At 65.2% G+C, this 922,746-nt stretch carries 811 protein-coding genes, 2 tRNA genes, 15 pseudogenes and 5 riboswitches (2 of these 833 running past the window's edge); of the genes and pseudogenes, 341 read left to right on the forward strand and 487 right to left on the reverse strand.

The annotated features are described in order from the left end of the window. The 3 genes from ACTXG5_RS17980 to ACTXG5_RS17990 form a co-directional block, all read left to right on the forward strand. Positions 1-1,575: the 3' portion of a GAF domain-containing protein gene (locus ACTXG5_RS17980; protein WP_445164482.1), read on the forward strand. It extends 75 nt beyond the left edge of the window; the window shows 1,575 of its 1,650 coding nt (coding positions 76-1,650); its start codon lies beyond the left edge, outside the window; it ends in the stop codon at positions 1,573-1,575. A gap of 98 nt (positions 1,576-1,673) precedes the next feature. Next, positions 1,674-2,018, forward strand: coding sequence for a ferredoxin (gene fdxA, locus ACTXG5_RS17985; RefSeq protein ID WP_445160080.1), 345 nt, complete (start codon positions 1,674-1,676; stop codon positions 2,016-2,018). A gap of 85 nt (positions 2,019-2,103) precedes the next feature. Beyond that, positions 2,104-2,886 carry an SDR family oxidoreductase gene (locus tag ACTXG5_RS17990; protein WP_445160081.1) on the forward strand — a complete coding sequence of 261 codons (783 nt, stop codon included), beginning with the start codon at positions 2,104-2,106 and terminating at the stop codon, positions 2,884-2,886. Here the strand turns inward: ACTXG5_RS17990 and ACTXG5_RS17995 are convergent. From ACTXG5_RS17995 to ACTXG5_RS18025, 7 genes are all read right to left on the reverse strand, one after another. Continuing rightward, the gene (locus tag ACTXG5_RS17995) at positions 2,879-5,791 is read right to left on the reverse strand and encodes an MMPL/RND family transporter (protein ID WP_445160082.1); all 2,913 of its coding nucleotides are present in this window, start codon (positions 5,789-5,791) and stop codon (positions 2,879-2,881) included. The two genes, ACTXG5_RS17990 and ACTXG5_RS17995, sit on opposite strands and share 8 nt — an antisense overlap. Continuing rightward, positions 5,788-6,204: an MmpS family transport accessory protein gene (locus ACTXG5_RS18000; RefSeq protein ID WP_445160083.1), complete on the reverse strand. Its 417-nt coding sequence runs from the start codon at positions 6,202-6,204 to the stop codon at positions 5,788-5,790. The genes ACTXG5_RS17995 and ACTXG5_RS18000 overlap by 4 nt, the downstream gene beginning before the upstream one ends. Positions 6,205-6,509: 305 nt before the next feature. Beyond that, positions 6,510-7,118 carry a TetR family transcriptional regulator gene (locus ACTXG5_RS18005; RefSeq protein ID WP_445160084.1) on the reverse strand — a complete coding sequence of 203 codons (609 nt, stop codon included), beginning with the start codon at positions 7,116-7,118 and terminating at the stop codon, positions 6,510-6,512. Between the two features lie 146 nt (positions 7,119-7,264). Next, entirely contained in the window at positions 7,265-8,206 is a 942-nt protein-coding gene (locus ACTXG5_RS18010) for an alpha/beta hydrolase (protein WP_445160085.1), read from the reverse strand. 73 nt (positions 8,207-8,279) lie between these two features. Further along, positions 8,280-8,903 (reverse strand): hypothetical protein, encoded by a 624-nt coding sequence (locus ACTXG5_RS18015; RefSeq protein ID WP_445160086.1) that lies wholly within the window; start codon positions 8,901-8,903, stop codon positions 8,280-8,282. Further along, the gene (locus ACTXG5_RS18020; protein ID WP_445160087.1) at positions 8,900-9,502 is read right to left on the reverse strand and encodes a methylated-DNA--[protein]-cysteine S-methyltransferase; all 603 of its coding nucleotides are present in this window, start codon (positions 9,500-9,502) and stop codon (positions 8,900-8,902) included. The genes ACTXG5_RS18015 and ACTXG5_RS18020 overlap by 4 nt, the downstream gene beginning before the upstream one ends. Continuing rightward, positions 9,489-10,004, reverse strand: a complete 516-nt coding sequence (locus ACTXG5_RS18025; protein ID WP_445160088.1) for an RNA polymerase sigma factor — start codon at positions 10,002-10,004, stop codon at positions 9,489-9,491. Before ACTXG5_RS18025 ends, ACTXG5_RS18020 begins: the two co-directional genes overlap by 14 nt. A 134-nt stretch (positions 10,005-10,138) precedes the next feature. Between ACTXG5_RS18025 and ACTXG5_RS18030 the strand changes: the two genes are divergently transcribed. From ACTXG5_RS18030 to ACTXG5_RS18040, 3 genes are read left to right on the forward strand one after another with little or no spacing between them, the layout of a single operon-like run. Further along, complete coding sequence (locus ACTXG5_RS18030; RefSeq protein ID WP_445160089.1) at positions 10,139-10,651, forward strand: methylated-DNA--[protein]-cysteine S-methyltransferase; 513 nt, start codon at positions 10,139-10,141, stop codon at positions 10,649-10,651. Beyond that, the gene (locus ACTXG5_RS18035) at positions 10,651-11,364 is read left to right on the forward strand and encodes a 2OG-Fe(II) oxygenase (RefSeq protein ID WP_445160090.1); all 714 of its coding nucleotides are present in this window, start codon (positions 10,651-10,653) and stop codon (positions 11,362-11,364) included. The genes ACTXG5_RS18030 and ACTXG5_RS18035 overlap by 1 nt, the downstream gene beginning before the upstream one ends. A gap of 35 nt (positions 11,365-11,399) precedes the next feature. Continuing rightward, positions 11,400-12,065, forward strand: coding sequence for a nitroreductase family protein (locus ACTXG5_RS18040; protein WP_445160091.1), 666 nt, complete (start codon positions 11,400-11,402; stop codon positions 12,063-12,065). Positions 12,066-12,090: 25 nt separating this feature from the next. Here the strand turns inward: ACTXG5_RS18040 and ACTXG5_RS18045 are convergent, their stop codons facing one another. Beyond that, entirely contained in the window at positions 12,091-12,378 is a 288-nt protein-coding gene (locus tag ACTXG5_RS18045) for a cupin domain-containing protein (protein ID WP_445160092.1), read from the reverse strand. A 417-nt stretch (positions 12,379-12,795) separates the two neighbouring features. Between ACTXG5_RS18045 and ACTXG5_RS18050 the strand changes: the two genes are divergently transcribed. Next, positions 12,796-13,338 carry a carboxymuconolactone decarboxylase family protein gene (locus tag ACTXG5_RS18050; protein ID WP_445160093.1) on the forward strand — a complete coding sequence of 181 codons (543 nt, stop codon included), beginning with the start codon at positions 12,796-12,798 and terminating at the stop codon, positions 13,336-13,338. A gap of 5 nt (positions 13,339-13,343) precedes the next feature. Here the strand turns inward: ACTXG5_RS18050 and ACTXG5_RS18055 are convergent, their stop codons facing one another. Continuing rightward, a complete protein-coding gene (locus tag ACTXG5_RS18055; RefSeq protein ID WP_445164483.1) occupies positions 13,344-14,900 on the reverse strand; it encodes a GMC family oxidoreductase in 1,557 nt (518 codons plus the stop codon). Between the two features lie 110 nt (positions 14,901-15,010). Here ACTXG5_RS18055 and ACTXG5_RS18060 point away from each other — a divergent pair, with 110 nt between their 5' ends. Then, on the forward strand, positions 15,011-15,856 hold the full coding sequence (locus ACTXG5_RS18060; RefSeq protein WP_445160094.1) for an MmyB family transcriptional regulator: 846 nt from the start codon (positions 15,011-15,013) through the stop codon (positions 15,854-15,856). Between the two features lie 82 nt (positions 15,857-15,938). Here ACTXG5_RS18060 and ACTXG5_RS18065 read toward each other — a convergent pair whose 3' ends face one another. Beyond that, positions 15,939-16,973, reverse strand: coding sequence for a CobW family GTP-binding protein (locus ACTXG5_RS18065; RefSeq protein WP_445160095.1), 1,035 nt, complete (start codon positions 16,971-16,973; stop codon positions 15,939-15,941). Positions 16,974-17,768: 795 nt separating this feature from the next. Here ACTXG5_RS18065 and ACTXG5_RS18070 point away from each other — a divergent pair. After that, a pseudogene (locus ACTXG5_RS18070) lies at positions 17,769-18,023 on the forward strand (site-specific integrase); the annotation flags it as partial. Between the two features lie 264 nt (positions 18,024-18,287). Here the strand turns inward: ACTXG5_RS18070 and ACTXG5_RS18075 are convergent. The 4 genes and pseudogenes from ACTXG5_RS18075 to ACTXG5_RS18090 all read right to left on the reverse strand — a co-directional run. Further along, positions 18,288-26,720, reverse strand: coding sequence for a WXG100-like domain-containing protein (locus ACTXG5_RS18075; RefSeq protein ID WP_445160096.1), 8,433 nt, complete (start codon positions 26,718-26,720; stop codon positions 18,288-18,290). Positions 26,721-27,136: 416 nt separating this feature from the next. Beyond that, positions 27,137-28,828 carry a hypothetical protein gene (locus ACTXG5_RS18080; RefSeq protein WP_445160097.1) on the reverse strand — a complete coding sequence of 564 codons (1,692 nt, stop codon included), beginning with the start codon at positions 28,826-28,828 and terminating at the stop codon, positions 27,137-27,139. Positions 28,829-28,846: 18 nt separating this feature from the next. Beyond that, on the reverse strand, positions 28,847-29,134 hold the full coding sequence (locus ACTXG5_RS18085) for a hypothetical protein (RefSeq protein ID WP_445160098.1): 288 nt from the start codon (positions 29,132-29,134) through the stop codon (positions 28,847-28,849). A gap of 204 nt (positions 29,135-29,338) precedes the next feature. Further along, positions 29,339-29,964, reverse strand: a pseudogene (locus ACTXG5_RS18090) (DDE-type integrase/transposase/recombinase); the annotation flags it as partial. A 145-nt stretch (positions 29,965-30,109) separates the two neighbouring features. Between ACTXG5_RS18090 and ACTXG5_RS18095 the strand changes: the two are divergent. Further along, positions 30,110-30,502, forward strand: coding sequence for a helix-turn-helix domain-containing protein (locus ACTXG5_RS18095; protein ID WP_445160099.1), 393 nt, complete (start codon positions 30,110-30,112; stop codon positions 30,500-30,502). Positions 30,503-30,515: 13 nt separating this feature from the next. Here the strand turns inward: ACTXG5_RS18095 and ACTXG5_RS18100 are convergent. From ACTXG5_RS18100 to ACTXG5_RS18110, 3 genes and pseudogenes are all read right to left on the reverse strand, one after another. After that, a pseudogene (locus tag ACTXG5_RS18100) lies at positions 30,516-30,683 on the reverse strand (type II toxin-antitoxin system RelE family toxin); the annotation flags it as partial. Position 30,684: 1 nt separating this feature from the next. Then, positions 30,685-31,032, reverse strand: a complete 348-nt coding sequence (locus ACTXG5_RS18105) for a type II toxin-antitoxin system Phd/YefM family antitoxin (protein WP_445164484.1) — start codon at positions 31,030-31,032, stop codon at positions 30,685-30,687. Next, entirely contained in the window at positions 31,032-32,144 is a 1,113-nt protein-coding gene (locus ACTXG5_RS18110) for an oxygenase MpaB family protein (protein WP_445160100.1), read from the reverse strand. The genes ACTXG5_RS18105 and ACTXG5_RS18110 overlap by 1 nt, the downstream gene beginning before the upstream one ends. An 820-nt stretch (positions 32,145-32,964) precedes the next feature. On the opposite strand from ACTXG5_RS18110, the gene ACTXG5_RS18115 reads away from it, so the two are divergent. Further along, the gene (locus ACTXG5_RS18115) at positions 32,965-33,900 is read left to right on the forward strand and encodes an AraC-like ligand-binding domain-containing protein (protein WP_445164485.1); all 936 of its coding nucleotides are present in this window, start codon (positions 32,965-32,967) and stop codon (positions 33,898-33,900) included. Between the two features lie 227 nt (positions 33,901-34,127). On the opposite strand, the gene styD is transcribed toward ACTXG5_RS18115, so the two are convergent. The 3 genes from styD to ACTXG5_RS18130 all read right to left on the reverse strand — a co-directional run bounded on the left by styD (position 34,128) and on the right by ACTXG5_RS18130 (position 39,355). Next, positions 34,128-35,615: a phenylacetaldehyde dehydrogenase StyD gene (gene styD / locus ACTXG5_RS18120; protein WP_445160101.1), complete on the reverse strand. Its 1,488-nt coding sequence runs from the start codon at positions 35,613-35,615 to the stop codon at positions 34,128-34,130. A 78-nt stretch (positions 35,616-35,693) separates the two neighbouring features. Continuing rightward, positions 35,694-37,661, reverse strand: a complete 1,968-nt coding sequence (asnB, locus tag ACTXG5_RS18125) for an asparagine synthase (glutamine-hydrolyzing) (RefSeq protein WP_445160102.1) — start codon at positions 37,659-37,661, stop codon at positions 35,694-35,696. Positions 37,662-37,774: 113 nt separating this feature from the next. Next, the gene (locus ACTXG5_RS18130) at positions 37,775-39,355 is read right to left on the reverse strand and encodes a GMC family oxidoreductase (protein WP_445160103.1); all 1,581 of its coding nucleotides are present in this window, start codon (positions 39,353-39,355) and stop codon (positions 37,775-37,777) included. 648 nt (positions 39,356-40,003) lie between these two features. Between ACTXG5_RS18130 and ACTXG5_RS18135 the strand changes: the two genes are divergently transcribed. Continuing rightward, positions 40,004-40,273, forward strand: a complete 270-nt coding sequence (locus ACTXG5_RS18135; RefSeq protein WP_445160104.1) for a hypothetical protein — start codon at positions 40,004-40,006, stop codon at positions 40,271-40,273. Here ACTXG5_RS18135 and ACTXG5_RS18140 read toward each other — a convergent pair. Beyond that, positions 40,270-40,515 carry a hypothetical protein gene (locus ACTXG5_RS18140; protein ID WP_445160105.1) on the reverse strand — a complete coding sequence of 82 codons (246 nt, stop codon included), beginning with the start codon at positions 40,513-40,515 and terminating at the stop codon, positions 40,270-40,272. The two genes, ACTXG5_RS18135 and ACTXG5_RS18140, sit on opposite strands and share 4 nt — an antisense overlap. 376 nt (positions 40,516-40,891) lie before the next feature. On the opposite strand from ACTXG5_RS18140, the gene ACTXG5_RS18145 reads away from it, so the two are divergent. From ACTXG5_RS18145 to ACTXG5_RS18155, 3 genes are all read left to right on the forward strand, one after another. Next, positions 40,892-42,580 carry a GMC family oxidoreductase gene (locus tag ACTXG5_RS18145; protein WP_445160106.1) on the forward strand — a complete coding sequence of 563 codons (1,689 nt, stop codon included), beginning with the start codon at positions 40,892-40,894 and terminating at the stop codon, positions 42,578-42,580. Positions 42,581-42,711: 131 nt separating this feature from the next. After that, complete coding sequence (locus tag ACTXG5_RS18150) at positions 42,712-43,167, forward strand: DUF1942 domain-containing protein (RefSeq protein WP_445160107.1); 456 nt, start codon at positions 42,712-42,714, stop codon at positions 43,165-43,167. A gap of 180 nt (positions 43,168-43,347) precedes the next feature. Next, positions 43,348-44,175 (forward strand): DUF1906 domain-containing protein, encoded by an 828-nt coding sequence (locus ACTXG5_RS18155; RefSeq protein ID WP_445160108.1) that lies wholly within the window; start codon positions 43,348-43,350, stop codon positions 44,173-44,175. A gap of 27 nt (positions 44,176-44,202) precedes the next feature. Here the strand turns inward: ACTXG5_RS18155 and ACTXG5_RS18160 are convergent, their stop codons facing one another. The 5 genes from ACTXG5_RS18160 to ACTXG5_RS18180 all read right to left on the reverse strand — a co-directional run bounded on the left by ACTXG5_RS18160 (position 44,203) and on the right by ACTXG5_RS18180 (position 49,974). Further along, entirely contained in the window at positions 44,203-44,814 is a 612-nt protein-coding gene (locus ACTXG5_RS18160; RefSeq protein WP_445160109.1) for an LGFP repeat-containing protein, read from the reverse strand. A gap of 112 nt (positions 44,815-44,926) precedes the next feature. Next, positions 44,927-47,206, reverse strand: coding sequence for a putative bifunctional diguanylate cyclase/phosphodiesterase (locus tag ACTXG5_RS18165; RefSeq protein ID WP_445160110.1), 2,280 nt, complete (start codon positions 47,204-47,206; stop codon positions 44,927-44,929). Positions 47,207-47,536: 330 nt separating this feature from the next. Further along, complete coding sequence (locus ACTXG5_RS18170; protein ID WP_445160111.1) at positions 47,537-47,857, reverse strand: hypothetical protein; 321 nt, start codon at positions 47,855-47,857, stop codon at positions 47,537-47,539. A gap of 164 nt (positions 47,858-48,021) precedes the next feature. Beyond that, positions 48,022-48,444 (reverse strand): hypothetical protein, encoded by a 423-nt coding sequence (locus ACTXG5_RS18175; protein WP_445160112.1) that lies wholly within the window; start codon positions 48,442-48,444, stop codon positions 48,022-48,024. Between the two features lie 1,032 nt (positions 48,445-49,476). Next, on the reverse strand, positions 49,477-49,974 hold the full coding sequence (locus ACTXG5_RS18180) for a nitroreductase/quinone reductase family protein (RefSeq protein WP_445160113.1): 498 nt from the start codon (positions 49,972-49,974) through the stop codon (positions 49,477-49,479). A 37-nt stretch (positions 49,975-50,011) separates the two neighbouring features. Here ACTXG5_RS18180 and ACTXG5_RS18185 point away from each other — a divergent pair, with 37 nt between their 5' ends. Next, positions 50,012-50,152: a hypothetical protein gene (locus ACTXG5_RS18185; protein WP_445160114.1), complete on the forward strand. Its 141-nt coding sequence runs from the start codon at positions 50,012-50,014 to the stop codon at positions 50,150-50,152. On the opposite strand, the gene ACTXG5_RS18190 is transcribed toward ACTXG5_RS18185, so the two are convergent. Then, positions 50,149-50,934: a helix-turn-helix transcriptional regulator gene (locus ACTXG5_RS18190; protein WP_445160115.1), complete on the reverse strand. Its 786-nt coding sequence runs from the start codon at positions 50,932-50,934 to the stop codon at positions 50,149-50,151. The genes ACTXG5_RS18185 and ACTXG5_RS18190 overlap by 4 nt on opposite strands. 285 nt (positions 50,935-51,219) lie before the next feature. On the opposite strand from ACTXG5_RS18190, the gene ACTXG5_RS18195 reads away from it, so the two are divergent. Continuing rightward, positions 51,220-52,902 (forward strand): ATP-binding protein, encoded by a 1,683-nt coding sequence (locus ACTXG5_RS18195; RefSeq protein ID WP_445160116.1) that lies wholly within the window; start codon positions 51,220-51,222, stop codon positions 52,900-52,902. Further along, positions 52,884-53,567, forward strand: coding sequence for a response regulator (locus ACTXG5_RS18200; RefSeq protein ID WP_445160117.1), 684 nt, complete (start codon positions 52,884-52,886; stop codon positions 53,565-53,567). Before ACTXG5_RS18195 ends, ACTXG5_RS18200 begins: the two co-directional genes overlap by 19 nt. On the opposite strand, the gene ACTXG5_RS18205 is transcribed toward ACTXG5_RS18200, so the two are convergent. The 5 genes from ACTXG5_RS18205 to ACTXG5_RS18225 all read right to left on the reverse strand — a co-directional run bounded on the left by ACTXG5_RS18205 (position 53,564) and on the right by ACTXG5_RS18225 (position 60,768). Next, the gene (locus ACTXG5_RS18205) at positions 53,564-56,485 is read right to left on the reverse strand and encodes an MMPL/RND family transporter (protein ID WP_445160118.1); all 2,922 of its coding nucleotides are present in this window, start codon (positions 56,483-56,485) and stop codon (positions 53,564-53,566) included. The two genes, ACTXG5_RS18200 and ACTXG5_RS18205, sit on opposite strands and share 4 nt — an antisense overlap. 73 nt (positions 56,486-56,558) lie before the next feature. Further along, the gene (locus ACTXG5_RS18210; RefSeq protein ID WP_445160119.1) at positions 56,559-57,926 is read right to left on the reverse strand and encodes a hypothetical protein; all 1,368 of its coding nucleotides are present in this window, start codon (positions 57,924-57,926) and stop codon (positions 56,559-56,561) included. Between the two features lie 19 nt (positions 57,927-57,945). After that, positions 57,946-59,394, reverse strand: a complete 1,449-nt coding sequence (locus ACTXG5_RS18215; protein ID WP_445160120.1) for a condensation domain-containing protein — start codon at positions 59,392-59,394, stop codon at positions 57,946-57,948. A gap of 459 nt (positions 59,395-59,853) precedes the next feature. Next, positions 59,854-60,252 carry a DoxX family protein gene (locus tag ACTXG5_RS18220; protein ID WP_445160121.1) on the reverse strand — a complete coding sequence of 133 codons (399 nt, stop codon included), beginning with the start codon at positions 60,250-60,252 and terminating at the stop codon, positions 59,854-59,856. 63 nt (positions 60,253-60,315) lie between these two features. Then, positions 60,316-60,768, reverse strand: coding sequence for a PaaI family thioesterase (locus ACTXG5_RS18225; protein WP_445160122.1), 453 nt, complete (start codon positions 60,766-60,768; stop codon positions 60,316-60,318). A 176-nt stretch (positions 60,769-60,944) separates the two neighbouring features. On the opposite strand from ACTXG5_RS18225, the gene ACTXG5_RS18230 reads away from it, so the two are divergent. From ACTXG5_RS18230 to ACTXG5_RS18260, 7 genes and pseudogenes are all read left to right on the forward strand, one after another. Continuing rightward, positions 60,945-62,318, forward strand: a complete 1,374-nt coding sequence (locus tag ACTXG5_RS18230) for an MBL fold metallo-hydrolase (RefSeq protein WP_445160123.1) — start codon at positions 60,945-60,947, stop codon at positions 62,316-62,318. 40 nt (positions 62,319-62,358) lie between these two features. Next, positions 62,359-63,561, forward strand: coding sequence for an FAD-dependent oxidoreductase (locus tag ACTXG5_RS18235; RefSeq protein WP_445160124.1), 1,203 nt, complete (start codon positions 62,359-62,361; stop codon positions 63,559-63,561). A gap of 235 nt (positions 63,562-63,796) precedes the next feature. Next, positions 63,797-65,217: pseudogene (locus ACTXG5_RS18240) on the forward strand (amidase). Further along, positions 65,193-66,707, forward strand: coding sequence for a wax ester/triacylglycerol synthase family O-acyltransferase (locus ACTXG5_RS18245; RefSeq protein ID WP_445160125.1), 1,515 nt, complete (start codon positions 65,193-65,195; stop codon positions 66,705-66,707). Before ACTXG5_RS18240 ends, ACTXG5_RS18245 begins: the two are co-directional and overlap by 25 nt. A 49-nt stretch (positions 66,708-66,756) precedes the next feature. After that, the gene (locus ACTXG5_RS18250; protein WP_445160126.1) at positions 66,757-67,323 is read left to right on the forward strand and encodes an FKBP-type peptidyl-prolyl cis-trans isomerase; all 567 of its coding nucleotides are present in this window, start codon (positions 66,757-66,759) and stop codon (positions 67,321-67,323) included. 460 nt (positions 67,324-67,783) lie between these two features. Next, the gene (locus ACTXG5_RS18255) at positions 67,784-69,013 is read left to right on the forward strand and encodes a cytochrome P450 (RefSeq protein ID WP_445164486.1); all 1,230 of its coding nucleotides are present in this window, start codon (positions 67,784-67,786) and stop codon (positions 69,011-69,013) included. Between the two features lie 135 nt (positions 69,014-69,148). Beyond that, positions 69,149-69,709 (forward strand): chorismate mutase, encoded by a 561-nt coding sequence (locus tag ACTXG5_RS18260; protein WP_445160127.1) that lies wholly within the window; start codon positions 69,149-69,151, stop codon positions 69,707-69,709. A gap of 186 nt (positions 69,710-69,895) precedes the next feature. Here ACTXG5_RS18260 and ACTXG5_RS18265 read toward each other — a convergent pair whose 3' ends face one another. Beyond that, a complete protein-coding gene (locus ACTXG5_RS18265) occupies positions 69,896-70,591 on the reverse strand; it encodes a hypothetical protein (RefSeq protein ID WP_445160128.1) in 696 nt (231 codons plus the stop codon). A 277-nt stretch (positions 70,592-70,868) separates the two neighbouring features. Between ACTXG5_RS18265 and ACTXG5_RS18270 the strand changes: the two genes are divergently transcribed. Continuing rightward, entirely contained in the window at positions 70,869-71,738 is an 870-nt protein-coding gene (locus tag ACTXG5_RS18270) for an alpha/beta fold hydrolase (RefSeq protein WP_445160129.1), read from the forward strand. A gap of 16 nt (positions 71,739-71,754) precedes the next feature. Here ACTXG5_RS18270 and ACTXG5_RS18275 read toward each other — a convergent pair whose 3' ends face one another. Then, complete coding sequence (locus ACTXG5_RS18275) at positions 71,755-72,609, reverse strand: transglutaminase-like domain-containing protein (protein WP_445160130.1); 855 nt, start codon at positions 72,607-72,609, stop codon at positions 71,755-71,757. A 251-nt stretch (positions 72,610-72,860) separates the two neighbouring features. Here ACTXG5_RS18275 and ACTXG5_RS18280 point away from each other — a divergent pair, with 251 nt between their 5' ends. The 3 genes from ACTXG5_RS18280 to ACTXG5_RS18290 all read left to right on the forward strand — a co-directional run bounded on the left by ACTXG5_RS18280 (position 72,861) and on the right by ACTXG5_RS18290 (position 75,468). Then, on the forward strand, positions 72,861-73,916 hold the full coding sequence (locus ACTXG5_RS18280; RefSeq protein ID WP_445160131.1) for an MBL fold metallo-hydrolase: 1,056 nt from the start codon (positions 72,861-72,863) through the stop codon (positions 73,914-73,916). 286 nt (positions 73,917-74,202) lie between these two features. After that, positions 74,203-74,475, forward strand: coding sequence for a carboxymuconolactone decarboxylase family protein (locus tag ACTXG5_RS18285; protein ID WP_445160132.1), 273 nt, complete (start codon positions 74,203-74,205; stop codon positions 74,473-74,475). A 39-nt stretch (positions 74,476-74,514) separates the two neighbouring features. Beyond that, positions 74,515-75,468: a GGDEF domain-containing protein gene (locus ACTXG5_RS18290; RefSeq protein ID WP_445160133.1), complete on the forward strand. Its 954-nt coding sequence runs from the start codon at positions 74,515-74,517 to the stop codon at positions 75,466-75,468. Here the strand turns inward: ACTXG5_RS18290 and ACTXG5_RS18295 are convergent. After that, positions 75,465-75,905 (reverse strand): limonene-1,2-epoxide hydrolase family protein, encoded by a 441-nt coding sequence (locus ACTXG5_RS18295; protein ID WP_445160134.1) that lies wholly within the window; start codon positions 75,903-75,905, stop codon positions 75,465-75,467. The two genes, ACTXG5_RS18290 and ACTXG5_RS18295, sit on opposite strands and share 4 nt — an antisense overlap. Before the next feature lie 232 nt (positions 75,906-76,137). Here ACTXG5_RS18295 and ACTXG5_RS18300 point away from each other — a divergent pair, with 232 nt between their 5' ends. Beyond that, positions 76,138-77,772 (forward strand): L-lactate permease, encoded by a 1,635-nt coding sequence (locus ACTXG5_RS18300; RefSeq protein ID WP_445160135.1) that lies wholly within the window; start codon positions 76,138-76,140, stop codon positions 77,770-77,772. Positions 77,773-77,787: 15 nt separating this feature from the next. On the opposite strand, the gene zwf (ACTXG5_RS18305) is transcribed toward ACTXG5_RS18300, so the two are convergent. Both zwf (ACTXG5_RS18305) and ACTXG5_RS18310 read right to left on the reverse strand, forming a co-directional pair. Further along, positions 77,788-79,287: a glucose-6-phosphate dehydrogenase gene (gene zwf, locus ACTXG5_RS18305; protein WP_445160136.1), complete on the reverse strand. Its 1,500-nt coding sequence runs from the start codon at positions 79,285-79,287 to the stop codon at positions 77,788-77,790. 113 nt (positions 79,288-79,400) lie between these two features. Continuing rightward, positions 79,401-80,255, reverse strand: a complete 855-nt coding sequence (locus tag ACTXG5_RS18310) for an LLM class F420-dependent oxidoreductase (protein WP_445160137.1) — start codon at positions 80,253-80,255, stop codon at positions 79,401-79,403. 195 nt (positions 80,256-80,450) lie between these two features. Here ACTXG5_RS18310 and ACTXG5_RS18315 point away from each other — a divergent pair, with 195 nt between their 5' ends. Then, positions 80,451-81,092, forward strand: a complete 642-nt coding sequence (locus tag ACTXG5_RS18315) for a cutinase family protein (RefSeq protein WP_445160138.1) — start codon at positions 80,451-80,453, stop codon at positions 81,090-81,092. A gap of 80 nt (positions 81,093-81,172) precedes the next feature. Next, positions 81,173-82,351 carry a glycosyltransferase gene (locus ACTXG5_RS18320; RefSeq protein WP_445160139.1) on the forward strand — a complete coding sequence of 393 codons (1,179 nt, stop codon included), beginning with the start codon at positions 81,173-81,175 and terminating at the stop codon, positions 82,349-82,351. Here ACTXG5_RS18320 and ACTXG5_RS18325 read toward each other — a convergent pair. Both ACTXG5_RS18325 and ACTXG5_RS18330 read right to left on the reverse strand, forming a co-directional pair. Beyond that, positions 82,335-83,075 (reverse strand): hypothetical protein, encoded by a 741-nt coding sequence (locus ACTXG5_RS18325; protein WP_445160140.1) that lies wholly within the window; start codon positions 83,073-83,075, stop codon positions 82,335-82,337. The two genes, ACTXG5_RS18320 and ACTXG5_RS18325, sit on opposite strands and share 17 nt — an antisense overlap. A gap of 30 nt (positions 83,076-83,105) precedes the next feature. After that, positions 83,106-84,035 (reverse strand): DMT family transporter, encoded by a 930-nt coding sequence (locus tag ACTXG5_RS18330; protein ID WP_445160141.1) that lies wholly within the window; start codon positions 84,033-84,035, stop codon positions 83,106-83,108. Between the two features lie 115 nt (positions 84,036-84,150). Here ACTXG5_RS18330 and ACTXG5_RS18335 point away from each other — a divergent pair, with 115 nt between their 5' ends. Next, complete coding sequence (locus ACTXG5_RS18335) at positions 84,151-84,699, forward strand: thioredoxin family protein (protein ID WP_445160142.1); 549 nt, start codon at positions 84,151-84,153, stop codon at positions 84,697-84,699. Between the two features lie 249 nt (positions 84,700-84,948). Next, the gene (locus tag ACTXG5_RS18340; RefSeq protein WP_445160143.1) at positions 84,949-85,689 is read left to right on the forward strand and encodes a cutinase family protein; all 741 of its coding nucleotides are present in this window, start codon (positions 84,949-84,951) and stop codon (positions 85,687-85,689) included. Here the strand turns inward: ACTXG5_RS18340 and ACTXG5_RS18345 are convergent. After that, a complete protein-coding gene (locus ACTXG5_RS18345; protein ID WP_445160144.1) occupies positions 85,686-86,495 on the reverse strand; it encodes an MOSC domain-containing protein in 810 nt (269 codons plus the stop codon). The genes ACTXG5_RS18340 and ACTXG5_RS18345 overlap by 4 nt on opposite strands. 43 nt (positions 86,496-86,538) lie before the next feature. After that, positions 86,539-86,952, reverse strand: coding sequence for a PPOX class F420-dependent oxidoreductase (locus ACTXG5_RS18350; RefSeq protein WP_445160145.1), 414 nt, complete (start codon positions 86,950-86,952; stop codon positions 86,539-86,541). 52 nt (positions 86,953-87,004) lie between these two features. On the opposite strand from ACTXG5_RS18350, the gene ACTXG5_RS18355 reads away from it, so the two are divergent. From ACTXG5_RS18355 to ACTXG5_RS18380, 6 genes are all read left to right on the forward strand, one after another. Then, positions 87,005-88,048, forward strand: a complete 1,044-nt coding sequence (locus ACTXG5_RS18355) for a class I SAM-dependent methyltransferase (protein WP_445160146.1) — start codon at positions 87,005-87,007, stop codon at positions 88,046-88,048. 27 nt (positions 88,049-88,075) lie between these two features. Further along, positions 88,076-88,624 (forward strand): tat pathway signal sequence, encoded by a 549-nt coding sequence (locus ACTXG5_RS18360; protein ID WP_445160147.1) that lies wholly within the window; start codon positions 88,076-88,078, stop codon positions 88,622-88,624. A gap of 136 nt (positions 88,625-88,760) precedes the next feature. Then, positions 88,761-90,038, forward strand: coding sequence for a L,D-transpeptidase (locus ACTXG5_RS18365; protein ID WP_445160148.1), 1,278 nt, complete (start codon positions 88,761-88,763; stop codon positions 90,036-90,038). Positions 90,039-90,110: 72 nt separating this feature from the next. Then, on the forward strand, positions 90,111-90,551 hold the full coding sequence (locus tag ACTXG5_RS18370; protein WP_445160149.1) for a Fur family transcriptional regulator: 441 nt from the start codon (positions 90,111-90,113) through the stop codon (positions 90,549-90,551). A 49-nt stretch (positions 90,552-90,600) separates the two neighbouring features. Further along, complete coding sequence (gene katG, locus ACTXG5_RS18375; RefSeq protein WP_445160150.1) at positions 90,601-92,805, forward strand: catalase/peroxidase HPI; 2,205 nt, start codon at positions 90,601-90,603, stop codon at positions 92,803-92,805. A 197-nt stretch (positions 92,806-93,002) separates the two neighbouring features. Then, positions 93,003-93,899: an alpha/beta fold hydrolase gene (locus tag ACTXG5_RS18380; RefSeq protein WP_445160151.1), complete on the forward strand. Its 897-nt coding sequence runs from the start codon at positions 93,003-93,005 to the stop codon at positions 93,897-93,899. Here the strand turns inward: ACTXG5_RS18380 and ACTXG5_RS18385 are convergent. From ACTXG5_RS18385 to ACTXG5_RS18405, 5 genes and pseudogenes are all read right to left on the reverse strand, one after another. Then, positions 93,889-94,683, reverse strand: coding sequence for a DUF1906 domain-containing protein (locus tag ACTXG5_RS18385; RefSeq protein ID WP_445160152.1), 795 nt, complete (start codon positions 94,681-94,683; stop codon positions 93,889-93,891). The two genes, ACTXG5_RS18380 and ACTXG5_RS18385, sit on opposite strands and share 11 nt — an antisense overlap. Before the next feature lie 38 nt (positions 94,684-94,721). Beyond that, positions 94,722-95,513, reverse strand: coding sequence for an alpha/beta hydrolase (locus tag ACTXG5_RS18390; protein WP_445160153.1), 792 nt, complete (start codon positions 95,511-95,513; stop codon positions 94,722-94,724). Between the two features lie 80 nt (positions 95,514-95,593). Then, entirely contained in the window at positions 95,594-97,147 is a 1,554-nt protein-coding gene (locus tag ACTXG5_RS18395) for a GMC family oxidoreductase (RefSeq protein ID WP_445160154.1), read from the reverse strand. 148 nt (positions 97,148-97,295) lie between these two features. Next, positions 97,296-97,643: pseudogene (locus tag ACTXG5_RS18400) on the reverse strand (SRPBCC family protein). Position 97,644: 1 nt separating this feature from the next. Beyond that, positions 97,645-98,466 carry an SDR family NAD(P)-dependent oxidoreductase gene (locus ACTXG5_RS18405; RefSeq protein ID WP_445160155.1) on the reverse strand — a complete coding sequence of 274 codons (822 nt, stop codon included), beginning with the start codon at positions 98,464-98,466 and terminating at the stop codon, positions 97,645-97,647. 61 nt (positions 98,467-98,527) lie between these two features. Here ACTXG5_RS18405 and ACTXG5_RS18410 point away from each other — a divergent pair, with 61 nt between their 5' ends. From ACTXG5_RS18410 to ACTXG5_RS18425, 4 genes are all read left to right on the forward strand, one after another. Continuing rightward, entirely contained in the window at positions 98,528-99,151 is a 624-nt protein-coding gene (locus tag ACTXG5_RS18410; protein WP_445160156.1) for a TetR/AcrR family transcriptional regulator, read from the forward strand. Positions 99,152-99,478: 327 nt separating this feature from the next. Beyond that, positions 99,479-100,735, forward strand: coding sequence for a glycosyltransferase family 4 protein (locus ACTXG5_RS18415; RefSeq protein WP_445160157.1), 1,257 nt, complete (start codon positions 99,479-99,481; stop codon positions 100,733-100,735). Beyond that, positions 100,729-101,487 carry a class I SAM-dependent methyltransferase gene (locus tag ACTXG5_RS18420; RefSeq protein ID WP_445160158.1) on the forward strand — a complete coding sequence of 253 codons (759 nt, stop codon included), beginning with the start codon at positions 100,729-100,731 and terminating at the stop codon, positions 101,485-101,487. The genes ACTXG5_RS18415 and ACTXG5_RS18420 overlap by 7 nt, the downstream gene beginning before the upstream one ends. Further along, the gene (locus ACTXG5_RS18425) at positions 101,474-102,550 is read left to right on the forward strand and encodes a prenyltransferase (protein ID WP_445160159.1); all 1,077 of its coding nucleotides are present in this window, start codon (positions 101,474-101,476) and stop codon (positions 102,548-102,550) included. Before ACTXG5_RS18420 ends, ACTXG5_RS18425 begins: the two co-directional genes overlap by 14 nt. Here the strand turns inward: ACTXG5_RS18425 and ACTXG5_RS18430 are convergent. Further along, the gene (locus tag ACTXG5_RS18430; protein ID WP_445160160.1) at positions 102,531-103,214 is read right to left on the reverse strand and encodes a class I SAM-dependent methyltransferase; all 684 of its coding nucleotides are present in this window, start codon (positions 103,212-103,214) and stop codon (positions 102,531-102,533) included. The genes ACTXG5_RS18425 and ACTXG5_RS18430 overlap by 20 nt on opposite strands. 61 nt (positions 103,215-103,275) lie before the next feature. Between ACTXG5_RS18430 and ACTXG5_RS18435 the strand changes: the two genes are divergently transcribed. Continuing rightward, positions 103,276-103,962, forward strand: a complete 687-nt coding sequence (locus ACTXG5_RS18435) for a cutinase family protein (protein ID WP_445160161.1) — start codon at positions 103,276-103,278, stop codon at positions 103,960-103,962. Here the strand turns inward: ACTXG5_RS18435 and ACTXG5_RS18440 are convergent, their stop codons facing one another. Both ACTXG5_RS18440 and ACTXG5_RS18445 read right to left on the reverse strand, forming a co-directional pair. Next, positions 103,963-104,757 carry a glycerophosphodiester phosphodiesterase family protein gene (locus tag ACTXG5_RS18440; protein ID WP_445160162.1) on the reverse strand — a complete coding sequence of 265 codons (795 nt, stop codon included), beginning with the start codon at positions 104,755-104,757 and terminating at the stop codon, positions 103,963-103,965. A gap of 87 nt (positions 104,758-104,844) precedes the next feature. Further along, positions 104,845-105,084, reverse strand: a complete 240-nt coding sequence (locus ACTXG5_RS18445; RefSeq protein ID WP_445160163.1) for a hypothetical protein — start codon at positions 105,082-105,084, stop codon at positions 104,845-104,847. A gap of 1,111 nt (positions 105,085-106,195) precedes the next feature. On the opposite strand from ACTXG5_RS18445, the gene ACTXG5_RS18450 reads away from it, so the two are divergent. Then, positions 106,196-107,044, forward strand: a complete 849-nt coding sequence (locus ACTXG5_RS18450) for a glycoside hydrolase family 16 protein (RefSeq protein ID WP_445160164.1) — start codon at positions 106,196-106,198, stop codon at positions 107,042-107,044. Positions 107,045-107,051: 7 nt separating this feature from the next. On the opposite strand, the gene ACTXG5_RS18455 is transcribed toward ACTXG5_RS18450, so the two are convergent. Further along, positions 107,052-107,711, reverse strand: coding sequence for a hypothetical protein (locus ACTXG5_RS18455; RefSeq protein ID WP_445160165.1), 660 nt, complete (start codon positions 107,709-107,711; stop codon positions 107,052-107,054). A gap of 50 nt (positions 107,712-107,761) precedes the next feature. Beyond that, complete coding sequence (locus ACTXG5_RS18460) at positions 107,762-108,601, reverse strand: class I SAM-dependent methyltransferase (protein WP_445160166.1); 840 nt, start codon at positions 108,599-108,601, stop codon at positions 107,762-107,764. 71 nt (positions 108,602-108,672) lie between these two features. Between ACTXG5_RS18460 and ACTXG5_RS18465 the strand changes: the two genes are divergently transcribed. Continuing rightward, positions 108,673-109,686, forward strand: coding sequence for an NADP-dependent oxidoreductase (locus tag ACTXG5_RS18465; protein WP_445160167.1), 1,014 nt, complete (start codon positions 108,673-108,675; stop codon positions 109,684-109,686). On the opposite strand, the gene ACTXG5_RS18470 is transcribed toward ACTXG5_RS18465, so the two are convergent. Beyond that, positions 109,683-110,051: a hypothetical protein gene (locus tag ACTXG5_RS18470; RefSeq protein WP_445160168.1), complete on the reverse strand. Its 369-nt coding sequence runs from the start codon at positions 110,049-110,051 to the stop codon at positions 109,683-109,685. The genes ACTXG5_RS18465 and ACTXG5_RS18470 overlap by 4 nt on opposite strands. 129 nt (positions 110,052-110,180) lie before the next feature. Here ACTXG5_RS18470 and ACTXG5_RS18475 point away from each other — a divergent pair, with 129 nt between their 5' ends. Together ACTXG5_RS18475 and ACTXG5_RS18480 are read left to right on the forward strand one after the other, a co-directional pair. Further along, a complete protein-coding gene (locus ACTXG5_RS18475; RefSeq protein ID WP_445160169.1) occupies positions 110,181-111,647 on the forward strand; it encodes an amino acid permease in 1,467 nt (488 codons plus the stop codon). Between the two features lie 122 nt (positions 111,648-111,769). After that, a complete protein-coding gene (locus ACTXG5_RS18480; protein WP_313861026.1) occupies positions 111,770-112,024 on the forward strand; it encodes a hypothetical protein in 255 nt (84 codons plus the stop codon). A gap of 57 nt (positions 112,025-112,081) precedes the next feature. On the opposite strand, the gene ACTXG5_RS18485 is transcribed toward ACTXG5_RS18480, so the two are convergent. Continuing rightward, positions 112,082-113,536, reverse strand: a complete 1,455-nt coding sequence (locus ACTXG5_RS18485) for an aldehyde dehydrogenase family protein (RefSeq protein ID WP_445160170.1) — start codon at positions 113,534-113,536, stop codon at positions 112,082-112,084. Between the two features lie 205 nt (positions 113,537-113,741). On the opposite strand from ACTXG5_RS18485, the gene ACTXG5_RS18490 reads away from it, so the two are divergent. After that, complete coding sequence (locus ACTXG5_RS18490; protein WP_445160171.1) at positions 113,742-115,025, forward strand: hydroxyacid-oxoacid transhydrogenase; 1,284 nt, start codon at positions 113,742-113,744, stop codon at positions 115,023-115,025. A gap of 4 nt (positions 115,026-115,029) precedes the next feature. Here ACTXG5_RS18490 and ACTXG5_RS18495 read toward each other — a convergent pair whose 3' ends face one another. Next, positions 115,030-115,932 carry an NAD-dependent epimerase/dehydratase family protein gene (locus ACTXG5_RS18495; protein ID WP_445160172.1) on the reverse strand — a complete coding sequence of 301 codons (903 nt, stop codon included), beginning with the start codon at positions 115,930-115,932 and terminating at the stop codon, positions 115,030-115,032. A gap of 60 nt (positions 115,933-115,992) precedes the next feature. Between ACTXG5_RS18495 and ACTXG5_RS18500 the strand changes: the two genes are divergently transcribed. Both ACTXG5_RS18500 and ACTXG5_RS18505 read left to right on the forward strand, forming a co-directional pair. Then, a complete protein-coding gene (locus tag ACTXG5_RS18500) occupies positions 115,993-116,997 on the forward strand; it encodes a cation diffusion facilitator family transporter (RefSeq protein WP_445160173.1) in 1,005 nt (334 codons plus the stop codon). Positions 116,998-117,044: 47 nt separating this feature from the next. Continuing rightward, positions 117,045-117,866 (forward strand): alpha/beta fold hydrolase, encoded by an 822-nt coding sequence (locus ACTXG5_RS18505; protein ID WP_445160174.1) that lies wholly within the window; start codon positions 117,045-117,047, stop codon positions 117,864-117,866. Between the two features lie 30 nt (positions 117,867-117,896). On the opposite strand, the gene ACTXG5_RS18510 is transcribed toward ACTXG5_RS18505, so the two are convergent. After that, entirely contained in the window at positions 117,897-119,081 is a 1,185-nt protein-coding gene (locus ACTXG5_RS18510; RefSeq protein WP_445160175.1) for an acyl-CoA dehydrogenase family protein, read from the reverse strand. A gap of 121 nt (positions 119,082-119,202) precedes the next feature. Further along, positions 119,203-120,942 carry a CocE/NonD family hydrolase gene (locus ACTXG5_RS18515; protein WP_445160176.1) on the reverse strand — a complete coding sequence of 580 codons (1,740 nt, stop codon included), beginning with the start codon at positions 120,940-120,942 and terminating at the stop codon, positions 119,203-119,205. Between the two features lie 134 nt (positions 120,943-121,076). On the opposite strand from ACTXG5_RS18515, the gene ACTXG5_RS18520 reads away from it, so the two are divergent. Genes ACTXG5_RS18520 through ACTXG5_RS18530 form a run of 3 tightly spaced genes read left to right on the forward strand, consistent with a single transcriptional unit; the run spans position 121,077 to position 123,054 of the window. Continuing rightward, on the forward strand, positions 121,077-121,718 hold the full coding sequence (locus ACTXG5_RS18520; protein WP_445160177.1) for a TetR/AcrR family transcriptional regulator: 642 nt from the start codon (positions 121,077-121,079) through the stop codon (positions 121,716-121,718). Then, complete coding sequence (locus ACTXG5_RS18525) at positions 121,718-122,098, forward strand: NYN domain-containing protein (protein ID WP_445160178.1); 381 nt, start codon at positions 121,718-121,720, stop codon at positions 122,096-122,098. Before ACTXG5_RS18520 ends, ACTXG5_RS18525 begins: the two co-directional genes overlap by 1 nt. After that, entirely contained in the window at positions 122,095-123,054 is a 960-nt protein-coding gene (locus ACTXG5_RS18530) for an NAD(P)H-dependent flavin oxidoreductase (RefSeq protein ID WP_445160179.1), read from the forward strand. Before ACTXG5_RS18525 ends, ACTXG5_RS18530 begins: the two co-directional genes overlap by 4 nt. On the opposite strand, the gene ACTXG5_RS18535 is transcribed toward ACTXG5_RS18530, so the two are convergent. Beyond that, on the reverse strand, positions 123,051-123,359 hold the full coding sequence (locus ACTXG5_RS18535; RefSeq protein WP_445160180.1) for a DUF4333 domain-containing protein: 309 nt from the start codon (positions 123,357-123,359) through the stop codon (positions 123,051-123,053). The genes ACTXG5_RS18530 and ACTXG5_RS18535 overlap by 4 nt on opposite strands. A 174-nt stretch (positions 123,360-123,533) precedes the next feature. On the opposite strand from ACTXG5_RS18535, the gene ACTXG5_RS18540 reads away from it, so the two are divergent. Next, a complete protein-coding gene (locus ACTXG5_RS18540) occupies positions 123,534-124,025 on the forward strand; it encodes a hypothetical protein (RefSeq protein ID WP_445160181.1) in 492 nt (163 codons plus the stop codon). 24 nt (positions 124,026-124,049) lie between these two features. Here the strand turns inward: ACTXG5_RS18540 and ACTXG5_RS18545 are convergent, their stop codons facing one another. From ACTXG5_RS18545 to ACTXG5_RS18600, 12 genes are all read right to left on the reverse strand, one after another. After that, the gene (locus tag ACTXG5_RS18545; protein WP_445160182.1) at positions 124,050-124,709 is read right to left on the reverse strand and encodes a CAP domain-containing protein; all 660 of its coding nucleotides are present in this window, start codon (positions 124,707-124,709) and stop codon (positions 124,050-124,052) included. A gap of 26 nt (positions 124,710-124,735) precedes the next feature. Beyond that, complete coding sequence (locus tag ACTXG5_RS18550; protein ID WP_445160183.1) at positions 124,736-125,098, reverse strand: DUF732 domain-containing protein; 363 nt, start codon at positions 125,096-125,098, stop codon at positions 124,736-124,738. Between the two features lie 34 nt (positions 125,099-125,132). Next, positions 125,133-125,615 carry a hypothetical protein gene (locus tag ACTXG5_RS18555; protein WP_445164487.1) on the reverse strand — a complete coding sequence of 161 codons (483 nt, stop codon included), beginning with the start codon at positions 125,613-125,615 and terminating at the stop codon, positions 125,133-125,135. A 98-nt stretch (positions 125,616-125,713) separates the two neighbouring features. Then, a complete protein-coding gene (locus tag ACTXG5_RS18560; RefSeq protein ID WP_445164488.1) occupies positions 125,714-126,301 on the reverse strand; it encodes a mammalian cell entry protein in 588 nt (195 codons plus the stop codon). 44 nt (positions 126,302-126,345) lie between these two features. Beyond that, positions 126,346-127,812 (reverse strand): MCE family protein, encoded by a 1,467-nt coding sequence (locus tag ACTXG5_RS18565; protein WP_445160184.1) that lies wholly within the window; start codon positions 127,810-127,812, stop codon positions 126,346-126,348. Continuing rightward, positions 127,813-128,934 carry a virulence factor Mce family protein gene (locus tag ACTXG5_RS18570; RefSeq protein WP_445164489.1) on the reverse strand — a complete coding sequence of 374 codons (1,122 nt, stop codon included), beginning with the start codon at positions 128,932-128,934 and terminating at the stop codon, positions 127,813-127,815. It lies immediately after the preceding gene. A 38-nt stretch (positions 128,935-128,972) separates the two neighbouring features. Then, positions 128,973-130,265, reverse strand: a complete 1,293-nt coding sequence (locus ACTXG5_RS18575; RefSeq protein ID WP_445160185.1) for a virulence factor Mce family protein — start codon at positions 130,263-130,265, stop codon at positions 128,973-128,975. Then, a complete protein-coding gene (locus ACTXG5_RS18580; protein WP_445160186.1) occupies positions 130,262-131,533 on the reverse strand; it encodes a virulence factor Mce family protein in 1,272 nt (423 codons plus the stop codon). The genes ACTXG5_RS18575 and ACTXG5_RS18580 overlap by 4 nt, the downstream gene beginning before the upstream one ends. Then, positions 131,530-132,558, reverse strand: coding sequence for a virulence factor Mce family protein (locus ACTXG5_RS18585; RefSeq protein ID WP_445160187.1), 1,029 nt, complete (start codon positions 132,556-132,558; stop codon positions 131,530-131,532). The genes ACTXG5_RS18580 and ACTXG5_RS18585 overlap by 4 nt, the downstream gene beginning before the upstream one ends. Beyond that, entirely contained in the window at positions 132,555-133,934 is a 1,380-nt protein-coding gene (locus tag ACTXG5_RS18590; protein WP_445160188.1) for an MCE family protein, read from the reverse strand. Before ACTXG5_RS18590 ends, ACTXG5_RS18585 begins: the two co-directional genes overlap by 4 nt. 2 nt (positions 133,935-133,936) lie before the next feature. Next, complete coding sequence (locus tag ACTXG5_RS18595; protein ID WP_445160189.1) at positions 133,937-134,788, reverse strand: ABC transporter permease; 852 nt, start codon at positions 134,786-134,788, stop codon at positions 133,937-133,939. Positions 134,789-134,797: 9 nt separating this feature from the next. Next, positions 134,798-135,571: an MlaE family ABC transporter permease gene (locus ACTXG5_RS18600; RefSeq protein ID WP_445164490.1), complete on the reverse strand. Its 774-nt coding sequence runs from the start codon at positions 135,569-135,571 to the stop codon at positions 134,798-134,800. A 281-nt stretch (positions 135,572-135,852) separates the two neighbouring features. Here ACTXG5_RS18600 and ACTXG5_RS18605 point away from each other — a divergent pair, with 281 nt between their 5' ends. Both ACTXG5_RS18605 and ACTXG5_RS18610 read left to right on the forward strand, forming a co-directional pair. Then, positions 135,853-136,245 (forward strand): limonene-1,2-epoxide hydrolase family protein, encoded by a 393-nt coding sequence (locus ACTXG5_RS18605; protein ID WP_445160190.1) that lies wholly within the window; start codon positions 135,853-135,855, stop codon positions 136,243-136,245. Positions 136,246-136,309: 64 nt separating this feature from the next. Then, positions 136,310-137,503 (forward strand): TetR/AcrR family transcriptional regulator, encoded by a 1,194-nt coding sequence (locus ACTXG5_RS18610; protein WP_445164491.1) that lies wholly within the window; start codon positions 136,310-136,312, stop codon positions 137,501-137,503. Positions 137,504-137,537: 34 nt separating this feature from the next. On the opposite strand, the gene ACTXG5_RS18615 is transcribed toward ACTXG5_RS18610, so the two are convergent. From ACTXG5_RS18615 to ACTXG5_RS18635, 5 genes are read right to left on the reverse strand one after another with little or no spacing between them, the layout of a single operon-like run. Continuing rightward, positions 137,538-138,308, reverse strand: coding sequence for an SDR family oxidoreductase (locus ACTXG5_RS18615; protein ID WP_445160191.1), 771 nt, complete (start codon positions 138,306-138,308; stop codon positions 137,538-137,540). Further along, entirely contained in the window at positions 138,305-139,375 is a 1,071-nt protein-coding gene (locus ACTXG5_RS18620) for a 3,4-dihydroxy-2-butanone-4-phosphate synthase (RefSeq protein ID WP_445160192.1), read from the reverse strand. The genes ACTXG5_RS18615 and ACTXG5_RS18620 overlap by 4 nt, the downstream gene beginning before the upstream one ends. Before the next feature lie 19 nt (positions 139,376-139,394). Next, entirely contained in the window at positions 139,395-140,462 is a 1,068-nt protein-coding gene (locus ACTXG5_RS18625; protein WP_445160193.1) for an alpha/beta fold hydrolase, read from the reverse strand. Positions 140,463-140,474: 12 nt separating this feature from the next. Beyond that, complete coding sequence (locus ACTXG5_RS18630; RefSeq protein WP_445160194.1) at positions 140,475-142,994, reverse strand: FAD-binding oxidoreductase; 2,520 nt, start codon at positions 142,992-142,994, stop codon at positions 140,475-140,477. A 31-nt stretch (positions 142,995-143,025) separates the two neighbouring features. Beyond that, positions 143,026-144,135, reverse strand: coding sequence for an LLM class flavin-dependent oxidoreductase (locus tag ACTXG5_RS18635; RefSeq protein ID WP_445160195.1), 1,110 nt, complete (start codon positions 144,133-144,135; stop codon positions 143,026-143,028). A gap of 213 nt (positions 144,136-144,348) precedes the next feature. On the opposite strand from ACTXG5_RS18635, the gene ACTXG5_RS18640 reads away from it, so the two are divergent. From ACTXG5_RS18640 to ACTXG5_RS18655, 4 genes are read left to right on the forward strand one after another with little or no spacing between them, the layout of a single operon-like run. Continuing rightward, on the forward strand, positions 144,349-145,290 hold the full coding sequence (locus tag ACTXG5_RS18640; protein ID WP_445160196.1) for an enoyl-CoA hydratase: 942 nt from the start codon (positions 144,349-144,351) through the stop codon (positions 145,288-145,290). Between the two features lie 15 nt (positions 145,291-145,305). Then, positions 145,306-146,538: an acyl-CoA dehydrogenase gene (locus ACTXG5_RS18645; protein ID WP_445160197.1), complete on the forward strand. Its 1,233-nt coding sequence runs from the start codon at positions 145,306-145,308 to the stop codon at positions 146,536-146,538. Between the two features lie 8 nt (positions 146,539-146,546). Beyond that, on the forward strand, positions 146,547-147,644 hold the full coding sequence (locus tag ACTXG5_RS18650; RefSeq protein ID WP_445160198.1) for an acyl-CoA dehydrogenase family protein: 1,098 nt from the start codon (positions 146,547-146,549) through the stop codon (positions 147,642-147,644). Positions 147,645-147,692: 48 nt separating this feature from the next. Continuing rightward, the gene (locus ACTXG5_RS18655; RefSeq protein WP_445160199.1) at positions 147,693-149,342 is read left to right on the forward strand and encodes an AMP-binding protein; all 1,650 of its coding nucleotides are present in this window, start codon (positions 147,693-147,695) and stop codon (positions 149,340-149,342) included. Positions 149,343-149,350: 8 nt separating this feature from the next. Here the strand turns inward: ACTXG5_RS18655 and tpx are convergent, their stop codons facing one another. Further along, the gene (tpx, locus tag ACTXG5_RS18660; RefSeq protein ID WP_445160200.1) at positions 149,351-149,845 is read right to left on the reverse strand and encodes a thiol peroxidase; all 495 of its coding nucleotides are present in this window, start codon (positions 149,843-149,845) and stop codon (positions 149,351-149,353) included. 109 nt (positions 149,846-149,954) lie between these two features. Between tpx and ACTXG5_RS18665 the strand changes: the two genes are divergently transcribed. Together ACTXG5_RS18665 and ACTXG5_RS18670 are read left to right on the forward strand one after the other, a co-directional pair. Continuing rightward, positions 149,955-150,905, forward strand: a complete 951-nt coding sequence (locus tag ACTXG5_RS18665; RefSeq protein ID WP_445160201.1) for a GlxA family transcriptional regulator — start codon at positions 149,955-149,957, stop codon at positions 150,903-150,905. Between the two features lie 32 nt (positions 150,906-150,937). Then, positions 150,938-151,681, forward strand: coding sequence for a DJ-1/PfpI family protein (locus tag ACTXG5_RS18670; RefSeq protein WP_445160202.1), 744 nt, complete (start codon positions 150,938-150,940; stop codon positions 151,679-151,681). On the opposite strand, the gene ACTXG5_RS18675 is transcribed toward ACTXG5_RS18670, so the two are convergent. After that, the gene (locus tag ACTXG5_RS18675) at positions 151,678-152,157 is read right to left on the reverse strand and encodes a nuclear transport factor 2 family protein (protein ID WP_445160203.1); all 480 of its coding nucleotides are present in this window, start codon (positions 152,155-152,157) and stop codon (positions 151,678-151,680) included. The two genes, ACTXG5_RS18670 and ACTXG5_RS18675, sit on opposite strands and share 4 nt — an antisense overlap. 59 nt (positions 152,158-152,216) lie before the next feature. Between ACTXG5_RS18675 and ACTXG5_RS18680 the strand changes: the two genes are divergently transcribed. Continuing rightward, on the forward strand, positions 152,217-152,984 hold the full coding sequence (locus tag ACTXG5_RS18680; protein WP_445160204.1) for an SDR family oxidoreductase: 768 nt from the start codon (positions 152,217-152,219) through the stop codon (positions 152,982-152,984). Positions 152,985-152,997: 13 nt separating this feature from the next. On the opposite strand, the gene ACTXG5_RS18685 is transcribed toward ACTXG5_RS18680, so the two are convergent. Genes ACTXG5_RS18685 through ACTXG5_RS18695 form a run of 3 tightly spaced genes read right to left on the reverse strand, consistent with a single transcriptional unit; the run spans position 152,998 to position 156,340 of the window. Beyond that, the gene (locus ACTXG5_RS18685; RefSeq protein WP_445160205.1) at positions 152,998-153,759 is read right to left on the reverse strand and encodes a YqjF family protein; all 762 of its coding nucleotides are present in this window, start codon (positions 153,757-153,759) and stop codon (positions 152,998-153,000) included. A 28-nt stretch (positions 153,760-153,787) separates the two neighbouring features. Next, positions 153,788-154,444 (reverse strand): hypothetical protein, encoded by a 657-nt coding sequence (locus tag ACTXG5_RS18690; RefSeq protein WP_445160206.1) that lies wholly within the window; start codon positions 154,442-154,444, stop codon positions 153,788-153,790. A 39-nt stretch (positions 154,445-154,483) separates the two neighbouring features. Beyond that, positions 154,484-156,340 carry a fatty acyl-AMP ligase gene (locus ACTXG5_RS18695; protein ID WP_445160207.1) on the reverse strand — a complete coding sequence of 619 codons (1,857 nt, stop codon included), beginning with the start codon at positions 156,338-156,340 and terminating at the stop codon, positions 154,484-154,486. Positions 156,341-156,435: 95 nt separating this feature from the next. Here ACTXG5_RS18695 and ACTXG5_RS18700 point away from each other — a divergent pair, with 95 nt between their 5' ends. The 3 genes from ACTXG5_RS18700 (at position 156,436) to ACTXG5_RS18710 (ending at position 159,900) form a co-directional block, all read left to right on the forward strand. Continuing rightward, entirely contained in the window at positions 156,436-156,813 is a 378-nt protein-coding gene (locus ACTXG5_RS18700; RefSeq protein WP_445160208.1) for a hypothetical protein, read from the forward strand. A gap of 92 nt (positions 156,814-156,905) precedes the next feature. Then, the gene (locus ACTXG5_RS18705) at positions 156,906-158,312 is read left to right on the forward strand and encodes a TIGR00366 family protein (protein ID WP_445160209.1); all 1,407 of its coding nucleotides are present in this window, start codon (positions 156,906-156,908) and stop codon (positions 158,310-158,312) included. 13 nt (positions 158,313-158,325) lie between these two features. Continuing rightward, on the forward strand, positions 158,326-159,900 hold the full coding sequence (locus ACTXG5_RS18710) for an allophanate hydrolase (protein WP_445160210.1): 1,575 nt from the start codon (positions 158,326-158,328) through the stop codon (positions 159,898-159,900). A 51-nt stretch (positions 159,901-159,951) separates the two neighbouring features. Here the strand turns inward: ACTXG5_RS18710 and ACTXG5_RS18715 are convergent, their stop codons facing one another. Continuing rightward, a complete protein-coding gene (locus tag ACTXG5_RS18715; RefSeq protein WP_445160211.1) occupies positions 159,952-160,653 on the reverse strand; it encodes a peroxiredoxin-like family protein in 702 nt (233 codons plus the stop codon). 85 nt (positions 160,654-160,738) lie between these two features. Beyond that, entirely contained in the window at positions 160,739-161,857 is a 1,119-nt protein-coding gene (locus ACTXG5_RS18720; protein ID WP_445160212.1) for a serine hydrolase domain-containing protein, read from the reverse strand. 82 nt (positions 161,858-161,939) lie between these two features. Between ACTXG5_RS18720 and ACTXG5_RS18725 the strand changes: the two genes are divergently transcribed. Further along, a complete protein-coding gene (locus ACTXG5_RS18725; protein ID WP_445160213.1) occupies positions 161,940-162,407 on the forward strand; it encodes an SRPBCC family protein in 468 nt (155 codons plus the stop codon). A 33-nt stretch (positions 162,408-162,440) separates the two neighbouring features. Here ACTXG5_RS18725 and ACTXG5_RS18730 read toward each other — a convergent pair whose 3' ends face one another. Further along, a complete protein-coding gene (locus ACTXG5_RS18730) occupies positions 162,441-162,821 on the reverse strand; it encodes a hypothetical protein (RefSeq protein WP_445160214.1) in 381 nt (126 codons plus the stop codon). Between the two features lie 125 nt (positions 162,822-162,946). On the opposite strand from ACTXG5_RS18730, the gene ACTXG5_RS18735 reads away from it, so the two are divergent. Then, positions 162,947-164,506 carry an FAD-dependent monooxygenase gene (locus tag ACTXG5_RS18735; protein WP_445160215.1) on the forward strand — a complete coding sequence of 520 codons (1,560 nt, stop codon included), beginning with the start codon at positions 162,947-162,949 and terminating at the stop codon, positions 164,504-164,506. A gap of 4 nt (positions 164,507-164,510) precedes the next feature. Here ACTXG5_RS18735 and ACTXG5_RS18740 read toward each other — a convergent pair whose 3' ends face one another. From ACTXG5_RS18740 to aceA, 4 genes are all read right to left on the reverse strand, one after another. Further along, positions 164,511-165,674: an LLM class flavin-dependent oxidoreductase gene (locus tag ACTXG5_RS18740; RefSeq protein WP_445160216.1), complete on the reverse strand. Its 1,164-nt coding sequence runs from the start codon at positions 165,672-165,674 to the stop codon at positions 164,511-164,513. A gap of 212 nt (positions 165,675-165,886) precedes the next feature. Beyond that, positions 165,887-166,279, reverse strand: a complete 393-nt coding sequence (locus tag ACTXG5_RS18745) for a hypothetical protein (RefSeq protein WP_445160217.1) — start codon at positions 166,277-166,279, stop codon at positions 165,887-165,889. A 179-nt stretch (positions 166,280-166,458) separates the two neighbouring features. Beyond that, on the reverse strand, positions 166,459-166,680 hold the full coding sequence (locus ACTXG5_RS18750) for a hypothetical protein (protein ID WP_445160218.1): 222 nt from the start codon (positions 166,678-166,680) through the stop codon (positions 166,459-166,461). Positions 166,681-166,969: 289 nt separating this feature from the next. Beyond that, positions 166,970-169,270: an isocitrate lyase ICL2 gene (gene aceA, locus ACTXG5_RS18755; protein WP_445160219.1), complete on the reverse strand. Its 2,301-nt coding sequence runs from the start codon at positions 169,268-169,270 to the stop codon at positions 166,970-166,972. 69 nt (positions 169,271-169,339) lie between these two features. On the opposite strand from aceA, the gene ACTXG5_RS18760 reads away from it, so the two are divergent. Both ACTXG5_RS18760 and ACTXG5_RS18765 read left to right on the forward strand, forming a co-directional pair. Beyond that, positions 169,340-169,519: a hypothetical protein gene (locus ACTXG5_RS18760; RefSeq protein ID WP_445160220.1), complete on the forward strand. Its 180-nt coding sequence runs from the start codon at positions 169,340-169,342 to the stop codon at positions 169,517-169,519. Positions 169,520-169,665: 146 nt separating this feature from the next. Then, on the forward strand, positions 169,666-170,040 hold the full coding sequence (locus ACTXG5_RS18765; protein ID WP_445160221.1) for a hypothetical protein: 375 nt from the start codon (positions 169,666-169,668) through the stop codon (positions 170,038-170,040). On the opposite strand, the gene ACTXG5_RS18770 is transcribed toward ACTXG5_RS18765, so the two are convergent. After that, positions 170,037-170,759, reverse strand: coding sequence for an MBL fold metallo-hydrolase (locus ACTXG5_RS18770; RefSeq protein WP_445160222.1), 723 nt, complete (start codon positions 170,757-170,759; stop codon positions 170,037-170,039). The genes ACTXG5_RS18765 and ACTXG5_RS18770 overlap by 4 nt on opposite strands. Positions 170,760-170,814: 55 nt before the next feature. Between ACTXG5_RS18770 and ACTXG5_RS18775 the strand changes: the two genes are divergently transcribed. From ACTXG5_RS18775 to ACTXG5_RS18790, 4 genes are read left to right on the forward strand one after another with little or no spacing between them, the layout of a single operon-like run. Continuing rightward, positions 170,815-171,129, forward strand: coding sequence for an ArsR/SmtB family transcription factor (locus tag ACTXG5_RS18775; protein WP_445160223.1), 315 nt, complete (start codon positions 170,815-170,817; stop codon positions 171,127-171,129). Next, positions 171,126-171,536, forward strand: coding sequence for an SRPBCC family protein (locus ACTXG5_RS18780; RefSeq protein ID WP_445160224.1), 411 nt, complete (start codon positions 171,126-171,128; stop codon positions 171,534-171,536). Before ACTXG5_RS18775 ends, ACTXG5_RS18780 begins: the two co-directional genes overlap by 4 nt. Before the next feature lie 42 nt (positions 171,537-171,578). Next, positions 171,579-172,583, forward strand: a complete 1,005-nt coding sequence (locus ACTXG5_RS18785) for a synaptic vesicle VAT-1 family membrane protein (protein WP_445160225.1) — start codon at positions 171,579-171,581, stop codon at positions 172,581-172,583. 11 nt (positions 172,584-172,594) lie between these two features. Further along, the gene (locus ACTXG5_RS18790; protein WP_445160226.1) at positions 172,595-173,140 is read left to right on the forward strand and encodes a YbhB/YbcL family Raf kinase inhibitor-like protein; all 546 of its coding nucleotides are present in this window, start codon (positions 172,595-172,597) and stop codon (positions 173,138-173,140) included. Between the two features lie 4 nt (positions 173,141-173,144). Here ACTXG5_RS18790 and ACTXG5_RS18795 read toward each other — a convergent pair whose 3' ends face one another. Then, a complete protein-coding gene (locus tag ACTXG5_RS18795; RefSeq protein ID WP_445160227.1) occupies positions 173,145-174,707 on the reverse strand; it encodes a phytoene desaturase family protein in 1,563 nt (520 codons plus the stop codon). A gap of 112 nt (positions 174,708-174,819) precedes the next feature. Between ACTXG5_RS18795 and ACTXG5_RS18800 the strand changes: the two genes are divergently transcribed. After that, the gene (locus ACTXG5_RS18800; protein ID WP_445160228.1) at positions 174,820-175,431 is read left to right on the forward strand and encodes a TetR/AcrR family transcriptional regulator; all 612 of its coding nucleotides are present in this window, start codon (positions 174,820-174,822) and stop codon (positions 175,429-175,431) included. Here the strand turns inward: ACTXG5_RS18800 and ACTXG5_RS18805 are convergent. Then, positions 175,428-175,979 (reverse strand): TetR/AcrR family transcriptional regulator, encoded by a 552-nt coding sequence (locus ACTXG5_RS18805; RefSeq protein WP_445160229.1) that lies wholly within the window; start codon positions 175,977-175,979, stop codon positions 175,428-175,430. The genes ACTXG5_RS18800 and ACTXG5_RS18805 overlap by 4 nt on opposite strands. Positions 175,980-176,123: 144 nt before the next feature. On the opposite strand from ACTXG5_RS18805, the gene ACTXG5_RS18810 reads away from it, so the two are divergent. Beyond that, positions 176,124-176,984: an alpha/beta fold hydrolase gene (locus ACTXG5_RS18810; RefSeq protein ID WP_445160230.1), complete on the forward strand. Its 861-nt coding sequence runs from the start codon at positions 176,124-176,126 to the stop codon at positions 176,982-176,984. Between the two features lie 14 nt (positions 176,985-176,998). Here the strand turns inward: ACTXG5_RS18810 and ACTXG5_RS18815 are convergent, their stop codons facing one another. Further along, positions 176,999-177,874 (reverse strand): LysR family transcriptional regulator, encoded by an 876-nt coding sequence (locus tag ACTXG5_RS18815; protein WP_445160231.1) that lies wholly within the window; start codon positions 177,872-177,874, stop codon positions 176,999-177,001. A 104-nt stretch (positions 177,875-177,978) separates the two neighbouring features. On the opposite strand from ACTXG5_RS18815, the gene ACTXG5_RS18820 reads away from it, so the two are divergent. Continuing rightward, on the forward strand, positions 177,979-178,371 hold the full coding sequence (locus ACTXG5_RS18820; protein ID WP_445160232.1) for a tautomerase family protein: 393 nt from the start codon (positions 177,979-177,981) through the stop codon (positions 178,369-178,371). Further along, positions 178,368-179,342 carry an NAD(P)H-dependent flavin oxidoreductase gene (locus ACTXG5_RS18825; RefSeq protein WP_445160233.1) on the forward strand — a complete coding sequence of 325 codons (975 nt, stop codon included), beginning with the start codon at positions 178,368-178,370 and terminating at the stop codon, positions 179,340-179,342. Before ACTXG5_RS18820 ends, ACTXG5_RS18825 begins: the two co-directional genes overlap by 4 nt. A gap of 3 nt (positions 179,343-179,345) precedes the next feature. Here the strand turns inward: ACTXG5_RS18825 and ACTXG5_RS18830 are convergent, their stop codons facing one another. Genes ACTXG5_RS18830 through ACTXG5_RS18840 form a run of 3 tightly spaced genes read right to left on the reverse strand, consistent with a single transcriptional unit; the run spans position 179,346 to position 182,226 of the window. Continuing rightward, positions 179,346-180,059, reverse strand: a complete 714-nt coding sequence (locus ACTXG5_RS18830) for a hypothetical protein (RefSeq protein WP_445160234.1) — start codon at positions 180,057-180,059, stop codon at positions 179,346-179,348. 14 nt (positions 180,060-180,073) lie between these two features. Continuing rightward, positions 180,074-181,531, reverse strand: a complete 1,458-nt coding sequence (locus ACTXG5_RS18835; RefSeq protein ID WP_445160235.1) for a class I adenylate-forming enzyme family protein — start codon at positions 181,529-181,531, stop codon at positions 180,074-180,076. 5 nt (positions 181,532-181,536) lie between these two features. Continuing rightward, positions 181,537-182,226 (reverse strand): hypothetical protein, encoded by a 690-nt coding sequence (locus ACTXG5_RS18840; protein WP_445164492.1) that lies wholly within the window; start codon positions 182,224-182,226, stop codon positions 181,537-181,539. A gap of 191 nt (positions 182,227-182,417) precedes the next feature. Between ACTXG5_RS18840 and ACTXG5_RS18845 the strand changes: the two genes are divergently transcribed. The 5 genes from ACTXG5_RS18845 to ACTXG5_RS18865 all read left to right on the forward strand — a co-directional run bounded on the left by ACTXG5_RS18845 (position 182,418) and on the right by ACTXG5_RS18865 (position 185,771). Then, on the forward strand, positions 182,418-182,900 hold the full coding sequence (locus ACTXG5_RS18845) for a carboxymuconolactone decarboxylase family protein (protein WP_445160236.1): 483 nt from the start codon (positions 182,418-182,420) through the stop codon (positions 182,898-182,900). A gap of 21 nt (positions 182,901-182,921) precedes the next feature. Then, entirely contained in the window at positions 182,922-183,551 is a 630-nt protein-coding gene (locus tag ACTXG5_RS18850; protein ID WP_445160237.1) for a nitroreductase family protein, read from the forward strand. Then, entirely contained in the window at positions 183,551-184,045 is a 495-nt protein-coding gene (locus ACTXG5_RS18855) for an SRPBCC family protein (RefSeq protein WP_445160238.1), read from the forward strand. The genes ACTXG5_RS18850 and ACTXG5_RS18855 overlap by 1 nt, the downstream gene beginning before the upstream one ends. A gap of 82 nt (positions 184,046-184,127) precedes the next feature. Further along, positions 184,128-184,745, forward strand: coding sequence for a hypothetical protein (locus ACTXG5_RS18860; protein ID WP_445160239.1), 618 nt, complete (start codon positions 184,128-184,130; stop codon positions 184,743-184,745). 60 nt (positions 184,746-184,805) lie between these two features. Further along, positions 184,806-185,771, forward strand: a complete 966-nt coding sequence (locus tag ACTXG5_RS18865; RefSeq protein ID WP_445160240.1) for an FAD-dependent oxidoreductase — start codon at positions 184,806-184,808, stop codon at positions 185,769-185,771. Here the strand turns inward: ACTXG5_RS18865 and ACTXG5_RS18870 are convergent. Then, positions 185,755-186,177 carry an anti-sigma factor antagonist gene (locus ACTXG5_RS18870; RefSeq protein WP_445160241.1) on the reverse strand — a complete coding sequence of 141 codons (423 nt, stop codon included), beginning with the start codon at positions 186,175-186,177 and terminating at the stop codon, positions 185,755-185,757. The two genes, ACTXG5_RS18865 and ACTXG5_RS18870, sit on opposite strands and share 17 nt — an antisense overlap. 255 nt (positions 186,178-186,432) lie before the next feature. Between ACTXG5_RS18870 and ACTXG5_RS18875 the strand changes: the two genes are divergently transcribed. Continuing rightward, on the forward strand, positions 186,433-187,215 hold the full coding sequence (locus ACTXG5_RS18875; RefSeq protein WP_445160242.1) for an enoyl-CoA hydratase/isomerase family protein: 783 nt from the start codon (positions 186,433-186,435) through the stop codon (positions 187,213-187,215). Positions 187,216-187,219: 4 nt separating this feature from the next. Here ACTXG5_RS18875 and ACTXG5_RS18880 read toward each other — a convergent pair whose 3' ends face one another. Together ACTXG5_RS18880 and ACTXG5_RS18885 are read right to left on the reverse strand one after the other, a co-directional pair. Next, the gene (locus ACTXG5_RS18880; RefSeq protein WP_445160243.1) at positions 187,220-187,621 is read right to left on the reverse strand and encodes a phage holin family protein; all 402 of its coding nucleotides are present in this window, start codon (positions 187,619-187,621) and stop codon (positions 187,220-187,222) included. A gap of 35 nt (positions 187,622-187,656) precedes the next feature. Then, complete coding sequence (locus ACTXG5_RS18885; RefSeq protein ID WP_445160244.1) at positions 187,657-188,724, reverse strand: amidohydrolase family protein; 1,068 nt, start codon at positions 188,722-188,724, stop codon at positions 187,657-187,659. Between the two features lie 142 nt (positions 188,725-188,866). Here ACTXG5_RS18885 and ACTXG5_RS18890 point away from each other — a divergent pair, with 142 nt between their 5' ends. Further along, positions 188,867-190,078 carry an MFS transporter gene (locus tag ACTXG5_RS18890; protein WP_445164493.1) on the forward strand — a complete coding sequence of 404 codons (1,212 nt, stop codon included), beginning with the start codon at positions 188,867-188,869 and terminating at the stop codon, positions 190,076-190,078. Position 190,079: 1 nt separating this feature from the next. Here the strand turns inward: ACTXG5_RS18890 and ACTXG5_RS18895 are convergent, their stop codons facing one another. Both ACTXG5_RS18895 and ACTXG5_RS18900 read right to left on the reverse strand, forming a co-directional pair. Next, positions 190,080-191,354 (reverse strand): competence/damage-inducible protein A, encoded by a 1,275-nt coding sequence (locus ACTXG5_RS18895; RefSeq protein ID WP_445160245.1) that lies wholly within the window; start codon positions 191,352-191,354, stop codon positions 190,080-190,082. Between the two features lie 31 nt (positions 191,355-191,385). Next, complete coding sequence (locus ACTXG5_RS18900) at positions 191,386-191,691, reverse strand: MTH1187 family thiamine-binding protein (RefSeq protein WP_445160246.1); 306 nt, start codon at positions 191,689-191,691, stop codon at positions 191,386-191,388. Between the two features lie 38 nt (positions 191,692-191,729). On the opposite strand from ACTXG5_RS18900, the gene dtd reads away from it, so the two are divergent. The 3 genes from dtd (at position 191,730) to ACTXG5_RS18915 (ending at position 193,966) form a co-directional block, all read left to right on the forward strand. After that, a complete protein-coding gene (dtd, locus tag ACTXG5_RS18905; RefSeq protein ID WP_445160247.1) occupies positions 191,730-192,161 on the forward strand; it encodes a D-aminoacyl-tRNA deacylase in 432 nt (143 codons plus the stop codon). 66 nt (positions 192,162-192,227) lie between these two features. After that, complete coding sequence (locus tag ACTXG5_RS18910) at positions 192,228-193,151, forward strand: class I SAM-dependent methyltransferase (protein ID WP_445160248.1); 924 nt, start codon at positions 192,228-192,230, stop codon at positions 193,149-193,151. Between the two features lie 23 nt (positions 193,152-193,174). Next, positions 193,175-193,966 carry an HAD-IB family hydrolase gene (locus ACTXG5_RS18915; protein ID WP_445164494.1) on the forward strand — a complete coding sequence of 264 codons (792 nt, stop codon included), beginning with the start codon at positions 193,175-193,177 and terminating at the stop codon, positions 193,964-193,966. Here the strand turns inward: ACTXG5_RS18915 and ACTXG5_RS18920 are convergent. The 3 genes from ACTXG5_RS18920 to ACTXG5_RS18930 form a co-directional block, all read right to left on the reverse strand. Then, on the reverse strand, positions 193,963-194,988 hold the full coding sequence (locus ACTXG5_RS18920; RefSeq protein ID WP_445160249.1) for an alcohol dehydrogenase catalytic domain-containing protein: 1,026 nt from the start codon (positions 194,986-194,988) through the stop codon (positions 193,963-193,965). The genes ACTXG5_RS18915 and ACTXG5_RS18920 overlap by 4 nt on opposite strands. A gap of 10 nt (positions 194,989-194,998) precedes the next feature. Continuing rightward, positions 194,999-196,930: a flavin-containing monooxygenase gene (locus ACTXG5_RS18925; protein WP_445160250.1), complete on the reverse strand. Its 1,932-nt coding sequence runs from the start codon at positions 196,928-196,930 to the stop codon at positions 194,999-195,001. Between the two features lie 93 nt (positions 196,931-197,023). Continuing rightward, on the reverse strand, positions 197,024-198,379 hold the full coding sequence (locus ACTXG5_RS18930) for an HNH endonuclease signature motif containing protein (RefSeq protein ID WP_445160251.1): 1,356 nt from the start codon (positions 198,377-198,379) through the stop codon (positions 197,024-197,026). 350 nt (positions 198,380-198,729) lie between these two features. Between ACTXG5_RS18930 and ACTXG5_RS18935 the strand changes: the two genes are divergently transcribed. The 3 genes from ACTXG5_RS18935 to ACTXG5_RS18945 all read left to right on the forward strand — a co-directional run bounded on the left by ACTXG5_RS18935 (position 198,730) and on the right by ACTXG5_RS18945 (position 201,090). Next, on the forward strand, positions 198,730-199,233 hold the full coding sequence (locus tag ACTXG5_RS18935) for a nitroreductase/quinone reductase family protein (protein ID WP_445160252.1): 504 nt from the start codon (positions 198,730-198,732) through the stop codon (positions 199,231-199,233). 158 nt (positions 199,234-199,391) lie between these two features. Beyond that, complete coding sequence (locus tag ACTXG5_RS18940; protein WP_445160253.1) at positions 199,392-199,856, forward strand: hypothetical protein; 465 nt, start codon at positions 199,392-199,394, stop codon at positions 199,854-199,856. Between the two features lie 103 nt (positions 199,857-199,959). Next, positions 199,960-201,090, forward strand: coding sequence for a nitronate monooxygenase (locus ACTXG5_RS18945; RefSeq protein ID WP_445160254.1), 1,131 nt, complete (start codon positions 199,960-199,962; stop codon positions 201,088-201,090). 17 nt (positions 201,091-201,107) lie between these two features. On the opposite strand, the gene ACTXG5_RS18950 is transcribed toward ACTXG5_RS18945, so the two are convergent. Genes ACTXG5_RS18950 through ACTXG5_RS18960 form a run of 3 tightly spaced genes read right to left on the reverse strand, consistent with a single transcriptional unit; the run spans position 201,108 to position 202,080 of the window. Then, positions 201,108-201,332 (reverse strand): Rv1893 family protein, encoded by a 225-nt coding sequence (locus tag ACTXG5_RS18950; protein WP_445160255.1) that lies wholly within the window; start codon positions 201,330-201,332, stop codon positions 201,108-201,110. A 44-nt stretch (positions 201,333-201,376) separates the two neighbouring features. Further along, entirely contained in the window at positions 201,377-201,667 is a 291-nt protein-coding gene (locus ACTXG5_RS18955) for a hypothetical protein (RefSeq protein WP_445160256.1), read from the reverse strand. Between the two features lie 5 nt (positions 201,668-201,672). Beyond that, positions 201,673-202,080, reverse strand: a complete 408-nt coding sequence (locus ACTXG5_RS18960) for a hypothetical protein (RefSeq protein WP_445160257.1) — start codon at positions 202,078-202,080, stop codon at positions 201,673-201,675. 323 nt (positions 202,081-202,403) lie between these two features. On the opposite strand from ACTXG5_RS18960, the gene ACTXG5_RS18965 reads away from it, so the two are divergent. From ACTXG5_RS18965 to ACTXG5_RS18980, 4 genes are all read left to right on the forward strand, one after another. Further along, positions 202,404-203,690: a cytochrome P450 gene (locus tag ACTXG5_RS18965; RefSeq protein WP_445160258.1), complete on the forward strand. Its 1,287-nt coding sequence runs from the start codon at positions 202,404-202,406 to the stop codon at positions 203,688-203,690. A gap of 27 nt (positions 203,691-203,717) precedes the next feature. Then, positions 203,718-204,731 carry an alcohol dehydrogenase catalytic domain-containing protein gene (locus ACTXG5_RS18970; RefSeq protein WP_445160259.1) on the forward strand — a complete coding sequence of 338 codons (1,014 nt, stop codon included), beginning with the start codon at positions 203,718-203,720 and terminating at the stop codon, positions 204,729-204,731. A 22-nt stretch (positions 204,732-204,753) separates the two neighbouring features. Next, positions 204,754-205,293: a YceI family protein gene (locus ACTXG5_RS18975; RefSeq protein ID WP_445164495.1), complete on the forward strand. Its 540-nt coding sequence runs from the start codon at positions 204,754-204,756 to the stop codon at positions 205,291-205,293. A gap of 100 nt (positions 205,294-205,393) precedes the next feature. Further along, entirely contained in the window at positions 205,394-206,323 is a 930-nt protein-coding gene (locus tag ACTXG5_RS18980) for an SAM-dependent methyltransferase (protein ID WP_445160260.1), read from the forward strand. A gap of 29 nt (positions 206,324-206,352) precedes the next feature. Here ACTXG5_RS18980 and ACTXG5_RS18985 read toward each other — a convergent pair whose 3' ends face one another. Continuing rightward, a complete protein-coding gene (locus ACTXG5_RS18985; protein ID WP_445164496.1) occupies positions 206,353-207,477 on the reverse strand; it encodes a DUF7159 family protein in 1,125 nt (374 codons plus the stop codon). Positions 207,478-208,120: 643 nt separating this feature from the next. On the opposite strand from ACTXG5_RS18985, the gene ACTXG5_RS18990 reads away from it, so the two are divergent. The 7 genes and pseudogenes from ACTXG5_RS18990 (at position 208,121) to ACTXG5_RS19020 (ending at position 213,477) form a co-directional block, all read left to right on the forward strand. Continuing rightward, on the forward strand, positions 208,121-209,110 hold the full coding sequence (locus ACTXG5_RS18990; protein ID WP_445160261.1) for an esterase family protein: 990 nt from the start codon (positions 208,121-208,123) through the stop codon (positions 209,108-209,110). Between the two features lie 14 nt (positions 209,111-209,124). Further along, positions 209,125-209,721 carry a chorismate mutase gene (locus ACTXG5_RS18995; protein ID WP_445160262.1) on the forward strand — a complete coding sequence of 199 codons (597 nt, stop codon included), beginning with the start codon at positions 209,125-209,127 and terminating at the stop codon, positions 209,719-209,721. A gap of 127 nt (positions 209,722-209,848) precedes the next feature. Next, positions 209,849-210,259 carry a resuscitation-promoting factor RpfC gene (gene rpfC, locus ACTXG5_RS19000; RefSeq protein ID WP_445160263.1) on the forward strand — a complete coding sequence of 137 codons (411 nt, stop codon included), beginning with the start codon at positions 209,849-209,851 and terminating at the stop codon, positions 210,257-210,259. A gap of 36 nt (positions 210,260-210,295) precedes the next feature. Continuing rightward, positions 210,296-210,768: pseudogene (locus tag ACTXG5_RS19005) on the forward strand (SRPBCC family protein). A gap of 14 nt (positions 210,769-210,782) precedes the next feature. Further along, complete coding sequence (locus ACTXG5_RS19010) at positions 210,783-211,640, forward strand: SDR family oxidoreductase (protein WP_445160264.1); 858 nt, start codon at positions 210,783-210,785, stop codon at positions 211,638-211,640. 13 nt (positions 211,641-211,653) lie between these two features. Next, positions 211,654-212,067, forward strand: a complete 414-nt coding sequence (locus tag ACTXG5_RS19015) for a lipoprotein LpqH (RefSeq protein WP_445160265.1) — start codon at positions 211,654-211,656, stop codon at positions 212,065-212,067. A gap of 78 nt (positions 212,068-212,145) precedes the next feature. Then, positions 212,146-213,477 (forward strand): cytochrome P450, encoded by a 1,332-nt coding sequence (locus ACTXG5_RS19020; protein ID WP_445160266.1) that lies wholly within the window; start codon positions 212,146-212,148, stop codon positions 213,475-213,477. Here the strand turns inward: ACTXG5_RS19020 and ACTXG5_RS19025 are convergent, their stop codons facing one another. Beyond that, the gene (locus tag ACTXG5_RS19025) at positions 213,478-214,395 is read right to left on the reverse strand and encodes a dienelactone hydrolase family protein (RefSeq protein WP_445160267.1); all 918 of its coding nucleotides are present in this window, start codon (positions 214,393-214,395) and stop codon (positions 213,478-213,480) included. Positions 214,396-214,476: 81 nt separating this feature from the next. On the opposite strand from ACTXG5_RS19025, the gene ACTXG5_RS19030 reads away from it, so the two are divergent. Continuing rightward, positions 214,477-214,920, forward strand: a complete 444-nt coding sequence (locus tag ACTXG5_RS19030; RefSeq protein ID WP_445164497.1) for a limonene-1,2-epoxide hydrolase family protein — start codon at positions 214,477-214,479, stop codon at positions 214,918-214,920. Positions 214,921-215,438: 518 nt separating this feature from the next. On the opposite strand, the gene ACTXG5_RS19035 is transcribed toward ACTXG5_RS19030, so the two are convergent. From ACTXG5_RS19035 to bfr, 10 genes are all read right to left on the reverse strand, one after another. Beyond that, entirely contained in the window at positions 215,439-215,585 is a 147-nt protein-coding gene (locus tag ACTXG5_RS19035; protein ID WP_445160268.1) for a hypothetical protein, read from the reverse strand. Positions 215,586-217,839: 2,254 nt separating this feature from the next. Next, complete coding sequence (locus ACTXG5_RS19040; RefSeq protein ID WP_445160269.1) at positions 217,840-219,774, reverse strand: adenylate/guanylate cyclase domain-containing protein; 1,935 nt, start codon at positions 219,772-219,774, stop codon at positions 217,840-217,842. Positions 219,775-220,018: 244 nt separating this feature from the next. Then, entirely contained in the window at positions 220,019-220,456 is a 438-nt protein-coding gene (locus ACTXG5_RS19045; RefSeq protein WP_445160270.1) for an SRPBCC family protein, read from the reverse strand. Next, positions 220,456-221,289, reverse strand: a complete 834-nt coding sequence (locus ACTXG5_RS19050; protein WP_445160271.1) for a lysophospholipid acyltransferase family protein — start codon at positions 221,287-221,289, stop codon at positions 220,456-220,458. Before ACTXG5_RS19050 ends, ACTXG5_RS19045 begins: the two co-directional genes overlap by 1 nt. 98 nt (positions 221,290-221,387) lie before the next feature. Continuing rightward, positions 221,388-221,771, reverse strand: a complete 384-nt coding sequence (locus ACTXG5_RS19055; RefSeq protein ID WP_445160272.1) for an ArsI/CadI family heavy metal resistance metalloenzyme — start codon at positions 221,769-221,771, stop codon at positions 221,388-221,390. Positions 221,772-221,833: 62 nt separating this feature from the next. Further along, complete coding sequence (locus ACTXG5_RS19060) at positions 221,834-222,952, reverse strand: amidohydrolase family protein (protein ID WP_445160273.1); 1,119 nt, start codon at positions 222,950-222,952, stop codon at positions 221,834-221,836. A 2-nt stretch (positions 222,953-222,954) separates the two neighbouring features. Continuing rightward, the gene (locus ACTXG5_RS19065) at positions 222,955-224,307 is read right to left on the reverse strand and encodes a glutamine synthetase family protein (RefSeq protein ID WP_445160274.1); all 1,353 of its coding nucleotides are present in this window, start codon (positions 224,305-224,307) and stop codon (positions 222,955-222,957) included. 30 nt (positions 224,308-224,337) lie between these two features. Further along, a complete protein-coding gene (locus ACTXG5_RS19070; RefSeq protein WP_445160275.1) occupies positions 224,338-224,832 on the reverse strand; it encodes a carboxymuconolactone decarboxylase family protein in 495 nt (164 codons plus the stop codon). A gap of 41 nt (positions 224,833-224,873) precedes the next feature. Next, complete coding sequence (locus ACTXG5_RS19075; RefSeq protein ID WP_445160276.1) at positions 224,874-226,937, reverse strand: MDR family MFS transporter; 2,064 nt, start codon at positions 226,935-226,937, stop codon at positions 224,874-224,876. A gap of 126 nt (positions 226,938-227,063) precedes the next feature. Then, complete coding sequence (bfr, locus tag ACTXG5_RS19080; protein ID WP_445160277.1) at positions 227,064-227,552, reverse strand: bacterioferritin; 489 nt, start codon at positions 227,550-227,552, stop codon at positions 227,064-227,066. 248 nt (positions 227,553-227,800) lie between these two features. Here bfr and ACTXG5_RS19085 point away from each other — a divergent pair, with 248 nt between their 5' ends. Continuing rightward, positions 227,801-228,013, forward strand: a complete 213-nt coding sequence (locus ACTXG5_RS19085) for a (2Fe-2S)-binding protein (protein ID WP_445160278.1) — start codon at positions 227,801-227,803, stop codon at positions 228,011-228,013. Positions 228,014-228,064: 51 nt separating this feature from the next. Here ACTXG5_RS19085 and ACTXG5_RS19090 read toward each other — a convergent pair whose 3' ends face one another. The 4 genes from ACTXG5_RS19090 to ACTXG5_RS19105 are packed head-to-tail and all read right to left on the reverse strand — an operon-like array spanning position 228,065 to position 230,988. After that, positions 228,065-228,823 (reverse strand): enoyl-CoA hydratase/isomerase family protein, encoded by a 759-nt coding sequence (locus tag ACTXG5_RS19090; protein ID WP_445160279.1) that lies wholly within the window; start codon positions 228,821-228,823, stop codon positions 228,065-228,067. 36 nt (positions 228,824-228,859) lie between these two features. Continuing rightward, positions 228,860-229,303 carry a TIGR03618 family F420-dependent PPOX class oxidoreductase gene (locus ACTXG5_RS19095; protein ID WP_445160280.1) on the reverse strand — a complete coding sequence of 148 codons (444 nt, stop codon included), beginning with the start codon at positions 229,301-229,303 and terminating at the stop codon, positions 228,860-228,862. A 9-nt stretch (positions 229,304-229,312) separates the two neighbouring features. After that, complete coding sequence (locus tag ACTXG5_RS19100) at positions 229,313-230,014, reverse strand: EthD domain-containing protein (protein WP_445160281.1); 702 nt, start codon at positions 230,012-230,014, stop codon at positions 229,313-229,315. 38 nt (positions 230,015-230,052) lie between these two features. Further along, positions 230,053-230,988 carry a LysR substrate-binding domain-containing protein gene (locus tag ACTXG5_RS19105; RefSeq protein WP_445160282.1) on the reverse strand — a complete coding sequence of 312 codons (936 nt, stop codon included), beginning with the start codon at positions 230,986-230,988 and terminating at the stop codon, positions 230,053-230,055. 102 nt (positions 230,989-231,090) lie between these two features. Here ACTXG5_RS19105 and ACTXG5_RS19110 point away from each other — a divergent pair, with 102 nt between their 5' ends. The 3 genes from ACTXG5_RS19110 to ACTXG5_RS19120 are packed head-to-tail and all read left to right on the forward strand — an operon-like array spanning position 231,091 to position 233,577. Further along, positions 231,091-231,678 carry a peroxiredoxin gene (locus ACTXG5_RS19110; protein WP_445160283.1) on the forward strand — a complete coding sequence of 196 codons (588 nt, stop codon included), beginning with the start codon at positions 231,091-231,093 and terminating at the stop codon, positions 231,676-231,678. Positions 231,679-231,716: 38 nt separating this feature from the next. Next, positions 231,717-232,253: an alkyl hydroperoxide reductase gene (locus tag ACTXG5_RS19115; RefSeq protein ID WP_445160284.1), complete on the forward strand. Its 537-nt coding sequence runs from the start codon at positions 231,717-231,719 to the stop codon at positions 232,251-232,253. Positions 232,254-232,263: 10 nt separating this feature from the next. Then, positions 232,264-233,577 carry an alpha-amylase family glycosyl hydrolase gene (locus tag ACTXG5_RS19120; RefSeq protein WP_445160285.1) on the forward strand — a complete coding sequence of 438 codons (1,314 nt, stop codon included), beginning with the start codon at positions 232,264-232,266 and terminating at the stop codon, positions 233,575-233,577. On the opposite strand, the gene ACTXG5_RS19125 is transcribed toward ACTXG5_RS19120, so the two are convergent. Beyond that, on the reverse strand, positions 233,574-234,008 hold the full coding sequence (locus ACTXG5_RS19125) for a DUF1810 domain-containing protein (protein WP_445160286.1): 435 nt from the start codon (positions 234,006-234,008) through the stop codon (positions 233,574-233,576). The genes ACTXG5_RS19120 and ACTXG5_RS19125 overlap by 4 nt on opposite strands. A gap of 18 nt (positions 234,009-234,026) precedes the next feature. On the opposite strand from ACTXG5_RS19125, the gene ACTXG5_RS19130 reads away from it, so the two are divergent. The 7 genes from ACTXG5_RS19130 (at position 234,027) to ACTXG5_RS19160 (ending at position 241,515) form a co-directional block, all read left to right on the forward strand. Continuing rightward, positions 234,027-235,262, forward strand: coding sequence for an alpha-hydroxy acid oxidase (locus ACTXG5_RS19130; protein ID WP_445160287.1), 1,236 nt, complete (start codon positions 234,027-234,029; stop codon positions 235,260-235,262). Positions 235,263-235,363: 101 nt separating this feature from the next. After that, positions 235,364-236,188, forward strand: a complete 825-nt coding sequence (locus ACTXG5_RS19135) for an alpha/beta fold hydrolase (RefSeq protein ID WP_445160288.1) — start codon at positions 235,364-235,366, stop codon at positions 236,186-236,188. A 65-nt stretch (positions 236,189-236,253) separates the two neighbouring features. Beyond that, a complete protein-coding gene (locus ACTXG5_RS19140) occupies positions 236,254-236,802 on the forward strand; it encodes a CGNR zinc finger domain-containing protein (RefSeq protein WP_445160289.1) in 549 nt (182 codons plus the stop codon). 93 nt (positions 236,803-236,895) lie between these two features. Further along, positions 236,896-239,220, forward strand: coding sequence for an endopeptidase La (lon, locus tag ACTXG5_RS19145; protein WP_445160290.1), 2,325 nt, complete (start codon positions 236,896-236,898; stop codon positions 239,218-239,220). 201 nt (positions 239,221-239,421) lie between these two features. Beyond that, on the forward strand, positions 239,422-239,811 hold the full coding sequence (locus ACTXG5_RS19150) for a nitroreductase family deazaflavin-dependent oxidoreductase (protein ID WP_445160291.1): 390 nt from the start codon (positions 239,422-239,424) through the stop codon (positions 239,809-239,811). Positions 239,812-239,850: 39 nt separating this feature from the next. After that, positions 239,851-240,183 carry a TfoX/Sxy family protein gene (locus ACTXG5_RS19155; protein ID WP_445160292.1) on the forward strand — a complete coding sequence of 111 codons (333 nt, stop codon included), beginning with the start codon at positions 239,851-239,853 and terminating at the stop codon, positions 240,181-240,183. A 99-nt stretch (positions 240,184-240,282) separates the two neighbouring features. Then, the gene (locus tag ACTXG5_RS19160; RefSeq protein ID WP_445160293.1) at positions 240,283-241,515 is read left to right on the forward strand and encodes an NAD(P)/FAD-dependent oxidoreductase; all 1,233 of its coding nucleotides are present in this window, start codon (positions 240,283-240,285) and stop codon (positions 241,513-241,515) included. On the opposite strand, the gene ACTXG5_RS19165 is transcribed toward ACTXG5_RS19160, so the two are convergent. From ACTXG5_RS19165 to ACTXG5_RS19180, 4 genes are all read right to left on the reverse strand, one after another. Then, positions 241,489-243,612 carry an NAD-dependent epimerase/dehydratase family protein gene (locus ACTXG5_RS19165; protein ID WP_445160294.1) on the reverse strand — a complete coding sequence of 708 codons (2,124 nt, stop codon included), beginning with the start codon at positions 243,610-243,612 and terminating at the stop codon, positions 241,489-241,491. The genes ACTXG5_RS19160 and ACTXG5_RS19165 overlap by 27 nt on opposite strands. A gap of 108 nt (positions 243,613-243,720) precedes the next feature. After that, positions 243,721-245,202 (reverse strand): acetyl-CoA acetyltransferase, encoded by a 1,482-nt coding sequence (locus ACTXG5_RS19170; protein WP_445160295.1) that lies wholly within the window; start codon positions 245,200-245,202, stop codon positions 243,721-243,723. Between the two features lie 34 nt (positions 245,203-245,236). Then, complete coding sequence (locus tag ACTXG5_RS19175) at positions 245,237-247,636, reverse strand: CoA transferase (RefSeq protein ID WP_445160296.1); 2,400 nt, start codon at positions 247,634-247,636, stop codon at positions 245,237-245,239. Positions 247,637-247,688: 52 nt separating this feature from the next. After that, positions 247,689-248,222, reverse strand: a complete 534-nt coding sequence (locus tag ACTXG5_RS19180; protein WP_445160297.1) for a GNAT family N-acetyltransferase — start codon at positions 248,220-248,222, stop codon at positions 247,689-247,691. A gap of 105 nt (positions 248,223-248,327) precedes the next feature. Here ACTXG5_RS19180 and ACTXG5_RS19185 point away from each other — a divergent pair, with 105 nt between their 5' ends. The 3 genes from ACTXG5_RS19185 to ACTXG5_RS19195 are packed head-to-tail and all read left to right on the forward strand — an operon-like array spanning position 248,328 to position 252,423. After that, positions 248,328-249,176: an SDR family oxidoreductase gene (locus ACTXG5_RS19185; RefSeq protein ID WP_445160298.1), complete on the forward strand. Its 849-nt coding sequence runs from the start codon at positions 248,328-248,330 to the stop codon at positions 249,174-249,176. A 46-nt stretch (positions 249,177-249,222) separates the two neighbouring features. After that, positions 249,223-251,601 carry a phosphoketolase family protein gene (locus ACTXG5_RS19190; protein ID WP_445160299.1) on the forward strand — a complete coding sequence of 793 codons (2,379 nt, stop codon included), beginning with the start codon at positions 249,223-249,225 and terminating at the stop codon, positions 251,599-251,601. 54 nt (positions 251,602-251,655) lie between these two features. Next, the gene (locus tag ACTXG5_RS19195) at positions 251,656-252,423 is read left to right on the forward strand and encodes a lysostaphin resistance A-like protein (RefSeq protein WP_445160300.1); all 768 of its coding nucleotides are present in this window, start codon (positions 251,656-251,658) and stop codon (positions 252,421-252,423) included. Between the two features lie 6 nt (positions 252,424-252,429). Here ACTXG5_RS19195 and ACTXG5_RS19200 read toward each other — a convergent pair whose 3' ends face one another. From ACTXG5_RS19200 to ACTXG5_RS19225, 6 genes are all read right to left on the reverse strand, one after another. After that, positions 252,430-253,458, reverse strand: a complete 1,029-nt coding sequence (locus tag ACTXG5_RS19200) for a zinc-binding alcohol dehydrogenase family protein (protein ID WP_445160301.1) — start codon at positions 253,456-253,458, stop codon at positions 252,430-252,432. Between the two features lie 56 nt (positions 253,459-253,514). Further along, the gene (locus ACTXG5_RS19205) at positions 253,515-253,793 is read right to left on the reverse strand and encodes a GlsB/YeaQ/YmgE family stress response membrane protein (RefSeq protein WP_445160302.1); all 279 of its coding nucleotides are present in this window, start codon (positions 253,791-253,793) and stop codon (positions 253,515-253,517) included. Positions 253,794-253,925: 132 nt separating this feature from the next. Then, entirely contained in the window at positions 253,926-254,225 is a 300-nt protein-coding gene (locus tag ACTXG5_RS19210) for a GlsB/YeaQ/YmgE family stress response membrane protein (RefSeq protein ID WP_445160303.1), read from the reverse strand. A 5-nt stretch (positions 254,226-254,230) separates the two neighbouring features. After that, positions 254,231-255,241 carry an alanine and proline-rich secreted protein Apa gene (locus ACTXG5_RS19215; RefSeq protein WP_445160304.1) on the reverse strand — a complete coding sequence of 337 codons (1,011 nt, stop codon included), beginning with the start codon at positions 255,239-255,241 and terminating at the stop codon, positions 254,231-254,233. Between the two features lie 108 nt (positions 255,242-255,349). Next, positions 255,350-256,471 (reverse strand): sulfate/molybdate ABC transporter ATP-binding protein, encoded by a 1,122-nt coding sequence (locus ACTXG5_RS19220; protein WP_445160305.1) that lies wholly within the window; start codon positions 256,469-256,471, stop codon positions 255,350-255,352. A 5-nt stretch (positions 256,472-256,476) separates the two neighbouring features. Continuing rightward, positions 256,477-257,274: an ABC transporter permease gene (locus tag ACTXG5_RS19225; protein WP_445164498.1), complete on the reverse strand. Its 798-nt coding sequence runs from the start codon at positions 257,272-257,274 to the stop codon at positions 256,477-256,479. A 250-nt stretch (positions 257,275-257,524) separates the two neighbouring features. Here ACTXG5_RS19225 and ACTXG5_RS19230 point away from each other — a divergent pair, with 250 nt between their 5' ends. After that, entirely contained in the window at positions 257,525-258,313 is a 789-nt protein-coding gene (locus tag ACTXG5_RS19230; RefSeq protein ID WP_445160306.1) for a class I SAM-dependent methyltransferase, read from the forward strand. On the opposite strand, the gene modA is transcribed toward ACTXG5_RS19230, so the two are convergent. Continuing rightward, entirely contained in the window at positions 258,310-259,095 is a 786-nt protein-coding gene (modA, locus tag ACTXG5_RS19235; protein ID WP_445160307.1) for a molybdate ABC transporter substrate-binding protein, read from the reverse strand. The genes ACTXG5_RS19230 and modA overlap by 4 nt on opposite strands. A 190-nt stretch (positions 259,096-259,285) precedes the next feature. Here modA and ACTXG5_RS19240 point away from each other — a divergent pair, with 190 nt between their 5' ends. Further along, a complete protein-coding gene (locus ACTXG5_RS19240) occupies positions 259,286-259,963 on the forward strand; it encodes an SDR family oxidoreductase (protein WP_445160308.1) in 678 nt (225 codons plus the stop codon). A gap of 253 nt (positions 259,964-260,216) precedes the next feature. After that, complete coding sequence (locus ACTXG5_RS19245; protein WP_445160309.1) at positions 260,217-261,605, forward strand: NAD(P)/FAD-dependent oxidoreductase; 1,389 nt, start codon at positions 260,217-260,219, stop codon at positions 261,603-261,605. Here the strand turns inward: ACTXG5_RS19245 and ACTXG5_RS19250 are convergent. Together ACTXG5_RS19250 and ureG are read right to left on the reverse strand one after the other, a co-directional pair. After that, positions 261,602-262,249, reverse strand: a complete 648-nt coding sequence (locus tag ACTXG5_RS19250; protein ID WP_445160310.1) for an urease accessory protein UreD — start codon at positions 262,247-262,249, stop codon at positions 261,602-261,604. The genes ACTXG5_RS19245 and ACTXG5_RS19250 overlap by 4 nt on opposite strands. Before the next feature lie 10 nt (positions 262,250-262,259). Continuing rightward, entirely contained in the window at positions 262,260-262,931 is a 672-nt protein-coding gene (ureG, locus tag ACTXG5_RS19255) for an urease accessory protein UreG (protein WP_445160311.1), read from the reverse strand. A gap of 185 nt (positions 262,932-263,116) precedes the next feature. Then, positions 263,117-263,179: riboswitch (guanidine-III (ykkC-III) riboswitch) on the forward strand. Between the two features lie 110 nt (positions 263,180-263,289). Between ureG and ACTXG5_RS19260 the strand changes: the two genes are divergently transcribed. From ACTXG5_RS19260 to ACTXG5_RS19275, 4 genes are all read left to right on the forward strand, one after another. Further along, a complete protein-coding gene (locus tag ACTXG5_RS19260) occupies positions 263,290-264,453 on the forward strand; it encodes an agmatinase family protein (RefSeq protein ID WP_445160312.1) in 1,164 nt (387 codons plus the stop codon). A gap of 723 nt (positions 264,454-265,176) precedes the next feature. Continuing rightward, a complete protein-coding gene (locus ACTXG5_RS19265) occupies positions 265,177-266,547 on the forward strand; it encodes a PPE family protein (RefSeq protein ID WP_445160313.1) in 1,371 nt (456 codons plus the stop codon). Further along, positions 266,544-267,944, forward strand: a complete 1,401-nt coding sequence (locus ACTXG5_RS19270) for a PPE family protein (protein WP_445160314.1) — start codon at positions 266,544-266,546, stop codon at positions 267,942-267,944. The genes ACTXG5_RS19265 and ACTXG5_RS19270 overlap by 4 nt, the downstream gene beginning before the upstream one ends. Before the next feature lie 196 nt (positions 267,945-268,140). Next, positions 268,141-269,628 carry an APC family permease gene (locus ACTXG5_RS19275; protein WP_445160315.1) on the forward strand — a complete coding sequence of 496 codons (1,488 nt, stop codon included), beginning with the start codon at positions 268,141-268,143 and terminating at the stop codon, positions 269,626-269,628. 31 nt (positions 269,629-269,659) lie between these two features. Here ACTXG5_RS19275 and ACTXG5_RS19280 read toward each other — a convergent pair whose 3' ends face one another. From ACTXG5_RS19280 to ACTXG5_RS19300, 5 genes are read right to left on the reverse strand one after another with little or no spacing between them, the layout of a single operon-like run. Beyond that, positions 269,660-270,295, reverse strand: a complete 636-nt coding sequence (locus tag ACTXG5_RS19280; protein WP_445160316.1) for an urease accessory protein UreF — start codon at positions 270,293-270,295, stop codon at positions 269,660-269,662. A gap of 5 nt (positions 270,296-270,300) precedes the next feature. Next, positions 270,301-272,034 carry an urease subunit alpha gene (locus ACTXG5_RS19285; RefSeq protein WP_445160317.1) on the reverse strand — a complete coding sequence of 578 codons (1,734 nt, stop codon included), beginning with the start codon at positions 272,032-272,034 and terminating at the stop codon, positions 270,301-270,303. Next, positions 272,034-272,345 (reverse strand): urease subunit beta, encoded by a 312-nt coding sequence (locus tag ACTXG5_RS19290; RefSeq protein WP_445160318.1) that lies wholly within the window; start codon positions 272,343-272,345, stop codon positions 272,034-272,036. Before ACTXG5_RS19290 ends, ACTXG5_RS19285 begins: the two co-directional genes overlap by 1 nt. Then, entirely contained in the window at positions 272,342-272,644 is a 303-nt protein-coding gene (locus ACTXG5_RS19295) for an urease subunit gamma (RefSeq protein ID WP_445160319.1), read from the reverse strand. Before ACTXG5_RS19295 ends, ACTXG5_RS19290 begins: the two co-directional genes overlap by 4 nt. 46 nt (positions 272,645-272,690) lie before the next feature. Further along, on the reverse strand, positions 272,691-273,113 hold the full coding sequence (locus tag ACTXG5_RS19300) for a PaaI family thioesterase (RefSeq protein WP_445160320.1): 423 nt from the start codon (positions 273,111-273,113) through the stop codon (positions 272,691-272,693). A gap of 330 nt (positions 273,114-273,443) precedes the next feature. On the opposite strand from ACTXG5_RS19300, the gene ACTXG5_RS19305 reads away from it, so the two are divergent. The 11 genes from ACTXG5_RS19305 (at position 273,444) to ACTXG5_RS19355 (ending at position 287,953) form a co-directional block, all read left to right on the forward strand. Further along, positions 273,444-273,860 (forward strand): BlaI/MecI/CopY family transcriptional regulator, encoded by a 417-nt coding sequence (locus ACTXG5_RS19305; RefSeq protein ID WP_445160321.1) that lies wholly within the window; start codon positions 273,444-273,446, stop codon positions 273,858-273,860. 14 nt (positions 273,861-273,874) lie between these two features. Further along, complete coding sequence (locus ACTXG5_RS19310) at positions 273,875-274,825, forward strand: M56 family metallopeptidase (RefSeq protein WP_445160322.1); 951 nt, start codon at positions 273,875-273,877, stop codon at positions 274,823-274,825. 100 nt (positions 274,826-274,925) lie between these two features. Continuing rightward, on the forward strand, positions 274,926-276,395 hold the full coding sequence (gene gndA, locus ACTXG5_RS19315) for an NADP-dependent phosphogluconate dehydrogenase (protein ID WP_445160323.1): 1,470 nt from the start codon (positions 274,926-274,928) through the stop codon (positions 276,393-276,395). A gap of 49 nt (positions 276,396-276,444) precedes the next feature. Then, on the forward strand, positions 276,445-277,881 hold the full coding sequence (locus ACTXG5_RS19320; protein WP_445160324.1) for a GuaB1 family IMP dehydrogenase-related protein: 1,437 nt from the start codon (positions 276,445-276,447) through the stop codon (positions 277,879-277,881). A 219-nt stretch (positions 277,882-278,100) separates the two neighbouring features. Then, positions 278,101-279,471 (forward strand): hemolysin family protein, encoded by a 1,371-nt coding sequence (locus ACTXG5_RS19325; RefSeq protein ID WP_445160325.1) that lies wholly within the window; start codon positions 278,101-278,103, stop codon positions 279,469-279,471. Next, positions 279,468-280,508 carry a hemolysin family protein gene (locus tag ACTXG5_RS19330; protein WP_445160326.1) on the forward strand — a complete coding sequence of 347 codons (1,041 nt, stop codon included), beginning with the start codon at positions 279,468-279,470 and terminating at the stop codon, positions 280,506-280,508. The genes ACTXG5_RS19325 and ACTXG5_RS19330 overlap by 4 nt, the downstream gene beginning before the upstream one ends. A 285-nt stretch (positions 280,509-280,793) precedes the next feature. Beyond that, positions 280,794-282,980, forward strand: a complete 2,187-nt coding sequence (locus tag ACTXG5_RS19335; RefSeq protein ID WP_445160327.1) for a malate synthase G — start codon at positions 280,794-280,796, stop codon at positions 282,978-282,980. A gap of 99 nt (positions 282,981-283,079) precedes the next feature. Then, positions 283,080-285,095: a substrate-binding domain-containing protein gene (locus ACTXG5_RS19340; protein WP_445160328.1), complete on the forward strand. Its 2,016-nt coding sequence runs from the start codon at positions 283,080-283,082 to the stop codon at positions 285,093-285,095. A gap of 49 nt (positions 285,096-285,144) precedes the next feature. Beyond that, complete coding sequence (locus ACTXG5_RS19345; RefSeq protein ID WP_445160329.1) at positions 285,145-285,519, forward strand: hypothetical protein; 375 nt, start codon at positions 285,145-285,147, stop codon at positions 285,517-285,519. A 174-nt stretch (positions 285,520-285,693) separates the two neighbouring features. Then, complete coding sequence (locus ACTXG5_RS19350) at positions 285,694-286,407, forward strand: SDR family oxidoreductase (RefSeq protein ID WP_445160330.1); 714 nt, start codon at positions 285,694-285,696, stop codon at positions 286,405-286,407. After that, positions 286,400-287,953, forward strand: coding sequence for a flavin-containing monooxygenase (locus tag ACTXG5_RS19355; RefSeq protein WP_445160331.1), 1,554 nt, complete (start codon positions 286,400-286,402; stop codon positions 287,951-287,953). Before ACTXG5_RS19350 ends, ACTXG5_RS19355 begins: the two co-directional genes overlap by 8 nt. Here ACTXG5_RS19355 and ACTXG5_RS19360 read toward each other — a convergent pair. The 13 genes from ACTXG5_RS19360 to ACTXG5_RS19420 form a co-directional block, all read right to left on the reverse strand. Next, the gene (locus tag ACTXG5_RS19360) at positions 287,950-289,224 is read right to left on the reverse strand and encodes a DUF222 domain-containing protein (protein ID WP_445160332.1); all 1,275 of its coding nucleotides are present in this window, start codon (positions 289,222-289,224) and stop codon (positions 287,950-287,952) included. The genes ACTXG5_RS19355 and ACTXG5_RS19360 overlap by 4 nt on opposite strands. A gap of 51 nt (positions 289,225-289,275) precedes the next feature. Continuing rightward, positions 289,276-292,125: an aminomethyl-transferring glycine dehydrogenase gene (gene gcvP / locus ACTXG5_RS19365; protein WP_445164499.1), complete on the reverse strand. Its 2,850-nt coding sequence runs from the start codon at positions 292,123-292,125 to the stop codon at positions 289,276-289,278. 40 nt (positions 292,126-292,165) lie between these two features. Continuing rightward, positions 292,166-292,289, reverse strand: a riboswitch (glycine riboswitch). Then, positions 292,290-292,387, reverse strand: a riboswitch (glycine riboswitch). A 92-nt stretch (positions 292,388-292,479) separates the two neighbouring features. Further along, positions 292,480-293,103, reverse strand: coding sequence for a MerR family transcriptional regulator (locus ACTXG5_RS19370; RefSeq protein ID WP_445160333.1), 624 nt, complete (start codon positions 293,101-293,103; stop codon positions 292,480-292,482). Between the two features lie 306 nt (positions 293,104-293,409). Next, positions 293,410-293,904: a bifunctional nuclease family protein gene (locus ACTXG5_RS19375; protein ID WP_036469133.1), complete on the reverse strand. Its 495-nt coding sequence runs from the start codon at positions 293,902-293,904 to the stop codon at positions 293,410-293,412. A gap of 117 nt (positions 293,905-294,021) precedes the next feature. Further along, complete coding sequence (gene ftsR / locus ACTXG5_RS19380; RefSeq protein ID WP_445160334.1) at positions 294,022-294,768, reverse strand: transcriptional regulator FtsR; 747 nt, start codon at positions 294,766-294,768, stop codon at positions 294,022-294,024. Further along, positions 294,768-295,229, reverse strand: a complete 462-nt coding sequence (garA, locus tag ACTXG5_RS19385; protein ID WP_276073105.1) for a glycogen accumulation regulator GarA — start codon at positions 295,227-295,229, stop codon at positions 294,768-294,770. Before garA ends, ftsR begins: the two co-directional genes overlap by 1 nt. Before the next feature lie 280 nt (positions 295,230-295,509). Continuing rightward, positions 295,510-295,908, reverse strand: coding sequence for a glycine cleavage system protein GcvH (gcvH, locus tag ACTXG5_RS19390; protein ID WP_445160335.1), 399 nt, complete (start codon positions 295,906-295,908; stop codon positions 295,510-295,512). Between the two features lie 37 nt (positions 295,909-295,945). Beyond that, the gene (locus tag ACTXG5_RS19395) at positions 295,946-296,827 is read right to left on the reverse strand and encodes a DUF881 domain-containing protein (protein ID WP_445160336.1); all 882 of its coding nucleotides are present in this window, start codon (positions 296,825-296,827) and stop codon (positions 295,946-295,948) included. Between the two features lie 68 nt (positions 296,828-296,895). After that, positions 296,896-297,228 carry a small basic family protein gene (locus ACTXG5_RS19400; RefSeq protein ID WP_007170008.1) on the reverse strand — a complete coding sequence of 111 codons (333 nt, stop codon included), beginning with the start codon at positions 297,226-297,228 and terminating at the stop codon, positions 296,896-296,898. A 58-nt stretch (positions 297,229-297,286) separates the two neighbouring features. Then, positions 297,287-298,210 carry a DUF881 domain-containing protein gene (locus ACTXG5_RS19405; protein WP_445160337.1) on the reverse strand — a complete coding sequence of 308 codons (924 nt, stop codon included), beginning with the start codon at positions 298,208-298,210 and terminating at the stop codon, positions 297,287-297,289. After that, a complete protein-coding gene (locus ACTXG5_RS19410) occupies positions 298,203-298,829 on the reverse strand; it encodes a CDP-alcohol phosphatidyltransferase family protein (protein ID WP_445160338.1) in 627 nt (208 codons plus the stop codon). The genes ACTXG5_RS19405 and ACTXG5_RS19410 overlap by 8 nt, the downstream gene beginning before the upstream one ends. Before the next feature lie 52 nt (positions 298,830-298,881). Further along, positions 298,882-301,212, reverse strand: coding sequence for an accessory Sec system translocase SecA2 (gene secA2, locus ACTXG5_RS19415; protein WP_445160339.1), 2,331 nt, complete (start codon positions 301,210-301,212; stop codon positions 298,882-298,884). A 49-nt stretch (positions 301,213-301,261) separates the two neighbouring features. Further along, complete coding sequence (locus ACTXG5_RS19420) at positions 301,262-302,905, reverse strand: acetolactate synthase (protein ID WP_445160340.1); 1,644 nt, start codon at positions 302,903-302,905, stop codon at positions 301,262-301,264. A 94-nt stretch (positions 302,906-302,999) separates the two neighbouring features. On the opposite strand from ACTXG5_RS19420, the gene ACTXG5_RS19425 reads away from it, so the two are divergent. Then, the gene (locus ACTXG5_RS19425; protein ID WP_445160341.1) at positions 303,000-304,919 is read left to right on the forward strand and encodes an ABC transporter ATP-binding protein/permease; all 1,920 of its coding nucleotides are present in this window, start codon (positions 303,000-303,002) and stop codon (positions 304,917-304,919) included. A gap of 43 nt (positions 304,920-304,962) precedes the next feature. On the opposite strand, the gene ACTXG5_RS19430 is transcribed toward ACTXG5_RS19425, so the two are convergent. The 3 genes from ACTXG5_RS19430 to ACTXG5_RS19440 form a co-directional block, all read right to left on the reverse strand. Beyond that, positions 304,963-306,426: an FAD-binding protein gene (locus tag ACTXG5_RS19430; RefSeq protein WP_445160342.1), complete on the reverse strand. Its 1,464-nt coding sequence runs from the start codon at positions 306,424-306,426 to the stop codon at positions 304,963-304,965. Next, positions 306,423-306,923, reverse strand: coding sequence for a VOC family protein (locus tag ACTXG5_RS19435; RefSeq protein WP_445160343.1), 501 nt, complete (start codon positions 306,921-306,923; stop codon positions 306,423-306,425). The genes ACTXG5_RS19430 and ACTXG5_RS19435 overlap by 4 nt, the downstream gene beginning before the upstream one ends. 137 nt (positions 306,924-307,060) lie before the next feature. Continuing rightward, complete coding sequence (locus ACTXG5_RS19440; protein ID WP_445160344.1) at positions 307,061-307,744, reverse strand: TetR/AcrR family transcriptional regulator; 684 nt, start codon at positions 307,742-307,744, stop codon at positions 307,061-307,063. Between the two features lie 121 nt (positions 307,745-307,865). On the opposite strand from ACTXG5_RS19440, the gene ACTXG5_RS19445 reads away from it, so the two are divergent. Continuing rightward, positions 307,866-308,318 (forward strand): nitroreductase/quinone reductase family protein, encoded by a 453-nt coding sequence (locus ACTXG5_RS19445; RefSeq protein ID WP_445160345.1) that lies wholly within the window; start codon positions 307,866-307,868, stop codon positions 308,316-308,318. A 6-nt stretch (positions 308,319-308,324) separates the two neighbouring features. On the opposite strand, the gene ACTXG5_RS19450 is transcribed toward ACTXG5_RS19445, so the two are convergent. Then, positions 308,325-309,005, reverse strand: coding sequence for an Rv1815 family serine proteinase (locus ACTXG5_RS19450; RefSeq protein ID WP_445160346.1), 681 nt, complete (start codon positions 309,003-309,005; stop codon positions 308,325-308,327). Between the two features lie 104 nt (positions 309,006-309,109). Further along, entirely contained in the window at positions 309,110-310,054 is a 945-nt protein-coding gene (locus ACTXG5_RS19455; RefSeq protein ID WP_445160347.1) for a sterol desaturase family protein, read from the reverse strand. Between the two features lie 91 nt (positions 310,055-310,145). Here ACTXG5_RS19455 and ACTXG5_RS19460 point away from each other — a divergent pair, with 91 nt between their 5' ends. After that, on the forward strand, positions 310,146-311,372 hold the full coding sequence (locus ACTXG5_RS19460) for an NAD(P)/FAD-dependent oxidoreductase (RefSeq protein ID WP_445164500.1): 1,227 nt from the start codon (positions 310,146-310,148) through the stop codon (positions 311,370-311,372). Positions 311,373-311,383: 11 nt separating this feature from the next. Here ACTXG5_RS19460 and ACTXG5_RS19465 read toward each other — a convergent pair whose 3' ends face one another. From ACTXG5_RS19465 to ACTXG5_RS19575, 23 genes are all read right to left on the reverse strand, one after another. After that, the gene (locus tag ACTXG5_RS19465; protein ID WP_445160348.1) at positions 311,384-312,097 is read right to left on the reverse strand and encodes an MgtC/SapB family protein; all 714 of its coding nucleotides are present in this window, start codon (positions 312,095-312,097) and stop codon (positions 311,384-311,386) included. 130 nt (positions 312,098-312,227) lie between these two features. Continuing rightward, entirely contained in the window at positions 312,228-312,560 is a 333-nt protein-coding gene (locus ACTXG5_RS19470; RefSeq protein ID WP_445160349.1) for a DUF732 domain-containing protein, read from the reverse strand. Between the two features lie 17 nt (positions 312,561-312,577). Next, positions 312,578-312,901, reverse strand: coding sequence for a DUF732 domain-containing protein (locus ACTXG5_RS19475; RefSeq protein ID WP_445160350.1), 324 nt, complete (start codon positions 312,899-312,901; stop codon positions 312,578-312,580). Between the two features lie 81 nt (positions 312,902-312,982). Next, positions 312,983-314,377, reverse strand: coding sequence for a PPE family protein (locus ACTXG5_RS19480; protein ID WP_445160351.1), 1,395 nt, complete (start codon positions 314,375-314,377; stop codon positions 312,983-312,985). Between the two features lie 72 nt (positions 314,378-314,449). Then, positions 314,450-315,697 carry a PPE family protein gene (locus ACTXG5_RS19485; RefSeq protein WP_445160352.1) on the reverse strand — a complete coding sequence of 416 codons (1,248 nt, stop codon included), beginning with the start codon at positions 315,695-315,697 and terminating at the stop codon, positions 314,450-314,452. 597 nt (positions 315,698-316,294) lie between these two features. Continuing rightward, positions 316,295-316,582 (reverse strand): type VII secretion protein EsxI, encoded by a 288-nt coding sequence (locus tag ACTXG5_RS19490; protein WP_445160353.1) that lies wholly within the window; start codon positions 316,580-316,582, stop codon positions 316,295-316,297. A 237-nt stretch (positions 316,583-316,819) separates the two neighbouring features. After that, positions 316,820-317,158: a DUF732 domain-containing protein gene (locus ACTXG5_RS19495; RefSeq protein WP_445160354.1), complete on the reverse strand. Its 339-nt coding sequence runs from the start codon at positions 317,156-317,158 to the stop codon at positions 316,820-316,822. Positions 317,159-317,164: 6 nt separating this feature from the next. Next, on the reverse strand, positions 317,165-318,343 hold the full coding sequence (locus ACTXG5_RS19500; RefSeq protein ID WP_445160355.1) for a PPE family protein: 1,179 nt from the start codon (positions 318,341-318,343) through the stop codon (positions 317,165-317,167). Between the two features lie 21 nt (positions 318,344-318,364). Further along, positions 318,365-319,570 carry a PPE family protein gene (locus ACTXG5_RS19505; RefSeq protein ID WP_445160356.1) on the reverse strand — a complete coding sequence of 402 codons (1,206 nt, stop codon included), beginning with the start codon at positions 319,568-319,570 and terminating at the stop codon, positions 318,365-318,367. Positions 319,571-319,925: 355 nt separating this feature from the next. Then, positions 319,926-320,101, reverse strand: a riboswitch (M-box (ykoK) riboswitch). Positions 320,102-320,228: 127 nt separating this feature from the next. After that, positions 320,229-322,064, reverse strand: coding sequence for a type VII secretion AAA-ATPase EccA (gene eccA / locus ACTXG5_RS19510; protein ID WP_445160357.1), 1,836 nt, complete (start codon positions 322,062-322,064; stop codon positions 320,229-320,231). Then, entirely contained in the window at positions 322,061-323,257 is a 1,197-nt protein-coding gene (eccE, locus tag ACTXG5_RS19515) for a type VII secretion protein EccE (protein ID WP_445160358.1), read from the reverse strand. Before eccE ends, eccA begins: the two co-directional genes overlap by 4 nt. A gap of 19 nt (positions 323,258-323,276) precedes the next feature. Continuing rightward, the gene (locus ACTXG5_RS19520) at positions 323,277-325,202 is read right to left on the reverse strand and encodes a S8 family serine peptidase (RefSeq protein ID WP_445160359.1); all 1,926 of its coding nucleotides are present in this window, start codon (positions 325,200-325,202) and stop codon (positions 323,277-323,279) included. Further along, entirely contained in the window at positions 325,180-326,691 is a 1,512-nt protein-coding gene (gene eccD, locus ACTXG5_RS19525; RefSeq protein ID WP_445160360.1) for a type VII secretion integral membrane protein EccD, read from the reverse strand. The genes ACTXG5_RS19520 and eccD overlap by 23 nt, the downstream gene beginning before the upstream one ends. A 259-nt stretch (positions 326,692-326,950) precedes the next feature. Next, on the reverse strand, positions 326,951-327,853 hold the full coding sequence (locus tag ACTXG5_RS19530; protein ID WP_445160361.1) for an ESX secretion-associated protein EspG: 903 nt from the start codon (positions 327,851-327,853) through the stop codon (positions 326,951-326,953). Between the two features lie 90 nt (positions 327,854-327,943). After that, positions 327,944-328,228: a WXG100 family type VII secretion target gene (locus ACTXG5_RS19535; protein WP_445160362.1), complete on the reverse strand. Its 285-nt coding sequence runs from the start codon at positions 328,226-328,228 to the stop codon at positions 327,944-327,946. A 50-nt stretch (positions 328,229-328,278) separates the two neighbouring features. After that, positions 328,279-328,575: a WXG100 family type VII secretion target gene (locus ACTXG5_RS19540; RefSeq protein ID WP_445160363.1), complete on the reverse strand. Its 297-nt coding sequence runs from the start codon at positions 328,573-328,575 to the stop codon at positions 328,279-328,281. A gap of 205 nt (positions 328,576-328,780) precedes the next feature. Then, a complete protein-coding gene (locus ACTXG5_RS19545) occupies positions 328,781-329,080 on the reverse strand; it encodes a PE family protein (protein WP_445160364.1) in 300 nt (99 codons plus the stop codon). Positions 329,081-329,564: 484 nt separating this feature from the next. Next, complete coding sequence (locus ACTXG5_RS19550) at positions 329,565-330,788, reverse strand: PPE family protein (protein ID WP_445160365.1); 1,224 nt, start codon at positions 330,786-330,788, stop codon at positions 329,565-329,567. A gap of 471 nt (positions 330,789-331,259) precedes the next feature. Beyond that, positions 331,260-332,498, reverse strand: coding sequence for a PPE family protein (locus ACTXG5_RS19555; protein ID WP_445164501.1), 1,239 nt, complete (start codon positions 332,496-332,498; stop codon positions 331,260-331,262). A 479-nt stretch (positions 332,499-332,977) separates the two neighbouring features. Further along, positions 332,978-334,198 (reverse strand): PPE family protein, encoded by a 1,221-nt coding sequence (locus ACTXG5_RS19560; RefSeq protein ID WP_445160366.1) that lies wholly within the window; start codon positions 334,196-334,198, stop codon positions 332,978-332,980. Positions 334,199-334,208: 10 nt separating this feature from the next. Beyond that, complete coding sequence (locus tag ACTXG5_RS19565; protein WP_445160367.1) at positions 334,209-334,508, reverse strand: PE family protein; 300 nt, start codon at positions 334,506-334,508, stop codon at positions 334,209-334,211. A 173-nt stretch (positions 334,509-334,681) separates the two neighbouring features. Continuing rightward, positions 334,682-335,920 (reverse strand): PPE family protein, encoded by a 1,239-nt coding sequence (locus ACTXG5_RS19570; protein WP_445160368.1) that lies wholly within the window; start codon positions 335,918-335,920, stop codon positions 334,682-334,684. Positions 335,921-336,400: 480 nt separating this feature from the next. Next, positions 336,401-336,595 carry a ferredoxin gene (locus ACTXG5_RS19575; protein ID WP_445160369.1) on the reverse strand — a complete coding sequence of 65 codons (195 nt, stop codon included), beginning with the start codon at positions 336,593-336,595 and terminating at the stop codon, positions 336,401-336,403. A gap of 169 nt (positions 336,596-336,764) precedes the next feature. Between ACTXG5_RS19575 and ACTXG5_RS19580 the strand changes: the two genes are divergently transcribed. Next, positions 336,765-337,937 (forward strand): cytochrome P450, encoded by a 1,173-nt coding sequence (locus ACTXG5_RS19580; RefSeq protein WP_445160370.1) that lies wholly within the window; start codon positions 336,765-336,767, stop codon positions 337,935-337,937. 42 nt (positions 337,938-337,979) lie between these two features. On the opposite strand, the gene eccCa is transcribed toward ACTXG5_RS19580, so the two are convergent. Next, positions 337,980-342,146, reverse strand: coding sequence for a type VII secretion protein EccCa (gene eccCa / locus ACTXG5_RS19585; protein ID WP_445160371.1), 4,167 nt, complete (start codon positions 342,144-342,146; stop codon positions 337,980-337,982). Continuing rightward, the gene (eccB, locus tag ACTXG5_RS19590) at positions 342,143-343,663 is read right to left on the reverse strand and encodes a type VII secretion protein EccB (RefSeq protein ID WP_445160372.1); all 1,521 of its coding nucleotides are present in this window, start codon (positions 343,661-343,663) and stop codon (positions 342,143-342,145) included. Before eccB ends, eccCa begins: the two co-directional genes overlap by 4 nt. Before the next feature lie 423 nt (positions 343,664-344,086). On the opposite strand from eccB, the gene malQ reads away from it, so the two are divergent. From malQ to ACTXG5_RS19605, 3 genes are all read left to right on the forward strand, one after another. Further along, positions 344,087-346,228 carry a 4-alpha-glucanotransferase gene (gene malQ, locus ACTXG5_RS19595; RefSeq protein ID WP_445160373.1) on the forward strand — a complete coding sequence of 714 codons (2,142 nt, stop codon included), beginning with the start codon at positions 344,087-344,089 and terminating at the stop codon, positions 346,226-346,228. 64 nt (positions 346,229-346,292) lie between these two features. After that, on the forward strand, positions 346,293-346,763 hold the full coding sequence (locus ACTXG5_RS19600) for a nuclear transport factor 2 family protein (RefSeq protein ID WP_445160374.1): 471 nt from the start codon (positions 346,293-346,295) through the stop codon (positions 346,761-346,763). Between the two features lie 133 nt (positions 346,764-346,896). After that, positions 346,897-347,187 (forward strand): LapA family protein, encoded by a 291-nt coding sequence (locus ACTXG5_RS19605; RefSeq protein WP_445160375.1) that lies wholly within the window; start codon positions 346,897-346,899, stop codon positions 347,185-347,187. A 22-nt stretch (positions 347,188-347,209) separates the two neighbouring features. Here ACTXG5_RS19605 and ACTXG5_RS19610 read toward each other — a convergent pair whose 3' ends face one another. Both ACTXG5_RS19610 and ACTXG5_RS19615 read right to left on the reverse strand, forming a co-directional pair. After that, positions 347,210-347,638: a type II toxin-antitoxin system Rv0910 family toxin gene (locus ACTXG5_RS19610; protein WP_445164502.1), complete on the reverse strand. Its 429-nt coding sequence runs from the start codon at positions 347,636-347,638 to the stop codon at positions 347,210-347,212. 124 nt (positions 347,639-347,762) lie between these two features. After that, on the reverse strand, positions 347,763-348,320 hold the full coding sequence (locus ACTXG5_RS19615; RefSeq protein ID WP_445160376.1) for a hypothetical protein: 558 nt from the start codon (positions 348,318-348,320) through the stop codon (positions 347,763-347,765). A gap of 217 nt (positions 348,321-348,537) precedes the next feature. Here ACTXG5_RS19615 and ACTXG5_RS19620 point away from each other — a divergent pair, with 217 nt between their 5' ends. Continuing rightward, a complete protein-coding gene (locus ACTXG5_RS19620) occupies positions 348,538-350,355 on the forward strand; it encodes a DUF4407 domain-containing protein (protein WP_445160377.1) in 1,818 nt (605 codons plus the stop codon). A gap of 9 nt (positions 350,356-350,364) precedes the next feature. Here ACTXG5_RS19620 and ACTXG5_RS19625 read toward each other — a convergent pair whose 3' ends face one another. Continuing rightward, a complete protein-coding gene (locus tag ACTXG5_RS19625; RefSeq protein WP_445160378.1) occupies positions 350,365-351,579 on the reverse strand; it encodes a cytochrome P450 in 1,215 nt (404 codons plus the stop codon). A gap of 193 nt (positions 351,580-351,772) precedes the next feature. Between ACTXG5_RS19625 and ACTXG5_RS19630 the strand changes: the two genes are divergently transcribed. Further along, positions 351,773-352,327: a TetR/AcrR family transcriptional regulator gene (locus tag ACTXG5_RS19630; RefSeq protein WP_445160379.1), complete on the forward strand. Its 555-nt coding sequence runs from the start codon at positions 351,773-351,775 to the stop codon at positions 352,325-352,327. 6 nt (positions 352,328-352,333) lie between these two features. On the opposite strand, the gene ACTXG5_RS19635 is transcribed toward ACTXG5_RS19630, so the two are convergent. Together ACTXG5_RS19635 and ACTXG5_RS19640 are read right to left on the reverse strand one after the other, a co-directional pair. Then, positions 352,334-353,155: a DAPG hydrolase family protein gene (locus ACTXG5_RS19635; RefSeq protein WP_445160380.1), complete on the reverse strand. Its 822-nt coding sequence runs from the start codon at positions 353,153-353,155 to the stop codon at positions 352,334-352,336. Then, the gene (locus ACTXG5_RS19640; RefSeq protein ID WP_445160381.1) at positions 353,155-354,495 is read right to left on the reverse strand and encodes an FAD-binding oxidoreductase; all 1,341 of its coding nucleotides are present in this window, start codon (positions 354,493-354,495) and stop codon (positions 353,155-353,157) included. Before ACTXG5_RS19640 ends, ACTXG5_RS19635 begins: the two co-directional genes overlap by 1 nt. Positions 354,496-354,561: 66 nt before the next feature. On the opposite strand from ACTXG5_RS19640, the gene ACTXG5_RS19645 reads away from it, so the two are divergent. Continuing rightward, positions 354,562-355,308, forward strand: coding sequence for an IclR family transcriptional regulator (locus tag ACTXG5_RS19645; RefSeq protein WP_445160382.1), 747 nt, complete (start codon positions 354,562-354,564; stop codon positions 355,306-355,308). A 237-nt stretch (positions 355,309-355,545) separates the two neighbouring features. On the opposite strand, the gene ACTXG5_RS19650 is transcribed toward ACTXG5_RS19645, so the two are convergent. Both ACTXG5_RS19650 and ACTXG5_RS19655 read right to left on the reverse strand, forming a co-directional pair. Continuing rightward, a complete protein-coding gene (locus ACTXG5_RS19650; RefSeq protein WP_445160383.1) occupies positions 355,546-355,833 on the reverse strand; it encodes an ANTAR domain-containing protein in 288 nt (95 codons plus the stop codon). A 311-nt stretch (positions 355,834-356,144) separates the two neighbouring features. Further along, complete coding sequence (locus tag ACTXG5_RS19655) at positions 356,145-357,377, reverse strand: CaiB/BaiF CoA transferase family protein (protein ID WP_445160384.1); 1,233 nt, start codon at positions 357,375-357,377, stop codon at positions 356,145-356,147. 315 nt (positions 357,378-357,692) lie between these two features. On the opposite strand from ACTXG5_RS19655, the gene ACTXG5_RS19660 reads away from it, so the two are divergent. Genes ACTXG5_RS19660 through ACTXG5_RS19695 form a run of 8 tightly spaced genes read left to right on the forward strand, consistent with a single transcriptional unit; the run spans position 357,693 to position 366,413 of the window. Beyond that, complete coding sequence (locus ACTXG5_RS19660; RefSeq protein ID WP_445160385.1) at positions 357,693-358,556, forward strand: mycofactocin-coupled SDR family oxidoreductase; 864 nt, start codon at positions 357,693-357,695, stop codon at positions 358,554-358,556. Between the two features lie 43 nt (positions 358,557-358,599). After that, the gene (locus ACTXG5_RS19665) at positions 358,600-359,598 is read left to right on the forward strand and encodes a thiamine pyrophosphate-dependent dehydrogenase E1 component subunit alpha (protein ID WP_445160386.1); all 999 of its coding nucleotides are present in this window, start codon (positions 358,600-358,602) and stop codon (positions 359,596-359,598) included. 27 nt (positions 359,599-359,625) lie between these two features. After that, positions 359,626-360,624, forward strand: coding sequence for an alpha-ketoacid dehydrogenase subunit beta (locus tag ACTXG5_RS19670; RefSeq protein ID WP_445164503.1), 999 nt, complete (start codon positions 359,626-359,628; stop codon positions 360,622-360,624). Next, positions 360,617-360,853, forward strand: a complete 237-nt coding sequence (locus ACTXG5_RS19675) for a lipoyl domain-containing protein (protein WP_445160387.1) — start codon at positions 360,617-360,619, stop codon at positions 360,851-360,853. The genes ACTXG5_RS19670 and ACTXG5_RS19675 overlap by 8 nt, the downstream gene beginning before the upstream one ends. A 17-nt stretch (positions 360,854-360,870) precedes the next feature. Then, positions 360,871-361,743, forward strand: a complete 873-nt coding sequence (locus ACTXG5_RS19680) for an enoyl-CoA hydratase-related protein (RefSeq protein ID WP_445160388.1) — start codon at positions 360,871-360,873, stop codon at positions 361,741-361,743. An 8-nt stretch (positions 361,744-361,751) separates the two neighbouring features. Next, positions 361,752-363,293: an acyl-CoA synthetase gene (locus ACTXG5_RS19685; protein ID WP_445160389.1), complete on the forward strand. Its 1,542-nt coding sequence runs from the start codon at positions 361,752-361,754 to the stop codon at positions 363,291-363,293. A gap of 22 nt (positions 363,294-363,315) precedes the next feature. Then, the gene (locus ACTXG5_RS19690; protein WP_445160390.1) at positions 363,316-364,716 is read left to right on the forward strand and encodes an aromatic ring-hydroxylating oxygenase subunit alpha; all 1,401 of its coding nucleotides are present in this window, start codon (positions 363,316-363,318) and stop codon (positions 364,714-364,716) included. After that, the gene (locus ACTXG5_RS19695; protein WP_445160391.1) at positions 364,713-366,413 is read left to right on the forward strand and encodes an FAD-binding protein; all 1,701 of its coding nucleotides are present in this window, start codon (positions 364,713-364,715) and stop codon (positions 366,411-366,413) included. Before ACTXG5_RS19690 ends, ACTXG5_RS19695 begins: the two co-directional genes overlap by 4 nt. A gap of 58 nt (positions 366,414-366,471) precedes the next feature. Here the strand turns inward: ACTXG5_RS19695 and ACTXG5_RS19700 are convergent, their stop codons facing one another. Beyond that, positions 366,472-367,323: an enoyl-CoA hydratase-related protein gene (locus ACTXG5_RS19700; protein WP_445160392.1), complete on the reverse strand. Its 852-nt coding sequence runs from the start codon at positions 367,321-367,323 to the stop codon at positions 366,472-366,474. 127 nt (positions 367,324-367,450) lie between these two features. Here ACTXG5_RS19700 and ACTXG5_RS19705 point away from each other — a divergent pair, with 127 nt between their 5' ends. The 4 genes from ACTXG5_RS19705 (at position 367,451) to ACTXG5_RS19720 (ending at position 371,116) form a co-directional block, all read left to right on the forward strand. Beyond that, positions 367,451-368,302, forward strand: a complete 852-nt coding sequence (locus ACTXG5_RS19705; RefSeq protein ID WP_445160393.1) for an SH3-like domain-containing protein — start codon at positions 367,451-367,453, stop codon at positions 368,300-368,302. Next, positions 368,299-369,015, forward strand: coding sequence for a thiocyanate hydrolase subunit gamma (scnC, locus tag ACTXG5_RS19710; RefSeq protein ID WP_445160394.1), 717 nt, complete (start codon positions 368,299-368,301; stop codon positions 369,013-369,015). The genes ACTXG5_RS19705 and scnC overlap by 4 nt, the downstream gene beginning before the upstream one ends. A 114-nt stretch (positions 369,016-369,129) precedes the next feature. Beyond that, positions 369,130-369,411 carry a thiocyanate hydrolase gene (locus tag ACTXG5_RS19715; RefSeq protein WP_445164504.1) on the forward strand — a complete coding sequence of 94 codons (282 nt, stop codon included), beginning with the start codon at positions 369,130-369,132 and terminating at the stop codon, positions 369,409-369,411. A gap of 304 nt (positions 369,412-369,715) precedes the next feature. Beyond that, on the forward strand, positions 369,716-371,116 hold the full coding sequence (locus ACTXG5_RS19720; protein WP_445160395.1) for a DEAD/DEAH box helicase: 1,401 nt from the start codon (positions 369,716-369,718) through the stop codon (positions 371,114-371,116). Between the two features lie 11 nt (positions 371,117-371,127). Here ACTXG5_RS19720 and ACTXG5_RS19725 read toward each other — a convergent pair whose 3' ends face one another. Beyond that, a complete protein-coding gene (locus ACTXG5_RS19725; RefSeq protein ID WP_445160396.1) occupies positions 371,128-371,673 on the reverse strand; it encodes a class I SAM-dependent methyltransferase in 546 nt (181 codons plus the stop codon). A 201-nt stretch (positions 371,674-371,874) separates the two neighbouring features. Between ACTXG5_RS19725 and ACTXG5_RS19730 the strand changes: the two genes are divergently transcribed. Beyond that, entirely contained in the window at positions 371,875-372,474 is a 600-nt protein-coding gene (locus tag ACTXG5_RS19730) for a TetR/AcrR family transcriptional regulator (RefSeq protein ID WP_445160397.1), read from the forward strand. 71 nt (positions 372,475-372,545) lie between these two features. Then, positions 372,546-374,219, forward strand: coding sequence for an acyl-CoA synthetase (locus ACTXG5_RS19735; RefSeq protein ID WP_445160398.1), 1,674 nt, complete (start codon positions 372,546-372,548; stop codon positions 374,217-374,219). Between the two features lie 7 nt (positions 374,220-374,226). Here the strand turns inward: ACTXG5_RS19735 and ACTXG5_RS19740 are convergent, their stop codons facing one another. Then, positions 374,227-375,993, reverse strand: a complete 1,767-nt coding sequence (locus ACTXG5_RS19740) for an N-acyl-D-amino-acid deacylase family protein (RefSeq protein ID WP_445160399.1) — start codon at positions 375,991-375,993, stop codon at positions 374,227-374,229. 180 nt (positions 375,994-376,173) lie between these two features. Between ACTXG5_RS19740 and ACTXG5_RS19745 the strand changes: the two genes are divergently transcribed. Further along, positions 376,174-376,842, forward strand: a complete 669-nt coding sequence (locus ACTXG5_RS19745) for a TetR/AcrR family transcriptional regulator (protein ID WP_445160400.1) — start codon at positions 376,174-376,176, stop codon at positions 376,840-376,842. A gap of 10 nt (positions 376,843-376,852) precedes the next feature. Next, the gene (locus ACTXG5_RS19750) at positions 376,853-377,344 is read left to right on the forward strand and encodes a hypothetical protein (RefSeq protein WP_445160401.1); all 492 of its coding nucleotides are present in this window, start codon (positions 376,853-376,855) and stop codon (positions 377,342-377,344) included. 48 nt (positions 377,345-377,392) lie between these two features. On the opposite strand, the gene ACTXG5_RS19755 is transcribed toward ACTXG5_RS19750, so the two are convergent. The 4 genes from ACTXG5_RS19755 to ACTXG5_RS19770 form a co-directional block, all read right to left on the reverse strand. Further along, entirely contained in the window at positions 377,393-379,144 is a 1,752-nt protein-coding gene (locus ACTXG5_RS19755) for an N-acyl-D-amino-acid deacylase family protein (RefSeq protein ID WP_445160402.1), read from the reverse strand. Between the two features lie 169 nt (positions 379,145-379,313). Further along, complete coding sequence (locus tag ACTXG5_RS19760) at positions 379,314-379,691, reverse strand: DUF5073 family protein (protein ID WP_445160403.1); 378 nt, start codon at positions 379,689-379,691, stop codon at positions 379,314-379,316. Further along, positions 379,691-380,476: a heavy metal-binding domain-containing protein gene (locus tag ACTXG5_RS19765; RefSeq protein ID WP_445164505.1), complete on the reverse strand. Its 786-nt coding sequence runs from the start codon at positions 380,474-380,476 to the stop codon at positions 379,691-379,693. The genes ACTXG5_RS19760 and ACTXG5_RS19765 overlap by 1 nt, the downstream gene beginning before the upstream one ends. Before the next feature lie 142 nt (positions 380,477-380,618). Further along, positions 380,619-382,019, reverse strand: coding sequence for a WS/DGAT/MGAT family O-acyltransferase (locus ACTXG5_RS19770; protein ID WP_445160404.1), 1,401 nt, complete (start codon positions 382,017-382,019; stop codon positions 380,619-380,621). 333 nt (positions 382,020-382,352) lie between these two features. On the opposite strand from ACTXG5_RS19770, the gene ACTXG5_RS19775 reads away from it, so the two are divergent. Both ACTXG5_RS19775 and ACTXG5_RS19780 read left to right on the forward strand, forming a co-directional pair. Next, positions 382,353-383,051, forward strand: coding sequence for an ABC transporter ATP-binding protein (locus ACTXG5_RS19775; RefSeq protein WP_445164506.1), 699 nt, complete (start codon positions 382,353-382,355; stop codon positions 383,049-383,051). Between the two features lie 101 nt (positions 383,052-383,152). Next, positions 383,153-385,564, forward strand: coding sequence for an FtsX-like permease family protein (locus ACTXG5_RS19780; RefSeq protein WP_445160405.1), 2,412 nt, complete (start codon positions 383,153-383,155; stop codon positions 385,562-385,564). Between the two features lie 3 nt (positions 385,565-385,567). Here ACTXG5_RS19780 and ACTXG5_RS19785 read toward each other — a convergent pair whose 3' ends face one another. The 3 genes from ACTXG5_RS19785 to ACTXG5_RS19795 are packed head-to-tail and all read right to left on the reverse strand — an operon-like array spanning position 385,568 to position 387,998. After that, positions 385,568-386,173, reverse strand: a complete 606-nt coding sequence (locus ACTXG5_RS19785) for a class I SAM-dependent methyltransferase (RefSeq protein WP_445160406.1) — start codon at positions 386,171-386,173, stop codon at positions 385,568-385,570. A gap of 14 nt (positions 386,174-386,187) precedes the next feature. Continuing rightward, positions 386,188-386,817: a DUF4389 domain-containing protein gene (locus tag ACTXG5_RS19790; RefSeq protein WP_445160407.1), complete on the reverse strand. Its 630-nt coding sequence runs from the start codon at positions 386,815-386,817 to the stop codon at positions 386,188-386,190. Next, positions 386,814-387,998 carry an FAD-dependent oxidoreductase gene (locus tag ACTXG5_RS19795; protein WP_445160408.1) on the reverse strand — a complete coding sequence of 395 codons (1,185 nt, stop codon included), beginning with the start codon at positions 387,996-387,998 and terminating at the stop codon, positions 386,814-386,816. Before ACTXG5_RS19795 ends, ACTXG5_RS19790 begins: the two co-directional genes overlap by 4 nt. A 54-nt stretch (positions 387,999-388,052) precedes the next feature. On the opposite strand from ACTXG5_RS19795, the gene ACTXG5_RS19800 reads away from it, so the two are divergent. Continuing rightward, complete coding sequence (locus tag ACTXG5_RS19800; protein ID WP_445160409.1) at positions 388,053-388,976, forward strand: antibiotic biosynthesis monooxygenase; 924 nt, start codon at positions 388,053-388,055, stop codon at positions 388,974-388,976. On the opposite strand, the gene ACTXG5_RS19805 is transcribed toward ACTXG5_RS19800, so the two are convergent. Continuing rightward, a complete protein-coding gene (locus ACTXG5_RS19805; RefSeq protein ID WP_445160410.1) occupies positions 388,973-389,854 on the reverse strand; it encodes an SDR family NAD(P)-dependent oxidoreductase in 882 nt (293 codons plus the stop codon). The two genes, ACTXG5_RS19800 and ACTXG5_RS19805, sit on opposite strands and share 4 nt — an antisense overlap. A 507-nt stretch (positions 389,855-390,361) precedes the next feature. On the opposite strand from ACTXG5_RS19805, the gene ACTXG5_RS19810 reads away from it, so the two are divergent. From ACTXG5_RS19810 to ACTXG5_RS19855, 10 genes are all read left to right on the forward strand, one after another. Continuing rightward, a complete protein-coding gene (locus tag ACTXG5_RS19810) occupies positions 390,362-391,171 on the forward strand; it encodes a SigB/SigF/SigG family RNA polymerase sigma factor (protein WP_445164507.1) in 810 nt (269 codons plus the stop codon). Between the two features lie 123 nt (positions 391,172-391,294). Beyond that, entirely contained in the window at positions 391,295-391,894 is a 600-nt protein-coding gene (locus ACTXG5_RS19815) for a hypothetical protein (RefSeq protein ID WP_445164508.1), read from the forward strand. A 74-nt stretch (positions 391,895-391,968) separates the two neighbouring features. Then, positions 391,969-392,541 (forward strand): hypothetical protein, encoded by a 573-nt coding sequence (locus ACTXG5_RS19820; RefSeq protein WP_445160411.1) that lies wholly within the window; start codon positions 391,969-391,971, stop codon positions 392,539-392,541. 54 nt (positions 392,542-392,595) lie between these two features. Further along, the gene (locus ACTXG5_RS19825; protein ID WP_445160412.1) at positions 392,596-393,273 is read left to right on the forward strand and encodes a TetR family transcriptional regulator; all 678 of its coding nucleotides are present in this window, start codon (positions 392,596-392,598) and stop codon (positions 393,271-393,273) included. A 23-nt stretch (positions 393,274-393,296) separates the two neighbouring features. Beyond that, positions 393,297-394,526, forward strand: coding sequence for a cytochrome P450 (locus tag ACTXG5_RS19830; protein ID WP_445160413.1), 1,230 nt, complete (start codon positions 393,297-393,299; stop codon positions 394,524-394,526). Then, positions 394,520-395,467 (forward strand): SDR family oxidoreductase, encoded by a 948-nt coding sequence (locus ACTXG5_RS19835; RefSeq protein ID WP_445160414.1) that lies wholly within the window; start codon positions 394,520-394,522, stop codon positions 395,465-395,467. The genes ACTXG5_RS19830 and ACTXG5_RS19835 overlap by 7 nt, the downstream gene beginning before the upstream one ends. Positions 395,468-395,504: 37 nt before the next feature. Then, on the forward strand, positions 395,505-399,014 hold the full coding sequence (car, locus tag ACTXG5_RS19840; RefSeq protein WP_445160415.1) for a carboxylic acid reductase: 3,510 nt from the start codon (positions 395,505-395,507) through the stop codon (positions 399,012-399,014). A gap of 19 nt (positions 399,015-399,033) precedes the next feature. Further along, complete coding sequence (locus ACTXG5_RS19845; protein WP_445160416.1) at positions 399,034-400,200, forward strand: amidohydrolase family protein; 1,167 nt, start codon at positions 399,034-399,036, stop codon at positions 400,198-400,200. A 13-nt stretch (positions 400,201-400,213) separates the two neighbouring features. Continuing rightward, on the forward strand, positions 400,214-401,449 hold the full coding sequence (locus tag ACTXG5_RS19850; RefSeq protein WP_445160417.1) for a M24 family metallopeptidase: 1,236 nt from the start codon (positions 400,214-400,216) through the stop codon (positions 401,447-401,449). After that, positions 401,439-402,569, forward strand: coding sequence for a M24 family metallopeptidase (locus ACTXG5_RS19855; RefSeq protein WP_445160418.1), 1,131 nt, complete (start codon positions 401,439-401,441; stop codon positions 402,567-402,569). Before ACTXG5_RS19850 ends, ACTXG5_RS19855 begins: the two co-directional genes overlap by 11 nt. Here ACTXG5_RS19855 and ACTXG5_RS19860 read toward each other — a convergent pair. The 7 genes from ACTXG5_RS19860 to ACTXG5_RS19890 all read right to left on the reverse strand — a co-directional run bounded on the left by ACTXG5_RS19860 (position 402,566) and on the right by ACTXG5_RS19890 (position 410,996). Then, complete coding sequence (locus ACTXG5_RS19860; RefSeq protein ID WP_445160419.1) at positions 402,566-403,873, reverse strand: hypothetical protein; 1,308 nt, start codon at positions 403,871-403,873, stop codon at positions 402,566-402,568. The two genes, ACTXG5_RS19855 and ACTXG5_RS19860, sit on opposite strands and share 4 nt — an antisense overlap. A 3-nt stretch (positions 403,874-403,876) precedes the next feature. Further along, on the reverse strand, positions 403,877-404,641 hold the full coding sequence (locus tag ACTXG5_RS19865) for an SDR family NAD(P)-dependent oxidoreductase (protein WP_445160420.1): 765 nt from the start codon (positions 404,639-404,641) through the stop codon (positions 403,877-403,879). After that, positions 404,638-406,989 carry a CaiB/BaiF CoA transferase family protein gene (locus ACTXG5_RS19870; protein ID WP_445160421.1) on the reverse strand — a complete coding sequence of 784 codons (2,352 nt, stop codon included), beginning with the start codon at positions 406,987-406,989 and terminating at the stop codon, positions 404,638-404,640. The genes ACTXG5_RS19865 and ACTXG5_RS19870 overlap by 4 nt, the downstream gene beginning before the upstream one ends. 19 nt (positions 406,990-407,008) lie before the next feature. Continuing rightward, positions 407,009-407,980, reverse strand: coding sequence for an enoyl-CoA hydratase/isomerase family protein (locus ACTXG5_RS19875; RefSeq protein ID WP_445160422.1), 972 nt, complete (start codon positions 407,978-407,980; stop codon positions 407,009-407,011). A gap of 39 nt (positions 407,981-408,019) precedes the next feature. Next, entirely contained in the window at positions 408,020-408,856 is an 837-nt protein-coding gene (locus ACTXG5_RS19880; RefSeq protein ID WP_445160423.1) for a mycofactocin-coupled SDR family oxidoreductase, read from the reverse strand. Continuing rightward, positions 408,856-410,058 (reverse strand): cytochrome P450, encoded by a 1,203-nt coding sequence (locus tag ACTXG5_RS19885; RefSeq protein ID WP_445160424.1) that lies wholly within the window; start codon positions 410,056-410,058, stop codon positions 408,856-408,858. The genes ACTXG5_RS19880 and ACTXG5_RS19885 overlap by 1 nt, the downstream gene beginning before the upstream one ends. 248 nt (positions 410,059-410,306) lie before the next feature. Next, complete coding sequence (locus ACTXG5_RS19890; RefSeq protein WP_445160425.1) at positions 410,307-410,996, reverse strand: TetR/AcrR family transcriptional regulator; 690 nt, start codon at positions 410,994-410,996, stop codon at positions 410,307-410,309. 139 nt (positions 410,997-411,135) lie between these two features. Here ACTXG5_RS19890 and ACTXG5_RS19895 point away from each other — a divergent pair, with 139 nt between their 5' ends. Together ACTXG5_RS19895 and ACTXG5_RS19900 are read left to right on the forward strand one after the other, a co-directional pair. After that, complete coding sequence (locus ACTXG5_RS19895) at positions 411,136-411,729, forward strand: SecDF P1 head subdomain-containing protein (RefSeq protein ID WP_445160426.1); 594 nt, start codon at positions 411,136-411,138, stop codon at positions 411,727-411,729. After that, complete coding sequence (locus ACTXG5_RS19900) at positions 411,726-412,544, forward strand: sugar phosphate isomerase/epimerase family protein (RefSeq protein WP_445160427.1); 819 nt, start codon at positions 411,726-411,728, stop codon at positions 412,542-412,544. Before ACTXG5_RS19895 ends, ACTXG5_RS19900 begins: the two co-directional genes overlap by 4 nt. A gap of 3 nt (positions 412,545-412,547) precedes the next feature. On the opposite strand, the gene ACTXG5_RS19905 is transcribed toward ACTXG5_RS19900, so the two are convergent. The 3 genes from ACTXG5_RS19905 to ACTXG5_RS19915 are packed head-to-tail and all read right to left on the reverse strand — an operon-like array spanning position 412,548 to position 416,469. Beyond that, a complete protein-coding gene (locus ACTXG5_RS19905; protein ID WP_445160428.1) occupies positions 412,548-413,546 on the reverse strand; it encodes a Gfo/Idh/MocA family protein in 999 nt (332 codons plus the stop codon). A gap of 52 nt (positions 413,547-413,598) precedes the next feature. Then, positions 413,599-414,822, reverse strand: coding sequence for an FAD-dependent oxidoreductase (locus tag ACTXG5_RS19910; RefSeq protein ID WP_445160429.1), 1,224 nt, complete (start codon positions 414,820-414,822; stop codon positions 413,599-413,601). Between the two features lie 33 nt (positions 414,823-414,855). Further along, positions 414,856-416,469 carry an arylsulfatase gene (locus tag ACTXG5_RS19915; protein ID WP_445160430.1) on the reverse strand — a complete coding sequence of 538 codons (1,614 nt, stop codon included), beginning with the start codon at positions 416,467-416,469 and terminating at the stop codon, positions 414,856-414,858. Positions 416,470-416,575: 106 nt separating this feature from the next. On the opposite strand from ACTXG5_RS19915, the gene ACTXG5_RS19920 reads away from it, so the two are divergent. After that, positions 416,576-417,595: an NAD(P)H-dependent flavin oxidoreductase gene (locus ACTXG5_RS19920; RefSeq protein ID WP_445160431.1), complete on the forward strand. Its 1,020-nt coding sequence runs from the start codon at positions 416,576-416,578 to the stop codon at positions 417,593-417,595. Positions 417,596-417,963: 368 nt separating this feature from the next. Here the strand turns inward: ACTXG5_RS19920 and ACTXG5_RS19925 are convergent, their stop codons facing one another. After that, a complete protein-coding gene (locus tag ACTXG5_RS19925) occupies positions 417,964-418,800 on the reverse strand; it encodes a class I SAM-dependent methyltransferase (RefSeq protein WP_445160432.1) in 837 nt (278 codons plus the stop codon). A gap of 203 nt (positions 418,801-419,003) precedes the next feature. Here ACTXG5_RS19925 and ACTXG5_RS19930 point away from each other — a divergent pair, with 203 nt between their 5' ends. After that, positions 419,004-419,384, forward strand: coding sequence for a hypothetical protein (locus ACTXG5_RS19930; RefSeq protein WP_445160433.1), 381 nt, complete (start codon positions 419,004-419,006; stop codon positions 419,382-419,384). A 19-nt stretch (positions 419,385-419,403) separates the two neighbouring features. On the opposite strand, the gene ACTXG5_RS19935 is transcribed toward ACTXG5_RS19930, so the two are convergent. The 4 genes from ACTXG5_RS19935 to ACTXG5_RS19950 form a co-directional block, all read right to left on the reverse strand. After that, positions 419,404-420,672, reverse strand: coding sequence for an amidohydrolase family protein (locus ACTXG5_RS19935; protein ID WP_445160434.1), 1,269 nt, complete (start codon positions 420,670-420,672; stop codon positions 419,404-419,406). A 69-nt stretch (positions 420,673-420,741) separates the two neighbouring features. Continuing rightward, the gene (locus tag ACTXG5_RS19940; RefSeq protein ID WP_445160435.1) at positions 420,742-421,515 is read right to left on the reverse strand and encodes a class II aldolase/adducin family protein; all 774 of its coding nucleotides are present in this window, start codon (positions 421,513-421,515) and stop codon (positions 420,742-420,744) included. Next, positions 421,502-423,124: a class I adenylate-forming enzyme family protein gene (locus tag ACTXG5_RS19945; protein WP_445160436.1), complete on the reverse strand. Its 1,623-nt coding sequence runs from the start codon at positions 423,122-423,124 to the stop codon at positions 421,502-421,504. Before ACTXG5_RS19945 ends, ACTXG5_RS19940 begins: the two co-directional genes overlap by 14 nt. A gap of 50 nt (positions 423,125-423,174) precedes the next feature. Then, positions 423,175-423,492 carry a hypothetical protein gene (locus ACTXG5_RS19950; protein ID WP_445160437.1) on the reverse strand — a complete coding sequence of 106 codons (318 nt, stop codon included), beginning with the start codon at positions 423,490-423,492 and terminating at the stop codon, positions 423,175-423,177. A 124-nt stretch (positions 423,493-423,616) separates the two neighbouring features. Between ACTXG5_RS19950 and ACTXG5_RS19955 the strand changes: the two genes are divergently transcribed. From ACTXG5_RS19955 to ACTXG5_RS19965, 3 genes are all read left to right on the forward strand, one after another. After that, positions 423,617-424,168: a hypothetical protein gene (locus tag ACTXG5_RS19955; RefSeq protein WP_445160438.1), complete on the forward strand. Its 552-nt coding sequence runs from the start codon at positions 423,617-423,619 to the stop codon at positions 424,166-424,168. A gap of 100 nt (positions 424,169-424,268) precedes the next feature. Continuing rightward, on the forward strand, positions 424,269-424,586 hold the full coding sequence (locus tag ACTXG5_RS19960) for a hypothetical protein (protein WP_445160439.1): 318 nt from the start codon (positions 424,269-424,271) through the stop codon (positions 424,584-424,586). Between the two features lie 62 nt (positions 424,587-424,648). Then, complete coding sequence (locus ACTXG5_RS19965; RefSeq protein WP_445160440.1) at positions 424,649-425,521, forward strand: alpha/beta fold hydrolase; 873 nt, start codon at positions 424,649-424,651, stop codon at positions 425,519-425,521. Here ACTXG5_RS19965 and ACTXG5_RS19970 read toward each other — a convergent pair. Further along, positions 425,518-426,258: an SDR family oxidoreductase gene (locus tag ACTXG5_RS19970; protein WP_445160441.1), complete on the reverse strand. Its 741-nt coding sequence runs from the start codon at positions 426,256-426,258 to the stop codon at positions 425,518-425,520. The genes ACTXG5_RS19965 and ACTXG5_RS19970 overlap by 4 nt on opposite strands. A 17-nt stretch (positions 426,259-426,275) precedes the next feature. Here ACTXG5_RS19970 and ACTXG5_RS19975 point away from each other — a divergent pair, with 17 nt between their 5' ends. Beyond that, positions 426,276-427,127 (forward strand): DMT family transporter, encoded by an 852-nt coding sequence (locus ACTXG5_RS19975; protein ID WP_445160442.1) that lies wholly within the window; start codon positions 426,276-426,278, stop codon positions 427,125-427,127. 2 nt (positions 427,128-427,129) lie between these two features. Here the strand turns inward: ACTXG5_RS19975 and fadD1 are convergent, their stop codons facing one another. The 9 genes from fadD1 to ACTXG5_RS20020 all read right to left on the reverse strand — a co-directional run bounded on the left by fadD1 (position 427,130) and on the right by ACTXG5_RS20020 (position 436,294). Then, positions 427,130-428,755 carry a fatty-acid--CoA ligase FadD1 gene (gene fadD1 / locus ACTXG5_RS19980; RefSeq protein WP_445160443.1) on the reverse strand — a complete coding sequence of 542 codons (1,626 nt, stop codon included), beginning with the start codon at positions 428,753-428,755 and terminating at the stop codon, positions 427,130-427,132. 4 nt (positions 428,756-428,759) lie between these two features. Further along, entirely contained in the window at positions 428,760-430,367 is a 1,608-nt protein-coding gene (locus ACTXG5_RS19985; RefSeq protein ID WP_445160444.1) for a flavin-containing monooxygenase, read from the reverse strand. Continuing rightward, the gene (locus ACTXG5_RS19990) at positions 430,364-431,314 is read right to left on the reverse strand and encodes an alpha/beta hydrolase fold domain-containing protein (protein WP_445164509.1); all 951 of its coding nucleotides are present in this window, start codon (positions 431,312-431,314) and stop codon (positions 430,364-430,366) included. The genes ACTXG5_RS19985 and ACTXG5_RS19990 overlap by 4 nt, the downstream gene beginning before the upstream one ends. A 20-nt stretch (positions 431,315-431,334) precedes the next feature. Further along, on the reverse strand, positions 431,335-431,745 hold the full coding sequence (locus ACTXG5_RS19995) for a Zn-ribbon domain-containing OB-fold protein (protein ID WP_445160445.1): 411 nt from the start codon (positions 431,743-431,745) through the stop codon (positions 431,335-431,337). Then, a complete protein-coding gene (locus ACTXG5_RS20000; protein ID WP_445160446.1) occupies positions 431,745-432,947 on the reverse strand; it encodes a thiolase family protein in 1,203 nt (400 codons plus the stop codon). The genes ACTXG5_RS19995 and ACTXG5_RS20000 overlap by 1 nt, the downstream gene beginning before the upstream one ends. Continuing rightward, entirely contained in the window at positions 432,944-433,399 is a 456-nt protein-coding gene (locus tag ACTXG5_RS20005) for a MaoC family dehydratase (RefSeq protein WP_445160447.1), read from the reverse strand. Before ACTXG5_RS20005 ends, ACTXG5_RS20000 begins: the two co-directional genes overlap by 4 nt. Positions 433,400-433,485: 86 nt before the next feature. Then, positions 433,486-433,986: a MaoC family dehydratase gene (locus ACTXG5_RS20010; protein ID WP_445160448.1), complete on the reverse strand. Its 501-nt coding sequence runs from the start codon at positions 433,984-433,986 to the stop codon at positions 433,486-433,488. Beyond that, a complete protein-coding gene (locus ACTXG5_RS20015; protein WP_445160449.1) occupies positions 433,979-435,112 on the reverse strand; it encodes an acyl-CoA dehydrogenase family protein in 1,134 nt (377 codons plus the stop codon). Before ACTXG5_RS20015 ends, ACTXG5_RS20010 begins: the two co-directional genes overlap by 8 nt. A gap of 3 nt (positions 435,113-435,115) precedes the next feature. After that, positions 435,116-436,294 carry an acyl-CoA dehydrogenase family protein gene (locus tag ACTXG5_RS20020; protein ID WP_445160450.1) on the reverse strand — a complete coding sequence of 393 codons (1,179 nt, stop codon included), beginning with the start codon at positions 436,292-436,294 and terminating at the stop codon, positions 435,116-435,118. A gap of 191 nt (positions 436,295-436,485) precedes the next feature. Between ACTXG5_RS20020 and ACTXG5_RS20025 the strand changes: the two genes are divergently transcribed. The 3 genes from ACTXG5_RS20025 (at position 436,486) to ACTXG5_RS20035 (ending at position 438,222) form a co-directional block, all read left to right on the forward strand. Then, positions 436,486-437,106 carry a TetR/AcrR family transcriptional regulator gene (locus ACTXG5_RS20025; protein WP_445160451.1) on the forward strand — a complete coding sequence of 207 codons (621 nt, stop codon included), beginning with the start codon at positions 436,486-436,488 and terminating at the stop codon, positions 437,104-437,106. Then, positions 437,103-437,927 carry a hypothetical protein gene (locus ACTXG5_RS20030; RefSeq protein ID WP_445160452.1) on the forward strand — a complete coding sequence of 275 codons (825 nt, stop codon included), beginning with the start codon at positions 437,103-437,105 and terminating at the stop codon, positions 437,925-437,927. Before ACTXG5_RS20025 ends, ACTXG5_RS20030 begins: the two co-directional genes overlap by 4 nt. A 130-nt stretch (positions 437,928-438,057) precedes the next feature. Next, entirely contained in the window at positions 438,058-438,222 is a 165-nt protein-coding gene (locus ACTXG5_RS20035) for a hypothetical protein (protein ID WP_445160453.1), read from the forward strand. 10 nt (positions 438,223-438,232) lie between these two features. Here ACTXG5_RS20035 and ACTXG5_RS20040 read toward each other — a convergent pair whose 3' ends face one another. Beyond that, the gene (locus ACTXG5_RS20040) at positions 438,233-440,992 is read right to left on the reverse strand and encodes an FHA domain-containing protein (protein ID WP_445160454.1); all 2,760 of its coding nucleotides are present in this window, start codon (positions 440,990-440,992) and stop codon (positions 438,233-438,235) included. Positions 440,993-441,227: 235 nt separating this feature from the next. On the opposite strand from ACTXG5_RS20040, the gene ACTXG5_RS20045 reads away from it, so the two are divergent. Then, entirely contained in the window at positions 441,228-442,073 is an 846-nt protein-coding gene (locus ACTXG5_RS20045) for an SDR family NAD(P)-dependent oxidoreductase (RefSeq protein WP_445160455.1), read from the forward strand. A 4-nt stretch (positions 442,074-442,077) separates the two neighbouring features. Here ACTXG5_RS20045 and ACTXG5_RS20050 read toward each other — a convergent pair whose 3' ends face one another. The 3 genes from ACTXG5_RS20050 to ACTXG5_RS20060 all read right to left on the reverse strand — a co-directional run bounded on the left by ACTXG5_RS20050 (position 442,078) and on the right by ACTXG5_RS20060 (position 445,453). Continuing rightward, positions 442,078-442,581 carry an isoprenylcysteine carboxyl methyltransferase family protein gene (locus ACTXG5_RS20050; RefSeq protein ID WP_445160456.1) on the reverse strand — a complete coding sequence of 168 codons (504 nt, stop codon included), beginning with the start codon at positions 442,579-442,581 and terminating at the stop codon, positions 442,078-442,080. A gap of 144 nt (positions 442,582-442,725) precedes the next feature. Beyond that, positions 442,726-444,975: a molybdopterin-dependent oxidoreductase gene (locus ACTXG5_RS20055; protein ID WP_445160457.1), complete on the reverse strand. Its 2,250-nt coding sequence runs from the start codon at positions 444,973-444,975 to the stop codon at positions 442,726-442,728. 52 nt (positions 444,976-445,027) lie between these two features. Then, complete coding sequence (locus tag ACTXG5_RS20060; RefSeq protein WP_445164510.1) at positions 445,028-445,453, reverse strand: TIGR03618 family F420-dependent PPOX class oxidoreductase; 426 nt, start codon at positions 445,451-445,453, stop codon at positions 445,028-445,030. 187 nt (positions 445,454-445,640) lie between these two features. On the opposite strand from ACTXG5_RS20060, the gene ACTXG5_RS20065 reads away from it, so the two are divergent. From ACTXG5_RS20065 to ACTXG5_RS20075, 3 genes are all read left to right on the forward strand, one after another. Continuing rightward, positions 445,641-445,823: a hypothetical protein gene (locus ACTXG5_RS20065; protein ID WP_445160458.1), complete on the forward strand. Its 183-nt coding sequence runs from the start codon at positions 445,641-445,643 to the stop codon at positions 445,821-445,823. Positions 445,824-445,902: 79 nt separating this feature from the next. Then, the gene (locus ACTXG5_RS20070) at positions 445,903-446,352 is read left to right on the forward strand and encodes a nuclear transport factor 2 family protein (RefSeq protein ID WP_445164511.1); all 450 of its coding nucleotides are present in this window, start codon (positions 445,903-445,905) and stop codon (positions 446,350-446,352) included. 252 nt (positions 446,353-446,604) lie between these two features. Beyond that, entirely contained in the window at positions 446,605-447,477 is an 873-nt protein-coding gene (locus ACTXG5_RS20075; RefSeq protein ID WP_445160459.1) for an alpha/beta fold hydrolase, read from the forward strand. On the opposite strand, the gene ACTXG5_RS20080 is transcribed toward ACTXG5_RS20075, so the two are convergent. Genes ACTXG5_RS20080 through ACTXG5_RS20095 form a run of 4 tightly spaced genes read right to left on the reverse strand, consistent with a single transcriptional unit; the run spans position 447,478 to position 451,205 of the window. Then, a complete protein-coding gene (locus ACTXG5_RS20080) occupies positions 447,478-447,954 on the reverse strand; it encodes a nuclear transport factor 2 family protein (RefSeq protein WP_445160460.1) in 477 nt (158 codons plus the stop codon). It abuts the gene before it with no gap. A 10-nt stretch (positions 447,955-447,964) separates the two neighbouring features. Continuing rightward, positions 447,965-448,798 (reverse strand): mycofactocin-coupled SDR family oxidoreductase, encoded by an 834-nt coding sequence (locus ACTXG5_RS20085; protein WP_445160461.1) that lies wholly within the window; start codon positions 448,796-448,798, stop codon positions 447,965-447,967. After that, on the reverse strand, positions 448,795-449,598 hold the full coding sequence (locus ACTXG5_RS20090; protein WP_445160462.1) for a mycofactocin-coupled SDR family oxidoreductase: 804 nt from the start codon (positions 449,596-449,598) through the stop codon (positions 448,795-448,797). The genes ACTXG5_RS20085 and ACTXG5_RS20090 overlap by 4 nt, the downstream gene beginning before the upstream one ends. Next, positions 449,595-451,205 carry a flavin-containing monooxygenase gene (locus tag ACTXG5_RS20095; RefSeq protein WP_445160463.1) on the reverse strand — a complete coding sequence of 537 codons (1,611 nt, stop codon included), beginning with the start codon at positions 451,203-451,205 and terminating at the stop codon, positions 449,595-449,597. Before ACTXG5_RS20095 ends, ACTXG5_RS20090 begins: the two co-directional genes overlap by 4 nt. A gap of 177 nt (positions 451,206-451,382) precedes the next feature. On the opposite strand from ACTXG5_RS20095, the gene ACTXG5_RS20100 reads away from it, so the two are divergent. The 5 genes from ACTXG5_RS20100 to ACTXG5_RS20120 all read left to right on the forward strand — a co-directional run bounded on the left by ACTXG5_RS20100 (position 451,383) and on the right by ACTXG5_RS20120 (position 456,841). Further along, positions 451,383-452,567, forward strand: coding sequence for an acyl-CoA dehydrogenase family protein (locus ACTXG5_RS20100; RefSeq protein WP_445160464.1), 1,185 nt, complete (start codon positions 451,383-451,385; stop codon positions 452,565-452,567). Positions 452,568-452,583: 16 nt separating this feature from the next. Beyond that, entirely contained in the window at positions 452,584-453,492 is a 909-nt protein-coding gene (gene bphC / locus ACTXG5_RS20105; protein WP_445160465.1) for a biphenyl-2,3-diol 1,2-dioxygenase, read from the forward strand. After that, positions 453,489-454,955 (forward strand): FAD-dependent oxidoreductase, encoded by a 1,467-nt coding sequence (locus tag ACTXG5_RS20110; protein ID WP_445160466.1) that lies wholly within the window; start codon positions 453,489-453,491, stop codon positions 454,953-454,955. Before bphC ends, ACTXG5_RS20110 begins: the two co-directional genes overlap by 4 nt. Before the next feature lie 174 nt (positions 454,956-455,129). After that, positions 455,130-456,002 carry an IclR family transcriptional regulator gene (locus ACTXG5_RS20115; protein ID WP_445160467.1) on the forward strand — a complete coding sequence of 291 codons (873 nt, stop codon included), beginning with the start codon at positions 455,130-455,132 and terminating at the stop codon, positions 456,000-456,002. Continuing rightward, a complete protein-coding gene (locus ACTXG5_RS20120) occupies positions 455,999-456,841 on the forward strand; it encodes an SDR family NAD(P)-dependent oxidoreductase (RefSeq protein WP_445160468.1) in 843 nt (280 codons plus the stop codon). Before ACTXG5_RS20115 ends, ACTXG5_RS20120 begins: the two co-directional genes overlap by 4 nt. On the opposite strand, the gene ACTXG5_RS20125 is transcribed toward ACTXG5_RS20120, so the two are convergent. From ACTXG5_RS20125 to ACTXG5_RS20135, 3 genes are all read right to left on the reverse strand, one after another. Next, positions 456,750-458,336 (reverse strand): GMC family oxidoreductase, encoded by a 1,587-nt coding sequence (locus ACTXG5_RS20125; RefSeq protein ID WP_445160469.1) that lies wholly within the window; start codon positions 458,334-458,336, stop codon positions 456,750-456,752. The genes ACTXG5_RS20120 and ACTXG5_RS20125 overlap by 92 nt on opposite strands. A 144-nt stretch (positions 458,337-458,480) precedes the next feature. Further along, positions 458,481-458,765 carry a ferredoxin gene (locus ACTXG5_RS20130; protein ID WP_445160470.1) on the reverse strand — a complete coding sequence of 95 codons (285 nt, stop codon included), beginning with the start codon at positions 458,763-458,765 and terminating at the stop codon, positions 458,481-458,483. Beyond that, complete coding sequence (locus ACTXG5_RS20135) at positions 458,765-459,907, reverse strand: Rieske 2Fe-2S domain-containing protein (RefSeq protein ID WP_445164512.1); 1,143 nt, start codon at positions 459,905-459,907, stop codon at positions 458,765-458,767. The genes ACTXG5_RS20130 and ACTXG5_RS20135 overlap by 1 nt, the downstream gene beginning before the upstream one ends. A 102-nt stretch (positions 459,908-460,009) precedes the next feature. On the opposite strand from ACTXG5_RS20135, the gene ACTXG5_RS20140 reads away from it, so the two are divergent. Continuing rightward, complete coding sequence (locus tag ACTXG5_RS20140; protein WP_445160471.1) at positions 460,010-461,713, forward strand: 3-ketosteroid-delta-1-dehydrogenase; 1,704 nt, start codon at positions 460,010-460,012, stop codon at positions 461,711-461,713. On the opposite strand, the gene ACTXG5_RS20145 is transcribed toward ACTXG5_RS20140, so the two are convergent. Then, positions 461,710-462,321 carry a helix-turn-helix transcriptional regulator gene (locus ACTXG5_RS20145; protein ID WP_445164513.1) on the reverse strand — a complete coding sequence of 204 codons (612 nt, stop codon included), beginning with the start codon at positions 462,319-462,321 and terminating at the stop codon, positions 461,710-461,712. The two genes, ACTXG5_RS20140 and ACTXG5_RS20145, sit on opposite strands and share 4 nt — an antisense overlap. Positions 462,322-462,533: 212 nt before the next feature. On the opposite strand from ACTXG5_RS20145, the gene ACTXG5_RS20150 reads away from it, so the two are divergent. The 4 genes from ACTXG5_RS20150 (at position 462,534) to ACTXG5_RS20165 (ending at position 469,386) form a co-directional block, all read left to right on the forward strand. Continuing rightward, complete coding sequence (locus ACTXG5_RS20150) at positions 462,534-463,454, forward strand: TIGR03619 family F420-dependent LLM class oxidoreductase (protein WP_445160472.1); 921 nt, start codon at positions 462,534-462,536, stop codon at positions 463,452-463,454. 255 nt (positions 463,455-463,709) lie between these two features. Continuing rightward, positions 463,710-464,780 (forward strand): alkene reductase, encoded by a 1,071-nt coding sequence (locus tag ACTXG5_RS20155; RefSeq protein WP_445164514.1) that lies wholly within the window; start codon positions 463,710-463,712, stop codon positions 464,778-464,780. A 132-nt stretch (positions 464,781-464,912) separates the two neighbouring features. After that, positions 464,913-468,422 (forward strand): carboxylic acid reductase, encoded by a 3,510-nt coding sequence (gene car / locus ACTXG5_RS20160; RefSeq protein ID WP_445164515.1) that lies wholly within the window; start codon positions 464,913-464,915, stop codon positions 468,420-468,422. 28 nt (positions 468,423-468,450) lie between these two features. Continuing rightward, positions 468,451-469,386 (forward strand): TIGR03564 family F420-dependent LLM class oxidoreductase, encoded by a 936-nt coding sequence (locus tag ACTXG5_RS20165; protein ID WP_445160473.1) that lies wholly within the window; start codon positions 468,451-468,453, stop codon positions 469,384-469,386. On the opposite strand, the gene ACTXG5_RS20170 is transcribed toward ACTXG5_RS20165, so the two are convergent. From ACTXG5_RS20170 to ACTXG5_RS20180, 3 genes are all read right to left on the reverse strand, one after another. Further along, on the reverse strand, positions 469,379-470,230 hold the full coding sequence (locus ACTXG5_RS20170) for a hypothetical protein (RefSeq protein WP_445160474.1): 852 nt from the start codon (positions 470,228-470,230) through the stop codon (positions 469,379-469,381). The two genes, ACTXG5_RS20165 and ACTXG5_RS20170, sit on opposite strands and share 8 nt — an antisense overlap. A gap of 67 nt (positions 470,231-470,297) precedes the next feature. Continuing rightward, positions 470,298-470,750 carry a DUF1003 domain-containing protein gene (locus tag ACTXG5_RS20175; protein ID WP_445160475.1) on the reverse strand — a complete coding sequence of 151 codons (453 nt, stop codon included), beginning with the start codon at positions 470,748-470,750 and terminating at the stop codon, positions 470,298-470,300. A 209-nt stretch (positions 470,751-470,959) separates the two neighbouring features. Next, complete coding sequence (locus ACTXG5_RS20180) at positions 470,960-471,652, reverse strand: C39 family peptidase (RefSeq protein ID WP_445160476.1); 693 nt, start codon at positions 471,650-471,652, stop codon at positions 470,960-470,962. A gap of 230 nt (positions 471,653-471,882) precedes the next feature. On the opposite strand from ACTXG5_RS20180, the gene ACTXG5_RS20185 reads away from it, so the two are divergent. The 4 genes from ACTXG5_RS20185 (at position 471,883) to ACTXG5_RS20200 (ending at position 475,549) form a co-directional block, all read left to right on the forward strand. Then, complete coding sequence (locus ACTXG5_RS20185; RefSeq protein WP_445160477.1) at positions 471,883-473,010, forward strand: FAD-dependent oxidoreductase; 1,128 nt, start codon at positions 471,883-471,885, stop codon at positions 473,008-473,010. Positions 473,011-473,092: 82 nt separating this feature from the next. Beyond that, positions 473,093-474,208 (forward strand): zinc-binding metallopeptidase family protein, encoded by a 1,116-nt coding sequence (locus ACTXG5_RS20190; protein ID WP_445160478.1) that lies wholly within the window; start codon positions 473,093-473,095, stop codon positions 474,206-474,208. 148 nt (positions 474,209-474,356) lie between these two features. Further along, a complete protein-coding gene (locus tag ACTXG5_RS20195) occupies positions 474,357-474,797 on the forward strand; it encodes a flavin reductase family protein (RefSeq protein ID WP_445164516.1) in 441 nt (146 codons plus the stop codon). A gap of 32 nt (positions 474,798-474,829) precedes the next feature. Further along, positions 474,830-475,549, forward strand: a complete 720-nt coding sequence (locus ACTXG5_RS20200) for a pyrimidine reductase family protein (protein ID WP_445160479.1) — start codon at positions 474,830-474,832, stop codon at positions 475,547-475,549. 27 nt (positions 475,550-475,576) lie between these two features. On the opposite strand, the gene ACTXG5_RS20205 is transcribed toward ACTXG5_RS20200, so the two are convergent. After that, positions 475,577-476,062: a polyketide cyclase gene (locus ACTXG5_RS20205; RefSeq protein WP_445160480.1), complete on the reverse strand. Its 486-nt coding sequence runs from the start codon at positions 476,060-476,062 to the stop codon at positions 475,577-475,579. Between the two features lie 357 nt (positions 476,063-476,419). Between ACTXG5_RS20205 and ACTXG5_RS20210 the strand changes: the two genes are divergently transcribed. From ACTXG5_RS20210 to ACTXG5_RS20220, 3 genes are all read left to right on the forward strand, one after another. Further along, the gene (locus tag ACTXG5_RS20210) at positions 476,420-476,761 is read left to right on the forward strand and encodes a hypothetical protein (protein ID WP_445160481.1); all 342 of its coding nucleotides are present in this window, start codon (positions 476,420-476,422) and stop codon (positions 476,759-476,761) included. 179 nt (positions 476,762-476,940) lie between these two features. After that, positions 476,941-478,755: a protein kinase domain-containing protein gene (locus ACTXG5_RS20215; RefSeq protein WP_445160482.1), complete on the forward strand. Its 1,815-nt coding sequence runs from the start codon at positions 476,941-476,943 to the stop codon at positions 478,753-478,755. Positions 478,756-478,982: 227 nt separating this feature from the next. Next, positions 478,983-480,539 (forward strand): serine/threonine-protein kinase, encoded by a 1,557-nt coding sequence (locus ACTXG5_RS20220; protein ID WP_445160483.1) that lies wholly within the window; start codon positions 478,983-478,985, stop codon positions 480,537-480,539. Here the strand turns inward: ACTXG5_RS20220 and ACTXG5_RS20225 are convergent, their stop codons facing one another. From ACTXG5_RS20225 to ACTXG5_RS20250, 6 genes are all read right to left on the reverse strand, one after another. Then, positions 480,540-481,697, reverse strand: coding sequence for a hypothetical protein (locus ACTXG5_RS20225; protein ID WP_445160484.1), 1,158 nt, complete (start codon positions 481,695-481,697; stop codon positions 480,540-480,542). It abuts the gene before it with no gap. 207 nt (positions 481,698-481,904) lie between these two features. Then, positions 481,905-484,082 carry a glutamine synthetase III family protein gene (locus ACTXG5_RS20230; RefSeq protein WP_445160485.1) on the reverse strand — a complete coding sequence of 726 codons (2,178 nt, stop codon included), beginning with the start codon at positions 484,080-484,082 and terminating at the stop codon, positions 481,905-481,907. A gap of 241 nt (positions 484,083-484,323) precedes the next feature. Then, positions 484,324-485,019, reverse strand: coding sequence for a rhomboid-like protein (locus ACTXG5_RS20235; RefSeq protein ID WP_445160486.1), 696 nt, complete (start codon positions 485,017-485,019; stop codon positions 484,324-484,326). 98 nt (positions 485,020-485,117) lie between these two features. Next, the gene (cysW, locus tag ACTXG5_RS20240) at positions 485,118-485,936 is read right to left on the reverse strand and encodes a sulfate ABC transporter permease subunit CysW (RefSeq protein ID WP_445160487.1); all 819 of its coding nucleotides are present in this window, start codon (positions 485,934-485,936) and stop codon (positions 485,118-485,120) included. Beyond that, positions 485,933-486,826, reverse strand: coding sequence for an ABC transporter permease (locus tag ACTXG5_RS20245; protein ID WP_445160488.1), 894 nt, complete (start codon positions 486,824-486,826; stop codon positions 485,933-485,935). The genes cysW and ACTXG5_RS20245 overlap by 4 nt, the downstream gene beginning before the upstream one ends. Continuing rightward, positions 486,823-487,902: a sulfate ABC transporter substrate-binding protein gene (locus ACTXG5_RS20250; RefSeq protein WP_445160489.1), complete on the reverse strand. Its 1,080-nt coding sequence runs from the start codon at positions 487,900-487,902 to the stop codon at positions 486,823-486,825. Before ACTXG5_RS20250 ends, ACTXG5_RS20245 begins: the two co-directional genes overlap by 4 nt. A gap of 757 nt (positions 487,903-488,659) precedes the next feature. Here ACTXG5_RS20250 and ACTXG5_RS20255 point away from each other — a divergent pair. Further along, positions 488,660-489,325 carry a C39 family peptidase gene (locus tag ACTXG5_RS20255; RefSeq protein WP_445160490.1) on the forward strand — a complete coding sequence of 222 codons (666 nt, stop codon included), beginning with the start codon at positions 488,660-488,662 and terminating at the stop codon, positions 489,323-489,325. Between the two features lie 454 nt (positions 489,326-489,779). On the opposite strand, the gene ACTXG5_RS20260 is transcribed toward ACTXG5_RS20255, so the two are convergent. Then, complete coding sequence (locus tag ACTXG5_RS20260) at positions 489,780-490,547, reverse strand: class I SAM-dependent methyltransferase (RefSeq protein WP_445160491.1); 768 nt, start codon at positions 490,545-490,547, stop codon at positions 489,780-489,782. 192 nt (positions 490,548-490,739) lie between these two features. Here ACTXG5_RS20260 and ACTXG5_RS20265 point away from each other — a divergent pair, with 192 nt between their 5' ends. Beyond that, entirely contained in the window at positions 490,740-491,435 is a 696-nt protein-coding gene (locus ACTXG5_RS20265) for a DUF899 domain-containing protein (protein WP_445160492.1), read from the forward strand. On the opposite strand, the gene ACTXG5_RS20270 is transcribed toward ACTXG5_RS20265, so the two are convergent. The 9 genes from ACTXG5_RS20270 to ACTXG5_RS20310 all read right to left on the reverse strand — a co-directional run bounded on the left by ACTXG5_RS20270 (position 491,432) and on the right by ACTXG5_RS20310 (position 500,983). Continuing rightward, the gene (locus tag ACTXG5_RS20270) at positions 491,432-492,454 is read right to left on the reverse strand and encodes an epoxyqueuosine reductase (RefSeq protein WP_445160493.1); all 1,023 of its coding nucleotides are present in this window, start codon (positions 492,452-492,454) and stop codon (positions 491,432-491,434) included. The two genes, ACTXG5_RS20265 and ACTXG5_RS20270, sit on opposite strands and share 4 nt — an antisense overlap. A 21-nt stretch (positions 492,455-492,475) precedes the next feature. Continuing rightward, positions 492,476-494,152: a tetratricopeptide repeat protein gene (locus ACTXG5_RS20275; RefSeq protein WP_445160494.1), complete on the reverse strand. Its 1,677-nt coding sequence runs from the start codon at positions 494,150-494,152 to the stop codon at positions 492,476-492,478. 15 nt (positions 494,153-494,167) lie between these two features. Beyond that, a complete protein-coding gene (locus ACTXG5_RS20280; protein WP_445160495.1) occupies positions 494,168-495,643 on the reverse strand; it encodes an MFS transporter in 1,476 nt (491 codons plus the stop codon). Between the two features lie 33 nt (positions 495,644-495,676). Continuing rightward, positions 495,677-495,907 (reverse strand): hypothetical protein, encoded by a 231-nt coding sequence (locus tag ACTXG5_RS20285; RefSeq protein ID WP_445160496.1) that lies wholly within the window; start codon positions 495,905-495,907, stop codon positions 495,677-495,679. A 74-nt stretch (positions 495,908-495,981) separates the two neighbouring features. Continuing rightward, positions 495,982-496,884 carry an alpha/beta fold hydrolase gene (locus tag ACTXG5_RS20290; RefSeq protein ID WP_445160497.1) on the reverse strand — a complete coding sequence of 301 codons (903 nt, stop codon included), beginning with the start codon at positions 496,882-496,884 and terminating at the stop codon, positions 495,982-495,984. A 45-nt stretch (positions 496,885-496,929) separates the two neighbouring features. Further along, positions 496,930-497,670, reverse strand: coding sequence for an SDR family NAD(P)-dependent oxidoreductase (locus ACTXG5_RS20295; RefSeq protein ID WP_445160498.1), 741 nt, complete (start codon positions 497,668-497,670; stop codon positions 496,930-496,932). Positions 497,671-497,684: 14 nt separating this feature from the next. After that, positions 497,685-497,969: a hypothetical protein gene (locus tag ACTXG5_RS20300; RefSeq protein ID WP_445160499.1), complete on the reverse strand. Its 285-nt coding sequence runs from the start codon at positions 497,967-497,969 to the stop codon at positions 497,685-497,687. A gap of 105 nt (positions 497,970-498,074) precedes the next feature. Beyond that, entirely contained in the window at positions 498,075-498,401 is a 327-nt protein-coding gene (locus ACTXG5_RS20305) for an STAS domain-containing protein (RefSeq protein WP_445160500.1), read from the reverse strand. Continuing rightward, the gene (locus ACTXG5_RS20310; RefSeq protein ID WP_445160501.1) at positions 498,401-500,983 is read right to left on the reverse strand and encodes a SpoIIE family protein phosphatase; all 2,583 of its coding nucleotides are present in this window, start codon (positions 500,981-500,983) and stop codon (positions 498,401-498,403) included. Before ACTXG5_RS20310 ends, ACTXG5_RS20305 begins: the two co-directional genes overlap by 1 nt. Positions 500,984-501,150: 167 nt before the next feature. Here ACTXG5_RS20310 and ACTXG5_RS20315 point away from each other — a divergent pair, with 167 nt between their 5' ends. After that, complete coding sequence (locus tag ACTXG5_RS20315) at positions 501,151-501,675, forward strand: restriction endonuclease (protein ID WP_445160502.1); 525 nt, start codon at positions 501,151-501,153, stop codon at positions 501,673-501,675. 12 nt (positions 501,676-501,687) lie between these two features. Here ACTXG5_RS20315 and ACTXG5_RS20320 read toward each other — a convergent pair whose 3' ends face one another. Continuing rightward, positions 501,688-503,028, reverse strand: a complete 1,341-nt coding sequence (locus ACTXG5_RS20320) for a PPE family protein, SVP subgroup (protein WP_445160503.1) — start codon at positions 503,026-503,028, stop codon at positions 501,688-501,690. 295 nt (positions 503,029-503,323) lie between these two features. On the opposite strand from ACTXG5_RS20320, the gene ACTXG5_RS20325 reads away from it, so the two are divergent. Beyond that, the gene (locus ACTXG5_RS20325; protein ID WP_445164517.1) at positions 503,324-503,974 is read left to right on the forward strand and encodes a biliverdin-producing heme oxygenase; all 651 of its coding nucleotides are present in this window, start codon (positions 503,324-503,326) and stop codon (positions 503,972-503,974) included. A gap of 23 nt (positions 503,975-503,997) precedes the next feature. On the opposite strand, the gene ACTXG5_RS20330 is transcribed toward ACTXG5_RS20325, so the two are convergent. The 8 genes and pseudogenes from ACTXG5_RS20330 to ACTXG5_RS20365 form a co-directional block, all read right to left on the reverse strand. Then, positions 503,998-506,295 carry a SpoIIE family protein phosphatase gene (locus tag ACTXG5_RS20330; protein WP_445160504.1) on the reverse strand — a complete coding sequence of 766 codons (2,298 nt, stop codon included), beginning with the start codon at positions 506,293-506,295 and terminating at the stop codon, positions 503,998-504,000. An 86-nt stretch (positions 506,296-506,381) separates the two neighbouring features. Then, positions 506,382-507,695, reverse strand: a complete 1,314-nt coding sequence (locus ACTXG5_RS20335; RefSeq protein ID WP_445160505.1) for a cytochrome P450 — start codon at positions 507,693-507,695, stop codon at positions 506,382-506,384. A gap of 81 nt (positions 507,696-507,776) precedes the next feature. Then, positions 507,777-508,178 (reverse strand): group I truncated hemoglobin, encoded by a 402-nt coding sequence (locus ACTXG5_RS20340; protein WP_445164518.1) that lies wholly within the window; start codon positions 508,176-508,178, stop codon positions 507,777-507,779. 90 nt (positions 508,179-508,268) lie between these two features. Next, positions 508,269-508,619: a hypothetical protein gene (locus tag ACTXG5_RS20345; RefSeq protein WP_445160506.1), complete on the reverse strand. Its 351-nt coding sequence runs from the start codon at positions 508,617-508,619 to the stop codon at positions 508,269-508,271. A gap of 359 nt (positions 508,620-508,978) precedes the next feature. After that, positions 508,979-510,223, reverse strand: coding sequence for a glycosyltransferase (locus ACTXG5_RS20350; RefSeq protein WP_445160507.1), 1,245 nt, complete (start codon positions 510,221-510,223; stop codon positions 508,979-508,981). 524 nt (positions 510,224-510,747) lie between these two features. Continuing rightward, complete coding sequence (locus tag ACTXG5_RS20355) at positions 510,748-511,737, reverse strand: cyclase family protein (protein ID WP_445160508.1); 990 nt, start codon at positions 511,735-511,737, stop codon at positions 510,748-510,750. A 58-nt stretch (positions 511,738-511,795) separates the two neighbouring features. Further along, a pseudogene (mhpB, locus tag ACTXG5_RS20360) lies at positions 511,796-511,896 on the reverse strand (3-carboxyethylcatechol 2,3-dioxygenase); the annotation flags it as partial. A gap of 4 nt (positions 511,897-511,900) precedes the next feature. After that, on the reverse strand, positions 511,901-513,259 hold the full coding sequence (locus tag ACTXG5_RS20365; RefSeq protein ID WP_445160509.1) for an adenylate/guanylate cyclase domain-containing protein: 1,359 nt from the start codon (positions 513,257-513,259) through the stop codon (positions 511,901-511,903). Between the two features lie 111 nt (positions 513,260-513,370). On the opposite strand from ACTXG5_RS20365, the gene ACTXG5_RS20370 reads away from it, so the two are divergent. The 3 genes from ACTXG5_RS20370 to ACTXG5_RS20380 all read left to right on the forward strand — a co-directional run bounded on the left by ACTXG5_RS20370 (position 513,371) and on the right by ACTXG5_RS20380 (position 516,559). After that, on the forward strand, positions 513,371-515,098 hold the full coding sequence (locus ACTXG5_RS20370) for a linalool dehydratase/isomerase domain-containing protein (protein WP_445160510.1): 1,728 nt from the start codon (positions 513,371-513,373) through the stop codon (positions 515,096-515,098). Then, positions 515,099-515,599 carry an SCO family protein gene (locus ACTXG5_RS20375; RefSeq protein ID WP_445160511.1) on the forward strand — a complete coding sequence of 167 codons (501 nt, stop codon included), beginning with the start codon at positions 515,099-515,101 and terminating at the stop codon, positions 515,597-515,599. A gap of 555 nt (positions 515,600-516,154) precedes the next feature. Further along, a complete protein-coding gene (locus ACTXG5_RS20380; protein ID WP_445160512.1) occupies positions 516,155-516,559 on the forward strand; it encodes a DUF732 domain-containing protein in 405 nt (134 codons plus the stop codon). A 131-nt stretch (positions 516,560-516,690) separates the two neighbouring features. Here the strand turns inward: ACTXG5_RS20380 and ACTXG5_RS20385 are convergent, their stop codons facing one another. The 3 genes from ACTXG5_RS20385 to ACTXG5_RS20395 all read right to left on the reverse strand — a co-directional run bounded on the left by ACTXG5_RS20385 (position 516,691) and on the right by ACTXG5_RS20395 (position 518,359). Beyond that, positions 516,691-517,527, reverse strand: a complete 837-nt coding sequence (locus ACTXG5_RS20385; protein WP_445160513.1) for a transporter substrate-binding domain-containing protein — start codon at positions 517,525-517,527, stop codon at positions 516,691-516,693. Positions 517,528-517,723: 196 nt separating this feature from the next. Next, positions 517,724-518,209 (reverse strand): pyridoxamine 5'-phosphate oxidase family protein, encoded by a 486-nt coding sequence (locus ACTXG5_RS20390; protein WP_445164519.1) that lies wholly within the window; start codon positions 518,207-518,209, stop codon positions 517,724-517,726. A 76-nt stretch (positions 518,210-518,285) separates the two neighbouring features. Further along, a tRNA-Pro gene (locus ACTXG5_RS20395) sits at positions 518,286-518,359 on the reverse strand. A gap of 132 nt (positions 518,360-518,491) precedes the next feature. Here ACTXG5_RS20395 and ACTXG5_RS20400 point away from each other — a divergent pair. Beyond that, on the forward strand, positions 518,492-518,992 hold the full coding sequence (locus ACTXG5_RS20400) for a polyketide cyclase (protein ID WP_445160514.1): 501 nt from the start codon (positions 518,492-518,494) through the stop codon (positions 518,990-518,992). On the opposite strand, the gene ACTXG5_RS20405 is transcribed toward ACTXG5_RS20400, so the two are convergent. The 9 genes from ACTXG5_RS20405 to ACTXG5_RS20445 form a co-directional block, all read right to left on the reverse strand. Beyond that, positions 518,989-519,741 (reverse strand): IclR family transcriptional regulator, encoded by a 753-nt coding sequence (locus tag ACTXG5_RS20405; RefSeq protein WP_445160515.1) that lies wholly within the window; start codon positions 519,739-519,741, stop codon positions 518,989-518,991. The two genes, ACTXG5_RS20400 and ACTXG5_RS20405, sit on opposite strands and share 4 nt — an antisense overlap. Before the next feature lies 1 nt (position 519,742). Beyond that, positions 519,743-520,567 carry a cyclase family protein gene (locus tag ACTXG5_RS20410; RefSeq protein WP_445160516.1) on the reverse strand — a complete coding sequence of 275 codons (825 nt, stop codon included), beginning with the start codon at positions 520,565-520,567 and terminating at the stop codon, positions 519,743-519,745. 16 nt (positions 520,568-520,583) lie between these two features. Beyond that, on the reverse strand, positions 520,584-521,360 hold the full coding sequence (locus ACTXG5_RS20415) for an SDR family NAD(P)-dependent oxidoreductase (RefSeq protein WP_445160517.1): 777 nt from the start codon (positions 521,358-521,360) through the stop codon (positions 520,584-520,586). Between the two features lie 257 nt (positions 521,361-521,617). Further along, positions 521,618-523,018, reverse strand: coding sequence for a ribosome biogenesis GTPase Der (gene der / locus ACTXG5_RS20420; RefSeq protein WP_445160518.1), 1,401 nt, complete (start codon positions 523,016-523,018; stop codon positions 521,618-521,620). Next, on the reverse strand, positions 523,015-523,701 hold the full coding sequence (gene cmk / locus ACTXG5_RS20425) for a (d)CMP kinase (protein WP_445160519.1): 687 nt from the start codon (positions 523,699-523,701) through the stop codon (positions 523,015-523,017). The genes der and cmk overlap by 4 nt, the downstream gene beginning before the upstream one ends. After that, the gene (locus ACTXG5_RS20430) at positions 523,698-524,459 is read right to left on the reverse strand and encodes a pseudouridine synthase (RefSeq protein ID WP_445160520.1); all 762 of its coding nucleotides are present in this window, start codon (positions 524,457-524,459) and stop codon (positions 523,698-523,700) included. The genes cmk and ACTXG5_RS20430 overlap by 4 nt, the downstream gene beginning before the upstream one ends. Then, positions 524,459-525,142, reverse strand: coding sequence for an SMC-Scp complex subunit ScpB (scpB, locus tag ACTXG5_RS20435; RefSeq protein ID WP_445160521.1), 684 nt, complete (start codon positions 525,140-525,142; stop codon positions 524,459-524,461). The genes ACTXG5_RS20430 and scpB overlap by 1 nt, the downstream gene beginning before the upstream one ends. 34 nt (positions 525,143-525,176) lie before the next feature. Further along, positions 525,177-525,998: a segregation/condensation protein A gene (locus ACTXG5_RS20440; protein ID WP_445160522.1), complete on the reverse strand. Its 822-nt coding sequence runs from the start codon at positions 525,996-525,998 to the stop codon at positions 525,177-525,179. Continuing rightward, on the reverse strand, positions 525,995-526,861 hold the full coding sequence (locus ACTXG5_RS20445; protein WP_445160523.1) for a ParA family protein: 867 nt from the start codon (positions 526,859-526,861) through the stop codon (positions 525,995-525,997). The genes ACTXG5_RS20440 and ACTXG5_RS20445 overlap by 4 nt, the downstream gene beginning before the upstream one ends. Positions 526,862-527,054: 193 nt before the next feature. Between ACTXG5_RS20445 and ACTXG5_RS20450 the strand changes: the two genes are divergently transcribed. Further along, the gene (locus ACTXG5_RS20450; protein ID WP_445160524.1) at positions 527,055-527,807 is read left to right on the forward strand and encodes an O-methyltransferase; all 753 of its coding nucleotides are present in this window, start codon (positions 527,055-527,057) and stop codon (positions 527,805-527,807) included. 9 nt (positions 527,808-527,816) lie between these two features. Here ACTXG5_RS20450 and xerD read toward each other — a convergent pair whose 3' ends face one another. From xerD to ACTXG5_RS20520, 14 genes are all read right to left on the reverse strand, one after another. Beyond that, positions 527,817-528,758 (reverse strand): site-specific tyrosine recombinase XerD, encoded by a 942-nt coding sequence (gene xerD / locus ACTXG5_RS20455; protein ID WP_445160525.1) that lies wholly within the window; start codon positions 528,756-528,758, stop codon positions 527,817-527,819. Further along, positions 528,755-529,378, reverse strand: coding sequence for an NUDIX domain-containing protein (locus ACTXG5_RS20460; RefSeq protein ID WP_445160526.1), 624 nt, complete (start codon positions 529,376-529,378; stop codon positions 528,755-528,757). The genes xerD and ACTXG5_RS20460 overlap by 4 nt, the downstream gene beginning before the upstream one ends. Next, positions 529,371-531,122 (reverse strand): CTP synthase, encoded by a 1,752-nt coding sequence (locus ACTXG5_RS20465; protein WP_445160527.1) that lies wholly within the window; start codon positions 531,120-531,122, stop codon positions 529,371-529,373. Before ACTXG5_RS20465 ends, ACTXG5_RS20460 begins: the two co-directional genes overlap by 8 nt. Before the next feature lie 138 nt (positions 531,123-531,260). Then, complete coding sequence (locus tag ACTXG5_RS20470; protein ID WP_445160528.1) at positions 531,261-532,205, reverse strand: copper transporter; 945 nt, start codon at positions 532,203-532,205, stop codon at positions 531,261-531,263. A 28-nt stretch (positions 532,206-532,233) separates the two neighbouring features. Next, positions 532,234-533,415, reverse strand: a complete 1,182-nt coding sequence (steA, locus tag ACTXG5_RS20475) for a putative cytokinetic ring protein SteA (protein WP_445160529.1) — start codon at positions 533,413-533,415, stop codon at positions 532,234-532,236. A gap of 124 nt (positions 533,416-533,539) precedes the next feature. Then, on the reverse strand, positions 533,540-535,285 hold the full coding sequence (recN, locus tag ACTXG5_RS20480) for a DNA repair protein RecN (RefSeq protein WP_445160530.1): 1,746 nt from the start codon (positions 535,283-535,285) through the stop codon (positions 533,540-533,542). A 13-nt stretch (positions 535,286-535,298) separates the two neighbouring features. Continuing rightward, positions 535,299-536,222 (reverse strand): NAD kinase, encoded by a 924-nt coding sequence (locus ACTXG5_RS20485; RefSeq protein WP_445160531.1) that lies wholly within the window; start codon positions 536,220-536,222, stop codon positions 535,299-535,301. Beyond that, positions 536,219-537,028, reverse strand: coding sequence for a TlyA family RNA methyltransferase (locus ACTXG5_RS20490; protein WP_445160532.1), 810 nt, complete (start codon positions 537,026-537,028; stop codon positions 536,219-536,221). The genes ACTXG5_RS20485 and ACTXG5_RS20490 overlap by 4 nt, the downstream gene beginning before the upstream one ends. A gap of 8 nt (positions 537,029-537,036) precedes the next feature. Next, positions 537,037-537,222 carry a hypothetical protein gene (locus tag ACTXG5_RS20495; RefSeq protein ID WP_445160533.1) on the reverse strand — a complete coding sequence of 62 codons (186 nt, stop codon included), beginning with the start codon at positions 537,220-537,222 and terminating at the stop codon, positions 537,037-537,039. A gap of 23 nt (positions 537,223-537,245) precedes the next feature. Beyond that, positions 537,246-538,283, reverse strand: a complete 1,038-nt coding sequence (locus tag ACTXG5_RS20500) for an HAD-IIA family hydrolase (protein WP_445160534.1) — start codon at positions 538,281-538,283, stop codon at positions 537,246-537,248. 18 nt (positions 538,284-538,301) lie between these two features. Continuing rightward, entirely contained in the window at positions 538,302-539,057 is a 756-nt protein-coding gene (locus ACTXG5_RS20505) for a hypothetical protein (protein ID WP_445160535.1), read from the reverse strand. A 67-nt stretch (positions 539,058-539,124) separates the two neighbouring features. Further along, positions 539,125-539,499, reverse strand: coding sequence for a DUF732 domain-containing protein (locus ACTXG5_RS20510; RefSeq protein WP_445164520.1), 375 nt, complete (start codon positions 539,497-539,499; stop codon positions 539,125-539,127). Between the two features lie 396 nt (positions 539,500-539,895). Beyond that, the gene (tyrS, locus tag ACTXG5_RS20515) at positions 539,896-541,164 is read right to left on the reverse strand and encodes a tyrosine--tRNA ligase (RefSeq protein ID WP_445160536.1); all 1,269 of its coding nucleotides are present in this window, start codon (positions 541,162-541,164) and stop codon (positions 539,896-539,898) included. A gap of 11 nt (positions 541,165-541,175) precedes the next feature. Next, positions 541,176-541,787, reverse strand: coding sequence for a DNA-3-methyladenine glycosylase (locus ACTXG5_RS20520; RefSeq protein ID WP_445160537.1), 612 nt, complete (start codon positions 541,785-541,787; stop codon positions 541,176-541,178). A 68-nt stretch (positions 541,788-541,855) separates the two neighbouring features. Here ACTXG5_RS20520 and ACTXG5_RS20525 point away from each other — a divergent pair, with 68 nt between their 5' ends. The 4 genes from ACTXG5_RS20525 to ACTXG5_RS20540 all read left to right on the forward strand — a co-directional run bounded on the left by ACTXG5_RS20525 (position 541,856) and on the right by ACTXG5_RS20540 (position 545,405). After that, entirely contained in the window at positions 541,856-543,124 is a 1,269-nt protein-coding gene (locus ACTXG5_RS20525; RefSeq protein ID WP_445160538.1) for an ammonium transporter, read from the forward strand. 127 nt (positions 543,125-543,251) lie between these two features. Then, positions 543,252-544,028 (forward strand): ABC transporter ATP-binding protein, encoded by a 777-nt coding sequence (locus ACTXG5_RS20530; RefSeq protein WP_445160539.1) that lies wholly within the window; start codon positions 543,252-543,254, stop codon positions 544,026-544,028. Next, complete coding sequence (locus ACTXG5_RS20535) at positions 544,025-544,780, forward strand: ABC transporter permease (RefSeq protein ID WP_445160540.1); 756 nt, start codon at positions 544,025-544,027, stop codon at positions 544,778-544,780. The genes ACTXG5_RS20530 and ACTXG5_RS20535 overlap by 4 nt, the downstream gene beginning before the upstream one ends. A 1-nt stretch (position 544,781) precedes the next feature. Further along, positions 544,782-545,405, forward strand: coding sequence for a TetR/AcrR family transcriptional regulator (locus ACTXG5_RS20540; RefSeq protein ID WP_445160541.1), 624 nt, complete (start codon positions 544,782-544,784; stop codon positions 545,403-545,405). On the opposite strand, the gene ACTXG5_RS20545 is transcribed toward ACTXG5_RS20540, so the two are convergent. From ACTXG5_RS20545 to ACTXG5_RS20560, 4 genes are all read right to left on the reverse strand, one after another. Then, a complete protein-coding gene (locus ACTXG5_RS20545; RefSeq protein WP_445160542.1) occupies positions 545,371-545,586 on the reverse strand; it encodes a Trm112 family protein in 216 nt (71 codons plus the stop codon). The genes ACTXG5_RS20540 and ACTXG5_RS20545 overlap by 35 nt on opposite strands. Continuing rightward, the gene (locus ACTXG5_RS20550) at positions 545,579-548,545 is read right to left on the reverse strand and encodes an acyl-CoA synthetase (RefSeq protein ID WP_445164521.1); all 2,967 of its coding nucleotides are present in this window, start codon (positions 548,543-548,545) and stop codon (positions 545,579-545,581) included. The genes ACTXG5_RS20545 and ACTXG5_RS20550 overlap by 8 nt, the downstream gene beginning before the upstream one ends. A 196-nt stretch (positions 548,546-548,741) precedes the next feature. Further along, positions 548,742-549,188: an SRPBCC family protein gene (locus tag ACTXG5_RS20555; protein ID WP_445160543.1), complete on the reverse strand. Its 447-nt coding sequence runs from the start codon at positions 549,186-549,188 to the stop codon at positions 548,742-548,744. Positions 549,189-549,266: 78 nt separating this feature from the next. After that, positions 549,267-549,728, reverse strand: a complete 462-nt coding sequence (locus tag ACTXG5_RS20560; RefSeq protein WP_445160544.1) for a DUF2834 domain-containing protein — start codon at positions 549,726-549,728, stop codon at positions 549,267-549,269. A gap of 736 nt (positions 549,729-550,464) precedes the next feature. On the opposite strand from ACTXG5_RS20560, the pseudogene ACTXG5_RS20565 reads away from it, so the two are divergent. After that, positions 550,465-550,683: pseudogene (locus ACTXG5_RS20565) on the forward strand (adenylate/guanylate cyclase domain-containing protein); the annotation flags it as partial. 165 nt (positions 550,684-550,848) lie between these two features. Beyond that, complete coding sequence (locus ACTXG5_RS20570; RefSeq protein WP_445160545.1) at positions 550,849-552,165, forward strand: adenylate/guanylate cyclase domain-containing protein; 1,317 nt, start codon at positions 550,849-550,851, stop codon at positions 552,163-552,165. A 90-nt stretch (positions 552,166-552,255) separates the two neighbouring features. Here the strand turns inward: ACTXG5_RS20570 and ACTXG5_RS20575 are convergent, their stop codons facing one another. Then, on the reverse strand, positions 552,256-552,672 hold the full coding sequence (locus ACTXG5_RS20575; protein ID WP_445160546.1) for a DUF2834 domain-containing protein: 417 nt from the start codon (positions 552,670-552,672) through the stop codon (positions 552,256-552,258). Positions 552,673-553,557: 885 nt separating this feature from the next. Here ACTXG5_RS20575 and ACTXG5_RS20580 point away from each other — a divergent pair. Together ACTXG5_RS20580 and ACTXG5_RS20585 are read left to right on the forward strand one after the other, a co-directional pair. Next, positions 553,558-555,324: an ABC-F family ATP-binding cassette domain-containing protein gene (locus ACTXG5_RS20580; protein WP_445160547.1), complete on the forward strand. Its 1,767-nt coding sequence runs from the start codon at positions 553,558-553,560 to the stop codon at positions 555,322-555,324. A gap of 29 nt (positions 555,325-555,353) precedes the next feature. After that, positions 555,354-556,646: a cytochrome P450 gene (locus tag ACTXG5_RS20585; RefSeq protein WP_445164522.1), complete on the forward strand. Its 1,293-nt coding sequence runs from the start codon at positions 555,354-555,356 to the stop codon at positions 556,644-556,646. On the opposite strand, the gene ACTXG5_RS20590 is transcribed toward ACTXG5_RS20585, so the two are convergent. From ACTXG5_RS20590 to ACTXG5_RS20670, 17 genes are all read right to left on the reverse strand, one after another. Then, complete coding sequence (locus tag ACTXG5_RS20590) at positions 556,629-557,699, reverse strand: type III polyketide synthase (protein WP_445160548.1); 1,071 nt, start codon at positions 557,697-557,699, stop codon at positions 556,629-556,631. The two genes, ACTXG5_RS20585 and ACTXG5_RS20590, sit on opposite strands and share 18 nt — an antisense overlap. A gap of 146 nt (positions 557,700-557,845) precedes the next feature. After that, positions 557,846-560,920, reverse strand: a complete 3,075-nt coding sequence (locus tag ACTXG5_RS20595) for a type I polyketide synthase (RefSeq protein WP_445160549.1) — start codon at positions 560,918-560,920, stop codon at positions 557,846-557,848. Further along, entirely contained in the window at positions 560,920-567,297 is a 6,378-nt protein-coding gene (locus tag ACTXG5_RS20600; RefSeq protein WP_445160550.1) for an SDR family NAD(P)-dependent oxidoreductase, read from the reverse strand. The genes ACTXG5_RS20595 and ACTXG5_RS20600 overlap by 1 nt, the downstream gene beginning before the upstream one ends. 17 nt (positions 567,298-567,314) lie before the next feature. After that, positions 567,315-573,728, reverse strand: a complete 6,414-nt coding sequence (locus ACTXG5_RS20605) for an SDR family NAD(P)-dependent oxidoreductase (RefSeq protein ID WP_445160551.1) — start codon at positions 573,726-573,728, stop codon at positions 567,315-567,317. 135 nt (positions 573,729-573,863) lie between these two features. Further along, entirely contained in the window at positions 573,864-574,925 is a 1,062-nt protein-coding gene (locus ACTXG5_RS20610) for a type III polyketide synthase (RefSeq protein WP_445160552.1), read from the reverse strand. A gap of 162 nt (positions 574,926-575,087) precedes the next feature. Next, positions 575,088-576,500, reverse strand: coding sequence for an argininosuccinate lyase (gene argH / locus ACTXG5_RS20615; protein WP_445160553.1), 1,413 nt, complete (start codon positions 576,498-576,500; stop codon positions 575,088-575,090). Beyond that, positions 576,497-577,717 carry an argininosuccinate synthase gene (locus ACTXG5_RS20620; RefSeq protein ID WP_445160554.1) on the reverse strand — a complete coding sequence of 407 codons (1,221 nt, stop codon included), beginning with the start codon at positions 577,715-577,717 and terminating at the stop codon, positions 576,497-576,499. Before ACTXG5_RS20620 ends, argH begins: the two co-directional genes overlap by 4 nt. A 22-nt stretch (positions 577,718-577,739) precedes the next feature. Then, positions 577,740-578,234, reverse strand: coding sequence for an arginine repressor (locus ACTXG5_RS20625; protein ID WP_445160555.1), 495 nt, complete (start codon positions 578,232-578,234; stop codon positions 577,740-577,742). Next, on the reverse strand, positions 578,231-579,157 hold the full coding sequence (gene argF, locus ACTXG5_RS20630; protein WP_445160556.1) for an ornithine carbamoyltransferase: 927 nt from the start codon (positions 579,155-579,157) through the stop codon (positions 578,231-578,233). Before argF ends, ACTXG5_RS20625 begins: the two co-directional genes overlap by 4 nt. Next, positions 579,150-580,343, reverse strand: a complete 1,194-nt coding sequence (locus ACTXG5_RS20635; protein WP_445160557.1) for an acetylornithine transaminase — start codon at positions 580,341-580,343, stop codon at positions 579,150-579,152. Before ACTXG5_RS20635 ends, argF begins: the two co-directional genes overlap by 8 nt. After that, complete coding sequence (gene argB, locus ACTXG5_RS20640; protein ID WP_445160558.1) at positions 580,340-581,230, reverse strand: acetylglutamate kinase; 891 nt, start codon at positions 581,228-581,230, stop codon at positions 580,340-580,342. The genes ACTXG5_RS20635 and argB overlap by 4 nt, the downstream gene beginning before the upstream one ends. Next, positions 581,227-582,441: a bifunctional glutamate N-acetyltransferase/amino-acid acetyltransferase ArgJ gene (gene argJ, locus ACTXG5_RS20645; protein WP_445160559.1), complete on the reverse strand. Its 1,215-nt coding sequence runs from the start codon at positions 582,439-582,441 to the stop codon at positions 581,227-581,229. The genes argB and argJ overlap by 4 nt, the downstream gene beginning before the upstream one ends. Beyond that, complete coding sequence (argC, locus tag ACTXG5_RS20650; protein WP_445160560.1) at positions 582,438-583,481, reverse strand: N-acetyl-gamma-glutamyl-phosphate reductase; 1,044 nt, start codon at positions 583,479-583,481, stop codon at positions 582,438-582,440. The genes argJ and argC overlap by 4 nt, the downstream gene beginning before the upstream one ends. A 65-nt stretch (positions 583,482-583,546) precedes the next feature. Continuing rightward, positions 583,547-586,033 (reverse strand): phenylalanine--tRNA ligase subunit beta, encoded by a 2,487-nt coding sequence (gene pheT, locus ACTXG5_RS20655; RefSeq protein ID WP_445160561.1) that lies wholly within the window; start codon positions 586,031-586,033, stop codon positions 583,547-583,549. Further along, entirely contained in the window at positions 586,033-587,076 is a 1,044-nt protein-coding gene (gene pheS, locus ACTXG5_RS20660; protein ID WP_445160562.1) for a phenylalanine--tRNA ligase subunit alpha, read from the reverse strand. Before pheS ends, pheT begins: the two co-directional genes overlap by 1 nt. 160 nt (positions 587,077-587,236) lie before the next feature. Then, complete coding sequence (locus ACTXG5_RS20665; protein WP_445160563.1) at positions 587,237-588,058, reverse strand: rhomboid-like protein; 822 nt, start codon at positions 588,056-588,058, stop codon at positions 587,237-587,239. 57 nt (positions 588,059-588,115) lie between these two features. After that, positions 588,116-589,024: an adenylate/guanylate cyclase domain-containing protein gene (locus ACTXG5_RS20670; RefSeq protein ID WP_445160564.1), complete on the reverse strand. Its 909-nt coding sequence runs from the start codon at positions 589,022-589,024 to the stop codon at positions 588,116-588,118. A gap of 204 nt (positions 589,025-589,228) precedes the next feature. On the opposite strand from ACTXG5_RS20670, the gene ACTXG5_RS20675 reads away from it, so the two are divergent. Continuing rightward, positions 589,229-590,248: an oxygenase MpaB family protein gene (locus ACTXG5_RS20675; RefSeq protein WP_445160565.1), complete on the forward strand. Its 1,020-nt coding sequence runs from the start codon at positions 589,229-589,231 to the stop codon at positions 590,246-590,248. A 6-nt stretch (positions 590,249-590,254) separates the two neighbouring features. On the opposite strand, the gene ACTXG5_RS20680 is transcribed toward ACTXG5_RS20675, so the two are convergent. The 4 genes from ACTXG5_RS20680 to infC form a co-directional block, all read right to left on the reverse strand. Next, a complete protein-coding gene (locus ACTXG5_RS20680; RefSeq protein WP_445160566.1) occupies positions 590,255-591,046 on the reverse strand; it encodes a TrmH family RNA methyltransferase in 792 nt (263 codons plus the stop codon). A 5-nt stretch (positions 591,047-591,051) separates the two neighbouring features. Next, positions 591,052-591,441 (reverse strand): 50S ribosomal protein L20, encoded by a 390-nt coding sequence (rplT, locus tag ACTXG5_RS20685; RefSeq protein WP_445160567.1) that lies wholly within the window; start codon positions 591,439-591,441, stop codon positions 591,052-591,054. Between the two features lie 90 nt (positions 591,442-591,531). Further along, on the reverse strand, positions 591,532-591,726 hold the full coding sequence (gene rpmI, locus ACTXG5_RS20690) for a 50S ribosomal protein L35 (RefSeq protein ID WP_445160568.1): 195 nt from the start codon (positions 591,724-591,726) through the stop codon (positions 591,532-591,534). A 41-nt stretch (positions 591,727-591,767) separates the two neighbouring features. Next, entirely contained in the window at positions 591,768-592,376 is a 609-nt protein-coding gene (gene infC, locus ACTXG5_RS20695; RefSeq protein WP_445164523.1) for a translation initiation factor IF-3, read from the reverse strand. Positions 592,377-592,821: 445 nt separating this feature from the next. Between infC and lysX the strand changes: the two genes are divergently transcribed. The 7 genes from lysX (at position 592,822) to ACTXG5_RS20730 (ending at position 601,663) form a co-directional block, all read left to right on the forward strand. After that, a complete protein-coding gene (lysX, locus tag ACTXG5_RS20700; RefSeq protein ID WP_445160569.1) occupies positions 592,822-596,169 on the forward strand; it encodes a bifunctional lysylphosphatidylglycerol synthetase/lysine--tRNA ligase LysX in 3,348 nt (1,115 codons plus the stop codon). Between the two features lie 77 nt (positions 596,170-596,246). Further along, the gene (locus ACTXG5_RS20705; RefSeq protein ID WP_445160570.1) at positions 596,247-597,737 is read left to right on the forward strand and encodes an alpha/beta hydrolase; all 1,491 of its coding nucleotides are present in this window, start codon (positions 596,247-596,249) and stop codon (positions 597,735-597,737) included. A gap of 6 nt (positions 597,738-597,743) precedes the next feature. Continuing rightward, entirely contained in the window at positions 597,744-598,181 is a 438-nt protein-coding gene (locus ACTXG5_RS20710; protein ID WP_445160571.1) for a DUF6653 family protein, read from the forward strand. 10 nt (positions 598,182-598,191) lie between these two features. After that, complete coding sequence (locus ACTXG5_RS20715; protein WP_445160572.1) at positions 598,192-598,440, forward strand: hypothetical protein; 249 nt, start codon at positions 598,192-598,194, stop codon at positions 598,438-598,440. 29 nt (positions 598,441-598,469) lie between these two features. Next, on the forward strand, positions 598,470-600,170 hold the full coding sequence (locus tag ACTXG5_RS20720; RefSeq protein WP_445160573.1) for a serine/threonine-protein kinase PknH/PknJ: 1,701 nt from the start codon (positions 598,470-598,472) through the stop codon (positions 600,168-600,170). An 88-nt stretch (positions 600,171-600,258) separates the two neighbouring features. After that, on the forward strand, positions 600,259-601,062 hold the full coding sequence (locus ACTXG5_RS20725) for a transglutaminase-like domain-containing protein (protein ID WP_445160574.1): 804 nt from the start codon (positions 600,259-600,261) through the stop codon (positions 601,060-601,062). A gap of 121 nt (positions 601,063-601,183) precedes the next feature. Further along, positions 601,184-601,663 (forward strand): DUF5994 family protein, encoded by a 480-nt coding sequence (locus tag ACTXG5_RS20730; protein ID WP_445160575.1) that lies wholly within the window; start codon positions 601,184-601,186, stop codon positions 601,661-601,663. A 58-nt stretch (positions 601,664-601,721) separates the two neighbouring features. Here the strand turns inward: ACTXG5_RS20730 and ACTXG5_RS20735 are convergent, their stop codons facing one another. Beyond that, the gene (locus ACTXG5_RS20735; RefSeq protein ID WP_445160576.1) at positions 601,722-602,312 is read right to left on the reverse strand and encodes a DUF5994 family protein; all 591 of its coding nucleotides are present in this window, start codon (positions 602,310-602,312) and stop codon (positions 601,722-601,724) included. A 494-nt stretch (positions 602,313-602,806) separates the two neighbouring features. On the opposite strand from ACTXG5_RS20735, the gene ACTXG5_RS20740 reads away from it, so the two are divergent. Continuing rightward, on the forward strand, positions 602,807-603,268 hold the full coding sequence (locus tag ACTXG5_RS20740; RefSeq protein WP_445160577.1) for a DUF5994 family protein: 462 nt from the start codon (positions 602,807-602,809) through the stop codon (positions 603,266-603,268). 497 nt (positions 603,269-603,765) lie between these two features. Continuing rightward, positions 603,766-603,969: a cold-shock protein gene (locus ACTXG5_RS20745; RefSeq protein WP_445160578.1), complete on the forward strand. Its 204-nt coding sequence runs from the start codon at positions 603,766-603,768 to the stop codon at positions 603,967-603,969. A 4-nt stretch (positions 603,970-603,973) separates the two neighbouring features. Here the strand turns inward: ACTXG5_RS20745 and ACTXG5_RS20750 are convergent, their stop codons facing one another. After that, a complete protein-coding gene (locus tag ACTXG5_RS20750) occupies positions 603,974-605,260 on the reverse strand; it encodes a fatty acid desaturase family protein (RefSeq protein ID WP_445160579.1) in 1,287 nt (428 codons plus the stop codon). Positions 605,261-605,573: 313 nt separating this feature from the next. Then, the gene (locus ACTXG5_RS20755; RefSeq protein ID WP_445160580.1) at positions 605,574-605,747 is read right to left on the reverse strand and encodes a DUF6131 family protein; all 174 of its coding nucleotides are present in this window, start codon (positions 605,745-605,747) and stop codon (positions 605,574-605,576) included. Between the two features lie 121 nt (positions 605,748-605,868). Here ACTXG5_RS20755 and ACTXG5_RS20760 point away from each other — a divergent pair, with 121 nt between their 5' ends. Beyond that, positions 605,869-606,744, forward strand: coding sequence for an NYN domain-containing protein (locus ACTXG5_RS20760; protein WP_445160581.1), 876 nt, complete (start codon positions 605,869-605,871; stop codon positions 606,742-606,744). Positions 606,745-606,890: 146 nt separating this feature from the next. Further along, positions 606,891-607,112 carry a hypothetical protein gene (locus tag ACTXG5_RS20765; protein WP_445160582.1) on the forward strand — a complete coding sequence of 74 codons (222 nt, stop codon included), beginning with the start codon at positions 606,891-606,893 and terminating at the stop codon, positions 607,110-607,112. 56 nt (positions 607,113-607,168) lie between these two features. Here the strand turns inward: ACTXG5_RS20765 and ACTXG5_RS20770 are convergent, their stop codons facing one another. After that, positions 607,169-608,380: a fatty acid desaturase family protein gene (locus tag ACTXG5_RS20770; protein WP_445160583.1), complete on the reverse strand. Its 1,212-nt coding sequence runs from the start codon at positions 608,378-608,380 to the stop codon at positions 607,169-607,171. Positions 608,381-608,804: 424 nt separating this feature from the next. Between ACTXG5_RS20770 and ACTXG5_RS20775 the strand changes: the two genes are divergently transcribed. Further along, the gene (locus ACTXG5_RS20775) at positions 608,805-610,256 is read left to right on the forward strand and encodes a WS/DGAT/MGAT family O-acyltransferase (RefSeq protein ID WP_445160584.1); all 1,452 of its coding nucleotides are present in this window, start codon (positions 608,805-608,807) and stop codon (positions 610,254-610,256) included. Here the strand turns inward: ACTXG5_RS20775 and uvrA are convergent. Beyond that, positions 610,253-613,180 (reverse strand): excinuclease ABC subunit UvrA, encoded by a 2,928-nt coding sequence (gene uvrA / locus ACTXG5_RS20780; RefSeq protein ID WP_445160585.1) that lies wholly within the window; start codon positions 613,178-613,180, stop codon positions 610,253-610,255. The genes ACTXG5_RS20775 and uvrA overlap by 4 nt on opposite strands. Positions 613,181-613,313: 133 nt before the next feature. On the opposite strand from uvrA, the gene ACTXG5_RS20785 reads away from it, so the two are divergent. Then, positions 613,314-614,000, forward strand: coding sequence for an MBL fold metallo-hydrolase (locus ACTXG5_RS20785; protein ID WP_445160586.1), 687 nt, complete (start codon positions 613,314-613,316; stop codon positions 613,998-614,000). A gap of 212 nt (positions 614,001-614,212) precedes the next feature. Here ACTXG5_RS20785 and ACTXG5_RS20790 read toward each other — a convergent pair whose 3' ends face one another. Continuing rightward, the gene (locus ACTXG5_RS20790; protein WP_445160587.1) at positions 614,213-614,656 is read right to left on the reverse strand and encodes a universal stress protein; all 444 of its coding nucleotides are present in this window, start codon (positions 614,654-614,656) and stop codon (positions 614,213-614,215) included. A gap of 317 nt (positions 614,657-614,973) precedes the next feature. Between ACTXG5_RS20790 and ACTXG5_RS20795 the strand changes: the two genes are divergently transcribed. Both ACTXG5_RS20795 and ACTXG5_RS20800 read left to right on the forward strand, forming a co-directional pair. Next, entirely contained in the window at positions 614,974-616,542 is a 1,569-nt protein-coding gene (locus ACTXG5_RS20795; RefSeq protein WP_445160588.1) for a glycosyltransferase family 39 protein, read from the forward strand. Between the two features lie 42 nt (positions 616,543-616,584). Beyond that, the gene (locus tag ACTXG5_RS20800) at positions 616,585-617,304 is read left to right on the forward strand and encodes an MgtC/SapB family protein (protein WP_445160589.1); all 720 of its coding nucleotides are present in this window, start codon (positions 616,585-616,587) and stop codon (positions 617,302-617,304) included. Position 617,305: 1 nt separating this feature from the next. Here the strand turns inward: ACTXG5_RS20800 and ACTXG5_RS20805 are convergent, their stop codons facing one another. The 4 genes from ACTXG5_RS20805 to ACTXG5_RS20820 form a co-directional block, all read right to left on the reverse strand. Next, positions 617,306-618,709, reverse strand: a complete 1,404-nt coding sequence (locus tag ACTXG5_RS20805; RefSeq protein WP_445160590.1) for an MFS transporter — start codon at positions 618,707-618,709, stop codon at positions 617,306-617,308. Positions 618,710-618,760: 51 nt separating this feature from the next. Next, positions 618,761-620,176 carry an MFS transporter gene (locus tag ACTXG5_RS20810; protein ID WP_445160591.1) on the reverse strand — a complete coding sequence of 472 codons (1,416 nt, stop codon included), beginning with the start codon at positions 620,174-620,176 and terminating at the stop codon, positions 618,761-618,763. Between the two features lie 36 nt (positions 620,177-620,212). Next, positions 620,213-622,381, reverse strand: coding sequence for an excinuclease ABC subunit UvrB (gene uvrB / locus ACTXG5_RS20815; RefSeq protein ID WP_445160592.1), 2,169 nt, complete (start codon positions 622,379-622,381; stop codon positions 620,213-620,215). A gap of 71 nt (positions 622,382-622,452) precedes the next feature. Beyond that, positions 622,453-624,525 (reverse strand): serine/threonine-protein kinase, encoded by a 2,073-nt coding sequence (locus tag ACTXG5_RS20820; RefSeq protein WP_445160593.1) that lies wholly within the window; start codon positions 624,523-624,525, stop codon positions 622,453-622,455. Positions 624,526-624,824: 299 nt separating this feature from the next. Between ACTXG5_RS20820 and ACTXG5_RS20825 the strand changes: the two genes are divergently transcribed. The 6 genes from ACTXG5_RS20825 (at position 624,825) to ACTXG5_RS20850 (ending at position 631,085) form a co-directional block, all read left to right on the forward strand. Then, positions 624,825-627,560, forward strand: coding sequence for an FHA domain-containing protein (locus ACTXG5_RS20825; RefSeq protein WP_445160594.1), 2,736 nt, complete (start codon positions 624,825-624,827; stop codon positions 627,558-627,560). Between the two features lie 93 nt (positions 627,561-627,653). Continuing rightward, positions 627,654-628,091, forward strand: coding sequence for a DUF402 domain-containing protein (locus ACTXG5_RS20830; RefSeq protein ID WP_445160595.1), 438 nt, complete (start codon positions 627,654-627,656; stop codon positions 628,089-628,091). A 42-nt stretch (positions 628,092-628,133) separates the two neighbouring features. Then, the gene (locus ACTXG5_RS20835; protein ID WP_445160596.1) at positions 628,134-628,709 is read left to right on the forward strand and encodes a DNA polymerase ligase N-terminal domain-containing protein; all 576 of its coding nucleotides are present in this window, start codon (positions 628,134-628,136) and stop codon (positions 628,707-628,709) included. Then, positions 628,706-629,704, forward strand: coding sequence for a non-homologous end-joining DNA ligase (ligD, locus tag ACTXG5_RS20840; RefSeq protein WP_445160597.1), 999 nt, complete (start codon positions 628,706-628,708; stop codon positions 629,702-629,704). Before ACTXG5_RS20835 ends, ligD (ACTXG5_RS20840) begins: the two co-directional genes overlap by 4 nt. Further along, positions 629,704-630,600 carry a non-homologous end-joining DNA ligase gene (gene ligD / locus ACTXG5_RS20845; RefSeq protein WP_445160598.1) on the forward strand — a complete coding sequence of 299 codons (897 nt, stop codon included), beginning with the start codon at positions 629,704-629,706 and terminating at the stop codon, positions 630,598-630,600. Before ligD (ACTXG5_RS20840) ends, ligD (ACTXG5_RS20845) begins: the two co-directional genes overlap by 1 nt. 68 nt (positions 630,601-630,668) lie before the next feature. Next, entirely contained in the window at positions 630,669-631,085 is a 417-nt protein-coding gene (locus ACTXG5_RS20850) for a hypothetical protein (RefSeq protein WP_445160599.1), read from the forward strand. Between the two features lie 9 nt (positions 631,086-631,094). Here the strand turns inward: ACTXG5_RS20850 and coaE are convergent, their stop codons facing one another. The 3 genes from coaE to polA all read right to left on the reverse strand — a co-directional run bounded on the left by coaE (position 631,095) and on the right by polA (position 636,684). Then, positions 631,095-632,309 carry a dephospho-CoA kinase gene (gene coaE, locus ACTXG5_RS20855; RefSeq protein ID WP_445160600.1) on the reverse strand — a complete coding sequence of 405 codons (1,215 nt, stop codon included), beginning with the start codon at positions 632,307-632,309 and terminating at the stop codon, positions 631,095-631,097. An 11-nt stretch (positions 632,310-632,320) separates the two neighbouring features. Continuing rightward, the gene (gene rpsA / locus ACTXG5_RS20860) at positions 632,321-633,766 is read right to left on the reverse strand and encodes a 30S ribosomal protein S1 (RefSeq protein WP_445160601.1); all 1,446 of its coding nucleotides are present in this window, start codon (positions 633,764-633,766) and stop codon (positions 632,321-632,323) included. Positions 633,767-634,023: 257 nt separating this feature from the next. Next, positions 634,024-636,684 (reverse strand): DNA polymerase I, encoded by a 2,661-nt coding sequence (polA, locus tag ACTXG5_RS20865; protein WP_445164524.1) that lies wholly within the window; start codon positions 636,682-636,684, stop codon positions 634,024-634,026. Between the two features lie 158 nt (positions 636,685-636,842). Here polA and ACTXG5_RS20870 point away from each other — a divergent pair, with 158 nt between their 5' ends. Next, a complete protein-coding gene (locus ACTXG5_RS20870; protein ID WP_445160602.1) occupies positions 636,843-637,283 on the forward strand; it encodes a Zn-ribbon domain-containing OB-fold protein in 441 nt (146 codons plus the stop codon). Then, positions 637,283-638,485, forward strand: coding sequence for a lipid-transfer protein (locus ACTXG5_RS20875; RefSeq protein ID WP_445160603.1), 1,203 nt, complete (start codon positions 637,283-637,285; stop codon positions 638,483-638,485). The genes ACTXG5_RS20870 and ACTXG5_RS20875 overlap by 1 nt, the downstream gene beginning before the upstream one ends. A gap of 127 nt (positions 638,486-638,612) precedes the next feature. Here the strand turns inward: ACTXG5_RS20875 and ACTXG5_RS20880 are convergent, their stop codons facing one another. Next, on the reverse strand, positions 638,613-639,239 hold the full coding sequence (locus tag ACTXG5_RS20880) for an ANTAR domain-containing response regulator (RefSeq protein WP_445164525.1): 627 nt from the start codon (positions 639,237-639,239) through the stop codon (positions 638,613-638,615). Positions 639,240-639,364: 125 nt separating this feature from the next. Between ACTXG5_RS20880 and ACTXG5_RS20885 the strand changes: the two genes are divergently transcribed. The 7 genes and pseudogenes from ACTXG5_RS20885 to cydC all read left to right on the forward strand — a co-directional run bounded on the left by ACTXG5_RS20885 (position 639,365) and on the right by cydC (position 647,959). Further along, positions 639,365-639,441 (forward strand) — tRNA-Leu (locus tag ACTXG5_RS20885). A 542-nt stretch (positions 639,442-639,983) separates the two neighbouring features. Next, complete coding sequence (locus ACTXG5_RS20890) at positions 639,984-641,318, forward strand: adenylate/guanylate cyclase domain-containing protein (RefSeq protein ID WP_445164526.1); 1,335 nt, start codon at positions 639,984-639,986, stop codon at positions 641,316-641,318. Between the two features lie 58 nt (positions 641,319-641,376). Beyond that, positions 641,377-641,958: an HdeD family acid-resistance protein gene (locus tag ACTXG5_RS20895; protein ID WP_445160604.1), complete on the forward strand. Its 582-nt coding sequence runs from the start codon at positions 641,377-641,379 to the stop codon at positions 641,956-641,958. 45 nt (positions 641,959-642,003) lie between these two features. Further along, the gene (locus ACTXG5_RS20900) at positions 642,004-643,458 is read left to right on the forward strand and encodes a cytochrome ubiquinol oxidase subunit I (RefSeq protein WP_445160605.1); all 1,455 of its coding nucleotides are present in this window, start codon (positions 642,004-642,006) and stop codon (positions 643,456-643,458) included. Between the two features lie 30 nt (positions 643,459-643,488). Beyond that, on the forward strand, positions 643,489-644,538 hold the full coding sequence (gene cydB / locus ACTXG5_RS20905) for a cytochrome d ubiquinol oxidase subunit II (RefSeq protein WP_445160606.1): 1,050 nt from the start codon (positions 643,489-643,491) through the stop codon (positions 644,536-644,538). Between the two features lie 56 nt (positions 644,539-644,594). After that, positions 644,595-646,208 carry a thiol reductant ABC exporter subunit CydD gene (cydD, locus tag ACTXG5_RS20910; protein ID WP_445160607.1) on the forward strand — a complete coding sequence of 538 codons (1,614 nt, stop codon included), beginning with the start codon at positions 644,595-644,597 and terminating at the stop codon, positions 646,206-646,208. Positions 646,209-646,230: 22 nt separating this feature from the next. After that, positions 646,231-647,959 (forward strand): annotated as a pseudogene (gene cydC, locus ACTXG5_RS20915) (thiol reductant ABC exporter subunit CydC). Here cydC and ACTXG5_RS20920 read toward each other — a convergent pair. The 11 genes from ACTXG5_RS20920 to ACTXG5_RS20970 all read right to left on the reverse strand — a co-directional run bounded on the left by ACTXG5_RS20920 (position 647,893) and on the right by ACTXG5_RS20970 (position 659,603). Continuing rightward, complete coding sequence (locus ACTXG5_RS20920; RefSeq protein ID WP_445160608.1) at positions 647,893-649,290, reverse strand: bifunctional lysylphosphatidylglycerol flippase/synthetase MprF; 1,398 nt, start codon at positions 649,288-649,290, stop codon at positions 647,893-647,895. The pseudogene cydC and the gene ACTXG5_RS20920 overlap by 67 nt on opposite strands. 144 nt (positions 649,291-649,434) lie before the next feature. Then, the gene (locus tag ACTXG5_RS20925) at positions 649,435-650,334 is read right to left on the reverse strand and encodes an acyl-CoA thioesterase II (RefSeq protein WP_445160609.1); all 900 of its coding nucleotides are present in this window, start codon (positions 650,332-650,334) and stop codon (positions 649,435-649,437) included. A 16-nt stretch (positions 650,335-650,350) separates the two neighbouring features. Beyond that, positions 650,351-651,769 carry a pyruvate kinase gene (gene pyk, locus ACTXG5_RS20930; protein ID WP_445160610.1) on the reverse strand — a complete coding sequence of 473 codons (1,419 nt, stop codon included), beginning with the start codon at positions 651,767-651,769 and terminating at the stop codon, positions 650,351-650,353. Between the two features lie 104 nt (positions 651,770-651,873). After that, positions 651,874-652,317, reverse strand: a complete 444-nt coding sequence (locus ACTXG5_RS20935; protein WP_445160611.1) for a DUF2752 domain-containing protein — start codon at positions 652,315-652,317, stop codon at positions 651,874-651,876. Then, on the reverse strand, positions 652,307-652,693 hold the full coding sequence (locus ACTXG5_RS20940; protein ID WP_445160612.1) for a TM2 domain-containing protein: 387 nt from the start codon (positions 652,691-652,693) through the stop codon (positions 652,307-652,309). Before ACTXG5_RS20940 ends, ACTXG5_RS20935 begins: the two co-directional genes overlap by 11 nt. 63 nt (positions 652,694-652,756) lie before the next feature. Then, on the reverse strand, positions 652,757-654,340 hold the full coding sequence (locus tag ACTXG5_RS20945; protein ID WP_445160613.1) for a prolipoprotein diacylglyceryl transferase: 1,584 nt from the start codon (positions 654,338-654,340) through the stop codon (positions 652,757-652,759). After that, the gene (gene trpA / locus ACTXG5_RS20950; RefSeq protein WP_445160614.1) at positions 654,337-655,143 is read right to left on the reverse strand and encodes a tryptophan synthase subunit alpha; all 807 of its coding nucleotides are present in this window, start codon (positions 655,141-655,143) and stop codon (positions 654,337-654,339) included. The genes ACTXG5_RS20945 and trpA overlap by 4 nt, the downstream gene beginning before the upstream one ends. Continuing rightward, on the reverse strand, positions 655,140-656,405 hold the full coding sequence (trpB, locus tag ACTXG5_RS20955; protein ID WP_445160615.1) for a tryptophan synthase subunit beta: 1,266 nt from the start codon (positions 656,403-656,405) through the stop codon (positions 655,140-655,142). The genes trpA and trpB overlap by 4 nt, the downstream gene beginning before the upstream one ends. A gap of 76 nt (positions 656,406-656,481) precedes the next feature. Then, on the reverse strand, positions 656,482-657,300 hold the full coding sequence (gene trpC / locus ACTXG5_RS20960; RefSeq protein WP_445160616.1) for an indole-3-glycerol phosphate synthase TrpC: 819 nt from the start codon (positions 657,298-657,300) through the stop codon (positions 656,482-656,484). Positions 657,301-657,403: 103 nt separating this feature from the next. Continuing rightward, the gene (locus tag ACTXG5_RS20965) at positions 657,404-658,072 is read right to left on the reverse strand and encodes a TIGR02234 family membrane protein (RefSeq protein ID WP_445160617.1); all 669 of its coding nucleotides are present in this window, start codon (positions 658,070-658,072) and stop codon (positions 657,404-657,406) included. Next, positions 658,065-659,603, reverse strand: a complete 1,539-nt coding sequence (locus tag ACTXG5_RS20970; protein WP_445160618.1) for an anthranilate synthase component I — start codon at positions 659,601-659,603, stop codon at positions 658,065-658,067. Before ACTXG5_RS20970 ends, ACTXG5_RS20965 begins: the two co-directional genes overlap by 8 nt. Before the next feature lie 51 nt (positions 659,604-659,654). On the opposite strand from ACTXG5_RS20970, the gene ACTXG5_RS20975 reads away from it, so the two are divergent. Beyond that, positions 659,655-660,119, forward strand: a complete 465-nt coding sequence (locus ACTXG5_RS20975; protein ID WP_445160619.1) for a peroxiredoxin — start codon at positions 659,655-659,657, stop codon at positions 660,117-660,119. Positions 660,120-660,129: 10 nt separating this feature from the next. Here ACTXG5_RS20975 and ACTXG5_RS20980 read toward each other — a convergent pair whose 3' ends face one another. The 5 genes from ACTXG5_RS20980 to ACTXG5_RS21000 form a co-directional block, all read right to left on the reverse strand. Next, a complete protein-coding gene (locus ACTXG5_RS20980; protein ID WP_445160620.1) occupies positions 660,130-661,149 on the reverse strand; it encodes an alpha/beta hydrolase in 1,020 nt (339 codons plus the stop codon). 90 nt (positions 661,150-661,239) lie between these two features. Then, positions 661,240-662,823 carry a GMC family oxidoreductase gene (locus tag ACTXG5_RS20985; protein ID WP_445160621.1) on the reverse strand — a complete coding sequence of 528 codons (1,584 nt, stop codon included), beginning with the start codon at positions 662,821-662,823 and terminating at the stop codon, positions 661,240-661,242. A gap of 4 nt (positions 662,824-662,827) precedes the next feature. Next, entirely contained in the window at positions 662,828-663,382 is a 555-nt protein-coding gene (locus ACTXG5_RS20990) for a hypothetical protein (protein ID WP_445160622.1), read from the reverse strand. Positions 663,383-663,484: 102 nt separating this feature from the next. Further along, on the reverse strand, positions 663,485-664,423 hold the full coding sequence (locus ACTXG5_RS20995) for a helix-turn-helix domain-containing protein (protein ID WP_445160623.1): 939 nt from the start codon (positions 664,421-664,423) through the stop codon (positions 663,485-663,487). 62 nt (positions 664,424-664,485) lie between these two features. After that, entirely contained in the window at positions 664,486-665,577 is a 1,092-nt protein-coding gene (locus ACTXG5_RS21000) for a calcium:proton antiporter (protein WP_445160624.1), read from the reverse strand. A 96-nt stretch (positions 665,578-665,673) separates the two neighbouring features. Between ACTXG5_RS21000 and ACTXG5_RS21005 the strand changes: the two genes are divergently transcribed. Further along, positions 665,674-667,185: a serine/threonine-protein kinase gene (locus tag ACTXG5_RS21005; protein WP_445160625.1), complete on the forward strand. Its 1,512-nt coding sequence runs from the start codon at positions 665,674-665,676 to the stop codon at positions 667,183-667,185. Here the strand turns inward: ACTXG5_RS21005 and hisI are convergent. Genes hisI through hisD form a run of 8 tightly spaced genes read right to left on the reverse strand, consistent with a single transcriptional unit; the run spans position 667,182 to position 673,617 of the window. Beyond that, positions 667,182-667,529, reverse strand: coding sequence for a phosphoribosyl-AMP cyclohydrolase (gene hisI, locus ACTXG5_RS21010; protein WP_445160626.1), 348 nt, complete (start codon positions 667,527-667,529; stop codon positions 667,182-667,184). The two genes, ACTXG5_RS21005 and hisI, sit on opposite strands and share 4 nt — an antisense overlap. Further along, positions 667,526-668,311 carry an imidazole glycerol phosphate synthase subunit HisF gene (gene hisF, locus ACTXG5_RS21015; RefSeq protein WP_445160627.1) on the reverse strand — a complete coding sequence of 262 codons (786 nt, stop codon included), beginning with the start codon at positions 668,309-668,311 and terminating at the stop codon, positions 667,526-667,528. The genes hisI and hisF overlap by 4 nt, the downstream gene beginning before the upstream one ends. A gap of 1 nt (position 668,312) precedes the next feature. Next, entirely contained in the window at positions 668,313-669,113 is an 801-nt protein-coding gene (locus tag ACTXG5_RS21020; protein ID WP_445160628.1) for an inositol monophosphatase family protein, read from the reverse strand. 4 nt (positions 669,114-669,117) lie between these two features. Next, positions 669,118-669,864 (reverse strand): bifunctional 1-(5-phosphoribosyl)-5-((5-phosphoribosylamino)methylideneamino)imidazole-4-carboxamide isomerase/phosphoribosylanthranilate isomerase PriA, encoded by a 747-nt coding sequence (gene priA, locus ACTXG5_RS21025; protein ID WP_445160629.1) that lies wholly within the window; start codon positions 669,862-669,864, stop codon positions 669,118-669,120. After that, a complete protein-coding gene (hisH, locus tag ACTXG5_RS21030; protein ID WP_445160630.1) occupies positions 669,865-670,485 on the reverse strand; it encodes an imidazole glycerol phosphate synthase subunit HisH in 621 nt (206 codons plus the stop codon). After that, positions 670,482-671,114, reverse strand: coding sequence for an imidazoleglycerol-phosphate dehydratase HisB (gene hisB / locus ACTXG5_RS21035; RefSeq protein WP_445160631.1), 633 nt, complete (start codon positions 671,112-671,114; stop codon positions 670,482-670,484). The genes hisH and hisB overlap by 4 nt, the downstream gene beginning before the upstream one ends. Continuing rightward, positions 671,111-672,304 carry a histidinol-phosphate transaminase gene (locus tag ACTXG5_RS21040; protein ID WP_445160632.1) on the reverse strand — a complete coding sequence of 398 codons (1,194 nt, stop codon included), beginning with the start codon at positions 672,302-672,304 and terminating at the stop codon, positions 671,111-671,113. Before ACTXG5_RS21040 ends, hisB begins: the two co-directional genes overlap by 4 nt. After that, positions 672,301-673,617 carry a histidinol dehydrogenase gene (hisD, locus tag ACTXG5_RS21045; RefSeq protein ID WP_445164527.1) on the reverse strand — a complete coding sequence of 439 codons (1,317 nt, stop codon included), beginning with the start codon at positions 673,615-673,617 and terminating at the stop codon, positions 672,301-672,303. Before hisD ends, ACTXG5_RS21040 begins: the two co-directional genes overlap by 4 nt. A gap of 116 nt (positions 673,618-673,733) precedes the next feature. On the opposite strand from hisD, the gene ACTXG5_RS21050 reads away from it, so the two are divergent. Further along, entirely contained in the window at positions 673,734-674,150 is a 417-nt protein-coding gene (locus tag ACTXG5_RS21050) for a nitroreductase family deazaflavin-dependent oxidoreductase (protein WP_445160633.1), read from the forward strand. 132 nt (positions 674,151-674,282) lie between these two features. On the opposite strand, the gene ACTXG5_RS21055 is transcribed toward ACTXG5_RS21050, so the two are convergent. Next, on the reverse strand, positions 674,283-675,311 hold the full coding sequence (locus tag ACTXG5_RS21055) for a zinc-dependent alcohol dehydrogenase (protein WP_445160634.1): 1,029 nt from the start codon (positions 675,309-675,311) through the stop codon (positions 674,283-674,285). A 41-nt stretch (positions 675,312-675,352) separates the two neighbouring features. Between ACTXG5_RS21055 and ACTXG5_RS21060 the strand changes: the two genes are divergently transcribed. Beyond that, entirely contained in the window at positions 675,353-675,919 is a 567-nt protein-coding gene (locus ACTXG5_RS21060) for a TetR/AcrR family transcriptional regulator (RefSeq protein ID WP_445160635.1), read from the forward strand. Between the two features lie 2 nt (positions 675,920-675,921). On the opposite strand, the gene nadC is transcribed toward ACTXG5_RS21060, so the two are convergent. Genes nadC through nadA form a run of 3 tightly spaced genes read right to left on the reverse strand, consistent with a single transcriptional unit; the run spans position 675,922 to position 679,387 of the window. Beyond that, on the reverse strand, positions 675,922-676,776 hold the full coding sequence (gene nadC / locus ACTXG5_RS21065; protein ID WP_445160636.1) for a carboxylating nicotinate-nucleotide diphosphorylase: 855 nt from the start codon (positions 676,774-676,776) through the stop codon (positions 675,922-675,924). Continuing rightward, positions 676,773-678,338, reverse strand: coding sequence for an L-aspartate oxidase (locus ACTXG5_RS21070; RefSeq protein WP_445160637.1), 1,566 nt, complete (start codon positions 678,336-678,338; stop codon positions 676,773-676,775). Before ACTXG5_RS21070 ends, nadC begins: the two co-directional genes overlap by 4 nt. Next, a complete protein-coding gene (gene nadA, locus ACTXG5_RS21075) occupies positions 678,338-679,387 on the reverse strand; it encodes a quinolinate synthase NadA (RefSeq protein ID WP_445160638.1) in 1,050 nt (349 codons plus the stop codon). The genes ACTXG5_RS21070 and nadA overlap by 1 nt, the downstream gene beginning before the upstream one ends. A gap of 57 nt (positions 679,388-679,444) precedes the next feature. Between nadA and ACTXG5_RS21080 the strand changes: the two genes are divergently transcribed. Then, a complete protein-coding gene (locus tag ACTXG5_RS21080) occupies positions 679,445-680,167 on the forward strand; it encodes an NUDIX hydrolase (protein WP_445160639.1) in 723 nt (240 codons plus the stop codon). Between the two features lie 111 nt (positions 680,168-680,278). Next, positions 680,279-681,619: a lipase family protein gene (locus ACTXG5_RS21085; RefSeq protein ID WP_445160640.1), complete on the forward strand. Its 1,341-nt coding sequence runs from the start codon at positions 680,279-680,281 to the stop codon at positions 681,617-681,619. A 5-nt stretch (positions 681,620-681,624) separates the two neighbouring features. On the opposite strand, the gene ACTXG5_RS21090 is transcribed toward ACTXG5_RS21085, so the two are convergent. The 3 genes from ACTXG5_RS21090 to bioB are packed head-to-tail and all read right to left on the reverse strand — an operon-like array spanning position 681,625 to position 683,558. Continuing rightward, positions 681,625-682,266: a DUF2567 domain-containing protein gene (locus ACTXG5_RS21090; protein WP_445160641.1), complete on the reverse strand. Its 642-nt coding sequence runs from the start codon at positions 682,264-682,266 to the stop codon at positions 681,625-681,627. Continuing rightward, positions 682,263-682,490 carry a biotin synthase auxiliary protein BsaP gene (bsaP, locus tag ACTXG5_RS21095; RefSeq protein WP_445160642.1) on the reverse strand — a complete coding sequence of 76 codons (228 nt, stop codon included), beginning with the start codon at positions 682,488-682,490 and terminating at the stop codon, positions 682,263-682,265. The genes ACTXG5_RS21090 and bsaP overlap by 4 nt, the downstream gene beginning before the upstream one ends. A gap of 30 nt (positions 682,491-682,520) precedes the next feature. Next, positions 682,521-683,558, reverse strand: coding sequence for a biotin synthase BioB (bioB, locus tag ACTXG5_RS21100; protein ID WP_445160643.1), 1,038 nt, complete (start codon positions 683,556-683,558; stop codon positions 682,521-682,523). A 174-nt stretch (positions 683,559-683,732) separates the two neighbouring features. On the opposite strand from bioB, the gene ACTXG5_RS21105 reads away from it, so the two are divergent. The 5 genes from ACTXG5_RS21105 to ACTXG5_RS21125 all read left to right on the forward strand — a co-directional run bounded on the left by ACTXG5_RS21105 (position 683,733) and on the right by ACTXG5_RS21125 (position 688,501). Next, positions 683,733-683,912: a hypothetical protein gene (locus tag ACTXG5_RS21105; protein WP_445160644.1), complete on the forward strand. Its 180-nt coding sequence runs from the start codon at positions 683,733-683,735 to the stop codon at positions 683,910-683,912. A gap of 105 nt (positions 683,913-684,017) precedes the next feature. After that, positions 684,018-685,850, forward strand: a complete 1,833-nt coding sequence (locus ACTXG5_RS21110; protein WP_445160645.1) for a hypothetical protein — start codon at positions 684,018-684,020, stop codon at positions 685,848-685,850. Positions 685,851-685,853: 3 nt separating this feature from the next. Further along, positions 685,854-686,216, forward strand: coding sequence for a hypothetical protein (locus tag ACTXG5_RS21115; RefSeq protein WP_445160646.1), 363 nt, complete (start codon positions 685,854-685,856; stop codon positions 686,214-686,216). After that, entirely contained in the window at positions 686,213-687,565 is a 1,353-nt protein-coding gene (locus ACTXG5_RS21120) for a hypothetical protein (protein ID WP_445160647.1), read from the forward strand. Before ACTXG5_RS21115 ends, ACTXG5_RS21120 begins: the two co-directional genes overlap by 4 nt. An 87-nt stretch (positions 687,566-687,652) precedes the next feature. Continuing rightward, a complete protein-coding gene (locus ACTXG5_RS21125; RefSeq protein WP_445160648.1) occupies positions 687,653-688,501 on the forward strand; it encodes an aldo/keto reductase in 849 nt (282 codons plus the stop codon). Between the two features lie 4 nt (positions 688,502-688,505). On the opposite strand, the gene ACTXG5_RS21130 is transcribed toward ACTXG5_RS21125, so the two are convergent. The 4 genes from ACTXG5_RS21130 to ACTXG5_RS21145 are packed head-to-tail and all read right to left on the reverse strand — an operon-like array spanning position 688,506 to position 692,151. Further along, positions 688,506-689,015 (reverse strand): 2'-5' RNA ligase family protein, encoded by a 510-nt coding sequence (locus ACTXG5_RS21130; RefSeq protein WP_445160649.1) that lies wholly within the window; start codon positions 689,013-689,015, stop codon positions 688,506-688,508. Then, positions 689,015-689,695 (reverse strand): dethiobiotin synthase, encoded by a 681-nt coding sequence (bioD, locus tag ACTXG5_RS21135; protein WP_445160650.1) that lies wholly within the window; start codon positions 689,693-689,695, stop codon positions 689,015-689,017. Before bioD ends, ACTXG5_RS21130 begins: the two co-directional genes overlap by 1 nt. After that, complete coding sequence (locus ACTXG5_RS21140) at positions 689,692-690,840, reverse strand: 8-amino-7-oxononanoate synthase (protein ID WP_445160651.1); 1,149 nt, start codon at positions 690,838-690,840, stop codon at positions 689,692-689,694. The genes bioD and ACTXG5_RS21140 overlap by 4 nt, the downstream gene beginning before the upstream one ends. Before the next feature lie 6 nt (positions 690,841-690,846). Then, complete coding sequence (locus tag ACTXG5_RS21145) at positions 690,847-692,151, reverse strand: adenosylmethionine--8-amino-7-oxononanoate transaminase (RefSeq protein ID WP_445160652.1); 1,305 nt, start codon at positions 692,149-692,151, stop codon at positions 690,847-690,849. Positions 692,152-692,213: 62 nt separating this feature from the next. Here ACTXG5_RS21145 and ACTXG5_RS21150 point away from each other — a divergent pair, with 62 nt between their 5' ends. From ACTXG5_RS21150 to treZ, 6 genes are all read left to right on the forward strand, one after another. After that, positions 692,214-692,708 (forward strand): hypothetical protein, encoded by a 495-nt coding sequence (locus ACTXG5_RS21150; RefSeq protein WP_445160653.1) that lies wholly within the window; start codon positions 692,214-692,216, stop codon positions 692,706-692,708. 344 nt (positions 692,709-693,052) lie between these two features. After that, positions 693,053-693,871 carry an NlpC/P60 family peptidoglycan-binding protein RipD gene (gene ripD, locus ACTXG5_RS21155; protein WP_445160654.1) on the forward strand — a complete coding sequence of 273 codons (819 nt, stop codon included), beginning with the start codon at positions 693,053-693,055 and terminating at the stop codon, positions 693,869-693,871. Positions 693,872-693,973: 102 nt separating this feature from the next. Beyond that, positions 693,974-696,151, forward strand: coding sequence for an acyltransferase family protein (locus tag ACTXG5_RS21160; RefSeq protein WP_445160655.1), 2,178 nt, complete (start codon positions 693,974-693,976; stop codon positions 696,149-696,151). 97 nt (positions 696,152-696,248) lie between these two features. Then, entirely contained in the window at positions 696,249-698,408 is a 2,160-nt protein-coding gene (gene glgX / locus ACTXG5_RS21165) for a glycogen debranching protein GlgX (RefSeq protein WP_445164528.1), read from the forward strand. A gap of 3 nt (positions 698,409-698,411) precedes the next feature. Further along, positions 698,412-700,712, forward strand: coding sequence for a malto-oligosyltrehalose synthase (treY, locus tag ACTXG5_RS21170; protein WP_445160656.1), 2,301 nt, complete (start codon positions 698,412-698,414; stop codon positions 700,710-700,712). Beyond that, the gene (gene treZ, locus ACTXG5_RS21175; RefSeq protein ID WP_445160657.1) at positions 700,705-702,435 is read left to right on the forward strand and encodes a malto-oligosyltrehalose trehalohydrolase; all 1,731 of its coding nucleotides are present in this window, start codon (positions 700,705-700,707) and stop codon (positions 702,433-702,435) included. The genes treY and treZ overlap by 8 nt, the downstream gene beginning before the upstream one ends. A 7-nt stretch (positions 702,436-702,442) precedes the next feature. Here the strand turns inward: treZ and ACTXG5_RS21180 are convergent, their stop codons facing one another. Further along, complete coding sequence (locus ACTXG5_RS21180; RefSeq protein ID WP_445160658.1) at positions 702,443-703,033, reverse strand: TetR/AcrR family transcriptional regulator; 591 nt, start codon at positions 703,031-703,033, stop codon at positions 702,443-702,445. Positions 703,034-703,279: 246 nt separating this feature from the next. Between ACTXG5_RS21180 and ACTXG5_RS21185 the strand changes: the two are divergent. From ACTXG5_RS21185 to ACTXG5_RS21200, 4 genes and pseudogenes are all read left to right on the forward strand, one after another. Further along, a pseudogene (locus ACTXG5_RS21185) lies at positions 703,280-704,811 on the forward strand (class I adenylate-forming enzyme family protein). 56 nt (positions 704,812-704,867) lie between these two features. Continuing rightward, positions 704,868-705,659 (forward strand): alpha/beta hydrolase, encoded by a 792-nt coding sequence (locus ACTXG5_RS21190; RefSeq protein WP_445160659.1) that lies wholly within the window; start codon positions 704,868-704,870, stop codon positions 705,657-705,659. A gap of 108 nt (positions 705,660-705,767) precedes the next feature. Continuing rightward, the gene (locus ACTXG5_RS21195) at positions 705,768-706,424 is read left to right on the forward strand and encodes a class I SAM-dependent methyltransferase (RefSeq protein ID WP_445160660.1); all 657 of its coding nucleotides are present in this window, start codon (positions 705,768-705,770) and stop codon (positions 706,422-706,424) included. A gap of 54 nt (positions 706,425-706,478) precedes the next feature. Continuing rightward, complete coding sequence (locus tag ACTXG5_RS21200) at positions 706,479-707,708, forward strand: serine hydrolase domain-containing protein (RefSeq protein WP_445160661.1); 1,230 nt, start codon at positions 706,479-706,481, stop codon at positions 707,706-707,708. 1 nt (position 707,709) lies between these two features. Here ACTXG5_RS21200 and ACTXG5_RS21205 read toward each other — a convergent pair whose 3' ends face one another. After that, positions 707,710-709,032 (reverse strand): aminotransferase class I/II-fold pyridoxal phosphate-dependent enzyme, encoded by a 1,323-nt coding sequence (locus ACTXG5_RS21205; RefSeq protein WP_445160662.1) that lies wholly within the window; start codon positions 709,030-709,032, stop codon positions 707,710-707,712. Between the two features lie 40 nt (positions 709,033-709,072). Between ACTXG5_RS21205 and ACTXG5_RS21210 the strand changes: the two genes are divergently transcribed. Next, complete coding sequence (locus ACTXG5_RS21210; RefSeq protein ID WP_445164529.1) at positions 709,073-709,735, forward strand: pyridoxamine 5'-phosphate oxidase family protein; 663 nt, start codon at positions 709,073-709,075, stop codon at positions 709,733-709,735. Between the two features lie 8 nt (positions 709,736-709,743). Here the strand turns inward: ACTXG5_RS21210 and ilvA are convergent, their stop codons facing one another. The 3 genes from ilvA to ACTXG5_RS21225 form a co-directional block, all read right to left on the reverse strand. Further along, on the reverse strand, positions 709,744-711,042 hold the full coding sequence (gene ilvA, locus ACTXG5_RS21215) for a threonine ammonia-lyase (protein WP_445160663.1): 1,299 nt from the start codon (positions 711,040-711,042) through the stop codon (positions 709,744-709,746). 43 nt (positions 711,043-711,085) lie between these two features. Further along, positions 711,086-711,523: a nitroreductase family deazaflavin-dependent oxidoreductase gene (locus ACTXG5_RS21220; RefSeq protein WP_445160664.1), complete on the reverse strand. Its 438-nt coding sequence runs from the start codon at positions 711,521-711,523 to the stop codon at positions 711,086-711,088. An 80-nt stretch (positions 711,524-711,603) separates the two neighbouring features. Further along, a complete protein-coding gene (locus ACTXG5_RS21225; protein ID WP_445160665.1) occupies positions 711,604-713,496 on the reverse strand; it encodes a lysophospholipid acyltransferase in 1,893 nt (630 codons plus the stop codon). 195 nt (positions 713,497-713,691) lie between these two features. Between ACTXG5_RS21225 and ACTXG5_RS21230 the strand changes: the two genes are divergently transcribed. Then, positions 713,692-714,537 carry a class I SAM-dependent methyltransferase gene (locus tag ACTXG5_RS21230; protein WP_445160666.1) on the forward strand — a complete coding sequence of 282 codons (846 nt, stop codon included), beginning with the start codon at positions 713,692-713,694 and terminating at the stop codon, positions 714,535-714,537. Here ACTXG5_RS21230 and ACTXG5_RS21235 read toward each other — a convergent pair. Next, positions 714,534-714,938 (reverse strand): MerR family transcriptional regulator, encoded by a 405-nt coding sequence (locus ACTXG5_RS21235; protein ID WP_445160667.1) that lies wholly within the window; start codon positions 714,936-714,938, stop codon positions 714,534-714,536. The genes ACTXG5_RS21230 and ACTXG5_RS21235 overlap by 4 nt on opposite strands. Positions 714,939-714,997: 59 nt before the next feature. On the opposite strand from ACTXG5_RS21235, the gene ACTXG5_RS21240 reads away from it, so the two are divergent. Continuing rightward, complete coding sequence (locus ACTXG5_RS21240) at positions 714,998-715,441, forward strand: PPOX class F420-dependent oxidoreductase (RefSeq protein ID WP_445160668.1); 444 nt, start codon at positions 714,998-715,000, stop codon at positions 715,439-715,441. Positions 715,442-715,545: 104 nt separating this feature from the next. Here ACTXG5_RS21240 and dnaE read toward each other — a convergent pair whose 3' ends face one another. From dnaE to ACTXG5_RS21260, 4 genes are all read right to left on the reverse strand, one after another. Then, the gene (gene dnaE / locus ACTXG5_RS21245) at positions 715,546-719,079 is read right to left on the reverse strand and encodes a DNA polymerase III subunit alpha (RefSeq protein ID WP_445160669.1); all 3,534 of its coding nucleotides are present in this window, start codon (positions 719,077-719,079) and stop codon (positions 715,546-715,548) included. 66 nt (positions 719,080-719,145) lie between these two features. Then, positions 719,146-719,577: a type II toxin-antitoxin system Rv0910 family toxin gene (locus ACTXG5_RS21250; protein ID WP_445160670.1), complete on the reverse strand. Its 432-nt coding sequence runs from the start codon at positions 719,575-719,577 to the stop codon at positions 719,146-719,148. Between the two features lie 146 nt (positions 719,578-719,723). Next, entirely contained in the window at positions 719,724-720,527 is an 804-nt protein-coding gene (locus tag ACTXG5_RS21255) for an SDR family NAD(P)-dependent oxidoreductase (RefSeq protein ID WP_445160671.1), read from the reverse strand. Between the two features lie 4 nt (positions 720,528-720,531). Next, on the reverse strand, positions 720,532-721,548 hold the full coding sequence (locus ACTXG5_RS21260; protein WP_445160672.1) for an SDR family NAD(P)-dependent oxidoreductase: 1,017 nt from the start codon (positions 721,546-721,548) through the stop codon (positions 720,532-720,534). 222 nt (positions 721,549-721,770) lie between these two features. On the opposite strand from ACTXG5_RS21260, the gene ACTXG5_RS21265 reads away from it, so the two are divergent. The 4 genes from ACTXG5_RS21265 to ACTXG5_RS21280 all read left to right on the forward strand — a co-directional run bounded on the left by ACTXG5_RS21265 (position 721,771) and on the right by ACTXG5_RS21280 (position 724,463). Beyond that, positions 721,771-722,181, forward strand: coding sequence for a group I truncated hemoglobin (locus ACTXG5_RS21265; RefSeq protein ID WP_445160673.1), 411 nt, complete (start codon positions 721,771-721,773; stop codon positions 722,179-722,181). A 74-nt stretch (positions 722,182-722,255) separates the two neighbouring features. Beyond that, a complete protein-coding gene (locus ACTXG5_RS21270) occupies positions 722,256-722,888 on the forward strand; it encodes an MliC family protein (RefSeq protein WP_445160674.1) in 633 nt (210 codons plus the stop codon). A gap of 48 nt (positions 722,889-722,936) precedes the next feature. After that, positions 722,937-723,701, forward strand: coding sequence for a class I SAM-dependent methyltransferase (locus ACTXG5_RS21275; RefSeq protein WP_445160675.1), 765 nt, complete (start codon positions 722,937-722,939; stop codon positions 723,699-723,701). A 6-nt stretch (positions 723,702-723,707) separates the two neighbouring features. Continuing rightward, complete coding sequence (locus ACTXG5_RS21280) at positions 723,708-724,463, forward strand: methyltransferase domain-containing protein (protein ID WP_445160676.1); 756 nt, start codon at positions 723,708-723,710, stop codon at positions 724,461-724,463. Positions 724,464-724,476: 13 nt separating this feature from the next. On the opposite strand, the gene ACTXG5_RS21285 is transcribed toward ACTXG5_RS21280, so the two are convergent. Together ACTXG5_RS21285 and lspA are read right to left on the reverse strand one after the other, a co-directional pair. Then, the gene (locus ACTXG5_RS21285; RefSeq protein ID WP_445160677.1) at positions 724,477-725,403 is read right to left on the reverse strand and encodes an RluA family pseudouridine synthase; all 927 of its coding nucleotides are present in this window, start codon (positions 725,401-725,403) and stop codon (positions 724,477-724,479) included. Further along, entirely contained in the window at positions 725,400-726,038 is a 639-nt protein-coding gene (gene lspA / locus ACTXG5_RS21290; RefSeq protein WP_445160678.1) for a signal peptidase II, read from the reverse strand. Before lspA ends, ACTXG5_RS21285 begins: the two co-directional genes overlap by 4 nt. A gap of 71 nt (positions 726,039-726,109) precedes the next feature. On the opposite strand from lspA, the gene ACTXG5_RS21295 reads away from it, so the two are divergent. After that, on the forward strand, positions 726,110-727,039 hold the full coding sequence (locus ACTXG5_RS21295; protein WP_445160679.1) for an asparaginase: 930 nt from the start codon (positions 726,110-726,112) through the stop codon (positions 727,037-727,039). Here ACTXG5_RS21295 and ACTXG5_RS21300 read toward each other — a convergent pair. Then, complete coding sequence (locus ACTXG5_RS21300) at positions 727,004-728,428, reverse strand: DNA polymerase IV (protein ID WP_445160680.1); 1,425 nt, start codon at positions 728,426-728,428, stop codon at positions 727,004-727,006. The two genes, ACTXG5_RS21295 and ACTXG5_RS21300, sit on opposite strands and share 36 nt — an antisense overlap. A 40-nt stretch (positions 728,429-728,468) precedes the next feature. On the opposite strand from ACTXG5_RS21300, the gene ACTXG5_RS21305 reads away from it, so the two are divergent. After that, entirely contained in the window at positions 728,469-729,041 is a 573-nt protein-coding gene (locus tag ACTXG5_RS21305; RefSeq protein ID WP_445160681.1) for a class I SAM-dependent methyltransferase, read from the forward strand. On the opposite strand, the pseudogene ACTXG5_RS21310 reads toward ACTXG5_RS21305, so the two are convergent. Beyond that, positions 729,038-729,238, reverse strand: a pseudogene (locus ACTXG5_RS21310) (NAD-dependent epimerase/dehydratase family protein); the annotation flags it as partial. The gene ACTXG5_RS21305 and the pseudogene ACTXG5_RS21310 sit on opposite strands and share 4 nt — an antisense overlap. Continuing rightward, a pseudogene (locus ACTXG5_RS21315) lies at positions 729,233-729,571 on the reverse strand (glycosyltransferase family 2 protein); the annotation flags it as partial. The pseudogenes ACTXG5_RS21310 and ACTXG5_RS21315, both read right to left, overlap by 6 nt. Positions 729,572-729,740: 169 nt before the next feature. Here ACTXG5_RS21315 and ACTXG5_RS21320 point away from each other — a divergent pair. Further along, the gene (locus ACTXG5_RS21320; protein WP_445160682.1) at positions 729,741-730,547 is read left to right on the forward strand and encodes a class I SAM-dependent methyltransferase; all 807 of its coding nucleotides are present in this window, start codon (positions 729,741-729,743) and stop codon (positions 730,545-730,547) included. Positions 730,548-730,618: 71 nt separating this feature from the next. Here the strand turns inward: ACTXG5_RS21320 and ileS are convergent, their stop codons facing one another. From ileS to ACTXG5_RS21355, 7 genes are all read right to left on the reverse strand, one after another. Beyond that, the gene (ileS, locus tag ACTXG5_RS21325) at positions 730,619-733,762 is read right to left on the reverse strand and encodes an isoleucine--tRNA ligase (protein ID WP_445160683.1); all 3,144 of its coding nucleotides are present in this window, start codon (positions 733,760-733,762) and stop codon (positions 730,619-730,621) included. Positions 733,763-734,040: 278 nt separating this feature from the next. Further along, positions 734,041-734,280 (reverse strand): Rv1535 family protein, encoded by a 240-nt coding sequence (locus tag ACTXG5_RS21330; RefSeq protein WP_445160684.1) that lies wholly within the window; start codon positions 734,278-734,280, stop codon positions 734,041-734,043. A gap of 287 nt (positions 734,281-734,567) precedes the next feature. Further along, positions 734,568-734,737: riboswitch (M-box (ykoK) riboswitch) on the reverse strand. A gap of 284 nt (positions 734,738-735,021) precedes the next feature. Continuing rightward, positions 735,022-736,146: a nitronate monooxygenase gene (locus ACTXG5_RS21335; RefSeq protein ID WP_445160685.1), complete on the reverse strand. Its 1,125-nt coding sequence runs from the start codon at positions 736,144-736,146 to the stop codon at positions 735,022-735,024. 39 nt (positions 736,147-736,185) lie between these two features. Further along, entirely contained in the window at positions 736,186-736,761 is a 576-nt protein-coding gene (locus ACTXG5_RS21340) for a carboxymuconolactone decarboxylase family protein (protein WP_445160686.1), read from the reverse strand. A gap of 60 nt (positions 736,762-736,821) precedes the next feature. Further along, complete coding sequence (locus ACTXG5_RS21345; protein ID WP_445160687.1) at positions 736,822-744,486, reverse strand: amino acid adenylation domain-containing protein; 7,665 nt, start codon at positions 744,484-744,486, stop codon at positions 736,822-736,824. Next, positions 744,486-754,766, reverse strand: a complete 10,281-nt coding sequence (locus ACTXG5_RS21350) for an amino acid adenylation domain-containing protein (RefSeq protein ID WP_445160688.1) — start codon at positions 754,764-754,766, stop codon at positions 744,486-744,488. Before ACTXG5_RS21350 ends, ACTXG5_RS21345 begins: the two co-directional genes overlap by 1 nt. 44 nt (positions 754,767-754,810) lie before the next feature. Further along, positions 754,811-755,041 (reverse strand): MbtH family protein, encoded by a 231-nt coding sequence (locus tag ACTXG5_RS21355; RefSeq protein WP_445160689.1) that lies wholly within the window; start codon positions 755,039-755,041, stop codon positions 754,811-754,813. Positions 755,042-756,082: 1,041 nt separating this feature from the next. On the opposite strand from ACTXG5_RS21355, the gene ACTXG5_RS21360 reads away from it, so the two are divergent. From ACTXG5_RS21360 to ACTXG5_RS21385, 6 genes are all read left to right on the forward strand, one after another. Then, complete coding sequence (locus ACTXG5_RS21360) at positions 756,083-756,502, forward strand: MmpS family protein (RefSeq protein WP_445164530.1); 420 nt, start codon at positions 756,083-756,085, stop codon at positions 756,500-756,502. Then, on the forward strand, positions 756,499-759,393 hold the full coding sequence (locus tag ACTXG5_RS21365; protein WP_445160690.1) for an MMPL/RND family transporter: 2,895 nt from the start codon (positions 756,499-756,501) through the stop codon (positions 759,391-759,393). Before ACTXG5_RS21360 ends, ACTXG5_RS21365 begins: the two co-directional genes overlap by 4 nt. Positions 759,394-759,400: 7 nt before the next feature. Next, on the forward strand, positions 759,401-762,337 hold the full coding sequence (locus ACTXG5_RS21370) for an MMPL/RND family transporter (protein ID WP_445160691.1): 2,937 nt from the start codon (positions 759,401-759,403) through the stop codon (positions 762,335-762,337). Positions 762,338-762,506: 169 nt separating this feature from the next. Then, positions 762,507-763,454, forward strand: a complete 948-nt coding sequence (locus tag ACTXG5_RS21375) for an ATP-binding cassette domain-containing protein (protein WP_445160692.1) — start codon at positions 762,507-762,509, stop codon at positions 763,452-763,454. Further along, on the forward strand, positions 763,451-764,194 hold the full coding sequence (locus tag ACTXG5_RS21380; protein WP_445160693.1) for an ABC transporter permease: 744 nt from the start codon (positions 763,451-763,453) through the stop codon (positions 764,192-764,194). The genes ACTXG5_RS21375 and ACTXG5_RS21380 overlap by 4 nt, the downstream gene beginning before the upstream one ends. Next, positions 764,191-764,985, forward strand: a complete 795-nt coding sequence (locus ACTXG5_RS21385; RefSeq protein WP_445160694.1) for an ABC transporter permease — start codon at positions 764,191-764,193, stop codon at positions 764,983-764,985. Before ACTXG5_RS21380 ends, ACTXG5_RS21385 begins: the two co-directional genes overlap by 4 nt. Positions 764,986-764,994: 9 nt before the next feature. Here the strand turns inward: ACTXG5_RS21385 and ACTXG5_RS21390 are convergent, their stop codons facing one another. The 5 genes from ACTXG5_RS21390 to ACTXG5_RS21410 all read right to left on the reverse strand — a co-directional run bounded on the left by ACTXG5_RS21390 (position 764,995) and on the right by ACTXG5_RS21410 (position 769,957). Further along, positions 764,995-765,789 (reverse strand): glycosyltransferase family 2 protein, encoded by a 795-nt coding sequence (locus tag ACTXG5_RS21390; protein ID WP_445160695.1) that lies wholly within the window; start codon positions 765,787-765,789, stop codon positions 764,995-764,997. 61 nt (positions 765,790-765,850) lie between these two features. After that, the gene (locus ACTXG5_RS21395) at positions 765,851-766,582 is read right to left on the reverse strand and encodes an FkbM family methyltransferase (RefSeq protein WP_445160696.1); all 732 of its coding nucleotides are present in this window, start codon (positions 766,580-766,582) and stop codon (positions 765,851-765,853) included. A 99-nt stretch (positions 766,583-766,681) separates the two neighbouring features. Beyond that, positions 766,682-767,623, reverse strand: a complete 942-nt coding sequence (locus ACTXG5_RS21400) for a GDP-L-fucose synthase family protein (protein WP_445160697.1) — start codon at positions 767,621-767,623, stop codon at positions 766,682-766,684. 7 nt (positions 767,624-767,630) lie between these two features. After that, the gene (locus ACTXG5_RS21405; protein ID WP_445160698.1) at positions 767,631-768,620 is read right to left on the reverse strand and encodes an NAD-dependent epimerase/dehydratase family protein; all 990 of its coding nucleotides are present in this window, start codon (positions 768,618-768,620) and stop codon (positions 767,631-767,633) included. After that, a complete protein-coding gene (locus ACTXG5_RS21410) occupies positions 768,620-769,957 on the reverse strand; it encodes a nucleotide sugar dehydrogenase (protein ID WP_445160699.1) in 1,338 nt (445 codons plus the stop codon). The genes ACTXG5_RS21405 and ACTXG5_RS21410 overlap by 1 nt, the downstream gene beginning before the upstream one ends. A gap of 224 nt (positions 769,958-770,181) precedes the next feature. On the opposite strand from ACTXG5_RS21410, the gene ACTXG5_RS21415 reads away from it, so the two are divergent. Then, complete coding sequence (locus ACTXG5_RS21415) at positions 770,182-771,675, forward strand: glycosyltransferase family 87 protein (RefSeq protein WP_445160700.1); 1,494 nt, start codon at positions 770,182-770,184, stop codon at positions 771,673-771,675. 20 nt (positions 771,676-771,695) lie between these two features. Here the strand turns inward: ACTXG5_RS21415 and ACTXG5_RS21420 are convergent, their stop codons facing one another. Together ACTXG5_RS21420 and ACTXG5_RS21425 are read right to left on the reverse strand one after the other, a co-directional pair. Next, positions 771,696-772,202, reverse strand: coding sequence for a GtrA family protein (locus tag ACTXG5_RS21420; protein ID WP_445160701.1), 507 nt, complete (start codon positions 772,200-772,202; stop codon positions 771,696-771,698). Between the two features lie 70 nt (positions 772,203-772,272). Beyond that, positions 772,273-773,163, reverse strand: coding sequence for a class I SAM-dependent methyltransferase (locus ACTXG5_RS21425; protein ID WP_445164531.1), 891 nt, complete (start codon positions 773,161-773,163; stop codon positions 772,273-772,275). Positions 773,164-773,502: 339 nt separating this feature from the next. Here ACTXG5_RS21425 and ACTXG5_RS21430 point away from each other — a divergent pair, with 339 nt between their 5' ends. Continuing rightward, positions 773,503-774,390 (forward strand): glycosyltransferase family 2 protein, encoded by an 888-nt coding sequence (locus tag ACTXG5_RS21430; protein WP_445160702.1) that lies wholly within the window; start codon positions 773,503-773,505, stop codon positions 774,388-774,390. A 36-nt stretch (positions 774,391-774,426) separates the two neighbouring features. Next, positions 774,427-775,257, forward strand: coding sequence for an NAD-dependent epimerase/dehydratase family protein (locus ACTXG5_RS21435; protein WP_445160703.1), 831 nt, complete (start codon positions 774,427-774,429; stop codon positions 775,255-775,257). A gap of 70 nt (positions 775,258-775,327) precedes the next feature. On the opposite strand, the gene ACTXG5_RS21440 is transcribed toward ACTXG5_RS21435, so the two are convergent. Genes ACTXG5_RS21440 through rfbF form a run of 4 tightly spaced genes read right to left on the reverse strand, consistent with a single transcriptional unit; the run spans position 775,328 to position 778,945 of the window. Further along, the gene (locus ACTXG5_RS21440; protein WP_445160704.1) at positions 775,328-776,551 is read right to left on the reverse strand and encodes a class I SAM-dependent methyltransferase; all 1,224 of its coding nucleotides are present in this window, start codon (positions 776,549-776,551) and stop codon (positions 775,328-775,330) included. Beyond that, positions 776,548-777,099, reverse strand: a complete 552-nt coding sequence (locus tag ACTXG5_RS21445) for a dTDP-4-dehydrorhamnose 3,5-epimerase family protein (protein ID WP_445160705.1) — start codon at positions 777,097-777,099, stop codon at positions 776,548-776,550. Before ACTXG5_RS21445 ends, ACTXG5_RS21440 begins: the two co-directional genes overlap by 4 nt. Further along, positions 777,096-778,184 (reverse strand): CDP-glucose 4,6-dehydratase, encoded by a 1,089-nt coding sequence (gene rfbG, locus ACTXG5_RS21450; protein WP_445160706.1) that lies wholly within the window; start codon positions 778,182-778,184, stop codon positions 777,096-777,098. Before rfbG ends, ACTXG5_RS21445 begins: the two co-directional genes overlap by 4 nt. Continuing rightward, on the reverse strand, positions 778,172-778,945 hold the full coding sequence (rfbF, locus tag ACTXG5_RS21455; RefSeq protein ID WP_445160707.1) for a glucose-1-phosphate cytidylyltransferase: 774 nt from the start codon (positions 778,943-778,945) through the stop codon (positions 778,172-778,174). The genes rfbG and rfbF overlap by 13 nt, the downstream gene beginning before the upstream one ends. A gap of 445 nt (positions 778,946-779,390) precedes the next feature. Between rfbF and ACTXG5_RS21460 the strand changes: the two genes are divergently transcribed. Together ACTXG5_RS21460 and ACTXG5_RS21465 are read left to right on the forward strand one after the other, a co-directional pair. Continuing rightward, complete coding sequence (locus ACTXG5_RS21460) at positions 779,391-780,392, forward strand: glycosyltransferase (protein WP_445160708.1); 1,002 nt, start codon at positions 779,391-779,393, stop codon at positions 780,390-780,392. 3 nt (positions 780,393-780,395) lie between these two features. Continuing rightward, positions 780,396-781,313: an NAD-dependent epimerase/dehydratase family protein gene (locus ACTXG5_RS21465; RefSeq protein ID WP_445160709.1), complete on the forward strand. Its 918-nt coding sequence runs from the start codon at positions 780,396-780,398 to the stop codon at positions 781,311-781,313. Between the two features lie 35 nt (positions 781,314-781,348). Here the strand turns inward: ACTXG5_RS21465 and ACTXG5_RS21470 are convergent, their stop codons facing one another. Beyond that, positions 781,349-783,463 (reverse strand): acyltransferase family protein, encoded by a 2,115-nt coding sequence (locus tag ACTXG5_RS21470; protein ID WP_445160710.1) that lies wholly within the window; start codon positions 783,461-783,463, stop codon positions 781,349-781,351. 340 nt (positions 783,464-783,803) lie between these two features. On the opposite strand from ACTXG5_RS21470, the gene ACTXG5_RS21475 reads away from it, so the two are divergent. Next, positions 783,804-785,072, forward strand: a complete 1,269-nt coding sequence (locus ACTXG5_RS21475) for a glycosyltransferase (protein WP_445160711.1) — start codon at positions 783,804-783,806, stop codon at positions 785,070-785,072. 5 nt (positions 785,073-785,077) lie between these two features. On the opposite strand, the gene ACTXG5_RS21480 is transcribed toward ACTXG5_RS21475, so the two are convergent. The 12 genes and pseudogenes from ACTXG5_RS21480 to mutA form a co-directional block, all read right to left on the reverse strand. Next, positions 785,078-785,866, reverse strand: coding sequence for a TylF/MycF/NovP-related O-methyltransferase (locus ACTXG5_RS21480; protein ID WP_445160712.1), 789 nt, complete (start codon positions 785,864-785,866; stop codon positions 785,078-785,080). A gap of 184 nt (positions 785,867-786,050) precedes the next feature. Beyond that, complete coding sequence (locus ACTXG5_RS21485; RefSeq protein WP_445160713.1) at positions 786,051-786,857, reverse strand: TylF/MycF/NovP-related O-methyltransferase; 807 nt, start codon at positions 786,855-786,857, stop codon at positions 786,051-786,053. Positions 786,858-787,051: 194 nt separating this feature from the next. Beyond that, positions 787,052-788,329 (reverse strand): glycosyltransferase, encoded by a 1,278-nt coding sequence (locus ACTXG5_RS21490; RefSeq protein WP_445160714.1) that lies wholly within the window; start codon positions 788,327-788,329, stop codon positions 787,052-787,054. 303 nt (positions 788,330-788,632) lie between these two features. Beyond that, a complete protein-coding gene (locus ACTXG5_RS21495; protein WP_445160715.1) occupies positions 788,633-789,901 on the reverse strand; it encodes a glycosyltransferase in 1,269 nt (422 codons plus the stop codon). Positions 789,902-789,932: 31 nt separating this feature from the next. Beyond that, entirely contained in the window at positions 789,933-790,739 is an 807-nt protein-coding gene (locus ACTXG5_RS21500) for a TylF/MycF/NovP-related O-methyltransferase (RefSeq protein ID WP_445160716.1), read from the reverse strand. A gap of 248 nt (positions 790,740-790,987) precedes the next feature. Next, positions 790,988-792,088, reverse strand: a complete 1,101-nt coding sequence (locus tag ACTXG5_RS21505) for a class I SAM-dependent methyltransferase (protein WP_445160717.1) — start codon at positions 792,086-792,088, stop codon at positions 790,988-790,990. 219 nt (positions 792,089-792,307) lie between these two features. Then, entirely contained in the window at positions 792,308-793,405 is a 1,098-nt protein-coding gene (locus tag ACTXG5_RS21510) for an NAD-dependent epimerase/dehydratase family protein (protein ID WP_445160718.1), read from the reverse strand. 112 nt (positions 793,406-793,517) lie between these two features. Continuing rightward, a complete protein-coding gene (locus tag ACTXG5_RS21515) occupies positions 793,518-794,516 on the reverse strand; it encodes a sulfotransferase family protein (RefSeq protein ID WP_445160719.1) in 999 nt (332 codons plus the stop codon). A gap of 227 nt (positions 794,517-794,743) precedes the next feature. After that, complete coding sequence (locus ACTXG5_RS21520) at positions 794,744-796,030, reverse strand: serine hydrolase domain-containing protein (protein WP_445160720.1); 1,287 nt, start codon at positions 796,028-796,030, stop codon at positions 794,744-794,746. Between the two features lie 53 nt (positions 796,031-796,083). Further along, positions 796,084-797,066, reverse strand: a pseudogene (meaB, locus tag ACTXG5_RS21525) (methylmalonyl Co-A mutase-associated GTPase MeaB). 103 nt (positions 797,067-797,169) lie between these two features. Further along, on the reverse strand, positions 797,170-799,422 hold the full coding sequence (gene scpA / locus ACTXG5_RS21530) for a methylmalonyl-CoA mutase (protein WP_445160721.1): 2,253 nt from the start codon (positions 799,420-799,422) through the stop codon (positions 797,170-797,172). A gap of 4 nt (positions 799,423-799,426) precedes the next feature. Next, positions 799,427-801,298 (reverse strand): methylmalonyl-CoA mutase small subunit, encoded by a 1,872-nt coding sequence (mutA, locus tag ACTXG5_RS21535; protein ID WP_445160722.1) that lies wholly within the window; start codon positions 801,296-801,298, stop codon positions 799,427-799,429. Between the two features lie 191 nt (positions 801,299-801,489). Between mutA and ACTXG5_RS21540 the strand changes: the two genes are divergently transcribed. Genes ACTXG5_RS21540 through ACTXG5_RS21550 form a run of 3 tightly spaced genes read left to right on the forward strand, consistent with a single transcriptional unit; the run spans position 801,490 to position 803,682 of the window. Then, positions 801,490-802,248 carry a TVP38/TMEM64 family protein gene (locus tag ACTXG5_RS21540; RefSeq protein WP_445160723.1) on the forward strand — a complete coding sequence of 253 codons (759 nt, stop codon included), beginning with the start codon at positions 801,490-801,492 and terminating at the stop codon, positions 802,246-802,248. A 49-nt stretch (positions 802,249-802,297) separates the two neighbouring features. Continuing rightward, a complete protein-coding gene (locus tag ACTXG5_RS21545; protein WP_445160724.1) occupies positions 802,298-803,299 on the forward strand; it encodes a S1 family peptidase in 1,002 nt (333 codons plus the stop codon). Between the two features lie 50 nt (positions 803,300-803,349). Then, positions 803,350-803,682 carry a hypothetical protein gene (locus tag ACTXG5_RS21550; RefSeq protein ID WP_445160725.1) on the forward strand — a complete coding sequence of 111 codons (333 nt, stop codon included), beginning with the start codon at positions 803,350-803,352 and terminating at the stop codon, positions 803,680-803,682. Between the two features lie 2 nt (positions 803,683-803,684). Here the strand turns inward: ACTXG5_RS21550 and ACTXG5_RS21555 are convergent, their stop codons facing one another. The 3 genes from ACTXG5_RS21555 to ACTXG5_RS21565 are packed head-to-tail and all read right to left on the reverse strand — an operon-like array spanning position 803,685 to position 805,661. Further along, entirely contained in the window at positions 803,685-804,041 is a 357-nt protein-coding gene (locus ACTXG5_RS21555) for a DoxX family protein (protein ID WP_445160726.1), read from the reverse strand. 9 nt (positions 804,042-804,050) lie between these two features. Further along, on the reverse strand, positions 804,051-805,193 hold the full coding sequence (locus ACTXG5_RS21560) for an SPFH domain-containing protein (RefSeq protein ID WP_445160727.1): 1,143 nt from the start codon (positions 805,191-805,193) through the stop codon (positions 804,051-804,053). A gap of 36 nt (positions 805,194-805,229) precedes the next feature. Beyond that, positions 805,230-805,661, reverse strand: coding sequence for an NfeD family protein (locus tag ACTXG5_RS21565; RefSeq protein ID WP_445160728.1), 432 nt, complete (start codon positions 805,659-805,661; stop codon positions 805,230-805,232). A 57-nt stretch (positions 805,662-805,718) separates the two neighbouring features. Here ACTXG5_RS21565 and ACTXG5_RS21570 point away from each other — a divergent pair, with 57 nt between their 5' ends. Beyond that, a complete protein-coding gene (locus ACTXG5_RS21570) occupies positions 805,719-806,693 on the forward strand; it encodes a hypothetical protein (RefSeq protein ID WP_445160729.1) in 975 nt (324 codons plus the stop codon). Here the strand turns inward: ACTXG5_RS21570 and ACTXG5_RS21575 are convergent. From ACTXG5_RS21575 to fabG1, 3 genes are read right to left on the reverse strand one after another with little or no spacing between them, the layout of a single operon-like run. Beyond that, positions 806,690-807,715 carry a ferrochelatase gene (locus ACTXG5_RS21575; RefSeq protein WP_445160730.1) on the reverse strand — a complete coding sequence of 342 codons (1,026 nt, stop codon included), beginning with the start codon at positions 807,713-807,715 and terminating at the stop codon, positions 806,690-806,692. The genes ACTXG5_RS21570 and ACTXG5_RS21575 overlap by 4 nt on opposite strands. Before the next feature lie 6 nt (positions 807,716-807,721). Continuing rightward, a complete protein-coding gene (gene inhA / locus ACTXG5_RS21580) occupies positions 807,722-808,528 on the reverse strand; it encodes an NADH-dependent enoyl-ACP reductase InhA (RefSeq protein ID WP_445160731.1) in 807 nt (268 codons plus the stop codon). A 35-nt stretch (positions 808,529-808,563) separates the two neighbouring features. Then, entirely contained in the window at positions 808,564-809,319 is a 756-nt protein-coding gene (gene fabG1, locus ACTXG5_RS21585) for a 3-oxoacyl-ACP reductase FabG1 (protein WP_445160732.1), read from the reverse strand. 148 nt (positions 809,320-809,467) lie between these two features. On the opposite strand from fabG1, the gene ACTXG5_RS21590 reads away from it, so the two are divergent. Next, positions 809,468-810,310 (forward strand): hypothetical protein, encoded by an 843-nt coding sequence (locus tag ACTXG5_RS21590; RefSeq protein ID WP_445164532.1) that lies wholly within the window; start codon positions 809,468-809,470, stop codon positions 810,308-810,310. A gap of 146 nt (positions 810,311-810,456) precedes the next feature. Here the strand turns inward: ACTXG5_RS21590 and ACTXG5_RS21595 are convergent, their stop codons facing one another. From ACTXG5_RS21595 to ACTXG5_RS21620, 6 genes are all read right to left on the reverse strand, one after another. After that, positions 810,457-811,464, reverse strand: a complete 1,008-nt coding sequence (locus ACTXG5_RS21595) for a VWA domain-containing protein (RefSeq protein WP_445160733.1) — start codon at positions 811,462-811,464, stop codon at positions 810,457-810,459. A gap of 34 nt (positions 811,465-811,498) precedes the next feature. Next, complete coding sequence (locus ACTXG5_RS21600; RefSeq protein ID WP_445160734.1) at positions 811,499-812,452, reverse strand: DUF58 domain-containing protein; 954 nt, start codon at positions 812,450-812,452, stop codon at positions 811,499-811,501. Next, entirely contained in the window at positions 812,449-813,579 is a 1,131-nt protein-coding gene (gene moxR1, locus ACTXG5_RS21605; protein WP_445160735.1) for a chaperone MoxR1, read from the reverse strand. Before moxR1 ends, ACTXG5_RS21600 begins: the two co-directional genes overlap by 4 nt. Positions 813,580-813,754: 175 nt before the next feature. Then, positions 813,755-814,480, reverse strand: a complete 726-nt coding sequence (gene ripB / locus ACTXG5_RS21610) for an NlpC/P60 family peptidoglycan endopeptidase RipB (RefSeq protein WP_445160736.1) — start codon at positions 814,478-814,480, stop codon at positions 813,755-813,757. A 9-nt stretch (positions 814,481-814,489) separates the two neighbouring features. After that, a complete protein-coding gene (ripA, locus tag ACTXG5_RS21615) occupies positions 814,490-815,920 on the reverse strand; it encodes an NlpC/P60 family peptidoglycan endopeptidase RipA (RefSeq protein WP_445160737.1) in 1,431 nt (476 codons plus the stop codon). Between the two features lie 241 nt (positions 815,921-816,161). Then, complete coding sequence (locus ACTXG5_RS21620; protein WP_445164533.1) at positions 816,162-816,698, reverse strand: Rv1476 family membrane protein; 537 nt, start codon at positions 816,696-816,698, stop codon at positions 816,162-816,164. Positions 816,699-816,945: 247 nt separating this feature from the next. Between ACTXG5_RS21620 and ACTXG5_RS21625 the strand changes: the two genes are divergently transcribed. Together ACTXG5_RS21625 and ACTXG5_RS21630 are read left to right on the forward strand one after the other, a co-directional pair. Further along, positions 816,946-819,765, forward strand: a complete 2,820-nt coding sequence (locus ACTXG5_RS21625; RefSeq protein WP_445160738.1) for an aconitate hydratase — start codon at positions 816,946-816,948, stop codon at positions 819,763-819,765. 67 nt (positions 819,766-819,832) lie between these two features. Then, positions 819,833-820,411: a TetR/AcrR family transcriptional regulator gene (locus ACTXG5_RS21630; protein ID WP_445160739.1), complete on the forward strand. Its 579-nt coding sequence runs from the start codon at positions 819,833-819,835 to the stop codon at positions 820,409-820,411. A gap of 21 nt (positions 820,412-820,432) precedes the next feature. Here ACTXG5_RS21630 and ACTXG5_RS21635 read toward each other — a convergent pair whose 3' ends face one another. The 4 genes from ACTXG5_RS21635 to trxA all read right to left on the reverse strand — a co-directional run bounded on the left by ACTXG5_RS21635 (position 820,433) and on the right by trxA (position 823,602). Then, complete coding sequence (locus ACTXG5_RS21635) at positions 820,433-820,621, reverse strand: helix-turn-helix domain-containing protein (RefSeq protein WP_445160740.1); 189 nt, start codon at positions 820,619-820,621, stop codon at positions 820,433-820,435. A 104-nt stretch (positions 820,622-820,725) separates the two neighbouring features. Continuing rightward, complete coding sequence (locus ACTXG5_RS21640) at positions 820,726-822,354, reverse strand: ABC-F family ATP-binding cassette domain-containing protein (RefSeq protein WP_445160741.1); 1,629 nt, start codon at positions 822,352-822,354, stop codon at positions 820,726-820,728. A gap of 29 nt (positions 822,355-822,383) precedes the next feature. Beyond that, positions 822,384-823,193: an enoyl-CoA hydratase gene (locus ACTXG5_RS21645; protein WP_445160742.1), complete on the reverse strand. Its 810-nt coding sequence runs from the start codon at positions 823,191-823,193 to the stop codon at positions 822,384-822,386. A 49-nt stretch (positions 823,194-823,242) separates the two neighbouring features. After that, positions 823,243-823,602, reverse strand: coding sequence for a thioredoxin (trxA, locus tag ACTXG5_RS21650; RefSeq protein ID WP_445160743.1), 360 nt, complete (start codon positions 823,600-823,602; stop codon positions 823,243-823,245). A gap of 203 nt (positions 823,603-823,805) precedes the next feature. Between trxA and ACTXG5_RS21655 the strand changes: the two genes are divergently transcribed. Continuing rightward, the gene (locus tag ACTXG5_RS21655; protein ID WP_445160744.1) at positions 823,806-825,635 is read left to right on the forward strand and encodes an acyl-CoA dehydrogenase; all 1,830 of its coding nucleotides are present in this window, start codon (positions 823,806-823,808) and stop codon (positions 825,633-825,635) included. A 100-nt stretch (positions 825,636-825,735) separates the two neighbouring features. Here the strand turns inward: ACTXG5_RS21655 and ACTXG5_RS21660 are convergent, their stop codons facing one another. Next, positions 825,736-825,960: a hypothetical protein gene (locus tag ACTXG5_RS21660; protein ID WP_445160745.1), complete on the reverse strand. Its 225-nt coding sequence runs from the start codon at positions 825,958-825,960 to the stop codon at positions 825,736-825,738. A 22-nt stretch (positions 825,961-825,982) separates the two neighbouring features. On the opposite strand from ACTXG5_RS21660, the gene ACTXG5_RS21665 reads away from it, so the two are divergent. Next, positions 825,983-826,498 carry a DUF5666 domain-containing protein gene (locus ACTXG5_RS21665; protein WP_445160746.1) on the forward strand — a complete coding sequence of 172 codons (516 nt, stop codon included), beginning with the start codon at positions 825,983-825,985 and terminating at the stop codon, positions 826,496-826,498. An 18-nt stretch (positions 826,499-826,516) separates the two neighbouring features. On the opposite strand, the gene ACTXG5_RS21670 is transcribed toward ACTXG5_RS21665, so the two are convergent. The 7 genes and pseudogenes from ACTXG5_RS21670 to ACTXG5_RS21700 form a co-directional block, all read right to left on the reverse strand. Continuing rightward, a complete protein-coding gene (locus tag ACTXG5_RS21670) occupies positions 826,517-826,864 on the reverse strand; it encodes a metal-sulfur cluster assembly factor (protein WP_445160747.1) in 348 nt (115 codons plus the stop codon). Next, positions 826,839-827,328 (reverse strand): annotated as a pseudogene (gene sufU / locus ACTXG5_RS21675) (Fe-S cluster assembly sulfur transfer protein SufU). Before sufU ends, ACTXG5_RS21670 begins: the two are co-directional and overlap by 26 nt. Next, on the reverse strand, positions 827,325-828,572 hold the full coding sequence (locus tag ACTXG5_RS21680) for a cysteine desulfurase (RefSeq protein WP_445164534.1): 1,248 nt from the start codon (positions 828,570-828,572) through the stop codon (positions 827,325-827,327). Before ACTXG5_RS21680 ends, sufU begins: the two are co-directional and overlap by 4 nt. A gap of 16 nt (positions 828,573-828,588) precedes the next feature. Continuing rightward, on the reverse strand, positions 828,589-829,386 hold the full coding sequence (gene sufC, locus ACTXG5_RS21685; protein WP_445160748.1) for a Fe-S cluster assembly ATPase SufC: 798 nt from the start codon (positions 829,384-829,386) through the stop codon (positions 828,589-828,591). Further along, the gene (gene sufD / locus ACTXG5_RS21690) at positions 829,386-830,564 is read right to left on the reverse strand and encodes a Fe-S cluster assembly protein SufD (protein WP_445160749.1); all 1,179 of its coding nucleotides are present in this window, start codon (positions 830,562-830,564) and stop codon (positions 829,386-829,388) included. The genes sufC and sufD overlap by 1 nt, the downstream gene beginning before the upstream one ends. Further along, positions 830,565-832,019: a Fe-S cluster assembly protein SufB gene (gene sufB / locus ACTXG5_RS21695; RefSeq protein ID WP_445160750.1), complete on the reverse strand. Its 1,455-nt coding sequence runs from the start codon at positions 832,017-832,019 to the stop codon at positions 830,565-830,567. A 57-nt stretch (positions 832,020-832,076) separates the two neighbouring features. Next, positions 832,077-832,853 (reverse strand): helix-turn-helix transcriptional regulator, encoded by a 777-nt coding sequence (locus tag ACTXG5_RS21700; protein WP_445160751.1) that lies wholly within the window; start codon positions 832,851-832,853, stop codon positions 832,077-832,079. 82 nt (positions 832,854-832,935) lie between these two features. Between ACTXG5_RS21700 and mptB the strand changes: the two genes are divergently transcribed. From mptB to ACTXG5_RS21720, 4 genes are read left to right on the forward strand one after another with little or no spacing between them, the layout of a single operon-like run. Next, entirely contained in the window at positions 832,936-834,648 is a 1,713-nt protein-coding gene (gene mptB / locus ACTXG5_RS21705) for a polyprenol phosphomannose-dependent alpha 1,6 mannosyltransferase MptB (protein WP_445160752.1), read from the forward strand. Further along, positions 834,645-835,595 (forward strand): ABC transporter ATP-binding protein, encoded by a 951-nt coding sequence (locus tag ACTXG5_RS21710; protein WP_445160753.1) that lies wholly within the window; start codon positions 834,645-834,647, stop codon positions 835,593-835,595. The genes mptB and ACTXG5_RS21710 overlap by 4 nt, the downstream gene beginning before the upstream one ends. After that, the gene (locus ACTXG5_RS21715; protein ID WP_445160754.1) at positions 835,592-836,377 is read left to right on the forward strand and encodes an ABC transporter permease; all 786 of its coding nucleotides are present in this window, start codon (positions 835,592-835,594) and stop codon (positions 836,375-836,377) included. The genes ACTXG5_RS21710 and ACTXG5_RS21715 overlap by 4 nt, the downstream gene beginning before the upstream one ends. 29 nt (positions 836,378-836,406) lie before the next feature. Beyond that, positions 836,407-837,381 (forward strand): COX15/CtaA family protein, encoded by a 975-nt coding sequence (locus tag ACTXG5_RS21720; RefSeq protein ID WP_445160755.1) that lies wholly within the window; start codon positions 836,407-836,409, stop codon positions 837,379-837,381. On the opposite strand, the gene ACTXG5_RS21725 is transcribed toward ACTXG5_RS21720, so the two are convergent. After that, on the reverse strand, positions 837,331-838,149 hold the full coding sequence (locus tag ACTXG5_RS21725) for a hypothetical protein (protein WP_445160756.1): 819 nt from the start codon (positions 838,147-838,149) through the stop codon (positions 837,331-837,333). The genes ACTXG5_RS21720 and ACTXG5_RS21725 overlap by 51 nt on opposite strands. A 19-nt stretch (positions 838,150-838,168) precedes the next feature. Between ACTXG5_RS21725 and ACTXG5_RS21730 the strand changes: the two genes are divergently transcribed. Beyond that, positions 838,169-839,146, forward strand: coding sequence for a quinone oxidoreductase family protein (locus ACTXG5_RS21730; RefSeq protein WP_445160757.1), 978 nt, complete (start codon positions 838,169-838,171; stop codon positions 839,144-839,146). Between the two features lie 290 nt (positions 839,147-839,436). Here ACTXG5_RS21730 and ACTXG5_RS21735 read toward each other — a convergent pair whose 3' ends face one another. Then, positions 839,437-840,360: a heme o synthase gene (locus tag ACTXG5_RS21735; RefSeq protein WP_445160758.1), complete on the reverse strand. Its 924-nt coding sequence runs from the start codon at positions 840,358-840,360 to the stop codon at positions 839,437-839,439. Between the two features lie 267 nt (positions 840,361-840,627). On the opposite strand from ACTXG5_RS21735, the gene tkt reads away from it, so the two are divergent. From tkt to ACTXG5_RS21770, 7 genes are all read left to right on the forward strand, one after another. Next, complete coding sequence (gene tkt / locus ACTXG5_RS21740) at positions 840,628-842,718, forward strand: transketolase (RefSeq protein WP_445160759.1); 2,091 nt, start codon at positions 840,628-840,630, stop codon at positions 842,716-842,718. Positions 842,719-842,732: 14 nt separating this feature from the next. Beyond that, positions 842,733-843,851, forward strand: coding sequence for a transaldolase (gene tal / locus ACTXG5_RS21745; protein ID WP_445160760.1), 1,119 nt, complete (start codon positions 842,733-842,735; stop codon positions 843,849-843,851). Next, the gene (gene zwf, locus ACTXG5_RS21750) at positions 843,848-845,392 is read left to right on the forward strand and encodes a glucose-6-phosphate dehydrogenase (RefSeq protein ID WP_445160761.1); all 1,545 of its coding nucleotides are present in this window, start codon (positions 843,848-843,850) and stop codon (positions 845,390-845,392) included. Before tal ends, zwf (ACTXG5_RS21750) begins: the two co-directional genes overlap by 4 nt. Further along, the gene (gene opcA / locus ACTXG5_RS21755) at positions 845,389-846,300 is read left to right on the forward strand and encodes a glucose-6-phosphate dehydrogenase assembly protein OpcA (RefSeq protein WP_445160762.1); all 912 of its coding nucleotides are present in this window, start codon (positions 845,389-845,391) and stop codon (positions 846,298-846,300) included. Before zwf (ACTXG5_RS21750) ends, opcA begins: the two co-directional genes overlap by 4 nt. After that, positions 846,297-847,058, forward strand: coding sequence for a 6-phosphogluconolactonase (gene pgl / locus ACTXG5_RS21760; protein ID WP_445160763.1), 762 nt, complete (start codon positions 846,297-846,299; stop codon positions 847,056-847,058). Before opcA ends, pgl begins: the two co-directional genes overlap by 4 nt. 175 nt (positions 847,059-847,233) lie before the next feature. Then, positions 847,234-847,632 (forward strand): ATPase, encoded by a 399-nt coding sequence (locus ACTXG5_RS21765; RefSeq protein WP_445164535.1) that lies wholly within the window; start codon positions 847,234-847,236, stop codon positions 847,630-847,632. Between the two features lie 2 nt (positions 847,633-847,634). Further along, a complete protein-coding gene (locus tag ACTXG5_RS21770) occupies positions 847,635-848,933 on the forward strand; it encodes a cytochrome P450 (RefSeq protein ID WP_445160764.1) in 1,299 nt (432 codons plus the stop codon). Here the strand turns inward: ACTXG5_RS21770 and ppc are convergent. The 6 genes from ppc to ACTXG5_RS21800 all read right to left on the reverse strand — a co-directional run bounded on the left by ppc (position 848,917) and on the right by ACTXG5_RS21800 (position 855,808). Further along, the gene (ppc, locus tag ACTXG5_RS21775; RefSeq protein ID WP_445160765.1) at positions 848,917-851,730 is read right to left on the reverse strand and encodes a phosphoenolpyruvate carboxylase; all 2,814 of its coding nucleotides are present in this window, start codon (positions 851,728-851,730) and stop codon (positions 848,917-848,919) included. The two genes, ACTXG5_RS21770 and ppc, sit on opposite strands and share 17 nt — an antisense overlap. A 53-nt stretch (positions 851,731-851,783) precedes the next feature. Beyond that, positions 851,784-852,017: a preprotein translocase subunit SecG gene (gene secG, locus ACTXG5_RS21780; RefSeq protein WP_313860705.1), complete on the reverse strand. Its 234-nt coding sequence runs from the start codon at positions 852,015-852,017 to the stop codon at positions 851,784-851,786. A 30-nt stretch (positions 852,018-852,047) separates the two neighbouring features. Next, positions 852,048-852,833, reverse strand: coding sequence for a triose-phosphate isomerase (tpiA, locus tag ACTXG5_RS21785; RefSeq protein ID WP_445160766.1), 786 nt, complete (start codon positions 852,831-852,833; stop codon positions 852,048-852,050). Continuing rightward, complete coding sequence (locus tag ACTXG5_RS21790) at positions 852,830-854,089, reverse strand: phosphoglycerate kinase (protein ID WP_445160767.1); 1,260 nt, start codon at positions 854,087-854,089, stop codon at positions 852,830-852,832. The genes tpiA and ACTXG5_RS21790 overlap by 4 nt, the downstream gene beginning before the upstream one ends. Positions 854,090-854,091: 2 nt before the next feature. Then, complete coding sequence (gene gap, locus ACTXG5_RS21795) at positions 854,092-855,111, reverse strand: type I glyceraldehyde-3-phosphate dehydrogenase (protein ID WP_445160768.1); 1,020 nt, start codon at positions 855,109-855,111, stop codon at positions 854,092-854,094. A 217-nt stretch (positions 855,112-855,328) separates the two neighbouring features. Next, positions 855,329-855,808, reverse strand: coding sequence for a hypothetical protein (locus ACTXG5_RS21800; protein ID WP_445160769.1), 480 nt, complete (start codon positions 855,806-855,808; stop codon positions 855,329-855,331). A gap of 345 nt (positions 855,809-856,153) precedes the next feature. Between ACTXG5_RS21800 and ACTXG5_RS21805 the strand changes: the two genes are divergently transcribed. Genes ACTXG5_RS21805 through ACTXG5_RS21815 form a run of 3 tightly spaced genes read left to right on the forward strand, consistent with a single transcriptional unit; the run spans position 856,154 to position 859,857 of the window. Beyond that, positions 856,154-856,960 carry a lysophospholipid acyltransferase family protein gene (locus ACTXG5_RS21805; RefSeq protein ID WP_445160770.1) on the forward strand — a complete coding sequence of 269 codons (807 nt, stop codon included), beginning with the start codon at positions 856,154-856,156 and terminating at the stop codon, positions 856,958-856,960. A 3-nt stretch (positions 856,961-856,963) separates the two neighbouring features. Next, positions 856,964-858,592, forward strand: a complete 1,629-nt coding sequence (gene fadD12 / locus ACTXG5_RS21810) for an acyl-CoA ligase FadD12 (RefSeq protein ID WP_445160771.1) — start codon at positions 856,964-856,966, stop codon at positions 858,590-858,592. Further along, the gene (locus ACTXG5_RS21815) at positions 858,592-859,857 is read left to right on the forward strand and encodes an alpha/beta hydrolase (protein ID WP_445160772.1); all 1,266 of its coding nucleotides are present in this window, start codon (positions 858,592-858,594) and stop codon (positions 859,855-859,857) included. The genes fadD12 and ACTXG5_RS21815 overlap by 1 nt, the downstream gene beginning before the upstream one ends. A gap of 4 nt (positions 859,858-859,861) precedes the next feature. Here the strand turns inward: ACTXG5_RS21815 and ACTXG5_RS21820 are convergent, their stop codons facing one another. The 5 genes from ACTXG5_RS21820 to uvrC form a co-directional block, all read right to left on the reverse strand. Continuing rightward, positions 859,862-861,250: a WS/DGAT/MGAT family O-acyltransferase gene (locus ACTXG5_RS21820; protein ID WP_445160773.1), complete on the reverse strand. Its 1,389-nt coding sequence runs from the start codon at positions 861,248-861,250 to the stop codon at positions 859,862-859,864. A 94-nt stretch (positions 861,251-861,344) separates the two neighbouring features. Then, positions 861,345-862,322, reverse strand: a complete 978-nt coding sequence (gene whiA / locus ACTXG5_RS21825; protein WP_445164536.1) for a DNA-binding protein WhiA — start codon at positions 862,320-862,322, stop codon at positions 861,345-861,347. Beyond that, positions 862,319-863,395, reverse strand: coding sequence for a uridine diphosphate-N-acetylglucosamine-binding protein YvcK (gene yvcK / locus ACTXG5_RS21830; protein ID WP_445160774.1), 1,077 nt, complete (start codon positions 863,393-863,395; stop codon positions 862,319-862,321). Before yvcK ends, whiA begins: the two co-directional genes overlap by 4 nt. After that, positions 863,392-864,339 carry an RNase adapter RapZ gene (rapZ, locus tag ACTXG5_RS21835; RefSeq protein ID WP_445160775.1) on the reverse strand — a complete coding sequence of 316 codons (948 nt, stop codon included), beginning with the start codon at positions 864,337-864,339 and terminating at the stop codon, positions 863,392-863,394. Before rapZ ends, yvcK begins: the two co-directional genes overlap by 4 nt. Further along, positions 864,336-866,291: an excinuclease ABC subunit UvrC gene (gene uvrC / locus ACTXG5_RS21840; RefSeq protein ID WP_445160776.1), complete on the reverse strand. Its 1,956-nt coding sequence runs from the start codon at positions 866,289-866,291 to the stop codon at positions 864,336-864,338. The genes rapZ and uvrC overlap by 4 nt, the downstream gene beginning before the upstream one ends. A gap of 175 nt (positions 866,292-866,466) precedes the next feature. Here uvrC and ACTXG5_RS21845 point away from each other — a divergent pair, with 175 nt between their 5' ends. Next, positions 866,467-866,805, forward strand: a complete 339-nt coding sequence (locus ACTXG5_RS21845; protein ID WP_445160777.1) for a hemophore-related protein — start codon at positions 866,467-866,469, stop codon at positions 866,803-866,805. A gap of 8 nt (positions 866,806-866,813) precedes the next feature. Here the strand turns inward: ACTXG5_RS21845 and ACTXG5_RS21850 are convergent, their stop codons facing one another. The 5 genes from ACTXG5_RS21850 to ACTXG5_RS21870 all read right to left on the reverse strand — a co-directional run bounded on the left by ACTXG5_RS21850 (position 866,814) and on the right by ACTXG5_RS21870 (position 870,471). Then, a complete protein-coding gene (locus ACTXG5_RS21850; RefSeq protein WP_445160778.1) occupies positions 866,814-867,497 on the reverse strand; it encodes a hypothetical protein in 684 nt (227 codons plus the stop codon). A 36-nt stretch (positions 867,498-867,533) separates the two neighbouring features. Further along, positions 867,534-867,995: a PH domain-containing protein gene (locus tag ACTXG5_RS21855; RefSeq protein WP_445164537.1), complete on the reverse strand. Its 462-nt coding sequence runs from the start codon at positions 867,993-867,995 to the stop codon at positions 867,534-867,536. A gap of 5 nt (positions 867,996-868,000) precedes the next feature. After that, entirely contained in the window at positions 868,001-868,480 is a 480-nt protein-coding gene (ribH, locus tag ACTXG5_RS21860) for a 6,7-dimethyl-8-ribityllumazine synthase (protein WP_445160779.1), read from the reverse strand. Continuing rightward, entirely contained in the window at positions 868,477-869,754 is a 1,278-nt protein-coding gene (locus tag ACTXG5_RS21865; RefSeq protein ID WP_445160780.1) for a bifunctional 3,4-dihydroxy-2-butanone-4-phosphate synthase/GTP cyclohydrolase II, read from the reverse strand. The genes ribH and ACTXG5_RS21865 overlap by 4 nt, the downstream gene beginning before the upstream one ends. A gap of 354 nt (positions 869,755-870,108) precedes the next feature. Then, complete coding sequence (locus tag ACTXG5_RS21870) at positions 870,109-870,471, reverse strand: hypothetical protein (RefSeq protein ID WP_445160781.1); 363 nt, start codon at positions 870,469-870,471, stop codon at positions 870,109-870,111. Positions 870,472-871,277: 806 nt separating this feature from the next. Between ACTXG5_RS21870 and ACTXG5_RS21875 the strand changes: the two genes are divergently transcribed. From ACTXG5_RS21875 to ACTXG5_RS21890, 4 genes are all read left to right on the forward strand, one after another. Next, complete coding sequence (locus ACTXG5_RS21875) at positions 871,278-872,282, forward strand: methyltransferase (protein WP_445160782.1); 1,005 nt, start codon at positions 871,278-871,280, stop codon at positions 872,280-872,282. A 229-nt stretch (positions 872,283-872,511) separates the two neighbouring features. Beyond that, on the forward strand, positions 872,512-874,449 hold the full coding sequence (locus ACTXG5_RS21880; protein ID WP_445164538.1) for a TIM barrel protein: 1,938 nt from the start codon (positions 872,512-872,514) through the stop codon (positions 874,447-874,449). A gap of 251 nt (positions 874,450-874,700) precedes the next feature. Continuing rightward, positions 874,701-880,538, forward strand: a complete 5,838-nt coding sequence (locus tag ACTXG5_RS21885; protein WP_445160783.1) for a type I polyketide synthase — start codon at positions 874,701-874,703, stop codon at positions 880,536-880,538. 130 nt (positions 880,539-880,668) lie between these two features. After that, positions 880,669-881,124, forward strand: a complete 456-nt coding sequence (locus ACTXG5_RS21890) for a lipocalin-like domain-containing protein (protein ID WP_445160784.1) — start codon at positions 880,669-880,671, stop codon at positions 881,122-881,124. Between the two features lie 82 nt (positions 881,125-881,206). On the opposite strand, the gene ACTXG5_RS21895 is transcribed toward ACTXG5_RS21890, so the two are convergent. After that, on the reverse strand, positions 881,207-881,482 hold the full coding sequence (locus tag ACTXG5_RS21895) for a hypothetical protein (RefSeq protein ID WP_445160785.1): 276 nt from the start codon (positions 881,480-881,482) through the stop codon (positions 881,207-881,209). Positions 881,483-881,783: 301 nt separating this feature from the next. Between ACTXG5_RS21895 and ACTXG5_RS21900 the strand changes: the two genes are divergently transcribed. Together ACTXG5_RS21900 and ACTXG5_RS21905 are read left to right on the forward strand one after the other, a co-directional pair. After that, the gene (locus ACTXG5_RS21900; RefSeq protein ID WP_445160786.1) at positions 881,784-882,170 is read left to right on the forward strand and encodes a hypothetical protein; all 387 of its coding nucleotides are present in this window, start codon (positions 881,784-881,786) and stop codon (positions 882,168-882,170) included. A 176-nt stretch (positions 882,171-882,346) separates the two neighbouring features. Beyond that, the gene (locus ACTXG5_RS21905) at positions 882,347-883,021 is read left to right on the forward strand and encodes a hypothetical protein (RefSeq protein ID WP_445160787.1); all 675 of its coding nucleotides are present in this window, start codon (positions 882,347-882,349) and stop codon (positions 883,019-883,021) included. A gap of 63 nt (positions 883,022-883,084) precedes the next feature. Here the strand turns inward: ACTXG5_RS21905 and ACTXG5_RS21910 are convergent, their stop codons facing one another. Then, positions 883,085-884,704 (reverse strand): AAA family ATPase, encoded by a 1,620-nt coding sequence (locus ACTXG5_RS21910; RefSeq protein ID WP_445160788.1) that lies wholly within the window; start codon positions 884,702-884,704, stop codon positions 883,085-883,087. Positions 884,705-884,986: 282 nt separating this feature from the next. Between ACTXG5_RS21910 and ACTXG5_RS21915 the strand changes: the two genes are divergently transcribed. Together ACTXG5_RS21915 and ACTXG5_RS21920 are read left to right on the forward strand one after the other, a co-directional pair. After that, positions 884,987-885,433, forward strand: a complete 447-nt coding sequence (locus tag ACTXG5_RS21915) for a hypothetical protein (protein WP_445160789.1) — start codon at positions 884,987-884,989, stop codon at positions 885,431-885,433. Positions 885,434-885,578: 145 nt separating this feature from the next. Continuing rightward, on the forward strand, positions 885,579-886,001 hold the full coding sequence (locus ACTXG5_RS21920) for a hypothetical protein (protein ID WP_445160790.1): 423 nt from the start codon (positions 885,579-885,581) through the stop codon (positions 885,999-886,001). An 85-nt stretch (positions 886,002-886,086) separates the two neighbouring features. Here ACTXG5_RS21920 and ACTXG5_RS21925 read toward each other — a convergent pair whose 3' ends face one another. The 10 genes from ACTXG5_RS21925 to ACTXG5_RS21970 form a co-directional block, all read right to left on the reverse strand. Then, entirely contained in the window at positions 886,087-886,248 is a 162-nt protein-coding gene (locus ACTXG5_RS21925) for a hypothetical protein (protein ID WP_445160791.1), read from the reverse strand. Further along, on the reverse strand, positions 886,245-886,412 hold the full coding sequence (locus ACTXG5_RS21930) for a hypothetical protein (RefSeq protein WP_445160792.1): 168 nt from the start codon (positions 886,410-886,412) through the stop codon (positions 886,245-886,247). The genes ACTXG5_RS21925 and ACTXG5_RS21930 overlap by 4 nt, the downstream gene beginning before the upstream one ends. Before the next feature lie 2 nt (positions 886,413-886,414). Continuing rightward, positions 886,415-887,629, reverse strand: coding sequence for a phage major capsid family protein (locus ACTXG5_RS21935; RefSeq protein WP_445160793.1), 1,215 nt, complete (start codon positions 887,627-887,629; stop codon positions 886,415-886,417). A gap of 272 nt (positions 887,630-887,901) precedes the next feature. Further along, on the reverse strand, positions 887,902-888,360 hold the full coding sequence (locus tag ACTXG5_RS21940; protein WP_445160794.1) for a hypothetical protein: 459 nt from the start codon (positions 888,358-888,360) through the stop codon (positions 887,902-887,904). Continuing rightward, on the reverse strand, positions 888,360-888,656 hold the full coding sequence (locus ACTXG5_RS21945; RefSeq protein WP_445160795.1) for a hypothetical protein: 297 nt from the start codon (positions 888,654-888,656) through the stop codon (positions 888,360-888,362). Before ACTXG5_RS21945 ends, ACTXG5_RS21940 begins: the two co-directional genes overlap by 1 nt. Positions 888,657-888,775: 119 nt before the next feature. After that, positions 888,776-888,973 (reverse strand): hypothetical protein, encoded by a 198-nt coding sequence (locus ACTXG5_RS21950; RefSeq protein WP_445160796.1) that lies wholly within the window; start codon positions 888,971-888,973, stop codon positions 888,776-888,778. 331 nt (positions 888,974-889,304) lie between these two features. Next, entirely contained in the window at positions 889,305-889,655 is a 351-nt protein-coding gene (locus ACTXG5_RS21955) for a hypothetical protein (protein ID WP_445160797.1), read from the reverse strand. 183 nt (positions 889,656-889,838) lie between these two features. Further along, positions 889,839-890,159: a hypothetical protein gene (locus tag ACTXG5_RS21960; RefSeq protein WP_445160798.1), complete on the reverse strand. Its 321-nt coding sequence runs from the start codon at positions 890,157-890,159 to the stop codon at positions 889,839-889,841. A 184-nt stretch (positions 890,160-890,343) separates the two neighbouring features. Continuing rightward, positions 890,344-891,249: a tyrosine-type recombinase/integrase gene (locus ACTXG5_RS21965; RefSeq protein WP_445160799.1), complete on the reverse strand. Its 906-nt coding sequence runs from the start codon at positions 891,247-891,249 to the stop codon at positions 890,344-890,346. Positions 891,250-891,343: 94 nt separating this feature from the next. Further along, positions 891,344-891,946: a riboflavin synthase gene (locus ACTXG5_RS21970; protein ID WP_445160800.1), complete on the reverse strand. Its 603-nt coding sequence runs from the start codon at positions 891,944-891,946 to the stop codon at positions 891,344-891,346. Between the two features lie 131 nt (positions 891,947-892,077). Between ACTXG5_RS21970 and ACTXG5_RS21975 the strand changes: the two genes are divergently transcribed. Together ACTXG5_RS21975 and ACTXG5_RS21980 are read left to right on the forward strand one after the other, a co-directional pair. Beyond that, positions 892,078-892,782 (forward strand): LppX_LprAFG lipoprotein, encoded by a 705-nt coding sequence (locus ACTXG5_RS21975; RefSeq protein WP_445160801.1) that lies wholly within the window; start codon positions 892,078-892,080, stop codon positions 892,780-892,782. Positions 892,783-892,787: 5 nt separating this feature from the next. Then, on the forward strand, positions 892,788-894,335 hold the full coding sequence (locus ACTXG5_RS21980; RefSeq protein ID WP_445164539.1) for an MFS transporter: 1,548 nt from the start codon (positions 892,788-892,790) through the stop codon (positions 894,333-894,335). Here ACTXG5_RS21980 and ribD read toward each other — a convergent pair. From ribD to fmt, 4 genes are all read right to left on the reverse strand, one after another. Continuing rightward, positions 894,332-895,321, reverse strand: a complete 990-nt coding sequence (ribD, locus tag ACTXG5_RS21985) for a bifunctional diaminohydroxyphosphoribosylaminopyrimidine deaminase/5-amino-6-(5-phosphoribosylamino)uracil reductase RibD (protein ID WP_445164540.1) — start codon at positions 895,319-895,321, stop codon at positions 894,332-894,334. The genes ACTXG5_RS21980 and ribD overlap by 4 nt on opposite strands. A gap of 35 nt (positions 895,322-895,356) precedes the next feature. Then, entirely contained in the window at positions 895,357-896,046 is a 690-nt protein-coding gene (rpe, locus tag ACTXG5_RS21990; RefSeq protein WP_445160802.1) for a ribulose-phosphate 3-epimerase, read from the reverse strand. Positions 896,047-896,132: 86 nt separating this feature from the next. After that, complete coding sequence (locus ACTXG5_RS21995; RefSeq protein ID WP_445160803.1) at positions 896,133-897,521, reverse strand: RsmB/NOP family class I SAM-dependent RNA methyltransferase; 1,389 nt, start codon at positions 897,519-897,521, stop codon at positions 896,133-896,135. Beyond that, the gene (fmt, locus tag ACTXG5_RS22000) at positions 897,518-898,450 is read right to left on the reverse strand and encodes a methionyl-tRNA formyltransferase (protein WP_445160804.1); all 933 of its coding nucleotides are present in this window, start codon (positions 898,448-898,450) and stop codon (positions 897,518-897,520) included. Before fmt ends, ACTXG5_RS21995 begins: the two co-directional genes overlap by 4 nt. 154 nt (positions 898,451-898,604) lie before the next feature. Here fmt and ACTXG5_RS22005 point away from each other — a divergent pair, with 154 nt between their 5' ends. Next, positions 898,605-899,429 (forward strand): class I SAM-dependent methyltransferase, encoded by an 825-nt coding sequence (locus ACTXG5_RS22005; RefSeq protein ID WP_445160805.1) that lies wholly within the window; start codon positions 898,605-898,607, stop codon positions 899,427-899,429. Positions 899,430-899,432: 3 nt separating this feature from the next. Here ACTXG5_RS22005 and ACTXG5_RS22010 read toward each other — a convergent pair whose 3' ends face one another. Continuing rightward, entirely contained in the window at positions 899,433-899,915 is a 483-nt protein-coding gene (locus ACTXG5_RS22010; RefSeq protein WP_445160806.1) for a MarR family winged helix-turn-helix transcriptional regulator, read from the reverse strand. 440 nt (positions 899,916-900,355) lie between these two features. Here ACTXG5_RS22010 and ACTXG5_RS22015 point away from each other — a divergent pair, with 440 nt between their 5' ends. Continuing rightward, the gene (locus ACTXG5_RS22015) at positions 900,356-901,012 is read left to right on the forward strand and encodes a hypothetical protein (protein ID WP_445160807.1); all 657 of its coding nucleotides are present in this window, start codon (positions 900,356-900,358) and stop codon (positions 901,010-901,012) included. A 44-nt stretch (positions 901,013-901,056) separates the two neighbouring features. On the opposite strand, the gene ACTXG5_RS22020 is transcribed toward ACTXG5_RS22015, so the two are convergent. Together ACTXG5_RS22020 and ACTXG5_RS22025 are read right to left on the reverse strand one after the other, a co-directional pair. Then, positions 901,057-903,057, reverse strand: coding sequence for a primosomal protein N' (locus tag ACTXG5_RS22020; protein ID WP_445160808.1), 2,001 nt, complete (start codon positions 903,055-903,057; stop codon positions 901,057-901,059). Between the two features lie 80 nt (positions 903,058-903,137). Beyond that, positions 903,138-903,887, reverse strand: coding sequence for a lysoplasmalogenase (locus ACTXG5_RS22025; protein WP_445160809.1), 750 nt, complete (start codon positions 903,885-903,887; stop codon positions 903,138-903,140). On the opposite strand from ACTXG5_RS22025, the gene ACTXG5_RS22030 reads away from it, so the two are divergent. From ACTXG5_RS22030 to ACTXG5_RS22045, 4 genes are read left to right on the forward strand one after another with little or no spacing between them, the layout of a single operon-like run. Next, entirely contained in the window at positions 903,886-904,845 is a 960-nt protein-coding gene (locus ACTXG5_RS22030; RefSeq protein WP_445160810.1) for an alpha/beta hydrolase, read from the forward strand. The two genes, ACTXG5_RS22025 and ACTXG5_RS22030, sit on opposite strands and share 2 nt — an antisense overlap. Before the next feature lie 22 nt (positions 904,846-904,867). Next, positions 904,868-905,833, forward strand: a complete 966-nt coding sequence (locus ACTXG5_RS22035; RefSeq protein ID WP_445160811.1) for an alpha/beta hydrolase — start codon at positions 904,868-904,870, stop codon at positions 905,831-905,833. 11 nt (positions 905,834-905,844) lie between these two features. Then, the gene (locus tag ACTXG5_RS22040; protein ID WP_445160812.1) at positions 905,845-907,341 is read left to right on the forward strand and encodes a flavin-containing monooxygenase; all 1,497 of its coding nucleotides are present in this window, start codon (positions 905,845-905,847) and stop codon (positions 907,339-907,341) included. A gap of 23 nt (positions 907,342-907,364) precedes the next feature. Continuing rightward, the gene (locus ACTXG5_RS22045) at positions 907,365-907,958 is read left to right on the forward strand and encodes a pyridoxamine 5'-phosphate oxidase family protein (RefSeq protein WP_445160813.1); all 594 of its coding nucleotides are present in this window, start codon (positions 907,365-907,367) and stop codon (positions 907,956-907,958) included. Here the strand turns inward: ACTXG5_RS22045 and metK are convergent. From metK to ACTXG5_RS22110, 13 genes and pseudogenes are all read right to left on the reverse strand, one after another. Next, positions 907,955-909,166, reverse strand: coding sequence for a methionine adenosyltransferase (gene metK, locus ACTXG5_RS22050; protein WP_445160814.1), 1,212 nt, complete (start codon positions 909,164-909,166; stop codon positions 907,955-907,957). The genes ACTXG5_RS22045 and metK overlap by 4 nt on opposite strands. Positions 909,167-909,260: 94 nt before the next feature. After that, a complete protein-coding gene (gene coaBC / locus ACTXG5_RS22055) occupies positions 909,261-910,511 on the reverse strand; it encodes a bifunctional phosphopantothenoylcysteine decarboxylase/phosphopantothenate--cysteine ligase CoaBC (protein ID WP_445160815.1) in 1,251 nt (416 codons plus the stop codon). A 65-nt stretch (positions 910,512-910,576) separates the two neighbouring features. Further along, positions 910,577-910,900: a DNA-directed RNA polymerase subunit omega gene (gene rpoZ, locus ACTXG5_RS22060; protein WP_313864163.1), complete on the reverse strand. Its 324-nt coding sequence runs from the start codon at positions 910,898-910,900 to the stop codon at positions 910,577-910,579. A gap of 77 nt (positions 910,901-910,977) precedes the next feature. Next, positions 910,978-911,538, reverse strand: a complete 561-nt coding sequence (gene gmk, locus ACTXG5_RS22065) for a guanylate kinase (RefSeq protein ID WP_445164541.1) — start codon at positions 911,536-911,538, stop codon at positions 910,978-910,980. Between the two features lie 124 nt (positions 911,539-911,662). Beyond that, positions 911,663-911,980, reverse strand: a complete 318-nt coding sequence (gene mihF, locus ACTXG5_RS22070) for an integration host factor, actinobacterial type (RefSeq protein WP_445160816.1) — start codon at positions 911,978-911,980, stop codon at positions 911,663-911,665. A 454-nt stretch (positions 911,981-912,434) separates the two neighbouring features. Next, on the reverse strand, positions 912,435-913,262 hold the full coding sequence (gene pyrF / locus ACTXG5_RS22075) for an orotidine-5'-phosphate decarboxylase (protein ID WP_445160817.1): 828 nt from the start codon (positions 913,260-913,262) through the stop codon (positions 912,435-912,437). Continuing rightward, a complete protein-coding gene (carB, locus tag ACTXG5_RS22080) occupies positions 913,259-916,624 on the reverse strand; it encodes a carbamoyl-phosphate synthase large subunit (protein ID WP_445160818.1) in 3,366 nt (1,121 codons plus the stop codon). The genes pyrF and carB overlap by 4 nt, the downstream gene beginning before the upstream one ends. Beyond that, complete coding sequence (carA, locus tag ACTXG5_RS22085; RefSeq protein WP_445160819.1) at positions 916,624-917,757, reverse strand: glutamine-hydrolyzing carbamoyl-phosphate synthase small subunit; 1,134 nt, start codon at positions 917,755-917,757, stop codon at positions 916,624-916,626. The genes carB and carA overlap by 1 nt, the downstream gene beginning before the upstream one ends. Continuing rightward, positions 917,754-918,251, reverse strand: coding sequence for a PH-like domain-containing protein (locus ACTXG5_RS22090; protein WP_445160820.1), 498 nt, complete (start codon positions 918,249-918,251; stop codon positions 917,754-917,756). The genes carA and ACTXG5_RS22090 overlap by 4 nt, the downstream gene beginning before the upstream one ends. Next, positions 918,248-919,552: a dihydroorotase gene (locus ACTXG5_RS22095; RefSeq protein ID WP_445160821.1), complete on the reverse strand. Its 1,305-nt coding sequence runs from the start codon at positions 919,550-919,552 to the stop codon at positions 918,248-918,250. The genes ACTXG5_RS22090 and ACTXG5_RS22095 overlap by 4 nt, the downstream gene beginning before the upstream one ends. Beyond that, entirely contained in the window at positions 919,549-920,514 is a 966-nt protein-coding gene (locus ACTXG5_RS22100) for an aspartate carbamoyltransferase catalytic subunit (protein WP_445160822.1), read from the reverse strand. Before ACTXG5_RS22100 ends, ACTXG5_RS22095 begins: the two co-directional genes overlap by 4 nt. Next, a complete protein-coding gene (gene pyrR / locus ACTXG5_RS22105; RefSeq protein ID WP_445160823.1) occupies positions 920,511-921,086 on the reverse strand; it encodes a bifunctional pyr operon transcriptional regulator/uracil phosphoribosyltransferase PyrR in 576 nt (191 codons plus the stop codon). The genes ACTXG5_RS22100 and pyrR overlap by 4 nt, the downstream gene beginning before the upstream one ends. A 147-nt stretch (positions 921,087-921,233) precedes the next feature. Next, positions 921,234-921,684: pseudogene (locus tag ACTXG5_RS22110) on the reverse strand (cellulose binding domain-containing protein). A gap of 388 nt (positions 921,685-922,072) precedes the next feature. On the opposite strand from ACTXG5_RS22110, the gene ACTXG5_RS22115 reads away from it, so the two are divergent. Further along, a protein-coding gene (locus ACTXG5_RS22115) for an MBL fold metallo-hydrolase (RefSeq protein ID WP_445160824.1) crosses the window boundary here: on the forward strand, positions 922,073-922,746 show its 5' portion. The gene runs 628 nt beyond the window's last position; 674 of the gene's 1,302 nt are visible here — the first part of the coding sequence; it begins with the start codon at positions 922,073-922,075; its stop codon lies off the right edge, out of view.

The following is a 922,746-nucleotide window of genomic DNA, read 5'->3' on the forward strand; positions in this document are numbered from 1 at the left end:
GGTTCGGATCTTGACCTCGATGCGACGCTGCGCCGGATCGTCATGTCGGCCAGGGATTTAACCTCCGCTCCCTATGGCGCGTTGGCGATACGCGATCCCGATGGAGCGTTGATCTCCTTTATCCACGATGGAATCGACTCCGAGACGGTGCAACAAATCGGCCCGTTGCCCGTAGGCAAGGGAATTCTCAGCGTGTCGCTGCTGGACACGCCCGCTTTACGTCTGGACGATCTGACCGCCCGCCCGGTCGCGGTCGGATTTCCCGAACATCACCCGCCGATGCGCGCTTTTCTCGCGGTGCCGATCACCATTCGGGGAACGGTGTTCGGCAATCTGTATCTGACCCACGACGAACCAACGCGGGTCTTCTCCGACTCCGATGAAGTCGCCGCCCGGGCTTTGGCGTTTGCGGCCGCGGTCGCGATCGACAATGCGCAAGTATTCGAGCGCGAACGGACGTCGGTCAAATGGATGGATGCCAGCCGCGAGATCACCACCGCCCTGCTTTCCAGCGTCGACTCGCGAACGACGCCACTGCATTTGATCGCCGAACGTGCGTGTGCCCTCACCGAAGCCGAACAGGCGATCGTGCTCGTCCCGGTGGACGCCGACCTTCCGGCAGACGAAATCGACACGCTGGTCGTCTCTGCCGCGGTCGGGCTCAACGCTTCCGAGGTCATCGGTCAACGGGTTCCGGTGGACGGTTCCACCAGCGGTGGTGTATTCCGCTCGGGCACGCCGCTGGTCACCGAATCGATGAGTTATCCGATTCAGGCGTTCACCGACGTCGGACAACGTTCGGCGATTGTGATGCCGTTGCGGGCCCGCGACGAAGTTGCCGGCGTGATCGCGGTCGCTCGCAACGCAGACCGACCACCCTTCGACAACAGCTACCTCGGCTTGGTCAGTGATTTCGCCACTCACGCTGCGCTGGCGCTCATGCTCGCCGAAGGCCGCGAGCACGCGCGCCAGCTGACGATTGTGGCCGAGCGGGAGCGCATCGCGCACGACCTGCATGACCATGTCATCCAAAGGTTGTTCGCCGCAGGCATGGATCTCCAGGGCACCGTCGCGCGGGTGCGCTCACCCGAGATCTCCGACCGGCTCAATCGCACACTCGACGACCTGCAAACCATCATCGAGGAGATCCGCACCACCATCTTCCAGCTGAAATCTCCGCTGGGGAGCGACGGCGGTTTTCGGAATCAGATTCAACGGGTCGTCGCCGACCTGACCGGAAATCGTGACATCGTCACCACGGTTCGCATGCACGGGCCGATGACGGCCGTCGGCGGCGAACTCGCCGAGCATGCCGAAGCGGTCACCGCCGAGGCCGTGAGCAATGCCATTCGTCACTCCGGGGCAACACGGCTGACCGTCGATGTCAGCGTTGCCGACATGCTGACCGTCGACATCGCCGACAACGGTTGTGGCATTCCCGCCGACAACCCGCGCCACAGCGGATTGGCCAATTTGTCCTACCGAGCTGAACAGGTTGGTGGCGCCTGCGAGGTCACTGCTGCGGACGGGGGAGGTACCAGAGTCCGCTGGACCGCTCCGCTGGCCGATCGCTGACAGAGGTCAAATACCATTGCGCAGCAGGGACTTTGGTCCCGCGCGCCGAGGTCTTTCGACCGGCGCGACGTTGGCCCGTCATGCGTAGCGTCATTGTTATGACCTATGTGATCGGCAAGGGATGCGTCGATGTGATGGAGAAGTCCTGCGTTCAGGAATGCCCGGTTGACTGCATTTACGAGGGCGCCCGAACGATGTACATCAACCCCGATGAGTGTGTGGACTGTGGCGCTTGCAGGTCGGCTTGTCACGTCGGTGCGATTTATTGGGAGGGCGATCTTCCCGAGGACGAGCAAGCGCACCTGGCCGACAACACCGCATTTTTCGCGCTACCGCTTCCAGGCCGCTCCGGTCCGCTGGGTTCCCCGGGCGGCGCCACCGAATTGGGACGAGTCGGTGTCGACACCCCGTTGATCGCGACGATGCCATCGGCCGACGCCTGAACGCTCTGGTCATACGTCCCACCGCATATGTATGGTGATCGCCAGCGTCTACGCCTGGCGCACCGACATGACAGGAGAATATGCGGTGGCAGAACGATTGGCCGGCAAGGTCGCGCTGATTAGCGGGGGTGCGCGGGGGATGGGCGCCTCGCACGTGCGGATGCTGGTGGCCGAGGGAGCCAAGGTCGTGTTCGGCGACATCCTCGACGACGAAGGAAAAGCCGTCGCGGCCGAGGTCGGCGACGCGAGTCGCTATCTGCACCTCGACGTGACCAAGCCCGAGGATTGGGACGCGGCGGTAGCCACCGCCCTCAGTGAGTTCGGCAGCATCGACGTGCTGGTGAACAACGCGGGCATCATCAACATCGGCACCTTGGAGGACTACGCGCTCTCCGAATGGCACCGGATCCTCGACATCAATTTGACGGGCGTGTTTCTCGGCATCCGCGCGGTGGTGAAACCGATGAAGGAAGCCGGACGCGGCTCGATCATCAACATCTCGTCGATCGAAGGCATGGCCGGCACCATCGCCTGTCACGGTTACACCGCAACCAAATTCGCTGTCCGCGGGCTGACGAAGTCGGCCGCGATGGAACTGGGTCCCAGCGGAATCCGGGTGAACTCAATCCATCCCGGTCTGATTAAGACGCCGATGACCGATTGGGTTCCCGACGACATCTTCCAGACCGCGCTGGGCCGCGCCGCCGAACCCAAGGAGGTCTCCAGCCTCGTGGTCTATCTGGCCAGCGACGAGTCCAGTTATTCCACCGGGTCGGAATTCGTCGTCGACGGCGGCACCACCGCGGGTTTGGGGCACAAGGACTTTTCTGCGGTCGAAACCGATGAGCAGCCAGAGTGGGTCACGTAGCGGCGGTTACCGATTCGGGTTCCTTGGCGGTCTTCTCACTTGGACTGGGCCACGGCGACGGGACTGGGCGTTGCCGCACGCGTTGCGGCCACCAGAACCACTTGCCCAGCAGTGCGGCAATGGATGGTGTCATCAGCGATCGGACGATCAGTGTGTCGAAGAGCAGGCCTAGGCCGATGGTGGTGCCGACCTGGCCGATGACCGTCAGGTCGCTGACCGCCATGGTCATCATCGTGAACGCGAAGACGAGTCCCGCTGAGGTGACTACCGAACCGGTGCCGCCCATGGATCGGATGATGCCGGTGTTCAAGCCGGCGTGGATCTCCTCCTTGAACCGCGCGACCAGGAGCAGGTTGTAGTCGGCGCCGACGGCGAGCAGGATGATGACCGACATCGCGAGCACCATCCAGTGCAGCTCAATGCCGATGAGGTGTTGCCAGATCAGCACCGAAAGTCCGAAGGACGCGCCCAGCGAGATTAAGACGGTTCCCACGATCACCGCCGAGGCCACCACGCCCCGGGTAATAATCAGCATGATGATGAAAATCAGGCACAGCGAGGCGATTCCGGCGATCAACAGGTCGTAGGTGTTGCCGTCACTGAGGTCTTTATAGATTGCCGCGGTGCCCGCGAGGTAGATCTTCGAGCCCTCCATCGGCGTGCCCTTAAGCCCCTCGTAGGCGGCCTTCTTGATGGCGCTGATGTGCGAAATGCCTTCCTGCGACATCGGATCGCCGTCATGGCTGATGATGAAGCGCACGGCATGGCCGTCGGGGGAGATGAAATTCTTCATCCCCTTCTTGAACTCGGCGTTGTTGAACGTCTCCGGGGGCAGGTAGAACGAGTCGTCGTTCTTGGACGCGTCGAATGCCTTACCCATCGCATTCGAGTTCTTCTGCGCCTCGTTCTGCTGATCCTGCAGACCTTTTTGGGTCGAATACATGGTCAGCATCGTGGTTTTCATGGCCTTCATGTTCTCGACCATGCTGGGCATCAGCGCCGTCAACTGCGGCATCACCGTGTCGAGGTGATCCATGATGGGTAGCAGGCTCTGAATGTCATCGGTCATCGTGTCGATGCCGTCGAGGCCGTCGAAAACCGAGCGAAGCGACCAGCACACCGGGATGTCGAAGCAGTGCTTTTCCCAGTAGAGGTAGCTGCGCAGGGGCCGGTAGAAATCCTCGAAATCGGCCATGTGGTCCCGTAATTCGGCGATGTCGATGGTCATGGAATGCATCTTTGCGACCATCTGATGCATATCGTCGGTCATCTGCTGGGTCAGGCTCTGCATCTTGACCATGCTGTCGATCGTCGTCTGCATCATGTCGGCCTGGTGCAGCATGTCGGCCATCTGGTCTTCTTGGTACTTCTGGTTCATCTGCTGGGTGACGCCCTGCATGCTGATTTGAAAGGGGATTGAGGTGTGCTCAATCGGAGTGCCCTCGGGCCGAGTGATGGCCTGCACGCGGGCGATCCCCGGCACCCGGAAGATTGTCTTGGCGATCTTGTCGATGACCAGGAAGTCCGCGGAGTTCCGCAGGTCGTGATCGCTTTCGATCATCAGCACTTCGGGATTCATCCGCGCCTGCGAGAAGTGCCGATCCGCGGCCGCGTAGCCCTCATTCGCGGGTAAATCGGTGGGCAGATAGTTGCGGTCGTTGTAGTTGGTGCGGTATCCGGGCAGCGTCAGCAAGCCGACAAGTGCCACCCCGATCGTCATGACCAGGATTGGGCCCGGCCACCGCACTACGACGGCGCCGACCTTGCGCCACCCGCGAATACGTTGCGTTCGCCTGGGTTCGAGTGTCTTGCCGAAACGCGTCGCTATCGAGATGACCGCGGGGCCGAGCGTCAATGCTGCCGCCACCACGACCACCATGCCGATGGCCAACGGGATACCCAGTGTCTGGAAATACGGCAGGTTGGTGAAGTGCAGGCAGAAGGTCGCGCCGGCAATGGTCAATCCAGAGCCCAGCACCACATGTGCGGTGCCCCCGAACATGTCGTAATAGGCGTCTTCTCGGGAGTGGCCGATAGACCGGGCTTCCTGATATCGGCCTATCAAAAAGATCGCATAGTCAGTTGCGGCCGCGATCGCCAACGTGACCAACAAGTTCGTAGCGAACGTCGAAAGCCCAATGATGTTGTAGTAGCCCAGGAATGCGACCATGCCGCGGGCGGCTGACAGCTCAAACACCACCATCACCAGCGTCAGCAACAACGTGACGATCGACCGATAGACCAACAGCAGCATCGCGATGATCACGGTGAAGGTGCACATGGTGATGACTTGCACACTGCGGTCACCTGCCATGTGCTGATCGGCTGACAGCGCCGCAGGCCCGGTGACGTAGGCCTTTATCCCATTGGGCGTGGGCACACTTTTGACGATGCTTTGGACGGACTCAACCGATTCGTTGGCCAAGGCTTCGCCCTGGTTACCGGCGAGGTAGACCTGCACATAGGCGGCCTTGCCGTCGTTGCTCTGTGCGCCCGCCCCAGTCAGTGGGTCGCTCCACATATCCTGAACATGCTCAACGTGTTTGGTGTCGGCGTCGAGCTTCTTGACGACCTGGTCGTAGTAGGCATGCGCATCGGCGCCCAGCGGATTTTGACCCTCCAGCACGATCATTACCGAGCTGTTGGACTTGTACTCGTTGAACACCGAACCCATACGCTTGGTCGCGACCACCGATTGCGCATCGTCGGGGGCCATCGACACCGAGCGCATTTTCCCCACCTCGTCCAGGTCGGGAACGAGGATGCTGAGCACCGCGATGAGCGCGATCCAGCCCAGGATGATGGGTATGGCGAATTTTCGGATGAAGCGCGGAATCGACGGCCGTTCTTTGTCTTCGGCGATCGGGATGGTGTCGGTCCGGGTGTCGTTAAAGGTTGTGCTCATGCGGATTTCACCAAGCAGAATGTCAGGGCGTGCACGCCGTTGGTTATTTTCTCGTCCTTGACTTCGTCATCGATGGTGATGCGGCAACCGAGGTAGTCGCCGTCGCTTTGTGCCGAAAGATTCGGAAAGACCGAGGGGGCGGTCGTGCTGAGGACCAACGTCCACGGCAGCGGCGCACCGTCGATCCGCTTCGGGTCGGCGGACAGATCCAAGTAGTTCACGTTGGCGTGGGGTGCCGAGCCGAAGACTTCGTATTTAACGACCTTGGGCTTGAACGGCTTGGAATCCTCCAGCCGTGGGCTGGTCATGACGCCGGTGTCGTTAGCGCCGAAAAACGACTTGACCCGGACCACGGCAAAGGCGCCGACCACCACGACTGCCACGATCAACAGCGGCAGCCATGCGTTGCGCAAAATCTTTGAACGCTGCAACTTACGTGATTCCCTTCCTCACCACGGAACCGTGATGTGGCCAGCGTCCGCGTGACCCTCAGACGAGCTCAGCTGCGCGCGAGTGATGTAGCTCAGCAATGGATTGCGGCGATTGCTGTGATACCCGCATGCCTTGTCAAGCGCGGGGACAGCCGCCCAAGCGCTCCGGCGGCCGTTCCCGGTACTGACCTCGCATTGCTGAAGCGCTCCCGAACACCGCCACCAGCGCATAGTACATGATGTGCATATCTTGCACAGTATGCAACATTAGCTCGCAGTGTTTCAGATCACTTCGTGAAGATCCCGTTGACCAGCGCGGCAGCGCGCTCGACGTAGGGCATCGGCGTGTCGTCGGGATCCTTTGACTCGCCGCTTGCCCACCTCTCGATGCCCGAGCGCACCGCCGTCAACGCCAGCGCGGAGATCAACTCAGCCATCTCATCGTCGGGCTGCATCGCCTGGCGGCGGACGATGATGTCGGTCAACTGCAGCTGAAACCGCTCCAGGTCGGCGAGGAACGCTGCTAAGACCGCGGGGGATGTTTTGGCAAGCTCCAGCATGTGGGCCGCCTGTTCGCGCTGCGGCGGCACGTCACGGAGATGGTGCGCCGCCAAGGTGATCAACTCCGCCAGCACGACCGAGTAGGGGGCGGGTCCGGCGGCGACGAAATCTGCTACCAGCTCCGGGGGTATGTCCGAGGGGCCATAAGCGATCGCCGATTCCTTGTTCGAGAAGTAATTGAAGAACGTTCGCGTCGAGATTCCCGCTTCGGAACAGATTTCCTCGATGGTTACCTTGTCGAAGCCGCGTTCGAGAGCCAGGCGCACCGCGGCATTGCGGATGTCCGCGCTGGTCTGCCGCCGCCGGCGCTCGCGCAGTCCCATCTGCTCGGTCATGACCCCCATAGTTGCACGTTCTGCACACTTTGCAGTCGAATGGACCGGTTGGATTACTAGGCCGGTCATTCCCAAATGGTGGTTGTCAAAGGTTGAATTCCGGAAAACCACACGTACACAAAGTAATTCATCGATAAGAGACGCAATTAGCGCAGGTGGTCATCCGCCGGCGCGGCCAGGGCAGCCCATAGCTGGTCGCGCTGGCTGGCGAGGAATTTCACCGAGATCGGCGCCTTGTCCGCGAGGTGGTCGAACGCGTGGAACGCGCCAGGGGCGATTTCCTCGTGAACGGGCACGCCCGCCTCGCGCAGGCGTCGCCCGTACTCCAGGCACTCCTGGTAGTAGAGGTCCAACGTCCCGACACCGATCCAGGTCGGTGGCAGCCCGGACAAATCTTGCCGACGCCCAGGCGCGGCCTCGACGGGGTCTGCTCCGTTCAGGTACCACTTCCAGGCCAGCTGATTGTCGTTTTCGGTCCACATGATGCGCTTGACGCCGTCGCCGTTTGCGCCAGTGCGATCGTCGAGCATGGGGTACACCAGCATTTGATAGGCGAGCCTGACCTCTTTGCGATCGTGGGCTCGTTGCGCCACCGCTGCCGCGAAATGTCCACCGGCACTTGCCCCTCCGACGGCGATTCGATCCGGGTCAACCCATGGTTGGCGGGCCAGCCAGAGCAGCGCTGCATAACAGTCTTCGAGCGGCGTCGGGTAGGGGTGCTCGGGCGCTAGGCGGTGCTCGACGGCTGCCACCGCGACGCCGGTCAGATGGGACAGCTTGCGGCAGAACTTGTCGTCTTGGACGGCGGTCCCCATGATGGTGCCGCCTCCATGGATCCACAGCATCGCGGGTGCCCGGTCGGGCAGGCCGGCTGGACGATGCATGCGGACCTTGACGTGTTCGTTGACCGCGATCACCGGTACATTGCGCAGCCGTCCGGCGTTGCCGAAAAGCCGCATGGCGGCCCGCTGGGCCTTATAGCCGCGATGCAGCGCATAGCCCCTGGGTAGAAAGCGGGCCACGTTACGTAGATCGGGATCCAGCGCATGTCGCGAGGTGAAGGCATTCTCGGCGAATTTGCGTGCCATCGTTGTTCTCTGTTCCCTTACGCCGACAGGCCAGTTTGACCATACATAGCGGAAACGTCGTCGATACGACGGGTTATCGGGCAGCGCCATCAATCTGAACGGGGTATCCGGCGCGCAGTATCTCCACGATGGACGGTGGGGTAAGCACGGTCGCCGCGCCGGCACCAGGACGTGACAGCTTGTCCCGGTAGATGTTGTCGTGTTGATCCCAGACCGCGAGATGGTCACCGGCGACGATGGCCGGCCCGAGCTCGGTGGCGACGAACACACCATCGGGAAGACGGTCCCAGGGATGGTGATAGCCAGTCCCGCCGATCCGCTCGCGATGTAGCTGCGCGTCCATGTCTTTGGCGTAAACCCTTGTACTGCAGTGAGTTGCGATCCAGAGGTCCCGGAAAGTGGTGTAAGCGCGGTGCCGGCACTCACCGCACGGGCGGTGTCCAGCGGCAAATGCGACGGCCTCGTCGAGGAAGAACAGCGGCGTATAGCGGTTGGGCTCCCACTGCGCCACCCGGCGGCCCCGGAAGGACAGCACACAGGTGATCCAGGTTTTGTGCTGATGGTTGCGAACGATGTCGCGACTGCCGCGACCGTGGTGCAGACGGCCGCGGTTGCCCATCCAGGCACCGCGGCCCCCAACGGCGACGATCTCGCCCAGCGGTGAGACGCGGTTGCGTGCCGGCCCTTGCGTCGTCATCCCTGCCGCTCGAGGTCGAGCAGCACGCGCTTGGCGACCGGTCCGCCGCGGTAGGCGCCGACGGTGCCATCGGATCGGATCACCCGATGACACGGCACGACGACAGGGATCGGGTTGGTCGCGCAGGCGGTACCGACAGCGCGTACCGCCTTGGGGGAGCCGGCCAGTTGCGCCAGCGCCGCATAGCTGGCCGTGGCGCCGTAGCTGATGTCGGTATTGAGGTGTTCCAGCACCGTGCGCCGAAACCCGTGCGACAGCGTCCAGTCCAGCGCAACCTCGAAGCTGTGCCGGCGGCCCGCAAAGTATTCGTCGAGCTGTCGCGCGATCGGATCCAGCCGCATCGGCGCCTCGAGCACCCGCGGGCTGATGCGTTGGGAGAGAGTCAGCAGCACGCCCTCGTGGCCCTCATTCGCGAAAGCCACCCGAACCAGTCCGCGCGGGGTGGCAGCCAGCAGGAGTGGACCGACGGCGGAATCCACTGTGCGATAGGCGATGTCGAGTAGATCGCCGGCCTGAGCGTCATGTTCCAAACGGGCGTGCAGGCGCCGCAGATGATCCGGGTCGACGGGGTAGTGGTTGGCGAGGTCAGTCGAGGTCATCATCATTCCTTGCAGTGTCGATAAGGGGATAGGTGCGCCGCAGCGTGGCGATGCCGTCAGCTGCGGCCCGGCGGGCAGCGGCGACGCTGCTGTCGAGGATCATCGCGATCTCGGAGTAGGGCAGGCCCGCAAGATAGTGGTAGGCCACGGCCTGACGCTGTTTCGGTGGCAGCGCGCCCACGGCCGCATCCAGGTCGAGATCGTGGCCGTCGGCTCGTTCCCTGGCGGGGGAGTCGGGGGTATCGGCGACCGGGACGGCGTGCCGTGACGCCGCCCGAGTGATGTCGATGGCTTTACGGTGCGCGATCGTGACGAGCCACGCCTCGACATTGGCGTCGGCCGGCAATTGCGTATAGGCCTTCATGGCCGCCAGGAAGGTGTCCGACCAAGCATCATCGGCGTCGGTGTGGCCGACCACGGCGCGCACCACTCGCAACACCGTGGCGCCGTACTGTGCCACGACCGCCTCAAACGGCGGCTTGACGTGCTGGTCGACACTCACCTGGCGTTCCTCCGCGGAAAATAACAACTCTTACTGTGAAGACGTCGGCGCATCGTGGAATGTGAGAAAACAATTCGAGCCCCATCTCACGCTTCTGGTCCGGTCATCGTCTACAAGTAAAGGGAGGTTGAACGATGACAGCACGACACACGGTGATCGATAGCCCGCTGGGTGAGCTGACACTAACCGCCGACGGCGACGCTCTGACGGGCGTGTACTTCCGGCATCATTGGCACCCGCCCACCGTGGACATTCTCGGCCAACAGTTTGAGCCGGCTGCCGACGAACTGTTTCGGCGCACCGGCGAGCAACTGGGTGAGTACCTCGCCGGAGAGCGCACCCAATTCGATCTTCCGATCGCATTGGTGGGCGACCCGCGCCGGCGCCGAATCTGGGACCTGCTTGCCGGCATCGGCTATGGCCAGACAAAGACATACGGTGAGCTGGCCGCCGAACTGGCGGACGGCACCACGGCCTACGAGGTAGGCCAGGCCGTCGGGCGCAATCCACTCAGCATCGTCGTTCCGTGCCATCGCGTCGTCGGAAAGGACGGCACGCTAACGGGTTACGCGGGCGGCCTAAAACGCAAACGGTTCTTGTTGGAGCTCGAGGAGCCGGCACCCGCAGTGGCTGGCAAACTGTTCTGATGCCATCGACCTGGCGTAAGCGCGTCGATGCCGCGGACTGGGAAGCGGTCACCGCCGACATGAACGATGTCGGCGGTGCCCTGCTCCCACAGCTGATCACCCCCGGCGAGTGTGCTTCGGTGATCGCTCTTTACGCAGACGACCGTTTATTTCGTGCCGTCGTCGACATGGGCCGCCACCGGTACGGGAAAGGCGAGTACCGCTACTTCAAAGCGCCCTACCCGCCTCCGATCGAAGACCTGAAACAGGCGCTCTACCCGCGGCTCTTGCCGATCGCCCGTGACTGGTGGGCCAAGCTGGGCCGCGATGCTCCGTGGCCCGACACTCTGGACGAATGGCTGGACATGTGCCATCGCGCCGACCAAACCAAGCCCACCGCACTGATGCTCAAATACGGGCCGGGTGACTGGAACGCCCTGCACCGAGACCTGTACGGGGACCTCATCTTTCCGCTTCAGGTCGTCATCAACCTGAACGAACCGGGGGTCGCGCACACCGGGGGCGAATTCCTGCTCGTCGAGCAACGGGCCCGGGCTCAGTCCCGGGGGACAGCGACGACGCTGCCACAAGGACACGGTTACGTCTTCACCACCCGAGAACGGCCGATCCGATCGACCCGGGGGTGGTCGGCGGCCCCGGTACGCCACGGAGTGTCCGAGGTCCGCTCTGGCCGCCGCATCACGCTGGGATTGATCTTCCACGACGCCGCCTGAACACCGCCATCGCCGGTTGGGGCACCATGGTGGGCATGGAGTTGTACGACGTCATGCGATCGACACCGGCAGTGCGCGAATTCACCGACGACCCCCTTCCCGACGACGTTCTCGGGCGGATCCTCGATCACGCCCGTTTCGCACCGACCGGAGGTAACCGGCAGGGCGTGCGCGTTATCGTGCTCCGCGATCAGGAGACCCGGTCGGCGTTGGCGGATCTCGGGCTTCCTGCTGCCCGCCGCTATACGGCGCAGCTCGCCAATGGCGAGTCGCCATGGAATCCGTTGCAGCCGACCAGCGTAGACGCATCCGCGATCGAGGCGGCGCAGCCACCTCCGCAGATGTCGGCTCCGATTCGTGAGGCACCGGTCGTGTTGGTGATCTGTCTGGACCTCGCCGTCGTCGCTGCTACCGATCAGGATCTCGATCGCATCGCAGTGGTACCCGGGGCATCGGTGCACCCGTTCGTGTGGAACGTATTGCTGGCCGCCCGCGACGAAGGCTACGGCGGGGTGTTGACCACGATGCTGGTGGCGGAGGAGCGGCGCGCCAAAGAACTACTCGCCATCCCCGACACGTACGCCATCGCCGCGCTGGTGCCGCTCGGCAAACCCGTGCGCCAAGTGACGAAGCTGCGGCGACGCCCGGTGCACGAGTTCGCCACGTCGGAGCGGTTCGACGGGGCGCCCTTTACCGGCTAACCGGTTGCTCCGTTGCGTGCGGTTATCAGGCGAACGGGCAACCGGGGTTTGCGGCATCCTCGGCCAGTGGCTTTCCTGCCGGCTTGATGTACATGACTTCGAAAATCAGCGGCGTGGTGCCGAGGTTGCGGCCGAGATGGACGTGTTCGGGCCCAGCGGGTTCGGTGACGGGATCACCCGGGTTGTATACGCCGTCAACCGAGCAGTTGGCGGAGTAATGGGTGAGGGTGCCCTGCTTGATCGCTCCGATCAAGATGCCGTCGTGCCAGTGCCAGCCGGTGCTGCCGCCGGGGTCGATAGTGATGTCGCGCACGACGAAGTCTCGTCCTTCTTGTGTGGATTGGGTCAGTTGATCCGAATTAATTCCGGTCCCGGGCGTCGCAGCGCTGCGCACGGGTGGTGTAACGAGCAAAGGTAAAAGCAGAAGTGAGAGAACCCCTATGGGCCGTGGGCGCATCGATTTGATCCTCACCCTCAAGCTGTGCGCGCCAATCAATAGCGAAGCCTCTCAGCAACTTTCACAAACGTCGGCGGCAGCAGTCGTGCCCCATAATCAGAGCAACGGAATTTCATGGTGTCCAATGAATGTTTTTGATCCGATTCATCTAGTTTTCAGATGACGATGATTGCCACTCGCCGCCGGCGGCGCGATACTGCAGGGTACCCCAGACATGTGCACATAGGAGACGGTGAATTGACACGAATCGCGCCATCCACAGCCTTTGCGGCGGTGCCGACTGAAGATCTCGGTCAAGGGGATCGGATCAACCTCGGTGTTGCCGGCATCATTGGTCGCTTGCCCGCAGTGGCCGAGGCACTTGGTTCCCTGACCGCGACGCTGCGGGCGAACGGGACCTTGTCGCCCCGGCTTCTCGAATTGGTGCGGCTGCGCATCGCATTTTTCAACCAATGCCGAAGCTGCATCGCGGTTCGCTACCAAAGCGCCATCGACGACGGTCTTGACGAGGGTGCGGTGTGCTCGCTGGAACGACCGGCCGACGCGGATAATCTCTCGGAGGCCGAGCGATCGGCCTTGAGGTTCGCCGAGCTGTTCGCGACCAACCATCTCGCCATTGACGATGCCGTGTACGACGAGTTGCGCGCGCACTTCAGCGAGGACCAGTCGGTGGAACTCGGCCTGCACTGCGCCATCGCGCTGGGTTTCGGACGACTGTCAGCGACGTGGGATGTCAGCGATGATCTCCCCGAATCGAACGGCTCATCCGAGCGCTTGGCGCCGTGGAACTCCGCGTCCGTGGTTGCGACGGGCTAGGCGCATCAAAGTCGGTGCACATCGCTGAGGATGGCCGCGGCACGTTCGCCGATGATGACGCACGGTGCCATCGTGTTACCGGTGGTGATCCGGGGCATGATGGAGCCATCCGCAATGCGCAGGCGTTGAACGCCGTGAACGGCGAGCTTGTTGTCAACGACAGACATACTGTCGTGGCCCATTTTTGCGCTGCAGGTCTGATGCCAGTAACTTGACGCGGCATCGCGGATAAAGCCTTGCAGGTCTGGGCCTTTGAGATTGCCGGGCATCACTTCACGTTTAGCGAACTTGCGCAGCGGGGCGGCATTACCAATCTCGCGGCACAGCTTCACCGCGGCGATCGCGGCCGTCATATCGTCGGGGTGCGACAGCATGTTGGCTTCGATGCGCAGCGGGTCGCCTGGGTTGGGGCCTGTTATGCGAACTCGGCCACGGCTTTTCGGCCGCACTACACCGGCAATCAATGCCCAGCCAGACGTCGGAAGCCCGAACTTGGCCGCGTTTTCGGCGCTCGACAAGGGAACTTCGACCTGACACGTCTGTAGGTCCGGCGTGTCCAGACTGGGATCGCTCTTCCAGAAATAGGTTGCCTCCCCGGCATTGTTCCGCGGCTCGAGTGGCTGGTCGTACTCCCAGACACAGTCGAAGCGCGGATGGTCCTGATAGTTGCGGCCTACTCCGGGCAGGTGCTCTACCACCGGGATGCCTAGCGGACGCAGCTCGTCGGCATCGCCAATGCCGGATTGCATCAATACCTTTGGAGTATTGATCGCCCCCAGCGACAGCACCACCTCCGAGCTCACACCTACCCGGAGAACCCTGCCGTCCCGGACCAACTCCACCCCCGTCACGCGGGTCTCTTCCAACAGCAACCGAGTGACGAGCGCGCCCGTGAGAACCGTCAGGTTTGTCCGGTCCGTGAGGGGACGGACGTAGGCAGAGAACACCGACTGGCGTTGGCCAGCGCGGGCGCGCAGGTCAACGATCGACGCGCCAGCCTCTCCCTCCATCATCCGACCGTTATTGCTCTCGAAGGTCGGGATCCCGACCGAGCGAGCAGCCTCAACCATTCCGGGAGCAATCGGATTGGGATCGGGGGCAGGTTCGACGTAGACCGGACCACCCGTCCCGCGGTAGTCGGGGTCGGGTGCCCCATGCCAATCCTCGATCCGTCGGTAGATATCGAGGACCGCCGCATAGCCCCAGTCTTTGTCGTTGGCTTCGGTGGCGAAGAAATCCCAATCGCTTTTGTGACCTCGCGCCCACGCCATGACATTGATGCTCGAACCGCCGCCCAACACTTTGCCCATCGACAACGGGAACGACCGGCCGTTGATGTGCGGACTCGGCTCGGACACAAATTGCCAATCCCGCTCACTACCGAGATTTCTCGGCCATTGGTCCGCACGGATGACGGCGTCCACATCATCGTGGCCGCCGGCCTCCAAGAGCAGCACGCTGACGTCTGGGTTTTGCGCAAGCCGGCCGGCCACCACCGATCCCGATGACCCCGAACCACACACGATGAAGTCGTACTCACTGTTGAGTTCCCCCTGGCTCATTGCACTCATAGGTCGAGCGTGCGGTGTGCCGTGGAGGACTGCCAGGCATCGGTGAACGGGGGATTGGCAGTCCTAGGTAGGCAACTCCCCCTCAGGAGGACAATGGTGCAATGGACTACGACTCGATGGCCGACTTTCTATCGGCCCGTCGGCGGGCGCTGACACCACAGGACGTCGGGCTTCCCGGGGGCCCAAGGCGCAGGGTGCGAGGTCTACGCCGCGAAGAGGTCGCACACCTGAGTCACATGTCGGTGGACTACTACACGCGACTGGAACAGAGCCGGGCGTCTGCGCCGTCGGGGCAGATGCTGGCGGCACTGGCGCGCGCGCTACACCTCGACCCGGAAGAACGCGACCACCTGTACCGGCTCGCCGGCGCGGGTCCCACTCCCGACCGCATCGACACGTCCGGCGTCGTCCGGCCCGCGCTGATCAACCTGCTCGACCAACTCGACGACTCCGCCGCTTTCATCTGTTCTGACCTACTGGTCATGTTGGCGCAGAACCGGCTGTCGGTGCTGTTAATGGGTAACCACATCCGCGGCGCACGAATTGAGGACAGTGTGATCTGGCGCTGGTTCACCGAACCGGAATACCGCACATTGTTCTCACGAGAAGATCGCGAGTATCAGGGTGGTCTTCATGTCGCGGATCTGCGGGCGACGTCGTCGCGGCGCCGAGGAGACCCCGACGTGGAGGCGCTCGTCAACGGATTATCGTGCCGCAGCGAGGAATTCCGGCGATTATGGAAGCGCCACGAAGTTGGCCGGCCTCTCAAGGAGGTTCGCAAAACCATCGTGCATCCGCAGCTGGGCCCGGTGCCGGTCGACGTCGAGATTCTTTCCACCGCCGACGAGGGCCAGCGGCTGGTTGTCCTCAATGCGCGAGCGGGCACGGACTCCCGTCGCAAGTTCGAGTTGCTCGGCAAGCTCGGGGATCAGGCAATCGGGGCTTGATGCCCTTCTCGCCCGCCCATCGAAGGCAAAACGTCACCGTGACGAAATATGTTGGGGCGCCGGGCTTTTAGATGTTCAGCAATTAGAGGCTGTGTCGGCGGTATCGTCGGAGGCGGTGAACATTGGCGAGAGTCACCGAGCCGGTGTGCGGACACAACGCGGTATTGAGTCGGTCGCGCACGGCATCGATGTCAAGGCCTATCCCGATCGCGACCAGACAGTTGGGTGACGCCCCGGGCGGTGCGTTTGCAATGTGAACCGCCGTACCGACCAGATTGACGGCGAAGGTGGGCGCGGCTTTTCCGTATCTCATGACCACGGCCCCTTTGAGCCGGTACACCCCTGCGGGAGGGTTCTCGAGCAAGTCGATCAGTGCGCCAGGGTCGACTTCGCCAACGCTCGTCACCGTGACGGAGTCAGCGTGCCGGTTGTCATGGTCGTGAGCGTGAACCATCGGGTCGGTCGTGGCCTCCACGAGCAGCTCGCGCAATGAGGGCTGGCCCGGTTCCTCGCGCGTACCCCCGACGTCGTAAAGAAGACCGGGGTCGATTTGCCCGCCGATCGCTCCGACGACGGTCACACGTGGGTTACGTTCTCGCACGCGGCGTTCCACTCGCTCGATGGTCGCGGCGCGATCGCCGCGGGGGAGTTGGTCAAGTTTGTTGACGACGACGAGAGAGGCTGCACGGTAGCGGGCAGGCGGCGTATGGCCGATGTCGACTGTGTCGAAGTGGGTCGCGGCATCGATGACATCGACGAGTCCGCCGAATCGCACGCCGGCGACCCTGCTGAAGCCAATCATCCGGGCGACGGCAACCGGTTCGGCCAGACCGCTGGCCTCGACGATGACGGCATCCAGATTGAGCCGCGGATCGGTGAGCCGGGTCAACGCCTCGTCAATCCCGCCGTCGTCGGGCAGGCAGCAAATGCAGCCGCCGGCGATGGAGGCAGGCTCGTCGACTTGTCCCGTCACCAGCATGGCGTCGACATTGAGTTCACCGAAGTCATTGATAATGACCCCGATCCGGGCTCCCGGGCCACGAAGCACGTGATTAAGGAGACTCGTCTTGCCGGCACCGAGATAGCCGGTCAAGCCAATCACAGGTATCGCCTGCACACGCATCCTTTCGTTCTGCCGGCTCCCAGAGATCCGGACAGAGCGGTAACCGGAAGCAAGGCTGATCGGGGCGGCAACCTAATGCTAACGATTTTCAATAAGCCTGCAATGACGGCGGCCTGTAAAACCCCAAAAGCCCTGTCGCCCCCCTCAATTCGTCACAGTGACGTATTGAGGGTGATGTCGCGGACGGGGGCAATACGCACGCCGGCCGCCGACTGCGGCGTCGATCCAGAGGGGCTCGGCCCAATGCGCCACCCGGCTCTAGGCGGCCTGCCGAATCGCTGCAGTCTGGCGGTCGGTCTATTCAGCGCCGGGGGGCGTGGCATCCGCGGAGTGGTCCTGATGAATCGACCTCGGGAGCGGATGCGAGCGATGTTCCAGGCCAACACGGTAGATGGCTTATGCCGATAAGCGACATTATGTCAGCCACGGGCTGAATTGCGTTGTTCCCCAAAGTAATTAATACGCCGATAACTGCTCCGCCTTAGAGGCTCGCCAGAGTTCCATCATAGGCATGGGCGACGCCGACCCAGCGGTGGTCGGCGGTCGATATCAACGTTGCGGCCGCAGACGGGGGCGGCTACCTTCGGTAAACTGCAGCGCCATCAAAGCGGCTGCCTGCGAGAGGCCCTGATGCGGCCCCCTACAGCCGATAGCCATACGTGCTGCAACAAGCGCTGCGGATTTGATGGACCTACCAGCGCGGATGTGATATTGATTCATTGGATGATTCATTGATGCATCGGATGAGACAAGCTGGGACGCTGGATTGCCCGTCGTAAGAGCGGTCGCGTGTTCCTCGTCGGCTCGGTCCCTCTGCTGCATCCGGAGGTCCAGACCGTCGAGGAAATGCTGGAGGGTTGGCGCAACCAGCAACTGTGTCGCAATCTGGCACCCAACACGATCGACGCCCGGATCGCGACGGTTCGCCGGTTTGTCGAGTACACCAACGAGTTCCCATGGTCGTGGACGCCGGCAATCGTCGAGGAATTCTTCGCCGACCTGCGGGGCATCAAAGGGCGACGCCAGTCCACGGTGCGCGGCTATTAGAACACGCTGCGATTGTTCTGTTCGTTCGGCCAGCACCTGCGGCCAGTCGGTATCGTGGACAGTGGTCGTAGCGTTGATTCCAGCAGACGATCAGACTGTGCCACGTGGTCGGCTTCTTCCAGGCCCTGTTGGTCACCGCGTGGTAGCTTGTGTGCCGCCTCGAGCAGGAATATTCTTAATCCTGGGCGTGGGATTCCGCTGGTTGTACTGATCCACTGATCTGCGAGTACCGCCACGTAGCCGGGCACCCACCCACCAGCGCTACTCCTGTCCTCGTCCTCGTCCGGGGGCGGGGGGGCCTCCACGACTGTATCGAGGGCGGCGACCCCGAACCTCATTCGTGAGCGGGTAGTGGTACTGGCCGGGTTGGAGTTGCACATTGTGCAGTTGCACGCCGTCGCTGCGATAGATCGTGACGCGCGAGGTCTCGGTAAGGTCATGAAACACCACGAAGACCGTGGACCCCCCCTCCCGGCGACCTAAATTGAACCGGTATTTGTGGCCGCGGGTGAACGGGAAGGCACCGTTGTTGTTGGTTCTGCGGCGGTCGGCGGTGGTGGCGGTGTGCTGGTGGGGGTCGAGCATGATCAGGCGTGTGACCGACTGCCCCCTAGGGGGGGTTATGGTGAGTTCGATGAGGGGGTAGGGGGCGCGGGTATCGAGGATCCTGGGCGTCACCTCGGCCCCATCATCGAACTCACTCCATTCGGGGATGGTGAGGTGGTAGGTGTGGCCCTCCCAGGCGAGGTCGAGGACACCACCATGACCGATTACCTGGGGGTCGAGGACAGCCGCGACGGGGTCCCCCACAGCAGCGGGGGTGAATTCTCCGTGCCCGCGGTAGTACCTGTCTATCCCCTCGAGGAGGGCGAACTCGTCGATTGGTGTTCCGTCGTCAAGGGACGAAATGGTTACGGTCGAGGTGGGCACGTCAGGCTCGTGGACGACGACCCGCACCTCAGTTGCGGCGGGGACCGGGGCCCGGGCGCCTGCGCCCAGGCCAACAATGATGTGTCGGTTGACAGTGCCTCTACCGATCGTGAATCTGATTTCCCCATCACCGGTCACCTTGCTTCGAACGTGTTCGGCGTCTGGGGCGGTGGGGGGGCTGGGGTTGGGTGGGGTTGGGTCGCGGTGTGGGTTGAGGTGTTGGTGGTAGAGGCGGTTGAATTCTGCGCGGACGTCGGGGTGGGTGAGTCCGCGGATTATTTGGTCGGCTTGGTCGTGAAGGTCGGCCCATTGGTGGCGGGTCGCTATCAGGGTTCGGACGTAGCCCACATAGTTTTCGGAGAGCTGGGCAAAGTCGGGGTGGGCGGCGTGGACGGTGGCGGTCAGCGTTTGGCGCTGCTCGGGGCTGAGCAGCCGGGCGGGGGGGGAATGATTGAGCATCGCGCTGATCCACGGGGCCCGGTCATCGGGGGCGGCCCATCGTTGCGGGTTATCCAGCCGGTCTTGGGCATGCAGGATCGCCGAACGATACACCCCCTGGTCATGGTCGTGGAGTACACGGGTGATCACGATCTCATCCTCGTCGGCCATGATCGGGGGGGCAGAAAAACGCAGCCGTTGCAGGATCAGATCCGCACGCTCGGTGACACGCTCGGTGATACCGGTGTCGGTGTGGTCGGCTAGTTGGGCATCAGCGCGTCTGATTGCACTGTCGGTGGTGGGTTGTTGTCTAAGCGCCCGCAACCGGGTATTGACCGACTCGAGCACCGCGCGCCGATCAAGGCCCGCGATCACCGTGGCCGGTTCGACACCCCATTGCTCGATGGTGGGCAATCCCTGATACACCTGCCAGATCAGCCCGACCTCCGCGGGGGCGGCGCGCCGGTCGGCCAACCCGGCTTGAACCCCCGCGATCAGCTCTTGGGCCTGGGGCCAGGACAACACCCGCTGCTGGGCTAGTTGGGTGGCCACAAACCGGGCCGCTTCGGGCGCCGGATGCCAACGCTGCAGCCTGCTCAAGCTGTCATAAGCACGTGTCACCGCGACCGGGGCCACCTCGTGGCCCCGGTGGGAAGCCACCGCGCCCATCAAATCCTGCCAGTCCTGGGGCTCGGGCATCGGCGGGTCTGCACCCAGGCGGTGAAGGATCAGACCCGCACGGTCGGTGATACTGGTGGCCGCGTGGTGGTCGACTAATTGGTCATAGACACCTCTGATCGCACCATCGGTGATGGGCTGTTGTCCTCGCGCCTGCAACCGGGTATTGACCTCTTCGAGCACCGCGCGCCGATCAAGGGCCGCGATCACCGTGGCCGGCTCCACACCCCATTGCTCGAGGGTGGGCAATCCCTGATACACCTGCCCGATCAGCTCGACCTGCGCCGGGGCGACCCGCTGCTCGGCCAACCCGGCTTGAACCCCCGCGATCAGCTCCTGGACCTGCTGCTGGGACAACACCGGCTCGCGGGCTAGTTGGGTGGCCACAAACCGGGCCGCCTCGGGCACCGGATGCCAACGCTGCAACCTGCTCAAGGCGCCATAAGCACGTGTCACCGCGACCAGCCCCACCTCGTGGCCCCAGTGCGAAGCCACCGCGCCCACCAAATCCCGCCAGTCCTGCTCCTCGAGCAGCGGCGGGTCAACACTCAACCTCTGCCCGACCATCTGCGCCATCCACGCCAACCCCGCACCGTCGGCATCAAAAACCGGTAGGTCAAAAGACACCTCGCCCAACACCCGCCCGATCACGCCGTTGCTGACCACCGGCCCCTCACCCCACCCCGCCAGGGCATTAACCCTGCCGAGCAGCTGCTGGCGGTCCTGGTCCCCAAGACCCGCCCACCACCACGCGCTCGGTGACACCGGCCCCGACCCAGAACGCCTCGACCCCGCAGCCCACAGGTCCTGCGAACCCGCCGGCCCCCGCGGCGGCATGCGTGGCGGCATTCCCGGGCTCGCTGTTACCGCCGGTGCCAGCAGCGCATCAACCACCCGGTCTCCCGGGTGTGCTGGCTGCTCACTGACCGCCACCACCACCCGCCCCGGGTCACTCAAATCCAGCTGAAGCAGCCGCCCCTGCTCATCAACCACCAACCGCACCGGCCCCCTCAAGGCGCGCGGCAACCCCCCACCGCGCCCCAGCGGTAGTTCTGCCTTCACCCCCACCGCGAACTCGGTGAACGACGCCCCCCGGCCGGGCTGTGTCTCCACCAACACCCACCGGTCATCGCCACCGCGCGCCACCAACACCAAATGCATCGAACCCGAAGGCGGCTGCACCCACACCGGGGTCAGCGCCTTTGCACCCAACCCGGCCAGCCCCTGCACCGACCCCGCCCGACCAAACCCGCCCCCCAACCGTGCCGCCACCCGATCCACCGGCCGCGCATCCGTATCCACCGACCTCACCACCGACACCCCCAACCTCGACAACACCTCATCCACCCGCACCACACACTCCCCAGGCCCGCCCACCCACGCACCCAACCCCCCCACCGCCTCCACCAACCGCGAATCCACCCCCACCGGCACCAACCCCCGCACCCCCGCGCCACCACCCCCTGTCGGGTGCCCCGCGAGCAACCCACCAACACCGGCTCGCGATCCACGCGCCAATACCGATACGGGATCTGCCCCCCCCACCTCGCCGCCCAGCTGCCTGTCAAGGCCCGCGCCCGCAACCTCGGGGCCGCGCGAAACCGGGGCCTTGACCTGCTCAACAGTGCTACCCCCCCGCTCCACCACCGCCGATGCCGCCAGCGCGGCCCAGTCACCAACCACACTCAACGACGACCGCCGCCGTGGGGAAAGGCCGCTTCGACCGGCGGAGTGACCCGATGAGGCAACCGATGTGTGGCCGCCAGATGGTGTGGGTGCCGATTGCCCAGAGCTTTCGTCAATAGGCGCCGGACGGTCGTGTGTTCCGACACCAGTGATTACCTCGTCGACTAGCGGCGCGTCGGTGAGAAGATCCGCTACCGGTGAAGCCACCGTGCGCGTGGCACTCCTATCTGCTAGCTCGTTCAGCCTCCTGTCGTCGTGAACGGTCCGATGGTTCCCGTGGTCCCCGATTTCCTCGGCCGTCAGCAAACGCGCCCCCTCAGGCATGGGAATCCCGCCGGTCAGCGGCAACATGGCCAAGGCGCTGCCCTCGGCCGGGGCAGCAGCCAAGGTGCCGCGCTTGGGATCCAAGAAACTCACCCCGTGCTCATCGACCACGGCGACATAGACATAGTTCGGGTCACTGCCGGGCCCGCGCACCGCCATCAATGCCATCGCACCCGGCCCGGCAACCGAAAGCGCACCAGCCACCGTGCCGAAATCGGTGACCAGCGAAACCTGGTGCTCGTCATCGCCCAACCCCAACGACTGGCGATGGAAATTCACCAGGTCAATCCCAGGTAAGCGATCGGTGTGAGGTGCTTCGAAAGACCACCCTTCACGCACGGAAATCACGAACGCGAACGCACTGGTCACACAGTTGGTCATCGCGTCCGCAGAGCTGCGCTCCGAGTTCACGGCGGCCAGCGACGGGTAACGCTGCGCCACCGACTCCGGGGTATGCCCGCTCGGCAGCAGCGACCCGAGCGAGTCCTCCAGCGCCTCACCAAACCGACTGCCCGCCAGGTAAAACTTCCCAGCAACGCTTCGTGCTAACCGATTCAGCGGTGTCCGGACGGCCGGCTCAACCGCGTCTCGCACAATGCCTCGTAACTGTCGGTACTGGGTTGCGATGTGATCCGGTGCGATAAACCGCGCTCCGACGGTGCGCAACTCCAACAGCAACAGTCCAGGCTCGCCAGCCCCGCGGCCCTCGCGATCCAGATCGCCGAAATACGTACGCACGTCAAAAGCCTCGAGCTGATTGACCGTCATCGGGGGCTCATGCAAGAGCATCGTGTCCATGTAATTCCCCACTGACAGAGTGTCGGGCGCCTCATCTACCGCAACTGCGGGGCGCACCGCCGCCAACGGCCGCGCCGTGTCACCCGCGACAGGTCCGTGGTTGTACTGGGCTAAGTAACGCGAGCTGAAATCTGGCACCCGAGACAGAAACCGATGCTCGAACACCGCGCGGATCGCGTCCGCATTGTCATTCAGGAAACTCTGGGCCCGCTCGGACAGCTCTCGGCGGACGATAGCCAGGCTCTGCCGCAACGCGACGGTGCTGAAAAACTTGCCGCTAGAGCCCTCAGCAGTAGTAGCCATCGCCAGACCTGCAGCGTGCACGTAGGTCAGCCACATCGCGCCGCGCAGGTCGCGCCGCTCAGCAGAGGTGGGCGCCTCGGCTGAGCGAGCCCGGCCACTGCCAGACCGGTCAGCGAACATCTCATCCACGGTGTCGGCGAACACTTTGCCGTCGCGGTGAAACTGTTGCTGTTGCGGATGTCCGATGTGGGGAGTGATGTCGTGCATGAACTGCGCAACCGCGCTAAGGGGCATGCCCTTGGTGTGGTGAACATGGATCGCCGCCGAGCGCCCCGTTGTGACCGGAACAAACTCGATGTCCGCGGCATTCTCGTGCAACGTCCAGCCCTCGTCGGCCGGAAAAATCTCGGCGAGCTGGTGGCTCGCACCGGTTTCGCCGCGGCCAACTGATCGTGCCATAGCGTCGAGCCGGCTCATCGCCTTCGTCAGGGCGCCGAACGCCGAAGTGTTGTTGGTCGCTGGATCGCCACGCAACTCGGGCAACGGCCGCTCGATCACAAGCTCCAAGATGTGGTTCAGCACCGTTCTGTCGACATCGCGGCCCACTCGGCTCCTTCGGCCCCACATCGCCGCACTGCCATCTCGCATCACGTCAAACTGAGCACTGTCGCGCACTACCTTGAGCCCGTGGCGGGAATTCGTGGCCAGATATGGCAAATACTCCTCGAGACTGGACACTGCCACGCCACGGGGTTCGGGGATGATCAGGTAACCGCCGTGATATTCGAGTTCCATCCCGCCTCGGCCGTAGCGAGGATCGCCGATCGGGTCGGTGAGTGCGTCTACCACTGGGGATGATTGCGCTTGGAGGGTCATGTCGTGGCCGTCGCCGTCAAGAATGACTGCCGAAGCCTGGCTCAGACTCAGGTCCCGGGGGGGCTCGACGAGCACCCGGTCCCCCGGGAAGCGATGCAGGTCGAAATAGGCGATTTGCTGATCGGCGAAACGATGCGCGCCCAACGCGTGTCCGATGGCGTTCGGGTGTTGGACAAGAATCAGCGCGGTGGCGCGCCCGGTCTCGGCGGCCGCCTCATGCAGCCGTTGGTCTACTTCTTCCCAGGATGTGACCGGCGCCGGCTCGGCGCCCCCGATGAGTCGGCTGATCGGTTTACCGTCTAGCACCGAGTCGTCTAGCGTCCGCCGGGTGGCCGGAAGCGCCGCGAGCCGGTCAGGATACAGCGCCCGCATCGCCTCATCGAGCAGCACAGTACACGCGGCGGGGTCATCGCGGGGATCGTCGGCACTAGGGACGACACGCTTTGGCCCAGCGATCCTTTCGACAACCTCGGTCAGGTCGTGCACGGTGCGTATCTCGGTCGGCGGCTCATGTAATGACGGTCGGGCCCCCGGGTCACCCAACCCACCACCGGACTGCCTGCCATGGCCAATATCGCCGATCCGATCGTGCGCCTTGGGCACCTCCGACGCAGACTCGGAGTGTTCGGTTGCCCCGGGCCCAAGTCCCGCGCCGTTCGATTCATCCCGTTCGACAGAGACTCTCATCGCCGATGGGGCCGGTTCGTCGGCGTGCTGCACCGGGTGGTCGGGCGTCGCCAGATCACCTGCCCGGGGCACATCGTGTCCTACCTCGGAGGTGACAGCCTCGTTGGATCCTATTGTCGCGGTGGGTTTGTCGTCTATCGACGAGACGGGGGTCCGAGGACGGCCATCGACGGGTGAAGCCGGGTCCTGCTCCGACAACGACAGCGGCTTATCAGCGTCAGCGGCAAGCCCATCGTGGTGTTGCTCTTCTTGGTGGTGGGCTAGACCATCGGTACCCGAGCGGGATCCGGATGGCTTAGGGGGCTGCGCGGCCACGCTATGCGCGGTCCGCGCAATCGCAGGCGGGTTCCCTGGCCAGCCACCAGCTGCCAGGGAAGTGCCCCCCGAAGGGGGGTTGCCGCCTTGTGCCCGGACCGGGCCAGATGCGGCCCCGGTGGTGTCAGTGGCCGACGGGCTCGCTGCGGATCTGTGTTCGGGCGCGCTTGCGGTGATCGACGCAGTCGGGGCCCGGGTCGCACTGGCAACCTCAGAGGGTGAGCCGCGCACGGGTGAACCCTGATTGCCGGCCAAAGCGTGCTCATTGGCCACTGTGGTCGATAACGGTGTGGTCGCCGCACCCCGATCCTCTTGCCCAGCCTGCGCCGCCCGGGCGCGCTGGCCTTGCCCGTTGCCGCTACCAGGATCGGACTCGGCGCGTTGCTGCGCATCGCCAGATGTCCCAGACTCATTGCCTGAGAACACATTTGCGTTCTGCGAGGTCGGCGCATCACTGGTGGCCGACGATGCCGCCGCGGCATCACTTCCTAAACCCTGCTCACCGCGGCCGGCAGCAGGCGTCGATGAGGCAGCCGATGTGTGGTCGCCAGAGGGTGTCGGTGCCGATGGAGTATGGCTTTCCTGGGCGGGCGGCCCAGAGCCGTTCGCGCCGTTCTGCGATGCAGCGGCCGGACTCGCTGAATCACCCTGCAGTCCGCGGCTATGCGCCGCCAAGACATCACCGGACTCAGGGGGCAGTGCCAAGGAGTCGGACCCGACCAGGGTCTTGATACTCGCATCATCATCATCATCGTCGTGGTGAGGACCCTGGGCGGTTTGACCGTCGTGTCCGCCGCCGGTGCCACCTGCTGGATGCGGATGCTCCGACCCGCCGTGGATACCGCCAGAGACCGCACCCCCGCCAGCACCACCAAAGACGTCCTCGGCGTTGAGACCACCCCCGGTGGCGCCCGCGCCGGCGACGTTACCGACCGCGCCGACCCCGAAATGGGTGAGCACACCTTTGACGGCTTTAACCCCGATCGTCGAGGGATCACCCATCGTTTTAGACCCCAAACCATGCAACACAGCACCGGCCGCCCCCCCAACGACCGCCCCAATACTGATCTGACCGACCTGTTTCCAGTCGATCCCCTCGCGCACCCCCTCATGAATCTGGTAACCCTCGATGGCCAGATCCTGAACCACCCCGATCACCGCACCCACCGCCGCACCCACCGCGGCGTCTTTCACCACCTGACGCACCCCCGCGATAGTGGCCGCCTCGGTGAGCGCAGCCACGATGCGTTTGATCAACTGCGACACCAACTGGCGCACCACCGCCACCGTGATCGCCTCAATCGGCGGAATCCAGGCCAACGACGCACCCGAAGTCCACCCCACCGACGACAACGCATAACCGATCTCGGCCGCAGCGATCCCCAACGTCGACACAATCTGCAACTTGGTGTACTGAACCTGCATGCCCATATTGGTGGCCAACACACCCAACGCCGACGCCGCACCAGCCATCGTCTGCACCGAGGAATCACCGGAAAGCAACGACGCAAACTGCGCAGCCACCGCATCCGCGGTCTGACCCGACAACGCCGACGCCGACACCGACGCCGCCTGCTCCAACTCAGCCACCAACGCCAAAATCTGTTCAGCCGCCGCCTTCCACGCAGCGCCCAACACAAACAACTCCCCCTCGCTGCCCTCCGGAAACTCCTCCCCCGCCAAATACCCCACCCACAACAAATCGTGAGGAATCACCACATCCTGCACAACGCCCCCCACCCACCCGCACAACCCACCCGCGGATCACTCAACAACCCGCCACTACACCAAGGGATCAGGCGCCTTGTCCGGCGGCACCGAGCCCCCAGGGGTACCAGAACCCGATGACCCGCTGGAGACCGCCCCCAACGCAGCACTGACACCCTGCCCCACCGGCTCAGACAACTGCTCGACAGCTTGGATCAACGCGCTAATACCCGATCCAGACGAAGCCCCACCCGCTTCCGGCACAACACTCGCCAAACCATTCCCGACCGCCGAACCCGGCTGAGCCGGAACCGGAGCCACCTCGCCGGTCGGAGTGCACGCGGATGTAGACAGGGACATCGCACCGGACGAGGCACCCTTGATGGGACGGGGGGCGGGCCGCAAGACGGCCACAGACCGAAGCGATGTCACCGGCCGACCTCTGTTCGCGGTTCGGCCCCGGCCCGGCGAGGGTTGCTCGCCACCGGCGGTATGGGCATCTGCGGTGCCGGTGGCGCCGGGGGCCGCTGCACAGGCTCGGCCTCTTCGGGGCCGTCATCGCCGATTACGGGGACGACGGCGTCGACCTCACCAAGGACGAGTTCACCATTCTTCTTGCCACGCAGTGCTTTACTCGCCTTGTGCTCTTTGCCACCTGGCCCGCGCTGCCCGCCGCCACCGCCACCTGGCGGCGATCCGCCAGCAGAACCGCCAGCACCCAGTGGAGTACCCGCACGCGCCAAGGCAGAGCCTGGGACATCGGTTCCCTTGGTCGCGGCGGCGACCGGCGCACCGGCGGGAGACAATGTTTCGCGTCCTTGAGACCCGATACCGGCTCCGGCGCCCCCTGCCCCGCGGCCAGCACCTGCTCCCGGTTTGGCGAGCGCGTCGAGGCCTTTGGGGGCTGTACCTGGCATGCCCGCCCCTGGCGTCGCACCTTTTTGTGCTGCGCCCAACGCCTGTTGGAGCGGTTCTTCGAGCCCTTGAGCGGCTTGCCCTAGCCCGCTCAAACCCGAGCCGTTGGAACCGGCGGAGCCGCTCGAGGGATTAGAGACGCCGCTCAAAGGGTTGCCCGGATCGCCGGAGCTGCTGAACGGATCGGTACCCCCGGCGCCATCGGGCGCTGGAGAACTACCTAAGCCCGCAACTGGATTGCCGGAACCATCGGATGCACCGCCCGGTCCACTGAAAGGGTCGGTGATTCCAGTGGTGTTCGGCAGCGGGAAATCACCGGAGCCCGGCGGTGGTGGTGCGCCGTTCAGGTCAGGCGGTGGTGGTGCGCCGTTCAGGTCAGGCGGTGGCGGTGCGCCGTTCAGGTCAGGCGGTGGCGGGTCAGCCGGTGGTGGCGAGGGGTCAGGCGGTGGCGGGTCGGGCGGTGGCGGATCGGGCGGTGGTGGTGAGGGGTCAGCTGGTGGTGGCGGCGGCGCGGGGTCGTTTGTCGAAGTAGAGAAGCCGGGATTATTGCTGGCGATACTCGAGATATTCGGCGCGTAGACGGTATTCATCACGTCTTGCGCGAATGAATCGTAGGCTTGATTGATTTCATCAACTTCGTTCGGCCATCGAGATATCGACTTGCTATAAGCGTCTTTATTATTATCTAAATACCATTGTGTCTGGAAAACGGTATGTGAAAATGCATTGATCAACAGGGCCAATGCGTTGATGCCGGAAGAGAGGTTCGCTACATCCGGTAGAGCATTGGTGATATTGGTTACCGCGGCATCGTGTGTTTTTCCCACCCAGTCTTTCTTGGCCTCTTGCTGGGCAAGTTGTTCGCGGAACGTTTGTGACGCCTCAACAATGTTGCTGGCAACCTGCTGCAACGTGTTGCCGTTGCCGTTGTCCACGGTGGCCGATGCGTTATAGAAGGTCTCCCACATGTTTAGAAAGGAAACGCCCCCGAAGTCTTCAATAGCGACGCTGGCAGGATTCGTCGTGACTCCGGTGATACTCTGTATTTCATTTTGCGCGACGGTAAGCGCCGTGACATCACTATTCGAATACGCTTCCAACGCCCCCCAATTCGCTCCGGGAGTATTCTGGGCATCGACACCCGAATTGATGAGATCATCAATCTGCTCGGCTGTGAGGGCCGGAGAACTTTTATGATGGGACACGGCTACACCGACCCACTACTATCCGGACTGGATGAGGCGAGTGCAGGCCGCCTTCACCGTTGTCGAGAATTGATCGAGATAAGACAGATACTGGTTGATCGATTGTTGGATACCGTCGACACCGGAAATGTCGAGCTCTAGGTTCATTTTTGTCTGATTCGCCGACGCCAGCGTGCTTGGGTTGCCTGCGGCCGCGTCCAGCATCGCCGCCGAATCCGCCGAGCCCGCAGTCGAAATCGCCTCCGCAGCAGCAGCATTGGCGGCCGCGAAAACCTCTAACGCTTCAGGAACGACGGATAAAACCATTACGCACCTTTCCCTGGCTGAGCAGCGCCCAAAACATCCCGTCACCCTAAAGCGTCATCGCCAGGGGTACGAGACCGTCGTAACCGCCGATACCCCCCATGGTGGCGGCGCCTAGTTGACCACGCTACGACGCCTTACCTATCAGCCGTGAGCCACAGCCTCACACCGGACTCGCGCCTATCGCACTACGGTTTTCGGGCGGTCACAGCGCGCGGGTAGCCACGCATCGACGAAGGCCGAACCGTTGTCGACATAGATTGAGGCGGGAACGCCGCGGGCGGCCAACGCCGGCTTCAACGCCGCCGCCAGGCGGACGGTGTCTTCGGCGAACCCGAACCGGTGCCCGACCACCAACCGGGAATGGTCGTCGAGGAACGCGAAGAGGTAGGTTTTGCGGTCCCCGACCCGAGGGCCGTGCAGGGCATCGCCGACCCACAGTTCATTAGGGTCGGCGGCTTCGAACCGGCCGAACACCTCACCTGCCTGCCGGCGGCCGGGCCCATCAACTCACAGCGGTGAAAGTGGCGTAGCAGGGTCGATTCCGAGGGCGTCCACCCGGTCGCGGTGCGCAGAATCCGGGCCACCTGGGCGGTGGTGCGGACCGGGTTCTCCTGTTTCAGCGAGGCCGCCAGCTCCAACACCTGCTCGTCGGTGCGGGTGGCCAACCGCCGCGGCTCAGGCACCTACGCCTCGAACCCGCCGGTCCGGTAGCGGCGGATCCAACGATCCAGCGTCGCCCGCGCCACCTGCACCTGGACGCCGAACGGATCGCTATGGCGGCGGTCGGCGATGTCGCGGACCAGCCTGCCCCGCTGCTTGGTCGATGACCCTGCCCGAAACCGTTGCCGGGCAGGTGCCTTGGTGAGGATCACCGATCACAGCGGGTCGCGTTGACGTGTACGGGTCCAGGACATCTTTGACCCTTCGTCATCGGGACATAGTTGACCGCCAAGCTGTGCCTGCCACTGTTTCGCGGTGCCCAACCCAGAGCTCCCTGAGTCCGATTCCGATATTGCAGCGCGCGTCACTGTTGAGATCCGACTGCGCGCTGTCACTGAAGTCAATGACGGCGCACCCGTCGGTGAGGTCGCCGAACGCTACGGCGTCTCGCGACAGACGGTCGCGGCGTGGCGCAAACGCTATGAGGCCGGTGGCCTGGATGCGCTAGCCGACCATTCCCGCCGCCCGCATTCCAGCCCCGGCCGCATCGCTCCCGAGGTGGAAGCGTTGATCTGCGAAATGCGCCGACACCACCGACGCTGGGGCGCCCGACGAATTGCCTACGAAATGAAGCGCGAAATCGGCCAACCAAGCGCCGTCGCGATCCACCACCCACCGCGTTCTGGTGCGCAACGGATTGGTGAATAACCAAGAGTTGATGGCCAGCCAGCTTGCGCCCGAGCGGCTTGCCGACGCGGCGGGGTTCGCGGGCCAGGTCGCCGAAGGCGAATTCGATGACTGCGGCCAGGATCCGCGGCGGCAACTTGTCGAGGTCGCGTTTGCCGGTGGCCGTGAAACGAGTCGTGTAAACGCAGTCGGTTTCCGTCACCTCAGCGTCGCCGCCGGGGGACCTGATATTCGGCTCGAATCTCGTCCTGGCTATAGGTCCGGCCGGCCGTGACATCGGCCTCGGATTGTCGCACCGACTCGACCAGGCCTGGCTGGGACAGCCAGTGCAAGGTCTCCTGAATGGATTCCCATTCGTCGACGCCGATCAGCACCGCCGCCGGCGCGCCGTTCTTGGTGATCGTGATCTGATCGCGACTCTCGCGAACCGCATCGACGTACTCGTTGATCTTGGCCTTGACATCGGTGACCTTAGCGAAATGGCCTGACCTCCCGCCCCGACACCGACCACACAGTGCGGACCGGGCGAAACCGGCGGCCCAGCAACTTATTAGCTGGGAGCAAGCACCCCATTCGTCTCATCTGCTGTCGGTGTATTTTCTCGCGCGGCGCGGCGGGCGCGGTTTTCCCGGAGTGCTTGCTGTGCGGACTCCAGGGTGATTTTGCGTGGATCGACCCCTTCCCGCTTAAAGCCGCTCACCGCAATCGGCAAGTAGAGAAACTTCAGCGGGAGAAGACGCTCGAGAACTACGTAGAACCGCCGATACATACGCATAAAGCGGCGCGACATCTCCTCGTCCTCGGGGGTCCACTCTAAATTGAACAGCTCCCGCACATGGGGCGGAAAACTATTGACAACGACTTGCCGCCGCGCCGCCCACCAGGGCCAGACAAATTTTTTCATGACTAGAGGCCACCACCGCGGCGCCGGGCGGCGCTCCATAAATTGTTCCAGCATGACCTGAGTTACCTGTGAGTTCACCAAATGATTACGCTCGATGTTTTCCAGATAGCGCTCGAAATCGTCGTAGGTATCCGGCTGTGGACTATCGTCCACTCCCCACATGCTGTACCACTCTTTGGATTCCTCAAATATCTGCTCCTTCATCGCCCGTGGCATGGACCCGCCGAAATACAGCTGCTCGGTTATTATTATCAATAGATGATAAAAGAAGGTGACGTGAGCAAAATAGAAGGTTTCCGCATTCAAAGAATGATACGTGCCGGCCCGCAGTGTGCCTTTGACGGACTTGTGCATATTCCGAGTCTTCAGTCCGTATTTCTTCGCATCTTCCGGAGCGTCGTACACCGCGCCATAAATGTACTCACGAGATCTCTGACGTCGTATTTTATATATCTTAGAGCGTGCACGGAAGGAACTGTCACCAGTGAAAAGAACAGAATTCGTGGTCGCTTTCGCCATTTGCGGCCACGCCCCCGCAATGGTACCCACTACTCCGCCGCCGAAAAATATCACGTCAAGACGCCCCCAATACTTCCATATCAGGGAATCAGCAGGAATCGGATGCTGAAATAGATCTTTCCGTGACACACTGTTATCGCCGGTAAATTCTGTCACCCTAACTTCGTCCGGAATCACGAGCTCTGGATCAAATGTTGTCTGCATGATTTTCTTAAGTGCCTTAATACCCCGGGCCGCCATGTCAAACTCCTTGCGTTGCCGATTCCCGTTACTTGGTTAACCTCAGTACCCGGCCGTTCACACCCCCAGCCTCGGGTAGCTGATCGACTGTCTTGATCACCTAACCACCGCTATGTCGACGGTGTCTTGGGTTTCCAGGCTGCGTCGTTCCTTGACGGCTGGCTGCCTTCCTGGTTGCCAGCTCGCCGGTAACTACACGCTCGACATCCGAGAGTGGGTCCTCCCTGCGCGGCAGGGAATGTCAGCTCATCGGCTGTAGGGCTGGTATGCCCACATACCCGGCTTGGCTGACCAACCGCCACTTCAAGTCCAAGGACGCCCTGCTCAATGACGGTCAATGTATTATTTGTTATGTCCCGAGACAGGGAGCTGCCCGCACGCCATTCTGTCGTTGTTGCCATCCGGCGTGCGAGTTGGAGCGAATGTTTGACTACAACGCACACCAGCCCGCCTATGCCGGGACGCTCGTCGTCGCTGCCACGGCGGCCGCGGCGAGAATCCATTGGGCCAACCGCGCCCGGCGGTGACACGCCACCGACCCGCCGCGGGTTACAGGTACGCGCGGAACAGCGGCTTTGATGCTCACCTCGCGGGCAGGCCGTGCATCCTGTGAATTTACCGTGTTGTGCCCTGGGCGATTCCGCGCATGCTGGCACCATCTCGACGTCGGTCGGCTCAATCGACTATTGGCAGAGTTGCCGGCACGCTCTGCAATTTCGTTGGTCTCAGTCGGGCGCGAGCCGGCCCGCTCGAGGTGGGGTTCTCCCTCGTGACGGAGAATGAGGTTGCGCGGATTGTCGACCCGGACGAACAGCACGAAATCAACGGGCGCCGCTTCGGTGTGGAACCGTTCGAGCGGTGGCGTGAAGAAATCGGCGCAGCCTTTGTGCCACTCGACGCATTCTCGAACGCCTCTGACGGTGTTAGCCGTTTCACCGGCGCGTTGAAGTCCGGCGCTGTGGGAGCTTTGCCGATGAACGAAGTCTCCGGGCGTCAAGTCGATGTCCACCGCACCCGCAGGACGATTCGAGACAGCGACCCGGGCGTGGTCAAGGTGGGTCTGCAACTTCGGGGCCGCGGGGTGGTGGTTCAGCAAGAACGTGAAGCGACGTTGTTCCCCGGCGACTTCGCTCTGTACGACACCAGCGTGCCCTTCACACTGCATTTCGACGGTGAATTCACAACGTTCGTCGTGACGATACCCCGCGCCTCGCTGAAGATCCCCTCGAAGAGCCTGGCCGCGGTGACCGCGGTTAGTATCCCTGCCGACAAGGGCGCGGGTTCACTGGTGTCACCGTTTCTACAGGGACTCTGGCGGGGTCTGATCGCAGGATCGCCCACCAGCGCGCGCTTCGAGGACGCGGTCATCGATCTCGTCAGTGGCGCACTCGACGAGGAGACATCGCGTGCGCTGGGCCCATCGGGAGTTGGGATAGTCCGCTGCGCGAAGTACTTCATCGATGCCCACCTCGCCGATCCGGCTCTTGACACCTCAATGGTCGCGGCGGCACACCATATTTCGCCTCGCTATCTGCAGAAGCTGTTCGAGGCGGAGGGTCTCACCGTGGCCGGATGGATCCGAACGAGACGGCTCCAGCGCTGCCATAGAGACCTCCAGGACCCTTTGTTGGCGTCGGTGGGAATCGGCCTCATCTGCGCACGCCACGGATTCGCCGACGCGAACCACTTTTCACGGCTCTTCAAACAAGCCTACGGCGTCTCGCCGCGCTCGTTGCGTGAACGCCTTCACCTTTGACTCGTAGGGTGTGCCGTCGTTGACTTCAGTTACAGCGCGCAGTCGGATCTCGACAGTGACACGCGCTGCAACGTCGGAATCTGACTCAGGGAGCTCTGGGGTAGGCATCGCGAAACCGTTGCAGGCATGGGTTTCCCGTCAACCGACCGACTCTTGAACCGTGGCACGTTGCGTAGGGGTTCCGGTCATCATCGTCATCAGCAGCTCATGGCCCTGCCGCTGTCCGGCTACAGAATGATCGTGATGACCTTCTCTTCAGTATCGGCCTCGATGCCTGCCCAGCCGAGTTCGCGGCCGGTTCCGCTGGTCTTCATGCCACCCCAGGGAAGCGCAGGATCGATTGCCGCCCAGCCGTTTACCCACACAGCGCCAGCTCGAACCTGCGCAGCCAAGTGGTGCGCGTGGGACACATCGCGAGTCCAGATACTCGCAGCCAGTCCGTACACGGTGCCGTTTGAGAGCGCGATGGCTTCCTCGGTGGTGTCGAAGGGCATGACCGCTCCGACTGGACCGAAGATCTCTTCCTGGGCAATCTTCGCGTCGGGTTCGACGTCGGCGAAGATGGTCGGCTCGATGAAGAAGCCAGCCATATCGGGACGCCGGCCGCCGGCGGCGACACGGGCTCCCCCGTCGCGGGCCGCCTCAATGTAACCGAGGATCGAGTCACGCTGCCTGCAGTTGATCTGCGCACCCATTGTGGTGGCCGGGTCGAAGGGGTCGCCCAGAACCTGCGCCTCGGCTGCCGCCGAAAGCCTTTCGACCACCTGCGAATACAGTGATCTGTGCACGAGCACGCGGGTGCCCGCGGCACAGATTTGCCCCTGGTTGAAGAACAGGCCCATTGCCGTGCCCTTGACCGCGGCGTCGAGATCGGCGTCGGCCAGGATGATCTGTGGTGATTTACCGCCCAGCTCCAAGGTTGTGCGTTTGAACGTGTTGGCGGCGCGTTTGGCGATGATCCGCCCGACGCGGGGGCTCCCGGTGAAACTGATCTTGTCGATGTCGGGGTGGTCGACGATCGCGTCACCGGTGACCGCACCAAGCCCGGGCAGCACACTGACGACCCCGGCGGGGACGCCGGCCTCCTCGATGAGCCGGGCCAGGTGCAGAATTGACAACGGCGCGTCTTCGGGCGGCTTGACCACCACGGTGTTACCTGCCGCCAGGGCCGGGGCGATCTTCCATCCCGCGATCATCAGAGGTGTGTTCCACGGAATGATCGCGCCGATGACACCGACCGGTTCACGCACGGTGTAGGAATGCGTGGGTTTCCCGAAGTAGCCGGCGGTCGGAATGGTTGCGCCGCCGATCTTGTCGGCCCAGCCCGCGAAGTGACGGAATGTGGCTGCCGCGTTGGGGATGTCGAGCATCTTCGGTTGACTGATCGGCTTGCTCACGTCCAGAGCCTCGAGGCGCGCCAGCAGTTCACCGTCGCGCTCGATCAAATCGGCGATCCGGTTGAGCAGCTTGCCGCGAGCAACACCCGGTGTGGCGCCCCACTCGCCGCACAGCTGCGATCGGGCGGCGCGCACTGCGGCATCGACATCGGCGGCGGTCGCGGCCGCGACGACAGCCAACGGTTCTTCGGTGGTGGGGTTGAGATCGATGAAGGTATCCCCGTCTGAGCTGTCTCGCCACTTTCCGGCGATATAGAGCTGGGTTGCGGTGTTCTCTGGCAGGACGGCCGCGGCGGAGACCTCGTTGCGTGTTCTCATGAACTTGTGCCCTTTCGTTATTTTTTGAATCCAAGGCCAGTCGAGAGGCAGCCACGCTAAACGTGAGCCCGGGGCGGGTCACGCCATGGAGAACAGCTCCTGCATCACAATCACACTCGCCACCCTCTGCAGACCGCCTTCCACAGCGATGCGTTGATCGTCCGGGCATTGAAGCAGGCCATCGAGCACCGTTGAGACTTTCTTCATGTCGTAGATCGGCTGGTCCTTCGCCGCTTGCGACGCGAACGTGTCCCGGTAGAAGCCGAGCATCGGGTCATTCGAGTTCCGGGTCGGCGGCGTCGTGAACGGATGCTTCTGCCGGTCGTACACCTCGGGAATCAACACATCCTTCGCAGCCTCCCGCAGCACATGCTTTTCCCGAATTCCCTTGACCTTCATGCTCACCGGGACCCGCGCCGCTGCCTCGGCGACGTGGTGATCGAGGAACGGCACCCGTCCCTCGATGGAGTGCGCCATCTCCATCCGATCGGCGAGATAGTTCAAGACGAAGTTCGGCAACACCGTCTTGGCATTGACGTAGAGCATCTGGTTGAGCCGGTCGCGGCCCGCGACACGTTGTGCCACCGGCAAGCGGTCCAGCGCAGACACCAGCGGCTGAAACTGCCTAACGGATACCGGGACATCATCGCGGAACAACGGGGCCAAGATATTCGCCGGGGCCGCAGTGAAGTTGAGCGTTGCGGGCAGCCACCCGAGCCTGCGCTGCACTGCCTGCATCTCCGGGCTGTCGACCTGTTCCGGCATCAACAACGCGCGAGTCGCCGCGTTGGCGCCGAGCATCTCGTCGAAGAGCACCGATTTCTCGGCAGCGCTCAACGTCGCATTGTCATTGAGCGCGTCGACCCGGAAGAACGCATAGCCTCCCAGCATTTCGTCGGCGCCTTCGCCGGTGAACACCACTTTGATGCCGGCCGCTCGCACGGCACGGCTGAGCAGATACTTGGCAACGCCGTGGCCGTTGAACATCTGCGTTTCGGCATGCCACACCGCATCCTTGAACGCGTCGGCGATATCCCGCCCCGTGATCGGAATGGGGTGGAAGGTCGCGCCGACGTGTTTGGCCTGAGCTTCAGCGATGCTGGCTTCGTCATACAGCGCGTTGTCAAAGGTGAGCGTGAACGCGCGGATCGGCCGGTCCATCTCCTGCTGCGCGAGCCCGAGGACGGCGCACGAGTCGGTGCCACCACTCAGATAGCACGCGACCTCGACATCGGCGACCAGTCGTTGCCGCACGGAATCGCGCAGAGCCTCGCGGAATTCGTCGACGACGTCGGCCTCGCTTCGTGTGTCCGCCCGCATCTGCTCAGCAGTCGGGATCTCCCAATCCCAATATGGATAGATGCGAACATCGCCATCCCTGGCGATCGCATAGCAACCTGGCGGCACCGTACTGATTCCGGCGAACTCGGTTTTCTCGTGAGATCTGCCGGTGCCTCCGGTGGCGCCCTCCAGATCCCATGCGGCCGGCACACCCAGCGCCAACAGTGCCTTGATCTCCGATGCGAAGAACACGTCGCCGTTCACCACTGCGTAGTAGAGCGGCTTGACCCCGAAGCGGTCGCGGATCGCGATCATCTCCTGTTGGCGTTCATCGGCGATGATCACCGCGAACTCACCCCGCAGTTTCGTGGCGGCCTGCATCCCGCGCTCCTGATAGAGGTGCACCGCGATTTCGCTGTCGCTGTCGGTGGAGAAACGATAGCCGCTTGCTCGCAGACGCTCGCGAAGCTCGCGGTAACCGTAGAATTCGCCGTTCACCACGACATGAACCGCGCCATCCGGGCTGGCCATGGGCTGGCTGCCGTTCCTCAGACCGATGATCGACAACCGCGTGTGTCCGAGCGTCCATTGCCCGTCCCGTGACGTCCAGGTGCCGGTGCCGTCCGGCCCGCGGTGTTCCAACAGCTTGAGCGCTGTATTCCGTCGTTCGGTTGACAGGCCGTTCCTCGTCATCGTGGCGAATATTCCGCACATGCGTTCTGTCCTCCAGTGTGTCGGCGCCCCACTTGAGGGCACTACAGACATTCTTCGTCATCATCGCGACCATTCTCCCGAATACTGTTGCGGTGACTGCGTTTTCGTTCCGGACCCAGGATCTGGCCCACCGCCAAGCGCCGCCGGCCGCCACTGGTCCGCGATCAAGACAGGATCAGGTCAGCGGCCTTCTCACCGATCAGCACGGTGGGTGCATGGGTGTGGCCACGGATGATGGTCGGCATCACCGAAGCGTCCGCGACTCGCAGCCGCTCGACGCCGCGCACCCTCAGCTGCGGGTCCACCACGCTTGCGTCGTCATTTCCCATCCGGCATGTCCCCACCGGGTGATAGAGGGTGTGCGACAGCGAGTTCAATCCACGTTCAAGTGTCTCGTCGTCCAAGGTTTCGGCGAACAACGGCCTGGCGATCTTCCCGATGACACCGCGCAGGGCCGGTGACGCAGCAATGGTCGCCGTCATCCGCAGACCCGCCATCAGGGCCGCGCGGTCGGCGCCGTCGTCATCGGTGAGATAGCGCGGGTCGATGATCGGCTTGGCCCTCGGATCGGAAGAACGCAACGTGATGGTGCCGCGGCTGCGCGGTTTCAGCAGGATCGGGCCCATCACGACGGCGTGGCGATCGTAGGGGTCGCCGATGCCCTCATCGAAATACGGTGTGGGCGCGAAGATCAACTCGAGGTCGGGCAGCTCGAGATCGGGGCGGCTCTTCACGATGCCGTACGCCTCCCCCAAGTTCGAAGTGAGCATGCCGCGCCGCCGCAGCAGGTAGTTGAGCAGCTCGATCGGCTTCTCGGCGTCGAACAGGGTGTTGTCGGGGACGTCGAACCCCAGAAGCACGGCGAGATGGTCGATCAGGTTGCGGCCCACGTCGGGGGCATGCTGTATCAGATCCACCCCGTGCTCGGCGAGGTGGTCATGATCACCGATGCCCGACAGCATCAACAGTTGCGGGCTGTTGACGGCACCCCCACACAGCACCACCTCACGACGTGCGCGGACGACGCGGCGCGCACCGCCGTGCTCGAATTCCACGCCGACCGCCCGGTTTCCGTCGAACACCACCTTGGCCACGGCCGCTTCGGTGAGCACCGTCAGGTTGTCCCGCTTGAGCGCGGGCTTGAGGTATGCGTCGGCGGTGCTCCACCTGGCGCCCCGGCGCTGGTTGACGCGTGTCTCGCAAAAGCCTTCAGGGGCAGCCTGATCCGGTGGGTTGATCCGATGGCCGCACTCCTGCACGGCGGTCAGCCACGCTGCGGTGGACGGCCGCGGACTGCGCTGACGGGAGATGGTCAGCGGGCCGTTCTCGATGCGGTCGAAGTAGTGCACGATGTTCGCATAGCCCCACTGCTCGCCCGCGTGCTCGGCCCATTCGTCGTAGTCGGCGGCGAAGCCGCGCACCCACATCATCGCGTTCATCGACGACGAGCCGCCGAGCATCTTGCCTCGGGGCCAATAGATCTCGCGGCCGTCCAGTTCCTTCTGCGGCTCGGTCTGGTAATCCCAGTCCATCTCGCTGCGCATCAGCTTGGCGAACCCGGCCGGGATGTGGATGAACTTGTCCTTGTCCCTGGGTCCGGCTTCCAGCGCCACCACCTGGACGGAGGGTTGCGCACTGAGCCGGTTGGCCACCACGGCTCCGGCAGAGCCCGTTCCCACGACAACGTAGTCGGCCTCCACAGCGGCGCTGAACTTTGAGAACTCTCGAGATTCATTGCTTGTCATGGGGTTACCTTTCGGTTCTGCACCGGCGGTAGGGATCGGTGTCGAAAATTGCAGTGCTAGAGGGTGTCAGCGCCCCACCTGAGGGCACTACCTGTCTCCACGAGGAATAACGACGAAACCGTGTCCGGCGACGTGTCGATAAACGAACTGTTTCTGGATATTTGCGTACCGTGATATGCGGGCGCCCCAGGACTCGCGGGACGATCAACGCGACGGCAGCAACAAACCCGGCGTACACCGCGGCCGAACATGGCGTCTGCCCCGCTCGGGAGTGCGGCCGCTGTCAGAGCGACGAATGCGTCGTAGGACCAGTAAAACTCGCCACGCGCCTGGTACGGCGTGGTCCACTTGCCGGGATGTGTGAATTCTCAGTTACATGGATCGAGTCAAATCACCTGTTGCATGCGTTTGCAAGTACCTCGGGGCGTATGCCTTGATCGGTGATGACGGTGGCGATCCCGAGTTCCACTTGCTGCCCCCGGCCGCGCTAGTACCAAATACCTGCATGGAAGATCTCTTCTGATCGCTTCCCGCTCATGTCATCGAGTCAATGCCGCATTGCGTTGCATGTCCAAGACCTGCTCCACATTGCGCGATGCAAATCAGGCATCGTGCCTGCCCCGCGCGCCGAGGCGCTCGAGGACCACAGTGAGCTCATCACTGATTCGGCATCGCAGGGTCGTGGACCTCGGCCCTGCGACTGGTCGGATACTTCGACTCTCCCAGCGCCTCGACACCACCTACGCCGCACTCGTCGACGGTCACATCGACGAACTGAACGGCTGGATCACCGCGTGGGCACCCTCGACGTCTACCCAGGAAGTCAAAGCCCTTGCTACGCACGGCATCTACAGCCAGGTAGGCAGGTCGACTACTAAGCCCGGCGGCGCTCGCCGTCCGTGCCGTATCCGCTCCTAACCCATTGTCAAGATCGCGCCCGCGGCGACGCCAATCACCGTTACAAGGGCCACCAAAATCACCGCGACCGCCGTTCGCACGATCTCTTCTTCCATGAGTCGCCAGTGCGGCCTCGATTCGACGAGAACGGTGTCCCCTCGACGTGCAACTGCGTTCATTTTTGCGACCGCCAAAAGGAGATCGTCATGCCCGTCGGCCGCGTCTTTGTCGACTGGGTGGTGCGCGGCGATTGCGGTGGTCATATCAGCCCCCAGGCTTGCGGACGCCGATAGGCGTTATTGGGTGGGTAGGTCGGAACTGCGGCCTTCTGGTATGTCCAAAGATACGAGTGCGAGATCACGATTGCGGTAACGATGCTTAACGGTCACGGCACACAATCGTGCTCCCGTACTGCGCGGCGAGCCGTGTGAGCCGCCGTTGAGCTGCCATCATGACGGAAGACCTTCTCGCTTCACCACGCTGGAGAAATTTGCTCGTAGAAGATTTTTCATGTGCCACAACAATTTTCAGAAGTCGAAGACAACGCGCATGTTCAAGGCCAATCATTCCTCGACGAGATGTGGTGGTCATCGCGCACACTAGGACTCGCATCCGACGCTATGGAGGACCGATACCGGAATGAGCCCGGTCGCCGAATTCGACATCGTCATCGTGGGAGCAGGCAGCGCAGGCTGCCTGCTCGCCAATCGGCTCAGCGCCAACCCTGATCGCCGTGTCCTCTTGATAGAGGCCGGCGGCAAAGACGACTGGTTCTGGATCAAGGTGCCGGTGGGCTATCTGTACACAATCGCCAACGCGCGCACCGACTGGTGCTTCACGACCGAGGCCGACCCCGGCCTGGCCGGGCGCAGCATTCACTACGCGCGGGGCCGTGTCATCGGAGGCTGCTCGTCGATCAATGCCATGATCCACATGCGCGGACAGGCGAGCGACTACGACCTGTGGGCGCAGGCCACCGGTGACGAGCGATGGCGTTGGGGTGGCCCGAACAGTCCAGGCGAGACGCTGGCGATCTACAAAAAGTTGGAGGACTACTTCGGCGGCGCCGACGACTGGCACGGCGCCGGTGGCGAGATCGCTGTCGAGCGGCCACGTGTGCGCTGGAAGATCTTGGACGCCTGGCAGGCCGCCGCTGCCGAGGTGGGCATCTCCCCGATCGATGAATTCAACCGGGGCGTCAACGCCGGCTCTGCGTACTTTCATGTCAACCAGCGGCGTGGCCGTCGCTGGTCGATGGCCGATGCCTTCCTGCATCCCATCGCCCATCGGCCGAACCTCACCGTCTACACGCAGACCCAGGCCTTGCGGCTCCTGATGGACGACCAGGTCCCGGAGGATCAGCGTCGCGGGGCCTGGACGACAGCCCAGCGCCGCGTCATTGGCCTGCGGCTTCTCAGAGGCGGCCAAATCATCGACGTCCGAGCCCGCCACGAGGTGATCTTGAGCGCCGGAGCTATTGGCTCGCCGCATCTGATGCAGGTCTCGGGCCTCGGCCCAGCCGGCCTGCTTGCCCAACATCAAGTGCCGGTGGCCGTCGATCTGCCAGGCGTGGGCGAAAACCTCCAGGACCACCTGCAGATCCGCACCATCTATCGGATCCAGGGCGCCCCGACCGTCAATACGCTGTACCGGAACTGGATCAGCCGTGCGGGCATGGGACTTCAGTGCCTGCTGTTGCGATCGGGGCCCATGACGATGCCGCCTTCCACGCTAGGGGCTTTCGCCAAGAGCGACCCCGCGCTGGAAAGTGCCGATCTGGAGTGGCATGTGCAGCCCTTGTCGTTGCCGAAGTTCGGCGAACCCCTGCACCCCTTCGGGGCGATCACTCCTTCGGTCTGCAATCTCCGACCCAGCTCGCGAGGCCATGTGCGCATGGCCAGTGCAGATCCCCTGACCTACCCGAAGATCTTCTGCAATTACCTGTCCACTGACGCCGATCGTCAAATCGCCGTGCGGGGCCTCCGGATGACCCGGCAGATCATGGCGGCGCCGGCTCTGGCCCGCTACCGCCCGCAGGAGTTGTTACCCGGTCCGCAACTGGCGAGCGATGACGAGCTGCAGAAGGCGGCCGGTGAACTCGGTACGACTATTTTCCATCCAGTTGGTACCTGCGCGATGGGAGCCTTTGACGCCCACGGGCGACCACGTTCGGCCGCCACGGTGGTCGACACCGACTGCCGCGTGTATCGCGTCGCCGGACTTCGAGTGGTCGATGCGTCGACTATGCCCACCATCATTTCGGGCAACACGAACGCGCCGGTCATGCTCATCGCAGAGCGCGCAGCGCGGGCGATTGTGGAAGCCTAAGCTGCTCCCCCGCTCGCGCGACGCGCGTGCGTCCAGCCGGTGAAACATTGTTTGAAGGGCCGGGCTTTGGATAAACCTCACCTGTGAATCAGCTGCCCTCGACAGCTGACATCTCGCGAAGGGAGCCCAACGTGGCGTTCTCACACATTGCATCGAAGACATCGGCAGTAACGGCCGTATTGGCGGCGGCCGGAATTGTCGCGGCGACACCGGCATTCGCCGATCCGCAATTGCTGGCATTCGGCCAGATGGCAGAGATTTCCAGTATGGGCGGCACCATCGACTACACCGTGAGTAGCCTGCAGCCCAGCGGCCACAACGACGGAGTGTGGTACTCCGACGTGACGGCCAAAGGAGTGAGCGGTAACGCAACTCCGAACATTGGCGACTTCAACGCTCGGGCGGTCAACAGCTCGACGTTCGCGGTGATGAAGGGCAACCAGACCGACGGCCTTCCCGAGGGACCGCTCCCCTTGGGCACCCCGATAACGGGGCGGCTTTACTTCAACGTTCGCAATGGCACGAACCCTGACAGCGTTGTGTACCGGGACGCCGGAGGCACCGACAAGGTCGTCTGGAAGAGCTAGCAACTCGACTAGGCACCCGGGCGTCATCCTTCGGGTCGATCGTCGACGCCGAGTCGTTTCGCACGCGGCGTCCGAGGTCATAGCCGAACGGTCACCCTTTCGTATCCGTTTGGGAACGCAACGGCGTTTCGGCTAGCGCAGCCCTATCGGTAACACCAGTCACATCGTTAACATCGCGCGATGCACGGTTTACCCCCGCTGACCAGCGATGTGCGACCGCGAACAGTTTCTCGGCGCGACGCGCTGCGCTACGCAACAGCGTTGGCCGGTTTGGGTGTCGGATCATTGGCCTGCGGCATGCCTAGGGCGGCCGCCGCCGCTCCTCCCCAACTGATCGACTTCGCCGCGCGCCAGATTCCTGCGCAGCAGATTCGAGCTGCCGGCTATAGCGGGGTGGTCAACTACGTTTCGGAGTCGCGTCCTGGCTCATCGTTTGGCGCCAAGCCGATCACTCGGCCCTACGCCGACTCATTGCAGGCCGCAGGCCTGGTGATCGTCAGTAACTACCAATACGGCAAACCAGGTGGGTCGGCACCGTCGGACTTCACGCGGGGCTACGCCGGCGGCATCGCGGACGCGCGCACCGCCTGGCAGCTGCACACCGCCGCGGGCGGCAGCCAGGGTGCACCGATCTTCTTCACCATCGACGAGGACATCAATCGCGACACCTGGAATCGCACCGCGCTGCCGTGGTTTCGCGGAATCAACTCGGTTCTTGGGGTTCAACGCACGGGGGTCTACGGAGGCGTCAGGGTGTGTCAGTGGGCCGCGGCCGATGGCGTTATTGGGTCTTCGAGCACACCTGGCCGCCGCTGGCTCTGGCAAACTCGAGCCTGGTCCGGTAGTCAGGTCCACCCCGCCGCTGTTCTCTACCAGCGAGTCGTGAGCACCTCGTCCAATCCCGGGCCGAAGGTCGGCGGACTCGAAGTCGACGTCAACGACGTCCTGGCTTCCGATTGCGGCCAGTGGAACCTCCATGGGAGCCATCCAAGTGGCGATGTGCGGTAGTGGCGAGATCGCTGCCCGCACTTCGAGCTAGAGCCCGGATGGCACGACCTTGTCGTTTACCGTCACAACGACCTGGCCGGTCGTCGGGTTGAACTCGATCTTGCCGTGCTCGAAGGTCGACACCTGCAGGTCGCCGACGGCGTTCACATCGCTGATGGGTAAGCCCAGCGGACCGGCCGAACCGTTATTGCCGGTGACCGCGGGCGCGCCGTCGGGGCCGCGTGGGATGTTCCAGGCTTCCCGGATCTTCCCAAGGATGATGTATGCGGGCGTGCCGGCCTCGCCGTTCTTGGCGGTGATCGCGCCACCCTGGAACTGCTGGAAAACCACGCCGCTGTCCCGTGTCCCCGCGTTGCGGTCACCCGTCAGTGGCTTGCCGAGAGCCTGCCGCTGATCCTCGGTTGCTGACGAGTACTTCGCAGCGATCGGACCTGTCAACGTCACCTCGACGTCGCCCACCCCCACGAGCTTCACCTCCGCGGGCTGCGCTGGACTTCTTGACGTGGTGCTGACGTTCACCGCGACCTGAGGCGGTGCCGACGCGTCGACGCTCTTGCCGCCATTGCTGCAGCCCGCAGCGATCAGCGCGACGGCGGCCAGGCCGACGACTGCCGCGTGGCGGTTTGCGATCGTTCTCATGGGCTACCCCCGGGTGTCCTGGCGCGTGGTCTTCGTAGCTCCGAACGAACCTACAAGGCGGTAATAGACGGCGAGCCAGAGCACCTGCTCAGCCGCTCCCTCGTCTGGATGCTTACCTGCCGGTAGCAGATACGGCGATATCGGTAAGCCCTGCCGCCGCACCGAATAGATAGCCTTGTGCGAATCCGCAGCCAGCCATGAATACCGTGTCCGCCTGCTCGGCGGTTTCGATCCCTTCGGCGATCACCTTGAGCCCCAGCGCTTTGCATAAGCCGATGACCGACCGGTACAGGGTGAGGTTTCGTCCCGGCTCGACGCCCGCCGCGAGGCCACGGTCGAGCTTGACGATCTGCACGGGCAGTTCGTGCAAATAGGTCAGCGAGTTGTAACCCGTGCCGAAATCGTCCAGCGCCACGGCGATACCTAGTTCGTTCAACCGTCTGATGGCGGCCGCTCCCTCGGCGAGATCGACGATGGGGACCGTCTCGGTGATCTCCAGGATGAGTCGATGTGGCGACAGCTCGTGCCGCGCAAGCGTACGGCTCACGACGCGTTCGAAATCAACGCTACCCAGCCGCGCGGCACCGATGTTGACGTGAAGGTCCAGATCAAGGCCCGCCGCTTGGATCTGCGCACAGGCCTGATCGAGCACCAGCGAATCGAGTTGTGCCCCCATGCCGTTCGCTTCAGCCAGCGAGACGAAGGTTTGAGGGGGAATTTTTATCCCGCTGGGTGACGTCCACCGAGCAAGTGCTTCGACCGCGACCGGCGTGCCGTCAGGGAGCGCCACCACGGGCTGATATTTGAGCTGAAAGCCCTGCGGAACAGCGCCATTCGCTTGCCGCAGGGCTGTCGTAAAATCCTCCGACACACTGAATGCCGGGCGGTACACCACGGCGGTGTCTTTGCCCAGCCGCTTGCCGGTGTACATCGAGATGTCGGCTTGTCTGAGCAGATCGTCGGAGGTCGGCGGAACGCCGTCGGAACCGGGACTGACCAGGCCCATGCTGGCACGCACCCGCACCGAAGTCCCATGCACCGAGAACGGACTTCGAAGAGCCACTCGGAGCTGGTCGGCGACCATCTCCGGTGCGTCAACAGCGCCGGCAGTGAGGATGGCGAACTCGTCTCCCCCGATGCGGGCTAGCGTGTCGGCGACACCGAGGCAACTCTGTAGGCGCGCGCTGATCGCGCACAGCAACTCGTCGCCGGCCGCATGCCCAAAACGGTCGTTGACCTCTTTGAAGTCGTCGATATCGACAAAGATCAAGACGAACGGGCCGCCGCGGATGGCTTCGTCGAGCCGTTGGGCCAACAGCAATCGATTGGGTAGGCCGGTCAGTGCATCGTGGTGAGCCTGAAAGGCAAGCCGGCGCTTGGCGTCAACAATCTGTTCGGTCAGCATCCGCTGTACCCGCATAGCCACCACGTAGCGGGTCGCGACGAGCAACGCCATCGCCAAGTAGGTGCTGGCGAAGAGTGTGTCGATCCGCTGTCCGACCAGCACTTGAAACGTGAGCAGAGTCGTGCTGCCCATGAAGCCCACATAAGGGAGCGTCAGCTGTGCCCAGTTGGTTGGCTGTTCGTTGTCGTCGTCGGGAGGGCGGGGCCGTGGAGGTAGGACGAGCAGGCTCCACGCGATCAACAGCGGAGCCATGACGAATCCGATGCCGACCCATAGATCCAGCGTCGTCACACCGACGCTGCCAAGGTAGGCGAGCAGCCTGTCCGAGGAGGTGAGGGTGATCACCGCGGCCGCAAGCAGCATGTAGTTGGTCCGGCCTGGCCGGTACGGCGGATACCACATCGCAAGGAGAACCGCGCCCACCACCGTGACGAGCTCGATGGCGGCGATCCCATAAACGACCGCGGTATTAGTCGACCGCGGCAGGGCGGCGCCGCCCATGGCGCCCGCGCGGGCGACGTACACCAGGTGGCAAAACGCCAGCGAGCTCACCAGTCCGTCGAGAACGGTCGTGACGACCGAGGGCCCTACTCGCGGCCGGGGGCGGACGTCGTGCTCACGGCCAGCGCGCACCAGCAGGACCATCGCCACGCCGAACAAGAGGCCGGCAACAAAGTAGGCGACGACGGCAGGTGTCGGCGCGGTTCCGCCGGGGTGGGCGGCGCCGCCCAGCCGCGAGCCACACTCGGCGGTCAGAAAGATTGCTATCGCCGCCAGAAGGGATACTCGCCACCACCGTGATGGGCCGGCCACCCGGCCCACAACGACCAGCCCAACCAGTAATGCGCCAACACACAACGTTGCTTCGAGGACAAACTGCCCGCGTTGCGCCACCGCCACTCCCCACGGGGCGAGCGCGTTGAATGCTGCCGCGATGACGACGACGGCAGATAGCCCAAAATGCAGGCGGTGACTCTGAAGCGACAACGCGCCCCCTCCGGCCCGCGACGTTGAAGCTAAATATCTTCGCAGACTAGTTTGACGACTGTAACCCTTATCGCGAAATTAGCAATACTTCGCCGTTCGGCTACTGCTAATCCATAACTCTCCAACGCACGTCAGACGAAACAGTTATAGCGCTGACCCGCAATATCTTTCGACATGCGGTCCTCGGCCGAACTCCTTGACGCACCTACATGTCTGTCGCGTTTCTTTTAGTGAAGCGCCGACTCGTTCGTCGTCTCCATGGGAAGTACACAACAACCGGGTGCTACCGATCCCAATAAATTAAGGGCGTCCCCGCGTTCCGGTCGCGAACTAGCCCGCCGGCGGCACCGCCGGCGGACGACATACGTTGGCGGCTGGATCCCACCACGAGCCGTTGTCGCATGCCAACGGTTGCGGCCCGACACCGAGTGGCCGACACACATTGGCCGTCGGGTCCCACCACTGGCCTTGCTCACATGCCAGCGGTTGTGGCCCGACACCGAGCGGCCGGCAGACCTTGCCCGTCGGGTCCCACCACTCCCCGTTCGCGCAATCGGCCGAGCTCACTGCCGGCGTCGCGATCGTCACGGTTGCCATCGAGGCCAACGCCATCATGACGACGGCAACAACATGGCGCACGAACATTCTCACTAGGGACCTCCCCTCGTGGTGTATGCATCATCGAACCGGGCGCGGGCACACAGGTCAAGCCCGTCCTGCGCGATCGAACTAAGGACCGGGGCCGTGTTAGTACCGGCGTGATCAAGCCCAACGTGTCTCTTAGCCTCAGCAAAACGATGCGCGGCCATCTGCTGTTAGTCTGCGTCCCTTGCCGCTTGCAGGGCCGTCTTTACGGCGGCAAGCCGCTTTTGGATCTCTTCTGCCGACGGCAGACCCTCGTTCAGCCAACGCTCGGCATCGCGGAGGGTGTCGGCCAAGCTGTCCTTCAGTAGCGACTGAACGGCGTTCCGCGTCAATCGATCCCGGACTTCGGGCGTGCCCGCGTAGGACATCGCCTGTGCCAGCGCGAAAAGCGGCTCTAAGACGATGAAGATGGCCGGACTGGTCAGAGGCGGAGGATCCGATATCGCGGCGTGCTGCCATGCGGTGCAAGCGTTCTCGCAAAAGTCAATCGCCCTAGCGCCATCTATCCCGCCGAGGGATGAGACGAACTCGTGTAGCCGGTCAACCCAGAACCGAACCCATTCTGAGTTTTCCTGCTCTTCAACTTCTTCCACATTCGACTTCTCTCACTGATTGCTGTCCGGTAGAGGGCTGGGCGCCCGGAAGTTCCCGCGTCGCCAACACAGCGGGACCAACGACCGGATCGGTGAAACAAATCCCTCAGAAAGATTCGGCGCAACACCAATCTGGCTTCCTCGCGAGGACGTGGCGAAGAACCGAGGGGTGCACGATCGTTTTGGCAATCCCTTTGAAATCAAACGGCTTCCATTGGTGACCCCAGTTCCAGGCGGGTTCCGCCGACCGAAGCGCGCACTTTCGGATCCCCGTACCGATTACGCGATCGCGTCGTCTAATCACGTCATAAGTAACCTCGCGAGTTGTTCGTCGAGTTTGTGCATCGCAACGCGCTGAAGGACCATAACGATCAACAGGGCGCCCCTGCTGCCGAACACTTTTGACGCAGCGGCGACCATAAACCCACCTGTGGACGTTCCAAGGTGTTCTCATCCTCGTGTACGCGAACGACGGGTGATTCTGCGCCGATGAATTCCTCAACAGCCGTGGTTAATTCGGTACATTGATTCTTCCTGAGTCGAGACGATCAGCGCTTGCACATATGCGTAAATCAGTTGCGTTTGCGCGTATTACCAGCGGCTTGGATGCCAGGAGCGAGGTGCTGTTCGGGCATCGGCTGGCGGACGTACTCAGGGCGATGACGGGGGTACGAAGTTGCCGGTGCTGGGCTGAACTTCGTTAGCCGATACAGCTCTTGACGTCGTTGTGCTCCTTGCACAAGGATGTCCGGCTGTTACACCTCAGCCATGCTGTCGCCGACGATGTGGGCAGCATGAAGATGTTCGCGCCAACTGTGCCTGAGCTGAAGTCGTCGACCCAACTTGCGCCCGCAGTGCCAGGCGTTTTTTGGGGACGCACAACTTCGTGGTGCCGGAGGCCGCGAAGGCCAACCCCATCCCAATGCTGACAACCCACGAAACCACATCCACTTCCACGTTCGTCGTGGTCGTGGCGTTCATTACCGGTCAAGGTGACGTTCAGGGTGCTGGCATGACAGGTTGGTGTCGCGGTTAGTCGGCCGGGCGAAAGGCGATCACGGGGAACGGTCGAGTTCCTGTCGTTCGCTGGTAGCGGTCGTATGGCGAGGGGGCGGCGGTGGCGAGCTGGAAGAGCCGGTCGCGTTCCCGACCGACCAGTTCCTCGGCGCAAAAGCGCCCGCCAAAGTTGCGTCCCAACAACGTGACCTCGGGGTTTGCCTTGACGTTGTGATACCACGCAGGCCTATTGGGCGCGCCGAAGTTCGACGCGATGACAATGACCCGGTTCGCATCGGTGAAGTACGCAAGTGTTGAGGTGCGGATAACGCCGGACTTGGCGCCAGTGTGGGTCAACAGCAACGCGGGAAACGGTGTGACGGATGACAGCCGTCCGCCGGTGAGCCGAATCAGAGGCGGGTCGATGCGCGACCCTATTTGGCGGACGACCGCGACGCCAAGCGCAGTAGTCGCGACATACGTGACCACACGGTGGCCGAACGAGCTACCCGGGTTAACTACCGGAAGCGTCATACATCTCCCCTATGTTGAGCCGCTGCCGGTTGGCAAAGTGCATTCGGCTTTGGTGGTCGGTGTGCGGGCGGTGAAAGACGACGCGGGCGAGGCGGCGTTGTGGCGCCTCGAATATTGCGGCGCCCAAGCGCAGGTATCCAGGATGTGTGATTCCTGGTCGCACGACACCCAGGTTTAGCTACCACCCAAGCGCCGCAGACCGGCTTCGGACGCAGAGCCCGGTTCGGCCCAGAAGGCGACCAGCACATGACCGGTCGTGGGCAACACCATCTGCTGATAGTTGAGATCGAGGGGCCCCACCTGCGGATGGTTCGCCAGCATCACCCCAGCAGCGTCCTGATTGACGTCGTGCCGGGCCCACAGCTGACGGAACCGCGGGCTTTGCTCTATCAACTCGTCGACCAGGCTGATCAGAGCGGGATCGGGACGTTGACCGTACATGGCGCGAACCAACCGGACAGCCCAGGCGGTCAGCCTCTCCCAGTTGCGGTAGAAGTCTCGCAACTCCGGCGAGAGAAACAACCCCCGCACGACGTTAGAGCCGACCCCCAAATGAGGTGACAGCGCCTCGGCAAGCCTATTTGCGGCAACCACAGTCAGGCCCGAGTCAAACACGTGCGCGGCTGCCAGCGGCCAGCCATCGATCAGAGCGCCGATGCCGGGATGCGGCGGCTGCAATGGTTCAAAGCGACCCGCACCGGACTGATGGCGCATCAGGTTTCGCATGTATGCCACGGCGTCGTCATCCAGTCGCAGAGCAACGCCGATTGCATTGAGCACCTGGTCCGACGGATTGTCTTCTCGGCCTTGCTCAAGCCGCAGGTAATAGTCGGTGCTGATGTTGGCGAGTACAGCGACCTCCTCCCTGCGCAGCCCGGCGACTCTACGGCGCCCGCCTGCGGGTAGACCAACGTCTGCGGGCTGAACCAGACTCCGACGGGCGCGCAGAAACTGCGCCAAGGCAGCTACCTGGGCCAAAGCAACTAACCCGCAAACGTTTCACACATCAGCATTGACTCTCCTACCCATGCAAACTCTCGACCGCGGATTTCGTTTCCTTGGGCCCGTCGCGGTTTTCTCACCCTAGACGGCGTCGACCGCTCGGTTGCTGAAGCGCACTCAACGATGAGGGCGGCGACCGCCAACGGGCCGGTATGCGTCCGTTAAACGCCTTATTCACCGTCGCCGGCCCCGACGACTTTGGACTTTCGCGCATTTTGCTCACGCAAGCGGTAGGGTTTTTCCATGGCCGCCAAAGGCCGCATCGACCTGCGACTCGGCACCCAGGTGCTGCTGGTGCAGCTCGTCATCGTGACGCTGGCATTGATCGTTGCGTTTGGGTTGTTCGCCGCTTACAACCGGCACCGATTGACTGTCCAATACGTCGTCCACGCGTTGGATATCGCCCGTGTGGTGGCCTCCGCGCCGACCGTACTCAACAACATTTCTCAATACGATGCGGCGTCGCCGACCCCCACCCCGGGATTCGTTGACGAACTGGCGACCGGCCCGATCCAAGGCATCGCGTCGCGGGTTCAGCAGCGCACACATGTGCTGTTCGTGGTGGTCGCCAACACCCACAGGATTAGGCTGGCGGCGCCCGAGCGGGACATGTTGGGTCACGAGGTGGCCGGCGACTACACGCAGGCGTTTGCCGGTCACGAGCAGACCGCGCAAGAATCGACGGTTCTCGGCGTGGTGATAGTCGCGAGAGTTCCCGTGCAGCAGCCGGATGGTCGGGTGCTGGGCATCGTCTCGGTCGGCATCTCCACCAAGGCATTCGACGACGAGTTCTCGACCAATCTGCGTGTGCTGGCCGCGATGGGAGGGGTTCTGCTGCTGATCGGTGTCGCCGGCTCGGTGATGCTGGCCAGGCGTTGGCGAGGACTGACACTGGGTTTGCGGCCGGCGGAGATTATCGAGCTGGTGCGCACCCAGGCGGCGGTGCTGGAAGGCATCGGCGAGGGCGTGCTAGCGGCCGACACCTCCTGGAATACCACCTTCGTCAACGACGAGGCGTGCCGGCTTCTCGAGATTGGTAACGAAATAGGTGGGCACGTTGACGAGATCGGTTTGACCCCAAGAGTTCTCGACGTCTTCAAAGCGGCCAATTCGGCGCCCACGCTGGCCAATGTCGGGGAACGCATTGTGGTGGTCTCCGCACGGCCGGTAGTGCGCGAAGGGCGCGAGCTGGGAACTGTGTTGGTGGTGCGGGACAGAACCGATGTTGAATCGCTAACCCGCCAACTCGACGCGGTGCAGCTGATGAGCACCGTGCTGCGCGCACAGCGCCATGAGTTCGCCAACCGTCTGCACCTGCTGAACGGGCTGTTGCACGGCGGTCACATCGACGAGGGGTTGCAGTATCTGGAAGAGCTCCTCGGGTCAGGCCCGTTGGGATCCGCGCTACCGGGCATCGACTCCATCCGTGACGCCTACCTGCAGGCATTTTTGGCGGCCAAGGGTGCGGCGGCGCGCGAAGCCGGTGTGACGTTGAAGATCGGTGAGAACACCTGGGTCTCTGGCCGGCTCGTGCTGCCAGTCGACGTCACCACCGTGGTGGGCAACCTACTGGACAACGCCATCGACGCCGCTCGGTTGAGCGACAGCGCGACGAGAGAGGTGGAAGTTGAGCTGTTGCAAGATGGTTCGACGCTGCATGTCACGGTGGTCGACAGCGGGGACGGCGTCGCGCCCGAGTTTGTCGATGATCTCTTCACCGAGGGCACGACGACCAAACCGGACTCTGGCATACCGGGCGGCCGGGGTATTGGGCTCGCGTTGTCGCGTCAGATCAGCCGCTCCCTCGGTGGCGATCTCTGGCTGGCCAGCCCCGGCAATATGGGGTCGCAGCTGCACGGCGCGGAGTTCATCGCCCGGCTGCCGGGCGTGATGGTTGAGGAGGAGCAATGGGTGACACAGACCTGACGGTGCTAGTAGTCGATGACGACTTCCGTGTCGCCAATATGCACGCTGAGGTCGTCAAAACGCTTGCCGGCTTCACGGTGATCGCGACCGTCAACACGCTCGAGGCCGCGCGCAAGGCCGACGCCGTCGACCTTGCGTTGGTCGACGTCTACCTGCCCGACGGGTCCGGAATCGACTTCGTCCGCGAATTGCACGGCGACAGCATGGTATTGACAGCAGCCACCGAGGCGGTCACGATCCGGGCAGCCATGTCGGCAGGGGCGCTGAGCTACCTCGTCAAGCCGTTCTCGACCACAGAGCTCGCCGCGCGGCTATCCGGCTATGCGCGATATCGCAGAATCCTGGCCAGCCCCAATCTGAGCTCCAGCGACGTGGACGCGGCACTGGATGCGCTGCGCCCTAGGATCGCTCCCCCACAGTCGGCCACAATAGCCTCCTCCTCCACCAAGCAGCTTGTGCTGCAAGCCTTGCGAGGATCGGAGAAGCCGATGTCGGCGGCGGAAGTTTCTGCGACGATCGGGATATCAAGGGCAACCGCCCAGCGGTATCTGGCAACGTTAGCCACTGCCGGCGACGTCACCGTGGGCCTGCGTTACGGCACCACGGGACGACCCGAGCAGGAATTCGTAGCGACCGACAAGCGAAGAATGCGTCTACCGCGCTAGCGGTTCGGGTTGGCGATCGCCTTGGCAGGCCACCAGTTCGCCCGCCCGAGCATTGCCGCAAGGGCCGGCACCGTGATCGTGCGCACCACGAACGTGTCGACCAGCAGCCCTACGCCGATGATGACCCCGGTTTGCACCATGGACGACAGGCTGCCGAATAAGAGGCCGAACATCGAAGCGGCGAAAATGATTCCAGCCGAGGTGATGACACCGCCCGTCGAACGAACGGCACGGATGACGCCGCTGCGGACACCAGAGGCCGACTCCTCGCGAATCCGCGTGATCAACAGCAAGTTGTAGTCCGCTCCGACGGCGACCAGCACGATGAACGCCATTGCCGGCACGTTCCAATAGATGGCCTGATGGAGCACGAACTGGAAGAAGACGACCCCAACGCCCAAGGCCGACAGGTAGGAGAGCACCACGGAGGCAATGAGGTACAGCGGTGCAACGATCGCACGGAGCAGTGCGACGAGGGTGAGGAAGACAACCAGAAGCGTCACGACCACGATCAGCCGAACATCGTCGTTGTAGTAGCTGCGCATCGCGCTGTACATCGCGGTGGTGCCGACCACCGAGATCGACGCATCCGAGAGTGCGGTGTTGGGCTGCGCGCCGCGGGCAGTATTGAGGATCGATGCCACCTGGTCCATCGCGGCTGTGCTGAACGGGTCGAATTTCGTTTCGACAGTAAAGCGCGCCGAATGTCCGTCGGTTGACAGGAACATCTTCGCCGCGTTTTTGAAGTCATCCGAGGTGATCACCTTGGGTGGGATGTACATGCCCGCCATGGAGTTTCGCGAGGCGTCGCGATTCATCGACAGCAGCAGATCGGCCGCCTGGTTCATTCCGACACCCATCTTCTTGGTCTGGTCGACGAGGGCCCGGACCCCCTGGTCCAGCCGCTGGCTCCCGTTGGCGAGCGCGTCGGCACCTTCCTGCAGGCGCGCCAACCGTTGGGGCACATTGGCGTTGCCTGCGGCCGCCAACAGGGTGCTCAGCCGCTGCATCGTCGACTGAAGTCTTTGCACCACAAGGACTATCTGCGCAGTAAACGTACCGGTTTGTACCTGGGCTAGTTGTTGCAGCTGGGCGCGGCCGGCGGTGCAGGCAGGGTTGGCGTCGCACTGCGGACTGGCGTTCAAAGCGTCGAGCATGGGGCCGGCCGCGTCGACGGCGCCGGCGCCCAGCGCCGAGGCGGACCCGGCATTCACCAGTCCACGCATCGTGTCCAAGAAGTGGGCCGCCGCGGCCAGCTGTTGCTGCACCTGGTTCAAGGTTGTGCCGAGCTGCATCGTGGACCCACTGGCACTGCGGGTTTGGTCGCGAACCTGGACGAGACTTGCCGCAAGTTTGTCGGCACCGGCGGTCAGAGCGTCGAGGTCGTTACCCCTGCCGGAGACCTGTGTCGAGACGTCTTCCAGGTTGGTGCCGACCTGCCCGGCTTGATAGCTGAGTTTGATCTGATCGAGCGGTTGCCCGTTGGGTCGGGTGACGCCACGCACCGCCCCGATATCGGGCAGCTGGGAAACGCGTTGGGCCATTTGCTCCAAGTCGGCCAAAGCTTGTGGGGTGCGCAGGTCCCGCGGTGAGCGCACGTAGATGTATTGCTGCAGAAGCGCACTGGTCGCGAAGTGACGTTCCATCGTCGCGAAGCCGACGTTGCTCTGCGCTGATTGCGGCAATTGCATGCGGTCGTTGAAGGTGGGAGACAGGAAGGCGGTGCAACAGGCCAGCGCGATCAACACCGCCAGACTGATCAGTAGATGAATTTTGGGTCGGCGAACGATTTGGGTACCTGACCTCTGCCATAGCCGGCCGGTGAGCGCGCTGCGGGGCGTCACCCAACCGCGCCGCCCCGCGAGCACGAGTATGGCAGGCAACAACGTGATGGCGGCAAGAAAAGCGATCCCGATCGAAATGGCAAGCGCCGGGCCGACTGTCGTGAACGCGGGTAGCCGGGTGAAGACCATGCCAAGAAAGGTGATGGCCACGGTGGCCGCCGAGCCAGCGATGACCTTGCCGATCGAGCTCAATGCCTTCTGCACCGCCAGGTCCGAGTCCGTCCCCGACCGGATGTACTCGTGGTAGCGGCTGATCAAGAAGACGGCGTAATCGGTGCCGGCGCCGACGATCATCGCGGTCATCAATGCGATCGTTGGCGCGGATACCCCCAACCCGAGCTGACTCAGCATGGACACCATGCCCTGGGCCGACGCCACCGAGATTCCGATGGTGATCAAAGGCAGTAACACGGTGACCGGTCGTCGGTAGATCACCGAAAGGATCGTGAGCACCAATACACCGGTGGCAATTTCGATCAAGTGCATGTCGTGAGCGGTGACGATCGACATGTCTCCGATGATGGCGGCCTGTCCGGTCACCTCCGCGGTCAACGAGGAGCCCACAGTGGAGCGTTTGGCGACGTCTGTGATCCGCTGATAGGCCTGCGAGGACTCCGGGGAGCCCGCGGGTGCCTTGAGATCTACCGCCAGGTAGAACGCCTTGCTGTCAGCACTGACCATCGAGGGACGCAGTGCCGGGGTGGTGACGATGTCCTGCACGCCGGCCACATCGTGGGTGTCGGCGCGCAGGGTGGCGGCCAGCTTGCCATAGACCGCCTCATCGGCGGGTTGCAGGCCGTTGTTATCGGTGAGCACGACGATCAGGATGTTCTGTGCGGATTCACCGAAATCTTTGGCCATCTGGTCGGCCGCCACCATGTCTTTGGCCGGGAGTGCCTGCATTTTCTGGCTTTCCACCACCTTCGTCAACGGTGGGAAGGCCACCGCCAGCACGCCGACCGCTGCGAGCCAGGCGGCGATGACGAGCCACGGGGCACGGGCGACAAGCCGACCCAGCATCGAAAACGCATCGATGCGCGCCGGGATCCTCGAGATAATGGATTGTGTGATCATGGCCAACCTTCATTCGTATGCGTGGGCGGTCAATCGGGTCGGCCAATCGGGTCGGCCGCATTGGGGCAGGCCCTTACGGGCGTCTATCGGGTGCGCCCACTGATTCAGGGTGTCGCCAGTTCGTTGTGCAGGTGAGCGAGAAGTCGCCGAGGGTATGCGAAATAATCTGTTGCAGTGCGCTATTCGAGTTGTCCTGCTGATGTGCCACGACCGAGACGAAAATTTGCCCGTGCGTTCTTCCGGAGAGCAAATTGAGCAGTCCGCCGGTATGGTGCATCGTCGCCTTGGTCATGCTGGGGTACCGCATCTTCATGGCGAACCAGTCGGCGTCCGTGCCATCTGGCCGGTTGGCGGCCGGGCTGACGGCACCTAGGTTGGATGAGCCGGTGGCCGCACTACCGACGGCCAGCCTTATCATTCGCCTTACCAGCCACTTTGGTAGCAGCGGAACGATCGGCAATAGTGCGAACCGTTCGTCGGGGACCTCCTGGCGGTGGATCAACGCTTGTTTGGTTGCAGCCCGGATCTCGCGGAGGTCCGTCGCCGCAGGCGTCGGGTCGACGGTGATATCGATACCTGTGATCGCGTTGGCGCGGGTATCGCCGGGCGCACGATCGTTAACGGGTATCGCCAGGATGGCCGAGCCGTCTGCTGCCACCCGCCCCATTCGCTGAGCGAGGCGGGCCGCCAATCCCGCGAGCAACGTGTTGCTTGTCCCCCGGAGTACCTGTGCGCGCGCGTCCCATTCCGCGGCGTCGATGAAAATCGTTGCCGTTGGCAGAGTCACGGGTTCATCAGGTCCGGTGAAGGGCAAGCGCGGCCCGCTGGGTGGCGGGGTACCAGATCCGTCACTCCGTCGGTGACGCCTATGCGTTCGCGCCGCGGCAATGACGGCGCGACCGATACCGGGGATGTCCCGCGTGGTTTGGCGCGCGTCCTCGCGAAGTGCCCGCCATCGTGGGCGCGATAGCGCGGCGGGCCAGGTGATCACGTCGTCGCGACCGACTGCCGCGTCGGCCAAGGACTCCGAGAGCCCGACGCCGTCAGTGAGGCAATGGGAGATGACGAAGCTGATCCCCATGCCGCCGTCGGTGAACGGGAGAACGGCGAGGTGCCATTCGGGTCCGTGTTCGGAATCCAGGGGCGTGCTGGCCTGGTCGTCCAGCCAGACGTCGAATTCTTGACGGGGACGGGCGTACTCGACGATCTCGATGTCGGATGAGCGGTGGGGCGAGACCCACCGATGCCGGCCGAAGGGCATTGGTGACCGCTCGATGCGGCGGCCCAGCCGTCCTCGCTGAAGATGGTGGTGGAATCGCCGCAAACCTTCAATGTCGATGGCGCGGTTGTAGACCCAGACGCACTGCAGCAGGTTGATGGTTCCAGTGGCTTGCTCGCCGAGAAAGTGGGTCTGGTCTACCAGGTCGATTACGTTGCTCATTTTGGTAAGTCCCTTCGTATTACAGGCTGACGACAGGCACGCCGTGCGCTGAGTTCGCGTGGTCTGCGACCGCGTCCGTCCACTCCGAGGCGTTCTTGACGACGCGCGTGAACGCCTGCGTCAAGGCTGCGATGTAGCGGTGTACCGACTCACGCGCGGTCGGGTTATCCGGGAACGAGATGGTCGCGGTTGTTTTTCCGGCGTGCCGGTTGATCCACATGTTGATCCCGCCGTGCGACAAACTGTCGCCGTAGGCGCCGAAGTTCGTTTCTTCCCACAATGCGGCGACCGGTATCTTGCGGAAATCGAGGAAAGACACCATCATTGCCGGGCGCGTGGGCAGTTTGAGAGCCAGTTGATCCGGTGTCGCCAACTCCAGGACACGTTCAAACGGCACGCCCGCAAGGTGTTTGGCGGCGTTAAACGACTTCTGAGCTGCCGGTGCCGACTCGAAAAACGAGCTGGCACCGGTCGGCACGTTGACTGGTATCAGGCTGGCGAACCACCCGACACTCATCGTGTCGACGCCAGGGGTCCGCGTGTCGTAGGGCGTGAATCCGTGATAGGTCTCGGCGCCCGTAAATTCGTTTTCGGCCAGGGCTGCGCAGGCGAGCACTCCCCCGCTGAACCGGGCGCCGGCCGCACGGCAGACGGTGTCGAAAGAGTCCGTCTGGGCCGCGTCCAACAAGTCGACAGTCAGAAAGTCGCCTTTGTTGTCGGCCCACGTGTCGCCGAGCGGCAACGGGAAGCTCGGCCAATCACCGTTGTTGTCGTGCGCGAATTTGATCCACCCCTTGATCTGCGGCGACGACAGGGTCAGGCCGGCCAACTGCTCGCGTTGCCGCGCGGTGTAGTCGCAGTAACTGCCAACTTGGGGCAGCGTGGTGGGTGTGGCGCCCCGCAGACTCTGGTACATGAGGTGCACGTCGAGGAAAATCAGGCCGGCGGATATGCCGTCGATGTGGAGATGGTCGACGCTGGCGTAGAACGTGAAATATTCAGCGTGCTGCATAACGCCGAATGTGAAGCAGTCCCACTCGAGTGTCTCTGGCGTCGTCGTCAACGCGTGTGTACGTATTTGCGCGGCGCTCATATTTCCGAACTCCACAGGGACAAAATCGATGACTTCTGGATCGTCGATGGCGCGCCGGACAATATCGTTATTCTCGAACTCGAACCAGCTGTGGTAAGTGTCGTGACGACGGACATGCGCATTGATCGCGGCCGTCATTGCCGGGATGTCACACACGCCCGGAATATCCCATGCCACGATCATCAGACGGGGCAGCTGCCTGCCCATCGCCTTGGCGTAGTAAGCGACGCGCACGTGTTGAGCCTGCTGATAATTGGCAGGTAGGTCATCGTGCCGTGCCGTCCGAGCCGCTTCACGTGCCGCGGGTGAGGCCATCCACGTGGTTACCGGACCACCGGGTGGTTGCCATCCGTTGATGCTGCCCAGTGCGACCATCTTTCCCCTCCTTGTTTTTTGCAATGTCGACGTTTCTTTCGCCGCAGGTGAACGGTGGAGCCGGGCTTTACGTGAATAAGTTTCGCGCAAGCGTGCATTCGTTGTTGCGGCGATCGTGCGCCCTAACCGGATATTTGCTTGAAACCGAACTTACGACGCCACCTATGCCTGTGTCGCGGTTGTAGTCGATAGTCGATGTAAGCGACGATTTCAGGGTTTTGCGCATTGTGCTCACCCGCGCCGCGCAGTGAACCGAAGCGCACAACAGATGACGCGCTGTGTGGCCGCCCATCTGGCAGTTCAGCGCGACGTCGTGCCGCTGCAGATGTATCCAGTACCGCGAAAACGAATACCACCCTTACGGGTTAAGTCCGCTGCCGCATGTTGCACCTCAACGCATCTCGTCGCGTAGGGAGGCGCACTTCTCGGTTAGCGGTGGGCAGGCACATCGCCTTCGTACTAGTACCGAGGTCGGCCCCAGATCGCTGCAGCCGTCAAAGTCAGCAGCGCCAAGTTCAATACAATCATTCCCGGTTCACGCCGACGCGCATGTACCACTGCCGCGCCTAGCGTTACAAGAATCAAGCCTGCTGTCCCAACCGTTATCGCCAACCGGGACGGAATATCCAGCACCACGGGCAGGATGATTGCCAGACCGCCCGTGATCTCCGTTAAGCCCACGAATATCACTGTGCCCGAGCTGAAGTCGTCGACCCAACTCTCGCCCCGTAGTGCCAGTCGTTTTTTGGAGACGACCAACTTCATGGCGCCGGAGACTGCGAAGGCCAGGCCCATCGCAATGCTGAGAATCCATAAAGCCACATCCACTTCCACGTTCATGGCGGTTGTGCCGTTCATTACCGGGTCAAAGTCGCGTTTAGGGTGCCGGTGTGCTTGGAGGCGCAAATGGACGCATAAGAATCAATGAGATCGCCAGCGTTTCCAGACCGCATGGCCTGTGGCGCGGGTCTTGTCGTTGTAACGCAGCTCGGCATCGCAAACAATTTCGGCTTCGGTGGATTTGGTGACGAAGGCGTGCAGCTCGACCGCACTGTCTAGGGGGCTGGGGCGCAGATACCGAACGTCTATGCCGGCTGTCACGAAGGGGAGCAAGGCGCCCGGCGGGGCATCCCATCCCTGCACTGAGGCCTCATTCAGGACGCCAGCGGCAGTGTGGCAGTCAAGCAGGGTGGCGATGATGCCGCCATTAAGAAAACCTAATCCGTTGTCGTGCTGGGGCCACGGCACAAAGGTCGCGGTGACGTACCCGTTTCCGAGGTAGCTCTTGAGATGCAGCCCGAGAGGGTTGGCCGGTCCACAACCGAAGCAGGTCATGGCCGGAAAGAGCCGGTCCTGAACAGATATCGCGTCCACAGACGATCAGTGTGCGCGATATGGCCCCGTGATCGTGTGCTTACGGACGCACAAAACCAGACGCGATGCGCACAGTTCCTGCGTGAATGAACGATCCGAGCGGTTCGCGTGTTGTGGTGTCTAGATGGAACTTCGTATTCACGCAGTTACCTGGCAGCTCTACGCAGGGGGTTGCTGTGCACGTTGAAGTGATCTCCACCGAGGATCTCGGGGACCGCAGCTACCTGGTCCACGACGGGACCTCCGCAGTGGTCGTCGACCCACAACGCGATATCGACCGGGTCGAGAAGCTTCTTGCCGACCTTGGGGTGCGCTGCGCGATGGTCGTCGAGACCCACATCCACAACGACTACGTGACCGGCGGGTACGAGCTGTCGATGCGCAACGGGTGCCCCTACGTGCTGAACGCGGCGGATGACGTGTCTTTCGCCCGCCTCGCGGTCAGCGACGGCGACGAACTGACCGCCGGTGCCATGACCATCCGGGTAGTCGCCACCACGGGCCACACAGACACACATCTGTCCTACGTGATCTCCGAGGCAGATCAGACTCCTGCGGTCTTCACCGGCGGCTCATTGCTGTACGGCAGCGTCGGGCGGACCGACCTCGTCGACGTCGACCGCACCGAAGAACTCGCACGCGCGCAATATCATTCGGCACGGCGTCTTGCTGCAGAACTTCCCGACACAACCCCCGTCTACCCCACCCACGGGTTCGGCAGCTTCTGCTCCGCGGGGTCGGCCACGGGCGGTGACGGCGGCACCATTGCTGAGGAGAAGCGCCGCAATGATGCGCTGATCACCCAGGACGAGGACGCTTTCGTCGAAAACCTGATCTCGAACCTGACCGCTTACCCGGCGTACTACGCCCACATGGGCGGCCTCAACCGCGGTGGGCCCGCCGCGCCAGACTTGTCCCCCCCGAAACGGCTGCAGGCCGAGCAACTCCGCCGTCGCATCGACGCTGGCGAGTGGATCGTTGACCTGCGCGACCGCACCGCCTACGCCTCCTCTCACGTCCACGGCAGCGTGGGAATTGCTCTCGGACAACAATTCTCGACCTACGTCGGGTGGCTGATGCCCTGGGGGACTCCACTGACGTTGATCGGCGAGTCCGACGAGCAGGTCGCCGACGCCCAACGGATGCTGATCCGGATCGGCGTCGACGAACTCCAGGGCAGCGCCACCGGATCCAGCCAGGAGCTGAGCGCAGGCGCACCCACGTCGTCCTACCCACGGCACAGTTTCGCCGAGCTACCGGACATCCTCGTGGCCGCCGACGCCGCCACCGACGACGATGCCGTGCTGCTCGACGTTCGCCGCGACGACGAGTACGCCGCAAACTTCATCCCCGGCGCAGCACACATTCCCATGCATCAGCTACTCAACAAGCTCGACACGCTGCCCCCCGGGCAGCTGTGGGTGCACTGCGCCAGCGGCTATCGCGCCTCGATCGCCGCCAGCCTGCTCGACCGCGCCGGACGTGACGTCGTGTTCATCGACGATTCCTTCGACAACGCTGTCAAGGCGGGCCTAACCAGTCAGTCGTAATCGTCCCCACAACAGTTTTCGGCCTGAGGAGGTCTGTTCAATGACCAATACCATCAGCCACCAGGTCGCCGTGATCGGCGGCGGCAACGGCGGCATCTCAGTGGCCGCGCGGCTGCGGCGGGCCGGCCTGACCGACGTCGCGATCATCGAGCCCAGCCAGACCCACTACTACCAACCTCTCTGGACACTCGTCGGCGGTGGATGCGCACCCGCCACGGAGAGCAAGCGGACCGAGGCATCGGTCATGCCGCAAGGAGTCGCCTGGATCAAGGACCGCGCCGAGCAGATCGACCCCGACGCCCAAACTGTCACGACCGAATCCGGCACCCATGTGCATTACGACCACTTGGTGGTTTGTCCCGGCATTCAACTCGACTGGTCGGCGATCCCCGGGATGGCCGAATCCCTTGACACACCTGCGGCGTCGAGCAATTACCGCTACGACCTCGCACCCAAGACGTGGGAACTGATCAAGAAGATGCGGTCGGGCACGGCGATCTTCACGATGCCCGCGGGCCCGATCAAGTGTGCTGGGGCACCGCAGAAAATCGCCTACCTGGCCGCCAACTACTGGCGCCAGCAAGGTGTCCTCGACGCCATCCGCGTCATCCTGGTCCTGCCCACTCCAGGAATGTTCGCAGTGAAGCCGTTCGCCGACGAACTCGAACGTGTCGTCGCCCACTACGGCATCGAGGTCCGCAAGAACAGCGAGGTCACCACTGTCAACCCCGACTCACGCACGGTGACCATCTCCGACAACTCCCCGAACACCACCCAGGAAGTCGGCTACGACCTGCTGCATGTGGTGCCGCGCCAGTCCGCACCGGACTGGATCAAGACCAGCCCGATCGCCGACCCCGACAGCCCCGGTGGCTACGTCCAGATCGACAAGAACACCATGCGCCACACTCGATTCGACAACATCTTCGCCATCGGCGACGCCGGCTCCTCCCCCAACTCCAAGACCGGCGCCGCCATCCGCAAGCAAGCCCCCGTGGTCGCAGCGAACCTGCAGGCCAGCCTCGCGGGAAAACCACTACCGGCCAGCTACGGCGGCTACGCCTCCTGCCCACTGACCACAGCCCGCAATAAGGTGCTGCTCGCCGAATTCGACTACACCATGAAACCCGCGCCGTCGATACCGTTCATCGACACCACCCACGAACGACGCGACATGTGGTACCTCAAGCGTCACGGCCTACCCGCGATGTACTGGAACCTCATCCTCAAAGGCCGGGCATAGGGGCCTGGGCCCGAGCGCCTCGGTTGCCCGTCACGACATGACCTGGCGTTGCTCCCCTACGGACGATTGACAACACCGGTAGCCAGCTGGCGAACCGCCGGTCTAGCTGTAATTCCCTGTGCTGAGGCTGATCTCACATCAGCGATTTGCAACGGGGCGAGTAATAGTGACCACACGGTCGTTTTGAAATTGGAGATGGTCCACGTTTCTTTCGACATCGATTGGAAGTCGTCAATTGAATACTGTGCATGCTTTCCGCGACGATGCCCTCGGCGACCTCGACGCGGTCGGTCTCGTTGCCGCAATCCAGGCCCGTCGCGTCTCAGTACCCGAGGTTGTGGACGCCGCCATCGCGCGTACTGAAGCGGTGAATCCGGCACTCAACGGCCTGGCGTATGAGGCCTTCGACCGCGCGCGGGCAAGCGCCAATGCGGCCCGCGGCTGCGGGGGCTTCTTCGGCGGGGTGCCCACTTTCATCAAGGACTGCGAAGCCGTGGCGGGGATGCCGTCCATGGCGGGCACCGACGCGTGGAAACCCCAACCTGCTGCGGCAGACGGCGAATTCGTCCGTGCGTTCATGGCGACGGGAATGGTGCCGCTCGGGTTGACGCGCATGTCGGAGTTCGGGTTCAACCCACAGCCGAGCATCCGCGGCTGGGCCCGGTCCGCAATCCCTGGAATCCGGACTACACGGCGGGTGGTTCATCGTCGGGTGCTGCGGCGTTCGTCGCGGCCGGAGTGGTGCCGATCGCGCACGGCAACGACGCCGGTGGGTCGATACGAATCCCGGCCGCGTGCAACGGATTGGTCGGTCTGAAGCCATCGCGGGGTCGATTACCGCTGGACAAGCACATGCGCCGGTTGCCGATCGGTTTGATCGAAAACGGGATATTGACCCGGTCGGTCCGCGACACCGCGGCGTTCTATCGTGAGGCCGAGCGACTCCATCACAACCAGAAGTTGCCGGCCATCGGTGATGTCAGCGCTCCAGGTACGGCCCGACTCCGAATTGCCGTGTGCACGGAACCGGTTGTGGGCACCTGTAGTTCTGGGGTTTGCGAGGGGACGCTGAAGGCCGCGGCCCTGCTCGAGGAACTCGGGCATCGCGTCGAACGACTCGATGCGCCAATGTTGCCGTCGTCCTTTGCCGATGATTTCCTGTCGTTCTGGTCTTACTGTGCGTATTTCGTGATGGCTCAGGTACGGGGAAGTCGTTACATGGGCGGCCCTGCCGTCGACTGCGGCAAGCTCGACAACTTGACGCTGGGTCTGGCTCGGCGCGGTGGACGCAAGCTTTACCGGATGCCGGTGGTGGTCGATCGGTTGGCCCGTATGCGGCGAGTTACCGCTGAGCTCTTCCGTAGCTACGACGCCGTGCTGACACCGACACTGAGCCAGGAGACCCCCCGGATTGGGCACCTCGACCCGACCGCGGACTGCCAGCAGATCATCGACCGACTCACCGAGTGGGTGGCATTCACGCCGCAATGCAATGTCACGGGGGAGCCGGCGATCTCGCTGCCCCTGGCCGAATCTGAAAACGGTATGCCGGTGGGAATGATGCTGGCCGCCGACATTGGGCAGGAGGCTCGGTTGCTGGAACTGGCTTACGAACTTGAGGAGGTACGACCGTGGCGCCGAATTCAGTCCGCCTAACTTCGCAGAGCCCGGGCGGCTTGCGCGCGGAATTGGCGGCAGTCGATCACCTGATGCTTCGGGGTGACGCCAACCCGCGGTTCCGTTCGGGGTTCATATCGGTGGAAATCCTTGACACCACGCCGGATTGGGAACGATTCCGGACTCGCGCCGAAGATGTGTCCCGCCGGGTGCTGCGGCTGCGGCAGAAGGTGGTCGAGCCGTTCCTGCCGACGGCCGCACCGCGCTGGGTGATCGATCCCGACTTCAACATCGACTTCCACGTGCGACGAGTACGCGCCCCGGAACCCGGCACCTTGCGCGAGGTGTTCGACCTGGCCGAGGTGATGCTGCAGACGAGATTGGAACTTGCTCGGCCGTTGTGGACCGCCACCCTCGTTGAGGGTCTGGCCGACGGTAGGGCCGCAGCGCTGTTACACCTCAGCCATGCTATCGCCGACGGTGTGGGCAGCATGAAGATGTTCACGCCCATCTACGACTCGGAGCGGCATCCGGTTGCGGAACCACCACCCCCGCAACCGATCCCACAAGATCTGTCTGCCAACGAATTGATGTGGGAAGGAATCAACCAATTGCCGGGTGCGCTGGCCACCGGCGTCCGGGGCGTTGTGTCGACGTTCGGCCGGGTCGTTCGTGATCCTTCTTCGACCGTGACGAGGGTCCTCGGCTATGCCCGCTCGAGTGCGCGAATGCTCCAGCCTGCCACCGAGCCTTCGCCCTTGCTGCGCAGGCGGGGCGTTGCCACCCGCAGCGAAGCCCTCGACATAAAGCTCTGCGACCTGCACGAGGCGGCCAAAGCTTATGGCGGGTCGATCAACGACGTCTACCTCGCTGGCCTGTGCGCCGTGTTGGGGCGTTACCACACGGCGCTCGGCGCGCCGATCACCGAACTGCCCATGGTGGTGCCGGTGAACCTGCGCACCGAAGCCGACCCCGCCGGGGGCAACAAGTTCGCCACCGTCAGCCTGGCGGCTCCGGTGGGAACAGCCGACCCGGTGGAGCGAATACAAAAAATCCGCGCACAGATGACCCAACGCCGCGAGGAGCCCGCCAAAGGCGTAATCGGCGCGGTCGCGCCGTTATTGACCATGCTGCCCACACCGGTGTTGGTGCAGATGATGCTCCGGTCAGCCGCCGCCTCCGACGTGCTAGCCACCAATGTGGCGGCGTACCCGCAGGACACCTACCTTTGTGGCGCAAAGGTACTGCGGCAGTACGCCCTTGGTCCGTTGAACGGCACCGCGATGGAAGTGATGCTGCTGTCCAGGGGCGGGACCTGCACCATTACCGCCCGCTATGACCGGGCTGCCGTGCAGCACCAAACATTGTTCGCCGAGTGCATGCTGGACGGGTTCAATGAGATCCTCGCTTTCTCAGGTGAAGCCAAACCGAACGCCGTCCCGGCATCTTTCGCCGTGCGGGTCCCGAGCTCCCCGTCTCGGTTGGTCATGACTCATGACCGCCTTCGAGGACTGCCGGCAGGGCAGTGATTGTCCAAGTAGCGGGCCCGCGACGCCCGAAAAGCGACGTGGCTGTAGCGTGACGCCCGTGAAGTCGTCCCTGCTGTATTCCCCCATCGCACTCGCGGCCTGTGTCGCGGCACTCGTTCTGACGCTCGATGGATCGGGCAAGGCCAACGCGGCCGGCTCCTGTCCAACCGCAGCACCGCAGAGCGGCGGGACGCCGGAATGGACGCTGGCCGGCACCACCGGCAGCGTCGCGGTCACCGGATCCACGGATACGACAGCTCCGCGCGTGACTGTGACGGCCCCGTTCAGCGTGACCCAGACCCAAGTGCATACGCTGCACGCCGGAGATGGACCGGTGGTCTCACCCACCGCCAAGGTTTCCGTCTGCTACATGGGGGTCAATGGACGTGATGGGTCCGTGTTCGACAGCAGCTACGAACGGGGTGCGCCGGTCGACTTCCCGCTCAACGGAGTTGTGCCGGGCTTCCAGAAGGCCATCGCGGGGCAAAACGTCGGATCCACCGTCGCCGTCGCCATGACCTCCGCGGATGGCTACCCCAACGGTCAGCCCAGCGCCGGAATCCGGCCGGGCGACTCGCTCATCTTCGCGATCAAGATCCTCAGCGCCTCAGGCTAAGCAGAGACGCCCGTACGCCGTAAAGCATTGTCGCTCAGTCGCATATACGTCGAACGCATCGGCGGGCATGACGCCGGCCATCTAGATGTATTTGTCGTGATGGCGATTGACCCATCGGTGCACTGAAATATCCGACGTACGAACCAGTTTCGTCTATCTGCACCCCGCTATCGGGCGACGATACCAACTCTGCTAGTCGACGCCACCGATTGCCTGTGCAGTCCAGCAAATTTCATGCCCTCGCGCGGGGACGCGAGACCTCGACTTCGCGAAACCTGTTCCGGCCTAAGACGTATGCGGAATTTGACGCGATGATATTCGTAATATCGATAGCACTCGGCATGCCGCAGTGCCGTGCGACGACTACCCTGGGGCAGATCGGTTCGCCATCCTTGGCACGAGACACATACTTCGATCACGGCTCATAGAAGACGGAATGCCAACGGAATCAAGGAGACTCATGCGTGCGCAGACCATCGACGAAGCCGCCAAGGTTTTGGCTGATCCGATGGCCTACACCGACGAGATGAAATTGCATGCGGCCCTGGCTCATCTTCGGACACACGCGCCGGTCTCGTGGGTCGAGGTGCCGAATTACCGCCCATTCTGGGCCGTCACCAAGCACGCCGATGTCGTCGAGATCGAACGCGACGACATGCTGTTCACAAATCGGCCGCGCCCGTTCTTGGTCACCGCCGAAGCGGACAAGCTGCAGGTAACACGGACCCTCCTTCGTATGGACGGCGAGGAACACCGAGGGAAGCGTGCGATCGGCGCAAACTGGTTTCGTCCCAGAGCGATGCGGCAACTCAAGGTTCGCATCGACGAATTAGCCAAAATCTATGTCGACAAGATGATGGCCGCGGGCAACCAATGCGACTTCGTCCAGGAAGTCGCGGTCAACTACCCCCTACACGTGATCCTCTCACTGCTGGGGTTGCCCGAATCGGACTTTCCTCGCATGCTCAGATTCAGCCAAGAATTCATCGGTCAAAACGACCCAGAGTTCCAGCGCGGCAACACAGCCGAAGACGGACGCCAAGTACTGCTCGACTTCTTCGACTACTTCGATGCACTCGCCAAGTCGCGCCGCCAACACCCGACCGAGGATCTCGCATCGGAAATCGCCAATGCCCGCGCCGACGGCCAGCCGCTGTCGGATCTCGAAACCGCTTCTTACTATCTCGTCATCGCTACCGCCGGTCACGACACGACTAGCGCAACGATCTCCGGTGGTCTGCGTGCACTGATCGAACGCCCCGGCCAACTGCAGCGGTTGTGTGACAACCCGGGGTTGATGCCGCTCGCGACCGAAGAGATGATCCGGTGGGTCACGCCGGCCAAGGAGTTCATGCGTACAGCAGCCCGAGACACCACTGTGCGCGGAATCCCTATCGCTGCGGGCGAATCAGTTCTGATGTCCTATGTATCCGCCAACCGCGACGAGGATGTCTTCGTGGATCCGTTTCGGTTCGACGTCGGCCGAGACCCTAACAAACACTTGTCTTTCGGCTACGGCGTGCACTTCTGTATGGGTGCCGCGCTGGCCCGAATGGAGATCACAAGCTTCTTTAACGAGCTGCTGCCTCGCTTGAAATCCATTGAGCTGGCTGGTAAACCAGAACTCACAGCCACCACGTTCACGGGAGGTCTCAAGCACCTACCAATCCGGTTTCAGCTTGCTCAATAGCTGCCCGCAAGCTGAGCGGACATCATGAACCAAGTCAATGTCATTGCGACGGACGTCACACCATCAGGCACATCGTCCAACAATTCGTTGGCGACGCGCATGTCGCGGACTACCCACCTTGATAGGTCCCCGGAGATGATTATTCGCGCTAAGCCAGCAGGTATAAGCAGATTCCCCGCACAGCCATCGCACGGCGATAGCACCGGCCGACTGTTCCTTTTGGTGGACGCAGCCGCGCAGCGACTGCAGACCGCCGACCCGGTCGCCGCCGCGAAATACACCGCCGCCGGGGTTATCGACGATCCGCAAAGAGAACAGGAGGTGATCAACGGCGTGATGTCGGCCGCGGTCACCAAGAAGGTTGACGCCGAATACGTGAGAGTTATCTTCGACAATCAAATGGATGCCACCAAGGCCATCGAATACACACGTTTCGCCGATTGGAAACTCAACCCCGCCTCGGCACCCACCACTGCACCCGACTTGTCGGCGTTGCGTGCAACCATCGATCGGTTAGATGCGATCATTGTCGAAGAAATTGCGGCGCAATGGGATTTGCTCAACACCTCCAGCTGCAGCATGAACTTGGACAACGCCAGAACCGCGGTGATCGCTGCGCGGCAACTCGACGATCTCTATCAACGGGCACTGATCTACGCCACACATTCGTACTGCCAGGCCCAGCAGGGCATCTGATCCACTTCGAAGTCGAAAGGAATCCAGATCCCGCGCTGAGCCGCCCCAGGGCGCCCCGGTTGACTTCCCCCTCAACGGAGTTGGCTACCCCACGGTCAGCCCAGCGCCGGAACCCGGCCGGGCGACTGTGAATTGGTACTTCATGCGGCGAATGCTGTTGCGCGAGTTGCGATATGCCCTATTCGACTACCGCGGGAAAAGATATGCAATTAGGCTAAGAAAGAGTGCTGCGATCCCTGAAATTCCAGCCACGGCGGTCCAAGTGTCCCTGCGGGGGCGGCGGGCGAGGATGACTAATTTGGAAAATCCGTGGGTGGCGCGTGTGGATCGTACAAACAGATACGAACATAACGCGATTAACAGGAACCCTATCCGAAGTGCCCAGGGCGCCATGGAATGTCGACCCCCGTGAAAGAAGAATCCGGCGGCAAAAAACGTACATGCCCCGCCCAACAGTGCAATCGGCAGCGAACGAAGCCAGTTGGCCGCACGATAGGTTAGCGAGCTGCGGTCGGGCAAGCTGGCCCAGTACTGAACTATAGAAGATTGGCGCTGAAGCGATATCTTTCCGACGGCCTCGAGTATGTGGCGGTAGTAACGGCTCAGCCAAATGGTCAAGGTCGAACCGTCGTTGTAGTGAAATTTTGCAAGCACGGATTTGACGTCTTCGGCGTCTTCAATCGGCTCGATCTCGTTGAGGTCGGTCGTTGAAGCCTGGCTACTGTCGGACCAACCCATCGTCATGAGTATGCAATTTGCGTCCTGCGCAGCCATCTCTAGCATGTGTTTCAGCTCGGACGGAAGTATCGACCCGCGTGTTAACTCCACTTCCAACGGCTTAGCTTGTTTGTTCAATCCTGTGCCTTCCCCGATGGTGAACATCTGCCCAACTGCTTGGCGGTTCAGGTCCTTGCCGCGGTAGCCCCCTGCGGAGCGCCAATGATGACGGCAAACGGCTCAGTGACTGCTGCTCATCTTGGTTGCCAAGGCGGAATTTCCACCACGACGCGTCATCTATGAGGTAAAAGGTTGCGGCTCCTAGAAGTTCAGGCACTAGCGACCACAGGCTGATATTGACTCCTGAAAAGCAAGGTTGTCACGAATGCCGTAAAGCTGTGTCGCGCAGCCACATACACCCTGACTGCATAGGGTCGTAGTTGTGGACGTACGGCTCATGCAACTAACCGACGGGCGCAAGCTGGCCTGGGCAGAGCTGGGCGACCCGGCGGGCTACCCGGTTTTCGCGTTCCACGGCACACCCGGCTCCCACCGCCAGACCCTCCTCGACCCGGCAGCCGCGCTCGCGGCAGGCGTCCGAGTGATCGCTCCGGACCGGCCGGGATGCGGGGCCAGCACCTGGCAACGGCAGCGCACGTTCGAAGGATGGGCGAACGACGTAGCCGAACTGGCCGACCACCTGGGCATCGAACGCTTCGCGGTGTTCGGCATCTCCGGCGGTGGGCCTCATGCGGCGGCCTGCGCCCGCTTCCTGCCCGACCGGGTCAGTGCCGCCGCGCTCGTCAGCGGTGTCGGTTCCCTTGCCGAGCCCGGTTCGGAAGCAGGAATGATGCCGGCCAACAGATTGTTCGGCCGGCTCGCGCGGAAGGCGCCCGCGGCCAACAACGTGCTCTTCGGGCTCATCTTTCTTTTTGGGCGCCGGGCCCCTGAGCGGGTCTTGCCGTTGCTGGTGAACAGCATGCCCGCCGTCGACGCCGGCCTACTCTCGCGGCCCGAGGTGCGGAGCTCATTCTTGAGCATGCTTGCCGACGCATCCCCTACCGCGGGCCGGGCGGCGGCGCAGGATTTCCGACTCTTCGCTCGCGCCTGGGGTTTCCGGCTCGAGGACATTACGGTGCCGGTGCAGGTGTGGCAGGGCGACGTCGATGTGAACGTCCCCGTGGCCCATGCCGAGCGCCAGGCGGCAGCGATCCCGGGCGCCATTCTGCACATCGCGCCGGGTGAGGGCCACCTGATGGCCGTCGCCCATTTCGACGAGATCCTGCGGGAGCTGCTGAGTTCGAGGAGCTGACCGCAAGGTGACTGTGCTACCGCAGGCTGACGAGGTCTTCGACCGAGTCTTTGGGTAACTCACCGTCGGCCACGGCCGTGACCGTCATGTATTGCAATGTGATGGCGCCGTGGTGGTTGTCCAGGAACGCGGTGTCGGCAGCATCGCGGCCGGTGGCAATCCGCACCATCGACTGGCGCGGCGCGAGGCACGTGGCATCGACGACCCGCCATGCACCGTCGACGAACGCCTCGGCTACCGCGTGGAAATCCATTGGCTGGCACCCCGGCGCGTACACCGCCACCAAGCGGGCCGGGACATTGAGCGCGCGCAGCAGTGCGATAACGAGATGCGCATAGTCGCGGCACACTCCCGCGCCGGCGAGCAACGTGTCGGTGGCGCCATCGATCGGATCGCTGGATCCCGGGACGTAGTTCAGCCGCGTTCCAACCCACGACGAGACCTTTTCGAGCAGGGCGACTGAGGTGGCGTACTGCTGGAATTCGGTGGCGGCAAACCCGAGGAACTTGTCGGATTCCGCGTATCGGCTCGGGCGCAGGTAGTTGATCAGGTCGATATCACTCACCGGTGGGGTCTCTGCTTGGCCGACGACCGTCGCCGAGTACGACGCCGTAATTGTTCCCCTGTCGGCCTGCACGACATGAATCCGCGTCTGATGCTGACCAACGAGTTCGCGCGGTTCAAGCGGCTTGCCGTTCAGTTTGATTACCAGTGACTCGTCGACGTTGATGCCGGGCTGACGACTGACCGCGATCTGGAAATCCAGCGTCGTCGGCTCAGTAACTTCGACTTCGATTTCTGCGCCGACGCTACGGGCCGTCGCAGTGGCGCTGGTTCCGATGGCCGCGGCGCGGCGTCTCCATCCAGGCATACGGAAGCCCTCTCTTTTCAGCAGTTGAAATCCCGCTCGCTGCTTGGCAGGGCCTTCTTGTGCGCACTTCCCCGACAGCCTAGACGCGGTATCGCTTCGCGGCAGCGGTTCCTCCGGCCCCGCAGGCGCGTCACCAGCAATATCTCGGGCCCCGGAAATAATCCCGGCGCGAGAATCGACGCAGGGAAGCCGCGGGACCAAACAGGTCAACAGTTGACTGCACAGCTCCCCTGGTGCCTAGGCTGTCGTGTATGTGTGGCGGCGGTGGTGACGGAAACGATCTTCGCGGGGCGGCGCCGCGCATCCTCGAGGGCGCCGCGGTCGACCCGATCACGCTCGAGCCAGTCGACGAGTTGGTCATCACGACACTGGTGGACAACAGCTACGACGGCTTGCTGACCGACATGGGCCCTGCGCAGCGAATGCCCATGACTCGCACGCCGGCGGTGGAAGCGGCCCACTTCGACGGCGGTACCACCGTTCCCGGAATGCTTGCCGAGCACGGATTCTCGGCGCTGGTCACCGTGCGGCGGGGCAATCGGTCACACACCCTGCTGTTCGATACCGGCATCTCACCCGAGGGGATGGCGACCAATATGGAGCGCCTGGGTGTCGATGTCGCAGACATCGAGGCCGTGGTCCTCAGCCACGGCCACTTCGACCATGCCGGTGGCTTTGCCGGGCTGTCCCGCCTGCGAGGCCGCACTGGGCTGCCGTTGACCGTGCACCCACTCGTATGGAGTCGGCGCAGGGTTGCACTGCCGGGGCGGCCGGGGTGGGAACTTCCCACGCTTAGCCGGTCCTCGCTGGAGGGCGAAGGCTTCGAGGTGATCGAGCGTCGCCAGCCCTCAATCCTGCTTGACGGGAGCGTCCTGATCACCGGCGAGATCGACCGCACGACCGATTTCGAGACGGGGATGAAATTCCACGAGGTGTGGCGCGACGGCCACTGGGAGCCGGATCCGAAGATCCTCGACGATCAGGCGCTCGTCGTTCACGTGCGCGGGCTCGGTCTTGTCGTGCTGACCGGGTGCGGCCACGGCGGGGCGATCAACATCGCGCGGCACGCGATGCGGCTCACGGGTGTCGATCGGTTGCATGGCATGCTCGGCGGCTTTCACCTGACCGGTCCGGGCTTCGAGGAGATCGTCGAACCCACCGTCGATGCGCTCGTCGAGTTGTCTCCCGGGCTCGTTGTCCCGGCGCACTGCACGGGATGGCGCGCTCAGATTCGGTTCGCCACAACCCTGCCGGACGCTTTCGTGCCCAACGCCGTTGGTACGTCGTTCGTGGTCGCCGCTGCCTGAACCTCGGGCGGCGATGGCATGCTAAGTGCCACAATGGGTTTCGGTTGTCGCAGTGATAGCGCGGGCGTACGGTTTCCCCATGACAAATACATTCAAGGCGTGCATAGCGTTATCGGCCGCGGCGCTGATCATCGGTGGGGGTTTGTCCGCTGAGGCAATGCCGCGTAGTCGTGCAGATGGGTGCGGCGACCTCGCCCCAGCCCGCGTGTCGCCAACTGGCTGCGCCGATCCCGCGCCGTCTCCCCAGGCAGCTGCGCCGTCAGACAGTCCGCCCTGGCTTGCGGCAGTGGAACAGCGCGACCCGCAGTTCGCCGGCTCGTATCAAGGGATGCGCGAGCGGATCCTCAAAGACGGCGCGATTCCAGCGAAATACAAGCTGCTGATGGGGATGATCACTGACACGATCGCCGCACATCCTGACGGTGTCAGGTCGCTCGCCGATAACGCGCGCGCCGCGGGTGCCTCAGAGGCCGAGATCACCGAAGCGGTCGAGGTGGGATACCTCTACGGCGGCACCGCCGCGCTGGTAATGGGCGTCAACGCGTTCCCGAACGGCTGATCGCGAGAAACGCATCCCCCGCGCGCCTATTCTGAGCACGTGCCGTGGCGTGCCGACCCCCAGCCGTCAAAGAGGCGGTTGCATGCGATTGGTCTGACGGCGAATCTTGTCCTGCTCGCCCTCTACGCCGTGGCCGGCGCGCATATGGACAAAGCCGGGGCCAAGCCTCGGCTGTACTGGGTGCTCGGCGGGGCAGCACTGCTGGCCGGTGGCATCGCGCTCGTCGGGCGAGTCCGCGGTTGGCAAGAACGGCGTGGCCTGCTCGTCGTATGGCCGGTGCTATCGCTCATCGTCACTGTTGTCGTGGGCGCCATCGACCCGTCCGCCACTCGGGATTTTCCTGGCACGATCACGATCACGTTCGCTTACGTAGGCCTGGCTTGTGGGCGCTGGCGCTCGCTGGCGATGGTGCCACTCGGCGTTGCGGCATTCGTGGTGGGCGGCAGTAAGGTGCTCCCGGGCGCGTTGACCACGGTGGTGTTGGCAGCGGCCATGTGGGTTATCGTCGCGGAGGTCCCGGCCTGGCTCATCGCCCAGCTCGAGGAGCAGAGTGCGCTGCTGCGCAAGATGGCACAGACCGATGCCCTCACCCAACTGCTCGACCGAAGCACACTCGGACCACGGCTTTCGATACACGCCAACGCGTCGGCCGTGGTGCTGATCGACCTCGATAATTTCAAGGGCTACAACGACGCTCACGGCCACGAGGCCGGCGACGCACTCTTGGTCGCCTTCGCCGATGCGATCCGCTGGTCAGTTCGGAAGGAGGACATGGCCTTCCGTATCGGCGGCGACGAGTTCCTGCTCATGCTGGTCGAGGCCGATCGAGCCCACGCCGAGCAAGTCCTCGATCGGCTCCGCGATCGCTGGGCGGAGGCAGGCAATCCCGTGGGCTTCAGCGCCGGGATTGCTTCCGGAGAGCAGGATGTCATGCGCCTCGCGGACGAGCACATGTACGCCAACAAGCGTTCCCGCGACTTGCGCGCCGACTAGGCGAGCGCGTCGAACATGTGGGCCGGTTCTATACCGAGTTGCCGGGCAACGTGACTGGTGTCCCAGTACTCGCGCCAGTGAGTGATCGCGCCGTCGCGAACCTCGAAGATTGCTGTGACATTGAAGGAGACGGCGACATCATTCATGGTGTTGACGTCAACACGCTCGACCACCACGGTGTCACCATCCGACACAACTGTGCGGATCTCGCTCCCCTCGACCATTCCCGTTGAGAGGCTGTTGTGCTTCTCCAGCTCGGCGCGCGCCGCGTCGCGTCCGACGACTACCGGTGAGAGCGGGACATGGAGTTGCCAAACGAAGTCATCCGCCATTAGCGCGATCGCCGCGTCGATGTCGATGTGCTGCCCGTAAAAGGCATCGATAAAGGCGAGCACGAGCTGCTCGGTTTCATTCTTTGCCGCAACACCTTGGGGCATGCTCTCTTCCTTTGCTAGTCACCGGTCTCCAGCTGCCTGTAGGGAAGCTGGACGTGACTCTACGCCTAAATAAACTGATTGATTTAATCGTTTTCTAAATCTTCTTGCGGACATCCGTGGTTGTCAGCCGCCAGATCCGGGTCAGAGATACCGCGCCGTACGTGTAAATCAAAGGCGGACAACCGAATGCGACGCCAGTCACATTCGCCCCCAGATGCAAAGGGCGCCCTATATGTACCGTCAGATCCTTGATCCCGTGGCTCACTCGCTGGCTTGGAGCTCGCTGGTGGCGGCCTTGCCGCTGGCGATGCTCTTTGTGATGCTTGGCGTCTTGCGGTTGCGGGCCTGGGTGGCTTCCCTGCTATCGCTGGGCGTGGCAGTCGCCATCGCAGTTGCCGTGTATGGCATGCCGATTGGCCAGACGCTGCTGGCGGGCGGCGAGGGCGCTGTCTTCGGATTCTTCCCGATTCTCTGGATCGTGATCAACGCGATCTGGGTTTACCAGATGACAGTGCAGACAGGGCATTTCGATGTGCTGCGGCGCAGTTTCGCAAGTGTCAGCGACGATCACCGCATCCAAGCGATCATCATCGCGTTCTCGTTCGGCGCGCTGCTCGAAGCCTTAGCCGGATTCGGCGCACCCGTGGCGGTTACCTCGGTGATGCTGCTCGCCCTGGGTTTCAAACCGCTCAAGGCCGCGGTCCTGGCGCTGGTCGCCAATACCGCACCGGTCGCCTACGGGGCGATGGCCACACCGATCATCACGCTCGGCAAGGTATCCGGATTGTCGAGCGACGCGCTCGGCGCGATGGTCGGGCGGCAAACCCCCATCATGGCCCTCTTCGTACCGCTGGTGCTGGTGTTCATCGCCGACGGCCGGCGCGGACTCCGCGAGACCTGGCCCGCGGCCCTGGTGGCCGGCGGGGTTTTCGGCCTCGGCCAATACGCCACCTCGAACTTTCTATCAGTGCCGCTGGCCGACGTGGTCGCCTCGCTGCTGTCCGCCGGTGCTGTGGTCTTACTGCTGCGCGTCCGGCGGCCGCAAAACGCACCGCGCACCGCGGTAGTTGCGGGCGGCGCCGCCGACACCCTGTCTCCCGAATTCGCGGCGAACCTCGCTCGTCCCGACTCACGTGTCGAGGTGGCCCGCGCTTACGCGCCCTACGGGATCATCATCGCGATCTTCGTGCTCTGCCAGATCCCGGTGGTCAAGAAATTTCTGGACAACGCCACCTACACCATCCATTGGCCGGGACTGCACCTGTACACCGCCAAGGGCAGCCCGTCGGCGCTTCCGATGTTCACCTTCAACCTGCTGAACACGCCGGGCACTCAGATGCTCCTGGCGGGCGTCGTCGCGATGGTCGTGCTGCGCCTGTCGGTGCCGGGAGCGGTCAAGGCCTACGGGGCGACGCTGTATCAGCTCCGCTGGGCGATTCTCACCGTAATGGCAGTGCTGGCACTGGCTTTCGTGATGAACGCCTCGGGACAGACCATCACCCTCGGCACGTGGATGGCCGGGGCGGGGGGCGCTTTCGCGCTGCTCTCCCCCATTCTGGGCTGGATCGGTGTGGCGGTCACCGGTTCCGACACATCGTCGAACTCCCTGTTCGGTGCCCTGCAGGTGACTGCTGCGGCCAAGGCGGGACTCTCCCCGTTGCTCATGGCCGCGGGCAACAGCTCCGGTGGTGTGCTTGGCAAGATGATCTCGCCGCAGAACCTCGCCATCGCCGCGGCGGCGGTCGACCTGCACGGAAAAGAGGGCGACATTTTCCGTCGGGCGATCTTGTGGAGCGTGGTGTTCCTGGCGTTTATCTGCCTGCTGTCGGGACTGCAATCCTCGGTGCTGTCCTGGATGGTTTTCTGATCTTGCTTGGCGCGACTACTTGCTCTTTTCGCGCCATCCTCGTTCGAACGGCAACCGCCACGCATTGGGGGCGATCAATTGGTGGATGGCGTTGGGTCCCCAGGTGCCGGCCGGGTACACCTTGGCCGGCGGCGGGTCGGCGAGCAGGTCTGCCGAACGCTCCCATAATGATTCGATGCCCTCGGCGGTGGTGAACAGCGTGTGGTCGCCGCGCATTGCATCGAGAATGAGCCGCTCGTAGGCCTCCAGCGTCTGGTCCGCGGTGTCGATCTCCCGTGACGAGAATTGCATCGACAACTTGTCGAGCTTCATCCCGGGACCGGGCCGCTTGCCGTAGAAGGACAGCGACACCTTCGAATTGTCAGCGAGGTCGAAGGTGAGGTGGTCCGGGCCCTGCGTCCCTACCCCCGACCCGGGCGGGAACATGCTGCGCGGAGCCTCTTTGAAGGCGATCGAGATGATCCGGATTCCTTCGGCCATCTTCTTGCCGGTGCGCAGATAGATCGGCACGCCGGCCCAACGCCAGTTGTCGATGCCGACCTTGAGAGCGATGAACGTCTCAGTGTCGGAATCTCTTGCCACACCGGCTTCTTCGCGGTAGCCGTTGTACTGGCCGCGCACCACGTCCGAACACTTGACCGGAAGCATCGAGCGGAACACCTTGTTCTTCTCTTCGCTGATGGCATACGGCTCGAGGGCCGTCGGTGGCTCCATCACCACGAACGCCATCACCTGCAACAGGTGGGTCACCACCATGTCCTTGTAGGCACCGGTGCTTTCGTAGAAGTTGGCCCGCTGGTCCAAGCCGAGGGTTTCGGGAATGTCGATCTGGATGTGGTCGATGAAGTTTCGGTTCCAGATCGGCTCGAAGAGACCGTTGGCGAAGCGGAACGCCAGGATGTTCTGGGCCGCCTCCTTGCCCAAGAAGTGGTCGATACGGAAAATCTGGGCTTCGTCGAATGTTTCATGCAGGAAGTCATTGAGGGCCACCGCGCTGGCCAAGTCGGTGCCAAACGGCTTTTCCATCACCACTCGTGACCGCTCGACGAGATTCGCATCGCGAAGGGTGGTGATGACGGCGCGCGCCGCCTTCGGCGGGACCGACAGGTAATGCAGTCGCCGCACGTTCGGTCCCAGGTTGTTCTCGGCTTCGGCGACCGCGGCGGCGAGTGCCTCGGGTCCGGCGCCCTGCGGGACGTAGGTCACGATTTTCGCGAAGTCGGCCCACTGCTCAGGGGTGAATTTGTGGGTGCCGTACGAGTCGATGGCATTCTTGGCGACTTCCCGGAACTCGTCGTCACTCAGGTCTTCCAGCGATGTCGCGACGACCTGGATATCGGGAGCCAGCTCGGACTGATCCAAATAGGCCAGACCGGATATCAGTTTGCGTTTGGCCAGATCCCCCGTCGCGCCGAACAGCACGATGACATGGGGATCGAGCGGGGCGTAGTCGTGGCGGCGTGGACGTGAGTCGGGCGCCGGATAAGAGATCGTCTGCGGTTTCTTCTCGGCCACTCCGGTGATACTTCCACTGTCGCGCCGTATCCGCAGCGTCGGGGCCGTATCGGTTCTCTTCTGAAAATTCGATGTTCACCTGCGCCGGGTACTCGCCGGCACGGCGGACTGGTCTACCTACCGCGCCAGGCGAGCATCGTCTCGAGCTCGGAAAAGTCATACCCGTTGGCGTCGGGGTGGATTTCGGTGGTGAACAGGGTGACGCCCTCGTCGACGAAGGCGTCAGCCGTCTTGGCATCGGTCCACGCCGTCGCGCGTTCGATGCCGGCTTCGTCGCGTCCGGCATCCGTAGCGAGCCGCTTGAGGAGGTCGTTCTTGCGCCGAAATTCGGTAATTGGTTCAAAGCTGTGCCAGATGTGGGCGTGCCGTGCCGCGGCGGGAATGGTGCGCCGCTCTCCGCCTCCCAGGATGAGGATCGGAACCTGACGCACCGGGCCGGGAGTCAAATGATTGAGCCGATAATCGATGCGTTCCAGGCCTTCGTCGAAGTGATCCATCCTCGATCTCACGGTGCCGTATTCATATCCGTAGACGATGAAGTCCTTCGGATACCAGCCGGCTCCGAGGCCGAGAATCAAACGTCCGCCGCTGATGTGATCAACAGTGCGCGCCATATCGGCAATCAGATCCGGGTTGCGATACGGCATGCCGCTGACGAGCAGTCCGATCTCGGCTCGAGTGGTGATCTCGCCCCATGACGCAAGGGCGGTCCAGGCTTCGAAGTTGTTGACCTCGGGCTGTTCATCCTGGAGCTGCGGAGCCCGGTCGACAATGTCGAGGAACGGCTTGTGAAAGTGGTCGTAGCCAAAGATGGCGTCAGCCCCGAGCTCTTCGGCGTCCAGCACCGCTTGACGCCACGTCCGGTAGTCCGGTGTCCCGCCCGGCCAGAGCTGAACGCCTATCCGCACCGGACTCGACCGGCCCGCGGACACCGCAGCGGCCTCCGCCCCGCTCGTTGACTCGGTCACGTTTCGTTGCCCTTTCCGAACCCCCAGGACGGATCTCTACCGCGTCGCCGGGTTACCTACGCTCAAACTGAGCGAATATGCAGTTCCTTCCCGCTGGCAAGTACTGATTCTGATAGATGCCGTCTTCGCTAGCTCGCATCCGGGTAAAGCGAGCCGCCGGTACGGCCGTTTTGGTCGGTATGTCAGCATTTGGGAATGAGTGCACTCAGGCTGGTTCGTATCGTTGGCGTCGCGGCAGTGACGATGGGGGCGCTGGTTAGCGCGCCATTCTCCCCCACCGCGTCGGCAGATCCCTGCACCGACGTCGAAGTGGTGTTCGCTCGCGGTACCCATCAGGATCCCGGCCTGGGCAATATCGGCCAAGCATTCGTGGACTCGCTTACGTCGAAGGTTGGCGGGAAGTCCGTCGGCGTGTACGCGGTCAACTACCCGGCCAACGACGACTACCACAACAGCGCGCCGGCCGGGTCCAACGACGCGAGCGCTCACATCCAGGGCACCGTCGCCAACTGCCCCAACACCAAGATCGTGCTGGGCGGGTACTCCCAGGGCTCGACAGTGATCGATCTGGCCACTCAGGCGATGCCGGCTCCGGTGGCCGGCCACGTCGCCGCTGTCGCCCTGTTTGGGGAGCCGACCAGTCAATTCTCGAGCGCGCTGTGGGGCGGCCAGCCGCTGCCGACAATCAACCCGGTGTACAGCGGCAAGACGCTCAGCTTGTGCGCTCCCGACGATCCCATCTGCTCGTCGGGTGGGAACATCATGGCCCATGTCTCCTATATTCAGGACGGGATGACGGACCAAGCCGCGGGCTACGTGGCCGACCGGCTCCGCTAACGGCGCCGCCGCGCGTGGATCGCCACTGACAGACCAGATCTGTTGCACGGACAAGCAGCACTGCGAGTGAGGTTCCGCCGATGAAATGTGTGCTGGCCGGCTACGGAAGTCGCGGCGACGTAGAGCCCCTGGCCGCCGTCGGCCGCGAGCTGATGCGACGTGGCCACGACGTACAGATGGCGGTCGCGCCGAACATGGTGGCCTTCGTCGAATCCGCGGGGCTTCCCGGGGTCGCGTACGGCCCCGACTCGCGCGACCAGATGGACTATGCAGCGGCTTTCCTCGGCAAGATCCAGAACCCGGTCACGATGTGGGCCGAGATCGCTCAGCATGTCAACCAGGTCAAGGCGGACAAGAGCGCGGTGCTGACAGCTCTGGCGGACGGGGCCGACCTGCTGGTGGCGGCCTTTAACGAGCTGGGCCTGGCCGCCAATGTCGCGGAGTACTACGACATTCCGCTCGGTACGCTGCATTACTTTCCGGCACGGATTTTGGCGTCTGGCGCATTTGGTCCGCAAATCACCAAGGAGACCGACGACGCTCAACGCCAGGCGCTCGGCCTGCCGGAGGCCGCCGGCGATTCGACCCGACCGACGGTAGAGATCCAGACCTACGACGAGATCTGCTTGCCGGGATCCGTGGCCGAATGGGTGGACTCGGATGCTTCGCCTCGCTTCGTCGGCGCGCTGACGCTCGGATTGCCAAGCGATGCCGACGACGAGGTGTTGTCCTGGATCGCCGCCGGCACACCACCGATCTACTTCGGTTTTGGCAGTACGCCGCTTGCATCGCCGGTCGAGACCCTCGCGGTGATCAGCGCGGCCTGCGCGCGGCTGGGCGAGCGGGCATTGATTTGCACCGGCCCCAATGGTGTCACCGACATTCCGGACGCCGACCACGTGAAGATAGTGGCCGAAGTGAACCATGCCGCCGTTTTGCCGGTTTGCCGCGCCGTCGTCCATCATGGGGGCGCCGGCGCTACGGCCGCAGGCATCCGAGCCGGAATCCCCACGCTGATCCTGTGGTTCTGGCTTGATCAGCCGGTCTGGGCAGCCGGGGTCACACAGCTGAAAGTTGGCTCTGGACGGGCCTTTATGGAAAGCACCCTTGACTCAGTGGTCGCAGACCTGAGCGGCATTCTCACTCCGGAATGCGCGGCTCGGGCCCGTGAGGTTTCCGCCTCGATGACCAAGGCTGCCGAAAGCGTCACGCGCGCTGCCGATTTCCTGGAAGAGGCCGCGCTCAAGCAGCCGCGATGACTGCGAACCTCACACTGAGACCGTGCCCGACTGCGTCCAGGTCGAGCGGGTAACCGTGCTGCTGCTCGAGCCGGCGCGCTACGTCGTCGGCATCGACGTCGACATGTACCGACCAAGCAGTGCCGCTGGAGCGTTCCCCGGCGACGGCGAGGCGCCAGCCGGCCGGTGAGTGGTAGGCACGCGCGCGAGTGGGCAGAACGCCGTGTGGTCTCAGCGTGTTGCGCACCTCCGCACGGCTGAGCGCGGGGAAGAACGTGCTGCCGTCGCCCATGCGGGGCTCGACAATCACAGCGAAATAACGCTTTTCGTCACGCAAGTAGGTAGCGAAGTCCACGACGGCGAGGTCGCCGTCAAGCAGCGTGGTGACGCCGTCTGCGCAGAGATCGGTGCGCAGTACGCGGGCGGGATTCGGTTGGGCATCGAGGATCAGCGTGAAGCGAACCTCACCGCTGTTCGGGATGACATCGACGCTGACCGCGGCGGCCCGTTGGCCATGCGCGCCGGCAGTCGCGGCATCCGCGTCGATCAGCCAGGTACGCGACGGTGCGGTGGCGCCATCGTCGTCGTAGTAGAACGCGGCGAATCGCCGATCGGCCTGGGCTCCGCGCCGATAACTCACCAGCCGCTGCGGCCGCATGCCGGGCATGGCCAGCCCCGCGACCTGGTCGGGTTCAATGTCGCGCGCCCAGAACCACGAGCGGGGTTTGGAACGAATGACGGCCATCTCGGGACATTAGCCCAGCGCTGGCGCCGCCTACTTGCAGACCACGCCGTTTTCGTTAGCAGACAGTGCGCCAACGTGTTTCGCGGCCGCAATGGCCGACTCGGGCGCCTGATCGCGGCCCAGCGCGATAGTGGATGCCACCATTGCGACGACGGCGACGAGCAGGCCCAGCACTGCTGAGCCCCGCACCGCGAGGTGCTCACCGAGCACGACAACGCCGAGCACCACCGCGACGACGGGTTCACCCACCAGCATGATCGGTACCGATGCCTGCAATGCACCGGCGTGAAAGGCGGAGCTCTGCACCATGGTTACCGCGACCGCCAGCACGACCAGCAAGTACGGAGCGGGGACGGTGAGAAGCCCGTGCCATCCGCCGACGGCGAAGCGGTGCGTGCAGATCTTCGTCAAGACGGCGACCATGCCGAGCAGAACCGCCACCGCAACCGCCAGCAGCATGGCGCGCGGGCGGCCGAAGGCGCGCCTGGCCGCGATGAGGCAAGCGATGACCAGCGGCGCCGTGAGTACCAGAGCCAGAGTCCACGACGGTATCGGCGGACGGTTATGGCCCTCGCGGGGCTGACCGACGAGTACGAAGGCCCCCAGTGCGGCGGTCAACACGATCGCCCAACTCCACTCGGCCCGGGTGATGTGCTGATGGCACAGCCTGGCGCTCATCGGCAACGCAAACAGCAGCGACGAAACCAGCAGCGGCTGCACTAGCAGCAGAGATCCGTTAGCCAGCGCCAGCGCCTGAAACACGTAACCGGCGACGGCCGCGAGCATCCCGGCCCACCACAACGGTTGGCGAACCACGTCGGTCACCGTCGCCCCAGACAGGTCGTCAGCAGCCGGAACGCCTTGAGCGACGCGTTGCCGAACGACGATGCCGACCGCTGCCCAGAACGCCGCGAGCAGCCCTAAGAAGATCGCGACGGCGTGCGAAATCACCCACCCCATGGTTCGGACTGATACCCCGGATTGCAGCGCGGCTAACTCTGGCCCTACCCGAAGCCGCCTTCCGCACCCGTGATCGGCGGTCGTGCCCGGGGCGCTGCGGACTAGTCTTGCGGGCATGGCTATCGAGTCAACGATGCTCGCCCTCGGCACGCCCGCGCCGCCATTCACGTTGCCCGACCCGGCAACCGGCGCGTTGGTCAGCCTCGACGACCTCACCGGTCCCGCCCTGGTCATCACCTTCATCTGTAACCACTGCCCGTATGTCCAGCATGTCGCGGCCGGGCTGGCCGCGCTGGGCCGCGACCTCGGCGATCAAGGTGTCGCAATGGTGGCGATCTCCAGCAATGACGTCGCCACCTACCCGCAGGACGGCCCCGACCAGATGGTCGTCGAGGCCCGCCGCCATGGTTGGACATTCCCGTACCTGTACGACGAGACGCAAGACATCGCCCGCTCCTTCTCCGCGGCGTGCACGCCGGACACGTTTGTGTTCGACGGCGAGCGCCGACTCGCCTATCGCGGCCAGCTCGATGACTCGCGCCCTAAAAACGACCTGCCGGTGACGGCGGCTGACGTTCGGACGGCCGTCGACGCCGTGCTGTCCGGGCGGCCGGTCGACCCCAACCAGCGGCCGTCAATAGGGTGCGGCATCAAATGGCGCTGAGCCGCATCACCGCGACGGCACGCGATGGGGTCCGGCCGCTCTGATAGGCGCAGGCTCTCAGTGTTGTCTCAGTGTGAAATCGACTGTGGGAGTGTACGTCTCACGATCCAGCGTGACCCCAAGGCCGGTGCGTTGATCCGCTGCTAGTCAGGGTTGGTCGCGGTCGATTCGTGGCGGGCGCGTTCACTACGAAACGCGTGTGGAATATCACTCGTTTGGTGACGGGCTTGGGTGGGCACCTAATTGGGCATGATCGCCGGTTACCTCATTCGTGTTGTTGGTCCCGCGGCAGTAGCTGCCTTGGGCCTTGGTACTTCTCTCTTGGTCTCGCCGACGGCGTCGGCCGAGCCGTGCCCGGACGCTCAAGTGGTGTTCGCCCGCGGCACGGGTGAGGATCCGGGGGTCGGACCGACCGGACAAGCGTTCATCGACAACCTGCGCGGGCGCGAGGTCGGAAAGTCCGTCGATGTCTATGCGGTCAACTACCCCGCCAGCAATGACTGGGAAACCGGGCTCGACGGGATCCGCGACGCCAGTAGCCACGTCATCTCGATGGCCGGCAGCTGCCCCAAGACCAAGATGGTGCTCAGCGGCTTCTCCCAAGGCGCTGCCGTGATGGGCTTTGTCACCTCGGCCGCGGTGCCCGATGGCGTGGACCCCGCGACCGTGCCCAAACCCCTGGCACCCGAGATCGCCGACCACGTCGCCGCGGTCGTGCTCTTCGGCATGCCCAACGTGCGGGCGATGAACTTCCTGGGCCAGCCGCCGGTGGTCATCGGGCCGACGTATCAGGCCAAGACCATCAAAGTCTGCGCCACCGACGACCCGGTCTGCTCGGACGGCATGAACTTCTCCGCCCACAACACCTACGCCGACGACGGCAGCTGGATCGACAAAGGCGCATCCTTCGCCGCCAACCAGATCAACGCAGGCCCCGTCGGACCGGCCTCAGTCGTTCGCTCCCCCAACGGGGGCAGCTTCGGCAACTAGTCGACGGGGTCGAGGGTGACCCGGTCACCAACGCGGATAACGCCTTCCGTCGTTGTCCCGAGGTAGAGCCCCGCGCAGGCTGCGACTCCGCAACTGCCTGCTTCTCGACGATTCTCGGCGGCGGGTGTGCGTAGCGCCTGCGGAGACCTCGGCAGCGGCCCGTGCTCTAGCGTCGGCACCACGCACCGTGGCGTAAGTTCCAGGCCGCGGAGCCGCACCCCGCCGATGGCAAATTCCCTGCCGACCCAATCGTTTTCGGCATAAGGGGGATAACCGGCCGGCGTCGCGATCACGAGATTCGGTCGGTAGCGCAGGGCCTCGACGCTGATGTGCTCCAGGGTGGCCGTGGTGATCGCATGCAGTGGAGCGTCGTCGGTAAACGAATCTCCCGGTGTCCCCAGGCCAATCTCGAGGATGCGGCCGGCGACCTCGGCGTCCAACCCGAGCTCGAGCAGCTTGTCCGGGTCCGGGCGCTCCACCGTCGCGCCATCCGGTCGCTTGCTGACCAGTCGGACCGCGCGTCCCAGCAGCCGCGAGAGCAGCTCGTTGACACCCGGATCATCGGCCGCGACCTTCGTACCGTCGGGCAGCCCAATGCTTACCCGCCCGGTCTCTCCGTTGGCGGTGCACTTGAGTAGCCCACGCCACAAGCGCGCCTGTTTGGCACTGGCCACATGCCCGGTTGCGGTGTCGATAAGTGCCAGCCGCCGGTCTCCTTCGGCCCCGCGTTCGTCGACGAACAAGCTCTCGACGGCTTCCCCGAGCATCGATTTCACCGGATAACGGCGCAAACTCTCGACCCGCATATGAACATCCCCATCACGCGACAGTGCACAACCCGTTGCCCGATTATCCTCCACCAGATGAGCCCGAGAGCGTGATACGCAGGACGAACCGTGGCTTACGGCCGCGGGCGGCAATGGTTTCGATGAGTGTCACGACCCGAAACTCAAAGCCGTATTTGCGCTTGACGAGCGACTCGACGCGCGCGACCTCCACCGGGTCGGTGATCACCTCGGCAGTCCCCTCAACGACTGGCTGACCGGCCGGCACTTTCCCGGTCCGCCCGCAGGCCGTGAGCGTGACGCGGGGATCACGTCGGACCCGTTTGACCTTCCACGCATCGGCCGGTGTCCACACCGATAGCCGCACACCGTCGCCGACGATCCACATCGGCGCGGCGACTCCATCCCCGTTGCGTTTGAAGGTCGTCAAAGACACGAACTTCTCGTCACCCAACTGTGCGGTCGTGTCGTCGCTCATGGTTATCCCGCCCCCTCGTGCGGTCACTGGCGAGGTCGTGTACAAGAGTCTGATGGAGGATCCGGCCCGCAGATCTTTCGATCCGTCGATGCTGCGCGAAGCGATGACCCGGCGATTGCTTCGACGATCGATGGCCGAGGGTCAGATCCACCTGCCGGCTGTTCCGAGCATGCTCGACGAGTACGTCACGATGTGCGAAACGATCTTTGCCAGCTTGGGCATACGTTACACAGCCGAAGAAACCGCTCAGCTCAAAGCGGTGCTGCAAGGTGAATTGGCGAAAGCCTTTAAGTCGTCATCACGTTCGAACATCATCATCTCGTTCAATTCACCGTTCGGCACGATGCTGAATTACCGCGTCAAACCTCAATGGGCGACGATCGGGGCCGATTACGACAATTGGGTTACCACCCGCGAGGGCTCACTGTTCGGCACCGAACCCGACGCGCGGGTGTGGGCGCTCGCCAACGAAGCCGTAGACCCGAGCACTTATCGGGTACTCGACGTCGGCGCGGGCACGGGCCGAAATGCCCTCGCCCTGGCCCGGCGTGGTCACCCGGTCGACGCGGTCGAGCTCGCCGCGAAGTTCGCCGACATCATGCGTGCGGAAGCCGAACGGAATTCAGTCGACATCCACGTCATCCAGAGCGATGTCTTTGTGGCCATGGAAGGTGTTCGCGGGGACTATCAGCTGGTCGTATTTTCCGAAGTGGTGCCCGACTTCCGGACCACGCGTGAGCTGCGCGGCATGTTCGAACTCGCCTCGCAGTGTTTGGCTTTCGGTGGTTACCTGGTGTTCAACACCTTCCTGGCGCGCGAGGGCTATACCCCCGACGCCGCCGCCCGGGAACTCGGGCAGCAATGCAACACCACGATCTTCACTCGCGACGAGGTCACCGAGGCGGCGGCCGGGTTACCGCTCGAACTCATCGCCGACGATTCGGCCTACGAGTACGAAAAAGCCCACTTGCCCGAAGGTGCGTGGCCACCCACGGCCTGGTTCGACGGATGGGCCAGTGGCCTCGACGTGTTCGACGTCGAACGAGACGAATCGCCGATCGAGTTGCGCTGGCTCGTCTACCGGAAGGAGGGTTGAGTCAGGCGACTATTGGGGAGGCATGTGATGGGCGATGTGGAATCGAACCGGCGATCGCTGCTGATGGCAGCACCGCTGTTGTGGGCCGCGATCGCGGCAGGTGACAAGGCTGGCAACACCGACGACATCAAACTGGCTCCGCCGCCCGAAACGGGCCCGGATCCGCGGGAAACCTTTATCCAGCCATACGACCAAATCGACTTCCAGTCGTGGGGCAACCTGCCTCCACACAGTGGCGAAATGGCCAAGCTGTATGGCGATTTCAACAAGCCGGGGCCGTATCTGGTGCTGATGAAATGGAACCCGGGGTGGTTCAGCGCACCCCACACCTATGCGACAGACCGGATTCAGGTCGTGGTATTTGGCACCTGGTTTGTCAACAGCGGCAACGGCTTTCAGCCGCAGGATGCCGTTCCGGTGGGACCCGGAGGCTATGTGAAGCGCACCGCGCGCACCCCGCACTACGACGGTGTCCTGGCGAATCAGCCCGACCCGGCGATCATCGCCGTCTTCGGCGTTGGGCCCGTCGACCAGCAGCTCGTCGACCCTTCCCAGCCGTCATGGCGGCAGGTGTGACCACCGCGTTACGCGAACCGTGATCCAGTGGTTTCAGAATTTCCACCTCGGGCTACTTGATACCGACCATCGTTTTCGCGCGGGTTCAGCTTCGAGCCGGCAAGTGAGAGAACCCCAAAGGATCCGCTGATTCAAGATGAAATCCAAGAACAGCGCTGAGTTCGCGCGCCGCTGGCTTCGCCGGCCGCGCCGGTTTCTGCTAGGCGTGTTGGTCCTGGTCGGAGTCTGCGCCACGATCCAGATTGTGTCCTCGGAGCGCTGCCCCGATGGCAACTGTTCCACTGGTTCTTCGAAAGCTGCTGGGGCACCGAAGATTACGGTCAAACCGGGTACCAATGCACACGACGTCGACCCGGTCTCGCCGGTGGAGGTCAAGGCCGATACCGGGACGCTCACCGATGTGCGCATGGTCAATGACGGCGGCAAATCCGTCCCGGGCGTCCTGACCCCGGACAACACCGTCTGGAAGCCCACCACTCCCCTCGGCTACGGACGTACCTACACGTTGGACGTCAGCAGCCGTGGCCCTAACGGCATTGTGTCGACTCAAGTTTCGTCCTTCTCCACACTGCAGCCGTCGAACCAGACCAAAGTCTCGTTCACCACCACCTCGGAGGCCACGCTGCGAGAGGGCGGCACCTATGGAGTCGGAACGGTGGTTGTCGCGCACTTCGACGAAAGGATCGCCGACCGAGCCGCCGCCGAGCGGCAGCTGAAAGTGACTACGAACCCCGCAGTGCAAGGCTCATGGTTCTGGGTCGACGGGCAGAACGTCCACTGGCGACCGGAGCACTATTACGCACCCGGCACGACTGTCAGCGCCGAAGCCAAGATCTACGGAATTTCCCTGGGCGACGGCCTGTTCGGGCAAGACGACAGTCGAGTGTCTTTCCACATCGGTGATGCTCACGTGTCGATCGCCGACGATGCCACCAAGGTGGTGAGCGTTTTCAACAACGGAGCCTTGGTCCGTACCATGCCGACCTCCATGGGAATGGGTGGCACCGAGACGGTCGGTGCGCAGACCATATCGTTGTGGACTCCTCCCGGGGTCTACACAGTGCTCGACAAGGGCAATCCCGTGGTGATGGACTCCTCGACATTTGGGCTGCCCAAGAACTCTCGCCTCGGATATCGCGAGACCATCAACTACGCGACCCGAATCAGCATTGACGGCATTTATCTGCACCAGCTCGACACGACGGTGTGGGCCCAGGGACACACCGACACCTCGCACGGATGCTTGAATCTCAACGGCGACAACGCGAAATGGTTCTACGACTTCTCCGTGCCGGGTGACGTGGTCGAGATCCGCAACAGCGGCGGACCGCCGCTGAAACTGACTCAAAACGGCGACTGGACGCTCAGCTGGGATCAGTGGCGCGGCGGCAGCGCCGTGAAGCCGGCCTCGTGACGCCAAATCTTTACGGCGTGTTGGTTCGATAAAGTCTTGACTGATTCCAGATAAGTGGGCCATATTGGCCTTGTGTCGTCAACGTCGGACTACGCGGAGCGGTTGCGTGTGGCCGATCTGCGCGTGACCCGGCCCAGGATTGCCGTCCTGGAGGCAGTACACGCCCATCCACATGCCGACACCGAGACGATCTTTTCCTCGGTGCGGAACGGTCTCCCCGATGTCTCCCGCCAGGCGGTATACGACGTGCTTAACGCGCTGACGGCGGTGGGCCTGGTCCGACGTATCCAGCCATTGGGGCTGGTCGCGCGCTACGAGTCCCGCGTCGGCGACAACCACCATCACGTCGTATGCCGGACCTGCGGTGTCATTGCCGATGTCGACTGCGCGGTCGGCGACGCCCCGTGCCTCACCCCGTCGGACGACAACCACGCTCTCGACGGCTTCGTCCTCGATGAAGCTGAAGTCATCTACTGGGGCATATGCCCCGACTGTTCGACCGCAGATTCCTGATCACAGCCCGTGATCACAGCCCGATCATCCACCACCCGAAAGGAATGTTGTGTCATCAGATACATCCCACAAGAGCGAGAGTGAGAACCCGGCAATCGCGGCGCCCCAGCCGAAGTCGGATGCTCCCCTGACCAACCAGGATTGGTGGCCCAACCAGATCGACGTATCACGGCTGCACCCGCAGGTGGCGCAGGCCAACCCGCTGGGCGAGGACTTCGATTACGCCGAGGAATTCTCCAAGCTCGATGTCGAGGCTCTCAAGGCTGACCTGGTCTCGGTGCTGACCACCTCCCAGGACTGGTGGCCCGCTGACTACGGCCACTACGGGGGCTTCTTCATCCGGATGAGCTGGCACGCCGCCGGCACCTACCGGATCTTTGACGGCCGCGGCGGTGGGGGTCAGGGGATGCAGCGCTTCGCCCCGCTGAACAGCTGGCCGGACAACGCCAGCCTGGACAAGGCGCGCAGGCTGTTGTGGCCGGTCAAGAAGAAGCACGGTAACAAGATCTCCTGGGCGGACCTGCTGCTCCTCGCCGGCAACGTGGCGCTCGAGTCGATGGGCTTCAAGACCTTCGGCTTCGCCTTCGGTCGTCCCGACGTCTGGGAGCCCGTAGAGATTATCTTCGGCGAAGAGGGCGAATGGTTGGGCACCGACAAGCGCTACTCCGGCAAGCGCGATCTCGCGGAACCCTACGGTGCCACCACCATGGGTCTGATCTATGTGAATCCCGAAGGCCCCGAAGGCAAGCCGGATCCTGTCGCTGCAGCGGTGGATATCCGTGAGACGTTCGGCCGGATGGCGATGAACGACGAAGAGACCGCCGCGCTCATCGTCGGTGGCCACAGCTTCGGCAAGACCCACGGCGCCGGTGACGCCGACCTGGTCGGCCCCGAGCCGGAGGCCGCCCCGATCGAGCAACAGGGGCTGGGCTGGAAGAGCTCCTACGGCACGGGCTCGGGCAAGGACGCCATCACCAGCGGCCTTGAGGTCGTCTGGACGCCCACCCCGACCAAGTGGGACAACACCTTCCTAGAGACGCTGTACGGCTACGAGTGGGAGCTGACCAAGAGCCCGGCTGGAGCCTGGCAGTTCACGGCGAAGGACGGCGCCGGCGCGGGCACCATTCCCGACCCGTTCGGCGGGCCGGGTCGTGCGCCGACGATGCTGGTCACCGACATTTCGTTGCGGGAGGACCCGATCTACCGCGAGATCACCCAGCGCTGGCTGAACAACCCCGATGAGCTGGCCGACGCCTTCGCCAAGGCGTGGTACAAGCTGCTGCATCGCGATATGGGACCGGTCTCGCGCTTCCTCGGGCCCTGGATTCCGGAGCCACAGCTGTGGCAGGACCCAGTTCCGGCCGTCGACCACCCGCTGGTCAACGACAAGGATGTCGCGGCCCTGAAGAAGAAGGTGCTCGAGTCCGGCCTGACCGTTCCGCAGCTGGTCAAGACCGCCTGGGCGGCTGCGAGCAGCTACCGCAACACCGACAAGCGCGGTGGCGCGAACGGGGCGCGGATTCGCCTTGAGCCGCAGAAGAATTGGGAGGTCAACGAGCCCTCCGAGTTGGACAAGGTGTTGCCCGCGCTCGAGAAGATCCAGCAGGACTTCAACGCGTCGGCTTCGGGTGGCAAGAAGATCTCGCTGGCCGATGTGATCGTGCTGGCCGGTTCCGCGGCGGTCGAGAAGGCGGCCAAGGAAGCCGGATACGACATCTCGGTGCACTTCGCACCCGGCCGGACCGACGCCTCGCAGGAGAACACCGACGTGGAGGCGGCTGCGGTGCTCGAACCGCGGGCCGATGGGTTCCGCAACTACGCCCGGCCGGGCGAGAAGGCCCCGTTGGAGCAACTCCTGCTGGAACGGGCCTACCAGCTCGGCGTGACCGGTCCGGAGCTGACGGTGCTCGTCGGCGGCCTGCGTGCCCTGGGTGCCAACCACGGCAGCAGCAAACACGGCGTGTTCACCGACACGCCGGGTTCGTTGACTAACGACTTCTTCGTCAACCTGCTCGACATGGGCACACAGTGGAAGCCGTCGGAGACCGCGGAGAACGTGTACGAGGGCCGCGACCGGGCGTCGGGAACTCTCAAGTGGACCGCAACCGCGAACGACCTCGTGTTCGGGTCGAACTCGGTGCTGCGCGCTCTGGTTGAGGTTTACGCGCAGGACGACAACGCGGGGAAGTTCGTGGAGGACTTCGTCGCGGCGTGGGTCAAGGTCATGAACAACGATCGGTACGACTTGAACTGACATCGGCCTGATCATCAGCACCAGACGACACCCCGCGGGCAGCCGGCTCGCGGGGTGTCGTTCATTTTCGGCCCGGGAAGTTGAGCGGTGAGGCCCACCACATTATTACCAGCGAGTAACCTACGAAGGCGTAAGTTGCGTACCCTCGGTAAGAGCCGATGCGTTCAACTACCAGGGCTTGGGTAAACGGTTTGATCATGAGCGAATTGACGTACCTCGACCTGCACGGCGACCGGATCGCCTACCGGGAAGCCGGCCAGGGCCATGCCCTGTTGCTGATCCACGGGATGGCGGGCAGCTCGGCCACCTGGCGCGCGATCATCCCGCAGTTGTCCAAGAAATACCGCGTCATCGCGCCCGATCTGCTCGGTCACGGCATGTCGGCAAAGCCGCGCGGCGACTACTCACTGGGAGCATTCGCGGTCTTCCTGCGCGATCTGCTCGACGAACTCGGCGTGGCCCGCGCCACTGTGGTCGGGCAGTCGCTCGGCGGTGGCATCGCGATGCAGTTCACCCACCAGCACCGGGACTACTGCGAGCGGCTGGTCCTGATCGGCAGCGGTGGCCTCGGCCCGGACCTCAGTCCGGTGTTACGGATGCTGTCTGCGCCCGGCGCCGAGCTCGTGCTGCCCATCGTCGCACCGCAACCAGTGCTGAACCTGGGCAACAAGCTGGGTTCGTGGCTGCGCTCGGCCGGGATCCAGGCGCCGCGGGCCGGCGAGATGTGGTACGCGTATTCGTCGCTGTCGGATGCGCGGACTCGCCAGGCATTCTTGCGAACGTTGCGCTCAGTGGTGGACTACCGCGGTCAGGCCGTCAGCGCACTCAACAAGCTTCATGTCGCGGCTGGTCTGCCTACGCTGCTGATCTGGGGCGATCAGGACCGGATCATTCCGGTGGCGCACGCTTATGCCGCCCATGATGCGCTCGACGGCAGTCGCCTCGAGGTGCTCGAGGGTATCGGGCACTTCCCCCATGCCGAAGCACCGGTGGCCGTGGCGGAGATCCTGGAGGACTTCATCACCTCAACGGCACCCCAGCCGGCATCCGACTCAGTGCGCCTGGGTTCGCCCTTGCGCCAGATCAGCGACTGAGATCCCACTGTCCGTAGTCGGCGGCGAGCACGTCGTCAATATCCACGTTGATGCCGCCCAGCAGCGGGCTGGGGTTCGACGGGCTGTTGACGATCGCTTGGTACAGCACCGCCATGGGCTCGCGCTGACCGTGTGACCATGACCTCGTTTGCCAGGCCCAGCGGTGCCCCGCGCTGGTGGAGTTGCCGATCACCCCGTCCCTGATCGCCCACCCGCACGCGTTGTAGTGGCCGTACATGCCGGTGCGGCCCACGCCGAGTACCGAGTTGATTCCCCGAAACCAGTCGACGGCAAGGGTGTTCCAGGTGTTCTGGTCGATGTCGTCGTCGACGCTGAAGAAGATCGGAGCCGAGTTCGGCCCGCCTGCCGCGGCATGCAGCTGCAGAGCTGTTTGAGCATCCGCCACACCGCCGTCGTGTCCGCGGGTGAGATCCGACGGGGTAGCAGGCCATCCGGGCTTGCCGTACTGGAAGTTGCTGACGATCTGTAGGCCCGCCGCACGCAAGGCGTCCGCGTAGTCGCGGGTGATGGGCTTCGCCTCGAAGTGCGCTCCCGGCCGCTCCGCCGAGACGTAGTTGATCACCCCGGCATAGCCCGCTGCCTTGATCTCATCCGGCGCGATCCGCTTTTCCGCGAAATCGATCAGCCTGATGTTGTCGGCGGCGGCCCTGGGCGCATCGAACGTCGCGGCCAGGCTCAGGAGCGCCGGCGCGAAGGCATATTTGAGGACTTCGCGCCGCGGAACACCCCGCTGCCCATCGCGCGGTACAGCAAAATCGGGCACCGCGCGATGGTAGCAAGAGCGCTAGTACGGGCTGATGTCTACAGTCCGCGCTCGGTCAGCCACGACACGATATGTTCGGCGACCGTTTCCCATCCCGGCTCCAGCATCATCTCGTGTCCCATGTTCGGGAAGATACTTGGTTCTGTGCGGTAGGCCTTGGCCGTTGCGCGCACATCGGAGTCGCGATAAATCGCGTCCCGCTCTCCGCCCAGCACCAATAGCGGTGTGTCAATGCGCTCGGTGTTGACGAGTTCGCGCGCCACCATGTCGAACAGGATCGCTCGCGTGCTGTCCGGTGTAAGCCGCGCGGCGCCCTCGCTAATCAAGGAGTCGGGCGTCTCGGCGCTGAAGAACAGCTCGCGCGCGCCTGCCACCGTCCCCCCGTACATGTCGGTAGGGCGGCCGCTGAGAGCGAACTTCGAACACTGCCACGGGTGTCGACGCAATATGCGCAGCATCGACCGCAGATGCCCGCGCGGCGGTGCGGATGCGAGCAGCACCCCAGCCGGTGCGTCGTTGCTTTCGAGATACTTCTGCACGATGAAGCCGCCCATCGAATGCCCGATCGGGATCGGTTGTGGTACAAGCATATTGGCGATCGAGGAAACATCGGCGACGAAGTCCGAAATCGAGCACAAACGCAACGGTTTGTCCACTGGGCTACCGCCGTGGCCGCGATAACTGGGCGCTACGACACGAAACCCGCGTTCGGCGAAGAAGTCCAGAAAGTGCGCATCCCAGCACCATGCGCCTTGGAAGCCGCCGTGCACAAAGAGCAACGGATGTCGGTGTCCTCGGCTGGGTTTGCCCTTGTCTATTACTTCCAACATAAGATCCAATTCCTATCGAGGCGTTGAGGTTTCGTCGCTATGATTCGTAGCCGTGGGCTGCGGATTGATCCACCCTGCCGTCAGAACCGATGCTCAGCCTTGAGGAACTGTGCGGCGCGCTCGCCGATCACCACGCAGGGCGCCATGGTGTTACCGGTGGTGATACGCGGCATGATCGATGCGTCCGCGACGCGCAGATTCTCGACGCCGTAGACCTTGAGGTGTCCATCGACCACCGACATCGAGTCGCGGCCCATCTTCGCCGTCCCTACTTCGTGCCAGTAGGTGGTTACCGCATTGCGCAAGTAGGTTTCCAGTTCGTCGCCCGTCAGGTCGCCGGGCATGACCTCGCGCTTCACGAACGAACGAAGCTCCGCGGAATTGCCGATTTCCCTGAGGGTTTCGATGCAGGCAATTGCAGTCTTGACATCGTGCGGATCCGACAACGCGTTTGCTTCGATCCGAATCGGATCGGTGGGACCCGGTCCCGACAACCGCAACCGCCCGCGGCTTTTCGGATGCGTGGGTGAGCCGAATAGGATCCAGCAGTCTTGTGGCAGGCCGTATTTCGCGATGTTCTCTGGCGTGGCCATCGGGAATGCGCCCAGGCAGGCGAACAGATCCGGCCCATCGAGGTCCCCGAGACCGGAGTCCCAGAACAATGCCGCCGGCGCCTGGGTGCTGCTTTGCACGTCCTCGGGAAACTCCCATACGCAGCTGACCCCGTAGTGGTCTTGAAAGTTGCGGCCGACCCCGGGCAGGTGCTGCCGCACCGTGACCCCGGCGCGGCGTAGTTCGTCGGTGTCGCCGACGCCGGACTGCATCAGCACCTTGGGTGTGTGAATCGCCCCCAGCGACAGCACCACTTCGGTGTCGGCCGTCACGTGATGGACCGCGCCGTCGTGGATTACCTCGACGCCGGTGGCCCGATTGTCCTGGAATATCACCCGCGTCACCAGGGCATGCGGCACCACGGTCAGGTTCGCCTTGTCCAGATGCGGCGCCGTGTAGGTGCGGAATACCGATAGGCGTTCTCCGCCGCGCGAACGCATGTCGGTGATGGCGGCGCCGCGCATCTCTTCCATCAGCCGACCGTTGGGACTCTGATAAGTCGGAATTCCCAACGTCCTGGCCGCATCCACGGCCGTCGCGGCGAGTGGATGGACGTCGGGCGTCGGCTGCACGAACACCGGCCCTCCCCTGCCCCGATGATTCGGCTCGCCCACGCCGTGCCAGTCCTCGATCTGCCGGTACAAGTCCAGAACGGGCTCGTAACCCCAGGCTGGCTGTCCGGATTCGGCGGCGAAGAGATCCCAGTCGCTGCGATGCCCGCGGGCCCAGATCATCACGTTGATGCTCGACCCGCCGCCCAGCACCTTGCCCATCGAGAACCCGATCGAGCGTCCGTGCAGCCTCGGGTCGGCTTCGGACACGAAACCCCAGTCCCGTTCACTGCCCAGGTTGGCCGGCCACTGGCTCGCCTCGGTCACGCTGGGAACCTCGTCGCTGCCGCCGGCCTCCAGCAGCAGGACGGACAGGTCGGGGTTTTCCGCCAACCGTCCAGCGATGACTGAGCCCGACGACCCGGCCCCACAGACTATGACGTCGTAGCGTGGCTCTAATGCAGCCGTCACGATGGCTCCTTCTCGTCGCTGGGTATAGCGCTTGATAGCTAGCCACGTGCAGGCGATCCTTTTGGTTCACCCATTCTTGCGAATTCCCGCGTGACTGATAGCAATTCGGAGTCCATGACGGGAAGGTTGTCCGGTGTGACGCAGGTTACTATTCGCGCTCAGCGGCTTTCACAAGACGGTTTACCAGGAATCCGACCACGCCGCGCAGAAAAATCCGCATAATTTGGGACGTTCCGCGCAGACCTTCGGTGAAGGATCCAGTCCAACGAATGTCGGTTCCCCCTGCGGGTTAGGCGTCAACAGCATCTCGGCTCGATAATCCCGCGCCGACACCGGCGGGTGCCGGATGGCCCTGCTGCTCCCAACTCGATTGGACGATAAGCGGTTTCGCCCATTGAGACCAACGGGCACCGTCGGTCTCAAGGCGAAACAGGGTGGCTGCCGGTGCGCTTGTGGCTCGGTTGATCTCGAAGCGGAACATTTTGTCTTCTGACATGTCATCGACTCCCGGCCGTCGCCGCGTCGGCGGGCCGCAGCAGCCGCCCACTGATCAAGGATGAGAGCCAACCGGGTGGGAGTCGTCCGCCGGTGGCCATGACCCGATTGCGCCACCCGGGAACGACCACAGCCCGGCCTTTGTCCATACCGCGTAGCCCCGCGGCCACCACCGGTTCGGGCGCGGCCAGGCGCCGATAGATCGCGGTGTGTGAGACGTCCGATCCAAGAGCGTCGACGAATCCAGTGCGGGTGGCCCCCGGGCACAACGCGGTGACGGTGACACCCGTCCCGCGAGTCTCTGCCCACAACGCCTGGCTGAGCGAAAGCACAAACGCCTTCGACGCGCCGTAGGTGGCCTGATACGGGCCCGGCTGAAACGCAATCGTGGAGGCGACGTTCACGATGCCGCCGCGACCGCGGGCCAGCATTCCGGGAAGCACCGCGTGGGTGAGACGGACCAGCGCGTCGACGTTGACCGCCACCAGCTCGTGCTCGCGGCCGGCGTCTAGTTCCGAAAACCGTCCGTAGGTGCCGAATCCGGCATTGTTGACCAGCACCTCGACCGCGCGTCCCTCGAGACGAGCCGCGAGTGCGTCCACGCCGGACCCGGTGCCGAGGTCGCCGACGACCAGCTCGACCTCAATCCCGGGGACAGTTTGGCGAACCTGCCGCGCCACCGCGTCGAGCCGGGCCTCGTCACGTCCGGCCAGCAGCAATGACAAGCCCCGCTTGGCCAGCAGTTCGGCGAAAATCGCGCCGAAGCCAGAGCTGGCACCCGTGATCACTGCCCAGCCGGTTCGGTCGTCTCGTTGAGATGACATTCCGCTCCTTTCGAAGATGTGAATGCTATTAACTTAGATCACGCATGTTAATGTCGTCAACATGCCCGGAAAGAAGCCATCCGCACCGGCTGAAACGCGCCGTGACAGCTACCACCACGGCGATCTCAAACGGGCTCTGACCAGCGCCGCGCTATCGCTGGTGGCCGAGCGGGGACCCAAAGGCTTCACCTTGACCGAAGCGGCACGACGGGCAGGCGTCAGCGCCGCGGCGCCATACCGCCACTTCAGCGACAAGGCCCACCTGCTCGCCACGGTCGCCGAGCAGGGATTTCTCGACCTCCACACCGCCTTGACCGCCGGTGCCGATGCCGCATCAGAGCCGACGGAGAAGTTGGTTGAAATCGGTCGCGCTTATGTGCGCTGGGCGGTCGGCCATCCGGACCAGTACCGAGTGATGTTCGGTGCGGATACCGACAAAACCCAGCACCCGAGCCTGGCCGTCGCTGCAGGTCAAGCCTTCGGCGTCCTGCTTGATGCGATAGCCGGGTGTCAGGCCGCGGGACTGGTGCGCGGCCAACAACCGCGCGAGGCGGCCGGCCCGCTCTGGTCGCTCGTGCACGGCGTCGCGTCCCTGGCCATCGAGGGCGAGCTGCGAAATGTCGGGATCGACCAGGACCCCGAAGGCATGATCGTGGATGCGTTGTCCGACCTGTTCGATCGTTGAACCCGTGCGCTGGCGTCGTCCTCGGCGCGCAACTCAGCAAACAAATGCTCTCCCGCAACGATCCATCGTCAGCCCGTTGGCTCACAACATGTTCCGTCTCTCGATCGCCTACCCGCGACCCGGAACAGTTATCCAGCCGACCTCGTTGACCAACGAATATGGCCGAAACCTACTATTGAAGGGCGCCGATGCCGCGTTGCGTCGATTAGCTGATCGAACTATAGTCTGGACACATGTCCAGTTTGCAGTCACGGAGTTCGAGAGCCCGTTGATCGCAATGGATTCGGCGCCCTTCAGCGTTCGTTAACCAGCAAAGAAGAGTTGAGTATGCGTATTGCCTTGCTGTCCTACCGTAGTAAGACCCATTGCGGCGGGCAGGGCGTCTACATACGACATCTCAGCCACGGTCTGGTGGAACTCGGTCACGATGTCGAAGTGTTTTCCGGCCAGCCGTATCCGGAACTGCTCGATCCTCGGGTGCGATTGACCAAGGTGCCGAGTCTGGACCTCTACCGTGAGCCCGACCCGTTCCGGGTGCCGCGCCCGAGCGAGATCCGCGACTCGATCGACCTGTTGGAGCTCCTGACCGTGTGGACCGCAGGTTTTCCCGAACCGCGGACCTTTACGATGCGTGTCGCCCGGCTGCTGGCCGAACGTGCCGGCGAATTCGACGTCGTCCATGACAATCAGAGCCTGGGCACCGGACTGCTGACCATCGCCGGCTCGGGGATGCCGGTCGTGGCTACCGTGCACCATCCCATCACCCGTGACCGGGTGCTCGATGTTGCCGCCGCACGTTGGTGGCGAAAACCGTTGGTGCACCGCTGGTATGGATTTTCCACCATGCAGGAACAGGTGGCACGCCAAATCCCGGACCTGTTGACGGTCTCGTCGTCGTCGGCTGCCGACATCGTCTCCGACTTTGGTGTGTCCGCGGATCAACTCCATGTTGTGCCGTTGGGCGTGAACACCGAGCTGTTCAAACCAGGCTCGGGTCCACGGCAGCCGGGCCGCGTCATCGCGATCGCCAGCGCCGACACCCCGCTGAAGGGCGTCAGTACCTTGTTGCACGCGGTCGCCAAGGCTCGCGTGAACCGCGATCTCGAGTTGCGACTCGTCGCCAAAGTGGAACCCAATGGCCCCACTCACAAACTCATCGCCGAACTGGGCATCTCCGACATCGTCCACATCACGAGTGGACTTTCCGATGCCGAGCTGGCCGCCTTGTTCGCCTCGGCCGAGGTTGCCTGCATTCCGTCGCTCTACGAAGGGTTTTCGCTGCCCGCCGTGGAAGCGATGTCCAGCGGTACTCCGATCGTCGCCAGCCGGGTGGGCGCACTGCCCGAAGTCCTCGGGACCGATGGCGCCTGCGCCGAGCTGGTGCCGCCGGCCGACGTCGACGCGCTGACTCGCGCTTTGGGCGAGCTCCTCGATTCGCCGGAAAAGCGCCGCAGCCTCGGGAAGGCGGGCAGGACACGCGCAGTCAACGTGTTCAGCTGGGAAGCCGTCGCCGCGCAAACCGTGCGGATCTATGAGCGGGCGATCGCCCGAACAACCGCCGCCCAAGGCGAACCGCAATGCTGACAGTCGATTTCGATCGGCTCGGCATCGGACCGTCCACCAAGGTTATCGACGTGGGTTGCGGAGCGGGCCGGCATGCGTTCGAGGCGTACCGCCGCGGCGCCGACGTCATCGCATTCGACCGCGACGAGGACGAATTGCGGTCTGTGGAAACTATTCTGCGCGCGATGGCCGAAAACGGCGAGGCGCCTGCTGCCGCATCAGCGGAAGCGGTCGTCGGTGATGCGTTGAGCTTGCCGTACGCGGACGAGACATTCGACTGTGTCATCGCATCCGAAATCCTGGAGCACATCACGCAAGACGACGCCGCAATCGCAGAGCTGATCCGGATTCTCAAAGTCGGTGGGACACTTGCGGTCACCGTGCCGCGATGGCTGCCTGAACAAGTGTGCTGGCTGCTGTCCGACGAATACCACGCCAACCTGGGCGGCCACATCCGCATCTACCGGGCCAGCGAACTTCGGGACAAGATCGCCGGCACCGGCCTGGAATTGACGCATGCCCATCATGCGCACGCACTGCATTCGCCATTCTGGTGGTTGAAATGTGCTGTTGGCGTCGCCAATACGGATCATCCGGCGGTGACCGCCTACCACAAACTCCTGGTTTGGGATCTTATGCAGCGGCCGACGCTCACCCGGATTACGGAGTCAGTGCTCAATCCTTTCGTCGGCAAGAGCGTGGCGATGTATTTCACCAAACCGCACACGGTAGAAGCCGAAGCGACTCTGGGGTATTCACTTGCGTCGATTTAACCCGCCTGCGGTTCCGGGTGTCTTCAGCCCGGAGCAATGCCGCCAGACAGCCCTGTCCATCGCCGCCGCGCAGGAATCATCCGGCGCGATCCCTTGGTTCGAGGGTGGCCACACCGACCCGTGGGATCACGTGGAATCCGCTATGGCGCTTACCGCGGCCGGACTGCTGGAGCCGGCCCGGGCCGCGTATGAGTGGAGCCGACGCAATCAGCGGTCCGACGGCTCCTGGCCGCTCCAATTTCGTGCGGGGACAATCGAAGACGTCAACAGTGATAGCAATTTCTGCGCCTACATCGCCACGGGTGTCTGGCATTATGTGTTGGTCACCGGTGACGAATCATTCGCTGCCTCGATGTGGCCGGTGGTGCACAAGGCCATCGATTTCGTCATCGATCTGCAGGTCGGCTACGGCGAGATCTGCTGGGCCCGAAGCGAAACCGGGCCGGTGCGCGAGGCCCTGCTAACCGGTTGCGCCAGTGTGTATCACAGCATTCGGTGTGCATTGGCGTTGGCCGCCGTCATGGGCGATCCGCAACCGGAGTGGGAGCTGGCCCTGGGCCGACTGGGCCACGCGCTCACCTCGCATCCGGACGCGTTCACCGAAAAGGACCGCTACTCGATGGATTGGTACTACCCCATCCTCGGGGGTGCGTTGCGGGGTCCGGACGCCGAAGCGCGCATCAAGCAGCGCTGGGACAACTTCGTCGTCGAAGGCCTGGGCATTCGCTGCGTGGACGATCGACCGTGGGTGACCGGCGCCGAAACCTGCGAGCTGGTCCTGGCGCTCGAGGCGATGGGGCAACATTCCGTCGCACATTCGCAGTTTGCCGCGATGCAGCACCTGCGCGAACATGACGGTTCGTATTGGACGGGTTTGGTGTTCGCCGACGGGAAACGGTGGCCCGAAGAGCGCACGACGTGGACGGGCGCAGCAGTGATTCTGGCGGCAGACGCGCTTTCGGACACCACCGGGGGCGCCGGGATCTTCCGCGGCCACGACCTGCCGCTGGGTCTGCAGAGCGACTTCGATTGCGAGTGTGTCGTTACCGGTCCTGGCCGATGACGTCGATCGCCTCGCCGACCTGACCGCCGGTGCGCTCGAGCAGCCGTAGCGACCCCAACGCGGAGATCTCCCGGAACTGACCTGAATCGATGGCACGGCAATAGATCAAATACGGCGGTCGGCCACCGTCGGCCGGATCGGGGAATACGTCATGGATGACGAGTGCCCCGCCGATATTCACCCACTTCGCCCATCCGTTGAAGTCCTCGGTGGCCGCCGCTTCGGAATGTCCGCCATCGATGAACAAGAACTGCAGCGGCGACCGCCATCCCCGGGCCACGATCGGTGACTTGCCCACGATTGTCACCACGTGGTCATCCAGACCGGCGGCGTCGAGCGTGCGGCGAAACGTCGGCAGCGTGTCGAACAGCCCGGTGACCGCGTCGACCAACGAGGCGTCGTGGTATTCCCAGCCGGCCTGGTGTTCCTCCGAGCCGTGGTGATGGTCGATCGTGTAGAGCACGCCATCCGTTTGTTGCGCCGCCGCACCGAGCAGCAAAGTGGACTTGCCGCAATAGGTGCCGATCTCGACACCGACGCCGCCGTCGAGATACCGCAGCGCGGCATCGTACAGAGCGCGCCCCTCGTCGTCCGGCATGAAACCCTGCACTTGTTCGGCCAGCGCGAACAAGCGATCGGGTGCACTCGCGTCGGTGTGGCTCATTAGCTGAACCTATCGTTAGCCCTGCCCAGCGGCGACGGCGCAATGGCTCTAACATCTTGCTGTGCGCTCTTTACTCGTTCGGAAATTGATTGTTCTCCTCGCGGCGGTCCCGATCGCGACGGTGCTGACGTTGACTACCGCAGTGCTGCCCACCGGCACGCCGGGGGCCCCGGGGTTGGCGGCGGCCAGCTGTCCCCAGGTTCAGGTGATCTTTGCTCGCGGCCGATATGAATCGCCGGGGCCGGGCGTACTGGGCAACGCGTTCGAAAACGCGCTCGCATCCAGGGTCAACAAGAACATCAATAACTACGCGGTGAAGTACCCGGCCGACACCGAGGTCGACATCGGCGCCAACGACATGAGCCACCACATCCAGGACACGGCCAACAACTGCCCGGACACCCGAATCGTCCTGGGCGGCTACTCGCTCGGCGCGGCGGTCACCGACGTGGTGCTCGCCGCACCTATCGGCGCGTTCGGTTTCGACAGCCCCCTGCCGCCGGGCATGGATCAGCACATCGCCGCCGTCGCGTTATTCGGCAACGGGAGTGCCTGGGCGGGTCCGATCACGAATTTCAGCCCTGTCTACAACGACCGGACCATCGAGTTGTGCCACGGCGCCGATCCAATCTGTAGCCCGGCCGACCCGAACACGTGGAAGGAAAACTGGCCTCAGCACCTGGCCAGCGCCTACATCGACGCGGGCATGGCCAACCAGGCCGCCGACTTCGTTGCGGGCAAGCTGTAACTAGAGCGGCGACCACTCGTGACGGGCGATGAGCACGTCACGAAGTAGGTCGGCGCGATCGGTGATGATGCCGTCGACCCCGATGTCGAGAAGTGCCCGCATCGCCACCGGGTCGTCGACCGTCCAGGCGTGAACCTGACGCCCCGAGGCATGAACAGCCCGGACCAGTGCCGGCGTGATCACCGGTACGCGACCCAACCGCGGCGGCAGTTGTAAGCAGTCACTGTCGTGCACCATCCGCCAGGCGTACGCCCGGCCGGCCGGTGTTTTCGCCGCTGCGAGCGCCAGGAACGCGGCCGTGCCCGCCGAACTGGCGACCCGTTTGGACAGCAGTCGCAACGCGCGACGGCGACGCCGGTCGGAGAATGACGTGACCAGCACCCGGTTGTGCGCGCTCAACCGCTCAATGACATCGACGGTCGGTTCGACGGCGGACGCGGCTTTGATATCGATATTCACCCGCATGGTCGGCAGTGCGACCAAAAGCTCTTCGAGCGTCGGGAGGGACTCCCCCGCGCCTAGTTCCGCCGTGCGGACATCCCGCCAAGAAAGCCGATCGATCGCGCCCGGCAATCCCGACTGGGCCGGCAGCCCGCGGTCGTGCAGGATCACGGCCACCCCGTCGCGGGTCGCACGAACGTCCGTCTCGATGTAGCGAAATCCGAGCTTGGCCGCCGCGTGGAATGCGCCCATGCTGTTCATGGGAAACCTGAACGACGTGAACCCCCTGTGCGCCATGGCAATCCGTCCGGTGACGCGGAGATACTCAAGGGTAGTCGCGCCGCTATCACTCATGGGGTCGACCACCGATCCGTCGTTGCGCTCATTGCCAGCTCTCGCAAAGGCTACGGCGCACCACCCGCGCGCTGGGCGGGCCCTATCTCACGCTTCGTAGGTGACTTGGTACCAATGCCGGACCGGCGTATGGCTTTTGTCGGCTTGACCCGTGTCCGTCGCACTCACCACGTTGACGTCGGTCACGTCAGGATTGTGGGCCTCGATATAGCGCTCCAGCTCGTGCACAAGCGCGCTGTGCGGCTGATCTGGGTTGGCTAGGGCCTTTGCTCGGCGTGTTTGCGGCACACCGAGAATTATGCCGACGTGTTCTTCGATGTGCAGCATTCGCTATTACCTTGTCCCGCAGGCCGGTTGGTGACCCTTCGCCGCGCCCGTAGGGCGACGTAGCCCAGTACCAGTCCGGCTCCGATCTCGGCAGCTGCCGGGCAGAAAAGTGCGCAGCACGTGCGCGTGGGTGAACAGTGCGGCACTGCCGAAACCCACAATCAACGCGAATTCGGAAGCCCGTCGGGGTCCTCGCAGCACCATCGCCACAACCACGAAAATCCCCTGGATCATCCCGCCGACCATGATTGATGGCGGAGATGCCGACATCCCCCGTCGAAGGTGATCGATGCGGTGCAGTCCGAATGCAGTTGCGAAGACGATCATTGCCGCAGTCATGGAACGGTGCGCCAGCAGCGGACCCGAGTTGTTGGACATCTGCTTCCCCCAACCTCATCTACTACGAAGAGTAGTAGATGAGGTTGGGGATGTAAATCGGCTGAGCCGAAATGAACGCAGAAGGGTTGGATCAGGTGTCCACCAGGGAACCGCTCAGCAAACATCATTCGACGCGGTGGGACGTGTGGGCAAAACGACTAATTGGGGATGCTTCGAAAGTGCCCGGCTGCGGCTAAAACACAGGTTATCGATCAGTTATAGCGCTGCGGCGCAGCCCGATTCGCAGACCATCGAATCCGATAAATGCTTATGCAGGTGTGTCGTTGCTGGAGTAAACCTTGAAGTGCCGGCTACCAGCGGCGACCGCGTGACCTACCTCGGGAGCGCCCCGCCGAAACCGAGATGACGGGTGACGACTCATCGATTCGCTGCGCTCTCGCTCACGCCGCTGCGCTGCAATCCAAGCCGGATGTGACTGAAGGAAAATAACTGTCGCCCCTGATGCATTCGCCATGATTGTCATCTCCCCTCATAGCAACCGACTCAGCCGCAAAATTCCACACGTGTTATCTGTTCGTGTCCAGGATGCCCAGCCAAACCTGAGACCAAACCACGCGTGATCATGAGAATTGGCCGTGAATTTATCCAAAACCCGAGCTAGTACCGTGCCGCCGTCCGTTTCGGGCCGGCTGCGTTCCAAATGTTAACGACGGCCACTGACACAATTTCCGTTTCGACCCCGTACGACCCGGGCTGCTATCGTCGCTTGCTTATGCCAGAGATGGACCGTCGCCGCATGATGCTGACGACAGGGATTGGCGTGCTGGCGGCTGCGCTTCCCCTCCCTGACGCCCAGGCTTACCCATCCCGACCGGTTTCGCCGGCGGGGCGGACGCCACTGCCCGGTGCGCCCAGCGGCCAGGCCGGAAGCTACATATTCTCCGACGAGTTCGATGGTCCGGCCGGTTCGGCCCCCGACCCGTCGAAGTGGACGGTGGCGAGGGCTCGTGAGGTGATCAAGGATCCGACGTATTGGGAGCTGCCCGAGCACATCGGGCAGTACCGCGACGATCGCCGCAACGTGTTCGTCGACGGCAATTCCAACCTCGTCCTGCGCGCCGCGAAAGACGGTCCCACCTATTCCAGCGGCAAGGTGCAAAGCAATTGGCGCGGCGGCGTCGGCCACACCTGGGAAACCCGGGTCAAGCTGAACTGCCTGACCCCCGGCGCGTGGCCGGCCTATTGGCTGGGCAATGACGATCAGGGCGAAATCGACGTCATGGAGTGGTACGGCAACGGCAGCTGGCCGGCTGCCACCACCGTCCACGCGAAAGCCAACGGCGGCGAGTGGAAGACCCACAACATCGCTGCCGACAGCGCCTGGCACACCTGGCGATGCCAGTGGGACGAGGCCGGCATCAGGTTCTGGAAGGACTACGTCGACGGCGCGGCACCCTACTTCGACGTGCCGGCGAGCTCCCTGCCGGATTGGCCGTTCAACGGCCCCGGCTACACGGTGTATCCCGTGTTCAACCTCGCGGTAGCGGGTTCGGGTGGCGGCGATCCCGGGGCGGGCAGCTATCCGGCGGACATGCTGGTCGACTGGATACGTGTCTGGTAGTAGGGCGTCAGCCTGGTATTCGATCCCCGGCGAACCACGCGCTCACTACCGCGTGGGTCTGAGGTGGCGGAAAGTGGGGGTTCGCCGCGCCCAGTTGACCGACTTTAACCGTCCACACGGGCCCAGTGCGGTCGTCGATGCAGGTCTGCGCGTCTGGGCGGCACAGCACCGCGGAGTTGGGGGTGCCGTTGCTGCACCCGTAGCCGCCGACGTAGCCGTCGTCGCGGCCGCCCCAGGCCCCGCCGTTGCGCAGCAAGCAGCGGGTGCCGTCGTCGAGAAGGAGCGCATACGGTTCTGGTGAATCCGGAGGCTGCACGGGTGGGAGCTGACCGCTGAAAGCGACCCGGTGCAGACGCTGGTCCCACGGATCATCCACGCACAGCAGCGATCCCGGCGTCGACGGCCAGCAGGTGGCGGCGCCCGCGACGCTCGGCGAGCACGCGTAAACGTTGTCGGCCACCGCCGCGGGTGACGCTACGCAATCGTTCACCACGGCGACGTTGCCTTCGGGCGGGGTCTCGTGAAAGCCATTGACGGCCTGCCCCTGGGACCCGACGGCCACCGTGGTGATCTGCTGAGTAGGCGGAGGATCGGCACTCGCCGATCCGGCGAACCCGAACATTGCCATCACAGCGACCGGCACCACAGCAACTCGCGACGCATCCACCGGGCTAACAATCCTCCACGCGGGCCCCGTTTGAAGGGCTCTTGCGCACATCAATGCGTCAGGAGGGCGACCGCGGTCGTGGGCTTGCTACCCGGATGACGCAAATCCGATCGAGGCAGCCAGGCCAGTGGGCGCATCCACAGTGGCAAGCGGTGGAAGCGGTGGGCGGCCTCGAACACCGATTCCGCTTCGACGGCGCGCCAGCCGAGGTCTTCGAAGAAGGCCAGCCCGTTCTCGGGTGCGAACTTGAACGGCGCGTTTTCCGAAATCCCGGCGATGTTCTTGTTGATCTGCTTCTTCAGGCCGGGAAAGGCGAAGTCGAGCATCCACCAGGCGACCTCGGGTCGCTTGATCGCATCCGAAAGCGCGGCGATGTCGGCGGTCTCGAGGTACATCGACAGACCCTCGGTGAGCACGAAGGCCTTCGTCGCGCAGTCCAGTGCGTCGTTGAAGAAGACGTCTCGGGCGTGCGGGTCGGCGAGATCAACGGCGGTGCGGGTCAGCCGGCATCGCGGGGTCTGGTCGGCCAGCAGCTGAGTCTTTTCCGCGAGCAGCTTGGGTAGATCGGCCTCGATCCACCTCAATTCGGACGGGAGGTCTAAGCGATAAGGCCGGGTATCCAGGCCGGCAGCCAGATTGAGCACGCGGTCGCAGCCATTAGCGAGTGCGTCGGCGATGGCATCGTCGATGATCTTGGTGCGCGCTACCAGCCACCAACCGCTGCGATTAGTCCATGGCACGTTTGCGACGATCGCGCGACCCTGTGCACCGGCCAGACGCTCGGCGAGCGGGTCGCGAAACAACGCATCGGGACGTGCCGACTCGGTAGCCCGATACAACGCGGGCCACCGGGCGGTATCGGAAACATGGGTAATGGTGTGCTCCGCCATAGGTTGCGTTATAGCGCATTGGGCGACGCCCCGAGACCGGATTCTGTGTCTGCTCGGCGTAGCGTGCGCTCATGCCTGATCGAAACCGCCGCTTCCTGTTGCGTGAGCGCCCCACCGGACGCATCGGCCCTGACACTTTCGAGCTCAGTGAGAATGCGGTGCCCGAGATTAACGATGGCGAGGCGCTCGTGCGCGTCGACTGGATCTCGCTCGATCCGACCAACCGGACCTGGATCAATGACACGCCGACCTACCTGCCGCCGGTGGGTATCGGCGAGGTCATGCGGGCGGGCGGGCTCGGCGAGGTCGTCGAATCGAAGAATCCCCATTATTCGGTCGGACAGCTCGTGCAGGGCCTCGTTGGTTGGCAGGAGTACGTGGTCGCCTCGGACGCGACGCCGTTGTTCCCGGTCGACGTCGCCGGGGGTGTCTCCCCCAGCGCCTACCTGGGCGCACTCGGGACCACCGGGCTCACGGGGTGGCTCGGTATCCGTGACATCGGCAAGCCACAGCCGGGTGAGACCGTTGTCGTCTCGGCCGCGGCGGGTGCGGTGGGCTCGATCGCCGGCCAGCTCGCCAAAGCCGATGGCGCACGAGTTGTCGGGATCGCCGGTGGACCGGACAAATGCCGACTGCTCACCGAGCAACTCGGCTTCGACGCGGCCGTCGACTATCGCGCCGACGACTGGGCCGCCCAGCTGAGGGCGGCGACGCCCAACGGCATCGACGTCGACTTCGAGAACGTCGGCGGCGTCATCATGGATGCGGTCTTCGCGCGCCTCAACATTCGCGCGCGCGTCGCACTGTGCGGCCTGATTTCCGGGTACAACTCGGCGGAGCCGCCGACCGGGCCACGCGCATTCGGGAACCTGCTGATCCAGCGCGCGACAGTGCAGGGCTTCATCGTTCTCGACCACCTGGGCCGCGCACCCGAGGCTGTGCGCGAGATCGCCGCCCTGATCGCCGCGGGCAAGCTCACGCCGCTCGAGACCGTAGTCGAGGGCTTTGAACAGCTGCCGAAAGCGATCAACATGCTCTTTGACGGCAAAAACGTGGGCAAGCTGGTCGTGAAGACGTCGAACTAGAGCGTCGCGACGACAAGAACTTTCGAGAGGTCTCCGGGGTCGACTCGCACTGGTACCTCTCCACCCACCTTGATGTGCGGGGCGGTCGAGAGCTCAAGTGAAATGCGCCGAGTGGTGCGGTAGGCGTCTCGGTCGGGCAGCTGCACGTCCAGCTCCAGCATGTGCCAGGAGCCCAGCAGTGTCGTCGTGACGTTTTCGTGGATGGCCACGATCGTTGCGATACCCCGCAGGCCTTCGCGCATCAGCCGTTCCCGGTCGGCAGTGAGCGCGTTGAGTTCGGCGACGGCGTCGATCGCGTGTTGTTTGTCGGATCGCGTGACCCGCTGGCCCGCGCTGGCTTTCTTTGCTCGCTCGAACCAGCCCATGGGGCCGAGCGTACGTTGATTGACAATCGGCGTGGTCAGGCATGGAACGCAAAGATAGAATATCGTGTTTGGCTACAGCAGCAGTTAGCTGTGGCTGCCAACAGTTCGGAACCCACGAGGATGTGACACATGAGCGAGGACGTCCCCGATCCCAATCCTGCTGTCTCGCAGCTCCACCGGGGCCTATCCAACCGTCACCTTCAGTTGATCGCGCTCGGAGGCGCGATCGGGACCGGTCTCTTCATGGGTGCCGGGCGAACGATCTCCCGTGCGGGCCCCTCGGTAGTGCTGGTGTACGCAATCATCGGGTTCTTCTTGTTTTTCGTGCTGCGCGCGATGGGCGAACTGCTGTTGTCGAACCTGAACTACAAGTCCTTCGTCGACTTCGCGGCCGACCTATTGGGGCCCGCGGCAGGCTTTTTCGTCGGGTGGTCGTACTGGTTCGCGTGGATCGTCACGGGTATTGCAGAACTCGTTGCGATCTCGGGCTACGTGCAGTTCTGGTGGCCCGGCTTGCCGGCATGGCTTCCGGCGCTGGCCGCGTGTGCGCTGATCCTCCTGTTCAACTTGTTCAGCGTCCGCAATTTCGGGGAGATCGAATTCTGGTTCGCCTTGATCAAGGTCGCCGCGATCCTGGGCTTGATTGCCGTCGGCGCGTTCCTTGTGGCCACCAATTTCGTTTCGCCGCAAGGCTATCGCGCAACGATCGAAAACCTCTGGAACAACGGCGGGTTCTTCGCCAGGGGTTTCATGGGCATGGTCGGGGGGTTCCAGATCGCGTTCTTCGCGTTCGTGGGCGTGGAACTGGTCGGTACCGCGGCGGCGGAGACGGCGAACCCACGCCGCACCCTTCCTCGTGCGATCAATGCCGTACCGGTGCGGGTGGCGATTTTCTACATCGGTGCGCTGCTGGTGATCCTGACCGTCGTCCCGTGGCGGCGGCTCGCCAGCGATGAGTCCCCGTTCGTCATGATGTTCTCGCTGGCGGGCCTTGCCGGTGCGGCGTCGTTCGTCAACTTCGTCGTGACCACCGCGGCCGCCTCCTCAGCCAACTCCGGGATGTACTCCACGGGCCGCATGCTTTACGGTCTGGCCGACGAAGGTAGCGCTCCAGCGATTTTCCGCCGGCTGAACCGCGGCGGCGTGCCCGCACCCGCACTGTTTCTCACGGCCGCACTCCTGCTGACCGCCATCCCCCTGCTGCACGTCGGCGGTTCGGTGATGGGTGCTTTTACGCTCGTGACGACTATCGCGTCGCTGTTGTTCATGTTCGTCTGGACGATGATCATCGTCAGTTACCTCGTCTATCGCCGCCGGCACGCACAACGCCATGCGGATTCGACCTTCAAGCTGCCCGGTGGCCGGGTGATGTGCTGGGCCGTCTTCGCGTTCTTCGCGTTCGTCACATGGACGCTCGGTACCGAACGCGACACCGCGATCGCTTTGGCGTGGTTCCCGCTCTGGTTCGTGGTCCTCGCGGCCGGATGGCTGATCGTCCGCAGCCGCCCCGGCCACGCCGAGCGGTATCGCCGGTTCCTGGCCGAAATGAAACACCCGGTCGGCGAGAAGGCCGCGACGACCGCACCGGCATCCTGAATTCCGGTTCGCTGACCGGCAGGTAACTCATACGTTCTTGGGATCGGTAGCCGGCCCGGCCGTCTGTACTCATCACAACGACGCCGCCAACGAGGCGCGTCTTGAGAAAAGGAAGAACAGACATGAACATCCTGCCCCCCGGCATCGAAGAACAAATCAACCGCGTTGACCGGCAGCGGAGCCTCTACATCGGGATCAGTACCGGCCTGCTTGCGCTCTGGAGCTTCTTCCGGCTGATCTGGACGCTCTACATCGGAATGACGTTCGGCTGGTTCCTGGGGTCGATGGCATTCTCATTGGTGTTGTGGGGCGTGGTCGGTACCGTCGCGGGGCTCACTGCCTACGGTTTCCTGACCCGCTATTCCAAAGGATCTTGACACTGAGCCACGAAAAGCTCCGAACCCGTTGGAGTTCGGAGCTTTTCGCTGTGGCGTCTAGAGCTGGATCCAGGCCGACTTCGTCTTCATGTACATCTCGAGGCCCTCTTTGCCGAACTCGTGCCCCCAGCCGGATTGCTTGTGGCCGCCGAACGGTACGTCGTGGTCGAAGACCAACTGGCAATTGACCTGCACGCTGCCCGCTTGCAGCCGCTTGAGCATCCGGTGGGCCCGGCCGACATTCTGCGTCCAGGCGGTGGCCGCCAAGCCGTAGGTGGTGTCGTTGGCCAAGGCCACCGCCTCGTCCTCGTCGTCGAACGGCAGGATGGTGACCACGGGTCCGAAGATCTCCTGCTGGTACAGCCGCATGCTCGTGTCGACGTTGGTGAGCACCGTCGGGTGGACGAAGTAGCCCTTGCGATCCAGCCGGTAACCGCCGGTGACCACCTCGACGCCGTCGCTCTTGCCCTCGTCGATGAAGCCCATGACGCGGGTCAGCTGCTTCTGGCTGATCAGTGGGCCGCTGACGCAACCTTCCTCGCTGGGAGCGCCGAGCTTGAACGTGTTCGCCATCATCGAGATGCCTTCCACGACCTGGTCGTACACGCCGCGCTGGGCGAAGATCCGCGACCCGCACACACAGCCCTGGCCGGAATGCACGAAGATGCCCAGCGATGCCATTAGGAGGGCTTTGTCCATGTCGGCGTCGTCGAAGATCAGTACCGGCGACTTCCCGCCGAGTTCGAGGGTTACCTTCTTCAGGTTGCCGGCCGACGCCCGCACGATCTCCTTGCCGATTTCGGTCGACCCGGTGAAGGCGACCTTCTCGACGTCTGGATGCGCGGTGATCGCCGCACCCGCGGTGTGGCCGTAGCCGGTCAGCAGGTTGACGACACCCTCGGGCACCCCGGCCTCGTGCACCAGCCGGTCGAGCAGCACGGCCGAAAGTGGTGTCTCCTCAGCGGGTTTGACGAGCATGCTGCAGCCTGCGGCCAGCGCCGGTGCGAGCTTGGCGCTGGCGTTGAAGATCGGGCCGTTCCACGGGAAGATCAGGCCGACAACGCCGTAGGGCTCTTTCAACGTGTAGGCGTGCATGTCGACGAAGTTGTCCGTCGCGATGCCGTCGGTCTTCACGTCGTACGCGACGCCGTTGATCTTCGAACACCACCCGGCGTAGTAGCGGAAGAACTCCGAAACGGTGGACATCTGCAGCGTTGCCTGCATCAGCGGCATGCCGGTGTTGAGCGAATCGAGCTGGGCGAATTCTTCGGCGTGCTCATCGATCAGATCCGCGATCCGCCAGATGACCTTGGCCCGCTCGCGACCCGGCAGCTGCGACCAGACGCCGGCCTCGAAGGAGGCCTTTGCCCGGGCGGCCGCCTCATCGACCGCCTCTTGCCCGCAGTCGGTGAATTCGGTGATCGTTTCTTCCGTCGCGGGGTTGATGATCGGAATGACATCACCCGAGCCGGGGCGCTTAGTGATCTCGTCCAATACTGTCTGCAGCGTCATCTGGTCCCTTACCGATCAACTTTGATCGAGCGCGGCGCTCCCGTGCCCGTGAATGCTGAGCACCTGCTTAGCATTGTGCGCGTATTGCGGTCAAGGAGCGCGCCGCCGAGTGTCGAGTTGTTGGGGACTTTTTCGGGGAGCCGCCCTAACAAGTCGACGTCGAGCGAGATTTGATAGAGGGATGGCGTGCTGTGATTTTCCTGCTGTGGCCGAGGGTTGCGATGGCGCCTTCACCGTCGACTCCTCACGGATAACGTTCGGACGGGGCTGTCTCGCGGAGTTGGGTGAGCGGGCCGCCGCGCTGGGGATGCGGCGGGTGGCGCTGTTCTCCGATCCGACCGTGGCCGAACTGGCTGTCTTCGCCACGGCGCGCGACTCGCTGGTCGCGGCCGGTATTGACGTGGTCACCTACACCGACGTGCGCGTCGAGCCGACGGACGCGTCTTTCGCCCAAGCGGCGCGCTTCGCCCAGGAGGTGAACCCCGATGGCTACGTCTCGTTGGGTGGCGGGTCGGTCATCGATACGTGCAAGGCCGCCAATCTCTACGCGACCTATCCGGCGGACTTCCTGACCTACGTCAATGCGCCCATCGGCGAAGGCAAACCAGTACCCGGACCGCTCAAGCCGCATATCGCTTGTCCCACGACCGCCGGCACCGGCAGCGAGGTCACCGGAATCGCGATCTTCGACCTGCTTTCGCTGACGGTAAAGACCGGAATCGCGTCAAACGTACTGCGGCCCACCGAAGCGCTTGTCGACCCCGACGGCACCGCGAGCCTGCCGAGCGGGGTTGTCGCCGCGGCGGGCCTGGACGTGCTGTCGCACGCGCTGGAGTCCTACACCGCGCGCCCCTACGTTCACCGGCCCGCTCCCCCGCGGCCCAGCCTGCGGCCGATGAGTCAGGGTGCCAACCCGTGGAGCGACCTGGGCTGCAGCGAGGCGCTGCGCGTGCTGGGCCGGAACTTGGAGCCGGCGGTGCGCGATGCCTCCGACAGCGAAGCGCGCGAGCAGATGATGTGGGCCGCGACGCTTGCCGGGATTGCGTTTGGCAACGCGGGTGTTCACGCGCCGCACGGCATGGCCTATGCGGTTGCGGGGCTGGTGCGTGACTTCCACCCCCCGGGCTATCCGTCCGATGAGCCGCTGGTGCCGCATGGCATGTCCGTTATCGTCAACGCGCCCGCGGTATTCCGATTCACCGCACCGGCCAGCCCGCAGCGACACACCGAGGCGGCCCGGCTGCTCGGCGCCGATACGCGAGACGCCGGTCCCGACGACGCGGGCGAAGTGCTCGCGACGGAAATTATCCGCATCATGCGTGCGGTGGGCATGCCCAACGGGCTGAGCGGGGTGGGCTATACCGACCACGACATCGCGGCCCTCACCGAAGGGGCTTACCCGCAGCAGCGTCTTTTGCAGAATGCTCCGCGAGAGATGAGCAAGCCGGTGCTGGCCGATTTGTTCGGCCACGCGATGCGCTACTGGTAGCCGGTTACGCGCTTACCAGCTCGGGGTGGAACTTGGTCGCCATGCGGCGCATGCCGTCGCGCCAGTCGACCGTCGCGGCGCCGACGAGCTCGCGCATCAGGGCTGCGTCGGTGGGATTACCGCGCAGCGCCTGCTCGCTCTCCTCGAACACCGGCTCCTTGCCGACCAGTGACCCGAGATAGGTGCACCACTCCTGCAGGCTGACGGTCTGCTCGCCGCACCAGTTGAGCGTGGTGGCCGGCACCGAGGCCACCTCGAACAGCTTCGGGATGGTGGCGATGATGTCGTCCTCGTGGATCGGGGTGTAGCGGGCCGGGCCGCCGGACGGGACGGGAATCGGGATGCCGCCCAGCATCATCTCCATGTGATAGAACGGCCACCCGCCGTTGTCGCCGTAGGGAACGTTGAGGCGGGCGATGGTCGTGGGTACGCCCAGGGCGCGCGCCATCGTCCGGGCGACGACCTCGCCGGCGATTTTGGAGATGGAATAGGTGGGAAACAGCGGCTTGTGGTTGTCGCCCAACGCGGCGTCCTCGGTCCGGACTTCGTCGCCCGGCGGGTCGTAGACGGCCCCAGATGAGCAGTGCACGAACGCTTTTGCGTCGCGGCAATGCGCCATCAGGAGTCCGACGGATTCGGCGTTGGCCGCCAGATCCTTGTCCCAGTGGCCGCTCTTGGCGACGGCGAGATTGAGGACGTAGTCGAAGTCGGTTGGGAGATCGGCGAAGTCGCCGGCGGCCAGGTTGACCGTCTGGCACCGCACGCCCGCCTTCTCGAGGTCCTCTCGAACTGTGGCATTGGTGAACCGGGCGATGCCCCACACTTCGTTGTCAGCTGCCAGCGCCTTGGCGACGGGGGTGGCAACTTGTCCGGTCGGACCGGTGATCAGGATCTTTGAGCCGCGCATCCGCTGATGGTAAGCGACGCTCGAGTAGCCGTCGCCAGTGGCAAGGTTTACTATCTGCGTATGCATGCAGATACATGCACGACACGCGTCCGTGCCCACACCCACGACCATCCGCGCGGATTACGCGCGGCGATCACAGAGGTCTTCGCGCCGCATTCCCACGATGCCGCGGACAGCATCGACGATGCCCTGGAATCCAGCGCCGCCGGAATCCGAGCGGTCAAGGTCAGCCTGGCGGTCCTGGGGTTGACCGCGGTCGCCCAGATCGTCGTCGTGATCGTCTCGGGCTCCGTGGCGTTAGCCGCCGATACCATCCACAACTTCTCCGACGCCCTGACCGCGGTGCCGTTGTGGATTGCGTTCGCGTTGGCCAACAAGGCGGCCACGCGCCGGTATACCTACGGCTTCGGCCGCGTCGAGGACTTGGCCGGCCTGTTCGTGGTCGCGATGATCGCGCTGTCGGCGATCATCGCCGGATACGAGGCCGTCATGCGACTGATCCACCCCGAGCCGATCGACAACGTCGGTTGGGTTGCCGCGGCCGGTCTGATCGGCTTCATCGGCAACGAATGGGTGGCGCTTTATCGCATTAGGATCGGTCGCCGCGTCGGCTCGGCAGCCCTGGTCGCCGACGGGGTGCACGCTCGCACCGACGGATTCACGTCCTTGGCGGTGCTGTTCTCGGCCGGCGGTGTCGCGCTTGGGTTTCCACTGGCCGACCCCATCATCGGCCTGGTCATCACGGTGGCGATTCTGGCCGTGCTGCGATCCGCGGTGCGCGACGTGTTCCGCCGTTTGCTCGACGGAGTGGATCCGGCGCTGGTCGACACCGCGGAACAGACCTTGGCGGCCCGGCCCGGGGTGCGGGCCGTGCGCAGTGTGCGAATGCGATGGATCGGCCATCGTCTGCACGCCGACGCCGAACTCGACGTCGACCCCACGCTCAATCTCGCCCAGGCGCACCGCATTGCGCACGACGCCGAACACCAACTCACCCATGCCGTCCCCAAACTCAGCACCGCGTTGATCCACGCCTACCCCGCGGAGCACGACGCCACGGCGTGATCAAGGGCTCGCCGCACCGCGACGATCGGCGTAACGTCCAGCAAGTCATGGCTGATTCGGTGCATTTCGTCGACGCGAACGGGCTCAGATTCGCCTATCTCGAGGAGGGATCCGGGCCGCTCGTGCTGATGCTGCACGGGTTTCCCGACACCGCGCATTCCTGGGACGAGCTGCGGCCGCGAATCGCCGCCAAGGGCTACCGCGCGGTGAGTCCGTACATGCGGGGCTATGACCCCAGCGGGATCCCGGATCGCGACCCGGACCAAGAGACGTTGGCGCGCGATCCGCTGGCGTTGATCGAAGCGCTCGGGGCGCGCGACGCCATCGTGATCGGCCACGATTGGGGAGCTTCGGCTGCCTACGGGGCGGCCGCACTCGGCCCGGACCTCGTGACAAAGCTATTCGTCATTGGCATTCCGCACCCGGCGGCGCTCAAGCCGACGCTGCGGAAGGTGTGGGGCGTCCGCCATTTCGCGGCATACAAGCTGCCGGGCGCGGCGAAGCGCTTCGCGCGCAATGACTTCGCTGCGCTTCCCGCCATCTGCCGGCGATGGTCCCCGGCATGGAATCCCGACCCGGCGGAGTTCGACGCCGTGCGCGCGAGCTTCGCGAATCCGGCAAGCCTGGATGCGGCGTTCGGCTACTACCGCAAGCTCTCCCCGATACCGAGCGCATCGCTGAAGACGCGGATCACGGTGCCAACGGTCGTCTTTGCCGGACTGGATGATCCAATTGCCGAGCCGTCGGACTATCGGGGCGCCGCCCGGATGTTCGAGGGTGAGTACATCGTCGAGGAGGTCCCCGGCGGTCATTTCATGCACCGAGAACATCCCGAAGGCTTCGCCCATCGGCTGTTGACACACCTGTGATCGGATGCCCGGTCGCTGTGCGACGGCGGTTTACAGCCCTGGCTGATCTTCGATGATGCCCAGCCATATTTGTGCGGCGTCGATGGCCACCTTCTCGCTGATAAAGGCGTGCTGGGTTCCGGTGTAGATGTCGCGAAAGGCGCGCTCGAGGCGGGTGCCCTCGCGGATCGCGCTGGTCCCCGCGACCAGGTGAGCCCATTCGGCGCAGCCCCGGGCCGTGTCGGTGGCATAGACGGCGGCTACCCGCATATCCGCGCGCAAGGCTGGAGTGAGATCTTCGCCGGCCGCCACGGCGGCCTCGGCGATGGTGAAGGCGTCGAGCACCAGCAGACGCGCGGCGCGCCAGGCCGCGCGATGGTGTGCGAGTCCCTTTTGGAAAGTCGGGCGACTGGCCAATGACGCCATGTCGCTCATCCGGAATTTGGTGGCGGCCAGCTCTTGAACGTCGTCGAGCATGCTCTTGGCCACGCCCAACGCCCACGATGCGTGACCGGCGGCGGTCACGGGCATCAGCCCCATCCGGGTGGCCGGCGACGTCCCGCGATGTGGCTGGCGGGTGAACAGCTCGAAGGTACGACTCTGCGGGACAAACAGGTCGGTGACGCTGTAGTCGTAGGAGCCAGTTCCCTTCAGTCCCTGGACATGCCACCCGTCGTTGAAGCTGATCTGGTCCCGCGGCAGCACGGCCACCTGCATCTCGGGCAGGCCTTCGCTGATCCAGCGAATCTCGCCGTCGTCCAGCGGCAGAAATCCAGCCGCCACGTATTCGGAGTGGCCGATGCCGGAACCGAAGCTCCACGATCCATTCAGCGAGTAACCACCGTCGACGGCTGCCCCCTGGCCGTTGGGAAAGAACTGGCCACCCATGGTCACGCGGTTGTCGTGTGCGGTGAACACCTCGGCGAAACCTTCGTCGGGCAGATAGGCTGCCGCGGCGAACGACGAGGGCAGGTTAGCGATGCCGACCCATCCGAATGAACCATCCTGCCAAGCCATTTCGATCCACGTCTCGATCATCTCGGTGAAGGAAGGCTCGACACCGCCGGCCGCCACGGGGTTGAACGACGACATCAGTCCGCTGGCCCACATCTCATCCACGATCGGTGCGGACAGCGTGCGGATCCGTTCGGACTCCGCGGCTTGCGCCAGCACGAGGTCCCGCATGCCGCGAGCCAGCGAGATCACCCGGTCGCTCGTATCGGCTAACGACGTCATCGGCGTTTCCCATCATCGATCTGTTGCGACAGCATCAGCGAGGACACTGATACCGGTGACCGTACCAATCAGTCCGACGCGCTGAGCACCCGTATCGCGGGCGTTAGCAGTAGTCCCACCGTTAGGCGGTCTTGATGGGGAGTTGCAGATACGACGCGTGATCCCCGCCGGTGTGAATGACGTGCCTTCCGCTGTTTTCCGGGAGGTAGTCGCGCGTCGCGGGCATGATCGGCCCCAGTGCGTTCTGCGCGCTGATGACCAGCCGAAGCTGTTCGCCCGGGTAGAACACCAGACCGATTGGGAACAGGTCGATTTCGACGTCGACGATCTCACCCGGGCTCAGCTTCTCGATTCGATCAAAGCTGTGGGCCGGAACGGCGTCGGTCGTCAACGCCTCGTCCAGGTGTCGAGCGGACACGCGTAAGCGCCCGTTAGAGCCCTTGTAGCGCAACACGGACGCGCCCCGCTCGGTGAGATCCTGCATCAGCGCGCCGTGATTGGGCACGTTGAACTGCTGCAGCGGCGTGCCGTTGCGGTCCAGCTTCTGCACGAGGATGAACAGGTCCATGTCGTCGGCGCCGTCGGCCTCGACCCACAGTCGCGCCTTCGGGTAGCCGACCATCGTCGTTTCTTGGCCGAAGCGGATCGCGAAGGAGACCAAGGCCGGGTTCGATTCGGCGTCGTATTCCACTGTCGCGGCCTCTGCGGGTGGCTCTGCGTTCAGCGAGCGCGAGCGGCCGTCAAGATACTGCTTTGTGTAGGTGACACCTGGCGGGGGAAATTCGTTCGCGACCTGATCGACGCGGTCACCGCCTTCGAGGTCAAGCACGCTGTACCGGACGCGGGGCGTCTGCTCCCAACCGTTGTTCTCGCCCTTCAGGTAGTGATCGAAGAACCGGCGTAGATCTTCGACGCTCGCCTCGTCGTAGTAGTCGGGCCATTCCTGTGTGTTGTGGATGCGTAGCCACTTGGCGTCGGACGCGATCCTGCGCCATGCGCGGAACGTGCCTGCGGTATGCAGCGTGTTCGAGTAGCTCGCGACGATATACGCCGGCACGGTGACCTGGTCGAACCGCGCTATCTTGTCTTCCCACAGGACATGCGTCAGCGGGTAACGCTGCGCCTCGGCCAGGATGTCCGCGCGGCGGTTCTTGCCGGCGTAGCTGTTCTTCTGGAGTCGCTCGGCGAAGCCGATGTCGGGCATGCCGCCGCGCATGACGAGATCGCGATAGACGTCGCTGAGTCCCTCCCACGGGTTGATCGCCACCAGGTGTGGTGGCTGTTCGGCGGCGGTAAACCATTGGGAGATCGCGAGATACGAGGTTCCGCTCATTGCGACTTTGCCGTTGCACCAGTCCTGGACGGCCAGCCACTCGATTAGGTCGTGGCAGTCCTTGCCTTCCTGGCGCCCGAACATCGCGCTGTCACCTTCGGATTGGCCGATACCCCGGGGATCGGGGTTGCAGATCGCGTAGCCCCGCGCGCACCAGTACGCCGGATCGGGTCCCTCGAACTTCTGCAGCCCGGAGAGGGCAGCGACGTCGATGCCGAGCATGACGAACAGGGCGGTAGGCGCCGGGGCGTTGCCCTGGCTCTTGCCGTAAGGGCTCCAGGCGACGATGACGGGCACCCGCTCGGTTCCGGCGGGGCGCAGCACATCGACGTAGATGGTTACACCGTCACGCAACGTGACGGCGACGTCCTTTTCGAGAACGATGTCGGTCGGCAGCGATCGGAATCTTGGGTCGATCTGGAAGCCCGCCGACAGCGTTCGGATGCCCGGCTCGAACGTGCTCAGCAGACCGTATGCATTGCCCGCTTCATAGTCCGACGCCTCAAATACCTTTTCTGCCTGGCTCATTGCCGTCTCCCCTTGTTTTCTGTCGGTGAGTCGAGACGAACGCCGGCCTGATCGCGTTGAAGGCGGCGCAAGACCTCACCGCACTAATATAAACACGTGTTGATATAATTTGTCGAGAGCAGTAGGTTGGGGACATGACCGCGAACAGCAGGCGGGACTCGGTGGCGCGCCGGGGCCGTCGGCCGGGAACGAGTACGACCCGGCAGGCCATCCTCGACGCCGCCCGAGCCCGGTTCGCCAGCGACGGATTCACCGCGACGACGATCAGGCGGGTTGCGGCCGATGCCGGGGTGGATGCGTCGCTGGTAATTCAGTTTTTCCGGTCGAAGGACGAGCTGTTCGCCGCGGTCATGTCGATCTCACCGGATGCGTTGGCGCGCTTCAGCACCGCGTTCGAAGGACCCGACGAACACCTCGGCGAACGAGTGGTCCGCGCCTACCTCGATGCGTGGGAGGGGACGGATTCGGAGCCGCTCATGGCGATGCTCCGAGGTGCCATTGCCAACGAACAGGCGAGCGCGCAGCTGCGCGAGTTCATCCAGGCCCGACTGCTCGATGGCGTCAAGTCGCGTGCAGTCCGCGACGACGCGGCGGTCCGGGCCGGGCTTGCGTCCTCAATGCTGGTCGGGATCGTGGTGGGACGGCGCATCGTCGCCGTCCCGACGATTGCGAACGTGGGCCGGGAGACGCTGGTCGCGATCGTCGCGCCGGCGATTCAGAGCCTGCTGACATCGGGATTACCGCTTGCCGACCACACGGGAAAGGGCACCGGCTGATGCGGTGGATCGTCGACGGTATGAACGTCATCGGCTGTCGCCCGGACGGTTGGTGGAAGGATCGCGACGGTGCCATGGTCGCTTTGGTAGACAGGTTGGACAGATGGGCCTCAGCGCAAGGAGACACGGTGACAGTGGTATTTGAGCGGCCGCCGTCGACCGCCCTCACGTCGACGGTGATCGAGATCGCGCACGCGCCCAAAGCGGCCGCGAACTCGGCGGACGATGAGATCGTCCGACTGGTTCAAGCCGACACGAGACCGGACGCGATCCGGGTCGTGACGTCCGACCGGGCACTGACCAACCGGGTGCAGAGCCTGGGTGCATCCGTGTATCGGTCGGAAAGCTTCCGCGACCTCGTCGACCCCCGCGACCGATGACTGACGGTCGCGGGGACCCCGCACCCAATCGGGTTTGCGAACTCGCGCAGATCGATATCCCGATCATCCAGGCGCCGATGACCTACATCGCCGGCGCTCAGCTCGCCGCCGCGGTGTCCAACGCGGGCGCGTTGGGGATCATCGAGACCACTTCCGATCAGGGGCGGGCCGACCTGCAACGAGTTCGCGATCTCACCAGCGGTTCGGTGGGCGCGAATATCGCACTGCTGTTCAACCGTGACCCGACGGTCATAGACCTGCTCGTCGCCAACGGGATTCGCTTCGTGACCACCTCGGCCGGGAGCCCCTCGCTGTTCACCGATCGGCTCCACGATGCCGGGATCACCGTGTTTCACGTAGTGGGCACCCTGGCCGCGGCGAAAAAGGCCGTCGACGCCGGAGTGGACGGGCTGGTGGTCGAAGGGGTGGAGGGCGGCGGCTTCAAGAACCGATTCGGGGCGTCGACCATCGTGCTACTGCCGTTGGTGGCCGCGCACGTCGACGTCCCGATCGTGGCGGCGGGAGGCATCTGCGACGCCCGATCGATGGCCGCCGCATTTGTGCTCGGCGCCGAAGCGGTCCAGATGGGCACCCGGTTGCTGGCCTCGGCCGATTCCCCGGTGCACGGCAACCTCAAACAAGCGGTCGTGGAAGCCGACGAAACCGCGACCGTGCTCCTCCCCCTCGACGGCAAGCGAATGATGCGTGTCATCCGGACTCCGGCCGCCGAAAAGCTGGATAAGTCAGCCTCTTTCGAGGAGGGCGGCGCCGCGCTGCAGCGCGTTCAGCGGCTCTACTTCGAGGGCGACATGGACGCCAGCGTCGCCAACACCGGTCAGGTCGCCGGCCGGATCGACGACATCGCACCCGCGGCCGAGATCATCAAACAAATGTGGACCGGCTGCCGCGAGGTGCTCGCCGCGACCGCGGATCGGCTCCGGCCCGGGCAGACCTAGCTTGGATGGCTGTTGACGGCGAAATCGACTTCGCTGCCGTTGACCTTGGTGATCTTCATGTTTGCGGTGTACTCCTTGCCCTCCGGGCCGGTGAAGTGACAGTCGAACTGCACGTCGACTTTGGCCTCCACGCCGGAGGGACAGTGCACATCGGTGGGATGAAAACCGGTCTGCTTGGCGACGACGTCGACCACCGACTGCGCTGCCCCATCGGGTTTGACGGTTGACTTGCTGCCGCAGCCGGCCGACAGGACGGTCATCACGAGGATCGCGGCCGTCGCCGCAACCTGGGCGATACGCATCATTGCGTGGTCACTCCTTGGGTGTCTGCCGAGCCCGAGGCTAACGCGACGGGAATCGACAGGCTAACACGCATCAGCACCGACGCCACAGATCAGAAGCGGCGAAAGTCCGGCACTGCAAACGAATGCCGGCATTGTCGGGCAACCCGGCGCCGTAACGGGCTACAGTGACCGCCGATGGCACTTAGACATCTCGCCTGGGCCGCCGTGGTCGTCACTACCGTCGTCGCCGCACCGGCGGCCGGCGCCGATTGGGCGCAGCCGGTCCCGCTCAACGGCGCCTACGACACCTTCCTCGATCATTCGAAGCAGACGTTCAATGGCCAACCGCGACCGTCAGAACCGTCGATACAACCCGCAAACTTCACCACCGCCTGCGACGCCTCGGGCTGCGTCGCGCATTGGTTGCTCGTCGGCCAGCTCACCGACAACCCCACCGCGCCGGTCCTTTTCGACTACCAGTGGGTCAACGACAGGTGGGTATCAAGCTCGGACTACCCGTTCCACTGCGACGACGGCAGCACAGTTGACACGCGGCGGTCCGACTCTCTGATGCCCAACGGCGACGGAAGTTTCCATGGCGAGCGGACTTTCACCGTCGGCGCACCCGGATGCCCCGGAGATGGCCCGGGGATCTACTGGCTGCCGTTTACGCTGACGCCCACCTGAGCCGGTTGCCCTATTCGGCACCCACTACTGCGGCGGTATTGCGGGTGGCGGATACACGCCTCGCAGGATCCACGGGAACCAGTTGAGGCCGTACTCGATCTCGTCGCTGGCGTCGTAATCGGGGCTGGGATCGATGGGAACGTTCTCCTGCAGGGCCACCGCAGGCGGCGGCCCGGTGTGCGGACCCTTCGGTACTGGCGCTTGCTCGGATTGGCCGTAAACGGCCACCACGACGGTGCGATCCCGGACGCTCTCCGACCACACCCCGATTTGGCTATTGGCGCAGTTGGACATGATCGCGAAATACCCCGGGTTGTAATACCACTGATTGATCAACTCGATGCCGCTGATCGCCATGGCGGGATTGATCGCGACCGTCTCGGCTACCCTCCCGCGGAAGCCGGCGGCATTGGCGCGGTCTTCCGCGGTGGACCCATCAGAACCGGTGTCGTCGTTGAGGTTCCGGTTGTTCAACACATCGAGGGTGTGCCATTGGGCGGCCCGTTGTAACTGAGGGTTGATCTTGACATCGTTGCTGCAGCCGGCTTGGTGCTGAACCGTGAAGACGTTGGCGACCACGCTGTCATTGAGCCGCTTGTTGTCGGCATGCGCGGCGGGCGTACCCACCAGGATGCCGGCCCCTATTACCAAGACAGCCGACGGGGTAAACAGCCGATACCGCATAGTGTTGTTCCTTTCCATCAGCTCCGTCAGCCGCCGGTCGCGGACGGCGGCCGGTAGTGCGCGGCGGAATTTCGCAACTGCCAGATCAGTGCGGGGCACAACTCGTTAACCGCCTGACTGATCAGGTACGAGGCCTGGTATTCGTCGGGGGTGTTGAAGTCGGCCTTCACATCGCCCATGACCTGTGCGTAGCTGCTGCCCGCAGATACCTTGTCGCAGATGCCATGTCCGTAGCTCAAAGCGGCGTCAGTGTTGGCGAAGTGGTAGCCGGGACGCACGGTTACATTGAGGAGATAGGCCACTACATCGGCGTGCGCACGTGGCGTCACGGCCGTCGCGAGTAACAGCCCGCCCGCCAAAATGACAGCTGCGAGCGGCTTTTCGGGCATGTGCTGAGAGGAGCGGCGCCACATCGTCGTCAGCTCAGACCGGGTCGAATTGCGAGATCAGCCAACGTCCGTCGACCTTGTCGAGGGTGACGCGAACGCTGGACACCGAGTTGGTCGGTGCGCCTTGGCCGACGATGATGGTCTGGTTGACGAACAGCAGGACGATGGCGTGGTTGGTGGAAGCCGATACCGACGCCGCGCCCGGGACGGTGGCCACGGCCGAGATCTGCTTCTGTTGTGCTCCGGGGATTACCACCTCGTGGGTCAGTTGGGTGTAGGCGTTCAGGAACGTACCGGTCAGCCTGACCCGCGCGGTCTCAAGATCCTTCTGGACGGTGTCGGGTCGGTACGACAGCAGCGCGATCGCGCTGTCAGTAGCGGCTTGCATGGATTCCGCGCGGGCAACCGTTGCGTCGCGGACGGAGGCGTCCCGCCATTTCATCAGGCCCGCAGCAGATGCCAGCGACAACGCCAGTCCGGGCAGTAGTCCGTAGGCGATCACCCGCGACCAGCGGATGCGGCGCCACGCTCGTGCCGAGTTCTGAGCGGAAGCTTGCGTGCCGTCCTCCGCTGCCGCTTCTATACCCTCGCCCACTGGTGGCGACTCGAGCCCGTTCATTGGACAAATCCGACGTTGGAGATCTTGACCTGATCGCCGGCCTGGTGGACGGTGATCCGCATTCGCCATACCCGCGGAACCGGGTCGGTCTCACCAGCATTCGAGGTTTGCACCGACACTGCCACCAACGCCTGGGCGGTGTCGGCGGTCTGCGACTCGAGGCCCGCCTCGGTGATGGTGCCGACTGTGGTGGCCTTGGCCTGCTGGAGCACTTCGATGAATGGCTGTGACCGCTTGGAGAAGTCGTTGTAGAACTCGCCAGTCGCGCTGTCGAGGATGCGACGCACGTCAGCATCGGCATGCTGCCAGTCGATGGTCGTCAGGTTCAGCGCGCCCTGCCTGGCCACTTGCAGCAAGTGACTTCGCTGGGCTTGCGCCTGTTGGGTCTGGTGGGCACGAAATCCCAACCAGCACAGAAGCATCGCCAATGCAATGACCATCACCAGGCCGACAATCATCGCGCGCCGTAGCGATTTGTCGGCGGCAGGTGCCTGGGGTTCGGCAACACCGTCCTCGTGTTCGGCTTCGGCGAGGTCGACCGCGTCTTCCTCTAGAGCCGGCTCGGAATCAGTAGTTACCGACATACCGTCCTCCATCGACATCGTGCTGGTGAGTTTTGTCATCGTCGTCAGCTCCCTGGTGGCAGCAACATCGTCTGCCATGTCTTGTCTTTCGGCGCGGTTCGAGCCAGGTCCGATCGCGTGTATTGATGGCCGTCGGGCCCGGTATAGGTGCCGGTGGATGGGTCGTACTGGGCGGCGGCGATGGGTGGCGGCACCGGCCCAGGCCCCGGGGGACCCATCACAGTCGGCGGCGAGCCGGGCGGCAGCTGCGGGATGTCCTGGCCGGACAACGTGGCGTTGGGGTCGCCTTTCCAGTTGTAGCCGTCGTTGAGCGGCACGTACTGTTCGCTGCTCTCGCACAACTTCACGGTGGGTGCGCGCTTGGCGGGCACGGTCTCACACGCGATGTTCCGGGCGCCGCGGACGTTGAGCTGCGAATCCTGCGGAACCCTGCAGTACAGATCGCCGGCCGGGCGCCCCGGGTAGTCCTCGGAGGTGGGAACGCGCTGCTGTTGGGCCGGCAGGAACCCCGTAGTGCACGGTGGCGGCAAATTGAGGTTGAGGTTGAAGCTCAGATACTGACCCCGATATGCCTGCTTGGTGTTCAGGTTGGCAAGGATGCCGGCCTGCTCGGCGCTGATGGCCATCGGGAATACCACCAACAGCTGTTCGATGTCGTTCTGGTAAGTGAGCGCGACCTGACCGACGCTGACGAGGTTGGCCAACAGGAGCGGCAAAGTGGGTTGCACGCGCTCGATCAGTTGACGCATCTCCCCCAACGCGGGACCGCCCTGGTCGATGACGTGAGCGACAGTTGCGTCGTGCGTTTGCAATTCAGCTGTGAGCGTCGCCAGGTGTGATGCCCACTCCGCGATCGCGTCCGACGTGCGGCTCTGCGAATCGAGTACCGGTTGCGCTTGGTCGATCAGCGCCACCAGCGGGTCAAGATTCTTGCGGGCATCCGCCGCTAGGTCCGACGTCCCCATGATCAGCCGGGACAGTTCCGGACCAAGCCCGCCTACCGCGATGTACGACTCGTCGATAACGGTCTTCAAGTTGTCGTGAGGTATTGCTCCCAAAGCGGTATTCGCGGCGCTCAGAAGGGCGTTGATGTCGGGCGGCACCGAGGTATCGGCCAGCGGAATCACGTCGCCGTCCTTCAGCGGTGCCGAGGTGGCGTTGCGGGGCAACAACTCGACAAACGATTCGCCGATTGCGGTGTGGCTGTGCACCTCGGCTTTGAGGTCCGACGGAATATCGATGCCGGACTTCAACGACAGCACTGCTTGGACGCCGGTGTTGGTCAGCCGCACCGATTCCACCCGGCCCACTTCGAAGCCGCGATAGGTGACGTTGCCCGTGTCATACAGCCCGCCGGCTTCCGCCAGCTCCATCTTCACCGTGTAGCGGCCGACGCCGAACAGCATCGTCGGCAGCTTGACGAAATGCAGGAAAGTGACGGTCAGCACGGCCACCGCAATCACGCAGAAGATGGCCAGCTGAATGATGATACGTCGCGGTAGATGCAGCATCTAGGGCCCCTGGTCCCAGCGGTATGCGGTCGTCAGCGGATTGCCGGGGGTGCCCCGATAGCCTGCGGTGCACGGGCTGGGGAACTGGCCGATGGTGCGACCCCATTGCAGCTCGAGCTGGGTCAGATGGCACTCCCACCGGGTGCCGGTCAAGAGGCCCTGGTCGAGTCGACTGAGCGTGAGGTCGACGATCGCGGTCAGGTTCGCGTAGTCGCCGCGCTGGAAATTCTGGAATGTCTCGTTCGGAAACGGGAAGGTGGCCAGCAGGGACAGCGATCGGGTCAGACTGGGCCCCGCGTTGGCAAGCGACTCCAGCACCGGCCCGACTTGCTGTAGTTCCTTGACCAGGTTCGCTTTTGTTTTGTTGACCGAATCGACGGTCAGGGCACTGAATTTGCTCAACTGATCCGCCGCTTCAACGAGCTTGTCCCGCTCGTCGTTGAGCACCGCGAGGGCGTCGGGGACCGTCGCCAAGGCCCGATCCAGGACGGGTTGCTGGGCGGCGAACTTGCCGACCAGGCGGTTCACGCTGTCGGTGGCCGCGATGATGTCACCGGACTGGTCGTTGAGGGATGCGGAGAATTTGTCCAGCTGCCCGATCAGGCTGCGCACGTCGTGCTCCCGGCCGCGAAACGCGGTGCTTAACGCCTCGGTGATATCTTGAATCTGGCCTAGCCCACCGCCGTTGAGCACCAACGACAGCGCCGCCAACGTCTGCTCGGTGCTCGGGTAGGCACCCCCGCGCGCCAGCGAAATGACTGAGCCGCTGCGCAATTGTCCTTGCGGCGCTTCGCCTTTCGGAGCGCTCAGCTCGATGTGGTAGGAGCCCAGCAGGCTGGTCGTGCCGATTTTCGCGGTGGCGTTAGCGGGCAGGCTGACGTCACCATTGAGCTGCATGGTCACCAACGCGTGCCAGCCCTGACGTTCGATTTTCGTCACGTGGCCCACCGTCACGTCGGCGACGCGGACCCGTGAGTTCGGCTGAATATTGTTGACATCCGGCATCTGCGCCTGGACCACGTACGACCCCGGCCCGTCGCCCTGGGTACCGGGGAGTGGCAGCGAATTCAGGCCGCGCCAACCACATCCAGATAATCCGGCCATGACCACGACCACGATCATCAACAGACCCGTTGCCGAGCGGCGCAAGTCGACGATTCTCACGAGCCACCTCCCGGCGGCATCATCATTCCGCGTAGGCCGGCGGCGGGCTCGGTCGTCACCGTCTCGCTCACCGGCGCACCCGGAGCCGGCTGCGGCAGGTTCGTGGCCGGCGGAACGTAGTCGGGGCGCATCGAATCCTCGCTGTAGGTAACCTCGTTGGGCCTGGCCTGCGCCCCGACGAAGAGGTTCTCCCCAAACGGCGGGTAGTTGTATTGGCGGTTCTTCACAATCGGCGCCATGTACTGCGCGCAGAGTTTCGCCGCTTGTTCGCCTCCCAACCGGGAGGCCGCCTGAATTGCGCCGCACAGGAAGGCGATTGGATTCGCCATGTTGTTGCCGGCCAGCGCGCCGGTCAGCGCACCGTTGGCCGGCTCAAAGATATTGTTGAAGTTCTGCAACACCGTCGGGCTGATGTGCAGTGTCTGCTTGATGTCGTCGAGGCTGTCGACCAGCACCTTGCTGATCGACGTGAGCTTGTCCGATGTCGTACCTATGGCTTCGCGGTTCTCGGCGGCGAAGCTCTGCACGTCGGCCACGACCGCGTTCAGGTCCTCGGCCGCTTGAGCGACTTTGGTGGGGTCATCGGTCAGCACCGACGAAACCGCGGCCAAGTTGTGGTTCAGTTGCTCGAGCAGATCTGCGCTGTCGTGCAGCGCCGTCACCAGAGTCGACAGATTTTTCAGCGTGGAGAAGATGTCTTTGCTATGGTCGCCGAGCGCCGAAACCGCCTGCGACAGTTTGATAATGGTGTCGCGGATGGTCGGGCCTTGCCCGCGCAGGTTGTCGGCGGTGGTATTGATGAGTGCCCCCAGCGTGCTCACGCCGCCCGGCTGGGTGGGCTTCAACAACTCGGTCAACCGCTGAAGTTGGGCGCGTAGGTCATCCCACTCGACCGGCACCACGGTGCGGTCCTGGCCGATGACCGCGCCGTCAGCCATCAGGGGACCGCCCGTGTAGGGCGGCGTCAGCTGGATAGCCCGGCCCGTGACCAATTGCGGCGACAGGATCGCGGCGTTGGCGTTGGCGGGGACTTTGTACTTGCGGTCGAACGAGAACGAGATCTTGGACCGCAGCGGCTGCGGTTCGATGTTGAGTATCTTGCCCACCGGTACACCGCGGATGCGCACATCGTCACCGGCGAACACGCCGTTGCTGTTGTCGAAGTAGGCAACCACGACGGTGCGGGCGGCTTCGCCTGCGGTTCGCATCGCGACGATCACCCCCGCGACGAGCACCAAGATGAGGGTGGTCGCCAACACGGAGCGGGCACGCCGCGGCCTTTTCGTCACGGGGTTCCGCCGGGCTGCTGCGCGGGCGGCCCGGGCGGTGGGCCGCCGGCCGGTGGGGCCGCGGGTGGCTCGCGGTAGGGGTAGCAGCCGGGACCGGGCAATGGCACGCCCGGCAAACCGCACGGATGGTCGCCGGGATTGCCGGTGATCGCGTCGGGCAGATTCAACCGCGGCTCGCCGGCCTGGCCGGTCCGCGGATACGGGACGGGCAACGCTGGAGTTCCGGGTTGGCCGGTTGGCGGGTCCGTCAGCTGTGACGGAAGCAAGGTGGCCGGGTCCAACCCCAAGTCGGAGAATGCGGCACTGATGAACGGTTGCACGAACTGTCCCGGCAGCAGATTCACCACGTACGCCTTGAAAAAGGGGCCGGACGAAAGCGACTCGCCGAGCGACATCACGTAGGAGTTGATCAGCGGGATGGCCTTGCGCACCCGGTCCTTGCGATTTTCGACGATTGCCAGCACTCCGTTGAGCTTGTCCAGCGCCGGCCGGAGTTGCTCTCGGTTCTCGGCGATAAAGCCCTGTAATTGCCCCGACACCGCCGAGATATTCGTCCAGATCTGTTCCAGAGCAGCGCTTTGCGTCCGCAGCTGTGCCAACAGCGCGTTGGTGTCGCGCACCAGGCTGACGATCTGGTCGGTGCGCTTGGCCAGCACTCCCGTGGCTTTGGCCGCGTTATCCAGCAGGCCACGCAGTTGGGTGTCGCGCTCATCGAGTGTTTGGGCGAGGCGGGCCACCCCTTTAAGCGCGCTCCTGAAATCCGCCGGCGTATCGGCGAAGGTCTGAGCCATTGTGTCCAGCGATTCGGACAGCCGGTTGGTGTTCAGTCCGCTGATCGTGGTGGCCAAATCGCCCAAGGCGTCGGGTAACTGGTAGGGCGACATCGTCCGCTCGATCGGGATCGGCCCGTCGAGCCGGCCGTCGCCACGGGGTAAGACGTCGAGGAACTTGCTGCCCAATAGACCCTTGGTTTTGATCGCCACCTCGGTGCGGTTTCCGAGCCGAATGTTGTTGTCGACCTTGAACTTGACCAGCACGCCGGGCCCGTCGAGTTCGATGCTGGACACTTTTCCCACCGGGTAACCAGAGATTTCTACGGTGTTGTCCGTTCGCAGCCCGCCTGCGTCGGCGAAATAGGCGGAAACACTCTTGCCCTGATCGAGAAATGGCAGCTTCTGGTATTGCAGCGCGGCCAGCACGACTCCGGCGATTGACACGATGCCGACTGCGCCGACGATCAGCCCGTTGCGTTCAGCGAAAGATTTCATTTCGGCGCACACCGTCCGGTGGCCTGACCGGCCACCTTGATGTACACCGGCTGGCCGCCCTTGCCGTTGACCTTGAGCACGACATCGCAGAGGTAGAAGGCGAAGAAGTCGCCATACATGCCCTGACGGACCAGTGCCTGGTATTTGTCCGGCAGCGTGTTGAGCAGATTGTCGAGGTAGTCGTGGTCGGCGAGTGCGACGTCTGCGACCCGATCGGTCTCGTGCACCACCTTCGAAAACGGCGCACGGGCCTGCGACAGGAGATCGGTGATCGAGGCGGTAGCCGCGTTCGTATAGGCCACCGCGTTGGAGATGTCAGTCTTGCGTTCTGCGAGCCCGTGCACCAACTGCGATAGCGCCGTTACCGCCTTGTCCAACCGATCACTTTGGCCCCCAAGCGAACCCAACACCACGTTGAGGTTGTTGACCACCTGTCCGATGAGCTGATCTCGGTCCGCCAACGTGTTGGTCACGGCCGCGGCCTGGTCCAGAAATGACGCGATGGTGGGGCCCTGTCCCTGAAACGTCTGCAGCAACTGTTCGCTCAGCGCATTTACCTGCTCGGGGTTCAGCGCACGAAACAGTGGTTTGAAACCGCCGATCAGGGAATCCAGATCGAGTGCCGGTTTAGTGCGCGCCAGCGGAATCGTTTGGCCCGCACTGAGTATCGCCGGGCCGCCGGCTCCTTCTTCCAGCGCCAGGTAACGGTCGCCGAACAGGTTGTCGTATCGGATCACGGCCTGGGTTCCCTGCGTGAGGGTGACCGAGTTGTCGGCGGTGAACTCAACCCGCACCGTCGCGTCCGGGTTGATGGAGATCTTCTCGACCTCGCCGACTTCAACGCCGGCGATGCGGACCAGCTTGCCCTGCTTGAGGTTGGACACATTGGAGAACTCGGCGTAGTACGTCTTGCCGGCACCGAAACGCACCTCCCCGAAGACGGCAACCAGCAAGCAAGCGGTCAGCAGGCAAACCGACAGGAAGATGCCCAGGCGCACTACGACACCTCTGAGGTTCTCCGTCACGGCTGCTCTCCCGGCGTCGAACCCGTTTCCGGTTGGGGCGCTCTCATTTCCGACGGCGGAGGCGGCACCCCAGGCCACAACGGCACTCCGCCCGGTCCATATAGCGCCGCGCCGTACGGCGGGCCACCAGGGTTCGGCCCGACGGCCGGGCCGGGAATGCATTGGCGGATCGAGGGCGGCTTGGGCGCAGCGCGGGTCACCGGGAAATAGTCGGCCCAGCACGGATGCCCGAGGCCGGGGTTGGGCCGAATATCGATTCCGGTCCCCCACCCGGTGTTGGTGACAAGCTCGCGGACCGGGAAGTTCTTGGTGGCATCCGGGAGCGATCCACACCCCGGCCTGCCGCCGGGGCCGCCCCTGGCGGCGACAAGGGGCAGGTTGTCGGGATAGGCATAAGGGTCGTTGCCCAACAACAGTGCGACGTCGAGTTGCAGCGTCCGGCCATCGGCACCACCCCACGCCGCATAGCCGCCGTTGTCGAGATACCACTTGGTGCCCTGCAGGAAGCAGGTGTATTCGGGATTGTATTTGTGCAGCAGGTTAGTGGTCGGCTCGAGGATGTTCACCGATGCAACGAGATTGTCCCGGCTGTAACCGAGCAAGTTGGCTCCGGAATTCGATACGCCAATTATATTGAGCAGCAAGGAGTCCAGTTCATTTGAATGACTCACGATGGTCGCGCTGGTCGTGCTTGCGGCGTTCAGGATCGTCAGGATGTCCTGGGCGGCAGCACTATAGGTGTCGCTGAAGTTCCTGAGCGATCGCCAGTCCTGGCGGATGGTTTCGCTGCGTGCGTTGAGTGCCTGCAGCACCTGGTTGAGGTCGGTGGTGGCTTTACCTATCCGTTCTCCTTGCCCGCGTACGGCATCGGCCACCGAGGTCAGCACCGCGTTCAGTTTGAGCGGGTCGATCATGTTGAGTAGGTCGACGACGTTCTCGAACACGGTGTTGATCTCCGTGCTGACATTCTTCGAATGCAACACCGCTCCGGCGGACAGTCGCGCACGACTCGGGTTCTGCGGTATCACCAGGTCAACGAACTTGGCGCCGAATGCGGTAGTGGCGCTGATCTGCGCCTCGACATTGGCGGGGATATAAGGGATTTGGTCGGGCTCGATCTCGAGTTTGAGGCTGCTCCCATTCTTGTCGCCGCCGATCTGGTTGACCCGGCCGACCTGCACACCGCGCATCATGACCTTGGCGCCGGTGTCCATCACCAGCCCGGAGCGGTCCGCGCTCAGCGTCACTGGGACGTAGGACCGCAGCGTGCCGTTGAAGGACATCGCCGTGACGAGCACGACCACACCGATCGCCGCGAACAGGATCAGCGTCCACCATGCGTCGTGCAGACGGTGTCTACCTGGCCCGCGACTCATGCCTAGCTCGCCAGGTGGAAGTTCGGGGACTGGCCATAGATGGCGAGCGTCATGACGACGATCGCGATCGATGCGAGGACCATCGAGGCGCGCACAGCCCGGCCAACGGCTTCGCCGACCCCGGCGGGCCCGCCGTGTGCGGTGTACCCGTAATAGGTGCACACCAGCATGATCATCAGAGCGACCACGACGACTTCAAACGACGACCACAGCACATCGGTCGGGCGCAAGAACGTGTTGAAGTAGTGGTCGTACACGCCGGACCCCTGCCCGTAGACGGCTGTGGTGCCAAGGCGAGCAGCCAAATACGCCGTCATGAGCCCCACACAAAACAGCGGGATCGCAACGGCCACTCCCGCCAGTACTCGCGTGCTCGCGAGGTAGCTCACGCTGCGGATACCGATCACCTCGAGCGCGTCGATCTCCTCGTTGATCCGCATCGCCCCCAGCTGGGCGGTGGCGCCGGCACCGACGGTGGCGGCCAGCGCGACCATGACAGTCCCCGGCTGAATCTCCCGGGTGTTGAAGAAGGCAGACGCGAAACCGGTCAAGGCTTCCACGCCCACGGAGGCGAACTGGTTGTAGCCCTGCACCGCCACGATCGCGCCAGTGGTCATCGCCAAGAACCCGACGATGACGACCGTTCCGCCGATCACCGCGAGAGTCCCGACGCCCAAACCCATTTGGGCGATCACCCGCAGCAGTTCGCCGCGGTAGTTCATGACCGCATCAGGAATGCCCGCGACGGTGCTGGCGTAGAACCGTACCTGTGATCCCATCCGAGTCCATTCGCCCACAATGGCTTTCGCTATGCGCTGCACTCGCGTAGGGCTGCTCGGAACACTGACCGTCATCGGTTCACCTCACGACACCATGAATGGCATACCGACGGCGGTGACGATGATGTTGATGAGGAACAAGACGATAAAGGCAAACACCACGGTCTCGTTCACCGCCCGTCCGACGCCGGCCGGGCCACCTCCGACCGACATGCCCTTGTAGCAGGCGATCAGCCCCGCCATCAGCCCGAATAGCGTCGCCTTGATCATCGAAATGATGACGTCGATCGTGTGGGTAAGGGTGGTGAGACCGGCTACCCACGCGCCCGCCGAGACGTGCATGAGAAATACGGAGCAGAAGAACGCGCCGATTAGGCCTGTCGCGGTCACCACCGAACTGAGGGCCAGGGAGACCGTCGTCGCCGCCAGCACCCGGGGAACCGCCAGCGCTTGGATCGGGTTGATGCCCATGACCCGCAGCGCGTCGAGTTCTTCACGAATGGTGCGCGCACCCAGATCGGCACACATGGCGGTGGCGCCGGCGCCCGCGACGACCAACACCGTGACGATCGGGGCGCTTTGGTCCACCGTGAAGATTGCGCATCCGGTGCCGGAAAAATCTGCGGCACCGATATCGGTGAGCAGGACATTGAAGAGGAACCCCGAAATCACCGCCCACGGGATCGTCATCAACACCCCCGGCAGTGTCGATACCCGCGCCACGAACCAGCACTGAAATAGATATTCACGCCACGCGAACGGTGGCCTGAACATGGACACGAACGTGTCCAGTGTCATCGCGAAGAAGTCGCCCATCGCGCGGACCGGCTTTGCCGCTTGGTCGACCACCATCACCATCGCGGGGGGCACCGCCTGGACTCGATGCGGTGTCGTCGGGTGGAGTTGCTCACGTTATCCCCCGGACAAGGTCGAAGTGGGCGAGTGACATCCGCGAGGGTACGCGGCACGCCGCCCTCATGTCCATAGCCAATACGCACATTTGTCTCTGACAGATTCGTAAATAACGAAGCAAATAGCTACTTATGTGTGATGATGTATCTTGATAGTACTGTTCGGACACCGAACGGATGTCCGCGTCCGCGACTGTGCTGCGGCGACATTTGACGAGGAGTAATTCGGTGACCGACACCAAGGAAGCCAGCGAGAAGCTCGTCCGGGACTTCCTCGGGTCCTGGGAGGCGCGCAACTTGGAAAGCATCTGCAGCGGCTTCGCCGATGACGCGGTCTACCACAACGTGCCGGTCAAGCCGATCGAGGGCATCGTCGCCATACGCGCGGTTTTCCATGCGTTTCTGGATGCGTTCTCCGATGCCAAACTTGACATCCTCACGCTGGCCGCCGAGCCCGGCGTGGTGCTCGCCGAACGCATCGACTACTTCACGATGAACGGCGGCCGGAAAGTCGTGCTCCCGGTGACCGGCGTGTTCGAGGTCGAGAACGGCAAGATCGCCCGCTTCAGCGACTACTTTGACCTCGCGGACTTCGAGGGGCAGAGCGGGATGAAGCTGTAGCCGATGCTTCTGGCAGGATTTGTCATTCCGGTGCGCACGAAGGGGGTTCGAGTCGATGGCGACCATGAAGATCCCGGCGCAACCCGTTAGGCGCCGCCCGAAGGACCGAAAGCAGCAGATTCTGGAACAGGCCGTTGGGCTCTTCATCGACCGTGGCTTCCATTCGGTCAAGTTGGAGGACATCGCCGAAGCCGCGGGAGTCACCGCGCGTGCGTTGTATCGCCACTACGACAGCAAGCAGGCGTTGCTCGCCGAGGCGATCCGCACCGGACAGGATCAGTATCAAAGTGCGCGTCGTCTGACCGATGGCGAGGCGGAGCAGACTCCGCGGCCACTGAACGTCGATCTACCGGATCTGATCGCAGCGGCCATCGCGTCTCGCGCCTTAACGGTGCTATGGCAGCGCGAATCCCGTTACTTGAATGAGGGCGACCGAGCGGAGGTCCGGCGCCGTATCAACGCGATCGTCTCCGGCATGCGCGACAACGTCGTCCTGGAGGTGCCCGGTCTGAGTCCGCAGCACTCGGAGCTGCGGGCGTGGGCGGTGTCCAGCACGCTGACCAGCCTGGGAAGGCACAGTCTCACGCTTGGAGCCGATGAACTCAAAGACCGCCTGTACCAAGCGTGCATGGCCGCAGCGAGGACAACTCCGGTTTGCGAGTTGCCGCCTCTCGACGCTGTGCGCGACGAGGAAGGTGTGCTGTTCTCCCGCTACGAGACCCTGCTGGCCGCGGGTGCGCGACTGTTCCGTGCTCAGGGTTATCCGGCCGTCAGCACCAGCGAAATCGGCAAAGGGGCCGGAATCGCGGGCCCCGGGTTGTATCGCTCCTTCTCGTCCAAGCAGGCCATCCTGGATGCACTCATCCGCCGTCTCGATGAGTGGTGGAGCCTCGAGTGCATCCGCGCCATACGTACGAATTCCGAAGCGGCGCAACGCCTGCACGGGCTGGTCGAGGGCCATGTCCGGATCAGCCTGGATGCTCCGGACCTGGTTGCCGTGTCCGTCACCGAACTGTCACACGCTTCAGACGAAGTGCGCGACGGTTACCTGAGAAACCAGGCCGACCGCGAGGCCGTGTGGATCGAGCTCATCCGCAAGGTGGTGCCCGCGACTTCCGTCGCCGAGGCTCGCCTGCTCGTTGCGGCGGCGATCAGCTTCATTGAAGACGTCGCTCGCACATGGCATCTCACGCGCTACGCCGGAGTTGCCGACGAAATCACCGCGATCGCGCTGTCCATTCTGACCAGCCGATCCTGATCCGTTCGCGCGAGATTGCGCCCGTCACGGCGCGTCACCACAGCGCGGCGATAGTGCCGCCGTCGGCGATCTGTGTGGTCCCGGTGATCATCGACGCGTCGTCGGACAGCAGGAAAGCCACGATGCTGGCCATCTCCTCCGGTGCGGCCATGCGGCCCTGCAAGCGGGCGATCATCGAGCGTGCGCCGCCTGGTCCGAGTGCCTCGTCGAACATCGTCATCGCGGTCTGCTGCATCGGGGTGTCGACGAATGCCGGTAGGAGCGCGTTGGCGCGGATGTTGGACGAACGCAATTCCGCCGCGGTGATGCGGGTCAGGTGGCTGATGCCGGCCTTGGACATGCCGTATGCCCCAGTGCCGCCGACGGCGATATGGCCGGCGAGCGACGACATATTCACGATCGCTCCCCCGCCCCGCTCGATCATCCTGGGTGCCGCATGTTTGGTACACAGCCACGCGCCCCGCAGGTTGATCGCGATGACCCGGTCGAAGTCCTCGACACGAGTGTCGAGGATCGACGCCATATGAACCACACCGGCATTGGCGACGAGTCTGTCCACGCCGCCGAACGACGTGGCGCAGGCGTCGACCATGCCGATGATCTGTTCCTCGTCGCTGACGTCGACCTGATAACCGATTGCGCCAGAACCGATTTTCCGTGCGGCCGCATCGGCCGCAGCGCCGTCGATGTCCGCGCACAGCACGCTGCAGCCCTCGGCGGCGAGTCGCTCCGCAACCGCCAGACCGATCCCGGCACCGGCGCCGGTGACGATCGCGGCCTTACCGGCGAGGTCTGGATGGTTCAACCCGCAACCGCCAGCGCTTGAGCACCTATGCCGTGCTCGCGAATTGCCCCGAACATCACAAGGCCAAAGCCTGGCATGTCATCGGAGAGTTTGAGGGCATACACCCCGAGATCACGCAGGATCCACGCCACGGTTTCCGACACTTGGCCGGACACGTCATGCCGGGCGAAGAGGCCACAGGCCCGTGGCTGTCCGGATGGACGCAGATAGACAACCATGCCGCTGCCCTGAGCCGACATCCTTGCCAGCGCGCTATTGAGTTCGGCGCCGCATCGGCACGCTTTTGACCCGAACACGTCCCCCGTCAGGCACTCGACGTGGACGTGAAGCGGCACAGGCACTCCGGCACCGGCCGAGCCGATGATCATCGCCAGATGCTCACCGCCATCGTGTACATCGCGGAAGCCGATGACGCGCGAATCGCCGGCCCAGGTGGGCAGGACGGTTTCGGTCAGCCGGACCGCCTGGGGTTCGGTCCGGCGCCGATACGCGACAAGCTCCTCGATCGAGACGAGGGCCAGCCCGTGTTCGACGGCGAATTCGGTCAGCTCAGCGCCGCGGGCCATCAGCGCGGGATTGCGCCGCGAGACGATCTCGCACAGCGCGGCCGCCCGCCGCCGCCCGGCAAGGCTCGCGAGGTCGACGGCCGCCTCGGCGGCCCCAGGCCGCCCAAGCACCCCGTCACTTCCGGCCTGCAGCGGGACCACGTGTCCCGGACGATGGAAATCCGAAGCCTCAGATGCGGCGGATGCCAGTGCGGCAGTGGTCCGAGCGCGATCTCGTGCCGAGATTCCGGTGCCCGTCCCGCGAACGTCGACCGACACACACAACGCCGTATCCCGGTGACACATGGGCGGGAGATTCAGCCGCTCGCATTCGGCACCCGGCAGCGCGACCCGCACATACCCGGAGGTATGGCGAACCATGAAAGCGAGCAGCCGTGGAGTTGCGGTGTCGGCCGCAAAGACAAGATAGCCGTCACTGTCCGAATCGCCTGTGACGACAACGGCTTGGCCCGCCGCCATCGCGGCAACAGCGCGTAATACCCGCACATCGGTGGTCTTCATCGACACTCCACCTAACCCACTAATGCAGTCCGGCAAGGAAATCGAGCAGGAAGCGGTTGGTCTCCTCGGGTGCTTCCTGCTGGATCCAGTGGCCGACGTCGGCGATCATATGGGTGCCGCGGTAGTCCGTCATGACCTCACCCGCGCGTTCGACCGCCTCGGCTCCCCAGGTGGTGCCGACGTCGTACTGCCCGCCGATGAACATCGCCGGTGGGGTGAGCGGCTTGCCTTCCTGATCGGCGAGGTCGTGCCAGTCGTTGTCGATGTTGTGATAGAAGCTCAACGGGCCGCCAAAGCCGGAACGCTCGAATTCGGCTGCGTAGAAGTCGACATCGGCGTCGGTGAACCAGGCTGGCATCGTCTCGGGGTAGACGAACGCGTCTTTGAGTCGGGCGCCTTCGGCCATGCAGAGCGGGCCGGCGCGGATCACGTCGATCGGATCCATGGAGGCCAGGTCGACGCCAGCATCGACGGCCACTTTGGTGGCCGCGATCATTCCCTCACCGGAGACCGTGTAGGTCAGCCCGAGCAGCCACCCGCGCACGTCCTCCTCGATCTCGGCGATGATGCCATCCTGCGCGGAGAAGTAGTCCTGGTACCAGATGCGGCCTTCGCCCGCGAGTTCGACGTGATAGTCGTTGGGACGATGCTCGCCGAAAGGACTGCCGGGCAGGCCGATTACGCCGCGGCCGGCGAATGGAACGCTGATGCCCACCACTCCGGCGCACCTCTCCGGGTGGAGCCAGGCGAAGGTCCAGGCGACCGGCGCGCCCCAGTCGTGACCGATCACGATAGCTTTTCCGGAGGCCTGTTCCTCGCTGTAGGCGTCGATGACCCCGACGACGTCGCCGACCAATTCCTTGATGCGATAAGCCGATTGCACGCGGTACTTCGACGATCGCCCGTAGCCGCGCTGGTCGATGGCCACCACGCGGTAGCCCGCGGCGGCGAGCGCGGGAATCTGATTTCGCCACGAGTACCAGGACTCCGGGAAGCCGTGCAGCAGCACTACCAACGGTCCCTCGCCGTCCTCGACGGCATGGATGCGGGTGCCCCGGCAGTTCAAGATCCGATGAACCTGCGACATCTTCGCCTTCCTTTATTTGCTAACGGCCACAAGCCGGTCCGCGAGGTCGGCGGTGGGTACTTCACGATTTTCGTAGTTGCGGGCTATCAGAGTCTTCTGTCCAGACATCCTGGTTCGCGCCCACTTGCCCAGAACGCGCCCCGCGAACTTGGGCATCATCAGCGCCGACGGCGGCTTGACCAGGTGGACGACCGCAAGAAATTCGCGATAGGTGTCCAGGTCGTCGTGCACCAGCTCCATCACCCGGTCCATGTACCAGGTGAGCGCACGGAAGTAGACGGGACGCTTCTTGTCGACATCCTGCATCCAGTCGAAGCGCAGGTTCTGCTCGCGGATCACAAACCAGGCCGTGCCGGCCATCTTCGAGATCTTGCGGTAGTACCGGCGCGGCAGCTCCCGGTGTCCCGGACCGTACTTGGCCAGTAGCAGTTGCATTTCCCGAACTTCCTTGAGTGCCAGGCTCATACCCAGCCCGGAAACCGGGTCTGCGCTGGTGTAGGCATCGCCCACAGCCACCAGCGCGCGTGGCAGGTTACGTTTCTTCTCGTAGTGCAGCCAGAGCATGTTCGGATACCGGAAGTTGTAGATCGGAGAGGCGGGCTCGAGCCCGTCGATGTTCTCCCCTACCACCGGTGACGGCATCAGATCAGCGAACTCGCGGAACTCCCGCGCGGTCCGCGGCGGCGAATAACAGTTGTACGCCACCAGTGACGTGGACAGCAGGGTGCGCGAGCTATCCACGTAGTACTGCGCGGCGTAGGTGTCCTCGAAGGGGCGGTACGCGTAGCAGATCACCATGACCTTGTCCTGCCACTGCCGTTCCGGCGGAACCCGGTGTTGCATGGTGGAGTAAAAGCAGTTGATGATGTCCTGCTCGACTTCGGGAGCGCCAATACCGATGCGGTCCAACAACTCCGGCACGTACGTGTTCTTGCCCGATGCGTCCACGACAAACTCGGCCGGCACCAGCTCGAGTGCACTGCCGTCACCGTCCTCCACCGCGACGCCGATGATGGCGTTGTTGTCTCGGTCGAAGATCAGGTCGGTGACCTCGGATTCGTACCGGAAGTCGATGCGCGGTTCGTCATCCAATCGACGCCGCACACACCATTCGAGCAGCGGCCGCCCGGCGCAGATGATCTCGATGTCGCTCGTGCCGGGCTTCTTCCAGGTGCCGCCCAGGCGAATTCGGTACTGGGCCGCCATGTCGACCTTGAACGCGCCCTCACGCACCATGTCGTCGACGATGCCCGGAAAGAAGCGCTCCAACTCGATCTGCCCGGCGGTCAGCAAGTGGTGCAGGTGCCAGCCTTGTGCCGCACCCGGCCTGCCCTCACGACGACGATGCGGATCGTCCTTCTCGAGCACGATGACCCGGTCGAACGTCTCGGTGAGCACCTTGGCCGCGGCGATGCCCGCGATGCTGCCGCCGATCACCACCGCGGTACCGCGGCCACGGCGGCTCACCTCGGCGAGGTCGATAGCGGCGTAGTCGAGGCGAAGCGGGTTACGCCGTCGCGCCGCCCCACTGGGCACGAACTTCTCGTAGTACAGCCCGACACGATGGAAGCCGTTGTTGTCCAGCCAGGTTCGGGTGGATTCGACCATCGGGCCCGGACCGCACAGGTAAACGTCGGCGTCGCCGCCGGCCAGCATCCGCTCGTCGAGCAAGTCTGTGACGAGCCCGGTCTGGCCATCCCACTTGGTGTCCGGACGCACGACGGTGACATGCAACTCCAGGGCTGCAATACGGCGCCTCAGGGCCGTGAGTTCCTCGAGCTTGCACAGATCTTCCGCCGAGGTCGCCCCGTAAAGCAGGTAGACCGGGTGAGCGGTATCGGCGTCGAGGCTTTCGGCCATCGCCAGGATCGCGGACAGACCCGTGCCCCCCGCGACCAGGATCACCGGGCGTACGACCGGGCGCAGGTAGAAGCTGCCCTTGCTGCACCGCAGCGCAATATGGTCACCCGGCTTCGCCCCGTCGCGAAGGTAATTCGACATCACCCCGTCCGGCAGCAGCCGGATGATGAACTCCAGTTCACTGCGACCGTCGGATGGGTGCGCGTAGGAGTAGTTGCGCCAGGTGTCGGTGCCGGGCACCCGCAACTGGGCGAATTGGCCGGCTTTGTAATTCAGCGCCCCTGCCATGGCCGAGACGTCAATCCGCAGGATGGCGGTGCTGGGTGATACCAGGTCGACCCCGGTCACCACACCGTCGCCGGTGATCAGCAGTGCTGCGTTGTCATCGGCCGGATACTGCAGTTCGATTTGGCAGTCAGACTCCGCGTATGTCTGACAGGTCAGGATCTTTCGCGCCGCTCGCTCCACATCGGACAGACCCTCGGTGCGTCCCATCTCGTACTGCCCCGCGGTACAGGTGGCCACACACGTGCCACATATCCCGCTTTGGCATTCGTTGACGATGGCCACGCCGTGTTCCTCGGCGGCATCCAGAACCGACTGGTCCGGCCGTACCGGCATCGTCTTGTGGGTTCCGTCCGAGTAGCCGACGGTGACCTGACGATCCGCCATGTGTGGTGCCCCTTCCGAGGAGTCCGGACCGCTAGACGATCGCCGCGACGGGTTTCTTGGCGATGCGGGCGTTGAGTCTGGGCATGACTTCTTCTGCCAGCAGCCGCATCGACTCCTTCCATGGCCCTGGGTTGTCGCTGTAGTCGAATCCGAGAACCAGCAGATGACCGAATCCGCCGACCTGGTCGTAGGTGGCCTCGAGTTTGTCGACCACCGTCTCGACCGAGCCGACGACAAAGGTGTTCTCGGCGAGGTATTCCGCCGTCACGTCGTCGTCGGGCACCGATGGGTTGTGCTTGTAGAACTTGGTCATGCCGAACATGCGGAATGTCGGCAGCACGTATTCACGCATGGCGCGCCCCATCGTGCCGTCGACGGCATACCTGAAAGCTTGCTCGTCGGTTTCGGCCACAAATACCTCACGTACCAGGCGCCAATCTCGGCGATTCGGGGTCCGACCGCTGCGCTCGGCGCCTTCCAGTACCGCGTCCCAGTGGGTGGCGACGTATTCGGCGTTGAGATCAAGACTCATCGGCAGGTAGCCGCGCTCGCCGGCCAGCTTGAGCGTCTCGGAACCGGCGCTGAATCCGGTCACGCCGATGGGCGGGTGGGGTTTCTGGAATGGCTTGATGTGGCGCCTCATCAGGCCTTCGAACATCGGCGCAATTCCGTTGGCGTTCCAGTACTTTCCGCGATGTTCCCAGGGTTCGTCTTCGGTCCAGATGCGCAACATGATTTCCAGCGCTTCACGAGTCATCTCGCGATGCTCGCCGTTCTTTCCATCCACGTCGTACAGTGCCCAGTCGCCGGGGATTCCACTGGCTCCGACGCCCAGCATGAATCGGCCCTGAGCAAGGTGATCGAAATAGGCCACCCGATGGGCTAATTCGACCGGGTGGTGGTAGGGCAGCAGATGCGCGCCGGGCGCGAGCTTAATGGTCTTCGTCCGCAACAGCGCCTGCGCCAGCAGCAGATCGGGGGCGCAGATCGGCTCCCAGGGCACGGTGAAATGTTCGCCGACCCACGCTTCGACGTACCCGAGTTGATCGGCCAGCTCGATGATGTCGAGGTCCCATTGGGTGGCGTCGTAGAGCGAGCGCTCCGGTGGATGGGCCGGCATGAGGAATATTCCGATCTCCATGGGTCAACCCTTCGGTGTTTCTCGTGAGCGTAGAGCCTGCTGCTGTAGGTATACCACAGTACTAGCAAGATACTTCGCTGCACACAAGAGCCAATTTGCTTGGTAATTTACCGGGAAGGGGTTCGTATCGGCGCGTATCGGCTATGGACATCGTGACGGAATGCCGCGTAACCTCGCACAGGTCACCCGTTCAGCGCGCAGTAAGGAGCGGCCATGTTTGTCACCGGACTCCATCCGGTCGATCGCCGGGAGGGTTCCGTGCCGCAATTCGACTTCATCGGATACGAGACGCTCGACGACGGTCGGATCGCGGCAATCACTCTGGATCGCCCGAAACAACGCAATGCGCAGACGCGCGGAATGCTGGTCGAGTTGGGTGCTGCCTTCGAACTTGCCGAGGCTGACGACGCAGTCAGGGTGGTGATCCTGCGGGCGGCGGGTCCCGCCTTCTCCGCGGGCCACGACCTCGGGTCCGCTGACGATGTCCGTGAACGCTCATCGGGCCCGGACCAACATCCCACCTATCAATGCAACGGAGGGACGTTTGGCGGGGTGGAGTCGCGCAATCGTCAGGAGTGGCATTACTACTTCGAAAATACGAAGCGGTGGCGGAATCTCCGCAAGATCACCATCGCCCAGGTCCACGGCACGGTCCTGTCGGCGGGCCTGATGCTCGCCTGGTGCTGCGACCTGATCGTCGCAAGTGAGGACACCGTCTTCGCCGACGTTGTAGGCACCCGGCTCGGCATGTGTGGGGTCGAATATTTCGGCCATCCGTGGGAGTTTGGCCCGCGCAAAGCAAAGGAGCTTCTGCTCACCGGCGACTGCATCGGCGCCGACGAAGCGCACTCGCTAGGGATGGTCAGCAAGGTGTTTCCCGCGGACGAATTAAGTGCCAGCACAATCGAATTCGCCCGTCGAATCGCCAAGGTTCCCACGGTGGCCGCGCTGCTCATCAAGGAGTCGGTGAACCAAACCGTCGATGCCATGGGCTTCACCACAGCACTGGACGGCTGCTTCAAGATCCATCAGCTCAATCACGCCCACTGGGGTGAAGTCACCGGTGGGAAGCTGTCCTACGGAACGGTCGAGTACGGACTTGACGACTGGCGCGCCGCGCCGGAGATCCTGCCCGCGACGAAACAACATCCCTAAGTCCGGACGCCATCAGTGGACATCACCTACCCGCCCGAAGCGGAAGCATTCCGCTACCGGATACGCGCATTCCTGGCCGAACACCTCCCGGCCGGCTGGTCGGGCCCCGCAGCATTGCCGCCGGCCGAGCGGGAAGCGTTCGAGTCGCGGTGGCGGCGGGCTCTTTCGGCCCATGGCCTGGTTGCCGTGTGCTGGCCTACGGAATACGGCGGGGGCGGTCTCTCCGCCATCGAACAGGTAGTGCTGGCCGAGGAGTTCACCCGGGCCGGCGCGCCCGCGCGGGCTGAAAACGACCTGCTGGGGATCGATTTATTGGGCAATACGCTGATCGCCCTGGGGTCCGAGGCGCAGAAGAAGCATTTCCTGCCACGCATCCTTAACGGTGCAGATCGTTGGTGCCAGGGATTCTCGGAGCCCGAGGCCGGCTCCGATCTGGCGTCGGCGCGAACCAGGGCTGTGCTCGACGGCGATGAGTGGGTGATCAACGGGCAGAAGATCTGGACGTCGGCCGGTCCCACCGCCAATTGGATCTTCGTTCTGGTGCGCACCAATCCCCATGTGCCCAAGCACAAGGGTCTGTCTTTCTTGCTGGTGCCGATGGACCAACCCGGCGTCGAGGTCCGTCCGATCGTCAACGCGGCCGGACACTCGTCGTTCAGCGAGGTCTTTTTCACCGACGCCCGCACCGGATCGGCCAACGTCGTGGGCGGGGTGGGCAACGGATGGCCGACCGCGATGGCGCTGCTGGGTTTTGAACGCGGTTCACAAGTCACCACCGCGGCCATCGAATTCGGTCGCGACTTCGAGCGGCTGTGCGAACTCGCCCGCGAACGCGGAATGAATACCGACCCACATATCCGAGATGGGTTGGCGTGGTGCTTTTCCCGGATACAGATTATGCGGTACCGGGGCTACCGCGGCCTCACCTTGTCGCTGAACGGGCGGCTGCCAGGCGCGGAGGCCGCGATCACCAAAGTCATCTGGAGCGAGTACTTCCGGCGCTATACCGAACTCGCCGCCGAAATCTTGGCACTGGATGCGCTTGGTCCGTCGGGACCGGGGAACGGAGGTGCGCGCCTGGTCCCGGAAGCGGGCACGCCGAACTCTCCTGCCTGCTGGATGGACGAGCTGCTCTACGCCCGGGCAGCCACGATCTACGCCGGCAGTTCGCAAATCCAACGCAATGTGATCGGCGAGCAACTACTCGGGCTCCCCAAGGAACCACGCTGGGAAGCTCGGCAAGGGTGAAACTCTGAATGGATTTCCGTTACAGCACCGAACAGGACGACTTCTGCGCATCGCTGCGCGGCTTCCTTCGCGACCATGCTGGTGGTGCACGCATCAGAGAAGTCGCCGCCGACGGCTACGACAGCAGACTCTGGCGACGGCTGTGCACCGAGCTGGAGCTGCCCGCACTGCACACGCCACCGGAATATGGCGGAGTAGGCGCCACTCTCGTCGAGACGGCGATCGCATTCAGCGAGCTGGGCCGGACGTTGGCCCCGGTCCCTTTCGCGGCGACGACGTTCGCGATCGAAGCGATTCTCCGGCTCGGCGATGACGAGCAACGCAAAAGCCTGTTGCCTGGCCTGCTTTCCGGCGAGCAGATCGGAGCGTTTGCGGCCACCGGTTACCAGGTGACCGACGCGTCCACGGCAACGGTCCGGGCGCAGCGGCGCGACGGTCGGGTCGTGCTCACCGGCGAGTGCACGCCGGTGTTGCACGGCCGCTTCGCCGATCTCTTCGTGGTGCCGGTCTCGATCGACGGCGCCGCGGTGAGCCTGCACGTCGTGACCGCGGACTCTCCCGGGGTCACCGTCGTCCCGCTGCCCTCATTCGACCTCACCCGTCCGGTCGCCACGCTGCAGCTGGCGCAGGCCCCGGCCGACGCCTTGGCGGCGGGCTCCCCCGACGACATCCAACGGGTACTGGACGTGGCGCGGATGCTGCTGGCCGCCGAGATGCTCGGCGGCGCGGAGGCCTGTCTCGAGCTGACAGTCGAATATGCTTGCAGTCGACAGCAATTCGGTCGCGCCATCGGGTCATTCCAGGCGGTCAAACACGCCTGCGCCGAGATGCTCATCGAGATCGATGCGACTCGCGCAGCGGTGATGTTCGCCGCGATGAGTGCCGCCAGCGGCAAGGAGCTGCACGTCGCAGCTCCGTTGGTCAAGGCCCAGGCCGCAGATACTTATGTGTTGTGCGCCGGCACCGCCATCCAAGTCCACGGCGGCATCGCCTTTACCTGGGAGCACAATCTGCATTTGTACTTCCGCCGGGCCAAGACCGCCGAGGCGCTGTTCGGCAGCAGCGCCCGCCACCGGGCGCTGCTCGCCAACCGTGCGGGCCTGTAGGAATCCGTGCCCAACGGCTACATTTAGGTCGTCGACCGCAGGAAAGACATGATCATCTCGGGTGCAGAGAATATCGACGGCGCCGTCGATTCCTACGACGCGGGTCCCGTCGATACGCCGTTGCTGAATGAGACGATCGGGGCGAACTTCGAGCGCACCACGCTGGCATACCCGGACATCGAGGCGCTTGTTGATGTGGCCGGCGGCCGACGGTGGACGTACTCCGAACTCAACACCGAGATCGACTGTGTCGCGCGCGCATTGATGGCCATCGGCATCCAGCGCGGGGGCAGGGTCGGAATTTGGTCACCCAACTGCCCGGAATGGACCATCCTGCAGTACGCCACGGCCAAGATCGGCGCGGTCCTCGTCTCGGTCAATCCCGCGTATCGCACTCACGAGTTATCGCACGTGCTGCGCGATTCGGACACCGAGCTGCTGGTGTCGGCGACGACCTTCAAGACCTCCGACTATCGCCGAATGATCCAGGAAGTACGTCCCGAGGTCCCCGGATTGGTCGATGTCGTGTTCCTGGGCACCAGTGACTGGGAGCGACTGCGGCAGCGCGCCGATGAGGTAACCGCTGACGAATTGCGTTGCCGGCTGGCCACACTGAATCCGTCAGACCCGATCAACATCCAATACACCTCGGGCACAACGGGTTCCCCAAAGGGGGCCGTTCTGTCGCACCGGAACATCCTCAACAACGGGTTCTTCGTCACCGAATGCATCGCGCTTCGACCCGGGGACCGCCTGTGTATCCCCGTGCCCTTCTACCACTGTTTCGGCATGGTGATGGGCAATTTGGGCTGCACCACCCACGCCGCCACCATGGTGATTCCGGCGGCCGGTTTCGATCCCGCCGCGACGCTGGAAGCCATCGAAAAGGAGCGCTGCACCGGCCTCTACGGTGTGCCCACGATGTTCATCGCGATACTCGGTCATCCCGACCTGGCCGGCCGCGACGTGTCGTCATTGCGGACCGGGATCATGGCAGGCGCCTCCTGTCCGGTGGAGGTGATGGGGCGGTGCGTCGACGAACTGAACATGTCGCAGCTGTCCATTGCCTATGGCATGACCGAGACTTCCCCGGTGTCCTGCCAGACCAGGATCGACGACGACCTAGCGCACCGAACCGCCACAGTGGGCCGGGCACATCCGCACGTCGAGATCAAAGTCATCGACACCGGCAGTGGCACGATCGTCACGCGAGGCCAGCCGGGCGAACTATGCACCCGCGGCTACTCGGTGATGCTGGGTTACTGGCACGCTGACGACAAAACCCGTGAGGTCATCGATCACGACGGCTGGATGCACACCGGTGACCTCGCGGTGATGCAAGACGACGGGTATTGCGCGATCGTCGGACGCATCAAGGACGTCGTCATCCGCGGCGGTGAGAATCTGTATCCCCGAGAGATCGAGGATTTCCTGCATACCCATCCCGACATCGATGACGTGCAGGTTATCGGTGTTCCCGACACCAAGTACGGCGAAGAGGTCTGCGCCTGGATCAAAATGCGGCCAGACCGTCGGCCCTTGGACGCCGAAGCCGTCGGGGCCTTCTGCGCCGGGAAACTCGCCCACTACAAGATTCCCCGTTACGTCCACATCGTCGACGAGTTCCCGATGACCGTCACCGGAAAGGTGCGCAAAGTCGAGATGCGGGCCGAAGCGGTCCGACTGCTGGGGTTATGACCCGAAGCTCAGCCCAGCGCTGCCAGCGCTGCGTCGTAATCGGGCTCCTCGGCGATCTCGGGCACCAGTTGCGCGTAGGCAACGTTGCCGTCGGCGCCGATGACCACGACGGCGCGGCCAAGCAGCCCGGCCATTGGGCCGTCGGTGATCGTGATGCCGTAGTCCTCTCCGAAGCTGTCACGGAATGCCGACGCCGTGGTGACGTTCTCGATCCCCTCCGCGCCGCAGAATCGCTTCTGCGCGAACGGCAGATCCTTCGACACGTTCACCACGGTCGCACCGCCTCCGGCGGCACGCTCGTTGAATTTCCGCACGCTCGTCGCGCACACCGGCGTGTCGACGGACGGAAAGATGTTCAGCAGCACGGACTTACCGCTGAACTGGTCGCTGGTGACGGCGCTCAGATCGGCGCCGGTCAAATTGAAGGCTGGGGCTTTTGATCCGACGGTGGGAAGCTCGCCGACGGTGTTGATCGCATTTCCCCGCAGGGTTATCTGTGCCATGAGCACAGTCTGCCAAGCCCGGTTGAGCGGCCTGGGGTCAGGTCCGGATGTCCTAATTCGTGGGGTACCCGGCCTAGACGACACGCTCCGTCCGGCGAACACTGAGTTCATGGTTCGCAAGGTCGTTATCGTCGGCTTTCCGGGCGTGCAGGCGCTCGATGTGGTCGGGCCGCATGACGTCTTCACCGGCGCATCGCTGCTGACCAACGGCGGCTACGACGTCGTCGTGGCCTCAGTCGACGGCGCGCCGATCAGCACCGCGACCGGTCTCGCGTTCGTGAGCGCCCCGCTCCCAGACCCCGACGATCAGATCGACACCGTCGTGTTGCCCGGCGGCGGTGGCGTCGATGCCGCCCGGTCCGACGCGGAGCTGATGACCTGGATCAAAGCCGCCGCGGGCAGCGCCCGCCGCATCGTCACTGTCTGCACGGGCGCGTTCCTGGCTGCCGAGGCGGGCCTGCTGGACGGCCACCGCGCGACCACGCACTGGGCCTTCGCGGAGCGCCTCGCCACTGAGTTCCCCGCCATCGACGTCGATCCCGACCCGATCTTCATCCGCAGTTCCGACACGGTATGGACGGCCGCGGGTGTCACCGCGGGGATCGACCTCGCACTGTCGCTGGTCGAGGACGACCACGGAACCGAGATCGCGCAGACAGTCGCCCGCTGGATGGTGCTGTATTTGCGCCGCCCTGGAGGGCAGACCCAATTCGCGGCGCCGGTGTGGATGCCGCGAGCCAAACGCACCTGCATCCGCGAGGTACAGGAGGCGATCGAGGCCGAACCGGGCGCCCCGCACAGCATCGGTGATCTGGCCCGCCGGGCGACGATGAGCCCGCGCCATTTCACCCGCGTGTTCAGCGACGAGGTCGGCGAGGCGCCCGGCCACTATGTCGAACGTGTCCGCACCGAAGCCGCGCGCCGTCAGTTGGAGGAGACTGACGACACTGTTGTCTCGATCGCGACTCGCTGCGGGTTCGGTACCGCGGAAACCATGCGGCGCAACTTCATTCGCCGCATCGGCGTCTCTCCAGATCATTACCGCAAGGCCTTCGCTTGATTATTGAGGCCCCAGCAGAAAGGACCGCACCGATGACTCAAATCGCGTTTGTGACCTACCCCGGATTCACCGCGCTGGACATGATCGGCCCCTACGAGGTGCTGCGTAACTTGCCGGACGCCGAGGTGCGATTCGTCTGGCATGAAACCGGTCCGATCACCGCGGACTCCGGTGTGTTGGTCATCGGCGCCACGCATTCGCTCGCCGAAACTCCTTCGCCCGACGTCATTCTGGTGCCGGGCGGTCCGTCGACTCCGGTGCACGCACGTGATGAGGTGTTGCTGGATTGGCTGCGCGGGGCGCATCGAACCGCTGGCTGGACGGCGTCGGTGTGCTCGGGCTCGGTGATCCTGGCCGCGGCCGGCCTGCTCGAGGGCCGGCGGGCGACGTCGCACTGGCTGGCGATACCCCTGCTGAAGGGATTCGGCGCCATTCCGGTCACCGACGAGCGCGTCGTGCGCCAGGACAACGTCGTCACCAGTGCGGGGGTGTCCGCGGGACTTGACCTCGCGTTCTGGCTGGCCGGTGAGATCGGCGGCGAAGGCCGCGCCAAGGCGATCCAGCTCGCGCTCGAATACGACCCGCAACCACCGTTCGACTCGGGCCACATGTCGAAGGCGTCGGCGACCACGAAAGCCGCCGCCACCGCGCTGCTATCGAGGGACAGCGCCAAGCCGGCCAACCTCAAGGCGACGACGATGATCGCCTGGGAGCAGGCGCTCTCGGCGGTTCGGTCACGTCGACGGAAACGACAGCCGAACCTTTCGTCGGCCTAGCTGGGGTTGGGCTGCAGGATCTCGTTGGACGCCAGCTGACCGCCGGCCTGCAGCCACGCACCCACCACACCCGGCGCATCACGGTTCGGGTTGTAGATGTCTTCCTCGCTGGAGAACAGGCCGTTACCGGCGTAGACCAGGCGAGTCCAATTCGGGAACCAGAACGGCTCCCCGTTCGGGTCGGTCGGGTGGTCGAGCAGATTCTTGATCATGATGACGACGGCGTCGTTGTCGTCGTCGTAGGCAGTCCAGTCGCTGGGGAAGCGCATGTGGGGAAACGGAGCCATCACGGCGACGATCCAGTCCCGCACCGCCTCGCGTCCGTGAAAGACGCCGTAGTGATGTTCGATGTAGACAACGTCCTCGGTGAATAAATCTGCAAAAGGCCGCCAGTCGCCCGATGCGCTGCACCCTTCCGCCACGGTTGTGTAGTTCGCGACGGCTTTTTCAATTTCGGCCCTGCTGAAGTTGCCCATAGCAGGACACACTAGAACGTGTTCCGGTTTTCCGCGGCTCGTCTTGGTAGGGATATCGCATGAGCGTTTTGGACTTGTTTGATTTGCACGGCAGGACGGCTCTGGTGACCGGGGCATCCAGCGGCATCGGCAAAAAAGTGGCCGGGGCATACCTGCAAGCAGGCGCGCAAGTGGCCATCGCGGCGCGGCACTTCGAGGTTTTGGAAAAGGTCGCCGCTGAACTCGCCTCGACGGGCGGCACGGTCATGCCGATCGGTTGTGACGTGACCCAACCCGATCAGGTGAGCCGGATGGTGAACCACGTGACCGCGGAGTTGGGTGGCATCGACATCGCGGTCTGCAACGCCGGCATCATCAATCTGAAAGCGATGCTGGAAATGTCGCCGGAGGAATTCCAGGCCATGCAGGACACGAATGTGACCGGCGTATTCCTCACCGCGCAGGCAGCCGCGCGGGCAATGGTCGGCCAAGGCCGCGGCGGGGCCATCATCAACACCGCCTCGATGTCCGGCCACATCATCAACGTCCCGCAACAGGCGGGCCACTACTGCACCTCGAAGGCCGCGGTCATCCAGTTGACCAAGGCGCTGGCTGTGGAGCTCGCGCCGCACAACATCCGGGTGAACAGCGTCAGCCCGGGCTACATCCTCACCGAACTCGTCGAACCGATGGCGGAGTACCACCGGCTGTGGGAGCCGAAAATTCCGCTCGGGCGCATCGGCCGGCCGGAGGAACTCACCGGCCTATACCTATATCTGGCCAGCGACGCGTCCAGCTACATGACCGGTTCCGACGTCGTCATCGACGGCGGCTACACCTGCCCGTGAGATCTCGGCCGCGTCAGTGCACCGGGCACGGGCGACCAAAGCGGGTTCGCACACCCGGCGAAAAGAGGGCGCGCAGTCGGTCGCCGGCGGGCCGCACGGCACTGGCGTCGACCAGTTCGTCGCTCAGCTCGAGTATTTCCGCCCCGTGCAACGGCCACGGTCCGTGCTCGTTCGGCACCCACCAGGTCCGGCCACCCTGATGAGTGTGTGCCCCCCAGCGGGCGGTGAGCCAGACCTCCAGCGGTGTCGGTTTCACCACGTCGCCGACGGCGATGGTCAGCCGGCTACACAGGCCGCGGCGCGGCCACCGGCGCACGCTCTGATACGTGATGTGCTCGCCATCTCGCGCCATCCGCATCTTCGCCCAGGTGTAGGGGACACCGAGGCCGATCCGGGTGACGGGCACGACGGCCAGGCGAGCCGTTTCCAGCGACCGGAAGAGGACGCCGTGCCGGCCGGCGTCGTCGATCGAGTACAGCCGGACGTTGGTCTCCAGGAAACGGCCGAAATACGGAAGCGGCAGCGCGGTAACAACTTTGGTGCTCGTCATGGCGAACGGGACCAACGCCACGTAGGTCATCCCGTCGGCGAAAACGTCGGGACGCGTCCCGGGTGGGTACATGTCCGCGACGCTGTCGGGTTGTACCGGCCAGTGGACGAACGTCAGATCACTCCAGCGCTGCTCGAAGGTGACCGGGCCCGGCAGAGGTGGCGGCGTGACGGGGAACCCCGCGAGGGCCCCATCGGGTTGAGCCGGCTGGCCGGGTGTGGTCATCTCGTCATCGTGACACGCCTAAGCGGACCTATCCCTCAATCTCACCGGAGATCCCACGTTCGATGCCGGCCTGTGTGGTGGCGGGAAACACGATGAGGCCGTCGAGTTCTTTACGGGCCAAGTCATAGGCATTCTGGCGTTCCCGGGGCGTGGCAGCGGAGTCCGACGCGGTCCTCAACAGCCTCTGGGCGCGAGCAATCCGCTGCTGTTCGTCGCGGGAGAAGTCGTTGCGCCGTCTGCGTATCGCCTCCGCCTCGGCGATGTTGAATGCGGTCACGTAGTCCTCCACGGCGACTTGGTATTTCGCGGCGGCTTCCCGGTCATCGAGGAGATCTTCGGCTTTGACCGGCCGCAACAAGTCTGCCCGGAGTTTGGATTTGTGAAAGGCGACGGTGAGCGGATCGCGCAAATCGGTCATCAGCGGGAAGTCGAGTAGCTTGGCGAAGTCGAGCTCGTACTCCAGCCATCGGGTGTCGGTCCGGGTGTGTTCCTCGAGGATCCGTCGCGCCGATCGCCATTGGGCGGCTTGACTGCTAGCGGTGGGTTCGGGCGGCGCGGCCGCCGGCTCGATCGTTTCCTGGGCTCGGCGCTTATGGGCACCGAACGCGCGTACCGCGCCGATGGCCAGGCCTACCAGCGGGAGCAGCAGAATCAGGAACTCCACCAGCCGGATGAGCAGACCCATAGGGCCAGAATGCCACCCCGAATTCGTTTGACCGAGTTGCTAGTGCGCGCCCAGCTCACCGCTGAGGTATGCAGCACGGCAGGCCAGGCGGGCCAGCTTGCCGCTGGTGGTGCGCGGAATAGCGCCGGCCGGCAGCAAGAGCACGTCGGAAGCGGTGAGACCATGCCGGTGTGAAACCGCGGCCTTGATCGCCTCGACCGCCGGCTGCGGATCGTCGCGGCTGGTGCCGGCCGCGCGTTCGGCAACGATCACCAGGCTGGCATCGGAGGTGTCGCACTCCCGCAACCCGTTGTCCGGCACCGAGAATGCCGTCACATATCCGCGTCGCACCATCCGCGAGGCCTCGGCGACGGTGGACTCGATGTCCTGCGGATAGTGGTTGCGCCCGCCGATGATCACCAGATCCGCGATTCGGCCGGTGATGTACAGCTCGCCCTCCAGATACACGCCCAAGTCGCCGGTCCGTAGCCACGACCCTTCGGCCGCCGAGCCCTCGGCGTGGCTGTCCTCTCCCAAGCGCGACCCCAGCTGCGCGTGAAATGCCTGTTCGGTTTCTTCGGGGCGTCCCCAGTAGCCGCGGCCCACGTTGTCGCCCTGCAACCAGACTTCGCCCACCGCGCCGTCGGGTAGCTCGGCAGCCGTATCCGGGTTGACGATCACTGCCCGCAGGCTGCGAGCGATCTGGCCGCATGACACCTGCGCCACGGCATTGGGGGCATCCGCGCCGACCCGCTCCGCGCGACCTACGCCCAGCTGCTCTCGGTCGAGGTAAATGACCGTCGCTTCGGCGCTGGGTTCGATCGTCGCGATCATCAGCGTCGCCTCCGCAATGCCGTACGAGGGCTTGAACGCCGTCCGCGGTAACCCGTAAGGCGCGAACGCTTTGTTGAACGTCGCGATCGCCTCGATATTGACCGGTTCGGATCCGATGATCAGCACGACATTGCTGAGGTCGATATCGTCGCCCGCGGCGGGCAGGCCGCGCTGTGCTGTCCACTCGTAGGCGAAGTTGGGCGCGGCGGTAACCACGTTGCCTTCGCGCGACCCCGCGGCCAACGCCTGAATCCACCGCTGTGGCCGGCGCACGAACGCGGTGGGCGACATCAGGGTGGAATGCCCGCCGTACACCGCGGGAAAGCCGATCATCGACAGCCCCATGTCGTGGTAGAGGGGCAGCCAGCTCACGCCGTGGGTGTTCCGGTTCAGCAGGTCGATCGACAGAATCATCTGGACCAGGTTGGTGCCGACTGCCCGGTGCGTGATCTCGACGCCGACCGGAGGGCGGGTCGAACCCGAGGTGTACTGCAAGTGGGAAACCTGGTCGATGTCCACCTCCACCGGGACGAACGACTCCCCCGCCGAGTCAGGGATCTCATCGATGACGACGACCCGCGGCTTTCTCAGTTGCGTGCCGTTGATCAGAAAGCTCTCCACCGCGTCCTTCGCCGCCGCGGTGGTGAGAACCACGGTCGGCTCGGAATCGTGCAGCGCTGTCTGCAGACGCTCGGCGTGACCCGGTAGTTCGGGCGCGAACAACGGCACCGCGATGGTTCCCGCCTTGATCGCGGCGTAGAAGCCGGCAACGTAGTCGATACCTTGGGGCGCGAGGATCGCCACCCGGTCACCGTCGCCCGCGAACTGCTGGACATTGGCAGCGACGGCTTGCAATCGGACCCCCAACTGGGCCCAGGTCACTTCGAGAGCCTGTCCTTCGGAGCGGGCGTAGTCCAGGTAGCGATACGCCACGGAATCACCGACGTTTGCGACGTTGCGCTCGATCAGAGAGATCAGGGTCGTGCCCGGCGGCAGCGAAATGTTGCCGTCGGCGTCCAGACAATCCTCTATTCGTAGCAGGCCTTTTGGAGCTACGGAGTCCTGTCGGGAACCAGAATCCATGTCCGCATTCTAGGTGCGCCGCGATACGGTCCTTCGGTGCGAGCCATCGGCTAGAGTCCGAGCCGACATCGCCGCAGGGGCGTAGAGGAGCAACCGTGGACTCTCCCGACCACCGCCCCGTGACCCGCGACGACGCACTGACCCGGGTGCTCGCCTACCGCGAGCGGGGTCGGGCCAGAGCGATGCCGGTTCGGGTGGGCGTTGCCGTCCTGGGCGGCGTGCTGCTCATCGCTTCCATTCCGCTGACTGTGTTGCTCCCTGAGTTCGGCATCCCGGCGCTGCTGGTCGCATTTCGCCTGCTGGCGGTCGAAGCCGACTGGGCTGCGCGCGCCTACGCCTGGACCGACTGGCGCTTCGCCCAGATGCACCACTGGTTTACCCGCCAGTCCCGCCTTGTTCGCGCCGTCATCGTGGCCGGCTTGATTCTGCTGGCCGTGGCAATCATCGTTGTCTTTGTCTACGAGTTCATTTAAAGACACCTGCGCGAAACCAATCCAGGTTACCTATGGGTTTCCTCGATTCAACGGGATCACAACGCGGGCGCAGCGTCGCGGTAAGGCGGGCAATGACGACCAAACAAAGCGGGCACGTCGAACGTCGCGGCGTCATGCAGCGCTTCACCATGCTGTGCGTCCGGTACGTCGAACGTTTGATGCCAGACCCGTTTTTGTTCGCGATCATCCTCACCCTCGTCGTGGTCGCCCTCGCTGCGCTGCTCGTCCGGGGTGCGACGCCCGCCGGCGTTCTCAAAGCGTGGTACGGCGGCGTATGGGGATCGCAGAACATCTTCACCTTCGCATTCCAGATGGTGCTCATTCTGGTGACCGGTTACACACTGGCCGAGGCGCCCGTCTTGAAACGGGCCATCATCCGGGTCGCGAGTAAGCCGACGAACCAGGTTCAGGGAGCGTTGCTGTGCTTCGGCGTCAGCACCGTCTTCTCGTTGTTGAACTGGGGCCTGGGTCTGGTGGCCGGTGCGCTGGTCGCGCGCCAGGTCGCAAAACGGCTTACCGGTGTGCATTTCGGCTATCTCGTCGCCACCGGGTTTATGGGCTATCTCGTCTGGACGCAGGGCCTGTCGTCATCGATTGCGCTCGCCAACACCGATACCACCAGTCCCATCAACGTGATTCACAAGATGACCGGAACGATCGTGCCGCTGAGGTTCACGATCTTCCAGCCGTACAACTGGATCGCCGTCATCGTCGTGGTGGCTCTGCTCGCCGTCACGATCTGGCGGATGGCGCCCAGCGAGAGTCTCGAGCCCGATCCCGCGGTGTTCGACGAGGAACCCGAACCGGATGTGCCGGAGGGCCCGCGGACATTCGCCGAGCGGCTGGAGAATCTGTGGATCCTCAATGTCCTTGTCTTCGCCGCGGGCATAACGTATTTCGTGCTGAGCGGGTTTGCGCTGAACATCTCGTCGATGATCATGTTGTTCACCGTCACCAGCGCGTTGCTGCACGGCACGCCGATTCGCTTCATCCGCGCGTTTTCTGGGGCGGCGAAGGTGTCCGGCCCATTACTACTGCAATATCCCTTGTACGGCGGTATCGCCGGTCTGTTGGGTTACCTGCCGGCGGGGTCAGGCCGAGCGCTGCAGACGGTTCTCGCCGAGGCGCTGGTGCGGGGCGCAGATCAGTTCACGCTGCCGTTCCTGACGTTCGTCGGCTCGGTCCTCATCTCACTGTTCGTACCGTCCGGTGGCGGGCACTGGGCGGTGCAGGGTCCGATCGCGGTCGGCTCAGCGCTGGCCATCGGCCAACACTCGCCGGCTTACCTTGGGCTGATCTCGATGTCGGTCGCGGTCGGTGAGGGCGTCGCGAATATGGTTCAGCCGTTTTGGTTATTGCCGGTGCTCGCGATCGCGAAGCTCAATGTGCGCCAGGTGATGGGCTTTACGGTGATCGCGTTCCTGATCGGTTTCGCGGTGTCCGGCGCTGCGGTGCTCATTGCGCCCCACGTGTTGTGAGGCCGTCCGCCAAATGATCATCGACACGCAGCTGTCGCCCACCGCACGCGTGACCGCGGCGTATCTGAAAATCGTGCAAGCCGACCGGCCTGAAGTCTGGATCACGTTGCGCGATCAGGCCGACGTGCTCGGCGACGCCGCGGCGGTCGAACAACGAGTCGCCGCGGGAGAGCGCTTGCCCCTGGCAGGGCTGTTAGTCGCCGTCAAGGACAACATCGACGTCGCGGGCCTACCGACCACCGCGGGGTGCCGTGAGTTTGCCTACCAGCCGGCAACCACTGCGGTCGCGATCGAGCGACTCCGCGATGCGGGGGCCGTCGTCCTCGGCAAAACGAACCTCGACCAATTCGGCTGTGGTTCGACCGGTACCCGTAGTCCCTATGGCGCCGTGCGCAATTCGCGCCATCCACATCTGGTCGCCGGAGGGTCCAGTTCCGGTTCGGCCGTCGCCGTCGCGCTGGGCATCGCCGACATCGGCATCGGCACCGACACGGCGGGATCGGTTCGGCTCCCCGCCGCACTCAACGGTCTCGTCGGCATCAAACCCACTCTCGGGATCATCCCCACCCACGGGGTCGTCCCGGCCTGCGCCAGCTACGACGCCGTCGGCGTGCTGGCCGCGGACCTCAACCTGGCCGCCGCAGCAGTCGCGGTGATGGCCGGCCCGGACTCCCGCGACCCCCGCAGCCGCTCCTGGCCCGCCGACGTTCGCCTGGCGGCGCCCACCGCGCCACGGCTGGCGATCCCGGCAGCCGAAAACCTCACCGCGCTGAGCCCCGGCTACCGCGACGCCTTCGAGCAGTCGATGCGTGTCGCCACCGACGCCGGGCTGAGCGTCGAACCGATCGACATCTCCGTCCTGCTGGACGCGGCCTTGCTGCTCTATGACGGCGCACTCGTCGCCGAAAGATACGCGGCAGTCGGTGAATTCCTTGACAGCGCACCGGCAAGCGCCGATCCCGTGGTGGCGTCGATCATCACCGCGGCCCGCGCGGTCACTGGCCCCGCCTTCGCCGCCGACCTGGACGCTTTGACACGCGCACGGGCCGATACCGCTTGCCTGCTCGAGGGTTTCGATGCCTTGCTGCTGCCCACCACCACCGAACATCCCACGTTGAGCGAGATACGAACCGACCCCGTGGCGACCAACCGCCGGATGGGCACCTACACCAACTTCTGCAATCTGCTCGACATGGCCGCGGTCGCCGTTCCCGTCGCCCCGACGCCGGCGGGCACTCCGTTCGGAGTGACGATCGTCGTCCCGGCATTCCACGACCAGATCGCCGCCGACATCGGCGCACGATTAACCGGCACCTCCTCCACGCTGTTGACCCGAGCCGGCGTCGACCTGGCGGTATTCGGTGTCTATTTACGCGGACAACCGGAGCACTGGCGGCTCGAACAACTCGGCGCCCGGTTCGTCGACACGTTGACGACGACCGAGGCCTGCCCGGGCGAGTTGTTCCGGATCTCCGAAGCCGGCCTGGGACGCTTCCTGGCGACGCTGCCCGCGGCCATGGCCTTAACCAACATCGAACTCGACGACGGCCGCACCGTGATCGGTATGACCGCCACCGACATCACCTGATCCCCTGCGAAAAGCTCTGGCGGCTAACGCCGGACGCCCGGCTGATCAGGCTCAGGCCAGGTTGCGGAGGGCCCGTATGACGTCGGCTGGATCGGCCCGGTACATGTAGTTCGGGTTGGCGTACGCGAAGCCGATGATCGCGTCGGTGTCCACGACGAACGTCGCGGGAATGGGCAAGACTTGCTCACCCGGCCCGTTGAACTTCTCGATCGGGTGTCCCAGCCGCACATAGTCTTCTTGTAGATATCCGGGCAACTTCCAGACCAGCCCGTAGCTGCCGGCCACCGCCAGTCCGGCATCGGTGAGAACGTCGTAGCTGAGGTCTAATCGCTGCGTCGTGGAGAGTGACATGTCCGGTGTCATGCCCGAAACAGCGATCAAAGTTGCGCCGAGTGCCGCGATGTCGGGCAACGCCTGCTGCAGGCCACGCAGCTCGAGATTGCAGAACGGGCACCAGATGCCCCGGTAAAAAGACAGGACCACAGGGCCTCGGCCGAGTCGTTCGGCAAGGGAGACCATGCGGCCCAGGGCGTCGGGCAGCGTGAAATCCGGCGCCTGGGTGCCGACCGTGGCGACCTGGTCCACCAGCCCTGAGGCCGCCAGTTCGGCGTTGACCTTATCCATGTCGTCGGCGATATCCGGGGGCACGACCGCATCACGTATGTCTCGCCAGCGGCCCAGTTCGTCGGTCAGATCAAAGGATCCAGGCGGCAGTCGCTGCACCCAATCGGGCTCGTCGTGATCGCTCGGCATGGATCCGAGCTTATTGAGACGACCAACCGTGTCGTTGGCTGAAGTGTGGGCAGTCGTTGTCTGACAGTGCACACTTCAATGCGAGCTACATCCAGAGTCTGGCTATCGAGTCGGCCAGGGCTTCCGGATCCTGCTCATCGGTATTGCAGCTGATCGCCACGGACGTCGTTCGGTCCTTGCTGACCCGAAACGCCGTGACGAATCCGCCCCAATCGCCGTCGTGATCGAGTGTTCCGTTGGCGAGCACAAAGATTCCCGCCCCGTACCTGTCACCGCCGCCCGAATCGGTAAGTACTGCCCCACTCAGTTGGGCGTCGAGCAATGTGGAGCCGCCCACCCGGCCGGTTCGGTAATTGTCGGCCCAAGAGACCAGTTGGGTGGGCGTGGTCTGGATGCCGCCGTCACCGACCTGTTCCCAGCCCGATGTGATGGCGTGGTAATCGTCGCTGTCCGATTCATACGCGACGGCGATGCCCCGAATGTGTCCGGTTGGATCCAAGGCCATGTCCAGGCCGAGCGGATGGAAGATCTGTTCGGCCAGGAACTGCGGCAAGGGTTTTCCCGATACCCGGCGGACGATCTCGCCGAGCAGCAGGTAGTTGGAATTCGAGTACTCGAATTGGGAACCGGGCGCGAACTTCGGCCTCGGCATGGCGGCCACCGCTCGTAGTGCCTGATCCTCGGTCGTGCGGTCAGCGAACTGAAACCCTTGCGCCTCGAGCAGTCCGACATAGTCGGGGATGCCGCTCGTCTGGTGCATCAGTTGTCCGACATTGACGGTGCCGGCCCACGGCGGCAGCTCGGGCAGGCGCTGGGACAGCGGGTCGTTGAGCGTCAGCTTGCCGGCATCGACCAACAACAGCAGCGCCGTGGCAGTGAACTGCTTGGATACCGACGCGATATCGAACACCGTGTCTGTGGTGATCGCACTGCCGGTCGACAGGTCGGCCAGGCCGCGGACCCCCGTCCAGGCGACCGTTCCCTTGACGCCCACCGCCGCCGAGCATCCGGGAGATTCGGAATCGATGGCGTCATTCAGCACTTTCTGGCTGGCCGCCTTGGCGGCTGCATTGTCCGCAGTGACCCCGGAGGTGGTAGTGAGCGCGGTGTGCTGACCACCGTCGCCGCAGGCGCTGAACAACACTGCGGCCGCGAGAAGTAGCGACGGCCGTCTCGCGTTCACCAGAACAGACCGTCTCGCCATGCCCTGAATGATGCGCTTCGGCTGACTAGCTGTCAGCACCGCAGGACCGGGTCGATGGGCGTTGGCGGTAGGGTACGCGGCTATGTCAGGTCGCAAGTTTTCGTTCGAGATCAACCGGACTAGCAGCGCGCCTGCCGCAACGGTATTCCGGCTTCTGGCCGACGGCGGTAACTGGTCGAGCTGGGCCAAGCCGATAGTCCTTCAGTCGAGTTGGGCGCGACAAGGCGATCCGGCACCGGGCGGGGTCGGGGCGGTTCGGCAGATCGGGGTGTGGCCGGTCCTGGCGCAGGAGGAGATCGTCGAATACGAGCAGGATCGCCGGCAGGTGTACAAGGTGCTTCGGCCCGCGTCCGCGGCGAAGGACTACGTCGCCGAGGTGGTCTTGACCCCGAATGCGGCGGGCGGCACCGACATCCGCTGGTCGGGCTCGTTCATCGAGGGAGTTCGCGGGACCGGGCCGGTGATGCGGGCCGCGCTGGGTGGGGCGGTCAAGCTTCTGGCGGATCGACTGGTGAAGACGGCCGACCGCGAATCGAGCGTGTCACGGTAGCGCTGATCGATGGCGCGTGACGGCCGCAAGCGGCTAGGGGTTGTTGGCCTGTTGCTCGGTTTGCTGACCCTGTAGCTCGTCTTGGAGGGCCTGTTGCTCGGCCGCTTCGTTTTGTTGTTCGGCCTCCTGCTCGGACTGTTGCATCTGCTGCTGCGCCAGCTGCTGCTGTAGTTGAGCCTGGTCGTCGTTGTCATCGGCGGCGAAGCCTCCGCCGGCGAGGTTGGCTGGGCCCTGGGGCAGCGGCGACTCGATGGCCGTGTCCGTCAGGTGCACCTGGCCCAATGGGGCCGCCGCGGTGTCGGGACGCGCCGCGTCGACAAACGCCAGCATCGCGATGGTCGCGACCCCGGCGAAGATGAGTTGCATGATCCGTAATCGCCGACGATGCGGGACGGAGAGAGCGGTGGAGGTCATGCTTCCGGTATGCGTCCCGTCACTAGCTCTCAGCTGGGACGCGGCTAGCGCTGAATTATGAAAACACGCGCTGTCAGTTGAGCTGGCGTTTGTCGGGCCCGTCTCCAACTATTAAGTTTGGCTAAGTGATCGATGTCGTCATTGCGGGTGGTGGTCCCAACGGGCTGATGCTGGCCGGCGAGCTGGGATTGAACGGGATCCGGCCCGTGGTGCTGGACCCCATGCCCGGCCCTAATTCCCAACGGCGGGCCAACGGCGTTATCGGCCAAGGGGTTCGGATCCTGGACCATCGCGGCCTCTACGGCACACTTGCGGGAACGGCGGAGCCGCCACGGCTGAACCCGCGCCCGATGTTTGCGGCTTTCCCGTTGGATCTCGCGCTGACGACGGACTCGCAGGTGTTCCTGCTGCCCGTTCAGCAACCCAAGCTTGTTCAGGTGCTTGCGGACCGGGCTGTCGAATACGACGTGGATATTCGTTGGGGTCACGCGCTCACCGGTTTCGACCAGGACCCGGACGGCGTCACGGTGCATGTCGCGGGGCCAAGTGGCGCCTATCAGCTGCGGGCCAAATACCTCGTCGGCGCCGACGGCGGCAGCAGCCCGACGCGCAAGCTGGCCGGCATCGAATTCCCGGGGATGTCGTCGAACGACGCGGTAGTCCGGCTCGGATTCGATGTGCTGCCGCCGGACGAATGGGTCGATTCGGTCAGCGGCGGGCTGGACATCCCCGGGTTTGGCCGAGTCCGACCGCTGCAGTTCAATCGGGCCGAGAGGGGCGTCTTCGCGTGCGGTGCGCTCGGGGGTCGGGCGGCGGTCCTGATCTTCGAACTGGACAGCTCGCCGCGCGATGAACGCCGCGAAGACGGCGCCGAACCGCCCATGAGCCTCGCCGAACTGGAGGCCAGCGCCAAACGTGTGCTCGGCGCCGACGTCCCGCTGCGGCCCGTATCGCCGGACGCGCCACTCGATCTGCGTCGATTCTCCGGGATCAATTCGAGGATCGCGTCGCAGTATCAGGCGGGTCGGGTGATTCTGGTTGGCGATGCCGCACACGTCCACTCCCCGATGGGTGGACCGGGACTCAACCTGGGTCTACAGGACGCGGTGAACCTTGGCTGGAAGCTCGCGGCGGTCCTGCGCGGACGCGTTGAGCCCGCCTTGCTTGCCACCTATGAAGCCGAGCGCCGACCCGCGGCCGAGCGGGTCATCATGCACAGCCGGGCGCAATTGGCGCTGGTCCGTCCCGGGCCGGAGGTCACCGCGCTGCGGCAGCTATTTTCCGAGCTGCTCACCGATTCCGATATCGCCCGTCGCCTCAACAACCTGATATCCGGGGCCGAAAACCGGTACATCGCCGAGCCCGACGCGCATCCGCTGACTGGGCACTGGGTGCCCGACTTCGGCGTGAGGAACGGCGGCGAACCGAGACGCGTGGCAGAGCTGGCGCGCACCGGCCGACCGCTACTTCTCGATCTCACCGAATCCGGCAGCCTGGCCGCTGCGGTTGCCGATGCCGCGGATGAGCTCACCGTCGCGGCCGGACATCCGGTGGGCGACGTGCCGGCGACCGCGGTACTGGTGCGCCCCGACGGATACGTGGCCTGGGCGTCGTCAGCTGCCGCACCCGACGAGCAGGACTTGGGCGAACTGCGCCGAATGCTGGCTCAGTGGTTCGGATTGTGAGCCGCTACTTCGAGGCGACTTCGTCCTGGTACTTCTTGGTCATGTACTCGACGGCCTGATTCTGCGTTTGCGCGAGACCTTCCCGCGCATCGCTGGCCCGCGCGGCCGCATCCAGCGTCGGCTGTGCCTGGCCCTGGAAGTGCGGCATCACTTCGGCGGCGAACAACTCGGCGGAGCGTTTGGTCGCCGCCGGGTTGGCCCACTCGTGACCCATCTGCAGCATGCAGCCGAACCCGCCGGATTGGTCCCACATCCGCTGCACCTGTGCCCTGGCACGCTCGGGTGAGCCGATCACACCTGCGCCGTTCTCGTTGATGACGTCGATCATCTCGTCGATCTGCTCACCCGGCATGGTCATCTGCGGGAACGCGGCCACCTTCTGGAAGTAGCGGAACCATGACTCGAGGCCGAATTTCACATCCTCGCGCGCCTGCTTGTCGGTTTCGGCGATATGGAACGGCCCGACCAGGCTCCAATTCTTGCGATCGACCTGGGTGCCAAACGCCGCGGCACGTTCTTCGACGATGTCCCAGTGGTATTGCAGGGCGTTGAAGCCCTCGATGGTCAGGGTCGCACCGATGGACAGCAGGCCGATGCCGTGCTTGCCGGCCAGCCGTGCACCCGTCGGCGACGCGACCGCGGCCACCGCCAGCGGCACACCGCCATCGGAGTACGGGGCGAGCTGCAGCTGGGCATTGTGCAGGTCGTGCGTGGGGGTCTTGGCGCTCACGGTCTCCCCCGCCAGCAGCCGGACCACGATGTCGAGGTTGGTCTCCAACAGCTCACGGGTGTCGGTCGGCGTCAGGCCGATCATCGACGAGTCACTGGGCAGCGAACCGGGACCCACCCCACCGATGATGCGACCGTGGGTGAGGTGATCCAGCATCATCAACCGGTCGGCGACCCACAGCGGGTTGTGGTACGAGAGCGAGATGACGCCCGTGCCAAAGCGAAGCCACTTCGTCCGCTCTGCCGCCGCGGCGATGAAGATCTCCGGCGACGCGATGATTTCGCTTCCGGCCGAGTGGTGTTCGCCGATCCACGCCTCGTCGAAGCCGAGAGCGTCGAGGTGCTGGACGAACTCGAGATCGCGTTGCAACGCCAGCGTCGGGTTGGTGCCCGCGCGGTGGAATGGGGCGATGAAATATCCGAACCTGAGCTTCGCCATTGAAGGTCCCCTTGCAGTCGCGTTGCGGACAACCATAACTCACGCTGATGAGCCCCAGGCGGATCAGTGGACTCTGACGTCGCTGATTGTCGCAACCGCGGCGGGGCCAAAAAGTGCTCAGCCGATGGGGCCAGATCGACATGACCCCATCGGCGATGAGCAAGCCTTACTCGTGCACGGTTTTATGGCACGTCAGTAAGGCAAGGGTGCGTTCAGTTGCCGCCGCAGATGTTGCCGATGCAGCCACCGCCGCCACCGGGTCCGCCACCGCCGCCACCGACGCCGGGGATGCTGCCGCTACCGCCGCCGGGTCCGCCACCGCCAGTGGGGCCGCCGGGGACACTGCCGCCACCGCCGCCGGGTCCGCCACCGCCAGTGGGGCCGCCGGGAACGCTGCCGCCGCCGCCACCCGGCCCGCCAGTACCGCTTGGGCCACCGGTATCTGGAGCTGTGGACGGCGCGACGCTGGACGAAGTAGCGGGCGTGGTGGTGGTCGTTGTTGTACTGCTGGGTGCTTTATTGCCGCCTCCGCCGCAGCCAACCGCCAAAACGAGCATGGCCGCACCGCCGAAAACCGCAACCGCCGATCGAGCTTCCGATCTCATCAGACTCCCCACTCTCTCGCGACTCTCCTGCAAACCTCTTTCCTCCGTACCCGCTTGGGCGCCTTGCAAACCGCACTCAACGCGACGGCGGCACCATTCGAATCGCGGCCGGACATGCCGATGGCCCATCTCGCGGTGGAGATGGGCCATCGATGAGCAGGCCGAATGCGGTCGGTGCCCTAGCAGTCGAGTCCCGAGACGCAGCCGGTGAGGATGGCCTGGTGAACAGCGCTGTGGGCTGACGCGTTCGGGGCCGCGGGCGCGACGCTCGACGAAGCGTGAGCCGCCGGGGCCGGCGCTGGGGCGACTGGGCTGGCGCCGAGGCCACCGAAGCCGACGGCGAAAGCGAGCGCGGCGGCCCCGCTGAAGGTCGTGATCGTCATCTTGGTCTGAGATTTCATCGTGGTGTCCTCTCGGTTGCGGTTGTTCCTTCAAGTGCGAAGTTTGCTGATGGCTTAATCATACGCATGTGCAACTGTTTGAGGAAGCAAAAATAGCCCGTGTGATGACTTGCACGTTTAAAGCGGATGGCGGTTCCGCCCTGATCAGCTGGCATGACGGCCCGATTGAGGCCTGGATCAGGGCAGCAAGCAGCCACTGGCAATGGTCGTGCGCCGTGGCGCTAACGACTTCGAGGTACTGAAATATGAAGGCCACCAAGCGATTTCGAGAACTCGCTGGCGGGCGCGGCTAGTCTTCCTTGGTGATCAACTTCCGCAGCGCTACCCGATCAGGCTTGAGTAGCTCCGCGATGCGCGGCTTGTTCACCTCGGCGACGATGATCTCGCCGACCTCCGGATAGACCTCGCTGAAGATGCCGTGCGACTTCATCTTCTCGGTCTGATAGAGGTTGTCCTCGGTCGGCGTCACGTAGTACACCGCGTCCGCCTTGAAGCGATTCACCAGCCAGAGGTGAATCAGGGTCATCAGCCGCTTCTGGCGCATCTTCTCGGCGAAGGTGTTCTGGTCGCGGACCTGCAGAATGCTGCGGCCGTGCCGATCCTTGATCGGATCGACGATCACGTTGGCCAACTGCTCGTCACCGCTGCCGTAGATCCCGAGTTCGAGGACGTCCGAGCCGGCGCGGCGCGGCCGTAGGGTCACGCGCAGCTTCTCACCCAACTGGTAGTGCTCGCTCCACAGCGTCAGCCATTCCTCCAGCAGCTTCTTCGGTACCTCGGTCTGCGCGAGATGCTGATGCTGGGTCGAGCCCTTGCCCATCGACTTGGTCGTCGCGGTACGGCCCGAGGAGGCGGCCAGGGCGGCATCGCTACGGGGGCCGCCGACCAGGGTCTGCGGTGTCCGGTAGGGCGACTCGACCAGACGCATCTTGCGCTGCAAACGAGCCAGCGCGAGCATGCCGTCCTGTCTGAGGTTGGTGGCGAACTCCTCGGCGGCGACACCATCGATCTGGTGTCCGCCGTAGGTGATGAAGTTGAAGACGAAGCCCATCTTGCCCAGCTCTATGGGGAACTGCTTCATTTCGTCGTCGGTCATGCCGGTGGTGTCCCAGTTGAACGACGGCGAAAGGTTATAGGCCAGCATCTGGTCGGGGAACTCGGCATGGATCGCCTCGGCGAACTCCCGGGCGTCGGCGAGATCCGCGGTCTTCGTCTCCATCCAGAGGATGTCGGCGAACGGCGCGGCCGCCAGCGACTTGGCGATCGCATACGGGATGCCGCCGCGAATCTGGTAGTAGCCCTCCGGGGTCTTCGAGAGTTCGCAATCCCACGGCGGGTCGACGCCCAACTCCCTGGCCTTCTCCCGGGTGGCATACAGCGAGGCGCGCGCGGCGAACTGCCGCCACTCATCGGGGCTCATGCTGGGCGACTCGTCTTCGCTCTCGCCGAACGCCAGCACTTCGGCCACCGCCTCGCCGTAGGTCATCAGCCCGGCGTCGTCCTCCCAGGCGGACACGAACCGCGACTCGACCTGGTCGAAGAGGTCGTCGATGGATTTCTGGCCGTCTTCGCGCCAGGCGTTGACGGCGTCGGAGACCACACCGAAGATGCCTTGGCGCTCGAGCCAGCCGTTGGCCAGGGCGTACTCGCCTTCGGCAAGAGCGTAAAGGAGATGGCCGTTGAGCTCTTTGACGCCCAATTCGTAGAAACGTCGCACCAGCGCCAGGAAGCAGGCCTTGTACGAAGGGATGGTGAGGTTGGTGACGCCCAGCAGGAACGGCTGATCGCGCTCGTCGGCGCGGCTGTCGATCAGGTTGGCCGCCTCGGCATCGGTGCGCGCGACGATGATGCCGGGGACTCTCATGACGTCGAGCTGGAAGCGCGCGGCATTGAGGCGCTTGATCTGTTCGTCCGACGGCACCAGAACCTTGCCGCCTTGGTGACCACACTTCTTGGTGCCCGGGCGCTGATCTTCGATGTGGTACCCCGGCACGCCGACCTCGACGAAGCGCCGGATCAGATTGCGCACGTGCGGATCGCCACCGTGACCGGTGTCGGCGTCGGCGATGATGAACGGCCGGAAGTCGTACTCCCGGGCCGTGGCGCGCTGCTGCTCAGTCATGTGCAGGCGCTGGTACTGCTGGTTGCGGTCGGCGGTCAGCAGCGCCCGGACCAGTACCGCGGCGTCGTCGGGCACCTGGCTCAGCGGATAGCTGGCCAGGTCGGGTCCCGGGTCCTCGGTGGTCGACCCCTTGGCCGAAGTTGCCCAACCGCCGAGGTAGATGCCCTCGATGCCCATCCGCTTCATGCTCACCGCCTGCCCGGGCGAGTACGGACCGAAGGTGGTGATGCTCTTCTTGGCCGCGAAGAGATCGCGCAGGTGAGGGTAGAAAGCCGTCGCCGCGTCACGTGCGACGGTGTAGTCGGTGGGGATCGTGCCGCGCTGCTCCACTACCTGGCGGGCTGTGTAGAGGCGAATGATCCCGGCAAAGCGCGGGTCGTCGAAGTACCGCTGCGTGGCGTCGGTTTGCTTCTCGAAGTCCTGTTCGAACGGTGCGGGGACTTCAGTGTCCGCGTCGATGATGGCCATGGCCTTACGCTCCTCTGTCAGCACGATTCCGCTGACCGTGAGTCTATCCCCGGATCCGGTGGTTCAATCATGGGTCAACCGAGTGATTACCCGGCCGGGCCAAAGCTGTTGTCACACGCCGAACTCCGGGCTTCCCAGATCACCGGAGCGACCGTGCAGGCCCACCGTGGCGTCGAGGGCGCCAAGGTCGTTGCCCCGGGCGCCGTGTCGACGTCGACTCCGCGGAACCCGGACCTACGCCATCCTTAAAGGATTGCAGTGCAATGCTTTTCGCTTGAATCATCGCCGGGGTGCCGATTTCGAACGGCCTTCGAGGCACCGGCCAGCAAACTGAATCAACGGATAAATGGGGAGAAAACCGCACCGGCCAGCAAACTCCAGGTATCGTCGGTGCCATGCTGACGGAGTTGCGCTATGAGCGTTGGTTTCTGCCCTTGTCCGTGCCGCTGGGACTCGGGCCGAAAAAGAGCGAGGTGCGGATCGCGGACGGGACACTCCACGTGAAGATGGGGTGGGGTTTTGAGGCCCAGATTCCGATCGCGTCAATCACCCGTGCCGAAGCGACCGAGGAGCGCGCGTTCACCGCCGGTGTGCACTACTCGAGTGGTCGATGGCTGGTCAACGGTTCGAGCAAAGGACTGGTGACCTTGACGATAGAGCCGCCGGTAAAGGCGAAAGCCGCATTCAGGACGGTGATGCTGCGCTCGTTGGTGGTCAGCGTGACCGATCCCGAAGCCCTGATCGCCGCGTGCACAGGCGCGACCGGCTAGCCGGGCGCTGAGCCCAAACGTCGTTCCAGCCAGGCCCGCTGCCGGCGGATGAACGCAGCGTCGACGACCCTTCCGTGACCCGGGACGTAGATCGCACCGGGTCCACCGATCGCCAGCACCCGGTCAAGCGTTGCCGGCCAGGCCGCCACATCGGAATCGGCGTCGATCGACGGGTCGGCGGACTCTTCGACGAGATCGCCGGTGAACACCACCACGCGGTCACCGTCGTGGCCGAGCCCGGGCACAACCACGACCAAATCCGACGTGGTGTGGCCGCGGCCGAGGTGAGCGATGGTCACCTCGCGGTCGCCGAGATCGACAACGGCGTCGTAGATCCCGCGCTGCGGCCCCCGCAAGGCCGCGATCGCCCGGTCGATCTCGTCGGCGTCCGCACCGAAACTCAGCGCGTCGTCGCGAATCTGATCACGGGCCGACCACAGGTAGTCGACAACCTCCGGCGCACAGTAGATGTCGGCTCCGGCGAACAGCGAGGAACCCAGGACATGGTCGAAATGCTTGTGCGTCAACACAATATGCGTGACCGGGTTCCCGGCAAGCTGCCGAACGTCGTCGTCGATTGCGGCCGCCTCGGTCAGCGTGGTACCGGTGTCGACGAGGAGCGCTCCAGTACGGCCGCAGACCAGCCCGATGGTGACGTCGCAGAACGGAAGCCGGCAGCGATGCACGCTGGGGGTCAACTGTTCCCAGACGAATCGCACAGAGAGCAAGGTAGCGGGTTGACGTGTCGGGAATTCCCGACATATAGTGCGTGACGTGGCGACCGCGGATCGCGTTTTTCTCGCCTTAGCGAACCCGGTGCGACGGGAGCTGTTGGAGATTCTGACTCGACAGCAACTGTCCGCAGGGGAACTCAGCGACCGGTTCGAACTCAGTCGCCCCGCCGTCGCAGAGCATCTCAAGGTGCTGCGCGACGCCGGGCTGGTCGCCGACGAGCCGCAAGGCCGCCGTCGCATCTACCGCCTCACCGCGGAACCCCTCGCCGAGCTCGGTCAGTGGTTGCACCCGTTCGAGAAGTTCTGGCGCGGACGGCTGGCCGCGCTCGCCGACGCGGCAGAGGAGCTGGAATGAACCAGACATCATCACCTGCGACGATCACGGTCGACCAATTCGTGGCCGCACCGCCGGAAACGGTATGGCGGTTGCTGACTGAACCCGAGCTGGTGCGGCTGTGGTGGGCCGAGGGTCAGGTGGCCGCGGTCGTCGGCCACCAATTCGTCCTCGACATGCCCGGCTATGGCAAGCAGCCCTGCAAGGTGCTCGAGGTCGATCCACCGCATCGCTTCGTCTACACCTTCACGCCGGCATGGACCCTGAGCTGGCGTCTTGAGGCCGAAGGCGCTGGTACTCGGGTGTTCTTGGAGCACAGCGGCTTTGACCTCGATGACGTGCGGATGGCCGATGCTTTCGATCGCATGGGGCCCGGATGGCGCGACGTCGTTCTCCCCCGCCTTGCTCAGGCCGCCGAACAGGTATAACCCCCGTCCGCAGGATTGCGGCGAACCAGAGGAGAGATCGCGATGCGCGCAGTAGTCATCACCAAACACGGGGATCCATCGGTCTTGCAGGTGCAGCAGCGCCCGGACCCACCCGCGCCTGGCCCGGGCCAGCTGCAGGTCGCGGTCCGTGCCGCGGGGGTGAATTTCGCCGATCACCTCGCCCGCGTCGGCCTGTATCCCGACGCGCCGAAACTTCCCGCGGTGGTGGGCTACGAAGTCGCCGGGACCGTGACAGCCGTCGGCGACGGCGTGGATCCCAACCGCGTCGGCGAACGGGTATTGGCCGGAACGCGATTCGGTGGCTACGCCGAAATCGTCAACGTCGCCGCCAGCGATTCCGTGGTGCTCCCCGACGCGCTGAGCTTCGAACAGGGCGCCGCGGTACCGGTCAACTACGCGACCGCGTGGGCGGCGTTGCACGGCTACGGTTCGCTGCGCCGCGGCGAGCGGGTGTTGATCCACGCCGCGGCCGGCGGCGTTGGCACCGCGGCCATCCAGTTCGCCAAGGCCGCCGGAGCCGAAGTGCACGGCACCGCGTCGCCGGCCAAACACCACAAGCTCACCGAGCTCGGCGTGGACCGTGCGATCGACTACCGCCGCGACGGGTGGTGGAAGGGCCTCGACCCTTACGACCTGGTCCTCGACGCCCTCGGCGGAACCTCGCTGCGACGGTCGTACGAGTTGCTGCGCCCCGGCGGAAGGCTTGTGGGATACGGGGTTTCGTCGCTGCAGCAGGGCGAGAAGCGCTCCTTGCGCCGGGTGGCTCCGCAGGTGTTGTCGATGCTGCGGGGTTTCAACCTGATGGATCAGCTCTCGGAGTCAAAGGCCGTCATCGGCCTGAACATGCTGCGGTTGTGGGACGACCGCGGCACGCTAGAGCCCTGGATCACCCCGTTGGCCGAGGGGCTGCACAACGGCATGATCTCCCCCATCGTGCATGCGGCCGTGCCGTTCGCCGAGGCGCCCGAGGCGCACCGGATCCTGGCAGCTCGGGAGAACATCGGGAAGGTCGTTCTGGTTCCATGAAGCTCAGGGCTATGGATGTGAGACTTCGGCGGACGACATTAGCCATCGGCGGTCTGGCGTTGGTGCTGACACTGGCCGGCTACGGCGGCACCGGTAGCAGTCGGGCCGCGCCCGCCGGTGGGCCACTGACGATCAGCAGTCCGGCGTTCGCCAACGGTGCGCCGATACCGGTGCACTACACCTGCAAAGGGGCCAATGTCGCGCCGCCATTGACGTGGTCGGCGCCGTTAGGGGCCGCACTCGTCGTCGACGATCCGGATGCCGTCAACGGCATCCACATCCACTGGGTCGTCACCGGAATCCCGTTCGGATCCGGTAGCACCGCAGACGGTCAGACTCCCGGTGGTGGGACCACCCTGCCGAACACGTCGGGCCAGGCGGCGTACCAGGGTCCCTGTCCCCCAGCGGGCACCGGCACCTATCACTATCGGTTTACGCTCTACCAGCTTCCCAACGACTACCTGCTGCCCGGCGGCCTGGCCGGCGGGCAAGCGGCGCAGACCATTGCCGGCGCGGCCACCGCGCAGGCGCAGCTGACCGGAACATTCGGCGGCTGATCGGCTATCGGTCGTCCAGAATTTGGTAGGCCGCGTTGTACCCGGGAGTGAACGTAATACCCGGGCCGCCATGACATCCCGCGCCGCCCAGGTGCAGGCCATCGATCGGAATCGGCATGTCCAGAAAGCCTTTCGGTCCGGGCCGGTTGGGCCCCATCAAATCCGGGTGCAGCAGACCGTGGCAGAAGTCGCCGGCGGGTGCGCCGAACATCGTGTTCATATGGTACGGCGCGAACGTGATATGGCGGATCACGATGTCTTTGAAGTTCGGTGCGAATTTGCTGATCTTGTCGATAACACGTTGTGCCATCTCGTTTTTCAGATGCCCATGCTGGTCACGGTCGGCTTCGACCGGGAAGGCGTAGGCGAACGCGCTCGCTGCATGCTTGCCGGGCGGCGCCATGGCGGGGTCGTGCACCGACGGGATCTGCATGCCCATCGACGGGTTGTCCGGAACGAGGCCCTGCCGGCAGATCTCCCATTGCCGCTGTTGCTCTTCCGGTGACCCGAAGATGCCGACCGACTGTTGCATGCCCTCCTCGTTGAGGAACTCATAAGGTGGCGCGAATTCGGGCAGCCCGTCCAGCGCGAAATGAAGCTGGACGAACGAGGCGCGGTGGTCACGCCCCGAGACGCGGGAGAGCAGTTCCGCGGGAACGTGTTCGGGCGCAATGAGCTCGGTGAGAGTGACGTCGGGCGATAAATTGGACACCACGATTGGCGCCGCGATCGTGGAACCGTCCCGCAATCGCACGCCGGTGACCTTCCCGTTCTCGACGAGAATTTCCTCGGCCTTGGTGCGGAAGCGGATCTCGCCGCCATGAGAGACGAAAAGCTCGTGCAGATGTTCGGTGAGTGCGCCGATGCCGCCCTTGAGCTTGGTCATCATCGCGGTGCTGTCGTCGGGTACCGCAAGCGCGAACGCCAAACACGCGGCGCTTCCCGGAGTGTAGGGGCCACGGTAGGTGGAGTTGACGGCTAGGAACGCGAGCATTCCGCGCATGACCGCGTGTTTGTCGTCGGGCAGGTAGCGGTCGATCACGTCCATCGCCGACCCGAACAGCATTTCGTGAATCGCTCGGCGTTCGGCGTCGTTGGTTGCGCAGGCGTACATCTCGTCGAGCGTCTTGGGTGGCCGGCGCACGTCGAAACGCCCGAGCGCCCGCGCGGGTGCCTGGCTCCAGCCGATCAGCTCGGCCATGCCCATGACGGCCTCGATGCCGTGCTTCTCGCCCAAGTGGGTCATCAGCTGCATCGGGTCGCGATAGAAGACCATCGGCTCTTCACCGTTTTCGCCGATGTTGACCGACATCACGTCGGGCTCGATCGCGGGCAGCGTGTCGAGTCCGAGGTCCTTGGTGAGTTGGCTTGCCATCGGGAACTGCACCGAGCCCGCGATCTCATAGCGGAAGCCGTCGATCAATTCGACCGTGGCCGCCATCCCCCCCGCGTAAGTATTGGCTTCCAGGCACACGGTTCGTAGGCCGGCGCGCTGCAGGATCGCCGCGGCGGTCAGCCCGTTGTGCCCGGCGCCCACCACGATTGCGTCGTATTCCGTCTTGCTCATAGTCCTGGCCCTGCCCTCCGTCGGTGATCTGCGCGTGACAAGAATATGTCAGTACTGACATAATGGGAAGATGTCAGTTCTGACGCAAACGGTGAGATACGATCGGCCTGCCATGACTGTGCTAGCCGGTAAGCCGGCCAACCGCCACGAACTGCGCCGACGATCGACGCACGAGGCGCTGCGCCAAGCCGCGTTAAAGAGCTTCGCCCGCAAGGGGTTTACCAACGTGACTGTCACGGAGCTGGCGCGCGAAGCCGGTGTCACCGAACGCACCTTCTTTCGGCATTTCCCGACCAAGGAGTCGGTGCTGTTCCAGGACTACGACACACAGTTGGAATGGCTGGCCGAGGCCCTCGCCCAACGACCGGCCTCCGAATCGCTCTTCGATGCGGTACTGGCGAGCGTCGCGGCCTTCCCGCACGATCTCGAAGTGGTCCGCCAGGCCGCCACTGCCCGCACCGAGTTGATCAGTGCGCAACGCATCGCCGGCCATTTGCGGGTGGTGCAATCCTCGTTCGCCGCGGTGCTGACCGATTTCATCACCAACCGGAATTCGGACGCGCCGAACATCGAGCTGGGTGCCGAGGTTGCGGGTTCTGCCCTGGCCGCGGCTCTCGTTGTGGCAGTCGAGCATTGGGGCCGCAACGGCTGTACCGACGACCTCGGCGAGCTGGTGGCCGCCAGTCTGGATTTGGTCCGCTCCGGTTTGGCGCCGCTGGCCTAATCCGCCGTGGGAGTTCGCGTCGCGAGCCGAAGCAAGCCTGCGCGCAACTCGTCATCGGATTGCCGGGCATCGAGTTCGACGAGGGCGATTTCGGCGACCGCCGCGACCAGCAGCGCCGCGACCGGTTCCGCTGACGCCCATCCGAGCGCCTCCAGGTCGGGCAGTATCAAGGTGGCCGAGCCGTGATTGCGTGCGGCGACCAGGTCGTTCAGCCCGGCTTCGGTGCGGGACTGGACGAGCAATGCCTTGGTGGCCGGCTCGGCCAAGCATCCGTCGAGGTAGGCGTTCATTCCTGCCGCGAGCCGGTCGCGTCCGGGTGGCAGATCGGCCATCGCGGTCTCGATCGACTCGGTCAGTTGGTCGTGGAATCGGGCGTGCAATGCCCGCACGTATTCGGTTCGGCTGGGCCAGTGCTGGTAGAAGCTGCCCTTCGCCATGCCGGCCTCGGCAACGATCGCGTTCACCGAGATCCTGGCCAAGTCGGCGGTTCCCAACAGGCGCTGCCCCGCGTCCAGCAGCGCATTACGTCCGGGCTCAGGCGGTCTCACCGCAATCCCGCCTTGCGTTGGGTGGCAAATGCCGCTTCGGGAGGCGGGGCTGGTGGCATCTCGATTCCCTCCTTGTCACGACGTTCCTATCGAGGTACCGTACGCGATGACCGACCAGTCGGTCAACATGCGAGAGGAACTCCGATGCCGATCATCCAAACCAGGGCAGGCCGGGTCGCGTATAGCGAAAGCGGTAGTGGTCCAACGGTTTTACTGCTGCACGCAACGTTGCATGACCGCCGCGACTTCGACCCGATCCTCGAGGCGCTGGGCCGCCGCTACCACACCATCGCGGTGGACTGGCCCGGCCACGGCGACTCGGATCCTGTCGACTCCGCCCTCGAGCCCAGTGCCCCGCTCTTCGCCGACGTACTCGAGGACGTCGTCGATGGTCTGGGCTTGACGAGGACTGTGCTGATCGGAAATTCGGTCGGCGGGTTTGCCGCCGCACGGTTGGCGATCAATCGGCCTGAATGCGTCGCGGGACTGGTCCTGGTCAACGCGGGCGGGTTCATTCCGTTGAGCCGGCTGACTCGCACCTTCTGCCGGCTTGTCGGGTCGCCGGCGTTTGTCCGGCTGGGCGGTCCCCTGTTCATCCGGGGCTACATGAAGGCCAAGACGGACAGCGACCGGCGGATCGTCGCGCGGGCAATCGCCGCGACCAGAACGCCCGAGGGCATCCGGACCGAAACAGGGCTCTGGCGAAGTTTCGCGACACCCGAGCATGATCTGCGACGCCGTGCCGCGGAACTGACCGCGCCGACGCTCATCGTGTGGGGCAAGAACGACATCGCGATACCGCTGCGCGCCGGGCGCGCGACCCATGACGCCATCGGGGGTTCGCGCTTCGAGATCCTGAACACCGGGCACGTGGTTTTCTCATCGGATCCGGCGGGCTTTCTGGCGATCGCCGAGCCGTTCCTGGAATCGGTCACTGGTCGGGTGTGTACCGTCGGCGACGACACGCCGTCAGATCGCACCGTGGACACACACCGAAAACCCTGATTGCACAATTGATTTCAGGTTCCGGATGCTGTTGCGCTTGCCACCGCGGCCTCGACGAAGCGACGCAGTTCGGCACTGCGAGCGCGCGGCAGAAAAGCCAGGGCGACCGGGCTCTGGGGTGCTCCGCGCAGGGCGATGAACCGCACGCCGGGGTGAATGTTGCGCCTGACGGCGACGTCCGGGATGACGCCGATACCGCGGTCGGCGGCGACGGATTCGATCCATTCGTCGAAATTCGATGTCTCCACGATTGTCTTCGGGCCCTCGCCGGCCGGCCAGGACCACGGTCCGGTGGTGCCGCTGGCGACGTTGACGACCAGCGGCCAGCGTGGCACCTCGGCCCAGTCCAACTCCGGCCTCCCCGCCAGGCGTGAGTGAACAGAACACACCGCCACCCGGGACTCGTTGAACAGGTGGACAACCCGCACGGCGGTCGAGGTCACCTGCCCGCGCACCACGGCGATATTGACCCTTCCCTGCTGCACGGCGGCCAGCGCGTCGTCGGTGCGGATCAAGCTGACCGTCGTTCCGGTGGCCCGCTCGAATCGCGCCACGGTGTCTTGCGCCCACGGGTCGGGCAACAACCAACTGAACCCGAGGCGAATACTCGCCTGAGTCCGCACGGCGTCCACGCCGCGTTCGAGTTCGGCGAGGACCCGCTCGACGTGGTCGAAGAATGTCCGTCCGGCGTGAGTCATCTCCACATGCCGCGAGCTGCGATCCAGGAGGGTGACGCCAAGCGCGTCTTCCAACTGCCGAACAGTGCGGCTCAGCGCGGGTTGGGTGATCGTGAGTTCCTCGGCGGCGTGGGTGAAGGACTGCAGTCGCGCCACCGCTTCGAACGCGCGCAGGTGCCGCAACTCGACTCGGCCGGTGTCCAGCACGCCCATGTCTGAGAAGCATAGATGCTTTACGACAGGCATTTCACAGCCGCTTCCCGTGGTCCTAACGTCGTAACCGAGGCGCACCGCGCCCGCAGGCCAGAGGAGAAACAATGCCGCTTTTGTACGTCGACCTCATCGAGGGCCGCACGCCGCCGGAGGTACGGACGCTGCTGGACGCCATCCATGACGCCGTGGTCGAAGCGTTCGGGGTGCCGCTGCGCGACCGCTATCAGGTGGTGCACACCCATCCCACCCACGAAGTCGTGGCCTGGGATACCGGTCTCGGCATCGACCGCTCGGCACGGCTGGTGGTAGTCCACGTGGTGAGTAGGCGCCGTGCCCGCGCAATGAAGGAACGGTTCTACGAGCTGCTGGCGTCGAATCTGTCCGAACGGTGCGGACTTGACCCGGCCGATCTGATCGTGTCGATCACCGAAAACGTGGACGAAGACTGGTCTTTCGGCCACGGTCGGGCGCAGTTCCTCACCGGAGAGCTCCAGTGAACACCGCGCTGGCCACCCGCCTCACCGCGTTCTTCGGCATCGAGCATCCGATCCTGCTCGCGCCGATGGACGTGGTTTCCGGGGGCCGACTCGCCGCGGCGGTGACATCGTCCGGTGGCCTGGGACTGATCGGTGGAGGTTACGGCGACGCGGAATGGCTGCAACGCGAATTCGATTTGGCCGAGGGGACAAGGGTCGGGTGCGGATTCATCACCTGGAGTGCGGCCCGAAAGCCCGAACTACTCGAGCAGGCCCTCGAGCGGCAGCCGGCCACAATCATGTTGTCGTTCGGCGATCTTCATCCGTTCGCCGACCGCATCCGCGCGGCGGGGGTTCCGCTTACCGCTCAGGTGCAGAACCTCGACCACACGCGCCAGGCCCTTGACGCCGGCGTGGATGTCATCGTGGCGCAAGGCGGCGAGGCAGGCGGGCACGGAATGGCTCTGCGGTCTACTTTCACGCTGGTGCCCCAAGTGGTCGACCTCGTCGCCGAGCGCTCCCCCGAAACGCTGGTGGTGGCCGCCGGCGGTGTCGCCGATGGCCGCGGGCTCGCGGCGGCGCTCGCGCTCGGTGCTGACGGTGTGCTTGTGGGAAGCAGGTTTGTTGCTTCGGCGGAGGCACTGGTATCGCCGCGAGCTCAGCAGCGAGTCATCGAGGCGAATGGCGACGACACCATCCGCACGCAAGTCTATGACCTTGTGCGGCAAGCGGATTGGCCGCCGGAATATAACGGTCGGGTGCTGAGAAATTTGTTGATCGACACGTGGCATGGCAACGAGCACGAACTCGTGACGCGGCTACCGGAGGTCGTGGGCTCTTTCGAGAAGGCCGTCGCGGCGGAGGACTTTAACAGCGTCACCCTGCCGATCGGCGAGGCGATAGGACTGGTTCGCGATATTCGCCCGGCCGCCGACATCGTGCGCGACATGGCGCGCGATGCCGCGCGGATCCTGGGCCGGGCACTTGCCTGACGCTCAGTACAGGGGCGACCAGTCCGACGTCCGCAGCAGCCGGCTCTCCCATTGATCGCGATACTTGAGGGCCTCGACCATGTAGCTGCCCGGCCCCCGGTGCTCGGGCGGCACTTCTTTGGTCAGCAGGTGGACGAGTGCCGCGTAGTTGTTGGAGTCGTCAATCTTTTGCCACAGCATGGCTTCTCGTCGTCGATAGCTTCCGTGCGCGACCTGGAAACAGGCCTGGATGTCGAGGATCCGCATCCGCGCCGGCGCCTGGGACAGCGGCCGATAGTAGATCTCGTCCCAGGAGCGGATGTAGTCGTCGAGTGCTGCGTAGGGCCAGCCGGTGTCTTCCATGAAGAGGCTCAGCGGGTGCGTTGCAGCGTCGGTGGGCACGGTCGCCAGGTCAACCGACTGCAGCGGGGACCAGGCCACCGGCAGCATGAGCTTGCCGGTCACCTCGTGGCGCAGGTTATCGAGTTCGCGCATCCACGGCCGCAGATCCCCCTGCTGGGTGCGTTGCGCCAGGCTTTCCCAGGACGCGCCGTCGGCGACGCCCGTGATCGTGACGACGGTGTAGGACCGTCCGGAGCCGTGCGCTTGGTTGGCGTACCAGAGCAGCCGAGCGTTGTCGTCGTTGGCCAGCGTGGGCATCCAGCCGTCGCGGTAGGCGGCCTCGAATTCGTCATGGCGCGCACCCACCACGTTGTGGGTCTCGTGCAGAAACAACACCTGGACTCCTGAACTCAGCCGTTTTCGGCGATCAGCGTGGCGAGCTGCTCGCGGTTGACCTTGCCGGTCGCGTTGTAGGGGATGTGATCGACGATCGCCAATCGTTCGGGCGCCTTGAAGTAGGCGATCAACTCGCGACAATGTGCTCGCAACTCGTCGAGTGTCACTGGGGCACAAGCCACCACGGCCGCGCCGACCCGCTGCCCCAACTCGTCGTCGGCGATCCCGGCGACCGCGACGTCACTGACTGCCGGATGTGAACGCAATGCTTCCTCGACCTCGATCGGCCCGAACTTCTCTCCCCCGCGATTGATTGTGTCCTTCAGTCGGCCGCTCGGGAAGATGTAGCCATCGCCATCTTGGCGGGCCAGGTCACCGGTGTGCAGCCAGCCTTCGGTGACGTTCTGGGAGGTGTTCACCCACAACTCGCCGACCGTTCCGGCCTCGACGTCGTGGCCCGTCTCGGGGTCCACGACTCGCACTTCCACTCCCGGCAGTGGCCGGCCGACGGAGCCGGCGCGTGCCGGATCGCGGTGATCGTCGGGCAGCAAAGTCGTGTACGCGCCCAGTGTTTCGGTCTGGCCGAATACGTTGGCCAATCCCACGCGCGGCAGCGCGGCCATGGCCCTGCGCACCAGACTCAGCGGCGCGGCCGCTGCCCCGTACGCAATGGCGACCAGAGACGACAGATCAGTACTGGCGAAGTCGGGATGGTCAAGGATCCGCTGCAGCATCGTCGGGACCATGAACGTCGTGGTGACCCGGTGCTCTGACACCAGGCGCAGCCATTCGCCGGCGTCGAACCGCTGCTGTACCACCGCGGTATCACCTGAGTACAAGCTGCCGAGCATGCCCAGCGCGCCGCCGACATGAAACAACGGGACGGTCAGCATGGACACCGTCGGTTTCGCCTCCGCCCGGAAACGCCGCGACATTCCCTTGATGCGCCGGGTGAGCTGCTGGGAGCTGATGCTGACGGTCTTCGGGAGTCCGGTTGTCCCGCTGGTGAAAAGGATCAACGCGTCCCGGTCGTCGGCAGTGTCGGGATCCGGATCGATGGTGTCGTCGGCGGGCGACTCCGAATGGCCCGCGAGGTCAGCGAGCGTTAGTACCGTGGCGACGCCCGCTTCCCGGACCCCATCGACGTACGGCTCCCCCGCCACAGCTACGTCGGCGCAGCCGGCATTCTTGAGCAGTCCTTGCAACTCCGGCGGCGTCAGCGCGGGGTTCATCAGCGCCGGCGCGGCGCCGATACGCGCCGCCCCGAGCAATGCCGCGACCGATAGCAGGCTTCCGCCGTCGACGACCGCGACGCGCTGCCCGGGTGTGACGCCATGGGCGGCCAGGCCTGCCGCGCACTGCCGTACTACCGTCGCCAGCTCGCCGTAACTGACGGTGCGCCCGCCGGCGATGAGCGCAGCCCGGCCGGGATCGGTGGTGGCGGCGGCGTCATGGATCGTCCCGGTGTTCATGCGGCTTAGTACAGGGGTGACCACTCGGAGGTACGCAGCAGCCGACTGGTCCACTGATCGCGCAGGTCCAAGGCCTCGTACATCCAGGTGCCCGGAGCGCGGTACTCGGCGGGAATATGGCTGCGGAGCAGGTCGAGCAGTGCGTCCGGCCGGCTGATGCGCTGCATCAGGATCACCTCACGACGCACATGGCTGCCGAGGGCGGGCTGGAATGCGGCGTGCATCGTCAGCATCGAGGATGGCCCCTCGAGACTCCTGGCGTACACCTCACCGCAGCGGACGATGTATTCCTCGAACTTGTCCTCGTAGGGCCACATGGTGTCTTCCATGTAGAGGGTCATCTCGTGCTCGCGCCCGTCGACGGGCACCTCGTCGAACTGCAACTGCCCAAGCGGTGACCAGGGCAGCGGCATCAGCAGCTTTGCGTCGACCTCGTGGCGGAGCTCATCGACGCCACGCATCCACTCCTGAAGGTCGCCCTTCTGCACGCGCAGGGTGAGCCGCTCCCACGCCGCTCCGTCGCGAACGGCCGTGACGGTGACAACGGTGTAGGCGGGGCCGCTGCCGTGCGCCTGGTTGGCGTACCACAGCAGCCGAGCGTCGTCGTCGCGCGCGAGTATGGGCATCCAGCCGTCGCGAAACGCGGCCTCGAAGTCGTCTTCCGCGCGGCCGCGCACCTTGTGTAGCTCGTGCATGAACAGCACGGAGGAACCTCCATTCGCGGCGCTGGGCTGAACGCCGCTCCACGGACGGTAGCCCCGGGGATGTGACGCGTCCAGACCGGGTTTGTCATATGCCCAATTACACCCGTTGGTGAGCTGGACAGTCGACTTGAGAATCTGGTTTGCTCCAGTCGGTACCGTCCTTACCGGGCAGGAGTTCTCCCATGGCAAGGCTCAACGTGCCGGAGGGCCCAGGTGGCGAAGCCGCCATGATCTGGACGCTGCGGCCGCAGCTCGGCGGCATGGTCGAACGCATGATCCGCGGCGCCTATCAGCAGAGCATCCTGCCGGCCGACGAGCGTGAGCTGGCCAGAATGCGGATCGCGCAGATCAACGACTGCGTTGCCTGCTCGGGTTTTCGCGCCCAGTCGGTGCTGGATGCCGGTGTGGCCCCCGAGCTGTACGACAACGTCGCCGCGTATGCGAGCTACCCCGGTTACACGCCGCGCCAGCGCCTCGCCATTGAGTACGCCGAGCGCTTCGCCAACGATCACGCGTCCATGGATGACGCGTTCTTCCAACGACTTCAAGAGGCATTCTCCGACGAGGAGATTCTCGATCTCACGCTGTGCGTTGCGGTGTTTCTGGGCCTGGGGCGTTCCCTGACCGTGCTGGGCGTCGACCAGTCCTGCGCGATCGACATCTAACCAAGCAACCGGAAGGAACGAATGGACATCGCGACCGTCGATGAACTGCTGAGCACCACACGGGCGGTGCGCAAACGCCTTGATCTGGAACGGCCGGTCGGCCGCGAGGTGATCCTCGAATGCATCCAGCTGGCGATGCAGGCGCCGACGGCCAGCAACACGCAGGACTGGCGGTGGTTGGTGATCACCGACGCCGGCAAGCGGGCCGCGATCGCCGACATCTACCGCGGCATCGGGGCCCAATACCTGGCGCAGGCGGCGGATAACGCGACGGATCCGCAGACCCGGCGGGTGTACCAGAGCGCGGCGAGCCTGACCGACACGCTGGCCCGCGTTCCGGTGCACGTGATTCCGTGCCTCGAGCAACGCATCGACACCGCGGAACCGGGCATCGCCGCGGCGGCTTGGGCGTCGATCATCCCGGCAGGCTGGAGCTTTTTGCTGGCACTGCGCTCGCGTGGACTGGGATCGGTGTGGACGACGATGCATCTGTTCAAGGAGCAAGAGGTCGCCGAGTTGCTCGGCATTCCCCCCACGGTCATGCAGGCCGCGCTATTCCCCGTCGCCTACACGATCGGCACCGACTTCCGGCCGGCTGCGCGGCCGCCCGCGGCCAGCATCACGTTCTGGGACGGCTGGGGAGACAGCTGATGCAGTCCTACACCGTGCGATTCCACGTCGATGCACCGCCGAGAAAGGTCTGGCGAGTGCTGCATCCGCCGGCGCCACCGAACGCGCCGCGCCCGCGGGTGCTCAAGTGGCCTACCGGGAGCATGGAAATCCTGAACGAGGGCAACGAGGCCGGCGAGGGTCTGGTCCGCACCTGCATCTACCCGGTGCCCAAATACCTGCTGTCCGGCGGCCGGGCGCGTTCGTGGGAGACCGTGACCGAGGCAGAGCTCAACAAGCTGTCGCGCTATGTGGCCGTCGGTGCGCCGCTGTGGTCGCGCGCCGAGGGATATCACCAGCTCGAAGAGCAGCCCGACGGCACCACCGTGCTGACCTTTCACGAGACGTATCACGCCTACAACCCGGTGCTGCGTATCTTCCTCGAACGCCCGGTACACGCGAGGATTTCGCGGGACAACCTCGACACGTATGAGCACGCGCTCAGCTACGCCGGCCAGGTGCGGCGGCTGACTTAGCCGATCTTCGGCGTCGTATCGCGTCCCGTCCGATGCGGCAGGGATGTGAAATCGCGCGTCTGCGCCGGTACGCTGCTGTTCTATGGGGTTCAAGGCAGCAGCGCCCAATGTGGCACGGTTCGTCGCCGCGGGGCTGATCTTCGGGGCCTGGGCGGTGTCGGGAGCGGTAGCCGGCGCGGATCCAGAGCCGACGCCGTCTCCCGCGCCGTCAGCTGCACCCACCTCCGCACCCGCGTCCGCGCCGGCATCCACGCCCGCGCCCACGTCGGTCCCTGCCTCCGCCCCGGCGTCCGCACCTGCGGCCACGCCCGCGCCCGCGGGGTCGCCGGCGCCCCCGCCTGGATCCGGGCCGAAGACGAGCATCGACAAAGACGGCCTATATGCGGTGGGTACCGACATCGTGCCCGGCATCTACAGCAGCGGCGGCCCCGTCGGCAACGGCACCTGCTACTGGAAGCGGACGTCCAACCCCGACGGCGCCCTGATCGATAACTCACTGACCAAAAAGCCGCAGGTGGTCCGGATCGACCCGACGGACAAAGCCTTCAAGACGGACGGCTGCCAGCCCTGGCAGCTGACCCCGGACGCCACTCCGCCCGCTGACGTCCCCGGGCCGATCGCCGGCGCCCAACTGCAAGGCACCATGGGCATTCTCAACGGGCTGCTCGCGCCCAACGGACAGCGAGTACCCGGTACCTGATCCGGTAGGACCCGGCCAGCCGCAGCCCCGCGACCGTTCCGTTTTGGCTAGCGTGGCGTCGTGGCCAGTGCGCAGCAGATTGTCGTCGTCGGTGCCGGAGTCAGCGGACTGACGTCGGCAGTGCGCCTGGCCGAAGCGGGGTGGCCGGTCCGGGTGTGGACTGCCGTAATGCCGAAGCAGACGACCTCGGTCGTGGCCGGTGCGGTATGGGCCCCGCCGCGGCCGGCCGAACGTGCCACCAAAACACTGGCGTGGACGCAATATTCGCTTGGCGTGTTCCGCGAGCTGGCCGCCGACCCCGACACCGGCGTGCAGATGGCGCCGGCGCTGAGCGTCGGCGAACTAACCGCGACCGAGGCGATGTCGTCCGCGGCGCAGCTGATCCCCGACCTGCGCCCGGCTGAGCCGGCCGACCTGCCGGAGGGCTTTCGGGTCGGGTTTCGCGGCACTGTGCCGATGATCGACATGCCGCACTACCTCGACTACCTGACTCAGCGACTTGCCGCGGCCGGTTGCGAGATCGAGGAACATCCCGTGCAGTCGCTGGCCGAAGCCGCCGACGCGGCACCGGTCGTGGTCAACTGTTCCGGTCTGGGTGCCCGAGCCCTGGTCGGCGACGACACGGTACGGCCGTTGTTCGGCCAGCATGTTGTCCTCGCCAATCCTGGTCTGCAACAACTATTTCTAGAGATCAGCACTGGCCCGGAATGGGTCTGCTACTTTCCGCACCCGCAGCGCGTGGTCTGCGGCGGTATCAGCATCCCGGATCGCTGGGACACCACTGCTGAACCTGACATCACCGACCGCATCGTGGCGCGCTGCCGCCGGATCGAGCCAAGGCTTGCCGGGGCCGAGGTGATCGAGACGATTACCGGGCTGCGTCCTGACCGCCCCTCGGTGCGACTGGAAGCCGAGCCACTCGGACGGGCGCGCTGCATCCACAACTACGGCCACGGTGGCAATGGCGTGACCCTGTCCTGGGGTTGCGCGCGCGATGTGGTGCGTCTGGTCAGCCCTGATCGCTGACCGGCGATAGCGCCGTCTCCACCGTCGCGTAGGTCGGCAGCAGCGGACGGAGTCCGCATGCGGTGATAGTTCGGGCTACGACGGGCTCGTGAGTGACCAGCCGCAGAGCCACGCCGCGATTGCGGCACTGCTCCGCCTCGTGCGCCAAAGCGGCATAACCGCACGACCCCATGAAGTCGAGGTCGCTGACGTCGATGACGAACGGGCCGGGCGCGACGGTTTCGGCAGCGCCTCGGCTCAGCACGTCCTTCCAGGTGCGCTCGTTACTGGCATCGATGTCACCACCGACGTGAACGACGACCGAGGAACCGGTGCGCTCGGTGACCGCGTTGAGACCGCTTGGCGCATAACCAACGAACGAATGTCCGTTGTTAGGCCGGGAGATTCCAATTGCGGCAGTGTCCATCTTCGCGACATCCCGTCGTCGTAGGCTGTATCGGGCGACGCCGTCCTTTTCCCGAGAAGGTCGGCAGGGGTTGTCGTCAAACCGACGGCGGTCGGTTTCCACGTCGTTGCTAAGCGTATGTGCAATTGAGATTTGCCGACGTGAAATTGCGCAAATCGATCCGTTTCCCCACCACCTGGTCGCGGTCGAAGGTCACTGAAACCCTTACTATTTCAGTAACGGTAGGAACGACGGACTGAAACGGTGGGACACCCGGTGAGCATCGATTACACGCTGCACGCCCACATTGCCACCATTACGATCAACCGCCCCGAAACGCGCAACTCGCTGGATATGGAACACTTCCGCGATCTGGCCCATGCATGGGCCGAATTCCGTGACGACGACGGCGCTTGGGTCGCCGTCGTCACCGGCGTCGGACGGGATTTTTGCACCGGAGCAGATCTGAAGAAATTCATTCCGGAACTGACCGGTGACCTTCCCAAACCGGATGGGTGGGACGCGCTTGACGCTATCCACGCCGTGTTGCATCGCTTCGCGGTGTACAAACCGATCATCGCCGCGGTGAATGGCACCTGCGTCGCGGGCGGCTTTGAGATGTTGGGCTGCACCGACATCCGCGTGGCGGTGCCCGAAGCGCGATTCGCGGTGATGGAGCCCAAGCGCGGGCTTTTCGCCGGCGGAGGCAGCACGGTGCGGCTGCCGCGCCAGATTCCTTACGCCCTGGCGATGGAGCTCTTACTGACTGCCGACATGGTGGACGCGCAGCGAGCCCTGGTCATGGGCCTGCTCAACCAGGTGGTCCCGGCGGAGCGCCTGATGGATACCGCCTATGACTACGCCGAGCGCATCGCGGCCAACGCACCGCTCGCGGTCTTTGCGACCAAACAGTCTGCGGTCGAAGGGCTGACGCTCGACCTCGAGTCGGCCTACGACAACGAGACCCGGCACAGCGACCGGGTTTTCGCGACCGAGGACGCCAAGGAAGGACCCCGCGCCTTCGCCGAGAAGCGAGCACCGCGGTGGCAGGCGCGCTGAGGTCTCAACGGCGAGTGCGGCGGCCGACGTCGCCGATCACCAGGGACAGCAGCCAGCTCACAATCGACAGCAGGATCGCTGCCCAGACCGCCGTCCACCAGAAGTGGTCGATCTGCAATCCCCAGTGCGTGGTGTGTTCGGTGATCCGTGCGGTGAGCCAGAGCATCAACGCGTTGACGACGACATGAAATAAGCCAAGGGTCACGATGTACAGCGGGATCGACAGAAACTGAACGACCGGCTTGATGAACGCGTTCACCAGACCGAAGACCACGGCCACGACGAAGATGATGCCGATCCTCTCCAACGGCGACTTGCCGCCGACGAAGCTCAGCCCGTGAACGAAGTGCGTAACGATCCACATGGCAAAACCAGTCAATGTGGCGCGAAGCAGAAATGGGCCCATGCCGGAAGATCCTGCCATGCCAATGGCAGGCAGATTCAGTTCAGGGCGTAGAAGCGCTGAGCATTCAAGCCGCTGATTTTTTCGCGTGCTTTTTCGCTGATGTCGGTGCGGGTCCGCAGATGTTTGGTGCTTTCCGGCCATTCGCCGTCCCAATGCGGGTAGTCGCTGGCGAACATGATGAAGTCGTCGCCGAGCACGTCGATCACCCCGGGCAGGATCGGCTCCTCCGGCTCGCACGTCACGAAGATGTTGCCCGCCTTCAGGTATTCGTGGGGATCGCGGCGCCAGCCGCGCTCGACCCAATCGCCGCGCTTCTCGTAGTGCTCGTGCAGGCGATCCATGAAGAACGGCACCCACCCGGCGCCCGCTTCGAGGAAGGCGACCTTCAGCCGGGGATGCCGCTCGAAGACGCCGCCGGAGACCAGCGCGGTCATCGCCGTCATCTGATCGAACGGAAAGCTGATGCAGTGCACCTGGATGTAGTTCGTGAAGCGGTCCACCCCGATCTTGGGCAGATGGATGCCGGGCGCGCCGTGAATGCCCAGTGGCATCTCCAATTCGACGGCGGTGGCGTAGAACTCGTCGAGGTCGGGGTGATCGAGATTGCGGGTCTTCAGCGCCGGCGGGACGAGAGTGGCGAGCAGCCCGAGGTCCTTGGCCTCGCGCATGATGTCGATGGCTGCCTGCCCGTGCTCGATCGGCGTCACGGCCACGCCGCGCAACCGGCCGCCCGACGACGCGCAGTAATCCGCGATCCACTCGTTGTAGAGCCGCGCGAATCCCGCTGCGAAGTCAGGATCTTCGAGGCTGGGCGCGCATAGCCCGAGACTCGGATAGAGGACCATCGTGTCGATGTGATCGCGATCGGCATCTTGGACCACACCCTGCGGCGACGAGCAGTGGATGTCGGGCGCTTTGCTGATGCCGTGCTCGGGTGGACAGCCCGCGCCCGGGCCTTCGTCCTCCGGGTAATAACGACCCTCGATCATCAACCGCAGCCGCCGGTCGGTGCTGGGTTTCACGTGATCCGGCCAGCGCTTGATCGCCTCGATCGCCAGTGACGGGTTCTCGGCAACGTGCCCATCGGCATCGATGATCCGCATATTGGAAACTTACGCCCGCCGATTGGATGGACAACGCGGATTGGCTGGACAAAGGGTCGCGATATGAGTCTGAGTGCGCCACGATGCTCACGTGACAACTCAACGGCTTAACGCTGATCAGCGAAACTCGTTCATCGCGGCGATGTTGGGCTGGACGATGGACGCCTTCGATTACTTCATCGTGGTGTTCGTCTACGCCGATATCGCCAAGACTTTCCACATCAGCAAGGCCGAGGTCGCGTTCGTCACGACCGCCACCTTGGCCATGCGCCCGGTGGGCGCCTTGCTGTTTGGGCTCTGGGCCGACCGGGTCGGTCGGCGGCTCCCGCTGATGGTGGACGTGATCTTCTACTCCATCGTCGGCTTCCTGTGCGCATTCGCGCCCAACTTCACCGTGCTGATGATTCTGCGGATGCTGTACGGCCTCGGAATGGGCGGCGAGTGGGGGCTGGGTGCCGCGCTCGCGATGGAAAAAGTCCCCGTCGAGCGGCGCGGCTTTTTCTCCGGGCTACTACAGGAGGGCTACGCACTCGGCTATCTGCTGGCCAGTGTGGGATCGCTGGTGGTGATGGATTGGCTGGGGCTGTCGTGGCGTTGGTTGTTCGCGCTGTCGATCGTCCCGGCGCTGATCAGCCTGATCATCCGCTACCGGGTGCAGGAATCCGAGGTGTGGGAAGCCGCCCAGGACCGGATGAAGGTCACCAACACCAAAATCCGTGACGTGCTGCGTAACGGCGCTGTCGTCCGCCGGTTCTTCTACCTGGTTGCCTTGATGACGGCGTTCAACTGGATGAGCCACGGTACCCAGGACGTTTACCCGACTTTCCTGGGCGCGACGACCAACCACGGTGCGGGGCTGTCTAGCGTGACGGTCAAGTGGATTGTGGTGGTCTACAACATCGGCGCCATCATGGGGGGGCTGTTCTTCGGCACGCTGTCTCAGCGGTTCAGTCGCCGCTACACCGTGGTTTTCTGTGCGGTGTTGGGCCTGCCGATCGTGCCGCTGTTCGCCTTCTCGCGTACTGCGGCGATGTTGTGTCTCGGTTCGTTTTTGATGCAGGTTTGCGTGCAGGGCGCCTGGGGTGTGATCCCGGCGCATCTGACCGAGATGTCGCCGGACGCCATCCGTGGTCTCTACCCCGGGGTGACCTATCAGCTCGGTAATCTGCTGGCCGCGTTCAACCTGCCCATCCAGGAGCGTCTGGCCGAGACGCACGGCTACCCGTTCGCACTGACCGTGACGATCGTGCCGGTGTTGCTCGCGGTCACGATATTGACGCTGATCGGCAAGGATGCGACCGGAATCCGGTTTGGCACCGCCGAAACCGCTTTCCTACCAAGAGGAGCGACGTGACCTAGACGGCTTCCGGGCCGCCGAGCGCGCGCCGCAACATGTGCATGGCCACCGTCGTCGAGCGCTCGCGGATGTCGGAGCGGCTCCCGGGGAGCCGCAGGGTGCGGGTATCCGTCGAGCCGTTGGCGAGCTTCACGGTGAAACAGACCGTTCCTACCGGCTTTTCCGGCGTTCCCCCACCGGGGCCGGCGATCCCGGTGATGGCGACGGCGGTGTCGGCGCCGAAGCGCTGCAGCGCGCCCGCCGCCATCGCCTCCGCGACGGGTTCGGACACCGCGCCGTGTTTTTCGATCAGGGCGGGGTCGACGCCGAGCAGCTCCGCCTTGGCCTCGTCGGAGTAGCTCACCACGCCGCCCATCACGTAATCGGACGAACCGGGCCGGTCGGTCAGCCGCGCGGCCACCAGCCCGGCAGTGCAGGACTCCGCGGTGGCGATCCGACGTCCGGACAGTAACCGTGCGACCACATCGTCCACCTGCGAGCCGTCTTCGGAGTACAGCTGCTGCCCGTGCCGGTCACGCAGTAGCTGTGTCAGCTGTGCGTACACGTCGGCGGCGTCCGGCTCGTAGCGGGTGACCATTTCGATCTCGCCCCGCCGCAGGCAGGTGGTGATCTCCAGCGACTCAAATCCGGCGACGGATTTCTCGGCATCACGCAGCGTTTCGGCCAGTCCCGACTCGGGCAGTCCGAACATCCGGATGGTGTCCTGGCGGTAGATCGTCCGGCCGGCGATCGCCTGCTGGGCCGCGGGAGTCTCGATAGCCTTATGCCACATTGGCTGAAGCTCGCGTGGCGGTCCCGGCAGCACGATCACCGTCGGCTTTCCGGGCACGACGACGCCCGGTGCGGTTCCTACCGGGTCGAGCACCTGCGAACCGACGGGAACCATGGCCTGCTTGCGGTTGGCGGCGCGCACCGCGTCGAAGCTTTCCGAATCGAAGTGCGCCATCAGCTTTTTGAGAATGTTGGCGATCTTGCCTTCGACTTCTTCGTCGAGCGCCAGATCGCGCTCACAGAAGCGCGCCACCACCTCGACGGTCATGTCGTCGGCCGTCGGACCCAGGCCGCCGCTGGTGGCGATCAGGTCCACGCCCTGGTCGGCCATGAAGCGTAGCTGTGCCTCGATGTCGGCCGGGCGATCGCCGCAGATCGTGATGTGCGCGAGTTCCACGCCGAGTTCGAGCAGCCGGTCGGCGATCCACGGGCCGTTTCGGTCTTGGACGCGTCCGGTGAGGACTTCGGTTCCGGTGACGACGATGCCTGCGCGTGCGCTCACCGGCACGAGCCTACGCACCCGCGCTGCCGCGCTAACCGTCGGCGAGGTAGCGCTCGACCGTCGCGACTTTCTGCGTCATCGCGTCCTGCACGCCGACTCGCCAGTCGGCCTTGATCACCGTGCTGACTCTGGGTGCACGAGCGGCCACGGCCTCGACGGCACGCTGCACGACCGCCATCACTTCCTCCCAGGTTTCGCCCTCGATCACGGTGAACATCGAATCCGTCTTGTTGGGCAGGCCGGAATCGCGCACCACGCGAACCGCTTCGGCGACGATCTCGCCAACGCCCTCGCCCACGCCGAGCGGGGTGACGGAAAACGCTACTAGGACAGACACCTGACGAGCGTACCTATCCGGCCTGGCAGCATCGAGCCATGCGGGTTCTGGTGCAACGGGTCTCGTCAGCTGCGGTGTCGATCGATGGCCAAGTGGTGGGTGCCATCCGGCCCGAAGGCCAGGGGCTGCTGGCGTTTGTCGGCGTCACCCACAGCGACGATCTCGACAAAGCACGCCGCCTTGCCGAAAAGCTCTGGAAACTACGTATTCTCGCCGACGAACGTTCCGCGGCAGATATCGATGCGCCGATCTTGGTGGTCAGTCAGTTCACGCTGTACGCCGACACCGCGAAGGGACGCCGGCCGTCCTGGAACGCAGCCGCTCCCGCCGCGCTCGCCGAGCCGTTGGTCGCGGCGTTCGCGGAGGCATTGCGCGGGCTGGGCGCCCATGTCGAGACCGGCGTGTTCGGGGCGAATATGCAGGTCGAACTGGTAAACGACGGACCGGTGACGGTGTTTCTCGAGCTGTGAGGATGTTCCCGCAGGTACCTTGGATAGGTCGGTGCGTTTTGACCGATCCGAATGGGAGGGGCGACCGTGAGCACTGCGCCGGAATCCGGGCCTGAATTTGGGTCGCTCCGTTCCGACGACGACGACTGGGACATCGTCAGCAGTGTCGGCTATACCGCGCTCCTGGTGGCGGGATGGCGCGCGCTGCACGCCCTGAGCCCGCAACCGCTGGTCGCCGACGAATACGCGAAGGTTTTCATCGAGGCTTCGCAGGACCCGTATTTGGCCGGTGTACTTGCCAATCCGGGGAGCACCGAAGGCGAGACGGCCTTTCCGCGTCTCTACGGTGTGCAAACGCGATTCTTCGATGACTTTTTCGGCGCCGCCGGTGACGCAGGTATACCGCAAGCGGTGATCGTCGCCGCCGGATTGGACTCCCGGGCGTATCGCCTCGAATGGCCGCAGGGAACAACTGTTTTCGAAATCGACCAACCGAAGGTCCTGGAGTTCAAGGCACGCGTGCTGGGCGAGCATGGCGCTACGCCCAAAGCAGAGCGGATCGAGGTCGCCGCCGATTTACGCACCGACTGGTCCAGGCCCCTGGAAGCGGCTGGCTTCGACACCGAAAGGCCCAGCGCCTGGTCGGTGGAGGGGATATTGCCCTACCTGACCGATGAGGCCCAAAACACGCTCTTCACCCGGATCAGCGGACTCAGTGCACCCGGCAGCCGGATCGCCATCGGCGCACTGGGATCGCGGCTGGACCATGAGCAGCTCGAAGCGTTGGAAACCAACCACCCCGGCGTCAACATGTCCGGCGACGTGGACTTCTCGGCGCTGACCTACGAGCCCAAGACCGATCCAGCCGAATGGCTGGCCGCACACGGATGGACCGTTGAGCCCGTTCGCAACACCCTTGAGTTGCAGGCCGGCTACGGCATGACGCCGCCGGACGTCGACGTGAAGATCGACAGTTTCATGCATTCGCAGTACATAACGGCAACCCGGTAACGGACGGAGTCGACGTGGTGACGATGACGATGCTCTCCCCCGCCGATGCCATTGCCGAAATCGCCGCCAGCTCACCAGGACCGCGAGTCGGTGCATTCTTCGATCTCGACGGTACGTTGGTCGACGGCTTCACCGCTGCGGTTCACGTCAGCGATCGAATCCGCCGCCGGCAAGTCGGGATCGGTGAGCTCCTCGGCGTGTTCGACGCCGCACTGCGATTCCGATTCGGCCGCCTTGAGTTCGAGCACCTCATCGTCCGGGCCGCGGGTTATCTGCGGGGCGAATCGCTGATCGACCTCGACGAGCTGGGCGAGCGGTTGTTCACCGAACGTGTTGCCTCACGCCTGTATTCGCACATGCGTGAAATCGTGCAGGCGCATCAGGAACGCGGGCATACCGTCGTGATGAGTTCTTCGGCGCTCTCGATTCAGGCGCTGCCGGTCGCCCGCTTTCTCGGCATTTCCAACGTCCAGTGCAATCGGTTCGAGCTCGACGAGCACGGATGCCTGACGGGCGGCATCGTCAAACCGATCGTGTGGGGCACGACGAAAGCGGCTGCGGTGCAACAGTTCTGTGCCGACAACGATGTCGCGGTGCAACGTAGCTACTTCTACGCCGATGGCGATGAGGATGCGGCGTCAATGTCGGTTGTCGGCTATCCCCGACCGGTGAACCCTCGCTCGGGACTGGCCGCCGCGGCCGCAGCGCACGGATGGCCGGTGATGTGCCTCGCGTCGGTGCGGCGCCGGCCGATGCGGACCCTGCGCTATCTGGCGAACCATGTTCGCCGCGAGGCACACCGCGACGCGGACTAAGGCTTCAGCAGAATTTTCACGTCGTCGCCAGACCGTGACTCCGCGGTCGCGTACGCCTTGGCCGCTTCGTCCAGCGGCATTGAGGTGGTGAAGATACCGTCGACGTCGAGCTGGCCGGACTGAAGCAGCGGGATCAACTCCGGCCAGGTGCGCTGCACCGGCGCCGTAGTCATCCGCAGCGTAGTGCTGCGAATCAGGCAGCCCAGGGCGTTGAGCGGGAACGGATTCACGTCGTGCACACCGACAACCGAGACGGTCCCGCCCGGCCGCACCGCGTTCAGAGCATCGGTCAGGGATGCGTCCGTGGCGACGGCGTCGATCACCGCGTCGGCGCCGCGGCCTCCCGTCGCGGCGAGGATCGCCTCGACCGCCGGTGCCTTGATCGGTGTGGCTCCCCACTGGGCGGCACGCTCCAAGCGGCCGTCGACCCGATCGACAGCGAAAACCGTTGCAGCGCCTTGGAAAAGCGCGCTGCGCAGTGAGCATAAGCCGACCGCGCCCAGACCCATCACCGCCACGGTGCCGCCGAACGGAATGTCGGCGCGCTGCGCCGCCGCCCAGCCGGTGGCAAGGTTGTCGGTAAGGAGCAGGGCCTGTTCGGTGCTGATCCCCTCCGGCATCTTCAGTAGCTGGAAATCAGCCGCGGGCACGGCGAGCAGATCGGCTTGTGCACCACCGAGCAGGCCGCCGCCGAAGATCTGAAAGCCGGAGTAGCACATGACCGGGTCGCGGGTGGCACACCCCGGGCAGGCGCCGCAGCCGGTTACCGATGACACCATGACCTGATCCCCGGCCTTGACGGTGCGCACGTCGGGTCCGACATCCACGACGGTGCCGACCGCTTCGTGGCCCAGCGCGATCGGGTCGGGCATCGGAAAATCGGCCTCGTAAAAATGCAGGTCGGATCCGCAGATGCCGGCAGCGGTGACTTCGACGATCGCTCCGTCGGGGCCGGGAAGCACGGGATCGGGCCGGGTGTCGACCCGGATGTTGCGGGGTCCATCGACGACTACCGTGCGCATAGTGGGGTGCTCACTTTCCTTGTCGCACAATAAATTGTGACCAGTCAGGCTCGCGCACCGCGGCCCAGTACTCGTTGAGGCGCCACGGGCTGACGGTGTGGATCTCCCCGTCGGCGTTCTTGAAATAAGAGTGTTTGACTGCGGGATGTGACCACACCATTTTCTTGATCTCGGTCTGGGTCCGCTGATGCCAGTCGGTGGCGGCTTCGGCCCTGGGCTCCATCGAGTGCACGTCTGTTTCGGCCAGGCGCTGCAGGCACTGGTCGATGTAGCGCATCTGGAGTTCGGACTGGAAGATCAGGCTGCCTCCGTGAGCGAGGTGTGTGCCGGGCCCGTAGACAATGAAGAAGTTGGGGAATTCCGGAACCGTGATGCCCAGGTATGCGTACGGGCGGCTCCCCCACTTCTCGTGCAGGTTGATTCCGTTGCGGCCGACCACTTTTAGTGGCCACAACACATCGGTGTGCCGAAACCCCGTGGCGTAGACGATGACATCGGCCTCGTGTGTCACGCCGTCGTCGGTGACGAGCCCGCCGGGGGTGATCTTTTGGATCGGTGTACGGACCAGTTCGACGTTGTCCCGCTGCAGTGTTTGCAACCAGCTGCCGTTGTCCTGCAGGGTCCGTTTTCCACAGGCGGGATAGTCGGGCATCACCTTGGCCAACAGCTCGTTATCGCCGCCGACCTGGCTGGTGATCCACTGGGAGAACATCATTTGGGCGGCGGCGTTGATGTCGCTGACGGCCGTGTCCTGATCGGCATAGTTTGGATCGGCCTCCGCCGCGTCGAGACCCTTGTCCGAGCCGGGCCACAGCACGAGAAACCGGTACCACCTGCCGTAGAAGGGCAGGTTGCGCATCGCCCAGCGCACACCGTCACCGACGTCGTCGTGATACATCGCATTCGGGAACATCCACTGGGCGGTCCGCTGGAACACCGTGAGGTGCTCGACGTCCTCGGCAACGGCTGGTGCGATCTGGAAGCCACTGGCGCCGGCGCCGATCAGTGCGACCCGCTTGCCGGTGACGTCGACCGAGTGATCCCACGCGGCGGAGTGAAACGACGGCCCCGCGAAGCTTTCGGCACCGTCGAATTCGGGGATCTGCGGCCTATTGAGTTGGCCGACCGCGGTGATGAGGGCTCGCGCGCGAAGCGTGCTGGTCTCGCCGTCGGCGTCGCGCAGCGAAACGCTCCACATTCCTTCGTCGTCGTTCCATTCGGCGGCGAGAACCTCGGTGTTCCAACGGATGTGCTCGGCCAAGTCGTGCTTGTTCATCACCCGGGTGAAATAGTCTTGCAGCTCGTCCTGCTCGGCGAAGAAGTGAGTCCAGTCGTTGTTGGGTTCGAAGCTGTAGCAATAGAAATGGTTTGCCACATCCACGCGGGCCCCGGGATAGCTGTTCTCCCACCATGTTCCGCCGGGGCCGGCGTTCTTCTCCACGATCGTGAACGGGATGTTTGCTTGTTTGAGCCGAACGCCGGCCAGGAGGCCGGACTCTCCGCAACCGACGACCAGGACCGGCAGGTCGGCCGCACGCTCGGCCGGTATCGCCGCGGGACGGCGTGGGTCGATCCCGCGGAGGTCGAGTTCTTCTGACACCAGCGCCAGGTAGTCGTCGGGAACGTGCTCGCAGGCTGTCCAGTCCATCATTTCTCTGATGAGCTCAGGGGTTAGCGGCTCCGGCTCGGGGCAGCCGCGGTCGCGATACTCGGTGATCACGGTCAGCGCCTCGGCGCGGGCTCGGGTCTTGTCGTCCTCCGACATGAACCCCTGCACCTCGTTGAGGAAGATGCCCATCTGCTTGAAGTCGCGAATGAATCGCGGGTCGCCGGTGATGTGCACGAGCGACAGCAGCAGGGTGGGGATGCTGACATCCTGCAGAGCAGCCGCGATCTCCGGGTTTGACGTGGTGAAAGGGCGGCCGGAATAGGGGCTGCGCATCGAGCCGATCCTTTCGGTGCATGAGGGGTCCGATTACGCTACTCACCGTTTCGTAATTGGCAGCACTACGGTACCCGCTGCCGACGGAGCGGATCAAGGGTCGTCATCGCATAGCAACGTCTCGGGGTGGTGGAAGGTATTGATGCGTGGTTGGCCGCGATCGAGATGGGGCGGTGGGATCCATTCGGTGTCGCCATTGGCGCGTTTTCGGGTATGCCAGCCGCCGGGTTTGATGAGTCGATGGTGGGACCCGCAGACGAACGTGAGGTTGTCCATGTCGGTGGTCTGGCAGGCGGCGTAGTCGTCGACGTGGTGGACTTCGCAGAGGTAGCCGGGTACGTCGCAGCCGGGTGCTGAGCAGCCACGGTCTCTGGCGTGCAGGACAATTCGTTGGCCGACAGACGCCAATCTCTTGGCGTGATAGAGGCCCATCGCGTGGCCCTTGTCGAAGATCGCCAGGTAGTGGTGGGCGTGGCGGGCCATGCGGACGACGTCGCTCATGGGCAGCAGGGTGCCGCCGCCGGTGAGCGCCTTGCCGGCACCGCCTTCCAATTCCTTGAGGGTGGTGGTGACGACGATTGTTGCCGGTAACCCGTTGTGCTGGCCCAGTTCTCCACTCGCCAGCACGGCGCGTAGCGCGGCCTGCAGTCCGTCATGGTTGCGTTGGCTTGCCGAGCGGGAGTCACGTTGGATCGCCTCCTCCCCTGGCGTTCCGTCGACGACCGGGGTGGGGTCGTCGGGATTGCACATACCTGGAGCGGCCAATTTCGCCTGCACGGCCTCGAAAGTGGCGCGCGCTTCCGGCGTCAGCCATCCGCTGAGCCGTGACATCCCATCGACGTCCTGCATGCCTAACGTCACTCCACGTCGTCGTGCGCGATCTATGTCGGTGAAGTTCCCGTCCGGGTTGAGGCAATAGGCGAGTCGGTCCGCCAGTTTGCGTACCTGTTCAGGGCGAAATTGGGTGGCTTGCTGGGCCAGCTGTCGTTCGGCGCATCCTTGGGTCTCCACGTCGACCCAGTGCGGCAACTGATCGAAAAACTGCCGAATTGCCGCGACCTGGCCGGCCCCGATCGCGCCTTCCCGCTGCGCGGCGGCGGTCGCCGGTAACCGTGGCTCCAACCGCTCGCCGGTCAGCGCGCAGCGTGGGCCCAGGTCGGCGGCCTCAGCCACCCGTCGAGCTGACTCAGCGCGGCTGATGTGCAAGCGGTCGGACAAGGCGTGCGTGAGTTTTCCGCCCAGTTCGTCCGGCATGGCTTGCTGGACCAGCTGATTGATCAGCTGGTGACCAGGAACTTGGACTCGGCGCGTCTCGTGTTCGAGTATCTCCAACAGCCCCAAGCGTTCCGGGTTGGTCAGCGAATCATAGGAATGCCGTTGGATACGAGACACCACGGCGCGCAATTGGTCGTAGTCTCCCTGGATCTCCTCACGGCTCATCAACGTCATGTCCGACGGTCACCGCCGTCGATTGCGCGCCGACCTGGGCGCGCGAATGGGCTCGTCAGTTCATATCGAAGCGAATCGAGCCGGCCCATCAGAAACGCGTAGCGTTCCAGGCTGGCGAGCAGCTCTGGGGTCGTCAGCGAGCCAAGGGGCGCCGCGAGGAAACCAGCAATTGCCGCGTCGAGCTCGTCAAAGGCCGCATCTATACGACCGGAAGAACATATCGAACGCATGTTCGAATCATACGACTGCCTACCGACAGAACGCCGCTACCGAAACCACTGGAACAGAAGTGGCGCAAGTGGTTTCACGGGCGGAGCGCGCGAATTCCAAAGAGGTGGGATCCTTGGGCAATGCCGCAGGACAGACCTAACCAGGTATACGAGCTGTACCTTCGCGCCACGCGGCAACTGGGTCACTATCGCTGGTTCTCGGTGTTCATGAAGCATGTCGGCTCGCGCCTGGACCGGGCGCTGATCCATGCGAGCCGGGGCCGACTGTCGATTAGCGGTCCTGCGATGCCGACAATGCTGCTCACGACGATGGGCAGAAAGAGCGGCAAAGAGCGAACGGTGCCGCTGTACTACCTCCGCGACGGTAAGAATCTGGTGGCCGTGTGCGAGGACTTCGGCCTTGAAACTGCGTCGAGTTGGCCGAAAAACCTGCTTGCCGACCCAACGGCGAGAGTCGAGATTGACGGTGTCGTCGCCAGCTATCTATCGCGGCCCGCCACGGCGGAAGAAGCAGACCGAAACATGCCCACGTTCGTCGAGATGTGGCCGGCGCATGACACCTATGTCAAGCGGAGTGGCACACGACAGGTATTCATCTTCGAGCCGGTGAGTTCGTCGCGTTGACCTTGTTCCATCAGTTGTCACAGGCCGGTGGCTCGCCGATTCGCCCGCCGCAGGTCTGTGACTATTCGGCCCGCTGGGAAACAATAGGGCGACTCGTCGTCTCGGCGGTCGACCGCGGTGGTCGACGATGCCAAGGGGCGAAGCGGAGGTGGACGAACATGGCTCCCCTACTCACGGCCTGCAGCGGGTTCCTCTTCGCCGTCTTGTGGATGGATTTGATGTTCGACGTCCAAGTCTTCCGGTACCGATCCGCCGGTGAGGAATTGCCCGAACCCGTACTCGTTTCGATCACGGGGTACTACCACCGCGCGACGACGGCAGCGCGACCGATGAGCCGGTTGATAGCTCTGGTGATGTTGATTTTGTTGGCCGCGTTAGGGTTTCAGGCAACTCGAGGCCAGGATCAGGGCTGGCTGCTGGTGATATCTGCCGGGCTTGCCGGTATCCCGACGATGGTGGCGCTGACCCAAACGGTCCCCGACGCGATTCGGCTCGGACGTCGCAGCGATAGCGTGTCCGAACAGAGTCACCTGGCGCGGTCGGTCTGCCGCGATCATCTCGTCTGTATCGGCTGCATGTTTGCTTTCTTGGTGCTGTGGGTGGCCCGCACCCTGGCGATCTGACGCGTCGTAGTTGGCAGAGGCAAATCAGGGGGCCCTGGCCACGTCATGGGTGCGGGTATTAAACTAGAACACGTTCCAATTCTGCGAGCGTCCAGGAGTTGTAATGCACACCCCTATTTGCGACGAACTCGGTATCGAGTTCCCGATCTTCGCCTTCACCCACTGCCGCGATGTTGTCGTGGCGGTGAGCAAGGCCGGGGGATTCGGCGTCCTCGGCGCCGTCGGCTTCACGCCCGAGCAGCTGGAAATCGAGCTCAAGTGGATCGACGAGAACATCGGTGACCACCCCTACGGTGTCGACATCGTCATTCCGAACAAGTACGAGGGCATGGACTCACACCAGTCGGCCGAAGATCTGGCCGAGACGCTGCGCAAGATGGTGCCGCAGGACCATCTGGACTTCGGAAAGAAGATCCTGGCCGATCACGGTGTCCCGATCGACGATAGCGACGGCGATACCCTGCAGCTGCTCGGCTGGACCGAGGCGACCGCCACGCCCCAGGTCGAGGTGGCCCTCAAACACCCCAAGGTGAAGATGATCGCCAACGCGCTCGGCACCCCGCCGGCCGAGATGATCAAGCACATCCATGACGCCGGACTCAAGGTGGCCGCGTTGTGCGGGTCCCCCTCACAGGCGCGCAAGCACGCCGACGCGGGCGTCGACATCATCATCGCCCAGGGCGGCGAGGCCGGCGGGCACTGCGGCGAGGTCGGCTCGATCGTGCTGTGGCCGCAGGTCGTCAAGGAGGTCGCGCCGAAGCCGGTGCTGGCCGCGGGCGGTATCGGCAGCGGCGAGCAGATCGCCGCGGCCTTGGCCCTGGGCACCCAGGGTGCGTGGACCGGCTCGCAGTGGCTGATGGTCGAGGAATCCTCGAACACCCCGGTGCAGCAGGCGGCCTACGTCAAGGCCGGCAGCCGCGACACCGTGCGCAGCCGCTCGTTCACCGGTAAGCCGGCCCGGATGCTGCGCAACGACTGGACCGAGGCATGGGAGGCGCCGGACAACCCGAAGCCGCTCGGCATGCCGTTGCAGTACATGGTTTCCGGGATGGCGGTGCGGGCCACGAACAGGTACCCCAACGAGTCCGTTGACGTGGCGTTCAACCCGGTCGGTCAGGTCGTCGGGCAGTTCAACAAGGTGGAGAAGACGTCGACCGTCATCGAGCGCTGGGTGCAGGAGTACCTGGATGCCACGAACAGGCTCGACGAACTCAACGAGGCCGCTACCGTCTGACGGCGACTGCTCGTCGGCTAGTCCTCGTCTACGTCGTACTTGCCGCTGGTAAAGACTTCTTTGGTTCTTTCGACGGCATGTGTCGCGATGTCGATCGAATTCTCGACGATGCCGCTGACACCGCCCTTGAGGTCGCCTCGGATGATGTCGCCGGCGTTTTCGACGATGTCTGAAGCTTTTTCGACGGCATTGGTCGCGATGTCCTTGACCGCGTCCACGGCGTCCCTGGGGTTGACAGCCACCGGAGTCTCCTATCGTTGCGGATCTTTGATCCGACTCTAGAGGGTCAGTAGTTCACCAGGGTGCGCCAATAGTCTTCGGGGATCTCGGCGCCGGTGCGCAATACGCGCGCCAGCCCAACGGCCATCGCCATGCCGAGCAAACCCAGCCACAGGCCGGCCAGTCCGATAACCCCCCAGAGCACGGCGGTAACTGTGGGCCACGGCGATAGCACCGCCAGCACCGGAGCGAAGAAGAAGCCGGTCCCGATGTACCAGGCCGAGCCGGCGCGGTCAGACGTCAGCACGAAGCGCAGCCAGCGAGGAATCGGATACTGGGCCGGCTGACGTTCTGCCATGGTCGTTATTCCGAAGGCGGGAAGAACCCCGCTCCGGTGAACCAGCCTTCTTGCCACCCTTGGGCCCCCAGGCAGAGCATCGGAAGTCCGCGGTCTGACTGTGCCGCCGCTTGCGAGCCCGGGCATTTCGCACCTGCCTGCTGAACTCCGTACAGCGCAGGCGAGATCACCCAGTAGCCGGTGGTGGCCGCCGGGAATTGGTTGGGCGGCGGGAAGTGACAGGCCTCGGCCTGGCCGCTGGGGCCTCGCCCGAAGATGTTGTGCTCGTAGTTGTCGCAGGGCGCGCCCAGCGTCGCGTAATAGTTCATGCCGGGAACGTCGCCTTCCCAATGGCCTGGATCGGCGGCGGCGCACGGCGCCATGCTGATCGCGGAACCCGTTATCGCAATGGCGCTGAATACTTCGCGGATCATCTTCCACCCCGTTCGTGCGTCGCCGGTGACCTGCACCAAAGCATAACGATTGTGGTGCAGGCCACAAAGCCCAGGCGATCGAGCCCGTTGGACGACCCGCTGGGGACTCATGGAGTCGCTCACGACGCGCGAATGGCTCATGCCTTCGGTTGGTCGGCGTCGCTTTTGCCTGTGGACGGGCGACACGCCCGAAACTCGCTGACAGTGAACATGTTGCAATTTGGTTGGTAGATGTTGCGTCAATCCTTCCCAACAGTGGTGTTGCAGTGGTTTATTTGGCACAAGCAATGCGACTAGAAGACTTCGTATCGAGGAGCTGGGCCTTGTCAACTAACGAGACGACCACCAAGGCGATCCCGGATCTGCCCGCCGGGTTCGATTTCACCGATCCAGACATCCACGCCGAGCGGCTGCCCGTCGAGGAACTGGCCGAGCTGCGTCGGACCGCGCCGATCTGGTGGAACGAGCAGCCCGCCGGTTCCGGAGGATTCGATGACGACGGCTACTGGGTGGTGTCCAAGCACAAGGACGTCAAGGAGGTTTCGCGGCGCAGTGACGTGTTCTCCAGCCTGGAGAACACCGCCCTGCCCCGCTATCGCGAGGGCACGGTCCGCGAGCAGCGCGAGACCGGCAAGTACGTGTTGCTCAACATGGACGCCCCGCAACACACCCATCTGCGAAAAATCATCTCCCGTGGCTTCACCCCGCGGGCGGTCGAGCGGTTGCGCGACGACCTCAACGAGCGCGCCCGTCAGATCGTCGCGACCGCCGCCGCTGCGGGTTCCGGCGACTTCGTCGAACAGGTGTCGTGCGAACTACCGCTGCAGGCCATCGCCGGGTTGATGGGTGTGCCCCAGGAAGACCGCATGAAACTGTTCCACTGGTCCAACCAGATGGTGGGCGACATGGATCCTGAGTTCGCCCGCAACGACGCCATGGGCGCCTCGGTCGAACTCATCACCTACGCGATGCAGATGGCCGCCGACCGGGCGCAAAACCCCGGGGACGACATCGTCACCAAGCTGATCGAGGCCGACGTCGACGGGCACAAGCTCTCCGACGACGAATTCGGCTTCTTCGTCATCCTGCTCGCAGTCGCGGGCAACGAGACCACCCGCAACTCGATCACCCAAGGCATGATGGCCTTCACCGACTTCCCGGAGCAATGGGAGCTGTACAAGCGGGATCGTCCCGTCACCACGGCCGACGAGATCGTCCGGTGGGCCACCCCGGTCACGTCGTTCCAGCGGACCGCGCTGGAGGACTACGAGTTGTCCGGCGTGCAGATCAAAAAGGGCCAGCGGGTCGTAATGGTCTATCGGTCAGCCAATTTCGACGAGGAAGTCTTCGAGGACCCGTTCGCCTTCAACATCCTGCGTGATCCCAACCCGCATGTGGGATTCGGTGGCACCGGCGCGCATTACTGCATCGGCGCCAACTTGGCGCGGATGACGATCGACCTGATGTTCAACGCCATCGCCGACGCCATGCCCGGTCTGGAATCGATCAGCAAGCCCGAGCGGCTGCGGTCGGGCTGGCTCAACGGAATCAAGCACTGGCAGGTCGACTATCACACCAACGGGTCTGGGCAATGCCCTGTCGCGCATTGAGATACGGATTCGACCGGGGGTAGGCCGATGCCGACGCATCAAGCAGTCCAGATACAGTCGCCGGGCGGGTCTTTGGAGTTGGCCGAGGTCGAAACGAAGCCGCCGGGTCGTGACGAGGTACGGCTGACGGTTTCCGCGTGCGGCATATGCGGCACTGACCGCGCATTCGCCTCCGGTGGCTTCCCGAACATGACGTGGCCGCTGACCCTGGGGCACGAAATCGCCGGAACCATCGCTGAACTCGGCGAGGGTGTCGAAGGCTTCGCGGTCGGGGATCGGGTCGCGGTCGGCTGGTTCGGTGGAAACTGCAATCGCTGCGACCAATGCCGCAAAGGCGCCTTCATCCACTGCCTGAACGGCAAGGTGCCCAGCTATCAGTACCCCGGTGGGTACGCGCAGTCGGTGACGGTACCGAGCAATGCGTTGGCCCGCATACCGTCGGAGCTCTCCGATGTCGAGGCCGCCCCGTTGGGCTGCGCCGGCGTCACGACCTACAACGCGCTGCGCCACACCAAGGCGTTGCCCGGCGACCGGGTCGCGGTCATCGGCATCGGCGGGCTCGGCCATCTCGGCGTGCAGTTCGCCCGGGCGATGGGTTTCGAGACTATTGCGATCGCTCGCGGCGCGGCCAAAGAAGAAGATGCCCGGAAGCTGGGCGCTCATCACTACATCGACTCCACGGCCGGTGACGTCGCCAAAGCGCTGCAGGCCCTGGGCAGCGCAACGGTCGTCCTGGGCACCGCCGCGAACTCCGCGGCGATGGCTCAAACCGTCGATGGGTTGCTCCCCCAAGGTGAACTGGTCACCATCGGGGCTACCACCGACCCGCTGCCGATCAGTCCCCTACAGCTGATCATTCCGGGGAAAAGCATCGTTGGCCATCCGTCAGGAACTGCGAAAGACGTCGAAGACACAATGCATTTCGCCGTGCTGTCGGGTGTGCGGACGTGGATCGAGGAGCTGCCACTAGCGCAGGCCGCCGAGGGCTACGCGGCCATGGAGCAAGGGCGAGCGCATTACCGCACCGTTTTGACCATGTGAATACAGTCGGTCTGTGACCGACTTGTGGACTCTCGATCCTGCTGATGGCGAACTGCGTCTGCGTACCGGCGTCAAGGGCCGGGCCGCGCGGATGGGTCATCGCCTCAGCATCGCGATGACACGCTGGCAGGCAACCGTGCGATGGGCCGGCGCCGACCCCGTCGCCGCGGAGCTTGCGGTCGAGGCGGACTCGTTCAAGGTGGTGAGCGGCCAGGGTGGCCTCAAGGGGCTCTCCGGTCCCGAGAAAGCCCTGGTGCGCTCGAACGCGTTGAGCTCGTTGGACGCCGGCCGCTTCTCGGAGATCCGCTTCACCGCCGACGCCATCGAGCGGACCGAAAAGGGCTTCCGGCTTACCGGCACGCTGCAGATTCGCGGGAAGCAGAAGCAGCACGTAATTGACTTGCACACAGAGGATCTCGGCGATTCCTGGCGAATGTCGGCCGAATCCACGGTTCGCCAGTCCGATTTCGGCATCAAGCCATACTCGCTGCTGATGGGTTCGGTGCAGGTCGCCGACGACGTGACGTTGTCTTTCACCGCGGTTCACGCCAAGGACGATTGAACGCCACTGGCGGTACTCGTCAGCGCGTGTATCCTCGGTGGTGATTCATTACTACTGCTAAGTATCTAGTGCGTGCCTTGCCGTGCCGAAAGGGGTCGAAATGCCTCGTACAGATAACGATTCGTGGGACCTGGCGACCAGCGTCGGAGCAACCGCAACGATGGTGGCCGCCGCCCGGGCGGTTGCCACGAAGGCCGACAAGCCACTGATCGACGATCCCTTCGCCGAGCCCCTGGTGCGGGCCGTGGGAATCGAATTCCTCGCTCGATGGGCCAACGGGGATATCGACGCGGCCGACATCGACGGTGCTGACGATGCGTGGGGTTTGCAGCGGATGGCCGACCTGATGAGTGTGCGGACGCCGTACTTCGATGCGTTTTTCCGGGATGCGATGGACGCGGGTATCCGTCAGGCCGTCATCCTGGCATCGGGACTGGATGCGCGCGCCTACCGGTTGTCGTGGCCGGCCGGGGCCACGGTGTTCGAGATCGACCAGCCCGAAGTGATCCAATTCAAGAACTCCACGCTCGCCGATCTGGATGCACAGCCGACGACGGAGCTGCGCGTTGTACCGATCGATCTACGCCACGATTGGCCAACGGCGTTGCGGGAAAAGGGCTTTGACGCTTCCCAGCCCAGCGCATGGATCGCTGAGGGGTTGCTTGCGTTCCTGCCGCCGGACGCTCAGGATCGCTTGCTGGACAACATCACCAGCCTCACTGCACCGGGAAGTCGTTTGGCTGCTGAGATTTTCGGAAGCCAGCCGGATGAAAACGGAGAGCAGGCGCCGGACATGGTTGGGGTTGCCGGCGAGCGCTGGCGCGAGCACGGGTTCGATGTGGAACTTGCCGACTTGCGCTACGACGTCGAGCGCAACGACGTTGCCGCATATTTGGATCGTCGGGGCTGGCAGACGGAAACCAGGACGCTGAACGAATTGTTCGCCGACAACGGCCTACCCGAAATACCGCAAACCGCAGGCAATCCCGCCGCCAACGCCTATTACTGCACAGCGATCCGGCAGCCCTAAGCCCGGCCGCTGCCGCGGGGGTTTGAACCTTAAGGCTGCGTCGGTGTGCTGGGCGTCGCCGGTTCGCCGGTGTCGCCGGGTATGTGTTCGAGCACTCTCGTCAAGTACGGTTGCGGGCCATTCGGGTCGGGTTGCTGCGCGGCGGGAGTGCCTTGCTCCTCCGGTGCGCCCGACTTCGAAACCGGTTCACCGGCGGGGGCCGACCGCGGCACGGATGCCTCGGCCGTTGGCGCCGGTGCGACAGCGGGTGCGACGGCCGCGGCGACTTCTGGTGTCGGTCCGTGCACCACGTGCTTGCTCGATGCGTGCCCCGCGTCCGGAGCGAGCTGGATACCGACGGCCATCGCGAGCGACGAGACGAAAGTGATCGCACCGGCGGCCAGCGCGGTCACGGCCCCCGCGTAGGACAGCTGCCCGGGCCGTGGCGGTGCGGCGGGTGTGGGTTCGCTGGCGTGCGCGACCAGTGCCTCGTCGGTGAACTCGGTGCTTCGAGCGGCCGCGAGCGCCGCGCCGCGTGCGACCGTCACCTGTGCCATGGTCTGCGCGAAAACCGGTACCGGTAACGCCTTTTCGAGCTGCCACGAGAATCCGTTGATGTCGCTGTCAGCGCCGACGACAACCACGGCGCCCGGGCGCCACCCGGTCCGGTCAAACATGCCGGTCAGCCACGACCGCAGCCCGTCGAACCCGCCGCTGATGTGCTTGACGACCGTTTGCGTCTCGCCGTCGTGGGTGTCGACCATGACAACGGTCGCCCGCTCGTGTTCGAGAACGCAGACCGCCGTCTGCTCGTACCCGATGACGGGGGCGATTGCCCGGGCCAGGGTCTCGACGGCCTCGAGCAACCGAACCGGCACTACATTGTCGAAGCCGGCGTCGGTCAATGCCTCGAGCAGGAGTGCGGCTTGGGCGGCCGCCTCGTCGTTCCACGTCACTCCGATGACACGCAGATGGTGATCGCTCGCATCGGCGTGCGCGTCCACCCGCAATACCTCTTGTGCGACCTGCTCTGCGGTACTCACGGCACGCACGCCCTGCTCGGCGTTCAGTGCCGACTCCTGATGGTCCAGGATGGTGCCGTCTGCGCCGTGCCCCTCAGCGAGGACCCACCCGAAGGTGGTCGGCGTCAGTGATAGCCCTAGTACCGTGTCCAAAATTTGCACCTCAATCATCCCCGGTCTCCGACGGGCCCTGCGAAACCATCGCGCACCCTAAAGTCTGCTGGTGCGGTGATTCGTGAGGGCCGGAACGGACCGGGTTAGCGTTCGGTCTCCATCGGCTTGCTTCGAGAGAGCCTACGCGGTCGTGGCGGGTTCGGCTGCACCGATATCAGATCCGGGGAAAACCCGCGCGGACCCGCTACTGACACCGGAATCGAACTAATCGTCGAACCCGTCAGGGACGCCGGCCCTGCCTCGCCGGCGGTGGTCCGCCGCCGTACCGCGCGTCAATTCGGGTAGTCGTTCGGCTGATTGGTCGTCGCCGTAGGGCGTGTCGAAATCCGTCGACATCGTGATTAGACGCGCTTTGTAGCTCACGTTGTCGCATGCCGCTCCCCTGTTGCCCGGTTCTTGGCGAAAGGCTCGCTGCCTGGCGTTTTGCCCGGAAAATCGCCAAAAAAGGGGGTGTTGAAGCGGGCGCTGGCTTTGCCGACCACCTAGCGAAAGTGATTTATTTTCGGCAGTCGCCGATACAAAACTGGGATGACAACGCGCCCCAATCGACATTTGACCTATTCACACGGTAAATTCTCCGAGGGCACCACGCGACTACGTACGACCGATAAGGGGCGCAGGTATGACAGACGTGAGCAAGAAGATCCGGGCCTGGGGGCGCCGGCTTTTAGTCGGTGCGGCAGCGGCGGTGACCCTGCCTGGCCTGATCGGTCTTGCCGACGGTGCGGCGACCGCGAATGCGTTCTCGCGGCCTGGCCTGCCCGTCGAATACCTGCAGGTTCCGTCGGCGGGGATGGGTCGCAATATCAAGATCCAATTCCAGAGCGGCGGATCCGGCTCTCCCGCGGTGTACCTGCTCGACGGGCTGCGGGCTCAGGACGACTACAACGGCTGGGACATCAACACCCCCGCGTTCGAGTGGTACTACAAGTCGGGCCTGTCGATCGTCATGCCCGTCGGTGGCCAGTCGAGCTTCTACACCGACTGGTACCGCCCGGCGTGCGGGAAGGCCGGCTGCTCGACCTACAAATGGGAGACGTTCCTGACCAGCGAGCTGCCCGGGTACCTGGCGTCGGAGAAGGGCGTCAAGGCGAACGGTAGCGCCGCGGTCGGGATCTCTATGGCGGGTGCATCGTCAATGAACCTGGCGATCTACCACCCCGCTCAGTTCGTCTACGCCGGTTCGCTGTCCGGCTACCTCAGCCCGTCCACCGGGCAGAGCTGGATAGGTCTGGCGATGGGCGATGCCGGCGGCTATAAGAAGGAAGACATGTGGGGGCCAGATAGCGACCCCGCGTGGCAACGCAACGACCCCCTGGTCAACGTCGGCCAACTCGTTGCCAATAACACCCGGCTCTGGGTGTACTGCGGCAACGGGACTCCGAACGAACTGGGCGGTGGCAATTTGCCGGCTACGTTCCTTGAGAGCAACTTCATGATCGGCGTCAACAAGAAGTTCCAAGACGCCTACAACGCAGCGGGCGGCCACAACGCCGTGTTCAACTTCCCCAACTACGGAACCCACAGCTGGGAGTACTGGGGAGCTCAGCTCAACGCGATGAAGGGTGACCTGCAGAGCAGCTTGGGTGCTTCCCCGGGCGGCGGCGGATAACCTCTTAATACCGGATGTCGCTACTGCGCTTGACGACCAACGTCAGGCGCAGTAGCGCGTTAAGGGCCTTTCTGACTGCGGCGTTGACGCTCCCCGCCGCCACGCTGTTGGCAACACACGCACGAGCCGACACCAGTGCACTGACCGAGTTGGTCGATGCCGCCGCGCAACGGCTGCAAATCGCCGAGCCGGTCGCCGCGTTTAAATGGAATTCACATGGCGCCATTGAGGATCCGGGCCGCGTGCACGACGAACTCGCCAACGTGAGCGCCGACGCCGCAGGCGAACACATCGACCCGGACTACGTCACCCGGGTATTCGGCGACCAGATCAACGCCACCGAAGCGATCGAGTACAGCCGCTTCGCGGATTGGAAGCTGCACCCGTCGAGCGCGCCCGCCGGCTCACCCGACCTGTCGGCGTCACGGTCGACGATCGACGGCCTCAACCAAACGATGCTGACTCAGCTCGTTGCCCGCTGGGACCTGCTGCATTCGCCGGCGTGCGCCCCACAGCTGGACGCCGCGAGGACCGCCGCTATACGTGCTCACCAGCTCGAAAGCCTCTACCAGCAGGCCCTGTCGTTGGCCACTCAGTCGTATTGCGCTTAATTACTCGGATCCGGCCGGCCGTATCCTGACGTGCCGATTTTCATTCCCCTAGAAATGCCATAAATTTCTTATCTCGCGAATCAATCAAATCGGTAACGCTTCATGCACACATGCCGAATTGCTTGACATGAGAAACTTGGGGAAGCCTCTCGTGAAGGCCGCCGTCATCGGCGGGTTCATTGCCGCCTCCCTGGGTCCGTCGACTGGTGAGGCGGGCGCCGACCCCACTCCCAACTGGGACGCAATCGCGCAGTGCGAGTCCGGCGGCAACTGGCACGCCAACACCGGGAACGGCGTATATGGCGGGTTGCAGTTCAAGCCGGCCACCTGGGCCCAGTACGGCGGCGTCGGCAATCCGGCGGCAGCCTCCAGGGAGCAGCAAATCGCCGTTGCCAACCGTCTTTTCGCGGACCAGGGCGTGGAGCCCTGGCCGAAGTGCGGCGCTCAGTCGGGCCTCCCCATCGGCTGGTACTCGCACCCGGCACAGGGCATCAAGGAGCTCATCAACGGGCTGATTCGGGCAGCCATGCCACACTGATATCAACCCCATCTGCGTCTATCCCCGGGCGCAAGCATGTGTTTGGATCGGGCCATGGAAGGTTCGGCAACAGTTCATATGGCGGCATCCGCGGACAAGATCTGGGATCTGATCGCGGACGTCCGTAACACCGGGAGGTTCTCGCCCGAAGTAATGGAGGCGCAGTGGCTGGGCGGCGTGAATGGCCCGGCCTCGGCGCCAAATTCCGCGGTCACGTCAAGCGAAACGAGATCGGGCCGGTTTATTGGACGACGTGCGAAGTGACGGCGTGCGAGCCCGGCCGTGAATTCGGTTTCTCGGTTCTCCTCGGCGACCGGGCGGTGAACAACTGGCACTACCGCTTGGCACCTTCGGCCGCCGGCACGGATGTCACCGAGTCATTCCGGCTCAACCCGGCACCGTGGCTCGGCGTCTACTGGTTGTTTGGCGGCTTTCTGCGCAAGCGCCGCAACGTCCGTGATATGACCAAGACGCTGAACCGCATCAAAGATGTGGTCGAGGCGGGCTGACCAGGAAGGCTTGCATGCCAGGCTCCGGAAACAGGGATGTCAAATCGGTCTTCATCACTGGTGCGGGCAGTGGGATGGGCCGTGAAGGAGTCAGGCTCTTCCACGCCAACGGCTGGCGGGTCGGTGCCGTGGACCGCGACGCTGATGGTCTGACGGCCCTCGGCCAGGAGCTCGGCGACGAACGACTGTGGACTCGCACCGTCGACGTGACGGTCAAGGCGGACCTGGATGGCGCCCTGGCCGACTTTTGTGCCGGCAATGCCGACGGCGCGCTGGACATGATGTGGAACAACGCCGGCATCGGCGAATCCGGCTGGTTCGAGGATGTGCCTTATGACGCCACGATGCGCGTCGTCGAGGTGAATTTCAAAGCCGTGCTGACCGGCGCCTACGGGTCACTCCCCTACCTCAAGCGGACTCCCGGCAGTCTGATGTTCTCGACGTCGTCGTCATCGGCTACCTACGGAATGCCGCGCATCGCCGTCTATTCGTCGACCAAGCATGCGGTCAAGGGACTGACCGAGGCGCTGAGCGTGGAATGGCAGCGCCATGGTGTGCGGGTTGCCGACGTCCTCCCCGGTCTGATCGACACCGCCATCCTGACCACGACACGCAACCACTCCGACGATGGCGGCGCGCCGATGACCGCTGACGAGCTGCGCGCCCGCGCACCCAAGAGGGGGATGCTCCGGCTGATGCCGGCGACCAGCGTCGCCGAAGCTGCGTGGCAGGCCTACCACAACCCGAAGCGGTTGCATTGGTACGTGCCCAAGAGCATTCGCTTGATCGACCTGCTCAAGGGCCTGAGCCCGGAATTTGTCCGAGGCCGCATCGCCAAATCGTTGCCCGGGCTGATGCCCAAGCGGCCGTAAAGGAGCTGAAGTGATGCAGTACAGGTTGGTCGCGGCCGCGTTTGTCCTGGTCGCCAGTGCGGCGGGCTGCGCGGAGCCCCAGACGACGCCGCGCGCCGCCGCGCATCTGACCATCGACGGGTCCAGCCATGCGGCACGTCCTCCCGCGTGTAGCCAGGTTCAGTCCTACCGGACCATCGATATCCGCGACCGTGACGGCCAGGTTGAAGCGGTGGTGTTGCTCAGCGCTTCTCGGGCCATCCCCCAATGGGTGAAGATCCGCAACGTCGACGGGTTCACCGGAAGCTTCTGGCAAGGCGGGGTGGGCGATGCACACGTCGACGTGACCAACAGTGCGTACACGATCACCGGCAGCGCCTACGGCATCAACAGCAGCGATCCCAACAAGGTCATCACGACGGACTTCAAGATCACCGCGGAGTGCTGAAACTCCCCGGGTCACCGCGGGCGGTCTCGGCCGCACCGGATCTACGCTTTCCCAAACCACCTGTTGGACGGAGGGGCTGTGAAGGAGCGGTTGCACTGGCTGGCGATGCACGGGTTCATTCGGGGCGTCATGGCGATCGGACTCCGCAGCGGTGACATTCAGGCCAGGCTGATCGCCGACCCGGCGGTGGCGGCCGACCCGGTGCCGTTCTGCGACGAACTGCACGCACTCGGCCCAATGGTGAAGACCCGCATCGGCTATTTGGCTATCGACCACGCCGTAACCCACAGCCTGCTGCGATCCGACGATTTCCGGGTGCTGGTGTTGGGATCAAATCTGCCGGCCCCGGTGCGGTGGCTGGAGCGCCGCGCTCGCGACGATCTTCTGCATCCGCTGCGCGAACCGTCGTTGCTGGCCGTCGAGCCGCCGGATCACACGCGCTACCGCAAGACGGTGTCGGCGGTGTTCACGTCGCGGGCGGTCGCCGCGCTGCGTGATCGCGTGGAGGAGACCGCGGCCAACCTGTTGGACGAGCTGGCCAACGAGTCCGGTGTGGTGGACATCGTCGGACGGTATTGCTCGCAACTTCCGGTCGCCATCATCAGCGAGATCTTGGGTGTGCCCGAACGGGACCGGCCGCGCGTCCTGCAGTTCGGTGAGTTGGCCGCCCCGAGTCTGGACTTCGGATTGCCGTGGCGCCAATACCGCAGGGTGCAGCAAGGGATCGCCGGATTCAACTTCTGGCTCGTCGATCACCTGCAGCAATTGCGGCGCACGCCTGGCGACGATTTGATGAGCCAGATGATTCAGACAGCTGAAAGCGGTTCTGCCGAAACGCAGCTCAACGAAAACGAACTGATCGCGATTGCCGCGTTGGTGTTGGCCGCTGGGTTCGAGACCACGGTGAACCTGTTGGGCAACGGAATTCGCATGTTGCTGGACGCGCCCGAGCATCTCGAAACGTTGCGCGAGCGTCCTGAGCTGTGGCCCAACGCCGTTGAAGAGATCCTGCGGTTGGATTCGCCGGTGCAACTCACCGTCCGCAAGGCCCTCAATGACGTCGAGCTCGCGGGCAGTCTGATCAAAGGCGGAGACGTGGTGCTGCTTTACCTGGCCGCCGCCAACCGGGATCCGTCCGTGTTCCCCGATCCGCATCGCTTCGACATCGAACGCCCCAATGCGGGAAAGCATCTCGCATTCTCCGGGGGCCGGCACTTCTGCCTGGGCGCTGCCCTAGCCCGCGCCGAAGGCGAAGTTGGACTGCGGGCCTTCTTCGACCGGTTCCCCGACGCGCGGGCAGCTGGTGCCGGGACCAGGCGGGACACCCGGGTGCTGCGGGGCTGGTCGACCCTGCCGGTAGCGCTGGGGCGGGCGCGATCGATGGCTCCGGTCGCTTCGCCCGCAGGCTGATCATTGCCGAGTGAGATAGCGGTCGAACCAGACCAACAGCCGCTGCCAGGCATCGGCCGCAGCCGCGGCGTTGTAGCGGGGGCCGGTGTCGTTGAAGAAGGCATGGTCGGCGTTGGGTTCCACAACCAAGTCGTTGACCAGCCCGGACCGGTCGAGAGCGGCTTTGGCCGTCGCTTGCGAGCCGGTGACCCTGGTGTCCAGGGCGCCGTAGATGCCCAGCACCGCTGCCTTGGACCCGGTGAAGTCGGGGTTGGGAGGTAACGGTCCGTAGAACGGGACCGCGGCCGAGACTCCCAGCGCGCCGGCGTCCAGCAGTTGCCACACCAGTCCCCCGCCGAAGCAGAAGCCGACGACTCCGACCTTCTGCCCCGGCGCGCGAAGCTTTAGTTCCGCGACGCCGGAGTTCATGTAATGGGTGAACTGTTCCGGCGCGATGGCGCTGAGCGCCGCGGTGGCCTCCGCCGGATCCCGGAACGCCGCGGTTCCGCCATTCTCGGACAACAGGTCTATGGCGAGCGCCGAATATCCGGCCCCGGCCAATCGACCGGCGACCGATCGTACCCAGTCGTTCAGTCCCTTGTTCTCATGAATGACCAGCACGGCGCCCTTGGGATTGGCCGCCTGCGCAAATGCCCCTTGCAGCTGACCCGCTGACCCAGCCCACGAGATCGGCGAAGTCGGCAATGCGTTCGCCATGCCGGGCGGTTGTGCTGGGCCAGTTGATGTTTCGGGGGGTGACGAGGGTTTGGGAGCTTCGGACTGGTCTTGCTGCCTGGAGCAGGCGGCGAGGAGCGCGGTCGCTGCCGCGGTACCCAAGCCGAGCAGCGATAGCCGCCGCATGGCTTCGCGTCTGGTCAGCAGGCCGTCGACGTGGTCGGTGGCGATCTCGTCGGCGATGTAGCGCTGGAGCGGATTCACCTTCGCGAGTATCCGCTCGAGACGGCGTGGTTGACACCCGTGCGGCGAGCGAGTTTATTTGCCGCTATGACAGAAGTTTCTATGATCGCGGTCGGGGATGTCGTAGTCGGGCTGTGGCGGGCGCTTTCCCGGCGGGATTGGGATGCGGTCAAGACGTCCCTGGCCGAGGATTGCCTGTACGTCGACATGCCGGTCCCCGCGATGGCGGCGCGTGGTCCCGAAGACATCGTCAAACGACTCAAGATGGGGCTCGATGCGCTGGCGGGCTACGAAAACCACGACGGTCTGCTGCTGTCCGACGGCACCGATGTGATGTACGAGCATTCCGAAACGTGGACTTTCACGTCGGGTGAACAGGGTGTCCTGAGATTCGTCACGGTACATAAAGTCGTCGACGGAAAGATCACGGTCTGGAAGGACTACTGGGACATGAACAGTCTGCTCAGCTTCGCACCTCCGAACCATTTCGAGGCATTGGCATCCGGCGATACCTCATGGATTTTCGATGCTTCAGGATTGATCTAGGCCCCTTTTTTGTTGCTCGTAGTCTTGCTAAGCGCCTACACGAGACCATCGGTCTAGAGATCTGGTGCGTTAGTTACCCGTGAGTATCTAGTATGTGCCTCAGATCTCGGTTAATATCGGCACCGACCGAATCGGGTCTGAATGCGGTGGTGGGCGCCTTCATGCCAGCTATTTGTTGTTCGGAGTCGGGAGCGGTCTCTTTTTGTGCCTCCTGACGCCGCACCCCGGTTCATTTGAGCCGGGCGATACCTGGACGAACGGAGTGCGATATGTCGCGCGTAACCAACAAAATCGGGGTTGCCATGATCCTGGGCTTCACCGCTATGACGGCTTCGGGATGCTCGCCGATTTTTTCGCTTTTATCTTTTTGATGCCTTGACGCGTGCGGATGTTTTCGACGCTTCGGGTCTGATCTGAAACATCGTTCCTTCGCGCGCGGACGCGTACGGCGCATTGTGTGTCCGGCTCGGAGCGTCGTCGGTGAGTGCGGCCGGTACTCGCCAACGGCGCCCGCGCCTTCACTTGCGCAAAGTGATGCCTGGACGAAGGGAGTACGGATGCCGCGCATAACCAGCAAAGTCAAATTTGGCCTTGCCGGCATGGCGGCTTAAAGATGCTGACCGACATTCGCCCTGTTCGCTTGTTAAAGCCTTGGCAATCAGCATGCCCGCCTAGGCTTTTCGTGCGCCAGCGGACGGCGTACCGGGGGCAGGCTTTGTCGGTGGCCCGAGGTCGCGCACGCCGGCAGCATCAGTCGGCAAAGCGACACGGAGACATTACTGGTGAGAAACCGGGCACGTCTAGCAAATCTTGGGTTAGTATCTGCACCGGCCGAATCGGGTCTGAATGCGGTGGTGGGCGCCTTCATGCCGGCTATTTGTTGTTCGGAGTCGGGAGCGGCCATTTCTTGCGCCTCCTGACGCCATCGACCCGGCTCCAATCTGAGTCGGGCACAAATCGGGACGAATGGAGTGCGTTATGTCGGGCATCACCAAAAAGATCACTGTCGCTGTAATCCTTGGAGTCACCGCTCTGACGGCGTCGGGATGCACGCCGGTCTTATCGCTCATCACCGTAACTATGTAAGTCCGCGTGGCTTGTCGCACTGTGTGCCGGGCACGCTACGGGTAAACGCCAGTTGAGCTGTTTGCACCGTCCGGAGCCCCCGACCATGACATGACGCCCTCGGGTAGGCATCATGTTTGTCCGCGCAGTGCGGGTTCTCATCAACGCAGTGCTGTAGAGCAGGCTGATCGCCTGTTGGGTTAGCGAGTGCGCTTGATGTGCGGAGTAACGCGCTAGGCCGGCATTTTCGCCGTGTCATGCGCGGTGTTTGTCGTGGGTCCGGGCCGCGAGTTGTTTGCGGCCCGGACACCGCGGACTGCACGCCGCCCCATTTCTCAACGGACGTGGTTTATCTGCCACCATCATTACTGATGATGGTGGCAGGAGCAGGTCAATGGGCTCGGACTACGCGGTGGACGATGGCGGCGCTTCTGTGAGGTGTGCCGGCATCCCGTCTTCGTCGTGTTCGCATGGACTTCCTCGCGGACGCCTCAATCACATCGCGACGGGGAGGACGACCTGATGCCGCGTTTCGAAACTGAAATGGAAGTCTGCCCTGACTGCCGACGGACAACCGAGGCCACGGTCGAGTACATCCGCGACAGCGACGGCAACGTTATCAAGAGGCTGGTGCGCGACATCAACTGCCGATACGCCGACTGCCCGGGTAGCGAAGTACCCCCACACTGGGGCTAGGCAATGTAGTGGCTGGCCACGTGCAGGGCTCGAGATTCTGCAGTCGCGAACACGAGCCGGGCACCTAACGCGTCAGAATCTGTCCGGCTTTCTGCCACTCCAGATCCGCATCCCCTTGCGCGCCAACTGATCTTGATGTTGGTTCGATTGAGAATCGCTGTGCGCCAATGTCTTTCGCGAGAACATACCGCTACCCCGGAGCAGGGGCCGGAACCGTACCGGCAGAACGAAAATCCGGAAAAAATCTTGCGATGATTTTCGCGAAAACCCTCGTGATCAAGGTCTTTGGCGTCGTATTGTACGTGTGTCTCGGGCAAACAGATCGGCACTCTATTACAGATTGTCCTCAGACGAACGGGGGTAATACCATGTCACGTCTCAGCAGTAAAATTGTCGTCGCCTTGATCCTCGGATTCACCGCGCTTACAGCATCGGGGTGCACGATCCCTCTCACCATCGATCCCGGCGGGTCGGGCTTGGTCTTTATGTAAGGAACTCAGCAGTCGTGGGGTGAGTCCGCGATAGTCCCTGTGCGAGCAGGGATTATCGCGGATCTCCGCTCTATCGCCTGGCTGAAGCGGGGCCAGTGTGTTGACGTTGCGGCGCTGGCGGTCGTCCGTATTTGACCGCCGAAACCAATGTGCTGCCAGGGTGATTGGGCTAGTCGGCCGTTGGCGGGCGGATGCGTATTCGTCTCCGCGCACGTCAGCGCCACTGTTCGCGACGGTTCCAGCGATGTCGCGACACTCCCCGAGGCCCAACCGCCGGTGGCCTAGTGCTGCTGCAGCACAACAGCTTACGGGTGACTGAGCTCAGTCAGGTGGTCGTTATCACGGTGAGCAGGTAAATGGATCGCAATTGATAGTGACCGGGAATGTGCACCCCGACGCTGTCGCGGCGGTGAAGGTGAGAATCAAGGCGACCATGATTTTGCTCGTGCGACGTGACATGCAACTGCCCCCGTTCGTGTCTGAACGATCTGTTGCCGAATATATGAATTTGTGCCCACCCGAGTTACCCGAGAACGTTTAGTGTACGCCGCCAAGCCCGCTGGACCAAAGGATTTTGTTGTGGTTCCCCAGTAGGGCAACGCGTTTCGCGCCAATAGGTCCGTTTGGTCCGTTAGACAAAGGCGCAGCAAAACGTGAGAAGCCATTGCTATGACGCTAACTCGTGCAGCACACAAAGCCGGACCGGGTCGCGCTTGCCCTTGACCTTCACCCAGCCGTGTCTGCTTACCCGGGCGGTCGCGCCAAGCGTCGCCGAGGTGCTGGGACCAAGTACCACCTGTCCCGGCTCGGCCAAGTTCTGCAGGCGGGCGGCCAGATTCATCGTGTCGCCGATCGCGGTGAAGCTGCGCATCTGCTCGGCGCCGACATTGCCCACCAGCGCTGGCCCAGTGTTGATCCCAACCCGAAACCGCGGCCAGTCGTCGTGTCCGGACGCCGCCTCGTCGACGACGGCCTGCAGTGCGAGTCCGGTTCGGGCGGCCCGCAAGGCGTGATCGGCCTGGCGTGCCGGTGCGCCCCAGATCGCCATCACCGCGTCGCCGACGAACTGCAGGACGGTACCGCCCGCGTCGAGAATGACCGGAACAACCGCGCCGTAGTAGGTATTCAGCATGGTGACCACCTGATCCGGAGAAGTGGCTTCCGCGAACGGGGTAAAGCCGTGCAAGTCAGCCATCAACACCGTTACCTCGGTGATCGCGCCGCCCAGCCCGGCCTGATCGGGGTCGGCCAGGAGCGCGGTGACGACCGCCGGCGACATGTAGCTGCGGAACAGGCCGTCGAGGTGGTGGTAGAGCCGGGCGTTCTCCAATGCGATCGAGGACTGCGTAGCGAAGGAACGCAGCAGCGCGACGTCGGCATCGGCGAAAACGCCGTCCGGTCGATATGCCTCGATCACTCCGGCGACCTGTCCCTTGACCATCAGGGGTAACTCCAGCGCGCCGTCTTCGGCCGCGTCGTCGGAAAAGCTGAGCTCACCATCACTCACGATGCCCAATCGAAATTGGTCGCCGGGGAAGGCGTCGGCCATCGCAGCCATGACCCGATTCAGCAGCGTGTCCTCGTCCTGGATGACGCTGGACTCCTGGCCGACTGCGATCAGGGCCCCCAGCTTGCGCACCCGCTCGCGCTCGGTGCCGATCGCCTCGGCGCCACGCCGCAGGACGGCGACCTGCTGTTCGGATAGCTCGAACCGATCGGCAAGCCGGGCGGCGACGGCGCCGGGCGCCACCTGCTCACCACGCTCACGGCGCTGCAGCATGTCGACCATCTCCTCCAGCGCGGTCGCGTAGTCGTGGCGCAGATCGGCGATGGTCTGATGGGTAGCCAGTGAATCGAAGAGGCCTCTGACCGTGCCTTCCCGGCGGAATTGGACCCGCGCGCTGTAGGCGATGAAACAGAAGGCCATCGTCATAAGCAGGTGCCACAGCCACCACGAGGCGTGCCAGCTCATTCCAAGCGCTAACGCCACCGACGCCTCGGCCAGCAGCACGAAGGCGGTGAGCACCGACATGATGACCACCGCGGGGCGTCGCCGATAGATCGGAAAGTAGGCAAGTGCCGCCGCCGCGAACAGCGCGCAGCCGAACATCGCCCCCACCTGCTCCGTACCTTCCAGCAGCGCTTGATCCGGCAGTCGGTCGAGCATGCCGCAAAGGATCAACACCGCAGTGGCCGCCATCAGGAGCGAAACCAGCGCCGACAGGTGCCGGCGCAACGACCAGAGACGGGCGCTTCTAGCCGGCGTGAAGGTAATCGACGAGGCCAGCGCGATCGCCCCGGCCAACACGAGGCCCATCCGCGTCGGCAACATGAACTCCGCATCGGAGGTGTCCATCAGAACGCCCGGCGTGAATAGCGCGTGCACCCCGAAAAAGCCGGCGGTTGTCGTAAACACGAGTGACACCAACCAGAGACGGGCATCGTCGCGCGCCCGCGCCTCGCGGCCGATCAGGGTGCCCAACACCACACTGACCAGTGCCGCCGATAGCACCAACACGAAGTGCGCCAGCCGGTTGTCCCATTCCAGGTCGACTTTGGGCTTGTCGAGCAGTAGCCACAACGCCAGCATCGGAAGGGTCATGTGCATAAGCCAATTTGCTGTGCGCACCCGGGATCCCGGGCGTGCAGTGGCACGCATCGAAGAAGCCACCCCCCTCGGCGCAACACACAATGACGAGCCGCCAGCGTGCTAGTTGTATTTCAGCAAACGGCCGGGTGCAAAGGGAAATTCTGGTTCACTGGCAACGGTTTTGACAACGCGTGATGTTGTTGGCGCGAGCGGAAATGCGCAGCTATGACGACTTCGGTTGTGAGGCAACGGAAGTTCAGTGGGACTCAACGAGTTGCTTGAGACACTTCAATGTTCCAGACAGCGTACGGCCGACCTGACGTACCGCGATCCGATCGGCGAGGTAGCCCAGGATCCCGCCCGGGGCCTGATACGACAGCCGGAACGTCACCCTTGTTTGGCCTCGCCCAGCATCCCGCAGCCGGATCCGGCCACGCAGTGTGACGCCGGTGATGCCCACCCAAGCCAGGTCGCTGGATTCGCCGAATTCGACCACCTCGATCAGGCCGCCAACCGGTACCGAGCCGATTTTCCAATGGACGGTGTAGCGCGCGCCGACGCCGGCAGCCTGATCGTTAGCCGATTCCCAACGCTCCAGGTTCGTCATGAACTTCGGGTAGCAGTCCGGATCGCTCACTATTTTCCAGACGGCCTCACGGTCGGCCTGGATGACGCATCGGCGTTCGACGCGCATCAGCCGATCACCGGAAAGCGACGTTTGGCGGCGAGGCGGTCGACGGCGGCCTGCAGGCTGGCCATGACTTTGTCATGTACCGCCTCGTCGTCGCCGTCGACGTGGATCGGTTCCTGCACCTCGATCGCGATTTTGGTAGGCAGCGGAATGTGGCCCGCCAGATCACCGATGTTCAAACCCCAGGGCAGCGCCAGCGATATCGGAATGCTTTTGAGCCGCAGCAACTTATCCGCCATCAGTAACTTGGCCAGCCATTGGCCGCGGTTGAGGAATAGCGCACTCTCCTGGCCTCCGACACTGGCGACCGGGACGATCGGGACGCCGGCTTCCCGCGCCAGCCGCACGTAACCCATGCGCCCGTCGAAGTCGACCTTGTGGCGCTCCCACGACGGGCGGAAAACTTCGTAGTCGCCGCCGGGATAGACCAACAGCGCCGCACCGGAGTCCAATGCGAGCCGGGCATTTTCAGGGTTAGCCGCGACGGTGCCGAATTTGCGCAGCCAGCCCAGCGGTGGTGCTGAAACGACGAGGTTATGCGCCAACTGGTAGAACGGCCGCTCGACGCCGAAGTACGAACAAAACGCAAGCGTGAATACGAAGGTGTCAGGGGGCACGTTGCCACCGCTGTGGTTACCGACCAGCAGTACCGGACCCTCGGTGGGGATCCGGTCCAAACCTTGCACGTCTGCCCTGAAGTACAGCGACGCCAGCAGCCAGGTGCCCGGAAGTTGGTCGCGGATGTAGTCGGGATCCCGCTGGTCGAAGTCGGCTTTGGGAACTCTGGACACGACCTGTCTGCGGGTCCAGTCAATGGCCTCCCCGACGAGCCCCATGTCCGTGTCCTGTCGTTAGCGCTTCCCGGAGCCGACTACCCGGATTACGGCGCTTTCACACAATCTTCGTTGTCGCCGCGGCGGTCGGCGTTACAAGGCTAAGTGGCGCAGCACGTTTGGTCAGGGTGCTCGGTTTGGGTCCCAAAGGTGACGGAATCGGCCAGGACCGTGTAGATCTCCCATTTCTCACCGCCGGGTCCGGTAACCCACACTTTGTCCTGCGTCGCGAAGCAGCAGGTGGTACCGATCTCCTCTTCGGTGAACATGCCCTCCCCTGTGAGTCGACCGATCTCTTGATGCACCATCTCGCTGGATTCGACCTCCACACCGAGATGGTTGATGGTGCAGCCGTGGCAGGGGTTTTCCAGCAGGACGAGTTTGACTGGCGGCTCGGTGATCGCGAAGTTGGCGTAGCCGGGTTTGACCTTCGCGGGCTGGGCGGCCACGCCTAATGCCGGACAACAGGCTGACTGATTCGACATTCTTCTATATAAGAATCTATCGAATCAAGCCGCAATGGTTGAGTCGTCCCTCGGTTTCGGCGCTACGTCGTGTCAAGGCGATACAGCGCAGTGGCGTTCTCGTGGGCAACAAGATCGACCACCCGGGTCGCATCGGCCTCGCTCCACTCGCCGTCGCCCACAAATCCACCCAGCACTCGGTGAATACCCTTGCGCCACAACGCAGCGCCTAAATAGTGCAATTCGGCCGGCCCGTAGCCGTCCGACGAATACAGAATCTTGCGGAAAGGTGCCATCTCCAGCAACCGGGCGATGAAGGCCGGTGCCCGAGCGCCCAGGTAGTTGATGCTCAGTCCGCCGTCGAGATAGACGTTGTTGAACGCCTGCGCCAGATAGCCCGCTTCGCGCTCGTAGGGATAGCAGTGCAGCAAGACGATCGGGGTGTCGCCGGATTGACGCAGAAAGTCGAGCAGATACAACGGATTGGCTTTGTGGAGATCGCAGTCGCGGTCACCGAAGCCGACGTGGAATTGGAGCGGCTTGCCGAGCCGCAGACCCTGGTGCAAACCGAAACGCAACAGCACTCGATCCTGCAACCGGATCCCGCCGCGATCCCGCCACCGGCCGGCTGCCTCGGCGACTTCCGCCGCCTGCGGCTCGGTCAGGTCGCCGTCGAAACCGCCGCGGTAGGCCAGGATGGACTTGGTCCCGACGGCGCCGGCCGCACGCTCGTGCAGGATCGCTGCGAATGCCGATGCGTAGTCGCCCGGCGCTTGTGCGGCCTGTTCGGCCACCTGCTCGAGGCGAACGACCTCGTGCGCACGGTTGCCGGACAGCGCGCTGAGCTCGGAAACATCGGCTGTGCCGTCGGCACCGATTCCGGTGTCCACCAGCCAGTCGCTCACTCCGGCGGAGGGCAGAAACAGGCGGGCCAACTCGCTCTCGGTGAATTCGCTACGACGCTCCCAATAGGTCTGTGGGTCAACGTGTTTAGGTAAGTCCAGAATGGGGCCGCAGTGGGCGCGGACGGCGAAGCCGAGCTGTGAGTCGAAACCCGAGTCCGCGAGCGGCTGGGTGTTGGCCTCGTTGAGGGCGTTCTCGAACCGTTGCCGGTCCCCCGGCTGTAACCAGCATCCGTGGACGTGATGATCGATCAACGCCACTTCGCCGATGTGGTGCGCGAGAGCCGAGGAGTCAGCCACCGCTAAAGGCTCCACGCCATCCGGAATTTATCCGCCAGTTGCCCGGGGTCGAGGTCGCCGTAGCGCTCCTGTTCCAGGCGGCGGACCGCGATCACCATGTCCACCGCGGGATCGCCCAGGACGTTTCGCAACGACTCCGAATTGTCCAGTGCGGCAAGCATATCGGTCTGGGATTGGGCAAGGCTTCCGATGTCGGCGCGGTCACGTTCGGAATCGGAGAGTTTGGCCGGGTCTACTGTCGTCTCCGGCGGTAACGGCGCGTTGCGCCGGATTCCGTCGAGCGCCAGCCCGAGGATTGCCGCCGACGCGAGGTAAGGGTTCGCCGACGGATCGACGATTTTCACCTCGACGTTGCCCCCGTAGGTACTGCCGGGGCCACCCTTGACGAATCGGACTGCGGCTTCGCGGTTTTCGATGCCCCAGCAGGCGTAAGCCCCCGCCCAATTACCCGGCTGCATACGCAACCCGGACACGATCGACCCGCACAGCACGCCCTGCGCCTCCGCCAGCCCGCGGAGCACCCCCGCTACCGCACTCTCCCCTGCGGGCGTCATGCCGCCGGCGCCTGGCCCGCCGGAGAACAGCGGCCCTTCCGGCCGTGTCAACGAGAAGTGCTGGTGTGCGCCGGATCCGACGCTGCCGGCAAAGGGCGCCGGCGACAGGCTGATGCGCAGCCCGTGGCGTCGGGCAATGCGGCCGATGATGATCCGGGTCAGGACCAATTGGTCGGCTGCGGCGACCGGCGGCAGCGGTGACAACGAGATCTCGAACTGGTTGGCCCCGTACTCGGGATGGAGTTGCTCGATCCCCACGCCGGAGCCGGCCGCTGTTGCGATGACATCGCGGACGAACGCCTCGTGCTCGAGCACACCGGCGAGGCCGTACTGCGCCCACAGTGTCGAAGGCAGCCGGCCGCCGTCCGGATCGACGAGGACGAACTCGATTTCATGGCCGACCGCCGCCTCGAAGCCGGCGGCACTGAGTGAGGCCTCGATTCGGCGCAGCGTTCCCCGACTACACACGGAAACCGGTGTGCCGTCCTGCTCGAAGAATCCGGCGGGAGCCCAGGCAAACCCGTCGCCGATGGGGCGCAACGCTGTCAGGTCGATGCGCAGGCGTTGATCGCCGATCACGCCGATGTCGTCGGTAAAGGCGATGCCGGTCTGGTCGATGGCGAACGCATGCCACGAGGGGCTGGCACCCAGGCCGGGATCGGCAAAGGTGTTGGTGTGCCGGACCGGCACAGTCTTGGCTTGGGTGAGCCCTGCGGGGTTTACCACGGTGCCGATGACGGTGTCGACGCCCTCGGCCTCGAGTTGGGCGACGGCCGCGGCCGCGAGAGGCGTGGCTGTCATCGCAGCCCTATCGGCGGGTCCCGTAGGTGGCTATGCGCGGCTGGGCAGCGTCAGCTGGCAAGTCTGGCCGATGTCGAGGGTCCGCAGCGTGCGTCCCATACCGACCCACAGTGCGCACGACAGGGCGAGGTCCGCGATCAGCTCTTCGGAGAAGTGCTCGTTGCACCGGGTCCAGAAGTCCTCGTCGTCGCGCAACTTGGTGTGTTCGGTACCGAAGCGGTGCGCGAATTCAGCCGCCAGGCGCTCCTGCTCGCTGTACCCCGGCCAGGTGCGCCATTCCTCGGCGTGCGCGTAGAGCTCCTCGTCGACACCTGCCGCCGCACCGTCGGCATCGCGGGCGTTGAGGCACACCACGCACTCGTTGTCGTGGGCGATCACCGCGCGGGCCAGTTCGCGGGTGCGCAGGGGCAGCCGGTTCTTGGTGTAGACGGCCTGGCTGAAGTTGGCGATTGCGATGCCGAGGTCTGGGGACTTCGTCGCCCAGCCGTAGACATCGTCATCAGCGAATGTTCCGATTCGGCTCATGGCGTGATGGTACCTCCGCCCTGCGGATTTCCGGCAAACACCTACCGGTGTCCGCCGGTCCCGGCCGGCAGCCGGGCCGTGGCAGGAGCGTCGTCGTGCCAATCGCGTTGTGTCAGAACCCGATGCGCGACGTGCTGCAGCGCGTCTTCCACTGCCTGTCGGTCCGGCCGGCCCTGGTAGCTAGGTGAACGGCCCAGCCTGTCGACGATCCAGGCGAGCAGCAACGAGTAGACGTAATCGACCTGCTGCGCTCCGGCCGGGGTCAGCCACATTTGGTCGCCGTCGCGCTGCACGAAGGCGGCGGCGACCAGCCGGCCGAAGTTGGGTTCGAGGACCTCGAACGGTATCCGCATGGAGTTGCCGATATCGCTGAGACGAGCCGTCCCGTACATCTGCCCGAAGCGGTAGATCCGCATCACGCCCCACAGTCCGGCCACGTCGAGGAGACAGTCTGGCCGCATCGCGATGCTGCGCAGCCGCACACCCGGGTCGCCGCGCACCATGCGCGCAATCGCGTTCTCCAGTAATCGTTCTGGAGTGTCGGTGGTCGGCATTCCGAAGCCGTCGCCGACATCGACCGCGCTGTTATGGATGTCGCGTAGCGGGATCTCACGCAGGAACAACGCGACGACGAACCCGAGCAGGGCGACCGGCGCCGCCCAGAAGAACACCTCGCTCAGTGACTCGGAATAAGCCTGCACGATCGGTGCAACCACGTTGTGGGGCTGTTTGTGCAGGGCCCCCGGCGAACTCACCGCATCGGGACTTGCGCCGCTGACCGCCAGCGCCGGACCCATCCTGCTTTTGAGGAAGTTCGAAAACAGCGAACCGAATATCGCGGCACCGAAAGAACTCCCGATGGTGCGGAAGAATGTGACACCCGAGGTGGCAACACCGAGATCCTCGAAGTTCGAGGTGTTCTGCACGATCAGAACCAGCACCTGCATGGACAAACCGATGCCGGCGCCCAGGACGACCAGGTAGATGGACTGAACGAGGGCGGAGGTGGACGGATCCATTCGCGACATCAGCACGAACGCGGTTGCCATCAAGGCGGTGCCCACGACCGGAAAGATCTTGTAGCGGCCGGTCCGGCCGACCAGGGTGCCGCTGCCGGTCGAGGTGATCAGCATCCCGACCACCATCGGCAGGGTGCGCAGTCCCGACGTCGTCGCGGAGACGCCGTTGACGTATTGCATGTAGGTCGGCAGAAACGTCATTGCCCCCAACATCGCGAAACCGACCACGAAGGACAACACACAGCAGACCGTGAACACCGGACTGGCGAACAGTCGAGTCGGCAGGATCGGCTGCGGCACACGGCTTTCGACCCACACGAACGCAACGAGCGCTGCCGCGGCGCCGGCGAACAGCCCGATGATCATCGGCGACCCCCACGCGTAGAGGGTGCCGCCCCAGCTCGTCGCCAGGGTCAGGCCGGTGGCGCCCAGGCCGACCAACACGATGCCCGCGTAGTCGATGACGGGCTTGGTGGATGAGGCCAGCGCCGGAATGGCAGCAGCGGCAACGAAGATCACCAGCACCGAGATCGGCACATTCACCCAGAACGCCCACCGCCAGGTCAGGTAGTCGGTGAAGTAGCCGCCCAGCAACGGGCCGACGACCGTCGTGACACCGAAGACCGCGCCCAGGATGCCCTGATAGCGGCCGCGTTCGCGGAGCGGGACGACCTCACCGATCAATGCGCTGGCCGTGACGGTGATTCCGCCGCCACCGATTCCCTGCAGGGCCCGCGCTCCCACCAGCATGCCCATCGACTGGGCCAGCCCGCAGGACACCGACCCGATGACAAAGAACACGATGGCGGCCTGAAATACGCGCTTGCGGCCGAACAGGTCACCGAGCTTGCCGACCAGCGCGGTGACGATTGTCGACGCCAGCAGATAGCTGGTGACGACCCAGGATTGATGACCGGCGTCACCCAGGTCCGCGACAATGGTCGGCAGCGCGGTCGCGACGATGGTCTGGTCCAGAGCCGCGAGCAGCATCCCGAGCACGATCGCCACGAAGATGAGGTTGCGGCGCTGCGGGCTGATCAGCTCGCCGCTGGGAGCGGAGTCCGCGGCGGGATTGGCTCGGGTCACCGCACTGGATGCTGCTCTCGGGCTCGTCATGCCTGCCTTCCCGTCGGCGTCCGATGCTAACGGGTGCCCAGGGCTAACGCCGGCAATCTCGCCGCGACGCGACCGCGGGTTCGATCAGCTCTGGAACTACGCGATCGAGCCCGGCGGCCGGGAAACGCACTGCGCCAAGTACAGCTCTTCGCCGAGCTTGTCCATCAGCTGCAGCTGGGTCTCCAGATAGTCGACGTGGTTTTCCTCGTCGGCGACGATCTTCTCCAGCAAGAAGGCGCTCGTACTGTCTTCTTTCGCCCGGCACATGATGACGCCGGGCTTGAGCCGGCTCAGCACCTCGTACTCGATCGTCAGATCCGCCTCGAATTGCTCGCGCAGCGTCTGGCCGATCCGCAACGAAAACAGGCGCTGGTAGTTCGGCAGGCCGTCCAGCAGCAAGATTCGGTCGGTGATGGCCTCGGCGTGGCGCATCTCATCGAAGGACTCCGCGCGGGTGTGCTCAGCTACCTCGGTGAAGCCCCAGTTCTCCTGCATTTTCGAGTGCAGAAAGTACTGGTTTATCGCGGTGAGCTCACTGGTCAGTTGCTCGTTGAGCAGACGTAAAACGTCTGGATCCCCTTGCATGATCACTCCTCCGGTGACTAGGGCTGTCAGGTCTGAGCGCGGCAGGTGGGCTGGGCTGGGCTGAAGCACACCATGCCGCCCGTACCAGCACTTTGCCACTGAAATTTCGAATCTTCCAGCAAGGTATGGCTGCGCTCACTAGCCGGAATCGGCGTCGGCGCGTAGTTAGGTTCTGCTAACCTACTTAGGTTAGACTTCCTTAACATGAGGCCTGTTCGGGCGGCCGCCCGAGTATGTGAGGTGTGCTGATGTACGTATGCCTGTGCGTCGGCGTCACTAATCACACCGTGCTCGAATGCGTTGCCGATGGTGCCTCCACCTCCAAAGAGGTGGCCGCGGCGTGTGGCGCCGGTGGTGACTGCGGGCGGTGCCGACGCACGCTGCGGGCGATCATCGCCGCGTCATCGAAGGCCGCGTCATCGCCGGTGGAAACCGCGCTCGAACCCGCGCCGTCGCACTAGCGGCTCAAGGCACACACCCGCGTCTCGTCAATTCCTCTTTCGCTCAGTGCTTCAATTTTGCTTTCGCTCCGCGAAAGAGGCCAAGGCCGCGGCGTTGGCCTGGGCGCCCATCAACGCGGCGAAGTGGGCGTTTTCCCGCGCGGTCGCGGCAGCGATCTCCGGACGGACCGGTTCGGTCATCGTGTGTTTGACCGCCATCAAGCTCGAAACCGGCCGGGAGGCAAGGACTTCGGCATACCGACGGGTTTCGGGCAGCAGCTCGTCTGGATCGCAGACTCGCCAGACCAGGCCCATCCGCAAGGCCTCCTGCGCGTCAACCCATTCCGAGGACATCAACAACCATGCGGCGTTCTGCCGCCCCACCAACTGCGGCAGCAGATATGACGAGGCCGCTTCGGGAGCCACGCCGAGGCTGGTGAACGGACATTTCAGCCGCGCCGTCGTCGACATGAACGCCAGATCGGCGTAACCGAGGATGGTGGCGCCGATTCCCACCCCGACACCGTTCACCGCGCAAATCAACGGTTTGGGAAACGCGCTCAGCGCATCGATCATGCCGGGGAATCCGTGTTTGCCCGGCGTGAAGTCGGGGTCGGTGATGCGCGCCTGCATCTCGGCGAGGTCGGTGCCGGCGCTGAAGCCGCGCCCGGTGCCCGTCAGCACCACGACCGCAACCTCGGAGTCCTCGGCCGCGGCCAACAGCGCCTCGGCGGTGGCGTCGTAGAGCGCTTCGTTGAAAGCGTTGAGCGCCTCGGGCCGGTTCAGCGTAAGAGTGCGTACCCGATTGGTGTCATCGATCAGCAGCGTCACGGCTGCAGCCTAACTCGCGCCGATGCTGGCCAGAGCTCACCCGTTGCTATAGACGCGGGTTGGTGCGATCAGCACCACGGCGCGCCGTTCGGAGGCCATCACCCGGTCGTACTCGTCCCAGTCGTCGTGCGTTCCACCGGCGGCGGTGAAGACCTCCCGCAGCAGGAGCCGCAACTGGTCGGCGTCGGCGACCCAAGGCTGCGAGTCGTCGGGGCCGGCCAGTTCTGCGCGTCCCTCGACGGTCGCCCACTGCCAGCCGTTGCGGAACGTGACGGCTAATTGCGGGCGCGCCCGAAGGTTGGCGAGTTTGACTTTCCCGTAGGTGGTGAAGCCGAGGACCGATTCACCGGTTTCCGGATGCGCTAAAAGGCCGACGTTGACCAGCGACGCCTGCACGGTCTCGTCGGCGCGAACGGTGGAGATCACCGCCAGGCCGCTTTCGGTCGCCGCCAGTGCCACAGCGTCTTTAAGTGTCGTCATGTGCGGTCCTCACGTCCCAAAGGCTGTCTTGAACACGTAGCGGCTGGTGGGCACCGTGTCGATGTTCTCGTTAGCGCCGAATGCGGTCGTACTGGCGACCATCCGGCCTAGCCGGTGCTGCAGGTCTCCATCGTCGGCGGCCCCGAAGAACGCTTTGATATCGGTGATCGCCTCCGTGGGGAACAACTCCTCGACGATGCCCGCGATTCCCGGTGCGTCGGGAGTCAGCGCCCGTACCACCCAGTTCTGGGTATAGCCGAACGTCGACTGCGTCTCGATTGCCACCGAGGTGTGGTCGCGTTGCCAGCGGTTGAGCCAGGTCGGCTGGTCCAGCTCCGGAGGCCGGCGGAGCAGTGCGAGATTAGCTAAACCCGTTGTGCGAGAGCCGGGCTCGCCGACCGGCGCGGCCAGTGGGACGGACTCCGTCACCAGGTAGGCGGCGAGCTGTTCACATTCGGCCTGCAGCAATGCCAGCGCCGCCGTCATCTGTTCTCCGTAGCACTGCTGAGTCCACATGCTCACGACCGCTCCGACGGGCGGGTCCAAGATCGTCAGCGTCATCAGCGAGTGCCGCACCGCGCTGTCACGGACATTGATAGCCAACCCGGGCAGACCCAGGCCTAACAGCGCGTCCGCGACCGGGCCTCGCTGGCGGGCACACCAATCGTCGTCCGAGTCGGCGCGCATGAGCACCGCGATCACCTTTTCCATAGGCTGAACCTACAGTCGGCGTCGGCCCGAGAGTGGCGCTATTTGACCAGGCGAACCTGCTGTTCACTGCCTATCGACTCGCCGATGATGCCGGCGAGGCGCCGATAGGATTCGTCGCGGCCGCTCGAGGAGCGGAAAACCAGGCCGATTCGTCGGCCCGGGCGTGGGGCCGCAAACTGCGCGAGCCCCAGCCGGCTTCGCGCGGCCTCAACGGGCGCCGCGCTCTGCGGGATCAGGGTTACCCCCAGCCCTCCGGTCACGCATTGCACCGCCGTCGCCAGCGAGGCGGCTCGGGTGTCGGCAAGTTCGGCCCGCACCCCCGCCTTCTGGCAGACATCCAAGGCCTGATCGCGCAGACAGTGGCCCTCGTCCAGCAACAGCAGCGGCAAGTCCGCCAACGCCGATGCCGGCACCCGGCGCTTGCCGGACAGCGGGTGCCCGGGCGGTACGGCGAGTAAGAAATCCTCTTCGTAGATCGGAACCTCGGTGATTCCGCCGGTGTCGGCCGGCAGCGCGATCAGGGCCGCGTCCAATGCCCCGCCGCGCAGTGCCGACAGCAGCCGTTCGGTTTGGTCTTCGATCACCCGCAGGGTCAGCGCGGGAAGGCGATTGGCGAGTCCGGCCAGCACGGCGGGCAGGACGTAGGGCGCCACCGTGGGGATCATGCCCAGCCGCAGCGTGCCCTGCAGCGGATCCGATGTTCCGGCGTTGGCGGCGGTGAACGCGTCCGCCGCTTCGACCACGGTTTGGGCCAGCGGCAGCAGTTGCATACCTTCGCGCGTCACGCGGACCCGCCGGGTCGAGCGTTCGACGAGGTGGGTGCCCAGGCCTGCTTCCAGGGCGGACAGTGACTGCGAGAGCGTCGATTGGCTTACGCCGAGAGCCGTTGCCGCACCGCCGAAATGATGCTTCTCGGCTACCGCGGTGAACGCCCGCAGGCCGGCGAGGGTCGGCTGAAAACTCTTATCGGTCATGGCTATAAGTATAGTGCGATATATCACCTTTACTTCAGACGCCGCTACCGGCACCATAGTGAAGGACACCTAAACTTGACTAATTCCAGATAAGGAGCACACATGTCCTTGCTTACGATCGGCGATCAGTTCCCCGCCTACGAGCTCACCGGGCTGATCGGCGGCGACCTGTCGAAGGTCGACGCTCAGCAACCCGAGGACTACTTCAAGAGCTTCTCCAGCGACGACTACGCGGGCAAGTGGCGGATCGTGTTCTTCTGGCCGAAGGACTTCACCTTCGTGTGCCCGACCGAGATCGCCGCGTTCGGCAAGCTGAACGACGAGTTCGAAGATCGCGACACGCAGGTGCTCGGCGTCTCGGTCGACAGCGAATTCGTGCACTTCCAGTGGCGCGCCCAGCACGACGACCTCAAGAAGCTGCCGTTCCCGATGCTCTCGGACATCAAGCGTGAACTCGCCTTGGCCACCGGAGTCCTCAACGATGACGGCGTCGCTGACCGGGTTACCTTCATCGTGGACCCCAACAACGAGATCCAATTCGTCTCAGCGACCGCGGGATCCGTGGGGCGTAACGTGGACGAGGTGCTGCGGGTCCTGGACGCTCTGCAATCCGACGAGCTGTGTGCCTGCAACTGGCGCAAGGGCGACCCGACTCTGGATGCCGGCGAACTGCTCAAGGCTTCGGCGTAATCGAGGCCCTGAGTCAGGGGCTTGGAATTGGAGGCGAAATGACCGTAGAGAATCTCAAGGACGCGCTGCCGGAGTACGCGAAGGACCTCAAGCTCAACCTGGGGTCGATCACCCGGACTACCGTGCTGAACGACGAACAGTTGTGGGGGACGCTGCTGGCCAGTGCCGCAGCAACGCGAAACACCCAGGTGCTGGCCGAGATTGGCGCCGAGGCGGCAGACAACCTGTCTGCCGAGGCGTATCAGGCGGCGCTGGGGGCCGCGTCCATCATGGGCATGAACAACGTGTTCTACCGCGGCCGCGGGTTCCTCGAGGGCAAGTACGACGACCTACGCGCCGGATTGCGGATGAACATCATCGGCAATCCGGGCGTGGACAAGGCGAATTTCGAGCTGTGGTCGTTCGCGGTGTCGTCGATCAACGGATGCTCGCACTGTGTTGTCGCTCACGAGCACACACTGCGTGAGGCCGGTGTAGACCGCGAGGTGATCTTGGAAGCGCTGAAGGCCGCAGCCATCGTTTCCGGTGTGGCACAGGCGATCACCACAGCAGAGACACTGGCGAGCGTCGGCTGATCGTCGCTTCGTGACCGCATCCTGGGTAGCGCACGCGATCTGGTGGCAGGTCTATCCCTTGGGTTTCGTGGGAGCCTTCCCCGTGCCCGAGGGATCGGCGCAGCCGGATCCGGGCGAACACCGGTTGCGGCGTATTGCTCAGTGGTTCGATCACGCCATCGAGCTGGGGGCATCCGGAATTGCGCTAGGGCCGATCTTCGCCTCGCGCACACACGGTTACGACACCACGGACCATTACCGGATCGACCCCCGGCTCGGTGACGACGACGATTTCGACTATCTGATCGCCGAGGCACACGGGCGCGGCCTGCGGGTGCTGCTCGACGGCGTGTTCAACCACGTCGGTGTGGACTTCCCGCGATACCGCGAAGCGATGCACGACGACGCGGCGGCGCGCTGGTTTCACGGGCGTCCCGGGCGATTTCACACCTTCGAGGGGCACTCCGAACTCATTACCCTCAACCACGACAACCCGGACGTCGTCGACTATGTCGTCGATGTGATGGCGCACTGGTTGCAACGAGGCGCGGACGGCTGGCGGTTGGACGCGGCTTACACCGTGCCGCAACGATTCTGGGCGGCGACGTTACCGAAGGTGCGCGAGCAGCATCCGGACGCCTGGATCGTCGGTGAACTCATCCACGGTGACTATGCGGCAATCGTCGAGGAGGCCACGTTCGACTCGGCCACGCAGTACGAGCTGTGGAAGGCGATCTGGAGCAGCCTCAACGACGCCAACTTGTTCGAGCTGGACTGGGCCTTACAGCGGCATAACGCATTTCTGGACAGCTTCGCGCCGCTGACATTCATCGGCAATCACGACGTCACGCGCATCGCCAGCCGCCTGGTTAACCCTGATCATCTGCCCCATGCGCTGGTGCTGCTGTTGACGATCGGCGGTGTGCCCAGCATCTATGCCGGCGACGAGTTCGGATTTCGCGCTGTCAAGGAGGAACGGTACGGCGGCGATGACGCGGTGCGCCCGGAGTTCGCCTCTCCCCCATTGCAGTTAGACGCCTCCGGCGCCGAGGTGTGGCGACTGCACCAGTTCCTCGTTGGGCTGCGCCGCCGCCACCCCTGGCTACATGCGGCCACGACCACGTCGCTGCGGCTGGCCAATCAGCACTACGTCTATGAGACGCGCAGCGGCGATGACGCGCTGGTGGTTGCGCTCAACATCGACGACGAGCCAATGCGGCTGGTGCTGGCGGAGCTGGGCACCGGGCGCGCCGAGGTGGTTGCCGGATCCGCGGCCCCGCCGCCCGACGTCGCCGACGAGGTGGTCGTCGAGGCGCACGGCTGGCGAATCCTGCGGCCCGTTTAGTCGCGCAGCCGGGCCAGCGTCAGCGGGTCCTGCTGGCCCCGGTAGTAGGTGTCGAGCAGCGCCAGGAAATCCTGGCGGTCGTCGGTCGCGAGGGCGAACAGCGTCATCGAGGAGCAGAGCTTGAGATCGTCGGGTGAACCGAAGATCTCCGCGATCGACCGGCCTTGCACCTTGTTGACCAGCTGCGTGCACTCGTGCAGTCGCGGCCCCAGCAGCTCGTGCCCCAGATAGGCACGGGCCTCCTGCAGCGACGAGATGCCGTAACGGACCGCCGTCGGGCTGCCGCCCAGGCCGCGCAACTGCGGGAAGACGAACCACATCCAGTGACCGCGTTTTCGTCCGTCCCGCAACTCCTCGACGACGGCGGGGTAGACCGGAGCTTGGGCGACAACGAAACGTGTCAGTTCGAAGGGGTCGGCTGCCGAGTCCATATGACTACGGTGACATACATGGCCGTCAAACGACGCATGCCCAAAGCCCGTGAGCTGGCGCCGCTGATGCAGTTCAAGCGGCCGCAGTTCGACGCCACCAAGCGCCGTCTCGATGCCGCGATGACCATTGACGATCTGCGGCGCATCGCCAAGCGCCGCACCCCGAAGGCGGCGTTCGACTACACCGACGGCGCGGCCGAGGACGAGTTGTCGATCCAGCGTGCCCGACAGGCATTCCGCGACATCGAGTTTCACCCGACGATCCTGCGCGATGTCAGCAATGTGACCGCGGGCTGGAATGTGCTTGGTGAGCCGGTCGTCTTGCCGTTCGGGATCGCGCCGACCGGATTCACCCGGTTGATGCAGACCGAAGGTGAGATCGCCGGCGCCGCGGCGGCGGCCAAAGCCGGCATCCCGTTCTCGCTCTCCACGCTCGGCACCTGCGCGATCGAAGACCTGGTGACTGCTGTCCCGCAGGGCAGGAAATGGTTTCAGCTGTACATGTGGAAGGACCGCGAGCGATCGATGGCGCTGGTCAAGCGCGCCGCCGCCGCGGGTTTCGACACCCTGCTGGCCACTGTCGACGTTCCGGTCGCCGGCGCACGCTTCCGCGACAACCGCAACGGGATGACGATCCCGCCGTCGTTGACGCTGCGCACCGTGCTCGATGCGGTGCCGCACCCGAAATGGTGGTTCGACCTGTTGACCACCGAGCCGCTGGCATTCGCGTCGCTGGACCGCTGGCCGGGTACCGTCGCCGAGTACTTGAGCACGATGTTCGACCCCAGCCTGACCTTCGACGACCTGGCCTGGATCAAGGACCAATGGCCCGGCAAGCTCGTGGTCAAGGGCATCCAGACACTCGACGATGCGCGTGCTGTGGTCGAGCGCGGCGTCGACGGCATCGTGTTGTCCAATCATGGCGGCCGCCAATTGGATCGGGCCCCGGTGCCCTTCCATCTGTTGCCAGTGGTGGCGCGCGAGCTGGGCAAGGACACCGAGATCGTGGTGGACACCGGGATCATGTCGGGCGCCGACGTCGTGGCAGCTATTGCGCTGGGGGCGCGATGCACGCTGGTGGGGCGGGCCTATCTCTACGGGCTGATGGCCGGCGGCGAGGCGGGTGTCACCCGCGCCATCGAAATCCTGGAGAGCGGGGTGCTCCGTACGATGCAGTTGCTGGGTGTGACCTGTCTCGAGGAGCTTTCGCCCGCCCATGTGACGCAGCTGCGACGGCTGGTCCCGGTCGAGTAGGCGGCGGCGGGGAATCGCCACGGTGGGGAACGGGTTGCATTGCTTTAGCCAAGCGGCGCTTTAGACCCCGGGCCTGGTCGGCGTGGAAATGAGGAGTGGCAGTGAGTGCTCTGGTTCGTCCCCAATTCACCACGATCGACGGGCTCTCGGTGCGTTTCGCTGAGGGCGGACAAGGCGATCAGGATGCGATTCTGTTGAGCCCGTGGCCGGAGAGCGTGTATGCGTTCGAACCCAGCTGGGAGCAGTTGGCGGCGCACGCGCACCTGGTGGCGGTTGACCCGCCCGGATTCGGAAAGTCGGACTACCGCGAATCCCTGATGAACCCGAAGGCAATGGGTGACTTCATCATTCGCATCGCCGACACCTTCGGACTGGATAATCCGCATGTCGTCGGCCCCGACATCGGTACCTCGTCGTCGTTGTTCGCCGCGGCCGCGCAGCCGGGCCGGTTCCGCACCGTTGTCGTCGGCAGCGGCGGTGCCGCAGTGCCGATCCAGGTGACCGGCGTCTTGAAGGACTGGGTCGAGGCCACCGACCTGGAGCCCTACCGACAGTTCGGCGGGCGCAACATCGTCGAGATCGCGCTGAGCACCATTGCGGGGTACAGCCCGTCGGAAGAGATTCGCGAGGACTACCTGTCCGGCTACGAGGGTGACCGCTTCGCCGACACGATCCCGTACGCCCAGAGCTACCGCGAATACCTGCCTCAACTCGCCGAGCTGCTCCCCCAGATCCAGACACCCGTTCGCATCGTCGCCGGGGCCGACGACCAGGTGGTGCCGCCGGTCAACGCGGAGTTTCTCGGGCAGCACCTCCCGCACAGTCGCGTCGACCTGATTCCGGGCGCGGGCCACTTCTGTTGGGAGGAAAAGCCCGCCGAATACGCCGCGCTCGTCACGGGATGGTGGGCCCAAGCCGGCCGCTGAATGCCTTTACCGGCCGTGACCTCCCTTCGGTTGCGGGCACGGTTGAAACCTGCCAAGGTGGTTACGTGAAATTCGCGTTCGTGTGTGGCCGGGCCTGCCTCAACTTCGCGGGCACGATGAAACACCGCATCAGCGCACCCGAGGAGCGATTGACCAACCCCGCGGCGCTGTCGGAATGGGCCGTTCTGGCGGGGCTGGTGGATGCCGACATCGAGGTCACCGACGATGATCTGGTCACCGCGATTGAAGTGCGCGAAGCGATCTACCGGACTGCCATCGCCCGACTGGACGACCAGCTGCCACGGCCGGCCGACGTCGACCTGCTGAACGAGCAGGCATCGCATCCTCCGCTGGCACCGCGCTTGCTCCCGACCGGCGCTACGAGCCGCGAGGGCACCGCGGCGCAACTGATCGCCACCCTGGCCGCGGATCTGCTCGACCTGCTGGCCGGCCCCGACATCGCCAACGTCAAACGGTGCGCCCACCCGAACTGCTCACTGCTCTACGTCGATTCCTCGCGAGCCAAGAGCCGCCATTGGTGCGGGATGGCCACCTGCGGCAACAAGGTCAAGGTCCAGGCCTTCCGGGCCCGCCAGCGCGCGTCGGCTCATTGATCTAGTTCACACTCGGCACTCGCCCGAGTTCCGTCGGGAACAAAAGACATCCGGCAAAGGTTGAGCGCATCAGACTAAACCTTTGGAGAAGAGATGTCTGAAGCAAAATCGGTGCCGGTGTTGTTCGTTACCGACACTGTCGTGTTGCCCGGAATGGTTGTCCCGATCGCGTTGGACGACGCCGCGCGAGCCGCTATCGACGCCGCTCAAGCCAGTGAGTCCGGAGAGTTGCTGATTGCCCCGCGGCTCGAGGACCGCTACCCGTCGCACGGCGTGATTGCAAAGATCCTGCAGGTCGGACGCATGCCAGGTGGCGGCGGCACCGCCGCTGTGGTGCGAGGTGAACGCCGGGCGCAGATCGGCGCGGGAGCCAGCGGACCCGGAGCCGCGCTGTGGGTCGAGGTGACCGAGGTCCCCGGGGCCCAGCCGACTGACGAGGTCAAGGCGCTGTCAGCGGAGTACAAGAAGCTGCTGCTGGCCATGCTGCAACGGCGCGAGGCTTGGCAGATCATCGACTATGTCAACAGCCTTACCGATCCGTCGGCGCTGGCCGACACCTCCGGGTATGCGTCGTATCTGACCGATGTGGAGAAGCGGCAGCTGCTCGAGACCACCGACGTCGCCGAGCGGCTGCGCGTGCTGATCGACTGGACCAGCGACCACCTGGCCGAAGTCGAGGTCAACGACAAGATCGCCGAAGACGTGCGCGACGGCATGGAAAAGACGCAGAAGGAGTTCCTGCTGCGCCAGCAGCTCGCCGCCATCCGCAAGGAACTGGGCGAGGGCGAACCCGACGGGTCCGATGACTACCGGGCCCGGGTGGAGGCCGCCGAGTTGCCCGAGAAGGTGCGTGAGGCCGCGCTGCGCGAGGTTGCCAAGCTGGAACGCGCCAGCGACCAAAGCCCGGAAAGCGGCTGGATTCGCACCTGGCTGGACACCGTGCTGGACCTGCCGTGGAACGTGCGCACCGAGGACTCGACGGATCTGGCGGCGGCGCGGGCCGTCCTGGACGCCGACCACCACGGGCTGGACGACGTGAAAGACCGCATCGTCGAGTATCTGGCGGTGCGTACCCGGCGCGCCCAGCGCGGGCTGCAGGTCGTCGGCGGCCGTGGCTCGGGCGCGGTGATGGTGCTGGCCGGTCCTCCCGGCGTCGGCAAGACATCGCTGGGCGAGAGCGTGGCCCGGGCGTTGGGTCGCAAGTTCGTGCGTGTCGCATTGGGCGGTGTGCGCGACGAGGCCGAGATCCGTGGGCACCGGCGCACCTACGTGGGCGCGCTGCCGGGTCGGATCGTGCGTGCGATCGGTGAAGCGGGATCGATGAATCCCGTTGTGCTGCTGGATGAAATCGACAAAGTCGGTTCCGACTATCGTGGCGACCCCAGTGCCGCGCTGCTGGAGGTGCTGGACCCGGCGCAGAACCACACGTTCCGCGACCACTATCTGGACCTGGATCTGGACCTCTCCGATGTCGTTTTCTTGGCCACCGCCAACGTGATCGAGAACATCCCGTCGGCGCTGCTGGATCGCATGGAACTGGTGCAGATCGACGGCTACACCGAAGACGACAAGGTCGCCATCGCGCGTGATTACCTGCTGCCGAGGCAACGGGAACGCGCGGCGCTGAGCGACGACGAGGTCACCGTGACCGACGCTGCGCTGCGCAAGATCGCCGCGGACTACACCCGCGAGCCGGGTGTGCGGCAGTTCGAGCGGCTGCTGGCCAAGGCGATGCGCAAGGTGACGACGAGGCTCGCCGCGGATCCGGCTCCGAAAGTCGTGGACGAACCGGACCTGGTCGAATACCTTGGCCGGCCACGGTTTACGCCCGAATCGGCGGAACGCACCGCGGTGCCCGGCGTGGCCACCGGCCTGGCCGTCACCGGACTGGGCGGCGATGTGCTCTACATCGAAGCCGGGGCCACCGATGGCGAGTCCGGGTTGCAACTGACCGGTCAGCTGGGTGACGTGATGAAGGAGTCCGCGCAGATCGCGCTGTCTTACGTCCGCTCACATGCTGCCGAGTTGGGCGTCGACCCCAAATCGCTGGACCGGCGCATCCACGTGCACGTGCCCGCAGGCGCGGTGCCCAAGGATGGCCCGTCGGCCGGTGTCACGATGGTCACCGCGCTGGTGTCGATGGCCACCGGGCGGCAGGTCCGTTCCGACGTCGGCATGACCGGCGAGGTCACGCTGAACGGGCGGGTGTTGCCGATCGGCGGGGTCAAGCAGAAGCTGCTGGCCGCCCAACGGGCCGGTTTGTCGACGGTCTTCATCCCCCAGCGCAACGAGCCGGATCTGGACGACGTGCCGGCCGAAGTTCTCGAGGCGCTGACCGTCATACCGATGACCGACGTCGCGGAGATCGTGGCGCAGGCGCTGGAAAGCACCGCGCAGGCCACCACGGTCGCTGCCTGATACAAACTTGGCCGGGATCGCGTAGCACAATCAGCTCGCGTCCCGGCCAAGGCCGTTGAAGCGCGGAAGCCCACTTGGCCCGCGTCGAGCTCGCCGAGGCGCTCACCGCGCTGACCCGGACGCTGGGCTGCCCACGCCGCTGCGCCGATGCTCCGTGGAAACCGGTAGCCGGGATCGTGGCGATGCTGCAGAATCGGGAAGATGAGCGAACTTGGCGATCTGAAACGGCAAGTAGTGCACCGCGTCCAGCGACTGGTGGTCAATCCGGTGGGTCGGCAATTGCCGGTGACCATGCTCGAAACGACTGGCCGCAAGAGCGGGCAGCCACGACACACCCCGGTCGGCGGACGCCTGGTGGACAACCAGTTCTGGATGGTCTCCGAACACGGCGACCACTCGGACTACGTCCGCAACATCAAGGCCAACCCTGGAGTTCGAGTGCGCCTCGGCGGTCAGTGGCGCAACGGTACCGCTCACCTGCTGCCCGACGATGACCCGCGGCAGCGGCTGGGCAACCTCCCGCGGCTCAACAGCAGGATGGTGCGCATCATGGGCAGCGAGCTGCTGACGATCCGGGTGGACCTGGACTGAGCTGGCCACGGTGTCGGTGCGGACGATTAGCGTCAACGCATGGCATACGACCTCGACCTCGCTAACCGCATCCGCGAGTTGCTGGCACAGCAGCGCGGTGTCGACGAGAAGTCGATGTTCGGCGGGCTCGCGTTCCTCATTGGCGGGCACCTGGCGGTAGCGGCCAGCGGCAAGGGCGGATTGATGGTGCGGGTGCCGCCGCAAGACACCGCTAAGCTGCTGGATCGCCCCCATGTGAGCCCGATGGTGATGGCCGGCCGCGAAACCCGGGGCTGGCTGCGTGTCGGCGCCGAGGGCGTGAAAACCAAACGCCAGCTTGAGAGTTGGATCGCCCGCGGCGTCGGGTACGCGAGCAGCCTGCCGCCGAAGTAAGCGAAGGCACGCGGTTGGCAAATGCGCCCTGCCCGCAGGGTCCGTTGAGTTAGCCCGGCGCGAGTAGGGTGGGAATGCGACACGAACGGAGCAGCGATCATGGCCAGCTCGACTACATTCGTCATCGTCGGGGGCGGACTTGCCGGAGCCAAAGCGGCAGAAGCTCTGCGCGACAATGACTTTGACGGAGACATCATTCTATTCGCCGCCGAGTCATATCTGCCCTACGAGCGACCCCCGCTCTCCAAGGAGTATCTGGCCGGGAAGAAGTCGCTGACCGACTTCACCGTGCAGAACTCCGACTGGTACCTCGACCACAACGTCGACGTGAGACTGGGGTCGCCGGTATCGCGCGTGGACACCGGCGCGCACACCGTCGGACTTCGCGACGGCACTACAGCGCACTACGACAAGCTGCTGCTGGCGACCGGGTCGGCGTCGCGGCGACCGCCGATCCCCGGCTCCGATGCCGACGGAGTTCACTACCTGCGCAGTTACGACGAGGCCGAACTACTGAATTCTGTTCTGACCGAGGGGTCTTCGCTGGCGGTCGTGGGCGCCGGGTGGATCGGGCTGGAGGTGACGGCCGCCGCTCGGCAGCGTGGCGTCGAGGTCACCGTCGTCGAGGCCGCCAAACAACCACTGGTTGCCGCGCTGGGCGAAACGGTCGGTGAAGTGTTTGCCAACCTGCATCGCGACCACGGGGTGGATTTACGGCTGGAAGCACAGGTCGCGGAGATCTCCACGGCAGAAGGGACGGCCACCGGGCTGCGGATGCGTGACGGCTCGACGGTCGCCGCCGACGCGGTATTGGTGGCCGTCGGCGCTAAGCCGAACATCGAAATCGCCGAGCAGGCCGGGCTGTCGATGGGCGAAGGCGGCGTGCTCGTCGATGCATCGCTGCGCACCAGCGATCCCGACATCTTCGCGGTCGGTGATATCGCCGCCGCCGAGCACCCGTTGTACGGCACTCGGATCCGCACCGAACACTGGGCCAACGCCCTCAAGCAGCCCGCGGTGGCCGCGGCCGGAATGCTCGGCAAGCCAGGCGAATACGCGGAGCTGCCCTATTTCTTCACCGACCAGTACGACCTCGGAATGGAGTACGTCGGGTACGCGCCGAGCTTCGAGCGAGTGGTCTTTCGTGGCGATGTCGCCGGACGCGAATTCGTCGCGTTCTGGCTCGATGGCGACAACCGGGTGCTGGCCGGGATGAACGTCAACATCTGGGATGTACTCGACGACGTCAAAGCCCTGATCCGGTCCAAGTCTGCCGTCGACCCCGACACACTGGCCGACCCGCGGTCACCCCTCGCCGATCTCCTGGGCTGACGTCAGGTCCACGGGCACCCAGTCCTGGTCGATCACTGCGGGTGGGCGCTGCGCCTGCAAGCGTTCCCGTTCGGCGCGGCGGCGTTTGATCCGCAGCCGGGCATCGGCCGGAATGGTGACCAGTTCATCGCAAGTCAGGTAATACACGTCATCGACAACGTCGATCAGTTCGGCCGCGACGCAGCGAGATCCAAGCTCGCGCAATGTCATTCGAAGCTCATGGGTAAACCGGATGGTGGTGTCGTGGGCAAGCTCGCGTGAAATGCGGACGTTGGTGGCGATTCGCTGGACCAGTGTCGCCGCGGGCTCCGGCTCGGTCGGCTTGGCGGCCGTCTCAGCGGCTGCGGCCAGCAGCATCGCCGGGTCGTCGCTGTAGACCCGACTGACGAGCTCGGCCTCCCCCGGTCCACGATGCCCGATCCGGCCGATAGCGGCATCCAGCAGGCCGGCGGTGGGCGGAGACAATGCTCGGATGCTGGCGATGTTGCCGTCTTGGGCCATCGCGCGCAGCGGCGGGTCAGCACGCAAAGCGGCTGACAGCTCAGCTATCTCGTCGGCGATGTGGCCGCTTTCGATGATCACGTCCATCCCGGACACGCGGGAGCCCGCCGCGGTGTGCTCCAGCGCTGCTGCGGTGACGCCGGAGTCGATCAACCACAGCGCCGTGAGGATCCAGCCCTGGTGAATGCGGTCCCGCAGCAACCGGACTCGGACCCCGAGGCCCGCGTCGGACAACAGGCTCAGCTGCGCGGCGTCGCAATGTTCGACATTCGCGGCGGCGCTGTAGGCCCGCGTATCGGCCTTGAGATGACGCATCAGAGCCAGCGATCGTGTCGTGGCGACGGCCTTGGCGACCGATCCGAGCGCTCCGCCGGCCAGCCGGGGCTGACCAAACGGCAGCACATCCCCGACCTGCGGCTGGTCGACCAAAGCGCGTTGCACCAGGGCCTTGTCATCCCAGCCGAGCAGCTGGTTGGCGGCGACGACGTTGGCCGATACCCCGACATAGGGCCGGTGACCGAAGACCGCGATGGCCCTGCTCGCCCATTCGTCATCCACCACGCCGCCCAGCGTCAGCGCCTGACCCATCACCCGGCCGGCGGTGCGCAGCCCGCTGAACTGGACATCCAGGGTTATCGGCGTCAAGGGCCCGGGCAGCGCCTCGGCGAGGCCGTTGGTGGCGAAGACCGGGAACCGTGGATCGATGCGGTCGTCGAACTCGCCCTCCACGCCCTCGGGAGCGGCGCTGCGCAGCTCGTTGGACAGCGCGGGGCGCGGGACAACCTCCACCGGAAGTGCCATCTGGACCCCGTGACTGGCCGCCCCGGCGGCACCGATCCTGCGGCCGACGAGTCCGCGCGCGGTGTCGGCGACCGCATCAAACGCCGGCCAGCCGAATTCGAACAGCCAATCCTCTTGTGCGGCAACGATATCCATGGATGGAATCAGCTGTGACCAGCCACGGACCCGATGAATCCGAGACCGCGGGTCAACGGATCGCAGCAGCCGCCACGCGGTCACCACGTTGGTGGTGTCCGGGGTGGCGAGATCCACTACACCGGTGCGGTCGGTGTTGAGCGCCAGTACCAGGAAGCGCACCAGGTCGTCGAGGTGCAGCACCCTCATCGGCTGCGCCGAAACCTTGGTACGCAGCAGGGTGGCCACGGTGCGGCACACCATCCAGTCGAGTTGGCGGCCCACGGGCGGCGCGATCCGGATGATCAGACTCGGTCCCAGACTCGTGGACACCAGGTCCTCGGCCGGTTCGTACACCTCCGGCGCGCCGGCGGCGTGGGACACGAACAGCAAGCGGGCACCGGCGCGGGCAGCGGCATGGGTGACATAGGCCACCCCGTTGATGCCCGCACTACCCGGTGCTGTGGGTTCGACTGGGGCCAGGTGGATCACGGCGTCGGCCTCATCGGCCAGTTCTTGCAGAACGGGGTCGCTCAGCGGCGCGCAAACAGACTGAACCGCTGGGTCCAGACGGGCGTCGGGGTGCTCAGAAATCCCGGTGACTGTGTGCCCGGCAGCAATCAACTGCCGTGCAACCAACCGCCCGAGCGTGCCGGTGGCGTCGGTAACCAGGATGTGCACCTGGGCTCACCTCCCCCAACGTCCCCTTCGACAATAGGCACGCCACTAGACTTACGCGACCGTTACCGGTGAACGGCGTTCTGGCCTGGAGTTTTATTCCCGGCCGGCCTACTGCAGCGTCGCGCTGCCATCCGCGGTGACGGCAACCTTGGCGCCACCGATATCTTCACGAACAGTTGCCTGGGCCGAGTCCGGGTCGGCGATCACCGCCAGTGTCCGCGACCCGTCTTGGGTGCGCACAGCAACGAAAACCTTCTCCGGCTGGCCGTCGCGGTCGAACGGCGTTGTCCACGCTTCTACGGCGCCAATGCCTTCCCATTGGACCAACCTGTTCCGGGTTGGCTCGCGCTGTACCGCGGGTTGCGTGTTCTCCCAACGGAATTCGCGCGGTGGTTCGCTACTGTAGACCCCGAAGCTGTGCTTGGTCAGGTAGCCGCCATTGGCGGTGATCAGCGCCCGTCCGGGATTGGCCACCAGCAGTTCGGCCACGGTGGCAATCGAGTGCAGGACGTAGTTGCTCCACGGGCCGCCGGCGAACGTCAGCCCACCGGTGACCGTCAGCGGGCGGGCGGGGTCGTCGATGCTCAACCCCAATTCGGTCGCGGCTACCTGAACGGCGGACGGAAAGCACGAGTAGAGGTCGACGTAGTCGATGTCGTCAATGCCCAGGCCGGCGAGCTCCAGCGCCCGTGCACCGGCGATCCGGATGGCCGGCGAGCGGTGAAGTTCGTCACGCTCGGCAATCGAGGGCGTGTCGTAGGCGTCCGTGCCGGCGTGCGGGTAGACCCACTGCTCGGCGGGGACTTGCAGGCGCTTGGCCTGCTCGACGGACGTCAGGATCAGCGCGGCGCCCTGATCGACCATGTTGTTGGAGTTCATCAGCTTCGGATACGGCCAGCTGATCATCCGGTTCTGCGGGCTGGGCGTCGAGATCTCCGCCGCGGTTGTGGGTTTGCGGATCCAGGCATGTGGATTGCCGACCGCGACGGCGTTGAAACGCGCCCACAGCTCGCCGATGCGCTTGCCGTGGTCCTCGACTGACTCGCCGTTCGCGATGCGAAGCGCCTGTTCGAACAGCGGGTAGATGTAGGCCGGCCGGTCCAGCTTGATCCTGATCTCGGCGTCACCGGCCATCGGCACGTCCTCGCCGCTGACCTGTGCCATCGGCACGGATTCATCCTGAGCCGTCCACTCGAGCCTGCCGCCCTTGGCCTTGAGTCCTCGTCTGGTGCGCCAGGTTTCGGCTCCGGTAAGCAGCACCACGCCGGCGCGGCCCTGCTGGACGTCCAGGCAGGCCTGGTTGAGCAGTGACTGCGGGACATTGCCGCCGATCGGGCTGTACAGCGTCGTGAATTTCTGTGCGCCGATCCGCTCGCCGACCAACAGCCCGGCGTCGCGGTAGGTCGCCGACAGGACGTTGACCACCCGGATGGAGTCCACGGCCTCGAGAGCCCGGGCATCGGCGGCTTGCCGGGCGGCGGCGACCATCAGGTCGACGGGTTCCACCGAACGTGTTTCCGGGTCGATCTCGTCACGGTGGTTGACCTGGCCGTAGCCGATCAGCACCGGTGTCCTGGGGTCGACGGGCATAGGACGAACCTATCTTGGCGACGTTGGGCGGAAGTTAGGCCCTGGTGGCGGGTGCGAACAGCACTTGATCGGTGATCAGCTGGTCGATCTCCTGCTCGCTGATCTGAAGCAGTTTCCGGCAGAGGTCGCGGGTGTCCTGACCGGGCAGGGGTGCGGGGCGTTGCGGAGCCGGTGGGATGTGCCGGAATGGCGCCGGGCCGGTCTCGGCCGGCATCAGCCGCTCGACTAGGGGATGCACCATGTCGCTGAACAGTTTTCGCTCGCCCAGCTGTGGGTCCTCAAGGATGTCCGGCGGACGGTTCATCGGGCCCGCCGGAATTCCGGCCGCCTGCAGCGCTTCGGCGGCGCGCGCCGGCGTATGCGTGCGGGTCCAGGCCGAGACCAGCTCCACCAACTCCCGCCGATGGGCCACCCTCGACGCCCCGACCGCGAAGCGCGGATCGTCAGCCAATTGTTGCTGTTCGAAAACCGCCGCAGCACAACGCCATTCACTGTCCGACTGGATCGAGATGGCACACCACTCGTCATCGCCGGCGCACGGGTAGACCGCGTGCACGCTGGTGTCATCACCGACTTCGGCGATACCGGCCCGCGATGCGGCCTGGGTGACGTACAGGGTGTCTAGCTGATTGACGACGACCTCGGCCTGCGAGATGTGCACGTGAGCCGGGTCGCCGGTCCGATCGCGGCGAATCAGCGCGGCCAGGGCCGCGATTGCGGTGACCCGCCCCACCACGTGGTCGGGGAATACCGTCGTCGCGTCGTAGAACGCATGCCGGGCACCGGCGGCGCGAGCTTCCTCGGACGCTTCCTCGGATGTCCACAGCCGAGTCACGCCGGTGGTGGCGCGGACCAACGGGCCGTAGCCCATGCGCCTGCTCCACGGTCCCCGGTTTCCGAATGCGCTGCTGCCAGCGAGCACGATCCGGGGGTTGAGCTCGCGCAATGTGTCGAAGGAAAACCCAAGCGAGGTAAGGGTTCCCGGTTTGAAATTGGCAAACACAGCGTCGGCCTCGGCGACCAGTCGCCGGAATATCTCCTTGCCCTGCTCGCTGCGCAGGTCCAACCCCAGTCCGAGGTGATTGCGGTGCGTCCAGGCGAACGACTCGCTCATCACGTCGCCGACGCGCGACTGCCGCAGCCCGTCAGGGTAGTCGGCGCTTTCGACCTTGATGACCTCGGCGCCCATGTCCCCGAAGAGCCGACTCAGTTCGCCACCGGCGACGATCACACCCAAATCGAGGATCCGCAGGCCCTGGAACGGATAGCCTCCCGCTTGGCCCGACGGTGCGGTCGTCACCGGGTCGGCCAGCCAGCGCGGCTCGTCGGCTCCGGCGGCCGGGGCGGGGGTCCGGAACCCGGAGCGTTCGTCGTCGACAACGAAGTATCCGGTGGGCACGTCCGTGCGCACCCCGGGGACGAGTTCGGTGTTGGTGATCGCACCCACGGCCTGGAAATGCTCGGAAGCCAGGATCCGCGACGGCGTCAGCACCGCCGAGATCGGCACCCCGTGCGCCTGGCCCTCGGCAACCAGCTCCTTCATGGTCTTGTCGGCGAACAACACGTCGACCAGCACGCCGATCTGCGGCCACGCGGCGAATCGGGGACCGAGCCCGTCGTACTTGGGGTCTTGGAATTCCGCCGGCTCCCCCAGCCAGCGGCGCAGGCCGCGCCACTGCCGCGGCGCCATGACGCAGAGCCGGACATAGCCGTCCTGGCACGGACAGATCGGGTAGGGGTCCTGGTTGCGCGGGCGGCCCCGCCACCCGCTGCTGCGCTGTCCGGCGCTGGCCTGCCCGTGCGCGCCGAAGGCCGGGTCGAGTGCCATCACGACGGCGTCGAACCGGGAGAAATCGATGTAATCGCCTGTGCCGCAACGCAGCCTGTCGTAGTAAGCGACGAGCGCAGCCCAGGTCGCCTGCACGGCGGCGGTTGCCGAGGCGATACCGTCCGGAGGCAACACCGGGGTGCCCGTCGTGGGGCCGGAGCGCGACAGCGAGCCCGACATCGCGAACAGCACGGGATCGGTCGCCCGCCACGACGAGCGCGGACCCGTCGCGCCGAAGTCGCTGATCGACAACACGACCAGGTGCGGGAAGCGATCGGCCAGCTCGGCACCCGAGGTCCCGAACGCCTCGGCCTGACTCGCCGGGCCGGCATCGACCACGATGTCGGCTCCCTCGACGAGCTCGAAGAACGTGCGGCGGTCGTCGTCGAGCGGGTTCAGCACCACGCTTCGCTTGTTGGCGTTGTGCACGGCGAAGGGGATGCTGGCGCCGGCCAGCGTCGGCCGGTCGTCGCGAGCCGGGCTGCCGCCCGGGGGCTCCACTTTGACGACGTCTGCGCCCAGGTCGGCGAGCAGGCGGGTCACCGTGTCGGTGACACCGCCGGACAAGTCGAGGACACGCACCCCAGCGAGCAACCTGTCGGCCATTGGCTCACCGTACCGGCCCGCCGCTGCCGGGTGTCGCTCGGTGGCCAAAAGCCTAGTCGCCCAAGCTGGTTCGAGTCTGCTCGAGCGTTCGTCGATAACGCACTTCGTCCACGGGCACGTCGCCGTACGTCGAGGTGCGGCGCGTTCCGTCGAACGTCCACCCGTCGCGCTCGTAGAACCGCCGGGCACCGACATTGCCGTCCAGTACCCACAGCGCGGCCGCGGTGACGCCCACTCGGCGCAGCCGATTTCGGGCAGCGGTCATCAGCAGACGACCAACGCCCGTGCGCAGATACGACGGATCGACGTAGATCGCCATCACCTCACCGAAGTTCGACAGGTCGTCGTCGCGGCACAGGCCGGTGGTGACCAGGCCGCACACCGTCGAACCGTCGACCGCAACCTGGGTGGACGGCAGCTGAAAACCCATGCGGCCAAAGGTGTATCTGGCCGCCCAGGCTGCCGGTTCGAGGCTGTCGAGGTATTTCTGGGCGATGAGTCCCCGGTACGCCGACTGCCAAGACCGAACGTGTACCCGGGCCACGTCATGCGCGTCGGCCGGGACGGCTCTGCGCACGCTGGTCACCCTTGCAGTATCGACTCCGCGACATCGACTCCGCGACGCACTCGCACGGCCTGGCACCCGGGGTTGTCATTTGCGCCGCCGGAAGTCGGGTGCTGTGCTTAGCAGATGGCAGACACCGCATCCATCGGCCTGAAAGTCCAGGGCAAGGTCATCGTGATCACCGGCGGCGCACGGGGAATCGGCCTGGCCACCGCGACCGCACTGCATAACCTGGGCGCCAAGGTCGCCATCGGCGACGTCGACGAGGTCAGGGTCAAGGAGTCCGGCGCCGCGCTCGGCCTTGACGTCTACGGGAAACTCGATGTCACCGACCCGCACTCGTTCGCGGAGTTCCTCGACGAAGTCGAGCGGCAACTCGGTCCGATCGACGTGCTGGTCAACAACGCCGGCATCATGCCCGTCGGCCGGGTCATCGACGAACCGGACGCCGTCACCCGGCGCATTCTGGATATCAACGTCTACGGCGTGATCCTGGGCAGCAAGCTGGCGGTGCAGCGCATGGTCCCCCGCGGCCAGGGACACGTCATCAACGTCGCCTCGCTGGCCGGTGAGGTCTATGCCATCGGGCTGGCGAGTTATGGTGCCAGCAAGCACGCGGTGATCGGTTTCACCGACGCTGCCAGGCTGGAGTACCGCTCCGCGGGGGTGAAGTTCTCCCTGGTGTTACCGACGTTCGTGAACACCGAACTTGTCGCGGGCACCGCGGGAATGAAGGGATTTAAAAACGCGGAGCCGGCCGATATCGCGGCCGCGATCGTCGGGCTCGTCGCCCACCCGAAGACGCGGGTGCGGGTCACCAAGGCGGCCGGGGCGCTGATCGCGTCGCAGAAGTTCCTGCCGCGCGTGGTCTCCGAGGGTCTGAACCGCGTCATGGGCGGTGAGCAGGTCTTCACCGATGACATCGACGTCGACAAGCGCAAGGCCTACGAAGCCCGCGCTCGCGGCGAGGAGTGACTTTCGCTCCTAGCGGCACCGCGCGGCGGCGCGGACAATCGGGCACGTGAGCCTGGAAACCCCGACCACCGCGCCCGAAGAACTCTCCGACGACGAACTGGCCCTGATCGACAAGTATTGGCGCGCCGCCAATTACCTATCGGTCGGCCAGATCTATCTGCTGGACAACCCACTGCTTACGGAACCGCTGGCGGCCGAGCACGTCAAACCCCGGCTGCTGGGGCATTGGGGCACCACACCCGGGCTCAACCTCGTCTACGCCCACCTGAACCGGATCATCCGCAACCGCGACGCCAGCGTCATCTACGTGACCGGGCCCGGCCATGGCGGTCCGGGTCTGGTGGCCAACGCCTACCTGGAAGGCACCTACACCGAGGTGTACACCGGTATCGGCGAGGACGCCGAAGGACTGCGCAGGCTGTTCCGTCAGTTCTCCTTCCCCGGCGGCATACCCAGCCACGTCGCCGCCCAGACCCCGGGGTCTATCCACGAAGGTGGCGAACTGGGCTACGCGCTGGTGCACGCCTTCGGTGCGGCGTTCGACAACCCGGATCTGGTGGTCGCGTGCGTGATTGGCGACGGCGAAGCCGAAACCGGGCCGCTGGCGGCCAGCTGGCACTCGAACAAATTCCTCAACCCGGCCATCGACGGGGCGGTGCTGCCGATCCTGCACCTCAACGGCTACAAGATCGCCAACCCGACCGTGCTGGCCCGCATCCCGCATGCCGAACTCGAATCGCTGTTGCGCGGCTACGGATACCGGCCGATCACGGTCGCCGGCGATGATCCGTCCGTCGTGCACCGGGAGTTGGCCGCCGCCTTCGATGAGGCTTTCGACGACATCGCGAGCATCCAGCGCGCGGCGCGCAACGGCGAACAGACCGACCGCCCCGTATGGCCGATGATCGTGCTGCGCACCCCGAAAGGCTGGACCGGGCCCAAGGTGGTCGACGGCAAACACGTCGAGGGCACCTGGCGCGCACACCAAGTGCCGCTCTCCGAGACGCACGACAACCCCGCACACCGCGCGCAGCTGGAAGAGTGGCTGCGCAGCTATCGGCCCGATGAGCTGTTCGACTCCCGCGGCGCGCTGCGCCCGGAACTGCGCCAGCTGGCACCAACGGGCCAGCGGCGGATGAGCGCCAACCCGCATGCGAACGGCGGCCTGCTGCTGCGCGAGCTGGATCTGCCGGACTTCCGCGACTACGCGGTGCCGGTGCCGAAGCCGGCCGCATCAACCCACGAGGCCACCCGGGTGCTGGGAACGTTCCTGCGCGACGTCATCACTCGCAACCCGGACCGCTTCCGGTTGATGGGTCCCGACGAAACCGCGTCCAACCGGCTGTCCCCCGTGTTCGAGGCGACGGGCAAGGTCTGGCTCTCGCGGACCGAGCCCGATGACGACCACCTGGCCGCCGACGGCCGGGTGATGGAGGTGCTCTCCGAGCACCTGTGCCAGGGCTGGCTGGAGGGCTATCTGCTGACCGGACGGCACGGCCTGTTCAACTGCTACGAGGCGTTCGTGCACATCGTCGACTCGATGCTCAACCAGCACGCGAAATGGCTGTCTACCAGCCGCGAACTGCCCTGGCGGCAGCCGATCGCGTCGTTGAACTACCTGCTGAGCTCGCATGTGTGGCGCCAGGACCACAACGGCGCGTCCCATCAGGACCCCGGGTTCATCGACCTGGTCGCCAACAAGCGCGCCGAGATCGTGCGGGTCTACCTGCCGCCGGACGGCAACACGCTGCTGTCGGTGTCCGACCACTGCCTGCGCAGTCGCGACTACATCAACGTGATTGTCGCCGGCAAACAACCCGCGCTGGCCTACCTCGACATGGACGACGCGATCGCGCACTGCACCCGCGGCCTGGGGATCTGGGAGTGGGCCAGCACCGCGACCGGCGAACCCGACGTGGTGCTGGGGTGCGCCGGTGACGTCCCCACACTGGAGACGCTGGCTGCCGCCGACATCCTGCGTCGCGAACTGCCTGACCTCGCGGTGCGGGTGGTCAACGTTGTCGACCTGATGCGGCTGCAGCCGGAGTCTGAGCACCCCCACGGGTTGCCCGACAGGGAGTTCGATGCGCTGTTCACCCGCGACAAACCGGTCATCTTCGCCTATCACGGCTATCCCTGGCTGATCCACCGGCTCAGCTATCGCCGCGCCAATCACGCGAACATCCACGTGCGCGGGTTCAAGGAGCGGGGCACCACGACGACACCGTTCGACATGGTGATGCTCAACGACCTCGACCGCTTCCACCTGGTGATGGATGTCATCGACCGGGTCGACGGGTTAGCCGGCCGCGCCGCGCTGCTTCGGCAGCGGATGGCCGACGCGCGGCTGGCCGCCCGGCGCTACACCCGCGAGCACGGGGAGGACGACCCCCAGATCGCGCACTGGACGTGGGAGTCGATCTGACCTGGGAGTCGATCTGACCTGGGCGGCAACAGCGCGCAGGTAAACTCGGCGGCAATGTCTGAATACGCCGCCTTCGATGCCGTTGACCTCCACCCGGTGGTGTCACAGCTGTCGGCGCTGCACCGGCTGCGGCTGTACTTCGACATCGCCCTGGTCGTCGCGGTGCTGGTGCTGACGAACCTGATCGCGCACTTCACCACGCCGTGGGCGAGTGTGGCCGCAGTCCCGGCCGCCGCCGCCGGGCTGGTGCTGTTGATGCGCTACACCGGGCTGGACTGGGGCGACCTGGGCCTGGGCCGCGAGCACTGGCGCTCCGGCGTGGGCTACGCCGTGGCTGCCGTGGCCGTGGTGGGGTCGGTGATCACGGTCGGCGTGCTATTGCCGATGACGCGGCCGATGTTCCTGAACAACCACTACGCGACCGTTTCCGGTGCGCTGATTGCCTCGATGGTCATCATTCCGCTGCAAACCGTGATTCCCGAGGAGCTGGCCTTCCGGGGTGTCCTGCACGGCACGCTGCATCGGGCCTGGGGATTTCGCGGGGTGGCACTGGGTGGCTCGTTGCTGTTCGGTCTGTGGCACGTCGCCACGTCGCTCGGGCTGACCAGCAACAACGTCGGCTTCACCCGGCTGTTCGGCGGCGGGATCGTCGGGATGGTGGCCGGAGTGACCCTGGCCGTGCTGGCGACGGGGTCCGCGGGGTTCGTCTTCAGCTGGTTGCGCAGGCGCAGCGGCAGCCTGATCGCGCCGATCGCGCTGCACTGGTCATTGAACGGGTTGGGCGCGTTGGCCGCTGCCGTCGTCTGGCACCTGTCCGCCTGAGCTTGGTTACACCAGCAGTACTGCGGCCCCGGCGATGCGACCGGCGCTGAGATCGGCCAGCGCCGCAGCGGCTTGTCCCAGCGGGTATTCCGGGGTGGTCACCTCGATGTGATGGTGTCCCGCGAAGTCCAGAAACGCCCGCGCATCGGCCCGGGTGTTCGACGTGACCGACCGAATCTGGCGCTCCTGGAACAGGTGACGCTGATAGTTCAGGGCGGGGATATCCGACAGATGAATCCCGGCGATCGCCAAGGTGCCACCGCGGTCCAACGCCTCGCACGCGGGCAGCACCAGCTCGCCGACCGGGGCGAACAGGATCGCGGAATCCAGCGGCACCGGCGGTGGATCGGCGGCGCCCTGAGCCGACGCGACGCCAAGCTGCAACGCCAGCTCGCGCGCCCGCTCGCCGCGGGTCATCACGTGCACCTCGGCGCCTTGCGCCAACGCGACCTGCGCGGTGATGTGAGCGCTGCCGCCGAAGCCGTAGATGCCCAGCCGGCCACCGGCCGGTAGCTCGGCGCGCAGCAGTGAGCGGTATCCGATGATGCCGGCGCACAACAATGGCGCCAGCTCGCTGTCGCTGTAACCGCTCGGCAGATGATGTGCGAAAGCCGCAGGGACCGTGGCGAATTCGGCGTATCCGCCATCGGCATCCCAGCCCGTGTACCGGGACTGTGGACATAGGTTCTCATCGCCGCGGCGGCAGTATCTGCACACACCGCAGGTGTGGCGCAGCCAGGCGATGCCCACCCGGTCCCCCACCTCGAACCGGTCACCGGCGTCGGCGCCCATCTCGACGATCTCCCCCACGACTTCGTGGCCGGGAGTGACCCGCTCGCGGTGCACCGGCAGGTCGCCCTCGGTGACGTGCAGGTCGGTGCGGCACACGCCGCAGGCGCGCACGGCCACCAGCAATTCCGAGGGCGCGGGTCGCGGCACTTCGGTGGTGACACGCTCCAGCGGGTCGGTGTCCATCGGGCCGGGCCGACGCACTCGCCACGCGCTCATCGTCGTGGTGGTCGCCTCCGGGGCCATCACCCAATCATGCCGCTACGCGTCGCCGATCGGCATGGCGTAGCGGTGCTGCACGCCTACAGAGTCTTCGTGCGCGAGGTGGCGACTTTGTAGATCCACAACAGGATGACCGCGCCCACCAGTGCGCCCAGGAACGAGTGCTGGATGGGCGGGTGAATGTCGAATTGGTGCGGGGGGAAAACGATGCTCCCCAGGGTGCCGCCAACATAGGCCCCGACGATGCCGAGCAAGGCAGTTGCGACCCAACCCATCGGCTGCTTGCCTGGCACGAGGAGACGCGCAACCAAGCCGACGATCAGACCAAGAACGATTAGCCAAATGATGTGTAAGACCACGACCGGCTCCTTCGACTGTTAACTGGCGAGCGGACCTGGTGGGTATACCCCATACCGGCCAAATCAACCGTCTCAGGGATTCGCGACTTCCCTTGTCGTCGTGGGGCTTAACGCGTCACGCGCTGAGCCGGACTAGGTCTTTCGCACCATGCCGACGATCCAGAGCAGGATTACCGACCCCAATAGTGCGGTGAGGAAGGTAAAGATCCAGCCGCCGGACGCGGTGTCGAAAGCGAAGCTCAATAAGAAGCCGCCGATCAACGCACCGACGATGCCGATCGCGATGTTCATCAAGATGCCGGATCCGGAACCTTTGACAAGCTTGCCGGCGGCCCACCCCGCCAGACCGCCGATGATGATGTAACCAATTACGCCGACGCTCGTCAGCGTGGTTGATCGGGCCAGGTACTCGGTAGCTGCCATGACGCCCATGCTGGTCAGGCCGTGGACGTCTGCTGAGGCGCGGGGCTCGGAGTGGGAGTGACTTCACTCGCGGGTGCTTGGCCTGGTGCCGGGGCCGGCGCGGGAACTCCCGGGGCTGGCACGCCCGGAGCTGGTCCCGGGGCCGCCCCCGTAGCCGGCGCGCCCGGCGCGGTGAACGGCAGGATCGACTCGGCCAGCGCTTTCGCCCCGACCTTGTCTACCGGGTTGTTGCCGGTCCCGAGCCACACCACAAACCAGCGCTGGGGCGGCCCGGTGCTGGTCGCCCCGGGCGCGCTGACAACACCAGTCCAGATCTGCCCGTTCGGCTTACTCGGATCGCTGAACTTGACCTCATAGAACGACGAACTTCCGGTAATCCCGTTGGCGCCGGTGAGCGGGGCGGATTCCTGGTTGATCCGCGTGCCCGGATACGGCATGAAGAACTCACCCATGTCCGAGCCCAGCCGGACCGCGGCCTTGCCGTCGTTGGCTTCTGCGCTGGCGTAAAGCTTTTGGTCCAGTCGTCCCATCACGATGCGGGTGTCGTTCGCAACCGGCGCCGGCTGACCGGGCGACGGCGGCGGTCCGGTCATCTTGCTGAGCAACTCCGAGCCATAGTCGAGGTGCGAAGCGTCCGACTCCGCCCAGCCGCCGGGAAGGGTGAAGCTAAATCCGCCGACGGCGTTGCTGATCCGGGTGGCGTTCGGGTCGACGGGCGGGGGCGGTGCAGGTGCGTTCGGGTCGACGGGCGGGGGCGGCGGCGGTCCCGCGTTCGGGTCGCCCGGCGCGGGTTGCCCAGCGGGCGCCGGGACCCCCGGCGGCGCAGGCGTGGTCGCGGGTGCCTGGACTGGGGCCGGGGCCGGCGCGGTCGTCGTCGTTGCCGGGACCGGCGTCGGGACCTCGGGATCGGCGTTCGCGGTGAACGGCAACGCGATGGTGACGGCGGTGGCACTGGTCACCGTGGCGATCGCCAGCGTCGCCCACAGACCTTTGCGACGTGTCGAGTTTGAGTCCACCTGATCCATGGCGACGAACCTACCGTGTTACCGCTGTGACGCAAGGGTGCCTTGCTGAGGATGCGAGGCGGTTTTCCGGTTGTTGCCGGAGTGCAACCTTCGGTGAGTCTGCGCAGTTCACCGCGGGTGGGTGTGCGACACGGCCGGATACAGCGCCACTTCGAGAGCTTTGACCGAAAACCAGACCCGGTCTCCGGGTGCCAGTTGCAGCTCGGCGGCGGCGTCGACGGTGATCTCCGCCGCCAGCCCCGGGGCGCCGCCGGGCTGCTCCTGGCCGCGGACCATGACCGCGGATCCGCGGATGTCGAGCTCTGCCACGGTGAGGTCAACACAGTTGCGGGGGCTGCCGTGCGGCCGGTCTCGATACACGGACACCGCCGTCGGCGAGAACACCGCGATCGCGTCCTGCCCGTTAGACAGCGCGGAACCCAGCTGCTGGGCGGGGGTCCCGTACCAGTGCGCACCGGAGCGGGCGTGCAGTGCGCCGCCTGGGCCGATGGTCCCGTTGACCAGGTTGACACCCGCGATACGGGCCCCGAAATGACTGCGGGGCGCGGTCAGCACCGCGGGCACGGGTCCGACTTCGGAGATCTTCCCCGACTCGAGGACCAGGACCCGATCGGCCAGCGTGAACACGTCCAGCAGGTCGTGGGTGATCAGGATTACCGCGCAACCACTGCGGGCGACCACGGTGCGTAACACCGCACGGATGGCCGCGGCCGCCCCGACGTCCAGACCGTTCAGCGGCTCGTCGAGCAGCAGCACATCGGGTTCGGCGGCCAACGCCCGCGCTATCGCCACCCGCTGGGCTTGTCCGCCGGACAGCTGCCGCGGTTTCCGGTCGGCGAACTGTTCGGCATCCACCTCGCGCAGCCAGCGCAGCGCCGTCTGCTTCTCCTTGGCGCGCGCGGAGCGGAAAATCCCCCGACGGCTGTGCGGTCCGAACGCCACGTTGGCGGCCACGCTCATGTGCGGGAACAACAACGGATCCTGCAGCAACAGCCCCACCCGCCGGTCGTGTGTCGCCACGTCCACCCCGGCCGCCGTGTCGGTCAACACCCGATCCCCCAACCGCACCACCCCCTCGTCGGGGCGAACCAACCCGGCGATGACGTGCAGGGCGGTCGACTTACCCGCGCCGTTGGGTCCGAGCACCGCGAGCACTTCGCCGGCAGACACCGAGAACTCAACATCCAGCTGCCGGTCGGCCACGACCGCGTGAAGCTGCAACTCGCTCACGGCCGCTACCTCGCGTCTGTTCCGGTCAGCCGGCGCGCGCCCAAGCCGAGTACCACCAGCGCGGCCACCGCGACAAGCAGGATCGACAGCGCCACAGCGGCGTTCGCGTCGGTCACCCGTTGCAGATAGATCTCCAACGGCAGGGTGCGGGTGACGCCTTGACGCGAACCCGCAAACGTCAGGGTCGCGCCGAACTCCCCCAGCGAGCGGGCGAACGCCAGGACCGCGCCGGACATCAGGCCCGGCAGCAGCAGCGGCAGGGTGACCCGCCACCACACCGTGCTGGGCCGCGCCCCGAGCGTGGCCGCAACCACCTCATAATCGGATCCCGCAGTGCGGGCGGCACCCTCGAGGGAAATCACCAGAAACGGCAACGAGACAAAGGTCTGCGCCAGCACCACGGCCGTCGTGCTGAAGGCGATGCTGATCCCGGCTGCTTCCAAGTACTGCCCGATCAGTCCGAGCCGGCCGAACGCGTAGAGCAATGCAATGCCCCCCACTACCGGCGGCAGCACCAGCGGCAGCAGGATCAGCGGCCGCAGCAGCAGGACCAGTCGCGCGGTGCTACGGGCCAGCACCAGTGCCATCGGTACGCCCAGCAACACGCACAGCACGGTGCTCGCGGCGGCGGTCTTCAGGCTCAGCAACAGGGCCGTCTTCGACGATGAGCTGGTGATCAGCGACCAGAAATTCGGCCAATCAACCTTGACCGCGATCGCCAGCAGCGGCAACACCACGAAGAGAGCCCCCACGGCGGCGGGGACAAACACCCAGCGGGGCAGGTCATTACGACGCTCGCTAATACGTACACCTCTCACTGACTGACGGCATTCACCCTGAAAACCGCCAGGTGCGCGGGGCGCGGACTCGGACTCCTGAAGACGTTAGCCCGGAAACGGGGAGTCAATGAAGCGTGCGGCTGTTGCATTGGTCGCGGCCGTGACGACCTCTTGTACGCCGACGGCGGTGGCGGTTGCGGCAGCAACGTCACTCGGCGCGGGCCTACCTGAGCAAAACGGCACATCAGCAAATATAAGTTGGTAGAAGTGGGGCATGATCCCAGAGGACCTCGCGCAGGCCGGCCTGTTCTTTGGACACAATCTGCAGTCGCCGACCGACGCGCCGACCACGCAAAATGCGCCGGGTGAGCTGGAGCGCTGGTTCGACGGACACACAGATGGCGACGGCGTCTGGAAGTGGCGGCACTACTTCGACATCTATGAACGCCACTTTCGTAAGTTCGTCGGCCGTGAGGTCCACATGCTGGAGATCGGGATCTACAGCGGCGGCAGCCTCGAGATGTGGCGCGAGTACTTCGGCGACGGCCTACACCTCTACGGCGTCGACATCGCACCTGAGGTCGTCGCCTACCAATCCGACGAGGTGAAGATACTCGTCGGCGATCAGGGCGACCCGAACTTCTGGGCGCGAGCGATGGCCGACATCCCGAAGCTCGACATTGTGATCGATGACGGCGGCCACCAGCCGCACCAGCAGCGCGTCACCCTTGAATCCCTGCTGCCGTTGCTCTCACCTGGCGGAGTGTTCCTGTGCGAGGACATCCACCACCCCCGCAACGAGTTCTGGAACTACGTGAACGGCCTGGAGCGCAACCTTCACCATTGGGAGGTCCAGGCGGTCGGACCGGGCCGCGAGGCGACGATCGGGCCGAGCAACTTCCAGCGGCTGATCTCATCGGTGCACCAGTATCCGTACGTGGTCGTGCTGGAGCGCCGCGACGAGCCGCTCGCCACGCTGCAGTCGGAGCGCCATGGGACCAATTGGCAGCCTTTCAGCAGCGCTGCGCACGGCGTCGGCACCGACCGGCCGGCGCGCCACTAGGGCTTTGCGAAGCCCGACTGAGCCAGGATCTTCTGGCCCGCATCGGACGTCACCAGGGTCACGAACTTTTGCGCCGTCGTCGCCTGCGGCGCCTTCTTCAAGACCCCGATCGGATAGACGTTGACCGCGCCGGCGGCCTCGGGGAAGTTGACCGTCGCGACTTTGTCCTTGGCGCTCTTTGCGTCCGTGACGTAGACCAGCGCGGCGTCGGCCTGCCCGGTGGTGACCTTGTTGAGGACATCGGTCACGCTGGGTTCCTCACTGACCGGGTTGAGGTGCACTCCGGTGTTGTTCTCGATGCGCTGGGTTGCCGCTCCGCATGGCACCGGCTGCTGGCAGGTCACCACGCTGATTCCCGGCTTGGCCAGGTCGGCGAAGGAACCGATTTTTTTCGGATTGCCCGGCGCGGTGACGATGACCAGCGTGTTGGCCGCGAAGTTCGTCGGGTCCCCGGCCAGCAGTCCGGCTTTGACGACGGTGTCCATCTGCGCGGTGTCCGCCGACGCGAAGACGTCGGCGGTCGCGCCCTGGGTCAACTGGGTGGCGAGTTCGGAGGAACCCGCGAACTCGAATTCGACACCGCTACCGGGATTGTCGGTCTTGAACTGCTGACTGATCTGGGTGAACGCGGGCTTGAGCGAAGCCGCGGCAAACACCACGATCGAGCCGGTGGGCGCCGGTGACTGCCCGGCTGACGGCGACGGCGTTTTCGAACTACACGCCATCAAGCCCGCGACGAGAACCGTCGATACCAAACCGGCCAGCACCCCGATCCGACGCATGATCAGACCCTAGCTTGCGGAAGGTTAAGGGGTGACGGCCAAAGAGTTACCGAAAATTGTCTGCGCGTCGGGGCGTCCTTAGTTTCCCCTTAGAGCTACTGTCCAGTAACATCGACGGATATCGGTGCCTTAACACGCTGAGATTCCAGGCGTCGGCGGGTTTGGGTTCGACGTTGAACACGAGGAGGTCATGGCAGTGGAGGTGCTGGTCACCGGCGGCGACACGGAGCTCGGCCGCACAGTTGCCGAGGGTTTTCGCGATGACGGTCACAAGGTGACCCTCGTCGGTTCACGCCGCAGCGATCTCGAGGTCAACGCCAAAGAACTGGACGTCGACGCGATCGTCTGCGACACGACCGACCCGGCCAGCCTCGAGGAGGCTCGCGGGTTGTTCCCCCATCACCTGGACACCATCGTCAACGTGCCGGCGCCGTGCTGGGATGCCGGCGACCCACGTACCTATTCGATTTCCGACACCGCCACCGCGTGGCGCACCGCGCTCGACGCGACGGTGCTGTCGGCGGTGCTGACGGTGCAAGCAGTTGGCGACAATCTGCGCTCCGGTGGTTCCATCGTCAGCGTCGTGCCGGAAAATCCGCCCGCGGGCAGCGTCGACGCCGCAATCAAAGCGACACTGTCGAATTGGATTGCCGGGCAGGCAAGCGTTTTCGGCACTCGCGGGATCACCGTCAATGTCGTGGCAAGTGGGCGCAGCGCCCAGGCCGGCTACGACGGTCTGTCACGCACGCCGCTTTCCGTCGCGGCGGAGGTCGGTCGGTTGGCGTTGTTCCTCACCACCCCGGCGGCCCGCCACATCACCGGCCAGACCCTGCACGTCAGTCACGGCGCACTCGCTCAATTCGCCTGAGCGTCGGTCGCTTTAGTCGCCGCTCGCGGCGGTAGGCGGCGTGGCTATTCGGCTTGGTGGCCACTGCTCGGTATGTAACCGGGGTCGCATCGGGCGTTGTACATGATGCGAATCACGTTGGTGTGACCAGGCGTAATGGGCCGGTGTGGTTGATTACACAGGCTTACTAGTGGGTTTCGGAGCAGTCGGTTGACTAGCGTTATAGCTAACTGCTAGCGCACGATATGAAGCCCCATCAGGAGCATCGGAAGCAATGAGCCCCCACCCAGAAGCTACAGCTGAACCCCAGCGACGGCACCGCGTCGTGATCATCGGATCGGGATTCGGCGGACTCAATGCGGCAAAGAAACTCAAACGGGCCGACGTCGACATCAAGTTGATCGCACGCACCACGCATCACTTGTTCCAGCCGTTGCTGTACCAAGTCGCCACCGGGATCATCTCCGAGGGCGAGATCGCGCCGCCGACCCGGGTTGTCCTGCGCAATCAGCGCAACGTCCAGGTCCTGCTCGGCAACGTCACCCATGTCGATCTGGCCAACCAGTGCGTTGTCTCGGAGTTGCTTGGCCACAGCTACGACACTCCGTACGACAGCCTGATCGTCGCCGCCGGCGCCGGCCAGTCCTACTTCGGCAACGACCACTTCGCCGAATTCGCACCCGGTATGAAGTCGATCGATGACGCGCTCGAACTGCGCGGCCGCATCTTGAGCGCTTTCGAGCAGGCCGAGCGCTCAAGCGACCCCGAGCGCCGCAGGAAGCTACTGACGTTCACCGTCGTCGGGGCGGGCCCCACCGGTGTCGAAATGGCCGGGCAGATCGCCGAATTGGCTGAGTACACCTTGAAAGGTGCTTTCCGGCACATTGATTCGACCAAGGCGCGGGTCATTCTGCTCGACGCCGCTCCAGCGGTCTTGCCGCCGATGGGCGAAAAGCTGGGCGAGCGGGCAAAAGCGCGGCTAGAGAAGATGGGTGTCGAGATCCAACTCGGCGCCATGGTCACCGACGTAGACCGCAACGGCATCACCGTCAAGGACTCCGACGGCACCGTCCGGCGCATCGAATCCGCCTGCAAGGTCTGGTCTGCCGGCGTGCAGGCCAGCCGGTTGGGTCGCGACATCGCCGAGCAGTCGCCCGCCGAGCTTGACCGGGCCGGGCGGGTCAAGGTGCTTCCCGACTTGTCTGTCCCCGGCTACCCGAACGTGTTCGTCGTCGGTGACATGGCCGCCGTCGAGGGCGTGCCGGGAGTTGCGCAAGGCGCTATCCAGGGCGCCAAGTACGTCGCCAACGCGATCAAGGCCGAACTCGACGGGGCAGACCCAACACAGCGTGAGCCGTTCCAGTACTTCGACAAGGGCTCGATGGCCACGGTGTCGCGGTTTTCCGCGGTGGCCAAGGTCGGTCCGCTGGAGTTCAGCGGCTTTATCGCCTGGCTGATGTGGCTGGTGCTGCACCTTGTCTATCTGATCGGCTTCAAGACAAAGATCACCACGCTGCTCTCGTGGACGGTGACGTTCCTGAGCACACGGCGTGGACAGCTGACGATCACCGACCAGCAGGCCTTCGCGCGAACACGGCTCGAACAGCTGGCCGAACTGGCTGCCGAGGCCCGCGAGTCGACCACGACCCGGGCCGCCAGTTAGCCGAGCAGCCGGTCCGCCTGCCACGTGCTGAGCGTCCCGCCACCTGCCAATGTCAGCACGGTGGATGCGTTGGGCATCGAGCTGCTGATGAAGTCTGTTGCCGGATAGCATAATTCGTTGATAGTTGCCCGCGGGGCGGCGATGCTGTCGTCGGCCACCGACCCGGCGCCTAATTCCACCCGGTGCCGCAACAGCGGGCGATCGTCGAGGTCGGCCCGCAGCGATCCCGACCAGAACCCTTCGCGCTCATTGCATCTGCCGATCTGCACCCGTTCACGGAAGCGGACGCTGCCGTCGCCGCGCAGGAACAACACCACCGTCGACACATGTCGCGCATCGGCGGCGACGACCGTCGGTTCGAGATCGACGTCGAGACTGCCGCTCACCTCGATGTCCCAACTTGCCTGCGATGTCAGGGTTTTTGGCCCGGGCAAGGCCACGGTCGCCGCGGCGCTGCGCAGCTTCAAGACGGCACCGGCCTCGACGATGACCCGGACATCGATGGTGTCGCCGCCCAGCGGGGTCGCCGCCGCCGACACCAGGTGCACGGTATCGGTTGCGGTGCAGCGGGCCTGGATACCGCCGCTGCACTGGATGCGGGGTAACCGGTCACTGGACGCGACCAACAGGACCTTTGACAGCATCGGTGCGCCGTCAGCCGGTAACGGCCAACTGAGCGTGCACCCACGCCAGCACCTCGGTCGCGGTCGGATCCTTGGTTAAGGACTGCAGCACCGTCGGGCGGCCGTCGCGCACCGCGTCGGCGTCGCGGGCCATCACATCCAGGTCGGCGCCTACCAGCGGCGCGAGGTCAGTCTTGTTGACTACCAACAGATCCGAGTAGGTAACACCTGGTCCGCCCTTGCGCGGCACCTTATCTCCGCCGGCCACGTCGATGACGAAAATCTGGACGTCCACCAGGCCCGAAGAGAAGGTCGCGGTGAGGTTGTCGCCGCCGGATTCGACCAAGATCAGGTCCAGCGCTTCGTGGGCGGCGATCAAGTCGTCGATCGCGTCGAGATTTGCGGTGATGTCGTCACGGATCGCGGTATGCGGGCAGCCCCCGGTCTGCACGGCCGCGATCCGGTCGTTTGGCAGCACTGCGTGTTTGCGCAAAAAGTCAGCGTCCTCGGTGGTGTAGATGTCGTTGGTCAGCACCGCCAGCGAAAGCTCTTCACGCAGTTGCCGGCACAACGCGGCGACCAGCGCGGTCTTGCCGGAGCCGACCGGTCCGCCGATGCCGATGCGCAGCGGCTCCGCCGGCTGCCTGACGCGCCTTGGCCGATCGACTTGTGGATGCGGATGGCTGTGCGAATGTGTTGGCATGTCATGTCTTCCGGGAGACGAATGCGAGTTGTTCGCGTTCGGCGCGTTGTTAGGCAGGTATCGACCCCATGATGTCCAGTCGGCCAGGTAAGCGGGCGGCTGCTGGGGTGGTTGCCAGGAAAGTCACAGCGGTCTGACGGCTATCACGGACTTGAGTCCGAGGTCGAGCAGGTACGTTGAACCGTGGCGCGCCGAGACGGCCGCCCGGACGAGTTCGCCGTACCCGGAAAGCGACAAGACGGTGACCGCGGGATGCCTAGCGCGCCGGTCAGCCGAAAACGGTCTTTGAACAGTTCGTCCGTTTGGTCCTGGTCGTCGGGGCATCCTCCACCGCGAGTTACTCGACGAGAGGAAAACGATGATAAATCCGTTCGCAGGCAACGCCGATATTCCCAACCGCGAAGGGGCGTGGGCACAGCAGGCCGAAGCCGAGCTGTCGAACCGGCGCCACCTCGAAGAGATCGAACGCTGTCTCTCCCACGGGCTGGAAGCGGCTCCCACCATCAACGACCGCACGTTGTCCACGTTCTCGCGCGGCGAGCTGCCGCACTTCGCCGGGGAGCGCGGAACGTTTCTGAAGTGCCCGTTCCTGGAAGACGTGCACGATGTGGGCGACGCCGAGGTGGCCGTCTTCGGCGCACCGCTCGACGCGGGGACTACCTACCGACCGGGAACGCGGTTCGGGCCGATGGGAATTCGCCGCTCCACCAACCTGTTTGGCACCTATTGCTACGAACTGGGGGTCGACCTCCGGGAGCAGCTCAACATCGTCGACATCGGCGACGTGGTGACCATTCCCGCCAATATCGAGAAGTCGTTCGACCAGATCAGCACGGCCATGTCCCATGTGGTCTCGCAGGGAGTCTTCCCGGTGATCCTGGGTGGCGACCACTCCATCGGGTTCCCGACCGTGCGCGGACTGGCGCCGCATATGGACGGCAACATCGGCATCATCCACTTCGACCGTCACGTCGATACCCAGGAAACCGATCTCGACGAGCGGATGCACACCACGCCGTGGTTCCACGCCACAAACATCAAGAACGCGCCGGCCACCAACCTGGTGCAGATCGGAATCGGCGGGTGGCAAGCGCCGCGCGCGGGAGTTCAGGTAGGTCGCCAGCGCGGAAGTACCGTGATCACCGTCGGGGACGTCGAACGCGTCGGGATCGAAAAGATCGCCGAAACGGCGCTGGAAATCGCATGGAAAGACGCCAAGGCGGTGTACCTGTCGTTCGACATCGACGTGATCGACGCCGGATTCGTACCCGGCACCGGCTGGCCCGAGCCGGGCGGTCTGCTGCCGCGCGAAGCGCTCAACCTCATTCGGCTGATCTCCGAACCCGGACTCAACGGGATCGAGGTGGTGGAGTGCTCACCGCCTTACGACTGGGCAGAGCAGACCGCGCTGCTGAGCAGTCGGGTCATCCTGGACAGCTTGGCGGTCATGGTGCGGGCGGGCAAACTCGGCAAGAAACCAGCCGCGCTGAAGCGCGAAGCCTGGGGACCGTACGCCGACTAGTCCCCGCTTGCGTATGAATGTCCTCCGCAGGATCCACGAAGGCAGCAGCTTTGTAGGTGCTGCCGGGCCGAAACCAGGATGATCGAATTGCCTGTCCTCGATTAACCCCGGCCACTTCGGGCCCGCGGCTTCAGAGGCCTCGGGATACGCGCCAGTGAGCAAATAGCTCAGTGGTTATATAGCAAATTATTGTGCGAGACTTTTGATTGCGCTGATTCCCGCTACTCGCTGCGCATGCACAGCGAGTAGCGGGACGGCGAGCCGGCCGGGTGCATGCGCGGCTGGCGACGTGTCCTGCTGTTGGCGGCGCGCCCACGCGGAGATATATCTCGAAGATCAGAGGCATATCTCCAGGCGCGCTCTCCAGGGGGCAGGTGTGCGGTTGCGCGAGTCGGCCTCGGCGGGGATGCCTAGCGACGTGCGCTGGCGATGGGACGTCGTACCAGCTGGATTCAGCCCATTTTCGCGACGTGGAAGTACTTCCCAGCTAATTCCCAGTGGTTAACCATGGTTAATCCAGATATATCCCTGAATATTGCTATTTGTGCGACAGCGACGACGTGAGAGCGCAGTTCTATACACGCGCGCGGCGACGTTAATGGGGCGACATCGCACCATTCGCGCGCTGGCCATCGCGCGCGAACCCGAGCGTCAAGCCATCACTCGCTTCGGGCCCGATGCGTTTGATTTGGCGTCTGGACGGCGCGTTACGGGGGTTTCGTAGTGGATTATGCGGCGCTCCCGCCCGAGGTCAACTCCGGGCGGATGTATGCGGGCGCGGGGGTCGGGCCCCTGGTGGCGGCCGGTGCGGCCTGGGATGCGTTGGCGGCCGAGTTGAGCTCTGCGGCAACGTCGTATCGGACGGTGATGTCGGAGCTCACAGCTGGGCCGTGGGTGGGGCCGTCGTCGGGAGTGATGGCGGCCGCGGTGGCCCCGTATGTGTCGTGGATGAATACCACTGCGGCACAGGCTGAGCAGACCGCCGGCCAGCTCGGGTCGGCGGTTGCCGCCTATGAGGCGGCGTTTGCCGCGACGGTGCCGCCGCCGGAGATCGAGGTGAACCGGGCGTTGTTGGCATCGCTGGTGTCCACCAACGCTTTTGGGCAGAACACTCCGGCGATCGCGGCCACCGAGGCGCAGTACTCCGAGATGTGGGCCCAGGACGCCGAGGCGATGTATGGCTACGCCGGCGCCTCGGCAACGGCAACGAGGTTGACCGCCTTCAACGCTGCGCCGCAGACCACCAACCCGTCCGGGACGCAGATGCAAGCCGCCTCCGTCAACCAAGCCGCGGTGTCCTCGGCCGGGCCGAGCGCCCAATCAGCACTGTCGAATGTGCCGAACGCGCTGCAGAGCCTTTCGACCGGGTCGATTGCCACCCCTTCGGACCTCGACCCAGGGCTGGGCGGCCTGCTCGACGCCCCCAGCGGCGGCCCCACAGGTCTCAACTTGTTCACCCAGAATGTCGGTAACTGGGCCCTTGTCATCAGTGGCCCCTTGTTCACTGCTTCGGGAATCACGCCCCTGTTGGGTGGGCTATACGGGCTCGCGTTGCCGACGGCGGCGGCGGTGGCCGGTGACGTGACCCCGGCGGACGCCGGGCTGGGCAACCTGGTGGATTCGCATGGGCCGGGCGCGAGCCCGGTCTCGGCCGGACTGGGCAAGTCGGCCGCGGTCGGTGAGTTGTCGGTGCCGCAGTCCTGGGGTACCTCCCCGGCAGTCCGGCTGGCCGCCAGCGCAGCGCCCCTAGCGCCCGCCGGGCTGGGCGGCGTGCCTGTGGCACCGGCCGCCGGGCCCGGAGGGTTCTTCGGCGGCATTCCCCCGATCGGCAGCCTGGTCAATGCCCCCAGGGGCGAGCAGACCCCTGCTCGCTCCGGCTCGGACAAGAAAGTCATCCCGACAATGCCCGGAGAGTCGGGCACTGCCATGCCCACTGGAAGCCAGCCCGCGCGGCCGCAACCGGCCCGCCGGCATGTCGCCAGCGCGTTGAGCGAAAGCGAACGCGAGGAGCTCGAAAAGCTGCGCAAGGATATCGCCGATGTGGCGACGGAGCGCGATGCGGCGGCGCGCCTGATCAAGGAGGCGATGCTGTGACCGCCCCGATGGACTTTGCGGGGATGCCCCCCGAGGTCAACTCCGCACGGATGTACGCGGGCGCTGGGGCGGGGTCGTTGGCGACAGCCGCGGCAGCCTGGGAGAAACTGGCCACCGAATTGAGTTCGACGGCAGCGTCCTACCGGGCGGTGGTGTCTGAACTGACGGGTCAGCCGTGGGTGGGTCCGTCGTCGGGGGCGATGGCCGTCGCGGTGGCGCCGTATGTGTCGTGGATGAATAGCACTGCGGCACAAGCACAGCAGACCGCCGCCCAGCTGGGGTTCGCGGTGGCCGCTTACGAAGCGGCGTTCGCCGCCACCGTGCCGCCGCCGGAGATCGAGGTGAACCGGGCGTTATTGGCATCGCTGTTGTCCACCAACACTTTTGGCCAGAACACTCCGGCGATCGCGGCCACCGAGGCCCAGTACTCAGAGATGTGGGCCCGGGACGCCGCGGCGATGCTCGGCTATGCCGGCGCGTCGTCGGCGGCAACCAGGTTGACCGCCTTCAACGCTGCGCCGCAGACCAGCAATTCGAGCGGAACCTCAAGCCAGAACGGCGCAGTAGCCAAGGCTGCGCTTTCGGGGACCAACCAGAGCGTCCAATCAACGCTCTCCGGGGTGCCCAACCTGCTGCAGAAAGCGGCATCCGGATCGCCTTCCGGAACCTCCGGAACGTCTGGAGCGTCTTCGGGATCGGGTTCGCTGCTGGACTTGTTCAACAACTTCAGCGCAAACACCATCGGCTACCAAATCCTTTCCGAGGGCTTGAACTTCGACGCGTCCGGCTCGCTGCTGACCCTCGCGCCGCCCGTCGCCGCGGCCTGGAATCCGTTGGTCAGTTCGCTGTCGGCACCGGCGGCCGCGGCGTCTTCGGTGTCGGGTTCCGGTTCAACCCTGGCGAATTCGTGTGGAGGCTCGGCGGGTCTGGGCAACGCCGGGGCGTCGGCGGGCTTGGGCCAGGCGGCTTCGGTCGGCGAGTTGTCAGTGCCGCAGTCGTGGGGCAACTCCCCCGCGATCCGGTTGGCCGCCACCCAACTGCCCGGCGCAGGGCTGGACGGTCTGCCGCAGACCGGACCGATCGGGCCGGGTTTCTACGGTGGCATGCCACCGATGGGGCCGGTCGCCAGTGTGGTCAATGCCCCGCGCGGCGAGCAGGGCCGTCTCCGAGCCGGCGCACGCCACAAGGTGATTCCCGCGGCGGCGGCGGAATCGGGCATGCACGGTGACCCCGCGGCGCGCTGGGTCGAGCCAACGGCGCCCGCGGAGGACGACGGCGCGGTCAGTGAGCGCGACGAGCTCAACCAGCTCCGCAGGGCGATGGCCGATGTCACCAGACAGCGCGATGTCCTCAAGCGCACGGCGGCGACCTTGATTAAGGAGGCAACGCAGAAGTAGCGACTGCTGTCACTCGATCGCTGACCGAGTGACGGGACTTCAAAAGGAACAGCTCGTTTGGCATATCGACGATGGGAAGTCAGGGCAGATGTTCTTCACAAAACCGGCCACGCGGTCTGCGAAAAGTTGGGATGGCGATGTGGCTTATGACTCGAAACACATTGCAGCCCCGGAGGATATAGAGTTCGCTACGTCATTGCCGGATGCCGCCGGCAGCTCGGCGGGTGCCGCGCCCGACGACGAGGACCAGGTACAGCTCAAGGCCCTCGGATTCCAGTCGGACTTCAAGCGAGACATGAGCCCCTGGGCGAACTTCTCGTTGGGATTCACCTACCTGTCACCGGTGGTCGGCATCTACACGGTGTTCGCGTTCGCATTGTCAGCCGCCGGCCCGCCGATGATTTGGAGCCTGCTGATCGCCGGCGTCGGGCAGATGCTGGTCGCGTTGGTGTTCAGCGAGGTGGTGGCGCAGTTCCCGGTGGCCGGCGGTGTCTATCCCTGGGCGCGGCGGTTGTGGGGACGCAAATGGGCATGGATGACCGGATGGGTCTACATGTTCACGCTGCTGGCTCTGCTGGCCGACGCCGCCTATGGTGCGGGCCCGTATGTGGCTGACGTGTTCGGCTTCTCGCGGTCCCCGCACGCCACGGTTCTGTGTGCGCTCGTCATGTTGGCGCTCGCCACGGCCATTAATCTCACCGGCACCAAGATGCTTGGCTACTTCGCCATCTTCGGCTTCAGCGCCGAACTGATCGGCGCTCTGGTGGTGGGCATCTGGCTGCTGTGCACCCAACGCCACCACGGGCTCGGGGTGCTCTTCCACAGCTTCGGAGCGCAAGGAAACCACAGCTACACGTACGCCTTCCTGGCCGCCAGCCTGATCGCTCTCTACCAATTCTTCGGTTTCGAGGCGTGTGGTGACGTCGCCGAGGAGGTCCGCAATCCCGGCGTGCAAATCCCCAAGGCGATGCGCCGCACGATCTACGTCGGCGGCTCGGCAGCCACCTTCGTCTGCCTGAGCCTGATCCTGTCGGTCACCGACTTCGGCGCGGTGATCAGCGGCAAGGACGCCGATCCGATCGACACCATCCTGAAATCGGCCTTCGGCGGCGTCGGCGCCAAGGTCGTCCTCTGCATCGTGTTGATCTCGTTCGTGTCGTGTGCGCTGAGCCTGCAGGCGGCCGCCAGCCGGCTGATCTACTCCTACGGCCGTGACGACATGATCATCGGCTCGAAGTTGCTTGCTCGCTTCGATCACAAACGCCACGTGCCGCCTTACTCGCTGCTCATCGCGGTCATCATCCCGGCGCTGCTGATCATCGGATCGCTCATCTCCAGCGACGCACTCACCAAGCTCGTCAGCTTCGGTTCGGTCGGCGTCTACATCGCGTTCCAAATGGTGGTGCTTGCCGCCCTACGGGCGAGGATCAAAGGCTGGGTGCCGACCGGGAAGTACCGGCTTGGCCGGTGGGGAGTGCCGGTCAACATCGGCGCGCTGATCTACGGCGTTGCGGCGATCGTCAATCTGGCCTGGCCGCGCGAGCCCTACCAGCCCTGGTACGACGACTACATCATTCTGCTGATGTCGGTGACGGTTGTCGGCCTCGGCATCCTGTACTTGGTCTTGACCCGAGCCCACACAAAGAGCACCTCGGCGCACGCTGACGCTATCCCCGCGCGGTGATGCCACCAAAACACCTGCGGAGCAGTGACTTTCAGGACACGAATAGCGGTCGCTCGCGTTCGGCGTGGCGCTGGGCCAGCGTATCGAGCAAGGGATCAGACAAGTCGGCCAGTCCGACGGACGCTTGCGCGGCGGTGCGCTCGCACAAATCCGCCAGCCGAAACGTCAGCGCCGCCACGTCGGCCGGATCCAACGCCAGCAGCCGCTGGGCCGCGGTCGCCGAGCCCGTCATCGTGGTGTAGACGATCGCCAGCGCGCTCTGGTCGGGAGTGAGACCGCTCACGGCGCCGACCCGTCCGGCCGCCACGGCGAGGTGCGGCTGCGAACCGAGATCGCCCCAGCCGGCGTCCGGCCAGACCCGTCGTGCCAGCCTCGCCAACCCGCGGCCCTGGCCGCGCGACGCCTGCCGAGCCGCCGGCGCCGGTGTGCGGGCATCGGTCTCCTGATCGGCCTGCTCGGGGCCGAGGTCGCCGCGATGAACCGCCGCCGCGATCGACGCGGTGACCAACCCATTGCTACGAATTCTGCGGTGCAAGAACGCTTCGAGCGTCTCCACATTGATCACCAGGCCGCTGGTGACGGCTTCCTCCACGCCGCCGGAATGCACGTGGGCGCCAGCCGGCAGTCGTGAATCGGCCAGGGTGAGCAGCGTCGCCAGTGCAGACATGTGACTCAGAACAGGAAATAGCGTTGCGCCATGGGCAATTCGGCCGCCGGTTGCTCCTGCCAGACCTCGCCGTCGATCCGCACGGTGAAAGTGTCCGGGTCCACTTCGATATCGGGCAGCGCGTCGTTGAGCGGCAAAGCCGTCTTTCCGACGCCGGTGGTATTCCGCACGGCGACCAACCGCCGGTTAACCGCCAGCTTGTCGGCCAGGCCGGCCTCGATCGCCTGCGGCGCAACGAAGTGCACCGACGTGGCCGCCGCCGCTGCCGGCGCGGCACCGAACATCGGACGCGGCAGCACTGGTTGGGGCGTCGGGATTGACGCATTCGCATCGCCCATCGCCGCCCAGGCGATCATGCCGCCCTTGATCACTACGTGCGGGCGGACCCCGAAGAACTCCGGCTCCCACAGCACCAGGTCGGCCAGCTTGCCCGGTTCCACCGAGCCGATCTCGTGGTCGAGCCCATGCGCGATCGCCGGGCAGATGGTGTATTTGGCGATGTAGCGCCGCACCCGCATGTTGTCGGCCCCTTGAGAACCAGAGCCGTCGCCGGGCAGCGCTCCGCGCCGGCGCTTCATCACGTGCGCGGTCTGCCACGTGCGCAGTACCACTTCCCCGATGCGGCCCATCGCCTGCGAGTCGCTGCCGATCATCGAGATCGCGCCGAGGTCGTGCAGCAGGTCTTCGGCCGCCATGGTCGACGGCCGAATCCGGCTCTCGGCGAAGGCCAAATCCTCGGGCACCTGGGGGTTGAGGTGGTGGCAGACCATCAACATGTCCAGATGCTCGTCGAGGGTGTTCACCGTGTGCGGGCGAGTCGGGTTGGTGGAACTGGGCAGCACATTGGGCTGGCCGGCGACCCGGATGATGTCGGGAGCGTGGCCGCCGCCGGCGCCTTCGGTGTGATAGGTGTGGATCGAGCGGCCGGCAATTGCGGCCAGCGTGTCTTCGACGAAGCCCATCTCGTTGAGTGTGTCGGTGTGTAACGCCACCTGTACCCCGGCGGCGTCCGCGACGGTCAGGCACGCGTCGATCGCCGCGGGTGTGGAACCCCAGTCCTCGTGCAGCTTGAAACCCGCAGCGCCGCCCCGCAATTGTTCCCAGAGCGCCTCACCATTGACGGTGTTCCCCTTGCCCAGCAGCGCAAAATTCACCGGCCAACCGTCAAGCGCCTCGAGCATCCGGGCCAGGTGCCATGAGCCCGGGGTCACCGTGGTGGCCTTACTGCCCTCGGCGGGGCCGGTGCCGCCACCGATGATTGTTGTGATGCCGGACCCGAGTGCCTCGGCCATGAGCTGCGGGCAGATCAGGTGCACATGGCAGTCGATGGCCCCCGCGGTCACGATGAGGCCGTTGCCTCCGATGACTTCGGTGCTGGGTCCGACCACCAGATCTGGGTGCACACCCGCCATCGTGTCGGGGTTGCCGGCCTTGCCGAGGGCGACGATCCGGCCATCGCGAATACCGATGTCGGCCTTGATAATTCCCCAATGATCGATGATCACCGCGCCGGTAATCACGGTGTCGGGTGCGCCCTCGGCGCGGGAGGCGCGCCCCTGGCCCATCGACTCACGCAGTACCTTGCCGCCGCCGAACACCGCCTCGTCGCCCGCCAGTCCTGGTCCCCCGCTGCGATCTTCGGTGATTCCGGCGAGTAAATCTGTGTCCGCCAGCCTGATTCGATCACCGGTGGTCGGTCCGTACAGCTGGGTGTAGTGCTCCCGAGACAGGTATGCCATCAGATGTCCAGTCGTCCAGGTGGATTCAGAGTCAGGCCATGAACCTCGCGGCGCCCGCGCAATGGCACCAGCTGAACATTTTGGGGCACACCGGGTTCGAACCGCACAGCGGTGGCCGCGGGTATATCCAGTCGGTAGCCGTGGGCCGCGGCGCGGTCGAACGACAGCGCCGCGTTGGCTTGTGGGAGGTGGACGTGGCTACCGACTTGTACCGGTCGGTCACCGGTGTTGACAATCTGCATGTCGAGACGTGGGACGCTCGCGTTGATCTCGATATCGCCGCTGCCGTAAAGGATTTCGCCGGGAATCATGAGATCGGGTGATGTACGGTGACCAGCTTCGTGCCGTCCGGGAACGTCGCTTCGACCTGCACGTCGCCGAGCATTTCCGGCACCCCCTCCATCACGTCATCGCGGCCGAGTACGTCGCAGCCGCTGGCCATCAACTGCGCGACGGTGTGGCCGTCGCGTGCGCCTTCAAGAATGTGGTCACTGATGATCGCGACCGCCTCCGGATGGTTCAGCCGCAAGCCCCGGGCACGTCGTCGACGAGCCAATTCGGCGGCGTAGGACAGCAGCAATCGCTCCTGCTCGTGCGGCGTCAGGCGCATGTTTTGATCCTGCCATGCCGTCCTGGGGAAACCCTGTGGCGCCTGCTCAGCCCTCGCGGGGCTCGAGGTTCTGCAGCCGCACCTGTCCTCGCGCCACGACTTGATCGTGGTCGTCGGTGATCGTGACCAACCACAACTGCTGGCGGCGGCCGCGATGAATCGGCTCAGCGGCGCCGAACACCGTTCCCGAGCTGATGGAACGCAAAAAGTCTGTGTTGTTGTTCACGCCGACGACATTGCCGCCGCCGCGGGTGGCGAGCCAGGCAAAGGCGGACGCGCTGGCGATGGTCTCCACCATCGAGCAGTAGACACCCCCGTGCACCAGGCCCATCGGCTGCAACAGTTTGGGCGTGACCTCGAGCTGGGCGCGGGCGCCGTCGGGGCTGAGCTCGGTGAATCGCAGGCCCAGCTCGGTATCGAATGGTGCGGTGAAGTTCGGCGGGATCACCTCGTCCGGCGATGTTGACACGTTCTGTTGTCTACACCATCGTCAGTCCGCCGATCGCGGCTGGCCGCCGACCGGTGACAAAGAACAGGCGAGCCCCGTGCACTAAGGCACGGGGCTCGCCGATCGAGTAGACCGGGGGTCGCTGCAGCCCTCAGGACACTCCGGCGGTCTGTTGCGCTCGACCTCCATGAGTATGGCAAGGCTGCCCTAACTTTGCAAGGGGTAGTCTCGAACCACGCCGGCCGGGCGCACGTGTACTTGTGACCGGACAGCGAACCGGCCGGCTGTCGGTACGACGGTCGGTAGTAAGCCGGAGTACGCTGGTTTCGACACTCGGGAGATGAACGAACTATGGCCAAGCTGACACGGCTGGGTGACCTAGAACGCGCAGTGATGGACCATCTGTGGTCCACGCCCGAACCGCAAACGGTCCGCCAGGTCCACGAAGATTTGGCCGCGCGCCGCGAGCTCGCTTACACGACGGTGATGACCGTGCTGCAGCGGCTGGCTAAGAAGAATCTGGTGTCCCAGATCCGTGACGACCGGGCGCACCGCTACGCACCCGTGCATGGCCGCGATGAGCTGGTCGCCGGACTGATGGTGGATGCGCTGTCCCAGGCCGAGGACTCCGGGAGCAGACAGGCCGCGCTGGTGCACTTTGTCGAGCGTGTTGGGGCTGACGAGGCTGAAGCGCTGCGGCGCGCGCTCGCCGACCTGGAAGCAAATCAACGCAATACGCGATCGGCTGGCGCTAAACCGGAGAACTGAGGGACACTAGGCATGTGTCCGCGATGGCCTTTACTCTCCTCGCGGTGCTGCTGATTGGCCCCGCGCCAGCCCTGTTAGCGCGAGCGTCCTGGCCACTGCGCGCCCCGCGTGCGGCGATGGTGTTATGGCAAGCCATCGCCCTCGCCGCCGTGCTCTCGGCCTTCAGCGCCGGGATCGCAATCGCCACCCGGCTGCTGATGCCCGGCCCCGATGGCCATCCCACGGCCAGCATCATCGGTGCGGCCGGCCGACTCGGTTGGCCGTTATGGACGGCCTATATCGCCGCTTTGGCGCTCACCGTGCTGGTGGGTGTGCGATTGGTGGTCGCGGTCTTGCGAGTGGCGATCGCCAATCGGCGTCGGCGGGCGCATCACCGGATGGTGGTCGATCTCGTCGGGGTCGGACACGACGCCGCGCTTACCCACCCGTGCTCCCGCACCCGTGACCTGCGCGTCCTGGACGTGGCCGAACCGCTTGCCTATTGCCTGCCCGGCGTCCGCAGCCGGGTCGTGGTCAGCGAGGGAACGCTGAACAATCTCACCAACGACGAAGTCGCGGCGATCCTGACCCATGAGCGGGCTCATCTGCGCGCCCGCCACGACCTGGTTCTGGAAGCGTTCACCGCGGTGCACGCCGCCTTCCCGCGGCTCGTCCGCAGCTCCAATGCGCTGGGCGCGGTGCAGTTGCTGGTCGAGCTGCTCGCCGACGACGCCGCGGTGCGTGCGGCCGGGCGCACTCCCCTGGCCCGCGCGCTGGTCGCGTGCGCCTCGGGGCGGGCTCCGTCTGGCGCGCTGGCCGCGGGTGGTCCCAGCACGGTGGTGCGGGTCCGCCGGTTGTCGGGACGAGGCAACAGCCCGATGCTTTCCGCGGCCGCGTACTTGGCCGCGGCAGCCATTCTGGTGGTGCCCACCGTCGCGCTGGCGGTGCCGTGGCTCACCGAGCTCAAGCGGCTGTTCAACCTCTAGCGCGGCGCCCGGCGAATCCCTTTGGCAGACCGGAACTCCGCTGTGCCACAGTGTGACGGAAACCGTGTAGCAAAAGTTCTCCAACCTGAGAGGCGAAGACATGAGTTCGTCGGATACCCAGTCGAATTCCAAGACCGGTACGGCGCAGATCGGCGTTACCGGCCTGGCCGTCATGGGCTCGAACCTCGCCCGCAACTTCGCCAGTCACGGCTACACGGTGGCGCTGCACAACCGCTCGATCGCCAAGACCGACGCGCTGCTCAAGGAGCACGGCGACGAAGGCAAGTTCGTCCGGTCGGAGACCATCGAGGAATTCCTCGACGCGCTGGAGAAGCCACGCCGGGTGATCATCATGGTCAAGGCCGGTGACCCCACCGACGCCGTCATCAACGAGCTCGCCGACGCCATGGAAGACGGCGACATCATCATCGACGGTGGCAACGCCCTCTACACCGACACCATCCGCCGCGAGAAGGCCATCAGCGCGCGGGGACTGCATTTCGTCGGCGCCGGCATCTCCGGTGGCGAGGAGGGCGCGCTGAAGGGGCCGTCGATCATGCCGGGCGGCCCGGCCGAGTCGTACAAATCACTGGGCCCGCTGCTCGAGGAGATCTCCGCGCACGTCGATGGCGTGCCGTGCTGCACCCACATCGGTCCCGACGGCGCCGGCCACTTCGTGAAGATGGTGCACAACGGCATCGAGTACTCCGACATGCAGTTGATCGGCGAGGCCTACCAGCTGCTGCGCGACGGACTCGGCAAGACCGCACCCGAGATCGCCGACGTTTTCGCCGAATGGAACAAGGGCGACCTGGACAGCTTCCTCATCGAGATCACCGCAGAGGTGTTGCGCCAGACCGATGCCAAGACCGGTAAGCCCCTGGTCGACCTCATCCTCGACGAAGCTGAGCAGAAGGGCACCGGCCGCTGGACGGTGAAGTCGGCCCTGGACCTCGGTGTGCCGGTCACTGGTATCGCCGAGGCGGTGTTCGCCCGCGCCCTGTCGGGCTCGGTGGCCCAGCGGAAGGCCACCACTGGTCTGGCATCGGGTGAGCTGGGCGACCGGCCGTCCGACGCTGCGCAGTTCATCGATGACGTCAGCAAGGCGCTCTACGCGTCGAAGATCATCGCCTACGCCCAGGGCTTCAACCAGATCCAGGCCGGCAGCGCCGAATACGACTGGGGTATCACGCCGGGCGACATGGCGACGATCTGGCGTGGCGGCTGCATCATCCGGGCCAAGTTCCTCAACCGGATCAAGGAGGCGTTCGACGAGGACGCGGACCTGCCGACCCTGATCGTCGCGCCTTACTTCCGCAGCGCCATCGAAGCCGCTATCGACAGCTGGCGCCGGGTGGTGGTGACCGCCACGCAGTTGGGCATACCGATCCCCGGCTTCGCCTCGGCGCTGTCCTACTACGACGCCCTGCGCACCGAACGGCTGCCTGCGGCGCTGACCCAGGGCCTGCGGGACTTCTTCGGCGCCCACACTTACGGGCGAATCGACCAGGACCCAGACAAACGCTTCCACACGCTGTGGAGCGGGGACCGTACCGAAGTGCCGGCCTAGCGGGCACTTTAAGGTGAGCTAGGGAGCGGTAAAGGGTGGGGCGACAGCGATGAAGTTTCTGAACGGACACCAGCCCGGCTACGACCTGACCTATAACGACGTGTTCATCGTGCCGAACCGGTCCGATGTCGCGTCGCGGTTCGACGTCGATCTGTCCACCAGCGACGGCTCCGGCACCACCATTCCGGTGGTCGTCGCCAACATGACGGCGGTGGCTGGACGACGGATGGCCGAGACGATCGCGCGGCGCGGGGGCATCGTGATGCTGCCGCAGGATCTCCCGATCACCGCGGTGCAGCAGACGGTGGAGTTCGTCAAAAGCCGGGACCTGGTGCTCGACACCCCGGTGACGCTGGCCCCCGACGATTCGGTGTCGGACGCGATCGCGCTGATCCACAAGCGGGCGCACGGTGCGGCGGTGGTGGTCTTCGAGGGCCGTCCGATCGGTCTGGTCACCGAGGCGTCCTGCATCGGCGTGGACCGTTTCGCCAGGGTTCGCGACGTAGCTGTGACCGATTTCGTGAGCGCTCCGCTGGGCACCGAGCCGCGCAAGATTTTCGACCTGCTCGAGCATGCGCCGATCGAGGTCGCGGTGGTCACCGCCGCGGACGGCAAGCTCGCCGGCGTACTGACCCGCACCGGGGCGCTGCGCGCTGATCTTTACATCCCGACCACCGACACCGGGGGTCGGCTGCGTATCGGCGCGGCGATCGGCATCAGCGGCGATGTGGGTGCCAGAGCTCGTTCGCTGGCCGAGGTCGGCGTCGACGTGCTCGTGATCGATACCGCGCACGGGCATCAAGTCCGGATGCTGGAAGCGATCAAGACGGTGGCGTCGCTGGAGTTGGGTCTGCCGCTGGCGGCGGGCAACGTGGTGTCGGCGGAGGGTACTCGCGACCTGTTGGGCGCCGGGGCCAGCATCGTCAAGGTCGGCGTCGGGCCCGGCGCGATGTGCACCACCCGGATGATGACCGGTGTCGGCCGCCCGCAGTTCTCCGCCGTACTCGAATGTGCCGCTGCTGCAAGGAATCTCGGCGGACATGTGTGGGCTGACGGCGGGATCCGCCATCCGCGGGACGTCGCGCTGGCGTTGGCCGCCGGGGCATCGAACGTCATGATCGGCTCATGGTTCGCCGGCACCTACGAGTCACCCGGTGACCTGATGCGGGACCGCGAAGACCAGCCGTACAAGGAGAGCTACGGCATGGCGTCCAAGCGGGCCGTGGTCGCCCGCAGCGGCGCGGACAGCGCGTTCGATCGCGCCCGCAAGGCGTTGTTCGAGGAAGGCATTTCGACGTCGCGGATGGGGCTGGACCCCGCCCGCGGCGGCGTCGAGGACCTGCTGGACCACATCACGTCGGGCCTGCGCAGCACCTGCACCTACGTCGGTGCCTCGACCCTGGCGGAGTTGCACGAGCAAGCGGTCATCGGTGTGCAATCGGCTGCGGGCTTCGCCGAGGGCCACCCGCTGCCCTCGGGATGGTGACGTCGGCGCGCGGAAAGCACGTCGCACCCGATCCGGCCAGATGTCTTCGCTACCATGTGAATTTCGAGATCTTCTCGGCCCGCAGCAACGCGCTGCGCGGCATCAAGCGAAAGGGATGACGTGCCGCAGGCACCCGTCGAGCCCGTCGGATTCCGGGCAACGCGGCTACCCCCGGCTCGACTGTCGTCTCCTAGCCCATCGCGATAGCCGGGCCCGCCATTGAACGTCACCGCCACCGTCGTCAGCGTGCTCGCCGTTGCGGTGCTCATCTTCGGCAACGCGATATTCGTCGCGGCGGAATTCTCGCTGACCGCGCTGGACCGCAACACCGTTGACGCCAACGCCCGCAAGGGTGGCCGGCGTGACCGCTACATCCAGCGCGCCCAGAACCGGCTGTCGTTCCAGCTGTCGGGTGCCCAGCTGGGCATTTCGATCACCACGCTGGTGACCGGCTACCTGACCGAACCGATGGTGGCCGACCTGCCGCACCCATGGCTGGACGCTCTCGGCGTGCCGGACCCGTTGGCCGACGCGATCACCGCGTTCATGGTGATGGTGATCGTGACGTCGGTGTCGATGGTGTTCGGCGAGCTGGTCCCGAAGTACCTGGCAGTGGCGCGGCCGCTGTCGACCGGGCGCGCCGTTGCCGGTTTTCAGCTGATGTTCTCGCTCCTGTTCACCCCCATCATCCGGCTGACCAACGGAGCGGCGAACTGGATCGTGCGGAAGCTGGGCATCGAGCCCGCCGAAGAGCTCCGGTCGGCCCGCTCACCGCAGGAATTGGTATCGCTGGTGCGCAGCTCGGCGCGCAGCGGGGCCTTGGACCCCGCCACCGCCGCGTTGGTACGACGATCGCTGCAGTTCGGCGCCCGGACCGCGGAGGAGCTGATGACGCCGAGGTCAAAGATCGTGGCGCTGCAAACCGACGACACCGTCAGGGATCTGATTGCCGCGGCCGCCGAATCCGGATTCTCCCGCTTTCCCCTCGTCGATGGAGACCTCGACGAGACCCTCGGCATCGTGCACGTCAAGCAGGTATTCAAGGTTCCGCGGGCGGATCGCCCGCACACGCTGCTGACCACGCTCGTGCAGCACGTGCCGGTGGTGCCGTCGACCCTGGACGGCGACGCGGTGATGGCGGAGATCCGTGCCAACCCGCTGCAGACCGCGATGGTGGTGGACGAATACGGCGGCACCGCGGGCATCGTGACCGTCGAGGACCTGATCGAAGAGATCGTCGGCGATGTTCGCGATGAACACGACGACGCCACACCCGACGTGGTGGCGTCGGGCAACGGATGGCGGGTGTCGGGCTTGCTGCGCATCGACGAGGTGGCTGCCGCCACCGGGTATCGGGCTCCCGAAGGGCCATACGAGACGATCGGCGGCCTGGTGCTGCGCGAGCTGGGCCATATTCCGGCGGTGGGTGAAACCGTCGAACTCACCGCGCTCGACGGGGATGGCCTGTTGGACAGCGCAATACGCTGGCAGGCCGCGGTGGTTCGGATGGACGGCCGGCGGATCGATGTGCTGGAGCTGACCGAATTGAGCACTCGTAGCGAAACACCCGTGGAGCACGGCCAGCGATGAACGACACGCTCGGAGTGCTGCTGGCGATCCTGCTGATCGCGATGAACGCCTTCTTCGTCGGCGCGGAATTCTCGCTGATCTCGGCCCGTCGCGACCGCCTCGAAGCGCTGGCCGAGCAGGGGAAGAAAAGAGCGGTCACCGTGATCCGCGCCGGTGAGCAGCTGGCGTCCATGCTTGCCGGCTCGCAATTGGGCGTCACGATAGCCTCGCTGCTGCTCGGCCGGATCGGTGAGTCGGCGGTCGCCAGCCTGTTGCAGTCGGCGTTCGGGCTGACCAGCATGCCCACGGCGCTGCTGCACACGCTGTCGTTCGTGATCGCGCTCGCGGTGGTGGTGACGCTGCACGTGCTGCTGGGCGAGATGGTGCCGAAGAACATCGCGCTGGCCGGGCCGGAGCGCACAGCGATGCTGCTGGTGCCCCCCTACCTGGCCTACGTGCGGGTCGCTCGGCCATTCATCGTGTTCTACAACAAATGCGCCAACGCGATCCTGCGCGTCTTGGGTGTGGAACCCAAAGACGAGCTCGACATCACGGTTTCACCGACCGAACTGAGCGCGATGATCGCCGAATCGGTCTCCGAAGGCCTGCTGGACCCCGAAGAGCACACCCGGCTGACCCGGGCGCTGCAGATCGGCAGCCGGGTGGTCGGCGATGTCGCCGTGTCGCTTGCCGACATCCGGGCGGTACCGGTGGCGGCGGCGGGTTCCGGGCCGACAATCGGCGCTGTCGAGAGTGCGTTGGCCGAGACCGGCTACTCCCGCTTTCCCATCGCGGCCGTCGACGGAAGGTTCATCGGCTACCTGCATATCAAGGACATGCTGACGCTCGGCGACGAGCCGCAGACCGTCATCGATCTCTCGTTGGTGCGCCCGCTGCCGCGGGTGGCCACGTCATTGCCGCTGGCCGATGCCCTTTCGCGGATGCGGCGCACCAACAGCCACCTGGCGCTGGTGACCGACGGCCGCGACGTCGTTGCCATGGTGGCGATGGAGGACCTGGTGGAGGATCTGGTCGGCAGCATGCGCGATGCACAGTGAGACCGGCCGCCGGAAAGGGCGCCGGCCAGCCCGTATGATTGAACGGCGCCGAAGCAAGACGGGGCGAGGCGCCCGCGTGTTGCCGCAACACGCGCGTTGCCCGAAAGTGCTCCCCGGGGACGCGCCGAGAAGCCCGCGGTGAAGCCCATCAAGAGCCCCGTGACCTGCTGTTGCGGGTTGAACGAATAGGATCGGGCGGGCTGTTGGCCGGTAGGCTGATGGCGTAGCTAGTTGGGGCCAGTCGGAGGCCGAGTGGGACCAATGAGGCAATTATGGAGGAGAAAAATGACTGACCGCGTGTCGGCGGGGAACTTGCGCGTCGCCCGAGTGCTCTATGACTTCGTGAACAACGAGGCCCTGCCCGGCACCGATATCGACCCGGACAGCTTCTGGGCGGGTGTCGACAAGGTCGTCACCGACCTCACCCCGCAGAACCAGAATTTGCTGAACACTCGCGACGAGCTGCAGGCGCAGATCGACAAGTGGCACCGGCACCGCGTCATCGAACCGATCGACGCCGACGCCTACCGGCAGTTCCTCACCGACATCGGGTATCTGCTGCCCGAACCCGAAGACTTCACGATCACCACTTCCGGCGTGGACGACGAGATTACGACGACCGCGGGCCCGCAGCTGGTGGTGCCGGTGCTCAATGCCCGGTTCGCGCTGAACGCGGCCAACGCCCGCTGGGGCTCCCTGTACGACGCGTTGTATGGCACCGACGTCATCCCGGAAACCGATGGTGCCGATAAAGGCAGCAGTTACAACAGGATTCGCGGCGACAAGGTGATCGCCTACGCGCGCAAGTTCCTCGACCAGGCGGCGCCACTGGCATCGGGCTCGTGGGCAGACGTGACGGGCTTGAGCATCGCCGACGGCCAGCTGCAGATCGCACTCGGGGCGGAGTCCACCGAGTTGGCCAGCCCGGAGAAATTCGCGGGGTACAGCGGCGAGCTCGGCTCCCCCAACTGGTCGGTGCTGCTGGTCAACCACGGGCTGCACATCGAGATCCTGATCGACCCGCAAGCGCCGATCGGCAAGACCGACCCGGCCGGCATCAAGGACGTGGTCCTGGAATCCGCGATCACCACGATCATGGACTTCGAGGACTCGGTGGCCGCCGTCGACGCCGACGACAAGGTGCTGGGCTACCGCAACTGGCTCGGCCTGAACAGGGGCGACCTGTCCGAAGAGGTCAGCAAGGACGGCAAGAGCTTCTCCCGCGTTCTCAACGCGGACCGCACCTACACCACGCCCGACGGCGCCGAGCTGACCCTGCCGGGGCGCAGCCTGATGTTCGTCCGCAATGTCGGGCACCTGATGACCAACGACGCGATCGTTGATGCTGAGGGCAACGAGGTGTTCGAGGGCATCATGGACGCGCTGTTCACCGGGCTGACCGCCATCCACGGGCTGAAGGAAAATGACGCCAACGGGCCGCTGACCAATAGCCGCACGGGTTCCATCTACATCGTGAAGCCGAAGATGCACGGCCCCGCCGAGGCCGCCTTCACCTGCGAGCTGTTCAGCCGCGTCGAGGACGTGCTGGGGTTGCCGCAGGGCACCATGAAGGTCGGCATCATGGACGAGGAACGGCGCACCACCGTCAACCTCAAGGCGTGTATCAAGGCCGCCGCCGACCGGGTCGTGTTCATCAACACCGGTTTCCTGGACCGCACCGGCGACGAGATCCACACCTCGATGGAGGCCGGTCCGATGATCCGCAAGGGTGCGATGAAGAACACCGCCTGGATCAAGGCGTACGAGGATGCCAACGTCGACATCGGGCTGGCCGCGGGTTTCTCCGGCAAGGCCCAGATCGGCAAGGGCATGTGGGCGATGACCGAGCTGATGGCCGACATGGTCGAGCAGAAGATCGGCCAGCCGAAGGCGGGCGCCACCACCGCGTGGGTGCCTTCCCCGACGGCGGCCACCCTGCACGCGATGCACTACCACCAGGTGGATGTCTTTGCCGTGCAGAAGGAGCTCGAGGGCAAGAAGCGCACGACCATCGACGAGTTGCTGACCATCCCGCTGGCCAAGGAGCTGGCCTGGGCTCCCGAGGAGATCCGCGAGGAGGTCGACAACAACTGCCAGTCCATCCTGGGCTACGTGGTGCGCTGGATCGACGCCGGCGTCGGTTGCTCGAAGGTGCCCGACATCCACAACGTCGCCCTGATGGAGGATCGGGCCACGCTGCGGATCTCTAGCCAATTGCTGGCGAATTGGCTGCGCCACGGCATCATCACCGAGGAGGACGTTCGGGCCGGCCTGGAGCGGATGGCCCCGGTGGTGGATCAGCAGAATGCCGGCGACGCGTCGTACCACGCGATGGCGCCCAACTTCGACGACAGCATCGCGTTTTTGGCCGCCGAAGAACTGATCCTGTCCGGCACGCAGCAGCCCAGTGGCTACACCGAGCCGATCCTGCATCGGCGGCGGCGCGAACTCAAGGCTCGCGCCGGTGCCTGATAGGGGCCCAAACTGCGGCATTGCTTCTGATGACTAGACGCGGCGCCGATTTCAGCACGGGCAAGATGACGGGTCGACGGGAAGGCGGCGGGCGCCGGTATGGGTAGGCACAGCAGGCCCGACCGCGGGAAGTCGCCCGACGAGCCTTCCGACGACGCCGCCGACGAGGGGCATGACGCCGACGCGCACTTCGCGGATGACGACGAGCACCACGCGGACGTCGACGACGGTTTCGCGGATGAGGACTTGCCCGCCGGCGAGGACCGCTACGCCGGTGTCGGCGGCGATGAGGAATATCCCGAATTTCCGCCCCGGCCACAGAGCTCTGCGCCGCCGGAACCACGGCCGGGCCTCTTCCAGTCCGGCCACCGGGTCCTCGGCGATTGGCGGGGCGGTCACCGCAGCGCAGGCGGGCGACGAGGGGTCAGCATCGGCGTGATCGTGGCCCTGGTCGCGGTCGTGGTGGTGGTCGGGACCGTCATCGTGTGGAGTTTCTTCGGCGACGCGCTGTCCCATCGCTCGCACACGGCCGCCGCACGCTGTGTGGGCGGCAAGGAGATCGTCGCCGTCGTCGTCGATCCGTCGATCGCCGACCAGGTGCAGCGGTTCGCGGAAAGCTACAACTCGACGGCAGGCCCCGTCGGTGACCACTGCATGGTGGTGAACGTCAAAGGAGCCGGCTCCGATGCCGTCATCGGCGGCTTCATCGGCAAGTGGCCGGCGGAATTGGGTTCTCAGCCGGCCTTGTGGATCCCGGGCAGTTCGGTGTCGGCCGCGCGGCTGACTGCGGCCGCAGGCCAGAAGACGATCAGCGACAGCCGTTCGCTGGTGACGTCGCCGGTGCTGCTCGCGGTTCGGCCCGAACTTCAGCCGGCGCTCTCCAACCAGAGCTGGAGCGCACTACCCGGCTTGCAAACCAATCCGAACGCATTGGCGGGATCGAAGTTGCCGGCGTGGGGTTCGCTGCGGCTGGCCTTGCCGACCAGCGGCAACAGCGACGCCTCCTATTTGGCGGGTGAAGCGGTGGCGGCCGCGTCGGTGCCCCCCGGCGCACCGGCCACCCAGGGCACGGCCGCGCTGCGCTCATTGACCAGCGCACAACCCAAACTGGCCGACAATTCGCTGACCGAGGCAATGAACACACTGCTGAAACCCGGTGACGTGGCGACGGCGCCGGTGCATGCGGTGATCACCACAGAGCAGCAGGTCTTCCAGCGCGGCCAGTCGCTGTCAGACGCAAAGAGCACGCTGGCCTCCTGGTTGCCATCCGGGCCGGCGCCGGTCGCCGACTACCCCACCGTGCTGCTCAGTGGCTCGTGGCTGACGCCGGAACAGAGCTCGGCGGCGAGCGAGTTTGCCCACTTCATGCGTAAGCCCGAGCAACTGGCGAAACTGGCCAAAGCCGGGTTCCGCGTCAACGGCGTCAATCCGCCGAGCAGCCCGGTGACGAGTTTCGCCGCCCTGCCCGCCACGCTGTCGGTGGGTGACGACGCCATGCGCGCCACGCTGGCCGACGCGATGGCCGCACCGTCCAGCGGACTGGCCGCCACGATCATGCTGGACCAGTCGATGCCCGGTGATGAAGGTGGAAAATCCCGGCTGGCCAACGTGATCGCGGCGCTGCAAGACAGGATCAAAGCACTGCCGCCGACGGCGATCTTGGGGTTGTGGACTTTCGACGGTCACGAGGGCCGCTCGGAGGTCCCGATCGGCCCGCTGGCCGACCCCGTCAACGGCCAGCCTCGCCCGGCAGCGCTGGCGGCCGCGCTGGACAAGCAATATTCGTCGGGCGGCGGTGCGGTGTCGTTCACCACGCTGCGCCTGATCTATCAGGATATGCAGACCAATTACCGTGCTGGACAGTCGAATTCGATACTACTGATCACGGCGGGGCCGCACACGGACCAATCCCTCGACGGGCCGGGGCTGCAGAATTTCATCCGCACGAGCGCCGACCCGGCTAGACCGGTCGCCGTCAACGTCATCGATTTTGCCGCTGATCCGGACCGGGCCACCTGGGAAGCGGTCGCGCAGCTCAGCGGCGGCAGCTACCAGAACCTGTCGACGTCGGCCTCCCCCGACCTCGCCACCGCAATCAGCACATTTTTGGGCTGAAGCAGCGAGTCTGCCAGACACTGCAGCGCCGGATGCCCAGGTTGGCCCATTGACGCTGCACTTCCAACACATGACCCTGGAGCGCAGCGGCCATGTGCGCGTTGCCTTTTGGGCGCAACCGGGATCGTCGTCGAACGCGGATTGCGGCAGCTATCCGGGCCATAAGCGCAACGATATCGGGGGTGCGAGGCACCCCGGAAAATTTCGGCCTGGATCAACACTGGCGGTCAGCCGAGAATCGACGCATGGACGCGAACGCAACTACGCGCAGCGATGGCAATATGCAGCTGCGCAAGGGAATCAGCGTGAAATGACAACGTCGAAAGTCATCTTCGATCCGTTTGCTGGGGACGTTTTTAGCGACTGTATGACACGTATCGTCGGATCTGTGGCGGAAGAATCCGTCTATCGTGACGCGCAATAAGACAACTCGATCTCCTTGATTCGCAGACTGCGGCTTTGGCTGAGGCTGCTCTTCGGCCGCGTCGTCGACATAGCCAGATGACCCCTGGATCACCGCGGCAGTGGCGCTTCCGGTCGACGCGGGATTCAGCGCGAAATAGTGGAAAGCGCAGACATATTGGTGTAGGGAGATGAAATGACGAAGCGCACGGCGCTGGTGACCGGCGCCAACGGAGGTATCGGGTCGGCAATCTGTGATCGGTTGCGTGCCGCCGGGGTGGCGGTGCGCACGATGGACGTGACGGGTCCGGCCGACGTGGTCATGGACTTGTCCGCCGGCCCGATTCCGGCAGAGGCGGTGCGGGACATCGACGTATGTGTTTCCGCAGCGGGCATCGTCGGCACCTTCGCCCCGGCGCATTCGATGTCGGCGGAGAAGTGGTCACGCGATATCGACGTCAATCTCACCGGATCCTTTCGCGTCATCCAGGCTTGTCTACCGGGGATGCGGGAGCGGCGCTTCGGGCGCATCATCGCGATCTCGAGCATGGCGGCTCAGCTCGGGTCCACCGGGAAGGTTGCCTACGCCGCCGCGAAAGCCGGCTTGTACGGGATGGTGCGAACCATCGCCATCGAGAACTGCTCGCGCGGTATCACCGCGAATTGCGTTCTGCCCGGGATGATCGCCACCCCACCGGTGCTGGCACTGCCCGAAGCCGATCAAGAACGCATCAGGGCCGCAGTGCCCAGCGGCCGCTTCGGCCGTCCGGAAGAAGTCGCCGATCTGGTCACGTTCCTCGCGCGCGACACATCCGGCTACATCACCGCGCAGGAGATCGGCATCGACGGCGGGCTGCAGCTGGATTCGCTCTTCGTCGGTCCCACCCGGCCCGGACCCGCCGATGGCTAATGCCACCAGCCGCCGGGTGGCTTCTGCGGCCACGATGCAGGAGGCCGGTCCCGCGAGGTTCGACGTGGTGGTCATTGGTGCCGGCATCAGCGGACTATGCGTCGCCCATCATCTGCAGCGTGCCGGCTTTTCGTACCGCCTTCTCGAGCAGGCACACGGCATCGGCGGGACCTGGCGCGACAACACCTATCCCGGATGTGGGTGCGATATCCCCGCCCCGCTGTACTCCTTCTCGTTCGCCCAGCGGTCGAACTGGACGCGGTTGTTCGCAAACCAGCCAGAGATTTTGGAGTATCTGCACGAGGTCGCCGCACGGTGCGGCGTCACAGAGCACATCGATTTTGCCACCAGGGTGATTTCGGCGCGCTGGCAGGAATCACGGCAATGCTGGGCGGTCCAGACCTCGTCGGGCACTGTGCTGGAATGCCGCTTTCTGGTCTCGGCCAAAGGGTTGCTTCAACGCCCCCGCTATCCCGACATCGCCGGGCGCACGACCTTCGCCGGCGCCGCATTCCATTCGGCCGAATGGGACCACTCCGTCGAGCTGCGCGGCAAGAGGGTGGCGGTGATCGGCACCGGGGCCAGCGCAATCCAATTCGTGCCCCGCATCGCACCGGATGTCGAGCATCTCACTGTCTTTCAGCGCAGCCCGGGCTGGGTTGTGCCGAAAGCGGATCGAAGGTTCTCGCCTCGTCAACAGCAGTTGCGCAGATTCGGGCCCTACCGCTGGTACACCAGGACGCGGCTGTTCTGGATCCATGAGCAACGTGTCAAAGGCTTCATCGATACCTCGGCCGGGATGCCCGACGCCGAGCGCTTAGCGCGAACGCTGTTGCAGCGCAAGGTGGCTGATCCGCGGTTGCGGGCCGCTCTTACACCCGATTACGTAATCGGCTGTAAGCGTCTGCTGATATCGAATGATTACTTCCCGGCCCTCAGCCGTGACAATGTCTCACTGGTGACGTCCCCGATCGCCGAGATGACAGCCGGCCAGGTGATCACCGACGACGGGCGGCCGCACGGTGCTGACGTCGTCATATACGCGAGCGGGTTCGACACCCAATCCGCGCTGTCCGACGTCGAGATCGTGGGACACGACGCGGAGAGGCTGTCCGATCGCTGGCAGCAGGGGGCCTCGGCGTACTTGGGAACAACCGTGTCGGGGTTTCCCAATTACTTCGTCATGCTCGGCCCCAACTCGGCGCTCGGCCACAACTCGCAGATCTTCATGATCGAAGCCCAGACGCGATACATCCTGAGTTGTCTGAAGACCGCTCGGCGCCGCAAGCTCGGCGCCCTGGTAGTTCGGCCGTCGGTCGAGCAGACGTTCAACGACTGGCTGCAGGGACGTCTCGCGCATTCGGTGTGGCAGGCGGGGGGATGCCGCAGTTGGTACCAGCATCCCGCCACCGGCAAGAACACCGCGCTCTGGCCTTCCTCGGCAATTGAGTTCTGGCACAGGACACATCGCATGCGGTTATCGGACTATCACACGAGGCGCCGAATCGATTGCGGCCCGGCCCTGCCGCCACCGTTGGCACCCTAAGCGGCATGTTTGGCCAGTGCGATACCGACTCGCACTTCGATGTCGCTGACTGTGATGGTGGGTGCCCGCGGCGGGGCCGCTGACCGGTAGGTGTGGCTCGTTGGTGTGGTGAATTCTGCTGTGTGAATGTGGGTTCCGTCGATTCCGGTGGCGACCCGCCACCCGTCGGTCTCCTTGGTGTAGTTGCACCCCTCGCACAAGCCGAGACCGTTGGCCGCGCTGGTAGCTCCGCCGTCAGCCCACGGCTGCGCATGGTCGCGGTGTCGGATCGGCGCGTCGCAGTAAGGCGTCCGGCATCGTTGATCACGCAGCTCGATGAAGGCGGCCAGACCGCGGGGAAAAAGCCGCGCCCGCGATTCCATCGCCACCAGCGCTCCGGCGCGAGGATGCGCATAGAGCCGACGCAGCGTCGCCCGGGACCGCCGGTCGGCAATGGCGCGCGACACCATCGCGCGGGCGACCGCCGCTGGAACGGGACCGTAGCCATAGACATCGGCCGGCGCGCTATCACCGCCTAGCAGCGTTTCATCCGAGAGGACCAGATTGACCGCTATCGGAGTGGGGACCGCCGCGTCGCGCCCGGTGACGCGCTCGACGAGGGTGTCCGCCATCGCCTGTCCGCGTGAGCGTCCGTCGCAGCGCACGTCGGCCTCGCGGCGCAGTGCCGCATACACCGAAACTCCTTGGGCTACCGGCAATAACGCGGTCAGATACGTCATGGTGTCGGGCGCCGGCCGAATAGTGACCGTGCGTTCGTTCTCGGCCTTGGCCGCTCGTTCGACGACAGCATGTGGGTCCAGCCGATAGGCGATCGCCTTGGCGGCGGCGGCCACTCGCGCATCGCCCATTCCGTTCAGGCTGGCCCGCTCGGCGCACAACTCGGCATCCAACGTGCGGCGGTCCTCGACGTCCAGGCAGGCGCTCTCGCGCACGATCAGGGTGGCTCGCCACTCCGAGAGTGCCCCGCATTCCAGCGCCGCCAGCGTATGAGGCATCTCGTGCACAAGGGCTTTCGCGAAGCCAAGATGCCGACCGCCCCGGGCGGGCGAGTCCCGTCGCGCCAGCGCGACCTCGCTGGCAACACCGCGCCCGCGCTGCGCAGCAGGCACACCGGCGGCTGCTTCGCCGGCTCTACGCGACGCGTCCAGGGCGGCTGCGGCTCGAACCTGGCCCGCCGCCGCGGCGGACTTGATCCGCTCCAGCTCGGCGATGCGCTCGATCAGTGCTGATTCGCCGACGGACGGATCGACCTCCACCAATGCCTCGAACATGTGTTCGATACTATACGGCTCCACCGACAGGGGTGCCGGGCACGGCTTCGCTCAGGCGTAAGCCTGCACGGGCGGGCACGAACACATGAGGTTGCGGTCCCCGTAGGCGCCGTCGATACGACGCACCGGCGGCCACACCTTGGGCCGGAAGGCCTTGCCGAGCGGATAGGCGGCCTCTTCCCGCGTGTACGGGTGATCCCAGTCGGCGACCAGCAGGCACTCGGCGGTGTGCGGTGCCCCCCGCAGCGGATTGTCGTCGGCGGGCCACTCCCCTGAGCCGACGCGATCGATCTCAGCGCGGATCGCGATCATGGCCTCGCAAAATGCATCGATCTCGTTCAGGTTCTCGCTTTCGGTGGGCTCCACCATTAGCGTGCCGGCCACCGGGAAGCTCATGGTTGGCGCATGAAAGCCATAGTCCGCCAGGCGTTTTGCGACATCGTCGACGGTCACGCCGGTCGATTTGGTAATACCGCGCAGGTCCAGGATGCACTCGTGGGCGACCATGCCGTTTTTGCCGGTGTACAGCACGGGGAAATACTCGTCGAGCCGGCGGGCGATGTAGTTGGCCGAGGCGATCGCGGTGAGCGATGCCGCCCGCAGCCCGTCGGCGCCCATCATCCTGATGTAGGCCCAGCTGATCGGCAGGATCGAGGCCGATCCGTAGGGCGCCGACGACACCGGATGACCCTCGGGTAGCTCGGGAGCGTACGGGTGACCCGGTAGGAACGGCGCCAGATGCGAACGTGCGGCGACCGGACCCACGCCCGGGCCGCCGCCACCGTGCGGGATGCAGAACGTCTTGTGCAGGTTCAGGTGGCTCACGTCGCCGCCGAACTTGCCCGGCCGGGCCAGTCCCACCAGGGCGTTGAGGTTGGCGCCGTCGACGTACACCTGGCCGCCGGCGTCGTGCACGGCTGCGCAGATTTCGGCGATGTCCTGTTCGTACACGCCGTGCGTAGACGGATAGGTGATCATCAGCGTCGACAGTCGATCGGCATGCTCGCCGACCTTGGCGCGCAGATCATCGAGATCGACATCGCCGTTGTCGTGACAGCCGACCACGACCACCCGCATCCCGGCCAGGGCGGCCGATGCCGCGTTGGTGCCGTGCGCGCTGGACGGGATCAGGCAGATGTCGCGGTTCGGTTCGCCGCGGCTGGCGTGATAGTCGTGGATCGCCAACAGGCCGGCGTACTCGCCTTGTGAGCCGGCGTTCGGTTGCAGCGACACCGCGTCATAGCCGGTGATCTGGACCAGCCAGGTCTCCAGATCGCTGATCAGACGACGCAGCCCCGGGGTGTCAGCCGCCGGAGCGAACGGGTGCAGCCGGGAGAACTCAGGCCAGGTGATCGACTCCATCTCGGCGGCGGCGTTGAGCTTCATCGTGCACGAGCCGAGCGGAATCATGCTGCGGTCCAAGGCGATATCCTTGTCCGCCAGCGTGCGCAGGTAGCGCATCATCGCCGTCTCGGTGTGGTGCTGCGTGAAGGCGGGATGGGCCAGGAACTCCGATGTGCGCGTGGCGATATCGGTGGGGACCGGTTCGCCGGCCGACACTCCGAAGGCGTCCAGAACCAGGGCCACGTGGGCGTCGGTGGTGACTTCGTCGCAGGTCACCGAGACGTGGTCGGCGTCGACACGCCACAGGTTGACGCCCCTGGCCTTCGCTTTGGCCAGCACCTCGTCCGCACACCCCGGCACCTGCGCCAACACAGTGTCGAAGTAGGTGTCGTGCACCAGAGCATCGCCCAGCGCGGTGGCGATGGCTTGGGCATGACGATGTACCCGGCGGGCGATGGCGCTGAGCCCTTCGGCGCCGTGATAGCTGGCGTACATCGCGGCCATCACCGCCAGCAGCACCTGCGCGGTGCAGATGTTGCTGGTCGCCTTGTCGCGGCGGATGTGCTGCTCGCGGGTCTGTAAGGCCAAGCGATAGGCCGGTGCACCGTCGCTGTCGAGCGAGACGCCGACCAGCCGGCCCGGCAGCTGACGGGCGTGCATCGCGTGCACCGCCAGGTATCCGGCGTGGGGACCGCCGAAGCCCATTGGCACACCGAACCTTTGGGTGGTGCCGAACGCGACGTCGGCGCCGATCTCGCCAGGCGGGGTGATCAACGTGCACGCCAACAGGTCGGCGCCGATGGCGATCAGTGCACCCCGTTCGTGGGCTTCGGCCGCCAGTGTGGACCAATCCGTGATCCGTCCGCCGGCTCCGGGCAACTGGGCGATGACGCCGAAGAAGTCACCGTCCGGGAGGCCGTTACGGAGATCGGCGGTGACGATTTCGATGCCCAACGGCTGGGCACGGGTGGCCAGCACGGCGGCGGTCTGAGCGAACACGTCGGTGTCGACCGCCAGTCGGTTCGCCGTGCCGCGTGCCGCACGGTGCATCAGCGTCATGGCCTCGGCGGCGGCGGTGCCCTCGTCGAGCATCGACGCGTTGGCGATCTCGAGCCCGGTCAGGTCGGTGACCATGGTCTGGAAGTTCAGCAGCGCTTCCAGCCGGCCCTGGCTGATTTCGGGCTGGTAGGGCGTATAGGCGGTGTACCAGGCGGGGTTCTCCATGATGTTGCGCAACAACACCGGCGGGGTGAGCGTGTCGTAGTAGCCCTGTCCGATCATCGACACCGACACGGTGTTGGTATCGGCCAGCGCACGTAGCTCGTCTAGCGCCTCCGCCTCGCTCGCGGCCCGGGGCAATGCGTCCAAACCCGGTGCGGCACCGCTCTCGGTGAGCTTGTCGATAATGTCCACCGGCAGCGCTTTGGACGCTAGCTGGTCGAGCGAGGCGATCCCGATGACATCGAGCATGGCCGCGATGGCCTGGCTGTCCGGCCCGATGTGCCGGTCGGCGAAGCTTTTGGATTGATCGAATTCCCCCACTGCGACTCCTGACATGGGCGAGAACGGCAACATCGCCAGCAAGCTGGCGTTGCGGTCCTCCCCCTCTGTCGTCAACCCATTCGGGCGCCTGAGAGATTCGACAACCCGATCCCCCGCGTTGCCTTTCCCCATGGGCGGGTGAGCGAATAAATTCGGCTCACCGCTTTCCAGAGACATCGGGACCCCGAGCGGTCCGGGTGCCTGAGAGATTGACGGAGAGGTGTTGCTCCTTCGGCGTCCGTGGCTGGCGGCCACGGAACTCTCCCGCGCGGGGGCGATGCACAGCTGAGTTTACCCGTGGTTTACCCGCGAGGGATGCAGATGGAGAAAAGGAGCTCGTGCGTGTTCCCGTCGGGGAATGCGCGGCGGCTAGCCGATCTTGCGGTCGCGATGCTTGCGCCGGGAGGCCAGTTCGTCCTCCGGTGCCGCAATCGACTCACCGCCGTCAGCGCGCTCACCAGGGAAGTCGGCGATAACGCCGGTCAGCTCCCGCATCGCGCCGGACACGGCGATGCCGAACACGCCCTGTCCGCCCTGCAGTAAGTCGACGACTTCTTCGGCCGACGTGCACTCGTAGACGGTGGTGCCGTCCGAGAACAAGGTGATGTTGGCCAGATCCTCGACGCCGCGCTGGCGCAGATGGTCGACCGCGACCCGGATGTTGTGCAGAGAAATACCGGTGTCCAGCAGCCGCTTGACGATTTTGAGGACCAGGATGTCCTTGAAGGAGTAAAGCCGCTGGCTGCCGGAGCCCGCCGCACTGCGAATCGATGGCACCACCAACGACGTGCGTGCCCAGTAGTCCAGCTGGCGGTAGGTGATTCCCGCGATCTGGCAGGCACTCGGCCCGCGGTAGCCGACCAGCTCGTCAGGCACCGAATCGTCAGGAAATAGCCCGGGTTGTACGGGTCCGCTGGCCACGGTGACGCTCGGGTCACCATTGGTCGCGGGGTCCGCAAGGTCCAGCTGTTCTTGACGTGGCTGGTCGCTCACAGGTGGTTCCTCTCGCCGATCGCGCTCTTGTCACTAGCTGCGTCCACTGGCTGTCGTCGCAGCCACGTTGGCTTAGGCCCGAGTGCTTGAGAGCTTACGCTGTTCGATCGCTGCCGTACCTTATCTCGTGATCAAAGTATGGCCGCCGTAAGGGCAACGGGGCCGCTATCGCTTAGGCGTGTCGACATCACAGTGTCAGATGAGACGGATCCGTGATGTCGACGTCCAGCGCATCGCCCGCGCCGACGAACCCCTGACCCGCCGTTTCGTCGTGTGTATCGTCGGCAGGCCGCTGGGATTCCCGGTTTAGGTGGCCTTGAAGTCGTCGGGCGAAACACTGTCGAGAAACTCCTTGAATTTCTCCACCTCGTCCTCCCGAACAGCGGTGTTGGACTCCTCGTCGCTCTCGTCGGGGATCAGCAGACCGGCCTGGGCGAGAACGGCCTCCTCGACATAGATCGGCACGCCGACTCGCAGCGCGATCGCCACCGAGTCCGAGGGGCGCGCCGACACGGTGATGTTGCGGTCAAAGACAAGGTCGGCGTAGAAAGTGCCTTCCTGTAAATCGACGATCCGCACCTCTTTTAGTGAATGTCCAAGTGCGGCAATGAGATCCCGGATCAGATCATGCGTCAGTGGGCGGGGCGGCTCGACGCCTTGTTGTTCGAGCGCAATGGCGGCTGCTTCGGACTGCCCGATCCAAATCGGCAGGTAGCGGTCGCCGTTGGCTTCGCGTAACAACAGCACCGGCTGGTTCTGCGGCTGTTCCACGCGAATGCCGACAACACGAACTTCACCCATTAGTGTCTGCCCTCCGCACATGCCGCCGTGTCCGACTTTCACTCGGAGCGACGACCCGGTGAAACACCATTTCTCTCCATGCCGCCGAGCACCAAGCTGTTGAACGAAGTCTAGTCCTCAGCGTCGCAGAACGTCGCGAACGGCGGACTTGATCAACGACGTGTGCAAAGTGATCGCCAGTGCGGCAACCTCACGCGCCAGGTCGTCGGCGCGATCGCGGGCACCGGCTTTGCCGGCTTTGACTACCGGCCCGGCGATTTGGGCGATCAGATCGGACTGCCGGTCGGCGGCCGAGCGGAAGGCACGCAGATGACGGGCCTCGACGCCGTAGTCGGACAGCGCTCGCGCACACTGCAAGATCACGATGGTGTGCTCGTCGAAAAATCCGCCCGGGCCGGTGGTGATCACCCCGGCCCTGACCAGTGCGGTAAGCAGGTCATCGTCCACGCCCGAGCGTTCGAGGAGGTCCTCTCGGCTCAGCCGGACGCGGGTGGGTGCCACCGCGGCCGTATCGGAATCGGTGTCGGGGGCGGCATCGCCATCCCCCACCGAAACCAATCGCGGTACGCCGTAAGGCGATCCGAACGGTGGCAGCTCACCGTCGGGCTGGGCGTCCAGCTGGGATCGGATCACCTTCAGCGGTAGGTAGTGATCGCGCTGCGCAGTGAGAATGAAGCGCAGTCGCGCGCAGTCGTACGCAGTGAATCTGCGGTATCCCGACGCGGCGCGCTGCGGCGTCACCAGTCCCTCAGCCTCCAAGAAGCGAATCTTGGAAATTGTGACATCGGGGAAATCCGGCCTCAATAGATCCAGGACCGCCCCAATCGACATCCCGGCCAGGGCCGGGCTATCGGGTGCGCTCACTAGCCTCCAGATCCTCCATCGTCGTCACCTTTGGGCCCCGTCAGGAACACCAAGCGGAACTTGCCGATCTGCACTTCGTCACCGTTTGCCAACACCGCCGAATCCACCGGCTCGCGATTGACGTAGGTTCCGTTCAGGCTACCCACATCGACCACGTGGAATTCGTTGTTTTCCAACCTGAATTCAGCGTGGCGGCGGCTCACCGTGACGTCATCGAGGAAGATGTCGCTGTCGGGATGCCGGCCTGCCGAGGTGATGGCCTGGTCGAGTAGGAACCGCGATCCAGCATTGGGCCCGCGTTTGACGACTAGCAACGCCGAGCCCGCCGGAAGTCCTTCAACCCCGGACACCGTGCTCTCGGAGCCCGATTGCGCGGGTGCGTCCAGTTCGTTGAGGAAGTCGGCGCGGAAAACCGAAGTTGTCTCCACGGTGACTTCATCAGAAGTCTGGTCGTTGTCCATGTCCGTCACGCGCTGCTCCTCACTGGCCGCTGTGGCGTTGTCTGACCGGGCCGCTCGGCCGGCTTCCCACTAGGTTCGTAACCCCTGTAATGCCGATTACTTGCCTTCTCATGCTGTTGTCTTGACCGTACCGCGCGGTGGTTCGGAATGGGCTAGCCACCGGCAGGATCGCAAGCCGATCGTCCGGCCAGCCCCCTCACCCCAGCGCGGCCCCACCGCGGGCCGTGTCATGGCCCAATGCCGAAGCCGCGCGCAGGGCTGGCAGGGACATTAGCAACCGTCATTCGGTCAGTGTGCCGCGGTAGGCCTCGGCGTCAAGCAGCGCGGAAATGGCGGATTCCAACTCCGAGCCATCCGAGACCTGGATATCGAGCAGCCAGCCGGCACCGTAGGGATCGGAGTTGACCAGTTGCGGGCTGCCTTCCAGATCGCCGTTGACTGCAGTCACTTTGCCGGAAACCGGTGCGTACAAGTCGGACACGGATTTCGTCGATTCCACCTCGCCGAAAGCTTCGCCCGCGGTCAACTCGGCGCCCTCGTCGGGCAGTTGGACGAAAACAACGTCGCCCAGTGCCGACTGCGCGAAGTCGGTGATTCCGATCCGCACGGTGTCGTCACCGCTCCGGCGAACCCACTCGTGTTCGGCGGTGTAGTGCAGATCGGGCGGGATATCGCTCACGGTAATCCTGTTCTGGTCGGCTGCTGTTCGGGCTAGTTCACTTCACGGGCTGAGCGTATTGGTGCGGTTTTGGTTGTCGCAAGGTGGTCACGTCCAGACGGTCGCCCTGCTGCACAGACATGCGTCCGCCGACGCGCTTGATGCTGTCCTCTGCGCCACCCGGGATGTTCATGGCCGCAGCCAGCGTGGGTGGATCGCCAATCGCCAGAATCGAATACGGCGGCGACAGCGTCCTGTTGTCGATGGTCAACGAACCGGGTGTGCCGACCACCCAGGTGTCGACGCCGACCCGCACGGACTGGTGTGCACCGTTGACCTCGATCGCCTCGGCTCCTGCGGCCCGCAGCTCATTGATCACGTCGAGCAGTACCTCCGGTGACACCCCGGGGCCGGGGTCGTCGATGGTGACGGTGACACCGGGCCCGGTCGCGCCCACGGCGCCGACCAGGATGGACAGCGCGGCCAGTCTCGCCTGCGCGCTTTTGATCGCGGCCTGGTCGGTGTTGCCGGACGCCTGCAACGAATTCAGGGTGTTCTGCAGTTCGTTGACTTCGGTGTTCAGCGTGGCCTCGCGCTGGCGCAACGAATCCAGCAGCACCAGCAGATCCGCGGGGCGCGCCGTGTCCAGGGAGTCACCCGAGCGGGTCTGGCGGACCTGGGTGACGATGGCGATGCCCAGGACCAGACACAGCAGGAACGCCAGCGCTCCGAACACCAGCCGGGACCGACCGCTGCGCAGCATTCCGGACAACCCGGTCCGGCCTACCGCTCCGATCTCGGGGCGCGGACTGTGCGCGGGCAACTCGTGCCGGCCATGCTGCGCAGCGTCGCCGGAGTCGGGGTCAGCTGTGGAAGCATCCTGTTGGGTTGGCGTGTCACGACTTTCGTCGGCCGCGCCATTCGGCTCGTCCTGGCTCACGCTGACCTCATCTGGGTCATGGCGCCGCTCCTCCTCATCACTTCGCTCTGCATCGTCGCCGGCGCGCGTCATGCCCCGAAGAGCCGGCGCCGCAGCGCGGCGGCGTTGCCGAAGATACGGATACCCAACACGACGATGATCGCTGTGGACAACTGCGTGCCGACGCCCAACTGGTCCCCGACATAGACGATCAGCGCCGCCACAAAGACGTTGAACACGAACGAAATCACGAACACCTTGGGGTCGAAGATCCGTTCGAGATAGGCGCGCAGCCCGCCGAAGACAGCGTCGAGCGCGGCGACCACCGCGATGGGCAGATACGGCTGCACGACCTCGGGCACCGCGGGGTGGAAAACCAAGCCCAGCACGATGCCGATCGCAAGCGCCGCGATACCGATCATGCGCAGGTTCCCGTCCGCATTCCCCCCAGGGGGAGCTGTCTTACGAAGACTTTTCTCACTAGGGCCCAATCTGTTTGGCGAACTTGACTTCCCGGATCGATCCGGCCGGCAGCGAAAGCCCGTCGGAGACATTCACCGCGATGCCGACACCGTAGGAGGCCTCCAGCAGCCTAAGACGCTGCAGTCCGGGGCTGTTCTCGAAGACGTCGCGCATTCCGTGCGGCGGGCCGACCGCGAGGATCGTGTAAGGACTGCTGGTGGGGTTGTTGTCGACCAGGATCGCTCCCCCGGCTTGACGGATCGTCACGTTCGGCCCGACCCGCACTCCACCGACCGAGATGGCCTCGGCGCCGCTGGCCCACAACGAGTTGACCACGAGCTGCAGATCGCGGTCGAGGATGATTTGCCGGCTCCCGCTCACCCGTTGCTTGGACACATCGGAAAGATTCGGGCTGGCACCGGGATCGGTCACCTGCACGGTCAGACCGGGGCCGATGATCGCTGTGCTGGCGGCGGCCAGGCTGAGTCCGTCCAGCCGAGTCAGCAGCCGCTGACCCTCTGTGTCGTCCGCCAGCGCGAGCCGCTGTACGTCGTCGACCCGGCTCGACAGCGTGCTGCGCTGCTGGGCCAATTTGGTGGCAGCGTCTTCCGTCGCCCGCACACTTCGCGCCAACAGCTGCTGGGCCGTGTGCACACCGGGTTCGACCGAACGGGCTTGCGCGACCGCAGCGGCGAACACCGTGGCGACCAGCATCGCCGCCAGCGCCTGCCAAAGCCAGCCGAAAACGCGTGCCCGCCCGGTGTGGGGTGTGGCCTCGCTAGCGCGTCGTTCGGCCGCCGCGGCGTAGCCGGGATCCAGATGCTCCGACAGCAGCGCGCGCAGCAGGGACGGCACCGGGATGAGTGTTGGCCGCGCCGCGGCGTGTGCGCTGCGCCCGGCGTTGGGGTCATAGCCGCCGAGCGAGCGGTCCGGTTCAGCCATGCTCACCCGCCTCGGGAGTGTTCGGCCGGGTTGCCTGCTGTGCGACCTTGGGCATCCGGCGCATCACCAGGACCATCTGCACGGCATACAGGACGAATGACCACAGGTAGGCGTACATACCCCAGATCAGAAAACCCCAACCGCAGGCGCCTATCACCCTGCTCCACAACGCGTCCGACGTGCCCAGCAAAACGAGCGGAAAGCCGGACATCAAGGCAAACGTCGCGGCTTTGCCGATGTAGGTCACCGGCAGCGCCGACAATCCGCGACTGCGCAGCAGGGGCAGCGTGGCGGCCAGCAGCCCGTCGCGCGCCAGCAGCGTGATGACGAACCACCACGGCACGATTCCGCTCAGCGCCAGCACGATGGGCACCGTCACCATGTAGAGGCGATCGACCGCGGGATCCAGCAGGACGCCCAACCGCGACGACTGGTCCAGCGTGCGGGCGATCTTGCCGTCGGCCCAGTCGGAGGCGCCACTGAACATCAGGATCGCCACCGCCCACCCGTTGGCGTGCGCGAACATCAGGACGTAGATGAATACCGGAATGAGCAGCAGGCGGATGGCGCTCAGCAGGTTGGGTACTGTCAGCACCCGGTCTGGCGGATCCGGCTCCATGAGCCGTGACCTTAGCTCGGCGACGATGCGGTCCGCATCGCGGACCAGTCGGTTAGCGGAACACTCCGGGCAGGCTCAGGGTGGACAACGTGTCATCGGACAGCGGGTTGTCGTTGACCATGTATGTCCACGTCGACGTCGGTCGTGCCAGCTTGGACAGATCGAGGCCCGGCTCCTCTTCGAGGACGTTCGCCGTTTCGAACGTCTGCTGAGCGGCTTCGATCGCGTCCGCGGCCAGCGACGCGAACGCGTCGACCGCCATCCGGTGGAATTCGTCCAGCGGATTCTGCCGGCCCAGCGCGCGCAGATGGATGCTTTCCCGGATGTCGGCCAGGTAGGCCAGATGATCGGCCCAGCCGCGATCGAGGTGATACAGCATGATCTGCCGGCAGATCGTCTCGAGCCGTTCTTCAGAGATTCCCTCGGTCTCGGCCAGCTCCTCGTAGCGCTTCGGCGCCAGATCGGCGAGCTCCTCACGCGCAGCTGCGGTGCATAGCAACGTGTTTCGGCGATCCACGATGATGGCGCGCTGCTGGGCGATCAGCTGGTTGTAGCGCCAGGTGTTCGCGTGCACGTCCAGCAGCCGGCCCTCCGCGACGCGCTGCGCGTGATCGAGCAATGCGCTGGTCTTGGGGCTGACGATCTTGCCGTCCTCGTCGGTCTGCTCGGGCAGCTTGTTGCGATCCAGGTTGGCCGCGACGACGTCGTCCTCCCAACTCGAGAAAAACACCGACGAGCCCGGGTCGCCCTGGCGTCCGGCGCGCCCCCGCAGCTGGTTGTCCAGCCGCTCGGTGTGATGGCGGCCGGTGCCGACCACGTGCAGCCCGCCCAGCTCGGCGACCCTGTCGTGGTCGGCTTCGTCGGATCCGCCGAGGCGGATATCGGTGCCCCGCCCGGCCATTTGGGTGGACACCGTGACCACGCCGTACTTGCCGGCCTCGGCGATGACCTCGGCTTCCTCGGCGTCGTTCTTGGCATTGAGCAGGACCGCCGGCACGCCGCGGCGCACCAGCCGCTCGTGCAGCTCCTCGGATTCGGCCACATCGCGGGTGCCGACCAGCACCGGCTGTCCCGTCTCGTGCACGTCGGCGATGTGGTCGACGATCGCGTCGTTCTTGGCCGCGGCGGTGATGTAGACCCGGTCAGACTCGTCTTCACGAATGTTGGGAGTGTTCGGCGGAATTGGTGAAACACCCAGCTTGTAGAACTGGCGCAGTTGCTCACCGGCGGCCAGCGCGGTGCCCGTCATTCCACACACGGTCGTGTAGCGGTTGATCAGCGCCTGCACCGTGATGGTGTCGAGCACCTCACCCGTCTCGGTGGTCTCGATGCCTTCCTTCGCCTCGACAGCGGCCTGCAGACCGTCCGGCCAGCGCTGCAGCTGCGCGATGCGGCCACGGGAGGAGTTGATCAGGTGCACGGCATCGTCGCGGACGATGTAATGCACGTCGCGGTGCAACAGCACGTGGGCGTGCAGTGCGACGTTGATCTCGGTGAGCGTGGTGACGACGTGTTCCTCGGAATACAGATCGATGCCGCCGAGCGTCTTCTCGACTTTGCGGGCGCCGACCTCGGTGAGGTGCACGTTGCGGCTGTCGGAGTCGGTGTCGTAGTCGACGTCGGCGGTGAGCTCGCCAACCAGTTCGATGATCTCCAGCCGCGGCGTCTCCCGGTGCGTGGTGCCGGCCAGCACCAGTGGCACCAGCGCCTCGTCGACAAGCACGGAGTCGGCCTCATCGATAAGGGCCACATCGGGATTGGGCGATACCAGGTCGTCGACGTCGGTTACCAGCTGATCGCGCAACACGTCGAAGCCGATTTCGTTCACCGACGCGTAGGTGACGTCGCAGTCGTAAGCCGCGCGCCGCTCCTTGCTCGTGGATTCCCCGGTGATCCAGCCGACCGTCAGTCCCATGGCCTCCAGCAGCGGGCCCATCCATTCCGCGTCGCGGCGGGCCAAATAATCGTTGATGGTGACCACGTGCACGTGGCGGCCGGCGATCGCGTACCCGGCGGCCGCGATCGCGCCGGCCAGTGTTTTGCCCTCACCCGTCGCCATTTCGATCACATCGCCGTCGAGCATGCGTAGCGCGCCCAACAACTGAACGTCGAACGGCCGCAAGTCCGTTGACCGCTCACCCGCTTCCCGGGCGATCGCCAGGAACTGCGAGATGTCCTCGGAGTCAGCGAGACCGTCGAGGTTGAGCAGTCCGGCCGCCTTGCGCAGCTTCTCGTCTTTGAGGCCGGCGGCCTTCTCGTCGTATTCGGACGCGTCGCTGACCTGCGAGAGGGAGCGAGTGCGGTCCTTTTCCGTACTGGCGCCGAGCAGTCGCCAAAATCTGCTGCTCAGGCGGCCCGGTTGAGTGCGGGTGGTGTTTGGCACAGGTCAACGGTACGCGGTGAGCAGCGTTGCTCCGGTCAGGCCCGACCCGTCAGGCGAGGTTCGATCGCCGGGGATAGGCGATGCTCGGGTCGGTGAGCACATTGACGACGGCGGGCAGGCCGCTGGCGAAGGCCCGCTCCAGCGCGGGCCGCAGCTCGACCGGCGCGGACACCAGCTCGCCGTGGCCGCCGAGGGCGCGTACCACCTCGTCGTAGCGGGTCCCCGGACGCAACTCCGCGACCACTGAATAGCCGTAGATCGCCTCCATCGGATGCTTTTCGAGGCCCCAGATTCCGTTGTTGCCGATCACCGACACGACCGGCACTTGGTGCCGCACCAGGGTGTCCCATTCCATACCGCTGAAGCCGAATGCGCCGTCGCCTTGCAGCAGGACGACTTGACGCTCCGGGTGGGCCAGCTTGGCCGCCAGGGCGTAGCCGGGGCCTGAGCCAAGACAGCCGAAGGGCCCGCTGTCGAGCCAGCAGCCCGGCTGATAGCTGTCGATCACCCGGCCCGCGTAGGAACCGAAGTCGCCGGCGTCGATTACCACGATGGCGTCGCGGTCCAGCATGGGCGCGAGTTCGGCGTACACCCGCATCGGGTGCAGAGGGATCCGGTTGTCACCGAGATCGGCTGTTTCCTGATCGCGTGCGGCGGTCTCGGCCGTGCGCAGCGCGGCGATCCAGTCTCGATGGTCGGCTCCGCTGGGACCGGACAGCGCCGAGAGAATGGCCGTGAGGTCGCCGTAGAGGCCGGCGGCGACCGGCCGGGGATGCTCCCGCTCGGGCTCGGCCCGATCGGCCACGACGAGCTGCGTTTGCGGCCCGAACACCTTGCCGAAACCGAGCCGAAAATCCATCGGCACCCCGACGACGAGGGCCACATCCGCCTCGCCCAGCGCTTTTGCCCGTGCCCGCGAGAACGCCAACGGGTGATCGGCGGGCACAACGCCGCGGGCCATCCCGTTCATCAGCACCGGGATCCCCCGCTCCTCGGCAAGCCGCAGCAGCGCCACCTCGGCGTGTCCCCACCAGACGTTGGTGCCGGCCATGATCACCGGCCGCTGCGCGGCGGCCAGCAGGCCGGCGGCACGGTCCATTGCGTCGCCGTCGGGCGTGGGGGCCGGTGGCGGCTCGCTGAGCACGCCGGGACGGCCGTCATCTTCGGACACGGCGAACACGTGATCCATCGGAAAGTCGACGAATCCGACACCCGACGGGGCGCCGACCGCGGCCCGCAATGCCTCGTCGACCAGCCGGCCCGCGTCCTCAGCGGACTGCGCGGTGGCCGCGAAGCGAGCCAGCGGCGCCACGAACGGCACGTGGTCGATCTCCTGCAGCGATCCCATGCCCCAGCGCTGCGCGGGCGCCCGTCCACCGAGCACCACCAGTGGTGACTGGTTTTGCTGCGCGGCCGCCATCGCGCTCATTCCGTTCGTGACACCCGGGCCCGCGGTGAGGGCGGCCACGCCCGGCACCCTGGTCACCTTCGACCAGCCCTCGGCGGCGAACGCCGCCGTCTGCTCGTGACGGGTGTCGATGAGTCGAATGCCCTCGTCGCGGCAGCCATCGTAGATGGAAAACAGATGGCCGCCCGACAACGTGAACAGGGTGTCGACACCGCTGGCCCGCAGGCGCCGGGCGATCAGGCGGCCGGCATGGACGATCTGGCTGGACGGAGCGTCGATGCTCATCGTGGCAGCCTATCCGCCGGTCTCGGGTACCTTCGCGGGGAAGCATTCGCCAAGAGGCTCCTCAAGATGCCTCGATAGCAAGGAGACGTCGACTTTGGGTCCCACGCTATTCAAGCCATCCATCGACTGGTCCTCGGCACTTGTGGACTCCTTGCAATGGGTCGCCATTGCCTGGGCGGTAGGCGCGGTATGTCTCATCGTCGTGCTGGCCGTATTTAGGTATTTCACGCCCTGGGGCCGGCAGTTCTGGCGGATCACCCGCGGCTACTTTGTCGGCCCGGACAGGGTCAAGGTATGGCTGATGCTTGGTGTGCTGTTGCTGTCGGTGCTCCTTGCGGTGCGGCTCACCGTGCTGCTCAGCTACCAGGGCAACGACTTGTACACGGCGGTGCAGAAGGCAGTCCAGGGCATGGCCGCGGGCGACGAGGCTGTCAGACAGTCTGGTATCCATGGCTTTTGGATGTCCCTCGCGATTTTCAGCGTGCTGGCCACCCTCTACGTCATCCGATTCATGCTCGACATTTATCTGACCCAGCGCTTCATCATCGCCTGGCGCATCTGGCTGACCGCCCACCTCACCGATGACTGGCTGGACGGCAAGGCCTATTACCGGGATCTGTTCATCGACAACACCATTGACAACCCCGACCAGCGTATCCAGCAGGACGTCGACATCTTCACCGCCAATGCCGGCGGGACCCCGAACAGCCCGTCCAACGGCACGGGAAGCACGTTGTTGTTCGGGGCCGTCAACGCGGTCGCCTCGGTGATCTCCTTCGCGGCGATCCTGTGGAATCTGTCCGGGGACCTGACCCTCTTCGGCGTTACGTTGCCGCGGGCCATGTTCTGGACCGTTCTGGTGTATGTGGTTATCGCGACGGCGGTCGCGATATGGCTGGGACGTCCGCTGATCTGGCTGAGCTTCAACAACGAGAAGCTCAACGCCGCGTTTCGTTATGGCTTGGTCCGGCTGCGCGACGCCGCGGAAGCCGTCGGTTTCTATCGCGGTGAGCGCGTGGAGCGGGCGCAACTCTGGCGTCGTTTCACCCCGATCATCGACAACTACCGCAAGTTCGTCCGCCGGAGCATCATCTTCAACGGCTGGAACTGGTCGGTGTCGCAGGCGATTGTCCCCTTGCCGTGGATTATCCAGGCTCCGCGGCTATTCGCCGGCAAGATCGACTTCGGTGACGTGGGCCAGACCGCAACGGCATTCGGCAATATCAGCGACTCGCTGTCGTTCTTCCGGAACAACTACGACGCGTTCGCCTCGTTCCGGGCGGCGATCATCCGGTTGCACGGGCTGGTGGACGCCAACGCCCAGGGCCGCGCGCTGCCGGCAGTGCTGGTCAAACCGAGCCAAGAGTCGGTGGTCGAGCTGGCCGGTATCGAGGTCCGCACGCCGGCCGGAGATCCGCTGATCGACGCGCTCGACGTGGAGCTCCACAGCGGCGACTCGCTGGTGATCACCGGGCGTTCCGGCGTCGGCAAGACAACACTGCTGCGCAGTCTGGCCGAATTGTGGCCCTACGCGTCAGGGACGTTGTGTCGTCCGGAGGGTGACAACGCGACGATGTTCTTGTCGCAGTTGCCGTATGTGCCGCTGGGCAACCTGCGTGGCGTGGTGTGCTACCCGAATTCGCCGGACGGCGTCGCCGACGAGGAGCTGCACGACGTGCTGAACAAGGTCGCACTGGCCCCGCTGATCGAACGACTCGACGAAGAACAGGATTGGGCCAAGGTGCTCTCTCCGGGTGAGCAGCAGCGCGTCGCCTTCGCCCGCATTCTGCTGACCAAGCCCCGGGCCGTCTTCCTCGACGAGTCCACCTCCGCGCTCGACGAGGGCCTGGAATTCGCGCTCTACCAGTTGCTGCGTTCCGAACTGCCGGAGTGCGTCGTGGTCAGTGTCAGCCATCGCCAGACCGTCGAACAGCACCACGAACAACAGCTGCAGCTGCTCGGCGGCGGTCAATGGCAGCTCGGGCCGGTCGGCCCGGAACCCGCGAAGGTTTAGCCGAGCTGGGCCGCGTGCGTTCCGGTGCTGTGTCTTAACGCGCCTACGCGCCCCCGGCCCCTTGGGCCGCGTGCGTTCCGGTGCGGCGGCCGAAGAACGAGCCCTCACCCAGCTGGGTGCCGCTGGCATAGCCCTTGCCGTCCTGGGCGATGTTGGACGCGCAAGCGCCGACTGCGTAGAGGCCGGGTATGACGGTGCTGTCTTCGCGCAGCACCTGACCGTCCAGGGAGGTGGCCAGCCCGCCGACGGTGAAGCCGGCATACATCGCCTTGCCCAGTGACATGTCGAACGCGCCCCACGGGCCTTTGTCTTGCGCCGCAAGGAATTCCGGCTGCTTGTGAAAGTCGGGATCCTCGCCGCGGGCGGCGTAGGTGTTGTAGCGGTCCAGCGTCGCGACCAGGTTGCCCTGCGGGATGCCAAGTGCGGCTTCCATTTCGGCGACGGTTTCCCAGCCGTCGATGAGCGGCACCAACGGCATCGTCGGGTGCTCCAAATGTGCCTCGTCGACGATCAAGAACGCCGCGCTGTCCGGCTGATCCATGATGAACCCGGACGTCCGGGAGTGGTAGCAGTCCTCGGTGACGAACCGCTGCCCGAGCTTGTTCACGATGATCCCGGTCAGCAGGATCGACGGCGGGTACGGCGGAGCGGTGATGAAGATCTGGTCCATGTGCTGGGTCGCGCCGCCGGCCGATACGCCCATCCGGATGCCGAGGCCGTCGTCGTAGGTATTGCCGAGCACGAACGGCTTCTCGGCCAGTTTCGGTGTGTACTTGGCTACCATCTCCGGGTTCATCACGAATCCCCCGGCGGCAATGATGACCGACTTTGCTTTGATCGCCCCGGATTCGGAGAACTGCTTCCACCTCACACCGGTCACCGCGCCCGAATCATCCACAATCAGCTCGGTGGCGCCCGTCTCGTAACGGATTTGCACGCCCAGGCTTGCCGCCCGCTTGAGCAGCAGGTCGATCACCATGCTGGCACCGCCGGTGTCGCCGGGCACCGGCACCTTGTGGCCGCGCGGTGCAGGCACGGCCTTCTCCAGGAACGGCCACACCTTCTCGTTGCCGGTGAACATCAATCCCTCGGTGTTGGGCTGAATCACCGCTTTGCCCGGGAAGTAGCTGCGCTCGAACTGGAAACCCAGATCCTCGAGCCAATTGAAATGCTCGACGCTGCCCTCGCAGTACGCGCGAATCTTGGTGGGGTCGGGCTCCCGAGATACCGCGACCAGGTACTTGTACATCTCCTCGGCAGAGTCGTCATGACCGGTGGCCTGCTGGACCGCGGTCCCACCACCCAGGTAGAAGTGGCCGCCGGCCAGCGAGGTTGTTCCGCCTGCCACTGCGGCGCGTTCCAGGACCAGCACCCGCGCGCCGGCGGCAGCCGCACTCACCGCCGCGCATCCACCGCCGATCCCGAAACCGATCACGAGCACGTCGACGTCGTCCGACCACGACGTCACCGTGTCTGCGTTGACCGTTGCTGGTATCTCGGTGCTCACCGCTGCTCCTGTTTGATGTAGTCGTAAAACGCCTGCATCTCCGGCGAGACGTAAGCGATCTCCACAAACGGCACGCCCGCCTGTGGTGCTGACACGTAAGCGAATTGGATTCCGCCGGGCATTACACCCTGCTGCACCACCGGGGCGCCGTGGTTAGCGGCGTCGGCCAGCGCCGCATCGAATTGTTCGGGGCTGTCGGCCTCCATGCAGATGTGGTGCAAACCCGGCCCAGAGTCACGCAAAAATTCACTATAGATGTTCTCCCCGCTGACCGGTTCGATGAGCTCCAGCTGCATGTCGCCGAGATAGCTCAGTGAGATGCTGGCGACGAAATCGGCCGGCTTGCCACGGTAGCTGCAGCTGTCCGGAGCAAAGTGCACCTCGGGTATTCGGACCCACTTCCGGGCGCCTAACAGGCCGGTGAGAGCCGTTTCGGTGGCGGGCAGATCCTGGGTAACCCATGCGATCTGTGTCGGTGATTGAACAGTAAGCGTCATCGTCTGGCAGGATAGCCCAGTCTGCTGGCCCCCAGAAAGGCCCAAAAAGTCTTTGCCGTAATCCGGTGCTTGGCGCCGGGAATCATTGGGTGAACACGTTCTAGTTCGGCCTCCTCGGCCCGCGCCGCCGACCGGGGTCAATGTTGGGTCAGCATGTCCACCAGCAGCCGAAGCTGGGTGTCGAAGACCGCCTCCGGATCCGTCAGCGTGTCGGCACCGTACTGTCCGAACACCTCGAGGCTGATCGCGCCCAGCACCCCTGCCCAGAACAAAAAGCACTTGGCGATGACGGAATCGTCGCCGGGAAAGCCGAATTCTTGCCGAATCCGGTCAAAGTCTGACGACATCGGTTGCGGGACAACAGTATTGGTTAGCCTGATATCGCCGGTCGTAATCCCCGCCGCGATGGCGTCGAAAATGGCCCCCACCACACGGGTGCCGACTCCGACGGTGCGCTCCGGAGGTGCGTGATATCCCGGGACTGGGCTGCCGTACAGCAGGGCCCACTGCGCGGGACGTTCTACGGCCCACCTCCGCACTGCCCGCGCGATCGCGACGACGTCGTCACTCCAGTACTCGCCGACGGTGTCGCGGGCCCGGTCCACCGTCTCGGCCAGGTCGGAGTAGGCGTCGATAAGCAGCAAGGTCAGCAATTCGTCGCGGCTGGACACGTACCGGTACACCGCCGAGGAGACCATGCCCAGGTCGCGCGCGATCGCGCGTAGCGACAGCCCGGCTGCGCCGCGATCGACTAGCTGGCTGCGCCCCAGCTCGACGATGCGTGTCGCGATCTGCTCCCGTGACTCCTGGCGTTTGCCCACGTCGCCAGTTTGACACAACCGAGATCACCGCTCTTGCATTTCGGTGAGTGTTGTGGCAACGTCATCCGCCTAGAGAGCACTGCTCTCAGTAGTTCTTAGAGGCCGGCCGAGAGGATCCACGATGTCCACCCGCTACGAAGAACCCAACCGGGCCGCGCGAGCCGGCAACGCCGTCATCCGGTGGCTCGCCGAGCTGGGGGTCAGCATCGCCGGTACCCGGGCGCTGCGCGTCCGCGGGCGCAAGACGGGAAAGCTGCGCGCGGTGGTGATCAACCTGCTGACCATTGACGGCGTGGACTACCTGGTCTCGCCGCGAGGGAACACCCAGTGGGCGCGCAATGTCAGGGCAGCCGGCGTCGTCGACATGGGGCCGCGCTGGCGGCGGCGCAGCGTCCAGGCCACCGAGGTCGAGGATGCGGCCAAACCCGAATTGCTGAAGCGCTACCTGGACCGGTGGTACTGGCAGGTCAAGGGCTACGTCGCCGGGCTGACGCCGGAATCCAGTGCTGATCAGTTCCGTACTGCCGCCCCATCGATACCGGTGTTCGCGCTCCGCGCGGGCGGTTCGGACTGAGTCGCCCTAGTCGGGGTTGACCTGCCCTGCCATGTCCTGGTGGACCTGCTCGGAGGTGGTCCGCCACGACACCGCGGCGGGAAAGTCGCCCCACATGCTGTTGAAGATCCCGACGAGCTGTCCGGGACCCCCAGGGGGCGCCAGGTACACCGGTCCACCCGAGTCACCCGGATGGCTCTGGACGCCGTGGGACATCGTGAACCAGCCATTGTTCACGCTTTCGACGGTCCCGCAGGTCTCACCGGTGGCCACACCGAAGTGACACACCGCCTGCCCGGGCGTCAGCGCTACGTTCGGGCTCGATACCAGCTGACGTCCCCCCGGCAAAATATTGTTCAACGAAATATTGCCGTCCAGCGCGATGACCTCGTAGTCGCTGATCGCCTGGTCAACGGCCACCGTCGAGCCGCTGGGCGTGTCGTCCCGGAAGGTCGCGAGATGGCCGATGACGTTGCGGTTCTGGTCGGTGACGATATTCCCGGTACTGCGGCAGTGCCCCGCGGTGTAGGCGACTCGCTGGGCCGCATCGACGTAGCCCAGCGTGCACATCCGGTTGTCCTGCAGGATTTCCATGCCAGGGAACACCGCTACCGGGTCTGCATGGGCCGTGGCAGCGGGCAAGCCGGGGCCAAACGCCAGGGCAGCAACCACTGCGGCCACTACCCGAAGTGCCATGCGATACACCATGGACGGACTCCGTTCCGTCAAGGCCGGAGCGTGCACCGACCACAAGTTGAGATTACGTCGTTACTGTTTCGACATCGAGCTATTCGCGCTAGCAGGTGCCAGCGTTACATCGACGTCGCCATCCGAACGGAGTCGTCGGTCTGGCCCGCCGGGCGCGGAGTCCAGCCCGGGGGTCCGAATACATAGCGCAACCGGTCACGAAGCCGGCTCGCCGACCGCCAGTCGCGGGCGATCGCGACGTATTCGCGGGTCTGCAGGTTCCAGATGTTGAAGGTGTCCACTTGCTTGGTGAGGCCGTAATTCGGACGGAACAGCTCGGCCTGGAAACTGCGGAACAGGCGGTCCCAGATGATGAAGATGCCGCCGTAGTTCTTGTCGAGGTACACCTTGTCCATGCCGTGATGCACTCGGTGGTGCGACGGGGTGTTGAAGATGAATTCGATCGGTCGCGGGAGCTTGTCGATACGCTCGGTGTGCACCCAGAACTGGTAGATCAAGTTCAGCGAAAAGGCGAAGAACACCATCCAGGGTGGAATCCCTAACAGCGGCAACGGAATCCACATCAAGATCTCACCGCTGTTGTTCCACTTCTGGCGCAGCGCGGTCGCAAAGTTGAAATATTGGCTGGAGTGGTGGGCCTGGTGCGTGGCCCAGATCAGCCGCACCCGGTGCGCGATGCGGTGGTAGGCGTAATAGAGCAGATCGACGCCGACGATCGCGATGACCCACGTGTACCACTGGTCCACCCGCAGGTGCCACGGCGCCAGGTAGGCGTAAATCGCGGCATACCCCAGCAGTGCGAGGGTCTTCCAGCCGGCGGTGGTGGCAACCGAAACCAGGCCCATCGAGATGCTTGCCACGGAATCGCGGGTCAGGTAGGCGCCCGACGCGGGTCGGGAATTCTCGGCAGCGGCCGCCTCGAGGCGTTCCAGCTTGCGCGCCGCGGTCCACTCGAGAATCAGCAGCAGCACGAAAAAGGGAATGGCAAACAGCACCGGATCCCGCATTGGCGGAGGTAGTACGGCTAAGAACCCAGTGACGGCACCCACACAGATAGGTTAAGGCCTGCGGCGCGACGTTCGTCAGGCCGATCTGTTCCTCGGGCCGCTGGACGGTCCAGACTGATGGCTGATGACAGCGATGAATCGCACGACGGGCGACCACGGTCGATCGGCTGTGCTGCTGGTCGGCTCCGGCTTCGCGGGGTTATGGGCGGCGCTGGGAGCCGCCCGCCGACTCGACGAGCTCGCGGTGCCGGCGGGAACGGTCGATATCACCGTGCTGAGCGCCACGCCATTCCACGACATCCGGGTCCGCAACTACGAAGCCGATTTGAGTGCCTGCCGCATCCCGTTGGCCGACCTGCTCGACCCCGTCGGCGTGGCGCACATCGCCGCCGAGGTGACCGCCATCGACGCCGACGCCGGCACCGCCGCCACCGCGGACGGTGTGACCTATGGCTACGACCGACTGGTGCTGGCGTCCGGCAGCCGGGTGCTCAGACCCGACCTCCCGGGGCTGCGCGAGTTCGGTTATGACGTTGACACCTACGACGGTGCCATCGCGCTAGAGCGGCATCTGCAAGGGCTCGCCGACGATATCCCGACCGCCGCGGCCGCGACGGTCGTCGTGGTCGGTGCCGGGCTGACCGGCATCGAGACGGCCTGCGAGCTGCCGAACCGGTTGCGCGCGTTGTTCTCTCGAAGCAGCTTCACTCCCCGGGTGGTCTTGGTCGACCACAATCCGGTGGTCGGCTCCGATATGGGCCCCTGGGCGCGACCGGTGATCGAACAGGCGTTGTCGGACAACGGGATTCAGACCAGGACGGGAGTAAGTGTGGTCGCGGTCAGCCAAAGCGCGGTGTCGCTGTCCTCGGGCGAGGAGCTGGAGACGGCCACGGTGGTGTGGTGTGCCGGCATGCGGGCGAGCCCGCTCACCGAGCAGCTGCCGGTGGCCCGCGACCGGCTGGGTCGGGTACCCGTCGATGATTACCTTCGGGTGATCGGAGTCGAGTCGATATTCGCCGCGGGCGACGTGGCTGCTGCCCGCATGGATGACGAGCATCTGTCGGTGATGTCATGTCAGCATGGGCGGCCGATGGGTCGTTATGCCGGCTACAACGTGATCAGTGACCTGCTCAACGAGCCGATGCTGGGCCTTCGAATCCCTTGGTATGTAACAGTTCTCGATCTTGGTCCGACCGGCGCCGTCTATACCGAAGGGTGGGATCGCGTGGTGGTCTCAACGGGTGAGCAAGCCAAGATCACCAAACAGACCATCAATTCCCGGCGGATCTATCCCCCACTGACCCGGGTCCGGACCGATCTACTGGCCGCGGCCGCGCCCGAGCTACAGGCCCGCCCGTAGCCGGGCCGCGGTCAGTCTGACGGCGCTTCGTCGGCGGCGTACCACTGCACCGCGCGAACCCCGGGTTGCAGGGACAGCTCGGCCACCAACCGCTCCAGCTTGGGCGGTGTGTGGCCGTCCACGAGCACATGTGCGGTCAAGGTGATCTCGTCGTCGCCGGACTGGTGCCCGGTGTGGATGCCGCGCAGCGTGATGTCGTTGCTGCTGGCGTGCTGGACCAGCTGGGCGCGGGCGTACTTCTCGGATTTCGGGCGACAGACCGCCTGCACCAGGAACGGTTGTCTGCCTTCGTCTTCCTCGGAGTCGTTGTCGTGGTCGATCACCCGCCCCAGTGGGCGTCCCACTACATGGATGGCGATGACGCTGACGGTGGCGATCAAGGTAAACACCAGGTGCCCGGAGGCGGCCAGAACACCAATCGCCGCGGAGCACCACAGCGTGGCCGCAGTATTGAGGCCCCGGACGTTCACGCCCTCGCGCAGGATCACCCCACCGCCGAGGAACCCGATGCCGGACACCACATAGGACGCGACTCTGGTGGGGCTGCTGTCCTCGGTGGCAGCCGCGTACAGCACGAACAACGTCGCGCCCGCGGCGACCAGCGCGTTCGTGCGTAGACCGGCCCGGCGCGCTCGCCATTGCCGCTCGATGCCGACCAGGGCGCCGCAGCCCACCCCGACGCCCAGCCGGAGCGCGAAATCGGCGACGCTGAGTGTCTGCGTCACAACCCGCTCCTTCCCCCGACGGCCTGGCCAGCCAACCAGGTCTACATGAACGGCAGATGGATGCCAGCCAGACCGGTTGCAGGGTGGCCACTCCCGCGAAACCTCTGCGTAGCCGGATGGTTGACCGCGGCTACTGCGCTGAGGCTGGATTCTTGCCCAGTAGTTGCGGGCAGTAGTACTTCGCCGAAATCCCCACGAACAGGGTTGCGTGATCCGTAGTCAATCCGGGGTTGTTCCGCTGCAGGTCGTGGAGGAGCGCCGGGCCGGATTTGCCTGCCTCGATCAACCCGCAGACCGATTTGCCGAAGGCGATTGCCTGGCCCGAGTCGGTGTAGGTGATACCCGCGTCGCGCACGGTCGCGAGGAAGCCCACGTCGTCGGGACCCACATCGGGATCGCCATAGGCGGGCGCGGCCAGGGCGATCATTATGGAGACGCCGAGCGGCGCCAGCAACGGTCGCATTGGAGCAGCCGACTCGATCAGGCCTTGGAGAGTTGATGCGGGCAGTAGAACTTCGCTGAGATCGCGGCGAAGTCCGATGCCATCTCCATGCTCATTCCGGGGTTGTGGTTTTTCACGTCGTGGACTAGCTCCAGGCCGGACTCGCCGTTGTTCAACAACGAGCACACCGCCCTGCCGGCCGCGACCGCCGATCCTTCGCTGGCAAAGCTGAACCCGGCTTGGTGCAGCGCGGCGACGAAGCCGGCATCGTCACCGTCCGGTTCCGGAATGGGATCGGCATACGCCGGCGCGGCGAGGCCGATCGTGGCGGCCATGCCGAGCAACGCCAGTAGCCGTTTCATAACCCATCACTCTCCCGTCGCGAGACCATTTTCAGTTCGTCGGATAGCCAAATATGCTGGGCGCCAATATCTTTAGAGTCATCACAAGCCCAGTTGCGCTTCCTCGGACGGGATGACCTTTGACTTAGCCTTTTTCAGGTGCACCGCGTGGATACCGGGCTTCTTGGCGAGCTGCTCGAGCAGCGTATCGAGACCTTCTTGATCGACGTTGTGGTGCTGCACGGTTTCGGGCTTCTCCGATATCTGTGCGACCAGACGCTTCAGGTGCTCCGGTGAGTTCTTGTCCTTGAGGTCTTTGATCGGGGTCATGCGGTTGCGGATGCCGGCCCGCACCACGGTGGGACCTCCGGCGCCGAGGGCGCTTCCCAGCATCCCCGCCATCCCCATCGAACTGAACAGGCTTCCCTCGACGAGCGCTGCCGCGGGAATGGCCTCGGGCCCGGCGGCAGTCAAGGCGGCGGCGACCGTCCGGATCGCCGGGGTGGCCGAGGCCCAACTCGGCGGGACGGTCAACGATCCGACCAGGGTGCCGCGCGCGAAACCGGCCGTCGGGCTGATCGCGTCGAACAGGGTGCCCCGGGTGAAGCCCAACGCACCAAGGCCGGCCCCCAGCGCGTCTTTCGGTATCGCACCGTAGGCCAGCGGTGGGGCGAACTTGAGCCATTGGGACACCGGGAAGTTGATCAGCAGCCCGATGTCGTTGAACTGCGTGGTCAGGCCAATGGGAACCTTGAGCGCGTTGTAAAAGGCCGTGTAGAAGTTCGCCCCGCCGGGAACGGTGTTCAGCAGGTTGGTCCAGAAGTTCTGGTAGTCCGTGGCGAGCTGTGCGAGCCACCCCAGCGCCCCGGGGGGCGTGGTGGCGGCAGCCGCCGCTGTGGTGGCAGCGTTGCCGGCCGCGGTGCTGGTGGACCCGCTGACCGCGGCCGCCTGCATCTGCGGGGCCGCGTCGTTGGTGGTCTTCGGCGCCGGGCTGAACTCCGTCAAGTTGTTGGAGGTCGTCGCCGAGGACGCGAAATAGCTGTCCATCGCCTCGGCGTCTTGGGCCCACATTTCGCTGTATTGGGTCTCGGTCGTCGCGATGGCCGCGGTGTTCTGCCCGAGGAGATTGGTCGCCATCAGCTGCGCCAGCAAGGCGCGGTTGGCGGCGATCACCGGCGGCGGCACGTGCGCGGCAAATGCCGTTTCGTACGCGCCGGCCGCCTGAGTTGCTTGGGCAGCGGTTTGCGCGGCCTGTGCGGCGGTTTGCTGCATCCAGGCCACATAGGGTGCGGCTGCCGCTGCCATCGCAAGCGACGACGGGCCCGCCCAGGGCCCCGTGGTCAGATTCGAGAGCACCGACGAATAGGAGGTCGCGATGGACTGCAATTCGGTGGCCAGGTTCTCCCAGGCTGTTGCCGCGGTGACCAGCGACTCCGCTCCGGGACCGGTGTACATCCGGGCCGAATTGAACTCTGGCGGAAAGGCTCCGTAAAACATCTGTAACCCCCTACCTCGCGCCGAGCGCTTGGATGGACAGTGCCGGGTTGCTGTGCGTCGTGTTCATTGCGGTCAGTCCTCCAGAGCCGGGATCACGATGATGGTGGCGGCGGCGGGGTCGGCCTCCGCGACGATGCCGCCCAATGTGGCCGCCGTCGCGGCACTGCCGCTCACCGTGTGGGTACTGGTAGCGGCGACGGCGCGGCCGGCCAGACTGGACAGGCCCATCTGGCTGAACATGCCTTCCTCGCCGATCAATGAGGCAGCCGGGGCGGCCGCGAAGTTGGTCGGCAGCACCTGGGCGACCGTTCTGATCGCCGGGGCGGCGTCGGTCCATCCCTGTGGCACCGACATGCTTCCAACCAGGGCCGCCCTCCCCATGGACCCGGTGGCCGGCCCGCCACTGACCGCGGAGCTCAGCATGGGATGGACCGCGCTTGGGACTCTGGTCAGCGGCTCCAACGCCCCCTTGATGAATTTCGGCCCGGCCAAATAAGCCTGGGCGCTCTGCCCGTTCTGGCCCCAGGCGTACGCCTGCCCAAAGGACAGGAACGGACCGCCGGGGATGGTGGCCCAGGACTGGGGGGAGAACACCCCGGTGATGGCCGACCAAATGGTGTTCCAGTTGGTCACGACGGGCGGCACCGTCAATCCCGCCGACGGGTCAGCCGCCGCTGCCGCGGTCGTTACCAGGGGTTGGATCGCATTCGAAGAAAGCTGTGCGGCGGTTTTGGTGCCCGACGTGGTGCTCGACTGAGCCACCGCGGCCGCTTGCGTCTGCGAGTTTGAGTCGTTGGTGGTCTGTGGCGGTTCCGTGAACGGCGAGAGCTGCGACGCGGTCAACGACGAACCGGCATAGGCATACATTGCGGCGGCATCTTGGGCCCACATCTCCATGTAGTGAGCCTCGGTGGCCGCGATTGCCGGGGTGTTTTGGCCCAGGAGGTTGGTGGCGACCAATGTCGCGAGCTGGGAGCGATTGGCGGCGATGATCGGCGGTGGCACCGTGGCCGCAAAGGCCGCCTCATAGGCGCCGGCGGCGAGCTTGGCCTGGGTGGCAGCCAGCTCGGCCTGAACGCCCGTTGCACTCATCCACTGCACATAGGGCGCAGCCGCGGCGGCCATCGCGATCGAGGACGGACCGGTCCACGGCCCAACGGCCAGGCTTTCTATCGTCGAGCCATACGACGCCGCCGCGGAGTGCAGCTCGGCAGCTAATTCGTCCCAGGCTGTCGCGGCGGCAAGTATCGGCCCTGCTCCCGCACCGACATACATTCGACCGGAGTTGATCTCCGGTGTTAACGCCCCGAAGTCCAACATTTCTTACCTCCGCTCCCTCATTTGGCCGCCATGGTAGGCGCGGTTTCGCATCCCTCGCCGCAAACGCGCCGCAGCTCTAATGGAATCCATTGAATCCTCAGATTCGGCACGTGTTGAACACAACAGCCTTACACTCTCCCCATCTAAGATTCTCAGGATCTGCTTCCGTTCCTGATTCACAATCCCGGCCTCAATATAGCGATCATTGTGAGCGAAAATTAGTCATGACACGTTCCCGCCGGGTAATCGGAGTGTAAAAAAGAAATGTCATTGCGTTGCCTGCTTGTGTGAGGGCGGTTGGCGTTCAACAGCTAACGCAGTACTCAGCAAACTACCAGTATAGCGCCCAATTGTGCAGCAACAGCTACGGATCGCACGGCAACCCCTGCTTGCTGAAATGCGCTGAATACAGCGGACAAGCGACGTCATCCGCGAACTTATTAACCGCTATTGGAAGCTATTGTTTCCTGCCCTGATCGCGAACCCTCCGGCCTCCTGTCTCTCTGACACCGAATCATGTGATTCTGGGAATGCTGAATTACCAAAATGGCGCACTTTCGCATTGAATTTGTGCGTGCTCTCACGCGTGTCCTGGCTTTAGGACCAGCGAGAACTGACGGCGCTATCACCTTTTGCCATGTTGCTGTCGGCCGTTTGAATCTTTTGGAGGTGGGGGCATTGCGTTTGTTCATATGTCGCCCCGAAATTCCGACCGGGCTGGGCGATGAACTCCTTCCACGCCGTTGACCCGGCACCGCCCCAGAAGTCCGCTGCGGCAAGCACATCGCCGACGCTGGACTGGCGCTCAACGTCGAGCGAGGCGGCCCGCGCGCGGATCAGCGCGCCATGGGCGTCGACATCGCCGAATTGACAGTCAATGGTCATACCGGGCTCCCCTAAATTTCACTCAACGTAAACATGCATAGCTGCCACGTGGCTTATTGACTTCTGGGGGTTCGCTGTGAGGCGAGAGGACCCAAGGTAAGTGCCGTCGTCTTTATGGAAGGTGCTGCCCAGCGGGCCGCATTGCCACGGTTGGCGACAGCATGGCTGGGCGGGCGGCCTGACCATCGCGGCGTCGTCGCACCTACAGGTGGTCAGCGACGCGGCACTCGTGGTTAGTTACCCGCCCCCGGGGGGCGGGGCGGTGCCGCCGCTGTCGACTGAGAGTCGTTCGGGGCAGTACACGGTGGCGGCGGCGTTGGCGAATTTGGCGGCGCTGGTCATCGTGAATGAGGGGTTGAGATCGCGGATGTCTCGGACGATGTCGAGCTGTGAGGTCCCCGAATTGGCCAAGTCGCACACCTTTTGGCCCGCTTTGATGGCTTTGTCCGGATTCTGATAGCTGATGCCGGCCTTGGTGAGCGCGGACAGAAAGGCGTCGTCATCGGGGTCGGCGTGAGCCGGTGCGGCCAGGCCGATCAAGGCGATGACGCTGGCCAGCAACGGTAAGACTTTCATCTGTGGTTATCCCGCGGCGGGTGGGCGTCCGATGACGCGGGGCCGGAACCCGTAGATCGGTTCAGCGAACTCATCCTCATGCGCGCCGGGCATGCCCGCCAGGGGCACCCCGGGCATGCCCACTCCCCCGGCCTGTTCCATCACCATCGGGGTGGCGGCACCAAAGCTGTGATACGCCCCCGCCCCGACCTGAGTCGTGGCCGCAACCGTGCTGACCGTTGCCCCGGTGCCGGCCCAGGTCGGCGGCACCGACAAGGCCCCCACCAGACTCGCCTGTCCCACTGCCGCCGTCGCCGCCGCGCCGGGCAGGGCCGTGGTCGCGGACGCAAAAGACGCGCCACTCCCCAGACCGGCGGCCAGGTCCTCCAACCCCGACGTGCTTGCGCCCCCCGCACTCAGGCTATTGAGCGCCACCTGCGAATCGACGAACGTCGTCGGGTTCAGAATTCCGTTGGTGGTGAAGCCGTTAGACAGGCCGGAGACGCTGTTGTTGTTGAGGAAGGCTCCCAGCAGATTCGGGTTTGAATTGCTCAGAGTATTCAAAAACCCGGAAATTCCGGTGGTGGATGAACCCGAGCCGGGCTCAAATGGGTTGTCCCCGGCCGCGGCGGCCACGGCGTCGCTGGTGGCGTCGAGCTGCTGGACCGTTCCGTCGGTGGTGGTGTCGGACTGCGGTTCGCTGAACGGGGTCATCTCGGTCGCCGCGCGCGAGGCGGTGGTGTAGCCGGTCATCGCGGAGGCATCTTGAGCCCACATCTCGCCGTATTGGGCATCGGTGGCCGCGATCGCCCCGGTGTTCTGGCCAAAGACGTTGCTGGATACCAGGTTCGCCAGCAAAGTGCGGTTGGCCGCGACAACCGGCGGGGGCACCGTCGCAGCAAACGCCGCCTCATACGCCGCCGCGGCCGTGGTCGCTTGCGCGCCGGCCTGCTCGGCTGCCACCGCGGTGGTGTTGAGCCACTCCAGATAGGGTGCGACCGCCGCCGCCATCTTCGCCGACGACGGGCCCAGCCAGCCCTCACTGACCAGCGAGGTGATCACCGATTCGTAATTGATTGCTGCCGAACGCATTTCAGCAGCCATCGCATTCCATGCGGCTGCCGCAGCCAACAGCGATCCCGATCCAGCACCGGCATACATCTTGGCCGAGTTGATTTCCGGTGATAACGCCCCAAAATTCAGCATGACATCTTCTCCTGAATTCTCTTATCCGGCGGCCGGGGGACGCGGCATGACCACGGGGCGAAACCCGTACCGTGGGATCGCGCGGCGCAGCCGGCGGCCGTTACCGCCCAGCGGACCCGCCACACCGCCCGGCCCGCCCGCCGCCGGCGCCCCCGATGTCCCGATGTCACTGAGACCACTCACCGGCGCCGCCGCTTGACCGCCGGTGATATTGGCTGCCGACGCCCAGCTCTGGGGCACCGACATCGACCCCACCAGATGTGCGTTGCCCACCCCAGCCACCCCAGCCGATGCCCCGCCCAGGCCCGCTGACGGGACGGTATTGGACGCCAGGGCGGCCATCCCGCCGCCCTCCGCGTTCATGGCGAAGTCACCTAGACCCGACAATGTCGTCGCGCGCGTCCCCATCGCGCCCACCGCCGTTCCAATAATGGACTGCGGGTTGAACGGGCCGCCCGCGATTGTTCCGTTGAGGATCGAGTTGCTGAAGAAGTTACTTTGCAAGAAGTTTCCCAGCGCGGTGTTGTTCGACCCGTCCAGGAAGCCCGTCAGGTAGTCAGTGATCGGTCCCTGGGGTGCGGCAGCGGGATCAACGTCCAGGGCGGAGAAGTCGTTACTCGACAACAACGATTGCGTATTCCCGGCCGCCGTGTTGGCTGCTTGATTGACGGCTTCGTTTTGTCCGGCCGCCGCATCGGGGGTGGTGTTCGTCCGCGGCGAGGTGAACGGCGTGATTTGTGCCGCCGAGTTCGAAGCGGTGGCGTAGCCGCTCATCGCTGCCGCGTCCTGGGCCCACATCTCGGCGTATTCGGCTTCGGTGGCCGCGATCGCCGGCGTGTTCTGCCCGAAGATGTTGGAGGCCACCAGGTTCGCCAGCAGGGTGCGGTTGGCCGCGACGACCGGCGGGGGCACCGTCATCGCATACGCGGCCTCAAAAGCGGACGCGGCCGCGTTGGCTTGTACGCCGGTCTGCTCGGCCTGGGCAGCAGTGGTGTTCAGCCATGTCAGATAGGGCTCGGCAGCGGCCAACATCGACGTCGACGATGGGCCGAACCAGCCTGCGCTGAGCAGCTGCTTAACCACCGAATCGTAAGCGGTTGCCGCGGAACGCATTTCGGCGGCCAGCGTGTTCCAAGCGGCGGCGGCAGCCAGCAGCGGCCCCGATCCGGGGCCGGAATACATTCTGACCGAGTTGACATCCGGCGGTAACGCCGCAAAATCCAGCATGATTCCCCCTCGGCGCCTAACGGGTGGCGACTACGTTGGCTGCCTCAGTGGCCGCATACGGACCGGAATTGGTCAGTGCGTTGACAAAGGTCATCGGAGTTCTCCTCAGGAATAAGGATGAGCCGGAGGCGCGACCCTAGCTAGGACATACACCGATTGCGCAACGTGGGTAGGCGACTCGGTGCAAGCCGATAGGCAGAAGCGACGCCGTGGTCGGCTCGAACGAAATGTCATCGATCGAGAATAGGGTTTATCACCGGGACTAATTTCGTTCTCACCTCCTCGAGGCCTGGGCACACCGAGATGCCTTCATTGTGCACGAAGGAGTTGAGGACGCCCGGCGAATTCGCCGGATCCGGCACCCCTCTCGTCAGAGCTTTGGCACCATACTGCGTATCCGGCTGCCCCAAGCCAGAAGCCACTTGGGCTCAACCCTTAAGCCGGGAAGAGCTGTCCTGACCCTGGGCGTCTTTCGACGTTTGGGGTCAGTGGCCTGTATCCGTATGGAAGCCTCACCTAACGAGGTGCTGCACAGGCCATCGTGGCATTCGAAGCAGAGTGAGTCAAGTTAGCTGCGAGGCGGTTGCAAGAATTCATTGTGCCGCTACGCGGATGCCATTCGGGGATTCTGCGTGCCACCGCGCGTAGCCGCGCACCACTACTCCGGCTTCTTCTCGGCGACTGCCGCGCTGAGCCCCTCGAGAAGATCTTCGCCGCTGAGCTCCTTGAACCGGAGCATTTGAAGCTCGCTGAATTCGGTGGTGTCGCTGGCCAGCACCGCGTCGAGATCTTCGTCGTCGAGACGGAAACTCCGGTGGTCGCGGGCCTTCTCCACCACATTTCGGACGAAGCCGGCATTGCCGAGCGTGTCGATACCGCGAATCAGATCCCCGTCTTCCGAGTAGCTTTCATCGAGGTAGAACTTGGTGTAGGACGGCAATAAGGCCTCGGCGGATTCCTCGGTGATGACGTCTTCGTTATCCTGGCCCATCAACCGGGTCAGCGCGACCAACTCGCCGGGCGTGTAGCTGAAGAACTCGATCACAGTCGAAAAGCGCCGTCGCAGACCCTGATTCACCTCGAGCATCTTGTCCATCGCCTTGGCGTACCCGGCGCCGAACACCACCAGCTCGTCGCGGTGATTCTCCATGTAGAGCAGCATCGTGTTGATGATCGCGTTGCCGTAGGGGTCACCTTGCTGGTAGCCCTTCTCGTGCAGGGTGTGCATCTCATCGAAGAAAACCGCGCCACCCAGTGCGCCCTCGAGCACCTCCTCGGTGTTCTTCTCGGCATCTGCCATGTATCGGCCCAACAGCTTGGTGCGACTGGTCTCGACCACCAGTGGTTTGCGCAAGACGGTCAACCCGCACAGCTGCTTGGCAAAAGCGCGTGCCACCGAGGTCTTTCCGGTGCCGGGCGGTCCGAACAATAAGGTGTGGCGCGATGTCACCGGCACCGGCAGGCCCATTTTGGCGCGCGCCAAGTTCACCTTCGTCGTCGACCTGATGAGTTTGATTTCCCGCTTCGCCCGCTCCATGCCCAGCATGGCGTTGAGCTCGGCGTCCCCCTCGGCCAGGTACTTGGCCGCCTCCTCGGCGTGCCGAGCGGCCTCGTTTTCTTCCCGGGTCGGGGCACTGTCCGCGTCCCACGGATCGGTGCGGGCCTCGATCGTTTCCGGGTCGGTCAGGATCAGCCGATAGTTGGGGTTGTCCAGCGCTTCGCGGGCCGGGGTGAACTTGGGGTCCCGCGAATACACCCGGCGCAGCAACTCGACGGCCTCGTCCTCGCGACCGAGGTGCCGCAAGCACAGGCCTTGGGTGTACATGGCGACATTGGCCGCGCCCGGCACCCGATCTGCCTCAACGGCATCTCGGCCGCGCCGTATCGCGTCCTCGAAGACACCGAGCGACGCTAGCGCCGTGGTTGCCATCGCGGCGCCGGCGACCTTCAACTCGGGGTTGCGCCAGGTCTTTCCCTCGGGAAATTGGGCGAGCACATCCGGCCATCGTCCGGTGCGGAAGTACAGAATGCCTCGCACGTAAGCGATTAACTCTTCATCGATGGGGTGGCGGGGTTCGACCCGATCGAGCACCGTGACGGCTTCCTCGTAGCGCTTGGCCTCGGCGAGCACCGCGGCGTAGGCGCATCCGAGCGACTCCACGCTGATGACCGCCAGTCGCAGAAACAACCCGTCGGAGACGTCGGGATGAAACTGCAATTCGGTGACACCGAGTCGACGCAATTCCCACCCGAACGTGCTGATCGCCGCCCAGGCTCCGGAAACCACCTCGATGCTCTGCTGGTCACCTGCCAGCAGCCGCGCCAGCCACGCGTCGCACATCGCCGGGTCGCGCGTGGTGGCCGTGGTGAACATCCGCAGTGCCACCTGCGGGTTGTGGCTCGGCTGCAGTCCATTGACGGAGATTCCCGACGCCAATAGACCAGCAACCATTGCGTTACGGGCGTCCTCCGCGTTCGATTGCGGGCGGCTCATTGACCTGTGAGCGAGCGCTCAGCGCCCTCCCGCACCTGGCCTACCTGAAGCACTAAATCATCGTCCTCGAGCAGCCCCCGGGCGGGCACGACCAGCAACGCGCGAGTCGTCGGAGCGGGCAGGCTGGCGCGTACCGCGGCTAACTGGCGGCCGGTAAGCCGATTGAGTCCTGACGACACTCCCCTGGGCAACCGGCTATCGCTGTGATACCGAACCCAGCCCGCCACTTCGGGTTGGCCGTCATCGGAGGTGAGCTGGATGGTCAGCACGGTCGCCTCGGCGTCGGGCAGCCACAGCTCCTCCAGCGTCTCGCTGGTGATGTCCGACGGCGTCAACCAGAAGCTGGTCGCGAAGCCGTTGAAGTGCTTGAGGTAGCGCCATCCGGGCCGGCTCCAGGTCGGTTCCAGATCTGCCAGCACGGCGCTGTCGACCTCGGCGATCTCCTCGGAGGTCAACGGCCGGGCCACGCACCCCGGTGCTTCGATATCTTGGACCAGCCGCTCGGTCGCCGCGACCAGCGTGGAAGCCAGCGAATCACGGGCCGCCACCGCGGCGACGTTGGACTGCGGGTTCATCCGCAGCACCAGCCAGGTGCGGCGCACGTACGAGGCGGGCTGCTCACTGACCAGCCCCCACTCTTCGGGACCCAGCTTGTCGAGCTTGGACAACTCGGCGGCATTGCCGCCGCGGCGCATTTGCACCGAAACGATGTCGATGCCGTCGAGATGGACATCGAACTGCCGTAGCCCGCCAGCAACCGACCGCACGAGCACGCTGGGCGGCGTCGCACTCCGCGGGCGGTGGCGCGTTGCCGGGTCGTCATCGCCGTCGAGCGCAATCACGGTGACCAGGCGGCCGTCGTACTCGCGTACCCCGACCTTGTCGCGTCCGAACCGGCGCTGGTAGTCAAGCGCGGGTGTGCAGCCCGCGGCCAGCGTGGTGCCCGGGTCGGCGGACCAATCCCACAGCCACCCGGCCAAACCTGAACTCACGGTCAGGCCGTGATGGGTGACCAGCGACAGCAGCGTGATGATCGCCGAGATACCGACGCCCACCCACCACGCGATGCGGTAGTGGCCCTGCCACGAGTCGGGGCAATGACTGGCGATCAACAGGATCGCGATCACGACCAAGAAAACCACCGTGACTCGCGCCCACGACAAGGACAACCCGAACCTGCGCTGAGCCTTCATTGCTTTTGCTGCTCCGCCCTCATTGTTGCTGCTTGCGGCGCTTCATCAACGTCGCGATACCAAATACTGCGCCGCCGATCATCAGCGCTCCGGCCAACCCCCCGGCTGCCACCCACACCGGCACCATGTCGCGGTGCGGGGGCGCTTTGGGCACGTTCAACGGTATCGACAGTTGCTGCGGCGGTTTCAGTGGCCCGTCGGGAACATCCCAGGTCAATGCGGCAACCGGGTCGACGACTCCGTAACCGAGCTGGTTATCCACACCGCGGGCCGGCGCCCTGGCGGTGCGCTCCAACCGGTTGATCACCTGGTATGCCGATAGCTGGGGGTACCGGGCGCGGACGAGTGCCGCCACGCCGGACACGATCGCGGCCGAGAAGCTGGTGCCGCTCGGAACCAGCAGCGAGTTGTCCGGTCCGTCGATCGCGTTGATCAGGCCGTCGTCCCGGGGCGAGAGCCCGATGACATCGCTGCCGGGCGCCGCGATCCCCACCCAGGGGCCGGCGACGCTCGACGGTCCCTGTCCCTGACTGCCTTGGGTCTGCGGGTGACCTTCGGCGTCCACTGCACCGACGGTCAAGACGTAGTCGCTGAACCAGGAGGGGGTCACCACTGTGGTGACGGCGTTCCAGTCGCGCGGGTCTTTGGGTTTCAACGGGTCGAAGATCGGGTTCTGCTTGCAGTCCCGTTTGCTGGTGTCGCCGGCGGCAGCCACGATGACCGCGTTCCTCTCGACCGCCGCGTAGCGGACGGCCGCGCCGAGTGCGCGCTGGTCGATGATGTTGCGCGCACTCATGCAGGTCACGTCGGAGATGTTGATCACCGAGGCGCCCATGTTGGCGGCGTGCACGATTGCGCGTGCCATCGTTTCGACGCCAGTGATCTTTGCCGAGGTCTGCGGGTCCTCATCGCCGGTATAGGCGTCCTTGAGGCCGAAGGCCTGGCTGGACTGGCGAATCGAAATGATGTCGACATCGGGGGCAATGCCGCTGTAGGCGTCGGGCGCCGACGGTGGCGCAGGTGGTGGTGGTGGCGGCGGGGGCGGGGGCGGTGCGGGCGTCGGTGTCGGCGCCAGCGGGCGCGGATTACCGGCAGGAGCCGCCTGCCCGCCACCGGAGTAGCTGGGGATCGTCACCGTGCCGCCGCCGCGATTAGCGGCTCCCGGGGCCGCCGGCGGACCCGGCGGTGCTCCCTGCGGAGCCTGCGACGGTGGGGCTGGGGCGGGTGCGCCCGGCGCGGGTGCGCCCGGCGCGGGTGCGCCGGGCGACGGTGAGGCTGGCGCGGGCTCCGCCGGCGGCGGTGGCTGCGGTGCCCATGGTGGCGGCGGCGGGCCCTCGGATGACGGCGAAGCGGGCACCATCGTCACCGTTTGTGGCAACGGCGACAGCGTCACCGTCTGCGGCGGCGGAGCTTTCGGCGGCGCTTCAGTGGTGGGAATGGTTACCGGCTTGCGTGGTCCCGCCGCCGGCGGCGGCGGCGCACCGTTTGCCGGTGCCGCGCCAATCATCGACGCCACGATGGTGCCGTGCGCGTCGCAGTCCGACAATCCGTCGCCGCCCATGATGTAGTCGCCGCCGGGAATCAGATGCTGAAACCGGGGGTGCGGACTCACACCGGTGTCGATGACGGCCACCTTGATCCCGGAGCCGCGGCCGAACTGCCATGCCTCCTGCAGGTTCAGCATGTCCATGTACTTGGGTTGCAGCTTGAAATCGGTGCCGGGCAGCACCCCGACCTCGGTGCAGTACGAGTTCTGCTTCATCGGCGCCGGCGGTCCGGGCGGACTGTCGGGCGGTACCGCCCCCGGATCAATCGTCGGCGGCGATATGGCGTACGCGGGCGGTAAGCCGGCTAGTGCCCCCGAAGTGAGCAAGAGTGCGGCCATCGCCGCACGGGACGCGCGCTCACGCCACACCTTGCCGTTACCGGTACCGGATTGCTGCATAAACATTCATCAACCACAACGCCAGCGGGAAGATCGGCATCAGGCAGACGTATTCAATCCATTCCACGAACTTGCGGAACAGCGGGCTGTAGATGCTGTTTGGCACGACCGCCGCAGACATCAGGCCCGCCGCGGGCAGCAGCACCAGGATCCCCACGCAGACAGACATCGAGACCGGCGACTGCAACTCCAGCGCGTACCGCACCACGACCGTCGCGATGATCAACACGGAAGTCCCGGCCAGGGTGATCGCCTGCCAGCGGTCCACGTACGAGCGGCCGCGCAGCATCAGGAAGCCAGCGCTGAAGCCGGCCAGCAGGAGCGGCAGCCAACGTTGCCCGGTGTGCGGATCCGACAGTCCGGCCAGCGAGACCACCATCAAAACGCCGAGCCCGGTCAGCAGGCCGGTCAAGAATGACCGGGCACGTTCGGCTTGCAGCAACACATCGCGCACCGAAGCGGGCCCTTCCAGGACCGGCGGGCCACCGCCATTGCGGACCACGGTGGTGGGCAGGTCGGGTCGAGCTTCGAAAACCCAGCGGCTGGTGGCAGACGGGAAGACCGGCAACCGGATGCCGGACAGTCGGCGGGACAGGGCCGGTGCGCTCTGGTAACCGATGACACTGACCAACACGACGGTCGTCAGCATTGTCACCGCGCTGGTCAGCGCAACCATCCGCGCCAGGGCCGCGACCATTGCCACCCCACTGACGGTGATGATCGCGGTATACAACGCCAGCCGGCGCCCGGTGAACCGGAGGGCCAGTATCGCGGACACGGTGAGGACACCGAAGCCCAGCACCGCGTGCGGCGACCCGACCCCGCCGGGCGGCGCACCGGCCGCGGCGACCGCCAACGGCCCGAGGCTGCTCACCAGCATGATGTCGGCGACGCGTCGATCGCTCTGGGTTTGAGCGCGCATCAGCAGCATCATGGAAACGCCCAGCACGATCGCGGTGATGACCGCGGCGTAGATGCTTGTCAGCCACGAGTTGTGGTGCCAGCGCCACCAACCCAGCAACAACGATGCGAGCACCACGCCGCCGGCCACCATCGAGGCGCCGACCTGCACCGCAACGAGCGGATCGATCGCGGCGAACCGTTTGCTGAGGTTCTGCGACACTGCGGTGGAGATGTGCTCGATGACCTGCGAACGCTTCTCGGTGTCGGCGACGAACCGAATCCACAAGCGGTCGCCGTCGAAGACATCCTGTTCGGTCAGCGACTGGGCGGCCCGCAAGGGCGAGCCGTCGACCAGGCACAGCGCCCACTTGCCGCGTCCCGTCGCCTCCAGCGGAGTCTCGCCGAGCTCACGCAGTCGGCTGTTGACCACCTTCAGCAGCGGGTCGGTCATCACCGAGACCGGGGCGTTGGCGTCCAGCAGAACGCCGATCTGGACACCCTCGCCGGCCATGATGCCGACTACGACTGCCCGCGGCTGTGAGATTCCCTCAAGATCAGCTTGTAGCGCGTCAGCTACCGCAGTCATCGGGCTGCACCCCCTGTCGTGGTGAATGTGTGACTCCGGGTCGCCAGTCGCGCGGAGGGCTCTGTCGATCTACTCACCGAGGTGCCGGTGAGTAGCAGTTCGACGTTTTCCAATTCCATTTGGTCCGCCTCGCGATTCGTGATTCCGGTGACACTTACTTTCATATTTGCTGGTGATTATTAGAGCAGTATGACGCTTTCGCGGCCTGGCCGCACGTTGAGTTTAAAACTGTTACAAGCCTTAACATTTCGTATTCTCGTCACACCCTGCTGTGGGTCTTCCACTCGCCGTAAGGCAGCGTGTCCAGCACGGTCTTGACGCCCACTTGCACCAGCTGGGGGGTCGCCGGACAGATGGCCAGCCAGGCCTCCCCCGAACCCGCGGTGCGCGCCTGCTGGTAAAGCGCAATACGCCCGCCCGAACCGTCCTTTAAAGACAGCACCGAAGCACTTGGCCCCTTCGCGTCGTCCCGGTACTGGCGCGCATACACAGCAACTTCAGCCGCCGGATCCGAAAGCGCCTGTCCCAGCGCGGCTACCGTGGCGGCGCTGATACCCATTCGTCGTAGATCTCCTCCGGAGAACACGTTGAACCCAGACTCTTGCCACGACTTCGTGGCTTCCAGCATGTCGTCCAGCGGCACGTTGACCGCGTTGATGGCCGCGGGCTCGGCGTGGTGAATCGACTCCAGCCCGTCGAGCACGAGCGCTGCGATCGACGCGCTGTCCGCGACTGCGACGTCGTCGACGGTGATGTCGGCACCAACCCGAACCGCGGACACCCAATGCTGGCCGCGTCGGGCCAACACCACCCGAAACTCGTTGTCCGGGATGTCGCGCGAACCCGGGGGCTGGTTGTCGTCATCGACGATGCCGTACATGAGCTTGCCTCGCGACAGCAAGGCGATGATCTCTAGGTCAGGCGCGGAGAGCACCCGCATCCGCTCCGCTACTTCTTCGTTGACGTCGTTGCCGACGACGATGCCCTGTTCGCGCATCACCGTCATGCCGGGGTGGTCGTTCAGCCAGTCACTGCTGTCGGTAGATACGTATGGCCGGCACCTCAGCTCCGGAGCGACGTGTCGAATGTCCAGTAACGCCTGGAGCATCCAGAAGCCGTCGACGTTCACGGTGATGTCGGTGCGAGTGGTCTGCTGGTCCATCAGTACCTCAGAAAGTCGTCGTGCACGATAACCGCAGGACGCGGCAGCACACCGAGAGATGGTGTGCTGCCGCGCCTGAGGTTTTGGGTGTCAGGCCCAGCTGGACCCAACGGCGCTGTCCGTGCTGGCCATGTTGTTGCCGGCACTTTGCACCTTCTGCCCGTGCTGGTTGGCCTGCTCGTAGATCACCTGGAAGTTCCGACCCAACTGGGTGATGAACTCCTGGCAAGCCACCGAACCGGCGCCGCCCCAAAAGTCACCGGCAGCAAGCACATCGCGGACGATGGCCTGGTGCTCGGACTCCAGCGAAGCGGCCTGAGCGCGGATCAGCGCGCCGTGGGCGTCAACATCTCCGAACTGGTAATTAATGCTCATAGCGTTCTTCTCCTAATGTCTGAAAGGTTACGCAGCCGCGGCTTTTGCGGCTAGTGGCTGAGGATCTGCTGCGACGCCTGCTCTTGCGTCTCGTAGTTGTTGGCGTCGCGGATCAAACCGTCGCGCACGCTGTGCAGCATGTTGACAATGTTGTTGAACGCCTGGTTCATCTGACCCATGGTGTCGTACGAGGTGGCCTGGGCCTGACCGCTCCAGCCAGCCCCGGCGATGTTCATCGAGGACGACCACATCTTGCGAGCCTCGTCCGACACCGTCTGGGCGTGCATCTCAAAGCGGCCCGCCATCGACCGCATTGCGTGCGGGTCAGTCATAAAACGTGTTGCCATGTTGCCTTTCTCCTTTGATCAGTTGTTAATCGAGATTTTGTTGTGATGGACAGTGATGGTTGGGCCGGTGACGAGCGTTAACGCACCTGCCGAACCGAATACCTAAGGATGGTCTCCCCTTCCCCCCTTGACCGGCTACCCGAGGGCGGCTGGCCTAGAGCCCACTTCGGTGTGGGACGTCCTTAGCCTCTGATGACCAAACCGGTCAGCCGGCGGCGATTGCGTTAGCGGCCTCAGTCGCGGCGTAAGAGCCGGAGCTGGTCGACAGCGTGTTCACAAACGCCTCGTGGATCGCTGTGGCCTGTGCGCTGACCGCCTGGTACATCTGCGCATGCGCGGCGAACTGCGCCGCGGTGAGCGCCGACACCTCGTCGGCAGCGGCCGGCACCACCCCGGTCGTCGGAGCCGCCGCAGCCGCGTTTTGGGCGCTAAGAGCAGACCCGATACCCTGCAGGGTCCCGGCTGCCGCGGCCAAACTGTCCGGATGTGCCGTCACGAACGACATATTGTTCCTCCTCCATAATCCCCAAACTCTCTGCATGAGAGTAGATGACCGTGTTGCGTAAAGCCTGATCCGTGGCCCGCCCGTTTGCAATTGTTCACGAGCTGGTACGGCGAATTCACTTTTAGTAACGACAGGGTAACAGCGTAAGGGCCCGTTTGGGGGCCCTGAGCAGCGAAATCACAGCACTGGCACAGTCTGACCTCCCTGGTTGTCGAATGCCTGCCGGCAAGCGCGTTGCCGGGGTCTGAGGTGGTCGCGGGCGCGATAAAAATCCCGTGGCCGATAACTGCCGCCGGCCCCCGCAACGTGGCAAACGATCTCTGGTCGTCCGCGACGCGTCCGCGCAGACTTGCTTCCCAGCACTTCAGAGCGCATAAATGCGCGCACAGGCAACACCCTCGCGACTGCCGACCAGCAACTGCTGGTGCCTCGGTCACGGCTCAGGGAGAACACTCTGCCGCCGCTCGCGTCTGTCCAGGGGTGGTTATCCGGCGAAGGGTGGGCGGGCCATGACGGTGGGTTTGAAGCCGTAGCGGGGGCCTGAGGCGCCGAATCCTCCTTGGCCGCCCATGCCGGCTAGTGGCATGCCGCCGAGCAGGTTGCCTTGTCCGGCGGCTTCGGGGACCGCGCTGATGGCGCTGACGGGTACGGCTGCGGCATGGCTGATCGCTGGTGCGGCTCCGGACCACATGGCTGGTACCGAGAGTTTGCCGACCGAGGCGGCGTTGCCCAGACCGGCTGCCACCGCCGGCGCCCCTGCGCCGCCGCCGAGCATGCCGCCCAGACCGGACAGGCCCTTGGGAGCCGCGGACGCCGCGCTGGCGACCGCACCCCCGAGTTGCCCGGTACTTTTGGCGATCTGCACACCGCTGTTACCCATACCCACGCTGAAGTAGGGCAGACCCTCGGTGTTGTAGGCGAAACCCGCAAATGGGCTCAGCCCGTTAATAAATGAGGCGAAGCTGGTGGGCAGACTGCTCTGACCGGTCAGCAGGAACCACATCTCGCTGAACGGATCGGTGGTGGGCGTGGCGGCGGCGGCTGCCGCCGGGGTGGCCGCGGCCGCCAGCGTCTTGGGTGTCTGCTGGATCGCGCTGGCCGTCGTGCTCGAGGCGTTGCCCGCCGCGGTGCCCGACGCCGAGTTCACCGCCGCGCCCTGCTTGGCCCCGGCGTCCTGGGTGGACACCTCGGGAGCCGACTTAAACGGCGTCACCTTGGTCGCGTTGGACGACTGCGCCGCGTAGTTGTACAGCGTGCTGGCATCTTGGGCCCACATCTGCCCGTACTGCGACTCGAGCTGAGCGATCACATTGGTGTACTGGCCCAACACATTGGCCTGCAGCGCCTGCAGCAGCAAGGCCCGGTTCTGGGCAATCAACGGCGGGGGCACCACCGAGGCAAACGCGGTCTCAAACGCCGCCGAGGCCGCATCCGACTGTGAAGCCGCCTCTTCAGCCTGCGCCGCGGTGGTCTTCATCCAGGTCACATACGGGGTCAACGCCTGGGCCGCCTTCGTCGAGGCCGCCCCCAGCCACTCCTCACTGGACAACTGAGTAATCACATTCTCATAGCCCAACGCCGCCGAATTCAGCTCCGCGGCAAGCGAACGCCACGCCGAAGCCGCCGTCGTCAACGACGTCGAACCCGCACCGGCATACATCCGCGCGGAATTCAACTCTGGAGACAACGCCCCAAAATCAACCGACATATCTCTGCCTCCTGGATGCTGGCCGGACTGCGTAATGGTGTGAATTGCTCGCAGTTAGCGTAGTGAATCTCAAACGAGTTTCGGCTTTGAAAGACGCTAGTTGGCTCATGCCTGCACCGGCTGCTGACGCCATTACCTTCGCATGGCCATGGGGCCCTGGCCTGTGGCGCCGCGGAATTGAGCCGCCGTGGGCGAAGCGGTCCGTGACCGAAGGTGCGTGCACCCGCCGACCTGCCAAAACAACCGTTCCCCGGGGTGCCATCACCGGCCGACCTCCAGAAGAGAGGATGCCGGCTGCGTCGGCATGGCGAGATTGCAATCATCGGCCCGGGGATAAAATCCGGACGCGGATAAACGCTGGCCCGAGGATGCAGATATCGCCCTTGCTGTGCGCGCGAGCCAGCCTCGGAATAGACGGGGATAAGCGGCCTTGGGCGCCGCGCGATCTAGCGATTCGATGTTGAACACGAGTTATCCTGCGGATGGTGGTCGGACGAGGACGTTGCGTTTGAATCCGTATTTGTGGGTGAAGCCGGTGGCGCCGCGTCGTCCTAGGGCGCCGGGTGGCATGCCTTGCATGATGCCGTTGTTGGTGGGTCCGGCGGCGGTGGCGTAGTTGACGGTGGTCGCTTGCAGGGCTTGTTCTTCGAGTGCTGCGGGTGCCACGCCGCCCCAGCTGGAGGGCACCGACAATCCGCCGACCTTGATGGAGGAGGCGAGGTGGGCGGCGGCGACGCCGCCGGGGTGCCCGCCGCCGAGGGCGGCCAGGCCGGCGAACTGCGGGGTGGGGAACCACGCGCCTTGGGCACCGGCGGTGGAACCGAGGCCGAACGTCGTCTGCTGCTGGATCGAGAAACCGAAGCTGCCCTGCCCCACCCCGAAGTAGGGAAAGCCGGTGAGGTTCTTCAAAAGCACGGTGTAAACGGCTGGGGTGAGGCCGTTGGGGTTGGTCGGGGTGGGGAGGGTGAAGAAGCTCTCCAAGAACTGCACCCACCAGGGCTGGTCGGCGGCGGCGGCGGGATCGGCTGCCGCGGCCGCTGCCGAGACTTGTTGCACCGCTTGCGGAGTGGCCGCACTGGTGGCCAGCTGCGTGGTGGAGCTTGCCGCGCTCTGCGCGGAGTTGCCCGCCGGCTGAGCCGCCGCCTGGGACACCGCGGCGGCCTGATCGGTCGCGGCATCCGGAGTGGTGGTGTTGGGCGGTGACTCAAACGGGGCCACCTCGGTGGCCACCGCCGAAGAGGCGGTGTAGCCATACATCGCCGCGGCGTCTTGGGCCCACATCTCCATGTACTGGGCCTCGGTCACCGCGATCGCCGGGGTGTTTTGCCCGAAGAAGTTGGTCGCGATCAGATTCAGCAACAACACCCGATTGGCCGCGATCACCGGCGGAGGCACCGTCATCATGAACGCCGCCTCAAACGCCGCCGCAGCCGCCCGGGCCTGCATCGCGGTCTGCTCGGTCTGCGCCGCCATCGTGCCCAACCAGCTCACATACGGCAGCGCCGCGGCCAGCATCTGCTGGGACGTCGGCCCAATCCAGGGCCCATTGGTCAGCTCAGAAATCACCGAGCTATAGCCACTGGTCGCCGTGGCCAACTCCGCTGCCAACCCATCCCAACCCGCAGCCGCAGCCATCATCGGGCCCGACCCCGGACCCATATACATACGACCGGAATTGATCTCGGGCGATAACGCACCGTAGTCCATGATCTACGAAGCGCCTGGCTCGAACGGCATGTGTTCCTCGCAAGTGGAATTAGTCGACGGGCTTGGACCGAAGTTGCTCGGTTGTGAGGCTATGGTGCCGTGATCCCCCACTGCCGCACCGTGACTCGACGGATCCGCAAAAGCCGCCACGACGCCTAGGTCTATCCGACAGGAGTGCAAGACGCCGTCAGCGGTTCACGGTGTCGCGAATTCGCACCATCACCTGCAGTTATGCGGGAGCGGCGCCGCCGCACGGGGGCTGTCGGTCGCGACTGTTTTCGGTGCCTAGCGGGGATCGAAATTCCGGCGCCGGATAAAAATCCGCTCGCGGATAAAACCTGCGTGACGTCCCTGTGCAATGGTGTGTCACCGGCGGCGAAGCGAGTTCAACCAGAGGCCGTTCTCACCAATTCAGGGACAAGCAAAATGCACGCATGACGGCCACGTGGCCGCCATGCGTGCACTTGGAGTGAATCGGGTGGTTATCCGGCGAAGGGTGGGCGGGCCATGACGGTGGGTTTGAAGCCGTAGCGGGGGCCTGAGGCGCCGAATCCTCCTTGGCCGCCCATGCCGGCTAGTGGCATGCCGCCGAGCAGGTTGCCTTGTCCGGCGGCTTCGGGGACCGCGCTGATGGCGCTGACGGGTACGGCTGCGGCATGGCTGATCGCTGGTGCGGCTCCGGACCACATGGCTGGTACCGAGAGTTTGCCGACCGAGGCGGCGTTGCCCAGACCGGCTGCCACCGCCGGCGCCCCTGCGCCGCCGCCGAGCATGCCGCCCAGACCGGACAGGCCCTTGGGAGCCGCGGACGCCGCGCTGGCGACCGCACCCCCGAGTTGCCCGGTACTTTTGGCGATCTGCACACCGCTGTTACCCATACCCACGCTGAAGTAGGGCAGACCCTCGGTGTTGTAGGCGAAACCCGCAAATGGGCTCAGCCCGTTAATAAATGAGGCGAAGCTGGTGGGCAGACTGCTCTGACCGGTCAGCAGGAACCACATCTCGCTGAACGGATCGGTGGTGGGCGTGGCGGCGGCGGCTGCCGCCGGGGTGGCCGCGGCCGCCAGCGTCTTGGGTGTCTGCTGGATCGCGCTGGCCGTCGTGCTCGAGGCGTTGCCCGCCGCGGTGCCCGACGCCGAGTTCACCGCCGCGCCCTGCTTGGCCCCGGCGTCCTGGGTGGACACCTCGGGAGCCGACTTAAACGGCGTCACCTTGGTCGCGTTGGACGACTGCGCCGCGTAGTTGTACAGCGTGCTGGCATCTTGGGCCCACATCTGCCCGTACTGCGACTCGAGCTGAGCGATCACATTGGTGTACTGGCCCAACACATTGGCCTGCAGCGCCTGCAGCAGCAAGGCCCGGTTCTGGGCAATCAACGGCGGGGGCACCACCGAGGCAAACGCGGTCTCAAACGCCGCCGAGGCCGCATCCGACTGTGAAGCCGCCTCTTCAGCCTGCGCCGCGGTGGTCTTCATCCAGGTCACATACGGGGTCAACGCCTGGGCCGCCTTCGTCGAGGCCGCCCCCAGCCACTCCTCACTGGACAACTGAGTAATCACATTCTCATAGCCCAACGCCGCCGAATTCAGCTCCGCGGCAAGCGAACGCCACGCCGAAGCCGCCGTCGTCAACGACGTCGAACCCGCACCGGCATACATCCGCGCGGAATTCAACTCTGGAGACAACGCCCCAAAATCAACCATCGTGATCCCCTTAGCCCGCCGCGGCCGCGTTGGCCGCCTCGGTCAGCTCGTACGAACCTGAGCTCACGTGCAGCGTGTTGACGAACTGCTCGTGAATGGCGGTGGCCTGAGCGCTGACCGCCTGATACATGTGGGCATGTGCGGCGAACTGGGCCGCCGTTAGCGCCGACACCTCGTCGGCGGCAGCTGGCACCACGCCCGTCGTGGGGGCCGCGGCGGCAGCATTCTGGGCGCTTAGGGCGGAACCGATTCCCTGCAACGTACCCGCCGCCGACGCCAACGATCCTGCATGCGCTGTCACAAACGACACGTGATTCCCTCCTCAATAACCGTCCGGCGCGCGCACCGGCGGGCTTTGTTGATGATGACGTTAGTTCGATCGCAGGCGGCGGTCCTGCCACGCAGCGAACTGTTCAGACCCGGACAACTGGTGTTCATCTGGCAGACACTTCTCTTCGTCGAGATTTGAATTCTTCATGGTGGTTATCCTGCGGATGGTGGTCGGACGAGGACGTTGCGTTTGAAGCCGTATTTGTGGGTGAAGCCGGTGGCGCCGCGTCGTCCTAGGGCGCCGGGTGGCATGCCTTGCATGATGCCGTTGTTGGTGGGTCCGGCGGCGGTGGCGTAGTTGACGGTGGTGGCCTGCAGGGCTTGTTCTTCGAGTGCTGCGGGTGCCACGCCGCCCCAGCTGGAGGGCACCGACAATCCGCCGACCTTGATGGAGGAGGCGAGGTGGGCGGCGGCGACGCCGCCGGGGTGCCCGCCGCCGAGGGCGGCCAGGCCGGCGAACTGCGGGGTGGGGAACCACGCGCCTTGGGCACCGGCGGTGGAACCGAGGCCGAACGTCGTCTGCTGCTGGATCGAGTAACCGAAGCTGCCCTGCCCCACCCCGAAGTAGAAAAAACCTGTGAGGTTCTTCAAAAGCACGGTGTAAACGGCTGGGGTGAGCCCGTTGGGGTTGGTCGGGGTGGGGAGGGTGAAGAAGCTCTCCAAGAACTGCACCCACCAGGGCTGGTCGGCGACGGCAGCAGGATCGGCTGCCGCCGCCGCTGCCGAGACTTGTTGCACCGCTTGCGGAGTGGCCGCACTGGTGGCCAGCTGCGTGGTGGAGCTTGCCGCGCTCTGCGCGGAGTTGCCCGCCGGCTGAGCCGCCGCCTGGGACACCGCGGCGGCCTGATCGGTCGCGGCATCCGGAGTGGTGGTGTTGGGCGGTGACTCAAACGGGGCCACGACGGTGGCCACCGCCGAAGAGGCGGTGTAGCCATACATCGCCGCGGCGTCTTGGGCCCACATCTCCATGTACTGGGCCTCGGTCACCGCGATCGCCGGGGTGTTTTGCCCGAAGAAGTTGGTCGCGATCAGATTCAGCAACAACACCCGATTGGCCGCGATCACCGGCGGAGGCACCGTCATCATGAACGCCGCCTCAAACGCCGCCGCAGCCGCCCGGGCCTGCATCGCGGTCTGCTCGGTCTGCGCCGCCATCGTGCCCAACCAGCTCACATACGGCAGCGCCGCGGCCAGCATCTGCTGGGACGTCGGCCCAATCCAGGGCCCATTGGTCAGCTCAGAAATCACCGAGCTATAGCCACTGGTCGCCGTGGCCAACTCCGCTGCCAACCCATCCCAACCCGCAGCCGCAGCCATCATCGGGCCCGACCCCGGACCCATATACATACGACCGGAATTGATCTCGGGCGATAACGCACCGTAGTCGAACACCGCGTCCTCCTCAATTGGCCGCGATTGCGGTGGCAATCTCGGCTATCGCGTAAGAACCTTTAAGAACTATTGGTGGCCGCCTCAGCATTGCTAGCCTCGGACCGCTGACCCTTTCGGAGTCACGCGCATCCGTCGGTCAGCAAACCTAGCTGGTAGGCAACCGAATGGCTTCTGATGCATCCGTTCGCTACCTTCGGAAAGGTGTGTTACCACCATGTTTCCCGAGTGACTGGTCTGGAGCGACATGCCCATCCTGCTTCGATTACCCCCGCTGTCAGCAACCGAGCGACAGCTCACTTGGCCTGAACTGCCGCTCGAGAAAGACATTAATGGCTTGCCAGCGTCACGCCGACCGGAGATGCCAACTATTCACGCCAAGCCAACCATTGTTCACTCCCGGCCAACTGGAGTTCATTTCCCGAGCGCGGTTGTTCACCTTCGGTTGGCTTACCGCTGTCGGCTCGGCCGCCGCCGGCGCAGTCAGTCCTCTTCGATGACCAGGGCCATTTCCGGGCAGGAGGCCACACCGTCGCGGATCAACTCCGCATCCTCGAGTGGCACTTCGTGTTCTTCGAGGATCGAATAGCCCGACTCGTCGATCGGGAACAGGTCTGGGTCGACGGCGTAACACTGGGCGTGGCCCACGCATTTCGACTTTTCGAGACGAACCCTCACCAGGTCTCCTCCTCCGACGGCTCCGAGAGCATGCGAATCGGTCGCTAAAATCAAAGTCTAGAAGACTGCTCGCCGGTCAGAGCTCGCCATCCGGATGGCACGGCCGTCAAAACACATGGGATATTGGTGTGCCACCAAACAGACTGATAGACAAGCGGAGACAGAGCGCATGAGCATCCTTGGCGAATACCAGCCAGGCGAGTTCTATCTGCCGCGGCTCGACTTCTACTCGCTACCGATGGCCACCGACCGGGCCGATGGATGGAAGACATTGCGCGATGCCGGGCCGGTGGTGTTCATGAACGGCTGCTACCACTTGACGCGCCGCGAGGACGTGCTGGCTGCGCTGCGCAATCCCAAGGTCTTCTCCTCACGGCTGGCGCTTCAGCCCCCTGGCTACCTGCCCGTGGTGCCTCTGGCGTTCGATCCACCGGAGCACACTCGCTACCGCAAGTTCCTGCAACCGTATTTCAGCCCCCATGCGCTGAGTAAGTCGCGGCCGGTGCTGGAGCGCCACGCCGCTGAGATGATCGCCGCATTTGCCGGCCGCGGCGAGTGCGACGCGGTAGCGGATTTCGCGAATTTGTACCCTTTTCAGGTGTTCCTGGACCTCTATGGTCTGCCGCTTGAGGATCGCGACCGTTTGATCGACTGGAAGAACGCGCTTAACACGGACAAGCCCGTCCTCGGCCAGGCCGAGATGGACAAGGCGCAGGCGCTGTTTGAGTACCTCACCGACGCCATCCAACAGCGTCGGCGAAGCCCCGGCACGGACATGTTGTCGAAGGTGATGACCGGCGACGGCGAGTTCACCGATCTCGAGCTGCTGGGTATGAGCCATCTGTTGATCCTGGCCGGCCTGGACACCGTGACCGCTGCGATCGGGTTCTCGCTATTCGAATTGGCACGCAGGCCCGAACTGCGTGCAAAACTTCGCGACAATCCCAGGGACACCAGGGTTTTCATCGAGGAGATCGTCCGGCTGGAGCCGTCGGCGCCGGTAGCCCCCCGGGTGACCACCGAATACGTCGAAGTCGGCGGCATGACACTCCCCCCGGGCTCTCAGGTGCGGTTGTGCATGGCCGCGATCAACCGTGACGGTAGCGACAAGGTGTCCACCGATGATTTGGTTCTGGACGGAAAAGTACATCGGCACTGGGGATTTGGCGGCGGCCCGCATCGCTGCCTGGGTTCTCATTTGGCACGCATCGAGCTGACGGTGATCGTCGGAGAATGGCTCAAGCAAATCCCCGACTTCGAACTACCCCCGGACTACACCCCGGAGATTAGCTTCCCGTCAAAGACGTTCGCGCTCAAGGAATTACCGCTGAACTGGAGTTGATCGCGGGGATACCGGACCGACTCCAGCTCAGCGGCTGCTGTCTTACTTGCGCACGTCGGTTGCGGCCACCTGCACGAACACGCCGGTGTCTTCGGCCATCAGCAGGCCTCGGCCGCGGGGCAGCGGGCCGCCCTTCATCTTGCCGCGGATGAAGCCCTCGTCGGGGTCGGCGTCCATCACCAGCAATGGTGCATTCGCCTGAGCCAGCGCCCGCAGAATCGGGTCGCTGCCCGCCGAAGACCAACCGCCGAACGTGCGGGTGACGAGGACGTGCAGGCCGACGTCGGCGGCCCGGGTCACCCACGGAGCAATCTGGTGCAGCGGCGAATCGAAGCCGGGCGGCAGCTGCTGGATGTCGTCGACGATCAGGAAGATCTCCGGACCGCTCCACCACGACCGCGACAGCAGCTCTTGCGCGGAGAGACCGGGCGGAGGCTGGCGAGCGGCCAGAACCGCCGCCAATTCACCCACCAGCGCCTGCACGCCGTCGAGGTTGTAGGCGAACTTCTCCACGTATTCGGTGCCCAGGGCGGTCAGCAGCTGACGGCGCGGGTCGACCAGCCATACCTGCGCCGAGGGCTGCCCCGCCGACGGCGTCGGTGCGCTGGTGGATCCGGGGGCATACAGCCGACCGATTTCGGACATGATCGTGGCCAGCGTCGTGGTACGCCCGCACTCGCGTCGGCCCGTCACCATCAAGTGCGCGTTCTCGGCGAAGTTCAGGTAGACCGGCGCCAGGTCCAATTCTGAAATGGCCCAGGCGATTCCGCCGACACCAACTCCTTGGCGATGGTCCCGGGTGGACAGCTCCCGCACTTGCTCAACGCCGAACCGTGCCGGCAGACGGCGCACCGGCGGCGCTTGGCCGCTCGCGAGCCGGCTGACGGCCGCGACCACGCTGTCGGACTCGTAGATGTTGTCGGGGGTGTTGGCCAGCGCGGGACGGGCCACCAACGTGTGCAGGCCCGCCTGCGGGTCGCTGTCGAGTCGGACGTAGTTGACGGCGACCATGCCACGCCCGGGCTTGACCGGGACATCCTTGGCGAAGCGGGACCGCACCAGCTTGGCGTCTTCGACCGCGGCCAGGCGCAACTCGATCCGGGAACCGAACCCACTACGCACCGGCGGCCGCAGCTCCGATTCACGATCGGCGGTGACCACCACGTGCACCCCGAACGAGGGGCCCTGGTTGATGATCACGTTCACCTGCTCGATCAGGACCTCGTTTTCCTCGGCCAGCGCCCGGTAGTTGTCGATCACCAGGTAGACATCGCCGAACCCGTCGTTGGGCACTGGGCCGGCCTCGCCGCCGAACTTGCGGCGCCGGAATACGTCCATCGAGGCGATTCCGTATTCGAGGAAGCTGCGCTTACGGTCGCGCACCAGCGCCAGCAGTTCGGCTACTGTCCGGCGAACACCGTAAGGATCCGTCGGACCGGCTACCTCACCCACGTGCGGGAGACGCGCGATCGTGGTCAACGCGGTACCGCTGTAGGCCAGGCAGTAGAACTGGATCTGCTCGGGAGTGTGGGTCAGCGCCGCCGAGCAGATCAGCGACTGCAGTGCCGTCGTTTTGCCCGCACCGCCGGCGCCCAGGATCAACACGTTGGCTCCGGGCCCGGAGGTGTCGACCGTCCACGGCGGCTGGTCGTGCTTGAAGGGACGGTCGATGATCCCGATCGGGAACACCAGGTCCCTGGCCGAGCCGTAGTCCTGGTTCCACTGATGGCCGAGGAACCGGTTGACCAACTCATCGATCGCGACCGGCCGCGTCAGGGGTGGTTGCCACAAGCGGTACGGCTCGAAATCGATCTTGCGCAGCTGATCGATGATCACCGTGCCGACTTTCGGCGTCCTGATGCTTTCTTCTTCCTCTTCTTCGTCTTCCGCCTCGAGCACCTCACCGTTGCCGAGAATGGCTGACGGATCGATGTCCGGCCCACCGACACTGACCTCAAGCGGGGTGAACGAGTTGGTGAACAGCTGCGGGCGGATGTAATCGATGCTGTGCACCAACGCCGGCGCCAGGTCGCCGTCAACGCTGATTCCGCGGGAGAAGTAGTCCCTCCAGAGGAACTCGGCCTGGAACCGGACGATGTCTTCGAGGCTTCTACGGAAGTACCCGAGACCGGCTTGGGCGGGCAGGTTCACGGCGTTCGGCACACCTGCGGCCTGCGCCGCACCTGCGGTACGCGCTTTCAGCACCAACCGGTAACCCATGTTCTCCATGAGCTTTTCGGCGCGGCTTTCGATGGTCTGCGAGGCCATCATCAGGTGGATCCAGTAGGCGCGGCCCTGCCGGCCGATCGAGTCGAGGACGTCGACCGCGGTCGGCATGATGCGGAACCATTCGTAGAACTCGTCAATAACCACCACGAGCATCGGCAGCGGCGCCATGTCCTGGCCGCGGGCACGCATCCTGGTACGTACGGAGTTGTATTCCTTGGCGTCATCGACACCGGCGTTGTCGCATACCGCCTTGCGGCGGGCAATTTCGCCCCACAGCGCATCCAGGAAGCGCTCCATCAGCGCCTGGTCCTCTTCCAGGTCGGTGATGATCCGCGAGACGTGCGGGACCCCGGCGAAGGGCTTGACCGCTGACCCACCCTTGAGGTCGGCCAAGACGAACTGCAGCTCGTCGGGCGGGTGACTGAGCATCAGCGACTCAATCACGGTGCGCACCAGCGTTGACTTACCGGAACCTGTCGTTCCCGACATGACTCCGTGCGGGCCGTCGCCGCCTTCATCCAGCGACTTCATGTCCAGGAACAGCAGCTCGCCGTTGTCGGAGCGGTTGCCGAACGGTATCCGCAACCGCGAGCGCCCCATCGTGTCGGTGCGGGCACCCCACAGCGCTTCGAAGTCGATCTCGGAAGGGTCGTCAACCCCGTAATAGGCCAAGATGTCCCGGGCGCCGATGTGGGTCACCCGCTGGCCGATCTCCTCGTAGGCCTCCGCGAGGCGCCAGTGCGCCAGCTTCTGCCCGAACTCCTCGGCCTCGGCGGCGCTGAGCTGGTCGGTGAGAGCGAAGAACCAAGGCTTGTCGTCGATCACCATCCAGGTGTCGCGGTCACGAGGCAGTGCGTCGATCACGCCCTTGTCGTCGAACCGCAACGTCCGCTCCGGGACCGAGGTCCACATCGAAGAACCGGTCAGGTCGAAGAACGTCACGCCGTCGACACCTTCGGCGCTGATCACGTACTCCCATTGGGGATCGACGACATCGGCGACGATCACCGTGTGTGGTGTCGGCGTCTGGGCCGACGAACTGGCGTGGCGAGGTGTGAACGACCCACGGCCGGCGAACAACTCGGCTTGCTCGGCGGCGAACTCGCGCACCGAGCTGTAGACCATCCGTGCGCTACCCGCCGCGTCCTGGCGCCGGGAATCACCGAAGTGCGGCAGCCACTTGACCCAATCCCATTCGTCCAAGTCCGAACTGACCACAACCATCTGCACGTGGTCGGGGCCATGGGAGAACGCCAGCTGGCAGACGATCGCTCGCATCAATGCCAGTACCTGCGGGCGCTCTCCGATCAGCGCATACCAAGGTTCCACGAGTAGGGAAACCATCTTGGGCAGGTTGTACACGACGCTCTGATAGCGACCGAATTCCTGAAGCGCCTTACCAGTCACAGGCTCCAGCTCGATGTCGGTCGGCATGTTCTGGGGCTCACCCCAGGTCACCTCGGGACGGGTCATGCCCACGCCGACTCGGACGACGCCGAAGTTGAGGTCTTTACCGTCGGGTTTGCGTTCCCACATCCGAGAGGACCCGACGGCTGCGGTCAGCGTGTCGGGTGCCGGGTGGTACCACCGGTAGTTGGCGTCCATGCTGTCGGCCGACTCGTGGGCGGTCTCGCGCAGCATGTCCAGCATCAACATGAACTGGGCGCGCATCGAGTCGAGTTTCGGACGGCTCATCTGCTGCTGGCCGCCGCCCATCCGGCCGCCGAACATCATCATCGCGACGCCACCGATCATGAAGATCGGGAAGATCGAGCCGGCCCCACCGAACACGTGCGAACCGCTGGCGAAGGTCATCGCGACCATGCCGATCAGCAGGCCGACCACCAGGACGCCGACCACGACCATCCACCAGGGTTTGCCCTCCGGCGGCGGGATGCTCAGCGGGGTCGGCAGGACGATGTTTTCCGGCTTGATTACCGGAGGCTTTTCCGGTGTTGGCCGGGCAAATCCACGCTTCACTTCGGTACCACCAACTCTGCAGGGGACGTATCCATCGGAAGGGTGTCGTGCTGCACTAACGCATCAGCCCGCGACAACGTCGGACCCTGCGGTAGGAGCCGGAGCGCCACCCACGGCGCCAGGCTCGGTGCGGATTGCAAACCCAACGCCTCACGCACTTCGCGGGTGTCGTCCACTCCGAATCGGGCGCCCGCATCCGTCAACCACCACAGCGATTCGGTGGTCTTGGCACTGGGATCGTTGCCGGTGACTGCCACGAAGTTCGCAAAGTTAGGGCCGAAGTAGACCTGGTCGGCTTCGCGGCCACTCGTGTCCGACTTCACCAGCGTCACAACCTTTTTCATCTCGGATTGCGAGACGGGGATGGTCGGCCCCGAGACGACCTGGACGCGGGCCCGGGTCTCACCGTTGGTCTTTTCCCACCACCAGCAGGTCGCCGGGTTCTCCCGAAGGTCGGTGACATTCAACGGGTTATCCGGATACGACGACAGATCCAGCTTGTTGACCACCGGCATTTTTGCCAACGCCGCAGGTTCCACGGTCACCGGCTTGCTGTTGCTCGCGTTTCCGGCGTTCTGCATGATCTGGGCCACCAACGGCGGCAGCGTCTGCACACCGTCGGACAGCACCAGCGAATATTGTTGCGGCCCGCTGATTTGTGGTGTGACGAGGATCGTTCCCACCGGGCCGGGAGCGCCGGGGAACGTCGCCGGAGTTCCAGAGTTCTGCACCTCTGGCACCGTCAGTTCCGGCCCCACCGGCAACGCGTCGAACAAGGCGCGGCTCATCGGCTTTGCCATGCTGATTTGTTCCGGCGTCAACCCAAGCGGCAACAATACGGAGCGGTTCGCCGCGTCGATGCGCGAGCGGCGTCCCTCCCGGATGACCCACGTGTCCCCGCTGTAGCTCAAGACCACGGCGTCCGAGCCGTTCAGCACCCGTCGGCGGTTACTGAGGTCAGGCGTGCCGTCGATCACCGTCACGGTCACGCCCGACGGCGATCCCACACCGGTCGAGTTGGCCACGGTGTCGCACACCAGCCACGACGACGAGGACGGAGTCTTTGACCCGAAGTTTGATGGCGCACCGGGGATGCCCACCATCGGGCCGCGCGGCAGGTTGGCGATTTGGCTGTAGCGGACCAGGTGCGGGTTGTCCGGGCGCCCCGTGATCAACCGCGCGGACGCCAGGTTCAGCGCCGGATACAGCTTGTCGCCGACCCGGACGTAAAGCGCTCCGGAGTCGCGGTCGGCAATGATCGGCGAATCCCCTACCTGGCCGGCCGGGCTGATAAAGGAGTACAGCAGCGCGCCCAGGCAGATCACCAGCGCGGCAGAAACCGACGCCACAATGGCCAGGGTCTGGCGCCGTCCCGGCTCTACCTCCATCCGGACCCGCCAGCGGGTCAGCGCCATCGAGGTTCGGCGAGCAAGGAACTGATAGCCGGTCACCTGCGTGCGCGTCGATAGCCCGAGGCCATACCCCGAGCCGCGCTGCCCGCGACTCTCTTCCGCCACTAATTCACCATCCGGTCTGCTAGAACGCCTGGACACCGTCCAGCACGCGAATCACACTGATAACCGTAAGGCACCCGCAATAACCTCGCTACGTAGCGCCATTCGGCGTTCATTTCCAGGCCTTGTTCCGTCCATCGACCCGGCAGGCACCACGTCGCCGAGATGGCTAACGCGACCGCTGGCAAACACCACTGAACTGGCATTTCGCCATGCCCTGCTGGATCCCCCGGCCGAAATCTTTGGTATCTCAAGAAGGGATGGTAGCCGCGCACGGCCAACCCGTCCTGTCGAGCGTGTGGCCTCCTCGACAACTTCGCTGACCTGCTTAGCAACGACACGGCGCATAACTGACCAGCAAAACCGGCGGCGGTGCTGCCCCGGGCCGCGTCGTGCCGGGCGGCATTTGGCAGCAAGATGGGCGGCATGACTGAGCTCGCGCCCTCGTTGGTCGAACTTGCCGGCCGATTCGGCATTGCCACGTGGTACGAGGACTGGACCGGCCGCCAGGTGCAGGTATCGGAGGGCACGCTGGTCGCGGTGCTCGCGGCTCTGGGCGTCGCGGCCAGCACCGAACAGGACCGCAATGAGGCCCTGACCAACCACCTGCGCACGCATTGGGCACGTCAATTGCCGGCCACCATCGTCGCGCGCACCGGCGCCCCGACGCGGTTCTGGGTGCACGTCACCCACGGTGATCCCGCCGAGGTGTTGTTGCGGCTCGAGGACGGCACGGTGCACGGCGGCGTGCGACAGGTCGACAACTTCACGCCGCCGTTCAATCTGGATGGGCGATGGGTCGGCGAGGCCAGCTTCGTCCTGCCCGCCGACCTGCCGTTGGGTTACCACCGCGTGCATTTGCGATCGAGGGACACCGAAACCAGCGCCGCGCTCATCGTGACGCCCGACTGGCTCGGGCTGCCGGAGCAACTTGGCGCGCGTCGGGCATGGGGCCTGGCCGCACAGCTCTACAGCGTGCGGTCCGAACAGTCGTGGGGCGTTGGCGACCTCGCCGACCTGACCGATCTGGCGGTGTGGTCCGCATCCCGGCACGGCGCTGACTACCTGTTGGTCAATCCGCTACACGCGGCCACCCCAACGATCCCGATGGAGCCGTCGCCGTATCTTCCGACGTCGCGGCGCTTCTTCAACCCGCTTTATCTTCGCGTTGAGTCCATCCCCGAATTCGCCGACCTCACTAAGCGTGGCCGGCTGCGCCGGTTGCGGTCCGATGTCCAACAGCAAGCCAGCCGGCTCGATGCGATCGACCGTGACAGTGCGTGGACGGCGAAGCGGGAGGCGCTCAAGCTGCTCTACCGAGCACCTCGGTCGGCAGGCCGGGAGCTGGCTTACGCCGCGTTCCGCGAGCGCGAAGGTCGCTCGCTCGACGAGTTCGCCATCTGGTGCGCGTTAGCCGAGAAATACGGCGGCGACTGGCACAGCTGGCCGAGTTTCCTGCAGCATCCCTCCGCTATCGGTGTGGCTCGATTCGCCGAAAAGCATGCGGACGCAGTTGATTTCCATCGCTGGCTGCAATGGCAAATCGACGAGCAACTCGCCGCGGCACAGTCGCAGGCGCTGCGGGCCGGAATGTCGTTGGGCATCATGCATGACCTGGCGGTCGGTGTGCATCCGAACGGGGCCGACGCCTGGGCCCTGCAGGATGTGCTGGCGCTGGGCGTGACCGCGGGCGCGCCGCCCGACGAGTTCAATCAGCTCGGTCAAGACTGGTCGCAGCCGCCGTGGCGGCCGGACCGGCTTGATGAGCAGGAGTACCGGCCGTTCCGCGCGCTGATCCGGTCGGTGTTGCGCCACGCCGGAGGCGTTCGTATCGACCACATCATCGGGTTATTTCGGCTGTGGTGGATCCCTGAGGGCGCACCGCCCACCGAAGGCACCTATGTGCGCTACGACCACGAGGCGATGATCGGCATCGTCGCGCTGGAAGCGCACCGGGCCGGCGCGCTGGTTGTCGGCGAGGATCTCGGCACCGTCGAACCGTGGGTCCGTGACTACCTCTTACTAAGGGGCCTGCTGGGAACCTCGATTCTCTGGTTTGAGCTGGACCGGGATGGAAATGGTGGTCCGCTGCCCGCCGAGCGCTGGCGCGAGTACTGCCTGTCGTCGGTCACCACCCACGACCTGCCGCCGACCGCCGGCTATCTGGCCGGCGACCATGTCCGGCTGCGCGAGTCGCTGGGATTGCTGACCCGGCCGGTCGCCGAAGAGCTCGCGTCCGACCGGTCCGAGTTGGCGGCTTGGATGGCCGAGCTGCGCCGGGTCGGGCTGCTCGGCGAGCGCGACGACGATCCCGAACAGATTGTGCTTGCCCTATACCGCTACCTGGGCCGTACACCGTCGCGGCTGTTGGGAGTGGCGCTGACCGACGCGGTCGGTGATCGGCGAACCCAGAATCAGCCCGGCACCACCGACGAATATCCCAACTGGCGGGTTCCGCTGACCGGCCCCGACGGCCGGCCGGTGATGCTCGAGGACATCTTCACCGATCGTCGGGCCGCCGCCCTGGCGGAGGCGGTGTGCGCCGCGCTGGCGCCTCCGACTATCTAACTGAGCGCCTGTTAGCTTCAGGTGCCATGAAGTCTTCTGTCTTTGCCCCGGTCCCCCGACTGCCGTGACTTTCTCAGCGAACGACCGAGCCGCGCTCAGCGACGTGGTACACCGATATGCTGCCGGGGTCGATGATCGCCAATTCGATTCCGTAACAGCACTGTTCACCGCAGGTGCCGAGCTGAGAGTGCCCGAGCCGCCGGCCGCCCTGCAGCCGATTCATGCGCATCGCGGTCAGCAGGCCATCGCGACGGCGGTCGCTGCGGTCGCTTCGGTGGCGCGCACCGAGCACGCGATCGTCGGTGAGGTGTACGACGAGGGGCCGCGTCCGGGCACGGCGCGGGGACGGATTGCGTGCGTCGCCCATCACTGGACTCAGCGCGCCGATGAGGTGCTCGATGTGGTCTGGCATTTGCGCTATGACGACGAGTACGAGTCAACGGACGCGGGCTGGCGGATCAGTCGCCGAGCGCTGACCATCAATGCCATCGAAACGCGGCCGGCACGCCGATTGTTGCCGCCCGATCCGGGCTGATCGCACTCCGCCGGAGTCGCTGCACACGTCGCGGACCCGCGTCGAAGTCGTTTGGCCAGGCGGTGTTTCGGGTAGCTAACCAGAAGGTTCTTGCCTGACGCGGGCGAACGCAATGACAGCCACGGAGGTGCTGATGAGGCACGACAGCCGCAACCCGGTCGACGATGGCCGGGCCGGTCGACGGTATGCGGATGGACCCCCGCAGGATTCGGTGCACGCACCCGGACTCGTCGTGATCGGGGCCGCTGTGCTCGCGCTGGTGGTGTGTGTCGCCAATTTTGCGCTTGGCCAGGTCGGCGCGGGCGTCGTCGCGGCGATCATCGGATTGATGGCCCTCGGGGCGGGCCTGGACTGGCTTGCCATGGACCGCAGGAGGATCCGCCAGGCCGAACGGGAGTGGTTTCTCAGCCACCCGACCAGGTGATCTCTGGGTGATCTCCGGGCGCCTATTGCATCGCGGCGAGGTTCTCCACCGACGTGCGCACATCGGAGCGCAGCACTCTGGCCACGATCTTGCCGACCGGCCCACTGAGTACGCCTCCATTGAGGTCGGCGGTGAGATCAAATGTTGAGCCCGGCTGTTTGTCGGTCACTGACATCGCCACGGTAATCCGAATTCCACCCCGACCGCGGCCTTGCAGCTCAATCGATTTGGGTTCGTCATAGCGGGTCACTGTCCAGTGAACGACGTTGCGAAATCCCTTCACTCTGATGCACGAAGAGACTTTGGTGCCCTGCTCAATCGTTGACGGCATCTCGCCGCGCCAACCACCAAAAATCGTCATCCACTCGCCAAATCGACTCAGATCGGAAGCCAGCTTCCAGGCAGCACCCGGATCCAAGTCCGATGACGTCGAAACGTTCACTTGCGCCAAGGTTTGTCGCTCCTTCGCAACACATTGAGTCTGAGCCGTTTGCACCACATACCCGCGCCTGGGGAGCTGATAAACGCTCCCGCGGTGTGACGTGCTTGGCCAGGACGGGCAAACGTGGACGTGATTAAGGCCAGGCCTCGTTCAATTTCTCTGCGACGTCGATGATTTGCGCGGCTTGGGATTGGGGTGCATCGATTTCGTCGGCGACATATTGGGCGATGAACCGACGGATCTCACCGTCGACGCCCCCCAGAATGCGCACTATTTCGCCGCGGAACGACTTTGACGACACATTGACGGTGATATCGGAGGGCCGCGGTTTCGCGACGTCGACAATCAGCAGCAGCGGCTCGGCGGCGCGTGCGGTCGCGCGCAATGCGATGTCTCCGGAGACCACGAACCGTTGTTTATCGAGGCGCAAATCCAGCAGCAGATCGATCGACAGTGGAATGTGAATGATGAAGGTGATGCTGTCACCCAACCGTCGCGTGACGCGAGGGTCTTGGATCTTGACGTTCGCGCTGACCTTGGCAATCCCGCCCGGCCCCTGAGCAATCGGCTCCATCGCGAATTCGCTACCCGCGATGTCCGCGAGCGCGGCGGCGACACGCTCGGGGGTCACGGCGTCCTCGAAGAATCTGCGTCCGAACTCTTCGTAGGTGACATAGTCGAGGTTTTGCATAGGCTTATACCGTCTCACGCCACTTGCCGGAAACTTCGCTGATCTGTCCGCGTCGCAGGAATTTCGCGTCAGATACACCTTGCTGAGACCCGGCGAGCGCGACAGTGCTGTCCGCCCCCATTGCGTCGAGTTGTGAACAACACCACACGCCGGCCCTTCGATTCGGTGTGTCGGCCCGTGGCCTGGGAGGCTGGACGACGGGAGGTATTGGAGTCTTATGGGCGCCCACGACATGATCGAGCCGCGCTCAGCCGTCTCCCGGGTCGAGGGGGTGCTCACCTGGCTTGGCGGCGGACCCTGGCGCGAGTTAGGTGAGCGTTACGAGCGGTCCACCCACGCCGTGGCTGGCGCGGTGGTGCTGCTCGGAGCCGTGTCGGCCTGGCTTGTCGCGGCATTGGTAGCGAGCGCGTCGACACGCTGGCCGCTGTTTGCCATCGTCACGCTGTCGCTTGTCCTCGGTCTACTGGTCGGGGCGGTGGCTCGCGGCATCGCGAGCGGCCCCGATCGCGGCTGGCCCGGTATCGCGGGACGCGCGGTTGTAGCGGTGGCAGTCGGCGTTGCCGTCGGCGAACTCGCTGCGCTCGTCGTGTTTTCCCGCTCGATCGATCACCGTCTCGACGACCGGGCGCTGCGTAGCGCCGACGCGGCGCCGGCCGTCGCGCAGGCGTCGGTAGCGCTACAACGGACACGCAATGCGCGCAGCGGGCTCGACGACGCCATCGCACAGGCCCGCAACCGGCAGGACAACGCCCTGGTCATCGCGCGGTGCGAATACCACCCGAGCCCGGCGTGCCCACAGACTCGCATCACCGGCGTGCCCGGCGCCGGGCCCGAAACCCGAACGGCTAACCAGCTTCTCGCTGATGCGCAGCTTGATCTCGACAACGCGCTGGCGGCTCGCGACCGCCAGGCCCCCGAATTGGACGCCACGGTTTCCCGCGACGAACGTGCCCTCTCCGAGGCGCGCCAGCGCGTGCTCGCGGACGCCGAGCCGGGCGGTTTCGGGGCCCGCTGGATCGCGATGAACGAGCTCACGTTGGCCGACGTCGGGGCGTTGATGTTGCGCCTGCTGACGATCGCATTTTTCGTGCTGGTCTATTTGCTGCCCCTCATCCTGCGGATGTGGCGCGGCGAGACCACCCACGATCGCCATGCGGTGGCGCGCGCGGAGCGGGACCGCGCCGAGCTCGACGCGGACACCGCGATCGCGATCAAACGGGCCGAAATTCGCCGCGAGGCCGAAATATTATGGGCTGAACACCAACTGACTCAGGCCCGCCTGACTATCGACGCGCAAACCGAGATCGACCGCGAGCAGCAACGCCGTCGAGTCACGGAAGCCATCGAGGGTCCGCAGCCCGCGTCGTCGCAGCGAACCTTCGAGCCAGTGGAGGAAGAGATGTACCTGCCGATCGCGGCCGAAGCGGAGGCCGCTAGCCGAGCTATCGCCGAATTACCCGCTGGTGCAGCGGATTCCCGCACCGAGGCACCGCCGAGGGTGGAAAACCTCCCGGCACAGGTCCAGCCGGGTGGCGAGGTAGAACCGCGGGACGAGCGCGCCACGCCATTGATCCCGTCGCTTCCCGACGCGACTAGGGCAGCCGCTCGCTGGATTCGCCCACTGGTGCCGCCGATCATCGCGCGGGTGATCGACAACACCACCGCTCCACTGCGCACCGCGCGCCAAGTGTTCGAAGAGGTCGAGGAGATCACGTTCTCGCTCAAGCGCACTCGCAAGGTGACGGTTCACTCCGAGAGCTCTGACCCGGGCGAGAAGTCGCCGAACCCGTCCACGACCGGTGAGGCGCCCTCGCGCGCCGAAGCGATCCCCGTATCGCGCGAGCACCACGGCAACCGGACTCAGCAGCTAGACAGCCGCGACGAGCGCTCCTCGTTGCGGCGATCGGCCAAAGACGTGGAGGGCCTGTCGCTGGCGTCGGCGGAGAGCGACCGCACGCGTGAGTTGACGGAGCGCGAGGGCCCGCGTGAACTGCGTTCCCTCGAAGGCCCCCGCCAGCTTCCGCCCGGGAAATAATCTCCCCGGTTATCTGACGGATAGCTCCAATCGTTCGAGACGACGCACCAGGAGGCTGGGCAGCCACCGTCCGACGTCGGCTTGTTCGATCGTCGAGGTGCGATCGAGCAGCAGACGCAACACGATCGCGGCTTCCAAGCGAGCCAACGAGGCACCGACACAGAAATGCGCTCCCTTTCCAAAACTAATGTGCCCCTTGACTTCAGCGCGGTCGAGCAAGAACTCGCCGGGTCTCTCGAAATGGGCTGGGTCGCGGTTGGCCGCCCCCCACAGCAGTAGCAGGTGCGAGTCGGCAGGCAAGTCAACGCCAGCCAGCGTGGTGCCGTTTCGCACGTGTCGGTAATGACCCCGGAACGGCGGCTCGTAGCGCAACGTCTCCTCGATGAATGCCGTTAGCAGATCGGGGTTTTCACGCACCTGCTGCTGGATATCGGGACGGTTCGCCAGTATCCATGCCGCACTGCCCAGCAACGATGCCGTGGACTCTCCCCCGGCGGCGAACAGGATCACCATCATCACCTGGGCGGTAACGGTGTCCACTTCGCCAGAGACGCACGCACGAGCAAGCTCGCCCAGGAGATTGTCTTGCGGATCGGCTGCGGCGATGTCGAATTGCTCCTTGATATAATCGCTGAGCTCCATGACGGCGATACCCGCGGCGGCGAGGTGTTCTTCGCTGACCAGTCCTTCGAGCAGTTGGGTGGCCGCGGCCCCCCATGTCACCAGCTGTGCGGTGTCGGCGTCGGGCACCCCGATCAGCTCGCCCACCACCATCATCGGCAGGCGGTTGGCCATCGCGTCCATCCATTCGATGTGCCCGTCGCGCAGTGCCTCGTCCCACAACCGGACCGCGGTGTCAGCGGCGAATTGCTCGATGGCGCGAATCCGCCTGGCCGACAATTGGCGCACCAACAGTTTCCGGTGCACCGCGTGGGCAGGATCGTCGGCGGTGGCAAGTACGTGGGTCGGCCCGCCGAGCGGGTCCATCCCGAACGCCTTGAGGGAACCCTCGGCGGTGTAGGTCATCGTGGCGGTGAGGTTCGCCGAAAAGTCCTCGGGTCGGCCGATGACGTCATTGACAGCATCCCAACCGCATACGGCATAGAACTCGGACTCACCGATTCGGTGCACCGCGCCGGCAGCGCGCATGCGCTCGTAAAGGGGGTAGGGATCTTGCAGAGATGCGCTACTGAAAAACGTGGCCGGGTCGGCTATTGCTGTCACGTCCTCAGCCTGGGAGCTGGATATCCCCACGTCAACAGTAGTGCGGGAAGTTGAGGGCCGGCCCTCGACGATGCTGCCGCCGGCTGTCTCAAGGGGGATCTCGGACCTGCGCCGATGCTGAGATAACCAGCTAGTATCGTCTTAACTTGAGATAAAGCTGGCGTAGCTTCTCGCGCCGAAGAGTGGGTGATTCGTGTCCCGTGACGATTGGCTGGTCGGTGGTGATCGCCACCAAATCGCCGTCGACCGCATCTATGCCGCCGCCGCCGAGATAATCACCCGCGACGGGCCCGATGCCTTCGACATCGACACGTTGGCCGAGCGGGTCCACTGTTCCCGGGCCACCATCTACCGCTACGCCGGTGGGAAGGCGAAGATCCGCGATGCGGTCATTGCCCGCGGCGCGGCGCGCATCATTGAAATAGTCCGCCAGACCGTCGACAGCATGAGCGGACCGGAGCGAGTCGTCACCGCGATCACCGTGGCGCTCAAGTTGATTCGGGCCGATCCGTTGGGTCAGCTGATGATCAACTCAGTGCGCGCCGACGAGGTCGTCGCGCTCACCGGATCGCCGTTACTGGCCGGCTTCGCCACGGATCTCACCGGACTCACCGACCGCGACCCGCGGGCCGCGCATTGGGTGGTGCGCGTTGTGCTGTCGTTGATGTATTGGCCCGTCGGCGACGACCGAGCCGAACGCGACTTGGTGGAGCGCTTTGTTGCGCCCGCGTTCACCCACTCGGGCTGACAGCCGCTATTCGTCGCCGAACGCGGCGTAAAGCTCAGGCAGGAAGCCCGCCAGGTGATTCATCTCCTGTGCACAGTGCGCCAGCAAGTTGCGGGCGTTGGTTTCCGCGTTGCCAAGTATCCGTGCCGCGATCGGGCGCACCGCACGTGATGCCACGCCGGGCGCGTTGCGTACCGCGATATACGGCCCGCCCATCCAAAATCGGGACCGCATCTCAGAGCCGCCGTGCGTTGACCGGACGTGGTGGATGAACCACCCGACGTCCACCGGGCCGTCACTGGCGCCCAGCCGGGCACAGATCGCCACCGCATCCGCACTGTCGGGCGGACAGCCCATTTCCGCCGGTGCGACGAATTGGATTGCGCCATTGAGCATTGTTGAGCCGATGTACTCGCTGATCAACGACCAGCGGCCGATGTAACGCTGGGCGCGTGGGCGACCGGCATCGTCGTTGTCCTGCTCTCCGTCTTTCCAAGCGGCGGACAGATGCGCCCGTGGATGCCACAGCTTGTAACGGCGGGTGTCACTGCCGTGCCAGCCGAACCACCAGGACCACATCGCCGGCGTGACCCCGGGCATGTCGGTGCGTACCGACACTTGATAGCTACCGTCGTCGAGAACTCCGTAGCCGTTCTCGGTCTGCTGGTACCCCTCGTCGGCGACGCTCGCGGCGTCGCCGAACGCCGACAATGCCATCCCACCTTGCGGGCCATGCTGCAGCGCCTCGACGACATGTGCTGGGAGCGCAGCCATTTCGGGATTGAAGAATTTGCCGAATGGCGTGTTCGCATCGTCGTCGCGGTAGCCCAGGTAAAGTTCGCTGGCCATCAGAGTCGCCCCATCCAACTATTGAACAGACCATCTGGGTCATAGGCGGTGCGTGTCTTGTCGAGGCGGACCATGGCCTCGTCACTGGCGAACCGGGCCGGACGCTGGCCGAGGTTTTCGTCGGCCAGCTGAATGCCGGTGGCCAGATGCGACATCGCGGCCATGTTGGATTGCGCCCAGTCGCCGTACTTCGCGTCGTCGGATTCGTTCTTCCAGGCGCCGTAGAGCGCCAGGTAGACCTCGTCCTCAATGCTGTAGGCCATGTCCGGGCGTTTCGGCGACGGTCCCCAGTTCAGCCACAGGAAGTGCGACGGGTGGTCGGGAATCGTTTCGATGATGTTGCGGATGCCCGGCAACAGGTCCTCCGCGGAAGCCCCCGTCCACATGTTGTCCGCGGCGTAGCGGTAGTCGGAGAGGTAGTTGCTCATCACGGCGGTGTACCAGGTGGGCATATCGGTTGGCATGTAAGGAATCTTGACCAGCGCCTTGTCGATAACCGGCACGGTTCCGAAAATGGCCAGTGCTTCTTCGGCTTCTTTTTCGGTGTCGGCGAAGGCCGGCGACGCGAAGGTGATGGCCGGGGTCTCGAGGTTCATGCTCGGAACGCTTCGGCTTGCGACGATTTGCATTTCGACGCGACGGTCCACTTCGGCGCTGACGTTGCGCGCCCAGGTGTAGATCTCGTCGGCGAGTTCGATCGGGTAGACGTAGACGCTGGTGCCGCAAGCGCCCGGGCGCTTGTGCAGCTTGAGATAGAACGAGGTGACCACGCCGAAGAAGCCCGGCCCGGCGCCGCGCGCCGCCCAGTACAGATCGCTGTGATTGTCCGCGTCACAGTGGATTTGCTCGCCCTCCGCGGTGATCACGTCCAGGCCGATGACGTTCTCACACGCCAGGCCCCAGACTCGGCTATTCCAGCCGTACCCGCCCTGTAGCAGGTAGCCGCCGACGCAGACGCCCTTACAGTGCCCGGCGGGAAAGAAGAGATTCTGGGCTTCCAGCTCACTCATGAGGATGCTGCCGCCCTTACCCGGACCGACGACGGCGATGCCCTTTTCGGCATCGATGGTCGCGTGGTCGATCCGGCTGACGTCGAGCAGCAAAGCGCCATCGCGGAGGTGGTTGGCCGCCCAGCTATGGCCGCCCGAACGGATATTGACCTTGTGGTCGTGGGACTTGGCGTACCGCAACGAGCTGACGATGTCGTCGGTATCGGCGGCCGCAACGATCACGTCTGGGTAGCGCTCCGGCACGCGCTGGTTCCATACGGTGCCGCGACGGGCGGCTTCATACCCGTCGTCGCCGCGAAAGAAGTGCCGCCCTGCAGGTAGCGCACTCATCTGGAGCTCCTTTGATCCACTCTCCGGTCCTTGGTAATCCGCATTGCGGAACACTATAGTGGAAGAGTGCCGTCCACGGAACCCACTCCACCAACGAATCGCGACGAAGGCATCCAGGTGCTGCGTCGTGCGACCGCCGCTTTGGATGAGATCGCAGCCGAGCCGGGACAACTCCGGCTGGTCGACCTCGGTGAGCGGCTTGGACTGGCCAAATCGACGGCTCGCCGCCTACTGGTCGGCCTGGTTGAGGTCGGATTGGCCAGTGTCGACCCGCAAGGTCATTTCTCCCTGGGTGAGCGCCTGCTGGGATTCGGCAGCGCCGCCGGCACGCACGTCTCGGCGATCTTCCGGCCCACCATCGAACGAGTCGCCCGTGCAACCGACGGTGAAACGGTCGATCTGTCCGTGCTGCGTGGCCAGCGGATGTGGTTCGTCGACCAGATCGAATCGTCGCACCGGCTCCGGGCGGTCTCGGCGGTTGGCGTCCGATTCCCGCTGGAGGTGACCGCGAACGGCAAGGCGGCGCTGGCGGCGCTGGATGATGCCGAGGCAGAGGTGGTGATCTCCCGGTTCAGTTCCGGGGTCGCCGCCCGGTTGCGCCGCGAGACCGCTGAGATCCGGCGGACTGGGCTTGCTTTCGACCGGGGGGAACATACCCCCGGAATTTCGGCGGCCGCCATCGCGCGACGGACTGTGGGCGACAACGTCGTCGCCATCTCCGTGCCGGCGCCTACCGAGCGTTTCCTCGAAAAGGAGCAGCGCATCATCGCAGCATTGCGCACGGCGGCCGACTCACCGGCCTGGACGCGTTGACGCGTGTGCCGCTAGGGCCGGCTCGGGGCCTGGAAAACCAGGGTCACTGGATCAGGTTTATCGCCTGGTCGATCGTTTTCCGACGGCGTCGCAAGCCTCGTGCCCGGGCCGGCCACTGCAGTTCGAGCGGGAAAACGTCGTGCTCCAAAGGCTTTTGGTCAATTGGTTGTTGACGTGGGTTGGCACGGCCGTGGTACCCCCCAGGGACCCCGGCCGCGCCAAGTTCTTGCTCACTTGTCAACAGCTCAGCGCTGCCGCCCCGGTAAACAGTTGACCCCACTCGTGGCGCGCTGCTGACTGCGCCTCTATGAAGCTGGATGTCCTCTCCCCCTCGCCTGCGAGATGCACAAGCGCCCATGCCATCGCGAATACCGGAACCCGGTGACGCACTGCCGCGCTGTGTAATTCGTCGAAAGCCATCTCCGAACGGCACCGGCGGAGTCCGATAATGATCCCCCGTGCGGTGTCGAGAATGCGGCTGGAGTTCGGGCCACACGAAGTTTGTGCGGGAACCCAGTTCACCATGTTGTGCATACCTCCTGTTGCGCCATGACAAAAATCCGCTACCCCACATAGCGAACAAGAACCCGTGCGAGAATCCATAACTCGTGACTGTGGTTCTCAAAGGCGCACTGTGCCATGATTTGTGGAGCGGCAAGGTTATGCCATACCGCCGTGCACATCGATACGTGCTTGTGACCGTGTCGATACCAAATCCGACGCCAATCACCGCGAGGTGTAACGCCGCTCTCATTAATGCAGACAGATAGGGGGCCGGGTTACGTAACTGCCAGTCGCAGGCGGCTTTTGGCGGGCGCACTCGTCAATGCGCTGCCTCACAGGATGGAGTTGAGGTCTTTCGCTTTCGCGATGTCGTCCCACTCAACGCCGAGTTCGAGCAAAATTTCCTCGGTGTGCTGACCGTGTTCTGGAGCACGCGCGGGAAGCGGTGGAGTTTCGTTGAATTGAACCGGCGCAGCAACGATTCGGTATTTCTCACCATGATCGTCAATATTTGTCACCACGTAGCCATTGGGTTCCACCTGCGGATCATTGAGGGTCTCCCGCGGCGTCGCCAGTGCCCCCCACACCCCAGGTTCGTGTTCGAGCACCTTCTGCCAGTGCGCGAGATCATGGCCGGCAAACGCATTCGCCACGATCTCGGTCGCCGCGGCCGCGTTCGCGATCAGGTTGCTCGAGGGTACGAATCGCTCATCGGTGGCTAACTCCGAAAGACCCATCCGCTCGCAGAATCCCGCCCAGAATCTGTCGGGTTGCAAGAAGACCAGCTGGATCCACCTGCCGTCTTTGGTTTTGTATCGGTTCACCAGCGGGTTGATGGACAATCCAGGTGGTGCACCTGGAATGCCATCGATGTCAAAGAAATCCGCTGCCGAAATCGACGGTGCGATGGACCACATTGCTTGCGCCAGCAGCGAGGAATCCACGATGGTCGGCTCACCGGTCCGTTCCCGGTGGAACAACGCTGCGCACACGCCACCGGCAAGCGTTGCGCCACCCTGCAGGTCACCAAAACCGGGGCCCTGAACGGCGGGCGTATCGGTCCCGAAAGGCGTAAGTGTGTAGGCAACCCCGCCACGGGCCAGATATGTGGCGGCATCGAACCCGCCGCGATCCCGATCCGGACCGCGGACCCCCAGGCCGGTGCCGCGCGCAATGATGACCTTCGGGTTGAACGCGCGAATGTCGTCGACGGTTAGTCGGGCCCGCTCCAGTGCGCCGGGCAGCCAATTGGTCAGGAACACATCGGCAGTGGCCACGAGGCGGCCGAACAGCTCGCGGCCCATATCGGATTTGACGTCGATCGCGATGCTGCGTTTGCCGCGGTTGCCCAATTCGAGGATGAAGTCGGCGTCGGGACGGGCCGCCTGGCGGGTGAATCCGCCCACGACCAAGGCTCGCCCCGGGTCACCGAACGCGACGCCCTCCACTTTGATGACGTCGGCGCCCCAGTCCGCCAGGGCGGCTCCGGCTGACGGCACGTATGTCCACGACGCCAGTTCGACAATCCGCACGCCCTGAAGGACTCCACCGTGCACGTCTGACATCGCCAACCCCCTCGGTCCCGGACCTGTCCTTGCTATTTTAGATATTCTAGTTACTCTAAGGGATATTGATAGCCCGGCTACAGCCACGCGCAGTTTTCGTGGAAGAGATGCGATGGAGCCGATCGTTGGTCAGATCCCAATCCCCGATGCGGTAAACGTGTTGCGCACCAGAGCTTGCGGCAGCCGGCCGATTCATCCCCGCGTCATCGGCGCGTTCGCCGGCATGGGAATCCACCGTGGTAACGAGCGGCTTTGGACCCCAACTTGGGTCTCTCTAACGGGCAGGGTTATCGGCACCGGGACGAAGGACGGGCGATGGGCAGGGTAGCGGGCAAGGTAGCCGTGATCAGCGGCGCCGCGCGGGGTCAGGGGCGGTCGCATGCGCGGATGCTGGCCGCCGAGGGTGCCGACATCATTGCGGTGGATTTGTGCGCGGACATCGCCACCAATGAGTATCCGCTGGCACGGCCGGAGGATCTGGACGAGACGGCGCGGCTGGTCGAGAAGGAGGGGCAGCGCGCTTTCACCGCAATCGCCGACGTGCGCGACCGGATGGCCCTGTCCACAGCGATCGACGAGGGCGTCGCCGAACTCGGACACCTCGACATCGTGATCGCCAATGCCGGCATCTGCCCGCTCACCGCGGGCCTGCCGCCGCAGGCCTTCGCCGATGCAGTGGATGTGGACCTGCTCGGCGTGCTCAATCTGGTCCACGCCAGCCTCAAGCATCTGCAGGCGGGAGCGTCGATCATCGTGATCGGTTCCAACGCGGCATTCATGTCGTCGATGAACACCTCCGGTATCGATGGCGGCACGGGCGGAGCCGGATATGCCTTCGCGAAACTCGCTGCCGCGCACTATGTCAACGACTTCGCCCGGGCGCTGGCTTCGTTCTCCATCCGGATGAATGCGGTGCACCCGACCAACGTCAACACCGATATGTTGCACAGCGCGCCGATGTACCGGGCCTTCCGGCCCGACCTGAAGAACCCGACTCGTGAGGACGCCGAGCCGGTTTTCCCGTTAGTCCAGGCGATGCCGATCCCCTACGTCGAACCCGAGGACATCAGCGAGGCGGTGCTGTTTCTCGCCTCCGACGCCGCACGCTATATCACCGGGCAGCAGTTGCGCGTCGACGGCGGCGGCTTCCTCAAGGTCAAGCCATGGTCAGGCGCGTGACGGCATTGGCACCAATCGGACCGCACCACAACGGAACTACGCAATGACCGACGCGGGATCCCGAGACATACCCAAGGACGTTCAAAGGCGTCTCTACGCGCTGATGATGCTGATGAAGGCGGCCGACGACCGGCTCTCCAAGGGCATCGGCACCGGTGAGTTCATGTGCGTGTACTGGCCGTCGCGCGGTCAGGAAGCGATCGCCGCCGCGATGGGTGTCGCGCTGCGGCCCGACGACCAGCTGGTGACCACCTACCGCGGACTGCACGATCTCATCGGAAAGGGAGTCCCGCTCGAGGAGATCTACGGCGAGATGATGGGACGCACCGTCGGCGCCAGCCGTGGCAAAGGCGGCACCATGCACATCGCTAAACCCGAAGTCGGCGTGATGCTTTCGACCGGCATTGTCGGGGCCGGACCGCCGGTGGCCGTGGGACTAGCGATGGCCGCCAAGCGCAAGGGGCTCGATCGTGTCACCGTGGTCAGCTTCGGCGATGGCGCCACCAACACCGGCTCCTTCCACGAAGCGGCCAACATGGCCGCACTCTGGGATCTGCCCATGGTGTTCGTTTGTCAGAACAACCAGTACGCCGAAATGACGCCGACGCGCGACACGATGAAGCTCGCGCAGGTAGCCGACCGCGCTGCCGGATACGGCATGCCAGGTGTCCGGGTCGACGGCAACGACCCGTTAGCAGTGAAAGCCGTGCTCGACGATGCGCTGCAGCGGGCACGCGGGGGCGCCGGCCCCACCTTCGTCGAGTGCGTGACATTCCGCTTCCGCGGCCACTATTTCGGCGATCGGATGCCCTACATCCCCAAGGAACAGCTGGAAGCGGCGATGGCTGCCGACCCGGTACCGCGCTTTCGCCGGCAGCTTGCCGACGCCGGCATCTGCGGTGAGGAGGAACTCGCTCGCATCGACGACGAGGCGCTGGTCACGGTGGAATCCGCCCTGCAGACGGTGATGAACGCGGATTCCCCGTCGGCGGCCGAGCTCGACCAGGACGTGTATGCAACTCCGATCAAATTCCCGGTCTGAGGATTCTTGATGGAACAAAGAGAGGCGATGGACGAGAAAGAGATGACGATGCGCGAGGCGCTGAACCTCGCGCTGGATCAGGCGCTGCAGGCCGACGACCGAGTGTTTTTGCTCGGTGAGGATATCGCCGATCCCGGTGCCTCCGGACCGACAGCCGGATTGTCGACCAAGTACGGCCACGACAGGGTCCTCGACACTCCGATATCGGAAGCCGCGATCGTCGGTGCGGCGATCGGCGCCGCGATCGACGGGCTGCTGCCGGTGGCCGAGATCATGATCATGGACTTCATCGGCATCGCCGCCGACCAGCTCATCAACAACGCCGCCAAGCTGCGGTTCATGACCGCTGGACGGACAACGGCGCCGATCACGATCCGTACCCAGGTTTATGCCGGGCTGGCCACCGGTGCCACGCATTCGCAGAGCCTGGAAGCGTGGTTCATGCATATCCCCGGGATGAAGGTGATCGTGCCGTCCACCCCGCGTGACGGCAAAGGACTACTGACAACCGCGATCTTCGACGAAGACCCTTGCTTGTTCATCGAGACCATTCGGTTACAAGGCAAGAAGGGGCCCGTCCCTGTCGATCCCGGATTCTCAATTCCCTTCGGCCAGGCCGACATCAAGCGGCCAGGCAGCGATGTGAGCCTGATCAGTTACGGCCGCAGCGTGCACGATGCGCTCGCCGCCGCGGTCACACTGGCCGAGCAGGGTGTGAGCGCCGAGGTGGTCGACCTGCGCACACTGGTGCCTCTGGACGTGGAGATGATCGTCGAGTCCGTCCGGCGCACCCGCAGGGCCGTCATCGTCCACGATGCGGTGCAATTCGCCGGACCAGGTGCCGAGATCGCCGCAATCCTGCAGCACGAATTGTTCGGCGAGCTGGCCGCACCCGTCGAACGGGTCGCCGCCAGGTTCGTCCCCAACCCGGCGGCCGCGGCGCTCGAGGCGCAGATGTACCCGTCGCCGGCGCGCATCGTCGATGCTGCGCAGCGCACCCTCAAGAAGACGAATGCGCATGGCTGACTTCATTATTCGCATCCCGCGTGTGTCGGTCGCGGTCTCGGAGGCCGAACTCACCAGGCTGCTGGTCGACGCGGGTGAGCGCGTCGAGGCGGGCACGCCGATCTACGTGATCGCCACCGAGAAAGTGGAACAGGAAATCGAAGCGGGAGCATCCGGCACCGTGCAGTGGACGGGCCAGGTCGGGACCACCTACGACATCGGCGCAGAAATCGGCGTCATCACTTCATAGAGGAAGGGCACGAACAGATGGATTTCAACGAGACTCGCGAGCGGATCATCTATCAGAAAGACGGGCCGATCGCGAAGATCACGCTGAACTGGCCGGAGAAGGCCAACGCTCAGGACCAGAAGCTGGCCGAAGAAGTCGACGCCGCGTTGCTGGATGCTGACCGCGATTACGACATCAAGGTTTTGGTCCTGCGGGCCAACGGCAAGGGCTTCTGCTCGGGACATGCCATCGGCGACAACTCCACCGACTATCCCGCGTTCGTGGAGAACTCCTTGGTTCAGGGTCACCCGTGGAAGGCGCAGTCCGACCTGTTCGTCAAGCCGACGCTGAACCTCTGGGAGTTCTCCAAACCCACCATCGCGCAGGTCCACGGCTACTGCGTAGGCGGCGGTACGCACATGGGCCTGACCACCGACATCGTCATCGCCTCCGAGGACGCCTACTTCTCCTACCCGCCCCTGCAGGGGTTCGGCATGCCATCCGGTGAATGTTCGATCGAGCCTTGGGTATTCATGAACTGGCGCCGCGCCGCCTACTACCTGTTCACCGCCGAGGTGATCGACGCCAAGAAGGCGCTGGAGGTAGGGCTCGTCAACGAGGTGGTCAAGCGGGAGGACCTGGACGCCCGCGTGGACGCGATCGCCCGCCACATCGCCCAGGCACCGCTGACGACGCTCATGCTCACGAAGGCCAATCTGAAGCGGGCGTGGGAACTGATGGGCATGCGGGTGCACTGGCAGACCTCCAACGATCTGGTCGCGCTCGCGTCGATGAGCAAAGATGTGCAGCAGCTGATCGGTCAGGTTCTTCAGGGCAAGATCAAGCCCCAGGAGATGGCCAATCGCCAGGCCGCGGCCGCCGCGTCCACCGACGGCGCAGCCGGCGCGTAAGACCGCTGTTGAACATCGCCGATCACGCGGTCGCTGCCGCACAGTCGCCGGCACTGGTTACCGACGGCGGCACGATCTCGTTCGGCGAACTGTATGCCCGCAGCCAACAGGTCGCGGCGGCGCTGCACGGTGCGGGACTGCGCCGCGGCGACGGCGTCGCCCTGGTGCTGTCGAACCGGCCGGAGTTCTTCGAAATCACCTGGGGCTGCCAGCTTTCCGGGCTCTACTACACCGCAGTCAACACTCATTTCACTCCCGACGAGGTGGCCTACGTCATTGGCGACTCCGACGCCAAGGCGGTGTTCGTCGACGCTTCGATGGCCGACATCGCCGCCCACGTGCGCAATGTCAACACGGCAGTCGAGGTCCACATAGTTGTCGGCGGCGCCGGGCCCACGTTGCCCGGCTGGTGCCGATATGACGAGGTGCTGGCAGCGGCGGGTGCCGCCCCGCCATTGTCGGACGGATCCGAGATGCTCTACTCGTCGGGCACCACGGGACGGCCCAAGGCCGTCCGCCGACCGCTGCCGGCCGACGGCAACGGCTCCTGGGCGCAGTCCGTCCTGGAGATGGCGTTAACCCATCGTTACGGCATGAGCCCGTCGAGCGCGTACCTCTCCCCCGCGCCGCTCTATCACGCGGCCGGGGTGAACTACACCATGGCGGTCAGCCGGGTGGGCGCCGCATCGATCATCATGGAAAAGTTCGACGCCGAAGCTGTCCTGCGGCTGATCGAGACCCACCACATCACGCATGCCCAGTTTGTTCCGACGATGTTCGTGCGGATGCTCAAACTGCCCGAGGCAGTGCGCCGCAAGTACGACGTGTCCAGCCTGCGCTGCGTGATCCACGCGGCCGCTCCCTGCCCGGTGGACGTCAAGCACGCGATGATGGAGTGGTTCGGGCCGATCATTCACGAATACTACGGAGGCACAGAGGGATTCGCGGGGACCCTGATCGGCCCCGAGGAGTGGCTTGCCCACCCCGGCTCGGTGGGCGTACCGATGGCGCCGGTGCACGTGGTCGGCGACGATGGACAAGAGCTTCCCATTGGCCAGCCTGGAGAGCTTTACTTCGAAGGTGGACCCGATTTCGAGTACTTCAAGGATCCGGCCAAGACCGCGTCGGTGTACAACGAACGCGGGTGGCGGTCTTTGGGGGATATGGGGTACGTCGACGAGGACGGCTACATGTACCTGACCGATCGGTCGACGTTCATGATCGTCTCCGGCGGGGTGAACATCTACCCCCAGGAGGCGGAGAACCTGCTGATCATGCATCCTCAACTGGTCGACGCGGCGGTCTTCGGCGTTCCCAACGACGAATTCGGCGAAGAGGTCAAGGCCGTGGTGCAACCGGTCGAAGGCGTCATCCCGGGGCCCGAATTCGAGGCCGAGCTCATTGCGTATTGCCGAGCCCACCTGGCCGGCTACAAGTGTCCGCGCACAGTCGAATTCGACCCGGAATTGCCGCGCGACCCGAACGGAAAGCTCTATAAGAGACGCATTCGTGAGCGTTACTGGCTGGGGCGCGCCTCACGGATCGTGTGACGCTGACACAAGGGATGACGAGATGGCTGTAGAGACGGGCGGGGTACGAACCTCGGCTAAGGCAGCGGCGAACTGGACGGCGTTGCCGGTGCCGTGGGCGGTCGAGAGCGCCGATCGAATTCCCAAGCAGCGCTACTACGACCCCGACTTCTACGCGCTTGAGGCCGAGATGTTGTGGCCGCGGGTGTGGCAGATGGCCTGCCGGCTCGAGGAGATACCCAAGCCGGGCGACTACGTGGAGTACGAGATCCTCGACGAGTCGATCATCGTGGTGCGGGTCGACAGCGAAAATGTGCGGGCCTATCACAACGCGTGCCGCCATCGCGGGGTAAAGCTGGTGGAAGGCAATGGGAATCGGCGTACTTTCGTCTGCCCATTCCATGGCTGGTGCTGGGGCCTCGACGGGCGCAATACCTTTGTGCTGCGGCCCGAGGCCTTCGCCGAGGAGAACATGCGCCCCGATGACCTCGAACTTGTTTCGGTCAGAAGTGAGCTGTGGGGTGGATGCGCATGGATCAACCTCGACGACGGCGCCCCCTCGTTGCGGGACTGCTTCGAGCCGTTCGCGACGATCTACGACGCCTGGAAAGTCGAATCGATGCGCGTCGAGTGGTGGCAATCGTGCCGGCTTCCGGTGAATTGGAAGCTGGCGACGGCCGCCTTCATGGAGGGCTACCACGTGCCACAGACGCACCCGCAGCTGCTGCCTTCGAGCATGCCCAAGACCTCGAGCCCACCGGGGCAGCCGCCCGGGCTGACCCAGGCCAACCTGTACTTCATGCGGACACTTGGCGAAGGCATGGCCGGCATGACGCATGAGAATGACATCCGCATCGCCGAGGGCCTGCAGAATATGGAGCTGCCGGCCGATCCGGCCGCGGCGATGGCCGCTTGGCGCAGCACGCTGAATGACGCGGTGGTCGACTGGCATCGGGCCCGCGGCTGCGACATGCCCGACCTCAACGACTTGGCGCGGCGCGGCATCGTCGAGGCCATCAATTTCGCATTCCCGCACTATTTTCTGCTGCCCCAGTACAGCAGCGCCTCGTCGTACCGGATCCGCCCGCTCGGTCCCGAGGAGACGTTGTTCGAGATCTGGTCACTCACCCGCATCCCACCGGACCAGGTCACCGGCAAGCCGACACCACCGGAACCGATGGCGCCCGACGACCCGCGCTGGCCGCCGATCCCCGCCCAAGATTTCTCCAACCTGCCGCGACAGCAAAAAGGACTGCACTCCAAGGGGTTTGAATACATGCGATTGTCGGACCAGATCGAAGGACTGATCTCGAACTTCGAACGAGTCGTCGACGGATTCCTTGCCGGCTTGCCTTACGAGGCGCTGGTTCCCGCGATTCAGAAGACGAACACCACCATCGACGTGCCGGTCGCCGACTTGGGATTCACCCCGGAGGGACGATGACCACCCAGTGGGACCGCTCGGTGGACCTGCTCATTGCGGGCAGCGGCGGCGGCGGCATGGTGGCGGGGCTGGCCGCGCTGGACTGTGGGCTCGAGCCACTGATCGTCGAAAAGCAAGCTCTCGTCGGCGGATCGACCGGGCTTTCCGGCGGTATCGTCTGGCTGCCGAACAACCCGTTGATGCGCGCCGATGGCATCGCCGACTCGCATGAAGACGGTTTGGCCTATTTGGACGACGTGGTCGGCGATATCGGTGCGGCGTCCTCGCCCGCGCGACGGGAGATGTTCCTCTCCGCAGGCTACGAGATGATCAATTTCCTGATGCGCAAAGGTGTTCGGTTGATCCGCTGCGCCGGTTGGAGCGACTACTACCCGAATCACAAGGGCGGCAACGAGTCCGGCCGAGCCGTCGAGGGAATTCCCTTCGACGCGGCCGAGTTGGGGAGCTGGCACGACAAGGTGCAGCCGCCGCTGGCCAAGAACTACGGGTACGTGGTGCTTACCAACGAGCTGCGTTCGGTTCAGTATTTCAACCGTTCACCCCGCGCATTCGCGGTGGCGACAAAGGTGTTCGCGCGCACCGCGGCGGCGCGAGCCCGCCGGAGCCAGATCCTCACGAACGGCTCCTCGCTGATCGCTCAGATGCTCAAGGTGATGATCGATCTCGGTGGAAGTCAGCCGCCGCTGTGGACGAATAGCGCGATGCAAGATCTCATCGTCGAGGACGGCCGCGTCGTCGGCGCGCGCGTCAGTCGTGACGGCGTCCCGCTGAACGTGGAGGCACGTAAGGGAGTCCTGTTGGCCGCCGGTGGCTTCGGCCACAACAAGGAGATGCGCCGCCGGTACAGCGGTGATCAGCCCAACGAAGGCCAGTGGTCGATCGCTAACGCGGGTGATACCGGCGAAGTGCTCGAGACCGCGATGCGGCTGGGCGCGAAAACTGATCTCCTCGACGAAGCATGGTGGCTGCCTTCGGTTTTCATCGCCAACGGGGGTGCCGTGGCCGCATCCCTGGGCTCGGGACGACAGCGTCCCGGCGCCATCTACGTCGATTCGACCGGCCGGCGGTTCTGCAACGAGTCGAACTCCTACGTCGAGGTCGGCAAGGCGATGTACGCGAACAAAGCGGTGCCCTGCTGGATGATTTTCGACGACGGATACGTACGCAGATACGTCACCAGCGCTAATCCGCTGAAGCGCGGTCAGCACCTGCCTGCCGAGCTGATCGAGAACGGTGCGGTCAAACGAGGCGACACCATCGCCGACCTGGCCCGCCAAATCGACCTGCCCGCCGACGAGCTGATGCGCACTATCGAACGGTTCAACCGGTTCGCCGCCAAGGGCCTGGATCCCGACTTCGGGCGGGGCCAGTCGGCCTACAACGACTGCCTCGGCGATCCGGGCTACCGGCCGAATGCCGCCATCGGACCGCTGGATCGCGCTCCGTATTACGCGACCAGGGTCTTGCCGGCTGACGTCGGAACCTGCGGAGGCGTGATCACCAACGAGCACGCCCAAGTGCTCGACCAGCAGGACCGGGTGATCGACGGCCTCTACGCGACCGGGAACACCACCGCGACGGTGATGGGGCGTACGTATCCGGGCGCCGGCGCGAGCATCGCCAGCTCGATGGTCTTCGGCTACGTCGCCGCACGGCACGCTGCCGGCCGAAAAATCGCCGGCGAGATGAGCCGCTAAAACATTTCCGCCGAGTGTGCGGCCAGCTTCACGTTCGGCACCGAGTTTGCGGCCAGCTTCACACTGGGGCGGCGCCTGGCGTTTCGTCACGGTCGACGAATTCGCGCGGCTTCATTCCTGACTGCATGAGCTCGGCTCGGCGCGCCTGCACATCGGATGCGGCACCGACCATGTTGGTCAGGATGTGGCTGACCTGAAGGTGCACCCGCATACCCATCAATTCCCAAGCACGCTTGACGTTGTTCTTCACCGCCATCAGCGTGGTCAACGGGATTTGGGCGATCTTGCGTGCCATCTCCTCGACGGTGTCCTCGAGGTCGTCGCGCGGCACCACTTTGTTGAGCAGTCCCCAGTCGAGGGCTTGTTGGGCCGACAGCGTTGGCGCCAGCAACAACCAATCCATGGTGCGATGCCAGTTCATCAACAACCACGGCTCAATCATGGTGTGGCCGCCGGGTTCTCCGAGGCTTTGGGCAAGCGGCATCTGGAAATACGCGTCGTCGGAGGCCACGCAGAAGTCGGTCAACAAGCCGAGATAGATTCCGCCGCCCATGCAGTACCCGTGGATCTGGGAGATCGTCGGCTTGGGGAACTCCCACAAGTACAGCGTTGGCCACAGGAAGAGGTCGGCAGTGCCCTTGTAGAGGTCCTCAAAGGTATTTCCGAAGTCTGGGTAGGGATTTTCGTCGGGACCCCAGCGGGCAACGTGGCCGCCGCAGAAGCCCTTGCCGTTGGCCTTGATGATCACGACCTTGATCTCGTTGTCGCGGTCGGCCTCGTGCAGGCAGTTGTCGACTTCGGTGACGAGGACGGAATCCTTGGTGTTGGCCTTGTCGACCCGATTCAGAATGATCCGCGCGATCGGCGGTTCGCGCTCGTAGATGATCGCTTCGAGGACGCGACGCTCCATCATCGGGACCTTACCCTCCCCGCACTCCAACTAGCGGTTGCATGATCTCGACGCGAGGAGTGAGCTGTACTGGGTGCGCACCGGGCTGCGCCACGGCCGACATCCGGACAAACGAACGGAAGCTCTCATGGCGACTCCTTTGGACCGGGCAACCCAGCTGGACCTGGTGGCCAGGCTCAAGTCCTCCTACCCCGAGCTTCCGGACGCGCCCACCCCGGATCTCATTGATCACGACCGGTTCACCGCCTACACCAAGACCCCACACGATGTCGGTGGCGAGCCGGACGCCCCGATCGCATGGGAGAACAAGCAGTACGAGATCTGGGAAGAGAACACCTACATCATGTGTGAGGTGCTCGGTTGGCGCGGAATCTGGTTGTCCGAGGAACGACGCCGGATGGGCAATGTGGACCTGGGCCGCGCCATCTATCTGGGTCTGCCGTACTACGTGCGGTGGTTGCTCGCGGTCGTGCGAGTCCTCGTGGAGAAACACCACATCGGGCTGAGCGAGCTGGCCGAGCGAATGGTTGAGGTGAAGGCCCGGTATGAAGGCGGGCTGCAGGGTAAGCCGTTGGAAGCCAAGCCCAAATTCGAAGGCGACCCCGCAGAGGTCAAACGCAACGAACACCACATCCGCGCCGTCGGTAAAGGCGACCCGCAAATTTTTGCCGGGCAGGCCGGTGAACCGAAATTTCGGGTCGGCGACGAAGTCGTGGTGAAGGACCTGCCCATCCTGCTGTACACCCGCACCCAGGAATACGTGCGGGGCGCGAAAGGTGAGATCGCCGTCGTCACGTACGAAAGCCCCGCGGCCGAGGACGAGTCCTGGGCCGGGCCCGATCAAAAACCCGAGTGGTTCTACATCGTTCGGTTCAATCTGTCCGAGCTCTGGCACGGCTACACCGGTCCCACCAATGACACGCTGCAAACCGAGATCCCCGAGCGGTGGCTCGGAGCGGCGGAAGGGACGTCAGCATGACCAACCATGATCACGACCACGACCACGACCACGACCGCACCGCGGCGCCCATGGTGGATGAGATCACCGACTTCGAAGTCCTCGAGATTGCCCTTCGCGAATTGTGCATCGAGAAGGGGATTTTCAGTGCGGCCGAACACCGCCGGATGACCGAATACGCCGAACAGATCGGGCCGACTCCGGCCGCCCACCTGGTGGCTCGGGCCTGGCTCAACCCCGAGTTCAAGGAGCTGGTCGTTTCGGATCCGCTCACCGCCAGTAAGGAAGTCGGGGTCGACTGGTTGCACCCCACGGGTTTCGGCACGCCCAGTGACTTCACGGCCTTTCACGTGCTGGTGGACACGCCGACGTTGCATCACGTGATCGTGTGCACGCTGTGCTCGTGCTATCCGCGCCCGATTCTGGGCAATTCGCCCGAGTGGTACCGGACGCCCAACTTCCGTCGCCGTATCGTGCGCTGGCCGCGCCAAGTGCTCGCCGAGTTCGGACTGTACCTACCCGAAGAGGTCGAGATTCGGGTGGAGGACTCGAATCAGAAGCACCGGTTCATGGTGATGCCCATCCGCCCCGAAGGAACCGATGACTGGACCGAGGACCAGCTAGCCGAAATCCTCACCCGCGATTGCCTGATCGGTGTGGCGTTGCCCAAGGCCGGCGTAACCACGAACGCGATCACCGAAACCCGACCGGCCAACCATCCTGTCGGCGACTGATTCGGAGGCGAACAGGTGAGCACTTCCGAAAGCGTGGACTCGGCCCTGGAGGCCGAAGCTTCCTCGATTACGCCTTTGGCGAAAATCGTTGAGCGAAACCAGGTCTGGAGCCGGATGGCGGCCAAGTACGGAGTCGACAACCCGGTGCCGCCGTGGCAGACCAGCCTGGACGGGATGTGCGACGCCCTCGATCAAAGCGTTTGCGGCCCAGAGGTACTCGGCTTCGTCGACCGGCGCAACGAAGAGGACACCCTGTCGGAGACGGTGTATTCCGAGCTGCCCTACCCGGAAATCCGGTTGGTTGCACTGGCGCATTCGCTCTTAGCGCGTGGTGTGATCGACGAGGCCGAACTCGAAGAGCGCATGGCAGCCGTACGGGCCAGGCTGGAAGCCTGATCAAACTCAGCGACGGACATCACAGTCGGCTTTTTCGTCGCTGTCCACCGGGTGCGCTATGCTGGCATCAACGTTGGCCTCACAGCTAGATGTCAACTACGTCGTGGAACGCTTCTTCATCCCACCTGGTGCCGCCCCGAAATTCGGGCTTACCCACCACGTTCAGATGATCCGTGCATCCGCACTAGCTTGTCTCGCGGCGATCGATTTTGCCCTCCGGCAATCTCGCCAACTTGTGCTGAGAACCGCGCGCGACAACTACGTTGCCGGTCCGGCATGACCGATGCCTGAAAGGCACCGAACAGTGACTACCGACAAAACTTTTGCCGATCTCGGCGTGCGCAGACCAATCGTCAGTGCGCTCGCCGCTCGCGGCATTACCGATCCATTTCCTATTCAGGTTGCGACCCTGCCCGATACGCTGGCCGGCCGCGACGTACTCGGCCGCGGGAAAACGGGCAGCGGAAAGACCCTTGCCTTCTCGATCCCGCTGGTCACCCGGCTCTCCGAAGGCAGCCGCCGCCGGTCACAACCATCGGGTTTGGTGCTCGCGCCCACCCGTGAGCTGGCGAGTCAGATCACCGCGACGCTTGAGCCGCTGGCCGCAGCCTGCGGTCTGCGGGTCACCACGATCTTCGGCGGCGTTTCACAACACCGTCAGGTGGTGGCACTTAAATCCGGCGTCGACATCGTGGTGGCCTGCCCGGGCCGGCTCGAGGATCTGATGAAGCAGCGGCTGATCAGCCTCGCGGCGGTCGAGATCACCGTGATCGACGAAGCCGATCACATGGCCGATCTCGGCTTTCTGCCCGGCGTCACCCGGATCCTGGCCGCGACCCCGAATGGCGGCCAGCGGCTGATGTTTTCGGCGACCCTGGACAACGGCGTCGACAAGCTCGTCACGCGGTTCCTGCAGAACGAGGTTCTGCACTCCGTCGATGGGGTCGACTCGCCGGTATCCGAAATGACCCATCACATATTCCATGTCGCCAATGCCGACGCCAAGAAGGAACTTGTGCACCGACTCGCTTCCGGCACCGGGCGCCGAATTCTCTTCATGCGCACCAAGCACCAAGCCCGCAAACTCGCCAAACAGCTCACCGAATCTGGAGTTCCGTCAGTCGACTTGCACGGCAACCTGTCTCAGCCTGCCCGCGAGCGCAATCTGGCGATGTTTGCCTCGGGCGGTGCCCGGGTGCTGGTGGCAACCGACATCGCCGCGCGGGGCGTGCACGTCGACGAGGTCGAACTCGTCGTGCACATCGACCCGCCCGCCGAGCACAAGTCCTATCTGCACCGCTCCGGGCGCACGGCGCGGGCGGGAAGCGCCGGTGACGTCGTCACCGTCGTCCTGCCCGAGCAGCGCCACGACACTCAGGCGTTGATGCGCAAGGCCGGCATCAAGGTCGCTCCTCAACAGGTGACCGCGACGTCGGACGCGGTGCAAGCGCTCGTCGGTGAGATCGCGCCCTACCAGGCGCCCGCACCCGCCAGTGTTCCCTCGCAGTCGCCACGGCAGCATCGACCGAAGGCCGGCGGGCAACGGCGTCGTCCGAACACCAGTCGGTCACCGAAAAGTAATCCGGCCCCGACCGATTCGGCGATCTCGTACCGCAGCAACACACCTAACCACCGCAGCGCCACACCGACGCGGCAGGTCGAACATCGACGCCGCTCGAGCCGCGCGCAAGGCGCGCAAGGGTAGTTGCGCAGGGCTCAAGCCCGCGCCAGCAGCCACGCTTGGCCCTGGCCTTCACCGGCGGCAATGACGTCCAGTTCGGCGAAGGCCACGGCGAGCTCGCCGGGTGTTGCGCGAAACGGACCCGGTTCGGCGCCGACTTCGCTGAGCGCCGCCGTCGCCAGCAGCCCGCCCGGAGCCAAGCGCTCGATGAACGCTTGGTCGAGGCGGGGGTCGCGGAACTTGTGGCAAAGGATGACATCGACCGGAGGCCCGGCCGGTAAGCCGTCGTCGAGATCCACGACGTCAAAACGGCAGCGTTCGTCGATGCCACTGTGCCGGGCCAGCTCCCGTGCCTGGCCGATGGCGACCGCGGAGACGTCCAATCCGACGACCTGCAGGCCTCGCTGGGCCAACCAGACCGTGGCGAGTCCGCGGCCGCAGGCGATGTCGAGAGCCCTGCCGGTGGTCGGGAAAGCGTCCGCATAGTCGGCAAAGATGCCTGGCGGGCCCACCGGAGCGCCGGATGCCGGTTCCTTGCTCGTATACCGCTCGTCCCAACGGCGCCGGTCCTCCCAGGTCACAGCCGTCACCTTACGACTCGCGCAGTACGAGAAACCAATGCTCAACAGTTCTGGACAGGTGTCTGCATTTTAGGCAAGGTGCCTACCCTCCTACGTCCACCTGGCCAGACGAGTGAGATGCCATCGCTGCTGTACCGGGACATTTAGTCGCTTAGCGTCGGTGTTGTTGGCCGCGCGCATCCCGTTTCCTACACTGGACGGGTGTCTAGAGAAGTGGCTCCTCCGGCCGGGGCGGCGGCCGGTGCCGGGGGTGCCCGCCGGTCGGATCGTCGGCCCGGACAAACGATCCGCAAGGTCCTCGACGCCGGGCTGGAGGAGCTGCGTGAATCGTCGTACGCCAACCTGACGATGCGTGCCGTTGCCGCCCGCGCCGGAGTGTCGCCGGCCAGCGCCTACACGTACTTTCCGTCGAAAAGCGCCTTGGTGGCCGCGGTCTATCTGCATTTCCTGCGCGCCCTGCCGCTGCACACCGATGTCAACGACACCACCAAGACCCGGGTGAGCGCCACGCTGCGGGACATGGCGGTGGCGGTGGCCGACGAGCCCGAGTTGAGCGCCGCCTGTGGCGCAGCATTGATGGCCGACGATCCGGCGGTCCAACCGCTGCGAGAACAGATCGGCGAAGAAGTGTCGAAGCGGATTGCGGCCGCGCTGGGGCCGGGGTGGCCGCGCGCCGTGAAATCCACCCTGCAGATCACCTTCGCCGGCGCGCTGATGACAGCGCGCTTTGTCGATTACGAGGAGATCGCCGGGCAACTCGACCAGGCGGTTAACCTCATTTTGGGGGCCTCGGTTGCCTGATTTGCCGAATGCACAAGCGAATTGCCTCATTCAACGTCGCCGACCCAGCGCGCCGAACCTCGAGGAGAGTCGTGGGCGATAGCGGATTCAACCTGTCGACGGTGTTTTCCACTCTGGCACGGGCACTTCCCCAGCACCGTGCCCTGTTCTGGCGGGATCGGGAATGGACGTACGCCGACATGGACGCGCGGGTAGACGGCGTCGCGCACTACTTGGCGTCGCTGGAGCTGCGGTGTCATACCGAACGGGATCGCTTGCAGGGCCACGAATCTGGCCAGGATCACATCGGTTTGTACCTGCGCAACGGTAACCAATATCTGGAGTCGATGATCGGCGCCTACCGGGCGCGGGTCGCACCCTTCAATGTCAACTACCGCTACGTGGATGCCGAGCTCGTCTATTTGCTTGCCAACGCGCAAGCCCGGGCGCTGGTGTATCACGCCGAATTCGCGCCTCGCGTCGCGTCGATTCGCGATCAACTCCCCCAACTGGAATTTCTCATTCAGGTGTCAGACGATTCCGGCCAGCCGCTGTTGCCCGGCGCTGTCGACTATGAATCGATCGTCGAGACACCGCCCCCGGCCGCCGGAATGCCCACTCCGCGCGGTGACGACCTGTACATGCTCTACACCGGTGGCACCACCGGAATGCCCAAGGGTGTGCTGTGGCGCCAGAACGACGTGTTCGTGTCCGCAATGGGCGGGCGCCCTTTCGGCTCCGATGAGGCGATGGCCTCCTACGACGAACTGGCCGAGCGCGCGTCTGCGGCGCCCGGTCTCGCATCGGTGCTGCTGATCCCGCCCCTGATGCACGGCGCCGCGCAGTGGGGTGCATTCCAGATCATGACGATGGGCGGTTGGGTGACGTTTCCCGACGATGTCCATAGCATTCGGGCCGACCAGATTCTGCGGTTGGTCGAACGCGAACGGGTCATGAATATCCCGGTCGTCGGCGACGCGATCGCCCGCCCACTCATCGATGAGATCGAGCGCGGTGACTACGACCTATCTGGACTGGTGTCGGTGAGCAATGGCGGCGCCGCATTGACTCCCAGTGTCCGCCGGCGCTTTGTCGCTGCGCTGCCGAATCTCCTGGTGATCGATAGCGCCGGAGCGTCGGAAACGGGTCTGCAGATGAGTGCGCTGTCGACACAGTCGGCGCCGACTGCCGTGCCCACGTTTACCCCGGGCTCGGAAACCGGTGTGGTGGCAGTCGATTTCAGCCGACAGCTCTGCGCTGGTGATGGCGAAGGTTGGCTGGCCCGGCGCAACTTCATTCCGCTTGGCTACCTCGGCGATGCGGAGAAGACTGCGCGCACCTTCCCCGTCGTCGACGGGGTGCGCTGGTCGGTTCCCGGGGACCGGGCCCGGCTTCTCGCCGACGGCCGTATCGAGCTGCTGGGCCGCGACTCCGTCACGATCAACTCCGGCGGTGAAAAGATCTTCGCCGAAGAAGTGGAGGCCGCGATGGCCGAGCACCCCGGCATCTACGACGTGGTCGTCACCGGCCGTCCTTCGGAGCGCTGGGGCAACGAGGTGGTCGCGATTGTTCAACTGGTCGAGGGCAGGGATCCCCGCGATGAGGAGCTGCTGGAGACGTGTCAGCAACACATCGCCCGCTACAAACTGCCGAAGGCGATCATCCGCACGGCCAAAGTCCAACGCTCGCCGGCCGGCAAGGCCGACTATCGCTGGGCCAAGCAGGTCGCTGCCGAAAGCCTCTCCACCACAACGGGATCGGAGTAGCCGAACGCTAGACCGCAGGCGTGAGGGTCCGGGACGGGTCGCCCGCACGCAGGAACTGGCCGAACCGCTGCTTGCCCAGCACCGGCGACACCTCGCCCGCACCGAACACGAGTTGCCCCGACACCAACACGCTGGTGACGGTGTCGTCGTTGCGGTTCACCATCCGCGATAGCCCGCCGTAGGACTCGATCGGGTGCTCGGCATAGGCATCGAGGGACTCGTCGAGCTTCTCGGGGTCGATCACGACAATGTCCGCGCGGTCGCCCTCGCGCAGTGTGCCCGCATCGATCCCGTACCAGGCTCCGAGTTCGCCGGTGAGCCGGTGGATCGCACGCTCGATCGTCAGGAACGGTGTGCCCTGTTTCTGGGCGTCGTGCACATGCCGCAGCAACCGCAGACCGGAGTTGTAGAACGCCATGTTGCGCAGGTGTGCGCCCGCGTCGGAGAACCCCATCTGAACATTGGGGCTCTGCGCCAGCTTTTTCAGCAATTCTGGCCGGTGGTTGGAGATCGTCGTGTGCCAGCGCAGCTCTTCGCCGTGCTCCAGCACCAGATCGAGGAACGCGTCGACCGGATGTACGCCGCCGCGGTCCACACCCACTTGCCCGAAGGACTTGCCGACCACCGACGCGTCTGGGCATGCCACGATCTCAGCGTCGAAGAAGTCGCGGTGCCACACCCTCGGCCCGTATTTCTGGTCGTAGTCCTTGCGGAATTGGCGCCGATACTCTTCGTCGCGCATGAGCTCGTTGCGGGCGATCTCGTCCTGCAGGTGCAGGGCGGCAGCGCCGGCGCCGAACTCTTCGAAGATCACCAACGAAATTCCGTCGGCGTACACCTCGAATGGCACCGGAAGATGCTGCCAGCGGAAGTCACCTCCGAGGGCGTTGACGATTCGCGCGAGGCCCTCCATGAGATAGATGACCGGCGGCAACGACTTGACATCGGCGGCCGAGAGCAGACTGGTCTTCAGTCGGCGCCGCCCCACCCCGAGCGAGGACGCCAGCTGGGAAACGATGGAGAACGGGTTCTTGATGTCGGGGCCCGACTGCAGGATCTTGTTGCGCCGCCGCAGGATAGCGTTCAGGCGGCGCAGTTCGCGCGACGAGGCATAGGTCGACGGCAGCGTGCGCGACCTGCAGATCTCGCCGTCGAGTTTGTCGAACAGCAGTTGCTGCGAGGACATACCGACGAAGCCCTCGTCGAGGGCCTCCTCCAGCATCGACTCCATCCGCGCGAGTTCGGTCGCCGACGGGCGAACGTCCTTGCGGGTTGCCCGGTCCAGTCCCATCGTCGCGGCCCGCATGTCGGAGTGACCGATGAAAGCCGCAATGTTGGGGCCCAGGTTGAGCTCCTCGAGGGCGGCCACATATTCCTTCGGACTGTTCCATGAGCGTGCTTCGTCGAGCTGCTCGATGACATAGCGCCGCGGAATGGCCTCGACACGCCCGAAGATGTCGCCCGCGTCGACGTTGTCCAGGTACACCGTGGACAGCGAACAGGAGCCCAGCATCACGGTCGTCACGCCATGCCGCAGCGATTCGGAAAGCGCTGGCTCACAGAGTGTTTCGATGTCGTAGTGGGTGTGGATGTCGATGATCCCGGGGATCACCCATTGGCCCGTCGCGTCGATGACGTCGGCGCCCGTGGTGTCCAGCGGTCCAGCGGCGATTGTGGCGACGCGGCCGTCGAGCACGCCGATGTTTCGAACAGCCGAAGGCGCCCCGGTTCCGTCGAACCAGCGTCCATTCATGATGACGGTGTCGTACCGCATGTTTCGGGCCTCCTGATTTGCAGTGATCATACACACTTCGGATAGTGTCTCGCCGTGGATCGATGAGGGTCAGAGCGCCGGATTCCCGGTCAGTCATGCGCAGCAGCAACGATCGTCTAGCCTGCGACGATATGATCTAGCCGTGACGATCACCGACTACGCGTTTGCCGCTCGCTGAGTATGCGCAGCCACGGCTGGGCGGGGAACACGCCCGCCTCCGATGAGGAGGCGATCGAGCGAATCCTGGATGCGGCGGACAAGATCATCGATGAGCGCGGATCGGCCATGCGGATCGCCGATGTCGCGCGGGCTTTGGGTGTGACCCGGCAGACCGTGTACCGCTATTTCCCCGGAACCCAGGCATTGCTGGTGGCAAGCGCGATGCGGTCAGCCGATGGCTTCCTTGATCATCTGGCGGCTCACCTCAAAGGGATCACCGACCCCGTTGTGGCAGTGACGGAAAGTTTCGCGTTCGCCGTCGAGCAGCTGGCGTCCGACAATCAGCTCGAATTGGTGCTCAACCGGCGCAACCGCAGCGGTCAAACGATCTCCATCGTGTCGGACACCGCTCTGGCCTTCGGGCGATCAATGCTGCACCGCTTCGATATCGATTGGGAGCAACACGGTTTCGACGATGCGGGCCTGGACGAGCTGAACGAATTCACCCTCCGGCTGCTGCACTCATTCCTGGCCGACCCCGGCCGACCCGCGCGCAGCGGCGCGGATCTTCGGCGTTACCTGATCCGGTGGATCGGACCCGCGATTGCCTACCCGCAAGTCGCCCAGGCAATGGGCGCGCTGCGGGCGCCCGAGCCGCGAGCGCGGCGGCGGTCCTCGGCGGCGTCCTGATGAAGAAGGAGTGGACGTAGTGGGAGTCGGACAAATCGCTTTGGACAGCGCACCTGTATTCGGTGGCGCAATGCTCGCGCTCGCGGCCGGGCAATTCAGAGGCCCCGACTATCGGGGGCTGATCCAGCAGGACATGGCCCTGCTGGAGAAGCTCCCGCCGGAGGAGACGCGAAGACGCGACGCACTGCAGCGCTCGATCGATGCTCGCATCGACGACCTGATTGACGGGGCAGACCGAAGTCGCGCGCTACGTAGGGCCGCGATGTCCTACCAGGGCAACTGGCGGGATCTGGTGGTGCTGCTCTGCGCCGTGCTCTTCACGATCGTCTGGTGGAACGTCAACCACAGCCGAGGCAACTGGCTGGTGATGTTCGTCCTGCTGATTTTGGTGTGCATAGTGACTGCCGCCTACGCATTCCGCGGCGTGCTGCACGCGGGTAGTTCGTTTCTGCACAGACGGCACGCCGGCGAGCACCCAGGAGATGGTCCTGCACCAAAGTAGCTGCGCCACAGCGATATATCGAACAGCCGGACCGGCAGCGTCAGTCGTCTAACCCACCGAAGCGGGACGCCGCCCTCGGACCAGACCGCCGGGCATGGCCTCGGTCAATTCGCCGTCGGCGACGACGGTTTCGCCCAGCACCATCGTCTCGACGTAGCCGTCCGCGCGCTGAATCAATCGCCCCGCGTCGCCAGGCAGATCCTCCACCCGCTCCGGGTAGTGCAGCCCGAGCCGATCCAAGTCGAGGAGATTGATATCGGCGCGTCGGCCCGGAGCCAGCACCCCGCGATCACCGAGCCCGTAGAAGCCGGCCGGGTCGCCGGTCAGGCGGTGCACGGCATACTCCAGCGACAGTCCGGGCCCCCGGGTTCGCTTCCCCACCCAGTGCGACAGGAGATACGTCGTCATGCTGGCGTCGCAGATGATGCCGCAGTGCGCCCCGCCGTCACCGAGCCCCTGCAGGCTCACCGGATCCGACATCATGTCGTAGAGGTGGTCGTAGTTGTTGCCGGCGTAGTTGAGCAACGGCAACAGCAAGAATTCACGCCCGCCGGCGCCGAGCAGCACGTCGTAGGTGACCTCCCACGGGTCGCGACCCTCGCGTTCGGCGATGGCGGCGATGCTGTCCTCGCGCGCCGGTTCGTAGTCGAGCGCCTCGCCCAGCGGGTAGAGCCGCTTGAAGGTGTGCATGTTGAGTTGGTCAGCGCTGGGCTGGGCCGACGGCTCGGGTGTTTCGGCCAGGATCTGCGCCCGGATGTCTGGATCGCGGAGCCGTTCGACGCGCTGCGCGAGTGGCATTTCCATCAGTGCGCGATAGGTAGGCCGGTGTCGGAACGGATTCATCCGCGATTGGTGGCCCATCAGCATCCCGAAGGCGCGGCTGGCCACTTGCGGCCTGATGGATGCACCGGCTGCGTTGGCTTTGTGCACCGCGGTGAACCAGTTCCGCCAGTCGTGCGGATCCTGTTCGTTGACCATCGCCAAGAACGTCAGCGGTATCCGATGCTGCTGACCGAGGCGGGTGATCCACTCGATCTCGGCATCGATCGAGTGGCGCTCGTCTCCCCCCATCGCGCCACCCACACCGGCCGGAACCACCTGCAGCACACCGGAACCCACCTCCGCCATCACGCCCATCAGCGCGGCGAGTTCGTCCTCCTCGGAGTAGGTTCCCGGTACCGGTTCACCCGATGCACTGCGATGCCCGGCCGTGCGCCCGAACGACATGCCCAACGCACCTGCCCGCAGGCCGTCGGCGACGATCCGGCCCATCGCCTCGAGGTCCGCACCAGTCGCGGTGTCGTGTGCACGGTCCCCCATGACGAAACCACGCACCGCCGCATGCGGAATCTGAGCACCCACATCGACCGCGCGCGGCATCCGCTCGAGAGCATCCAGGTACTCGCCGAATGACTCCCACTCCCACGTGATGCCTTCGGTTAACGCAGAACCCGGAATATCCTCGACGCCCTCCATCAGGTCGACGAGCCAGTCGTGCCGGTCGGGACGCACGGGCGCGAACCCGATCCCGCAGTTGCCCATGATCGCGGTGGTGACGCCGTGCCAGCACGACGGGGTCAGATGCGGATCCCAGGTGGCCTGGGCGTCGAAGTGCGTGTGCACGTCGACGAATCCGGGTGTCACAGTGAGGCCGTTGGCGTCGACGACGCGCCGGGCACTGCCCTGGACGCGGCCGACTTCTGCGATGACGCCGTCGATGACCGCGATGTCGGCGGTAGACGCCGGCGCCCCGGTACCGTCCACTACCGTTCCGCCCCGAATGATCAGGTCGTAGGTCATGCCAGCCATCCTTGCCGGCCCGGGTCGGTGGGGCAGGTGACCATCAGGCGTTCGTAGGGAGTCATCAGCTTGGTATTAGCGTAATGATAGCGATGTTAGCGCGGCGATCGAGGCCTGGTTCCGAGCAGGGAAATATCGAAACACTTTGGGCCGCTGGTTGACCCGAGTGTCAGAACTGGGGTGCTGCCTCGAGGACCTCAACGGCGGCGTCGATGTTGGGAATGATCGTCGGCCCATAGCTACTCACCACCTGCTGCAACGAGCGGGCGATATGCGGACCGACGGCGCCGGCAGCAAGAGCGTCCTCGGCCAAGACGATGCCATTGACCACATGGGCGGCGCTCAGGCGGCCATCGACGGTGAGCTCGTAGCGCCAGTCACCGATCTGGACCCGCTCCGGCTGTGACCGGAAAAAACCGCGCCGTGCCGGGGTGAGAATCACGCCCGGAACCCCGCAGAACACCCTGACGACTTGTCCGACTCCCCCGGGGCCGGCCAGGGCTGCTCCGATCGCACGGCTGGCCCGCTCATGGTCGAAACCCGTCATCAATCACTCATCGGAAGCACGAACGACGGTGTGATGGTTTGTGGCTCCCCGGTGCGGCGCACGGCGGTGCCCGCCACGTAGAACTCGACGGTGTGATGTCCCCATGCATAGTTCGAGATGGCGAAATGTACACCCACGACGCCGTTTCCACCGTCTCGTTCGGCCTCGCTCTGCATGCGTGACATGGCCAGTTCCCGAGCTTGGTAGCTGCCCTGCGTCCATTGCGGCATCTCGGCGTTGCGTCCCACCTGGCTGAGCGTTCGCATAAAACCTTGGACGGCAACGTGGAATACGCAGTTGCCCATGACGAATGCGACCGGGGCGAACCCGGAGCGCAGCAGGGTGGTCAGATCCTGGCCGGACAGGTGGCTGGTGAATGCCTGCCCGCTGGGACGCCGAAATGCCCCCGGCTTCTCGGTGTATCGCACGGCGGTTCCGACGGCGATGAACTCGAGGTGCTCACCCTCGCCTTGATGACGCCAATCGAGCCGGACACCGACGACTCCGTCCGCACCCAGCGAATCGGCCTCGGCTTGCATGCGCGACATCGCGTTCCAACGCGCGCGGTAGGTCGCGTCCGTCAGCACGGGCAGCTCCGATTGCTGCTTGATCCCGGTGAACTGGTATCCCACGTGATAGACCGAAACGCCCATCACCAGCTCGATCGGCTCAAATCCGGCCCCATGCAGCAGCGCGAATTCATTGATCGAAAGATCGGACGTGAATATCTTCCCGGCGTGCGAGAGACGTTCGCTGGCGACGGGGTCGAGCGGGTTCGGTTGCATTGTCAAAGACCCTCCTGCGGTTCGCAGACAGCGTAGGCCGCAGGGCCTCCGCACACACGCATAACATGCGACATTGTCGATCGGTCGGCGGCAACGGTCCCCCGCCGACCGGCGACGAACCGCGGCCTACGCGTTCGCGTGGTCACCCATCCGGCGGGTAGCTGTCGGTCGCCTTGGTGTCGCTGCATTCCAGCAGTTCTTTGAGCGCATCGGGAAACTCGTCGGCCATGGACCACAGGTCGGGCAACAGGTCAGGACAGCCGATGAGGCCGATCCCGAGTTCGCCGTTGAGCGACATCACGGTGATGTTGAGTCCGGCGTCGCCGATGAGCGGCCCGAGCGGGTACATCGTGTTGACTCGGCAACCCAGGAAATACAACTGATGGCGGGGGCCCGGCACGTTCGAGAGGATCAGGTTGTACGCGCTGCGATTGATCGGAATGCGCGGCAGCAGCCGCATCGCCGCGCCGAACATCGTCGGTCCGCCGAACTGAGTCCAGTCGTGCAGCAGGGTGGGGCCCATCGCGGCGGTGTGGTCTTTCGCGGCGCTATTCCCCGCGGCGATGGCGCGGATACGTTCGGCGGGGTCGCTGATTTGGCTTTCCACCCGGCAGAACATCCAGGTGGTCTGGTTGCGCCCGGGACGGTCGGATTTACCGTGCACCGACACCGGCACGGTGGCCACCAGTGGCTGTTCGGGCTCACCGCGCTCCAGCAAAAATCGCCGCAATACCCCGGCGCACAACGCCACCACCACGTCGTTGACGGTCACCCCGAAACGGTCCTTGACCCGTTTGACGTCGCGCATATCCAGCTGGCTGTAGGCGATATTGCGGTACCGCGTGACCGCGCCGTTGAACGGGGACGAGGGGGCCGAAAACGGCGCCGCCATGGTGCGGCCCTCACGTGCGCGCAGCACCGTCCGCGCCACTGTCAAAAGTGTCGCCGGCACGACGGTCGCCAGCCGCAACGGACGACGGGCAAATCCCAGCAGACCGCTCACCGCGATCTGCACTGGGTTACCGCCACCCGCACCACCGACAGCCCGCGGTGCCGGCGCGTCGGGCCGCGGGCTGCACAGGTGGGCCAGCAGGTTGGCGCCCGCGACACCGTCGACCAGGGCGTGGTGCACCTTGAGCATTACCACTATCGCGTCACTGTTCGTGGCGCCCTGCAGGACCCACATCTCCCAGAGCGGTCGATCACGGTCGAGCGGCAGCCCGGCGATGTAACCACAGATCTCGGCCAGCTCGCGGCGCCCCCCGGGCGCCGGCACACCGACGTGTTGCAGATGGTGTTCCAGTTGGAATTTCTCGTCGTCCACCCAGACCGGGTGGTCCACGTTCAGCTGGTTATCGGCGAGCTTCATCCGGAATTCCGGCACGGCGGCCGCGCTCTTTGCCAACGCGGTGCGAAAACGGCCGTAGCTGTAGCCCCCCGGCGCCGTCGAGGTGTCCAACTCCAACATGCAGCACACGTTCAACGGTTGTGTCGGCGTCTCCAAATAGAGGAAAAACGCATCAAGCCCACTCAGTCGTTCCACAGCCGCCGCCCGCCCGACTAGTGACTTTGTAAACCCCCCGGCGTCTAGGAGTTTAGGTAGCAGACCATTAGCGGGCTACCCCCCGAGTCGGGTCAGTCGGTTAAATTTTGAAGACATACCGCCACGGTATTGACCGATTGGCCGATCTTTACCGGTCCCTGGGACCGTCGGCCCTCGCCTGGCTGAACCCATCACGGTTCGGTCTCGTTATATCCGGTACCAGCGCCTTGGGCGCCGTGCGGGTAGCGGCAGACGCGCGCTGATCACATGCGGACTCGCAGGAGGATCATGTTCAAACGAGTCGACACTTGCGCGGGCCCCAAGCACAAACTGCTGACCATCGAACTGCGTGATGTGGTGCGCGAATACAGCATCGGCGGACAAACCGTGCGCGCGCTCGATGAGATCAGCCTGCGGCTCGAGGGCGGGCAGTTCGTATCGATGGTCGGGCCTTCCGGTGCGGGCAAGAGCACCTTGTTGCATTTGCTCGGCGCGTTGGACTCCCCTGATTCCGGATCCATCGAGTTCGACGGCGACGAGATCGGCCGGCTGAATGACGCACAGCAATCGCAGTTTCGCCATCATCGCGTCGGTTTCATCTTCCAGTTCTTCAACCTCTTGCCGACCCTGTCCGCGTGGGAGAACGTCGCGGTCCCGAAGCTGCTTGATGGCGTCCGGTTGGGTAAGGCCAAACCAGATGCGATTCGGCTGCTGGAACGGGTCGGGCTTGGAAACCGGACGCAGCACCGGCCAGCAGAACTGTCGGGCGGCCAGATGCAGCGGGTCGCCGTGGCGCGCGCACTGATGATGGACCCGCCGTTGATCCTGGCCGACGAACCGACCGGGAACCTCGATTCCACCACGGGCGCTTCGATATTGACGCTGCTCGGCGACGTCGCACACGAAGCCGGCCGGGGCCGGCTGGTGGTGATGGTGACCCACAACCCGGAGGCCGCAGAGGCAACCGATCGGGTAATCATGCTGCAGGACGGGCGAATCGTCTCCAACGAACGATCGGCGGTCCTGGTGTGAAACCGGGTTCCGCGATCAGTGCCACCGCGAGCCGGCTACGCGTATTCAGTCTGCGTGAACTTGCAGTGCACAGTCGACGCACGATTGCGTCGATCGCGGTAATGGCCGTCTCCGCAATGTATTTGGTTGCGGTATTCGGCATTTTCGGGTCGATCACCGGCTCGGTCAATCGGCTCAGCGATGGCATCGCCGGCATCGCCTCGCTGGAGGTGTCGGGCATTACCGACGCGGGATTTCCCGACACGATCACCCCCGACGTCGCCGCGGTTCCCGGGGTGGCGACCGCCGCGCCGATGATCCGGACGTCCGTATCCACATCGTCGGGGCCGGTTTTGCTGTTCGGTGCCGACGACCGCCTTGCGGCGTTGGGCGGCGCGCTGAAAGACGCCCTGAAAAATGGTGCGGCGGAACAATTGGCGAATCCGAACGGCCCCGCGAACGGGGTCCGCGTCGGACCGGGAATCGGTCATGCCAAAGGAGAGACGTTCCAGCTTGGCTCGGGCTCGGTCACGGTGACCGAGGTGCTCGCCGGCAAAGAGGTTGCCGCCCTCAACGGCGGACACTACGTTCTAGCGCCACTTGCGTTGGCGCAGAACATCACCGGAAGACAAGGTCAGCTCGATTCGATTCTGATCACGATCAAGCCCGGTGCTGATCTGGGCCAGATCCGCTCCGCAGTCACTGCAGCGGTGAACGGCCGCGCCATCGTCGCCGACCCGAGCATGCGGGCCACCCGCGCCGGCGACGGTGTCAAGCTGATGAATTACATGGCGCTGATGGGTGCGATGGTGGCGTTGATGGTCGGCGCGTTCTTGATCTACACCACGATGACGATGGCGATCAGCCAGCGCCGACCGGTCATCTCGCTGCTACGCGCGATCGGTGGCCGGCGCGCCACGATCGTCCGCGACATGCTCGCGGAGGCGGCAATTCTCGGGGTGATCGGCGGCGCCATCGGATCGGCCATCGGAATACTGATGGGCCGCATCGCGATCGGCCGGTTACCTGCGGCCCTGACGCAAGGCCTTGAAGCCCGCATCGAGTATTGCCTGCCCGGCTACGCGATACCGGCCGCCATCGTGACGACCGCGCTCACCAGCGTGGTGGCCTCGGCGATGGCCGCGCGGCAGGTATACAAGGTCGCACCCATCGAGGCATTGGCACCCGTAGGTGTGTCAGCGGCCGACCGGGTGCCACGGTGGCTCCGGGTCGCGTGCGGCGTTGGAGCGGTCATGGTCTTCGCGGTGTCGATCGCGGTCGTCATCAGCCAGCGAGGTGTCTTGGCCTTTATCGCGATGTCGGCCGTGTTCTCTGCGGAACTGGCGCTTGGCTTCGCGCTCACCATGCCCATCGTCAAAGCCGCGGCCACAACCGCGCGAATCTTCGGCACCGTTGGCGCCCTGGCGGCGGCGACCATCGAACGCGCGCCGCGACGGGTATGGGCGACGGTCATGACGGTGGTCATCGCGGTCATCACGACCGTGACGATCACCGGCACGAATACCGACATGATTCGCTCCGCGCGAGGCATCTTCGCGCCGGTGGCCGACGTCCCGGTGTGGGTCAGTGCCAGTCCCCCCGATACCTATCCCACTGATGCTCTGCCGCAAGACCTTTCCGAAAAGCTGGCCACCGTGCCGGGCGTCGCGCATGTGACCGAAGGCGCGTTCGGGTTCGCTGAGGTCGGGGGTACGCGAGTGATGCTCGACGGTTTCGCCGACGGAACCGCCGATCCGCTGTACCGGGCGCTTGACGCGCAGGTGCGCGACCAAGTGTTGACCGGTCGCGGGATCGTGCTCTCGCAGAATCTGGGCAAGACTCTGCACGTCCGGGTCGGTGACCAACTACGCATGCAAACCCCACACGGCGTGCAGCAGTCGACGGTGCTGGCCCTGGTTCCGTATTTCTCGACGGTCATCGGCACGGTCGGGATGAGTCTGGATCAAATGCGGGCGTGGTTCGACCGCCCGGTGGCAACCACCCTGCAGATCGCTGCGGCCCCGGGTGTGGACCCGCGTCGGCTGCTGACCGATATCCGCGGGGCGGTGCCCGCACCGAACTACGTCTATGACGGCCGCGCCGAGCTGGCGGGCCTCGAAGCGCCGATGCATCAGAGCCAGTTCATCGCCAACGCCGTCTGGATCATTGTCGTACTGGTGGCCGGGGTCGCACTACTCAACACCTTGACGCTCTCCGTGCTTGAACGACGCCGCGAAATCGGTGTGCTGCGCGCGATGGGCTCCAGTCGTCGGTTCACCCTGCGCATGGTGCTGGCCGAAGCGGCCGGAATCGGGGTTGTGGGCGGTGTTTTGGGGTTGGTGCTCGGGTGCGTGGACCAGTGGTTGTTCAGTCTCGTCAGCGGCGACATGATGAATTTCCACGTCACCTTCCGGCCGAGTTGGATGGCGCTTGCCTTCACCCTCGGCGCACTGGCAATCAGCCTGCTCGGCTCGGTGCCGCCCGCACGCCGCGCAGCGCGACTGAACATCATCGAAGCGGTCGGCGTCGAGTAAGAGCTATTCCACGAGTGTGGCGAACCCCTGCAGATGGGGTTTGCACGGAAACGGCACGGGCGTGCGCGCAAGCCTGCGCAGCCCCCTGGTATCGAATCCGGCGGCGGCGATGGAATCGACGGTTCGCCGGTTCGGTTCACACCCCCCGGCCAACCAAGACCACGGCTTGGCGATCAGATCCTGGAACCGGCCTGTTGCGCCCTCTCCGCGCACGTGCTCGAGGACAACCAGCCTGCCGCCCGGCGCCAGGACCCGCCGGATCTCCCCCAGCGTCACGGCGACATCGTCGACCGAGCACAACACCAGCCCGATATGGACCGAGTCGAAACTGTTGTCGCCGAACGGTATCGACTCGCCTGTCCCCTCCACGATGTCGACGCTGATGCCGTGGCGAAGCGCGAGACGAGACGCCATCTGCCGGAATGCGGCCACGGGCTCCACCGCGGAAATTGACGTCACGGCGGGCGGCACGAACTTCAAGTCGGTTCCCGGTCCGAGACCCACCATCAGCAGCCGGCCCGTCGCGTGCGCGAGCGCGTCTCGGCGATACCGGTTGTAGAAAAGGCGATCGAAGACCGGCTGGCCGAGCCGATATATGTAGGCAAACAACGGATTTCCGGGCGTTAGCTGCTACCTAAGTCCAGGCGGAATGGCGGATATTCGTCACACATCAACGATACATACACCGCCACCCGGTAGCGCCATCGCACGATCCCCAGCAGGAGATCGAACATCCCCTGCGGGATCGTCCCGGTGCACAACAACGCCACCGCAGCGATCACGGTGAGCACCTGCAGCAGCGGCTCCAACGCCCAGCACAGCAGTATCTGCGGGAGCGCCAACAACCACGACTTCACGAGTACAGCCCAATTCGTCAGGTGCTGGGGATATTCGACGTGGAGGTCGCCCGGATAGTCGGGGCGGGCCGCCAGCGTAAACGGCGGGTACTTGTCCGTGCTGTTCATCGGAAACCGGTAGTTCATCACTCGCCACGACCAGCGCAGCACGCCGACATTGAAGTCGAAGATCGGGCGTGGATACCGTCCGGTGAACAGGATCGCGACGCCGGCCACCACCGTCAGGAATGGATACACCAGATAGAGAAGTATCAGGATCGGGTAGTGCGGCACGGCCAGCACGCACCACTTAACCAGCCATAGCCAACGCGACGGCGCATCGAAATCGCCCCGTACCCGTACGGTATCGGCCGGCGCGTGAGCCGGTTGGACTTCGACAACTCTGGGTTCGGTCACCGTGGGTAGGACGCAATAGGAGTTCCCGCCGCGAGATCGCGATCGATCTGCGCGGCGATCCGGGGGTGGCTGGTCAGCCGCACGAATTTCGTCAATGTCCAGGTGTGCAACCGATCTGACATCAACGCCGCCGGTCTCAACACGGACTCGCCATGGGCAACCTGCAGCGCCGCTACCCGGGACACGGCGCTCACTTGGCGTCGGCGGGTCTTCTCATACTTGCGCAGCGCCCGCGAAAGTTCAGCGCTGCTGGCGCTGGAGCCAAGACTTGAAATCGCCTTACATAACACCATCGTGTCGAGCAAGGCCTGGTTGGTCCCCTGCGCGAGAGTGGGCGGCATCGTGTGTGCGGCGTCGCCGAGCAAGGTCACGGCCCCGGCGGGCAACGTGGCGGCGACCGGATGCCGGAAATGCGGGTACGGAGACTGGGCCAGATCCTCGTCGGTCAATTTCGCGAGTACCAGGTCGACCGAATCGGACCAGCCGGCGAAGTTGGATCGGATCACGTCGATGGGGCGCTGTGGGCGAACGAAATCGTGGGACCACGGCAAGTCGAACCACCACTGCACGTGGGCGCCGCCGGCCGGCCACATGCCGGTGTTTCCGTGCTCGCCGATGACGATGTAAGCGATCTCCCTGTCGACGATCTCGGGAAGGCTGACGAGACCCTGCCAGCTGCACCAGCCTGTCGGCTCGGCAGCCGGCGCGCCGACCACATCTCGGATCACCGAATGCAGACCGTCGGCACCGATCAACAGGTCGCCTTCGACCACGCTGCCGTCTTCGAACACGACCGCCACGCCGTCAGGCATCGTGATGACCCGGGCCGCGCGGGCGTTGCAGCGGATGCGATCGGCCGGAAAGTCTGCCAGCAGCCGTTCCAGCAGAACCCTGCGTGGGACCATCCGAACGGGTGCGCCCAACCGCTTGGTCATCGTGGTCACGTCCACCGTGGCGATCCGGTGACCCTTCGACGTCAGTACCCGCACGCTGGACAGCAGTTGACCGGCATCCTCCATGTCGACGCCCAGCTGGCGCAGAACCGTCTCGCCGTTGGACCAGATGGTCACGGCGCCGCCCCCTGCCCGCGTATCCGGGCGCTGGTCGAAGACGGTGACGTCGTGTCCGTCCCGCAGCAATCCACGGGCAACCGAAATACCGCTCACTCCGGCACCGATCACCAGGACCCGAAGCTGCCGCCTCGAGCGCCCCCGCGGGGGTGGTAAACAGCTGATATGACTGGCGCCAGCGCGATCACGCTTTTCCATCCGCCCTCCGATTTTGGGCGATTTGGCCACTGGGTGGCCAGCTACCTTGCTTCGGCTCGTCACTCTCCTGGACACGTAGGCGCGCGCGAATCGGTTCAAGGAAACCGGCCGCTCGATTGGGGCGTCGAAGTCGCCTTCAGCAATTCCGAGTTACTTGATGCCTGGTTGGACGGCGCCGAGCGCCGTGCCGTACTCTGCGAGGGCGAATCGCAGGGCTGGTGGCGGTGCTCTTCCGATCTGATCCTGACGCGGGGCGAGGCACCCGCCGCCAACGTCGGCATCTTCCTGCACAGCGTGACGCCCGGCAAAGAAGCTGAATTCATCGCCGCCCAAAGTGAACTGACGCGCAGCAGTTCCGCTTTTCCCGGATATGAAGGCACCGCGGTGTTTCCCGCCGATTCCGCCGGGCAGTGGACGTCGGTGCTCCGATTCCGCAGCGCGGATCAGCTGGCCGAGTGGATGCGCTCGCGAGAACGACAGGAAGCGCTGCCCCGCCTGCGCGGCGAATTGACACGCGACTTCGCCCAGCTGGCACGCAGCGCACCGTTCGGATCCACGATTCGAGTTGCCGACGGGCAGACCAGGATCACGCCGGCATGGAAGACGGCGATGCTGGTACTGCTTGGCCTCTACCCGACCGTGATGGTGCTTTCCAAGTCGCTCTCCCCGGCCCTGGGCAATCTTGGAGTCAGCCAGTCGCTGTCGGTATTCGCCGGCAACGTCGTCAGCATCGTTGCGCTGCAATGGGTCCTGGTCCCGGCCGTTTCACGGCCCTTTCGACGTTGGCTCGACCCAATCGATGGCGCGTCAACCCGGATCAGCGTGGCCGGAGCGGGGGCGATTGTGGTCGGCTACGCCGCGCTCATCGGGCTCTTCGTGCTCGTGAATTAGCCCCGCGGGCCGATCATCTGGTGCAGGTCCTCGATCGACCAAGGTGCGGCGTCATGATGGTCGCGATACCCCAACACCGACGGGGTTGGCCGATCGAACCGGCCGACGAATCCGCCCGCGGCAACCAGGATCTGACCCGTGACGTCCCGCGCCAGGTCGCTGGCGAGATAGGCATAGAGCGGCGCCACAAACGCGGCCGGAGCGCTATCGAGCGAGGCCCGCATGGTCATGTCGTCCAGCAATCCGCGCCGGTGCAGGTCCTCGATGTGCTGTTCGTAGTCGGCTCCGGTGGACAGCCGCGTCCTCGCGCCCGGACACACCACATTGGCCCGGACACCTTTGGCTTTGAGTTCTGCGGCGATGGCCACCGTGAGCCCATTGACGGCGCCCTTGCCCGCGGGGTAGCCGGTGCCGCCGTAGTCACCGAGAAACGCGACGGAGCTGGTGTTGATGATGGTCCCGTGCCCCTGCGCGACCATGGCGCGTGCCGCAAGCCGGCAGGTGTGAAACACCGTGCCAACATGCGCGCTCATCAGCCGATTGAATTCGTCGGGCGAGATATCCAGGATTGACGAGCCGGGCGGCTCGGCGATCCCGGCACAGTTGATCAGGATGTCTAGACGGCCGAACGTGTCGCGGCAGGTATCGAACAGCGACGCGGCAATGGTCTCGTCGTCCGCGGCCCCAACCGCTGCAGTTGCCTGCCCGCCCGACGCGCTGATCGCCGCGACGGTCTCCGCCACGGCATCAGCGTCACGGCCGTTGACCACCACGCCGGCGCCGAGGCTGCACAGCAGTTCGGCGACCGCGCGTCCGATACCTCGGCTTCCCCCAGACACCACCGCACCGCGCCCGGCCAGCAGGTCTCGACCGCTCATCGGCGCCGCTCGGCGCTGGTCGCAGACATTCGCCGAACAGTACCGAGTCGGCATCGCAATGAGAACGGGCGTTCGCTTTCGCCGGGTGCCACCGATTCTGACGACGCCGCGTGTTTGCTGTTGACCAGCGGTTTCGGAGTCGACGGCGACGGTTGGGGCTCCGATGAGGTAGCTCGTCGGTGTGTGAACGCAAACCATCCCCGCAGCGGGGCAATGCAGCGTAGTATCAGAGCCAGTCCATTCTGGACATGTCGCCGTTTAGCGAAAAGCGGTTAGCCAGCCGCACCTGCTTCGGGATTTGGCTCCGCCGATTAGCACCTTCGGTAGCCCTCCGTTCGGGCACGCGTGCGCTGTGTGAACAACCGATTCGTCTCGACAGATCGGGTGCGGTGGAGTGCCTGGCGCACGCCTCGCTGCACGCATCTTCAAAGGAAGTGCCGCAATGCAAATTGGTTCGTGCACCGATGTTTTCGCAACATGCCTCTTCGCGGAGAGGCGGCGAGCCAGATGACCGACGTCCTTGCTGCGCCCCGGCCCACTCGGCCGGCGAGGAAGCGCAACGACGATTCCTATGACGACGTCATCGAGATGTTCCTGGCGCTGAGGACCATGCCGGTCGATTCACACGAATACCACCGTCAGCGCGAATGCATCGTGAAGCGTTGTCTGCCCCTGGCCGACCACGTGGCTCGCCACTTCGGCCGGCGCGGCGAAAGCCTCGATGACTTAACCCAGGTCGCACGCCTGGGACTGATGAACGCCATCAATCGGTTCGACCCCGACAAAGGGCCGAGTTTCATCGGGTTCGCGATTCCCACCATGATGGGCGAGGTTCGGCGCCATTTCCGCGACTACAGCTGGGGCATGCGGGTGCCACGCCGGTTGCGGGAACTACACGTCCAAATCAGCAGGGCGACAGCAGATCTCGCTCAAAAGCTGGGGCGGGCACCAACCGCCCGCGAGCTGTCGGTGGAGTTGGGAGTGGCTCACGATGAGATCGTCGAATGCCTCGTCGCGGGCGATGCCTATCAGCTCGACTCCCTGGACGCACCGAGGGGCTCCGACGAATCGGGCAAGCCTCGCCTCGTCGCCGACTCGGTGGGTGGCGTCGACCCTCAGATCGACCACATCACCGACCGTGAAGCGGTGCGCTGCTTGATAGCCGGGCTCCCGGAGCGGGAACGCGAGGTACTGCATATGCGCTTCTTCGAATCGATGACGCAAAGCCAGATCGCGGATCGAATCGGGGTGTCGCAGATGCAGGTGTCGCGCATTCTCGCCAGTACCCTGACATCCCTGCGTGACCAGCTGGAATAGCCCGCGTATCGGTGCCGGGACGGCCTGGCGACACGCGCACTGTACTGTGCGTTTGGGGTGAAATCGACTCCCTCACCAGATCCAGCCTGGAAGGAGCACGATGCGATGAGGATTTCCCGACCGATGGTCGCAGGGGTAGCCGCAGCAACGGCGTTGGCGTTGTCGGTGGCCGGCTGTGGCGGCAATAAAGCACCATCGCCGACCAAGTCGGGATCGGCGACCTCTTCGACGAGCACCTCAGCGCCCTCGGCTTCTTCCGCACCCGTACAGCCGAACGACTACACCGGGTGGTTGATCCAGGCGACCGATATCGACGCGCCGGTGCCCTTCACGGGCACACCGCCGACGAACAACCCGAACGGCCAGCCCGGCGCGGCGACGACGTTCAACACCCAAGACAACACCCACATCATCAAAGACACCATCCAGGTGCTGCCGGACCCCGGCGCTGCGACAACCGCGTTGAACGCAGCGAAATCGGGACAGGGTAACGCAATCAAGCATCCGAACACAGAGGCGACTAAGGTCGGCACGGATGGAACGGTGGTGTCCGGTAACTCACCAGACAACTCCAAGGGCATCGCGGTATTGCTGTTCACCGAAGGCAATGCCTTTGTCACACTGGAATTCGACGGCCCGCCCGACACGCTTCCACCGCCGGACTTCATCAACGACATTGGCCAAAAGCAAGATGCCGCCGTCAAGAAGGGTCTCGGCGGCTGAGCCAGGGTCATCGTCCGTCGCACGACGCTCAAAACGGCAGGGCCAATTCTCCGACGCGGGTAGCCGCCGCAGCGATGGCTGTGACGCTGGCCGGTGTGCTGATCGGCTGCGGCAGCGGTACTAAGTCCCCGCCCACAACCTCGCGATCAGTCACCTCGGTCGCGACCAGCCACAGCTCCGCGGCTGCGCCGGCACCGCAGTCCGACTACACCGGGTTGTTGATCAAGGCGAGTGACATCAACGCGCCCGAAAACTTCACCGCGACACCGCCAATCATGAACCCGAACGGTCAGCCGGGGGTTACCACCACATTCAGCAACCAAGACCACACGCACGTAATCGTCGACAGCATCCACGTCTTACCGGACGCTGCCGCTGCCGTCGGTGCGCTGGAATCAGCGAAGGCGACAACGGATGGTTATGTCCACGGTGTTCCCGAGCCGATCGCTGTGGGAGCCGGTGGCACAACGATTTCGGGCCCCTCGCCGGATGGCTCCAAGGGCGTCACCGTGCTCATGTTCACGCAGGACAAGGCCTTCGTCGAGCTCGAATTCGACGGGCCGCCCAATGCGCTGGTGCCACCGGACTTCGTGACCGACGTCGGCCAAAAGCAAAATGCGGCCATCGAGAAAGGGCTCGCCGGGTAACGGCGGGCCCAAGGGCCGCTGTTAAATAAATTGCTTGATTTAATACGCTGAGCAGTGTTCACTGAGGCGGTGAAAGCCGAGCCGACTGTGCGCTCCCACAGGTCGACGGGCACGCGAGAAGCGATCTTGTCGGCTGCTGAGTGGTTGTTTGCCGAGCGCGGAATGTATGCGGTGTCCAATCGGCAGATCAGCGAAGCGGCCGGACAAGGCAACAACGCCGCGGCTTGCTATCACTTCGGTACGCGCACCGAATTGCTGCGCGCGATCGAAAGCAAGCACCGCGAACCCATCGATGAACTCCGTGCGCAGATGTTGCACGACATCGGCGATTCGACCGAGCTGCGGGACTGGGTGGGTACCTTGGTGCGCCCACTGACCGATCATCTGGCCGCCCTGGGCAACCCGAGCTGGTACGCGCGTTTCGCCGCTCAGGCGATGGCCGACCCTACGTACCGCCACGTCGTCACCAGGGATGCGCTGGCGTCGCCCTTGCTGGCACAGACGGTTGACGGCATCAACTGCTGCCTCCCCGATCTGCCCAAGCGGGTGCGTTCCGAACGCGGCGTGATGGCCCGCAACCTGCTGATGCATACCTGCGCCGAGCACGAAGGCGCACTGGCCGAGCACGGGCCGCGATCACGGTCCAGTTGGCCGGTCGCCGGTGAAGGACTGATCGACGCGATTGTCGGGCTGTGGCGCGCTCCGGTCCACGTGAGTGCAGCGGGCGAGTAACTACCCGAACAGCGAGGAGCACGATGACCGACATCTCCACCGATGCAGCCACCGATATACCGGACTTCCCGATGACGCGGGCCGCGGGATGCCCGTTCGCTCCACCCCCGGAATCGTTGGCGCTCAACGACACCAAGCAGCTCAGCAGGGTGCGGATCTGGGACGGCAGCACACCGTGGTTGATCCACGGCTACGACGCGATACGGGCGCTGTTCACCGATTCGCGCACCAGCGTCGACGACCGGTTGCCGGGATATCCGCACTGGAACGCGGGAATGCTGGCGACCGTGCACAAACGGCCACGCTCGGTGTTCACCTCGGATGCCGAGGAGCACACCCGCTACCGCCGGATGTTGTCAAAACCCTTCACCTTCAAGCGCGTCGAAGCGCTGCGCCCGGCAGTGCAGAAAATCGCCGACGAGCGCATCGATGCGCTGCTGGCCGGTCCCAAGCCGGGCGACATCGTCAGCACTTTGGCGCTGCCCATCCCAACGCTGGTCATCAGTGAAATGTTGGGCGTGCCTTATGAGGACGCGGATTTCTTTCAGGAACAGGCGCACCGGGGCACGGGTCGCTACGCGACCGAAGAGGACACCGTTCAGGGCGCCGCGACGTTGGCGAAATACATTGCCAACATGATTCGCGCCAAGATGCCAAGTCCCTCCGAGGATTTGGTGTCCGACCTGGCTGAGCGGGTCAACGCCGAAGAGATCAGCGTGCGCGAGGCCACCCAACTGGCCCTCGGCGTGCTGATCGCCGGTCACGAGACCACCGCGAACATGATCAGTCTGAGCATCGCGGCCCTGCTGGAACATCCCGACCAGCTGGCGTTCCTGCGTGACGTCGAGGATCCCAAAGCCGTCGCCGCCGCGGTGGAGGAACTGATGCGCTACCTGAGCATCATCCAAACCGGCCAACGCCGGATCGCCGTTGAGGACATCGAAGTCAGCGGCGAGACCATCCGAGCCGGCGACGGCATCATTCTCGACGTCGCGCCGGCGAACTGGGATGCCCGGCAATTCCCCGACCCCGAGCGGCTGGAGCTGCGCCGTGACAACGGCGCGCACGTCGGGTTCGGCTACGGACGTCACCAATGCGTGGGTCAGCAGTTGGCCCGCATGGAGTTACAGATCGCGCTGCCAACGTTGTTTCGCCGCGTCCCGACGCTGCGGCTGGCGGTGCCGGTCGAGGAGCTTCCGTTCAAACACGACACGTTGGCTTACGGCGTCTACGAGCTTCCCGTGACATGGTGAAGCCGGATCTCACGCTGGCCGTGCCGGATCTGTCCGGCAAGCTCGCGGTCGTCACCGGGGCCAACAGTGGTCTGGGATTCGGTCTGGCGAAGCGACTGGCCGCCGCGGACGCCGACGTCGTGATGGCGATCCGCAGCAAAGCCAAGGGTGAGGCCGCGATCGCCGAGATCCGCCGCGAGGTTCCCGCCGCCAAGCTCAGCATCAAACAGTTGGATCTGGCGTCACTGGAAAGTGTTGCGGCACTGGGCGAAGAACTAGCGGCGCAGGGCCGGCCGATCGACGTCTTGATCAACAACGCCGGCGTGATGACCCCGCCGCAGCGACAGGAAACCAGCGACGGCTTCGAGTTGCAGTTCGGCGCTAACCACCTGGGCCACTTTGCGCTCACCGCGCACCTGCTGCCGCTGCTGCGCGCGGCGAAGTCGGCCCGCGTCATGACCGTGAGCAGCATCTCCGCGACACAGCGCGGCCTCGATTTCGACGACGCCAACGCCCGGCAACGCTACAAGTCCATGCGCTCCTACGGCATCGCCAAGTTGGCGCAGCTGATGTTCGCGGTCGAACTGAACCGGCGCAGCAGCCGCGGTGGCTGGGGCGTCATGTCCAACGCCGCGCACCCGGGACTGAGCAAAACCAACCTGCTCAGCGGGGCGTCCTATGGCCGGGACAAACCGACACTGCAGGCGCGGCTGACCAAACTGACCTGGCGGCTGCTGCCGTTCATCTGGCTCGACATCGACGAGGGCATCAAACCGGCCCTCTACGCGGCGGTTTCGCCGGACGCCGAGGGTGGCCGCTACTACGGACCGCGAGGTTTCTACGAAACCGCCGGGGGCGGTGTCACATTCGCCGGCGTCCCGCTGCCCGCGCGCAGTGAAACCGAGATGACGCGGCTGTGGCAGCTCTCCGAAGTGCTCACCGGCGTCACGTATCCGGACTGACAGGCGTATGGGTTCTGAAACATGGAAGTGGTGAAGTATGGCGTTCGTCGGCCGTAGTGACGTAAAGGATCCTGGCGCCCAGCAGGACCAGTGGGAACGGTTGGCACGCAGGCGAGAGCGGCTGTACGCCGACGATGCGCAATTCGGTGCCACCCGGCCCGATGAGCAAATCGCCGCCGCGGCGCGCGCACCCGGGCTGCGGATCGCCGAGATCATGGCAACCGTGCTGCGGCGCTACGCCGACCGGCCGGCCCTGGGCCAGCGTGTCCGGGAAGTGGTTACCGATCCCGCGACCGGGCGCGCGACGCTGAACTTTCTCCCGCGCTTTGAGACCGTCAGCTACGCGGATCTGTGGGCTCGCGTCCAAGCGGTGGCCGGTGATTGGCATCATCACGAGCAGCATCCGGTCCGGACCGGGGACTTCGTGTGTGTGCTGGGGTTCGCCAGCATCGACTACACCGCCCTCGAATGCGCCTGCATTCACCTCGGCGCGGTGGTGGTGCCGCTGCAGACCAGCGCACCGGCGGCCCAGCACGCGCCAATCCTTGACGAGACCCAGCCACGAATCTTCGCTGTGGGAATCGACAACCTCGAGATTGCCGTCGAGGCAGCTCTCACCGGCACCGCGCCACAGCGTCTCATCGTGTTCGACTATGAATCGCGCGACGACGACCAGCGCACCAGCTATGAGGCGGCGCGCGCCCGCCTGGCCGCCGCGGGCAGCGCATTGGTTCTCGAAGCGATCGATGACATTGTGGCGCATGGCCTCTCGCTGCCATCCCCGCCGCTGCACGTCGCACCGGACGACGACGATCCGCTCGCGTGGGTGTTTTACACGTCCGGCAGCACCGGCACACCCAAGGGCGCGATGTTCACCGAGAGTCTGTGTATCGGCACCTGGCTCGCGCAGTCCGATCAGCCCGTCATCACGTTGAGCTACATGCCGATGAGTCACCTCATCGGATACGGCTACGTGATCTTGACCTTGGCCAACGGTGGGACAAGCTATTTCGCCGCCAGAAGCGACCTGTCGACCCTGTTCGACGACCTGGCGATGGTGCGACCCACGTCATTGAGCCTGGTGCCGCGGGTCTGCGAGATGTTCTATCACCACTATCAGCGCGAGCTGGATCGGCGCGCCTTGGTCGGGGCCGCGTCCGACGAGACGGCCGAGGAACTCACCACCGCGATCCGTGAACAGATTCTGGGCGGTCGCGTGCTGGCCGTGGGCTGTGGTTCGGCCGCCTTGTCCCCGGAGATCAAGGAGTTCATGGAAATCGTGCTGGACCAGCATCTGCTGATCGGCTATTCGTCCACCGAAATCGCGGGTGGGATGATCGTGGCCGACGAGCATGTGCTGCGGCCGCCGGTGATCGATTACAAGCTTCTCGACGTTCCCGAACTCGGTTACTTCAACACCGATAAGCCTTATCCCCGTGGGGAATTAGCGGTCAAGTCGGCTCGCTTCATGGCGGGCTACTACAACCGTCCCGATCTCACGGCCACGATGTTCGATGAGGACGGCTACTACAAGACCGGCGACATCATGGCCGAGGTCGGGGCGGACCGGTTGCGCTATGTGGACCGCCGCAACAATGTCATCAAGCTCGCGCAGGGTGAGTTCGTCGCCGTCTCACGGCTGGAGGCGCTGTACTCGACCAGCCCGTTGATTCATCAAATCTATGTCTACGGCAACAGCGAACGTTCCTTCCTGCTTGCCGTGATCGTGCCCACCGAAGACGGTGCCGGCACGTCCATGATCGCCGACTCGCTACGGCACATCGCGCGCGACAACCAACTCAACGGCTATGAAATCCCCCGCGATTTCCTGATCGAGACGGAGCCGTTCAGCCTGGCCAACGGGCTGCTGTCCGGTGTCGGGAAATACCTGCGGCCCAAGCTCAAAGCCCGATACGGCGAGCGCCTGGAGCAGCTCTACGCGACCATGGCCGACGATCAACTCCAGCAGCTGCGCGCTTTGCGCACCGGTGGCGCCGACCAGCCGGTGCTGGCGACCGTCGGTAAGGCCGTGCAGGCCACCCTGGGCGTGCCGGCGCCCGACGTTTCCCCGGAGGCCAGGTTCATCGATCTGGGCGGCGATTCGCTGTCCGCCCTGACCTTTTCGACACTGCTGGCCGACATCTACGGCGTCGACGTTCCCGTGGGTGTGGTGGTGGACCCGACCGGGGATCTGCTGCGCATCGCCGACCACATTGAACGCCACCGGAATTCCGACGCTCAGCGACCCAGCTACGCATCCGTGCACGGCACGGCTGGCCACGAGGTGCGTGCCGGGGACCTGCGCCTGGACAAGTTCATCGACGATGACGTCCTGAAAACGGCGATGTTGTTGCCCGCCCCCATCAATGCGATCCGCACCGTCCTGCTCACCGGCTCGACCGGGTTCCTGGGGCGTTTCCTCGGCCTGGAATGGCTGCAACAGCTTGCCGATTCGGGTGGCACCCTGGTGTGCCTGACGCGAGGCGCCGACGCCGCACACGCGCGCGGGCGCATCGAGGCGGCCTTGGATTCCGACGCCACGCTGCTCGAGCGGTTCCGGACCCTGGCCGACGGCCATCTCGAGGTCGTGGCCGGCGACATCGGGGAGCCCAATTTCGGGCTCGACAACACCGCCTGGCAGCGCCTGGCCGAAACGGTGGATCTGATCGTGCACCCGGCGGCCCACGTCAACCACGTGCTGCCCTACCAGCAGTTGTTCGGTCCCAACGTCCGGGGTACCGCGGAAGTGATCCGGCTGGCGATCACCGCCAAACTCAAACCGATCCACTACATCTCCACGATGGGCGTCAGCGCCGTCGCCCATCAGCTGGTGGACGAAGACTCCGACATCCGCCGCTCGGTCCCCGCTTGCGTCGTCGATGCCGGCTACGCCAACGGTTACGGGATCAGCAAGTGGGCCGGGGAGGTGTTGATGCGCGAGGCGCACGACCTGTGTGGAGTGCCGGTAGCGGTCTTCCGGCCGGGCATGATCCTCGCCGACGGCCGCTACGCGGGACAGCTCAACGTGCCGGACATCTTCACTCGCCTGCTGTTCAGTCTGGTGGCCACCGGTGTCGCTCCCCTGTCGTTCTACCGCGCCGGTGACCACAGCGGTCGCCCGCACTACGAGGGCCTGCCCGTCGACTTCCTTGCCGCAGCGATCGCCGCGATCGGAACGCGGCACGGCAGCAGCTTCGACACGTACAACACCACCAACCCGCATGATGACGGCATCTCGATGGACACGTTCGTCGACTGGATCATCACTGCCGGTTATCCGGTCGAAAAGATCGACGACTACCCGAGTTGGCTGACCCGGTTCGAAACTGCGATGCGCGCGTTGCCGGAACGGCAGCGCGCCCAGTCGGTTCTTGCCGTCCTGGACGTCTACCGTGAACCCATGCTCGCTATCGCCGGCTCTCCGGTGCCCGGCGCGCGATTCCGGTCCGCGGTCGAACACTCGGGTCGCACCATTCCCCACGTGTCGCAGCAGTTGATCGCCAAGTACCTCGCCGACCTGGAACGGATCGGTGTGCTCACCAGGTGATGCCAACGAAGGGACGATGATGTCCAGCCCAGCCCACACCCTGTACCCCGAAGGCGTGATCGGCGCACCCAAGCACCGCCGCGGTCACGCGGCGGAAGTCAACACCGGACTGCCCCCCGGCACCGAGGTGTTCTCCGCCGACAACCACATCTCGGTGGCCGACGACATCTTCTACGAACGCTTTCCCGATGACCTCAAAGATCAGGCTCCGCGGATCTGGTACGAGGATGGCGCGTATTTGCTCGGCCGCCCGGGACAGTCAATGGTGGTCGGCGATTTCAGCGCCGTGCTCATGCAATACGACGACCTGGCCGGGGCGGCCACCAACAACGTCGAAGCCCGGCTTCGTGAGCTTGCCGAAGACGGCGTCGACAAGGAACTGGCCTTCCCCAACGCGGTGCTTGCACTGTTCCACTATCCCGACAAAGACCTGCGCGAGCGCATCTTCCGCATCTACAACGAGCACATCGCCGAGGTTCAGGAACGCTCCGACGGCCATTGCTACGGAGTCGGATTGATCAACTGGTGGGATCCCCGGGGCGCTCGTCGCACCCTCGAGGAACTGAAGTCGTTGGGGCTCAAAACATTTCTGATGCCGATTAGCCCCGGCACCGACGACAACGGCCAGCCCATCGATTACTCCAGCACGGCGATGAGCGCAGTGTGGGACGAGATCGAAGAGGCCGGTCTGCCCATCACACACCATATCGGTGAGAGTCAGCCCAAGTTCCCCAGCGAGGTCAACAGCGTCGCGGTGGCCATGATGGTCAACATCGACTCATTTCGAGAGATGTTTTCCAAGTACATCTTCGGCGGAATCCTCGACCGGCATCGACGACTTCGCATGGGTTGGTTCGAGGGCGGAATCGCCTGGGTGCCACCGGCGCTGCAAGACGCGGAGCACGTCCTGGCTTCCTACCAACATATGCTCAGACACCAGCCCGAGCATGAAATCCGCTACTACTGGGACACGCACATGTGCGCCTCGTTCATGGTCGACGGCGTGGGCCTGCGACAGATCGACGAGATCGGAATCGACAGGGTGATGTGGTCATCCGACTACCCGCATAACGAAAGTACCTTCGGCTATTCCGAGCGGTCGCTGGCCGCCGTGGTCGACGCCGTCGGTCCGGAGGACGCCGTCCGGGTGGTCGGGGGCAATATCAAGAAATTTTTGGGAATCTAGAAGGCATGCGCCCATGACGAATTCAGTGTCTGCCCGCGGCTCGCTCATCGACATACCCGACGAGCCGGACTGGGCCCGCATGCGCACGGAAACCGGAGCGCGGCTGCGTTCGGCGATGGCCGAGCACGGCGTCGACGCGCTGATCCTGCTGATGAACGGCTACGTCGGATACGCGACGGGGGTCAGCTGGCCGCTGTTGGACGCGGGTCTGTCGCACGTGGAGCGCCCGGTCGCGGTCGTGCTCGCCGATGACGTGCATCCGCACCTGTTCATGCCGTTCCGCAGCGGAGCGTCCGCGGAGTCACCGGTGCCCGACGACCATCTACACGGCCCCGCCTACCTCGAATTCGACCACGGTGTAGAGGATTTCGCGCGGAAGCTGGTCGAGCTCGTCGCGCCGGGAGCGAGTATCGCCGTCGACGAGCTCACCGGGGCAATGCGGCGGGCGGCGCCCACGCTTTTCCCCGCGGGCCCGCCGACGGACGCGGCGATCGTTCTTGGCGCCGCGCAGTTGGTGAAGACCCGCGACGAGCTGTCCTGTCTGCGCAGGGTGGCCCGCATCACCGAAGAAGCGATCGTCGACGTGCAGAAAGCACTGGTGCCGGGGGTACGGCAGATCGATCTTTCGGCCGCGTTCGTGCGTCGTGCGTTCGAGCTCGGGGCCACCACCAACATGCTGGAAGCCATCTGGCAGGTGATGCCGAGTTCGCGGGAAGCCGGAGTATGGACGACGCATGGCGATCTCGCGCTGCCGCTACTCCCCACTGAACGTGAGCTGGCCGCCGGCGACGTGCTGTGGACCGACATCAGCATCACCTACCACGGATACTGTTCGGATTTCGGCCGCACCTGGATCGTCGGCGCGAAACCGACGCCACGGCAACAGGATCAATTCCTGCAGTGGCGCGCCGTCCTGGACGCTGTGCTCGCGGTGACGAAAGCAGGTGTGACCTCAGGTGATTTGGCGCGCGTGGCGATCGCAGCCAACGGCGGCCGCAAGCCGTGGCTGCCGCACTTCTATCTGGGCCACGGCATCGGCACCTACCCCGCCGAAGCGCCGATGATCGGTACCGATCTCGGCGAGGAGTTCGACGACAATTTTGTGTTGCCCCCCGGAACGGTTCTGGTTCTGGAACCTGTGATGTGGGAGGACGGCACGGGAGGCTACCGCAGTGAGGAGATCGTGGTGATCACCGAAGACGGCTTCGCGCCGATTACCGACTACCCCTATTCCCCTTATGGCGACTGAAATCCTGCCCGACGCGCCCGCACTACGGTCCGGACGCCGGGACCGGGCGCTGGCCCAAATGGACGAACACGGCCTCGACATCCTGGTGCTGGGCCGGCAAGCCAACATTCGCTACGTCACCGGCGCGCCGCAGCTATGGATAGCCGGGACACGACCATTCGGTCCGATGTGTGTGGTCGTGCGCGCCACCGGAGACATCTACCTCAACAGCACCGACGACGAGGGGGTCCCGGAGGAGATCGGCCACGACCATCTGTACGGGCTGGCCTGGAACCCGATGACGCTCATCGACGTGCTCAAGAAGGTCGACGGTGCCGAATCTGCGCTGCGAGTCGGAACCGACGCGATCACACCGACTTTCGCCGCGCTGATGCCCGAGGCGTTCCCCAATGCCGAACTCGTCGATGCCGAGCCGGCGATGCGCGCGGCGCGGCGCGTCAAGACACCAGACGAAATCGCGGCGATGGACCAAGCGCTGCATATCGCCCAGCACGGACTCGCGACTGCCCTGGGCAAGTTGGCCCCGGGAGTGTCGGAGCGGACGCTGGCCGGGGTGATGATGGAATCGATGGCGGCGGGCGGGGTCAGCACGCCGGCCACTCAGGACGCCGCGTGGGTGACGTCGCGGGAACACCCCTGGCGCCGCGCCCACCCACCCGCCGAGGTCCGGCCGGGCGACCTAGTCGCATTCGCCGCCGGGGCCTTGGCGAATGGCTATGTGATCGAGGTGGGCCGAACCTGGCCGGCCGGCGATACCGTCGACGAAGCGGCACGCAAGCTCTTCGGGCGTTCGAACACGCTGTACGACAAGATGCTTGCTGCTTGTCGCCCCGGCGCGTCCACCCGCGATCTGCTCGTCGCGTATGACGCGGCCGGCGAGCCGATACCGCCGATGCCGATTGCGCATGGGCTGGGGCTGGGTTTCGATCCGCCCGTCGTATCCGAAACGCTCCTGGCCGCAGGCGAACACGACCAGCTCGAGGCCGGGATGGTCTTGGCGATTACCGGCTACGTATGGCGGCACGGCATCGGCGCGGTGTTCCGCCGCGACACCGTCCACATCACCGACGATGGTGTCGATGTGCTGACCACCAGCCCGCCTTGGGTCGACGGGAGCTAGGCGACACGTCCTTCCTCGGCCAGGGCGGCGTCGAGTAAATCACCGATGCAATGCCGCTCCCAGGCGGTCAGCAGGTTCGACAGCATCTGCAGCGGCGCACGCACGCTTTCGTCGTCCCTGATTCGCGGATCCTTGCGGCTGCTCGGTATGGTGTCAAATCTCTTGTGGATCAACGCGGGAACGTCCAACAGCCACGCAACCCCCATCACCGCCGCATAGAGCAACGTGTGCCGGCGCAGCCGGACTGGATCGAGATGCGGGCCGCCGTGACGCTGGACCTCGGTGACGAACAGCTGCAGCAATTCGTCGAGATGGACGTCCCACAGCTCGGTTTCGGTACCGGACATGGCTCCCCAGATCGCCATGCCCATATTCATCTGGCCGACGCATCCCCAGTCCATCAGACCGCAACGCAGACTGTCGTCGCCATCTCGCCAAAACCACGCGTTGTCGATGTTGGCGTTCCAATGGCACAGCGCGACAAAGTCGGCGTCGTTGCCCAGTTGGCGGGTGATCGTGTGCTCGTGGTGCGCGAAGCGGGGCACGTCGGCGCGCAGGCGCGCCAGGAATTCGGCTGAGCCCACATGGTCGGGCAGTAGCCCGGGATGGGTTTCGGCGAACTCGGCCAGTTGGTTCACCCGTCGTTCCAGTTTGTCCACGGACAGCGGTGCCCGCTCACCCACCGTCGCGGCCTGCACGTCCAGCGGAAAGTGCGCGGTCTCCCGCGCCGGAAGCCGCCCCGACCGATGGGTGCCGGCAAGCCGGGCCAGCGCGGTGAGCAGCGCGCGGTAATGCGCTAGGGGTTCGGGCATTTCGTAGTCGAGGCACTTGTGATATTGCCGTTCGATTCCGTTGTCGCCGAATCGGATTCGTTCCGTGATCAGTATTCCGGTGCCGCTGCGCCGGTGATAGTCGCCGAACAGCGCGCTGGGCACCGCGATGGGAAATCCGGGTACCCGCGACAGCGAGGCGAATCGCACCTCGGGCTCCATCTGCGTCTTGCCGCGATCGCGCGTCGGGTTGTCGAGATCGCGGGAGAACTTGACGAACAAATCGGTGTGCAAACCCGGTGTAGGCGCATCGTATTCGATCGACAGCGCCACCTTGCGTCCCGTGCTGCCGCCGTGAATCTCGGCGAAGTCGGTAATCGCGGCGACGGCGTTGCCGTTCGTGAGGACGCCGGAGACCCGAAACGCGTCGGTCAGAAACCGGGCCCCGCCGTCGCGCAGCGAGACGGGGTCAGCGGGGAATGACAACCCGGACTGATCACCGGTGACCCAGCAGTGATTCTCGGGGTGCGTCACGGATCACCAGGTTTGTTCGGCTGCGCGCACCAGCATGTGGTTGACCGCCACCCGGCGGTCGCGGGTCACCATGAACAGGACCGCATCGGCGATGTCTTCGGGCCGCAGTTTGACCATGCCCGCGGTCTGGCGTTCGAACGCCTCCCGCGACGATTCGGCCAGATGGGAGAAGAGTTCGGTATCGACGGTTCCGGGGCCCACCACTCCGACCCGGACCCGCTTGCCGAGTACCTCTTGGCGGAGCCCCTCGCTGAATGCGTTCACCCCGAATTTGGTCAGCGAATACACCGCGGTGTTGGGTCGGGCCACCCACCCGGCGGTGGAACTGACGGTGACTAGGTCGGCCACGCCACGCCCCGAGTCGGCGGCCGCCTCGATCAGGTGCGGCAACGCCGCCCGGGTGGCATAGAGGACCCCCTGCACGTTGACCGCCACCATCTGATCCCAGTCCCCCAGCGACGCCTGGTCCGCGGGCCCCGACTGCATGAGCCCGGCGTTGTTCACCAGGATGTCGAGGCGCCCCAACTCCGCAACGGTGCGCTGCACGGCGGACGCCACCTGCTCGGCGTCGGTCACGTCGGCGGCCACGACCAGCGCAGTGCCTCCGGCGGATTCAATCTCGGCTTTCAGGTCGGCCAGTCGCTCGGCCCGGCGGGCCAGCAGGGCGACGGAGCTGCCCTGCGCGGCTAGCGCCTTCGCCGTTGCCGCGCCGATGCCGCTGCTGGCCCCGGTGACCAGCGCCGCGGTTTTCGACAGAATTTGCGTCATGCTTCGCCTCTCGTTCCGAGGACTTCGTGGACAACATAATCGGTGTCCTCGCCCAAGTCGGGTGCGCCCCGTTCAACGCGCGCCGGCCCACGTGTCATCCGCCATGACGGCCCCAATATCGGACGCTGGCCTTCGCGGTGATCGGAGACGAAGCGATACAGCTCGCGGTCCCACAGTTGTTGATCGCCGATCACATCGATCGCGGTGGCGCTCTTGGTGGCCGGCACTCCCGCTAAGCGCAGACGATGGGCGAGATCTTCGGCATCGTGGCTCCCGGTCAGCCGCGCCAGATCGGCGTCGAGCGCTTCGCCGTGTTGGCGTCGGTCTTCCAATGCGGCGTAGCGGGGATCGTCGGCCAGCGCGGGGGCGTCGAGCACGTCACATAACCGGTGCCATTCGGGCTCGTCTGCGACGGCCACGCTGATCCAAGAGCCATCCGTGCAGGGATAACAGCCGTGCGGGCACATGTCGGGGTGGTTGTTGCCAGCGGGCCCGAGACGTCGCCCGGTAAGGCTCTGTTCGAGCAGGCAGTCCCCGATCATCGAGGAAAGGGTTTCAACGGCCGATATGTCGACGAATTGCCCTGCGCCACAGAGCTCGCGGTGCAGCAGTGCCACCACGGCAGCGTATGCCGCCGCCGCCCCGACCGTGGAATCCCCGTAGCGCATGCTGGTCCCGAGCGGGGGCCCACCCGGATAGCCGACCAGCGGAGCAAGCCCGGCCAGCGCGGCGAAGCAGGGTGCGTAGCCGGTCTGGTGACCGAGTGGCCCGTCGTTGCCCCACATTTTGATCGACACCGAGATGATGTCCGGCTTGATCTCGGTGAGCTGCTGATACCCCAAGCCTTGGCGTTCCATCGCTCCGGGGCGCAGGTTGTTGATGACGATGTCACTGCGGGCGATCAGCGCCCGCAGTTGCGCCATGCCCTCGGCCGACTTGATATCGATGTCGACGCTCAAGATCTCGGGATTGATGCTCAGAAAGAACGGCGCGTGGTTGATATCGGTGCCGCCGTAGGCGCGCATCTCCTCGGGCAGGGCCGCCGTCTCGACCTTGATCACCTCGGCGCCCAAGAGCGCCAGCAGCTTGCCGGCGTACGGACCTGCCCACACCTTGGTGAGCTCCACGACACGGACCCCTTGCAGGGGGCCACCGCGCGGGTTCTTCGGCGGCTTCAGCTGTGCCGACTTCACCGCCGGCGGCGCGTGCGCAGTATCGAGCCGGTCCAGGACCGCCGTGGTGTGCTGACCGAGCGCGGGTGCGGCCGAAGTGATTTCAGCCGGCGATGCGCTGAGCGTATACGGCACCGTGGGATAGGCCGCCTCGCCCAACATGGGGTGGTTGACGGCCTGAAAGAAACCGCGGTGGCGATACTGCGGCGCGTGGTGCAGGTCCGCGGCGTCATTGACCGGAACCAAGGGCACGCCCAGGCGCTGAGCTTCGTCGGCGGCCGTCTCCTTGGCCAGGTCGCGGACCCACGTCGCGAAACCCCGCTGAAACGCCGTCACTTTTTCCGGAGTGACGGAGAACTCCAGCCAGTCGTCGTCGAAGTCGTCGAGCCAAACCGGGCGACCCATCAGTTTCTTGACGGCGAGCCAGTGGGCGCGGCTGGTCATGTACAAGTAGACGAAGCCATCGGCGCACGCGAAAAACGATGCCGGGCCCTGCTGGTCGTAATCGTCGCGGGTACCCACGGCGGGGACTTCACCGGTGATCAAGCGCCCCAGAATGCAATCGGCGCGGGAGACCAGCACGGCATGCTGGGAAACGTCGATGAACTCACCGCGGCCGGTGTGCAGACGCCCGAACAACGCGGCCGCAATGCACAGCGCGGCCTCCAGCCCTGCTTCGTAGTCGGCCATGAACCGGCCCGGCCCCTGCAGTGGCGGCTTGCTGGGGTCCGGATGGCTGGGGGTGTGATATCCCCAGCCGCTGGCGTGGAATACGTTGATGCTCTTCGCATTCGCGTATTCGGCCGCGGCGCCCTGGCCAAACGGGGTGACCGAGCAAAACACCACACTCGCGTGCTGCTGCGCCCAGCTCGTCGCGCCGTCATCGATGACCGCATCGGCGGAGTCGATGAGCTTGTGCAGGCACTCGACATCGGCCGCCGAGGTGGTGTCGAGAACGACGGACTCCTTGTTCGTGTTGAGGTACGCGAACAGGACACTGCCTTCACACCCGGCCCCGTCGCCGAGGACGGGCGCCATAGCCCGAGTTGGGCTACCGCGCCCCGCCGCCTCGACCTTGATCACCTCGGCGCCGAAGTCGGCCAGCAGCTTTCCGCAGTACTCCCCTGCGACCGACTCCGACAGCTCAACGACCCTGAAACCTTTCAGCGCCGACATGCGAGCTCTCCCAAAACGGTCAGGGCTTCGCGCGTCCTGAGCGGCTCAGGCGCCACTCCGGCGGGAAGTTCATGTCGTTGTCTTTCACCACGTTGTTGAGACCCTTGTTGAAAGTGCCCTCGGTGAGGTCGACGTCGTTCTCCTGGTCGTTCTGGATCATCGGCAGCATGCCCTCGACCATGCCGACAAGAAGGCTGCCGAAGTACTCACCCTTGTGCTGCTTATAGAGTTCCAGAAACGTCTTCTGCACCGCGACCGTGTCGGTCGGACGGGACTTCGAACAGGCCATCGCGTACTTCAGGGTCTCCGCTTCCAGGTCTTCGCGGGCCACGACGCTGTTGAGGAAGCCACAGTCGTACATCTCTTTCGCGCTGAACGGCCGCCCGGTGAACAGCATTTCGGAGAACTTGCGCAGGCCCATGGTCTCGGCCCACCACCACAGCCGCGGCCCCCAGCCGACATATCGGAACGCCGGATGTCCGAACAGGGCGTCATCGGACGAGATCACCAGGTCGGCGTCGCCGGCCTGGTAGAAGTGCCAGCCGTAGCAGTAGCCCTTGGCCTCGATGATGCTGACCTTGCGAAGCTCCTGCAGGGGACGGTTTCCCGCGCGGGCCTTGGCGTAGAAGTCGGTCACCGTGGATAGGTAGCGGTAGGAGCCACCGGGCGGGTACTTCACATCGTCATCGTTGATCCCGAGCTCGTGCAGCAGCGGCATGCCGGGGTTCTCGATCATGCCCCGTTGTTCGGGCAAGTCGCCGCCGCTGCCGAAATCTTGCCCCTCGCCCCGGATTACGACGACCTTGACATCATCGTCGACGTTGCACTTGTGGATCAGGTCGGCATAGAGCTGTCGCATCCCCAAACTGGTGGCGTTCTGCGCGTCTGGGCGATCGAAGGTGATGTAAGCGATTCGGTTCTTCTTGTCCTTCTCGAACCTGATGTACTGCGCGGCTTCTTCTTTCATCTTTTCGTAATCGTAGTCAGGCATGACTTCTCTCCACTTCGTTGTGCTTAATAGAGTTAGTGATTATTTGAGCAAGCTGCCCGCGTCGACGGGAAGAGAAACGCCAGTGACATAACGAGATTCGTCCGAGGCGAGGAATAGGACCGCGTTGCTGATATCGGCGGGCTCCACCCAGGGCACCGGCATGGTGTGCATCATCTGTGAGATCGGGGCGAAGTCGTCCGGCCCGGGGTCGGGCAGATCCGGCCGGAAGAGCCGGTACGTCTGGTCATTCATCAGCATGGTGGTGCTGACCTGGGTGGGCAGCACGGTGTTGACGCGGACCATCTGCGGGCCTAATTCGATGGCGAAGGCACGCATGAGGCCGATGACGCCGTGCTTGGCGGCGATGTAGTGGCCGGTGTTCGGGTAAGCCTTATGGCCGCCGACGGAGCTGGTGAGCACGATCGACCCACCACGGCCTCCCGAAAGGATATGCGGGACACCCGCTTTGACGGTGTGCCAGACGCCGCTGAGGTTGATGTCGATCATATCCTGCCAGATGTTCTCCGCAATCTTGTGCAGCTTCCGGCCGTCGGTACCCACACCCGCGTTCGCGACGATGATGTCGAGCCGGCCGAGTTGTTCCACACCGCTGTCGACGGCGGCTTTGAGCGCCTCGTAGTCGCGAACATCGACTTGCGCGGTGACGATGCGACGATCGAGGTTCTTGACCAGGTCGGCGGTCTCCGCGAGATCCTCAGGGGTCGCGTGCGGGTAGCTCAGGTTGTCGATCGGCCCGCAGATGTCGATCGCGATGATGTCGGCGCCCTCCTGCGCCAAGCGCACCGCATGACTGCGGCCCTGCCCACGAGCGGCGCCACTGACGAAGGCGACTTTGCCCTCGACCCGGCCCGTCATCAGGACACCAGCGTCGGGAGGGTTTCCCAGCCACGCACCGACGACGTCGGGCTAAGCGTGGCGTTCGCCAGATCGGGCTCCCACTCGGGGAAGCGCTTGAGGATTTCTTCCAGGGCGACCCGGCCTTCCAGCCGAGCCAGCGCCGAGCCGAGGCAGAAGTGGGCGCCGACGCTGAAGGTGAGGTGCGGCCGGGCGGCGCGATGGATGTTGAATTCGCCCGCATCGGGACCGAACTGACGCTCGTCCCGGCAGGCGGCCCCGATCAGCATCATCATCACGCTGCCTTCCGGCACCGTCTGGTCATAGAGGCTGACGTCGCGAGTCACATAGCGCGCCATGTGCGGCGCGGGCGGCTCGAAGCGCAGCAACTCCTCGATCGCCGCAGGGATGAGCGAGGGATTTTCGACCAGTTCGCGACGCTGGTCGGGATGCTCCGCGAGAACCTTGCCCGCCCAACCGATCAGCCGCGTTGTCGTTTCGTTGCCCGCGCCGGCCACGACGTTGAGGTAGACGAGAATCTCCTGGCGAGTGAGCCGGCGGGTGGTGCCGGTCTCGTCGACGAATTCGACGTTGAGCAACTCGGTCATGATGTCGTCGGACGGATTGTCGGCACGCCAGTCGATGTAGGCCTCGAACTGCTCGCCCACCGACAAGCCATGCTCGGCGGCACTCATCGGTTTGCCGGGCTCGGTGCGTAGCTGGGCGTTGCCCCGATCGCGGATGTACTCCTGATCTGCTTCGGGAATGCCGAGCAGCGCGCTGATGACCTTCATGGGCATGATCGCGCCCAGGTCGGTGACGAAGTCAAATCGGCCGGAGCCCACCAACGGGTCCAGCGATTGCGCGCAGAACTGGCGGATCATCGGCTCCAGCGCGGAGATCTTGCGGGGGGTGAACATCCGGGACAGTAGCTTGCGGTGCACATCGTGGATCGGCGGGTCCTCAAAGATCAGCAAGCCTGACGGGATCTCGAGGTTGGCCTTGATCAGCTCCATGATCACGCCGCGGGCAGAGCTGTACGTGCCGTGATCGACGATGCCCTTGTTGACGTCGGCGAACCGGCTTAACGCGTAAAAATCGTATTCGGAGTTGTAGTAGAGCGGCGCCTCGTCACGCAGGCGCGCAAACATCGGATACGGGTCGGCGATGAGCTCGACATCGTATGGATCGAAACTGACGTGGCTCTCGGTGCTCGCCGTCACGAAATCCCTCCTAGCGCTGCGAATTCCGGCTGGTGACATCGTCTGCACAAGTCCTGGGACGGCAACTGCGTCAGCACCGGATCCGGTTCGGGCAATTTGTACACTCCGCTTAAATGGTCGCTCTGAAAAGTGCACGGACTCGGCCGACAATGGGCTTGCCGACGGTCCGTGAGCGTCGGCTTTCTCTATTCTCGTAGAGAACCATATAGTGCATGCTCTGGCAAGCCCCAACGTCGCGGAATCCGCCGCTAGCCCGTGTCGAGTCGGCGTGGCTCATTGCCATCGGTGAGCCGCCCCTTCTGCGGACTCTTGAGGATGCCGGCAGCGATAGCCGACAGGATCGAGTCGAGCTGCTCTGCGCTGTCGACAATCCGGTCGCCATGGGCGGAACGCATCAGCAGACCGTTGATGAACGTCAGCGTGACGTTGCTCAGATCCTCGACCACGGCCGACTCCAATTCAGCTCCGTGCGGCATGAGTTGGACGAGGATCTCGCGGTGCAGCTTGGTGAACGCGTCGGTGGCTTGCTGCAGAATCGCGGCCATCGCGGGATCCCGCGCGGCTTGCATCGTCAGTTCGTACCGGGCCTTCGTCCAGGACAACTGTGGCTCGGTTGCGGCTTGAATTACCACCTGCGACAACAGCGACGGAGTGGGGTTGTCTCCCCGACTACCGGCACTGTCGGCGATGGACTGCAACCGTTCCAGATCGAGCTCAGCCAGCCGCTCGGCGACCGCACGCAACAGTGCGGAGCGCGTCCGGAAATAGAAGGACGTGGTGCCGTCGGGAACAGCGGCCTTGCGGTCCACCTTGAGATGACTCAATCCCTTGGCCCCGTCCGCGGCCAACAGTTCGATCGCCGCATCGCACAGGTCGCGGCGGCGCTCCGCGGGATTGGGCTTTCGTCTTTTCGCTGACACAGATGTGTATCGAGCCATGAACGCAGGCTTTCGTGGCAAGGAACTAAAGTGAATATTCGCTGACTTGCAGCACGACCCTACTCTATGTTCGTAGTGTCCGTAAAGCGATCGGTTGCTCGCGTCGCTCACCCGACGGTGTCATCACGAAAGGGATGCGGTGGCGTTCCACGGTTCAACGATCTCCACGGCGACCGCCCGGCTGACCAGCGTTATCGTGCTCGGCGCGGTGGCATGCGGTTGCCACGCGACTCAGCGCCCGGCCGCACCCGCCGCCTCGACCGGCACCACGACGTCGGCAACCCCATCCGTGGCACCGGTGATGCGAATTCAGCCGTTGGCGGTTCGTCCGGTCGAGAAGTCGCAGCCGACTACACCCGACAAGTGCCCCGCGACGAATCCGGATGCCCCGGCCCCGCCGGCCAACGTCCTCGTCACCTGCGATCTCGCCCGGACCACGCGATATACCTTGGGCCCGGAGACGATGCGGCTCGACCTGACACACGTGGACCCACCCAAGGCGCTCACATCGGATTTCTACGAGGTGAATCTGACCATGGAGACGGCATCTGCGACGGCGTGGGCGTCGTACACCGCGGCACATCTACACGCCCACATCGCGTTCATTCGCGACGATCTCGTCCTGGAAGCACCGATGATCCAGGAACAGGTCACGTCCGGGCAGATCGCGATGACGACCCAAACGGCTCAAGCCGCCGCCCAGTTGGCCCAATTGGCAGGCCGCCCGGCATGACCGACCTTGCCATCGGCTTCCTCAACGGATTTGGACTTTCGCCAGTGGAGTTCGTCGATCTTGCCGCGGACCTAGGCTGCCGCTACATGTCGGCGGTTGTGCAGGGCGCGCCATTGCTGCCGCTCGGCTACGCGCCCTTTTCCCTCAAGGACGATGCCGCGCTGCGCAGGGACGTGCTCGCCGCGATGCAGCACCGGGGCGTAGCCGCCTCTTTGGGCGACGGGTTCCTGGTGCTGCCGAACACCGAAATCAGCGCATTCGGTGTGGATCTCGATGTGCTGGCCGAGCTCGGCGTACCCCGAATCAACGTCGTCAGCCTCGACCCCGATCTGAATCGGACGTTCGACCAGTTCGCCGCACTGACCGAACTGGCCGGCCAGCGCAGCATCGAGACCGTCGTCGAACTGGTACCGGGACTGACCGTGGGTGATTTGTCCACCGCACTGGCCGCACGAGAACACGTCGGGCGATCCGACTTCCGATTGTTGATCGACACCATGCATTTGGTGCGTTCCGGATCCAGCGCCGCGGAACTCGCGGCTGTTGACCCCGAATACATCGGCTACGCCCAACTCAACGACACGACGCTGCAGCCACGGTTGGACAACTACATGGAGGAAGCCATGTTCGAGCGCATGGTGCCCGGCGAAGGAGAACTACCGCTCGCCGACATCCTGTCCGTGCTACCCCACGACATTGTGCTCGAAATCGAAGTACCAAGGCGGTCACTGGCGTTGGCCGGGGTCAGCCCGATTGATCGGGTGCGCCCATGTGTCGAGGCGGCGCGCCGTTTGTTAACTGAACGTGGGCAATAACTTTCAGCTCGGTACGCGTAGCGGCAGCCCCGCGGCACGATAGATCGCATCGATGACGGTCATGTTCTCGATCGCGTCCTGCGGATTTGTCTTCACCGGCGCGCCTCGCAGCACCGCGTCGGCGAATGCGTCGAGCTGGTAGGCGTAGGTAGCACGGCGCGGAAATCGCTCCACGCGGTTGTCGTCGGCCGTCCGGACCGAGAGACGATGGAACATCTGGGGCATTACCGGATTGAGCACGTTGAGCTGGCCGCGGTCGCCGACCACTTTGGCGCTGATGTCGAAGAGCCGCCGCGACCACATCGAGCAGCGCACCCGGCCGGTGTGCCCGCCGGCAAAGCGCAACTCGGCCGTCATGGCCCGGTCGACCCGGGGACCGTGCAATTTCGCCTGTGCCGAAACGACTTCCGGGGTTGAACCCCCGAACGTGCGGGCCATGTTCACCGCATAGCACCCTGCGTCCATCGTCGCACCGCCGGCCAGCGAATAGTCGTACCGGATGTCGGAGAACTTCGGCAGCGGGAAGCATAAGGTGGTTTCCACCCGCTGGAGCTTGCCCAACTCCCCCGAGGCGATGATCTCCTCAACCCGCAATGCCAGCGGATGGTAGCGATAGTGGAAGGCCTCCATCACCACTCGGTCCGACGTCGCCGCCAGCTCGGCGATCTCGCGGGCCTCGGCGGCGTTGGCGGTGAATGGCTTTTCGCACAGCATGTGTTTGCCGGCGGCCAATGCGGCTCGGGTCCACTTGCCGTGCAAGCCGTTTGGCAGGGGGTTGTAGATCGCATCGATATCCGGGTCGGCGATCAGCAAGGCGTAGTCGTCGTACACCCGGGCGATGTGGTGCTTGGCGGCGAAGGTTTGCGCACGCGAGCCGTCGCGGGCGGCCACCGCGGCGACCACCACGTCGGCGTTGTCCTTGGCGGGGTTGATCAGTGCCATGGGTGCGATCCGGGCGGCACCCAGGATGCCGATGCGCAGTGGGGTTTCGTGTCCAGACACGAAACCGACGCTAGCACTCGGTCTAATCCAGTACGGCCATCGCGCCTGCGGCCTAGTTGCCGGGCGCTCGACGGGCGAATGCCGGGGCGCGCTCGGGCCTGACCCCGACACCGATGAAGTATGCGGGCACGAAGGACAACCAGGGCAGCCGCTGCATCACTCCGAAGAAGGCCGCCGGTGGAGTGGGGTCAGCCCCGCGAAATAGCGGCCCGAGTCCCCGCTGCAGGAACCGTTGCACCCCTTGGGTCACCGCGGTGGGAAACAACCGGCGACGCCGCACCGCCGCCAGGTCCCGATCTGTGAGCCGGTGCTGCCGCAGCGGCTCGGCCAAGATAGTCGCGGCGGCCACGGCATCTTGGATCGCCAGATTGATGCCGACGCCGCCCAGCGGGGACATCGCGTGCGCGGCATCTCCAATGCACAGCAGGCCATCGGTGTGCCAGCGGCGCAGCCGGTCCACCCGGACATCGAGGTGCTTGATCTCGTCCATGGACGTCAGCGTCGCGACCGCGGCGGCGGATTCCGGCACTAGTGCGCTGACGTCGCGGCGAAACGCTTCGATGCCTTTCGCGCGCAGTTCCGCGTCAGTCCCCTTCGCCCCGATGTAGGCGATCTGGTTATAGCCCTCACGCGGGATCACCCCAAGGGCCTTGCCGGGACCCACCCGCGGCAAAAACGAGAACTCCTGATCGCCGTCGCGCGGCAACCTGAACCACCACACGTCGAAGTTCACCGGGTATTCGCGACTCTGCAAACCCGCCGCGCGCCGCGCCGTCGACCACCGGCCGTCGCATCCGATGGTCAACTCGGCCTTCAACTCCCCTGGCCCCTCGGCGCCTTGGTAGCGCACACCGGTGATCCGGCCGCCCTCTCGCAGCAGTCCGGTGGCCTCGGTGTTCATCCGCAACGTGAACGTCGGTTCCTCGTGGGCGGCGTCGGCGAGCAGGTTGAGCAGATCCCACTGCGGCACCATCGCCACAAAGGGATGGGGTTGGCGCAACCTCCCGAAGTCGACATAGGTCACCGACCGGCCGTCCGATTCAAATTTCGCGCTGTGAACCTCGCTGTGCGGCAAGGCCGCGAAGCGGTCCCACAGGCCCAGCTCGTCAAGCAAGCGCATCGTGGTCGGATGCACGGTGTCACCGCGAAAGTCCCGGAGAAAGTCGCCATGCTTTTCCAGCAGCGTGACCTCGACACCTGCCCGAGCCAACAGCAGCGCGAGGACCATCCCGGCCGGGCCGCCACCGATCACCGCGCAGGTTGTTGTCTCCGCCATCGTTGCTCCGAAATCTATTGCGGCATAATGCGATTAATTGAGCATTTGTGGGTCGGCGTCGTAGACCGAGACGGGCTCGGTGAGCACCCCGTTTTCCGCGACGTAGCGATCCCACAACGCGAGAAGTTCGGCCAGCTTGTCGGGATGCGACGCTGCCAGGTCGTGGATCTCGCCCCGGTCGCCGGAAAGGTCGTAGAGCTGCCAAGCGCCCGGGCCGTAGGGCGGGGGCAGGTAGAGGGCCTTCCAGTCGCCTTGGCGGATCGCGCGACGGCCGAACAATTCCCAACCGGTGCCGCTCTCGCCCGGGTGCACCGCGTCGGCATCTCCGGACAAGTACGGCACCAGCGAGCGGCCGAGCATCGGTGCGACGTCGCGGTCACGATAGGAGGTACCGGGATGTTCGACGCTGGCAAGGTCCAGCACGGTCGGAGTGATGTCCATGACGGTCGCGAACGCCGTGCCGATCTCGTCTTGGCGCGTGAATCCCGGCCAGGTGACGAAGCCGACCACCCGAATCCCGCCCTCTGTGGTGAACGCCTTGTGTAGGCGCGACGGCGCCGTCGCGGCTTGTGCCCAGCGGGGGCCATACCAAATGAAGGAGGTGGGCCGACCCAGGTTGTCCAGGCTGTTGTCGCAGTTCTTTTGGATCTGCGCGACGATTTGGGGGCCGCGCAGTGGCATCGCCTCGACGATTGCACCCTCGGCGCCGTTGTCGGACATGAACATCACGACGGTGTTGTCCAGCTCGCCGGTCTCGGCCAAGTAGTCGATCACCCGGCCGATGTTCCAGTCCATGCGATCCACCATCCCGGCGTAGACCTCCATGGAGCGGGCCGAAATCGCGCGCTCCTCGTCGGTCATATCGGCCCACTCCGGTGCGCCGTCGGCCACGACCGGGTGTGGCTCGACATCCGGTGCGCACAGGCCGAGGCGTTTGAGCGCCGCCAACCGTTCTTCGCGCAACGCGGCCGGGCCGGCGTCGTAACGACCACGGTATTTCGCGACCGATTCGTCGGGCGCCTGCAGCGGCCAGTGCGGGGCCTGAAACGGCAGATACGCAAAGAACGGCCGGTCGTCATCTTCGGCGCGGTCGCGGAAGTAGCTCAGCAAGGTGTCGGTGTAGGAATCCGAGGAGTAGAAGTCTTCGCCCACCGTGACGAACTGGTCGTCCTCGGTGTAAAGCGTTGGCACCGGCGAGAACCCGCGGCCCGCGGCGCCACCGTAGTGGCTGGCTCCGGCAGGCAGCAACGCAAACGAGCGCTCGAATCCTCGGGCCCACGGCGACCTTTCAATCGTGTGGCCCAGATGCCATTTGCCCGACATCAGCGTCAGGTAACCCGCGTCGCGCAACAGCTCGGGCAGTGCGACGACCCGGTCGTTGAGATAACCCTCATAGCCGGGTGCACCCTGGAATCCGGGGATCGCGACCTCCAGCATGGTGCCGATACCGGCGACGTGGTGGTCGGTTCCGGTCAACAGCATCGCCCGGGTGGGCGAGCAGGCCGGCGCCGAATGAAAATCGGTGAGCCGGATGCCCGCGTGGGCGAGCCGGTCAAGGTTGGGCGTTTCGATCTCGCTGCCGAACGCACCGATATCGGAAAATCCGAGATCGTCGGCCAGGATCACCAAGAAGTTGGGGCGCTTCACGGTGAAGCATCCTGTCAGGTCCGGCGCCCGAATGGAATGTCCGAGAAATGACTTAGGCTCGATTCGGCGAAACAACGAGCCCGCACACCTGCGAAGGGGCACCGAGATGTTGGCACAGTTCGAGATGTCCATCCCCCTGATTGCCGCTCCGATGTCGGGCGGCCCGACCACGCCGGCAATGGTGTCGGCCGCAACCCGGGCGGGCGGCCTGGGCATGCTCGCGGCCGGCTACAAGACCGTGGAAGCCGTCGAAGCCGAGCTCAAGACCGTTCGTGCCAAGGGAATTCCGTTCGGCATCAACTTGTTTGCCCCTAATCCGCTGCCGATTGACCCCGAAAGCTACCGGGCTTACGCCGCGATCATTCAGCAGGAGGCCGACCAGTTCGGCCTTACCCTGCCTGCTGATCCCATCGAGGACACCGACAGGTTCGACGAGAAGATCGCGCTGTTGCTCGACGACCCGGTCCCGATGGTGTCGTTCACCTTCGGCATTCCACCGCGCAGCGTGATTGCCGCGCTGCAGCAGGCCAATACCGTAGTGGTCCAAACGGTGACAACGCCCGACGAGGCGGCACAAGCGCATGACGCCGGTGTCGACATGCTGGCTCTGCAGGCAGCGGTCGCCGGTGGGCATTCCGGCACGCTCTCGCCGCAGCGACCGTTGCAACCGGTTCCGATCGTCGACCTCGTCAAACAGGTGACGGCCACGGTGCCGCTGCCGGTGCTGGCCGCCGGTGGGCTGGCCACACCCGGCGCGGTGGCCGACGTTATCCGCGCCGGCGCCGCGGCAGCCATTGTCGGCACTGTTCTGCTGCGCGCCACCGAAAGCGGCGCGTCAGCAACTCACCAGGCGGCCCTGACCGATCCCGCTCGGATCGAGACCGTGCTGACACACGCCTTCACCGGACGCCCAGCCCGCGGACTGCGCAACTCGTTTATCGACAACCACGAGGGTCAGGCACCGTTCGGTTATCCCGCCCTTCACCATCTGACCAGCCCGCTGCGCAAAGCCGCTGCGGCGGCAGGGAAACCGGACTATGTCCACCTGTGGGCAGGAACGGGATACCGACACGCCACCGCGGAGTCCACCGCGGTCATTCTGCAGCGACTTGCTGCTGAACTGTGACCAGTCACCGGCCAGCTGATGAGCTCAGTTGCTCAGGTACAAGTACCAAAGGCCATCCGAATGCTGGACACAGGAGAAATGAGTCCAGGTGCCAGGGTGGTCGACCTCGACGTGCGGCCCGTCTGCCATACAACCCGCCTGAGTCGCATAGTTACCCTCAACCAGAATCTCGTCGGCGTTACTCGTTCCCACCCCGGTGGTCATTAGCCCAGCAAACGCCAGGGCGCTAGCGGCAATAATCTTCCTCATCAGGCACCTCCAGTTCACATCCGCCCTTGAGGCCGACATCCCAGCGGGTTGCTGGTAACTCGACGCTAGTCGAGCCACACTCGATCACGCAGAGCAAAAGAGAAATATTTGCGCCGAACTCAGTACTTGAAGCGGTTGAGCACGTCGTACGGGCCGAACGGCGTGGCATTGAACACCCGGTAAATCCATCGCACGATGGTGGTGTCGATCTTCTCGTAGCCGGTGAGTGCCGACGTCTGCTTGAGCAACCGCAGCTTCGGATTCCACGTTTCCAGGTCGCGCGCGTTGCCGATGCCCCACTTGATAATGCCTCTGGTGAAGATTTTCGACAGGAGCGGTGCGGCCGAAGAGAGCGTGTCGAACTGCAGTTCTCCGCAGTCGAACCGGTCCGTCAGTCGTGCCAACAGCTGGCGGACGTCCCCTTCTTCCAGATACATCAGCAGGCCCTCGGCGACGACAAGAGTCGGGTGGCCGGTGGGAATCTGCTCGAGCCACTGCGGATCGGACACCGAACAGCCGATCATCTGGTAGCGCTCGGTGTCGTCGTACAACTGGCGGCGAAGCTCGATGACACTCGGCTGGTCGAGGTCAAACCACCGCACCGACGGCGGTACATCGAGGCGGAAGGCGCGGCCATCGAGGCCACAGCCCAGGTGCAAGACCACCGCGTCGGGATGCTGTCGAAGATAGTCAGCGCACCAGTCGTCGAGCTGTTTCGCGCGCAACGCGACGAGATACTGGTTGGACGCCGGCAACGAGTTCCGATGTATTCGTTTGAAGTCGTAGTCGATCCGGTCGACGGCCTCCGCGGCGGCATGGTCACCCAGAATCGGATGCCGAGACCGGCTTTCGTAAGCACGCAAGTACAACGTCACGAGGTTCGTCCACTCCACCGAGCCCCACCGGACCGAACTGAAGTCAACCTTGCCGCTCGCCACTGTCCCCACCTCCGTCATCGCGGTATCTCACCCACACAGGGAAGCGCATCCGATGCCAGGATGGCCACCCCCGAACTACTCGGTGGGACAAACGCGCTGGTCACGACCGGTGCAGGCGCCCAAAACCAACTGTGCCCATCCGAGCGACCCTGTGCTCCGAACAACTGTCGAGCAAGGGTTGTGGCGGGTGACACCGCTAGGTTCAAGAAAGGGGCCTCTCGATGCGACAGGTGACATTCAAAATGGTTGCTGCTGGCGATGGTTCGCCACCAACCTCAACCGGATACTGCTATTACCTGATGGCCCATGCCGTCGCGACGGTTCTACTGCTGATCACCCTGGTTGCCGCGGTATGGCAATTCATGGACTGGGTCGTGACGCCGTCGTGTCTGGAAGCCAGTTCAGTGTCGTCGGCGGCCTCGGTTACCACGACGCCGGTTGCATCGGGGATCACGAAGGCCGCGGAGATCCGCAACAGCCTTGGTCAGCCCGGCGCCTCCCACAGCACGTGGACGGAGCGGCCCGCGTCGTACCGCAACGCGGCGCGGACCGAGACACTGGCCGATTCCGCTGACTGCCACTGCCCGAAGACCGGCAAGTGACCTGTCGCGGGCAATGTCGTCAGAACGCGTCGGGATTCTGCTGGACCGCTACCGGCACCGGATGCTGGTACAAGCGCGAAGCGTTCTCCCACGTGAACTTGCGGATCGCGTCCGGCGGCAGGTCACCGATCTCGTCGTGGATCGTTTGTTGACTGTGCGGCCACGTCGAGTCGCAGTGCGGATAATCGGCTTCAAGCATGATGTTGTCCATACCGATTCGGTCACGCTGCACGAACGACGACTTGTCCTCCACAGCGCAGAACCAGAAGTTCCGGGTGAAAACCTCAGCGGGAGTGAGCTTCTCCCCCAGCGCCTGCCAAGTGCCGTACATCGCGTGATAGCTGAGCATGTGGTCGAGGCGATCCAGTAAGCCTGCCACCCAGCCGATTCCGCCTTCGGATAAACAGATCTTGAGATCCGGGAATCTGCTGGGCAAGCCGGAGTACAACCAGTCGACGGCTGCCGAAATCGCGTAGGCGAAGAACAGCACACCCTGGACGTCGGGTGGCGCATCCTCGGTGGTCGATGGCGACGAACCCGAAGATCCGATATGCAGATTCACCACCGTTGCCGTTTCGGCACACGCCGCCATGATCGGATCCCAGTGGCCCGAATGAATACTCGGCAACCCGAGCATCGCGGGGTTCTCGCTGAACGTCACGGCGTGGAAGCCGCGCTCGGCGTTCTCGTAGATCATCTTGGCGCCCAGTTCGGGATCCAGCAGCCAGGGCAACTGGCAGGGAATGATCCGTTCGGGATACGACCCCGCCCACACCTCGAGGTGCCAGTCGTTCCAGGCGCGGACCGAGGCCAGCGCCAGATCGCGATCCTTGGTTACCTGCTGCAATCGCTGGCCGGCGAATCCCGGCAGGAATGAAGGGAAATTGAGTGACGCGTATATCCCATTGAGATCCATGTCTTTGACGCGGTCATGGATATCCCATGCACCCCTGCGCATTTCGTCGAACCGGACAGGTTCGAAGCCGTACTCCGAAACGGGTCGCCCGACCACGGCATTGAACCCGACATTGGGCAGCTCCTGATTGTCATAGACCCAGGTCTGTCCGCCGCTGTCGGTGTCCACGACGCGCGGCGCCCGGTCGGCGAACTTTCGCGGCAGGCGGCCGGTGAATGTATCCGGTGGTTCCACGATGTGATCGTCGGCCGAGATCACCGTGTAGCGGCGCGGCGCCCGGGGCGGGTCCGGCAGGAACGTCACGGAGCGATCCTCACCCGTTTTCGCGATGGTGAAATTCAGATTCGCGGCCAGCTCGTCAATCGCTTTCACTGGTCAACCTCCTTGCGGGGCAGGGTGTGCGGTGTGCGGTCAGGGCTTCGAGTGTGCGCAGGCGGCGGCTCAGGTGAGCACATCGGGATCCGCTTTGATGGTCATCCGTGCCGCCCCTGCCCAGTACACGTCGGCGGCCCGCTCGATCAGCGATCGCTGCATGCCCGCCATGTCCGACCAGTTCATCGCGACCGGATCCTTACCGGTGAGCATGACGTCGTAGGCCAGCTTGCATACCCGTTCGATCGAAGCCGCCCGGTACACCGCCTCGGCCAGGTTGTGACCGGTTGCAATGACGCCGTGGTTGGCCAGAATCGTCAGGTTGGCGCCTCCGATGCGCGCCGCGAGATCGGCTGCATGGGCCGGGCTGTCGATCTCGCCGTCGTAGGCGCCGACGAGGCACAGGTCATCCAGAAACAGCGAGCCGGTCTGATGCACGAGTTCCGGCAGCCGGCCTAACGCGGCGAGCACGCAGACGTAGTACGGATGATTGTGAATGACCACCCGGGCATCTTCACGGGCTCGGTGCAACTCGGTATGAATGTGGATCGCCGGGGTGACATCCCAACGACCGCGGACCACCCGAGCTTCGCTGTCGACCAGGCAGATATCGGATGCGGTGAGTTCGGCCCACCACAGGCCCCACGGATTGACCAACATGTCGCTTTGTCCGTCGAACTGCCAGGTGATGTGTCCGGCCATATTCTCGGCGAAGCCGATGCCGGCCAGATGGCGGAAGGCCACGGCGAGCGCCTGCTCGTTGGACAGCTCGACGCCGATCGGGGGCACCACCGACGGCGCCCACACCTCCAGGCCACCTCGTCGTGGGTTAGGTGTGTTCATGCTCGGTCTCCATCCTTGCTCGAATATCTTGGCGGAGCTCGCCTTTGGCGACCTTTCCGCCGGATGACCGGGGTATTTCGTCGACAACGATCAGGCGTTCGGGCAACAGCTCCTTGGAAACCCCCAGTGCCAGTAAGTGCTCGACGAGCTCGGGCAGGTCGACGGTCGCAGAGTCGGCGAGTTCGGTGTAGAGACAGACCCTTTCCCCGAATACCGGATCCGGCATCGCCACGGCGGCCGCCAGCGCAATCGCCGGATGGGTCATGACGGCATCCTCGACCTGCGATGCGCTGATGTTCTTGCCACCGCGCAGGATGAAGTCGGACGTTCGGCCGGTGACCGTGAGGTAGCCGTCGGTGTCGAGCTCACAGATATCGCCCATCAGCATCCACCCATCGCGGGTGAACAGCTTGTCGTGGTCGGTACCCCCGAGGTAGCCGAGGCTGGTCGCCGGGCCCCGGCACGCCGGCTGGCCCCGCCCAGTCGCGGTGACATCTTGATCCCCGTCGAAGAGCCGGACCGCCATTTCGGGAACGATCCGGCCGCCGGTGCGCAGTCGACGTTCCAGAGAGTCATCCAAGTTTGTCGCGCTGAGCAAGCCGGTTTCATTCGAGCCATAGAATTGCAGGATCTTTGCGCCGGTCAGCTCTTCGAATTCGGCAGCGGGCCGATACGGCAACGCCTCGCCCCCGGTGAACACGACACGCAGCGAGCTCAGGTCGTAATCCCGGGATGCGCGGTCGGCTATAAGCATCGTCAATTGCGTACTGACACAGCATAATACGGTTACCTTGTGCCGGGCTATCGCCTCACACGCCGCCCTGGTGGTGAAGCGGTCCAGGATCACCGAGCTGGCGCCGAGATAGATCGGGGTGGTGTGGCTGGTCCATATTCCGAAGCCGAAGGGCGTGGGGATGACGGGCAAAAACACATCGTCGGATGTCAGCAACCCGTTGGCAACGGCTTTCTGGTGGAAGTAGTGCCAACGGTTCTGAGTGTGCACCACACACTTGGGCATGCCCGTGGTCCCAGAGGTGGAGTTGATGAGGAAGACGTCGTCAGCGCCGAGTTGAGATGCGCCTGCCACCGCCGGGCTCTGCACGTCGACATCCAAGCGCGGCAGACCCGCATCCTGACCCAGGAGCAGCAAGGACACCGACGATTCGGCCGCGGCCCGGGCCGCGGCATCGGTGTGCCGGTGATCGCTGATCAGGATCTTCGGGTCCGCATTGCGCAGTAGTGCGCTCACCTCGCGGGTGCCGGCGCGGGCGCCAATGCCGACGACGACGGCACCACAGCGTTCGATCCCGACGAACAGGACGTGGATCGCGGTGGCGTCGCCGTGCCACACCGCAACTCGATCGCCCCGCGCGACACCGAGACCGGCCAGCTGGCCGGCTAAATCGGTTGCTGCAGTGTCGAATTCACGCCAGGTCAAGGATATGCCGGGCTCGTCGGAATAAGCGCGACGGTCCGGTGACTGTTCGGCGTTGTGCCGCACCGCGTCCGACAGTGTCGAGTCAGCCCACCAGCCGGCCGCACGAAACCGGGCCGAGTCCTCGTCGGTGAATGCCGGCGAGCCCAGGGTGTCCAGCCCACCGGCGCTCATTACCAAATCATAGGAAGATTCGGCTGGCCGGCTACAACTGACCTATCCGGCTAGGGATTCTGAGGTGCGGGAGCAGGATGTTGCGGATCGTGCGGCAGGCTCGGCTGGCGGTGCGGAGGCGGAGGTGGGTTGGGGCGAATGGGCCCACAGTTCAGGCCCAGGATGCAGCCACCACCCCCGACGGGTTTGACCGGCAAGGCGCCGCCGCCGCTGGTATCGCCTGGTGACGGAGGCGTAGGGACCACATTGGAGGACGGGACCGCGGCGCTGGCCAGCGGCTTGCCATCATCGCCAACACCGCCGAGCGCCACGGCAAGCACGGCCGCACCGCCGCACCACGCGGCTATCCTGCCCTTGCGATTCCCCATGACGCCCGATTCTAGTGACTCGGAGCAGGATGTGCATAAACGCAACGCGGCATGACGCTGCGGCGCCGGCCCTATTATTACCCGAGACAAGGATCGCGCCGGCCCGGGCAGCCTAGGAGTGGTGATGGAAACCAGGCAATATGCCGGGGTTTGGTGGGGACGGCTGCAAGGCAAACGGGTCTGGCCGGGACTGCTGAGTGGCGCAGCGGCGGGCGCCGCGGGCACCACAGCATTGAACGTCATCACCTACCTCGACATCGCGGTGCGGGGCCGGCCGACCAGCAGCACGCCCGAACGGACCGTCGAGGCCATGGCGAGGCTGTTCGGCCTCACGGTTCCCGGCGGCGGTGACGTGCTCGCCAACCGACTCTCGGGCCTTGGCGCGCTCACCGGCTACGCCGCGGGCATTGGGATGGGCGTCATTCTCGGATTGGCCTATGCCCTGGGCTGGCGGCCCGGATTACTGGTCGCCACGCTGGTCGCATCGGCCATCGCGCTAGTTGGCACCAACGGGCCGATGACCGTCCTCGGAGTGACCGATCCACTCACCTGGAGCCTCGTCGACTGGATCAGCGACCTGATTCCGCATCTCGGCTACGGGATCGTCACCGCCCTGGTGTTGCACTACCTCGCTCCGCTCTGCGGGTCGCCCGGCGAGACGCGTAGCTCGGGATAGCACTCGCGGCCGAGCGATATTGGGATCGGTAGCCACGCATCCGGTTCCACTTGCTTGACACGGCTGCCGCCGGCAGCGCACCGCAAGAAGGAAACCACGCATGAAAACCAAGGCCGCCGTGCTGCTGTCGGGCGCGATCGTCGCTCTGGTGCTCGTCTCGCGCTATTTCGCGTTGAGCCGCGCCGGCATGCCCTTGGGGTGGTTGCTCTATTTCGGGCTGCCCATCACGGCGGTCGGCGTGCTGTTCGCACTGCGGCTGATCAACCTCGGCGCGGGCTGGCGCACCACGGCCGACAATTCAAAGCCCGGGATGTTGGTGTCGGAGCGGCTGCGGCAACTCGAGGAGTTGCATACCCGAGGAGCGATCTCCGACACGGAGTACAGCGCGCAGCGCTGGCAGATCATCTCGACCATGTGATGCCTAGGGGCGCCGACCGCCCACCTGGAAGGTTTATGCGCGCTGCGGCGTTGACTACACGTATGAGCACCGCGGAGCTACTCGAACAGTATCGATCATCGGGGCGCACCTTCAGCGCCGACGGGATCTCGTCGTTCGTCCTGGACGAGGGTCCGCGGGATGCACCCGCGGTGGTTTGCGTGCACGGGGTTCCGGCATCGGCTTACCTCTATCGCAAAGTGGTTCCGGAATTGGCCGCCAGAGGATTGCGCGGCATCGCGATCGACCTGCCGGGGCTCGGCTTCGCCGAACGACCGGTTGATGCGGATTACACGTGGACCGGACTTGGCCGTTGGCTGCTCTCGGCGATCAACGAGTTGCAACTCGAGCGCTTCCACCTGTTGCTTCATGACATCGGCGGACCCATCGGCTTCGAGGTGGCCAGCGCGGCACCCGAGCGGGTGCTGTCCATGACGTTGCTGAACACCATCATCGAAGTGCAGTCATTCCACCGGCCCTGGCCGATGGAGCCGTTCGCGCATCGGGGCCTCGGCGAAGCGTGGCTGGCGTCCCTGCACGTGCCGGGCGCATTCCTGTCGCTCATGCGACTGGTCGCCGTGAGCCGCCGTGTTCCGGCCGCCGAAATCGCGTGTTGGCTGCCGCTGCTGTTCGGCGACGACGGCGGGCGGGCTTTTCTGAAGATCATGCGCGGCTTCGAGCTGACCGCCGCCAAGGAGCACCTTTACCTCGACGCTGTCCGGCAAGGGCCCTACCCGGTGCAAATCGTTTGGGGCGAGCGCGACACGATGCTGCCGTGGCGGCGTGAAGGCGTGACGGCCCAACGTGCCGCCGGTGTGCAGGAGTCAATCAAGCTGCCCGCCAAGCACTTTCTCCAAGAAGATTGCCCGCAAGAGATCGCGGAGGCGGTGTATCGCTTCACGCAGCGCAGCCGCTAGACCTGAACCGTGGGACGGATGGTGATGTCTCCGATCTCCACCTCGTCGGGCTGTTCGACCGCGAACGCGACGGCTCGTGCGACCGCGTCGGGCGGAATGCCGAAGTCGCTCATGGTGCGCCGGATCTGCTCGCGCAAGGCCACATCGTCGATAGAGCTGTCCAGTTCGGTATCGACGAAGCCCGGGGATATCGACGTGGTCCGCACCACGCCGTCGGTGGACTCCTGGCGCAGACCTTCCATGACGGTGCGGACCGCGTTCTTGGTCGCCGCATAGACCGCCATGGTGGGGACGATCTTCAGCCCCGCCGTGGATACCGTCGTCACAAAGTGACCTCGGCCCTGCCGGCGAAACACCGGTAGCGCCGCGGCGAATCCATGCAGCACCCCGCGCAGGTTGACGTCGATCATTGCCGACCAGCCGTCGACGTCCAGATCGGAGATCGGGCCGATCTTGCTGATTCCGGCGTTGCTTACCAGCACGTCGAGGCGATCGAACTGATCGACGGCGGTGCTGACGAGTCCCTCGAGGTCGGCGCGAACGGCGACGTCGGTCCGGCAGGTGACGGCCTGTCCCCCGCGCTCTCGTATCGCCTGCGCGATCTCATCGAGGCGCTCGACGCGACGCGCACCCAGGACCACCCTCGCGCCGCGTTCAGCGAGCAGACGCGCCGTCGCCTCGCCGATCCCGCTGCTGGCCCCCGTGATGGCCACAACTTTGCCTTCGATACCCGTCATCATCGTATTGTCAGTCTGTGCTCATCGGATTCCTACTCGCGCTGGGTTGTTCGGTGTGTTACGGCACCGCTTCGGTACTGCAGGCCGTCGCGGCGCGCTCGGTGGAAACCGGCGGCAAGTCCGGTGTCGATGCAATGCTGCTGTTGCGTGCCGTCCGGCAGTGGCGTTATCTCGTGGGCATCGGCCTGGACGGCGTCGGCTTCGTGCTGCAAGTGATGGCCCTGCGGATGGTGCCGATCTACGTCGTCGCCGCGGCGCTGGCCGCCTCGATCGCCGTCACGGGCATCGTGTCCGCGTGGGTGCTCTCCGCGCGGCTTTCCTCGGCCGAGTGGACGGCCGTGGGTGTGGTCTGTGCAAGCCTCGCCGCGCTCGCGTGTGCTGCCGGGCCGGCGCACTTTCGCCATGCCCCAGCCGGACTCGGCTGGGCGCTGCTCGGTGTGGTCGCCGTCCTCTTCGTCGCCGGAGCCGCCGCCGGCCGGCTACGCGACCGTGAGCGTGGACTCGCGCTGGGCCTGGCCGCCGGGAGCGGCTTTGGCGTGGTCGAGATCGGTGTGCGCATGCTCGACGAGGTCGATCCCACCAAAGCGGTTTTTTACACCAACCCCGCTTTGTACGCGGCGGCCGGCGGCGGCGCCGCGGGCTTTCTGTTGTTCACCTCCGCGTTGCAGCGGGGGTCGGTGACCACCACGGTGGCCGCCATGGTCGTCGGTGAAACCATCGCTCCCGCACTCGTCGGCGTGCTGTGGCTGGGCGACACCGCTCGGCCCGGCTGGGGCTGGTTGGTGGTCGTGGGATTCGCCGTGGCGGTGGCCGGCACGCTGTTTCTGGCCCGATTCGGCGAGGCGCCCAGCCCGGCCGAGTCCGGTTGAGCTTACGAGGTTGCAGGGTCCGCAACCGGTTGTGCCGCAGCCGAGGTGGCTCGGTCGTCGACGCTATATGTTGTGCCGCGCGGCGCTCGTGACAGCAGCACGCCACCCTGGGCGCTGATCCCGGCGGCGATCAGCTCGCGCTTGAGGATCTTGTTGGTGGCCGTCGCCGGAAGGTCATCGTTGATACGCACATAACGTGGCCACGCCTTCGGTGACAAGTCGTGTTGTGCGGCCAGAAACTCCTCGAGATCCGTTGGCTGCAAACCCATCCCGTGACGAAGCACAAGCGCCGCCATCACCTGGTCGCCGACCCGCTCGTCCGGCACGGCATACACCGCGACCTGACTGACCTGCGGCAGCCGTTCCAGAATCCGCTCGATCGGTGCCGCCGCCAGGTTTTCGCCATCCACCCGCATCCAATCGGCGGTGCGGCCGGCAAGGTAAATCCAGCCCTCGGCGTCGCGGTAGGCCAAATCACCTGCCCAGTACATGCCGTGTCGCATCCGCTCGGAGGTCGCGGCCGGATCGTTGTAGTAGCCGACGAACGGCCCCGCCCCCTGCGTGTTGACCAGTTCGCCGACGGCCTCGTCGAAGTTTGTCAGCGCGCCGTGTTCGTCGAACTGCGCGACCGCGCACTCCGTCACGGTTGTCGGGTTGTAGATGCTGACCCCCGGATAGGGCCTACCGATCGAGCCGGCCGGCGTGCCGTCTTCTCGCACCACGATCACCGCGAACTCGCTGGATCCGAAGCTGTCGACCACCCGGCACCCGAAACGCCGTGCGAATTCCTTGATATCGCGATCCGTTGCCTCGTTGCCGAACGCCATCCGCAGCGTCGTGTCGGCGTCGTCGGGCCGTTCGGGTGTGGAGAGGATCAGGGCAAGCGGCTTGCCGACATAGTTCAGGTACGTCACTCGGTAGCGGCGCACGTCATCGAGGAAGCGAGCCGGCGAAAACTTGGCAGGGACCATCACCGCGCCGCTGCCGACAGCAACGGCCCAGCCGGCGGCAACGCCGTTGGAATGAAACAGCGGCATCGCCAGATAGCAGACATCGGCCGCGGTGACGTCGTATTGAAAGATCAGGCTGGCGCCGCACATGACGGCCATGCCGTGCGCGAACCGTACGGCCTTGGGATTACCGCTGGTGCCCGAGGTGAAGATCATCATGAACGTGTCGGTGGCAGTGACCTCGCGGTGCGGAGTCAGCGGTGGCGCCGCGGCGACTACCTCGGCGTAGCGCGTCCCGTCAACGTCGAGAACGTGAATTCCGTTGAGATCCAAGCCCTCGAAGAGAGGTTTGTGGTCGTCGTCGATCAGCAGGATTTGGCTGTCGGAGCGCTGGATGTCGGAGAGCAGAGCGGCTCCGCGGCGGGTCGTGTTGAGGCCGCACAGCACATAGCCGCCCAGCGCGGCGGCCGCCATCGCGCGCAGCATTGCCGGTGAATTGCCCAGCGCGGCACCGACGTGCAGGGGCCGGGCCGGATCGGCGAGCGTGATCAGCGCCGCCGCCTCGGACTCGGCTTCGGCGAGATGCTCGCGCCAGGTCCAGCTCCGGTCGCCGTGAGCAACCGCTGGGGTGTCATCGTGCCTGCGTTGCCGTAAGAGCTGCTGAACCGTCTCCGGCACTGTCTCACTTCCTCTTTGATCTCGTCGTCAACACCAGCCCGGAGTAATCGTTATGGGCCACCTCGTCGCAGTGGCGCCGGTAGGTGCCGAACCCACCGATGTAGGGCATGAAGGTCCGCGTCTTGCCTTCGATGTTGGCGCCCAGGTACCACGACGATGCCGCCTTGGGGAACAGTGTCCGTTCGGCTGCTTGGGCCACGTGCTCGGTCCAGGCGAGGGCGGCATCGTGGCGTGGCTCAACCTCGCTCAACCCCCGTTGTTGCGCGGCCCGCACCAGGTCGACCACCCAGTCGACCTGAACCTCGGCATGCAGGACCATGTTGGCCAGCACTGAGGGACTGCCCGGCCCGCTGATCGTGAACAGGTTCGGCAGACCCGGCACCATCAGACCGAGAAACGTCACCGGGCCGTCGGCCCAGATGTCACGCAACCGCTCTCCCCCGGGCCCACTCGGGTCGATCCGGGTCAATGCCCCGGTCATCGCGTCGAAGCCGGTGGCGAAGATCAGCACATCGCAGGGATACGTCGCCTCGTTGGTCCGTACGCCGTCGGCGGTGATGCCTTCGATGGGCTCGCGGCGCAGGTTGACCAGCCGCACATTGTCACGGTTGAAGGTGGCGTAGTAACCATCGTCGGTGCAGATCCGTTTGGTTCCGATCGGGTGATCGACCGGGATGAGATCCGTTGCGGCAACGGAATCGGTGACGATTTCCCGGATCCGCTCCTCGGCGAATTGCCTCGCGACGTCGTTGGCGGCCAGGTCGCTGGTCTGGTCGGGGAAGGTCTTGGCGAACAGGACACCGCCTTCGCGCCAGCGCTGCCAGAGCGCTTTGGCCTGCTCCTCGGGTTCGGTGTCGACGGCATTCTTGTGGTAGGTGCCATGCGGTGTGCCCGCCGGCGCGTAGGCGGAAACCCGGCGACGCTCGGGGTACTGCTCCTGGATCTGGCGCTGCTCCTCAGCCGACCACGGGCGGTTGGGCATCGGGATGGTGTAATTCGCGGATCGCTGGAATACCACCAGCTTTTCGGCTTGCGCGGCGACGATCGGAGCCACCTGGATCCCGGACGATCCCGTGCCGATGAGGCCTACCCGCTTGCCGCGCAGATCGGGATCCTCCCGCGGCCAGGCGGCCGTGAAATACACCTCGCCCGAGAAGTCCTCAACACCGGGGATATTGGGCCGGTTGACCGCCGAAAGGCAGCCGGTTGCGCACAGCAGAAACTGTGCCTCGTAGCTTTCCCCGGTCGCAGTGTCGACATGCCAGCGACCGTGGTCGAAGGTGGCACCGACGACGTCGAGGCCGAATCGGTAGTGGCGGCGCAGATCGAAACGGTCGGCGACGTGCCGCAGATAAGCGAGGATCTCCGGTTGGGCGGCAAAGCGTTCGCTCCAGCGCCAGCTCTGCTGCAACGCGTAGTCGAAAGCGTAGGAATAGTCCACACTTTCGACGTCGCACCGCGCACCCGGATAGCGGTTCCAGTACCAGGTGCCGCCCACATCGGGGGCCGCCTCGATCGCAGTCACCGACAATCCCGATGACGCGATTCGGTGTACCGCGTAGAGGCCGGCGAAACCGGCGCCGATCACGATGACGTCGCTTACTTCGGTCATGTCGAGACCCTCGTCGTATGCAGTAGTCGGCGCAGGTCGGCGCAGACCAGATGCTGTGCCGATGCCGCCGGAGGAAAGGATTGAATCGTCATGAAACCGTGGAACAATCCGGGGAAATCACGGTGCACGACCGGCACTCCCGCGCTGCGCAACCGGCGTGCGTAGTCGCATCCCTCACTGTGCAGGGGATCCAGCCCGGCGGTGACGACCACTGCCGGCGCCAAGCCCACATGAGAGTCCGCGCGGGCCGGAGCCACCAGGGCGGGCGGGTCGAAAACCCGCTCAACACCGAGGTATTGACGCCAATACCACTGCATTGCGGCGCGGGTGTTGAAGTATCCGGCGCCGTAACGGTGGTAGCTCTCGGTTTCGAACGAGGGATCGATCGCCGGGTAGATCAGCAGCTGCGCGGCAGGTTGAGTGACTCCCCGGTCACGGCAAAGGATCGCAGTGACCGCGGCCAAATTCCCGCCGGCACTGTCGCCGGCGACCGCGGTGCGCCGGGGGTCGATACCCAGCTCGTCCGCGTGCTCGACCACCCAGCAGAACACCGTGAACGCGTCGAGCGCGGCCGCGGGCGCGGGATGTTCGGGCGCGAGGCGATAGTCGACCGACACCACGACGGCTTGGCTGCCGCGGGCCAGTGCCCGGCAGAATCCATCGTGAGATTCGATGTCGCAGAAGACGAATCCGCCCCCGTGGCAGAACACGATCGCGGCACGGTCGCCGGAGGGCTCGCCGTGCGGGCAGTAGATCCGCACGCCGATGGCACCGTCGGGGCCCGGAACGATGCGGTCGGTGGCGCTGCGGACGTCGTCGGAGTTGTCGACCGGCATGCGCCGCTCGGCGACCGCGGCACGGGCTTGCGGGCCGGTCAGGTTCTCGACGCGCGGGAACCCGGCGTTCAATTGGTCGAGCATCGCCTGCACGCCGTCGTTCATATGCACCTCCGACCGCACCGGTGAGGTCATGCGGGCCGGTATTTCAGCAGCGTGATTCCGGGTTCGGGCAGATCGTAGAACACCGGCTGAACCCGCATACCGATCCGGATGTCGCTCGGATCGATGTCGACCAATTCGGTGCTGATCCGCGGACCGGCATCCCACTGCACCACCGCGAGCAGCTGCGGGACCGCGTCAGCCCAGGGTGGGCCGGTGGGCCTACGGGAGACGGTGAAGGTGTACAGCATTCCCGCACCATCGATTTCACGCCATTCCAGGTCGTCGACCAGGGTGCCGGGAGCGAGGATGCGCGGATAGAAGACGTAGCGCTGCAGCGAGGGCGAATACTGCACCAGGATTCTGTGCTGGGCCAGGCCATCCCAAAACCGACGCGAGACGGGTGTGGGCTCGGGAACCGGGCGGGCTGCTGCGGTCATCAGTCCCCCCGCATGATCAGTGCGACCTGCTCGCTCATGATGCCGCCGTTGCCGGTGACGAACGCGGTGTGGCAGTCCGGCACTTGGGCATCGCCGGCTCGTCCCATGACCTGCCGCGCCCCGTCGACCACGTGATGCATGCCGCCGGCCATGCCGGCCTGACCGAAGGACAGCTGGCCGCCGGCAGTGTTCAGCGGGAAGTCCCCGCGGTGGGTCAAATCGTGCTCGGCAATCCATGACATGCCTTGGCCTTTGGCGCAGAAGCCGGCGTCTTCCAGGCTCATCAGCACCGTGATCGTGTAGCAGTCGTAGATCGAAGCGATATCGACATCGGACCGGTTCAGCCCGGACATGGCAAATGCCTTGTCGGCGGCGCGCGCGATCGGGGTGTGCAACAGGTCGTCGGCGTAGGTCGGGGTTTTGAAGGCGATGTGTTCGCCGAAGCCTTTGATCCAGACCGGGCGATGGCGGCTGCGGCGGGCGAGGTCGGCGTTGGCGAGCAAGACACCGACACCCCCGTGCACGCGCATCACCGTCTCGAGCATGTGGATCGGATCGGCGATCATCGGGCTGGCCAGCACGTCGTCGACGGTGATCGGGGTGCCGTGGAAAACCGCGCCCGGATGCGCGCACGCGTTGGTGCGCTGGTCGACCGCAATCTTGGCGACCGCGGCGGGGTCGTAGCCGAATTCGGCGGCGTAGCGCTGAGCGATCTGCGCGTACGGCGCGTTCTGCCCCAGGTTGCCGTAGGGGATTTCGAACTCGGCCTGCGGCGACCCGTAGTTATTTGACGACGCCCCAAACCAATTCGGGGCAGCGGCCGGGCGTTGTTCCGATTGTGGTACCGATGCAGATCCGGGCACCACGGCGAGCACCGCCTCACAGATGCCGAGCTCGATGGCGGCGGCACCCCGCCATATCATTCCGGCGGACGTGGCCCCGCCGAGGTCCACGCGCTCGCCGAAATCCAACGCCAGGCCGAGGTATTCGCACAGTGTCGCCGGCGCGAACATGGCCGATTCGGCCACGCCGTGGGTGAGCAGGCCGTTGATGTGCGCGGGATCGACGCCGGCGTCCTCGACGGCCAGTTTCGCGAGCAGCGCGTACTGGTCCAGGGTGAACAGCGCAGGCCCGGTCGGGCGGCGCTGCGCCGGCAACTCCGCAATGCCGATGATGGCCGCTTCGCCACGCAATCCTGTCACGACGGCGTTCCGCTGATGTTTTTTCGTAGGGGCAGCTCGACCGTTGCGGTTCCGGGCATTAGCACGGTGTCGTCGCGGCGGCCGGTGATCTCCAGATCCACCAGTGCGGCGCCGTCAGTCAGGCGCTTGCCGGTGACCACGCCGCCGAAGGTCAGCGGCTCACCCGGCAATGCCGTCGCGCGGTTCTGCACCGAGAAAGACACCAGACGGCCGCGCCCACCGATCCAGTCGCCGATTGCCCGGGCCAGCAGTGCCGCCTGGAGTGGCCCGTGCACCAGCACATTGTCGTAGCCTTCGACGCCGCGCGCCCAGTCCTTGTCGTAGTGAATGCGGTGACCGTTGTAGGTCGCGGCGCTGAAGAAGAACAGCTGGGTTTCGTCGGCGGTGACGGTCAGTGCGGGAATCTGCTCGCCCACGCCGATATCGTCGTAGAACACCTGCTCAGTGCTCATGGCGCCACTCCTCTCCCCCGCAAGCGGGCGGTGCCCCCACATCGCTCTTTTGCTCTGCATCGTCGCCGGCGCGAATCATGGCATTCCTAGGGTCGCGCGATCATCGAGGTCGAGGCTTCGGCGACCAGGTCGCGGTGTTGGTTCCGGTACACCGTGTGCCAGGTGACCAGCACGAAGCTGCCTGAGCGGCCTTGTTTCTCCACGATCGATTCGATGGTGCGAACCATTTCGATCTCGTCGCGGTGATAGGCCGGCAGGTGAAAGGTAAAGCTCTCGCCGCCGGCCATCCGTTTGGGTGCACGGGGAAACGCGAGACTGCCCGAAGCTGCGCCCGAAGATCCATCGGGCCGCAGCGCGTCAAGGTGCGCGACGCCGAGCACCGCGTACTGCAGAAACAGCGGAGGGCAGATGATGTCGTGAAAGCCGTTGGCGCGAGCGTAATCCGGGTCGAAATACAACGGATTATGGTCACCCACCGCCGACGCCCACCGCTGCCAATCGCGCTGGTTCACCTCGCCGGTCGCGGTCGCGGCGACGGTACCCACTCGCGACGCCGAGTCGGCGTCGATCAGGGTGTCTTCACCCACTGGCGGTCCCTTGTCTCGGGGTGTTTTCCAAGGTTTCCTCCAGCCAAGTTGCGGCGACATCTGCCCCGCCGCCGAGAGTTGAACCGAGCCTTGCCCGTTCGGTCCACAAATGCAGATCGGTTTCGGTCACGTAACCGATCCCGCCGTGCAGTTGATGGGCATCCAGCGTGACGAGCCGGGCCGCCGTGGCGGCATGCATGCGGGCGATGGCCGTTTGTCTGGTCCCCGTCTGTCCGCGCGCGATCCAAAAGACCGCGGAGTGCGCGGCCAATCGGGCCGCGGCCAAGGCGATGTGCATGTTGGCGATCAAATGCTGTGCCGCCTGGAAGGAGGCGATCGGGCGGCCGAACTGGTGGCGCAGCTTGGTGTACTCGACGGTGCGATCCAGCACCGCCTGTCCGACTCCGACCAAGTCGAGTGATCCCAGTGCCACCGCCGCATTGGCCAAGCGGCGCACCCGGGTCATACCGGGTTCATCGAGCGGGGCTTCGGCGCCGACGGTGACATCGTCGAGCCGCACCGCGAACGCCCGGTGCCCGCCTGCCATGGCGAGCGGCTCCATGGTCACCCCGGCCGCGCGGGCGTCAACGGCAAAAACCAGCGTGCGTTCGCGCGCCGCGGCCGATACCACGATGACGTCCGCGATATCGGCGTCAGCGACATAGTCCGCAACTCCGTTGAGCCGCCAGCGGGTCGAGACAGGATCGGCGCGCAGCACAGCCGAGACGTCGGCGGCGTCACGGGCGTTCCACAACGCCGTGGTGCCGCGAATGTGCCCGCTTGCCAGCAGCGGCAGCCACGCGGTCTTGACGTCCGGCGAGCCGAGCTGCTCGATTGCCAATGCCGCCGCAATGGTGCTGTGCACCGCCGTCGGACACAGCCCACGACCTGCCTCGGTGTAGAAAACAGCGAGATCATCGAGCGAGCCGCCCGAGCCCCCATATTCCTCGGCGATCGCGAGTCCGAACACGCCGGCGTCGGCCAATGCCTTCCACAGCGTCGGGGTACTTCGATCGGCGCCGGGTTCACCGAGCCCCCGAACCAGACTCACCGGGCATTCCGCCGACAGCAGCGCGCGCAACGATGCGGCGAATTCGCGTTGCTCAGCAGTCGGCAACGCTTTCATACGTCACCGCCCATAGGGGGGCATTCCATGGCCACGCTGACCGATGACGTCACGCAGCACCTCGTTGGTGCCGCCACCGAACCGCATCAATGGAGCAGCCCGGTACAGCCGTTCGAATTTGCCTGCCAGCGGCGCGGTTTCGCTCCGATGCGCCAGCAAGCCGTCCGGGCCGAGCAGAGCGAGTGCCAGATCGGCGATGCGCTGCCGCAGCTCACTGGTGAAGACCTTCTCGACGCTGACCTCCACGGTCGGGATCACGCCACTGTCCAGGATCGAGGCGGCCTCATAACCCATCAACGTCGCGACCTCTACGTCGGCTTCGGCCTGTACCAGGCGACGGCGAAGGGCCGCGTCGTCAGCCGGCACCGACCCATCGCGTCGTGGGCAGCGGGCAAGTTCCCGTAACTCGTCCACCGCGCGACGCAGATCGCCCGCATTGGTCAGCGCACCGCGTTCCAGGTCGAGCGCGCCGGTGATGTAGGTCCAGCCGCGGTTGATCTCACCCACCACATTCGTGACGGGGACCCGCACGTCATCGAAATGCACCTCATTGGTGCGGTAGCCAGACCACGCGTAGAGCGGGCGAATCTGGATCCCCGGACTGTCGACCGGCACGATGATGACCGAAATCCCGCGATGGCGCACACCATTCGGATCGGTGCGCACACAGAGCCACTCGTGGGTGGCACGTTGCGCCCCGCTGTTCCAGATCTTGCTGCCGTTGATCACCCAGTACTCGCCGTCGCGTGTCGCACGGGTCCGCAGGCTGGCTAAGTCCGTTCCCGCTTCGGCCTCGGAATAGCCGACGGCGCAGATCATTTCGCCTTTGGCGATCAGCGGCAGCCATTCGGTCTTGTTCTGCTCGGTGCCGTGTCGCATGATCATCGGCGCCACCGAGGTGACCGTGAGGTCGGGTCCGGGCACGCCCCAATACTCAAACTCGCTCATCAGCAGGTGCTGATATACCGCGCCGAGACCGAGGCCGCCGTACTCACGCGGCCAGTTCAGCCCGAACCAGCCCTTCGCACCGATCTTGCGGCGAAATCGTGTCACCTCGCCGTCGGGGAATTCGAGATCATGCTCGGCCAGCTCGGCTCGTAATTCTGGGGTGACGTTCTCCCGAAGGAATTCGCGAACCTCCGTCAGCCACGCGCGTTGCGCGACGTCGAGTTCGAAATCCATTCCGGCCCCTTTGCCCTTCCAGCCGCGCCAGCGTAACGCCACTGCGAGATCTCGCCCGCAATGTCGCCCTGACGTTACGCCCGGCCCCGGTCGCGCTTGGCGCACCCCGTGGACAGCTCTGAATCGAGTTGCTCAGCTTCATTGACACCCGTCATTGACGAACGCCAGTGAGATTGGATAGGGTGGCGGGTATGCCATCGACGACGCCGGCCGCCGAGGCTGTGCCGGTCGTGAATGTTCGAGAGGCGCAGCGAATCCAAACGCGCGCACGTCTTTTCGACGCCGCGGTGGCCGAGATGGGGCGGTCTGGATTGGCGGGTACCGACGTCGCCGCGATCGCCGCGGCCACCGGTGTCGCGCGGGGCACATTCTATTTCCACTTCCCGACCAAAGAGCACGTGCTGGTCGAGCTGGAGCGAGCCGAAGAAGCCAAAATTGTGGCAAACCTCGTCAAGGCAAGCGGGCCAACTGATCTGATGTCGATGCTCACGCTGCTGGTTCGTGAGGTGCTCGCCGCCGAGGAACGGCTAGGCCCCGTCGTCTTCAGGGACATGCTCGGGTTGCACTTCTCCGCAACGCGCCCCATCGAGGACGAGACCGCCGAACATCCACTCGCCGAATTCGTGATCGCCGCAATCGGTGCAGCGAAGGCTGCGCGGCGGGTGTCCCGGGATGTTGACGCGGGCGAGCTCGGCGTGATCTTCATGACCGGCCTGTTCGCCTTGTTAGCCACCAGCGGAGCGTCCAAATCACGCGCCGCACTGTTGGACCGATACGTGAGAACCATCGTTCAGGGAATGGAGACGCCGTGACCGGCACAGGCATTGACGGCTACCGGGTCTACCTAGCTCATCGCGACGGCGACGCCGATCTGCTGCATCGCCGGCTCGCCAACCGTGAAGACTTCTTCACCTGGTTGGAGGCCGACCCGGTGCGCTCTGCTCGTCGAATCGATAGACAGGTGTTTCTGCGGAACCTGCGCCGCCGCCGCCCCGAGCCAGGGCTGTCCCGCGAGATGCTGTTCCTCCTGGCCACGGCCAAGCTGAACCAGGCGGAGCGGTTCGGAGTGGACTTGGGCGACACCTACGGGCGCATCGGCGGCGAAGACGAGCCACCGGAGCGCATCTACCTTGCTCTTGAGGAGCACTATCACACCCGTCTGTTGGCCTACGTGCTCGACATATTCGGTCTGCCGTTCCAGGTGGTCGTGCCGCCGTTCGTGATGCGCCAATTCGTCAAGATGGAAGTGTTTCTCCCCGAGCGATTCGGATTCCCGTTCGTTGGCGCCGCAGAAATGGCGGGCTGCATCATGTTCGACGAGCTACGCCGTGTCGGCGTTGAATTGTTCGCCGAGGAGCCAGACGTCGCCGCGCGCATCGAGCGCCTCTACGCCGAGATCCTGACGGACGAGCTAGGCCACGTCGGCTATTGCGCAGCGCGCTGCAACGGTGCCGAAAGAGCGGTAATGCGTTGGCTTTACCCGCTTTTCGGGCGTCTGTTTGCCCGCCAGACCGCCGAGATCAGCCTTCTTACCGATCCCGAAAGGTTGCACGCTCGTCTGGACGCACCGTTCGATGTCGAGGGGCTCACCGCCGGCGTTCCGAACGAAACATTTGTTGCCGCGCGCCCCTGACCCGCTCCCCCGAGATACCCCCTCTGTAAATACGCTGTCAAACTCCCGTTAAATACCAGCCGCCCCATCGCAGAATTGCGGCCCGGCTGGGATGATCTTGAAATCGGGTAACGAAGATTCGGGAGACGTCATGCCCACTATTGAGACGCGCCTCCGCCAGGAGTTACGCAACTATGCCGTCGAATTACGTCAGCTGGCGTACACCCTGCCCCAGGGGGTGGGCGAGCATGATCTTCTTCAACTATCAGACCGGATGCGCGACGCCGCCGAGCAGGTGGTCCGCAAGGGGGCCTAGCGACGGGTGATCAACGGCCGCCCTTGAGGCGAATCTTCCAGCGCACGAACAGAAGATACGCAGCGCTGATTGCGAACAGCATGCCCATGTCGAACCACCAGGTGGCGGCATTGTGGTGCCAGTGTGAATCCTTCGGGACTTGGGGCCCAGGCTCCAATTTGATCAGGTCGATGGTGGAGGCAGAGGCCGCGAACCCCCACCTCGCCGGTGTGGCCCAGGACATCTGGTCGAGCCCGAGGCGCGCGGTGACGGGAATCATGCCGCCGGAGAACACGAGTTGCGACATGACCGCCACCACCAGCAGCGGCATGATCTGGTCGTTGGATTTGGCGAGGGACGACAACGCCAACCCGAGCATCGCCGAGGCGACGGTGGTCGCAGCGACATCGACGAACAGCTCAAGGCCGGGCTTGCCCAATGCCACGGCGCCCTGCGTCGGGCCGCCCTTGCCCAGGAGCGCGATAACGGTCACGATCGCCGACTGAACGATCGCGAACACGGTGTAGACACAGACCTTCGCCAACAAGTACGCCGAAGTGGACAGCCCAACGGCTTGTTCGCGCAGGAAGATGGCGCGCTCCCCGATCAGGTCGCGGATCGTTAGCGCGGTGCCCATGAAGACCGCGCCGACATTGAGCAGCACCAGGATCTGTCCAGGTTCGGTGGGCGCGTTGCCCATCGGGTTCGGAATGCCGAAACCGACGTCGCCGGGCACCGACATCGACAGCGAACCCATGATGAACGGCAACAGTGCCAAGAAAGCGAAATAGCCGCGGTCGGACACGATCAACCGGATCTGTCGTCTCGCGATGGTGGAGAACTGCCGGAACAGACTCGTGTGCGACGGATCGCCGATCTCGGCGGGCTTCTCCGCCGGTGGTGGTGGTGGCGGCGGGCCCGTCTGGGCCAGGTACCGGGCCTTGGCCGCGTCGGGGTCTCCGGCGACCGAGCTGAAGATATCGGCCCAGTTCGTCGTCCCCATGGCGAGGCCGATCTGGCTGGGCGGCCCGGAGAATGCGGTCTTGCCGCCGGGGGCCAGCAGCAGAACCTGATCGCATACGTCCAGGTACGTCAGCGAGTGGGTGACGACGAGCACCACGCGACCGGCATCGGCCAACTGCCGCAGCATGGTCATGACCTGCCGGTCCAGCGCGGGGTCCAGGCCGGATGTCGGCTCGTCGAGGATCAGCAGCGACGGCCCGGTCAGCAGCTCCAGCGCCACCGACGCGCGCTTGCGCTGGCCGCCGGACAGCTTGTCCACCCGCGTCTGCAGGTGCTGGGTCATCTCGAGTTCCTCGAGCACCCGGGCAACCACCTGCTCGCGGTCATCCTTCGTGGTGTCCGGTGGCAGCCGCAGTTCGGCCGCATACCCCAGCGCCTGGCTCACCGTCAGCTGACCATGCACCACGTCGTCCTGCGGCACCATGCCGATCCTGCTGCGCAGCGACGCGTACTCGGCGTGCACGTTGTGGCCCTCGAACGCCACCGAGCCGGTGCTTGGGTGCGTGTAGCCGGCCACCAACCTGGCGAAGGTCGACTTGCCGGCACCCGACGGACCGATCACCGCGGTCAGCGTTCCGGGACTCGCGCCCAACGAGATGTCGTCCAAGAGGGTCTTGTTGTTTTCGATCGTCCACGTCACCCCGCGCACATCCAGGCCGCCGAGGCGGGTCTGGGCCGCGGTATCGGCGTCCCGACGGGCCAGCCCGCCGCCCGAGAACACCAGGTCGATGTTGCCGATCGTGACGACGTCGCCGTCGTTCAGCAGCGCGGAGTCGACGCGGGCACCGTTGACGAAAGTGCCGTTGATGCTGCGGTTGTCATGAATTTCCGTGCCACCCGGCGTCGGAATCAGGGTCGCGTGGTGGCGCGACGCCAGCACCTCGGGAATGACGATGTCGTTGTCGTTGGCCCGGCCGATTTTGATTGCGCCCGGTGTCTCCGCTTCCGCCTTGCCCGGCCGCAGGATCTTCATCATCGATGTCGCGAGGTTCGATGCGTCGCCGCCGACCCGGCCCGTCATGGCGGTCGGGGGGTCGGCCGCCGGGGCCGGGGAAACCTGCACGGGTTGGGGCCGGTAGATGTGCGGCGGCGATATCGGTGCGCTGGGCGGTCCCGCCGGGTGTGTACCGGTCGGGTGATGAGGCTGCGACCCCGTCGGAGGGCTCGGTTGCGCGCCCGTCGGACTGCTCGGTTGCGCGCCTGTCGGATGGCTCGGCTGCGACCCGGTCGGATACGTCGGCAGTGGCCCCGACGGTGGGCCGGACTGCGGCCCTGACGGTGGATACGACGGCATCGGCCGCGACGGGCTGGCCGGCGGCTGCTGTTGCTGACCCGGCCACCCCGGGCTGGTCGGTGGACGTCCCTGGGCCGGCCGTGGATCGTGTGGCGCGGTAAGCGGGTTGGCAATCGGCATGGACTGCGTCAACGGCGGGGTCCCGGCTGAACCCTGATGGCGACCGACCTCGAAGGTCACCGCCGGCCCGTCCGGGTTGCCGATATTCACCCGCTGGCCGTCCTGGATGTCGGTGGCCGGTACCCGACGGTTGTTGACGTACAGACCATTGAGGCTGCCGTTGTCGATGGCGACCCACCGGCCCTGATCGAAGCGCAATATCAGGTGGATCCGGGATATCAGCGGGTGCGCGACGCGGACGTCGGCCCGCAAGTCACGCCCGATGACCACATCGTTGCCGGGTGCGAAGGTCCGCTCGGATCCCTCGTACCGCACGGTCAGCGCGGGTAGGGCTGCTCGGGTCACGAGCCCCACTGTATCGGCGTCCGAGCGGATCGGGGCAAGGGTTGCCGATACGGGTTACCGGCTGTGTCGCATTGGGGGGGCCCGTGGCACGCCGAGGATTCAACCGGTTTCGATCGCACCGCCGCAGCCAACCCGCCGCCCATGCGCGAGCGCGCCGGCGCGTTCTAGATCTGCAGTGCAATCGATTTCGTGATCTGCCGGCCTCGGTGCCAATCAGTCTCAGCGAGTGCTCGAAGATGTGAGCATGGAACAGTCAACTCACCCTGGCCCGTTGCTGGCCGACCGGGTCGCGGTGGTAACCGGCGCCGGCGGCGGTATCGGCGCGGCAACCGCGCGGCTGTTCGCCCAACACGGCGCCGAGGTAGCCGTCGTCGATATCGATGTCGAGCTTGCTCAACGGACCGCCGACCTGATCACGACATCGGGCGGGTCTGCCCTGCCGCTCGTCACCGACGTGCGCGACGCCGATCAGGTCACCGCCCTCGCACGATCGGTGCTGGATCGGTGCGGGCGGATAGACGTGTTGGTCAACAATGTCGGCCACTGGCTGCGCCACCCGGGCGATTTCGTCGACACCGACCCGCAGTTGTGGGATGAGCTCTACCGGATCAATCTGCACCACGTCTTTCTGGTCACTCACGCGTTCCTGCCGGCGATGATCGCCCAGCACAGCGGCTCGATCGTGAACGTCTCCTCCCTCGAAGGGTTGCGCGGATACCCCGAGGATCCGGTCTACGCCGCGTTCAAGGCGGCCGTCATCCACTTCACCCGCAGCCTGGCGGTCCAGGTGGGCCGGGATGGTGTGCGGGTCAACGCGATCGGCCCCGACGTGACCGAGTCACTGCAGGTGCCCTACTCGCAGTGGCTCTCCGACGAGGAGCAGAAACAGTGGCCGCAGTGGGTTCCGGCCGGACGGATGGGACTGCCCGAGGACCAGGCCCGCGTAATCCTGTTTTTGGCCTCGGAGCTGTCGGCGTTCGTCACCGGCCACACGATCCCGACCGATGGCGGCACCGGCGCGGCGGGCGGATGGTTTCGCTCTTCCCGGCGGCCCGACCGGGAGTGGACGAACCGGCCTCTCGCGCCCTGACCGCTCAGACGTAGGCCAATGCGGCATTCTCCAGCCGGATCCGCTGGTTGAGCACCAGCGCGTTGGCAAGGGTGAACACGATCGCCGTCAGCCACGCCGAGTGGACCAGCGGCAGCGCCGCCACCTCCGCTACTACCGCGATGTAATCGGGGTGACGTACCCATCGATACGGGCCGCGCCGAACCAGCGGCGCACCCGGGATCACGATGAGCCGTGGATTCCAGTGTTTGCCCAGGACGGCAATGCAGCGCCAGCGGACAGCGACGCTGAGCACCACGACGGCAACCATCGGCCAGCCCAGCCACGGGACGAATGGGCGTCCCAGGGACCAGACTTCCACCAGACACGACATCAGCAGCAACGCATGAACGCTGACCATCGCCGGAAAGTGGTCGAGACCGAATTCCTTGCCCCCTCGGGCAATTGACCACGCGGCGTTTCGGTGTGCGACGACGAGTCCGACCAGGCGTTCAACGGCGATGGCGACGATGAACAGGTAGTAGTACACGGCTTCTCCCCTTCACCACTGCAGCAGGACGACGAGACGTGATGTTGCAGTTATGCCTATCCCTACGAGGGCGGGCCCAGGACGGTTCAGCAAACATGGTGAAGATGAACTAGAGCACAGGTCGTTGAGTCTTGATCTTGCCGGTCAGCTGCTGGCCACACCGGGCCGGAATCGAGCGCGATCCTCGATAATCGTCACCGGAATCCCGTTGAGGGCTCCGTTGCCGGATGGCTCGTCGATAAATGTCGGTAGGGACAGCGCATTGGTGTTGGCGCCTGGTGAGCCGTTAGCCACCGACATGCGAGTGCCCGGCTTGCCATGTCCCCAGCCGTGCGGCATCGACACCACGCCGGGTTTGATCGCGTCGGTGATCTCGACGGGCACTTTGATCTCGCCGGCCTCCGATTTCACGGTGACGACGTCATTGTCGGAGACGCCACAGCGCATCGCGTCGTCGGGATGGATCAGCAACGTGCACCGGTCCTTGCCCTTCATCAACGCGGGCACGTTGTGCAGCCAGGTGTTGTTCGACCGCAGGTGTCGACGGCTGACCAGGACCAGCGGCTCGGCGGGTCGCTCCAGCCGCGCGGCCAGTCGCGGCAAGTCATCGAGCAGGTACTGCGGAGCGAGCCGGATCTTCTTGTCCGGGGTACCCAGGATGTCTGGCAGCTGCGGCACCATCGGCCCGAAGTCGATGCCGTTCGGGTTGGCCTTGAGCAAGTCCAACGTGAGCCCGCCGAGGTTCTTGCCGTACTGATCCCCGAACGGGCCGGTTCTCAGCGTGAGGTCCAGCATCCGCTCGGGGCCGCCTGTCAAACCGGCATCGTCGTACAGCTTGCGGATCTCGGCGCCGTCGACGCCTCGGGTGAAGGCCAGATAATCGAAAAAGCCATCGTCGATCGCGGCGACGTCGACATCCTCGGCCGGTGTGCCGGTGCACAAGCCGGTCAGTCGAATCAGGATCTCCCATTCGTGCGGGCGGTCGCCCGGATCGAAGACCGGCGCGGAATAGTTCGCGATGCTGCGGATCGCGAACAGCAGGATCAGATCGTCGTGGTGCGGCTGCTCCAGCGGTGACAGCCCAGGCAGGATCACATCGGCATGACGCGTCGTCTCGTTGAGCCAAAGGTCAACGGAGATCATCGCTTCCAGCATCGGCAGCACTTCGTCGAGCTTGTCGCCGCCAGGTGTGGACAACACCGGGTTGCCCGCAATGGTGATCAGCGCCTTGAGCTGTCCGTCGCCGGGTGTGGCGATTTCTTCGGTCATGCACGACACCGGGGCCTGGCCGAGGACTTCCTTGGCGCCGCGCACCCGGGTGTGCCAGCGGCCGAATTCGGGGAGGCCACCCTCCAGGCCGGGCAGCGGCTGCGTAGTGATCGACCAGGCCGCCGGCTTGGGGAACATTGCGCCGCCGGGAGTGTCGAAATGGCCGGTCAAAATGTTGATCACATCGACCAGCCAGCTGGCCAGGCTGCCAAATTCTTGGTTACACAGGCCAATTCGGCCGTACACCACCGATTTCTCGGCGCCGGCGAGTTCACGTGCCAAACGCCGGATGCGGTCTTCGTCAATGCCGGTAACGGAACTGACCCGCTCCGGCGGCCAGTCCGCGGCAACCCGGCGCATCGTGTCGACGCCGTCAACGTGTGGCCCGGGGTTGACTAAGCCCTCATCAAAGAGTGTGTGGGCGACCGCCAACAGCAGTGCCGCATCGGTGCCGGGGACGATCGGCAGCCACTCGTCGGCGTGGGCCGCGGTCTGTGTGCGCACCGGGTCGATCACGATCACCTTGCCGCGTTTACGAATTCCGTTGATCAGGCCCATCACGTCGGGCGCGGCCAGCAGCGAGCCCTGGGACGCGGCAGGGTTGGCGCCCATGATGACCATTAGGTCGGTGCGCTCGATGTCGGGCACGGGGAAGTTCCACCACAGGCCATACATCAGGTGCGACGACAGGTTCTTGGGCCATTGGTCGACTGTCCCCGGCGAATATGTGACCGGCATCCCGGACATGCCCATCAACACACCGGCGTACCGGGCCAGTGAAAACGAGTGCGCCAGCGGGTTGCCGGTGTAGGCGGTGACCGCGCCAATTCCGTATTTGTCGATCACCGGCGTCAGCAACTCGGTGCACCGGCGAAACGCCCTGTCCCAGCTGACCTCCTGCCAGGCCCCGTCGACCTTGATCATCGGGCTGCGAATGCGGTCCGGGTCATGGTGCACGGCGCCCAGCGAGACGCCCTTCGGGCAGAGATGACCGCGGCTCCACACGTCGTCGCGGTTGCCACGAATGCCGGTAACCGCGCCGGCTGCGACATGAATCTCCAAGCCGCACATGGCTTCACACAGTGGACAGGTCCGCAGGTGCTTGCCATCGTCACCGGGCTTCATCCACCCACTGTATTGCGCTACTCCGGGTAGCGGAAGTGGCAATACGTTGAGGTCAGGCTACCCAGGGCCCCATGCCGCCGACCTTATCGATGTGGATGCGGGTGAGGAATCCCGGCGGCGCGTTGTCCGGCGGGAAATTCATGTTCGGGTCCCCCAAGACCGGGTTGAGCTCCTTCAGTAGCTCGGGGGCACCGCCCTCGACGATCCGTGCGGTCCCGGCGATGGAGAGGTAGGGCCGCATTCCTTGGCCCGCCTGGTCCAGCGCCGCGATCGTGACGGCGACCCGGGGATCGTTGCGAACGTTGCGGACCTTTTTGTGTACGCCCAGATGGGCGCTGACGAGCTCGTCCCCGTCCGGCGTCGACTGCAAAGCGACCCAGACCAAGCTCACCTGGGGGCTGCCGTCGGGATTGATGGTGACGAGGGTGGCATCCGCACCCTTGCCGATGAGATGTCGTGCGGCGTCGTTGAGCTCCATGCGTTGTTCTACCATGTCGCGCCGCCATTCATTCCCGGCTCGGGACGTCGGCGCGCGTAACCGCAGGCACTATTCCTTGAGAGAGATTTGAATCTGACAAGTTGCCTATACATCGACGACGCATCCGCCCTAGCGTCAAAGAACAACCTAATGTCTGCCCCAGGAGCTGAGAGCGATAGGCGCGGCCATGACCGATCACCAGCCCCCGACGAACATCGAGTACCTCCGCCACGAGGTGCTCGCTCGGATAGACGCGCACCCGCTCGATGATTGGTCCCCGGCTCTGCTGCGGGCCATGATCGCGGTCTTCGACCTGAACGGCGTCACGCCCAAGCCCCTGCAGGGCTTCCGGCCTCGCATCGTCAAGTAAAGGCGCACGTGCGTTCTCACGACCCTGACTAGGGTGCTAGCGGTACGCGGTACCTGCGGTCGGGCGAGGAGTCATGACGATGGAGATGTGGGAGCTGGTGGCCCGTGAGCAGATCCGTGACACTCTCGCCCGATACAACTGGTCGGGTGACGCCGGCCGGCTCGAGGCGCTAGCCGAGACATTCTGCGTAGACGGCGTTCTCGAGATTCGCGGTGCCGAACCGCTGCGCGGCCGATCCGAGATCACGGCATTCCTCGGCGGTGTCACCGGGAAGATCGCGGTCGACGCAGACATCAAGCCGGTGGTTCGGCACAACGTCGCCAACATCCTGTTCACCGCGCTGACACCCGACGAAGCACGGGTCTCCTGCTACTTCACCGTCGTCACCCATATCGGGCTCGACCACTTCGGCCGTTATCGCGACACCTTGGTGCCCGACAGTGACACCTGGCTGATCAAGCACCGCAAAGTGTCGACCGATTGGGCAGCCGCCGATTCCGCGATGGCCCGGCCCTCCCCAAGCACCTGAGTCCTTGGCGCACAGTCATTCTCGCGCGAACCGGGACACCCCGGATCGTCGAGCGTGCAACCTGGGCTTCGAGGGTGCAACCAGGGCGAAGAATCGGCGAATTTCCCGCCCTGAGCGCACACTCAACGCCGTCAGTGCACATTCGACGCCGTAGTCGCGGCGCAGTCGCTTTCCTGTGCCACGCGCCGGCCCGGCTGCCGATCAGCGGAACACCGCTCACGCGCCGCACGGCGACATGGCAGGGTGACATCCGTGGCAAATACTCCTCCAGCGACCGTCGAGCACGACCTGCGTGAAATCGACACCCCGAAGGGCGCTTTGCGCTACTACGACAGCGGGCCCGATTCCGGTCCGGTGCTGCTGTTCCTGCACGGCTCCGGCCCCGGTGTCACCGGCTGGCGTAACTTCCGCGGAATCCTGCCCACGTTCGCCGAGCGCTTCCGCTGCCTGATCCTGGAATTCCCCGGTTTCGGGGTCACCGACGACTTCGGCGGCCACCCGATGGTCAGCGCGTTCGGCGCCGTCCCGCCTTTCCTGGATGCACTCGGAGTCGAAAAGGCACACATCGTCGGCAACTCGATGGGTGGCGGCGTCGGCATCAACTTCGCCATCCAGAATCCCGATCGCATCGACCGACTGGTGACCATCGGCGGCATCGGCACCAACATCTTCACGCCCAGTCCCAGTGAGGGGATCCGGCTGCTGCAGGAGTTCGTCGAAGACCCGACTCGGCAACGGCTCGTCGACTGGCTCAAGTCGATGGTGTACGACCAATCGTTGATCACCGACGAGCTCATCGAGGAACGCTGGCAGCTGGCCACCGACCCCGTCACGCTGGCCGCCGCGCGCCGGATGTACGGCAAGGCGGCGTTCGCGGCGATGAACTCCGCGATGAGCGCCTCGGACCGGCCTTTCCCCTGGGCGGTCATGCACAAGGTGGCCGCACCCACGCTGCTGACGTGGGGCCGCGACGATCGGGTGAGCCCGCCCGACATGGCACTGATCCCGATGCGCACCATCCCCAACGCGGAACTGCATATCTTCCCCAACTCCGGGCACTGGGCGATGATCGAAGCCAAGGCGGCGTTCGAAAGCACGGTGCTGGGATTCCTGTCCCGCACGTAGTTAGGGAGCTCCCGCAAGGCCTTTCGTCAGCAACGCGTGCGCATCGGGATTGCCGTCGAGCACTCGGCTGGTGCGGATGCTGATCTGCCACTGGTCGTCGATGCGCCGCAGCGCGAAATGGTGCGCGGTGGCACGCCATACCCGATAACCGTCGCCGTCGCGGACGAGCACCAGAGATTCGCACACCACCACCGCCTCATCGCCGGTGACGGTGACGACGCATGGCCCGAGGAAATGACAGCAGCCCTTGGCCACCAACTTCTGGTGGGCCTGCGAGCTGATCATCGCGTGCACGTCGGCCCGGCCCTCCATCCGCCAGCCGTCGACGTCATAGATGCCGTCAGTCGCCCACAGGCGCGCGGTGGCCTCCGGATCACCGGCGTCGACCGCGGGGCCGTAGGACGCGATCAACTGCCTGATGTCGCGGTCGTCCTCGAGCCGGCGCAGCCGGGCCGCCAAAGCCGCAAGCTCCGTCACAGTCGTCTCCTCATCGCTGGGTGGCACCCGCGTCGACGGGCAGGATTATCGCGGTGATGTAACGCGCCTCGTCGGAGGCCAGGAACAGCGTGGCGTTGGCGACATCCACCGGGTCGATCCACGGCACCGCAAGCATATTCATCGCCTCCGCCGCCTCGGCGAATTCCGTACGCGTGGGCGGCCGGCCCAGGTCGGGCCGGAATGCACTACTGACAGCGTCGTTGTGGATCATCGGCGTGTCGACATTGGTCGGGTGCACGCAGTTGACCCGAACATTGTGCGGCGCAAGCTCATTGGCCAGGCTACGCATCAGGCCGACGACGCCGTGCTTGGCGGCCGTGTAATGGGCGATCCCGACCAGCCCACGAAGTCCGGCAATGGAGTTCGTCAGCACCATCGCGCCGGCACCGCGCGCGATCAGGTGCGGTGCACCGGCGCGACATGTGTGCCATACCCCGGTGAGGTTGACGTCCAGCATGGTGCGCCAGGTGTTTTCGTTCAGGTCGACCGCCAATCCGCGGGAGGTGATTCCGGCCGTGGTGCACACCACGTCCAAGCCGCCGAACCGCTCGACACCGCGGTCGGTCGCGGCTTGCACACCGGCGAGGTCGCGCACGTCGACGATTTCGGTGTGCACCCGCGCGCCGGTGGCGGCTACCAATGCGGCCGTCTGCTCGAGGTCCGCCGGCGTGCTGTGCGGGATCACCACGGTCTCGACGGGGCCACACACGTCCAGCGCCACGATGTCGGCGCCCTCCTGGGCGAACCGCACCGCCTGTGCGCAACCGATTCCCCGGGCCGCGCCGGTGATCAGGGCAACCTTGCCTTCGAGTCGTCCGGTCATGTCGTCTTCTGCGTCAGGCCGGCGTCGACCACGAGCTGGGTACCGGTGATGTACCGGCCCTCGGCCGAGGCCAGGAACACGACGGCGTTGGCCACGTCGACGGGCTCCACCCACGGGACCGGCAGCAGGTTGCGGGCCTGGAGGACCGCGGCCGCGTCGGCCGCCGTCGGGTTGGCCAGGTCGGGCCGCAGCTTCCGGTACATCTGCTCGTTGAGCACCATGGGTGTCGCGACCGGCCCCGGATGCACGGTATTGACCCGAATACCGCGCGGTCCCAGCTCGTTGGCGAGCGTGCGCGCCAATCCGACCACCGCGTGCTTGCTGGCCGTGTAGTGAGCGGTGTTGGCGGTGCCGCGCAGGCCGTTGGTGGAGCTGATCAGGACGACGGATCCACCGTCGGCACCGATGTGCGGCACGCTGGCTCTGACGGTGTGCCACACCCCGGTGAGGTTGATATCCAGCGTGCGCTGCCACACCCGCGGGTCGAGTTCCCATGACGGGCCGCCCGGAACGTGGATACCGGCATTGGCGATCACGACGTCCAGCCGCCCCAACTCGGCGACACCGCCGTCGATCGCGGATGTCACGGCCGCCAGATCGCTCACGTCCGCGAAACCCGTGACGCAGCGGCGGCCCCGGCTTTCGACTTCCCTTGCGGTATCGGCCAACTCGTCGGCAAGCGCCGCGACATCCAGGGCGATCACATCGGCGCCCTCGTCGGCGAAGCGCTGACAGTGCACCCGCCCGGTCCCCTTTGCGGCGCCGGTGACCACGACGACCTTGTCGAGTAATCCCGTCATCGCTTGATCAAATCGAAGCCCTGGTAGCCGGCGTCGGCGACCTCCGCACAGATGTCGTTGTAGGTGGCGAACCCGCCGACGAACAGCAGGAAGCCCCTTGGCTTTCCGGGCACGTTCGCGCCCATGTACCACGAGTTCGCCTTCGTGAACAACGTCGTCTCGGCACGCCGGGCGCATTCGGCGCCCCAGCCATCCACACTGTCCACGGTCGCTTCGATGGCGGCATAACCCTGGCTGTCGAGGTGGGCGATGGCCTGGGAGACCCAATTCACCTGCGCCTCGGCGTGCAACACCATGTTCGCCAGCACCGCAGGTGCGCCCGGGCCCGAGATCAAGAACATATTGGGGAATCCGTCGACGCTCAATCCCAGATAGGTGCGCGGTCCGTGCGCCCAGTCCTCGCGCAACATCGCACCGCCGCGCCCAACGATGTCGATACTACCCAGCGCCCCCGTCATCGCATCGAAACCCGTTGCCAGGACGATCATGTCAAGGCCGTAGTGCGTATCGGCGGTGTGGATGCCCGCGGCGTTCACCGATTCGATCGGTGTGTCGCGCACGCTGACCAACGACACATTGGGCCGGTTGAACGTCTGAAAGTAGTTGCTGTCGGTGCAGATTCGCTTGGTCCCAATCGGATGGTCGGTGGGGATCAGCAGGTCGGCGACCGTCGCATCGTCGATGACCGCCCGAACCTTCTCCTCGTAGAACTTGCGCGCCTCTTCGTTGGCTTCCAGGTCGGTCATCTGGTCCGGGAACGTCTTCGAGAACAGCACGCCGCCCAGCTGCCATCGTCTTTCGAACGCCGTACGCCGCTCCTGCGACGTGAATTCCATGGTCGGCTTGGCCGCGGCGATGTGCGGGGAGCCGCCCCCGCTGCGCCACGACAACCGGCGCCGCTGCGGGTAGCCGGCCTTGATCTCATCGAGCTCTTCGCCGGATAACGGTGCGTTGCCCGCGGGCACGCTGTAGTTGGGGGTGCGCTGGAAGACGTACAAGTGCGCGGCCTGCTCGGCGATGATCGGAATCGATTGGATGCCGGAGGATCCGGTGCCGATGACCGCGACCCGCTTGCCGGCGAAGTCGACGGGATCATGCGGCCAGTGCGCGGTGTGGTACGTCTCGCCCGCGAAGGTATCCAGGCCGGCGAAATTCGGGGTCATCGCGGCCGACAACGGGCCCGTTGCCATCACACAGAACCGCGCCGACAGCACCGAACCGGTGTCCGTGGTGACCGTCCAGCGCAGCGTCGTCTCGTCGAGCACGGCGGAGTCCACGCGGGTCTCGAAGACGACGTCACGCCGCAGGTCGAGTTTGTCGGCGACCCAGTTGAGGTAGTGGAGGATCTCGGTTTGGGTGGCGTACTTCTCTGTCCAGCTCCACTCCTGCTGGAGTTCGTCGGAGAACGAGTAGCAGTAGTCAACGCTCTCGACATCGCAGCGTGCACCCGGATAGCGGTTGTAGTACCAGGTGCCCCCCAGCTCGGGTGCGGCCTCGAGCACTCGCACCGAGAGCCCTTGCGCGCGCAGCGTATGCAAGGCATATAAGCCGGCGAACCCGGCGCCCACCACGACGACGTCGAGACGCTGATCGGCGGCATCATTCACAAGAACCCACGGTATTGGCCCGTTCGTCGCGGGGTATGCGCCGTCCCGGTCACCGGACGCCCACTCCGGCCGGGCAGGTTCTGACCCGTATTTTCGCCCGCTCACCGGGATCACCGGCGAGTCGAGACCCGGACTGCGGTAGACCATTACTAAGCCCACACACGTAAGGACAACGATATGAGCCAGCGGGTACTCGACCAGGTCGTGGCGATGGCCGATCAGTTGCGCGACCAGGCCGCGGAAGCCGAGAGAATCGGCCGGCTCACCGACGACACCGTCAAGCTGATGAAGGGTGCCGGTCTCATTCGGCTACTGCAGACCAAGCAGTATCAGGGCTTCGAGGTTCACCCGCGCGAGTTCGCCGAGACCACGATGGCCACGGCGGCCCTGGATCCGGCCGCCGGCTGGATCGTCGGCGTGGTGGGCGTACACCCCTACCAGCTGGCCTACGCCGACCCGAAGGTCTCCGCCGAGATCTGGGCCGACGATGTCGACACGTGGATGGCATCCCCCTACGCGCCACAGGGCGTCGCCAAGCCCGTCGACGGCGGCTACCTCTTCACCGGACGCTGGCAGTTCAGCTCGGGCACCGATCACTGCGACTGGATCATCTTGGGCGCGATGCTCGGTGACAGCAAGGGCATCCCGCTGATGCCGCCCCAGATGTTGCACATGATTTTGCCGCGCAAGGATTACGAGATCGTCGACGACTCGTGGAATGTGGTGGGGCTGCGTGGAACCGGCTCCAAGGACATCGTCGTCAAGGACGCGTTCGTCCCGAGCTATCGGACGATGGACGCGACGAAGGTGATGGACGGCACCGCCCAGCGCGAGGCCGGCATGACCGAGCCGCTGTATCTGATGCCGTGGTCGACGATGTTCCCGCTGGGCATCTCGTCGGCGACCATCGGCATCGCCGAGGGAGCGCTGGCCGCGCATCTGGACTACCAGCGAGAGCGCGTCGGCGCCACCGGTACGGCTATCAAGGACGACCCTTACGTCATGCACGCGATCGGCGAGGCAGCCGCCGACATCAATGCCGCCCGCCAGGAGCTGCTGGCCAACGCCGACCGCGTCTACGACATGGTCGCCGCCGGCAAGGAGGTGTCCTTCGCCGACCGCGCGGCCGGGCGCCGCACGCAAGTCCGCGCGGTATGGCGCGCGGTGTCGGCGGTCGACGAGATCTTCGCCCGCTCCGGCGGCAACGCGGCCCGAATGGACAAGCCGCTGCAACGCTATTGGCGTGACATGCACGTCGGCCAACTGCACGCCATCCATGTCCCCGGTACCACCTATCACGCGTCGGCGCTCAGCTCGCTGGGCATTGATCCGCCCGAGGGTCCGCTGCGGGCCCTGATCTGAGCAGGAGATGCACGAAGTGAGCGATCTGAAAAGCCTGGGCTACATCACCATCTCGACCAACGACGTCGACCGCTGGCGCCGCTTCGCCTTCGGCGTCCTGGGTTTCGCCGAAGGCAAGGGCCCCGACGAGTCCGCGCTCTATCTCCGGATGGACGAGCGCGCGGCGCGGCTGATCGTGGTGCCGGGTGAGACCGATCGGGTGCTCACCATCGGCTGGGAGGTGCGCGACCACCCTGGGCTGCAGCGGATCAAAGCGGCCCTCGACGGCGCCGGGGTGCCGTTCAAGCAACTGTCGGTCGACGAGGCCGAGGCCCGCCGGGTCGAAGAGGTGATCACCTTCGACGACCCGGCCGGCACCACGGTCGAGGTATTCCACGGTGCGGTGCTCGATCACAGCCCGGTCGTCACCCCGTTCGGCGCGAGGTTCGTCACCGGGGATCAGGGCCTGGGCCATGTCGTGGTGCCCGCGATGGATCCCAACGGGCTGTTCGACTTCTACACCGACGTCCTGGGTTTCCGCTCCCGCGGCGCGTTCCGGGTGCCGTTGCCGAAAGAGTTTGGCCCGGTGCGGGTTCGCTTCCTCGGGATCAACGAACGCCACCACAGCCTGGCGATCGTGCCGGCCGCACACATGCGCGACCCGCGCCTGGTCCACATCATGGTCGAGGCGGACACCCTCGATGCGGTGGGTCAGGCGCTGGACCGGGTCAACGCCGAGGGCTTCCAGTTGTCGTCCACGCTCGGGCGCCACACCAACGACAAGATGATCTCCTTCTACGTCCGGGCACCCGGCGATTGGGACATCGAGTTCGGCACCGAAGGCGCGCGAGTAGACGAAAACTATTACACGGCAGAGGAAATCACAGCCGACAGCTACTGGGGACACCAGTGGGTCGGCGAAATGCCCGCGGCAATGCGGCTATGACGCCCGACACCGACGTCACGCCGGTCGCGGCTTCCTCGATCACGTCGTGGGATCACGAGGCCGATGTCGTCATCGCCGGTTACGGCGTCGCGGGTGCGGCGGCCGCGGTCGAAGCGACCCGCTGCGGCGCCGACGTCTTGGTGCTGGAACGCACCGGTTCCTGGGGCGGCGCGGCGGCGATGGCCGGTGGGTTCATCTACCTCGGCGGTGGCACACCACTGCAAACCGCCTGTGGTTTCACCGATTCCGTCGACAACATGGCGGCGTTCCTCAACGTGGCGATGGGGCCGGGCGCCGACGAAAACCGGATCGCCGATTACTGCGCGGGCAGCGTCGCCCACTTCGAGTGGCTGGTCGGGTGCGGGGTGCCGTTCAAGGCGGAGTTCTTTTCCGAGCCCGGCTGGGAGCCGATGGGCGATCAGGGGCTGATGTACAGCGGCGGCGAGAATTCGTACCCGTTCAACACCATCGCCTCCCCCGCCCCGCGCGGCCATGTCCCGCAGATGCAGAACAAAAAGCAGGGCGAAGCCAGTGCGGGTTACATGCTGATGAAACCTCTCGTCGAAACCGCAACCGCGGCAGGCGCACGCGCGCTCTACGACGTGCGGGTGCAGCGGCTGGTCGTGGAATCCGACGGCAGGGTGGTCGGCATTCGCGCCCGCCAGTACGGCGCCGAGATGACGATCCGCGCGCGCACCGGGGTCGTGCTCGCGACGGGAAGCTTCGCCTATAACGACGCGATGGTGGCGCGCTATGCGCCGCGGATCGCCGGGCGCCCGGCCGCGTCGATCGAGCAGCACGACGGGCAGGCGATCCGGATGGCGCAGGCGCTGGGCGCCGATCTGGCCCACATGGACGCCACCGAGGTCGCGATCTTCATCGACCCTCAGCAGCTGGTGCGCGGGATCCTGGTCAACGGCCGTGGTCAGCGCTACGTCGCCGAGGACACCTACCCCGGCCGCATCGGGCAGCTCACGCTCTATCACCAGGACAACACCGCCTACCTGATCATCGACAACGACGCCAACGAGGAAGCGAACGCGTCCTGGTCGCCCAAATTCATGCTGCGACCGGCGACCTGGGTGGCCGACAATGTCGCCGATTTGGAGCGCGACATCGGCTTGGCACCCGGTTCGCTGCAGGCGACCGTGGCGGCCTTCAACGACGGCGCCGCGCGCGGTGAGGATCCGCTGCTGCACAAGAAGCCGGAGTGGATCAAACCGATCGGCACTCCGGTGGGCGCGATCGACCTGCGCGAGAACACTGGCGGCTTCACCTTGGGCGGGCTGGCCACCACATTGGATGCCGAGGTGCTGCACGTGAGCGGCGAACCGATCCCGGGGCTCTTCGCCGCGGGCCGGTCGACCGCCGGGCTGGCCGCCTGGGGTTATGCCAGCGGCGTCTCACTCGGAGACGGCAGCTTCTACGGCCGCCGCGCCGGACGGTCGGCAACCAAGGGCTGATCCGCTCTTTTTCGCGAACCTAACCCCACTGCGAATTTCAGGGTGATATTTCGCGGTGGGGTTAGACTCGCGGCTCTTTGTCGGCTGGTGTGTGACAGCGGCCACAGTCATGTGGTAGAACATATTCCTAATAGGAATATGTCAGCCAGATACGCCCAGCCCCATGGAGGACCGATGTCAGGGACCGTGCGCTCCGTCGCGACCGCCGAACCAAGCACTCCCACGGCCGTCATCGACCGCATCTCGCTGGTCCTCGACGCATTCGAAGGGCCCGGACGGCTGACGCTGGCCCAGATCGTCCGGCGCACCGGCCTGCCGCGTTCCTCGGCACACCGGATGCTCGAGCGCCTGGTGCAGCTGCGCTGGTTGCGCCGCAGCGGGCGTGACTACGAGCTCGGCATGCGACTGGTCGAGCTCGGGTCACTGGCCGTGCATCAGGACCGCCTGGTGCGTGCGGCCGGCCCGCTGCTGGGCGAATTACACCGCGCCACCGGACTCGTCGCACACCTCGCGGTACTGGACGGGCCCGACGTCGTCTATCTCGACAAGATCGGTGACCGGATGGTCGACTCGATCCCCACCCGGGTCGGCAGTCGGCAACCCGCGCATTGCACCGCGGTGGGCAAGGCGATCCTGGCCTATGGCGACGAGGCCGCCCAAGTGGATCTGCAGGTTCGCAAGACCAGGTACTCGATTTCGACGGGCTCCCAACTGGCCGCGGAATTGGCCAAGGTGCGCGCTCATGGGGTGGCGTTCGAGCGCGAGGAGTCGTTGCTCGGATTCGGTTGTGTCGCAGCACCGATCGGAAGCCCGGGTGAGGCCCAGGAAGTCCTCGCCGCGGTATCGGTGTGCGGCCCGATGAATCGCATGATGTTTGATCAGCGACTGACCGCACCGGTGCGCATGACGGCGATGGCCATCTGGCGCAACCTCGAGGACGGGCCGCGGCGGGTTGCGCCGACCCTGCAGCCGCTGCGGCCGCTGCTCCCCCAGCGTCTTCCCCAGCCTCATCGCCCCGAGCCGCGGCCCGCGTTGCAGTACGCGTGAATCCGTTCCGCGGCGGCGTCGCAGTCATCACCGGAGCCGGCGCGGGTATCGGCGCGGGCCTGGCCCGCCACGCGGCCGCGCTGGGAATGACGGTGGTACTGGCCGACGTCGACGCCGATGCCGTCGCGGCCCTTCGCGAAGAGCTTTGCGCGGCAGGAGGATCGGCGGTCGACGTGCTGTGCGACGTCCGCGACCCGGCCGCGGTCCATGAACTCGCCGAGCGCACCTACCGCGACGTCGGCGCGGTGCGGCTACTGGTGAACAACGCCGGCGTCGAACAGTTCGGTTATCTGTGGGATACGCCCGTGGCTAACTGGCAGCGGGTGGTCGACGTCAACATCAGCGGAGTGTTCCACGGCGTGCGCGCGTTTCTGCCGAAGATGATGGCCGCCGGTGAGCAGGCCTGGGTGTGGAATCTGTCGTCGGTCGGCGCAGTGCTGGCAATTCCGTTGCAGGCGCCCTACATCATGAGCAAGCACGCGGTGCTGGCGTTGACCGAGTGCCTCTACCTCGATGTGCAATCGGCCGGGCACGGCGACCACATTCACGTACAGGCGGTGCTGCCGGGTGCGGTGAAATCCAACATCTTCGCCTCGGCGGGCGGCGTCGATCCCGACGGGGACGGCGACATCGCCGTCGCCGAGGCGCAGCGCGCGGCCATGCTGGCCGTCAAGGCGGCGGCCATGGATCCGGAGGCGGCCGCGGCGGCGATTTTCGAGCAGGCCGCCGACGGACGGTTCTACCTGCTCACCGAACCGGAGTCGGTTGGGTCGGCAATGGCGGAGCGGGCGAATATTCTTGCGACACAGCGTCCTCCAGCGCCCCGCCCGAAACGATAAGCTCGGCTGCGCGTTCGGCAATCCCCAGCACCGTGGCATTCGTCGGCGCCGATACCACCGAGGGCATCACCGACGCATCGACAACCCGCAGGCCGTCAACTCCGCGCACACGCAATGCCGGGTCCACCACCGCAAGCTCATCGGTACCGATCCGGCACGTGCCGACCAGGTGGAAGAAGGTATCCGTGGCACGCCGCAGGAACGCGCGGCAATCCTCATCGCTGCGCACTTCGGCACCGGGACGAAGTTCAGTACCGCGCCACGGTGTCAACGCAGCGCCGTGCGCGATTTCGCGCGCCAACCGTAACGCCACGACCATCCGATCGATATCGGTCCGTTCACGCAGAAATGCGGGGTCGATCAACGGCGAATCCCCGGGGTCTGGGCCACCCAGGCGGACCGTCCCCCGGCTCATCGGACGCACCACCGAAAACGCCACGGAGAAGCCCGGACTCGCCCCCTGCCAACGCGGTTCGATGGCCGCTTCGGCGAACAGCATGAGCACATCAGGTTCAGCGTGTTCGTCGCTGCGGGTTAGCAGAAGAGGACGGCGGAAGGGGGTTTCCTCCGGGGTCCGCATAGCGCTGTAGGACACCCACGCGATGGGATGATCGTGCAGATTTTCACCGACGCCGGGAAGGTCGGCAACTACTGGCACACCGTGATTGCGCAGTTGTGCGGCGGGGCCGATCCCCGACAACATGAGCAGCTTTGGCGAGCCGATCGCCCCCGCGCACACGATGACCTCGCGTTCTGCATAAATGTCCTGGCTCTGGCCGTCTTTCGAGTACCGGGCGCCGCGACAACGCGAACCGTCCATCACCAGATGCCGCACGTAGGCATCGGTCACGACGGTGAGGTTGGGATCCGATTGCACGCGCCCTAGGTAGGCATCGGCCGCGCTCTGCCGCTTGTTGGCGACGACATTGTGTTCCACCCACGAAACACCCTCTGCCTCTTTCCCGTTAGGGTCGGCACTTTCCGGGTGCCCGGCATCGACCGCAGCTTGATACACGGCTCGTGCGAGGGAATTCGTCGCCGGAAGTTCCCCTAACCGCATGGGACCCGCGAGCCCCCGGAATTCGGGGTCCCGTCCGTCGGCGCGCTCACTACGTTTGAGGTAGGGCAGCATCGTCTGGTAGTTCCAGCCGATGGCGCCTTGTTTTTCCCAGGCGTCGTAGCTCGAAGCATGCCCTCGTAGGTGGACAAGGCCGTTGATGCTGCTGGATCCGCCCAATACCTTCCCACGCGGGCAGCCGAGAACCGCGCCGTCGAGCCCGGCTTGGGGAGTGGTGGTGAACGCCCAATCCACCGGGGAGCCCCACAATCCCATCGCGTCGAGAGGGTTCCCGCTGTGCATAACTTCCGGTCCGGCGCCGGGTCCGGCTTCCAGTAGCGCAACGCGCATCCCCGTGCGCTCGACCAGGCGGGATGCGACCACGCATCCCGCCGATCCGCCACCGATCACGAGATAGTCGACGATGTTGTCAGTCATGAGATCCTTCACTGCAAGAGGAATTCCGCCAAGCGGTCGGTATCCATTAATCCGATGCTAGGCAGGCGCAGTCGAGGTCACGGGCCGCGTCGCGCACCCTTCAAGCCGAATCGCGCAACTGGGACGCAATTGACGAGACGACGCCTAATCGTCGACGACAGACAGCTCGCCAAGCCGCACCGCGTCGAGGATCGACTCGCGCAGGGCCGAGCACACCAGGAACACCGCCCGGCCGGCGTGCGCCGACATCTTCTGGGCTTCGGCGCGCTCAGCGCACTGGTCTGTCGCGTCAGCGTTCCACTGCACACTGGTTTGGTTCCAGGTGCTCTTGCGGACCAGCACCCGTGCGCCGCAGCTGCGGCATGCCACGGGCTGCATGGGCATCTCGTCGAGCCGATTGTCCGTCCGGACGGACGAATCGAGTGCCATCACACCGAGCCTGCCGCGGCCGCCTGGGCCGCTATGTTCGCTTCGACCTCTTTCATCCACGCCTCGTAGGGGCGGGTGGTGTCCAGCTCGAACTCGAAGCGGTCCACCATATCCGGCTCGACGTCGGCGGTGTCGACGTAGAACTGCTGGTACCAACGCCGCAGTTGATAGACCGGGCCGTCTTCCTCGACCAGGAGCGGGTTGTCGATGCGTGTCTTGTGTCGCCAGATCTCGACGTCCTGCTCAAAGCCCAGTTTGACGTAGTCGCCGAGTTGTATGGCGGTTTGCATGGCGTCGTCGCCGGGCAGCGCTTCCGACTTCTTCACCATGATGCCGTATTGCAGCACAAAGGAATTCGAGTCGATCGGGTAGTGGCAGTTGATCAGGACCGATTGGGCGTCACCGTTTTCGTAGTGGTAGGTCAGGTCGTCGATCATGAAGGACGGCCCGTAGTACGACGCCACCGAGGTGTTGCCCAGCATCCGTGCGCCTTCGGTGCCACCCATGTCGGCGCGGCCCTCGCCGTTCATGTACTGCGTCGCGACGTGTCCCTCGAAGATGTTCTTGAAGTAGGTCGGCAATGCGCCGTGGATGTAGAAGAAGTGCGCCATATCCACGACGTTGTCGATGATTTCGCGGCAGTTGCTGGTTCCCACAACCGTGGTGTACCAGTGCCAGTCGGTCCATTCGTCGCTGCTCGCTCCCTCGATGCGCGGGATCGTGACCTCGGGCGGTGGTGGTTTGCGCTCGGGGTCGTTCCACACGAACAACATGCCGTCCTGTTCCAGCGTGGTCCAGGTTGCCGTGCGGGCCAGCCGCGGTGCGCGTCGGGCGTACGGCACCTGCTTGCATCGGCCATCACCGCCCCAGCGCCAGTCGTGGAACGGGCACGCGATCTCGTCGCCCTTCACCTCGCCCTGGGACAGGTCACCGCCCATGTGCCGGCAGTAGCCGTCGAGGACGTTGATCTTGCCGTCCCCGCTTCGGAAGACGACAAGCTTCTGACCGAAGGCGTTGATCGCGTGCGGCTTGCCGTCACCGAAATCTCTGATCAGGCCCAGGCAATGCCAGCCGCGGGCAAACCGCGTCGGGGCGGACTGGGCTTCAATGAGCCGAACTTCGTCGGTGTCCTGCGACGTCATACGCATGATTTAACTCCTGGGCACGCGCCTGTGGGGGTTGTCTGTTCCATTCATCAGGACGACTATTCCTGCGCCTCGCCGCCGCGGCATACCGTTCTCGCCGTGATACCGCACAGCGCGACGATCCCGGCCGGGCATCCGGTGGCCGACACCAGCGTGGACTTGCTGGTCGTGGGCTCGGGCACCGGGATGGCCGCGGCGCTGGCCGCCCATGAACTCGGGCTGTCGGTGCTGGTCGTGGAGAAGGCGTCGCACGTGGGCGGCTCGACCGCCCGCTCCGGCGGCGCCCTCTGGCTGCCCGCGAGCCCGGTTCTGCGCGGCGCCGGCGCCGGAGACACCGAGGAGCGCGCCGCTACCTACCTCGAGTCGGTGGTCGCGGGCTCGGCGCCCCGGCCGCGCGCGACGGGATTCTTGACGCACGTGTCCGCGACGGTCGAGATGCTGCGCCGAACGACTCCCCTGCGGTTTTTTTGGGCCCGCGACTATTCCGATTACCACCCTGAGCAGCCCGGTGGCAGCGCGGCCGGGCGCACCTGCGAATGTCATCCGTTCGACACGTCGATTCTCGGCGCCTACCGCACCCGGCTGGAACCGGGCTTGATGGAAGCACCCGTCCCGATCCCCACGACCGGCGCCGACTACCGCTGGATGAATTTGGTGGCTCGGGTGCCGCGCAAGGGAATTCCGACGTTCGGCAAGCGACTGGCGCAGGGAGTCGGCGGCCGGGTGCTGGGCCGGCGTTACGCCGCGGGCGGGCAGGGCCTGGCGGCCGGTCTGTTCGCGGGTGTGCTGCGCGCCGGTATCCCGGTGTGGACGGACACGTCCTTGCTACGCCTGGACGGCGACGCCGACCGCGTCCGCGGCGCGGTTGTGCAACATCGCGGCCGGGAGGTGACGATTACCGCGCGGCGCGGCGTCGTGTTGGCCACCGGCGGTTTCGATCACAGCATGGACATGCGGTGGAAATTTCAGTCCGAGTCGCTGGGCGTCAACCTGAGCCTCGGTGCGAAGGCCAATACCGGCGACGGCATCCGCGCCGGGCAAGAACTCGGCGGCGGCATCGATCTGATGGATCAGGCGTGGTGGTTCCCGGCCGTCGCGCCGCTTCCCGGCGGGGCGCCCGCCGTGATGCTGGCCGAACGATCGCTGCCGGGCAGCCTCATCGTCGACCAGCACGGGCGCCGATTCACCAACGAGTCGGCGGACTACATGTCCTTCGGCCAGCGGGTGCTCGAGCTGGAGCGGTCGGGCAGCCCGATCGAAATGATGTGGATCATCTTCGACCAGCAATACCGCAACAGCTATGTCTTTGGCGCTCAACTGTTCCCGCGCATGCGCATCCCGCAGACCTGGTACGACGCGGGTATTGCGGTGCGCAGCGATGCCTTTGCCGAACTGGGCTCCCGGATCGGCGTCCCGGTGCCCGAGTTCACCGCGACGATCACTCGGTTCAACCAAAACGCCTCCGCCGGTGATGATCCCGACTTCGGTCGGGGCCGCAGTGCCTATGACCGCTATTACGGCGACCCGACGGTATCGCCTAACCCGAACCTGCGCGCGTTGACCCGGGGCCCGTTCTACGCCGTGAAAATGGTGCTCAGCGACCTGGGCACCTGCGGCGGATTGACAGCCGACCACCGAGCGCGGGTGCTACGCGAGGACGGTGCCGTGATCAACGGGCTGTACGCGATCGGCAATACCGCGGCCAACGCATTCGGCACGACGTATCCGGGTGCGGGCGCGACGATTGCGCAGGGCCTCGTGTACGGCTACATCGCGGCCCGGGACGCGGCCGGCGCCGACTAGTCGGCTTCGCGCTTGGCCTCGACCTGCTTTTCGACCTCGCGCCAGTATCCCGGCGTGGTACGCGGTTTGCCGTACCCGCCCTTGGGCGCCGTTTGCAGTATGGCGTCGGCCCCATCGATGTCTTTCATCAACTCCAGCGCGAACTCGCGCTCGGCGGCGTAGTACTTGGCCGCCCAGCGCAGCGCGAGCACGGAGTACGCCCAGGCGGGTTCGGCTTCGGCCCCCTCGGCGTCCTCGAGGGCCTTGCGATGCCTGGCTTCGGCGTATGCCACATGCTCCTGGAGCAATTCCTTCAGGCGCGCGGGGTTGCTCAGATGCCCGAACGTAATTCGCAGCAGCACGCTGTGCTTGAGCACCGGCGGATCCACGGGTGCGTGATTGGTCCACTCGGTGACCGCGTCCATGCCCGCCGGGGTGATTTTGTACAGCCGGCGGCTGCGGGTGCCCTCGTCGCGCTCGACACGCGAGGTGACCAGACCCAGAACTTCCAGCTTCTTCAGCTCGGTGTAGATCTGGCTGAACGACGGGCTCCAGTAATAGAGGTCAACGCTCCAGTCGATCCACTTTTTCAGGTCGTAACCGGAGACTTCCTCCTCATAAGACATCATCCCCAGCAGCGCCCAGCTGGTGCCCGCAAGCACCGCCTTTGTCAGCTTTCCGCTGCTCTCTGCCACGTCGCCAGGTTAACAACGCCGGACACCCGCTTGGGTGGTACTGACCGCTGGCCGGGACATCGCATTGGGCGATTTAGGGTGACGACGGATCCCGAATGGGCTTTGATCTCCTTGTTGGCCACTGCTGCTCGGGAAGGAGTTATCGCGTGAAATTCGTCTTTCCTCTTCCGCACATGCTCCGCCTCAAAGCCACCATGCAGTCCTGGGAGCCGGCCGTCACCGGAGCTGACCAGACCCGCATGGTGAAATGCGCCGACCGCTGGGGCTACGACGTGATCGCCGTCCCCGAGCATCTCGTCATTCCTGCCGAGCATGTCGAACTGTCCGGGCCGCACTATCTGCACTCGACGGTCGCCCAAGCCCATATCGCCGGTGCCACCGAACGCATCGCCATCAATTCCTGTGTCACCATCTTGCCGCTGCAACATCCGATCGTCCTGGCCAAGGCGTTGGCCACCGCCGACTGGATGAGTGGAGGCCGAATGATGGTCACCTTCGGAGTCGGTTGGCTGGCACGGGAGTTCGAACTACTCGGGGTGCCCTTCCGCGAGCGGGGCCGCATCGCCGACGAATACTTAGCGGCGATCATCGAATTGTGGACCAGCGACACACCGCAATTCGACGGCCGCTACGTGTCGTTCGACAACATCGCGTTCGAGCCGAAACCCGTTCAGAAACCCCACCTCCCGATCTGGATCGGCGGCGATGCCGACGCGGCACTGCGCAGAGCGGCCAAACACGCATCCGGGTGGTGGCCGTTTCTGACGCCTCCCGAGCAAATCGCCGGAAGACTGGACTACATCAAGTCCCAGCCCTGCTTTGACGGCCGGCCCTTCGAGGTGATGCACGGCATGGGCACCAATCGCGTCGGCGAGGGACACGTTATCCGCAAGGGTCTAGGCGACCGGCCGGGCATGAGCGCGCAGGCGATCATCGACCGTTTGAACTGGCTGAGCCAGCAGGGCGTGACGGTCAGCGCCGTCCCCATTCCCGCTGTGAGCGGCGTCGACCAATACCTCGATTACGCGCAATGGGTGATCGAAGAGATCAAGCCGAACGTGTCGTAGCTGCCACCGGCGACTTTCCGTCGCTGTGCAAGTCGCAGCCTCTTACTCAAGAGGACACGTGTCCTAGCCGTGGCGGTATGACAACGACACCATGGAGTTGTCCGCACGGTCAACGGGTAGCTCGGACGTCCGTGTCGTGGCGGGCAACTCCCCGGACGAAGGGTGCGGACGCTCGTGGCTCGAAGATTCGCTGTTGCCGGCCGAACCCAACGTCTCTGTGCGTCGCACGCGGCCGAATCGGTTGCGCCGCCGCGGTTGCTGTCGCCCGGCCATCGGTTACTGGCCCCCATCCAACTGGGCGCGTTGTACGCACCGAACCGAATTCTGATGGCGCCCATGACGCGCACCCGGGCAGCAGACGACGGAGTGCCCACCCAGCTGATGGCTGACTACTACGCACAACGGGCGAATTCAGGGCTGATCATCACCGAAGGCGCATTCCCGTCGGCGCGTGGGCAGGCATACCCCCTTCAGCCAGGTTTGCACACCGACGCGCAGCAGGCCGGGTGGGCGCGGGTCACGGAAGCCGTCCACGCGGCCGGCGGCCGAATCGTGGTGCAGCTCATGCACTCTGGCCGTATCTCGCATCCCGATGTCCTCGGCGGCCAACAGCCCGTGGGCCCGTCGGCGGTGAGGGCATTCGGCTCGGCGCACACCGCCGACGGCAAGAAGACCTTCGTTGTTCCGCACGAGCTCACCGTCCGCGAAATAGGCTCTGTAATTTCTGATTTCGTCGCCTCAGCGCGCCGCGCACTCGCTGCCGGCGCTGACGGCGTGGAGATCGATGCCGCCAACGGATACCTGTTGAGTCAATTCTTGAGCTACGACGCGAATTACCGGCGCGACGCCTACGGGGGGTCTGCGCACGATCGCGCTCGACTGCCGAGTGAAATCATCAGCGAGGTCGCGGACGCGATCGGCCCCGGCCGACTGGGGCTGCGCATCTCTCCGAGCAATCCGGAGAACGACATTCATGAACCGGATCTCGAGGCGCACCTGATTCTCGCCAAAATTGCCCGCGACCTGGAATTGGCGTACCTGCACGTGCGGGTCGCGCCCGAACGACCCATCTTTTCGTGGTTACGTCGACGATGGCCCGACCGCTTGCTGCTCAACCGCGGGTTCCAGACGACGACCACCCGTGAGCAAGCCGTCGATGTCGTCACGACCGGCACCGCGGACGCCGTGACCATTGGCCGTGCGTATCTGGCGAATCCCGATCTGGTGCGGCGATGGACCTACGGCGCCGAGCTCAATGCGCCGCGACTGGAATACCTCCACACGGGTGGCGCGTTGGGGTATACGGACTATCCACGTTTGCCGTGACGAGTAAGCAAGGTCACACTCACTGGGCGCAACCCCCTCGTGGTCCGGGCGGTGTTCTGGTTCGAAGTACAGATAACGACGGAAGGACACGCCATGACGAGCGGATCACTGCACGACACCCAACTGGCCGAGATGGGCGATGACGGAGACGAGCGGCTGGCCCGGCGGGTCGCCGAACTGTTCGACAACGATCCCCAATTCCGTGCGGCAGCTCCCCTTCCCGAGGTGATCGAGGCGGCCTGCAGGCCGGGCCTGCGGCTCACCGAGGTCTTCGAGACAATCGTCGAGGGCTACGCCGATCGTCCAGCGCTTGGACAGCGCGCTCGCGAATTAGTCACCAACGCCGATGGCCGTACTTCGGTACAACTGCTGCCGCGTTTCGAGACCATCAGTTACCGCGAAGTGTGGGACCGAGTGCGCGCGATCGCCAGCGCCTGGAGCCACGACCCCGAGAACCCCGTCACCGCGGGGGATGTCGTGGCGACGGTCGGATTCTCCAGCGCCGATTACCTGGTCGTCGACCTGGTGTGCGCCTACCTCGGATTGGTCACCGTGCCGCTGCAGCACAACGCTCCGGTGTCGAGACTGCGCCCGATCATCGAGGAATGCGAACCCAAGATCGTCGCGGTCAGCGCGGAGTACCTCGACCTGGCGGTGGAATCCGTGCTGACCAGTGCGTCGCTGCGGCAGCTGATGGTGTTCGACTACCAACCCGCGGCCGACGAGCAGCGGGAGAACTTCGATCAGGCCCGCATCCGCTTGCAGGGGACGGGCGCCCCGGTGGTCGTCACCACGGTCGACGACGTCGTCGAACGCGGCCGCCAACAGCCGGCCGGACCGGCCTACACCGAGGGCAGCGACAAGCGCCTGGCGATGATCATGTACACCTCCGGCAGCACCGGGACGCCCAAGGGCGCCATGTACACCGAGCAAACGATCGCCAAGGTGTGGACGTCGGGGTTCTTCCTCGCGCCCGGACTACCGGTACTCAGCGCGAATTTCATGCCGCTAAACCACCTCGGCGGCCGCCTGCCACTGGCGTCGGCATTCATCGCCGGCGGTACCAACTACTTCGTCCCCGAGTCCGATCTGTCCACGCTGTTCGAAGACTGGGCACTGGTACGGCCCACCGAACTCGCCGTGGTTCCCCGCGTGGTGGAGATGCTGTACCAGCACTACCGCAACGCGGTCGACCGCGGGATCGCCGAGGGGGCAGATCCCGCCACCGCGGAGCAGGACGCGGCGACCGAGCTGCGCGAGCAGGTGCTGGGCGGCCGGGTACTGGGCGGTTTCGTCGGCAGCGCGCCGTTGGCCGCAGAGATGAAGGTATTCCTGGATTGGGTGCTGGGCGCGCACATCATTGACGGCTACGGTCTGACCGAAACCGGAACCCTGACCCGCGACGGCGTGATCAGCCGCAAGCGCGTCATCGACTACAAGCTGGTCGACGTGCCCGAACTCGGTTACTTCCTCACCGACCGGCCCTATCCGCGTGGGGAATTGCTCGTCAAGACCGACATGATGACTCCGGGCTACTACAAGCGACCCGAAATCACCGCCCAGGTCTTCGACGAGGACGGTTACTACCGGACCGGCGACGTGATGGCCGAGATCGAGCCCGACCACGTGGTCTACGTCGACCGCCGCAACAACGTTCTCAAGCTTGCCCAGGGCGAGTTCGTCGCTGTGACGAACCTCGAGTCCATCTACGCCGGGGCGCCACTGGTCGGACAGATCTTCGTGTACGGCAACAGCGAACGACCGAGCCTGCTGGCCGTCATCGTGCCCACCCCCGCAGCGCTGGCCGAATATGGCAATAGCCCAGCGCTGAAAACTGCGCTGCACCAGTCACTTCAGCAGACCGCCGCCGCCGCGCAGCTGCAGTCCTACGAGCTGCCCGTGGACTTCATCCTGGAAACCAAACCTTTCACCGACGAAAACGGATTGCTGTCCGGCCTGGGTAAACAGCTGCGCCCCCGGCTCAAGGAGCACTACGGCGAACGACTCGAGCAGCTGTACTCCGAAATCGCGGCCGCACAGGTCGACGAGATCCGGGTGCTGCGTGAGACCGCGGCCGAGCGACCGGTGGTGGAAACACTGTCCGGGGCCTGCCGTGCCCTGCTGGGCACCTCGGACGCTAGCCCCGAAGCCCATTTCACCGACCTCGGCGGAGATTCGTTGTCCGCGTTGACCTTCTCCCACCTGCTCGAGGAGATCTTCCACGTCGAGGTTCCCGTCGGGGTGATCACCAGCCCGGCCAACAACATCGGGAAGATCGCCGACTACATCGAAACCCAGCGTGGTACCGGCACCCAGCGGCCGACCTTCAACACCGTTCACGGCCAAGGCGCAACCGCTATTTCGGCCGGCGACTTGACGCTGGACAAGTTCATCGACCCCCAAACATTGTCCACCGCGACGTCATTGCCGCACACTACCGGCGCACCGCATACCGTGCTGTTGACCGGTGCGAACGGATGGCTGGGGCGATTCCTGGCCTTGGAGTGGCTGGAGCGCCTCTCCGAGCGGGGTGGCAAGCTGATCACGATCGTGCGCGGCAGCGACGCCGACGAGGCCAGGACACGATTCGAAAAGGCCTTCGACAGCGGCGATCCCGACCTGCTGAGCCGGTTCCGCGAGCTCGCCGCGATGCATCTCGAGGTGCTGCCCGGCGACATCGCCGACCAGGATCTGGGGCTGGACCCCGCAACCTGGCAACGGCTGGCCGACACCGTCGACCTGATCGTGCATCCGGCCGCGCTGGTCAACCATGTGCTGCCCTACGACCAGCTGTTCGGGCCCAATGTCGTTGGGACGGCCGAGCTTATCCGCCTGGCGATTACTACCCGTATCAAACCCGTCACCTACTTATCCACTGTCGCTGTGGCGATGACGGTGCCGCCGGGACAGTTCCAGGAGGATGGGGACATCCGCCGGGTCAGCCCCCACCGCCCGATCAACGACGAATACGCGAACGGCTACGCCAACAGCAAGTGGGCCGGCGAGGTGCTGCTCAGGGAGGCCAACGAACTGTGCGGCCTGCCGGTGGCGGTGTTCCGCTCCGACATGATCCTCGCGCACACCCGATACCGTGGGCAGCTCAACGTGCCCGATATATTTACCCGGCTGATCTTCAGCCTGCTGGTGACGGGCATTGCCCCGCAATCGTTTTACCAAGGCGACGGGGTCGGCAGCCGGGCGCGTGCACACTATGACGGTCTGCCGGTCGACTTCATCGCTGAGGCGATCACCACGATCGGAGCCAGGGTCACCGACGACTACCGTTCTTTCGACGTGATGAACCCTTACGACGACGGTGTCTCGCTGGATGTGTTCGTGGACTGGCTGATTCGGGGCGGTAACAAAATCCAGCGCATCGCCGACTACGACGAATGGCTGGCCCGGTTCCAGACCGCGCTGACCGGTTTGCCTGAGCGGCAACGCCAGCAATCGGTCCTGCCACTGCTGCACGCGTTCCGCAAGCCGGAAAAGCCACGCCGGGGCGCGGCCGCTCCGACCGACGTGTTCCGCGCAGCGGTGCGCGCGGAGAAGGTCGGACCCGACCAGGACATCCCGCACATCTCGGCGGAGTTGATCGACAAGTACGCCGAAGATTTACGCGAGCTGTCTTTGCTCGGCTGAGTGCAAACGTCAAAGAGAGGATGGTGCGGTGGACGTCACGATTTTTACTCTGCTCGGCGACGGCGACGGACCATCGGTGGTGGACGCGTACATCGAGCAGGTATCCCGGTTAGCCGCGGAGGGCTTCACGCGTGTGTGGTCGGCCCAAATGCCCTGGGAGCCAGACCTGCTGAGCGTGCAGGCGCTCGCGCTGCGCGCGGTACCGGATATTGAGTTGGGTACCGCGGTGCTACCCATTCAGGTCGCGCATCCGATGCTGACCGCGCAGCGTGCTTTGACCCTCAACGCGATATCCGGCGGGAGGTTCAAACTCGGACTTGGTGTGAACCATCCGAGCTTCAGCGAGGACTTGTGGGGAATTCCCTGGGAGAAGCCGGTGCGCCGGATGAGCGAGTACCTCGACGGACTGCTACCGCTACTCGCCGGTGAAGAAGCTGATGCCACCGGTCAAATGGTCACAACGCGCGGCTCACTGCGAATTTCCGGTGTGGCTGCCCCCCAGGTCTACATCGCCGCGCTGGGCCCGCAAATGCTCCGCCTGGCCGGTCGCCGCACGGCAGGAACAATCACCTGGATGACCGGGCCCAAGACATTGGCCAACCACATCGGACCGGTCCTGCGCGATGCAGCGGCCGCAGCCGGGCGCCCCGAGGGCGCTGTCAAGGTATTGGCCGGCCTGCCTGTCTGTGTCACCGACGACGCGGACGGCGCCAGGACTCAGGCAGCCGAAAGCTTTGCGCTCTACAACACATTGCCCTCGTACCGCGCGATGCTGGACCGCGAAGGGTACAGCAACGCCGAGGAGACCGCGCTCATCGGCGACGAAGCCACCGTTCTCGACCGCATCGACGAAGTACGTGCCGCGGGTGTCGACGAATTCCTCGCGTCTCCGTTCGGCGACGAAGAAAGCCATACCCGAACCCGGGCACTATTGCGCAAGGTTGCTCAAGTGAGCGTCACCTGATCCGCAGACCGCGTTTGTGCACCCAGAGCACCGCCGCGACACTTCCGGCCACCCACACCAACACCGCGATGCCCAGGTGCACAAAGCTTTTCGTGTCGCGGCCGAACACCGGCCAGACCAACTTGGGTATTTGCGTCCATAACACCTGATGCTCCACCCCGTTCATCGGGTCGGCGAGGTAGTACACCGCGTAGGGCAGCGTCAGCGCGACCATCCAGCCGCGGGTGCGGCGACGGTCGCCACGCTGCCGCCACCGCCGGATCAGCGGCTCGACGCTGACCGGATGCAACACCGAGAACAGGTTGCCCACCCCGAGCCAGGACACGATCGGCACCGCGACCGTGGGGATCGTGACGGCCAGGCGCTCCGGGGTTTCCAGCCAAAGCGTCAACACCACCGAGGTCGCCAAGGTCGGCAGCCCGACGATCACGAGCAGCGCCAGATTCTTGATCAACAGCACCCGCCAGAACGGCACCCCGTCGGACACGGCCTGAAGGACGCGATAGTGATCGGCGCCGAGCAGGTTGGTGGTGGTGACATCGGCAAGGATCCACGACGAGAAGTACGTGCCCACCAGGACCACCCAGTCCTGGTGGCGGCCGAGCGTCAGCGGCTGCACCGCCAACCACCCCACGGCGAAGATCAGATTGGCCAGTACGCCCATCAGCCAGGTCCGTGGCGGGGTGAATGCCCAGCGGATTTCGGCCACCACGGCCGGCCACAGGCCCCGCCGCAAATCCTTGGCCGCACGTTTGGCCGCGGTGGGACGAGGTGCCGATGCCCGCGCCACGGTACGCAAGACGGCACGCACATGTGGCCGCATCGTCTCCTGCAACTCGACCATCTACTCCCCCACGCGAGCGGCGGCTGGTCCGACCACCGTCTCTGCCAATGCTTTACGCATCCTGTGATTAAACGGGGCGCTCAGGCGAAATCAACCGCCTGTGCAATTCCGTGGTGAGCACGTGAATCTGGCGGGTCAGGTCGGTGTTCGTCTTCAGCTCCACCTCCTGGGTCTCAAAGTCATGGTCGGCTCTGGTCTGCTGGAAGGCCGCCTGGCGGTTCTGGCCGATCATCACGAACGTCGACAGGAAGATCGCTTCGAGTGACACGATCAGGGTCAGCGTCGGCCATGGACTGCGTTCCAGCAACAGCATCCACACACCGAACAAGGCCGCGTGCAGCCAGACGAAATTCATCGACCCGGCAAATGAAGTGATCCGGTCGGCCAACCGCAACTGAAAGCTGTCGCTGCGCCTTTTGGCCTCATCCAGTACGGCCGGGTGATGAAGCTGTCCGCTGCGCAGCAGCCGGCGAGGGATTAATTGTGGGTTGTGTCGATGGCCTTCGGCTTGTGTCGTCATGGCGAGCCGTTCCTTTCTGCCACGGTGATACGCGCGTTCCCGTCCTCGGACCGCTCCGGCGGGCTGAGGGGGCCGCTGGCTAATGTTAATGGCCCAGCATCTTCGTGAGCCAGTACCCAATCCCACGAGGCATTTGAGCCGAGCGGTTCTGCCCGATGGCTCTGAAACACCAACGGCCACCACGAATTTCAGCTAGCAGGTTGTTGACCTCAGCTGGCCGGCATCGTGACGACGATCGATTCCTCACCCGTGCGCCAGGCATTCGTGAAGGTGGTGATGCTGACCTGCTCGTCAGGATGGTCGGCGCCGGGGTCGTTCAGGTGAACGACCTTTTTGTTCGTGTCGATCCCGGTGACGACTAGGTAATGATCGGCCTTCGTGCGCTGGTCGCTGGTGTTCCAGATGACGGCGGAGTTGACCCAGGCAATGGCCTTGCGCCCGACGCGGAGGTACTGCTGCAGCGCTGGCAAACCGGTCGTTTCCGGGTGCGCCGTCCAATACATAGCGGATTTGACTCCGTAATGGTCGAGCAGCACGACCAGGTCCGCCATTTCGACGCCGCCATTGCCGTCGGCGTGGCTCGGGTCGGTCGAAGACGCGTAAATCGGCCCCGGGTTGGTGCCCGACGAGGTGTTCTGTGCCAGCGTGATCATCTGCTGTTCCGTCGGCTCGTTTCCGGTGATCTCACCGACCACGTCGGCCACCGACATCAGGCCGCAGTTGTCCTCGAGCGACTGCTGCCGCCAATACTTGGCCACCGCAGCCGGGTCGCCGTATACGACCGCGCTGGGGGCCGCCGACGACGTCGATCCCGTCGTCGAGTGGCACCCCGATACCAGGGGCACGCTGGCCACGCCGATCAAAGCGACCACTGCCGCGGTAGCGATTCGGGAGCTGAACATGGTGGCGATCGGCCTAGTGAACCACCAATTCGCATGGCGCGCCTGGGTTCCCCGCAACCTCTACCGCTGCCCCTGAGCCACCGGTAGAACGTGTTACAGTTTTGCGACCGCGGCCGAGGACCTCGGCAGTTGGGCGTTGCGTGTGAGGAGGCCCGCATGGATTCCACCGCCGGCAGCTGCGTGCCTCTTCCGTCACGGAAACGCCCTGCAGCACAAGTGAATTCAGCGTAATGGCGACGGGCAAGCGCGTCGTCGTCGCGGGGCTGGGAGACGTTGGTCTGTTAGCCGCGATCCGGCTGGCCCGACACGCCGACGTCGTTGGAATCTCGGTCAAGCCCGCGCTGGTGAGCGGCCAGGAACTCGGCGTCCGGCTGTCCCGCCCCGGCGATTGGGCGCGCGACTACTGGATCCCGTTCGACCGGTTCCGCGGTTTGGACCGGGTGCGCACGATTCAGGCCACGCTGACCGGAGTGGACTTGGCTGCCCGAACCGTATTCGCCCGGGGCAGCGATGGCGCGACCATCGCTGAGGAGTTCGACGCGCTGGTGATCTCGACCGGGGTCACGAACGGCTTCTGGCGTCAGCCGACCCTGCAATCGGCCGCCGAGATCGGCGCCGACCTGCATGCCGCACACACCCGCCTGGCGACCGCCAACTCGGTGATCGTCGTCGGCGGCGGCGCGGCAGCGGTCAGCAGCGCCGTCAATATCGCAACCACGTGGCCGGACAAGCGTATTGATCTGTACTTCCCCGGAGAGGCCGCTTTAGGCGGGTATCACCCCCGGATCTGGAAGCGAATCCGTGGCCGACTCACCGAACTGGGCGTGGGCCTGCACCCGGGGCACCGCGCGGTGACCTCGAACGGCTCGGCGGGCGAGCAGATCACCAGTGCACCCGTCAGCTGGAGCACCGGGCAATCGCAGGCCAGCGCGGACGCCGTGCTCTGGGCGGTCGGCCAGGTGCAACCCAACACCGACTGGTTGCCACCCGAACTGCTCGACGAACACGGCTTTGTCCGCGTGACGCCCGAGCTGGAGGTGCCCGGCCATCGCGGTGTCTTCGCCGTCGGCGACATCGCGGCGAGCGACCCTCTTCGGAGCTCGGCGCGTAATCGCGGGGATTCGCTGGTGGCCCACAACATCCGTGCCGAATTCACTGGCCAACGACTGCGCACCTATCGAACACCGGGACGGCGATGGGGCTCGCTGGTGGGTATCCAGGCCAACGGGCTGGAGGTTTTCCTGCCCACCGGCCAAGCGTTCCGGCTCCCCGCGTGGTCGGTGCACCGGCTAGTGATGCCGTGGGTCGTGCGCTGGGGCATGTATCGCGGGGTGCGAGAAAACGACCCGCTTCGGTAATCGCCTGTGCGCGTGAAAGTCTGACCACGACTGGTCAGCAGATCAGGCGCTATTCGACCTTGTTGTATGCCACGATGATCGCGTGCGTGCGTTCCCCTGCCCGGTGTGCCGCGGGTTTGTAGCGTTCGAATCGCATCGTTGCCCGAACTGCCAAGCCGCGTTGGGATTTCACGCGCCGACGATGACGATGGTGGCGACGGCGTCGAATGCCGCGGTCATCGACGGCTGTCGCTGGATCGCGTGCACCAAGGCCCTCGATCTCGGCTGCAACTGGCTGGTGCCCGAAGAACACCCAGACCAGGCAAGCCGGGGACGCTGCTTGCCCGATTCGCTGATCCGGCGCGAACCGGCCGCCGATGACACCATCGCCGTGGAGAAGCTGGTATCCACGACGGTTGACCTGCGCAGACTCATCTATCAGCTGCTGGACATCGGTCTTCCGGTGGACCCATTCTGGCGGACGGAAGGCCGACTAGCCTTCGACTTGTTGTCCAGCTACAGCACCGGACAGAAGATCGTGATCGGTCATGCCGGTGGGGTGATCACCATCGATCTGACGGAATCGCTGGACGCCCACCGCGAGTCACTGCGCGTGCGTCTCGGCGAGCCCTACCGCACGATGCTGGGACATTTCCGGCACGAGGTCGGTCACTACTACCAGAACCTTTTGGTGGAGACCGGCCCCGGAGTGCGCCATCTCGACGAGTGCCGGGAGCTCTTCGGCGACGAACGGGCCGACTACCAAGCCGAAATCGCCCGTCACTACCAATTCGGGGCGCCGGAGCACTGGGACGAGTCGTTCATCTCGGAGTACGCGACGATGCATCCGTGGGAGGACTTCGCGGAATGCTTTGCCCACTATCTGCACATCACCGACACCATCAACACCGTTGGCGAGGCCGGTTTGATTCTGGTCGCCGATCGTGCGCACGTCGCCGTTCCTCGCGACATCGTTCCGCTCGCCTCCTACGCCGACGCCCCCATCGAGCAGCTGCTCTACGACTGGAAGTGGTTGGCACTGTTTTTCAACCGCATCAACACCTCGATGGGTAAACAGCCGCTCTACCCCTTTGAGATCCCGCCCCCGGTGATCCGCAAACTGGGCTTCGTACACAAGGTGATTCGGCAGACCGCGCTCGCCAACGACGCGGAATCGTCGAGTCCCGCCCCAACCGTCCGCTCGCCCGCAGACGGTTAGCGCGGTCCGGGCCCGGCCGTCTTGCTCCGGTCGCTACGGCGATTTCCGGTCGATGTGATTCCAACGTGGGCTGAATGGGAATAGAGAGCGGGTGGGCGAGCCCGGGATTGACGCATTCGAGAAATTGGTGGCGCTGCTCAACTATCCGATGTTCGTCGTGACCACGCAGGCCAACGGCACCACTGCCGGCTGCCTGGTGGGCTTCGCCTGCCAGGTCAGCATCCGTCCGCCGCGTTTCCTGGTAGGCCTGTCCATCCAAAATCACACCTTCCGGGTGGCCACGGACGCCACGCATCTGGCAGTACATGTGTTCGATATCGAGCACATCGACCTGGTCGAACTGTTCGGTAGTCAGACCGGCGACCAGACCAACAAGTTCGACCGCTGCCGGTGGCACCGCGGCCCGGCGCAGTTACCCATCCTCGACGATGCGGCCGCCTGGTTCGTCGGCAAGATCCTCGATCGTTTCTCCCTCGGTGATCACGTGGGACACCTGCTGCAACCGCTGGATGGCGATCCGCCGGACGCGCTGGAGCAGTGGGTGTCTTTTGGCGATGTCCGCTCACTGGAGCCGGGCCACGAGGCATGAGCGCATCCGAGCACCGTCCTCAAGCGGACACGGTGAACGATTCACCCCGTGTCGGCACGGTCAGCGACGTCACCGAACTCGCGTCGTTCTATGCCGACCCCCCCGACGGGGTGCGCGTCAATATGATCTTCAGCGCCGACGGCGCCGCCGCGTTCGGCGGTCGCGCCGGTCCGTTGTCGAGCCAGATCGATCAACAGCTGCTGAAGATCCTGCGCGGGTTCGCCGATGTGGTTCTGGTCGGCGCCGCCACCGCCCGTGCCGAGAACTATGGCCCGGTGCAGCTCAGCGAGACACAACAAGCCCAACGGCATCGGCAAGGAAAGACCAAGCCGCCCCCCATCGCGGTCATCAGCCGGACCTGCGAACTCCCGAGCAGACTCGTCGGCGACCCCAGCCAGCCGCCGCTATTGGTGACCTGCGCGGATTCCGCGGCGCGGCACGACGGCACCAGCGATCAACGATGCGGCGTCTTGGTGGCCGGCGAGGACTCCGTGGATGTCGCGCTGGCCGTCGCACTGCTGCGCACGCACGGTCTGACCCGGGTCCTCTGCGAGGGCGGACCCACACTGCTCGACGAACTGGTGGACGCCGACATCGTCGTGGAGGTCTGCGTCACGCTGGCCCCCAAGCTCGCGGCGAGCCAGCCGGTGGGTCACCGACGGCAGCCGTCACGATTGGCCCTGCCGGCCGCGTTGCGGCTCCAGCACGCATTGGTCTGCGACGACTACCTGTTCTTGAAGTACCGCCGCTGACCACGAACTGTCGAGCCGCCCGGTCGGTTAACCCCGCGGGTAACCCCGGCGGACAGTGCGGTCGAGAATGCCCAGCGTCGCGCGCAGGGCGCCCTCGGACAGCACCGGGAAAATCCCGGCGTCCCGCCACTTCGGGTCGATCGTGGACCAGTCGTAGAACGAGGTGACCACGGTGGTCGCGGCGTCGTCGGCCGGCTCGAGCTGGAAGCCGTAGATGTGCCCAATCTGTGGGCGAAGCTGGCCGAGAACCGTCCACGAGATGAGGCGATCCGGTTCGTACTCTTTGATTTCGACGGTGACGTCGTACCTGCCGAGTTGCGGGTAGTCGTTGAGCGCTTCGCGGTCCATGTGGACCACGAAGCTGTCGCCGACCGCCCCCACCGGATCGCCGTCGGCGTCTTGGAGCATCCCCGTCGAGTCGATCGCCACGTGGCCCTGCGGGTCGCACAGCAGCCCGAAGATCTCTGGCGCCGATGCCGGGATCGTGCGTTGTGTTTCGATGCGTTCGGCCATGCGTCCTCCCAGCCAACGTTGATGGGTTGCCGGTCACTCTACGACGCTCGCCCCGGCTCATGTCCGAAACCGGAAGCCCCGCAACGGTTAAATCGCCGTCCCGGATAACCCGCGCTGTCCTGCTCCGATGGCGCCAAACACGGTGCTGTGCCACGGTGGGTTTATGAGGCGGTGCAATTCCCGAGCGGATGGCTGGGCCCATCCCCTGCCCCGGCAATCCGCAGGCGAATCCGAGGCAAGCGCCGGGTTTCGGTGGGGTGACAGAACACCAAACGGTCGTCGAATTGCCTGTGTGGCATCACCTTCAATCCCCCGCGGCCTACTTTCCCCCGCTTTCAGAAGAGGACCATCGCCCCGGTGAACAATTCAGACGACGATGACGGTTATCGCAACATAGCGGTGAACGGATTGCGGCCCAACGAGCTTCGCTGGGCGCTGAACCACGATTCCGTGCACGGGATTGCGTACGCATTCAAAAATCCCGTCGCAGTCGCCGACTCGAGCGACGATCCCGACGACGATCGACAGACGTACCTGGTACGGATCAAACGCGACGACTTGGCCACTGCGCTGGGAAATATCAACGAATGGATCGTCAAGAATCCCGGTAAGACCGGGATTCACGCTTACGGCTTCCTCAGGGCGCTGTCGCGGGAGGGGCTCACCGAACGGCGCGCAGGTGACGAGGAACGCCGTTAACGAAATTGATTGACGGCTGGTCAGGTGCGTGTTTTCGGCTGCAATAAGCGGCCGCGCGCATTGCCACCGCTATCGACGTCTTATGCCCGGGTTGTTGAATTAGCTGGCATTCTGTCTATTCACCATGCCCCCGGCTGGCCCAAACTACTAGCCTTATGCCTGGCACAGAGGAGTCGTCGATGGGTGACAACGCGGGTTCGCGGGAGGGCTCGCAGTTCGGGCCCTATCTGCTGCGGCGGCTGGTGGGTCGCGGCGGGATGGGCGACGTCTATGAGGCCGAGGACACGGTACGCGAACGGACCGTCGCGCTGAAGCTGATGTCGCAGACGCTGTCCAACGATCCGGTCTTCCGCACCCGTATGCAGCGTGAGGCGCGCACCGCCGGGCGACTGCAGGAACCTCACGTCGTGCCGATTCACGACTTCGGCGAGATCGACGGGCAACTTTATGTGGACATGCGCCTGATCGACGGCCTGGACGCCGCCACCATTCTCAGCCGTTATGGACCGCTGACTCCGCCCCGGGCGGTCGCGATCGTGCGCCAGATTGGCTCCGCGCTCGACGCCGCGCACGCCGCCGGTGTGACGCACCGCGACGTCAAACCGGAGAACATCCTGGTCAGCGCGGATGACTTCGCCTACCTGGTCGACTTCGGGATCGCCAGCGCCACCTCCGACGAAAAGCTGACACAGCTCGGCACCACCGTGGGCACCTTCAAGTACATGGCCCCGGAGCGGTTCAGCGACTCCGACGTCACCTACCGCGCCGACATCTATGCGCTGGCCTGCGTCCTGTACGAGTGCTTGACCGGATCCCCGCCGTACCAGGGTGATCAGGTCAGCGTGATGAGCGCGCACCTGCACCAGGCGATCCCGCGGCCCAGCGCGGCGCGGCCGGGCATACCGACCGCCTTCGACGGGGTGATCGCACGCGGGATGGCCAAGGATCCGCTGGACCGCTACCCCACCTGCGGCGATCTGTCCGCGGCCGCGTACGCCGCCCTGGCCACACCCGATCAGGACCGGGCGACCGACATTTTGCAGCGCAGTCAGGCCGCCGAACTACCGGCGGCGTTCGCGGGTCAGCCGCCCATCGGCTTCGCGCCCTCGCCTCCTGCCATGGCGAGCCAGACCCCGCCACAGGTTCCGGGTTGGCCCGCGTCGGCTACCGCGTCGCCGTATCCTCCGAGCGGCCCCATCCCACAGCCAACGGGATGGCCCGGCGCTCCCGGCTGGGGCACGGGCGATGCCGCCGGCACGGGGACGCCGTCGTGGGGCCAACCGCCGCCCCGGCGAGCGCGTAACGCCTGGCTCTGGGTTGGTCTTGCCGCTTTCATCGTTGTCGCGCTAGTGGGCGTGGTCCTCGTTGTCGCCCAACCGTGGCGGTCGTCGGGCCCGTCCGCGTCGCAGCCACCCGCGCCGGCCTCAGACGCGATCGAGCTCCGCGTCCTCGATGACGGCGTCTTCGTCGGAAGCTCGGCGGCGCCGATAACGATCGACATTTTCAACGAGCCCATCTGCCCGCCGTGCGGCAGCTTCATCCGGTCGAATGCGGGCGACATCGAAACCGCGGTGAACAACAAGAAACTCGCGGTGCGCTATCACCTGCTGAACTTCCTCGACGACAAGTCGCACAGCAAGAATTACTCGACTCGCGCGGTGGCGGCGACGTATTGCGTCGCGGCCCAGAACGATCCGAAGGTCTACACCGCCTTCTACTCGGGCCTGTTCGCCAGCGACTTCCAGCCGCAAGAGGGCGCCCCAGAAGATCGAGCCGATGGCGAGTTAGCCCAACTGGCTAAGACCCTCGGCGTCGACGCCAGCGCGATCAACTGCATCAAATCGGGCGAAGACGTCGCCACCGCCAAGGCAAAGGCCGAGGCCGCCGATGCGACGCTGGCCGGGTTCAACGCCACTGGCACACCGTTCGTCTGGGACGGCAGCAAGTCCCTGAACTACCAGGACGCGACCTGGCTTACCAAGCTTCTCGGGTAACCCCGGATCACGTGTGTCAGGGGCGGACCGCAAACCCCGATGCTGCAGTGCGCTCGAAAACGCTGTGGCATAACTTATCTCGCCGAGTCTCAACGGCTCGCCGCGAAAACACCGACCCCGCGCGGGTAGCACGATCGCGCATGCGACACCGCGATGTTGTAGTTTTCGAGCGGTGACATTGGTCGGGCCTACCGTCATGAATGCCAGGCCGTGAATAGGAGTCAGCGATGACCGGCGCGCAGGACTCGCGGTTGGGGACGATGTTCGGGCCCTACTACCTCAAACGGCTGCTGGGCCGCGGCGGGATGGGCGAGGTCTACGAAGCCGAGCACACCGTCAAAGAGTGGACGGTGGCGCTCAAACTGATGTCGCCCACCTTTAGCCAAGACCCGGTGTTTCGCAAGCGGATGGAACGCGAGGCCCGCATCACCGGCCGGTTGCTGGAACCTCACGTCGTCCCGATCCACGACTACGGCGAAATCGACGGGCAACTGTATCTGGAGATGCGCCTCATCGAGGGCATCGACTTGGGCAGCCTGCTCGTGCGGGACGGGGCGCTGCCCGCGGCGCGGGCGGTGGCCATCATCCATCAGGTTGCCTCGGCGCTGGATGCCGCCCACGCCGCCGGGGTGACGCACCGCGACGTCAAGCCGCAGAACATCCTGATCACCGGCAACGACTTCGCCTATCTGGTCGACTTCGGAATCGCCAGTGCGAAAACCGACGAGAAACTCACCCAACTGGGCACCGCGGTGGGCACCTGGAAATACATGGCCCCCGAACGCTTTTCGAATGACGAGGTGACACCCCGCGCCGACGTGTACGCGTTGGCCTGCGTGCTGTACGAATGCTTGACCGGGGCGCCGCCCTATCCCGCCGACAGCGCCGGCGTGCTGGTCACCGCCCACATGATGGAACCCATCCCCCGTCCCAGCGCACAAGGGGTCGGGGTGGACGAGGCATTCGATGACGTGATCGCGGGCGGCATGGCCAAGACTCCGATCGAGCGTTACCCGACCGCGGGTGACCTTGCCGAAGCCGCACACGACGCGCTTTCCAGACCAGAGCGCGACCGTGCCCAGACCATCCTGCGCCGCACGGAAACCGCGGCACGGCCACACGACACGCAGCCGGACAGCCCACCGCCGCCGCAAGAGCCCGCCACCGAAGGATCGGATGAACCGGGAACGCCGCGGACACGCAACCGCTGGCTGATCCTGGGCGCGGCCGCCGTTGTTCTCGTCGCCGCCGCAGCAACGGTTGGTATCTGGCTGACGATGAAGCCCTCCGGCCAACAACATTCAAAGACAGGCGCGGGGAAAACCGCACCGGCATCCACCGATGCTCCCAGCAATGACCAAGCCCGACTGCTGAGACTGCTCCCGTCCGGCTACCCTGCCGGCGTGTGTACACCGGCCACTCCCGCGTCGGACAGCATATGGGTAAACGCGGTGGCGATGGTGACCTGCGGCCCGAACACTCAGCCCGGCGGCCCCAGTCATGCCACCTACGGACTGTTCCCGACTCCCGACAGCCTGAAGAAGGCTTTCACCGATGACGTCGCCAACGTTGGTCTGGTGAAATGTCGTGGGGAGTCACGGTCACCCGCCAACTGGCACTACGACCAAGGTCCCAACGAGACGGCCGGCATGCTCGCGTGCGGAACATACGACAACCACCCGAATGTGATCTGGACTTACGACCAAAAGCTCATGCTCAGCGACGTCTCCGGAGACCCGGCCAGCATCGAAGACCTCCACGCGTGGTGGGACACGTACAGCTAGTCACTCAGCCAGCGGCGGCACCGCGACAAACTCAGTCGGGTTCGGCGACACCATCGCCGAGAGCCTTTTGAGACAAACGGATGGATCAACGTCTTCGAGGTTGATCCCGGCGAAGGTCGCGGCGTCGACGCGCAGGCTGATCAAGCATGGCCGGATCGGGTGACCACTGCTCGGATCCAGCGTATTGACGACGCCATTGAAGATCACCACCTCGAATTGGTGCTCGCCGCCGAGTTCGAAGACGGTCGCCAGAGATAACAACGTGAGTTGTGCAATAGTGCTGGCGTACAACGCTTTTACTTGCCCGGCCGGTCGCGCCGTTTCGACAACCGTCGCGCGGGTTTTGACGTACCGGTAGGCCTTGGCCTTCGGCACGACATCCACCGTGGGCAGTTCATACTCAACGACCAACTGGCGCGCAACGGGAAAATACTCAACGGCGGCCTTGGGGGCGATACCGCGCGGCAATGGCATCGCCGTCAGGACCGATTCGACGTGTGCCGTCAAATCCGCCGGAGTGCCAGTGCGATCGCTATCGGACGGAGCAGACGTCGACGCATCCGGCAGGTGCCGCAATCCCGCTCGAAGCAGATCGGTCAGCGCGGCTACCTGGGATTCGATTTTGACGTTCTGCCGGTCTACCTGGACGGCCACGCCGTCAAGGTTGTAGATTTCGCTTTCCAGGACAACGTCTTTGGGCCATCGGCTCAGTTGCCATTCGCGTTGGCGCGTGATCTCTTCGACCCTGGCTCTCGCTTCAGCGGCCTTCACCGCTGCATACAGCGCCCTGGTTGTCTCGAGTTCTTTCAATCGCTGCTGCTCGCGCACGGGGTGCCGGCGGCGGGCCAACTGGTACTGGTAGCGAGCCTCCGCCAGCTGCCGCTGGGCATCGGGCAGCCGATCGTAGGCGGGGGGCTGCACGAAGTCCGCGAGCCGGGGCAGGGGCTCGGCGATCTCCAAGTAGCGAATCCGCATCTCGCAGATTTCGGGGTCCTGGCGGGCTTTGTTGACGGTGTAGTGCGTCTCGAGCATTCGGCAAGCAGATTCCCAGTTCTGCACGTCTGTCAGCGTTCGCTGCGAAGAGCGCCACAGGTTCCAGAGCGCGTGGTATGCCTCCAGCTCCGCGGCCCGTCGCGGGCCGTCGTCAAATGGCCTCATGCTCTCCCCTGACCGGGCGATCTCCGTCCCTTCAAAACTTAACGCGTCAGGTGCGGTATGTGCAGCGTGGCGCTTTCGCGCGCACCCTGTCGACCGTGTCAGGGCGACGGGAGTCGCCAGGCGTGGGGATCTCGGGATTATCAAGCTCCGCGGGCGCGGCAGACCCCCACGCCCGACGACGGACTCAGTGGATTCCGACGAGGTCCGTCACAGGATGTAGAGCATCTCCTGGTAGGTGGGCAGCGGCCACAGGTCGTCGGCTACAACGCTTTCCAAGGTGTCGGCGGCGGAACGCACCGCTTCCATCGCCGGCAGCAGCGCCTCTTGGCCATGGGTGGCTTCGTCGAGTGCCGACTCCGCTGAATGATCCGACAGGGCCGACTTCAGCGTGGCCAGGCCCGCCGCCAGATCAGCGATTGGCGTCGAAACCGCTTCCAATACAGCCGTGTTCGCCTCCACGCCGGCCTTCTTCAAAGCGGCGACGTTCTGCGCGAGCTCGGTCTGGTAGCGGATCGCGGCGGGCAGGATGACCGTCGTCCCGAGCTCCAATGCCAGCTTGGCCTCGACCGCAACGGTCAAGGCGTACTGCTCGAGGCGCACCTCGTAGCGGCTGTGCAGCTCGCGCTCGCTGAACACCGCGTACTTCTCGAAGAGTTCGATCGCCTCTGGCTTGATCAGCTCGCCAACGGCGTCCAGCGTGGTCTTGAGGTTCGGCAGGCCGCGCTCGGCCGCCTCGATCTGCCACTTCTCTGAGTAGCCGTCGCCGTTGTACACCACGTCCCCGTGTTCCGTGATGACCTCGGTGAGCAATGTCTGCACCGCCTTGTCGAAGTCCTCACCGTCGGCGACGGCCTGCTCCAGGACGCTGGCCATGTAGTCCAACGAGTCCGCCATGATCGTGTTGAGCACGATCAACGGCACCGCAACCGTCTGCCCGGAGCCGGGAGCACGGAATTCGAACCGGTTGCCGGTGAACGCGAAGGGGCTGGTCCGGTTGCGGTCGCCCGCGTCCGTCGGCAGGTGTGGCAGGGTGTCGACACCAATAATCATGGTGCCCTTGCCCTTCGACGACGTGGCCTCACCCTTGGCGATCTGCTCGAACACGTCGGCGAGCTGTTCACCCAGGAAGATCGAGATGATCGCGGGCGGTGCCTCGTTGGCACCCAGGCGGTGGTCGTTGGTCGCCGACGCGACCGACACCCGAAGCAGCCCGGAGAACTTGTGTACAGCGCGGATCACCGCGGCGCAGAACACCAGGAACTGAGCGTTCTCGTGCGGGGTGTCGCCCGGGACGAGCAGCGAACCCAGCTCGGAGTTGCCCATCGAGAAGTTGACGTGCTTGCCCGACCCGTTGACGCCGGCGAAGGGCTTCTCGTGGAAGAGGCATTCCATGCCGTGCTTCTTAGCGATCGTCTTGAAGATCGTCATCGTCAGCTGCTGGTGGTCAGAGGCGATGTTGGCCCGTTCGAACATCGGCGCCAGCTCGAACTGGCCGGGGGCCACCTCGTTGTGCCGGGTCTTGGCGGGAATGCCGAGTTTGAACAGCTCGCGCTCGGTGTCCATCATGAAGCCGAGGACACGCTCGGGCACCGCACCGAAGTAGTGGTCGTCGAACTCTTGCCCTTTGGGCGGCTTGGCGCCGAACAAGGTGCGGCCGGCGTTGACCAGGTCCGGTCGCGCCAGGAAGAAGTGCCGGTCGATGAGGAAATACTCTTGCTCCGGGCCGCAGAACGAGACCACCTTATTGAGGTCCTTGTGACCGAACAGCGTCAGAATTCGCTCGGCGTGGATGCCCATGGCTTGCTGGCTGCGCAGCAACGGCGTCTTGAAGTCCAGGGCCTCCCCGGTCATCGAAACGAAGACCGTGGGAATGCACAGCGTGTTGCCGTTCGGGTTCTCCAGGACGTAAGCCGGGCTGGTGGCGTCCCAGCCGGTGTAGCCGCGCGCCTCGAAGGTGCTGCGCAACCCGCCGGACGGGAAGCTGGAGGCGTCGGGCTCGCCCTGGATGAGGGTCTTACCGGCGAACTCGGCGAGCGTGGTCCCGTCGCCGACGGGGTCCAGGAAGCTGTCGTGCTTCTCGGCGGTCAGGCCGGTCATCGGATAGAACACGTGGGCGTAGTGGGTAGCGCCCTTCTCCAGTGCCCAGTCCTTCATGGCGACTGCGACGGCGTCGGCGACCGCGGGGTCAAGCTTGGCGCCATTCTCGAGGGTCGCCACCACGGACTTGTACACCGCCTTGGGCAGCCGCGCCTGCATTTCGGCCTTCGTGAAGACGTTGGAGCCGAAGATCTCGCCGGGGGCCTCACCGGCTACGAAGCTGATGGCCGGGGGGACGTATGCCTCGACGTCGTTGATCGCCTGCAGGCGCGCTGCGTTTCCGCTCAATGGAGTTCCTATCGCTGAGGGGGGCCACGACCTTCGCTCGCAGAAGGTGGACCGCCCCACAGTAGGAACCTTCGATGGCAAACTTGTTACGCACGCGTCAACGCTGCGCTTCACCGGTTTCGAATAGGAGACGACGTGTCGGCGTGTGCCGACACCAGCACCAAGGACGATCCGGCATCGGCGACGCGGGCAAGAGGGCACGGTCGCCACCGGGTGAGTCGGGCCGAACGCCTACCCGGCATCATCGGTGTCGTCGGATGGCTCCTACGAGTGTTGCCGGGTTCAGTGGCCGGCCGGGGCGGTTTCGCGTCGCCGGGTAGAAGCAGAGCCCGACGAGGATCGCACTGAAGTGGCCGATCGCGGTGAAGTTCAACACAGTGTGGTTCATCGTGATCAGTGGGATGCCGAAGACGAGCAGCAATACACCAAGATAGCCCCAGCGCCACGGCACCGCGATGTGATACGTCAGTACGGCGGCCACGCCGACCAAGAAGTAGCTCACCCCGATGTCGCGTGCATTCACCAAGCGCTCGGGCGCTTGGTATTCCTCGATCGCAAAGAACACGATTCCTTCGCTGACAAAGGTGGCGAGGACATGGGCGCTCAAACCCACGGTGAGCCAACGCAGCTCACCAAGCCAGCGTTCTGCGGGCGCAAGAAACAAGGTGAAGAGCACCAGATACGGCGCCAGATTTTTGCCGTCGATCCACAACAGGCTGGACACCAGGGCATCGAGCGGGTCCATGCCCAAGTGGTAGATATTCGTCGAATGCCGTAGCAGCAGCCAATGCCGCTGCGGCCCAGTGAGTTCGTCTTGGACGATTGTCGTTATCAGCAGCACGAACAGCCAGCTATAGGTGAGCCACGCGGTCTTGATGAAGCGCTGAACCACCACAGCTATGGTTGGCAGTCGTGAGCGCATCGATGCATCAGCCATAATGCCGACCATTGCATGATTTCCGTTGTAGCCAACGACAATCAGAGTTGTCAGCGCATCCTTACGGGCGCGCCAGGACCCCCGTCGCGTCCCCCCGGTCAGGCCGGGGCGTTCGCCCGTTTCCGGCGAATGAGCAGAATCGTCTTGACGATCAGAAACACCACCGCAACGCCCATCATCAGCGTGGACAGGGCATAGGCGCCGTACTCGGCTCCGCGGTTGTAGCGATCGTTGACCAGCAACGTCAGCGTCTGCGACTCCCCCGGCAGGTTGGACGACACCATGATGACCCCACCGAACTCGCCGAGCGTGCGCGCGGTGGTCAGCACGGTGCCGTAAATCAGGCCCCACCGGATGGACGGCAGGGTGATCCGCCAAAACGTCTGCCACGGACCCGAACCCAGCGTGGCCGCCGCCTGTTCCTGGTCGGTCCCCACCTCCAGCAGCACCGGCTGGACCTCACGCACGACAAACGGCAAGGTGACGAAGATGCTGCAGAGGATGAGGCCCGGCACGCCGAAGATGATCTTGATCCCGAGGTCGTTCTCGACGAAGCCCAGCGCGCCCGCCGAGCCCCACAGCAGGATCAGCGCGACACCGACGATGATGGGCGACACCGCAAAAGGCAGATCGACGATCGCCTGCAGCACGGCTCTACCGCGGAACCGGTTGCGCGCCAGCAACAATGACGTGAGCCCACCGAACACTACGTTCAGTGGCACCACAATGGCGACCACCAGCAGCGACAGGTTCAGCGCCGAGATCGCCGCCGGCGTGGTGATCCAGGCGACGAACTGGCTAAGCCCGGGCCGGAATGTCCGCCACAGGATGATCGACACCGGGGCGATCAGCATCACGCCGATGTAGGCCAACGTCACGTACCGGGTGAGGTAGCGGATCCAGGACGACGACGTCACGCGGCCTTCTCCTCTCGTTTGGCCGCGCGTCCACCCACGATCCGCAACAAAACCAGCACGGTAAACGAGATCGACAACAACACAATGGATATCGCGGCCGCGCCGGTACGGTCGTCATTCTCGATCAAGGACCGGATCCACTGCGACGTGACTTCGGTCTTGCCCGGGACGGCGCCACCGATTGTCACCACCGAACCGAACTCGGCGATGCACCGCGAGAAGGCCAATCCGGCGCCGGTGAACAACGAGGGCGCCAGCGACGGCAGCACGATCGTCGTGAAGACCTTGGGGCCACTGGCACCCAACGATGCCGCCGCCTCTTCGACGCCCCGATCGATTTCCAGCAGCACCGGCTGCACGGCACGGACCACCAGCGGCAGCGTGACGAACGCCAGCGCCATGCCAACCCCGGGAGGCGTGTGCTGCAGATGAATGTGCACCGGGCTGTTCTTGCCGTACAGCGCCAGCATCACCAGACTGGTCACGATCGTCGGGAGCGCAAAAGGCAGGTCGATCACCGCATCGATCAGCCCTCTCCCGACGAAATTGTCCCGCACCAGGACCCAGGCGGTCGCCAGCCCGAACACCACATCGGCGACGGTCACCACGGCGGAGATGACAAACGTCACCCGGAACGACTCCACCGCGGCGTGGGAGGTGACCGCCAACCAGAAGGCCTGCCAGCCGCCGCCACTGGCCTGCCAGGCGATGGCGGCCAACGGCAACAGCACAATCACCGAGAGCCACAGCGCCGTCACCCCGACTCGAAGTGACGTGAAACCCGAGCCCCGGCCCGCGCGGGATCCTTCCGGCGGCTCCGGAAGCCGGCTACCCGGCTGGGCCAGCTCGGGCCGCAGCGCCTCCGGATTGGGGATGACTGCGGCGGTCATCCGGTCGCCTGCATGTAGACCTTGGTGATGCTGCCGGTGTTCTTGTCGAACAGTTGCGGATCGGCGGTGCTCCAGCCACCGAGGTCATCGATCGTCCACAGTTTTACCGGCACCGGATACTGGTCCCGGAAATTGCTGGCGACGGCCGGATCGATCGGCCGAAATCCGGATTGAGCCCACAATCTTTGCGCCGCGGCGGTGTACTGGAAGTTCTTGAAGGCCGTCGCGACATCCAGGTGTTCGCTGGTGCTCACCACCGCCACCGGATTCTCGATCTTGAAGGTTTGAGCCGGGATGAGGTGTTCGACGGGTCTACCTTGCCGCTCAGCGGCGATGGCCTCGTTCTCATAACTGATCAACACGTCGCCGCTGCCTTCGGAGAAGACCGCGGTAGCAATCCGCCCGGATCCCGGACGCAACTTGACGTGTTCGTGCACCAATTTGCTGATGAAATCGATACCCGCCTGACTATCCGCGCCGCCACGGCTTTTGGCGGCATACGGGGCGAGCAGATTCCACTTCGCCGAGCCTGAACTGAGCGGGCTCGGCGTAATCACCTCGACACCGGGACGAAGCAGATCGTCCCAATCCCTGATGTTCTTCGGATTGCCCTGGCGGACAACCAATGTCACCACTGATCCGAATGGGCTGCCCCGGCCGGCTCCTTTGTCCCAATCCGCGGAGACTTTTCCGGCTTTTACCAAGCGGGTGATGTCCGGCTCGACCGAGAAGTTCACGATATCGGCCGGCTTTCCCTCGACGACGCCGCGTGACTGGTCGGCCGACGCGGCGTAGGAGCCGATCACCTGCACACCCTTGCCTTCTTCGGAGGCGTTGAATGCCGGAATCACCTTGCTCCACCCGGGTTCTGGAACCGAATACGCGACCAGGGTGATCTTGGTGTTCGCGTTGCTCAGCCCGCCGCCGCCTATCGCGTCGCTGGCACCGCCCGCACACCCGGCAACAACAGCGGCGGCCAGGGTGAGTGCGACCAGGTGGCGCCAGCGCACTGCGATACCGATGTCGTTAACCAATAGCCGGCCTTCCGGTACGGGAGTTGGGTACGTCGTTCCCATTGCTGCGGAAGGGCATTAAGACTTCGAAGAATTCGCCAACTCGAGACCAGACCGCGCACGGGCAGAACAGTCAGCGACAACAGCGCACGACGACAAAGCCTGCCAAACAACCGGCTGCCGCGTGCATGGCGCGAAGCGTAGCAAAGCGCAGGCGCCTGCGCGTCTGCGTCGCAACGCCGCTATCACCGTCGCGATGGGAGTGACGAGAACCAGCGTCATATGTGACCGAGCACCGATTTACGCGGGTGTGCCGTCGACGCAGTGCGCCCGGCCCATCAGCTCGGAGCCGGCACCGAGCGGGCCTCCCAGCAACCTGGTCGTGCGGCCGGCGTCAGAGCTCCGCCGGGATGGCCCTTCGCCGGCGGGCGCGTGGTGAAAGCCGCAGCGTGCTGGGGTCTTATCGACACACGGCGCGGCTCGCCCGCTGTGGATTGTTGGCTGCGGCGCTGCGACCCGAAAGCCACCATCGGCGCGGCCGGTCGGAATGCGATGGGCCGACGTGTCACACCGACCGGGGTGATCGCTCGCGCATCCGGTCGGCCCGCTGTGCGAGCGGCGCTGAAAAAGTCACGGTGATGCAAAGAGCCGGACACCGGTCGGTACCTGGGCAAGCAAACCCGTCTCACGACGGCAACATTTCAGCGCGTTCGTCCGCAATTTTCGCCGGCTTACCGTTTAATGCTCCGGAGAGGGCACCTTGTGACCCTTTTCTCATTACAGCGGCGCGCCGCCACCGCGGCTCGAGAAAAGGATGCCCATGGCCCGCACCCTGACGACCAAAGTCGCCGCGGCCGTGCACGTCGTCGCTGTGTTATGCGCAACCGCCGCTACGGCATCGGTCAGCTTGGCGGCTGCCGTCCACGCCGCCCCGGGTCCTCCTGTTCCGGACGCCGACCACAAGGCCGGGATGTACGGCGATCCCGCGGCCGCCGCGCCCTATTGGCGCCAACAACACGCCTCGGACTGCGGCGAGATGGCGGTGGCCGATGTAGTCGGCGAGATCACCGGACGCCAGCCGACCGAGCGACAGATCACTTCCGTAGCCGAAAATACTTCTGGCGCAACGGGTTCCGGGCCGATATGGAAGCCGCCGGGTAACACCGACATCAGAGACCTGCCATTGCTGCTCTGGCACTACTGGATCAGGGCCGACAATGTCCAGACCAATACCAATGCGCTGGAACAGGATCTGGCGGAAAGCCGCAAAGTGATCGTCCTACTCAATGCCGAGACCATCTGGAACCGGCCCGGCAATCGAGACTCCGCGAATCACTTCGTGGTTGTCACCGGCATCGACACCAGAGCCGGCGTGGTGCATCTCAACGACAGCGGCATCAAGAGTGGCCGCGACGAACAGGTTCCGATCGCCACGTTCGAACGGGCGTGGGCGCCCAACTACAACTCGGCGGTCGTGACGAAGTGACGGCAAGCCGGCTTCAGGGCAGCCTTTTCGTCGAGACCGACTCGATGACGGCAGATCCGCGCTGACCACTGGCCAGGCTGCAGGACTCAGCCAACTCAGGCCCATACGTTGCTGCACCGCACTCGCATTCCCAGCAGACATGCTGGCCGCAGGAACACGGAACGGTTGCGACGATCATGTGTCCCGGCAGCAGCCAGTGACCACGCGCACAGCGTCGGGGTGGTCTGTCCAGCCATTGTGTGCGGGGGCGATGTGCCAGCTCGTCGACGTGAACACTCACGCGGATCACCCTCCCATTGGGGCGGTCGCCAAATCCAGGGCGATGTGTGAATCGTTATCGTCTAGTTGACCGTGTCGTTGCTTGCGAAATCGTGGTTTCTGGCGTATCCGACGGAGGGAGTGTCGCTGGCATCACAGCCAGATGCAGTCAGCGACTTCATCGACGAGGCAGCAGTCAGTTCTTCGCGAGGGTGAACTGGTTGACGTCGATTTGGCCGGTGCGGAACGCATTGGCGCGGCCGGTCAGGTAGTGCAGGTAGCGCTCGTAGGCTTCTTCCGATTGCACCTCGATGGCTTCTTCCTTGCGCGCCTCGAGTGCCTCGGTCCACAGGTCGAGGGTCCGGACGTAATGCGGCTGCAGCCGCTCGCGCAGGGTCAGGCTGAAACCCGCGTCTGCGGCGTCCTGCTCCATCATGTCGGTGCACGGCAACCCGGTGATCGTGTGCAGGAACATGACGCCGTCGTCGGGCAGGACGGTATAGGCCATGTCGAAGAAATCGTCGTAGCGATCGTGACTGAAGTGCTCAAACCCCCCGATGGAGACGATCCGGTCGACGGGCTCGGCGAACTCTTCCCAGTCCTGCACCAACACCCACTTGCTCCGCGGAGTGTCCATCTCGTCGAACCATTTCTGCACGTAGGCAGCTTGATTGCACGATGCCGTCAAGCCGACGACGTTGACGTCGTACTTCTCAATCGCCCGGCGCATGGTGGTGCCCCAGCCGCAGGCAATATCGAGCAGCGTCATACCGGGCTGCAGGTCCAGCTCGCTGAGCGCCAGATCGATCTTGGCGACCTGGGCCTCTTCCAGCGTCATGTCGTCCCGCTCGAAATAGGCGCAACTATAGGTTTGGGTGCGATCGAGGAATAGGCGAAAGAAGTCGTCGCATAAGTCGTAATGGTCCTGCACACCCGCGAAATGCGAAACGAGCCTCTGAGCCATGGTTGCGTGCCTTCCCGGACCCAGGGTCCCCCCGTACGACTGTCAAGTCTGGACATAGATACCCCCGTACATGCAGGGCAAACAAATTCAAAGCGAGTTCCCAGGTTTCAACGGCGCTCCGTGGCGCCGATGAATTTCGGCTGCACCGCCGGTCATACCTGTGAGTCGACATCGATAGCAAAGGTGAATCCCATGTCCTTGAAGCGCAAAGACGCCCTGCCGCCAATCGTCGATCAGCAGACCTGGGGCACCGCGCTCGCTGAACTACGCAGGCGCGAGAAGGCCGCGACGCGCGAACTGGATGCGATCGCCGCCCAGCGGCGTCGTCTGCCGATGCTCGAGTTGTCCGACTACACCCTCGTCGGGGCCGACGGGCCCATCCGCCTCGTCGACGTGTTCGGCGGCCGATCGCAGCTCATCACCTACCACCACATGTGGGCGGACGGCGCCCAGTGGCAGTGCGGCGGATGCACGGGTTTCACGTCGCAGTTCACCCGGTTGGAGTTCCTCGACAACTACGACGCCCGCTTCGTCATCGTCACCAACGGACCGATCGAGGAGGCGCTGGCCTACAAGCAGAAGGTGGGCAATCGGATGCAGTGGTATTCGTCGTCGCAGAGCCCGTTCGGCGCCGACATGGACGCGCCCGTAGGCGGGGGCTTCGCGGTCAACGTGTTTCTGCGCGACGGTGACACGGTGTATCGCACCTGGCACACGAATGGGCGGGGCACCGAGCAACTCAGCCACTCGTTCGCGCTTATCGACATATTGCCGTGGGGCCGGCAAGAGGAATGGCTCGATTCGCCCGAGGGCTGGCCGTCGCGGCCCACCTACTCCGGCTGGCTGGACTCCCCCGACATCGCCCGCGCTTACGGAACAGAGGCCTAGCGCCCGCCGTCGACGACTTTCACCGGCTTGTGTGGAAAGCGCCGTTCGGCGTATTCCTTGGCCTTGGAATTCGGCAGCACATAGAGGTTTTCCTTCTTGTCCTGCAACGGTTTTAGTACCAGGTCCATGAAGCCTTTGCGGTTGTCCAGATAGGGCTCGATCACGTCCTCGCCCGCCGGGCACACGGCCAGGCAGTAGGCCGCCTTGTAATTCGGCTTGAACGATAGGCTCTGCCACATCGACGCGTTCTCCGAATCGGTTACCCGCGAACGAAAATCGGCCGCGTCGGAGCTATCCGCGACGGTCTGAACCCAATCGGTGAATCCGCCCATGAACTCGCGATAGTTGTGCGTCGAACACGCCAGCCAATCGAAGCTGCCGTCCTTGCCGATCGCGCCGACCGGGCACGCCGCGACGCACAGCTTGCATTCCAGGCACGGACTGTAGTCCAACGGCTCGCCGTAGCTGCTGATCGGCGCGTCGACCACTATCGTGCCCAGCAGGATGAAATTGCCGAACTTCGGGTGAATCACGTTGCGGTGAATACCCATTGCGCCGTGACCCGCGGCAACGGCGACGGGTTTGTGCGCCACCACCCAGATCCGGCCGGGATAGTTGTCCATCTCCATCGGAAAGGTCGCCGACGGGTTCAGCGCCCGGTAACCGGCATCTTGGAGACGACGCACGATGCGATAGGCCGCCTCGTTGAGCAGCTCGCCGCTGCGGTGAAACTCTTGGTTGGCCACGCTGCGCGCCGTCGAGCGGATGTTGTCGCGGTTCATCTTGGCCACGAGCGAGATGTAGCTCTTCGCGCCCGGTAACGCGGCCTCGACGTGCTCGACCTCCGAGGCCAGCTCGGGGTTATCGACACTGGCGAATCCCACGTCGTCCACGCCGGCCTCTAAGCACATCTCGCGCAGCCAATCAGCGTCGAGCACACCGGGTTTCAGCGTCTGGCGCGATCGCACCTTTCGCACGGTGGGATGCTCCGCCAGCCGGGCCGGAAGTTTCTCGGTCATGCTGAGTATAGTACACGATACTTAGAGTGTGGCGGGCCCCAGGCGGCAGGCGCACGACGCGGTGATCGCGACATCGGCGTGCGCGCCCGCCAGCGTCAATTGCTGCCCGATGATCGTCGCCTCCGCGGTGCGGCCGAGACGCCGCAAGCACTCGTGATACCCGTGCAGGCTCCACATATTGTTGGGATGTTGGCAGCATCGCCGCACCGTGGGGTCAAGCCCGAGATCGGCAGCGTAGACGGCGGCCGCCTCCGCCACCTGGCCCTGCTCTAGCAGCAACGCACCATAGGCGTGGCGGGTAGGTTGCATCCACCCCCATGGCTCGTCGTAGGGAAGGTCGTCGTCGAGTTGTACCGCGCGCCGAAGATGGCTGAACGCCAGATCGAATTGCCCCTGCCGGTAAGCGATCTCGCCGTCTAGCATCGCGCCGGCCACCGCCAGGATGTCGCGACTGGTGTTGTTGAACAGATACCGTGACGCGGGAATGCGGCCGTACGCCGCGGTGAAGGCGTCACGCTCGGCGCGTGCTTGCGCCAGTTGGCCTTTAGCGGCGTAGGCCATGCCGCGGCCGTAGTGGACCGTCGCCACGGTGGTGCAGTACAGATCCCGATCCGCAGGCAATGACTCGGCGATCAGGTCTTCCCAACGGCCGAAGCGGATAAAGACGTGCACCCGAAGCGGAACGAAGGCCTCCAGCCAGTCGGCCATCGGCGGTGATTCGATGGACAGCACCTCGGGTGTGAGCTGCTCGGCAAGTTCGTCGGCGGCCTGAAGCGCGATACGGGATTGGCCGGAAAACATCGCCGCATACACGACGAAGTGCAAGTCGTGTGCTCGGTAAGCCGAATAAAAGTTCAGCGGCCCTTCGTATTCGAGAAACCGGCGATCCGCGCGCACCGCCGCCAGGTTCGACACCACAGCGGTGCGATAGTCACCGCACAGCACATCAATATGGGTTGGCATGTGTTGCAGGTGGCCCGCGTCGGGCGCCAGCCCGCGCAGCAGATCGGCCGCCGGTAGCGCCTCCTCGGGATGCGCGGATAGCTCCATCGTGTGCAGGTAGATGTGCAGTATGCCCGGGTGGGACCGGCCGGCCGGCGTCTGCAGCGCCGTCTCCAGAATTCGCTTGGCCTCGACCACCCGAGAACCTGGGGCCGGCTCCCCCGTGTGGGTGTCCCACAATGCCCAGGCCGTCAGATTGACCAACCCGTCCGCGGTCAGGGCCGCAACGTCGATATCGTCTGGGTAAGCCGACGCCAATGCCACCATCGCTGCGGCGTACGAGGCGTTACCGGTGGCCAGTGCCGCGGTGTCGGTCGCGTCGTCCGTCGGAAAACGCGCGGCCAGCGCCTCGATCAGACCGCGCTCAAGAGCCGTCGCGCGGCCGCTGGTGGCCAGCCGTAGCTCGTCGCGCGCCCGAGCCAGCGACGCGTCCAGCTCGACCGCGTCGAATGCGTCCCAGGCTTTGTTGTAGTTGGGGCCCACCGAATAGGCGATGCCCCACCGGGCGATGGCCAGATCAGGGTCTAGGCCAAGCGCTTTCTCGAAGCATTGCACCGCCTCTTCGTGATTGAACGCGTAAGCCCACACCATGCCCCGGTCGAACCACAGCTGCGCCTGAGCCGACGGTGTGTCGACGGCCCGGTGGTAGGAGCCGAGGTCGTAGTACGGCTCGACGTCGCCGCGCGGGACCGCCACGTCGCCGACGATAACCTATGCGGGCGAATCGTCCGGGCTCTCCGCGTCGGCCACCGTCAAGGGCAATGCCAGATCTTCCAGGGGTCGTTGCTCGGCCGCGATCCCGAGCCACAGCTCGACCAGGCCCGCGACCGCCATCACGATCGCCCCGATCAGAAACGACCACAGCACCTGACCTCGATCCCCCGAATTGATCAACTCGCCGAACAAGATCGGGCCGGTGATGCCACCGATCGCGGTGCCCACCGCGTAGAAGAATGCGATGGCCAGCGCCCTGGTCTCCATCGGGAAGATCTCGCTGACGGTCAAGTACGCCGCACTTGCACCCGCCGAGGCCAGGAAGAACGCCGCTGACAGCACGACGATGAACGTCCAGACACCGCCGGTCTGGTTCACGAACACCACCCCGAGGACAACCGCGATCACCGCGGAGCCGATGTAGGTCCCGCTGATCATCGGTTTGCGGCCGATCGTGTCGAAGAAGCGTCCGAGCACCAAGGGGCCGAAGAAATTGCTCAACGCCCACAGAATGAAGAACACCGGCACTCTCCCGGAAGAGACGCCGTAGAACCCGCTCAACAGCGTGCCCAGATTGAACGTCACGCCGTTGTACAGGAAGGCCTGACCGATGAACAACGCGAGCCCAAGGACCGCGCGCTTCGGATAAAGCTTGAAAGCCACCCGGGCGATCTCCAGGAATGAAATCGTTTGGCGCTGACGAATTCTCAGCGGCTTGCCTTCCGGCTCGGGCAGCGGTTGGCCGGTTTCTCGCTGCACGTCTTGTTCGATCTCGCCGACGATCTGCTCGGCTTCCTCGTCGCGCCCGTGAATGAACAACCACCGTGGGCTTTCCGGAATGTTGCGCCGGACGAGGAGGACAAAGATGCCGAAGATGGCACCGATCCCGAAGGCCAGCCGCCATCCGATGTTCGGCGGGAAGTTCGACGTGTCCAGAAGGACCAGCGCGCCCGCGGCTCCAGCGGCCGAACCCAGCCAGTATGTGCCGTTGATGATCAGGTCGACGCGACCGCGCACCCGTGCCGGAATCAACTCGTCGATCGCGGAATTGATGGCGGCGTATTCGCCCCCGATGCCGGCGCCGGTGAAAAACCGCGCGACGAAGAAATACCAAGGCGCGAAGGCGAATGCGGTCGCGACGGTGGCGACAAGGTAGACCGCCAGAGTCAGGATGAACAGATTGCGCCGCCCGAAACGGTCCGTCAGGTGACCGAAGAACAATGCGCCCAGGCACGCCCCCGTGATGTAGATCGCCGCCGCATAGCCGATCTGCGCGGGGTTGAGCTCGATGCCACTGCTCTTTTCGGTGAGCCGCGCCGATACGTTGCCGACCATCGTGACCTCGAGCCCGTCGAGGACCCACACACCGCCCAGGCCCACAACCACGCGCCAGTGAAACCGCGACCACGGCAGCCGGTCCAGTCGCGCGGGTACCTGCGTCGTGATGGTTCTGGTTTGGGCGCCTGGGCTCATGCGGGCGGACCCTACCAGCCGGCAAGTCTGGCTCTAGGAACCCAGCTCGGACGATGAGTGCACGCCGGTCGCGACGCGCGGAAATTCGGGTCGCAGCGACGTTTGCGGCTCGTGTTCGATGCGCGCCCATTGGTGAGACGAGAAGTACCACGTCCACTTGCCCGTGGCGGGGCCGATCTTGAGCACGGCGCCATCGGTGTCGAAATGGAGTTCGTCCCCGTAGGTAATTTCCGTGCCATCAGCCCAGGTCACTGTGAAAGCCATGGGGGCACGCTACTCGGCAAACATATCCACGACTTGTACAAAGGCCGACAATTTATGCGCGGCCGGCCCGCAGCTCAGCCGTCGGTGTGGCGGTCGATGTGGGCCAGGAAATGCGTGAGCACCGCGTCGGGCGCCTCGAGCTGCGGCCAGTGTCCGATGTCGTCGGCGAGCATCACGATATCGGCTTCAGGAATCACCTCGGCGTAGCGGCGAGCCATGTGGGCGCCGGAATTCGGGTCGATTGGGCCGTCGATCAATCGCATCGGCACCTTGGTTTGCCGCATGGCGCGCACCCACCGATTTCGGTGGATGTAGCGGTCATTGATGAAGCGGCCGACCTTATGCAGGACCCGGCGGCCGTCGTGGTAATCCAAAATTTGATTGAACACGTCCATCATGTGTCGCGTGGGCTTGGTATTCGGTCCGAACATCTCGCGCAGCGTCGGTTCTAGCAGGCGACGGGACAGCGGGCGGTCCTGCACTCGACTTATGATGTCGCCCAATGGGGTTTGAGACATCAGCTTCTGCGCCGTCCGCGGCGTGTAGGACTCGATGAACATGCCTCCGTTGAGCCAGGTGATCGAGTCGATGCGCAGCGCGCCGTAGGCCTGCTGGGCGAACTCGTGGCGGGCCAACAGTTCCTGGCCCACGGAGTCGCCGATGTCGTGAGCCAGGATGTGCGCGGCGCGGACGTCCAGATGCGCAAGCAGCGCTTCGTGCATGTCCGCGTGGTCGTGCACCGAGTAGTTGTAGGTCACGGGTTTATCGGAAAATCCCATGCCCATCATGTCCGGTGCGATGACCGTGAACCGTTGGATCAGCGTCGGCCAGATCGGAGCCCAGTCAAAGGAATTGAACGGATAGCCGTGAATCAGCAGCAGCGGCGGTCCGCTGCCCTCCATGCGGTAGAAGATGTCGAAGCCGAGGTAGTCGAAGCACTCGCCGGAATCCAGCCAGCGTTTCAATTCAGCGTCCATGACGACACTCATCCGTCGGGCCCAAGACTGGTGCAACGTGGGTCACTAGCCGGCGCCCTTGCCGTTGTCGACGCGGTAGACGGCGCCATGGATGGCGGCCGCGGCGTCGCTGGCAAGGAACGCGACCACATTCGCGACATCGAGGGGCTGCATCATGCCGCGCGGCGAGGCCGTGCGCATGATCAGGTCGTAGTTCGGATCCTCTGGCGCAGTGAACTGTTCGAGTTGCGGGGTAAGCATGCCGCCGGGACATACCGCGTTGACGCGCAAACGGTCCGCGGTGTATTCCACCGCCAACGCACGAGTCAGCCCGATCAACCCGTGCTTGGCCGCGCAATAGCCGGCCGAGTAAGCCTGGCCTTCAACGCCGGCAATCGAGCTGACGTTGACGATGTTGCCGCCTCGTTCCAGCAGATGCGGCAGCGCGGCCCGGCACAGGTAGAACGGACCGTTGAGGTGGACACCGAGATCTTGGGTCCAGTCGGCGTCGGTCATCGACTCCGTGCGGCGCATCTGGTGCTTGCCGGCGACGTTGACCAGGATGTCTAGTCCGCCGAACTCCCGCACGCACTGCTCGACCGTATCGTTGCAGGCTTGCGCCGAAGCTATGTCCACCGATGCGTAGGAACCGTGTTCCACGTCGGCGAATACCTCGGCCAAGCGTGCGGTATCCCGGGCTATCCCGAAAACCGTTGCGCCCTGCCGGGAAAGCAGCTTGGCCGTTTCAGCGCCCAGACCCGACGACGCCCCGGTCACCAGTGCGACCTTGCCTTGCAGTGCTGTCATGACAGTCCCTGTCCTCAGTAGGACCGCATACGCGCAACGCCAACCCGCAGAAGATCAAGTGGCGCAACGGTTCTGAGTCCCGATATGCTCGCCGCGTCGCGGAGCAGGCGCTCGGCCTGGAAGCTCTGCCGGAGGCGGCGTACGGTCACCAACACGAGCAAGCTAATCACAAGCCTGCCCAGCGCGATCCGGCTCGTTCGCTTCTGCCAGGTTGGCCGCGACGAGCTTGCGCGCCGGCCGACGTAGTAGCCGAACCAAGTCGCCGTCGCCAGCGCGCACATCACCGCAAACACCGCCATGCTGATCAGCGTCCTTCGCCGCCGTCTCGGAAAGGTCACGCGCGGGATACACCTCGGCCAACACCACGGGCCGAAGTTGCCCTGAAGCAGATTGTCGCGGTCGCGTCAGCGTTGCGCTGTCGGCGGCGCAGCTTCGACGGAGACCAGTTCGGACAGGCCGCTGACGTTGAGGCTGGTCATCAGCAGGCGGTGGGCGATGACGCGGATGTGGTCGGCGCGGGTGAATAAGGCATTGATGGCGGCGCTATCCAGATACTCCACCCCGCTGAGGTCGACCGTGAGCGTTTCGTCGCTGCCCGCCGCCTCGGCCGTGGCGGTGCTGAGGGCCTGGTCGAACGCGTCGATGTTGCTCAGGTCGATTTCGCCCACCGCGATCAGCACGAGTTTCCCATCGTCGGAGCGCACGGTATCGAGGGTGAGTAACGCGGCCATCATGTGATCCTCACGGATAGCTGAACTGTGGTTCCGGCGGCATCGGGATTGATCGTGACATCGTGCATCAGACCTCGCATGAGGGTGATACCGCGACCGCGATGTGGATTGGCAGCCGGTTGCGGAGGTTTCCACGAGCCGGTATCGGTGATGGTCAATTGAACCTCGTCGACGAGTGCGGTCGCATCCAGGACAATCGTGCCACCCGGTCCGTGGCGGTGACCATGCTCAATGGCGTTGGCGACGGCTTCGCCGGCGGCGATGAGCACATTCACGGTCTGATCCGGGCTCAGCCGGGCCCGGGTCAACCAGCTGCGCAAGGCCTTACGGGTCGGGGCGAGGTGGCTGGCGTCGGCGGGAAACGTCAGTTCCAGCGGTGCGGGATGGCGGTAAAGCAGAAGGGCGACATCGTCCTGATAGCCGCCGCTTGGCGCGAGCCGAGACATGATCTGGTCCGCCAAATCGCCTAGCGAGGAGGCGAGACCGTCCTGAACCAGGGCCGCGGCGCGGGAGATGCCGTCGTCCAGTGGCTGGCGACGACGTTCGACCAGGCCGTCGGTGTACAGCACCAGGGTCGAGCGGGCCGGCACCGTCACACGCGCCTCGGGGCGGGACCGGTGCGGCCGTACTCCCAATGCAATGGTGTGGCCATCCTCGAGCAGCTGGGTGGTGCCGTCGGAGTGGACCAGGATGGGTGGCGGGTGCCCGGCGCTCGAGTAGACGAGCTCACCGGTTTCGGGGTTGAGCACGGCGCAGACGGCGGTGGTGCATTGGGCGCCGGGCAACCGCGAGGCGAAGCGGTCCAACCCCTCGAGGGCGGCCGCGGGACTGTGATTGTCGAGCAGCAATGCGCGACACGCGCTGCGCACCTGTCCCATCACGGTTGCCGCGACGAGGCCATGACCCACACAGTCGCCGACGGTCAACGCGATGCGCCCGTCGTCCAGGTCGACGACGTCGTACCAGTCACCACCGACTTGCAGGGGTCGGGTGGCGGCCTGATAGCGCACCGCGAAGCCGTGCGGCAGATCGGAAGGGCCGAGAATCGCATGCTGCAGCGCTAGCGCGGTCTCGCGCTGCTGGTCAACCTGATGCACTCGTTGCAGGCCCGGGCCGAGTCGGCCGGCCAGCACAGTCAGCAGGGTCTGGTCCTCGAGGGTGAACGGCCGTTGTTCGGCCAGATCGATCCAGATGACGAGCACGCCCTCGGGGTGCTGCAGCGCGATGGCGGCCGTTCCGGGCTCGGAGGTATTGGGGGTGAGTAAGTCACCGTCGCGCAATGCGCTGAGCATCTGCTGGGTTTGCGCCGGGAGGTCGACCCACCGCGCGGGCTCGCCGACCGATACCAGTTCCGGTGTGCGCGAAGCGATTTCGGAAGCAGGGCCCGGGGTGAGGCTACGGGCGGGGAACGTGACGGCCAGAACGCGGCGGGCCCGCCAAAGTCGACGCAGTTCCTCAGCCACGGCAAGCACTGCGTCATCGACATTGTCCGCTTGCGCAAGCTCCTGGTTGAGCGCGTGTTCTCGGCCCGCCGCCAGCGCCAAGGCGATAGCAGCATGCTGCGCGAAGTCACTGACCAGCCCGAGGTAATCGTTGCCGAAGGGCGGCTGCTGCGGGGCGCGTGCGACAGCGATCACACCAAGCACCGCGTCGTCGACGATCAACGGCATGACAATGGCCGGGCGTTCACCGACATCGGTGAACCCCTCGATCGGATACTCGAAGGAATCGGTAATCAGGGGTAGGCCGCGCCGTGCCACACCACCCGTGGTGGAGCCGTCCATCGGAACTTGCCGACCGATCACCTGCGAGGCGTACCGACCCGCGGTGGCGGCCACGACCAGGGCGTCGACCTCATCCTGGGGTAACTCGGGCTCCCTGGGAACAAGCAAGATGGCCTGCTCAGCACCAGCCAATTCCAGCGCCCGATTCACGATGAGCTGTAGCGGCCCTGTTTGTGGGTCCCCGGAGAGCAGCGCACTCGTGATCTCGCGACTGGCGTTGGTCCATCTCGCCGATTCACGCTCCCGTTCGAAGAGCCGCGCATTGTCGATGGCGGCCGCCGCTGCCGTCGCTAACGCGCGCACGGCGCTCTCGTGGGAATCGGTGAACACTCGGCCGGGCCGGTCGTCGGCGAGGTAGAGGCTCCCAAAGTCAGCTGCCCGCACGGTGATCGGTATCCCGAGAAGCGCCCGCAACGGCGGACCGTGCGCGGAGGGCCCGATGGCCTGCGGATGAACGCTCAAATCATCGATGCGGATACCCTCACCGACCGGCAGAGCGCCCAGCCGCCGCGCCGTGTCGTCGTCGATTCCGGCGTGGATGAACGAAGCCAGGCTGCCATCAGATGCGCGGATACCCAACGCTCCATACGGGGCACCGGTCAGCTCCATCGCCCCATTGACGATCCGATGCAATGTCACATCCAGATCCAGATCGGAGCCGATCTCGACGATGACGCGCACCAGTTGTGCCATCTGATCGCGAGCTGCCGCCAGCTCGTCAAGCTGTTCCTGAACTTTGCCCACCCGCTCACGCTGACCCTGCCCGGTGAACGCGGATTCTCCCGGATCGTCGACCATAGACACCAACGTAGTGCGTGACGTGCGGGCCTCTTGGGGCGGAGCGTTATTTGCTCGTGCTTGACGCCGCATGTCGTCACCCGTCTCTATCATCGCCTCATGGACAAGGTGTCGCGGGAAAGCTTTGCCGCCACGGGGTTCTCGGGCTTGCGAGAACTACTCGCGACATGAAGGCGGCCTACGTTTTTCTCCCGGTCTACTTCGGGTTGTTTCTCGGCTTCTTCGCGCACAGCGTCGGGTGGGGTCTGGCCGGAGGTCTTTGTGGCCTGCTGTTCGCCGTTTTGGTCGCACGGCCGGCTCCGCGGCGAGTGCGGATCAATGCCCGCATGAGGGAAATAGATGCCATGGACGGGGTGGAATTCGAAGACTACGTCGCCGCACGCCTGCAACGGGCAGGCTGGCAGGTCAGCTTCACTCCGGCCGTCGGTGACTACGGAGTTGACCTGATCGCCCAAAAGGACGGCCAGAATGTGGCGATTCAATGCAAACGGCACGGTAAGGCGGTTGGCATCGCTGCGGTCCAGCAGGTGGTTTCGGGTGCGCTCCATCACGGATGCGCGCGCAGTATCGTGGTCAGCAATCAGGAGTTTACTTCTGCTGCAAAGCAATTGGCTTTCACTCACCGCTGTCAGCTGATTGGGCGCAAGGCGTTGCAGAGCTGGGTACCCGCGCCTGCGCGAAGGGCGATCTAGCACACCCAGGTGTCAGCGTGAGGGATCGCTGAGCAGGCGTTGCTTTTGTTCGCCGAATTCCTTGTCGGTCAATACACCATTGTCACGGAGTCGACCGAGTTTGCTTAGCAAATCGGTGACTTCGCGTAGATCGGCGGTGGCTCCGCCTCCTCGACCGCCCGAATTCTCTACGTGATGGTGCGGAGCCCTGCCGGCAGGCACCAAAATGCCGGGCGCATCGCTCTTGCCTGCCGGTCGGCGGGCTCGGGAATCGGCCGCGCCACGTCCGGACAACGACATCAATGGCGCGCCGCCAAAGACGGGCATTCTGCTGAATAGACCAGGACTTGAGCCATTCGTTGGGACAGGAGTCGTGATAGGTGACGCTTGGGCGACCAGCCGCACCTCCGGGGCTGCCGATGCCCAGCCCTCGGGTACCGACACGCCCCCCAGCGAGGACGCTCGGCCCAGCCCCGCCGACACCGTTGCCGCCCGCTCGGGAAGGCGTGACGTCGGAGCCGCCCCCTCCCGGGGTCCCGGCTGCCCGGGAACCGATACGGTCTCGGCCCCGCCGACTTTGTGTTCCGCGTCAGAAATGAACCCCGCAGCACCCGACAGCCCGATCAGCCCGAGGCCATTCCCGAGAAAGCCAGAGCCGAGCGACGCCAGGTCGTAAGGATTCGAGAACTCCGAGAAGGCTGATAGTCCTGAGGACGACGAGGTGAGCGTTTGCAGCGCATTGGGCACCGCGGACATCACCTTGCCGCTCGACAAAGCGGTTTGCACGTTTCCGGCCGAAGTGCCCGCAGCCTGGGCTGTTGCAGCGCTCTGAGCGCTGAGACCCTCCTGATTGGTGGTCTGCTCCGGCGGCGCAAACGGTGTCACCGCCGAGGCCGCTTGCGACTCGCCGGCATAGCTGTACATCGCCGCGACGTCCTGGGCCCACATTTCGCCGTAGGCGACTTCAATGGCCGCGATCGCCGCGGTGTTCTGGCCCAGGAGATTGGTCGCGATGAGTGACGTCAACTCGGCACGGTTGGACGCGACCACCGGAGGAGGCACCGTCATCGCGTATGCGGACTCATACGCCGCGACGGCGGCTTTGGCCTGGGTGCTCGACTGCGTGGCCTGCGCAGCGGTGGTGTTCAGCCACTCCACCTGCGGTGCGGCCGCGGCCGCCATCGACGCAGCTGCCGGGCCCTGCCACGGTTCACTGGTCAGACCCGAGATCACGGATTCCAGGTTGGCCGCCGTGGTGTACAGCTCGTTAGCCAGTTCATCCCATGCCGCCGCGGCGGCCATCATCGTGCCCGCTCCCGGGCCGGCGTACATGCGCCCGGAATTGACCTCCGGCGGCAGTACCGCGAAATGCATGTAGTTTCTCCTGAAGTCGTCTAGGCATCGGTCATGCTGCTTCGGCTTCAGGTTCCCCTTGGTACCACGCAATCCTGGAAACTTCGACAAAGTGTCGTCGTGCGGAGCACCTGTGATTGATGACGTTTCGTCAATTCGCTTGCTGTCGATGGTTTTTCCCATTCGCAATTCAAAAGCTGTTATGTTCCGCACAATCCGTCGGGCGTTTTCGCTACCATCCATAGACGATGGATTTGAGGGCTACGCCTTGGAGCAGCAACTTTGCTCACTAAGAAGTGGCCAGGAGAGCAGGGCAATGTCCGCGAGGGTGGCAAAGACCGACCAACCGCTCTCCGTAGCGCTCAAGGAGGGCTCGGCCGTAGAGCACGCCCGCGCAGAGCAGTCGCCGTTCGTGACCGAGTTGCTCGCAGGACGGGTCAACGATCGGGGTTACGCCGATTATCTGCTGCGGCTGCGTGTGGTTTATGGCGCGCTGGAGGACGCCGTTCGCGCCCGTCGCCACGATCCATTGGTGGCCGCCGTGTACGACCCGGTGCTGGAGCGTCTATCCGCGATCGATGCCGACCTCAGCTACTGGAAACCCCACGGCGGCAGCCAGATCCAGTCACCCGCCGCCGAGGCCTACAGCGATCGCATTGCTGAGGCCTCATGGGGTGGAGCGCTGGTGGCCCACCACTACACGCGCTATCTCGGCGACCTCTCCGGCGGCCAAGCCATCGGCAAGATTCTTGACCGCACGTTTGCTCTCAAGGGTGCTGGGCTGGCAATGTACCGATTTGCGCTGCGCCCCAAGGCTTTCAAAGATCGGTACCGGGCTCGACTCGACGCGCTGTGCCTCGATTCCGATGCGGTTCGTTGTGCAGTCGACGAAGTGAAGGTCGCGTTCGGCCTCAACCAAGCCATGTTCGACGAACTGTCGCACAACCTACCGGCCTATCAGGCCTAGCGGACGACCGTCGGCGCGAAAGCTCAAGGGCGCGAGAGGGCGACGACGGTGACGTCGTCGTCGATGTTGCCCGTGGCCATCGCCGTCCAGATCCCCGACGCCGGCGCTTCGCCTGCGCGGCCGAGGGTCTCGGCCAACCTGTCGAGTCCCTCATCGATCACCTCGCCGCGACGTTCCACCAGACCGTCGGAGTACATCACCAATCCGTGGCCGGGCTCGACGGCGAATTCGCTCGGTGCGTACGTCAGACCACGAATGCCGATCGGTGGAGAGAGCTCGATCGGCGCAAAGACGGCCTTCGAGACGGAGTTTGCCGCGGAGTTCGTCAGGTATGGGATCAGGTGGCCGGCACAGGCGGCCTCCACCAGCCCGGAGCCGAGGTCGACCCGTGCGGCGATGACCGTGGCAAACGCGCCGGGCAGCATGTGCACGCAGAACTCGTTGAGCTGGTTGAGCGCCTCGGCCGGTACGGCGCCGGCGAACAGTTGCGCACGCAGGGCGTTGCGCATCTGTGCCATCGTGCCGGCGGCGGTGATGCCGTGTCCTGCGACGTCGCCGATCAGCACAATCAACCGGCCGTCGCGCAGTTCGAACGCGTCATACCAGTCGCCGCCGACGTTATCGCCCGCGGCCGGCTCGTAGTGCGCCGACAGCTGCCAACTTTCGAGCGTCGGGATCGATTCGGGCAGCAGGCTGCGCTGCAGCGTCTCGGCCACCCGCAGCGCACCCCGCGTGCGGCGGTATAGCGACTCGACCAGGTGCCGTCGCAGCGCCTCGGCAGCGTCAGTCTCGCCCGGCGTCCACGGCTCGCTGCGTTGGTGGACGGTTTCGCGCCACCGGTCGAACGACTTGCGGGGGCTGAGCCGGATCTCGTCGCCCTGGCTGACCGCGATCGCCTTGTTGTGCGGGTCACCGCCCCAGTCCACCGACCGCAGCACCTCGCGCCGAAACCACACGGCGTGCTGCCCGTCGGGCAGGTTGATCACGAGCGCGCCAGCGGCCAACTGCGGATCGAGATCCAGCTCGGGTAGCTCATGAGACAAGCACTCGCTGCTGGCGATCTCGTCGTCGGCGCCGCGCGCCCAGTCGATTACCGCGGCCACGACGTCGGGCGGCGGAACTGACCCGCGTACCTGCCGGTCGCCTTGAATGTCCACGATGACGCCGTCGGCGGGGACCAGCTCGAGCAGGTTGGGTGCTCCGAGCAGCGCCGTGGCAAGTGGTTCGCTGTCGTTCAGCGTGGCGGCGGTGAGCTTGGCCAGCACCGCGTACGCGGCCAGCCGGTTGTGCAATTGGTCGTCCTCGAATTGGTCGACCAGCCGCAGCGACAGGGTCGAGCCGAGGAACTCGGCCGCCGCCCTGCTGGCGAACGGCGGCAGGTGTGGACCGGCGTAGTGGTGGCAGGCGATGAGCCCCCACAGCCGCCCGTACCTCAGTAACGAGATCGACATCGACGCATGCACGCCCATGTTCTGCAGGTACTCGACGTGGATGGGCGAGACGCTGCGCAGCGTCGCGTGCGTGAGATCCAGCGGCGTACCGCTCGCCGGGTCGATCGTCGGCACCAGCGGTACGGGCGTGTAGTCGACGTCGGAGATGAGCCGCAGCCAGCTCTTCTCGTACACCGCCCGCGCCTGCGCCGGAATGTCGGTGGACGGGTAATGCAGGCCGAGGAACGGGTTGAGGTCCTCGTGCTTGGACTCGGCGACTACCTCGCCGTTGTAGTCCTCGTCGTAGCGGTACACCATCACGCGGTCGAAGCCGGTGAGGTCGCGGACCGCACGCGCGGCGGTGTCGTACAGCTCGGTAAGCGTGGTGGCCCGGTTCAGCTCCTCCACCGAGCCACGCACCGCCTGGTAGGTGTTCGGGAAGGAGAACGGCCGCTCGCCGTAGGCGATCTCGAACTCAACCAAGAGCACACCGCCCGACCCACGGTGCAGGATGGCGTCGAATTCCCGTGGCTCGCCGGCGACGTCAATCACACACCCGAGCGGGTTGCGTTGGCGGAGATTACCGAAGGTCGACGCCGCCTGCTCGACCCGGGCGGCCTGTTCGGCACCGATCAGCGCCGACAGGTGCCGACCCAGGACGGCCTCGACCGGGCGACCGAGCAGATCGGCGACGTTGGCGCTGACCTGCCGCACCTCGAAGTCGGGCTCGCGCACCACCGCGAGCACACCGCGCGGCTGAATGCTGCCCGGGATATGGATCGGCTCGCGGGCGCAGTTGTCGAGGTCGATGGGTGTGCCCACCGGAACGAGACCGTCGATCTGTTGGCCCTCCCCTGCGAGTCGGGGGTTGTGCTCTTTGTCGTCGGTCACGCCATCAGCTCTGTTCACTCCGTGACGCGCGGCACGCTCGATATCTCCTCGAGCACGTCAATCTCCTGCGAGACATCCTTCTCGTACTAGGAAGCGATGACCGCGGCGGGTCGCAGGCGCACTGGTAAATGCTTCAGTCCATGCAGCGCCATGCTGTCATTCATGGTCGGCTCTCCAGCCAAAGTCAATCGGGGAAAACGCCCAAACAGCGACTGCAGGCCGATGTGCAATTCCATGCGTGCCAAGGCCGCCCCTAGACAGACGTGAATGCCGGTGCCGAAGCTGAGGTGTTCGCGGGCGTTGACGCGGGTGGTATCGAATACGTCGGGGCGTTCGAAGACCGCCGGATCACGGTTGGCTCCGCCCAGCAGAAGCAAGATGGCCTGGCCCTCGTGAACGGTGCCACCCTGTATGTCGAATGTCTCGGTGGCAATCCTGATTCCCCACTGAATGGCTGTTTCGTAGCGCAACATCTCCTCGACCGCGTTGGGCCAGCCCTCGGGATTTATCTGGAGGCGGTCCAACTGATCGGGATGCCGAATGAGTGTCACGACAGCCTTGCCGAAGACGTGGGTCGTCGTAATAAACCCCGCGCCGAGCAGCAGCGCCGCGAACATCCGGACCTCGGTGTCGGACAAGTCACCGTCCTGCAAGACCGCCGCCAGGATGCTGCTGTCGGCGCTGCGATGACGCAGCCGCTCGACATGCATCGCCAGGTACCGCTCGAACTCGGTCAAGGCCCCCATGGATACCTGAAAGTCCCGCCAGGATGGCGCCGCGCTGGCGATGAGCCTGGTTCCGGGCTCACCGAACCCATACAGATATGAAGTCTCCTCACTGGGTATGCCGAGCATTCCAGCGATGACTTCGATGGGAATTCGAGCGGTGTAGTCGCTGATCAAGTCACATTCGGCGGCGCCGTCCAGGCCATCCAATAGATCGTCGGCGACCTTTTGAATCCGGTCACGAAGTCCCTCGAGTGCACGCGGAGTAAATGCCCGCGACACCAGGCGACGCAACCGCGCGTGCTCGGGCAGATCGGTGACCAGCATCGACGGCGGCTCAGTAGCATTCAGCACGTTCGGATCGGTCTTGGCGAGGATCCACCGCGTGAGACGAAACGGTGACCTATCCCGCGGTTTGAGAGTCCGGAACCGGTCGTCTCGCAACACTTCTCGGACGATCCGCGCGTCGGCGGTCACCAAGCCACCACCCGGGAACGAAGACATGCGTCCGCGCAGGCGTACCTCTTCGACAAGTTGATACATGTTCTCGGTCTGGTGGGTATCGATCATCAGCTGGGCCAACGGATCTCCACGACGTGCCAGCAGTTTCAGGGTCGCGCGGGAAATTCCGTACCCCGCCAGCCAATGCACCCGGCGCTTGATAGCTGCGTTCATGTGGTCGCCTCTGACAATCGAATATGTCGAGGGTACTCGCCGATGACGCCGAACAGCTGCGAAAAATGCACGCCGAAACGGTCATTTCGGAGGCGCTTTTGTCGCACCGCCTGACGTTATCTCGGGGCCGAGCGGCGCAATGGCAGCGATGATCTGCGTCACCGTGTACGGGGGAACCCCGGCGTCGTCCAGCGCGGCGACCAAATGCTGTGCAACGAGGTCGAAATGGTGCATGGCGATTCCTCGTCCTTGATGCACCTGCTTCATCGGTGCGCCAGTGTAGGACTCCGGCCCGCCCAGCGCCGCCGCAAAGAACTCTGTTTGTTTGCCCCTGAGGCGGCCCATATTCGTTCCGGTGGAGAAACCTGACAGCTCATCGTCGGCAAGTACGCGATCGTAGAAGTCTTCGACCACGCCCTCGATAGCCTCGTATCCGCCAATTCGACTGTAGATGCTTGCTACGTCCTGATTGATGCCGTCAATACTTTAAGCCGGCCCGACGAAACGCCATGACGTAGTCGCTTTGACGTGAAAGGTGCTTCCTCCCAACGTGCTTCGGGAGTCACCGTCCAGTCAGAGCTGGTCCAGCATCGGCAACAGCAACAGCAACGGCGCTGCAAGCTCAACGTTGAAAACCGTGGGTAGACAGCCGGCCATCGAGGAGTGAAAAAAGGAACTACCCATGAGCAGGTCGGTGACCGTAGCGGCCACACCGACGATCACAGCAAGACTGACGATGATCGAAGCGCGTACGACCTTCTGTGACGGGCCGGCATGGTCAAGAAGGAAGTAACCGGCGATGCCCGCGATCAGGCCGATCAGCCCGTTCGTGACGCTCCAATCCCAGAAACCCAAGCCATGGATCTGCACGACAGCTGCGCGCAAAACTGTCGGCGGATCGTGAGAGAACGCGGCAACCGTCACGAAACTGATGACCGTGGATGCCAAACCGGCCCAAACCCCTCGGTTCGATCTTCTGAACAACCCACCCATTCGCAGTCGATGTCGCGCAACACGATACCGAGGCGACCGATAGTCCACTGAAACCCCATGGCCGACACCGAATTTAGTCACTAACCCGGTTCTAACCAACATCCAGGTCGGCCAACGCACGACGCGCCTGCGACGGAGCAATAGTGTTAGACAATATATGAGCCTCTCGGGCGCTCACCTGAATATTGCAGCCTGCATTCGGCTTTGGTTAGACCCATGCTGGCAAACTCTGCGCGCCACCTGAAGGACGTGCGGTCTCCTTGGTGGAAGGTCTTGGCTCCGACGGCGAGCTATACCGGTATACGGTCGAGCAAGCCGCTGTAGATGGCAATAATCTTCTCGGTTTGAAGGGATTGCCGTGGAATGTCGCGATGACCGGAAACGATATCGCTCATCTTCTTGAGCTTGTCCCGATCCTCGATGACCGTTCGAATAGCCGCAGCGATCGCGCCAGGAGAAGGATCGGCGGTGAGAAGTCCGCCACCGTCTGGAACTGTTTCGCTCAGGTCGGGATCGCAGTAAATCGTGGGCAATGACATCGCCGCCGCTTCCAGCAGCACCAGTCCCTGAGTGTCGAAACCGTATGACGTGAACAGAAGCGCACCGCTTGACCTCATGGCTTTGAGGCATTCTTCGTGATCGACGCGACCACGTAGCCGGATCCGTCGGGAGAGGCCGGCAGATTCGATGGTCTTTCGCAGGGACGCCTCCAAAACACCTTGACCATAGATGTCGAGCCTGCAGTGATCCACTTGCGAGACGGCCTCGATTGCCGCGAGGACGCGCTTTTCTGGTGAAAGGCGGCCACACCAGATGAGTCGAAGCGGCTCGCCCTGGGACGGTCGGACAATCTCGGCGGCCATGGCACGATCGATGGCATTGTCGTCAATGCCGTTGGAAATAACCGATATTGGACGGTTGACCCCTCGTTCAGCCAGCGACTTGGCGAAGTGTCTCGTGGGTATAATCCCGTGATCTACAGCTTGTGCGTGTGCCACCATGAAACCCCAAGCCAGGCGTGCGGCTGCGCTTTCTTCCATGGCCTTAAAGGAGAATTCAGTTGCGAAATAAGGCTTTTGCATTCGGCTGACCACCTTGGCGAGCAGAAGCCCGGCGGGGGTGGCCTGTTCGAAGTACGCGTCGTAGCGGGTGTGTTTGGTCTGAACAACCGGAATACCGTGCCGGCGCGCGGCTTCCATGCCTGCTATCGCTACCCCTAAGTCACCTTGGGTATGCACGATGTCGATGGGCTCCCGCACTGCGAACGCCTCATCGATCAGCACGCGGTTCGTCCGGGACGGCCATACGAGTACGTAGTCGTCGTATTTGCTCAAAATTTGGGTAAGTCGAGCGATGACGGGCACCGGCTTCAGCTCGACTACGCACGGATCGGGATCAGGAGTCTTCGCGAGCGGTGCGGTGAACACCGTGACCTGATGCCCAAGCTGCTCAAGGGCCCGACGCTGAGTATCCACCGATATCTGCGCTCCGCCGAAGGTCGCAGGATGAAGATCCGTGAAGAGAGCGACGTGCATCTAAGACCCTTCAGAAAGTTGGAGTGGTCGTCGGTCATCGGTATCCGTCCACGACGCACGACCTCACGGGCCTGGTCTTCCGCTGTAGACACAGTTAGGCCCCGCAATAGCGGGGTTTGCGTGCAACGCCGGGACGGCACCAAAGTGTACATGGTGATGGAACCTGAATTTTTAGACAAGGATGGTCGGGCTGACGGGATTTGAACGTGCGACCACTTGGCTCCCAGTCGGATATGGGCTGAATTTAGTTGTCGCCCAATGCCTCTCAAATCTGCTTGGGCTGCCGGGTGGGCCTATCAGTCGGGAAAAGGCCCGCGCGGCGCGATGACTGGGCGCCGGCGCGTCGGTGACGACCGTGGAGTGTATGGCGACTAGCGCCCTGGTGCTTTCGTGACAGCGCGAAAAGACATGCTGACCAGGCCGCTTCCGTACCTCTGGCTTCGCCGGTGAACACCACCAGAGGTCAAGATCCTCGCCGCGCCGACGGTTGTTGTGCTGCCGATCATGATCACCCCGCCGGATGCCTACTTTATTGCTATCGGATTCACCGGAGATCCCACGGCGCCAACCACTCTCAGCGGCGGCGCGATGAGCTGGAATTCGTACACCCCATCGGCCGCACAGTCGGCCGCCAACGCCGTGAGATCCCAATACTCGCCGAACATCAATCCCATGTCCCGCAGGCACAGCATGTGCATCGGCAGGAACGCTCCCTCGACGCCGGACACCGGGTCCTCGACCATCACGTTATCGGCGGCCACCGCCGCGATGTCGTGGTCGTGTAGCCACGAGGCGCACCGCCAGTCCAGCCCCGACCCCGGTTCACCGCCGTCACCGGTCTCAGCGAACCTCCCCCACCAGCCGGTCCGGACCAGAACGATATCCCCTCGTCCGACCGTCACGCCCTGTGCCTTGGCGACCGCGTCCAATTCCTCTGGCGTGATCGGGTTGCCGTGCTCGAGAAAGGTTTCCGCGCCGCGATGGCCAACGACATCGAGCAGCACGCCGCGCGAAGTGATGCCCTTTCCGTCGACCTTGTCGATACCGCAGTGATAGGCACCGAGGCTGGTTACCGAATTCGCCGGGAAGCCGTTATACAGCTGGTCCTCGTAATAAACATGGGACAGCGCATCCCACTGCGATGCCGCCTGCAGCGGCATGATGATCATGTCGTCGTTGATACGGACCAGGCTGTCCTCGAAATATCCGCCCAGTTCCTGCGCCAGCAGGTTCTGGGGCCAGCTAGGCGCATATTCCATCAACGTGGACGCATCGCCGCCGTCCACGGTCATCACGTGCACCGGATTCTGCCGGAACTTAAACGCCCCCTGCGGCCCCGACGCACCGAAGTCGACGCCGAGCGCGAAAATCTTCCCGTGGTTGACCAGGCTCGCGGCTTCGTGGACTTTCTCCGCAGTGATGAAGTTCAGTGTTCCGAGCTCGTCCGCGTCCCCCCAGCGTCCCCAATTTCGGACATCGTCGGCGACACGGCGGAAATCGGTCAGGCTGGCCATGTTCAACTCCTCAGTGAGTCGTGAGCGGCTTCGCCACCGCGGTCCGACGAGTCTGTCACTGTTCGGGACTCATCGGGCGGCCGTGCACGATGCGTTCCACGCGGCCGGTGGCGCGGTCGCCACGGCGGGAACGGGCGGATCATGCGAGAGCCCACCCGAGCGGTCACCCTCCGGCACCGTTGTCGTTGTCGCACACGGCCAGGACGGGCCAGCGGCCGGGTACACCCCTGAGTTGGTGGCTGCCGCGGTCCGCGAACGCGAATCGGGAGCCGAGCACCAGCGGTGGGATCACACCGGAGACAAGCACCTCGCCAGGTGCCGCGAGCGCCATGATGCGCGCGGCGATATGCACCGCGATGCCGTGGATGTCAGCGTCGGCCATCTCCACTTCCCCGGTGTGCAGCCCGGCGCGGATGGTAAGGCCGAGGTCTTCCACCGCGTCCCGGATCGCGCGCGCACAGTTGATCGCGCGTGCCGGCCCATCGAAGGTGGCGAGTGCCCCGTCGCCGGTGAACTTCACGACCGTCCCGCGCGCGCCGACGACATGCCGCTCGACAACCCGGTTGTGGGCGGCAAGCGCCGCCCTCCAGGCGTCGTCGCCCAGTTGGGAAGCGCGTTCGGTCGATCCGACGATGTCGGTGAACAACACCGTGGAGAGCACGCGATTCGACGGGGTGGCGCTACGACCACCGGTGAGGAACGACTCGATCTCGTCGAGCACGCGGTCGGAATCGCCGGCGAACCACACGCTGTCGTCGCCGTTAAGCTCCACCAGTCGCGCATTTTCGATCCGTTCGGCGAGATCCTGCACATGTTCGCGACGCACGTGACGGTCACCGCGCCGCCGCAACAGCAGGGTCGGCGCCTGGATACTTTCGAGCGCGGGCCGGACATCGGTGTGCAGGAATAGGTCGAACACCGACTTGAAATACCCGGGACCACCGGCCAGCCGCTCGCCGCGCGCCCACCAACGTCGCTTTGCGCTGTCGTCAGACCAACTCGGCACCAACAGGTCGACGACCCCGCCCGTTCCCACGGTGTGCTCGAAGCTCTCGACGTACTGCGCGAGCGCTGGCTCGGGCATCCCGAAGGGGTGATCGGGGGCTCGAACAAAGCATGCAAAAGGGCTGAAAAGTACGAGTGAGTGCACGCGGTGGGGATGGCTCGCGGTCAGCACCATGGCGGGGAGCGACGACTCGGCCATCGCGAACACCGACGCGCGCTCGCTCCCGACGGCGTCGAGCACCGCGACAAGTCCATCAGTCCAGGACTGCATCGCGGGACGGTCGTTGATCGGCACCGCGTCGGAGCTCCCCATGCCGAGGAGGTCGGTCAAGATCAGCCGGCTGAACGACGCCAGCCTCTCAAGGTGGCGCGCGACAGTCGGCTCGTCCCACAGCAGATCGATCGGGAACGTCGGGTTGGGAACGAAAAGGAGGTCCGGCCCGCTATCACCGACGACCTGGTAGGCCAGGTAGTTGTCGCCGTCCCGCGCATAGAGCGTCTCGGGGGTCCCCACCATGGCACGAGCCTTTCATGACGGTCGACAACCGGGTAGAGAGGCACTGCAGGGCGGGCAACGGGCCACCGTCATTGTGGGCCAGTTGCGCGATGGGTGGCTGCGCTCCGTCGAATGCACGACAAGCCCGGATCGGGAACGTGGCGACAATCTCCACCAAACGCACGGTATGGGACACATAGCGCGCATCTACGTGCCGTCGGCACAACCCCGCCGACGCGCTGCCTAGCTTGGGCACTATGGAGCTTCAGGTCGATCAGCGCGTTCCCGCGCGCAAGCCCCGTACGCGTAAAGCAGGTCGCGGTGGCCGCTGAATCCACGCTCAGCGTTGAGCAGGCGGATCATCTGCGCCACTTGATCAACCTCTCGCTGCAGCCGGCCAATGACTGGTCGCTGATGGGCGCCCGCGTCAGCGGCCAAGACGACTTCGCCAGCCTGCGCTATCAACTCGCTTACATGATCTACACCGCGGCGCTGACCCATCGCCACCGGTTGCCTGCCGCGCCGGGACTTTTTGAGCCGCTGATCCGGCGCCTGATGGACAAGCTACTTGAACCCGAAGTCTGGCTGTACTGGAAGGACACCAGCCGCGGCCATGCCTCATACAACGAACACCTGTCCCATGAGTACATCGAGCAGTGGGACCCGGTAGTTCGTGACAACATCATGTACAGCGCCTATGTGCAGTCCGGTGCGTTGTTACACGACTACCTTTTCGCCAGCGACTATTACGCGCGACCGGGCTCGCTGACCTTCCACCACTGGACCCCGCTGTGGGGGGGCGATCCCAAACATTTTGAATACGAACGTGATTCGCTTACTGAGCAAATCTATTGGCAGATGGTCAAAAATGGATTCCTCGGAGTAGCTTGCGAGCCGAACTGCATCTTCCAGATCTGCAACCAACCCGCGATCCTTGGGTTCCGCCTGCACGATCTCATCCACGGCGGTGACCGCGCCACCGAGGTGATCGCAAACTATGAAAAGGCGTGGAAGGACTTCGGCCGCCTTGATGAAAACGGGCACTACAACGTCCTGATCACCGAGGACAGCCACGCGGTGATACCCAACGCCCAACGGTCAGCATGGTCAGACGCATGGCTGGGCACGCTGATGAGCATGTGGAACAAGGACTTCGTGCGTGACAACTACAGCAGCCAGATCAGCGATTACATCATCGACGCGGGTGACGGGATGCTGTCGGTGCGCCCTACACCGAAGATTTCCATGGGCGCACCGGCCGATAGCGACTGGTGCGACTTCGGTTGGGTGACTGCCTGGGCAGCCGAAATGGGCGATATCCCAACGCGCGATGGCCTTTTGGCCTACGCCGACCGCTACATGAAGCCCACCCGCCGAGACGGCGGCCTCTACTACCCTCGCAACGATCGCCAGCACGATGACGACGGCCACTACATCGAAGTCGATCCGATGGTCGGAAACGTACTGCTGGCGATGGCCCGGCTCAACGTTCCCGACGGGTTCTGCAAGCTGTTTAACTCCCCATGGCCCCCAGACCATTTCGAGTTGCCGGCACTGACGGCCGTGGCACCCGACGTCGACGTGCGGGAGGCCCATGTCACCGACGGCCGGTTGATTACCCAGCTGCAGCGCCGCAGCGCAGCGTCTGGCGGCAGCGGGGAGGTGCGCATCGGCCGGGTACTGGGCCGTGGCCGACGGGTAGTTTACGTCGACGGCATCCCGAGTGCTCGCGTTGAAGGAGGCCAATTGATAGCGCTCGAGCACTGCGATGCGCTGCAGGTCCACGACGCTGAGGGTGAAATCTCCTTCACCATGCAGGATTTCGACTGCCACCGCCTTGATGTGTCCCCGGAGATCTAGTTGAACGCTCCGATCTGTGGACGCTTCAGCCTCTTCGATCACCACGGCCAACCGGTGACCGAAAGCTCCTATCGCGGGAGCTGGATGCTGGTGTTATTTGGCTTCACCCACTGCCAATTGGTCTGCCCCCGGGCGCTGGCCAAATACAGCGTGGTTATCGACTGCCTCGAGCCGACCGACGCGGCTCAGGTCAAGCCGCTCTACGTCACCGTCGATCCCGAACGCGACAGCCCCGAGGTGATGAGGAATTTCCTGCAGCGCAGCTACCCTCGGTTCACCGGACTTACCGGATCGGCGACGGCCATCGAAGCGGCCAAAGATGCGTTCAGCGTCTTCACCCGCCGACGCCCCGATGCCGCGGACCCGGACGGCTACGCGGTCGTGCACAGCGCGATGGCCTTCTTGTTGAATCCGCGCGGGGAATACGCAGCCCATTTCTCGGACGCCGCCGCCACCGAAACGATCCTCAACCGCCTGCGCGAGATTCTCGCCGAGGCCTAGGCCCTGTCCTCACCTGCTAGAGCACGTCACTGCCTCACGGTGCCAGCTGGACGTGACCCCGTGGCGGAGGCGGGCTGGAGGGAGGGGGCGGAGGCGCCTCCGGTGCAGGTGCGGGTCCCTGCGGTTGAGGTGCGGGTCTTTCCACCTGTCGTGGGGGCGACAGCGGCTGTTCTGCTCGAGGCGGCGGTGCCGCGACAGACGGCACGATTGGCTTTGCGGTCGGTGCCGGGATCTCTGGCGGCGGATCGGGCGTGAGCTCCCCCACGGGGGCTGGCCTGATCAGTGCGGTAAGCACCGTGCCGTGTTCGCCAGATATCGAGTGCGTCACCGGCAACTGTGCGGGAGCGAGCACGCTCGAGGCGGTGCTTATCAAGGCGGCGATCAGTGCATACTCGGCATGCATTCGCCGCCGTCGCGCCACGCCCCTAATCTGCGGGTTTGCGCGAAAGCTAAGTGGCGATTCACGGTTACTACCAGTTACGATTCCCATCATTGCAGGCGCCAGGCGCCTCCATTGTTACCGCCCGGTGTCGATTCAATGAGATGGCGAGTCAGGTGACACGGAAGAAACGGGACCCTGCCGTGCGTACCCGCATCACCAGCTTCGTCGCAGACGCTCTGGTTAGCGCCTCGGTGGTGCTGACCGCAGCAACGATTTGCGCCGGCGCAGCAAGCGCCGACCCCCAGGAGGACCAGTTTGTGGCGTTGCTCGCGCAGCTACAGATTCCCGTCGTCGATAACGTCCCGGGTCTCGTCTACCGAGCCCATGAACTCTGTGGCCAACTCGATCGCGGCGCCTCGTTTCAGGCCGTAGTGGACGACGTGACGAACACGACGTATCAAGACAATCCGTCCTTACGCCTCAGTCCCGATCGCGTTACACGCACCGCGGTCAGATTCATCACCGCATCGGTGACCGTCTACTGCCCAAGCCATCAAGGCCAGCTTCCGCCTCCGTAACGCTGGGCCCCAATCGTGGTGCGGCGTCAATCGCTTTCATCGAACCGATGACGCCGCCTTCCAACGGTTTTCGCCTTAGATTTTTTGGCCGGGCGTAAAACGACCGCGACCAGTCCGGCGCCGCAGCTGGGTCACGGCCCCACCTGTTGACCGAGCCAATTCTGACTGATGGCCGCGAATGTGCCGTCGTTGTTTGCGATGTTGAGCCACTCGTTTAACCAGCTCCGTAACGCCTCGTCACTTTGCCGAACCAGATATGCCTTTTGCTCGAAGGTGAAGGGATGATCGATGCTTTCCCCGCACAGTTGGGCATCCTGCCTTGTCTGCCAGCGTATTTCGCTCGCGTCGGTGATCATGACGTCTGCTTGACCGGCAGTGAGTTGTGTGAAAATCGTATTGTTGTCGGGGTAGTTCGCCACAGTCGCGCGATGAATGCGTGCCTTGACGAAGTCGGCGTTGGTGCCGCCCGGATTCACGACAACACGAACGCCGGGTTGATCGATCGCTGCCAACGTCTGGTACTTCGAACCGTCCGTGCAGCGGACGACAGCAGCCTTACCATCGCGTAGGTACGGGTTGCTGTAGAGCCCCTGCCTCGCGCGGTCCAGCGTGATGCTTATCCCGCCCATCGCTATGTCGCACTTGGCGTCCAGATCGCTCATCATGGTTGCCCAAGTCGTCTGTACGAGGTCCAGCTTGACGTTTAGCCGTTGGGCGAGGTTGTGGGCCATGTCGATGTCCATGCCACTCCACTGCCCATGCGGATCAAGATAAGTGAATGGACGGTAGTCCCCTGTGCTGCAGACCCGCACTAACCCGTTCTTGGTGATCTGGCCGAGGTCACCCATAGTCGATGCAGGCGACCCGCACGACGCACCAAACACCATGACGGTCGCCGTGCAGCTGATAAAACGCCAGAACTGTGTTGCAATGAGCCACCCGCTTTTTGCCGGGCGCGGACCAAACATGGTTTCTCGCTTTCGAATACCCGCAACTGAGCCCAGGTTACCCTGGGCTTGTCAGGTAGTCGAATTCCAATGTTGCACTGCCGCAAAGTCTTCGAGAGTCGAGATCTGCGACTGAATCCGCGCGGGACATACGTAGCCCACTTCTCGGACGCCGCCACTACCGAAACGATCCTTGACCGCCTGGGCGAGATCCTCGCTAACCATCGCTGACTAGGTTCGCGAGGAAAACGGGTAACCGTCCAGCGCCAAAGTCATAAAACCGCGCCCAGTGCGGCTCGATCGAGACACGCACCATCTGCTTATACGTCGACCGCACGTTGCTTTCGAACTCGGCAAGTTGAGGTTCGTCCATTGACCTTCTCGCCGCCGCCAGGTACTCATCGGTGACGCCGTCGACGGTTTCCAGTGTGGCGAGGCCACGTACCAAGAGAGCCTTAGCCTCTTCTGGCGTGGAGCCGGTGTCGATCGTCAATGCGACTTCCGGGCGCGATGAAAGCGCCCGGGCTTTCGGGGAGGTCGGTGCCGTGGAGACAACGATGCGTTCGCCGGTCCAGTAGAACCCGACGGGGATGACTCGCGGGAAGCCATCGTGTCCGTTGTAGGCGAGCCGGGCCATGGAACCGGAGAGCAGCTTCTGGGCGTCGGGGTGGCCAAGCTCGCGAGCCAGCTCCTGCGTGTTCATCACACCCGTAGTCCTACTCGGCCCGGCTCAAGCTGGACACGTGCGGAGCCGGGTGGGGTACGACGGCCTCAGAACGTCGGGCTGACAGGATTTGAACCTGCGACCACTTGACCCCCAGTCAAGTGCGCTACCAAACTGCGCCACAGCCCGCGCGCCAGTGAGTCCACCGACAGCAGGTCGAAAGCCTACCGCAGACGCGTTGGCACTCCTCCATTACCCAGTTGACCTGCGCGTCGTGGATGTCGCTAATGAGTTTCTCGGCCCGCGGTAGTCAGTACAGGCATGAGTCAAGAAACCATGGTTGTGAAGACAGTCATCAACGCACCGGCGGAAACCGTGTTCGACGTGCTGGCAGATCCGTCGACCCACGAGGCGATCGACGGCACCGGTTGGGTGCGACAGCCCGTCGACGACAAGCCACTGACCGAAACCGGCCAGATCTTTCGGATGAAGATGTACAACAGCGGTCACCCCGACAAGCACTATGAGATGACGAACCGGGTCGAGGTGTTCGACCGACCGCGTGCCATCGCATGGCAGCCTGGCGCGGAACCCCGGCATATCCCCGGCCGCCAAGGTGCCGATGACGCCCCCGTCGAGTACGGCGGGTGGACCTGGCGCTACGACCTCGAATCGGGGCATGCAGGCCAGACGGCGGTCACGCTGACTTACGACTGGTCGCAGGTGCCGACAGATCGACGCGACATCGGGTTTCCACCCTTCCCGCAAGAGCACCTGGACAACTCGCTGAAACATCTTGCCGATCTCGCCGAGCGGGTTTAGATGTGGACCCTTTCGACCCAGGCCATGAGCGCCTGGGCGAGCTCGGATTCGCGGCGGTAGAACCGTTGTGCAGGAACGGGAACGCTGACCGCGATCATCGCGTCGCTGACGCCCTTGAGCACCGCGCCCACCGCGCAGATACCTTCGCTCTGCTCTTCGCGGTCATAGGCGATGCCCTCGGCCCTGACGCGCTCGAGCTCCTTGCGCAACGCCGCCGGCGTCGTGATGGTGTTCACGGTCAGCCGCGCCAGTCGCTTCGGCACGGCCCGGGCCTGCTCCTCGGGCGGCAGGTTGGCCAGCAGCGCCTTGCCGTTGGCGCAGCAGTGCAGCGGAAACGATTCGCCCACCGCGCTGATGGCCCGCAGGCGGTGCGGCGAGACGACCTGGTCGATAAAGGTCGCGCGATCCCCGTCCAGGATCGAGAGGTCGACGGTCTCCTCCAGCTCGCGGGACAGTTCCTCCATGAACGGGTGCACATCGATCACGACGCTGCTCCGCACGGTGTTGGCCATGCGAGCGATCTCGGGGCCCAACCGATACCGGCCCCGCGCCGCGCGGGAGGCCACCAAGCCTTCGTCGTCCAACGCATTGAGGATCCGGCTCACCGTCGAGCGCGCCATGCCCAGTCGCTCGCCGATCTCGGCCTGGTTCAGCCCGCCGGGATGCGCCTGCAGCAACCGCAGCATCTCGGCCGCGCGGGCGATGACCTGAATTCCGGTGCCGCGGGCCTCCTCTGAGTCGACGCTCACGTCAAGCCCCAGTCTCGAGGCGGTACGTGCCGGCGGGGTCGATGATCGCCACCAGCCGCACGATACAGCCGTCGCCGCCAACCCAGCGCCACGGGAACGCCGCAAAGGTGACCCGCGTGCCGGTGACCTTGTCCAAGTCGCCGCCCACATTCTCGAATCCGTAGATGCCCTTGGACAGAATCGAGCGGTGGCACGGCTCCCACTCCGGGAAATCGTCGAGCACCTTGCGGCCGGTCTGCTCCTCGTATTCCTTGACCGCCCAGGGCAATAGCCCACCCGTGTGCTCGGCGGGGCCGTGCGGACCGATCGACGTGGCTAGCGGATGGTCGAGCGCTTGCGTGTCCGTGCCAACGGCTTTGACACCCTTGGCGGCAAACCACTCCCCGGCTTCCTTGTAGAAGCCCGGCGAATAGGCGTAGTACTCGGCGCTGTCGGAGTAAGTGTGGTGCCAGCCGGTATTGACGATGACGATGTCGCCGGGCCGGATCTGCGGCGTGGCGTTCTCCAGATCTTCGGCGGTGACGACTTCCCACTTCTTCTTCGGGATCGAGACGACTACCCCGGTGCCGAAGAACGCGCTGAGCGGGATCTCGTGCAGAAACGGCGTGCCTTCGACTACGTGTGCCGGCGCATCGATGTGGGTACCGGAATGCATTACGGTAGTGATCTTTTGAGTGAGGACGCGGCTTCTCGCCATGTTGTGCAATCGTTCGATCTTGACGTCCTCGAAGTACGGCCATGCCGGCACGCCGTGACCCCATGGATGGGACAAGTCGAAGAACTCCAGCTTTGACTCGGCCTCACCGAGAGGCCAGGTGAAACTCATGACGGTTCCTTTCGGGTCAACATGCGGTGTAGCCGCCGTCCAGATACATCACCTGACCGGTGTAGAAGCTCGACGCGTCGCTGAGCAGATAGATCAGCGCGCCGACAAAATCTTCCGGTTCGGCGAAGCGGTGCAACGGGATTCGGGCGAACATCGCCTCGCGTGTTTCGCGCCCCTTCTCGTCGTCGGCGTACATCCATTCGGTTAGATCGGACCGGAAAACCGTTGGAGCTAGGGCGTTTACCCGAATACTCTCTGGACCCCACTCGGCTGCTAACGACTTGGCCAGCAGGTCGGTTGCCGCCTTCGACGGGCAGTACGCGCTGTAGCCGGCGGGATGACCGAGGCTGCCCCGCACTGACGAGACCAGCACGATGCTGCCTCCCCCGCCCTGCCGCAACAGCACCCGTCCAGCCGCCTGGCACACCAGCCACGCGCCTCGCGAGTTCGCTCGCATCACGTTGTCGAAGTCTTCGACGGCCATCTCGGTGATGGGCTGGACGTGGTTCATGCCCGAGGCGACCAGGACTCCATCGAGCCGGCCGTGCTTGGCGACGGCCGCTTCGACCATCGCCTGGGCATCGGCCGGGGTGTCGGGGCGGCGGGCAACCAGTGCGGCGTTTTCAATGCCGGCCTCGACAACCAGCTCGGTCAGGCGCTCGGAGTTGCCGCCGGTCAGCGTCAGCCGGGCGCCCGCTTCGGACAGGGCCCGGGTGGCGGCGCTGCCTAACGAACCGGTCGCGCCGGTGATCAGGAGCGACTTGCCCTGCACACTGAACCGCTCCGCGCCCACCTATCCTCCGCTAATCCCGCAATACGGGCGTTACATCCCGTTATATAGGAGGCTATGGCGGATGCGCGGAGAATGTCAACGTGGGGCGTGCGCGCTGGGCGTTGAGAGTGTGTTCAGGGCGTTGAGCGTGCACGCAGGGCGGGAAAACCGCGGGATCTCCGCCCACGCCGCACACGCAGAGCCGTGGACGCACACTCGACGTCGAGCTGGGTGGAGCAGCGAGTGGCGGGCGGGGAAGTTGAAGGGGGCGCTAGAAGTCAGCGCCGCTTCGGCCCGCGCTTTTCGCGCATCCGCACGTTAATCCGGATCGGGCTGCCGTCGAATCCGAACGTCTCGCGCAGCCGCCGCTCCAGGAAGCGCCGGTAGCCGGCCTCGAGAAAACCGGTAGTGAACAGCACGAACGTCGGCGGCCGGGCGGTGGCCTGGGTGGCGAACAGAATGCGTGGCTGCTTACCACCGCGCACCGGCGGCGGCGTGGCCGCGACGATCTCCTTGACCCAGGTGTTCAACGGGCCGGTCGGAATCCGGGCGTCCCACGACGCCAGCGCGGTCTCCATCGCCGGCACCAACTTCTGCACCGCCCGCCCCGTCTTGGCGGAGATGTTGACTCGTTCCGCCCACTGCAGCTGCACCAGCTCGCGGTCGATCTCGCGGTCCAGCAAGTCGCGGCGGTCCTCGTCGACCAGATCCCACTTGTTGAAGGCCAGCACCAGCGCACGCCCGGCCTCGATGACCATGGCCAGCACCCGCTGGTCCTGCTCGGTCAGCGGCTGCGACGCGTCGATCAGCACGATCACCACCTCGGCGGAATCGATGGCCGAGTGGGTGCGCACCGAGGCGTAGAACTCGTGACCGCTGGCCTGCCCGACCTTGCGGCGCAAGCCCGCGGTGTCGACGAAACGCCAAACCTTGCCGCCCAATTCGATGAGCGAGTCCACCGGGTCCACCGTGGTTCCAGCCACGTCGTGCACGACGGAACGCAGGTCGCCGGCCAGCTTGTTGAGCAATGAACTCTTGCCCACGTTGGGCTTGCCGACCAGGGCCACCCGACGGGGACCGCCGGCCACCGGCACCGCTTCGGACACCTCGGGCAACGCGGCCAGCACCTCGTCGAGCAGATCGGCCACGCCGCGGCCGTGTATCGCGCTGACCGCATGCGGCTCACCGAGTCCCAGCGACCACAGTGCCGCCGCGTCCGATTCAACCTTGTCGCTATCAACCTTGTTGGCGGCCAGGAAAACTGGTTTGCCGGAGCGCAGCAGAATGCGGGCGGCGGCCTCGTCGGCGGTGGTGGCCCCGACGGTGGCGTCGACGACCAGGACGACCGCGTCGGCGGTACGCATCGCCACCGATGCCTGCTCGGCCACCAGCTGCTGCAGGCCCTTGGCGTCGGGCTCCCATCCCCCGGTGTCCTGAACGACGAACCGGCGTCCGGTCCACAGCGCGTCGTAGAAGACCCGGTCGCGGGTCACCCCGGGAACGTCCTGCACCACCGCTTCGCGTCGCCCCAGGATCCGGTTGACCAGTGTCGACTTGCCGACGTTGGGCCGGCCGACAATCGCCACCACCGGCGCGGGACCGGGCTCGTCGACGTCCACCGAGTCGGAAGCGATGTGCTCCCAATCGCTTTCGTCGGACCAGGTACCGTCCTCAGTCACCGCACTGCCTCGCTTCGCTGTTTGACCAACTCCAGCAGGTGATCGATCACCTGCGCCTCGGTCATGTCGCTGGTGTCGACGGTCACCGCGTCCGATGCCGGCCGCAGCGGCGACAGCGCCCGGGTGGAATCCAGGTGGTCGCGGCGGCGCACGTCGGCCAGCACTCCGTCGTAGTCGCCGGTCAGGCCCGCGGCGACGTTCTGGTCGTTGCGGCGCCGGGCGCGGGTTTCGGCCGACGCGGTCAAGAAGATCTTCACCGGTGCGTCGGGCAACACCACGGTCCCGATGTCACGGCCCTCGACAACGATATTGCCCGGCCCTTGCGCCATTTCACGCTGTAGTGCGACAAGCCGGGTGCGCACGGCGGCAACCGAAGATACCGCCGACACCGCACCGGTGACCTGGTCGCCGCGGATCTCGGCCGAGACATCCTCTCCAGCAAGGAAATAGCGGTCACCGCCGGGGTGGTAATCCACCGACATCTGCACCGTCTCGGCGATGCGAGCGACCGCTTCCGCGTGGGTCGGGTCGATACCGGCGCGCAAGACCGCCAGCGTCACCGTCCGGTACATGCCCCCGGTGTCCAGGTAGCGCGCTTCCAGCGCTTGTGCCAATTTCTTTGATACCGAGGACTTCCCGGTTCCGGCGGGGCCGTCGATCGTCACAACAACGCCAGCGCTCACAGACCCACCGCTTTGTACAGTTGCCCGATCTCGTCATGGCGCAACGCCCGGATGGTGCCCGGCCGCTGTTCGCCCAGCGATACCGCACCGATGTCGGTGCGTACCAGCGCCTCAACGGGGAAGCCGACCGCTTCCAGGATTCGGCGCACAATCCGATTGCGGCCTTCATGTAACGTCAAGCGCACCAACGTCTTACCGGGTATGGCGTCCACCAACGCGAAACCGTCTACGTGCACCGGGCCGTCTTCCAACTCGATACCCGCCCGCAGTTTCTTGCCCACCCCGTGCGGCACCTTTCCGCTGACCGTCGCCAGATACGTCTTGGGCACCTCGTGGGAGGGGTGCATCAGCCGGTGTGCCAGCTCGCCGTCGTTGGTCAGCAGGATCAAACCTTCGGTGTCGGCGTCCAGCCTCCCGACATGAAATAGGTTCTTGTTGCCGCGCACTTTTCGCTCGATCAGATCCCCGATGCAGGGCCGCCCGCGATCGTCGGACATGGTCGAGTGCATCCCCCGCGGCTTGTTCAGCGCCAAATACACCAGCGATTCGTCGACAACGATCCTGGCGCCGTCCACGCGGATTACCGAGGCGCCGGGGTCAACCCGGGTGCCCAACTCGGTCACCACTCGCCCGTCCACCTCGATGCGGCCGTCGAGGATCAACTTCTCTGCGGCCCGGCGCGACGCAACTCCGGCCTGGGACAACACTTTTTGCAAGCGGACGCCCGGGGTCTCCCCGGGATCGTGGGTATCGGCCATCAATCCTGGTCCACATCGAAGGACAGCGACTGTTCGGGCCCCTGGCCGCCCGAAAGCTTGATGAATCGTGGCTCGCTGTCCAGGGATTCGGTCAGGTCCTCGATCGAGTCCACGTCGGGAAGCAGCGGCGCGATATCGGGAAGATCGGTCAGCGACGTCAACCCCAAGCGCTCCAAAAACATCTCCGTGGTGCCGAAGGCGACGGCGCCGCTGTCCTCGTCGACGCCGGCCTCGGTGATCAGGCCGCGCGCCAGCAGGGTGCGGATGACGGCATCCACGTTGACGCCGCGCACCGCGCTCACCCGCGCACGGGTGACCGGCTGGCGGTAGGCCACCACGGCCAGGGTCTCCAGTGCGGCCCGGGTGAGTTTGGATCGGGCGCCGTCCAGCAGCAGCTTCTCCACATACGGCGCGAACCGGGCGCGGGTGTACATCCGCCATCCGTCACCGGTTTTCCGCAAGTCGATGCCGCTGCCGCGTTCGGCGAGTTCCTCGGACATCACCTGCAGCTTGGCGGCGATCCGGTAAACGGGCTGCTGTGTGGCCGTGGCCAGCGCCTCGTCGGTGACCGGGGTGTCGACCACCAGCAACAGCGCCTCCAGCACGGAGCCGAGTTCCTCGGCGTCCAGCGGCGCGACCTCGGCGATTTCGATGCCCAGGTCGACGTCCGGCGATTCGGTCATGGTTGGTCTCGCACTTCCCGCGCTACTCAGGCCTTCACTCGGCTTCCACCAGGGCTTCGGTGGTCGGACGCTCCCCGGTCCACGAAATTTGGAGCACGCCAAGCGGCTCTGACTGGTCGAATGCTACCGCCCGGGACCGATACAGATCGAGCAGCGCCAGGAAGCGTCCGACGATCTCCATCGGGATCTCGCAGTCGGCGACCAGCTCGGAGAACGTGGCCCATTGGCCGCTGCCCCGTGCTTCCAGCATCCCCAGCAGTTTCTGAGCCTGCTCCGGAACCGAGACGTTGAGGTCGTGCAGGTGGCCGAGGGCCACCGTCGGCACCGGCCGCGGCGTGAAAGCGATCGCGGCGATCTGGGCGAAGCGCTCGGCGTCGACACCGATCATCACTTCGGGGAGCAGTTCGGTGAACGGGTCCTCGAGCGACACCGCGCGGGGGTAGCTGCGCAATGCGGTGGCTTCGAGCTCGGCGAACATCTCCGCGACGTGCTTGTACGCGCGGTACTGCAGGAGCCGGGCGAACAGCAGGTCGCGCACCTCCAGCAGCGCCAGGTCTTCGTTGTCGTCGACCTGGCCGGCGGGCAACAGCCGGGCAGCCTTGAGATCCAGCAGGGTCGCGGCGACCACCAGGAACGCGGTGGTCTCCTCCAGATCCAGCAGGCGGCCGATCTCGCGGGTATAGGCGATGAAGTCATCGGTGACCTGGTGCAGCGCCACCTCGGTCACGTCGAGACGGTGCGCAAAGATCAGCTGCAACAGCAGGTCGAACGGCCCCTCGAAATTGGTTAGGCGGACTTGAAAACCACCCGAGGAGCCGTTCTGCTGTGGCGCCTCACCATTCGTTGTGTCGTTCACGCGCCGAATCGGTCGATGAACTCGCGGGCCAGGGCTCGATAGGCGATCGCGCCCGTCGACTTCGGCGCCCAGGTGGTGATGGGTTCGCCCGCCACGCTGGTCTCCGGGAAACGCACGGTGCGGGTGATCACGGTGTCGAACACCAGGTCACCGAACCGCTCCACGACGCGGGCCATCACCTCGCGGGCGTTGACGGTGCGCGGGTCGTACCGCGTCAGCAGGATGCCGCTGATTTCCAGCTTCGGGTTGAGCCGGTCGCGCACCTTGTCGACGGTGTCGGTGAGCAGCGCCAGGCCCCGCAATGAGAAGTACTCGCATTCGGTGGGGATGACCACGCCGTCGGCGCAGGCCAGTCCGTTGACGGTGAGCAGACCCAGCGACGGCTGGCAGTCGATCAGGACATAGTCGTAGCGGTCCAGCACCGGATGCAGCGCCCGGCCCAGGGTCTGTTCCCGGCCCACCTCGTTGACCAGCTGAATCTCGGCCGCTGACAGGTCGATATTGCTGGGCACCAGGTCCAGATACTTCTGCCGGGTGGACATCAACACGTCCTCGATCGAGATCCGCGGCTCCACCAGCACGTTGTGAATGGTCTGTTCCAGCTCGTAGTGCGGGACGCCGAGGCCCGCGGACAACGCGCCCTGCGGATCCATATCCACCAGCAGCACCCGCCTGCCGTACTCGGCGAGCGCGGCGCCCAAGTTGATCGTCGACGTGGTTTTCCCGACACCACCCTTCTGGTTGCACATCGCCACAACCTTGGCCGGGCCGTGTGCAGTGCGCGGCTGCGGCTCCGGGATCGCCCGGGGCGGGCGCCCAGTAAGGCCGATCTCGACGGCGCCGCCCGGGTGCTCGGTAGTCATGCCCGGGGTGTTCGGGAGGTGAACATCGATCGAAAGTGTAGCCGGTTCGCGTCCGTAAACCGGGCGACCCGCAGGCAAGATAACCAGGTAATACGTGCGGAGAGCGCTGGTAGCCCCCGCGGAAGCGCTAAGAGTTAACTTCAGTCACACCAGCAACATTCGACCCACGCTGACGGGACTATCGTGGGTGCCTATGGACCTCAAGCGACGCATACCGCTGCTGCGGTGGTCGGTCTGGCGGATGGCCGCCGGAAATCGCAACATCACCAGGACGGGCCAGATCGGCGACGGACGCGAAGCGGCCGCGGTCGAGTACGTCCTGCAGCACGCCCGGGCCGGCGACATCGACGACGTCTTGGCCACCATCGACAAGTTCGCCTACGAGAAGTCGATGCTGATCAATGTCGGCGACGAAAAGGGGCTGCTGCTCGACGCGGCCGTTCAGCGCGCCAATCCCGCGGTCGCGCTGGAGCTGGGTACCTACTGCGGCTACGGCGCGCTGCGGATCGCCAGGGCGGCCCCGAACGCCAAGGTGTATTCCGTCGAACTCGCCGAGGCCAACGCCGCCAACGCCCGGCAGATCTGGGCGCATGCCGGTGTCGCTGACCGCGTGACGTGCGTCGTCGGCACCATCAGCGACGGCGGGCGCACGCTCGACACGCTCGCCTCTGCGCACGGATTTACCTCTGGCGCACTCGATTTCGTCTTCCTTGACCACGACAAGGATGCCTACCTGGACGATTTGTTGAGCATCCTCGACCGGGGCTGGCTGCATGCGGGCTCGATCGCGGTCGCCGACAACGTCCGGGTGCCGGGAGCACCGAAGTACCGCGAGTACATGCGCCAGCAGCAGGGCAAGAAGTGGAACACCGTCGAACACAAGGCACACCTCGAATACCAGACACTGGTGCCCGACCTGGTGCTGGAGTCCGACTACCTCGGCTGACCCGTCGCGCTACTGCGCGCGGGGGTGGGCACCGGCCCACACTTCGCGCAGCGCGTGCACGGTGACCAGCGTGTAGATCTGTGTGGTCGTCACCGAGGCATGGCCGAGCAACTCCTGCACGACGCGCACATCGGCCCCGCCCTCCAGTAGGTGGGTGGCAAACGAGTGCCGCAGCATGTGCGGCGACACCCCCGAGGAGATCTCGGCGCGCTCGGCGGCGTCCTGCAACACCTGCCATGCGCTTTGCCTCGACAGCTGTCCGCCGCGGGCGTTGAGGAAGATCGCCGCCGTTCCGCGGCCCCGGCGGGCCAGCTCCGGGCGTCCGCGCACCAAATAGGCGTCCAGCGCCTGCACCGCCGGACGTCCGATCGGGACGAGCCGCTGCTTGCCGCCCTTGCCACGCAGCAGTACCGACCTGGCCTGGGTATCGATGTCGTCGACATCGAGGCCGACGGCTTCGGAGATGCGTGATCCGGTGGAGTACAACAGTTCCAGCAGCGCCCGGTTGCGCAGCGTCAGCGGACCATCCGACGGGCTCTCCCCGCCCGCGCCTTCCAGCAGTGCCAGCACCTCGTCGATGGTCAGGCTTTTGGGGAGCCGGCGCCCCGGCGTCGGCGGCCGCACCGCGCGCGCCACGTCCAATTCGGCCAGACCCTCGGCGGCGGCGAACCGGTGCAGCCCGCGCACCGCGATCAGTGCCCGCGCCGCCGAGACCGCCGACAAGCCCACGTTCCCCGAATCGGGATCGCCGCGCCGCAGTGCCACCAGGAACTCGCTGACGTCATGTTCACCAACCTTGGCCAGATCGTGAATCCCGCGGTCCGACAAGTGCTTCGAATAGCGACGCAGATCGCGCCGATAGGAGCTGAGCGTGTTGGCCGCTACACCCCGCTCGATGGTCAGGTGGTCGAAATAGCCCTGCAGTTGTGTCTCGAGCGCCAGCGTCGTCATTGCGCGGCCTTGCGCGCGGCGAACGCCGACGGCTTGTCCTGCCACGGGCTGTCCACCGGGCGCGGCTGCGCAACTCCGTTGGCCACTGCATGCGCGGCCAGAATCCCCGCAACGGCAATCGAATTGAGCACGTCGCCACTGAAGACTAGGCGAACCGCCTCATCGATGGGCACCCAGCGCATCGTCATGTCGGCTTCTTCATCATGGGCCTCGGGACGACCCACCTCGTTCAGCCCGGTAGCCAGGTAAACGCGCACCGACTCGTCGCTGTAGCCAGGCGCGGTATCGAGATCGACGAGCACCTCCCAGGTGCCGGCTTGCAGGCCGACCTCCTCTTCGAGCTCCCGGGCAGCGGTGCGGTGCGCTGCCTCACCGCCGATGTCCAGCAGCCCCGCCGGCAGCTCCCACAGCCGCCGACCGAGCGCGTGGCGGTATTGGTAGACCAACGGGATCTTGGCGTCGTCATCTATTGCCACCACGGCCACCGCGCCGAAATGCTCAAGTACCTCCCGGGCGGCCAGGTTCCCGCCGGGCATCCGCACCTGATCGCGGCGCAATGCGAAAATCTTTCCGGTGTACAGCGTTTCGGATGACGCCGCCTCGAAGACGTGATCAGCCACGGGTGGCGTGTTCAGGTAACGACCGTTCGGCGCTGTCTCGATGCTGGTTGCCGTTGGACGAGTGCTCGGGCATTTCCACCGGAAGCAGTTCGCCCTCTTTGTAGTCGATGGCGGCGCCGACGAACGCCACGAACAGGGGGTGCGGCCGAGTGGGTCGGCTCTTCAGTTCGGGGTGGGCCTGGGTACCGACGATGAACGGGTGGATATTCGACGGGTATTCGACGAACTCCACCAGGTGGCCGTCGGGCGAGGTCCCGGAGAACCGCAGCCCGCTTTCGGCGATCCGGTCGCGGTAAGCGTTGTTGACCTCATAGCGGTGCCGGTGCCGTTCGGACACCTCGGTAGTCCCATATGCCTGGGCCACAATCGAATCCGGCTCGAGCACCGCGGGGTAGGCCCCCAACCGCATGGTGCCGCCGAGGTCGGCTTCGCCGGCGACGATGTGTTCCTGATCGGCCATGGTGGAGATGACGGGATCCGGTGTGGCCGGCTCGAATTCGGCCGAGTTGGCTTCGGTCAGACCGACCGAGCGCGCGGCTTCGATCACGATGCACTGCAGCCCCAGGCAGAGCCCCAGTACCGGCAACCCGCGGGCCCGGGCATGCTGGATGGCGCCGATCTTGCCCTCGATGCCACGGATGCCGAACCCGCCGGGGATCAGCACGCCGTGCACGTCGGCCAGGGCCGACGTGGCGCCGGCGGCGCTCTCGCAGTCGTCGGAGGGTACCCACACCATCTCTACCTTGGCGCGGTGTCGAAACCCGCCGGCGCGCAACGCCTCGGTCACCGAGAGGTAAGCATCGGACAGATCAACATACTTGCCCACCAACGCAATTCGCACGGTTTCCTGCGGCTCGTGAACCCTGCGCAACAGGTCGTCCCATTCGGTCCAGTCGACGTCGCGGAATGGCAGGTTGAGCCGGCGCACCACGTACGCGTCGAGCTCCTCGCGGTGCAGCACCTTGGGGATGTCATAGATCGACTTCGCGTCCGGGGTGGAGATGACGCCGTCGATCTCGACGTCACACATCAGCGCGATCTTGTTCTTCAGCGCTTCGGGGACTTCCCGGTCGCAGCGCAGGATCAGCGCATCCGGGGTGATACCGATGCTGCGCAGCGCCGCCACCGAGTGCTGGGTCGGTTTGGTCTTGAGTTCGCCGGACGGAGCCAGGTACGGCACCAGCGACACGTGCAGGAAGAAGACGTTCTCTCGGCCCAGGTCGTGCCGGACCTGGCGGGCCGCCTCGAGGAAGGGCTGCGATTCGATGTCGCCGACCGTCCCGCCGATCTCGGTGATGACGACGTCCGGGCGATGGCCGCCGGAGTCGGGTTGGGCCATCGCCCGGATGCGGCTCTTGATCTCGTCGGTGATGTGCGGGATCACCTGGACGGTGTCGCCGAGGTATTCGCCACGTCGCTCTTTGGCGATGACGGTTGAATACACCTGCCCGGTAGTGACATTCGCTGAGCCGGACAAGTCCCGATCGAGGAACCGCTCGTAGTGACCGACGTCGAGGTCGGTCTCGGCGCCGTCCTCGGTAACGAAGACCTCGCCGTGCTGGAACGGGTTCATCGTGCCGGGATCGACGTTCAGATAGGGATCGAGCTTCTGCATCGTGACATGCAAGCCACGCGCGGTCAGAAGCTGGCCGAGGCTACTGGCAGTGAGACCCTTGCCGAGCGAGGAGGCGACTCCACCGCTGACGAAGAGGTGCTTGGTGGTGGACTGCGGATGCCTACGCACTTAAGCGACCTCCGTGAAGACGGGCAGGGCGTCGTTATTGTCTAGCTTTGCTCAGCTGGGCCTGCCGACCCACGGAAATCAACCCTAACACCCGCGACCCCACGCCGCGGCTAACACGCCCGGCAACCAGACGACCGGCTACTGCGGCACGGTGATTGACGTGGCCCCGTGACCGGTGCCGTACTGCCCGACATGGCCGCCATTGAGCAGGTCATGCAGGCCAAGGATCGCGGTGATTCGCCCGGGTGCGGCGTCGACGTCATCGACGGTACTGATCGCGGAGTTCATGGCGGCATCGGCGCGGGCGACCGCGACCGCGGCACCACCGGTCGAAGATCCGTCGCGCCCGGCCAGCAGCGTGCCGGAGCCGTGTGGTGCCAGCGCGGCGGAGAAGCGGGCCACGCTGACCCCCTGGTTGCCGGCATCTTGGGGTAACGCGCCGCCGGTGACGATCAGGGCGGCGTTTGCCGCTCCCGGGTGATCGCTGGGCTGATAGGTGACGAATCCAGTGTCGCGCAGCGCCGCCAGCACGGTGTCCCGTTGACCGTCGTCGACGGGTGGGATCGCGGGGTTGGCGTTGATCAGCAGGGCGATGCCCAACAGGTCGCCGGCCTGCGATCCTTGGTCGACGAGTTTGGTGCTCAGCTGCTGGCCGGCGGGCAGCACGGACGAGTTCACCACGGTCCGCAATTTCTCTGCGGAGTTGGCGTCGACGAACTCTTGCGTCAGTGACACCGTTCCGGTGAGGGTCCCGCCGGCCTGGCCGACAAGTTTCGAGACCGCCGCGACGTCGTCGTCCTTTGCGTCCGGGGTGCGGAAGACGACGACCGATTTGCCACCCAGCGCGTCGTGCACGATCCGGCCGACCAGCTGGGTATCGAAATTGTTTGCCGCGCTCAGCTTTTCGTTCAGCACGTTCTTCTGGTCGTTGAGCCCGTTGATTTGCGTGTAGAGGTCGCGCTTCTCGTCACGCAGGCTGGACAGCAGGGTGTCGGACAAGAAGCCGGAGCCGAGCACCACGCCGAGGGCCAACGCGATAAAGACCGCGGCCAGCGAGAAGGCATGTTGGCGTAAAGAGATCATGAGCGCACGTCCTTAAGAACCGCGAATATTAGGCGATCAAGTGCTGGATCCAGAGGGTGAAGTGATTCCAGTAGTCGGTGGCCCAGTGCAGCACCACACCGTCGGTGCGCGACACCCACAGCGCGACGATGACGGCGATCAGCATCGTCAGCGCCAGCAGCGCGATGGCGCCGCCCGAGATGTGGTTGCGGTACAGGGTGGCGACCGCCTTGGCGTCGACCACCTTCTCCCCTACCCGGAGCCGGGTCAGGAACGTCGACGGGTTGCTCTGGGTGCGCGTCCGGTCGAAGAAGGTCTCGATGTTGGCGGTGTGACCGGCCGTCACGAGCAGCGCCGCGCCGTGATGGTCGGCCAGCAGCAGAGCCAGATCGACGGCCGAACCCGCGGCCGGGAATGTCATCGCCCCGACGCCGAGGTCCTGAATTCGTTCCAGGCCGGGCGCGTGACCGTCGGCGTCGGCCGGCAGCACCACGTGCGCGCCACACTTGAGGGCGTCGGTGCTGATCTGCTCGGGGTCGCCGACGATGAGCTGCGGACGGTAGCCGGCCTTACGCAGAGTGTCCGCGCCGCTGCCCACGCCGATGAGCACCGGCTGATACTCCTTCATGAACGGCTTGAGCGAGCGTAGATCGTCGGCGGCGCTGGGCTCGTCGGCGACGATCACCACATGCCGGCGGCGCATGTCGATGTCGACGTCGGGAATGCCGATGCCGTCGATCAACAGCGGGCTTTCACTTTTGATGAACTCAATTGTGTTGCCGGCGAACGCCTCCAGGTGGGCGGCCAGACCGCTCTTGGCCTCGCGCATCAGGTCGGCGATGTCATGGTCGGTGCGCTCGGTGCCGCGGATCAGCCGCCGTTCGCCTGCGTACACCCCGCCTTCATGCAGGCGAATCTTGGAGCCGTCCTTGATCTTCTTGAAGATGTCCGGCCCGGTCTCGTCGATCAGGGTCACACCGTTGTTGACCAAGACCTCCGGGCCCATGTTGGGATAGCGGCCGGAGACCGACGGCGAGGCGTTGACGACCGCGGCGATGTCGGCTTCCACCAGCGCCTCGGCGGTGATGCGATCGAGGTCCAAGACGTCGAGCACGACGATGTCACCGGGGCAGACTCTCCGCAGCAGGCGGTCGATGTTCCGGTCCACCCGAGCGGTGCCGGTCAAGCCCGGACGGGAAGCATTACGAGTAAGCAGCCCTGACATCTTCATGGGGGGATTCTGTCCGTCATGCGCGACTCGGGGGTGGAGGCGCGCCGTAACATCAGCCCCAGAAGTTATCTAGAGTCACATCTGTCACAGGCCGATTCCGATCTGGTCTCGAACGTCCCGACGGCTAGATCTCGTCGTTCTGGGCTCCGTCGAGCAGTTCCCGGGCGTGAGCGCGGCCGCTGTCGGATTCACCCAGCCCGGCCAGCATCCGGGCCAGCTCGGCGACCCGCTCGTCGTCCATCACGCGCCGCACCACACTGGTCCCCCGCGGCCCGGCCGCATGCACCACCAGGTGCACGTCGGCGTACGCCGCGACCTGTGGCAAGTGGGTGACCACGATGACCTGGTGGCTACGCGCCAACCGGGCCAACCGCCGCCCGATCTGGACGGCGGCGCGGCCGCCGACGCCGGCGTCGACCTCGTCGAAGACCATCGTGGTACCCGCCGCCGACGCGGCCAGCACCACCTCCAGAGCCAACATCACCCGGGACAGTTCGCCACCGGACGCGCTCTTGGCCAACGGCAGCACCGTCATGCCGCGGTGCGCAGCGAAGCCGAACTCGACCAGGTCGACGCCATCGCTGCCGGCCCGGGCCAGCTCACCGGAGGGCAGCGCGAGGGCAGCGGGATCATCCTTGTCCGCGGCGACATCGGTGCCCACCTCGATCGTGAATTCGGCATCAGCCATCGCGAGCCCGGATAGCTCCGCGGTCACCTCCTTCGCCAGCCGCTTCGCCGCCTTGCGACGACACTTGCTGAGATCGACTGCGGCTTCGGATAATTCACCTGCAAGCTGGTCAGCCCGGCGTTCCAGCGCCGCAAGCCCTTCCTCCGAGACGTCGAGCGCAGCGAGCCGGTTGCGCGATTCGGCGGCCCAGGCCAGCACCCCGTCGACATCCGCGGCGTACTTGCGGGTCAGCGTCCGCAGCTGGGCCTGCCGGGCCAGCTTGGACTCCAGTGCGCTGGCATCGACGGGCAACTCTTCCAGGTACCCGCCGAGTTCCTGGCCCGCATCGACGACCACGGTCAGCGCCTCGCCGATCTGCCCGGCCAACGCCTGCAGCTTGGCATCATCGGTGGATTCCAATGCGGCCCTTGCCCGCCCCAGGTTGTCGGCGGCGCTGCCGCCCGACACGTCGTCGGTCGACAGCGCTGCGCGGGCTGCGGCCGCGGCTTCGCGCAGCGTGTCCAGCTCGGAGAGCCGCACGATCTCGGCGACCAGAACATCGTCCTCACCGGGTTGCGGTTCCACGGCATCGATCTCGTCGAGCGCGAAGGTCAGCCGGTCGGCCTCCAAAGCCAGTTCCCGCATTCGGTTCCGGCGGTCGAAGAGGTCACGGCGCGCCGACACCCAGGCGTCGCGCAGTTTGCGGTAGCGCTCGAGCGCGGGGCCGGCCTTGGCGAACCGGTCCAGCGCACCGCGTTGCTCCTCGGGCCGCATGAGCCGCAGCTGATCGTTCTGCCCGTGCAGGGTCAGCAGCTCGGTCGTGAAGTCGCCCAACGATTTCGCGGGTACGCTGCGGCCGCCGAGATAAGCTCGGGACGGTCCGTCACGGCTGACCGAACGCAGCGCGATCACGCTGCCATCCTCGTCGCGCTCCCCGCCCGACGCGTCCAGCATCTCGTCCAACGCAGCGATAGCTGCATCGCCGAGATCTGTTGTGGTGAAACGACCTTCAACGACCGCACGCTCGGCGCCCGACCGCACCCGGTTGGCGTCGGCGCGGCCACCACCAAGCAGGTGCAGCCCCGTCACCACCATGGTCTTGCCGGTACCGGTCTCGCCGGTCAGCACCGTCAGGCCGCGGTCGAACTCCCCGACCGCAGCGCTGATCGCACCTAATGACTCGATGCGGATTTCAGTCAGCACCGCTGCAGCGCCCCTACTTTCCGCGCCAACCGGTCACGGGCAACCGGAACTTCCGCACCAAGCGGTCGGTGAAAGGTGCGCTGTCCAGGCGTGCCCATTTCACCGCTGTGCCGCAACGTTTCACCTCGATCCGTCCGCCGGCCGGTAACAGCATTTCGCGGCGGCCGTCGCAGAACACCAGGGCGTCGTTGCCACTTGCCTCGATCTCGATCGCGATGACGGCGTCCGGGCTGGTGACCATCGGCCGGCCGAAGAGTGCGTGAGCGTTGTTGGGCACCACCAGGATTGCCTCGAGATCCGGCCACAGCACCGGGCCGCCCGCGGAGAACGCGTAGGCGGTCGATCCGGTCGGCGTCGACACCAACACCCCGTCACACCCGAAGGTCGACACCGGTCGTCCTTCGATTTCGACGACCACTCCCAGCACACCCAACCGCGGGCCCTTTTCCAGGCTGGCTTCGTTGAGCGCCCAGCCCTGATCGATGATGCGTCCACGGTGGCGCACCGCGACATCGAGCGTGAGACGCTCCTCCACGCGGTAGTTCTGCGCGATCACATGATCCAGCACCCTGTCGATGGCCTCCGCTTCGGCCTCGGCCAGAAAGCCGATGCGGCCCAGGTTGACGCCCAGCACCGGAATACCTGCGTTGCGGGCAAGTTCTGCCGCCCGTAAGAACGTGCCGTCGCCGCCGAGCACCAGTACTAGTTCGCAGCCTTCCGCGGCGTCGGAATCGGCATCGACGACCTGGATTTCGACGCCCATCTCCCGTACGTCGTCGGGAGACAGCTGTAGCGATCCCCTGTCGACCGCCTCGGCGGACAGCACGCGAAGTGCAATACCTTTGTCGCCCAACACTTTCTGGACGCGTCGCGCAGTCTCGGCGGCATCCTCGCGTCCGGTGTGCACGACCAGCAAGATGGTGCGCTCGGCCGTCATTGCGGGCCCTCGCCTACCGCGCGCCGGACCGCGTCGACCAGCCCATCGGACGAGAGCCGCCGATCGGTTTCGGCGCGCAGCCACAGGAAGTATTCGACATTGCCCGACGGTCCCGGTAGCGGACTGGCCGTGACATCGACGGTGTGCCAGCCCAACTCTCCGGCACGTGTCGCGACGGCCAGCACCGAATCGGCGCGCAACCCGGGGTCGTGCACAACCCCGCCGGCACCGACTTGGCCCTTCCCCACTTCAAACTGCGGCTTCACCATGGGAACGATATCCGCGCCGGGGCACGCGCAACCAGCCAGCGCGGGCAATACGGTTGACAGCGAGATAAACGACAGGTCAGCCACGACGAGGTCGACGCGCCCACCGATCGCCTCGGGTGACAGCTCGCGCGCGTTGGTCCGCTCGACGACGATCACCCGCGGGTCGGAGCGCAACGACCAGGCCAGCTGGCCGTAGCCCACGTCGGCCGCCACGACTTCGGCGGCCCCGCGATCCAACAGGACTTCGGTGAAGCCGCCGGTCGACGCACCGGCGTCCAGGCAGCGCCGGCCCGCGACCGGGATCCCAAAAGCGTCCAGTGCACCGATGAGTTTGTGCGCCCCGCGCGACACCCACCGACGCTCGTCATCGTCGGCGACGGTCAGGGCCGCGCTGACGGCGACGGCGGTGGCGGCCTTGACCGCGGGCATGCCGTCGATGCTGACCTTCCCGGCGCCGATCAACTCGGCGGCCTGCTGACGAGATCGCGCGAGGCCGCGCCGCACCAGCTCGGCGTCAACGCGGGCGCGTCGTGCCATGCCCGCACTCAGCCCTTCTCCGCCGACTCCAGCGCAGCCAGCAGCACGTCATGTGCCTCGGAAAGCTTGCGTGCTATCTCTTCGAGCTCGGCGAGTGACGGCCCGTTTTCCCGGCTTTCCGGGTCAGCCGGGTCGGGCAGCTGCGCTACCAGGGCGTCGATGTCGGCGCGTATCTGATCAGGATCGATATTCATTGCGGTTCTACGGTAGTCAACCGCTAGTCCCCGTGCACCAGAGACCAGCGCTCGAGCGCGTCGCGGGCCCGGTCGTCGGTGGCCCGGACGCGCACCGGCTGCCCCTGGAAATCGGAGCACTGGGCACCCCACACCGCGCTGGCGACGGCGCGCACGATCGACAGCCCGTCCCCGTCCCCGGCCCCGCCCTGTTCAAAGGCGCCGTTGGCCCCGACCGTGACGAAACCATCTCCGACCTCGACCGCCCAGTCGGCCTGCGGTCCGACCGCGAGCAGATTGCTCTCCTGGAGCAACGCGCGGAGGTCGTGGCCGATATAGGTGGGCCGCTGCGCGGGTTCGGCGTACACCGCGTCTCGCGCGGTGCTCACCCCGGTCAGCACCATCAGGCTGGGGAACTTGGCCGCATTGGCGCCCTCGATGTCGGTGTCCAACCGGTCGCCGATCACCAACGGCACGCGATAGTCGCCGCGCGCGACCGCATCGTTGAGCAGCGTCGGGGCGGGTTTCCCGGCCACCTTGGGTTCGGCGCCGGTCGCGGCCCGCAGCGCGGCCACCAGGGATCCGTTGCCGGGCAGCAGGCCCCGCTCGGTGGGCAGCGTGGGATCGACGTTGGCCGCCACCCACAATGCGCCGGCGCGGATGGCCAACGCGGCCTCGGCAAGATCGGGCCAGCCGATGGTCATCGAGAGGCCTTGGACGACGGCGACGGGGTTGTCGTCGTAACTGCGCACCGGACGCAGTCCGACGGCGGCGATTTCGTTGGCCAGCGAGTCGGTGCCCACGATCAGCACGGGCGAATCCGGCGGCAGCTCATCGGAAAGCAGGTGGGCGGCACTTTGCGCGCTGGTGACGACGTCGTCGGCGTCGGCGGTGAAGCCCAGGTCACGCAGGTGCGCCGCTACTTCGTCGGCGCTGCGGGAGGCGTTGTTGGTGACGAACAGCTTGCGGCTGTGCACCTCGTCCAGCGTCTGCACCGCGCCGTCGGTGGGACGATGGCCGCGAAACACCGTCCCGTCCAGGTCGATCAGCAGGCAATCGTATTCCTGCGCAATGGATTTCACTTAATCGATCCCACCAATTCAGCCCAGCTCGCCGGCCCGGTCTTCGGCGTCGGTGACGCCTTCGACATCGGCGGCCGCGGAGCGCAAGAACCATTGCAGCGCTTCGGCGTCACGCCCGAGCGCCAGCAAGGTGTCGGCGTAGGCGTAGAACAACCGGGCGGCCGTCGAACCGGTGCGGCTCGGGTCCAGTTGCGGCGTGGACAACACAGTCAGCGCCTGGTCGAGCTGCCCGAGATCGGAACGGGCGCCGGCGACCACGATGCGCAGTTCGTCGGCGCCGTCTCCGCTGAGTTGGGCCGCCTCCTCGCCGCGTGCCAGTTCGATCGCCCGCTCCGGACGGCCAAGGCCGCGTTCGCAATCCGCGATCAGCGCAAGCAACGAGGACTTGCTGCCCATCCTGCGGGCGGCGCGTAATTCGGCCAGTGCCTGCGCCCAATCGCCCGAGCGGTAGGCGGCGATTCCGACGGCTTCGCGAATCGCCGCGATTCTGCTGGACTTGGCCCGCGCGGCACGGGCGTGGTTCAGGGCGGCTTCCGGGTCTTCGTCCATCAGCTCACCCGCGGCGACCAGGTGGCGCGCCACCGCGTCGGCGGTAATGCGGTCCAAGGTGCTCAGTTCGCCGCGAATTTCGGGTGCCAGCTGTTTGGCGTCCACCCCGGGCGGTATCGCGGGCCCGTTGTCCGCTCCGCGGTCACGGTCGCCGCCGCTATTGCCGCGCGGCTGGGCCGGGCGCGGCCGTCGTTCGCCGTTGTGACGCTGTCTGTCGTCGGCCACTCGTGTCGTTCACCTCGATTGTTCCCGTCCTCCTGAAGAGGATACGGGCACCCAGATGGGGGTCTCGCTACGCCTTGAACCGGTCCGGTATCAACGGCGCGATCATCGAGGGACAGAAGGCCCCGATCGCCAGGATTGTGAATATGCCCGCATTCTTCTCGGTCATTCCGTTGCCGGTGGCCATGTCCGAGACGACCGAGTCGAACGACCCACCCGGCTGGACCAGCATCGGGCAGACCTGCTGGCCCTCGGCCAGCGTCGTTGCCGGTTGGGTGACGGCAATGCCGGCATTGGTCAGGGCCGACAGGAAGGCATTGCCCGCCATGTCGGCGCGGATCGGGGGCGCCATCGTCGCGGCAGCGGCAACCAAACTCGCGGTCAACGCCACAAACCCGAGGGCCTTCGCCTGTCCGCCGACCTGCAAGGTCCGCTGGTACACCATTGATTGCGCCGTCATCTCTCGCTTCTCGTCGATCGTTCGGTGCAACTGCGCAAAATCACTGTGACTACAGTGGCCAACCAGTGTCACGTTTAGGGCACGGCAAGGTAAAGGTTTGCCCACCACCGCGTTTTGCGGGAACTCCTTGACAGCTTCGGGTGGAATATGCCCCGGCGCAAGCACTTCAACGCTGGCCGTGCCGCCTCACCAGGCTGCGCTGTCCCCCGAACGGGGGACACGAGATATCCACCCCCAATTCCACCGTTCGTGGGATAGCGACAAGCCGCAAACCAGCGAAAAATGGTTGTTACGCGGGGATCTCGTCGCTCCTTCCAACGAGACTTACCCTTCTCGAACTTCGGCTTCCCCTGTCGAAAGACGAGATCCCCGCTTAGACCTTTATCCACTCACCTTTTCGATGCCGGCGATGTTGCGCTTACCGCGACGCAAAACCAGCCACCGCCCGTAGAGGAAATCCGAGGCCTGCGGCGCCCATTCGTCGCTGTCGACCCGAACGTTGTTGACCGACACGCCGCCTTCGCCGATCGTGCGTCGCGCGGCGCCCTTGCTGGCCGACAGACCGCTGGCCACCAACAGGTCGATAATCCCGTTCGGGCCACCGGGTTTGAGCTCGGCGACCGACGTCTCCCGCAACGCGGCCGACAGCGTCGCCTCGTCGAGGCGGTCCAGCTCGCCTTGACCGAAGAGCGCCCGGCTCGCGTGCTCGACGGCCGCGGTGGCTTCCTCGCCGTGCACCAGGACCGTGAGTTCGGTCGCGAGACGGCGTTGGGCGGCACGTTGTTGCGGACGATCGGCGGTGGCCTGTTCCAGCTCGGCCAGCTCGTCGGCAGACAAGAAGGTGAACCACCGCAGGTAGCGGATCACGTCGGCGTCGGCGGTGTTGACGAAGTACTGGAACCAGGCATAGGGGCTGGTCAGCTGCGGGTCCAGCCACAGGTTGCCGCCGCCGGTCGATTTGCCGAACTTGGTACCGTCGGCGGCGGTCACCAACGGGACCGTGAGTGCATGCACCGTCGCGCCCAGCTTCTGGCGGACCAGGCGAACCCCGGCGATGATGTTGCCCCACTGATCCGAGCCGCCGATCTGCAGCGCGCAGCCGTGGCGCTGGTGCAGCTCGACGTAGTCGTTGGCCTGCAGCAGCATGTAGCTGAACTCCGTGTAGGAGATCCCGTCGCCTTCCAGCCGCCGCCGGATGGTGTCGCGATCCAGCATCACGTTGACCGAGAAGTGCTTGCCGAGATCCCGCAGGAACTCGATCGCCGACATCTGGCCCGTCCAGTCGAGGTTGTTGGCGACGATCGCGCCCGTGAGCGAGTCATCGAAGTCGACGAAGCGTTCCAGCTGGCCGCGAATGCGCTCGGTCCATTCGGCGACCGTGTCGGCCTCGTGGAGGCTGCGCTCGCCGACCTCACGCGGATCCCCGATCATGCCGGTAGCGCCGCCCGCGAGCACGATGGGACGGTGGCCGGCCCGCTGAAAGCGCCGCAGCGCCAGCAGCGGCACCAGATGCCCCGCATGCAAGCTCGGCGCGGTGGGGTCGAAGCCGGCGTACACCGTCACCGGTCCGCGTTGCACTTCGGCGGCCAGGGCGTCGAGGTCGGTGGACTGCGCGATCAGCCCACGCCAGCCCAGCTCGTCGAGGATCATGGGGTAAAAGGCTAGTCGCTGGCGCCCGGGGCAGGTGCCCGCGGACTTCGCCGATACGCCGAGACTTCCGGTCGACCGGCAAGCCACAGTCGCCACGGCCGGTCGGCGGCCTGGCTGACCCCAACGCGTGGACCCGCCACCGCGCCATTCACCGCATTCAGCGTCAGCCTCACCGCGCCGTCAGGCTCGAACAGGTCAATCCCGTTGTCGGACATCGTAATTCCCAACGCCGAGCACAGGTTCCCGGGACCACGCGCCAGCGCGATGCCGCGGACCGCCTCGCCGCGCCGGGCCTGGGCGACGTCGGCGCCGTCCTCGATTATGGCGGCGCGCAGCAGGACCGCGGCGGCCGTGCCGTCGGGTCCGCACGAGACATTGGCGCACACGTGGATCCCGTGGCTGCGGTAGGTGTACAGGCGCCCCGGGGGCCCGAACATCACGCCGTTGCGGCCGCTGCGACCCCGGTAGGAGTGCGCCGCCGCGTCCGGCCAGGGGCCGTCGGGAACCCCTCCGTAGGCCTCGACCTCGACGACGATCCCGGTCACGCCCCGTCCGGTGAGGGTGGCGCCCAGCAACCGATGCGCGGCCTCGACCGGATCGACTGAGAGCTGCCCTGCAGACACCCAGCGAACCTACCGGGACCACGAACATGGCAATATCCCGGTTGCCGCGTGGCAAAGGAGCCCAAAAAATGCATGCGATCGACCCCGCCGCCACCGCGTGGCTGCTGGCCAGTACCGCGCTGGTCCTGTTGATGACCCCCGGCCTGGCGATCTTCTATGGCGGCATGGTCCGCACCACCGGGGTGCTCAACATGATCATGATGAGCTTCATCTCGATCCCGCTCGTCACCGTGGCGTGGCTGCTGATCGGCTACACCCTCGCGTTCTCCGAAGGCGGGACGGGCGGGTTCATCGGCGGCCTCAGCCACATCGGCATGCTCGGCATCAACCCCGACACCACGCACGGCACCGTTCCCGAACTGCTCTATGCCACCTTCCAATTGACGTTCGCGATCATCACCGCCGCCCTGGTCAGCGGCGCGATCGCCGACCGCGCCAAGTTCGCCGCCTGGATGGTGTTCGTCCCGGTATGGACGATCGCCGTGTATTCGGTTGTCGCGCACTGGGTGTGGGGTCCCGACGGTTGGCTGGCCAAGATGGGCGTGCTCGACTACGCGGGCGGCCTCGTCGTCGAGATTGTCTCCGGCTCCTCGGCGCTGGCTCTGGCGCTGGTGCTCGGACCCCGCATCGGCTTCAAGAAAGACGCGATGCGGCCGCACAACCTGCCGTTGGTCTTGCTCGGGGTCGGCCTGCTGTGGTTCGGCTGGTTCGGGTTCAACGCCGGTTCCGCCTTGGCCGCCAACGGAACTGCCGCGGCTATCTTCCTCAACACGCTCGTCGCGGGCTGCCTCGGCATGCTCGGCTGGCTCGCGGTCGAACAGACCCGCGACGGCAGGCCCACGACGTTCGGTGCGGCATCCGGCGTGGTCGCGGGCCTCGTCGCGATCACCCCGTCGTGCGGCACCGTCAATACGCTCGGGGCGGCGATCGTCGGCCTCGCGGCCGGTATCGTGTGCTCGTTCGCGATCAGCGCGAAATTCCGCTTCAACTATGACGATTCGCTCGATGTGGTCGGTGTGCACTTCGTCGGGGGCGTTGTCGGCGTGTCCTTGATCGGGCTGCTGGCGACGGCGGTCATGACGTCGGGTCCGCAAGGCCTCTTCTACGGGGGCGGCTTCACCCAACTGGGCAAACAGGCGCTCGCGATTGTGGTCGTCGCCCTCTACGCGTTCACGGTGTCCTTCGTTCTCGCGAAGGTGATCGATCGAGTGATGGGCTTCCGGCTCAGCGCGGAGGACGAGACCACCGGTGTCGACTTCACCCAACACGCCGAAACGGCCTACGCCGAAGGCGTCCAGGGGCATCTGCCGCTGCGCCGCCCCGGCACCCAAAGCTGACTAACCGCGAGACTGCGCCTACCGACGCATTTGACGAGTAAACGCGTCGCCAGGTGCAGTCTCGCGACGCCCTTGACTGTTCGGCGCCGCCCTTGACAGCTGCACCCTAACGGCGGATATTCATCACATGATGATTTCATCTCGCGATGAATTAATTCCCGACAGCGCCGAGCCGGCCGTCGACATCAAGCACCTGCGGGTTATCCGCGGTAAGCGCCCCGCCCTGCACGACTTCTCGGTGCAGATGGCCAGGGGCAGCATCACCGGCCTGCTCGGCCCGTCGGGGTGCGGCAAGACCACGCTGATTCGGTGCATCGTCGGAACACAGATCGTGACGTCGGGCACGGTCGTCGTGCTCGGCAAGCCGGCCGGGTGCGCCGAGCTGCGCCACCGCGTCGGTTACCTGCCGCAAGACCCGACCATTTACAACGACCTGCGGATCGTCGACAACGTTCGCTACTTCGCGGCCCTCTACGGCTTCGACAGCCAGGCCGCCGATGCCGCGATCGAGCGCGTCGGGCTGACCGATCACCGGACCGCGTTCTGCGCCAACCTCTCCGGCGGCCAGCGCACCAGGGTTTCGCTGGCATGCGCGTTGGTCTGCCAGCCCGATCTGCTGGTTCTCGACGAGCCCACCGTCGGGCTAGACCCCGTGTTGCGTGCGGACCTTTGGGAGCAGTTCACCGATCTCGCCCGCGCCGGAACCACCTTGCTGGTCTCCAGTCATGTGATGGACGAAGCCGACCACTGCGGCGATCTGTTGCTGATGCGCGATGGGAACCTGGTCGCCCACACCACGCCGACCCAACTACGAGAGGACACCGGATGCACGTCACTGGAGGACGCGTTTCTGTCCATCATCAAGCGCAACATCATGCAGGACGCCGGCCCCAAGGCAGGATGAGCCTCAAGGGGTACATCGCAACCACCACGCGGATTCTGCGCCAGCTGGTCGCCGATCACCGCAGTGTCGCGATGATCCTCGCGGTACCGGTCCTGGTTATCACGTTGATGTACTTCATGTTTCACAATGCGCGGCATCTCCCCGGCACGCCGTCACCGTTCAACAATGCCTGCCTGATCCTACTCGGCCTTTTCCCGCTGTTCGTGATGTTCATCATCACGGCGATCACCATGCAGCGCGAACGTGCGTCGGGGACATTGGAGCGGATTCTGACCACTCCCCTGCGCCGGCTCGACCTGCTGGTCGCCTACGGCACCGCCTTCTCGATCGCCGCCGCGGCGCAAGCGACGGTGGCGTGCACCGTGGCGTTCTGGTTCCTCGGCTTCGACACCGCGGGCAGCTGGGTTTGGGTGTTCGTGATCGCGATCGTCAACGCGGTGCTGGGTGTCGGCCTCGGCCTGCTGTGTAGTGCCTTCGCCCGCACCGAGTTTCAGGCCGTGCAGTTCATCCCGCTGGTGATGGTGCCGCAATTGCTGCTGGCCGGCATCATCGTCCCGCGAGTACTGATGCCAGACTGGCTGCAATGGATCAGCAATGTCATGCCGGCCAGCTACGCGCTGGAAGCTCTGCAGCAGGTGAATTCGCATACCGAACTGACCGGTGTCGCGATGCGCGACATCGTCGTCGTGGCGGGTTCCGCGTTCACGGCGCTGTGCCTGGCGGCGGCGACACTGCGGCGCCGGACGTCATGACGTGACGGCCGCCAACACCGGGCGCCGGCGGCCCGGGCGGCCGACCGGAAGCTCCGACACCCGGGATCGTATCCTGTCCTGTGCACGAGAACTGTTTGCACGCAATGGGATTGACCGCACATCGATACGGGCCGTGGCCGCGGGAGCGGGAGTCGACGCCGCGCTGGTGCATCACTACTTCGGCACCAAGAAGCAGCTGTTCGCCGCCGCGATCCACATGCCGATCGATCCCATGACGGTGCTGGTACCGATGCGGGAGGTGCCAATCGAAGAGCTCGGCTTCAAGCTGCCGTCGGTGCTGCTACCCATCTGGGATTCCGAACTGGGTGCGGGTTTGATCGCGACACTGCGATCACTGCTCGCCGGCCCCGACGTGAGCTTGGCGCGTTCCTTCCTGCAGGAGATCGTCACCGCCGAAGTGGCTCCACGCGTTGACAATCCACCGGGAACGGGGATGATCCGCGCTCAGTTCTTTGCGTCGCAGTTAATGGGCGTGGTCATGGCTCGCTACATCGTGCAGGTCGAGCCGTTCGCGTCGCTGCCGTCCGAGCAGATCGTGGCGACCATCGGGCCGAACCTGCAGCGCTATCTCACCGGGGATCTGCCGGACGGCCTTTCGCCGTGAGGCGGGTGTGCTCGTCCTCGTCAACGTCGCGCGCCTCGTCGATCAGCAGCACCGGGATGCCGTCCTCGATTCGGTAAGCGCGACGCAGTCGCGGGTTGTAAAGCAGCTCGTCATCCACGAGCAGCAGCGGACCCCGGTCTTCGGGGCAGACCAGGATGCTCAGCAGTGAATCGTCAAGCATCGGTGTCTCGATGCTTGCCGCTCAGCTCGGACCGCACCCCCGGCGTCAGCCGGCGGTACTGATTGCTGCCCGTGTCCAAATGCCATGACTGCCGTCCGGATTTGGGAATCCCGGCGGCCCGCAGCGCACTGACGGTCGGTCGGTACGTCGCGCTCAACGTCAACTCCGACACCACGTGGACCATGTCGGGCCCGAGACCGATGGGCATGTTGGCGAAAGCCTCGGTCAAGTCGGCGGCCGTGATGGTTGCGCCGGGCCGCAGTGTCACCGCGGACACCGCCACCTCCTGATCGCCAACGGGCACGTTATAGGTCACCGCGAGGTCGACGCCGTTGATCAGGCCCAGTGCGTCGGTCACCGGCTCCGAATAGACCAACCCGCGCGCGGTGTGGACCACCGATCCGCGCCGGCCCATCAACCAGAAGTCGCCATCCTCGTCGCGGCGGAACAGGTACTCCGTGGAGATCCAGGTGTCGCCAGGTGCGAACACCCCACGTTTGACCGACGCGGTGGGATCGATCGGCCCGTTGGACTGAGCCAGCAGCACCCCGACCTGGTTCACGTCGGCGACCTCCACGAAGCCCCGCTCGTCTTCCAGGATCAGGTCCTGTTCGGTGTCATAGGCACCGAGCTCGACACGTCCGGCGCCGGGCAGCGGCCGGCCCTTGCTGCCGATCTTGACGCCGGCCACGTTCGCCAGCACCGCTTGTCCGTCGGTGGTGGCGAAGAACTCGACGACGTGAGCGGGCGCGAACGCATCGACGACGCGCCCCCACAGCCCGGTCGGCATACCCGAGCCGATGAACAGCCGCACCGGATGATTGCCGTGCAGGACAAATGCCGGATCGTCGACGACGTCACGCAGCATCGCCCAGGTGTAGGACACCACGGTGACGCCGTACTGCCGTATCTCCTGTGCGAACCGGTCCGGACGCAGGCCGCGCGACAGCGCGATGCGGGTGCCGCCGACGACCGCCCCACCGAGGGCGACCAGCAGCGCGGACTCGTGGTGCAGCGGCGTCAAGCAATAGACGGTGTCTCGGCGGTCGAGGGCGGCCGTCGAGGCGGTTCCGAAGGCTGACACCGCCCACCGGTAATTGGTGATCTGCTTGGCGACCAGCTCGCCGCCGACCGCGCTGAACGCGATGAATGCCAGGTCGCGGGCCAACCCCGGGTTGGGCCGGTACCAGGCGGGCAGCTCGACGGCGTCCGGGTCGATCTGCTCCATGTCGATGACGCTGCCGTCTTCGGGCAGCTTTAGGTCGCGTCCCTCACCGCCGCCCAGCACCAGGACCTGCCCCGACCATTCGCGTGCCGCATCCAGGTTGGTGGGGTCGGTCAGAATCTCGGTGACGCGTCCGAGCCGAACCGAGGCGGCCAGATCGGTCTCCGGGTGCATCACCACGGCAACCGCGCCGAGCCGGGACAACGCGGCGATCGCGACCAGGGCGCTGGGCCGCGTCTCCATCAGGACACCCACGCGGTCGCCCTGCCGCACCCCGACGGCGATCAGGCCGCGAACGACGTTATTGATGCGCCGGTCGACGGCCTCATAGGTGTGTACGCGCCCGTCGAACAGCAGGAATTCGCCCAGCGGGGCATTGTGCGCCTGTTCGCCGATGATGCGGCCCAGCGAGATCCGGGTGTGGTCGTTGATCTGTCCCAATCGGGCCAGCCGGGGCAGCGTGCGCGCGGTCTCCACGGCCAGGGTCCGCATGGATTTGTTGGCCGCCACCACCGCGCCGGCGGCTCCGCGCGCCAGCTCGATTGCCGCCTCGGAGACCTCTCCTATGCCATGGGTGAGCCGTGAGCTCAGCGCAACGCCGCTGTCGGTGTGCTCGGCCGGCTGGTCTGCCATCAGGTCGATTGCGGCCGGCTTGTCACCACCGGTGGCGAGCCACTCCACCCAGGCGGCGACAGTGGGCCAACCCTGCTGTGCGGCTTTGGATCCGACGACCAGACCGAAATGGCCTGTCCTGATTCGGGATTCGTAGACCTCGGCGTTGGGCGCCGCCCGCCGGATGCCGCGCACGGACGCCGGCTGGCCGATGTCGTCCACCTCGCCGATAAACGCCAGCACCGGGCAGCTGATGTCGGTGAGCGTGACCATCTGCCCGTTGACGGCGAAACCGCCGGTCATCATCCGATTGTGGGCAATGAACTGCTTGAGCAGCTCGGAGATCGCCGGACCGGACCAGGCGATCCACCCCTCGCGCTCGAGGAACCTGCGCTGCTGTTCGCGGGGCAGCAACGCCTCTCGGTCGTGCAGCTGACGCACGAAGTCGACCCGTGCTTTGGCGGTCTTGAGCGGGTCGAGCATCTGAAAACCGGCGCGCGCCATCCAGCCCGGGATGGCCAGCCGGCTGAAGACGTGATCGGCCATGAAGTTGGCGACGGGTGGGCCAAAGTTTGCCGGGATGCCCATCGGCAAGGCGGCTAAGGTGTCCACCGGCGAACCGAAGGTCACGATGCTGGCGAGGGCCTTCGAACGCCGGTAGGCGGCGACCTGATAGCACCACATCCCGCCCTGCGAATACCCGACCAGGTGCACGTCGCTGCCGGTGGCGTCCTTCATGGTGTCGATGGCCTGGCTGAGTGCGACGATGTGGTCGGCCAGGTTGCGGCGCATGCCGCCCTCGACCTTGTCGGGCGAGCCGAAGTCGATGACCCAGCAATCCAGCCCGTGGGCGTGCAGGATCCCCACCGCGCCGTCCTCACGAGTGACGTCCCACATGTCGGCCGACATCATCATCGGGTGCACCAGCAGCACCGGCGGACCGACCGGCGTCTTCCCTCGACGGCTATCGGGCGGAAAGTACCGCCGCAGCTTGTACATCGGGACGCTCTCGACAATCTGCGACGGCGACGCCACGGTTCCGGTCTCCAGGCCTCCCAGCCGCAAGACCTCCAGGCCGTTCTGCGCCGTCGCGACCAGCCGTTCCACCGGTCGCGTGATCATCGACAAGTTCAGATCCACCGCTGCTCCCCACTCTCTCGACAGCTTGGACATCATGGCATACCGGCGCGCTCAGCGGTTCTGGTCAGGGTGTTTGCCCGCGCAGTGGTGCAGCCGGCTCAAAAGGGTGGCGGCTCGTCGTTGCCCGCACCCGGTGGGGCAGGTCTCGAATTGCGCGAAGAACACTTCGGCTGGCACCTCACTTAGTGCGTGTTGTGCCCTCTGCTTCGTGCGCCAGCGCCGCCGCCAGGCGTGTATACGAGGACTTCAGTGATTTCTCGATGCCGGGGATGCGCGATGATGCGCACGTCACCGTCCAGATGATGCGGCACCCGTCCGGGCCCTCGTCGATCCGAATATCACCCCGATAATCCTTGAGCGGCAAATACCACGGAAACGATGCGGCATAAGCCTGGTGATGTGGTCGCGTGCCGTCGACGATCCGGTCGCGGATAACCATCAGCCCGAACCGCATCCGCCTAACACCACCCTTTTCCGTGTCAGGCTCTCCGCGCCGCTCCCAGGATGCGGCCGACACCGTTGGCATGAACTCCGACCAACGCTCGACATCCATCAGTAGGTCATATATCGCTGCAGGCTTCGCACTCGACAGTTGTTCGACTCGGCACGACAGAGATCCAGTCATGCTGCGAAAGCTACAACCTCCGAGAGGACCTCGTCTTGGTGTCGTAACGATTGGCTGAAGACTCGCTGGAGCCGCGAGTCAGCCCAGGTCGACCCAGATAGTCAAGCCTGCGAGACCGGTGGCGAGCACCGCCAGCAGGACTGCATCGATCGCGTGGAGGCGTGGGGAATCCGATGCGCCGATCCGCATCTCGCGAGCGATGAGGAACAGTGGAAACGTCACGCTTACGGCGATGAAGAACCCGCCGAGAATGTAGAGCCAGACGAATCGCACGCCGTGCTTCCTGGCTTCGATCACCATGAGGACGGCGGCGGATAGGGCGAACATCAGTATGTCTGCGGTGATATTTCGTGCCGAGGCGGTGACCTTGGCGTCGTGCCAGAAGTTGGCGAAGAAGTCTGCGGGGCCGCTGTGTGTGTACGCGACCGTCTGGCTCCACGTGGCGATCAGTGCGGCCACCGCGATCACCGCGTATACGGCGCACAGCACTTTGCCGGACGTGGGTATCGATCCCGGCTGAACCTGGTCGGTTGTTGTCATGAACACACGTTAGGGGCGTACGAGGAGAATCGGCCGAATCTTGAGGCACACGGACGGCAAAAAACCCAGGCAGTGATACCTGGGTGCCGGTGGCCGGGTCAGTCGTTGTGCCTCAAGCGCTTCGCTTGCCGTCGATTCCCACGGCGGCCTAACTAAGGTTGCGTGGGACGGGGCGCAACCGCTTTTCCGGCCATGCAATCTTGAAGGTCCTGAGTACCCGGGGCGAAGTCGAAGCCGCAGTTGCACTCATGAACTTGCTGCGGTTTGGGAAGCGAATTGCAAAAGTCGGTGTCAGCGGAGGCCGATGGTGCGGTCCACATAACACCAGCGGCCAAGGCTGCCGCTGCAGCACCGACCGTGGCCATCAATACTCTCGCCTTCATGTTGGGATTCCTCTTCTCTGGAAGACGACGGCACGCTGTCGCTGTTGGTTAGAGCGGGGACAGCATCTGAAGCACTACGCTAACCCGCGCCGCCAGATTTTTCTCTCTAGCTCGGTCAGGGTGCGAAGCCTTGGTGCCCAACGGCAGTGGCGCTCGGATTGCCGCTCCCACTGAAGTTCGTAGACCTACCGGCGATGAGCCTGTTTCGCTCATGGCGGCCAGAATCCCATCTGCCCGACGCGGCGCCAATCGCTGCTGGGTCCGCCAAAGACAGTTCAGGGGACTGCTTGTGAGCAGCGCAAATGCTGCCCGATGCGCACCCCTCGACCCGCTGCTCGGCTTACACTTCCGCAATGTTCTCGGAGACTCGCTACGCGATGAACGGGGATTTGCGTGTCGCCTATCGCGCATCGGGTAAGGGTGAGCGCGACATTGTCTTCGTCCCCAACTGGTTCACGAACTACGAAGTCCTTCCGGAGCTGCCGTCAACTCAGGGCTGGTTCGAGGCGATGACCTCGCTTGGTCGGCTGATCCTTTTTAATCAGCCCGGCTCCGGAGCATCCGATCCAGTCGAGAATGTGACGCGCGGTGAGCGCGCGTTGACGCGTAGGCCCGACGTTCGCTGACGCGACGCGTCTTGAGCAAGAGATGGCAGCGTATTGCCTAACTCCATTTCAGTTCCAATTTGGCCGTAAGACGCCGTCAGCCTGACCCACTCCTCGGCTTACACTTCCGCAATGTTCTCGGAGACGCGCTATGCGCTGAACGGGGACTTGCGCGTCGCCTATCGCGCCTCGCGCGAGGGCGCACGCGACATCGTGGTCGTCCCGAACTGGTTCACAAACTGCGAGGTTCTTCCCGAACTACCGTCCATTCAAGGCTGGCTCGAGGCGATGACCTCGCTTGGCCGACTCATCTTCTTCGACCAGCCAGGCACCGGGGCGTCAGATCCCGTCACGCCGGACGCCATGCCGAACATGGAGCAGTGGGCTGACAGCATCACCGCGGTCCTCGACGACCTCGGCAGTAGCGAAGCAGTCCTGGTCAGTATGAGCGGCACGCTCGCGCCTGCGGCGCTTTTTGCAGCGACATATCCGTCGCGGACGACTGCGCTGGTCGTTCTGGAGGGCTACGCCGACCGGCTCGCCGATCGCACCGAGGGACCCACACCCGAGGAAGTTTTTGCCGCCATGGCTGCGATGTACGGCACTGGCGAGTACCAGCATGTAATGAGTCCGGACATGCCGTGGAACGAGGAGATCCGGGCATCCTGGGCCCGTCTTGAACGGCTGTCGGCCAGCCCGCGCGCAGTCGCCCTCATGTTTCCTCTGGTGATCGAATTGGACGTCCGCGCAGTGCTTCCGACTGTCCGCGTGCCGACGTTGGTAGTCCACCATGCCGACGATCCGCTCGTCCCGCCGGCGTTGGGCAAGTACGTCGCTGATCACATCTCGTGCGCGAAGTACGTCGAGCTGCCGGGCCGCAACATTCACCACTTCGTTGAACCCTGGCGTTCGTCGTTTCAGGAGATTGCCGAGTTCCTCACCGGCCATCAGGCGGACGTGGCCGACGATCGGGTGCTCGCCACGGTGTTGTTCACCGACATCGTGGACTCGACGCGGCGCGCGGCGGAGATAGGCGACCGCGACTGGCGCGCGTTGCTCGATGCCCACGACGCTATCGTCCGGTCGCAGCTGTCGCGGTTTCGGGGCCGTGAGGTGAACACGACCGGCGACGGGTTTCTCGCGACGTTCGACGGTCCCCAGCGAGCCATCCGCTGTGCGATGGCCATCCGCGACACGGTGCGGACGCTCGGCATCGAGGTCCGCGCTGGGTTGCACACCGGCGAATGTGAGGTCCGCGGCCATGACGTGGGCGGGATCGCCGTGCACATTGGCGCGCGGGTCAACGCACTCGCAGGGCCTAACGAAGTGCTCGTATCCAGCACCCTGCGCGACCTCGTCATCGGGTCGGGGCTCATGTTCGAAGACCGTGGCGCTCAAGCGCTCAAGGGCGTACCGGGCGAATGGCGGCTGTTCGCCGTCGTGAGCTAACCCACCGATGAGCCCACGCAGCGTGTTCCGAAGCTGCTGGCAGCGATTGCGCGAAGAACACTCAAGCCGCACCCACGCCTATCGAGATCGTTAGGCCCAGATCGTTAGGCCAGCCACGGCAATGGCAATCATGGCGAGCATGATCGTGTCGACCGTCCCGACGCGTGGCGTCTCGGAGTCGCCCATGCGCAATTCGCGGGCGATCAGGAACAGCGGGAAGGCCACGCTCACTGCAGCGAAGAACCCGGCTATATACAGCCACACCCATCTCACGTGATACTTCCGGCCTTCGATTATGGTCAAGACCGCTACGGAAAAGCTCAGCATCAAGGCTTCGACCGTGATGACCCGAGAGGCCGAGTTGACCTTGGCGTCGCGCCAAAACGTGACTATCTGGCTCCAAGTCGCGATGAGCGCGGCGACAGCGATAGCGGCGTAGACGACGCAGAGGACTTTGCGCGAGGTCGGCAGGGATGACGTTGGGTCGGCTTGGTCGGCTGTTGTCACGACCTCACGCTAGAGCGACCGAACCGGCGGTGGCACGGAACTGGGGAAGAAACCGCCACCGGGGTAGCCCCTTCGGCGGCCTCGAAATATCTACTGCGGTGCTGGTAGCGACTAGCTAAAGTACACTCCACGGACTTCTCGGGTGTTGGGCCGTGCTACAGCTTTTGAGAGCATCTCGCTCCCACCCCACGTGTACTTCTGGTTCAACCCGGGGTGGTATCAGCCGCTGATCATGGTGTTCCTGAACACATGAAAGGGAAACCGCACCATGGCTTCTGCGTCGCCTCGGGCGGCGGTGCATCAGGTCCATCCCAAGTATTGGGCCCGACGTTTCCGTGCCCGTAGTAGACGCTCCACCACGTGTGGCAGACATTCCTGTCCCAGTTAGCCCCCGCACCCGAAAAAGGGCATCCCGGACCGGGGCCTTGGGGATGTCCTTCTTTCTGTCCGGGGCAGCATGTCCACGGCCCAAAGTACGGCTCGGCCTGCGCGGTGGGGGCTCCCACGCCCAAAAGGGCTGCGGCGATACCACCCGACAGCAGCGTTCCACCGAGCATCCTCTTCACGGTTCGATAGTGCGACACGGTCTCGCTCCCTTCCTTGAAGATGCTGACGATCAGTATCGGCACGCACTGAATCCGTCGCATAGGTATTTGTCTACGCGAACCATTTAGATACGGGCCGGGTTGCTACCGATCCCAACAAACCGACCGAGTTTGTTCCGGCGGCGAGACGTCATACCGCTGCTTTGCGGCCGGTGTAGACCGTCGTCAGTACCGGGTGTGTCCGGCACAGACACTTCAAGTTCGACGTGGGTAGCTCCCCGTCGTCGTACGGGATGGTGTGGTCGAGATCGCAAGCGCCGACCTTGCTAGCGTCGGCCCAGTGGCACACCTGATCGGAGCCGAGGCCGTTCACCTCGAATACCCCACGCAGGTCGTGTTCGATTCGATCTCGCTCGGGGTCAACGACGGCGCGCGCACCGGCATCGTCGGGCGCAACGGCGACGGCAAGTCCAGCCTGCTGCGTCTGCTGACCGGTCAATTGCGGCCCGATTCCGGCCGGGTCACCCAGCGCAGCGGATTGCGGGTCAGCGCGCTGAGCCAGGCCGACACCCTGGACCCCGAGCGCACCGTCGGCTGGACACTGGTCGGCGACCAGGCCGATCATCAGTGGGCCGGCGACCCGCGTATCCGTGACGTGGTCGGCGGTCTGGTGTCCGATATCGATTGGGATGCAACGGTTTCCACGCTCAGCGGTGGGCAACGCCGACGAGTGCAACTGGCCGAACTGCTGATCGGCGAGTGGGACGTGATCGCTCTCGACGAGCCCACCAACCACCTCGACATCGAGGGCATCACCTGGCTGGCCGGCCACCTGCAGCAGCGCTGGGCACGCAACACCGGCGGGCTGCTGGTGGTGACGCACGACCGCTGGTTTCTCGACGAAGTCGCCACCACGACGTGGGAGGTGCACGACGGAATCGTCGAACCCTTCGACGGCGGGTACGCCGCGTACGTCCTGCAGCGCGTCGAGCGGGACCGGCAGGCCGCCGCGTCCGAGGCCAAGCGGCAGAACTTGATGCGCAAGGAGCTGGCCTGGCTGCGCCGGGGCCCGCCCGCGCGGACCTCCAAGCCGAAGTTCCGGATCGATGCTGCCAACCAGCTGATCGCCGACGTGCCGCCGCTGCGCAACGCCGTCGAGTTGGCCAAGCTGGCCACCGCCCGGCTCGGCAAGGACGTGATCGACCTGCTCGATGTGTCGGTTTCGTTCGACGGTCGCCCCGTGCTGCGCGACGTCGAGTGGCGGATCGGCCCGGGTGAACGGAGCGGCATCGTCGGCGCCAACGGCGCGGGCAAGTCGACGCTGCTGGGTTTGATCGCCGGTACCGTCACGCCGGACACCGGGCGGGTCAAACGCGGCAAGACCGTTCAGTTGGCGGTGCTCGATCAGCAGGGCGATCGGTTAGCCGACGTCGCCGACGACCGGATCGCTGACGTGTTGGGCCGGCTGCCCGGTGGGTACGAAGTCGAAGGCCGCGAGGTCACCCCCGCCCAGTTGCTGGAGCGACTCGGTTTCACCGAGCTCTCCGCACGGGTCGGCGAACTCTCCGGCGGGCAGCGGCGGCGGTTGCAGCTGATGCTCACCCTGCTGTCCGAGCCGAACGTGCTGCTGCTCGACGAGCCCACCAACGATGTCGACACCGACATGCTGACCGCCACCGAGGATTTGCTCGACTCCTGGCCGGGCACCTTGATCGTCGTCTCACACGACCGCTATCTCCTCGAACGCATCACCGATCAGCAGTACGCGATTCTCGACGGCCGGTTGCGCCACCTGCCGGGCGGCGTGGACGAATACCTGCGACTGGCTGCCCATTCCGCGGGTGCCCCGGAAGCGGCGCGGGCGACCCCCAAGCCCGAGGCGATGTCGGGCGCGCAACGTCGCGCCGCCGAGAAGGAACTGACCTCGGTCGACCGCCAGCTCGCCCGGCTGGCCGATCGCATTGCGGCCAAACACGTCGAACTCGCCAACCATGACCAGTCCGATCACGTCGCCATCACCCGGCTGACAGCCGAACTACGCGCCCTGGAAGACGAGGTCGGCGCGCTGGAGAGTCGCTGGCTGGAGCTCTCGGAAGCGGTGGAGTGATTCCCATGAATAAGCAACCGCGCCGACCGGTGTCCTATCTGCCCGGCGAAGCGCTGCTCGCCCTGTACCGGCGGCGGGGCGCGGTGATCAATTCCGGTATCGGCCGGCACGGCTACACCTATCTGCTGGGTCCCGAGGCGAACAAGTTCGTGTTTGCCAATGCCGACGCCTTCAGCTGGGCACAGACATTCGAGAGCCTGGCAATCGTCGACGGCCCCACCGCCCTGATCGTCAGCGACGGGGACGACCATCGCCGCCGCCGCAGTGTCGTCGCCCCGGGGCTGCGCCACCGGCAGATCCAGGACTACGTGCAGACCATGGCGTCCAATATCGACGCCGTCATCGATGGCTGGCGGCCCGGTCAGCGGCTGGACATCTACCGGCAGTGCCGCTCCGCGGTCCGGCGCAGCACCGCCGAGAGCCTGTTCGGCCCGCGCTTGGCGATGCACTCCGACTTCCTCGGCGAGCAACTCCAACCCTTGCTGGACCTGACCCACCAGCTGCCCCAAATGGTGGCGCTACACCAGCGCCTCCACTCCCCCGGGTGGCGACGGGCGATGGCCGCCCGCAAGCGCCTCAACGACTTCATCGATGCCCAGGTCGCCGATGCGCGCACTGCGCCCAGACCCGACGACCACATGATGACCATGTTGATCAACGGTCGCGGCGAAGAGGGATACGCGTTGAGCAACAACGAGATTCGCGATTCGATCATTTCGCTGATCACCGCCGGTTACGAGACCACGAGCGGCGCACTGGCCTGGGCGATCTACACGCTGCTTACCCTGCCGCGAGCATGGGACAACGCCGACGACGAAGTTCGCCGTGTACTCGGCGACCGGCCGCCGCACACCTGGTCCGGGACCAACCTCGATGCGCTCACCTACCTCAACGGCGTCGTCCACGAGACGCTTCGGCTGTATTCACCCGGCGTAATCTCGGCCCGCAGAGTGATGCGCGACCTCTGGTTCGACGGGCACCGGATCCGCGCCGGCCGGTTGCTGATCTTCAGCGCGTACGTCACCCACCGGCTGCCCGAGCTGTGGCCGGATCCGACCGACTTCCGACCGGCGCGCTGGGATCCGGGATCACCGGATTACCGCAAACCCGCACCGCATGAGTTCATCCCGTTCAGCGGCGGGTTGCACCGGTGCATCGGTGCAGTGATGGCCACGACCGAGATGACCGTCATGCTTGCCCGGCTGATCGCCAGAACGAAGCTGCGATTGCCCGCCCAGCGCATCCGCGCCGCCAACCTCGCAGCGCTGAGTCCCAAGCCGGGCCTGATCGTCGAGATTGCCGACTCAGTGCCAGCGCAGTAGCACGAGCTCGGACGAGAATCCCGGACCCATCGCGATGATCAGACCGGGGCTGCCGCTGTGCGGCGGCTTGGCGATGGTGTCGCGCAGGACGTGCAGCACCGAGGCAGACGAGAGGTTGGCGATCTCGCCGAGCGAGCGCCAGGTCAGCTCGAGCGCCTCGGGCGGCAGGTCGAGGCTCTTGCCGATCGCATCGATGACCTTGGGGCCGCCCGGATGGCTCACCCATGCTTCGATGTCGCCCCTGGTCAAGCTGTGTCCGCTGAGGAACTGATCGACGTCGTCGGCCAGGTTCTGCTCGATCACCGTGGCGAGCTCTGGGGAGAATATGGGCTGAAGACCGGCGGAACTGACGTTCCACGCCATCATGTTCAGCGATTCCGGGTAGAGGCGGCTGCGCGAATCGACGATGTCGGGCCCGCCGGCGCGCACCTGCCGGTCTTGTTCGGCGCGACGATCACCGACGGCGACCACCGCGGCCGCCCCATCACCGAACATCGCGGTCCCGACCAGCCCCGACACGGTCGGTTTGACCGTGGGGAACGTCAGCGAGCAGAGCTCGACCGACACCGTTACCGCGACGCCGTCGGGCGCGCCCCGCAGATAGTTGTGCAGCGTGGCCACCCCCGCCGCACCGGCCGCACAGCCCAGGCCGAACAGCGGCATCCGGCGCACATCCGGGCGCAGGCCAACCCGGCCGGCGATGCGGGCATCCAGCGACGGCACCGCGATGCCGGTGACGGTCGTGGTGACGATCATGTCGATGTCTTTGGGCAGCAGTCCGGCCTCGTCAAGGGCGCCCAGCAGCGCTTCACAGCCAAGGTCAACGGCGTTTTCGATGAAAATCTCGTTCGTCTCGCTGAAGTCGGTCAGCGACGCGTATTGCTCGAGGGGCAGGACCAGGTGGCGGCTGTTGACCTTCGCGCCGGCGTACAGACGCCGGACGATCTCCTCGTGCTCCTTTAATGCCGGGAACTCGACGAATTGGTCGGTGATCTCGCTCTGGCTGTAACGGTGCGGTGGCAATGCACCGAACACACCTGCGATGACGCTCATACCCAGCCTCTGCTCAAAACGATTGCACCCGTTACACGAAAGTTTATGCGGTCTGGTTCAGGCCCGCAAAGTTACGACTATTCAACATGTGTCGTATACGAGGGCGCCGGGAGAACACGGAATCATCTCCGCCAGCGTGGATTTCGTCATTCCGCATCATCCGCTTTGTCGGACTCCAACGCCATAGCGATCAATGCGTCGGTGCTTAACGAGTCGATGATGTCATTACTGACGTCGGGATCGGCGAGCGAGATTTCGGACTCGCCGGCCAGCAGCAATAATTTGTCGAGCAATCCGGTTCGTCGAAGTTCGCGCAGCGGGATTTTCCGCAGCGAAGCCCAAATCTTCTCGTCGTCGGAATTTTCGCGATCGTCGTGAAGCAACTGCTGACGCAGGTGATCGGCCAGCGCCGACGGAGTGGGAAAATCGAAGATCAGAGTGCGCGACAAGGCCAACCCGGTGGCAGCTTTGAGGCGGTTGCGAAGTTCGACGCCGGTGAGTGATTCAAACCCGATGTCTTGAAAAGCGCGCCCGACATCGATGTCACGACTGCTCGAGTGCCCCAACACGGTCGCGGAATGCCCGCACACCAATTCCACCAGCCGCCGATGCTGATCCTCGGGGGCCAGTGTTTGCAGCTGCTCAGCCAGGTCGGCGGCCCGACTCACTGGAGCCGGCGCATCTCCGCCCAGACCGAGCCAAAACCGCTGCCGGGCAAAGCCATACGTCGGCAGCTCGACTCGGCGGGCACCGAGGCCGCTAAGAATCGACGGCCAATCGACCGCCGCGCCGTGCGCAAATAATTGCCCGGCCGCGGTCAGCAGCGCGTCGATTTCGGGTTGGTCCTTGGACAACGTCGCCACCGCGGCGGCGTGCTCGGTGCTCAGCGACTGCTCCACCGCCGCAGTCAGGCCGGCGGCGGGACCCACCTCGACGAATACGCCGGCCCCCAGGGACTCCGCCAACCGCACGCCGTCGACAAAACGCACCGGCCGGCGCACGTGCTCAACCCAATACTGTGCCGAGCCGTAGTCAGCACCGGCGAGCTGTCCAGTCACGTTGGACACCAAGCCAATCCGCGGCTCGCCGGCCTTGATGTCGGCGAGCAGGCGGGCGAACTCCCCAATCATGGGCTCGACCAACACAGAATGAAACGCGTGCGACACCGCCAACCGATGCAGCCGCTTCCCCTGCTGAGCCAGCCGATCCGCGAGGGCGCCGACCGGGGCCTCGGCACCGGAAAGCACCACGGAATTTTGCGCATTGACCGCCGCAATGGCGACACCGTCGGTGAGCAACGGAGTCACCTCGTCCTCGCCGGCGGCGACCGCGATCATCACCCCGCCGGCCGGCAGCTCCGCCATCAAACGGCCCCGGGCCGCCACCAGACGCGCGGCATCGTCAAGCGTCAGCACACCCGCGACGTGGGCCGCGCTGATCTCACCCACCGAATGGCCCATCACAAGATCCGGTTCGATTCCCCAAGCTTGCAACAACGCCGCCAATGCCACCTCGACGACGAACAGCGCCGGCTGGGCAAACTCGGTGTTGGCCAGCAGCTCTGGATCAGGACCCCAGATCACGTCGCGCAAAGCCGAACGCAGATAAGCGTCCATCGCATCGATGGCTTCATCGAAAACCCGCGCGAACACCGGAAACCGGTCGTACAGCTGCTGCCCCATTCCCAACCACTGGGAGCCTTGGCCCGGAAACACGAACACCGTCTTGCCGGTTGGTCTGGCCCGGCCGGCCACCGCACCCGGGTCGCCGGCGGCCAATCGCGCCAAACCCGTTGTGAGGACTCCGCGATCGCTTCCCACCAGTACCGCCCGATGTTCAAAGATCGACCGCGTGGTGGCCAACGACCACGCCACGTCCGGCACCGTCAGATCCTCATCGGCGGCCAGGTGGGCCGCCAACCGTGCGGCCTGGCTGGTCAAGGCCTGCTCCGAACGCGCGGTCAGCACCCATGCCACCGCGCCGTCCGGTTGAGGTTCGGTCCCAGCACCGTCCGGCTGCGAGGGCGCCCCCTCGAGGATCACATGGACGTTCGTCCCGCCCATTCCGAACGACGACACCCCGGCCCGCCGCGGCCGGCCGGCTGCCGGCCACGTCGTCAGAGCGGTGTTGACCTGCAGTCCATGGCTTTTCAGGTCATTGCCGGGGGCCGCGCTGTCGTAGTTCAGGCTGGGCGGGATCAGGCTGTTTTCGATCGCCAGCACGGCCTTGAGTAGGCCCGCGATTCCCGCGGCACTTCCGGTGTGGCCGATGTTGGTTTTGACCGATCCCACGCGTACCGGATGCTGTCGGCGCTCGGCGAATATCTCGCCCAGTGCCTTCGCCTCGACCGGGTCGCCGACTTCGGTTCCGGTTCCGTGTGCCTCAACGTAGTCGATGTCGTCCCCGCCGAGACCGGCGCACGCGAGCGCACGGCGGATGACGTCGGCTTGTCCCGAAACCGAGGGCACGGTCTGTCCGGCGGAACTGTGCCCGGCATTGCCGACCGCACTCCCCCGGATGACGGCGCGGATTCTGTTCCCGTCTTGGAGGGCGGCAGTGAGCGGCTTCAACAGCACCATGCCGGCACCCTCGGCCCGCACGTAGCCATCCGCGCGTCCATCGAATGCGTAGGTATGGCCCGATGTCGACAGTGCGCCGAATTCCTGTTCGAGCATTGCGGTTTCGTCTGCGAGATTGAGGTGGATCCCGCCGGCTACCGCCAGCGACGCCTCGCCCGCGCGCAGGCTTTCGCAGGCAAGGTGAACCGCGACCAGTGACGACGATTGACCGGAATCGATAATCATGCTGGAGCCGTGCAACCCGAGGGCGTAAGAGATCCTGTTGGCGATCATCGCGCGACTGACACCGCCGAACGAGTGATGATCGAGCTTGTCCGCGCCATCGCGAAGCGTCAGGACGGCGTAGTCATCGGTCATTGCCCCGAGGTAAATCGACACCTGTTCGCCGTGCAGGGTTTCCGGCACCAGGAATGCGTCTTCGAAGAGTTCCCAGGCCAATTCGAGCGCCAGCCGCTGACGCGGGTCCATCGCGCATGCCTCGCGGGGCGATAGGTTGAAAAAGTCCGCATCGAACTCGTCGATACTGCCCGGTAATTGGGTTACTTCCAGTCCGTCACGCACGAGATGCCAGAAGTCACGGGGGGTGGCGGCGCCAGGCAACCTACAGGCAAGGCCGATGATTGCTACGTCGGTCGGTGACATCAGGGGCCGAGATCGTCATCGAGGATGGCGAACAGTTCGCGTTCGGTGGCAGTGGTGATGTCGTCCTCATCGAGAGCGTGCGCGTCGATGGACGTCAGCAGCGGTGGGGTTTCGAGCTCGCTCACGATGGCTTGGATGCGGGCAGCCAGGCCGGTTTTGTCGTCCTGCGTCCACCCGGGCTGGTTGACCAGTGTTTGCAGTTCGCGGGCGATGTCGTTGAAGCGAGCCAACTGGTCGGGCTCACCGGCGGGCGCACCGGTCACCACGGAACTGAGCTGTTCGTCGACGTGTTCGGCCAGCGCTTCCGGGGTGGGAAAGTCGAAGATCAGGCTAGGCGAAAGGGTAAGCCCGGTAGCGGTTTTGAGGCGGTTACGCAGCTCCACTGCGGTCAGCGAGTCGAACCCGAGGTCTTGGAATGGCAGCTGAGCCTCGATATCAGCGGCGGACCTGCCCAACACAGTTGCCGCGTTGGTGCAGACCAGTTCGACTAGCTGATGGTGACGCTGCTCGGGACTCAGCCCCTGCAGCCGGGTGGCCAACCCCGACGTCGACACCGCTGCGCCGGTATCACTGATGAGTCGCCGGCCCGGCCGCGCGACCAGGTCACGAAGCACCGGCGGCACCGCACCGCTCGCGCCCAGCCCCGATGCGTCGATGCGGGCGGCCACCAGCAGCGGGCGATCGGCCAGCATGGCCTCGTCGAAAAGCTGGAGCGCGTGGGGGGTCGACAGCGGTGCCAGCCCGCCTCGGCTCATGCGGGCTTTGTCGCGCTCGCTGAGGTGTTGAGTCATGCCGCTGGCCTGTTCCCACAGCCCCCAGGCCACCGATAACCCCGCCAAACCCTGGGCACGCCGATAGGCGGCCAAGCCGTCGAGAAGACTGTTCGCCGCCGCATAGTTGCCCTGACCCGGGGAACCCACGATCCCGGCCATCGACGAAAACAGCACGAACGCCGACAAATCCACGTCGCGGGTGAGATCGTGCAGATTCCAGGCACCATCGACCTTGGCCCGCAACACCGTATCGACCCGATCCGGCGTCAACGACGCGATCAACCCGTCATCAATCACCCCGGCAGCATGGAACACGCCCTTGAGCGGGTACTGCGCCGGCAACTGGGCGAGCAGCCCCGCCACCGCCTCCCGATCGGCCACATCGCAGGCCACCACCGACACCTCGGCACCGGCGCCTTTGAGCTGGTCCACCAGATCCGCCACACCCTCGGCATCGGAGCCGCTGCGGCTGACCAACACCACATGGGCCACCCCGTAACGAGCCACCAAATGCCTGGCCACCGCTGCCCCGGCCATCCCGGTGCCGCCGGTGATCACCACGCTGGCCCCGGCCAGGCCACCACCCGAACTCGCCAGCACCGGATCGTCCGGACCATCGGGCAAAGTGAGCACCACCTTGCCGATCTGACGGGCCTGACTGACGAACCGATACGCCGCCGACGCACACCGCACATCAAACGCCTTGACCGGCAACGGCTTCAACACGCCGGTTCCGAACAGTCCGAGCAACTCCGACCACATGGATGCGATGTGGTCCGGGCCGGCTTCCATGAGATCGAATGCCCGATACATCACGCCCGGGTGTTGTTGGGCCACCGTCTCCGGGTCGCGAAGGTCGGTCTTGCCCATCTCGATGAAGCGCCCGCCACCGACCAACAACCGCAACGACGCGTCGAGGAACTCCCCAGCCAGCGAATTGAGCACCACATCGACCCCGGCCCCGCCGGTGGTCGCCAGGAACTTCCCCTCGAAATCCACAGTCCGGGTGTCGCCGATGTGGTCGTCATCAAAACCCATCGCCCGCAACGTGTCCCACTTACCACGGCTGGCAGTGACGAATACCTCGGCACCCCAATGCCGAGCCAACTGCACCGCCGCCATCCCCACCCCACCGGTGGCGGCATGCACCAAGACCTTCTCCCCGGCTTTGACACCGGCCAACACCGACAACCCGTACATGGCGGTCAGAAACACCACCGGCACACTGGCGGCCTGTGCCATGGACCATCCGGTGGGCACCGCGGTTACCAACCGCGCATCCACCACCGCCTCAGAGCCCACCACCCCCACCAAACCCATCACGGGATCACCAACGGCCAGGCCGGTCACCTCGGGGCCTACTTCGAGCACCACTCCAGCGCCCTCAGCTCCGAGTTCGCCGCCGCCGGGATACATCCCCAACGCCACCAGCACATCCCGGAAGTTCACCCCGACCGCGGCCACCGCCACCCGCACCTGCCCGGCACCCAGCTCCGCCGGCCCGGCCGGGGCGACCACCACGTCTTCTAATGTGCCGCCGCCGCCCGCGGCCAATCGCCATCCGCCGGCGGGCAACTCCAGCACGGCTCCGGCTCCGACCGCAGCCAGTCGCGCCGCATGTGCGACCCCGGAACGCACCACCAATTGCGGTTCACCACAGGCGATGACCTCGCCAACATCTAATGATCCGTCGGAATCGACCAACACCACCCGACCCGGCTGCTCGGCCTGCGCCGAACGCACCAACCCCCAGACCGCCGCACCCGCGAGATCCGTGACATCCTCGCCGGCCAACCCCACCGCACCATGCGTCAGCACAACCAGCACTCCCGAGCCGTCACCGGCCAGCCACGACTGCATCACGCCTAAGGCTTCATGAGCTGCCGCGTACACCGATCCCACCGCGTCACCGGTTCCGAAACTCGGCTCCCACATCGTGACGTCCTCCGCGGCAACAGCGTTGGGTTCCAACGACACCGGGGACCAGGCGACTTCGTACAGTCCGCCGCCGCCGCCGGCGGCCGCTGCCAATGCCGCCGATAGCGCACCGATGGAGATCGGGCGAACGACCAACTCCCGCACCGACAAAACCGGAAGGCCCGTCCCGTCGGCCAAGTCCACTGAGACGGCCCCGGTGCCGACCGGCGCTATCCGGACCCGGACTCGTGATGCCCCGGCAGCATGCAGGCAGACTCCTTGCCAGGAGAACGGCAGCATCGTCGAATCGCCGCCCTCGGCAATCCCCCAGGCATGCAACGCGGCATCCAGCACGACGGGATGAATCCCAAAGCCGCCCATTGGCACGCCCTCGCCGGCGCTCACTTCGGCGAAGACCTCTTGCCCGCGCCGCCACAGGGTTTGCAGACCGCGGAATGCGGGCCCGTACTCGTAGCCCCGGGCCGCCAGCACCTCGTACACGTCGCCGGCATCGACCACGGAGGCCCCTACCGGCGGCCACACCGACAGGTCCGCGGCGGGCTCGGGCTGCGTGGGACTCAACGCGCCCTGCGCGTGCAGCACCCACACCGAATCCGGCGCCGCACCACGCGAATACACCCATACGGCCCGGGAACCCGACTCACCCGCGGCGTCGACGACGACTTGCACGCGGGCGGCGCCGCCCGGCGGTAACACCAACGGCGCCAACAACGTCAGCTCATCCACCACAGAACAGCCGACCTCGTCGCCGGCCCGCAAGGCCAACTCCACGAACCCGGCACCGGGGAATAACACCACCGCGTCGACGACGTGGTCCGCCAGCCACGGCGATCCGCCCACCGACAACGAGCCCGTCAGCACCACGCCACCCGAGTCGGGCCGCTCCACCACCGCGCCCAGCAATGGGTGCGCGGCCCGGGCCAGACCGACACCGCTCACGTTTCCCGATCCCACCGCTCCGAGAGGTAGCCAGAACCGCTGCCGGACGAAGCCATAAGTCGGTAAGTCGACCCGGCGCCCGTCTCCCACCGCCGCGGGCCAATTCACTCCGACGCCGATGGTGAACAAATGCCCGAGCGCCATCAGCGTCGACTCGGCCTCGGGCCGATCTTTGGCCAGCGTGATTACCGATGTCGCCTGCTCGGTGGTCAACGACTGCTCGACAGCAGCGGTCAGACCGCGCCCCGGACCGACTTCGACGAAAGCCTTGGCGCCCAACGATTCGGCGGCCCGGATCCCGTCGGCGAAACGTACCGGCTGGCGCACGTGCTCGACCCAGTATTGCGGCGACCCGTACCCGGGACCGGCCAATTGTCCAGTCAGGTTGGACACCAACCCTATTCGCGGGGGCGATGGCGAAACTCCGGTCACCAGCTGGGTGAACTCCTCGAGCATCGGCTCCATGAGCGAGGAATGAAACGCGTGCGACACCGCCAGCCGGTGCACCCGGCGGCCCCGCTGTGCCAGCTCGTCGACCACCGCGGTGACCGCGGCGTCAGTACCCGAAATCACCACGGCGTGTGGGGCATTGACCGCCGCGAGATTCACCTCCGCGGTCAGCAACGGCGTGACTTCGGCTTCGCCGGTAGCTATGGCGACCATCGCGCCCCCGGGCGGCAACGCCGCCATCAACCGGCCCCGCCCCGCAACCACTTTGGCCGCATCCGAGAGCGACAGCACGCCCGCTACGTAGGCGGCGGTGATCTCGCCCACGGAATGACCCGTCACCACGTCGGGCAGCACACCACAGTGCTGGAGCAACGCTGCCAACGCCACCTCGGTCGCGAACAGCGCCGGCTGCGCGAACTCCGTACTTTGCAGCAGGTCGGCATCAGTGCCCCACATCACCTGCCGTAGCGGCAACCGCAGCTGCGGATCCAACGCCGCTGCCGCCTCGTCGAACGCCCGCGCGAACTCCGGGAAACGGCCGTAGAGCTGCTGGCCCATCCCCAGCCACTGGGAGCCCTGACCGGGAAAGACGAACACCGTCTTACCCGCCGAGCGGACCCGCCCGGCCACCACACCCGCGCTCTGGTCACCGCCGGCCAACTCGATCAACCCCGCTACCAAGCGGTCCCGGTCCGCGCCGACCACTGCGGCCCGGTGGTCGAAGACCGCCCGCGTCGTCACCAGGGACCACGCCACATCCACCGGACTCAGATCCGTGTCGCCGGACACGTGCGCAAGCAACCGCTTGGCCTGGTTGGCCAGCGCCTGTTCCGAGCGAGCCGACAACACCCACGCGGTCTCCCCCGAATGAGGCTCATTCACAATATTTTCGGCGTCCGGTACCGGCGGCTGCTCGATGATCACGTGTGCATTGGTCCCGCTGATCCCGAACGACGACACCGCAGCTCGGCGCGGCCCATCGCCGCTCGGCCAGGCCCGGGATTCCGTCAAGAGCGATACCGCACCCGCCGACCAATCCACGTGCGGGGTGGGCACATCCACGTGCAATGTCTGCGGCAGCACCCCGTGCTGGATCGCCTGGATCATCTTGATGACTCCGGCGACGCCCGCGGCGGCCGAGGTGTGGCCGATGTTGGATTTGATCGATCCCAACCACAGCGGTCGATCCGCCGGCCGATCCTGGCCATAGGTCGCCAGCAGCGCTTGCGCCTCAATCGGATCCCCCAGCACGGTGCCGGTGCCATGCCCTTCGACGACATCGACATCTGCTGCCATCAGCCCCGCGCTGGCCAGTGCCGTGCGGATGACACGTTGCTGGGACGGCCCGTTCGGGGCGGTCAATCCGTTGGAGGCGCCATCCTGATTGACCGCGGTACCGCGCACCAGCGCCAAGACCGGGTGTCCCGCTCGTCGCGCGTCGGCCAGGCGCTCCACCACCAGGACTCCGGCGCCTTCCGACCATGCGGTGCCGTCGGCGGCACCGGCATAGACCTTGCACCGGCCATCGGCGGCCAGCGCCCGCTGACGGCTGAATTCGACAAATGCGGCGGGTGTGGCCATGACCGTGACACCCCCGACCAGGGCCAGGTCGCATTCGCCCGACCGCAGCGACTGTGCCGCCAAATGCAGCGCCACCAACGACGACGAGCACGCGGTATCCACCGACACCGCCGGGCCTTCCAAGCCCAGCACGTACGACACCCGGCCCGAGGCCACGCTCAACGTCGATCCGGTGAGCCCATAGCCCTCCAGCTCGCCTTCCACTTGGCCCCCGTAACCGGCATGAATCACACCGGCGAACACCCCCGTGTCCGAACCGCGCAACCCCAACGGATCAATGCCGGTGCGCTCCAAGGCTTCCCACGACAACTCCAGCATCAGCCGCTGCTGTGGATCCATCGCCAGGGCCTCGCTGGGGCCGACGCCGAAAAACCCGGCATCGAAATCGCCCGCGTTGGCCAGGAATGATCCCTGGCGTACGTACATTTTCCCCGGGGCATCGGGGTCGGCGTCGAACAACCCCGCCACGTCCCAGCCCCGATCCGCGGGAAAATCCGACACGGCGTCGCGGCCGTCAATCACCATCTCCCACATGGCCTCCGGGGAATCCACTCCGCCCGGATACCGGCACGCCATTCCCACCACCGCGATCGGCTCGGACAGCTTGCTCTCCAGCTCCGCCACACGTCGCCGCGTGCGCCGCAGATCTGCGGTGAGCCGCTTCAGGTAGTCAAGATGTTTGTCGGTGTCCGACACTGGCGCTCCTTGGCGTCTTACGAGCCGAGTTCTTCGTCGAGGATCGCGAAGAGTTGGCTTTCGGTGGCAGTGTGGATGTCCTCGTCATCGGCTTCCTGCTGGTCGTATGGATCCAGCTGGGCGCTGAGCGTGGTCAGCAGGGTCTGGATGCGAGTGGTGAGGTGCGGTTTGTCATCGGGCCGCCAATCCGGTTGGTTCAGCAGCGTTTGCAGTTCCCGGGTGATGTCGTTGAAGCGGGCCATCAGGTTGGGCTGCTCGGCCGGAGTCGTGGGGAGCACCAGTCGGGTGTCGAGGTGCTCCGCCAGGACGATCGGCGTCGGGTAGTCGAAGATCAGCGTCGGCGAAAGGGTGAGTCCGGTCGCGGTTTTGAGCCGGTTACGCAGTTCGACGGCGGTCAGTGAGTCGAAGCCGAGGTCTTGAAAGACGCTTCCGGCGTTAATGTCTCCGGCATTGGGGCGGCCCAGTACGGTGGCGGCGTTGCGGCACACCAGGTCCACCAGTTCGCTGTGTCGCTGCTCGGCGGAGAGGCCCTGCAGGCGAGCGACGAGGCCGGTCATCGAGGCGGAGGTGGTGTCGGTCTCATCGATGACGCGTCGGATGGGGCGGGTGACCAGCTGACTCAGCAGCGGGGGCAGCGAGGCACCGTTATCGGCCAGTGCACCGGGGTCGATGCGGGCGGCCACCATCATGGGGCGCTCGGCCAGCATCGCGGTATCGAACAGGCGCAGTGCCTGCTCAGTTGCCATGGGTGCCAACCCAATTCGGCTCATACGGGCTTTGTCGCGCTCGTCGAGGTGTTGGGTCATGCCGCTGGCCTGTTCCCACAGCCCCCAGGCCACCGACAACCCGGCAAGGCCCTGGGCACGCCGATGGGTGGCCAACTCGTCAAGGAAGCTGTTTGCCGCCGCATAGTTTCCCTGGCCCGCGGAACCGACGATTCCGGCCATCGACGAAAACATCACGAACGCTGACAAGTCCACGTCGCGGGTGAGCTCGTGCAGATTCCACGCGCCGTCGACCTTGGCCCGCAACACCGTATCCACCCGCTGGGGGGTCAATGATGCGATCAACCCGTCATCGAGCACCCCGGCGGCGTGGAACACGCCCTTGAGCGGGTACTGCGCCGGCAACTGGGCAAGCAGGCCCGCCACCGCATCGCGATCGGCGACGTCGCAGGCCACCACCGACACCTGGGCTCCGGCGTCTTCGAGCCGCTCGACCAGATCCGCCACCCCTTCGCCCCCGGCGCCGCTGCGGCTGGCCAACACCACATGGGCAGCCCCATAGCGAGCCACCAGATGGGCGGCCACCGCCGACCCGGCCATCCCGGTGCCGCCGGTGATCAGCACACTGCCGCCGGCCAGGCCGCCGCCGGAACCCGCGAGCACCGCATTGCCGGGACCATCGGGGATGGTGAGGACCACCTTGCCGGTGTGGCGGGCCTGGCTGACGAACCGATACGCCGCCGAGGCGCAGCGCACGTCAAACGTCTTGACGGGCAGCGGCTTCAACACGCCTGCGTCGAACATCGCCATCAGGTCGGAGAGCATCGTCGCGGTGAGATCCGGGCCGGCCTCGATCAGGTCGAACGCCCGGTATGTCACGCCGTGGTGTTGCTGGGCCACCGTCTCAGGGTCGCGAAGGTCGGTCTTGCCCATCTCGATGAAGCGCCCGCCACCGACTAACAACCGCAACGACGCGTCGAGGAACTCCCCAGCCAGCGAATTGAGCACCACATCGACTCCCGCGCCGCCGGTCGACGCCAGGAACTTCCCCTCGAAATCCACGGTCCGGGTGTCGCCGATGTGGTCGTCATCAAAGCCCATCGCCCGCAACGTGTCCCACTTGCCGCGACTGGCGGTGGCGAACACCTCGGCACCCCAATGCCGAGCCAACTGCACCGCCGCCATCCCCACCCCGCCGGTGGCGGCGTGCACCAAGACCTTCTCCCCGGCTTTGACGCCGGCCAACACCGGTAGTCCGTACAGGGCGGTCAAGAACACCACCGGCACACTGGCGGCTTGCGCCAACGACCATCCGGGCGGCACCGCGGACACCAGCCGCGCATCGACGACGGCCTCAGATCCGACGACCCCTAACAAGCCCATCACCGGATCGCCCACGGAAAGCCGCTGGACTTCGGGACCGACCTCGACGATCACGCCGGCGCCGTCGACGCCCAGCTCGCCGCCGCCGGGATACATCCCCAACGCCACCAGCACATCCCGGAAGTTCACCCCGACCGCGGCCACCGCCACCCGTACTTGCCCGGCGGCCAGCTCCGCGCGGGGAAGCGTGCGCACCACCAGATCCTCCAGGGTGCCGCCGCCGCCAACGGTCATCCGCCACTGCCCTGCCGGTAACGCCGACACCGACCGCGCCGGGGTCAGCCGCGCCGCGTGCGCGATGCCCGAACGCACCACCAATTGCGGTTCACCGCAGGCGATGACGTCCCCGATGTCCACGGATCCGTCGGAATCGACCAGCAACACCCGGCCCGGCTGCTCGGCCTGCGCCGAACGCACCAACCCCCAGACCGCCGCACCCGCCAGATCCGTGACATCCTCACCAGCCAACCCCACCGCACCATGCGTCAGCACAACCAGCAGCCGCGAATCGTCACCGGCCAGCCACGACTGCAACACATTCAACGCTTCATGAGCTGCCGCGTACACCGATCCCACCGCGTCACCGGTTGCGAAACTCGGCTCCCACACCGTCACGCCGTCGTCGCCAACAGCGTTGGGCTCCAACGACACCGGAGACCACATCACCTCGAGCAGCCCGCCGCCCGCCGGCGGGGCGGCTGCCGCCGCGGTGAGTTGCGCGGCCGAGACGGGACGAACCACCAGCTCGCGCACCGACAGAATCGGCAGGCCGGCGTCGTCGGCCAAGTCCACCGAGACCGCACTCACACCGACCGGCGCTATCCGGACGCGGGCCCGCGAGGCCCCGGCAGCATGCAGACAGACTCCTTGCCAGGAGAACGGCAGCATCGTCTCGGACTGGTCACCGACCACTCCCATCGCATGCAGCGCGGCGTCCACGAGCACCGGATGAATTCCGAAGCCGCCGACCTTGACTCCGGCGACCTCGGGTATGGCGACTTCGGCGAAGACTTCGTTGCCGAGGCGCCACATCGCGTGCAGACCCTGAAACGCCGGACCGTATTCGTATCCGCGTCGGGTCAGCTGCTGGTACGCGTCGGACACATCCACCGCTACTGCTCCCGCGGGCGGCCATACCGACAAGTCCGCGGCCGGATTGCCCGAAGGCGTGCTGCTCAATACGCCCTCGGCATGCAGTGACCATTCCGAATCGGACTGCGCGCCACGCGAATACACTGATACGGACCGCTGACCCGAACTGCCCGCGGCACCCACGACGACCTGCACCTGGACGCCGTCGGCGGCAGGCAACAGCAGCGGCGCTGACAGCGTCAGCTCGTCGACGACGGCACAGCCGACCTCATCGCCGGCCCGCAAAGCCAACTCCACGAACCCGGCCCCCGGGAACAACACCACCCCGGAGACCGCGTGATCGGTCAGCCACGGTTGGGCCGCCAGCGACAGCCGGCCGGTCAGTACCACGGCACCGGAATCGGGCCGCTGCACCACGGCGCCCAGCAAGCCGTGCTCGGCTCCGGCTAAACCCACGCCACCCAGGTCACTGCCGCCAATGCCTAACGGCGGCAGCCAGAATCGCCGCCCCGCAAACGCATACGTCGGCAACTCGACGTGGCATCCGCCGGCGAACACCGAACGCCAATCCACCACCACACCCGCGGCGTGAGCCTGGCCGGCGGACAACCAGAACCTGTCCAGCCCGCCATCGTCGCGGCCCAGCGACGGAATGACGATGGCATCGGCGAGGTTGCGGTCGGCGACAGTGTCTTCGATGCCGGCGATCAACACCGGATGCGGACTGGACTCGATGAACACCCGGTACCCGGCGTCGCTCGCGGTGCGCACCGCCTGTTCGAATTGCACAGTCTGGCGGATGCTGCGGTACCAGTAGTCGGCGTTCAAACCAGCGGTGTCGATGGGTTCGCCGGTGACGGTTGAGAAGAAGGTCACCGAGGAGGAACGTGGCTCGATGCCGGTCAGCGCCTGGGCAAGCGGCTCGCGAATCGCATCGACGTGCGCCGAATGCGAGGCGTAGTCGACATCGATCCTGCGGGCCCGCACGTCGGCGCCCTCACAGCGCTGCATCAGCTCGTCTAGGGCGTCGACGTCTCCGGAGACGACGATGGCCGAAACACCGTTGACCGCAGCGATATTCAGGCGGTCGCCCGACGGCGCCAACAGCTCGCGTGCCTGCGGCAGACTGCACGCCAGCGAGACCATTCCCCCGGCCCCCGACAACCGCACCAACAGCCGACTGCGCAGCGCCACCACCCGAGCGGCATCCTCCAGCGAGAGCGCACCGGCAACACAGGCCGCGGCGATCTCGCCCTGCGAGTGGCCGATGACCGCATCGGGATGCACGCCCACCGAGCGCCACAATTCGGCCAGCGACACCATCATCGCCCAGAGGACGGGTTGCACCACATCCACCCGATCGAGCCCCGGGGCGCCCGGCGCTCCTCGGATCACATCGATCAGAGACCACTCCACGTGCTCACCAAGCGCCTTTTCGCAGCGGTTCAGCTGCTCGGCGAATACCTTCGAGCTGTCGAGTAATTCGGCTCCCATACCGATCCATTGCGAGCCTTGGCCGGGAAACACGAACACCGTCTTGCCGACGGTCTGCGCACGCCCGGCCACCACGTTCGCCCCCGGCTCACCGGCGGCCAACCCGGCCAGCCCCGCCATCAGCTCGTCGCGAGCCCCGACGACCACGGCCCGATGCTCAAACACCGAGCGCGTCGCCACCAGCGACCATCCCACATCGGTCGCACCAAGGTGCTGATCAGCCTCGACGTGTGCCAACAACCGCTGGGCTTGACCCGCCAGCGCCTCGGCGGAACGGGCGGACAGTATCCACGGGACCACCGGCATGTCGCTATCCGCAGTAGCCCCAACGCTTTCCGCCGGCGGAGCTTGCTCGAGGATCACGTGCGCATTCGTCCCGCTGATCCCGAACGACGACACGCCCGCCCGGCGCGGCCGATCCCGCAGCGGCCACGGCTGCGAATCGGTCAGCAACGACACCGCTCCGGCCGACCAATCCACGTGCGGCGTAGGCACATCCACGTGCAGCGTCTTGGGCATCACGCCGTGGCTCATCGCCTGCACCAGCTTGATCACACCGGCGACTCCCGCTGCGGCCGACGTGTGGCCCATGTTGGACTTGATCGACCCCAACCACAGCGGCTGATCGGCCGGCCGATCCTGCCCGTAGGTCGCCAAGATCGCTTGGGCCTCAATGGGATCGCCCAACGTGGTGCCGGTGCCGTGGCCCTCCACCAGATCCACGTCCGCCGTACCCAGCCGCGCACTCTCCAGCGCCGCCCGGATGACCCGCTGCTGCGCCGGGCCGTTGGGGGTCGCTAACCCGTTGGAGGCGCCGTCCTGATTGACCGCGGAGCCCCGCACCACCGCCAACACCCGATGGCCCAACCGCCGCGCATCGGCCAGCCGCTCCAGCACCAGCGCTCCGACGCCCTCGGAGAAACCGGTGCCGTCGGCGGCACCGGCGTAGGCCTTGCATCGACCGTCGGCGGACAGCGCCCGCTGCCGGCTGAACTCCACGAACATCGCCGGGGTGGCCATCACCGTCACGCCGCCGACCAGCGCCACATCGCACTCGCCCGACCGCAGCGACCGCGCGGCCAGATGCAACGCCACCAGCGACGACGAGCACGCGGTATCCACCGACACCGCCGGGCCCTCCAGTCCCAGGGAATACGCGACCCGCCCCGACGCGACACTCAGCGTCGAACCGCGCAGCCCGTATCTCTCCAGGTCCCCGGGCACCCGTCCCTGGCCCCCGTACGAACCGTGGAACACCCCGACAAACACACCCGTCGCCGAACCCCGCAACGTGACCGGGTCAATCCCGGCCCGCTCCAACGCCTCCCACGACACCTCTAGCAACAAGCGCTGCTGAGGATCCATCGCGAGCGCCTCGCTCGGCGCGATCCCGAAGAATGCTGCGTCGAAATCGGCGACATCCGCGAGGAATCCGCCGCTGCGGGTGTACGACTTGCCGGTCGCATCGGGATCGGGATCGAACAGCCCGGCTACATCCCAGCCGCGGTCGGACGGGAAATCCGACACGACATCGCGTCCCTCAACCACCATCTCCCACAAGGCCTCCGGGGAGTCCACTCCACCCGGATAGCGGCACGCCATCCCCACCAAGGCCACCGGCTCGGTCGCTTCCTTGGTTAGCAAAGCCAGGTATTCGCGGTTCTCCCGCTTGAGCCGCTCGTTCTCCTTGAGCGACGTGCGGAGGGCCCTGACCAGCTCTTCAGGAGTGGTATTCATCGAACCCGACCTTCCGTGCTGCCCAACCCAACGGGCGAAGCCGCGCCATCGCGCCTAAATGCAAGATATCTGCACCCGAGAAACTCGAACTCAACAGTTCGATTGCCTACGAGAAGGAGAGTCCGCACGCCCGCATCAGTGCCAGCGCAGCAATACGAGTTCCGAACAGAAGCCAGGTCCCATCGCGATCATCAGACCGGGGCTTCCGCTGGGAGGCGGTTTGGCGAGGGTGTCGCGCAGCACGTGCAGCACCGACGCCGACGAGAGGTTGCCGATCTCGCCGAGCGAACGCCACGTCAGTTCCAGGGCCTCCGGCGGCAGGTCAAGCGCCGCGTTGATCGCCTCGATGACCTTGGGACCACCCGGGTGGCTCACAAAGGCGCCGACGTCCGTCGTGGTCAACCCATGCGCCCCCAGAAACTGGGTGACATCGGCTTCGATGTATTGCTCCACGATCGCCGCGACATCCTTCGACAGCACGAGTTCGAACCCGGTGGTGCCGACGTCGTAGCCCATGGTGCGCAGCGAATCGGGGTAGAGATGGCTGCGCGAATCGAGGATTTCCGGGCCGCTCGCACCGATTTGTTCGGCGCGACGCTCGCCGACTGCTACCACCGCACCGGCGCCGTCAGCAAACAGCGCGCTGCCGACCATACCCGCCAGCGAGGGCTTGTACCCGGGGTAGGTAAGGGAGCAAAGCTCGATCGAGATCAGGGCCGCGACGCCGTCCGGAGTCCCGCGCAGATGGTCGTGCAGCCGGGCCACGCCTGCTGCACCGGCCACGCAGCCCAGGCCGAACAGCGGCACCCGCCGCACGTCGTCGCGCAGGCCGAGCCGCCCGGCGATCCGGGCGTCCACCGACGGGGTCGCCAAGCCGGTGACCGTCGTCGTCATCAGCACGTCGAGGTCGCGTGGTTGCAAACCCGCCTCGTCCAGGGCACCTAACAGCGCCTCGCAGCCCAGGTCAACGGCATTGTCGATGTAGACCTGGTTCGCGACGCCGAAGTCGGTCAGCGTGGGATAGCGCTCCAGGGGCATGACCAGGTGGCGGCTGTTGACTTTGGCGCTGGTGTGCAACTGCCGAACGATGTCTTCGTAGCCCTCGAATTCCGGGATGCTGACGAAAAAGTCAGTGAGTTCTCGCTGCGAATAGCGATACGGCGGCAACGCACCGGACACTCCTGCGATGACGCTCATAGTCCCACCCCTTGGTGACGAACATGCAGGTCGAACGGTTCAACCTTTTGCCTCCGAGCTAGGAGTTTAATCCGCTTACGCGGGCCGTGCCGCAATATGCCGATGACCTCAGAGAATCACCGCAGCGAACCGCGAGTTGCGCGGCGCGAATCATCCTTCGAATTACCCGCTAAGCCGCGACCGCAACTCCGCAGAGCTGTCCAGGACGCCACGCAATTGGACAGCGACTTGGCTGGGCGCGGTCCCCCCGCGGGCGTCGCGCGACGACACCGAACCCTCGATGGTCAGCACCTCACGGACCTGGGCCGTCAGCTCGGGGCTGATGGCGGCCAGCTCGTCGTCGGTCAGCTCCTCGAGCCCGACACCGCGGCCCTCGGCGACCTGCACGGCCGCACCGGCGGCCTCGTGCGCCGATCGGAACGGGACACCTTGGCGGACGAGCCATTCCGCGATGTCGGTGGCCAGGGTGTAGCCGGCCGGGGCCAGCGCCGCCATCCGCTCGACGTGGAACGTCAGGCTGCCCACCAGTCCGGCCATCGCCGGCAACAGCAGCTCCAGCTGGGCCACCGAATCGAACACCGGTTCCTTGTCTTCCTGCAGGTCACGGTTGTAGGCCAGCGGCTGGGCCTTCAGCGTCGCGAGCAACCCGGCCAGGTTTCCGATCAGCCGACCCGACTTGCCGCGGGCCAGCTCGGCGATGTCGGGGTTCTTCTTCTGCGGCATGATCGAGCTGCCGGTCGACCACGAATCATGCAGGGTGACGTAGCCGAACTCCGTCGAGCTCCACAGGATGATGTCCTCGGCCAGCCGGGACAGGTCGACGCCGATCATGGCGAAGACGAACGCCGCCTCGGCAGCAAAGTCCCGGGCGGCGGTCGCGTCGATCGAATTGGTGGCGGCCGCCGCAAAACCGAGGTCCGCGGCGATCGCGTCGGGGTCCAGGCCCAACGATGAGCCGGCCAGCGCTCCCGATCCGTACGGCGACACCGCCGCACGTTTGTCGAAGTCCACGATGCGGTCCACGTCGCGCAGCAAGGGATGAGCGTGCGCGAGCAGATGGTGGGCCAGCAGGATCGGCTGGGCGGACTGCATATGGGTTTTGCCGGGCATGATCGCCGTCGGGTGGGCGCCGGCCTGGGCGGTCAGCGCGCCGACGAGGTCCAGCGCGCCGGCGGCGACCCGTCGCACGGCGTCGCGAAGCCACATCCGGAACAGCGTGGCCACCTGGTCGTTGCGCGACCGGCCGGCCCGCAGCCGGCCACCCAAATCGGGCCCGACCCGGTCGATCAGTCCACGCTCCAGCGCGCCGTGCACGTCCTCGTCGGTCACCAGCGGGCCGAAGCTGCCGTCGGCGATGTCTTCGGCGAGGCTGTCCAGCCCGACGAGCAGCCCGTCGCGCTGTTCTTCGGTGAGCAACCCGGCCCGGAACAGCACGATGGTGTGCGCCCGCGATGCGATGACGTCGTAGGGAGCGAGCACCCAGTCGAAGTGAGTGGACTTGCTCAGTGCCGCCAGCGCCTCGGACGGCCCGTCGGCGAACCGACCGCCCCACAGCGATCCCTCGCGAGTGCTCACGTTTCGTCCGGGCCCTCTTCCGAGGCCAGGTCCCGGCGGGCGGCCAGCTTCGACGACAACCCGTGCACGTAGACGAAGCCCTTCGACATGGACTGGTCGAAGGTGTCGCCCTCGTCGTAGGTGGCCAGATTGAAGTCGTAGAGCGACTCGGCGCTGCGGCGGCCGTTCACCGCAATGTGGCCGCCGTGCAACACCATCCGGATCTCCCCGGACACGTGCTCCTGTGTCTTGGCGACGAAGGTCTCTAACGCGACCTTCAGCGGCGAGTACCAGAGCCCGTCGTACACCAATTCACCCCAGCGCTGGTCGGTCTGCCGCTTGAACCGGGCCAGCTCGCGCTCCAGCGTGACGTGTTCAAGTTCGGTGTGGGCGGTGATGAGCACCATCGCGCCGGGAGCCTCGTAAATCTCGCGGCTCTTGATGCCCACCAGCCGGTCCTCGACGACGTCGAGGCGCCCGACGCCCTGCGCCCCGGCGCGACGGTTGAGTTCCTCGATGGCTTGCAGCATCGTCACCGGCTTGTCGTCAATCGACACCGGAACGCCGCGTTCGAAACCGACGATCACCTCGTCGGGTGTGCTCCAGTTGAGGGTGGGGTCTTCGGTGTAGTCGTAGACGTCCTTGGTCGGCGCATTCCACAGGTGTTCCAGGAAGCCGGTTTCCACCGCGCGGCCCCACACGTTCTGGTCGATGGAGAACGGCGAGCGTTTGGTGACGTTGATCGGGATCGCGTTCTCCTCGGCGAACGCGATCGCCTTCTCCCTCGTCCACGCATAATCGCGGACCGGGGCTAGCACCTCCAAATCCGGTGCCAGCGAAGCGAATCCGACTTCGAACCGGACTTGGTCGTTGCCCTTGCCGGTACAGCCGTGCGCGACGATGCCGCCGCCGTGCTCGCGAGCGGCGGCGACCAGGTGTTTGACGATCAGCGGCCGGCTGATGGCCGATACCAGCGGGTAGCGGTCCATGTACAGCGCGTTGTTCAGGACGGTGGGCAGGCAGTATTCCTCGGCGAACTCGTCGCGGGCATCGACGACGACGGCCTCGACCGCACCGCAGTCCAGGGCCCGCTGGCGGATGACTTCCATGTCTTCGCCGCCCTGGCCGAGGTCGATCGCCACCGCCACGACCTCACGGCCGGTCTCCTTGCCTATCCAGCTGATGGCCACCGAGGTGTCCAGACCGCCGGAATACGCCAGGATGACGCGTTCTGACATGAATCAATCTCCAATCCGCAATCTATTTAAGGTTTTCCAGAGTGCTGGCCAGCTCGGCGCCGGTCATCGGCTCCCGAGCGGCCACGAAGAGGGTGTCGTCCCCGGCGATGGTGCCGACGACGTACGGTAACGCCGCACGATCGATTGCGCTGGCTAAATAGTCAGCTGCACCCGGCGGAGTTCGCAGCACGGCGAGGTTCGCACTGGCGTCGGTGGACACCAGCAGCTCGCTCAGCAGCCGCGACAGGCGTGCGGTGCCCCCGGAGACGCCGCGCACCGGGCTGCCGTCCTCGGGGACGACGTAGACCCCGACGCCGCCGTCGGCACCGCGCAGCTTCACCGCGCCGAGCTCTTCCAGGTCGCGCGACAGCGTGGCCTGGGTGACGTCGATGCCCTCGTCGGCCAGTAGGCCAGCGAGTTCGGTTTGGCTGCGTACCGGGGCCGACGACAGGATTGCCACGATGCGGGCCTGCCGGCTGACGCGGGTGGTTTCGGCGGTGGCCTTGGTGCGGGTCATCGGGACCGCTCCAGCAGCCACACCAGCAGCCCTTTCTGGGCGTGCAGCCGGTTTTCGGCCTCGTCCCAGACCACGCTGGCCGGCCCGTCCATCACCTCGTCGGTGATCTCGTCGCCACGGTGGGCCGGAAGGCAGTGCAGCACAATGGCTTCCGAGTCAGCCAGCCCGAGCAGCTGCGCGTTGATCTGAAACGGCCGAAACGGCTTGACCCGGTCCAGCCCGTCGGATTCTTGTCCCATCGACGTCCAGGTATCGGTCACCAAGACATCGGCGCTCGCGGCCGCCGCGTCCGCGTCGGTGGTCACGGTGACCGAGGCGCCGGTTTCCGCGGCGCGCCGCTCGGCGGCGGCCACCACGGCCGGGTCCGGCGCGAAGCCGTCCGGGGCGGCGACCGTGACGTGGATGCCGGCGGTGACCGCACCGAGCATCAGGGAATGCGCCATGTTGTTGGCGCCGTCGCCGAAGTAGGACAAGGCCAAACCGCGCAGCGATCCCTTGTGTTCGGCGATGGTCTGTAGATCGGCCAGCACCTGGCAGGGATGGAACGTGTCGGACAGCGCATTGACCACCGGCACCGTCGCGGTCGAGGCCATGGCGTCGAGCCGGTCTTGTCCGAAGGTCCGCCAGACGATGGCGTCGACGTACCGGGACAGCACCTGCGCGGTGTCCTGCAGCGTCTCGTCGCGGCCCAGCTGGGTGGTGCCGCTGTCGACGACGACGGGATGCCCGCCCAGCTGGGCGATGCCCACCTCGAACGAGAACCGGGTGCGGGTGGAGTTCTTGTCGAACAGGACCGCGACGCCGCGCGGGCCTTCCAGGGGACGACGGCTGAACGGGTTCTTCTTCAGCTCGGCGGCCAGCGCGAGGACCTCGGCCTGTTCGTCCGGGGACAGATCGTCGTCGCGCAGGAAATGCTTAGGCATGTGCGCCCCCGGCCGTGTCGAGGATGCCGGGCAGCGCGGTGATGAAGCTGTCGATCTGAGCCTCGGTGACCACCAGCGGCGGCGCCAACCGGATGACGTCGGCCCCGGTGGCGTTGACCAGGAATCCGCAATCGCGCGCGGCGGCCTCGACGTCCTTGGCACGCGGCGCGGTCAGCACCACCCCGCACAGCAGTCCACGGCCCCGGGTGTGGTCGATCAGCGGGTGGCCGAGCGCTTCGATGCCTTGGCGCAGCGACTTGCCCAACACCTCGGCGTGCCGGATCAGGTCCTCGTCGACCAGTACCCGCAACACCGCGCGGGCGGCCGCGGTGCACACCGGGTTACCGCCAAAGGTGCTGCCGTGCAGGCCGGGTGTCAACAGTTCGGCCGCAGGCCCGAGGGCCAGCACCGCACCGATCGGCAGTCCGCCGCCGAGCCCCTTGGCCAGGGTCACCACGTCGGGGGTGATGCCGTCGTGCTGGTGCGCGAAAAAGGCTCCGGTGCGGCCGATTCCGGTCTGCACCTCGTCGAGGACCAGCAGGGCGCCGTGCCGTGCAGTGATGTCGCGAGCCGCCGCCAGGTAGCCCGCCGGCGGGACCACGACGCCGCTCTCCCCCATGATCGGTTCCAGGAATACCGCCGCGGTGTCGTTGTCGACGGCGGCGGCCAGCGCGTCGGCGTCGCCGTACGGCACGTGTTTGACGTCACCCGGCAACGGCTCGAACGGCGCCTGCTTGGCCGGCTGGCCGGTCAGTGCCAGCGAGCCCATCGTGCGCCCGTGGAAACCCTCCTGCGCGGCAACCAGTTTCGTGCGGCCGGTGAGCCGGGACAGCTTGAACGCCATCTCGTTGGCTTCGGTACCCGAGTTGCAGAAGAAGACCCGGGTCGGGGTGTCGGTGCCCAGCAGGGCAACCAATTCCTCGGCCAGCGCGACACCGGGCTCGGTGGCATACAGGTTGGAGGTGTGTCCCAGCGTCGACATCTGTTGTGTGACGGCCTCGATCACCGCCGGGTGGCGATGGCCGAGAACGTTGACCGCGATGCCACCGAGCAGGTCGAGATAGCTCTTGCCGTCCACATCGGTGACCACGGCGCCGTCACCACTGGCCAGGGCCACCGCCGGGGTGCCGTAGTTGTTCATCATCACGGCTTCCCACCGCTTGCGCATGGTGTCGGTGTGGGTCATGCCGGCACCACCTTGGTGCCGGTGCCCGCGTCGGTGAACAGCTCCACCAGCACGCAGTGTTTGACCCTGCCGTCGATGACGTGGGCGCTGGGCACCCCCGCGGTGACGGCTCGCAGACACGCTTCTACCTTGGGGATCATGCCCGCCTCCAAAGTGGGTAGCAGTTGCGCCAATGTGGCAGTATCGATTTCGCTGACCAGCGAACCGCGGTCCGGCCAGCTGGTGTACAGGCCCTCGACATCGGTGAGCATCAACAGTTTTTCGGCGCCCAGCGCCTCGGCCAACGCGGCCGCGGCGGTGTCGGCGTTGATGTTGTGGACCACGCCTTCGGCGTCTGGCGCGAGCGTCGACACCACCGGAATACGGCGCGCCGCAATCAGATCCAACACCGCGGCGGTGTTGACCTTGTCGACGTCGCCGACCAGGCCGATGTCGGTGGCCACGCCGTCGACGGTGACGCTGCGCCGCACCGCGGTGAAAAGCTGGGCATCCTCGCCGGTGATGCCGACGGCATAGGGCCCGTACGCGTTGATCAGGTTGACCAGTTCGCGGCCCACCTGTCCGAACAGCACCATCCGCGCAACGTCGAGCACTTCCGGTGTGGTGACGCGAAATCCGCCCTTGAAGTCACCCTTGTCGATGCCGAGCCGGCGCAGCATGGCGGTGATCTGCGGTCCGCCGCCATGCACGACGACGGGGTGGATTCCGCAGTTGCGCAGAAACGCCATGTCCGCGGCGAACGCCTGGCGCAGCGTCTCGTCGGTCATCGCGTTGCCGCCGTATTTGACCACGACGATCTTGCCGTGCAGCTGCTTGAGCCAGGGCAGTGCTTCGGCCAGCACCTGGGCCTTGACCTGGGTGGGTAATTCGTCGGTATTGATCGTCATGAGCTGTAGGCCGAATTTTCTTCGACGTAGGCGTGTGACAGATCCGTGGTCCGGATGGTGCCCTGGCCGTCGCCGAGGCCGAGATCGACGATGACGTCGATGTCGGTCCCAGACAGATCCACCTCACGCGAGCCCGGAGCCCCGGCCCCGTCGGCGCAGACCACAGAACCGTTGAACGACACGGTGATTCGATCGGGATCGATGACGACCCCCGGCGCCAGGCCGACCGCCGCCACCACCCGGCCCCAGTTGGGATCCGATCCGAACATCGCGGTCTTGACCAGGCTGTCGCGGGCGATCGCCCGGGCGGCCAGCACCGCGTCGGCCTCGGAGGCGGCCCCGGTCACTGTCACGGTGACGCGCTTGGTCACTCCCTCGGCGTCGGCTTGCAGTTGAAGACACAGATCGTCACAGACCCGCTGCACGGCGTCGTCGAGATCGGCCTGGGACGGGGCGATCCCACTGGCACCTGACGCCAACAACAGCACGGTGTCGTTGGTGGAACAGCAGCCGTCGATGTCGAGTCGATCGAAGGTGCGGCCGGATGCGCGGCGCAGCGCCTGGTCGAGGGCCGCCGAGTCGGCGACCGCGTCGGTGGTCAGCACAGAAAGCATGGTGGCCAGCGACGGCGCCATCATGCCCGCGCCCTTGGCCATGCCGCCGACCGTCCAGTTGTTCTTATGGTGCAGCGCAACCTGTTTGGGCACCGTGTCAGTGGTCATGATGGCCTGGGCGGCCTCGTCGCCGCCGCTCAGCCCGCCATGCATTTCGTGCACGATATGCGCGACGCCGCCCAGCACCTTGTCCATTGGCAGCCGGTCGCCGATTATCCCGGTGGAGCAGACAGCGACCTCGATGGCCCCGGTCTCAGTTCCCCAGTCCGACAACGCGGCCGCGACCGCCTCCGCGGTGGCGTGAGTGTCCTGGAAGCCGGCCGGCCCGGTGCACGCATTGGCGCCGCCGGAGTTGAGAATCACCGCGCGCAGCGCGCCGGTGGTGAGCACCTGCTGGGTCCACAGCACCGGCGCGGCCTTGACCTGGTTGCGGGTGAACACCGCGGCGGCCGCGTAGTCGGGTCCTTCGTTGAAGACCAGAGCGAGGTCAGGAGCTCCGGATTTTTTGATTCCGGCGGCAATTCCTGCCGCGCGGAAGCCTTCGGGCGCGGTGACGCCCTGGGTGCGTACCAGCCGCACCGCCTCGCGCTGGGTCATGGCGCCACCCCGACCACCGAAAGACCCTCTGTCTCCGGCCAACCCAAGGCCAGATTCATCGACTGCACCGCGGCTCCGCCGGTGCCCTTGACTAAGTTGTCGATCGCCGCGATCGCGACGAACGTCTCGGCGGCCTCGTCCACCGCGACCGCGACCTGCGCCGCGTTGCTGCCGATGACTGAGCCGGTGCGGGGCAGCTGACCATCAGGCATCAGGTAGATGAAAGGTTCGGCGTCGTAAGCCTTTTCATATGCCGCCCGCAGCTGCGACAGCGGCGCCTGGGTACGCGCAGTGCAGGTGGCCAGGATGCCCCGGGAAGTCGGGATAAGCACCGGCGTGAAGGACACCGTGACATCGCGATTGGTGACGGCCCGCAGCCCCTGGGCGATTTCTGGGGTGTGCCGATGCGCCCCGGCGATGTTGTAGGCCCGCGCCGATCCGATGACTTCGGAGCCGAGCAGGTCGGTTTTGGCCGCGCGACCGGCCCCGGAGGTGCCGCTGACGGCGACCACGGTGACGGCGGGTTCGACGAGGTCCTCGGCCACCGCGGGCAGCAATGCCAGCAGCGCCGCGGTCGGATAGCAGCCCGGCACCGCGATGCGCCGCGCGCCACGCAGCCGCTCCCGTGCCCCGGGCAACTCCGGCAGGCCGTAGGGCCAGCTGCCGGCATGCGGGGACCCGTAGTAGTGCTCCCACGCCGACGCGTCGGTCAGCCGGAAGTCCGCGCCGCAGTCGATGATCAGGGTGTCGGGGCCGAGCTGCTCGGCCAGTGCTGCCGAATGCCCGTGTGGCAAGCCCAGGAACACGACGTCATGCCCGCTCAGCACGTCAAGCTCGGTGGGCTCGACCACTCGCTGGGCCAGCGGAATCAAGTGCGGATGATGCTCGGCGAGCGTGCTGCCGGCGCTGGCCGCCGCGGTCAGCGCCCCAATGGTGAGCCGGCCGTCGGCGTAGGCCGGATGCCCGAGCAGCAACCGCAGGATCTCTCCGCCCGCATAGCCGCTGGCACCGGCAATCGCCACCTTTATCGCGTCGGCCATTCCGGCAATTCTGCATGATTATGCAGTCGTTTGCAAATCCATGCTTAGAGCCCGATGAGCGGGTTTCAGGCGCGCAGTACGGCGCCCACCACCTCGGCGGCGCGGCGCACGGCGGCATCGCGGGCCGCACTGGCGTCGTCTTCGGTCAGCGTGCGATCCGGCGCGCGGAACCGCAGCGCAAACGTCAGCGACTTGCGGTTCGCGCCGACCTGCGGACCGGTGAACACGTCGAACAACTGCATGTCTTCCAGCAGCTCGCCGGCGCCCGCGCGCACGGCGTCGGCCACGGCCTGGGCCGGAATGTCCGCGGACACCACCAGGCTGAGATCCTGGAAGACGGCCGGGAACGGCGACACCCTGGGCGCCGGCAACAGCTCGGTAAGGGGAAGAGCATCGAGGTTGAGTTCCAGGGCACAGGTCGCCTTCGGCAGGCCGGAACGCTCGATGACGGCCGGATGCAGCTGACCCGCGTGACCGATGAGAGTGTCCCCGACGAGGACCTCGGCGCACCGGCCCGGATGCCACGGCAGGTACTGGGCCGCCCGGAGCGTGACGTCAATTCCACTGGCGCGAGCGATGATTCGCACGGCCTCCAGTGCATCGGCGGCGTCGACTCTGCGGCCGGGACCCCAGGGGCCCCGTGGTTCACGCAGCCCGACCAACACCACGGCGACATGCTGCGGCTGCGTAGGCAGTGACGCGTCGAGCGTGGCGATCTCGGCGTCGGTCGGCCGGCGGTCGACGGGTATGAGCTCGACGCGCTGGGTCTGCTCGGTCGGCTGCACCACCTGGGCGATGGCATACAGCGCCGCATCGACCAGGCCTCGGGATACGTTGCGCCCCAATGCTTCCAGCAATCCCGGCAGCAGCGTGGTGGCCAGCTCCGGGCGATCGGCGTCCAGCGGGTTGAGCACCCGTGTCGTCGAGCGACGCGGGTCGTCGGCCGGCAGACCCCAGAGATCGAACACGCCGGCGGGCAAAAACGGGGTCGGCAGGATCTCGACGTACCCCGACTGCGCGAGGGATTTGCCGATCGCACGCCGGCGTTTCTGCACCGCCGTCAGTCCCCGGCCCGCGGGTGCCGACGGCAGCACCGACGGGATGACCTCCAGCCCCTCTAGCCGCAGCACCTCCTCGACAAGGTCGGCGGGCTGCAACAAATCGGGCCGCCAGCTCGGCGGTGTCACCGTCAGCAGGTCGCCGTTTTCGGCTACCGCAGCACCGATTTGGGCGAGGCGCCGGGCGGTGGTGCCCGGGGCGTAGGCCACTCCGGCGAAACGGTCCGGCAGGTCGACGGCCATCGAGATCGGCGGTAGTGACCAGTCGTCCCGCGGCGGATCTCCTCGCCAATCAGTCAGGGTCCCCGATACCGCTCCCCCGGCGATGTCGGCCAGCAGCGCGGCACATCGGTCCAGCGCGGCCACCGAAATGGCCGGGTCGACGCCGCGCTCGTACCGACGGGCGGCCTCACTGGGTAGGTGCAGCCGCCGCTGAGTGCGCGACACGGCGGCCGGGTCCCACACCGCCGACTCCAGCAGCACGTCGGTGGAATCGGCACGCACTTCGGTGCTTGCCGCACCCATCACGCCGCCGATCGCGGTCGTCGCGACGTCATCGACGATCAGAACATCCGCCGGATCGAGTTTGCGCTCAACGTCATCGAGCGTGACGACCGTCTCGCCGGGCCGGGCGAACCGCACCGTGAAGTCACCGGAGATGCGGTTGCGGTCGTGGGCGTGCATCGGATGGCCTAGTTCCAGCATCACGTAATTGGTCACGTCCACGGCCGGGGAGGTCGCGCGGATGCCGGAGAGCAGCAGCCGGCGCTGCAGCCACCAGGGCGACACCGCGGCGGGATCGATTCCGGTGACCGGGCGCAGCGCGAACCGGCGGACGCCGGTTTCCGCCTGCACCGTCAGCGGCCATGCTTCTCCGTCGGCCGGCAACGGCTTCACCTCCGCCGGGTCGACGAAGTCCAAGTCGTAGGCGCAGGCGATCTCGCGGGCCAGGCCGCGCACCGACATGCCGTAACCACGGTCGGGGGTGATGGCCACGTTGAAGACCACATCGTCTAGTCCGAGCACTTCGGCGCCGCTGGCGCCCGGTTCGGCCGTTCCCGGTGGCAGCACCAGAATCCCGGAATGCTCGGCCCCCAAGCCGAGTTCGGCCGCCGAGCAGATCATTCCGGCGGAATTACGGCCATAGGTCTTGCGGGCGGCAATGGCAAAGCCGCCGGGCAGCGTGCTGCCGGGCAATGCCACTACCACCAGATCGCCGACCGCGAAGTTCGTTGCACCACAAACGATTCCGCGGTCCTCTTCCGAGCCGACATCCACCAGGCAGGCGCGGATCGGCTTCTTGAAATCGGTGAGCTCCTCGATGGCGGTCACCCGGCCCACGGTCAGTGGGCCGTCGACCGGACCTAGGGTGATGACTTCCTCGACTTCGTGGCCGATGCGCACCAGCGTCTGTTCGAGATCACTCGCAGCGACATCCCAGCCCGGCGCTCCGGCGGCAACCACTTCGCGCAGCCAGCTGTAGGGAATACGCATTACAGACCCACCCCGAACGGCAACGAGAACCGGATGTCGCCTTCGACGATGTCGCGCATGTCGGGGATGCCATTGCGGAACTGCAGGGTGCGTTCCAGGCCCATCCCGAACGCGAAGCCAGAATAGATCTCGGGATCAATGCCCGCGGCCCGCAACACGTTTGGATGCACCATCCCGCAGCCGCCCCACTCCACCCAGCCGGCACCGCCCTTCTTGCCGACAAACCACACGTCGACCTCGGCGGACGGCTCGGTGAACGGGAAGAAGTGCGGCCGGATCCGGGTGCGGGCCTCGGGACCGAACTCCGCGCGCGCGAACGCGTCCAGCGTTCCACGCAGGTGCGCCATCGACAGACCACGATCCACGGCCAAACCCTCGACCTGGTGGAAGACCGGGGTGTGGGTGGTATCGAGTTCGTCGGTGCGGAAGGTGCGCCCGATCGAGACGATGTAAACCGGCAGCTCGCGCCCCAGCAGGGTGCGCACCTGCACCGGCGAGGTGTGGGTGCGCAGCAGCTGCCGGGAATCCTCCGGCGCGACATAGAAGGTGTCCTGCTCGCTGCGCGCGGGATGGTCGGGCGGGAAGTTCAGGGCATCGAAGTTGAACTGTTCGGTTTCGACCTCGGGGCCCTCCGCCAGCTCCCAACCCATCGCGATGAACGTGTCGGCGACGTGTTCGGCCAGGATCGTGATCGGGTGCCGGGCGCCGGGGGGCTGCCGAGTCGACGGCAGGGTGACGTCGATGCTTTCGGCGACCAGGACGGCCACGTCCCGCTCGGCACGCAGCGCCGCCAGGCGTTCGTCGTAGCTGCGTTGGACCTCGCCGCGTGCGGTGTTGACGCGCTTGCCGGCGTCGGAGCGCTCCTCCTTGGCCAGTGTCCCCAGCGCTTGCCTGGCCAGCGCCACCGGTGAGCGGTCGCCCAGGTGCTCGGTTTTGATGAGTGCCAGCGCGTCGAGGTTTTCGGCAAGTCCGATGGCCTGCCGGGCGGCGCTGACCGCCTCGGCCAACGCTTCCGGCGACAGGTCGACGGGTTGATCACCCACGCGGCGACACTCTCCTTGCTGACGAGGCGGTACAGGCTGCCCGCATCGTCGCCGAACGGGCGGGCTTGAGCGCGGCACGGGTCGAGTGCCGATCATATGCGACTCGGTGAATGCCGCTCGGTGCGCGTTTGGGTTGCGCGGCGCGGCGGCGGGTGGTCGGTTAGCCGACCAAGACCGGCTGCTGGCCGGTTGGGGCTTCCTCGTTGTTCGCCACCGACTCTGGCAGCGTGGTGCGCGCGTCCCTGAGCTGGACGGTCTTGTAAGCCACAAACGCACCGAGGGCCCCGACGACCGGCGCGGTGGTCATCGTCGCCCAGCCGTGAGCCAGGACCAGGAACCCGAAGCCGGACGACGCCACCAGCATCGCAAGCAGCACCGGCGTCCAGCGGACCGGTTGACGGAACCGGGCGGACACCAGCACGCCCAGGATCACGGCGACGGTGTGCCCGGCATCGGTGAAGTCGCCGCCGATGATCGCCGAGGCCAGGCCCGCCGAGATCCACCAGCCGACCCACGCCGGACGCCACCGCTGGGGTATCGCCGCCGTCATCGCGCCGAGCACCGCGAGCGCGCCATAGCTCATCCCGACGTCGCTGGCCCGGGCAACGGAGATCGGCAGCCAGCCGACCTCAACCGCGGTGGCAAGAGCCGCGGCCACGACCAGCGTCGCGCCGATATGGCCGACCACGAATGCGACCACCAGGCGGATGGTCTGCAGATGCAGCTCCGCAAGAGCCAGCAGGCAGGTCAGGAAGGGCAGCCAGAAGTAGAGCGGACCGGCGTCCACCACCAACGCGCTGCCCAGCAGCGTTCCCACGTGTCCGTGCGCCAAGTTATGCAGGTTGGTGCTCGCGCGCTGGACTATGACGTCATGCGCATGCTGGCCAAGCACCAGGATGGCGCAGCTCACGGCAAGGAGAACCGCTACATACCCCACGGTGAACCGGACCCGGGCAAGCCGGGAAAATATGCCCCCACACATTGAATCCATTATGAAGGCTAAATTGTTTCGGCTTTGTGATGGGAGGCTGTCAACTCCCTAAGAGTATTCCAGGCGATATATCGCTAAGTCCGGCGGGACGCCAGGGGTCTTGGGCGAAAACACGGATTTACGTGCACGTTTAGCGACGACGCCGAACGCGTCCAGCTCGCTCTGCGGGATGAGATCCAGCGCGGAGCTCGAGACCATGATCCCCCCCTTGGTGGCGCGATCCATGACGCGAGCGGCGATATTGACGTCAACACCGAGCCAGTCGGCGGCCAACCGCTGCGGACGGCCGGTGTGGATCCCGACCCGCATTCGCGGCCGATAACCCGCCACTTCCACCGACTTCATCGCCTCGTCGGCGGCCAGCACAGCCCGCACCGCGACCTCCGGATGGCGGAACACCGCCATGATGCCGTCGCCCATCCGTTTGACGATGTGCCCGCCGGCATCGAGCAGCGGCGGCTCGACGGCCCGCGCGACCTGGCGGAGCAGGGTCAGCGCCGCATCGTCACCGGCCTGCAGTGACCACGTCGAAAAGCCAACCAGGTCGGTGAACACCAGCGTCACCTCGGGATTTGCCGGCCGTCGCGACACCGCCTCGGTCAGTGCCTGCCACACCTGCAGCACGCTCAAACTGACCTCGCGCGACGCCGCGTCGCGGTCTCCCAGCAGCCGGTCGGCAGCTCGGGCCGCCGCGCGCGGCCCGCCTTCACCCGCCGTCGAAAGCGGGTCACCGAATTCGGGATCCCCGGGCAACAGCCGTCGCGCCCGCCGGAGGAACGCCACCACGCCCGGGCTGCGATTGGCGGTGTGCCACCACTGTGTCGCGGTGTGTATCGGCCGTCGCCCTGAGGCAGAAGGTGAGTCGGGAGACGCCACCGTCGTCACCGATTCTGAGTCCGTTGCAGAGTCCGTTTCTAGGGGCTCGCTCGGATCCGGATCGCGCGGCGCGAGTTCCACCTGGCAAGGGTAAGTAGTTTCGGGGAAGCCGGGCAATGACGCCCACCCGGTTTGTGTCAGACATCGCATCAAACGTCCAGATCACGAGGCTGCCACACCAGTGTGGAATCTCGGTAACACCTTCGCGTGGCGGACCCCGAAACCGTAGACAACGGACGTTGTCAAAGTTATCGTGAGCGCAGTCAGGAAGTTAGGGAGGTCGCGATGACTGCCATATCGACCACATGCGCCGATCCGCTCGGACCAGATTCCCTCACCTGGAAGTACTTTGGCGATCTGCGCACCGGAATGATGGGTGTCTGGATCGGAGCGATCCAGAACATGTACCCACAGCTCGGCGCGGGCGTCGAGGACCATTCGATCCTGCTGCGCGAGCCGCTGCAGCGGGTGGCCCGGTCGGTGTACCCGATCATGGGCGTGGTCTACGACGGGGATCGTGCGCCCCTGACCGGTAAGCAGATCAAGCACTTCCACGACACCATCAAGGGCACTGACGCCGACGGGCGCCGCTATCACGCGCTGAACCCCGAGACCTTCTACTGGGCGCACGCCACGTTCTTCATGCTCGTCGTCAAGGTGGCCGAGTACTTCTGCGGTGGTTTGACCGAGGCCGAGAAACGCCAGCTGTACGACGAGCACGTGCAGTGGTACCGGATGTACGGGATGAGCATGCGGCCGGTGCCCGAATCGTGGGAGGACTTTCAGGAGTACTGGAATCGGGTCTGCCGCGACGAGCTGGAGATCAACCAGGCGACGCTGGAAATCTTCCGGTTGCGCATTCCCAAGCCGAAGTTCGTCCTGATGCCCACGCCGATCTGGGACCAGATGTTCAAGCCCCTGGTGGCCGGTCAGCGCTGGATCGCGGCCGGGCTATTCGAGCCCGCGGTGCGCGAGAAGGCGGGCATGCGCTGGACGCCGGGCGACGAGATCTTGCTGCGCGTGTTCGGCAAGCTGATCGGGCTGGCGTTCCTGGCGGTTCCTGACGAAATCCGGCTGCACCCACGGGCGCTGGCCGCCTACCGCCGCGCGGAAGGCCGGTCTCCGATCGACGCGCCGCTGGTGGAGGCACCGGAGTTCGTGGCCCCACCCCGCGACCGTCGCGGGCTGCCGATGCATTACTTCCCGCCCCACAAGTCGTTGATCGAGCGCGCCGGGTCGCTGGTGCACACCACCCTCTCGCTGGCCGGGCTGCGCCCCGCCCGGGGCCCCAGAAAAGCGGCGTAACGCCGCCTAAAAGCGCTCGAGCACACCCAGAGCCTGTGCGCTCTGGTAGAGACAGATCGCCGCGGCGGCGGCCACGTTCAGGCTCTCCGCGCCGCCCGACATCGGGATGCGCACGCAACGGTCTGCTTGGTCGGTGATCTCTTCGGGCAAGCCGTGTGATTCGGGCCCGAACAGCCACGCCGTCGGCTTGCCCAGTAACTCGCCGGCCTCGTCCAGGCGCGTCGGGCCGTCGACCGTGGTGGCCAGCGTCTGCAGTCCGGCGGCCTGCACTGCGGTGAGGACAGCCTCGACGTCAGGGGCGGCGACGACCGGGAGCGAGAAGATGCTACCGGCCGACGCGCGCAGGCACTTGCCGTTGTAGGGGTCGACGCTGTGCCCGGCGAGGATCACCGCCGCGGCACCCATGGCGTCGGCGAGGCGGATCAGCGTGCCCGCATTACCCGGCTCGCTGATCTCGACAGCAACCGCGATCAGCCGCGGCGAGCCGGCGAGCACTTCCTGCAGTCCGGCCGCCGGCATTTCGCACACGGCCACCAACCCCGCCGGAGTCACGGTGTCGGACAAGGCTTTTGCCGCACGCTCACTCACCACATGGACCGGGCAGTGCTGATTGGCCAGCAGTGTTGCGTGGCGCTGCGCGGCGAGTTCGGTGACGAAGACATCGCGAACCAGCCCGCGCGCCGACGCGGCCTCGAACAGGTTAAGGCCTTCGGCCAGAAACTGATTCGCCCGCCGTCGCCCGACATGGCGATGCAATTTGACCGCCGCGGCCACCCGGGCCGAGCGCTCGGTGAGCACCGGAGTTAAGCAGCTTCTCCGGAGGGCGCGTTGACGTCCTTGGGCAGTGCCGCCCGGGCGACGTCGACCAGCGCCGTGAACGCCGCCGCATCGGTGATCGCAATGTCGGCAAGGTTTTTACGGTCGACTTCCACACCCGCGGCCTTCAGACCCTGGATCAGCCGGTTGTAGGTGATGTCGTTGGCGCGCGCCGCCGCGTTGATCCGCGAGATCCACAATTTGCGGAACTCGCCCTTGCGCGCCCTGCGGTCGCGGTAGGCGTAGCCCAGCGAATGCAGTTGCTGCTCTTTGGCTTTGCGGTAGAGCCGGGACCGCTGGCCGCGATAGCCTTTCGAGGCCGTCAGGACGCTGCGCCTCTTCTTGTGGGCGTTGACTGCCCGCTTTACGCGTGCCATGGATGTTCCTACTCTCGTTCAGACGTAAATGGTCGGGGTGCCGGTGCCAGGTGTTTGTATGCCTTGGCCCGGCGCTGGGCCTATCGAAGGTCAGCCGTTGAGCATTGACTTGACACGCTTGGTGTCGTTGGCCGCGACCGTGATGCGGCCATCGAGCCGCCGCGTTCGTTTGGTCGACTTGTGCTCGAGCAGGTGCCGGCGATTGGCTTGCTGGCGGACGATCTTTCCGGTCCCGGTGCGCCGGAATCGCTTTGTCGCTCCGCTGTGGGACTTGGCCTTGGGCATGTTTCCTCTAGTTCTCGCTGTTTCGCTGTTTTCGTGTCAGGTCAGTTCGGTGAAGCCGCGGTGTCGCCGGTTTCGTCGATGTCGTGCTCCGGCTCGGCTCCCGCCTCTTCGGGGTGACGCGCTCTGGCGCGGGTCTTCGCGCCGCGGTGCGGTGCCAGCACCATCGTCATGTTGCGGCCGTCCTGCTTTGCGGAGGTTTCGACGAATCCGTATTCGGCGACGTCCCCGCCCAGCCGCTGGAGCAACCGGTAGCCCAGCTCGGGCCGCGACTGCTCACGTCCGCGAAACATGATGGTGACCTTTACCTTCGATCCCGCCTCCAGGAAGCGAATTACGTGGCCTTTCTTGGTCTCGTAATCGTGATCGTCGATCTTGGGTCGCAGCTTTTGTTCTTTGACCACGGTCTGCTGCTGGTTCCGACGGGATTCGCGCGCCTTTTGCGCCGCCTCGTACTTGAACTTGCCGTAATCCATGATCTTGCAGACCGGTGGCCTGGCGTTGGGGGCAACTTCGACGAGGTCGAGATCGGCGTCCGCAGCGACGCGCAACGCGTCTTCGATGCGCACGATGCCTACCTGCTCTCCCCCTGGGCCAATCAATCGGACTTCAGGTACGCGGATGCGCTCGTTGACGCGGGTCTCAGTGCTGATGGGGCCTCCCTTGTTGGGCTTCTGTGGTCTCGTGACGACCGGTGACTGGGCCCATGGGATTCAGAAGGTGGAAACACCACACCATCAGCAAAAAAGCCCTGCATCAGCAGGGCCCAGTGCCGACCGATCACGGCTCGAAACGCATTCAAGCCGCCCGCGCAATGCGCGAAACAAGCACCTCACGGTGCCTGTGACCGGACCGCTGCACCTTGAAATAATTTCGCGGCTAGCGGTGGGAGTGGGACTCCACTTAACTGTCCCAGGCTTAGCCGGGATGGTCGCGGGCGCAAGTCTAGCAGCCATCGGGCGTCTTCCAGCATTTCAGCCAGTGCAGGACCGCCGTCTGGCCCGCGTGATCGCGCGGGCCCCGCGCCGATAACTAGTCTCGACGACTATTGGCGCTTCGTCAGGCATTCCACGGGTTGAAGGAATATCCTCGCGGTCTGTGACACTCGCTTCTCCTGCTTCCAAGCCTCGTTCAGGCAGCCGGTCGAGTTCGCGGTATCGGTGGGTACCGGCGACGACCGGCTGGACTGTCGGCGTCATCGCCAGCCTCTCCCTGCTGGCCAGCGTGTCGCCATTGATCCGGTGGTTGATCAAGGTCCCGCGGGAGTTCATCAACGTCTACCTGTTCAACTTCCCGGATACCAGCATCGCGTGGTCGTTCGTGCTGGCGCTGCTGGCGGCGGCGCTGACCGCCCGCAAACGCATTGCCTGGTGGGTACTGCTCGGCAACATGGTCCTGGCCGCGTTCCTGAATGCCGCCGACATCGCCGCGGGCGACAACACCGCGTCCGAGACGTTCGGCGAGAACCTCGGGTTCGCGGTGCACATCGTCGTGATCGTCCTGCTGGTATTGAGCTATCGGGAGTTCTGGGCCAAGGTCCGACGAGCCGCGTTGCTCAAAGCGGCGGCCGTGCTGGTCGCCGGGGACGTGATCGGAATCCTGTTGTCCTGGGGCCTGGTCGAGCTCTTCCCCGGATCGCTGGCGCGCCAAGACCGGCTGCCGTACGTGGCCAACCGGGTGGTCGGGTTCGCGCTGGCGGATCCCGACCTGTTCACCGGCAAGCCGCACGTGTTGCTCAACGCCATCCTCGGGTTGTTCGGCGCGCTCGCGTTGATCGCCGCCACGATCGTGCTGTTCCAGTCCCAGCGCGCCGACAACGCACTGACCGGCGAGGACGAGTCAGCGATCCGCGGCCTGCTCGAGCTGTACGGCAAGAACGACTCCCTGGGTTACTTCGCCACCCGTCGCGACAAATCGGTGGTGTTCGCAAATAGCGGCCGTGCCGCCATCACCTATCGAGTCGAGGTTGGCGTCTGCCTGGCCAGCGGCGATCCGGTGGGCGACCCCAGGGCATGGTCGCAGGCTGTCGAGGCGTGGTTGGCGCTGTGCAAAACCTACGGTTGGGCGCCCGGAGTGATGGGCGCCAGTTTGCAGGGAGCCCAGGCATATCGTGAGCGCGGCCTCAACGCGCTGGAGCTCGGCGACGAGGCCATCCTGCGGACCGCCGATTACAAGCTGTCCGGCTCCGACATGCGCGGGGTGCGCCAAGCCGTGACGCGGGCCCGCCGAGCCGGGCTGACGGTACGCATCCGGCGGCACCGTGACATCTCCGCAGAGGAGATGACCGACACGATCTCACGCGCCAACTCCTGGCGCGATACCCACTCCGAGCGCGGGTTTTCCATGGCGCTCGGCCGCCTCGGCGATCCGGCCGACGGGGATTGCCTGCTGGTCGAGGCGATCGATCGCGACAACCAGGTCGCAGCGATGCTGTCGCTGGTCCCCTGGGGAAGCACCGGGGCCTCCCTGGATTTGATGCGCCGTTCTCCCCAATCGCCCAACGGCACCAACGAATTCATGGTCAGCGAACTTGCCCTGAACGCGGAAGGGCTTGGTATCACCCGTATTTCGCTGAACTTCGCGATGTTTCGATCCGCATTCGAACAGGGCGCCCAACTCGGGGCCGGTCCGATCGCGCGGTTGTGGCGAGGGTTGTTGCTGTTCTTTTCCCGGTGGTGGCAGCTGGAGACGCTGTATCGCTCGAACATGAAATACCAGCCCGAATGGGTGCCGCGCTACGCCTGCTATGAGGACGCCCGGTTGATCCCCCGGGTGGGCGTCGCTTCGGCCATGGCCGAAGGTTTCCTGGTGTTGCCGTTCAGCCGGCGCGACAAGGTGCACACCGGTCATCACCCCGCCGTGCCACCCAGGTTGGCGGAATCGGGGCTGCTGCACGAAGACGGATCCGCTCCGGACGTCAGCGGGTTGAAGCGCGGCGACGAGGTCGACTCCGAGGAGTACCGGCGCCGCCTGCCCGAGCAGGTGCGAGTACGTCTGACCAAGCTGAGAACGCTGCAGCGCAACGGCATTGACGCCTACCCGGTAGGGTCGCCACCCAGTCACACCATCGCGCAGGCCCTCGACGCCGATGACCAGGACACCGTCTCGGTCGCGGGCCGGATCTTGCGGATACGTGATTTCGGTGGTGTGTTGTTCGCCCAGTTGCGTGACTGGTCGGGCGAAATGCAAGTGCTGCTGGATAATTCGCGCCTGGAGACCGGCCGGACTGCCGATTTCACCGCAGCCATCGATCTGGGCGACCTGGTCGAGATAACCGGGCACATGGGTTTCAGCAAAAACGGCACCCGTTCGCTGATTGTGAGCGACTGGCGGATGGTCGGAAAGTGCCTGCGGCCGCTGCCCAACAAGTGGAAGGGGCTGACCGACCCGGAGGCGCGAGTGCGCAGCCGCTATGTCGACCTGGCGATCAATGCCGAGTCACGCAACCTCGTCACGGCCCGCAGCAGTGTGCTGCGTTCGGTTCGGGAAACGCTGTTCGCCAAGGGGTTCATCGAGGTGGAAACCCCGATCCTGCAGCAGATCCACGGCGGAGCCGCCGCCCGGCCATTCGTCACCCACATCAATTCCTATGACATGGACCTCTTCTTGCGCATCGCGCCCGAGCTCTACCTGAAGCGGTTGTGCGTCGGCGGCGTGGAGCGGGTCTTCGAACTGGGCCGGGCCTTCCGCAACGAAGGCGTCGACTTCAGCCACAACCCCGAGTTCACGCTGCTTGAGGCCTACCAGGCGCACGCCGATTACCGGACGTGGATCGACGGTTGCCGCGAGCTCATTCAGAACGCCGCCGAAGCCGCTAACGGTACGCAGACCGTGCTGCGGCCCCACTCGGACGATGCGCCCAGCAGCGGCGACACCCGTTTCGAACCGGTCGACATCTCCGGTGTGTGGCCGGTGAAGACCGTGCACGAAGCCGTCTCCGAAGTGCTGGGCGAAAACATCAACGCGAACACGTCGTTATCGGCGCTGCGCAAGCTGTCCGACCGCGTCCACATCCCGTACCGGGACCACTGGGATGCCGGGGCGGTGGTGCTGGAGCTGTACGAGCACCTGGTGGAGGACCGGACCGAGGAGCCGACGTTCTACATCGACTTTCCGACGTCGGTCTCACCGTTGACCCGGCCGCACCGCAGTCAACCCGGCGTCGCCGAGCGATGGGATCTGGTGGCGTGGGGTGTCGAGCTGGGCACCGCCTACAGCGAGCTCACCGACCCGGTCGAACAGCGGCGCCGGCTGCTTGCGCAGTCGCTGCTGGCCGCCGGCGGTGACCCCGAGGCGATGGAGCTCGACGAAGACTTCCTGCAAGCCATGGAATACGCGATGCCGCCCACCGGCGGGCTCGGGATGGGTATCGATCGGCTCGTGATGCTCATAACTGGCCGCAGCATCCGCGAGACACTGCCATTTCCGCTGGCCAAACCGCATTAGCCGCGGGTCGCAGAACCCAGCAAACGCACAGGGAACATTGAGCGTTTATGTTCCGGGATGGTTAACAATCGATCACAATGGATCGCGTGACAGCGCCCGCGCCCGATGCCACCGGGCAGTTGTTGGCAAGCAGCCACACCTCGTTGATGCACGGCTGGGTGCCGATTACGGTCCAGGTCGTCACCGCGATGGTGCTGGTGCTTGCCGTCGGCTGGCGATCGCGGCGCTGGCGGACGGTGTGGCTGCCGCTGGCGGCGGTGATCGGCGGTGCCGCGGCGTACGGCACGCACTGGTACATCGTCGACCAGGGTCTGTCGGACGAGCCCGCGCCGGTAGCGCTGTGGCTCTGGATCGCACTGACCGGCCTGGCCGCGGCGGTGCTGTTCCTGGGCTGGCGCGGCGCCCGCGGCTGGCAGCGCAGCGCCGCCCTGGCGTCCGTCCCGCTCTGCCTGCTCAGCGCCACTCTGATGCTCAACCTGTGGGTTGGCTACTTTCCCACCGTGCAGTCCGCGTGGAACCAGGTCACCTCGGGCCCGCTGCCCGATCAGACCGATCAGGCCACCGTTACCGCGATGGCCGCCAAGGGACACCGGCCGCCGCACGGCAGCGTGGTGCCGGTGGTAATCCCCTCGTCCGCCTCGCACTTCAAGCACCGCGGCGAGCTGGTTTACCTGCCGCCCGAATGGTTCACCAGTAGCCCGCCTCCGCCGCTGCCGACGGTGATGATGATCGGCGGGCAGTTCAATACACCCGCGGACTGGACGCGTGCGGGCAATGCGATCAAGACGATCGACGACTTCGCCGCAACCCACAACGGCCAGGCTCCGGTATTGGTGTTCGTGGATTCCGGCGGGGCGTTCAACAACGACACCGAATGCGTCAACGGAATTCGCGGGAATGCCGCCGACCACCTAACCAAAGACGTTGTTCCCTATATGGTTTCGAATTTCGGCGTCAGCCCGAACCGCTCCGGCTGGGGCGTGGCGGGCTGGTCTATGGGCGGCACCTGCGCGGTGGACTTGACCGTCATGCACCCGGAGATGTTCAGCGCGTTCGTCGACGTCGCCGGTGACTTCTTCCCGAACGCCGGCAACAAGGCGCAAACCATCAGCCGGCTGTTCGGCGGAAACGCCGACGCGTGGGCGTCATTCGACCCGAGCACCGTGATCAACCGGCACGGCCAATACCGCGACGTGTCCGGTTGGTTCGCGATCTCTTCAGACGGCCCGCCGGCAGCACGCCGGGACCTCGCGGCCGCGGACACCGCCGCGATGCGGCTCGCGGAGCGTGACGCCGCCGCAAACCCGAACAACCAGACCGCGGCGGCCTACTCGCTCTGTGCGCTTGGCCGCGCCAACGGCATCGACTGCGCGGTGGTCCCCCAGCCGGGTAAACACGACTGGCCCTTCGCCGACAGAGCGTTCGCGGCGGCCCTGCCGTGGCTGGCCGGCCAGCTGGGCACTCCCGGGGTGTCACGGACGTCGTTGCCCGGCGAGTCACCTGCCGACGCGCCTTCGGGCGCGACGGTGGTGGTCCCGGCACAGCGTTCCAACACCGCCACCAGGTAGCCGCGGGTGCTGTCCGTTGCGCGACTCCGGCGTGCGCTATTCGCCCGGCACTGCAATCCGTGGAGCGCATGGACGCGCTGGGCCAGCACGCCCTTGATCCTGGTGCCGGTGTGGACGCGGCGGCGCAGCCACGCGGTGTGGCTCGCGTTGTGGCTTGCGGTCAATCCGTTCGTATTCGGCAAGCCCGCGCAGCAAGGCGCCTGGTCGACTCGGGCGATGCTGGGCGAGGAACTGTGGATCAGCCGTCGCCCCCGCGACGCGGCCACAGTGCTCAGCGGGCTGACATCTGCGGCGGCGGTGGTCGCCGTCGTCGCTGCCCGCCGCCATCGACTGCTGCCCGCGGCGATCGCAACCGCGCTGCAGATGTCGCTCACCCTGATCTATTGGGAGCAAATGGTCCGCTATCTCGAGCGCGACCCGCGCGACCGCGCCATACGGCAGTAGCGTGACGACCATGCCCGACGAACCAGCAACGCCCGGCACCAGCCCACCCGACCCCGGGTACGACAGCGCGGGTGTACCGACCTTCGACTCCGTGCGAGAAAAAATCGAAAGCCGCTACGCGACGTCCCTGGGCGACGCCGAACTCGACGCCGAATCCCCCGAGGGGCGCTCCGTCGCCGAACAATACGAAGAGCGCGAGCGCGCCGCGGCCGAACGGTTGGCCCAGATCCGCGAGTCGATGCGCGCGGACGAGGGTTAGGGCAGTTGGCTTAGCGTCGGGGGACGTCGATGAATGAACCGCGGCCCGGTTCGCGGGCCGGTAGCCGGTTCGGGCCCTACCAGCTGCGCCGGCTGCTGGGGCGCGGCGGGATGGGCGAGGTCTACGAGGCCTACGACACCGTCAAAGACCGTGTGGTGGCACTGAAGCTGGTGTCCGAGCAAGTCAGCTCCGATGACGTCTTTCGCCGACGCTTGCAACGTGAAGCCCAGACCGCAGGCCGGCTGCAAGAACCGCACATCGTGCCCATTCACGATTACGGCGAACTCGACGGCCAACTGTTCATTGACATGCGCCTGATCGAAGGAAAAGACGTGGGCGCCGTGCTCGACCGCACTGGGCCGCTACCGCCAGCCCGCGCGGTCGCCATCGTCGAGCAAGTCGCTTCCGCGCTCGATGCCGCCCACCGCGCCGGCGTCATCCATCGCGACATCAAACCCGAAAACATCCTGCTTACCGAGCGGGACTTCGCCTACCTGGTCGACTTCGGAATCGCCGCTGCCGCCACCGAGCAACGTGTGACCAAAACCGGTGTCGCTGTGGGCAGTTGGAACTACATGGCACCTGAACGGTTCGGCAAGGACGACGCCACCTACCGCGTCGACATCTACGCGCTTGCCTGTCTGCTTTACGAATGCCTCACGGGCACAAAACCTTTCCAGACCGATAGCCTGAGCAGCCTGATGGCCGCACACCTGATGGAGCCAGTCCCGCGGCCCAGTCAACGAAATCCCGCTATCCCGGCGGCATTCGACGAGGTCATCGCCCGCGGGATGGCCAAAGATCCCATCGACCGTTACGCCACCGCAGGCGATCTCGCGCAAGCCGCCCTGCACGCGCTCAGCGCTCCCGACCAACGCCAGGCGACCGACCTGATCCAGCACAGCCAACACGTCCCCCCGCCGAGGTGGGTCGCCGGCCCGCCCGTCCCGCCGTGGATCCCGCCCGCACCACCCAAGCGCAGACTGGGGCTGATCATCGGCGCTCTCGTGGTCGTCGTCGCGGCAGTCGTCGGCACCACGATCGTGTTCGCCGTGCGCAAATCCGACGCCGGGCAGCTCGACAGCGCCGCAAGCACCACCGCGGCCTCGACCACGAGCACGAGCACGAGCACCGCGACCAGTAGCACCACCCCGACAGTGGCTCCCGCCCAACTGGATTCGATCCTGGCTCCGGTGGATCTCATCAATACCATCGTCAACACCACCGGAATCATCGTCGACCACAACAGAACAGAGATGACGGATCCCGGGCCTGGAAACACTGTGTCGGACGACAAGTGCCTCGGAGCCCTCATCGGTTTCCAAACCCAGACCTACAAGAGCAGTGGTTACACCGGGATGCTTGCCCAGCTGCTGAAGAAGCCGCAGAGCAACCCGGGCTACGTCGTGGTACAGGGTGCGGTGATTTTCGCGTCCGCAAAACAGGCCCAGGGATTTGTGACGGCCCAGCTGACTCAATGGCGGACGTGCGCCGGGACCAGCGTCACCCAGGTCAACGACGGGACCACATCCGTATGGACATTCCGGGAGATCAGCGGCAATCCGCCGAACATCGCCCTGCAGCACACGTTGGCCAACAGCCCCGTGGTGTGCCAGCACGTCCTCAGCGCGGTATCCAATGTGGTCCTCGACGTGAACGTCTGCGCACCCGGGACCATCAATCAAGCCAGGCAAATCGCCAACGCAATGGCGACGAAGATCCCCGGCTGATGCGATCAGAATTATTTGCCGGGGTAGCTACTGCTGGCAGGCCGTCGCACGGTTGGCGAATCCGGAAGCACTGGCGCAGTATTGCGCTATGAGACGAGAAGTGGGCGCAGAGCTCGAAGTCGAAATCACCGCGGCCACGACGTTGGAGTTTCAGCTCGCTGTTGCACCGCATCCGCTCACGGAAGTCTTCGAGTCGCTGCGCTTCGTCTTGAACGGACAGCAGATCGAGCCCCTGGAAATCAGTGGTGTGCACGGCAACCGCATCCACAAGTTCGACGCCGGGGTGGGCACACTGAAAGTCGACTACTCGGCGACAATAGTGGGTCAGACCGAACCCGCTCCGGTCACCGAATACGACCAGTCGATGTATCTGCGGCCCAGCCGCTACGCCGAGGCGGATAAGTTCTATGGTTTCGCCGCAACCGAATTCGGTAACGACCATGATTCGGCGACGCTGCTGGAGCACGTGAGCTCGTGGGTGGGTACCCGGCTGAACTATGTGCCGGGCTCCAGCGATCCGATTGACGGGGCCGTGGACACGCTGCTCGCCAGCGAAGGTGTGTGCCGCGACTACGCGCATCTGGTGGTGGCACTGCTTCGTGCGGTGAAGGTCCCGGCCCGCTTGGTGTCGGTCTACGCGCCCGGCTTGTACCCCATGGACTTTCACGCGGTGGCCGAGGCGTTTGTCGAGGGTCAATGGCGGGTAGTCGATGCGACGCTATTGGCGCCGCGGCAATCCCTGGTCCGCGTCGCCACCGGTCGTGACGCCTCCGACACCGCGTTCCTCGACAATCACAAGGGCGCGATCACGCTCAACCAGCTGGTCGTGACGGCGGTCGTTGACGGCGACCTGCCCACGGATTCGATCGACCAATTGGTTTCCATCCGCTGAGAGCGGGGCCTGCGCGTAGTCTGGGTACTGGTCGGCGATATCTCGTACCTGGCTGTTCAAAGCCATCTCGTCGCCGATCGAATATTTTGGCTGGTTTCGCGGTCAGGACGGGAGCGTCGTGATGACGCTGAAAAAAGATCACACCGATGTCGGGTTCCGGCATACCCCACCGATACACACACCGCGCCTGAAGCTGAAGCCCAAGGCGCCTCACAACGGGTACGTCGATGGGGCGTGGTGGCCGCACTCTACGGACCTGACTGCAGAGTTGCCAGATCTGCTGTCGGTACTATCCGTCCGACTCGGGCCGATTGGCCGTGCGATCTATAACGTGAACGAATGGGCAACGCCGCCTGCGAAATTCGCGACCGGAGGGCGAACGGTACGACTCGACGGATACCACCTCCAGCCGATCAACACCGTCGAAGTCATTGGACTTAATCGCAACAAGATTGTCTTGCTCGTGGTTTCCCCACATGCCGATCCAGACCAGGCTCACGCCATCATGATGAGCGCGGCCGGCCCGAGCAATGTCTCGACTGCCGAAAGCCTGCTCACGGTCAGCACGCAAGAATCGGAAAGCCGCAGCCCCAGCAGATAGATTCGTACCGGCTGCCCTCACACAAAATCGCTGGGAATCAACGAAACCCGCTCTGGTCTCATCCCTCGCGAACTGTGGCTGCCGCTCCAACATCAGGTCGCCGTGAGCGAGGATGTATCTCAAACATTCGCTCCCCCTTGGCCGCGCGGATAATGCATTCGGCGGTCAGGAACGCCCGGGAATCACGATGCGCCGCAAGGACGGATAGACCGGCGGACCGGCGCAAAAGCATCACCGCAAGGGCCGTCCCGGTTCGGTACGGAACGATCAGAATCTTCGCCCGCGCATCGTGGCCGCCTATGGTCATTATGTGCGGGCGTATGCCCTGCCACCAGGCCCAATTCAGATCCGGCTGGCGTTGCAACGAAGACCAGTTGACATTGATGTCCATGACGTGGCCTAGACGGCCCTCCAAAATGGAGACCAACTCGGGGAGCTCCCTCGAGATCAGCCCCGTACGGGGCCACCAAGCTCCATCAATATCGTTCCCGAGCCCAGGTGCCAGAGTGAGTCGCACCGGGCTCGCAGGGCGCCGCGACATGGGCGCACCGAGGACGTATGGAGCTGGCTCTACCAAATCTACGATCACGTCTGTCGTCGGATTCTGTTGAGACGCAATGACATCGCTCAACGTATCTGCGCGATTCATGGAGCAGCCCTTCGAAGTTCAAGCGATCGGACCGCGAGTCGGGCCCGACGGAGGAATCGCATTGCCTGTAATCTCGCTCGCGAAATACCGATCGAGGCCAGCGTCGACAACGAAACAGCTCTCCAGCGACGTTACGCCACTAATCTGTGCATGCGGTGTCCGGCTTCCGTCATCGTCGGCTCGGCGAAGCATCACCGTTCGCGATGACGACTACCGGATGATCTCGCCGGCACCTCTGAATTACACTGCACCAGAGGGTTTTCCATCCGCAATATAACGATGCCGGCGCCGGAATCCACTCTCTCGTCAAAGACATTAGGCATCGCCTTTCGGCGATTCGCGCATCGCCTATGTCATCGACGGAGCTATGCTCTTGATGTCGTGGGTTTGTCGAGTACCGCTTCCCTTCGGTAAGCGTCTACGATGGCAAACAATCGGTAGACGGGAACGTCACAGTGGCGCACGTTTTGTCCTCTCCTTCAAACGCAGCTCGATTGACGCTGTGCGAACGCGACGGCACCGAGGCCGCGGTGGACGGCGTTTGGTGGCCGAAAAGCTTGGACCTGAGCCTGGAGCTACCCGATCTGGTAACCGTGTTCAATTTATGGGTTGGCAGTGTGCGCCGAGTCGTTTACGACCCAACCGCGTGGTTGCCCGCCCCGCCGCGAGTTATTCGCCGGAATGAAATGGTCTCACTTGATCCTTATCGGCTGGTTTACAGCGACACCATTTACCTGAAGGGCACCAGGTCTCGCGACGCGGTGTTGTTCGTGTTATCGCCTGCCAGTTCCGGCGAGGAAGCGCAGCGCCTGCTGTGCGAGGTCGCCGCGTCGGCACAACCGATGAATGCCAGCTTGCTACGGGCACTGGTCCGCCAAGGCGCCCCAGATTCTGGACTTACGGCGGAATCGGCCCCCTCCACCGAGTCCGGCCAGGGTTGGCTGCCGGGGCGCTAGGGCAGCTCAGCGTGCTGTCCTTCCCCGAGGAATATTGCGTTCATGGTGCGAACCGTCCCATCGATACCACCGCCGCCGACGAGGCGTATACTCGAAAAACTGGGACCACACTGGCCCCTATCGAAGGGCCGTGATGTCTGATAAATCTCCCCGGCAAACTATGAAGAAGAAATCCGCTAAATCTCTGAAACAGAAGCGTGCCGATCGCCGCACTGAAGTCACGCAGGCCTCCGCGGCCGAGGCGTTATCGCGTACCAAGAAACACTGAATCGATAGTCCGCCGAAATCCAGCCCAAATCGTGTCGGCCAGGATAAATCACCCGCCCTTATATGCACCCCTGACGTGCAGCGTCGCCCTTTGGGTGCGCCCGGGTGCACCCGAGCGTGACAAAAATAATTGGGCGTATAAAGTAATCGAGTCCGCAAGATCTACCATGTTATGGTGGGTTATAGATGCATCCAAAATTGCATCTAGGTGAAAAGAAAGAGAATATAGTATGACACAGGGAACTGTTAAATGGTTTAATAGCGAGAAGGGCTTTGGCTTTATCGCCCCTGATGGCGGTGCAAAGGATGTATTCGTCCACCATTCCGAGATACAAGGCAGCGGCTTTCGTTCCCTCGAGGAGAATCAACGAGTGCAGTTCGAGATCACCCAGGGACCTAAAGGTCCTCAGGCGGTGCAGGTAACCCCCGTCTAGCGGTTCAGCACGAAACCCCCTGGGGCGGAACGGGTATCGTCCCGGGGGTTCGGGCCCCTCGCCGCCATTGGCGGGCTGCTGCGATCGCTGTCTTGAGTCCGCGGCGGCGTCCTGTCACGTGATCGGTCGTGGCGAAACCGGGCTCCAATTCGGCGAACATCTGCTCGCTGCGGGTTTCGGGCGCGTCGTCGGCAGTGTCACGTAGGTACGTGTTCGGCAGCGACAGTTTGGCGATGGTGCGCCACGTCTTGCCGTACTGCATCAGGAAAGAACCTGTGGTGTAAGGCAAGTCGTACTTATCGCACACCGCACGCACCCGCACCGACACCTCATGCAGCCGGTTGCTCGGCAGATCCGGGAACAGGTGATGCTCGATCTGATGGCACAGGTTGCCGCTCATAAACCGCAGCACCGGCCCGCCCTCGAAGTTGGCGCTGCCCAGCATCTGACGCAGATACCACTGGCCTTTCGATTCCCCGATCATGTCGGTCTTGGTGAATTTCTCTGCGCCATCAGGAAAATGCCCACAGAAGATCACCGCATTAGCCCACACGTTGCGGATCACATTGGCCACCGCATTGGCCTTCAATGTCGATGTGTAGGTCGCCCCCGGTGACAGCGAAGTCAGCGCCGGGAACGCGACATAGTCCTTGACGAGCTGCCTGCCGGCCTTGACGGAGAACTCGCGTGCCAGCTTCAGGGTGGCGTCGCGCTCCGGGCCAGCCTTCAAGATCTTTTCGAAATCGACGGTCTGGGTGCCAATCCCCCACTCGAACCCAAGCGCGAGGACTGCATTGAACACCACGTTGCCGATGTTGAAGCGCTGCCAGGGCTGGTCACGGGTGACTCGCAGGATGTGATAGCCGACATCGTCGTCCATGCCCAGGATGTTGGTGTACTTGTGGTGCTGAAAATTGTGGGAAGAAATCCAGTGTTTTGACGCCGCACTCATGTCCCACTCCCACGTCGTGGAGTGAATCTCGGGATCGTTCATCCAGTTCCACTGACCGTGCATGACGTTGTGGCCGATCTCCATATTCTCGATGATCTTGGCCAAACCCAACGTCACCGTTCCCGCCCACCACACAGAGCGTTTTGAGCTACCGGCCAGCAGGAGCCGGCCGGCCACATCCAGGACACGTTGCCCAGCGATCGTCCGACGGATGTAGCGGGCATCGCGCTTGCCCAGCGAATCCTCAATGTCCAGCCGGATCGCGTCCAGCTCGAAAGCCAGGTTCTCGATGTCAGCCTCAGTCAAATGGGCGAAGGCCGGAACATCAGTAATCGCCATGGTTTGCTCCTTTCGTATGGCTCATATGTCCACCGCGGTCGCCAGCGCCGAGCCGCCGAGGGGCGCCTTATCGGCTAGCGAGGCCGCTATCTGGACGGCTTTGATGCGGCAAATGACTGAGCGGCGACTCTCGGGTGTTCTGGGCGGCAGATTCAAGCGTTCCGATATCCGCGCGATTGATCTGTACGCCAGCACTATTCGTTGCATGGGTCAAAAGGACTTGAGGTTGCCGCCTCGCGACGAAAGCGAGGTCTGTTGCAACCGGAGCTGCGGCTGGCCGAACCGGGCGGCCGCGCCTAGAAACTCTGACTCCTTAGTAGTAGCGCCGGCGGCCACTGACCGCATGCCCCGTCCGTCCCATCAACATCAGTGACAGGCCGACGACGAAAAGAATGGCCCCGAGAACCAAGACGACGTAGGCTTGGTGGGAAGTCTCAGCAATTACTACGCTACACGGCGCACCCGGCGCACCCGGTTTGACGCGCAAATACCCTGGGGTCGGCGCCCTTTGATGGCCGTTGACGTGATAGGCCTGCGTGTGGGCTTGATGGGTTGGGTTCCGTAGCGCACGATGACCGGATGGCTACAGTCCAGGCGGCGAACGCACGATGACCGATTCCGCCACCACCCGCGTCGCGGTCTACCTCGACTTCGACAACATCGTGATCTCCCGCTACGACCAGGTGCACGGGCGCAACTCCTTCCAGAAAGACAAGGCCAAGGGGCTCGAGACAGAACGGCTCCAGTTGGCGACCGTCGACGTCGGCGCCATCATCGACTTCGCGTCGTCGTTCGGCACACTTGTGCTCACCCGTGCCTACGCGGACTGGTCCGCCGATGTGAACGCTGCCTATCACGGCCAGCTCGTGGGCCGCGCGGTCGATCTCGTTCAATTGTTTCCGGCTGCTGCGTACGGCAAGAACGGCGCCGATATCCGGCTCGCCGTCGATGCGGTCGAGGACATGTTCCGGTTGCCTGATCTGACCCATGTGGTGATCGTCGGCGGCGATTCCGATTACATCGCCCTGGCTCAGCGGTGCAAGCGCCTCGGCCGCTACGTGGTGGGTATCGGCGTGGCCGGTGCCAGCAGCCGGTCCCTGGCTGCGGCCTGCGACGAGTTTGTCACCTACGATGCGCTGCCCGGGATACCCACTGTCGTAATGCAATCCCCCGAGCCCCAGAAACGTGGCCGGCGCCCGAGCACCGCAGAGTCCGACGACGAGCCGGCGCCGGCCGATCCACAGGCCGCCGCCACCGGGTTGCTCGAACGCGCGCTGCGCATCGGCCAAGACAAGGACGACACCGAGTGGCTGCACAACTCAGCGGTCAAAGCCCAGATGAAACGGATGGACCCGTCGTTCAGCGAGAAGTCCTTGGGCTTCAAGTCGTTCAGCGATTTCCTGCGATCCCACAGCGACCTCGTCGACCTCGACGAGACCAGCACCACGCGTTTGGTGCGGCTGCACGGCGATACGGTGACTTAGTCCGACGATTATTGTGCACCCGCTTAGCTCGGCAGCCTTGAAATCTGTCATTGACCGGTGCCGTTGACCGGAGGATCCTCAAGGCGATCAGGGGACGATCCTCGGATGGTCGACGCAGCCGACCGACCACGAGACCCGGGAGAGCAATGAGTTCGGAACATGTAACGGAACAGGTGCCGCTGTCGGAGATCCGTGAAGGTGACATGCTCCGAAATCCCCAGTCTGGCAACTGGATCAAAATCACGCGCACGAATGCCGCCGAGGACAGCACAGTGGCCGCGCCCTACCGCGTCTACTACGGCGACGGCGGTGAAGAGATCGATTCCCGGTTCGTGACGGGTCTGGTCTATCGCCAGGTGAGGGAGTAATCCCGAACACCAATTAGGTTGTGCTGCCGCGTAATTCTGTTCGGATCTGACGTCGACTATTTGTGGGCGAGTATTGCTGTCGCTAAACCGCGTCGCCCCATGTCGCTACTGCCGACACCGGGAACGGGTGATCGCCGCGCAGGCTTCCGGAACCGGTGCTCGGACGCGGTCTCTGGCGCGTCGTCGGACGTAGCGGTGAGGAACCGGTCCGGCAGCGCGAGTTTGCAAATTGTGCGCGCGGTAAGCATGTACTGACGATGCAACGGGCCGGTCGTGTACGGCAGGTCATAGGTGGCGCACAACGCCCGCACCCGCTCGGCGATCTCCGCGTACCGATTGCTCGGCAGATCGGGGAACATGTGGTGTTCAATTTGATAGCAGAGGTTTCCGCTCATGAACGCCATCACCGTCCCGGCCCGAAAGTTCGCGGTACCCAGCATCTGCCGGAGATACCATTCGGGCTTCGTCTCGCCTTCCAGTACGGACGGGGTGAACTTTTCCGCTCCGTCGGTGAAGTGACCGCAGACGATCACGACGTACGCCCACACATTGCGCAGTCCGTTGGCAACCACGTTGGCCCCCAGGGTGCGCCACCACCGTCGGCGACTCAAGGCGGGAAACAACACATAATCCTTGCCGACCTGCCGAGTGATCTTGCGGATAAGGGCGCTCCGGTGCGCAGCTTTACCGGCGCTCGTCGTCTCGCGCTCCTGCACCGAATACAAGCAGTGCAGTGCGACGCCCCACTCGAATAACAGCGCCAGCAGCCCCGCACGCAACGGCTGCATCAAGGCGCTCGGCTGCCACTCCTCGTCTCGAGTCACCCGCAGGACTCCGAAACCGAGGTCGTCGTCTACGCCGACGACGTTTGCGAAGACGTGGTGCCGGTAGTTGTGCGAGTTCTGCCATTGCGACGACAGACCCGCCATGTCCCACTCCCAGGTAGTGGAATGGATTTCCGGGTCGTTCATCCAATCCCATTGCCCGTGGCTGATGTTATGGCCGAGTTCCATGTTTTCGATGGACTTGGCCGCGGCCAGGGCGGCGGTCCCCACAACCCAGCCGAACTTGCCTCTGCCACCGCCAATCACCAGTCTCGCGATGATCTCGAGGGCTCGGTGAAAAGCGATGGCGCGCTTGATGTATGCGCGATCGGCGGCTCCGCGCGAAGACTCGATATCGCAGCGGATTGCATCCAGCGCGGCCGCGAACTCCTCGAGGTCCCCGTCGGTCAGATGGGCATATTCAGGAACGTCAGTGATGGCCATCGACGCTTAATCCAATTCCCGCGCAGCGGCGCGGGGCGTTCGCCCGGTGCCGCACAGTCGGGGAGGGTTTGCCAACCGCAGCATGGTGGGTAATGTCCGATCTTTTTGGGTGGTCATCTGCGCGCACAAGCCGAGGATTGGCGGCGCGAGGTCAACTGAGCGAGAACGTCTCAATCGGCACAGCAGAACCGCGGCAACGTGCCACCTGCGTCGGGAGGGACGGCGATGCACAGCACGACGCCTTGGCCGGAACCTGCTGGTTCGAAGGACGGCTGCGCCATCTGGTCGAGCACCTGCCTTACACCCCCCTGGGCGTTGCGTGACGTTTGAGGCTACATCAGCCGCCAGATATGCGGCTATGCGCATACTCCCGGTACCTCGACCGGCCTACGCTGACCGCAGGAGCAAAGCGTAGGGGGGCCAAATGCGGCAACTGAGTTGGACCGACGACATGATGTTGCGCGCGGAGACGCCGGCGGCGCCGCTGCAGATTCAGCTGCTGCTGATCTATGACCCGTCGACCGCCCCGGGCGGCAAGGTGACCTTCAAGGGGATTCTTGAGGAACTCGACGCCCGACTGCATCTCGCGGATGTCTTCCGGCGGCGGTTGACCGACTTGCCCGGCGGATTCCATCGGCCCTACTGGGTGGACGACCCCAACTTCGACCTCGAGTATCACGTCCGTCATATCGGATTGCCCCAGCCCGGCGACTGGCGACAACTCTGTATCCAGACTGCGCGGCTCTTTGCCCGGCAGATCGACCTGCGGCGCCCACCCTGGGAGATCACCGTCATCGAGGGACTGAATTCCGTCCCAGGGGTACCGAAGGGCTCGTTCGCAATGGCACTGAAACTGCACCACTGTGCGGTCGACGGGATGGCGAGCGTTCAGATGATCGCGGCATTGCACGACCTTGCCGCTGACAGCCCGCGCCCCGCCGGACCCGACAACCCCTGGCAGCCCGGCCCCCTGCCCTCCACCACGGAGTTACTCTCTCGCACCGCGATCAATGCGGCGCTGCAACCGTTACGGGCGAGTAGCGTCCTCGCCTCCAGCGCCCCTCAGGCGGTACGCGGCTTAGCCGGTCTGCCGGGCAAGCTGATCGGAGGTGTCGTCAGCAGGGTCGCACGGGGTGGGGCGCCGTCATTCCCACCGAAAACCCGCTTCAACGAAACGGTCTCGCCGCACCGCGTCTTCGAGGCGCGGTTTCACGAACTCGCCGATTTCAAACGGATCAAAGCGAGTGTGCCCGGCTCGACGATCAACGATGTCGCGCTCGCCTATGTCGGCGGCGCCCTTCGCGGGTATCTGGATGGCCACGGTGAGCTGCCCGACGAATCGCTCGTCGCGGCCTGCCCGATGTCAATGCGCAAGGCAGGCGATACGAGCAACAACGGGAACGTCCTATTCGGCCGGCTGCAATCACTCGGCACCGACATCGCCGATCCAATCAAACGGCTCGAAGCAATCGCCGAATCCACGGCCAGAAGCCGTTCCGGGTCGGAATCGACCAGAACCCAGCTGCTCGAATTGATCGGCACAGTGCCCACCTCACTGCTCGGGATGACGGCAAAGGCCGCCAGTGCGCTTCCGTTCTCGGGCCCGACGATCGCCAACACGACCGTCACCAACGTGCCCGGCCCCGCCGAACCACTGTTCTTCAGCGGTGCCCGACTGGTCCGCGTCGCTGGTCTCGGACCGCTGATAGGCGGCTTGAACCTGATCCATGTCGTGGCGAGCTACCACGGAACGTTGTCGATCAGCGCTACTGCCGATCGCGACGCCTTGCCGGACCCGGCCAGATATGCCGAATGCATGCAGGAGGCTTTCCAAGAGTTGCGCGCAGGCGCGGGCGCCGCGCCGATCGACTCTTAGGCGCTGACCTTGCGCCTCCGGTTAGTACGCGGCTTCGCGGTGGCCGACGGGGCCCTGCGGCCGACGACCTCGGCGAGAAACTTCCCGGTGTAGCTTTCGGGCACGGCGGCGACGGCTTCCGGAGTGCCCTCGGCGACAACGGTTCCGCCGCCGGCGCCACCCTCCGGACCCATGTCGACGATCCAGTCCGACGTCTTGATCACGTCGAGGTTGTGCTCGATCACGATGACCGTATTGCCTTTCTCGACAAGGCCGTTGATGACGGTGAGCAACTTGCGGATGTCGTCGAAATGCAACCCGGTGGTGGGCTCGTCGAGGATGTAGATGGTGCGGCCGGTCGAGCGTTTCTGCAATTCGGACGCCAGCTTGACCCGCTGCGCCTCACCGCCGGACAGCGTCGGCGCGGGCTGACCCAGCCGGACATAGCCCAGGCCGACGTCGACCAGCGTTCGCAGATAGCGGTGGATCCCGGTGATCGGTTCGAAAAACTCCGCCGCTTCCTCGATCGACATGTCGAGCACTTCGGAGATGGTCTTGCCTTTGTAGTGCACCTCAAGGGTTTCCCGGTTGTACCGGGCGCCCTGGCACACCTCGCACGGCACGTACACGTCGGGCAAGAAGTTCATCTCGATCTTGATGGTGCCGTCACCGGTGCACGCCTCGCAGCGACCGCCCTTGACGTTGAACGAGAATCGACCCGGCTGGTAGCCACGGACTTTCGCCTCGGTGGTGGCGGCGAACAAGGTGCGGATCTTGTCGAACACCCCGGTGTAGGTGGCCGGGTTGGAGCGCGGCGTGCGGCCGATCGGCGACTGATCCACCCGCACCAGCTTGTCCAGATGGTCCAGCCCGGTCACCCGGGTGTGCCGGCCCGGGACTTGCCGAGCGCCGTTGAGCCGGTTGGCCAATACGGCCGCCAGGATGTCATTGACCAGAGTCGACTTGCCGGAGCCGGACACACCGGTCACCGAGGTCAGCACGCCCAGCGGAAACGACACGTCGATGTCGCGCAGGTTGTGCTCGCGGGCCCCGACCACGGTGAGCTGGCGCTTCCGGTCCACGGAACGCCGGCGCTTGGGCGTGGCAATGCTTTCCCGGCCCGACAGGTAGGCGCCGGTGATCGAGTTCTCGTTGAGCAGCAGGTCCTGATAGGTCCCGCTGTGCACGATTTGGCCGCCGTGTTCCCCGGCGCCCGGGCCGATGTCGACGATCCAGTCGGCATGCGCAATGGTGTCCTCGTCGTGCTCGACGACGATCAGTGTGTTTCCTAAACCCCTTAAGCGCGTGAGGGTTTCGATGAGCCGGCGATTGTCGCGCTGGTGCAGCCCGATAGACGGTTCGTCGAGCACGTAGAGCACGCCCACCAAACCGGAGCCGATCTGGGTGGCCAGCCGAATGCGTTGGGCCTCACCGCCGGACAGCGTGGCAGCCGCCCGGGACAGTGACAGGTATTCCAGCCCCACATCGAGCAAAAAGCCGAGGCGCGACTGGATTTCCTTGAGCACCTGCCCCGCGATCGCCTGCTCGCGTGCACCCAGGGTGAGCGCGTTGAGGAAATCGGCACAGTCCGAGATGGACAGCTCGCAGACCTCGGCGATGGACTTCGCAGCCGGCTCTCCCCCAGACTCCCCCGTCAGCGTCACCGCAAGAATCTCCGGCTTGAGCCGCGTCCCCTCGCACACCGGGCAGGGCACGTCACGCATGAAACCCTCGTAGCGTTCCTTCATCTGCTCGGACTCGGTCTGAGCCATCTTGCGTTCCAGGAACGCCAGCACGCCTTCGAAATCGGCGTGGTACGAACGGGTTCGGCCATACCGGTTGCGGTAGCGCACATGCACCTGGTGGTCGGAACCCTCGAGAATCGCCTTGCGGGCCTTGGCCGGCAGTTTGCGCCACGGCGTATCGACGTCGAATCCCAGCGCGTCGCCGAGGCCGGCCATCATCCGGGTGAAGTACTCCGCGGTGTGACCAGTCGACCACGGCGCCACCGCACCGTCGGCCAGGGTGCGATCCGGGTCGGGTATCACCAGATCCGGGTCGACCTCTTTACGGATTCCCAAGCCGACGCACTCGGGGCAGGCACCGTACGGCGAGTTGAAGGAGAACGAGCGCGGTTCCAGGTCGTCGACGGCCAGCGGGTGACCGTTGGGGCAGGCCAGCTTTTCGGAGAACCGTTGCTCACGCGCGTGCTCGTGCTCGTCACGATCGTCGGGAAACTCCAGCACCACAATGCCGTCAGCCAGGTTCAGCGCGGTTTCCACCGAGTCGGTGAGCCGCTGCTTGGCGGCGACCTTCACGGTGAGACGGTCCACCACCACCTCGATGTCGTGCTTCTCCTGCTTTTTCAGCTTCGGCGGATCGGTCAGCGTATGCACCACACCGTCGACCCGAACCCGGCTGTAGCCCTGCGCGTTGAGCTTGTCGAACAGGTCGGCGAATTCGCCCTTGCGGGTACGCACCACGGGAGCGAGCACCAGGAAGCGGGTGCCCTCCGGCATTGCCAGCACCTGATCGACGATTTGCTGCGGGGTCTGACGGGCGATCCGCTCGCCACAGGTCGGGCAATGCGGCGTGCCCGCGCGCGCATACAGCAACCGCAGGTAGTCGTACACCTCGGTGATCGTTCCGACGGTAGATCTCGGGTTGCGGTTCGTCGACTTCTGGTCGATGGACACCGCCGGCGAAAGACCCTCGATGAAGTCGACGTCCGGCTTGTCCATCTGCCCGAGGAATTGGCGTGCGTAGGCCGACAGGGACTCCACGTAGCGGCGCTGCCCCTCGGCGAAGATGGTGTCGAAGGCCAGCGACGACTTTCCCGATCCGGAAAGCCCGGTGAACACGATCAACGAATCGCGCGGCAGGTCGAGGTCGACGCCGCGCAGGTTGTGCTCACGGGCACCCTTGACGATCAGGCGGTCAGCCAAGGCTGCCCCTCTCCGAAACTATCTAGAAACTCTTACTGGCCTGACGACGGTTATTGCGCACAGCGCATTCCATGCTAGGTGCCCCCACCGACAAGACACCCATCCCAGCCGAGGTGGCAGTAACGTGGCCGATATGACAGCCCCGGACGAGCCTAGCGACAACTACACCGGACACGTCGATCCTGGTAAAGCCGCCCGTCGCACCCTGCCCGGGGTGACCATCCTCAAGGCTTCGGTGGGCCCCATGGACAACAACGCCTACTTGGTGACATGTTCCGAAACTGGGGAAACACTTCTGATCGACGCCGCCAACGACGCCGACGTCCTGATCGACCTGGTCCAACGGTATGCCCCGAAGGTATCGCTGATCGTGACCAGCCATCAGCACTTCGACCACTGGCAAGCGCTGGAGGCGGTGGCCACTGCCACCGGAGCGCCGACCGCAGCCCACGAGATCGACGCCGAGCCGCTACCCGTCAAACCGGATCGTTTGCTGGCCAACGGTGACACCGTGCAGATCGGCAAGCTGACCTTCGACGTCATCCACTTGCGCGGGCACACCCCCGGATCGATCGCGCTGGCCCTCGACGGGCCGGCGACCGGCGGCGTCACGCAGTTGTTCACCGGCGACTGTCTCTTCCCCGGGGGGGTGGGCAAGACCTGGCAGCCGGGTGACTTCACCCAGCTACTAGACGACATCACCAGCCGGGTGTTCGAGGTGTATCCGGATTCCACGGTCATCTATCCCGGCCACGGCGATGACACGGTATTGGGCACAGAACGCCCCCACGTGAGCGAATGGCGCGAACGAGGCTGGTAAGCCGCGGGTGCCGCGGTCTCCCTGCGGTCCACACCACGTCGCCGCCCATCGGCAACGACTGTGCGGCGAGGGTTTCGAGTGTGCGTTCAGGGTGCAATTCGGCGTCGATTCTCGCCCTGCTCGCACACTGAAAGCCTTCGGTGCACACCCGACGGGTGGCGTCTACCGCGTGCCAAGCCGTGGGATCGACGGAGTAGGGAGAAATCCGATCGTCAGGTCGTGGTGTGCACAATCAACACGTCGACCTTGGCCCGACGTGACACGTTGGCAGGCACCGAGCCCAACAACCGGCCCGCGATCGTGCTCAGACCGACATTGCCGACGACCAGCAGGTCGGCTTTTACGTCTTCGGCGAGAGTGACCAGCGCGTCAACGGGCGCACCCTCGATGGGGCGCTCCTCGACATTCTTGGCACCGGCCTTGTGTGCCCGCTCCTTTGCGTCTTGCAAGATCGCGTAAATCGGGCCGGTGCCCGACACCTTGTAGCTTTCGTCCTTCAGGACGTCGGCGGCCCGGCCGTCCTGGTGCTGCGGCAGGTACGCCGACGCGATGATCAGCTTGGCGTTGTCCCCGGCGATGGTGGCCGCCCGTTCGACAGCACGTAACGATGAGTCCGAGCCATCCGTGCCGACCACCACAGTCCGATAAGCGGACATTTACCCTCCCAGTGTCGTTTGCCAGGCCAACCAGAAGACAGTATCGGTTATCAGAGCTCGATGGGTCAGATTAACCACACCGCAGCGGCGTGGCGCAACCCCCATTTATCTCGCCACGCTGCAGCAACGGACGGCATTCCCGATAATGAGGCCATGGAGTGCCCCGGCGCAGGCTCGAAGGCCGCGCGTGGCGGCGCTTTCCATGAACGGCGGACGCGACGGGTGAGGGCAACCAGCCGAGTCCGGCCGGCTGCCAGCCGGCCTGGCGAACTGCTGGTGACCAGGTCCATCGGTTGCGCCTTACAGTGACAGGCATCATGGCTACGTCCACCCTCGGGCAGCGCTCCCCGGATCTCATTGCGGAATCCGGGTCCGCAGGCACGCGTGGCCGGCTGCTCGACCCGTGGGCGATCGCCGCGTTGGCTACCGTCATCAGCGCCGCCTGGGCCAGTCGGCCTTCACTGTGGTTCGACGAGGGTGCGACGATATCGGCTGCGGCGAGCCGGACGCTGCCCGAACTGTGGCGACTGTTGGGCCACATCGATGCCGTGCACGGCCTCTACTACCTGCTGATGCACGGGTGGTTCGCGATCTTTCCGCCGACCGAATTCTGGTCACGGGTTCCCAGCGCCCTCGCGATCGGGGCTGCCGCCGCCGGCGTCACGGTTTTCACCAGGCAATTCTCGCCGCGCACGATCGCGGTTTGTGCCGGCGTCGTCTTCGCCATTCTCCCCCGCACTACCTGGGCGGGTATGGAAGCACGCTCCTATGCCTTCGCGGCGGCCGCGGCGATCTGGCTGACGGTGTTGTTCGTCGCCGCGGTCCGCAGCACCAAGCGGCGACTGTGGTTTTTCTACGCGTCGGCGTTGATGGTGTCGATTTTGCTGAGCCTCAACCTGATCCTGCTGGTGCTCGTCTACGCCGCGATGCTGCCGCTGTTGGCGCCCAAGGGGTCCCGGAAGTCCCCGCTCATCTGGTGGGCGGCCACCACGGCCGTCGCGGTCGCTCTGATGACGCCGTTCATCCTGTTCGCCCATGGTCAGGCATTTCAGGTCAATTGGCTTTTCCCGGTCAGCTGGCACTACGCCTTCGACATCGTCCAGCGGCAGTATTTCGACCACAGCGTGCCGTTCGCGGTGCTCAGCGCGGTCATTATGGTGGCGGCGATCGTGGCCCGACTAGCCGGCGCGCCTGCCCCGGCGGGCGATATGCGCCGGCTACTGACCATCTGCATCGCGTGGATCGTCCTGCCCACTGCCGCCGTCGTGCTCTATTCGGCGATCGGCGAGCCGATGTACTTTCCGCGCTACTTGATTCTGACCGCCCCGGCGATGGCGGTGCTGTTGGCGATCTGCATCATCACCGTGGGCCGCCGGCCGTGGCTGATCGCCGGTCTGGTGGTGCTTTTTGTGGGGGCTGCGATCCCCGATTACCTGTTCGTCCAGCGCTGGCCGTATGCCAAGGAAGGCTGGGACTACAGCCAGGTGGCCGACGTGATCAGCTCGCACGCCGCTACGGGCGACTGCCTGCTCGCCGATAACACCGTGCCGTGGCGGCCGGGTCCGATCCGCGCCGTGCTGGCCACCCGCCCGGGCGCGTTTCGATCGCTGGTCGACGTGGAGCGCGGCGTGTACGGCCCGAAGGTGGGCTCGCTGTGGGACGGTCACGTCGCGGTGTGGCTGACGACGGCCAAAATCAACAAGTGCACGACGCTGTGGACCATTACCAACTACGACAAGTCGTTCCCCAATCATCAAGTCGGACAATCACTGCCGCCGGGAGTCTTCGGCCGCACCCCGGTATATCGGTTCCCCGGCTACCTCGGCTTCCACATCGTCGAGCGTTGGCAATTCCATTACTCGCAGGTCGTCAAGTCGACGCGCTGACTTGGTCAGCGCGGCTGGGGCAGCTGGGTTAGCTTGGCGATCATGCAGATCTTGTTGGGGGACCCGCTGTTCGGCGGCGACGTGCAGAACGGCCGGCATCTTCTCGAGCTGGTTGCCGCATTCGGGCTGACGACACTCATCGGGCTGGAACGCACTATTCAGGGCAAGAGTGCGGGGTTACGAACACAAACCATCGTCGGCACCTCGGCAGCGCTGATCATGTTGATCAGCAAGTACGGCTTCGCCGATGTGATCGTCGCCGGCACGGTCGTGCTGGACCCCTCGCGTGTCGCGGCCCAAATCGTGTCGGGCATCGGCTTTTTGGGCGCGGGCCTCATCATCACTCGACGCGGTGCGGTGCATGGGCTGACCACAGCCGCGGCGGTGTGGGAATCGGCTGCGATCGGGATGGCGGCAGGTGCCGGCCTACTGCTACTCGCCAGCGCGGTGGTGGCTCTGCACTTCGTCAGCGCGCTCGCTTTGAGTCCGGTGGAGCGTCAGCTCGCTGCCAGGCTGCGTGGGACCACCCGGCTGCAGATCATCTACGCAAACGGGCGAGGCGTATTGCGCGAGGTGCTGCGGATGTGCGGACAGCGCAAGTGGCAACTCACCGAGCTCGATGCCGACGCCCACGACATCGATGACGGTGAAGTCCGGGTCACGATGACCTTATCGGGCGCGCAAATAGGAAAGGCGCCAGAAACTTTCGCGGCCATCGATGGGGTCGTCGCCGTCCTTCATGCCGAGGACGATGTGGACTAGGTCAGCGCTGATCGCGGACCGCACGATACGAAGCGAAGACACCGGTAGCAGCCACCACCGCGAAGATGGCGTACAACCAGCGGGCCGCCGCCACGTGGCTGACGCCAACCACGTTGACCACCACGCCCGCCAGCCCGGCCCCGAGGGCCGCGGAGACCAACTGGACGGTGTTGATCGCTGCGGCCGCCGCACTGCGTTGCTCCGGGTCGCTGCCGGAATCCATCGCACGCACTGCAAGGTGTGGCCAGGCGATCCCGATGCCCGCCCCGGTGATCAACAGTGCCAGCGCCCACAGCGCGACAAACTCGAGCGGGGCGTGCGTGCGCTGGGTTACCGCGCCCAGCGCCAAGCCCGTTGCCATCACCAATGGCGCGGCCACGACGATCCACCTGATCACTCGCCGATCGGTCAGCGACGCGCTGACGATCTCGCTGCCGGTCCACCCGACGGCCAGCGCTGCAGCAAGAAACCCGGCCTCCGCCGGACTCAGGTGAGCCAACTTCTGACCGAACAACGGCACATAGATATTGGCCATCGCGGCAACCATCGCTATCGACATGGACAGGTAGACCCACTTCGACTGTCCTGGACCAAATACGCTGCGCGGCAACACCGCTGCCTGCATCCGCCCGTCGACGACGACGAAGGCAACGACGAGGAGCGCACCGGCGAGCAGCAGCCCCATGTTCTGCATCAGGGAGCGCGGAAGCGACGCGACGCTGACGGCCAGCGCGGCCGAACCCATCAGCAGCAGCGACCAGATGGGCACCTTGCGGATGGGCGCCACCGGTTGCTGCCCGGCCGAGTCCACCGGGCTGGGCTTCAGCACCATCAAGACCACTAACGCCATCAGCGCGGCCGCGACACCTATTGCGACGTACGCCCACCGCCACAGGCCGAGCTGCGCGAATATCCCGCCCGCGACGGGTCCGATCAGCGTCGACACCCCCCACATCGCCGAAACCAGCGCCGAGCCTCGGGTCCACAGCGCACGCGGTAGAGCGGTGTTGATGAGCGCATAACCAAGGCCAGCCAGGAGTCCACCGGCCACGCCGCGCAACGCACGTCCGGCGACCAGAACCGCCATGCTGGGCGCCGCCACATTCACCACGCTGGCGAGCGCGAACACCGTGAGCCCGATCAGGTACGACCGCCGCGCCCCGATGCGCTGCAGTATCGGATGGACTACGGCGGCCGCGACCACGGAACCAACCAGATACAGCGTCGTCGCCCACGCGAACAGCCGACGACCGCCAATGTCGGCGATGATGGTCGGGAGCATGCTGACGGTGAGAAATTCGTTGGTGGAGTACAGCAGAACGCCGCCGGCCAGGACCGTGCACATCCCGAGGTGCTGACCCAGCAACTCACGCCAAGTGCCGGTCTCGATCACCGTGTCGGTCACTCGTACACCGTAGGGGGTGGTCCCGCGTTTCGTGTGAGACTGGCGCCGACGTCACCGCGGTGCGCGACGATCGCGCTGACTGGCCTTTGCGCTGGCGACGACGGCCGTCGCCGCCAGCACCGCGATGACGGTGTACAACCAGCGGGCCGCCGCCAGATCGTCGGCCTCAGCCACGTTGACCACCACCCCCGCCAGCCCGGCCCCGAAGGCCGCCGAGATCACCTGCACGATGTTGATCGCCGCGGCCGCCGCACCGCTCTCGGCCGGATCGTCGACACAGTCCATGGCCCGCATGGACAAATGCGGCCAGGTCATTCCGATGCCGATTCCGGCAATCAGCAATCCGACCGCCCAGACCACGATGATGCTGCCCGGTGCGTCCGCCTGCTGGGTAGCGGCACCGAGTGCAAGACCGGACGCCATCACCAGCGGTGCGGCCAGGACGACATATCCGATCACCCGCGGGTTGTTCAACGATGCGCTGGCGATCTCGCTGACCGTCCAGCCGATCGCCAGCGCGGCGCCGAGGAATCCGGCCGTGACCGGGGTCAGATGTCCGAGTCGCTGACCGAACAGCGGCACATAGGTGTCGATCATCACCGCCGCCATCTGCACAGCCATGGTCAGGTAGATCCACTTGAGCGGGCCTGCGCCGAATACGCTGGGCGGCAACACCGCTGCGCGACTACGGCGATCGACAACCACAAATGCTCCGAGCAACAGCACCCCGACGACCAGCAGTCCGCTGATCGCCATGGCGTTGCGTGGGAGTTGCGCGACGCTGACCGCCAGCGCCGCAGCGCCGATCAGCAGCAACGACCACACCGGCACCCCGAGCTTCGGACTTGTTGCCGTTTGCTCTTGCCGCGGATCCCGGTCGGTGCCCAGCACCACCGGAACCAATAGGCCCATCAGCGCTGTCAGGATGGCCATCGCGCCAAACGCCCAGCGCCACAAGCCGAATTGCGCGAAGAGCCCACCCATCGCGGGTCCGACCACCGTCGCGACACCCCACATCGCTGACACCAGCGCGGAGCCCCGCGTCCAGAGCGCGCGCGGCAACGTGGAGTTGATGAGCGCATAGCCCAAGCCGGCCAGCGCGCCGCCGGCGACACCCTGCAGAGTGCGTCCCGCGATCAGCACCCCCATGTTCGGCGCCGCCCCACACACCAGGCTCGCGACCCCAAAAACCGCCAGGGACAACAGAAATGACGAGCGAGCCCCGAAGCGATGCAGCATCGAGTTGACGGTGGTCGCCGCGACCACAGACCCAACCAGGTACAGGGTGACCACCCAGGCATACAGCCGGGCTCCGCCGATTTCGGCGATCGCACTCGGTAACAGGCTGACGGTCAGAAATTCGTTGGTGGCGTACATCGCGACGCCACCCGCCAGCACGATCGACGTGCCCAGGTACCTGCCCAGCAGTTCGCGCCAACTGCCGGTCTCGCTCGCGGTGCCGGTCACCCCCCTACCGTATGAGCACGGCGAGGGTGCGGCGCACTATTTCAGGCCCGCAGCGTCCATTCCGCGCAGTTCCTTTTTGAGGTCGGAGATCTCGTCGCGGAACCGTGCGGCCAGTTCGAACTGCAAGTCACGGGCCGCGGCCATCATCTGCGCGGTGAGGTCTTTGATCAGGTCGGCCAGCTCGGCGCGCGGCATGCTGGCCGTGTCGCGACCTTCGAATACGCCGGCGCTGACCGCGCGACCCGGCTCCCCCTGCGCACGCCGGCCACGGGACGCGTTGCGTCCCGACCCGCCGATCGCGACGGTTTGACTGGCCTCGGTGTCGTCGGCCTCGCGATAGACCTGATCGAGGATGTCGGCGATCTTCTTGCGCAACGGCTGCGGGTCGATGCCGTGGGCCTCGTTGTAGGCGACCTGCTTGGCGCGGCGCCGATCGGTCTCGTCGATGGCCTCTTTCATCGAGTCGGTCATCTTGTCGGCGTACATGTGCACTTCGCCGGAGACGTTGCGGGCGGCGCGGCCGATGGTCTGGATCAGGCTGCGCGACGACCGCAGAAAACCTTCCTTGTCCGCGTCCAGGATCGACACCAGCGACACCTCGGGCAGGTCCAGGCCCTCGCGCAGCAAGTTGATGCCGACCAGCACGTCGTAGTCGCCGAGCCGGAGCTGCCGCAACAGTTCCACCCGGCGCAATGTGTCGACCTCGGAATGCAGGTAGCGCACCCGAATACCCATCTCCAGCAGGTAGTCGGTGAGGTCTTCGGCCATCTTCTTGGTCAGCGTCGTCACCAACACCCGCTCATTGGCATCGGCGCGTTTGCGAATCTCAGCGATCAGGTCGTCGATCTGCCCCTTGGTCGGCTTGACCACGACCTTCGGGTCCACCAGGCCGGTGGGGCGGATCACCTGCTCGACGAACTCACCGGCGGCCTGACTCAGCTCGTAGGGGCCGGGGGTGGCCGACAAATACACCGTCTGCCCGATCCGGTCGGCGAACTCCTCCCAGGTCAGCGGGCGGTTGTCCACCGCCGACGGCAGCCGGAACCCGAAGTCGACCAGGTTGCGCTTGCGCGACATGTCGCCCTCGTACATGCCGCCGATCTGCGGCACCGTGACGTGCGACTCGTCGATCACCATCAGAAAGTCTTCGGGGAAGTAGTCGATCAGGGTGGCCGGGGCGGTGCCGGCGCCGCGGCCGTCGATGTGGCGCGAGTAGTTCTCGATGCCGGAGCAGAAGCCGACCTGCCGCATCATCTCGACGTCGTAGTTGGTGCGCATCCGCAGCCGCTGCGCCTCGAGCAGCTTGCCCTGCCCCTCGAGTTCGGCGAGGCGCTCGGCGAGTTCCTGTTCAATCGACGAGATGGCGTGCGCCATCCGTTCCGGGCCTGCGACGTAGTGGGTGGCCGGGAAGACCCGCAGCGAGTCGACCTTGCGCACCACGTCACCGGTCAGCGGGTGCATGTAATAGAGCGCCTCGATCTCGTCGCCGAAGTACTCGATGCGCACGGCCAGTTCCTCGTACGACGGGATGATCTCCACGGTGTCGCCGCGCACCCGGAACGATCCCCTGGTGAACGCCATGTCGTTGCGGTTGTACTGCACGTCGACCAGCAGCCGCAGCAAACCGTCGCGTGGCACCTCGTCGCCGACCTTGAGCTCCACCGACCGGTCCAGATAGGACTGCGGGGTACCGAGGCCGTAGATGCACGACACCGAGGCGACCACGACGACGTCTCGTCGCGACAGCAGGCTCGAGGTCGCCGAGTGCCGTAGCCGCTCGACGTCGTCGTTGATCGAGCTGTCCTTCTCGATGTAGGTGTCCGTCTGGGAGATGTACGCCTCGGGTTGGTAGTAGTCGTAGTAGGACACGAAGTATTCGACTGCGTTGTTGGGCAACATCTCCCGCAGCTCGTTGGCCAGCTGCGCGGCCAGTGTCTTGTTGGGCGCCATCACCAGGGTGGGCCGTTGCAGCCGCTCGATCAGCCACGCGGTGGTGGCCGACTTTCCGGTGCCGGTGGCGCCGAGTAGCACCACGTCGCGCTCCCCCGCCTGAATCCGCCGTTCCAGGTCGTCAATGGCGGCCGGCTGGTCGCCGGCCGGAGAATGCGGGCTGACCACCTCGAAGCGGCCGCCGGCGCGCACGACCTGGTCGACCGCGCGGTACTCCGAATGCGCGATGACGGGGTGTTCCGTGGCGAAAGCCATGTCACCAGGGTAGAGGCGATCACCGACAAGTGCCCCGGTGCTGGCCTTCGGACGGATATCGCCGGCGGCTGTCAGTGCCGGGTCCACATCCGGGTGACCGGATCGCATTGCAGCAGATAGCCGTCGTTCGAGGTCGACATCGCGAACACCGGGACGTCGGGCAGGTCGCACGAGCTACCCGCGGCGTGCACCCCGGTCGCGATCGGGGCTTTGTCCCACGAGGTGCCTTCACACACGACCTGCTGATTGCTGGTCGGGTCGTACGCGAGTTTGTCGACGTCGGTGCACAACCCGCCGAGGACCGCCGGTGCCGGGTGCGCCGGTGTGGTCGAGGTGTTGATGACCTGGTTGGGATCGGCCAAGGTGACCGCCGCCGGCGCGTCACCGACCCGGGTGGCCACGACGGGCACCCGCACCACCGCTCCCTGTGCGCCGCACTCGTTGCTCAGCACGGTTTCGGTTTCGGTGCCGCGCAGGGTGCCGTCCGGTTGGGGGGCCAACGACCAGGCAACGGTCTCCTGCTGGGTGGCCCTCACCTGTCCGTTCGGCTGGCGGCAGCCGACCCGCTCTTGCTGAGGCGCGCCCTGCCAATATCCGCCGACGAAACGTAGGGTGTCGGTTTCGCCGCCGTCGGCGGTGCTGGCCACTTGGTGGTTGGCGTCGTCCAGCATCGCGCCGGTGGCCGCACATCCGTTGGTGGCGCATGCGGAACGGAATGCCCACCAATTGGTGTCCGAGCCGTCGTGGCGGATCGGGACACCGTTGGTGGTCCGCTTGGTCCGGTCATAGGTCAATTGGTAGGTGCCGTTGAGAACCGGTCCCCCGGGTTTGGGCGCGACACTGGCGGCGGGTGCCGACGGTCGCGAGGCCAGCGCGGGGTTGGGTTGCGGGCTTTCCGGCTGGAAGGAATACAGCGTCGACCACGTTGCGGCCACGGCGATCAGCACCGCGCAGACCAGCGCAGCCGACCACCGGGTCCTCGACGAGAACCGGTGGTAGGCAGCTGATACCAGACCGCGGGCCCCGCGGCGCCGGTGTGGCATGATCGCAACGCCACCGGCCCGGGTGCCCCGGGCGGCCTCCGCGACCTCGACGTGCTCACCGATGGCGGCGGCGAACGCGCGGCACCGCTCGAACCGCTCGGCGGGTTGCTTGCCAAGGGCTTTGAAGAACACGTCGTCGAGGTGCGCCAATTCCGGGCGGTAGTCGCTGAGCCGGGGCGGCTCCTCGTGCAGGTGCTGGCTGATCACCGCGATCGGGTTGGAATGCTGGAACGGCGGCGCGCCGGCGAGCAGATGAAATGCCGTGGCGGCCAACGCATATTGGTCCGCGCGCCCATCGATGTTGGATCCGGTCAACTGTTCCGGCGCGGCGTAGGCGACCGTGCCGACGGCGACATTGGTCTCGGTGATCCCGCTGATATTTCCCAGGTGCCGGGCTACGCCGAAGTCCGCCAACAGGATTCGCTGATCGTCGTCCCCAGGATGGGTGAGCAGAATGTTGGCGGGTTTGACGTCGCGATGCAGCAAGCCGCGATCGTGCGCGTAATCGAGTGCGCCCGCGACGGCCTGCAGAATCGCGTACACCTCATCGATCGGCATCCCGTCCTGGTAACGCTCTTTCACCAGCCGGGACGCGTCGGTGCCCTCGACGTAGTCCATCGAGATCCAGAGCTGACCGTCGAATTCACCACGATCGTGGACGCCGACGACGTGCGGGTGCCACAGCGTGGCGGCGAGATCGGCCTCCCGGTTGAACCTTTCGCGAAACTCGCTGTCCGCGGTGACGGCCTCGGCGAGGACTTTGATCACATCGCGGCGCGGCAGCCGGGGATGCAGAGCCAGATAGACCTCGGCCATCCCGCCGGCGCCCAGCGGCCGCAGGATGGTGTAGCCCGCGAATGAAGCGCCGTTGGCCATCGCAAGGCGTGACCCGCTGACCTCGCTGCCCTCGTAGGCCGGGGCTTCCGAGGGTTCTGCGTTCGGAGTCGAGTTGACCGGCGGGACATGGCGAAACAGGTGTGCGACGGTCGCTGAAGGAAGCGATTGAAACCCCGCGCGCAGCGCCTGACCGGCCAATCGCGGGTTACTCAGCAGCCGTCGGCCGCTGCCGAGGCGCCGCGTTGGGCGCTTCAGCTCATCCATCTGTGGTTGCCCCCTCATGTCTCGGCATTGGTGCGCATGTCGCCACTACCCGATGCGGCGTGGTGCTTGCACCCGGATCGGGGCCGCCCCATTGCGTTGTCCCGGCGCACCAAACTCTCATGCTTTGGCGGTCCGGCCAGATCCCCCTCTGACCCCTCCGGTTCGAATCATGCCGGATGCGGATAGGCGACAGGCTGCTGGACGCTATGAACTGGCTATGAAGCGGCCGAAGCGACACAAAGCCAAGTCACAGGCGAGTCCAATGGGGGGCACTGACTCGCCGGGCCGATACTTGAGTAGTGAGTCGACCCGCCCCTCCTGTCCTGACAATCCGGCACGACGGGTCTCAACGAACCTTCGCCGCAGGTCACGAGGTGACCGTCGGGCGCGATCAGCAGGCCGACCTGCGCATCGCCGACCCGCGGATATCCCGTGCGCACCTGATCCTGCGCTTCGATCAAGGCCGCTGGCTGGCCATCGACAACGGCTCGCTGAACGGGACCTACGTCAACGGCTACCGGATGCCGGTCATCGATATCCACGACGGGCAGAGCATTAACGTCGGGAATCCCCAGGGACCGCGGCTGACCTTCGCCATCGGACCGCAACAGGGTCTGATCACCGGACCTCCCCAAACCAGGTCGACGCCGAATTCGGGACCGCCCACGGTCGCCTGGTCCGCGATGCCGGATCAACCGACGACTGCCGGGCAGCCGGTCCCACCGCCGCCGCGTCAGACCGGGAGCCGGTCCAACCCGGCGCCCCGGATGCCGCCCAAGCCACCGCCGCGGCAGCCCCAAATGCCAGGCCCGCCACGGCATCCCGGCACACAGCCGCGCAAGGCGCCGCCGCCCCCGCCACGGGTGCCACCGCCGCCGGGGCCGCCGCCGCGTGCGACACCGCCCGAAGAACTGACCGTCGTCAACGCCGGCTCGCTGGCTGGCCCGCAGACGGGCACCGGCACCGGTCCACGGGCTGAGGTGGACTCGACGCCGCCCGCGGAGTCCACCGTGATCGACGCCAAGACGGCCGACGTGTCGAACCTCGCCACGCGATTTGTGAGGTTGCTCTCACCGCGCTCCTCGTCGGCCGCGGGCACAGCCGGCGCCATGACGATCGGCCGCGCGCCCGAGAACGACATCGTCGTCTCCGACGTCCTGGCCTCGCGTCAACACGCGACGCTGATTCCCACGCCGCTGGGTACGGAGATCCGGGACAACAGCATCAACGGAACGTTCGTCAACGGCACCCGGGTCGGGTCGGCAATCTTGAGCGACGACGACGTCGTCACCATCGGCAACGTCGACCTGGTGTTGCGCGACGGCAACCTGATCGAACGCAGCCAGGCCGCCACGCGCGCCGGCGGCCTGGAAGTGCGGGACGTCAAATACGTCGTCGAAAACGGAAAACAACTGCTGGACAACATCTCGTTGACCGCGCGTCCCGGGACGTTGACCGCCGTGATCGGTGGATCCGGCGCCGGGAAGAGCACCCTGGCCCGGCTGATCGCCGGATACACCACACCCAGCTCCGGCTCAGTCACCTTCGAGGGCCACAACATTCACACCGAGTACGCGTCGTTGCGCAGCCGGATCGGCATGGTGCCGCAAGACGACGTCGTGCACCGCCAACTGACCGTCAACCAGGCGCTGGGCTATGCGGCCGAACTGCGGCTGCCACCCGACACCAGCAAAGCTGACCGCGCCAAGGTCGTCACCCAGGTGCTCGAGGAACTCGACCTGACCAAACACGCGGAAACCCGCGTCGACAAACTGTCCGGCGGCCAGCGCAAACGCGCCTCGGTGGCCCTGGAACTGCTCACCGGCCCGTCGCTGCTGATCCTGGACGAGCCGACCTCAGGCCTGGATCCCGCGCTCGACCACCAGGTCATGATGATGCTGCGACAGCTGGCCGACGCCGGCCGCGTGGTGATCGTGGTGACGCACATGCTGTCGTACCTCGATCTGTGCGACCAGTTGCTGTTGGTGGCACCGGGCGGCAAGACGGCCTACTGCGGCCCGCCGGACCAGATCGGCACGGCGATGGGCACCAGCAACTGGGCCAAGATCTTCACCAAAGTGGGCGCCGATCCCGAGGAAGCCAACCGGCGCTTCCTGGCCCAGAAGGAGGCCCAGCGGCGGCCCCAGAAACCGTTGGTGGCCAAGGACGATGAGCCGGGCGAAATTGGTGAACCGGTCCACACCAGCGTGCGGCGCCAGATCTCGACGGTCGCCCGCCGCCAAATCCGTCTGGTCATCGCCGACCGCGCCTATTTCATCTTTCTGGCGCTGTTGCCGTTCATCCTGGGGTCGCTGTCACTGACGGTTCCCGGCTCGAACGGATTCCATCTCCCCGGCGCCAACGCCGGCACACCCGACGAATCGGCACAGATACTGGCCCTGCTGATGCCCGCCGCGGCGTTCATGGGCACCGCGCTGACTATCCGCGACCTGGTCGGTGAACGCGCCATCTTCCAGCGCGAGCAAGCGGTCGGGCTGTCCACCACGGCCTATCTGCTCGCCAAGACCGGGGTCTTTTGCGGGTTTGCGATCGTGCAGTCGGCGATCATCACCGCGATCGTGGTCATCGGCAAGAGCGCACCGAGCCAAGGGGGCGTGCTACTGGGCCACGGCACGGTCGCGGCCACCGTCGAGCTGTTTGCGACCGTCGCGGCGACCTGTGTCGCGTCGGCCATCCTCGGCCTGGCCATTTCGGCGCTGGTCCGCTCCAGTGAGCAGATCATGCCCCTGTTCGTGGTGGCCGTCATGGCCCAGCTTGTGCTGTGCGGCGGCATGGTCCCGGTGACCGGCCGGCTCGGGCTCGACCAGCTGTCGTTCGTCATGCCCGCACGCTGGGGTTATGCCGCCGCGGCGTCGACGGTCGACCTGCGGCACCTGGTACCGGATTCGCTGCTTTCCCAGGACCGGTTCTGGCAGCACACATCGAAGATCTGGCTGCTCGACATGGGCATGCTGGCCGGGCTGTCATTGCTCTATCTCGGCTTCGTCCGGTGGAAGATCCGGCTGCGCCGCTGACCGTCGCGATCCCGATAAGGTGACGCCATCCATCCACCGAAACACGAAACCTTCGACCTCCTCGCCCGCACCAACACCGATCCCAAAGGCATCGTGCGGGCGGTCGACGAGTACGCCGTGCACCCCTGGGGTCTCTACGTCGCGCGACCCACTCCCGGCCGAACCCAGTTCCACTACCTCGAGTCCTGGCTGCTGCCATCGCTGGGACTGCGCGCCACCGTGTTCCACTTCAACCCTGGCCACGAGCGTGACCACGACTTCTACCTCGACGTGGGCGAATACACCCCCGGCGCGGACACCTGGAGCTCCGAGGACCACTACCTCGACATCGAGGTCCGCTCCGGCTCCGGCGTGCGAGTGGCCGATGTCGACGAGCTGCTGGAGGCGGTGCGGCACGGCCTGCTGACTCCCGAAGTCGCCGAGCAGGCGGTGCAACGCGCGCTGCACGCCATCGAAGGTCTGGCCCGAAACGCCTACGACCTGCAGCGCTGGCTGGCCGGCAACGGTATCGAGCTCACCTGGCGCCCGTGAACCCGGGCAGTTTCGGATTCTGCGCTGGGGTAACTCTCCGATATGCCCTTGAGCGAATACCGGCGCAAACGGAGGTCCGGAAACAGCCCCGAACCGCGCGGACGACTGGGACGTAAACGCCGCGCCGGCAAGAGCGGGCCCCGCTTCGTCATCCAGCACCACGCGGCCCGCAGCGACCACTACGACTTCCGCCTGGAAATCGACGGCGTGCTCGTCTCGTGGGCGATACCCAAAGGGCCGTCGACGAACCCGAAAGACCGGCGGATGGCCCGCCGCACCGAGGATCACCCGCTGGACTATGCGGGATTCGAAGGGGTGATCCCCGACGGCGAGTACGGCGCCGGCCCGGTGATCGTCTGGGACCGCGGCAGCTACGCCAACGCCACCGAGCGCGACATGGCCGAATGCCTGGACCGCGGGCACCTTTCGTTCCAATTGCAAGGCGAGAAGCTGCACGGCGGCTTTGCGCTCACCAGGATTCGCGACGGCAAGGACGAGACCTGGCTGCTGGTCAAACGCAGAGACGAGGACGCCGACGCCCGGCGCAAACCGGTGAAGAGCCAACCCGAATCGGTGTTGTCCGGCCGCACGCTGGACGATCTGGACACATCGTCATGACCGACCTCGCCGGTCTGCCCGACTCGGTACGCGTGGCACTGCACGACGAGCCGGTTCCGGATTGGTGCGCTCCCACGCTGGCCACCCTGACCGACAAGCGGTTCAGCGACCCACAGTGGATCTTCGAGCGCAAGTTCGACGGCATGCGGTGCCTGGCGTTTCGCGACGGCGATCGAATACAGCTTCTGTCACGAAACCGCAAGCCGCTCAATGGAACCTATCCGGAACTGGTCGACGCACTCGCCGCGCAGCACACCGCCCGATTCGTCGTGGACGGTGAGGTCGTCGCGTTCGAGGGACGCCGCACCAGCTTCGCCCGGCTGCAGGGGCGGCTGGGCATCACCGACCCCGAGGTGGCCCGCGCGTCGCGAATCCGGTTCTACTACTACGTTTTCGACCTGCTTCACCTCGACGGCAATCGCACCACCGAGGTGCCGCTGAGGTGGCGCAAACGACTGCTGCGCGATGCGATCAGCTTCGACGATCCGCTGCGCAACACCGCGCATCGCGTCGGCGACGGCTTGGCCGCGTACCAGGCCGCGTGCAAGCGCGGGGACGAAGGGGTGATCGCCAAGCTGGCCGATTCCACCTACGACTCCGGCCGGTCGAGGAATTGGCTGAAGTTCAAATGCGTCCGCGACCAAGAATTCGTTGTCGGCGGCTACACCAGGCCACAGGGCAGCCGAATTGCGTTGGGCGCGCTGCTGCTCGGTTACCACGACGGCAGCGACCTCGTCTACGCCGGCAAGGTCGGCACCGGCTTCGACGAGGCCACGCTGCAGAGCCTGCACGAGCGGCTGTCTCCCATCGAGCAGGACGCACCGCCGTTCACCCGGGGGCTGGTGCGCGAGAACGGCGCTCGCTGGGTGCATCCGGAGTTGGTGGCCCAGATCGGGTTTACCGAGTGGACGCGCGACGGCAAGCTCCGGCATCCGCGATACCAAGGCCTGCGCACCGACAAGGATCCCGGCGACGTGATCCGCGAGACACACTGATGGCACGCATTGAGGTCGAGATCACCCACCCGGATCGGGTCATGTTCCCGGACCGCGGAAAAGGCATCACCAAGCGGGAGCTGGTCGACTACTACGGCGAGGTGGCCGGCGCCATGCTGCCGCACCTGAAAGGACGCGCGCTGACCGTGCAACGGTTCCCGCGTGGGATCGGTGAAACCGGCTTCGTACAACAGGATTTCGCCGAGACGTTGCCGGACTGGATGAGCGGTGTCGAAGTAGCCAAGGAAGGCGGCACCCTGGTGCATCCCCTGGCCGAACGCCCCGAGGCCCTGCGCTGGCTGGCGAACCAGAACTGCATCACCCTGCATGTGTGGCAGTCGCGGCAAGACACGCTGCACCATCCCGACCGGCTGGTTTTCGACCTCGATCCTTCCGACACCGATTTCGCGGTGGTGCGTGCGACCGCCCACACGATCGCCGACGTACTGGACGACCTGGGGCTGGCGCGCTACCTGCAGACCACCGGATCACGCGGGCTGCACGTCGTGGTGCCGTTACGCGCCGACGCCGACTTCGACACCGTGCGGCAATTCGCCCGCGATGTCGCCGACGTCGTGGTGGCCGACGACGATGCACACCGCACCGTGGAAGCCCGCAAGGACAAACGGGGCGGCCGGGTGTATCTGGACATCATGCGGAACGCGTACGCGCAGACGGCGGTTGCGCCGTATTCGGTCCGGCCCCGCGCCGGCGCGCCGGTGGCCACCCCACTGGAGTGGGACGAACTGGACGCTCGTGGGCTGCGAGCCGATCGGTTCACGATCCGTGACCTCCCCAAACGGCTGGCCGGGCAACGTGATCCGTGGGCAGACATGTCCCGGCACGCCCGCTCACTGAACGGGCCGCTCGAGCGGTTGGCGAAACTTCATGCCTGAATTGCGCGTCCTGCTGGCCCGGGAACTCGTGTGGTTCCCGCAGCGAGCTGGGCGTAATCTCGTCAGCTATGAGCCCTCGTAAGCACAGGTGGATGCCGGTGGTCGCGGTGACCGTGATCGCGGCCGGCTCGCAGTTGATTCCGGCAACGGCGCGCGCGGACCTGCACAACATCACCTACCGGGCCAGGATCGACGCACTGACGACCGGCAGTCAGGCCACCTTCATCATCAACGGCGGCCAGACGAACACTACGAACCTTCCTTCGATACCGGGCAACGCGTTCGAGGCCAACACCGTGTTGCCCGATCCGGGGCAAGCCGGCTTGCGGATTGTGCTTCATTTCCCGTACGCGGCGAACGTGCACTGCGAGATCGACGTCGACGACAACGTTTTCACTCAGGCCGACCAAATGGTCCGTCCGGCAGTCGGTAATTCCGATCCCAATAGCGGCGCGCTGCAATGCGGAGCACCGTTGCCCACGTAGGACGCCCGGCTAGGGCCGCCAGCCGGTGAAATCCGCCCACTCCCAGGCTCGGCGGTAGGCGTCGGCAAACCACGGCTCCTTGGCTTCCACGTACACCGTCGTGTCGCCGTTCGCGCGCTCTTCGGCCTCGCGTTTGACGGCCAGGTAGCCCACCCGTTCCGCAGGGTTGGCGGCCAGCCAGTCAACAATCAGCAAGGCGAACTGCTGATTGGGCCAGCCGGCCACCCTGATGTGCACATTCGTTGGACGTCCGGGATCAGCCGAGGCATGGATTCGCTTCTGCCACAAGGCCGGATCGTCGCTATGGTCGTACTCGCTGACCGTGCTGCGGGCGTCGAGCTTGATGTCGTCCTGCTTGATGTGTTCGATGCGCGGGTAGCCCGCCGACAGCAATGCCTCGCCGAGTTCGTCTGCCACTGCCAGTGACTCGACGGTGAGCTGGATGTCGATGACGTCCTTGGCGTCGAACTCCGGCACCGCGGTCGATCCAATGTGGTCGACGCGCAACGCCTTGTGGCCGCAGGTCGTCGCCAGCCGGGCAACGATGCGGCGCGCCTGATCCGGCCATGTCGGATCGGCCGGCACGACCCGCGCCGCTGCGCGGACGACCTGTCGCTCGGCCACGTTGTGGGCGAACGGCACGATACGGTCGTTCCACACCTGGCGGGCCCGCGTGACCAAGTCCTCTTGGCTGCCCGAGTTGTCCAGCCAGATGTCTGCGACAGCGCGACGCTGCTCGTCGTCGGCCTGCGCCGCGATCCTGGCGCGGGCATCTTCCTCGGGCATGCCGCGCACCTCGACCAGCCGACGCAGCCGCAGCTCGACATCGGCGTGGACGATGACGACCAGCGGAAACAGCGGCGCCATACCGGATTCCACCAGCAGCGGAATGTCCTCGACCACCACCGCGTCCTGCGGCACCGATGCGATGATCTCCGCGCGCCGCTGCCCCACCAATGGGTGAATGATCCCGTTCAGCTTCTGGCGCGCCTCGTCGTCGGGAAAAGCCTTGGCAGCCAACGCCGGCCGATCCAGCGATCCGTCCGGTTGCAGGATGTCCTCACCGAACGCCTCGACGAGCGACGCCAGCCCTTCGGTGCCCGGCTGGACAACCTCCCGGGCAATGACGTCGCCGTCGACGATGACCCCACCGCATTCCGCGAACGTGGCAGACAGCGCCGACTTCCCGGCGCCGATGCCACCGGTCAACCCGATGCGCAGCATCCGCTAGGCGACTATGCGTTGCCGGCGAGCTTTTCGCGCAGCGCGGCCAGTTGTGCGTCGCTGGCCAGCGAGCCGCCCGCCTCCTTCGGCGAGGACCCACCGTTGCTCGGCGCCTGGTCGCTACCGCCGTGGTCGGCCGCCTCAGCAGCGGCGAACTTCTCCATCTGCGCGGTGTGCATCTTGTGCCGGCGCTCGGCCTCGGCGTAGCGGGCCTCCCACTCGTTGCGCTGGGTGTCGAATCCTTCGAGCCATTCGTTGGTCTCGGGGTCGAAGCCCTCGGGGAAGATGTAGTTGCCCTGCTCGTCGTAGCTGTCGGCCATGCCGTACTTCGCGGGGTCGAACTCGTCGGTGTAGTCCTCGTTGGCTTGCTTGAGCGACAACGAGATCCGGCGGCGCTCCAGGTCGATGTCGATGACCTTGACCATCGCGTCGTCTCCGACGGCAACCACCTGGTCGGGCACCTCCACGTGGCGCTCGGCCAGCTCGGAGATGTGCACCAGGCCCTCGATGCCCTCCTCGACACGGACGAACGCACCGAACGGAACCAGCTTGGTGACCTTGCCGGGAACGATCTGACCGATCGCGTGGGTGCGGGCGAAGTGCCGCCACGGGTCTTCCTGAGTCGCCTTGAGCGACAACGAAACCCGCTCGCGGTCCATGTCGACGTCGAGCACCTCGACGGTGACCTCGTCGCCCACCGTGACCACTTCGGACGGGTGATCGATGTGCTTCCAGGACAGCTCGGAAACGTGCACCAGGCCGTCCACACCGCCCAAGTCGACGAAGGCGCCGAAGTTGACGATGGAGGAGACCACACCCTTGCGGATGGTGCCCTTCTGCAGCTGGTTGAGGAACTCGCTGCGCACCTCGGACTGGGTCTGCTCCAGCCAGGCACGGCGGGACAGCACCACGTTGTTGCGGTTCTTGTCCAGCTCGATGATCTTGGCTTCGATCTCCTTGCCGATGTACGGCTGCAGATCGCGCACGCGACGCATCTCGACCAGCGACGCGGGCAGGAAGCCGCGCAGCCCGATGTCGAGGATCAGGCCGCCCTTGACGACCTCGATGACGGTGCCCTTGACGGCCTCGTCCTTCTCCTTGAGCGCCTCGATGGTGCCCCAAGCGCGCTCGTACTGCGCACGCTTCTTGGACAGGATCAGACGGCCCTCTTTGTCCTCCTTGGTGAGAACAAGGGCCTCGACCTCATCACCGACGGAAACGACCTCATTGGGGTCGACATCGTGCTTGATGGAGAGTTCGCGGGCGGGGATGACCCCTTCGGTTTTATAGCCGATATCGAGGAGCACCTCGTCCCGGTCCACTTTGACGATGGTGCCTTCGACGATGTCGCCATCGTTGAAGTACTTGATCGTTTTGTCTATTGCGGCGAGAAAGTCCTCGGCGGAGCCAATGTCGTTGACGGCTACTTGCGGCGAGGTGACGGTGGGACTCGGCATTTGTTGGGTTGCTCCGGACAGGTTGGGTCGTAGGGACAAAACAGGGATTGCTTAACGAGGCTACTCGACAGGGCACACGCTGGACAAACCCGCCCGGCGTGCCACGTCCGCCCCGCTCATTATTCGACCCGCCGCCTAGATATCGCAACTCGGAACTCGAGCCCGGTTTTTGTCGTCACAGTCGCTGCGAAAGGAGCCCAAACGGGCTGGGCCTGCAGCTCGGCGGGCTAGTGCGCCGCATCGTCCGGATCGCCGCACTAATGCGCGGCGGCGTCCCATGAGCGGCCATAGCCGACGGACACCTCGAGCGGGACGTCGAGCGGGTAGGCCGCGCCCATGTTGTCGCGGGCCAGCGCTTCGACCTGTTCGCGCTCGCCGGGCGCGATTTCGAACAGCAATTCGTCGTGCACCTGCAGCAACATCCGTGACGAGAGCCCGGCCTCCTTGATCGCCTTGTCGACCTCGATCATCGCGACCTTGATGATGTCGGCCGCGCTGCCCTGGATTGGCGCGTTGAGCGCGGCCCGCTCGGCGGCCTCCCGTACCTGGCGGTTACTGCTGTCCAGCTCGGGCAGATAGCGCCGGCGGCCCAGCACCGTCGAGGTGTACCCGTCCTTTCGGGCCTGCTCGACGACGTCCATCAGGTAGTCGCGCACCCCGCCGAATCGGGCGAAGTATTGGTCCATCTGGACTTTCGCCTCCTCGGTGGAGATCTTCAGCTGGGCGGCCAACCCGTAGGCGCTCAATCCGTAGGCCAGGCCGTACGACATCGCCTTGACCCGGCGGCGCAGCTCGGGGGTGACCTCCTCGATCGGCACGCCGAACGCCCGGGAAGCGACGAACGAATGCAGGTCCTCACCGGTGTTGAACGCCTCGATCAGGCCTTCGTCGCGGGACAGGTGCGCCATGATCCGCATCTCGATCTGGCTGTAATCGGCGGTCATCAGCTCGGCATAGCCGTCGCCGACCACGAACGCGTCGCGGATCCGCCGGCCGGCCTCGGTGCGGATCGGAATGTTCTGCAGATTCGGCTCGGTCGACGACAATCTGCCCGTCGCCGCGATGGTTTGGTTGAACGTGGTGTGGATGCGGCCATCGGACGCCACCGCGTTCAGCAGCCCGTCGACCGTCACTTTGAGCCGGGTGGCGTCGCGGTGGGCGAGCATATGCTGCAGGAACGGATGGCCGGTCTTGTCGAACAGCGACTGCAGGGCGTCGGCGTCCGTCGTGTAGCCGGTCTTGGTGCGCTTGGTCTTCGGCATCTCGAGCTCGTCGAACAGCACCGTCTGCAACTGCTTGGGTGAGCCCAGGTTGATCTGCTTGCCGATTACCCCGTAGGCCGCCTCGGCGGCGTCGCGGATCTGATCGCCGAAATCGCTTTGCAACTCGGTGAGTTGCGGCAGGTCCACGGCGATACCGACGTGCTCCATCCCCGCCAACGCCCGCTGCACCGGCAGCTCCATGCCACCCAATAGCGACGTGGAGTTGATCCGGGCCAGCTCCTCGTCGAGTGCGTCGGCCAGATCGAGCACCGCCACGGCCCGCAGGATCAGCGTCTGCACTGCCTGGTCGTCGGTCCCCTCAGGATCATCGAGCAGCGAAAGCTGTTGCTGCTCAGGCTTTTCAGCGCGCAGCTCGCGGCGTAGGTAGCGCAGCGAAAGGTCGTCGAGGGCGAAGCTGCGCTGCCCGGGACGCACCAGGTAGGCCGCCAGCGCGGTATCGGAGGTGACGCCGGCCAGCGTCCAGCCCCGCCCCGCGAGGTCGTGCATCGCCAGCTTGGCTTCGTGCAGCGCCTTGGGCGGACCGGGGTCGGCCAGCCACGACGCCAGCGCCGCCTCGTCGTCGGGATCCAGCGCCGAGGTGTCGATGTAGCGGCCCTCGCCGTCGGCAGACACGATGGCCAGCGCGGTGGCGTCGGCGTCGTAGGCCAGGTGGGTGCCGACGACGGCCAGGCCGAACCGCTTGCCCGAGCTGTGCTCGGCCAGCCACACGGGCAGCTCACCGGCCTCCAGCGCGCCGCCACGCACGTCGAATCCCTCATCCACCTCGGGTTCGACGGCGGCCAGGGTGTCGAACAACCGGTCGCGCAACACCCGAAATTCCAGGTCGTCGAAAAGCCGGTGAATCTGGTCGCGGTCCCACGGCAGCATCCGCAGCGTGTCCGGCGTCTGCGCCAGGGGCACGTCTTTGACCAGTTCGGTGAGGTCGCGGTTGAGGATGACGCTGGCCACGTGCGTTCGTAGCGCGTCACCCACCTTGCCGCGCACCGAGTCGACGTTGTCGACCAGGCCCTGCAGCGACCCGTACTCGATGATCCACTTGGTTGCGGTCTTCTCCCCCACGCCGGGAATCCCGGGCAGGTTGTCGCTGGGATCGCCCCGCAGCGCGGCGAAGTCGGGATATTGGGCCGGCGTCAGTCCGTACTTCTCGACGACCGCCTCCGGGGTGAAGCGGGTGAGCTCGCTGACACCCTTGATGGGGTAGAGCACGGTCACGTCGTCGCTGACGAGCTGGAGCGAGTCACGGTCACCGGTGACCACCAGCACCCGGTACCCCTCGTTTTCGGCCTGCGTGGCCAGCGTCGCGATCAGGTCGTCGGCTTCGAATCCCGGCTCCGCGAGCACGGTGATGCCCAGCGCGCCCAGCACTTCCTTGGTGATGTCGATCTGCCCGCGGAACTCGTCGGGAGTTTCCGATCGGTTGGCCTTGTATTCCGGGTAACGCTCCAACCGAAACGTCTGGCGCGACACGTCGAACGCCGCGGCGACGTGCGTCGGAGTCTCGTCCCGGAGCAGATTGATGAGCATTGCCGTGAAGCCGTACACCGCGTTGGTGGTCAGGCCGCCGCGGGTCTTGAAGTTCTCCGCGGGCAGTGCGTAGAACGCCCGAAAGGCCAGCGAATTGCCGTCCAGCAACATCAGTGTCGGTTTGGTCTGTTCCTCGCTGGGAGTAGTGGTGGCGGCAGGCACGGCTCTCACTCTAGGCACCGGGTGTGACGGCCCCGCGTCCCCGACCGACCCCGGGGCAGAACTGCAACACGTTTCAGTTTTGTGTGTGAGCTGGGTAGTCTGACCGAGTGCCAGAGGTCACCAGTCAAGAACCCGCGATCGCCGGATGGTTTGCCGCCGATGACGCCGGAAATGCCCATCTGATCGGCAGCAAGTGCCCCGAGTGCGGCACCTATGTGTTCCCGCCCAGGGAGAACAACTGCCCCAACCCGGCCTGCGCCAGCGACTCACTAGAGTCCGTCGCGCTGTCGACCCGCGGGACGCTGTGGAGTTACACCGAAAACCGGTACCCCCCGCCGGCGCCCTACCCCGCTGCGGACCCGTTTGAACCGTTCGCCATCGCCGCGGTGCAGCTGGCCGACGAGGGGATCATCGTGCTGGGCAAGGTGGTCGAGGGCACGCTGGCCGCGGACTTAAAGGTCGGCATGGAGATGGAGCTGACGACCATGCCGCTGTTCACCGACGCTGACGACGTCGAACGCATCGTGTACGCGTGGAAAGTTGCGTGATGAGCACTCCCGAACCGCTCTACATCCTCGGCGCCGGCATGCACCCCTGGGGCAAATTGGGCCGGGACTTCACCGAATACGGCGTGGTCGCCGCTCGCGCGGCGTTGGCCGAAGCCGGACTGAATTGGCAACAGATCCAGTTGGTCGCCGGGGCCGATACCATCCGCAACGGCTACCCCGGCTTCATCGCGGGGTCGACCTTCGCCCAGAAACTCGGCTGGAACGGCGTGCCGGTCAGCTCCAGCTATGCGGCCTGCGCCAGCGGGTCCCAGGCGCTGCAGAGCGCCCGCGCCCACATTCTGGCCGGCTTCTGCGACGTCGCGCTGGTGATCGGCGCCGACACCACCCCGAAGGGCGCCTTCGCCCCGGTCGGCGGGGAGCGCAAGAACGACCCCGACTGGCAGCGGTTCCACCTGATCGGGGCGATGAATCCGGTGTACTTCGCGCTGCTCGCGCGGCGCCGGATGGACCTCTACGGGGCGACGTCCGAGGACTTCGCACAAGTCAAGGTCAAGAACTCTCAGCACGGCCTGCAGAACCCAAATGCCCGCTACCGCAAGGAGTCCTCGGTCGAGGACGTGCTGGCCAGCCCGGTGGTCAGCGACCCGTTGCGGCAGCTCGACATCTGCGCCACCTCCGATGGCGCCGCGGCGTTGATCGTGGCCAGTGCTGACTTCGCCCGCAAGCACCTCGGCTCGCTCGACGGGGTGCCCTCGGTGCGCGCGGTCAGCACAGTGACGCCGCAGTATCCGCAGCATCTGCCCGAATTGCCGGATATCGCAACGGATTCCACTGCCGTCGTGGCTGCACCGGACCGGGTCTTCAAGGATCAGATTCTCGACGCGGCCTACGCCGAGGCCGGCGTCGGACCCGAGGACGTGAGCCTCGCGGAGGTCTACGACTTGTCCACCGCGCTGGAACTCGACTGGTACGAGCACCTGGGATTGTGCGCCAAGGGCGAAGCCGAGCAGCTGCTACGCAGCGGGGCGACGACGATCGGCGGCAAGGTTCCGGTCAACGCGTCGGGTGGGCTGGCGTGCTTCGGCGAGGCCATCCCCGCCCAGGCGATCGCTCAGGTCTGCGAGCTGACCTGGCAACTGCGCGGCCAGGCCACCGGCCGGCAGGTGGAGAACGCCAAGGTCGGCGTCACCGCCAATCAGGGCCTGTTCGGCCATGGTTCGTCGGTAATCGTGGCGCGGTAGGTAGGCGGTTCAGGCCGTCGACTGTGCACTCAGGGCTTTGGGTGTGCACTGAGGGCGCCATCTCGCCGCATACGACGCCCTGAACGCACACTCGAGGCCGTCAAGGCACACTCGAAGCGGTGAACGGCTAGCTGGACTCCTCGTCGGCCGCGTCCCCGAGGGTTTCCAGCACGACTTCGGCCACCCGCTTCATCGTGGTCCGCCGATCCATCGCGGCACGCTGAATCCACTTGAACGCCTCGGGCTCGGTCATGCCCTGTTTGGATTGCAGCAGGCCCTTCGCGCGTTCGACGACCTTGCGGGTCTCCAGCCGGTCGCCCAACGTCTCCACTTCATGTTCCAGCGCTCTCATTTCGCCGAACCGGCTGACGGCCAATTCAATGGCCGGGATCAGGTCGCTGATCGTGAAGGGCTTGACCAGGTAAGCCATCGCCCCGGCATCGCGCGCCCGTTCGACGAGGTCGCGCTGGCTGAACGCGGTCAGCACCACAATCGGCGCGATGCGCTTGCTCGCGATTTCGGAAGCTGCGTCGATGCCGTCACGGCGCGGCATCTTCACATCCATGATCACCAGGTCGGGCTTATGGAGCTCGGCCAGCTCGACGGCTTCCTGGCCGTCCCCCGCCTCGCCGACGATGTCGTAACCCTCCTCTCGGAGCATCTCGGCCAGGTCCATACGGATCAGCGCTTCGTCTTCCGCGATCAGGACCCGGCGCGGCACAGCGACGTTGGTGTCGGTCGTGGAGCCTGTCATGACAGACATTCTCTCGTGGATCGCCGCGACCAGCGACATCGGGGGCGGTGAGAACCGATGACCACACCGATCCTCTATGGTGGGAGGCCGCTTAAGGTAGTAGGCCGGACTCGGAGTAGCAGCAAGCCCTCGTATCCCAACTGGCAGAGGAAACGGATTCAAAACCCGTCCAGTGTGAGTTCGAATCTCACCGAGGGCACCACGCCTGACCCGGTGCAAACCGGGTCAGGATCGCATGGGTAATCGGCGTCAATGGATCGGTGAAGGCAGAAAAGTCCGGCGCGGCAAAGGCCCACTATTTCCGCGTAGGGCGGTGCGGTCGCATTTTGGTAAACCCGCAATCCCGAATGCGACACGGTGCGGATTCGTCCCGCTATAGCTCATTCAACAGACGTACAGTAAGCACGCTTTGCCCAATCCCCACAGAGTGGAGTTCATCGTGTCGCGTGTAAGCAAGATCTTCCTCGCCCTCGTAATCGTGCTCACCCCGCTCGCCACTGCGGCATGCGGCAGCGCCTGTACTCCCGGAGCGTCCAGCTGCATCGTTCTCTAAAAGACGCCGTGAACGACAGCGGTCGGTTGTGATCGCTGTCGTTAACGAGACCTCTTGTACACCAGCCCATTTCGGTGATCTTGGATCGCCGTAGCTGAACCGCGGCGCTGGCGGCAACGCCCGCCCCGATGCCCGTCGGGCCCGCATTTCATCGCCACGCTGGGTATATACCGATTCAGCGGTTACGCTTGATCGCGGTGGCTAAGAAATGCGGTGCCCCACCAAGTCGGCCGGATGAATCGGCGCGCCCGGACTGTAAAGCGGCAGTGCGGTCCAAAAACCGCGCCCGCAACGAGCACTATGCCGACAGTCACGCTCGCCGGATCAGGGTCCTGAACATCAACGCCTTGATGGGCGTGGTGGTGTGCCTGGTTTTCGCGGTTCTCGGCTTTTGGTCCGGGCCCGACGCCTACCCCATCCAAGTGGTCAACGTCATCACCGGGGTGATATTCGCATTGGTCCCGTGGCTCAACCGTTTCGGGGAATTGATTGCGCCGCTTACCTTTATCTTCACGGCCTACACCGCGGTCTTCGTGACTTGCTGGGAGGTCGGCACCGGCGGGGGCGTGCAGTATTTCCTGGTGACGACCGCCAGCCTCGTGGTGTTGCAGCTGGGCATCGAGCGAATCGGCCTCGCGGCGTTGCTGGCCGCCATCGGAGTCGCGCTGGTCGTCACTCTGCAATTCCTGGTCCCCCGTTCCACCGGGCTGGAACCGCCGTGGGCCATCACGATGAGCTTCGTCATTACCACCGTCTCGGCGTGCGCGATGGTGGTCGTGACGGTGTGGTTCGCGATGCGTGATACCGAGCGGGCCGAGACGGTCATGGAAGCCGAATACGAGCGCTCCGAAGCGCTGCTGTCGAATATGTTGCCGGCCAGCATCGCCGAGCGACTCAAGGAACCCGAGCGCGACGTCATCGCCGACCGTTACGAAGAGGCCTCGGTTCTGTTCGCCGACATGGTCGGATTCACCGAGCGCGCCAGCTCCACCGCGCCGTGCGATCTGGTCAAGTTCCTGGACCGCCTCTACAGCGCTTTCGACGAACTGGTGGACAAGCACGGGCTGGAGAAAATCAAAGTCAGCGGAGACTCCTACATGGTGGTGAGCGGAGTTCCGCGGCCCCGGCCCGACCACGTGCAAGCGCTGGCAGACTTTGCCCTCGACATGGTCGCTGCCGCCGCCCAACTCGAGGATCCGCACGGACTCTCGGTGCCGCTGCGAGTCGGCTTTGCGACAGGCACCGTGGTCGCAGGCGTTGTGGGTTCGCGGCGATTCTTCTACGACGTCTGGGGCGATGCGGTCAATGTCGCGGCCCGGATGGAATCGACCGACTCGGTAGGACGGATTCAGGTACCCCAGGACGTCTACGAGCGCCTCAAGGACGAGTTCGTGATGCAGGAGCGCGGCCGCATCGAGGTCAAAGGCAAAGGCCTGATGCGCACCTGGTACGTGATCGGCCGCAAGCCGGCACCGGCCGAATCCGGCGACTTCATTGCCGAGCAACCGCGCACGGCGCACGTCTGACCGGCACCACGGTCTAAAGGCCCTATCCCCCGTACTGCCGTTGTGTCACAGTGAGGCCATGCAACCCACCCCTGTTCCAGGCATGTTGCCGCATCTGTGGAAATCCACGCTGGTATCGGGAATTCTGACGCTGATCGTCGGCGTCCTTGTGTTGTCGTGGCCGGGAATATCGGTCCTGGCCGCCGCGATCGCCTTCGGTGTCTATCTGCTGATCACCGGTGTCGCCCAAGTTGTGTTCGCCTTGAGCCTGCATGTCTCGGCGGGCAGCCGCGTTCTGTTGTTCATCAGCGGCGCGGCGTCGTTGATCCTGGCCGTGCTGGCATTTCGTCATTTCGGTCAGGGATACGCCGTGCTGTTGCTGGCCATCTGGATTGGCATCGGATTCGTCTTCCGTGGCGTGGCCACAACGGTTTCCGCGGTCAGCGATCCCACGCTGCCGGGACGCGGATGGTCGATTTTCCTCGGCGCGATCACTCTGCTCGCCGGCATCGTCGTGCTGGCATCGCCGTTCGCCTCGATCGTGACCCTGGCGCTCGTCGTCGGCGTGTGGCTGGCTGTCATCGGCATCTTCGAGATCGTTGCGTCCTTCGGGATCCGCAAAGCCTCTAAAGAACTCGGGGATGGCGCCAGCCTCGTTTAGCTACTACACTGCGTCGTAGAACGTTGCAATCACGGGAGATGACAGATGAATGTCGTCGACATATCGCGGTGGCAGTTCGGTATTACCACCGTCTACCACTTCATCTTTGTGCCGCTCACCATCGGCCTGGCTCCCCTGGTCGCGATCATGCAGACCATGTGGGTGGCCACCGGCAACACGGGCTGGTATCGCCTGACCAAGTTCTTCGGCAAGCTGTTCCTGATCAACTTCGCGATCGGGGTGGCAACCGGCATCGTGCAGGAATTCCAGTTCGGGATGAACTGGAGCGAGTACTCGCGGTTCGTCGGTGACATCTTCGGCGCCCCGCTCGCAATGGAAGGCCTAGCCGCCTTCTTCTTCGAATCCACCTTCCTCGGGTTGTGGATCTTCGGCTGGAGCAGGCTGCCGCGGTTGGTGCACCTGGCCTGCATGTGGGTCGTCGCGATCACGGTCAATGTGTCCGCGTTCTTCATCATCTCGGCGAATTCGTTCATGCAGCATCCGGTCGGCGCGCATTACAACCCGGCGACGCGGCGCGCGGAGTTGGACAGCATCATGGCGTTGCTCAGCAATCCCACTGCGCGAGCGGCCTTTTCACACGCGGTGACGGGTTCGCTGTTGACGGCGGGCACCTTCGTCGCCGCGGTCAGCGCCTGGTGGCTGGTCCGGTCGAATAAGAATTCCGATTTGGGCCTCGCCACGGTGTTTCGCCCGGCGGCGATGCTGGGGTGTTGGGTAGCGCTGCTGGCCACTGCCGGGCTGTTCTTCACCGGCGACCAACAAGGCAAGCTGATGTTCCAGCAACAGCCGATGAAAATGGCGTCGGCGGAATCATTGTGCGACACCGAGACAGATCCGGACTTCTCCATCCTGACGATCGGCACCCACAACAACTGTGACAGCGTCACCCGCGTCATCGAGGTGCCCTATGTCCTGCCGTTCCTCGCCGAGAGCCGATTCAGCGATGTGACCTTGCAGGGCGTGCGCAATATCCAGCAGGACTATGAACACAGATTCGGGCCAAATGACTACCGGCCCAACCTGTTCGTCACCTACTGGTCGTTTCGTATGATGATCGGGCTGATGGCGATTCCGGTGCTGTTCGCCCTTGCCACCTTGTGGCTCACCCGCGGCGGTCGCACCCCCACCCGGCCGTGGTTCTCGTGGTTTGCGCTGCTGACTATTCCCACTCCGTTCCTGGCGAACAGCGCGGGCTGGGTGTTCACCGAAATGGGGCGGCAGCCGTGGCTTGTCGTGCCGAACCCGACCGGCGATCAACAGGTTCGGCTGACCGTCAGCCAAGGTGTGTCGGATCACGCGCCCGGCATGGTCATTACCTCGCTGGTGACGTTCACCGTCGTCTACGCGGTACTCGCGGTCATCTGGTTCTTCCTGCTCAAGCGCTATGTCGCCGAGGGGCCGTTGGAACACGACGCCGAACCCGCACCGCCGAAAGCACCCGGCGATGACGAGGTGGCACCGCTGTCGTTCGCCTACTGACACGCAGACCGACCGGGAAGGAGCTGACCAATGGCATTGCAAGAGTTGTGGTTCGGTGTCATCGCGGCGTTGTTCCTTGGCTTCTTCATCCTGGAGGGCTTCGACTTCGGCGTGGGCATGCTGATGGAGCCGTTCGCTCACCTAAGCCGTTCAGGTGACGCCGATCCCGAAACCCAACGGCGCACCGCGCTGAACACCATCGGCCCGGTGTGGGACGGCAACGAAGTCTGGCTGATCACCGCCGGCGCGGGGATGTTCGCGGCGTTTCCCGGCTGGTACGCAACGGTGTTCTCGACGCTCTACCTACCGCTGTTGGCAATTCTGTTCGGCATGATCGTGCGTGCCGTGGCCATCGAATGGCGCGGCAAGATCGACGACACAAAGTGGCGTGCCCTTGCCGATTTCGGGATTGCGGCCGGGTCCTGGTTGCCCGCGGTGCTGTGGGGTGTGGCGTTCGCCGTCCTGGTGCGCGGTCTACCGGTGGACGCCAACGGTCACATCCATCTCTCGATCGGCGATGTGCTCAACGCCTACACGCTGCTGGGCGGCTTGGCCACGGCCGGGCTGTTTTTGCTCTACGGCGCGGTGTTCGTCGCGTTGAAGACTGCCGGCACGATCCGAGACGATGCGCACCGCTTCGCGGTGTGGCTGTCGCTGCCGGTCACGGGACTGGTTGCCGCCTTTGGGCTTTGGACGCAGCTGGCGCACGGCAAGAGCTGGACCTGGCTGGTGCTCGCGGTGGCGGTCGTCGCACAGCTTGCCGCGGTGGCGTTGGTGTGGCGGCGCGCCTCCGACGGCTGGGCGTTCGCCTGCACGGCGCTGGTGGTTGCGGCTGTGGTGATGCTGTTGTTCGGGGTGCTCTACCCCAACTTGGTGCCCTCGACGCTGAACAAGCAATGGAGCCTGACGATCTACAACGCGTCGTCGACGCCCTACACGCTCAAGATCATGACCTGGGTGACCGCATTCTTTGCCCCGTTGACGGTCGTGTACCAGGCGTGGACGTATTGGGTATTCCGGCAACGGATCTCAACTGATCGGATACCACCGCCGATCGGCCTGCCGAGGCGTCCGTCCTGAGCACACGGAATTCCCGGGCGCCCCTGGACCCACGTCTGTGGCGGGCATCGACCGCCTTGCGTCGCTACCTGGTCGCCACGGTGAGCTGCGGAGTGGTGATCTCCGGCTGCGCGATCGGGTCGGCCATCGTGCTGGCGGGGATCGTCGCGCGGGTCATCGCCGATCCCTCGGCCCGAGGCCTGCACGGCTGGCTGGGGCCGCTGTCAATCCTGTTGGTGCTGTGGGTCGTCCGCACCGTGACGCATTGGCTGCAGTCGCGCCTGGGTCAGCGCGGTGCCAGCGCGGTGATCGCCGATCTCAATGGCCAGGTACTGGCGGCGGTCACCGCCCGGCAACCCCATGAACTGGCCACGCAACGGGATGCGGCAGCGGTCGTGGTAACCCGCGGTCTCGACGGGTTGCGCCCCTATTTCACCGGCTACATACCCACGTTGCTGCTCGCCGCGATTCTGACTCCGGCGAGCGTGGCTGTCATCGCCCTCTATGACCTGAAATCGACGGCGATCGTGGTGATCACGCTGCCGCTGATACCGATTTTCATGGTGCTGATCGGGCTGGCAACAGCCGACCGCTCAGCGGCCGCGCTGGCCGCCATGACGACGCTGCAGGGCCGGCTGCTGGACCTGATTGCCGGGATCCCCACCTTGCGGGCACTGGGCCGCGCCTCGGGTCCCGAACACAGGATCGCCGAACTCGCTGCCGCCCATCGACGCTCGGCGATCGCGACATTGCGGATCGCGTTCTTGACGGCGCTGGTGCTGGAATTGCTGGCCACGTTGGGTGTCGCGCTGATCGCGGTCGGTATCGGACTGCGCCTGGTGTTCGGTGAGATGAGCCTGACCACCGGATTGACGGTGCTGCTGCTGGCCCCGGACGTGTACTGGCCGCTGCGCCGCATCGGAGTGGAATTCCATGCCGCCCAAGACGGTAGAACCGCGGCCGACAAGGCATTCGCGTTGATCGGCGAGCCCTCGGCCGTGGCGGCGGGCAACCGGACGGTGAGCGCGCACGGCGCGGAGATCCGCCTGGAAAAGCTCAGCGTCGCCGGGCGAGACGGCAATGCACCGAGCCAGTTGAGCGCGGTGATCCCACCGGGTCGCGTGACGGTGCTGACGGGCCGAAACGGCGCCGGCAAGACCACGACGCTGCAGGCCATCGCCGGACTCACCATGCCGTCGTCCGGCCGGGTCACCATCGACGGAGTTGACGTCACCGAGCTGGACCAGACTGCCTGGTGGGCACAGCTGTCCTGGCTGCCGCAACGCCCCGTACTCGTCCCGGGTACCGTCGGCGACAATCTGCGCTTGCTTGGCGAGCTGGACGATATTGGAAGCGCTTGCGCTGCCTCTGGATTCGATGCGGCGCTGGCCGATCTGCCGGACGGGCTGGACACCGCCCTCGGGAGCGGCGGCGTCGGGCTGTCACTGGGACAGCGACAACGGCTGGGTCTGGCCCGGGCGTTCGCGTCGTCGGCTCCGGTGCTGCTGCTCGATGAACCCACCGCACACCTGGACGCCGACACCGAACAACGGGTGCTGCGGGCCATTGTCGAGCGGGCTCGCGCGGGGGCGACCGTCGTGGTCGTCGGCCACCGGCAGCCGGTCGTGGCAATCGGGGACCACGTCATCGAGGTGGTTTCGGACGCCGAGGTGCGATGTGCGCCCGTCTGATCTCGCGGCGATCGCAAGCCCGGTGACGCCGGGTGCGGCGGGTCGCCGCCAAACAGCCCTGCTGGTCGCATCCAGCCTGTTGCGCCCCCGGTTGCCCCGCATCCTGGCGGCCATCGCGTTGGGAGTGCTGTCGCTGGGCAGCGCCCTGGCCCTGGCCGGAGTGTCGGCGTGGCTGATCACGCGGGCCTGGCAGATGCCACCCATCCTCGACCTGTCGGTAGCGGTTGTCGCGGTGCGCATGTTCGCGATCTCGCGGGGCGTGCTGCACTACTGCGAGCGACTGGCCACTCACGACACCGCACTGCGTGCGGCCGGCGTTGCTCGCGCGGAGATCTACCGCCGGCTGGCCCACGGACCGGCCGCGGTGGCCGTCCGGCTGCACAGCGGTGAGCTGGTGGCACGGGTGGGTGCCGACGTCGACGAGTTGGCCGACGTACTGGTACGCGCCCTGATACCGATCGGCGTCGCGGCGGTGTTGGCGGTGGCGGCGACCGTCGCCGTCGCGGCCATTTCGCCGGCGGCCGGCGCGGTACTGGCGATCTGTCTGGTCATCACCGGCGTGGTGGCGCCCCGGCTGGCCGGCAGGGCCGCGGCAACTCAGGAAGAGATTGCCCGTCAACATCATTCCGATCGTGACACAGCGGCAATGATCGCCCTGGAACACGCTCCCGAGCTTCGCGTGGCCGGCGCCCTTCCCGATGTCATCGCCGAATCGCACCGCCGCCAACTCAATTGGAGCGATGCGCTGGACGCGGCCGCCAGACCGGCCGCTCTGGCCGAGGCTATGCCCACCGCCGCCATCGGCGTCAGTGTGCTCGGCGCTGTGGTGGCCGGGATCGGGCTAGCCTCCGGGGTCGCCCCCACCACGCTGGCGGTCCTGATGTTGTTGCCACTGTCGGCCTTCGAGGCGATGACTCCCCTGCCGGCCGCCGCCATCCAGTTGACGCGCTCACGCATCGCCGCGGGCCGTCTGCTCGACCTGGCACCAGAGGTCCAGACGGCTGAATCCGCAACGCCGGCACCGACTCCGATCGGCACCGCCCGGTTGTCTGCGGACGTGTGTGCCGGTCACGCGCAGGCGCACTCCCATCAGGTGACTCTCGACCTCGCGCCGGGCGCGCGGCTGGCCGTCACCGGCGCCAGCGGCTCCGGCAAGACGACGCTGCTGATGACGCTTGCCGGACTGATGCCCCCGCTACACGGCCACGTGCTGCTGAACGGTACCGACATGAGCCAGTTCGATGAACATCAATTGCACAGCGCCGTCAGCTTCTTCGCCGAGGACGCACACGTCTTTGCCACCACCGTCCGCGACAATCTACTGGTCGCCCGCGGTGACTGCGAAGACGACGAACTGGTGGCAGCACTGGACGCGGTCGGACTCGGCGATTGGCTCGCGGGTTTGCCCGACGGTCTGTCGACGGTGCTGACGGGCGGTGCGCACGCGGTCTCGGCGGGTCAGCGCAGGCGGTTGCTGCTGGCCCGGGTGGTGATTTCACCGGCCCGGATCGTGCTGCTCGACGAGCCCACCGAGCACCTCGACACGTTCGACGCCGAAAGAATTTTGACGGACCTGTTGGCCCCGGCCTCCGGCCTGTTGACCGCCCAGCGGACGGTGGTGGTGGCTACTCACCACATGCCACCGGGCGTCCGCTGCCCTGAACTGCACATCGGGTAACGACGCTCAGAGGTGGCGCCGTCGTGGCATGAATTCCAGTGTGAGCAATGCGAATACCAGCGGAGCCAGCTGAGTCAGCGATACCAGCGCATAGCGCCGAGCGTCCAACGCATGAAACTTGTGCACGTACCGGTACAACGACTCGAGCGCAATCAACGGATCGAGCAAATGGATCAACCGGTAGAACACCCGCTCGACCCAGCCGGGATTCTTGTCGTCGAAGATCTCCGGGAAGGCCGCGAACGAAAGCGATAACCGTTGTGCCCCCGCATCTTTACTAGCCATGATCATGTCGACGCTGAGCCGCTCGTCGATCCCGTTAGGAGCACCGCGTCGACGCCACGGCACGTCGAGGCTGATGTCGCTGCCACCCCCGGCCGTCGCGTATCGATGGAAGCCCTGGACCTGTCCGTCGGCGTCCCGCGCGATGATCAGCTGTATCCCGGGGAATCGGCCCTCGAGCACGCCATCGAGGTTCATGTAGAACCCGCGATCGGTGTGGGCCCCGCTCGGTGACGCGTGGACGACAGCAGTCAGCTCGGCCGACAACGTGTCGTTGAGTTCCTGCTCCGTCACGATTTCCGTTGTGATGCCGGCATTGTGCGTGCGCTGCACCGCCTGACGCAGGTTGCGAAACTTGCGTCCCATCATGTCGAAGCCGGACACGTCGACGACGACGTCGCGGCCGATCGGCACCGCACGCAGAGATTGTCGGAGCACCGCTGGGTCATTCCACAGCTGGAGCCGGCGCTGGCTGCAACCGACCACCGCGATGCGCCAGCCGTGGGCATGACACATCGCGGCGAAGCCGGCGACCAGCCCGGGGAAGTGCGCCTCCTCACCGATCGGGTCGCCGCCGACCACCGCAAATCCCATCCGCGTCCGGTAGGCCAGCGCCGCCGTACCGGCGACGCTGAAGTGGTAGCTCTTGCCCGTTTGCATCGCAAACGGTGCCAGCGGGTCATCGCTGGTGACGTTGATCAAAGCCCATGCCCGGCGCAGATCTTCGGATCGTGGATGCGACGACGTCGACCACATCAAGACCAATCCCGATCCGGCGATCAGTAGATCACCGAACAGGTCGAACCCCAGCACATGCGAGCCCAGCCCGGCCAACACCGATAGGGCGGCCACTCCCGCATGCATGGTCGTCACCGGGCGGCCCAGGAAAATGCCGCGAGCGATCAACGCCACAGCGGCCAGGACCGTCAAAGACCAACTCAGCCGATCGGCGTACTGCCATTGCGGCGCAGAGCGGTGATGGGCGAGGATCGCGACCAGCCAGCACGCCGCGCAGAGCAGAGCCGTGGCGCCGATACAGCGCGCCGCGAGCGAATCGACATGCATCACAACACGTTCGCGCGCGCGGAGCTTCGGCAGGAGGTCGGCCGACGGGCCTTTCATGCTTCACCTCCCGATGGGCTGACTGTCAGCTGGGCGGCTTGCGCGCCGCTTGTCCCATCGAATACCCGGCTCTTCGAATTTACGCCGGATTACGGCCCGGCACAGCCGAAATCGGACGGCCGTCCGGTAACTATTCGATAACCGCTATCGGGCAGCAGGCGGAAAGTATTTCAGCACGCCTTCCTGCACCACGGTCGCGACGAGTTGCCCTGCGCCATCGAAGAAATGGCCGGTGCCCAGCCCGCGGGAATCGGCGGCCACCGGTGACGTCGTCGAATACAACATCCAGTCGTTGAAGTCGACCTGCCGGTGAAACCACACGGAATGATTGGCAGACGCCGCGAAAATGCGGTCGAACCCCCACGACAGCCCGTGGGTGGTGATGACCGAATCCAGCACCGTGGTGTCCGAGGAGTACACCATCGTCGCGGTGTGCAGCACCGGGTCGTCGGGCACCACGCCCAAAGCCTTCATCCAGACCCGGTTGTGCGGCAGCCGTTCACCTTTGTCGCGCATGACCCAAGCCGGGTCGTTGGTGTAGCGCCATTCGATCGGCTGCAGCGCGTTGACGAAGTGCGGCACTCGCTCCTCGTAGCCACGCAGCAACTCCCCGATCGACGGCTGCGTGTGGGGCGGGGCCACCGGCGGCGCCTCAACGGCGTGCTCGAGGCCGGGGCCACCGGACATGTACGAGATCATCGCCGAGGACAACAGCACGCCGTCCTGTACGGCGTCGACGCGCCGGTTGGCGAAGCGCCGTTCGTCGCGTAACCGGCACACGTGAAATTCGATGTCCTTGGCGGTGTCACCGCCGTTGATGAAATGCACCGAAAGGGCGCTGGGCGGCAGGTTGTCCCGGATCAGGGTGCGGCTACTGGCGACGAACGATTGCGCCATGAGTTGCCCACCGAAGGTCCGCATCGGGTTCTTGCGGGGGTGAGATCCCAGGAACAGGTCGTCATCGAGGCGATTGAGGTCCAGCGCTGCCAGCAGTTCGTCGAAGTCGGTATTCGGCTCTCGGTCAGTCTCGAAGCCGGCCGGCACGGGCTCTCCTTGCGCGTTAGAGGTCGTCCTCCCCGATGCGGTGCACGTGGATCAGGTTGGTTGACCCTACTGTGCCAGGTGGGGCGCCGGCGACGATCACCACCAGGTCACCCCGCTTGTAACGGCCCAGGTCGATCAGTGATTTGTCGGCCTGACGGATCATCTCGTCGGTGGATTCCATGATCGGAACGATGAATGTCTCGGTCCCCCAGGTCATGGCCAGCTGGCTGCGAACTTCGGGCCACGCGGTGAACGCGAGCAGCGGCAGCGGAGTGTGCAGCCGCGCCAGCCGCTTCACCGTGTCTCCGGACTGGGTGAAGGCGACAAGCGCCTTGGCGTCCAGCCGCTCGCCGATGTCGCGGGCGGCATAGGAGATCACGCCACGCTTGGTGCGCGGCACATGGGTCAGCGGCGGTGCGGCGGTGGAATTGTCCTCAACCGCACAGATGATGCGGGCCATGGTGCGGACGGCTGCCAGCGGGTACTTTCCCACCGACGTTTCGCCGGACAACATCACCGCATCGGCGCCGTCGAGCACGGCGTTGGCGACATCGGAAGCCTCGGCGCGGGTCGGCCGCGAATTCTCGATCATCGACTCGAGCATCTGGGTTGCCACGATGACGGGTTTCGCGTTCTCCCGGGCCATCTGGATGGCCCGCTTCTGCACCAGCGGAACCTCTTCCAGCGGCAGCTCGACGCCCAGGTCGCCACGCGCCACCATGATGGCGTCGAAGGCCAGCACGATCGCTTCGAGATTGTCGACGGCTTCCGGCTTCTCCAGCTTGGCGATCACCGGCACCCGCCGGCCGATCCGATCCATGATCTCGTGGACCAGCTCGACCTCCGACGGCGAGCGCACGAAGGACAGCGCGACCAGGTCGACACCGAGATCCAGCGCGAAGGTGAGATCGTCAATGTCTTTGTCCGACAAGGGCGGTGCGGTCACGTTCATCCCGGGTAGCGACATGCCTTTGTTGTTGCTGACCGGGCCACCTTCGGTGACAGTGCAGATGACGTCGTTGCCATCGATGCCGGCGACCACCAGCCCGACGTTGCCGTCGTCGACCAGAACCCGGTCACCGGCGACGGCGTCCTGGGCCAATCTTTTGTAGGTGGTCGAAACCCGGTCGTGGGTCCCTTCGCAGTCATCGACGGTGATCCGGATGGTTTCCCCGTCGGCCCAATAGGTGGACCCCGTGGCGAAACGCCCGAGCCGGATCTTCGGGCCCTGCAGGTCGGCGAGCACACCAACGGCGCGCCCGGTGGTATCCGAGGCGGCGCGCACCCGCTCATAGGCGGCTTTGTGGTCGGCGTAGTCGCCGTGACTGAAATTCAATCGGGCGACGTCCATTCCGGCCTCGACCAGCGCCAGAATCAGCTCATCCGATTGGGTTGCAGGGCCAAGGGTGCAGACGATCTTCCCGCGTCTACTCACGTCTAACCACCTTAGTCGCGCTGTTGGTTATCGGGGTGACTTGAAGGTGGCCACACAGCGAGCCGTCGGGAAATCACGCGAGGGGCCGCCACGCCCACGCCCGACTATCCGCTGAGAATCGCCGGAACCAGCGGAAAGCCAGGCAGATTACGCAGCACCGTCCACGCGATCGCGGTGACAGTGAGCGTAATCACCGCGGGTATCGGCAGCGATCGCCGGCCCTGCTGTCGCCGCATCAGCAGCCAACCGGCCAAGAGCGGGAGACCGACCAACAGGAATACGTTGTCGTTGATGCTGGATACCAGGTGGCCATGCAGCAGGTCATGTGTCATCCGAAGGCCGCCACAGAAGGGGCAGTCCCAGCCGGTGAGCCACTTGAACGGGCACTGCGGGTAGGCCGAATTCGTGTTGTGCGGGTCGACGAGTCCGACATACCCGAGGGCTCCGGCCAGCAGCACGCCGGTACCGGCTGCGATGTAGCGGCGGTGACATTGCACGCCGTGCTGACACTGATCTCCCGACGTGCGGGAGACCGCGTTAAGTCCCATAACGCAGTGGGCGACCCTGTGGGTCGTTGACCTTGTCGGTCAGGATGAGGAGAGCGTCGACGATGCTCCAGATCAGCCCGACTCCGCAGGTGAGCAGGCCCACGAGCAGTTGTGCGACACCCAATCCGACATCGCCGATGTAGAAGCGGCCGAGACCGCCAATGCCAACCAGGCTGAGCAGCTGTAATAGACCCGCGACGGTCTTCGACTTGTCCGAATACGGCAGCCCCGTCACCGGGTGACGGCCATAGGGTGCGACCGAGTCGTACGACGCGCCGGGCCCCGGGTATGGCGGCGGGTAGGGCGGCGGATATCCCGATGGCTGCGGTGATTGTGCGCCTGAGTCTGGGGCATCGCTCCACGACGGATCGGTCACGTTTTCAGCATGCCAGATCGACTGGGCGGACCCCAGCTTCAATAATCAGGGCATGTCGGCTCGCTAGCGGCCCGAACCCCGACTCCTCAGCCGAAGCGGCCAGCGCCTACGAGTTTCCTTCGCGTCCCCGCCGGCCAGCGGCTCGTCTGTCGCCTTCTCAGCTGCGGGTTCGTCGGATTTGGTCTCGACAGCGGCGGCTGATTCCGGCTCGCTCTCCTCGGCTTCGTCGGCGGTTTCTTCCGCTTCGTTGACCTCAGTCTCTGGTTCCGCAGTCTCGGGCTCGGCTTCCAGTTCTTTGGCTTCCAGTTCTTTGGCTTCCGGTTCTTCGGCTACTGGCTCGTCCGCCTCGGGCTCTTCAGGCTCCGGCGCTTTGGCCTCCGGCTCCTCAGCCTCGGGCTCCTCGGGCTCGTCGGCCGCCGGTTCCTCCGGCTCAGGCTCAGGCTCAGGCTCTACAACTTCAGGCTCTTCGGTCTTCGCCTCTTCGGCCACCGACTCCTCAGCCTCGGGCTTCGCCTCTTCAACCTCAGGCTCTACGGCCTCCGGCTCCTCGGCCTTCGCCTCTTCAGCCTCAGGCTCTACGGCCTCCGGCTCCTCGGCCTTCGCCTCTTCGACTTCCGGCTCCTCGGCTGGTGCCTCGACCGCCTCGGCCTTCGGTTGCTTGCCGTCGTCGCCCGCACTGGCTGCGGTCGCCGTCGTCGCCGCGGAAGCCGCAGCGACGCTCGCTAGTTTGTCGGCCGGCTCTAGTTCTGGCCCAGATTCCGCCGATTCGTCGGCAACGTCATCGTTGCCCCGCAGACTTTCGGGATCCTCGCGACCCTTCGGCGCCAAAATGATGTAAACCACGGCACCGATGAACACGAAAGTCGATGTAAACGAGTTGATCCGGACACCGGCGATGTGTGTGGCGGTGTCGTCACGCAGCAGCTCAACCCAGAAGCGCCCAACGCAGTAGAGCGCGACATACGCCGCAAAGAGCCGTCCGTGACCGATCGCGTACCGCCGATCGATGTAGATCAGGATGACGAAAACCAGGACGTTCCAAATCAATTCATACAAAAACGTCGGTTGCACGACGACCGCGAGTTGCCCGGTCGAGATTCCGTCGAGCGAATGCGGGTCGATGTATCCCGTGGGATCGCGGCGGTAGAAGATCTCCAGGCCCCACGGCACCGTGGTTTCCCGGCCGTAGAGCTCCTGATTGAAGTAGTTCCCGAGCCGACCGATGGCCTGCGCCAAGATGATTCCCGGGGCAACCGCGTCGATGAAGGCCGGTAGCGGAATTCCGTGCCGCCGGCAACCGATCCAGGCTCCGAGCACGCCGAGCGCGACCGCGCCCCAGATGCCCAACCCGCCGTCCCAGATTCGGAACGCCGCGCCCAGCCCGGCACCGCTCGGGCCCCAATATGTCCGCCAATCGGTGGCCAGGTGATAGAGCCTGCCGCCAATCAAACCGAACGGCACCACCCATAACGCGATGTCATAAATCACCCCGCGCTGTCCACCGCGAGCTACCCAGCGCCGGTCGCCAATCATCAGCGCGACCACGATCCCGGTGATGATGAACAACGCATAGGCGCGAATCGGCAACGGCCCAAGGTGCCAGACACCCTGCGGCGGGCTAGGGAAATACGTGGGCAACATCGTCATGATGTCGACACTCGCACACCTTCGGCCAATTCCTGGGTCAGGGCACGCAGGCTAGGGAGACCGTCGGCGAGTGCCGACACCAATGCGGAACCGACAATGACACCGTCGGCGTAGCCCCCGATCTCCGCGGCCTGCTCTCGCGATCGCACGCCGAGGCCCACGCCAACAGGGATGTCGGACACCGCCTTGACCCTGCTGACCAATTCGGCTGCGGCGTTCGACACCGCGTCACGTGCCCCGGTCACGCCCATCGTCGACGCGGCGTAGACGAATCCGCGCGACGCCTCGACCGTGGTCACCAGTCGCTGCGGTGTCGACGAGGGTGCCACCAGGAAGATGCGATCCAGCTGATGTTCCTCGGACGCGGCCATCCAGTCGTGAGCTTCGTCGGGGATGAGGTCCGGAGTGATCAATCCGTGCCCACCTGCGGATGCCAAGTCCCGCGCGAACGCATCAATCCCGTAGCGCAGCACCGGGTTCCAATACGTCATGACCACCGCACGACCGCCGGCCAGACTGATCGCCTCGACCGCGGCCAACGTGTCGCGGACTCGCACCCCCTCGCGCAGCGCGGCCTCCGTGGCCCTGGCGATCGTCGGACCGTCCATCCCGGGATCGGAATACGGCACGCCGACTTCGATGAGGTCGCAACCCGATTCGACCAGAGCGATCATCGCGTCCAGCGAAGTCCGCACATCGGGATAGCCAGTGGGCAGATAACCGATGAGCGCGGCGCGGTTTTCCGCCCGGCATGAATCGAAAAGCGGTGCCAGCCTGCTTGCCTGGCTTTGCTCCACCGTCATCCCTCGTCCTGACCGTCGAATAGGCCGAACCATTTCGCGGCTGTCTCGACGTCCTTGTCCCCCCGGCCGGAAAGATTCACCACAATGACTGCGCCGCTGCCCAATTCATTGCCCAGCTTGAGGGCGCCGGCGACCGCGTGCGCGGATTCGATGGCCGGAATGATGCCTTCGGTGCGGCACAGCAGCCCAAACGCGTCCATCGCCTCGGCGTCGGTGATCGGCCGGTATTCGGCGCGCCCGGTGTCTCTGAGCCACGCATGCTCCGGGCCCACTCCCGGGTAATCCAAACCCGCTGAAATCGAATGGGACTCGATCGTCTGGCCGTCTTCGTCCTGCAGCAGATAGGAGAATGACCCCTGGAAAGCCCCGGGCGAACCGCCGGTGAACGTCGCTGCATGCCTGCCGGTCTCGACGCCGTCGCCCGCCGCCTCGTAGCCGACCAGCCGCACGCCGGGGTCGTCGATGAAGGGGTGGAAGATTCCGATGGCATTGGATCCGCCGCCGACGCAGGCCGTGACGGCGTCGGGCAGCCGGCCCGCCTGGGCCTGGATCTGGACACGCGTCTCCAGCCCGATGATGCGCTGGAAGTCACGCACCATCGTCGGGAACGGGTGCGGCCCGGCCGCGGTGCCGAAGCAGTAGTACGTGTTGTCCGCATTGGTCACCCAATCCCGGAACGCCTCGTTGATGGCGTCCTTGAGTGTCTGCGAACCCGCGTCTACCGAGACGACCTCGGAGCCCAGCAGTCGCATCCGCGCCACGTTGAGCGCTTGACGTGCCGTGTCGACAGCGCCCATGTAGATCACGCACTCCAGGCCGAGCAGTGCACACGCGGTGGCGGTGGCCACGCCGTGCTGCCCGGCGCCGGTCTCGGCGATCACCCGGGTCTTGCCCATTCTCTTGGCCAGCAACGCCTGACCGAGCACGTTGTTGATCTTATGAGAACCGGTGTGGTTCAGGTCTTCTCGCTTGAGAAAGATGCGTGCTTTACCGGCGTGCTCGCTCAGGCGAGTGGCCTCGTACAGCGGCGATGGCCGCCCCGCGTAATTGGCCTGCAAGTCGTCCAAAAGGTCCAGGAACTCTGGATTGACGCGTTCCTTTTCATAGGCGGCGGTCACTTCTTCGATCACCGCCATCAATGCCTCGGCGACGTATCGGCCACCGTAGACGCCGAAATGCCCACCCGGGTCCGGTTCGTGCCGCGTGGGTTCTGCGAGGGCCTCGCTGGTTAGCGGAAGGGCGGGGCGAGCTATCTCTACCATCACCAAGTCTCAACGCGGGGATAGCTCATGGGGTTCAACGCTTCAACGCAGGGACTCTTGAGTAACTCTTCCAAGACTAACGAGCCGGTTTCGGACAGGACGGATGAGTGCCGGCGGTCACCAGATCGGCAACGGCAGCACGAGGGTCACCACTTTTGACCAAACCCTCACCGACGAGAACGGCGTCAGCGCCGGCACCGGCGTAGGCCAACAGGTCTCCGGTGCCACGAACGCCGGACTCGGCGATCCTGATCACGTTGCTGGGCAGCCCGGGAGCGATTCGCGCGAAGCAATCCCGATCCACGTGCAGCGTCGCGAGATCACGAGCATTGACCCCGATGACGTGAGCCCCGGCCTTCAGCGCCCGGTCGGCCTCTTGCTCGGTGTGCACCTCAACAAGCGCTGTCATGCCAAGTGATTCTGTGCGGTCGAGCATCGCGGCCAGCGCCGACTGCTCCAAGGCGGCGACGATCAGCAGCAACATGTCGGCGCCGTGCGCACGCGCCTCATGAATCTGATAGGGCTGCACCACAAAGTCTTTGCGCAAGACCGGAATCGAGACGGCGGCCCGAACAGCGTCCAGGTCGTCGAGAGAGCCTTGAAAGCGTCGCTCCTCGGTCAAGACACTGATGATCCGGGCGCCGCCATCTTCATATGCCTGAGCCAGCTTGGCCGGATCGGCAATGGGCGCTAACGAACCCGCCGATGGACTGGCGCGTTTGACCTCGGCGATGACGCCGATCCCGGGCTCGCGCAGGGCGGCCATCACGTCGAGCGGTGGCGGCGCCGCCGCGGCGGCTGCTTTGATCTCGGTCAGGCTGATACGGGCTTCGCGCGCAGCAACATCGGCCCGGACTCCCTCGAGGATGGAGTCAAGGACAGTCGCCGGACTCATAGCTGTCGTTTCCCTTCACCACTGGCACTCACGGTCACCTAACCGGTTCCGAGCCGATTTCGACGACGTCAATGAAGGGTAGCGACTGTCGGCTCGCGGCCCGTCACCGACCCTCGGTGTCAGACTCGCGGGGCCGATCGGTCGGGTCGTGCCCCTCATCGAGTGCGTCCCAGATCATCCGCTCCGAAATCTCTGGCGCCCCCGGCTCCTCCAGCATCGCCCCCTCGGCGCCCGTGCGTCGCGCAATTGAGCGGCGGGTCGCCGGAGCGGAATATTTTCTCGCCCCGCCGCGAGCGGATGTCGCGGACCGCATCAACAGGACAGCGGCGATCAGCGTGCACACCGCGGCGACCACCGCGAACCCCGCTCCCCAGTAGCGCCGGTCGCTTCCCACCAGCGTCACCAGGGAAATATGGGCGAGGTCGGCCCCGCGCGCCGCCACGTCCGGCACCACCCACAGGCTGACGCCCACGTAGGCGATCGCCAGGCTGACCACGGCCAGCAGCCCCGCCAGCGTCCGCAGCGCCCAGCCGCGCACCGCGAGCGCAGCGACGGCCGTGGCCAGCATGAGCAGCGCCGACGGCAGCAAGGCAGTCGACCACGACCCGCCGGACAGGGTCACGTCCTTGGGCGGTCCCAGCCCGTCGAACGACCGGACGACGACCCACGGCAGCCGCGACGCCGTCCACAGCGCGGCCGCGGCGATGACCAGCAGGAGCTGGGCTATACCGATCGTCAGCCGGGCTCGCCGGCCCGGCCGGGCATCAGCCATTGCGGGGTGCGTCCGGGGCCGTGAGCGTCTCGGCGGCGGCGATCGCATTCAGCACCGCGCGCGCCTTGTTGGTCGCCTCGGTGTGCTCGTAGGGGCCGTTGGAGTCGGCCACCACCCCGCCGCCCGCCTGGACGTATGCGGTGCCATTGCGCATCAGCGCGGTGCGAATGGCGATCGCGAAGTCGGCGTTGCCGGCGAAGTCGAGGTATCCGAGCACGCCGCCGTACACGCCGCGGCGCGTCTTCTCCACCTCTTCGATCAGCTCCATGGCCCGCACCTTGGGTGCGCCGGACAGCGTCCCAGCCGGGAAACACGCCGTCACCGCATCCAACGCGGTGCGGCCCTCGCCGAGGACGCCCGTGACCGTGGACACCAGGTGCATGACGTGGCTATAGCGCTCGATGTGGCTGTAGTCCTCGACGCGAACAGTGCCCGGCGTGCAGACCCGGCCGAGGTCGTTGCGGCCCAGGTCGACCAGCATCAAATGCTCGGCACGTTCTTTGTCGTCCTCCAACAGCTCCTTTTCCAGCAGCTGGTCTTCTTCCTCGTTCTGCCCGCGCCACCGCGTACCGGCGATCGGATGCGTCCTCGCCCGGCCGTCGACGACCGTGACGAGCGCCTCCGGGCTGGAGCCGACGATCGAAAAGTCAGTCGCGCCAGCGCTATTCGGCACATGCAGCAGATACATATAGGGGCTCGGGTTGGTGACCCGCAGAATCCGGTACACCTCGAACGGGTCGACGTCGGTGTCCATCTCGAAGCGCTGCGAGGGCACCACCTGGAAGGCTTCGCCGGCCGCGATCTGGTCGACGAGGTAATCGACGATCTTCCCGTACTCCTCGACAGTGCGCTGCGCCCGGTATCGGGGCTCGGGCCTGCTGAAGGTGGCAACCGTCGACGACAACGGCTGGCCCAGCGCCTCGGTCATCACGTTCAGGCGCGCGACGGCGTCGTCGTAGGCCTCGTCGACCCGCTCGTCGGTGCCGTTCCAGTTCACGGCGTTGGCGACCAGCGTGATCGTGCCCTCGTGATGGTCGACCGCCGCCACGTCTGTGGCTAGCAGCATCAGCATGTCCGGCAGATTCAGATCGTCGACGGCCCTTTCGGGCAGGCGTTCCAGGCGCCGCACCATGTCGTAGGCGAAGAACCCCACCAGGCCCCCCGACAGCGGCGGAAGCCCTGGCACCGCCGCGGTGGCCAGCAGCTCAAGGGTGGCCTGCAGCGCCTCCAGTGGGTCGCCGCCGGTGGGCGCATCCTGCGGAACCGCGCCCAGCCACACCGCTTCGCCGTCGCGCACAGTCAACGCCGAGGGCGCTCCCGCCCCGATGAACGACCATCGCGACCACGACCGGCCGTTCTCGGCGGACTCCAGCAGGAAAGTGCCGGGTCGATTCGCGGCGAGCTTGCGGTATGCCGAGAGCGGCGTCTCGCTGTCGGCCAACACCTTCCGGGTCACCGGAACAACGCGGTGCCCGGCCGCAAGCAGGCGAAATTCCTCCCGTGAGGTCGTGTCGGCGAGGTGTGGGTGCACCAAACCATCCTCGCAGATGGGGTTGTCCAGCCCGGGCGTAGCCTGACGGCCATGAAAACTGGTGACACCGTGGCCGACTTCGAACTTCCCGATCAGACCGGAACGCCGCGCAAGCTCAGTGCCCTGCTTGCCGACGGCCCGGTGGTCCTGTTCTTCTACCCCGCCGCCATGACCCCCGGTTGCACCAAGGAGGCGTGCCACTTCCGGGACCTGGCCGCCGAATTCGCCGCGGTCGGCGCCAACCGCGTCGGTATCAGCACCGATGCCGTGCAAAAGCAGGCCAAGTTCGCCGAGAAGGAGAAGTTCGACTACCCGCTGCTGTCGGACAACGAGGGCACGGTCGCCACTCAGTTCGGCGTCAAGCGCGGCCTGCTGGGCAAATTGATGCCGGTCAAGCGCACGACATTCGTCATCAACACCGATCGCAAGGTGCTCGACGTGATTTCCAGCGAGTTCAGCATGGACACCCACGCCGACAAGGCGCTGCAGACGCTGCGAGCGGGTTCGTCGGCTTAGGCAGGGGTGATCAGCCGGCCGACAGCTCAGCGAGATCGGCTGCGGGCGCAGCAGATTCGGGATCGCGCCCGACGCCCAGGTGCTCGATGAAGAAGTCGCGCGCGGCCGCCTTGGCCAGCTTTGACGATGGGCCACGATAGGCATCGAAGTGACCGCCGGGAATGATCACCAGCTTCTTGGGCTGAGCGGCGGTCTCAAACACCTGCAGCGCTGCGGCGCTCGGAGTCACCACATCGTGGGTCGGCACCACCATCAAGAACGGAGTCGGCGAGATGTTCGGCACGTACCGGCCCGGTTCATAGCCAAGGACGTACTCGATGCTGCGCAGGGTCATCTGGTTGGCAAAACCAGGGTCTCGCTTGATCGCCCCGTCGGATCCGTAAAAGTACTCGTACGCGTCGGCACTCGGGAGAACCACGTTCGCCATCGGGTTTTGGTCGACCACCGGCAACATCGCCGCCGCCTCGCCGCGCGCCCGGCCGCGGCGATCGCCGTGAAACGCCGCCCAAATCTGGGGCTGCAGATCCGCCCGGACCAGATTCTGCAGCTGCAACAGGCCACTCACGAACGGCACCTGACAGGCCACGGCCTTGAGTCGCCGATCAATCGCACCCAGCACCATGACATGGCCCGCCGACAGACTGGTGCCCCAGGCGCCCACCCGATCCGGGTCGACTTCTTGCCGGTCCTGCACGTAGGTGATGGCGTGCTGATAGTCCCGGATCTGCTGCCAAGGATCGGTCTCGTTGCGCGGCATCCCCGGCGCCGCGTCGGAGCGACCCCAGCTGCGATGGTCATAGACGAGCGCTGCCAGCCCCGCGTCGGCGAACACTTCCGCGAAATCGGCGATGAAGTGGGCCACCTCGCCGCCCAATCCGTGCGCCATCACGATGCACGGCGCAGGCCCCTGTACATCCGCGGCGGAGAAGAACAGCCCACGCAGCGTCACCCCTTCTGCATCGAACTCAACTTCTTGCGCATCGCCCATGGTCTTCTCTTCCCTTTGGCGTCCGGACAGCCGGATCGGCATCCTGACAGCCAGACTAGGAAGCAGCTACCGCGGGCGATTGATCATCTGTGCAGACGTGATTGTCCGACTGCGCGAATCGATGACGCAGTCTTAGACGCGGGCGCCGCGAACCATATCAGCCGCCTTCTCGGCGATCATGATGGTCGGGGCGTTGGTGTTGCCGCGCACCACGACTGGCATTACCGAGGCGTCGACGACCCGCAGACCGTCGACACCGCGCACCCGCAACAGGGGGTCGACCACGGCGCGTTCACCGGTGCCCATCGCGCAGGTGCCTACCGGGTGATACATCGTCTGGGTGTGGACCCGGGCGGCCGCCGCGAACTCGGCGCTGTCCGGGCGGTCTTGGGTCGGGTAGAACATCGTGTGCAGATGCGCGCCGAGTGGGCCGGTGGTGCTCATCTCGATGAATGCGCGCGCGCCGGCGAGAAGCGAGACGAAGTCGCCCGCCTCGCGATAGAGGCCGAGGTCGATCAGCGGAGCGTGGGTGGGGTCGGCCGAATTCAGGCGCACCGTGCCTCGGCTGGCCGGGTCGAGCAGCGAGACGGTCCCGGTGAACGACGGCGTCGGGGGCGGGGCCAGACCGTCGGCGAATGCCGTGGGCCCCGTGTGGATTTCGATGTTCGGTACCGCGGGGTCAGCGGTGGTGGAGAAGAAGGCCCCGACGTCGCACAGCGCGGAGTTCAGCGGGCCAGGGTCGCCCGCGTCAAACTGATCACGTGCTCTTGGGTCCAGCGCCAGGGCCAGAACGTCGGTGGCGTTGCGGGTGCTCCAGATTATTGGCAGCGTCGGGTGGTCGTGCAGATTGGCACCCACCCCGGACAGATCCACCGCGACCTCGATGTCGTGGGCGCGCAGGTGCTGCGCGGGTCCGATACCGGAGAGCATCAACAGTTGCGGAGAGTTGATCGATCCGCCGCACAGCAGTACCTCTCCCTCGGTCCGGGAGGTCAGCTGCTGGCCGCCCTGCTCGTAGCGCACGCCGACCGCGCGCCCGCCTTCCAGCAGCACGCGGTGGACCAGCGCGCCGGTACACACGGTGAGATTTGGGCGGGCCAACGCGGGGCGTAAGTAGCCATCGGCCGCCGACCAGCGCCTGCCGTGGTGTTGGGTGAGCTGGAAAGGGCCGGCGCCGATCTGGTGTGGACCGTTGAAGTCGTCGTTGATGGGCAGGCCCCCGGCAACTGCGGACGCCACCCAGAGCTCGTTGAGGCTGTGCACATACACGGGGTCCTGCACGTGCATAGGACCGTCGACACCGTGCAGGGGCGAACCCAGCCGGGCATTGCACTCGGCGCGCAGGAAATAGGGCAGCACCTCGTCGTAACCCCAGCCGGTGGCACCATGCTCGCTGCGCCAACCGTTGTAATCGCTCGGGTTCCCACGGTTGTAGACCATGGCATTCAACGACGAGCAGCCACCCAACATCCGGCCCCGCGGCACGGCAACCCGACTGCCCGTGCCGGCCTGCAGCACGCTGCGATAGGCCCAGTCCATCCCGGTACCGAACAGCATGCCGAACAAGGCTGGGATGTGTACCTCCGGTGCCGAGTCGCCGCCGCCGGCCTCCAGCAACAGCACCCGGGCAGACCCGTCGGCGCTGAGCCGGTTAGCGAGTACACACCCGGCACTGCCCGCACCGATCACGATGAAATCGAAGGCACTCTCCGGCATCAGGTTAAACCGTTGTGGCGCTCAGCGATTTGCGCTCGATGCTGGCGGCGAACAGCGGAGTCTCGCGTCGGTTGTGGTCAGTGACGGCTTCTTGTAAAACCGCTGCGGTCTGTTCGAAGGTCTGGCCCGCCGCCGCGAGTGCGTCGAGGAAGGCCCGGGTGGGATAGCTGATCACCAAGTTGGTGAACTGGCAGGTTTCCGCGTCCAGCGCGGTCACGCTGAGATCCCAGATCACCTGAATTTTGGTCCAGCCCACCGGTGTTTGCAGATCACTAAGCGACACCATGTGGCAGTGGTGGGCCTCGTGGACCTCAGCCACGTAGTGCTGGACCACCAGGCTGCCACCGACCTCCTCAACATTGATCGACATGGGCCGCCCGTCATCGGTCGTCGTCGATCCCGCGGCGATGTGATCCGGCGGAGCGCAGCGCTGATATTCCGCGTCAGGCAAGTTCAGCAACCAGTCAGCGACGTTGACCTTGTCGATCGGCGCCTGGATGATCGCGGACTGCGTGGTGCGAACAAGGACCATGTCCGTCCGTACGTCGGCGATTGTCATTGTGCTCCCCTTCCATCGGCTTACAGAAAGCCAGATTAGGAAGCAGCTACCGCGGGCGATTGATCATCTGTGCAGACGTGATTGTCCGACTGCGCGAATCGATTACGCAATTCTACGGGTCCGGCTGGGAGCAAAACCGTACTGCTTGGTGAAGGCACGACTGAAGTGCGGAAGACTGGCAAACCCCCAACGGGTCGCAATTTCACCGACCGGATCATCACTGGTGACGAGGTCGGCATAGCAGCGCGCCAGGCGGCGGCCCCGGATGTGTGCCGCCAATGAGATGTCCATCGGTTCCAAGACGCTGTACAGCGTGCGAATGGACACGAAATGGGCGGCCGCGACTGCGGCCGGGCTCAACGCAGGGTCGGCGAGATTGTCCTCAACGTATCCGAGGACCCGGTCGCACAGCTCCCGCGCCTCGCGACGCCCTGGCGACGGCCGGACCGTGCCACCGAGGTCAGCGAGCATCTGCATCACCAGCGCCGCCGCCTTCTCGGTGGCCTGCGCGCTCATGGTCGGCAACGTTTCACTGAGCACCGCCAGCACGTCGAAAAGGGGCCGCACCAAACCGGGTTCACGCCCCGACACGACCCGCACGCTTGCCGGGGTGTGAAACCCGGGCAGCAGGGCGTCGGCCAGGCTGCGCGGCAAAACCAGTGTCCGTTTGTGCACTGTCTCGGTGATCTCGTAAGCGCCGTTGATGTCGGTGTCCCACACCATCAGGTCGCCCGCACCCAGGGCGAGAACGTCGTCGTGCTGATAAACGAACTCCCGGCCGGCCAGCACATACTGCAGTCCGACCACATCGCGCGGGGTTGCACTGATTTGCCGGGACTTTCTGATGCCCCCGTGCGGGGACGTCACCCCGTCGACCAGACGCAGTTGCCCCAGCGGTTGCTCTCGCACGGTCGCTGAAAACATCTCGAGGTTGCCGTCCGTACCGGTCATCGCGAATGGCAGGTAGCAGTTACGCAGCATGTCCGTGAACACGTCGACGTCGTCGGTGACTTCCCACCGCGCCGGCGCCTCGACTGTCATAAGACCATCAGCTTAGTAACCGCGAAGGCGCCGGGACCTGTGTTGTGCAGCACAATTGGCCGCTACGGGACGATTGCCATGAACACGTAGGCCGCGAGCAACACCAGATGCACCTCGCCCTGCAATCGGGTCGCCCTGCCCGGCACCACGGTGAGCATGCTGATCACCACGGTCACCGCGAACAGCACGAGTTGGGTCGGGCCCAGGCCGAGCACCAGCGGTCCTTTGAGCCAGATCGAGGCCAGCGCGATGCCGGGAATGGTGAGCCCGATGCTGGCCATCGCCGAGCCGTACGCGAGGTTGAGGCTCGTCTGGATGCGGCCCGCCCGTGCCGCCCGCACCGCCGCGAGCGTCTCAGGCAGCAGCACCAGGGTCGCGATCACCACACCGACGAAGGAGTGTGGGAACCCCGCGGCCAATACCAAATGCTCGACGGCCGGTGACTCTTGCTCGGCCAGCCCCACCACCGCCGCCAGCGCGGCGAGCAGCAACCCCACACTCCTACCCGCCGCGGCGCTGGTCGGCGGCTCTGCATGGCTTTCATCGTCGAAGAGGCCGTGTTGCCCCTTCTGCGTGATCGGCAGGAAGAAGTCGCGGTGCCGCACCGTTTGCGTGAAGACAAACATCAGGTAGAGCAGCAACGAGGCGACGGCGGCGAATTCGAGCTGCCCGGGCGAGAATTCCTGACCTCCGCGCGTGGTGGTGAAGGTGGGCAGCACCAGGCTCAGGGTGGCCAGCGTGGTGAGCGTCGCGAGGGCGGCGCCGCTGCCGTGCGGGTTGAACAGCGTCACGCCATAGCGATGAGACCCCAACAGCAGCGACAACCCGGCGATGCCGTTGGTCGTGATCATCAAGGCCGCGAATGCGGTGTCCCTGGCCAGCGTCGCCGCTTCGTTCCCGCCGGACGCCATCAGCTCGATAATCAGGGCCAGCTCGATGACCGTCACCGCGGCGGCCAGCACCAGCGACCCGAATGGCTCTCCGACCCGGGCAGCGACCACCTCCGCGTGGTGCACCGCGGCCAGCACGGCGCCGATGAGGAGTACAGCCTGCACCGCGGCGAGTGCCGGTCCGGGCGTCGCGCCCCAGGTCAAGGCCAGCGCGACGAGGGCAACCAACGGCACGACCACGTTCCAGGACACCCGTTTCAACATCGCCTGCCATTCTCACCGAAATCGTCGGCCAGTGGGTGTTCGAGCGGACGCGCGATTACCGGGTTACCGCGGTCGCCGCCTCAGTAGCATGCTCACATGCCGCAAACCGATGGGCTACCCGAAGGCGCGGTGTTTGCTGGATACACCATCGTTCGGCGACTGGGGGCCGGCGGGATGGGCGAGGTGTATCTGGCACAGCACCCGCGGCTGCCCCGCCGCGACGCCGTGAAGATCCTGCCCGGCGAGCTCACCGAGAACCTCGAGTTTCGGCAACGCTTCAACCGGGAGGCCGACCTCGCCGCGAGCTTATACAACGAGCACATCGTCGGTATCCACGACCGCGGCGAATACGAAGGGCAACTGTGGATATCGATGGATTACGTGGAGGGGACCGACGCCGCACAGCTGCTGCGCCAGTACCCGTCGGGAATGCCGAAACCCGATGTCGTCGAGATCATTTCGGCCGTGGCCGACGCGCTGGATTACGCGCACTCGCGCGGCCTGCTGCACCGCGACGTCAAACCCGCCAACATCCTGCTCAGTGACGCCACACCCCGGCGGCGGATCCTGCTGGCCGATTTCGGCATTGCCCGCGAGTTGGGTGAAATCAGCGGCCTGACAGCGACGAACATGATGATGGGCACCACCGCCTACTGTGCGCCCGAGCAGCTGCAAGGTTTGGATCTCGACGGACGGGCCGACCAATACGCGCTGGCATGCACCGCGTACAACCTGTTGACCGGGTCCGCGCCGTTCCACGGTTCCAATCCGGCGGTGGTCATCACACAACATTTGTCGGCGCCACCACCGAAGATCAGCGAGCGCCGGCCCGAATTGGCAGACCTCGACGGCGCTCTGGCCAAAGCGCTCGCCAAGAACCCCGCTGAGCGCTACCCGACGTGTACGGATTTCGCCGCCGCGCTCGGAAGCCAACTCAACATCGAGGCGGCCGAGGCGGCTGCCCCGACCCAGGCCGTCGCGACCCCGACCGAAGTGATCGCGGCGCCGCAAACCCCGTCGGCCGCACCGCCGCAAGCGCGCAGCAGCCGGCGCACGGTGATGGCGGTCGCGGCGATCGTCGGCGTGGCGCTGGTCGGCCTTGCGGTACTCGTCAGCGTCCGCCTGCTCGGCGGCGACTCGAACCAACCGGACACCAGCAACGCTGCCGCGCAATCGGTTGCGCCGCCGAGCGGCCAACCATCCGCCCCATCAAAGCCGACGATCAAGCTCTCCGGCCAGATCACCGACAATTCCCGTGTGCTCGGCCCGCTCGAGTACGACGCGGTGAACCGAGCGCTCACCAAGCTCTACAACACCCGCGGCATCCGGTTGTGGGTGGTGTACGTCAAGAACTTCGACGGCCTCAAGCCTCTCCGTTGGGCCGAGGACACCATGCGCGCCAACAACTTCACGGATAAGGACGCCATTCTGGCCGTTGCCACCGAGGAGCCGGCGTACTCCTTTCGGGTGCCGAACGCGGTCACTGCCGGCAAAGGCATCGATCTCGAAGTCATTCGCCGGGACCGTATCTCGCCGGCCGTCTTCCGGCGCGAATGGCCGCGCGCGGCGATAGTCGCGGCCAATGGGTTGGACGTGGCGCCCCGCTAATTCCCGGGTTCCAGTAGCACGTCGGCGTCGAAGCAGCTGTGGTCTCCGGTGTGGCAGGCGGGGCCGACTTGATCGACGGTCAACAGCACGGTGTCGCCGTCGCAGTCCAGGCGCACCGCGCGCACCTGTTGAGTGTGGCCCGAAGTCGCGCCCTTGATCCACTGCTCGCCGCGGGACCGCGAATAGTACGTGGCTTCACGGGTTTCCAGGGTGCGGGCCAGCGCCTCGTCGTCCATCCAGGCAACCATCAGCACGTCGCCGCTGCCCTGCTCCTGCACGACGGCGGTGAATAGGCCATCGGCATTGCGCTTGAGCCGCGCGGCGATGTTCGGGTCGAGCGTCATCGCACCGTGATCCCCTCTGCGGCCATCGCTGCCTTCACCTGCCCGATCGTCAGCTCACGGAAGTGAAAGACACTGGCCGCCAACACCGCATCGGCGCCGGCGTCGACCGCGGGTGCGAAGTGGTCCACCGCCCCGGCGCCGCCGCTGGCGATCACCGGAACCGTAACCGCGGCGCGGACCGCGCGCAGCATTGCCAGATCGAACCCGGCTTTGGTGCCATCGGCGTCCATCGAGTTGAGCAGGATCTCCCCCACCCCCAGATCGGCGCCCCGGGCGGCCCACTCGACGGCGTCAATTCCGGTCCCACGGCGGCCGCCGTGGGTGGTGACCTCCCAGCCCGACGGCGTCGGCGCCGAACCCGGCGGCACCGTGCGGGCGTCGACGGACAACACGATGCACTGCGACCCGAATTGCCGTGACATCTCTGCCAGCAAGTCGGGGCGGGCGATCGCGGCGGTGTTGACCGAAACCTTGTCGGCCCCCGCCCGCAGCAATACGTCGACGTCGGCCACGGTGCGAACGCCGCCGCCGACCGTCAGCGGGATGAATACCTGCTCGGCGGTGTGACGCACCACGTCCAGCATCGTCGCCCTGCCCGACGAGGACGCGGTCACGTCGAGAAAGGTCAGCTCGTCGGCGCCCTCGGCGTCATAGGCCGCGGCGAGTTCCACGGGATCACCCGCGTCGCGCAGGTTCTCGAAATTGACTCCCTTGACGACCCGCCCGCCGTCGACGTCCAGGCACGGAATCACCCGCACCGCAAGGTCGGTACCCGCATACATGTCAGTAGTCCTCCGGTCGGCCGGCGCTGCACACGATTTCGAGGATCTCCCCGTAGGCGCCGGGGGCCGCGGCCAGCACCGACCGCGACTCGGGGGTCCAGAGTTGGCCGGCCACATCGGTGACGGTGCCACCCGCGGCCCGAACCTGCGCGACCCCCGCGGCGTGATCCCACACAAATCCACCGAAACTGACGACGCCGGCAAGTATTCCGTCGGCGACGTAGACGAGGTCGATGCCGGTGGATCCGTGCATGCGTAGTCGCGAGGACACCGTGCTCAGCTTCTCCAGGACCGCGAGCCGATAACGTCCCGGGAAACGGCCCCGGGACTCGGCGTTGAACGTGGCGACGCCGATCAGGCTTTCGGCCAGCTTCGTGTGACTCAGCGACGGCTGTGCGACACCGTTTTTCATCAGCGGGCCATCGGCGACGGCGGTGTAGCGATCGTCGGTGAACGGCATCCAGGTCAGGCCGGCGACCGGTTCGCCGTCGTGCAGCAGGCCCAAGAGAATCGCCGCCATCGGCGATCCCGCGGCGTAGTTGAAAGTGCCGTCGATCGGGTCGAGCACCCACACCCATGGCGAATCGATGGGCGAGCCACCGAATTCCTCGCCGTGCACGCCGATTCCGGTGGCCGCCTCCAGCGCGGCGACGACCTGGCGCTCAATCGCAAGATCAACCTGGGTGGCGAAGTCGTTGCCCTTCTTGCGAACCGCCGAGTCGGCGCGATGGCCGGCCACGAACGGCTCTACTGCTGCGTCGAGGATTGCTGACGCCTCGGCCAGCAGTGCGTTGAGATCCACTGGATTACACCCGTACCGCGTCCAGCGCCTGCGGCAAGGTGAATCGCCCGGCGTAGAGCGCCTTGCCCACGATGGCGCCCTCGACGCCGCGGTCGGTGAGAGTGGCGATGGCGCGCAAGTCGTCGAGGCTGGACACGCCGCCCGACGCGATGACCGGGACGTCGGTGCGGTCGGCGACGCGGGCCAGCAGGTCGAGATTGGGACCTTCCAGCGTTCCGTCCTTGGTGACGTCGGTAACGACGAACCGCGAACATCCCTCGCCGTCAAGACGTTCCAGCACGTCCCACAGGTCGCCGCCATCGGTTTCCCAGCCGCGGCCACGCAGTCGGTGCCGGGCCACTTGATTCTCATAGACGATCTGGACGTCCAAGCCGACCGCGACCTTGTCCCCGTGCTCGGTGATCGCCCGCGCACACCATTGCGGATTCTCCAGCGCCGCCGTGCCGAGATTGACCCGGGCGCACCCGGTGGCCAGCGCCGCGGCCAGGGAATCGTCGTCGCGGATCCCGCCGGACAACTCCACGTTCACGTCGAGCTTGCCCACCACCTCGGCGAGCAGTTCGCGGTTGGAACCACGGCCGAACGCGGCGTCCAAGTCCACCAAATGGATCCAGTCGGTACCGTCGCGCTGCCAGTTCAGCGCCGCGTCCAGCGCGGAGCCGTACTCGGTTTCGCTGCCGGCCTTGCCCTGCACCAGGCGCACGGCACGACCTTCGACGACGTCGACGGCGGGTAACAAAATCAGCGGCATCTACAGTCCCTCAACCCAGTTGTTCAACACGGCCGCACCGGCATCCCCGCTTTTTTCCGGGTGGAATTGGGTGGCGGCCAGCGGTCCGTCCTCGACCGCGGCCAGAAACGGCACCTGATGGGTGGCCCACGTCTGCACGGCTTCCGATGATCCCTCCCAGCGCTGCGCGGCATAGGAGTGCACGAAGTAGTACCGGGCGGACGCGTCCAGCCCCTTGAAAAGCCCACTGCCCGAGCCGGGTTGCACAACGTTCCAGCCCATGTGCGGGATCACCGGGGCGTCCAGCCGGGTCACCGCACCCGGCCACTGTCCGCAGCCCGTCGTCTCGACGCCGAATTCGACGCCGCGGGCGAACAGGATTTGCATGCCGACGCAGACCCCGAGCACCGGGCGGCCGGCGGCCACCCGCTCGGCGATGATCCGCTCCCCCGCGATCTTGCGCAGGCCGGTCATACACGCCTCGAAGGCGCCGACGCCGGGTACCACCAACCCGTCGGCAGCTGCTGCCGCACGCGCGTCGGCCGTGACTTCCACCGTGGCGCCGACCCGCTGCAGCGCACGCTGAGCAGACCGTAGATTGCCTGAGCCGTAGTCCAGAACTACGACTGATCGTGTTGTCACAGAACGCCTTTGGTCGACGGCACACCCGAGACGCGAGGGTCGAGCTCCACCGCCTGACGCAGCGCGCGGGCCACGGCCTTGTACTGCGCTTCGGTGATGTGGTGCGGGTCGCGCCCGTACAGCACCCGCACGTGCAGGGCGATGCGGGCGTTCATGGCCAGCGACTCGAACACGTGCCGGTTGATCACGGTGTGATAGGGCACCGAGCTTCCGGCGATGGTGGTGTGTTGCAGGTGATCCGGTTCGCCGCTGTGCACGCAGTACGGCCGGCCCGACACGTCGACGGCGGCGTGGGCCAGCGTTTCGTCCATCGGGATGAAGGCGTCGCCGAACCGGCGGATGCCCTTCTTGTCGCCGAGGGCCTGACCGAGCGCCTGACCCAAGGCGATCGCGGTGTCCTCGATGGTGTGGTGCCCTTCGATCTCGACGTCGCCCTTGGTGCGCACGGTCAGGTCGAAGCTGGCGTGGCTACCCAACGCGGTCAGCATGTGGTCGTAGAACGGCACACCGGTGTCGACGTGGACCTGCCCGGTGCCATCGAGGTCGAGCTCGATCACGATGTCGGATTCCTTGGTGCGGCGCTCAATTCGTGCGCGACGGGTCGCTTTTCCTGTTTCGGGAGTGGTCACGGGGCTCCTAATACATGGTCGCGACCCGCTGCACGCGGCATCGCCGCGCTTGCGATCGCTCCTGCGGGGCTGGATACGGCTGGGGCCAGCTCGGTGGCGGCGATCTGGGCGCTGGCTTGGAGGAACGCGTCGTTCTCGTCGGCCAGTCCGATGGTGGTACGCAGGTAGCCGCGAATGCCGACGTCGCGGATCAGTACGCCGGTGTCCAGGTAGCGCTGCCAGGCCGCGGGCGCGTCGGCGAATCGGCCGAATAGCACGAAGTTCGCGTCGCTCGGGATGACCCGAAAGCCCAAGCCGGCCAGGGCCGTCACGACCCGTTCGCGCTCGGCGATCAGGGTGGCCACGCTGCCCAGGGTGTCGTCGGCGTGCCGCAGCGCGGCCCGGGCCGCGGCCTGAGTGACCGACGACAGGTGATAGGGCAACCGCACCAGCAGCATCGCGTCGATCAGCGCCGGTGTGGCGACCAGATAGCCAAGCCTGCCGCCCGCAAAGGCAAACGCCTTGCTCATGGTCCGGCTGACCACGAGGCGGGTCGGATACTGTTCGACCAGCGCGACCGCGCTGGGCTGAGAAGAGAACTCGCCGTACGCCTCATCCACGATCAGGATGCCCGGCACCACGTCGAGCAGACGCCGCAGATCCTGCAACGAAATGCTTTGTCCAGAAGGGTTATTGGGACTGGTAACGAAAACTACGTCGGGCTTGCGTTCGGTGACGGCGGCGACGGCCGCATCGATGTCGAGGGTGAAGTCGTCGGCCCGCGCGGCCTCGAGCCATTCGGTGCGGGTGCCGTCGGAGATGATCGGGTGCATCGAATAGGACGGGACAAATCCGATCGCACTGCGCCCGGGCCCGCCGAAGGCCTGCAGCAGCTGTTGCAGGATCTCGTTGGAACCATTGGCGGCCCAGAGGTTTTCCACACCCAGCGCCGTACCGGTTTGCGCGGTGAGATAACTGGCCAGATCGGTGCGCAGGGCCACCGCGTCGCGGTCGGGGTAGCGGTGCAGGTCCACGGCGGCCTCCTGCACGGACCGGACGACGTCGTCGACCAGCGCCTTGCTGGGCGGGTGCGGGTTCTCGTTGGTGTTCAGCCGCACCGGAACCGCTAATTGTGGTGCGCCGTAGGGCGATTTGCCCCGTAGGTCGTCACGCAGCGGCAGATCGTCCAGCGTCGGCTCGGATGCGGTCATCGTTCGAACCTCCGCCGTACCGCCTCGCCGTGCGCCGGCAGGTCTTCGGCTTTGGCCAGTGTGACCACGTGTCCGGAGACGTCTTTGAGGGCCGCCTCGGTGTAATCCACGACGTGGATGCCGCGCAAGAAGGTCTGTACCGACAGGCCGCTGGAATGCCGGGCGCTGCCCGCGGTGGGCAGGACGTGATTGGACCCGGCGCAGTAGTCGCCGAGGCTCACTGGCGACCATGGGCCGACGAAGATAGCTCCGGCCGAACGTATTTGGCTGGCAACCCGCGACGCATCGGCGGTCTGGATCTCGAGGTGTTCGGCGGCGTAGGCGTTGACGACCCTAATGCCGGCAGCCAGGTCATCGACCAGGATGATCGCCGATTGCGGTCCACCCAGCGCGGTCGTCACCCGTTCGCGGTGCACTGTCGTCTGCAGCTGGGCCGCCACTTCGGTGTCGGTGGCCTCGGCCAGGTCCACGCTTGCGGTCACCAGGACGCTGCCGGCCATCTCGTCGTGTTCGGCTTGGCTGATCAGGTCGGCGGCCACATGCCCAGGATCGGCGGTGTGGTCGGCGAGGATGGCGATCTCGGTCGGCCCGGCTTCGGCGTCGATGCCCACCAGCGACCGACACAACCGCTTGGCGGCCGTGACATACACATTGCCGGGCCCGGTGATCATGTCGACCGGTTCCAGTTGCGTGCCGTCGGTGTCGATGCCGCCATAGGCCAGCAATGCCACCGCCTGCGCACCGCCGACGGCCCACACCTCGTCGACTCCCAGCAGCCGGGCCGCGGCCAGGATCGTCGGATGCGGCCAGCCGTCGAAGAGGGCCTGCGGCGGACTGGCCACCACCAGCGACTCGACACCCGCGGCCTGCGCGGGCACCACATTCATCACCACACTGGACGGGTACACGGCATTGCCGCCGGGCACGTACAGGCCCACTCGCTCGACGGGAACCCACCGCTCGGTGACCGTGGCACCCGGCGCGAGCACGGTGGTGACGTCGGTCCGGCGCTGATCCGCGTGCACGGCGCGGGTTCGCTCGATCATCACCAGCAGGGCGTCGCGGACGTCCGCCGCCAGTCCGTCCAGCGCGGCTTGCAACACGGCCTCGGGAACCCGGACGGCAGCGGGGCGCACGCCGTCGAACGATGCCCCGAACTCCAGGGCCGCCTCGGCCCCGCGTTCGGCGACGGCCTGCACAATCGGGCGCACCTGCGACAACACCGTCTCGACGTCGGCCCCACCGCGCGGCAGGGCGGCCCGCAGCCGGGCAGCCGTCAGCTCGGCACCCCGCAAGTCGATGCGGGCCAGCAAAGGTGTGGCAGTCACAGCGTCCATTGTCCCAGAGGAACTCAAATCAATTACCGACCGGTACAGTGCCGGTATTCAGGCCCACACCCGCGTTTACTACGTTCCGTAAGGGAGCCGGCATGTCCGCAAAGGATCATCCGAACAACGCCCCGGGCATTCCGATGGTGTATCCGACATGGTTTGAGAACTTCCAGGTCAAATACGTCAACCGGGCGCTGAAACCGATCGCCCGCTTCCTGCCCGGGACCGCGACCGCGACCGTCGAGCATCGCGGCCGCACGTCGGGCAAACCGTACAAAACCATCGTCACCACCTACCGCAATGGCAACGTGCTGGCGATCGCGCTGGGCCACGGCAAGACCGACTGGGTGAAGAATGTGCTGGCCGCCGGCCAGGCTGACCTGCACTATGCCCGCCGCGACGTGCACATCATCAATCCCCGGATCCTGCCGGCCGGATCCGACGGCACCGGCTTGCCCGGGCTGGTGCGCTTGCAGTTGCGCCGCATGGCGGTTTTGGTCAGCGATATCGCCTGACCAGCCGGCCGCTGCGGCGTCCAGTGTGCGCTGGGGGCTTCGGGTGTGCGCTCAGGGCGTGATTTGGCCGATTTCGCCGCCCAGGACGCACGCTCAACGCCGTGGACGCACACTCGACGGGACGCGCCGGGCCTACGCCCTGGTGAAGACGGTCTTGCCGGTCATCGTCGGCCAGACCGAGGGAGCGTCTTCCCAGGACACCACCCGGTCGACGGCCGGCGACAGGTCCAATCCGTTGGCGAGCAGCTCGAGCACCTGCGGGATCACGGTGCGCGCACTGACGCGTCCGGTGATGAACTGCACTCCGCGGGTGTACATCGGCAGCAACGGCATTTCCACCTTGTATTCGGGATAGATCCCGGTGTCGGTACACACGCCGTCTGCCCAGGTCGCGCGCAGAGTTGCGGCAAGCAACGCAGAATCGCCGCTGGTGTGCACAGTGACGGGATACGGGTCCCACGCCTTGTCCGGCTTTGCGCGATCGTGGACCGTGGCGCCGAGCTTCTCGGCGGCCGCCAGGCGCTGGGGATCGGTGTCGACATAGTCGACGTGGGCGCCCAGCGCCGCCGCGATGGCCGCCGCGTACAGCCCGATCGATAGCCGGCCGACCACCAGGACGCGGCGGTCAGCCGAATCGAGCCGGGCCAGTTCCGCGGCATAAGGCCCGACGGCCCGCCAGCCGTCGGGGATGTTGTCCGACAGGGACGCGATCGCGACGGGTTCGACGGTGTCGGGGACCGGGATCAGCATCGCGTCGGCGTAGGGCACCAGCAGCAGATCCGACATGAAGCCGCCACCGTCCAAGCCGGCAATCGGGGCCATGCCATACATCGCCATCAGCGGCATCGAGCCGCATGAACCCGTCACGCCACGGCGACATTCGCGGCAGGTCCCGCAGCTGATCTGAAACGGCACCACCACCCGGTCGCCCCGCTGAACACCGCGCACATCGTCACCCACCGCGATGACCTCGGCCAGCCCCTCATGCCCGACGGCATAACCAGGCTGCAGCGGTAACCGTCCATGGCAAACCGCGACATCCAGGTCACAACAGGCGACCATCAACGGCCGAACCAGCGCCTGTTCCGGCGCGGTGATCTGCGGGTCGGGCACCTCGCGCCACGCGTATCGCCCGGCTTCCTCGAAAATCAGCTGCCTCATCTCAGCATTCTTGAGTGATCATTCAAGTATTGTCAAGAGCTATGCCGAGACCCGATCGCAGCCGCGCAGCGCTGATCGACAATGCCGCCACGTTGTTCCGGCGCCAGGGCTATGCGGCGACCGGACTCAACCAAATCCTCGACGTGGCCAGTGTCAAAGCCGGTTCGCTTTATCACCACTTCCCGCAGGGCAAGCAGCAGCTCGCCGCGGCGGTCGTCGAGTCCGCCGGCACCGACATCGAGCAACTGCTGCGTCGATTCCTGTCCACCGGCCGTCCGGTGGCCGACATCGTCGATCGTTGGATCGACCTACTGGTCGCGGGGCTGGCCGGCGACCACCGCGACGGCTGCCCCATCGAACCGATCGCCACCGAGTCGGTGAATGCCAGCCCGTTGGTGCGGGCGGCGTCGGCGCGCGCCTTCACGGGGTGGTGTGCGGCGATCGAGGATCGGCTGCGCTCCGACGGCTGGTTGGGAAACGACGCGGAAACCGTGGCACTGGCCGTGATCTCGTTGATCGAGGGATCGCTGATCCTGTCCCGGATCGTCGGTGATGTGGCCGCGCTCAATGCCGCCAAGCCCGCGGCACGCTCATTGCTGGGTGGCTAGCCCTACATGTCCAGACCGATATCGAGCACGCGTACAGAATGGGTCAACGCGCCGACGGCCAGGTAGTCCACTCCGGTGCCGGCATAGTCCGCCGCGGTTTCCAGGCTGAGCCCGCCCGACGACTCGAGCAGGACGGCCGGGGCGCGGGAGTCGCGACGCTGCACGGCAATCTGGGTCTGCCAGGCCGGGAAGTTGTCCAGCAGGATCAACTCCGGCTTCTCGGGCAGCACCTCGTCGAGCTGTTCGAGCGAGTCGACTTCGACCTCGCACGGCAGGTCGGGAGCGGCCTCGCGCACCGCCCGCAGCGCTTCGACGACCGATCCCGCGGCCGCGACGTGGTTGTCCTTGATCAACGCGGCATCACCCAGGCCTAGGCGGTGGTTGACCCCGCCACCGATCCGCACCGCGTACTTCTGCAGCGCGCGCATGCCGGGCAGCGTCTTGCGGGTATCGCGGACCTGGGCCTTGGTACCGCTGACGGCCTCCACCCAGGCCGCTGTCGTGGTGGCGATCCCCGACAAGTGACAGATCAGGTTCAGCATGGTCCGCTCGGCGGTCAATAGGCCGCGGGTCTGCGCCCGCACGGTCAAGACCGGCTGTCCCGGCTGCACGCGGGCGCCGTCCTCGACGCGGTCGAGCACCTGGTAACCGCCGGCACCGAGCACCTCGTCGAGCACCAGCAACCCGACGTCCAATCCGGCGATGATGCCGGCCTCCCGTGGCACCATCGCCGCCACGGCGGCGCCGTCGGGCACCGTCGCGAGCGTGGTGATGTCGGGCCCGTAACGCAGGTCCTCGTCGAGACCACGCCGAACGATGTCCAGAGCTACAGCGAGTTCGCCGTCGGACAACGTCATGACACTTCCGCCAACGCTTCGGCACACACCCTGTCATCCGACCGGACCACGATGCTGCGGGCCTTCTCCGACGCGGTGTCCGGGTAGTCCGCACGGTGGTGGCAGCCCCGGCTTTCGTTGCGGGCCAACGCCGCAGCGGCCACCGCGCGAGCCGTCAGGGTCAGCGCCACATCCTCGAAATCGCGCCGGCCCTCGATAGGGCGAACCCGCGCCCGCGACAACGTCTCGGAGAGGCGTTGCAGCCCCGCGGCATCGCGCACGACCGACGCGTCTCGGGTCATCGCGGTTTGTAGTTCGCGGCGTTTCGACGCGGTGTGGGCAATCGGCTCCGGCGCGGTCGCGGGCATCCGCCCCGCCTCCAGAGCATGCGCGGCCGCGGCTTTCCCGGCGCGGCCACCGACGACCAAGCCTTCCAGCAAGCTGTTGGACGCCAAGCGATTCGCGCCGTGCATCCCGGTGCGGGCCACCTCACCCGCGGCAAACAGTCCGGGCAGCTCGGTGTGACCGTGCACGTCGGTGACCACGCCGCCACAGCTGTAGTGCGCGCCCGGAACAACCGGGATGGGCTGCCGGACGGGGTCGACGCCAGCGGCCCGGCATGCGGCGGTGACGTTGGGGAATCGGGCCTCGAAGCCCTCGATACCGCGCGCGTCAAGGTAGACGCATTCATCGCCGGTGGCCCTCAGCCGCGCGTCGATGGCTCCCGCGACGACATCGCGCGGCGCCAGGTCGCCCATCGGGTGAACGCCCGCGGTGACCGAATTGCCTTGCCGGTCAACCAATACCGCACCCTCGCCGCGGATGGCCTCGGTGATCAGCGGCCGGCGACCGCCGGCTTGGCCACCGAACAGCATGGTGGGGTGGAATTGGATGAACTCGAGGTCGCTGACCGGGAGACCGGCCCACAATGCCAAAGCGATTCCGTCGCCGGTGGATCCGTCGGGATTGGTGGTCGCGCTGTAGAGATGCCCGAGCCCGCCGGAGGCCAGGATCACCGAGGGTGCGCTGACGATCCCGATACCGTCCGGATTGCTCACGGCCACCCCGGTGACCGCCGTGCCGTCGTGCAGCACTCGCAGCGCCAGGTGGCTGGTGCGGATGTCCAGCGTGCGGGCAGCGTGGTCGAGCGCGCGCTGGACCTCGGCGCCGGTGGCGTCGCCCCCGGCGTGCACGATGCGGCGACGCGAGTGCCCGCCTTCGCGGGTCAGCGCCCACTGGCCCGCCGTAGATTCGTCGAATCGCGCGCCGTCCCCGACCAATTCGAGGACCGCGCGGTACCCGTCGGCGACGATGGAGTGCACCGCGTCGGGATCGCACATTCCTGCGCCCGCGGCCAGGGTGTCGGCGACGTGAGCCTCGACGGAGTCGTCGTTGTCGGGCAGCACGACCGCGATACCGCCCTGCGCGTAGTGCGTTGCGGTGACCCCGTGGGTCTGGTCGGCCTTGCTGAGGACGACGACGTTGCGGCCGGCGCGATGGGCGGCCAGCGCGGCGGCCAATCCCCCGACGCCCGTGCCGATCACGACGACGTCGGCGGTGTGTGTCCAAGCGGGACGGGTCATCATTCGCCGCCGCCCGGCTGGCCGATCTCTATCATCCGCTGCACGCTGCGCCGGCCCGCTGCCGCGATCTCCGGGTCGACGTGAACCTCGTCTGCGCCCTCCACCAGGCAGCGCAGCAGCGCCGCGGGGGTGATCATCTTCATGTATTTGCATGAGGCCCGGTCGTTGACCGCGCGGAAGTCGACTTCCGGTGCGGCCCGGCGTAATTGGTGCAGCATGCCGACCTCGGTAGCGACCAGAACCTCACGGGCGCGGGTCTGGTGAGCGGCGTCGAGCATGCCGCCGGTGGACAAGATCTTGACGCGGTCCGCCGGGAAGGCGCCCTCGCCGGCGAGATACAACGCCGAAGTCGCACAACCACATTCGGGATGTACATAGAGTTCGGCATCGGGATGGGCGCGGGCCTGCGCGGCGAGCTCGTCGCCGTTGATTCCGGCATGCACATGGCATTCGCCAGCCCATACGTGCACGTTCTTGCGGCCCGTCACCCGGCGGACGTGGGCGCCCAGGAATTGGTCCGGGCAGAACAACACCTCGCGATCGGGGTCGATCGACTCGACCACGTCGACCGCATTGGACGAGGTGCAGCAGATGTCGGTAAGCGCCTTCACCGCCGCGGTGGTGTTGACGTAGGAGACGACGACGGCGCCGGGGTGCTCGTCTTTCCAGGCGCGTAAATCGTCGGGTGTGATCGAATCGGCCAGCGAGCAGCCGGCTCGCTGATCCGGGATGAGCACGGTCTTGTCCGGGCTCAAGATCTTGGCCGTCTCGGCCATGAAGTGCACGCCGCAGAACACGATGGTGTCCTCCGGCGCATCGGCGGCAATCCGCGACAGCGCGAGCGAGTCTCCGACGTGGTCGGCGACGTCCTGGATGGCGGGCAGCTGGTAGTTGTGCGCCAGCAGGGTGGCACCGCGCAGCTCCGCCAGACGGCGGATCTCATTGGCCCACTGCGCATCACCGTCCACGCCGCCGTAGCCGGCGTGGGAATTGGTGATATTGGCGATCATGTCTTCGGCGAGCGTGTCCATGCGATTCAAGATCGTCACGGCGGCTCCTTTCGGCCGTGTTAGTGCCGGTGGGGTTTTCGACTTATAATCGAAAACATGGCCCATATTAGCACCGCCCACGAAGTGCTTGCGGTCGTATTCCAGGTTCGCCAGGCCACCGAGCAGGTTAAGGGAGCCTCCCGGACGGGAAAACCGCAGCTTAACGTGCTGTTATGGGAGCGTGCCCGCGATCCGCAACGAGGCTCCTGGTCGCTGCCGGGCGGCCAGCTGCGCAACGACGAGGACATGACCACTTCCGTACGTCGCCAGCTGGCCGAAAAGGTGGATCTGCAAGAGCTGGCCCACTTGGAGCAGCTCGCGGTGTTCTCCGACCCACACCGCGTGCCGGGCGAGCGGGTGATCGCGTCGACCTTCCTGGGCCTGGTGCCCTTCCCCGCCACCCCGGAGCTGCCCTCGGACACCCGGTGGCACCCGGTGAGTTCGCTGCCTCCGATGGCGTTCGATCACGGCCCGATGGTGACGCACGCTCGCACCCGACTGGTCGCCAAGATGTCGTATACGAACATCGGGTTCGCCTTAGCACCAAAGGAATTCGCACTCTCCACGTTGCGCGACATCTACGGCGCTGCGCTCGACTATCAGGTGGACGCGACCAATCTGCAGCGGGTACTGGTCCGCCGCGGCGTGATCACCCAAACCGGCACCATCGCGCAGTCGGGTCGCAGCGGCGGCCGACCGGCCGCCTTGTACCACTTCACCGATTCGCAGCTGCGGGTCACCGACGAATTCGCCGCGCTTCGGCCGCCCGGCCTGCCTTGATCAGCGCCACGCGCGTCCGTGTGACGAGAAATCGCTCACAACCTGGCCATTACGTTTTGGTTACCGCCCGTTCATGCGCGAAAATGCCGGATGGCCAAGAAGGGATCCTGAATGGTTGAACTCGGCAATTTGGCAGGTACCGACGGTGCGGACTGGATCGGTCGGCCTCCACACGAGGAACTGCAGCCCAAGGCGCGTCCGCTGCCGCCCACGGACGACCCGTTCTACCGGCCGCCGTCCGGCTTTCAGCACGCCGAGCCGGGGACCGTCCTGCGCTCCCGCGACGTCGAGCTGGCCTTTCTCGGCCTGATTCCACAACCCGTGTCGGCCATCCAGCTGCTCTACCGGACGATGGACATGAACGGGCAGCCCGAGGCCTGCGTGACCACCGTGATCGTCCCGGCCGACCGCGCGCCGGGGCAGATCTGCCCGTTGCTGTCCTATCAGTGCGCGATCGACGCCATGTCGTCGCGCTGTTTTCCGTCCTACGCGCTGCGCAGAAGGGCAAAAGCTCTCGGCTCCATTGCCCAGTTGGAACTTTTCCTGATCGTCGCGGCCATCGCCGAGGGCTGGGCGGTCTCGGTGCCCGACCACGAAGGCCTGCTGGGCATGTGGGGAGCGCCGTACGAACCCGGCTACCGCACCCTGGACGGCATCCGCGCCGCCAGGAACTCCGACCGGGTCGCGTTGTCGCCGTCGGCACCGATCGGGTTGTGGGGGTACTCCGGCGGCGGGCTGGCCAGCGCCTGGGCCGCCGAAATGTGTGCCGACTACGCACCCGAGCTGGACATCGTCGGGGCGGTGCTGGGATCGCCCGTCGGGGATCTGGGCCACACCTTCCGCCGGCTCAATGGCCATTTTTTCGCGGGTTTGCCCGCGATGGTGGTGGCCGCGCTCGCGCACGTCTACCCGGACCTGGACCGGGTCATCAAAGAGCACACCAATGACGAGGGACGCGCTCTGCTGGAGGGGCTCGAGACGATGACGACGGTCGGTGCCGTGCTGCGGATGGCCGGCAAGAACATGGGTGACTACCTCGACGAACCGCTCGAGGACATCCTGTCGTCGCCCGAGGTGTCGCATGTCTTCGACAGCATCAAGTTGGGTGTCGCGACGCCGGCACCGCCGGTCCTGATCGTGCAGGCCGTGTACGACTACCTGATCGATGTGCACGACATCGACGCGCTGGCCGACGCCTATTCGGCCGGCGGCGCCGACGTCAGCTACCACCGCGACGCGTTCAACGAGCACATGCTGCTGCATCCCCTGTCGGCGCCGATGACGCTGCGCTGGCTCACCGACCGCTTCGCCCGCCGGCCGCTGAAGGACCACCTGATCAGGACCGCCTGGCCGACGGCGTTCAACCCGATCACCTACGCCGGCATGATTCGGCTGGGTGTCATCGCGGCCAAGGTCCTCACCGGCCGAAAGATCCGTCGCCGCCCGCTATAAGCCCGCTATGAGACGGAGGCTTCCGGCTCCCTCGGCAGCGTGTGCGACAGCTCAGCGGTAGGCCCTGAGCTGCCCAGGTCGTCACGCGCACTTCCGGCCGCCAGCAGCGAATACACCAGCGCGGCGACGGCGGCGGGCCACAACAGCGTGGTGGCCATCTGCAGGGGCCCGAGTCCGAAGAACACCGGCGGCGCCTGGATGATATAGCCCACCGACGGGTGTCCCAGCAGCGGAACCTTGTCGATGTCCAGCGCGCCATAGCGCACCAGGACCAGCACCACCCCGACCGCCGAGGCCACCGCGGCGGCGCCCACCATGCCGACCGTCAGCCCGATGACCATGCCCGGCCCCCGAAGCCGGCGCCACTGCCAGGCCAGCACCGGCGCCACGACCGCGAGCACCGTCAACAGACCCAGCATCAGGCATGGCACGTCGAAGAAGTGCTGGGATTCGTCGCCCAGGTAGTCGTGCACCCGCTCGCCCGCGCGGGTCATCGCCACCACCAGATGGATCGGCGGGGCCATCCACGCCCACAGGCCACCGACTAACACCCCGCTCGCCGAGAGTCCAAGCGCTGCAAGGACAATCGCGCGCACCCGCGACGGGGCGGCGACGTGGACAGACTCGGGAGTCGCGGGTTCGGTCATCGCTGCGCCTCCAAGTCGGCCGAGTCCACCTCGCCGTGCCGCGAGCATCGCGCCCGCCAGCCGTCGGGGCGAACCTGGACGATCATCCGGCGCCCACATTCGGCGCAGAAGCGCGGGGGTTCAAGGCCCAATTGGGCGGCCGTGGGCACTGCGGTACCCCCCAATTCCCCGGTGTAGACGTTGTAGACGCCGGCGCTGACCGGGGCGCCCAGATCTCCAACCACAAGTCTTCAACCTAGCCGCTGGAAGCTGGCTTACAGACTCGCATTGAGCGCCTTGATGGGCATCTGCAGATCCTCGAGCAGTTCCAGGTCTGCTTCGGCGGGGCGCCCGAGCGTGGTCAGGTAGTTCCCGACGATGACGGCGTTGATGCCGCCCAGGATGCCCTGCTTGGCGCCGAGATCGCCCAGGGTGATCTCCCGGCCGCCGGCGAAGCGCAGCATGGCGCGCGGCAACGCCAGCCGGAATGCGGCCACCGATTTCAAGGCCTCGCTGGCCGGCAGCACCTCGAGGTCGCCGAACGGAGTGCCGGGCCGCGGGTTGAGGAAGTTCAGCGGCACCTCGTCGGGGTTCAATTCGGCGAGGTCGGCCGCGAATTCCGCACGCTGCTCCAGGGTCTCTCCCATGCCGAGGATGCCGCCACAACAGACCTCCATGCCCGCGTCGCGCACCATCGTCAACGTCTGCCAGCGCTCTTCCCAAGAGTGGGTGGTGACGACGTTGGTGAAGAACGAGCGAGCGGTCTCCAAGTTGTGGTTGTAGCGGTGCACGCCCATCGCCGCGAGCTCGTCGACCTGCTCGGCGGTCAGCATGCCCAGTGAGCAGGCGACGTTGATCTCGACCTCATTGCGAATCGCCTCGATACCGGCCGCGACCTGGGACATCAGCCGCTTGTCCGGACCACGCACGGCGGCCACGATGCAGAACTCGGTGGCACCCGACTTCGCGGTTTGTTTGGCCGCCTCGACGAGGCTGGGAATGTCCAGCCAGGCGCTGCGCACCGGCGAGGCGAACAGGCCCGACTGGGAGCAGAAATGGCAGTCCTCAGGGCAGCCACCGGTCTTGAGGCTGATGATGCCCTCGACCTCGACCTCGGGGCCACACCAGCGCATCCGCACCTCGTGGGCCAGCCCCAGCAGTTCCTCGAGGCGCTCGTCGGGCAGCAGCAGCACCTCAAGCACCTGGTCCCGGCTCAATCCCTCGCCGCGCTCCAGAACCTGCTGCCGGGCTACCGCCAGAATGTCTGCTTCATGCCCGGCTTCGGCCGTGGGTCGAGTTGCCGCTTGAGTCACCCAGTACTCCCCTGCATCTTTATCGCGTCCGCGCGCTGCGGTCACATCCGCCACAACGTCGTGGCAGCCTGAACGAAACGGTGTTCAAAGTAGGGTAACGGCCCGCACGTACGCGCCCGCGATGTGGGCGAGCCGGGACCGAGGAAATGGCGTCGGCAGGGGTATACGACGACGATGGCTGCTCCACATGTCGAGTACCTGGCACACCACTGGATTGTGTTGGCGGTGCCGGCCTTCTTGCCTGCGGTGATCGTCGTCGCCGTGGTCCTGTACGTCGCGTTGCGGGACCGCCGCGCCGGCCCGGCCGACGATTCCCAGGAGCCAGCCAAAGCTACCGACGAGAAGGGTGATTGACAGGCCCAAAATCGGGGCATTACACACTGGATCTTGAACCTACCTGGCAGTAAGAAGTGTTCGCTGGAGCAAATCTTCCTGGACCACCCGGGGCAGTAGGAGGACATGACAATGGTGTCAACGGGACTACCGCTTCTCGCCGAGCCGTCGGCCCGCGGTGCCGGACTCAACCAGGTGATCGGGCTCTCGATCGCCGCCATGGTGATCACCTTGGTCATGTTGTGGGTGGGGTATGCCCACCGCACCCACCGCATCACGTGGTTGGCCCGGATCGCCGACAAGCTGGGCGAGATATTCCACCGGCCCAGCTGGGTGGCGCTGCCGGTTTTGGTGTACACGACGTCGATCATTTGCGCCCTGTTCGGGTTCATCTGGGACGTCAGCTGGCACATCGGCAACGGACGCGACCCCGGGCCGCTGGCCAACCCGGCGCACTACTTCATCATCATCGGGCTGTTCGGAATTTTCTTGGCGGGAATGACGGCGATCGTCCTGCCCTTCGACCAGCCCGGCCCGGCGGCGGTGCGCATCACGCGCAACTGGCATGCCCCGGTCGGCGGCGTGCTGATGGCCGGCTGCGGGCTGTACGCGATGACCGGGTTCCCGCTCGACGACGTCTGGCACCGCATCTTCGGGCAGGACGTCACCCTTTGGGGCCCAACACATTTGATGATGATCGGCGGCGCCTGCTTCTCGCTTTTCGCGGTGCTGATGCTGGAGCGCGAGGGCGAGGAAGGGGACGACGTCCACCACGGCGTCTTCATTACGTTCCTGCGCTACTTGTCTTTCGGCGGAATGTTCATCGGCCTGTCGGTCTATCAGATCGAATACGACTTCGGCGTCGAACAATTCCGTCTGGTGTTGCAGCCGATGATGATCGCGTTTGCCGCCGCGGTCGCGGCCATCGCCGCCCGCATTACCATGGGCCGCGGCGCGGCGATCATTTCGGCGTTGTTCGCCATCGCCCTGCGCGGTGGGGTCGCATTGATAGTCGGCCCGATTCTGGGCGCCCCGATCAACTGGTTCCCGCTGTATCTGGGCCCCGCGGTGGTGGTCGAGCTGTTGGCACTGACCCCTCTGCTCAAGCGCCCCTTGGTTTTTGGTGCCATCGCCGGCCTGGGTGTGGGCACCGCCGGGCTGTGGCTGGAGTCGCTGTGGATCGGGACGGTCTACCACTATCCGTGGCCAGTCAGCATGTGGGGCGAGGCCCTGGCGATGGCCGTGCCGGTAGCCGTGCTGGCAGGTCTGTGCGGGGCGCTGTTCGGCATGGTGCTCACCGGCCAACGCCTGCCGAGCCGCCCGATCGGCATCTCGATCGTGGTGGTGACGGTGCTGGCGATCGGCGGCGCGGTGGCCAACGGATTGCACATCGTTGTGCCGCAACAAGATAGCGCCACGATTACGTTGACGGACCTGCCCAGCGCTCCCGGACAGCGCATGGTATCGGCCGATGTGCAGCTAACGCGGCCGGATATGGTTGCCCAACAGCCGGATTGGGTGACGATTCTGTCCTGGCAGGGCCGGATGGAGAACCAGCGTGGTCTGGTAATCGACCGGCTCGAACGAGTCGGACCCGGGCACTACCGCTCGACCCAACCGGTTCCGGTCTGGGGATCGTGGAAGACACTGCTGCGAGTTCAAGACGGCTACACGATGACGGGCGTGCCGATCTATGAGCCGGCCGACGACGCCATCCCTGCACCCGAGGTTCCCGCCCTGTCGTCGATCCACCGCCCGTTCGTGCAGGAAGTCACCATCCTGCAGCGCGAACGCGACCAGAACGCCCCGGCTTGGTTGTTTACCGCCGGCTCGATCCTGGTACTGATCTTCACGCTGATGGTTATCGCCGGCCTGACCTGGGGGGCGGGCCGCCTCGGCAACGCCGTCAACGAGCCGGAACCGGTTGAGGAGAAGCAACCACTACCCCGGGCGGCGTAGGCGATGACGTTGCGCAGCACGCTCATTGCGGCGTGGGTGACAGTGCTGATGTGCGGCCTGATTGCCTGTGGCAGTCACTCGCCGAGCCAGCCGCCGGGGGCCCTGAACATCGACGTCACCATCGCCCACGGTCAGGTCACCCCGACGAACGCGATGCTGCAGGCAAAGGTCAAGCAGCAGATCACCCTGCATGTCGCCAGTGATGCCACCGACGAGCTGCACGTGCACTCGGTGCCCGATCACAAGTTCCAGGTCGCGGCCCAACCCAACCAAGTGTTTCACTTCAGCGTCGACGTCCCCGGCAACGTCGACGTGGAGCTCCACCACCTCGACCGCACGATAGCGACCATCTCAGTCGTGCCGTGACGGCGGTGCTGGCGCACGGTCTGGGCGGTTCGAGCGATCTTCCGGTGCCCTACGCCTACGCGATGGTCGGTGCGGCATGGGCGTTGACGTTCACCTTCGCTGTGGTCGCCGTCGCCTGGCGCCGACCGCGGTTCGATCCGGAGGCGCCCGGCCACCCGCTGCCGGCGTGGGTGACGACGCTGGTCGACGCCCGCGCGACGCGCTGGACGATCGCGGCTGCGGCCCTGGCTTTCGCGCTGTGGGTGGTGGCGGCCGGGGTGTGGGGCCCGCAGACCCAAGCCAACGGGCTGCTCGGGGCGTTCTATGTGCTGCTCTGGGTCGGGCTGGTCGCGCTGTCGCTGGCTTTCGGACCGGTCTGGCGCGTGCTGTCACCGATGCGCACGGTATACCTGCTGCTGCGGCGCGCCGTGCCGGAACGGCTGAGCCGGCCGCGGCTGTCGTACCCGGAGAGCTGGGGATACCGGCCGGCCGTGGTGGGGCTGTTCGCGTTCGTCTGGCTGGAATTGGCGAGCCCGAACTCGGCAGCACTGCCGTGGGTGCGGGCCTGGTTGCTGGTCTACGCGGTGGGGTTGCTGGTCGGGGCGTGGCTGTGCGGGCAGCGCTGGCTGGCCAGGGCCGACCCGTTCGGCGTGTACAGCATGGCGGTTTCGCGGCTGTCCCCGTTTCGTCGCTCGGCGACGACCGGGCAGATCGTCGTCGGTAACCCGTTCGACCATCTGCCGTCGCTGCCCGTGCGACCGGGTGTGGTTGCGATGCTGGCCGTCCTGCTCGGGTCGACGGCGTTCGACAGCTACTCGTCGTCGCCGACCTGGCGCAACTTCGCCGACCGGCTGTCCCACCTCGCCCACGGCGTGCCGGTGCCACTGTCATCGTCGGTGCTGCGCACCGTCGGGCTGCTGGCGTTCATTTCGGTTGTCGCACTGACCTTTTCGCTTGCCGCCCGGGCAACAGGCGGGCTCGACCGCGAGCAGCGACGCGCACTGCCCGGCCAGCTGGCGCACTCGCTGGTCCCGATCGTGGTGGGGTACATCTTCGCGCACTACCTGTCCTACCTGGTCGAGCGCGGACAGCAAGCCGTCATCGCCCTCGCCGATCCGTTCGGGCACGGCTGGAATCTGCTGGGGCTGGCGCATCTGCAGGTGGCCTACGTGTTGTCCCAGCACCCGCCGGTGCTGGCCGGCATCAAGGTGGCCTGCGTGGTGACCGGGCACATCGTCGCGGTGATCGCGGCCCACGACAAGGCGCTGCGACTCCTGCCGTCCGGCCATCAACTCACCGGACAGCTCACCATGATGCTGGTCATGGTCGGTTACACCTTCACCGGCCTGTACCTGCTCTTCGGGGGCTAGCGTCCGCGCTTGAGATGTCTATCGATCGGTACCCTCGGGGAGGCCACTACAGACCGCACTTCACGAAGCCGCCAGGAGGCCATCCACATGAATTCCGTCCCGTCGATCACGCTCAACGACGGCAACGCCATCCCCCAGTCGGGTTTCGGCGTCTTCCAGATCGACCCCGACGAGACCGCCGCCGCCGTCCGGTCCGCGCTGGAGGTCGGCTACCGGCACATCGACACCGCGGAGATGTACCGCAACGAGAAGGGTGTCGGCCAGGGCATCCGCGACGCCGGGCTGGACCGCGCCGACGTGTTCCTCACCAGCAAACTCAACAACGGATACCACCGGCCCGACGACGCCCGCCGCGCGTTCGACGCCACGCTGAGCGCGCTGGGTTCTGATTACGTCGACCTGTTCCTGATCCACTGGCCGCTGCCCACCCTCTACGACGGCGACTTCGTGTCTACCTGGATCGTGTTGGAGGAGTTCGCCAAGGAGGGCAGGGCGCGCAGCATCGGCGTGTCGAACTTTCAGGTACCTCACCTGAAGCGGCTCGCGGAGGGTTCGGAGACGGTGCCCGCCGTCAACCAGATCGAGGTGCACCCCTACCTCGCCAACGACGAGGTGCGCGCCTACGGCAGCCAGCACGGAATCGCGACCGAGGCGTGGTCGCCGATCGCGCAGGGCAAGGTGCTCGACGACGAGGTGATCACCCGCGTCGCCGAGGCACACGGCAAGACGCCGGCACAGGCGGTGCTGCGCTGGCACATCCAGCGTGGTGACATCGTGTTCCCCAAGTCGGTGCGACGTGAGCGGATGCAGGAGAACTTCGACATCTTCGGCTTCGAGTTGACCGCCGCCGAGATGGACGACATCAGCGGCCTCGACCGTGGCGAGTCGGGCCGCACCGGCGCCCACCCCGACAGATTCGACTACATCCCCGACTGACGGCTCAACCGAGCGGATACTCGGCACGCTGGTTGCCGTCCCAGCGGCGCAGGCCGGCGACGCTGCCCTCGATACGCGTCGGCCGGCCCGCGATGCACAGCGCCCGTTCCAGCTGGGCGCCACCGACCCGGCGCGCCAGCGTGACGTGCGCGGTCCACTGGCCGGGCAGGCTGTTGGCCATCGGCGCGGGCGCCAGCTGCGGAAGGCACAGCCGGTGCACCTCGGCGTGTAGCGCCAACAGCTCGCGGGTCGGCACCAGGAGCCGGGCGAGCACGGCACTGTCTCGGCCGAACAGCACCGGCGCCCCGATCAGCGCGCTCAGCGGAAGCCGCGTGCGCACCGGACCCAGCAGCTCGTCGACCTCGCTGGAGATGGATTCGGCGACGGCCAGTGTGACGTGCGGGCGGCTGGCGGGGGCCTGACTGGGGATCCCGGCGCCGGCCAGCTCGTCCCAGATCCGGCGGACCGCGGCCTCGGTGTCGCCGTCGAAAACCAGCTCGATCGAATGCACCATCAGCGCACCAGCGAACTCACCCAGTCACGGTCGAACGCCGCGGCGCTCATGCTCGCAAAGTCGTCGACGGTCATCGTGCCGGCCCCCGCGGGCAGCGCGGCCCGCACCGGGGCCAGCCGGTCCAGGGCCGAACGGTTCGAGGTCTCCACCACTCCGGGCTGTCGCGGCCAGCTGCCGATCACCAAACCGGCAGACGAAACACCTTGTCCGGCAAGTGATTCCAGAGTAAGCGCGGTGTGGTTCAGCGTGCCCAGCTCTGCGGTGACGGTGACGAGTACCGCGGCCCCCAGGTCGACGGCGAGATCACGCAGGGTGACGCCGGCGTCGGCGAGTTCGACCAGCAGCCCGCCGGCACCCTCGACCAAGGTGAGCCTGCCCGGGCGGTCCAGGTCGCGGATCAGCCGCAGTAGATGCTCGCGGGTGGGCAGTGGCAGACCGGCCTGCTCGGCCGCGGCCAGCGGCGCCAGTGGTTGCCGATATCGCGCCAGCCCGGCGATCTGGGTCACCCCGGACAGCCGAGTGACCTCGGCCAGGTCATCGTCACCGGAGTCGGTGCCGGTCTGAACGGGTTTGCACACCGCGACGTCGATGCCGGCCTGACGCGCGTGACAGGCCAGGGCCGCGACGGCGACCGTCTTGCCCACCCCCGTGCCGGTGCCCGTGACGACCAGGACGGTCAACGGCGCGCCACGGCAAGGACGTCGGTCAGCACGCGGCGCGCCACGTCCAACTCGGCGGCATCCAGGGAAGCGCGCGCCGAGAGCCGCAGCCGCGACGTCCCGGCGGGCACGGTCGGTGGCCGGAAGCAGCCCACCCGCACGCCGGCGTCCAGGCAGGCGGTCGCGGCGGCCACCGCCACCTCCGGCTCCCCCAGAATCACCGATACCACCGCCGACTGCGGCAACTCGGGTACGTCACAGATCCGGGCCAGTTCGCGGGCATGCCGCAACACCGCCTCGGGCCGCCAGGCCTCGGTGCGCAGTACGTGCAACGCGGCCAGCGCTGCACCCACCGCGGCGGGAGCCAACCCGGTGTCGAAGATGAACGGGCGGGCCGCATCGATCAGGTGTGCGCGCACCTCCGCGGGGCCCAGGACCACGCCGCCCTGGCTGCCAAGCGCCTTGGACAGCGTCGTGGTCATCACCACGTCGGGTGCGCCGGCGAGCCCCAGCTCGTGCAGCAGTCCGCGGCCGCCACCGCGCACGCCGAGCCCGTGGGCCTCGTCGAGGATCAGCAACGCCCGGTGGCGCCGGCACACGTCGTGCAGTTCGCGGACGGGGGCCAGCGCGCCGTCGGCGCTGAACACCGAGTCGGTGATCACGACGGCCCGCTCCTCGTCGCGGGAGGCCAGGGCCGCATCGACCGCGCCGACGTCGAGGTGCGGCGTCACCACCACCCGCGCCCGCGACAGCCGGCACGCGTCCACCAGCGAGGCGTGCGAATGCGCGTCGGAAACCAGCAGCGAACCGGGTCCCGAGAGGCCGACGACAGCGCCGAGGTTGGCCGTGTACCCCGAGGAGAACAGCAACCCCGCGGCGGCGCCGACGAAGTCGGCGAGCTCGGCCTCGAACTGCTGGTGCAGTTCGGTGTCGCCGGTGACCAGGCGGGAGCCGGTCGCGCCGGCACCCCAGATCCGCAGCGCCGCGACACCGCCTTCAATCACGTCGGGATGCTGGGACAGACCGAGATAGTCGTTGGACGCCAGATCCAGCTCGGTGGCGACCGCCGGGCGCGGCCGCAGCGAGCGACGCAGCCCGGCCTGCCGGCGCTGCTGTTCGACCGCCTCCAGCCAGGCCAGCGGGGAAACCTCGATCGGTGCCTTCATCGCCGTTCAGCCTACGAGTCGCGCGACCTCGACCATCGCGGAGGTGATCTGGGCAATCTCGCCGGCCGGACAAATGTAAGGCGGCATCGCGTAGATCAGGTTGCGGAACGGGCGCAGCCAGATGCCGTGGTCCAGCGCCGCGGGGGTGGCAACGGCCAGATCGACCGGTTCAGCGCATTCGATGACGCCGACGGCGCCGCACACCCGTACGTCGGTCACACCGGGCAAGGCCCGCGCCGGTTCCAATCCGGCGATCAAGCCCGCGGAGATCTCAGCGATCCGTGACCGCCAATCCTGGCCCAGCAGCACCTCGACGCTGGCCACCGACACCGCGCAGGCCAGCGGGTTGGCCATGAACGTGGGGCCGTGCATCAGCGCGCCGGCCTCCCCTGAGCTGATCGTGTGCGCGATGTCGGTGGTGCACAACGTCGCGGCCAGGCTGAGGTATCCGCCGGTCAGTGCCTTGCCGACGCACATGATGTCCGGACTCACGCCGGCGTGGTCGGCAGCGAACAACTCGCCGGTGCGGCCGAACCCGGTGGCGATCTCGTCGAAAATCAGCAACACCTGGTGCCGTCGGCAGATGTCACGCAGGTCGCGCAGATAGCGGGGATCGTGGAAGCGCATGCCGCCGGCGCCCTGCACGACGGGCTCGACGATCACGGCCGCCAGCTCGGGCGCGTGGCGTGCGAGTTGCTCCTCGAATGTCGCGCTGTAGCCGGCGTCGTAGTCGCGGGGCACCTGCGGGGCGAACACCTGGGCGGCCAGGACGTCGGTCCACAGCGAATGCATGCCGCCGTCGGGGTCGCAGACGCTCATCGGCGTGAAGGTGTCGCCGTGATAGCCGCCCCGCCAGGTCATCAGCCGGTGCTTGCCGGGCCGGTCGCGGCTGCGCCAGTATTGCAGCGCCATCTTGACCGCGACTTCCACCGATACCGACCCGGAATCGCTGAAGAACACCGTCTCCAGACCGGCCGGGGTGATCTCTACCAGCAGCTGCGCCAGCCGGGCCGCGGGTTCGTGGGTCAGCCCGCCGAACATCACGTGGTTCATCGCGCCCAGCTGGGTGGTCAGCGCCGCGTCCAGGACCGGGTGCCCGTGACCGTGGATCGCGGTCCACCAGGAACTCATCGCGTCCAGCACCTCGACCGGCTTGCCGTCTCTGACCAGCGTCAACCAGGCGCCGCGGGCGCCGACGGCCACCACGGGCGCGACGGATTCACTGCCGATCGTGCTGTAGGGATGCCACAGATGCGCGGCGTCGATCGCGCTGATGTCGTCGGGCGTCAACCCGGATCTCGCCGCAGGCATAGAGACCGAGCGTAAAGCAGCCGGCTCGCACAAAACCCGGCCATCGGGGAGCATCTATCGGCATGGCGTTGCCGTACCCGTTCGAGGACCCGCACCGCGGCGAACGTGCCGGCTCCCCGCCGGCACCGCAGGAGTCCGACGATGCGGCCGATTTCCGGCCAATGACCTACGGCGCCAACGACTCTGAGGAACACAAGCCACACGTCATCCGCTTTCGGGTGGCCCCCTGGGACCTGATCGCCACGATCACGCTGTTGGTACTGCTCGTCATCCTGGCCACGGCAACGACCTGGCCGGCGAGGCTTTACGGCTTCCTCGGGGAGGTGTGCTCGGACGAGACGTGTGGACTGGTGCCGCTCGGGGTCGACATGTATATCTACCCGGTGGTCTGGGGCGGTATCGGCGCGGCCGTTGCCGCGGCGGGGATCGGTCCCTTCGTTTCCCTGCTGAAGGGCTGGTACATGTCCTTCTGGCCGGTGTTGGCCCTCGCCATCATCATGGTGAGCTCGGTGGCCGGCGACTCGCTGACGATGTTCAGCACACGTTATTGGCACTGATTCGCCCGCTGACGTTCGCTCGGCAAACGTTGCGACCGCGCACCGGTGTGAGACCGAAATCACAACTGCCGATAAAGATTTGGGCTCGGCAGTCACCGTCTGGTTACGGTCCGACACCAAATCCTTCGTAGGCCTCACCAGCTATTTTCCGGGTCCGACTTCTGTTGTAAAAGTTTCTGTAGTGACTGGTGTGACTCAACGGGTTGACCGACTGATTCACGTTCCCGCAAGGAGGCGGCGTTCGACCCCGGCGTTGGGGCCGAACGCCAGTCATGGAACGACGGCCGACGCGCCTACCGCGCCGAAGCCATAACCCGACAGGGTTCAGGAAGGTTGGAACTCCAATGAAGCGCATGTACTCGTTTGCCATCGGCCTCGCCATCCTGGCGGCCCCAGTGGCAGCCCCGGCCATCGCCGCCGCCGACCCCGGCGCCAGGACGATGGACTACCAGCAGGCCACCGACATCGTCGTCATGCGCGGTCTTTCGCAGCGCGGTGCGCCGTTCTCCTGGGCCGGCGGCGGTATCAACGGCCCGACACGCGGCACCGGCACCGGCATCAACACCGTCGGCTACGACGCCTCGGGCCTGATGCAGTACGCCTACGCCGGCGCCGGGATCAAGCTGCCGCGTTCGTCCGGCGCGATCTACCGGGTCGGCCAGAAGGTGCTGCCGCAGCAAGCACAGAAGGGCGACCTGATCTTCTACGGTCCCGAAGGCACGCAAAGCGTCTCGATGTACCTCGGAAACAACCAGATGCTGGAGGTGGGCGACGTCGTCCAGGTCTCGCCGGTGCGCGGCAACGGTATGACGCCGTACCTGGTCCGGGTGATCGGCGCCCAGGTTCCCCTGCAGCAGGCGCCGTTGCAGCAGGTCCCGGGGCAGACGCCCGCGCAGCAAGCCCCGTTGCAGCAGACGCCATTGCAGCAAGCACCGGCCCCGCAGGCGCCGCTGCAGCAACCGCCGACGCAACAGGCTCCGGCGCAGCTGCCCACCCAGCAGGCCCCGCTGCAGCAACTGCCGACCCAGCAAGCCCCGTTGCAACAACTGCCGACCCAGCAAGCGCCATTGCAGCAGCTGACGCCGGCGCAACCGGCACCGGCGCCGCAGCTGCCGAACATTCAGACGTTCTTGCAGCCGACTCCGATGGGCACCACGCGATAGGTTCGCGGCGTTTCGAACACCGCCACTTGCTCCGCTGAGCAGCATCGCCGAGAGGCGATCGTTCGGGAGCGGGTGGCGGTTTTCGGTAAATTAACGGTGATCATGCCGACCACGTCACCGTCTCCAGCGCCGGCCGCCACGGCGAACCCGGGCGCTACGGGGGTGCGTTCGACGGGGTCCCCGGGGTTCTACCGGCACGATCTCGACGGCTTACGCGGCATCGCGATCGCGCTGGTCGCCGTGTTCCACATCTGGTTCGGCCGGGTCTCCGGCGGCGTCGACGTCTTCCTGGCCCTGTCCGGGTTCTTCTTCGGCGGCAAGGTCCTGCGCGCCGCGCTCAACCCGGCAGTCTCGCTGTCGCCCATTGCGGAAGTGATCCGGCTGATCCGCCGGCTTGTTCCGGCTCTGGTCGTGGTCCTGGCCGCGTGTGCAGTGCTCACCATCCTGGTGCAACCACAAACTCGCTGGGAAACCTTCGCCGACCAGAGCCTGGCCAGCCTCGGCTACTACCAGAACTGGGAGCTGGCCAACACCGCGTCGGACTACCTGCGGGCGGGCGAAGCCGTCAGCCCGTTGCAGCACATCTGGTCCATGTCGGTGCAGGGACAGTTCTTCGTCGCGTTCCTGCTGCTCGTCGCCGGCTGCGCGGTCCTGTTCCGGGGCCGGCTCAAGGCCCATCTGCGCACGATGTTCGTGGTGCTGCTGAGCGCCTTGACCGTGGCCTCGTTCGTCTACGCGATCTTCGCTCAGCTGGATGACCAGTCGGTCGCCTACTACGACAGCTTCGCGCGGGCGTGGGAGTTGCTGCTGGGCGCCCTCGTCGGTGCGGTGGTGGCGCACATCCGGTGGCCGATGTGGCTGCGTACCGCCGTCGCCACCGCCGCGTTGGCCGCAGTCGTCTCGTGCGGGGCCCTGATCGACGGCGTCAACGAATTCCCCGGCCCGTGGGCCCTGGTTCCGGTCGGGGCGACGATGCTGATGATCCTCGCCGGGGCCAACCTGCACGGCGATCCCGACACCAGCGGCCGGATGCCGCTGCCGAATCGGCTGCTGGCCACCCGGCCCCTGGTGGAACTGGGCGCCATCGCGTATTCGCTGTACCTGTGGCACTGGCCGCTGCTCATCTTCTGGCTGTCCTACACCGGCCACAAACACGCCAACTTTGTCGAAGGCGCGGCGGTGCTGCTGGTCTCCGGGGTGCTCGCGTATCTGACCACTCAGCTCGTCGAGGACCCGCTGCGTTACCGGGCGCCGCAGGGATCGGCGCCGACGCGCGTGGCCCCGGCGATGCCCTGGTGGTCGGGGCTGCGCCGGCCGACGATGGCGTTGGGTTCGGCGGTGATGCTGCTGGGCGTCACGCTGACGGCGACCTCGTTCACCTGGCGTCAGCACGTGACGGTCTTGCGGGCCGCGGGCAACGAACTCAGCGTGCTCAACCCGCAGGACTACCCGGGCGCCCGCGCCCTGACCGAACACGTGCGGGTGCCGACGCTACCGATGCGGCCCAGCGTCCTGGAGGTCAAAAACGACGTGCCGGCCACCACGCGGGACGGCTGCATCAGTGACTTCGTCAACCCGGCGGTGGTCAACTGCCTCTACGGCGACCTCGCCGCCACTCGGACGATCGCATTGGCCGGCGGTTCGCACGCCGAACACTGGCTGCCGGCACTGGACCTGCTCGGCCACGCGCACCACTTCAAAGTTGTGACATATCTCAAAATGGGCTGCCCGTTGTCCACCGAGCAAGTCCCCCTGATCATGGGCAACAACGCGCCCTACCCGCAGTGCCGCGAGTGGGTGCAACGAACGATGGACAAGCTGGTCTCCGACCGCCCCGATTTCGTGTTCACCACCACGACCCGGCCGTGGAACGTCAAGGCCGGTGATGTGATGCCCGCCACTTACATCGGGATCTGGCAGACGTTGTCCGACAACAACATTCCGATCCTCGGCATGCGCGACACCCCCTGGCTGGTCAAGAACGGCCAGCCGTTCGATCCCGCGGACTGTTTGGCCAAGAAGGGCGGCAACGCGGCGTCGTGCGCGATCAAACGCTCCGACCTGCTCTCCGAGCGCAACCAGACCCTGGACTTCGTCGAGCAGTTCCCGCTGCTCAAGGTGCTCGATATGTCAGATGCCATCTGCCGCACCGACGTCTGTCGTCCGGTCGAAGGAAATGTGCTGATCTACCACGGCGCTCATCACCTGACCCCCACCTACATGCGGACCATGGCCCACGAGCTCGGCCGCCAGATCGCGGTTGCCACCGGCTGGTGGTAGCCCGGACAGGACACTGCGCCGCGGATAAGGTCGGTAGGTGCCGTCAACCAACCCGGCTTCCGATCCGGCCGCAGCTTCGGATGCTGCACCACCGAAAATCGTCGAGGCCACGCCCACACTGCCCACCGTTTGGCCAGGAGACGCCTATCCCCTCGGGGCCACCTATGACGGCGCGGGCACTAATTTTTCGCTGTTCTCCGAGATCGCCGAAAAGGTCGACTTGTGCCTGATCGACGAACGCGGCACCGAATCGCGGATCCCGCTCGACGAGGTCGACGGCTACGTCTGGCACGCCTACCTGCCGAACATCACGCCGGGTCAGCGTTACGGATATCGGGTGCACGGACCCTTCGATCCCGCGGCCGGCCACCGGTGTGACCCCAGCAAGCTATTGCTTGACCCGTACGGCAAGGCGTTCGACGGCGATTTCTCCTGGGGCCAGGCGTTGTTCTCCTATGACTTGACCGCCATCGACCCGGACGGCGACACCGCGATCACCGGCACTCCGCCAAGGATCGACTCGCTGGGCCACACGATGACCAGCGTGGTGATCAACCCGTTCTTCGACTGGGCCTTCGACCGTGCGCCGATGACCCCCTACCACGAGACGGTGATCTACGAGGCCCACGTCAAGGGCCTGACCCAAACCCATCCCGGCATCCCCGAGGGGCAGCGGGGCACCTATGCCGCGCTGGCCCATCCGGTGATCATCGATCACCTCAAGTCCCTCAACGTCACCGCGCTGGAACTCATGCCGGTACACCAGTTCATGCACGACGAACGGCTGCTCGACCTCGGGTTGCGAAACTACTGGGGTTACAACACATTCGGGTTCTTCGCTCCGCATTACCAGTACGCTTCGAACCGGCAGGCGGGCGGCGCGGCCGCCGAATTCAAGATGATGGTGCGCAGCCTGCACGAAGCCGGCATCGAAGTCATCCTCGACGTGGTCTACAACCACACCGCCGAGGGGAACCACCTGGGACCGACCATCAATTTCCGCGGCATCGACAACAGCGCGTACTACCGGCTTGTCGACGAGGACCTGCGGTTGTACAAGGATTACACCGGCACCGGCAACAGCCTCAACCCCCGCCACCCGCACGTCCTGCAGCTGATCATGGACTCGCTGCGTTACTGGGTCACCGAAATGCACGTCGACGGGTTCCGCTTCGACCTGGCCGCCACGCTGGCCCGCGAGCTGCACGACGTGGACCGATTGAGCGCGTTCTTCGATCTGGTGCAACAAGATCCGATCGTCAGCCAGGTCAAATTGATCGCCGAGCCGTGGGATATCGGTGAGGGCGGTTACCAGGTCGGCAACTTCCCGGGTTTGTGGACCGAGTGGAACGGGAAGTATCGCGATACTGTGCGTGACTACTGGCGGGGCGAGCCCGCAACCCTGGGCGAGTTCGCTTCCCGGCTGACCGGGTCGTCGGACCTGTATGAGGCGACCAGCCGGCGGCCCAGCGCCAGCATCAACTTCGTCACCGCGCACGACGGGTTCACCCTCAACGACTTGGTCTCCTACAACGACAAGCACAACGAAGCCAACGGAGAGGACAACCGCGACGGGGAAAGCCATAACCGGTCCTGGAACTGTGGTGTCGAGGGTCCCACCGACGACCCCGAGATCCTCGAGCTGCGCTGCCGGCAGATCCGCAACTTCTGGGCCACCATGATGGTCAGCCAGGGCACACCGATGATCGCGCATGGCGACGAGCTCGGGCGCACCCAGCGGGGCAACAACAACGTTTATTGCCAAGACTCCGAATTGTCTTGGATCGACTGGTCATTGGTGGAAAAGAATGCTGATCTGCTGACCTTCGCCCGCAAAGTCACCAAACTGCGCAAGAAACATCCGGTGTTTCGCCGGCGCAGATTCTTTGACGGCGAGCCGATCCGCAGCGGCGACGAGGTCCGCGACATCGCCTGGCTGGCGCCAACCGGCCAAGAGATGACGCACGACGATTGGAACCAGGGCTTCGACAAGTGCGTCGCGGTATTTCTCAACGGCCAGGCCATCACCGCACCCGACTCCCGGGGAGAACGCGTGGTCGACGATTCATTCCTGTTGTGCTTCAACGCCCATAGCCGCAACGTGGAGTTCGTCACACCGCACGATGATTATGCGCAAGAGTGGACCGTGGAGCTGGACACCAATCATCCCGCCGGCAATGCCGATCTGGTTGTGGTGGCCGAAGAAAAGATCACCGTGCCGGGACGCTCGGTGCTGATCCTGCGGAAGACCGCCTGACATATGGCTTTTCCGGTGCTGTCCACCTATCGGTTGCAGCTGCGCGGTCCCTCCAGCGGAAGTGCCTTCACCTTCGCCGACGCCGAAAATCTGCTGGATTACCTCGACGCGCTGGGGGTGTCGCATGTCTACCTGTCCCCAATCCTGACCGCGGTGACCGGGTCGGCCCACGGATACGACGTCACCGATCCGACGACGGTGTCGCCGGAGCTGGGCGGGGCCGAAGGCCTGGCCCGGCTGTCGGCGGCGGCCCGGGCACGCGGCATCGGGCTGATCGTCGACATCGTGCCCAACCACGTCGGGGTGGACCAGCCCACCCAGAACCCGTGGTGGTGGGACGTGTTACGGCACGGCCGCTCATCGTCCTACGCAACGTTTTTCGACATCGACTGGGACCTGGACGAGCAGGGCCGGATCGTGCTGCCGGTGTTGGGTTCCGACGATGACGTCGCCGACCTGAAGGTGGACGAAGACCAGCTGCGGTTGGGCGACCTGGTGCTGCCGATTGCCCCGGGCACCGGCGACGGCACCGGGCCGCAGGTGCACGAACGTCAGCACTACCGGTTGGTGGGCTGGCGCAGCGGACTCGTCGGTTATCGGCGTTTCTTCTCGATCACCTCGCTGGCCGGGCTGCGCCAGGAGGATCGCGCGGTGTTCGCCACCAACCACGCGGAAATCGCCCGTTGGTTCCGCGAGGGACTTGTCGACGGTGTGCGCATCGACCACCCCGACGGATTGTCCGACCCCAGCGGGTATTTGGCCTGGCTGCGCGAGCTGCTCGGCCCCACGGCCTGGATTGTGATCGAGAAGATCCTGGCCGTCGACGAGGCACTGGAGCCCACGCTGCCGATCGAGGGCACCACCGGCTACGACGTACTACGGGAACTGGGCGGAGTGTTCGTCGACCCGGCCGGGGCGCCGGCCCTGACCGAACTCGTCGAGTCAGCGGGCGTCGACTATCACGCGATCCCGCAGCTGTTGGCAGACCTCAAGATTGAAGTGGCCACCGAGACCCTCGCCAGCGAGCTGGCCAGGCTGCGGCGAGCCATCGCGACGGCCGCCGGCACCGACCACCCACTGCTGCCCGAGGCGGTGGCCGCACTGCTCAGCCACATCGACGTCTACCGCAGCGACTACCGCGGGCTGGCGGCGGTCCTGCCCAGTGCCCTGGCCGAAACCCAAGCCGCCCGACCGGAACTGGGGCCGGGGCTGCAGGTGCTCACCGCGGCGCTGGCGCATGGTGGCGAGTCCGCCTCGCGCCTGCAACAACTGTGTGGCGCGGTGACGGCCAAGGCCGTGGAGGACTGTTTGTTCTACCGCGACGCCCGGCTCGTCTCGCTCAACGAGGTGGGCGGCGAACCGCACCGGTTTGGCGTCGGCGCCGCGGAGTTTCACCACAGCAACGCCACCCGCGCCCGGCTGTGGCCGCAGACGATGACCACGCTGTCCACCCACGACACCAAACGCGGCGAGGACGTGCGCGCCCGCATCGGCGTGCTGTCCCAGGTGCCGTCGCTGTGGACGGAGTTCGTCGCCCGCTGGGAACTCGAGGCGCCTTCCCCCGATGCCGCGACCGGACAGTTCTTGTGGCAGAACATCTTCGGCGTGTGGCCGCTGAGCGGCGAGGTCACCGACGGATTGCGCGACCGGCTGCACGCGTATGCCGAGAAGGCGATCCGGGAAGCGGCGCTGCATACCTCGTGGAACGACCCGGACACCGCGTTCGAGGACGCGATCCATCGCTGGCTCGATACCGTGCTGGACGGCCCGGTGGCCGGCCAGCTGACCGAGCTTGTCGCCCAACTCAACCCGCACGCCGCCAGTGACGCGCTGGGCCAGAAACTGCTCGCGCTGACCGTGCCCGGCATCCCCGACGTTTACCAGGGCACCGAGCTGTGGGACGACAGCCTGGTCGACCCGGACAACCGCCGGCCCGTCGACTATGCCGCTCGCCGAGCCGCTCTCATCGAGTTGCGCCACCCGAAGCTCCGCGTGGCCGCCACGGCACTGCGGCTGCGGCGGTCCCGTCCGGACAGCTTCGTGGGCGCCGACCATGTTCCGGTGCTGGCCGACGGCCAGGCCAGTGATCATGTCGTGGCGTTCCGTCGCGGCGACGACATTCTGGTCGCGGTCACCCGCTGGACGGTGCGGCTGGCCGAAACGGGTTGGGGCAACACGGTGCTGCCGCTACCCGAGGGCTCCTGGACCGACACGCTCACCGGCGCGATGGCGAGCGGGCCGACGTCGACCGCCGAATTGTTCGCCGACCTGCCCGTCGTGCTGCTGGAACGCAACAATGGCTGAATTCCGGGTCTGGGCCCCCAAACCCACGTTGGTGCGCCTCGACGTCGACGGCACGGTGCACGCGATGACGCGTTCCGACGACGGCTGGTGGCACGCGAACGTCGATGCGCCGGCAGACGCCCGCTACGGGTACCTGCTCGACGACGACCCGACCGTGCTGCCCGACCCGCGATCATCCCGTCAACCCGATGGGGTGCACGCTCGCTCACAGTTGTGGGACCCGAGCCACGGCTGGACAGACGGCGACTGGGCCGGCCGGTCGGTCGAAGGCGCGGTGATCTACGAGCTGCACGTCGGCACCTTCACCGGCGAGGGGACCTTCGACGCCGCGATCGAGAAGCTGGACTATCTGGTCGATCTCGGGATCGACTTCGTCGAGCTGATGCCGGTCAACTCCTTCGCCGGAACCCACGGCTGGGGATACGACGGCGTGTTGTGGTACAGCGTGCACGAACCTTACGGCGGTCCGGACGGCCTGGTCCGGTTCGTCGACGCCTGCCACGCGCGTGGTTTGGGCGTCCTGATCGACGCGGTGTTCAACCACTTCGGCCCATCGGGAAATTACCTGCCGCGGTTTGGTCCGTACCTGTCGTCGGGGAGCAACCCGTGGGGGGAAGGCGTCAACATCGCCGACGCCGACTCCGACGAGGTGCGCCGGTACATCATCGGGTGCGCGCTGCGCTGGATGCGCGACTTCCATGCCGACGGTCTGCGGCTGGACGCGGTGCATGCGCTGGTGGATACCACGGCCGTCCACGTACTCGAGGAGATGGCAGGAGAAACCGATTGGCTGGCACAACAAGTGGGCCGGCCGCTGTCGCTGGTCGCCGAGAGCGACCTCAACGACCCGCGGATGATCACCCCGCGTGATCACTACGGCTACGGAATTTCCGCGCAATGGGATGACGACATCCATCACGCCATCCACACCGCGGTGTCCGGCGAGCGTCAGGGCTATTACGCGGACTTCGGTTCGCTGGCCACGCTGGCCGAAACTCTGCGCCGTGGCTTCTTTCACGCCGGCACCTATTCGTCGTTCCGCCGGCGCCGGCATGGGCGCCCGCTCGATATCAAAGCCATCCCGGCCGGCCGGTTAGTCGCCTATACCTGCACGCACGACCAGGTCGGCAACCGCGCTCTCGGGGACCGGCCGTCGCAGCACCTGACCGGCGGCCAGCTGGCGATCAAGGCCGCCCTGGTCCTCGGGTCGCCTTACGCCGCAATGCTTTTCATGGGCGAGGAGTGGGGGGCGTCGACGCCGTTCCAGTTCTTCAGCTCCCATCCCGAACCGGAGCTGGCCCGGGCCACCGCGGAAGGGCGCAAAGCCGAGTTCGCCGAGCACGGTTGGGATGCCGACGATATCCCCGACCCGCAGGACCCGCAGACGTTTGCGCACTCCAAGCTGAACTGGGGCGAGATCGATTCCGGGGAGCATGACCGGCTGCTGCGTTTCTATCGGGACCTGATCGCCTTGCGGCGCAACGACCCCGATCTGGCCGACCCCTGGCTGGAGCATCTCGCCGTCGACTACGACGAGGAACCACGCTGGATCACCCTGTGCCGCGGACAGTTACGCATCGCATGCAACCTCGGCGCCGAACCGGTGACGGTACCGGTCGCCGGCGATGTCGTCCTCGCGTGGGGAGAGCCGACCCGCAGCGGTGACAACACCGTGCTGGAAGGCCATTCGGTCGCGATCCTGCGCTTCCCCACCGTCGGCTAAACGCTGCCTAGGTCCACGAGGGATGGTAGGACGCAGTGAGAATCCCCCGGGTGGCAGCGCCTACCCGATTCGACACGGCCACCGGATCTGAGGCGTCGAATTTGCCGTCGAGGTGCAGGAATGCGAGACCGTGCACGAGGGCCCAGACCGCGGTGGACATCGCTTCTACGTCGGCGTCGGGGAAAGCCGCCCGAACAGCGCCACTGACGAGTTCCCTGACGGCGCTCGTGGCAGCAAGTCGATCCTGGTTATCCCGATCGCAGGGTCCTCCGAACATCACGTGAAATAACGCGGGACGGCGGATGGCGAATTCGACGTACGCTATTCCGATCGCCACGAGGTCGTCCAGCGTCGCAGGCGCGGCATTAGCGGCGGCCATGTAACCGGCCAGCTCGCGGTAGCCGACCGCGGCGACGGCGGAAATGAGGGCGTCGCGATCCGCGTAGTGGCGATAGGGCGCCCCGGGAGACACGCCGGCGCGGCGTGCTACCGCACGCAGCGAAAGTCCCGCGGTACCGCCATCTTCTTCGAGTAGCTTCATCGCCGCATGCACGCAGGCGGCCGCCAGGTCCCCGTGGTGGTAGGGCGAATTCGACATGAGCTAGATCACAAACCCTCAAATGTAGACATTGCTTACATTGCGACCTAATGTAAGCGATGTATACAGCTTAGACGTCCCGAAGCAAGAGATCACTGTCGTGGCGTTGCTAGACACGGGTCGCACCGGCGACCGCTGTCGCCCCCCAGGGGGCCGATCGCCCCAACTCCGCAGTGGCGCAACCATTTGCGAATGTTCTCAATGGTTGAGCACCGCCACGAAGAGTGTCGATAGAAGGCATCTGAGATGGTTTTGATCAGCGAAATCTCGCGCTCCGACAACCCGTTTCCGACTGTGGGCGTTTCCCGTGATAGCAGCGGCATTCCTTACTACGATCACTTGCCCGCCACCCTGCTGGACATGCTCGCAGCACAGGTAGACGACCACCCGGACAGTGAGGCGGTCATCGAACTCGGCGGTGACCGGATGACCTATCGACAGCTGTGGGACCGTGCATCCCGGGTTGCTGGAGGGCTGCGCGCCGACGGCCTGGCACCGGGTGACCGGGTGGCCGTCCGTTACCCGGCGGGGCTCAACTGGGTGCTGGCGTTCTGGGGCACTGTGATGGCCGGTGGCATCGCGACATTGGTCAACACGCGGTCGGATCGATCCGAAGTCAAGTTCGTGTTGTCCGACTCGGGCGCCCGAGTGGACCTCACGCCCGACACCGCGTTGCCCGACGGGCGACCGTATGTGACTGACCGCCTTGCCGACAGAGACACGGCGGCGCTCTTTACACCTCCGGGACCACGGGTCGCCCAAAGGGTGTGCCGACCACCCATCAGGCCTTTCTCACCAACTGCGAGAACGGGGCACGGTGTGTCGGGCTCCCGGCCGGCCCCGGCGAGGAACTGCGCACCCTGATCTCGGTCCCGATGTTTCACGTAACCGGTTGCGGTATACAGCTTTTAGCGATTACGTACGCCGGCGGGGCATCAGTGATCATGCCCACGCTGAACGTAGACAAGTTGTTGACCGCGCTGGCAGCCGAACGGATTTCGTGCATGGTGACCGTTCCTGCCATCTATTCGCTGTTGTTGCGGCACAAAGATTTTGCCGCAACCGACGTGTCCGGGGTGCGGTGGGTCGGCTACGGTGGTGCGCCAATCGCCCCAGCACTGGTGAGCAGGTTGAAGGATGCGTTCCCGCAAGCCAAGGCATTCAACGGGTACGGCATGACCGAGTCGGCCGCGCTGCTGACCGTCTTGCCCGACTCGGACGCCGTCGAACACGCCGATTCCGTGGGGTATGCCGTGCCGTCGGTCGACGTCGGGGTCGTCCCCTTCGGTGACGATCCGAAGGTCGGCGAGCTAGCTGTGCGAGGTGCCAATGTCACTGCGGGCTACTGGAATCGGCCAAAAGCCACTGCTGAGATGTTTACCGACGGCTGGATGCGGACCGGAGATGTGGTCCGAGTAGACGAGGCGGGCCGGGTGCACGTCATCGATCGGCTCAAGGACATCATCATCCGCGGTGGCGAAAACGTGTCCAGCGTCGAGATCGAGGCGGTGCTGCTGTCGGCACCCAATGTCGCGGATGCGTGCGTCTTGGCCGTGCCCGACGAAGTCATGGGCGAGAAGGTGGGTGCAGTGCTGTTCGGCGGGCAGGACGACGTCGACGTGAACGCGGTGATCGACTACTGCAGCGGCCAACTTGCCGACTACAAAATTCCCCAGTACGTCACGGTGGTGGCCGACTCGTTGCCCCGTAATGCCGGCGGCAAACTGCTCAAGGGCCAGCTACGCCAGCAGGTGCGCTGGGGGGCCGCGTTGCGGTGAACTGACTTAGCCCACCGAGTTCGCCGTCAACTCTCACACACGGAAAGAGAATTCTGATGCTCGAAGTAATCGACAAAGGGGAAGTCACCGAACAGCATCCAGCTCCACTACTCTTCGTGCACGGTGCGTGGCAGGCCGGGTGGTGCTGGGATATGAACTTTCTCGATTTCTTTGCCGAACAAGGATTTCGCGCGGTGGCGCTGAGCATGCGCGGTCACGGCGCGAGCACGCCGGCGAAACCGTCACGGATTTGGTCGATTTCGGACTACCTGAGCGATGTGGCATCCGTGGCGGACAAGCTTCCCGCCGCGCCGGTGATGGTCGGGCATTCGATGGGCGGATTCCTGGTGCAAAAGTACCTGGAGGACCGCGAGCTGCCCGCCGCCGTACTCTTGGGCTCGGCACCACCGCGAGGGCAGCTTCGTTCACTGCTTCGGCCGATGGCTCGGCATCCCTGGCGCTGCACCAAGTTCTCCCTTACCGGCAAGCCCGCTCACCTGTACGGGTCCTCACCGGCGGGGGCTCGGGAACTCTTTTTCGGCGACAAGGCGGACGACGATCTCGCTAACGCCTTCGCGGCGCGGCTTCAATCCGATAGCGGTCGTGCGATCTTCTTCGACATGGTGGCCGGCAATCTGGTGCGCACAAACAGAGTCAGCACACCCGTGCTTGTCATCGGCGGCGAGAAAGATCGGATATACAACCAGAACGACGTGCGCCGAACCGCCACCGCCTATCACACAGAACCCGTCTTCATGCCCGGCATGGGACACGAGCTGATGATCGAACCCGGATGGGCGGCTGTTGCGGAAACGATCAAATTCTGGCTGGGCCAGCAAGGACTGTGAGGCCCCCAACCGAACTGCGGTCAAGCCCAAACCGGGATAGCACACTGCTACAAGGCCATTCGGTCACGATCCTGCGCCATGGGTGAACCTGGCCGATAACATCGGCGAATGGCCGAACAGCCTCCCGGAGATTTCATCCCGGCAGCTCCGCAATTGTGGACCTACGACGCCCTGAGCTTTCTGCTGACGGGTACTCGGCGATGGCGCCCGGCACTGCTGGCCCAACTCTCCCCCGCCCCCGGCGACGTGATCGCGGACGTCGGCTGCGGCACGGGCACGCAACTACGGCTGATCGCGCGCGTGTGTCCATCGGCGACCCTGATCGGGATCGACCCGGATGCGGCGATCCGCGAGCGGGCCCGGGCCAAGCTCGCCGGGTCGACGCCGCCGGTGGCGCTGCTGGCCGGATACGCACGCGACACCGCGGAGCTGTTGAGCGGGCGCGGCGTCACGAAGGTGTTGTCGTCACTGGTTTTTCATCAGGTACCGCTCGAGGAGAAGCGCGCGGGCCTGGCCGCGATCCACGAAACACTGCCGCCCGGCGGCAGCTTGCATGTCGCCGACTACGGACTGCAGCGCACCGCGAAGATGCGCAAGCGGTTTCGGCTCGTGCAGAAGGGTGACGGGTTCGAGAACACCGAGCCCAACGCCCAAGGCGTACTGCCGGAACTGATGGCCGATGTGGGTTTCGATCACGTCGAGGAAACCCACGTGTTCGAGACGGTCAGCGGATCGATGTCGATCTACCGTGCCGCGCTCCGCTAGCGCTACCATCACCGCGACGCCCGGATAACCGCGACGCTTGCAACGGAGCAGAACATGGCCCAAAAGGTCCAAATCCCGCCCGATCTGATAGGCGGCGACGTCGACGAGGGCTACGGCAAGGTCGCCGACGCCTTCCGGCGCAACCTGAGCAGCGGTCGCGAGATCGGCGCCGCGATCGCGGTCTATCGCGACGGCCGCAAGGTCGTCGATTTGTGGGGCGGCTACCGCAACGGGATCACCCGCGCGCCGTGGGAACAGGACACCCTCGTCAACGTGTTCTCGACCACGAAAGGCATTGCCTCCCTTGCGGTTGCGGTGGCCGCTTCCAAGGGCTACCTCTCGTATGACGCCAAGGTCACCGACTACTGGCCGGACTTCGCGCAGGCCGGTAAAGAGATGGTGACCGTGCGGCAGCTGCTGGCGCATCAGGCCGGATTGCCCGTCGTCAAACCGCCGCTGACGCTGCAGGAATTGGCCGACCCGCCGACGATGTCGGCGAAGCTCGCGGCGCAGGTGCCAGCCTGGAAACCGGGGACCAGACACGGCTATCACGGCATCACCCTTGGCTGGTACGAAGGCGAACTGATCCGCCGCACCGACCCCGCCGGGCGTTCGCTGGGCCGGTTTTTCGCCGAGGAGATCGCCGGCCCGCTGGGGCTCGACTTGTATATCGGGCTGCCGCCCTCGGTCGACCGCGATCGCGTCGCGCACTTGCACGCCTGGTCTTTCCCGAAGTTGCTGTTGCATCTGAACACGATGCCGCCGCTCTTTGTGCTGGATTTGTTCAATCCCTTCGGACTGGCGGCACCCTCACTCGTGTTCGCCAAAGGGATCAAATCTCCCGAGGCCTTCAACCGCGACGAGCTGCGCGTGGTCGAGATGCCCGCCGTCAATGGCACCGGTACCGCGCGCTCGATCGCCCGGCTGTACGGCAGCGCCGCCACCGGCGGTCGCGAGCTCGGCTTGACCGCCGACACCCTCGACGCGCTGCACAAGCCCGCGCTGCCACCGACAAAGGGACTGCGCGACAAGGTGCTGCACATCGATACGACGTTCTCGCTGGGCTTCAACAAGCCCGTCCCCGTGTGTGTCTTCGGTTCGACCGACAATGCCTTCGGCACGCCGGGCGCGGGCGGCTCGTTCGGATTCGCCGATCCAGACACCGGCATCGGCTACGGCTACGTGATGAACAAGCTGGGTTTCCACCTGGTGAGCGATCCGCGGGAAGTCGCCCTGCGGCACGCGCTATTCCACGAAACCCTGGGGACCAGGCCCCAAGTCTGACCTACACGCTGCCACGGCCTTTGGCCCGCACCGCGTCGGCGACCGCACCGGCGAGCGGATCGATTTCGTCGTCGGCCAGCTCCGCGATGGTGATGCGGATTCCCGCCGGCGTGCCGATCCGGAAACGTGTTCCCGGTGCCGCGGCCCAGCCCGCATTCAGCAGCCGGGTGATCGCGACGGTCTCATCGGGAACCGGGATCCACACGTTGAGGCCGGACCGGCCATAAGCGACGACGCCGCGGTCGGCCAGCGCGGCGCACAAGCGAGTGCGGTTGCTGGTGTATCGCCGCTCCGCCGCGCGGACGAGGTCCGTTGCCGCGTCCTCCGACCACAACTGCACCGCGAGATCCTGCAGCAGGTGACTGACCCACCCCGGCCCGAGCCGCAGCCGCCCGTGTACCCGCTCGACGGTGCGCTGGTCTCCGGCCAGGACGGCCACCCGCAGGTCGGGACCGTAGGCCTTCGATGCCGACCGGACAAATGCCCAGTGGCTGTTCGATCCTGCCAACGAATGCAAGGGTGCACCGGAAATGCCGGCGCAGTGGTCGTCTTCGACGAGCAGCAGATCGTCGGAGCCCGCCAACAAACCCCGCAGCTCGCCGGCACGCTGCTCGGACAACGCCGCGCCGGTCGGGTTCTGCGCGCGAGTGGTGATGACCAGCGCGCGCACGCCGCGACCGAGCGCCCGGGCGACGTCGGCAACCAGCGGCCCGTCGTCGTCCACCCGCACCGGCTCAACCGAAAGTCCGAGTGCGGCAATAAGATCCAGTAGATTGGCCCAGCCCGGATCCTCGACGGCCACGCGGTCGCCGGGGCGCAGATGCGCGGTGAGCGCCCGCTCGATGCCATCGAGTGCCCCGCTGGTCACCGCGAGATGATCGGCCGGAATACCGTCGGCGGTCAGCGTCACGCGGGCGTGGTCGACCAACTCCGGCGACATGGCCGGCTCCCCGTACAGTACCGGACGCCGGCTCGAATGATGTTGCGGTACAGCGGCAATGGGCAGTAGATCGGGATCCGGGTTGCCGGTCGACAGATCGCGCACGCCCGCGGGAATGTCGAGGCTGAGCAGGGAGCGCGGGCTGGTCGCGGGGCGGTGCCGCACCCGGGTACCCCGACGCCCCGAGGTTTCCACGGCCCCGCGATCGCGCAGCAGGCGGTAGGCGGCGGCCGCGGTGTTGGCGTTCACGCCGAGCCGCGCTGCCAGTTCCCTGACCGGGGGCAACGCGTCGCCGGGCGCCAGGGCGCCGGCCGAGATGCCCTGTTCGATGTTGGCTGCTATCGACTCCGCGCCCGTCCCCGCTATGCTGTGTTGTACTGGCACGTTATCAATTATGTACTATTACAATAGCGAAGGCAATCCGATGGAAACCGCGTACCAACCCACTTCGCGAACGACGCCCACTCGCTACCGGGAACGCGCCCGCTACGACCGCGACACCGTCCATCGCATCCTGGATGAGGCCCTGATCTGCCACGTCGGCTACCTGAGCGCCGGTCGGCCGGTGGTGTTGCCGACGACGCACGCCCGCCTCGGCGAGAGGCTCTACCTGCACGGCTCCACCGGCAGCGGACCGATGCTGGGCGCCAAGGCGGGAGCGTCGAGCCTGCCCGTGTGCGTCACCGCCACCCTCGTCGACGGGCTGGTGCTGGCCCGCTCGGCGCTGCATCATTCGCTGGTGTATCGCTCGGTGGTCGTGGTCGGCAACGCACGCTTGGTCGAGGACCCGGCGGAGAAGTCGCATGCGCTGGGCGGACTGCTCGACCACATCGCACCCGGACGTGCCGCCGACTGCAGGGCGCCGAATGCGCGGGAACTCGCCGCGACCGCGGTGCTCGCCCTTGACCTGGTCGAGGTTTCGGCCAAGGTGCGCGACGGCGGGCCCATCGACGAGCCGGAGGATTGCGCGCTGCCGCACTGGGCCGGCGTGCTTCCACTGCGCCTGACGGCCGGTGCGCCGGTGCCGGCCGACGACCTCGATCCCACTACCCCGGCGCCGGACTATCTGACGCACTACTCGCGCTAGGGTGCCGCCTAGAGCAGCAGATAGCGGTAGGCCGGCGAGCCCGGGTGCAGGGTCTCGAAATGAATCTCGGTCTCGCGCATCCGGGCCAGCAGGTCGTCCAGCTCCGCCGAGGACCCCAGCTGAATACCGACCAGCGCCTCACCGGTCTCCCGGTTGTTGCGCTTGACGTACTCGAACAAGGTGATGTCGTCGTTGGGCCCCAGCACGCCGTCGAGGAACCGGCGCAACGCACCGGGCTCCTGCGGGAAGTCCACTAGGAAGTAGTGCTTGAGGCCGAGGTGGACCAGCGAGCGCTCGAGCACCTCGCCGTAGCGCGACACGTCGTTGTTGCCGCCCGAAATGAGGCAGACAACGGTGGATCCCGGCTCGATGTCGGCTTCCAGCAGGCCGGCGATCGACAGCGCGCCCGCCGGCTCGGCGATGATGCCCTCGTTCTGGTAGAGGTCCAGCATCGCCGTGCACACCGCGCCCTCGTCGACCATCGTGATCGACACCATGTCGCCCGCGGCGGCCAGCGCGGCATGCGTCAGCGTTCCGGCCCGCTTCACCGCGGCGCCGTCCACGAACTGGTCGACATGGTCGAGCGTCACCGGCTCGCCGGCGGCCAGTGCGGCCATCATCGCCGCGGCCCCGGCCGGTTCGATACCCAGCACCGAGGTGTTCGTCGTCCGCTCGGCCAGATAGGTCGTGATGCCCGCGATGCAGCCACCGCCGCCCACCGGGACGACCACCAGGTCAGGCTCCCCCAGACCGAGCTCGTCGAGCTGGTCCAGGATTTCGACGGCGATGGTGCCCTGACCGGCGATCGTTCGCGGGTCGTCGTACGGCGGCACCAGCGTCGCGCCAGTGCGTTGGACGTCCGCGAGCGCCGCCTCGGCGGCGAGATCGTAGGTCGATCCGCCCACGATCAGCTCGATGAAGCTTCCCCCGTGGTAGCGGATCCGGTCACGCTTCTGTTTGGGCGTTTTGGCCGGCACGTAGACGCGGCCGTGCACACCCAGGGTCCGGCAGGCGTAGGCGAACCCCTGCGCGTGATTGCCCGCCGACGAGCACACCACGCCGGCGCCGATCTCCTCGTCGGACAGTTGCACCAGCAGGTTGTAGGCGCCGCGCAGCTTGTAGGAACGCACGATCTGCAGGTCTTCGCGCTTGAGGTAGACCTGCGCACCGGTGATCTCCGACAGCCGATCGCTGTACTGCAGCGGGGTCGGCGTGACTACCGCGGCGATCCGCTGAGCAGCGCTGTCAATGTCGGCCCCGGAAAGGAGAGGCAACGGCGACATGCTCGGGCTCAGGTCAGCGGACACCGACTAATGGTGCCACGCACCCCCCGCCACCTGCCTAATCGGCTCAGCTCACCGGGGTCAGCACGAACACCGGAATCTGGCGTTCGGTCTTCGTCTGGTAGTCGGCGTAGTCCGGCCAGGCCTCGACGGCGCGGTCCCACCAGGCGGCCTTCTCGTCCCCGAACACCTCGCGGGCGTCGTAGTCGCGGGTGCTCGCCCCGTCTTGCAGTTCGACCCGCGGGTTCTTGGCGATGTTGTAGTACCAGACCGGGTTCTTCGGGGCGCCACCAAGCGAGGCGACGACGGCGTACTCGCCGTCGTGCTCAACTCGCATCAGCGGCGTCTTGCGGATTTTGCCGGTCTTGGCGCCGACCGTGGTCAGCAGAATGATGGGCTTGCCCTTCATGTCCGCCGCCTCGGCACCGCCGGATTCGGCGTACTTGTCGGCTTGTTCGCGGGACCAATCCCAAGGGCTGGGTTCGTATTCACCTGTCAGCGGCATTCCACCACTCTAGGCCCGATTCAGCACCGCAGGCAGGGGCAGCGACGCCCTCGAATTCGGCTAGTCAGCGCACGGCCGCGTCACTGGGTTCTGGCGAGTTCGGCAATCACATTGACCCGTCGGGTCGCCGTCGCGATCTCGTCGGCGAACTCCTGCCGGCGCTTGGCGAGGTGCTCGGAATCGGAACCTTCGATCAGCTCGCGATGGCGAGCCAGCCGCAGCGCGGTCTTGAAGAGTTCCATCGACCTCGACTCGGCGCTGGCGATCCTGCGCTGCAGCTCCCACTGCTTGCCCAACTCCAGACATTCGGTGAGGAACGCATTCTCGTCGAGGGGCTCGTCCCCGAGGGCGGCCAGCCGGTCGGCGACGATGTGGTGGGCATCGAGGAACGGCCGCAGCACCAAATGCGCCAACAGCAGATCGGCCGATTCCAGCAGTCCCCGCACATCGGCGGCCGCAGCCGCCTTGCTGGTGTCCTCCACCGGGCCGATCAGCCGTACTTCGTCGGCCAGCTCCTTTTCGAACTGGGCGCGGCCCGAGAACAAGAACTCGAACTTCAGCAGCTCACGCAAACTCAGCGCCTCATCGCGCACCGTCACCGGCGACACCATGCCGTCCGCGGAATTCTCGGCCTTTTCCGCGGCGGCCAGCAACGCGGTTTCGGCAATCGCGCGGTCGACCAAGATGTGGATCGCGGTATTGCGGTAGAACGCCGCGACCAAGTGCTGGTCCTCGCCGATCCCCCACACCGCTTCGGTGCCGGCGTCATACACGCTGACCACCCCGGAGGCGACGAGCTCGTGCAACGTCCACCGGAGCGTGGAGCGATTCGTCAGGTCCGCGGCCCCGGCGACCGCCCAGTTTCGCGCGGTGATGTAGCTGGCCAACGGTCGCACGGTGGCCAGCACCTCGCTGATCGACATCGACCGGTCCGCGCCCAGCAACGCCAGGCTCACCACCGCTGTCGGGGTGACCGGCGTCGCGCGGTTGATCCGGTGTTCGACGTCGAGCGCGATGCGTTCGACCTCGGTCCCGGTGCCCGCTTCGTCGCCGCGCATTTCCTCGAGTCGTTTACGCAGCGGCAGCGGTTCGCCGAAGTCCAGGTAAGCGCGACCGAGCCGCTTTCCCTGCTGGCGCGCCAAGCCGACCAGGAAGCGAAGGTCTTCGGGCCGTTTCACCGCGCCGTAGGCTTCGGTGGTCATCGCCTCCACCTCGTGCAGCTGGTCGTACACGATCGAGGTCGGCACCAAATACACTTCAGGGCCGTCGATTTCGTCGACGGCGTCGGTGAGGTAGCGCAGGATGCCGAACACCGGTGGCCGCAACTTGCCGGTCCGGGTGCGCCCACCTTCGATCGACCAGGTGAGGTTGGTGTGGTCCTGTACCAGCTGGGCGGTGTAGGCGCGCAGCACGAATCGGTAGACGGGAATGTCTTTGGTCGCCCGCCGGATGAAGATCGTCCCGGTCCGCTTGGCGAAACCGCCCATCGGGAAGAAGTTCAGGTTGGCCCCGCCGAACGTAAAGGCCGCCGAGAGCCGGTTGGCCACGATCATCTCGGGCAGCAGCATGCCGTCCAGGTACGACCGGTGCGAAAAGGCAAACGCCAACGTCGCTTTGCGGTCCAGGGTGCGCAGCTGCGCGATCTGATCCTCGTCAACCAGCACGTCATAGGCCCGCATCAGCCAGCGGCTGAACCCGCGCCAACCCTGCACCGCCCGCTCGTCCAGCGAGGCCGCCATCTCGCGCAGGTAACCCGCCGCTTCGGCGCGCACGTCGCCGGGGTCGCGGCCCAGCTCGTCGGCCAGCTTGGCAAGCCGCTCGTCGTACCACGGTGCACCCAGCAATTGGGCCACTGCGGCCGGGTCGGTCGGTAGCGGTGTCACCGACTCTTCGATAATTCCGCCGCGCTGCAACATCTTTCGCAGCCCAACACCGCCGCGTTCACGCGCTGTCGCGAGCCGCCCCCCGGTCACGCCGCTCGCACCGTTCTCGTCATTTCCGTTCTCCTTAGGGTGTCGCCGGGTGGCGGAACCGGCTTCTCACCAGCAGCGCACTGTCCACATCCCCTCGGTGAGCGTACGTCCGTTGTCAGGGGGCACGGAACACAATTCGCGATTTCGGCATCGCACCCGTCTGCTCGATCGGCGGACGCCGAGTACGTTCGGATGATGCGGTACGAACCCGGTGCTGACGCGAACCACCTCACGCCGCTGGAACAGACCGCGCTGCTGACTCAATACGCCCGAGCGCTGGACAGCCAATGGCCCCGGCCAATTCTCGGAGACACGCTGGCCGCCGAGATCGTCGCCAAAGTCGACTATGACTTCGCCGGGCTCGGCGTCCCCACGAGCGTGGTGTGCCAGGCGGCGCTGCGTGCCAAGATGCTCGACGAAAGGGTGCGGACGTTCACTGCCGAGCATCCCGACGCCGTCGTCATCGACCTGGGTGCCGGGTTGGACTCGGGCCCGTTTCGGGTGTGCCCGCCCGCCACCGTCGACTGGTACAGCGTCGATCTGCCGGGTGTCAGCGCTCTGCGCCGCCGGCTGATGCCGACCAGCGAGCGCGCCCACGTGGTGACCGCATCGGTGGCCGACTTGAGCTGGCCCAACACCATCCCCGCCGATCGGCCCGCGATGGTGATCGCCGACGGACTGTTCGCGTTTCTCTCCGAGCCGGTGATCCGCGCTGTCTTTCGGCGCGTCACCGCGTATTTCACCTCCGGGGAATTGGCCTTCAACGACTACGGCCGCATCGGCTCTTTCTCCCGGCTTGCGGTGAAACTGGCCCCGCAGCGGATGTTCAGCAGCGTCGGCGCCCAATGGGGCTACCCGGGGTTCGAAGATGCCCGAGTGCCCGAAACATGGAATCCGCAGTTGAAGCTGGTCGAAGAGGTCAGCCTGGCGCACGCGCCCGAGGTTGAGCTGTTCCCGGGCTGGATTCGGTTCGCCACCAAGGTTTCCGGGATGTTCGAGGCAGGCGCCCGCAAAGCCCGGATCTTGCGCTACCAGTTCTAGGCCGGGTGGATGCCGCACGTGCAGGCGTCGATCGACGGACAGGTGCAGCTCATTCCCCACTCGATGACGCCCCGCGCCCGGGCCAGCGACGCCATCTGGTCGTCGATCTCGGCGAGCTTGGCCTCGGCGAGTGCACGGCTGGCGGGGCGCCCCGGCGCATCGTCGGCGAACAGCAGCTGGATTTCTTCCAGCGCGAAGCCGGCGGATTTGCACAGCCGGATCACCTCGAGGCGGGCCAGGATCGAGCCGTCGTAGCGGCGCCGACCGGCCAGGCGCGCCGGCGGCGGCAACAGCCCGATCTGCTCGTAGTAGCGCAGCGTGGTCGCCGCCACCCCGGCTTCGCGCGCGACCTCTCCGATCGTGAGCGTCGCCCGCGAGCGAGTGGTACCGACAACAGCCATCGGGCCTCCCAGCATCCGGCGCTTGACTTCGAGTCAACTCTAAGTCATTGACTGTGATCATGCATAGAACCGCACACACCGAGCTGATCGACGCTCGCTACGCGCTACTCCGATCGTTCCGGCGCGACGGCGCACCCCGGGACACCCCCATCTGGTTCGCGCTGGACGGCGACGCCTTGGTATTCCGCACCAAGGTGGGCCCCAAGACCAAGCGGCTCGCGGCCCGCCCCGACATCGAACTCCGTGCGTGCGACCACCGGGGCCGGGTTCGCCGCGGTGCGGTGACGGTGACCGGGCGTGCCACGCTGCTCTCAGGCGCCGACGCCGAACGGGCCAACCGGATATTGCACCAGCGCTACGGCTGGCAGTGGAACATCGTGCCGCTGATCAAAGTGCCGGGCGTGACCAACGTTCACCAGGATCTGGGCGTCCGGGAGAAGCTGCGCCGGGCACGTGACCGCAACGTCTGGGCCGACAGCGTCATCGTCCGGGTGGAGTTCTAGGCCCCACCGCGCCATCGAGTGTGAAGCTGGCCGCACACTCGGGCACGAGTGTGAAGCTGGCCGCACACTCGCGAAGGTGGCCGCACACTCGCGAAGGTGGCGGCCTAATTGCCCAGGCAGCCAGGGCCGAGCAGCGCCTTGAGGTCACCCATCAATGCCGGCGACGGCGTCACCCGCAGCGACTGATCCAGCTCCAGGGTGGTGATCCGGTCGCCGCTGATCAGCCGCAGATGCACCTGCGCGGTGCCCGGATGGCGCGCCAGCACCTGCTTGAGCGCGCTGACCTTGTCGATGGTGCACTGCCGGGTCGGCAAGCTGACCGCCAGCGGGCGATTCGGCTGGGCGTTGGAAAAGTCCGGCACCACAAGCTCGTTGGCGATCAACGAGATCCGGTCGTCGCGGATCGCCACCTTGGCGTTGACCAGCACCACCGCGTCGTCGGCGATGTCGGCGCCGTATGCGGAGTAGGCGTGCGGGAAGAACATCACCTCGATGCCACCGGTGAGGTCTTCCAACTGGGCTGACGCCCAGGGCATTCCGTTCTTATTGACCCGCCGGTTCACCGAGGCCAGGATGCCGCCGACCCGCACCTGGGTCTCGTTGGCGACATCGCCGTCCAGGATCGCCGGGATCTGCGTGTCGACGTGAGCGGATAGCAGGTGCGCCACCCCGTTGAGCGGATGCCCGGACACGTAGAGCCCCAGCATCTCCCGCTCCAGGGCGAGCTTGTGTTTGTCTTCCCACTCGTCGTCGGACACCCGGATGGTGAACACCGCGTCGGCGCCCGCATCGCCGCCGCCGAACAGGTCGTACTGGCCCATCGCCTCGGCCTTCTTGGTGCCCAGCACCGAGTCGACCGCGTCGGTGTGTACCAGGAAAAGACCCTTGCGGGCATGCCCCAGGGAATCGAACGCGCCGGCCTTGATCAGCGATTCGGTGACCTTCTTGTTGCACGCCGAGATGTCGATCTTGTTCAGGTAGTCCGAGAAGTCGGTGAATTTGCTTTTCTCGCTGCGGGTTTTGATCAACGAGCCCACCACGTTGGCACCGACGTTGCGCACCGCGCCCAGGCCGAAGCGGATGTCCTTTCCGACCGACGCGAAGTTCACCAGGGACTCGTTGACATCGGGCGGCAGCACCGTGATGCCGAGCTTGCGGCAGTCGGCCAGATAGACCGCGGCCTTGTCCTTGTCGTCGCCCACCGACGTCAACAGCCCGGCCATGTACTCGCCCGGGTAGTTGGCCTTCAGATACGCGGTCCAGTAGGAGACCAGGCCGTAGCCGGCCGCGTGTGACTTGTTGAACGCGTACCCCGCGAACGGAAGAATGGTGTCCCACAAGGCTTTCACCGCGCGCTCGGAGAACCCGTTGGCGGTCATGCCGTCGTAGAAACCCTTGTACTCCGCCTCCAGCACCTCGAGCTTCTTCTTGCCCATCGCTTTACGCAGCGCGTCGGCCTTGCCCATCGTGTAGGAGGCGACCTTTTGGGCGATGAGCATGATCTGCTCTTGGTAGACGATCAGGCCGTGCGTCTCCGACAGGATCTCGCGCAGGGGTTCCTCGAGCTCCGGGTGGATCGGCTTGACCGCCTGGCGGCCGTTCTTGCGGTCGGCGTAGTCGTTGTGGGCGTTCATGCCCATCGGCCCCGGCCGGTACAACGCCAGCACGGCGACGATGTCGTTGAACTCGGTGGGCTGCATCCGGCGCAGCAGATCGCGCATCGGCCCGCCGTCGAGCTGGAACACGCCCAGGGTGTCACCGCGGCCCAGCAGCTCGTAGGTGGCCTTGTCGTCCAGCTCCACCGCTTCCAGATCGAGGTCAATCCCCCTGTTGGCCTTGATGTTTTCCAGCGCGTCGCCAATGATCGTCAGGTTTCGCAGACCCAGGAAGTCCATCTTCAGCAGGCCGATGGCCTCACACGACGGGTAGTCCCAGCCGGTGATGATGGCCCCGTCCTGCGGTCGCTTCCACAACGGGATGGCCTCGGTCAGCGGCTCGCTACTCATGATCACCGCACACGCGTGCACGCCGGCATTGCGGATCAGGCCCTCAAGACCGCGCGCCGTCTGGTAGATAGTGCGCACGTCCGGGTCGGTTTCGATCAGGCTGCGCACCTCGGCGGCTTCCTTGAACCGCTCGTGGTTGGGGTCGGTGATGCCTGACAGCGGGATGTCCTTGGCCATGATCGCCGGCGGCAGCGCCTTGGTGATCCGGTCGGCGATCGCAAACCCCGGCTGCCCGTAGTGAATACGGGCCGAATCCTTCAGGGCCGCTTTGGTTTTAATCGTGCCGAAGGTGATGACCTGGGCGACGCGGTCGGAGCCCCACTTCTCGGCGGCGTAGCGCACCATCTCACCGCGGCGACGGTCGTCGAAGTCGATGTCGATGTCGGGTGCCGACGGACGCTCCGGGTTGAGGAACCGCTCGAACAGCAGACCATGCGGAATCGGGTCGATGTTGGTGATGCCCATCGCGTAGGCCACCAGCGAACCCGCCGCCGAACCACGCCCCGGCCCGACCCGGATGTCGACCGACCGTGCGTGGTTGATCAGGTCGGCGACGATCAGGAAGTACGCCGGATAGCCCTTGTCGCAGATGACCTTGATCTCGAATTCGGCCCGGTCGATGTAGTCCTGACCGACACCGGATCCGAAGCGTCGCTGCAGTCCCGCCATCACCTCGTGGTGCAGCCAGGTCGCCTGGTCGTGTCCTTCGGGCACCGGGAACACGGGCATCCGGTCGCGCGGCGCCCACACCTCGTCGTACGGCTGTACTCGCTCGGCGATCAGCAGCGTGGAGTCGCAGGCGCCGGGCACCTCGTCGTCCCAGATCTTGCGCATGTCGGCGGCCGACTTGAGGTAGTAGCCGTCGCCGTCGAACTTGAAGCGGTTGGGGTCCGACAGCGTCTTGCCGGTCTGCACGCACAACAACGCCTCGTGGTTGTGCGAGTGGTCGCGGGTGACGTAGTGGCAGTCGTTGGTGGCGAGCGGCGGGATGCCGAGCTTGCGGCCGATTTCGAGCAATCCTTCGCGGACCCGCTGTTCGATGGACAGCCCGTGGTCCATCAGCTCCAGGAAGTAGTTGTCGGCACCGAAGATCTCGCGCCACTTGGCGGCCGACTCCACCGCCTCGCGCTCCTGGCCGAGCCGCAGCCGGGTCTGCACCTCCCCCGACGGGCATCCGGTGGTGGCGATGATGCCGGCGGCGTTTTCGGCGATGATCTCAGCGTCCATCCGCGACCACTTGCCCAGCTGGCCCTCGAAGGAAGCCAGCGAGGACAGCTTGAACAGATTCCGCAGTCCGGTGGCGTTCTCGGCGACCATCGTCATGTGCGTGTAGGAGCCACTGCCCGAGACGTCGTCGGATTTCTGGCCGGGGTCGCCCCACAGGATTCGCCGGGTCTCAAAGCGCGAGGCGGGGGCGATATAGGCCTCGACACCGATGATCGGCTTGATGCCGACTTTGGCCGCCGCATTGTAGAACTCGCTGGCGCCGAACATGTTTCCGTGGTCGGTCATGCCGACCGCGGGCATCTGCAGCCGCTCCACCTCGGCGAACATCGGCGTGATCTTGGCGGCCCCGTCCAACATCGAGTACTCGGTGTGGTTATGCAGGTGGACGAAAGATGAACCGCTCATAGGGACGCCAGTCTATGACCGACTACCGACGCATCCTCGGCGTGTCGCGTAAGTGTGTCTGGGTTTCTATCCGTACAGCTCGACGAAGTTCTTCAGCGACTTCTCCACGTCGCCTTTGACGGCGCGCGCCGCCGCGGATCCGACCGGGCCGAACAACGCCCGCCCGCCCAGCTCAAGCCGCAAACCGAGGGTGGACCCGTCGCCGGTGGGCCGCACCGTCAGGGTGACGCCGTATTTGGCGCCGCCCTTACCCGAACCCGACATCGCAACCTCGTGCGGCGGGTCCCAGGTGGTCACCGTCCAGGTCACCCGGTTGCGCATGCCCTTGGCGCGCGCCACGCCGATGATCTGGGTGCCCTCGGCGATCTCGTCGGGCAGCTCGCTGCGCCACCCCTCGTGCATCACCAGCCAGTCGCCCAGATCCGACAGATCCGACACGTGGTCCCACATGTCCTGCGGGGTCATCGGGACGTCGGCGGACAACTCAACGGCGGCCATCAAGCAAACCTATCCCGAGGCTCACGGCTTTGAGCGTGCGCTCAGGGCTTTGCGTGTGCGCTCAGGCCGCCGTGCACGCACACTCGTTGCCACCTGCGCACACTCGCCGCCGTGGACGCACACTCGCCGCCGTAGTGCGGCGGCGATCAGCGGCTGGGCCCGCCGCGGAATCGGTTACCGATCCGGATCGCGGGCAAGAGCAGGGTGCGCGGGACGTATCGGCCACCGTGGCTGACGACCTTGGGGACGACGCCGGGCACCACGCTGCGCTTGCCGCCCAGCATGCCGCCGATCGCGGCTTCGGCGACATCGTGCGGCGAGACCTGAGCAACCGGGATGCTGAACCGGTTGGCGTTGGCGATCTCGGCCCACTCGGTGGGCACCGGGCCCGGACACAGCGCCGTCACCGACACGCCCGTTCCATGCAGCTCCTCGTGGACGGCTTCGGAGAATGTCTGCACAAAGGCCTTGGTGGCCGAGTACACCGCCATATAGGGAAGCGGCTGGAATCCGGCGATCGACGCGATGTTCATCACGGCTCCGGCGCCGCGCTCGACCATGCCGGGCAACGCCGCGTGCGTTAAATCCATCAATGCGAGCGCGTTGAGGATGACCTCTTCACGCTCGCGTTCGATCGGCAACTCGTGAAAGACCCCGCTGGTGCCGAAGCCGGCGCTGTTGCACAGGCCGGCGATCGGGTCGGTGCGGAGTCGGTCGGCCAATTTCGCGCGGCCTTTACTGTCGCTGAGGTCCAGCGGCAGAACCTCAACCGCGACCGCGTGTTCCTCGCCCACCTGGGTGGCGATCTCGTCGAGGCGCTCACGCCGCCGGGCAACCAGCAACAGCGGGAAGCCGCGCCGGGCCAGCCCGCTGGCCAGTTCGGCGCCGATTCCGGACGACGCCCCGGTAATGACGACGGTTGTATAGGTGTCGGGTTTCGGAAGGCTCATCGTGTCACCAGTGAATTCCGCGGGTCGCCCGCACAAAGGTCTCGCTTCGGCTGTCGAATTGCGATGTGTCGGTATCGGATTCGCCGCCCTTGGCGGCGGTGGAGTCCTGGAACATGCCGAACGCCCGGTTACGCACCCGATCCATCACCGCCGGGTTGATGGCGTCGGCGACGGCAGCGAACTGCCCAAAGGGCGAGCTGGCCCGCCGGGGCCGGTGGACGATCGCGTCCGTGATCACCCCGGCCGCCTGATCCGGCGTCAGCGCCGGGAACTTGTCATACATCTTGGTCGGGCTGATCATCGGGGTCCGCACCAGCGCCATGTGCACGGTGGTGAATTTGACGTCGTCGTTCACGACTTCGGCCTGCAGTGCGTCGCAAAGGCTGTCCAGGGCGGCCTTGCTGGCGATGTAGGCACCGAAACGCGGGGCGCGAGTCTGCACGCCGACCGACGAAACATTGATGATCTGGCCGAAACCACGCTCGCGCATCCCCGGGATGAATTTGAGGATGAGCTGGACGGCGCCCAGGTAGTTCAGCTGCATGGTCCGCTGGTAGTCGTGAATCCGGTCGTAGGACAGCGCCAGCGACCGTCGAATGGAGCGCCCCGCATTGTTGATCAGGATGTCGACTCCGCCCAGGTCGTTGAGCACCTGGTCGGCCATCGCGGCGATGGCGTCCATGTCCGAGAGGTCGCACGGGTAGACGTGGGCGGTCCCGCCGTCGGCGCGGATGTCGTCGGCGACTTTCTCCAGGTTCTCCGGTGTGCGAGCGACCAGCACCACCTGTGAGCCCGCGTCCGCGATTTTCTTCGCAGCCGCCGCGCCGATGCCCGACGATCCGCCGGTGATGAGGACGGTCCGACCGACCGCGGCGTCGTCGAGCGTGCGGCCTTGCACCGCGTCCAGCACGTTCCTCAGATAGAACGGTCGATATCGCCCCGTCGAGTTGGGGGTGTTGATGATGTTGGAGACCACCGCGAATGGCTTTTCCACCAAGTTCGTTATGTCACCAAGATTCATCGGCTTTGACTCCTGACGGCGGGTGCTGTGACGTGGGTCATATACCCAACTTAGGGCACCGGCCGACGACGATTGCAGATCACCGTCAGGTGAACGGGGCGCTGCGTCTCACCCAGCGACCGAAGATGCGGGTAGACCTCGGCAATCGGCTTGTTACCTCGGGCAATCCGAGCGTGATCGCGGACTAACTGACGGGCAACGCTGGGGTGTTCCCCTGGTTACATGAAACTCACGGCAACCTTTCGCAAGCCGGAGCCGACAACCATCTATGACCGGATCGGCGGGCACGAGGCGCTCGAAGTCGTCGTCGAGGACTTCTACGTTCGCGTGCTCGCCGATGACCAGCTGTCGGGCTTCTTCACCGGAACGAACATGAACCGCCTCAAAGGCAAGCAGGTCGAGTTCTTCGCGGCCGCTCTCGGCGCGCACGAGATCTATCACGGCGCCCCGATGAAACAGATACATCAGGGCCGCGGCATCACCATGCAGCACTTCAGCCTGGTCGCCGGGCATTTGGCCGACGCTCTGGCCGCGGCCGGGGTCCCGCCGACGACGGTGACCGACATCCTCAGTGTCGTCGCACCGCTGGCCCCAGACATCGCCTCCGGCGACGCCAGCATCGCCAACGTCTGAGCCGCCCAGAAGAATTTCTCGGTGCGCGGGCGTGTCGCGCACGGTGATCGCGGCGCAGCCGGTAGTCAGCACGTATGAGGCGGATCGCAGTCATCGTCGCGGCACTGATGGTGGCCGCATGCAGTTCCACGACCAACCAGCCGGTGTCCAGTTCGCCGTCCGCGCCGCCCACCAGCGCCAGTCCCACACCCGCGGCTGCGGCACTCGACTGCACCAAACCGGCCAACGCCGCGCAACAACTGGCCTGCACCGACTCGCACATATTCGACCTCGAGCGTCAGGTGCAGATCGCCTTCCGGCAGGCGCTGGCCCGGCCCGGCGGGGATCAATCCGCGCTGACGGCCGCGCAGAACACCTGGGCGACGGCCCGCGATGACTGTGCCCGCAACGCCGACGTCCATACCTGTGTGCTGGAGGCCTATCAGACCCGGCTGGTGCAGTTGGCCCTTGCCGACCCGACCACCGTGGCTCCGCCCGTCATCACCTATCACTGCCCCGCCGACTCCGGCCCGCTGACCGCTCAGTTCTATAACCAGTTCGCGCCGCCGACCGCGGTGCTCAACTGGAAAGGCAACCAGGAGATCCTGTTCATCTTGCCGTCCGGCAGCGGCGCGAGGTACGGCCGGCAGGGCTCCGAATACTGGGAGCACCAGGGTGAAGTCACACTTGACTTCAATGGCACCAAGTTCGTCTGTTCCACGTCGTGATCTCGTCGAGCCGCGCGCAGCGGCCTACTCTTGGCGACCATGCCTAACATGGGCCGCACATTCGAAGATCTGGTCGCAGAAGCCAATTCCGTATCCGTCGACGGCTGGGATTTCTCCTGGCTGGACGGGCGCGCAACCGAGGAACGACCGTCGTGGGGCTACCAACGACTGATCGGCCGCCGTTTCGCCACGGTGTCAGCCGCGGTGGATCTGCAGACCGGCGGCGGCGAGGTGCTGGCCGGCGCGGCGCCTTTCCCGCCCACCATGGCCGCCGTCGAGTCGTGGCCACCGAACGCCGCACTGGCCACCAAGCGGTTGCATCCGCTGCGCGTCGTGGTCGTGGAAACGCCGGACGAGTCGCTGCTGCCGTTCGCCGACGACGCCTTCGACCTGGTGACCGCGCGCCATCCAAACACGTTGTGGTGGACGGAGATCGCCCGGGTACTGCGCCCCGGCGGTAGCTACCTGGCCCAACACGTCGGACCCGAGACGGTGGCGGAGTTGGTCGAGCACTTCATCGGACCGCGGCCGGAGGCGTGGGCCCTGCGGCACCCGGACAACGAACGCGCGGCCGCGCAAGCCGCCGGCCTGGAAGTCGTCGAGATGCGCATGGAGCGGCTACGGCAGGAGTACTTCGACATCGGTGCGGTGGTGTACTTCCTGCGCAAGGTGATTTGGACGGTGCCGGACTTCACGGTGGAGCGCTACCGCGATCGGCTGGCCCAACTTCATGACCGCATCGAATCCGGCGGGCCCGTCGTCGCGCACGCCACGCGAGTCCTCGTCGAGGCCCGCAAGCCCAGTGCCGGGTGACCCCGGATGGGACGGTCGTTCGAGGAGTTGATGGCAGAGGCCGTCGCGGCGCCCGTGGCGGGCTGGGACTTCTCCTGGCTCGACGGCCGGGCCACCGAGGAACGCCCCTCCTGGGGATACCAGCGGCAGATGAGCGCTCGGCTGGCCACCGTGTCGGCTGCCCTTGACATCCACACCGGCGGCGGAGAGGTGCTCGGCGGTGTGGAGACATTCCCGCCGACGATGGTTGCCACCGAGTCCTGGCCACCCAACGCGGCGCTGGCCACCCGGCGACTGCATCCGCGCGGCGTGGTCGTCGTCCTGACCGGCGACGAACCGCCGCTGCCGTTCGCCGACGGGGCGTTCGACCTGGTGTCCAGCCGGCATCCGATCGCCGTGTGGTGGAGCGAGATCGCCCGGCTATTGCGGCCCGGCGGCACCTACTTCGCCCAGCATCCCGGCCCGGCGACGGTGTCCGAGCTGGTCGAATTCGTGATGGGGCCGCACCCCGAGCTGGGCGCCCACCTCGACCCGGCGGTGCAGCGCGCCGACGCACACGCCGCCGGGTTGCAGATCGTGGACATGCGCATGGAGAAGCTGCGGGCGGAGTTCTTCGACATCGGCGCGGTGGTGTACTTCCTACGCAAGCTGATCTGGACGGTGCCGGACTTGACCATTGAGCCCTACTACGGGCGACTGCGCGCACTGCACGAACGCATCGAAGCCGAGGGCCGGTTCGTCACGCACCCGACGCGGGTTCTGGTCGAGGCCCGTAAGCCTTAAGACAGTCCCGTGCTCAGCCCTCGTCGCCCAACACGTCCAGCGCACGCTGCAGGTCCGCCGGGTACGGACTGACGAACTCCACCCGCCGCCCATCGGCGGGATGGGCGAATGCCAGCGACCTCGCGTGCAGCCATTGACGTTCCAGCCCAAGCCGTTTCGCGAGCTTCGGGTCGGCCCCGTAGACGAGGTCCCCACAGCACGGGTGGTGCAACGCGGCGAAATGTACCCGAATTTGGTGCGTACGACCGGTTTCCAGGTGCACGTCGAGCAGGCTGGCGGCGACGAACGCTTCGACGGTGTCGTAGTGGGTGATGCTGTGCCGGCCGTCCTGGGTGACCGCGAACTTCCACTCGCCGCCGCGATGCCTGCCGATCGGCGCGTCGATCGTCCCACTGGACGGGTCCGGATGTCCTTGCACCAGAGCGTGATAACGCTTGTCGACGGTGCGCTGTTTGAACGCCCGCTTGAGCAGGGTGTAGGCGCGCTCGGAGATGGCGACCACCATCACCCCGGAGGTGCCCACGTCGAGGCGATGCACGATGCCCTGCCGCTCGTGCACACCCGACGTGGTGATCCGGTAACCCGCAGCGGCGAGGCCGCCGAGCACCGTGGGCCCGCTCCAGCCCACCGACGCGTGCGCGGCCACCGCCGCCGGCTTGTCGACCACGACGATGTCGTCATCGGAGTACAGAATTGTCATGCCCTCGATGTCGACCGGGGTGTTCTCCGGCGGCGCCGGCGCCTCGGGCAACCGCACCTCCAACCAGGCGCCGGGTGTCAGCCGATCAGACTTCCCCGCCTGCAAGCCATCCAGTTCGACACCGCCGTCTTCGGCGATGGCCGCCACGGCGCTGCGGGACAAGCCGAGCAAGCGAGACAGCCCGGCATCAACACGCATGCCCGCCAATCCCTCCGGAACGGGCATCGAGCGGTCGGTCATTGGGTTTGGTCGGCGTTACCCCGGCCCTCGGTGCTCCCGTCGGCTTGCCGCCGACCGTCGGCGTTACGCCGACCCACGTTGTCAAAGTCGTAGCCGAAGACCGAGAGAACGACGAGCAGGATCGCGCCGCCGACCACCGACGGATCTGCGACGTTGAACACCGGCCACCAGCCCACCGACAAAAAGTCCACGACATGCCCCCGAAGCGGCCCGGGCGCACGGAAGAAGCGATCGACCAAGTTGCCCATGGCGCCGCCGAGGATCATGCCGAGGCCCACGGCCCACCAGGGCGACACCAGCCGGCGGCCCATCCAGAAGATGCCGATCACCACACCGGTGGCGATCAGCGTCAACATCCAGGTGTATCCGGTCGCCATCGAGAAAGCGGCCCCCGAATTACGTACCAAAGTCCAGGTCACCGTGTCGCCGATGATCGATACCGGCTGCCCCGGGGGCAGCAGTTTGACGGCGAGCACCTTCGTCACGACGTCGAGCGCCAGCACCACCGCAGCCACCGACACCAGCAACCGCAGCCGCCGCGGCGCAGGGGCTTCGGCTTCTCGCACTTCTCCGGACGTCTCAGCCTCCCCCGCCGACGTCACCGGCTCAGCCGATCCTGTGGGTTCTTCGGGCACCTCCCCATCATCCCCTAGCGCCCGGCTTGGTTGGGTGCGGCCTCGCCACCCCGGTTTGGAATGATTCGACTATGGGTCGCCTCACCGTCATCGCCACCGGCGGCACGATATCGACGAACACCGGCGCCGACGGCGTGCGCCGTCCCGGCCGCAGCGGAACCGACCTCACCTCCGGCCTCGACGTCGACGTCGTCGACCTGATGGCCGTGGACAGCTCGGAGCTGACGACGGCCGACTGGGATCGGATGAACGACGCCGTGCGGGCCGCGATCGATGCCGGTGCCGAGGGCGTGGTCGTTGCCCATGGCACCGACACCATGGAGGAGAGCGCGTTGTGGCTCGACCTCACCTACGCGGGCAGCGCCCCGATCGTCCTGACCGGGGCCATGCGCAGCGCGGATGCGCCCGATGCGGACGGCCCCGCCAATCTGCGCGACGCGGCGGCCGTGGCGGCCAGCCCCGGCGCGCGCGGCCTCGGCGTGCTGGTGTCTTTCGCCGGCCGGGTGTTGCAGCCGTTAGGCCTGCACAAGGTGGCGACCCAGGATCTGAGCGGCTTCGCCGGCGAGTTGATCGGCACGACGCCGGGCGGCCGCGTGGCGCTGACCGGGGCCAAAACCCGCCCCTACCTCGGCGAACTACGGGCCGGCGGCGCACCGCGGGTCGACATTGTCGCGGCATACCTGGGCAGTGACGCGGTGGCGATGGACGCGTGTGTGGCCGCCGGAGCGCGAGCCGTCGTGCTGGAGGCGCTGGGCTCGGGCAATGCCGGGGCCGCGGTCGTCGACGGCGTCCGCCGGCACTGCCGCAACGGGATTGCCGTCGCGGTGTCCACCCGCGTGCCCGACGGCCGAGTCAGCGCGGGATACGGCCCCGGCCACGACCTGGTGGAAGCCGGAGCCGTCATGGTGCCGCGGCTGCGGCCGCCGCAAGCCCGGGTGCTGGTGATGGCCGCGCTGGCCGCAGGGCTACCCGTTGCCGACGTCATCGGCCGGTGGGGCTGACGTCACGGCCGACTCCTCGGCCTGCAACGCGCCCACGAAATCCGGCCAATCCAGGGAGTCGATCGGATTGGCGCTGACGACGTCGGCGGTGTCGGCGGGGAACGTCCGGGCCTGACCCGGGCCCGAACCGCGGGTCTCGAATCGCACGGTGACCACGCCGTGGCCGGCACCCTGCACCCACCCGTGCCCGAATTCGCGGTGGGTGATGTCGTCTCCCACCCGCCACGGCGAGGCCCCGGGCACCGGCGCGAACATGGCCTCGGTCGCGGTTACTGTTGCCGTTTCGAAGGAGTGTTGTGCAGCCGATTCGGGCGCCGACAGCTCCAAGTCCGGGAACAGCGACTCCTGGCGCACGTCGCTCAACCCCGAAAACCCAACGCCCAGAAGGCGAATCGGCCCGATATCGCGCGGATCCAGCAGCAGTCGCCGCGCCACCGCGATCAGCGGGCGGGCCTCCGTCGTCGCGTATGGCAACGTCGCGGAGCGGGTCAGCGTGCTCATGTCGGACTTCTTCAATTTCACGGTGACGGTGCGTGCTCCGCGGCCGTCGCGCAGCAGGCGTTGGTGCGCATGCTCGGCGATCGGGTCTATCGCTTCGTGCAGCTGCTCCACGGTGGTCAGGTCGACGGCAAAGGTGGATTCGGCGCTGATCTGTTTGGCCTCGGCGCGCTCGGCCACCGGGCGGTCGTCGATACCGCGGGCCAGCCGCTGCAACGCCAGCCCCACCGTGCCGCCCAGGATATTGGCCGCCTCGGCGTCGGTCAGCGCGGCCAACTGACCGATCGTCTCGATGCCGAGCCGATTCAGCTTCTCCTCGGCGACCGGGCCGATTCCCCACAGCCGCCGCACCGGCAAGCCGGCGAGCAGCGCTGTTTCTTCGGCGCGCGAAACCACCCGAACGCCATCGGGTTTCGCCAGACCGGAGGCGATCTTCGCGATCTGCTTGCCCGAGCCCGCGCCGACCGAGGCGATCAGCCCCGTCTCGTCGAGCACCCGTCGTCGCAACCCCTCGCAGAACTCCTCGACGTCCTGCGCCGACGCCCCGGCAAGCTGCTGCGGTTCCCCGAACGCCTCGTCGAAGGACAGCTGTTCGACGACGGGTACCACGCCACGTACGGCCTCGAACACGCGCCGGCTGGCGATCCCGTACACCACCCCACGCGGCGGCAACACCACCGCTGCCACGCCGATCACCCGGCGGGCCTGATGCATCGGCATGGCCGACCGCGCCCCGAACACCCGCGCCTCATAGCTCGCGCCGGCCACCACCCCCCGGCCGCCCAGCCCGCCGACCAGTACCGGCCGACCCCGCAGGGTCGGTCGGGTGAGCTGCTCGACGGAAGCGAAGAACGCGTCCATATCCAGGTGCAGCACCCAGCGGGACTCCACGCGATAAATGCTATTGCGCTACTGGGCTAACGTTTCCCACATGGCCATGAACCTTGCGCACCGGCGGATCTGCAGCTCGGACAAGTGGGCGACGGCGGTCAAAAAAGACCTGCTGCCCTGGGCGCTGGCCGACGTAGACCTGGGTGACAACACGCTGGAAATCGGGCCCGGCTACGGCGCGATCCTGCGGGTGCTGGTCGACAAGACGCCGACGCTCACCTCGGTCGAGATCGATACCCCGATGGCGCAGCGATTGCAGAAGCTGTACGGCGACCGGGCGCGGATCATCAACGGCGACGGCACCAACACCGGATTGCCGGCCGACGAGTTCAGCTCGGTGGTGTCGTTCACGATGCTGCACCACGTCCCGACCGTCGAACTGCAGGACCGGTTGTTCGCCGAGGCCTTCCGCGTGCTTCGTCCCGGCTGTGTTTTCGCCGGCAGCGACAGCGTGACGTCGCTGCGATTCCGGATTCTGCATTTCCGCGACACCTGCAACACCGTCTCGCCGGAAACCCTGCCGGATCGCTTGCGCACGGCGGGATTTGGCGATGTCGAGGTCGAGGTCCGCAGCGGCAGGCTGCGCTGGCGTGCGGTCAAACCCGGGGCCTAGCCGGCCAGTTGTAGTGGCTGCTCTTTCGCCCACTCGATGTAGCGGTCGATCCCTGCCCATATCCCGACCTTCGGTGCAAAACCGATGCTTCGCGCCAGGGCAATGGAGGCGGGAAACCGGGTCACTTCTCCCGGTCGCGCGGGCCCGTTGACCACCCGGGTGCCGAATTTCGCGGCGATATATTCCGCGATGTCTCGCGTGCCCGCCAGGACGTCGCGGACGTCGACGTCGGCCTCGACGACTTGATCGGAGTCGATCATCACGATCCAGTCCGGCTGGCAGAAATCGGCCATCCGGTACAGCAGTTCCAGCCCGGGCGGCTCGGGAATCAGCCACGGCGTGCGCGGCAGGTCGGACCGGGCCCGCACCAGGTTGGTCACCGCGGGGTGGTGGCGCAGGATCTGCGCGCTGTTGTCGGTGCTGCGATCGTCGATCGCGTAGATGTCGTCACACCACCCGGATAGCGCGTCCAGGACCCGGGGCAATACGTCCTCGCCGTTGTGCACCCGGAACACGCCCAGAATCCGCAACAATGCCTCTTCTCTGTGATCTCCGCTAACGGACGCTACCGCTTTTCGTGATCTATACAACACGATTTTGTCGCACAAGCTGCCGGATCGCTTGCGGGCAGGGGGCTTTCGTAGCGGGACCAGCAACGGCAGGCAGGGCTTGCACAGCGGCAAGGGGTAAAAGGGAGACATGCCAACTGTGTCGACTGAACCCTCGCCTTCTTCCGACCGCCAGCCGCACCTGCTCCGGCAGGTCGCGGAGTCCTTCGGAGTGGACGCCGATCGCTACGACCGGGCCAGGCCCCGGTACCCCGACGCGCTGATACAGCGCGTGATCGCCACCAGCCCCGGCGTCGAATTCCTGGACGTCGGCTGCGGTACCGGCATCGGAGCGCGGCAATACACGGCGGCCGGCGTCACGGTACTCGGCGTCGACCCGGACGCCCGGATGGCCGGGGTTGCCCGTCGGAGCGGCATCGAGGTCGAGATCGGCAACTTCGAAACCTGGGACCCCAACGGCCGGACTTTCGACGCGGTTGTCGCCGGGCAGGCCTGGCACTGGGTGGACCCCGTACTGGGCGCCCGCAAGGCCGCACAGGTGCTGCGGCAACACGGGCTGTTGGCGCTTTACTGGCATGTCTTCGACCCGCCCGGCGAGGTCGGTCGGGTCTTCGACGATGTCCTGCAGCGCGTGGCGCCCGACGCACCACTACAGACGCCCGGCGTCGAACTTCAAGAGGCAAATCTCCAGAGAGCTATGGAGGGCATCCGTACTGCCGGAGGCTTCGCCGAACCCGAGGAGTGGCGGTTCGAATGGCAGCGGCAGTACACCCGCGACGAATGGCTGGACCATCTGGCCACCACCGGCCAGCTCACTCTGCTCGGGCCGGACGAGGTCGCAACTGTACGGGAAGCCGTGGGAGCCGTCATCGACTCGCTCGGCGGCAGCTTCACCATGGACTATGTCACCCTGGCGGCGGCCACGACTCTCGACTGACCACCCGTCCGCGAGCCTAACGCCACGGCGAAATCTCGGGCGGGTTATAGCCCTGGCGTTAGGCTCGCGGTTCACGCTTTAGCGATGCTCACCCGTACGCCGTCGCCGATCTCCGCTGCGTCCACCGGATCGCCGAATTCGAAGCTGGTGGCCAGGATTTCACCCGCGATGAGGTCGCGGTGGGCATGCGCCCACTCCGCGCGTTCGGCCGGCACCGACAGCACCACCCGGATGCGATCGGAAACGTCCAGCCCGGTCGACTTGCGCAACTCCTGCAGCTCGCGGATCCGGTCCTTGGCCCAACCCTCGGCCTCCAGCTCCGGAGTCACCGTGCCGTCCAGCACGACCAGACCGGCTCCCCCGGGCAGCGCGGCGGTGAACTCCGGGTCGGCGGCCACCAGCCGCGAGCTGTACTCCTCGGGTTGCAGCACCGCGGGGCCCGCGGTCAGGGTGCCATCCGGGTTGACGACGCCGTCGCCGGCCTTGACCGCCTTGATGGCGGCTTGCACGTCCTTGCCCAGCCGCGGCCCGGCCACCCGGGCGTTGACGGTGAGCTCAAAGCGGCCGTAGGTGTCGATCGCGTCGGTCAGATCCACGCTCTTGACGTTCAGCTCATCGGCGATCAAGTCGGTGAACGGCGCCAGCTGCTGTGGGTCCTCCACTGCCACAGTAAGTTTCGGTAGCGGTAGCCGCACCCGTAGCTTCTTGGCTTTGCGCAGCGACGACGCTGCCGAGCACACTTCGCGAACCTGATCCATCGCGGCGACCAGGTCGGTGTCCGCGGGCAGCGCGTCGGCTTGCGGCCAGTCGGTCAGGTGTACCGACCGCTCGCCGGTGAGGCCGCGCCAGATGATCTCGGTGGTCAGCGGAAGCAGCGGCGCGGCCAACCGCGAGACGACCTCCAGCACGGTGTGCAGGGTGTCGATGGCGTCGTTGTCTTCCTCCCAGAACCGCGAACGCGACCGTCGCACATACCAATTCGTCAGCGCCTCGGTGAACTGGCGCAGCTGTTCACAGGCTTCGGAGATATCGCAGACGTCCAGCGACTCGGTGAGCTGATCGCGCAGCACCGCCAGCTTGGCCAGAATGTAACGGTCCAGCACGTGCGCCGAATCGGTGCGCCAGGTACCGACTTTGGGCGCATAGAGCGCCAGGAAGCTGTAGGCGTTCCACAACGGCAGCAGCACCTGCCGCACACCTTCGCGGATGCCCTGCTCGGTGACGATCAGGTTGCCGCCGCGCAGGATCGGTGAGGCCATCAGGAACCAGCGCATCGCGTCGGAGCCGTCGCGGTCGAACACCTCGCTGACGTCTGGGTAGTTGCGCAGCGACTTGCTCATCTTCTGACCGTCGGAGCCGAGCACAATCCCATGTGCCACACAGGTTTTGAACGCAGGCCTGTCGAACAACGCGGTGGCCAGCACATGCAGGGTGTAGAACCAGCCTCGCGTCTGCCCGATGTACTCGACGATGAAATCACCGGGATAGTGGGTGTCGAACCAGTCCGCGTTCTCGAACGGGAAATGCACCTGCGCGTACGGCATCGACCCCGAGTCGAACCACACGTCGAGCACATCGGGGATGCGGCGCATCGTGCTGGATCCGGTGGGGTCGTCGGGGTTGGGCCGGGTGAGCTCGTCGATGTAGGGCCGGTGCAAATTGGTGGGCCGCACCCCGAAGTCGCGCTCGAGCTCGTCGAGGCTGCCGTAGACGTCGATGCGCGGGTAGGCCGGGTCGTCGGATTTCCATACCGGAATCGGGGTGCCCCAGTAGCGATTTCGCGAGATCGACCAGTCGCGGGCGCCCTGCAGCCACTTGCCGAACTGGCCGTCCTTCACGTGTTCTGGGTACCAGGTGATCTGCTGGTTCAGTTCCACCATGCGATCCCGGAATGCGGTGACGGTGACGAACCACGACGAAACCGCGCGGTAGATCAGCGGATTGCGGCATCGCCAGCAGTGCGGGTAGGGGTGCTCGTAGGTTTCGTGACGGACCAATACCGGCTGGTTCACCGCCGCCGGCCCGCTCTGGTTCTTCAGGTCGCGGATGATCTGCGCGTTGGCGTCAAAGACGTGCTGCCGCTGGTAATCCGGGACGGTGGCGTCGAAGCGGCCCTTGGAATCCACCGGAGTCACCGGCACGATGCCCACCTTGTCGGTGGTCGCCATGTCGTCCTCGCCGTAGGCCGGCGCCATGTGCACGATCCCGGTGCCGTCGTCGGTGGTCACAAAGTCGCCCGGCAGCACCTGAAACGCGTTGGCCCTCCCCTCTTCTGGGTCCATGAAATACGGGAACGGCGGCAGGTAGCGGGTTCCCAGCAGATCGGCACCCAGATAGGAGCCGAGTATTTCGGGCGCCCCTCCTTCTTCGAAGCCAAATTCGCGGGCATAGGTGGCCAGCCGGGCCTCGGCCAGCACGAAACGCCGATCGCCCGCCTCGATCTGCACGTAGATCACGTCCGGGTTGACGGCAACGGCCAGGTTCGACGGCAGGGTCCACGGCGTCGTCGTCCACACCAACAGGTAGGCACCGTCCAGCTCGCCGCCGGCCACCCGGAAACCCACCGTGACGGCCGGGTCCTGGCGGCTCCGATAGACGTCGTCGTCCATCCGCAATTCGTGGTTGGACAACGGGGTTTCGTCGCGCCAGCAGTACGGCAACACCCGGTAGCCCTCGTAGGCCAGGTCCTTGTCCCACAGCTGCTTGAACGCCCAGATCACCGACTCCATATAGGGCAGATCGAGCGTCTTGTAGTCATTGTCGAAGTCGACCCAGCGTGCCTGCCGGGTGACATACGCCTGCCATTCGTCGGTGTAGCGCAACACCGATTCCCGACAGGCTTCGTTGAACGCGGCGATGCCCATGTCGTCGATCTGGGACTTGTCAGTGATGCCCAGTTGGCGTTCGACTTCGAGTTCAGCGGGCAGCCCGTGGGTATCCCAGCCGAAGCGGCGGTCCACCTTGTAGCCGCGCATCGTGCGGTACCTCGGGACAATGTCTTTCACGTAGCCGGTAAGCAGGTGCCCATAGTGCGGGAGCCCGTTGGCGAAGGGGGGCCCGTCGTAGAACACGTACTCTTCGGCGGCGTCGCGGTTGGCGATGCTTGCCCGGAAGGTGTCGTCGCGGGCCCAGTAGTCGAGAACCTCGAGCTCCAGCGCCGGGAAGTCGGGTGCCCCCGACTTCGGATAAGCCCTGGCGTCAGCGTTTTCGGTCACGGTGCGCGTCGTCTCCTGCGTGCCTACGTAAGGCCGGGACGACGACGCGCTACCTGCGCGAGCACCGCGGTACCACCCCGCTTGCCGCGCTCACGCGCGACCGCTCGATTGTGGCTGTGACGGGCCTACCCGTTCGGGTCTACTGGGCCCATGCGGGCTGTTCTTCCGAAGGCTCCCCGGTGATGGCCGGATCGATGCCGTTAGGAAGATTCTACGGACCGCCGCAAATCAATCACCGCCGGCTCCAAAGGGCCATCCGCCTGGGCACATCCATCGGATCAAGCCCGGACTTCAAGCAGCCCAACACGCAACAGGGCCGCGTATGCGTGACGCACGGGAACGGTCAGCAGCAGTGCGATCCCGTCCACCATCGGGTCGTGGCCGATGAAGGGCAGGGCGTCAGCGCGCCGCGTGACGTTCTTGGGCGCGGGGGGCTGGGCGGGGGTCGTGTCGCGCACTACGTGCAGGTTGCGGGCGGGCGCTACGGCACCTACTTCGTCGAACAGTGCTGCGGTCATGATCGTCTCCCAACGGAATTGCAGACGGGTACTGAGTGGACTGAGGTGTCCGTCCCGTGGTAGTTCCGATCCGAGAACGCTTGAGCGGTAAGTCGATTCGCGTTGCGGCGACTCAGCTGGGGGCGTCGTGGCGGCGGCCGGATCGGGACGGAACGGAGCCCGGATTTCGCTCCGGACTGTCACTGGAACTCATGCGTCCCTCACCTCCTCTACGGCCACGACGCGTGCGGTTACCCGCGCCTACTGCGTGCACAAGAAGAAGCACAGAACCCGACGATCGTCGGAAATCCGCACCCCTCTCGTCAGAGCTTTGGCACCACACGACGTGTCCGGAACTCCGGAAGCCACTTTGGCTCAACCCTTAAGCCGGGAGGAGCTGTCCTAACCCGGGGCGTCTTTCGACGTTGGGGGTCAGTGGCCTGTATTCGTGTAGCCGCCTCACCTAACGAGGTGCTGCAGCAATACTCCATGAGCGGCCCACCCGCGGTCAATGTGATCTGGGCGGTGTTGCGCATCCTTTATGCATTCATTACGTGCCTTCACAGCCGTCGGCCAGCTTCGATGCCGCTGACCTGCGTAAATGCGGCGGGCCGGTAAGACGCCGTCAGTGTGCGATCCGGGCTTTGAGTGTGCATCCACGGCGGGATTTCGGCGGTTTTGCCGCCCTCAGCGCACACTCAACGCCCGGAAGCTACATCCGTTCGTGAGCGTGCCGCGGGTGCGGCGGGCCGGCCCGGGTCGTCAGTTGTCGGCTAAGTTCTCCAGCCGCGTCATGGTGTCGACGAACTCCTCGACCATGTCGAGCACGACCGCACGGGTCGGACGGACCCGGTCGAGCGAACCGACCACCTGGCCGACGAAATAGGTTGCCAGCTCACGCGCCTTGGCGCCGGGATGAGCGGCCGCTTGGTTGATGCGTATCTGCGGTTCAGTGACCAGGGTGGTCTGCAACGGCATACCGAGCGGGCTGGGGTTTTCGGGCCGTTCCCATTCATCGGTCCAGGCGGTTCGGAGCATTCGTGCCGGCTTGCCCGTCATCGACCGCGACCGCACGGTGTCCGAGGAACTGGCGGCCAGGAACTTCTGCTTGACGACCGGATCTGTCTCGGCTTCCTCGGTGGTCAACCAGACCGAGCCACACCACACCCCCTCGGCGCCCAGCGCGAGGGCCGCTGCGATCTGGCGACCGCGGGCGATCCCGCCCGCCGCCACTACCGGAACCGGCGCGACCGCATCGACAACTTCGGGAACCAGGACCATCGTCGCCACCTCGCCGGTGTGGCCCCCTGCTTCGGTGCCCTGCGCGACGATCAGGTCGACACCGGCCGCGGCATGCCGCCGCGCGTGCTGGGTGGTGCCCGCCAGCGCGGCCACCAACACGTCGTGACTGTGCGCGCGTTCGACGAGGTCGGGCGGCGGGGGCCCGAGCGCGCTGGCGATCAACCGGATGTCATGGGCAAAGGCCACTTCCAGTAGCGGCTCATAGCCCTTGGGCGAGATGTTGAGGCCACCGCCGGACGCCCGGGGCGGTTGGGCCGGCGCCGTGATGTCATAGCGGGCGAGTATGTCTTCGACGAACGCGCGGTGCTCCTCCGGGAGCAATTCCCTGACCTGCTTCGCGTCGATTCCGCCCGTGTCGGCGCCGACGTATTTGGGCGGTAACAGCAGATCGACCCCATAGGGCTTGCCCCCGGTCTGCTCCTCGATCCAGGTCAGCTCGTTCTGCAGCCGTTGCGGGCTATGCGCGACGGCGCCCAGGACTCCGAATCCGCCCGCGTTGGTAACCGCGGCGACGACATCGCGGCAGTGGCTGAAGGCGCATATCGGGAACTCCACACCGAGCATCTCGGCGACTCTGGTCCGCATTTCACGACGCTATGAGTTATCGATTGATATGGCAATCAGCTAGTCACCCGTCGCGGGTGAACGCCCGTCGGGCGGCCAACCTGCCACGCCGTCCTCCAACGGAACATCGAGGCTCTGCAGAATCGATGCGACCATCCGCCACGCGCTGATGGCGGTGACGAGCTCAACGAGAACTGTTTTGTCGCTGTGCAATTCGCGTTCGCAGGCGGCCCAGCTCTCGGCGCTGACCGAACCGTCGCGCACCACGTCGTCGGTGGCCGCTAGCACCGCGCGCTCGGTGGGCCCGAAGCCGTCGTGCCGTTGCCACTCGCGTACGCCGAGCAGGTCGTCGGCGGTCACGCCCAATCGGGTGGCGACGCGCCAGTGCTGCGTCCATTCGTATTCGCATGCGGTGACCCAGCCGATCCGCATGATCACCAGCTCCCGTAACCGTGCGTCGAGACAGCCGTGCCACAGCATGGTGGCGAGCAGGTCGTTGACCGCACGCGCCAGCGATGGATGGTTCAGGAGCACCTGAAAGATGCTGAGTTCGGCCATGTAGTCGGGTACGGCGGCCTCGTCGGCGGCGGCTTTGGCCTCGGCGAGCGGCAGTCTGGGCACGCGGGCTGTTGTCATCGTGTGAGCACTCCGGTGTACTGGCGGAACGCCTCTGCGTTCACCGGTAATCGTAGTCAGCTAGAGCAGTCCCACCAGTTGCAAATCGGTGATGTACTTGATGATGACCGCCGCCGAGATGTGCGGGATGTCGTTGTCCGGGCCAATTTTCGCTTCCTGCACCGCGGCATGGAATCGGTCGGTCGGCGCGAACGACCCGCGGGTCGGCTCCAGGGGCTGTATTTGGTCGGGATTGTGCAACATCAACTGCAGCATCTGTAGCACCGAGTGCTGACGCTGCCGATCCGGCAGCGCACGCAGGCCGGCCTCGAACTGCCGCACCCACTCCCCGAAGTCATCGATGCGCTGGATCGGATAACCGGCCTCGATCAGCCAATCGACGTACGTGTCGATTCCGATGCCGTCGTCGTGCGGGTTCATCACGTGATAGGTCTCAAACCCGTCGACCACTTGGGCGCCCAGGGTGGCGATCGACTCGGCGACGAATTCGACGGGCAGGCCATCGAAGTGCGCGCGTTGCCGGTTGCCGTTGGCGTCACGCTGGTAGAACGAACCGGGCGCGACGCCGGTGGCCACCAGGCTCAGAATCATCCGGGTCACCACATCCGTCACGTTGAACTGGCCCGCGTAGCTGGTGTCGGACAGAATCATGTCGCTGCGGAACACCGAAACCGGAAGCCCGAACATCTCATTGGCCTCCCGCAGCAGCACCTCACCCGCCCACTTGCTGTTTCCGTAGCCGTTGGCGTAGCTGCCGTCAAGGATGCGAGTAGGACTGACGACCCGGATGTCAGCGTCCTCGGTGAACAGCGACGGCTCGATCTGGCGACCAAGGTCGGACGTCGACACGAACGCGTACGGCTTGACCCTCGTGGTCAGCGCGAACCGGATCAGCTCGGCGGTACCGACGACGTTGGGCCCGAACAGCTCACGGTAGGGCAGCACACCGTTGACCACCGCGGCCGAGTCGACGATCAGATCGACGCTATCGGCCAGCCGCTGCCAGGTCTGCTCGTCCAGGCCCAGGTTGGCTTCGCCCTTATCGCCGGCGACGACCTCGAGATGATCGGCGGCCAGCTGGTGGAAGTGCTCCAGCAGTTCTGGGTCGCCGCTGTCGAAGGTCTTCTCCAGCCGGCGCCATGCCTCCTGATCGGAGCTGGCTCGCACCAGGCAGATCAGTTTGCCGTCAACCCGTTTCAGCTGCTTGAGCCACTCCAGGGCCAGGTAACGCCCGAGGAAACCGGTCGCCCCGGTCAACAGCACCGTGCGGGCCTCGGCACTCGGGCCGGGAAGCGTCGGGACAATGTCCAGCGTCGTCTCGTCGATGAACTTGTCCAGCGTGAGGTCGCTGGCACGAAGCCCGGAGGCATCGCGGCCGTGTACGGCGGCATAACCCGGTCCGTGGGCGTCGGCTTCCTCGTCCAAGTCAGCGTTATCCAAACGGTGGCTCACGCCTCGCACCGACGGGGCCTCGAAAAGCGTTCGCACCGACAGGTTGCCGTCGAAGGCCGTGTTGATCGCGGCGACCACGCGCATTGCCGACAGCGAATCGCCGCCCATGTCGAAGAAGGAGTTCTCGACGCCAACCCGCTCCACGCCCAGCACTTGGCCGTAGATTCCCGCCACGATCTCCTCGGTGGGTGTCGCGGGCGGGGTGTAGCGGAGAGCATTCTGGTATTCGGGTGCGGGCAGGGCGCGTTTGTCGAGTTTGCCGTTGACGGTCCGCGGCAGCGTGTCCAGCACGACTATTGCCGAGGGGACCATGTAGGGCGGCAGCCCGTCGCCCAGCGCATGGCGCATCTGGGCCGTGTCGACATCGCCGGTGACCGTCACATAACCGACCAGCCGCTTGTCGCCCGGACGATCCTCGCGCGCGATCACCGCCGCGGCCTGCACCCCGTCGAGGGCGGCCAGCGCCGCCTGAACCTCACCGAGTTCGATGCGGTAGCCGCGAATCTTGACCTGCTCGTCGGCCCGCCCCAGGTACTGCAACTGCCCGTCAGTACCCCAGCGCACCAGGTCCCCGGTGCGATACATCCGCGCCCCGGGCCCGCCATAGGGACACGCCACAAACCGCGACGAGGTCAAACCGGCCCGGTGCATATAGCCGACCGCCACACCCCGACCGGCGATGTACAACTCACCGACCACGCCCTCGGGCGCCGGCCGTAGCCACTTGTCGAGCACAAACAGCGCCGCGCCCGGCACCGGCACACCGATCGGCGCACCTTCGCCAGCCTTCATCGGCGCACTGATCGCGGCATAGATCGTCGCCTCGGTCGGGCCGTAGGCGTTGATCATCACCCGCCCCGGCGCCCACCGGTCCACGATTTCATTCGGGGAGGCCTCCCCCGCCATCACCAACGTGGCGGACTCCAGTCCTTCACCCGGCATCATCGCCAGCGCCGACGGAGTCTGGCCCACCACGGTCACCTGCTCGGCGACCAGCAAGTCGCGCAGCTCTTGCGCGGACGCCGCCGCGGACTCGGGCACCACGACCAGCCGCGAACCGTGCAGCAGGGCGTTGAAGATCTCCCACACCGAGACGTCGAAGCTGTAGGAATGCCATTGCGACCACACCTGCCCCGGCCCGGTGGGTGCGCCGGCATCCGGTGCTTCCAGTAGCGACGTCGCGTTGTGGTGGGTGATCGCCACACCCTTGGGCACCCCGGTCGTCCCCGAGGTGTAAATCACGTACGCCAGGTCCTCCGGGGCCGCCACCGGCAAGGTGATGTCCGAAGGGACGATCAGGTCGGGGTCGTCGACGTCGATGACCGCCAGATCGGCCCCGTCGAACCGGGACCGCATGACCGAGTTGGTGACCGCGGCGACCGGTTTGGCGTCGCCGAGCATGAACTCCAGCCGCGGATCGGGCATTGCCGGGTCGATCGGCAAGTAGGCCGCCCCGGACTTGAGCACCGCCACCATCGCCACGATCGCCTCAGCCGATCGCGAAAACAGCAGCGCCACAGACTCACCCGGGCCCGCGCCGTGGCCGACCAGCACGCGCGCTAACCGCTCGGCCGCCTCGTCGAGCTCGCGGTAGGTCCACGACCGTTCGCCGTCGACCAGCGCTACCCCGTCCGGGGTCCGCGCGACCTGCGCGGCGAACATCTCCGGGATCGTCACGCCCACCGACGACTGGGTCAACACGGCACGGTTGCCCCACTCGTCCAGGCGCGCGTGCTCACCGGCGTCCAGCACATCCATCGATGACAACCGCTGGGTCGGGTCGGCGATCATGGCCACCAGCACCCGCTGGAACCGCTCAACCAGCGTTTCGATGCTGGCCGGGTCGAACACGTCGGTGTCGTACTCGACGCGGATGCCCAATTCGTGGCCCGGCAAGGCCATCACGGACAGCGGGTAGTGGTTGTATTCGCGGTTGGTGACGTCGGTGATGGCCAGTTCGTGGACGCCCACCGGCACGTTCGTGTCGATCGGGTAGTTCTCGTACAGGAATAGGGTGTCGAACAACTGGTCGTGGCCGGTGGCGCGGTGAATGTCGCTGAGCCCCAGGTGCTCGTGCTCGAGCCTGTCGTTGTGAGCGTTTTGCAGCTGTTCGAGTAGGTCGCCGATGGTGGTACCCACGGTGGTGTTCGCCCGCACCGGAACCGTGTTGATCAGCAGTCCCACAATGGATTCCGAGCCCAGCACTTCCGGGGGCCGTCCAGAGACCGCGGTGCCGAAAGCGACATCGCGCTGGCCGGTCAGCCACATCAGCAGCTGTGCCCATGCGGCCTGCAGAACCGTGTTGACGGTGGTGTGGCAGGAGCGGGCCAGCGTGGTCAACTCTCGGGTGGTCTCGACGGACACCCGATAGGAATCAACGCGCCGGCGCCCGAGCTTCACCCGGTTTGCCGGGCCTACCAGAGTCGGGTCGTCGAAGCCGTCGAACATCTGACGCCACGCCGCCTGGGCCGCTGGGCGGTCTTGCTCGGCAAGCCAGGCGAGAATGCTGCGGTATTTGGCGGGCGCGGGCAGGCGCTCCCCGTAGTAGCCGGCGAAGATTTCTCGCAGCAGGATCGGCAGCGACCACCCATCCATCACGATGTGATGGTTGGTGAGCACAAAGCGGTGCCGATTGTCTGCGGCGCGGATCAATGCCGCACGGAAGGCCGGACGGGCGGCCAGGTCGCTGACCGCGTCCCGTTCTTCGGCGCACAGCCGCTCGATCTGCTCGTCGTGGCTGAGTCCGTCGTTGTCCAGCTGGACGTACCGCCAGGCCATGACGGGATCGGCCGGAATGACCTGCAGCGGCTCGTCGAACTGCGCGCAGAATCGGGCGGCCAGGTTGGGGTGCCGATTGACCACCGTCTGCACCGCCTCGCGCAGCCGTTGCGGGTCGATCGCACCGGTGACGGTGATACCCAGCTGCACCGCGTATACGTCGTCGCCGTTGTCGCCGCCCGCAGCGATGCTGGCGTGAAACAGCAGGCCTTGCTGCACGGGGGTGAGCGGCAATACGTCGGCGAGACCGTACTGCTGATCGAGTTGGTCGAGCTGCTGCTGGCTCAAACGTGCGGGCAACAGGTCGGACGGCGTCAATCCGCCACCGCCACTGCGTACGTGCGCACAGATGCCCGTGAGGGCCTCGAACCACAATTGGCTCAGCCGGCTGATCTGCTCGCCGTCCAGCGCCGAGGGCGCCCACGTCCAGCTGGCGTGCAAATGCGGGCCCGCTTCGGTGTCCATGGTGCCGGCGTTGAGGTCCACGGTGTGCATCAGTGGCAGGGGTACCGCGGTGGCCGCGCCCGCGATCGACAAGCCTTCCTCGGAGATGCGCCACAAATCCCCCGACAGCTCGGCCGCCGTGCCCGCACCCAGCCGACCCAGGTAGTTGAACCCGATCACCGGGTCAGACCCGTGCAGGTCCACCTCGTCGTTGGCGTATCGCAGCAGACCGTAGGTCAGCGGATCGGGCAAGGTGCGCAGCTGCTCCTTGGCGTCCTTGATCACCGGCCCCAATGCGGCATCACCGGCCATCACCTGCGCCCAGCTCAGCTCGCCGACGGCCAGCGACACCGGGTACTTGGTGGTGAACCAGCCGACCGTGCGCGACAAATCGACGTTGGGAGCCAATTCCTCGTGACGGCCGTGGCCCTCGACACCGATCCCGATCGGCGAGTCGCCGGTTCCCAGGAACTCCGCCCAGGCCAACCCGAACGCGATCAACAGAATGTCTTGCACCCCAGCGTGAAACGCCGCCGGCACCTCACCCAACAGCAGTCGGGTCGTCTCGACATCGAGCTCCGCCGACAACTGCTCGGCGCTGACGTAGGTGTCGACCTCGGGGCGCACCGCGGGCAATGCGGCCGGGACCGATGCCACTCGCCGCCATGCCTCGGCCTGCTCCACGACCGCGGGTCGCTGCGCATACTCTTCGAGCAGCGACGACCACCGCGCAAACGAGGTCCCGCCAGGGGGCAACGCCACCGGCTGTCCGCTGTGGTGCAGGGCCCACGCAATGTTGAGGTCTTCCAACAGAATTCGCCACGACACCCCGTCGACGGCCAGGTGGTGAATGATCAACACCAACTGGGACGTGGAGTTGACCCACAACGCGCTCAGCATGACTCCGTCGGCCGGGTTCAACCGCGACCGCGCCTCGACGAGCGCATCATCGGACAACACATCGACCGACTGCAGCAGACCAGCGGCATCCACCGCCCCGACGTCGGGCACCTGAAGCGACCATTCGCCCGCGTCGTCGTCCTCGACACGTAGCCGCAAGGTGGCATGCCGATCCACCAGCGCCTGCAGTATCACCGCGATGTCGGCTTCGGTCACTGCGGCCGGGGCCTGCACCACCATCGTCTGGTTGAACTGCTCGACCGGGCCCACCACGCCTTGCAGCCAGCGCATGATCGGGGTGGCCACCACTTCCCCGATGCCCTCATCGACGACGCCGTCGGCGCCGTCGGTCAGAGCGGCCACCCGGGCCAGTCGGGCCACCGTCTGCTCGACGAAAATGTCACGGGGACGGCACAATACGCCCGCGGCCCGGGCCCGGGCCGCGACTTGCATCGACAAGATGCTGTCGCCTCCGAGGTCGAAGAAGGAGTCGTCCACACCGACCCGCTCGACCCCGAGCACCTGAGCGTAAATCCCGGCCAGGATCTCCTCGACCGCGTCGGATGGGGCGCGATATTCGCCGCCGCTCGCGTATTCAGGTGCAGGCAGGGCGCGCTTGTCGAGCTTGCCGTTGACGGTCAGCGGCAGCGTGTCCAGCACGACGACCGCCGTAGGGACCATGTAGGCCGGCAACCGCTCGGCCAGCGCGCTGCGCATCTGCGCGGCGTCAACATCAGCGGTGACGGTGACGTAACCGACCAGTCGCTTGTCGCCTGGACGATCCTCGCGGGCGATCACCGCCGCGGCCTGAACCCCGTCGAGGGCCGCCAAAGCCGCTTGTACCTCGCCCAATTCGATGCGGTAGCCGCGGATCTTGACCTGTTCGTCGGCTCGCCCCAGGTACTGCAACTGCCCATCGGTACCCCAGCGCACCAGGTCACCGGTGCGGTACATCCGCGCCCCAGGCTCACCGAACGGACATGCCACGAATCGCGACGCGGTCAACGGGCTCCGGCGCAGGTAGCCAGCCGCGACACCCCGACCGGCGATGTACAGCTCACCGGTGACGCCCTCGAGGGCCGGCCGCAACCACTTGTCCAACACGAACAGCGCCGCACCCGGCACGGGCACACCGATCGGCGCCGGCGCCCCCGGCGTCAACGGGGCACTCATCGCCGCATAGATGGTGCCCTCGGTCGGGCCGTAGGCGTCGATCAACACCCGCCCCGGCGCCCACCGATCCACCACCTCGGACGGGAGCGCCTCTCCGGCAACGAACACCGCCGTGGACTCCAACCCCTCCGACGACAACATCGCTGCCGCAGAAGGGGTTTGGCAGAGGACGCTCACCTTTTCGGCGACCAGCAGAGAGTGCAGGTCCTCCGGTGAACTGGCCACTGTTTCGGGGACGATCACCAGCCGCCCGCCATGCAGCAAGGCGCCGAAGATCTCCCACACCGAGACGTCGAAGCTATACGAATGCCATTGGGACCACACCTGTCCCGGGCCCGACGGCACCGCCGAGTGCAGCTTCTCCAGTAACGATGTCGCGTTCTGGTGGGTGATCGCCACACCCTTGGGCACCCCGGTCGTCCCCGAGGTGTAGATCATGTACGCCAGATCCCCCGCCGCCGGTGCCGACAATTCGGTGCCGGGGTCGGCGCCCTGGTCATCGAAGTCGACGACGACCAGATCGGTCCCGTCCAACCGCGACCGCAGGGCCGCGGTCGTTACCGCGGCGACCGGTGTGGCATCGCCGAGCATGAATTCCACTCGCGCGTCGGGCAGTGCCGGGTCGATCGGCAAGTAGGCCGCCCCGGCCTTGAGCACCGCCATCATCGTCACGATCGCCTCGGCCGACCGCGAAAACAGCAGTGCCACAGTCTCACCCGGGCCCGCGCCGTGACCGGTGAGCACCCGCGCCAACCGCTCCGCGGTCTCATCGACCTCGCGGTAGGTCCACGACCGCTCGCCGCATACCAGCGCGACCGCCTCCGGAGCGTGCGCGACCTGCGCGGCGAACAGCTCCGGAATCGTTACGCCCACGACCGGCCGGGTCAACACCGCGCGGTTGCCCCACTCGTCCAAGCGCGCGAGCTCACCCCCGTCCAGGAGGTCAATCGATAAGAGCCGCCGTTTTGGGTCGGCCATTACTCGTCCCCTGCATCTTCGGTCATGGCCACCAGCACCCGCCTCAACCGCTCGACCAGCGTTTCGATGCTCGCCTTGTCGAACACATCGGTGTCGTACTCGACGCGAAGGCCCAGCTGGTGGCCCGGCACGGCTTGCACAGATAGCGGGTAGTGGTTGTATTCGCGGTTCGTGAACCCGGTGATCGTCAGATCTTGGACGCCCGACAACGCCGCGGTGTCGATCGGGTAGTTCTCGTAGACGAACATGGTGTCGAACAGCTGGTCGTGTCCGGTAGCGCGGTGAATCTCGTTCAACCCCAGATACTGGTGTTCAAGCGTGTCGGTGTAGGAGCTTTGCAGTTGTTCGAGCAGGTCGGCGATGGTGGTGGCGGCGGTGATGTTGGCCCGGATCGGCACCGTGTTGATCATCAGGCCCACAATGGATTCCGCGCCGGGCAGGTCCGTCGGCCGTCCCGAAACCGCGGTGCCGAAAGCGACATCCGGCTGGCCGGTCATCCGCATCAGCACCTGCGCCCACGCGGCCTGCAGCACCGTGCTGACGGTGGTGCGGCAGGAACGGGCCAGCTCGCTCAGGGCCTGCGTGGTCTCGGCAGACACCTGGAAGTCTTCGACATCGCGCGGACCAAGTCCCATCCGTTGCGGCGGGCCGACCAGGGTCGGGGTCTCGAAGCCGTCGAACACCTCGCGCCACGCCGCGTGGGCCGCACCGCGATCCTGACTGGCCAGCCAGGTGACGAACTTGCGGTACGAGGCGGCCGCGGGCAACCGGTGCCCGTAGTAGCTGGCGAAAATCTCCTGTAGCAGAAGCGGTTTCGACCAACCGTCCAGCACGATGTGATGATTGGTCAGCACAAACCGGTAGCGGTCTTCCGCGGTGCGCAGCAATGCCGCCCGGAACGCGGCATTGTCGACGAGGTCGCAAACGGCGGCACGTTCGGCCGCGGACACCTGCTCGACCCGCCCGTCGACGTCACCGTCATCCAATTCGAGGTACTGCCAAGTCAATTCGGGCTCGGCGGGCAGAATCTGCAGTGGCTCGTCGAAGTCGCCGCTGAAGCGGGCCACCAGGTGCGGGTGCCGCGTCACGACGGTTTGCACCGCATCGCGCAGCCGGTCCGGGTCGACGGCACCGGTGATGCTGATGTCCAGCTGCACCGCATACAGATCGTCGCCGGTGGTGACGCCGAGGTCCTCCGCGGTGCTGGCGTGGAAGAACAGGCCCTGCTGCAACGGAGTCAGCGGCAACACATCAGCGATCTGGTCGCGTTGCTGAATTTCGTCGATTTGCTGCTGGTTGATCCGCGCCGGCGCGAGGTCGGACGGCGTCAAGCCGCCGCCGCCGCCGCGCACGTGTGCGCAGATGCCCGACAGAGCGTCGAACCACAGCTGGCTCAGCCGATCGATCTGAGCGTCGTCAAGTGCCGACGACGCCCATGTCCAGTTGGCCTGCAGCTGCGGGCCTTCCGCGCTGTCCATGGTGCCGGCGTTGAGTTCGACGGTGTGTCCCAGCGGCATTGCCACGGCTGTCGCTGCCGCGACGGCCGGCAAGTCGTCCTGGGAGATCTGCCACAAGTCACCGGAGAGGTCGGCCGCGCCCGCGCCCGCGCCCAGACGACCCAAGTAGTTGAACCCGATCACCGGATCGGATTTGTCCAGCTCGACGTCGGGGTTCACATACCGCAGCAGACCGTAGGTCAGCGGATCGGGCAGGGTGCGCAGCTGCTCCTTGACGTCCTTGATCACCGGCCCCAGCGCAGCCTCACCGGCTGTCACCTGCGACCAGCCCAGCTCACCGACGGCCAGCGACACCGGGTACTTGGTGGTGAACCACCCGACCGTGCGCGACAGGTCCACATCGGCGGCCAATTCCTCGTGACGGCCGTGACCCTCGACGTCGATACCGATCGGCGAGCCGCCGGTCCCCAAAAACTCCGCCCAGGCCAACCCGAACGCGATCAACAGAATGTCTTGCACCCCAGCGTGAAACGCCGCCGGCACCTCACCCAACAGCAGCCGGGTCGTCTCGACGTCCAGCCCGACCGACCGTTGTCCGGCCGTGGCAAACGTGTCCACCGCGGGTTGTACTGCCGGCAGCGCGGCGGGTGTGGCCGCCACCTGCCGCCACACCTCTGCCTGGGCTACGACTTCGGGGGCGCGCGCGTGCTCGTCGAGCAGCGATGACCACCGGGCGAACGACGTGCCCGGCACGGGCAACGCCACCTCTTGCCCGCTGTGATGCTGGGCCCAGCCAATGTTGAGGTCTTCCAACAGGATTCGCCACGACACACCATCGACGGCCAGGTGGTGCATGATCAACACCAACTGAGACGTGGAACTGACCCACAACGCACTCAGCATCGTCCCGGCAGCCATGCTCAACCGCGACCGCGCCGCGACGAGCGCCTCGTCGGACAACACATCCACCGACTGCAGCAGAGCGGCCGCATCCACCGAACCGGCTTCGGGCACCCACAACGACCAGTCACCGGCGCCGTCGTCGTCCACCCGCAGTCGCAACATCGCGTGCCGGTCCACCAACGCCTGCAGCACCAAAGCCACGTCGGCTTCGGTCACCCCGTCGGGGGCCTGTACGACCATCGTCTGGTTGAACTGCTCGACCGGTCCGTCGGTCTCCTGCAGCCAACGGATGATCGGGGTGGCCAGCACCTCGCCGAGCCCCTCGTCAACCGCGCCATCGCCCTCGGTAGCCAGGCGCGCCACTCGGGCCAGCCGGGCCACGGTCTGCTCGACGAAAACGTCACGCGGACGGCACACCACACCGGCCGCCCGGGCCCGCGCCACCACCTGCATCGACAAAATGCTGTCGCCGCCCAGATCGAAGAAGGAGTCGTCGACCCCGACCCGCTCGACCCCGAGCACCTGGGCGTAGATCCCAGCCAAAATCTCCTCGACCGCGTCGGCCGGGGCGCGATAAGTATCGACGTCCTGGTACTCCGGCGCGGGCAGGGCGCGGGTATCGAGTTTGCCGTTGACCGTCAACGGCAGCGCGTCCAACACCACCACCGCGACCGGCACCATGTACGTCGGGAGCCGCTCAGCCAGCTGGCTGCGAATCTCGGTCGGGTCCGCAGTTCCGGTGACATAACCGACCAGGCGCTTGTCGCCGGGACGGTCCTCGCGGGCGATCACCGCCGCCTGCGCCACCCCATCCAGGGCGGCCAGCGCTGCTTGGATCTCACCGAGTTCGATGCGATAGCCGCGGATCTTGACCTGCTTGTCGGCGCGGCCCATGTAGCGCAGCTGGCCATCGGTCCCCCAGGACACCAAGTCCCCGGTGCGATACATCCGCGATCCGGGCCCGCCGAACGGGCAGGCGACGAACCGCGTCGTCGTCAGATCCGACCGGCCGATATATCCGCTCGCCACGCCGCCGCCGGCGACATACAACTCGCCGACCACCCCGGGCGCGACCGGCCGCAACCAGCCGTCCAGCACGAAGAAGGCCAGATGCGCCAGCGGCACCCCGATGGGGCTGCTGTTGCTGTCGATGTCGGCGTCGACGATTTCCCGGAACGAGGCATGCACGGTCGTTTCGGTGATGCCGTACATGTTGATCATGCGCGGCAGTCCCGGGTGGTTGTGCAACCACGTCTGAAGGCGTTGTGGCTCAAGCGCTTCCCCACCGAAGACCACAGTCTGAAGCTTCAGCTGCTGTCCCAGCTCGGGCTGCAGCGCGTCAGCGGCTTGCAGCGCATAGAACGCCGACGGAGTCTGGCTCAACACGCTGACTTGTTCGGTGACCAGTAGCGCGTGCAGCTCTTCCGGTGAGCGGACGACGGAGTCGGGCACCACGACCACCCGGCCGCCGTGCAGCAGCGCGCCCCAGATCTCCCACACCGAGTAGTCGAAGGCCAGGGAATGGCACTGCGTCCATACCTGTCCCAGCTCCATCTCGGCGTCGAGCGACTCCAGCAACTGGGTCACGTTGCGATGAGTGACGGCCACGCCCTTGGGCTTACCGGTAGTGCCTGACGTGTAGATGATGTAGGCGACGTGGTCGGCCGCGGGTGTCGGTAATGCGGTATTGGGTTGAGCACCGATGCTCGGGTCGTCGATGTCGATGGCCAGCAGGTCGGCGCCCTCGAGCCGCGGGCGCAGATCCGCGGTGGTGACAGCGGCGATCGGCGCGGCATCGGCGAGCATGAACTCCATCCGTGCCGTCGGATGCGCGGGGTCCATCGGCAAGTACGCCGCCCCCGTCTTCAACACCGCCAGCAGGGACACGATCGCCCCGCCGGACCGGTTGAGCAACACCGCTACCCGCTCGCCGGGGCCGGCTCCACGATCGGATAGCAAGTGCGCCAACCGGTTTGCGGCTTCGTCGAGTTCGCGGTAAGTCCACGACCGGTCGCCGCAGTTGACCGCCACCGCCTCCGGGGCGCGCGCGACCTGTGCGGCGAACAGCTCAGGAATCGATACCGGCGCGCTCGCGGGCTGCGTCAGCACCGCCCGGTTGCCCCATTCCTCGAGCCGGGAATGCTCATCGCTCTCGAGCAGATCAATCGACGACAACCGTCGGGTGGGATCGGTGGTCATCGTGACCAGGACCTGCCGCAACCGCTCGATCAGCGTGTCCACGGTGGCGACGTCGAAGACCTGGGTGTCGAATTCGACGCGCAGGCTCAGTTCGTGGCCCGGCGACACCACCACCGAAAGCGGGTAGTGGTTGAATTCGCGGCTGCTGAAATCGGTGATGGCCAACTCGTGCACGCCGAACAGAGCGCCGGTGTCGATCGGGTAGTTCTCGTAGAGGAAAAGGGTGTCGAACAGCTGGTCGTGACCGGTCACCCGGTGGATATCCCGCAGCGCCAGGTAGTCGTACTCGAGGGTGTCGTTGTGGTCGCGTTGCAGCTGAGCCATCAGGTCGGCGATGGTGGTCGTCGCCGTGGCGTTGGCCCGCACCGGCACCGTGTTGATCAACAGACCCACCAGCGATTCCGCTCCGGCCAATTCGGTGGGCCGCCCGGAGACCGCGGTTCCGAAGGCGACATCCTGATGGCCGGTCAGCCACATCAGGACCTGCGCCCACGCCGCCTGCAGCACGTTGCTGACGGTGGTGTGGTGCGAGCGGGCGAGCTCGGTGAGGGCCTGGGTGGTGTCGGTGGCCACCCGATACGATTCGACACCCCGCTCCGCGGGCTGGCCGGGCGGACTCACCAAGGTGGGCGTGTCAAAGCCGGCCAGCACTTCGCCCCACGCCGCTTGCGCGGCGTCGCGATCCTGCTCGGACAGCCAGCTGACAAAGCTCCGGTACGACGGGGCCGCGGGCAACCGCTGCCCGTAATAGAGCGTAAAGATTTCCTGCAGCAGGATCGGCAGCGACCAGCCATCGATCACGATGTGGTGGATGGTCACCACAAGCCGGTGCCGGTTGTCTCCGGTGCGGATCAATGCCACCCGGAAGACGGGCTGGTCGGCGATGTCGCAGACCGCGGCGCGTTCGGCGGCGCACAGCCGCTGGACCTGGTCGTCGACTTCGGCGTCGCCGCCGTCCAGCTCGACGTACTCCCACGCCAAGACGGGGTCGGCCGGGATGATCTGGATCGGCTCGTCGAACTGTTCGGAGAACCGCGCCGCCAGGTTGGGGTGGCGGTTGACCACCGTCTGCACGGCCTTGCGCAACCGGCTCTGGTCGAGCGGGCCGGTCAGGGTGATGCCCAGTTGCACCGCATACAAGTCGTCACCGGAGCCCTCGGCGAGGGCGGTGTGGAACAACAGTCCCTGCTGCACGGGGGTCAGTGGCAGCACGTCGGCAATCCGCATCTGGCCGGACAGGTCGTCGATTTGCTGCTGGCTCAGACGCGCCGGGGCGAGATCGGACGGCGTCAAGCCTCCGCCGCCACCGCGCACGTGCGCGCAAATGCCGGCCAGGGCGTCGAACCACAATTGGCTGAGCCTGTTGATCTGGGTGTCGTCGAGTGCTGAAGGCGCCCAGGTCCAGTTGGCGTGCAAATGCGGACCGGCTTCGCTGTCGATCGTGCCGGCGTTGAGTTCGACGGTGTGTGCCAGCGGCATGTCTATCGCCGCGGCGGCATCGGCCAGGGCAAGGCTTTCCTGGCTGACCCGCCATAGATCATCGGAGAGCTCGGCTGCCGAGGCGCCCATGCGGCCCAGGTAGTTGAAGCCGATCGCCGGGTCGGTCCCGGCCAGGTCTACCTCAGGGTTCAAGTACCGCAGCAGACCGTAGGTCAGGCCCTCGGGCAGGGCGCGAAGCTGTTCTTTGGTGTCTTTGATGATTGCCCCGAGCGCCGGGTCGCCGGCGATGACCCGCGTCCAGTCCAGCCCGGCGACGGTCAACGACACGGGGTATTTGGTGGTGAACCATCCCACCGTCCGCGACAGGTCCACATAGGGATTCAGCTCTTCGTGGCGCCCGTGGCCCTCGACATCGATGCCGAGCGGCGTACCGGGGGTGCCCAGAAATTCGGCCCAGGCCAACCCGAACGCGATCAACAGAATGTCTTGCACCCCAGCGTGAAACGCCGCCGGCACTTCACCCAGGAGCAGCCGGGTCGTCTCGACATCCAGGTCCACCGACAACCGCCCGGCACTGGCGTGCGTATCCACCGCCGGCTGTACCGCCGGCAACACGGCCGGGGTAGCCGCGACCTGCCGCCAGGCATCCGCCTGCTGGACGACGGCCGCGGCGCTCGCGTGCTCTTCGAGGAGTGCGGACCAGCGGGCAAACGACGTCCCCGGATCCGGCAACGCCACCTCTTGCCCGCTGTGATGCTGGGCCCACGCAATGTTGAGGTCTTCCAACAGGATTCGCCATGACACGCCATCGACGGCCAGGTGGTGAATGATCAACGCCAACTGGGACGTAGAGGTAACCCACAGCGCGTTGAGCATCGTCCCGGTGGCCGGGTTCAGCCGCGAGCGCGCCTCGACGAGCGCCTCGTCGGACAACACGTCGACGGAATGCAGGAGACCAGCTGCGGACACCGAACCGACGTCGGGCACCCAAAGCGACCAACCGCCGGTGCCGTCGTCGTCCGCACGCAACCGCAAGGTGGCATGCCGATCCACCAAAGCCTGCAGGACCACCGCCACGTCGGCTTCGGTCACTCCGGCCGGGGCCTGCACCACCATCGTCTGGTTGAACTGCTCGACCGGTCCCTCGATGTCCTGCAGCCAACGGATGATCGGGGTGGCAGACACTTCGCCCAGACCCTCATCGACCGCGCCGATCTCACCGGTTGCCACACTGGCGACCTGGGCCAGCCGGGCCACGCTCTGCTCGACGAAAATGTCACGCGGACGGAACAACACACCGGCCGCCCGGGCCCGGGCCACGACCTGCATCGACAAAATGCTGTCGCCGCCGAGGTCGAAGAAGGAGTCGTCGACCCCGACCCGCTCAAGTCCCAGGATCTCGGCGTAGATAGTGGCCAGGACCTCTTCGACCGCGGTCGTCGGAGCACGGTAGTTACCACCGACGTTGTGGTACTCGGGCGCCGGCAGGGCGCGGGTGTCGAGCTTGCCGTTCGGAGTCAGCGGCAGCGCCTCCAAGACGACCACCGCGGCCGGCACCATGTAGGCCGGCAGCCGCTCGGACAGCCTCGCGCGCGCCGCATTCGGGTCGACGGTGCCGGTGACATAGCCGACCAGACGCTTGTCGCCGGGGCGGTCCTCGCGGGCGACGACTGCCGCCTGCTTGACGTCGTCCAGCACGGCGAGGGCGGCTTGAACCTCACCCAGCTCGATGCGATACCCGCGGATCTTGACCTGTTCGTCGGCGCGCCCGAGGTAGATCAGTTGTCCATCGTCGCCCCACGAGACCAGGTCTCCGGTGCGATACATCCGCTCCCCCGGCTGCCCGAACGGGCACGCCACAAAGCGCGCCGACGTCAAACCGGCCCGGCGCACGTATCCGCACGCCACGCCGGCACCGGCGACATACAGCTCACCGACCACGCCCGGTGGCACCGGCTTCAACCATCGGTCCAGCACAAACAACGCCGCGCCTGGCACCGGCGAGCCGATCGGCACCACACCCGATCCCGGCTCCAGCGGAGCACTGATCGCCACACACACCGTCGTCTCGGTGGGGCCGTAGCCATTGACCATCACCCGTCCGGGCGCCCACTGATCCATGACCTCGGCCGGGCAGGCCTCGCCCGCGACCACCAGCGCCGCCGTCTCCAAACCCTCGGGCGACAGCATCCCGACTGCCGAAGGCGTCTGGGTGAGCACGCTGACGTGTTCGCCGACCAGTAAGGAGTGGAAGTCTTCCGGCGACCGAGCCACCGTCTCGGGCACCACTACCAGTCGGCGGCCTCCGAGCAGGGCCGCCCAAATCTCCCAGACCGAAAAGTCGAAGGACAGGGAGTGACACTGCGACCACACCCCGGTCCGCGGTAGGCCGGCATCGAAGGAGGCAAACAGTTGCGTGACGTTGTGATGAGTGACGGCAACACCTTTGGGCGTGCCGGTGGTGCCCGACGTGTAGATGATGTGGGCGATGTTGTCTGGATCCGGCGTCGGCAGTGCGGTGCTGGGCTGGGCGTCGATGCGGGGATCGTCGACGTCGATGACCACCAGATCGTGTCCGTCCAACCGCGAGCGCACATCCGCGGTGGTCACGGCGGCAGTCGGCGCGGCGTCGGCCAGCATGAACTCCGTCCGCGCCGTCGGCAGCGCCGGGTCAATCGGCAGATAGGCCGCACCGGTCTTCAAAACCGCCAGGATCGCGATGATCGCGTCGGCCGAGCGGGAAAACTGAAGGGCCACACAGTCACCCGGGCCAACACCCTCGCTTGCCAGCAGGTGCGCCAGTCGGTTGGCGGCCTCGTCGAGTTCCCGATATGTCGTGGATCGGCCCTCGAAGGTCACCGCCACTGCCTCGGGGGTGCTCTGCACGTGTTCGCCGAACACCGCCGGAATCGACACCTTCTGCGGTGCGGGCTCGGTCAGCACCGCCCGGTTACCGATCTCGTCGAGGCGGGCCGCGTCACCGGCCTCGAGCGCCTCGATTGACGACAGCGGCGCCGTGGGGTCTTCGGTCATTGCCAACAGCACCCGCTGCAACCGCGCTGCCAGATCGGCGACATCGAAATTCGCAAACGGCTGCCCGGGACCTGCCGTGCTCAGGAACAGTTGATCGCCGGCGCCGAGGAAGAAAAACCCGAAGTGACCGACCGGGCCATGGTTTGTGTAGGTCGCGTGTGCCGGCGCACCAGCAAGGTTCAGACTCAGGCGCGACGGGATGAAGTTGACGCCCACCCGATTTGCGTCCTGCCTGGGACCGCCCTCGCCCTCGAGGGCATGTACCGGGTACCGCTGATGTTGCAACAGTTCCCGAATTCGCGTGTCGACATGGGCGCAAAATTCGGCAACCGTCGACTCCGGGGACGTCGTCAATACGAGGGGGACAACCCCGGCCAGCATCGCGGGCAGCGTCTTGGACTCTGGGGTCACCCGGCGGCTGACCGGGAAGTCGAGCACCACCTCGTTAGCGTTGCCAGACCATCCGCGCACCAACAGTGCGCACGCGGCGGTAATGGCCGAATACCGGCGGACCCGTAACTGTTTCGTCAACTGTTGCATTCGGCTGACAACCGATGGGTCGAACTGAGCCGACGCGGAAGTCAAATACGGATCACGCTCGGTGGTGGCCTGGGGTAACCGATATTGGAATCCACTTTCGGAGGGAAGGTGTTCCTTCCAGTAGGCCTCGTCGTCCTGATAGTCGGCGGACGCCTCGTAGCCGGACTCGCAGTCAATCAAGTCCTGTAGGGAGGCGAAGTACGCGTCGGGCACCGGTTCACCGGCGACAAGAGCCGTGTAGACGGTGGCAACCCGGCGACTCACCAGCGCGATGCCCATGCCGTCCACCGCGATGTGGTGGCAGCAAGCGAACAAATAGAATTCATTATCTTGTGTCTGAAATAACGCAAATATGAAAAGCGGACCAGAGAATGGCATTGGCGTCCGCTGAATTGATGACGCCATTTCTCGCGTTTTTCGCACGGGGTCGTCCGCGCTTCTTACATCGTGGAAGCCCAGCTCTACATCCGGATAATCGACGGCCTTTTGTAAAACGTGGCCATCGGCCTCAAAGAACGCGGCACGGCCCGGCTCGGCCTCTGCGACTACTCGCCGGATCGCCTGTTGCAGCAAATCGCGATCGACGGCGCCTTCGATCCGCACCAAAAGACCAAGCTGCCACTCGGTACCCGCGAAACCGGCCTCCTGCGAGAGCCAAATGTCGAGCTGTCCCCGAGTCAGCGAGTGTGCTTGCTCACCGCGTTCCATGTGAGTCCCCCAAAGCTCCACCCGAGTCCCCATACCCAGGCGGTTTACTTATCAAAACTCCGACCCGCTGCCAGCCGATCGCGCAGACTCTTCGGCCGGATATCGGGCCAGTTCTGCTCGATGTAGTCCAGACATGCCGCCCGGTCCGCTTCGCCGTGAACCACCTGCCATCCAGCGGGAACGTCGGCGAAGGTCGGCCACAGGCTGTGTTGCTCCTCGTCATTGACCAAGACGAAAAAACTGCCATTATCGTCGTCGAACGGATTGGTGCTCACAGTTCTCCAGGCGTTCTCTCGATATAAGTGGGATCGTTCCAAACCATACTGGAGGCCAACAGGCTCGGTCGGGGGTTTCGACAAACTTCCCGGTGTGATCTGTTAAGCACTCGTGACACCAGTTGGTAATTCGGTGTGCGGCGCAACGCGCGGGCGTCGACGCCTCGGAGTGCAGTGACCTGCAGCGACGGCTTTGGCTGTGTATCGACAGCCCAGAGTACGGTACTCACGGCTAGAAGACGACCAGGTAAAGCTCTCGTTGCTTGTTGGTTGCCGGGAGTAGATACGGTCGCAGCCGGCCGCTGCGGGGACCCGCCAGATCAGCCCCGGAACCCGGCTACGGAAGGCCGCGGCAGACGCGAGTAGACGGGGGCATGACACGGCCCCATCGGGGCGCGAAGACCGATGTCATCGCGCGATTGGGCGGGCCCATTTTTCCCCGCACAGCCGGATCGGCCGACGTCGATCTAAAGCGGCCAAATCGCACGCTCATCGTCGTCAGCCAACCCCGGCACATTGTTAGCTGGCGCCACCAGTTCGGGCCTTCTGTGCCCCTTCTGCGGACGGAATGTAATATGAATCACCATTGCTCGGGAACAATGACGCACACGACACCCGCTCGGGGGGCGGGAGCAGCACATTGATACCGTGCCGTAACGCACGCACTACGAGTTACGATCCCATATCGGGTTATCAAAGATCTGATGTCGGGACCAGAGGCATGGTTTACTCATCAAGATCTGGTCGCACCCGCCGAACGCCGCTCGTTTGAGCTGACCGCCGCAGGTCTTGGCGTGTGCGATCGAGGTGTAGTTACAGTTGAGCGGCTGACATAGCGAGTCTGTGAACGGGTTTGAAGGGGGTGCGGTGGTCGAACACCATGTTCGAGCCCGGTCCGACGTCGCCGCCGAGGGGGGCCAGGACGTCAGCCAGCCTGCCGGCCGCTTCCGGCGGTTCGGTCGGCAGCCGTCGCCCGGATCTCAACCGCCCGACGGGCCCCGAAAGGGCCGGCGGAATCCGGGAGCTGGAGCATTCAAGTTCCTGGGACGGATCTGGATCCCACTGCTCATCGTGGCGGTGCTGACTGCCGGCGGATTTACGGTGTCGCGGTTACACGGGGTATTCGGCTCTGAGAAACGCCAGTCGTACGCCGACACCAGAGTCAAAGACAGCAAACCGTTCAACCCCAAGCATTTGAAGTATGAGGTGTTCGGAGCGCCGGGGACCGTGGCCGACATCAGCTATTTCGACGTCAACGCGGACCCGCAGCACGTCAACGCGGTCACGCTGCCGTGGTCGATGGATCTCTCGACAACACTGCCGTCCATCGTGGGAAACGTGGTGGCACAAGGTGATACCGAAACCATCGGCTGCCGCATCATCGTGGATGGCACCGTCAAGTCCGAGAAGGTTTCGCATGAAGTGAACGCCTTCACGTACTGCGTCCTAACGGCTGCATGAGCGACGAAAACATGGGCACGGAGCGGCCCGCGCGACCCTTCGTGGCGCGGACGATCCACCGGTTTTCGATCCTCATCATCTTGGGGTGGCTTGGGCTCACCGTCTTCTTGACCGTCAGCGTCCCCCCGCTGGAGATAGTCGAGCAACAGCATTCCGTCTCGCTGAATCCCGTAGACGCGCCGTCTTTTAAGGCGATGGGACGCCTCGGCCAGGACTTCAAGGAATCCAATTCCGGCGCGCTCGCGATGATCGTGTTGGAGGGCGACCAACCCCTCGGCCAGGACGCCCACAAGTACTACGACGAGTTGGTGCGTCGGCTCGAAGCCGATACCAAGCATGTCCAGCATGTCCAGAATTTCTGGGGCGATCCCGTCACTGCCGCCGCCGCGCAAAGCATCGACGGTAAGGCCGCATACGCGCAACTGAACCTTGGCGGCAGCCAAGGTGCGACCGCGGGAGACGAATCAGTACAGGCCATCCGGAGCATCGTGGCGGGACTGCCTACCCCGCCTGGGCTCAAGACCTATGTGACCGGGCCCGCGGCAACCGTCGCGGATATGAATAAAGCCGGTCAACAGACCGTCACGACGGTCACCCTCGCGAGCCTTTCAGTAATTTTCATTACGTTGATGCTCGTCTATCGATCGCTCTTTACCGTCATTCTTTTGTTGCTGATGGTCGGGCTACAACTGACGGTGTCCCGCGGAATGGTCGCACTGCTCGCTTATCACGGCGTCATTGGTCTCACGACCTTCGCCGTTAACCTGCTGGTTGCCGCCGTTATCGCCACGGGAACCGACTATGGAATATTTTTCGTCGGGCGATATCAGGAGGCCCGGCAGGACGGCGAAGATCGCGAAACCGCTTTCTATACGACGTTCAGCAGTGTGGCGAAGGTCGTCTTGGCTTCCGGCTTGACAATCGCCGGAGCGGTTCTTTGCCTGAGCTTTACCCGTCTGCCCTATTTCCAGCCGCTGGGCCTTCCCAACGCGGTGGGTATCGCCGTCGCGGTTCTGGTCGCGCTCACGCTCGGGCCGGCACTTCTCGCTGTCGGAGGCCGTTTCGGCCTCTTCGAGCCGAAACGGAGGCTCCGGGTTCGGGGGTGGCGACGAATAGGCACGGCGATCGTTCGCTGGCCCGCACCCATTCTCATCTCGACAATAGCGATCGCCCTCATTGGGCTGCTGACCCTGCCGGGATACAACCCCAGCTATGACGACCAGAAATTCATCCCCGATGATATTCCCGCCAGCGTCGGGAATGCGGCTGCGGGCCGACATTTTCCCGAGTCGCGAATGATGATGCCTGAGATCCTTTTGGTCGAAGCGGATCACGACCTACGCAACCCCACGGATATGCTGGTATTGAATCAATTGGCCAAGGGCATCCAGGCGGTGTCGGGCGTTTCGACCGTGCAAAGCGTGACTCGGCCCGAGGGAACCCCGCTCGCGCACACAAGCATTCCGTACATCATGAGCATGTCGCAGTCATCTCAGATGACAAATATGGCGTTCCAAAAGGACCGCATGAATGACATGCTGAAGCAGGCTGAAGTAATGGGCAAAATGATCGGCCTGATGCAGCACATGTTAGGCCTGATGGAAGAGCTCACCGCCACGACCCATGACATGGTCAGGCAAACTCATATCCTTCAGAAATCCACCGAGGAGTTGCGAGATCGCGTTTCGGACTTCGAAGATTTCTTCAGACCGCTCCGCAGTTATTTCTACTGGGAAAAGCATTGCTACGATGTTCCCGTCTGCTTCGCGCTGAGATCCGTGTTTGACGCAATCGACGGTGTTGACGAAGTCAATGACAAGTTCATCGAATTGGTGGGCGACCTCGATAAATTGGATATGCTCTTGCCGCAGCTCGTCCTGCAAATCCCGCAGCTGATCGACACCATGCAGAGCATGCGGACCATGATGCTGACGATGCATAGCACCATGGCAGGGACCATCGGCCAGCAGGAAGTGAATAGCGGAGCTAGTCCGAACGCCATGGGGCAGGCATTCGACTCCTCCAAAAATGACGACACTTTCTACCTGCCGCCGGGGATTCTCGAAACCTCGGACGCCTTCAAGCGCGTCATGAAGATCTTCCTGTCGCCGGACGGGAAGAACGCCCGTCTGCTCATTGCGCAAAAGGGTGATCCGGCAACGCCGGAGGGTCTCTCGCGGGTCGAACCAATAAGGACGGCCGCCGAGGAGGCACTGAAGGGTACTCCCCTGGAAGATTCGAAGATTTACCTCACCGGGACCGCAGCGGTGGTGAAGGACTTGGTCGACGGCGCCAAATACGATCTGTTGATCGCGGGAGTCGCCGCGCTCTGCCTTATTTTCATCATCATGCTGATCATGACGCGCAGTTTTCTCGCCGCGCTGGTTATCGTGGGTACGGTATTGCTTTCACTGGGCGCGTCCTTCGGGCTGTCCATATTGGTTTGGCAGTATTTGCTGGGACTGCAAATACACTGGACGGTCCTGTCGATGTCGGTGATCGTCCTCTTAGCCGTGGGCTCTGACTACAACTTGCTGCTTGTCTCCCGGATGAAAGAGGAACTAGCCGCCGGCATTAACACCGGCATCATCCGCGCAATGGCGGGTACCGGCAAGGTGGTCACCAACGCCGGCCTGGTGTTCGCATTCACGATGGCATCCATGGCTGTCAGCGACCTGCGCAGCATCGCGCAGCTGGGCACCACGATCGGCATGGGTCTGCTCTTCGACACCCTGGTAGTGCGCGCCTTCATGACACCGGCCGTCGCGGCATTGCTGGGACGGTGGTTCTGGTGGCCGCAACAAGTGCGCACCCGCCCCGCAAGCCAAATGCTGCGGCCGTTGGGATCCCGCCCGTTGGTACGTTCGTTGCTGCTGAAAGAAACGCGGTGAGCGCGGCATGACCACGGAACCGATAGCCACCGAACACGCTTCGCCCCCGGTCCAGCAGCCGCGCGTCGCACGGGCGCTCCGCAATCTTTCGGTGTTCACCATCCTGGGCTGGGTGGCGCTGACGCTGCTCGTGACTTTCGCAGTTCCGTCGCTGGAGCGGGTGGGACGCGAACACTCCGTGCCGTTGGCCCCGCAGGACGCGCCGGCGGTCCAGGCGATGCTGCGGATGGGCAAGGTCTTCAAAGAGTCGGACTCGGATAGCTTCGTGATGCTCGTGATCGAGGGGCAACAGGAGCTCGGGGACAACGCTCACAAGTACTACGACAAATTGATGCGGCTGATAAAAGCCGATACCAAACATGTCGAGCATGTCCAGGATTTGTGGGGAGATCGACTCACCGCGGCGGGTGCACAAAGCGCCGACAGTAAGGCCGTATACGTCCAAATGAATCTGGCCGGCAACCAGGGCACGGCGGAGGGAGGGGATTCCCTCGCCTCGGTCCGGAATATTATCGATAAGAATCCACCGCCGCCCGGACTCAAGGCTTACGTCACCGGTCCCTCGGCGCTGTTTTCGGACATGCAGCAAGCCGGGGATAGATCGATTCTCAAGATGACCGCAGTGGGTGCGGCGATTATTTTCGTGGTGCTGCTTTTTGTCTATCGGTCGATCATTACGGTGATTCTGTTGTTGATCACGGTCGGGATCGAGGTACTCGCAGCCCGGGGAATCGTCGCGTTTCTCGGCGATCACAGTCTTGTGCAGTTATCGACGTTTGCCGTCAACCTGCTGGTGGCTCTGGCGATGGCGGCCGGAACCGACTACGGCATCTTCTTCTTCGGCCGATATCAAGAGGCGCGCCAGGCCGGCGAGGATCGGGAAACGGCGTACTACAACACGTTCCGCGGGGTTGTTCCCGTCGTTTTGGGCTCTGGTTTGACGATCGCCGGAGCAATGTTGTGTCTGAGCTTCACCCGGATGCCCATCTTCCAGACCATGGGCATGCCGTGCGCCATCGGGTTGGTCGTTTCCGTCGTGATCGCGCTGACGTTGGTGCCGGCGGTCCTGACTCTCGGAGGCCGCTTCGGGTTACTCGACCCCACGCGGGCGATCCGCTTCGGTCGCTGGCGCCGAATCGGCACGGCGATCGTCCGCTGGCCGGTGCCCATTCTCATCGCGACCATTGCCGTCGCGCTGGTTGGGTTGGTGACGCTGCCGGGTTATCAGACGAGCTACAACAACCGGCTCTATATGCCCGACGATATTCCAGCGAATGTCGGTTACGCGGCCGCTGACCGTCATTTCTCCCAAGCACGGATGTTGCCTGAAATTCTGATGATCGAATCCGATCACGATATGCGCAACCCGGCCGATTTCATCGTCCTGCACAGGCTGGCGAGGGGAATATTCAAAGTTCCAGGAATTGCCCGGGTTCAGGGCATAACCCGGCCTGAGGGAACGCCGATTGAGCACACCTCGATACCCTTCATGCTCAGCATGCAAAACTCGGCCCAGATGCAAAATATCAAGTACATGAAAGCCCGTATGGACGACATGCTCCAGCAGATCGCCATGATGGACGTGCAGATGGCGTCGATGAAGCGCCTTTACGAGTTCCAGAAGCAACTGACAGCCCTTACGCACGACTCGATCACCAAAACCGACCAAATGACCGCGATCTTGTACGAGCTGCGCAACCATTTTGCGGATTTTGAAGATTTCCTCAGACCAATTAAAAGCTACTTCTACTGGGAAAAACACTGCTTCGATATCCCCGTATGTTGGTCCTTGAGGTCGATATTTGACACGCTCGACGGAATCGACGACCTGACCGATAAACTCAGTGATCTCCTGGTGGATCTCCACAAAATGGATGCGCTGCTGCCGCAGCTCCTGGAGCAGTATCCGGAGTTGATCGCATCAATGGCGTTCTTCAAGACGACGACGCAGACAATGCACAGCACGATGTCCGGAATCATTAGCCAGGTGGACGTCGACAACAAGGACGCCACCACCATGGGCCAGGCGTTCGACAACTCTAAAAACGACGATTCGTTCTACCTGCCTCCGGAGGTTTTCAAGAACCCCGACTTCCAGAAGGCGATGGCTCAATTCTTGTCACCCGACGGGAAGGCGGCCCGATTCATCATTTCCCACAAGGGTGATCCCGCATCGCCCGACAGCGTGGACCGCGTCGACAAAATAAAGACGGCGGCCGAAGAAGCGCTCAAGACGACGCCCCTGGAAGACGCCAAGATCTATCTGGCCGGTACCGCGTCGACCTTCAAGGACTTCAAAGACGGCTCCAAATTCGATCTATTGATCGCGGGAATCGGCGCTCTCTGCCTGATTTTCACCATCATGCTGATCATCACCCGCAGTTTCGTGGCCGCGCTGGTCATCGTGGGTACGGTGGCTCTTTCGCTCGGCTCATCGTTCGGACTTTCGGTGCTCATCTGGCAGTACATTTTGGGCATCAAGTTGTACTGGATGGTCCTGCCCATGTCTGTGATCGTCCTTCTGGCGGTGGGGTCTGACTACAACTTGCTGCTCGTATCCCGGATGAAAGAAGAAATAGGTGCCGGCATAAAAACCGGCATCATCCGCGCAATGGGCGGTACCGGCAAGGTCGTCACCAACGCCGGCCTGGTGTTCGCTTTCACCATGGCTTCGATGGCGTCCAGCGATTTGCTGATCATCGGCCAGGTCGGCACGACCATCGGCTTGGGCCTGTTGTTCGACACCCTGATCGTGCGCTCGTTCATGACTCCCACCATCGCCGCGCTGCTCGGCCGTTGGTTCTGGTGGCCCCAGATAGTCCGTCCGCGCCCGTCCAGTCAAATGCTGCGGCCTGAAGGCACGCGGCCGGTGGTCCGTGCTTTGCTGGGCCAGGAGCACCCCGACGAAGCGCCCACCGCCGAGATCCCGAGGCAATCGGTCTAACCGGCCGCGCCGATTTCCCTGCGGAGCAAAGTCTGAGCACTTTGGCAACAATGTGTAAATGGTTGCGCGCCAGAGTTTGTCGTGGCGATTGAAAGGCAATCGCGGGGGCCAGCGTCATCTACCACCAATACGGCCAAGAGGCCGGGACGAACATGAGATACTCCGTACCGTGCATCCACTGGCAATCGAGGTTGCAGATCTCACAAAGACTTTCGGCGGAAAAACGTCTGCGCTGTCCGGCGTAAGTTTCTCGGTTCCGGCCGGAACGGTATGCGGCCTGCTCGGCCACAATGGCGCGGGTAAGACAACAACCATCAACATCCTGTCCACACTGCTCCGCCCCAATTCCGGCAGCGCCACCGTCGCCGGATACGACGTCGCCCGCCAGCCCGCCCGGGTGCGGTCAAGCATCTCGATGACCGGACAGTTCGTTGCGTTGGATTCGTTGCTCACCGCCCGGGAGAACCTGGTGCTGTTCGGCAGGATGCGGGGCCTGCGTCGCCGTGAGGCAAAGGCCCGCGCCGACGAACTGCTCGAACGGTTCGACCTCGTCGCGGCCGCCGACCGCCATGTATCCACGTATTCCGGAGGCATGCAGCGACGCGTCGACCTGGCCGGCGCCCTGATGGTCCTGCCCAAGGTGCTCTTCCTCGACGAGCCGACCGCCGGCCTTGATCCGCGCAGTCGCCGCGACGTCTGGGCGCTGGTGAGTTCGTTGGCCGAGCAGGGCATCACCGTGCTGCTGACCACGCAGTACCTGGATGAGGCCGACATACTGAGCGACTCGATCGTCGTTATCGACCAAGGAAAGGTGATCGCCAGCGGCACCGCCGAGGACCTCAAGCGCAGGGTAGGCACCAGCTACTGCCAGGTGAGTCCGGCCAATCCAGCAGACCTGCCTCAGGTCGCGGCGGCGATGACCGGACTCAACGGCATCGAGGTCGATGACGACACCAACTCGGTGTCAGTGCTAGCCCCGGACGGAGTGGCAACGCTGGCCGAGGTCTTTCGCCGGGTCGACGCGCTGGGCGTCGAACTCGCCGATATCTCGCTGCGCAAACCCTCACTCGACGAGGCCTTCCTGCACATCACTGAGCGGGCCGTCACCCAATCATGAGCGCTTTGGCCGCTCTCACCGAACGGTCGCTGGTGTCAGCGACGCGCGACGGCGAGATGATTTTCGAGGTTCTCTCGCCGATCGCGTACCTGGCCGGCTTCAGTGTGGCCCTGCACGGCTTGATCGACACCGGCCCGGTGAGCTATTCGCAGTATCTGGTGCCCGCCGTGGTCGTCCAGTCGATGATTTTTGTCGGACTGCTCACCGCGGACCGTGCGATTCGTGACCACCTGAGTGGGCTGGGCGTGCGTTTGCGGACGCAGCCGATCTCCGCCGCAACCCCGGTGACCGCCCGCATGGCCGCTACCCAAATCCGGGCAGTACTAGCTCTTTTGGTCGCGTTGGCCGCCGGCTATGCCTTCGGATTCCGGATGACCGGCGGGCCGGCCTATGCGGTGACTTTCGTATTCATCGCATTGCTGCTATGCCTGGCGGTGGGGCTGGGCGCCGACGCACTGGGGTCTAGTTCAAACAGCCTGCAGGGAGCCAGCTACATGCTGTTTGTCCCCCAGTTGCTGCTGTTCTTGCTGTCCACCGGAATTGCCCCGGAAAAGACCTTCCCTGCCTGGTTGCGCCCGTGGGTACGGAACCAACCGATCTCCCAGGTCGCCGAGACGCTGCGCGGCCTCGGCAGCGGGCACTTCGTGGTCAGCACCTTGGCCATCAGTCTGGCCTGGTGCTTCGGCATGGTGCTGGTCTTCGGCGCGATCACGCTACGGATGCAGAGGCGCAGCGCGTGACGTCGCGGCCCGCAGAGCAAGGCTCCTTGCTGATCCAGAGCTGGTTGCAAGCCGTTCGACTCCTCCTCCGGTGGCGGCGCGACCGAGCAACGATGATGGGCTCGCTGCTCTTACCTATCTTTCTTCTGCTTCTCTACCAAGTGGTGTTGGGCGAGCAGGTACGCAAGGTCACCGGCGTGGACAGCCTTTACGGCCTGGTCCCGTTCTGCGCAGTGCTGTCCGCGCTGTTCGGCGCCTTGGGCAACGCGGTCGGCATCACGATGGACCGTCAGTCGGGGCTGCTCAGCCGCATGTGGGTGCTTCCGGTACACCGGACAAGCGCGCTGACGGGGCGGCTCACCGCGGAGGCAGCGCGCTCACTCCTCGGGACGGTCCTGATCACTGCTCTCGGTGTGGCGATGGGGTTGCGCTTCACCCACGGCTGGGTCGCGTTGCTGCTGTACATTCTGATTCCGTCGATCATGGTGGTCGGGTTCACGGCGATGGTGATCGCGCTCGTCCTTCGCACCAGCAGCCCTGCCGTGTTGACCTGGATCATGGGCGGGACCGTCACGTTGGCATTCGTCAATCCGGGAACCACACCCATCGGGATGTTCCCGGATTGGCTTCGGCCGTTTGTCCGCTTCCAGCCGATATCGCCGCCAATCGAGACGATGCGCGCACTGGCCTACGGCGGTCCCATCGTGTTGCCGCTAGCGATAACTGTCGTCTGGATGATCGTGATGCTCGCGATATTCGTCCCCATCGGCTTGCGCGGTTATCGGATCTGCGCCGAGACCAGCAACTTGTGACGAGACGAGCTACGCTCCGGCGTTGTCTGCCCGCGCCTTCGACGCGGCCTTAAATCGTGTGCGCCATGCACGCACCGCGAGCTGGCGGTTCTCTTTTTCCTTGAAGAACGTCAGCATTCTGCCGCCGGTCTCCATGGCCGCCACCCAGAAATACATCGGCAGCCGCTTCCTGAACTCCTTGTCCGTGCCCGTCCGCATGCTGAGCCCGGTCATGTCGTTGTAGTCGGCGACGACAATATCCATGTACCGGATGGCAAGCGCCGGATTGGAGAAGCAGCGGATATTGAAGTCCCAGTCGGCCCAGATGGGGTAACGCAGGTTGTACGGGCCGATGCCGGCGAACAGCTCCCGACGATAGAAGATCGATTGATGGCAGATGTTGGTCTCGAACTGTAAACGGTCCAAGTCGAACGCCCCGGCGTGGCGGGCCCCGGTCGAGCCCATGATCACATCGCCGTACACCAAGTCGCTGGGCTCGTGGCCGTCGATGAAAGCGGCCACGCGGGCCAGCGTCTCGGGCTCGTGCAGGGTGTCGTCCGACCCCAGAAAGAGCAACCACGCCCCCGACGCCAACCCGACGCCGCGGTTCATCGCGTCATAGATGCCTTGATCGGGCTCGCTATGGACGATCAAGCGTGGGCCGAAATCGGGGGCAAAGCTTTTCACAATGTCGAGCGTCCCGTCCGTCGAGGCTCCGTCCACCACCACCAGCTCAAAATCGCTGTAGGTCTGGCGGAGCAGACTCTCGACGCAGGCACCGACGTGCGCAGCCGCCTTCCAGGTGGGGACGATGATCGAAAACATTGGCGCGCTCATGCTCGACTCACATTTTTCGGCATACGGACTCGTCCCTCCCCCGGCTCATTCAATCGTCCTCGCGGAAGAATATGCCGTCGGCCTGCAACATTCTCCCGTTTCGAATGTCTGTGAAACACGGCAGCATTCCGGTCAGTGTGAAGCCCAATGAGTAGGCTAAATCCAGCGCTTCGCGGATAAGCATCCCGCCTTCATACAACGGCAGGAAGGAGAGTTCGAGTTGCATGCCGACGCAGCGATCGGTCACCGTTGACTTGCTCCCGGCGAGCACTTGCTTCTCAAACCCTTGGACGTCGATCTTGAGAAAAATCCGATCCGCCGGCCGCAGAATCTCCGGCACCACAGTGTCAAGCCGGTGTATCGGCACCTCTTCGGCGCCAACATAATTCGCTGCCGGAAAGACATCTTGGTGGCTTTTCAGCATCGGCAACACGGAGCTGCTCTCGCCGGAATTGCCCGCGACATTGATCGAGATTGTTCCATCGACATCGCCCAGTGCATACCGCCGGCAATCCCACAGCGGATCTTTCGATGCGTTGTTTTGCAAATCGGAAAATGGCCCCGCCAAAGGTTCGAACGAGACGATGCGCCCCTTGTAGCCCCCCTTGCGCAGACCCAGCGCGTACTGGCCGGAGTTGGCGCCAACATCTAAAACAGCGTCTACCTGACGTGATTTGAGCTGGTTAACGAACTCGCGTTTCCATGCCCGCTCAGAAAAGTAGCGTGGCACCTCGAGGGAGAGACCACGCGCGATCAAACGGGCATTGTCCAACAAAGGCACTGCGTAACACTAACATGTCGAGACCCTTGGGCAGGTGGCTTCGCTCACAGACGACAGGGCGATCTGCGGGCGCACCACTTGTGCAGAGCTCCACGATAATCAGTTCAGGCGCAACGCATCTGACTCAAGCACCCAGCCGTACATCTTTTTAAGACCGGCTTCAATACTCACCGTCGGGCGCCATCCGAGTGCCGTGAGTTTGGTGTTGTCCATAATCTTTCGTGGCGTGCCATCTGGGCGGGATCGGTCGAGCTCGACGCGCCCTTCGAACTCGACGATGGACTTGATCAAAAGAGCGAGATCTCGAATCGAAACCTCTTCACCTGAACCAACATTGATCATCCCGCCGCTGTCGTAAGAACGCAGGAGTAAGACACACGCATCCGCGAGGTCGTCGGCATCGATGAGCTCACGCAACGGCGTACCACTCCCCCATACGACCACCTCGTCGGCGCCTGCCATTTTGGCCTCGTGGAACCGGCGGAGCATGCCCGCCACGACGTGGGAGTGTTCGGGATGAAAATTGTCGCCGATGCCGTAGACATTCGACGGCATCACCGTGAATGCGTTGAAGCCGTACTGGTTTCGATAAGCGTCACACATCGTCTTGCCGGCAATTTTGGCGATTGCGTAGGGCAAGTTGGTTTCCTCCAACGGTCCCGTGAGCAGCGCCTCCTCACGAATCGGTTGATCGGCGTCTCTTGGATAGATGCAACTCGACCCCAGGAAGAGCAACTTGGTTGCGCCGTACCGGTAGGCGGCGTCGATGACATTCGTCTGGATCTTGAGGTTCTCCCGGATGAAGTCGGCGCCGTAGGTCGCATTCGCAACGATTCCACCAACTTTCGCGGCCGCGAGGACGACGTACTCCGGGCGCTGCGCGGCGAAGAAATCCTCGACTGCCGAGTGGTCGTCGAGTGGTAATTCGTCGTGCGTGCGGGTCACGACGTCCGTGAACCCATCGCTGCGAAGCCGTCGAGTGATCGCGGAGCCCACCATGCCGCGGTGACCAGCGACATAAATCCGCGAACCTAGCTCCATTGCCACCTCACATCAACTCATTGGTCACGACGTCGCCGCGGTGTCGAAGGTACCAATCGGCGGTACGTTTCAGCCCGTCGTCGAGGTCGACGACGGGCTGATAACCGAGGGCTCGCATCTTCCCGATGTCCGGGCACCGGCGCGGTGTCCCGCCCTCCGCCTCCTCGGTAGGACAAATCTCCACCTCGACCCCCACCGCCTTCGCGACCCGGACGGCGAGGTCACGGATGGACACCTCTTCGTCATTGCCGATGTGGAAGACCTCGCGGTGCCCACCGTTCTCGTACATGGTGAGCACACCATCGACGATGTCATCGACGTAGCAGAACGCGCGGGTCTGGGTGCCGTCGCCCTGGATCTCAAAAGGCGCCGGTCCACTCGATGTCGCGTCCCGGGCCGCCGTGGCCCGGGCGATGAATTGAGGGATCACGTGCTTGTAGCCCATGTCGGGGCCGTACACATTGTGTGGGCGAAATACCTGAACCTTGCGGTAGTGCTCTTGTGCGTAGTCGAATGCGATCAACTCGGTGGCGATCTTCGAGCCGCCATACGAATATCGCGGGTTCAGGCTGTCCGGCAGCATGAGTGGAATCGTCTCCGGAGTGGGCACGACCGAGGGGGTCTGATACACCTCCGCGCTCGAGGCGACGACCAGATCGGGCACGCCGGCGTTCCGCCCGGCGTTGACCACCGCCAATGCACCGCGTAATCCCACGTCCAGCACCAGCTCTGGGCGTTTGTAGAAATTCTCGGTTCCGTTGATCGCCGCGAGGTGCATGACCACCTCGGCGCCGGCGAACGCCGTCGCGAGTGCGTCGTGGTCGCGGACGTCGCACGTGAAGAGTTCGATATCGTCCGCGACTTCGGCCAGGCGCCCGGCCTCGCCGCGCACCATGGTGTCGATGACGGCAACGTCCCAGCCATCACGGACAAGACGTCTGACCAAGTAGGCGCCGATGAACCCGCTGCCACCCGTCACCACCACACGAGTGCCCATCAGTGCACCAGCCTGCTGTTGCCCACCGCGAAGTACGAGTTGCCCAGCTCGGACGTTGGTAAGTGACTGAAGTGATTCCAGTAATCGAACACGAAGCCGTCGGGAGCAGTGAACTCGCTGATCGTGCGCGGAGAAATCCTGCCGAGATCGGGATGGTTGTTGGCGATGACGACCACGGAGGCACCGCTCACGGCGTCGCCGAGTCGGGCAAATGTGCGCTCGTCGGGGAACGTCGTCGTCAAATACTCGGGCGTGATGACCGGGTCGAACAGGCGAATCTCGGCATCCGGATGAGCCTTCTTGAGTTCATCGAGCACCTTGATGGACATCGATCCGCGGAGATCATCGGTGGCCGGGATGCCTTTGAAGGCCATTCCGAGCATGCAGATGGCCAGCGGCGACGGCAGATTGCGTCGGGCGATTTCGTCGCTGATGAATTTGACGGTCTCCGCGGGCTGTCGCTCGTTGACGAGCCGGCCTGCGACGGTGATCTCCAATGTGATTCCGCGGCTTTGCGCGCTCTGCAGCAGGATGTGTGGATCCTTCTCCAAACATGGACCACCCACGAGCCCAGGCAGCGGCACGTTGGTCCGCTGGTAACCCAACTTCCCGGAGGAGATCACCTCGTGCGCATTGACCCCGAAGGCATCGCATAATCGCGCCACTTCATTGGCAAAGGCGAAGTGCACATCGCGATACGTGTTGTCGACAAGCTTGATGATTTCGGCAGCCTCGGGGCTCGACACCTGCACGAGGGAATTGGTCAGCCGTCGAAAGACAGCCGCGGCACGATCGCTGACGGCGGGATCGTCCGCGCCGACGATCTGCGGCAACTCTCGCAGTTCCTGTAGGGCTCGTCCCTCGAGAGTTCGTTCCGGGCACATCGCGATGTCAAAGCGCTTTCCGGATGCCGCGAGTATCGGCGACACGACATCGCGGGTGGTCCCGACTTTGACTGTGGAACGGAGGATCACCAGCGCGCCGTCGCCCATGTTCGCAGTGACTTCGCGGGTGGCTGCCTCGATCATGTCGGTACGGACGAGCCCATCGCTGGACAAGGGTGTCCCGACCGTAATGATGTACGTGTCGCAGACCGCATCTGGGCTTAGTTGCTCGACGGCCACCAAGGCGCCCGAGCCGACGACCCGAGACAGAGCTTCCGGTAATCCGGTTTCGGAGAAGTGCGGGATGCCGGCGTTGGTCTGATCAACCACCGCTGACCGCTTCTCCACGCCGATCACTGTGTTGCCCGCCTCGGCCAGCACCGTCGCGAGCGTCAGGCCGACGTAGCCGAGGCCGATGACGCCTACGTCATAGTGCGCGGTCGCCGGACCCATGTTCCCTCCCGAGAGTCGATGTGACAATCATGGCCGAGCCGAGGAGCCGCGGCGGGAAAACATTCTTCAAAGTCTGACCCGGATCTGCAGTGAACATCTTTTCTCATCCTCGCGCAGCGGCGTTGCTGCACCCGGTAGTCTGCCACCCGTACGGGTCGAGGCTGCCCGGTGGCGGCTGGACCCCTGCTCCTGCTTCGTTTCGCGCAGAACCGAGGAGATTGCAGATGAATCGACCCGCCAAGTTGCTCCGCAGCCCGATCACGGGGATCCGCGAAGGGTACACAGCCATTACCGGCCAATCGGCGCGCACGATTCTTCTCGGCACTATCCTGCTGGCATCGGCGCTTTCGGGGTTCACGGGTTTTGTTATCACGCAATACTTCGCGATCGATGCCATTTCGTCGTTGCTCGCCTTCCCCTACGCCGACTGCTACCTCGATTGGGGCACGAACATCGGTCGGCACTGCTTCAGCGACTACGCCTACGAAGTGATGTTCGGCATGCGCGCCAATCCATGGCAGCCGTTCGAGATAGTTATGCAGCCGGACATCCACCAGACAGTGGTGAACAACTACCCGGCGGCCGGAACGCTGCCACCACTGATTTTCGGGCTGTTCGGCAAATTACTGGGTGCGCCGGTCGTCGGTTTGTTGGGTTACCTGCTCGCTTTGACCATTGCTGTCCTTTCGCCCGCTATGTGGGCGGCTCGCGGCGCGCGTGGTCTCGAGCGGATCGTGGTTTTCGTGGCGTGCGGCGCCGCAGCCGTTCCAGTGTGGTCGGTGATCGATAGGGCAAACTCGGTCGGTTTCCTAGCTCCGATCGGCCTGGTGTTTCTGCTTGCACTGGTTCGGCAACGATGGGGACTCGTCGCGGTGATGGTCGTGCTCGCCGCGCTGCTGAAACCGCAGTTCGTTGTCCTGGCCATCGTGCTGTTCGCCGCCCGGCAGTGGCGGTGGGGCGGCATTGCCATCGGCGGCGCCGTGGTTTTGAACGCCGCCGCATATCTGTTGTGGCCGCAAGACTTTCCGCACACCATCATGCAATCGGCTGCCAGCACGCTTGGGTATGCAGGAGGCAGCGTCGGGGTTGTCGCAACCTCGAACGTCTCGTTCGGCAGATCGCTCCTCCTGGCGCCGGACATTCTCATGTTCATGCAAACGGGCGGCAAAATGCCCGACGGCTACCTGGCTGGTCCGCGTGCGCTGATCGGGTACGTGGTTCTCGTCCTTGTCGTCGTCGGCGTGCTGGCTCTGGGACGGCGCATCCCCCCTGTCATGGCCGGCATCGCGCTGCTGGTCACTGCAGCCCTGTTCCCCATCGTGGCCATGAGCTACTACTTCGTGTTCGCATTACCGATCGCGGCGCTCTTGGTGCGAGATCCAGACGGGCCGCCGGGCTCCGGGATTTTCGAGCGACTCACGACTGTGGCCGGGCAGCATCGCACGGTCGGCATCTGGTTGAGTGTGTCCACCGCCCTCACCATCGCGACGATTGCGCTGCCGAGCCCGCCGATGCAGGTCCTGCTGTATCGAAAGGACGGCCCGCCAATACAGGAGCTCACGGTGCTCACCACGGCGACGCTGGTGCCGATGCTCTGGCTCGTGACCTTGGCGGTCATCATCGTCACGTACGCGCGAAAACCGGCGACCGACGCGTCAACAACGGAGCTCTCCACAACACCCGTGTCGCCCGAGCCTGCCTCCACGACCACGCCCTAATCGGCATCCCGCGGGCACCCCTAGGTACGCGACGTCTCGTCCTGAGTGTCGGCGTTGCTAGCGTCGGCGACACTACGTCGGAACGAAAAGTAGCGGTGGCCAACGTAATTCAGTAACAGGGTAGGCAGGAAGACGATTGCTTGCGCTGGGATACGGTGCACGCCCAGCGCGACGAGGCCTGTCAGGGCGACGGCGTTGATGCCAAACGAGGTGAGGTAGACACTCTCGAAACGCAGCAGGTCGCGCAGTACGTGGCCGCGAACGCGGAACACCAATCGGCGATGCATCACGAACGCGAATAGCACGCTCAATACATGCGAGAGGCCAACCGTCACCAGCGACCCGGCAACCGTGCCGAACCGGCGGTCGATTAAATGGCCCACCGTCAGCGAGCAGGCGACGAAGATCCCGAATCCGACGACGGTGTTGATGCCTCCGACGACCAGAAATGCCACGCGCTGGTCGTGGACGAGCCGGATCAGCGGTCCCGGCGGTGCCGATTCGGACGGCAGGTCGAATTCTGTCATTCGAGGCGGTCGAATGAGGTGATGTGCTCCGGGGCCACCGTGGGCGCGTCTGCCTGCATGCCACTCGCAGTCACTCGGGAACGCGCCCCGCGAATACCATCTCGGCACCTGTGCCGTCGTCGGCGCCGGCATAAACCTCAGGTTCGAAGCCCGCGTCGCGCACGTAATCGACGATGTCGCGGCCGAATTCGGTGAACGCCAGCATGTCGACCCCGACCGGAATGTAGCGGTAAGCGCCACTGCCCCTACCGTGGTAGAGGGCCGGCATCAGGTGCTCAATCTCGCCGTCGTCGCCTATCCGGGCCCGTGCTTCCGTGGTCGCACGCATCCACAGGACCGGCACCGTGAAGATATGGCGGCCTCCAGGCCGCAGGACCCTCCGCGTTTCGGCCAGCGCGGCCCGGAAGTCGGGGACATGCTCCAACGTGTCAGACGACAGGACGATGTCGAAGGCAGCATCGGGGTAAGTCAGGCGACAGATGTCTTCGTTGCGGGTGCCGTCGATAACCTCACCCAGGCGATCAGGGCCCCGGTAGTCGGAGAACGCGAGCCGTGGTAGCCGCCGCAGCAGGGCGTGCAGCGATCCGAGCGAGCCGATTGTGTTTATCTCGGCGACGTCGCGCTCGCGGAAAGCAGCATCCTCGACCAGTTCAGCGAACGATCCACACCCGCGTGGACCGTAGAGATCGACAAGAACCTCGGCGATCCGCCGCACTCTCCCGTTGCTGCAACAGAAACGGCAGAACGTGCTCTCGCGTCGCGTGTAGGCGCGCGATACGCTGGGTTCCGCCCAAAAAGCGTGCATTTCGTCGGGGATGGTCCAGGAATTAAAGGCAAAAGTGGTGTCGGAGCCGCAGGCCACGCAGCGGCCCGCCTCGTCGGCCCGGCGGTCGCGCAACGGGCGCAAGTTAAGCAGCACAGGCCTCCCCAACCGGGCTTTCACCGCCGCCATGAGGCTCATCTCGGCCAAGCCCTCATCGGAGCAGCCTGGGGGCAAACGAGCTGCGCCTCAGCCAGGTTCATCGTCGACACCGCAGTCTTGTATGCCGGCACAGCACTGAAAGTTATCATGTCTCGCACCCCAGCTGCAGCAAACGACGTTCGCGGTTTCGGCGCATCTTTGCAGTATCCGCGGCCGCTACCGGGGATATGCCGCACGATATGCGAGAAGCCTAGCGGGCAGGATAAGTCAGGAACTAAGTTACAGCCCGTGACCCACACCCGGTTCGATTATCGGAGCGGTTCGTCCCGGCCGTAAGCCCGTCCGATTCGACCTGGCCGAGCAGCAGGAGGCAGCGTCTTGACGCCATTGGTATCGGTCGTCGTGCCGGTGTACAACGGCGTCTCGTATATCGATGCGACGGTGCAGTCGATTTTGGCGCAGACTTTTCGCGACTTCGAACTGGTGGTTTCCGACAACGCGTCCACCGATGGCACCTGGGGGGCCCTGCAGCGTTACGCCGACGACCCCCGGGTCCGGTTGACTCGATTACCTTCCACCATTCCAGGGCCGGAGAACTTCAACCACGTCACCGGTCTCGCCATGGGTGAATTCGTAAAGTTGGTCTGCGCCGACGACGTGCTCTACCCCGATAACCTCGAGGTGCTTGTCAAGGAATTGACAGCGCACCCGTCAGCGGTGCTGGCTGTTAGTTCCAAAGATGTCATCGACGCCGGCGGACGGATCGTGCTCCGGAACCGTGGGTTGGCCGGACTAAGCGGCGAAGTCACCGGCGCTACCGCTATCCGGCACAGCGCGCTCGCTGGCACCAACATTTTCGGCGAGCCGCCATCGGTTTTGTTCAGGCGCGCCGCCCTTATCGACGCCGGTGGTTGGGATCCCCGCTTCCCATACCTCCTAGATCTGATGACCTACTCCGCGGTGCTGCTTCAAAGCAATGGCACTCTCGTCGCAGTACCCCAGTCGCTCTGGGCATTTCGCCTCAACGCGGCTCAGGAGAGTGCCCGCACGCAGATACAAACCCAGGCCAGTCAGGTCATCGATTTTTTTCGCGCGATGGCCGCTGAGAACCCCGGACTGCTCGATCGACGGCACCTGCTGATCGGCAGCATGCGAGCGCGTTTGAATGCCTTTGCACGGCATGCGGTGTACCGCTGGCTTGGCCGGCGGATGCGTTCCGGTACCGCCGGAGCTGGAAGCCAGCACGACGCCAGCACGATACGTTAGTTTTTGACCGCACTCTGAACGGCGGTGACTGTCTCGATGACTGTGATCTTGACCGGGGCAACCGGATTCGTCGGCAAGCAGATTCTGCATTGTCTGCTGGAACGGAGCTGCTCGGTGAGGGTGCTCGTTCGAGATCCGTCGCGTCTGCGCGGTATCTCGGAGAGTCGAGCGCTAGAGGTGGTGCAGACGCCTGACTTGTTTGCGGAGTCGACCAGCCGATTGGAAGAGTTGCTCGAGGGTTCGGAAACCTTGCTGCACGCAGCTTGGTACGCAGAGCCGGGCAAATACCTCACGTCGCCACTGAACCTGGCTTGCCTCACCGGCACACTCAACCTGGCCTCCGCATTCGCAGCAGTCGGGGGCAAGCGATTCGTTGGTGTCGGAACGTGTGCGGAGTACGACACGTCCGCAGGCCTAATGACGGCCGATACCCCTTTGCTCCCCAACACCTTGTATGCCGCATGTAAGGCGGCGGCCTTTCAAGTGCTCAGCCGTTTTTTTGATCCGGAGGATACGAGCTTTGCGTGGTGTCGGATCTTTTACCTGTACGGCGAAGGTGAAGATGAGCGGCGTCTAGTGCCCTACATCCGGGCACAACTGGAGGCAGGGCAAGAAGTGCTGCTCACTCGTGGCGATCAAGTCCGCGATTTCCTCGATGTGAAGGACGCAGCTCGGATGATCGCCGATGTCGCGCTGGGACAGCAGCAGGGCGCGAAGAACATCTGCTCAGGTGAAGCGATGACGGTCCGACAATTGGCCGAAAGCATTGCCGACGAGTATGGCCGGCGCGAACTGCTGCGCTTTGGAGCAAGACCCGAGAATAAATTCGATCCACCGCGGGTGGTCGGGGTGCGGCAAGAAGCGTGATGAGTCCGGTGACACGGCTCTGCCAACCACTGCTCGGCGATCGACGGCTTGGCTTAAGCGACACGGGGCTTCACAGGATGCTCAATTCGGGAACCGCAGTCACGAAACGTACGCCGGCGTCGGCAAGATCACTCAACTGGCTTTGCACCTCGCGGGCGATGTTTCTGGGCAAGATCACCACATAGTCTGGCGGATTTTCCCGCAGAGCCTGGGGCGAATGGATCGGAATGTGGCTTCCCGGCAGGAATTTCCCCTGCTTGGACTTGGCGGCATCACATACGTACGGCAGCAAATCCGGCCTGACACCCGCGTAGTTCAGCAAGGTGTTACCTTTCGCGGCGGCTCCGTAAGCCGCCACGCGCCGGCCGGCACGCTTCTGCTCGATCAGGAAGGCCACCAGATCGTCCTTCACCCGGTCGGCACGCTGCTGGAACTTCGTATAGGTCTCAACACGAGTCACCCCGAACTCGTGCTCGCGCGCGAGCAGCGCATCGACGCGATCGGTGGTGGGGATGGCCGCCCCGGCATGGCAGCCATACACCCGCAGGCTACTGCCGTGAGTTGGCAGTTCCTCGACGTCCCACACGCGCAAGCCGGCTTCGGCGAAGATGCGGGCCACCGTGGTGAGCGACAGGTAGGAGAAATGCTCGTGGTAGATGGTGTCGAACTGGGTCTGTTCGATCAATGGGACGAGGTGGGGAAATTCCAGCGTGACGGTTCCGTCGGGCTTCAACGCTTCAGCCAGGCCCCGGGTGAAGTCATTGATGTCGGGCACGTGCGCGTACACGTTGTTGCCCGCAATCAGATCCGCCGGCCGTCCTTCCTCAGTCAGTTGGCGACCTAGGGTTTCGCCGAAGAATTCCCGCATGACCGGAACTCCCAGCGCTTCGGCGGCCGCGGCCGTGCTCGCTGTCGGCTCGATGCCCAGGCAGGGGATGCCTGCTGCCACAAAGTTTTTCAGCAGATAGCCGTCGTTGGACGCCACTTCGATGACAAAGCTCTCGGGCCCAAGCCGCAAGCGCTCGGTGATCATGCGTGCATAGTCGGACGCGTGCTCGAGCCAACTGCTCGAGGTGCTGGAGAAGTAGGCGTAGTCGGCGCTGAACAGTTCCTCCGCGCGGGCGTAATCCTCGGTCTGCACCAGCCAACACTGGTGGCACACCTTCACCCGCAGCGGGTAATGCACCTCCGGGTTCGACAGATCCTCGGCATAGACGTAGGCGTTGGAGGGAGGCGCAAAGCCCAGGTCCACAAAGTTGTGTTCCAACACGATGCCGCAGTGACGGCATTTCATAACGCGACTCCGGTGAAATCGCCACCCAGTAGCGGATGGGAAAGGTCACGGGGGGAAAGGTCTTGTGGCGGCAGTGGCCAAGTAATGGCCAGTCGTGGGTCGTCGTGCCGCAACCCGCCTTCGGAAGGCGGGTGATAAAACGCCGTGTGCAGGTACAGCAACTCACTGTCGGGCTCCAAGACCTGGAAGCCGTGCGCGAACCCTTCCGGGATGACCAGCATCTGCGCGTCATCTTGGGCGAGTTCCTCGGCGTGCCACTGCAAGAACGTGGGGGATCCCGCACGCACGTCGACCGCGACGTCCCACACCCGTCCGCGCAGGCAACGGATCATCTTCATCTCCGCGTGCGGTGGGCGTTGGAAATGCATGCCGCGCACGGCGCCGGCGGTACTGGTTCTGGATTGATTGATTTGCACAATCTGGCGGTGGCCCAGCACTGGCTGAAGTTCTTGGGCGCAGAAGAGCCGGAGGAACGCGCCGCGGGCATCGCGGTGGGGCACGGACCGCGCGATCTTGAGATCGGCCAGTGGGGTGTCCAGGATGTTCATGCCGTCGCCCAACCGAGGCCTGAGTTGACCGCATCGGCGACGTAGGCGTTCAGTTCGTCGGCGCTCGGCACTTCACCTGATTCCAGAAATCGCCGATACCAACTGGCCGTGTGGTGGATTGCCTCTTCAAGCTTCCAGACCGGTTGCCATCCCAGATGCATCTTGGCCTTGGCGCTGTCGAGTTGCAGCAGGCCCGCCTCGTGTGGCTGAGGACTGGATGCCACCTGCCAGCGAAGCTGCGGCCAGGTGCGGGCAAGGTCTCGGAGCACCTGCTCGACGGTCCGGTTGCCTTCCCCGCCGGGGCCAAAGTTCCAAGCGTCAGCACAACTAGCGTCGCCCGCCAGGAGCCGCTGCCCCAGCAGCAGATACCCACTGAGGCAATCCAGTACATGTTGCCAGGGTCGCGTGGCGTGCGGCGAGCGGATGACCAATGGTTCGAGGGCGCTGACCGAACGCACCAGGTCGGGAATCAATCGATCTTCAGACCAGTCGCCACCGCCAATCACGTTGCCGCCCCGGGCAGTTGCGAGCAGCGGAGCCGATGGCTCCTGCAGAAACGCAGTTCGGTAGCTCGCGGCTACCAACTCGGCGCCGGCCTTCGACGCGCTGTACGGGTCGTGGCCCCCGAGACGGTCTTGTTCTCGGTAGGCCCAAGGCCATTCGCGATTTTCGTAGCACTTATCGGTCGTGACGACTACCACGGCACGCACACCCGGTACGTGGCGGGCGGCCTCGAGAACATGCGCAGTGCCCATCACATTGGTGGCCCAGGTGATGATGGGTTCTCGGTAGGAGCGACGGACCAACGGCTGGGCGGCCAAATGAAACACGATCTCCGGCCTTGCGTCAGCCAAGACCCTGTGGACTGCCGTTTCATCGCGAATGTCAGTGCGATGATCCTCGATCGACAGCTTCAACAAGTCCCAATGGCTGGGCTCGGATGGCGGGTCCAATGCCAGCCCAGTCACCTCGGCGCCCAGCGTGTGCAGCCAGAGACTCAACCAGCTGCCCTTGAAGCCGGTGTGGCCGGTGACCACGACCCGACGCCCGCGATAAGCCGCGCCGAAAGCGTTCAACGCCAGCATTTCCACGGCGCTTCGCCGCTACTCCAGAGTTCTTCGAGCAGGTTCTTCTCTCGAAGCGTGTCCATGGGTTGCCAGAAGCCGGAATGTTCGAAGGCCATCATTTCACCGTCGGCAGCCAGACGCGCCAAAGGCGCGCTTTCCCAAGCTGTCTGGTCGCCGTCGATGTAATCGAGTACCGCGGGCGACAGGACGAAAAAACCGCCGTTGATCAGACCGCCATCGCCACGCGGCTTCTCGACGAAGCGCTTCACCCGGTCACCCTCGCACTCGAGGGCCCCGTAGCGCCCCGGCGGAAGCACCGCCGTCACTGTGGCGTGCCGCCCGTGCTGACGGTGGAATTCGATACTCGCGCCGATATTCACGTCGCTGAGGCCGTCACCGTAGGTGAAACAGAAGGCCTCGTCGTCCTTGATGTAGGCCTCCACGCGCTTGAGCCGCCCGCCGGTCATGGTGTCCTCGCCGGTATCCACCAGTGTCACCCGCCAGGGCTCCGCGTGGCGTCGATGCACTTCCATCTTGTTGGCGGACATATCAAAAGTGACGTCGGACATGTGCAGGAAATAGTTGGCGAAATATTCCTTGATGACATATCCCTTATAGCCACAGCAAACGACAAAATCTTGAATCCCGTGATGGGAGTAGAGCTTCATGATATGCCACAGGATTGGCCGCCCACCGATCTCCACCATCGGCTTGGGTCGGATCGTGGTTTCCTCGCTGAGGCGAGTGCCAAGACCACCGGCCAGTAATACGGCTTTCATTCGACTCGCTTATCTGGGGGACGATACTTACCTGTGGAAGTCACTCAAGTTACCTTCTACGGAGGCAGCCATACGCCCAAAAATATCAGCAGGAATGCTGCCTGAGATGCTGTTCGCTGAGATGACAGACTGGCGAGAAAGAACCTAGCCGGAGTGTGCCCATGCCGCCCGAACACCGGGACCCTAGTCAGGAGGGACACGCGGTGAGCGTACACCGGTGGCAACCTCCCGGGAGGCCGGGCTCGCGCAGCGCCGCGCCCGGGACTCCGGCGGATGCCGCCTCGACGAACGACCCACCACGACTCCAACTTTGGCCAGGAGTCGAGTACTGGGACATCTCGGCGCAGTTCACCTCGGGTATTGCCGACAAATCGGAATTGACGTCACTCACTCGGTTGTCCATCGGTACAGTTACTCCACGGATTGTCCGTTCAGGAGGCAATGGGTGACTGACGACCGTCGATCGACTCATGTGGATTCCATCAGCGTCGTGATTCCGGTCTATAGCGGAGCCGCGACCTTGCCCGACGTGATCAAGGAGTTGGAGGAACTTCGCTCCATCCAGGAAACGCCGGAAGGTCGCCAGTTCCGCGTCGACGAGGTACTCCTGGTGTGGGATAGGGGCATTCGAGGTAGTGAAGAAGTCGTGCGCGAGCTGGCCGCGCGCGAGGAATGGATCCGCCCGGTCTGGCTGTCCCGTAACTTCGGCCAGCATCCCGCGACCCTCGCGGGCATGACGTCGTCAGGCGGGGACTGGATCGTCACGATGGACGAGGACGGACAGCACGACCCGGCACATATCGGCGCATTTCTCGACATCGCGTACCGGGAGCGCACCCAGCTCGTGTACGCCTCCCCGACGAACCGACCACCGCACGGCGCGTTTCGCAACGCGGCGTCTTGGCTAACGAAGTGGCTGTTCCTGCACGTCCTCGTCGCATCCGACGGGGTTAGGGCCTTCCACAGTTATCGACTGATCCTCGGCGAGGCCGGACGCAGCGTGGCGGCCTACGCCGGCGCCGGGGTGTTTCTGGACGTTGCGCTGTCTTGGGTTGTCACCAACCCCTCGACCTGTCCTGTGGCGATGCGCCAAGAAGGACGACCCGCCAGCGCGTACACCCTGCGTCGCCTGGTCTCGCATTTCTGGCGCCTTGTCGTCTCTTCGGGGACCCGGCCGCTGCGCTTCGTGTCCTCGATGGGCATTCTGTTGGCGCTTCTCGGTTTCGCCGTCGCGATCTACAGCGCGATCCAGAAGGCGTTCGGAGACATCAGCGTGGAGGGGTGGACATCGGTGTTCGTGGCGGTGCTCGTCGTCGGCGGAGCCGTCTTGTTCGCGCTCGGAATCATCGCCGAGTACATCGCCGCCTCAGCCAGCATGGCGATGGGCAGGCCGGTATACGTCGTCGTGCGCGATCCCGCTGAGGTATTCGACAGACCGGCGGACTGACGGGTGCTCACCTGGATCGTGGGCCGCGGCGGACTGCTCGGCAGCGCTCTGTCGAGGGCGATGGACCGGACGTTCGTGGGAGGCCCGGTGCCATGGGAGCAGCACGATGAGGCGGTCGAAGTCCTCGACTCAGACCTCGAGCGATTCATCCGAACGGCCCGACACGACGATTGGTCGGTTGTCTGGGCCGCCGGGAGCGGCGTCATCGGTTCCACTGCCGACAGGCTCGCCGCAGAGACGCGCATCATGTCCCACCTGGTCACCAGGTTGCGCGAGACGCGGCCGGCCGGTCGCGGCGCGTTCTTCCTCTCGTCCTCTGCGGGCGGCATCTATGCCGGATCAACTCATCCACCATTCGACGAGTCCGCGACACCACGGCCACTGAGTCCATACGGCGAGACGAAACTTGCTCACGAGGAAATCCTGCGGGCGACGCTCGACGGCCGCGTCCCGCTCGTCATCGGACGCTTCTCCAACCTTGCCGGACCCGGCCAGAACCTCAAGAAACCGCAAGGCCTCGTCAGTCAGCTGTGCCGAGCCGCGGTCACGCGACAATCGTTGAACGTGTTCGTGCCGATGGAGACCCTCCGCGACTACCTGTACGTCGATGACGCCGCCGCGATGGTGCGCCTACTGATCGAAAATGCGGTGGACACGCAACCGTCGGCGCCGATCCTGCGCAACATCTCGTCTCAACGACCCGTGTCCGTCTGCACCGTCGTGCGGACGGTTCAGCAGGTCGCCCACCGCACGGTCCGCATCGCGCTCGGAACCAGCCCGTCGTCCCGCTATCACGTTCGGGACCTACGACTTTGCACTCACTTCCCGCGCGAGTTCCAGGGCGTGGCGATCACGCCGTTTCCCGTGGCAGTCAAGCGCATCTACGACGACGTACTACGGCAACAGGCAATGCCCAACTAGTTCGAGTGGACCGTTCGTCGACTTGCCACAGCCTGTCAGCCGGAAGCCAGCGTGCGGTCGGCCAGCAGGCCCATTACCGGCGCCAGCAGCCGGGAGTATTCGTACGTTAAGTGCACCCTGTCGAGGTACACCAGAGCGTTGCCCACGATCACCGGGCAACGGTCGGCAGTGCAGAACAACGGCGTGACGTCGGCGTATTGACCCCCACCTGCTTTCGTCGCAGCAGTCTCGGCCGCGATGCCGGGTTCGTTCACGGCGATCGACCTTCGCGGTGTACAGGCCGTCGGGTCATCGAGGTGGCCGGAGAGGCATGTCGGCACCGCTGACTGCGGATCCGGGATCGGTCCCAGGATCAGTACCTTCGCGCCGGCGCCGCGCAGCTGCTGCACCAGCCGAGTCAGGCCGCCGATCCACGCCGTGTCGTAGGACGTGAATCCTTGGTTGAGGTAGGCGCGGGAGATGCCCAGCACGATCAGTCGCGGGTGTTCGGCCTGTAACCGGCTGATGACCCGACCACGCCACTGCTCGCACTCGGTGTACTCCCGCCGCAGGTGTGGCGTGGTGAGGGGTAGGTCGAGCAGTGCGCAGCCGACCTTATCCAGGCTCTCCAACCGCCAGTGCCGCTGGGCGGCAACCCACTCGAACGCCGGGTTCCACATCGCGGCATTCGAATCACCGACTAAAGCCACCGTCGTCTTCGATGCGGTATCGCCGGACGCGCACTCCGGCTGATCGACTTCGAAGAAATCGCGCATGCAGCCGTGGACGTACATGGCTGGTTCTTCGGCGGCCGCATTGGCAAGCGGCGGTTCAAGGTTCGACGGTACGGCGTCCAGGTTGGCGGAGGCCGCGACCGCCGCCTGCACCTGCGCGAACGCATAGTTCACTTCCACGTTGTAACTGTCAAAGTTCTGGACCGCAGAGCGAGGTAGCCGAGAAACCGTCAGCGTGGGAGCCGCCGGGCCTCGGCCGACCGGGATGGGCACCAACACCAGTAGCACCACACCCACGCACACCGCGACCGCGGTGGCGACACCCCCGACCGCGAGACTCCGGGCGGCCGACCGGTTCACCGCCGCCGAGAATCGGAAGGGGTTCTCGATGTACCGCAGGGTGAGCACGGCCAAGCCGGCGGAGACGACGACGGTCACCAGCCTGCCCGTCAGCCCCAGCGGGTGGCCGAGCAACGGCGCCGCGAGCAGCAGCACCGGCCAGTGCCACAGATACCACGAGTAAGACATGCGGCCGATCGCTCGCATCGGCGATAGGGACAGCACACGCCCAGCTCCCTGGGCAGGCGTGGCACACCCCGCACCGATGACCAGCGCCGTGCCGAGCACGGGAACAAGCGTGGCGATACCCGGATACTGCGTGGTCGAGCTCAAGAGAACACAGGTCAGCAGGACCGCGGCCAGCCCCACCCATCCTGCGGCCGCGGCAGTTAATGGCGACAGGCGGCGCCACTGGCCGGCCGTGAGAGCCACCAGCCCACCGACGGCCAGTTCCCAAGCGCGGGTTGGCATCAAGAAGAACCCTGCGGGAGGCCATAGGCGAGTGACCACCAGCGCCGCCGCGAACGATGCCGCCCCGATCAGCACAAGGATGACGAAGTATGGGGTCTTTGACGAGGTGACGGCGGCGCCGGTCTGCCGACGCACCCGGCGGATGACCCAAGCCGCACCGAGGATGATGGCCGGCCACACCAAATAGACCTGCTCCTCCACGCCCAGAGACCAATAGTGCAGGAACGGCGACGCGTTGGCGGGGTCGGAAAAGTAGTCGGTGGCCTCGACAAAGAACCAGCAGTTGCCGACGTATAGCGCGCTGGCGATGCCGTCCAGGAGAACGGGCCGGATCAGTAATGGAGGCAGCAGGAGAAATGAAGCGATCGCAGTGACCACGCCCACCGCGGCCGACGCCGGCAGTAATCGGCGGGCCCGCGCTCCGTAGAACCGGCGCAGCCGGATGGTTCCCGCGGTGCTTACTTCTCGCCAGAGCAACCCGGTAATAAGGAAGCCTGAGATGACAAAGAACACGTCGACGCCGACGAACCCCCCGCCCACGCCGGGCAGACCGGCATGAAAGAGGACAACCCCCAACACCGCGACAGCACGCAAGCCCTCGATATCTGGGCGAAACTTGGTGTCCACCGGGCGCGAGCCGATGTCGGCGTGGTCGCCATTACTTTTGGGCAGCGTCGAGGCAGTGTTTTGGAATTGAATAAACTGCCGGGCCTGCTGGGATGAATTTGTGGCCGACGGGTCCGTCAAGGAGCTAATCCCTTCCTGCTCCCCCGTCTAACGTGTACGCACAAACATCAACACCCTACTCGACTTCATCCTCTGAATATGCCATTGACCAACACTCAGTCGATGGCCCATGAGCCGACGACAACGGTGAATGCCATCCACCATTGGATCTGGGCCTAGGGCCCCGCCCCGACCCCCTGACAGCGCCGACGCGAACGCCAACTGAAAGGCTTGGCTCCTGATGAAATTTGCCCTGGCGAGCTATGGAACACGCGGCGACATCGAACCTTCCGCCGCCGTCGGCCGCGAACTACAGCGCAGGGGGCACGACGTCTGCCTGGCCGTGCCGCCCGGCCTGCTGGACTTTGCCGAGGCGGCCGGGCTTGCGGCCGTGCCCTACGGGCCGGTGATCGAGGAGTTCCTGGACGAGGATTTCCTGCGCAACATGTGGACGAATTTCTTCCGTAATGCCTGGACGATCAGCGGCCCGATCAACTTGGTGCGCAAAATCTGGGAGCCCATCATCGTGCACTGGGCCCAGGTGAACACCACGCTGATGTCGCTGGCGGACGGGGCCGACCTGCTGTCCACCGGCATCAATTTCGAACAGGCCGCTGCCAACGTCGCGGAGCACTACGACATTCCGCTGGCCACGATGCATCACTTCCCGATGCGGGCCAACGGCCAGCTCGTCCCGACCATGCCGGCGCCGCTGGTCCGTTCCTCGATGACCGCCATCGAGTGGCTTTTTTGGCGCTCGACGAAGAAGGTCGAGGCCGAGCAGCGCCGGGAACTGGGCCTGCCGAACGCGACATCTCGTTCTCAACAACGGATCGCCGAACGGGGATCGCTGGAAATCCAGGGCTACGACGAGGTGTGCTTTCCCGGCCTCGCCGCCGAATGGGCGAAATGGGGCGACCGCAGACCCTTTGTCGGTGCGCTGACAATGGAATTGACCACCGATGCCGACGACGGCGTCACGTCATGGATCGCCGCGGGAACACCACCCATCTGCTTCGGCTCAGGCAGCATTCCGGTCGAATCTCCGACCGAGTTGGTCGAAATGATCAGCGCGACGTGCGCGGAGTTGGGTGAGCGAGCGTTGGTGTGCTTCGGCGGGACCGACTTCACCGACGTGCCTCATCCCGACCACGTCAAGCTGGTGGGCCCGGTGAACTACGCGACGATATTTCCCGCCTGCCGCGCGGTGGTTCACCACGGCGGCTCGGGCACGACGGCCGCCAGCATGCGCGCGGGAATCCCCACGCTGATCCTGTGGAGCTCGGCCGATCAGCCCTACTGGGGAGCTCAGGTGAAACGATTGAAGGTCGGCACCGCCCGGCGCTTTTCGACCGCGACCCAGCAAACGCTGATCGCGGATCTGCGCGAGATCCTGGCCCCGCAATACGCCACCCGCGCCCGCGAACTCGCGAGCCGGATGACCAAACCCGCGGAAAGCATCGGCCGCGCAGCCGATCTCTTAGAAGGTGCCGTCCGCAGCAAAGCGTGAACGGGTCACTGTGCCGGCTTGATCAGCAGGCCCTGCCCGGTGGGCAGCGCGCAGATGACCACGCCCAATTCGACTGCCAAGGCATCCATGGCGGCGCGCTGCTCGTCGCGTCCTCGGTTCGCGTAGTCGTCGAGGAGCACAAAGGCGCCCGGCGTCAGTCGCGGCCAAAAATAGCGCAGCGCGGCGATTTCGGGTGGCGCACAGTTCATGTCGATGTGCAGGTAAGCCACCGTGCGCGCCTCAACGTGGTCGAGGGTCTCCGGGACCGCGCCGACGATGATGCGCTGGTTTTGCCACTGCGCGAAATTAGCCCGAACACCCTCGACGCCGCTGACATACATCCCATTGCGCAGCCTTGTCTGACTTCGCTCAAACTCCCCACCTTGACGTTCCGCGTCGGTGACGAAGCGCGAATCGATTCCGGCGAAGGTGTCGAGCAGATAGAACGTCTTGCCCAGCCGATCCCAGTCCAAGTGCTCCATGATGGCGCTACTCAAGAACCCATAACTGACGCCACACTCGACGAAATCGCCGTCCAGCTTGCTCGCGCTCTCCGCCGCCCAAAGCCCGACGTGCACCCGCCACTGCCACTGATACCAGTCCTGGTCAGGGAGGGCACGCGCGCCGCGTTGGTAGGCGCGCTGGAACTCTGGGTTGTCGAGGAACGCGTCATTATGGAAGCTGATCAGGCCGTCGCTCGCGTAGACATCGGGTAGCACAGCGCGCGCGAGCCAATACTCAGCGCGCACCCACCACATCAGCAGGCGAGTCTTAGCGTCCAGAGCGTTTGCCACGGCGGCAACCATAGCATTGGCGCCCACCGCGTCTCCGGCGAATCGGGTGGGTTCACCGCCAAGTTGCTTGACCTATGAGGCAGCACCGAGTAGGGCAAACATGTTCGTAGGCATGGGTTTCCGGCGAACGGCATTTGCCGTCCGTGCTGTGGGAACGGATCCGGGTCTTACGCCCGTGTAGTGGTCATGGCTTGCGCCACAGGACGCCAGTACCGTCGATTTCCACGATCTCGGCAGATATGCCGTGCTTCTCGCGGTAGTCCGCCACCGCCTGCTCACACGCTTTCAGGGCGTGGTAGTCGTCAATGATGCAATAGCCCCCCGACGACAAGCGTGGATAGAGCCCATCCAGGGCCTGAATCGTCGATTCATACAGGTCACCATCAAGCCTCAGCACCGCAATCTGCTCAACCGGAGCGTCGGCCAACGTGTCCTTGAACCAGCCGGGGATAAAGCGGACTTGCTCATCGAGCAAACCGTAGCGCTCAAAATTCGCACTGACTTGCTCCTGCGAGACGCCAAGTATGCTCGCATGCCGGTGCAACTTAATCCCTTTATCCGCTTTGTAATTCGCGGCATCCGGAGGAGGCACCCCCGCGAACGAATCGGCCAACCAGACACGGCGCGTCCGATCCCCGTAAGCCGACAGCACCGCACGCATCAAAATCGAAGCGCCGCCGCGCCACACGCCGCACTCGACCAGATCACCGGGGACGCCGTCGGCCAGGACCGTCTCAACGCAATGCTGCAAACTGGACAGCCGCTGCATTCCGATCATCGTCAACGCATCCGCCGGCCAATCCAGACCCCGATCGCGCGCGTACTCATTGAACGGGTGTTTACGCACGAGCGTGAAATTCCGGGCATTGAAAAGTGATCGCCCCAGCCGATACCACCCGACCGGCACCAGCTCATCCCGACCATATTGAGTAAGGTCGCGACGGAGCAGATCGAGATACGCAGACCGCGAGTCGAAATCAGTCACGGTCAAACTAGCCCTCTCCTCGCATACGACTTACTCCCAGTCATGGAGCCTAGACGCCCCTCGACGTCACCGGCGCGTTCCACAGTCTTCCGTCCACTCCCCCGCTCGCATGTTAGCTGAGTGCCCAGCGCGTGACCTCCGAATCGCGCTGCTGAAGTGCGATCTCGACGTCGGGGCGGGTTATCCGAGGCTCGCGCCGATCACGCAAAACTCCCCGTATGAGCAAAACGTTCCAGGAGATCAGCGGCGCGGGTGACGCTGTCGTCGGCTGAGGTGATCTGGGTGGACAGCGCGCGAGCTCGGGTGGCGCATTCCGGAATAAGGATCTCCCCTAGATCCTCGATCAACGTTTCTTTGGTCGTGGCCGAAAAGCGCCGGGCGGCACCCACTTTCAGTCGTTTGAGATGACCTCCCCAGAAGGGCTGATCGCCTGCCGTCCAGAGGATCAGAGTGGGGATTCCGGCACGTAGACCCGCAGCCGTGGTGCCCGAGCCGCCGTGATGCACCACCGCGCGGCAACCCGCAAAGATCTTCGCGTAATTCACCGCACCCACTACCTTGACGTGATCGAAATGCGGCACCTCGCTGAAGTCGGCCCAACCCGCGCAAATCAACGCCCGCTCGCCCAACTGCTCGCAGGCCGCAGCAATCATCTCGACCGTATCGGCAGGGGATTCGCTGACTGGCATGCTGCCAAAGCCAAAGCAAATCGGCGGTGTGCCTCCGGCAATCCACGACGCGACCTCGTCATCGACGTCCGTCGTCAGCCCCATCGTCAGCGCGCCGACAAACGGCCGTCGATCACCCCACTTCGCCCATTCTTTTGCCAGCCCGGGAAAGCACACCGCGTCGTAGGCCTGCAGTTCCAGTGACCCGCGTTTAGCGATCCGCTTTGGAGAGGCACATGTGGTTTTCGCGAGGCCAAGCTTACGGCGCTGGGTGTCCTCGGCCTTTTTGTTCATCCGCCAAACCATCCAGTCGTAGGCCGCCATGCCCGTGCGGACCAGCGGCGCCGGAAGGTTTGGAATGAGCTGCCCGTTGGGCCGCATCGGGATGTAGTGCAGCACGGCCATGGGGATGTCGTAATATTCCGCGACGTTTGTCGCGAGGTCCTGGTAGAGCTGGCCGGTGAAGAGCACGTCGGCGCCGGCAGTCAGTGCCGTCAGGGTCTCGCTCATATCGGTCCAGGACCGCAGCACGGGCTCCCAGGCTTCGCGCACCAACTTCATCGGTCCCTGAACCGTCAAGAAGCTGCGGCGGAACCTCGACCAGAAGTTACGCAGGAACTCGTCGTCCCAGAACGCCTGCATATCCGGTCCGTAAGCGACCGCGTCAAGCCCGGCCGTCTCGGCGAGGCCAAGCAGATTAGGGGGAATGGCCATGCGGACTTCGTGCCCTCTGCGCAGCAGTTCGCGCCCCGCGGCGAGAGAAGGCTCGACATCCCCGCGAGTTCCATAACACGCCAGAGCAAATTTCATCGCGAGGCTAGACCTATCACTTCCCGTCGACCTAGGCAAGCCCAGGCGTGTGCGTTTACCCCTGATTCACGTCGGCATTTGATCTTCGCCAACGGGGAGCTCCTATCGCCCATCAGACCACGTGATGGGAAGACCAAAGGTGTTCTGCCAATTTGATATTGAATGACGCCGGGGTCTCGGCAAAGTTTTGACTCGGTGGAGGAACCCCGAACAAATGGGGCGTTACGTCGCGGCTGCGAATAAGGCGAGCTGGGCTGGGCTGTATTTCCCAGGCAATTCGCGGGGGCGCCCCGCGTCCGCCGATTAGGCAAAATTCTTGGCGCGGGCAAAGTTCTCCACAAGATCGGCGGCGGTCCTCACACTCTCGGCGGGTTTGGTCATGCGGGTGGCGAGCGCGCGGGCTCGGATCGCGTATTCCGGGTCGAGGATCCGGCGCAGGTCCGCGACCAGCGATTCGCGGGTGGTGCTCGAAAAGTGACGGGTGGTACCAACTTTCAGCTGTTTGAGCTGCGCGCCCCAGATCGTCTGATTCGGGTCCATCGAGAGAATCAACGTGGGAACGCCCGCGCGCATGCTTGCGGCCGTGGTGCCCGAGCCGCCGTGGTGCACGACGGCGCGGCAAGCGGGAAAGATCTTCGCGTAGTTCACCGCGCCCACCACGTTAACGTGGTCGAAATGCGGGACGCCGCTGAAATCACTCCAGCCGGCGCACACCAATGCCCGCTCACCTAACTCCGCGCAGGCCGCGCTGATCATGGCGATCGTCTCGGCCGGAGATTCCACCGGCATGCTGCCAAAACCAAAGCAAATAGGCGGTGTGCCCGCGGCAATCCACGACGCGACCTCGTCGTCGACGTCAGTCGTCAACTCCATGGTCAGGGTGCCGACAAAGGGGCGATGACCATCCCATTTCGCCCATTCGGCTGCCAGGCCGGGAAAGCAAGCCTCGTCGTAGCCCTGAATCTCCAGCGATTGGCGGTCAGCTATCCGTCCCGGGGACGGGCCTGTTGCCTTCGGCAGGCCAAGTTCACGGCGCTGCGTGTCCTCGATCTTCTTGTTCAGGCGCCAACAGAACCAGTCGAACGCCGTCATTGCGCTACGCGCCAGCGGTGAAGGCAGGAACGAAACGACCTGGCCGTTGGGCCGCATCGGGACGTGATGCAGCGTGGCCAACGGAATGTCGTAGTACTCCGCGACGTTGGCGGCGGGTTCCTGGTAACTCAGCCCGGCGAACAGCAGGTCGGCGTCCCCCGCTAGCTCCACCAGCGTCGTGTTCATCTGGGTCCAGCACTGGTCGCTGAGCTCCCACATCTCGCGCCACAACCTTCTCAGCTGCCGGACTCGCCAGAACCTGCTGAAGAAAGACGTCCAGAAGCCGCGGTACACGTCCAGCCACGTCCGCGTATCCAACCCGTAGGAGACCGCGGGAAGCCCGGCCGCCTCGACGAATTCCATCAGGTCGGGCGCGACGGCCATCCGCACATCGTGGCCTCTGCGCTGCAGTTCGCGTCCGACAACGAGGGAAGGCTCGACATCGCCTCGCGTTCCATAATTTGCCAGCACGAATTTCATTGCGGACCCAAAACTTACGGTTGTGTGGTGGTCATGGCTTGCGCCACAGCACGCCTGTGCCGTCAATTTCTTCGATCTCGACAGATATGCCGTGCTTCTCGCGGTAGTCGGTCACCGCTTGCTCACACGCTTTCAGCGCGTAGTAGTCGTCAATGATGCAATAGCCGCCCGACGACAACCGTGGGTAGAGCGCGTCGAGAGCCTGAATCGTCGATTCATACAGATCGCCGTCAAGCCTCAAGACCGCAATCTGCTCAACCGGAGCATCGGCTAACGTGTCCTTGAACCAGCCGGGGATAAAACGGACTTGCTCGTCGAGCAACCCGTAACGTGCGAAATTCGCCCGGACTTCCGCCTCCGGAACCCCCAATATTCTCGCATGGCGGTGCAGCTTAATCCCTTTATCGGCTTTGTAATTCGCGGTGTCCGGCGGAGGTACGCCGGCAAACGAATCAGCCAACCAGACCCGGCGCGTCTCATCGCCGTAGGCCGACAGGATCGCGCGCATCAATATAGAGGCACCGCCACGCCACACGCCACACTCGACCAGATCGCCGGGAACGCCGTCGGCCAGGACCGTCTCAACGCAATGCTGCAGGCTGGTCAGCCGCTGCATTCCGATCATCGTCAAGGCATCCGTCGGCCAATCCAGACCCAAGTCCCGCGCATGCTGGTCAAACGGGTATTTACGGACCAGCATGAAATTGCGGGTATTGAAGATGGGCCGCCCCAGGCGATACCACCCCACCGGCACCAGCTGATCCTGACCGTATCGCGTGAGGTCACGACGAAGCAGGTCAAGATACGCCGATCGCGAATCGGTTTCAGTCGCGGTCAAAGCTTCCCCCTACGTCCCATGCCTCTACTCCCACTTGTCAGCCGGTTGTTCAGCCTAGACGGCCGCCGACGCCGCCAACGCATTTCACGGTTTTCCCCAAGCCCCCGTCGCCCGGGTGCCTCCACACCAGCTCCTACCCGGGACCCGGCAGCAAAGACCGCCACCTCAATGAACCGGACGAGGCCGTGCAGACGGCTTGGATTTCCTCGCGTGCAGCCTACCGCCAATCACCGTCAAGCTACGTCACGCTAGCGGATCCGATCCAGCTTACCCAGACCGGTAATCTGGAGACTCACCGACTTCCGTGACCCGACAGCACCAAGCAGGAAAAGCATGTCGCTTATCGGAGCGCCTAACCAAAATCGCCAGAACGGCTTTCGAAGGCACTTCAGGGCGAAGCTACCCTCCCCGATCAACCAATACACCGGAATCGCGATCATGCGGTAGCACATGCGTTTCCATCCCGCGGAAACCATCTCGAGATTCATCTCCATCATCTCGAGGCCCCAGGACCGGTATTGCCATTCCAGCTCGTAGCGATTCTGAAACTCAAAGAACGCCCGCATTTCGCCATTGGTGACGAGGTATTCATCGAAGACCAGGATGGATCCTTCGACGAAGTGGTCCTTGCACGTCTCTAACGCATGCAGGCAACTCTCATAGGTATCCAAATCCATGTGAAAGAGCCTGATTGGGGCTGCTGGCCGCTCGGCGAGAAACGGTGCCAGGGTGTCGTATGTGCTTCCCCGGATGAACTGGACTTTCCGGCCGAGTGCGTCAGGCAAGCCGTCTTGGAAGGTGACCCCAGTGTCTTGCATAAAACGTTTCGCGAACGGGTCTGTCAAAGAAAAGGTTCCGCGCTTGACGACCTGGTCCTCGAGTTTCCAGTCCTCAACCAGACCCGAGAAGCTATCGAAACCGTAAACCCAGCGGTCGCTGGCATCGGATATGAGCCTCGTCGACCACCCGATCCAGACGCCGAGATCGAGGATCAGTTCGTCGGAACCGCCCAGGGATGGGCCCCCCAGGTTCGACGCCTCCGACAACAATGTGTGGCCTCGAATCCGCCGCCGACGCAGATCAGACATCGTCTGGTGAATAAATTCGCGATATGCGTCGTCATAAATTCTGGTGTCCCGAGCATATAAATTTGGGATGAAGCGATCACGCCCCCGATAAACAAGGCGCGCACATACCAGCGACAGCACGAGCACGCCGATCGCTACCAGGAGAGCCGGCACGAAGTAACATGCCGTGGCCACGGCGAGCGCAATGCCAACGAGGAGCGCTTTCCACAGACCATGAACTACCGTCCGATCCACTGACCGCCTGTCGACCGCAACGCCCACCGGTTCACCTCCCTGTTCTGGCTAGACTAAGGCGAATCGTCCCGAGTTATTGAATGAATCACACGATTGCTCGTTAGTCATTCTCAGCCCCAGGGCGGACCCGACTGCACCAGGTCCAGGTGAGGCGGCGCGCTTGCCCTTTGCGCACGCCCTCATCGGAGGCGTAGCCAGCGTTTTGTTCGAAGTACGAGCGCCGTTAATTTCGCCCGCCATGATCCGCTACCGGGCGGTCCGATTCGGTAGGTGATCAGTTGCCGTGGAAGGCGATTCGGGCTGCTGGCCGATCCATTGCAGCAGTTCGTGCAAGCCGTCGTCGAGCGACCACTTGGGGTACCAATGCAGCGCTTCTTTCGCGGGCTCGATGTCGCAGCTCGCGGCACGTACATCACCATCGCGAAATTTCGATACGACGACCGGTTCGGGGGCGCCGCAGACGGCACTGATCCTTTGCGCCAGCTCGTGGATCGTTGTCGGTTTACCCGACCCGATGTCGACGCAGCGTAGCTGAGCTGCGGGTTGCTCCACTGCAGCGAATAGTGCGTCGATCACGTCGTCGATGTACACGAAATCGCGCACGATCCGACCGTCTTCGTAGACCTCCAGCGAGCGTTGCTCGCGCGCCAACCGTGCGAAGAGAGCAACTATTCCGGTGTAGGAATTGGTCAGCGACTGCCCCGGCCCATAGACGTTCTGCAGACGCAGCACACTGAGATTCGTGTCGTGTGCGGCGGTCCAGGCAGCCAGTATGTGCTCCTGGGCGAGCTTGGTCGCCGCGTACACGTTGGTGGGCCGAGGCTCCGTCCGGCCTGCGCGGCTCGGAAGTGGGACCGCACGTTCACCCGTCGGGCCTTGCGGATCCCAGATGCCGGCCGCCAGCTGTGCGTGACTGCGAGGCCGCGGATAGAAGATTTCCGGGCCGCATTGCCATGCGCCCTCGCCGTAAATGGCCCTTGATGACGCCAGGACGAGCTGGTCGGGCACAAGTCCCGAGCGGCTCAAGGCGTCAAGAAGCTGGGTGCTGCCCACCACGTTGACGGAGCCATGGCGCGTCGCCTCGGAGAGCGACTGCGCGGTTCCCGTCTCGGCCGCCAAGTGGACGACCTGGGAAGGTTGAAACAACCGAAGCACGGCATCCCAGTCAGGCGCGTGGGTGACGTCGCCCGTGAATAGCCGCACGGATGGCGGCACGTCGATCGCTTGACCGGCGGCGTGCACCTGTGGGTGCAGGACATCCATCACAGCAACGTCATAACCGGCTTTGACCAGGCGGCGCGACAGCGCAGACCCGATGAATCCAGCTCCACCGGTGATTAGCACGGATGTTGACAAGAGCCGCCGTCTCCCGTTCGTCTGCAGGGGTAATAGGAAGAACACATGCGTTGCCGAGAATGGGCCCGGTCGATCATATCGAGGACCGCCCGGCAAACCGCTATGCCCAGGTCCCCCGACGCCGGTGTGCGATCGCGATGAGCTCCATCATCGGCATCGCGATCGAAGGCCGTAACAACCTGAAGAGCAATCTCCTGGAGCGGCTATGGAAGTCGTGGGACGCCGCCCGCAACTCATGTTCGCTGGCCCGATACGACTCGAAAAGGCGATCTAGGGCAGCCCCGTCCAGGGGCTCGTCCTGCGCGGCCGCACACAGCGATTGGTAAACCGCCGAAATCCACTCTGCACCGACGATGCCTTCTATCGGGCCGCACTGCCGCTGGCGCCGAAGATCGGGTGTCAGGAATTCCTCGATTGCGGCCGCTTCCTGCGTATTCAGATCGATCTCCAGTGCCGTGGAAATCCGCTTTATTTCCCGGGGCCAGTCGTCGAGGAAGTCGGCGTAATCGACGAACACGCGCGGCAAGCCGCGCGTGTATCGCTCTGCCAACAAGTTGTATTTCAACCACAAGGCACCCGAGAGCTCCCGCGAGACGTGCCAGGTCGCCGCGACGGACGAGATGACCTCCAATGGGTGGCGTACCGGAATCAGGGCCGCAACGTCGAATCCGGCCTGTCGCGCGGCCTCGAACCACAGGTTAGACAACGTCGTGATCCTGGGTTCCTTGATCACCACCAGCGGGGCGTGCGGCAGCGTGGTGAGGTAAGCCGCAATCTTTGCGACGTGCGTGGCCTTCTCTTCGGCATCGAACGCGCCGTCCTCCTGTAAGTGCAGCGACGGGTCGAACCATGTGGTCCCATGCCGATACAGGATTGCTTCGTTGATGGCGATGGCCTTGCGCGGCTCCCAGTAGCCCCGCGGATTGCCCGCATCGGCGCCCAACATTCCGGACGGCAGCGCACCACCACACAGCGAAAGGACGCGGGTGATCGCCGACGTTCCCGACCGTTGCGGCCCCAAGACGAAGAGGGCGACCGTGCGCCCTGCGGTCCCGGATTTCCCTACCGTGGCGCTCACGAAGGCGGCTCGGGGGTCCATGTGCTGCGCGTCGAGGCGCTACATCGACATGTGGTCATCGCGGATGTAATTGACGGGGCCGAAAAAAAATAAACATCGGCCCGCCGGTTGCGGGTTCTCTGTGCGCTCACCGGAAAGCCTTCCACTCGGCCCCTGCCTCATGGGTTGTCGGGCGGCAAGCACGCATTAACCATCGAGGTGCGCCGATAGTACCGTCCGAACCTGGATGCCCGCTGTGCGAACGTCGGTCAGCCGACGGCGGCACCGGGTTCGCTGAACGGTGCCCCAAATTCGGTCACCGGACGGACACCGCGTTTGCGGGCCTTCCCGACACCCACCCGGAGCAGATTGCCCAGTGTGGCCACCCCGGAATGATCCAGCACCAGGAACGGCGACAACAGCCGGTTGTGCACGAAGGCGAACGCCAGCCCGGACGCGGGGTCGGCCCAGCCGAACGAACCGCCCATCCCGACGTGGCCAAAGCCCGGCATCACGTTGCCGAACGGCACGCTGTGGTACCCGAGGTGGAATGACAACGGCACCATGATGTTTCGGTCCCTTTTCAGGCTGCGCCGACCGGTCAGCCCGGCTACGATCTCCCGCGACAAGAATCGGGTGCCGTCGATCTCACCGCCGTTCGCGATCGCGCCATACATCCGCGCCAAGCCGCGAGCCGTCGCCACCCCGTTCGCTGCCGGCATTTCGGCGTCCAGCAGTGGGATATCGCCTTGCACGGCGGCCATGACGCCGCGGAAGTACATCGAGCGAAATCCACCGGACAGCTCGGTGGCGACCTTGGTTGCCAGCGAGCCGATGATCGGGTTACCGATGATGCTCTGCGGCATGATGATCTCGGCGACCCGCGTCGGGCTTCCCGCGGGTGGCCGGCCCAGGTGCAGGCCGTCGGTGCCCAACGGCTCGGCCAGCTCCTCGCGAATCAGCTGTCGCATGCCTTTGCCGGTCACGGCCCGGGCCAGGCCGGACATCAGCCAGCCGTAGGTCAGCGCGTGGTAGGCCGGTTTGCCCAGCAAGCGTCCGGGAGGCGCCGCGGCCAGCCGCTCTTCCATGACGAGGTGATCCAGCAAATCTTCCTGGGTGGCGCCACGCAAGCCCGACAAGCCGGCCCGGTGCCTCATCACCTCGCGCACGGTGAGGGTCGCTTTGCCGTTGGCCGCGAACTCCGGCCAGTACTCGGCAACCGGGGCTTCGTAGTCGATCAGCCCCCGATCGGCGAGCCGGTGGATGACCGTCGAGGCCATGCCCTTCGTGGCGGAGAAAACCATCGGCGCCCGGTCGGCCGTCCACGGCAGCTGGCCCGCCCGGTCCGACCAGCCCGTCCACACGTCGACCACAGGTTGGCCATCGAGGTAGACCGCCAGCGCTCCACCGCCGAAGCGGCGACCGGGGAAAAGGCTCGAAAAGCCACGGACGACGCAAGAAAAGTTTGGGTCCGCCGCGCCAAACACACGATGACCTGCGTCAGGGGCATCGTGGGAGGGATTCGCGCGGTGATCGACCCCGTTGTCTACCGTCACAATTTTAAATTTACTTCCGTTCGGCCTGTCAGAAAAAGCAAACAGTAATTAATTTACCTTTCCGTTAGCGAGACGATGCGTCTAGTATTTGCTGGGCCGCCATCGCGGGCGTCAACTCGCCGGCCTTGACTTGCCGCTCCAGGTCAGCCCGCATCTTGCGTACCGCGGGGTTGGACAGCACCCGGTCCAGGACCGTGTCGCGGACCATCTGCCAGGTCCAGTCGACCTGCTGTGCTCGGCGCCGGGCCTCGAATTCCCCGGCCTCGGTGAGCACCTCGCGGTGGCGCTCGACGGTGTCCCACATCTCGGTCAGACCCGTCCCCTCCGCCGCGCTCATCGTGAGAACCGGTGGTCGCCATAGGGTTTCGCGTGGGTAGATCAACCTGATCGCCGACGAGAGCTCGCGTGCGGCTTTGCGCGCCTCGGGCAGGTGCTGGCCGTCGGCCTTGTTGACCACCACGATGTCGGCCAGCTCCAGCACGCCCTTCTTGATGCCCTGCAGCTGGTCGCCGGCGCGGGCCAAGGTCAGCAGAACGAAGGTGTCGACCATGTTGGAAACGGCCACCTCGGACTGGCCGACGCCGACGGTTTCGATGAGGATCACGTCAAAACCGGCCGCCTCTAGGAGGACGACCGTCTCCCGGGTGGCCTTTGCTACACCGCCCAACGTCCCCGACGTCGGCGACGGCCGGATGTAGGCGTCCGGGTGCGCTGCCAATCGCGACATCCGGGTTTTGTCGCCCAAAATCGAGCCGCCGGTCCGCGTCGAGGAGGGGTCCACCGCCAGGACGGCCACGCGGTGGCCGCGATCGATCAGCTGCATGCCCAGTGACTCGATCGTGGTGGACTTTCCCACCCCGGGAACCCCGGTGATGCCCACCCGATGGGCGTTTCCGGAGTCCGGCAGCAAATCCAGCAGCAACTGCTGGGCCCGCTCGCGATGGTCGGCGCGGGTGGACTCCAGCATCGTGATGGCCCGTGGCAGCGCCGCGCGATCGCCGCTGCGGATGGCCTCGGCCAAGTTTTGGGAGGTCATCTCGCCCGCCCGCGCGTTAAGCGCCGCGAGCCTAACGCCACGGCGAAGAAATGAGCGGAATTTCGCCGTGGCGTTAGGCTCGCGGGAAAAAGTTGGCTGGCCACTAGTCCAGCGCGTAACCCAACCGCTCGGCGAGCTTGTTCAGCAAGCCGATCGCGGCGTCGGCGATCACCGTCCCGGGCGGGAAGATGGCGGCGGCTCCCGCCGCGTAGAGCTCGTCGAAGTCGCCGGGCGGAATGACACCACCGACCACGACCATGATGTCGGACCGGCCCACCTCGGCCAGCGCGTCGCGCAGCGCCGGCACGAGGGTCAGGTGTCCGGCGGCCAGCGAGGACACGCCGACCACGTGCACGTCGTTGTCGGCGGCCTGGCGGGCCACCTCCTCGGGGGTGGAGAACAGCGATCCGACGTCCACGTCGAACCCGATGTCGGCGAATGCCGTCGCGATCACCTTCTGACCGCGGTCGTGGCCGTCCTGGCCCATCTTGGCCACCAGAATCCTGGGCCGGCGGCCGTCGGCCTCGGCGAACTTCTCGACTAGTTCGGTGGCGGTTGCCATGTTCGGAGCCTTTCCGGCTTCGTCACGATAGACGCCGGCGATCGTACGGATCTCCGCCTGATGGCGGCCGTACACCTTCTCCAATGCATCCGAGATCTCCCCGACCGTGGCCTTGTGCCGGGCGGCGTTGATGGCCAGCGCCAGCAGATTATTGCCCAGCCCGTCCTCTCCGGCGCGGCCGTGCGCGGCAGCTGCCCGGGACAACTCGGCCAGGGCGGCCTCGACTGCCTCTGCGTCCCGGCTCGCCCGCAGCTCTTTCAGTTTGGCCAGCTGCTCGGCGCGCACCCGGGTGTTTTCAACCTTGAGGACCTCGACCTCCTGGTCCTCTTCGACCTGGTACTTGTTGATCCCGATCACTGGCTGGATCCCGGCGTCGATGCGGGCCTGGGTGCGCGCGGCGGCCTCTTCGATGCGCAGCTTGGGAATGCCGTCGTCGATGGCCTGGGCCATACCGCCGTGCTCGGCGACCTCGGCGATGTGGGCCCGCGCCCGCTGCGCGAGCTGATGGGTAAGCCACTCCACGTAATAGGAACCGCCCCACGGGTCGATCGGCCGCGTGGTGCCCGACTCCTGCTGCAGCACCAGCTGGGTGTTACGCGCGATGCGGGCGGAGAAGTCGGTGGGCAACGCCAGCGCCTCGTCCAGCGCGTTGGTGTGCAGCGACTGAGTGTGGCCCTGAGTCGCGGCCATCGCCTCAATACAGGTGCGGGCGACATTGTTGAACGCGTCCTGTGCGGTCAGCGACCAGCCCGAGGTCTGCGAATGTGTGCGCAGGGAAAGCGATTTCGCGCTCTTCGGGTCGAACTGGCTGACCAGTTCGCTCCACAGCAGGCGACCGGCCCGCAGTTTGGCGACTTCCATGAAGAAGTTCATCCCGATGCCCCAGAAGAAGGACAACCGGGGCGCGAACTTGTCGATGTCCAGGTCGGCGTCCAGGCCCGCCTTGATGTAGTCGAACCCGTCGGCCAACGTGTAAGCCAGCTCCAAATCCGCTGTGGCACCGGCTTCTTGGATGTGGTAACCGGAGATCGAGATGGAGTTGAACTTCGGCATCTTGGCGCTGGTGTAGCCGAAGATGTCGGAGATGATGCGCATCGACGGCTTAGGCGGATAGATGTAGGTGTTGCGCACCATGAACTCTTTGAGGATGTCGTTCTGGATGGTGCCGGCCAGCTTCTCCGGCGGTACCCCCTGCTCCTCGGCGGCCACCACGTACAACGCCAGGATCGGCAGCACCGCACCGTTCATCGTCATCGACACCGACACCGTCGACAGGTCGATGCCGTCGAACAGCTGCCGCATGTCCAGAATGGAATCGATTGCCACACCGGCCATTCCGACGTCACCCGCAACGCGCGGATGGTCGGAGTCGTACCCACGGTGGGTGGCCAGGTCGAAGGCCACCGACAGGCCCTTCTGGCCGGCGGCCAGGTTGCGCCGGTAAAACGCATTGGACTCGGCGGCAGTGGAAAAGCCGGCGTATTGGCGGATCGTCCACGGCTGGTTGACATACATCGTCGGGTACGGGCCGCGCACAAACGGCGGCTCACCGGGAAAGCTGTTCAACGGGTAACCGTCGGCCTCGACGGCGGCGCGGTCGGCGGCGATGTAAACCGGCTTTACGTCAATGTCTTCCGGCGTGTGCCAGACCAGCTGATCGGGTGTGTACCAGTGCGCCGCCGCGGCCGCGGCGACGTGCTTGTCCACGGCGGCGTCGGTGGGCGGCTGCCCCACCCGATCGCCGTGCAGCGGGATGTCGGCAAAGCTGCCGATCACCGGAGTAGACGTCGTCATGGCGTTATGCCCCCAACTGAGTGAGCAGATTCGAAAGGGCCTCGATCGCATTGATTTTGGCTGTCAGGAATTCGTCCGGCCGGTGCTCTGGATCCGCTTCGGCCACTGCCTTTTCCGGTCCGGCCAAGTAGACCCGCGATACTCCCGCGTTACGCGCCGCGTCGACGACGCCGACCGCCTCGGTGCCGTAGCGCTTGTCGGTGCCGCAGATCACCGCCACGGTGGGCGATTCCGCGTCCGACAGCGCCGCGGCGACAGAATCGGCGTCGACCGTTCCCGGGTTGACCGCCTCGATGCCGCCCGAAGCCAGCAGGTTCGCCGCGAAGGTGGTGCGGATGTTGTGCTCGGCCAGCGGGCCCAGCGGAAGCAACAGTGCCGTCGGGCGCGAACCAGTGCGGGCCAGGAAGGCATCGGAACGATCGCGCAGCGCCTCGAATCCCGCGGCGTAGCGCTGCAAGTTCCCGACATCTGGCTGGCCCAACGAATCACTGTGCGGCAGTGCGGGTTCGGCCAAGTTCGGAAACTCGTTGACCCCGGTGATCGCCGTCCGGCGGTGTGCGATGTCGTCGGCACGCCGAGCCGCGATATCGGCGATTTGGTCGGCGATGTAGTCGTGAGCGTCGACGAATCCGCCGCGGTCCTCGACGGCCTGGAAATGTTCCCAGGCGCCCTCGGCGAGCTGTTTGGTGAGGTCTTCGACGAACCACGATCCGCCGGCGGGGTCCAGCACCCGGCCGACGTGCGACTCTTCCAACAGCAGCAGCTGAGTGTTGCGCGCGATGCGTCGCGCGAAGCTTCGTGCCGTGCCGGGAAAGCCGCCCTTGATTGCGACGTCGAACGGGAAGACCAGCACGGTGTCCACGCCGCCGACACCGGCGCCGAAGGCGGCAAGTGTGCAGCGCAGCATATTCACCCACGGATCGCGCTGAGTCATCATCGGCAGCGACGTCTCCGCGTGCACGATCGCCCCGCCGGCGTCGGGTTCCCCGACGACCTCGGCGACCCGCGCCCACAGTTGACGCACGGCGCGCATCTTGGCGATCGTCAGGAACTGGTCGTCATCGGCAGCCAGCCGGAAACTGATCTGGCCCAGTGCGTGGCCGACCGGCATCCCCGCCTCGGTGAGCACCCGAAGATAGGCCACCGCGGCCGCGATGCTGCCGGCGAGCTCCCATGTCGCGTTGGCGCCAAGGTTGTGGAAGGCGGGTCCGTCGACGGTGATCGCCCGCACGCCGTGGTCGCCGGCCACGCGCGACGCCACCGCGACGACGTCATCGATCGCCGGCACGGGACGGTCGCTGAACGACGCGGTCAATGGGTCGGCACCCAGGTCTACCGACAAGGTGGCGCGCTGGTCGGCATCGACGTCGGCCACCAGGGCCAGCATCGCGTCGCACGCCGCCGGGTAGTCGGCGCCGGCGTCGAGGAGGATCGGCGCCATGCTCAGGTACACACCTGCGAGTAGCGCCTCGAGCTCCTCCGGTGCCGCTCCCGCCTCGCCGATACGGATCATCAGCGCGCTGACCCCATCGCCGAGCGAGCCCAGCACCGCCGCGTTGGCCTCGGTCGCGGTGGCCCCGGCGCTCGGGAACACCTCGGCGACCTTCCAGCCGGATTTGACGTCGCGGAAAGGGTCGCCGCCCCGCACGTAGGGCCACTGGCCGGGCAGCGACGGCTCGGGCAGCTCGTCGAACGCGGTGTAGAGCGGGCGGACGGCGAACCCGTCGTATGTCGCGGTGTCCAGCAGATGCTCGGGGTGGTCCCCCAACTCGGCGGGTTCTTTGCGGGTGCTCTTGGCGAGCACACCGGCAACCGCGGTGCGCCAGCGCTCGCGAACCTGTTCTAGGTCGGCGAGCTCGGGTACATCAATGGACACCGACTGCTCCTGTTTTCGCAGCTATTGGCAATGATGGTTGGGGTTGCTGAGGTCACGCCACTTGCTAATCAGGCTAATTGATCGCCCCCGCCGCCAAAAACCCGCGAGGTGAACCGATCGTGCCAGGTCTACGGCGAAACGCCAGGCATGGGCTACAAGTTATTCATGTATGGCCCGTAACGTTGAGCCACGTGACGGAGCCCGCCACCACTAAAACCACCAGCACGCTGCGCAGTCTTTCGCGCGCGCTGGCCTCGACCGCACGCCAGCTGTCCCGGCCGCGCGCTGTGGCGACAGTGGTCGGGATCACAGTCTTGGTTGCGGTAGCGCTCTGGGTTCCGCTGCCCAGCGCGGTGCAGCTGCGCGACTGGGCCCAATCGGTCGGTCCCTGGTTCCCGCTGGCGTTTCTGGTCGCGCACATCGTCGTCACGGTGGTGCCGGTCCCCCGCACGGCGTTCACCCTGGCCGCCGGGCTGCTGTTCGGCCCGGCCCTGGGCGTGCTGATCGCGGTGGTCGCCAGCTCTGCCAGCGCGGTGCTGGCGCTGCTGTTGATCCGCGCGGCGGGGTGGCGGCTCGACCGGCTGGTCCGCTACCGAGCGATTCACCGGGCCGACGAGCGCCTGCGCGAGCGGGGCTGGGTGTCCGTCTTATCGCTGCGATTGATTCCCGTCCTGCCGTTTTCGGCGGTCAACTATGCGGCCGGTGCGTCCGCCGTGGGCATCCTCCCCTACACGCTGGCCACGGTGGCCGGTCTGCTGCCCGGCACCGCCGCGGTCGTTTTTCTGGGCGACGCGCTCGCCGGTCACCCCAGCCCGCTGCTCTTCCTGGTGTCGTTGGTCACCAGCGTGCTGGGCCTGACGGGGCTGTTCCTCGAAATCCGGCATTACCGTCGGCGCCAGCACGCGTCGCCCCCCGACGAGCCTGTCTCCGAACCCGTCATCGTCAGCTAACTGAGCTGCACTGTTGAGTGCGCCGCCCATTGCCTGAAAGATCTACTCAATGGAGCGGGTCTACGCGCAGCAGCTTGCGAGTTGGGGCTTGCAGCCGTCGCGGGCCGGCCTGCTGATGCTGCTACTCGGGGCCCTCGCGTCGGTGGCCGTCGCGGTGTTGTCCTTCCTGCTGGATCGGCTCAAGTTGCATCACGTGCCGAACGCGGGCGTGGTCGCCGCCTCGACCGTCCCCTACCCGCCGGCACCACGGGTGCGAACGCATATCTCGTGGCTGACGATGGGCGCAGCATTCGCCGCTGTGGTGTGTATGGCGGCCATCTGGCTGGCACCCAAGAACGTTGTGCACCTGCAAGAGCCCTCACCGCTGCCCGACACGACGCCCGTCGCCTTGCCCGCCTCAAGTGCCGCGGGCCCCGGAGCGGGCATCTACGTCGAATACGCCGATGGGTCCGGCGGAATGGGTTGCACGGCAGGGTTTTTGGTGCACACCAGCACGGGTCAGGCCGGCGTGCTTACCGCCGGTCACTGCAATCGGCCCGGCAAGCCAAGCAAGGTGGTGATGAACCTCGGCGGGATCCTGCCGTACGCCAAGCTGGGCACCTTCGTCCGGACGGTCAGCGAGGGGGTTCACGACGAGCAACACGACATCGGCCTGATCGTGCTCGACGGCGACAATGTCCCGCAGAGTCCGGCCGTCGCCACCACGCTGCCGATCACCGGCGTCACCACCGACCTGTCGATTGGCCAGGAGCTGTGCAAGTTCGGCATGAGCAGCGGCGAGGCCGAATGCGGACAGGTCCTGAACGTCACCGAGAGCAAGGTCGCATTCTCGGCGGGCGGCCAGTGCGGGGATTCCGGCGGCCCGGTCTATCTCATCCAAACCGACGGCACCGCCACCGCGGTCGGCATTGACATCCGCGGCAGTAATCCCGCCGTTCCCAACGCGGGCTGCCTCGCTCCGGCTAAATTCTCTGTTGCCGAGCTCGTGCAGCCCTGGCTGGACAAATGGCATCTCACCGCCGTGACCGCGCAAACTGCCGGACCACGCTGACGACCTGCCGCACCGCCGTCCTCGATACGACAAACAACGTGGAGAACCACATGACCTCCGAGAGCACCCACACCAACGCGGTTCCCGCACCCGGACGGCGCTTTTCCACCGCGGCGTTGGTGGGTGCCGGGCTGGTTGGCTTGATCCTCGGCGCGATCGCCGCCTTCGCGGTCACCGGTTTGGTCTTCACCGTCCGCGTCCAGCTGCCCCCGCCGCCTTATCCGCCGCCGTTCTCGTCGACACCACCGCCCGGCTACCCCGCGCCGCTGTCTCCTCCGGCCAGCGTCGCGCCGACGTCAACGCCCGGCGGCTTGCCCACGCCGCCCTTGCCGCCCGGCCCGCATGCGGTGCCGCCGCTGGAGCCGGCGCCGCCGCCGGCGTGAGGTTAGTTCCGGTCCGGTCCCTTGACCGTCATGGCGGCGAAAAGAGCCAAAAACAACGCGGCCGGAAGACCATTGACGACCTTGTCGCGCACCCGGATGTGGGCGCCCACCGCCAAGGCGAAGTACAGCGTCAGCATCGCCGTCGTCAGTCTCGCCAGGGCGGGGAACCAGGTGATCGACAACAAGCCGACCGCGGCGGCCGCCTTCACCACCGGCATCACCGGGCGGATGCTGTCCGGCAGTCCTACATCGTCCAGGGTCTTTTTGACGGGGGCCACCTGTACCGCGCATGCCACCGCGTCGATCGCATGGAATGCGGCAAGTCCCACGTAAGTCTTCGGTGAAGTCAAAACACTCATCCGACGATCCTATTGAGTCAATTCCGGTGGCGCCTCGGGCTGCCCGTCCACCGGCTGGCGCGCTATCGCCTCGGCCCTGGCGACCGCCTGGGCGATCTTGGGATCGGTCTCGGTGGAAAACCAGTCGGCGACTTCGGGGTCGTCCCCGTCCGCATGCTTGGGCGCGTCGTCGACCGGTGACGGCTCGAATCGGAACACGCCATCTTCGCCCGGAGTGCCCAGCAGCTTGGTGAAGCCCTGCAACGCCGCACTGAAGTCGCTGGGCACCACCCACACCTTGTTGGCGTCGCCACGCGCCATCTCCGGCAGCGTCTGCAGGTACTGGTAGGCCAGCATCTCCGGGGTGGGCCGGCCGGCCTTGATCGCGGCGAACGTCTTCTCAATCGCCTTGGCCTCTCCCTGCGCCCGCAGGTATGCCGCGGCGCGTTCACCCTGAGCGCGCAGCATCCGCGACTGCCGGTCAGCCTCGGCGGCCAGGATCACCGCCTGCTTGGCACCCTCGGCGGCCAGGATCTGAGCCGTCTTGGCACCTTCGGCCTGTGTCACCGCGGCCTGCCGGCTACCTTCGGCGGTCAGGATCATCGCCCGCTTCTCCCGGTCTGCCTTCATCTGCTTTTCCATCGACGCCTGAATCGACGGCGGCGGGTCGATGCTGCGCAACTCCACCCGCGCCACCCGCAGACCCCACCGGCCGGTCGCCTCGTCGAGCACGCCGCGTAACTGGGCGTTGATCTTGTCGCGGGAGGTCAGCGTCTGCTCCAGCGTCATGCCGCCGACGACGTTGCGCAGCGTGGTCGTGGTGAGCTGCTCGACGCCGACGATGTAGTTGCTGATCTCGTAGACGGCCGCCTGCGGAACGGTGACTTGGAAGTAGACCACGGTGTCGATGTTGAGGGTCAGGTTGTCCTCGGTGATCACCGGCTGCGGCGGGAACGACACCACCCGCTCGCGCAGGTCGATGCGGGCACGCACTCGGTCGATGAACGGGATGAGCAGCGTCAGCTGCCCGCTGACCGTGCGGCTGTACCGACCCAGCCGCTCGATCACGGCGGCCTCGGCTTGGGGAATCAACGCGACCGATTTGGCCACCACGATGATCGCAAAGACCACCAGAACGGCCAGCAACACCAAACCAGCAACCGCACCTTGCACGGGAGTTCCTTTCTGTCGCAGCGTCTTCGCAGCGGGCTAATGTTTGAAGACCACCGCCGTGGCGCCTTCAATGTGGACGACAGTGACCGACTCACCGGGTTCGTAGACGTCACCGTCGTTGAACGGGCGGGCCGTCCACACCTGGCCGTCAAGCTTCACCTGGCCCGCGTCACGGGCGACCCGATCGAGCACCACAGCGCTCTTGCCCTCCAGCGCCTCGATTCCCGTCGGCAACACCCGGGCCGGCGTCAACCGCTGTCGCAGCGCGGGCCGCACCAGCACCACCAACAGCACCGAGACGATCAGGAACACCACGCCGTCGAGCAAGATCGGCCAGTCCGTCAGCCACGCGGTGACCGACGCGGCCAGGGCGCCCCCGCCTAGCATCAACAGGAACATATCGCCCGTCAGCGCCTCGGCACCGGCAAGAGCCAGCGCGAAGATTAGCCAGCTCAGCGCGATGTACATGCCGTCAGAATACGCGTGATCGGCCTTTGCCGGACCGAACAACTACACTGCGTGATCATGTGGTGTCCGAGTGTCTCGCTGTCCGTGTGGGCCAACGCCTGGCTCGCGGGCAAGGCTGCGCCCGACGACGTGTTGGACGCGTTATCCCTTTGGGCACCAAAGCAATCGGTCACCGCGTATGATGCTGTCGCTGCCGGCCACACCGGACTGCCGTGGCCCGACGTCCACGATGTCGGGACGGTTTCGTTGTTACAGACACTGCGCGCCGCAGTCGGCCGGCTGGCGACACCGGCTTCCACCGGTGTCCCGTGCCCGTTGCTGGGGACGATCAACGTGGTGCTGCCGGTTCCCGGCGACGTGCGCGGCCTGGCTCCCGGGACACAGTTCGAGCGCGACGCCCTGGCCACCGGCGAGGCGGTGATCATCACCAACCCCGACGAGCCCGCCGCCGCTGTTGGCCTGGTCCCCGAGTTCTCCTACGGCGATCTCGAGGAGGCCGAGGACGAAGAGTCGGGCTCACCGGAATTGGTTGCGCTGGCGTGGACGGTGTATTCACTGCCCGGTGCGCCCGTGTTCGAACACCACGAGCTGGGCGACGCAGAATACGCGCTGCGGTCGGCGGTGCGCTCGGCCGCCGATGCGCTTGGCGCCATCGGGCTGGGATCGGCAAGCGACATCGACGACCCGCGAGGACTTGTCGAGCAGTTGCTGGAATCCGCACGGCAACACCGGCTTCCCGACCACGCGCCGTCGCGCGCATTGCGGGTGCTGGAGAACGCCGCGCACGTCGACGCGATCATCGCGGTCAGCGCCGGGCTCAGTCGGGCGTCCGATTCTTCGCCGTACACCGGTGGCGCCCCCGCACCGGATCGCTTCACGGCACACGTCGTGTCCGGGCTGGAGCCGCTCGGAACCCAATCGTCGTCGGAAGCGCGGATCGCCAGCGACGCCCTCCGACCGCTTACCGCCGTGGTGCGTTCGGCACGGATGGCCGCGGTAAACGCGATCATGCACTCGGCCTGGGCCGACTAACCGCCTTCTCGCGCAACGCAATGCGGCGGACAGCACGCCGCGCCGTCGATGCTGGCCAGGCAGCCCGCGACCGGATCGGGGCCACTGGTGCGAGCAGGAGTGCGACCGTAGCGGAGTTCGTCGATCAAATCCGCGGCCAGCCTTGCGAATCGCCGGTCGGCGTTCGGCGTAGTGGCCCGGGCGAACGCCACTCCCGCCGCCTGCGCTTGGGATCGCAATTCTTCGTCGAGATCCCACACCACTTCGATGTGGTCGGCGACAAACCCGATGGGGCAGACAATGACAGCCTTGGCGCCCGCGGTGGCCAGCGTCGTGAGCTGGTCGGCGACATCGGGCTCCAGCCAGGGCACCTGCGGCGGACCCGAGCGGGACTGCCAGGCCAGGTCGTAATCGGAGTAGCCAGCGGCCGCCGCGACCAGCCTTGTGGCATAAGCGACTTGGCGGCTGTACAGCCGCGGGCCGCACCGCTGATCGGCCGCCACCGGAATCGAATGCGCGGTGAATACCAGCCGGGCATCGGGCGCAACGGTGGCGGCGGCCGCGGCGATGCCCTCGGCGAACATCTCCACCAACAGCGGATGGTCGAAGTAGGTTCGCAGCTTGACCAGCTCGGGCGCATCGGGACCTGCGGCCTGCCGGGCGCGGGCGATGTCTTCGACATATTGTGTGCAGCTGGAATACCCGCTCCAGGCCGATGTGGTGAACACCGCAGCGCGACGAATACCGTTGTCGTGCATCGTCTTGACGGTTTCTTCGACGTACGGCCCCCAGTTGCGGTTGCCGAAATACACCGGCAAGTCCAGGCCGCGGTCGCGCAACTCGGCTTCCAGCTGCGCGATCAGCGCGCGGTTGATGCCGTTGATCGGCGAGACGCCGCCGAAATGCTGGTAGTGCTCGGCGACGTCGTCTAGCCGTTCCGGCGGCACATTGCGGCCGCGCGTGACGTTCTCCAGGAACGGCCGCACCTGCTCAGGGCCCTCTGGTCCACCGAAGGACAGCAGCAGGACGGCGTCGAAATCCATTGTTCGCTAGAGCAATTGGGTGCTAGCGCCGCCGTCGGCGTAGATGATGCTCCCAGTGGTCGCCGGCAGCCATTCCGAAAGCAGCGCGCACACCGTTTTGGCGACCGGGGTGGGGTCCTTCATATTCCAGCCGATCGGGGCGCGTTGGTCCCAGCCCTCCTCCAGCAGCTGCATCTGGGCGCCGGCCTCCTCGCCGAGCGCGCCACCGACGATGGCGCTCATCGCGAGCGTCCGGACCGGCCCGGCGGCAACGAGATTCGAGCGCACTCCGACCTTGCCGGCCTCGCGCGCCACGAAGCGGTTGACCGACTCCAGCGCGCTCTTGGCGACCGTCATCCAGTTGTAGGCCGGCATCGCCCGGGTCGGGTCGAAATCCATCCCGACGATGGAACCGCCGGGATTCATGATCGGCAGTACCGCTTTGGCCAGCGAGGCGTACGAGTACGCGGAGATGTGGATGCCCTTGGCCACATCTTCGTAGGGCGCTTCGAAGAACGGGTTGATGCCCATTCCCGTCTGCGGCATGAAACCGATGGAGTGGACCACCCCGTCGAGCTTGTTGCCCTCGCCGATCTCAGCGCTGACCCGCTCCGCCAGGGAGCCCAGGTGCTCCTCGTTCTGCACATCAAGTTCGATCAGTGGGGCCTTCTCCGGCAACCGGTCGGCGATGCGCTGAATCAGCCGCAACCGGTCGAATCCGGTCAGCACCAACTGCGCTCCCGCTTCCTGCGCCACCTTGGCGATGTGAAACGCGATCGAGGAGTCGGTGATGATCCCGGTAACCAGGATCCGTTTGCCTTCGAGCAGTCCCATATCCGTCCTTAATTCCTCGTCGTCTTCAAAGATCCTCAGTGGCCCATACCCATACCGCCGTCGACCGGGATGACCGCACCAGCGATGTAGCTCGCATCCTCGGACGCCAGGAAGCTGACCACGCCGGCGACCTCCTCGGCGGTACCGACCCGCTTCGCCGGGATGAACTCCAGCGCCCCCGCCTGAATCCGCTCATCCAGCGAGCGGGTCATCTCGGTGTCGATGTAGCCCGGCGCCACCACGTTCGCGGTGACCCCGGCCTTGGACAGCTCCCGGGAGATCGAGCGCGCCATGCCGATCAGACCGGCCTTGGAGGCCGCGTAGTTGGCCTGGTTGCCGATGCCCCAGCTGCCGGAGACCGATCCCACGAAGATCATCCGGCCGAACCGCTTGCGCTGCATGCTGCGTGCTGCGCGCTGGGCGACCCGGAACGCTCCGGTGAGGTTGGCGTTGATGACCTTCTCGAATCTCTCCTCGGTCATCCGAATGAGGAACGCGTCCGCGGAGACGCCGGCGTTGGACACCAACACCTCGACCGCACCCTGATGCTCCTCGACCTCTTTGAAGGCACGATCGACGGCGTCGTTGTCGGTGACGTCGCACTCGACGCCGAACAGCCCCTCGGGCGCCCCGGATCCGCGGTGCGTGACGGCCACCTTGTGGCCGTCGGCGGCCAGCCGCTGTGCGATCGCCAGACCGATCCCCCGGTTTCCGCCCGTCACCAGCACTGAACGGGATACGAATGCGGGTTTGCCGCTGTTCGCGGCGAGCTCGGTGGCTGCTTCAGTCACCTGGCCAACTTATCGCCTCAGTACGGCGGGACTGCAATCTGCCCCGTTTTGGGCGCCGAACCTAACCTCGCTGCGACTTCCGAGGCGGAATTTCGCAGTGCGGTTCGATTCGCGTAGTTATGTCAGTGCAACGTCACAGACTTCGACCATGACAGACCCTTTTCTCGGCAGCGAGGCCCTATCTGTGGGTGGGCTGACGCCCTATCAGTTGCGCAGCCGCTACGTGGCACTGCACAAAGACGTCTATGTGCCACGCGATGTGGAGTTGACCGCGCAATTGCGTGCCAAAGCCCTGTGGCTACGCTCGCGCCGCCGCGGCGTCCTGGCCGGCTACTCGGCTTCCGCGCTGCACGGCGCCAAGTGGATCAGCGCGAGTCTTCCCGCCGCGATCATCGACACCAACGCCCGCCGCGAGCCCAGGGTGCAGATCTGGGAAGACCGCATCTCGTCCGATGAAGTCTGCGTCGTCGACGGCATGCGCGTGACTTCACCGAAGCGAACGGCACTCGACCTGGTGAGCCGTTTCCCGTTAGATGCTGCCGTCGCCGCGGTCGATGCCCTCGTTCAGGCAACCGATCTAAAAATGGCGGACGTCGAGCAATTGGTCGAGCGTTATCGCGGGCGCCGTGGCATCAAAGCCGCCCGAACCGCCCTCGACTTTGTCGACGGTGGTGCGCAATCGCCGAAGGAGACCTGGCTGCGCCTGTTATTGATCCGCGCAGGGTTCTCCCGTCCGCAGACGCAGATTGCCGTGCGAAACGAATGGGGTTGGGCGGAGGCGTATTTGGATATGGGCTGGGAGGACATCAAGGTTGCGGTCGAGTATGACGGCGAACACCATGCGAACAGTCGTTACCACTACCGGAAGGACATCCGCCGGCACGAAAAACTGGCGCATCAGTACGGATGGATCGTGGTCCGGGTCGTTGCCGAGGACCACCGCGAGGACATCATCCATCGAGTCCGGGAAGCACGGGCCTCGCGAGCCTAACGCCAATGCGAAAAGGCCAGCCGGATTTCGCAGCCAGGTTAGGCTCGCGCGCGCCGAGGGTGAGGCTCGCGCCGAGGGTTAGGCACGCGCGCGCCAGGTTAGGCTCGCGCGCGCCGAGGGTGAGGCTCGCGGGCGGACAGCAAAAACTAGGTCGGCAACCGTCGGTTGATCAGCAACGCCCCCAGCGCTGCCAGCGCCAACACCAGCGCGCCCAACCGCAGCCAGCCGACGCTGGCGTCGCCTTTGATCGTCTCGTAGCCGATCTGCTGCTGCAGCGACGAGTAGACGGCCTTGAGCTCCTGCAGGGTCGCGGCGTTGTAAGAATTTCCGCCCGAGAGCTGGGCGACCTTTCGGAGTGTCTCGTCGTCGACGGGCACCGGCTGACGCTGGTCGTTGATCTCGACGAAGCCGTACGGGGTGCCGAACGAGATCGTCGAGATCGGCACGCCCTGGTCTTTGGCGGTGCGTGCGGCGGTGAAGGCGCCCTTGGGGTTGTCCGGGTTCGTCGGCATCGTCTCCTTGCCGTCGGAGAACAACACGATGCGTGCCGGCGGCGGGGTGTCGCCGCCGCCGATCACCGCGCCGACCGTGGCGATGGCCTGCAGCGCGGTGAAGATCCCCTCCCCGGTGGCAGTGCGGTCGGCGAACTGGAGCTTGTCCAGCGCGACCTTGGTCGCGTCGCGGTTGGTCGTCGGCGAGACCAGCACGGTCGCGGTGCCCGCGTAGGCGATCAGCCCAAGGTTGATGCCCGGGGTGAGCTCGTCGGCGAACTGCTTCCCCGCCTCCTGCGCGGCAGCCATCCGGTTGGGTTCGACATCGGTGGCACGCATCGACTGCGACACGTCGATCACCAGCATCACCACCGCGCGGTTGCGGGGAATCCGGACGTCGTTGGTCGGCCCCGCCATCGCGATGGTGAACAGGACCAGCGACGCCACCAGCAGGATCGCCGGCAGATGCCGGAATTTGGCGGGCCGTTTGGGGGCCACGCTTTCCAGCAGCTCCATGTTGGCGAACCGCAGCATGCGCTGCTGGCGGGCCAATTGCATCACGACGTAGAGCGCGGCCAACCCGACGACGACGAGGAGGAAAAGGAAGAACCACGCGTGAGCGAAGCCGGACAAAGACATCGCGCCGAGCAACGGCAGCGTCATATCAGGTCCGTCACTAGGTAGGTGCCCGCCGGTGTCAAGTGCGCCCGTCCAGCGCGCCGCGGCGGCGGGAGGCGACGAAGCGGACGATGTCGCCGATCCAGTCCCGGTCGGTGCGCAGAGCCATCACCGGTGCCCCGCAACCGCGAATCGTGCGCGCCACATCGGCGCGGTGGGCCGCGGCCGCCTTGGCGAAATCGTCACGCAGCTGCGCATCGATGGTGAACTCGCGGGTGGCCCCGGATTCGGCGTCCTGCAGGACGACATCACCGATATCGGGCAGTTCGACGTCGCGCGGATCCAGCACTTCGATCGCCAGCACCTCGTGGCGGGCCGCGACGGCCCGCAGCGGTCGCATCCAGTTGATCGGGCCGAGGAAATCGCTGATGATCACCGCCATCCCACGGCGGCGTTCGGGCCGGCGCAGCGCGTCGATGGCAACCGCCAGGTCACCGCGCACCCCGACCGGCGCCTTGGGCATGGTCGCGATGGTGCGCAACAGCGTCTGTTGGTGCTGACGTCCGGAGCGCGCCGGCACTCGGGTCATCGTGGCGCCGTTCGCAATCAGGGCGCCGAGCCGGTTGCCGCCACCGCTGTTGAGGTAGGTGATGGCCGCCGCGGCGGCAACCGCCAGGTCGCGTTTCTCACAGAAGGCGGTGCCGAAGTCCAGGCTGGCCGACACGTCGACCACTAGCCAGGTCTCCAGTTCGCGGTCGGCGATCATCTGGCGGACATGCGGGTGGGTGGTACGCGCGGTGACTGCCCAGTCCATCCGGCGGACGTCGTCGCCGGGCTGATAGAGGCGCGACTCCCCCGGCTCCGAACCCGGCCCCGGGATCAGGCCGAGGTGGTCGCCGTGCAGGACACCGTCCAGCTTGCGCTTGACGGTGAGTTCGAGCGTGCGCAGCGCCGCCGTCAGCTTCGGGTCGTCGATCTCACCACGCAGCATCGACGGCGGATGGACGACCGCCGGCGTTTTGGAATCGGTCACCGACCGCTAGCCGCCGCGGCCTGCATCACCGGAGGCACCGAATGGCCTTGCTGGGGCACAGCATTCACCTGAGGCAGGGAAACCGTCTGCAGGACTCGGTTGATGACGATCTCCGGCGAGATCTCGTCGGCGAGCGCGTCATAGGTGAGCACCAACCGGTGCCGCAGCACGTCGGGAATGACCTCGACGACGTCCTGCGGGATCACGTAGTCGCGGCCCCGCACCAGCGCCAGCGAACGCGCAGCGGCAATGATGCCCAGCGAGGCGCGCGGCGATGCGCCGAACGCGATCCAGCTCTTGACGTCGTTCATCCCGAGCTGCTCGGGTGTGCGGGTCGCGAAGACGACGCGCACCACATAGTCGACGAGCGCGTGGTGGACGAAGCTGTTGGCCGCGAGGCCCTGCAGCCGCACCAGGTCGCCCGGGGCCAGGATCTGCTTGGGCTGCGGTGGCGTGACGCCCATCCGGTAGATGATCTCGCGCTCTTCTTCGGGCGTCGGGTATCCGACGTTGATCTTGAACAGGAAGCGGTCCCGCTGTGCCTCGGGCAGCTGGTAGACGCCCTCGTGCTCGATCGGGTTCTGCGTCGCCATCACCAGGAACGGGTTGGGCAGCGGGTATCTCTTGCCACCGATCGACACCTGACGTTCTGCCATCACTTCCAGCAGCGCGGACTGCACCTTGGCCGGTGCCCGGTTGATCTCGTCGGCCAGCAGGAAGTTGGCCACCACCGGGCCGAGCTCGGTGTCGAACTCCTCCTTGCCCTGACGATAGATCCGGGTACCGATGATGTCGGTGGGCACCAGGTCGGGGGTGAACTGGATACGCGAGAACGTCCCGCCGACCACCTTCGCGAAGGTCTCGACGGCCAGCGTCTTGGCGACGCCTGGAACGCCTTCGAGCAGCACGTGTCCCTTGGACAGCAGGCCGACGAGCATCCGCTCCACGAGCTGGTCCTGGCCCACGATGATCCGCTTGACCTCGAAGATGGCCCGTTCCAGGGTGTGTACCTCGGCAGCCAATCCGTCGGCGCCACCCGAAGGCGCCGAATGGGCTCCGGGGCCAGATTGCCCACTCGGCCCCGAATAACCGCTGGCGCCCGGGGGCGGCCCACCTGCTGCTGTCATTAACAAACCCTCCACAGCTCAATCGGATACAACTGCCATCACGACGAATGTCGTGGGGCAGCGGCGTGCCCGTGTCCAACTATTCCAGGCCGCTGGGATTCCGTCGACGCCGCGCTTCGCTAACGAGCAAATCAAACCCGCCAGGTCCGGCGGCGATCCGGGCAGCACACCTGGGTCAGTACTCGATGATCCTAGTCAGGAACGGCGTCATGCCGGGCTTGCGCACCGGGCTCACGGTCACCTTGCTCGCACTTCCGGACGCCTCCAGCATCTGACCGTTGCCCAGGTACATCGTGACGTGCTGCCCGCCGCCGGGGCCGTAGAAGATGAGGTCGCCACGCCTGGCTTGGTCGGGTGGAATGTGGCGGCCGGCGTTGTACTGGTCACCGGAGAACCGCGGGATCAGCACGCCGACACCGGCGAACCCGTACCGCATCAGGCCCGAGCAGTCGAAGCCGTTGATGTTGGCGCCGTCATCGATGCCCTTGCTCGGACCCTGCAGCGAGCCACCGCCCCACGAATACGGCACACCCATCTGGGAGCCCATGCGGCGGATCACGTACTCGATGGCCTGACGGCCGTTGGCCCGCGGAATCTTGGCGCCCGGATTGCTGGGCGAGGCCGCGGCGGCGGGCGGATCGCCGCCGAGGTTGATCCCGATCCCGCTCAGAAATTGCTTGCCCAGGTCCATCGTTGTCTGGGTGGCCTGCGCGGTGGCCTGCAGCGAGGCGTTGGCCACGGCCAGCGGGTCACCGGGAGCGCCGGCACTGATCTGTGCGGGCAGCGTCGGATCCCAGCCGCCGGGGTCGGCCTTGGCCGGAGCGGCGACAGACAACATCAGCCCGGCCACCACAGTGGTGACACAGGCCAGGTTGCTCAGCCGAAAACGCTTGTGCCGCATAGCTCCTCGTTAGTAGTCGATGTAGCGGATCACGTAAGGGGTCATGCCGCTGGTGCGCACGGGCGCGACGCGAACCTTCAAACCGATGTCGGGGGCCTCGAGCATCTGGCCTTGACCGAGGTAGATCGTCACGTGCTGGCTGCCGCCCGGGCCGTAGAAGATGACGTCGCCGCGGCGCATCTGGGAGGTCGGGATCTTGCGCCCCAGGCCGTACTGCGAACCCGAGTAGTGCGGCAGTTTGATGCCCACCCCGGCGAACGAGTACAGGACCAGGCCAGAGCAGTCGAAGCCGGTGATCCCGGCGCCCGAGTCGATCCCGTGGCTTGGGCCGGCCGCGTTGCCGCCGCCCCAGGAGTAGGGCACGCCGATCTGGGACATGCCGCGACGGATCACGTATTCGGAGGCCTGCCGTCCATAGACCCGCGGAATACGCCCACCCGGTGTGGCGTTGGTGATCCCGGTGTCGTCGGGCTTGAGAATGCCCAGTTGCTGCAGGAAGCCCTTCCCCATGCCGGCGGTCACCTGCGTCGAGGTGGCCGAGATGCCCAGCACCTGGTTGATCACCGCGACCGGGTCACCGGGGATATTGGCACTCGGCACCATCGGCAGCGTGGGGTCCCAACCGTCCCAGTGGCGGCCCCCGGAGATGGGTGCCCCGGCCGGTGCTCCCGGATCCCACCGGTCGCCCGACGTCGGGCCATTGGCCCCGCCGTTTCCGGTCGACCAATGAGCGGACGCGAGTTGGGCCTGCTGAAGTTTGGCCTGGGCCTCGTCGCGCTCGGCGGCCAGACGAGTGATCTGCTCACGCTGGTCGGAGAACTTCTGCTTCGACGTGGTGAGCGCAGCGACCGCGGCATCCTGGCTGGCTTTCGCGTCGGCGGCGGCCTTTTCGGCCTTCTGCTTGGCCAGCCGCGCCGCCGACTCCTTGTTCACCTGTTCGGTCCGGGCCCGCTGCAGGTTGTCCAGCACCGTCTGGGAACTGGTCGCCAGGGTCCGCGAGGCGGACTCGGTGGCGATGATGTCCTCGGGACTGGTCGCAGTCAGGTAGCTGCTCGACGGACCATTCATATAGGTGGCCGCCGCGAAGGTGTTGAAACGCTGTTGGGCCGCAGCGATCGCCGTGTTGGCGTCCTTCACCGACTGCTGACTGACCTCGAAGTCGTGCTCGGCGGCGGTCACGTTGTCCCGCGCGGTCTCCACATCGACCAGGGCCTTGTTGACGGCCTCTTGCTCCGTCTGAATTTCGGCGCTCAGATCTTCCAGGCGTTGGTTGGCGTTGGCGACATTGGCGATCAGCGCGCCGAGGCCGTCGGCGTTCGGATCACCTTGCGCCAGACCGGGGATGGATACGAGCAGGGCCACGCTCAACACCGACGTAATGATCGGACGGACCAGCCTGGCAGCGGGTCGCGCAGATGAACCCCGGCGTGTGCGTGTCATTCGACTTAGCTCCCCTTGGGCTCAACGGCGACGGCGGCGCCAGCCACAATTTCCTCTATAAGCGCCAAAGACAACACGAGCATCATTTGCACCGTACGTCACACTGATCGCCGGGGAAATGCTCGTCACAAATCGCAACCCTCTACGTGCGTTTAATGTGACCGAACGGTGACCTGCATGATTTGCCGCAGACCGTCGTCAGACTTCGCCCGACCGAACCGGCCGAGTGGGATATGCGTGGTTAGACGCCCTTAGCCGGCTCTTCTAGGCTGGTTCGTTGAGCATCGGGCGACGTTGCTGATTGCCTACCGCGCAACTGCAAGAACCGGGTGCCGACGGCCGCCGCAAGCACACCGATCAGCAGCAAAATGGTCAGCCCGGTCCAGGGGAATTCGGGGGTTTCCAGTTCGTGCAAAAAGTGCTGCGACGAGACCACGGGGTTGCCCGTTTTGGCGATGTCTTCGCCGGCCTCGAGCGTGACACGCGCGAAATGCGTGCTGTAGCTGCCGACGAAGCTCGGGCTGAGCGTCAAGACCGTGGCATCCGGGTAGTCGGCGCCGACCACGGTGGAGATATCGCGCAGCGGTGTGTCGTTCGGCGGATTGTGATCGAGCAACACGATTTTGAGATTGATACCCGCGGCATGAGCCTGGTTGACCACATCGAGCAGGGCCGGCATGGCCTCCGGCGGCGCGCTGACCCCGGAGACGGCGACCTGAGCTTTGACCGCCGCCATGTCGACATCTTGCGGAATGTAGGCGGGCAGCACCGGATGCAAAAAGAAGGTGGAGTCGGGTTGAACCAAGGAAGCTTGCCCGGTCACTGTGTGCCCTCCTGACTCGTCCTGGCCCAGTGCTACAGGCACCGTACGCGAACAGTCGGAAAAAGGGGTTTCCACCCGGCCCCGACCCGACAAGACTGAAAATTAGCGTGCTGCTTTCTTATAGGACAAGCGTACTGTTAAAGTTGGCATCGCACCGTCGACACGGCCCGTCGGCGGCAGAACTTAATCCCAGGGAGTTGATGTGACCAACAAAGATTCTGTGAACTCGTTCGGAGCCCGCGACACCCTGAAGGTCGGCGAGAAGAGTTACCAGATCTACCGCCTCGACGCCGTACCCAATACCGAGAAACTCCCCTACAGCCTCAAGGTCCTCGCCGAGAACCTGCTGCGCAATGAGGACGGCAGCAATATCACCAAGGACCACATCGAGGCCATCGCGAACTGGGATCCCAAGGCGGACCCCAGCATTGAGATTCAGTACACGCCCGCACGCGTGGTGATGCAGGACTTCACCGGCGTGCCGTGCATCGTCGACCTGGCCACCATGCGCGAGGCCGTCGGCGACCTGGGCGGCAATCCGGACAAGGTCAACCCACTGGCACCGGCCGACCTGGTGATCGACCACTCGGTCATCGCCGACCTGTTCGGCACCGCAGACGCATTCGAGCGCAACGTCGAGATCGAATACCAGCGCAATGGTGAGCGCTACCAATTCCTGCGCTGGGGGCAGGGCGCGTTTGACGACTTCAAGGTGGTGCCGCCGGGGACCGGCATCGTGCATCAGGTCAACATCGAATACCTGGCGCACGTCGTGATGGAACGCGATGGTGTGGCCTACCCGGACACCTGTGTGGGCACCGACTCGCACACCACCATGGTCAACGGCCTCGGCGTGCTGGGCTGGGGCGTGGGTGGCATCGAAGCGGAGGCCGCGATGCTGGGCCAGCCGGTGTCGATGCTGATCCCCCGGGTCGTCGGCTTCAAGCTGAGCGGTCAGATCCAGCCCGCTGTCACGGCCACCGACGTGGTGCTCACCGTCACCGAGATGCTGCGCAAGCATGGCGTGGTCGGCAAGTTCGTCGAGTTCTACGGCGAAGGTGTGGCCGAGGTGCCGCTGGCCAATCGCGCCACCCTGGGCAACATGAGTCCCGAATTCGGTTCCACCGCAGCGATTTTCCCGATCGACGATGAAACCATCTCGTATCTGAAGTTTACCGGCCGCAGCGACGAGCAGCTGGCACTGGTCGAGGCCTACGCCAAAGAGCAAGGCCTGTGGCACGACTCGAAACACGAGCCGAAGTTCTCCGAGTACCTCGAGCTCGACCTGTCCGACGTGGTGCCGTCGATCGCGGGACCGAAGCGGCCGCAGGACCGAATCGCGTTGTCCGATGCCAAGTCCACGTTCCGCAAGACCATTCCGAGCTACGTCGGCGACGACCCCGACAAGCAGGAGTATTCGAAGCTCGACGAGGAGCTCGACGAGACGTTCCCGGCCAGCGACCCGGGCCAAGTGGCCAACGGACACGCCGACGATCGCGCTCCGGTGCTGTCGGCCGCCGCGCACTCGAAGGGCCGGGTGAGCAACCCGGTGCCGGTGAAGTCCGAGGAGTACGGCGACTTCGTGCTCGACCACGGCGCGGTGGTGATCGCCGCGATCACGTCGTGCACCAACACCTCCAACCCCGAGGTGATGCTGGGCGCGGCCCTGCTGGCCCGCAACGCCGTCGACAAAGGACTGGCATCCAAGCCGTGGGTGAAGACCACGATGGCGCCGGGCTCGCAGGTCGTCAACGACTACTACAACAAGTCCGGACTGTGGCCCTACCTGGAGAAGCTTGGCTTCTACTTGGTCGGCTACGGCTGCACCACCTGCATCGGCAACTCCGGCCCGCTGCCCGACGAGATCTCAAAGGCGATCAACGACAACGACCTTTCGGTGGCGGCCGTGCTGTCCGGCAACCGGAACTTCGAGGGCCGGATCAACCCCGACGTGAAGATGAATTACCTGGCGTCGCCACCGCTGGTGATCGCCTACGCGCTGGCCGGGACGATGGACTTCGACTTCGACGAGCAGCCGCTGGGTACCGACAAAGACGGCAAAGACGTCTTCCTCAAAGACATCTGGCCGTCGCAGAAAGACGTCTCCGACACCATCGCCTCGGCGATCAACCAGGAGATGTTCACCAAGAACTACGCCGACGTGTTCAAGGGCGACGAGCGCTGGCGCAACCTGCCGACACCGAGCGGCAATACCTTTGAGTGGGCCGAGGATTCGACATACGTGCGCAAGCCTCCGTACTTCGACGGGATGTCCGCGGACCCGGAGCCGGTCAGTGACATCAGCGGCGCCCGGGTGCTGGCACTGCTCGGCGATTCGGTGACCACCGACCACATCTCGCCCGCGAGCAGCATCAAGCCGGGCACCCCGGCGGCACAGTACCTCGATGAGCACGGCGTCGAGCGCAAGGACTACAACTCGTTCGGATCGCGGCGCGGCAACCACGAGGTGATGATTCGTGGCACATTCGCCAACATCCGGTTGCGCAACCAGCTGCTCGACGACGTGTCCGGTGGGTACACCCGCGACTTCACCCAGGATGACGCCCCGCAGGCGTTCATCTACGACGCGGCGCAAAACTATGCGGCAGAAGACATTCCGCTGGTGGTGCTGGGCGGTAAAGAATATGGGTCCGGCTCCTCGCGCGACTGGGCGGCCAAGGGCACGGCGCTGCTGGGAGTCCGGGCGGTGATCACCGAGTCCTTCGAGCGCATCCACCGCTCCAACCTGATCGGCATGGGCGTGATCCCGCTGCAGTTCCCGGACGGGGAATCTGCGGGGTCGTTGGGGCTCGACGGCACCGAGACGTTCGACATCACCGGTATCGAGGCGCTCAACGACGGCAAGACACCGAAGACGGTGCACGTCAAGGCCGCCAAGGACGGTGCGGACGATATCGAATTCGACGCGGTAGTGCGCATCGACACTCCCGGTGAAGCCGACTACTACCGCAACGGCGGCATTCTGCAGTACGTGCTGCGCAACATGCTCAAGTCGGGCTAGTGGCGATCGCAAGCCCGGCGCGGCCGGGCGCAGCGGGTCGACACCCGAAGATCTGAGTCGGCCACCCGTGCCCAAAGTCAGCGAGGACCATCTGGCGGCTCGCCGCCGCCAGATCCTTGACGGTGCTCGTGGTTGCTTCGCGAAATACGGCTATGACAGAGCCACGGTGCGGCGGCTCGAGCAGTCGATCGGGATGTCGCGCGGTGCGATCTTCCACCATTTCCGCGACAAGGATGCACTGTTTTTCGCGCTGGCGCACGAGGACGCCGAGCGGATGGCCGAAGTTGCGTCGCGCGAGGGTCTCATCCAGGTGATGCGCGACATGCTCGCCGCGCCCGAGCAGTTCGACTGGTTGGCCACCAGGTTGGAGATTGCGCGCAAGCTGCGCAACGACCCCGAGTTCAGCCGCGGATGGTCGGAACGTTCCGCGGAACTGGCAGCGGCGACACATGATCGGCTGCAACGGCAGAAGGAGGCACACCGGGTACGCGAGGACGTGCCCGGCGACGTGTTGCAGTGCTACCTGGAACTGGTCCTCGACGGATTGGTGGCCCGGCTGGCTTCCGGCGAAGACCCGCAGCGGCTGGCCGCCGTCCTCGACCTGGTGGAGAACTCGGTGCGCCGCAACGATTCTGGTCCTGCGTAAACGGGCCGCGGCCCGGGAGATCTAGCGGCGAGACGTGTGGTTGGGGCCGCCCCGGCTGCGCATCGTGGTCCCCGACTCGCGCAGCAGGCTGTGTATCGACCCGTACGACCTGCCAGTGTTGGCAACGAGCGTCCGGATGCTAGCGCCGCCCTCGTAGGCATTGCGCAGCTCATACAGCAAAACGTCGCGCATCTCTTTCGACTTTCGCACTGGCCCCTCCACGCTTGAAACACGAATCCAAGCACTTAGAGTAAGAACCCACTGCCGAGCGCGTGGTCAATTTCGCCGAATTCGGCGGCGACAACTTCTCTGGCTCAGGCGAGCTCGATCAGGTCCCGGTATTCCTCGGACCAATAGTCTTCGGTGCCGTCGGGCAACAGGACGACGCGTTGCGGGTCCAGGGCTTCGGCGGCGCCGGGGTCGTGCGTCACCAGCACCACCGCTCCTTGATAACTTCGCAGCGCGTCGAGCACCTGTTCCCGCGACGCGGGATCGAGGTTGTTGGTCGGCTCGTCGAGCAGCAGTACGTTCGCCGTGGATGCCACCAGACCGGCCAGCGCGAGCCGCGTCTTCTCGCCACCGGACAGGGTGCCGGCCAGTTGGTCGAGCTGCGGGCCGCTGAACATGAACGCCCCGAGCAGGCCGCGCAGCTCCTGTTCGCCGGATTCGGGTGCGGCGTGCCGGATGTTGGCCCAGACGGTCGCGTGATTGTCGAGGGTGTCGTGCTCCTGCGCGAAATAACCGATCCGCAAACCGTGCCCGGGCTCCAGCCCTCCGGCGTCGGGATCTTCTGTGCCGGCCAGCAATCGCAGCATCGTGGTCTTGCCGGCGCCGTTGAGTCCGAGCACGACCACCCGTGAGCCGCGGTCGATGGCCAGATCGACTCCGCTGAACACTTCCAGCGACCCGTAGGACTTGCTCAGCCCGCTGGCCACCAGCGGGGTACGCCCGCATGCGGCCGGGGTGGGGAACTTGATCCGGGCCACCTTGTCGGCGACCCGTTCGTCGTCGAGTGCGGCCATCATCCGATCAGCACGGCGCAACATGTTCTGGGCCGCAACGGCTTTGGTGGCTTTAGCGCCCAGTTTGGCCGCCTGTGAGCGCAGCGCGGTGGCCTTGCGTTCGGCATTCGTGCGTTCCCGGCGACGGCGCTGTTCGTCGGTGGCCCGGGCGTCGAGATACTTCTGCCAACCCATGTTGTAGACATCGACTTCGCCGCGCACGGCGTCCATAAACCACACCCGGTTGACGACGTCGCCGAGCAACTCGACGTTGTGGCTGATGACCACCAGGCCGCCATTGTGGGACCGCAAGAAATCTCGCAGCCAGCCAAGAGAATCCGCGTCGAGGTGGTTGGTCGGCTCGTCGAGCAGCAAGGTGGTCGATGAGCCCGAGCCGGTATCGGAGGCGGCGAACAGAATTCGCGACAGCTCCACCCGGCGGCGCTGACCACCGGACAGGGTGCGCAGCTGCTGCGTCATGACCCGTTCCGGCAAGCCGAGACTCGCGCAGATCCGCCCGGCTTCGCTTTCGGCACCGTAGCCGCCTAACGCGACAAACCGTTCCTCCAGTTGGCCGTAACGGCGGATGGCACGGTCGCGCGCATCGTCGTCGGCGACTTCGGCCATCAACGCCTGCTGCTTCTCCAGATCAGTGAGCAGCGCGTCCAATCCGCGGGCCGACAACACCCGGTCGCGGGCGAGCACGTCGAGATCGCCTTCTTTGGGATCCTGTGGCAGGTAACCGATTTCGCCGGTACGAGTGACCGATCCGGCATAGGGTTCGCTCTCCCCGGCCAGGATGCGCAGGGTGCTGGTCTTGCCCGCGCCGTTGCGCCCGACCAGCCCGATGCGATCGCCGGGCTGAATCCGCAGATCGGGGCCGTCGGGTGAGAGCAAGATGCGCGCACCAGCGCGGACCTCAAGGTCCGTAGCCGTGATCACGATCGCTCTCCTCGGTACAGGGTCACTGGTTACTTGTCGTCGGTGAACGACGGCGGCCGCCGTTCTGCGCGCGCAGCAACCGCTTCTTCGAAGTTGTCGGTGAGCAGACGAACGAAAAGCTGGCCCAAGCCTTCGGCTTGCATATGCCCTTCCAGACTACCGGCGTCCAGCCCACTCCAGAGTGTGCGCTTGGTCAACTCAACTCCCGGCCGGGAGAACGCCGCTATCCGCGCGGCGATCGCATAGCAGGTGTCCAGCAGCTGGCCCTCGGGCACCTGACACGACACCAGCCCGATGCGCTCGGCTTCTTCGGCGGTGACGTCGCGACCGGTCAGCATGATCTCGAACGCCCGCGACCCTCCGATGGCCCGGGGCAGTAGGTAACTGAGACCCAGCTCACTGGCGGTCAGCCCGTTGTTGATGCCGGCGGCCCGGAAATAGGCACTGGTGGACGCCACCCGGATGTCGGCGGCCAGCGCCAGGCACAATCCACCGCCGATGGCTGCGCCGTTGACCGCGGCGATGACCGGTTGATGGAGTCGTCGCAGCATCAGGATGACGTCGTCGAGAACCTCCATCGAGCGCAGCGCATAGGTCGGCCGGGTCAACCCGTCCACGTTCGGCACTGTGCCCGCGGACTTGTGATCCGCGCCCGAGGAGAACCCTCGACCCGCCCCGGTCAGCACGACCACTCGCACGGAGTTGTCGTAACGGACCTTTTCCAGGGCCTCTTTCAACGGCACCATGACGTCGAAAGCCATGGAGTTCATCCGCTCGGGCCGATTGAGGGTTATCAGCGCGACGCCGGGCCGCGGGTGTTCAACGAGAACCAAACTCACCCGTGAACGGTATCGCGGACGTTGCTACCGACCTATTCGGCGGCGTGCCTCAGGCTTGATCTGCTTGATCTGCCTGAACCGCATCGACGTCGAAGTCTTTGATTTGCTGGACCAGATCCTCCAGGGCCGCCGGCGGCAGCGCCCCGGGCTGGTTGAACAGCAGTTTGCCCTTCTTGAACGCCATCAGCGTCGGGATAGACCGAATCTGGGCGGCGGCCGCCAGCTGTTGTTCGGCTTCGGTGTCGACCTTCGCGTGCACGATGTCGGGGTGTTTCTCCGACGATGCCTGAAAAGTCGGCCCGAACTGGCGGCACGGTCCGCACCAGGAGGCCCAGAAGTCGACCAACACGATGTCATTGTTTTCGATGGTCGTGTTGAACTGCTCGGTAGTGAGGTCCTGTGTAGTCACATCTCGCCTAACGCCGCGTGTTTCTCCGATGTTCCCGCGCGCATGTCAACCATTGGCGCACCCCTATATTGCTCCCGCCAGCAGCGATTGGCCAGTGCAGCGGTCTGCACCGCGATGCAGGTTACGGTTGCGTACGCTTTCGTCCCTCGGAGACACTTAGGGCTGTTGATCCGTCGCCGAACGGACCGGTCAAGGGAGATGTCTTGGGCCACTACATCGCTAACGTCCGCGATCTCGAGTTCAACATCTTCGAAGTGCTCGAGGTAGGCGCCATTCTCGGCACTGGGCAGTACAGCGAGCTCGACGCCGACACGGTGCGGACCATCTTGTCCGAGGCGGCTCGCCTGGCGGAAGGACCGGTCGCCGAATCCTTCGCGTTCGCCGACCGCAACCCGCCGGTGTTCGATCCCGAGACGCACACCATCAGCGTGGCGCCCGAGTTGGCCAAGACGGTGCAAGCCATCAAGGACGCCGAGTGGTGGCGCCTCGGCCTGGCCGAAGGCATCGGTGGCATGCCCGCACCGCCGCCACTGGCGTGGGCGGTCAACGAAATGCTCTTTTGCGCCAATCCGTCCGCGAGTTTTTTCTGCCTGGGTCCTTTTATGGCGCAAGCGCTTTACGCCGAGGGCGATGAGCAGCAGAGGCAGTGGGCGGCAGAGGGCGTCGAGCGCGGCTGGGCGGCCACCATGGTGCTCACCGAACCCGATGCGGGCTCCGACGTCGGCGCGGGACGCAGCAAGGCCATCGAACAACCCGACGGCACCTGGCACATCGAGGGCGTCAAGCGGTTCATCTCCGGAGGCGACGTAGGCGACACCGCCGATAACGTCTGGCACCTCGTGCTGGCCCGCCCGGAGGGCGCCGGCCCGGGTACCAAGGGGCTGAGCCTGTTCTATGTGCCCAACTACCTCTTCGATCCGGACACGTTCGAACTCGGTCCGCGCAATGGGGTTTACGTCACGGGGCTGGAACACAAAATGGGTATCAAGTCCTCCCCGACGTGTGAGCTGACGTTCGGCGCCACCGATGTGCCCGCGGTGGGCTATCTGGTCGGCGGCGTGCACAACGGGATCGCGCAGATGTTCACCGTGATCGAGCACGCGCGCATGACGATCGGCGTCAAGGCCGCCGGCACGCTGTCCACCGGCTACCTCAACGCGCTGGCCTATGCCAAGGAGCGGGTGCAGGGTGCCGATCTGACCCAGATGACCGATAAGACCGCGCCGCGGGTCACGATCATCCACCACCCCGATGTGCGCCGCAGCCTGATGACCCAGAAGGCCTACGCCGAAGGGCTGCGGGCGCTCTACATGTACGCCGCGGCACATCAGGATGACGCTCTCGCACAACATATTTCGGGTGCGGATCACGATATGGCGCACCGTGTCGACGATCTGCTGTTACCCATCGTCAAAGGAGTGAGCTCCGAACGGGCTTACGAAATCCTGACCGAGTCGTTGCAGACGCTGGGTGGCTCGGGCTTCCTGCAGGACTACCCGCTGGAGCAGTACATCCGCGATTCCAAGATCGATTCCCTGTACGAGGGCACCACGGCAATCCAGGCCCTGGACTTCTTCTTCCGCAAGATCGTCCGCGACCACGGCCAGGCCCTGCAGTTCGTGACAGCTCAGATCAGTGACACCATCGATAACTGCGACGAGGCCCTGAAAGCGCAAGCGCAGCAGCTGCAAACCGCCCTCGACGAGGTCATGGCGATGACGGGCGCGTTGACCGGTTACCTGATGTCGGCCCCCCAGCACCCCACCGAGATTTACAAAGTGGGACTTGGTTCGGTCAGATATCTGCTCGCGGTCGGCGACCTGCTGATCGGCTGGCGATTGCTGGTGCAGGCCGCGATTGCGCATGCGGCGCTGGCCGGCAATCCCGGCAAGGCCGATGCGGCGTTCTATCAGGGCAAGATCGCGACGTCGGCGTTCTTCGCCAAGAACATGCTGCCGAGACTGACCGCGGTGCGGCGCGTGATCGAGTCCATCGACGATGACATCATGCGCATCTCCGAAGACGCGTTCTGACATGCGGATTGGATGCGCACAGGTCAGCCACAGGTCCATCCGGTAGACCCGTTCGTTGGGAACATCCCACGATTGGAGAAACGTTGATGTCTGCCAGCTCTCAAACGTCTCGGCTTACCCAATTCGCGATGCTTGCGCTCACCGGAGTCACCGCGGTTTCCGTCGCGGCGTGTGGTTCGTCGAACAATTCAGGCCCCACCACAGCACCGAGCACCACGAGTTCTGCGGCGGCACCGGCAACGTCGTCGACGTCGCCACCCGCCACCGGCCAGGCCCGGGTCAGTGGACTGATCGCATCGGTGTCGGGGAACACTGCCACGGTCACGCAGGAAAAGGGCAATGCCGCCGTGGCTTTCACGCCGTCGACGACGGTCACCGAGGTCACTGCGGCCGCGCTGACTGACGTCACCACGGGCAATTGCGTCACCGTGCGGCCCGCTCGTGAATCTGCGCCCGGCCAGCCGCTCACCGCGAGATCCGTGCGCGTCAGCCCGGCCGTCGACGGCAAATGCCCGCAGGGCAGGGAAGCCGCACCGGGTGGCTCAACAACTCCCGCGCCGTCCGGTGCACCGGCCAAGCGAGCGCCAGTGCAGGGCGCGGTCGCGTCCGTCGCGGGTAACACCATCACCGTCACCAGCACCGACGCCAGCGGAGCCACGTCGCAGACACCGGTGACCGTCACCGACCAGACCCGCTACACCAAGCAGGCCGGCGCCAACACTCAAGCGATCGCGCAAGGCAAATGCCTGACGGCACAAGGAAGTCAGGACGGCAGCGGCACGCTGCAGGCGACGACCATCGACCTGCGACCCGCCCGCGACGGCAAATGCATGGGCAAAAAGCCTGCGGGCCACGGCGGGTGACCGCGGGCCCGCAACCGGTTAGACGGTGAAGCCGAGGGCGCGCAGCTGTTCGCGCCCGTCCTCGGTGATCTTGTCCGGGCCCCACGGCGGGTTCCACACCCAGTTGATCCGAATGTCGTTGACCAGGCCGCTGCCGACCAAAGCGCTGCGCGACTGGTCTTCGATCACATCGGTCAGGGGGCAGGCCGCCGAGGTCAGCGTCATGTCGATCAGCGCGACCTTTCCGTCGTCGCCCTGTTCGATGTTCAGGCCGTAGACCAGTCCCAGATCCACGACGTTGATCCCCAGCTCGGGGTCGACGACGTCACGCATCGCCTCTTCGAGGTCGAACAGTGTCTCGTCATCGGGTGCGCTGGTTTCGCTCATCGTTGGTCCTCCTCGCAGGCATGGCTCGCTTGGGCCAGTGCGTCTTTGAAAGCCAACCAACCCAGCAGGGCGCATTTCACCCGGGCCGGGTACTTGGCCACTCCGGCGAACGCTATTCCGTCCCCCAGTACATCCTCATCGCCCTCGACGGTTCCCCGCGACGACACCATTTCGGTAAACGCCGTGATGGTCTTCAGCGCCTCCCCCACGCTCTGACCGATCACCTGCTGGGTGAGCACCGAGGTGGCCGCCTGGCTGATCGAACAGCCCTGCCCGTCGTAGGAAACGTCGGTGACGCTCTCGCCGTCGTCGGACAGCGTCACCCGCAGCGTGATCTCATCGCCGCAGATCGGGTTGACGTGATAGACCTGCGCGCCGAACGGCTCCCGCAGCCCGCGGTGCTGCGGGTGCTTATAGTGATCGAGGATCACTTCCTGATACATCTGCTCTAGACGCAAGGTCATTCTCTCCCAAAGAATTCCAACGCCCGCCGCACGCCGGCCACCAGTCGGTCGACCTCGTCGGCGGTGTTGTACACCGCGAATGAAGCGCGCGCGGTGGCAGCCACACCGAAGCGGCGGTGCAGCGGCAACGCGCAGTGGTGCCCGACCCGTACGGCGACGGCATCGTCGTCGAGAACCTGGCTGACGTCATGCGCGTGCACGCCGTCAACGACGAATGCGACTGGCGAGCCCCGGTTTTCCATCGACGTCGGCCCGATAATGCGCACGGCATCGATACCGGACAGGCCCTCGATCGCCGCGGCAACCAACGCGCGCTCGTGGGCTTCGACGGCATCCATGCCGATGGCGCTCAGATAACGTGCGGCCGCGGCCAAGCCGACCACCTGGGAGGTCATCGGAGTACCGGCCTCGAACCGCTGCGGGGGCGCGGCGTACGTCGTGGCTTCCATCGTGACCGTCTCGATCATCGAACCACCGGTGAGGAACGGCGGCAGCGCTGCCAGCAACTCGCGACGACCGTAGAGCACCCCGATTCCGTTGGGGCCCAACATCTTGTGGCCGGAGAAGGCGCCGAAGTCGACGTCGAGGGCGTGGAAGTCGACCGGCTCGTGCGGCACGGACTGGCAGGCGTCCAGCACGGTCAGCGCGCCCACGGCCTTGGCCCGGGCGACCAGCTCGCCCACCGGCGCCACGGCGCCGGTCACGTTCGAGTGATGGCTGAACGCAACAACTTTGACGCGCTCGTCGAGTTGCAACGAGTCCAGGTCGATACGTCCGTCGTCGGTCACGCCGTACCAGCGCAACGTCGCTCCGGTCCGCCGGGCTAGTTCTTGCCACGGGACCAGGTTGGCGTGGTGCTCGAGCTCGGTGGTGACGATGACGTCGCCTTCACCGACGGCCCGATCGAATCGCTTGTCGCCGAGCGCGTACGACACCAGGTTGAGCGATTCGGTGGCATTCTTGGTGAAGACCAGCTCTTCGGTGTCGGCACCGACGAACGCCGCGATGTCGGCCCTGCCCTGCTCGTAGGCGTCGGTAGCTTCTTCCATCAACTGGTGCGCACCGCGGTGCACGGCGCCGTTGGACGTCAACAGGAATTCTCGTTCGGCGTCCAGCACCTGTAGCGGCCGCTGCGACGTCGCACCGGAATCCAGGTACGCCAACTGATTTCCGCCTCGCATCACTCGCTTCAGGATGGGGAAATCAGCACGGATAGCCGTGAGATCCAGAGCGGTAGACGCCATATCAGACCGAGTCATGTCAGGCCTCCGCGGCCGCCGCCTGGTGGGCGTCCGATCCGCTTGCGGGGGAAAAGCGCTCGTAGCCATGCTCTTCAAGTTGGTCGGCCAGTTCGGGGCCGCCGGCCTCGACGATGCGACCGCCGACGAACACGTGCACGAACTGCGGCTGGATGTAGCGCAGGATTCGGGTGTAGTGCGTGATCAACAGGACCCCGCCGTGCTCTGTTTCGGCGTAGCGGTTCACTCCCTCGCTGACCACCCGCAGCGCATCGACGTCCAGCCCGGAGTCGGTCTCGTCGAGGATCGCGATCTTGGGCTTGAGCAGCGACAGCTGCAGGATCTCGTGGCGCTTCTTCTCACCGCCGGAAAAGCCTTCGTTCACACTGCGTTCGGAGAACGCTGGATCGATGTCGAGATCGGACATCGCGCCTTTGACTTCCTTGATCCAATGCCGCAGCTTCGGCGCCTCACCGCGCACGGCCGTGGCCGCGGTGCGCAGGAAGTTCGACATCGACACCCCGGGCACCTCGATCGGGTATTGCATGGCGAGGAACAAGCCGGCGCGGGCGCGTTCGTCGACACTCATCGCCAGCACGTCCTCGCCGTCCAGCGTGATCGAGCCGGACGTCACCTCGTACTTCGGATGCCCGGCGATCGCATAGGACAGGGTTGACTTGCCGGACCCATTCGGGCCCATCAGCGCGTGCGTCTCCCCTGACTTCACCGTGAGATCGACACCCTTGAGGATCGCGACGGGGTCGGTCTCGTTGGTGCGCGCGATGCTGACGTGTAGGTCCTTGATTTCGAGCGTGGTCATCAGTTCTTGATTCCTTCGGTCATCTCAAGTTCGTGTTCGATAGCCTCGGTGAGCCGGTCACGCACGGCAGGTACGGCGATCTTCTGGATGATCTCGCCGAAGAAGCCACGCACGATCAGTCTGCGGGCCTGGACTTCCGGGATACCGCGAGCCTGCAGGTAGAACAGTTGCTCGTCGTCGAATCGCCCGGTGGCACTTGCGTGTCCGGCGCCGACGATCTCGCCCGTCTCGATCTCGAGGTTGGGCACCGAATCGGCGCGGGCACCGTCGGTGAGCACCAGATTGCGGTTCGCCTCATACGTATCGGTGCCGGTCGCCTCCGCGCGGATCAGCACGTCGCCCACCCAGACGGTGTGCGCGTCGGGACGATTCGAGTCCGGATCGGCTTGCAGCGCACCCTTGTACAACACGTCCGAGCGGCAGTTGGGGTACGCGTGGTCGACGAGTAACCGGGATTCGAAGTGCTGGCCGTCGTCGGCGAAGTAGGTGCCGAGCAGTTGAGCGTCGCCGCCGGGCGCGGTGAACCGCACCGTCGTCGACGTCCGGACCAGGTCGCCCCCGAGCGTCACGTTGACATGGCCGAGCACCGAATCCTTGCCCAGCCGTGCGTGATGCGCACTGACGTGGACCGTGTCGTCGGCCCAGTCGGCGAGCCAGATCACCCCGAGGGCTGCGGAGTCGCCGACGATGATCTCGAGGTTGTCGGCGTACGTCCCGCTGCCGCGCAGGTCGACGACGACGATCGCCCGGGCGAGTTCTTCGACGCGGATCTGGAGATGCCCGTAGGCGACCGCGCCCTCGCCGGGCCCGGTGACGGCGATCTCGATGGGCTTGGCGACCTCGGTGTCGCGCGCCACGGTCACCACCGTCGCAGAGTTGAACGACGAGAATGCCTGGGCCGCAACACGGTCGGTGGGTATGCCGCCCTGACCCAGCCGCTCGTCGCCGCGGCGCACGGTTTCGGTCTGCACGCCGGGCTGCTCGCTGACGGTGATCTTGGCGGTCCCAGTGGCTGGCGCCGAGCCGTCGTGTAGGCCGCGCAACCGCCGCAGCGGGGTGAACCGCCAGATCTCGTCGCGGCCGTGCGGAACCTCGAAGGCGTCGACGTCGAACGAACTGAACAGCTCGCCTTTGTTCTTGATGATCCCCTCGACGGCCCCTGTTAGATCCTGAGTCACTTAACCGACCGCGCCTTCCATCTGAAGCTCGATCAGCCGGTTGAGCTCCAGCGCATACTCCATCGGCAGTTCCTTGGCGATCGGCTCGACGAAGCCGCGCACGACCATCGCCATCGCCTCGTCCTCGGTCATACCGCGGCTCATCAGGTAGAACAGCTGGTCCTCGCTGACCTTCGACACGGTGGCCTCGTGGCCCATCGTGACGTCGTCCTCGCGGATGTCCACGTATGGGTAGGTATCGCTGCGGCTGATCGAATCGACAAGCAGCGCATCACATTTCACGCTGGACCGCGACCCGTGGGCACCCTTGTTGATCTGCACCAGGCCGCGGTAGGACGCGCGGCCGCCGCCGCGTGCCACCGACTTGGAGATGATGTTGCTCGACGTGTTGGGCGCCAGGTGCAGCATCTTGGCGCCGGTGTCCTGGTGCTGGCCGGCACCGGCGAACGCCACCGACAGCACCTCGCCCTTGGCGTACTCACCGGTCATCCAGACCGCCGGGTACTTCATGGTCACCTTCGACCCGATGTTGCCGTCGACCCATTCCATGGTGGCGCCGGCCTCGGCGCGGGCGCGCTTGGTGACCAGGTTGTAGACGTTGTTCGACCAGTTCTGGATGGTCGTGTAACGGCAACGGCCACCGGGCTTCACGATGATCTCGACCACCGCGGAGTGCAACGAGTCGGACTTGTAAATCGGTGCGGTACAGCCCTCGACGTAGTGCACGTAGGCGCCCTCGTCGACGATGATCAGCGTGCGCTCGAACTGGCCCATGTTTTCGGTGTTGATCCGGAAGTAGGCCTGCAGCGGAATATCGACATGCACACCCGGCGGCACGTAGATGAACGAGCCACCGCTCCACACCGCGGTGTTCAGTGCCGAGAACTTGTTGTCCCCGGCCGGAATCACGGTGCCGAAGTACTGCTGGAAGATCTCCGGATGCTCTTTCAGGGCGGTGTCGGTGTCCAGGAAGATCACGCCCAGCTTCTCCAGGTCCTCACGGATGGAGTGGTAGACGACCTCCGACTCGTACTGCGCGGCGACACCGGAGACCAGCCGCTGCTTCTCCGCCTCCGGGATGCCCAGCCTGTCGTAGGTGTTCTTGATGTCGGCGGGCAGATCGTCCCAGGTCGCGGCCTGCTTCTCGCTGGAGCGCACGAAGTACTTGATGTTGTCGAAGTGAATGCCGTCGAGGTTGGAGCCCCAGCTCGGCATGGGCTTCTTGTCGAAGATCCGCAGCGCCTTGAGTCGGGTCGCCAGCATCCACTCGGGCTCGCTCTTCTTCGCGGAGATGTCGCGGACCACCGCCTCGGACAGCCCGCGCTGCGCACTGGCGCCCGCTACGTCGGAGTCCGACCAGCCGTAGCCGTACTTGCCCAGCGATGCGATCGTCTGCTCCTGCGTCAACGGCGCAGGAGGGACAGAACTCTTGGTTGCCTCTGGCGTGAGAGTCATACGGACGCTCCTTTGGTGTTCGTACGGTGCTGGCGCGGGCTGGGCGCCGGCTTGGTGCTAGGTCTTGCTTACCGCCTTGCTCGCTAGCTGAGCGAGCGGCACGTGGGTGGTACAGGCGCAGTCGCCGTTGACGATGGTCGCCAACCGCTGGACGTGGGTGCCGAGGACCTCGGCCATGGCTTCCCGCTCAGCTTCGCACAGCTCCGGGAACTCCTCGGCGACATGCGATACCGGGCAGTGGTGCTGGCAGATCTGCACGCCGTGCAGCGGTGGGCCCACCCGGGTGGTGCTGGCGACGTAGCCGGCTTTGGTCAGCGCGCCGGCCACCCGTTCGGCGGCCGCCTCGACGTCGACGTCGTCGGAGCTGTCGGCGGGGCGCACACCGGCCAGGATTGTGTCGATGCGGCTGCGGGCGAACGTCTGCACCGCGCCCTGGCCGCCGATTTCGCGCAGTTGGCGCATGGCCGCGGCCGCCAGGTCGTCGTAGGCGTGGTCGAGCTTGGCCCGGCCGGCGGACGTCAACCGGAAGCGTTTCGCGGGACGACCGCGTCCGGCCTGCTGCCAGGCCGCGGCTGCCGCCGACTCCGCGTCGCCCGCTTCGATCAGCGCGTCGAGATGACGGCGCACGCCGGCGGCCGCCAGGCCCAGCCGGTCACAGATCTCACTGACGGTGATCGATCCGGATTCCAGCAGCAGCCGCACGATGGCGCGGCGTGTGTGACCATCCGACATGCCAGCAGGCGCGGCCGCGTCGAGTGCAGGCGCGGCAGCGGCCTCGTTGGTTCGGATTTTCACAACACCAGTGTGACGCAATTCCGGAAATCGGTCTAGCAAGGGTGCCCTGAGTAGCGGGTTTGTGCCGAGCCCACGGCGAGCAGTGGGCTGCCACTTCGCGCCATGCCGCTACGCTGCACTGATGCCAGTGCGCCACCATACGCTGAGCTCGTCGATCGCCAGCTTGCACGGCGACGAGCAAGCCGTCGGCTCACCGCTGAATGAGACGGAACTCACCGCACTTCAGCGCACCCGCCTGTTCGGCGCCACCGGCACCGTCCTGATGGCGATCGGCGCCCTGGGCGCCGGGGCCCGGCCCGTCGTCCAGGACCCCACGTTCGGGGTCCGGCTGTTGAACCTGCCGTCCCGGATCCAGACGGTGTCGTTGACCATGACCACGGTCGGGGCGGTCATGATGGCGCTCGCCTGGCTGATGCTGGGCCGATTCGCGATGGGCAAGCGGCAGATGTCGCGCGGCGACCTGGATCGCACCCTGCTGCTGTGGATGCTGCCGCTGCTGATCGCGCCGCCGATGTACAGCAAGGACGTCTACTCCTACCTGGCTCAGAGCCAGATCTCGCTAGAAGGCCTGGACCCCTACAAGGTCGGTCCCGCATCCGGGCTCGGGCTCGGCCATGTGTTCACCCTTTCGGTGCCCAGCGTGTGGCGAGAGACGCCGGCCCCCTACGGTCCGTTGTTCTTGTGGATCGGGCGCGGCATCTCGGCCCTGACCGGCGAGAACATCGTCGCCGCGGTGCTCTGCCACCGCTTGGTGGTGCTGGCCGGGGTCGCGATGATCGTGTGGGCCACCCCGCGGCTGGCCCGGCGCTGTGGCGTCGCCGAGGTCAGCGCGTTGTGGCTGGGCGCCGCCAATCCGCTGCTGCTCATGCATCTGGTCGCGGGCATCCACAACGAGGCGCTGATGCTCGGGTTGATGCTCATCGGAGCCGAATTCGCCCTGCGCGGAATCGATTCGCCGCGCCTGCGGCCCACCTCGTGGCGCCGGATCGGCCCCGATTGGGAGCCGTTGGGCATGCTGTTGGCCGGTTCCATCCTGATCACGCTGTCCTCGCAGGTGAAGCTGCCGTCGCTGTTGGCGCTGGGATTCGTCACGATGGCGCTGGCCTACCGCCTCGGCGGCAACCTGCGGGCGCTGCTGCTGGCCGCCAGCGGCATGGGGACATTGTCGCTGGCGGTGATGGGCCTGGTGGGCTGGGCGAGCGGGCTCGGGTTCGGCTGGGTCTTCACCCTCGGTACCGCCAACGTCGTGCGCAGCTGGATGTCGCCGCCGACGCTGCTGGCCCTGGCGACCGGGCAGGTAGGGATTCTGCTGGGCCTGGGCGATCACACCACCGCCGTGCTGGCGCTGACCCGTTTTATCGGCGTGATGATCATCATGGTGCTGGTCACCTGGCTGCTGCTGGCCGTGTTCCGCGGGCGGCTGCACCCGATCGGGGGCCTCGGCGTCGCACTGGGCATCTGCGTGCTGCTGTTTCCCGTCGTGCAGCCCTGGTATCTGCTGTGGGCGATCATTCCGCTGGCCTGCTGGGCGACCCGCACCGGTTTCCGCGAGACGGTAATCGTGATCACCCTCGTCGTCGGCATCTTCGGCCCGACGGCCAACGGCGACCGGTTCGCGCTATTCCAGATCCTGGATGCCACCCTGGCCAGCGCCGCCGCGATGGCCGTGCTGGTGGCGTTGACGTACACCCGCCTGCCGTGGCGGCCGCTGCAGTCCACCCCGACCGGGGAAGCGAACGGCCAAGCCGCCGGGGTGCCCGGGGCCGAGGCGCCCTCGACCCCAGAGACCCCGCGGCCGACGTCGGCACCCGACGCCTACGCTGACTCGACGTGAGTTCGGGCCCTCGAGTCCCCCAAGCCCCCGAAACAGTGGTGCGGCTGCGCGGGGTGAGTAAGCAGTACGGGTCAACGACAGCTGTTTCCAATCTCGATCTGGAAGTGCGCGCCGCCGAGGTGCTGGCCCTGCTGGGCCCCAACGGCGCCGGCAAGACGACGACGGTCGAGATGTGCGAGGGCTTCGTCCGCCCGGACGCCGGCACGATCGAGGTGCTCGGCCTGGACCCGATCGCCGACAACGCCAGGCTGCGCGCGCGCATCGGAGTGATGCTGCAGGGCGGCGGCGGCTATCCGGCGGCACGCGCCGGGGAAATGCTCAACCTGGTGGCCTCCTACGCCGCCGACCCGCTGGACCCGCAGTGGCTGCTGGCCACCTTGGGCCTGACCGACGCGGCCCGCACCACCTACCGGCGCCTGTCCGGCGGCCAGCAGCAACGGCTTGCGCTGGCCTGCGCGCTGGTCGGACGTCCCGAGCTGGTGTTCCTCGACGAGCCCACCGCCGGCATGGACGCGCATGCCCGGCTGCTGGTGTGGGAACTGATCGACGCGCTGCGCCGCGACGGTGTGACGGTGGTGCTCACCACCCACCAACTCAAGGAGGCCGAGGAGCTCGCCGATCGGCTGGTGATCATCGACCACGGTGTGACGGTGGCCGCGGGCACACCGACGGAGCTGACGCGCTCCGGCGCAAAAGACCAGGTGCGGTTCTCCGCCCCGCCGCGACTTGACTTGTCGCTCTTGGCTTCTGCTCTGCCGGAGGACTACAAGGCCACCGAGGTGACGCCCGGCGAGTACCTGGTCGAGGGCCCGGTCGACCCGCAGGTGCTGGCGACCGTCACGGCGTGGTGCGCCCAGATCGATGTGCTGGCCACCGATATGCGCGTCGAGCAACGCAGCCTCGAAGACGTGTTCCTGGAGCTCACCGGCAGGAAGTTGCGACCGTGACCGACACCAACGCCGCGCTGTTTCCCGCGGGCACCTTCACCCCCGACCCGCGCCCCAATGCGGTGCCGAAAATGCTTGCCGCCCAGTTCGGCCTGGAGCTGAAGCTGCTGCTGCGCAACGGCGAACAACTGCTGCTGACGATGTTCATCCCGATCACCCTGCTGGTCGGACTCACCCTGCTGCCGTTGGGCTCGTTCGGCCAGAACCGCGCGGCGACGTTCGTGCCGGTCATCATGGCCCTGGCGGTGATCTCGACGGCGTTCACCGGGCAGGCGATCGCCGTGGCGTTCGACCGGCGATACGGTGCGCTCAAACGGCTGGGGGCAACCCCGCTGCCGGTCTGGGGAATCATCGCCGGCAAGTCGCTGGCGGTGATCTGCACTGTGTTTCTACAGTCAATCATCCTGGGCGCCATCGGTTTTGCGGTCGGCTGGCGGCCGGCCCCGGCGGCCCTGGTGCTGGGCGCGGCCGTGATCGCGCTGGGCACCGTGACCTTCGCCGCCCTGGGCCTGCTCCTCGGCGGCACGTTGCGCGCCGAGATCGTCCTCGCGGTCGCCAACCTGATGTGGTTCGTCTTCGCCGGGCTGGGCGCGCTGACCCTCGAGACGAACATGATCCCGACGGCGGCCAGGTGGGCGGCCCGGCTCACCCCGTCCGGCGCGCTGACCGAGGCGCTGTCACAGGCGATGACACTGTCGGTCGACTGGTTCGGCGTCGTCGTGCTGGCGGTGTGGGGCGCGGTGGCCGCACTTGCCGCGCTGCGCTGGTTCCGCTTCACCTGAGGGTCCCGTACTACAAGCCGTAGTTTTCGTTGGCCTACGATCGGGCGGTGCCCGTCGGACGAGTGCTAGCGCGGTTGGTGGACCTGCTCCCCGAGCCCAGCCTGCGCGTCCAGCGGATCATTGCCGCGACCGTGATCGTTTCCCAGGGCGGTATCGCCGTCACCGGATCGATCGTGCGCGTCACCGCGTCGGGATTGGGTTGCCCCACCTGGCCACAGTGTTTCCCGGGCAGCTTCGTCCCGGTCGCCGTCGCCGAAGTACCGCGGGTGCACCAGGCCGTCGAGTTCGGCAACCGGATGTTCAGCATCGCGGTGGTGATCACCGCGGCGCTGGCCGTGCTGGCGGTGTACCGGGCCCGCCGCCGGGCCGAGGTGCTGACGTATGCGTGGCTGATGCCGGTGTCGACGGTGATGCAGGCGGTGATCGGCGGCATCACGGTGCGCACCGGGCTGCTGTGGTGGACGGTGGCCATCCACCTGCTGGTGTCGATGACGATGGTGTGGTTGTCGGTGCTGCTCTACGTCAAGGTCGGCGAGCCGGATGACGGCGTGGTTCACCAGCGGGTGGCCAGGCCGCTGCGCCTGCTCACCGCGCTGACCGGGGTGAACCTGGCGGTGCTGCTGGTGGCCGGCACGCTGGTGACCGCCGCCGGCCCGCACGCGGGAGACCGCAGCCCGAGCAGGACGGTGCCGCGGCTGCAGATCGAGATCACCACGCTGGTGCACATGCACTCGTCGCTGCTCGTCGCCTATCTCGCGCTGCTGATCGGGCTGGGCTTCGGGCTGCTGGCCGTCGGTGCCCCGCGGGCGATCATGCTGCGGCTGGGCGTGCTGGTGGCCCTGGTGTGCGCGCAAGCCGCCGTCGGCACCACGCAGTACTTCACCGGCGTCCCCGCCGCCCTGGTCGCCGTCCATGTCGCCGGCGCCGCGGCGTGCACGGCCGCGACGGCGGCGCTATGGGCGTCGATGCGAGAACGGGCCAAGCCCGAGCCGCTCGCAGGCTGACTCCACGGCCAGCGCGAACTCGCGCTGGGCCAGGTCGCGAGTGCCGGCGTCGAGCCGCCGCCAGCCCAGCGACGGGTCCACCAGCTGCAGCTCCAGCAACTTCGAACCGTTTAAATGTGCTCGCGCGTAAAGCAATTCGCTTGCCCCGATGTCCAGTTGGTCCGCCACGGCGGCCAGCGCGGCGGCTCCGACATCCCAGAGTTCGAAGTCCGGCTCGGGCGGGAACGCGTGCGAGGGCTTGCCGGCGAGGAAGACCAGCGCCGTCTCGGGCCCCGAAGCGGGTTGCACCCACGCGCCCCGGCTCAGCTCGGCCGCACAATCCGCGGCCGCAGACCGGTCACTGAACCGCCGGGTGCCGGTGCCGATGAGCGGGCTGACGAACACGTCGTCGCGGCGGGGTAATTGAATCCGTTCGCCCGGGGCGAAGGCCTCGCCCGGCACCGTCGGCACTCCACGGGCCGACAGGTCGAGCAGATAGCGCCGGTCGGCATTCCATGCGACAACGTTCGTTGCATTCAGCAGATTCTTGACGCGATTGGACCACGCCAGAAACTCCTCCAGCCGCCCGGCGTAGTCGTGCGTGGCGCGCAGGATCACCAGATCCGCGTGGGCGGTATCGGGGTTATCCCAGGACAGCCAGCGGGCATGCAGACCGCGCTGGCGCAGCGCCGCGACCAACCCCGCGTCGTCGCCGGCACCGGTGCCATGTTGCGGATTACCGGCCAGCACGATGCGGGGATGGAAGACGTCCGGTCGGGCAAGCTTCATGCCCGGGCATGATATCCACATGCACGCAATCGAAGTCAGTGAAACCGGCGGACCCGAGGTCCTGCGTTATGTCGACACCTCAGAACCCAAGCCGGACCACGGTGAGCTACTGATCAAGGCCGAGGCCATCGGAGTCAACTTCATTGATACCTATTTCCGATCGGGCCAATACCCCCGCGAGGTGCCGTTCGTCCTCGGTTCCGAGGTGTCTGGCACCGTCGCCGCCCTGGGCGAGGGGGCCGGCGACCGGTTCAGCGTCGGCGACCGCGTGGCGTCCGCGGCGGCCTCCGGCGCCTACGCCGAATTCGCCACCGCGCCAGCACATTTGACCGCTAAGGTACCGGACGGCGTCAGCTCCGAGGTGGCGGCCGCGGTACTGCTGAAAGGCCTGACCGCGCACTACCTGCTGAAATCGGTGTATCCCGTGCAAGCCGGTGACGCGGTGCTGGTGCACGCCGGCGCGGGTGGCGTCGGGTTGATCCTGACGCAGTGGGCGCACCTGCTCGGTGCCCGGGTCATCACCACCGTCTCGACGTCCGAAAAGGCTCAGCTGTCCAAGAAGGCCGGCGCCGACGAAGTGCTCTCCTACCCCGACGACGCCGCAGAATTCGGCCAGCAGATTCGTGAGCTCACCAAAGGTGTCGGCGTGGCGGCGGTCTACGACGGCGTCGGCGCCACCACGTTCGACGCCAGCCTGGCCAGCCTGGCCGTCCGCGGGACCCTGGCGCTGTTCGGGGCGGCCAGCGGACCCGTGCCGCCGGTGGATCCGCAGCGGCTCAACGCCGCGGGCTCGGTGTTCCTGACCCGGCCCACGCTGGCCCACTTCATGCGCACCAGCCAGGAATTCAGCTGGCGCTCCGAGGAATTGTTCGACGCGGTCAGCGGCGGGGCGATCAGCATCGAAGTCGGCGGACGCTACCCGTTGGCCGACGCGGCCCGCGCCCATCAGGACCTGCAGGACCGCAAGACCGTCGGCTCGATTGTGCTACTGCCGTAAGTGAATTCAAGCAAATGTTGTTGTCCCAAATGACCGGGTCGGGCCTGGGCGGTGCCCGCGGCTAAGCCGAAACCGGACAACGCCAGACCGCCCCGACAGCAGCGCCCCGCTACTGATCCCAACAAGCACCGACGCACGCGACCGTCAGGTCACAGAAACCACACCGGCCTCAAGCGGACAAGGACCCGGCTGTTTCAGAAAGCGATATCGGATGCGCTATCGCTTTTGGCAACCGCATGGCGACGCGTTCGGCGGTGCTGAAGTGGCGGATGTGATTGACGCCGACGTCGCTACAGCAGGGTCGGCAGGGCGATCACCGAGTCGACCGCCAACGCGCAGCACACCACGGCGAGATAGTTGTTCGATTGCAGGAACAGCCGCAACGGCTTGACCGGCTCGCCGGCGCGGACCCCGGCGTACAACTGATGGGCCATCGCCAGGAACCAGACCCCGGCCAGCAGGGCCACCGCCGCATAGAGCCAGCCGGCGGCCAGCGCCAGCACCATGGTCGCCAGCACGGTCAGCCAGGTGTAGATCAGGATCTGCTTGGTGACCTGACGCTCGGTCGCCACAGCGGGCAGCATGGGGACGCCGGCCGCTTTGTAGTCGTCCTTGTACCGCATCGCCAACGCCCAGGTGTGCGGCGGCGTCCAGAAGAAAATGATCGCGAACATCGCCAACGCGGGCCAGCCGATGGTGCCGGTAACAGCCGACCAACCGATCATCACCGGCATACAGCCCGCCGCACCGCCCCACACGACGTTTTGCGAGGTGCGGCGTTTGAGCAGCAGCGTGTAGACGAACACGTAGAACGCGATGGTGGCGATGGCCAGCAGCCCCGACAGCAGGTTTGTCGTCCACCAGAGCCAGAAGAACGAGCCCACGGTGAGCAGCAGCCCAAGCACCAGGGCGTTTCGCGTCGGCACCGCGGCCCGCGCCAATGGCCGGCGCGCGGTCCGCTTCATCAACTTGTCGATGTCGGCGTCGGCCACACAGTTGAGCGTGTTGGCCCCGCCGGCTGCCAACATCCCGCCGATCAGCGTGTTGAGGATCAGCAGCGGATTCACGTGTCCGCGGTCAGCCAGCAGCATCGCGGGTATCGCCGTGACCAGCAGCAGTTCGATGACCCGCGGCTTTGTCAGCGCCAGGTAAGCCAGCACCGTGCCGCGTATTCGGCTCGGCGCCCTAACTCCTGTGCGCCCGCGAACGCTCACGCAGTAACTCCTCGGGGTCGCAGCAGGGCGCAGCATCTACTACGCACGATGGTAGACCGCGTTGCGAGCGCGGCCCGCCTCCAGGGTCTATTCACACAGAATTTCCCGATGGCGGCCTTGATCGCAAGGTCCAAGACTCCTCGGCGTCATACCCGCGCGGAGGCGCCTGGGATTGCCCGGAATCCCGCACTGCAAACGCCGCCGCTCGCGCACTAGGGTGAGGATTGATCAGCGCATGAATTACGGCCACCCCAAGGACTGACGTCTGTGACCACACTCGAAGAGATCTCCACCCTCACCCAGCCCCGCCACCCCGACGACTGGACGGACACCGACTCGACCGCAGTCGACACCGTGCGGGTGTTGGCCGCCGATGCGGTGCAAAAGGTCGGCAATGGCCACCCCGGGACGGCGATGAGCCTGGCCCCGTTGGCCTACACCCTGTTCCAGCGCGCGATGACCCACGATCCCGGCGATCCGCACTGGTTGGGCCGCGACCGGTTCGTGCTGTCTTGTGGCCACAGCAGCCTGACCCTGTACCTGCAGCTTTATCTCGGCGGGTTCGGCCTCGAACTCTCCGACATCGAGTCGCTGCGCACCTGGGGGTCCAAGACCCCCGGGCATCCCGAGTTCCGGCACACCAAGGGTGTTGAGATCACCACCGGGCCGCTGGGCCAGGGCCTGGCGTCCGCGGTCGGCATGGCGATGGCGGCGCGCTACGAGCGCGGCCTGTTCGACCCCGACGCGGCGCCCGACGAAAGCCCGTTTGACCACCACATCTATGTGATCGCCTCCGACGGGGACATCGAGGAGGGTGTCACCTCCGAGGCGTCATCGCTGGCGGCCGTCCAGCAGCTCGGCAACCTGATCGTGTTCTACGACCACAACCAGATCTCGATCGAGGACGACACCGACATCGCGCTGTGCGAAGACACCGCCGCGCGCTACCGCGCCTACGGCTGGCACGTGCAAGAGGTGGAAGGCGGCGAGAACGTCGTCGGCATCGAGGAAGCCATCGCCGCCGCGAAATCTGTCACCGACAAGCCGTCGTTCATCGCGCTGCGCACCATCATCGGCTACCCGGCACCGAAATTGATGAACACCGGCAAGGCGCACGGATCGGCCCTCGGCGACGAAGAGGTGGCCGCCACCAAGAAGATTCTCGGCTTCGACCCCGACAAGACCTTCGAGGTGCGCGACGACGTCATCGCCCACACCCGCAAGCTGGTGGATCGGGGCAAGGAAGCGCACGAGAAGTGGCAGCCGGGGTTCGACGCCTGGGCGCAACGCGAACCCGAACGCAAGGCACTGCTGGACCGATTGACCGCGCAGGAACTACCCGAGGGCTGGGATGCCGATATCCCCCACTGGGAACCCGGCTCCAAAGAGCTGGCCACCCGGGCCGCGTCGGGCAAGGTGCTTTCCGCGCTGGCGTCGAAACTCCCCGAGTTGTGGGGCGGCTCGGCCGACCTGGCCGGCAGCAACAACACCACCATGGATGGCGTCAAATCATTTGGGCCGCCGTCGATTACGACCAAGGACTACACCGCCGACTGGTATGGCCGCACCCTGCACTTCGGAATTCGCGAACACGCAATGGGGGCCATCCTGTCCGGCATCGTGCTGCACGGGCCGACCCGGGCCTACGGCGGCACGTTCCTGCAGTTCTCCGACTACATGCGCCCGGCGGTGCGGCTTGCCTCACTGATGGACATCGACACCATCTACGTGTGGACCCACGACTCGATCGGCTTGGGTGAGGACGGTCCCACCCACCAACCCATCGAGCACCTCGCGGCGCTGCGGGCCATCCCGGAACTGTCGGTGGTGCGCCCGGGCGATGCGAACGAAACCGCCTACGCCTGGCGCACGATCTTGGCGCGCGGCAACGGCAGCGGACCGGTCGGGTTGATCCTGACCCGCCAGGGTTTGCCGGTGCTGGAAGGCACCAACGTCGAAGGCGTCGCCCGCGGTGGGTATGTGCTGAGTGACGAAGCCGACGACGAGCCCGACGTCGTCCTGATCGCCACCGGCTCCGAGGTCCAGCTCGCGGTAGAAGCCGCAAAGCTGTTGGCGGACAAGGATATCATCGCGAGGGTCGTGTCGATGCCGTGCGTGGAATGGTTTGAGTCCCAGCCGGCGGAGTACCGCGACAGCGTGTTGCCGCCGTCGGTCTCGGCCCGCGTGGCCGTCGAGGCGGGGATCGCGCAATCGTGGCACAAACTGGTCGGTGACACCGGCAAGATCGTTTCGATTGAGCACTACGGCGAATCCGCCGATGCCAAGACGTTGTTCCGCGAGTTCGGCTTCACCGCGGAGGCCGTCGCCGCCGCCGCGGAAGAAGTAGTCGATAACTAACAAAGGATATTTTCATGACTCAGAACGCCAATCTCGCCGCGCTGAGTGACGCGGGCGTGTCCGTCTGGCTTGACGACTTGTCGCGGGACCGGCTGAAGTCCGGCAACCTGCAGCAGCTGATCGACACCAAGAGTGTCGTCGGCGTGACCACCAACCCGTCCATCTTCCAGAAGGCTTTTGCCGACGGTGACTCCTACGACGCCCAGATCGCCGAGCTGGCCGAACGCGGCGCCGACGTGGATGCCACCATCCGTACCGTCACCACCGACGACGTGCGCACCGCGTGCGATGTGCTGAAGCCGCAGTGGGAGGCCTCCGACGGGATCGACGGCCGGGTGTCCATCGAGGTCGACCCGCGACTGGCAGGTGAAACCGACAAGACCTCCGCGCAGGCCATCGAGCTGTGGAAGATCGTCGACCGACCGAACCTGCTGATCAAGATCCCGGCCACCAAGGCCGGCCTGCCGGCCATCACCGCCACTCTGGCCGAAGGGATTTCGGTCAACGTCACGTTGATCTTCTCGGTCGAGCGGCATCGCGAGGTGATGGACGCCTATCTGGCCGGGCTGGAGAAGGCCCGCGAGGCCGGGCATGACCTGTCCAAGATCCATTCGGTCGCATCGTTTTTCGTGTCCCGGGTGGACACCGAGATCGACAAGCGGCTGGAGAAGATCGGTTCCGCGGATGCGTTGGCTTTGCGCGGCCAGGCCGGTGTGGCCAACGCGCGGCTGGCCTATGCCGCCTACCAGGAAGTGTTCGACGACGGCGATCGTTTCCAGGCACTCAAGGCCGACGGGGCCCGCGTCCAGCGCCCGCTGTGGGCGTCCACCGGTGTCAAGAACCCTGACTACTCGGACACTCTTTACGTCACCGAGCTGGTTGCGCCCTTCACCGTGAACACCATGCCGGAGAAGACGATGGACGCCGTCGCCGACCATGGCGTGGTCACCGGCAACACGGTCAGCGGCACCGCGACGGTCGCCCAAGGCGTGTTCGACAAGCTGTCGGCGATCGGCGTCGACTTGACCGATGTGTTCGTGGTTCTGGAGAACGAAGGCGTGCAGAAATTCGTCGAGTCGTGGACCGAGCTGCTCACGGAGACACAGAAGCAACTGGGTTCCGCCGACAAATGAGCCCGCGCGTTACCGGCGCGCAGTGGAGTAATCCGCTGCGGGACAAAGACGATAAGCGGCTGCCCCGAATCGCGGGCCCGTGCGCGCTGGTGCTGTTCGGTGTCACCGGTGACCTGGCGCACAAAAAAGTGGTGCCGGCCATCTACGACCTGGCCAACCGCGGTTTGCTGGCGCCCAACTTCTCGCTGGTGGGCTTCGCCCGGCGCGACTGGGATCACGACGCCTTCGCCCAGGTCATCCACGACGACGTCAAGGGACACTGCCGCACTCCGTTTCGCCAAGCGGTATGGGAACGGCTGGCCGATGGATTGCGTTTCGTCCAAGGCGAATTCGACGACGACGCCGCGTTCGCCCGGCTGGCCGAAACGCTGGAAAAGCTCGACGCCGAGCGCGGTATCGGCGGCAATCACGCCTTTTACCTGGCGATCCCGCCCAAGTCGTTCCCGGTGGTGTGCGAACAACTGCACAAGTCCGGGTTGGCCCGGCCGCAGGAGGACAGGTGGAGCCGGGTCGTCATCGAGAAGCCGTTCGGCCACGACCTGGACAGTGCCCGCGAGCTCAACCACGTGGTGAACTCAGTCTTCCCCGAGGAGTCGGTGTTCCGCATCGACCACTATCTGGGCAAGGAGACGGTGCAGAACATCCTGGCGCTGCGGTTCGCCAACCAATTCTGGGACCCGATCTGGAACGCGCACTACGTCGACCACGTTCAGATCACCATGGCCGAAGACATCGGACTGGGCGGGCGGGCCGGCTACTACGACGGCATTGGCGCGGCCCGCGATGTCATCCAGAACCACCTGATGCAGCTTTTGGCGCTGACCGCGATGGAAGAGCCGGTCAGCTTCAATCCGTCTGCGTTGCAGGCCGAGAAGATCAAAGTGCTGTCGGCGACCCGGCTGGCGCAGCCGCTCGACGAGACCAGTAGCCGCGGCCAGTACGCGGCCGGCTGGCAGGGCGGCGAAGAGGTCGTCGGCCTGCTCGACGAGGAGGGCTTCGCCAAGGACTCCGTGACCGAGACGTTCGCCGCCATCTCCCTGGAGGTTGATACCCGCCGCTGGGCCGGTGTGCCGTTCTATCTCCGAACCGGAAAACGACTGGGCCGCAGGGTGACCGAGATCGCACTGGTCTTCAAGCGCGCGCCCCATCTGCCATTCGACGCCACCATGACCGACGAACTCGGCAGCAACGCCCTGGTCATCCGGGTCCAGCCCGACGAGGGAATTACCCTGCGGTTCGGCTCGAAGGTCCCGGACAGCGCGATGGAAGTCCGCGATGTCAACATGGACTTCTCCTACGGCTCGGCGTTCGTAGAGGACTCGCCGGAGGCCTACGAACGGTTGATCCTGGACGTGCTGCTGGGCGAGCCATCCCTGTTCCCGGTGAACGCGGAGGTTGAATTGGCTTGGGAGATACTCGATCCCGTCCTCGACCATTGGGCGACCCACGGCAAGCCCGACCCCTATGAGTCGGGCACCTGGGGGCCCGCCTCGGCCTTCGCGATGTTGCACCGCACCGACCGGGAATGGCGGCGACCATGATTGTCGAGTTGCTGGACACCACCACCACCGCGGTCAACAAGAAGCTGGACGCGCTGCGCGAAGAGGCCGGCGTCGTCACGATGGGCCGAGTGGGAACGCTGATCATCAAGACCGACCACGACATCCTGCTCGAAGAATCGATCGAGGCGGCCAACGCCGCCACGCACGAACACCCGAGCCGGGTCATCGTGGTCGCATCCGGCAACGCCGACTCCACCGAGTCCCGGCTGGATGCCCAGGTCCGGCTCGGTAGCGATGCCGGCGGCGGGGAGGTCGTGGTGCTACGGCTCTCCGGGCCGCTGGCCGATCACGCGGAAAGCGTTGTCACCCCCTTCCTGCTTCCCGACATCCCGGTGCTGGCCTGGTGGCCGTGCGCGGCCCCGGACGTGCCCGCACAAGACCCGGTGGGCAAGCTGGCAATTCGGCGTATCACGGATGCGACCAATGGCGCGGATCCACTGGGAGCGATCAAGGGCCGGCTTTCCGGCTACACCGCCGGTGACACGGATCTGTCCTGGGCCCGGATCACCTACTGGCGGGCGCTGCTCGTCTCCGCGGTCGACCAGAAGCCGCACGAGCCGATCCAATCGGCGCTGGTTTCCGGGTTGCGCGACGAACCCGCCCTGGACGTGCTGGCGGGCTGGCTGGCCAGCTGCATCGACGGGCCGGTGCGCCGGGTCGTCGGCGAGCTCAAGGTCGAGCTGGAACGCAAATCCGAGACCATCACGCTGAGCCGGCCGCAGGAGGGCACGACGGCCACGCTGAGCCGGACCGGGCGCCCGGACGCGTTAGTTCCCTTGGCGCGCAGGGAAACCCGCGACTGTCTGGCCGAAGACATGCGGCGGTTGGATGCCGATGACATCTACTTCGCCGCGCTCGAAGGAATCGATAAGGTGCAGTACGCATGAGCAACGTCGTCGAGATCTTCCCGGACAGCGAAACCCTGGTCGAGGCGGCGGGCCGCCGCCTGGTCGACACCATCGCGTCCGCCGTGACGGCACGGGGACGCGCCCTGATCGTGCTGACCGGCGGCGGGAACGGGATCGGGTTGTTGAAATATCTGCGCGCCCACGGCGAGCAGATCGACTGGTCGAAGGTTCACCTGTTCTGGGGCGACGAGCGCTACGTTCCCGAGGACGACGACGAGCGAAACGAGAAGCAGGCGCGGGAGGCATTGCTCGATCACATCGACATTCCGTCGAGCAATGTGCACCCGATGGCCGCCAGCGATGGCGAATTCGGCAGCGATCTCGCCGCCGCGGCGCTGGCCTACGAACAACTGTTGGCGGCCAATGCCGAACCCGGCCAGCAGGTACCGAGTTTCGATGTCCACCTGCTGGGCATGGGCCCCGAGGGTCACATCAACTCGCTGTTCCCCGACACCGCGGCGGTGCTGGAGACCACCCGCATGGTGGTGTCCGTCGACGACTCCCCCAAACCGCCGCCGCAGCGGATCACTTTGACACTGCCGGCGATCCGGCGTTCCCGCGAGGTGTGGCTGCTGGTCGCCGGGGCGGCCAAGGGCGACGCGGCCGCCGCTGCCATCGGTGGCGCCGAGCCGGTTTCGATTCCGGCCGCGGGGGCCGTCGGGCTCGAGACGACGCTCTGGCTGCTCGATGCGGAGGCCGCCGCCAAGCTTCCCGCCGGGCCCGGACAGTCGGACTAGCCAGCCGCCCGCTCGGCCTTTCGGTCGGCATAGCCGGCCGCGTAATCACCCAGTCGGCGCGTCACCTCAGCCCCGCGGTCTCGGGTCAGGCGGCCACGCCAGCCACCCTCACAATGTCGTTTCTGCACATCCAATTCGATGTTTCGAGGTTTTCCCCGGTTCCGTCCCGGTCATAATTACCGTCATGGCAGACAGAACGGTGCGCAACGGACCTGAGCGAAGCCGGATAAAAACCCTCACTCAGGCAGCTCTGAACGCCGACAAGACGGTCGAGCAGGTCGAAGGTGTCCTCGACGGCCTCGGCAGGACCATGAACGAGCTGAGCAGCTCCCTGACCCGGTTGAACGGCACGGTCGAGCGCTTGGAGGGCGGCCTGGACCATCTGGAGGGGACACTGGGACACCTCGACGAGCTGGCCAAGCGGCTGATCGCGGTGGTCGAGCCGGTGGAGGCGATCGTCAAGCGCATCGACTACATCGTGAGCGTGGGCGAGACGGTCATGTCGCCGCTATCGGTGACCGAGCACGCGTTACGCGGCGTGGTGGACCGGCTGCGGAACCGGACGCCGCAGTAGACGTGACCGGCGCCCGCCCGGTACCCGCACCGCCGTACGCGGAGGGCACCGGTCTGCCGTGGGACGTCCCCGTCACCGACGCCGTCGCGGTGATCGCCGCGGCCCGCGCCCAACACGGCGACACCTTCGCCGTGGAAACCGGCGGCGACCGCTATCTGTTCACCTTCTCGCCGACCGGCGTCGAGTCGTTCTACGCGCTGACCGAGGAGACCGCCAGCAAGGGTGTCGCGGATTACCTGATGCTGCGGCGCAAGCTGCCCGACGAGATCTTCACCGGACGACGCATCCTGCCGAACACGCTGTTTCGCCGCGACGACGTGGCCGGCTATCTGGCCAACCTGGACCGTGCGCTCGAGCAGACCACGACCGAGTTGGGATCGGCGGGTTCGTTCGACGTCTTCGAACTGATGCGACGGCTCGGCCACCGGATGGGACTGGCCTCGTGGGCGGGACCCGGGTCAGCGAACGGTGCGGCCTTCGAGCGTCTGGTGCTCGCCTTCGACACCCTGGACGGCTCCGACGCGTTTGTGCACCCCGATCGGATGGCCGCGGTCGCGGCGACGGACAAGCGTGCCGAGCGAGCCGCACTCGAGGAGATTGCCGACGCGATCGCCGACTCGGTGCGCAGCTTCGACGACGGGGACACCGGGGACCACGACCTTTTCGGCCGGATCGTGGACGCGTGGTCGTCGGAGTCGCAGCCTTCTCGACTGCACGGGATCGCGCTCGACGTCGCGCTGATCCATATCGCGTCCATGTCGAACTTGGCCGCCGCGCTGGGCTGGGCGTTGGTCGACTTGCTCGAGCACCCGGCCCAGCTACAACGAGTTAGCCTCGACGACAACGCCTTTGCCCGGAGCTGCGCGCTGGAGTCCACCCGGATGGCCCAACGCTCGATCATGGCCCGCACCGTGCTGTCGTCGGTCACGTTCGACACCGGCGAGATCACCTACCAGGTGCCGCCGGGCTGGACCATCGCCACGTTGCTGCCGCTGCTCAACATGTCGGCGGCGCCGGGCTTGGCGCGGTGGGATCCCGATCGGTGGACCCGTCACCAGCTGACCGAAAAGGACGCTCTCCCTTCGCCCATGCTGGTGACGGCATTCGGGCACGGCAAGCATTCCTGCCCGGCCCAACCGTTCTCGCTGTCGGCCATCACAGCGGCCACGACTCACCTGTTGGGTCACTACCAGATGACGCCGCAGTGGACATCGCATCCGCAACCCGTCGGAGCCCAGATCGGTGGCGTGGCGCGGGCGGCCGGGCCGTGCCGGGTCGACTACGTCAGCCGCTGTTCCTGAGCGCGCTGGACAGCCCGTTCATCGTCAACAGAATCCCACGCTGGACCAATTCGTCGTCGTCACCCGAGCGGTACCGCCGAAGCAGCTCTACCTGCAGGTGATTCAGGGGCTCCAGGTACGGGAATCGGTTGAACACCGAACGCGCCAGCGCCGCGTTGTCGGCAAGTAGGTCGTCCTGACCGGTGATCAGCTTGTGCATCGCGATCGTCCGCTGGTGCTCGTCGACGATCTTCTCGAACACCCTGTGCCGCAACGATTCATCGGCCACCAGTTCCGCGTAGCGCGCCGCCAGCCCCAGGTCGCTTTTGGCCAGCACTTGCGCCATGTTCGACAACACGCCGCGGAAGAACGGCCAACGTTCGTACAGATCGTGCAGGATTTCGACTCGTTCATTCTCGTCGCCGGCGGCGATCCACTGCGCGAATGCCGATCCCGTGCCGTACCAACCGGGCAGCATGACCCGCGACTGACTCCACGCCAGCACCCAGGGAATAGCGCGTAGGTCCGCGATCGACTCGGTGGGCTTGCGTGACGACGGGCGGCTGCCGATGTTCAACGACCCGATCTCGCTGACCGGTGTGGAAGCCTTGAAATACTCGACGAAACCCGGTGTCTCGTGCACTAATTCGGCATACGCCTGACGAGCCAGCGCGGCGATCTCGTCCAACACCGCGTACGCGGGCTCCGCCTCGTCGCCGAGGCCCTCCACATCCAGCAGCGTCGACTCCAAAGTGGCCGCCACCAGGCTCTCTAGATTCCGTTGCGCCAGAACCGGTTCAGCGTACTTGGCCGCGATCACCTCACCCTGCTCGGTGAGCCGCAGCGAACCGTTCACCGCACCGGGCGGCTGCGCGAGGATGGCCTGGTAGCTCGGGCCGCCGCCGCGGCCGACGGTACCGCCGCGGCCATGAAAGAGCCGCAGTCGAATTCCGGTTTTGCGGGCCACTTCGGCCAGGGCAAGCTCGGCCCGGTAAACCGCCCAGTTCGCGGTCAGATAACCGCCGTCCTTGTTGGAGTCGGAGTAGCCGAGCATCACCTCTTGATCGTCGCCGCGGGCAGCCACCACCGCTCGGTAGATCGGCAGCTCGAGCATCGCGTGCAGAATCGCTGCCCCGTTGTGCAGGTCGTCGATCGTCTCGAACAGCGGGGAAATCCCGATGGGACAATAGGGTTCGGGCCCGGAGACATCCAGCAGCCCGGTTTCCTTGAGCAGGACCGCGGCCTCCAGGACGTCCGACACGGACTGGCACATCGAAATGACGTAGTTCGGCACAGCCGCCGGGCCATAACGCTCGACGGCGTGCGCGGCGGCCTCGACCACACGCAATTCCTGGTGAGCAAGCTCGGACAACTGCGCGCGATCGCTGAGCAGTGGGCGCCTGGTACCCAGCTCGTCCGCTAACAGCGCCACCCGCTCGTCTTCCGGTAGCGAACGATAGTCGGGGTGGACGCCGGCCCAGGCCAGCAGCTCGCCGACCACTTCCTCGTGCACGTCGGAGTTTTGCCGCATATCCAGGCCGCTGAGGTGAAATCCGAAGACGTGCACGGCTTCTCGCAATAGGCCCACCCGATCGTCGGCAAGCAGCGCGCTGCCGTGGGTGCGCAACGACACGTCGACAACGTCGAGATCGGCCCGCAGCTCGTCCGGCGTGGCATACGGTTCCAATGCCAGGTCGAGCAGATGCAGCGGTTCGTCATCCAGGATCGCGGCGGCCGTCGCGCTGAGCCGGGCCCGAATCACCCGCACGGCCCGTCGATACGGCTCGTCGGTCCTGGCCTGCTCCGGGCAGCTCTGCTCCAGCGCCGTCAATTCGGGTGTGACGGTGATCAATCGCGCCGACATCGAGAGCTCCTGCTCGAGGTCGGTGAGCTCCGACAGATAGTGCGCCAGCGCGGTGAATGCGGCGCTCCCGGTGGCCCGCCGGACGACCTCGGCGGTCACGTTCGGGTTTCCGTCGCGGTCACCCCCGATCCACGAGCCCGGCTGCAGGATCGGCCCGGAAAGCAGCTCGGCGTCTGGCCAGCGGGCGCGCAGCGCATCGCGAACCTCGGCGTTCACCTGCGGGATCACCTCGAACAACGCGGCCTGGTAATAGCGCAGGCCGACGTCGATTTCGTCGGTGATCTGCAGCCGCGAGAGGCGGATCAGTGCGGTCTGCCAGAGCGTGAGCACCTGGCGGCGCAACTCGCGCTCGATGCTGTGGCCATCGCTGGTCTCTCGGTGCCCCTCGGCGTGCAGTCGCATCAACTCGGTGATCCGATGTTGCGCGACGAAGACGGTGCGCCGGCGGGTCTCGGTGGGATGGGCGGTGATTACCGGAGAAACCAGCGCACCCCTGAGCGCTTCGGCCACGGTCGCCGAATCGAGCTCTGCGGAATCCAGTTTCGCGTAGGTGGCGGCCAGGGTGCTGTCTTGCGGTGGTTCGCCGGCGTCGACGTGAAGATGGCGCCGACGCTCGCGGTGGATGTCTTCGGCGACGTTGGCCAGCAGCGCGAAGTGGCTGAACGCCCGGATGATCGGAACCGCCAGGTGGATGTCGATGCCGTCGAACATGTGCGAGATCTCGGCCCGGTCGATCTCGGAGCGACGCACCCGGAAGGATTCCACCCTGGCGCGTTCGACCAGGTCGAATACCTTGTCACCGTTCTGCTCGCGCACGGTGTCGCCGAGGATGGTGCCGAGCATTCTGATGTCGGCGCGCATCGGCTCGGTCGCCTCGCGACCTACCTGGGTCCGCTGCACGGCGCCGATCGGCGCCAGCGCGGCTTCGGAAGCAAGTTCGGAAACCTCAACCATGGGTCCCAGTATCGGTGTGGATCGCGTGCAGCGCCCGCCGAGAGGTCAGTGGGTCAGCGGTACTTGATCATCAGGGCCATGCCGACGATGCACACCAGCCAGATTGCGGTGATGAACACCGTCAACCGGTCGAGGTTCTTCTCCACCACGGTCGACCCGGACAGGCTGGACTGCACGCCACCGCCGAACAGTGTCGACAGGCCGCCACCCTTGGCACGGTGCAGCAGCACCAGCAGGACCACCAGAACGCTGGTGACCACCAGGGTGATCTGCAGGGCCAAATGCATGACCGACAGCTTACCGGGGCCGCGCCGGTGTCACGGAAGGGGCCCACCGGCGGCGATGGCAGCCAGGATCGCAAATTGCTCTCCGTCGAGCGAGGCTCCCCCGACCAGCCCGCCGTCGACATCGTTCTGGGCGACGATGTCGCCGACATTCTTGGCGCTCACCGAACCGCCGTAGAGCACCCGCACGGTATCGGCGATCTCCGGCGACGCCAGCGTGCCCAGCTCCTTGCGGATCGCCGCACACACCTCCTGCGCGTCGCCCGAGCTGGCCACCCGCCCCGTCCCGATCGCCCAGACCGGCTCGTAGGCGATGACGACGTTGGCGATCTGATCGGCCGACAACCCGGCCAGCGAGCCGCGCAGCTGCGTCTCGCAGTGGCTGACATGCTCTCCGGCTTCCCGGACGTCGAGGTGCTCGCCGATGCACACGATCGGGCACAGGCCGTTCTTCAGCGCGGCGGCGGCCTTGGCAGCCACCAGGGCGTCGTCCTCGTTGTGGTAGGTGCGCCGCTCCGAGTGGCCCACGACGACGAAGGTGCAGCCCAGCTTGGCCAGGAAAGTGCCGCTGATGTCGCCGGTGTAGGCGCCGGACTCGTGCTGGGACAGGTCCTGGGCGCCATAGGTCAACCGCAGCTTGTCGCCGTCGACCAGCGTTTGCACGCTGCGCAGATTGGTGAACGGCGGCAGCACCGTGACGTCAACCTTGTCGAAGTACTTGTCCGGCAACGCGAATGCGATCTTTTGCACCAGCGCGATGGCCTCGAAGTGATTGAGGTTCATCTTCCAGTTGCCGGCGATCAGTGGCTTGCGGGTCACGCGTTTCCGCTCCCATCGTTGTGGTCTGGTTGGGCCCTACCCAAGACCTCGATGCCGGGTAGCGTCTTGCCCTCCAGGTATTCCAGCGATGCACCACCGCCGGTGGATATATGCGAGAAGTCGTCCTCGGAGATCCCGAGCGCACGCACCGCGGCCGCGGAATCACCACCGCCGACCACGCTGAACGCGCCCTTGCCGGTTGCGGCGACGACCGCCTGGGCGACGCCCCTGGTGCCCGCCGCGTAGGCCGGGAATTCGAACACGCCCATCGGGCCGTTCCAGAAGATTGTCTCGGCATTGGACAGCAGCGCCGCGAAGCGCTTGACCGATCCGGGCCCGATGTCGAGGCCCATCAAATCGTCCGGAATCGCATTGGCGGCCACGAACTGTGGCGGCGAATCGGCGGCGAACTGCTCGGTGACCACGATGTCGCCGGGCAGTCGCAATACGTCGGCGTAGGTGTCCAGCAAGTTGCGGCAGGTGTCGATCATCTCTTCTTCGAGCAATGATTTGCCCACCGAAAAGCCCTGTGCGGCAAGGAATGTGAAGCACATTCCACCGCCGATGACGATGCTGTCGGCCTTGGTTGCCAGCGACTCGATGACACCGAGTTTGTCGGACACCTTCGACCCGCCGAGCACCACCGCGTAAGGACGCTTGGTCGAGCTGGTCAACTGCTCCAGCACCCGGATCTCCTCGGCCACCAGCGTGCCGGCGTAGTGCGGCAACAGCGTGGCGACGTCGTAGACCGAGGCCTGCTTGCGGTGTACCACGCCAAAGCCGTCGGAGACGAAAGCCCCTTCCGGCGAGACCAATTCGGCCAGCTGCTTGGCCAGGGCCAGTCGCTCTCCGTCATCCTTGCTGGTCTCGCGCGGGTCGAAGCGGATGTTCTCCAGCAGCAGAACGTCGCCGTCGGTCAGCCCCTCGGCACGCGCCAGTGCGTCGGTACCGACGACGTCACCGGCCAACTGCACGTGCCGGCCCAGCTGCCCGCCCAGCGCGGCGGCGACCGGCGCCAACGACAATTTCGGGTCGGGCCCCTCCGTGGGACGTCCCAGGTGCGCGGTCACCACCACCTTGGCGCCGGCATCCACAAGCGCCTTCAGCGTCGGTACCGACGCGATGATCCGGCCCGGATCGGTGATCTCGCCGTCATTGTCGAGCGGGACGTTGAGATCGGAGCGCACCAGCACCGCGCGACCCGAAACACCCTCGGCGAGAAGGTCTGCCAGGGTCGGGACCGAGGATTCCGTCACGGTTAGAGCGACTTGCCGACCAGCGCGACCAAGTCAACCAGGCGGTTGGAGTAACCCCACTCGTTGTCGTACCACGAGACCACCTTGGCCTGGTTGTCGATGACCTTGGTCAACAGCGAGTCGAAGATCGAGCTGTGCGGGTCGGTGACGATGTCCGACGACACGATAGGCACGTCGTAGTACTTCAGGATGCCCTTCAGCGGGCCGTCCGCGGCCGCCTTGAACGCAGCGTTGATCTCGTCGGCGCTGGCTGCCTTGGCCAGTTCAACGGTCAGATCGGTCGCCGACCCGGTGGGGATCGGCACCCGCAGCGCGTAGCCGTCGAGCTTGCCCTTCAACTCGGGCAGCACCAGGCCGATGGCCTTGGCGGCACCTGTGGAGGTCGGGACGATGTTCAGCGCGGCGGCGCGGGCCCGACGCAGGTCGCTGTGCGGGCCGTCCTGCAGGTTCTGGTCCTGGGTGTAGGCGTGGATGGTCGTCATCAGGCCCTTGACGATGCCGAACTCGTCGTTGAGGACCTTGGCCAGCGGGCCGAGGCAGTTCGTGGTGCAGGAGGCATTGGAGATGATGTTCTGGCTGCCGTCGTACTTGTCGTCGTTGACGCCGAGCACGATGGTGATGTCCGGGTCGGTGGCCGGCGCCGAGATGACGACCTTCTTGGCACCCGCGTCGAGGTGCCCCTTGGCCTTGGCGGCACTGGTGAAAATTCCGGTGGACTCGACGACGACATCCACACCCAGGTCACCCCATGGCAGCGCGGCCGGGCCCTCGCGAACCGCGAGCGCCTTGATCTTCGCCGGGCCCACCACGATGGTGTCCTCGCCTTCGAGGCTCACGTCGTGCGGCAGCCGGCCCAGGATGGAGTCGAATTTCAGCAGGTGCGCCAGGGTGCTGTTGTCGGTGATGTCGTTGACCGCCACCACCTCGATGTCAGCGCCGCCCTGGTCCTGCTGGGCCAGCAACGCACGGTAGAAATTACGTCCGATTCGACCGAAGCCGTTGATGCCTACTCGGACAGTCACTTGTGTCTCCCTCGTGTTCCCTGAGTCTGGTGATGAACCCCTGGCCGTCAGCCTAGATCAGGAGTAGCGACGTTGCGGGGCCGGTAAGAGTCCCGGGGCTTCGAGGAGGCTATGCCCGCGCGGTTGTGACATTCAAGGTGCGGGTCATCGGGCTAAACGTCGAGCTAGCCGCGGCCGGCCGATTCAGGCCGGGTGGTGGACGCAGGTCTTTGCGGTCCTACCGGACCACAAGCCACGGGCCGCCCGGGATCTGCGGTGCCTCGGTCGCCTGCGGAACGGGAAATCTGCGGTGCAGGTTGTCGATCATGGCGTCAAGAACGTTGCGCTCGTGCTCCTCGATGCGCGCCGTGCGCCGGAAGACACTCACACTTTCGGCGTCACCTTTGGCCTCGGCGATGGCAATCGCCTTGTGGTAGCCGTCGATGCGCTGGTCGATGATGCGGCGGTTCTGAGTGAGCAGGCGCAGGAAGTAGTCGGCCTGGCGCTGATCTGCCGTGTCAGCCACCACCGTGGCGCGACCAACGTGCTGGTTCGTGGTCAGCGCGGTCGACGTCGATCCTGCTTGACGGACGTGCGCCGGAACGGGATGACCCGTGCTGCCGCGAGGCGTGTGCCCGCGCCGCTCACGGGTACCACTCGACCTGTGCGCTACGACCGAGCGTGCATCACGTTCGTCGGACAAACCAGCGATGTCCATTGTTTCTCTCTCAACCCGCATTTGATTGTCAGTTCGGTAACAATAACTCGTGGAATGTGGCCTGCGCCATATGCTTCGGGCCGAAACCTAGGTCGCTTTTGCTAGCACAGAATAACCACCAGGCCAGCCTCTGAGAGGCGGCGCCTACTAGGGGTCGGGGTGTCTTGAACCATGTTGGCGGGCAACCGCATCGCGTGTCCGTTATCCGCCATGTTCACGTGCGCGCCGGGGGCGAGAAAGGTCTGAGTGTTTGCCTGTTAGCCATCCGCTAGGAGGCCCTGGCTACCATCTAGGGACTCAACGCGCGAAGTCTCGAGCGAGGCCACGAGGGGGCAGGTGAGCGAAGTGAGCGATACCGACAGTGACGACCCCGAGATCGGCCAATTCGATCCGGGCCTGACCCGGCGCCTGATGGGTGTGCTGCGCCCGGTGTTGAAGCGGTATTTCCGGTCCGAGGTGCATGGGCTGGATTCCTTCCCGTCCGGCGGGGCGCTGGTGGTCGGCAACCACTCCGGCGGCATGTTCCCGATGGACGTCCCGATCTTCAGCGTCGACTTCTACGAGAAGTTCGGCTACGAGCGGCCGGTCTACACGCTCAGCCACGACATCTTGTTCATGGGTGTGACGGGCGGGCTGTTCAGGCGGACCGGCTACATCCGGGCCAACCGGGAGAACGCGGCCAAAGCGTTGCGCTCCGGCGGCGTGGTGGTGGTCTTTCCCGGCGGTGACTACGACGCCTACCGGCCGACCCTGTCGGAGAACGTCATCGACTTCGACGGCCGCAAGGGATACGTCAGCACGGCGATCGAGGCCGGCGTGCCGATCGTTCCCGCGGTATCCATCGGCGGTCAGGAGACCCAGCTCTACCTGACCCGCGGCACCTGGCTCGCCGAGCGGCTGGGTATCAAGCGCCTGCTGCGCAGCGCCATCCTGCCGGTCTCGTTCGGCTTTCCGTTCGGGCTGTCGGCCGTCGTCCCTCCCAACGTGCCGCTGCCCACCAAGATCATCACCCAAGTGCTGGAACCGATCCACATCACCGAGCAGTTCGGTGAGGACCCGGACATCGACGAGGTCGACCAGCACGTGCGGTCGGTGATGCAGCAGGCCCTCAAGGATCTCGCCGCCAAGCGTCGCTTCCCGATTCTGGGCTGAGCCATGGCATCTCCCCTCGACCAGGCTCGCGGCGTGTTAGGCGTCTTGGCCACGCTGCAACGCGCGGGAATGATCGCGCCGATGCGGCCCGACCGCTACCTGAAGATGGCCGCGGCGATGCGTCGCGAGGGCATGGGCATGACTGTGGGTTTCGCCGGTGCGGCGCAGCGCTGCCCGGACCGGCCCGCCCTGATCGACGAACTCGGCACGCTGACCTGGCGGCAGCTCGACGAGCGGATCAACGCGTTGGCGGCCGCACTGCAGGGCGTGGCGTCTGGCCAGCCGAAGGTCATCGGGATCATGTGCCGCAATCACCGCGGCTTCGTCGAGGCGTTGGTCGCCGCTAACCGGATCGGCTCCGACGTCGTACTGCTGAACACGTCGTTCGCCGGACCGGCGATGGCCGAGGTGGTCAACCGCGAAGGCGTCGACGCCGCGATCTACGACGAGGAGTTCACCGCGACGGTGGATCGCGCGCTGGCCGACAAACCGGACGCCACCCGCATCGTGGCCTGGGCCGACGGCCCGCAAGACCTAACCGTCGAGAGGCTCATCGCCGACCACGCCGGCCAGCAGCCGCAGCGTACCGGCCGCAAGGGCAGGATGATCCTGCTCACCTCCGGAACCACGGGAAGTCCTAAGGGCGCCAAGCAGTCTGGCGGTGGAGCCGGGATCGGCACGCTCAAGGCGATCCTGGATCGCACGCCGTGGCGCGCGGAGGAGACGATCGTGATCGTGGCGCCGATGTTCCACGCGTGGGGCTTTTCACAGTTGATCTTCGCCGCGTCGATGGCGTGCACGATCGTCACCCGGCGCAAGTTCGACCCGGAGGCCACGCTTGACCTCGTCGACCGCCACCAGGCAACCGGGCTGGCCGTGGTCCCGGTGATGTTCGACCGGATCATGGAGCTGCCCGACGAAGTCCGCAACCGCTACAGCGGCCGTTCCCTTCGCTTCGCCGCTGCATCGGGTTCGCGGATGCGACCCGATGTGGTCACCGCGTTCATGGATCAGTTCGGTGACGTGATCTACAACAACTACAACGCCACCGAGGCGGGCATGATCGCCACGGCCACGCCGACGGACCTGCGCGCCGCGCCCGATACCGCCGGCAAGCCGGCGGGCGGAACCGAAATCCGGATCCTGGACCCGGAATTCAACGAAATGCCCACCGGCGAGGTCGGCACCATCTTCGTCCGCAACGACACCCAATTCGACGGGTACACCTCTGGCGTCACCAAGGATTTCCACGCCGGGTTCATGTCGTCGGGCGATGTCGGCTACCTCGATGAGGACGGCCGGCTGTTCGTCGTCGGCCGCGACGACGAGATGATCGTCTCCGGCGGCGAGAACGTCTACCCGATCGAGGTGGAGAAAACGCTTGCCGCGCACTCCGAAGTGGCCGAGGCCGCGGTGATCGGTGTGGACGACGAGCAGTACGGCCAGCGGCTGGCGGCGTTCGTGGTGCTCGGGCCCGGCTCCACTGCCACGCCCGATACGCTCAAACAACACGTCCGCGACAACCTGGCCAACTACAAAGTGCCGCGCGAGATTTCGGTTCTCGACGAACTCCCGCGCGGCAGCACCGGCAAGATACTGCGTGCCGAACTGCAATCAAAAGTGGGTGACTGATGCGCCGGCGCGTCTTCAGCAAAAGGCCGCTGCTGCGCGCGGCAGTGGAATTCATCAACGCCGCCAACGGATTACGTCCGCTCGCCCGTAAGGGCTACCGCACCGTCCTGGTGTTCTGGTTCGGCTGGCCGACGTCGGAAGTGCCGGGCCTGTACTTCTCCGCCTCGCTGATCGACGCGCTGCGCCGCGGCCGACGCGGCGACTTCGCCGGGCGCCGGGGCAAGGCCGCCATGGCCCTGACGGCGGCGTCGTGGGCGATCCTCGCGGTGATCCGCTACCGCGGCGTCACCACTCCCGGGCCGGTGCTGGAGGCGGGGCTACGCGAACAGCTGGGACCCGACTACACCGAGGCGCTGACCGACCTGCCCCAGACCGAGCCCGAGCGCCGCGGACGGCGCAGCCTGCCGCTGGGTACCACCGTGGCCCGGCGGCGCTATGTCGAGAAGACGAACGTCGTGACCTACGGTCCGCACGGCCGCGCGAATCGCGCCGACATCTGGCGCCGGCGCGACCTGCCCCGCGACGGCAAAGCACCGGTACTGGTGCAGATCCCCGGCGGCGCCTGGGTCATCGGAATGCGCCGCCCGCAGGCCTACCCGCTGATGAGTCATCTGGCCGCCCGCGGCTGGGTCTGCGTGTCGGTCGGCTATCGGGTTTCCCCGGTGCATACCTGGCCCGATCACATCGTCGATGTGAAGCGAGCGCTGGCCTGGGTCAAGGAGAACATCGCGCAATACGGCGGAGACCCCGACTTCGTCGCGATCACCGGCGGCTCCGCGGGCGGCCACCTGTCCGCGCTGGCCGCGCTGACACCCAATGACCCGCAATTCCAGCCGGGTTTCGAAGATGCCGACACCTCAGTGGTCGCCGCGGTTCCGGTGTACGGACGCTACGACTGGTTTTCCACCGAGGGCGAAGGTCGCCGTGAGTTCGTCGAGCTGCTCGAAAAGTTCGTGGTGAAGCGGAAATTGGAGACTGACCGCGATATCTACGTCGATGCTTCGCCGATCCGCCGGCTACGGGCCGAGGCGCCACCGTTTTTCGTCTTGCACGGCCACGACGATTCGCTGATTCCGGTCGGCGAAGCCCAAGAGTTCGTCAAGGACCTGCGCGCGGTGTCGAAGTCGCCCGTCGCCTACGCCGAATTGCCCGGCGCCCAGCACGCTTTCGACATCTTCGGTTCCCCGCGGGCGCATCAATCGGCCGAGGCCGTGGCGCGGTTCTTGTCCTGGGTGTACGCGACGACCTATCTACGCCGCGACTAACCGCCTAGGCCAGCTCCATCGCTTTCTCGAGTTCGACCAGCGCCGCTTCGATCGCATCGGCCATGTCGTCGATGTCGTTGGCAATCTCCGGCGTGGTCACGAAACCGAAGTCCAGCGAGTCCTGGTAGGAGAAGCAGGTGATGTTCAGGGCGACGTCCATGACCGGCGGGCCCAGCGGCACCAGCGATTCCAGCTTGGCGCCGGCCATGTACAACGGCATCGGCGGACCGGGCACATTCGACACCACGAGATTTATCGGAGCCAGATTTCGCGACAATCCGCTGGCGGTATAGGCGCGCGCGGCCAGCTGCAGCAGCCCGGGCGGGGTGGTCTCGGTGAGCCCCATGATCTGATGCGCCGACAGCGCCTTGGCCATTTCCTTGGCGCTCTGCGTGCTGTCATGAATGGCCCGCAGCCGCTCGGCGGGGTCGTCGATATCGGTGGCAAGCGATGCCGTCATCGAACTGATCTGGTTCCCGACGTCGCTCTGGTTGTCGTCGGTCCGGGTGGAAACCGGGATCTGCGCGATCAGCGGTTTGACCGGCAGCTCGCCGCGCTTCTGCAGGTATTCGCGGGCGGCGCCGGCCACTAGTGCCAGCACCACGTCGTTGAGCTTGACACCGTAGGCGTCCTTGACGGCCTTGGCGCGGGCCAACTCGACCCGGCAACCGGTGACCCGCCGGTGCGGCGAGACGGGTGCGTTGAACCGGGTCTTGGGCGCGTCGAAGTATCGCGCCGGCTTGCTGCTGACGCCCAGTGCGGCGACCTGTTGGCGCAGCGTTTGCTCCACCAGCCGGGCGATCCGGAAGGGCGTCTTGACGCCGAGGTTGATCAGCGCGCCGATTGCGCGCCGTTCCAGGCCGGGAATTTGAAGTCCGACCAGCGATCCCACCGTCTCCTGTTGCGGCGGGCGGGGTTCCGGCGTGACGTCCAACAGGATTTCGCCCAGACCGGCTCCGGAGACCCCGTCGACGATGGCGTGATGCATCTTGGTCAACGTTGCCACCCGGCCGCCCTCGACGCCCTCGATCACCCAGAGCTCCCACAGCGGGCGGGCACGGTCCAGCTTGTAGGACATCAGCCGGCCGACCAGCTCTTCGAGTTCGCGGCGGCCCCCGGGACCGGGAACGCCGATGCGACGCAGGTGGAAGTCGATGTCGAGGTCCTCGTCTTCGACGAACCACGGCCGGTCCAACCCGAGCGGCGCTCCGGTGACCCGCCAGCGCAGCTGCGGCAACTCGGGCAGCCGCTCGATGAGCAGTTCGCGAAGCCGCTGGAAGCTGTAGTCCGGCGCGTCGCGGGTATCGCAGAGCGCCAGTGCACCCACATGCATATGCCAGCCCGCAGTTTCTGCAGACCAAAACGCCGCGTCGACGCTCGAAAGCCGTTTCATGCGATGACCGTAGTCCTCGCCAGCAAATCCCGTCGAGCTATCCGCAACAATCCCTCCACGCGCCCCCCATATGGTTCCCCCCGCCGCGACGCGGCTAGGCGTCCTCCAACAGATCTGGCGTCACTGCCGATTCGGTGTCGGGGATGCCTTCGACCTTCGCCTTGCGGTCGGCCATCGACAGCAATCGCCGAATACGGCCCGCCACAGCATCTTTCGTCATCACAGGTTCGGCAAGCCGGCCCAGCTCCTCCAGCGAAGCCTGCCGGTGTTCCACGCGCAACTTACCGGCCGTGGCCAGATGGTCGGGGACGGTGTCGCCGAGTATCTCCAGCGCCCGCTCCACCCGGGCGGCCGCCGCGACCGCGGCCCGGGCCGAGCGGCGCAAATTGGCGTCGTCGAAATTGGCGAGCCGGTTGGCCGTCGCCCGCACCTCGCGACGCATCCGGCGTTCCTCCCAGACCAGCCGGGTGTCCTGGGCGCCCATCCTGGTCAGCAACGCACCGATGGCCTCGCCGTCGCGCACCACCACGCGATCGGCGCCACGCACCTCGCGGGCCTTGGCGCTGACCCCGAGCCGGCGGGCCGCGCCCACCAAGGCCAGGGCCGCCTCCGGGCCGGGGCAGCTGACCTCCAACGCCGACGAACGTCCGGGCTCAGTCAGCGACCCGTGCGCCAAAAAGGCCCCCCGCCACGCGGCTTCGGCATCGCCGATACTGCCCCCGACGACCTGAGCCGGCAGACCGCGCACCGGACGGCCCCGCATGTCGAGCAGCCCGGTCTGACGCGCCAGCGCCTCGCCGTCGTTGGCCACCCGCAGCACATACCGGGTGCTCTTGCGAATCCCACTGGCCGACAACACATGCACGACCGCGTTGTAGCCGTAGAGGTCGAAGATGTCCTTGCGCAGGCGGCGCGCGATGTTGCCGAGGTCCACCTCGGCTTCAACGACCACGCGGCCACCCACGATGTGCAGCCCGCCGGCAAACCTCAGCAAGGAGGTGACTTCCGCTCGACGCGCGCTGACCGATTTCACTACCAAGCGGCTCAGTTCGTCCTTGACTTCGGTCGTCATCGCCACGCGTCGTCACCCCTTGGTCCGCTGCCAGCCGGTCCGTTCACGCCCGTCGGTGGACTTTCACCGTCGACCCGAATCTCTGCGGTGGCCTTCGCCGAAGGCGCAGCCGGACCCGGGCGGCCCGTTCGGACGCCGTCCAGCGCCGCCGCAAGCTTGCCCGGATCATGTAAAGGTGTACCAGGTCGGGCCACGTCGGCGAAGTGGACGTCGGCCTTTAGCAGCGTCGCGGTGCGGCGCAGTTGCTCGCGTTCCCGCTCACTCGGCACTCGATCGGCGTCGATGACGATGTCGTGGACGGTGAAGCCGGGTGCATGTTGGGCCAACACATGCAGATGACGCTCCACCGAGAAACCGGCCGTCTCCCCCGGCTCGGCCACCAAGTTGAGCACCAGGGCACGGCGGGCCGTGGTGGCCTGCAGCGCCGCGGCCAGCTCCGGGACCAGCACATGCGGGATCACACTGGTGAACCACGACCCGGGCCCCAGCACCACCAGATCGGCGGCCATGATCGCGTCGACGGCCTGTCGGGTGGCCGGCGGATCCGGCGGCATCAGCCGCACCCGTCGCACCTTGCCCGGTGTGCTCGCGATGGCGACCTGACCTCGGATCAGCCGGAATATCCGCGGGTCGGCCTCCAGGCCGGACACGTCGGCCTCGATCTGCAGCGCGATCGGGCACATCGGCAGCACCCGGCCTTTGACGCCGAGGATGCGCCCCAGCTCGTCGAGGGCGGCGACCGGATCGGCCAGCACCTCGGACAGGCCGGCCAGCAACAGGTTGCCGATCGGATGTCCGGCCAGGGCCCCACTGCCGCCGAACCGGTGCTGCAGGATGGTCGCCCACAGTTGCCCGTATGGGCTATCAGATGCCAACGCCGCCAACGCCATTCGCAGATCACCCGGCGGCACCACGTCCAATTCGCTGCGCAGCCGGCCCGACGAGCCACCGTCGTCGGCGACCGTGACCACGGCGGTGACGTAGGGGGTCAGCCGGCGCGCCGCGGACAGCGTCGCGTACAGGCCGTGTCCGCCGCCCAGCGCGACGATGCCCTCGCTATGTGGTGCGCTCATTCGCGGCCCAGATCCCGGTGCAGCACCCGCACCGACAGTCGTTCATCGGCTCGCAGCAACTGCATCAATGCCTCGGCGATCGCGACGCTGCGGTGTTTGCCGCCGGTGCAGCCGATCGCGACCGTCATGTAGCGCTTGCCCTCCCGCCGGTAGCCGTCGACAACCAGAGACAGCAATCGATGGTAGGTGTCGAGGAACTCCGCCGCGCCCGGTTGGCCCACCACGTAATCGCGCACCGCCGGATGTTGCCCGGTGAGTGGGCGCAACTCGTCGACCCAGTGCGGGTTCGGCAGGAATCGCACGTCCATGACCATGTCGGCGTCCATCGGCAGGCCGTACTTGAAGCCGAATGACTCGACGGTGACGCTCGTCGACGTGCTCGCCTCACCACCGAACGCGCGCTCGATGCTTTCCCGCAGGCCCCGTACCGACAGCGTGGAGGTGTCGATGATCAGGTCCGCGGTGGCGCGAACCGGTGCCAGCATCCTGCGCTCGGCCGCAATGCCCTCGGCCAGCGTCTGCTGGCCCTGCAGTGGGTGGCTGCGGCGGTTCTGTTCGTAGCGGCGCACCAGCATGTCATCGGATGCTTCCATGAACACCACCCGCGGGCTGATATTGCGGGTGGCCAGTTCGTTGCGTACCTCATCGAGGTCGCCGGTGAATCCGCGGGACCGGACGTCCATCACCACGGCGAGCTTGGTGATCCGCGATCCGGCGGCCAGTCCGAAATCCACCATCCGGGTGATCAGCTGGGGTGGCAGGTTGTCGGCGACATACCAGCCGAGGTCCTCGAGCACCTTGGCCGCTGTCCCCCGCCCGGCCCCTGACAACCCGGTGACCAGAACGACGTCGATCCCGGCGGCGTCGTCACCCGGGTGGCCGCCGGCCAACTCCGCGCGCACCGGGCCGGGCCGCTGTTCGCTGTCCCCAATTTGACTCGTCATGCCGAGGCTCCAGGCTGCTCGGGTCGCAACGCCTCGAGGACGGCCGTGGCCGTTGCCACGCCGATACCCGGAACGGCCGTGATCTGGTCGACGGTGGCCTCCTTGAGGCGGGCTATCGATCCGAAGTGGGTCACCAGCGCCTTGCGGCGATGTTCTCCTAATCCTGGCACCGAATCCAGCGCCGACGCAGTCATTCGCTTGGATCGCTTGCTGCGATGGTAGGTGATCGCGAACCGGTGCGCCTCGTCGCGCACGCGCTGCAGCAAATACAGACCCTCGCTGTTGCGCGGCAGGATGATGGGATCCGGCTCCGACGGCACCCACACCTCTTCCAGCCGCTTGGCCAGACCGATCACCGCGACATCGGTGACGCCGAGCTCCTCGAGAACGGCGCTGGCCGCGTTGACTTGCGGGGCGCCGCCGTCGACGACGTACAGATTGGGCGGGTAGGCGAACCGGCGCGATTTACCTTCCGGGGAAAGCATATTCGGGTCGGTCTGGTCGCTGAGGTGCCGCAGGAAGCGGCGGCGGGTCACCTCGGCGATGGAAGCGACGTCGTCGGAGCGTCCTTGCCCGGCGGCCTCCCGGATGCCGAAGTGCCGGTAGTCCGACTTGCGGGGCAGGGCGTCCTCGAACACCACCAGCGAGCCGACCACATCGGTGCCCTGTACGTGGCTGACGTCGACACACTCGATCCGCAACGGCGCATCCGCCAACCCCAGAGCGTCCTGAATGTTCTGCAGCGCTGCGGATCTGGCGTTGAAGTCACCGGCCCGTCTCAGCTTATGTTGCTGCAGCGCTTCTTTCGCGTTGCGCTGCACGGTCTCGGCCAGCGCCCGTTTGTCCCCGCGGCGCGGCACCCGCAGCGCGACCCGGGACCCGCGCAGCCCGGACAGCCAGTTCGCCAACTCCTCGGCGTTGGACGGTAGACATGGCACCAGTACCTCACGGGGAACGGGGTTGGTGGACTCGTCAGTGGCTTCTTTCAAGGCACCGCCCAGCTCCGCCTGCTCGCCGTAGAACTGCGTCAGGAACTGCTCAACCAACAGCTCTTCTCCGGAATCGCCTGCCTCTGCGGCCTTTTCGACAATCCACCCGCGCTGGCCGCGGACCCGGCCGCCGCGGACGTGAAACACCTGCACCGCCGCCTCGAGGTCGTCGTCGGCGAACGCCACCACATCGGCATCGGTGCCGTCGCCGAGCACCACGGCCTGTTTCTCCATCGCCCGCTTGACCGCGCCGAGGTCGTCCCGAAGCCGCGCTGCCCGTTCGAAATCGAGTTGGTCGGACGCGGCGTGCATCTGCTGTTCCAGCTCGCGGGCGAACCGGTCTGTCCTGCCGGACAGGAAGTCGCAGAAATCGGTGACGATCTGGCGATGTTGCTCGGGGCTGACCCTGCCGATGCAGGGCGCCGAGCATTTGTCGATGTAGCCGAGCAGACACGGACGGTCGATCTGCTTGTGCCGCTTGAACACTCCCGCGGAACAGGTTCGCGCGGGAAACACCCGGGTGAGCAGATCCAGCGTCTCCCGGATCGCCCACGCGTGTGAATACGGGCCGAAATAGCGCACACCCTTGCGCCGCGGCCCGCGATAGACCATCAGCCTGGGGAATTCCTCGTTGAGGGTGACGGCCAGCACCGGATAGGACTTGTCGTCGCGGTAGCGGACATTGAAACGTGGATCGAACTCCTTGATCCAGTTGTATTCCAGCTGCAACGCCTCGACTTCGGTGTTCACCACCGTCCACTCGACCTTGGCCGCGGTGGTCACCATCTGCCGCGTGCGCGGGTGCAGACTCGCGACGTCGGCGAAGTAGGACGTCAGCCGGCTGCGCAGGCTCTTGGCCTTGCCGACGTAGATCACCCGCCCGTGTGAGTCCCGGAATCGGTAGACGCCGGGCTCGACCGGAATGGATCCGGGAGCGGGACGATACGTCGCGGGATCTGCCACGTATCCAGGCTAGTAGCCGCGAAACGGGAGGTGTCCGATCGGGATCGCGTGGCCGAAATTGCCCGCCTTTCGCTCGCCGCGAACGAGCCCGACGGTTTGGGCAGCCTCCGTTCGGGCTAAGCACCGGGTTAGCTGGGGGGCTAGAGTGAGTGCAACAGTTGGAGGGAGTCTTTACATGAGCAAACGACCATTGACCGGGCTGGCCGTGGGGGTTGGCTGTCTGGCATTGTCGTTGACCGCCGGAGTGGGGGTCGCATCAGCTACTCCCGATATCGGCCCCATGGTCAACACGACCTGCACGTATGACCAGGCGATGCGAGCAGTGCACGCGGAAAACCCGATGGCCGCGCAGTACCTCGACCAGTCGCCGCCCAACCTGCAATTTCTGCAGACGTTCATGGCTTCGTCGCCGGACCAGCGGGTGAATCTGCTCAAGGCGATCCAGAACAACCCGGGAGCAGACCAAGCGTTCCCGATCTTCAAGCAGATGATGACCGACTGCAAGAACTACTGAGCAAACTGTCAGGCCGTTCGGCTGTCTAGCTGCGCCCTTCTTTTCGACGCCCAGTCCGCCATTGGGAATCCGGGTTTGAAGTCGCAGAGCGACAGCATCAGGGCTGTGCGCGCCAGCACGGCCAGCCCGTAGTCACAGGTCCAGTCCGGGGCGGTCATGGTCCACACCAAGACACCGTCCGAGGGTGTGCCGAAGTAACTGAGCCGCATCGGCCGGGAGTCCCCGAGCGGGGCATGACCGACGGCGTCGCCGTGGCACTTCGACACGGCGCCGAAGCCCTTCCACACCACATCGTGGGTGTTCAAGCTTTTGTCGTAGACGTCGATCGATTCGGCATAGAGGGCCTGGCCGTCGACCCGGTATCCCGATTCGGCGTGATCCGATGAGCGGGCCGGTCGCAGTGGCGAACCTTTGAACAACAGGGCGGCAGTGCAATCCGGTGGTTGCACGCTGGTGAAGTAGCTGTCGCCCACCGAGACCGCAGTCGCCCGACCCGCCGGGGTGGGATCCCCGTCCTGCAGCAGCAAGTCGCGCGCCGCAATCCGCGCGGGCGCTGGTGAGCCGGACGTCGAACCTCCGGCCGGAGACTGTCCGGGAGCTCGGATCGCCCGGCCGCTGACCGAAGTGGTGCACGCACACAGCATCAACGCGACCAGGACCGATCCGACCGCTGCCCCCAATTGCCGTGCCATCGGGCGATCGTACGGCAATGTCGTCGCCCTCGGTGTTCAGCGCGTCCGCGGATCAGGCCGATACCGGGCCAGCAGCGACCGCACGGTATCCATGGCATCCACGGCCCGGTCTTTATCGACGGCCTGGATCGCCATCAGCGGGATGTACTCGTCATCGGGTAGATCGATACGCGCCCAGCGACTGCCCGCAGGAAAGGACACGTCGACCACCTCCGGCCATGGAACCAGCCGGTCTCCCAACAGGTTTCGCACCGAAAGGCCGGCCGCCCCCACCCGCAGCCTGGGCCGGGCGAACAACAGGACGAGGCCGGCAATGACCAGCCCCAGAATGGCCATCGCCACCTGGTCGGCGGTTTGGAAGATCACGCCGCTAGAGCTGACCTTCAGCAGCAAGCCGATCGCGATGTGCGCCGCGGCGATCAGAAACGCCGCACCGTAAGCAAAAAGCGGCGTCCAGTGCGGACGCAGTTCGACATCCCATTCCTCGCGGGACGACAGCCGAGTCACGACCGAGCGCGCAAGTCACGCAAGGTCAGTGCGGCGGTCAGTGCGGCCCCGGCGGCCTGGGCGCCCTTGTCCTCGGCGGACGTCGGGAGCCCGGCCCGCTCCAGGGCCTGTTCCTCGGTGTTGGTCGTCAGTATTCCATTGCCGACTGGCGTCGAAGAGTCCAACGAGACCCGAGTCAGACCCTGGGTTACCGCGTCGCAAACATACTCGAAATGTGGCGTCGCACCACGGATCACAACACCGAGGGCGATGACGGCGTCGTGGTTGCGGGCGAGTTCCTGGGCCACCACCGGAATCTCGATCGCGCCGTGTACCCGGACCACCGTCGGGCTGTCGATGCCCGACGCGGCGGCCGCTTTCTGGGCGCCGGCCAGCAGCGCGTCGCAGATTGTGCTGTGCCAGGTGCTCGCAACAATGCCGAGCCGTACACCCGACGCATCCAGCACCGCGACCTGCGGTTCACCGGATCCACTCACAAAGCACCACCGAATTCGCCTGGCAGATGGACGGATTCATGGAAGTCGTCGAGCCCGGCCAAATCGTGTCCCATCCTGTCCCGCTTGGTCATCAGGTAGCGGATGTTCTCCGCGTTGGCCCGCACCGGAAGAGAGACGCGCTCGATGATGTGCAGTCCGTAGCCGTCCAGGCCGACCCGTTTGGCCGGATTGTTGGTCAGCAGCCGCATCGAGCGTACTCCGAGGTCCCCGAGGATCTGTGCGCCGATTCCGTAATCCCTTGCATCGGCCGGTAATCCGAGCTTGAGGTTGGCGTCGACAGTGTCATGGCCGGCGTCTTGCAGCTGATAGGCCTGCAGCTTGTGCATCAGGCCGATGCCGCGGCCCTCGTGGCCGCGCATGTACAGCACCACCCCGCGGCCCTCCCGCGCGACCATGGCCATCGCGGCGTCGAGCTGAGGTCCGCAGTCGCACCGGCGCGAGCCGAACACATCACCCGTCAAGCACTCCGAGTGCACGCGCACCAACACGTCGTCGCCCTCGCCGCTCGGCCCGGCAATGTCGCCGCGGACCAGCGCAACATGTTCGACGTCCTCGTAGATGCTCGCGTAACCGATGGCACGAAACTCCCCGTGCCGGGTAGGGATGCGCGCTTCGGCGATCCGCTCGACGTGCTTCTCGTGCTTGCGCCGCCATTCGATGATGTCGGCGATGGTGATCAGCGCGAGATCGTGCTCGTCGGCGAAGACCCGCAGTTCATCGGTCTGGGCCATCGCGCCCTCGTCCTTTTGGCTGACGATCTCGCAGATCGCACCCGCGGGTTGCAGGCCCGCCATCCGGGCCAAGTCGACGGCGGCCTCGGTGTGGCCCGGCCGGCGCAGGACGCCGCCGTCTTTGGCGCGCAACGGAACCACGTGACCTGGGCGGGTGAAATCGTTGGCAATACTGGCGGGATCGGACAAAAGCCGCATCGTGGTAGCGCGGTCGGACGCCGAAATCCCGGTACCGACACCAAGTCTTGCATCGACGGTGACCGTGTAGGCGGTCCCGTGCTTGTCCTGGTTGACCGCGTACATCGGCAGCAAGCCCAGCCGGTCGCAGATCGCTCCGTCCAGGGGGACACACAGGTAACCCGAGGTGTAGCGCACCATGAAAGCCACCATCTCCGGCGTCGCCTTCTCGGCGGCGAAGATCAGATCGCCCTCGTTCTCGCGCTCCTCGTCATCGATGACGACCACAGCCTTACCGGCGGCAATGTCGGCAACCGCTCTCTCGACGGAGTCCAACCTCGTCATCTGCGCTGCCTTGCTGTCGTACCGAGCAATACGCGAAGCCCGCGCATTCCTTCAAGTATGAACCACGGGGGGCGCACGGATATTGCCTGGCTTTGCGCACCACTTTGATGGTGACGGCGCGGATTCGCGGGACGTTCATCGCAGCACGGCTGTGCATGCCCGGCCAGCTGGGCCGTCGCCCCGTCATCGCTGGTCAGCGCCGGTGGCGACGTGGGGGAATCGGTGGCGGTGTGTGATGATTCTTACGGAGAATTTTTAACGCATGAAGATCGATATGCCCCGCCGTACTGGAACTACGGAATGTGGGTCTCGCGGTCAGCAGCCCGGGCCGGCTAACCGGCCCGCCAGGGCTTGCTACACGCTTCGCCTGATGGGCATCTGGATTACCTGACCGCCACCACAACCACCCGCGTAGTGGGCCAGCCACCTGCCGACCGAGCCACCGACCTCGATGTAGTGCGTCCACTTGCTGACCGCGGCAGTGGCGGCTGGGTAAGTGGAAAACCGTCCCAGCGAGACGTCGCGCTCATCGTCACCGATCAGCTCGTAACTCGTGTAGTCGCGCGCCCGGTGCTCGATGATCGTCAGCGTTGTGTCGTTGACTTCCTTGCTCCACACCGGTCGCGATTGCGCTTCTGGCTTGCGGCCGGCCAATGTGGCTACCGCTTCAAATGCGAGGTCTTCGTATACGGCCTCTGCCAACCTCTCGACGGACATAAGTGCTGCTCCTTCGCTTGGTTAGGGCGGCCGGCCTATGCGATCGAGTATGAACCTGCGAAGGGCTGCGTGGTGGTTTAGAACAGGCGTGTCGCCATGGTGTAGTGCGATTGTGACTATTGTTATCAAAATGTGACCTTCGGAAGACAAAGCGCATCGACAGGCTGATGGAGCACGCTGCTGTCGCCGTATGCGAGGCAGCTACGTGTGATCGACGATCGCAGTGCGGCCAGCGTGCCGAGGCCCAGGTCGCACCACCACCCGCCCAAGGTGCACGGTGGCACAGCGCAAACAGGGCATTGCGACCCGCGCCGCCAGCCGGTAGCCGACCGCCGGAAGTTCGGTCAACGCTCACATCAAGCACGTCTTACCTACCGAAACAACACGACCTCCAAACGCCGACCACCAGCGAGTGCCGTCAAAAGACTAGCGGTGATGTCACTACGCCCCCGAGTGGCGGAGGCTCGGGGCGCGCTCGATAATCGTTATTAGCCAACAGATTCGATGAGTTGGCGGTAGTAAACGCCGTCCTGGGCAGGGATTGCCTCAGATTCGATGAGTTGGCGGTAGTAAACGCCGTCCTGGGCAGGGATTGCCTCAGGACTGATTTGAAGCATCGTTCCAGCAATTACCTGAAACCTGTTGCTCAGAAAGCTCGTAGCGCTCAGCAGAGGCTGATTTGATCCCTGCTGAAAGTATCTCGATGGGAGTCTCCGATGTGACGTGTGATCGTACGAGTAGCAATCGCGCAGCGAAACTGGCTACACATTGAGGGAAAACGATCTACTACAACGGAGAGATTACGCGTGAAGTCGCAGACAACCGAGCTTGACCATCCCGCCCATCGATTGCTGGAAGTAATGAGCGGCGCGTGGGCAACGCAGGCGGTCGCCGTAGCGAGCGAATTACGCCTAGCCGACCACATTGCTCAAGGGGTGCCGACGGAGGAACTGGCGGAGCGGGTCGGGGCCGACCACGCTACATTGCGCCGTTTGATGCGTTACCTCGCAAGTGTGGGTGTGCTTAGGACGATTGGTGACCGCTTCGAGCTAACTGAGGTGGGACAGTGGCTACGAAGCGACATACCGAACTCAATGCGCCCACTGGCGTCGTTGTACGGCGGCACCTTCTATGAGTCGTTCAAACACCTGGGACGTGCCGTGCGGACAGGACAGGACTCTTTTGCATACGCGTTCGGCCAAGGTCATTTCGACTACTTCGCGCAAAGACCTGAACTCGAGTTCAATGCGGCGATGGCCGCCAGCGCCGCGGCATTGAAAGGAGTGGCCGAGCTAGTGGATCTTGCCCGTGCCCGTTTGGTCATCGACGTGGGTGGGGGCAACGGGGAGTTGCTCAAACAAATCCTGCACGCAGCGCCCCATGCGAGAGGTGTGTTGTACGAGCGCCCGAATGCGCTGGCCGCGGCAGAAGTCAACCTCGGCGAATATGTCGAGCGATGCGACCTCGTCGCAGGGGACTTCACCAGCAGCGTACCGCCCGGGGGCGACGTATATCTGCTCTCGCGCGTGCTGCATGACTGGGATGACCAGCAGTGCAAGGCAATTTTGAGACGGTGTTCAGACTCGATGACGCTTGGCGCGCAATTGCTAGTTATCGAACGCCTGCTGCCTGAGGATGATGCACCATCACTGGCTGCGGCGTGGGATATCCATATGCTTTGCAACGTCGGCGGCCAAGAGCGAACGGTCGCGCACTACCAACGTTTACTCAACGAAGCGGGTTTCACGTTGTGCGACCGGCACCATCTGCCGCTCGAATTTGCGGTGCTATGCGCAACGAAGACCGCATGACCAGGTGCGCGCGCCAGCCCCAGCAACAGTCGACTTGCTTGCAACCACTCCCCGGACTACACCATGCCGCCGGATCGGCAATCGGTGACCCGCGATACCGCACGGATCTCAACGCTAGCGACACAGTCGTCAGCGTCAACGACATGGACCCACGTAAGGGGGACCAATGAAAACAAACGCTTTTCGCGATAGCAGTGGCGAATCGCACAAGAGCAAGAGCGCTTCGCCCATGGCATGGTCCTGGCAGTCAGCAATCAAGACATCGATGGCAACGGTCTGTCTCAGCGGGTCTCTCGAGGACAAGATGTTAGCGATCGCCGAAGCCGGATTTGATGGCTTCGAACTACTCGAATCCGACCTGATCAGTTGCCCACTCGCGCCGCGACGCCTCGCACGATGGGTCCACGAACTCGAACTCGCCATCGATCTATATCAACCCTTTCGCGACCTCGACTCGGCCGACGCAGATCAATTCGCACGCAAACTTACTCGCGCGCAGCGCAAATTCGACATCATGGAAGAGCTCGGCGTCCAGACATTGCTGGTTTGCTCGTCGACCCTCCCGTCTGCAGTGTGTGAAGACACCATGCTCATCGAGCAACTCGGCGCGGCCGCCGAGCTGGCACACCAACACGGCATCAAACTTGCCTACGAGGCACTGGCTTGGGCTACCCATGTGAATCGCTATGGTCATGCATGGAACATCGTGCGGCAAGTCAACCATCCCGCGCTGGGCCTGTGCCTGGACAGCTTTCACATCCTCTCTCGCGGTGAGGACCCCTCCGGCATCGCCGGCATTCCCGGCGAGAAGATCTTCCACGTCCAGCTGGCCGATGCTCCGCTATTGCCAATGGGCACACTCCAGTGGAGTCGTCATCACCGATGCTTCCCCGGACAAGGCGACTTCGACCTGACAACATTCTGCACGTACCTTCTCGAATCCGGATACGACGGACCTTGGTCGTTAGAGATCTTCAACGACGTATTCCGTCACAGCCCTGCGGCACCCACGGCACGGGATGGGCATCGTTCACTGTTATACCTGCAGGAACAAGTTGCCGACGCCTACTCTCACCCGTTACCGAAATTTTTCTCTTCACCACCCAACCCCCGCCCGGCAGCAGACGCGTTCTGTCTACAGCTATCCGCAGGAACTGCTCATGCGCCGGCCCTGGGGGCGACGATGCGTCACCTCGGGTTCAAGCTCGTCGCAGCGCAAGGCGAACACAGCCAACAGCTGCTTACCCATGGTCCGCTGAATGTCATCATCGACCCAGGAACCCCTCCCACCTGCCACCCCGCTTCGATGACGCCCTCACACCCACCTGCCTTGGCCTGCATAGGAATTCGTAGCGACACGCCAGCGAATTGGAAGAGCCGAGCAATCGCTTTCGGCCTGCCCACCACTAGCGTCAACGTAACGACAGCTCAAGGCAGTGTCGACGTCGTTCGAGTTGGACTCACCGATGAGGCATCACTTGATCTGCACCCACGCGCGTGCACTGCGGCGTGGGCGCCAACATTCGAACTTGTTCCGCGGGCCGAAATAACAGATCATGAAACGTTTCTCACCCACATAGACCACGTGGTCCTGCCGGTCCCTGAAGACAGGTGGGCAAGCGTGACGCTACTCCTGCGGTCGGTGTTCGGAATGCGTGCTCATAAAGTCGAAGATGTCGTCGACGCCATGGGCCTGACACGCAGCCGCGCGTTTACCGTGGACAGCCAGCATGCAGGCATTCTACGCGTGGTACTTAACACGGTGCCAGGCACAATCTCAACCCCAGACACACAGCCGCCAAGGAGAGTCGGCGGTGTCGGACATATCGCCTTCGGCACCAGCGATATTTTCATCGCAGCAAAATACCTGAGAGGACGCGGCTTTGATCCCATGCCAATACCCGTGAACTATTACGACGACCTGGACACACGCGTCGCCCTTGACCCATCATGGCTAAACATGATGCGCCGCTACAGTGTTCTGTACGAAACTGACGGCATGGGCGGCGAGTATTACCATTTCTTCACACCCGCGATCGCCAACGGCATCTTCTTCGAGGTTGTCCAGCGCACCGGCGGGTATAGCGGGTACTGCGAAGCCAACTCAGCCGTAAGGCTAAGCGCCCAACGTACATTCGAATCGCTCAGCGATCCCGTCACCACATGAATGAAGCTGTGCGCGCTGCCAATCAACCCAACATTGTTGCGGTGGAGTTGGAGTGCTTTGCATCTTGGTAGATGCTTGCGCGCTCCCAGACCACCCGCAGGAGTTGTCACGGCAGACACCACCATGTCCCATCTCATCCAGTCAAACTATGTCGACGACGAAGTGCCGAGATGGTATTCAAAGCGGCAACTCGGGTAGTTGCCACATCCAATACATCAGGGTAAATCCCATAACTGATAAGGAGTTTCGCGTTGGCTACTCCAGTTGAGCCGATCCATCAGATACTACGTCGCCGCGCGGAGCTTGACCCCGGTCGCACCGCATTTTCTGACCAACGGCGAGCGGTTACCTACGGCTCGTTCTATGAACGAACCGGAAATATCGCCGCGCACTTGGCAATCAATGGCTTGCAACCAGGAGGCCGGGTAGCGCTTTGCCTGGGCAATCGGGTGGAGATGTTGGAGGCTTTCTACGCGGTCTTGCGTGCGGCTGCCGTGGTTGTACCGTTGAATCCGTCGCTCACACAGACGGAGCTGCATCACCAATTGTCCGATAGCGGCGCTGAATGGATCGTCACCGAAGGCACCCGGCTTCCGGGGCTGGTTCCGACCTTAAAGGCCATTCCCTCGATTCGGGTGCTCGTGGTCGGTCCCATGGGCGACGTGGATACCCCCCTGGGCAAAATAGACTTCCCCGCCCTTGATCTCGAGACAATCGCTTGCAAAGCGGTCGGCAACGGTCCTCCCGATAATCCGCAGTTGGACGTTACGGCGTTTCTGTTGTACACATCGGGCACCACTGGCGCACCCAAGGGTGTGCGGTGGACGTTACGTAGTTCCTTGTGGAGCGCGGCCAACAGCTACATTTCGGTGTTCGGTCTCGACCGCAACGACCATATGCTGTGGCCATTACCCCTATTTCATAGTCTTGCAGTTATATTCGCCAACTTGGCCACGGTCATAGCCGGAGCCCACACGCACGTGCTCGACGGGGTCAACACCGACGCCGTGCTAACCGCATTGACGGAGCGCGACTACACGCTACTCGCGGGTGTTCCTACGATGTACCACTATTTAGCCGATGCAGTCGAAGCCCGTGGCGCAATCAATCTGCACGCGTTGCGGGCGTGCCTTTCTGCTGGGGCGCCGGTCACCACAGCAATGAAAGATCGGTTCACTCAAGTTCTAGCAGTCCCCATGATTGATTCATATGGAAGCACCGAGGCGGGCGGTCCCATCACTATCACCCGGCCCGGCGATGAGCCAGTGCCCGGCTCGTGCGGACACGTTGTGCCGGGCCTGGAAATCTGCATCGTCGACGCGGACACCCGAGAGCAGCTGCCATCAGGAGCCGACGGTGAAATATTGGTCCGCGGGCCCAGCGTCATGCTCGGCTACCACCACCGGGATCAGGCAACCCGCGAGGTACTCAATAGCGAGGGCTGGTACTCCACAGGTGATCTCGGAGTCCTCGACGAGCAGGGTAACCTCTATTTACGCGGGCGAGTACGGGAACTGATCATCCGGGGTGGGCAGAATATTTACCCCGGCGAGATCGAGAACATTCTTTCTGGTCACGACTGGATCAGCGAGGTCGCAGTGGTCGGCCAATCGCACCCGGCACTCGGCGAAGTCCCGGTCGCTGCCGTCATACCGCGCCAGCCGCTCTCCGTTGACGAGTTTAAGCAAAGAGTGCGGGAATCGATCGCGGCATGCCGGCAGGAGTTAACAGCCTACAAGGTGCCCGTAGATATCGTCACGGTGGAAGCGATCCCGCGCACTGCGACAGGGAAAATCAAGCGCCACGAATTGCGGAACGGGCTCGAAGCCTCCGAACCGAAGGATGAGCAAAGCACCACCCGCGGCGCCGACCCCGTCCTCGCCGCTGCATGGGTCGAACGGCTCGCGGCCGGCGTCGAAGGTATCAACGCACTCAAGGCAACGTTGGAAGACGTGATGACCGAAGTGCTGAATCTTCCTTTCGGCGCACCGGAACTGGCCCTGCATCAGCCCTTCGGGGCGTTGGGATTCAACTCATTGCTAGGTGTGGAGCTACACAGCCGTTTGGTGGCCGTCACCGGCCTCGAACTGCCTGGGACAGTGATCTACGACCAGCCGACCCCAATGGCGTTGCTGGGTTACCTCGAATCATTGCTAACTTCAGACGCGCGCCAGCCGAAACAGCCACAGCAGGTCCGCATTTTGCCGTCAGTTGCGGAACCCATAGCAATCATTGGGATGGCCTGTCGTTTCCCGGGTGGGGTTGCGTCACCGGAGCAACTTTGGAAGTTGATCGCGACTGAGACGGATGCGATTGGCCCGTTTCCCGCCGACCGAGGTTGGGATTTGGAGAGCCTGCTGAATCCGTCAGGGGGGCAGGGCGCCAGCGCTACTGCATCTGGGGGATTTCTCGAAAACGTCGCCGGGTTCGACCCGCAATTCTTCGATATGTCGCCCCGTGAGGCGCTGGCAACTGACCCCCAACAGCGACTGCTGTTGGAGCTAGCTTGGGAAGCTGCCGAACGCGCCGGCATTGCGCCGGATTCCCTGCGCGACACCGCGACCGGGGTGTTCGTCGGGCTCATGTACCACGACTACGGTGATGGGGTCGACATTCCGGACCTGACCGGGTACCGGGGTATTGGTGTTGCGGGAAGCGTGGCGTCGGGCCGAATCGCCTACAAAATGGGACTGCGCGGACCAGCGGTCACGATCGACACGGCCTGCTCTTCATCGCTCGTGGCGGTGCATCTCGCTACACGTTCACTTCGGTCGGGTGAGTGCGATATGGCCCTGGCCGGAGGAGTAGCCGTAATGGCCACTCCTGCTACCTTCGTCGAGTTCAGCATCCAAGGCGGTCTGTCCGGCGATGGACGCTGTAAGGCATTCGCGGCTGGCGCTAACGGCACTGGTTGGTCTGAAGGCGCTGGATTGCTGATGCTGCAAAGGCTTTCGGATGCTCGTCGCGAAGGGCGATCCGTGTTAGCGGTAATCGATGGCAGCGCGATCAATCAGGATGGCGCCTCCAACGGGCTGTCCGCGCCTAGTGGCCCGGCACAAGAAGAGGTGATCCGGTCCGCGCTAGCCGATGCCGGGATCAGAGCTGATGAGGTTGACGTGGTGGAGGCCCACGGAACCGGAACCATGCTCGGGGACCCGATCGAGGCCAACGCCGTGCTTAACACCTACGGTCAAGGCCGTGGTGACGGCTCGCCAGTTCTGCTAGGGTCGCTGAAATCCAATATCGGCCACGCCCAGTCTGCGGCTGGCGTCGGAGCAATCATCAAAATGGTGCAAGCGTTGCTGCACGAGCAGGCGCCCCGCACGCTACATGCCGAACAGCCGACACCTCATGTTAACTGGTCGAAAGGCGCCGTCCAACTGCTTAATTCATCTCACCCATGGAAAGCGATCCCCGGTCGGGTGCGCCGCGCCGGCGTTTCGTCATTCGGGGTGAGCGGCACCAACGCGCACATCATTCTGGCCGAAAACCCCTCACACACACCGACCACATATGCGAGCGCATCGCCCAGTACACAGCCGGGTAGCGGCGTGGTTTCAGCCCACACCGTGCCATGGGTGTTGTCGGCCAAGTCGGCGGCGGCATTACGGGGCCAAGCCGCCCGGCTGGCACGTCTTGTAGCGGGTGATCTTGCGATGGGGATCGCTGATGTGGCGTGGTCGTTGATTTCGACGCGGGCGATGTTCGCCCATCGCGCGGTCGTACTCGCAGCAGACCGCGGCGCATTCGACGGTGCTTTGCGGGCGTTGGCGCAAGGGAATTCAGCACCAGGGGTGGTTACCGGCACCGCTGCAACTACAGTCGGCGGTGCAGGTGAGGTGGTGTTTGTGTTCCCAGGGCAAGGGGGGCAGTGGGTAGGGATGGCCCAGGGACTGGTTGATGTAGCATCAGTGTTCGCTGAGTCGATGACGGCGTGTGCGCAGGCATTGGCTCCGTTTGTGACGTGGTCCTTGTTTGAGGTGTTGGGGGATGAAGATGCCCTGACGCGGGTGGATGTGGTGCAGCCAGTGTTGTGGGCTGTGATGGTATCGCTGGCGGCGTTGTGGCGTGCGTGCGGAGTCAGTCCGGCTGCGGTGGTAGGACATTCGCAGGGTGAGATCGCCGCGGCGGTGGTCGCTGGAGCGTTGTCGTTGGCCGATGGCGCCAAAGTGGTGGCGTTGCGCAGCCAGGTGTTGGCGCGGCTGTCGGGACATGGTGCGATGGTTTCGGTGGCGCTCGCTGAAGCCGAGGTTCGAGAATTGTTGATCGCCTTGGAGATGGCTGGGGTGGCGGTGGCTGCAGTCAATGGCCCATTCTCGGTGGTGGTTTCGGGCGACCGTCAGGAATTGCAGGCACTGGTGGATCGGTGGGATGAGCAGGGTGTGTGGTGCCGATGGTTGCCGGTGAACTACGCCTCGCACTCACCGCAGACCGAATCGCTGCGTGAGTCCCTGGAATCAGCGTTTGCTTCGGTACGTTGGCAAGCAAGTGCTGTGCCGCTTTATTCGACGGTCACCGGCGAGCGGGTAGACACCGCACAGCTCCGCCCCGACTACTGGTTTACCAATTTGCGGCGCATGGTGCGTTTCCAGCCTGCCATCGAAGCATTGCTAGCTGGCGGCCACCGTAGGTTCGTCGAGGTCAGTCCGCACCCGGTGCTCACCGCGGCTATCGAGGACTGCGCCGGCGACCAGCCGATAATGGCAGTGGGGTCGTTGCGTCGTGATGAATCTGATGTTGATCAGTTCTTGTCGTCGGTGGCTGCCGCGTTTACTTCTGGCGCTGAGGTTGATTGGGCACGCGTCATCGGGCGGCACGCGCGGGTGGAATTGCCGACGTATTCCTTTGATCGGCAACAGTATTGGATTCAGCCGTCAGCGAGTCCGCACCAGGTTCCCCAGACACATCGATACCAACCCCAGACTGAGATTGTCAATAATGGACCAATGCTGGGAAACATGCTGCGGGGTGGGGCCGATACCAATCAACACGCCGTACTCGAGGTCATACAAACCCAGGTAGCGCACGTGCTGGGTCATTCCTCCCCGGCGGCGGTGGATTGCCGTGCAGCGTTCAAGCAGTTGGGCTTCGATTCTGTCTCGGCGATGCAACTCCGCAATCGCCTCTACACCGTCACCGGACTGCGCCTACCCACAACGCTGATCTTTGATCACCCGACCGTAGCTGAACTCGCAGAACACATTCGCACTCATTTGCCCCAGACCGAGACTGAGTCGAATTCATATCCAGGGCAACTCTTCCCTGAGGCATTCGTCAACACTGTCGGGAAGGTGTTCCGACGGGGGGACGTCGAATTGGCTTTCGAATTATGCCTTTTCGCTGCGATCGTACGCCGCGAAGAGGAGTTGGGGACTGGGTCACCCGACAAACTCGCCGCGACCAAAATTGCCCAAGGCCCAGGCACCGTGGCACTTGTGTGCCTCCCTACCTTTATCGCCCCAGCTCATGTCTACCAGTATTCAGCGTTTGCAGAGCAATTCGACGGGAAGCGTGACGTGTGGTTTGTCCCAGTGCCCGGATATTCAGAGGGCGAGGTCTTGTCCAATGGCTTAAGCGATGTGGTTGACTCCCTGGCAGACTCGGTGGTCGAGGTTACCGCCGGGCAAAGGTTTTGTTTACTGGGCCACTCGGGCGGCGGTGTGCTAGCACACGCAGTGGCGGAGCGACTGCACGCACGAAACATCACGCCATCCGCGGTCGTTCTGGTCGACACCTACTTCGCCGCTGACAAACTCAGACCCGAGTTTAAAGCAAAGCTCACGGAAAGACTCTTCAACGGCGAAGTTAGAAGGGAACTCGTGGGCGCAACGCAGCTCACTGCAATGGCGCACTACCTCAACATGTTCGAATCGTGGACGCCCACTACGCTGCCCGCAGTTCCGTCGTTGTTCGTGCGCCCTGCCATACCGTTGTCTCCACTCGAGATGGGGATGACGAGGATCGCCCCACAGCTGTGCATCGACGATGTAGTCGTGCGGGGCGACCACTTCTCGATGTTCGGGAACCATGCAGACGTCGCTGCTAACGACGTAAACAAATGGCTTCAGCCACTGGACAACACCGGGTAACGGGCAGTCCCTACCCTTCGACACTGCTGTCACCGGTATCGGCTAGCACAACCAGCCCGCTGTCGCCGCGCCGCCGCAGCAACGCCATCACCCACCCACATCTACACCTAGCCGAAAGGCCACCAACACAATGACCGTCCTGACTGCAGCCGACTTACGTGCCTTCATCAGCGGCACCTGGATATTGGAGTCATACCAGAGTTATTCGATCGATGGGTCCGACGCCCGCCATCCAATGGGTTCCGATGTCAAAGGAACCATCTTGTACACTGCCGACGGTTACATGTCCGCACAAATCATGCGCCCGGACCGCCCTCGATTCCAGGCCGATGACCTGGGCACCGCCAACAAAGACGAGCTCGCCGCCGCCGGCAGCGGGTACGTGGCCTACTCGGGGCCCTACACCGTCTGGGACGGCGGCATGATTGCCCACCACGTCGCTATCAGTCTGATGCCAAACTGGATCGGCGGCACCCAACACCGCGCAGTTCAGATTGCAGACTCACGCCTACAGCTCACCCCAACCCAACCTGTACTGCTCAACGGGCAGCGCCGCAACGTACGCTTGGTCTGGCGCAGACCATGATTCGCGAATCCTGCCGGCACAGTTGATATTTCGTGTTTCCGCCAATTTTTGCTGTTCGGCGCATTCGCTTTCCAAAAAGGCGTTATCGCCAGCTGGCCGGTAAGTCGATTATGTGATTGGGGCAGAAGTCCTGCGCCCCCTCGGACATGACGTTTCGCGCGTCCGCGGCCGACATCTTGCCGCGCAACACCATGAACGCGTATTCGGCGGGCTGATAACCCAAATCATGTCCCGCTGGATCGTCCATCAGCTGACACGCTTCTTTTTCCTGGCTCGCATTGGCCTGGGCGGTGCCGCAACCGAATAACGACGCCAACCACATCAGCACGCCGACGGCGATTGTGGCGACGACTTTCATTGGCTTCGTGCGGTCATCAGGCGTTCGACGTATTTCGCAATTGTGCGTGAGCTAGCGGTGCGCTTAACCAGGGTAAATGCAGCATGCTTGTTGCTCCTGCGCTCCCCGTTATGTTTGAGCGGTGCGGTGCGCTTAAGGAACACTGCCCCATTATTGCACCACGGTGCATCGCATTCGCTGGATCGCTCTACGCAAGGCTTTGAGCTGGCCTTATGCGTCTTGAAGGCGTTGGCTGAGGACACTACCGTTCACCGCGTACGGCAGCGCACAGGGCGCAGCCAGCACCGAGAGGAAACCACCGATGAACGCAGCAGCCAAGACCGCCCCTAGCACCGCGGCGAAGAAGGCCCCGGCGAAGCAGGCCGTACCGGCCAAAGCGACAGCCAAGGCCAAGGTCCTTCCCAAGCCGGTGGCGATGCAGTGGGAAGCCAAAGACATGCGGGGCACCGGCTACCAGGTGGCCAACGGGGCGCGGCACACCTACCGCGTCGCGGAGAGCGAGGGCGCGTGGTGGTGCGGCCAGAAGCTGACCAACGGCGGGTCATGGGTGCACGTCGCAGACCGCTGCGCCACCGAGGGCCAGGCGAAGGAGCTTGCGGGCTACGTCGAAGGCGGGGCCACCTGGTTGAGCCACCAGGCGATGCGGGACGTGCCGTTCGAGACCGTGATCGAGCAGTACAGCAGCTAGCGATCACCCAACCGCCCCGGCCCCACACGGTCGGGGCGGTCCGTTTTGTCTAGCGTCACGCCTGGCGGATTACACCGTGGCGCGGGTGCAACCACCCTCCGGACCAGTCGCCGGCGACGCGATGAGGATGGTGGAAAACCGGGCGACGGAACTGCCGCGGTCGTAACGTCTGCGGGGTGAATGGTTGGGACGTTGTGGTGCCGGTGGCGTCCGTGGCGGTCACGGGCGGCGTGGCGATCTGGTCGAAGATCATTGACGCCCGTTCGAAGCGGGAGGACCGGCAGCATGCAACCGCCCTCGACTACGAGCGCCGGTCAGGGGAGGACAAGAAGGCCGTGCTCAGGATGCTCATCGCGGCAACCCTGCACGTCAAGGAGCAAGCACAGCTCAGGGGCGATGAACTCACCGAGGAAGTCACCGACGATACCCAGCGCCGCAGGAAAGCTAGGGCGACCAGCGCGCTATTTGAATTCCGCAATCAGCTGGATGTCGACGGGAGAATTGCCGAGCTGAAGGCCTACGCCGCGGAGCCAGTGAGCCAGCTTGTCGACGCCATGCTCGTCGAAGCGGACCGTCAGTTCGGTAGGTGCCCCCTACCGCTCTTGTCTATCGACAGAACCAGGAAGGAGATAGCCGACCTGCGCAACGCACGGAAGAGCGGAAACGATGACATGACAGTGGACACCTACCACATGAAGTGGCTAGAGCTGACAAGCCAAGAAGACAGGTGGCTGGAGAGGATCAGCCAGGACTCGAACCTCGATGTCGATTGGCTGCTAGATCTTTGCGACCGTACATACCGAGCAGCGCGCAAAGACCTTCGCGGCGAGTACGGGGGCACCGAAGGCTGACGGCGCGGCTCTCGACGGAAACCAAGGTGCTGGCGGCGCGCCGGTGCCTGGCGCTCGTGCGGTTCAGTCGAAGATGTCTGCTCGCAAGTCCTCGTACGGCTTCATACCGGGGCGTAGCAGGGGGGCCAGTTTGCCTTTTGCGAACGCATCCCAGTTGCTTCCCGGCTGCGTCAAAGACAACAGCCTCCGGGCCTCGTTGTATACATCACCCGCGATCCTCTTCAGGTCGTCCGGGTCATTCCCGCGCCCAATACTGGCCTGCAGGGCCGCTTGCTTTGCAACTATGAGATCCGGAACCTTCTCGCTCTGTTGTTCAGCCTCGCAAAGAGCTTGCAGGACTTCGTCATCCAAGAGGAACGCCTCGATGTGGCGGCGCGAAAGCACCCGAACCCCATTGGCGATCATCTGTTGGACCTCAGCCGCATCCATAAGATCTCGATCGACCACTCTGATGATGCGTGTTCCGTAGTTCACCGCTTGGATCGCCTGACCGGCACCGAGCCGATCGTTCCTCACGTCGTCACTGTTGCCGATCGATAGAAAGTCGGTATTCGGTTTTTCGGCTGCGAAGATTACTCGGTAGCAACTTGCATCGAATTCTGCTTTCCGATCTTGGTTGTTGACCCTCGGCCGCCCTTCGCACAGCACGATTTCCTCTGGTGCTACAAGTTGCGCTAGATCTCCTAGTGCAACGTCGAGCGCGCGCGACCAGAACTGACGCGAGGGCGTCGTTGGCAGTATCACCTGCGGCTCGTCGAAATTAAGGTCTTGAAGGTCAAGGAAGACAACGGAGTTGGGATCGTTCTTGGCCATCTCCCATGCCTCGCGCATAAAACCGATGCTGTGGCTCGCTATGATCATCTGGCTATTCGGCGGCACGAGTTCCACAAGCGTCCTCATCAATGATGCCTGGACCCGGGTGTTCAAATGGCTCTCCGGCTCATCTATGCACCAGACGGAGTTATCAAAATAGGAGCCCTTCACCACGGCGTCGAGAATGAGGTCAAAGGCGGCCTTTTCGCCAGCAGACAGGTTCTTGTAGAGAAAATTTGATGCCGTTCCCTTCGTGAAGTAGAAGGTGTTAATTCCGCCCGGGCTACCCATTACCTCGCCGACACCTTCGAGCACCAGGTCTGGAAAGACCTTCTGCATAGCTCGTTGAATTTGGCCAACGATGCGATCCCGGACTTCCGCCTTAGTTGTGTCGTCCGGTAATTCCTGACTGAAAATACCGCTGATCGTGGCCATGATCATTCGTTGATAGTTATCCGAAACCGACTGATCGTTGTCGATCATGCGTTGGACCCTGACGCTATCGAGCGGCGATGTAACCCGACCTAAACTCGTCACGTTGAAGTCCGCCTCATGTCGGAACGCGCTGCGGATGTAGATGAGCTTCTTCAGTTCGTCAGTGCCCTCAGGCAGCGGTTCGTGGAACTCGACTCGCACGTGGTCGGGCCATTGGATTGGTGGCACGCCCACCTTCGCCCCATAGGCCTCGTCCCACGATGACGGCACGGAGCCAAACACCCAGTGCCACGTCTTCAAGCCATCGAACAGCGATGACTTGCCGGAACCGTTGGGTCCCGCCAAGACGATCAGACGAGCGGAGGCCGGCAGCCCTTGGATATGGGTGTCCGTGAAGCGCTTGAATGCTCGTAGGTGAATCTCCTTCAATCGCACGCCGTCATCTTGCCGATGTCCGGGCCGACGCGTGACTAGAACGCGAAATTCTTCCCGGCCACGACGTGAGGCTCGGCGTCGGCAAATGCGTCCAGGGGCTGTTTACTTTCCAGGTAAACGCCGCTCTGGGCGGAAGTGACCGGGACCAGGGCCTTGAACGACAACCAGGACCGAGTTGGACGTTTACTTTCCGGGGGTAAATAGCCCCTCCGGGCTGGCTTGGGGGAGGCGCGCGGCCCGCAACTTCTGACCCACCCGGGGCATCAGTAATAGTGTTGGCCCATGCCAGAGGGCGGAACGCTACCGTTAATCCTTGGAGCCGTGCCCGCTGTGGCAGGCCTGCTCGGCAAGATCTATCTCGCAGGATCCGCCGATAGCAAAGTGACGCGAAGACTTGCGAAGGATTCAGAACTCTACAAAGAAGTCCCGGAAAGTTCGAAGAAGGCGCTGGAAGAGCTCATCAGCCAAGAGGTTCAGATCCACGTCCAGCGCAGACGGCGCAAGATTTCCTGGATAACGGTTGTGACCCTTGTCGTTGTGGCGGCTGTCATGGGAGGCGCTGGGAGCGGACTGGCCTGGCTCGCCCTAAACACATCATGGGTCTTCTGGTATTTCTTTGTCCCAGTAGCGTTCTTGGGCTTCGGGCTGGTTGCGGCTGGGGCACTTCAAGTATTCACTTATCCCGACGAATCGGGCAATTACCCCACGCGTGGTCGCCAAAAGAGCTGATCCAGCCGCTGACAATGGCTGGCTGCACGAGCGTGCCGTCTGTGCAGGCCCGCAAGTGACTCGCTCAGGGGTGGTGCGACTCGCAACTTTTGAAGGATTACCCACCTCGTCCCCCGTGCAGATGGTGACCTGAGACGATTCGCAAATGGTTCCTTGGTGGCAATCCGTCCTCGGCGGCGTTGGAGTGGTACTCGCGGCGGTCATAGCCGGCTCTTTCGCCGTGCGAAACGCGCGCAAAACGCCACATGAGACACTCAAGACTCTCGTCGACATCGCCGAGAAGGCCGAGAATCTGCTCGAACCCGACGATCAAGACGTCCTCAAGGCTGCGATGCAACGCGAAATTCAGCGCATCGATCGGCTGAACCAGGCACGCCTCGAAGGCTTCTGGACCTACTTGGGGGAGACCCTCAAGCAGGGCCTTGCCTCTGACGCGTTCACCCTCGTATTTGGTGGGTTAGCTGGAGGCTTGTTTCGAGCAACAGTCGAACTCGAGGTGGCTCTCTTCCGGAGACTCCGCCGGAAGATACGAGCTTCCGAGGGTGCACAGAACCCTCCCGAGGCGTGAGTGACGCCCGCCGCTTTCCAGACGACGCGGCCAGCCAACCCCGGCCACCGCGAGTCCGGCCAAAGCCACGCGACGGTAAAGCGATTCAAGTGAGGATGGCCGGCTGTACGAGCGTCCCGTCTGCGGTGGCCCGTAGGTGACCGCACTTGACCAGGTGCCGTATGCGCTCGACAGTGGTGTCCATGCGTTGGGCGCACTCCTGCACCGGGACGTAGCCGCGAGCTAGCGCATCGAAATAGCTGATCATCCGCGGCTCGTTTCCCGTACCCAGGTGCGGCCCGACTCCAACGCCTTCGCCTTGGTCGGGTAGGCGGCGGTGCTGTCGTGGGTACTTGCCCAGGGTGAGCGCCAGCGCCAACGCCAGGACCTCCCGTCCTTGAACGCGGTTACCGTGTCGTCGTGCTCGGTCACGGTTACGCCGTCAGGTCAACGATGGCTGCGGCACGCGGTTGCAGGATGCCGATGCCGACCAGGGCCTCGGCGCGCACCTGGACGGCGTTGGTGGCGAACAGGGTGTCGCCGAACGCGTTCGCGATGATCTGCATGTTCCAGTGGACAAACAGTTTCAACGCCGCGTTCCAGTCCGCGAGGATCGCGGTGCCCTGCGGGATTGACGGTGACACCACACGCGGCCGGGTTTCCCCAAAGATGTTGTCCGCGAGGGACGCCTGCGCTCCCAGGCCGGTTGGGTAGCCACCCGAGAGGAACCCGCCCGAGCTTCCCCACCGCAACAGGTCGATGGTCTGCGCGTCGGCAGGGTTCAGCGCCCATCCGTTGGGCACGACGCCGATGTTCTGCAGCGCGGTGACCGCGCTGCGCAGCGTCGTCGGCAGGTCGGTGTTGTATGCGACCGCCGTTGTGCCAGCGACCTTGAGGAGCCCGGTCATGTGCTCGCCCGATCCGGTGCCTGGACCGGTGCCGGCGGCAGAGCCAACTGCTTCGGCCTCGAGCGCATCGAGCACGCCTTGGGCGAGCTCAGTGCTGAGCCAGTTGGCAATCTCGTTCTCGTCCACCCAGATTCGGTACGGCACGGGTTCGGACAGGTGGGCAATGACCCGGCAGCGGTCGTTGACGGGCACCACGGTGTTCACCGAAGTCGGCTTCTCGGCCAGGTCCGGAACGGCCGCCGCATTGTTGGTGCGCACCGTGGCCCGGAAATATTCAAACGCCATGCAATCGACGCCCTGCCGGTTGGTGAACAAGTCGATCAACCGCACCGGACGCGGGATGGCCACCACGGAAGGCTGGACCAGGTTGGGGATGTCGACGCTGCCCGAGATGACAGCGCGGGACTCCTTGCCTCCGAGGTCGCGGCGCAACGCTTGCGCAGCGGTGCGGCCCCACGCCAGGCTGGCCGCGCGGGAATCGCCGCCAGCACCACCGAGCACTGCATGGCGCTGTGCGTCCGTCAGGCTGCCTTCGCGCTCGACTTCTTCCCGAAGGTCTTTGGCGCGCTCGACCAGGCCTTCGATGAGCTCGGTGAGGGAGCGGAACTCGGCGGTCTCCGCGACGGACAGGGTGTCGCGGCTTTCGGCCTGGGCGCGGTCGAAGATCTGCTTCCGCTGGGCTTCGACGTCGCGTGCGGTGGCGCGCAGCCGTGCGAGCATTTCCTGGTTGGCGGATGACATGGCGGGGCCTCCAAGGGCGTAAGGCGTGCGGAATCGAGTCCAATTGCACCGCAACGCAATTCAGGCGTGGATTCTCTTGGCCGCGTCGAATCGTGCCGAACGTCCTACAGCCGATGGTCCCGATACAGGCCGCCGTGCCAGCGCATCACCTGTCGAACCGATGGCGCTGCCCCGACTGTGCCAGCCTGCGGACAGCGCTTGCGAGATCGGATGCTACGCCGCCTCCCCGTTGGCGCCAAGCACCGAATCCCCTTGTGCCGCATTCCAGCGCGCTACACCCGGTCGTCGGGTGGCCCGCTCACCTCAGGCCACGACGGCAAACGGGAGGTGTCGCGGGGCTCGCCGTGGGGGTGTGCGCGGCGGTACTCGTTGAGCCAGGCCTGCAGATCTTGGCGTTCCTGCTCGTCCTGCAGCGCAAGGAATTCGAGTTGCGCCACCAGGCCGACGCAGAACGTCAGCACGCCTTCGTCGTTACGGTGGCGCTCCGCCAGGGCAAGCAGGTCGTCCCGGATGCCGTCGCGCTCCGCGGTGTTCATGACGTCGATGGGCTCGCCCGGCGGCTGCGGGTACTCGTAACCCAGCGCCTTCCGGATCCGCCACAGCCACCACGACGCCCACGGGCCAATCGGCCGCTGCGTCATGCCGGCGAAAATCTCGAACTCGTCGGCGAGTACCAGCAGTTCGTCGCGTGGGAGCCCGTCGACCAGATCGCGCAAATCGAGGTCATGCATCAGGGGTGCTCCTTCGGCGGCGGTTGGAGGGCGGGCGGATGCATTGTGGCGAGGCGCTTTCGCAGCTTGTCGGTGGGCACGCAGGTGAACGGCTGAGGATCGAGGGGCACTAGGCGGCCCGTGTCGTCGCGCAGCGCGTGGAGGACGCGGGAACGATGATCCGGGTGCAGTTGCAGCACGAGGCCGTCGACTGGGCCCGTGTACCAATCTGCCCCGTTCTCGCCTGGATAGACGGCAAGCCATCTGTCGTCGAATACGCGCTGCCGCACGGTGTGCCACTGGTCGTTTTGGCTCACAGCGTCTCCCTGGGCGCTCGCGGGCGCTGTTGGGGTGCGCTGACCCTGGGGCGGTGGTGTTGGCCGATCGTGCGTGACCCTGGCCTGGTTCAGCATGCAATGCCCGCTATCACGATCGGTCACGCGTTTCCTTTCTCGAGTTCGGCGAGGCGTTTTGCCGCGACGCTCTTGCGGCGCTGGGCGTCATGCTCACGCTGCATGCGCAGCAGCCGCTGATTCCTCGCTTCCCAAGAACATTCGGCGCACACGCCCGAACGATTTGCGGGCCGCAACGGTGCGCCGCAACTGCAGTACTCCACCAGGCGGGACGCTGTCATGGCTGTGCCGCTAGTCCCGTCCCCGGCCGACGCAACGACTGCGTGATGGTGTGGCTGGTTCGTGCGCGTGGTCGGTTGTGGGGCGCTGGACGTGTGCGCGGTGTCGCGCTGCTCAGTGGTTGCCTGGCCGCGCATGCGTTTCGACAGGTAACCAGTGAAATGGGTAGCAGCGGCGTTAGCCCGCTGCTCTGGGAAATGGGATATGGGAGATGGGTGTTACTTACGTAAGTAGGTACATACCCATATGTCGCAGGGGTTTTCACCCGGTTACTCACCCGGTTACTCACCGGGTGAAACCCCCTGGCACTCCGCGGGAAAACAGCCTCCATCGTCAGTCCTGGGCCGCCCGCCTCCGACTCTGCTTCTCGCGGTTGCGCTTTCGCTCCGACCGCACATAGTCGGCCGTGTTACCCGGCCTGATCCATTTAAATCGGTAGCCGTAGTCGACACGCTCCCACATGCCCTGCGCGATGAGCCCTTTGGCCAGACGTGGCCCAGTGTGCTGACCCCGAACCCACTCATCAGGCACAAACCATTCAACGGGGACTTCCTCTTCCGGTCGGCCCCGCACTTGCCCCATGCACCAGGACCCGGCCTTGTGGTACAGCTCAAACGAGCCCTGTCCGGCCCTGATAAAGCGCGGGTCGCTGTGCTCCTCGTCGCCGATATTCCAGAAAGTCACCGGTCTACCGCCCCTCGCCGGCCGTCCGCGCGGGCGCGGCGTTTGTCGGGGTTCGTCGCACCAACGCGCTACGCTGAGGCCGCGAGAACTGAAGAGCGTATGTGATGCGTTCTGCCGTGCCGGCGTTCTTCGCACGGGTGCCCCTACGGTGCTGCCGTGGGGGCACCCGCTTGCGCGGCGTACTCACGCCGCGCCACCGGCCTTGCGGCGGCGCGCTTTCGCCGATCTGAGGGCGAGGTCGGCAAAGTACGCCTTCCGGGCGCTCTCCGCGCGCTTACGACGCTCAGCGGGTAGCAGCAACCCATCGGGGTCGATCTGCTTTTCGTGGTAGCGCAACGATGACGGTGAATTACCCCGTGCAGCAGCGGTTCTCGCTGTGCGATTGGTTTCTTTGGCCCACTGCGTGTGGACAGCCTTTTCGGAGCGCTTCTTACGCTCGAACGCGGTGAGACCCGTCTTGGGGGTTAGCGGGTCGTTGTCAGTGGGAGCGTCGATGGACGACACTGGGTATCCCTTCAGGCAGAACAACGGCGGTTGTGTCTGCCCTCGCGACTGCGCGTGGGCTACCTCAGGTGATGTCGTCGGCTATCCGGTAGACCGCTCCTCGACTCGTTGGGGTGGTTGCTAGCGCACAGTACACCTGGGCGGTGCGCTAATCGGGTGAGGTGTGCACCCCGGTGTGTTGCGCCTACAGGTCGGCGCCCAGGTCGAGCCGTTTGGCTTCTGCTGCAGCGCGATCCGATGCGGTTGCGCGGGTGTACCTGTCGAGCATGTCGCGACTCGACCATCCCGCGAGGGCCATCAGCCCACCCTCGCTACCGCCTGCGGCCAGCCAGCGCTGCGCGGACGTGTGGCGCAGCAGATGCAAATGAAACCCAGAGATTCCGGCCGCGATGGCTCGCTGCTTCATTGCCTTGTCCAGTCCGTGGTAGCGCAGGTTTTGACCACCGCCGCCGAGCCAGAGCGCTTTGGTGGTGTCGGCTAGCCGGTGGCCGCTGCGTGCTCGGCGCAGATAGCGCTCGATGCACGTCGCCGCCTGGGGGCTGAAAGAAACCACGCGAGCCTTGCCGCCTTTGCCGCGCCGCACCACCGCGAGCCCGTGGCCCAGGTCCATGTCGTCAACGTTGAGCCCAAGCACCTCCCCCGCCCGCAACCCGGTCTCGATCATCAGCCGCGCAATCGCCTCGTCGCGTAATTCCAGGAACGCCTTGCCCTTGCACGCTTTGACCAGTCGCCGGCAGTCGTCATCGGAGAGGCGTTGGACGAGCTTGGTGTCGATTTTCGGCGGTTTGAGCTCCAACAGCGTGTTGGAGTCGAGTTCGTCCTCGGCGTACAGCCAGGCGGCGTACCGCCTCAGGGCCGCGTACCGGGCACGGGCAGTGTTGGGCTGTACTCCTCGATCGAGCAGGTTGGCAAGGAACGACTGCGCCAGGCGGAGGTCGAGCGCTGGGGTGTGGCCGTTGGCATCGCACCATCGAACAAATAAGCGCGCACCGATGAGATAGCTCTCGATGGTTGACGGCGATTTTCGCTCCGCCTTGAGGGCAATTTCCCAGGACCCTAGCAATGCGGCGATGTCGGGTGGGGCTGGCATATTGGCGGTTCCTTTTCGCTAGCGCTGCGCTAGAAATACGTTACACCTGCACCACTACGCTACCCCGCTATATTACATTATCACTGGTAGTTGGTTATTTTTCGCCCATCAACCGCTCAACATATTTCGCAATAACGTCGACTTCGAGGTTCACCTGGGTGCCGACCGGGGCATGACCCAGGGTGGTCAATTCCCGGGTCGTCGGAATCAACGAGACCTCGAACCAGTCCCGCGGCTCGGCGCCGAGGCCGGAGACCGTCAGCGAAATCCCGTCGACGGTGATCGACCCCTTCTCCACGACATAGCGAGCGACCGCCGCCGGGATCTCGATGCGCACCACTTCCCAGTGTTCCGAGGGCGTGCGGGCCACCACCTCGCCGGTGCCGTCGACGTGCCCCTGCACGATGTGCCCGCCGAGCCGGCTGTTGACAGCCGCGGCGCGCTCCAGATTGACCCGCTTACCGACCTCCAACCCGCCCAGGTTGGACCGGTCCAGGGTCTCGGCCATGACATCGGCGGTGAATTGGCCGTCGGCCAGCAGCTCGACAACCGTCAGGCAAACCCCGTTGACGGCGATCGAATCTCCGTGGCCGGCGTCGGCGGTGACGACGGGTCCGCGGATGGTCAGGCGGGCCGCGTCGGCGAGGACGTCCCGGCCGATTACCTCGCCGAGCTCCTCGACAATTCCGGTGAACATTCCATCAGGCTAATTCGCCGGCGCTTTGCCTGGTGAGCGACCACGGCAGACGCCATAAACGCCCTCGTCGGGCCGCGAAGGGGACCCCACGTTCCGAAGCCCGGTCATCGGGACCCTCTACGATGCACGGTATGCAGACACGCCGCCGGCTCACGGCCGTCCTCGTCTCCCTGACCCTCGCCACCGCTGCGATCGCCGGCTGCTCGTCGGGTTCGAAGAACAGTGGCGGCCCCTTGCCCGACGCCACGACTCTTGTCAAACAATCCGCCGACGTCACCAAGGGCCTCAAGAGTGTGCACCTGGTGCTGTCGACCCAGGGCAAGATTCCCGGGCTGCCGATCAAGCAGCTGACCGGCGACCTCACCACGGTCCCGAGCACGGCAGCGTCGGGCAATGCGCAGCTCACGATGGCGGGCTCTGACATCGACGCCAACTTCGTGGTCTACGACTCGGTGCTCTACGCCACGCTCACCCCGAACAAGTGGAGCGATTTCGGTAAGGCCTCCGACGTCTACGACGTCTCGGTACTGCTGAGCCCGGACGCCGGCCTGGGCAATGTGCTGGCGAACTTCACCAGCGCCAAGGCCGAGGGTCGCGAAACGATCAACGGCCAGAGCACCATCAAGATCAGCGGAAATGTCACGGCCGACGCGGTGAACAAGATCATCCCGAGCCTCGCCGCGACGCAGCCCGTACCGGCCACCGTCTGGATTCAGGAGAGTGGCGATCACCAGCTGGTCCAGGCCAACCTGCAGAAGAGCGAAGGCAATTCCGTCCAGATCACCTTGTCGGACTGGGGCAAGCCGGTCACCGTCACCAAGCCCCCGGTGAGCTGATGAGCATGCGAGCAGGACGCGGAATCGCGATCAGCGCCGGCAGCCTCGCCGTACTGCTGGGCGCCCTGGACGCCTATGTCGTCGTCACGATCATGCGCGACATCATGAGCGACGTTCATATCCCGATCAACCAGCTGCAGCGCATCACCTGGATCATCACGATGTACCTGCTGGGCTACATCGCCGCCATGCCGCTGCTGGGGCGTGCTTCTGACCGGTTCGGCCGCAAGCTGGTGCTGCAGGTCAGCCTGGCGCTGTTCATCGTCGGCTCGGTGGTCACGGCGATGGCAGGCCACTGGGGCGATTTCCACATGCTGATCGCCGGCCGCACCATCCAGGGCATCGCCAGTGGCGCGCTGTTGCCGGTCACGCTGGCCCTGGGCGCCGATTTGTGGGCAGAACGCAACCGCGCCAGCGTGCTGGGCGGGATCGGCGCCGCCCAGGAGCTCGGCAGCGTGCTGGGCCCGCTCTATGGGATCTTCATCGTCTGGATGTTCCACGACTGGCGCTACGTGTTCTGGATCAACGTGCCGCTGACCTTGATCGCGATGGTGATGATCCAGTTCAGCCTGCCGTCGCACCAACGCGCGGACGAGCCCGAAAAGGTCGACGTCGTCGGTGGTGTGCTGCTCGCCGTCGCGCTGGGCCTGGCGGTCATCGGGCTCTACAACCCTTCGCCCGACGGCAAACAGATACTGCCCAGCTACGGATTGCCGCTGGTGATCGGCGCGGTCGTGGTCGCGGTGGTGTTCATCCTCTGGGAGCGTTTCTCGCGCACCCGGCTCATCGAACCCACCGGGGTGCACTTCCGGCCGTTCCTGGCCGCACTGGGCGCCTCGGTGGCCGCGGGCGCGGCGCTGATGGTGACCCTGGTCAACGTCGAGCTATTCGGCCAGGGCGTGCTGCAAATGACCCAGGCGCAGGCCGCCGGCTTGCTGCTCTGGTTCCTGATCGCGCTGCCGATCGGCGCGGTGCTGGGCGGTTTCATCGCGACCCGGATCGGCGACCGTGCGATGACGTTCATCGGGCTGCTGATCGCGGCCTACGGGTACTGGCTGATCCATTTCTGGCGGATGGATGTGATGACCCAGCACCACGATCTCTTCGGGGTCAGCCTGCCCCTGGTCCACACGGACCTGCTGGTGGCCGGTCTGGGACTCGGCCTGGTGATCGGACCGCTGACCTCGGCCGCCCTGCGGGTTGTTCCGTCGGCCCAACACGGCATCGCCTCGGCAGCGGTGGTGGTGGCCCGGATGACGGGCATGCTGATCGGCGTTGCGGCGCTGAGCGCCTGGGGCTTGTACCGGTTCAACCAAATCATCGCCGGGCTGTCGGCGAAGATTTCGCCCGATGCCACGCTGCTGGAGCGGGTGACCGCGCAGGCCACCCTGTACCTGAAGGCCTTCGCACTGATGTACGGCGACATATTCGCGGCCACCGTCGTCATCTGCGTGGTGGGAGCGCTGCTGGGGCTGCTTCTCGGCGGCCGAAAAGAACACGCCGAGGAACCGGAGCTCGCCGAGCAGCAGACCGTATCGCTGGGTGAGCGCTAGCCGCTCTGCGGCACCAGACTGAGCAGCAGGTCGGGGCCGACCCGGTCGACGCCATCGAAGCGCCACCGCAATGCCCGCGCGATGGTGGGCACGCCCACGTCGTCGACCGCGGTGACGGGTCCACCCAGCAGGATCGGCGCGACGTAGGTCAGGATCCGGTCGATCGCCCCTTCCCGCAGGAAGGCACTGGCCAGCGTCGGACCGCCCTCCAGTAGTACATCGGTGCGGTCCGAAAGCGCCTTGAGCACTTCCATGGGATCGCGGGTGCGAATCACCATGGTGCGCGAATCGTCGTTGAGAATCTTTGCCTCAGAAGGTATTTCGCGCATACCGACCACGACGCGCAGCGGTTGTTTCGCCGCCGGCGAGCCGTCCGGCAGCCGTGCGGTCAACGCCGGATCGTCGGCCAGTACGGTGCCGGTCCCGACGATGATCGCGTCCGTGGCGGCGCGGCGCCGATGCAGGTCCAACCGTGCCGCCTCGCTGGAGATCCACCGGCTGGTGCCGTCGGCGGCGGCGCTGCGGCCATCAAGGCTGCTGGCGTATTTCCATGTCACGTGCGGCAACCCGGTCCGTTGCTTGTGCAGCCATTCGCGCAACGGCCCGCCGCTGACTTCCTCGGCCAGTACGCCGGACTTGACGTCCACACCCGCTGCCGACAGCCGGGCCGCGCCGCCCGCCGCGATCTCGTTCGGATCGGTGACGGCATAGACGACCGTCCGCACGCCGGCGTCGATCAGCGCGTTCACACACGGCGGAGTCTTGCCGTGGTGGTTACACGGCTCCAGCGTGACCACCGCGGTGCCACCGGCCGCCAGGCTGCCCGCGCGGCGCAGCGCCAGCACCTCGGCGTGGTCGCTGCCGGCCGGCTCGGTGCCGCCGACGCCGACCACCTGGCCGTCGGCGTCCAGAATCACCGCCCCGACCGGCGGGTTCGGGTAGGTGCTGCCCTTGACCAGATACGACTGTTCGATGGCCAGTCGCATCGCGGCGTCGAGGTTGTCGACAGGCTGACGGCGGCTCACCGGCGTAGATGCGCTGACGCGGCGCCGGCCTGTCGCCGTAACGCCGCTACCGCGGCTTCGGGGTCCTGGGCGCCGTAGACCGCGGAACCCGCGACAAAGCAGTCGACTCCGGCCTCGGCGGCCTGCTCGATGGTGTCCGCGCTGATACCGCCGTCGATTTCGATCAGGATGGTCAGCTCCCCCGCGTCGACCAGCTTCCGCACGGTGCGGACTTTGCTCAGCACCTCGGGGATGAAGCTCTGGCCGCCGAAGCCGGGCTCGACCGACATGATGAGCAGGGTGTCGAACTGCGGCAGGATTTCCAGGTAGGGCTCCAGCGGAGTCCCGGGCTTGACACTGATCCCGGCCTTGGCGCCGGCGGCTCGGATATCGCGGGCCACCGCGATCGGATTCTCGGTGGCCTCGGCGTGAAAGGTGACGTTGTAGGCGCCGGCCTCGGCGTACGGCGGCGCCCACCGGTCCGGGTTGTCGATCATCAAATGGCAATCCATCGGAATGCGCGTGGCGGCCAGCAGGCTCTCCACCACCGGCAAACCGATCGTCAGGTTCGGCACGAAGTGGCCGTCCATCACGTCGACGTGCAGCCAATCGGCGCCGGCCACGGCGGCCGCCTCGTCGGCGAGCCGGGCGAAATCGGCGGCCAGGATCGACGGAGCTATCAGGGGCCCACCCGTGCTGCCAGCCATGTGCGCCACATTACTGAGCCCGGCGGCCGAGCTCACGCCAGGCGGACCAGCGCGGCGGCAGCTGGGGTGTTTGTGTCGCCGTCGCGCTACTCCGCTACGCGGACCAGCGCGGCAGCGAACATGGCATCGGTGCCGTGCCGGTGCGGCCACAGCTGCACGTAGGGCCCCTCGCCCACCTCCGCGGGCTCGAACAGCGGCCGGGTATCCAACGCGCGTACCGGATGGCGGCGCAGCGCATCGGCCACCACCCCGACGGTTTCGACAAGATGCGGCGAGCACGTCGAATACAGCACCACGCCGCCCGGTCGGGTCAGCGCGATCGCGGCGGCCAGCAGTTCGCGTTGCAGCTTGGCCAGCGCCGGCACATCGGACGGCTGACGGCGCCAACGGGCCTCCGGCCGGCGGCGCAAGGCACCCAACCCGGTGCAGGGCACATCGACGAGCACCCGGTCGAAACCCGGCTCGAGACCGCTCTGCCGCCCGTCGACTCGCGCCACGTCAATGTCCAGCCCGCGGGTGTTCTCCGCGACCAGGTCCGCGCGACCCGGCGACGGCTCGACCGCGGTGATCCGGGCACCCCGGTCGGCGCCCAGGGCAGCCAGCAGCGCGGTCTTTCCGCCCGGGCCGGCACACAGGTCGAGCCAGCGCCCGGTGTCGCCGTCGACCGGCGCCAGTGTCATCGCGCGGGCCACCAGTTGACTGCCCTCGTCCTGAACCAGGGCCTGGCTGTCGCGCACCGCTGCCAGCTGTCCGGGATCGCCGCCCGGCAGGTACACCGCGTACGGCGAGTAGCGGCCGACGGTGCCGCCGACCGTGTCGGCCAGCTCCCCCGCGCTCAACACTCCCGGACGGGCCGCCAGGTGCACCTGGGGCCGTTCGTCGTCGCTGGCCAGCGCCGCGTCGAGTTCACCGGCGTCCGCGCCCAGCGCGTCGGCGAAGGCCTGGGCAATCCAGCGTGGATGGGAGTGCACGAACGCGGCGTGCCCGATCGGATCCCGCGCTGGGTCGGGGGCCAGTTCGTCGACCCAGGATTTCTCGTCCCGCCCGGCAATCGTCCGCAGCACGCCATTGACGAAACCTGCTCGCGCCGAATCGAATTCGATCCCGGCCTGCTCGACGGTGGTCGACACCGCGGCGTATGCGCCGACTCGGGTGCGCAGCAGTTGGTAGGTGCCCATCCGCAGCAGATCGAGCAACAGCGGATCGATCGCCTCGGGCGCGCGGCCGGCGGCCGCGCCGATGACCGCGTCGAGCAGGCCGCGGGTGCGGCTGGTGCCATAGGTGAGCTCGGTGGCGAACGCCGCGTCACGTCCGCTGATGCCACGATCGCGCAGCAGTGCGGGCAGGGCCAGATTCGCGTACGCGTCGCGCTCGCTGACGGCGCGAAGCACCTGGAGGGTGGCGGCCCGGGCCGGATCCAGCGGCCGGCGCCTTTTCGGTGAGGAAGGCCGGCGTTGCTTCGGGGCCGGGCTCATGATGCCCGCGCGGCGGCGTCGAGCCGGGCACCCCGCGCCCAGTCCACGGCGTTCATGAGCTTCTTGCCGGGGGGCTGAATCTGGCCCAGCCGCACCGGTTCCGAGCCGGTGCCGATCCGCACAATCTTGCGATCCACGTGAATTGCGCCGGGCGGCAACGACTCTGGAGCATCCGCGTCGATCTGCACCGGCCCCAGTTTGATCCGCAGGTCGTCGATCATCGTCCACGCCCCCGGGTTGGGTGTGACAGCGCGGATACGCCGCTCCACCACCGGTGCCGGCAGCTCCCAGCGCACCCGGGCCTCCTCGACGGTGATCTTGGGCGCGATGCTGACCCCGTCGGCGGGTTGCGGTCGCGGCGTCAGCGTCCCGTCGCCGATGCCGTCCAATGTGGCCGAGAGCAACGCCGCACCCGAAATAGCCAGTCGCTCAAGCAGATCGCCGGAAGTATCGGAGGGCCGGATCGTCTCGGTCACGACGCCGTAGACCGGCCCCGAGTCCAGGCTGGGCTCGATCTGAAACGTCGTCGCTCCGGTGATGGTGTCCCCCGCGGCGACGGCGGCCTGTACGGGCGCCGCGCCGCGCCAGGCCGGCAACAGCGAGAAATGCAGGTTGACCCAGCCGCGCGGGGGCACCGCGAGCAGGCCGTCGCGCAGCAGCGCGCCGTACGCCACCACCGGGCAACACTCCGGAGCGAACTCCGCCAGTTCGGCGACGAACTCCGCCGAGTTCGGCCGCACCGGCCGCAGCAACGGAAGACCGCGGTCGAGTGCCTCGCGGGCCACCGGAGACGGCTCCGGCTTGCCGCGCCGACCGGAGGCGGCATCGGGCCGGGTCAGCACGGCGACCACCTCGTGCCGAGGCGAGTCGAGGAGGCGACGCAGCGCGGGCAGCGCTGGTTCGGGGGTGCCGGCGAAGACGAGACGCACTCGGACAGTCTAAGAAGCGCTAGCGTCCGTGCTCCCAGCCGGCTTTCAACCCGCGTACAGCTAACACCAATGTTGCAGACATATATTATTGCCATTGCGTACTATTTCTATTGGCATGGTTGCTGCGCTTCGGCGACATTCTCCAGGAGGTTTGATGACTCTCGACACCGCCATCCACAGCGACCACACGCAGGCCGCCACACATCGGGCGTTATGGGCGCTGGGAGACTACGCGCTGATGGCCGAGGAAGTAATGGCCCCCCTGGGGCCAATCCTGGTCTCCGCCACCGGAATCGGATCCGGCATTCGAGTACTCGATGTGGCCGCCGGCTCGGGCAACATCTCCCTTCCCGCCGCCAGGACGGGGGCCACCGTGGTGTCCACCGACCTCACCCCGGAGCTGCTGCAACGATCCCGGGCGCGGGCCGCAGCACAAGGGTTGACGCTGGACTACCGGGAGGCCAACGCGCAAGCGCTGCCGTTCGGTGACGGTGAGTTCGACATCGTGATGTCGGCGATCGGCGTGCAGTTCGCGCCAGACCATCAACTCGCGGCCCGTGAACTGGTGCGGGTCTGCCGGCCCGGCGGGACGATCGGAGTGATCAGCTGGACCCCGGAAGGATTCTTCGGCCGAATGCTGGCCGCCATCAGGCCATACCGGCCCAGCCTCTCGCCTGCCATACCGCCGGCGGCGTTGTGGGGCCGTGCAGGCTACGCCGCCGGGCTGTTAGGAGATCGAATCGGTCATGTCACAACGGCGCGGGGCATGCTGGAAGTCGACCGATTCGACTGTGCCACGGCCGTTCACGACTACTTCAAGAATCACTACGGCCCGACGATCGAGGCCTACGCGAACATCGGCCACAACCGCGTGCTGGCCGCCGAACTCGACGCGCAACTCGTCGAACTCGCCGAGGAATACCTGGCCGACGGCACCATGCGGTGGGAATACCTGCTGCTCACCGCCGAAAAACGGTGAGCCTTACAGATCGATCTCCAGGTTGGCGTCGGGCTCTCCGCCGGCCGCGGTGAAGGCCGTCAGAGCCCGCACCAGCCCGTGCCGCTCCGCCACCGGCATCTTCTCCACGATGGCGGCGATTTCCGCGCGCCGATAGGCGGTGACCCGCCGCACCGCCTCGCGTCCCCGCTTGGTCAGCGCGGCGATCAGCTCACGCCGGGACGTCGGGTGCGGCAGCCGGTCGATCAGTCCGGCGGCGACGAGCCGGTCGACCATCCGTCCGGTGGCCGACGGTTGCACACCCAGCAGATTGGCGAGCGTGGCCAGGTTGACCGGACCCCGGTTGGACAGGATCACCAGAGTCCGGAACTGCGCCATCGTGATGGTCTCGTCGACCTGCGCGATCGACCGAGCCGATATGCTCATCAGCAACCGGGACGCAGTGAGCAGCGCATCGGTGATGACGTCCAGCGACTCGCCGGCTTCCATCGCGTTCTCCATAGCCATCCAGGCCCCCCTCACTCGGTCCCCAGCCACGAATATCGTAGGAAGGGACTATTTCTCATGAACACTATCGCTGCAGGCGGCGATCCGCGCGGCGGAACGGCAAATTGCTGTCAGGAGCGGTTTTGCGGCCAGGACCTCTGATCGCGTGCGATGAACCTGCGATCCCATCTCACGAGTTCGCGGTCTTACAACGAAGGTCCGAAACCCCGGCCTCGGTGCGGTGAAAAATGCAGCTGTGCAACAGAATTGATTCAGATCAGCCCTGTCCATGACGCTTCGCCACAGCGGATCTAGTCGACGTGCAGCGGGTCCATCTGACCCCATCCGCACCGGCTGGCGAAATCCCGAGTCGGTTGATGAGACGTATTGGCCCACACGGTTATAAGGTCTTCGGCAAACGGCGCGAGAAGAGACACGTCGCAACCGAAAGGCCCTTCACCATGAGATTTGCGACCACGGCACCGCGGCGATTCGGCCCAGGCAAGACGGCCGCCTTCGCCGCCGCTGTCGGGTTGGCACTCTCGGCCACGGTCGTCGCGCTTCCAGCGGTGGCCTCGGCCGACAGCAGGACGCAAACCTACGACATCTGGAATTTGACCAGCACCGCTCTCAATATCACCGGCTACGAGAACGCCAGGGACTACAACAAGGTGCCGGCGGACAAGCTCCCGCAGGCCAAGGTCATTCCGCTGGGCAAGAACTTCCAAATAACGATCGCGATCGGCCAAGGGGTGATCACCAGCTTCGCGGGCAGCCAGCCGGCCCAGCAGGGGGGTACGCAGACGTGGCAGGTCTCGACGCTCCTCGAAGATATGGATTCCATTCCCGCCCCGCTAGTCCATCTGGTCTGCATTCCCGGCGACACCCGGATTGCCGCATGCGGTGTCACCAGCGGCAACAACGTCCGAGCGCTGGCCGATGCGCCGGGTACGACCATCAATGTCCCTGCCTCCGATACGAACAAGCAGGCCGAGCTGAGGTCGGCGTTCTGCGACCATCCGTATCGCCAGACTCTGCAGATCCAGTGCAAAGACTTCGCCGGCTCCAAGCTCGTCATCGCGGGGAACACAACCTGGACGTGGCCGGCCGGTAGATGAAAAGCACATCCGTGCAACAGAATTGAACGTGCGACGAGATCGCTCTAGCCGATCTGCAGCGGGTCGATCTGCACCCGCACCGGCTCGTGAGATTGCCGAGCGCTGAGCACGCCGACGCCGCGGCGCAGGCTCCCCGCCAGCTCTAGGCCCTGCTCGCGGGGTATCCGTACCAGCATCCTGATCACCGGCACGCCAGCCGGGGTTCCGGGCGGTCGGCGCACGCCCGGCGGCAGATCGACCGGGCCGAGCTGCTCGGCGCCGTCGGGCAAGTGGGCCTCGTCGAGCAACGCGGCGACCGCGTCGGCGCTGCCGTCGATGGCCGCCATGTGCACGCTGGGCGGCAGGCCGACCTCACCGCGAGCCGCCAGCTCAGCCTCCGCATGCCCCACCGGATCCCATCGGATCAGCGATTGCACCGTCGGGATGGTCGAGTCGGCGATCACGGTGACCACACCGCCGTCGCCGCGGGCCCGCACCAGCGCCGCGGCGGACATCCAGCGCCACAGCGCGTCCTCGGCGGCGCGCAGATCCTGGCGGCCCAGCAGTGCCCAGGTGTCCAGCAGCAGCGCCGCGCCATACCCGCCGTCGGCGCGGGGTTCGGCACCCGGCGTCGCGACCACCAGGGCCGGGTGCGCGGCGACCTCGGCCACGATCGCATCACCCGCCGAGGTGATGACCTGCGTGCCGGCGAACGCGCGGCCCAGCTCCTCGGCGGTGCGCCGGGCCCCGACCACCACCGCGCGTACCGCATCCGACCCGCACCGGACGCAGCGCAGCGCCGGTTCGGCACGTCCGCACCACCGGCACACCGCCCCGGGTCCCTGCTCTTGCAGCGACATTGGACCGGTGCAGTGCCGGCAGCGGGCGATCGCGCGGCAACGCCCGCAGGCCAGCGACGGCACGTAGCCGCGGCGCGGCACCTGGACCAGCACCGGCGCCCCGGCCTCCAGCGACGAGCGGGCGGCGCGCAGCGCGATCGACGGAATCCGCGCGGAGCGGGCCGCCGGGTCACGCTCGTCGGCGTAGCCGGTGTCGTCGAGGGCGACCACCCGCGGCGTGCGGGCCCGCACCACGGGCCGCGTCGCGACGATGTCCTGGGCCCAACCGCTGCGCACCAGCGCGTGGGCCTCGGCGGTGCGGGAGTAGCCGCCGATCAGCGCCGCGCACCGGGCCTGATGCGCGCGCAGCATCGCCACCTCGCGAGCATGCGGGTAGGGCGCCCGCGGCTCGGCCAGGCTGTCGTCGGCATCCGACCAGACCATGACCAGTCCCAGGTCGTCCAGCGGCGCGAAAACCGCACTGCGGGTACCGATCACCAATCGCGCCCTGCCCCGCAGCGCCGCCAGCCAACGCCGGTAGCGCGCCGCCGGCCCCAGCCCCGCCGACAGCGCCACCACGCTGTCCTCGTCGACCCGGGCGGTCACGGCCAGCCACAGCATGTCCAGATCCCGCTGATCGGGCACGATCGCCAGCGCCGCGCGCCCGGCGCGGAGCGTCTGCGCGGCGGCCTCCGCGAAGCGGTCCGCCCACTGCTCGCCCGGCAGCGCCTGCCACACGGCCCGCGCGGCACGTGACTCGGCCAGGGCGGACAGGAACTGCTCGCCGCGGCTGTACACCTCCCAACAGGACGGGTCGACCGGTGCGGGGGTCGGCAGCGGCGGGAGTGCCGTGGATTCCCGCTCCACCCTGGCGTGCCGGGCCGGGACCGCCAGCCGCAACACGTCCGGACGCGTTCCCGCGTAACGCGCCGCCACGGCGTCCACCAGTCGGCGAATTTCCGGGGTGAACACCGGTTCGGCCGACACGACGCGATCGAGCCAGCCCAGCTTGCCGGCGTGGTCGGTGTCGTTGCGGCGCTCCAGCACAAACCCGTCGACCAGGCGGCCGTGAAACCGGACCCGCACCCGCACCCCCGGCTGGGCGTCGTCGGATTGCTCGGCCGACACCAGGTAGTCGAACTCACGATCCAGGTGCGGCACCGACAGCATCGGCAGCACCCGGGCGATCGGTTCCACCTCGACGGGCGTGCGCGCGGTTCCGCTCACAGCACCCTCGAGTCACGAAATACGTTGCCAGCCAACATGGTTACCGTCCGTGGCCACACGATAGCGGCGACCACCGACAGTCAGCCTTGGGCAGGTTCGGGGCCATTGTCAGGGGCGTCGCCGGCTTCGTCTCGACCGAAGAAGAATCCCGCCGTGATCAGGATCAGGGCCGCGGCGTACAGCCACCAGATCGGCACCGCCAACGCCTCGTGGCCCAGGATGAACCGGCTGAGCGCGATCATCGTGTCCGATGCCATGAAACACAGCGCCCCCGCCGGCACCCAGATCGTCGGCAGCTGCGCCGCCAGCGCCGTACACACCATCGCGGTCAGCACGACGACGTAAACGGTGACCGGGATGGTCAAGTTGTCATGACCCAAGTGAGGCCAGATCCACACCAGCAACGCGATCGCGGCCAGGCACACCACCACGATGGTGACGATGCGGGCCCGCGACAGCGCCTCTTTGACCACTAACGGGAGCAGCGCGCCGATGAAACACAGGTGCGCCGACAGAAATGCCGCCAGCCCCAAGACAAATGACATGGTCCACCACGGGATCGCCAAGAGCCAGTCGCCGGTGGCCGACAGCAGTAGCGCGGGCATCAACCAGCGCCGCTCGCTGACGATGGGGTGCGCGAACGCGGCAACCGTCAGCAGCAACGCCATCAACGCCTTGAACGGCGGCTGCAGAATCCAATGTCCGGTGAGCTCCATTCCCGGCGGGGAACGCACGGCAATCACGGTCAAGTAGACGCCGTAGGCGATGCCCGCCCAGCCGGCCGCCACCCAGGCACCGGCTACCACGCGGGGTGCGTACGGTACCTGCATGCCCAGCTTTGACAAAGCCGACGAGAAACCTCCTATCGACCCCATTCTGCTGAAGGTACTCGACGCGGTTCCGTTCCGGCTATCCACCGACGACGGTATCGACGCTGCGCGCCAGCGGTTCCGCGATCTGCCGCGCCGGCCGCTGCACCCCGAACTGCGCGTCGAGGACCGGACCATCGAGGGGCCGGCTGGTTCCATTGGCATCCGGATCTATTGGCCGCCAACAGGTTCCGGCGACGGCGCGGCGCCTGTCGTGGTGTACTTCCACGGCGGCGGGTTCGTCATCGGCGATCTCGACACCCACGACGGCACCGCCCGCCAGCATGCGGTGGGCGCCGACGCGATCGTGGTGTCCGTCGATTACCGGCTGGCGCCCGAGCACCCGTATCCCGCTGCCGTCGAAGATGCTTGGGCCGCGACGCGGTGGGTCGCCGAGCACGGCGCCGGGCTCGGTGCGGACACCGCGCGGATGGCCGTCGCCGGGGATTCGGCGGGCGGCAACATCGCCGCGGCGGTCGCCCAGCAGGCCCGCGACGAGGGCGGACCGCCGATCCTCTTCCAGCTGTTGTGGTATCCCTCCGTCTTGTGGGACGAGTCGCTGCCGTCCTTCGCCGAGAATGCGACCGCGCCGATTCTTGACACGAGGGCCATCGCGCAGTTTTCCCGTTGGTACGCAGGCGATGTCAACTTGTCCGACCCGCCTGCGGGAATGGCGCCGGGGCGGGCGAAGAACTTGGCCGACCTGCCGCCGGCCTATATCGGCGTCGCCGGTTACGACCCGCTGCGCGACGACGGCATCGGCTACGGCAAGCTGCTGGCCGCCGCGGGCGTGCCCACCGAGGTGCACAACGCCGAGACAATGGTGCACGGCTACCTCGGCTATGCGGGCGTGGTGCCGGCCGCCACGGCCGGATCCGACCGGGGGCTCGCAGCGCTAAGGAATGCGCTGCACAGGTAAACACCGGGGGTACGGTGGACGAATGATTGAGCCACCCCAGGCCCGACCAGGCATCGATCCGACCTTCAAGGCGTTGCTGGACGCCTTCACCATGAAATTCGATGCGGACGACGGCGTCGAGCTTGCCCGCACCCGATTGCGCCAGCTCAAGGTGCCGGAGGAATTGCTGCCGCCGCTGCGCATCGAAGACCGCACGATCAGCCACGGCGACCTCACCGACATCCCGGTCCGGATCTACTGGCCGCCGGACCCCGAGGCGCCCCCGCCCGTTGTCGTCTTCTACCACGGCGGCGGTTTCTGCCTGGGCGATCTGGAGACCCACGACCCGGTCGCCCGTGCGCACGCGCTCGGCGCCGAGGCCATCCTGGTGTCCGTCGACTACCGCCTCGCCCCCGAACACCCTTTTCCGGCCGGCGTGAACGACAGCTGGGCCGCGTTGCAATGGGTCGGCGAGCATGCCGCCGAACTGGGCGGTGACCCGAGCCGTATCGCCGTCGCCGGTGACTCCGCCGGCGGGAACCTCGCGGCGGTCGTGGCACTGCTGGCCCGCGACAACGGCGGGCCGGCGCTGGCATTCCAGCTGCTGTGGTATCCGGTCACCACCGCTGACCTGTCGCTGCCCTCGCACACCGAGAACGCCGTCGCACCGGTGCTGGACCGTGAAGTGATCGAGGCATTCCTGGCCTGGTATCTGCCCGGGGTCGACATCGACGGCGACCCCAAGACGCTGCCCGTCACCCTGGCCCCGGCCAACGCCGCCGACCTGTCCGGTTTGCCGCCCGCCTACATCGGGACGGCCGAACACGATCCGTTGCGTGACGACGGGGCGCGCTACGCGGAACTGCTCAGCGCCGCGGGTGTACCCGTCGAACTGAGCAACGAGCCCACCATGGTGCACGCCTACGCCAGCTTCGCCATGGTGATCCCCGCTGCCGCGGAGGCCACCGAGCGCGGACTTCGGGCGCTGCGGAAGGCGTTGCACCCCTAGGCTGGCAGTCGATGAGCCCGGAGACGAAAGAGCACCCCGACTATCACACCCTGATCGTCGGTGCCGGATTCTCCGGCATCGGCGCCGCCATCAAGCTCGACCAGGCGGGACTTTCCGATTACCTGGTGATCGAAGCCGGCGACGGAGTGGGTGGCACCTGGCACTGGAACACCTATCCCGGTATCGCCGTAGATATTCCGTCGTTCTCCTATCAATTCTCCTTCGAGCAGAGTCGGCAATGGTCACGCACCTACGCGCCGGGCCGGGAGCTGAAGGCCTACGCCGAACACTGCGTCGACAAATATGGCATCCGATCGCGGATCCGGTTCAACACCAAGGTCCTTTCCGCCGAGTTCGACGACGAGCACGCGGTGTGGCGAGTGCAGACGGATCCGGGCGGCGTGGTCACGGCCAGATTCCTGATCAGCGCCAGCGGCGTGCTCACCGTGCCGAACCTGCCCGACATCGACGGCGTGGACTCCTTCGACGGCCTCACCATGCACACCGCGCGCTGGGATCACAGCCAGGACCTGACCGGCAAGCGCGTCGCCATCATCGGCACCGGCGCCTCGGCCGTGCAGGTGATCCCGGAAATCGCGCCAATTGCCGCCCAGCTCACCGTATTTCAGCGCACCCCGATCTGGTGCTTCCCTAAATTCGACGTCCCGCTGCCGGCGCGGCTGCGCTGGGCAATGCGGCTTCCCGGCGTCGCGGCCGTCCAGCGACTGCTCAGTCAGGCGTTCGTCGAGTTGAGCTTCACGATCGCCGCGCAGTACTTCACGGTGATCCCGCTGGCCAAGCGGATGGGGCACGTCGGTCGCCGTTATCTGCGTCAGCAGGTCGATGACCCGGACGTGCGCGAGCAACTCACTCCGCGGTACGCCGTGGGATGCAAGCGGCCCGGTTTTCACAACGGTTACCTGGCCACGTTCAACCGCGACAACGTGCGGCTGGTCACCGAGCCGATCGAGAAGATCACCCCCGAGGCGGTGGCCACCACCGACGGCGAGCACCACGAGATCGATGTGCTGGTGCTGGCGACCGGTTTCAAGGTGATGGACGCCGACACCATGCCGACCTTTGCGATCGCCGGAAGCGGCGGCACAACGCTGACCGAGTTCTGGGACGAGCACCGGCTGCAGGCCTATGAGGGTGTCAGCGTGCCGGGATTCCCGAACATGTTCAGCATCATGGGTCCGTACGGCTACGTCGGCTCTTCGTACTTCGCGCTGATCGAGACGCAGACCCACCACATCGTGCGGTGCCTGAAGCGGGCCCGGCGCAACGGCGCGGCGCGTGTCGAGGTGACCGAAACGGCCAACAGTCGCTACTTCGCCGAGATGATGCGCAAGCGGCACCGTCAGATCTTCTGGCAGGACAGTTGCCGACTGGCCAACAGCTACTACTTCGACAAGAACGGTGACGTGCCGATACGTCCCACCACCACGTTGGAGGCCTACTGGCGTAGTCGTCGTTTCGACCTCGACGACTATCGATTCATCGGCTAGCTGCCAAACGCTAGGGTCGAGGGATGTCGAAGGAGTTTTCGTCTATCGACGCGTCGCTGCGAGAGTTCATCGGCCAGCAGGCCATGTTCTTCGTAGCTACCGCGCCATCTGAGGGCGGGCGAATTAACCTCTCCCCCAAGGGCTACCAAGACACCTTCGCCGTACTCGACGATCACACCGTCGCGTATCTCGACCTGTTCGGCAGCGGCGCGGAAACAATCGCACACCTGCGCGACAACGGCCGGATCACCCTGATGTTCTGCTCGTTCACCCGAAACTCGCGGATCCTGCGATTGTTCGGCACCGGGCGTGCGGTGCGCCCGGACGACGCCGAATTCCCTGGTCTGCTAGCGCATTTCGGGGACCAGCATGCCGGCGTCCGGGCCGCCATCGTCATCGATGTCGAGCGGATCGCCGACGCCTGCGGATACGCGGTGCCGTACTACGACCTCGTCGATGAACGGCCGGTGCTCGACACCTACCACGCCAAAGCGACCGACGACACCTACGTGCGCGCCGTCGGTCGCAATCAGCACAGCATCGACGGACTGCCCGCGCTGGACGCCGACCACCCACTGCCCCCCAGCGTCGAACGCGCAGAGGCGCCGAACGGCTAGATGGCGCGCTTGAGGTCGTCGACCTTGTCCAGCTGCTCCCACGGCAGCTCGATGTCGGTGCGGCCGAAGTGCCCGTACGCGGCGGTCTGCGCGTAGATCGGGCGCAGCAGGTCCAGGTCACGAATGATCGCACCGGGCCGCAGGTCGAATACCTCGGGGACGATCTTCTCGATCTTGACCGGGTCGACCGTCGCGGTGCCGAACGTCTCGATGAACAGACCGACCGGTGCCGCCTTGCCGATCGCGTAGGCGACCTGCACCTCGACCCGCTCAGCCAGCCCGGCGGCGACGATGTTCTTGGCCACCCAGCGCATCGCGTACGCCGCCGACCGGTCCACCTTGGACGGATCCTTGCCGGAGAAGGCGCCGCCACCGTGGCGGGCCCAGCCGCCGTACGTGTCGACGATGATCTTGCGGCCGGTCAGGCCGGCGTCACCCATCGGGCCACCCAGGACGAACTTTCCGGTCGGGTTGACCAGCACGCGCGTCGACGACGAGTCCAGGGTGTCGTGGGCCAGTTCCTCGAGCACGGTCTTGAGCACGTGCTCCCGAATGTCGGGGTCCAGCGTGTTCACCAGGTCGATACCGTCTGCGTGCTGGGTGGAGACGACCACGGTGTCCAGGCGGACCGGAACGTCGTCCTCGTAGGCGATGGTGACCTGCGTCTTGCCGTCGGGGCGCAGGTAGGGCAGCGTGCCGTTCTTGCGGACCTCGGTCAGCTTCCGCGACAGCCGGTGGGCCAGCGCGATGGGCAGCGGCATCCGCTCCGGGGTGTCGTTGATCGCGTAGCCGAACATCAGGCCCTGGTCGCCGGCGCCCTGGGCGTCCAGCGGGTCCGCGGCGCCCTCGACGCGGGTCTCGTGGGCGGTGTCGACGCCCTGGGCGATGTCGGGCGACTGCGCGCCGATGCCAATGTTCACACCGCACGTCAGCCCGTCGAAGCCCTTGTCCGACGAGTCGTAGCCGATGTCGAGGATGCGCTCGCGCACCGTGTTGGTGATGTCGGCGAACGCCGATTTGGCGGTTGTCGTGACCTCGCCGACCACGTGCACCTGCCCGGTGGTGACCAGCGTTTCGACCGCGACACGTGAGCGGGGATCCTCCGCCAGAAGCGCGTCGAGGACCGAGTCGCTGATCGCGTCGCAGATCTTGTCGGGATGCCCCTCGGTCACCGACTCACTGGTAAACAGCCGACCCTTTTCGCTCACTCTGTGATCCTTTCGTGCTGACTAATGTTAGTTAGGCAAATTATTTTAAACGCCTTCAACTCAACCGGCTCAACCGGGCGATTGCAACCTGGCGCTATCCGTTATCACCGTGCAGGAACGTGACGATCGCGTCGACGATGCGACTGGCCATCAGCGTCTTAGAACCGGGCTGGAGCGCCGATTCGGTCCCGTCGGACGCCAGCAGCCAGCCGTCGTTGTTGTCCACCTCGAACGCCCTGCCATCGCCAACAGCGTTGACGACTAACAGGTCACATCCCTTGCGGCGCAACTTCGCCCGGGCGTGGAACAGCACATCGCCGTTGGCGTCGCCGGTCTCGGCGGCGAAACCCACAATCGCCCGCATGTTGGGCAGCTCGCCGTGCGCTCGCCCACGTACCGCGCCGGCCAGCACGTCGTCGTTGCGCACCAATGTGATCAGTGGCGGCTCGTCCTGATCGCCAGGGCCTTTTTTGATCTTCGCGGCGGCAACCTGCGCGGGCCGGAAGTCGGCAACCGCGGCCGCCATCACCAGTACGTCGACGTCGGGAGCGTGCTTGGATACCGCGTCGGCGAGTTGCTGCGCAGAACTGATCTGCACCACTTCGACGCCGGCGGGGTCGATGAGCCCGGCCGTATGGCCGGCGATCAGCATGACCTCGGCGCCGCGTTGCGCGGCGACCCGCGCGACGGCATAGCCCTGCTTGCCCGAGCTGCGGTTGCCGATGAAGCGAACCGGATCGATCGGCTCGCGGGTACCACCCGCGGTCACCAGCACCTTGCGGCCGGCCAGGTCGTAGGGCAGCGCGTCGGAGCGCTCCAGCAGCAGGTGAGCAAGGGTGGTGATCTCTTCGGCCTCGGGCAGCCTGCCTTTGCCGCTGTCCGCGCCGGTGAGCCGTCCGAACGCGGGTTCCAGCACGACAGCGCCCCGGCGCCGCAATGTGGCCACATTGTCGACGGTGGCCGGGTGTAACCACATCTCGGTGTGCATCGCCGGCGCGAACAGCACCGGACATCGCGCGGTGAGCAGCGTGGCGGTCAGCAGATCGTCGGCGCGGCCGTGTACCGCGCGGGCCAACAGGTCAGCGGTGGCCGGTGCCACCACCACCAGGTCGGCGTGCTGGCCGAGCCGGACATGCGGCACCTCGGGAACGTCGGAGAAGACGCCGGTGTGCACCGGCTGTCCGGAGAGCGCCTCGAAGGTGGCGGCCCCGACAAAGCGCAACGCGGATTCGGTGGGGATGACGCGGACGTCATGGCCCGCCTCGGCGAGCTGCCGGACGACGGTGCATGCCTTGTACGCGGCGATCCCCCCGGAGACGCCGACGACGATCCGCTTGCGATCCACCTACGCCGGCCCTTCTTCGTTGAAGAGGCTCTCCATGACGATCACAGCCGCCCGGCTCCGTCCTGTTACTCGCCCTCGGTGTGTTCGAGCAGGTCGGCGTGGATCTCACGCATCGCGATCGAGAGCGGCTTTTCCTGCAGACCGGGCTCGACCAGCGGGCCGACGTACTCGAGGATGCCCTCGCCGAGCTGGTTGTAGTAATCGTTGATTTGCCGAGCTCGTTTGGCCGCGTAGATGACCAGTGCGTACTTGCTCGAGACACGGTCGAGCAACTCGTCGATGGGCGGGTTGGTGATGCCCAGCGGGGTGTCGTACGTGCGCGGCCCGCCTGCCGAAGGATCGAATTGATCGACGGCGGCCAGCGACGTATCAGACTGCGGAATACTCACTTAAGACTTTCTCCTGGCGCGTAGAGCGGTTGAAATAGCTAGAAACTCTGATTCTTCATCGCAGCTGGTGAGTCGGCTCATGCCGAGCCAGGCGCGTTTCCCACCAGCAAGGATACCAATTCGGCGCACGCAGACTCCAATTGGCTGTTGACCACGACCTGGTCGAAGTCCTCTTGGGCCTCCAGTTCCACCCGGGCGGTCTCCAGGCGGCGCGCCATGGCCTCCGGCGTTTCGGTGCCGCGACCGACGAGCCTGGCCTGCAAATCGGCCCAGCTGGGCGGTGCCAGAAACACGGTCATGGCCTCCGGCATTGCCTTCTTGATCGCCCTGGCTCCGGCCAGGTCCACCTCGATGAGCACCGGAAATCCCGACGCGGTGGCGGCCCGCACCGGCGCCGCCAGGGTGCCCGATCGCTGCAGCCCACCGTGGATCTCGGCCCACTCCAGCAGGGCGCCCTCGTCAATGAGTTGCTGGAACCGGGCGGGACTGACGAAGTGATAGTCGACACCGTCGACCTCGCCCGGCCGCGGCGCCCGCGTGGTGGCCGAGACACTGAAATGCAGGTCCGGTATCTGCTCTCGCAGGCACCGGACCACTGTTGACTTGCCGACCGCTGAGGGGCCGGACAGCACGACCACACGCCCGTTGCCTACCGGCTCGGGGCGTGCGGCGTGCTCGATGTCCGGTTCCCCGTCGGCGCTCACTGGCGCCCCTGGGTCGCTGCGCCGACAGGCCATTCGGCCTGCATCGTCGCAGGTCGGGTTAGGGAGTGCCGAACTTTTCCAGCAGGGCCTTGCGCTGGCGATCGCCGAGACCACGCAGGCGGCGGGTCGGAGCGATTTCCAGCTCGGTCATGATTTCCTGCGCCTTGACCTTGCCTACCTTCGGCAACGCCTCGAGCAGCGCAGACACCTTCATCTTGCCAAGGACTTCGTTGGTCTCGGCGTCCTTGAGCACCTGGGTCAGGTTGGTGCCGCCGCGCTTGAGCCGGTCTTTGAGCTCTGCTCGTGCTCGGCGGGCGGCAGCCGCCTTCTCCAACGCGGCCGCGCGCTGCTCGTCGGTCAACTGGGGAAGGGCCACGATTCCTCCGTATCTGATCAATAATCGTGTCTCTGCCGGGCACTTCAGCCCAGCGGAGACGACCGTACTCACGCTTCCTGACGAAATCTAACCCGACCCCCTGGTTAAGGGGATAAATGCCCAGCTTGCACCCCGCCGACACGTGCCGCTGGCGGCATTCTTCGGCATCGCTGGCGGCGGCCGGATCCGGTACCTGGGCGTTAGTCGCACATTCGCCGCGGCAACCCAGATCAAGCCTTCTACCTGCGGTTTTGGTTCTGCGCGGCGCGGTGCTGGATGCCGGGCGACGGACCGTCGCGGGGGCCGCCGGCGGGTAGCCCGGGGGGCTCCGTGCGGGGAATCACGATTTGCCATGGGGTTTCCGGCGTGTCGCGCCGCTGACAAACACCAGGTCGCCGCATGGAAGTCGGTGGGAAAAGATTCCGGTGTTGTTAACCGGGCCCCGATTCGCCGGCTACTGCACGGCGAGATAGGCGACGGCGTCCAGCATTTGTTGGCCCGCCGCCCGTAGGTCGGACACGCTCGGTCCGGCCCGCAGCACCTCACGCGCCACCACGGGCAGCAGCTGGCCTGGCACGGCCCCGCCCAGGCCTCCAAGCGCCTCAGGGCGCCCGCCTTGGGCGCCGACCCCCGGTACCAGCACCGGTCCCCCCAGCGCGCTGACATCGGGCGCCTGGAAGACCGTCGCGCCCAGCACCACGCCGACGTAGCCGGGCCCGGACCCGGTGGCGGACCGGTTGACCACCGCGGCCTGGTCGACGACCAGCTGGGCCACGGTGCGGCCGTCGAAGGTGGCACGCTGCACGGTCCCGCCCTCCGGGTTGGACGTGGCCGCCAGCACGAACACGCCGCGGTCGTGCGCCGCGGCGGTTTCCAGCAGCGGTCGCAGCGAGCCGAACCCCAGATACGGCGACGCGGTCACGGCGTCGGCGGCCAGCGGCGAATCCCCGGCCCAGGCCGCGGCGTAGGCCGCCATCGTCGTCCCGATATCCCCGCGCTTGGCGTCGGCCAGCACCAGCACCCCGACCGAGCGCAGCGCGGCGATCGTGCGTTCCAGCACCGCGTAGCCGGCAGCGCCGTAGGCCTCGAAGAACGCCACCTGCGGCTTGACGACGGCGAAACCGGAAAAGGCGTCCACGCAGATGTCGCAGAACTTGGCCAGGCCGTCGGCGGTGGCCGGCAGGTCCCATGCCCGCAGCAGCTCGGGGTGTGGGTCGATGCCCAGACACAGCGGCCCGCGATTCGCCTTCGCCTCGGCCAGCCGGACCCCGAACCGGGTCATTGGGCGCCCTTCTCGGCCGGTCCGGCCGCGCCGATCGCGCTGTGCAGCTCCTGCAGCGACCGCACCCCGATATCGCCGCGAATGCCCGCCTCGATGCCCTGTACGGCCGCCGATGCCCCCTGCACGGTCGTCACGCACGGGATGTTGGCCGACACCGCGACTGAACGGATTTCGTAGCCGTCGATGCGCGGGCCGGAGTTCCCATAGGGCGTGTTGATCACCATGTCGACCACCCCCGCTTTGATCGCGTCGACCGCGGACAGCGCGGGCCGGCCCGGTTGCGGCGACTCGAAATGCTTGCGCACCTCGTCGCAAGGAATTCCATTGCGGCGCAGCATTTCCGCGGTGCCCTCGGTGGCAAGGATATGGAAACCCAGATCCGCCAGCCGCTTGACCGGAAACACCAGGGACCGCTTGTCGCGGTTGGCAACCGAGACGAACACCGTTCCCGAGGCCGGCAGCGACCCGTATGCGGCGGTCTGGCTCTTGGCGAAGGCGGTGCCGAAATCGCGGTCGATCCCCATCACCTCACCGGTCGACTTCATCTCCGGACCGAGCAGCGAGTCGATGGCCTCCCCGTCGGCGCGGCGGAACCGATTGAACGGCAACACCGCTTCCTTGACCGCGATCGGAGCGTGCGGCGCCACACTGGCACCATCTCCGGACGCCACCAGCATTCCTTCCTCGCGAAGCTGGGAAATGGTGGTGCCCAGCATGATCCGCGCACACGCCTTGGCGAGCGGGATCGCGGTGGCCTTGGAAACGAACGGCACGGTACGGCTGGCCCGCGGGTTGGCCTCCAGCACGTAGAGCACGTCGTCCTTGAGCGCGTATTGCACGTTGAGCAGGCCCACCACACCGATGCCGTGCGCGATGGCCTCCGTCGCCTGGCGCACCTTCTCGATGTCGCTGCGGCCCAGTGTCACCGGCGGCAGCGCGCAGGCCGAGTCGCCGGAGTGAATACCGGCCTCCTCGATGTGTTCCATGATGCCGCCGATGTACACCTCGGCGCCGTCACACAGTGCGTCGACGTCGATTTCGACCGCGTCCTCGAGGAAACGGTCGACAAGCACCGGATGCTCGGGAGACAGGTGTGTGGCGCGGGTGATGTAGCTCTTCAGCGTCTCCTCGTCATAGACGATTTCCATGCCGCGCCCGCCCAGCACGTACGACGGTCGCACCAGCACCGGGTAACCGATCTCATCGGCGATCCGGCGAGCCTGCGCGAAAGTCGTTGCCATGCCGTATTTTGGCGCCGGCAGCCCCGCCGCACCGAGCAGGTCGCCGAAGGCGCCGCGGTCCTCGGCCAGGTCGATGGCCTCCGGCGGAGTGCCCACGATCGGAACCCCGGCGTCGGCCAGACGCTGAGCCAGCCCGAGCGGGGTCTGTCCGCCGAGTTGCACGATGACCCCGACGACACCCGGGCCGCCCCTTGCCGACTCCGCTTCGGCGCGAAACACCTCCAGGACGTCCTCGAAGGTCAACGGCTCGAAGTACAGCCGATCCGCGGTGTCGTAGTCGGTGGACACCGTCTCGGGGTTGCAGTTCACCATCACGGTTTCAAAGCCGGCTTGCGACAACGTGGTTGCCGCGTGCACGCAGCTGTAGTCGAATTCGATCCCCTGCCCGATCCGGTTCGGCCCCGATCCCAGGATCAGCACCTTGGGCTTCTCGGTCTGCGGTGCCACCTCGGTCTCCGCGGCGGGGTCAAGTTCATAGCTGCTGTAGTGGTAGGGCGTCTTGGCCTCGAACTCCGCCGCACAGGTATCCACCGTCTTGTACACCGGGTGGATGTCCAACCGCTCCCGCAACGAACGCACCCCGTCCTCGCCGGCCAATTCCGGTCGCAGCGCCGCGATCTGGCGGTCGGACAGTCCGTTGTGCTTGCCGCGCCGCAGCAGGTCGGCGTCGAGCACGGGGGCAGCGGCCAGCTCGGTACGCAGCGCAACCAGCTCGCCGATCTGCGCGACGAACCACGGGTCCACCCCGCTGGCCTTCGCGACCTGTTCCACCGAAGCGCCCAGCCGCAACGCCAGCTCGAGGTCATACAGCCGGCCTTCGGTCGGGGTCAGCAACCGGGTCAGCACCTCCTCGACGTCACCCTCGAGGTCGGGCCGCGTCCAGAAGCCGGCGCGGTCGGTCTCCAGCGAGCGCATCACCTTGCCGAGCGACTCGACGAAGTTGCGGCCCAGCGACATTGCCTCGCCGACGGATTTCATCGTCGTGGTCAGCGTTGGGTCGGCGCCGGGGAATTTCTCGAATGCGAACCGTGGCGCCTTGACCACGACGTAGTCCAGGGTGGGCTCGAAGCAGGCCGGTGTCTCCTTGGTGATGTCGTTGACGATCTCGTCCAGCGTGTAGCCGATGGCCAGCTTGGCGGCGATCTTGGCGATCGGGAAGCCGGTGGCCTTGGACGCCAGTGCGCTGGAACGGGATACCCGCGGGTTCATCTCGATCACGATCAGCCGGCCGTCGGCCGGGTCGATCGCGAACTGGATGTTGCAGCCGCCGGTGTCGACCCCGACCTCGCGCAGGATCGCGATGCCCAGATCGCGCATCCGCTGGTATTCCCGGTCGGTCAGCGTCATGGCCGGCGCGACGGTGACCGAGTCGCCGGTGTGCACGCCCATCGGGTCGAGGTTCTCGATCGAGCACACCACCACGACGTTGTCGTTGCCGTCGCGCATCAGCTCGAGCTCGAACTCTTTCCAGCCGTAGATCGATTCCTCGATCAGCACGTTGGCGCTGGGGCTTGCGGCCAGCCCGGCGCCGGCCATCCGGTCGACCTCCTCGACGGATCGCGCCATGCCCGAACCCAGGCCGCCCATCGTGAAGCTGGGCCGCACGACGACCGGCAGACCCAGCTCCTCGACCGTCTCGCGGACCTCGTCCATGGTGAAACACACTCGGCTGCGCGCGGATTCACCGCCCACCTTCGCGACGATGTCCTTGAACATCTGCCGGTCCTCGCCGCGCTGGATGGCATCGAAATCGGCCCCGATGAGCTCGACGTTGTAGCGCTCCAGCGCCCCGTTCTCGTACAGCGCGACAGCGGTGTTGAGCGCGGTCTGCCCGCCCAGGGTCGCCAGCAGGGCATCGATCTTGTTGCCGCGCTCGGCCTGCTGGGCGATCACCTTTTCGACGAATGCCGGGGTGATCGGCTCGACATAGGTGTGGTCGGCGTATTCGGGGTCGGTCATGATGGTGGCCGGGTTGGAGTTGACCAGGCTGACTTGCAGACCCTCGGCGCGCAGCACCCGGCAGGCCTGGGTGCCGGAGTAGTCGAATTCGCAGGCTTGACCGATGACGATCGGCCCGGAGCCGATCACCAGGATGTGACGCAGGTCGGCGCGACGCGGCACTAGCGTGACCCTTCCCTGTGCTGAGATGCCATCAGATCGGCGAATTGATCGAACAGGTACTCCGCATCGTGCGGGCCCGCGGCGGCCTCCGGATGGTATTGCACCGAAAATGCCCGCCCATCAAGTAGTTTGACGCCCTCCACTACCCCGTCGTTGGCGCAGGTGTGACTGACGATCGCCTGGCCGAACGGCGTATCGAACCGCTGGCCGGCCTCACCCTCCAGCGCGAAGCCGTGGTTCTGCGCGGTCACCGCGACCCGCCCGGTGGCGTGGTCGATGACCGGGATGTTGATTCCGCGGTGGCCGAAGACCATCTTGTAGGTGGACAGACCGAGCGCCCGGCCCAGGATCTGATTGCCGAAGCAGATGCCAAACAGCGGGATTCCGGCGTCCAGTACCTCACGGGTGAGCGCGACGACATGGTCCGCGGTAGCCGGGTCGCCGGGCCCATTGGACAAGAAGACCCCATCCGGCTTGATCTCGGCGATCTGCTCGAACGTGGCCGACGCCGGCAGCACGTGGCTGCGGACCCCGCGCCGGGCGAAGTTGCGCGGCGTGTTGGTCTTGATCCCCAGATCCAGGGCGGCGACGGTAAACCGCCGTGGCCCTTCGGGTTCCACGACGTATGTGCCCGAGGTGCTGACCTCGCCGGCGAGATCGGCACCCAGCATCGACGGCTGGTCGCGCACCCGGTCCAGCAATTCGTCCGGGTCGGCGAGCGCATCACCGGAGAACACTCCGGCCTTCATCGAACCGCGGCTGCGCAGATGCCGCACCAGTGCACGGGTGTCGATACCGGCGATCCCGACGATGTGCTGGCGGATCAGCTCGCCCTCCAGCGTCCCGGTGGCCCGCCAGTTGGAGGCGCGCGGCGACGGGTCGCGCACGGCGTAACCGGCGACCCAGATCTTGTCGCCGCGGCTCTCGGCGTCCTCGCCGTTCCAGCCGGTGTTGCCGATCTGCGGCGCGGTGGCCACCACGATCTGGCGGTGATAGCTGGGATCGGTCAGCGTCTCCTGATAGCCCGACATGCCGGTGGAGAAGACGACTTCGCCGAGCGTTTGGCCGGCCTTGCCGAACGGCTTCCCGGTGAAGACGCGGCCGTCTTCAAGTACCAGCAGCGCTTTAGTCACGCAGCCTCCTCCAGCCAGCCGTCGTATGGGTCGCGATTGCTTGCCCGGAACCCGGTGTCGATCTCGACGCCGGACGCTAACCGCCACCGGATTGCCAGTATCCCGTTGCGGGCCGCGACCTTTCCGCCCATCACCCGTTCGGCGCGTACCTCGGCAATCGCGCTCTGCGGAATCCAAATCGGTTTGGCGCGGCTGCGTTCCAGCAAGATTCCCTCGGGGTAGCGGCTCAGCACCGCCTTGCTGCGATACCCGAGATCGCCGGCCGTGACCCGCTCATTCCATTCCGGGGCCAGCGTGGAACCGACGTAGACACCGCGCAGCGTGGTGATGGCCGTGCCCACCTGGTCAGGCACCTCAGGCAGGTTACCGATCAGCTCCTCCTGACGGTGCGCGCGCCGGCGCCAGCCGAGCATCATCAGCTGGATGACGACCGCGATCACCACTACCAGCACGGCCGCGAAGATCAGCGAGCCCATCAGCGTCGACGAATTCATGCTGGGCTCTTCCCATCCCGAGCGGTGATCTTTCCCCGCAGCAGCGTGGCAGTCACGGTGGCGGGCAAGGTCATCGATTCAAAGGGAGTGTTGGCCGACCGGCTGGCCAGGTCGGGCCCGGTGACCGTCCACGTGGCATCCGGGTCGACCACGGTCAGGTTGGCCGGCTCCCCCACCTCCAGCGGCCGGCCGTGATCGGGCAGTCCGACTATGCGCGCGGGGTTTTCGCTCATCACCCGGGCGACATCGCGCCAGGTAAACACCCCGGGTGTCACCATCGTCTGCACCACCACCGACAGCGCCGTCTGCAGTCCGAGCATCCCGGGCCGGGCCGCGGAGAATTCGACGCATTTCTCGTGCTCGGCGTGCGGGGCATGGTCGGTGGCCACACAGTCGATTACCCCGTCGGCCAACGCTTGACGCAACGCGATCGCGTCCGCGGCTTCGCGCAACGGCGGAGTGACCCGATTCACGCCGTCATAGCTGACCAGCCTGCTGTCATCGAGCAGAAGATGGTGCGGCGTCACCTCTGCGGTGATCGAAATACCTTGATCCTTAGCCCATTTCAGAATTTCGACGGTTCCGGCGGTGGAGGCGTGACAGACATGCACGCGGGCGCGGGCGTCGCGGGCCAGCAGCGCGTCGCGGGCGACGATCGATTCCTCGGCGGATCTGGGCCATCCCGCCAGTCCCAGCCGGGCGGCCGTGGGCCCCTCGTGGGCCACCGCGCCGACGGTCAGTCTGGGCTCCTCGGCGTGCTGGGCGATCAGCACGCCCAATCCGGTGGCGTACTCGAGGGCGCGACGCATGATCAGCGGGTCATGCACGCAGACGCCGTCGTCGGAGAACATCCGCACCTGAGCGGCACCGGCGGCCATCATTCCCATCTCGGTCAGCTCGGCTCCGGCCAGCCCGACGGTGACCGCGCCGACGGGGTGCACGTCCACCAGGCCGACTTGCTGGCCGCGGTGCCAGACATGGTCGGTGACCACCGGGCTGTCTGCCACCGGGTTGGTATTCGCCATCGCGAACACCGCGGTGTATCCACCCAAAGCAGCTGCTGCCGAACCGGTTTCGATGTCCTCGGCGTATTCACGGCCGGGCTCGCGCAGGTGAGTATGCAGGTCGACCAGCCCGGGGAGCAGCACGTGATCCGTGGCGTCGATCACATCTACGTCTTTTCCGAGAACTCCGGGCTCCGTCAGTCCGGTTCCGATCTCGGCGATCTGGCCGTCATCGACCCGAACGTCGACCCGGTCGCCCTCGCCGTACAACCGGACTCCGCGCAGCAGCACAGTCACGCCGCACCCTCATTTCCCACCGATTCGGTGCCGACCAGAACATGGAACAGCACGGCCATCCGCACGTGCACGCCGTTGGAAACCTGTTGCAGCACCGCGGATTGCGATGAGTCAGCCACCGAAGACGCGATCTCCATGCCGCGCACCATCGGGCCGGGATGCAGCACCACGGCATGGTCAGGCAGCAGCGCCTGGCGCCGGCCGGAAAGCCCGTATCGCACCGAGTATTCGCGCACCGATGGGAAAAACCCGCCGTTCATCCGCTCGGCCTGGACCCGCAGCATCAGCACGGCGTCCGCGGCGGGGAGCTCGGCGTCGAGGTCATAGGAGACGGTGGCCGGCCAGCCGTCGACCCCGACCGGCAAGAGTGTCGGCGGCGCCACCAGCACCACCTCGGCGCCCAGCGTGGCCAGCAGCATCACGTTGGAGCGGGCCACGCGACTGTGCAGGATGTCACCCACGATCACGACGCGCCGGCCTTCGATGCCGCCGAGCCGCTGGCGGATGGTCAACGCATCCAGCAGCGCCTGTGTGGGGTGTTCATGGGTACCGTCGCCGGCATTGATCACCGACGGGCCCCCTTCTTCGCCGTCGGCGCGGGCAGTCCAGTCGGCCAGCAGATGCGCGGCGCCGGATGCCGGGTGCCGGATGATCAGCGCGTCGGCACCGGCCGCGTGCAGCGTCAGCGCGGTGTCGCGCAACGACTCTCCCTTGCTCACCGACGATCCGGACGAGCTGACGTTGATCACGTCGGCGCTCATCCACTTACCGGCCACCTCGAACGACACCCGAGTGCGCGTCGAGTTCTCGTAGAACATCGTGACCACGGTGCGCCCGCGCAGCGTGGGCAGTTTCTTGACCTCCCGCCCGACCAGCGCCTGCGCGAACCGGTCGGCGTCGTCGAGGATGGCGGTGGCGTCGTCACGGCTCAGGTCGCCGGCGGCCAGCAGGTGTCGGGTCATTCGTCACCGTCCCGAGAGATGACGACGCCGTCGCGATCGTCGTGCTCGCGCAGCTGCACGTGCACGCTCTCGTTGCGTGCGGTCGGCACATTCTTACCCACATAGTCGGCACGCACCGGCAGCTCACGGTGGCCGCGATCGACCAGCACCGCCAGTTGCACGGCCCGCGGCCTGCCCACGTCGCGCAGCGCGTCCAGGGCGGAGCGCACCGAGCGACCGGAATACAGCACGTCGTCGACGAGAATCACCAGCGCATCGTCGATGCCACCGGCCGGAATCGAGGTGACTTCCAGCGGCCGGGGCGGCTTTTGCATCAGGTCGTCCCGGTACAGCGTGATGTCCAGAGCGCCGTGGCCGACGTCGATACCGCTGAATTCGCCGATGTGGGCAGCCAGTCGGTTGGCCAGGATCACGCCGCGGGTCGGGATGCCCAACAGCACTACCCGTGGAGCGTCGGCGCCGTCCAGGGCTGTCTTTTCGATGATCTGATGCGCAATACGGGAAATAGTGCGGCCGACGTCGGCCGTAGACATCAATTCCCTACCGGTGGCGGCATCTTCTGCGGCACCCATACGAGACATTGACCTCCTTCTCCGCCTCTCGGGACGGATCGTTAAAGGATGTCGACTGCCGGGCAGCGTAACATTCCGCGGCCCGCACGACGATACCGGCCACGCCGGGTCCACAGCCGCTGCCGAGTACGGCCTGCGCAGTCGCCGCTAGCTGCAAAAATATTGCCGGTTGACCACACAATTCGACGGTGACGAGTAGGCACCGCTCAGCACGCCCCTGATGCCGCCGGTGGCTGAACCACCAGGAGCAATGCTGCGATTCCAATTCGCGGGGGTGATCACAAAGTGAGTACCAGATTGCGCAAAGGTGCTATTCCACGTGTGAGATACCTTCTCCCGCCGGCAAGTCGAATTCGAGTCGCCAATCGGAGAGCTCCGTCATGCTCGGGTTGGTGATGGTGAAGTGGGCGACGAAACCGGTCTGCCAGGTATGTTCCACTGCCAGCGTCGCCGTGGCTGCGGCCGCATGAGCTACCGGGGTGATGGCGAGTCCGAGGATGGCAACTATCGATACTGACACGGTTGCGTGAAGCGCTGTGCGCCAGCGCTTCACGCAATTCCTCAGTCCAAGCCAAGCAGGCGATATCGGCCGTCGCATCGCGGGTAAGCTGCAGTACCTTTGCTCAACCGAAACCGTCATGACATTTTTGGCCTCAATCCAAGCCGTGCGAACCCAGACTTGCGGACGGGGATAGTCAGAACCTTTTCCGGGCGTCGGTGAAACCGATTGCTGGTGGCGTGGTCAAACGCCGTTCACTGGTACGGCGCTGGAAATTTGCTTACGGACGCACAAAACCAGACGCGATGCGCACAGTTCCTGCGTGAATGAACGATCCGAGCGGTCCGCGTGTTGTGGTGTCTAGATGGAACTTCGTATTCACGCAGTTACCTGGCAGCTCTACGCAGGGGGTTGCTGTGCACGTTGAAGTGATCTCCACCGAGGATCTCGGGGACCGCAGCTACCTGGTCCACGACGGACCTCCGCAGTGGTCGTCGACCCACAACGCGATATCGACCGGGTCGAGAAGCTTCTTGCCGACCTTGGGGTGCGCTGCGCGATGGTCGTCGAGACCCACATCCACAACGACTACGTGACCGGCGGGTACGAGCTGTCGATGCGCAACGGGTGCCCCTACGTGCTGAACGCGGCGGATGACGTGTCTTTCGCCCGCCTCGCGGTCAGCGACGGCGACGAACTGACCGCCGGTGCCATGACCATCCGGGTAGTCGCCACCACGGGCCACACAGACACACATCTGTCCTACGTGATCTCCGAGGCAGATCAGACTCCTGCGGTCTTCACCGGCGGCTCATTGCTGTACGGCAGCGTCGGGCGGACCGACCTCGTCGACGTCGACCGCACCGAAGAACTCGCACGCGCGCAATATCATTCGGCACGGCGTCTTGCTGCAGAACTTCCCGACACAACCCCCGTCTACCCCACCCACGGGTTCGGCAGCTTCTGCTCCGCGGGGTCGGCCACGGGCGGTGACGGCGGCACCATTGCTGAGGAGAAGCGCCGCAATGATGCGCTGATCACCCAGGACGAGGACGCTTTCGTCGAAAACCTGATCTCGAACCTGACCGCTTACCCGGCGTACTACGCCCACATGGGCGGCCTCAACCGCGGTGGGCCCGCCGCGCCAGACTTGTCCCCCCC

The sequence above is a fragment of the Mycobacterium sp. Dal123C01 genome, assembly GCF_052566995.1.

Bases quoted from the DNA above. Each gene is read 5' to 3' on its own strand.
- ACTXG5_RS18180 (WP_445160113.1), bottom strand. From the start codon at position 49,974: ATGACGCTTCCGGTAGTTAACCCGGGTAGCTCGTTCGGCCACCGTGTG.
- ACTXG5_RS21815 (WP_445160772.1), top strand. From the start codon at position 858,592: ATGCGCCGGCGCGTCTTCAGCAAAAGGCCGCTGCTGCGCGCGGCAGTG.
- ACTXG5_RS20510 (WP_445164520.1), bottom strand. From the start codon at position 539,499: ATGGTGTACCAGCGGACCTTGCAGGTCGGCGGACAGGCGAAGGCCCTC.
- ACTXG5_RS19030 (WP_445164497.1), top strand. From the start codon at position 214,477: ATGATCGCGGTCGGGGATGTCGTAGTCGGGCTGTGGCGGGCGCTTTCC.
- ACTXG5_RS20055 (WP_445160457.1), bottom strand. From the start codon at position 444,975: ATGAAGCCCGGTGACGATGGCAAGCACCTGCGGACCTGTCCACTGTGT.
- ACTXG5_RS21005 (WP_445160625.1), top strand. From the start codon at position 665,674: ATGCCGCAAACCGATGGGCTACCCGAAGGCGCGGTGTTTGCTGGATAC.
- tpx (WP_445160200.1), bottom strand. From the start codon at position 149,845: ATGGCACAGATAACCCTGCGGGGAAATGCGATCAACACCGTCGGCGAG.
- ACTXG5_RS19095 (WP_445160280.1), bottom strand. From the start codon at position 229,303: ATGACGACACTTAAAGACGCTGTGGCACTGGCGGCGACCGAAAGCGGC.
- ACTXG5_RS21050 (WP_445160633.1), top strand. From the start codon at position 673,734: ATGTCCGCAAAGGATCATCCGAACAACGCCCCGGGCATTCCGATGGTG.
- ACTXG5_RS19765 (WP_445164505.1), bottom strand. From the start codon at position 380,476: ATGCAACCGAACCCGCTCGACCCCGTCGCCAGCGAACGTCTCTCGCAC.
- ACTXG5_RS18530 (WP_445160179.1), top strand. From the start codon at position 122,095: ATGACTGACGGTCGCGGGGACCCCGCACCCAATCGGGTTTGCGAACTC.
- nadC (WP_445160636.1), bottom strand. From the start codon at position 676,776: ATGACGTTGTCCGACGGCGAACTCGCTGTAGCTCTGGACATCGTTCGG.
- scpA (WP_445160721.1), bottom strand. From the start codon at position 799,422: ATGACGACGTCTACTCCGGTGATCGGCAGCTTTGCCGACATCCCGCTG.
- ACTXG5_RS20300 (WP_445160499.1), bottom strand. From the start codon at position 497,969: ATGGCGGTGTTTGCGGTGATGTGCGCGCTGGCGACGGCGACTTGGTTC.
- ACTXG5_RS20620 (WP_445160554.1), bottom strand. From the start codon at position 577,717: ATGTCAGAACGCGTCATCCTGGCGTATTCCGGCGGTCTGGACACCTCG.
- ACTXG5_RS21380 (WP_445160693.1), top strand. From the start codon at position 763,451: ATGAGCGCTTTGGCCGCTCTCACCGAACGGTCGCTGGTGTCAGCGACG.
- ACTXG5_RS19420 (WP_445160340.1), bottom strand. From the start codon at position 302,905: ATGAGCATCGACGCTCCGTCCAGCCAGATCGTCCATGCCGGCCGCCTG.
- ACTXG5_RS20560 (WP_445160544.1), bottom strand. From the start codon at position 549,728: ATGACAACAACCGACCAGGTTCAGCCGGGATCGATACCCACGTCCGGC.
- ACTXG5_RS18340 (WP_445160143.1), top strand. From the start codon at position 84,949: ATGATCGCCGGTTACCTCATTCGTGTTGTTGGTCCCGCGGCAGTAGCT.
- ACTXG5_RS19335 (WP_445160327.1), top strand. From the start codon at position 280,794: ATGACTGACCGCGTGTCGGCGGGGAACTTGCGCGTCGCCCGAGTGCTC.
- ribD (WP_445164540.1), bottom strand. From the start codon at position 895,321: ATGCGACTGGCCATCGAACAGTCGTATCTGGTCAAGGGCAGCACCTAC.
- ACTXG5_RS21475 (WP_445160711.1), top strand. From the start codon at position 783,804: ATGAAATTTGCCCTGGCGAGCTATGGAACACGCGGCGACATCGAACCT.
- fadD12 (WP_445160771.1), top strand. From the start codon at position 856,964: ATGGCATCTCCCCTCGACCAGGCTCGCGGCGTGTTAGGCGTCTTGGCC.
- trpC (WP_445160616.1), bottom strand. From the start codon at position 657,300: ATGAGTCCGGCGACTGTCCTTGACTCCATCCTCGAGGGAGTCCGGGCC.
- ACTXG5_RS19450 (WP_445160346.1), bottom strand. From the start codon at position 309,005: ATGGTGTATCGCATGGCACTTCGGGTAGTGGCCGCAGTGGTTGCTGCC.
- ACTXG5_RS20005 (WP_445160447.1), bottom strand. From the start codon at position 433,399: ATGAGCACTGAGCAGGTGTTCTACGACGATATCGGCGTGGGCGAGCAG.
- ACTXG5_RS20675 (WP_445160565.1), top strand. From the start codon at position 589,229: ATGACTGCCATATCGACCACATGCGCCGATCCGCTCGGACCAGATTCC.
- ACTXG5_RS21250 (WP_445160670.1), bottom strand. From the start codon at position 719,577: ATGGCCGCCGTTGAGTTGTCCGCCGACGTCCCGATGACCCCGCAGGAC.
- ACTXG5_RS20730 (WP_445160575.1), top strand. From the start codon at position 601,184: ATGACGCTGAAAAAAGATCACACCGATGTCGGGTTCCGGCATACCCCA.
- argC (WP_445160560.1), bottom strand. From the start codon at position 583,481: ATGGCCGACGCGATAAAGGTGGCGATTGCCGGTGCCAGCGGCTATGCG.
- whiA (WP_445164536.1), bottom strand. From the start codon at position 862,322: ATGACGACCGAAGTCAAGGACGAACTGAGCCGCTTGGTAGTGAAATCG.
- ACTXG5_RS20785 (WP_445160586.1), top strand. From the start codon at position 613,314: ATGACAGCCCCGGACGAGCCTAGCGACAACTACACCGGACACGTCGAT.
- hisF (WP_445160627.1), bottom strand. From the start codon at position 668,311: ATGTATGCGGGTACCGACCTTGCGGTGCGGGTGATTCCGTGCCTGGAC.
- ACTXG5_RS18335 (WP_445160142.1), top strand. From the start codon at position 84,151: ATGGCTATCGAGTCAACGATGCTCGCCCTCGGCACGCCCGCGCCGCCA.
- ACTXG5_RS19155 (WP_445160292.1), top strand. From the start codon at position 239,851: ATGGCATACGACCTCGACCTCGCTAACCGCATCCGCGAGTTGCTGGCA.
- ACTXG5_RS20770 (WP_445160583.1), bottom strand. From the start codon at position 608,380: ATGGCCATCACTGACGTTCCTGAATATGCCCATCTGACCGACGGGGAC.
- ACTXG5_RS21725 (WP_445160756.1), bottom strand. From the start codon at position 838,149: ATGAAGCTTGCCCGACCGGACGTCTTCCATCCCCGCATCGTGCTGGCC.
- ACTXG5_RS20605 (WP_445160551.1), bottom strand. From the start codon at position 573,728: ATGAATACCACTCCTGAAGAGCTGGTCAGGGCCCTCCGCACGTCGCTC.
- ACTXG5_RS19470 (WP_445160349.1), bottom strand. From the start codon at position 312,560: ATGCGACCGTTGCTGGCGCCGCTCGGCGTCTCCATAATGATCGCCCTG.
- ACTXG5_RS20320 (WP_445160503.1), bottom strand. From the start codon at position 503,028: ATGCATTTCGCGGTACTGCCGCCGGAGGTCAATTCCGGGCGCATGTAC.
- gndA (WP_445160323.1), top strand. From the start codon at position 274,926: ATGAGTTCGTCGGATACCCAGTCGAATTCCAAGACCGGTACGGCGCAG.
- ACTXG5_RS18275 (WP_445160130.1), bottom strand. From the start codon at position 72,609: ATGCCTGGATGGAGACGCCGCGCCGCGGCCATCGGAACCAGCGCCACT.
- ACTXG5_RS21925 (WP_445160791.1), bottom strand. From the start codon at position 886,248: ATGATCAGCTATTTCGATGCGCTAGCTCGCGGCTACGTCCCGGTGCAG.
- ACTXG5_RS21270 (WP_445160674.1), top strand. From the start codon at position 722,256: ATGAGGCGGATCGCAGTCATCGTCGCGGCACTGATGGTGGCCGCATGC.
- ACTXG5_RS18655 (WP_445160199.1), top strand. From the start codon at position 147,693: ATGATCATCTCGGGTGCAGAGAATATCGACGGCGCCGTCGATTCCTAC.
- ACTXG5_RS18945 (WP_445160254.1), top strand. From the start codon at position 199,960: ATGCACACCCCTATTTGCGACGAACTCGGTATCGAGTTCCCGATCTTC.
- ACTXG5_RS18685 (WP_445160205.1), bottom strand. From the start codon at position 153,759: ATGACCACACCCGGCCAGCCGGCTCAACCCGATGGGGCCCTCGCGGGG.
- ACTXG5_RS19070 (WP_445160275.1), bottom strand. From the start codon at position 224,832: ATGAGCCGAATCGGAACATTCGCTGATGACGATGTCTACGGCTGGGCG.
- trpA (WP_445160614.1), bottom strand. From the start codon at position 655,143: ATGACGGTGGAGCAAAGCCAGGCAAGCAGGCTGGCACCGCTTTTCGAT.
- polA (WP_445164524.1), bottom strand. From the start codon at position 636,684: ATGTTGCTGGACGGCAATTCGCTGGCCTTTCGGGCGTTCTACGCACTG.
- ACTXG5_RS20310 (WP_445160501.1), bottom strand. From the start codon at position 500,983: ATGGTCGACGATCCGGGAGAATCCGCGTTCACCGGGCAGGGTCAGCGT.
- ACTXG5_RS18845 (WP_445160236.1), top strand. From the start codon at position 182,418: ATGGCAAGGCTCAACGTGCCGGAGGGCCCAGGTGGCGAAGCCGCCATG.
- yvcK (WP_445160774.1), bottom strand. From the start codon at position 863,395: ATGAGCGCACCACATAGCGAGGGCATCGTCGCGCTGGGCGGCGGACAC.
- ACTXG5_RS21320 (WP_445160682.1), top strand. From the start codon at position 729,741: ATGCCAACTGTGTCGACTGAACCCTCGCCTTCTTCCGACCGCCAGCCG.
- ACTXG5_RS19340 (WP_445160328.1), top strand. From the start codon at position 283,080: ATGGGTAGGCACAGCAGGCCCGACCGCGGGAAGTCGCCCGACGAGCCT.
- ACTXG5_RS19955 (WP_445160438.1), top strand. From the start codon at position 423,617: ATGGAAACCAGGCAATATGCCGGGGTTTGGTGGGGACGGCTGCAAGGC.
- xerD (WP_445160525.1), bottom strand. From the start codon at position 528,758: ATGACGACGCTGGCGCTCGAGACACAACTGCAGGGCTATTTCGACCAC.
- ACTXG5_RS17995 (WP_445160082.1), bottom strand. From the start codon at position 5,791: ATGAGCACAACCTTTAACGACACCCGGACCGACACCATCCCGATCGCC.
- ACTXG5_RS21255 (WP_445160671.1), bottom strand. From the start codon at position 720,527: ATGAGCCTTCCGAAACCCGACACCTATACAACCGTCGTCATTACCGGG.
- ACTXG5_RS20060 (WP_445164510.1), bottom strand. From the start codon at position 445,453: ATGGAGCTCAACGACGCCGCACGACATCTCATCGGCAAGGGTGCGGAT.
- ACTXG5_RS21280 (WP_445160676.1), top strand. From the start codon at position 723,708: ATGGGACGGTCGTTCGAGGAGTTGATGGCAGAGGCCGTCGCGGCGCCC.
- ACTXG5_RS20215 (WP_445160482.1), top strand. From the start codon at position 476,941: ATGGGTGACAACGCGGGTTCGCGGGAGGGCTCGCAGTTCGGGCCCTAT.
- ACTXG5_RS20260 (WP_445160491.1), bottom strand. From the start codon at position 490,547: ATGGCTCAGAGGCTCGTTTCGCATTTCGCGGGTGTGCAGGACCATTAC.
- ACTXG5_RS20775 (WP_445160584.1), top strand. From the start codon at position 608,805: ATGCGGCAACTGAGTTGGACCGACGACATGATGTTGCGCGCGGAGACG.
- ACTXG5_RS20290 (WP_445160497.1), bottom strand. From the start codon at position 496,884: ATGGACGCTGAATTGAAACGCTGGCTGGATTCCGGCGAGTGCTTCGAC.
- ACTXG5_RS21405 (WP_445160698.1), bottom strand. From the start codon at position 768,620: ATGGGCACTCGTGTGGTGGTGACGGGTGGCAGCGGGTTCATCGGCGCC.
- ACTXG5_RS21880 (WP_445164538.1), top strand. From the start codon at position 872,512: ATGGCATGGTCCTGGCAGTCAGCAATCAAGACATCGATGGCAACGGTC.
- ACTXG5_RS20265 (WP_445160492.1), top strand. From the start codon at position 490,740: ATGTCCTTGAAGCGCAAAGACGCCCTGCCGCCAATCGTCGATCAGCAG.
- ACTXG5_RS21980 (WP_445164539.1), top strand. From the start codon at position 892,788: ATGCGAGCAGGACGCGGAATCGCGATCAGCGCCGGCAGCCTCGCCGTA.
- ACTXG5_RS21055 (WP_445160634.1), bottom strand. From the start codon at position 675,311: ATGAGGCAGCTGATTTTCGAGGAAGCCGGGCGATACGCGTGGCGCGAG.
- ACTXG5_RS19745 (WP_445160400.1), top strand. From the start codon at position 376,174: ATGCGCAGCCACGGCTGGGCGGGGAACACGCCCGCCTCCGATGAGGAG.
- ACTXG5_RS21330 (WP_445160684.1), bottom strand. From the start codon at position 734,280: ATGACCGCAGCACTGTTCGACGAAGTAGGTGCCGTAGCGCCCGCCCGC.
- ACTXG5_RS18450 (WP_445160164.1), top strand. From the start codon at position 106,196: ATGCCAGAGATGGACCGTCGCCGCATGATGCTGACGACAGGGATTGGC.
- ACTXG5_RS18990 (WP_445160261.1), top strand. From the start codon at position 208,121: ATGACAGACGTGAGCAAGAAGATCCGGGCCTGGGGGCGCCGGCTTTTA.
- ACTXG5_RS19035 (WP_445160268.1), bottom strand. From the start codon at position 215,585: ATGCTGATTGCCAAGGCTTTAACAAGCGAACAGGGCGAATGTCGGTCA.
- ACTXG5_RS19705 (WP_445160393.1), top strand. From the start codon at position 367,451: ATGGCGACTCCTTTGGACCGGGCAACCCAGCTGGACCTGGTGGCCAGG.
- ACTXG5_RS19675 (WP_445160387.1), top strand. From the start codon at position 360,617: ATGGCTGACTTCATTATTCGCATCCCGCGTGTGTCGGTCGCGGTCTCG.
- ACTXG5_RS18980 (WP_445160260.1), top strand. From the start codon at position 205,394: ATGCCTCGTACAGATAACGATTCGTGGGACCTGGCGACCAGCGTCGGA.
- ACTXG5_RS19480 (WP_445160351.1), bottom strand. From the start codon at position 314,377: ATGTTTTACGGAGCCTTTCCGCCAGAGTTCAATTCGGCCCGGATGTAC.
- rpe (WP_445160802.1), bottom strand. From the start codon at position 896,046: ATGGCTGGCAGCACGGGTGGGCCCCTGATAGCTCCGTCGATCCTGGCC.
- ACTXG5_RS21210 (WP_445164529.1), top strand. From the start codon at position 709,073: ATGGAAACCGCGTACCAACCCACTTCGCGAACGACGCCCACTCGCTAC.
- ACTXG5_RS20595 (WP_445160549.1), bottom strand. From the start codon at position 560,920: ATGTCACCGACCGACGTAGCAATCATCGGCCTTGCCTGTAGGTTGCCT.
- car (WP_445164515.1), top strand. From the start codon at position 464,913: ATGGGCGATGACGGAGACGAGCGGCTGGCCCGGCGGGTCGCCGAACTG.
- ACTXG5_RS18915 (WP_445164494.1), top strand. From the start codon at position 193,175: ATGACGATGCTCTCCCCCGCCGATGCCATTGCCGAAATCGCCGCCAGC.
- ACTXG5_RS20735 (WP_445160576.1), bottom strand. From the start codon at position 602,312: ATGAATCGCGCAGATACGTTGAGCGATGTCATTGCGTCTCAACAGAAT.
- ACTXG5_RS19160 (WP_445160293.1), top strand. From the start codon at position 240,283: ATGGCCAGCTCGACTACATTCGTCATCGTCGGGGGCGGACTTGCCGGA.
- ACTXG5_RS18460 (WP_445160166.1), bottom strand. From the start codon at position 108,601: ATGGCGGAGCACACCATTACCCATGTTTCCGATACCGCCCGGTGGCCC.
- ACTXG5_RS19740 (WP_445160399.1), bottom strand. From the start codon at position 375,993: ATGCGGTACGACACCGTCATCATGAATGGACGCTGGTTCGACGGAACC.
- ACTXG5_RS19375 (WP_036469133.1), bottom strand. From the start codon at position 293,904: ATGGGTGAAGTTCGTGTTGTCGGCATTCGCGTGGAACAGCCGCAGAAC.
- ACTXG5_RS21730 (WP_445160757.1), top strand. From the start codon at position 838,169: ATGCACGCAATCGAAGTCAGTGAAACCGGCGGACCCGAGGTCCTGCGT.
- ACTXG5_RS18745 (WP_445160217.1), bottom strand. From the start codon at position 166,279: ATGAGATCGGAAGCTCGATCGGCGGTTGCGGTTTTCGGCGGTGCGGCC.
- ACTXG5_RS18750 (WP_445160218.1), bottom strand. From the start codon at position 166,680: ATGAAATCTCAGACCAAGATGACGATCACGACCTTCAGCGGGGCCGCC.
- ACTXG5_RS19400 (WP_007170008.1), bottom strand. From the start codon at position 297,228: ATGATCGGTATCGCGGCGCTTGCGATCGGCATCGTGCTGGGCTTGGTT.
- treY (WP_445160656.1), top strand. From the start codon at position 698,412: ATGGCTTTTCCGGTGCTGTCCACCTATCGGTTGCAGCTGCGCGGTCCC.
- ACTXG5_RS21040 (WP_445160632.1), bottom strand. From the start codon at position 672,304: ATGACCGCATCCGAGCCGACGCTGGACGATCTGCCGCTGCGTGACGAC.
- ACTXG5_RS18330 (WP_445160141.1), bottom strand. From the start codon at position 84,035: ATGGGGTGGGTGATTTCGCACGCCGTCGCGATCTTCTTAGGGCTGCTC.
- ACTXG5_RS21350 (WP_445160688.1), bottom strand. From the start codon at position 754,766: ATGGAACGCGGTGAGCAAGCACACTCGCTGACTCGGGGACAGCTCGAC.
- ACTXG5_RS19520 (WP_445160359.1), bottom strand. From the start codon at position 325,202: ATGCAGCAATCCGGTACCGGTAACGGCAAGGTGTGGCGTGAGCGCGCG.
- ACTXG5_RS19125 (WP_445160286.1), bottom strand. From the start codon at position 234,008: ATGGACTCGGCAGCCGACCCCTTCGAACTGACACGTTTCGTTGTCGCC.
- ACTXG5_RS18255 (WP_445164486.1), top strand. From the start codon at position 67,784: ATGCGTGCGCAGACCATCGACGAAGCCGCCAAGGTTTTGGCTGATCCG.
- ACTXG5_RS18835 (WP_445160235.1), bottom strand. From the start codon at position 181,531: ATGAACACCGGGACGATCCATGACGCCGCCGCCACCACCGATCCCGGC.
- ACTXG5_RS19870 (WP_445160421.1), bottom strand. From the start codon at position 406,989: ATGTCGGCGCTGAAAGGTTTCAGGGTCGTTGAGCTGTCGGAGTCGGTC.
- eccE (WP_445160358.1), bottom strand. From the start codon at position 323,257: ATGAAGGCTCAGCGCAGGTTCGGGTTGTCCTTGTCGTGGGCGCGAGTC.
- ACTXG5_RS19780 (WP_445160405.1), top strand. From the start codon at position 383,153: ATGGCCGTCTCCGCAATGTATTTGGTTGCGGTATTCGGCATTTTCGGG.
- ACTXG5_RS18495 (WP_445160172.1), bottom strand. From the start codon at position 115,932: ATGCGCGGCTCAAAGATCCTGATCACCGGTCCGACCGGACAAGTTGCC.
- ACTXG5_RS18620 (WP_445160192.1), bottom strand. From the start codon at position 139,375: ATGAAGACCACCGATGTGCGGGTATTACGCGCTGTTGCCGCGATGGCG.
- ACTXG5_RS20295 (WP_445160498.1), bottom strand. From the start codon at position 497,670: ATGACAGCACTGCAAGGCAAGGTCGCACTGGTGACCGGGGCGTCGTCG.
- ACTXG5_RS19085 (WP_445160278.1), top strand. From the start codon at position 227,801: ATGTACGTATGCCTGTGCGTCGGCGTCACTAATCACACCGTGCTCGAA.
- ACTXG5_RS18160 (WP_445160109.1), bottom strand. From the start codon at position 44,814: ATGAGAACGATCGCAAACCGCCACGCGGCAGTCGTCGGCCTGGCCGCC.
- ACTXG5_RS21070 (WP_445160637.1), bottom strand. From the start codon at position 678,338: ATGACCCGTCCCGCTTGGACACACACCGCCGACGTCGTCGTGATCGGC.
- ACTXG5_RS20145 (WP_445164513.1), bottom strand. From the start codon at position 462,321: ATGATGTCTTATGAGGAGGAAGTCTCCGGTTACGACCTGAAAAAGTGG.
- ACTXG5_RS19210 (WP_445160303.1), bottom strand. From the start codon at position 254,225: ATGGGCGTCATGGCAGCTACCGAGTACCTGGCCCGATCAACCACGCTG.
- ACTXG5_RS18280 (WP_445160131.1), top strand. From the start codon at position 72,861: ATGTGTGGCGGCGGTGGTGACGGAAACGATCTTCGCGGGGCGGCGCCG.
- malQ (WP_445160373.1), top strand. From the start codon at position 344,087: ATGACTGAGCTCGCGCCCTCGTTGGTCGAACTTGCCGGCCGATTCGGC.
- ACTXG5_RS20625 (WP_445160555.1), bottom strand. From the start codon at position 578,234: ATGACCCGCACCAAGGCCACCGCCGAAACCACCCGCGTCAGCCGGCAG.
- ACTXG5_RS19285 (WP_445160317.1), bottom strand. From the start codon at position 272,034: ATGGCATACCTGTCTCGGGAGCACTACACCCAGCTGTACGGACCGACC.
- ACTXG5_RS20220 (WP_445160483.1), top strand. From the start codon at position 478,983: ATGACCGGCGCGCAGGACTCGCGGTTGGGGACGATGTTCGGGCCCTAC.
- ACTXG5_RS18060 (WP_445160094.1), top strand. From the start codon at position 15,011: ATGGACTACGACTCGATGGCCGACTTTCTATCGGCCCGTCGGCGGGCG.
- rfbF (WP_445160707.1), bottom strand. From the start codon at position 778,945: ATGAAAGCCGTATTACTGGCCGGTGGTCTTGGCACTCGCCTCAGCGAG.
- ACTXG5_RS20980 (WP_445160620.1), bottom strand. From the start codon at position 661,149: ATGCCGATCCGGCTGTCCGGACGCCAAAGGGAAGAGAAGACCATGGGC.
- ACTXG5_RS19620 (WP_445160377.1), top strand. From the start codon at position 348,538: ATGGGCGCCCACGACATGATCGAGCCGCGCTCAGCCGTCTCCCGGGTC.
- ACTXG5_RS18320 (WP_445160139.1), top strand. From the start codon at position 81,173: ATGAAATGTGTGCTGGCCGGCTACGGAAGTCGCGGCGACGTAGAGCCC.
- ACTXG5_RS18235 (WP_445160124.1), top strand. From the start codon at position 62,359: ATGACCAATACCATCAGCCACCAGGTCGCCGTGATCGGCGGCGGCAAC.
- ACTXG5_RS19230 (WP_445160306.1), top strand. From the start codon at position 257,525: ATGATCCCAGAGGACCTCGCGCAGGCCGGCCTGTTCTTTGGACACAAT.
- ACTXG5_RS21365 (WP_445160690.1), top strand. From the start codon at position 756,499: ATGAGCGACGAAAACATGGGCACGGAGCGGCCCGCGCGACCCTTCGTG.
- ACTXG5_RS20705 (WP_445160570.1), top strand. From the start codon at position 596,247: ATGGATCGCGTGACAGCGCCCGCGCCCGATGCCACCGGGCAGTTGTTG.
- ACTXG5_RS19940 (WP_445160435.1), bottom strand. From the start codon at position 421,515: ATGAACACACCTAACCCACGACGAGGTGGCCTGGAGGTGTGGGCGCCG.
- ACTXG5_RS19175 (WP_445160296.1), bottom strand. From the start codon at position 247,636: ATGGCCGACAGGTTGCTCGCTGGGGTGCGTGTCCTCGACTTGTCCGGC.
- argJ (WP_445160559.1), bottom strand. From the start codon at position 582,441: ATGACCCAGCGCGAGGCGGTGCGGCTGGTACGCACCCAGGGCGTCACC.
- ACTXG5_RS21800 (WP_445160769.1), bottom strand. From the start codon at position 855,808: ATGGACATCGCTGGTTTGTCCGACGAACGTGATGCACGCTCGGTCGTA.
- ACTXG5_RS19900 (WP_445160427.1), top strand. From the start codon at position 411,726: ATGACCGACCTTGCCATCGGCTTCCTCAACGGATTTGGACTTTCGCCA.
- ACTXG5_RS20945 (WP_445160613.1), bottom strand. From the start codon at position 654,340: ATGACGATGTTGCCCACGTATTTCCCTAGCCCGCCGCAGGGTGTCTGG.
- ACTXG5_RS21275 (WP_445160675.1), top strand. From the start codon at position 722,937: ATGGGCCGCACATTCGAAGATCTGGTCGCAGAAGCCAATTCCGTATCC.
- ACTXG5_RS18520 (WP_445160177.1), top strand. From the start codon at position 121,077: ATGACCGCGAACAGCAGGCGGGACTCGGTGGCGCGCCGGGGCCGTCGG.
- ACTXG5_RS18715 (WP_445160211.1), bottom strand. From the start codon at position 160,653: ATGCCGAGCGATCACGACGAGCCCGATTGGGTGCAGCGACTGCCGCCT.
- rapZ (WP_445160775.1), bottom strand. From the start codon at position 864,339: ATGACGAGTCAAATTGGGGACAGCGAACAGCGGCCCGGCCCGGTGCGC.
- pyrF (WP_445160817.1), bottom strand. From the start codon at position 913,262: ATGACCCGGTTCGGGGTCCGGCTGGCCGAGGCGAAGGCGAATCGCGGG.
- ACTXG5_RS21305 (WP_445160681.1), top strand. From the start codon at position 728,469: ATGGCCATGAACCTTGCGCACCGGCGGATCTGCAGCTCGGACAAGTGG.
- ACTXG5_RS19355 (WP_445160331.1), top strand. From the start codon at position 286,400: ATGGCTAATGCCACCAGCCGCCGGGTGGCTTCTGCGGCCACGATGCAG.
- ACTXG5_RS18670 (WP_445160202.1), top strand. From the start codon at position 150,938: ATGACTCAAATCGCGTTTGTGACCTACCCCGGATTCACCGCGCTGGAC.
- ACTXG5_RS18055 (WP_445164483.1), bottom strand. From the start codon at position 14,900: ATGAGCCAGGGGGAACTCAACAGTGAGTACGACTTCATCGTGTGTGGT.
- ACTXG5_RS21865 (WP_445160780.1), bottom strand. From the start codon at position 869,754: ATGACGAGGTTGGACTCCGTCGAGAGAGCGGTTGCCGACATTGCCGCC.
- ACTXG5_RS21145 (WP_445160652.1), bottom strand. From the start codon at position 692,151: ATGCCTGCGGCGAGATCCGGGTTGACGCCCGACGACATCAGCGCGATC.
- pyrR (WP_445160823.1), bottom strand. From the start codon at position 921,086: ATGGGTGCCGCAGAAGATGCCGCCACCGGTAGGGAATTGATGTCTACG.
- ACTXG5_RS19050 (WP_445160271.1), bottom strand. From the start codon at position 221,289: ATGGGGCTCGTCGGGGAGGCCATTGACTGGACCCGCAGACAGGTCGTG.
- ACTXG5_RS20725 (WP_445160574.1), top strand. From the start codon at position 600,259: ATGAGACGAGAAGTGGGCGCAGAGCTCGAAGTCGAAATCACCGCGGCC.
- ACTXG5_RS21400 (WP_445160697.1), bottom strand. From the start codon at position 767,623: ATGGAGCTAGGTTCGCGGATTTATGTCGCTGGTCACCGCGGCATGGTG.
- ACTXG5_RS18440 (WP_445160162.1), bottom strand. From the start codon at position 104,757: ATGAGTGATAGCGGCGCGACTACCCTTGAGTATCTCCGCGTCACCGGA.
- ACTXG5_RS20920 (WP_445160608.1), bottom strand. From the start codon at position 649,290: ATGAAAGGCCCGTCGGCCGACCTCCTGCCGAAGCTCCGCGCGCGCGAA.
- ACTXG5_RS18405 (WP_445160155.1), bottom strand. From the start codon at position 98,466: ATGTCATCTCAACGAGACGACCGAACCGGCTGGGCAGTGATCACGGGT.
- ACTXG5_RS21850 (WP_445160778.1), bottom strand. From the start codon at position 867,497: ATGGCACGGCAATTGGGGGCAGCGGTCGGATCGGTCCTGGTCGCGTTG.
- ACTXG5_RS18030 (WP_445160089.1), top strand. From the start codon at position 10,139: ATGACAGCACGACACACGGTGATCGATAGCCCGCTGGGTGAGCTGACA.
- ACTXG5_RS18130 (WP_445160103.1), bottom strand. From the start codon at position 39,355: ATGACAAGCAATGAATCTCGAGAGTTCTCAAAGTTCAGCGCCGCTGTG.
- ACTXG5_RS21260 (WP_445160672.1), bottom strand. From the start codon at position 721,548: ATGAATCTTGGTGACATAACGAACTTGGTGGAAAAGCCATTCGCGGTG.
- ACTXG5_RS21440 (WP_445160704.1), bottom strand. From the start codon at position 776,551: ATGAAATGCCGTCACTGCGGCATCGTGTTGGAACACAACTTTGTGGAC.
- ACTXG5_RS20070 (WP_445164511.1), top strand. From the start codon at position 445,903: ATGGAGATGTGGGAGCTGGTGGCCCGTGAGCAGATCCGTGACACTCTC.
- ACTXG5_RS21595 (WP_445160733.1), bottom strand. From the start codon at position 811,464: ATGACGCTGCCGTTGCTCGGCGCGATGTCTTTGTCCGGCTTCGCTCAC.
- ACTXG5_RS18415 (WP_445160157.1), top strand. From the start codon at position 99,479: ATGCGTATTGCCTTGCTGTCCTACCGTAGTAAGACCCATTGCGGCGGG.
- ACTXG5_RS18215 (WP_445160120.1), bottom strand. From the start codon at position 59,394: ATGGTCGCACTGGGCAGCATCAACGGATGGCAACCACCCGGTGGTCCG.
- ACTXG5_RS18995 (WP_445160262.1), top strand. From the start codon at position 209,125: ATGTCGCTACTGCGCTTGACGACCAACGTCAGGCGCAGTAGCGCGTTA.
- eccD (WP_445160360.1), bottom strand. From the start codon at position 326,691: ATGACTGCGGTAGCTGACGCGCTACAAGCTGATCTTGAGGGAATCTCA.
- rfbG (WP_445160706.1), bottom strand. From the start codon at position 778,184: ATGCTGGCGTTGAACGCTTTCGGCGCGGCTTATCGCGGGCGTCGGGTC.
- ACTXG5_RS20715 (WP_445160572.1), top strand. From the start codon at position 598,192: ATGCCCGACGAACCAGCAACGCCCGGCACCAGCCCACCCGACCCCGGG.
- ACTXG5_RS21335 (WP_445160685.1), bottom strand. From the start codon at position 736,146: ATGCGGACCAGAGTCGCCGAGATGCTCGGTGTGGAGTTCCCGATATGC.
- steA (WP_445160529.1), bottom strand. From the start codon at position 533,415: ATGAAGATGTCAGGGCTGCTTACTCGTAATGCTTCCCGTCCGGGCTTG.
- ACTXG5_RS21295 (WP_445160679.1), top strand. From the start codon at position 726,110: ATGGGTCGCCTCACCGTCATCGCCACCGGCGGCACGATATCGACGAAC.
- ACTXG5_RS21820 (WP_445160773.1), bottom strand. From the start codon at position 861,250: ATGAAACGGCTTTCGAGCGTCGACGCGGCGTTTTGGTCTGCAGAAACT.
- ACTXG5_RS18640 (WP_445160196.1), top strand. From the start codon at position 144,349: ATGTTTGTCACCGGACTCCATCCGGTCGATCGCCGGGAGGGTTCCGTG.
- ACTXG5_RS20490 (WP_445160532.1), bottom strand. From the start codon at position 537,028: ATGGCACGACGCGCCCGCGTTGACGCCGAGCTGGTGCGGCGCGGCCTC.
- ACTXG5_RS18015 (WP_445160086.1), bottom strand. From the start codon at position 8,903: ATGACGACGCAAGGGCCGGCACGCAACCGCGTCTCACCGCTGGGCGAG.
- ACTXG5_RS20020 (WP_445160450.1), bottom strand. From the start codon at position 436,294: ATGGATTTCGAACTCGACGTCGCGCAACGCGCGTGGCTGACGGAGGTT.
- ACTXG5_RS19985 (WP_445160444.1), bottom strand. From the start codon at position 430,367: ATGACCGAAGTAAGCGACGTCATCGTGATCGGCGCCGGTTTCGCCGGC.
- ACTXG5_RS18035 (WP_445160090.1), top strand. From the start codon at position 10,651: ATGCCATCGACCTGGCGTAAGCGCGTCGATGCCGCGGACTGGGAAGCG.
- ACTXG5_RS21435 (WP_445160703.1), top strand. From the start codon at position 774,427: ATGACTGTGATCTTGACCGGGGCAACCGGATTCGTCGGCAAGCAGATT.
- ACTXG5_RS19715 (WP_445164504.1), top strand. From the start codon at position 369,130: ATGGCGGCCAAGTACGGAGTCGACAACCCGGTGCCGCCGTGGCAGACC.
- ACTXG5_RS20965 (WP_445160617.1), bottom strand. From the start codon at position 658,072: ATGGCTGATGCCCGGCCGGGCCGGCGAGCCCGGCTGACGATCGGTATA.
- ACTXG5_RS19130 (WP_445160287.1), top strand. From the start codon at position 234,027: ATGGCCGTCAAACGACGCATGCCCAAAGCCCGTGAGCTGGCGCCGCTG.
- ACTXG5_RS18740 (WP_445160216.1), bottom strand. From the start codon at position 165,674: ATGGCGAAGCTCAGGTTCGGATATTTCATCGCCCCATTCCACCGCGCG.
- ACTXG5_RS21090 (WP_445160641.1), bottom strand. From the start codon at position 682,266: ATGACCGAACCCGCGACTCCCGAGTCTGTCCACGTCGCCGCCCCGTCG.
- ACTXG5_RS19015 (WP_445160265.1), top strand. From the start codon at position 211,654: ATGCAGTACAGGTTGGTCGCGGCCGCGTTTGTCCTGGTCGCCAGTGCG.
- ureG (WP_445160311.1), bottom strand. From the start codon at position 262,931: ATGCCAACACATTCGCACAGCCATCCGCATCCACAAGTCGATCGGCCA.
- ACTXG5_RS18625 (WP_445160193.1), bottom strand. From the start codon at position 140,462: ATGTCGCAGGTTCATCGGATCTTGAACTGCCGGGGCACCCGCATCCAT.
- priA (WP_445160629.1), bottom strand. From the start codon at position 669,864: ATGCCGCTGATTTTGTTACCCGCCGTCGACGTCGTCGAAGGTCGTGCC.
- ACTXG5_RS19195 (WP_445160300.1), top strand. From the start codon at position 251,656: ATGTCTGAATACGCCGCCTTCGATGCCGTTGACCTCCACCCGGTGGTG.
- ripB (WP_445160736.1), bottom strand. From the start codon at position 814,480: ATGCGGCACAAGCGTTTTCGGCTGAGCAACCTGGCCTGTGTCACCACT.
- ACTXG5_RS20635 (WP_445160557.1), bottom strand. From the start codon at position 580,343: ATGACCCACACCGACACCATGCGCAAGCGGTGGGAAGCCGTGATGATG.
- ACTXG5_RS18570 (WP_445164489.1), bottom strand. From the start codon at position 128,934: ATGATCGTGGTCGTGGTCATGGCCGGATTATCTGGATGTGGTTGGCGC.
- ACTXG5_RS20895 (WP_445160604.1), top strand. From the start codon at position 641,377: ATGCAACCCACCCCTGTTCCAGGCATGTTGCCGCATCTGTGGAAATCC.
- ACTXG5_RS19280 (WP_445160316.1), bottom strand. From the start codon at position 270,295: ATGTCTGCACTGGCGACGCTGCTCACCCTGGCCGATTCACGACTGCCG.
- ACTXG5_RS18220 (WP_445160121.1), bottom strand. From the start codon at position 60,252: ATGAACGGCACAACCGCCATGAACGTGGAAGTGGATGTGGCTTTATGG.
- ACTXG5_RS19615 (WP_445160376.1), bottom strand. From the start codon at position 348,320: ATGCAAAACCTCGACTATGTCACCTACGAAGAGTTCGGACGCAGATTC.
- ACTXG5_RS18650 (WP_445160198.1), top strand. From the start codon at position 146,547: ATGGATTTCCGTTACAGCACCGAACAGGACGACTTCTGCGCATCGCTG.
- ACTXG5_RS18315 (WP_445160138.1), top strand. From the start codon at position 80,451: ATGAGTGCACTCAGGCTGGTTCGTATCGTTGGCGTCGCGGCAGTGACG.
- argF (WP_445160556.1), bottom strand. From the start codon at position 579,157: ATGCCTAAGCATTTCCTGCGCGACGACGATCTGTCCCCGGACGAACAG.
- ACTXG5_RS20025 (WP_445160451.1), top strand. From the start codon at position 436,486: ATGCCATCGACGACGCCGGCCGCCGAGGCTGTGCCGGTCGTGAATGTT.
- ACTXG5_RS19445 (WP_445160345.1), top strand. From the start codon at position 307,866: ATGTCCACCCGCTACGAAGAACCCAACCGGGCCGCGCGAGCCGGCAAC.
- ACTXG5_RS18630 (WP_445160194.1), bottom strand. From the start codon at position 142,994: ATGGCGGATCGTCAGGTCACCGTCGGCTACTCGGACGGAACCCACAAG.
- ACTXG5_RS18485 (WP_445160170.1), bottom strand. From the start codon at position 113,536: ATGACGCTGCAGACAGTATTGGACGAGATCACTAAGCGCCCCGGCTCG.
- ACTXG5_RS18510 (WP_445160175.1), bottom strand. From the start codon at position 119,081: ATGACGTCGTTAGCCGATACGAGCGACCGGGTGATCTCGCTGGCTCGC.
- ACTXG5_RS19755 (WP_445160402.1), bottom strand. From the start codon at position 379,144: ATGACCTACGACCTGATCATTCGGGGCGGAACGGTAGTGGACGGTACC.
- ACTXG5_RS19305 (WP_445160321.1), top strand. From the start codon at position 273,444: ATGGCCAAGCTGACACGGCTGGGTGACCTAGAACGCGCAGTGATGGAC.
- ACTXG5_RS18810 (WP_445160230.1), top strand. From the start codon at position 176,124: ATGCCGATCATCCAAACCAGGGCAGGCCGGGTCGCGTATAGCGAAAGC.
- ACTXG5_RS18465 (WP_445160167.1), top strand. From the start codon at position 108,673: ATGCCTGATCGAAACCGCCGCTTCCTGTTGCGTGAGCGCCCCACCGGA.
- ACTXG5_RS21495 (WP_445160715.1), bottom strand. From the start codon at position 789,901: ATGAAATTCGTGCTGGCAAATTATGGAACGCGAGGCGATGTCGAGCCT.
- ACTXG5_RS20800 (WP_445160589.1), top strand. From the start codon at position 616,585: ATGCAGATCTTGTTGGGGGACCCGCTGTTCGGCGGCGACGTGCAGAAC.
- ACTXG5_RS21870 (WP_445160781.1), bottom strand. From the start codon at position 870,471: ATGTCCGTCGAGAGGTTGGCAGAGGCCGTATACGAAGACCTCGCATTT.
- fdxA (WP_445160080.1), top strand. From the start codon at position 1,674: ATGACCTATGTGATCGGCAAGGGATGCGTCGATGTGATGGAGAAGTCC.
- scnC (WP_445160394.1), top strand. From the start codon at position 368,299: ATGACCAACCATGATCACGACCACGACCACGACCACGACCGCACCGCG.
- ACTXG5_RS19660 (WP_445160385.1), top strand. From the start codon at position 357,693: ATGGGCAGGGTAGCGGGCAAGGTAGCCGTGATCAGCGGCGCCGCGCGG.
- ACTXG5_RS20530 (WP_445160539.1), top strand. From the start codon at position 543,252: ATGATGATTTCATCTCGCGATGAATTAATTCCCGACAGCGCCGAGCCG.
- ACTXG5_RS18960 (WP_445160257.1), bottom strand. From the start codon at position 202,080: ATGATCCGCGAAGTATTCAGCGCCATTGCGATAACGGGTTCCGCGATC.
- ACTXG5_RS20285 (WP_445160496.1), bottom strand. From the start codon at position 495,907: ATGGCTTTCACAGTGACCTGGGCTGATGGCACGGAAATTACCTACGGG.
- ACTXG5_RS20850 (WP_445160599.1), top strand. From the start codon at position 630,669: ATGAGCCCTCGTAAGCACAGGTGGATGCCGGTGGTCGCGGTGACCGTG.
- ACTXG5_RS19105 (WP_445160282.1), bottom strand. From the start codon at position 230,988: ATGACCGATAAGAGTTTTCAGCCGACCCTCGCCGGCCTGCGGGCGTTC.
- ACTXG5_RS18800 (WP_445160228.1), top strand. From the start codon at position 174,820: ATGACTGTGCTAGCCGGTAAGCCGGCCAACCGCCACGAACTGCGCCGA.
- ACTXG5_RS19240 (WP_445160308.1), top strand. From the start codon at position 259,286: ATGGCAGTGGAGGTGCTGGTCACCGGCGGCGACACGGAGCTCGGCCGC.
- ACTXG5_RS20305 (WP_445160500.1), bottom strand. From the start codon at position 498,401: ATGGCCGCGTTACTCACCCTCGATACCGTGCGCTCCGACGATGGGAAA.
- ACTXG5_RS21550 (WP_445160725.1), top strand. From the start codon at position 803,350: ATGACCTCCGAGAGCACCCACACCAACGCGGTTCCCGCACCCGGACGG.
- ACTXG5_RS19950 (WP_445160437.1), bottom strand. From the start codon at position 423,492: ATGGGGAATCGCAAGGGCAGGATAGCCGCGTGGTGCGGCGGTGCGGCC.
- ACTXG5_RS19045 (WP_445160270.1), bottom strand. From the start codon at position 220,456: ATGCGCGTCGAACGCCGATGCGTCATCCAGGCCGACCGTGAGGCCGTC.
- ACTXG5_RS21415 (WP_445160700.1), top strand. From the start codon at position 770,182: ATGAATCGACCCGCCAAGTTGCTCCGCAGCCCGATCACGGGGATCCGC.
- ACTXG5_RS19670 (WP_445164503.1), top strand. From the start codon at position 359,626: ATGGACGAGAAAGAGATGACGATGCGCGAGGCGCTGAACCTCGCGCTG.
- ACTXG5_RS18515 (WP_445160176.1), bottom strand. From the start codon at position 120,942: ATGAGCCAGGCAGAAAAGGTATTTGAGGCGTCGGACTATGAAGCGGGC.
- ACTXG5_RS18195 (WP_445160116.1), top strand. From the start codon at position 51,220: ATGGCCGCCAAAGGCCGCATCGACCTGCGACTCGGCACCCAGGTGCTG.
- ACTXG5_RS19700 (WP_445160392.1), bottom strand. From the start codon at position 367,323: ATGGAGCGTCGCGTCCTCGAAGCGATCATCTACGAGCGCGAACCGCCG.
- moxR1 (WP_445160735.1), bottom strand. From the start codon at position 813,579: ATGACAGCAGCAGGTGGGCCGCCCCCGGGCGCCAGCGGTTATTCGGGG.
- asnB (WP_445160102.1), bottom strand. From the start codon at position 37,661: ATGTCTGTAGTGCCCTCAAGTGGGGCGCCGACACACTGGAGGACAGAA.
- ACTXG5_RS20115 (WP_445160467.1), top strand. From the start codon at position 455,130: ATGTCAGGGACCGTGCGCTCCGTCGCGACCGCCGAACCAAGCACTCCC.
- ACTXG5_RS20195 (WP_445164516.1), top strand. From the start codon at position 474,357: ATGTTCGTCGTGACCACGCAGGCCAACGGCACCACTGCCGGCTGCCTG.
- ACTXG5_RS18725 (WP_445160213.1), top strand. From the start codon at position 161,940: ATGTCAGGTCGCAAGTTTTCGTTCGAGATCAACCGGACTAGCAGCGCG.
- ACTXG5_RS20450 (WP_445160524.1), top strand. From the start codon at position 527,055: ATGGACCTCAAGCGACGCATACCGCTGCTGCGGTGGTCGGTCTGGCGG.
- ACTXG5_RS21080 (WP_445160639.1), top strand. From the start codon at position 679,445: ATGGCCCATATTAGCACCGCCCACGAAGTGCTTGCGGTCGTATTCCAG.
- ACTXG5_RS19930 (WP_445160433.1), top strand. From the start codon at position 419,004: ATGCGACAGGTGACATTCAAAATGGTTGCTGCTGGCGATGGTTCGCCA.
- gcvP (WP_445164499.1), bottom strand. From the start codon at position 292,125: ATGTCAGGAGTCGCAGTGGGGGAATTCGATCAATCCAAAAGCTTCGCC.
- ACTXG5_RS21125 (WP_445160648.1), top strand. From the start codon at position 687,653: ATGAATTCCGTCCCGTCGATCACGCTCAACGACGGCAACGCCATCCCC.
- ACTXG5_RS18480 (WP_313861026.1), top strand. From the start codon at position 111,770: ATGAACATCCTGCCCCCCGGCATCGAAGAACAAATCAACCGCGTTGAC.
- ACTXG5_RS20410 (WP_445160516.1), bottom strand. From the start codon at position 520,567: ATGAGTTTCACCTGGCCTCTCGGTGAGGCCGAGTCAAAGCTGGAGTTC.
- ACTXG5_RS21575 (WP_445160730.1), bottom strand. From the start codon at position 807,715: ATGGATTTCGACGCCGTCCTGCTGCTGTCCTTCGGTGGACCAGAGGGC.
- ACTXG5_RS18470 (WP_445160168.1), bottom strand. From the start codon at position 110,051: ATGGGCTGGTTCGAGCGAGCAAAGAAAGCCAGCGCGGGCCAGCGGGTC.
- ACTXG5_RS21190 (WP_445160659.1), top strand. From the start codon at position 704,868: ATGCTCGAAGTAATCGACAAAGGGGAAGTCACCGAACAGCATCCAGCT.
- ACTXG5_RS22015 (WP_445160807.1), top strand. From the start codon at position 900,356: ATGAGATTTGCGACCACGGCACCGCGGCGATTCGGCCCAGGCAAGACG.
- rplT (WP_445160567.1), bottom strand. From the start codon at position 591,441: ATGGCACGCGTAAAGCGGGCAGTCAACGCCCACAAGAAGAGGCGCAGC.
- ACTXG5_RS18535 (WP_445160180.1), bottom strand. From the start codon at position 123,359: ATGATGCGTATCGCCCAGGTTGCGGCGACGGCCGCGATCCTCGTGATG.
- ACTXG5_RS20990 (WP_445160622.1), bottom strand. From the start codon at position 663,382: ATGACAATCGCCGACGTACGGACGGACATGGTCCTTGTTCGCACCACG.
- ACTXG5_RS20085 (WP_445160461.1), bottom strand. From the start codon at position 448,798: ATGACCGGACGACTCGAAGGCAAGGTTGCCCTGATCACCGGCGCGGCC.
- ACTXG5_RS19965 (WP_445160440.1), top strand. From the start codon at position 424,649: ATGAGCACCGCGGAGCTACTCGAACAGTATCGATCATCGGGGCGCACC.
- ACTXG5_RS19855 (WP_445160418.1), top strand. From the start codon at position 401,439: ATGGCGACTGAAATCCTGCCCGACGCGCCCGCACTACGGTCCGGACGC.
- ACTXG5_RS21965 (WP_445160799.1), bottom strand. From the start codon at position 891,249: ATGCCAGCCCCACCCGACATCGCCGCATTGCTAGGGTCCTGGGAAATT.
- ACTXG5_RS18730 (WP_445160214.1), bottom strand. From the start codon at position 162,821: ATGACCTCCACCGCTCTCTCCGTCCCGCATCGTCGGCGATTACGGATC.
- ACTXG5_RS21515 (WP_445160719.1), bottom strand. From the start codon at position 794,516: ATGGACCCCCGAGCCGCCTTCGTGAGCGCCACGGTAGGGAAATCCGGG.
- rpsA (WP_445160601.1), bottom strand. From the start codon at position 633,766: ATGCCGAGTCCCACCGTCACCTCGCCGCAAGTAGCCGTCAACGACATT.
- ACTXG5_RS18020 (WP_445160087.1), bottom strand. From the start codon at position 9,502: ATGACCTCGACTGACCTCGCCAACCACTACCCCGTCGACCCGGATCAT.
- ACTXG5_RS19115 (WP_445160284.1), top strand. From the start codon at position 231,717: ATGACCGTAGAGAATCTCAAGGACGCGCTGCCGGAGTACGCGAAGGAC.
- ACTXG5_RS21140 (WP_445160651.1), bottom strand. From the start codon at position 690,840: ATGAAGGCACCGATCGAGGTTTCCCCGCTGGCCTGGCTGGAGGCGGTC.
- ACTXG5_RS18430 (WP_445160160.1), bottom strand. From the start codon at position 103,214: ATGAGCCACACCGACGCGAGTGCACCCGATCGCTTGTTCGCGCTGGCC.
- ACTXG5_RS20445 (WP_445160523.1), bottom strand. From the start codon at position 526,861: ATGACTACCGAGCACCCGGGCGGCGCCGTCGAGATCGGCCTTACTGGG.
- secG (WP_313860705.1), bottom strand. From the start codon at position 852,017: ATGCATTTGGCCCTGCAGATCACCCTGGTGGTCACCAGCGTTCTGGTG.
- cydB (WP_445160606.1), top strand. From the start codon at position 643,489: ATGGCATTGCAAGAGTTGTGGTTCGGTGTCATCGCGGCGTTGTTCCTT.
- ACTXG5_RS19100 (WP_445160281.1), bottom strand. From the start codon at position 230,014: ATGGAAAAGGTGATCGCGGTGCTCATGCGCGCCGACTCGGACGACGAT.
- ACTXG5_RS19295 (WP_445160319.1), bottom strand. From the start codon at position 272,644: ATGCGCCTGACGCCGCACGAGCAGGAGCGATTGCTGCTGTCCTACGCC.
- aceA (WP_445160219.1), bottom strand. From the start codon at position 169,270: ATGGCCATCATCGACGCGGACACTGAAGTCCCCGCACCGTTCGAACAG.
- ACTXG5_RS19995 (WP_445160445.1), bottom strand. From the start codon at position 431,745: ATGACCGCAGCAGCCCGCCCGGTTCCCGAGCCCACACCCGTCTCGCGT.
- ACTXG5_RS21545 (WP_445160724.1), top strand. From the start codon at position 802,298: ATGGAGCGGGTCTACGCGCAGCAGCTTGCGAGTTGGGGCTTGCAGCCG.
- treZ (WP_445160657.1), top strand. From the start codon at position 700,705: ATGGCTGAATTCCGGGTCTGGGCCCCCAAACCCACGTTGGTGCGCCTC.
- ACTXG5_RS18935 (WP_445160252.1), top strand. From the start codon at position 198,730: ATGCCGCAGGACAGACCTAACCAGGTATACGAGCTGTACCTTCGCGCC.
- ACTXG5_RS19360 (WP_445160332.1), bottom strand. From the start codon at position 289,224: ATGTTCGAGGCATTGGTGGAGGTCGATCCGTCCGTCGGCGAATCAGCA.
- ACTXG5_RS22030 (WP_445160810.1), top strand. From the start codon at position 903,886: ATGCCCAGCTTTGACAAAGCCGACGAGAAACCTCCTATCGACCCCATT.
- ACTXG5_RS21900 (WP_445160786.1), top strand. From the start codon at position 881,784: ATGAACGCAGCAGCCAAGACCGCCCCTAGCACCGCGGCGAAGAAGGCC.
- ACTXG5_RS20135 (WP_445164512.1), bottom strand. From the start codon at position 459,907: ATGACGTCGCAGGACACCGACGAAGTTCGGCTCATTGAAGCCCAGTCC.
- ACTXG5_RS21670 (WP_445160747.1), bottom strand. From the start codon at position 826,864: ATGAGCGAAACCAGCGCACCCGATGACGAGACACTGTTCGACCTCGAA.
- ACTXG5_RS18690 (WP_445160206.1), bottom strand. From the start codon at position 154,444: ATGGGTCTGCTCATCCGGCTGGTGGAGTTCCTGATTCTGCTGCTCCCG.
- ACTXG5_RS20045 (WP_445160455.1), top strand. From the start codon at position 441,228: ATGGAACAGTCAACTCACCCTGGCCCGTTGCTGGCCGACCGGGTCGCG.
- ACTXG5_RS18360 (WP_445160147.1), top strand. From the start codon at position 88,076: ATGGGCGATGTGGAATCGAACCGGCGATCGCTGCTGATGGCAGCACCG.
- ACTXG5_RS21940 (WP_445160794.1), bottom strand. From the start codon at position 888,360: ATGCATGACCTCGATTTGCGCGATCTGGTCGACGGGCTCCCACGCGAC.
- pheT (WP_445160561.1), bottom strand. From the start codon at position 586,033: ATGCGTATTCCCTACAGCTGGCTGCGCGAAGTGGTTGCCGCCGGAGCG.
- opcA (WP_445160762.1), top strand. From the start codon at position 845,389: ATGATTGTCGAGTTGCTGGACACCACCACCACCGCGGTCAACAAGAAG.
- ACTXG5_RS19500 (WP_445160355.1), bottom strand. From the start codon at position 318,343: ATGCTGAATTTTGGGGCGTTATCACCGGAAATCAACTCGGCCAAGATG.
- ACTXG5_RS21060 (WP_445160635.1), top strand. From the start codon at position 675,353: ATGCCGAGACCCGATCGCAGCCGCGCAGCGCTGATCGACAATGCCGCC.
- ACTXG5_RS18380 (WP_445160151.1), top strand. From the start codon at position 93,003: ATGAGCGAATTGACGTACCTCGACCTGCACGGCGACCGGATCGCCTAC.
- ACTXG5_RS22040 (WP_445160812.1), top strand. From the start codon at position 905,845: ATGAGCCCGGAGACGAAAGAGCACCCCGACTATCACACCCTGATCGTC.
- coaE (WP_445160600.1), bottom strand. From the start codon at position 632,309: ATGCTGCGCATCGGGTTGACCGGTGGCATCGGCGCCGGGAAGTCGGCG.
- ACTXG5_RS19925 (WP_445160432.1), bottom strand. From the start codon at position 418,800: ATGACGGAGGTGGGGACAGTGGCGAGCGGCAAGGTTGACTTCAGTTCG.
- ACTXG5_RS21445 (WP_445160705.1), bottom strand. From the start codon at position 777,099: ATGAACATCCTGGACACCCCACTGGCCGATCTCAAGATCGCGCGGTCC.
- ACTXG5_RS21895 (WP_445160785.1), bottom strand. From the start codon at position 881,482: ATGAAAGTCGTCGCCACAATCGCCGTCGGCGTGCTGATGTGGTTGGCG.
- ACTXG5_RS21195 (WP_445160660.1), top strand. From the start codon at position 705,768: ATGGCCGAACAGCCTCCCGGAGATTTCATCCCGGCAGCTCCGCAATTG.
- ACTXG5_RS18560 (WP_445164488.1), bottom strand. From the start codon at position 126,301: ATGTCGGTAACTACTGATTCCGAGCCGGCTCTAGAGGAAGACGCGGTC.
- tyrS (WP_445160536.1), bottom strand. From the start codon at position 541,164: ATGATCCTCGACGAGCTGGGCTGGCGTGGGCTGATCGCGCAGTCCACC.
- lon (WP_445160290.1), top strand. From the start codon at position 236,896: ATGTCTGAAGCAAAATCGGTGCCGGTGTTGTTCGTTACCGACACTGTC.
- ACTXG5_RS18550 (WP_445160183.1), bottom strand. From the start codon at position 125,098: ATGCCCGAAAAGCCGCTCGCAGCTGTCATTTTGGCGGGCGGGCTGTTA.
- ACTXG5_RS21410 (WP_445160699.1), bottom strand. From the start codon at position 769,957: ATGGGTCCGGCGACCGCGCACTATGACGTAGGCGTCATCGGCCTCGGC.
- ACTXG5_RS21935 (WP_445160793.1), bottom strand. From the start codon at position 887,629: ATGTCATCCGCCAACCAGGAAATGCTCGCACGGCTGCGCGCCACCGCA.
- ACTXG5_RS18850 (WP_445160237.1), top strand. From the start codon at position 182,922: ATGGACATCGCGACCGTCGATGAACTGCTGAGCACCACACGGGCGGTG.
- ACTXG5_RS19680 (WP_445160388.1), top strand. From the start codon at position 360,871: ATGGATTTCAACGAGACTCGCGAGCGGATCATCTATCAGAAAGACGGG.
- ACTXG5_RS21590 (WP_445164532.1), top strand. From the start codon at position 809,468: ATGACAGACCCTTTTCTCGGCAGCGAGGCCCTATCTGTGGGTGGGCTG.
- ACTXG5_RS20035 (WP_445160453.1), top strand. From the start codon at position 438,058: ATGCCCACTATTGAGACGCGCCTCCGCCAGGAGTTACGCAACTATGCC.
- ACTXG5_RS21110 (WP_445160645.1), top strand. From the start codon at position 684,018: ATGACAATGGTGTCAACGGGACTACCGCTTCTCGCCGAGCCGTCGGCC.
- ACTXG5_RS20995 (WP_445160623.1), bottom strand. From the start codon at position 664,423: ATGACAGTCGAGGCGCCGGCGCGGTGGGAAGTCACCGACGACGTCGAC.
- ACTXG5_RS19560 (WP_445160366.1), bottom strand. From the start codon at position 334,198: ATGGTTGATTTTGGGGCGTTGTCTCCAGAGTTGAATTCCGCGCGGATG.
- ACTXG5_RS19330 (WP_445160326.1), top strand. From the start codon at position 279,468: ATGAACGACACGCTCGGAGTGCTGCTGGCGATCCTGCTGATCGCGATG.
- ACTXG5_RS21160 (WP_445160655.1), top strand. From the start codon at position 693,974: ATGCCGACCACGTCACCGTCTCCAGCGCCGGCCGCCACGGCGAACCCG.
- ACTXG5_RS18010 (WP_445160085.1), bottom strand. From the start codon at position 8,206: ATGGCACGCAAATTCGCCGAGAATGCCTTCACCTCGCGACATGCGCTG.
- ACTXG5_RS18040 (WP_445160091.1), top strand. From the start codon at position 11,400: ATGGAGTTGTACGACGTCATGCGATCGACACCGGCAGTGCGCGAATTC.
- ACTXG5_RS18475 (WP_445160169.1), top strand. From the start codon at position 110,181: ATGAGCGAGGACGTCCCCGATCCCAATCCTGCTGTCTCGCAGCTCCAC.
- ACTXG5_RS18155 (WP_445160108.1), top strand. From the start codon at position 43,348: ATGCACGGTTTACCCCCGCTGACCAGCGATGTGCGACCGCGAACAGTT.
- ACTXG5_RS20875 (WP_445160603.1), top strand. From the start codon at position 637,283: ATGAGCACTCCCGAACCGCTCTACATCCTCGGCGCCGGCATGCACCCC.
- ACTXG5_RS18565 (WP_445160184.1), bottom strand. From the start codon at position 127,812: ATGCTGCATCTACCGCGACGTATCATCATTCAGCTGGCCATCTTCTGC.
- ACTXG5_RS21555 (WP_445160726.1), bottom strand. From the start codon at position 804,041: ATGAGTGTTTTGACTTCACCGAAGACTTACGTGGGACTTGCCGCATTC.
- ACTXG5_RS19505 (WP_445160356.1), bottom strand. From the start codon at position 319,570: ATGCTGGATTTTGCGGCGTTACCGCCGGATGTCAACTCGGTCAGAATG.
- ACTXG5_RS21230 (WP_445160666.1), top strand. From the start codon at position 713,692: ATGCGGTACGAACCCGGTGCTGACGCGAACCACCTCACGCCGCTGGAA.
- inhA (WP_445160731.1), bottom strand. From the start codon at position 808,528: ATGGGACTGCTCGAAGGCAAACGGATCCTGGTTACCGGGATCATCACC.
- ACTXG5_RS20470 (WP_445160528.1), bottom strand. From the start codon at position 532,205: ATGATCTCTTTACGCCAACATGCCTTCTCGCTGGCCGCGGTCTTTATC.
- ACTXG5_RS19065 (WP_445160274.1), bottom strand. From the start codon at position 224,307: ATGACAGCCACGCCTCTCGCGGCCGCGGCCGTCGCCCAACTCGAGGCC.
- ACTXG5_RS21950 (WP_445160796.1), bottom strand. From the start codon at position 888,973: ATGACAGCGTCCCGCCTGGTGGAGTACTGCAGTTGCGGCGCACCGTTG.
- ACTXG5_RS19200 (WP_445160301.1), bottom strand. From the start codon at position 253,458: ATGGCCCCGGAGGCGACCACCACGACGATGAGCGCGTGGCGAGTGCGT.
- ACTXG5_RS20665 (WP_445160563.1), bottom strand. From the start codon at position 588,058: ATGTGTGGGGGCATATTTTCCCGGCTTGCCCGGGTCCGGTTCACCGTG.
- ACTXG5_RS18205 (WP_445160118.1), bottom strand. From the start codon at position 56,485: ATGATCACACAATCCATTATCTCGAGGATCCCGGCGCGCATCGATGCG.
- ACTXG5_RS20935 (WP_445160611.1), bottom strand. From the start codon at position 652,317: ATGGGACTTAACGCGGTCTCCCGCACGTCGGGAGATCAGTGTCAGCAC.
- ACTXG5_RS19290 (WP_445160318.1), bottom strand. From the start codon at position 272,345: ATGATTCCCGGCGAAATCCTTTACGGCAGCGGCGATATCGAGATCAAC.
- ACTXG5_RS21995 (WP_445160803.1), bottom strand. From the start codon at position 897,521: ATGAGCCCGGCCCCGAAGCAACGCCGGCCTTCCTCACCGAAAAGGCGC.
- ACTXG5_RS21265 (WP_445160673.1), top strand. From the start codon at position 721,771: ATGAAACTCACGGCAACCTTTCGCAAGCCGGAGCCGACAACCATCTAT.
- ACTXG5_RS19865 (WP_445160420.1), bottom strand. From the start codon at position 404,641: ATGACGCAAATTCTGTCGAAAACCGCGGCGCTGGTCACCGGGGCCAGC.
- ACTXG5_RS21845 (WP_445160777.1), top strand. From the start codon at position 866,467: ATGAGCAAACGACCATTGACCGGGCTGGCCGTGGGGGTTGGCTGTCTG.
- ACTXG5_RS20270 (WP_445160493.1), bottom strand. From the start codon at position 492,454: ATGACCGAGAAACTTCCGGCCCGGCTGGCGGAGCATCCCACCGTGCGA.
- ACTXG5_RS21180 (WP_445160658.1), bottom strand. From the start codon at position 703,033: ATGTCGAATTCGCCCTACCACCACGGGGACCTGGCGGCCGCCTGCGTG.
- trpB (WP_445160615.1), bottom strand. From the start codon at position 656,405: ATGGTAGAGATAGCTCGCCCCGCCCTTCCGCTAACCAGCGAGGCCCTC.
- ACTXG5_RS22090 (WP_445160820.1), bottom strand. From the start codon at position 918,251: ATGAATTCGTCGACGCTGATGGGCTCGCTGATCTTCGCGGCCGTGCTG.
- ACTXG5_RS19010 (WP_445160264.1), top strand. From the start codon at position 210,783: ATGCCAGGCTCCGGAAACAGGGATGTCAAATCGGTCTTCATCACTGGT.
- bfr (WP_445160277.1), bottom strand. From the start codon at position 227,552: ATGCAAGGGGATCCAGACGTTTTACGTCTGCTCAACGAGCAACTGACC.
- ACTXG5_RS18085 (WP_445160098.1), bottom strand. From the start codon at position 29,134: ATGGTTTTATCCGTCGTTCCTGAAGCGTTAGAGGTTTTCGCGGCCGCC.
- ACTXG5_RS20280 (WP_445160495.1), bottom strand. From the start codon at position 495,643: ATGAGCCCAGGCGCCCAAACCAGAACCATCACGACGCAGGTACCCGCG.
- ACTXG5_RS18970 (WP_445160259.1), top strand. From the start codon at position 203,718: ATGCCGACGCATCAAGCAGTCCAGATACAGTCGCCGGGCGGGTCTTTG.
- ACTXG5_RS19890 (WP_445160425.1), bottom strand. From the start codon at position 410,996: ATGGCTCGATACACATCTGTGTCAGCGAAAAGACGAAAGCCCAATCCC.
- zwf (WP_445160761.1), top strand. From the start codon at position 843,848: ATGAGCCCGCGCGTTACCGGCGCGCAGTGGAGTAATCCGCTGCGGGAC.
- ACTXG5_RS20065 (WP_445160458.1), top strand. From the start codon at position 445,641: ATGACCGATCACCAGCCCCCGACGAACATCGAGTACCTCCGCCACGAG.
- ACTXG5_RS19835 (WP_445160414.1), top strand. From the start codon at position 394,520: ATGGTGAAGCCGGATCTCACGCTGGCCGTGCCGGATCTGTCCGGCAAG.
- ACTXG5_RS20180 (WP_445160476.1), bottom strand. From the start codon at position 471,652: ATGTTCAGCTCCCGAATCGCTACCGCGGCAGTGGTCGCTTTGATCGGC.
- tal (WP_445160760.1), top strand. From the start codon at position 842,733: ATGACTCAGAACGCCAATCTCGCCGCGCTGAGTGACGCGGGCGTGTCC.
- ACTXG5_RS18325 (WP_445160140.1), bottom strand. From the start codon at position 83,075: ATGGCCGTCATTCGTTCCAAACCCCGCTCGTGGTTCTGGGCGCGCGAC.
- ACTXG5_RS18300 (WP_445160135.1), top strand. From the start codon at position 76,138: ATGTACCGTCAGATCCTTGATCCCGTGGCTCACTCGCTGGCTTGGAGC.
- ACTXG5_RS18580 (WP_445160186.1), bottom strand. From the start codon at position 131,533: ATGAAATCTTTCGCTGAACGCAACGGGCTGATCGTCGGCGCAGTCGGC.
- ACTXG5_RS20170 (WP_445160474.1), bottom strand. From the start codon at position 470,230: ATGGTCGAGTTGCAGGAGACGATGCGGCCACATGTGCGTGCCGTCTTG.
- ACTXG5_RS18145 (WP_445160106.1), top strand. From the start codon at position 40,892: ATGAGCCCGGTCGCCGAATTCGACATCGTCATCGTGGGAGCAGGCAGC.
- ACTXG5_RS21000 (WP_445160624.1), bottom strand. From the start codon at position 665,577: ATGTTGAAACGGGTGTCCTGGAACGTGGTCGTGCCGTTGGTTGCCCTC.
- ACTXG5_RS20315 (WP_445160502.1), top strand. From the start codon at position 501,151: ATGAAGGCGGCCTACGTTTTTCTCCCGGTCTACTTCGGGTTGTTTCTC.
- rpfC (WP_445160263.1), top strand. From the start codon at position 209,849: ATGAGAAACTTGGGGAAGCCTCTCGTGAAGGCCGCCGTCATCGGCGGG.
- ACTXG5_RS18540 (WP_445160181.1), top strand. From the start codon at position 123,534: ATGGCACTTAGACATCTCGCCTGGGCCGCCGTGGTCGTCACTACCGTC.
- ACTXG5_RS21235 (WP_445160667.1), bottom strand. From the start codon at position 714,938: ATGGCTGTTGTCGGTACCACTCGCTCGCGGGCGACGCTCACGATCGGA.
- ACTXG5_RS20535 (WP_445160540.1), top strand. From the start codon at position 544,025: ATGAGCCTCAAGGGGTACATCGCAACCACCACGCGGATTCTGCGCCAG.
- mptB (WP_445160752.1), top strand. From the start codon at position 832,936: ATGCCAGTGCGCCACCATACGCTGAGCTCGTCGATCGCCAGCTTGCAC.
- ACTXG5_RS19215 (WP_445160304.1), bottom strand. From the start codon at position 255,241: ATGGATCAGGTGGACTCAAACTCGACACGTCGCAAAGGTCTGTGGGCG.
- ACTXG5_RS19970 (WP_445160441.1), bottom strand. From the start codon at position 426,258: ATGACGGGTATCGAAGGCAAAGTTGTGGCCATCACGGGGGCCAGCAGC.
- ACTXG5_RS18955 (WP_445160256.1), bottom strand. From the start codon at position 201,667: ATGGCAGAACGTCAGCCGGCCCAGTATCCGATTCCTCGCTGGCTGCGC.
- ACTXG5_RS18365 (WP_445160148.1), top strand. From the start codon at position 88,761: ATGAAATCCAAGAACAGCGCTGAGTTCGCGCGCCGCTGGCTTCGCCGG.
- ACTXG5_RS20760 (WP_445160581.1), top strand. From the start codon at position 605,869: ATGACCGATTCCGCCACCACCCGCGTCGCGGTCTACCTCGACTTCGAC.
- ACTXG5_RS18590 (WP_445160188.1), bottom strand. From the start codon at position 133,934: ATGAGTCGCGGGCCAGGTAGACACCGTCTGCACGACGCATGGTGGACG.
- ACTXG5_RS21570 (WP_445160729.1), top strand. From the start codon at position 805,719: ATGTGGTGTCCGAGTGTCTCGCTGTCCGTGTGGGCCAACGCCTGGCTC.
- ACTXG5_RS19875 (WP_445160422.1), bottom strand. From the start codon at position 407,980: ATGCCTGACTACGATTACGAAAAGATGAAAGAAGAAGCCGCGCAGTAC.
- ACTXG5_RS20365 (WP_445160509.1), bottom strand. From the start codon at position 513,259: ATGGTGGGGACCCCCGAGACGCTCTATGCGCGGGACGGCGACAACTAC.
- ACTXG5_RS18890 (WP_445164493.1), top strand. From the start codon at position 188,867: ATGTTGGGCTGGACGATGGACGCCTTCGATTACTTCATCGTGGTGTTC.
- ACTXG5_RS19250 (WP_445160310.1), bottom strand. From the start codon at position 262,249: ATGCTGTCAAAGGTCCTGTTGGTCGCGTCCAGTGACCGGTTACCCCGC.
- ACTXG5_RS18765 (WP_445160221.1), top strand. From the start codon at position 169,666: ATGCTGACGGAGTTGCGCTATGAGCGTTGGTTTCTGCCCTTGTCCGTG.
- ACTXG5_RS21370 (WP_445160691.1), top strand. From the start codon at position 759,401: ATGACCACGGAACCGATAGCCACCGAACACGCTTCGCCCCCGGTCCAG.
- ACTXG5_RS18260 (WP_445160127.1), top strand. From the start codon at position 69,149: ATGATTATTCGCGCTAAGCCAGCAGGTATAAGCAGATTCCCCGCACAG.
- ACTXG5_RS20110 (WP_445160466.1), top strand. From the start codon at position 453,489: ATGACGCCCGACACCGACGTCACGCCGGTCGCGGCTTCCTCGATCACG.
- sufB (WP_445160750.1), bottom strand. From the start codon at position 832,019: ATGACTCTCACGCCAGAGGCAACCAAGAGTTCTGTCCCTCCTGCGCCG.
- ACTXG5_RS18840 (WP_445164492.1), bottom strand. From the start codon at position 182,226: ATGCACGAGCTACACAAGGTGCGCGGCCGCGCGGAAGACGACTTCGAG.
- ACTXG5_RS20720 (WP_445160573.1), top strand. From the start codon at position 598,470: ATGAATGAACCGCGGCCCGGTTCGCGGGCCGGTAGCCGGTTCGGGCCC.
- ACTXG5_RS20225 (WP_445160484.1), bottom strand. From the start codon at position 481,697: ATGAGGCCATTTGACGACGGCCCGCGACGGGCCGCGGAGCTGGAGGCA.
- ACTXG5_RS19945 (WP_445160436.1), bottom strand. From the start codon at position 423,124: ATGAGCGCCGGTGGGCTGGACACCCTGGGCTCGCCGGCATTCACCGAC.
- argB (WP_445160558.1), bottom strand. From the start codon at position 581,230: ATGACGATCAATACCGACGAATTACCCACCCAGGTCAAGGCCCAGGTG.
- ACTXG5_RS21680 (WP_445164534.1), bottom strand. From the start codon at position 828,572: ATGGCGTCTACCGCTCTGGATCTCACGGCTATCCGTGCTGATTTCCCC.
- ACTXG5_RS20015 (WP_445160449.1), bottom strand. From the start codon at position 435,112: ATGAAAGCGTTGCCGACTGCTGAGCAACGCGAATTCGCCGCATCGTTG.
- ACTXG5_RS19245 (WP_445160309.1), top strand. From the start codon at position 260,217: ATGAGCCCCCACCCAGAAGCTACAGCTGAACCCCAGCGACGGCACCGC.
- ACTXG5_RS20525 (WP_445160538.1), top strand. From the start codon at position 541,856: ATGCATGCGATCGACCCCGCCGCCACCGCGTGGCTGCTGGCCAGTACC.
- ACTXG5_RS20335 (WP_445160505.1), bottom strand. From the start codon at position 507,695: ATGAACGCAGCTATCAAGCGCCGGGTGCATTGGCTGGCGGGGTACGGA.
- ACTXG5_RS21890 (WP_445160784.1), top strand. From the start codon at position 880,669: ATGACCGTCCTGACTGCAGCCGACTTACGTGCCTTCATCAGCGGCACC.
- ACTXG5_RS21240 (WP_445160668.1), top strand. From the start codon at position 714,998: ATGCATAGAACCGCACACACCGAGCTGATCGACGCTCGCTACGCGCTA.
- ACTXG5_RS20385 (WP_445160513.1), bottom strand. From the start codon at position 517,527: ATGTTTGGTCCGCGCCCGGCAAAAAGCGGGTGGCTCATTGCAACACAG.
- ACTXG5_RS20820 (WP_445160593.1), bottom strand. From the start codon at position 624,525: ATGGATGAGCTGAAGCGCCCAACGCGGCGCCTCGGCAGCGGCCGACGG.
- ACTXG5_RS20400 (WP_445160514.1), top strand. From the start codon at position 518,492: ATGAGTCAAGAAACCATGGTTGTGAAGACAGTCATCAACGCACCGGCG.
- ACTXG5_RS22035 (WP_445160811.1), top strand. From the start codon at position 904,868: ATGATTGAGCCACCCCAGGCCCGACCAGGCATCGATCCGACCTTCAAG.
- ACTXG5_RS22005 (WP_445160805.1), top strand. From the start codon at position 898,605: ATGACTCTCGACACCGCCATCCACAGCGACCACACGCAGGCCGCCACA.
- ACTXG5_RS19605 (WP_445160375.1), top strand. From the start codon at position 346,897: ATGAGGCACGACAGCCGCAACCCGGTCGACGATGGCCGGGCCGGTCGA.
- ACTXG5_RS19580 (WP_445160370.1), top strand. From the start codon at position 336,765: ATGAGCATCCTTGGCGAATACCAGCCAGGCGAGTTCTATCTGCCGCGG.
- ACTXG5_RS20350 (WP_445160507.1), bottom strand. From the start codon at position 510,223: ATGCACGTCGCTCTCTTCACGGATCTTCATCCTGCGACCTTCGGCGGA.
- ACTXG5_RS21200 (WP_445160661.1), top strand. From the start codon at position 706,479: ATGGCCCAAAAGGTCCAAATCCCGCCCGATCTGATAGGCGGCGACGTC.
- ACTXG5_RS18705 (WP_445160209.1), top strand. From the start codon at position 156,906: ATGACGACCAAACAAAGCGGGCACGTCGAACGTCGCGGCGTCATGCAG.
- ACTXG5_RS19830 (WP_445160413.1), top strand. From the start codon at position 393,297: ATGACCGACATCTCCACCGATGCAGCCACCGATATACCGGACTTCCCG.
- ligD (WP_445160598.1), top strand. From the start codon at position 629,704: ATGGCACGCATTGAGGTCGAGATCACCCACCCGGATCGGGTCATGTTC.
- ACTXG5_RS19820 (WP_445160411.1), top strand. From the start codon at position 391,969: ATGGCTGTGACGCTGGCCGGTGTGCTGATCGGCTGCGGCAGCGGTACT.
- ACTXG5_RS20550 (WP_445164521.1), bottom strand. From the start codon at position 548,545: ATGATCACGCGACCGGTGGAACGGCTGGTCGCGACGGCGCAGAACGGC.
- garA (WP_276073105.1), bottom strand. From the start codon at position 295,229: ATGGACAACGACCAGACTTCTGATGAAGTCACCGTGGAGACAACTTCG.
- ACTXG5_RS21490 (WP_445160714.1), bottom strand. From the start codon at position 788,329: ATGAAATTTGCTCTGGCGTGTTATGGAACTCGCGGGGATGTCGAGCCT.
- ACTXG5_RS21915 (WP_445160789.1), top strand. From the start codon at position 884,987: ATGCCAGAGGGCGGAACGCTACCGTTAATCCTTGGAGCCGTGCCCGCT.
- ACTXG5_RS19460 (WP_445164500.1), top strand. From the start codon at position 310,146: ATGAATCGCACGACGGGCGACCACGGTCGATCGGCTGTGCTGCTGGTC.
- ACTXG5_RS20100 (WP_445160464.1), top strand. From the start codon at position 451,383: ATGAGCCAGCGGGTACTCGACCAGGTCGTGGCGATGGCCGATCAGTTG.
- ACTXG5_RS20590 (WP_445160548.1), bottom strand. From the start codon at position 557,699: ATGAGCGTCATCGCAGGTGTGTTCGGTGCATTGCCACCGCACCGTTAC.
- ACTXG5_RS21565 (WP_445160728.1), bottom strand. From the start codon at position 805,661: ATGTACATCGCGCTGAGCTGGCTAATCTTCGCGCTGGCTCTTGCCGGT.
- ACTXG5_RS20985 (WP_445160621.1), bottom strand. From the start codon at position 662,823: ATGCCGGAGAGTGCCTTCGATTTCATCGTGATCGGTGCGGGCAGTGCC.
- ACTXG5_RS20125 (WP_445160469.1), bottom strand. From the start codon at position 458,336: ATGACTGACAACATCGTCGACTATCTCGTGATCGGTGGCGGATCGGCG.
- ACTXG5_RS19665 (WP_445160386.1), top strand. From the start codon at position 358,600: ATGACCGACGCGGGATCCCGAGACATACCCAAGGACGTTCAAAGGCGT.
- ACTXG5_RS19540 (WP_445160363.1), bottom strand. From the start codon at position 328,575: ATGGCAACACGTTTTATGACTGACCCGCACGCAATGCGGTCGATGGCG.
- ACTXG5_RS19490 (WP_445160353.1), bottom strand. From the start codon at position 316,582: ATGACCATTGACTGTCAATTCGGCGATGTCGACGCCCATGGCGCGCTG.
- ACTXG5_RS22025 (WP_445160809.1), bottom strand. From the start codon at position 903,887: ATGCAGGTACCGTACGCACCCCGCGTGGTAGCCGGTGCCTGGGTGGCG.
- ACTXG5_RS20555 (WP_445160543.1), bottom strand. From the start codon at position 549,188: ATGACTGGATCTCTGTCGTGCCGAGTCGAACAACTGTCGAGTGCGAAG.
- dtd (WP_445160247.1), top strand. From the start codon at position 191,730: ATGCGGGTTCTGGTGCAACGGGTCTCGTCAGCTGCGGTGTCGATCGAT.
- uvrB (WP_445160592.1), bottom strand. From the start codon at position 622,381: ATGGCTTTCGCCACGGAACACCCCGTCATCGCGCATTCGGAGTACCGC.
- ACTXG5_RS19260 (WP_445160312.1), top strand. From the start codon at position 263,290: ATGATAAATCCGTTCGCAGGCAACGCCGATATTCCCAACCGCGAAGGG.
- ACTXG5_RS19850 (WP_445160417.1), top strand. From the start codon at position 400,214: ATGACGAATTCAGTGTCTGCCCGCGGCTCGCTCATCGACATACCCGAC.
- ACTXG5_RS20325 (WP_445164517.1), top strand. From the start codon at position 503,324: ATGTCCGCGAGGGTGGCAAAGACCGACCAACCGCTCTCCGTAGCGCTC.
- ACTXG5_RS20090 (WP_445160462.1), bottom strand. From the start codon at position 449,598: ATGACGGGATTACTCGACAAGGTCGTCGTGGTCACCGGCGCCGCAAAG.
- ACTXG5_RS20835 (WP_445160596.1), top strand. From the start codon at position 628,134: ATGCCCTTGAGCGAATACCGGCGCAAACGGAGGTCCGGAAACAGCCCC.
- ACTXG5_RS18445 (WP_445160163.1), bottom strand. From the start codon at position 105,084: ATGCTGCACATCGAAGAACACGTCGGCATAATTCTCGGTGTGCCGCAA.
- sufC (WP_445160748.1), bottom strand. From the start codon at position 829,386: ATGACCACGCTCGAAATCAAGGACCTACACGTCAGCATCGCGCGCACC.
- ACTXG5_RS20245 (WP_445160488.1), bottom strand. From the start codon at position 486,826: ATGACCGCCGCAGTCATCCCCAATCCGGAGGCGCTGCGGCCCGAGCTG.
- pgl (WP_445160763.1), top strand. From the start codon at position 846,297: ATGAGCAACGTCGTCGAGATCTTCCCGGACAGCGAAACCCTGGTCGAG.
- ACTXG5_RS18815 (WP_445160231.1), bottom strand. From the start codon at position 177,874: ATGGGCGTGCTGGACACCGGCCGAGTCGAGTTGCGGCACCTGCGCGCG.
- ACTXG5_RS19475 (WP_445160350.1), bottom strand. From the start codon at position 312,901: ATGAAACGGCTACTGGCGTTGCTCGGCATGGCCGCCACGATCGGCCTC.
- eccA (WP_445160357.1), bottom strand. From the start codon at position 322,064: ATGAGCCGCCCGCAATCGAACGCGGAGGACGCCCGTAACGCAATGGTT.
- ACTXG5_RS18390 (WP_445160153.1), bottom strand. From the start codon at position 95,513: ATGTTGGAAGTAATAGACAAGGGCAAACCCAGCCGAGGACACCGACAT.
- ACTXG5_RS21970 (WP_445160800.1), bottom strand. From the start codon at position 891,946: ATGTTCACCGGAATTGTCGAGGAGCTCGGCGAGGTAATCGGCCGGGAC.
- ACTXG5_RS18410 (WP_445160156.1), top strand. From the start codon at position 98,528: ATGCCCGGAAAGAAGCCATCCGCACCGGCTGAAACGCGCCGTGACAGC.
- ACTXG5_RS19910 (WP_445160429.1), bottom strand. From the start codon at position 414,822: ATGGCGGAGACAACAACCTGCGCGGTGATCGGTGGCGGCCCGGCCGGG.
- ACTXG5_RS20795 (WP_445160588.1), top strand. From the start codon at position 614,974: ATGGCTACGTCCACCCTCGGGCAGCGCTCCCCGGATCTCATTGCGGAA.
- ACTXG5_RS18885 (WP_445160244.1), bottom strand. From the start codon at position 188,724: ATGCGGATCATCGATGCCGATGGGCACGTTGCCGAGAACCCGTCACTG.
- ACTXG5_RS19435 (WP_445160343.1), bottom strand. From the start codon at position 306,923: ATGACGCTTACTGTTCAATCACCGACACAGATCGCATGGGTTACCCAG.
- ACTXG5_RS18500 (WP_445160173.1), top strand. From the start codon at position 115,993: ATGCATGCAGATACATGCACGACACGCGTCCGTGCCCACACCCACGAC.
- ACTXG5_RS21425 (WP_445164531.1), bottom strand. From the start codon at position 773,163: ATGAGCCTCATGGCGGCGGTGAAAGCCCGGTTGGGGAGGCCTGTGCTG.
- ACTXG5_RS18710 (WP_445160210.1), top strand. From the start codon at position 158,326: ATGATCATCGACACGCAGCTGTCGCCCACCGCACGCGTGACCGCGGCG.
- ACTXG5_RS18790 (WP_445160226.1), top strand. From the start codon at position 172,595: ATGGATGTGAGACTTCGGCGGACGACATTAGCCATCGGCGGTCTGGCG.
- ACTXG5_RS21150 (WP_445160653.1), top strand. From the start codon at position 692,214: ATGGCGTTGCCGTACCCGTTCGAGGACCCGCACCGCGGCGAACGTGCC.
- ACTXG5_RS21130 (WP_445160649.1), bottom strand. From the start codon at position 689,015: ATGGTGCATTCGATCGAGCTGGTTTTCGACGGCGACACCGAGGCCGCG.
- ppc (WP_445160765.1), bottom strand. From the start codon at position 851,730: ATGGTTGAGGTTTCCGAACTTGCTTCCGAAGCCGCGCTGGCGCCGATC.
- rpmI (WP_445160568.1), bottom strand. From the start codon at position 591,726: ATGCCCAAGGCCAAGTCCCACAGCGGAGCGACAAAGCGATTCCGGCGC.
- ACTXG5_RS18665 (WP_445160201.1), top strand. From the start codon at position 149,955: ATGGTTCGCAAGGTCGTTATCGTCGGCTTTCCGGGCGTGCAGGCGCTC.
- ACTXG5_RS18635 (WP_445160195.1), bottom strand. From the start codon at position 144,135: ATGGAGATCGGAATATTCCTCATGCCGGCCCATCCACCGGAGCGCTCG.
- ACTXG5_RS19640 (WP_445160381.1), bottom strand. From the start codon at position 354,495: ATGAGTGCGCTACCTGCAGGGCGGCACTTCTTTCGCGGCGACGACGGG.
- ACTXG5_RS18210 (WP_445160119.1), bottom strand. From the start codon at position 57,926: ATGAGCAACGTAATCGACCTGGTAGACCAGACCCACTTTCTCGGCGAG.
- ACTXG5_RS19690 (WP_445160390.1), top strand. From the start codon at position 363,316: ATGGCTGTAGAGACGGGCGGGGTACGAACCTCGGCTAAGGCAGCGGCG.
- ACTXG5_RS21340 (WP_445160686.1), bottom strand. From the start codon at position 736,761: ATGACAACAGCCCGCGTGCCCAGACTGCCGCTCGCCGAGGCCAAAGCC.
- ACTXG5_RS20185 (WP_445160477.1), top strand. From the start codon at position 471,883: ATGGCGACGGGCAAGCGCGTCGTCGTCGCGGGGCTGGGAGACGTTGGT.
- ACTXG5_RS21920 (WP_445160790.1), top strand. From the start codon at position 885,579: ATGGTTCCTTGGTGGCAATCCGTCCTCGGCGGCGTTGGAGTGGTACTC.
- ACTXG5_RS20175 (WP_445160475.1), bottom strand. From the start codon at position 470,750: ATGACGACACAAGCCGAAGGCCATCGACACAACCCACAATTAATCCCT.
- hisI (WP_445160626.1), bottom strand. From the start codon at position 667,529: ATGACGCTCGACCCGAACATCGCCGCGCGGCTCAAGCGCAATGCCGAT.
- ACTXG5_RS18785 (WP_445160225.1), top strand. From the start codon at position 171,579: ATGCGCGCAGTAGTCATCACCAAACACGGGGATCCATCGGTCTTGCAG.
- ACTXG5_RS21420 (WP_445160701.1), bottom strand. From the start codon at position 772,202: ATGACAGAATTCGACCTGCCGTCCGAATCGGCACCGCCGGGACCGCTG.
- styD (WP_445160101.1), bottom strand. From the start codon at position 35,615: ATGAGAACACGCAACGAGGTCTCCGCCGCGGCCGTCCTGCCAGAGAAC.
- ACTXG5_RS18295 (WP_445160134.1), bottom strand. From the start codon at position 75,905: ATGCCCCAAGGTGTTGCGGCAAAGAATGAAACCGAGCAGCTCGTGCTC.
- ripA (WP_445160737.1), bottom strand. From the start codon at position 815,920: ATGACACGCACACGCCGGGGTTCATCTGCGCGACCCGCTGCCAGGCTG.
- ACTXG5_RS22100 (WP_445160822.1), bottom strand. From the start codon at position 920,514: ATGACCCGACACCTGCTGGCCGCCGGCGACCTGAGCCGTGACGACGCC.
- ACTXG5_RS20570 (WP_445160545.1), top strand. From the start codon at position 550,849: ATGTTCTCGGAGACGCGCTATGCGCTGAACGGGGACTTGCGCGTCGCC.
- ACTXG5_RS18005 (WP_445160084.1), bottom strand. From the start codon at position 7,118: ATGACCGAGCAGATGGGACTGCGCGAGCGCCGGCGGCGGCAGACCAGC.
- ACTXG5_RS21345 (WP_445160687.1), bottom strand. From the start codon at position 744,486: ATGGCCGACCCAAAACGGCGGCTCTTATCGATTGACCTCCTGGACGGG.
- ACTXG5_RS19405 (WP_445160337.1), bottom strand. From the start codon at position 298,210: ATGGCTGAACCGGACCGCTCGCTCGGCGGCTATGACCCCAACGCCGGG.
- ACTXG5_RS19920 (WP_445160431.1), top strand. From the start codon at position 416,576: ATGTTGGCACAGTTCGAGATGTCCATCCCCCTGATTGCCGCTCCGATG.
- ACTXG5_RS20880 (WP_445164525.1), bottom strand. From the start codon at position 639,239: ATGACAGGCTCCACGACCGACACCAACGTCGCTGTGCCGCGCCGGGTC.
- ACTXG5_RS19350 (WP_445160330.1), top strand. From the start codon at position 285,694: ATGACGAAGCGCACGGCGCTGGTGACCGGCGCCAACGGAGGTATCGGG.
- ACTXG5_RS20790 (WP_445160587.1), bottom strand. From the start codon at position 614,656: ATGTCCGCTTATCGGACTGTGGTGGTCGGCACGGATGGCTCGGACTCA.
- ACTXG5_RS18610 (WP_445164491.1), top strand. From the start codon at position 136,310: ATGAAGATCCCGGCGCAACCCGTTAGGCGCCGCCCGAAGGACCGAAAG.
- ACTXG5_RS20390 (WP_445164519.1), bottom strand. From the start codon at position 518,209: ATGAACACGCAGGAGCTGGCTCGCGAGCTTGGCCACCCCGACGCCCAG.
- dnaE (WP_445160669.1), bottom strand. From the start codon at position 719,079: ATGAGCGGTTCATCTTTCGTCCACCTGCATAACCACACCGAGTACTCG.
- ACTXG5_RS20250 (WP_445160489.1), bottom strand. From the start codon at position 487,902: ATGGGAACGACGTACCCAACTCCCGTACCGGAAGGCCGGCTATTGGTT.
- ACTXG5_RS21285 (WP_445160677.1), bottom strand. From the start codon at position 725,403: ATGACCGACCGCTCGATGCCCGTTCCGGAGGGATTGGCGGGCATGCGT.
- ACTXG5_RS19800 (WP_445160409.1), top strand. From the start codon at position 388,053: ATGACTGGCGCCAGCGCGATCACGCTTTTCCATCCGCCCTCCGATTTT.
- ACTXG5_RS21085 (WP_445160640.1), top strand. From the start codon at position 680,279: ATGGTTGAACTCGGCAATTTGGCAGGTACCGACGGTGCGGACTGGATC.
- ACTXG5_RS18925 (WP_445160250.1), bottom strand. From the start codon at position 196,930: ATGCGCAGCCCCTATTCCGGCCGCCCTTTCACCACGTCAAACCCGGAG.
- ripD (WP_445160654.1), top strand. From the start codon at position 693,053: ATGAAGCGCATGTACTCGTTTGCCATCGGCCTCGCCATCCTGGCGGCC.
- ACTXG5_RS20255 (WP_445160490.1), top strand. From the start codon at position 488,660: ATGGCCCGCACCCTGACGACCAAAGTCGCCGCGGCCGTGCACGTCGTC.
- ACTXG5_RS19545 (WP_445160364.1), bottom strand. From the start codon at position 329,080: ATGTCGTTCGTGACGGCACATCCGGACAGTTTGGCCGCGGCAGCCGGG.
- ACTXG5_RS21390 (WP_445160695.1), bottom strand. From the start codon at position 765,789: ATGTTTTCGATCATCGTCCCCACCTGGAAGGCGGCTGCGCACGTCGGT.
- ACTXG5_RS18940 (WP_445160253.1), top strand. From the start codon at position 199,392: ATGGCTCCCCTACTCACGGCCTGCAGCGGGTTCCTCTTCGCCGTCTTG.
- ACTXG5_RS20355 (WP_445160508.1), bottom strand. From the start codon at position 511,737: ATGGCCAGCCTGACCGATTTCCGCCGTGTCGCCGACGATGTCCGAAAT.
- car (WP_445160415.1), top strand. From the start codon at position 395,505: ATGGCGTTCGTCGGCCGTAGTGACGTAAAGGATCCTGGCGCCCAGCAG.
- ACTXG5_RS18600 (WP_445164490.1), bottom strand. From the start codon at position 135,571: ATGGTGATGGTGGTCGACCAAGCGGCAAAGCCGGTCCGCGCGATGGGC.
- ACTXG5_RS20900 (WP_445160605.1), top strand. From the start codon at position 642,004: ATGAATGTCGTCGACATATCGCGGTGGCAGTTCGGTATTACCACCGTC.
- ACTXG5_RS19810 (WP_445164507.1), top strand. From the start codon at position 390,362: ATGACCGACGTCCTTGCTGCGCCCCGGCCCACTCGGCCGGCGAGGAAG.
- ACTXG5_RS18420 (WP_445160158.1), top strand. From the start codon at position 100,729: ATGCTGACAGTCGATTTCGATCGGCTCGGCATCGGACCGTCCACCAAG.
- ACTXG5_RS19150 (WP_445160291.1), top strand. From the start codon at position 239,422: ATGAGCGAACTTGGCGATCTGAAACGGCAAGTAGTGCACCGCGTCCAG.
- modA (WP_445160307.1), bottom strand. From the start codon at position 259,095: ATGCGTCGGATCGGGGTGCTGGCCGGTTTGGTATCGACGGTTCTCGTC.
- ACTXG5_RS18930 (WP_445160251.1), bottom strand. From the start codon at position 198,379: ATGACGTTGATGAGCCGTGAGGAGATCCAGGGAGACTACGACCAATTG.
- ACTXG5_RS18860 (WP_445160239.1), top strand. From the start codon at position 184,128: ATGGGGTTCAAGGCAGCAGCGCCCAATGTGGCACGGTTCGTCGCCGCG.
- ACTXG5_RS19535 (WP_445160362.1), bottom strand. From the start codon at position 328,228: ATGAGCATTAATTACCAGTTCGGAGATGTTGACGCCCACGGCGCGCTG.
- ACTXG5_RS18345 (WP_445160144.1), bottom strand. From the start codon at position 86,495: ATGCGGGTCGAGAGTTTGCGCCGTTATCCGGTGAAATCGATGCTCGGG.
- ACTXG5_RS19055 (WP_445160272.1), bottom strand. From the start codon at position 221,771: ATGTCGAATCAGTCAGCCTGTTGTCCGGCATTAGGCGTGGCCGCCCAG.
- ACTXG5_RS19410 (WP_445160338.1), bottom strand. From the start codon at position 298,829: ATGGAGCCGGATCCGCCAGACCGGGTGCTGACAGTACCCAACCTGCTG.
- ACTXG5_RS19495 (WP_445160354.1), bottom strand. From the start codon at position 317,158: ATGAAAGTCTTACCGTTGCTGGCCAGCGTCATCGCCTTGATCGGCCTG.
- ACTXG5_RS19635 (WP_445160380.1), bottom strand. From the start codon at position 353,155: ATGGCCAGCGAACTTTACCTGGGCTACCGCGACGACGATGCGAACACG.
- ACTXG5_RS20130 (WP_445160470.1), bottom strand. From the start codon at position 458,765: ATGGCACTCGATTCGTCCGTCCGGACGGACAATCGGCTCGACGAGATG.
- ACTXG5_RS19550 (WP_445160365.1), bottom strand. From the start codon at position 330,788: ATGTCGGTTGATTTTGGGGCGTTGTCTCCAGAGTTGAATTCCGCGCGG.
- ACTXG5_RS18870 (WP_445160241.1), bottom strand. From the start codon at position 186,177: ATGGACACTGCCGCAATTGGAATCTCCCGGCCTAACAACGGACATTCG.
- ACTXG5_RS18545 (WP_445160182.1), bottom strand. From the start codon at position 124,709: ATGCGGTATCGGCTGTTTACCCCGTCGGCTGTCTTGGTAATAGGGGCC.
- ACTXG5_RS22045 (WP_445160813.1), top strand. From the start codon at position 907,365: ATGTCGAAGGAGTTTTCGTCTATCGACGCGTCGCTGCGAGAGTTCATC.
- ACTXG5_RS18780 (WP_445160224.1), top strand. From the start codon at position 171,126: ATGAACCAGACATCATCACCTGCGACGATCACGGTCGACCAATTCGTG.
- ACTXG5_RS18265 (WP_445160128.1), bottom strand. From the start codon at position 70,591: ATGTTCACCATCGGGGAAGGCACAGGATTGAACAAACAAGCTAAGCCG.
- scpB (WP_445160521.1), bottom strand. From the start codon at position 525,142: ATGACCGAATCGCCGGACGTCGACCTGGGCATCGAAATCGCCGAGGTC.
- ACTXG5_RS20610 (WP_445160552.1), bottom strand. From the start codon at position 574,925: ATGAGCGTCATCGCAGGAGTGTCCGGTGCGTTGCCGCCGTATCGCTAT.
- ACTXG5_RS19815 (WP_445164508.1), top strand. From the start codon at position 391,295: ATGGTCGCAGGGGTAGCCGCAGCAACGGCGTTGGCGTTGTCGGTGGCC.
- ACTXG5_RS21220 (WP_445160664.1), bottom strand. From the start codon at position 711,523: ATGCCGCTGACAGGTGAATACGAACCCAGCCCTTGGGATTGGTCCCGC.
- ACTXG5_RS18525 (WP_445160178.1), top strand. From the start codon at position 121,718: ATGCGGTGGATCGTCGACGGTATGAACGTCATCGGCTGTCGCCCGGAC.
- ACTXG5_RS20975 (WP_445160619.1), top strand. From the start codon at position 659,655: ATGAAAACTGGTGACACCGTGGCCGACTTCGAACTTCCCGATCAGACC.
- ACTXG5_RS18595 (WP_445160189.1), bottom strand. From the start codon at position 134,788: ATGACGGTCAGTGTTCCGAGCAGCCCTACGCGAGTGCAGCGCATAGCG.
- ACTXG5_RS21115 (WP_445160646.1), top strand. From the start codon at position 685,854: ATGACGTTGCGCAGCACGCTCATTGCGGCGTGGGTGACAGTGCTGATG.
- ACTXG5_RS22010 (WP_445160806.1), bottom strand. From the start codon at position 899,915: ATGGCTATGGAGAACGCGATGGAAGCCGGCGAGTCGCTGGACGTCATC.
- ACTXG5_RS19650 (WP_445160383.1), bottom strand. From the start codon at position 355,833: ATGGTGAACTGGGTTCCCGCACAAACTTCGTGTGGCCCGAACTCCAGC.
- ACTXG5_RS18695 (WP_445160207.1), bottom strand. From the start codon at position 156,340: ATGGATTCTGGTTCCCGACAGGACTCCGTAGCTCCAAAAGGCCTGCTA.
- ACTXG5_RS18680 (WP_445160204.1), top strand. From the start codon at position 152,217: ATGAGCGTTTTGGACTTGTTTGATTTGCACGGCAGGACGGCTCTGGTG.
- ACTXG5_RS20745 (WP_445160578.1), top strand. From the start codon at position 603,766: ATGACACAGGGAACTGTTAAATGGTTTAATAGCGAGAAGGGCTTTGGC.
- ACTXG5_RS20430 (WP_445160520.1), bottom strand. From the start codon at position 524,459: ATGGCCGATACCCACGATCCCGGGGAGACCCCGGGCGTCCGCTTGCAA.
- ACTXG5_RS18880 (WP_445160243.1), bottom strand. From the start codon at position 187,621: ATGGGCCCATTTCTGCTTCGCGCCACATTGACTGGTTTTGCCATGTGG.
- ACTXG5_RS20750 (WP_445160579.1), bottom strand. From the start codon at position 605,260: ATGGCGATTACTGATGTTCCGGCCTTCGCCCATTTGACTGAGGCTGAC.
- ACTXG5_RS18200 (WP_445160117.1), top strand. From the start codon at position 52,884: ATGGGTGACACAGACCTGACGGTGCTAGTAGTCGATGACGACTTCCGT.
- ACTXG5_RS18350 (WP_445160145.1), bottom strand. From the start codon at position 86,952: ATGAGCGACGACACGACCGCACAGTTGGGTGACGAGAAGTTCGTGTCT.
- ACTXG5_RS20765 (WP_445160582.1), top strand. From the start codon at position 606,891: ATGAGTTCGGAACATGTAACGGAACAGGTGCCGCTGTCGGAGATCCGT.
- ligD (WP_445160597.1), top strand. From the start codon at position 628,706: ATGACCGACCTCGCCGGTCTGCCCGACTCGGTACGCGTGGCACTGCAC.
- ACTXG5_RS18110 (WP_445160100.1), bottom strand. From the start codon at position 32,144: ATGGCGGCCCGGGGTATTAAGGCACTTAAGAAAATCATGCAGACAACA.
- ACTXG5_RS19960 (WP_445160439.1), top strand. From the start codon at position 424,269: ATGAAAACCAAGGCCGCCGTGCTGCTGTCGGGCGCGATCGTCGCTCTG.
- ACTXG5_RS18820 (WP_445160232.1), top strand. From the start codon at position 177,979: ATGCCGCTTTTGTACGTCGACCTCATCGAGGGCCGCACGCCGCCGGAG.
- ACTXG5_RS18795 (WP_445160227.1), bottom strand. From the start codon at position 174,707: ATGAGCAAGACGGAATACGACGCAATCGTGGTGGGCGCCGGGCACAAC.
- ACTXG5_RS19485 (WP_445160352.1), bottom strand. From the start codon at position 315,697: ATGTTGGACTTCGGGGCGTTAACACCGGAGATCAACTCCGGTCGAATG.
- ACTXG5_RS19040 (WP_445160269.1), bottom strand. From the start codon at position 219,774: ATGACCCTTCCGATGCTGGCGTTGTGGCTACTGCTCGACAAGCCCAAA.
- ACTXG5_RS18675 (WP_445160203.1), bottom strand. From the start codon at position 152,157: ATGGGCAACTTCAGCAGGGCCGAAATTGAAAAAGCCGTCGCGAACTAC.
- ACTXG5_RS18140 (WP_445160105.1), bottom strand. From the start codon at position 40,515: ATGACCACCGCAATCGCCGCGCACCACCCAGTCGACAAAGACGCGGCC.
- ACTXG5_RS19170 (WP_445160295.1), bottom strand. From the start codon at position 245,202: ATGCCCGTCGACCCCAGGACACCGGTGCTGATCGGCTACGGCCAGGTC.
- ACTXG5_RS21105 (WP_445160644.1), top strand. From the start codon at position 683,733: ATGGCTGCTCCACATGTCGAGTACCTGGCACACCACTGGATTGTGTTG.
- ACTXG5_RS18760 (WP_445160220.1), top strand. From the start codon at position 169,340: ATGGGTCAACCGAGTGATTACCCGGCCGGGCCAAAGCTGTTGTCACAC.
- ACTXG5_RS20205 (WP_445160480.1), bottom strand. From the start codon at position 476,062: ATGGCCGAACGCATCGAAACACAACGCACGATCCCGGCATCGGCGCCA.
- ACTXG5_RS18505 (WP_445160174.1), top strand. From the start codon at position 117,045: ATGGCTGATTCGGTGCATTTCGTCGACGCGAACGGGCTCAGATTCGCC.
- ACTXG5_RS19805 (WP_445160410.1), bottom strand. From the start codon at position 389,854: ATGAGCGGTCGAGACCTGCTGGCCGGGCGCGGTGCGGTGGTGTCTGGG.
- ACTXG5_RS19880 (WP_445160423.1), bottom strand. From the start codon at position 408,856: ATGACGGGCCGGGTCGAGGGCAAAGTCGCCTTCGTCAGTGGCGCCGCT.
- ACTXG5_RS20545 (WP_445160542.1), bottom strand. From the start codon at position 545,586: ATGCTTGACGATTCACTGCTGAGCATCCTGGTCTGCCCCGAAGACCGG.
- ACTXG5_RS19110 (WP_445160283.1), top strand. From the start codon at position 231,091: ATGTCCTTGCTTACGATCGGCGATCAGTTCCCCGCCTACGAGCTCACC.
- ACTXG5_RS19845 (WP_445160416.1), top strand. From the start codon at position 399,034: ATGTCCAGCCCAGCCCACACCCTGTACCCCGAAGGCGTGATCGGCGCA.
- ACTXG5_RS18920 (WP_445160249.1), bottom strand. From the start codon at position 194,988: ATGCGCACGGTAGTCGTCGATGGACCCCGCAACATCCGGGTCGACACC.
- ACTXG5_RS19695 (WP_445160391.1), top strand. From the start codon at position 364,713: ATGACCACCCAGTGGGACCGCTCGGTGGACCTGCTCATTGCGGGCAGC.
- ACTXG5_RS19185 (WP_445160298.1), top strand. From the start codon at position 248,328: ATGGCAGACACCGCATCCATCGGCCTGAAAGTCCAGGGCAAGGTCATC.
- ACTXG5_RS18855 (WP_445160238.1), top strand. From the start codon at position 183,551: ATGCAGTCCTACACCGTGCGATTCCACGTCGATGCACCGCCGAGAAAG.
- ACTXG5_RS19530 (WP_445160361.1), bottom strand. From the start codon at position 327,853: ATGGACCAGCAGACCACTCGCACCGACATCACCGTGAACGTCGACGGC.
- ACTXG5_RS20485 (WP_445160531.1), bottom strand. From the start codon at position 536,222: ATGACGGCCGAGCGCACCATCTTGCTGGTCGTGCACACCGGACGCGAG.
- ACTXG5_RS19760 (WP_445160403.1), bottom strand. From the start codon at position 379,691: ATGACGGGTTTCGACCATGAGCGGGCCAGCCGTGCGATCGGAGCAGCC.
- ACTXG5_RS20235 (WP_445160486.1), bottom strand. From the start codon at position 485,019: ATGGCTGATGCATCGATGCGCTCACGACTGCCAACCATAGCTGTGGTG.
- ACTXG5_RS20370 (WP_445160510.1), top strand. From the start codon at position 513,371: ATGCACGACAAGCCCGGATCGGGAACGTGGCGACAATCTCCACCAAAC.
- ACTXG5_RS18720 (WP_445160212.1), bottom strand. From the start codon at position 161,857: ATGGCGAGACGGTCTGTTCTGGTGAACGCGAGACGGCCGTCGCTACTT.
- ACTXG5_RS18355 (WP_445160146.1), top strand. From the start codon at position 87,005: ATGGAGGATCCGGCCCGCAGATCTTTCGATCCGTCGATGCTGCGCGAA.
- ACTXG5_RS20495 (WP_445160533.1), bottom strand. From the start codon at position 537,222: ATGAATATCGATCCTGATCAGATACGCGCCGACATCGACGCCCTGGTA.
- ACTXG5_RS19320 (WP_445160324.1), top strand. From the start codon at position 276,445: ATGAAGTTTCTGAACGGACACCAGCCCGGCTACGACCTGACCTATAAC.
- ACTXG5_RS21975 (WP_445160801.1), top strand. From the start codon at position 892,078: ATGCAGACACGCCGCCGGCTCACGGCCGTCCTCGTCTCCCTGACCCTC.
- ACTXG5_RS19655 (WP_445160384.1), bottom strand. From the start codon at position 357,377: ATGTCAGACGTGCACGGTGGAGTCCTTCAGGGCGTGCGGATTGTCGAA.